Annotated in this window: 775 protein-coding genes, 7 tRNA genes and 3 pseudogenes (2 of these 785 running past the window's edge); 360 read left to right on the top strand and 425 right to left on the bottom strand. The window is 68.8% G+C overall.

From position 1 onward, the window contains the following. Together NOCYR_RS21310 and NOCYR_RS21315 are read right to left on the bottom strand one after the other, a co-directional pair. Positions 1-614, bottom strand: partial view of an ATP-dependent helicase gene (locus NOCYR_RS21310; RefSeq protein ID WP_014352476.1) — the beginning only. The gene continues 2,740 nt to the left of window position 1, outside the view; the window shows 614 of its 3,354 coding nt (coding positions 1-614); the start codon lies at positions 612-614; its stop codon lies beyond the left edge, outside the window. Next, positions 611-4,918: a PD-(D/E)XK nuclease family protein gene (locus NOCYR_RS21315; protein ID WP_148280713.1), complete on the bottom strand. Its 4,308-nt coding sequence runs from the start codon at positions 4,916-4,918 to the stop codon at positions 611-613. The genes NOCYR_RS21310 and NOCYR_RS21315 overlap by 4 nt, the downstream gene beginning before the upstream one ends. A gap of 94 nt (positions 4,919-5,012) precedes the next feature. On the opposite strand from NOCYR_RS21315, the gene NOCYR_RS21320 reads away from it, so the two are divergent. From NOCYR_RS21320 to NOCYR_RS21335, 4 genes are all read left to right on the top strand, one after another. Beyond that, entirely contained in the window at positions 5,013-5,789 is a 777-nt protein-coding gene (locus NOCYR_RS21320) for an alpha/beta fold hydrolase (RefSeq protein WP_048833589.1), read from the top strand. Further along, a complete protein-coding gene (locus tag NOCYR_RS21325) occupies positions 5,789-6,097 on the top strand; it encodes an MGMT family protein (protein WP_014352479.1) in 309 nt (102 codons plus the stop codon). Before NOCYR_RS21320 ends, NOCYR_RS21325 begins: the two co-directional genes overlap by 1 nt. A gap of 75 nt (positions 6,098-6,172) precedes the next feature. Then, a complete protein-coding gene (locus NOCYR_RS21330; protein WP_014352480.1) occupies positions 6,173-6,916 on the top strand; it encodes a VOC family protein in 744 nt (247 codons plus the stop codon). Between the two features lie 83 nt (positions 6,917-6,999). Continuing rightward, on the top strand, positions 7,000-8,760 hold the full coding sequence (locus NOCYR_RS21335; protein ID WP_014352481.1) for an NTP transferase domain-containing protein: 1,761 nt from the start codon (positions 7,000-7,002) through the stop codon (positions 8,758-8,760). Between the two features lie 37 nt (positions 8,761-8,797). Here NOCYR_RS21335 and NOCYR_RS21340 read toward each other — a convergent pair whose 3' ends face one another. After that, positions 8,798-9,232: a YdeI/OmpD-associated family protein gene (locus tag NOCYR_RS21340; RefSeq protein WP_014352482.1), complete on the bottom strand. Its 435-nt coding sequence runs from the start codon at positions 9,230-9,232 to the stop codon at positions 8,798-8,800. A 361-nt stretch (positions 9,233-9,593) separates the two neighbouring features. Here NOCYR_RS21340 and NOCYR_RS21345 point away from each other — a divergent pair, with 361 nt between their 5' ends. From NOCYR_RS21345 to narI, 4 genes are all read left to right on the top strand, one after another. Beyond that, positions 9,594-13,328 (top strand): nitrate reductase subunit alpha, encoded by a 3,735-nt coding sequence (locus tag NOCYR_RS21345; RefSeq protein ID WP_014352483.1) that lies wholly within the window; start codon positions 9,594-9,596, stop codon positions 13,326-13,328. Between the two features lie 11 nt (positions 13,329-13,339). Continuing rightward, positions 13,340-15,151, top strand: coding sequence for a nitrate reductase subunit beta (gene narH / locus NOCYR_RS21350; protein WP_228792692.1), 1,812 nt, complete (start codon positions 13,340-13,342; stop codon positions 15,149-15,151). A 220-nt stretch (positions 15,152-15,371) separates the two neighbouring features. Beyond that, complete coding sequence (narJ, locus tag NOCYR_RS21360; RefSeq protein WP_014352485.1) at positions 15,372-16,052, top strand: nitrate reductase molybdenum cofactor assembly chaperone; 681 nt, start codon at positions 15,372-15,374, stop codon at positions 16,050-16,052. Further along, entirely contained in the window at positions 16,049-16,807 is a 759-nt protein-coding gene (narI, locus tag NOCYR_RS21365; protein ID WP_014352486.1) for a respiratory nitrate reductase subunit gamma, read from the top strand. Before narJ ends, narI begins: the two co-directional genes overlap by 4 nt. A 171-nt stretch (positions 16,808-16,978) precedes the next feature. On the opposite strand, the gene NOCYR_RS21370 is transcribed toward narI, so the two are convergent. Then, positions 16,979-17,374: an ArsR/SmtB family transcription factor gene (locus NOCYR_RS21370; RefSeq protein WP_014352487.1), complete on the bottom strand. Its 396-nt coding sequence runs from the start codon at positions 17,372-17,374 to the stop codon at positions 16,979-16,981. 36 nt (positions 17,375-17,410) lie between these two features. On the opposite strand from NOCYR_RS21370, the gene NOCYR_RS21375 reads away from it, so the two are divergent. Beyond that, positions 17,411-18,784, top strand: a complete 1,374-nt coding sequence (locus NOCYR_RS21375; RefSeq protein ID WP_014352488.1) for an MFS transporter — start codon at positions 17,411-17,413, stop codon at positions 18,782-18,784. Between the two features lie 10 nt (positions 18,785-18,794). Here the strand turns inward: NOCYR_RS21375 and NOCYR_RS21380 are convergent, their stop codons facing one another. Both NOCYR_RS21380 and NOCYR_RS21385 read right to left on the bottom strand, forming a co-directional pair. Continuing rightward, positions 18,795-19,130 carry a TfoX/Sxy family protein gene (locus NOCYR_RS21380; protein ID WP_014352489.1) on the bottom strand — a complete coding sequence of 112 codons (336 nt, stop codon included), beginning with the start codon at positions 19,128-19,130 and terminating at the stop codon, positions 18,795-18,797. A gap of 71 nt (positions 19,131-19,201) precedes the next feature. Continuing rightward, positions 19,202-19,657, bottom strand: coding sequence for a VOC family protein (locus NOCYR_RS21385; protein WP_014352490.1), 456 nt, complete (start codon positions 19,655-19,657; stop codon positions 19,202-19,204). Positions 19,658-19,816: 159 nt separating this feature from the next. On the opposite strand from NOCYR_RS21385, the gene NOCYR_RS21390 reads away from it, so the two are divergent. The 3 genes from NOCYR_RS21390 (at position 19,817) to NOCYR_RS21400 (ending at position 22,035) form a co-directional block, all read left to right on the top strand. Continuing rightward, positions 19,817-20,176 carry a VOC family protein gene (locus NOCYR_RS21390; RefSeq protein WP_014352491.1) on the top strand — a complete coding sequence of 120 codons (360 nt, stop codon included), beginning with the start codon at positions 19,817-19,819 and terminating at the stop codon, positions 20,174-20,176. Continuing rightward, the gene (locus NOCYR_RS21395; RefSeq protein ID WP_416382487.1) at positions 20,173-21,270 is read left to right on the top strand and encodes a CapA family protein; all 1,098 of its coding nucleotides are present in this window, start codon (positions 20,173-20,175) and stop codon (positions 21,268-21,270) included. Before NOCYR_RS21390 ends, NOCYR_RS21395 begins: the two co-directional genes overlap by 4 nt. 126 nt (positions 21,271-21,396) lie before the next feature. After that, positions 21,397-22,035, top strand: coding sequence for an NUDIX hydrolase (locus NOCYR_RS21400; protein ID WP_014352493.1), 639 nt, complete (start codon positions 21,397-21,399; stop codon positions 22,033-22,035). 9 nt (positions 22,036-22,044) lie between these two features. On the opposite strand, the gene NOCYR_RS21405 is transcribed toward NOCYR_RS21400, so the two are convergent. From NOCYR_RS21405 to NOCYR_RS21435, 7 genes are all read right to left on the bottom strand, one after another. Further along, entirely contained in the window at positions 22,045-23,046 is a 1,002-nt protein-coding gene (locus NOCYR_RS21405; RefSeq protein WP_014352494.1) for an alpha/beta hydrolase, read from the bottom strand. Positions 23,047-23,274: 228 nt separating this feature from the next. Next, the gene (locus tag NOCYR_RS21410) at positions 23,275-24,030 is read right to left on the bottom strand and encodes a sirohydrochlorin chelatase (protein ID WP_014352495.1); all 756 of its coding nucleotides are present in this window, start codon (positions 24,028-24,030) and stop codon (positions 23,275-23,277) included. Beyond that, a complete protein-coding gene (locus NOCYR_RS21415; protein WP_014352496.1) occupies positions 24,027-25,247 on the bottom strand; it encodes a uroporphyrinogen-III synthase in 1,221 nt (406 codons plus the stop codon). Before NOCYR_RS21415 ends, NOCYR_RS21410 begins: the two co-directional genes overlap by 4 nt. Beyond that, on the bottom strand, positions 25,244-25,645 hold the full coding sequence (gene nirD / locus NOCYR_RS21420) for a nitrite reductase small subunit NirD (protein ID WP_014352497.1): 402 nt from the start codon (positions 25,643-25,645) through the stop codon (positions 25,244-25,246). Before nirD ends, NOCYR_RS21415 begins: the two co-directional genes overlap by 4 nt. A gap of 144 nt (positions 25,646-25,789) precedes the next feature. Next, positions 25,790-28,339: a nitrite reductase large subunit NirB gene (gene nirB / locus NOCYR_RS21425; RefSeq protein WP_014352498.1), complete on the bottom strand. Its 2,550-nt coding sequence runs from the start codon at positions 28,337-28,339 to the stop codon at positions 25,790-25,792. A 25-nt stretch (positions 28,340-28,364) separates the two neighbouring features. Next, the gene (locus NOCYR_RS21430) at positions 28,365-29,840 is read right to left on the bottom strand and encodes a nitrate/nitrite transporter (RefSeq protein ID WP_014352499.1); all 1,476 of its coding nucleotides are present in this window, start codon (positions 29,838-29,840) and stop codon (positions 28,365-28,367) included. 280 nt (positions 29,841-30,120) lie between these two features. Further along, on the bottom strand, positions 30,121-31,380 hold the full coding sequence (locus NOCYR_RS21435) for a CynX/NimT family MFS transporter (protein WP_014352500.1): 1,260 nt from the start codon (positions 31,378-31,380) through the stop codon (positions 30,121-30,123). Between the two features lie 64 nt (positions 31,381-31,444). On the opposite strand from NOCYR_RS21435, the gene NOCYR_RS21440 reads away from it, so the two are divergent. After that, complete coding sequence (locus NOCYR_RS21440) at positions 31,445-32,128, top strand: FadR/GntR family transcriptional regulator (RefSeq protein ID WP_014352501.1); 684 nt, start codon at positions 31,445-31,447, stop codon at positions 32,126-32,128. Positions 32,129-32,340: 212 nt separating this feature from the next. Beyond that, entirely contained in the window at positions 32,341-33,816 is a 1,476-nt protein-coding gene (locus NOCYR_RS21445) for an MFS transporter (RefSeq protein WP_014352502.1), read from the top strand. Positions 33,817-33,827: 11 nt separating this feature from the next. On the opposite strand, the gene NOCYR_RS21450 is transcribed toward NOCYR_RS21445, so the two are convergent. The 3 genes from NOCYR_RS21450 to NOCYR_RS21460 form a co-directional block, all read right to left on the bottom strand. Then, the gene (locus tag NOCYR_RS21450) at positions 33,828-34,679 is read right to left on the bottom strand and encodes a TIGR02569 family protein (protein ID WP_048833591.1); all 852 of its coding nucleotides are present in this window, start codon (positions 34,677-34,679) and stop codon (positions 33,828-33,830) included. 73 nt (positions 34,680-34,752) lie between these two features. Then, entirely contained in the window at positions 34,753-35,937 is a 1,185-nt protein-coding gene (moeZ, locus tag NOCYR_RS21455; RefSeq protein ID WP_014352504.1) for an adenylyltransferase/sulfurtransferase MoeZ, read from the bottom strand. A 148-nt stretch (positions 35,938-36,085) separates the two neighbouring features. After that, positions 36,086-37,084 (bottom strand): DUF3152 domain-containing protein, encoded by a 999-nt coding sequence (locus NOCYR_RS21460; protein ID WP_231855978.1) that lies wholly within the window; start codon positions 37,082-37,084, stop codon positions 36,086-36,088. A 271-nt stretch (positions 37,085-37,355) separates the two neighbouring features. On the opposite strand from NOCYR_RS21460, the gene NOCYR_RS21465 reads away from it, so the two are divergent. Next, positions 37,356-38,048 carry a TetR/AcrR family transcriptional regulator gene (locus tag NOCYR_RS21465; RefSeq protein ID WP_048833592.1) on the top strand — a complete coding sequence of 231 codons (693 nt, stop codon included), beginning with the start codon at positions 37,356-37,358 and terminating at the stop codon, positions 38,046-38,048. Positions 38,049-38,117: 69 nt separating this feature from the next. On the opposite strand, the gene NOCYR_RS21470 is transcribed toward NOCYR_RS21465, so the two are convergent. Both NOCYR_RS21470 and NOCYR_RS21475 read right to left on the bottom strand, forming a co-directional pair. Continuing rightward, positions 38,118-38,345 (bottom strand): DUF3107 domain-containing protein, encoded by a 228-nt coding sequence (locus NOCYR_RS21470; RefSeq protein WP_014352507.1) that lies wholly within the window; start codon positions 38,343-38,345, stop codon positions 38,118-38,120. 105 nt (positions 38,346-38,450) lie between these two features. Further along, positions 38,451-39,002 (bottom strand): YceI family protein, encoded by a 552-nt coding sequence (locus NOCYR_RS21475; protein WP_148280715.1) that lies wholly within the window; start codon positions 39,000-39,002, stop codon positions 38,451-38,453. Between the two features lie 102 nt (positions 39,003-39,104). On the opposite strand from NOCYR_RS21475, the gene NOCYR_RS21480 reads away from it, so the two are divergent. Beyond that, positions 39,105-39,932, top strand: coding sequence for a helix-turn-helix transcriptional regulator (locus NOCYR_RS21480; RefSeq protein WP_048834365.1), 828 nt, complete (start codon positions 39,105-39,107; stop codon positions 39,930-39,932). A gap of 7 nt (positions 39,933-39,939) precedes the next feature. On the opposite strand, the gene NOCYR_RS21485 is transcribed toward NOCYR_RS21480, so the two are convergent. Further along, positions 39,940-40,641: a ferritin-like fold-containing protein gene (locus NOCYR_RS21485; RefSeq protein WP_048833593.1), complete on the bottom strand. Its 702-nt coding sequence runs from the start codon at positions 40,639-40,641 to the stop codon at positions 39,940-39,942. Positions 40,642-40,712: 71 nt separating this feature from the next. Next, positions 40,713-41,759 (bottom strand): alpha/beta fold hydrolase, encoded by a 1,047-nt coding sequence (locus NOCYR_RS21490; protein ID WP_086008276.1) that lies wholly within the window; start codon positions 41,757-41,759, stop codon positions 40,713-40,715. Positions 41,760-42,232: 473 nt separating this feature from the next. On the opposite strand from NOCYR_RS21490, the gene NOCYR_RS21495 reads away from it, so the two are divergent. From NOCYR_RS21495 to NOCYR_RS21515, 6 genes are all read left to right on the top strand, one after another. Then, positions 42,233-44,056 carry a DEAD/DEAH box helicase gene (locus NOCYR_RS21495; RefSeq protein ID WP_014352512.1) on the top strand — a complete coding sequence of 608 codons (1,824 nt, stop codon included), beginning with the start codon at positions 42,233-42,235 and terminating at the stop codon, positions 44,054-44,056. 159 nt (positions 44,057-44,215) lie between these two features. Then, a complete protein-coding gene (locus NOCYR_RS21500; protein WP_014352513.1) occupies positions 44,216-45,442 on the top strand; it encodes a PQQ-binding-like beta-propeller repeat protein in 1,227 nt (408 codons plus the stop codon). 39 nt (positions 45,443-45,481) lie between these two features. Next, positions 45,482-45,631 (top strand): hypothetical protein, encoded by a 150-nt coding sequence (locus NOCYR_RS29790; RefSeq protein ID WP_158430190.1) that lies wholly within the window; start codon positions 45,482-45,484, stop codon positions 45,629-45,631. Continuing rightward, positions 45,628-46,248, top strand: coding sequence for an acid phosphatase (locus tag NOCYR_RS21505; protein WP_014352514.1), 621 nt, complete (start codon positions 45,628-45,630; stop codon positions 46,246-46,248). The genes NOCYR_RS29790 and NOCYR_RS21505 overlap by 4 nt, the downstream gene beginning before the upstream one ends. Next, positions 46,245-46,730, top strand: a complete 486-nt coding sequence (locus NOCYR_RS21510) for a GNAT family N-acetyltransferase (RefSeq protein WP_014352515.1) — start codon at positions 46,245-46,247, stop codon at positions 46,728-46,730. The genes NOCYR_RS21505 and NOCYR_RS21510 overlap by 4 nt, the downstream gene beginning before the upstream one ends. After that, the gene (locus tag NOCYR_RS21515; protein ID WP_014352516.1) at positions 46,730-47,410 is read left to right on the top strand and encodes an endonuclease V; all 681 of its coding nucleotides are present in this window, start codon (positions 46,730-46,732) and stop codon (positions 47,408-47,410) included. Before NOCYR_RS21510 ends, NOCYR_RS21515 begins: the two co-directional genes overlap by 1 nt. A 109-nt stretch (positions 47,411-47,519) precedes the next feature. On the opposite strand, the gene NOCYR_RS21520 is transcribed toward NOCYR_RS21515, so the two are convergent. Continuing rightward, positions 47,520-47,936 (bottom strand): hypothetical protein, encoded by a 417-nt coding sequence (locus NOCYR_RS21520; RefSeq protein WP_048833594.1) that lies wholly within the window; start codon positions 47,934-47,936, stop codon positions 47,520-47,522. A 76-nt stretch (positions 47,937-48,012) separates the two neighbouring features. Here NOCYR_RS21520 and NOCYR_RS21525 point away from each other — a divergent pair, with 76 nt between their 5' ends. Next, a complete protein-coding gene (locus tag NOCYR_RS21525; protein ID WP_048833595.1) occupies positions 48,013-48,957 on the top strand; it encodes a diacylglycerol/lipid kinase family protein in 945 nt (314 codons plus the stop codon). A 250-nt stretch (positions 48,958-49,207) separates the two neighbouring features. Further along, positions 49,208-49,462: a WhiB family transcriptional regulator gene (locus NOCYR_RS21530; protein WP_011211115.1), complete on the top strand. Its 255-nt coding sequence runs from the start codon at positions 49,208-49,210 to the stop codon at positions 49,460-49,462. A 102-nt stretch (positions 49,463-49,564) separates the two neighbouring features. On the opposite strand, the gene NOCYR_RS21535 is transcribed toward NOCYR_RS21530, so the two are convergent. Next, a complete protein-coding gene (locus NOCYR_RS21535; RefSeq protein WP_014352519.1) occupies positions 49,565-51,079 on the bottom strand; it encodes a sensor histidine kinase in 1,515 nt (504 codons plus the stop codon). Positions 51,080-51,111: 32 nt separating this feature from the next. Beyond that, positions 51,112-51,327: a biotin/lipoyl-binding carrier protein gene (locus tag NOCYR_RS21540; RefSeq protein ID WP_014352520.1), complete on the bottom strand. Its 216-nt coding sequence runs from the start codon at positions 51,325-51,327 to the stop codon at positions 51,112-51,114. Positions 51,328-51,576: 249 nt separating this feature from the next. Here NOCYR_RS21540 and NOCYR_RS31050 point away from each other — a divergent pair, with 249 nt between their 5' ends. Next, positions 51,577-51,651 (top strand): 50S ribosomal protein bL37, encoded by a 75-nt coding sequence (locus NOCYR_RS31050; RefSeq protein ID WP_022597109.1) that lies wholly within the window; start codon positions 51,577-51,579, stop codon positions 51,649-51,651. A 96-nt stretch (positions 51,652-51,747) separates the two neighbouring features. On the opposite strand, the gene rsrA is transcribed toward NOCYR_RS31050, so the two are convergent. Both rsrA and NOCYR_RS21550 read right to left on the bottom strand, forming a co-directional pair. Then, positions 51,748-52,047: a mycothiol system anti-sigma-R factor gene (rsrA, locus tag NOCYR_RS21545; protein WP_014352522.1), complete on the bottom strand. Its 300-nt coding sequence runs from the start codon at positions 52,045-52,047 to the stop codon at positions 51,748-51,750. Next, positions 52,044-52,697, bottom strand: coding sequence for a sigma-70 family RNA polymerase sigma factor (locus tag NOCYR_RS21550; protein WP_014352523.1), 654 nt, complete (start codon positions 52,695-52,697; stop codon positions 52,044-52,046). Before NOCYR_RS21550 ends, rsrA begins: the two co-directional genes overlap by 4 nt. A gap of 312 nt (positions 52,698-53,009) precedes the next feature. On the opposite strand from NOCYR_RS21550, the gene ybaK reads away from it, so the two are divergent. Beyond that, positions 53,010-53,504: a Cys-tRNA(Pro) deacylase gene (gene ybaK, locus NOCYR_RS21555; RefSeq protein ID WP_014352524.1), complete on the top strand. Its 495-nt coding sequence runs from the start codon at positions 53,010-53,012 to the stop codon at positions 53,502-53,504. A 119-nt stretch (positions 53,505-53,623) separates the two neighbouring features. Then, positions 53,624-53,926, top strand: coding sequence for a hypothetical protein (locus NOCYR_RS21560; RefSeq protein WP_014352525.1), 303 nt, complete (start codon positions 53,624-53,626; stop codon positions 53,924-53,926). An 81-nt stretch (positions 53,927-54,007) separates the two neighbouring features. Here the strand turns inward: NOCYR_RS21560 and NOCYR_RS21565 are convergent, their stop codons facing one another. Further along, on the bottom strand, positions 54,008-54,808 hold the full coding sequence (locus tag NOCYR_RS21565; protein WP_014352526.1) for an SOS response-associated peptidase: 801 nt from the start codon (positions 54,806-54,808) through the stop codon (positions 54,008-54,010). A gap of 147 nt (positions 54,809-54,955) precedes the next feature. On the opposite strand from NOCYR_RS21565, the gene NOCYR_RS21570 reads away from it, so the two are divergent. The 4 genes from NOCYR_RS21570 to rsgA all read left to right on the top strand — a co-directional run bounded on the left by NOCYR_RS21570 (position 54,956) and on the right by rsgA (position 59,633). Further along, entirely contained in the window at positions 54,956-55,513 is a 558-nt protein-coding gene (locus tag NOCYR_RS21570) for a hypothetical protein (protein WP_014352527.1), read from the top strand. 271 nt (positions 55,514-55,784) lie between these two features. Next, positions 55,785-57,287, top strand: coding sequence for an aldehyde dehydrogenase family protein (locus tag NOCYR_RS21575; protein ID WP_014352528.1), 1,503 nt, complete (start codon positions 55,785-55,787; stop codon positions 57,285-57,287). A 61-nt stretch (positions 57,288-57,348) separates the two neighbouring features. Beyond that, positions 57,349-58,635 carry a 3-phosphoshikimate 1-carboxyvinyltransferase gene (aroA, locus tag NOCYR_RS21580; protein ID WP_014352529.1) on the top strand — a complete coding sequence of 429 codons (1,287 nt, stop codon included), beginning with the start codon at positions 57,349-57,351 and terminating at the stop codon, positions 58,633-58,635. Then, a complete protein-coding gene (gene rsgA, locus NOCYR_RS21585; protein WP_086008277.1) occupies positions 58,632-59,633 on the top strand; it encodes a ribosome small subunit-dependent GTPase A in 1,002 nt (333 codons plus the stop codon). The genes aroA and rsgA overlap by 4 nt, the downstream gene beginning before the upstream one ends. Positions 59,634-59,694: 61 nt before the next feature. Here the strand turns inward: rsgA and NOCYR_RS30185 are convergent, their stop codons facing one another. Together NOCYR_RS30185 and secA are read right to left on the bottom strand one after the other, a co-directional pair. After that, positions 59,695-59,886, bottom strand: coding sequence for a hypothetical protein (locus tag NOCYR_RS30185; protein ID WP_014352531.1), 192 nt, complete (start codon positions 59,884-59,886; stop codon positions 59,695-59,697). A gap of 352 nt (positions 59,887-60,238) precedes the next feature. After that, on the bottom strand, positions 60,239-63,079 hold the full coding sequence (gene secA / locus NOCYR_RS21595; protein WP_081505475.1) for a preprotein translocase subunit SecA: 2,841 nt from the start codon (positions 63,077-63,079) through the stop codon (positions 60,239-60,241). Positions 63,080-63,408: 329 nt separating this feature from the next. Here secA and NOCYR_RS21600 point away from each other — a divergent pair, with 329 nt between their 5' ends. From NOCYR_RS21600 to bluB, 6 genes are all read left to right on the top strand, one after another. Next, a complete protein-coding gene (locus NOCYR_RS21600; RefSeq protein WP_014352533.1) occupies positions 63,409-64,836 on the top strand; it encodes a WS/DGAT/MGAT family O-acyltransferase in 1,428 nt (475 codons plus the stop codon). A gap of 37 nt (positions 64,837-64,873) precedes the next feature. Beyond that, on the top strand, positions 64,874-65,401 hold the full coding sequence (locus tag NOCYR_RS21605; protein WP_048834367.1) for a DUF6912 family protein: 528 nt from the start codon (positions 64,874-64,876) through the stop codon (positions 65,399-65,401). Positions 65,402-65,512: 111 nt separating this feature from the next. Further along, on the top strand, positions 65,513-66,661 hold the full coding sequence (locus tag NOCYR_RS21610) for a ferredoxin reductase (protein WP_014352535.1): 1,149 nt from the start codon (positions 65,513-65,515) through the stop codon (positions 66,659-66,661). A 128-nt stretch (positions 66,662-66,789) separates the two neighbouring features. After that, positions 66,790-68,220 carry a fatty acid desaturase gene (locus NOCYR_RS21615; protein ID WP_014352536.1) on the top strand — a complete coding sequence of 477 codons (1,431 nt, stop codon included), beginning with the start codon at positions 66,790-66,792 and terminating at the stop codon, positions 68,218-68,220. A 95-nt stretch (positions 68,221-68,315) separates the two neighbouring features. Further along, the gene (locus NOCYR_RS21620; RefSeq protein WP_014352537.1) at positions 68,316-69,569 is read left to right on the top strand and encodes a fatty acid desaturase family protein; all 1,254 of its coding nucleotides are present in this window, start codon (positions 68,316-68,318) and stop codon (positions 69,567-69,569) included. A 170-nt stretch (positions 69,570-69,739) separates the two neighbouring features. Next, a complete protein-coding gene (gene bluB / locus NOCYR_RS21625; RefSeq protein ID WP_014352538.1) occupies positions 69,740-70,366 on the top strand; it encodes a 5,6-dimethylbenzimidazole synthase in 627 nt (208 codons plus the stop codon). 96 nt (positions 70,367-70,462) lie between these two features. Here bluB and NOCYR_RS21630 read toward each other — a convergent pair whose 3' ends face one another. The 16 genes from NOCYR_RS21630 to cofD all read right to left on the bottom strand — a co-directional run bounded on the left by NOCYR_RS21630 (position 70,463) and on the right by cofD (position 87,163). Next, complete coding sequence (locus NOCYR_RS21630) at positions 70,463-71,755, bottom strand: acetyl-CoA C-acyltransferase (RefSeq protein ID WP_048833596.1); 1,293 nt, start codon at positions 71,753-71,755, stop codon at positions 70,463-70,465. A gap of 172 nt (positions 71,756-71,927) precedes the next feature. Beyond that, complete coding sequence (hpf, locus tag NOCYR_RS21635) at positions 71,928-72,659, bottom strand: ribosome hibernation-promoting factor, HPF/YfiA family (RefSeq protein ID WP_081505476.1); 732 nt, start codon at positions 72,657-72,659, stop codon at positions 71,928-71,930. 194 nt (positions 72,660-72,853) lie between these two features. Continuing rightward, a complete protein-coding gene (locus NOCYR_RS21640) occupies positions 72,854-73,486 on the bottom strand; it encodes a ComF family protein (RefSeq protein WP_014352541.1) in 633 nt (210 codons plus the stop codon). A 44-nt stretch (positions 73,487-73,530) separates the two neighbouring features. Next, positions 73,531-75,354, bottom strand: a complete 1,824-nt coding sequence (gene lpqB / locus NOCYR_RS21645; protein WP_014352542.1) for an MtrAB system accessory lipoprotein LpqB — start codon at positions 75,352-75,354, stop codon at positions 73,531-73,533. Next, positions 75,351-77,186, bottom strand: a complete 1,836-nt coding sequence (gene mtrB, locus NOCYR_RS21650) for an MtrAB system histidine kinase MtrB (RefSeq protein ID WP_370010625.1) — start codon at positions 77,184-77,186, stop codon at positions 75,351-75,353. Before mtrB ends, lpqB begins: the two co-directional genes overlap by 4 nt. Before the next feature lie 72 nt (positions 77,187-77,258). Beyond that, entirely contained in the window at positions 77,259-77,936 is a 678-nt protein-coding gene (gene mtrA / locus NOCYR_RS21655; protein WP_014352544.1) for an MtrAB system response regulator MtrA, read from the bottom strand. Positions 77,937-78,014: 78 nt separating this feature from the next. Continuing rightward, positions 78,015-78,662 carry a dTMP kinase gene (locus NOCYR_RS21660; protein ID WP_014352545.1) on the bottom strand — a complete coding sequence of 216 codons (648 nt, stop codon included), beginning with the start codon at positions 78,660-78,662 and terminating at the stop codon, positions 78,015-78,017. A 122-nt stretch (positions 78,663-78,784) separates the two neighbouring features. After that, positions 78,785-80,269 (bottom strand): adenosylhomocysteinase, encoded by a 1,485-nt coding sequence (gene ahcY, locus NOCYR_RS21665; protein WP_048833597.1) that lies wholly within the window; start codon positions 80,267-80,269, stop codon positions 78,785-78,787. A gap of 90 nt (positions 80,270-80,359) precedes the next feature. Then, positions 80,360-81,520 carry an alkane 1-monooxygenase gene (locus NOCYR_RS21670; protein WP_052315509.1) on the bottom strand — a complete coding sequence of 387 codons (1,161 nt, stop codon included), beginning with the start codon at positions 81,518-81,520 and terminating at the stop codon, positions 80,360-80,362. Positions 81,521-81,803: 283 nt separating this feature from the next. Then, positions 81,804-82,424 carry a TetR/AcrR family transcriptional regulator gene (locus NOCYR_RS21675; protein ID WP_014352548.1) on the bottom strand — a complete coding sequence of 207 codons (621 nt, stop codon included), beginning with the start codon at positions 82,422-82,424 and terminating at the stop codon, positions 81,804-81,806. A 41-nt stretch (positions 82,425-82,465) separates the two neighbouring features. After that, positions 82,466-82,648, bottom strand: coding sequence for a rubredoxin (locus NOCYR_RS21680; RefSeq protein ID WP_014352549.1), 183 nt, complete (start codon positions 82,646-82,648; stop codon positions 82,466-82,468). A 27-nt stretch (positions 82,649-82,675) separates the two neighbouring features. Beyond that, positions 82,676-82,858: a rubredoxin gene (locus NOCYR_RS21685; RefSeq protein ID WP_048833598.1), complete on the bottom strand. Its 183-nt coding sequence runs from the start codon at positions 82,856-82,858 to the stop codon at positions 82,676-82,678. After that, entirely contained in the window at positions 82,855-84,111 is a 1,257-nt protein-coding gene (locus NOCYR_RS21690; RefSeq protein WP_014352550.1) for an alkane 1-monooxygenase, read from the bottom strand. Before NOCYR_RS21690 ends, NOCYR_RS21685 begins: the two co-directional genes overlap by 4 nt. 195 nt (positions 84,112-84,306) lie before the next feature. Next, on the bottom strand, positions 84,307-84,825 hold the full coding sequence (locus NOCYR_RS21695; RefSeq protein ID WP_014352551.1) for an NUDIX hydrolase: 519 nt from the start codon (positions 84,823-84,825) through the stop codon (positions 84,307-84,309). Continuing rightward, entirely contained in the window at positions 84,822-86,168 is a 1,347-nt protein-coding gene (locus NOCYR_RS21700) for a coenzyme F420-0:L-glutamate ligase (RefSeq protein ID WP_014352552.1), read from the bottom strand. Before NOCYR_RS21700 ends, NOCYR_RS21695 begins: the two co-directional genes overlap by 4 nt. Next, positions 86,165-87,163: a 2-phospho-L-lactate transferase gene (gene cofD, locus NOCYR_RS21705; protein ID WP_231855980.1), complete on the bottom strand. Its 999-nt coding sequence runs from the start codon at positions 87,161-87,163 to the stop codon at positions 86,165-86,167. Before cofD ends, NOCYR_RS21700 begins: the two co-directional genes overlap by 4 nt. A gap of 512 nt (positions 87,164-87,675) precedes the next feature. On the opposite strand from cofD, the gene NOCYR_RS29975 reads away from it, so the two are divergent. The 7 genes from NOCYR_RS29975 (at position 87,676) to NOCYR_RS21740 (ending at position 94,213) form a co-directional block, all read left to right on the top strand. Further along, on the top strand, positions 87,676-87,909 hold the full coding sequence (locus NOCYR_RS29975) for a WhiB family transcriptional regulator (protein WP_029901515.1): 234 nt from the start codon (positions 87,676-87,678) through the stop codon (positions 87,907-87,909). 93 nt (positions 87,910-88,002) lie between these two features. Next, the gene (locus NOCYR_RS21715) at positions 88,003-88,482 is read left to right on the top strand and encodes a metallopeptidase family protein (protein ID WP_165448897.1); all 480 of its coding nucleotides are present in this window, start codon (positions 88,003-88,005) and stop codon (positions 88,480-88,482) included. A gap of 144 nt (positions 88,483-88,626) precedes the next feature. Further along, positions 88,627-89,007 carry a DUF3499 domain-containing protein gene (locus NOCYR_RS21720; protein ID WP_048833599.1) on the top strand — a complete coding sequence of 127 codons (381 nt, stop codon included), beginning with the start codon at positions 88,627-88,629 and terminating at the stop codon, positions 89,005-89,007. Between the two features lie 68 nt (positions 89,008-89,075). Continuing rightward, positions 89,076-90,452 carry a phosphomannomutase/phosphoglucomutase gene (locus tag NOCYR_RS21725; RefSeq protein WP_014352558.1) on the top strand — a complete coding sequence of 459 codons (1,377 nt, stop codon included), beginning with the start codon at positions 89,076-89,078 and terminating at the stop codon, positions 90,450-90,452. 235 nt (positions 90,453-90,687) lie between these two features. Continuing rightward, the gene (locus NOCYR_RS21730) at positions 90,688-91,911 is read left to right on the top strand and encodes a hypothetical protein (RefSeq protein ID WP_014352559.1); all 1,224 of its coding nucleotides are present in this window, start codon (positions 90,688-90,690) and stop codon (positions 91,909-91,911) included. Then, positions 91,911-93,131, top strand: coding sequence for a mannose-6-phosphate isomerase, class I (gene manA, locus NOCYR_RS21735; RefSeq protein ID WP_014352560.1), 1,221 nt, complete (start codon positions 91,911-91,913; stop codon positions 93,129-93,131). The genes NOCYR_RS21730 and manA overlap by 1 nt, the downstream gene beginning before the upstream one ends. A 161-nt stretch (positions 93,132-93,292) precedes the next feature. After that, positions 93,293-94,213: a cation diffusion facilitator family transporter gene (locus NOCYR_RS21740; protein WP_048834372.1), complete on the top strand. Its 921-nt coding sequence runs from the start codon at positions 93,293-93,295 to the stop codon at positions 94,211-94,213. A gap of 65 nt (positions 94,214-94,278) precedes the next feature. Here NOCYR_RS21740 and NOCYR_RS21745 read toward each other — a convergent pair whose 3' ends face one another. From NOCYR_RS21745 to rfbD, 5 genes are all read right to left on the bottom strand, one after another. After that, positions 94,279-95,355: an HtaA domain-containing protein gene (locus NOCYR_RS21745; RefSeq protein ID WP_014352562.1), complete on the bottom strand. Its 1,077-nt coding sequence runs from the start codon at positions 95,353-95,355 to the stop codon at positions 94,279-94,281. 103 nt (positions 95,356-95,458) lie between these two features. Next, the gene (locus NOCYR_RS21750; protein ID WP_048833600.1) at positions 95,459-96,931 is read right to left on the bottom strand and encodes a phytoene desaturase family protein; all 1,473 of its coding nucleotides are present in this window, start codon (positions 96,929-96,931) and stop codon (positions 95,459-95,461) included. Positions 96,932-97,002: 71 nt separating this feature from the next. Beyond that, positions 97,003-98,082, bottom strand: a complete 1,080-nt coding sequence (locus NOCYR_RS21755; protein WP_048833601.1) for a sugar phosphate nucleotidyltransferase — start codon at positions 98,080-98,082, stop codon at positions 97,003-97,005. A 43-nt stretch (positions 98,083-98,125) separates the two neighbouring features. Continuing rightward, positions 98,126-99,025, bottom strand: coding sequence for a glycosyltransferase family 2 protein (locus tag NOCYR_RS21760; RefSeq protein ID WP_014352565.1), 900 nt, complete (start codon positions 99,023-99,025; stop codon positions 98,126-98,128). Positions 99,026-99,036: 11 nt separating this feature from the next. Continuing rightward, positions 99,037-99,918: a dTDP-4-dehydrorhamnose reductase gene (gene rfbD, locus NOCYR_RS21765; protein ID WP_014352566.1), complete on the bottom strand. Its 882-nt coding sequence runs from the start codon at positions 99,916-99,918 to the stop codon at positions 99,037-99,039. 254 nt (positions 99,919-100,172) lie between these two features. On the opposite strand from rfbD, the gene NOCYR_RS21770 reads away from it, so the two are divergent. From NOCYR_RS21770 to NOCYR_RS21780, 3 genes are all read left to right on the top strand, one after another. Then, the gene (locus tag NOCYR_RS21770) at positions 100,173-101,582 is read left to right on the top strand and encodes an LCP family protein (protein WP_048834373.1); all 1,410 of its coding nucleotides are present in this window, start codon (positions 100,173-100,175) and stop codon (positions 101,580-101,582) included. Between the two features lie 39 nt (positions 101,583-101,621). Continuing rightward, positions 101,622-102,341, top strand: coding sequence for a TIGR03089 family protein (locus tag NOCYR_RS21775; RefSeq protein WP_014352568.1), 720 nt, complete (start codon positions 101,622-101,624; stop codon positions 102,339-102,341). 123 nt (positions 102,342-102,464) lie between these two features. Next, the gene (locus NOCYR_RS21780; RefSeq protein WP_014352569.1) at positions 102,465-103,769 is read left to right on the top strand and encodes a cytochrome P450; all 1,305 of its coding nucleotides are present in this window, start codon (positions 102,465-102,467) and stop codon (positions 103,767-103,769) included. 54 nt (positions 103,770-103,823) lie between these two features. On the opposite strand, the gene NOCYR_RS21785 is transcribed toward NOCYR_RS21780, so the two are convergent. Continuing rightward, positions 103,824-105,392 carry a carboxylesterase/lipase family protein gene (locus NOCYR_RS21785; RefSeq protein ID WP_014352570.1) on the bottom strand — a complete coding sequence of 523 codons (1,569 nt, stop codon included), beginning with the start codon at positions 105,390-105,392 and terminating at the stop codon, positions 103,824-103,826. Positions 105,393-105,566: 174 nt separating this feature from the next. Between NOCYR_RS21785 and NOCYR_RS28620 the strand changes: the two genes are divergently transcribed. After that, the gene (locus NOCYR_RS28620) at positions 105,567-105,785 is read left to right on the top strand and encodes an FmdB family zinc ribbon protein (RefSeq protein ID WP_081505479.1); all 219 of its coding nucleotides are present in this window, start codon (positions 105,567-105,569) and stop codon (positions 105,783-105,785) included. A gap of 10 nt (positions 105,786-105,795) precedes the next feature. On the opposite strand, the gene NOCYR_RS21790 is transcribed toward NOCYR_RS28620, so the two are convergent. The 4 genes from NOCYR_RS21790 to NOCYR_RS21805 all read right to left on the bottom strand — a co-directional run bounded on the left by NOCYR_RS21790 (position 105,796) and on the right by NOCYR_RS21805 (position 109,555). Further along, entirely contained in the window at positions 105,796-106,071 is a 276-nt protein-coding gene (locus NOCYR_RS21790) for a SelT/SelW/SelH family protein (protein WP_014352571.1), read from the bottom strand. A 46-nt stretch (positions 106,072-106,117) separates the two neighbouring features. Further along, entirely contained in the window at positions 106,118-106,507 is a 390-nt protein-coding gene (locus NOCYR_RS21795) for a YchJ family protein (RefSeq protein WP_048834375.1), read from the bottom strand. A gap of 130 nt (positions 106,508-106,637) precedes the next feature. Next, positions 106,638-107,006 carry a hypothetical protein gene (locus NOCYR_RS21800; RefSeq protein WP_014352573.1) on the bottom strand — a complete coding sequence of 123 codons (369 nt, stop codon included), beginning with the start codon at positions 107,004-107,006 and terminating at the stop codon, positions 106,638-106,640. Positions 107,007-107,128: 122 nt separating this feature from the next. Then, the gene (locus NOCYR_RS21805; protein ID WP_014352574.1) at positions 107,129-109,555 is read right to left on the bottom strand and encodes an AAA family ATPase; all 2,427 of its coding nucleotides are present in this window, start codon (positions 109,553-109,555) and stop codon (positions 107,129-107,131) included. Positions 109,556-109,990: 435 nt separating this feature from the next. Here NOCYR_RS21805 and NOCYR_RS21810 point away from each other — a divergent pair, with 435 nt between their 5' ends. The 5 genes from NOCYR_RS21810 to NOCYR_RS21830 are packed head-to-tail and all read left to right on the top strand — an operon-like array spanning position 109,991 to position 118,524. Then, on the top strand, positions 109,991-112,501 hold the full coding sequence (locus NOCYR_RS21810; protein WP_014352575.1) for a DUF5691 domain-containing protein: 2,511 nt from the start codon (positions 109,991-109,993) through the stop codon (positions 112,499-112,501). Then, a complete protein-coding gene (locus NOCYR_RS21815) occupies positions 112,498-113,592 on the top strand; it encodes an ATP-binding protein (RefSeq protein WP_014352576.1) in 1,095 nt (364 codons plus the stop codon). The genes NOCYR_RS21810 and NOCYR_RS21815 overlap by 4 nt, the downstream gene beginning before the upstream one ends. Then, entirely contained in the window at positions 113,589-116,045 is a 2,457-nt protein-coding gene (locus NOCYR_RS21820; RefSeq protein WP_014352577.1) for a DUF5682 family protein, read from the top strand. The genes NOCYR_RS21815 and NOCYR_RS21820 overlap by 4 nt, the downstream gene beginning before the upstream one ends. Beyond that, positions 116,042-117,229, top strand: coding sequence for a VWA domain-containing protein (locus NOCYR_RS21825; RefSeq protein ID WP_014352578.1), 1,188 nt, complete (start codon positions 116,042-116,044; stop codon positions 117,227-117,229). Before NOCYR_RS21820 ends, NOCYR_RS21825 begins: the two co-directional genes overlap by 4 nt. Continuing rightward, on the top strand, positions 117,226-118,524 hold the full coding sequence (locus tag NOCYR_RS21830) for an ADP-ribosylglycohydrolase family protein (RefSeq protein ID WP_197538396.1): 1,299 nt from the start codon (positions 117,226-117,228) through the stop codon (positions 118,522-118,524). Before NOCYR_RS21825 ends, NOCYR_RS21830 begins: the two co-directional genes overlap by 4 nt. A gap of 39 nt (positions 118,525-118,563) precedes the next feature. On the opposite strand, the gene NOCYR_RS21835 is transcribed toward NOCYR_RS21830, so the two are convergent. The 4 genes from NOCYR_RS21835 to NOCYR_RS30065 form a co-directional block, all read right to left on the bottom strand. After that, positions 118,564-121,146 carry an ABC transporter permease gene (locus NOCYR_RS21835; protein ID WP_014352580.1) on the bottom strand — a complete coding sequence of 861 codons (2,583 nt, stop codon included), beginning with the start codon at positions 121,144-121,146 and terminating at the stop codon, positions 118,564-118,566. Beyond that, entirely contained in the window at positions 121,146-121,922 is a 777-nt protein-coding gene (locus tag NOCYR_RS21840) for an ABC transporter ATP-binding protein (protein WP_014352581.1), read from the bottom strand. The genes NOCYR_RS21835 and NOCYR_RS21840 overlap by 1 nt, the downstream gene beginning before the upstream one ends. Positions 121,923-122,011: 89 nt before the next feature. Beyond that, a complete protein-coding gene (locus NOCYR_RS21845; protein WP_014352582.1) occupies positions 122,012-123,895 on the bottom strand; it encodes a serine/threonine-protein kinase in 1,884 nt (627 codons plus the stop codon). 383 nt (positions 123,896-124,278) lie between these two features. Beyond that, on the bottom strand, positions 124,279-125,805 hold the full coding sequence (locus NOCYR_RS30065; protein WP_014352583.1) for a serine/threonine-protein kinase: 1,527 nt from the start codon (positions 125,803-125,805) through the stop codon (positions 124,279-124,281). A gap of 109 nt (positions 125,806-125,914) precedes the next feature. Here NOCYR_RS30065 and NOCYR_RS21855 point away from each other — a divergent pair, with 109 nt between their 5' ends. The 5 genes from NOCYR_RS21855 to NOCYR_RS21870 all read left to right on the top strand — a co-directional run bounded on the left by NOCYR_RS21855 (position 125,915) and on the right by NOCYR_RS21870 (position 130,119). Further along, a complete protein-coding gene (locus NOCYR_RS21855) occupies positions 125,915-126,685 on the top strand; it encodes a deoxyribonuclease IV (RefSeq protein WP_014352584.1) in 771 nt (256 codons plus the stop codon). Between the two features lie 101 nt (positions 126,686-126,786). Continuing rightward, complete coding sequence (locus tag NOCYR_RS21860) at positions 126,787-127,722, top strand: TauD/TfdA dioxygenase family protein (RefSeq protein ID WP_014352585.1); 936 nt, start codon at positions 126,787-126,789, stop codon at positions 127,720-127,722. Positions 127,723-127,790: 68 nt separating this feature from the next. Next, a complete protein-coding gene (locus tag NOCYR_RS21865) occupies positions 127,791-129,023 on the top strand; it encodes a CaiB/BaiF CoA transferase family protein (RefSeq protein ID WP_014352586.1) in 1,233 nt (410 codons plus the stop codon). After that, the gene (locus NOCYR_RS29415) at positions 129,020-129,199 is read left to right on the top strand and encodes a hypothetical protein (RefSeq protein ID WP_148280718.1); all 180 of its coding nucleotides are present in this window, start codon (positions 129,020-129,022) and stop codon (positions 129,197-129,199) included. Before NOCYR_RS21865 ends, NOCYR_RS29415 begins: the two co-directional genes overlap by 4 nt. After that, complete coding sequence (locus NOCYR_RS21870) at positions 129,190-130,119, top strand: hydroxymethylglutaryl-CoA lyase (protein WP_014352587.1); 930 nt, start codon at positions 129,190-129,192, stop codon at positions 130,117-130,119. The genes NOCYR_RS29415 and NOCYR_RS21870 overlap by 10 nt, the downstream gene beginning before the upstream one ends. Before the next feature lie 39 nt (positions 130,120-130,158). Here the strand turns inward: NOCYR_RS21870 and NOCYR_RS21875 are convergent, their stop codons facing one another. Then, positions 130,159-131,319, bottom strand: coding sequence for an MCE family protein (locus NOCYR_RS21875; RefSeq protein WP_014352588.1), 1,161 nt, complete (start codon positions 131,317-131,319; stop codon positions 130,159-130,161). 213 nt (positions 131,320-131,532) lie between these two features. Here NOCYR_RS21875 and NOCYR_RS21880 point away from each other — a divergent pair, with 213 nt between their 5' ends. After that, positions 131,533-132,885, top strand: a complete 1,353-nt coding sequence (locus NOCYR_RS21880) for a cytochrome P450 (RefSeq protein WP_014352589.1) — start codon at positions 131,533-131,535, stop codon at positions 132,883-132,885. Between the two features lie 46 nt (positions 132,886-132,931). Here NOCYR_RS21880 and NOCYR_RS21885 read toward each other — a convergent pair whose 3' ends face one another. Genes NOCYR_RS21885 through NOCYR_RS21915 form a run of 7 tightly spaced genes read right to left on the bottom strand, consistent with a single transcriptional unit; the run spans position 132,932 to position 138,778 of the window. Then, entirely contained in the window at positions 132,932-133,417 is a 486-nt protein-coding gene (locus NOCYR_RS21885; RefSeq protein ID WP_048833602.1) for a glutathione peroxidase, read from the bottom strand. Further along, entirely contained in the window at positions 133,414-134,637 is a 1,224-nt protein-coding gene (locus NOCYR_RS21890) for a cytochrome P450 (protein ID WP_014352591.1), read from the bottom strand. Before NOCYR_RS21890 ends, NOCYR_RS21885 begins: the two co-directional genes overlap by 4 nt. A gap of 22 nt (positions 134,638-134,659) precedes the next feature. After that, positions 134,660-135,910, bottom strand: a complete 1,251-nt coding sequence (locus NOCYR_RS21895; RefSeq protein WP_048833603.1) for a hypothetical protein — start codon at positions 135,908-135,910, stop codon at positions 134,660-134,662. A gap of 4 nt (positions 135,911-135,914) precedes the next feature. Then, entirely contained in the window at positions 135,915-136,466 is a 552-nt protein-coding gene (locus tag NOCYR_RS21900) for a hypothetical protein (RefSeq protein ID WP_014352593.1), read from the bottom strand. Further along, positions 136,466-136,714 carry a ferredoxin gene (locus NOCYR_RS21905; protein WP_014352594.1) on the bottom strand — a complete coding sequence of 83 codons (249 nt, stop codon included), beginning with the start codon at positions 136,712-136,714 and terminating at the stop codon, positions 136,466-136,468. The genes NOCYR_RS21900 and NOCYR_RS21905 overlap by 1 nt, the downstream gene beginning before the upstream one ends. A 2-nt stretch (positions 136,715-136,716) precedes the next feature. Next, positions 136,717-137,526: an SDR family oxidoreductase gene (locus NOCYR_RS21910; RefSeq protein WP_014352595.1), complete on the bottom strand. Its 810-nt coding sequence runs from the start codon at positions 137,524-137,526 to the stop codon at positions 136,717-136,719. A 46-nt stretch (positions 137,527-137,572) separates the two neighbouring features. Continuing rightward, on the bottom strand, positions 137,573-138,778 hold the full coding sequence (locus NOCYR_RS21915; protein WP_014352596.1) for a cytochrome P450: 1,206 nt from the start codon (positions 138,776-138,778) through the stop codon (positions 137,573-137,575). Between the two features lie 301 nt (positions 138,779-139,079). Here NOCYR_RS21915 and NOCYR_RS21920 point away from each other — a divergent pair, with 301 nt between their 5' ends. The 8 genes from NOCYR_RS21920 to NOCYR_RS21955 all read left to right on the top strand — a co-directional run bounded on the left by NOCYR_RS21920 (position 139,080) and on the right by NOCYR_RS21955 (position 147,854). Further along, entirely contained in the window at positions 139,080-140,558 is a 1,479-nt protein-coding gene (locus NOCYR_RS21920) for an aldehyde dehydrogenase (RefSeq protein ID WP_014352597.1), read from the top strand. Between the two features lie 32 nt (positions 140,559-140,590). After that, positions 140,591-141,343 (top strand): SDR family oxidoreductase, encoded by a 753-nt coding sequence (locus NOCYR_RS21925; protein WP_014352598.1) that lies wholly within the window; start codon positions 140,591-140,593, stop codon positions 141,341-141,343. After that, positions 141,340-142,215, top strand: a complete 876-nt coding sequence (locus NOCYR_RS21930) for an NAD(P)-dependent oxidoreductase (protein ID WP_014352599.1) — start codon at positions 141,340-141,342, stop codon at positions 142,213-142,215. The genes NOCYR_RS21925 and NOCYR_RS21930 overlap by 4 nt, the downstream gene beginning before the upstream one ends. Before the next feature lie 49 nt (positions 142,216-142,264). Next, positions 142,265-142,699, top strand: coding sequence for a carboxymuconolactone decarboxylase family protein (locus tag NOCYR_RS21935; protein ID WP_014352600.1), 435 nt, complete (start codon positions 142,265-142,267; stop codon positions 142,697-142,699). A gap of 282 nt (positions 142,700-142,981) precedes the next feature. Next, positions 142,982-144,454: an FAD-dependent oxidoreductase gene (locus NOCYR_RS21940; protein WP_014352601.1), complete on the top strand. Its 1,473-nt coding sequence runs from the start codon at positions 142,982-142,984 to the stop codon at positions 144,452-144,454. 19 nt (positions 144,455-144,473) lie between these two features. Then, a complete protein-coding gene (locus tag NOCYR_RS21945) occupies positions 144,474-145,052 on the top strand; it encodes a TetR/AcrR family transcriptional regulator (protein ID WP_014352602.1) in 579 nt (192 codons plus the stop codon). An 81-nt stretch (positions 145,053-145,133) separates the two neighbouring features. After that, positions 145,134-145,550, top strand: coding sequence for a nitroreductase family deazaflavin-dependent oxidoreductase (locus tag NOCYR_RS21950; RefSeq protein WP_081505614.1), 417 nt, complete (start codon positions 145,134-145,136; stop codon positions 145,548-145,550). Between the two features lie 99 nt (positions 145,551-145,649). Continuing rightward, entirely contained in the window at positions 145,650-147,854 is a 2,205-nt protein-coding gene (locus NOCYR_RS21955; protein WP_014352604.1) for a molybdopterin oxidoreductase family protein, read from the top strand. Positions 147,855-147,989: 135 nt separating this feature from the next. Here NOCYR_RS21955 and NOCYR_RS21960 read toward each other — a convergent pair whose 3' ends face one another. The 5 genes from NOCYR_RS21960 to NOCYR_RS21975 form a co-directional block, all read right to left on the bottom strand. After that, positions 147,990-148,616, bottom strand: coding sequence for a cytochrome P450 (locus NOCYR_RS21960; RefSeq protein ID WP_231856134.1), 627 nt, complete (start codon positions 148,614-148,616; stop codon positions 147,990-147,992). After that, positions 148,505-149,206 carry a cytochrome P450 gene (locus NOCYR_RS30615; RefSeq protein ID WP_231855981.1) on the bottom strand — a complete coding sequence of 234 codons (702 nt, stop codon included), beginning with the start codon at positions 149,204-149,206 and terminating at the stop codon, positions 148,505-148,507. Before NOCYR_RS30615 ends, NOCYR_RS21960 begins: the two co-directional genes overlap by 112 nt. 168 nt (positions 149,207-149,374) lie before the next feature. Further along, a complete protein-coding gene (locus NOCYR_RS21965; RefSeq protein ID WP_014352607.1) occupies positions 149,375-149,998 on the bottom strand; it encodes an MBL fold metallo-hydrolase in 624 nt (207 codons plus the stop codon). After that, positions 149,995-151,080, bottom strand: coding sequence for an S-(hydroxymethyl)mycothiol dehydrogenase (locus NOCYR_RS21970; RefSeq protein WP_014352608.1), 1,086 nt, complete (start codon positions 151,078-151,080; stop codon positions 149,995-149,997). Before NOCYR_RS21970 ends, NOCYR_RS21965 begins: the two co-directional genes overlap by 4 nt. A 127-nt stretch (positions 151,081-151,207) precedes the next feature. After that, positions 151,208-152,374, bottom strand: coding sequence for a cytochrome P450 (locus NOCYR_RS21975; RefSeq protein ID WP_081505615.1), 1,167 nt, complete (start codon positions 152,372-152,374; stop codon positions 151,208-151,210). A gap of 268 nt (positions 152,375-152,642) precedes the next feature. Between NOCYR_RS21975 and NOCYR_RS21980 the strand changes: the two genes are divergently transcribed. After that, positions 152,643-153,197, top strand: a complete 555-nt coding sequence (locus NOCYR_RS21980; protein WP_014352610.1) for a TetR/AcrR family transcriptional regulator — start codon at positions 152,643-152,645, stop codon at positions 153,195-153,197. Positions 153,198-153,454: 257 nt separating this feature from the next. On the opposite strand, the gene NOCYR_RS21985 is transcribed toward NOCYR_RS21980, so the two are convergent. Together NOCYR_RS21985 and NOCYR_RS21990 are read right to left on the bottom strand one after the other, a co-directional pair. Further along, complete coding sequence (locus NOCYR_RS21985; protein WP_014352611.1) at positions 153,455-155,200, bottom strand: ABC transporter ATP-binding protein; 1,746 nt, start codon at positions 155,198-155,200, stop codon at positions 153,455-153,457. Beyond that, the gene (locus tag NOCYR_RS21990) at positions 155,197-156,984 is read right to left on the bottom strand and encodes an ABC transporter ATP-binding protein (protein WP_014352612.1); all 1,788 of its coding nucleotides are present in this window, start codon (positions 156,982-156,984) and stop codon (positions 155,197-155,199) included. The genes NOCYR_RS21985 and NOCYR_RS21990 overlap by 4 nt, the downstream gene beginning before the upstream one ends. Positions 156,985-157,218: 234 nt before the next feature. Here NOCYR_RS21990 and NOCYR_RS21995 point away from each other — a divergent pair, with 234 nt between their 5' ends. Beyond that, positions 157,219-157,833: a TetR/AcrR family transcriptional regulator gene (locus NOCYR_RS21995; RefSeq protein WP_014352613.1), complete on the top strand. Its 615-nt coding sequence runs from the start codon at positions 157,219-157,221 to the stop codon at positions 157,831-157,833. A 50-nt stretch (positions 157,834-157,883) separates the two neighbouring features. Here NOCYR_RS21995 and NOCYR_RS22000 read toward each other — a convergent pair whose 3' ends face one another. From NOCYR_RS22000 to NOCYR_RS22010, 3 genes are all read right to left on the bottom strand, one after another. Beyond that, complete coding sequence (locus tag NOCYR_RS22000; RefSeq protein ID WP_014352614.1) at positions 157,884-158,747, bottom strand: GNAT family N-acetyltransferase; 864 nt, start codon at positions 158,745-158,747, stop codon at positions 157,884-157,886. Between the two features lie 59 nt (positions 158,748-158,806). Then, positions 158,807-159,082, bottom strand: a complete 276-nt coding sequence (locus NOCYR_RS22005; RefSeq protein WP_014352615.1) for a hypothetical protein — start codon at positions 159,080-159,082, stop codon at positions 158,807-158,809. A 292-nt stretch (positions 159,083-159,374) separates the two neighbouring features. Then, on the bottom strand, positions 159,375-159,845 hold the full coding sequence (locus NOCYR_RS22010) for an enoyl-CoA hydratase-related protein (protein WP_014352616.1): 471 nt from the start codon (positions 159,843-159,845) through the stop codon (positions 159,375-159,377). Positions 159,846-159,992: 147 nt separating this feature from the next. Here NOCYR_RS22010 and NOCYR_RS22015 point away from each other — a divergent pair, with 147 nt between their 5' ends. Further along, positions 159,993-160,754 carry a PaaX family transcriptional regulator C-terminal domain-containing protein gene (locus NOCYR_RS22015; protein WP_014352617.1) on the top strand — a complete coding sequence of 254 codons (762 nt, stop codon included), beginning with the start codon at positions 159,993-159,995 and terminating at the stop codon, positions 160,752-160,754. Between the two features lie 2 nt (positions 160,755-160,756). Here the strand turns inward: NOCYR_RS22015 and NOCYR_RS22020 are convergent, their stop codons facing one another. Together NOCYR_RS22020 and NOCYR_RS22025 are read right to left on the bottom strand one after the other, a co-directional pair. Next, the gene (locus NOCYR_RS22020; protein ID WP_014352618.1) at positions 160,757-161,764 is read right to left on the bottom strand and encodes an AurF N-oxygenase family protein; all 1,008 of its coding nucleotides are present in this window, start codon (positions 161,762-161,764) and stop codon (positions 160,757-160,759) included. Between the two features lie 10 nt (positions 161,765-161,774). Continuing rightward, positions 161,775-163,400, bottom strand: coding sequence for an acyl-CoA dehydrogenase family protein (locus NOCYR_RS22025; RefSeq protein WP_014352619.1), 1,626 nt, complete (start codon positions 163,398-163,400; stop codon positions 161,775-161,777). Between the two features lie 160 nt (positions 163,401-163,560). Between NOCYR_RS22025 and NOCYR_RS22030 the strand changes: the two genes are divergently transcribed. Then, on the top strand, positions 163,561-164,154 hold the full coding sequence (locus tag NOCYR_RS22030) for a hypothetical protein (RefSeq protein WP_014352620.1): 594 nt from the start codon (positions 163,561-163,563) through the stop codon (positions 164,152-164,154). Between the two features lie 126 nt (positions 164,155-164,280). Here the strand turns inward: NOCYR_RS22030 and NOCYR_RS22035 are convergent, their stop codons facing one another. Further along, complete coding sequence (locus NOCYR_RS22035; protein WP_014352621.1) at positions 164,281-165,408, bottom strand: acyl-CoA dehydrogenase family protein; 1,128 nt, start codon at positions 165,406-165,408, stop codon at positions 164,281-164,283. A gap of 9 nt (positions 165,409-165,417) precedes the next feature. Next, positions 165,418-166,590 carry an acyl-CoA dehydrogenase family protein gene (locus NOCYR_RS22040; RefSeq protein ID WP_014352622.1) on the bottom strand — a complete coding sequence of 391 codons (1,173 nt, stop codon included), beginning with the start codon at positions 166,588-166,590 and terminating at the stop codon, positions 165,418-165,420. 242 nt (positions 166,591-166,832) lie between these two features. On the opposite strand from NOCYR_RS22040, the gene NOCYR_RS22045 reads away from it, so the two are divergent. Continuing rightward, positions 166,833-167,651, top strand: a complete 819-nt coding sequence (locus tag NOCYR_RS22045; protein WP_228798880.1) for a hypothetical protein — start codon at positions 166,833-166,835, stop codon at positions 167,649-167,651. A 55-nt stretch (positions 167,652-167,706) separates the two neighbouring features. On the opposite strand, the gene NOCYR_RS22050 is transcribed toward NOCYR_RS22045, so the two are convergent. Next, on the bottom strand, positions 167,707-168,849 hold the full coding sequence (locus NOCYR_RS22050; RefSeq protein WP_014352624.1) for an epoxide hydrolase family protein: 1,143 nt from the start codon (positions 168,847-168,849) through the stop codon (positions 167,707-167,709). A gap of 89 nt (positions 168,850-168,938) precedes the next feature. On the opposite strand from NOCYR_RS22050, the gene NOCYR_RS22055 reads away from it, so the two are divergent. The 5 genes from NOCYR_RS22055 (at position 168,939) to NOCYR_RS22075 (ending at position 173,249) form a co-directional block, all read left to right on the top strand. After that, positions 168,939-169,898 carry a helix-turn-helix transcriptional regulator gene (locus NOCYR_RS22055; RefSeq protein ID WP_014352625.1) on the top strand — a complete coding sequence of 320 codons (960 nt, stop codon included), beginning with the start codon at positions 168,939-168,941 and terminating at the stop codon, positions 169,896-169,898. Positions 169,899-170,024: 126 nt separating this feature from the next. Beyond that, complete coding sequence (locus NOCYR_RS22060) at positions 170,025-170,765, top strand: alpha/beta hydrolase (RefSeq protein WP_014352626.1); 741 nt, start codon at positions 170,025-170,027, stop codon at positions 170,763-170,765. Between the two features lie 42 nt (positions 170,766-170,807). Then, entirely contained in the window at positions 170,808-171,179 is a 372-nt protein-coding gene (locus tag NOCYR_RS22065) for a hypothetical protein (RefSeq protein WP_014352627.1), read from the top strand. Continuing rightward, complete coding sequence (locus tag NOCYR_RS22070; RefSeq protein ID WP_148280719.1) at positions 171,172-172,494, top strand: PPE domain-containing protein; 1,323 nt, start codon at positions 171,172-171,174, stop codon at positions 172,492-172,494. Before NOCYR_RS22065 ends, NOCYR_RS22070 begins: the two co-directional genes overlap by 8 nt. Before the next feature lie 8 nt (positions 172,495-172,502). Then, entirely contained in the window at positions 172,503-173,249 is a 747-nt protein-coding gene (locus tag NOCYR_RS22075; RefSeq protein ID WP_014352629.1) for an ESX secretion-associated protein EspG, read from the top strand. Positions 173,250-173,273: 24 nt separating this feature from the next. On the opposite strand, the gene NOCYR_RS22080 is transcribed toward NOCYR_RS22075, so the two are convergent. Beyond that, positions 173,274-173,906, bottom strand: a complete 633-nt coding sequence (locus NOCYR_RS22080) for a phosphoribosyltransferase (protein WP_014352630.1) — start codon at positions 173,904-173,906, stop codon at positions 173,274-173,276. An 11-nt stretch (positions 173,907-173,917) separates the two neighbouring features. Continuing rightward, the gene (locus NOCYR_RS22085) at positions 173,918-174,772 is read right to left on the bottom strand and encodes a carbon-nitrogen hydrolase family protein (RefSeq protein ID WP_014352631.1); all 855 of its coding nucleotides are present in this window, start codon (positions 174,770-174,772) and stop codon (positions 173,918-173,920) included. 62 nt (positions 174,773-174,834) lie between these two features. On the opposite strand from NOCYR_RS22085, the gene NOCYR_RS22090 reads away from it, so the two are divergent. Both NOCYR_RS22090 and NOCYR_RS22095 read left to right on the top strand, forming a co-directional pair. After that, positions 174,835-176,634 carry a DEAD/DEAH box helicase gene (locus tag NOCYR_RS22090; RefSeq protein ID WP_370010365.1) on the top strand — a complete coding sequence of 600 codons (1,800 nt, stop codon included), beginning with the start codon at positions 174,835-174,837 and terminating at the stop codon, positions 176,632-176,634. Between the two features lie 123 nt (positions 176,635-176,757). Continuing rightward, positions 176,758-180,435 carry an AAA domain-containing protein gene (locus NOCYR_RS22095; protein ID WP_231856135.1) on the top strand — a complete coding sequence of 1,226 codons (3,678 nt, stop codon included), beginning with the start codon at positions 176,758-176,760 and terminating at the stop codon, positions 180,433-180,435. A 219-nt stretch (positions 180,436-180,654) separates the two neighbouring features. Here the strand turns inward: NOCYR_RS22095 and NOCYR_RS22100 are convergent, their stop codons facing one another. Together NOCYR_RS22100 and NOCYR_RS22105 are read right to left on the bottom strand one after the other, a co-directional pair. Next, complete coding sequence (locus tag NOCYR_RS22100; protein WP_014352634.1) at positions 180,655-181,842, bottom strand: amino acid deaminase/aldolase; 1,188 nt, start codon at positions 181,840-181,842, stop codon at positions 180,655-180,657. Positions 181,843-181,888: 46 nt separating this feature from the next. After that, positions 181,889-182,362: a TetR family transcriptional regulator gene (locus NOCYR_RS22105; RefSeq protein WP_148280721.1), complete on the bottom strand. Its 474-nt coding sequence runs from the start codon at positions 182,360-182,362 to the stop codon at positions 181,889-181,891. A gap of 383 nt (positions 182,363-182,745) precedes the next feature. On the opposite strand from NOCYR_RS22105, the gene NOCYR_RS22110 reads away from it, so the two are divergent. Next, positions 182,746-183,492, top strand: a complete 747-nt coding sequence (locus NOCYR_RS22110; RefSeq protein ID WP_014352636.1) for a tyrosine-protein phosphatase — start codon at positions 182,746-182,748, stop codon at positions 183,490-183,492. Between the two features lie 9 nt (positions 183,493-183,501). Here NOCYR_RS22110 and NOCYR_RS22115 read toward each other — a convergent pair whose 3' ends face one another. Together NOCYR_RS22115 and NOCYR_RS22120 are read right to left on the bottom strand one after the other, a co-directional pair. Next, a complete protein-coding gene (locus tag NOCYR_RS22115; RefSeq protein WP_081505480.1) occupies positions 183,502-184,818 on the bottom strand; it encodes a class I adenylate-forming enzyme family protein in 1,317 nt (438 codons plus the stop codon). Positions 184,819-184,939: 121 nt separating this feature from the next. After that, a complete protein-coding gene (locus NOCYR_RS22120; protein ID WP_014352638.1) occupies positions 184,940-185,734 on the bottom strand; it encodes an enoyl-CoA hydratase/isomerase family protein in 795 nt (264 codons plus the stop codon). Between the two features lie 50 nt (positions 185,735-185,784). On the opposite strand from NOCYR_RS22120, the gene NOCYR_RS22125 reads away from it, so the two are divergent. From NOCYR_RS22125 to NOCYR_RS22160, 7 genes are all read left to right on the top strand, one after another. After that, the gene (locus tag NOCYR_RS22125) at positions 185,785-186,810 is read left to right on the top strand and encodes a glutathione S-transferase family protein (RefSeq protein WP_014352639.1); all 1,026 of its coding nucleotides are present in this window, start codon (positions 185,785-185,787) and stop codon (positions 186,808-186,810) included. 163 nt (positions 186,811-186,973) lie between these two features. Then, complete coding sequence (locus NOCYR_RS22130) at positions 186,974-187,720, top strand: hypothetical protein (RefSeq protein ID WP_014352640.1); 747 nt, start codon at positions 186,974-186,976, stop codon at positions 187,718-187,720. Next, a complete protein-coding gene (locus NOCYR_RS22135; RefSeq protein ID WP_014352641.1) occupies positions 187,717-188,712 on the top strand; it encodes an ATP-binding cassette domain-containing protein in 996 nt (331 codons plus the stop codon). Before NOCYR_RS22130 ends, NOCYR_RS22135 begins: the two co-directional genes overlap by 4 nt. Further along, positions 188,709-189,491 carry an ABC transporter permease gene (locus tag NOCYR_RS22140; protein ID WP_014352642.1) on the top strand — a complete coding sequence of 261 codons (783 nt, stop codon included), beginning with the start codon at positions 188,709-188,711 and terminating at the stop codon, positions 189,489-189,491. The genes NOCYR_RS22135 and NOCYR_RS22140 overlap by 4 nt, the downstream gene beginning before the upstream one ends. A 157-nt stretch (positions 189,492-189,648) precedes the next feature. Next, a complete protein-coding gene (locus NOCYR_RS30620) occupies positions 189,649-193,608 on the top strand; it encodes an ABC transporter ATP-binding protein (protein WP_231855982.1) in 3,960 nt (1,319 codons plus the stop codon). A 175-nt stretch (positions 193,609-193,783) separates the two neighbouring features. Beyond that, on the top strand, positions 193,784-197,542 hold the full coding sequence (locus tag NOCYR_RS22150) for a multifunctional oxoglutarate decarboxylase/oxoglutarate dehydrogenase thiamine pyrophosphate-binding subunit/dihydrolipoyllysine-residue succinyltransferase subunit (RefSeq protein WP_014352644.1): 3,759 nt from the start codon (positions 193,784-193,786) through the stop codon (positions 197,540-197,542). A 289-nt stretch (positions 197,543-197,831) separates the two neighbouring features. Beyond that, positions 197,832-198,875: a TIGR03617 family F420-dependent LLM class oxidoreductase gene (locus tag NOCYR_RS22160; protein ID WP_014352645.1), complete on the top strand. Its 1,044-nt coding sequence runs from the start codon at positions 197,832-197,834 to the stop codon at positions 198,873-198,875. Positions 198,876-199,303: 428 nt separating this feature from the next. Here the strand turns inward: NOCYR_RS22160 and NOCYR_RS22165 are convergent, their stop codons facing one another. Next, on the bottom strand, positions 199,304-199,936 hold the full coding sequence (locus NOCYR_RS22165) for a TetR/AcrR family transcriptional regulator (RefSeq protein ID WP_014352646.1): 633 nt from the start codon (positions 199,934-199,936) through the stop codon (positions 199,304-199,306). 90 nt (positions 199,937-200,026) lie between these two features. Here NOCYR_RS22165 and NOCYR_RS22170 point away from each other — a divergent pair, with 90 nt between their 5' ends. The 4 genes from NOCYR_RS22170 to NOCYR_RS22185 all read left to right on the top strand — a co-directional run bounded on the left by NOCYR_RS22170 (position 200,027) and on the right by NOCYR_RS22185 (position 205,244). Further along, on the top strand, positions 200,027-201,571 hold the full coding sequence (locus NOCYR_RS22170; RefSeq protein ID WP_014352647.1) for a flavin-containing monooxygenase: 1,545 nt from the start codon (positions 200,027-200,029) through the stop codon (positions 201,569-201,571). Continuing rightward, complete coding sequence (locus NOCYR_RS22175) at positions 201,568-202,398, top strand: SDR family NAD(P)-dependent oxidoreductase (RefSeq protein WP_014352648.1); 831 nt, start codon at positions 201,568-201,570, stop codon at positions 202,396-202,398. Before NOCYR_RS22170 ends, NOCYR_RS22175 begins: the two co-directional genes overlap by 4 nt. Positions 202,399-202,411: 13 nt before the next feature. After that, complete coding sequence (locus tag NOCYR_RS22180; protein ID WP_014352649.1) at positions 202,412-203,326, top strand: alpha/beta hydrolase; 915 nt, start codon at positions 202,412-202,414, stop codon at positions 203,324-203,326. 124 nt (positions 203,327-203,450) lie between these two features. Further along, the gene (locus tag NOCYR_RS22185) at positions 203,451-205,244 is read left to right on the top strand and encodes an AMP-dependent synthetase/ligase (RefSeq protein WP_048834381.1); all 1,794 of its coding nucleotides are present in this window, start codon (positions 203,451-203,453) and stop codon (positions 205,242-205,244) included. A 66-nt stretch (positions 205,245-205,310) separates the two neighbouring features. Here the strand turns inward: NOCYR_RS22185 and NOCYR_RS22190 are convergent, their stop codons facing one another. From NOCYR_RS22190 to NOCYR_RS22200, 3 genes are all read right to left on the bottom strand, one after another. Then, positions 205,311-206,786, bottom strand: coding sequence for a DHA2 family efflux MFS transporter permease subunit (locus tag NOCYR_RS22190; RefSeq protein WP_014352651.1), 1,476 nt, complete (start codon positions 206,784-206,786; stop codon positions 205,311-205,313). 58 nt (positions 206,787-206,844) lie between these two features. Beyond that, entirely contained in the window at positions 206,845-207,516 is a 672-nt protein-coding gene (locus NOCYR_RS22195; RefSeq protein ID WP_014352652.1) for a PadR family transcriptional regulator, read from the bottom strand. Positions 207,517-207,770: 254 nt separating this feature from the next. Continuing rightward, a complete protein-coding gene (locus NOCYR_RS22200) occupies positions 207,771-208,652 on the bottom strand; it encodes a glycine betaine ABC transporter substrate-binding protein (RefSeq protein WP_014352653.1) in 882 nt (293 codons plus the stop codon). A gap of 238 nt (positions 208,653-208,890) precedes the next feature. Here NOCYR_RS22200 and NOCYR_RS22205 point away from each other — a divergent pair, with 238 nt between their 5' ends. Genes NOCYR_RS22205 through NOCYR_RS22220 form a run of 4 tightly spaced genes read left to right on the top strand, consistent with a single transcriptional unit; the run spans position 208,891 to position 212,304 of the window. Beyond that, a complete protein-coding gene (locus NOCYR_RS22205; protein ID WP_081505617.1) occupies positions 208,891-209,775 on the top strand; it encodes an ABC transporter substrate-binding protein in 885 nt (294 codons plus the stop codon). 6 nt (positions 209,776-209,781) lie between these two features. Then, the gene (locus NOCYR_RS22210) at positions 209,782-210,933 is read left to right on the top strand and encodes an ABC transporter ATP-binding protein (protein ID WP_014352655.1); all 1,152 of its coding nucleotides are present in this window, start codon (positions 209,782-209,784) and stop codon (positions 210,931-210,933) included. A 16-nt stretch (positions 210,934-210,949) separates the two neighbouring features. Continuing rightward, complete coding sequence (locus NOCYR_RS22215) at positions 210,950-211,618, top strand: ABC transporter permease (protein ID WP_014352656.1); 669 nt, start codon at positions 210,950-210,952, stop codon at positions 211,616-211,618. Continuing rightward, positions 211,615-212,304 carry an ABC transporter permease gene (locus tag NOCYR_RS22220; RefSeq protein ID WP_014352657.1) on the top strand — a complete coding sequence of 230 codons (690 nt, stop codon included), beginning with the start codon at positions 211,615-211,617 and terminating at the stop codon, positions 212,302-212,304. Before NOCYR_RS22215 ends, NOCYR_RS22220 begins: the two co-directional genes overlap by 4 nt. 19 nt (positions 212,305-212,323) lie before the next feature. On the opposite strand, the gene NOCYR_RS22225 is transcribed toward NOCYR_RS22220, so the two are convergent. Further along, positions 212,324-213,391 carry a magnesium and cobalt transport protein CorA gene (locus NOCYR_RS22225; protein ID WP_048833607.1) on the bottom strand — a complete coding sequence of 356 codons (1,068 nt, stop codon included), beginning with the start codon at positions 213,389-213,391 and terminating at the stop codon, positions 212,324-212,326. Positions 213,392-213,538: 147 nt separating this feature from the next. Between NOCYR_RS22225 and NOCYR_RS22230 the strand changes: the two genes are divergently transcribed. The 4 genes from NOCYR_RS22230 to NOCYR_RS22245 all read left to right on the top strand — a co-directional run bounded on the left by NOCYR_RS22230 (position 213,539) and on the right by NOCYR_RS22245 (position 217,867). Next, positions 213,539-214,393 carry a PHP domain-containing protein gene (locus tag NOCYR_RS22230; protein WP_014352659.1) on the top strand — a complete coding sequence of 285 codons (855 nt, stop codon included), beginning with the start codon at positions 213,539-213,541 and terminating at the stop codon, positions 214,391-214,393. Continuing rightward, positions 214,390-214,656: a hypothetical protein gene (locus NOCYR_RS22235; protein WP_014352660.1), complete on the top strand. Its 267-nt coding sequence runs from the start codon at positions 214,390-214,392 to the stop codon at positions 214,654-214,656. Before NOCYR_RS22230 ends, NOCYR_RS22235 begins: the two co-directional genes overlap by 4 nt. Before the next feature lie 51 nt (positions 214,657-214,707). Beyond that, positions 214,708-216,288 (top strand): FAD-binding protein, encoded by a 1,581-nt coding sequence (locus tag NOCYR_RS22240; protein ID WP_014352661.1) that lies wholly within the window; start codon positions 214,708-214,710, stop codon positions 216,286-216,288. 364 nt (positions 216,289-216,652) lie between these two features. Then, positions 216,653-217,867, top strand: a complete 1,215-nt coding sequence (locus tag NOCYR_RS22245; protein ID WP_370010383.1) for an NAD(P)-dependent malic enzyme — start codon at positions 216,653-216,655, stop codon at positions 217,865-217,867. Between the two features lie 114 nt (positions 217,868-217,981). Here the strand turns inward: NOCYR_RS22245 and NOCYR_RS22250 are convergent, their stop codons facing one another. From NOCYR_RS22250 to NOCYR_RS22260, 3 genes are read right to left on the bottom strand one after another with little or no spacing between them, the layout of a single operon-like run. Continuing rightward, complete coding sequence (locus tag NOCYR_RS22250; RefSeq protein WP_014352663.1) at positions 217,982-218,566, bottom strand: suppressor of fused domain protein; 585 nt, start codon at positions 218,564-218,566, stop codon at positions 217,982-217,984. A 4-nt stretch (positions 218,567-218,570) separates the two neighbouring features. Continuing rightward, entirely contained in the window at positions 218,571-219,062 is a 492-nt protein-coding gene (locus NOCYR_RS22255) for a general stress protein (protein ID WP_014352664.1), read from the bottom strand. A 51-nt stretch (positions 219,063-219,113) separates the two neighbouring features. Beyond that, the gene (locus tag NOCYR_RS22260; RefSeq protein WP_014352665.1) at positions 219,114-220,061 is read right to left on the bottom strand and encodes an HpcH/HpaI aldolase/citrate lyase family protein; all 948 of its coding nucleotides are present in this window, start codon (positions 220,059-220,061) and stop codon (positions 219,114-219,116) included. A gap of 54 nt (positions 220,062-220,115) precedes the next feature. Between NOCYR_RS22260 and NOCYR_RS22265 the strand changes: the two genes are divergently transcribed. The 9 genes from NOCYR_RS22265 (at position 220,116) to NOCYR_RS22300 (ending at position 227,838) form a co-directional block, all read left to right on the top strand. Continuing rightward, positions 220,116-221,402 carry a magnesium transporter MgtE N-terminal domain-containing protein gene (locus NOCYR_RS22265; protein ID WP_014352666.1) on the top strand — a complete coding sequence of 429 codons (1,287 nt, stop codon included), beginning with the start codon at positions 220,116-220,118 and terminating at the stop codon, positions 221,400-221,402. A gap of 22 nt (positions 221,403-221,424) precedes the next feature. Continuing rightward, a complete protein-coding gene (locus NOCYR_RS22270; RefSeq protein ID WP_048834383.1) occupies positions 221,425-222,006 on the top strand; it encodes a DUF1003 domain-containing protein in 582 nt (193 codons plus the stop codon). A 118-nt stretch (positions 222,007-222,124) separates the two neighbouring features. Continuing rightward, positions 222,125-223,462: a lytic transglycosylase domain-containing protein gene (locus tag NOCYR_RS22275; protein WP_014352668.1), complete on the top strand. Its 1,338-nt coding sequence runs from the start codon at positions 222,125-222,127 to the stop codon at positions 223,460-223,462. A gap of 165 nt (positions 223,463-223,627) precedes the next feature. Then, positions 223,628-224,494: a lytic transglycosylase domain-containing protein gene (locus tag NOCYR_RS22280; protein WP_048834384.1), complete on the top strand. Its 867-nt coding sequence runs from the start codon at positions 223,628-223,630 to the stop codon at positions 224,492-224,494. A gap of 19 nt (positions 224,495-224,513) precedes the next feature. Further along, positions 224,514-225,650, top strand: a complete 1,137-nt coding sequence (locus NOCYR_RS22285) for an Mrp/NBP35 family ATP-binding protein (protein ID WP_048833608.1) — start codon at positions 224,514-224,516, stop codon at positions 225,648-225,650. A 58-nt stretch (positions 225,651-225,708) separates the two neighbouring features. Beyond that, on the top strand, positions 225,709-226,065 hold the full coding sequence (locus NOCYR_RS22290) for a DivIVA domain-containing protein (protein WP_014352671.1): 357 nt from the start codon (positions 225,709-225,711) through the stop codon (positions 226,063-226,065). Continuing rightward, entirely contained in the window at positions 226,062-226,622 is a 561-nt protein-coding gene (locus NOCYR_RS22295; RefSeq protein WP_014352672.1) for a DNA-3-methyladenine glycosylase I, read from the top strand. Before NOCYR_RS22290 ends, NOCYR_RS22295 begins: the two co-directional genes overlap by 4 nt. 165 nt (positions 226,623-226,787) lie before the next feature. Next, a complete protein-coding gene (locus tag NOCYR_RS28635; RefSeq protein ID WP_011211259.1) occupies positions 226,788-226,955 on the top strand; it encodes a DUF3117 domain-containing protein in 168 nt (55 codons plus the stop codon). A gap of 31 nt (positions 226,956-226,986) precedes the next feature. After that, positions 226,987-227,838, top strand: a complete 852-nt coding sequence (locus NOCYR_RS22300; RefSeq protein ID WP_014352673.1) for a putative RNA methyltransferase — start codon at positions 226,987-226,989, stop codon at positions 227,836-227,838. 5 nt (positions 227,839-227,843) lie between these two features. Here the strand turns inward: NOCYR_RS22300 and glgA are convergent, their stop codons facing one another. After that, positions 227,844-229,013, bottom strand: a complete 1,170-nt coding sequence (gene glgA, locus NOCYR_RS22305) for a glycogen synthase (protein WP_048834386.1) — start codon at positions 229,011-229,013, stop codon at positions 227,844-227,846. Between the two features lie 128 nt (positions 229,014-229,141). On the opposite strand from glgA, the gene glgC reads away from it, so the two are divergent. Then, positions 229,142-230,356, top strand: coding sequence for a glucose-1-phosphate adenylyltransferase (gene glgC, locus NOCYR_RS22310; protein ID WP_048833609.1), 1,215 nt, complete (start codon positions 229,142-229,144; stop codon positions 230,354-230,356). 51 nt (positions 230,357-230,407) lie between these two features. On the opposite strand, the gene NOCYR_RS22315 is transcribed toward glgC, so the two are convergent. The 4 genes from NOCYR_RS22315 to NOCYR_RS22330 all read right to left on the bottom strand — a co-directional run bounded on the left by NOCYR_RS22315 (position 230,408) and on the right by NOCYR_RS22330 (position 234,528). Continuing rightward, complete coding sequence (locus NOCYR_RS22315; protein WP_014352676.1) at positions 230,408-232,069, bottom strand: ABC transporter permease; 1,662 nt, start codon at positions 232,067-232,069, stop codon at positions 230,408-230,410. Further along, the gene (locus NOCYR_RS22320; protein ID WP_014352677.1) at positions 232,066-233,007 is read right to left on the bottom strand and encodes an ABC transporter ATP-binding protein; all 942 of its coding nucleotides are present in this window, start codon (positions 233,005-233,007) and stop codon (positions 232,066-232,068) included. Before NOCYR_RS22320 ends, NOCYR_RS22315 begins: the two co-directional genes overlap by 4 nt. Before the next feature lie 18 nt (positions 233,008-233,025). Then, a complete protein-coding gene (locus NOCYR_RS22325; RefSeq protein ID WP_014352678.1) occupies positions 233,026-233,691 on the bottom strand; it encodes a TetR/AcrR family transcriptional regulator in 666 nt (221 codons plus the stop codon). Between the two features lie 198 nt (positions 233,692-233,889). Further along, the gene (locus NOCYR_RS22330) at positions 233,890-234,528 is read right to left on the bottom strand and encodes an O-methyltransferase (RefSeq protein WP_014352679.1); all 639 of its coding nucleotides are present in this window, start codon (positions 234,526-234,528) and stop codon (positions 233,890-233,892) included. A 260-nt stretch (positions 234,529-234,788) separates the two neighbouring features. Between NOCYR_RS22330 and sigE the strand changes: the two genes are divergently transcribed. The 6 genes from sigE (at position 234,789) to NOCYR_RS28905 (ending at position 239,817) form a co-directional block, all read left to right on the top strand. Next, positions 234,789-235,460, top strand: a complete 672-nt coding sequence (gene sigE / locus NOCYR_RS22335) for an RNA polymerase sigma factor SigE (RefSeq protein ID WP_014352680.1) — start codon at positions 234,789-234,791, stop codon at positions 235,458-235,460. Positions 235,461-235,537: 77 nt separating this feature from the next. Further along, positions 235,538-235,930, top strand: a complete 393-nt coding sequence (locus NOCYR_RS22340) for a hypothetical protein (RefSeq protein ID WP_014352681.1) — start codon at positions 235,538-235,540, stop codon at positions 235,928-235,930. Between the two features lie 10 nt (positions 235,931-235,940). Beyond that, positions 235,941-237,470: a S1C family serine protease gene (locus NOCYR_RS22345; RefSeq protein ID WP_014352682.1), complete on the top strand. Its 1,530-nt coding sequence runs from the start codon at positions 235,941-235,943 to the stop codon at positions 237,468-237,470. A 33-nt stretch (positions 237,471-237,503) separates the two neighbouring features. Continuing rightward, complete coding sequence (gene tatB, locus NOCYR_RS22350) at positions 237,504-237,920, top strand: Sec-independent protein translocase protein TatB (protein ID WP_014352683.1); 417 nt, start codon at positions 237,504-237,506, stop codon at positions 237,918-237,920. A gap of 52 nt (positions 237,921-237,972) precedes the next feature. Then, entirely contained in the window at positions 237,973-238,833 is an 861-nt protein-coding gene (locus NOCYR_RS22355; protein WP_014352684.1) for a hypothetical protein, read from the top strand. 348 nt (positions 238,834-239,181) lie between these two features. Continuing rightward, positions 239,182-239,817: a hypothetical protein gene (locus NOCYR_RS28905; RefSeq protein ID WP_014352685.1), complete on the top strand. Its 636-nt coding sequence runs from the start codon at positions 239,182-239,184 to the stop codon at positions 239,815-239,817. A 21-nt stretch (positions 239,818-239,838) separates the two neighbouring features. On the opposite strand, the gene NOCYR_RS22365 is transcribed toward NOCYR_RS28905, so the two are convergent. The 9 genes from NOCYR_RS22365 to dapE all read right to left on the bottom strand — a co-directional run bounded on the left by NOCYR_RS22365 (position 239,839) and on the right by dapE (position 249,042). Next, positions 239,839-240,777 carry a glucosyl-3-phosphoglycerate synthase gene (locus tag NOCYR_RS22365; protein WP_014352686.1) on the bottom strand — a complete coding sequence of 313 codons (939 nt, stop codon included), beginning with the start codon at positions 240,775-240,777 and terminating at the stop codon, positions 239,839-239,841. Then, positions 240,774-241,655, bottom strand: a complete 882-nt coding sequence (gene folP / locus NOCYR_RS22370) for a dihydropteroate synthase (protein ID WP_014352687.1) — start codon at positions 241,653-241,655, stop codon at positions 240,774-240,776. Before folP ends, NOCYR_RS22365 begins: the two co-directional genes overlap by 4 nt. 239 nt (positions 241,656-241,894) lie before the next feature. Then, positions 241,895-242,293, bottom strand: coding sequence for a hypothetical protein (locus NOCYR_RS22375; protein ID WP_014352688.1), 399 nt, complete (start codon positions 242,291-242,293; stop codon positions 241,895-241,897). Further along, the gene (locus NOCYR_RS22380) at positions 242,290-243,864 is read right to left on the bottom strand and encodes a hypothetical protein (RefSeq protein WP_014352689.1); all 1,575 of its coding nucleotides are present in this window, start codon (positions 243,862-243,864) and stop codon (positions 242,290-242,292) included. The genes NOCYR_RS22375 and NOCYR_RS22380 overlap by 4 nt, the downstream gene beginning before the upstream one ends. Next, entirely contained in the window at positions 243,861-244,475 is a 615-nt protein-coding gene (locus tag NOCYR_RS22385; protein ID WP_014352690.1) for a hypothetical protein, read from the bottom strand. The genes NOCYR_RS22380 and NOCYR_RS22385 overlap by 4 nt, the downstream gene beginning before the upstream one ends. A 170-nt stretch (positions 244,476-244,645) precedes the next feature. Beyond that, entirely contained in the window at positions 244,646-246,409 is a 1,764-nt protein-coding gene (locus NOCYR_RS22390; protein WP_014352691.1) for a long-chain-acyl-CoA synthetase, read from the bottom strand. A 4-nt stretch (positions 246,410-246,413) separates the two neighbouring features. Beyond that, positions 246,414-247,025, bottom strand: a complete 612-nt coding sequence (locus NOCYR_RS22395; RefSeq protein ID WP_014352692.1) for a TIGR00730 family Rossman fold protein — start codon at positions 247,023-247,025, stop codon at positions 246,414-246,416. Further along, positions 247,022-247,828, bottom strand: a complete 807-nt coding sequence (locus NOCYR_RS22400; protein ID WP_048833611.1) for a TIGR00730 family Rossman fold protein — start codon at positions 247,826-247,828, stop codon at positions 247,022-247,024. The genes NOCYR_RS22395 and NOCYR_RS22400 overlap by 4 nt, the downstream gene beginning before the upstream one ends. Before the next feature lie 113 nt (positions 247,829-247,941). Further along, positions 247,942-249,042, bottom strand: a complete 1,101-nt coding sequence (gene dapE, locus NOCYR_RS22405) for a succinyl-diaminopimelate desuccinylase (RefSeq protein ID WP_014352694.1) — start codon at positions 249,040-249,042, stop codon at positions 247,942-247,944. A 121-nt stretch (positions 249,043-249,163) separates the two neighbouring features. On the opposite strand from dapE, the gene dapD reads away from it, so the two are divergent. From dapD to NOCYR_RS22420, 3 genes are all read left to right on the top strand, one after another. Next, positions 249,164-250,111 carry a 2,3,4,5-tetrahydropyridine-2,6-dicarboxylate N-succinyltransferase gene (gene dapD, locus NOCYR_RS22410; RefSeq protein ID WP_048833613.1) on the top strand — a complete coding sequence of 316 codons (948 nt, stop codon included), beginning with the start codon at positions 249,164-249,166 and terminating at the stop codon, positions 250,109-250,111. Between the two features lie 161 nt (positions 250,112-250,272). Further along, positions 250,273-251,760: a serine/threonine-protein kinase gene (locus NOCYR_RS30190; protein ID WP_014352696.1), complete on the top strand. Its 1,488-nt coding sequence runs from the start codon at positions 250,273-250,275 to the stop codon at positions 251,758-251,760. Continuing rightward, complete coding sequence (locus NOCYR_RS22420; protein ID WP_014352697.1) at positions 251,736-252,953, top strand: DUF7373 family lipoprotein; 1,218 nt, start codon at positions 251,736-251,738, stop codon at positions 252,951-252,953. The genes NOCYR_RS30190 and NOCYR_RS22420 overlap by 25 nt, the downstream gene beginning before the upstream one ends. Before the next feature lie 4 nt (positions 252,954-252,957). Here the strand turns inward: NOCYR_RS22420 and NOCYR_RS22425 are convergent, their stop codons facing one another. Beyond that, entirely contained in the window at positions 252,958-254,403 is a 1,446-nt protein-coding gene (locus tag NOCYR_RS22425) for an acyl-CoA synthetase (protein WP_014352698.1), read from the bottom strand. 140 nt (positions 254,404-254,543) lie between these two features. Here NOCYR_RS22425 and NOCYR_RS22430 point away from each other — a divergent pair, with 140 nt between their 5' ends. Next, positions 254,544-255,395: an oxygenase MpaB family protein gene (locus tag NOCYR_RS22430; protein ID WP_014352699.1), complete on the top strand. Its 852-nt coding sequence runs from the start codon at positions 254,544-254,546 to the stop codon at positions 255,393-255,395. 19 nt (positions 255,396-255,414) lie between these two features. On the opposite strand, the gene NOCYR_RS22435 is transcribed toward NOCYR_RS22430, so the two are convergent. After that, positions 255,415-256,041, bottom strand: coding sequence for a TetR/AcrR family transcriptional regulator (locus tag NOCYR_RS22435; RefSeq protein WP_014352700.1), 627 nt, complete (start codon positions 256,039-256,041; stop codon positions 255,415-255,417). A gap of 132 nt (positions 256,042-256,173) precedes the next feature. Between NOCYR_RS22435 and NOCYR_RS22440 the strand changes: the two genes are divergently transcribed. Then, the gene (locus NOCYR_RS22440; protein WP_014352701.1) at positions 256,174-257,034 is read left to right on the top strand and encodes an oxygenase MpaB family protein; all 861 of its coding nucleotides are present in this window, start codon (positions 256,174-256,176) and stop codon (positions 257,032-257,034) included. Here NOCYR_RS22440 and NOCYR_RS22445 read toward each other — a convergent pair whose 3' ends face one another. From NOCYR_RS22445 to NOCYR_RS22465, 5 genes are all read right to left on the bottom strand, one after another. Further along, complete coding sequence (locus NOCYR_RS22445) at positions 257,035-257,937, bottom strand: proline dehydrogenase family protein (RefSeq protein ID WP_048834390.1); 903 nt, start codon at positions 257,935-257,937, stop codon at positions 257,035-257,037. A 44-nt stretch (positions 257,938-257,981) separates the two neighbouring features. After that, positions 257,982-259,622 carry an L-glutamate gamma-semialdehyde dehydrogenase gene (gene pruA, locus NOCYR_RS22450; RefSeq protein WP_048833614.1) on the bottom strand — a complete coding sequence of 547 codons (1,641 nt, stop codon included), beginning with the start codon at positions 259,620-259,622 and terminating at the stop codon, positions 257,982-257,984. Between the two features lie 84 nt (positions 259,623-259,706). Continuing rightward, positions 259,707-260,804 (bottom strand): succinyldiaminopimelate transaminase, encoded by a 1,098-nt coding sequence (dapC, locus tag NOCYR_RS22455; RefSeq protein ID WP_014352704.1) that lies wholly within the window; start codon positions 260,802-260,804, stop codon positions 259,707-259,709. A 35-nt stretch (positions 260,805-260,839) separates the two neighbouring features. Next, positions 260,840-261,163 (bottom strand): ferredoxin, encoded by a 324-nt coding sequence (fdxA, locus tag NOCYR_RS22460; protein ID WP_014352705.1) that lies wholly within the window; start codon positions 261,161-261,163, stop codon positions 260,840-260,842. Positions 261,164-261,272: 109 nt separating this feature from the next. Then, a complete protein-coding gene (locus tag NOCYR_RS22465; protein ID WP_048833615.1) occupies positions 261,273-263,858 on the bottom strand; it encodes a bifunctional FO biosynthesis protein CofGH in 2,586 nt (861 codons plus the stop codon). 99 nt (positions 263,859-263,957) lie between these two features. Between NOCYR_RS22465 and NOCYR_RS22470 the strand changes: the two genes are divergently transcribed. Together NOCYR_RS22470 and NOCYR_RS22475 are read left to right on the top strand one after the other, a co-directional pair. Further along, a complete protein-coding gene (locus NOCYR_RS22470; protein ID WP_014352707.1) occupies positions 263,958-264,455 on the top strand; it encodes a PH domain-containing protein in 498 nt (165 codons plus the stop codon). After that, positions 264,452-266,128 (top strand): PH domain-containing protein, encoded by a 1,677-nt coding sequence (locus NOCYR_RS22475; RefSeq protein WP_014352708.1) that lies wholly within the window; start codon positions 264,452-264,454, stop codon positions 266,126-266,128. The genes NOCYR_RS22470 and NOCYR_RS22475 overlap by 4 nt, the downstream gene beginning before the upstream one ends. A 133-nt stretch (positions 266,129-266,261) precedes the next feature. Here the strand turns inward: NOCYR_RS22475 and NOCYR_RS22480 are convergent, their stop codons facing one another. The 5 genes from NOCYR_RS22480 to typA all read right to left on the bottom strand — a co-directional run bounded on the left by NOCYR_RS22480 (position 266,262) and on the right by typA (position 271,556). Beyond that, positions 266,262-266,717, bottom strand: a complete 456-nt coding sequence (locus tag NOCYR_RS22480; protein ID WP_014352709.1) for a hypothetical protein — start codon at positions 266,715-266,717, stop codon at positions 266,262-266,264. Beyond that, positions 266,714-266,872: a hypothetical protein gene (locus NOCYR_RS29980; RefSeq protein ID WP_014352710.1), complete on the bottom strand. Its 159-nt coding sequence runs from the start codon at positions 266,870-266,872 to the stop codon at positions 266,714-266,716. The genes NOCYR_RS22480 and NOCYR_RS29980 overlap by 4 nt, the downstream gene beginning before the upstream one ends. Positions 266,873-266,882: 10 nt before the next feature. Next, the gene (gene mshB, locus NOCYR_RS22485) at positions 266,883-267,776 is read right to left on the bottom strand and encodes an N-acetyl-1-D-myo-inositol-2-amino-2-deoxy-alpha-D-glucopyranoside deacetylase (protein WP_014352711.1); all 894 of its coding nucleotides are present in this window, start codon (positions 267,774-267,776) and stop codon (positions 266,883-266,885) included. After that, positions 267,773-269,518, bottom strand: a complete 1,746-nt coding sequence (locus tag NOCYR_RS22490) for an ABC transporter family substrate-binding protein (RefSeq protein ID WP_014352712.1) — start codon at positions 269,516-269,518, stop codon at positions 267,773-267,775. The genes mshB and NOCYR_RS22490 overlap by 4 nt, the downstream gene beginning before the upstream one ends. A gap of 130 nt (positions 269,519-269,648) precedes the next feature. After that, positions 269,649-271,556 (bottom strand): translational GTPase TypA, encoded by a 1,908-nt coding sequence (gene typA / locus NOCYR_RS22495; protein ID WP_014352713.1) that lies wholly within the window; start codon positions 271,554-271,556, stop codon positions 269,649-269,651. Between the two features lie 198 nt (positions 271,557-271,754). Here typA and NOCYR_RS29985 point away from each other — a divergent pair, with 198 nt between their 5' ends. Both NOCYR_RS29985 and NOCYR_RS22500 read left to right on the top strand, forming a co-directional pair. Further along, positions 271,755-271,931 (top strand): hypothetical protein, encoded by a 177-nt coding sequence (locus tag NOCYR_RS29985; protein ID WP_085996247.1) that lies wholly within the window; start codon positions 271,755-271,757, stop codon positions 271,929-271,931. A 51-nt stretch (positions 271,932-271,982) separates the two neighbouring features. Further along, positions 271,983-272,282, top strand: coding sequence for a 4a-hydroxytetrahydrobiopterin dehydratase (locus NOCYR_RS22500; protein ID WP_081505485.1), 300 nt, complete (start codon positions 271,983-271,985; stop codon positions 272,280-272,282). Here the strand turns inward: NOCYR_RS22500 and NOCYR_RS22505 are convergent. Next, complete coding sequence (locus NOCYR_RS22505) at positions 272,221-273,477, bottom strand: mannosyltransferase (RefSeq protein WP_014352715.1); 1,257 nt, start codon at positions 273,475-273,477, stop codon at positions 272,221-272,223. The genes NOCYR_RS22500 and NOCYR_RS22505 overlap by 62 nt on opposite strands. 374 nt (positions 273,478-273,851) lie before the next feature. Here NOCYR_RS22505 and NOCYR_RS22510 point away from each other — a divergent pair, with 374 nt between their 5' ends. Both NOCYR_RS22510 and NOCYR_RS22515 read left to right on the top strand, forming a co-directional pair. After that, a complete protein-coding gene (locus NOCYR_RS22510) occupies positions 273,852-274,631 on the top strand; it encodes a hypothetical protein (protein WP_014352716.1) in 780 nt (259 codons plus the stop codon). 231 nt (positions 274,632-274,862) lie between these two features. Beyond that, positions 274,863-275,222, top strand: a complete 360-nt coding sequence (locus tag NOCYR_RS22515) for a hypothetical protein (RefSeq protein WP_014352717.1) — start codon at positions 274,863-274,865, stop codon at positions 275,220-275,222. A 3-nt stretch (positions 275,223-275,225) separates the two neighbouring features. On the opposite strand, the gene NOCYR_RS22520 is transcribed toward NOCYR_RS22515, so the two are convergent. From NOCYR_RS22520 to NOCYR_RS22535, 4 genes are all read right to left on the bottom strand, one after another. Further along, positions 275,226-275,942 (bottom strand): DUF1906 domain-containing protein, encoded by a 717-nt coding sequence (locus tag NOCYR_RS22520; RefSeq protein WP_014352718.1) that lies wholly within the window; start codon positions 275,940-275,942, stop codon positions 275,226-275,228. 168 nt (positions 275,943-276,110) lie between these two features. Then, on the bottom strand, positions 276,111-277,253 hold the full coding sequence (locus NOCYR_RS22525) for a hypothetical protein (protein ID WP_014352719.1): 1,143 nt from the start codon (positions 277,251-277,253) through the stop codon (positions 276,111-276,113). Between the two features lie 265 nt (positions 277,254-277,518). Further along, the gene (locus tag NOCYR_RS22530) at positions 277,519-278,124 is read right to left on the bottom strand and encodes a CHAP domain-containing protein (protein ID WP_048834391.1); all 606 of its coding nucleotides are present in this window, start codon (positions 278,122-278,124) and stop codon (positions 277,519-277,521) included. Positions 278,125-278,250: 126 nt separating this feature from the next. Continuing rightward, a complete protein-coding gene (locus NOCYR_RS22535) occupies positions 278,251-279,693 on the bottom strand; it encodes an MFS transporter (protein ID WP_048833616.1) in 1,443 nt (480 codons plus the stop codon). Between the two features lie 75 nt (positions 279,694-279,768). Here NOCYR_RS22535 and NOCYR_RS22540 point away from each other — a divergent pair, with 75 nt between their 5' ends. The 5 genes from NOCYR_RS22540 (at position 279,769) to NOCYR_RS22560 (ending at position 284,021) form a co-directional block, all read left to right on the top strand. Then, positions 279,769-280,251 carry a MarR family winged helix-turn-helix transcriptional regulator gene (locus NOCYR_RS22540; protein ID WP_148280724.1) on the top strand — a complete coding sequence of 161 codons (483 nt, stop codon included), beginning with the start codon at positions 279,769-279,771 and terminating at the stop codon, positions 280,249-280,251. Between the two features lie 102 nt (positions 280,252-280,353). Continuing rightward, the gene (locus NOCYR_RS22545) at positions 280,354-281,004 is read left to right on the top strand and encodes an ABC transporter permease (protein ID WP_048833617.1); all 651 of its coding nucleotides are present in this window, start codon (positions 280,354-280,356) and stop codon (positions 281,002-281,004) included. Further along, a complete protein-coding gene (locus tag NOCYR_RS22550; RefSeq protein ID WP_048833618.1) occupies positions 280,997-282,169 on the top strand; it encodes an ABC transporter ATP-binding protein in 1,173 nt (390 codons plus the stop codon). Before NOCYR_RS22545 ends, NOCYR_RS22550 begins: the two co-directional genes overlap by 8 nt. Then, positions 282,166-282,957, top strand: a complete 792-nt coding sequence (locus tag NOCYR_RS22555; protein WP_014352725.1) for an ABC transporter permease — start codon at positions 282,166-282,168, stop codon at positions 282,955-282,957. Before NOCYR_RS22550 ends, NOCYR_RS22555 begins: the two co-directional genes overlap by 4 nt. A gap of 122 nt (positions 282,958-283,079) precedes the next feature. Continuing rightward, on the top strand, positions 283,080-284,021 hold the full coding sequence (locus tag NOCYR_RS22560) for a glycine betaine ABC transporter substrate-binding protein (protein WP_014352726.1): 942 nt from the start codon (positions 283,080-283,082) through the stop codon (positions 284,019-284,021). 13 nt (positions 284,022-284,034) lie between these two features. On the opposite strand, the gene NOCYR_RS22565 is transcribed toward NOCYR_RS22560, so the two are convergent. After that, positions 284,035-284,451: a MarR family winged helix-turn-helix transcriptional regulator gene (locus NOCYR_RS22565; RefSeq protein WP_014352727.1), complete on the bottom strand. Its 417-nt coding sequence runs from the start codon at positions 284,449-284,451 to the stop codon at positions 284,035-284,037. A gap of 372 nt (positions 284,452-284,823) precedes the next feature. On the opposite strand from NOCYR_RS22565, the gene NOCYR_RS22570 reads away from it, so the two are divergent. Continuing rightward, positions 284,824-285,225, top strand: coding sequence for a MarR family winged helix-turn-helix transcriptional regulator (locus tag NOCYR_RS22570; protein ID WP_014352729.1), 402 nt, complete (start codon positions 284,824-284,826; stop codon positions 285,223-285,225). A 1,221-nt stretch (positions 285,226-286,446) separates the two neighbouring features. Next, complete coding sequence (locus NOCYR_RS22575; protein WP_048833620.1) at positions 286,447-286,836, top strand: hypothetical protein; 390 nt, start codon at positions 286,447-286,449, stop codon at positions 286,834-286,836. A 202-nt stretch (positions 286,837-287,038) separates the two neighbouring features. Here the strand turns inward: NOCYR_RS22575 and NOCYR_RS22580 are convergent, their stop codons facing one another. Beyond that, a complete protein-coding gene (locus NOCYR_RS22580) occupies positions 287,039-287,527 on the bottom strand; it encodes an FBP domain-containing protein (RefSeq protein ID WP_048833621.1) in 489 nt (162 codons plus the stop codon). 202 nt (positions 287,528-287,729) lie between these two features. On the opposite strand from NOCYR_RS22580, the gene NOCYR_RS22585 reads away from it, so the two are divergent. Further along, positions 287,730-288,488: a hypothetical protein gene (locus NOCYR_RS22585; protein ID WP_148280725.1), complete on the top strand. Its 759-nt coding sequence runs from the start codon at positions 287,730-287,732 to the stop codon at positions 288,486-288,488. Positions 288,489-288,614: 126 nt separating this feature from the next. Next, entirely contained in the window at positions 288,615-289,646 is a 1,032-nt protein-coding gene (locus tag NOCYR_RS22590) for an alpha/beta hydrolase (RefSeq protein ID WP_048834393.1), read from the top strand. A gap of 11 nt (positions 289,647-289,657) precedes the next feature. Here the strand turns inward: NOCYR_RS22590 and NOCYR_RS30945 are convergent, their stop codons facing one another. From NOCYR_RS30945 to NOCYR_RS22615, 5 genes are all read right to left on the bottom strand, one after another. Beyond that, entirely contained in the window at positions 289,658-290,200 is a 543-nt protein-coding gene (locus tag NOCYR_RS30945) for a helix-hairpin-helix domain-containing protein (RefSeq protein WP_014352733.1), read from the bottom strand. Continuing rightward, positions 290,197-290,709, bottom strand: coding sequence for a GNAT family N-acetyltransferase (locus NOCYR_RS22600; protein ID WP_014352734.1), 513 nt, complete (start codon positions 290,707-290,709; stop codon positions 290,197-290,199). Before NOCYR_RS22600 ends, NOCYR_RS30945 begins: the two co-directional genes overlap by 4 nt. A gap of 65 nt (positions 290,710-290,774) precedes the next feature. Further along, positions 290,775-291,275, bottom strand: coding sequence for a carboxymuconolactone decarboxylase family protein (locus tag NOCYR_RS22605; protein ID WP_148280726.1), 501 nt, complete (start codon positions 291,273-291,275; stop codon positions 290,775-290,777). Between the two features lie 44 nt (positions 291,276-291,319). Then, positions 291,320-291,748, bottom strand: coding sequence for a DoxX family protein (locus NOCYR_RS22610; protein WP_014352736.1), 429 nt, complete (start codon positions 291,746-291,748; stop codon positions 291,320-291,322). A gap of 31 nt (positions 291,749-291,779) precedes the next feature. After that, the gene (locus NOCYR_RS22615) at positions 291,780-292,949 is read right to left on the bottom strand and encodes a serine hydrolase domain-containing protein (protein WP_014352737.1); all 1,170 of its coding nucleotides are present in this window, start codon (positions 292,947-292,949) and stop codon (positions 291,780-291,782) included. Between the two features lie 245 nt (positions 292,950-293,194). Here NOCYR_RS22615 and NOCYR_RS22620 point away from each other — a divergent pair, with 245 nt between their 5' ends. Continuing rightward, entirely contained in the window at positions 293,195-294,067 is an 873-nt protein-coding gene (locus NOCYR_RS22620; protein ID WP_014352738.1) for a sigma-70 family RNA polymerase sigma factor, read from the top strand. Positions 294,068-294,099: 32 nt separating this feature from the next. Here the strand turns inward: NOCYR_RS22620 and NOCYR_RS22625 are convergent, their stop codons facing one another. The 3 genes from NOCYR_RS22625 to NOCYR_RS22635 form a co-directional block, all read right to left on the bottom strand. Then, positions 294,100-295,674: an alpha/beta hydrolase gene (locus tag NOCYR_RS22625; RefSeq protein ID WP_014352739.1), complete on the bottom strand. Its 1,575-nt coding sequence runs from the start codon at positions 295,672-295,674 to the stop codon at positions 294,100-294,102. Between the two features lie 240 nt (positions 295,675-295,914). Beyond that, positions 295,915-297,633 carry a glycine-rich protein gene (locus NOCYR_RS30840; protein WP_158430192.1) on the bottom strand — a complete coding sequence of 573 codons (1,719 nt, stop codon included), beginning with the start codon at positions 297,631-297,633 and terminating at the stop codon, positions 295,915-295,917. A gap of 402 nt (positions 297,634-298,035) precedes the next feature. After that, the gene (locus NOCYR_RS22635) at positions 298,036-299,640 is read right to left on the bottom strand and encodes a hypothetical protein (RefSeq protein WP_048833623.1); all 1,605 of its coding nucleotides are present in this window, start codon (positions 299,638-299,640) and stop codon (positions 298,036-298,038) included. A gap of 263 nt (positions 299,641-299,903) precedes the next feature. On the opposite strand from NOCYR_RS22635, the gene NOCYR_RS29800 reads away from it, so the two are divergent. Together NOCYR_RS29800 and NOCYR_RS22640 are read left to right on the top strand one after the other, a co-directional pair. Further along, positions 299,904-300,125: a FitA-like ribbon-helix-helix domain-containing protein gene (locus NOCYR_RS29800; protein WP_158430194.1), complete on the top strand. Its 222-nt coding sequence runs from the start codon at positions 299,904-299,906 to the stop codon at positions 300,123-300,125. Further along, entirely contained in the window at positions 300,122-300,532 is a 411-nt protein-coding gene (locus tag NOCYR_RS22640; RefSeq protein WP_014352742.1) for a type II toxin-antitoxin system VapC family toxin, read from the top strand. The genes NOCYR_RS29800 and NOCYR_RS22640 overlap by 4 nt, the downstream gene beginning before the upstream one ends. 52 nt (positions 300,533-300,584) lie before the next feature. On the opposite strand, the gene NOCYR_RS22645 is transcribed toward NOCYR_RS22640, so the two are convergent. Then, positions 300,585-301,541, bottom strand: a complete 957-nt coding sequence (locus tag NOCYR_RS22645; protein WP_014352743.1) for an alpha/beta fold hydrolase — start codon at positions 301,539-301,541, stop codon at positions 300,585-300,587. 362 nt (positions 301,542-301,903) lie between these two features. Here NOCYR_RS22645 and NOCYR_RS22650 point away from each other — a divergent pair, with 362 nt between their 5' ends. Beyond that, positions 301,904-302,821, top strand: coding sequence for a type IV toxin-antitoxin system AbiEi family antitoxin (locus NOCYR_RS22650; RefSeq protein WP_014352744.1), 918 nt, complete (start codon positions 301,904-301,906; stop codon positions 302,819-302,821). Then, the gene (locus tag NOCYR_RS22655) at positions 302,814-303,635 is read left to right on the top strand and encodes a hypothetical protein (protein ID WP_014352745.1); all 822 of its coding nucleotides are present in this window, start codon (positions 302,814-302,816) and stop codon (positions 303,633-303,635) included. The genes NOCYR_RS22650 and NOCYR_RS22655 overlap by 8 nt, the downstream gene beginning before the upstream one ends. A 40-nt stretch (positions 303,636-303,675) precedes the next feature. Here the strand turns inward: NOCYR_RS22655 and ychF are convergent, their stop codons facing one another. Both ychF and NOCYR_RS22665 read right to left on the bottom strand, forming a co-directional pair. After that, entirely contained in the window at positions 303,676-304,755 is a 1,080-nt protein-coding gene (gene ychF, locus NOCYR_RS22660; protein ID WP_014352746.1) for a redox-regulated ATPase YchF, read from the bottom strand. A 115-nt stretch (positions 304,756-304,870) separates the two neighbouring features. After that, entirely contained in the window at positions 304,871-305,794 is a 924-nt protein-coding gene (locus NOCYR_RS22665; RefSeq protein WP_014352747.1) for a quinone oxidoreductase family protein, read from the bottom strand. Positions 305,795-305,978: 184 nt separating this feature from the next. Here NOCYR_RS22665 and NOCYR_RS22670 point away from each other — a divergent pair, with 184 nt between their 5' ends. The 3 genes from NOCYR_RS22670 (at position 305,979) to NOCYR_RS22680 (ending at position 307,998) form a co-directional block, all read left to right on the top strand. After that, on the top strand, positions 305,979-306,815 hold the full coding sequence (locus NOCYR_RS22670) for an AraC family transcriptional regulator (protein WP_014352748.1): 837 nt from the start codon (positions 305,979-305,981) through the stop codon (positions 306,813-306,815). 10 nt (positions 306,816-306,825) lie between these two features. Beyond that, positions 306,826-307,236, top strand: coding sequence for a VOC family protein (locus tag NOCYR_RS22675; RefSeq protein ID WP_014352749.1), 411 nt, complete (start codon positions 306,826-306,828; stop codon positions 307,234-307,236). Between the two features lie 150 nt (positions 307,237-307,386). Then, positions 307,387-307,998: a malonic semialdehyde reductase gene (locus NOCYR_RS22680; protein WP_014352750.1), complete on the top strand. Its 612-nt coding sequence runs from the start codon at positions 307,387-307,389 to the stop codon at positions 307,996-307,998. A gap of 247 nt (positions 307,999-308,245) precedes the next feature. Here NOCYR_RS22680 and NOCYR_RS22685 read toward each other — a convergent pair whose 3' ends face one another. From NOCYR_RS22685 to NOCYR_RS22695, 3 genes are all read right to left on the bottom strand, one after another. After that, positions 308,246-309,082 (bottom strand): carbohydrate ABC transporter permease, encoded by an 837-nt coding sequence (locus NOCYR_RS22685; RefSeq protein WP_014352751.1) that lies wholly within the window; start codon positions 309,080-309,082, stop codon positions 308,246-308,248. Positions 309,083-309,388: 306 nt separating this feature from the next. Continuing rightward, the gene (locus NOCYR_RS22690; RefSeq protein WP_048834395.1) at positions 309,389-310,267 is read right to left on the bottom strand and encodes a carbohydrate ABC transporter permease; all 879 of its coding nucleotides are present in this window, start codon (positions 310,265-310,267) and stop codon (positions 309,389-309,391) included. Positions 310,268-310,452: 185 nt separating this feature from the next. Then, positions 310,453-311,751: an ABC transporter substrate-binding protein gene (locus NOCYR_RS22695; RefSeq protein ID WP_048834396.1), complete on the bottom strand. Its 1,299-nt coding sequence runs from the start codon at positions 311,749-311,751 to the stop codon at positions 310,453-310,455. A 219-nt stretch (positions 311,752-311,970) separates the two neighbouring features. On the opposite strand from NOCYR_RS22695, the gene NOCYR_RS22700 reads away from it, so the two are divergent. The 4 genes from NOCYR_RS22700 (at position 311,971) to NOCYR_RS22710 (ending at position 316,683) form a co-directional block, all read left to right on the top strand. Next, on the top strand, positions 311,971-314,229 hold the full coding sequence (locus NOCYR_RS22700; RefSeq protein ID WP_014352754.1) for a carbon starvation CstA family protein: 2,259 nt from the start codon (positions 311,971-311,973) through the stop codon (positions 314,227-314,229). 119 nt (positions 314,230-314,348) lie between these two features. Next, positions 314,349-314,519, top strand: a complete 171-nt coding sequence (locus NOCYR_RS30640; protein ID WP_014352755.1) for a YbdD/YjiX family protein — start codon at positions 314,349-314,351, stop codon at positions 314,517-314,519. Between the two features lie 119 nt (positions 314,520-314,638). Then, positions 314,639-316,141, top strand: a complete 1,503-nt coding sequence (locus NOCYR_RS22705; RefSeq protein WP_014352756.1) for an Ada metal-binding domain-containing protein — start codon at positions 314,639-314,641, stop codon at positions 316,139-316,141. Beyond that, positions 316,138-316,683, top strand: coding sequence for a methylated-DNA--[protein]-cysteine S-methyltransferase (locus NOCYR_RS22710; protein WP_014352757.1), 546 nt, complete (start codon positions 316,138-316,140; stop codon positions 316,681-316,683). The genes NOCYR_RS22705 and NOCYR_RS22710 overlap by 4 nt, the downstream gene beginning before the upstream one ends. 39 nt (positions 316,684-316,722) lie before the next feature. On the opposite strand, the gene NOCYR_RS22715 is transcribed toward NOCYR_RS22710, so the two are convergent. After that, positions 316,723-318,147 carry a PLP-dependent aminotransferase family protein gene (locus NOCYR_RS22715; protein WP_014352758.1) on the bottom strand — a complete coding sequence of 475 codons (1,425 nt, stop codon included), beginning with the start codon at positions 318,145-318,147 and terminating at the stop codon, positions 316,723-316,725. Positions 318,148-318,211: 64 nt separating this feature from the next. Between NOCYR_RS22715 and NOCYR_RS22720 the strand changes: the two genes are divergently transcribed. Beyond that, positions 318,212-318,559 (top strand): cupin domain-containing protein, encoded by a 348-nt coding sequence (locus NOCYR_RS22720; RefSeq protein ID WP_014352759.1) that lies wholly within the window; start codon positions 318,212-318,214, stop codon positions 318,557-318,559. 38 nt (positions 318,560-318,597) lie between these two features. Here the strand turns inward: NOCYR_RS22720 and NOCYR_RS22725 are convergent, their stop codons facing one another. After that, the gene (locus NOCYR_RS22725) at positions 318,598-322,206 is read right to left on the bottom strand and encodes an AAA family ATPase (protein WP_014352760.1); all 3,609 of its coding nucleotides are present in this window, start codon (positions 322,204-322,206) and stop codon (positions 318,598-318,600) included. Next, complete coding sequence (locus tag NOCYR_RS22730; protein WP_014352761.1) at positions 322,203-323,381, bottom strand: exonuclease SbcCD subunit D; 1,179 nt, start codon at positions 323,379-323,381, stop codon at positions 322,203-322,205. Before NOCYR_RS22730 ends, NOCYR_RS22725 begins: the two co-directional genes overlap by 4 nt. A gap of 202 nt (positions 323,382-323,583) precedes the next feature. Between NOCYR_RS22730 and NOCYR_RS22735 the strand changes: the two genes are divergently transcribed. Next, complete coding sequence (locus tag NOCYR_RS22735) at positions 323,584-324,441, top strand: DUF6542 domain-containing protein (protein WP_148280729.1); 858 nt, start codon at positions 323,584-323,586, stop codon at positions 324,439-324,441. 111 nt (positions 324,442-324,552) lie between these two features. On the opposite strand, the gene NOCYR_RS22740 is transcribed toward NOCYR_RS22735, so the two are convergent. Then, positions 324,553-325,566, bottom strand: coding sequence for a 4-hydroxy-3-methylbut-2-enyl diphosphate reductase (locus tag NOCYR_RS22740; RefSeq protein WP_048834397.1), 1,014 nt, complete (start codon positions 325,564-325,566; stop codon positions 324,553-324,555). A gap of 112 nt (positions 325,567-325,678) precedes the next feature. Between NOCYR_RS22740 and NOCYR_RS22745 the strand changes: the two genes are divergently transcribed. The 4 genes from NOCYR_RS22745 (at position 325,679) to NOCYR_RS22760 (ending at position 328,388) form a co-directional block, all read left to right on the top strand. Then, on the top strand, positions 325,679-326,377 hold the full coding sequence (locus NOCYR_RS22745; RefSeq protein ID WP_014352764.1) for a lipid droplet-associated protein: 699 nt from the start codon (positions 325,679-325,681) through the stop codon (positions 326,375-326,377). 92 nt (positions 326,378-326,469) lie between these two features. Next, a complete protein-coding gene (xseA, locus tag NOCYR_RS22750) occupies positions 326,470-327,726 on the top strand; it encodes an exodeoxyribonuclease VII large subunit (protein ID WP_231856139.1) in 1,257 nt (418 codons plus the stop codon). Positions 327,727-327,780: 54 nt separating this feature from the next. Next, positions 327,781-328,035, top strand: a complete 255-nt coding sequence (locus tag NOCYR_RS22755) for an exodeoxyribonuclease VII small subunit (protein ID WP_014352766.1) — start codon at positions 327,781-327,783, stop codon at positions 328,033-328,035. Further along, positions 328,032-328,388 carry a VOC family protein gene (locus tag NOCYR_RS22760; protein ID WP_014352767.1) on the top strand — a complete coding sequence of 119 codons (357 nt, stop codon included), beginning with the start codon at positions 328,032-328,034 and terminating at the stop codon, positions 328,386-328,388. The genes NOCYR_RS22755 and NOCYR_RS22760 overlap by 4 nt, the downstream gene beginning before the upstream one ends. Positions 328,389-328,414: 26 nt before the next feature. On the opposite strand, the gene NOCYR_RS22765 is transcribed toward NOCYR_RS22760, so the two are convergent. Continuing rightward, entirely contained in the window at positions 328,415-328,987 is a 573-nt protein-coding gene (locus NOCYR_RS22765; protein WP_048833626.1) for a DUF4245 domain-containing protein, read from the bottom strand. A 129-nt stretch (positions 328,988-329,116) separates the two neighbouring features. Here NOCYR_RS22765 and glpX point away from each other — a divergent pair, with 129 nt between their 5' ends. From glpX to NOCYR_RS22780, 3 genes are all read left to right on the top strand, one after another. Further along, complete coding sequence (gene glpX / locus NOCYR_RS22770) at positions 329,117-330,160, top strand: class II fructose-bisphosphatase (RefSeq protein ID WP_014352769.1); 1,044 nt, start codon at positions 329,117-329,119, stop codon at positions 330,158-330,160. Positions 330,161-330,427: 267 nt separating this feature from the next. Further along, positions 330,428-331,072, top strand: coding sequence for an LGFP repeat-containing protein (locus NOCYR_RS22775; RefSeq protein ID WP_231855983.1), 645 nt, complete (start codon positions 330,428-330,430; stop codon positions 331,070-331,072). Positions 331,073-331,209: 137 nt separating this feature from the next. After that, positions 331,210-332,067 carry an acyl-ACP desaturase gene (locus NOCYR_RS22780; RefSeq protein ID WP_014352771.1) on the top strand — a complete coding sequence of 286 codons (858 nt, stop codon included), beginning with the start codon at positions 331,210-331,212 and terminating at the stop codon, positions 332,065-332,067. A gap of 216 nt (positions 332,068-332,283) precedes the next feature. Here NOCYR_RS22780 and NOCYR_RS22785 read toward each other — a convergent pair whose 3' ends face one another. Together NOCYR_RS22785 and NOCYR_RS22790 are read right to left on the bottom strand one after the other, a co-directional pair. Beyond that, positions 332,284-333,696 (bottom strand): class II fumarate hydratase, encoded by a 1,413-nt coding sequence (locus tag NOCYR_RS22785; protein WP_014352772.1) that lies wholly within the window; start codon positions 333,694-333,696, stop codon positions 332,284-332,286. A 148-nt stretch (positions 333,697-333,844) separates the two neighbouring features. Further along, complete coding sequence (locus tag NOCYR_RS22790; RefSeq protein WP_014352773.1) at positions 333,845-335,194, bottom strand: PhoH family protein; 1,350 nt, start codon at positions 335,192-335,194, stop codon at positions 333,845-333,847. A gap of 406 nt (positions 335,195-335,600) precedes the next feature. Between NOCYR_RS22790 and NOCYR_RS22795 the strand changes: the two genes are divergently transcribed. After that, positions 335,601-335,873, top strand: coding sequence for a hypothetical protein (locus NOCYR_RS22795; protein ID WP_014352774.1), 273 nt, complete (start codon positions 335,601-335,603; stop codon positions 335,871-335,873). 270 nt (positions 335,874-336,143) lie between these two features. Here the strand turns inward: NOCYR_RS22795 and NOCYR_RS22800 are convergent, their stop codons facing one another. Together NOCYR_RS22800 and NOCYR_RS22805 are read right to left on the bottom strand one after the other, a co-directional pair. Further along, a complete protein-coding gene (locus NOCYR_RS22800; RefSeq protein ID WP_014352775.1) occupies positions 336,144-337,133 on the bottom strand; it encodes an NAD(P)H-dependent flavin oxidoreductase in 990 nt (329 codons plus the stop codon). Between the two features lie 63 nt (positions 337,134-337,196). After that, the gene (locus NOCYR_RS22805; RefSeq protein WP_014352776.1) at positions 337,197-338,978 is read right to left on the bottom strand and encodes an N-acyl-D-amino-acid deacylase family protein; all 1,782 of its coding nucleotides are present in this window, start codon (positions 338,976-338,978) and stop codon (positions 337,197-337,199) included. 226 nt (positions 338,979-339,204) lie between these two features. Between NOCYR_RS22805 and NOCYR_RS22810 the strand changes: the two genes are divergently transcribed. From NOCYR_RS22810 to NOCYR_RS22820, 3 genes are read left to right on the top strand one after another with little or no spacing between them, the layout of a single operon-like run. Then, positions 339,205-340,611 (top strand): alpha/beta fold hydrolase, encoded by a 1,407-nt coding sequence (locus NOCYR_RS22810; RefSeq protein ID WP_014352777.1) that lies wholly within the window; start codon positions 339,205-339,207, stop codon positions 340,609-340,611. A 9-nt stretch (positions 340,612-340,620) separates the two neighbouring features. Continuing rightward, positions 340,621-341,721, top strand: a complete 1,101-nt coding sequence (locus tag NOCYR_RS22815; protein WP_014352778.1) for a PDR/VanB family oxidoreductase — start codon at positions 340,621-340,623, stop codon at positions 341,719-341,721. 7 nt (positions 341,722-341,728) lie between these two features. After that, positions 341,729-342,364 carry a TetR/AcrR family transcriptional regulator gene (locus tag NOCYR_RS22820; RefSeq protein WP_081505491.1) on the top strand — a complete coding sequence of 212 codons (636 nt, stop codon included), beginning with the start codon at positions 341,729-341,731 and terminating at the stop codon, positions 342,362-342,364. A gap of 87 nt (positions 342,365-342,451) precedes the next feature. Here NOCYR_RS22820 and NOCYR_RS22825 read toward each other — a convergent pair whose 3' ends face one another. The 4 genes from NOCYR_RS22825 to NOCYR_RS22840 all read right to left on the bottom strand — a co-directional run bounded on the left by NOCYR_RS22825 (position 342,452) and on the right by NOCYR_RS22840 (position 345,253). Beyond that, positions 342,452-343,594, bottom strand: coding sequence for an RNA polymerase sigma factor (locus tag NOCYR_RS22825; protein WP_014352780.1), 1,143 nt, complete (start codon positions 343,592-343,594; stop codon positions 342,452-342,454). Continuing rightward, on the bottom strand, positions 343,591-343,998 hold the full coding sequence (locus tag NOCYR_RS22830) for a YciI family protein (protein WP_014352781.1): 408 nt from the start codon (positions 343,996-343,998) through the stop codon (positions 343,591-343,593). Before NOCYR_RS22830 ends, NOCYR_RS22825 begins: the two co-directional genes overlap by 4 nt. A gap of 30 nt (positions 343,999-344,028) precedes the next feature. After that, on the bottom strand, positions 344,029-344,526 hold the full coding sequence (locus NOCYR_RS22835; RefSeq protein ID WP_014352782.1) for a pyridoxamine 5'-phosphate oxidase family protein: 498 nt from the start codon (positions 344,524-344,526) through the stop codon (positions 344,029-344,031). A 145-nt stretch (positions 344,527-344,671) separates the two neighbouring features. After that, on the bottom strand, positions 344,672-345,253 hold the full coding sequence (locus tag NOCYR_RS22840; protein WP_014352783.1) for a TetR/AcrR family transcriptional regulator: 582 nt from the start codon (positions 345,251-345,253) through the stop codon (positions 344,672-344,674). A gap of 151 nt (positions 345,254-345,404) precedes the next feature. Between NOCYR_RS22840 and NOCYR_RS22845 the strand changes: the two genes are divergently transcribed. Both NOCYR_RS22845 and NOCYR_RS22850 read left to right on the top strand, forming a co-directional pair. Continuing rightward, positions 345,405-346,106, top strand: coding sequence for an SDR family oxidoreductase (locus tag NOCYR_RS22845; RefSeq protein ID WP_014352784.1), 702 nt, complete (start codon positions 345,405-345,407; stop codon positions 346,104-346,106). 30 nt (positions 346,107-346,136) lie between these two features. Further along, positions 346,137-346,559: a tautomerase family protein gene (locus tag NOCYR_RS22850; protein WP_014352785.1), complete on the top strand. Its 423-nt coding sequence runs from the start codon at positions 346,137-346,139 to the stop codon at positions 346,557-346,559. A gap of 94 nt (positions 346,560-346,653) precedes the next feature. On the opposite strand, the gene NOCYR_RS22855 is transcribed toward NOCYR_RS22850, so the two are convergent. From NOCYR_RS22855 to NOCYR_RS22870, 4 genes are all read right to left on the bottom strand, one after another. Next, the gene (locus tag NOCYR_RS22855) at positions 346,654-347,055 is read right to left on the bottom strand and encodes a DUF779 domain-containing protein (protein ID WP_014352786.1); all 402 of its coding nucleotides are present in this window, start codon (positions 347,053-347,055) and stop codon (positions 346,654-346,656) included. Beyond that, positions 347,055-348,572: an aldehyde dehydrogenase gene (gene adh / locus NOCYR_RS22860; protein WP_014352787.1), complete on the bottom strand. Its 1,518-nt coding sequence runs from the start codon at positions 348,570-348,572 to the stop codon at positions 347,055-347,057. Before adh ends, NOCYR_RS22855 begins: the two co-directional genes overlap by 1 nt. Before the next feature lie 194 nt (positions 348,573-348,766). Next, positions 348,767-349,993: a hypothetical protein gene (locus NOCYR_RS22865; RefSeq protein ID WP_014352788.1), complete on the bottom strand. Its 1,227-nt coding sequence runs from the start codon at positions 349,991-349,993 to the stop codon at positions 348,767-348,769. 87 nt (positions 349,994-350,080) lie between these two features. Continuing rightward, the gene (locus NOCYR_RS22870) at positions 350,081-351,898 is read right to left on the bottom strand and encodes a flavin-containing monooxygenase (RefSeq protein ID WP_014352789.1); all 1,818 of its coding nucleotides are present in this window, start codon (positions 351,896-351,898) and stop codon (positions 350,081-350,083) included. 150 nt (positions 351,899-352,048) lie between these two features. Here NOCYR_RS22870 and NOCYR_RS22875 point away from each other — a divergent pair, with 150 nt between their 5' ends. After that, positions 352,049-353,332, top strand: a complete 1,284-nt coding sequence (locus tag NOCYR_RS22875) for a GAF domain-containing protein (protein ID WP_081505620.1) — start codon at positions 352,049-352,051, stop codon at positions 353,330-353,332. A gap of 106 nt (positions 353,333-353,438) precedes the next feature. Here the strand turns inward: NOCYR_RS22875 and NOCYR_RS22880 are convergent, their stop codons facing one another. After that, positions 353,439-353,855 carry a limonene-1,2-epoxide hydrolase family protein gene (locus tag NOCYR_RS22880; RefSeq protein WP_014352791.1) on the bottom strand — a complete coding sequence of 139 codons (417 nt, stop codon included), beginning with the start codon at positions 353,853-353,855 and terminating at the stop codon, positions 353,439-353,441. Between the two features lie 88 nt (positions 353,856-353,943). Here NOCYR_RS22880 and NOCYR_RS22885 point away from each other — a divergent pair, with 88 nt between their 5' ends. Next, a complete protein-coding gene (locus NOCYR_RS22885; RefSeq protein ID WP_014352792.1) occupies positions 353,944-354,381 on the top strand; it encodes a hypothetical protein in 438 nt (145 codons plus the stop codon). A 76-nt stretch (positions 354,382-354,457) separates the two neighbouring features. On the opposite strand, the gene NOCYR_RS28665 is transcribed toward NOCYR_RS22885, so the two are convergent. Beyond that, positions 354,458-355,552: a TetR/AcrR family transcriptional regulator gene (locus NOCYR_RS28665; RefSeq protein WP_148280730.1), complete on the bottom strand. Its 1,095-nt coding sequence runs from the start codon at positions 355,550-355,552 to the stop codon at positions 354,458-354,460. On the opposite strand from NOCYR_RS28665, the gene NOCYR_RS22900 reads away from it, so the two are divergent. Further along, the gene (locus tag NOCYR_RS22900; RefSeq protein ID WP_014352794.1) at positions 355,551-356,750 is read left to right on the top strand and encodes an FAD-dependent monooxygenase; all 1,200 of its coding nucleotides are present in this window, start codon (positions 355,551-355,553) and stop codon (positions 356,748-356,750) included. The genes NOCYR_RS28665 and NOCYR_RS22900 overlap by 2 nt on opposite strands. A gap of 151 nt (positions 356,751-356,901) precedes the next feature. Here the strand turns inward: NOCYR_RS22900 and glyA are convergent, their stop codons facing one another. After that, positions 356,902-358,197 (bottom strand): serine hydroxymethyltransferase, encoded by a 1,296-nt coding sequence (gene glyA / locus NOCYR_RS22905; protein WP_048833627.1) that lies wholly within the window; start codon positions 358,195-358,197, stop codon positions 356,902-356,904. A 100-nt stretch (positions 358,198-358,297) separates the two neighbouring features. Then, positions 358,298-359,503, bottom strand: a complete 1,206-nt coding sequence (locus NOCYR_RS22910) for a hypothetical protein (RefSeq protein WP_014352796.1) — start codon at positions 359,501-359,503, stop codon at positions 358,298-358,300. Between the two features lie 180 nt (positions 359,504-359,683). Between NOCYR_RS22910 and coaA the strand changes: the two genes are divergently transcribed. After that, a complete protein-coding gene (coaA, locus tag NOCYR_RS22915) occupies positions 359,684-360,616 on the top strand; it encodes a type I pantothenate kinase (RefSeq protein WP_048833628.1) in 933 nt (310 codons plus the stop codon). Positions 360,617-360,631: 15 nt separating this feature from the next. Here the strand turns inward: coaA and NOCYR_RS22920 are convergent, their stop codons facing one another. Further along, the gene (locus NOCYR_RS22920) at positions 360,632-361,420 is read right to left on the bottom strand and encodes an isoprenyl transferase (RefSeq protein WP_014352798.1); all 789 of its coding nucleotides are present in this window, start codon (positions 361,418-361,420) and stop codon (positions 360,632-360,634) included. A 220-nt stretch (positions 361,421-361,640) separates the two neighbouring features. On the opposite strand from NOCYR_RS22920, the gene trhA reads away from it, so the two are divergent. The 4 genes from trhA to NOCYR_RS22935 all read left to right on the top strand — a co-directional run bounded on the left by trhA (position 361,641) and on the right by NOCYR_RS22935 (position 365,146). Next, a complete protein-coding gene (gene trhA, locus NOCYR_RS22925) occupies positions 361,641-362,264 on the top strand; it encodes a PAQR family membrane homeostasis protein TrhA (RefSeq protein WP_048834402.1) in 624 nt (207 codons plus the stop codon). 76 nt (positions 362,265-362,340) lie between these two features. After that, complete coding sequence (locus tag NOCYR_RS22930) at positions 362,341-363,924, top strand: adenylate/guanylate cyclase domain-containing protein (RefSeq protein WP_048834403.1); 1,584 nt, start codon at positions 362,341-362,343, stop codon at positions 363,922-363,924. A gap of 158 nt (positions 363,925-364,082) precedes the next feature. Then, complete coding sequence (locus NOCYR_RS29805; protein ID WP_158430196.1) at positions 364,083-364,250, top strand: hypothetical protein; 168 nt, start codon at positions 364,083-364,085, stop codon at positions 364,248-364,250. Further along, the gene (locus tag NOCYR_RS22935) at positions 364,247-365,146 is read left to right on the top strand and encodes a phosphatidylinositol mannoside acyltransferase (protein ID WP_014352802.1); all 900 of its coding nucleotides are present in this window, start codon (positions 364,247-364,249) and stop codon (positions 365,144-365,146) included. The genes NOCYR_RS29805 and NOCYR_RS22935 overlap by 4 nt, the downstream gene beginning before the upstream one ends. A 22-nt stretch (positions 365,147-365,168) precedes the next feature. On the opposite strand, the gene NOCYR_RS22940 is transcribed toward NOCYR_RS22935, so the two are convergent. The 3 genes from NOCYR_RS22940 to NOCYR_RS29810 form a co-directional block, all read right to left on the bottom strand. Next, positions 365,169-367,199: a thioredoxin domain-containing protein gene (locus NOCYR_RS22940; RefSeq protein ID WP_231855984.1), complete on the bottom strand. Its 2,031-nt coding sequence runs from the start codon at positions 367,197-367,199 to the stop codon at positions 365,169-365,171. 63 nt (positions 367,200-367,262) lie between these two features. Beyond that, on the bottom strand, positions 367,263-367,760 hold the full coding sequence (locus tag NOCYR_RS22945; RefSeq protein WP_014352804.1) for an allene oxide cyclase barrel-like domain-containing protein: 498 nt from the start codon (positions 367,758-367,760) through the stop codon (positions 367,263-367,265). 310 nt (positions 367,761-368,070) lie between these two features. Continuing rightward, a complete protein-coding gene (locus NOCYR_RS29810) occupies positions 368,071-368,259 on the bottom strand; it encodes a hypothetical protein (protein ID WP_158430198.1) in 189 nt (62 codons plus the stop codon). A gap of 610 nt (positions 368,260-368,869) precedes the next feature. Between NOCYR_RS29810 and NOCYR_RS22950 the strand changes: the two genes are divergently transcribed. Continuing rightward, positions 368,870-369,478 carry a hypothetical protein gene (locus NOCYR_RS22950; RefSeq protein WP_048833630.1) on the top strand — a complete coding sequence of 203 codons (609 nt, stop codon included), beginning with the start codon at positions 368,870-368,872 and terminating at the stop codon, positions 369,476-369,478. A 33-nt stretch (positions 369,479-369,511) separates the two neighbouring features. Here NOCYR_RS22950 and NOCYR_RS22955 read toward each other — a convergent pair whose 3' ends face one another. The 3 genes from NOCYR_RS22955 to NOCYR_RS22965 form a co-directional block, all read right to left on the bottom strand. Continuing rightward, entirely contained in the window at positions 369,512-369,874 is a 363-nt protein-coding gene (locus NOCYR_RS22955) for a DoxX family protein (RefSeq protein ID WP_014352805.1), read from the bottom strand. Positions 369,875-370,029: 155 nt separating this feature from the next. After that, positions 370,030-370,380 carry a VOC family protein gene (locus tag NOCYR_RS22960; protein WP_014352806.1) on the bottom strand — a complete coding sequence of 117 codons (351 nt, stop codon included), beginning with the start codon at positions 370,378-370,380 and terminating at the stop codon, positions 370,030-370,032. Positions 370,381-370,412: 32 nt separating this feature from the next. Further along, positions 370,413-371,051, bottom strand: a complete 639-nt coding sequence (locus NOCYR_RS22965; RefSeq protein ID WP_014352807.1) for a glyoxalase — start codon at positions 371,049-371,051, stop codon at positions 370,413-370,415. 218 nt (positions 371,052-371,269) lie between these two features. Here NOCYR_RS22965 and NOCYR_RS22970 point away from each other — a divergent pair, with 218 nt between their 5' ends. Both NOCYR_RS22970 and NOCYR_RS22975 read left to right on the top strand, forming a co-directional pair. Beyond that, a complete protein-coding gene (locus tag NOCYR_RS22970; protein WP_014352808.1) occupies positions 371,270-374,071 on the top strand; it encodes an ATP-binding protein in 2,802 nt (933 codons plus the stop codon). 34 nt (positions 374,072-374,105) lie between these two features. Then, positions 374,106-374,504, top strand: a complete 399-nt coding sequence (locus tag NOCYR_RS22975) for an NUDIX hydrolase (RefSeq protein ID WP_148280731.1) — start codon at positions 374,106-374,108, stop codon at positions 374,502-374,504. A 406-nt stretch (positions 374,505-374,910) separates the two neighbouring features. On the opposite strand, the gene NOCYR_RS22980 is transcribed toward NOCYR_RS22975, so the two are convergent. Together NOCYR_RS22980 and mca are read right to left on the bottom strand one after the other, a co-directional pair. Further along, positions 374,911-375,216: a membrane protein gene (locus NOCYR_RS22980; RefSeq protein WP_048833631.1), complete on the bottom strand. Its 306-nt coding sequence runs from the start codon at positions 375,214-375,216 to the stop codon at positions 374,911-374,913. Next, a complete protein-coding gene (gene mca, locus NOCYR_RS22985) occupies positions 375,216-376,100 on the bottom strand; it encodes a mycothiol conjugate amidase Mca (protein ID WP_193364726.1) in 885 nt (294 codons plus the stop codon). The genes NOCYR_RS22980 and mca overlap by 1 nt, the downstream gene beginning before the upstream one ends. A gap of 215 nt (positions 376,101-376,315) precedes the next feature. Here mca and NOCYR_RS22990 point away from each other — a divergent pair, with 215 nt between their 5' ends. Both NOCYR_RS22990 and greA read left to right on the top strand, forming a co-directional pair. Beyond that, positions 376,316-376,792, top strand: a complete 477-nt coding sequence (locus NOCYR_RS22990) for a DUF4307 domain-containing protein (RefSeq protein ID WP_014352812.1) — start codon at positions 376,316-376,318, stop codon at positions 376,790-376,792. Positions 376,793-377,083: 291 nt separating this feature from the next. Continuing rightward, on the top strand, positions 377,084-377,578 hold the full coding sequence (greA, locus tag NOCYR_RS22995) for a transcription elongation factor GreA (RefSeq protein WP_014352813.1): 495 nt from the start codon (positions 377,084-377,086) through the stop codon (positions 377,576-377,578). 94 nt (positions 377,579-377,672) lie between these two features. Here greA and NOCYR_RS23000 read toward each other — a convergent pair whose 3' ends face one another. After that, the gene (locus NOCYR_RS23000; protein WP_014352814.1) at positions 377,673-378,815 is read right to left on the bottom strand and encodes a cystathionine gamma-synthase; all 1,143 of its coding nucleotides are present in this window, start codon (positions 378,813-378,815) and stop codon (positions 377,673-377,675) included. 92 nt (positions 378,816-378,907) lie between these two features. On the opposite strand from NOCYR_RS23000, the gene NOCYR_RS23005 reads away from it, so the two are divergent. The 8 genes from NOCYR_RS23005 (at position 378,908) to NOCYR_RS23040 (ending at position 385,700) form a co-directional block, all read left to right on the top strand. Then, positions 378,908-380,083: an acyl-CoA dehydrogenase family protein gene (locus NOCYR_RS23005; protein ID WP_014352815.1), complete on the top strand. Its 1,176-nt coding sequence runs from the start codon at positions 378,908-378,910 to the stop codon at positions 380,081-380,083. Between the two features lie 210 nt (positions 380,084-380,293). After that, a complete protein-coding gene (locus tag NOCYR_RS23010; protein ID WP_014352816.1) occupies positions 380,294-380,815 on the top strand; it encodes a DUF4254 domain-containing protein in 522 nt (173 codons plus the stop codon). 172 nt (positions 380,816-380,987) lie between these two features. Beyond that, positions 380,988-381,584, top strand: coding sequence for a DUF3558 domain-containing protein (locus NOCYR_RS23015; protein WP_148280732.1), 597 nt, complete (start codon positions 380,988-380,990; stop codon positions 381,582-381,584). A 47-nt stretch (positions 381,585-381,631) separates the two neighbouring features. Then, positions 381,632-382,111: a hypothetical protein gene (locus NOCYR_RS23020; RefSeq protein ID WP_014352818.1), complete on the top strand. Its 480-nt coding sequence runs from the start codon at positions 381,632-381,634 to the stop codon at positions 382,109-382,111. 7 nt (positions 382,112-382,118) lie between these two features. Beyond that, on the top strand, positions 382,119-383,432 hold the full coding sequence (locus NOCYR_RS23025; protein WP_014352819.1) for a hypothetical protein: 1,314 nt from the start codon (positions 382,119-382,121) through the stop codon (positions 383,430-383,432). Next, positions 383,429-384,199, top strand: a complete 771-nt coding sequence (locus NOCYR_RS23030; RefSeq protein WP_014352820.1) for an ESX secretion-associated protein EspG — start codon at positions 383,429-383,431, stop codon at positions 384,197-384,199. Before NOCYR_RS23025 ends, NOCYR_RS23030 begins: the two co-directional genes overlap by 4 nt. A gap of 41 nt (positions 384,200-384,240) precedes the next feature. After that, complete coding sequence (locus NOCYR_RS23035; RefSeq protein WP_014352821.1) at positions 384,241-384,924, top strand: DUF4386 family protein; 684 nt, start codon at positions 384,241-384,243, stop codon at positions 384,922-384,924. Positions 384,925-385,088: 164 nt separating this feature from the next. Beyond that, complete coding sequence (locus tag NOCYR_RS23040) at positions 385,089-385,700, top strand: hypothetical protein (protein WP_148280733.1); 612 nt, start codon at positions 385,089-385,091, stop codon at positions 385,698-385,700. 114 nt (positions 385,701-385,814) lie between these two features. Here the strand turns inward: NOCYR_RS23040 and NOCYR_RS23045 are convergent, their stop codons facing one another. Both NOCYR_RS23045 and NOCYR_RS23050 read right to left on the bottom strand, forming a co-directional pair. Then, positions 385,815-386,024 (bottom strand): hypothetical protein, encoded by a 210-nt coding sequence (locus NOCYR_RS23045; RefSeq protein ID WP_014352823.1) that lies wholly within the window; start codon positions 386,022-386,024, stop codon positions 385,815-385,817. Further along, the gene (locus NOCYR_RS23050) at positions 386,021-386,527 is read right to left on the bottom strand and encodes a hypothetical protein (RefSeq protein ID WP_014352824.1); all 507 of its coding nucleotides are present in this window, start codon (positions 386,525-386,527) and stop codon (positions 386,021-386,023) included. The genes NOCYR_RS23045 and NOCYR_RS23050 overlap by 4 nt, the downstream gene beginning before the upstream one ends. A 294-nt stretch (positions 386,528-386,821) precedes the next feature. Here NOCYR_RS23050 and NOCYR_RS23055 point away from each other — a divergent pair, with 294 nt between their 5' ends. The 5 genes from NOCYR_RS23055 to NOCYR_RS23075 all read left to right on the top strand — a co-directional run bounded on the left by NOCYR_RS23055 (position 386,822) and on the right by NOCYR_RS23075 (position 390,492). Beyond that, complete coding sequence (locus NOCYR_RS23055; protein WP_014352825.1) at positions 386,822-387,700, top strand: helix-turn-helix domain-containing protein; 879 nt, start codon at positions 386,822-386,824, stop codon at positions 387,698-387,700. Beyond that, complete coding sequence (locus tag NOCYR_RS23060; RefSeq protein WP_014352826.1) at positions 387,697-387,906, top strand: DUF397 domain-containing protein; 210 nt, start codon at positions 387,697-387,699, stop codon at positions 387,904-387,906. Before NOCYR_RS23055 ends, NOCYR_RS23060 begins: the two co-directional genes overlap by 4 nt. Positions 387,907-388,329: 423 nt before the next feature. After that, positions 388,330-388,950, top strand: a complete 621-nt coding sequence (locus tag NOCYR_RS23065) for a hypothetical protein (RefSeq protein WP_014352827.1) — start codon at positions 388,330-388,332, stop codon at positions 388,948-388,950. A 53-nt stretch (positions 388,951-389,003) separates the two neighbouring features. After that, entirely contained in the window at positions 389,004-389,651 is a 648-nt protein-coding gene (lppU, locus tag NOCYR_RS23070; RefSeq protein ID WP_148280734.1) for an LppU family putative lipoprotein, read from the top strand. Positions 389,652-390,159: 508 nt separating this feature from the next. After that, a complete protein-coding gene (locus tag NOCYR_RS23075) occupies positions 390,160-390,492 on the top strand; it encodes a hypothetical protein (protein ID WP_148280735.1) in 333 nt (110 codons plus the stop codon). 72 nt (positions 390,493-390,564) lie between these two features. Here NOCYR_RS23075 and NOCYR_RS23080 read toward each other — a convergent pair whose 3' ends face one another. Beyond that, complete coding sequence (locus NOCYR_RS23080; protein ID WP_014352830.1) at positions 390,565-391,956, bottom strand: cystathionine beta-synthase; 1,392 nt, start codon at positions 391,954-391,956, stop codon at positions 390,565-390,567. Between the two features lie 122 nt (positions 391,957-392,078). Here NOCYR_RS23080 and NOCYR_RS23085 point away from each other — a divergent pair, with 122 nt between their 5' ends. The 3 genes from NOCYR_RS23085 to NOCYR_RS23095 all read left to right on the top strand — a co-directional run bounded on the left by NOCYR_RS23085 (position 392,079) and on the right by NOCYR_RS23095 (position 394,884). Next, positions 392,079-392,543, top strand: coding sequence for a hypothetical protein (locus NOCYR_RS23085; protein ID WP_014352831.1), 465 nt, complete (start codon positions 392,079-392,081; stop codon positions 392,541-392,543). 159 nt (positions 392,544-392,702) lie between these two features. Beyond that, complete coding sequence (locus NOCYR_RS23090; protein ID WP_048833632.1) at positions 392,703-393,581, top strand: SGNH/GDSL hydrolase family protein; 879 nt, start codon at positions 392,703-392,705, stop codon at positions 393,579-393,581. Between the two features lie 82 nt (positions 393,582-393,663). Next, positions 393,664-394,884: an acetyl-CoA C-acetyltransferase gene (locus NOCYR_RS23095; RefSeq protein ID WP_014352833.1), complete on the top strand. Its 1,221-nt coding sequence runs from the start codon at positions 393,664-393,666 to the stop codon at positions 394,882-394,884. Positions 394,885-395,145: 261 nt separating this feature from the next. Here the strand turns inward: NOCYR_RS23095 and NOCYR_RS23100 are convergent, their stop codons facing one another. Together NOCYR_RS23100 and NOCYR_RS23105 are read right to left on the bottom strand one after the other, a co-directional pair. Then, positions 395,146-396,003, bottom strand: a complete 858-nt coding sequence (locus tag NOCYR_RS23100; RefSeq protein WP_014352834.1) for a Bax inhibitor-1/YccA family membrane protein — start codon at positions 396,001-396,003, stop codon at positions 395,146-395,148. 155 nt (positions 396,004-396,158) lie between these two features. Beyond that, on the bottom strand, positions 396,159-397,310 hold the full coding sequence (locus NOCYR_RS23105) for a class I SAM-dependent methyltransferase (RefSeq protein ID WP_048833633.1): 1,152 nt from the start codon (positions 397,308-397,310) through the stop codon (positions 396,159-396,161). A gap of 122 nt (positions 397,311-397,432) precedes the next feature. On the opposite strand from NOCYR_RS23105, the gene NOCYR_RS23110 reads away from it, so the two are divergent. Then, entirely contained in the window at positions 397,433-398,026 is a 594-nt protein-coding gene (locus NOCYR_RS23110) for an AMIN-like domain-containing (lipo)protein (RefSeq protein ID WP_014352836.1), read from the top strand. Between the two features lie 150 nt (positions 398,027-398,176). After that, positions 398,177-398,692, top strand: a complete 516-nt coding sequence (locus NOCYR_RS23115) for a hypothetical protein (protein WP_014352837.1) — start codon at positions 398,177-398,179, stop codon at positions 398,690-398,692. Positions 398,693-398,773: 81 nt separating this feature from the next. Here NOCYR_RS23115 and NOCYR_RS23120 read toward each other — a convergent pair whose 3' ends face one another. Beyond that, positions 398,774-399,220 carry a hypothetical protein gene (locus NOCYR_RS23120; protein ID WP_148280736.1) on the bottom strand — a complete coding sequence of 149 codons (447 nt, stop codon included), beginning with the start codon at positions 399,218-399,220 and terminating at the stop codon, positions 398,774-398,776. A 192-nt stretch (positions 399,221-399,412) separates the two neighbouring features. Between NOCYR_RS23120 and NOCYR_RS29815 the strand changes: the two genes are divergently transcribed. Both NOCYR_RS29815 and NOCYR_RS23125 read left to right on the top strand, forming a co-directional pair. Beyond that, on the top strand, positions 399,413-399,586 hold the full coding sequence (locus tag NOCYR_RS29815; protein WP_158430200.1) for a hypothetical protein: 174 nt from the start codon (positions 399,413-399,415) through the stop codon (positions 399,584-399,586). A gap of 82 nt (positions 399,587-399,668) precedes the next feature. Continuing rightward, positions 399,669-400,277, top strand: a complete 609-nt coding sequence (locus tag NOCYR_RS23125) for a DUF305 domain-containing protein (RefSeq protein ID WP_014352839.1) — start codon at positions 399,669-399,671, stop codon at positions 400,275-400,277. 69 nt (positions 400,278-400,346) lie between these two features. On the opposite strand, the gene NOCYR_RS23130 is transcribed toward NOCYR_RS23125, so the two are convergent. After that, positions 400,347-400,790 (bottom strand): hypothetical protein, encoded by a 444-nt coding sequence (locus NOCYR_RS23130; protein ID WP_148280737.1) that lies wholly within the window; start codon positions 400,788-400,790, stop codon positions 400,347-400,349. Positions 400,791-401,034: 244 nt separating this feature from the next. Here NOCYR_RS23130 and NOCYR_RS29990 point away from each other — a divergent pair, with 244 nt between their 5' ends. The 3 genes from NOCYR_RS29990 to NOCYR_RS23140 all read left to right on the top strand — a co-directional run bounded on the left by NOCYR_RS29990 (position 401,035) and on the right by NOCYR_RS23140 (position 402,742). Continuing rightward, positions 401,035-401,190 (top strand): DUF6131 family protein, encoded by a 156-nt coding sequence (locus NOCYR_RS29990; RefSeq protein ID WP_014352841.1) that lies wholly within the window; start codon positions 401,035-401,037, stop codon positions 401,188-401,190. 36 nt (positions 401,191-401,226) lie between these two features. Further along, a complete protein-coding gene (locus NOCYR_RS23135; protein WP_014352842.1) occupies positions 401,227-401,430 on the top strand; it encodes a hypothetical protein in 204 nt (67 codons plus the stop codon). 97 nt (positions 401,431-401,527) lie between these two features. Beyond that, positions 401,528-402,742, top strand: coding sequence for a DUF418 domain-containing protein (locus NOCYR_RS23140; protein WP_014352843.1), 1,215 nt, complete (start codon positions 401,528-401,530; stop codon positions 402,740-402,742). On the opposite strand, the gene NOCYR_RS29435 is transcribed toward NOCYR_RS23140, so the two are convergent. After that, complete coding sequence (locus tag NOCYR_RS29435; RefSeq protein WP_148280738.1) at positions 402,711-402,902, bottom strand: hypothetical protein; 192 nt, start codon at positions 402,900-402,902, stop codon at positions 402,711-402,713. The genes NOCYR_RS23140 and NOCYR_RS29435 overlap by 32 nt on opposite strands. Before the next feature lie 130 nt (positions 402,903-403,032). Here NOCYR_RS29435 and NOCYR_RS23145 point away from each other — a divergent pair, with 130 nt between their 5' ends. Beyond that, entirely contained in the window at positions 403,033-404,253 is a 1,221-nt protein-coding gene (locus NOCYR_RS23145) for an acyl-CoA dehydrogenase family protein (protein WP_014352845.1), read from the top strand. A gap of 111 nt (positions 404,254-404,364) precedes the next feature. On the opposite strand, the gene NOCYR_RS28670 is transcribed toward NOCYR_RS23145, so the two are convergent. From NOCYR_RS28670 to NOCYR_RS23165, 5 genes are all read right to left on the bottom strand, one after another. Continuing rightward, a complete protein-coding gene (locus tag NOCYR_RS28670; RefSeq protein ID WP_081505622.1) occupies positions 404,365-404,631 on the bottom strand; it encodes a YdeI/OmpD-associated family protein in 267 nt (88 codons plus the stop codon). Between the two features lie 149 nt (positions 404,632-404,780). Further along, a tRNA-Leu gene (locus NOCYR_RS23150) sits at positions 404,781-404,857 on the bottom strand. Between the two features lie 61 nt (positions 404,858-404,918). Then, positions 404,919-405,464, bottom strand: coding sequence for a hypothetical protein (locus NOCYR_RS29820; protein ID WP_014352847.1), 546 nt, complete (start codon positions 405,462-405,464; stop codon positions 404,919-404,921). A 4-nt stretch (positions 405,465-405,468) separates the two neighbouring features. Continuing rightward, a complete protein-coding gene (locus NOCYR_RS23160; RefSeq protein WP_014352848.1) occupies positions 405,469-406,947 on the bottom strand; it encodes an amino acid permease in 1,479 nt (492 codons plus the stop codon). Positions 406,948-406,983: 36 nt separating this feature from the next. Further along, on the bottom strand, positions 406,984-408,450 hold the full coding sequence (locus NOCYR_RS23165) for a peptide MFS transporter (protein WP_048833635.1): 1,467 nt from the start codon (positions 408,448-408,450) through the stop codon (positions 406,984-406,986). 195 nt (positions 408,451-408,645) lie between these two features. Between NOCYR_RS23165 and NOCYR_RS23170 the strand changes: the two genes are divergently transcribed. Further along, entirely contained in the window at positions 408,646-409,095 is a 450-nt protein-coding gene (locus NOCYR_RS23170) for an SRPBCC family protein (protein ID WP_048834404.1), read from the top strand. A gap of 85 nt (positions 409,096-409,180) precedes the next feature. Here the strand turns inward: NOCYR_RS23170 and NOCYR_RS23175 are convergent, their stop codons facing one another. From NOCYR_RS23175 to NOCYR_RS23195, 5 genes are all read right to left on the bottom strand, one after another. Beyond that, entirely contained in the window at positions 409,181-410,128 is a 948-nt protein-coding gene (locus NOCYR_RS23175; protein ID WP_014352851.1) for a Ppx/GppA phosphatase family protein, read from the bottom strand. Continuing rightward, the gene (locus NOCYR_RS23180) at positions 410,125-410,646 is read right to left on the bottom strand and encodes a DUF501 domain-containing protein (RefSeq protein WP_014352852.1); all 522 of its coding nucleotides are present in this window, start codon (positions 410,644-410,646) and stop codon (positions 410,125-410,127) included. Before NOCYR_RS23180 ends, NOCYR_RS23175 begins: the two co-directional genes overlap by 4 nt. Then, complete coding sequence (locus tag NOCYR_RS23185; RefSeq protein ID WP_014352853.1) at positions 410,643-411,293, bottom strand: FtsB family cell division protein; 651 nt, start codon at positions 411,291-411,293, stop codon at positions 410,643-410,645. The genes NOCYR_RS23180 and NOCYR_RS23185 overlap by 4 nt, the downstream gene beginning before the upstream one ends. A gap of 25 nt (positions 411,294-411,318) precedes the next feature. Beyond that, positions 411,319-412,602 carry a phosphopyruvate hydratase gene (eno, locus tag NOCYR_RS23190; protein ID WP_014352854.1) on the bottom strand — a complete coding sequence of 428 codons (1,284 nt, stop codon included), beginning with the start codon at positions 412,600-412,602 and terminating at the stop codon, positions 411,319-411,321. Positions 412,603-412,739: 137 nt separating this feature from the next. Further along, positions 412,740-413,465: a lytic transglycosylase domain-containing protein gene (locus NOCYR_RS23195; protein WP_014352855.1), complete on the bottom strand. Its 726-nt coding sequence runs from the start codon at positions 413,463-413,465 to the stop codon at positions 412,740-412,742. A gap of 167 nt (positions 413,466-413,632) precedes the next feature. Between NOCYR_RS23195 and NOCYR_RS23200 the strand changes: the two genes are divergently transcribed. Further along, positions 413,633-413,986: a hypothetical protein gene (locus NOCYR_RS23200; protein ID WP_014352856.1), complete on the top strand. Its 354-nt coding sequence runs from the start codon at positions 413,633-413,635 to the stop codon at positions 413,984-413,986. A gap of 41 nt (positions 413,987-414,027) precedes the next feature. On the opposite strand, the gene NOCYR_RS23205 is transcribed toward NOCYR_RS23200, so the two are convergent. The 4 genes from NOCYR_RS23205 to NOCYR_RS23225 all read right to left on the bottom strand — a co-directional run bounded on the left by NOCYR_RS23205 (position 414,028) and on the right by NOCYR_RS23225 (position 420,237). Continuing rightward, positions 414,028-414,303, bottom strand: coding sequence for a hypothetical protein (locus NOCYR_RS23205; RefSeq protein ID WP_014352857.1), 276 nt, complete (start codon positions 414,301-414,303; stop codon positions 414,028-414,030). 343 nt (positions 414,304-414,646) lie between these two features. Next, positions 414,647-417,457: an ATP-binding cassette domain-containing protein gene (locus NOCYR_RS30650; protein ID WP_231855985.1), complete on the bottom strand. Its 2,811-nt coding sequence runs from the start codon at positions 417,455-417,457 to the stop codon at positions 414,647-414,649. A gap of 339 nt (positions 417,458-417,796) precedes the next feature. Beyond that, positions 417,797-418,726: an ABC transporter permease gene (locus tag NOCYR_RS23220; RefSeq protein WP_014352859.1), complete on the bottom strand. Its 930-nt coding sequence runs from the start codon at positions 418,724-418,726 to the stop codon at positions 417,797-417,799. Then, a complete protein-coding gene (locus NOCYR_RS23225) occupies positions 418,723-420,237 on the bottom strand; it encodes an ABC transporter substrate-binding protein (RefSeq protein WP_014352860.1) in 1,515 nt (504 codons plus the stop codon). Before NOCYR_RS23225 ends, NOCYR_RS23220 begins: the two co-directional genes overlap by 4 nt. A 314-nt stretch (positions 420,238-420,551) precedes the next feature. Here NOCYR_RS23225 and NOCYR_RS23230 point away from each other — a divergent pair, with 314 nt between their 5' ends. The 8 genes from NOCYR_RS23230 (at position 420,552) to NOCYR_RS23265 (ending at position 428,498) form a co-directional block, all read left to right on the top strand. Beyond that, entirely contained in the window at positions 420,552-421,673 is a 1,122-nt protein-coding gene (locus NOCYR_RS23230) for a TauD/TfdA family dioxygenase (RefSeq protein ID WP_014352861.1), read from the top strand. Then, positions 421,645-422,655 (top strand): ornithine cyclodeaminase family protein, encoded by a 1,011-nt coding sequence (locus NOCYR_RS23235; protein ID WP_175587194.1) that lies wholly within the window; start codon positions 421,645-421,647, stop codon positions 422,653-422,655. Before NOCYR_RS23230 ends, NOCYR_RS23235 begins: the two co-directional genes overlap by 29 nt. Then, complete coding sequence (locus tag NOCYR_RS23240) at positions 422,652-424,025, top strand: alanine racemase (protein WP_014352863.1); 1,374 nt, start codon at positions 422,652-422,654, stop codon at positions 424,023-424,025. The genes NOCYR_RS23235 and NOCYR_RS23240 overlap by 4 nt, the downstream gene beginning before the upstream one ends. A gap of 65 nt (positions 424,026-424,090) precedes the next feature. Next, on the top strand, positions 424,091-425,125 hold the full coding sequence (locus tag NOCYR_RS23245; RefSeq protein ID WP_014352864.1) for a PLP-dependent cysteine synthase family protein: 1,035 nt from the start codon (positions 424,091-424,093) through the stop codon (positions 425,123-425,125). Next, positions 425,122-426,525 carry an MATE family efflux transporter gene (locus NOCYR_RS23250; protein ID WP_014352865.1) on the top strand — a complete coding sequence of 468 codons (1,404 nt, stop codon included), beginning with the start codon at positions 425,122-425,124 and terminating at the stop codon, positions 426,523-426,525. The genes NOCYR_RS23245 and NOCYR_RS23250 overlap by 4 nt, the downstream gene beginning before the upstream one ends. A 117-nt stretch (positions 426,526-426,642) precedes the next feature. After that, entirely contained in the window at positions 426,643-427,101 is a 459-nt protein-coding gene (locus tag NOCYR_RS23255) for a flavodoxin domain-containing protein (protein ID WP_014352866.1), read from the top strand. Between the two features lie 262 nt (positions 427,102-427,363). Then, on the top strand, positions 427,364-427,846 hold the full coding sequence (locus NOCYR_RS23260; RefSeq protein ID WP_014352867.1) for a hypothetical protein: 483 nt from the start codon (positions 427,364-427,366) through the stop codon (positions 427,844-427,846). Positions 427,847-427,922: 76 nt separating this feature from the next. Continuing rightward, on the top strand, positions 427,923-428,498 hold the full coding sequence (locus NOCYR_RS23265; RefSeq protein ID WP_014352868.1) for a TerD family protein: 576 nt from the start codon (positions 427,923-427,925) through the stop codon (positions 428,496-428,498). Between the two features lie 61 nt (positions 428,499-428,559). On the opposite strand, the gene NOCYR_RS23270 is transcribed toward NOCYR_RS23265, so the two are convergent. From NOCYR_RS23270 to NOCYR_RS23285, 4 genes are all read right to left on the bottom strand, one after another. Next, entirely contained in the window at positions 428,560-430,758 is a 2,199-nt protein-coding gene (locus NOCYR_RS23270) for an MMPL family transporter (protein ID WP_014352869.1), read from the bottom strand. Between the two features lie 122 nt (positions 430,759-430,880). Next, entirely contained in the window at positions 430,881-431,612 is a 732-nt protein-coding gene (locus NOCYR_RS23275; protein WP_014352870.1) for a MazG family protein, read from the bottom strand. After that, positions 431,609-435,988, bottom strand: a complete 4,380-nt coding sequence (gene mfd / locus NOCYR_RS23280) for a transcription-repair coupling factor (RefSeq protein WP_014352871.1) — start codon at positions 435,986-435,988, stop codon at positions 431,609-431,611. Before mfd ends, NOCYR_RS23275 begins: the two co-directional genes overlap by 4 nt. A 182-nt stretch (positions 435,989-436,170) precedes the next feature. Further along, complete coding sequence (locus NOCYR_RS23285; RefSeq protein ID WP_048834411.1) at positions 436,171-436,785, bottom strand: TetR/AcrR family transcriptional regulator; 615 nt, start codon at positions 436,783-436,785, stop codon at positions 436,171-436,173. A gap of 269 nt (positions 436,786-437,054) precedes the next feature. Between NOCYR_RS23285 and NOCYR_RS23290 the strand changes: the two genes are divergently transcribed. From NOCYR_RS23290 to NOCYR_RS30845, 4 genes are all read left to right on the top strand, one after another. After that, positions 437,055-437,125: transfer RNA gene (locus tag NOCYR_RS23290), tRNA-Gln, on the top strand. A gap of 46 nt (positions 437,126-437,171) precedes the next feature. Beyond that, positions 437,172-438,662: a bifunctional UDP-N-acetylglucosamine diphosphorylase/glucosamine-1-phosphate N-acetyltransferase GlmU gene (glmU, locus tag NOCYR_RS23295; RefSeq protein ID WP_014352873.1), complete on the top strand. Its 1,491-nt coding sequence runs from the start codon at positions 437,172-437,174 to the stop codon at positions 438,660-438,662. Then, positions 438,659-439,639, top strand: a complete 981-nt coding sequence (locus NOCYR_RS23300) for a ribose-phosphate diphosphokinase (protein WP_014352874.1) — start codon at positions 438,659-438,661, stop codon at positions 439,637-439,639. Before glmU ends, NOCYR_RS23300 begins: the two co-directional genes overlap by 4 nt. A gap of 153 nt (positions 439,640-439,792) precedes the next feature. Beyond that, positions 439,793-440,584, top strand: a complete 792-nt coding sequence (locus tag NOCYR_RS30845) for a DUF4190 domain-containing protein (protein ID WP_014352875.1) — start codon at positions 439,793-439,795, stop codon at positions 440,582-440,584. Positions 440,585-440,594: 10 nt separating this feature from the next. Here NOCYR_RS30845 and egtD read toward each other — a convergent pair whose 3' ends face one another. From egtD to egtA, 4 genes are all read right to left on the bottom strand, one after another. Further along, positions 440,595-441,566, bottom strand: a complete 972-nt coding sequence (egtD, locus tag NOCYR_RS23310) for an L-histidine N(alpha)-methyltransferase (RefSeq protein WP_014352876.1) — start codon at positions 441,564-441,566, stop codon at positions 440,595-440,597. Positions 441,567-441,672: 106 nt separating this feature from the next. Further along, a complete protein-coding gene (egtC, locus tag NOCYR_RS23315; RefSeq protein ID WP_048833639.1) occupies positions 441,673-442,509 on the bottom strand; it encodes an ergothioneine biosynthesis protein EgtC in 837 nt (278 codons plus the stop codon). 15 nt (positions 442,510-442,524) lie between these two features. Then, entirely contained in the window at positions 442,525-443,868 is a 1,344-nt protein-coding gene (gene egtB / locus NOCYR_RS23320; RefSeq protein ID WP_014352878.1) for an ergothioneine biosynthesis protein EgtB, read from the bottom strand. A 151-nt stretch (positions 443,869-444,019) separates the two neighbouring features. Beyond that, entirely contained in the window at positions 444,020-445,333 is a 1,314-nt protein-coding gene (gene egtA / locus NOCYR_RS23325) for an ergothioneine biosynthesis glutamate--cysteine ligase EgtA (RefSeq protein WP_014352879.1), read from the bottom strand. A gap of 194 nt (positions 445,334-445,527) precedes the next feature. Here egtA and NOCYR_RS23330 point away from each other — a divergent pair, with 194 nt between their 5' ends. From NOCYR_RS23330 to NOCYR_RS23340, 3 genes are all read left to right on the top strand, one after another. Further along, entirely contained in the window at positions 445,528-446,700 is a 1,173-nt protein-coding gene (locus tag NOCYR_RS23330) for an aminotransferase class V-fold PLP-dependent enzyme (RefSeq protein ID WP_014352880.1), read from the top strand. Between the two features lie 12 nt (positions 446,701-446,712). Further along, positions 446,713-447,630, top strand: coding sequence for a ribonuclease Z (locus NOCYR_RS23335; protein ID WP_014352881.1), 918 nt, complete (start codon positions 446,713-446,715; stop codon positions 447,628-447,630). A gap of 354 nt (positions 447,631-447,984) precedes the next feature. Beyond that, the gene (locus tag NOCYR_RS23340) at positions 447,985-449,631 is read left to right on the top strand and encodes a fatty acyl-AMP ligase (RefSeq protein ID WP_014352882.1); all 1,647 of its coding nucleotides are present in this window, start codon (positions 447,985-447,987) and stop codon (positions 449,629-449,631) included. On the opposite strand, the gene pth is transcribed toward NOCYR_RS23340, so the two are convergent. Both pth and NOCYR_RS23350 read right to left on the bottom strand, forming a co-directional pair. After that, positions 449,628-450,203, bottom strand: coding sequence for an aminoacyl-tRNA hydrolase (pth, locus tag NOCYR_RS23345; RefSeq protein WP_014352883.1), 576 nt, complete (start codon positions 450,201-450,203; stop codon positions 449,628-449,630). The two genes, NOCYR_RS23340 and pth, sit on opposite strands and share 4 nt — an antisense overlap. 22 nt (positions 450,204-450,225) lie before the next feature. After that, entirely contained in the window at positions 450,226-450,831 is a 606-nt protein-coding gene (locus NOCYR_RS23350) for a 50S ribosomal protein L25/general stress protein Ctc (protein WP_014352884.1), read from the bottom strand. A 305-nt stretch (positions 450,832-451,136) separates the two neighbouring features. Between NOCYR_RS23350 and NOCYR_RS23355 the strand changes: the two genes are divergently transcribed. Continuing rightward, complete coding sequence (locus NOCYR_RS23355) at positions 451,137-452,780, top strand: peptide chain release factor 3 (protein ID WP_014352885.1); 1,644 nt, start codon at positions 451,137-451,139, stop codon at positions 452,778-452,780. A gap of 106 nt (positions 452,781-452,886) precedes the next feature. Here NOCYR_RS23355 and NOCYR_RS23360 read toward each other — a convergent pair whose 3' ends face one another. Together NOCYR_RS23360 and NOCYR_RS30655 are read right to left on the bottom strand one after the other, a co-directional pair. After that, positions 452,887-453,423 (bottom strand): nuclear transport factor 2 family protein, encoded by a 537-nt coding sequence (locus tag NOCYR_RS23360; protein WP_148280740.1) that lies wholly within the window; start codon positions 453,421-453,423, stop codon positions 452,887-452,889. 172 nt (positions 453,424-453,595) lie between these two features. Next, on the bottom strand, positions 453,596-454,471 hold the full coding sequence (locus NOCYR_RS30655; RefSeq protein ID WP_014352887.1) for a DUF4393 domain-containing protein: 876 nt from the start codon (positions 454,469-454,471) through the stop codon (positions 453,596-453,598). A 275-nt stretch (positions 454,472-454,746) separates the two neighbouring features. Between NOCYR_RS30655 and NOCYR_RS23370 the strand changes: the two genes are divergently transcribed. Both NOCYR_RS23370 and NOCYR_RS23375 read left to right on the top strand, forming a co-directional pair. Then, positions 454,747-456,069, top strand: coding sequence for a hypothetical protein (locus tag NOCYR_RS23370; protein WP_014352888.1), 1,323 nt, complete (start codon positions 454,747-454,749; stop codon positions 456,067-456,069). Further along, positions 456,060-456,980: an Abi-alpha family protein gene (locus tag NOCYR_RS23375; protein ID WP_014352889.1), complete on the top strand. Its 921-nt coding sequence runs from the start codon at positions 456,060-456,062 to the stop codon at positions 456,978-456,980. Before NOCYR_RS23370 ends, NOCYR_RS23375 begins: the two co-directional genes overlap by 10 nt. Here NOCYR_RS23375 and NOCYR_RS23380 read toward each other — a convergent pair. Then, a complete protein-coding gene (locus NOCYR_RS23380) occupies positions 456,977-458,767 on the bottom strand; it encodes an ABC-F family ATP-binding cassette domain-containing protein (RefSeq protein WP_014352890.1) in 1,791 nt (596 codons plus the stop codon). The genes NOCYR_RS23375 and NOCYR_RS23380 overlap by 4 nt on opposite strands. 105 nt (positions 458,768-458,872) lie before the next feature. Then, the gene (locus NOCYR_RS23385) at positions 458,873-459,835 is read right to left on the bottom strand and encodes a 4-(cytidine 5'-diphospho)-2-C-methyl-D-erythritol kinase (protein ID WP_048834413.1); all 963 of its coding nucleotides are present in this window, start codon (positions 459,833-459,835) and stop codon (positions 458,873-458,875) included. Positions 459,836-459,970: 135 nt separating this feature from the next. Here NOCYR_RS23385 and NOCYR_RS23390 point away from each other — a divergent pair, with 135 nt between their 5' ends. Both NOCYR_RS23390 and NOCYR_RS23395 read left to right on the top strand, forming a co-directional pair. After that, positions 459,971-460,177, top strand: coding sequence for a heavy-metal-associated domain-containing protein (locus NOCYR_RS23390; protein WP_014352892.1), 207 nt, complete (start codon positions 459,971-459,973; stop codon positions 460,175-460,177). Further along, on the top strand, positions 460,177-461,058 hold the full coding sequence (locus NOCYR_RS23395) for a hypothetical protein (protein ID WP_014352893.1): 882 nt from the start codon (positions 460,177-460,179) through the stop codon (positions 461,056-461,058). The genes NOCYR_RS23390 and NOCYR_RS23395 overlap by 1 nt, the downstream gene beginning before the upstream one ends. 167 nt (positions 461,059-461,225) lie before the next feature. On the opposite strand, the gene rsmA is transcribed toward NOCYR_RS23395, so the two are convergent. The 4 genes from rsmA to NOCYR_RS23415 form a co-directional block, all read right to left on the bottom strand. After that, the gene (gene rsmA / locus NOCYR_RS23400) at positions 461,226-462,107 is read right to left on the bottom strand and encodes a 16S rRNA (adenine(1518)-N(6)/adenine(1519)-N(6))-dimethyltransferase RsmA (RefSeq protein ID WP_014352894.1); all 882 of its coding nucleotides are present in this window, start codon (positions 462,105-462,107) and stop codon (positions 461,226-461,228) included. A gap of 79 nt (positions 462,108-462,186) precedes the next feature. Next, positions 462,187-463,338, bottom strand: a complete 1,152-nt coding sequence (locus NOCYR_RS23405) for an alpha/beta fold hydrolase (RefSeq protein WP_014352895.1) — start codon at positions 463,336-463,338, stop codon at positions 462,187-462,189. 155 nt (positions 463,339-463,493) lie between these two features. Then, on the bottom strand, positions 463,494-464,621 hold the full coding sequence (locus NOCYR_RS23410; RefSeq protein WP_048833641.1) for a resuscitation-promoting factor: 1,128 nt from the start codon (positions 464,619-464,621) through the stop codon (positions 463,494-463,496). Between the two features lie 158 nt (positions 464,622-464,779). After that, a complete protein-coding gene (locus NOCYR_RS23415; RefSeq protein WP_014352897.1) occupies positions 464,780-465,607 on the bottom strand; it encodes a TatD family hydrolase in 828 nt (275 codons plus the stop codon). A 92-nt stretch (positions 465,608-465,699) separates the two neighbouring features. Here NOCYR_RS23415 and metG point away from each other — a divergent pair, with 92 nt between their 5' ends. Then, the gene (gene metG / locus NOCYR_RS23420) at positions 465,700-467,262 is read left to right on the top strand and encodes a methionine--tRNA ligase (RefSeq protein ID WP_014352898.1); all 1,563 of its coding nucleotides are present in this window, start codon (positions 465,700-465,702) and stop codon (positions 467,260-467,262) included. A 4-nt stretch (positions 467,263-467,266) separates the two neighbouring features. On the opposite strand, the gene NOCYR_RS23425 is transcribed toward metG, so the two are convergent. Together NOCYR_RS23425 and rsmI are read right to left on the bottom strand one after the other, a co-directional pair. Beyond that, positions 467,267-468,019 carry an isocitrate lyase/PEP mutase family protein gene (locus NOCYR_RS23425; RefSeq protein WP_014352899.1) on the bottom strand — a complete coding sequence of 251 codons (753 nt, stop codon included), beginning with the start codon at positions 468,017-468,019 and terminating at the stop codon, positions 467,267-467,269. A 104-nt stretch (positions 468,020-468,123) separates the two neighbouring features. Then, positions 468,124-468,966: a 16S rRNA (cytidine(1402)-2'-O)-methyltransferase gene (gene rsmI, locus NOCYR_RS23430; RefSeq protein ID WP_014352900.1), complete on the bottom strand. Its 843-nt coding sequence runs from the start codon at positions 468,964-468,966 to the stop codon at positions 468,124-468,126. 178 nt (positions 468,967-469,144) lie between these two features. Between rsmI and NOCYR_RS23435 the strand changes: the two genes are divergently transcribed. Next, the gene (locus NOCYR_RS23435) at positions 469,145-470,749 is read left to right on the top strand and encodes a dolichyl-phosphate-mannose--protein mannosyltransferase (RefSeq protein ID WP_014352901.1); all 1,605 of its coding nucleotides are present in this window, start codon (positions 469,145-469,147) and stop codon (positions 470,747-470,749) included. A gap of 3 nt (positions 470,750-470,752) precedes the next feature. On the opposite strand, the gene NOCYR_RS23440 is transcribed toward NOCYR_RS23435, so the two are convergent. Continuing rightward, entirely contained in the window at positions 470,753-471,112 is a 360-nt protein-coding gene (locus NOCYR_RS23440) for a GntR family transcriptional regulator (RefSeq protein ID WP_014352902.1), read from the bottom strand. A 10-nt stretch (positions 471,113-471,122) separates the two neighbouring features. After that, on the bottom strand, positions 471,123-472,430 hold the full coding sequence (gene arcA, locus NOCYR_RS23445) for an arginine deiminase (protein WP_014352903.1): 1,308 nt from the start codon (positions 472,428-472,430) through the stop codon (positions 471,123-471,125). 130 nt (positions 472,431-472,560) lie between these two features. Between arcA and soxR the strand changes: the two genes are divergently transcribed. Then, complete coding sequence (gene soxR, locus NOCYR_RS23450) at positions 472,561-473,082, top strand: redox-sensitive transcriptional activator SoxR (RefSeq protein ID WP_014352904.1); 522 nt, start codon at positions 472,561-472,563, stop codon at positions 473,080-473,082. On the opposite strand, the gene NOCYR_RS23455 is transcribed toward soxR, so the two are convergent. From NOCYR_RS23455 to NOCYR_RS23485, 7 genes are all read right to left on the bottom strand, one after another. Further along, on the bottom strand, positions 473,039-473,923 hold the full coding sequence (locus tag NOCYR_RS23455; RefSeq protein WP_048833642.1) for an SDR family oxidoreductase: 885 nt from the start codon (positions 473,921-473,923) through the stop codon (positions 473,039-473,041). The two genes, soxR and NOCYR_RS23455, sit on opposite strands and share 44 nt — an antisense overlap. Positions 473,924-474,005: 82 nt before the next feature. Continuing rightward, complete coding sequence (locus NOCYR_RS23460; RefSeq protein ID WP_048834415.1) at positions 474,006-475,133, bottom strand: glycosyltransferase; 1,128 nt, start codon at positions 475,131-475,133, stop codon at positions 474,006-474,008. Between the two features lie 99 nt (positions 475,134-475,232). Beyond that, the gene (locus NOCYR_RS23465) at positions 475,233-477,068 is read right to left on the bottom strand and encodes a putative bifunctional diguanylate cyclase/phosphodiesterase (protein ID WP_014352907.1); all 1,836 of its coding nucleotides are present in this window, start codon (positions 477,066-477,068) and stop codon (positions 475,233-475,235) included. 43 nt (positions 477,069-477,111) lie between these two features. Then, a complete protein-coding gene (locus tag NOCYR_RS23470) occupies positions 477,112-479,268 on the bottom strand; it encodes an Rv1355c family protein (RefSeq protein ID WP_052315510.1) in 2,157 nt (718 codons plus the stop codon). Then, the gene (locus NOCYR_RS23475) at positions 479,258-480,031 is read right to left on the bottom strand and encodes a hypothetical protein (RefSeq protein ID WP_014352909.1); all 774 of its coding nucleotides are present in this window, start codon (positions 480,029-480,031) and stop codon (positions 479,258-479,260) included. The genes NOCYR_RS23470 and NOCYR_RS23475 overlap by 11 nt, the downstream gene beginning before the upstream one ends. Before the next feature lie 254 nt (positions 480,032-480,285). Beyond that, positions 480,286-480,732 carry an effector binding domain-containing protein gene (locus tag NOCYR_RS23480; RefSeq protein WP_014352910.1) on the bottom strand — a complete coding sequence of 149 codons (447 nt, stop codon included), beginning with the start codon at positions 480,730-480,732 and terminating at the stop codon, positions 480,286-480,288. Beyond that, positions 480,729-481,172, bottom strand: a complete 444-nt coding sequence (locus NOCYR_RS23485; protein ID WP_014352911.1) for a GyrI-like domain-containing protein — start codon at positions 481,170-481,172, stop codon at positions 480,729-480,731. The genes NOCYR_RS23480 and NOCYR_RS23485 overlap by 4 nt, the downstream gene beginning before the upstream one ends. Before the next feature lie 170 nt (positions 481,173-481,342). On the opposite strand from NOCYR_RS23485, the gene NOCYR_RS23490 reads away from it, so the two are divergent. The 6 genes from NOCYR_RS23490 (at position 481,343) to NOCYR_RS23515 (ending at position 515,379) form a co-directional block, all read left to right on the top strand. Next, a complete protein-coding gene (locus NOCYR_RS23490) occupies positions 481,343-482,062 on the top strand; it encodes a uracil-DNA glycosylase (protein ID WP_014352912.1) in 720 nt (239 codons plus the stop codon). 41 nt (positions 482,063-482,103) lie between these two features. Continuing rightward, positions 482,104-482,325, top strand: coding sequence for a hypothetical protein (locus NOCYR_RS23495; protein WP_014352913.1), 222 nt, complete (start codon positions 482,104-482,106; stop codon positions 482,323-482,325). A gap of 152 nt (positions 482,326-482,477) precedes the next feature. Then, positions 482,478-482,981 carry a L,D-transpeptidase gene (locus NOCYR_RS23500; RefSeq protein WP_014352914.1) on the top strand — a complete coding sequence of 168 codons (504 nt, stop codon included), beginning with the start codon at positions 482,478-482,480 and terminating at the stop codon, positions 482,979-482,981. A 102-nt stretch (positions 482,982-483,083) separates the two neighbouring features. Beyond that, positions 483,084-484,829: a WXG100 family type VII secretion target gene (locus NOCYR_RS29450; protein ID WP_148280741.1), complete on the top strand. Its 1,746-nt coding sequence runs from the start codon at positions 483,084-483,086 to the stop codon at positions 484,827-484,829. Next, the gene (locus tag NOCYR_RS23510; RefSeq protein WP_014352916.1) at positions 484,829-513,964 is read left to right on the top strand and encodes a LuxR C-terminal-related transcriptional regulator; all 29,136 of its coding nucleotides are present in this window, start codon (positions 484,829-484,831) and stop codon (positions 513,962-513,964) included. Before NOCYR_RS29450 ends, NOCYR_RS23510 begins: the two co-directional genes overlap by 1 nt. 35 nt (positions 513,965-513,999) lie before the next feature. Beyond that, positions 514,000-515,379, top strand: coding sequence for a hypothetical protein (locus NOCYR_RS23515; RefSeq protein WP_014352917.1), 1,380 nt, complete (start codon positions 514,000-514,002; stop codon positions 515,377-515,379). Positions 515,380-515,385: 6 nt separating this feature from the next. On the opposite strand, the gene NOCYR_RS23520 is transcribed toward NOCYR_RS23515, so the two are convergent. The 3 genes from NOCYR_RS23520 to NOCYR_RS30660 form a co-directional block, all read right to left on the bottom strand. Beyond that, positions 515,386-516,045, bottom strand: coding sequence for a lysophospholipid acyltransferase family protein (locus NOCYR_RS23520; protein WP_014352918.1), 660 nt, complete (start codon positions 516,043-516,045; stop codon positions 515,386-515,388). 170 nt (positions 516,046-516,215) lie between these two features. Continuing rightward, positions 516,216-516,914 carry a DUF998 domain-containing protein gene (locus tag NOCYR_RS23525; RefSeq protein WP_014352919.1) on the bottom strand — a complete coding sequence of 233 codons (699 nt, stop codon included), beginning with the start codon at positions 516,912-516,914 and terminating at the stop codon, positions 516,216-516,218. Positions 516,915-517,003: 89 nt separating this feature from the next. After that, positions 517,004-517,363, bottom strand: a complete 360-nt coding sequence (locus NOCYR_RS30660; protein WP_231855986.1) for a helix-turn-helix domain-containing protein — start codon at positions 517,361-517,363, stop codon at positions 517,004-517,006. A 1,868-nt stretch (positions 517,364-519,231) separates the two neighbouring features. Here NOCYR_RS30660 and NOCYR_RS23535 point away from each other — a divergent pair. Further along, positions 519,232-519,462 (top strand): annotated as a pseudogene (locus NOCYR_RS23535) (ATP-binding protein); the annotation flags it as partial. Between the two features lie 26 nt (positions 519,463-519,488). Here the strand turns inward: NOCYR_RS23535 and NOCYR_RS23540 are convergent. Continuing rightward, positions 519,489-520,759, bottom strand: a protein-coding gene (locus NOCYR_RS23540) for an IS3 family transposase (protein WP_138453313.1) whose coding sequence is annotated in 2 segments (ribosomal slippage) — positions 519,489-520,471 and positions 520,471-520,759 — 1,272 coding nt in all. Because the reading frame shifts where the segments join, the coding sequence is not laid out codon by codon here. 178 nt (positions 520,760-520,937) lie between these two features. On the opposite strand from NOCYR_RS23540, the gene NOCYR_RS23550 reads away from it, so the two are divergent. Further along, a complete protein-coding gene (locus NOCYR_RS23550) occupies positions 520,938-521,348 on the top strand; it encodes a hypothetical protein (protein WP_148280743.1) in 411 nt (136 codons plus the stop codon). Between the two features lie 50 nt (positions 521,349-521,398). Here NOCYR_RS23550 and NOCYR_RS23555 read toward each other — a convergent pair whose 3' ends face one another. The 4 genes from NOCYR_RS23555 to NOCYR_RS23570 all read right to left on the bottom strand — a co-directional run bounded on the left by NOCYR_RS23555 (position 521,399) and on the right by NOCYR_RS23570 (position 524,574). After that, on the bottom strand, positions 521,399-522,196 hold the full coding sequence (locus NOCYR_RS23555) for an aldo/keto reductase (RefSeq protein ID WP_014352924.1): 798 nt from the start codon (positions 522,194-522,196) through the stop codon (positions 521,399-521,401). After that, positions 522,193-522,822 carry a 3'-5' exonuclease gene (locus NOCYR_RS23560; protein WP_081505495.1) on the bottom strand — a complete coding sequence of 210 codons (630 nt, stop codon included), beginning with the start codon at positions 522,820-522,822 and terminating at the stop codon, positions 522,193-522,195. The genes NOCYR_RS23555 and NOCYR_RS23560 overlap by 4 nt, the downstream gene beginning before the upstream one ends. After that, positions 522,819-523,982, bottom strand: coding sequence for a hypothetical protein (locus NOCYR_RS23565; protein ID WP_048833646.1), 1,164 nt, complete (start codon positions 523,980-523,982; stop codon positions 522,819-522,821). Before NOCYR_RS23565 ends, NOCYR_RS23560 begins: the two co-directional genes overlap by 4 nt. Positions 523,983-524,313: 331 nt before the next feature. Further along, positions 524,314-524,574 carry a hypothetical protein gene (locus tag NOCYR_RS23570; RefSeq protein ID WP_148280744.1) on the bottom strand — a complete coding sequence of 87 codons (261 nt, stop codon included), beginning with the start codon at positions 524,572-524,574 and terminating at the stop codon, positions 524,314-524,316. A 534-nt stretch (positions 524,575-525,108) separates the two neighbouring features. Between NOCYR_RS23570 and NOCYR_RS23575 the strand changes: the two genes are divergently transcribed. Further along, on the top strand, positions 525,109-525,921 hold the full coding sequence (locus NOCYR_RS23575; protein ID WP_014352928.1) for a class I SAM-dependent methyltransferase: 813 nt from the start codon (positions 525,109-525,111) through the stop codon (positions 525,919-525,921). On the opposite strand, the gene NOCYR_RS23580 is transcribed toward NOCYR_RS23575, so the two are convergent. From NOCYR_RS23580 to NOCYR_RS23610, 7 genes are all read right to left on the bottom strand, one after another. Next, entirely contained in the window at positions 525,916-527,148 is a 1,233-nt protein-coding gene (locus NOCYR_RS23580) for a helix-turn-helix domain-containing protein (RefSeq protein ID WP_081505496.1), read from the bottom strand. The genes NOCYR_RS23575 and NOCYR_RS23580 overlap by 6 nt on opposite strands. Before the next feature lie 309 nt (positions 527,149-527,457). Then, positions 527,458-527,961: a hypothetical protein gene (locus NOCYR_RS23585; protein WP_048833649.1), complete on the bottom strand. Its 504-nt coding sequence runs from the start codon at positions 527,959-527,961 to the stop codon at positions 527,458-527,460. Positions 527,962-528,501: 540 nt separating this feature from the next. After that, positions 528,502-528,577, bottom strand: a tRNA-Ala gene (locus NOCYR_RS23590). Between the two features lie 80 nt (positions 528,578-528,657). After that, a complete protein-coding gene (gene glpR / locus NOCYR_RS23595) occupies positions 528,658-529,737 on the bottom strand; it encodes a gephyrin-like molybdotransferase receptor GlpR (RefSeq protein ID WP_048834419.1) in 1,080 nt (359 codons plus the stop codon). 259 nt (positions 529,738-529,996) lie between these two features. Next, on the bottom strand, positions 529,997-530,647 hold the full coding sequence (locus NOCYR_RS23600) for a GNAT family N-acetyltransferase (RefSeq protein ID WP_048834420.1): 651 nt from the start codon (positions 530,645-530,647) through the stop codon (positions 529,997-529,999). 12 nt (positions 530,648-530,659) lie between these two features. Beyond that, positions 530,660-531,919: a gephyrin-like molybdotransferase Glp gene (gene glp, locus NOCYR_RS23605; protein WP_014352933.1), complete on the bottom strand. Its 1,260-nt coding sequence runs from the start codon at positions 531,917-531,919 to the stop codon at positions 530,660-530,662. Positions 531,920-531,962: 43 nt separating this feature from the next. Continuing rightward, positions 531,963-532,922: a UTP--glucose-1-phosphate uridylyltransferase gene (locus tag NOCYR_RS23610; RefSeq protein WP_014352934.1), complete on the bottom strand. Its 960-nt coding sequence runs from the start codon at positions 532,920-532,922 to the stop codon at positions 531,963-531,965. Between the two features lie 69 nt (positions 532,923-532,991). Between NOCYR_RS23610 and NOCYR_RS23615 the strand changes: the two genes are divergently transcribed. The 4 genes from NOCYR_RS23615 to mscL all read left to right on the top strand — a co-directional run bounded on the left by NOCYR_RS23615 (position 532,992) and on the right by mscL (position 535,302). Then, positions 532,992-533,588, top strand: a complete 597-nt coding sequence (locus NOCYR_RS23615) for a 5-formyltetrahydrofolate cyclo-ligase (protein ID WP_014352935.1) — start codon at positions 532,992-532,994, stop codon at positions 533,586-533,588. Between the two features lie 91 nt (positions 533,589-533,679). Beyond that, complete coding sequence (locus NOCYR_RS23620; protein WP_014352936.1) at positions 533,680-533,967, top strand: FmdB family zinc ribbon protein; 288 nt, start codon at positions 533,680-533,682, stop codon at positions 533,965-533,967. A gap of 89 nt (positions 533,968-534,056) precedes the next feature. Next, a complete protein-coding gene (locus NOCYR_RS23625; protein ID WP_228798336.1) occupies positions 534,057-534,767 on the top strand; it encodes an SAF domain-containing protein in 711 nt (236 codons plus the stop codon). Between the two features lie 124 nt (positions 534,768-534,891). Beyond that, entirely contained in the window at positions 534,892-535,302 is a 411-nt protein-coding gene (gene mscL, locus NOCYR_RS23630) for a large conductance mechanosensitive channel protein MscL (protein ID WP_014352938.1), read from the top strand. Between the two features lie 82 nt (positions 535,303-535,384). On the opposite strand, the gene NOCYR_RS23635 is transcribed toward mscL, so the two are convergent. The 9 genes from NOCYR_RS23635 to NOCYR_RS23675 form a co-directional block, all read right to left on the bottom strand. After that, the gene (locus tag NOCYR_RS23635; protein ID WP_014352939.1) at positions 535,385-536,053 is read right to left on the bottom strand and encodes an MspA family porin; all 669 of its coding nucleotides are present in this window, start codon (positions 536,051-536,053) and stop codon (positions 535,385-535,387) included. Between the two features lie 108 nt (positions 536,054-536,161). Beyond that, positions 536,162-536,824 (bottom strand): MspA family porin, encoded by a 663-nt coding sequence (locus tag NOCYR_RS23640; RefSeq protein ID WP_014352940.1) that lies wholly within the window; start codon positions 536,822-536,824, stop codon positions 536,162-536,164. A gap of 340 nt (positions 536,825-537,164) precedes the next feature. After that, positions 537,165-537,830, bottom strand: coding sequence for an MspA family porin (locus NOCYR_RS23645; protein ID WP_014352941.1), 666 nt, complete (start codon positions 537,828-537,830; stop codon positions 537,165-537,167). Positions 537,831-537,894: 64 nt separating this feature from the next. Further along, positions 537,895-538,569, bottom strand: coding sequence for an MspA family porin (locus NOCYR_RS23650; protein WP_014352942.1), 675 nt, complete (start codon positions 538,567-538,569; stop codon positions 537,895-537,897). Positions 538,570-539,115: 546 nt separating this feature from the next. Then, on the bottom strand, positions 539,116-539,304 hold the full coding sequence (locus NOCYR_RS23655; RefSeq protein WP_048833650.1) for a hypothetical protein: 189 nt from the start codon (positions 539,302-539,304) through the stop codon (positions 539,116-539,118). Continuing rightward, positions 539,301-539,825, bottom strand: a complete 525-nt coding sequence (locus NOCYR_RS23660; protein WP_370011330.1) for a MogA/MoaB family molybdenum cofactor biosynthesis protein — start codon at positions 539,823-539,825, stop codon at positions 539,301-539,303. Before NOCYR_RS23660 ends, NOCYR_RS23655 begins: the two co-directional genes overlap by 4 nt. A gap of 29 nt (positions 539,826-539,854) precedes the next feature. After that, positions 539,855-541,114 carry a S1C family serine protease gene (locus tag NOCYR_RS23665; protein WP_014352945.1) on the bottom strand — a complete coding sequence of 420 codons (1,260 nt, stop codon included), beginning with the start codon at positions 541,112-541,114 and terminating at the stop codon, positions 539,855-539,857. A gap of 108 nt (positions 541,115-541,222) precedes the next feature. Beyond that, complete coding sequence (locus tag NOCYR_RS23670) at positions 541,223-542,773, bottom strand: HAMP domain-containing sensor histidine kinase (RefSeq protein ID WP_081505497.1); 1,551 nt, start codon at positions 542,771-542,773, stop codon at positions 541,223-541,225. A 12-nt stretch (positions 542,774-542,785) separates the two neighbouring features. Next, a complete protein-coding gene (locus tag NOCYR_RS23675) occupies positions 542,786-543,472 on the bottom strand; it encodes a response regulator transcription factor (RefSeq protein WP_014352947.1) in 687 nt (228 codons plus the stop codon). 360 nt (positions 543,473-543,832) lie between these two features. On the opposite strand from NOCYR_RS23675, the gene NOCYR_RS23680 reads away from it, so the two are divergent. From NOCYR_RS23680 to NOCYR_RS23710, 7 genes are all read left to right on the top strand, one after another. Then, positions 543,833-546,622, top strand: coding sequence for a sensor histidine kinase (locus NOCYR_RS23680; RefSeq protein ID WP_014352948.1), 2,790 nt, complete (start codon positions 543,833-543,835; stop codon positions 546,620-546,622). After that, positions 546,619-547,032, top strand: a complete 414-nt coding sequence (locus tag NOCYR_RS23685) for a roadblock/LC7 domain-containing protein (RefSeq protein ID WP_014352949.1) — start codon at positions 546,619-546,621, stop codon at positions 547,030-547,032. Before NOCYR_RS23680 ends, NOCYR_RS23685 begins: the two co-directional genes overlap by 4 nt. Before the next feature lie 7 nt (positions 547,033-547,039). Then, positions 547,040-547,414 carry a DUF742 domain-containing protein gene (locus NOCYR_RS23690; protein WP_014352950.1) on the top strand — a complete coding sequence of 125 codons (375 nt, stop codon included), beginning with the start codon at positions 547,040-547,042 and terminating at the stop codon, positions 547,412-547,414. After that, a complete protein-coding gene (locus NOCYR_RS23695) occupies positions 547,404-548,030 on the top strand; it encodes a GTP-binding protein (RefSeq protein ID WP_014352951.1) in 627 nt (208 codons plus the stop codon). The genes NOCYR_RS23690 and NOCYR_RS23695 overlap by 11 nt, the downstream gene beginning before the upstream one ends. After that, the gene (locus NOCYR_RS23700) at positions 548,023-548,841 is read left to right on the top strand and encodes an MHYT domain-containing protein (RefSeq protein WP_014352952.1); all 819 of its coding nucleotides are present in this window, start codon (positions 548,023-548,025) and stop codon (positions 548,839-548,841) included. The genes NOCYR_RS23695 and NOCYR_RS23700 overlap by 8 nt, the downstream gene beginning before the upstream one ends. Positions 548,842-548,858: 17 nt before the next feature. Then, on the top strand, positions 548,859-549,137 hold the full coding sequence (locus NOCYR_RS23705; protein ID WP_014352953.1) for a hypothetical protein: 279 nt from the start codon (positions 548,859-548,861) through the stop codon (positions 549,135-549,137). A gap of 432 nt (positions 549,138-549,569) precedes the next feature. Beyond that, positions 549,570-549,794: a hypothetical protein gene (locus tag NOCYR_RS23710; protein ID WP_014352954.1), complete on the top strand. Its 225-nt coding sequence runs from the start codon at positions 549,570-549,572 to the stop codon at positions 549,792-549,794. Positions 549,795-549,870: 76 nt separating this feature from the next. Here the strand turns inward: NOCYR_RS23710 and rpmF are convergent, their stop codons facing one another. From rpmF to mrf, 3 genes are read right to left on the bottom strand one after another with little or no spacing between them, the layout of a single operon-like run. After that, on the bottom strand, positions 549,871-550,044 hold the full coding sequence (gene rpmF, locus NOCYR_RS23715; RefSeq protein ID WP_048833652.1) for a 50S ribosomal protein L32: 174 nt from the start codon (positions 550,042-550,044) through the stop codon (positions 549,871-549,873). Position 550,045: 1 nt separating this feature from the next. Beyond that, positions 550,046-550,330, bottom strand: a complete 285-nt coding sequence (locus NOCYR_RS23720; protein ID WP_014352955.1) for a type B 50S ribosomal protein L31 — start codon at positions 550,328-550,330, stop codon at positions 550,046-550,048. Between the two features lie 42 nt (positions 550,331-550,372). Further along, entirely contained in the window at positions 550,373-551,662 is a 1,290-nt protein-coding gene (gene mrf, locus NOCYR_RS23725) for a ribosome hibernation factor-recruiting GTPase MRF (protein ID WP_014352956.1), read from the bottom strand. A 106-nt stretch (positions 551,663-551,768) separates the two neighbouring features. Here mrf and rpmB point away from each other — a divergent pair, with 106 nt between their 5' ends. The 5 genes from rpmB (at position 551,769) to NOCYR_RS23750 (ending at position 553,391) form a co-directional block, all read left to right on the top strand. Next, the gene (gene rpmB, locus NOCYR_RS23730; RefSeq protein ID WP_014352957.1) at positions 551,769-552,005 is read left to right on the top strand and encodes a 50S ribosomal protein L28; all 237 of its coding nucleotides are present in this window, start codon (positions 551,769-551,771) and stop codon (positions 552,003-552,005) included. Positions 552,006-552,018: 13 nt separating this feature from the next. Continuing rightward, positions 552,019-552,189 carry a 50S ribosomal protein L33 gene (rpmG, locus tag NOCYR_RS23735; protein ID WP_048833653.1) on the top strand — a complete coding sequence of 57 codons (171 nt, stop codon included), beginning with the start codon at positions 552,019-552,021 and terminating at the stop codon, positions 552,187-552,189. Beyond that, complete coding sequence (gene rpsN / locus NOCYR_RS23740; protein WP_014352958.1) at positions 552,189-552,494, top strand: 30S ribosomal protein S14; 306 nt, start codon at positions 552,189-552,191, stop codon at positions 552,492-552,494. Before rpmG (NOCYR_RS23735) ends, rpsN begins: the two co-directional genes overlap by 1 nt. 33 nt (positions 552,495-552,527) lie before the next feature. Next, a complete protein-coding gene (rpsR, locus tag NOCYR_RS23745; RefSeq protein WP_011211513.1) occupies positions 552,528-552,782 on the top strand; it encodes a 30S ribosomal protein S18 in 255 nt (84 codons plus the stop codon). 153 nt (positions 552,783-552,935) lie between these two features. Next, the gene (locus NOCYR_RS23750) at positions 552,936-553,391 is read left to right on the top strand and encodes a hypothetical protein (protein ID WP_014352959.1); all 456 of its coding nucleotides are present in this window, start codon (positions 552,936-552,938) and stop codon (positions 553,389-553,391) included. A 72-nt stretch (positions 553,392-553,463) separates the two neighbouring features. On the opposite strand, the gene purH is transcribed toward NOCYR_RS23750, so the two are convergent. The 7 genes from purH to NOCYR_RS29460 all read right to left on the bottom strand — a co-directional run bounded on the left by purH (position 553,464) and on the right by NOCYR_RS29460 (position 561,183). Next, a complete protein-coding gene (gene purH / locus NOCYR_RS23755) occupies positions 553,464-555,026 on the bottom strand; it encodes a bifunctional phosphoribosylaminoimidazolecarboxamide formyltransferase/IMP cyclohydrolase (protein WP_014352960.1) in 1,563 nt (520 codons plus the stop codon). Continuing rightward, entirely contained in the window at positions 555,023-555,718 is a 696-nt protein-coding gene (gene purN, locus NOCYR_RS23760; protein WP_014352961.1) for a phosphoribosylglycinamide formyltransferase, read from the bottom strand. The genes purH and purN overlap by 4 nt, the downstream gene beginning before the upstream one ends. An 11-nt stretch (positions 555,719-555,729) precedes the next feature. Then, positions 555,730-557,214 carry a DUF6350 family protein gene (locus NOCYR_RS29455; protein ID WP_014352962.1) on the bottom strand — a complete coding sequence of 495 codons (1,485 nt, stop codon included), beginning with the start codon at positions 557,212-557,214 and terminating at the stop codon, positions 555,730-555,732. Between the two features lie 90 nt (positions 557,215-557,304). Then, positions 557,305-558,321, bottom strand: coding sequence for a DUF5336 domain-containing protein (locus tag NOCYR_RS23770; protein ID WP_014352963.1), 1,017 nt, complete (start codon positions 558,319-558,321; stop codon positions 557,305-557,307). A gap of 183 nt (positions 558,322-558,504) precedes the next feature. Beyond that, positions 558,505-559,419, bottom strand: a complete 915-nt coding sequence (gene sucD / locus NOCYR_RS23775; protein WP_014352964.1) for a succinate--CoA ligase subunit alpha — start codon at positions 559,417-559,419, stop codon at positions 558,505-558,507. Between the two features lie 24 nt (positions 559,420-559,443). Further along, the gene (sucC, locus tag NOCYR_RS23780) at positions 559,444-560,610 is read right to left on the bottom strand and encodes an ADP-forming succinate--CoA ligase subunit beta (protein ID WP_014352965.1); all 1,167 of its coding nucleotides are present in this window, start codon (positions 560,608-560,610) and stop codon (positions 559,444-559,446) included. Positions 560,611-561,003: 393 nt separating this feature from the next. Next, entirely contained in the window at positions 561,004-561,183 is a 180-nt protein-coding gene (locus tag NOCYR_RS29460; RefSeq protein ID WP_148280745.1) for a hypothetical protein, read from the bottom strand. On the opposite strand from NOCYR_RS29460, the gene NOCYR_RS23785 reads away from it, so the two are divergent. After that, positions 561,175-562,317 carry a M23 family metallopeptidase gene (locus NOCYR_RS23785; protein ID WP_014352966.1) on the top strand — a complete coding sequence of 381 codons (1,143 nt, stop codon included), beginning with the start codon at positions 561,175-561,177 and terminating at the stop codon, positions 562,315-562,317. The genes NOCYR_RS29460 and NOCYR_RS23785 overlap by 9 nt on opposite strands. A 124-nt stretch (positions 562,318-562,441) precedes the next feature. Next, positions 562,442-563,830 carry a DUF1731 domain-containing protein gene (locus NOCYR_RS23790; protein WP_014352967.1) on the top strand — a complete coding sequence of 463 codons (1,389 nt, stop codon included), beginning with the start codon at positions 562,442-562,444 and terminating at the stop codon, positions 563,828-563,830. Between the two features lie 220 nt (positions 563,831-564,050). Here the strand turns inward: NOCYR_RS23790 and NOCYR_RS23795 are convergent, their stop codons facing one another. Beyond that, on the bottom strand, positions 564,051-566,771 hold the full coding sequence (locus NOCYR_RS23795; protein ID WP_014352968.1) for a UvrD-helicase domain-containing protein: 2,721 nt from the start codon (positions 566,769-566,771) through the stop codon (positions 564,051-564,053). A gap of 396 nt (positions 566,772-567,167) precedes the next feature. Between NOCYR_RS23795 and NOCYR_RS23800 the strand changes: the two genes are divergently transcribed. Beyond that, complete coding sequence (locus NOCYR_RS23800) at positions 567,168-567,461, top strand: chorismate mutase (protein ID WP_081505625.1); 294 nt, start codon at positions 567,168-567,170, stop codon at positions 567,459-567,461. 143 nt (positions 567,462-567,604) lie between these two features. On the opposite strand, the gene NOCYR_RS23805 is transcribed toward NOCYR_RS23800, so the two are convergent. Then, the gene (locus NOCYR_RS23805; protein ID WP_014352970.1) at positions 567,605-569,059 is read right to left on the bottom strand and encodes an NAD-dependent succinate-semialdehyde dehydrogenase; all 1,455 of its coding nucleotides are present in this window, start codon (positions 569,057-569,059) and stop codon (positions 567,605-567,607) included. An 81-nt stretch (positions 569,060-569,140) separates the two neighbouring features. Between NOCYR_RS23805 and pgi the strand changes: the two genes are divergently transcribed. Next, positions 569,141-570,793 (top strand): glucose-6-phosphate isomerase, encoded by a 1,653-nt coding sequence (pgi, locus tag NOCYR_RS23810; RefSeq protein ID WP_014352971.1) that lies wholly within the window; start codon positions 569,141-569,143, stop codon positions 570,791-570,793. A gap of 118 nt (positions 570,794-570,911) precedes the next feature. Here the strand turns inward: pgi and NOCYR_RS23815 are convergent, their stop codons facing one another. Then, complete coding sequence (locus NOCYR_RS23815) at positions 570,912-572,096, bottom strand: Cmx/CmrA family chloramphenicol efflux MFS transporter (protein WP_014352972.1); 1,185 nt, start codon at positions 572,094-572,096, stop codon at positions 570,912-570,914. A 295-nt stretch (positions 572,097-572,391) separates the two neighbouring features. After that, positions 572,392-573,840: a hypothetical protein gene (locus NOCYR_RS23820; protein ID WP_014352973.1), complete on the bottom strand. Its 1,449-nt coding sequence runs from the start codon at positions 573,838-573,840 to the stop codon at positions 572,392-572,394. Positions 573,841-573,960: 120 nt separating this feature from the next. On the opposite strand from NOCYR_RS23820, the pseudogene NOCYR_RS23825 reads away from it, so the two are divergent. The 4 genes and pseudogenes from NOCYR_RS23825 to NOCYR_RS23840 form a co-directional block, all read left to right on the top strand. Next, positions 573,961-574,551: pseudogene (locus NOCYR_RS23825) on the top strand (TetR/AcrR family transcriptional regulator); the annotation flags it as partial. 178 nt (positions 574,552-574,729) lie between these two features. Beyond that, positions 574,730-576,349 carry an acyl-CoA dehydrogenase family protein gene (locus NOCYR_RS23830; protein ID WP_014352975.1) on the top strand — a complete coding sequence of 540 codons (1,620 nt, stop codon included), beginning with the start codon at positions 574,730-574,732 and terminating at the stop codon, positions 576,347-576,349. 23 nt (positions 576,350-576,372) lie between these two features. Then, positions 576,373-577,044, top strand: a complete 672-nt coding sequence (locus tag NOCYR_RS23835; protein ID WP_014352976.1) for a nucleoside/nucleotide kinase family protein — start codon at positions 576,373-576,375, stop codon at positions 577,042-577,044. Between the two features lie 99 nt (positions 577,045-577,143). Further along, positions 577,144-577,689 (top strand): potassium channel family protein, encoded by a 546-nt coding sequence (locus tag NOCYR_RS23840; protein WP_014352977.1) that lies wholly within the window; start codon positions 577,144-577,146, stop codon positions 577,687-577,689. Positions 577,690-577,805: 116 nt separating this feature from the next. On the opposite strand, the gene NOCYR_RS23845 is transcribed toward NOCYR_RS23840, so the two are convergent. Next, positions 577,806-578,492, bottom strand: coding sequence for a pyridoxamine 5'-phosphate oxidase family protein (locus tag NOCYR_RS23845; protein ID WP_014352979.1), 687 nt, complete (start codon positions 578,490-578,492; stop codon positions 577,806-577,808). A 76-nt stretch (positions 578,493-578,568) separates the two neighbouring features. On the opposite strand from NOCYR_RS23845, the gene NOCYR_RS23850 reads away from it, so the two are divergent. Continuing rightward, on the top strand, positions 578,569-579,948 hold the full coding sequence (locus NOCYR_RS23850; protein WP_014352980.1) for a PLP-dependent aminotransferase family protein: 1,380 nt from the start codon (positions 578,569-578,571) through the stop codon (positions 579,946-579,948). A 91-nt stretch (positions 579,949-580,039) separates the two neighbouring features. Here the strand turns inward: NOCYR_RS23850 and NOCYR_RS23855 are convergent, their stop codons facing one another. Continuing rightward, a complete protein-coding gene (locus NOCYR_RS23855; RefSeq protein ID WP_014352981.1) occupies positions 580,040-581,059 on the bottom strand; it encodes an aldo/keto reductase in 1,020 nt (339 codons plus the stop codon). Between the two features lie 149 nt (positions 581,060-581,208). Between NOCYR_RS23855 and NOCYR_RS23860 the strand changes: the two genes are divergently transcribed. Both NOCYR_RS23860 and NOCYR_RS23865 read left to right on the top strand, forming a co-directional pair. Further along, complete coding sequence (locus tag NOCYR_RS23860) at positions 581,209-581,790, top strand: TetR/AcrR family transcriptional regulator (RefSeq protein WP_048833655.1); 582 nt, start codon at positions 581,209-581,211, stop codon at positions 581,788-581,790. Positions 581,791-581,969: 179 nt separating this feature from the next. Beyond that, positions 581,970-582,836 carry an Fpg/Nei family DNA glycosylase gene (locus NOCYR_RS23865; protein ID WP_014352983.1) on the top strand — a complete coding sequence of 289 codons (867 nt, stop codon included), beginning with the start codon at positions 581,970-581,972 and terminating at the stop codon, positions 582,834-582,836. A gap of 4 nt (positions 582,837-582,840) precedes the next feature. Here the strand turns inward: NOCYR_RS23865 and NOCYR_RS23870 are convergent, their stop codons facing one another. Continuing rightward, on the bottom strand, positions 582,841-584,373 hold the full coding sequence (locus NOCYR_RS23870; RefSeq protein ID WP_048833656.1) for a carboxylesterase/lipase family protein: 1,533 nt from the start codon (positions 584,371-584,373) through the stop codon (positions 582,841-582,843). Between the two features lie 217 nt (positions 584,374-584,590). Here NOCYR_RS23870 and sigK point away from each other — a divergent pair, with 217 nt between their 5' ends. Together sigK and NOCYR_RS23880 are read left to right on the top strand one after the other, a co-directional pair. Next, a complete protein-coding gene (sigK, locus tag NOCYR_RS23875; protein WP_014352985.1) occupies positions 584,591-585,241 on the top strand; it encodes an ECF RNA polymerase sigma factor SigK in 651 nt (216 codons plus the stop codon). Continuing rightward, entirely contained in the window at positions 585,241-586,164 is a 924-nt protein-coding gene (locus NOCYR_RS23880) for an anti-sigma factor (RefSeq protein WP_014352986.1), read from the top strand. The genes sigK and NOCYR_RS23880 overlap by 1 nt, the downstream gene beginning before the upstream one ends. A 213-nt stretch (positions 586,165-586,377) precedes the next feature. Here the strand turns inward: NOCYR_RS23880 and NOCYR_RS23885 are convergent, their stop codons facing one another. Genes NOCYR_RS23885 through cobF form a run of 3 tightly spaced genes read right to left on the bottom strand, consistent with a single transcriptional unit; the run spans position 586,378 to position 588,855 of the window. Then, complete coding sequence (locus NOCYR_RS23885) at positions 586,378-587,802, bottom strand: dihydrolipoyl dehydrogenase family protein (RefSeq protein WP_014352987.1); 1,425 nt, start codon at positions 587,800-587,802, stop codon at positions 586,378-586,380. 6 nt (positions 587,803-587,808) lie between these two features. Next, positions 587,809-588,054, bottom strand: coding sequence for a DUF2630 family protein (locus tag NOCYR_RS23890; protein ID WP_014352988.1), 246 nt, complete (start codon positions 588,052-588,054; stop codon positions 587,809-587,811). A gap of 30 nt (positions 588,055-588,084) precedes the next feature. Then, on the bottom strand, positions 588,085-588,855 hold the full coding sequence (cobF, locus tag NOCYR_RS23895) for a precorrin-6A synthase (deacetylating) (protein ID WP_014352989.1): 771 nt from the start codon (positions 588,853-588,855) through the stop codon (positions 588,085-588,087). 86 nt (positions 588,856-588,941) lie between these two features. On the opposite strand from cobF, the gene NOCYR_RS23900 reads away from it, so the two are divergent. From NOCYR_RS23900 to NOCYR_RS23930, 7 genes are all read left to right on the top strand, one after another. Continuing rightward, positions 588,942-589,745 (top strand): thymidylate synthase, encoded by an 804-nt coding sequence (locus tag NOCYR_RS23900; RefSeq protein WP_014352990.1) that lies wholly within the window; start codon positions 588,942-588,944, stop codon positions 589,743-589,745. Beyond that, positions 589,742-590,242 carry a dihydrofolate reductase gene (locus NOCYR_RS23905; RefSeq protein WP_014352991.1) on the top strand — a complete coding sequence of 167 codons (501 nt, stop codon included), beginning with the start codon at positions 589,742-589,744 and terminating at the stop codon, positions 590,240-590,242. Before NOCYR_RS23900 ends, NOCYR_RS23905 begins: the two co-directional genes overlap by 4 nt. 135 nt (positions 590,243-590,377) lie before the next feature. Then, the gene (locus NOCYR_RS23910) at positions 590,378-590,704 is read left to right on the top strand and encodes a cupin domain-containing protein (protein ID WP_014352992.1); all 327 of its coding nucleotides are present in this window, start codon (positions 590,378-590,380) and stop codon (positions 590,702-590,704) included. Positions 590,705-590,825: 121 nt separating this feature from the next. After that, complete coding sequence (locus tag NOCYR_RS23915) at positions 590,826-591,851, top strand: Dyp-type peroxidase (RefSeq protein ID WP_014352993.1); 1,026 nt, start codon at positions 590,826-590,828, stop codon at positions 591,849-591,851. A gap of 3 nt (positions 591,852-591,854) precedes the next feature. Then, positions 591,855-592,655 carry a family 1 encapsulin nanocompartment shell protein gene (locus NOCYR_RS23920; protein ID WP_014352994.1) on the top strand — a complete coding sequence of 267 codons (801 nt, stop codon included), beginning with the start codon at positions 591,855-591,857 and terminating at the stop codon, positions 592,653-592,655. Between the two features lie 77 nt (positions 592,656-592,732). Continuing rightward, complete coding sequence (locus NOCYR_RS23925; RefSeq protein ID WP_014352995.1) at positions 592,733-593,263, top strand: hypothetical protein; 531 nt, start codon at positions 592,733-592,735, stop codon at positions 593,261-593,263. A 146-nt stretch (positions 593,264-593,409) separates the two neighbouring features. After that, positions 593,410-594,582, top strand: a complete 1,173-nt coding sequence (locus NOCYR_RS23930; protein ID WP_014352996.1) for a TerD family protein — start codon at positions 593,410-593,412, stop codon at positions 594,580-594,582. A 42-nt stretch (positions 594,583-594,624) separates the two neighbouring features. Here the strand turns inward: NOCYR_RS23930 and NOCYR_RS23935 are convergent, their stop codons facing one another. Then, the gene (locus NOCYR_RS23935; protein ID WP_014352997.1) at positions 594,625-595,773 is read right to left on the bottom strand and encodes an epoxide hydrolase family protein; all 1,149 of its coding nucleotides are present in this window, start codon (positions 595,771-595,773) and stop codon (positions 594,625-594,627) included. Positions 595,774-595,835: 62 nt separating this feature from the next. Here NOCYR_RS23935 and NOCYR_RS23940 point away from each other — a divergent pair, with 62 nt between their 5' ends. Further along, positions 595,836-596,786 carry a helix-turn-helix transcriptional regulator gene (locus NOCYR_RS23940; protein ID WP_014352998.1) on the top strand — a complete coding sequence of 317 codons (951 nt, stop codon included), beginning with the start codon at positions 595,836-595,838 and terminating at the stop codon, positions 596,784-596,786. Positions 596,787-596,866: 80 nt separating this feature from the next. On the opposite strand, the gene NOCYR_RS29825 is transcribed toward NOCYR_RS23940, so the two are convergent. Together NOCYR_RS29825 and NOCYR_RS23945 are read right to left on the bottom strand one after the other, a co-directional pair. Then, entirely contained in the window at positions 596,867-597,013 is a 147-nt protein-coding gene (locus NOCYR_RS29825) for a hypothetical protein (protein ID WP_158430203.1), read from the bottom strand. A gap of 152 nt (positions 597,014-597,165) precedes the next feature. Beyond that, the gene (locus NOCYR_RS23945) at positions 597,166-597,801 is read right to left on the bottom strand and encodes a TetR/AcrR family transcriptional regulator (RefSeq protein WP_014352999.1); all 636 of its coding nucleotides are present in this window, start codon (positions 597,799-597,801) and stop codon (positions 597,166-597,168) included. A 67-nt stretch (positions 597,802-597,868) separates the two neighbouring features. On the opposite strand from NOCYR_RS23945, the gene NOCYR_RS23950 reads away from it, so the two are divergent. Both NOCYR_RS23950 and NOCYR_RS23955 read left to right on the top strand, forming a co-directional pair. Then, positions 597,869-598,444 (top strand): peroxiredoxin-like family protein, encoded by a 576-nt coding sequence (locus tag NOCYR_RS23950; protein WP_014353000.1) that lies wholly within the window; start codon positions 597,869-597,871, stop codon positions 598,442-598,444. Continuing rightward, positions 598,441-599,049 (top strand): YHS domain-containing protein, encoded by a 609-nt coding sequence (locus NOCYR_RS23955; protein WP_014353001.1) that lies wholly within the window; start codon positions 598,441-598,443, stop codon positions 599,047-599,049. The genes NOCYR_RS23950 and NOCYR_RS23955 overlap by 4 nt, the downstream gene beginning before the upstream one ends. A 117-nt stretch (positions 599,050-599,166) precedes the next feature. Here the strand turns inward: NOCYR_RS23955 and NOCYR_RS23960 are convergent, their stop codons facing one another. The 4 genes from NOCYR_RS23960 to NOCYR_RS30195 all read right to left on the bottom strand — a co-directional run bounded on the left by NOCYR_RS23960 (position 599,167) and on the right by NOCYR_RS30195 (position 645,056). Then, the gene (locus NOCYR_RS23960; RefSeq protein ID WP_014353002.1) at positions 599,167-599,742 is read right to left on the bottom strand and encodes a Uma2 family endonuclease; all 576 of its coding nucleotides are present in this window, start codon (positions 599,740-599,742) and stop codon (positions 599,167-599,169) included. Positions 599,743-599,955: 213 nt separating this feature from the next. Next, positions 599,956-643,644 carry a non-ribosomal peptide synthase/polyketide synthase gene (locus NOCYR_RS23965; protein WP_014353003.1) on the bottom strand — a complete coding sequence of 14,563 codons (43,689 nt, stop codon included), beginning with the start codon at positions 643,642-643,644 and terminating at the stop codon, positions 599,956-599,958. A 406-nt stretch (positions 643,645-644,050) separates the two neighbouring features. Beyond that, entirely contained in the window at positions 644,051-644,809 is a 759-nt protein-coding gene (locus tag NOCYR_RS23970; RefSeq protein ID WP_014353004.1) for a nucleotidyl transferase AbiEii/AbiGii toxin family protein, read from the bottom strand. Between the two features lies 1 nt (position 644,810). Further along, complete coding sequence (locus tag NOCYR_RS30195; RefSeq protein WP_197538397.1) at positions 644,811-645,056, bottom strand: hypothetical protein; 246 nt, start codon at positions 645,054-645,056, stop codon at positions 644,811-644,813. A gap of 612 nt (positions 645,057-645,668) precedes the next feature. On the opposite strand from NOCYR_RS30195, the gene NOCYR_RS28695 reads away from it, so the two are divergent. The 6 genes from NOCYR_RS28695 to NOCYR_RS24030 all read left to right on the top strand — a co-directional run bounded on the left by NOCYR_RS28695 (position 645,669) and on the right by NOCYR_RS24030 (position 654,269). Then, positions 645,669-651,170 (top strand): toxin glutamine deamidase domain-containing protein, encoded by a 5,502-nt coding sequence (locus NOCYR_RS28695; protein WP_081505499.1) that lies wholly within the window; start codon positions 645,669-645,671, stop codon positions 651,168-651,170. 357 nt (positions 651,171-651,527) lie between these two features. After that, complete coding sequence (locus NOCYR_RS24015; RefSeq protein ID WP_014353006.1) at positions 651,528-652,091, top strand: SMI1/KNR4 family protein; 564 nt, start codon at positions 651,528-651,530, stop codon at positions 652,089-652,091. Between the two features lie 489 nt (positions 652,092-652,580). Then, positions 652,581-652,835, top strand: coding sequence for a hypothetical protein (locus NOCYR_RS29465; protein WP_014353007.1), 255 nt, complete (start codon positions 652,581-652,583; stop codon positions 652,833-652,835). A 4-nt stretch (positions 652,836-652,839) separates the two neighbouring features. After that, positions 652,840-653,241 carry a hypothetical protein gene (locus tag NOCYR_RS24020; RefSeq protein ID WP_014353008.1) on the top strand — a complete coding sequence of 134 codons (402 nt, stop codon included), beginning with the start codon at positions 652,840-652,842 and terminating at the stop codon, positions 653,239-653,241. Positions 653,242-653,274: 33 nt separating this feature from the next. Further along, entirely contained in the window at positions 653,275-654,006 is a 732-nt protein-coding gene (locus NOCYR_RS24025) for a TNT domain-containing protein (RefSeq protein WP_148280746.1), read from the top strand. After that, on the top strand, positions 654,003-654,269 hold the full coding sequence (locus NOCYR_RS24030) for a hypothetical protein (protein ID WP_014353010.1): 267 nt from the start codon (positions 654,003-654,005) through the stop codon (positions 654,267-654,269). Before NOCYR_RS24025 ends, NOCYR_RS24030 begins: the two co-directional genes overlap by 4 nt. A gap of 104 nt (positions 654,270-654,373) precedes the next feature. Here NOCYR_RS24030 and NOCYR_RS30850 read toward each other — a convergent pair whose 3' ends face one another. Continuing rightward, on the bottom strand, positions 654,374-655,813 hold the full coding sequence (locus NOCYR_RS30850; RefSeq protein WP_158430205.1) for a helix-turn-helix domain-containing protein: 1,440 nt from the start codon (positions 655,811-655,813) through the stop codon (positions 654,374-654,376). A 278-nt stretch (positions 655,814-656,091) separates the two neighbouring features. On the opposite strand from NOCYR_RS30850, the gene NOCYR_RS24040 reads away from it, so the two are divergent. After that, positions 656,092-656,361: a hypothetical protein gene (locus tag NOCYR_RS24040; protein WP_048833665.1), complete on the top strand. Its 270-nt coding sequence runs from the start codon at positions 656,092-656,094 to the stop codon at positions 656,359-656,361. 170 nt (positions 656,362-656,531) lie between these two features. On the opposite strand, the gene NOCYR_RS24045 is transcribed toward NOCYR_RS24040, so the two are convergent. From NOCYR_RS24045 to NOCYR_RS24070, 6 genes are all read right to left on the bottom strand, one after another. Further along, positions 656,532-657,305: an ESX secretion-associated protein EspG gene (locus NOCYR_RS24045; RefSeq protein WP_014353012.1), complete on the bottom strand. Its 774-nt coding sequence runs from the start codon at positions 657,303-657,305 to the stop codon at positions 656,532-656,534. A 24-nt stretch (positions 657,306-657,329) separates the two neighbouring features. Continuing rightward, entirely contained in the window at positions 657,330-658,697 is a 1,368-nt protein-coding gene (locus NOCYR_RS24050) for a hypothetical protein (protein ID WP_014353013.1), read from the bottom strand. Continuing rightward, complete coding sequence (locus NOCYR_RS24055) at positions 658,697-659,074, bottom strand: hypothetical protein (protein ID WP_048833666.1); 378 nt, start codon at positions 659,072-659,074, stop codon at positions 658,697-658,699. The genes NOCYR_RS24050 and NOCYR_RS24055 overlap by 1 nt, the downstream gene beginning before the upstream one ends. An 18-nt stretch (positions 659,075-659,092) precedes the next feature. Then, complete coding sequence (locus tag NOCYR_RS24060) at positions 659,093-659,629, bottom strand: DUF3558 domain-containing protein (protein ID WP_081505627.1); 537 nt, start codon at positions 659,627-659,629, stop codon at positions 659,093-659,095. Positions 659,630-659,774: 145 nt separating this feature from the next. Beyond that, on the bottom strand, positions 659,775-660,548 hold the full coding sequence (gene cobM, locus NOCYR_RS24065) for a precorrin-4 C(11)-methyltransferase (RefSeq protein ID WP_014353015.1): 774 nt from the start codon (positions 660,546-660,548) through the stop codon (positions 659,775-659,777). Between the two features lie 14 nt (positions 660,549-660,562). Continuing rightward, on the bottom strand, positions 660,563-660,988 hold the full coding sequence (locus tag NOCYR_RS24070) for a PPOX class F420-dependent oxidoreductase (protein ID WP_014353016.1): 426 nt from the start codon (positions 660,986-660,988) through the stop codon (positions 660,563-660,565). Between the two features lie 201 nt (positions 660,989-661,189). On the opposite strand from NOCYR_RS24070, the gene NOCYR_RS30855 reads away from it, so the two are divergent. From NOCYR_RS30855 to NOCYR_RS29470, 3 genes are all read left to right on the top strand, one after another. Continuing rightward, positions 661,190-661,312 (top strand): hypothetical protein, encoded by a 123-nt coding sequence (locus NOCYR_RS30855; protein WP_086008243.1) that lies wholly within the window; start codon positions 661,190-661,192, stop codon positions 661,310-661,312. Positions 661,313-661,497: 185 nt separating this feature from the next. Then, entirely contained in the window at positions 661,498-661,656 is a 159-nt protein-coding gene (locus tag NOCYR_RS29830; RefSeq protein ID WP_158430206.1) for a hypothetical protein, read from the top strand. A 172-nt stretch (positions 661,657-661,828) separates the two neighbouring features. Next, entirely contained in the window at positions 661,829-662,413 is a 585-nt protein-coding gene (locus NOCYR_RS29470; RefSeq protein ID WP_148280748.1) for a hypothetical protein, read from the top strand. Between the two features lie 8 nt (positions 662,414-662,421). Here NOCYR_RS29470 and NOCYR_RS24080 read toward each other — a convergent pair whose 3' ends face one another. Next, entirely contained in the window at positions 662,422-663,381 is a 960-nt protein-coding gene (locus NOCYR_RS24080; protein ID WP_048833668.1) for a LysR family transcriptional regulator, read from the bottom strand. A 100-nt stretch (positions 663,382-663,481) separates the two neighbouring features. Here NOCYR_RS24080 and NOCYR_RS24085 point away from each other — a divergent pair, with 100 nt between their 5' ends. Then, positions 663,482-664,897, top strand: a complete 1,416-nt coding sequence (locus NOCYR_RS24085; RefSeq protein WP_014353019.1) for an MFS transporter — start codon at positions 663,482-663,484, stop codon at positions 664,895-664,897. Positions 664,898-664,985: 88 nt separating this feature from the next. Next, positions 664,986-665,732 (top strand): 3-hydroxybutyrate dehydrogenase, encoded by a 747-nt coding sequence (locus tag NOCYR_RS24090; protein ID WP_014353020.1) that lies wholly within the window; start codon positions 664,986-664,988, stop codon positions 665,730-665,732. Between the two features lie 211 nt (positions 665,733-665,943). Here the strand turns inward: NOCYR_RS24090 and NOCYR_RS24095 are convergent, their stop codons facing one another. Beyond that, entirely contained in the window at positions 665,944-666,537 is a 594-nt protein-coding gene (locus tag NOCYR_RS24095; protein WP_014353021.1) for a TetR/AcrR family transcriptional regulator, read from the bottom strand. Between the two features lie 93 nt (positions 666,538-666,630). Here NOCYR_RS24095 and NOCYR_RS24100 point away from each other — a divergent pair, with 93 nt between their 5' ends. From NOCYR_RS24100 to NOCYR_RS24135, 8 genes are all read left to right on the top strand, one after another. Beyond that, positions 666,631-668,247 carry a carboxyl transferase domain-containing protein gene (locus tag NOCYR_RS24100; protein ID WP_014353022.1) on the top strand — a complete coding sequence of 539 codons (1,617 nt, stop codon included), beginning with the start codon at positions 666,631-666,633 and terminating at the stop codon, positions 668,245-668,247. Between the two features lie 5 nt (positions 668,248-668,252). Next, a complete protein-coding gene (locus tag NOCYR_RS24105; protein WP_014353023.1) occupies positions 668,253-670,301 on the top strand; it encodes a biotin carboxylase N-terminal domain-containing protein in 2,049 nt (682 codons plus the stop codon). Between the two features lie 9 nt (positions 670,302-670,310). After that, positions 670,311-671,471, top strand: coding sequence for an acyl-CoA dehydrogenase family protein (locus NOCYR_RS24110; protein ID WP_014353024.1), 1,161 nt, complete (start codon positions 670,311-670,313; stop codon positions 671,469-671,471). Further along, the gene (locus NOCYR_RS24115; protein ID WP_014353025.1) at positions 671,468-671,953 is read left to right on the top strand and encodes a MaoC family dehydratase; all 486 of its coding nucleotides are present in this window, start codon (positions 671,468-671,470) and stop codon (positions 671,951-671,953) included. The genes NOCYR_RS24110 and NOCYR_RS24115 overlap by 4 nt, the downstream gene beginning before the upstream one ends. Then, positions 671,950-672,759, top strand: a complete 810-nt coding sequence (locus NOCYR_RS24120) for an HpcH/HpaI aldolase/citrate lyase family protein (protein WP_014353026.1) — start codon at positions 671,950-671,952, stop codon at positions 672,757-672,759. The genes NOCYR_RS24115 and NOCYR_RS24120 overlap by 4 nt, the downstream gene beginning before the upstream one ends. 27 nt (positions 672,760-672,786) lie before the next feature. Continuing rightward, on the top strand, positions 672,787-674,730 hold the full coding sequence (locus NOCYR_RS24125) for an acetoacetate--CoA ligase (RefSeq protein ID WP_014353027.1): 1,944 nt from the start codon (positions 672,787-672,789) through the stop codon (positions 674,728-674,730). A gap of 61 nt (positions 674,731-674,791) precedes the next feature. After that, complete coding sequence (locus NOCYR_RS24130; protein WP_014353028.1) at positions 674,792-676,039, top strand: TetR/AcrR family transcriptional regulator; 1,248 nt, start codon at positions 674,792-674,794, stop codon at positions 676,037-676,039. A 188-nt stretch (positions 676,040-676,227) separates the two neighbouring features. After that, positions 676,228-677,469, top strand: coding sequence for a TetR/AcrR family transcriptional regulator (locus NOCYR_RS24135; protein ID WP_014353029.1), 1,242 nt, complete (start codon positions 676,228-676,230; stop codon positions 677,467-677,469). 8 nt (positions 677,470-677,477) lie between these two features. Here NOCYR_RS24135 and NOCYR_RS24140 read toward each other — a convergent pair whose 3' ends face one another. The 11 genes from NOCYR_RS24140 to NOCYR_RS24190 are packed head-to-tail and all read right to left on the bottom strand — an operon-like array spanning position 677,478 to position 687,452. Continuing rightward, a complete protein-coding gene (locus tag NOCYR_RS24140; RefSeq protein ID WP_014353030.1) occupies positions 677,478-678,197 on the bottom strand; it encodes a hypothetical protein in 720 nt (239 codons plus the stop codon). A gap of 12 nt (positions 678,198-678,209) precedes the next feature. After that, a complete protein-coding gene (locus NOCYR_RS24145) occupies positions 678,210-679,388 on the bottom strand; it encodes an MCE family protein (RefSeq protein WP_014353031.1) in 1,179 nt (392 codons plus the stop codon). Then, on the bottom strand, positions 679,385-680,542 hold the full coding sequence (locus NOCYR_RS24150; protein WP_048834426.1) for an MlaD family protein: 1,158 nt from the start codon (positions 680,540-680,542) through the stop codon (positions 679,385-679,387). The genes NOCYR_RS24145 and NOCYR_RS24150 overlap by 4 nt, the downstream gene beginning before the upstream one ends. 5 nt (positions 680,543-680,547) lie before the next feature. Further along, on the bottom strand, positions 680,548-681,648 hold the full coding sequence (locus NOCYR_RS24155) for an MCE family protein (RefSeq protein WP_014353033.1): 1,101 nt from the start codon (positions 681,646-681,648) through the stop codon (positions 680,548-680,550). Then, entirely contained in the window at positions 681,645-682,658 is a 1,014-nt protein-coding gene (locus NOCYR_RS24160) for an MCE family protein (RefSeq protein ID WP_014353034.1), read from the bottom strand. The genes NOCYR_RS24155 and NOCYR_RS24160 overlap by 4 nt, the downstream gene beginning before the upstream one ends. After that, positions 682,658-683,680 (bottom strand): MCE family protein, encoded by a 1,023-nt coding sequence (locus NOCYR_RS24165; protein WP_014353035.1) that lies wholly within the window; start codon positions 683,678-683,680, stop codon positions 682,658-682,660. The genes NOCYR_RS24160 and NOCYR_RS24165 overlap by 1 nt, the downstream gene beginning before the upstream one ends. After that, positions 683,677-685,293 (bottom strand): MCE family protein, encoded by a 1,617-nt coding sequence (locus tag NOCYR_RS24170; protein ID WP_014353036.1) that lies wholly within the window; start codon positions 685,291-685,293, stop codon positions 683,677-683,679. Before NOCYR_RS24170 ends, NOCYR_RS24165 begins: the two co-directional genes overlap by 4 nt. Positions 685,294-685,299: 6 nt before the next feature. Then, positions 685,300-686,163: an ABC transporter permease gene (locus NOCYR_RS24175; protein ID WP_014353037.1), complete on the bottom strand. Its 864-nt coding sequence runs from the start codon at positions 686,161-686,163 to the stop codon at positions 685,300-685,302. A gap of 1 nt (position 686,164) precedes the next feature. Next, positions 686,165-687,019 (bottom strand): MlaE family ABC transporter permease, encoded by an 855-nt coding sequence (locus tag NOCYR_RS24180; RefSeq protein ID WP_014353038.1) that lies wholly within the window; start codon positions 687,017-687,019, stop codon positions 686,165-686,167. Beyond that, complete coding sequence (locus NOCYR_RS24185) at positions 687,016-687,228, bottom strand: hypothetical protein (RefSeq protein WP_014353039.1); 213 nt, start codon at positions 687,226-687,228, stop codon at positions 687,016-687,018. The genes NOCYR_RS24180 and NOCYR_RS24185 overlap by 4 nt, the downstream gene beginning before the upstream one ends. Then, a complete protein-coding gene (locus NOCYR_RS24190) occupies positions 687,228-687,452 on the bottom strand; it encodes a hypothetical protein (RefSeq protein WP_014353040.1) in 225 nt (74 codons plus the stop codon). The genes NOCYR_RS24185 and NOCYR_RS24190 overlap by 1 nt, the downstream gene beginning before the upstream one ends. A gap of 351 nt (positions 687,453-687,803) precedes the next feature. Between NOCYR_RS24190 and NOCYR_RS24195 the strand changes: the two genes are divergently transcribed. Next, positions 687,804-688,712 carry an oxygenase MpaB family protein gene (locus tag NOCYR_RS24195; RefSeq protein ID WP_014353041.1) on the top strand — a complete coding sequence of 303 codons (909 nt, stop codon included), beginning with the start codon at positions 687,804-687,806 and terminating at the stop codon, positions 688,710-688,712. Between the two features lie 94 nt (positions 688,713-688,806). Here NOCYR_RS24195 and NOCYR_RS24200 read toward each other — a convergent pair whose 3' ends face one another. Beyond that, on the bottom strand, positions 688,807-689,472 hold the full coding sequence (locus NOCYR_RS24200; RefSeq protein WP_014353042.1) for a hypothetical protein: 666 nt from the start codon (positions 689,470-689,472) through the stop codon (positions 688,807-688,809). A gap of 104 nt (positions 689,473-689,576) precedes the next feature. Between NOCYR_RS24200 and NOCYR_RS30860 the strand changes: the two genes are divergently transcribed. Next, positions 689,577-689,711: a hypothetical protein gene (locus tag NOCYR_RS30860; RefSeq protein ID WP_269147595.1), complete on the top strand. Its 135-nt coding sequence runs from the start codon at positions 689,577-689,579 to the stop codon at positions 689,709-689,711. A 51-nt stretch (positions 689,712-689,762) separates the two neighbouring features. Here the strand turns inward: NOCYR_RS30860 and NOCYR_RS24205 are convergent, their stop codons facing one another. The 9 genes from NOCYR_RS24205 to mftA all read right to left on the bottom strand — a co-directional run bounded on the left by NOCYR_RS24205 (position 689,763) and on the right by mftA (position 742,824). Further along, positions 689,763-691,979 carry a molybdopterin oxidoreductase family protein gene (locus tag NOCYR_RS24205; protein ID WP_014353043.1) on the bottom strand — a complete coding sequence of 739 codons (2,217 nt, stop codon included), beginning with the start codon at positions 691,977-691,979 and terminating at the stop codon, positions 689,763-689,765. A gap of 244 nt (positions 691,980-692,223) precedes the next feature. Beyond that, positions 692,224-692,442, bottom strand: coding sequence for an MbtH family protein (locus NOCYR_RS24210; RefSeq protein WP_014353044.1), 219 nt, complete (start codon positions 692,440-692,442; stop codon positions 692,224-692,226). Between the two features lie 28 nt (positions 692,443-692,470). Continuing rightward, entirely contained in the window at positions 692,471-717,811 is a 25,341-nt protein-coding gene (locus tag NOCYR_RS24215; protein WP_014353045.1) for a non-ribosomal peptide synthetase, read from the bottom strand. Further along, positions 717,811-736,086, bottom strand: a complete 18,276-nt coding sequence (locus NOCYR_RS24220) for a non-ribosomal peptide synthase/polyketide synthase (protein ID WP_014353046.1) — start codon at positions 736,084-736,086, stop codon at positions 717,811-717,813. Before NOCYR_RS24220 ends, NOCYR_RS24215 begins: the two co-directional genes overlap by 1 nt. A gap of 506 nt (positions 736,087-736,592) precedes the next feature. Further along, positions 736,593-737,960, bottom strand: coding sequence for a GAF domain-containing protein (locus tag NOCYR_RS24225; RefSeq protein WP_036540376.1), 1,368 nt, complete (start codon positions 737,958-737,960; stop codon positions 736,593-736,595). 133 nt (positions 737,961-738,093) lie between these two features. Further along, positions 738,094-739,545 (bottom strand): mycofactocin system GMC family oxidoreductase MftG, encoded by a 1,452-nt coding sequence (mftG, locus tag NOCYR_RS24230; protein WP_014353048.1) that lies wholly within the window; start codon positions 739,543-739,545, stop codon positions 738,094-738,096. Between the two features lie 16 nt (positions 739,546-739,561). After that, entirely contained in the window at positions 739,562-740,962 is a 1,401-nt protein-coding gene (gene mftF / locus NOCYR_RS24235; RefSeq protein ID WP_048833671.1) for a mycofactocin biosynthesis glycosyltransferase MftF, read from the bottom strand. Between the two features lie 229 nt (positions 740,963-741,191). After that, entirely contained in the window at positions 741,192-742,706 is a 1,515-nt protein-coding gene (mftC, locus tag NOCYR_RS24240) for a mycofactocin radical SAM maturase (RefSeq protein WP_081505628.1), read from the bottom strand. Between the two features lie 19 nt (positions 742,707-742,725). After that, the gene (mftA, locus tag NOCYR_RS24245) at positions 742,726-742,824 is read right to left on the bottom strand and encodes a mycofactocin precursor MftA (protein WP_197538452.1); all 99 of its coding nucleotides are present in this window, start codon (positions 742,822-742,824) and stop codon (positions 742,726-742,728) included. A gap of 250 nt (positions 742,825-743,074) precedes the next feature. Between mftA and mftR2 the strand changes: the two genes are divergently transcribed. Both mftR2 and NOCYR_RS24255 read left to right on the top strand, forming a co-directional pair. Beyond that, positions 743,075-743,713: a mycofactocin system transcriptional regulator MftR2 gene (mftR2, locus tag NOCYR_RS24250; protein ID WP_048833673.1), complete on the top strand. Its 639-nt coding sequence runs from the start codon at positions 743,075-743,077 to the stop codon at positions 743,711-743,713. Between the two features lie 67 nt (positions 743,714-743,780). Next, positions 743,781-744,836, top strand: coding sequence for a ferredoxin--NADP reductase (locus tag NOCYR_RS24255; protein ID WP_014353053.1), 1,056 nt, complete (start codon positions 743,781-743,783; stop codon positions 744,834-744,836). Positions 744,837-744,856: 20 nt separating this feature from the next. Here NOCYR_RS24255 and NOCYR_RS24260 read toward each other — a convergent pair whose 3' ends face one another. From NOCYR_RS24260 to NOCYR_RS24270, 3 genes are all read right to left on the bottom strand, one after another. Beyond that, the gene (locus tag NOCYR_RS24260) at positions 744,857-746,065 is read right to left on the bottom strand and encodes a lipase family protein (RefSeq protein ID WP_014353054.1); all 1,209 of its coding nucleotides are present in this window, start codon (positions 746,063-746,065) and stop codon (positions 744,857-744,859) included. A 73-nt stretch (positions 746,066-746,138) separates the two neighbouring features. Next, complete coding sequence (locus NOCYR_RS24265; protein ID WP_014353055.1) at positions 746,139-746,762, bottom strand: TetR/AcrR family transcriptional regulator; 624 nt, start codon at positions 746,760-746,762, stop codon at positions 746,139-746,141. A 5-nt stretch (positions 746,763-746,767) separates the two neighbouring features. Then, positions 746,768-747,124 (bottom strand): SPW repeat domain-containing protein, encoded by a 357-nt coding sequence (locus tag NOCYR_RS24270; RefSeq protein ID WP_014353056.1) that lies wholly within the window; start codon positions 747,122-747,124, stop codon positions 746,768-746,770. A 226-nt stretch (positions 747,125-747,350) separates the two neighbouring features. Between NOCYR_RS24270 and NOCYR_RS24275 the strand changes: the two genes are divergently transcribed. The 4 genes from NOCYR_RS24275 to NOCYR_RS24290 all read left to right on the top strand — a co-directional run bounded on the left by NOCYR_RS24275 (position 747,351) and on the right by NOCYR_RS24290 (position 750,880). Then, positions 747,351-748,550, top strand: a complete 1,200-nt coding sequence (locus tag NOCYR_RS24275) for an NAD(P)/FAD-dependent oxidoreductase (RefSeq protein ID WP_014353057.1) — start codon at positions 747,351-747,353, stop codon at positions 748,548-748,550. Between the two features lie 13 nt (positions 748,551-748,563). Then, entirely contained in the window at positions 748,564-749,325 is a 762-nt protein-coding gene (locus NOCYR_RS24280) for a glutamate racemase (protein ID WP_014353058.1), read from the top strand. Between the two features lie 32 nt (positions 749,326-749,357). Beyond that, positions 749,358-750,098 (top strand): DNA alkylation repair protein, encoded by a 741-nt coding sequence (locus NOCYR_RS24285; RefSeq protein WP_014353059.1) that lies wholly within the window; start codon positions 749,358-749,360, stop codon positions 750,096-750,098. A gap of 80 nt (positions 750,099-750,178) precedes the next feature. Next, positions 750,179-750,880, top strand: a complete 702-nt coding sequence (locus tag NOCYR_RS24290; protein WP_014353060.1) for a hypothetical protein — start codon at positions 750,179-750,181, stop codon at positions 750,878-750,880. A gap of 98 nt (positions 750,881-750,978) precedes the next feature. Here the strand turns inward: NOCYR_RS24290 and tuf are convergent, their stop codons facing one another. The 7 genes from tuf to hppD all read right to left on the bottom strand — a co-directional run bounded on the left by tuf (position 750,979) and on the right by hppD (position 758,013). Then, positions 750,979-752,169, bottom strand: a complete 1,191-nt coding sequence (tuf, locus tag NOCYR_RS24295; RefSeq protein ID WP_014353061.1) for an elongation factor Tu — start codon at positions 752,167-752,169, stop codon at positions 750,979-750,981. Between the two features lie 116 nt (positions 752,170-752,285). Further along, entirely contained in the window at positions 752,286-754,388 is a 2,103-nt protein-coding gene (fusA, locus tag NOCYR_RS24300) for an elongation factor G (RefSeq protein ID WP_014353062.1), read from the bottom strand. A gap of 157 nt (positions 754,389-754,545) precedes the next feature. Further along, positions 754,546-755,016 (bottom strand): 30S ribosomal protein S7, encoded by a 471-nt coding sequence (gene rpsG, locus NOCYR_RS24305; RefSeq protein WP_014353063.1) that lies wholly within the window; start codon positions 755,014-755,016, stop codon positions 754,546-754,548. Position 755,017: 1 nt separating this feature from the next. Next, the gene (gene rpsL, locus NOCYR_RS24310; protein WP_014353064.1) at positions 755,018-755,392 is read right to left on the bottom strand and encodes a 30S ribosomal protein S12; all 375 of its coding nucleotides are present in this window, start codon (positions 755,390-755,392) and stop codon (positions 755,018-755,020) included. A 274-nt stretch (positions 755,393-755,666) separates the two neighbouring features. Beyond that, the gene (locus NOCYR_RS24315) at positions 755,667-756,230 is read right to left on the bottom strand and encodes a DUF3558 domain-containing protein (RefSeq protein ID WP_228780713.1); all 564 of its coding nucleotides are present in this window, start codon (positions 756,228-756,230) and stop codon (positions 755,667-755,669) included. Between the two features lie 11 nt (positions 756,231-756,241). Beyond that, a complete protein-coding gene (locus NOCYR_RS24320; RefSeq protein WP_014353066.1) occupies positions 756,242-756,772 on the bottom strand; it encodes a DUF3558 domain-containing protein in 531 nt (176 codons plus the stop codon). 38 nt (positions 756,773-756,810) lie between these two features. Next, positions 756,811-758,013, bottom strand: coding sequence for a 4-hydroxyphenylpyruvate dioxygenase (hppD, locus tag NOCYR_RS24325; protein ID WP_014353067.1), 1,203 nt, complete (start codon positions 758,011-758,013; stop codon positions 756,811-756,813). A 147-nt stretch (positions 758,014-758,160) separates the two neighbouring features. On the opposite strand from hppD, the gene NOCYR_RS24330 reads away from it, so the two are divergent. Then, positions 758,161-758,679: an Lrp/AsnC family transcriptional regulator gene (locus NOCYR_RS24330; RefSeq protein WP_014353068.1), complete on the top strand. Its 519-nt coding sequence runs from the start codon at positions 758,161-758,163 to the stop codon at positions 758,677-758,679. A gap of 7 nt (positions 758,680-758,686) precedes the next feature. Here NOCYR_RS24330 and NOCYR_RS24335 read toward each other — a convergent pair whose 3' ends face one another. Then, positions 758,687-759,790 carry a winged helix DNA-binding domain-containing protein gene (locus tag NOCYR_RS24335; RefSeq protein WP_014353069.1) on the bottom strand — a complete coding sequence of 368 codons (1,104 nt, stop codon included), beginning with the start codon at positions 759,788-759,790 and terminating at the stop codon, positions 758,687-758,689. 43 nt (positions 759,791-759,833) lie between these two features. Continuing rightward, on the bottom strand, positions 759,834-760,808 hold the full coding sequence (locus NOCYR_RS24340) for an NADPH:quinone oxidoreductase family protein (protein ID WP_014353070.1): 975 nt from the start codon (positions 760,806-760,808) through the stop codon (positions 759,834-759,836). Between the two features lie 219 nt (positions 760,809-761,027). Between NOCYR_RS24340 and NOCYR_RS24345 the strand changes: the two genes are divergently transcribed. The 3 genes from NOCYR_RS24345 to NOCYR_RS24355 all read left to right on the top strand — a co-directional run bounded on the left by NOCYR_RS24345 (position 761,028) and on the right by NOCYR_RS24355 (position 763,430). Continuing rightward, positions 761,028-761,351 (top strand): type VII secretion target, encoded by a 324-nt coding sequence (locus tag NOCYR_RS24345; RefSeq protein ID WP_014353071.1) that lies wholly within the window; start codon positions 761,028-761,030, stop codon positions 761,349-761,351. Then, positions 761,348-762,493 (top strand): transglycosylase SLT domain-containing protein, encoded by a 1,146-nt coding sequence (locus NOCYR_RS24350; protein WP_014353072.1) that lies wholly within the window; start codon positions 761,348-761,350, stop codon positions 762,491-762,493. Before NOCYR_RS24345 ends, NOCYR_RS24350 begins: the two co-directional genes overlap by 4 nt. A 163-nt stretch (positions 762,494-762,656) precedes the next feature. Beyond that, positions 762,657-763,430: an acyl-[acyl-carrier-protein] thioesterase gene (locus NOCYR_RS24355; RefSeq protein WP_014353073.1), complete on the top strand. Its 774-nt coding sequence runs from the start codon at positions 762,657-762,659 to the stop codon at positions 763,428-763,430. Between the two features lie 165 nt (positions 763,431-763,595). Here the strand turns inward: NOCYR_RS24355 and NOCYR_RS24360 are convergent, their stop codons facing one another. Then, complete coding sequence (locus NOCYR_RS24360; protein ID WP_081505502.1) at positions 763,596-765,266, bottom strand: FAD-dependent oxidoreductase; 1,671 nt, start codon at positions 765,264-765,266, stop codon at positions 763,596-763,598. Between the two features lie 172 nt (positions 765,267-765,438). Here NOCYR_RS24360 and NOCYR_RS24365 point away from each other — a divergent pair, with 172 nt between their 5' ends. After that, positions 765,439-765,930, top strand: a complete 492-nt coding sequence (locus tag NOCYR_RS24365) for a SixA phosphatase family protein (RefSeq protein WP_014353075.1) — start codon at positions 765,439-765,441, stop codon at positions 765,928-765,930. 34 nt (positions 765,931-765,964) lie between these two features. On the opposite strand, the gene NOCYR_RS24370 is transcribed toward NOCYR_RS24365, so the two are convergent. After that, positions 765,965-766,168: a hypothetical protein gene (locus NOCYR_RS24370; RefSeq protein ID WP_036540424.1), complete on the bottom strand. Its 204-nt coding sequence runs from the start codon at positions 766,166-766,168 to the stop codon at positions 765,965-765,967. Between the two features lie 58 nt (positions 766,169-766,226). On the opposite strand from NOCYR_RS24370, the gene NOCYR_RS24375 reads away from it, so the two are divergent. The 6 genes from NOCYR_RS24375 to NOCYR_RS24400 all read left to right on the top strand — a co-directional run bounded on the left by NOCYR_RS24375 (position 766,227) and on the right by NOCYR_RS24400 (position 770,098). Beyond that, the gene (locus NOCYR_RS24375; protein ID WP_014353077.1) at positions 766,227-766,610 is read left to right on the top strand and encodes a VOC family protein; all 384 of its coding nucleotides are present in this window, start codon (positions 766,227-766,229) and stop codon (positions 766,608-766,610) included. Positions 766,611-766,702: 92 nt separating this feature from the next. After that, a complete protein-coding gene (locus NOCYR_RS24380; protein WP_014353078.1) occupies positions 766,703-767,158 on the top strand; it encodes a MerR family transcriptional regulator in 456 nt (151 codons plus the stop codon). Next, positions 767,151-768,221: an aldo/keto reductase gene (locus tag NOCYR_RS24385; protein WP_014353079.1), complete on the top strand. Its 1,071-nt coding sequence runs from the start codon at positions 767,151-767,153 to the stop codon at positions 768,219-768,221. The genes NOCYR_RS24380 and NOCYR_RS24385 overlap by 8 nt, the downstream gene beginning before the upstream one ends. Positions 768,222-768,262: 41 nt before the next feature. Further along, complete coding sequence (locus tag NOCYR_RS24390) at positions 768,263-768,745, top strand: carboxymuconolactone decarboxylase family protein (RefSeq protein ID WP_048833674.1); 483 nt, start codon at positions 768,263-768,265, stop codon at positions 768,743-768,745. Further along, positions 768,742-769,053, top strand: a complete 312-nt coding sequence (locus NOCYR_RS24395) for a GNAT family N-acetyltransferase (RefSeq protein WP_048833675.1) — start codon at positions 768,742-768,744, stop codon at positions 769,051-769,053. The genes NOCYR_RS24390 and NOCYR_RS24395 overlap by 4 nt, the downstream gene beginning before the upstream one ends. Before the next feature lie 61 nt (positions 769,054-769,114). Beyond that, on the top strand, positions 769,115-770,098 hold the full coding sequence (locus NOCYR_RS24400) for a pirin family protein (protein ID WP_014353080.1): 984 nt from the start codon (positions 769,115-769,117) through the stop codon (positions 770,096-770,098). A gap of 59 nt (positions 770,099-770,157) precedes the next feature. On the opposite strand, the gene NOCYR_RS24405 is transcribed toward NOCYR_RS24400, so the two are convergent. Beyond that, positions 770,158-770,637 (bottom strand): SRPBCC family protein, encoded by a 480-nt coding sequence (locus NOCYR_RS24405; protein WP_014353081.1) that lies wholly within the window; start codon positions 770,635-770,637, stop codon positions 770,158-770,160. Continuing rightward, positions 770,634-770,987, bottom strand: a complete 354-nt coding sequence (locus NOCYR_RS24410) for an ArsR/SmtB family transcription factor (protein ID WP_014353082.1) — start codon at positions 770,985-770,987, stop codon at positions 770,634-770,636. The genes NOCYR_RS24405 and NOCYR_RS24410 overlap by 4 nt, the downstream gene beginning before the upstream one ends. 192 nt (positions 770,988-771,179) lie before the next feature. Between NOCYR_RS24410 and NOCYR_RS24415 the strand changes: the two genes are divergently transcribed. After that, positions 771,180-771,812 carry a hypothetical protein gene (locus NOCYR_RS24415; protein WP_014353083.1) on the top strand — a complete coding sequence of 211 codons (633 nt, stop codon included), beginning with the start codon at positions 771,180-771,182 and terminating at the stop codon, positions 771,810-771,812. A 123-nt stretch (positions 771,813-771,935) separates the two neighbouring features. Here NOCYR_RS24415 and NOCYR_RS24420 read toward each other — a convergent pair whose 3' ends face one another. From NOCYR_RS24420 to rplJ, 15 genes are all read right to left on the bottom strand, one after another. Then, positions 771,936-775,889, bottom strand: coding sequence for a DNA-directed RNA polymerase subunit beta' (locus NOCYR_RS24420; protein ID WP_014353084.1), 3,954 nt, complete (start codon positions 775,887-775,889; stop codon positions 771,936-771,938). A gap of 97 nt (positions 775,890-775,986) precedes the next feature. Further along, on the bottom strand, positions 775,987-779,511 hold the full coding sequence (locus tag NOCYR_RS24425) for a DNA-directed RNA polymerase subunit beta (protein WP_048833676.1): 3,525 nt from the start codon (positions 779,509-779,511) through the stop codon (positions 775,987-775,989). A gap of 468 nt (positions 779,512-779,979) precedes the next feature. After that, positions 779,980-780,771, bottom strand: coding sequence for a hypothetical protein (locus NOCYR_RS24430; RefSeq protein WP_081505503.1), 792 nt, complete (start codon positions 780,769-780,771; stop codon positions 779,980-779,982). A gap of 48 nt (positions 780,772-780,819) precedes the next feature. Next, the gene (locus NOCYR_RS30075; protein ID WP_014353087.1) at positions 780,820-781,644 is read right to left on the bottom strand and encodes a hypothetical protein; all 825 of its coding nucleotides are present in this window, start codon (positions 781,642-781,644) and stop codon (positions 780,820-780,822) included. A 22-nt stretch (positions 781,645-781,666) separates the two neighbouring features. Then, positions 781,667-782,908, bottom strand: coding sequence for an MCE family protein (locus NOCYR_RS24440; protein ID WP_014353088.1), 1,242 nt, complete (start codon positions 782,906-782,908; stop codon positions 781,667-781,669). Beyond that, the gene (locus tag NOCYR_RS24445; RefSeq protein WP_014353089.1) at positions 782,905-784,134 is read right to left on the bottom strand and encodes an MCE family protein; all 1,230 of its coding nucleotides are present in this window, start codon (positions 784,132-784,134) and stop codon (positions 782,905-782,907) included. Before NOCYR_RS24445 ends, NOCYR_RS24440 begins: the two co-directional genes overlap by 4 nt. After that, positions 784,131-785,360, bottom strand: a complete 1,230-nt coding sequence (locus NOCYR_RS24450) for an MCE family protein (protein WP_014353090.1) — start codon at positions 785,358-785,360, stop codon at positions 784,131-784,133. The genes NOCYR_RS24445 and NOCYR_RS24450 overlap by 4 nt, the downstream gene beginning before the upstream one ends. Further along, positions 785,360-786,355 carry an MCE family protein gene (locus NOCYR_RS24455; protein WP_086008282.1) on the bottom strand — a complete coding sequence of 332 codons (996 nt, stop codon included), beginning with the start codon at positions 786,353-786,355 and terminating at the stop codon, positions 785,360-785,362. The genes NOCYR_RS24450 and NOCYR_RS24455 overlap by 1 nt, the downstream gene beginning before the upstream one ends. Positions 786,356-786,369: 14 nt before the next feature. Beyond that, positions 786,370-787,449 carry an MCE family protein gene (locus NOCYR_RS24460; protein WP_014353092.1) on the bottom strand — a complete coding sequence of 360 codons (1,080 nt, stop codon included), beginning with the start codon at positions 787,447-787,449 and terminating at the stop codon, positions 786,370-786,372. After that, the gene (locus NOCYR_RS24465; protein WP_014353093.1) at positions 787,446-788,798 is read right to left on the bottom strand and encodes an MCE family protein; all 1,353 of its coding nucleotides are present in this window, start codon (positions 788,796-788,798) and stop codon (positions 787,446-787,448) included. Before NOCYR_RS24465 ends, NOCYR_RS24460 begins: the two co-directional genes overlap by 4 nt. After that, positions 788,795-789,559: an ABC transporter permease gene (locus NOCYR_RS24470; protein ID WP_228780860.1), complete on the bottom strand. Its 765-nt coding sequence runs from the start codon at positions 789,557-789,559 to the stop codon at positions 788,795-788,797. Before NOCYR_RS24470 ends, NOCYR_RS24465 begins: the two co-directional genes overlap by 4 nt. A gap of 105 nt (positions 789,560-789,664) precedes the next feature. Continuing rightward, entirely contained in the window at positions 789,665-790,459 is a 795-nt protein-coding gene (locus tag NOCYR_RS24475) for an MlaE family ABC transporter permease (RefSeq protein WP_048833678.1), read from the bottom strand. 132 nt (positions 790,460-790,591) lie between these two features. Next, the gene (locus NOCYR_RS24480) at positions 790,592-791,665 is read right to left on the bottom strand and encodes an ABC transporter ATP-binding protein (protein WP_048833679.1); all 1,074 of its coding nucleotides are present in this window, start codon (positions 791,663-791,665) and stop codon (positions 790,592-790,594) included. A 245-nt stretch (positions 791,666-791,910) separates the two neighbouring features. Continuing rightward, the gene (gene rplL / locus NOCYR_RS24485) at positions 791,911-792,297 is read right to left on the bottom strand and encodes a 50S ribosomal protein L7/L12 (protein WP_014353097.1); all 387 of its coding nucleotides are present in this window, start codon (positions 792,295-792,297) and stop codon (positions 791,911-791,913) included. Between the two features lie 63 nt (positions 792,298-792,360). Then, positions 792,361-792,888 carry a 50S ribosomal protein L10 gene (gene rplJ / locus NOCYR_RS24490; protein WP_014353098.1) on the bottom strand — a complete coding sequence of 176 codons (528 nt, stop codon included), beginning with the start codon at positions 792,886-792,888 and terminating at the stop codon, positions 792,361-792,363. Positions 792,889-793,323: 435 nt separating this feature from the next. On the opposite strand from rplJ, the gene NOCYR_RS24495 reads away from it, so the two are divergent. Beyond that, positions 793,324-794,946: an MFS transporter gene (locus tag NOCYR_RS24495; protein WP_048833680.1), complete on the top strand. Its 1,623-nt coding sequence runs from the start codon at positions 793,324-793,326 to the stop codon at positions 794,944-794,946. 98 nt (positions 794,947-795,044) lie between these two features. Here the strand turns inward: NOCYR_RS24495 and NOCYR_RS24500 are convergent, their stop codons facing one another. The 11 genes from NOCYR_RS24500 to NOCYR_RS24550 form a co-directional block, all read right to left on the bottom strand. After that, a complete protein-coding gene (locus NOCYR_RS24500) occupies positions 795,045-795,338 on the bottom strand; it encodes a hypothetical protein (protein ID WP_014353100.1) in 294 nt (97 codons plus the stop codon). 377 nt (positions 795,339-795,715) lie between these two features. Then, entirely contained in the window at positions 795,716-796,429 is a 714-nt protein-coding gene (gene rplA / locus NOCYR_RS24505; protein WP_014353102.1) for a 50S ribosomal protein L1, read from the bottom strand. A gap of 79 nt (positions 796,430-796,508) precedes the next feature. Then, entirely contained in the window at positions 796,509-796,943 is a 435-nt protein-coding gene (rplK, locus tag NOCYR_RS24510) for a 50S ribosomal protein L11 (RefSeq protein WP_014353103.1), read from the bottom strand. 145 nt (positions 796,944-797,088) lie between these two features. Further along, the gene (gene nusG, locus NOCYR_RS24515) at positions 797,089-797,877 is read right to left on the bottom strand and encodes a transcription termination/antitermination protein NusG (RefSeq protein WP_014353104.1); all 789 of its coding nucleotides are present in this window, start codon (positions 797,875-797,877) and stop codon (positions 797,089-797,091) included. 115 nt (positions 797,878-797,992) lie between these two features. After that, positions 797,993-798,376 carry a preprotein translocase subunit SecE gene (gene secE / locus NOCYR_RS24520; RefSeq protein WP_014353105.1) on the bottom strand — a complete coding sequence of 128 codons (384 nt, stop codon included), beginning with the start codon at positions 798,374-798,376 and terminating at the stop codon, positions 797,993-797,995. Positions 798,377-798,409: 33 nt separating this feature from the next. Next, a tRNA-Trp gene (locus NOCYR_RS24525) sits at positions 798,410-798,482 on the bottom strand. 235 nt (positions 798,483-798,717) lie between these two features. After that, positions 798,718-799,779 carry a fused (3R)-hydroxyacyl-ACP dehydratase subunits HadA/HadB gene (locus NOCYR_RS24530; protein ID WP_014353106.1) on the bottom strand — a complete coding sequence of 354 codons (1,062 nt, stop codon included), beginning with the start codon at positions 799,777-799,779 and terminating at the stop codon, positions 798,718-798,720. A 206-nt stretch (positions 799,780-799,985) separates the two neighbouring features. Further along, the gene (gene rpmG, locus NOCYR_RS24535) at positions 799,986-800,156 is read right to left on the bottom strand and encodes a 50S ribosomal protein L33 (protein ID WP_011211653.1); all 171 of its coding nucleotides are present in this window, start codon (positions 800,154-800,156) and stop codon (positions 799,986-799,988) included. Between the two features lie 37 nt (positions 800,157-800,193). After that, positions 800,194-800,269 (bottom strand) — tRNA-Met (locus NOCYR_RS24540). Positions 800,270-800,352: 83 nt separating this feature from the next. After that, positions 800,353-800,425, bottom strand: a tRNA-Thr gene (locus NOCYR_RS24545). Positions 800,426-800,637: 212 nt separating this feature from the next. Next, positions 800,638-800,720 (bottom strand) — tRNA-Tyr (locus NOCYR_RS24550). A 215-nt stretch (positions 800,721-800,935) separates the two neighbouring features. Between NOCYR_RS24550 and NOCYR_RS24555 the strand changes: the two genes are divergently transcribed. Further along, the gene (locus NOCYR_RS24555; RefSeq protein ID WP_014353107.1) at positions 800,936-801,427 is read left to right on the top strand and encodes a YajQ family cyclic di-GMP-binding protein; all 492 of its coding nucleotides are present in this window, start codon (positions 800,936-800,938) and stop codon (positions 801,425-801,427) included. A gap of 6 nt (positions 801,428-801,433) precedes the next feature. Here NOCYR_RS24555 and NOCYR_RS24560 read toward each other — a convergent pair whose 3' ends face one another. From NOCYR_RS24560 to NOCYR_RS24570, 3 genes are all read right to left on the bottom strand, one after another. Beyond that, positions 801,434-801,766, bottom strand: coding sequence for a hemerythrin domain-containing protein (locus NOCYR_RS24560; protein ID WP_081505505.1), 333 nt, complete (start codon positions 801,764-801,766; stop codon positions 801,434-801,436). A 155-nt stretch (positions 801,767-801,921) separates the two neighbouring features. Next, complete coding sequence (gene htpX, locus NOCYR_RS24565; RefSeq protein WP_014353109.1) at positions 801,922-802,797, bottom strand: zinc metalloprotease HtpX; 876 nt, start codon at positions 802,795-802,797, stop codon at positions 801,922-801,924. 163 nt (positions 802,798-802,960) lie between these two features. Continuing rightward, entirely contained in the window at positions 802,961-803,983 is a 1,023-nt protein-coding gene (locus NOCYR_RS24570; RefSeq protein WP_048833682.1) for a polyprenyl synthetase family protein, read from the bottom strand. Between the two features lie 221 nt (positions 803,984-804,204). Here NOCYR_RS24570 and NOCYR_RS24575 point away from each other — a divergent pair, with 221 nt between their 5' ends. The 3 genes from NOCYR_RS24575 to NOCYR_RS24585 all read left to right on the top strand — a co-directional run bounded on the left by NOCYR_RS24575 (position 804,205) and on the right by NOCYR_RS24585 (position 806,489). Further along, complete coding sequence (locus NOCYR_RS24575; RefSeq protein WP_014353111.1) at positions 804,205-805,485, top strand: geranylgeranyl reductase family protein; 1,281 nt, start codon at positions 804,205-804,207, stop codon at positions 805,483-805,485. A 74-nt stretch (positions 805,486-805,559) separates the two neighbouring features. Next, positions 805,560-805,976 (top strand): helix-turn-helix transcriptional regulator, encoded by a 417-nt coding sequence (locus NOCYR_RS24580; protein WP_014353112.1) that lies wholly within the window; start codon positions 805,560-805,562, stop codon positions 805,974-805,976. 60 nt (positions 805,977-806,036) lie between these two features. Continuing rightward, a complete protein-coding gene (locus NOCYR_RS24585) occupies positions 806,037-806,489 on the top strand; it encodes a VOC family protein (RefSeq protein ID WP_014353113.1) in 453 nt (150 codons plus the stop codon). 58 nt (positions 806,490-806,547) lie between these two features. On the opposite strand, the gene NOCYR_RS24590 is transcribed toward NOCYR_RS24585, so the two are convergent. Continuing rightward, a complete protein-coding gene (locus NOCYR_RS24590; RefSeq protein WP_014353114.1) occupies positions 806,548-807,054 on the bottom strand; it encodes a DUF2505 domain-containing protein in 507 nt (168 codons plus the stop codon). Positions 807,055-807,110: 56 nt separating this feature from the next. Between NOCYR_RS24590 and NOCYR_RS24595 the strand changes: the two genes are divergently transcribed. Both NOCYR_RS24595 and NOCYR_RS24600 read left to right on the top strand, forming a co-directional pair. Beyond that, positions 807,111-807,575 carry a DUF3592 domain-containing protein gene (locus tag NOCYR_RS24595; protein ID WP_048834430.1) on the top strand — a complete coding sequence of 155 codons (465 nt, stop codon included), beginning with the start codon at positions 807,111-807,113 and terminating at the stop codon, positions 807,573-807,575. Between the two features lie 81 nt (positions 807,576-807,656). Continuing rightward, the gene (locus NOCYR_RS24600) at positions 807,657-808,799 is read left to right on the top strand and encodes a glycosyltransferase family 4 protein (protein ID WP_081505506.1); all 1,143 of its coding nucleotides are present in this window, start codon (positions 807,657-807,659) and stop codon (positions 808,797-808,799) included. 87 nt (positions 808,800-808,886) lie between these two features. Here NOCYR_RS24600 and NOCYR_RS24605 read toward each other — a convergent pair whose 3' ends face one another. The 3 genes from NOCYR_RS24605 to NOCYR_RS24615 are packed head-to-tail and all read right to left on the bottom strand — an operon-like array spanning position 808,887 to position 810,976. After that, positions 808,887-810,101: a cytochrome P450 gene (locus NOCYR_RS24605; protein ID WP_014353117.1), complete on the bottom strand. Its 1,215-nt coding sequence runs from the start codon at positions 810,099-810,101 to the stop codon at positions 808,887-808,889. Positions 810,102-810,134: 33 nt separating this feature from the next. Beyond that, positions 810,135-810,329, bottom strand: coding sequence for a ferredoxin (locus NOCYR_RS24610; protein ID WP_014353118.1), 195 nt, complete (start codon positions 810,327-810,329; stop codon positions 810,135-810,137). 8 nt (positions 810,330-810,337) lie between these two features. Then, positions 810,338-810,976, bottom strand: a complete 639-nt coding sequence (locus tag NOCYR_RS24615) for a DUF4097 family beta strand repeat-containing protein (RefSeq protein ID WP_014353119.1) — start codon at positions 810,974-810,976, stop codon at positions 810,338-810,340. A gap of 296 nt (positions 810,977-811,272) precedes the next feature. Here NOCYR_RS24615 and NOCYR_RS24620 point away from each other — a divergent pair, with 296 nt between their 5' ends. Next, a complete protein-coding gene (locus NOCYR_RS24620) occupies positions 811,273-814,407 on the top strand; it encodes a BTAD domain-containing putative transcriptional regulator (protein ID WP_048833683.1) in 3,135 nt (1,044 codons plus the stop codon). Positions 814,408-814,642: 235 nt separating this feature from the next. Here the strand turns inward: NOCYR_RS24620 and NOCYR_RS24625 are convergent, their stop codons facing one another. Together NOCYR_RS24625 and NOCYR_RS24630 are read right to left on the bottom strand one after the other, a co-directional pair. Beyond that, positions 814,643-815,422 (bottom strand): ABC transporter permease, encoded by a 780-nt coding sequence (locus NOCYR_RS24625; RefSeq protein WP_014353121.1) that lies wholly within the window; start codon positions 815,420-815,422, stop codon positions 814,643-814,645. Next, positions 815,419-816,363 (bottom strand): ATP-binding cassette domain-containing protein, encoded by a 945-nt coding sequence (locus NOCYR_RS24630; protein ID WP_014353122.1) that lies wholly within the window; start codon positions 816,361-816,363, stop codon positions 815,419-815,421. The genes NOCYR_RS24625 and NOCYR_RS24630 overlap by 4 nt, the downstream gene beginning before the upstream one ends. A 142-nt stretch (positions 816,364-816,505) precedes the next feature. On the opposite strand from NOCYR_RS24630, the gene NOCYR_RS24635 reads away from it, so the two are divergent. Next, positions 816,506-817,081 carry a GtrA family protein gene (locus NOCYR_RS24635; RefSeq protein WP_014353123.1) on the top strand — a complete coding sequence of 192 codons (576 nt, stop codon included), beginning with the start codon at positions 816,506-816,508 and terminating at the stop codon, positions 817,079-817,081. A gap of 114 nt (positions 817,082-817,195) precedes the next feature. On the opposite strand, the gene NOCYR_RS24640 is transcribed toward NOCYR_RS24635, so the two are convergent. Next, complete coding sequence (locus NOCYR_RS24640) at positions 817,196-817,825, bottom strand: TetR/AcrR family transcriptional regulator (protein WP_014353124.1); 630 nt, start codon at positions 817,823-817,825, stop codon at positions 817,196-817,198. An 82-nt stretch (positions 817,826-817,907) separates the two neighbouring features. Between NOCYR_RS24640 and NOCYR_RS24645 the strand changes: the two genes are divergently transcribed. After that, positions 817,908-818,942, top strand: coding sequence for an aldo/keto reductase (locus tag NOCYR_RS24645; RefSeq protein WP_014353125.1), 1,035 nt, complete (start codon positions 817,908-817,910; stop codon positions 818,940-818,942). A gap of 121 nt (positions 818,943-819,063) precedes the next feature. Here NOCYR_RS24645 and NOCYR_RS24650 read toward each other — a convergent pair whose 3' ends face one another. From NOCYR_RS24650 to NOCYR_RS24665, 4 genes are all read right to left on the bottom strand, one after another. Beyond that, a complete protein-coding gene (locus tag NOCYR_RS24650) occupies positions 819,064-823,269 on the bottom strand; it encodes a bifunctional nitrate reductase/sulfite reductase flavoprotein subunit alpha (RefSeq protein ID WP_048834433.1) in 4,206 nt (1,401 codons plus the stop codon). 123 nt (positions 823,270-823,392) lie between these two features. Then, the gene (locus NOCYR_RS24655) at positions 823,393-824,097 is read right to left on the bottom strand and encodes a demethylmenaquinone methyltransferase (protein WP_048833684.1); all 705 of its coding nucleotides are present in this window, start codon (positions 824,095-824,097) and stop codon (positions 823,393-823,395) included. Positions 824,098-824,168: 71 nt separating this feature from the next. Then, entirely contained in the window at positions 824,169-824,849 is a 681-nt protein-coding gene (locus tag NOCYR_RS24660; RefSeq protein ID WP_014353128.1) for a GAP family protein, read from the bottom strand. A 177-nt stretch (positions 824,850-825,026) separates the two neighbouring features. Beyond that, positions 825,027-825,620: a TIGR03086 family metal-binding protein gene (locus NOCYR_RS24665; protein ID WP_014353129.1), complete on the bottom strand. Its 594-nt coding sequence runs from the start codon at positions 825,618-825,620 to the stop codon at positions 825,027-825,029. A 187-nt stretch (positions 825,621-825,807) separates the two neighbouring features. Here NOCYR_RS24665 and NOCYR_RS24670 point away from each other — a divergent pair, with 187 nt between their 5' ends. Next, positions 825,808-826,029: a hypothetical protein gene (locus NOCYR_RS24670; RefSeq protein WP_014353130.1), complete on the top strand. Its 222-nt coding sequence runs from the start codon at positions 825,808-825,810 to the stop codon at positions 826,027-826,029. Between the two features lie 54 nt (positions 826,030-826,083). Here NOCYR_RS24670 and menD read toward each other — a convergent pair whose 3' ends face one another. Beyond that, the gene (menD, locus tag NOCYR_RS24675; protein ID WP_014353131.1) at positions 826,084-827,715 is read right to left on the bottom strand and encodes a 2-succinyl-5-enolpyruvyl-6-hydroxy-3-cyclohexene-1-carboxylic-acid synthase; all 1,632 of its coding nucleotides are present in this window, start codon (positions 827,713-827,715) and stop codon (positions 826,084-826,086) included. 86 nt (positions 827,716-827,801) lie between these two features. On the opposite strand from menD, the gene NOCYR_RS24680 reads away from it, so the two are divergent. Beyond that, the gene (locus NOCYR_RS24680; protein WP_014353132.1) at positions 827,802-828,632 is read left to right on the top strand and encodes a siderophore-interacting protein; all 831 of its coding nucleotides are present in this window, start codon (positions 827,802-827,804) and stop codon (positions 828,630-828,632) included. Positions 828,633-828,731: 99 nt separating this feature from the next. On the opposite strand, the gene NOCYR_RS24685 is transcribed toward NOCYR_RS24680, so the two are convergent. Continuing rightward, on the bottom strand, positions 828,732-829,178 hold the full coding sequence (locus NOCYR_RS24685; protein ID WP_014353133.1) for a DUF6918 family protein: 447 nt from the start codon (positions 829,176-829,178) through the stop codon (positions 828,732-828,734). 76 nt (positions 829,179-829,254) lie between these two features. Next, positions 829,255-829,986 (bottom strand): PaaI family thioesterase, encoded by a 732-nt coding sequence (locus tag NOCYR_RS24690; protein WP_081505507.1) that lies wholly within the window; start codon positions 829,984-829,986, stop codon positions 829,255-829,257. A gap of 115 nt (positions 829,987-830,101) precedes the next feature. On the opposite strand from NOCYR_RS24690, the gene NOCYR_RS24695 reads away from it, so the two are divergent. From NOCYR_RS24695 to menE, 3 genes are all read left to right on the top strand, one after another. Then, a complete protein-coding gene (locus tag NOCYR_RS24695; protein ID WP_014353135.1) occupies positions 830,102-830,995 on the top strand; it encodes a 1,4-dihydroxy-2-naphthoyl-CoA synthase in 894 nt (297 codons plus the stop codon). Positions 830,996-831,040: 45 nt separating this feature from the next. Beyond that, the gene (locus tag NOCYR_RS24700; RefSeq protein ID WP_014353136.1) at positions 831,041-831,433 is read left to right on the top strand and encodes a VOC family protein; all 393 of its coding nucleotides are present in this window, start codon (positions 831,041-831,043) and stop codon (positions 831,431-831,433) included. Positions 831,434-831,790: 357 nt separating this feature from the next. Then, the gene (gene menE / locus NOCYR_RS24705; protein WP_014353137.1) at positions 831,791-832,948 is read left to right on the top strand and encodes an o-succinylbenzoate--CoA ligase; all 1,158 of its coding nucleotides are present in this window, start codon (positions 831,791-831,793) and stop codon (positions 832,946-832,948) included. A 76-nt stretch (positions 832,949-833,024) separates the two neighbouring features. On the opposite strand, the gene NOCYR_RS24710 is transcribed toward menE, so the two are convergent. Beyond that, positions 833,025-833,597, bottom strand: coding sequence for an NADPH-dependent FMN reductase (locus NOCYR_RS24710; RefSeq protein WP_014353138.1), 573 nt, complete (start codon positions 833,595-833,597; stop codon positions 833,025-833,027). Positions 833,598-833,776: 179 nt separating this feature from the next. On the opposite strand from NOCYR_RS24710, the gene NOCYR_RS24715 reads away from it, so the two are divergent. Both NOCYR_RS24715 and NOCYR_RS24720 read left to right on the top strand, forming a co-directional pair. Continuing rightward, the gene (locus tag NOCYR_RS24715) at positions 833,777-834,769 is read left to right on the top strand and encodes a daunorubicin/doxorubicin resistance ABC transporter ATP-binding protein DrrA (RefSeq protein WP_014353139.1); all 993 of its coding nucleotides are present in this window, start codon (positions 833,777-833,779) and stop codon (positions 834,767-834,769) included. Beyond that, positions 834,766-835,587: an ABC transporter permease gene (locus NOCYR_RS24720; RefSeq protein ID WP_014353140.1), complete on the top strand. Its 822-nt coding sequence runs from the start codon at positions 834,766-834,768 to the stop codon at positions 835,585-835,587. The genes NOCYR_RS24715 and NOCYR_RS24720 overlap by 4 nt, the downstream gene beginning before the upstream one ends. Positions 835,588-835,668: 81 nt before the next feature. Here the strand turns inward: NOCYR_RS24720 and NOCYR_RS24725 are convergent, their stop codons facing one another. Both NOCYR_RS24725 and NOCYR_RS24730 read right to left on the bottom strand, forming a co-directional pair. Next, a complete protein-coding gene (locus tag NOCYR_RS24725; RefSeq protein ID WP_158430208.1) occupies positions 835,669-838,377 on the bottom strand; it encodes an ATP-binding protein in 2,709 nt (902 codons plus the stop codon). A gap of 254 nt (positions 838,378-838,631) precedes the next feature. Beyond that, positions 838,632-839,426: an AfsR/SARP family transcriptional regulator gene (locus tag NOCYR_RS24730; protein WP_231855987.1), complete on the bottom strand. Its 795-nt coding sequence runs from the start codon at positions 839,424-839,426 to the stop codon at positions 838,632-838,634. Between the two features lie 127 nt (positions 839,427-839,553). Here NOCYR_RS24730 and NOCYR_RS24735 point away from each other — a divergent pair, with 127 nt between their 5' ends. The 4 genes from NOCYR_RS24735 to NOCYR_RS24750 all read left to right on the top strand — a co-directional run bounded on the left by NOCYR_RS24735 (position 839,554) and on the right by NOCYR_RS24750 (position 844,354). Further along, positions 839,554-840,021 carry an SRPBCC family protein gene (locus tag NOCYR_RS24735; RefSeq protein WP_014353141.1) on the top strand — a complete coding sequence of 156 codons (468 nt, stop codon included), beginning with the start codon at positions 839,554-839,556 and terminating at the stop codon, positions 840,019-840,021. 21 nt (positions 840,022-840,042) lie between these two features. Beyond that, positions 840,043-840,918 carry a 1,4-dihydroxy-2-naphthoate polyprenyltransferase gene (locus tag NOCYR_RS24740; protein WP_014353142.1) on the top strand — a complete coding sequence of 292 codons (876 nt, stop codon included), beginning with the start codon at positions 840,043-840,045 and terminating at the stop codon, positions 840,916-840,918. Between the two features lie 851 nt (positions 840,919-841,769). Then, complete coding sequence (locus NOCYR_RS24745) at positions 841,770-843,710, top strand: hypothetical protein (RefSeq protein ID WP_014353143.1); 1,941 nt, start codon at positions 841,770-841,772, stop codon at positions 843,708-843,710. Next, the gene (locus NOCYR_RS24750) at positions 843,707-844,354 is read left to right on the top strand and encodes a hypothetical protein (RefSeq protein ID WP_014353144.1); all 648 of its coding nucleotides are present in this window, start codon (positions 843,707-843,709) and stop codon (positions 844,352-844,354) included. The genes NOCYR_RS24745 and NOCYR_RS24750 overlap by 4 nt, the downstream gene beginning before the upstream one ends. A gap of 10 nt (positions 844,355-844,364) precedes the next feature. On the opposite strand, the gene NOCYR_RS24755 is transcribed toward NOCYR_RS24750, so the two are convergent. The 4 genes from NOCYR_RS24755 to NOCYR_RS24770 form a co-directional block, all read right to left on the bottom strand. After that, positions 844,365-844,748, bottom strand: coding sequence for a phage holin family protein (locus NOCYR_RS24755; RefSeq protein WP_014353145.1), 384 nt, complete (start codon positions 844,746-844,748; stop codon positions 844,365-844,367). 59 nt (positions 844,749-844,807) lie between these two features. After that, positions 844,808-845,386 carry a Clp protease N-terminal domain-containing protein gene (locus NOCYR_RS24760; RefSeq protein ID WP_014353146.1) on the bottom strand — a complete coding sequence of 193 codons (579 nt, stop codon included), beginning with the start codon at positions 845,384-845,386 and terminating at the stop codon, positions 844,808-844,810. Continuing rightward, positions 845,386-845,604 carry a hypothetical protein gene (locus tag NOCYR_RS24765; RefSeq protein WP_014353147.1) on the bottom strand — a complete coding sequence of 73 codons (219 nt, stop codon included), beginning with the start codon at positions 845,602-845,604 and terminating at the stop codon, positions 845,386-845,388. The genes NOCYR_RS24760 and NOCYR_RS24765 overlap by 1 nt, the downstream gene beginning before the upstream one ends. Before the next feature lie 150 nt (positions 845,605-845,754). Continuing rightward, on the bottom strand, positions 845,755-847,290 hold the full coding sequence (locus tag NOCYR_RS24770; RefSeq protein WP_048833687.1) for an acyl-CoA synthetase: 1,536 nt from the start codon (positions 847,288-847,290) through the stop codon (positions 845,755-845,757). Positions 847,291-847,415: 125 nt separating this feature from the next. Between NOCYR_RS24770 and NOCYR_RS24775 the strand changes: the two genes are divergently transcribed. Continuing rightward, positions 847,416-848,069, top strand: a complete 654-nt coding sequence (locus tag NOCYR_RS24775) for a TetR/AcrR family transcriptional regulator (RefSeq protein ID WP_014353149.1) — start codon at positions 847,416-847,418, stop codon at positions 848,067-848,069. A gap of 40 nt (positions 848,070-848,109) precedes the next feature. Here NOCYR_RS24775 and NOCYR_RS24780 read toward each other — a convergent pair whose 3' ends face one another. Together NOCYR_RS24780 and NOCYR_RS24785 are read right to left on the bottom strand one after the other, a co-directional pair. Then, on the bottom strand, positions 848,110-849,195 hold the full coding sequence (locus NOCYR_RS24780; protein ID WP_014353150.1) for a PLP-dependent cysteine synthase family protein: 1,086 nt from the start codon (positions 849,193-849,195) through the stop codon (positions 848,110-848,112). Further along, entirely contained in the window at positions 849,192-849,551 is a 360-nt protein-coding gene (locus NOCYR_RS24785; protein ID WP_048833688.1) for a DUF4229 domain-containing protein, read from the bottom strand. Before NOCYR_RS24785 ends, NOCYR_RS24780 begins: the two co-directional genes overlap by 4 nt. 190 nt (positions 849,552-849,741) lie before the next feature. Here NOCYR_RS24785 and NOCYR_RS24790 point away from each other — a divergent pair, with 190 nt between their 5' ends. Beyond that, positions 849,742-849,951, top strand: coding sequence for a BldC family transcriptional regulator (locus NOCYR_RS24790; RefSeq protein ID WP_014353152.1), 210 nt, complete (start codon positions 849,742-849,744; stop codon positions 849,949-849,951). Positions 849,952-850,070: 119 nt separating this feature from the next. Next, positions 850,071-850,277 (top strand): hypothetical protein, encoded by a 207-nt coding sequence (locus NOCYR_RS24795; RefSeq protein ID WP_014353153.1) that lies wholly within the window; start codon positions 850,071-850,073, stop codon positions 850,275-850,277. A gap of 8 nt (positions 850,278-850,285) precedes the next feature. Here NOCYR_RS24795 and NOCYR_RS24800 read toward each other — a convergent pair whose 3' ends face one another. The 14 genes from NOCYR_RS24800 to hemB form a co-directional block, all read right to left on the bottom strand. Further along, positions 850,286-850,546 (bottom strand): hypothetical protein, encoded by a 261-nt coding sequence (locus NOCYR_RS24800; protein ID WP_048833689.1) that lies wholly within the window; start codon positions 850,544-850,546, stop codon positions 850,286-850,288. Between the two features lie 210 nt (positions 850,547-850,756). Then, a complete protein-coding gene (locus NOCYR_RS24805) occupies positions 850,757-852,154 on the bottom strand; it encodes a lipase family protein (protein WP_014353155.1) in 1,398 nt (465 codons plus the stop codon). Between the two features lie 85 nt (positions 852,155-852,239). Next, positions 852,240-852,881 (bottom strand): TetR/AcrR family transcriptional regulator, encoded by a 642-nt coding sequence (locus tag NOCYR_RS24810; protein WP_014353156.1) that lies wholly within the window; start codon positions 852,879-852,881, stop codon positions 852,240-852,242. A gap of 15 nt (positions 852,882-852,896) precedes the next feature. Next, positions 852,897-853,871, bottom strand: a complete 975-nt coding sequence (gene ccsB, locus NOCYR_RS24815; protein ID WP_048834436.1) for a c-type cytochrome biogenesis protein CcsB — start codon at positions 853,869-853,871, stop codon at positions 852,897-852,899. Beyond that, positions 853,871-855,547 carry a cytochrome c biogenesis protein ResB gene (gene resB / locus NOCYR_RS24820; RefSeq protein ID WP_014353158.1) on the bottom strand — a complete coding sequence of 559 codons (1,677 nt, stop codon included), beginning with the start codon at positions 855,545-855,547 and terminating at the stop codon, positions 853,871-853,873. The genes ccsB and resB overlap by 1 nt, the downstream gene beginning before the upstream one ends. Next, positions 855,544-856,392, bottom strand: a complete 849-nt coding sequence (locus tag NOCYR_RS24825) for a cytochrome c biogenesis CcdA family protein (RefSeq protein WP_014353159.1) — start codon at positions 856,390-856,392, stop codon at positions 855,544-855,546. The genes resB and NOCYR_RS24825 overlap by 4 nt, the downstream gene beginning before the upstream one ends. Then, entirely contained in the window at positions 856,389-856,595 is a 207-nt protein-coding gene (locus NOCYR_RS24830) for a hypothetical protein (protein WP_014353160.1), read from the bottom strand. Before NOCYR_RS24830 ends, NOCYR_RS24825 begins: the two co-directional genes overlap by 4 nt. A 31-nt stretch (positions 856,596-856,626) precedes the next feature. Beyond that, positions 856,627-857,250 carry a TlpA disulfide reductase family protein gene (locus NOCYR_RS24835; protein ID WP_148280959.1) on the bottom strand — a complete coding sequence of 208 codons (624 nt, stop codon included), beginning with the start codon at positions 857,248-857,250 and terminating at the stop codon, positions 856,627-856,629. A 32-nt stretch (positions 857,251-857,282) separates the two neighbouring features. Continuing rightward, entirely contained in the window at positions 857,283-858,056 is a 774-nt protein-coding gene (locus NOCYR_RS29490; protein ID WP_081505630.1) for a histidine phosphatase family protein, read from the bottom strand. A gap of 230 nt (positions 858,057-858,286) precedes the next feature. Next, the gene (gene hemL / locus NOCYR_RS24845; RefSeq protein ID WP_048833690.1) at positions 858,287-859,624 is read right to left on the bottom strand and encodes a glutamate-1-semialdehyde 2,1-aminomutase; all 1,338 of its coding nucleotides are present in this window, start codon (positions 859,622-859,624) and stop codon (positions 858,287-858,289) included. Between the two features lie 85 nt (positions 859,625-859,709). Then, on the bottom strand, positions 859,710-860,255 hold the full coding sequence (locus tag NOCYR_RS24850; RefSeq protein ID WP_148280751.1) for a hypothetical protein: 546 nt from the start codon (positions 860,253-860,255) through the stop codon (positions 859,710-859,712). After that, the gene (locus NOCYR_RS24855) at positions 860,252-860,824 is read right to left on the bottom strand and encodes a hypothetical protein (RefSeq protein ID WP_014353165.1); all 573 of its coding nucleotides are present in this window, start codon (positions 860,822-860,824) and stop codon (positions 860,252-860,254) included. Before NOCYR_RS24855 ends, NOCYR_RS24850 begins: the two co-directional genes overlap by 4 nt. Positions 860,825-861,138: 314 nt before the next feature. After that, positions 861,139-861,651: a hypothetical protein gene (locus NOCYR_RS24860; RefSeq protein WP_228780873.1), complete on the bottom strand. Its 513-nt coding sequence runs from the start codon at positions 861,649-861,651 to the stop codon at positions 861,139-861,141. Between the two features lie 2 nt (positions 861,652-861,653). Then, complete coding sequence (gene hemB / locus NOCYR_RS24865; protein ID WP_048833691.1) at positions 861,654-862,631, bottom strand: porphobilinogen synthase; 978 nt, start codon at positions 862,629-862,631, stop codon at positions 861,654-861,656. Between the two features lie 198 nt (positions 862,632-862,829). On the opposite strand from hemB, the gene NOCYR_RS24870 reads away from it, so the two are divergent. After that, entirely contained in the window at positions 862,830-863,099 is a 270-nt protein-coding gene (locus tag NOCYR_RS24870) for a hypothetical protein (RefSeq protein ID WP_014353168.1), read from the top strand. A 190-nt stretch (positions 863,100-863,289) separates the two neighbouring features. Next, positions 863,290-865,872, top strand: a complete 2,583-nt coding sequence (locus NOCYR_RS24875) for a hypothetical protein (protein ID WP_148280752.1) — start codon at positions 863,290-863,292, stop codon at positions 865,870-865,872. Positions 865,873-865,945: 73 nt separating this feature from the next. On the opposite strand, the gene NOCYR_RS24880 is transcribed toward NOCYR_RS24875, so the two are convergent. From NOCYR_RS24880 to NOCYR_RS24900, 5 genes are all read right to left on the bottom strand, one after another. Next, positions 865,946-867,508, bottom strand: coding sequence for a uroporphyrinogen-III synthase (locus NOCYR_RS24880; RefSeq protein ID WP_014353170.1), 1,563 nt, complete (start codon positions 867,506-867,508; stop codon positions 865,946-865,948). Then, entirely contained in the window at positions 867,505-868,542 is a 1,038-nt protein-coding gene (hemC, locus tag NOCYR_RS24885) for a hydroxymethylbilane synthase (RefSeq protein WP_014353171.1), read from the bottom strand. Before hemC ends, NOCYR_RS24880 begins: the two co-directional genes overlap by 4 nt. Then, entirely contained in the window at positions 868,539-869,978 is a 1,440-nt protein-coding gene (locus NOCYR_RS24890; protein ID WP_014353172.1) for a glutamyl-tRNA reductase, read from the bottom strand. The genes hemC and NOCYR_RS24890 overlap by 4 nt, the downstream gene beginning before the upstream one ends. Next, the gene (locus NOCYR_RS24895; RefSeq protein ID WP_014353173.1) at positions 869,975-870,949 is read right to left on the bottom strand and encodes a redox-sensing transcriptional repressor Rex; all 975 of its coding nucleotides are present in this window, start codon (positions 870,947-870,949) and stop codon (positions 869,975-869,977) included. Before NOCYR_RS24895 ends, NOCYR_RS24890 begins: the two co-directional genes overlap by 4 nt. A 262-nt stretch (positions 870,950-871,211) precedes the next feature. Beyond that, a complete protein-coding gene (locus tag NOCYR_RS24900; RefSeq protein WP_048833692.1) occupies positions 871,212-871,496 on the bottom strand; it encodes a glutaredoxin family protein in 285 nt (94 codons plus the stop codon). Positions 871,497-871,777: 281 nt separating this feature from the next. Here NOCYR_RS24900 and NOCYR_RS24905 point away from each other — a divergent pair, with 281 nt between their 5' ends. After that, entirely contained in the window at positions 871,778-872,716 is a 939-nt protein-coding gene (locus tag NOCYR_RS24905) for an HAD family hydrolase (RefSeq protein ID WP_048834439.1), read from the top strand. Between the two features lie 27 nt (positions 872,717-872,743). Here NOCYR_RS24905 and NOCYR_RS24910 read toward each other — a convergent pair whose 3' ends face one another. From NOCYR_RS24910 to NOCYR_RS24945, 9 genes and pseudogenes are all read right to left on the bottom strand, one after another. Beyond that, positions 872,744-873,754 carry a lysophospholipid acyltransferase family protein gene (locus NOCYR_RS24910; RefSeq protein ID WP_014353176.1) on the bottom strand — a complete coding sequence of 337 codons (1,011 nt, stop codon included), beginning with the start codon at positions 873,752-873,754 and terminating at the stop codon, positions 872,744-872,746. Then, on the bottom strand, positions 873,751-874,782 hold the full coding sequence (locus tag NOCYR_RS24915; protein ID WP_419538301.1) for an NAD-dependent epimerase/dehydratase family protein: 1,032 nt from the start codon (positions 874,780-874,782) through the stop codon (positions 873,751-873,753). Before NOCYR_RS24915 ends, NOCYR_RS24910 begins: the two co-directional genes overlap by 4 nt. Before the next feature lie 249 nt (positions 874,783-875,031). Beyond that, positions 875,032-875,133, bottom strand: a complete 102-nt coding sequence (locus NOCYR_RS28705) for a 30S ribosomal protein bS22 (RefSeq protein WP_003402602.1) — start codon at positions 875,131-875,133, stop codon at positions 875,032-875,034. A gap of 186 nt (positions 875,134-875,319) precedes the next feature. After that, positions 875,320-875,565, bottom strand: a complete 246-nt coding sequence (locus tag NOCYR_RS24920) for a helix-turn-helix domain-containing protein (RefSeq protein ID WP_036540611.1) — start codon at positions 875,563-875,565, stop codon at positions 875,320-875,322. Positions 875,566-875,710: 145 nt separating this feature from the next. Continuing rightward, positions 875,711-876,529: a pyrroline-5-carboxylate reductase gene (gene proC / locus NOCYR_RS24925; protein ID WP_048833693.1), complete on the bottom strand. Its 819-nt coding sequence runs from the start codon at positions 876,527-876,529 to the stop codon at positions 875,711-875,713. 75 nt (positions 876,530-876,604) lie between these two features. Beyond that, positions 876,605-877,498 (bottom strand): thioesterase family protein, encoded by an 894-nt coding sequence (locus tag NOCYR_RS24930; RefSeq protein ID WP_014353180.1) that lies wholly within the window; start codon positions 877,496-877,498, stop codon positions 876,605-876,607. 86 nt (positions 877,499-877,584) lie between these two features. Further along, positions 877,585-878,460, bottom strand: coding sequence for a sugar phosphate isomerase/epimerase family protein (locus NOCYR_RS24935; protein WP_048834441.1), 876 nt, complete (start codon positions 878,458-878,460; stop codon positions 877,585-877,587). Between the two features lie 106 nt (positions 878,461-878,566). Then, positions 878,567-878,815: pseudogene (locus tag NOCYR_RS31055) on the bottom strand (hypothetical protein); the annotation flags it as partial. 1,868 nt (positions 878,816-880,683) lie between these two features. Further along, complete coding sequence (locus NOCYR_RS24945) at positions 880,684-881,715, bottom strand: Ppx/GppA phosphatase family protein (protein ID WP_048833694.1); 1,032 nt, start codon at positions 881,713-881,715, stop codon at positions 880,684-880,686. A gap of 155 nt (positions 881,716-881,870) precedes the next feature. Here NOCYR_RS24945 and NOCYR_RS24950 point away from each other — a divergent pair, with 155 nt between their 5' ends. Further along, positions 881,871-882,695, top strand: coding sequence for a hypothetical protein (locus NOCYR_RS24950; RefSeq protein WP_014353184.1), 825 nt, complete (start codon positions 881,871-881,873; stop codon positions 882,693-882,695). A gap of 103 nt (positions 882,696-882,798) precedes the next feature. Here NOCYR_RS24950 and NOCYR_RS24955 read toward each other — a convergent pair whose 3' ends face one another. From NOCYR_RS24955 to NOCYR_RS24975, 5 genes are all read right to left on the bottom strand, one after another. Beyond that, positions 882,799-883,488, bottom strand: coding sequence for a response regulator transcription factor (locus NOCYR_RS24955; protein ID WP_014353185.1), 690 nt, complete (start codon positions 883,486-883,488; stop codon positions 882,799-882,801). Next, positions 883,485-884,720 carry a sensor histidine kinase gene (locus tag NOCYR_RS24960; RefSeq protein ID WP_014353186.1) on the bottom strand — a complete coding sequence of 412 codons (1,236 nt, stop codon included), beginning with the start codon at positions 884,718-884,720 and terminating at the stop codon, positions 883,485-883,487. Before NOCYR_RS24960 ends, NOCYR_RS24955 begins: the two co-directional genes overlap by 4 nt. Positions 884,721-884,945: 225 nt before the next feature. Further along, positions 884,946-886,997, bottom strand: a complete 2,052-nt coding sequence (locus NOCYR_RS24965; protein ID WP_014353187.1) for a CocE/NonD family hydrolase — start codon at positions 886,995-886,997, stop codon at positions 884,946-884,948. Between the two features lie 245 nt (positions 886,998-887,242). Then, positions 887,243-887,980, bottom strand: coding sequence for a phosphoglyceromutase (locus tag NOCYR_RS24970; RefSeq protein ID WP_014353188.1), 738 nt, complete (start codon positions 887,978-887,980; stop codon positions 887,243-887,245). A gap of 113 nt (positions 887,981-888,093) precedes the next feature. Next, positions 888,094-888,990, bottom strand: coding sequence for an ROK family protein (locus NOCYR_RS24975; protein WP_014353189.1), 897 nt, complete (start codon positions 888,988-888,990; stop codon positions 888,094-888,096). 240 nt (positions 888,991-889,230) lie between these two features. Between NOCYR_RS24975 and NOCYR_RS24980 the strand changes: the two genes are divergently transcribed. Then, positions 889,231-889,557, top strand: coding sequence for an antibiotic biosynthesis monooxygenase family protein (locus NOCYR_RS24980; protein WP_138445658.1), 327 nt, complete (start codon positions 889,231-889,233; stop codon positions 889,555-889,557). Positions 889,558-889,695: 138 nt separating this feature from the next. On the opposite strand, the gene NOCYR_RS24985 is transcribed toward NOCYR_RS24980, so the two are convergent. Further along, complete coding sequence (locus NOCYR_RS24985) at positions 889,696-890,316, bottom strand: antibiotic biosynthesis monooxygenase (RefSeq protein WP_138445657.1); 621 nt, start codon at positions 890,314-890,316, stop codon at positions 889,696-889,698. Between the two features lie 100 nt (positions 890,317-890,416). After that, positions 890,417-891,154, bottom strand: a complete 738-nt coding sequence (locus tag NOCYR_RS24990) for an SDR family NAD(P)-dependent oxidoreductase (protein WP_014353192.1) — start codon at positions 891,152-891,154, stop codon at positions 890,417-890,419. A gap of 114 nt (positions 891,155-891,268) precedes the next feature. Here NOCYR_RS24990 and NOCYR_RS24995 point away from each other — a divergent pair, with 114 nt between their 5' ends. From NOCYR_RS24995 to NOCYR_RS25005, 3 genes are all read left to right on the top strand, one after another. After that, positions 891,269-892,090 carry an alpha/beta fold hydrolase gene (locus tag NOCYR_RS24995; protein ID WP_014353193.1) on the top strand — a complete coding sequence of 274 codons (822 nt, stop codon included), beginning with the start codon at positions 891,269-891,271 and terminating at the stop codon, positions 892,088-892,090. A 90-nt stretch (positions 892,091-892,180) separates the two neighbouring features. Further along, positions 892,181-893,551: a D-inositol-3-phosphate glycosyltransferase gene (gene mshA / locus NOCYR_RS25000; RefSeq protein WP_036540622.1), complete on the top strand. Its 1,371-nt coding sequence runs from the start codon at positions 892,181-892,183 to the stop codon at positions 893,549-893,551. Further along, positions 893,548-894,063 carry a YbjN domain-containing protein gene (locus NOCYR_RS25005; protein ID WP_014353195.1) on the top strand — a complete coding sequence of 172 codons (516 nt, stop codon included), beginning with the start codon at positions 893,548-893,550 and terminating at the stop codon, positions 894,061-894,063. The genes mshA and NOCYR_RS25005 overlap by 4 nt, the downstream gene beginning before the upstream one ends. 97 nt (positions 894,064-894,160) lie before the next feature. On the opposite strand, the gene NOCYR_RS25010 is transcribed toward NOCYR_RS25005, so the two are convergent. Next, positions 894,161-895,399 carry a L,D-transpeptidase gene (locus NOCYR_RS25010; protein ID WP_048833695.1) on the bottom strand — a complete coding sequence of 413 codons (1,239 nt, stop codon included), beginning with the start codon at positions 895,397-895,399 and terminating at the stop codon, positions 894,161-894,163. Positions 895,400-895,552: 153 nt separating this feature from the next. Continuing rightward, the gene (locus NOCYR_RS25015) at positions 895,553-896,593 is read right to left on the bottom strand and encodes a UDP-N-acetylmuramate dehydrogenase (RefSeq protein WP_048834442.1); all 1,041 of its coding nucleotides are present in this window, start codon (positions 896,591-896,593) and stop codon (positions 895,553-895,555) included. A gap of 90 nt (positions 896,594-896,683) precedes the next feature. Here NOCYR_RS25015 and NOCYR_RS25020 point away from each other — a divergent pair, with 90 nt between their 5' ends. The 5 genes from NOCYR_RS25020 to NOCYR_RS25040 all read left to right on the top strand — a co-directional run bounded on the left by NOCYR_RS25020 (position 896,684) and on the right by NOCYR_RS25040 (position 899,949). Then, on the top strand, positions 896,684-897,169 hold the full coding sequence (locus tag NOCYR_RS25020; RefSeq protein WP_014353198.1) for a DUF2505 domain-containing protein: 486 nt from the start codon (positions 896,684-896,686) through the stop codon (positions 897,167-897,169). A 102-nt stretch (positions 897,170-897,271) separates the two neighbouring features. Beyond that, positions 897,272-897,787: a DUF2505 domain-containing protein gene (locus NOCYR_RS25025; RefSeq protein WP_014353199.1), complete on the top strand. Its 516-nt coding sequence runs from the start codon at positions 897,272-897,274 to the stop codon at positions 897,785-897,787. Next, positions 897,757-898,581 carry a class I SAM-dependent methyltransferase gene (locus tag NOCYR_RS25030; protein WP_148280753.1) on the top strand — a complete coding sequence of 275 codons (825 nt, stop codon included), beginning with the start codon at positions 897,757-897,759 and terminating at the stop codon, positions 898,579-898,581. The genes NOCYR_RS25025 and NOCYR_RS25030 overlap by 31 nt, the downstream gene beginning before the upstream one ends. 289 nt (positions 898,582-898,870) lie before the next feature. Then, the gene (locus NOCYR_RS25035; RefSeq protein ID WP_014353201.1) at positions 898,871-899,749 is read left to right on the top strand and encodes a helix-turn-helix domain-containing protein; all 879 of its coding nucleotides are present in this window, start codon (positions 898,871-898,873) and stop codon (positions 899,747-899,749) included. Then, positions 899,746-899,949, top strand: a complete 204-nt coding sequence (locus tag NOCYR_RS25040; RefSeq protein WP_014353202.1) for a DUF397 domain-containing protein — start codon at positions 899,746-899,748, stop codon at positions 899,947-899,949. Before NOCYR_RS25035 ends, NOCYR_RS25040 begins: the two co-directional genes overlap by 4 nt. Positions 899,950-900,089: 140 nt before the next feature. On the opposite strand, the gene purU is transcribed toward NOCYR_RS25040, so the two are convergent. Both purU and NOCYR_RS25050 read right to left on the bottom strand, forming a co-directional pair. Beyond that, positions 900,090-900,980 carry a formyltetrahydrofolate deformylase gene (purU, locus tag NOCYR_RS25045; RefSeq protein ID WP_014353203.1) on the bottom strand — a complete coding sequence of 297 codons (891 nt, stop codon included), beginning with the start codon at positions 900,978-900,980 and terminating at the stop codon, positions 900,090-900,092. 72 nt (positions 900,981-901,052) lie between these two features. Beyond that, the gene (locus NOCYR_RS25050) at positions 901,053-901,574 is read right to left on the bottom strand and encodes a GNAT family N-acetyltransferase (protein WP_014353204.1); all 522 of its coding nucleotides are present in this window, start codon (positions 901,572-901,574) and stop codon (positions 901,053-901,055) included. A 110-nt stretch (positions 901,575-901,684) separates the two neighbouring features. On the opposite strand from NOCYR_RS25050, the gene deoC reads away from it, so the two are divergent. After that, entirely contained in the window at positions 901,685-902,353 is a 669-nt protein-coding gene (gene deoC, locus NOCYR_RS25055; RefSeq protein WP_014353205.1) for a deoxyribose-phosphate aldolase, read from the top strand. A 38-nt stretch (positions 902,354-902,391) separates the two neighbouring features. On the opposite strand, the gene NOCYR_RS25060 is transcribed toward deoC, so the two are convergent. Then, complete coding sequence (locus NOCYR_RS25060; protein WP_014353206.1) at positions 902,392-903,117, bottom strand: DUF2993 domain-containing protein; 726 nt, start codon at positions 903,115-903,117, stop codon at positions 902,392-902,394. Positions 903,118-903,235: 118 nt separating this feature from the next. Here NOCYR_RS25060 and NOCYR_RS25065 point away from each other — a divergent pair, with 118 nt between their 5' ends. Then, the gene (locus NOCYR_RS25065) at positions 903,236-903,877 is read left to right on the top strand and encodes a hypothetical protein (protein ID WP_148280754.1); all 642 of its coding nucleotides are present in this window, start codon (positions 903,236-903,238) and stop codon (positions 903,875-903,877) included. 114 nt (positions 903,878-903,991) lie between these two features. Here the strand turns inward: NOCYR_RS25065 and NOCYR_RS25070 are convergent, their stop codons facing one another. From NOCYR_RS25070 to NOCYR_RS25090, 5 genes are all read right to left on the bottom strand, one after another. After that, on the bottom strand, positions 903,992-905,032 hold the full coding sequence (locus NOCYR_RS25070) for an alpha/beta fold hydrolase (RefSeq protein ID WP_014353208.1): 1,041 nt from the start codon (positions 905,030-905,032) through the stop codon (positions 903,992-903,994). Positions 905,033-905,205: 173 nt separating this feature from the next. Continuing rightward, positions 905,206-905,502, bottom strand: a complete 297-nt coding sequence (locus NOCYR_RS25075) for a DUF2516 family protein (RefSeq protein WP_014353209.1) — start codon at positions 905,500-905,502, stop codon at positions 905,206-905,208. A 132-nt stretch (positions 905,503-905,634) separates the two neighbouring features. Next, positions 905,635-906,312: a hypothetical protein gene (locus tag NOCYR_RS25080; protein ID WP_014353210.1), complete on the bottom strand. Its 678-nt coding sequence runs from the start codon at positions 906,310-906,312 to the stop codon at positions 905,635-905,637. Beyond that, a complete protein-coding gene (locus NOCYR_RS25085) occupies positions 906,309-906,809 on the bottom strand; it encodes a helix-turn-helix domain-containing protein (RefSeq protein WP_014353211.1) in 501 nt (166 codons plus the stop codon). Before NOCYR_RS25085 ends, NOCYR_RS25080 begins: the two co-directional genes overlap by 4 nt. A 104-nt stretch (positions 906,810-906,913) precedes the next feature. Beyond that, complete coding sequence (locus NOCYR_RS25090; RefSeq protein ID WP_051016839.1) at positions 906,914-908,191, bottom strand: DUF445 domain-containing protein; 1,278 nt, start codon at positions 908,189-908,191, stop codon at positions 906,914-906,916. A 323-nt stretch (positions 908,192-908,514) separates the two neighbouring features. Between NOCYR_RS25090 and NOCYR_RS25095 the strand changes: the two genes are divergently transcribed. From NOCYR_RS25095 to NOCYR_RS25110, 4 genes are all read left to right on the top strand, one after another. Further along, positions 908,515-909,213 (top strand): TetR/AcrR family transcriptional regulator, encoded by a 699-nt coding sequence (locus NOCYR_RS25095; protein ID WP_014353213.1) that lies wholly within the window; start codon positions 908,515-908,517, stop codon positions 909,211-909,213. A 174-nt stretch (positions 909,214-909,387) separates the two neighbouring features. Continuing rightward, on the top strand, positions 909,388-910,803 hold the full coding sequence (locus tag NOCYR_RS25100) for an ABC1 kinase family protein (protein ID WP_014353214.1): 1,416 nt from the start codon (positions 909,388-909,390) through the stop codon (positions 910,801-910,803). 8 nt (positions 910,804-910,811) lie between these two features. Further along, a complete protein-coding gene (locus tag NOCYR_RS25105) occupies positions 910,812-912,062 on the top strand; it encodes a saccharopine dehydrogenase family protein (RefSeq protein ID WP_048833696.1) in 1,251 nt (416 codons plus the stop codon). A gap of 45 nt (positions 912,063-912,107) precedes the next feature. Beyond that, positions 912,108-912,740, top strand: coding sequence for a class I SAM-dependent methyltransferase (locus NOCYR_RS25110; protein ID WP_014353216.1), 633 nt, complete (start codon positions 912,108-912,110; stop codon positions 912,738-912,740). 275 nt (positions 912,741-913,015) lie between these two features. On the opposite strand, the gene NOCYR_RS25115 is transcribed toward NOCYR_RS25110, so the two are convergent. After that, positions 913,016-913,948, bottom strand: coding sequence for a GntR family transcriptional regulator (locus NOCYR_RS25115; RefSeq protein WP_048833697.1), 933 nt, complete (start codon positions 913,946-913,948; stop codon positions 913,016-913,018). Positions 913,949-914,100: 152 nt separating this feature from the next. Here NOCYR_RS25115 and NOCYR_RS25120 point away from each other — a divergent pair, with 152 nt between their 5' ends. The 5 genes from NOCYR_RS25120 (at position 914,101) to NOCYR_RS25140 (ending at position 917,876) form a co-directional block, all read left to right on the top strand. After that, a complete protein-coding gene (locus NOCYR_RS25120) occupies positions 914,101-914,490 on the top strand; it encodes a hypothetical protein (protein WP_014353218.1) in 390 nt (129 codons plus the stop codon). Positions 914,491-914,512: 22 nt separating this feature from the next. Next, on the top strand, positions 914,513-915,103 hold the full coding sequence (locus tag NOCYR_RS25125) for a hypothetical protein (RefSeq protein WP_014353219.1): 591 nt from the start codon (positions 914,513-914,515) through the stop codon (positions 915,101-915,103). Further along, on the top strand, positions 915,100-915,828 hold the full coding sequence (locus tag NOCYR_RS25130) for an ESX secretion-associated protein EspG (protein ID WP_014353220.1): 729 nt from the start codon (positions 915,100-915,102) through the stop codon (positions 915,826-915,828). The genes NOCYR_RS25125 and NOCYR_RS25130 overlap by 4 nt, the downstream gene beginning before the upstream one ends. Before the next feature lie 30 nt (positions 915,829-915,858). Beyond that, the gene (locus NOCYR_RS25135) at positions 915,859-916,704 is read left to right on the top strand and encodes a polyphosphate kinase 2 family protein (RefSeq protein ID WP_014353221.1); all 846 of its coding nucleotides are present in this window, start codon (positions 915,859-915,861) and stop codon (positions 916,702-916,704) included. Positions 916,705-916,886: 182 nt separating this feature from the next. Further along, positions 916,887-917,876 (top strand): AurF N-oxygenase family protein, encoded by a 990-nt coding sequence (locus tag NOCYR_RS25140; RefSeq protein WP_014353222.1) that lies wholly within the window; start codon positions 916,887-916,889, stop codon positions 917,874-917,876. A gap of 159 nt (positions 917,877-918,035) precedes the next feature. Here the strand turns inward: NOCYR_RS25140 and NOCYR_RS25145 are convergent, their stop codons facing one another. From NOCYR_RS25145 to NOCYR_RS28710, 6 genes are all read right to left on the bottom strand, one after another. Continuing rightward, positions 918,036-918,446, bottom strand: a complete 411-nt coding sequence (locus tag NOCYR_RS25145; protein ID WP_014353223.1) for a hypothetical protein — start codon at positions 918,444-918,446, stop codon at positions 918,036-918,038. Positions 918,447-918,456: 10 nt separating this feature from the next. Further along, on the bottom strand, positions 918,457-919,488 hold the full coding sequence (locus NOCYR_RS25150) for a DUF6745 domain-containing protein (protein ID WP_048833698.1): 1,032 nt from the start codon (positions 919,486-919,488) through the stop codon (positions 918,457-918,459). A 183-nt stretch (positions 919,489-919,671) separates the two neighbouring features. Next, complete coding sequence (locus NOCYR_RS25155; RefSeq protein WP_158430210.1) at positions 919,672-920,334, bottom strand: HEAT repeat domain-containing protein; 663 nt, start codon at positions 920,332-920,334, stop codon at positions 919,672-919,674. A gap of 152 nt (positions 920,335-920,486) precedes the next feature. Continuing rightward, positions 920,487-920,771, bottom strand: a complete 285-nt coding sequence (locus NOCYR_RS29500) for a hypothetical protein (RefSeq protein ID WP_148280756.1) — start codon at positions 920,769-920,771, stop codon at positions 920,487-920,489. Positions 920,772-920,796: 25 nt separating this feature from the next. Next, positions 920,797-921,621, bottom strand: a complete 825-nt coding sequence (locus tag NOCYR_RS29505) for a hypothetical protein (protein ID WP_014353226.1) — start codon at positions 921,619-921,621, stop codon at positions 920,797-920,799. A 12-nt stretch (positions 921,622-921,633) separates the two neighbouring features. Beyond that, positions 921,634-922,746 carry the 3' portion of an LGFP repeat-containing protein gene (locus tag NOCYR_RS28710; protein WP_231855988.1) on the bottom strand. It continues 132 nt past the right edge of the window, so only the last 1,113 of its 1,245 coding nucleotides appear in the window; the start codon falls outside the window, past its right edge; the stop codon is at positions 921,634-921,636.

Below are 922,746 nucleotides of genomic sequence, written 5' to 3' on the forward strand. Positions count from 1 at the left end.
TGCACCAGCTTCTCCAGTTCGGTGTGCGCCTCGGCCAATTCCTCCGGCTCCACCAGATGTTCGGCCAGCTGACCCGACAGCGCGAGCACCGCCTCGGTAACAGACACTGGGGTGCGTTCGGTATCCAGATCGCCGTCCCAGGTGCGCACCACCTGATGGGCCAGCTGCCACAACTGGGTTTCGGTGAGCAGCGTCGCCGACGGCTCCACCGGCAGCAGCAGACCGTGTTCGGTCAGCAGCCTGCCCGCATACGAGTGGTAGGTGCTGATCTCCGGTTCGGCGCCGGTCAGCGCGGCCCGCAAGCCGCCGGACGGGTCGAGTTCGCGCAGCAGCGGCGCGCCGGCGAGCCGGGCCAGGCGGGTACGGATGCGGGTGGTCAACTGCTGGGCGGCTTTGCGGGTGAAGGTCAGGCCGAGCACCTCATCGGGCAGCACCAGGCGGTTGGCGACCATCCACACCACACGCGCGGCCATCGTCTCGGTCTTCCCGGCACCCGCGCCTGCCACCACCAGCGTCGGACCGGGCGGTGCGGCGATCACCGCGGCCTGCTCATCGGTCGGTGGGGGCAGGCCGAGGGCCTCGGCGAGCTGCCAGGGCGTGACCCGCGCACTCATTCGTCGGTCACCTGGCGTCCGGTGTCCTGGACCGGGCAGCTGCTCGCGACCGCGCAGTGCCGGCAGCCGTCATTGCGCATGGCGAGGTAGCTGGGGCCCTTGGTGGCGGCCGCGGCGTCGTGGATGGTGCCGCGCCAGATGTGCAGGGCGTCGGTGTCGAGGGGTTTCTGGGTTCGTTGGGTGGCGCCGTCACGGGTGTTCGGTTTGGCGACGTAGACGAGGCGGGCGCCACCGGGTTCGCCGAGGTCGAGCGGGTCGCTGGGGTCGTGGGCGGCTTGCTCCTCGGTGCTGCCAGAGTTGTCGACATCGGTATCAGTCACGTTCGTGCCCGCTGAAGCGTCGCCGGGATCACTTGGCGCACTGCCGGAATCACCGGACAGGGCGTCGAGCGCGCCGAACGCGGCGGCGACCTGGTAGGTGGCCAGCTGGGCGTGATCCTCGGCGGCCTTGACGGAGACGGGATTCTTGCCGGTCTTCACATCGACGATGACGAAGCGGCCCTGGGCGTCGCGTTCGAGGCGGTCGACACGGCCGCGGATGCGCACCGGCGGTTCGTCCTCGGAACGGGCCGGCAGCACACAGTCCACCGGCACCTCGATACCGACCTGGGTGAGTTCGCCGCGGGTGTTGTCCACCCAGGCCAGAAAGGTTTCCAGCATCGCTTCGGTGCGCCGGCGTTCCTGCCGGGAATGCCAGCCCTGATCGGTCTCGACCGACTGCCAGACCGCTTGCAGCGCGGCGCGCACCTGATTGGTGGGCACTTTGCCGGCCAGGGCCTGGACCAGCGTGTGCACGAGATTGCCCTTGACCGCGTGCGGATTGTCGCCGTCGGTGCCGCCGTGCCGTTCCAGCGCCCAGCGCAGCGGGCAGGTGCGCAAGAGTTCGACCGTCGACGGGGAGAGGGCGACGGCGGATTCGTCGTCGTCCCACAGCGGGCGCTCGGTGCTGAGTTCGGCGGTGCCGTACCAGTCGTCGGGGGCGGTGCCGCGCACACCGGCGTCCGCGAGCCGGGCGAGATGCCGAGCAGCGCGGCGCCTGCGCTGCGGGTCGGCCTCGGGATCGCAGACCACCCCGCGCAATTCGGCCACCAGGGAACCCATCACCAGCGAACGGCCCGGATCGGCGATCGGCAGGGCGCCGGGTTCGCCGTCGTCGTCGTGGCCGAGCAGTTCGGCGAGGAACCGCGACGGCACCAGATCCCGGTCGCCGGTCACCGATTCCACCGCGGTGACCAGCAGCGATCGGCGGGCCCGGCTGCACGCCACCAGCAGCAGCCTGCGCTCCTCGGCCAGGATCGGCGCCGCCCGGCTCATCCGTTCGCCGTCGGTGAGCACGCCCGCGGCGACATCGACCAAGTCCTCGGTATGTAACAGCGTTCCGCGCGGCCGCGGATCCGGCCAGATCCCCTCCTGCACCCCCGCGACGGCGACCACGTCCCATTCCCGGCCCGCGGCGGCATGCGCGCTGAGCAGCTCGACGGCCTCGACCGGACTGGTGCGCACCGACGTATCGTGCGGAATCTCCTGATGCAGAAGGTATTCCACGAATCCCTCGATGCCGGCGCGCGGCAGCCGGTCGACGTAGGCCGCGGCGGCGTCGAACAGCGCCACCGCCGCATCCAGATCCCGATCGGCCTGCGCACCGGCGGCCCCACCCCGCTCGGACTGCGCCACCCACCGCCGCTCCAACCGCGACCCGGTCCACAACGCCCACAACACATCCTCGAGCCCACCACCCCGCCGCCGGACCTTCCGCGCCCGATCCAGCGCCGCCAGCGCACGCCGCAACGGAGCGGATTCGACCTCGGTGAGCCCGGCCGGGATTCGTGCGTCGCCGACGCCGAGCAGCAGGTCGCGGAGGACTTCGGCGGAGGACTGTTCGGAGGGTGACGCGCCGTCTCTGCGCGACGTTCCCGGCGGCGGGTCGCCAGGAGACTCGGCGGTCGGATCGCCGGAGATCGGACCGCGACGGGCGATCGTAGCGTCTTCCTGGTCGAATGTCCCTGTAGCAGCGATGCCGGGCGGGTCCGTCGCGGCGCTACCGGACGCGACGTCGTGGCCTGGGTCGTCGGCTGCGGCGTCAGCGGGTGAACGGTCGTCGGCGTCGTCGAACGCATTCGCAATGAGTCCGTATCGATCTTCCTCGCGGTCGAACGGATCGGGATCTACGCCGTACCAGTCGGCGTCGGCCGAGAGGCGAGAAGCCTGTTCGATCGTCCACTCGGGGGTGATGTCGGCGTCCACCGGGTCCGGCGGGAGTAGGTCGGGTGGTTCCAGAGGGTCGGCCGGGGTGAGGAGGTCTGCGTCGGTGGGGTCTGGTGGCGGGGGTAGTTCGTCGGGCTCGGGTCTGGGATCGGCAGGGGCGAAAGGGGTTTCGATGGCCGTTGGCGACGGGCTGTCGCCGTGCCGGGCCGCGCTGCGTTCCAGGCCGATGGCCGTGCGGCGGATGCCGCGGCGTAGGCGGCGCAGGGCGATCTGGTCGGCGGCGCCGAGGGGGCCGGAGAGCAGGTCGAGGGCGTCGTCGGGGGTGAAGAGTGCTTCGTGGCGGTGCGGGGTCGCCGCGGGATCGGTGCTCGCCGCCGCTTCCGAGGCGAGGATCGCGCGTAGCGACGACAGCATCCAGGCCGCACCACGCCGGCGCGCCAAGGGCGTGTCCAGGGCGGGCTGACGCACCGGGACGCCGGCGGCCAGCAGGGCGCGCCGCAGCGGCGGCAGCGACAGCGGCACCGAGCGCACCACCACCGCCATCCGCGACCACGGCACGCCCTCGGTGAGGTGCGCGCGACGCAGATGGTCGGCGATCAGCGCCGCCTCCTTGGCCGGGGTGGCGAGCACTCGGACACGGACGTCGGCGTCGCCTGCGCTGGATCCCTGACCATCCACCTTCGGGCGCTGCGGGGCGCTGCCGGGCAACCGGGCCGCGACCCGGGCCACCGCCAGCCGCACCGCGGGCACCGAGCGATGGTTCTCGCGCAAGACGATGCGGCGGTCGTCCGGCACGTCGAGGTCGAGCAGGAAGCGGGAATCCGCGCCGCGGAAGGCGAACACACCCTGGTCGGGATCACCGGCGACCACGGTGACGGCGGCGCCCGCACTCAGCACCCGTACCAGCATCGCGGCCTGGGGATCCAGATGCTGAGCGTCGTCGACCAGCAGGTACCGCAACCGGTCCCGCTCGGCGGCCAACAGCTCCGTATCGGTGGCCAAGGCGTCCAAGGCCGCCCCGACCAGTTCGGCCGCATTGAGCGCGGGCGCCGACGCCTCCGGTGCCGCCACACCCACCGACCAGCGCAGCAGCATCGCCTGCTCGTACCGCGCCGCGAACCGCCCCGCCGCCACCCATTCGGGCTTGTCCCGCTCCCGGCCGAGCCGAATCAGATCCTCCGGCCCCAAACCCCGCTCGGTGGCCCGCAACATCAGATCGCGCAGCTGATCGGCGAACCCGGCCAGCCCGAGCGCGGGATGCAGCCGCTGCGGCCACAGGTGCGTCGCGCCCTCGGCGATATCGATCAGGTCCCCGCGCAGCATCTCCCGCAGCACCGCATCCTGCTCCGACCCGGTCAGCAACCGCGGCGGCGGATTACCCTGCGCGACGGCGTGGCGGCGCAGGACGGCGAAGGCGTAGGAGTGGATCGTGCGCACCAGCGGTTCCCGCGTCGCACCGGGAACGCCGACGAAGTGCGGCCCGTCCGCGCCGGGTGCGGCAGCCGGATCCCCTTCGCGCGAATCGCCCGCCGGCCCGGACCCGGCTGTATGTGCTGAATCCGCGGGCTCGCCGGCCCGCGCGGTCGACGACGCTCGCGTGGACCGGGTGCCGGAATCCGGACCGATCGGCTCGTCCTGCCGGCCGTCATCAGCAGGATCCAGAGCCGCGTCCAGCTCATCGAGCGAGAACAGCCCCGCCTCATCCCAGGGCGCCTCCGGGTCCGGCGGCGGTTCGAACAGATCGTCCGGCCGGGGTTCCTCGGGTACGAAGCGCTCGTCCGGCACGGTCTCGACCGGCGCCGACAACCGCGCGGTGATCGCATCGCGCACCACGGCGGCCGCGTTCTTGGAGTGGGTGAGCAACAGCACGGATTCCGGGTCGGCTCCGGCGGCGATGCGGTCGGCGGCCAGGTCGACCAGCAGCGCGGTTTTACCGGTCCCTGGGCCGCCGAGTACCTGCCACATCCCCGTGCCGGGGCGGACGGTGCCCGGGTCGGCGGCGGTGGTGAACAGCGCGCGGACGTCGGCGCCCCAGACCCTTGGTCGGGGCGCCGCCACTTTCCGGCGAACCAGCCGCACGGCGTTATCCGATCGCACCACGGGGGCTATTGCAACAGACGAGGCCGACACTCCCGGGGCCGGCGCCGCGCCGCCTGGTGCTGCAGCCGATTCGGTCAACCGTCAAAATGTCACCGTGTCCCCACTCCACGTTCACCGTTTCGGCCCCCGCACCGGGCCCGTGGTACTCGCCCTGCACGGGGTGACCGGTCACGGCAGGCGCTGGGCCGACCTGGCCGAACGGTTCCTGCCCGATGTCCGCATCGTCGCGCCCGACCTGCGCGGTCACGGTCGCTCCACCTCGCTCCCGCCGTGGAATTTCGAGACGATCGTGCAGGATTTGGTGGAGCTGCTGGCCGAGGAGACCGACGAGCCGGTGGTGCTGGTCGCGCATTCGTTCGGCGGCGCCTGCGCCCTGCATCTGGCGCGCAACCATCCGCAACTGGCCCGCAACCTGGTGCTGCTCGACCCGGCCATCGCACTGGACCCGACGCGGCTGCACGAGATCGCCATGTCGACGCTCGCCTCCCAGGACTACGACGACGTCGAGCAGGCCCGGATGGACAAACTGCACACCGGCTGGGGTGACGTCGCCCCCGAGCTGTTGCAGGCCGAACTCGACGAGCACCTGATGCCCACCGCGAACGGGCGGGTGGGCTGGCGGATGAGCCTGCCCGCGATCAACTCCTACTGGGGCCAGCTGGCCCGCCACTATGTGCTGCCACCCGAGGATCTGCCGACGGTGCTGGTACAGGCCATGAAGGTCGACCCGCCGTTCGTCACCCCGGAGTTCCGGGAGGCGATCACCGAGCATATGGGCCCGAATCTGACCGTGCACGAATGGGATTGCGACCACATGGTCGCCCAGGCCATGCCCGCCGAGACCGCCGCGCTCATCCGTTCCGTGCTCTGATGCCGACCACCGACGCCGAGATCGAACGCGTCCGCGAGCTGGTCGCCTCGATCCCGCGCGGCCGGGTGGCCACCTATGGCGATATCGCCGCGGCGGCGGGCCTGTCCACGCCGCGCACCGTCGGCTGGATCATGCGCACCGATTCCGCCGACCTGCCCTGGCATCGGGTCCTCGGTGCGTCGGGCCGCCCGGCCGCACATCTGGCCGACAAGCAGCTGCGGTTGCTCGCGGCCGAGGGCGTCCCGGTGCGCGACGGGCGGGTGGATCTGCGGGCCGCCCGCTTCCCCTTCCAGGACGACCTCGCCTGACCGTGCGACACCCCTAGTACCCGGGGTAACACGCAATCCGCCCCCGTCGACCGGATCTGCCGCTACCGTGGACCTATGACCACCCGTCTGGCGTGTGTGGTGTTCGATGCGGACCAGCCACGTATGGTGGCGGATTTCTGGGCGCGACTGCTCGGCTGGACGGTGACGCTGGACCGGCCGGGCGAAGTCGATGTGGCCGGGCCGGATGCCGCGGGCTCCGACCTCGCATTGACCTTCATCCCCGCGGCCGGGGCCAAAACCGGCAAGAACCGGATCCATCTCGATGTGGCCAGCCGGTCCACCGATCATCAGCGCATGCAGGTCGATCGCGCCCTCGCGCTGGGCGCCCGGCCGGTGGACATCGGGCAGGGCGAGGTGCCCTGGACGGTGCTCGCCGACCCCGAGGGCAACGAATTCTGTGTGCTCGAGCCGCGCGAGGAGTATGTGGACACCGGCGCGGTGGCGGCCATCGTCATCGATACGAATGATCCGCAACGCTTGGCCCGGTTCTGGTCCGCCGCCTCCGGCTGGCCGGTCGCGCGCGGCGGCCCGCCGGTGACGGGTCTGCGCTCACCAACCGGGCTCGGTTCGTGGCTGGAGCTCGTGCGCACCACCGAATCGAAGACCGGTCGTAACCGCCTCCGTCTGGACGTGGCGGCCTTTCCCACCGACGATCCGGCCGCCGAGGTCGACAGGCTGCGAGCCGCCGGTGCCCGCACGATCGAACCGCGCGGGGCCGAGCCGGGCCTGCCGCTCGCCGACCCGGAAACCAACGAGTTCTGCCTGCTGCCGCCGGTCTACGACAGTTCGACGCTCTGATCGGTGCCCGGCGGGCCGCACGGTGACCGCCGGTCGCCGAACTAGCATGGACCCATGTCGAACCACAGCGAGGGCCGCGGCCTGTGACGGCCGCCGATGCGATCGTGCTCGCCGGGGGCCGGGCGAGCCGGATGGGTGGTGTCGACAAGCCGGCGATCGTCATCGGGGGGCGGTCGATGCTCAATGTCGCGCTCAACGCGGTCGCCGGATGCGTGCAGACGGTGGTCGTCGGCCCGCATCGGCCGGAATTGGATCCGGCCGTCCACCAGGTGCGTGAGGTCCCGCCGGGCGCGGGGCCGGTCGCCGCGATCGGTGCCGGACTGCGCGCGCTCGGTGCCGAGGTCGCACCGCGCGTGGTGGTGCTGGCCGCGGATCTGCCGTTTCTGACCGAGTGGGCGGTGGCCGATCTGCTGCGCCGCAGCGACCAGTCCGGGGCCGATGCGGTCTTCGCGGCCGACGAGTCCGGTCGCCCGCAGTACCTGATCGGGGTGTGGCGCCGCGATGCGCTGACCGCCCGGCTGAGTCGGCTCGACTCGCTGGTCAATCAGCCGATGAAGGCGCTGGTTCCCGACGACACGGTGATGGTGCGGTTGAACGGCATCACCGACTGCGACACCGATGAGGAGGTGCGCGCGGCCCGGGCCGTGGCCGACCAGGGACGGGACCCGGGCCATCAGCCGCCGCCCTCGACGCTGGAGCAAGCACGGGAAACCTTGCGCAACAACCTGTCTCGGCTCACCCCATACCACACCGAACTGTTCGAGGTCGCCGGTGCGGCGCTGGCGGCGCCGATCCGGGCGGCCGGGCCGCTGCCGCGTTTCGACGTCTCGGCCATGGACGGGTACGCCGTCGCCGGTGACGGCCCGTGGCGGCTGCGCGCGGATGTCGGCTTCGCGGGCGGGCAGCGCCCGGTCGGCCTGCTGCCCGGCGAGGCAGTACGCATCGCGACCGGCGCCCACGTACCCGACGGCACCACCGCCGTGCTGCGCGACGAGTTCGCCGACCTCGGCGACGACCACTACCTGCGCCGACGCCCCGACACCCCCGTCCGTGGGGATATCCGCCGCCGCGGCGAAGACCTGGAGCGCGGCGCCCTGGTCGCCGAGGCAGGCACCCCGGTCACTCCCGCGCTGATCTCCACAGCCGCCGCCGTGGAGGTCCCCGAAGCCGCCGTGCGCGGTCCGGTGCGGGCGCGAATCATCATGACCGGCGACGAAATTCGCGCATCAGGCCCGTTGCACGGCGGGCAGACCCGCGATTCCATCGGCCCGATCCTGCCGGATCTGCTGGCCCGTCACGGCATTCGCACCGTCGACCGGGTCCATCTGCGCGACACCCCGCACGGTTTCGACGAGGTCCTCACCGGCACCGACGGTTTCGATCTGCTCGTGGTGGTCGGGGCGACCGGCTCCGGTGCCGCCGATCAGCTGCGCGCCGCGCTGAACCGCGCCGACGCTCGAATCCTGGTGCATCGGCTACGACTGCGACCCGGCGGTTCCACCGTGGTCGCCGAATTGAGGACGGGCACAACAGTTCTCGGGCTCCCCGGCAACCCGTTCGCCGCCGTGGCCGTGCTCACCACACTCGCCCCGCCGCTGATGCAGGGCCGCACCGGCGCGCATCCGGCGCGCCCCCTGCTGGGTCCGCTGCGCAATGCGAGCGAGATCGCCGGCCCGGTCCCCCGCATCGTGCCCGCCGTCGCCGACCCCGAGGGCGGCTGGCGCGGCGAGCCCGCGGTCCGCACGGCTCATCTGGGTGGGCTGCTCGGACACGACGGGATGGTCGTCGTCCCCGCCGACGCCCGCGACGGCGCACTGGTGGAATTCCTGCCGCTACCAGGCTGAACCCCGACTCTCGAACCGCGGCGGCGCGAGGAGTCGATCAGCCCAGATCGCGCACGATGGTGTCGATCCGGTTGACCCGGGTCTGCTCGCGTTTGGCCTCGGTGACCCGGCGCACCGCGTCGCGCCGCCTGGAATAGGACAGCTCGTCGAACCGTGACCGCAGTCCGGCCGCGTCGAGGGCGGCAGCAAGAACCTCGGGGACGTCGACGGTTCGTTCGGCGGTGTCCCGTTCGACGGTGACCGTCACCAGGTCGCCGGGTTCCTTACCCAGTTCGCTGCGGATCGCCTTCAACATGCCCAGGCAAGGGCCCGCGCCCATCGAGACGATCGACCCGGTGTAGTCGATGTGGTCGAAGCGGGCGCGCACCGGTATGCGTCCGCCGCCACCGAGCGCGTCGACCACATCGGCAGGCACGGCGACATATGCACCGCCACCGACCGCGGACTCGATTCGTGCCTCGAACTCGACCATGGCCGCAGAATAACGCCATCGTGTCCGATATCCGGCAAATACTGCGCGAATAGGAGTGGCGCCCGCCACTTTCGCTGTGTTAACAAATGTAAAGCGACCGAGAAGCGGTGGTTTCCAAAGCTTCACCGATGCGCCGGAAACCGCCCCTCGCGGCCCTGGGCAACCCGCTCTGCGACGGCGTTTCCCCAGGTCGCGCCCGCTATCGCGGCGGTTGGCGTACCCCGCGGAATGACGACCGGGTTGCGCCGGCCTCACAGCTCACAATGGCGCTCTGCGCGCTGTGAGAGATTCGTTTGGACGCCGCTCGCCGCCTCCTTACAGTCGCTACATCAGCCCGATTTCACCGCTCGAAGGGGGCGTCGTGGTTAATTCACGCACTCAGGGTTCCGCGCCCTCCGATTCGGCTCACCGGCCCGACGCCGGCGACGCGCTCCTGCGGCTGGGCAAATACTTCAACAAGGGCGAAGTATCGGCCGACCATCGCACGCTGCACAAGACCGGCGGCCGCAGCGCCGACGAGTTCTATCGCGACCGCTGGTCCCACGACAAGGTGGTGCGTTCGACGCACGGCGTCAACTGCACCGGTTCGTGTTCCTGGAAGATCTACGTCAAAGACGGTGTGATCACCTGGGAGTCGCAGCAGACCGACTACCCCTCGGTCGGTTCGGACAAGCCCGAGTACGAGCCGCGCGGCTGCCCGCGTGGTGCGTCGTTCTCCTGGTACACCTACTCCCCCGCCCGGGTCCGTTACCCGTACGTGCGTGGCACCTTGCTGGAGCTGTACCGCGAGGCCAAGTCGCGCCTGAAGGATCCGGTGCTGGCCTGGGGCGAGATCGTCGAAGACCCGGAAAAGTCCGCGGCGTACAAGGCCGCTCGCGGTAAGGGTGGCTTCGTGCGCGCGGAATGGTGGGAAGCCGCCGAGATCGCTGCCGCCGCACACGTGTACACGATCAAGCAGTATGGGCCGGACCGCGTGGCCGGCTTCTCGCCCATCCCGGCCATGTCGATGGTCAGCCATGCGGTGGGCGCTCGGTTCATCTCGCTGCTCGGCGGCTCCATGCTGTCGTTCTACGACTGGTACGCCGACCTGCCGGTGGCCTCACCGCAGGTGTTCGGCGACCAGACCGACGTCCCGGAATCGGCCGACTGGTTCGACGCCGGCTACCTCATCATGTGGGGCTCCAACGTCCCGGTGACCCGGACCCCGGACGCGCACTACATGACCGAGGCCCGCTACCGCGGCCAGAAGGTCGTGGTGGTCTCCCCCGACTACGCCGACAACACCAAGTTCGCCGACGAATGGGTGCCCGCCCGCCCGGGCACCGACGCGGCACTGGCCATGGCCATGGGGCATGTGGTGCTCAAGGAGTTCTTCGTCGAGAAGTCCACCCCGCGCTTCCTCGACTACATCAAGCGCTACACCGACCTGCCCTACCTGATCACCCTCGACGAACGCGACGGCGTGTTCGTTCCCGGCAAGTTCCTCACCTCCGCCGATCTCGGCAGCGACGCCGAGGCCGCCGAGTTCCGCACCGTGCTGCTGGACGCCGACGGTAATCCGGTGGTGCCCAACGGTTCTCTCGGCGACCGCTTCGGCGAAGACGGCACCGGCCGCTGGAACCTCGACCTCGGGGACGTCGATCCCCTGCTGACCCTGCACGGCCGCACCGACGACGCTGCGGCCGTGCAGTTCCCTCGCTTCGACACCGATACCCCCGACGTGCTGACCCGCGGCGTGCCGACGATGTTCCTCGCGGGCAAGCGCGTCACCACCGTCTTCGACCTGCTGCTGGCCCAGTACGGCGTGGCCCGCAGCGGTCTGCCGGGCAGCTGGCCCACCGGCTTCGACGACCCCTCCGAGCCCTACACCCCGGCCTGGCAGGAGTCGATCACCGGCGTGCCCGCCAAGCAGGCCGCCCGCATCGCCCGCGAATTCGCCGATAACGCCGACCGTTCCGGCGGCCGTTCGATGATCCTGATGGGCGCCGGGACCAACCACTGGTTCCACTCCGATCAGATCTACCGTGCGTTCTTCACCCTGACGCTGCTCACCGGCTGCCAGGGCGTCAACGGCGGCGGCTGGGCGCATTACGTCGGCCAGGAGAAGTGCCGCCCGGTGACCGGCTGGTCGACGCTGGCCTTCGCGACCGATTGGCAGCGCCCGCCGCGGCAGATGCAGGGCACCGTGTTCTGGTACCTGACCAACGATCAGTGGCGCTACGACCCGTTCACCTCCGACACCTTCGCCTCCCCGCTGGGCGAGGGCCGGTTCGCGGGCCGCACGGCCGCCGACAATATCGCCCTGGCCAGCCGTCTCGGCTGGATGCCGACCTACCCGACCTTCGACCGCAACCCGCTGGATCTGGCCGATGAGGCCGAGCAGGCGGGCAAGTCGCCGGCCGAACACGTGGTGGACGGCCTGAAATCCGGTGAGCTGAACTTCGCCTGCGAAGACCCCGACGCACCGGAGAACTTCCCGCGCGTGCTCACCGTGTGGCGGGCCAACCTGCTCGGCTCCTCCGGTAAGGGCAACGAGTACTTCCAGAAGCATCTGCTCGGCTGCGGGTCCAACCTGCAAACCACCGACGCCACCGGCGTGCGCCCGCAGGAACTGAACTGGCGCGAGGAAGCGCCCACCGGCAAGCTGGATCTGCTGCTGTCGCTGGACTTCCGGATGACCAGCACCACCCTGTTCTCCGATATCGTGCTGCCCGCCGCCACCTGGTATGAGAAGCACGACCTGTCCAGCACGGATATGCACCCGTTCGTGCACGCCTTCTCCCCCGCGATTTCCCCGCCGTGGGAAGCCAAGACCGACTTCGACGCCTTCCACCGGATCGCGCGCGGTTTCTCCTGGATGGCGGAAAAGCATCTGGGCGTGCGCAAGGACATCGTCGCGGTGCCGTTGCAGCACGATTCGCCCGATGCCATGGCCCAGGCGGGCGGGCGTGTACTGGACTGGAAAGCCGGTGAGTGCGAACCGATTCCGGGTAAGACCATGCCGAAGCTGGTCGTCGTCGAACGCGATTACAGCAAGATCGCGGAGAAGATGGCCGCGCTCGGGCCGCTGGTCGAAACGCTGGGCCTGACCACCAAGGGCGTCACCACGCTGCCGGATCAGGAGGTCGAATACCTGGCGGGCATGAACGGCACGGTGGTGTCCGGGGTGGCGCAGGGACGTCCGTCGCTGGCCAAGGACACCCACGCCGCCGAGGCGATCCTGGCACTGTCGGGCACCACCAACGGCAGGCTCGCGGTGGAGGGCTTCGAGGCGCTGGAACGGCGCACCGGCACCGAGATGGCAGACTTGGCCGCCGAACACGAGGGCAAGCGGATCACCTTCGCCGACACCCAGGCCCGCCCGGTGCCCGTCATCACCTCACCGGAATGGTCCGGCAGTGAGACCGGTGGCCGCCGCTACTCCCCGTTCACCATCAATACCGAACGGCTCAAGCCCTGGCACACCCTCACCGGACGCCAGCACTTCTACCTCGACCACGACTGGATGATCGAACTCGGCGAACAGTTGCCGATCTTCCGGCCGCCGCTGGACATGACGGCGCTGTTCCGGGAGCCGAGCGTCGGCGAGGTCGGCGAACGCGGGGTGACGGTGCGCTATCTGACCCCGCATTCGAAGTGGTCGATCCACTCCGCCTACCAGGACAACCTGCACATGCTGACGCTCTCGCGCGGCGGGCAGACGATCTGGATGTCGGACAAGGACGCCGCCAAGATCGGGGTGGCCGACAACGATTGGATCGAGGCGATCAACCGCAACGGTGTGGTCGTCGCCCGCGCCATCGTCAGCCACCGGATGCCCGAGGGCACCGTGTTCATGTACCACGCCCAGGACCGCGCGGTGGACGTGCCGCGCATCGAAGGCCCCGACGACAGCGCGGCCTCCGGTAAGCCGTTCAACGGCAAGGGCAAGCGCGGCGGTATCCACAATGCGCTCACCCGGATCATGATCAAGCCCTCCCACCTCATCGGCGGCTACGCCCAGCAGTCGTTCGCCCTGAACTACCACGGGCCGACCGGAAACCAGCGCGACGAAGTCACCACCATTCGTCGGCGCAGCCAGGAAGTGGAGTACTAACTATGCGCGTCATGGCACAGCTGGCGATGGTCATGAACCTCGACAAATGCATCGGCTGCCACACCTGTTCGGTCACCTGCAAGCAGGCCTGGACCAACCGCGGCGGCACCGAGTACGTCTGGTTCAACAATGTGGAGACCCGGCCCGGTCAGGGCTACCCGCGCCAATATCAGGACCAGGAGAAGTGGAAGGGCGGCTGGGCGCTGAACAAGCGCGGCAAGCTGACTCTGAAGTCCGGTTCGCGAATGAAGCGGCTGCTCAACATCTTCGCCAACCCGGACCTGCCCACGGTCGAGGATTACTACGAACCGTGGAGCTATGACTACGACAACCTGCTGTCCTCACCGCCCACCGACACCACCCCGGTGGCCCGGCCGAAATCGCTGATCACCGGCGAGGACACCAAGGTCACCTGGGGCGCCAACTGGGACGACGACCTGGGCAGTGGGCCCGAGCAGGTCGGTAAGGACCCGCTGCTCGGCAAGCTCGAAGACAAGGTGAAACTGGAGTTCGAAGAGACCTTCATGTTCTACCTGCCGCGCATCTGCGAGCACTGCCTCAACCCTTCGTGTGCCGCGTCGTGCCCGTCGGGTGCGATCTACAAGCGCGCCGAGGACGGCATCGTGCTCGTCGACCAGGACAAATGCCGCGGTTGGCGGCAGTGCATCACCGGCTGCCCGTACAAGAAGATCTACTTCAACCACAAGACCGGCAAAGCCGAGAAATGCACGTTCTGCTATCCACGCGTGGAGGTCGGCATCCCGACCGTGTGCTCGGAGACCTGCGTCGGCCGGCTGCGCTACATCGGCGTGATGCTCTACGACGCCGACGCCGTGCTCGAGGCCGCCTCGGTCACCGACACCAAGGACCTCTACCCGTCGCAGCTGGGTGTGTTCCTCAACCCGCACGACCCGCGGGTGATCGCCGAGGCGGAACGCGCCGGCATCTCACCGGATTGGATTCAGGCCGCGCAGGATTCGCCGGTCTACAAGCTGATCGTCGACTACCAGATCGCGCTGCCACTGCATCCGGAATACCGGACCATGCCGATGGTCTGGTACGTGCCGCCGCTGTCGCCGGTGGTCGACGTGCTGTCGGAGACCGGCCACGACGCCGAGGACGTGGGCAACCTGTTCGGCGCCATCGACGCCCTGCGCATCCCGGTGGAGTACCTGGCCGAACTGTTCACCGCGGGCGAGATCGGCCCGGTGCGGGCGTCGTTGCAGCGGTTGGCGGCCATGCGCTCGTTCATGCGGTCGGTGAACCTCGGGATGGAGCCGGATCCGTCGATCGCGCCGTCGGTGCGGTTGGAGCCGGAAGAGATCGAGGCGATGTACCGGCTGCTGGCCATCGCCAAATACGAGCACCGCTACGTCATCCCGCAGGGCGCGACCTCCAAGGCGCACGAACTGGATTCGCTGGCCACCGGCTGCTCGCTCGACACCGACGGCGGACCCGGCATGACGGCGTTCGACCAGATGGTGGAGAAGTTCAGCCTCACCGACACCAATGCGGCTGCGCCCGAGGAGAAGTCGGGGCGGATCAATCTGTTGAACTGGGATGGGAAGAGCACTTCGGGGCTGCTGCCCAGCGCGAACGGGAACGGGGCTGCGGGGAACGGTTCGGCCGGCGACGGCTCGGCCGGCGACGGCTCGGCCGGAAACAGCTCGACCGGAAACAGCTCGACCCGCAACGGCTCGGCCGGAAACGGGCACGCGGTGAATGGGGCGGCGGGGAACGGGGCCAACGGCAGTGGCGTCGACGGCGCCGCAGGCGATGAGCTCGCCGACACCGCGGGCAGCGCGACGGGCGGACGGCAATGATCCGCCGAGAGCCGCTGTGCCGCGCCGCGACCAGCGCTTCCACCACGATGCGCAGCTGGGCACCGGGCCGGGTGCACTACCTCGCCGGTGCACAGGCGTCGCGGCCGATGTGGCTCGCGTGGTCGTCGACCGGCGGCGCCCACGCGGTGGTTCCCGCGACCTCCAGCCGTCACCCGCAGCCGCGTCCGGCGGCACGGCCGCCGATGACCGGAGGTCCGAAATGGCGCTGCTGAAGATCCGGCGTCGTCCGGAACCCGTTGTCGCCCTGAGTGATCGCGACCGTCGCCTGGTGTGGCGCACCGCCGCACTGCTGCTCGACTACCCGAGCGCGGACACATTGAAGGTGCTCGACCAGCTGGCCGACGCGGTGGCGCAGCTGCCCGAACCGGTGCGCTCGCAGCTCGAGGCCGTGGTGCTGCATCTGCGGACGACGCCGGCGCTGGAACTGGCCGCGCAGTACGTGGAAACCTTCGACATGCGCAGGCGCGCCAGCCTGCACCTGACCTTCTACGCCTACGGCGATACCCGCAAACGCGGGATGGCGCTGTTGCGGTTCAAGCACGCCTACCGGCACGCCGGGGTCGAACTCGGCGACGAGGAACTGCCCGACCACCTGCCGGTGCTGCTGGAGTTCGCGGCCACGGTCGACCCGATCGGCGGTGAGCGCCTGCTCGGTGAGCACGTGCCGGTACTGGAGCTGCTGCGGTTGTCGTTGTCGGACAGCGGTTCGGCGTATGCGGGAGTGCTCGCGGCCGTCGTCGCCACCCTGCCGCCGCTGACCACGGCCGACCGGCGCAAGATCGCCGAACTCGCCGCCCAGGGACCGCCGGAGGAAGAGGTCGGGCTCGACCCCTTCGCCATGGATCCCACGATGTTCGAACAAGCCGAAGGCCGTCGATGAACACTCCCCTGAACCTGCCGACCGAACTGTGGCTGATCCTGCCCTACATCGCCTTCACCTCGTTCGTGCTCGGCCACATCTGGCGCTACCGCAACGATCAATTCGGCTGGACCACACGGTCTTCGCAGGTCTACGAGAGCCGTCTGCTGCGGCTGGGCAGTCCCCTGTTCCACTTCGGCATGGTCGGCGTGTTCGGCGGTCATGTGCTCGGTGTGCTCATCCCCGAATCGTGGACCGAGGCCGTCGGCATCAGTGAGCACACCTATCACCTGATCGCTGTGGGCGCGGGTTCGGTGGCCGGGCTGTCGGTGCTGGCCGGCGTCGGCATCCTGCTCTACCGCCGCTTCACCGTGACCGCGGTCCGCAAGGCCACCACGGCCAACGACAAGCTGATGTACGCCCTGCTCACCGCCGCACTGGTGACCGGTCTGATGAACACCTGGGGCGCCAACCTGATCTTCGGCACCTACAACTACCGCGAAACCGTCTCCCCCTGGTTCCGCAGCCTGTTCACCCTCAACCCGCAGCCCGAACTGATGGTCGACACCCCCTGGCCCTTCCAGCTGCACGGCCTGGTCGTGCTGACCCTGGTGGCGCTGTGGCCCTACACGCGCCTGGTCCACATGTTCAGTGCACCCATCGGCTACCTGGTGCGGCCGTACGTGGTGTACCGCAGCAAGGAAGTCGCCGCCCCGGACAAGCGCCGCTACTCGCGGGCCTGGGATTCGCCGGTGACCCCGGAACGCTGGCGGTAGGTAGGCCGACCGACCGGACCGGCTTCGGGTTACGTCGCGAGACTCACCCCGCGGCGCCGCGGCGCATGCGTCCGGTCCTCCCTGACGGGCCTGTCGACGACGTCGGAGCCTTCACCTCCGTCAGTGATCGCGATTTCGCGGTCAATGGCGTGCGGCGTGTCTGCACCACCGCTATCGGTCCCGATCGACGACCCGATGCGTGATCGACGGCACGGCGGGATCCGCGCGGTGGTGCGGGGGCACTCCTGAGCCCGCGTGCTCGGCGTTGTGGATCGCATCGATCACCACCTGCCGGACGTGGTCGTTTTCGATGCTGTAGTACACCGTGGTGCCCGCGCGGCGGGTGCGGACCAGGCGGGCCATCCGGAGTTTGGCCAGGTGCTGGGATACCGAGGCGGCGGGCTTCTCGACGTACTCGGCCAGTTCGTTGACCGACAGTTCGCCGCTGGTCAGGGCCCAGAGCACCTTGATCCGGGTGCCGTCGGCGAGCATGCGGAAGATCTCCACGACCAGGTCCAGTTCGTCGTCGGGAATACGTGGCGGCAGTTTCTTGCTATCTGCATCCATACGTAGATAATAGACCTCGTAGGAAGCAGGAGTCCGATGATCACCTCATTGTTCGCCAACCGCGACTATCTGCGGTTGTTCACCGCCCAGGTGTCCGCGCTGTTCGGCACCGGGCTCACCACCGTGGCGCTCGGCCTGCTCGCCTACGAACTCGCCGGCGCCGACGCGGCGGCGGTACTCGGCATCGCGCTCACCATCAAGATGCTGGTGTACGTGACGGTCGCGCCGATCGTCGGCGCCTACGCCGACCGGCTCCCGCGCCGGACGTTCCTGGTCGGACTCCATGTGATCCGCGCGCTGGTGGTGCTGGCGCTGCCGTTCATCGACCAGATCTGGCAGATCTACGTCCTGATCGCGGTGCTGCAAACCGCCTCGGCCGCCTACACCCCGACCTACCAGGCGATCATTCCCGACATCCTGCCCGATGAGCGCCAGTACACCCGGGCGCTGTCGGCCGCCCAGCTGGCCGCCACGATGGAGACCCTGCTCAGCCCGCTGCTCGCCGCGGCGGCGCTGGCGCTGGTCAGCTTCCACTGGCTGTTCGTCGGTACCGCGATCGGTTTCGTCGCCTCGGCGCTGCTGGTGATCGTCACGCGGATACCGGAGGCGGGCGCCACCGACGGCGGTTCCTTCGTGGACCGGATCTCGGTGGGCATGAAGATCTTCGCCGCGACGCCACGGCTGCGCGGGCTGCTCGGCCTGAACCTGGTGGTGGCCGCCGCGGGTTCGGTGGTCATGGTCAACACCGTGAACTACGTGCGCGACACCCTGGGCGGTACGCAGTCCGGTGTGGCGATGTTGCTGGCCGCCAACGGGTTCGGCACCATGCTCATCGCGCTGTCGCTACCCCGGGCGTTGGACCGCGTCGGCGCCCGCCCGGTCATGCTGGCCGGCGCCGCCGGTCTGCTCGCCGGACTGGGTGCGGCCATCGCCCTGTCGACGGCCGCCGGCGGCGAATGGCGTTGGGGCGCGGTGCTCGCGGTCTGGACGCTGATCGGCGCGGGCACCGCCGCGGTGCTGACGCCCACGGGTCAGGTGTTGCGGCGCTCCTCGCGTCCGGCCGACCGCCCGGCCCTGTTCGCGGCACAGTTCTCGCTGTCGCACGTGGCCTGGTTGATCACCTACCCGATCACCGGATGGCTCAGCACCACAGCAGGTTTCACTCTGACCTGGGCCACCCTGGCCGGATTCGCCGCCGTCGGCCTCGCCGTCGCGCTGCGCGCCTGGCCGCGGCACGATCCCGCGGTGATCACCCACCTGCACGAAGTGGGCAGCATCGATCCGGCCCGGCTGACCGACGCCGTGCGGGTGAGCGACCGGCTCTACCAGCACACGCACGAGTTCGTCATCGATGCCGAGCACCCGCGCTGGCCGAATCGGGACGGCCGGGTCCTGGCCCTGGCAGGGTGAGGCCGCCCGCTCACTCCTTCGGCGGGAGCGAGCGGGCGAACCCGACTCCCCGGTCGACCCATTCGCGCAGCCGGGTGTCGTCCTCGACGTGGGTCGCGGACACCCGCACCCACCCCGTCATCTCCCGGGAACCCATCACCGCCTGCTGAACCGCGTCGTCGTCGATGAGCTGTTCGCATAGTTGCGGACCGACCCGGACCAGCAGCCCGCCCTTCCCGCTGACGGCCAGCGTCATATTGCCGTCGAACAGGAACGACAGCCCGCCGAACATCTTGCGTTCGGCGACGGTCGGGCCGGGTGCGATGAGGTCGCGGATGCGTTCGGCCAATTCCTCGTCGTATGCCATGGGTCACAGTGTGGACCCGGGCACCGACATCCCGGACCCGATCGAGCGCGGGTCCGGGACCTGACGGCAGCTCAGGCGCGGTCGTAGGCGTCCTGCAAAGCCTGGGCATCGAGCTTGGACATGGTGCGCAGGGCCGTGCCGACGGCGATGGTCTTGGCGGGATCGTCGCCACTCATCAGCTTGCTCAGCACCCGAGGCACCACCTGCCAGGACAATCCGTAGCGGTCGGTGAGCCAGCCGCACGGCCCGGGTTCGCCGCCCTCGGTGAGCAGCTCCCACAGCCGGTCGACCTCCTCTTGGGTATCGACCACGATCTGCAGCGAGGCGGCGTCGGTGTGCGGGTGGCCCGGCCCGCCGTTCATCAGGGTGACCGCGTGACCGTCGAGGTCGAGCTCGACGATGAAGGCCGAGCCGTCGGCAGTGCGGCTGATATCGACCACCCGCGAATTCGGCACCACGGACGCGTAGAAGGTGCCGGCTTCTTCGGCCGCGTTGTCGAACCACAGGAAGGTAGTGATGCTGGACATGGTGTTCTCCTCTGCTCGCTGTGACGTGCTGTCATCCGGTAGTCGGAGCCACGACGAGCCTCTCGACACATCTCGGCGAATTTTTCCGAGAGATTTTCTCGGGATTCCGCGCCGGCCGGACCGGACCACAACTATCTCTCGCACTGATAGCGTTTCGACATGATCACCGGAGCGCATTCCATCATCTACGCCAGTGACGCCGAGGCCGCGCGCGCGTTCTTCCGTGACGTGCTCGGCCTGGCCCATGTGGATGCCGGGCACGGCTGGCTGATCTTCAAATCCCCGCCCGCCGAGCTGGCCGTGCACCCGACCGGACCGGGCGACGGCGGCCGCACCGAGATGTACCTGATGTGCGACGACCTGGCCGCCACCATCGCCGACCTGCGAGCCAAGGGCGTCGAGGTCGCCGACGACGTCGAGGAGGCCGGCTGGGGCCGGGTCACCAGGGTGACGGTGCCGGGCGCGGGCGAGATCGGCCTCTATGAGCCGCTGCATCCGACCGCCAACGACCTGGACTGACCGGCGGGCGCATGCCGGTCACGGTCCTGCTGGGCGGCGACGTCATGCTCGGTCGTGGCGTCGACCAGATCCTGCCCCGACCTGGCCGCCCGGAGCTGCGCGAGCCGTGGGTGCACGACGCCCGAAGCTACGTCGAAGCGGCGGAGCGGGTGAACGGCCCCATTCCGCGCCCGGTCGCCGTCGACTGGCCGTGGGGCGAGGTGCCGCGCGTCCTCGACGACCTCGCACCCGATCTCCGCCTCCTCAATCTGGAAACCGCGATCACCGCCGACGGCGACTTCGACCCGGACAAAGGCATCCACTACCGGATGCATCCGGGCAATATCGGGGCGCTCACCGCGATCGCGCCCAGCGCCTGCGCGCTCGGCAACAACCACGCCCTCGATTTCGGGCGGCCGGGTCTGCTCGACACCCTCGATACCTTGGCCGGCGCGCACGTGCAGGCGGTGGGTGCGGGCCGGGATCTGGCAACCGCCCGCACCCCCGCGATCCTGCCGCTCAGCAACGGGCGCCGGGCATTGGTCGTCTCCGTGGGCGCCCGATCCAGCGGTGTGCCCAGGTCGTGGGCGGCGGGTGCGGACCGGCCCGGACTGTGGTGGATCGATCATCCCGGTGCGCGTGGCGCCGAGGAGATCGCCGCCGAGCTGTCGGCGCATCGGCGCACCGGGGACGTGCTGATCGTGTCGGTGCATTGGGGACCCAATTGGGGTTACGGAATCAGCAGGAGCGAACAGGAATTCGCGCGCCGGTTGATCGAGGCGGGGGTCGATATCGTGCACGGGCATTCGGCGCACCATCCCCGGCCGATCGAGGTGTATCGCGGTAAGGCGATCCTGTACGGCTGCGGCGACGTCATCGATGACTATGAGGGCATCGGCGGGCACGAGTCGTATCGGCCGGAGCTGCGCCTGTTGTATCTGGTCACCGTCGACGGCGGGACCACCGTGCGGATGCTCCCGCTGTGTGTGCGCCGGATTCAGTTGCGCCGCGCGGGCGGCACGCACACGCGCTGGTTACGGGATCGGCTCGCGGACATCAGCGCGCCGTTCGGCACTCGGGTGCGCCTGGACGAAGACGACCTGCTGACGATCTGATCGGCGCACGCGCACCTCCCGCACAGTGAGCGGCTGGGTTGCCGGGCTGGATTCGGCCGGCGCTATCGTCGGATGAATACCGGTCACCGGCCGGCCACGACGATCCATACGTGATGAGGTGCGCGGATGTCCGACAGCGGCGCGAAGCCATGGGCGAAACGGTCCGATGACGACACCCGATCCGCACTGGCCGACGCACTGAGCCTGTTCCCGCGCCGAGCCGTCGAACCGAACGGCTACAAACCCGCCGCAGTGGCCATCGCCATCGTGACCGGCCCGGACGGACTCGGAATGTGGCTGACCGAACGGGCACCGACACTGCGGGCCCATGCCGGACAGTTCGCCCTCCCCGGTGGGCGGCTGGACGCCGGTGAGGACACGATCGCGGCGGCCCTGCGCGAACTGCACGAGGAACTCGGTGTCGAACTGCAACACTCCGACGTCCTCGGCCTACTCGACGACTACCCGACCAGATCCGGCTACCTCATGACGCCGGTGGTGGTGTGGGCGGGCGCCGATCCGGACCTGCGACCGAACCCGGCCGAAGTGGCGGTCGTGCACCGGATTTCATTCACCGAACTCGATGTCGCGCCCGAGTTCGCCCGCATCGACGGGTCCGATCGGCCGCTGATCCGGCTGCCGCTGCTCGGCGGTCACCTGCACGCGCCGACCGCGGCGATCATGTATCAGTTCCGTGAGGTGGCGCTGCATCGGCGGCATACCAGGGTCGATCACATCGAGCAGCCCCGTTTCGCCTGGGAGTGAGGCGGCCTCCTACACCCCGAGCGCGGGGGCGAACACCGACCACGACTGGTGCATATCGTCCTGCCAGTACTGCCAGGCATGCGTGCCCGGCCGCAGGTTCACTGTCGCCGGGATGCGCTGCGCGGCGAGGCTGTCCACCAGTGGGCGGGTGCACCCGCTCACGAAGGCCTCCATCGCACCGCCGACGAGCATGCGATCGGCCAGCTTGATCGGATTGCCGTTGATATCGGGCGAGGCGAGGGTTTCGTGCACGCCCGGGCCGCCGTTACCGGAGGAGACGTAGACCGCGAGCCCGCGCAACCGGTCCAGGTGCAGCATCGGATCGTGCTCGGCCCAGGCCGGATGCCCTGGCGGACCCCACATATTGGCGGCATTGGCACCGAACACGCCGAGCTGGGTGAACACGGTGGCCACCGCCATCGGATCACTGGTGCGGGTGCAGCCGCTGAACGCGCCGACCGCCTGGTAGAGGCCGGGCGAGCGGATCGCCAGGTTCAGCGCCGAGGTGGCCGACATCGACAGTCCCGCAACGGCATTGCGTCCCGTCGTCTGGAACCGCTCGGCCAGCAGCGGCGGCAACTCGCGGCTCAGGAACGTCTCCCACTGATTGCGGCCGAGCACCGGGTCGTCGGCGAGCCAGTCGGTGTAGTAGCTGGCCCGCCCGCCCATCGGCACCACCACATTGACGTGTTTGTCCGAGAAGAATTGCGCCACATCGGTGCGCCGCGTCCACGGCCCGCCGTCCTCGCCGCCGTCCACCGCGTTCAGCAGATACAGCGTCGGCGCACCCGCGCCCGGATGTGACATCCACAGCGTGATCGGCCGGTTCATGGCCGCCGAGTGCACCACCACCTCCAGTTCACGACCACCCAGCGGCCGGACCGAGAGGATCGCGGAAGCACCGGGGGCGGCGGTGGCGGGAGCGGGAAAGATCACCGCCACCACGGCGGTGGGTAGCAGGAACGCGCCGAGCGCGAGCAGGGACACCAGGCATCGCGGGAGCCGGTACATGGTTGGTTTCTACCACGGGGTCGCGGCGTGCCCTCCGCAACGACCGGCGTGTTCGCCGAGCGTGTCGGTCCGGCACTCAGCGTTGCGCTGCCGGCCAGGCTCGGACGACGCGCGCTGGGTCACCGGCACGGTGATCGACGCGACCGGCGGCTCGGGCCTGTGAATCTGCACTCCGTGGGCGGGAGTACCAGGCGCCGGCCGCGACCCGAGGCAGGCGGGCCCGCTCGCTCACCGAACGCGGGTGCGCACCAATTCCCGTGCCCCGGCCCGGTACCGCTCCACGATCAATCGCACCACGGCCGGGTGGACGCCGATGGGTTCGGCGACGCCGTCGGCGCCTGCCTCGTGCAGGCGCTGGTGGAACAGGCCGTGGGCCAGCAGGTACGACGCGATGAAGACACGCTGGGCGCCGGTTTCGCGCAGTTCGGCGACGACCTCCGGCACGCGAGGCGCGCCGGTGGCGACGTAGGCGATGCGGACCGGGGTGCCGAGGTTCTCGGCGAGCATGCCGGCGGCGCGGCGGACGTCCTGGCGGGCGCGGGCGTCCGAGGAACCGGCGGCCGCGAAGACCACCGCGTCGCCGGGGCGCCAGCCCGCCGCGCGCAGGCGCAGGTGCATGATCCGGGCCAGGGCCGGGTCGGGGCCCATGGCCGGGGTCACCGCGACCGACGGGTGCGCGCTCTCGGCGATCTCCCGGGGCACGTCCTGGTAGACGTGGTAGCCCGAGGCCAGGAACGCCGGAACCGCCACGGCCGGAACGGATTCCGCACGGTCGGCCAGATCACGCAGCACCTCCGACGGCGAGGGGCCGAGGACGTCGACGAACGCGGTGCGCACGCGGGGCACGCCGCCGAATTCCGCGCTGCCGTCGAGGGCCGGGCGGTCGAGCTCGCGCGCCACCGCCTCGGCCAGGCTCGCGATCATCTGCACGCCCTTAGTGCTGCGGGTGCCGTGCGCCACCAGCACCAGGGCGGGCGCGCTCACCACGTGACCGCCTGGGCAAAGCGCGGTGCCCGGGTCGGCGTTCCGACTCCGGGCACCACGGGACGTGGGTTGTTGTCGGTACATTCGGCCGGGTCGAGCGCCAATCGGTAGCCGCGTTTGACCACGGTCTGAATGGCCTTGGGCGTGCCCAGACCCGCACGAAGACGGGCGATCGCCGTCTCCACCGCATGGGTGTCGTCACCGCCGCCGGGCAGGGCCGCCAGCAGATCCTCCCGGGACACGACGCGGCCGGGCTGACGGGCCAGCGAACGCATCAACGACATCGGCGCGGGCGCGAGCTGACGGACGACGCCGTCGACCACCACACACCCGCCGCGCACACTGATGGTGTGCCCGGCCGCGTGAATCCGGTTGGCGCGCCGCGGCAGTTCCTCGGCGACGTGCCGGGCCAGCGCACCGAGCCGGGCCCGCGCGGGCATCGACGTCGGCACCCCCAGCTCCTCCAGCGGCGCCGCGGTGATCGGGCCGACACAGGCGGCCAGCACCCGCCCGCGCAGGGCGTGCAGCAGGCCCTCGATCATCCCGGTTTCCTTGGCGCGCATCAACATCGACGCCACGGCGGGCGCGCTGGTGAAGGTGACGCAGTCCAGGTTCGAGGTGACGATGGCCTCGATCAGCTGATCCATCGGGCCTTGATCGGCGGGCGGGGTCCAGCGATACACCGGCACCGGCACCACATCGGCGCCGGCGCAACGCAATACCTCGCAGAAGTCGGGAACCGGCTCCCATTCGGTGGTCGCGCCGTGCAGCTGCACCGCGATGCGCACACCTTCCACGCCTTCGGCCAGCAGGTGGTCGAGCACCTCGGCCGAGGACTCCGACGCCGGCGACCATTCCTCGCGCAGTTCGGCAGCGCGGATGGCGCCCTTGGCCTTCGGGCCGCGGGCCACCACCCGGGTGCACGCCAGCGTGGCGCGCAGCTGTTCGGCCAGGCCCCAGCCTTCGGCGGCCTCCATCCAGCCGCGGAAACCGATACCGGTGGTGGCGACGGTGATCTGCGGCGGATCGTCGACGAGCCGGCGGGTGACCCGTTCCAGTTCGTTGTCGTCGGCCAGCGGGATGATGCGGATGGCGGGCGCGGACATGATGGTCGCGCCGCGCCGGGTGAGCAGGGTGGCGAACTCTTCGGAACGCCGGGCGGCCGTGACTCCGACCGTGAAGCCCGCGAGCGACGCGCCCGCGTCGGGAGTCGTCATGCCGATCCGTCCATGTCCGTACCGCCGACGACGGGTTCATTCGACACCGAGACGATGCCGTCGTCGACGCGCACCCGGTAGACCGGCAGCGACACCGACTCATCGTCCAGGCAGCGGCCGTCGATCAGCGAGAACGCCTGCTTGAGCAGCGGCGAAGCCACCACGGGCACACCGCCGCGGTCGCCGATGATGCCGCGCGACATCACCGCGGCCCGGCCGAACGGATCGATATTGCCGACGGCGTACACCGCGCCGTCGGAATGCAGGAACAGTGCGGCCTGGCGGCCGCCCTTCAGCAACACCGCAACGCCGCGGCCTGGGATCAGGTAGTCGAGACGGCAGGCCTGGGTCCATCCGGTGGTGGCCGGGGCAATGCCGGTGGTTTCGATCACGGTCATCGGGGTTCTCCTCCAAACGCCTTACTCATTGGTACCGGCGCCCTGTTTCCTCGCGGTTAAGCAGTCATTTCCCGGGCGTAGCAGTTGCGGCGGGCATATCCGGCAGGCTGCCCCGTCGCGGCCTGCCCGCCACGCCCTCCGTGGTTACGCTCCGCTGCCGCCTCCGGGCATGTCGGGCAGCCCGAGCAGCACCGGCACCTTCCGCTCGCCGCTGTCGTCGAACGAGATGGTCGGGTCGGCTTCTTCGGGCGCGTTGACGAAGGACACGAAGCGCGAGAGCTTGTCCTCGTCCTCGAGCACCGCGGCCCATTCGTCGCGGTAACCGGCCACATGCTTGGCCATGGCCGCTTCCAGGTCGGCGGCGATGCCGAGGCTGTCCTCGCAGACGACCTGCTTGACGTAGTCGATGCCGCCTTCCAGCGATTCCTGCCACGGCGCGGTGCGCTGCAGCCGGTCGGCGGTGCGGATGTAGAACATCAAGTAGCGGTCGATGTAGGAGATCAGCGTCTCGTCGTCGAGCTCGCCGGCCAGCAGCACCGCGTGCTTCGGGGTGAGGCCGCCGTTTCCGCCGACGTAGAGGTTCCAGCCGTTCTCGGTGGCGATGACGCCGACGTCCTTACCGCGCGCCTCCGCGCACTCGCGGGCACAGCCCGAGACGGCCAGCTTCAGCTTGTGCGGCGAGCGCAAGCCGCGGTAGCGCTTCTCCAGCAGTACGGCCATGCCGACCGAATCCTGCTGGCCGTAGCGGCACCAGGTCGAACCCACGCAGCTCTTGACCGTGCGCAGCGACTTGCCGTACGCGTGACCGGATTCCATGCCCGCGTCGACCAGGCGCTTCCAGATCAGCGGCAGCTGATCGACCCGCGCGCCGAACAGGTCGATGCGCTGACCACCGGTGACCTTGACGTAGAGGTCGAATTCCTTGGCCACCTCACCGATCACGATCAGCTGCTCGGCGGTGACCTCACCACCGGGCATCCGCGGCACCACCGAGTAGGTGCCGTTCTTCTGCAGGTTGGCCAGGAAGTGGTCGTTGGTGTCCTGCAATGCGGCCTGCTCGCCGTCGAGGATGTGATCGCTCGAGGTCGAGGCCAGGATGGAGGCCACCGTCGGCTTGCAGATATCGCAGCCGGTGCCCGTGCCGTACTTGCCGATCAGCTCGGAGAAGGTGCGGATGCCGGTGACCTGGACGATGTCGAACAGTTCGGCGCGCGACTGTTCGAAGTGCTCGCACAGCGCCTTCGACATCTCCACGCCGGACTGCTCGAGCAGCTTCTTGATCATCGGCACACAGCCACCACACGAGGTGCCCGCGTTGGTGCAGCTCTTGACGCCGGCGATATCGCAGGCGCCCTCGGCGATCGCGCCGCAGATGGCGCCCTTGCTGACGTTGTTGCAGGAGCAGATCTGCGCGTCGTCGGGCAGGGCGTCGGCGCCGAGTTCGGCACCGGCCGGGGAGATCAGCGCGGCGGGCTCGGCCGGCAGCGGGCGGCCGACCAGCGGGCGCAGGGCCGCGTACTGGGAGGCGTCGCCGACCAGGATGCCGCCGAGCAGGGTCTGCGCGTCATCGGAGATGACCAGCTTGGCGTAGGTGCCCTTGGCGGCGTCGTGCAGCACCACCGACAACGCGCCCTCGGTGGTGCCGTGCGCGTCACCGAAGCTGGCGACGTCGACGCCGAGCAGCTTCAGCTTGGTGGACATATCGGCGCCGGGGAACTCCCCCGCCCCGCCGAGCAGCCGGTCGGCCACGATCTCGGCGGTGGTGTAGCCGGGCGCCACCAGGCCGTAGCAGACGCCCTCGACCGCGGCGCACTCACCGACGGCGTAGATGTTCGGGTCGGAGGTCTGCAAGCCCAGGTCGGTGATGATGCCGCCGCGCGGGCCCACCTCGAGGCCGGCCTCGCGGGCGATCTCGTCGCGCGGGCGGATACCGGCGGAGAACACCACCATCGCGGCATCGATGGTGCTCTCGTCGGACAGGGTGACCTTCAGCTTGGTGGCCGGGTCGGCGCCGTCGACGGTTTCGATCGAGGAGGTGCCGACACCGGTGTGCACGTGCAGGCCCAGATCGGAGACCAGCTTCTCCAGGATGGCGCCACCGCCGGCGTCGACCTGGGCCGGCATCAGCCGGTCGGCGAACTCGACCACGTGCGGGGTCATGCCCAGCAGGCGCAGCGCGTTGGCCGCCTCCAGGCCCAGCAGACCACCACCGACGACCACACCGTGCGCACCCGGACCGGCCGCCGCGGCGGTGTCACGGATGCCATCGAGATCGTCGAGGGTGCGGTAGACGAAGCAGCCCTCGCTGTCGTGGCCGGGCACCGGCGGCACGAAGGCGTAGGAGCCGGTGGCCAGTACCAGCGCGTCGTAGCCGATGGTCTCACCGGTGGAGGTGGTGATCTTGCGGGCGGCCCGGTCGATGGATTCGGCCCGCTGGCCCAGCCGCAGCTCGACCAGATCGTCACCGGCGTACTCGTTACCGGGCAGCGCGAGCGCGCTCGCGTCCCAGGCGCCGACGTAGGACGACAGTCCGACGCGGTCGTAGGCGGCCAGCTTCTCCTCGCTGAGGATCACGACCTGCCACTGGCCGGCCTCGTCGCGGGAGCGCAGCGCCTCCACGAACCGGTGACCGACCATGCCATGGCCTGCGACCACCACGGTCTTGCGCTGAGTGGGTTCGACTGTCGAGTTCATGACTGTCCTCCGTGGATGATCGGTGTCAGGCGCGGGCCGACGAGTTGGTGGACCGGGTGGTGGAGTTGGCGGCCTCGGCTTCCAGGACCAGGGCCTCGGCCTCGACCACGACGTCGGCGCCGGATTCGCGGACCCGCAGGCTCGGCCTGCGCAGGAACACTGCCCAGGTGACGATGGCGCAGGCCACGTAGAAGCCCATGAACACCCAGAAGGCGGTGGTCGCGGACTGTGTGGAGGCGTAGGACGAGCGCAGCACCAGGTTGATGCCGACGCCGCCGAGCGCACCGATGGCGCCGACGAAACCGATCAGCGCACCCGAGGTGTTCTGCGACCAGGCGGCCTGCTCGGCCGGGCTCGCGTCCAGGCTCTTGGACTTGGCGTCGAACACCGACGGGATGATCTTGGTGACCGCGCCGTTGCCGAACCCGGAGAGAATGAACAGCGCGATGAAGCCGATAACCATGATGGTCATCACGCTGCCGTCGGCCACACCGCCGTTGCTGTCGGCCATCATGCTCGCCAGCCCGACGACGAGGGCGGCGGCCATCATCGCGCCGAAGACGACGATGGTGACCTTGCTGCCGCCGATCCGGTCGGCCAGCTTGCCGCCGTAGGGGCGGGCCAGCGAACCCAGCAGCGGGCCGATGAAGGCGATCGAGGCGGCATGCACGGCGGCCTGCGCGACGGTGTCGCCGCCGGCCTTGAAGCTGATCTGCAGGATCTGGCCGAAGGCGAAGCTGTACCCGATGAACGAACCGAAGGTGCCGATGTAGAGGAAGGCGATCGCCCACGACTGCGGCACCTTCAACGCCGTCAACATGTAGGACAGGTCGGCCTTCTGGTTCTTCAGGTTGTCCATGAACAGCGCGGCCCCGAGACCGGACAGCGCGACGAGCACCAGGTAGACCGCGCAGATCAGCGAGCCGTAGCCGTCGCCGAGGGTGGCCAGCACCAGCAGACCGAGCAGCTGGATGACCGGGACGCCGATATTGCCGCCCGCTGCGTTCAGTCCCAGCGCCCAGCCCTTGAGCCGCTGCGGATAGAAGGCATTGATGTTGGTCATCGAGGAGGCGAAGTTGCCGCCACCGAAGCCTGCGAACGCGGCCACGATCAAGAACGTGGTGTACGAGGTGCCCGGCTGATTGATGAAGTACAACGTCAGCAGTGTGGGGATGAGCAGCATAAACGCGCTGAAGATGGTCCAATTGCGTCCGCCGAAGCGGGCGGTGGCCACGGTGTAAGGGATCCGGAGCAACCCGCCGACCAGGGTCGGCACCGCCGCGAGGAAGAACTTGCCCGCCGGGTCGATGCCGAAGGTCTCCTGCGGCATGAACAGCACCATCACCGACCAGATCGACCACACCGAGAAGCCGATGTGCTCGGCGACCACCGACCAGATCAGATTGCGCTTGGCGATGTCCTTGCCGCCTGCTTCCCAGGCCGCGACATCCTCGGCATCCCAATGCTCGAGGTTGCGGTTACGCGTCAGCGTGCTCAACAACAGGGCCTCCCAAAATCGGTTGGCCCCACGGTAGGAAACGGGTATTGCCGAAATGCTGCCGAAAATGACCGTCAAATCAACGGTTGCTCACGCTGCACGGCATATGTGGGTGAGATGTTTCGGACGTGTGACACAACGGTTTCCGGAAGTGTCCGAACGCCTGCTCGCGCGTATCGGCGCGGTGAGGTCGCCTGCCAGCATGACCTGCGTCACGCTCGGCCGCAAGTCCTACGTCATCGAACGCGGAATTCCGGCGCCGGACTGCCCGGCGCCGGATCCGTCAGCGGGCCGACCAGGTGTCCTCGAGCATGCGCGGCTTGCACGCCTGCCAGGCACCGGCCAGTAGCACCAGCACCGCGACGCCCAGGAAGGCGAACGGCGCGGCCCAGCCGCCCGTGGCGGTGTGCAGCATGCCGAACAGCACCGGGCCCGCGCAGGCCACCGCGTAACCGACGCCCTGGGTGAAGCCCGACAGCGACGCCGAACCGGCCGGGGTGCGGGTGCGCAGGTTGATCAGCGTCAGCGCCATCGGGAAGGTGCTCGGGCCAAGGCCCAGCACGATCACCCACAGGATCGGCGCGCTCATCGGCGCGATCAGCAGGGCGGTGAAGGCCACGAAGAAACACACCGCGCAGCCGATCACCACCGGGAACGGGTTGGTCATCCGGGCCGCGACGGTCGGCGCGGTCAGCGCGGCGATCAGGCCGACCACCGCGAACAACGCGACCATCGTGCCGCCGAAGGCCGCGCTCGCGCCCGCGTCGGCGAAGATCGTCGGCAGCCAGGTGAACATCGAGTAGGTGGTCAGCGAGGTCATGCCGAACATGCCGGCCATACCCCAGGCCACCGGCGATCGCCAGGCCTTACCGGTGGTGTGCCCATCCGCGGGCAGCGCGGTGGTGTCGGCGGTGTCGCGGCCGCGGCGATCGCGCAGCACGCCGAACCACGGCACGGCGGCGGCGAAGCCCAGCAGGGCCCACATGCCCAGCGAGATCCGCCAGCCGTGCGCCTCGGCCACCGGCACCGCGACCAGCGCGGGCAGCACGGTGCCGATCTGCACCATGGTGATGTAGAGCGCGCTGACGATCGCCAGCCGATCCGGGAAGTACCGCTTGACCAGCGGCGGGATCACGACATTGCCGATGCCCATGCCGCCGAGGGCCAGCGCGGAGAAGACGAACAGTTCGGTGGTGCCGGAGACCAGCACCCGGATGAGCATGCCCAGCCCGGCCATCAGCATGGCGGCCAGCGCGGTGCGTTCGAGGCCCAAACGGCGCACCATGAGCGGCGTCAGCAGGCCCGAGAGCGAGAACATCAAGGTGGGGATCATGCCGAACACGCCGACGACGGCGGTTCCGTAGCCGATCTCGTGGCCGATCTCCTCGGCCAGCGGGCTGAACGCGGTGACCGCGACGCGCAACACCAGCGCCGACATGATGATCGCCGCGAGTACCAGCAGCCGGCCTTCGACCAGCGCGCGGCGGCGCCGGGCCGTCGTGCCTGCGGGGCTAGCGGTGGTTTCGGGCAGAGTTGCGGTCACCGAGAAATCATAGGATGACCGGATGACGGGAGCAAGCCGATGTGACGAGCGGTACCCTGTTTCGGTGCAACCCGTCCGCCGCACCAGTCTCATCGCGCAGGTCACCGAACAGCTCCGGGCCGAAATCCGCTCGGGCCGTTGGCCGATCGGCTCGCGCATACCCACCGAGCCGGAGCTCGCCGAACTCACCGGCACCGGCCGAAATACCTTGCGTGAGGCGGTGCAAGCGCTCGTGCACGCCGGCATGCTCGAACGCCGCCAGGGGTCGGGCACCTATGTGATCGCCAGCTCCGAGGTCAGCGGCGCGCTGGCGAAGTACTTCGCCGACGCCCAGGAACGCGACATCCTGGAACTGCGCCAGGCCCTCGACACCACCGCCGCCGCCCTTGCCGCGCAACGCCGCGACGAGACCGATATCGCCACCATGCGCCACCTGCTCGAGGAACGCAGCAAATCCTGGGACGAGGACAACCCCGCCGCCATCGAGGCCGACGTGCAACTGCACCGCGCCATCGTGGTCGCCAGCCACAACGCGGTCTACCTCGAGTTCTACGACTCACTGCTGCCGGTGATCGAAGCCGGCATCCGCTCGCGCACCTCCAAATACGGCGAGTCCTATGACGCCGAACATCGCGAGCTGGTGCAGGCCGTCATCGACGGCGATCCCGAACGCGCCGCTCAGGCCGCGCGCTGCTTCCTCGGTTCCCTGCTCGCCGAGTACCCGGCCCCGGGCACCGCGGCCGAGTAACCGATCGGTCACCGGTGTGTCCGAGCACCGGTGAGGCAGATGTGCCGCGATCGTCACTGCGCGCCACCTGAGCGCAACAACCGGCTCCTACCTTGTGATTCGACCGCTCAGGCACCCGGCGCGTCGATCAGCCGCCGGGGCGACCACGCCGCTGCGACGAGGCAGCGCTGCCGCGATGAGACAGCGGTCGCACTGCGATCGAGAGGGAGCCGATGACCGCGACAATCGACACCGGCAGCAGCACACCGTCGTTCACCTACCAGCGGCGCGGACGTTGGATCGACACCTGGGAACCGGACGATCCGCAATTCTGGGCCGCGGGCGGGGCACGCACCGCCCGCAAGAATCTCGCGTTCTCGGTCTTCGCCGAAAACCTCGGCTTCAGCATCTGGGTGATCTGGGGTTCGGTCGTGACCGCCATGGGCGCGGCCGGATTCGGCTTCCTGGCCGGGCTCGGGAAGGGCGATCCGGTGGCGGTGAGCAACGCCCTGCTGCTGACCTCCACCCCGACGTTGGTCGGTGCGGCCCTGCGCATTCCGTACACCTTCGCCATCCCCCGCTTCGGCGGCCGCGCCTTCACCGCGTTCAGCGCGGCCATGCTGTTGCTGCCGACGCTGGGGCTCGCCTATTTCGTCAACCAGCCCGAGACCCCGATGTGGGTGTTCCTGCTGCTGGCGGCGCTGGCCGGCGTGGGTGGCGGCAACTTCTCCTCGTCGATGGCCAACATCTCCTTCTTCTTCCCGGAAGGGAAAAAGGGTGCGGCTCTTGGCATCAACGCCGCCGGCGGCAATCTCGGGGTGGCGCAGACCCAGCTGATCCTGCCACTGCTGATCACCTTCGGCACCCATCTGACCGCGAAGGATCCGGCCGGCTACCGGCTCGGCATCACCCTCGCCGTGCTGGTGTGGGTGCCGTTCATCCTGATCGCCACCATCGGCGCGTTGCGCTGCATGGACAGCCTGCGCACCGCCAAATCCGACGGCCGCTCCTACCGGCTGGCGCTGACCAACCCGCACACCTGGGTGATGTCGCTGCTCTACATCGGCACCTTCGGTTCGTTCATCGGGTTCTCCTTCGCCTTCCCCACCCTGATCAAGGCCAACTTCCCGAACCTGGCGAACATCGGCTGGATCACCACGCTGGGCAACCTCGCCTTCCTCGGCGCCCTGGTCGGTTCGTTCAGCAGGCCGTTCGGCGGCTGGATCGCCGACCGGGTGGGCGGTGCCAAGATCACCCTCGCGGTGTTCGGCGGCATGGCCGTGGCGGTGGTGCTGATCCTGGCGGCGCTGGAACTGAACAGCTTTCCGCTGTACCTGATCTCGTTCCTGCTGCTGTTCGTGCTCACCGGCATCGGCAACGGCTCCACCTACCGGATGATCCCGTCGATCTTCAGCGCCGAAGCCGGCCGCTACGCGAGCGAGCACGGTCTCGATCCGGCCGAGGCGGCGGCGTCGGCGAAACGCCAGGCGGGTGCGGCGATCGGCGTCATCGGGGCGATCGGCGCCTCCGGCGGCTACCTGCTGCAACAGGCACTTCGCTTGTCCAACACCAACTTCGGCAGCATGTCGCCCGCCTTCTGGGCGTACGCGGTCGCCTTCCTGGTGATGGCGGGCGTGACGTGGTGGTTCTACCTGCGCTCGTCGTTCGCGGTGGCGCGGGTGCCGTCACTGGCCTACGCGAACGTCTGAGTCCGAACAGCTCAGAGCAGGAAGCGAACCATATCCGCGGTCCGCGCCAGACCCGGCAGGGCCTCCGGCGTGGACCGCGGATGCAGCGCGTGCACGGCGAGCCGGAACATCACCGCGCGCAACAACATCTGCGGCCACTCCGGCAGATCCGACCAGCGCTCCAGCAGCCCGTCGTCGGCGCCGCCCCACGACAGCGCGTCCACCACCACCACACCCGCCGCCCACGCGGCCGGCCGCCAATACGGGGTGATATCGCTGAGGCCGGGAGTATCGGCACCGGAGAACAAGACCGTGCCGAACAGGTCGCCGTGCACCAGCTGCGCCGGGGTCTGCACCGGTTTCCGCAGGGTGGCGAGCTGGCCGATCAGCTCCATGCTGTGCCTGCCGTCCGGTGAGGTCGCCGGCAGCGTCCCGCCCGCGCGCAGGCTGCGCAGCGGCACCGCCTCCCAGGCGGCGCGGTCGGCGGCGACGAACACATCGACATCCATCCACGGCGCCACCGGCGGCTGCACCAGGAACCGCGGCCGCTCCAAGTGCGCGGTGGCGGCATGCAACCGCAGCGACACCGACACCACCTCGTCGTGGCGCGGTTCCGGAATGCCCTCCAGGAAGGTGTCGGCCCGCCAGCCGGAGACGACGTAGCGGCCGTCGGTGGCACGCACCGGCCGCGCCAGCCGCAGCCCGTCGACCTTCAGCGTTTCGCGCACCTTGGCCGACCAGGCCGCCCTGGCGTGATCGGCGACCGGGCTGAGCACCACATCACCGAGACGCCAGCCGCCTTCCCAGTCGCCCAGCGCAATCGGCGTCACCTCGCGCAGGCCGAACGTGGCTCGCACATGCTCGGGAGGCTCCACAGATGTCACGGCCGTACCGTACTCCCGGCGACGCGCCCGAAACGGGCGCCGCGCCGAGATTGCCGGCGATGTGCCGGGCCGGTCAGTACACCGGCAGCGAGGGGTCGACCTGGTTGGCCCAGGCGATCACACCGCCCTGCAGATGGGTGGCGTCGGCGAACCCGGCGCGCTTGAGCGCGGCCAGCGCCTCCGCCGAGCGGATACCGGTCTTGCAGTGCAGCACGATCGGCTGATTCTGCGGCAGCTCCGACAACGCCTCACCGGACAGGATGCGGTCCTTCGGGATCAGCGTCGCGCCCTCGATGTGCACGATGTCCCATTCCACCGGCTCACGCACGTCCACCAGATGCACCGGCTTGCCGGCATCGAGCATCTCCTTGAGCTCGCGAGCGGTGATCGTGGAACCGGCGGCGGCCGCCTGACCCTCCTCGCTCACCACACCGCAGAACGCGTCGTAGTCGATCAGCTCGGTGATCGGCTGACGTTCCGGGTCGCGGCGCAGCTTGATGGTCCGGTAGGTCATATCCAGTGCGTCGTAGACCATCAGCCGGCCCAGCAACGGGTCGCCGATGCCGGTGATCAGCTTGATCGCCTCGGTCACCATGATCGAGCCGATCGACGCGCACAGCACACCGAGCACACCGCCCTCGGCGCAGGACGGGACCATGCCCGGCGGCGGCGCCTCCGGGTAGAGGTCGCGGTAGTTGATGCCGCGGCCGTCGGGGGCGTCCTCCCAGAACACCGACACCTGGCCCTCGAACCGGTAGATCGAGCCCCACACATACGGCTTGCCCGCCAGCACGGCGGCGTCGTTGACCAGGTAGCGGGTGGCGAAGTTGTCGGTGCCGTCGACGATCAGGTCGTATTCGGCGAACAGCTCGACGGCGTTGTCCGGCTCCAGCCGGATCTTGTGCAGCCGCACGTCGATTCCGGAGTTGATCTCCAGGATCGAATCGCGCGCACTGTCGGCCTTGGACCGGCCGATATCGGATTCACCGTGGATGACCTGGCGTTGCAGATTGGACAGGTCGACCTCGTCGAACTCGACGATGCCGAGCGTGCCGACACCGGCGGCGGCCAGGTACAGCAGGGCAGGCGAGCCGAGCCCACCCGCCCCGATCACCAGCACCTTGGCGTTCTTCAGCCGTTTCTGCCCGTCCACGCCCACATCGGGAATGATCAGGTGGCGGCTGTAGCGGGCGACCTCGTCCCTGGTCAGCTCCGCGGCCGGCTCGACCAGTGGTGGCAGGGACTTCGGTGATGACACGTCCAGAACTCCTCGAATCGAATGGGCCGATCACGATGCGACGGGCGCACGCCTGGGTGCGCTACCGGTGCAACACCGATGACCCGGCCGTTCTTCCCCGCCCATGGTCGCGCATCGGCGGCGCCGGGCGTCAACCGGCCCGGCCGGACTACCCGCGCGGATAGGGCCAGGGATTGAACCGGCAGCGCTTACCGTCCATCGGGACCACGCCGTCGGGATCGAGGGTGGCGATGACGTTGTTCTCCACGCCGAAGGTTTGCTGCATCATCACCGGCGCCAGCCCGCCGTCGGTCTCACACGGCTGATGCTGGTGGTAGCCGATGGCATGGCCGACCTCGTGGTTGACCAGGTACTGCCGGTAGGAGCCGATATCGCCTTCGAAGGCCAGCGCCCCGCGCACCCAGCGCGCTTCCGACAACACCACCCGGCCGAGGTCGGAGTTGTAGCAGGAGGAATCGATCTCGATCTCGAAACCGCATGCGCCGCGGGCGGTCTGGCGCGAGGTGAGCGAGACCCGGAAGTCCGGTTCACCCTGATCCACCCGGCGGAAAGCGAACTTGCGGTCATGGGTCCAGCTCTTCGGGTTGGCCAGGGTGGAGTCGACCATCTTCGCCACCGCGGCGTCGCCGCCGTAGCCGGTGGTGTCGAGTCCGTCCTCGATTTCCACGGTGTAGCTGAAGACGTATTCCTCGCCGATGCCCACCTGGGCGCTGGTGCCCGGCACCACCCGCCAGGTGCCGGCACCGGTCTCCACGAACTGGCCGCCCTCGGGCAGGGCGCCGGTGGGCAGATCGTCGGGGAACTTGCCGTCACCGGGCGGTGCGCCGATGACGCCTGCGCTGGCCGCGGGCGGGCTCAGCCGTCCGAAACCGGGCTCACCCGCCGCCGGAGCGGAGTCGGGACCGGTGCGGATCGCGTCGACGACCACGATCAGCGTCACCGCGAACAACACCGGCAGCGCGTAGGCCCGCCAGCCGTAGGTGGACACGAACCGGCCGATGGCGCTCTGCTTCTTCACATCCCGCGCCGGACGCGGGGCGCGCGAGCGAGCCTTCTCATCCGGTGCGGTGGGGTCCCAGCGAGCCCGCAACGGCTGCCGCGAACGGTCGGAGGTGCCGGGATCCGGCCATGCCACGGGGCTCGTCACTGCGGAACCGGAGTCCTCGGAATCACGGGGGCGGTGCGCATCGCGCCCGCCGCCGGTCGGCTTTTCCGGTCGGTCGGTCACGGGAAACAGCCTCTCACAGTGGCAAAGACCGCGGCACCGGGCATTGGCGGGCCGGTAGATCACTGCGAGATTTCTCACCGATCGCTGTGCATTCACCACCCCCATCGGAAAGTGTGACGCGAGCGGGTATCGTGCTGTGGATAACCCGGTGCACACCCCTTTTGCCGGGGAATCGACTGGGAGATCCGAAATGACTGACCTCGTGGACCGGATGACGTCCCGCAGAACGTCGTCCGAGGCCATGACCCCGGCCAAGCGCGGCACCAGGCTGCCGCGCGACGAACGACGCCAGCAGCTGCTCGCCGCTGCCAGTGAGGTGTTCGTGCTGCGTGGCTATCACGCCGCGGGCATGGACGAGATCTCGCAATGCGCGGGCGTCAGCAAGCCGGTGCTCTACCAGCACTTCACCAGCAAGCTCGAGCTGTATGTCGCGGTGCTGCAGAACTACGTCGACATGCTGGTGTCGAGCGTGCGCCAGGCGCTGCGCTCCACCACCGACAACCGTCAGCGCGTGCGCGCGGCCGTACAGGCCTACTTCGACTTCGTCGACAACGAGATGCAGGGCTTCCGGCTGGTCTTCGAATCCGACCTGACCAACGAGCCGCAGGTGCAGCGCCGGGTCGAGCAGGCCACCGAGGCCTGCGTGGACGCGGTCTTCGATCTGGTGGCCCACGACTCCGGCCTCGACCCGTACCGGGCCCGCATCCTCGCGGTCGGCCTGGTCGGGGCGAGCCAGTTCACCGCGCGCTACTGGCTCGAAGCCGACCGCCCGATCCCGAAGGACGAGGCCGTCGACACCACGGTCGCACTGGCATGGGGAGGGCTGTCCCACGTGCCGCTGCATCCGATCGAGCAGGTGCTGCGCGCTCGCGACGAGCAGTAACAGCGCGACAACGACGAAGCCCCTGGTATCCGGTCCGGCCGGATACCAGGGGCTCTTCGTTCGGAAGACTTATACGGCGGCGAAGCCGACGCGGCCGCCGGTGGCGGTGCCGATCTCCACGTAGGCGACCTTCGACGCCTGGATCAGGAACTTGCGGCCCTTCTCGTCGGTCAGCGCGACGACACCGCTATCCCCGCTCAGGGCTCCGGACACCAGCGCCTCGACCTCGTCGGGGGTCTGCGAGCTGGTGATGACGAGCTCGCGCGGGCTATCCGAAATACCGATCTTGACCTCCACGGCCAACCTCCGAACATAGAGTCGTGTGCTGTCGCACCAAGGCTAATGCAGCCGCGCGGGGTGCAGGCACCTGACCGCCTGCGCTGTCAGCGAAACGCCCGAGCGCTACTTCGGCTCGACGAGCTGGATGTCGAGTTCCACCTTGACCGCGTCGCTGAGCATGCCGGGCAGCGGGCCGCCGACGCCGAAATCGGTGCGCTTGATGGTGCCGGTGGCGGAGAATCCGGCGTGGTTGTCGCCGGTGGCGCCGAACTCCTGCACCCCGCCCCACTCGACCTCGAGGGTGACCGGCTTGGTGATCTGGCCGAGGGTCGCCTCGCCCTCGACGGTGAAGGTTTCCTCGATCTGTACCGGCGCGGTGGCGCGGAAGGTCAGCGTCGGCCGGTTGGCCACGTCGAGGAAGTCGGCGGTGCGCACGTGAGCATCGCGGTCGGGGTTGCCGGTGTCGAAGGAGTCGAGGTAGATGGTGGCACCGATGGTCGCGGCGCCGGATTCGTCGACGACGAATTCGGTGTCGAACTTGGTGAAGCTGCCGCGCACCTTGGAGATGCCGAGGTGACGGATGGTGAAGGCGACGGTCGAATGCGCGGGGTCCAGGGCCCACGATCCGGGGCGCAGCTGCTGGGTCGCGGTGGTGGTTTCCGGTGTAGTGGTCATGGTCTCCACCATGACCGGACCACGGTCCGCTAACCAGACCGTCGTTATCCTGGACCTGGCAGGGCGCGGATAAACCGGGCCCGACGAGGCACGATGGACGTCATGGCACGAAGCAGGTTCGCCGAATTCCTGGTCGCCCGGCGCGCGGAACTGCGGCCCGGCGATGTCGGGCTGCCCGAGGGCCGCCGCCGCCGCACCCCCGGACTGCGCCGCGAGGAGGTCGCGGTGCGGGCCGGGGTGAGCGCGGACTACCTGGCCCGCCTGGAGCAGGGACGCGACAACAATCCCTCCCCCGCCGTGGTGGAGGCGCTCGCCGATGCCCTGTTGCTGCGCGGTGAGGCGCGCTATCAGTTCAACATCCTGGCCCTGACCGCCGCCGACGGTTCGCGCTGCCCGGGCGGCGAGGCCGAGCCGGAGCAGATTCCCGAGACCATCGCCCAGGTCCTGCGGGCCCTCGCACCGACACCCGCCTTCGTCGTCGGCCGGCAGCTGAACGTGCTCGACTGGAACGCCGCCTGGGCCGATTTCGCCGCACCGCTGGGCCTGCTCGACGATTCCTCGCCCAACCTGGCCCGCTACACTTTCACCCATCCGGCCGCCCACCGGGTGCTGCGCAATTGGCCACACGCCGCGGATGCCTTCGCCGCCGCGCTCAACCGCGCCATGGTGCGCTGGCCCGCCGACGACGCACTCCGCGAGACCATCGATACGCTGCGGCGTCACCCGGATTTCGCCGAACGCTGGTCACCGCAGCGGCTCAACGAGCCGACCGCGTCGCTGCTGCGGTTCGACCATCCGGTCCACGGTGCGGTGGACGTGCCGTTCGAAACCTTGGAGACCACCAGCGATCAGAGCCTGATCGTCTGGCTCACCGACCGCGTCCAGTCGACCGGCCTGCACCTGGTCCGCGATCGCGCGGCCAACGCCTAGCGGGCGACTACAGCCCGAGCACCGACATCCGTTCGGCGTGGCTGGCCTGCATGCGCTCGAACAGGGTGGCGATGCCGTTGAGGTCGCCGGTGGCGGCGAGCACCAGCTCGGTGAGCTCGTCGCGCTGGGCCATCACGTACTGGGCCTGGGTGATCGCCTCGCCGAGCAGCCTGCGGCCCCACAGCGTCAGCCGGTCGCGCTCGGACCGGCTGGCGGCCACCGCGCGGCGCACCTCGTCGACCACGAACTCCGAATGCCCGGTCTCGGCCAGCACATCACGCACCACCTCGGCCACATCGGGGCTGAGCACACCGGCGATCTCGCGGTAGAAGTCGGCGGCGATGCCGTCACCGACGTAGAACTTCACCATCGATTCGAGCCACGTCGACGGGTCGGTGGAGGCGTGGTAGGCGTCCAGCGCGCGCACGAACGGCGCCATCACCTCGAAGATGTCGGCCCCGCGCGCCGACAGCGCCGCCTCGAGCCGCTTGAAGTGCTCCATCTCGGCGGCGGCCATCTTCGCCACCGCGACCTTGCCCCGGACGGTGGGCGAGAGCTTGGCCTCCTCGGCGAGCCGGTAGAACGCGGAGATCTCACCGTAGGCGAGCACCGCGAACAGATCGGTCACCCCGGGATGGTCGGCGGGAATGGACGGCGAATCCGGGCCGGTCGGCGAAACACCCAGCGCGGCAGGTGACTGTGCTCCCATGGCACACCAGGGTAATACCCGTCGCGCGCCTCGTCCCCGGCGCACGCACCGGCTACCGCGCCGCGGGCCGGTCAGACCTCGGTCGCCAGGAATTTATCCAGGTAGGTCCAGGTCGTGTCGCGTGCGGTGGGTCCGGTCAGGATCCCGAGGTGGCTGCCGGGTGCGGTCTCGTAGCGCACCGACGCGGCACCGCTGAGGGTGCGCAGTCCGGCCTCGACGGCGGCGGCCGGGGTGATGACGTCGCTGGGCCCGCCGACCAGCAGCACCGGCGCGGTGACGTCGGCGAGCGCGATACGCCGCTCGCCGAGCCGCACCACGCCACGGCCGATGTCGTTGTTGAGGATGAGCCTGCCCCACAGCTGGCCGTAGAACCGGCCGGGGTAGCCGGGCATCTCGGCCATGAACCGGTCGATGGTCTCCATCCGGGCCAGCGTCTCGGTGCGGGCGATATTGCTGGCGACAAACCACGGCCGCTTGAGCTCGCGCTCCCACGCGGTGGCCCGGTAGGCGAGCCGGGTGAGCCCGGCGGGTACACCGCCGGCCGCGCGCACGACCGTCGAAACGGCCTGTCCGCCGGTCAGTTTGGCGACCGCGCGCAGCTGCGGCATGCCGGTCATCTTGTCGTAGTCCAGCGGCGCGCCGACCGCGGTGATCGACCGGATCGGCAGCTGGGTGTTCGCGGCGGCGGTCAGCAGCGACAGGGTGCCGCCCAGCGACCAGCCGATCAGGTCGACGGGCACCCCGCCGCGATCGGCCGAGGCGCGCAGCACCGCGTCGGGCAGGATGTCGTCGATCCAGTCCTCGAAGCCCATCCGGCGGTCGGCGAAGGTGATCTCGCCGTAGTCGACCAGGTACGGCGCGCGTCCGCTCTCCAGCAGGAACCGGGCCACGCTCTGGTCCGGCTGCAGATCGAAGCAGGTGGCGGGGGCGGCCAGCGGGGGCACGAGCAGCACCGCGGAGTCGGTTTCGGCCGGTGCGCCGTCGAATCGCAGCAGCCTGCGATGGGGTTGGTCCCACAGCACGGTCGACGGTGCCGGTTCGGGATCGGCCACACCGGAGCCGAAGGTCAGAGCCCAGGCGTTGCGCGCGGCGAGGGTGACGGTGTCTGCGATGCTCACCACACGAATGTCTCACATCCGGTACCGCCGGTAACACCCACGGCCGGGCGATGAGGGGCGGACTGTTGCCTATATCACCCGTTCGCCACGCCCGGTGAATTACCGTGTCGCGCACGACCGATCGCCGGGGTAAGCACCGAAAACGAACTAATGGCCGCGCCATTTTCGTGCCAGTTTTTCGGGCCGCGCACAATATCACGCTACAATCACCACGGACAACGAAAATTTCGCGCCCGATCGAGTAAACGATCGTCCCCCGACACAGCCGTCGGCCCCGGCGCGTAAGCCGATGTCCATGGAAAATGTGCGCGCACCAGATCCGCATCACCGATGCGCCGCGCCGATGTCTCCCAGGCAGCCCCCACTCCGGCGGGTACCGCTGACATCCGGCAGCTCCCGGTGAGTATCACAGGCGGATACGTGGTCGTCGCGGACCGGCCGGTCCGCCCCACGCCTCGTGCGCGCGTGACGCGATGACGAGGAAGGCACGAACCCTGAGCAAGATCACTGTCGAACAGGAACCGGGACTGACCGACACCCTGCTGACGGCCGAACTGGACGAAACCCATACCGCCCCGACTTTCACCGAATTGGGGGTGCGCCCCGAAATCGTGCGGGCGCTCGGTGAGATGGGCATCGAACGCACTTTCGCGATCCAGGAACTCACCCTGCCGCTGGCGCTGGCCGGCGAAGACCTCATCGGCCAGGCCCGCACGGGTATGGGCAAGACATTCGGATTCGGTGTGCCACTGCTGCATCGGATCGCCACCGCCGAATCGGGCACCACCCCGCTGGACGGAACGCCGCGGGCACTGGTGATCGTGCCGACCCGCGAACTCTGCCTGCAGGTGACCAAGGACCTGGAAAACGCGAGCAAATACCTGACCAATCATCAGGGCCCGCTGAAGGTGGTCTCCATTTACGGTGGCCGCCCCTACGAGGCGCAGATCGAGGCGTTGCGCGCCGGCGTCGACGTGGTCGTCGGCACCCCCGGCCGACTGCTCGACCTGGCCAATCAGCAGCATCTGATCCTGGGCAAGGTCGGCGTGCTCGTCCTGGACGAGGCCGACGAAATGCTCGATCTGGGCTTCCTGCCCGATATCGAACGCATTCTGGGCATGGTCCCGGATAAACGGCAGACCATGCTGTTCTCGGCCACCATGCCGGGCCCGATCATCACCCTGGCCCGCACCTTCCTCACCCGCCCGACCCATATCCGGGCCGAGGAGCCGCACGATTCCGCAGTGCACGACCGCACCGCCCAGTTCATCTACCGGGCGCACGCGCTCGACAAGAGCGAATTGGTCGCGCGGGTGCTGCAAGCCGAGGGCCGCGGCGCCACCATGATCTTCACCCGCACCAAGCGCACCGCGCAGAAGGTGGCCGACGATCTGGCCGAGCGCGGTTTCGCGGTGGGCGCGGTGCACGGCGATCTGGGCCAGATCGCGCGCGAGAAGGCGCTGGCCAAGTTCCGTAAGGGCACCATCGACGTGCTGGTCGCCACCGATGTGGCCGCCCGCGGCATCGATATCGACGACGTCACCCACGTCATCAACTATCAGTGCCCCGAGGACGAGAAGACCTACGTGCACCGCATCGGCCGTACCGGCCGGGCCGGGCGCACCGGCGTCGCGGTGACGCTGATCGACTGGGACGAACTCAACCGCTGGGCCGGCATCGACAAGGCCCTCGGCCTCGGCATCCCCGAGCCGGTCGAAACGTATTCGCGTTCACCGCATCTGTTCTCGGATCTGGGCATCCCGGAAGGTGTCACCGGCACCATCCGCAAGCCCAAGCCGGAACGCGACGAGGACGCCGAGGTCGTCGAGCGACCCGAGCGCACCCCGCGCAAGCGCAACCGCAGGCGCACCCGTGGCGGCAAGCCGATCGACGGCGAGGCCACCACGAGCACCGGCGACGCCGGCGAGCAGGGCGAGGCGGAGGCCGGTTCGGCTCCTGCCGAGGACGCTGCCGGTGACGAGGGCGAACGTCCGGCGCGGCGCAGGCGTCGCCGGCGCAAGTCCACGGCCGAGGACGGCGCCGACACCGGCGCCGCCGAAGCCACCGGCGAGCCCAGCGACACCGCCGAGGCGACCAGCACGGCCGAGGTGAACGGCGCTGCTGAGGCACGCACCGCCGCGGCACCGGCGGCCGAGACCACCGACACCGAGGCCGAGGGCGAGCAGCCCGCGCGTCGCAGGCGTCGCCGCCGCAAGCCGGCCGGCGAATCCGCGGAAGCCTCCGCCGATGCGGCCACGCCGGTCGAGGCGAACAGCACGGCGGGCGTCTCCGCCTGATCGAACACCCCCGAAATGCTGGTGGGCGCGAACCGCGTCCACCAGCATTTTTCGTCTGCGAGCAGTGGCGCGCGCCCACTCCCGGCACGCACCGACGCCGCCGGCCGCCGGGCACGGCGATGTCATCGGCGCTCGCACCGATCCGCTAATCTCGCACACGTGCTCGCACCCGAGCGGCGGACCCGCGCCGACATCCTCATCGCGGTCGCGATCGCCCTCGTACTGGCGATCGCGGCTCTGGTGGTGTGGATCCAGTCGGATGCGCGCGGCACCGAGTCGGCCGTCGCCGATACCCCCGTCGACACCCCGCCTGCCGCATCGGCGCTGCCCACCGCGCTGCGCGAACTCTGGCGCGCGCCCGATGGGGCGAGCACCGAGGCGCTCACCTCCGGTGGCGTGGTGGTCACCGCGGACGGCGGCACCGTCACCGGACGCGATCCGCGCACGGGAAACGAGATCTGGCACTACCGGCGCGATATTCCGCTGTGCGGCGTGCAATCCCAGTTCGGCACCGTGATCGCGGTGTATCGCGACGACCGCGGATGCAGCCAGACCACCATGCTGCTCGGCTCGGACGGCTCGCGCACCACCGCCCGCAGCAGCGATATGGACTCCGAGATCGCACTGTCGGTCGACGGCACCTACGTGCTGGCTCAGGGGCCGCGCCGGCTGGAGATGTGGCGTTCGGATCTGGTTCGCACCCTCGAGTACGGCCATGTCGAGGCCAAAGAGATCCCCAAATCCCAGCCGCGCCAAGGCTGTTCGCTGATATCGGCGAGCTCGAGCCCGTCTCGGCTCGCGGTACTCGAGCGCTGCCCCGGCGACGCCGCCAACCGGCTGACGGCCCTGGATCCGGCGCCCAAGGACTACCGCGTGCCCAAGGAATTCGGTTCCCGCGTGCTGAACGGACCCGGTGCCGATTCACCCGACGCGGAAGTGATCGCGGTGTCGGACAACAGGATCGTGGTCTACCTGCCGGGCACCACCGCACCCGAGCCCGCACCGCCACGGCTGGCAGTGTTCGATGCCACCGGCAATCCGCTGGTCTCACACGAACTTTCGGCTCCGCTGACCGAGACGACCACCACCACCCGGATCGGTTCGGCCTATCTGGTGTTCACCGGCAACAGCCTGATCGCCTTGAATGCCAGTACCTTCGACCCGGTGTGGACCGCCGCGGGCGCGCTCGGCGGCCCCGCGTTGATGGCCGGTCACATCCTCATGCCGGTCGAGGGCGCCATTGCCGCACTCGACCCGGCCACGGGGGCGGAGACCACCCGTATTCCGGTGGAGCGCACGGGCTATGACGGCTCCCCCATCGCGCTCGGTGTGCTCGGCGACGTCGTTCTCGAGCATCGCGGCGATCAGCTGGTGGCGTTCGGCTGAGCCCCGTTTCTGTCGGTGCCTCCTGGCACACTCACCGCCATGCGCAGGGCAGCCACGAACCCCACCACAGCCCCGAGCCTGGGCAGCGCCGACCTGGAGGCGTCCGCCGGGCGCGGTGGCGGCGTCGACCGAGTGACACCGTCGCGCTCCACCGACGGACGCACCCCGCTCGAGCGCGGTGGCTCATGATGGATCACATGTCCGAACTCGAGCACGCCCGGCTGATCGTCCTGCGCCACGGGGAGACCACGTGGTCCGCGCAACGCAAACACACCAGCATCACCGACCTGCCGCTCACCGAGCGTGGCGAACAGCAGGCCCGCGCGGCCGGACAGCTGCTCACCGACCTGAAACTGCGCACCTCGCTCGTGTACACCAGCCCTCGGCTGCGCGCGACGCACACCGCGGAACTGGCCGGGCTCGCATCGGCCGTCATCGACACCGACCTGGCCGAATGGGATTACGGCGACTACGAGGGCCGCACCACCGCCGAGATCCGCGAGACGGTGCCCGGCTGGACGGTCTGGACCCACCCGGTGCCCGGCGGGGAATCCGCCGAGCAGGTCCGCGCCCGCGCCGACCGGGTCCTGTCCACCGTCACCGAACAGCTCGCCGAACGTGATGTGGTGCTGGTCGGGCACGGGCATTTCTCCCGCGTGCTCATCGCCCGCTGGTGTGAGTTCGAGGTGCGCGAAGGTCGCCGGTTCGCCATGTCGACCGGCGCGGTCAGCGTGCTCGGCTACGACCACGGCGCGGCCACCGTGCGCGGCCACAACCTCGTCCCGGCCGAGGAGTTGGCGCGATGACCGGCACCGCGATCCGCCGTGCGGTCCCCGAGGATGTGCCCGCCCTGGTCGAGCTGGTCTACGACCTGGCCGAATACGAGAAGGCCAGGCACGAGTGCACCCTCACCGCCGAACAACTGCGCACCGCGCTGTTCGGGCCCGCGCCCGCCCTGTTCGCCCATGTCGCCACCCTGGATGAGCAGGTCGTCGGGTGTGCCATCTGGTTCCTGAACTACTCCACCTGGGACGGTGTGCACGGCATCTACCTGGAGGATCTGTTCGTCAAGCCGCAGGCGCGCGGCACCGGGCTCGGTAAGGCGCTGATCGCGGCGCTGGCCGAGGAGGCTGTGCGCAACGGATACAGCCGGGTGTCCTGGTCGGTGCTCACCTGGAACACCCCGTCGATCGAGTTCTACGAATCCCTGGGCGCGGACGTCCAGGACGACTGGGTGGGCTACCGGTTGTCCGGGGCGGCGCTGACGGCCCTGGCCGGGAGTCGCTGATGCGGCTGTCGCTACCGCAGCGGTGGCCGGCCTCGGACGCCGAGGCGAAGGCGATGCAGGACGAGCTGCGGCCACTGGTACGGGCCGAGAACCCGCGACCACCACGGTTTCGCACCATCGCCGGGCTCGACTCCGCCTACCACGATGACGGCACCGTCGCCGCCGCCATCGTCGTGGTGGATGCGCAGACCCTCGACACCGTCGACACCGCCGTGGCCTACGGCACCACCACCTTCCCCTACATTCCCGGATTGCTCTCGTTCCGCGAGATGCCCACCACCGTGACCGCGCTCGAACAGCTGACGACCACGCCCGACCTGATGGTCTGTGATGCCCAGGGCCTGGCCCACCCGCGCCGCTTCGGCTTCGCCTGCCATGTCGGCCTCGTCACCGGACTGCCGACGATCGGGGTGGCCAAATCCGCGTGGGGCGACTGCCCGGAGCCGGGACCGGAGCGCGGCGCGCAGGCCGACATCACCATCGACGGCGAGATCGTCGGCCGGGTCCTGCGCACCCGCGCCGGAGTGAAGCCGGTGTTCGTCTCGGTGGGCCACCTGATCGACCTGGACACCGCCTGCGCTCAGGTGCTCGCGCTGACGCCGCGCTACCGGCTACCGGAGACGACTCGACGCGCCGATCACCTGTGCCGTCAGGCGCTGAAAGACGCGATCGCCCGCTGAGCCGATCGTGCCGGGCTCGATCGTTCGATCAGCCGATCGTCGGTGGGTTCGCCTCGAGCACCTTTGATCAGCGCGGCCGACGGCGTGCGGGCAGGTTCGGAAGCGCCCCTCAGTCCGGGTCGATCCCGTACTCGCGCGCCATCCACCGACTGGTGGCCGGTGTGAACAACAACACCAGCGCGCCGACCACCACCACGCCGAGCAATGCCCCGTAGAACGGCTGATGGGAATCGGTCAGCAACGACCACACCACCGGCAACAGCAGCAGCTGTGCGATCACCGCGATGGCACGACCCCAGCGCTGGCCGAGCAGCAGGCCGATGCCCGCGGCGAGCACCGCACCGCCCAGGATCACGAACCACGCGGCCGTGCCGTAACCGCTGGCCTGGCTCTGATCGTGACCGAGCAGACCACGCACCACCAGCACGATCGCCACCGTCACCGCGACGGCGCCCTCCAAGGCCACCAGCCCACCGGCGCCACGCACCGTGCCCGGCACCGTTCCGACGTCATCTCGCTCAGCCACCCGACCAGGGTAGGTCGCGGGCTCGACGGCCGTGGCATCGGCCGAACCGGTAACCCGGCTGAATTAAGGTGCGTAGGTGCGGACGTTGTTGATCGTGAATCCGAATGCCACCTCTACCACCGCGGCCACCAGGGATCTGCTGGCACACGCGCTGGAGAGCCGGACGCAATTGACCGTCGCCCATACCCAGCATCGCGGCCATGCCGCCGAGCTCGCCCAGTGGGCGGCGACCAATGAGATGGATCTCATCGTGGTGCACGGCGGCGACGGCACCGTCAACGAGACGATCAACGGATTCCTGCCGCTGCCGCAGGTGGACGACGGCCAGGCGTGGCGGCCTCGGCTCGGCGTGATCCCCGGCGGCTCGGCCAATGTCTTTGCCCGCGCCCTCGGCCTGAAACCCGATCCGGTCGCGGCCACCAACCAGCTGATCGACCTGCTGTCGGTGAACGACGACCGGCGCATCGGGCTCGGCATCGCCGACGATCGATGGTTCTGCTTCAGCGCGGGAGTGGGCCTGGATGCCGACGTGTGCGAGGCCATCGACGCCAGTCGTGCGAACGGAAAAGCCGCCACTCCGGTGCGTTATCTGGCGACCACGGTGCGCCAGTTCTTCCGGGCCAAACGGCACAAGCCCGAGGCCACCGTCATCGTCCCCGGGCACGACCCGGTCGAGGGTGTGCATTACGCATTCGTGACCAACACCAGTCCGTGGACCTATCTGAACGCCACCCCCGTGCGCACCAACCCCGGTACCGCCTTCGAATCCGGGCTCGGTGTGTTCGCCATGCGATCCATGGCGTTGCTGCCGACGTTGCGGGTCGCGGGCCAACTTCTGGCACCGAACGGAAACCCGAAGTCACGCAAATTGTTTCGCGAAGACGACGTGGCGTCGGTGCGAATCGAGACCGATCAGGAGATCGGCCTGCAAATCGATGGCGACTTCATCGGCAAACGCAACGTGGTGGATTTCACCGCGGTCCCCGACGTGCTGGAAGTCGTCGCGCCGCGCCCTTCGTGAGACGCGCCGGAGTGAAAAACATCGCTGTTGTGCTGCGAAAACCCGGCGGAGCGAGTACAAAGGACCGGGCAAGCTCCCCTTGCGGGACCTTCAGAGCGTGAGCTTCCCCACGGTGACCTGGATACCTATTGACATCTACGGTGTTCGTGAAAGCATTCACAAGCAACCGTGCGGAAATCTTCAGGTCGCACAAGTGAACTATCCACAAACCATCGGCGCCATTTGTGGCGCCCAGTGAAGGAGCAGAGGAATGGACTGGCGCCACAAGGCCATCTGTCGCGACGAGGACCCCGAACTGTTCTTCCCGGTGGGTAACAGTGGTCCGGCGCTCGCGCAGATTGCCGATGCCAAGCTGGTCTGCGCTCGATGCCCCGTCACCGCCGACTGCCTGTCGTGGGCCCTGAAGTCCGGACAGGATGCCGGTGTGTGGGGAGGCATGAGCGAAGACGAGCGTCGGGCGCTCAAACGCCGCAACGCGCGCACCCGCACCCGCACGGTCGTCTGACCCTCGGTCAGACGAGCGATTCGGGCCCCAGCCCGGACCCGAATCGCATTCGGCCCGGCACCCTAGAGGTGCCGGGCTTGTTGTTTGTCGGGCTGAAAACGGTCAGCGTCCCGAACGCCGGCCCAACGGGACCCGCAGCACCGCGTCCGTGCCGATATCGGCACCGGGATGCAGGCCGATGGAACCGCCGAGTTCGGCCGTCACCAGCGTCCGCACGATCTGCAGGCCGAGCCGGTCGGAGGATTCCAGGCTGAAACCGGGGGGGAGGCCGCGGCCGTCGTCGCTGATGATGACGTCGAGCCAGCGCGCCGAACGCTCGGAACGAATCGTCACGGTGCCGTTCTCGCCGGCATCGAATGCGTGCTCGATGGCGTTCTGCACCAGCTCGGTCAACACCATCACCAACGGTGTCGCCCGCTCCGCGGAGAACACACCGAGCGAACCCGCCCGGCGCACCTTGATCCGTGCGGTGTGCACGGTCGCGACGTCGGCCATGATCGGCAGCAGCCGGTCCACCACCTCGTCGAGGTCGACCTCTTCGTCCACCGACATCGACAGCATCTCGTGCACCGAGGCGATGGAGGTGACGCGGCGGACCGATTCGGTCAGCGCGACCTGTGCCTCCTCATTCTCGGTGCGGCGGGCCTGCAACCGCAGCAGCGCGGCCACGGTCTGCAAATTGTTCTTCACCCGGTGATGGATCTCCCGGATGGTGGCGTCCTTGCTCAGCAGCGCGCGGTCGCGGCGCTTGACCTCGGTGACATCGCGCACCAGCACCGCGGCACCGGCCAGCTCACCGTGCGGGCGCAGCACCAGGGTGCGCAACAGCACCGTCGCGCCCCTGGCCTCCACCTCCATCCGGCGCCCGGTGCGACCGGCCAGCGCGGCCTGGATATCGCCGACCACTTCCTGCGCGTCGAACGGATCGGTGATCAGCGAACGGGTGGTGACGGCCAGATCCTGCCCGGCCAGATCGGCTTGCAGGCCCATCCGGTGATAGGCCGAGAGCGCGTTGGGGCTGGCGTAGGTGACGATGCCCTCGGTGTCGAGCCGGATGAACCCGTCGCCGGCGCGCGGGCTGGAATGGGTGGCGGCGCGATCCTCGGTGGTCGGGAAGGTGCCGTCGGCGATCATCTGGCACAGGTCGTCGGCGCAGGCCACGTAGGCGATCTCCAGCGTGCTGCGCACCTTGGACCGTTGCAGGTCGGTGTCGCGGCTCAGGACCGCGATCACGTCGTCGCCGCAGCGCACTGGAATGGCTTCGCGGATGGCGTCGACCGGATACGGGTGGTAGACGCCCTTGGCGTCGGCCTCACCGTCGGTGCGCACGATCCGGCCGGTGGTCAGGGCCTCGAAGACCTGCGGATGTTCGGTCCGCAGCGCCTGGGTGCCGACGAGATCCTCGTAGTGCACGGTGGGCGCGGTGGTGGGACGGCACTGCGCCACACACACGATGTCGGCTCCGTCGGTGACCGGCCCCGCACCCACCCACAACAGCAGATCGGCGAAGGACAGATCGGCGAGCAGCTGCCAATCCCCCACCACCCGTTGCAGATGATCCACCGCGACGCCGGGTAGGTCGGTGTGTTCGGCCAGCAGCTCGCTCAGTGTCGCCATGATCGATCAGTCGCTTCGATTCCGCCGCGCGCTCAGGAGATGACGGCGATCAGATCGCCCTGCTGTAGGACCTGTCCCGGGGTGACCGCGATCGAGGTGACCTCGCCGCCGACCTCGGTGATCACCGGAATCTCCATCTTCATCGATTCGAGCAGCACCAGAGTCTGGTCATGGGTCACCCGGTCACCGACCGCGACCTCCACCGTCAGCACGGTCGAGACCATCTCCGCACGCACTTCCTCAGCCATGACACCCCGTTCGCCTCTGTTGTATGGGTCACCGCCGCCGGCGGCAGGTCCCGCTGACGATATAGCCAATCACACTCCCGGCCACCGCCTTCGCCGAGGAATCCCCCGGCTGCCGTCGCGGGGGTGTGCGGTAGATTGGCACGGGCCCCGCACCGGCGGGGAGGATTCGTCTTTCCCCGTGCACGCGGGGGGACTATCCCAATTATCGACGAGTTCCCCGCGCAGGCGGGGGTGATCCGGGAGCTACCGATGGGTAAACGTGGCCGTAAGAAGCGCAGCCGCAAGGGCAACGCCGCCAACCATGGCAAGCGTCCGAACGCCTGACGCGCGTTCGCTCGGTCTTCGACCGAAACACGAGCGGCACGTCACTTCCTGACGGAAGGACGTGCCGCTCGTTCGTTTTCCGGGTACCGGACCCGCTCAGGACTCCGCCGACTCGATGCGGGTGGACTCCTGCCGCATCGTCACCGACCGGCGGATCTCCACGGTCAACCGCTCGCGCAGCGAATCCGGCGCGCGGTCGCCACCGCATTTGCGGCTGAGCAGGCCCTTGAGCTTCTCCTCGATGCCGTAAGCCTCGATGCACGGCGCGCAGTGATCCATATGGTGCTGTAGCCGCGCACGGGTCGAGTCGTCGCATTCACCGTCGAGCATCAGCCACACATCGGCGAGTACCGCCGTGCAGTCGAGCTCCATGTCGGGATCGTGCTCGGCGCTCACTGCTTGACCTCCTGGCGCACCGTGTCCGCGGTGGACGCGGACGTGTCGTCTGACGTGCCCCCGGCGCGGTTGAATCCACGTTCGCGCGCCACGTCGGCGAGCAAACCCTTCAATTGCTTACGGCCGCGATGCAGCCGGGACATCACCGTACCGATAGGAGTGCCCATGATGTCGGCGATCTCCTTGTACGGGAAGCCTTCGACGTCGGCGTAGTACACCGCCATCCGGAATTCCTCCGGCAGCTCCTGCAACGCGGCCTTGATGTCGTCGTCGGGCAGTGCGTCCAGCGCCTCCACCTCGGCCGAACGCAGACCGGTCGAGGTGTGCTCGGCCGTCGCGGCCAGCTGCCAGTCGGTGATCTCGTCGGTCGGGTACTGCGCGGGCTGACGCTGCTTCTTGCGATAGGAGTTGATGTAGGTGTTGGTCAGGATCCGGTACAGCCAGGCACGCAGGTTGGTGCCCTCTTTGAAGGACTTGAAGCCCTGGTACGCCTTGACGTAGGTCTCCTGCACCAGGTCCTCGGCGTCGGCCGGGTTCCTGGTCATCCGCAGCGCGGCGCCGTAGAGCTGGTCGAGCAGCGGGAGCGCGTCGCGCTCGAACCGCTGAGCCAGCGCGGTCGGATCCTCCGCCACGTCTTCGTCGCTCGTCACAGGTGTCCCTTCGATCGGCGTCCCCGCCAAATCTACCGGCACCGCTGTTTCCGCCGGGAACCGAGCTTGCGGGACCTCGGTCCACACCGGGCGTTCTTCGACCAGAACGGGCAAAGCTCCTCCTTCATGAACTGCGCCGGACCAGCGCGGCGGCGGAATGCGAGCCGTCACGAACTCCACCGGAATCACGCGCGATCGCTGTTATCGCATGCAACAGGGGAACCGGCCCGGGTGTTCCCGAGCCGCGCACGGCCGGGCAGCGGCGCCTGAGCACCGCCGAAATTCCCTCGACGGCCGCAATAGGGTTGCCGTATGGCAGCAGCCTCCACCCCCGCGATCCGCACCCTCGTGCAGGCCGGCGTTGAACACCGCGTGCACGCCTACGCCCACGACCCGCGCACCGACTCCTACGGCACCGAGGCAGTCGACGCCCTCGCCGCCGAGCTGGCGCTTGACCCGGGGCAGATCTTCAAGACGCTGGTGCTGGAGTTGTCGACCGGTTCGCTCGCGGTGGCGGTGCTGCCGGTGCCGCGGACCCTGTCGTTGAAGGCGGCCGCTGCCGCGCTGGGTGCACCCAAGGCCACCATGGCCGACCGGGTGAAGGCCGAGCGCAGCACCGGCTATGTGCTCGGCGGCATCTCACCGCTGGGCCAGCGCAAGCGCCTGCCGACCGTGGTGGACGCCTCGGCGACCCGCTGGGATCGCGTGCTGTGTAGTGCCGGCCGCCGTGGACTGGAGATCGAACTGGCACCGGCGGAGCTGATCCGGCTGACGAACGCGGTCACCGCGCCGGTGGCCGCGGGCTGAAATTCGGTGTCGCCGCGCAGGAAACGCTGTGGCGCCACGCCGGTAAACCTCGCCTCGAGCGGTGCGGTGTGCGTCAATTGAAGCGCCAAGTTTCCGACCGATCCGAGGATGTGATGCGAATGTCCCCGCGCCAACGTCTGCGCACCACGATCGTCGCCCTGTCCGGGGCGCTGATCCTGGCCGCGGGCCCCGCGGTGCTGTCGGCCCCGGCCGCGGTCGCCGCGCCGCAGGGCGGCCAGCCCACCTACCCGTTCGACGGCGGGGAAGACGGCGGCACCGCCCATGAGCCCAAGCAGGACGAACGCGCCCAGCGGGCCGAGGAGTTCGGTGGCGGGCTGGCCAGCGAGGTGATCGACCTGGCCGCGAACATCCTCAAATGCGGCCTGAATGTCGTGACGCCGACGGTGGGCTGCTCGATCTGATACACGCTGCGCTGACGGGCCGGGCCGTCCGGATATCGGCCGCCCGGCCCGTCGCGTCGCGCCACCCATGTTCCGCACGGATCACAACAGGCTGATCTGCTCCGATTTCTCCTTGTCGGCAGCGGGTTCCAGTAGTTCCGGCCCGTTGTTGCGCACACTGTTCACCAGGGTCGAGACCGGACGGGCGCTGATCGACGCGACGAGTTCCTCGCTCGGCGGTTCCAGCAGGGCCGCCGGTGCCGGATGATCCGGGTCCAGCCAGGCCTGCCAATGCTGCTGCGGCATCGGCAGTGGCATCCGGTCGTGGATGCGGGTCAGCTCGCCGATGGCGTCGGTGGTCAGGATCGTGCACGAGAGCAGCGGCTGGGATTCCGGCTGGGTCTTGTCCCGCCACACCGACCACAGGCCGGCCATGTACAGCCGCGAACCATCCGCGTACGACATGAAGTACGGGTGCTTGACCACCTTGCCCTTGGCGCCGGACGGATCCGGCTCCACCAGCCACTCGTACCAGCCGTCCATCGGCACCAGGCAGCGCCGATACTTCACCGCATCGCGGAACGAGGGCGTGGTGGTGGCCTTGTCGGCGCGGGCGTTGAACAGCGGTTTGCCCTTCACCGGAACGCCCGGCTCGGCGGCCTTGGTCCAATGCGGGATGAGCCCCCAGCGCATGCGGCGGATCCGCAGGCGCGGATCGTCGTCTGGGTGGTCGTGGTCGTGGCGTTCGACCACCGTGAGCACCTGTGTGGTGGGGGCGACGTTGTAGTTCGCGCCGTCGCGGCCGGAGCCCGCCGAACCGGGTTCGTCGCCGGTCTCATCGATCGCGTCCAGCTCGACCGCGAGCCGGCCGGGATTGGTCGTCGTCGCATAGCGTCCGCACATACTCCCGATACTGCCACCGGGCACCGACACCCCGCGGCGAACCCGGCCTCGCGCACCGGATTCGCGGCCCGGACACCGAGGCGAAATCGGCGTGTGACCTGCACTCGGCTGCTAGCGTGAGCGACATCTGACGAAGAGGAGAGATCCATGCTTCGATCCAGCTTCTTCCGCATCGGCGTCGCCAGAATCTGCGCGGCCGTCGCGCTCGGCGTCCTGACCGCCACCGCGGTGCCCGCCGTCGCCGCCGCCCAGGACCCGCGACCACCGGTCGACCTGAACACCTCGGTGTCGGGTTCCACCATCGACTACACCATCGACAACGTCCCCAACCGGCGCGACACCTTCCCGGTCATCCGCGGCGAATGCACCACCGCCGTGGTGAACGTGCTCGTCGCCGCACCGATCCTGGCACCCGCCGCCATCGACACCCTCAGCGGACGGGAGCCGGATGTCTTCGCGCTGTTGCAACGCCTGATCGCCGAGGGCGCACTCACGGCCGGGCCGCGCCTCCAGTTCGCGTCCGCGACCGGGCAGATCAGCGGATCGTTCACCGATATCCCGCGCGGGGTCTATGTGGTGGGCACGATCTGCAATATCGACCCGCTCGGCGGGCAGTTCGATCCGAATCTGTTCGATTTCTCGCCGTCGGTGGTCGTCGATCTGCGCTCGGGCTCGACGGCTCCGGTGCCCGAACCCGTGCGGTGAACAGTCGAATCCCGCTGTGACGAACGGGTTCCCACCGCGACCATGCTCGCCGATGCCGAGATCGTGGCGCGAAAGGCGCGCATACTGACGGGGATGACGCCGGCGCGGGCCGAAGGAATCCGCCCGAACTGGTGACACCTTGAGAGGTATGCCATAACATTCTCTCAACGAGTCGGAGGATTCCTCCGGCCCACTCGGCATGCGCCCGACAAGCCACGCCACCACCCAGCGCCCAGGCGGACCGTCCGGGCGCCCGGCATGAGGAGCCCCTGTGACAACGACCGACGCCGCCCCCGCGGAAAAGGTGCTCACCTCGGTCGATCCCGCCTCCGGCGCGACCCTGGCCACCTACCCCATCGCCGATGACGACGCCGTGCGCGCCGCCGTCGCCACCGCCCGCAAGGCCGCCGAGACCTGGGCCGCGCTCGATTTCGACGAGCGCCGCAAGGCCCTGCTGCGCTGGTCGAGCCGGCTGGTCGCCGACTCCGACGAGTTCTGCGCGCTGATCCACGCCGAGAACGGCAAGCCGCTCGACGATGCCTTCCTCGAGCTCATGCTCGCCCTCGAACACATCGCCTGGGCGGCCAAGCACGCCAAGAAGGTGCTCGCGCCCAAGAAGATCTCCCCCGGCGCGCTGATGTCGAACTTCTCGGCCCGGCTCGAGCAGCGCCCGCTGGGCGTGGTCGGCGTGATCGGCCCGTGGAACTATCCCGTCTACACCCCCAACGGTTCCATCGCCTATGCGCTCGCCGCGGGCAACACCGTGGTGTTCAAGCCGAGCGAATACTCCACCGGCATCGGCAATTTCCTCGCCGAGGCGTTCACCAAGGCCAACCCGGACCTGCCCGAGGGCGTGTTCAGCACGATCAACGGCTACGGCGCGACCGGCGCGGCGCTGGTGCGGGCGGGTGTGGACAAGATCGCGTTCACCGGCTCGCCCGGCACCGGCCGCAAGATCATGGCCGCCGCCGCCGAGTCGCTCACCCCGGTGCTGCTGGAATGCGGCGGTAAAGACGCGGTGATCGTGGCAGCGGACGCCGATGTGAAGGCCGCGGCGGACGCGGTCGCCTGGGGCGCCACCTCCAACAGCGGCCAGACCTGCGCCGGTGTCGAGCGCGTCTACGTGCACCGTTCGGTGCGTGAGGAATTCGTGGCCGAGGTGCGCCGCATCCTGGCCGACGTCAAGCCCGGCGCCGAGGCGGGCGCCAACTACGGCCCGATGACGATGCCGAGCCAGGTGGATATCGTGCGCCGCCACATCGACGACGCCATCGCCAAGGGCGCCACCGCCGTCGTCGGCGGCCCGGAATCGGTCAAGGCGCCGTTCATCGAGCCGGTCGTGCTGCTGGACGCTCCCGAGGATTCGGCGGCGGTCAAGGAGGAGACCTTCGGCCCGACCATGACCATCCGCACCGTCGACAGCGTCGACGAGGCGATCGCCCTGGCCAACGACTCCAGCTACAGCCTCGGCTCGGCGGTGTACTCGCGCAAGCAGGGGCTCGAGATCGCCCGCCGGCTGCGCGCCGGAGCCACCTCGGTGAATTCGGTGCTCGGCTTCGCCGCCATCCCGGGGCTGCCCTTCGGCGGCAGCGGCGATTCCGGTATCGGCCGCATCCACGGCGAACAGGGCCTGCGCGAATTCGTCAGCCCCCATTCGATCGCGATCCAGCGCTTCAGCATCCCGGGCATGGCCCTGCTCAGCTACTCGCGCACCCAGTCGACCATGAAACTTCTGCGTCGCCTGGTGCCGGTGTTGCACGGGAGGCACAAGTAACAGATCGGGCGGATTGCACGCCGCCCGTGTATCCGCGCCGCGGATAGGCGAAGATGGACGGGTGAATTTCTGGCCAGCGCCCCATGTCGACGCCCCTGTGCACGCGACCGTGACCCTGCCCGGATCGAAATCGATCACCAACAGAGCACTGATCCTGGCCGCGCTTGCCGAGGGGCCGTCGACGATCACCGGTGCGCTGCGCAGCCGCGACACCAACCTGATGATCGACGCGCTGCGGGCCCTCGGCGTGCGGATCGAAGGGGACGCCGAAACGCTCACCGTCACCCCGGGCGCGCTGCACGGTGGTGCGGTCGACTGCGGGCTGGCCGGCACGGTGATGCGGTTCCTGCCGTCGCTGGCCACCCTCGCCGACGGTGCGGTGGCCTTCGACGGGGACGCGCAGGCCAGGGTCCGCCCGCTGCGCACCATCCTCGACGCGCTGCGCGGGCTCGGCGCGCGCATCGACGGCGACGCGCTGCCGTTCACCGTGCACGGCACCGGATCGCTGCGCGGCGGTGCGGTGACCATCGACGCCTCCGGCTCCTCGCAGTTCGTCTCGGGTCTGCTGCTGTCGGCGGCGCGGTTCGACCAGGGCATCACCGTCCACCACGACGGCAAGGCGCTGCCCTCGATGCCGCACATCGAGATGACGGTGGAGATGCTGCGGCGCGCCGAGGTCGAGGTGGACGAACCCGCCGACAGCCGCAAGGCGCAGACCTGGACTGTGGCGCCCGGCCCGATCGCGGCCGTGGACTGGAACGTGGAACCGGATTTGTCGAACGCGACGCCGTTCCTGGCCGCGGCGGCGGTCACCGGCGGCAGCGTCAGCATTCCGCACTGGCCGCGGCTGACCACTCAGCCCGGCGACGTCATCCGGGAAATCCTGGTGCGGATGGGCGCGGAGGCGCGCATCTTCGACGGTGTGCTGACCGTGAGCGGTCCGGACCGGCTGGCCGGGATCGATATCGACCTGCACGACGTCGGCGAGCTCACCCCCACCGTCGCCGCACTCGCCGCACTGGCCGATTCGCCGTCCTACCTGCGCGGCATCGCGCACCTGCGCGGGCACGAGACCGACCGGCTGGCCGCGCTGTCCACCGAGATCAACCGGCTCGGCGGCAATGTCACCGAGACCGAGGACGGGCTCGAGATCGTGCCGGCCCCGCTCTCCGGCGGACAGTGGCATTCCTACGCCGACCACCGGATGGCCACCGCCGGTGCGATTCTCGGCCTCACCGTGCCCGGGATCGAGATCGAAGACATCGGCACCACCGCGAAAACCCTGCCGAATTTCGTGGCGCTGTGGGAACGGATGCTCGATCCCGCCGATCAGGGAGCGGTGCGCTGAGCCGGCGCGGGCGCTCACTGGCCGGCTACGACGAATCCGATGTGCGGGTGCGTCCCGGTAAGAGTTCGCGTCCGCGCACCAAGACCCGGCCGCAGCACAACGATGCCGAATCCGCCATGGTGGTGTCGGTGGACCGGGGGCGCTGGGGGTGTGTGCTCGACGGGGATCCGGACCGGCTGATCGTCGCGATGCGGGCGCGTGAGCTCGGCCGCACGCCGATCGTGGTCGGCGATCAGGTCGACGTCGTCGGGGATCTGTCCGGCAAACCCGACACGCTGGCCCGCATCGTGCGGGTCGCCGAACGCCGAACGGTCTTGCGCCGCACCGCCGATGACACCGACCCCTTCGAACGCGTGGTGGTCGGCAATGCCGAACGGCTGTTCATCGTGGTCGCGCTCGCCGATCCGCCACCGCGCACCGGTTTCGTCGAACGCGCCATGGTCGCCGCGTATGCCGGTGGGCTGCAACCGATCCTGTGCCTGACCAAACACGATCTGGCCGCCGACTCCGAATTCGCCGCCCTGTTCGACGATCTCGACCTCACCATCGTCTACGGCGGCGTCGACGACCCGATCGAACCGGTTCTCGACCTACTCACCGGCCACCTCACCGCCTTCATCGGCCATTCCGGCGTCGGCAAATCCACCCTGGTCAACCGCCTGGTCCCGGACGCCGACCGCGCCGTCGGCGAGGTCTCCGGCGTCGGCAAGGGCAAACACACCTCCACCCAATCGGTAGCCCTGCCGCTTCCCGGCGGCGGCTGGGTCATCGACACCCCCGGCGTCCGCTCCTTCGGCCTGGCCCACATCACCCCCGACGACGTCATCGCCGCCTTCACCGACCTCGCCGACGCCATCGAAGACTGCCCCCGCGGCTGCACCCACCTCGGCCCACCCGCCGACCCCGAATGCGCCCTGGATCAGCTGCCCGGCAAGGAGCGGCGAGTGGCGGCGATCCGCCAACTCCTCACGGCATTGAATTCCAACGACCCTTGGTGAACTCTTTCGCGCGGGACGTGCCGCAAGGAGCGTGATTCCGGTGATTCATTCGATGGGCCGGTTACCCAGTGGTGCCCTGCCCGTCGGGCTGACCAGGTGCAAAAGGCCATTCCTCGAACCAGGTGCAGCGGCCGACCGAGTCGAAACGCAACACCCACAGGTCGCGCCAGCGGGATGGGGTGTCGCGGAGATACTCGACGTCGACGCGGACGACGGCGGTGCGGCCGTCGATCGCGACGACCTCGGAATCCATGGTGAAGGGCTCGCGGGGCCGTCGCGGCCCTTGTCCCAGAATTCGGCGAGGGCAGCCGAGCCACGGATCGGCTCGGCCCACGGAGACACCAGATAGCCGACGTCGGGTGCGAAGAGGCCGTCGAGTAATTCCGTGCCGGGCGAGCGCCAGGCTCGTTCGTACTCGTCGACCCATGCCTCGACAGCGTCGCGGTCCACAACGCGCAGCTTATCGGCCGATTTCGGGGTCCATCGGCGGAACACGCGTCACGAGGCGCGGATTTTCCGGCCATGGGGGCCTCGCTCGGTCGACCGCTCCCCCGACATAGCGAAGGCGCCCATGGAAACCCATGGGCGCCTTCACCATTCGATACTCAGTGCTTGCGGCGCGTCTTCGGCGCTCGCTTGCCCTTGGCCTGGGCGCGGGCGGCTTCGCGGCGTTCGCGGCGGGTGCCGTGCGAATCGTCGCCGTCGCCGTACTCCTCCGCGCCGCTGTGCACGGCGGCGTGGCCGCCCTCGTCCGGGCCGGAGTAGCTCAGACCGCGCGGGCCGGAGGTGTCGATGCCCTTGGCGCGCAACGCGGCGGGGGCGCCGTTGGCGGCGGGCTGGGCCGGGGCCGCGGGCACCGGGGCCGGAGCGCCGGCGCCGACCGGGGAGCGCAGACCGGGCTGAACTGCCACACCTTCGGGCTGCGGCTGCTGCACCTCGACCTGGAGGTTGAACAGGTAGCCGACCGATTCTTCCTTCAGGCCGTCGAGCATCGCGGTGAACATGTCGAAGCCCTCACGCTGGTATTCGACCAGCGGGTCGCGCTGGGCCATCGCGCGCAGGCCGATGCCCTCCTTGAGGTAGTCCATCTCGTAGAGGTGCTCACGCCACTTGTGGTCGAGCACCTGCAGCAGCACCTGACGTTCCAGGGTGCGCATGCTGCCCTCGCCGGCCAGCCCGTCGATCTCGGCCTCACGCTTGGCGTAGGCGTCGTGCGCGTCCTGCAGCAGCGCCTCGAGCAGCTCCTCGCGGGTGAGTTCGCCGGCCTCGCCGATGCCTGTCTCGCCGACCAGCTCCTTGTAGTCCAGCCCCACCGGGTACAGCATCTTCAGCGCCGTCCAGAGCTTCTCCAGATCCCAGTCCTCGACGTAGCCCTCGGCGGTGGCGCCGTCGACGTAGGCGGTGATCACGTCGGTGATCATCTCCTGGACCTGGCCCTCCATGTCCTCACCGCGCAGGATCCGGTTGCGCTCGCCGTAGATGACGGTGCGCTGCTGGTTCATCACCTCGTCGTACTTGAGGACGTTCTTGCGGATCTCGAAGTTCTGCTGCTCGACCTGGGTCTGCGCGCTCTTGATGGCCTTGGACACCATCTTCGCCTCGATCGGCACATCGTCGGGCAAGTTCAGCCTGGTCATGATGGCCTCGAGAGCGGCACCGTTGAACCGGCGCATGAGCTCGTCACCGAGCGAGAGGTAGAACCGCGACTCACCCGGGTCGCCCTGACGGCCGGCGCGACCACGCAGCTGATTGTCGATACGCCGCGACTCGTGCCGCTCGGTGCCGAGCACATACAGCCCGCCCGCCTCACGCACCTTGTCGGCGTCTTCGGCGGTCTGCGCCTTGACCTGCTCGAGGGTGGGCAGCCAGGCCGCCTCGTACTCCTCGGGCGTGTTCACCGGGTCCAGGCCCTGCTTGCGCAGCATGATGTCGGTGATGATGTCGGGGTTACCGCCGAGCACGACGTCGGTACCACGACCGGCCATATTGGTCGCCACCGTGACCGCACCGGGCCGGCCGGCCTCGGCGATGATCTCGGCTTCCTTCTCGTGGTACTTCGCGTTCAGCACCGAATGCGCGATACCGCGCTTGGTGAACTGCTTGGACAGGTACTCCGAGCGTTCGACGCTGGTGGTACCGATCAGCACCGGCTGGCCCTTTTCGTGCCGCTCGACGACGTCGTCGACCACGGCGGCGAACTTGGATTCCTCGGTCTTGTAGATGAGGTCGGCCTGGTCGGCGCGGATCATCGGCTTGTTGGTGGGGATCGGGATGACGCCCAGGTTGTAGATCTGGTGCAGCTCGGCCGCCTCGGTCTCGGCGGTACCGGTCATGCCCGAGAGCTTCTCGTAGAGCCGGAAGTAGTTCTGCAGCGTGATGGTGGCCAGCGTCTGGTTCTCCGGCTGGATCTCGACGCCTTCCTTGGCCTCGATCGCCTGGTGCATGCCCTCGTTGTAGCGGCGCCCGACCAGGATGCGGCCGGTGAACTCGTCGACGATGATCACTTCGCCGTCGCGGACGATGTAGTCCTTGTCGCGGGTGTAGAGCTCCTTGGCCTTTATGGCGTTGTTCAGGTAGCTCACCAGCGGCGAGTTGGCGGCCTCGTAGAGGTTGTCGATGCCGAGCTGATCTTCGACGAATTCGACACCGGCCTCGTGCACACCGATGGTGCGCTTCTTGATGTCGACCTCGTAGTGCAGGTCCTTCTTCAGCAGCGGCGCGATGCGCGCGAACTCGGCGTACCACTTCGAGGAGGCGTCGGCCGGGCCCGAGATGATCAGCGGGGTACGGGCCTCGTCGATGAGGATGGAGTCGACCTCGTCGACCACGGCGAAGTTGTGCCCGCGCTGGACCAGATCCTCCAGCGAATGGGTCATGTTGTCGCGCAGGTAGTCGAAGCCGAATTCGTTGTTGGTGCCGTAGGTGATGTCGGCGTTGTAGGCCAGGCGCCGCTGGGCGGGCGTCATGCCGGACAGGATCGAGCCGACCTCGAGCCCCAGGAAGCGGTGCACGCGGCCCATCCACTCCGAGTCGCGCTTGGCCAGGTAGTCGTTGGTGGTGACGATGTGCACGCCGTCGCCGCTGATCGCGTTGAGGTAGGCGGGCAGCACCGAGGTCAGGGTCTTACCCTCACCGGTCTTCATCTCGGCGATATTGCCCAGGTGCAGCGCGGCGCCACCCATGATCTGGACCTTGTAGTGCTTCTGGTTCAGCACCCGCCAGGACGCCTCACGGGCCACCGCGAACGCCTCGAGCAGCAGGTCGTCGAGGGTTTCGCCGTCGGCGTAGCGCTGCTTGAACTCGTCGGTCTTGGCGCGCAGCTCGTCGTCGGTGAAGTCCTCGTAGTCGGACTCGAGCGCGAGAACCTCGTCGGCGAGATGGGACAGCCGCTTGACCATGCGACCCTCACCAATCCGTAGCAACCTCGTCAGTGTCAGCGCAGGCACGGGTCTCGTCAGTCCTCTGGTCGGTGTGTCGTCGTGTCCCCGGCCCCCCGGGCCGGTACGCACGGCCCGCGTGGTGCGGAAGCCGCAGCTCGCTTCATGGTAATGCGGCACCCATGGTAGGCGCCGTGGTCGGCCGTCGGCCGGGCCGGGCCGAGCACCGGCGAGGCAGCCACCGCACACGCGGTGTCGGTTGGGATGACCTCAACGGTACCCGTGCACGACGGATCGGCGGGAGATGCCACAGAATGGGACAAGAATCGATGTGGCGGGACCACAATGGTCGGGACGGGTGGCTCGCTGGGGCCGCGCGGGAAGGAGCATCGGGCAGCGTGATCACGAGGCTGACGCCGCAGGACGCGTCCTTCTATCGACTCGAGTCGAGCAGCAACCCGATCCACATCGGCTCTCTCGCGATCCTCCACAACACCACCACCGATTCCGCCGGCGACGGCAAGGGCCGGCCCTGTCTCGATTACGCCCGCCTGGTCGACCTGGTCGAATCCCGGCTGTCGCTGGTGCCGCGCTACCGCAGGAAGGTGCGTGAGATCCCGCTGTCGCTGGGCCGGCCGGTGTGGGTGGAAGACAGCCGCTTCGACATCAACTACCACATCCGCCGCTCCGCCCTACCCGCTCCCGGCACCGATGAACAACTGCACGAACTGGTGGCCCGGTTGTCCTCGCGGCCGCTCGATCAGGGCAGGCCGCTGTGGGAGATGTATCTGATCGAGGGCCTGTCGGGCGGGCGCTGCGCGGTGTTCACCAAATCGCATTCGGCCCTGGTCGACGGCGAGAGCGCGTTGGAGATCGGGCACGTGATCCTGGATTCGGGCACCTCGCCGCGCGGTTTCGCCGACGACGCCTGGTGCGCGCCGCGCGAACCCAGCGATACCGAACTGCTGGTGGGCGCGCTGACGCAGCTGGCGGGCCAGCCCAGCGAGGCCCTCGAGGTGCTGCGCGATGCCGGTTCGAGCGGATTCGGGCTGCTCGGCGCCACCGGGCGGGCGGTCGATTCGGTGGTGTCGGCGGTGCGGTCGGTCACCACCGGGGCGCCGGACAGTCCGCTCAACGCCCGCACCTCGCGGCAGCGCCGCTTCGACGTCGTCGCCACCGACCTCGACGATTACCGCAAGATCCGGCGGCGCTTCGACTGCTCGATCAACGACACGATCCTCGCGGTCGTCACCGGCGCGCTGCGCAACTGGCTGCTCTCGCGCGGGGAGGCGCTGGTCGATTCGAGTGTGCTGCGGGCGGTGGTGCCGATGTCGGTGTATGTGGAAGGCGCCGACGACACGTTGAAGCCGGCCGGTGAGGTGTCGTCGTTCCTGATCGACCTGCCCGTCGGGGAACCCAATCCGGTGATCCGGCTCTCGCACATCTCCCATGCCACCGAGGCCACGGCCAAGAACCGGCGCGGCGTGCGGGCGCGCACCCTGGTGCATCTGGCCGGTTTCGCGCCGGCGAGCCTGCACGCGATGAGTGTGCGCGCGGCGAGTACCTTCGCAGAACACACGTTCAATCTGGTGATCACCAACGCGCCGGGTCCGCAGCAGCCGATGTACATCGGTGGCGCGCGGATGCTGGAGATGTATCCGGTGTCGCCGCTGCTGCGTAATCAGGTGACGAGCATCGGGATCACGTCCTACGACGGGCGGGTCTTCTACGGGCTCAATGCCGACCGCGACGCGATGGCCGATATCGGGGTGCTGTCGGCGTCGGTGCACGAATCCATGGAGGAGATGCTCGGTGCCTGCGTCTGAGAGCAAGCTTCGCGTCTATGTGCCCGCGACCGTGCCGATGCTGCGTGAGCTGGTCGAACAGCGTGAGCTGCGCGCCGTCAGCGCGACCGCCTTCGCGGTGACCCCGGCGCTGCGCGAGGCCTACGCCTCCGGCGACGACGAGGAGCTGGCCGAGGTCGCCATGGGCGAGGCGGCCCGTGCCGCGCTGCGCTTGATCGCCGCCGAGCGCGACGCCGTCACCGAAGCCCTCGACGCGGGCGACGAACCCGACGCCGCACCGGCCGCCCTGCCGGACGCCCCCGTCTACCGCCGGGCGGTGATCGCCGCCGACGTCACCGGCGCCAAGCTGCGCCCCGACCTCGACGACGCCGTGGTCCGCCTGTCCGGCCCGATCACCTACAACCAGATCGCCTCGGTGCACGTCGACCTGGCCGACGCCGAACCGGCCGTCGCCAAGGCCGTCGACGTCATCGACGCCGCCGACCTCGGCGACCCCGACGCCGAATTCGTCCTCGGCGACGCCGAGGACCACCAACTCGCCTGGTACGCCGCCCAGGAACTGCCCTTCCTGCTCGAATTACTCTGAACTGCCGACGGTCCTGACAGCGCCGCGCCGAGCGGCTAACCTACGATGCCGTAACCTTGCGGGCAGGCGGTGGACCGGTCCGCCAGATGATCAGGGAGACGAACGGCAGCGATGGTTTTCAAGAATGTCCGCGATTGGCTCGAGGCACCGGCCGCGAGCGTCGCCGAGCGCGGCGGACGGTTGAACGTGCTGCGCGGCGCGGTGGCCCGGGTGACCACCCCGCTGCTGCCCGACGACTACTTGCACCTGGCCAACCCGCTGTGGTCGGCGCGGGAGCTGCGCGGACGCATCGTCGACGTGCGCTCGGAGACGGCCGATTCGGCGACCCTGGTGATCAAGCCGGGCTGGGGCTTCGACTTCCAGTACCAGCCGGGCCAGTACATCGGCATCGGCCTGCTGGTCGACGGGCGCTGGCATTGGCGCTCCTACTCGCTGACCTGCCCCCCGGACTGGACCGATTCGGACGCGGGCGGGCGCAAGGGTAAGCAGAAGGTCATCTCCATCGCCGTGAAGGCGATGCCGGAGGGCTTCCTGTCCAGCCACCTCGTCAACGGCGTGCCGGTGGGCACCATCGTGCGCCTGGCCGCACCGCAGGGTTCGTTCGTGCTGCCCTCGCCGCCGCCGGCGAAGGTGTTGTTCCTCACCGCGGGCAGCGGCATCACGCCGGTGATGTCGATGCTGCGGGCGATGGACCGCCGCGACGTCGTCACCGATGTGGTGCACATCCACTCCGCGCGCACCGCCGAGGACGTCATGTTCGGCGACGAACTGCGCGAGCTCGACGCCAAGCATCCCGGCTTCACCGCCCAGCTCCAGCTCACCGGCCAGCAGGGCAAGTTCAGCGTCGCCGCGCTCGACGAACGCATCCCCGATTGGCGTGAGCGCCAGACCTGGGCCTGCGGTCCGCTGCCGATGCTCGACGACATCGAAAAGCATTGGGCCGAGGCGGGTATCAGCGACCGGCTGCACATCGAACGGTTCGAGATCGAACGGTCCGCGGTCGGCGAGGGCGGCACCGTCACCTTCGGGCGCAGCGGCCGCACCACCGAGGTCGACGGCGCCACCAGCCTGCTCGAGGCCGGCGAGGCGGCCGGTGTGCAGATGCCGTTCGGCTGCCGGATGGGCATCTGCCAGACCTGTGTGGTCACCATCGCCTCCGGGCACGCCCGCGATCTGCGCAACGGTAACGAGAAACGCGAAGGCGAGAAGGTACAGACCTGCGTCTCGGCCGCGGCCGGGGATTGCACGCTCGATATCTGAGCGAGATCGAACGAGCGGACGCCACTGGATCGAGTGTTCGGCGGGTACCCTCTGGGTAAGTCGACTACGGCCCCTCGCGGCCGATCGGATACGGCCCGCCGGGCTGATCGAAGACAGAAGGGACGCCGGTGGCCATCACCGACATCAAGGCCTTTGCCCATCTGACGGCCACCGACATCGAGACCCTCGGTCATGAACTCGATTCCGTGCGCCGGTCGGTGGAGCAGTCGCTGGGCGAGCGTGACGCCAAATACATCCGCCGCACGATCGCCGCCCAACGCGCGCTGGAGGTCGCGGGCCGGGCGGTGCTGTTCGGCAGCCGCAACCGCTGGGCCTGGATCACCGGCACGGCGCTACTATCGGTGGCCAAGATCATCGAGAACATGGAGCTCGGGCACAACATCAGCCACGGGCAGTGGGACTGGATGAACGATCCGGAGATCCACTCCAGCTCCTGGGAATGGGATATGACCGGCCCGTCGGAGCAGTGGCGGCGCGCGCACAACTACTCCCATCACACCTACACCAACGTCCTCGGCAAGGACGAGGACCTCGGTTTCGGCATCCTGCGGATGACCAGGGACGAGCCGTGGCGGCCGCTGCACCTGGTGCAGCCGGTGGCGAATCTGATCCTGGCGGCCACCTTCGAGTGGGGCATCGCGCTGCACGACTGGTCGATCGAGAAGCAGCTGTCGGGTGCACCGCGCTGGCAGCTGCGCTCGCAGCCGAATGTCGTGTTCGGCCGCAAGATCGCCCGGCAGGTCGCCAAGGACTTCGTGATCTATCCGGCGCTCACCGGCCCCGCCTTCACCTCGACGTTGAAGGCCAACGCCACCGCGAACCTGATCCGCAACCTGTGGGCCTACGCGGTGATCTTCTGCGGCCACTTCCCCGACGGCGCCGAGAAGTTCACCATCGAACAGCTCGACGACGAGACCCAGGGCGAGTGGTACCTGCGCCAGATGCTGGGCAGCGCCAATTTCCAGGCCGGGCCCGCAATGGCGTTCATGAGCGGCAACCTCTGCTACCAGATCGAGCACCACCTGTTCCCGGACCTGCCGAGCAACCGCTACCCCGAGGTCGCCGCGCGGGTGCGCGAGCTGTGCGACAAGTACGACCTGCCCTACACCACCGGCTCGCTGGGCAAGCAGTATCTGCTGGCCTTCCGCACCATCCACAAGCTCGCGCTGCCGGACCGGTTCCTGCGCCGCACGTCCGACGATGCGCCGGAGACCTCCTCGGAACGCAAGTTCGCCGGCATCACCCTGCCGGCCCCGGTCACCAACTGGACCGGTACCGAGCATCTGCACTGGTCCATCGATCCGGCGACCGGCCGCCGTCGTGGCCTGCGCTCGGCGCTGCACGAGGCCAAGACGGTGCTGCAGGAGAAGGCCAGGCACGAAAAAGAGGTGCTGCGTGAGGCCAAGCGCGCCCTCAAGGAGAAGGCCCGGCACGAGAAGGAAGTGCTGCGGGAGGCCAAGCGCTCGCTGAAGGAGAAGGCCAAGGCCGAACGCGAGTCGCTGCGGCGCGAGTACCGGGCGCGCCGGGCGGCAAAATAACAGCTCTGACCGGCTGATCGCAATGCGGTATTTGCCACAATTTCAGCAAGATCTCGGCAACCTACGGTCTCGTAACTTACGGTACTGTAACCGCCATGGCGATCTCGGATGTCAAGGAGTACGCGCATCTCACCGAAGCCGATGTGGAAGCACTCGGCGCGGAGTTCGACGCGATTCGGCGGGAAATCGAATCCTCGCGTGGTGAACGGGACGCACGCTACATCCGCAATGTCATCAGGTTGCAGCGTGCGCTCGAGATCAGCGGCCGCACCGTGCTGTTCGCCAGCTTCCTACCGCCGGCCTGGCTGGCCGGCGTCGCCCTGCTCGGCACCGCCAAGATCATCGAGAACATGGAGATCGGGCACAACGTCATGCACGGGCAGTGGGACTGGATGAACGATCCGGAAATCCACTCCAGCTCGTGGGAATGGGACAACACCGGCCCGGCCAAGCACTGGAAGCACACCCACAACTACCTGCACCACAAGTACACCAATGTGCTGGGCATGGACGACGACATCGGCTACGGCCTGCTGCGCGTCACCCGCGATCAGCGCTGGAAGCCGTTCTACCTCGGCAACCCGGTCTACAACCTGGTGTTGCAGCTGTTCTTCGAGTACGGCGTCGCCATCCAGCATCTGGAGCTGGGCAAGCTGGCCGCGGGCAAGTACAAGCCCGGCACCCCCGAGCGGGCCGAGTTCGAACGCAAGCGTTCGGAGGTGCTCACCAAGATCGGTAAGCAGACGCTCAAGGACTACGTGGTCTTCCCGCTGCTCACCGGCCCGGCGTTCTTCAGCACGCTCACCGCCAACCTGGCCGCGAACATGGTCCGCAATGTGTGGACCAACGCCGTCATCTTCTGCGGCCACTTCCCCGACGGCGCGGAGAAGTTCACCAAGGCCGATATCGACAACGAGACCCAGGGCGAGTGGTACCTACGCCAGATGCTGGGCAGCGCCAACATCTCCGGTGGCCCGATCATGCACTTCATGACCGGCAACCTCAGCCACCAGATCGAGCACCACATCTTCCCGGACCTGCCGAGCAACCGGTACGCCGAGATCGCGGTGCGGGTGCGCGCGCTGGCGGAGAAGTACGACCTGCCCTACACCACCGGTTCGCTGCCGGTGCAGTACTTCAAGGCCTGGCGCACCATCCTCAAGCTGTCGCTGCCGAACAAGTACCTGCGCGACACCGCCGACGATGCCCCGGAGACGGCCTCGGAGCGCAAGTTCAACGGCAACACCACGCCCAGCTTCGACCCGGTCACCGGCCGCCGCCGCGGACTGCGGACGGCGCTGGCGGAGGGCCGTCGCCGCTTCGTGCGCAAGGCCCTGCCGATCGGCTAGGTCCGGCGCCCCCATCGGTCTATCGAGCGTCCTCGGCCCACTGCCACTATTCGGCACGGGCCGAGGACGCTCTTCTGTTTCGCGGCCTAGCCTGCGCCCGCGTTGACGACGGGAGGTTCGGCAGCGCGTCATCGACCTCGTGATTGACTCTCGGGGTGAGTGCTCCACCGATGTCCGTGTACGACGCCATCCGGCTGCGACGCGATGTGCGCGCCGAATTCACCGGCGAGGTCGTCGACGACGACACCCTGTGGCGCATTCTCGACGCCGCCCATCGCGCGCCCAGCGTCGGCAATTCGCAGCCATGGGATTTCACCGTGGTGCGCGACCGACGCCGGCTGCGCAGCTTCGCCGAGCACGTCGCCGACAAGCGCCGCGAATTCCACGACAGCCTGCCACCGGACCGCGCCGCCACCTTCGACCCGATCAAGATCGAAGGCATCGAGGAGAGTGGCACCGGCATCGTGGTCACCTACGATCACCAGCGCGGCGGCCCACAGGTCCTCGGCCGCGCCACCATCCCCGAAACCGGCGTCTACTCAGCGGTTCTGGCCATCCAGAACCTCTGGCTCGCCGCCACCGCCGAAGGCATCGGCGTGGGCTGGGTGTCGTTCTACGAGCCGGAATTCCTGGCCGGTCTCGTCGGCGTCCCGCACGGGATTCGCCCGATCGCCTGGTTGTGCGTGGGACCGGTGCGTGAATTCCAGCAGGTGCCCGACCTGGAACGATTCGGCTGGCGCACGGGCCGGCCGCTGGACGAGGCAGTCCATCACGAGACCTTCGGCGGCCGCCGCTGAGCCTCCCGTTCGCGGAGCCTGCGGCAAGGCGGCGGGTGATCGGCCGGATCCAGCGCGGACCCGGTCCGATCCTCCGCAAAACGGTGCGTCCGGTTCTCAGACCCGTTCGAGCACCGCAGAAGCCCCGATCCCGCCGGCCGCGCAGATGCCGAGCAGCGCGGTCTGCTTACCCGACAGCGCCAGCTCGTTGGCCATCGTCGTCACCATCCGGGCACCCGTCGCGCCGAAGGGATGGCCGATCGACACCGAGCCGCCGTGCACGTTGAGCTTGTCGATATCGACCTCGCCCACCGCGGTGTCGCGGTCCAGCCGGGTCTTCGCCCATTCGTCGCTGGCCAGCGCCGACAGCACCGACAACGTCTGCGCGGCGAATGCCTCGTGGATGTCGACCAGGTCGATATCGGCCAGCGACATGCCGGCCTTGTCCAGCGCCCGCGGCATGGAGATGGCCGGGCCGATGAGCACCTGGTCGGTCGGGTCGACACTGACGTAGCTCCAGGACCGGAATGCCGCCAGCGGCTCGTAGCCCAACGCCAGCGCGGTCTCCTCGCTCATCAGCAGCACCGCGGACGCGCCGTCGGTGAGCGGGCTGGCATTGCCCGCGGTGACACTGCCGTCCTCGGCGAACACCGGCTCGAGCTTGGCCAGCTTCTCGATGCTGGTGTCGGCGCGGACCAGACCGTCGCGGGTGATCCGGGCGCCGTCGGGGGTGTCGACCGCGAGTACTTCCTGATCGAACCGGCCCGAATCGATCGCGGCGGCGGCCCGGTGATGTGAGCGGGCGGCGAACTCGTCCTGAGCGGCGCGGCCGATGCCGTGGATGCGCGCCATCTTCTCCGCCGACTCCCCCATCACCTCGCCGGTGGTGCGTTCGGCGATCTTGGGCCGCGCGGGCAGCAGGTCGGTGAACGGTGCCAGCTGCGCGATCGCCGACAGATAGTCCTTGGGCTTCGGTTTACCCAGGGCCAGCGGCGCCATCGCGTGCACGATCTTCTGCGGCAACTTCACCTCGGCGCCGCTGGTGGAATCGCTGCCGCCGGCGATCATGATGTCGTATTCGCCGCGCTCGATCGCGGCGGCCGCCGAGGTCACCGCCTGTAAACCGGAGGCGCAAGCCCGGGTGACGGTGTAGCCCTCGCAGCCCGGGTCCAGCTTCAGGTCCAGGGCGATCTCGCGCGCGATATTCGGCGCAGCGCTGGGCAACACCACCCCGCCCCAGACGATCGCCTGCACCTGGTCACCGGCCAGGCCGGTGCGTTCCAGCAGACCGCGCACCGCGATATCGGCGAGGTCGATCGAATCCAGCCGGGTGTAATCGGTGAACGCGCGCACGAACGGAGTCCGTGCGCCGGAGACGATTACGGCACGGCGAGCAGCCCTGGTTGCCACGCGAGTTCCTTTCAGCCATTCGGTCCCACCAACTTACTCTGAAGTAAGTTGATGAGTCGAGGAAATGGCCGGAAACGACGAGACCCGGCCGGTGCGCGGGGCACCGGCCGGGTCGCCGGGAATTATCGGATGGCCGTGGCGGCGGTGCTCGACCCGCCGCCGGCCGCGGCCGTCAGGCCAGTCGGATCAAGCCGTAATCGAAGGCATGTCGGCGATAGACCACCGAGGGCCGGTCGGTTTCCTTGTCGTGGAACAGGAAGAAATCGTGCCCGACGAGCTCCATCTGATACAGGGCGTCGTCGACGGTCATCGGGGTATCCGGATGCACCTTGGTGCGCACGATATGGCCGGGGCCGGCCGCGTAATCGGTGTGCTCGTCGCTGTCGCGGCCACGGGATTCGTCGGGATGCTCATGCGCCCCGCCGCCCGGCTCGAACAGCGACTCATCGATCAGATCGGCCGTGGCCTGGGCCACCGAGACCGGCGTCTTCTCGCCGTAGTGCACCCGGCGGCGGTCCTTGGTCCGGCGCAACCTGCTCTCCAGCTTCGACGTCACCGATTCGAAGGCGGCGTAGAAGCTGTCCGCGCAGGCTTCCGCGCGCACGACGGGACCCTTACCCCGGGCGGTGATCTCCACACGCTGGCAGGCCTTGCGTTGACGACGATTGCGCTCGTGGAACAGTTCGACATCGAACAGGAATATCGACGGGTCGAAGCGTTCCAGTCGAGATAGCTTCTCCGACACATAAATTCGATAATGGTCGGGGACCTCGACATTGCGGCCCTTCACCACGATGTCGGCGCGGGTGGCTCGTGGGCGGTCCGCCTCGGGTTGCTCGGCCCGCTGAGCTTCCAGCGTCGAAGGATCTACATCTTGCACTGAAGGTCGTGAAGAAGTCGTCACGCGTACCTCCCGGATCTGGCCGCACGACCCGATTGGCGTGCGGCGGGATTGAGACGTGCCGGTCGAACTGCCGGATGACAGTCGCTCGGCACCATTAGTCCGAGACCCACCTCCAAACTGCCGGTTCGGGTGTGTGACCGCGACGCTAGTACGACAACCGCTGGTCCGCCACTGTTCACGCAAATTTCCTGAAGTCAAGCCGCACACGTCACCACCACCGCGTCGACTCCCAGTCCCGCCCCGGTCAGCACCCGGATCGACTCGGCGGCGGTCGCCCCGGTCGTCAGCACATCGTCGACCAGCACGACCTGCGCGTTTGCCGGCAGCGGCGGTATGTGAGCGGTCATGATACGGCCCCGCAGATTGTGTCTGCGTTCACCGGCGGAGAGCCCGACCGAATCGTGTACACCCCGCCACACAGCCAGCACCGGCAGCACCTGGCAACCGCGCAGCCAACTCGCCGCCACGTACGTCGACCGCAGCACCGGATCTCCGCCACGCCGCCGCGCCGCGACCCGCCGACTCGGCGCCGGGATCAACACGAGTGGCCGGGTCTCGCCGCGTAGCCGGGCGAGCGCGGCGGCCATCGCCCGGCCGATCGGCTCGGCCAGATCATGCCTGCGCCGCTCCTTGGCGGCCAGCACCGCGCGTCGCGGCGGGCCCGCGTAACGGCTCAGCGCCCAGCACGGGACGCCGGGATCGGTGCGCGGGCGGATCCGCTGCGGAGGGCCGCTCAAGTGCGCGGCGCACCCCGCACACCAGCCGGTACCCGGGCTCGCGCAGCCGGCGCATTCCAGGGGCAACACCAGATCCAGCAGGGTTCGCATCGCCCGAGTGTGCCCGGGCCCACCGACACGAACGACCGCGCGGGTCAGCCCGGCAGGATGGGTACCGCGCTGGCGCCGAGGCCAGGAACCTCACGCCAGTATTGTTCGCCGCCTTCGGGATTGGTGGTGAACTCCAGCACCGCGCGGGAGTCGGCGACGTACTGGTGGTCGGGGGCGGCGGTCACCGAGCGGACCGGCGGGGTGAGGTTGCGGGTGGTCTGCGAGATCAGCTGGGAGCCGTCGATGGAGACGGTGCTGACCGGGTCGACGTCACCGTCGCGGGCCAGGATGATGGTGTCGGCGGTCAGCCAGTTCAGTGAGACCGCGGGCGTACTGAGCCCGACCGCGATGGGCAGTGGCGAGGTGAGCGCGAACTTGCCGTCCGGGCGCCGTTCGACCACCGCCACGTACACCTTGCCGTCGGCGATCAGCGCGGCCCGTACCCCGGTTCGCGCGATCCGCACCTCGGTGATCGGCAACCGAAGACCGCTGGAGCCGCTGGTCAGCGCGGAGATGTCGACGTCCTGCACGGAGACGTTGCCGGTGGCGCGGTCGTTGACCACCCGGATCACCCGCTCGCCGTCGATCACCGCCCACGCGGCCGTGCCGTCGACGGTCCAGGACGGACGGCTGATGGTGGTGCCCTCGGCGACCGGGAACTGATTGCCGCCGTAGCTGCCGATCATCAACGTCCGCGGCGGTTCGGGTGCGGGCCTGCCCGCGTCGGCGACCGCGGCCACCAGCTGCCCATCCGGGGTGAGCGCGACCGATTGCAGATTGTGTACCGCGCCGAAATAGCCGGGTGCCGGGGCGATTCCGTTGTCACGCACCTCGACCAGGGCGCCGTCACGCAGGGCGTGCAAGCCGGTCTGGTTCTGCGCGAAGGCCTCGGGACTGTACTGGTGCACGTCGGCGACCGACCAGCCGTTGGCGGCGAAACGCTCGTCGAGCGGTTTGCCGTCGGCCAGCAGCAGGTACGGGCCGAGCACATCGGCCTTGGCCAGCGTGAGCACGATCTGGGCGGCCAGCAGTTCCCGTTCCCGTGGCGCCAGGCCCGATGCGCCGGCGAGGTCGATGCGCACCCCGCCGAGGCCGACGCCGACCTCCTCGGGATCGCCGTTGGCCTTGGTGATCGGGCCGCGCAACGTCACCCTCCGGGCATCGAGCTCGTTGAGCACCACAGGAGCGATGGCCGGCTGCGGGCCCTCGCCGAGCAGGGTGAGCAGCCGCTGGGTCAGCTGATCCTTGGGCGAGGCGATCCAGCGCGGGTCGGGCACCAGCGCGTTGCCGGTCGGGTCGACGAAATACAGCACATAGCGGCGGTAGAACTTGGCGAAAGCGGGCTTGTCGATGACGACGCCGTCGGGCAGCTCATCGATGCGCCATTCGCCGTCGACCTTGCTCATCTCGACCTTGTATTCGAGCGGCGGCCCGTCGATGGCCCGGTAGGCGCCGTCGGGGGCGAGCTCGGCCACGCGCTGGGCGCGGATGCGGTAGGTCGCGGTGGTTTCGGTGCGCGATTCCAGCAGGGTGTCGGGCCGCTCGACGATCGTGGTGCCGGCGGCGTCGTTCCATTTGGTGGCCGCCGACGGGTTCATGTACTGCCGGGCGGCCAGATGCCGGTTGGTCGGGTCGGCGCTGGCTTGCAGGAAGTCCAGCAGCAGCAGGCCGGGGTCGCGGCCTTCCAGCGGCGCGGGCGGGCCCGCCGAGGTCGGTTCCCGGTTGATGGTGCCCAGCGCCTGCGGTTGCGAGGACTCCGGCAGGCTCGCGCAACCACCCAGCAGCAGAACCCCGGCCAGCGCCGCCGCCAGCGCGGCGAGTAATCGCCCGCCCCGCGCGGTGCTGGGATCGGTGGGCCGCATGGTCATGGCTGTTTGTCTCCGGTGTCGGTGAGCACGGCGTCGGTGGACGAGCCGGTGCCCGATGTGCCGTCGGTGGGCGGGCCGGGTTCGGGGTCCGGCGCGTCGCCGTCCGGACCGGCAGCCGTTTCGGGCTCCTGAGCCGGCTCCGGTGGCTGCGCCTCGGCCGCGCCGGGGCCGCTCGCCTCCGACAGCGCCGGACCGGCCGACTGCGCGGATTCGGCGTCCACGGCCGAGGTTTCGGCACCGCCGCGGACCTTGCGCACGCCCGGTTCCAACGGCAGCGGACTCTTGCCCATCTTGCGGCCACGCACCAGCGGCAACGTCAGCCGGAAGCTGGCGCCGACGCCGAGCTCGCCCCAGGCCTCCAGTTTGCCATCGTGCAGATTGGCGTCCTCGACGCTGATCGACAGCCCGAGGCCGGTGCCGCCGGAGCGCCGCATCCGCGACGGATCCGACCGCCAGAACCGGCTGAAGACCAGCTTCTCCTCCCCCGGCCGCAGACCCACGCCCTGATCGCGCACCACCACCGCGACGGCATTGGCCTCGCTGTCACCGCGCATCCGGATCAGCACCGGCTTGCCCTCGCTGTGGTCGATGGCATTGGCCAGCAGATTGCGCAGCACCCGCTCCACGCGCCGCGGATCGACCTCGGCGACCACCGGCTCCTCGGGCAGGTCGACGACCACCTCGACGCCGGATTCCTTGGCCAGATGCCGCACCGTGGACACCGCGGCCCGCACGCACATGCGCACGTCCAGCGATTCCACCTGCAATTCGGCCACACCCGCGTCGTGGCGGCTGATCTCGAGCAGATCGTTGAGCAGGCCCTCGAACCGGTCCAGCTCGGTGACCAGCAGTTCGGCACTGCGCGCCAGCGCCGGGTCGAGATCTTCGCTGCTGCTGTGGATCAGATCGGCGGCCATGCGCACCGTGGTGAGCGGGGTGCGCAGCTCATGGCTGACGTCGGAGGTGAACCGCCGTTGCAGATTGCCGAACTCCTCGAGCTGGGTGATCTGGTTCGACAGGCTCTCGGCCATCTCGTTGAACGCCTCGGCCAGCCGCGCCATATCGTCCTCGCCGCGCACCAGCATGCGTTCGCGCAACCGGCCGTCGGCGAAGCGGCTGGCGATGCGCGCCGCCGACCGGATCGGCAGCACCACCTGCCGGGTCACCAGCGCGGTGATCGCGGCCAGCAGCACCAGCAGGACCAGACCACCGACCATCATGGTGCCGCGCATCAGCGCCAGCGAGCGTTCCTCGTTGGCCAGCGGGAAGATCAGGTAGGTCTCCAGCGTCGGATTGTCGGCGCTGGGGCTGCCGATGATCAGCGCCCGGCCCTGGTAGCCGTCGGGATCGTTCACCGTGGCGAACTGATAGCTGACCTGGTTGCCCTGCACGAACCGGCGCAGCTCGTCCGGGATCTGCTCGATCGGGCCCGCGGTGATCTGCTGCGGCGGCGTGCCGCCGACGATGCTCAGCGCCGAATCGAAGCTGCCCGCCGCGCTCCCGGACCGGCTCTCCCCACCGCGATCGGACACCGCGGTGCGGGCATCGGCCAGACGCTGACGCAGCAGCGCCGGATCATGGGCGCCCTGTAGCTGGCTCTGCACCGTGGCGCGGGCGCGGTCCATCTCCTCGATGGCCGCGTTGATCTTGGCGTCCAGCAGCCGGTCGGTGATCTGACTGGTGAGCACCACACCCAGGATCGTGATGACGATCAGCGACAACGTCAGCGTGGAGACGATGACGCGCAGCTGCAACGAACGCCGCCACAGGTGACCGAGCGAACTGCCGACACCCTTGAACCACGCGCCGACCGGCGCGAGTCCTCGCTGCAGCGAGGCCAGGCGGCCGCCTTCGTGCTCAGGCAAGCCGCCGCCTCCGAGTCATCGACCCGGACCGACGACCGATCACGGCGGTCCGGCCTTGTACCCCACCCCACGCACGGTCAGCACGATCTCCGGGTTCTCGGGATCCTTCTCGACCTTGGCGCGCAGGCGCTGGACGTGCACGTTCACCAGGCGGGTATCGGCGGCGTGCCGGTAGCCCCAGACCTGCTCGAGCAGGACCTCACGGGTGAACACCTGCCGCGGTTTGCGCGCGAGCGCCACCAGCAGGTCGAACTCGAGCGGGGTCAGCGAGATCTGCTGACCTTCGCGGCTCACCTTGTGCGCCGGCACGTCGATGACGATGTCGGCGATGGTGAGCAGCTCGGCGGGCTCCTCCTCGGTGCGGCGCAGGCGCGCCCGCACGCGGGCGACGAGTTCCTTCGGTTTGAAGGGTTTGACGATGTAATCGTCGGCGCCGGACTCCAGACCGAGCACCACGTCGACCGTGTCGGTCTTGGCGGTGAGCATCACGATCGGGACCCCCGAATCGGCCCGCAGCACGCGGCAGACGTCGATGCCGTTCATACCCGGCAGCATCAGGTCCAGCAGCACCAGATCGGGGCGGATTTCCCGGACCGCCGACAGCGCCTGCGTGCCGTCGCCGACCACATGCGGGTCGAACCCTTCCCCGCGCAGGACGATCGTGAGCATCTCCGCGAGTGCCATATCGTCGTCGACGACCAGAATCTTCGGCTTCATATCTCTATGTTGTCATCTCCCACGCCAGTATCGGGCCACCACGCGCATTACTGGTGCACGCGCGCCGCATATCCAACCTTATTCGCCCAGGATTTCCACACAACGGGCGAGTAGGGCCGCGCGATCGTCATCGGATCGGTATGTCCACCACGGGCCGTACCAGTCCCGCTGGGCCAGCTCCCGGTACACCGCGCCGGTGCGCGCCTGGAGCCCGCCGTCGCGTTCGTAGGCGTCCAGTGCCCGGGCCGAGTCGAGTTCGCCGCGCCTGCGGGCACGTTCGGCGGCCACCTCGGTGGGCACGTCCAGCAGCACGGTGAGCGCGGGCACCGGCAGCTTCAGCCGGCCGAACTCCAAATCGCCCACCCAGTCCACGATTTCGCCGTCGGCCGATTGCTCGGCGCGCGCCGCCGAATACGCTGCGTTGGAAGCGACATAGCGATCCAGGACCACGATGTCGTTGCTGTCCAACAGATTCGACAATTCCGCTGCGGCATCGGCGCGATCGAGCGCGAACAACACGGCCATGCCGTTGATCGACGCCGCAAGATCACCGTGCGCTCCGCGCAGCGCCTCGGCCGCGAGGTCGGCGTGGATCGAGCGGCCGTAGGCGGGGAAGGCGAGAGTGCCCGCCCGCAGCCCGCGCTCGCGCAGGGCAGTGAGCAGGCCATCGATCAGCGTCCGTTTCCCGGCGCCGTCGAGCCCCTCGACCGCGATCAGTGCACCCATGGCGAGCAGGGTACTCGGGGCGCGAACTCGACGGTTGACCGGTCGTGCCCGGCCGGCACCGTGTGCTGAATGCGCGTGGCCCGCCGACGGATGCGTCGACGGGCCACCGGGCGATCAGCGGATCAGTAGCGGTAGTGGTCGGGCTTGTACGGCCCTTCGACGTCCACACCGATGTACTCGGCTTGGTCCTTGGTGAGCTTGGTCAGCGTGCCACCGAGGGCCTCGACGTGGATGCGCGCGACCTTCTCGTCGAGGTGCTTGGGCAGGCGGTAGACCTCGTTGTCGTACTCGTCGGGCTTGGTCCACAGCTCGATCTGGGCAATCACCTGGTTGGAGAAGCTGTTGGACATCACGAACGACGGGTGGCCGGTGGCATTGCCCAGGTTCAGCAGGCGGCCCTCCGACAGCACGATGATCGACTTGCCGGAATCGCCGAAGGTCCACAGGTCGACCTGCGGCTTGATGTTCAATTTCGTTGCGCCGGAACGCTCCAGCGCAGCCATATCGATCTCGTTGTCGAAGTGACCGATATTGCCGAGGATGGCCTGGTCCTTCATCGCCTTCATGTGCTCGAGGGTGATGATGTCCTTGTTGCCGGTGGAGGTGATGACGATGTCGGCCTCGCCGATGGCCTGCTCCACGGTGACCACGTCGTAGCCGTCCATCAGCGCCTGCAACGCGTTGATCGGGTCGATCTCGGTAACCTGCACGCGGGCGCCCTGTCCGGCAAGCGATTCCGCACAACCCTTGCCCACGTCGCCGTAACCACAGATCAGCACCTTCTTGCCACCGATGAGCACATCGGTACCGCGGTTGATGCCGTCGATGAGCGAATGACGGGTGCCGTACTTGTTGTCGAACTTCGACTTGGTGACCGAGTCGTTGACGTTGATCGCCGGGAACACCAGCTCACCCGCGGCCGCGAACTGGTACAGCCGCAGCACACCGGTGGTGGTCTCCTCGGTGACGCCCTTGACGCTCTCCGCGATGGCGGTCCACTTGCCCTTGTCGGTCTCGAACCGTTCCCGCAGCAGGTTCAAGAACACCGTGTACTCGGCCGAATGCTCCTCATCGGCCGGCGGCACCACGCCCGCCTTCTCGAACTGCGCGCCACGCAGCACCAGCATGGTGGCGTCGCCGCCGTCGTCGAGGATCATGTTGGCCGGCTCGCCGGGCCAGGTGAGCATCTGCTCGGCTGCCCACCAGTACTCCTCCAGCGTCTCGCCCTTCCAGGCGAAGACCGGGGTGCCCTTGGGCTCGTCGACCGTGCCGTGCGGGCCCACCACCACCGCCGCGGCGGCATGGTCCTGGGTGGAGAAGATGTTGCAGGAGGCCCAGCGCACCTCGGCACCGAGGGCGGTCAGGGTCTCGATCAGCACCGCGGTCTGCACCGTCATGTGCAGCGAACCCGAGATGCGCGCGCCCTTCAGCGGCGCCACCTCGGCGTACTCGCGACGCAGGGCCATCAGGCCGGGCATCTCGTGCTCGGCCAGCCGGATCTCCTTACGACCGAACTCGGCCAAGGACAGATCCGCCACCTTGTAATCAATGCCGTTACGGACATCAGCGGTCAGCGACGTACGTGCGGGAAGTTCTGAGGTCGTCATGCGCCTGGATCAGCCTCTCTCCGGATATCGGTTCCGAAGCAAGGCTAGTCGCTCCCGCCGCACCAGTGCTCGGCAACCGAGCCACCGGCTTCAGGTCGCGGGGACCCCGTGCCTGGCCAGCAACCGAACACGCCTGCGCGGAGCGATATTGGCGCGAGTGACATCACCGTCGTAGTGCGCGAGCACCCGCGGGTCCATCACCTTCCGCCACAGCGGCGGGACGGCCGCGAGCAGGATCATGGTGGCGTAGCCGGCCGGCAATTGCGGCGCCTGCTGGGAACTGCGCAAGGTCTGATAGCGGCGGCCGGGGTTGGCGTGATGGTCACTGTGGCGCTGGAGGTGGAACAGGAAGATATTGGTGACGAGCCGGTCGCTGTTCCAGCTGTCGCGCGGCGAGCAGCGCCGGTAGCGGCCGCCGGGCCTGCGCTCGCGCAGCAGTCCGTAGTGCTCGACGTAGTTGACAGTCTCCAGCAGCATCACGCCGATCACGGCCTGGAGCAGCAGATACGGCAGGATCTGCCAGCCGAAGGCCACCAGTAGCGCGCCGAACAGCACCAGCGTCATCGACCAGGCTTGCAGGATGTGGTTGTGCACGCTCCACCAGCCGTGCTCGCGGCGTGCCAGCCGGGCGCGCTCGAGCCGGATCGCGGAGCGGAAGCCGCCGGAGACGCTGCGCGGCAGGAATTCCCACAGGGTTTCCCCGAGCCGGGCACTGGCCGGATCCTCCGGGGTGGCCACGCGCATGTGGTGGCCGCGGTTGTGTTCGACGAAGAAATGCCCGTAGCCGGACTGGGCCAGCGCGATCTTGGCCAGCCAGCGTTCCAGGCGTTCGACGCGATGGCCGAGTTCGTGCGCGGCGTTGATGCCGATACCGGACACCAGGCCCAGGGTGGACGCGAGGCCGAGTTTGTCGACGACGCTCAGTTCGTCACCGGACCACAGATAGCCCGCCACGACCAGTCCGATCAGCTGGATGGGCAGGAACAGGTAGGTGCACCAGCGGTAGTAGCGGTCGTTGGACAGCAGCTCGTAGTCCTCATCGCGCGGGTTGCTGCCGTCCTCGCCGACGAGCTGATCCAGCACCGGAATCACGATCAGCACGATGATCGGGCCGATCCACCAGAAGACGGTCAGCCCGGTATGCAACACCAGTTGAGAAGGCAGCAACGCGCACGCAGGCGCGATGAGACCGAGAAACCACAGGTGGCGTTTGGGATCGGCCGATCCCCTCGGTTTGCCAACCGTTTGCACGCTTGCCCCGCTAAAAATGAACCCTGACACCAACGGAGATCCATAGTCTCAGACGTGTGGTCTGTTACACCTTCCGTTGGGGGCGAAACGTGGTGACCATTACAGCGCTGATAAAGGGGCGTTGACCCGTCAACGCTGTGACAGACGACACAGGGCGCGGGCGACGGATCCGTTCCCGCTGCTGGGAGGGGGCGTCGCCACTTAAATGGGCCACCGTGACGTAGCTGGAATGGTCCGGACATCTCCGCCGCGGCGGACCGCGCGCGGCCCGGCGGAACTGCGGCTACTGCACCTTGCGCGCGGCCAGAATCGCCTCGACGTACGGACCGAGCAACGCGCTCAGCTCCTCGGGGGCGTCGCGCCCGGGAGCGGGTGGGGTGGGGATATAACTCAGTGCGATGCGCACCAGGGCCTGGGCGAGCACATCGGCCTCGGCGGCGGTGGCATCGACCCAGCTGTGCCGGAACGCGATCGATAATCGTTCGGTCGCGTGCTCGACCAGCGGCTCGGCATCGAGAGTGATCAACCGCAGCAGGTCGAGCTTGACCTCGCCGACGACCAGCGAACGCACCAGTGGATCGGCGGCGGCCTCGACGAAGAATCCGGACAGCCCTTGCCGGAACGCGGCGCGGGCGTCGCCGACATTGTCGTCGATGGCGGCCCCGACGTGGTCGACCAGATCGTCGGCCAGCCGCAACGCGTACGCCTGCGCCAGCCCCGCCCGCGAACCGAATTCGTTGTACAGCGTCTGCCTGCTGACACCGGCGCGAGTGGCCACATCACCGAGGGTGATCTTGGACCAGTCGCGCTCGGTGAGCAGTTCGCGCATCGCGTCCAGGACCGAACTGCGCAGCAGTTCCCGTGCGGCCTCCTGATAGGGAAGTCTGGACCCGTTGCGCGGCATGCCTGCGACACTGGCACGGGCATCTGCCGCAGTCAAAAATCTCACGACCGCTCGATCTCGACCATGAAGAAATCGGCCTTGGCGGCGCCGCAGTCCGGGCAGGTCCAGTCGTCGGGGATGTCGTCCCAGCGGGTGCCGGGCGCGATGCCGTCCTCCGGCCAGCCCTTGGCCTCGTCGTATTCGAAGCCGCACTGGATGCACTGGTAGAGCTTGTAGTCGGTCATGTCGTCTTCCTGTCCTCGTCGGCCGGCCTACCGGCGCGCCTGGTCGCTGCCGACCGGTTCGAAATCGATCTTTTCCCGCACACCGCAGTCCGGGCAGCACCAGTCGTCGGGCACCGCCGACCACGGCGTTCCCGCCGGAAAGCCCTCATGCGGCTCGCCGGTGCGCTCGTCGTAGACGTACTCGCAGACCGGACACCGATACGCGCTCATGCTGTGTCCCCTTCGGCATGATCCCGTCCGCTCGCGCCGTAGCGGGCCAGCACCTTGTCCCGCTTGGCCGGATGGATATTGGCCCGGGTGATGTCGCCGTCGTAGTGCGCGAGCACCCGCTTGTCCATCACGCGGCGCCAGATCGGCGGGAAATAGGCGAGCAGGATCATGCTCGCGTACCCGCTGGGCAGATTCGGCGCACCGTCCCAGCTGCGCAGTGTCTGGTAGCGCCGGGTCGGATACGCGTGATGGTCGCTGTGGCGCTGGAGGTGGTAGAGGAAGATGTTGGTGACCAGGTGGTCGCTGTTCCAGCTGTGTACCGGCGCGGGCCGCTCGTAGCGCCCACTGGCGGTGCGCTGACGCACCAGCCCGTAGTGCTCGAGGTAGTTGACGGCCTCGAGCAGGCTGAACCCCACCAGCGCCTGCAACAGCAGATACGGCAGCACGCCGATCCCGAAGATCGCGATCAGCACCGCGAACAGCAGCACCGACATCAGCCAGGCGCTGAGCACCTCGTTCTGCAAGGTCCACGGCTTCTTGCCGAGGCGTTCGAGCCGGGTCTTCTCCAGCCGCCACGACGAGCGCAGACTGCCGATGACGGTGCGCGGCCAGAAGGCCCAGAACGTCTCGCCCACCCGGGAACTCGCCGGATCCTCCGGCGTGGCGACCCGCACGTGATGGCCGCGGTTGTGCTCGATGTAGAAGTGGCCGTAGCAGGACTGGGCCAGCGCGATGCGCGAGAGCCAGCGCTCCAGATCGACCTTCTTGTGCCCGAGCTCGTGCGCGGTGTTGATGCCGATCCCGCCGATGATGCCGACGGTGATGGCCAGGCCGATCTTGTCGACCACCAGCAGCCCGCCGTCGATGCCGAGCCAGCTCAGATCGTTCGCCGAGATCAAGTAGCAGGCCATGATCAGCGAGGCGTACTGGAACGGCAGGTAGAGGTAGGTCAGGTAGCGGTAGTACTTGTCGTTTTCCAGCCACTCCATCACCTCGTCCGGCGGGTTGGAGCCGTCCGGACCGAAGAAGATGTCGGCCAGCGGGATCACCAGGTACACCAGGATCGGACCGAGCCAGAACGGCACGTGCGCGACGCCCGACCAGCCGAGTTCGTTCAGCGCCCAGACCAGCGGCAGCCCAATGGTGAACAGCCCGGTGGGGGCGAACAGGCCCCACAGCCACATATACCGCTTCCGGTCCCGCCAGGCCGGCGTGTGCGCCGCCAGACCTGCGGTTTCGGCATCCGTCGACATCATCGTCTCCTTCATGCGACACACATCACATGTGATGTGCACTACCACCTGGAGTTGACGATAGACCTCGCTTTGTCCTTGGTCTATACAAACGGAGGAATTTGTAAAGCGTCCGTGACCTGGACGACCGTCCGTGATGTCCGGGCACAAGAAGGGCGCCCGCACAGGTTGTGCGGGCGCCCTCGTCGAGCAGGTTCAGCGGATCAGCACATCGGCATTCTCGGGAAGCGCGTCGATCGGCCAGAACCGCAGATCGGTCGATTCGGCGCTGCGCACCGGCACCGCACCCGCGGGCGCGGTGATCCGGAACAGCAGATCCAGATGCCGGGTCGGTACCCCGAGCGAGCAGGTGATCGGATGCGCCTGCGCACCGTAGAGCCCCGGCTCCATCCGCAACCCCGCGATCCCCGATTCCTCGGTGGCCTCGCGCAGGGCTGCCTCGGCAACCGTGGCGTCGTCCTCCTCGCAGTGCCCGCCGAGCTGGATCCAGCGGCCGACCCGTGGATGCAAGGTCAGCAGTACCTCGTTCCCGTCAGCGGAGAACACCACCGCCGAGGCGGTGATGTGACCCGCGGCGTGCTCACGCAGACAACCACGCGGCGCCGAGCCGAGGAAGGCCAGCATCGCCTCCCGCAACGAGGCATCCGGCCCCGTCGCGGGCGACCACCCTTCCAGCAGCTCGGTCGCCGAGGCGTGCAGCGACTGCGCGCTCACAGCTCGACCAGCGCGTCACCGGGCGCGCGCGGCGGGCGCGGGGTGAGTTCGTCGAGCGGATGACCGATCGCGATGGCGCCCAGCGGATTCCAGTCGTCGGCCAGCCCGAGCACCGCCCGGGTGGTCTCCGGCGCGAAGATCGTCGAGCCGATCCAGCAGCTGCCGAGGCCTTCGGTCGCCAGCGCCACCAGCAGTCCCTGCACCGCGGCGCCGACCGCGACGGTGAACATGGTCTGCTCGGCGGCGCGGCGCCGATCGTCGGGATAGTCGTGCGCGCCGTCGGGCACGCAGCACGGGATGATGACTTCGGGGGCGTCGAAAAGGATGCGGCCCCGGGCGATCCGGCGTTCCACCCGATCGGCGGGCAGGCCGTCGGCGGTGAGATCGGCGCGCCACTTGTCGGCCATCTCGTTCAGCAGCCGCTCCCGCAGCGCGCGATCGCGCACCCAGACGAAGCGCACCGGGCGGGTGTGATGCGGCGCCGGCGCGGTCAAGGCGACCGACACCGCCGCGCGCACCCGTTCCGGATCGACGGGGTCGGCGGCGAACTCGCGCACCGATCGCCGCAACAGCACCGCCTCCGAGCGGCCCAGCTCGATCGCCTCGGCGGTGCCGAGCCAGAACAGGTCGTCGGTGCCGCGGCGCACGAGATCGGCTGCGCTGGAGGCGTCGTCGGAGATCGGCAGGCCGCGCACGACCGCTACCGGGACGCCGCCGAGCTTGCCCTTCACCAGATCGGCCGCCGCGGCCAGCTCGTCGGCGATGGCGACCTGGGTGACGTGCAGTTCGTTACCCTGCCCGTCGACGGCGCCCGCGTAGTCGTGCAGTACCCGCAGCCCGGAGGCGCCGATGGCCGCATCGATCTGGCCGTTACGCCAGGCCCGGCCCATGGTGTCGGTGACGACGACGGCCACCTCCACCCCCAGCCGCTCGGCCAGCGCCGACCGCAACGCCTTCGCGCTGGCGTCGGGATCGACTGGCAGCAGCACCAATTCGCCCTGCTCCACATTCGAGCCATCGACGCCGGAGGCGGCCTGCACGATGCCGAGCCGGTTCTCGGTGATGAGGGTGCGACCCTTGCGAGCGAGCACCCGCACAGCCTCCTGATCGACCAGCGCCCGTCGCGCGGTGTCGCGCTCTTCCGCATCCAGCGGCGCGGCGACGATGCGGCCCTCGACCTTGGCGACGATCTTGCTGGTGACCACCAGCACATCGCCGTCGGCCAGCCAGGGCGCGTTCGCGGCGATATGCGCGGCGAGATCGTCGCCCGGACGGAATTCCGGCAGGCCGGTGATCGGCAGCAGCCGCAGCTCGCCGGCGGCGTGGTCGACGGGCCCGGTCACGGCTTGACTCCAGCCAGATCCAGTGCCGCACGCACCATTTCGGCGGTGGTGGGCGGGTCGGTCATCAGCAGGGGCACGCTGCGCACCTCCACGCCGGGGACGTCGGCAGTGTCGGTGGTGTGCACCAGCCAGCCGTCCAGGATGCCGGTCGCCGAGCGCGCACCGTAGTGCCGGCCCACCGCCTCGGCCGAGGTGTCCACCCCGATCACCGACAGGCACTCATCGGCCATGCCGCGCAACGGTTTTCCGTCGATCACCGGCGAGATGCCGACGACCTTCGCCTCGGTGGTGCGCAGCGCGCCGCGGATGCCGGGCACCGCGAGAATGGCTCCGATGCTCACCACCGGGTTCGATGGTGCGAGCAAGACCACATCGGCAGATCCTATGATATCGATCACATTTGGCGCCGGTTTGGCTTGATCCGCGCCGATTGTGGCGAATCCATGAGTTTCGATGTCTGCTCGGTATCGAACCCACCACTCTTGGAAATGGATCGCGCGGCGTTCGCCAGGGTTGTCCGGGTCACTCACAACGACGTGGGTTTCACAACGATCATCGGTTGCCGGGATCAGTTTCACACCGGGTTGCCATCGATTGCACAGCGCTTCGGTCACCGCAGATAGCGGGTAACCGGCGTTCAGCATTTCCGTGCGGATCAAGTGGGTGGCGATATCGCGGTCACCCAGTCCGAACCAGTCCGGCTGCGCGTGGTATTTCGCCAGCTCTTCCTTGGCGTGCCAGGTTTCGCCGACCCGGCCCCAGCCGCGCTCGGTATCGATGCCGCCACCGAGGGTATACATGCAGGTATCGAGGTCGGGACAAATTCGTAACCCGTGCATCCACACGTCGTCACCGACATTGACGATCGCTGAAACGTCGGATTCGGGCAGCAGTTCCCGAACGCCCTGAAGGAACCGCGCACCGCCCACTCCGCCGACCAGGACGGCGATGCGGGGCCCATTGCCGGGTGCGATGTCCGCTTGTTCTGAAGTCACATCCACATAGCCTAAGCGTCTCTCGATCGGGCCCGCTTCGACCTATATTTGCTGGTCATTTGCTATGTGATGGTTCAAGATCGTCTTCGAAAGCGCTGCCGGATAGTAACGGAATAGCGACAGCGGCTTGACCATCGCTGCGTCCGGCGTGTCTAATCACAGTCATGTCATTCCGGGATCGCGCGAGAGTTCAAGGCGCGAACGGTTTTTCGAACGAATGTTCGAACGGGACGGCATGCTCGGGGATGTCCGCGAGACAACGTCGCGGAGTAGTGCCGTCGGTAGGCGTGTTGGTCCGGCGGAAAGAAGCATTCTGCGCTAACACACAGTGAGGAGGCGGAGCGATGGCCAATGAGCTGGCCCCTTCGGGCATGCCGGGCGGCGTATCGCAAACCGATTCCACGGCAGGCGCAGCACGTAGCGTCTGCGCAGAGGCCGGGTGGAAGGACCACGAGGGGGGTGAGCGAGACTCGGCGCCCCGACTCAGCTTGGTCGTGCCGGGTTTCGACGAGATGTTCGAGTCCATCGAGGAACAGTGGCAGGAACGTGCCCTGTGCGCGCAGACCGATCCGGAGGCGTTCTTCCCCGAGAAGGGCGGCTCGACCCGCGAGGCGAAACGGATCTGCATGGGCTGCGAGGTTCGGGACGAGTGCCTGGAATACGCACTCGCACACGATGAACGCTTCGGTATCTGGGGCGGTTTGTCCGAACGCGAGCGCCGCAGGCTCAAGCGCGGCATCGGCTGAGCCGGGACCATCCAGGTTCCGGCGGGCCCGCCCCGGCACCGGCGGCCGGGGCGGGCCGAGGGTGGGTCCGAGCACCTGACTAACGTTTGGGGTATGGCACGTTCGCGCAACCGTCGTCCCCCGACAGCCCGGTCGGTGACCCGCCGTGGCCGCGGGGTACGCGGGCCGATGCTGCCGCCGACGGTCCCCGCCTGGCGCACCCGCGGGCAGAAGTTCGACCGCCTGGTGCTCGAGGCGTTCGCTCCGCTGGATTCGCGGTGGCACGATCGGCTCACCAAGCTCGACATCGCCGTCGACGACGTGCCGAAAATCCGTCCGCTGCACCCGGATTCGGTCACCTGGCCGGACGAGGTGGTGGCCGACGGGCCGGTGCCGCTGTCGCGGCTGATCCCGGCCGGCGTCGACCGGCACGGCACCCCGATCCGCGCCCGCGTGGTGTTGTTCCGCAAACCGCTGGAATTGCGGGCCGGCGATCCGGACGATCTCGTGGATCTGCTGCGCGAGGTTCTGGTCCAGCAGATCGCCACCTATCTCGGCGTCGACCCTGACGTCATCGATCCCGAACCGAACTGAGCCGCCCCGCCGCGGGTGAATCGGCGCGGAATCGGGCGCTGACCCCGGCCGAGTGACGCACGACGCGCCGATGGGACGGGATTCACTGAGCGTGTCTGCCCACCCCCGGCCGTCAAGGGGGTTACTCTCACTGGCGTGATTCCCATGCGTCGTTGCTGCCGACCAGGTTGCAAGAATCCGGCCGTCGCGACGCTCACCTATGTCTACTCGGACTCCACCGCGGTGGTCGGTCCGCTCGCGACGGTAGCCGAACCCCACTCCTGGGACCTGTGCGAGACGCACGCCTCGCGCATCACCGCCCCCAAGGGCTGGGACATGGTCCGGCACGAAGGCGGATTCTCCTCCAGCACACCCGACGACGACGATCTGACCGCGCTGGCCGAGGCGGTCCGCGAGGCCGGACTACGCCGCCGCCCGCCCGAACCCGACCAGCGCGGCTACCGCGATTACGCGCCCCCGCCGCCGCGCACCACCCGCACCGGCCGCCGCGGACATCTGCGCGTGCTGCCCGATCCGCCCAGCTGAGGCCGTGCCCGCGGGCAATCACCGGGACCATGTGAGCGCCACCCGCGCCGGGCACTAGGGTGTTCGCTATGACAGTCGCCCGCTCTGCCGATTTCGTGAACGCGGTGATCAAGGCCTACGACGTCCGCGGTGTGGTCGGTGACCAGATCGACGCCGAATTCGTCTCCGACGTAGGGGCTTCGTTCGCGCGGCTGATGCGTGCCGAGGACGCGCGGCGCATCGTGATCGGACACGATATGCGCGACTCCTCCCCCGAACTGGCCGCCGCCTTCGCCGAGGGCGTGCTCGCGCAGGGCCTCGACGTGGTGCACATCGGCCTGGCCTCCACCGACCAGCTCTATTTCGCCTCCGGCAAGCTGGACTGCCCGGGCGCGATGTTCACCGCCAGCCACAACCCCGCCCAGTACAACGGCATCAAGCTGTGCCGCGCCAAGGCGCTCCCGGTCGGCCAGGACACCGGCCTGGCCACCATCGCGGCCGAGGTGACCGCGGGCGTCCCCGGCTACGACGGCCCGCGCGGCAGCGCCACCGAGACCGACCTGCTCGACGACTACGCCGGCTTCCTGCGCGAGCTGGTGGACCTGTCCGGTATCCGGCCGCTGACCATCGCCGTGGACGCGGGCAACGGGATGGGCGGGCACACCGTGCCCGCCGTGCTCGGCAGCCTGGCGCAGGTGAAGATCGTGCCGCTGTACTTCGAACTCGACGGCACCTTCCCCAACCACGAGGCCAACCCGCTGGACCCGAAGAACCTGCTCGATCTGCAGCAGCTGGTCCGCACCAGCGGCGCCGATATCGGCCTGGCCTTCGACGGCGACGCCGACCGCTGCTTCGTGGTGGACGAGAACGGCGATCCGGTCTCGCCGTCGGCGATCACCGCCCTGGTCGCCGAACGCGAGCTCGGCAAGGAGCCGGGCGCGGTGATCATCCACAACCTGATCACCTCGCGCGCGGTGCCGGAGTTGGTCACCGAACTGGGCGGCACCCCGGTGCGCACCCGGGTGGGCCATTCGTTCATCAAGCAGCAGATGGCGGCCACCGGCGCGGTGTTCGGCGGCGAGCATTCCGCGCACTACTACTTCCGGGATTTCTGGGGCGCCGATTCCGGCATGCTGGCCGCGTTGCACGTGCTGGCCGCGCTGGGCGAGAAGGACCGCCCGGTGTCGGAGCTGATGGCCTCCTACAACACCTACGCCGCCTCCGGCGAGATCAACTCGACCGTCGCCGATGCCGCCGAACGCACCGGCGCGGTGCTGGACGCCTTCGCCGACCGGGTGGTGTCGGTGGACCGCCTCGACGGCGTCACCGTGCACCTGCCCGACGACGCGTGGTTCAACCTGCGCGCCTCGAATACCGAACCGCTCCTTCGTCTCAACGTCGAGGCCAGATCGCCGGAGGAAGTAGACGCACTCGTAACCGAGATCCTGAGCATCGTCAGGTCCTGACTGGGATAGTGGAATTACTAAGGAAAGGAATCACACGCTCGGGATTCGAGCGTCTGGGCGGAGCGATCTTCCCAACCCTGGATCCCGGGCATAGTCGGTTCCCGACTGGAATAGTGGAAGCACAGACCTTGGATTCGCCCGGCCCCATCCGGAGTGGCATGGTCCCGGTGGACACCGCCCCGAAGGCTGCGGGCCGACGGCGAACACAGCGCGATGAGGGGAGGTGGGACGCCCGATGATCGCTGGAACACCGGTGCTCGACCTCGACGACGCGGAGTCGCTCGAGGCCGCCGACAGCGGCGGCGCCCTGCGCTCGGCCGCATCAGGTGGCGCTCAGATCCGCGCTACCGCGGCCGCCGTCGACGAGGGCATCCTGGAGCGGCTGGACGGTTTGCGCCCCCGCAGTCTGGTCTTCGTCTGCGGCCCCGGCCGGGCCACCCGCGCCGCGCGGCTGCTCATCACCGCGCTCGGCGATCAGGCCGGCCTGCCGATCGTGCCCGTCGTCGCGGTGCCGCCGTGGGTGGGTCCGCTCGATGTCGTGGTGGTCGCCGGCGACGACGCGGGCGATCCCCGGCTCGTCGATGCCGTCGACCGGGCCCAGCGTCGCGGTGCGGAGGTCATCGTGGCCGCACCGCACGAGGGTCCGCTGCGCGCGGTCGCCGCGGGTCGTTCGGCGCTGCTCTCCCCGCGCCTGCCCGTGCTCGATCACAACCGGCTGCTGCGTTATCTCGCGATCGGCATCGCCGTGCTGCGGGCGATCGACCCGGCCCGCAGCGCGCCGTCGCTGCCGGCGCTGGGCGAGCTGGCCGATCTGGTCGATGCCGAGGCGCTTCGCGATGGCCCCCAGCACGAGGTGTTCCGCAATCCGGCCAAGACCCTGGCCACCCGGATGCAGCAGCGGGCGCTGGTGCTCGCCGGTGACTCCCCAGCCGCCACCGAACTCGCCGGCCATGCCGCCGAGGTGTTGTTGCAGTCGGCGGGCCGCATCGCCACCGCGGTCGACCTGGCCGGTGCCGTCGCGGCCCATCCGCGCATGGTCGCCGCCGCGGGCGAATCCGCACCCGATTTCGACCCGCTGTTCCACGACGAGCAGCTCGACGGCCCGGCCCCGGTCGAGCGAATGCGGGTGCTGGTGCTCAGCACCGACCCCGACGAGGTCGCCGCGCGCCGCAAGCTCGCCATCTTCTCCGGCGCGGGTTCCGGCCTGGTCGACGCCGATCTGGTCGCCGCCGATCTCGACCTGCTGCGCAGCGATATGACCGATCCGGCCGCACCCCAGCCGGAGTCGGCCGAGGCCGAGACCCCGGCCCGCGGCAGCGATCTGGAACGGCTCGCCGTGCTCGCGCTGCGCCTCGAGATGACCGCCGCCTACCTGCGCCTGATCGGTACCCGCGAGGTCACCAGTAGTCCCGCCCCCGAACAGTTCGGCTCGGACCAGTTCGACGGGGGACGCTACTAGTGCACGAACTCGTCGGTGCGCTGCGCTCTTACGCATGGGGCTCGCGCACCTCGCTCGCCAAGCTGTGCGGCCGTCCGGTTCCCTCGGCCCATCCCGAAGCCGAATTGTGGTTCGGCGCCCACCCCGCCGATCCGGCCCAGGTTCGCATCGGCAACGGTTCGACCACCTCGCTGCTGGAACTGGTCTCGGCCGACCCGGACCGCGAATTGGGCCCGGTCGCACCCGAATTCGGGGGCCGGCTGCCGTTCCTGCTGAAGATCCTCGCCGCCGAGGAGCCGCTGTCGCTACAGGCCCATCCCAGCTCCGCGCAGGCCCAGGCCGGTTTCCATCGGGAGAATCAGGCCGGGGTGCCGCTGGATTCGCCGATGCGCAACTACCGCGACGAGAACCACAAGCCGGAACTGGTGGTGGCGCTGGACCGGTTCGAGGCACTGGCCGGGTTCCGGGAACCGAAGCGCACCGTCGAGCTGCTGCGCGCCCTCGACGTCGAAGCCCTGACTCCCTACGCGGATCTGCTCGCCGCCCAACCGGATTCGGCCGGGCTGCGGACCCTGTTCACCACCTGGATCACGCTGCCGCAGAACGTGCTGGCCACGCTGCTGCCGCAGGTGCTCGACGGATGTGTGCGCTACCTGTCCAGCCGCAAACGCAAGTTCGCCGCCGAGGCCAGGACCGCACTGGAACTGGCCGAGAACTATCCGGGCGATGCGGGCGTACTGGCGGCGCTGCTGCTCAACCGGCTGACGCTCGAGCCCGGGCAGGCGCTGTTCCTCGACGCCGGCAATCTGCACGCCTACCTGCGCGGACTCGGCGTGGAGATCATGGCCAACTCCGACAATGTGCTGCGCGGCGGTCTGACCCCCAAGCACGTCGACGTCCCGGAGTTGTTGCGGGTCTTGGATTTCGAGCCGATCGATCTGCCAGTTGTGCTGCCGGAACCGGCCGGTGACGGCTCGGTGCGCTACCGCACGCCCGCCCCGGAGTTCGCGCTGCGCCGCTTCGATCTGACCGCGGGCTCGGCGCTGGTGCCGCTCACCGAAGCCGGCCCCGGCATCGTGCTGTGCACCGCCGGTTCGGTGCGCCTGTTCCAGGGCGAGTCCGAGCTGGTGCTCGAACGTGGTGCCGCGGCCTGGATCTCGGCCGCCGACAGCGATGTGCGGGCCCAGGCGCTGGACGGTCCGGCCCAGGTGTTCTGCGCCTGCGTCGGCGGGACGGCCTGACGTTGTCCGGTCCAACAGGACCGCTATCCGGATCCGGGCCAGCGAGGGGCGCGCGCCTCGCATAGTCTGTTTCGCGGCCCGGTCCGGTCCGGCAAGGACCGATCGGACTCCGACTGCGCACCACGGCGACGGTGCGGCACATCGAACAGGAGGGCGGCCGGATGTCGGCTAGTGGTGGGAAGAAGGCGATTGTCGCCGCGTTGCTGGCGAACGCGGGCATCGCGGTGGCCAAGTTCGTGGGTGCGGCGATCACCGGCTCGGCGTCCATGCTCGCCGAGGGTGTGCACTCGGTGGCCGACACCTCCAACCAGGGCCTGCTGCTGCTCGGTCAGCGCCGCGCCGAGAAGGAGGCCGACGAGCTGCACCAGTTCGGTTACGGCCGCAACCGGTACTTCTATTCGTTCGTGGTCGCGCTGGTGCTGTTCACCCTGGGCTCGGTGTATGCGATCTACGAGGGCATCCACAAGATCCAGCATCCGGAGGAGCTGAGCTCACCGCTGGTCGCGGTCGTCATCCTGGTGATCGCGATCGGGCTGGAGACCTACAGCTTCACCACCGCCGTGCGCGAATCACGCCCGCTCAAGGGCCAGGCCAGCTGGTGGCGGTTCATCCGCAACTCGCGCAGCCCGGAACTGCCGGTGGTGCTGCTCGAGGACACCGGCGCGCTGATCGGCCTGATCTTCGCCCTCGCCGGCGTCGGCCTGACGATGATCACCGACAACGCGATCTTCGACGGCATCGGCACCCTGGCCATCGGCGGCCTGCTCGGTGTGATCGCCATCGTGCTGATCATCGAGATGCAGAGCCTGCTCATCGGCGAGGGCGCCACCCCCGAGGAGGACCGGGCCATCCGCGCCAACCTCGTCGACGGCGAGCGCATCGACCGCATCATCCACCTCAAGACCCAGTACATGGGCCCGGAGGAGCTGCTGGTGGCCGCCAAGGTCGCGATCGCGCCCGGTCTCGACATCGCCGCCATCGCCGCCGCCATCGACGAGGCCGAGGCTCGGGTGCGCGCCGCCGTTCCAGCGGCCCGGGTGATCTACCTGGAGCCCGACCTGTATCGGACGCAGCCGGTCTGACCTACGCCGGAGCCGAGCGCCCCTCCCCCGCGCCTGCGGTGGAGGGGCGCTGTCGTCGGCGGGTGTCAGCCGATGCGGAAGCTGATCGGCGCGGCCTGGGAATTCGCGTAGGGCAGCAGCGAGGCAGGCCGCAGCGCCGGCTCGAATCGGGCCGGTACGTCGGTCCACTGCGTGGTGCCCGCTGCCGGGCCCGTGTCGAGGCGGGCCAGCCGGATCCGGACCAGCGAATCCGCGCCGACGGTGTCAGAGGTCGAGGTCTCGGCGGTCAGCCAGGTGGCCTCGGGGGTGAATTCGATCCAGGGATTCACGATCGCGATCTCGCCCAGATGGAAGCGGGTGGCGGCGACGACGGTGCCGCGGTAACGCACCGTGCCGTAACCGGTGCCTGGGTCCAGATCGGCGGAGTCGAAGGTGAATCCGAGGCTGCCGTCGTCGTGGATGCCCGCGCCCTCGGAACCGGCGAGGGAACCCTGCAGGGTCTCGGTGACCGTGGTGTCGAAGCCGGGCGCGAAGGCCCAGCGCAGGTCCTGCGGCGGCGGGGCCGGCGCGTTCGGTCCGGGCGCCGGATCGAACACCACGGGGACGGCGAGCTCCTGCGCGGCGTTCACCGCTTCGGCCGCGCCATAGGTATAGACGCCGAAACGCGCGTCCGGGGGCAGCTGTTCGGGCAGTCGCACCTGCAAAGTCGCGGTGAAATCACCATCGGGCTCGAGCTCGACCCACTGGTGGCGGATGGTGCGCCGGAAGTCGAACGGCGCGCTCGGCACGCGGTTGAGCGCCGATTCCGACAGCACCCATTTCGCCGCCGACCGCTCGGTGGCGCGGGCACTGCTCGGCGCGCCCTGCGACGGCCGCCAGTCCGGCGCGAAGGCACCGAAGGTGACGAAAGTGCCGTGCGGTACGCCCGGCGGCACCGGGACCGGAAGGCCGGAGGTATTGGCCTCGGGATCGAAACCGTGACCGCGGACCACGATGGTGTCGCCGACGTGCACCGGCGTCTGCGCCAGCGGCGTGCGGCCGTCGGCGGTGAACAGTTCGATGCCGGGTGCGGGTCGAGCCGTGGCGGTGGGCGCCACACCGACGACGGTCCCGGTACCGGTGACCGCGGCAATGGCGACGACCGCGAGCAGTGTCGTTCTCACGAATCGACAGTACGACGGCCTCGAACGGTGGCAGTAGGGACGTTCGGCCCTACCGGGTGAGGCATACCTCACTTCGCGTGCTGGGGCGATGTGAGCAGTCGATTCATGCGCCGACGTCGTCCGGGGCGGTGCGCAGGAGCTCGAGTGGGTCGGTGCGCACACCGAAGCGGGTGCGCAGCACGTGCTGGGCGGCATGCAGGCCGGACATACCGTGCACGCCCGGGCCCGGCGGGGTCGACGACGAGCACAGGTATACGCCGGGCAGCGGCGTGGCGTACGGGTTCCAGCGCGCCAGCGGGCGGAAGGCGGTCTGGCGCAGGTTCATCGCACCGGCGGAGATGTCGCCGCCGACGTAGTTGGCGTTGTGGACGGGCATCTGCGCGGCGGTGCGCACGTTCATCGCCAGGATCAGATCGCGGAAACCCGGGGCGAACCGCTCGACCTGGGCGATGACGGCGTCGCTGATATCGCGGTCGGAGCCGTTGGGGACATGGGCGTAGGTGTAGAAGGTGTGGTTGCCCTCGGGTGCGCGGCTGGGGTCCACCACGCCGGGCTGGATGGACAGCACATACGGCCGTTCGGCATGCCGTCCAGCGGCGACGGCCCGTTCGGCCGCCATGGCTTCGGCGCGGGTACCGATCAGGTGCAGGGTCCCGGCAGAGGCGCACCCCTCGGCTTGCCACGGCACCGGACCCGAGAGCGCGAAGTCGACCTTGCACGCGGCGCCGCCGTAGCGGAACCGGCCGAGCTTGCGCCGGTAGCGGTCCGGAAGGCGCTCACCGCCGAGGCGCAGCAGTTCGGTGGGTGCGGTGTCGAGGACGATCGCGCGGGCGTCGTCGAACTCCGCCAGCGAATCGACCCGATGCCCGGTGAACACCCGGCCGCCCAGCCGCTCGAGTTCGGCGATCAGCGCGTCGATGATGGTCTGGCTGCCGCCGCGCGGAATGACCCATCCGCCGGCGTGGGCGAGCGTGCCCAGCAGCAGGCCCGCGCCCACGGCGGGCAACGCGCGCGGTTCGGTGATGGCGTGGGTGGCCACACCGGACAGCAGCGCGGGCGCCTCGTCCTCCCGGAATCGGACATTCCACAGCGGGGATCCCTGTTCGAGCATCCGCAGCCCGAACCGCACCGCTGTCGGCGACAGCGCAGGCACATGCCGCATATCCGACATGGCCAGGTCCACCACCTGCGGCCAGTCCCGCACCAGTGGCGCGAACAGCGATCGCCAGGCCGGGCCGTCGGCGCCGAGCCCGTCGACGGTGCGCTCGAGATCGCGCCAGGCCACCCCGGCCCGGCCGCCGTCGAGCGGATGAGCGTAGGACGCCTGCGGTGTCAGCAGCTCCACGCCGTGCGCGGGAAGATCGAAGGCCCGGAAGAACGGCGACGCCAGCGCCATCGGGTGCGCGCCGGCGCAGAGATCGTGATGGAACCCGGGCAGCGTCACCTCGGCGGTGCGGCACCCACCACCCGCCGTGTCCTGGGCCTCGTACACCTCGACCGACAGTCCGGCCCGCGCCAGCACCACCGCCGCCGCTATCCCGTTCGGTCCCGACCCCACCACCACGACATCAGCCATCCCCCGATTGTGCCGTGCGGTAGCGGGCGCGCGCCGTCAGCTGGTCGCGCCGACGCCCTGAGCGGCCTGAGTCAGACGTCGGTGGAGAAGCGGATACCGCCGTCGGGGATCTCCACCCCGGGCCAGATCCGCGCGCCGCGCAGCAGCTCGCAGCGGGCGCCGACGCTGGCGCCGTCACCGATGACGGCGTCGCGGACCAGCGCCCGCGGGCCGATCCGGGCGCCGAATCCGATGATCGAACGCTCGACGGTCGCCCCGGCCTCCACCCGGGCACCGTCGAACAGCACCGCACCGTCGAGGCGGGCACCGGCACCGACCTCGGCGCCGCGGCCCACCACCGTGCCACCGATCAGCAGCGCCCCCGGCGCCACACCCGCACCCTGGTGCACCAGCGATTCGCCGCGCTGCCCGGGCAACGCCGGCGAGGGCGCGATACCGCGCACCAGGTCCGCCGAACCCCGCACGAAATCCTCGGGTGTGCCCATATCGCGCCAGTACGAGGTATCGACATGGCCCTGCACCCGCGCGCCCTCGGTGAGCAGCGCCGGGAACACCTCACGCTCCACCGACACCGGACGCCCGGACGGGATCTTCTCGATGTACTCGCGCCGGAACACATAGCAACCGGCGTTGATCTGATCGGTGGGCGGATCCTGGGTCTTCTCCAGGAACGCGGTGACCCGGCCGTTCTCGTCGGTCGGCACGCAGCCGAAGGCGCGCGGATCGCTCACCCGCACCAGATGCAGGGTGACGTCGGCCTTGGTGGATTCATGGGTGTCGAGGATGGCGCCGAGATCGGTGCCGCCGAGCACGTCGCCGTTGAACACCATGACGTTGTCCGCGCGCAGCTTGGGCAGCACATTGCGGATGCCGCCGCCGGTGCCCAGCGGTTCGGTCTCGGTGACGTACTCGATCTCGAGGCCCAGGTCGGCGCCGTCACCGAAATGTTCCTCGAACACCTCGGCCTTGAACGAGGTGCCCAGCACGACGTGGGTGATGCCGGCTTCGGCGATGCGCGCCAGCAGATGGGTCAGGAAGGGCAGTCCGGCCGTGGGCAGCATCGGCTTGGGTGCCGACAGGGTCAGCGGACGCAGCCGCGTCCCCTGACCGCCGACCAGAATCACGGCGTCGGTGCCTGAATGTCCTGACATCGAGGGTCCTCTGTTCACAGTGGATCGTCCGCGAGCGGTGCACTCACGAAGCAACGTCGCGCGCCTTCGCACGCAGCGCAGATCGAACCGCAATCCGGGAGCGAACCGCAAGTCCGACCCGCAGCGCCAGCCGCAACGGGGCCTGCCACCAGTGCGGATGCCGGTCGGCCTGGAACCGGTAGGCGCTGGCGTGGTGGGCGGGCAGCATCAGCTCGGGGTGCCGTCCGGCGGCGTGGCCCTTGGCATGGGTGACCTCAGCACTCGGCACGAACACGTTGTGCCAGCCCGCGCGGCCCATCCGATCGCCGAAGTCGACGTCTTCCATGTACATGAAGTAGCGCGAGTCGAAGCCGTCGATGGCGTCGAACGCCGCCCGGCGCACCAGCAGGCAGGACCCGGACAGCCAGCCGACGGTGCGTTCGGAGATCTGCTCGTTCTCCTGGCGGTAGCGCACCGTCCAGGGGTTGGACTTCCAGATGGAGCCGAGGATGGCGTGACCGGCGCCGTCGAGCAGGCCGGGCACCGACCGCGCGGACGGGTAGACGCTGCCGTCCGGCTCACGCACCATCGGCCCGAGCGCACCGGCGCGGGGCCAGCGCTGCGCCGCGGCCAGCAGCTCGTCGATGGCGTCGTTGCCCCAGCGGATGTCCGGATTGGAGATGACGATGAATTCGATCGACGGATCGAGCTCGGCGACCGCCCGGTTGATCGCGCCGCCGTAGCCGATATTGCCCCCGGTGCGTAGCAGCCGCACATGCGAGTTGGCCTCGGCCACCATCTCCGGCACTCCGTCGACCGACCCGTTGTCGGCCAGGATCACCTGCGGCTTCTCCGCGGTGGCGGTGGCCAGCGTGCTGATGAAGTGCTCGAGGTGCTCGCCGGGCGAGTAGGTGACCGTGACGACGGCCAGGCTCGGCTGACCCGTGGAATCGGAGGGGCTCACAGCGGTCCAGCCTAACTGGAGCGGCGGCTGAGTGCGTCGTCGAGCGCCGAGCGCCAATCCCGCAGCGGCGTCAGTCCGGCGTCGGCCCAGGACGCACCCGACAGCACCGAATACGCCGGGCGCCGAGCGGGTCTGGGGAATTTCGAGGAATCGCACGGCCGCACCCGCTGCGGGTCGGCGCCGGCACCGGCGAAGACCGCGCGGGCCAGATCGAACCGGCTCGCGGTGCCGGAATTGGTGGCGTGCAACAGCCGTGGAGCCTGCGGGGTGTGCGCCAGTTCGAGCAGGCCGAGGGCGAGATCGCCACCGTAGGTGGGGCAGCTGAGCTGGTCGTCGACCACGTCGATGGTGTCGCGTTCGCCTTCCAGCTTCAGCATCGTCGCCACGAAGTCGCCGCCTGCCGCGCGGAATACCCACGAGGTGCGGACCACGTGCGCCTGCGCTTCCGACTCGAGAACTGCCTGCTCACCGGCGAGTTTGGACTGCCCGTAGACCGACAGCGGCGCGGTGCGGTCGCTCGTCTCATAGGGGCGGGTCGCGGTGCCGTCGAAGACGTAGTCGGTGGAGATGTGGATCAGCCGCGCGCCGGCCTCGGCGCAGACCGCCGCGAGGACGGCGGGACCGGTCTCATTGGCGGCGAAGGCGGCGGCCGGTTCGGATTCGGCGGCATCGACGTTGGTGAACGCGGCACAGTTGATCACCACGTCACCGGGGCCGACGACCGCGCGCACGGCGCCCGCGTCGGTGATATCGAGTTCGCGGTGGCCGAAGGCACGCGCGCCCGGCGCGAACCGGCGCAACTCGTGGCCGAGCAGCCCGCCCGCACCGGTGACGACCAAGCGCTCGGCCAGGGCGGGGTCCGACGGCGTTTCAGGCGGCGTAGCGGCGGTCATGCGGCCAGTCTGGCACGCCGTCACACCAGCGGTTCGGCTCCACCACCGTTGCCGTTGGTTAGCCTCGTGATGGGGCTGGGTGTCATGAGCGACGCTGAGTCGAGAGGACTGGAATCGATCGCCGGATCCGTCGAGCGGACCCGACGGGGTGGAGAGGACCGCAGGTGGCGCAGCGCAGGGCGGCAAGTGGGGGTGGCGCACCGATATCCCGCACGGACTGGGAACCGAGTTCGTTCGGCCCGGTGCGCGCGCTGGTGGCGGTGATCGCTGTGCTGGTGCTGGTGGTCACCGGCCTGGCCTGGCGCAGCGTGGACAGCCTCATCTCCAATATCGAGCGCATCTCCGATCTGGGCCTTGGCGGCGGGCGCGACGGCGCGGTGGACATTCTGCTGGTCGGCGTCGATTCGCGCACCGACGCGCACGGCAACCCGCTGACCGACGCCGAGCGCGCCATGCTGCACGCCGGCGACGAGATCGGCACCAATACCGACACCATCGTGCTGGTCCGGGTGCCCAACGACGGCAGCTCCGCGACAGCCATCTCCATCCCGCGCGATTCCTACGTCGACATCCCGGGCCTGGGCAAGGGCAAAATCAATTCCGCCTACGGCATCACCAAGCAGAAGGAGCAGCAGGAGCTGCTCGACGAGGGCGTCTCCGAGCAGGAGGCCGAACGCGAATCCACCCAGGCGGGCCGGCAAGCCCTGGTGAAGACCGTCGCCGGGCTCACCGGCATCTCCGTCGACCACTACGCCGAGGTCAGCCTGCTCGGGTTCGTACTGCTCACCGACGCCGTCGGCGGGGTGGACGTCTGCCTGAACAATCCGGTCGACGAGTGGATGTCCGGCGCGTCGTTCCCGGCGGGCAGGCAGCGCCTGGACGGTCCGCGGGCGCTGAGTTTCGTCCGTCAGCGGCACGATCTGCCGCGCGGCGACCTGGACCGTATCGTGCGCCAGCAGGTGTTCATGGCCCAGCTGGTGCAGCAGGTGCTGAGCAAGGACACACTCAGCAATCCCAGCCGGCTCAGCGAGCTGAGCGAGGCCGTCGGCCGCACCGTCGTGCTCGACGAGGACTGGGATGTGCTGGCCTTCCTGCAGCAGCTGCAAGACCTGACCGGCGGCAAGGTCACCTTCGAGACGATTCCGGTGGCCGATCTCAACGGCACCACCGCCGACGGCGAATCGGTGGTGCGGGTGGAGCCCAAGGCCGTCAAGTCGTATGTGGCGTCGCTGGTCGGCGAGGAGAGCGAGGAACCCGACGAGCCCGCGGTCGTACCGTCGACGGTGACGGTCGACGTGTTCAACGCGAGCCTCGTCGGCGGGCTGGCCGGCCAGGTCTCACAAGCCCTGAGCGCCAAGGGCTTCCAGCAGGGCGAGGTGGCCAACTACACCGGCGAGCCGGTCACCAGCAGCCGGGTGCTCGCGGCGTCGACCTCGGATCCGAAGGCGAAGGCGGTGGCCGAGGCGCTCGGCGGGCTGACCGTGCTGGCCGATGAGACGGTTGCGCCGGATACGGTGAGCGTCGTGCTGGCGAGCGACTATTCTGGTCCCGGGTCGGAGGCGGGCAGCATGTTCGACTTCGACACTCCGTCGACTTCCGCCACCCCCGTACCGCCGGCTCCCCCGATCGATGCAGGCAAGAACGGACCGACATGCGTGAATTAGCCACCGCGCAGCCAACAGCCAGTGAGCGTGAACCAGCCGATGCGTGATCAGCAAGCACTGACCCTCACCGAGGCAGTGCTCGACCCGATCCTCGCGCGCGAACCCGCGGGTCCGCGCGTCACCTACTACGACGACGCCACCGGGGCCAGGATCGAACTGTCCGGGCTCACGCTGGCCAACTGGGCGGCCAAGACCGCCAATCTCGTGCGCGACGAATTCGGGCTCACCCCGGGCGCCCGGGTCGCGGTGCTGCTGCCCGCGCACTGGCAGACCGCGGCGGTGCTGCTGGGCTGCTGGTGGGCGGGCACCGAAGTGGTACTGCACCCGGATCCGGACGCCGATCTGGCCCTGGCCACGGTGGAACGGCTCGACGACACCGACGGCGCGGGCGAGGTCGCGGCCCTGTCGCTGGACCCGATGGGGGCGCCGGTGCGCGATCTGCCGGTGGGCATCACCGATTTCGCCACCTCGGTGCGTGTCCATGGCGACCAGTTCCTGCCCGGCGGTATCGGCGTCGCGCTGGACGGGATGTCGGTGTCGGAGGTGCTCGCCGAGGCCCGCACCTCGGCGCTGCGCCAGGGCTTCGCCGAAGGCGACCGGGTGCTGTCGAGCACGCCGTGGGACACCCCCGCCGAGCTCATCGACGGTTTCATCGCGGTGCTCGCGGCCGGGGCCTCGCTGGTGCAGGTCGTCAACCCGGATCCAGCGCTGCGTGAGCGGCGGGTGGAGACCGAACGGGTGACCGCGCTGCGCGGCTGACACCGGCCCCGGCTCCTACCGTGGTATAGGTCGATTGTCCGACTCCGGGACGTTCCCGCCGCTGCGCGGTTTCCGTACCGTGGTGATATCGCACACACATCAGACGATGGGGTCGGGTGAGAGATGAAGCCGCAGTATTTGTTCCGGTGGTTGTCGGTGCACGGTGCCCCGCGCGCGGTCCTGCGAGCGCAGGCCCGCCGTGGCGATGCGTTCGCCCAGTTGATGGGCGGGCCCGTCGGGGTGGACGATCCGTATCCGCTGATCGAACAGTTACGCGGCGAGGGCGGGCTACGGCGGGCCGCGCTGTCGTGGGTCACCTTCGACCACGCGCTGAGCCGAGCCATCCTGCGCGACAACCGGTTCGGGGTCCGCGCGCCCGAGAGCTTCGTCCCCGGCCCACTGCAACGGCTGGCCAAGCATTTCCCGGTGCCGCCCAACCCGGTGGAACCGCCGTCGATGCTGGTGATCGACCCGCCCGAGCACACCCGCATGCGTAAACCGGTGGCGTCGGCGTTCACTCCGCGCGCCATCGGCAGGCTGCGCGATCGGGTCGAAAGCGTCACCACCGAACTGCTCGACGCCCTCCCGCCGCACGGGTCGGCGGATCTGGTGCACGCCTACGCCGCGCAGGTGCCGATCGCGATCATCTCCGAGATGCTCGGCTTCCCGGATGCCGACCGGGAGATGTTCCTGCGCTGGGGCGACCGGATGACCCCGCTGCTGGACCTGGGGATCTCCTGGCGCGCGCACCAGAACGCCATGGACGCGACGCATGTCATGAATCACTACCTGATCGAACACATCGAGCGGCTACGCCGTGCCCCCGGCGACGACATCCTCAGCTCGCTGGTCAGCGCCGGCGAATTGAACACCGAAGAACTCATCGCGACCGCGAGCCTGCTGATGGGCGCCGGATTCGAGACCACGGTCAACCTGATCTCCAACGGTGTCGGCCAGTTGCTCGCCCACCCGCAACAGCTGGCCCGGCTGCGCGATGAACCGGAACTGTGGCCGAACGCGGTGGAGGAAGTGCTGCGGTTCGATCCGCCGGTACAGACCACGGCCCGCACCGCACTCACAGATCTCGAGTTCGAGGGCGTGCCACTACGCGCCGGCGCTACCGTCGTGCTGTCACTGGCGGGTGCGAACCGTGATCCGGCGGTCTTCGAGGACCCGGCCCGGTTCGACATCACCCGAGCCAATGCCAAGGATCATCTGACCTTCAGCAGCGGCATCCACGTCTGCCTCGGCGCCAGCCTGGCCCGCATGGAAGCCACCTACGCCCTGCGCGCACTGTTCGACCGCTTCCCCGAGCTACGGCTGGAAGGCCCACCACGCCGCAGGCAGCTGTACACGCTGCACGGATACGAGCAGATGCCGGTGAACCTGGGCCCGCGGGCGCGCAGCCCGCAGCACAGCGGCGTCTGATCGCCGGCCCGTGTTCCGGGCGGGCCGGGGCGGGGATGGCCCGCCCGGGCACGCTCAGGCGAAGCCGACCGCCTGTTCACCCCACGCGGTGTGCAGGTCGTGATCCGGATCGTCGACCACGCGGTCGACGGCATCGATGAGCAGGGTGGTGCGGGTCGCCTCGTGATACGGCGGCCAATGCTTGGACCCGTCGAGCGCTGCGGGCACCCCGTGATGCGCGAAGGCCAGCCAGCGTCGCATCATCCGCCCCGACACCTCGGTGGCCACCTTGCGGCCGCCCAGCCAGAACGTCGGATCATGGTTGAAGGTGCCGAAATTGCCGAAGACATAGGGCAATTCGGTGGCGTGCCCGGCTCCGACGCGCGCGGCCCGCAACATCGGGGTGGCATGGTCGAACCGGTACATCCAGGTGCGCGAATGCCGGGAATGGGTGTCGGCCACCCAGTGCGCGGGCATCCGGAACGCGGCATCGGTCGACATGGCCAGCGCGCCACGCGGCTTGGCCAGATCCGGGTAGGCGGAGGTGATCTCGGCGATGCGTTCGTGCGACATCCCCGGATGACTCTCCTGCACACCGTTGAGCATGGCGTTCACTGCTTCCGGCGTCACCGGCATGATCGGTGAACGAAACAGCCGGAACAGCGAGGCCTCGTCCTTGTTGGTGCCGATGATCAGCGGCACCTGGTGCGAGAGCCCGTCGCGGAAACGGTCGGTCGGATAGCCGGGCAGCAGATCACCGTCGACGACAGGCGCCGCCGCCAAGGTTCCGGGCGCCTGGATCGGCACCTCATCGATCAGGATCGCGGCCGCGTCGATGATCCGGTCGAGCGGGCATTCCAGCAGTTCGCCGGCCCGTTCACGAGGCAGGTCGATCAGTTCCAGGAACCGATCGGCAACGCCGGCGGCGCGTTCGCGGCCGAACACTGTTGTCGCGGGCGGACTCTGCGCGATCGCCCGATGGAACAGCCCGGCCGCGCGGGGCGCGGTGAGCAGTGCGGTCACGCAGCCGCCGCCGGAGGACTCACCGAACAGGGTGACGTTGTCCGGGTCGCCGCCGAACGCGGCGATATTGCGCTGCACCCACTCCAGCGCGAACACCTGATCGTGCAGGCCGAGATTGGGTACGAAGTCCGGCGACAGCGAGGACAGGTCGAGGAAGCCGAGCGCGCCGATCCGGTAGTTGACCGTCACCACGACGACGTCGCCGGTCTCGACCAACTTGCGGCCGTCGTAGATGCCCTGGGCCGCGGTACCCAGGCAGTACGCACCGCCGTGTAACCACACCATCACCGGACGCGGGCCGTCTTCGGTGCCCGCCGGAGCGAACACATTGAGCCACAGGCAGTCCTCGCCCATCCGCAGGCCCTTGTCGATGGGGACGGTGTTGTCCATGTTCTGCGGCGCGATCTCGCCCGGCTCGACGGTCTCGCGGATGCCGTCCCACGGTCGAGGGGCCCGAGGCAGGGAGAATCGGCGCGGGCCTGCCGGTGCGGCGGCGTAGGGAATCCCACGCCAGACGAGCGCCCCGCCCTCGCGCAGCCCGCGCACCCGGCCGTATTCGGTATCGGCCACCGGCCCGGACTCGTCCTGCGTGGCCGTCGCTCGGATCAACTCGGTGCTCATCGCGGACCCTCCTCCATACCTCTGTCTATCGAGGGTACGACGGTGCTCGTGACACCCGTGGTGACCGAAGCAAACCATCTGACGGCGCGTCGCTCCCGGCGAGTCGGCGGCGCAGTTCAGCGAGCGATTCCGCGGCGAATGTCTGCTCGGTCACGCCCTGGCTACACTGGGCCGATGCCGAGTTACAACTTTCGGTGCCGCAGCTGCGGTGACACGTTCGAGGTGAACCGTCCGATGGCCGAGGCGTCCGCGCCCGCCGCCTGCCCGAACGGGCACGACGACACCGTCAAATTGCTCACCACCTTCGCCACTGTCGGCCGGGCCGCTGCACCGGCGCCCGTCGCCGCTCCGCGTCCGTCCGGTGGCTGCTGTGGGGGCGGCTGCTGCGGCTGAGCCGCGCCGTTCAGTCCCGGCGGTCGACGTGGCCGAGATCGCGCTCCGGCGCCACCCGGTCCCGCACCCGCTGCTTGAGCACCGCGATATCGGGGAATCCGCCGTCGGCCTTGCGTTCCCAGATCTGCTCACCGTCGACGGTGATGCGGAAGACCCCGCCGGTCCCCGGGATCAAGGCGACCTCGCCGAGTTCGGTGGCGAAGGTACTCAGCAGTTCCTGCGCCATCCAGCTCGCGCGCAGCAGCCAGCGGCACTGGGTGCAGTACTCGATCGCGACACGTGGCATGCGGCGAACCCTACCGGTGCCAGCGTTGTCCGGGCGAGGGCGCGGATCATGCGCTGACCTCGCCGTCCAGGTAGACCCAGCGCCCGTCCTCCCGGGCGAACCGGCTGACCTCGTGCAGGCTGCCACGGCCGGACTCATCCCGGTAATGTGCCGTGAACTCGACCGTGCCGGTGTCGTCGAAGGGGCCACCGCGTTCGGTGCGCTGGATCTCGAGGAACAGCCAGCGCTGATCCGGGTCGAGTTCCAGGGTTTTCGGGCGGGTGCGCCGATGCCAGGAGCGGCGCAGATAGTCGACGTCGCCGACGGCGAAAGCGGTATAACGCGAGCGCATCAATGCCTCGGCGGTCGGCGCGTCACGCTCACCGGCCAGTATCGACGCGCAGCAGCTGCCGAACGGTTCACCGCGCCGGCACGGGCAGGACTGCGTCTGATCCATGACGTCGATCATGCTCACCCGTCGTCGCTACGGCCAAGCCGGGAGTCCTCCGCGACATCGGGTGGGCGGTCCTGATCGCGGCTGCCTGCACACTTCTGGGCGAGCGCTCCCCGATCATGCGGGCCGGCGTTCATCGGATCGCGGCGAGTTCGTCGGCGATGCGTGCGGTCTCCTCTCGCCAGCGTCGCAGTTCGGTGACGCCGGGGGCCAGCTCGTAGTCGTGGTGGTGGGCGGCATGTGACAGCGCCGACCACAGCGTGGCGATCCGGGCGGCGGTGAGTGGCCCGGCGAAGGTGCGCAGGGCCAGCAGTTGTGCCCGCATCGGGCAGCGCATCAGCTCCGGCGCCACCCGCACCCACAGCTCGTCGACCACCTGTTCCAGCGCGATCCGCAGGATCCATGCGGTCGCCCGCGACCACAGGCCACCCGCGTCGGTGACGGTGCCGTCGAGCAGCCCGTCCACCGCGGCCAGCCGCTCGGCGACGGTCGGGCGGGGCACATCCGAGCGGTACTCATCGCGACCTCGGCCATGCGAATAGGGCGATTGGGGACCTCGCCGCGACCGTCCGCCTTTACCCCGGGCCCCACGACGGCGCCGCCGCGCGGGTCTGGCCTCCTCGCTCATCGCGCCAGCCAGTCGACGAGCTTCTCGGTATCGGCGATCAGCTCCTGCATGCTGCGCCCGATCGGCACATGCGCGCCCGCGGTGGCGTCACGCAGCGCGCCGACGGCCCATTTGCCTTCGCGAGCAAGGTGTTTGCCTAAGTCTTCGATCCGGCCCGAGGGCCCGAGGACCGCGAGCGCGACCATGGCCCGGGTGGATTGGGCGGTATCGATGAGCCGCTGCACTTCACGATGGTCGACGCCGTCGGCGAGCAGCACCCGTCGCGCCCGGGCCAGGCTGGCGGCCTCGAGCGCCGACCGGCAGCAGGTGGCGACCAGCTCGTCGGCGATCGCGGGTGGCAGCTGCGGGGTGCGGGTGAGCGCGCGGGCGTCGTCGAGATAGCGCAGCACCGGGTCGCCGGCCACCCGCACCTCTACCCGGGAACGCTCGCGCCGCTGTACCTCGAGCACCCTGGCGTCGATCTGCATCCGGCGTACCGCCTCGGCCAGCCGCTCGTCGTGGGTGAACACCACCACCTGGCGGGTCCACGCCACCGTCGCGAGCACCCGGGCGAGCCCGTCGACCTTGGCCGGGTCCATCGCCTGCACCGGATCGTCGATCATCACGAACCGGAACGGGCTGTCCTCCACGGTGGCGCGCGGCAGGAACAGCGACAACCCGAGGGCGTGCAGCTCGCCCTGGCTCATCACGCCGAGTGCGGCGCCGTCCACGTCGTCGACGGTGACGTCGAGCAGGACCCGCCGCGCGGTGTTCACATTGCCTTGCAGCCGGATGCCGCCCAGTTCGACGTTGCTCTGCTGACGCAGGCTGTGCCAGACCCAGCGCGCCGTGGTCTCCAGCGGCGCCATCCGTTCCCCGCGCAGCCCGGCGGTGGCCGCCTTGAGCCACTCCTCGGCCTTGCGCACCGTGCGCAGTTCCTCGGCGTGTGCCGCCACCGCGCGGGCACCGTCGAGCCAGGCGGCGATGCGCGGGGTCAGCGGAGCCCAGACCTCGTCGAGCCGGTCGAGTTCCTTGCGGGTGCCCTGCTGGAGGAAGTCGAGTTCGTCGACCAGGCGCGCGTGTGCCGCGCGCAGCCTGCCGGGCAGGTCGGGGGTGTATTCGGCGTTGGTGAGCGCCGCCCATTCCGACCACGCGCGCCGGACGGCGGCGGTGTCGACGCTGGGTGGATTGCGCGGGTCGAAGGCCAGTTCGGCCGGAATCTGCTCCGGCAGGGAGCGGGCCGCCCGCAGCGCGTCACCCAGCTCGTCGCGGGCGCCGGCCAACGCGGCTACCCGCTCGCTCAGGGTCGCAATGGAAGCGTCGGCAGCCTGTGACCATTGCGGGTCGAGGCTGCCCTGCCCGCACACCGGACAGGGGCACGGCCCGCTGAGCAGGGCATGGTCGCGGGCGCGGGTGAGCAGGTCCAGGATGCGCAGGTCGGCTTCGGCGTCGGCGGTTGAGTCGCGGTCGAGGGCGGCGCCGCATTCGGCCAGCCGGTCGGCGACCTCGGCGACGTCGGATTCCGAGGGCAGGCGCAGCCGCACGATGGCGCGCAGGCCGTCGGGTTCGCCGCCCGGATCGGCGCCGAACAGTTCCGACTCGACCGCGGCGAGGTCGGGTGCGGGCGGGCGCAGCAGTTCGCTCATCCGGATGGCGCGATCGTCGGCCACAGCGGCCAGGTCGGCGAGCAGCTCGAGCCGTTCCTGGCGGGAGTCGCGGGCAGCGCGTTCGAGTTCCAGGCGGCGCAGCCGGATGGTCTCCTGGGCGACGGTGAGTTCATCGAGGCCGAGCAATTGGTGCAGGGCATCGAACAATTCGCTCGGTTTGCCGTCGACCAGCGCACCCAATTCGCTGTAGGACAGGAACGGGCGGTACAGCTCCAGCGGCACCGACCAGCGGCGCGCCGGAAACGGTGCAGTGCCCGTCGGCGTGCGCTGGGTCCACCGTGCCTCCGAGAGCGCGGCGTCGGGCGACCACTCCTTGACGACGGTGAGTTCGGGGGGCTCGCCGCCGGCGAGTAGATCCAGTTCGATCCGGGTGGTTTCGGGTTCGTGCAGATTGCGCCAGCCCTCCCGCCATGCGGCGGATCGCCCGTCCCAGCGCCGGTTTCCGCCGGTGAGTGCCAGTTCCGCAGCCTCGGCGAAGCTGGATTTACCGCTACCATTGCGTCCGACCACCAAGGTCAGGCCGGGACCGGGAGGGAGTTCGAGGGTGGTCTCGGCGCCGATGCCGCGGAACCCGCGCACACGGATCGCGCGCAGAAAGATACCGGTGGCGTCGAATTCGGCTGTGGGTTCGCCCGTTTCGAGATCGCCGAGGGCGGCGAGCACGGTGTGCGCGATATCCGGGGTGACCGCCGGGTCGGCGTCGAGCCGCCGCATGACCAGTTCGGCCAGGCGGGGTGCCTGCCGGCTCGCCGGGCCCGTCTCGGAATTCGTGCGCATACCACCCCCTGCACCACCGAACCGCGGCGCACCTCCACCCCGCGCGCGGTCGCACTGTACGAAAGCTGCCGGAAACGCTACCCGATAGCCGGGCATAGGCACAGATGAGAAACTGCCCGCGGGGATGGAATTGGCCATCGAAACACGGGGCTGCGCTCCGATGTCCACCCCTCGCCAGCCCCGACGGGCAGCTCATTGGTGTGTCACCCTGTTCGGGTGGCTCGGGCGAGCCGAACAGGTCAGAATGCCAGAGCTCACACCGGTACGCAACCGCAAGCGATGCGGCCGGTTGTCGAAAAATTCGACGGCACAGTCGATTTCCCAGGTAGATGCGGGTGGCGAGGGAACTTGTCGGTGCGATGGGGTACAAATCCGGGGACCGAATGCAGGGGGCTCGACGAGCGGGGGAAGTATGGAGCACGTGAGGCAGAGCCGGTGACTGCGCGCCAGAACCCGGCCACGGCGCAGCAACGCCGGGTACGGGTGAGCGCGGGATTGGCCGAACTCGATATCTGGCTGGCCGACCAGGTGCGCACCGGGCTGGCGCAGTCGGATCGGTCGTTCGGTGCGTTCGAGACGATGGCGGCGCGCATGGTGGATGCGCAGGCGCCGGGTGTGGCGGCGATCCTGCGGCAGGTGCCCGCGGCCGTGATCACCCGGTCCGACTGGCCGCAGGTCGTGCTTGACCGGTACGCGCGGCTGCATCTGCTGGTCACCGCTCACCGCAGGCTCGATGAGCTGCCCGCCCCGCTGGCCGCCAGCGTCCGCACCCATATCGGCTATCCGACCAGGACCGATGCGGTGCGGGCCGAACCGGCCGTCCGCGACCAGTGGATGACCGTCGGTCTCCGCGTCACCGAGGACGAACGTCTCTACACCCGGCGCACCTGGCTGTACGGGCGGCGCAGCGGCCGCTGGGGGTTGCTGATCGACCACAGTTTCGGTTCGCCCGGGTTCGCCGTCGAAGCGCCCGCGCTCGGGATGATGGCCGAGGCCGATCTGCACTTCTATCCGGCGGCCGCACCGTTGCGGGCGCTGTGGGGCGCCGCGCACGGCGGTGCCGAGCCCTTCACGACGGTGCCTCGGGAGGCCGGTTCCGGAATCGGCGCCGCCTTGGACCAGTACGCCGATGCGCTCGCTGCCGACCCGTGGCTCAGTGCGTGGCCGATGCTGCTCGGCGACGTCGTGCCGGTGCCGGGGGAACGCGGCTGGCAACTGGCCGAACCCGACGGCCGTGCGGCACTCCCACTAGCGAACGTGGAGCCGCCGTGGGAACTGCTGGGCGTCTCCGGTGGTCATCCGGTGACCGTCACGGCCGAATGGACCGACAGTGGCTTGCTGCCGCTGTCGGTGCTGGCCTCGGGCGAGGTGACCGATGTCGCCGCGGCGGCGAGTGGTCCGGGTGGACGCGAGGCCCTCGCCTCGGCCGAATTGGCGTCCGCGGCATTGCTCGGCACCGCGCGGCGTCCGCCACCGACGGGCGCATTGACCTCCGCCGTCGCCGCGGCGGTGGACCGGCTGGATAACGATCCCGCCCTGGCACTGCTCGAATCCGCCGCCTTGGACACCGCTTTCGCGCGCGGCGGCGTGCTCCCGGACCACGCCGAGCTACCGGAGCCTGCCGACGACGACCCACGCGCGCTGCTACCGCGCGCCGCCGCCGAACGGCTCACCCAGCTCTTGCGCGATCGTTCGCATTTCCTGCCCGAATGGTTGGGCGCCGCGGCGCCCTCGGACTATCGAGCCCCCGACGTGCTGTGTGCGCAGCTGCTCGATTTCGCCGCCGGCCACGCCGATGTGCGCGAACCCTTGCTGCGGCTGGCCGGAACCCGGGGCCGCTGGCTGGCCGAGCGGAACCCGGCCTGGCACAGCTTGATCCGGTATGGGACGGCGGCACCCGAGGCAAGCAGTGACGACGCGTGGCGGTTCGGGCAGCCGGCCGAGCGAACCGCGTGGCTGGCCGCGCTCCGGTACCGTGATCCGTCCGCCGCCCGGGCGGTCCTGGACTCGGCGTGGGAATCGGAAACCGGGCCACTGAAAGCCGAGCTGCTGGCGGTCCTGAAAGACGGGATCGGTGCCGCCGACGAGCCGCTGCTGGAGTCGGCCCTCGACGACCGGCGCGGCGATGTGCGCCGGACCGCGGCCGGATTGCTGCGCCTGCTACCCGATTCGGCCTTCTCCCGCCGGATGACCGAACGCGCCGAGACATGGATTCGGATCGGCAGGCGCGCACTGCACGCGCAGGTGAGCGTGGAGATACCGGACGAACTCGATGCCGCGGCCCTTCGCGATGGCATCACCGACCGAGCCGGTGAATTCGGGTATCGGTGGGCGGGTGCCCCCGACGTCACGGCCGGGCGGTTGCGTCATCTGGTGGCCGCGACCCCGCTCGCCCACTGGGAGGCGGTGTTGCATTCCCCGCAGCGCGCCACCGGCGCGGGGATCGACGACCGGTTCCGGCAGCCGATGTTCGACGGCTGGGTCGATGCCACCCTGGCCGAACGCGATCCGCGCTGGGCCCGTGCGTTGTTCGACGCCGGCGTCCCCTCGGATCTGGCCATGCTGCGCCGCCGCGAACTGTTCGGCCTGCTCCCGCCGGCCGACCGCAGCCGGCATGTGCTGCGCCTCGACGGCGCCTGGCTGTCGGAGATCGAGGCGCTGCTACCGGCCCTCGGGCATCCGTGGCCGGAACCCGTGGCCCGGCATGTGCTGCTGTTGCTCCAGGAACGTGCGCGCGCGGCCGAACGACGTCCGGGCGCGCACGGCACCACTCCGACGGCGCACCGGTCGTTGCTGACCGCCGCGTCGGTGCACCTGCCGCCGGCCGCGGCGCCACTGGCGACGACCGTGGCCCGCCGCTGCGGCGACCCGGCCTGGACGCGGGCCTTCGACCGGCTCGCCGATGACATCACCACCCGATCGACGATGCTCGAGGAGTTGCAGTGACCGCTACCGACACGCATCTGCTGCGTCCGCACGCCGAACAGGCCTACGCCGATGAGCTGCGGGCTCTCGCCGCGGTGGACGACCGGCCGCGGCCACCGTCGTGGCGGTTGTCGCCGTGGGCGGTGGTCACCTACCTGCTCGGCGGCACCCTGGAGGACGACACGGTGATCAGCCCGAAGTACGTGGGGCCGCGCCGGTTGATGGAAGTCGCGGTGGCCACCCTGGCCACCGATCGCGCGCTACTGCTGCTCGGAGTGCCCGGTACCGCCAAAACCTGGGTGTCGGAACATCTTTCCGCCGCCATCAGCGGCGCCTCCACGCTGCTGGTGCAGGGCACCTCGGGCACCGGCGAGGAAGCGATTCGCTACGGCTGGAATTACGCGCGCCTGCTCGCGGAAGGGCCGAGCGACGGTGCGCTGGTGCCTTCACCGGTGCTCACCGCCATGCGCACCGGTGCCATCGCCCGTATCGAGGAACTCACCCGCATCCCCTCCGACGTGCAGGACGCGCTGATCACGGTGCTGTCGGAGAAGACGCTGCCGATCCCGGAATTGGGCGCGGAGGTGCAGGCGGCCAAGGGATTCAACGTGATCGCCACCGCCAACGATCGCGACCGCGGTGTCAACGAACTGTCCTCGGCGCTGCGGCGGCGGTTCAACACCGTGGTGCTGCCGCTGCCCGCCAGTGAGGAGGACGAGGTCGCCATCGTCACCCGACGGGTCGCCCAACTCGGGTCCGCCCTGGAGTTGCCCGAAGTACCGGCAGCGGCCGAGGAAGTGCGGCGGGTGGTGCGGATCTTCCGCGAGCTGCGCGAGGGCGTCACCGCCGACGGGCGCACGAAACTCAAGTCACCGTCGGGCACCTTGTCGACCGCCGAGGCGATCTCGGCGATCACCAATGGACTGGCGTTGTCGGCGCATTTCGGTGACGGTGTGCTGCGCGCCGGCGATGTGGCCGGCGCGGTGCTCGGTTCGGTGATCAAGGATCCGGTGGCCGACGCCGTGGTGTGGACCGAATATCTGGAGGCCGTCGTCCGGGAACGCCCCGAGTGGTCCGACTTCTATCGCGCGTGCCGCGAGGTCGGCGGATGAGCGCAGCCGACCCCGACTCCGGCTCGGACGCCTCCGAACCGCGAACGCGGGTGTTCGGGATCCGGCATCACGGCCCGGGTTCGGCGCGCTCGCTGCGGCTGGCGCTGGACCACTATCGCCCGGACACCATCGTGATCGAGGGCCCGGCCGACGCCGACCCGCTCACCGCCTACCTCGGCGATCCGAGCCTGGTGCCGCCGGTCGCCATGCTCGCCTACGTGCCGGAGGCACCCACCCGCGCCGCGTTCTGGCCGTTCGCCGAATTCTCCCCGGAGTGGCAGGCACTGCGCTACGCCACCGAACACGGTGTGCCGGTGCACTTCTGTGATCTGCCCGCCACCACCGTGCTCGCCCTGGACGCCGAGCCCGGCGACAGCATCGACCCTCTCGCAGAACTGGCCGCTGCCGCCGGCTACGACGACGCCGAACGCTGGTGGGACGCGATCGTCGAATCCACCACCGACATCGAAACCTTCGACGCGCTCACCGAAGCGATGGGCGCGCTGCGCGACAGCATCGCCCGCCGCATCGGACCGGCGACTACCGCGACCGATCCGCGGCAGCCGGGCGGCGGGCCTCCTCCGGGGCAGGGCGCTACGCCGGATACGAAACCAGATGCGGCCGAGCCTGTTCCGGTAACCGATGAGGAAGGCAACGACGGGCACCACGACGCCCGGTCCAAATCGGAGTCACGCAGTACCGGCGATGACGACGACAGCAGCACCGGGACCGAGCCGACCCTGGTCGCCGCCGCACAGGGCATCGACGCCCACACACTGCGGCGCGAGGCGTACATGCGGCAGACCATCCGCAAGGTGCTGAAGGGCGGCGCCCAACGGGTCGCGATCGTATGCGGCGCCTGGCACGCCCCCGCCTTGGTGGAGCCGCTGGGTCCGGCCGCACCCGACGCCCGGCTGTTGAAAGGCCTGCCGAAGGTGAAGGCGCGGTTGACGTGGGTGCCGTGGACGCATTCGCGGTTGGCGGCGTCGTCCGGGTACGGCGCCGGGGTCACCTCCCCCGGCTGGTATCACCATCTGTTCACCGAGACCGAGCAGCCCATCCCCCGCTGGCTGACGAAGGTCGCCACCACGCTGCGCGGCCACGACCTGCCGGTGTCGAGCGCGCACATCATCGAGGCGGTGCGCCTCGCCGAAACCCTGGCGGCGCTGCGTGATCGACCGCTGGCCGGGCTCTCCGAAGTCACCGAGGCCACCCGCGCGGTGCTGTGCGACGGCGACGAGGCCATGCTGCGGTTGATCGGCGCCGAACTCGTGGTCGGTGAGGCGCTCGGCTCGGTCCCGGCGACCACGCCGACGGTTCCGCTGGACGCCGATCTGCGGGCCCAGATCCGCACCCTGCGGTTGAAACAGCAGCCACAGGCCGCCCTCGTCGAACTCGACCTGCGCAAGGAGCGCGACCGGCTCAAATCCCGGCTGCTGCACCGGCTGCGGATCCTCGAGGTGGAGTGGGGCATCCCCACCGACAGCGACGTGCGCGCCACCGGCACCTTCCGCGAAACCTGGACCCTGCAATGGGAACCGGAATTCGCCGTGGCGGTGATCGAGGCCTCGCGCTGGGGCACCACGGTCGCCTCCGCCGCGGAAACCAAACTCCTCGATACCGCGGACCGGGACGACCGCACCGTCGGCGACCTCACCGACGCACTCGGCCTGGCCTTGCTGGCCGATCTGGGCGGCGCGACGACCGGACTCATCGGCCGGCTGGAATCAGTGGCGGCTCTCGATCACGACGTCACCCATCTGCTGGCCGCGCTGCCCGCCCTGGTGCGCACCCTGCGTTATGGCGATGTTCGCGGCACCGATACCGCGGCGCTCACCCACGTCGCCGACGGCATGCTCATCCGCATCTGCGCGGGCCTGCACGGCGCGGTCACCGGCCTGGATACCGACGCGGCGGTGGAATTGCGCGACCTGATCGATGCGGGACACACCGCCATCCACATCCGCGATGACACCGCGGCACGCGAGGCCTGGCTGGAGGCGCTGCACCGTATCGCCGACCGCGACGACGTGCACGGCGCGATCGTCGGCCGCACGGTGCGGCTGCTGTGCGATGCCGGCCGCATCGATGCGGCCGAATCCGCGCGCAGGCTCGCCGCGGCGCTGTCGATCGGCAGTACCGCTGCGGCCAAAGCGGATTGGATCGACGGCTTCCTCGGCGGGCGCGGGCTGCTGCTGGTGCACGACCGCGAACTGTTACGCCTGGTCGACGACTGGCTACGCACCCTCGACGACGACCAGTTCGTCCAGACCCTGCCGCTGTTGCGCCGCACCTTCGGCGCCTTCGAATCGGGCGAACGCCGAGCCATCGGAGCCGCCGTGCGTGACGGAGTATCGGGCGGGACAGGTGCGGCGGATGCACGGCAGCTCGACCCTGACCGCGGCGCCCGGGCGATGCGGGTGGTCGCCGACATCCTGGGAGTGGGGCCATGAACGACACACGGCCGGACGACGATCAGCTCGACAGCGAATCCGCCACTCGCCGTTGGCGTCTGGTGCTCGGCACCGCCGCCGAAGCCGAACTCGGTGGGCTCGGTTCCGCCGACGACGCCGCCATGGACGGCGCGCTGTCCACGCTCTACGACAGCGACCCGCCTGCCGCTTCGGGCCCGCGCTCGGCCGGCCTCCAGGGTTCGGCGCCGCGAGTCGCCCGCTGGCTCGGCGACATCCGCACCTACTTCCCGTCATCGGTGGTGGAGGTGATGCAGCGCGATGCCATCGAACGGCTGAACCTCACCCAACTGCTGCTCGAACCCGAGCTGCTCGAGGCCGTGGAACCGGATGTGCACCTGGTCGGCACACTGCTCAGCCTGAACCGGGTGATGCCGGAAACCACCAGGTCCACCGCCCGCGCGGTGGTAGAGCAGGTGGTGCGCGATATCGAGCGGCGGATGGCGGCGCGCACCGTGGCCGCGGTGACCGGCGCGCTCGACCGGGCGGCCCGGGTAAGCCGGCCGCGGCCGCGCGATATCGACTGGGACCGCACCATCCGCAAGAACCTGGCCCACTATCTGCCCGAACAGCGCACCGTCGTCCCCGAACGCCTGGTCGGCTACGGGCGCCGCGCCAAGGCGGTGCGCCGGGACGTGGTGCTGGCCATCGACCAATCCGGGTCCATGGCCTCGAGCGTGGTGTACGCCTCGGTGTTCGGCGCGGTCCTGGCCTCCATGCGATCGCTGCGCACCTCCCTGGTCGTGTTCGACACCGAGGTGGTCGACCTGACCGAGCATCTGTCCGACCCGGTCGACGTCCTGTTCGGCACCCAGCTCGGCGGTGGCACCGATATCAACCGCGCCCTCGCCTACTGCCAGACCCTGGTCACCCGCCCCGAGGAGACCCTGTTCGTCCTGATCTCCGACCTGTACGAGGGCGGTATCCGCGACGACATGCTCCGCCGCGTCAACGCCCTGAAGGAGTCCGGCGTCCAGGTCATCGTCCTGCTCGCCCTCTCCGACGACGGCGCCCCCGCCTACGACCACGACAACGCCGCCGCCCTCGACGCCCTGGGCATCCCCGCCTTCGCCTGCACCCCCGACCGCTTCCCCGACCTGCTCGCCCTAGCCCTCAACCGCGGCGACATCCGCACCTGGGCCAACACCACCACAGGACGATCGTGACCGATAACGAACTGCCACTGCCGCCGAACCCATGGCCGGACTGGCTGCCGGAACCATTTGTGTTCTCCGACCAACCACCGCTGCCCGGGATGCCGGAACCTGGCGAGGGGCTCGCGATGGTTGCGCCCATGCCGCGGCCGTATTCACCTCTGGCGAGCATTCCCCCGGCCACGTTCCCGATCGCGCACGGGTGCCTGCTCGGCGGCGCAGTCGGTGACGCGCTCGGTGCCACGGTGGAGAATCTGACACTCGGCGAGATCCGGGAACGGTACGGGCGGTGCGGGTTTCGCGGCAAGGTGGCCGAGTACAGCAATCAGCCGACGGAGTTCACCGGGCGGACCTCGGAGGAAAGCCAGCTCGCGTTGCTGATGGTCGATGCGATGATCCGCAGCAGCGTCCGAGCCCGGGAACGCGGTACCGGTGGGCCGACGATCGCGATCTTCCAGTCGCTGTGCCTGGAATGGCTACGATCGCAGGTCGATTCGGTCGCCGAGCAAGACTATCCGCCCTACGGCGCCCTGCTGGACCTGCCCGCCATCGCCGAGCGGCGGGGCGCCTCCCGCACCGTCCTGAACGCGCTGTGGGCGGCGGCCGAGCGCAGGGAGCCGCGCCGGCCCCTCGGCACCACCACCGCACCGATCAACGACTCCAAAGGTTCCGCGTGCGCGGTTCGCGTGGCCTCCTGCGGTTTCCTGCCCACCCTGACGTCCTCGTTCGAACTCGCCTGCGACGCCGCCGCCCTGACCCACGGCCATCCGAGCGGCTGGCTCGCCGCCGGAGCCTTCGCCGCGATCATTTCGGGTCTGTGGACCGGACACGACCTCGGCACCGCGGTGGACCGGGCACGCACGGAACTTGCCCGGCACGACCATCACCGCGAGGTATCGGAAGCACTCGCGCAGGCGGTGCGCTTGTCAGGCCGTGGGGAACCAACCGCCGAGCGGCTGGAATCGCTGGGTGCCGGATGGACCGCACCGGAAGCGCTCGCGATGGCGACCTACGCCGCGCTGTCTGCGGAGTCGGGAGGTGGGACGACCCAGCAGATCGTCCAGCGCGGCCTGCGCCTGGCGGTGAATCATTCCGGCGACAGCGATGCGACCGGGGCGATGTGCGGAAATCTGCTCGGCGCCCGCTACGGCTATCAGGGCATACCCGAGGATTGGGCCGGGGCGTGCGAAGTCGCCGGTCCCGTCTGGGATCTCGCGCATGATTTCAGCATCGAGTTCGGCCCGCGCCCGCCCACGGATGGCAGCGGTTATATGGATTACGGCTGGATGGCCAGGTATCACAGCTGAGTTGGCCGGCGACGGCCCGGAGCCGTCGCCGACCAGCACCTACAAATCCGCGATGGCCGCCAGTGGCGGGGTCCGGGCCGCGCGCACCGCAGGCCAGAGCGCCGCGAGGACACCCACCACCGCCGAGCCGATCAGCATCAGCACCAGTTGGCCCCAGGGGACGGCGATCTGGTCGAGGCCGAGGTCGCGGAGGGTGCGCAGGAATCCGACGCCGAGGCCGAGACCGAGGATGGCGCCGACGATGGCGCCGAAGACCGCGATGAGCATGGACTCCAGGTAGATGGTGCGGCGCACCTGGGCGCGCTGGGTACCGACGGCGCGCAGCATGCCGATCTCGCGGCGACGCTCCACCACCGACAGCGCCAGGGTGTTCACGATGCCGAGGATGGCGATCACCACCGCGAGCGCGAGCAGGCCGTACAGGATGGCGAGCATGGTGTTGATCTGCCTGCCCTGCGCGCCCTTGAACTCCTCCCGGTCCTGCACCTGGACCAGCGACGCCTCGGTGGTCTGATCCGAGCCGGACTCGTCGGCGCCGAACACCGATTGCACGGTGGCCTGCTCCAGGTCCGTGCGCATGGTGGCCAGATCCGCACCGGGCTCGGCGGCCACCAGGGCCAGCACGTTGACGCGCATAGTGGGCGGCATGACCTGGTCGAACACGGCAGGCGCGACGACGAGCGGGCCCATCAGCGGCGACTTCCGGTAGATACCGGCCACGGTGACCGGGATCTGCTTCTTGTCCATGCTGGTGAGCTCGATCCGCTGACCGGCGCTCAGATCATGTTCGGCCGCTTCGTCTTCGGCGACGAGGATGTCGCGCTCACCGAGGGTGCCGGTGCCGCTGAGGATGTCGTAGTTCAGCACCCGGTCCAGCGGGCCGTCGGGTGAGGTGCCGAATTCCTCGTCGTCGCCGATCTTCACGCCGACGCCACGAATCGCGACGACTTCGTCCACTCCGGGAACCTGACGCGCGGCCTCCACAGCGGGCGCGGGCACGCCGATCGACTGCGGCCCGCCCATTTGCGGACCGGCCAGCACGTAGTCGGCCGCGACGCCCTTGTCCACCAGCACGCCGACGCTGGCCTTCGCGGAGGCGCCGAGCATGCCGATGGCCGAGACCAGCATCAGCCCGAGGGTGAGCGCGAAGGCCGTCGCCGCGGTCCGGCGTGGATTGCGCACGGCGTTGTTGCGCGCCATCGCACCGATCGGACCGAACGGGCGCAGCAACAGCCCGAGTCCACCCACCACCGGCCGCGACAGCGCGGGCGAGGCGAGCAGCACCGCGAAGATCAACCCCAGCGCGCCGACGCCGACGGTCGCCGCGGCCGTTCCGCCGGTCGACTGGGCGCCGACCACCACCAGCACCACCCCGGCCACCGCGAGCGCGAGCCCCAGCCAGGTGCGGACCCGCAATGATTCATCGGCCGAGGCGAACTCCTCACGCATAGCCTGCACCGGCGGGATCTTCGCCGCCCGCCGCGCCGGCGCGTACGCGCTGACCATGGTGACGAGCAGGCCGACCAGCAGCCCGACCAGAATCGTGCGCGGCAGCACCGTCATCGAACCGGTCGGCAATCCGAGGTCGAACGCGTTGAGCACCGCCGACAACCCGAAGGCCAGCGCGACCCCGGCCACCAACCCGATGACGCTGCCGATCACACCGATCACCAGCGCCTCCACGACCACCGACCGGCCCACCTGCTGACTGCTCGCCCCGATGGCACGCAACAGCGCGAGTTCACGCAGCCGCTGGGCCACGATCATGGAGAAGGTGTTGTAGATGATGAACGTGCCCACGATCAGCGCGATCGCGCCGAAGGCGAGCAGGAAGTAGTTGATGAAGTTGAGCGCCTCGGAGATCTCGGCCTTCATCTCGGCGCGGACCTGCTCGCCGTTCTGCACCTTGAAGTCGGGGAACGCGATGGCGATCCGGTCGCGCAGTTCGTCGCCGGGGATGCCCTGGGCCGCGACGTCCACGTGCGCGACGTGTTTGCCGTCGGTGAACAGCGCGCGGGCCTGGCTGTCCTCGAACAGCAATCCGATGAATCCGCCGGTATCGGCGGCGACGTCGTAGATGCCGGTCAGCGTGACGTCGACGGTGCCCTGCGACGGGACCAGGATTTTGGTACGGTCGCCCACCTCGAGTCCGGCGCGTTCGGCACCTCCGGTGTTCAGCGCGATCTCGCCGGGACGCGACGGCGGCGTGCCCGCGACGAACTGCTCGGGCTCGGCGATCGCCCGCTCCGGCGGCAGATAGGACTCGCCCCAGCTCGGCGCACCGCCGGTCTGCACGGCCTTCTTGCCCTCCGGGTCGAGCAGCACCACCGGCCCGCTCACGCTCGGCGCGATGGCGCGCACGCCGTCCATGGCGGCGATCTTGTCCACCACCTCCTGCGGCACACCCAGCGACTGCCGTTCCTCCGGGCTGACGCGCACGTCCACACCTTTGGCCTCGTCGGCGAAGATGCCGTCGAAGGTGCGCTGCAAGGTGTCGGTGAAGACGAACGAGCCCGCGATGAACGCCGTGCCGAGCACCACCGACAGCAGGGTGAGCGCCAGGCGCACCTTGTGCGCGGCGAGATTGCGCAAGGCGACCTTGCGCATCGGGTTGCCCGCCATCACTTGGTCTCCAGCGCCTTCATCCGGTCCAGCACCGATTCGGCGGTGGGACCGCGCAATTCGTCGACGATGCGGCCGTCGGCGAGGAAAACGACGCGGTCGGCGAAGGAAGCGGCGTGCGGGTCGTGGGTGACGACGACGACCGTCTGCCCGAATTCGTCGACCGCCGTGCGCAGGATCGACAGCACCTCACCGGAGGAGCGCGAGTCCAGGTTGCCGGTCGGTTCGTCGCCGAAGATGATCTCCGGTTTGCCCGCCAGCGCCCGCGCGCAGGCCACCCGCTGCTGCTGCCCGCCGGACAGTTCGCTGGGCCGGTGGGTCAGCCGGTCGGTGAGGCCGAGCCGGTCGAGCACGGTGTCGAGCCACTGCTGGTCGGGGGCGCGTCCGGCGATATCGAGCGGCAGGGTGATGTTCTCCAGCGCCGTCAGCGTGGGGACCAGGTTGAACGCCTGGAACACGAACCCGATGCGGTCACGCCGCAGCCGCGTCATCTGCTTGTCCGACAGTTCGTTCAGCGCGGTGTCACCGATGCGCACCGTGCCCGAGCTGGCGCTGTCCAGCCCGGCCAGGCAGTGCATGAGAGTGGATTTGCCGGAGCCGGACGGTCCCATGATCGCGGTGAATTCGCCCTTGACGAATTCGGCCGACACCGAATCCAGCGCGGTGACCTGGGTGTCTCCGGTCCCGTACACCTTGGTCAGGTCTTCGGCGGTGGCCGCGACGACGGCCGGAGCCTGCGTCTGGGCCTGGTCGATGCCAACGGCGTGCGAGGTCATGGTGACCAGTCTGTCGGCGTTCGCGCCGTCGCGCCATCGGGGAATCCACCCAGACCCCGGGGATGACCCGGGGAATCGCTCGCCTGCGGCTAGTTCAGCGGGGCCGACTTCCACCACGTCAGCACCTGGTCGATGGTGCCGACGATGCCGTCGGTGTACATCAGGAACTGGGCGCGCTCGGGCTGACCGGTGAAGACGGTGACCATCTTCGGCCCGTCGGAGTCGATCTTGTAGTTGGTGTAGGTGTGGCCGCCGTGGGTGTCGGAGGATTTGGTGGCGCTGGCCGGGAGTCCGTCGATCACCGCCTGCACGTCGGCGGGACTGTCGTAGACGTAGAAGCGGTAGAACGGGTCGTCGTTGTCGGACCCGCCGTAGCAGCGCCACTGCCAGCCGTAATTGCCGAAATCGGGTTCTCCGGTCTCGGGGTCGGGCGCGTACTGCGGTTCGGTTTCCCAGCATTTGGCGTTGTGGTAGCCGACTTCGGCGCTGGAGGACGCCGGCACCATGGACGGGAATTCCTCGCTGATCGAATCCGCGGTCGCGGGCACCGGGGCGACGCTGGTCGAGGTCGTCGTGGTGGTGGAGGTCGATCCGCTCGCCGAACTCGAATCGCTGCTCGCGACGGCGGCGATGATGCCGATGATCACCACCAGCAGCAGCACCAAACCGACGGCGATGCCGACGATCAGTCCGGTGTTCTTCTTCGGCGCCTGCTGTCCGGTGTACACCGGCGACATGGGCGGCGGGGACTGGTTGAACCCGGGCCGCTGCTGGAAGGAGTTCTGATTCGCCATCGGCGGCGGCGCGGGCACGCCGGGACTGCTCGCGAACGGCTGCGGCTGCCCGGTGCCGTGCGGCTGTTGCTGGGCATTGGCCGCGAACGGCTGCTGATGGGTGCCGCTGGGGAACGGCTGCTGGTGCGTGCCACTGCCGTGCGGCTGCTGGTGCGCGGCGCTGGCGAAGGGCTGCTGATGGGTGCCGCTGCCGTGCGGCTGGGCGGTGGCGCCGCTGGTGAACTGGGCGTTCGCCGTCGGGTAGGGCGCCTGAGCGGTCGGCGTCGGCCCCATCGCGGTGCGCGGGCCGCCCTGCAGCGGCATGCCCTGCGCGGTCGGTCCGGCGATCGGCATGGCCGGTGCGCTCGGCATGTTCAGCGCTTGCTGGGCGGCGGCGGCGAATTCCGAGCAGGAGGCGAAACGGTCGTCGGGCCGCTTGGCCATGGCCTTGGCCAGCACGCCGTCGAGCGCCTGCGGCAGGCCGGGCCGCACCGAGCTCAGCGCGGGCGGCGGCGACTGGAGATGGCCCTGGATGACGGCGGCCGGGTTGGTGGCCTGGAACGGGCCGTGCCCGGTGAACAGCCAGAACAGCGTGCAGGCCAGCGAGTACTGATCGGAGCGGTGATCCAGGCTCGCGCCGGTGAGCTGCTCGGGCGAGGCGTAGGCCAGGGTGGCGGTGAAAGTGCCGGTCTGGGTGAGGTGTCCGGTGTCATCACGCAGGCGGGCGATGCCGAAATCGGTGAGATAGACGCGCTCGCCGCGGCCACCGGTGGATCGGGCCAGCAGGATATTGGCCGGTTTGACGTCGCGGTGCAGCACACCCATGCCGTGCGCGTAATCCAGCGCGTCGGCGGTCTCCTTGATGATCTGCACCGCGCGTTCGGGCGGCAGCCTGCGCGGATCCACCGACGCGGCGTCGATGCCGTCGATGTAGTGCATCGAGATCCACAGCTGCTCGTCTTCGAGCCCGCGGTCGTAGACGGTGACGATGCCGGGGTGGTCGAGCCGGGCGACCAGATCCGCCTCCCGTTCGAACCGCGCCCGCACCTCCTTGTCGAAGAACATCTCGCGGTTCAGCAGCTTCAACGCCGTCATCCGCGGCAGTCGCGGATGCTTCGCGAGGTACACCGAGCCCATGCCACCGCGACCCAGTTCCCGGTCGATGACATAGCCGGCGAAAACGTCGCCGTTGGCCAGCATTTCTGCTCCACTTCCCGCCGCCCACCGGGACCCACCGATGAACAGGCGTACAGGCAAAAAGAACACATGGTCGAACCTGTCCGGCCCGACCACGCAAAGCACGGAAACCATAGCAGCCGTCGGGTACTCGACCGCTGGTCATCGGAGCGGGGCATGGCTTGGCGGCAGCTCTCACCAGCGCGATCGGCCCGGGCGCGATGCGGACCGCCGATCAGGACGTCAGCGATGACGCCACTTACCGTCTCTGCGGTCGCGCACGCCTGTCTCCCGCGGAACATGCGGTCAGCGACGTCGATCTCGCTCGGCCGCGTTCGCGCACGCCCCTCCCGGACCGGGCCGTCAGCGGCCTCGGTCGGCAGGCTTACGGTCGCTCGTGGTCCGGGTCAGGCCGGCGGCTCCGGTTCCGGCGGAGGCTGCCGCGGCTGGGCGAGCGAACCACCGAACGGCGCCCGGCCGACCCGGCGCGGGGCGCCCGGCAGGTCGATCACCGCCGGGGTGGGTGGGCGGCGTGGCGACTGCGGCGGCGGCCCGCTCTGCGGAACTGATGGCGGGATCGGCCGCGTTCCCGGCGGTGGCGCATCGCCCGGCCGCTGCTGCCCGCCGCGCGGTGCCGGTCCCGCACCGGGACCGCCGTACGGGCCGTTCGGCGGCATCGGACCGTGCTGGTGCGCCGGTCCGGGCGGGAATCGGTGGTCCGGCCGGGACTCGGGACCACGGGCGCGCGGCGCGATGGGCCTGCCGGTCGGTGAGCTCAGCGGCGGCCCGGGCGGCGCCACCGGGTGGCCGGTCGGTGAACTCGGCGGCGGGCCGGGCGGTGGCGGTGTCGAGGGGTGGAGCGGCGCCGGATGTGGCGGCGGTCCCGGGTAGTGCGGACTGGGCACCCGGCCTTGCGGGTAGCGGTGCAGGGCGACACCACGCGAGGGTGGCGCATGGTGTGGCGGCGGGTGGGCCGGCATTCCGGGGTGACCATGGTTGCGGCTCGGTGCCGCCGAATGGCCGTGCGCCCCGGCGTGACCGTGCGGGGCCAGATGCGCTCCGTGCGCGGGCAGCCATCCGGTGTACGGCGGCGGCGCCCCGGCACTGCCCAGCGCCCGGCGCGCGGCGGCGGCGAATTCGGTGCAGCTGTCGAACCGATCGTTGCGGTCCTTGGCCAGCGCGCGGGCCAGCACCTCGTCGAGCGCCGGTGGCAGTCCGGGGCGGACCCGGCTCAACCGCGGCACCGGTGCGGTGAGGTGGCCGTTGATCACCGCGGCCGGGCTGGCCGCCGCGTACGGCGAATCGCCGGTGAGCAGCCAGTAGAGGGTGCAGGCCAACGAGTACTGGTCGCCGCGGTGGTCGAGTTTCGCGCCGGTGAGTTGTTCGGGGGCGGCGAAGGCGAGGGTGGCGGTGATGGTGTCGGCCGAGCTCAGGGTGGTGTCGCTGTCGCGCATGCCTGCGATACCGAAATCGGTGAGCAGCACCCGCTCCGGCTGCCCGATCGGCGCCTTGGCGAGCAGGATGTTGGCCGGTTTCACATCGCGGTGCAGCACCCGGTTGGCGTGCGCGAAATCCAGCGCGGCCGCGGTCTCGGCAATGATCTGCACCGCGCGCCCGGGCGCGAGCACATTCACGTCGGCGATGGAGGCGTCGGCGCCGGGCACGAACTGCATGGAGATCCACAGCTGCCGGTCTTCGGCGCCGCGGTCGTAGACGGTGACGATATTGGGGTGATCCAGTTGCGCGGCCAGATCGGCCTCGCGTTCGAAGCGGCGCCGGATCTCGTTGTCGGTGTAGAGCTCCCGATTGAGCAGCTTCAACGCGGTGAGCCGTGGCAGGCGGGGATGCTTGGCCAGATAGACGGTGCCCATACCGCCCCGGCCGAGCACCCTGCGGATGGTGTACCCCACGAACTCGTCGCCAGGCGCCAGCACCGTACACACCCCCCTCTCCGGGTCGAATTCAATCCTACGGATGTATCTCCTCGACCCGCCAGGACGCAACACGGCCGAAGCTGTCGGTGGCGGTCGATATGGTGACTGCATGCGCATTGGAGCACATGTCCGGCTCGACAGCGATCCGATCGGCTGGGGTGAGAAACTCGGCGCCGATCTCATCCAGTTGTTCGTCGTCGACCCGCAGAGCTGGGATAAACCACAGCCGCACCCACGGGCCGAGCAGATTCTGGCCAGCCCCATCGATGTGGTCGTGCACTCGTCCTACCAGATCAACGTGGCGAGCCTGAACAATCGGCTGCGCATGCCCTCCCGCAACGCGGTCGCCCAGCAGGCGCAGGCGGCCGCCGATATCGGCGCGTTCGGGCTGGTGGTGCACGGCGGGCACGTCCGCTCCGACGAGGAGATCGAGGCGGGAATCGTCAACTGGCGCAAGCTGTTCGAACGCCAGCAGGACAAGGGCGGGTTCGCGGTCCCGATCCTGATCGAGAACACCGCGGGCGGAAACCACGCCATGGCACGGCATTTCGATTCCATCGCCCGGCTCTGGGATGCGGTCGGCGAGTTCGGTGCGGGCTTCTGCCTCGACACCTGTCATGCCTGGGCCGGTGGCGAGGACCTGGTCGGCGTGGTCGAGCGGATCCGCGCGATCACCGGGCGCATCGATCTGGTGCACCTGAATTCCTCGCGCGACGAATTCAATTCCGGCGCCGACCGGCACGCCAACTTCGCCGACGGCACCATCGATCCGCAGCTGCTGGCCGAGGTCTGCCGCACCGCCGGCGCGCCGGTGATCCTGGAGACCCCGGCCGAGGGCGTCGCCGACGATATGGCGTACCTGCGCGAACACGTCGGCTGAGGCAGCGGTGTTGCGATCACCGCGACCGTAAACCTGTCGGCGCGGGCGGGGCGGTGGTGTGCTCGCGGGTATCAACATCCGCTCTCCCGCGAAGGTGCCTCATGACCGTCGACAACGCCACTCCCGCCACCGCCGTCTCGGTGGTCAAGCTCGGTTCCCGCATCGGCGCCCGGATCGACGGTGCCCGGCTGGGCGCCGATCTGGACGCCGGGACCGTCGCCACCATCCACCGCGCGCTGCTCGAGCACAAGGTGATCTTCTTCCGCGGCCAGCAGCACCTCGACGAGGACGGCCAGTACGGGTTCGCCCAACTGCTCGGCAGCCCGACCACCCCGCATCCGACCGTCACCTCGCAGGGGGTGAAGACCCTGGCCATCGATTCCGAGCGCGGCCGCGCCAACAGCTGGCATACCGACGTCACCTTCGTCGACCGGATCCCGAAGGCGTCGATCCTGCGCGCGGTCCGGCTGCCCAGCTACGGCGGTTCCACCACCTGGGCCTCGACCGTCGCCGCCTACGATTCGCTGCCCGATCAGCTCAAGCTGCTGGCGGAGAACCTGCGCGCGGTACACACCAACGCCTACGACTACGCCACCCGCACCGGCACCGAACCCACCGCTCACCAGCGCGAATACCGGGCCGAGTTCGAGTCGACGCTGTACGAGACCGAACATCCGGTGGTGCGGGTGCATCCGGAGACCGGCGAGCGGGCCCTGCTGCTCGGCCATTTCGTCAAGAATTTCGTCGGCCTCTCGGCGGCCGAATCGCAGGCGCTGTTCCGGCTGTTCCAGGACCGGGTGACCAAGCTCGAGCACACCGTGCGCTGGAACTGGTCCGACGGCGACGTCGCGATCTGGGACAACCGCGCCACCCAGCACTACGCCGTCGACGACTACGACGATCAGCCGCGCCGGCTCACCCGGATCACCCTGGCCGGCGATATCCCGGTCGGCGTCGACGGCGCGCTCAGCACCGTGCGCACCGGTGACGCCGAGCACTATTCGATCATCGACGTGCCGCGCACCCTCGCTGCCTGAGCCACCGTGCGACTCGCCCGGCGGAGGCGGACGCCGGGCGGACACGCCCATGGTTCACACTGTTGGCCATGAGCATCAGGCCCCTGGACGGTGTGCGCGTCCTGGAACTCGGCAATTATGTGGCCGCACCGACCGCCGGACGTATCCTCGGCGATTTCGGCGCCGAGGTGATCAAGGTGGAACGCCCCGGGACCGGGGACGAACTGCGCAATTGGCGCCTATACGGCGGCGACACCTCCATGCTCTATCGCACCGTCAACCGCAACAAGAAGTCCATCACCCTGGATCTGCGCACCGAGGCCGGCCGCGCGGTCGTGCTCGACCTGGTGCGTCACTGCGATGTGCTGCTGGAGAATTTCCGGCCCGGCATGCTGGAGAAATGGGGGCTGGGGCCCGACGTTCTCGAGGCGGCCAATCCGGATCTGGTGATCACCCGCATCTCCGCCTACGGCCAGACCGGTCCGCTGGCCGGCCGCCCCGGTTTCGCCGCGGTGGCGGAGGCGGTGGGCGGTTTGCGTGAGCTGGTCGGCGACCCGGACCGTCCGCCGGTGCGGGTGGGCGTGTCGATCGGCGACTCCATCGCCGGGATCTACGCGGCGTTCGGCACCGTCATGGCGTTGTTCCAGCGCGAGCGCAGCGACGCGGCGGTGCCGCTGGAACAGCGGGTCATCGACGTGGCGCTCAACGAGGCGATCCTGTCGGTGATGGAATCGCTGGTCCCGGACTATCTGGCCTACGGCATCAATCGCGAGCGGGTGGGCGGCCGGATGGAGGGCATCGCACCGAGCAATGCCTATCCGTGCGCCGACGGCACCAGCATCATCATCGGCGGTAACGGCGATGCCATCTTCCAGCGCTATATGAAGGTGATCGAACGCCCCGACCTGGCCGACGACCCCGAACTCCAAGACAACGCCGGCCGCTGGCGCCACCGCGACCGCCTCGACGCCGCCATCGGCGAATGGACGATCCGGCACACCCGCGAGGAGGCGCTGCGCATCCTGGAGGACGCCGCGATTCCGTGCGGGCCGATCTACACCGCCGCCGATATCGTCGCCGATGAGCAGTACGCGGCGCGCAACATGATCCAGCATTTCCCCGTCGACGTCGGCGAACCCGAACCCAAACAGGTGGGCTTCACCGGCATCGTCCCCGTCATCGGCGAGCGCTCACTACCGATCCGTTCGGTGGGCCCCGATCTCGGCGAACACACCAGGGAGGTGCTGACCGGCCTGCTCGGGATGAGCGAGGCCGAGGTCGACGCCCTCACCGGTGCGTGGGAGCAGGAGGCGGCCTCGTGAGGCGCCGCCGGACTCCGCGCCGCCCACCGGCGCGTCGCAGCTGGGAGCTGCGCGCCCCCGAACATCGCCGCCCGACCGTGCATCCGAATCCGGCCGGGATGAACGAGAAGCCGTGCGGCGGGGTGATGTGTGTGCCGCCGCAGGCCCAGGACAAGCGAGCACCACGATGGCTGTGACCACGGCACCGTTGTTGCGCGATGTCACCCTGCGCGACGGGCTGCAATTGACCGGGAAGCCGTTGCCGGTGGAGCACAAGGTCGACATCGTCCGGCGGCTGCTCGCGCTGGGGGTGCCCGCGCTGGAGATCGGGTCCCTCGCGCGCCCGGATCTGGTGCCGCCGATGGCCAACAGCATGGAGTTGGTCGCGGCGCTGACGCCCGAGGAACTCGAGCGCTGCTGGCTGTGGGTGGCGACGCCGCGGCACGTCGAGAAGGCCGTCGCGGCGGGCGTGCGCAATTTCCAGTACTGCTTCTCGGTCTCGGATGCGCACAACCGCGCCAATATCGGCCGCGATACCGAGGCCAGCGTCGCCGCCATGCCCGACGCCGTGCGCATCGCCACCGAGGCTGGCGGTTCCATCCAGTTGTGCCTGGCCACCGCGTTCACCTGCCCGTTCGACGGCCCAGTCGATCCGGAGCGGGTGCTGGCCATCGCGGCCGATCCGCGCACCGAGGGCGCGGCCGACATCGTGCTCGCCGACACCCTCGGCCAGGCCTATCCGGCCGAGATCGCGGCCCTGGTGCGCGCGGTGCGCGAGCGAACACCGCATCGGCGCATCGTCTTCCACGGTCACGACACCTGGGGCATGGGCGTGGCCAACTCGCTGGCCGCGATCGACGCCGGCGCCACCATGGTGGACGGTTCGCTCGGCGGACTCGGCGGCTGCCCGTTCGCGCCCGGGGCCAGCGGCAATACCGCGACCGAGGATCTGCTCTTCGCCACCCGTCCGGACTGGTTCACACCGTCGACCTTGGCTCAGCTGGTCGGGCTCACCGAAGAAATCCTCGGCGCGCTCGGCGAGCCCAACCGTTCGCGGGCCACCCAGGGCGCGCGCTCGGAGGCGCGGGCGTTCGATTGGGTGATCCGGGAGTCTTGAACCCGCACCGAGCTCTCGGCCGGCGACGATCACCCACCCTTATCGCGGCGTCACCCCGGGCAGTCCGGCGAACAGCACCTGGAACACCGAGGGTCCGTTCAGGCGTACAGCTGTCGTCGGCGCGTACGGATCGGATTCGGCGGTATCGGTCACCACATAGGGCGCGTGTGAGCCCGGCACTCGGTCGAGCACACCGTCGCAGCGCGGCCCGCCGGTGGCATTGACCTTCGGCAGATCCTCCGGGATCTTGTAGGCCTCCCCGCCGTACATGAAGCTCGCATTGAACATGGCGCCGGGTTTCTGCCCGCCGATGATCGCCTCGGCCAGCGGCAGTGCCCGGGCCAGGCCGACGACCACGCAGTTGAGCACCGGCCGGTACTCGTGCAGCAATTCCGCAGTGGGCAAGAGCAATTCCAGCCCGGTGGCCAGCGGCTGTTCGTTCTGCCCGAGCACCGCGCCGGTGGTGTCGGCCAGGCCGATGAGGTCGAGTAGCAGGCTGTCTATCTGAGCAGCCTGTTCGGTGACGGTCGCGCTGGTGGCGGTGGCGTTGCCGAGGGTGAGCAGCAGATCGGGCGCGGTGTCGGCGTAGGTCTCGGTCACCTGGGCCGCGCTCGCCAGATCCCGGCGCAGCGCAGGTAGATGCGGATTGATCTCGCGCAGATAGCGATCGGCGTCGGCGAGGAGCTCACCCATGGTCGCGCCGCGCCCGTGCAGTGCGGTGCCGATGGCGGTGAGGGTGGCGTTGAGCTTGGCGGGGTCGATCTTGCCCAGCACATCGGTGAGGCGCTGGAACACCGTGTTGAATTCCACGGTCACGTCCTGGGCGCGTACCACGGCACCTGGCCGAAGCGGCGCCGACGACGAGTCCGCGGCGGCGACGAAGTTGACGTACTTCGCACCGAACACCGTGGTCGAGCGGATATCGACACTCGCATCGGCTGGCACCATCCCGAGCAGGTCCGGATCCAGCTCGAGCCGCAATCGAACCCGATCGCCCACGTGCTCGATGCCGGCCACCCGCCCGATCTGCGCCCCGCGGAAGCGCACCTTGGCATCCGGGTCGAGCACCAGTCCGCTGCGCGGCGCCTCGACGGTCACCGTCGCGGTGGCCGCGAATCCGCCTGCGTACATCGACCAGGTGAGTGCCAGCACCGCGACGAGCGCGAAAACCAGTGCGGCCGCGGCGATTTTGTATCGCATCAGCTGCCACGTCGCGCGAAACAGCACGAAACGTTCGGTCCCGGTGTGTTGTCTCGATTCCACCGCTCACCCGCTTACCGACGAACCGGTACGGCACTGCCGTCTTGCCGACCAGGGGCGATTGTCGATCGCTTGCCGGGCCGAGTTGTGTCGTAGTACTGTCCAGACACGTGTCCATCATATGTCTGGACAGTGATCACCGGGAGGTTTTCGATGACTCTGGTGCAGCCGCGACGAGTCTCCGGCGGCGACTCCGAACACGGCCATCTCGACGAGTTCCGGGTCGACCCGATCGCGCTGATGCGCCGGGTTCGCGAGGAATGCGGCGATGTCGGCGCCTTCGAACTCGCAGGCAAGCGGGTCATCCTGCTGACCGGGGCCGAGGCCAATGAGTTCTTTTTCCGCGCGGGCGATGAGGATCTGGATCAGGGAGCGGCCTATCCGTTCATGAAACCGATCTTCGGCGAAGGCGTTGTATTCGACGCCCCGCCCGAGCGCCGCAAGGAAATGCTGCACAATCAGGCCCTGCGCGGCGATCAGATGCGCGGGCATGCGGCCACCATCGCGGCCGAGGTGGATCGGATGGTGGCGAATTGGGGTGATTCGGGCGAGATCGATCTGCTCGATTTCTTCGCCGAATTGACCATCTACACCTCCTCGGCCTGCTTGATCGGGGTGAAGTTCCGCAATCAACTCGACGGCCGGTTCGCCCAGCTCTACCACGATCTGGAGCGCGGGACCGACGCACTGGCCTATGTGGATCCGTACGCGCCGATCGAGAGTTTCCGGCGTCGTGATGCCGCGCGCCGGGAGCTGGTGGCGCTGGTGCAGGAGATCATGGACTCCCGCGCGGCGAATCCGCCCGCCGATTCCAGTGATCGCGACATGCTCGATGTGCTGGTCTCGGTCCCGGGTGAGGACGGAAATCCGCGGTTCAGCGCCAGCGAGATCACCGGCATCTTCATCTCGATGATGTTCGCCGGCCATCACACCACCTCCGGAACCGCGGCGTGGAGCGTCATCGAATTGCTGCGGCACCCGGAGCATTTGCGCAAGGTGGTGACCGAACTCGATGAGCTCTACAGCGACGGCTCCGATATCAGTTTCGGTGCGCTACGCCAGATTCCGCAGCTCGAGGCGGTGTTGAAGGAGACGCTGCGGATGCATCCGCCGCTGATCATCCTGATGCGGGTGGCGCGCGATGAATTCGAGGTGTGTGGCGCCCGGATCGAGCCCGGCGATATGGTCGCGGCGAGCCCGGCGATCTCGAACCGGATCGCGGAGGATTTCCCGGACCCGGACACCTTCGACCCCGGCCGCTATATCGACCCGAACCAGGAAGACATCATCAATCGGTGGACCTGGATTCCGTTCGGCGCGGGCAGGCATCGGTGCGTCGGCGCACCGTTCGCCTTGATGCAGTTGAAGGCGATCTTCTCGATTCTGCTGCGGGACTGGGAGTTCGAGATGGCGCTGCCGTCGGCGCAATACCGCAACGACCACAGCAAGATGGTGGTGCAGTTGGCGAAGCCGTGCACCGTGCGCTATCGCAGACGACAGAAATGAACAATGGGGCCCGCTCAGCAGAGCGGGCCCCATTATTTGTCGTGCGTCAGAGCAGCGCTTCGACCGCCGCCACCAGCGCGGCATCGTCCGGGGCGGTGCGCGGACGGAACCGGCCGGCCACCGTGCCGTCGCGGGCGATCAGGAACTTCTCGAAGTTCCACTGGATATCGCCGGCCGCACCCTCGGTATCGGCGGTGTCGACCAGGCCCTGGTACAGCGGATGCCTGCCCTCACCGTTGACGTCGGTCTTCTCCAGCAGCGGGAAATCCACGCCGTAGGTCATCGAGCAGAACTGCTGGATCTCCTCCGCGGTGCCCGGCTCCTGGCCCATGAACTGATTGCACGGCACGCCGACCACGCTGAAACCGCGTTCGCCGTAGCTCTTCTGGAGTTCGACCAGGCCCGAGTACTGCGGGGTCAGGCCGCATTTGGAGGCCACGTTCACCAGCAGCACGACCCGGTCACCGACGAGTCCGGCGAGCGTCGACGGCTCACCGGACAGCGTGCGCACCGGAATGTCTCGAACGTTCACTCGTATCGCACCTGCCACTTCTTGATTCCGTTGATCCACCCCGAGCGCAACCGTACCGGATCGGCCAGTGGGGTGATCTCGGGCATCGCGTCGGCGATGGCGTTGAACATCAGGTCGATTTCCAGTTTGGCCAGGTTGGCGCCGACGCAGTAGTGCGCGCCGGTGCCGCCGAAACCGACGTGCGGATTGGGGTCGCGCAGGATGTCGAAGGTGAACGGGTCGGTGAAGCCCTCTTCGTCGAAATTGGCCGAGCCGTAGAACAGGCCGAGCCGCTGACCTTTGGCAATGTGCTGGCCACCGAGGGTGAGGTCTTCGGTGGCGGTGCGCTGGAAGGCCGTCACCGGGGTGGCCCAGCGCACGATCTCATCCGGTGCGGTGCGCGGCCGTTGCTCGCGGTAGAGCTCCCATTGTTCGGGATGATCGACGAAGGCCTTCATCCCGTGGGTGATCGCATTGCGGGTGGTTTCATTGCCGGCGACGGCGAGCAGGATGACGAAGAATCCGAATTCGTCGGAGCCGAGCCCTTCGCCATCGAGATCGGCATTGACCAGCTGGGTGACGATATCGTCCACCGGACTGGCCCGCCGCTGCTCGGCCATATTCCAGGCATAGCCGAGGATCTCCGCGGAAGCCATCGTCGAATCGCCGTATTCGGGATCGTCGTAGTTGAGCATCTGGTTCGACCAGTCGAACAGTTTGCGCCGATCCTCCTGCGGCACGCCCAGCAGTTCGGCGATCGCCTGCAAGGGCAGCTCGCAGGCGACCTGTTCGACGAAGTCGCCGCCGCCGGTTTTCTTGGCCTCGTGCACGATCTTTTCGGCGCGTTCGGTCAGCGCCGCCCGCAGCCCCTCCACCGCGCGCGGGGTGAAACCCTTGGAGATGATGCGGCGGATCTTGGAGTGCTTCGGCGGGTCCATATTGACCAGGAGGGCGCCGGTCACCTCCATCTGTTCGGGCGTGATGTCGCCCGGCAGCCGGATGATCGCGCCCTTGTCCTGCGAGGAGTACAACTCGGGATGCCGGGAGATCTCCTTGATATCGGCCAGCTTGCTGACCACCCAGAATCCGCCGTCGCGGAAACCGCCGGAGTTGTCATCGGTTTGGGCATTCCACCAGACCGGCGCGGTCCGGCGCAGCAGCGCGAATTCCTCGACGGGACGACGTTCGGCCCACAGGGCGGGGTCGGTGAAATCGAATCCCGGGGGCAAGGTCGATGTCATGGGGTGTCCTTTCTGGAATCGCTCACACGACCGTGAGGGGCAGCGGAATTCCGCGATCGGTGAAGGCGAAACCTGCCCCGGTGCTGACCTTGGCGATCGCCACCTCGATCGCCTCCCGAGCCGGCTCGTCCGCCAGCGCGATCCGCACCGTCCATGCGTCCTCGGATTCGGCTGTATCGCGCACGTGGAAGCTCGGATTCACCCCACGCACCATGGCATCGAGGGCCTCGGTGTGGCCGGGCTCGATCAGCGCGGGCCAGGCACCGTCGGCGACGGCGTCGCTGTGTTTCGGGAAACTCAGCAGCACCGTGTCCTCGTCGGCGTCCACCCGAATGCCGGTATAGGGCAGCGGATTGAACGCGGGATGATGACGCAGCACCTCGACCAGCGCCGGAATATCGGTGCCGAGTCCGAGCGCCTTGCGGAGCCTTTCGGATGTCAGTCCGGCAATGCCGGCGAATTGTTTGCGCAGGATGTCGAGCGCGGATTCCTCATCCGTGCGCCGGCGCACCGCGATCCCGAAGGCGATCGTGAGCAGATGATGTTGCAGGCACACCTCGTCGGCCAGCCGGATCAAGGCCGAGCGGGAGAAATCGGCGAATCGGATATCGCTGAGCAGCGGCCCCGAATAGTCGCCGCGCCCCTCCTCGCCGGGATCGATGGCGGTCAACCGGGTATGCGCCGCCGCCGACCCCGCGACCAGCTCCGCGCCTTCCGGAACGGGCGGCGGGATATGGGCGGCATCGATGGTGACCGTCCACGCGCACACCGGCTTCCGGTCGGCGGGTTCGCGGGGCGGGCGGTGCACCGGACGCACCTGAGCATGCGGATTGGTCGCCAGGGCGGTGGCATCGAAAGTGGGATCTTCGATGTCGTGGCACATGGCGATGACGAAGTCGGTGCCGAGCGGTTCCACATCGGCCAGTGCCCCGCAGTGGTCCAGCCAGAATTCGCCGTGCCGGTCGTCGTGCAGCCGGTACCGGAAATCCATGAACTGCGGTGGGGCCCCGATATCGAACTGGAGCCCTTTGAAAATGGTCTCCACCGTGTCGCCGGTGAAGCCGAGGGCGCGCTGCATGCGGCGGGTGTAGACCGGACTGGCCAGCTGCCATTCGGTGATCGCCACCTCGGTCATGCCTTCGCGGCCGAAAGCGCCGATGGTGTGCGCCATTCCGGAGCGGTCGATGAGATGACCGCTCAGCAGCAGTTCGGGCAGCAGGGTCGCCAGCGACTCCCGCGACAGATCCGCGTAATTGCTCACTGGTTCGGACATGAGCTCACCACATCGGGACCGGGGATTCACCGATGCGGTACCAGCCGGGCAGCGGCTCACCCGACACCGACCGCTGGATCCGCTTCTGCATACCCTCGGTCAGCGCATTGTTCTGGATCATCTCCATGAACAGCGCCGACACATTGCCGAAGTCGAAGAAATCGCGCTGCCAGGACCACTGGAAGTCACCGGCGTAGCGGAACCAGCTGCCGCCGATGCCTTGCGGGCTGTAGTGCGTGCCATCCGCGCGGGTGACGTCGGCGACCTGCTTCCACAGGCCGATCACATTCCCGGACCGCTCATCGATGACGAATTCCTGGTACGGGTAGGTCCAGCCCTCCAGCCCCTGCATTTCCTGCACCAATGCCAAATCGCGGATCTCATCGCGGCCGACGGCCATGAATTCCTGCGTGGGCCCGTAGTTCCAGCCGTACGTGGCGTCCTCGGTGTACATCTCGGCCAGTGGCGCCCAGTCGCGCTTGTCCTCGCAGCTGCGGTTCGCCTCCACCCAGCGCTGCACCATGTCGTCGAGTTCCGCGCGATCGAAACCTGCCATCACCGTCTACCTTCCTGAGATTCGCCGGTCCCGCTGGGCGCGGGATCGGTGCCGGCGTCGTCGACGATCGACAACGCCTGGGTCGGGCAGTACCGCACTGCCCGTTCGATGTCCGGGCGGGCGGCGTCATCGGGGTGTTCGTTACCGATGACGACCTGCCCGCGTTTGGGCACGGTGAAGATGTCCGGGGCCTCGTCCTGGCAGACCGCATGGCCCTGGCACAGATCCAGATCGACCCGAATCCTCATCGCTACTCCCCCTCCGGCCCGCGTCCAGAGGTTCGGCGTGGCTTCAGCGGCGCCTCCGGCTGCACCTCCACCGACACCAGATGCGAGCCGCGCGGCGTACTCACCACCGCCACCACCGCGGCGGCCAGATCGGAGGCCCGCAACATGTACGGGTGCCGGGCGAAACCCCAGTCCTTCCAGTCCTCGAGCAAGGGCCCGACCACCTCGGGGGTGGAGTTCATGCCCATGCCGGTGAGCGTGGGCCCCGGACGCACCATGGAGGCGCGAACGCCGCTGCCCTCCAACTCCATCCGTAGCTGGGTCACCATGTTCTCCAGCCCGGCCTTGGCCGCACTGTATGCACCGGTCCGCGGTCGCGGCGCGGGCGCGCAGTCGGAGGTGATCAGCACCAGATCGCCCCGCTGCCGCGCCACCATGCCCGGCAGCACGCGATGCACCAGGCGATGAGCACCGATCAAATGGATCTGCACCTGCTGGGCGAAACGCTCCGGATCCATCTCCTCGATCAGCGAGAACTCGATATCGCCCGCGCCGGAGACCAGGATCTCGGCCGGCCCGTGCGCCTGTTCACCGGCGGCGACGAACGCGTCCACCGAGGCCGTATCGGTGACGTCGAGACGATGCGCGAGGGCCTCGCCGCCGTCGGCGCGGATCTTGCCGGCCAGCTCTTCGCACAGCTCCACGCGCCGGGCGCCGAGGGTGACCGGGTGCCCGAGTTCGGCGAGCGCGAGCGCGGTGGCGGCGCCGATTCCGGAGGACGCGCCCGCGATCAGGGCCGGGCGGCGGGCGGGGTGGGGTTCGAAGCGCGGCATCAGCGCACCTCCTGTCTCGGGGTCTGCGGGAATCGAGTGGGCGGCGTCATCGGGGCCGCACCGAGATCGGGAGCCGGGCGAAGCCGCGCACATTGGTCGAATGCACCCGCTCCACCTCGGCCTCGTGCACCTCGTAGGCGCGGGTGCGGGCGGCGAATTCCTCCAGGGCGACGGTCGCCTCCAGCCGCGCCAGATGGGCGCCGAGGCAGAAGTGCACGCCCGCACCGAAACTCACCAGCGCACCCTTGTCGGTGCGTTCGATGCGGTAGCGGTCGGCGTCTTCGAAAACCTCCGCGTCGCGGTTGGCCGAGCCGATCAGCAGCAACACCTTCGACCCCGCCGGGATGACGCCACCGTGCTGCGGAATGTCGACGGTCGCGGTGCGCGCCACGATCTGGCTGGAGGTGTCGTAGCGCAGGGTCTCCTCGACCCAATCGGTCACCAGACCCGGGTCGGCCGCCACCTTGGCGTACTCGCCAGGATTGTGCGCGCCCCAGTACAGCGCGTTGCCGAGCAGTTTGGTGGTGGTCTCGTTGCCTGCTACCACCATCAGGAACATGAAGCCGATGATTTCCTGATCGGTCAGCCGGTCGCCGTCGATCTCGGCGTCGAGCAGCGCGGAGGTCAGATCGTCGAGCGGCTGCTTGCGCCGCTGGGCGACCATGTCGGTGTAGTAGCCGATCAGCGCGACCGAGGCCTCGATGGCGCCCATCGGCACATCGAGTACGCCGTCTTCGCGGTGCACCACCAGGTCGGCGAGCCTGCGGATCTCCGCGCGGTCGACGGCGGGCACGCCGAGCATTTCGGAGATGACGTCCATCGGCAGCTTGCCCGCGAAATCCTCGATCCAGTCGAGCTTCTCCCCTGCGAACCCTGGTTCCAGGTGTTCGAGAGTGAGCTCGCGGATGCGGTCGGTCATCTCGGCGACTCGCTTGGGAGTGAAGCCCTTGAACACCAGCCGCCGCATCCGCATATGCCGCGGATCGTCCATGGCCAGGAACGACATCACGTGATGGGCATGCGGCCCCCAAGCCGCCGGATCCAGCGAGACCCCGTTCGCGCTGGAAAGCCGGGTCGCGTCGCGGAAGCCGGCGAACACATCGGCGTGCCGCGACAACGCCCAGAAATCCAGATCGGGGTTGTAGTACAGCGGCGCCTCGGTGCGCAGCCGCTGATACACGGGATAGGGATCCTCGTGGAAGGCGTAGTCGTAGGGGTCGAAATTCAGTGGTTCCACCGACGCGGCCGTCATACCGCCCACCTCGCATTCGGTAACCGGTTCTCCGCGGAGTTCCGGCCGTGGCCGTCCGGTATAGACACATAGCTGGACATGTGTCTGGACGGTACCAGCGTCCCGCCGCTCCGACAACGATTCCGGCTGTTTAGCCAGCATGATTACGGTGAAGGCCGAGATTTCCGCAGGCAATGCCGTACCGCGCCGACGCACCCGGCGACCAGCCACAGGGGCACACACTTCTAGAACAAGTTCTTGCCTAACCGAAAGAGTCCGGACTATATTCCGTACACCTGTCCAGACACGTACGGAGTCGACTATGAACAGTCTGCTGTCCGCAGACGGCACTCCCCTGCTGATCGGTGGCGAACTGATCGGCAAGGGCGGCGCCGGCGTCTTCAGCACCGTGAACCCGGCGACCGAGGAAGAACTCGGGCACGCCGCCAATGCCGACGCCGCCGATATGGATGCCGCCATCGCCGCCGCCCGCACGGCCTTCGACACCACCGACTGGTCGCGCGACCACGCCTTCCGCGCGCACTGCCTGACCCAGCTGCGCACCGCCCTCCAGGACCATGTCGAGCAGCTGCGCGAGATCACCATCGCCGAGGCCGGCGCGCCGATCATGTTCACCCGCGGACCGCAGCTGGAAGGCCCGATCGCCGATCTGGATTTCGCGGCCAAGCTGGCCGAGACCTACAGCTGGGAAACCGATCTCGGGGTGGCCGCGCCGATGGGCGTCAGCAGCCATCGGGTGCTACGGCGCGAAGCCACCGGCGTGGTCGGCGCCATCACCCCGTGGAACTTCCCGCATCAGATCAACTTCGCCAAGCTCGGCCCGGCGCTGGCGGCCGGCAATACCGTGGTGCTCAAACCGGCGCCGGACACCCCGTGGTGTGCGGCCGCGGTGGGCCGGATCATCGCCGAGCACACCGATATCCCGGCCGGCGTGGTGAATATCGTGACCTCCGACTATCACGGCCTCGGCGCCCAGCTGAGCTCCGATCCGCGCGTCGATATGGTCAGCTTCACCGGTTCCACCGCCACCGGTCGCGCGGTGATGACGGCGGCCGCGGCGACCATCAAGAAGACCTTCCTCGAACTCGGCGGCAAATCGGCGGCCATCGTGCTCGACGACGCCGATATCGGTGCGGCCGTCGGCGTCACCGCCTTCTCGGTCTGCGTGCACGCCGGGCAGGGTTGTGCGCTGACCACCCGGCTGCTGGTCCCCCGCGCCGCCTACGACCAGGCCGTCCAGATCGCGGCGACCACCATGGGCGGCATCGTCCCCGGCGATCCATCCGCGCCCGGCACGGTCTGCGGACCGCTCATCTCGGCGCGGCAACGCGACCGGGTCGAACGGTATCTCGCGATCGCCCGCGACGAAGGCGGACGCATCGTGACCGGCGGCGGCCGCCCGGCCGGACGCGAGCGCGGCTACTTCATCGAACCCACCCTCATCGCCGACGTCGCCCCCGACGCCACCATCGCCACCGAGGAGATCTTCGGCCCGGTGCTGGTGGTGATCCCGCACGACGGCGACGACGACGCCATCCGCCTCGCCAATGACTCCCCGTACGGCCTGTCCGGCGCGGTCTGGGGCACCGACCCCGAACGCATCCGGCGCGTCACCGACGGGGTGCGCACCGGAACCCTCGCCGTCAACGGCGGTGTCTGGTACTCCGCCGACGCACCGTTCGGCGGCTACAAGCAGTCCGGCATCGGGCGCGAAATGGGCGTGGCCGGGTTCGAGGAATACCTGGAAACCAAGCTCATCGCCACCGCCGCCCCCAGCTGACCGTCACCCTCACTGCATCAGGAGCACCCATCATGGTCCGTTTCACCGGAAAGTCGGCCATCGTCACCGGAGCCGCGCGCGGCATCGGCGCCGCCTACGCCCAGGCGCTGGCCGCCGAGGGCGCGAAAGTCGTGGTCGCCGACCGCAATGCCGAACTCGGCACCGCCGTGGCGGAGAAGATCGTCGCCGACGGCGGCACCGCCGTCTTCGCCGAGGTCGACGTCGCCGATCCCGAATCCGCCGCGGCGCTGGCCGATTTCACCGTCGCCGAATTCGGTGGCATCGACCACCTGGTCAACAATGCCGCCATCTACGGCGATATGAAGCTGGACCTGCTGCTCACCGTGCCGTGGGACTACTACCAGCGGTTCATGAACGTCAACCTCAACGGCGCGCTGATCATGACCCGGGCGGTCTGGCAGCATATGGCCGCGGGTGGCGGCGGGTCGATCGTCAACCAGTCCTCCACCGCCGCCTGGGTGTACTCCGGGTTCTACGGGCTGGCGAAGGTGGGCATCAACGGCCTCACCCAGCAGCTGGCCTTCGAGCTCGGTGGTTCGAAGATCCGGATCAATGCCATCGCGCCCGGGCCGATCGATACCGAGGCGACCAAGACGGTGACGCCGGGCGTCATCGTCGAGGACATGATCAAGCGGCTGCCGCTCAAGCGGATGGGCACGCCGGAGGATCTGGTCGGCGCCTGCCTGTACCTGCTGTCGGACGAGGCGAGCTGGGTCACCGGGCAGATCTTCAATGTCGATGGCGGGCAGGTGTTCCGGTCGTGAGCGAGGCGGCAGGCGCGGCCCGGATCGGCTTCATCGGCCTGGGGAGCATGGGCGCGCCGATGGCGAAACGGCTGCTCGACTGGCCGGGCGGGCTCACCGTCTGCGATATGCGTGCCGAGGCCGTGACGCCGTTCACCGACGCCGGCGCCGAGTCCGCGTCCTCGACCGCCGAACTCGCGGCCAAGTGCGCGGTGATCTCGGTGGTCGTGGTCGACGACGCACAGGTTCGGCAAGTCGTGGGCGAGCTGCTGGAGACCGCGGCGCCCGGCACCACCGTCGCGGTGCATTCCACGATCAGTGATTCCACCGCGGTCGAGCAGGCCGCGCGGTGCGCCGAACACGGTGTGGAACTGGTCGACGCACCCGTCAGCGGTGGTGCGCCGGGCGCGAACCGTGGTGCGCTGGCGGTGATGGTCGGCGGCAGCGAGACCGCCTTCGCCCGGGTGCGCGAACCGTTCGGCTGCTTCGGCGATCTCATCGTGCACGCCGGTCCGGTGGGGGCGGGCACTCGCATGAAACTGGCCCGCAACCTGCTGCATTTCGTCGCGTTCACCGCGGCCACCGAGGCCCAGCGGCTGGCCGAGGCGGCGGGCCTGGACCTCACCACCCTCGGCAAGGTGGTCCGGCATTCCGACGCGGTGACCGGTGGACCCGGTGCCATCATGCTGCGCGATCGCACCGGGCCGATCGCCGAGGGCGATTTCTGGCTGCCGATCATGAGCCATGTGCGCGGTCTCGGCGACAAAGACCTGGCCTTGGCGCTGGATCTGGGCAAGCGGCTCGGCATCGACCTGCCGCTGGCGGCGCTGGCGCGCGAGCATCTCGGGCCGGGACTCGGTGTCCCGCAGGCACCCGACGAGGAGAGCCGATGAGCTCGACATCAATCCACGCCCCGGCCCCCGCGACAGAGGAGATGCGCGCATGAGCGAGCCCACCGCCAATGGCACCGAACCCACGCTGCGCGAACGCGGTCTGGCGAAGATGGAGGAGGTGTACGGCACCCCGTTCCAGGACTATCCCAGCGACCATTTCGCGATGACGGCCGACCATCTGTTCGCCAATGTCTGGTCCCGGCCGGGGTTGAGCATCCGCGACCGCAGGCTGGTCCTGCTCGGCGCGCTCACCGCGCAGGGGCTGATGGATACCGCCGCCATCCAGATCGGCGCCGCCCTGCGCAACGGCGAGCTCACCGAGGACGAACTGCACGAGATCGCGCTGTTCCTGTGCCACTACATCGGCTGGCCGAACGGCAGCAAGCTCGACATCTCGGTCACCACGATCGTGGGTCAGCAGAAGAAGGCGGCGCGGGACAAGCAGAAGCAGCAGGAGACCTCCGCCGAACCGCCGACGTCATGAGGCCGGCGGCAGCGCCATCGCGCCACACAGTGGGACAAGCCCTGGACATGCGGCGAAGCAGCGCACACGATGCTCGGATCGGCACTCGCGCGACCACGATCGCCCGGCCCCGGGCTGCCGCGGCAGACCCCCGCGCGGAGCGTAACCACGCCGCGACACCGGACGTCGACTCGGCGGCGAATCACCGACGGCGGCAGACGGGATCGGCGCGAGCAGGCCGGCCCGCGGGTTCGATGCGCACCCGTCCGGCTCGCGCGCACAGATTTGTAAGGAGTACACAGCATGGCTGAATCGACACCGACCACCGTCCGCCCGCTGCCGGTGACGGAGGTGGCGAGCTGGGATCACGCGGCCGACGTCGTCGTCGCCGGGTACGGGATCGCCGGGGTCTGCGCCGCCATCGAGGCCGCGCGGGCCGGCGCGAGCGTGTTGATCCTGGAACGCACCGGCGGCTGGGGCGGTGCGGCCGCGCTGGCCGGCGGATTCATCTACCTCGGCGGCGGCACGCCCCTGCAACGGGCGCTCGGCTTCGACGACACCCCGGAGAACATGGCGAAGTTCCTGCTCGCCGCGCTCGGTCCGGGCGCGGATCGGGAGAAGATCGTCGACTACTGCGACGGCAGCGTCGAGCACTATGAATGGCTGGTGGCCAACGGTGTGCCGTTCCGGGAAGCGTTCTGGGCCGAACCCGGCTGGGAGCCGCCGCATGACGAGGGCCTGATGTACACCGGCGGGGAGAACGCGGCCCCGTTCAACACCATCGCCGAACCTGCCCCGCGCGGCCACGTGCCGCAGATGTCCGATAAGCGCACCGGCGAGAAGGGCGGCGGCTACATGCTGATGAAGCCGCTGGCCGAGACCGCCGAAAAGCTCGGCGTCGGCGTCGAATACGACATGCGGATCCAGCGGCTGGTGGTCGACGGCGAGCGGGTCGTCGGTGTGATCGCCAAACGCTACGGCAAGCAGGTCGCGATCCGCGCCGACCGCGGTGTGGTGCTGGCTACCGGTAGCTTCGCCTACCAGCAGCAGATGATCGAGGGGTACGCACCGCGGTTGATCGGACGGCCCGCCGCCGCCATCGAGGAGCACGACGGCATCGGCATCCGGGTCGCGCAGGCCCTCGGCGCGGAGCTGGCCCATATGGACGCCACCGAGGTGGCGTTCTTCGGCGATCCGCAGCTGCTCGCGCGCGGCATCCTCGTCAACGGACGCGGCCAGCGCTACATCGCGGAGGACACCTACCCGGGCCGCATCGGTCAGGCCACGTTGATCCAGCAGGACAACCAGGCCTATCTCGTCATCGGCGAATCCGCCTACGAACAGGCGCTGACCACCGAGACCTCCACGCCGTTCTTCCGGCAGCCGCCCACCTGGGCCGCGGAATCGGTCGCCGAACTCGAATCCGATATGGGGCTGCCCGCCGGGGCGCTGACCTCGACGGTGGAGGTATACAACCGCCATGCCACCAAGGGCGCCGATCCCCTGCTCGGCAAGAAACCGGAATGGGTGACGCCGATCGAGGGCCCGGTCGCGGGCTTCGATATGCGCGGATTCACCGCGGGCTTCACCCTCGGTGGGCTGCGCACCGACCTGGACAGCCGGGTGCTGCACGTCGACGGCACGCCGATCGCCGGGCTGTACGCGGCCGGGCGCTGCACCTCCGGCATCTGCGCCGGCGGCTATGTCAGCGGGGCCTCGCTCGGCGACGGCAGCTTCTACGGACGCCGCGCGGGCATCGCCGCGGCCAAGAACTGAGAATGTAGTATCCAGACACATGTCCGAAGGCGATTCCATCATCCTCGAGGCGACCCGGCGTCGCCTCACCGAGAAGCAGGCCGACACCGTCGACAAGCTGACCAAGGCGGCGGTGGAGGTACTCGCGCGCGAAGGATTCGCGGGGATGACCATCCGGATGGTCGCCGCGGCGGCCGGGGTCGGCACGGCCACCGCCTACACCTACTTCTCCTCGAAGGAACATCTGGTCGCCGAGATCTTCTGGCGGCGACTGGCGGCGTCACCGTCGCCGGTCAGCGAGGACCCCGATCCCAAGGTCCGGGTGGTCGCCGAACTGCGCAATATCGCCATGCTCGTCGCCGATGAGCAGCAGGTGTCGGGTGCGGTGACCAGCGCGCTGCTCGGTCGCGACCCCGATGTGGCGCATCTGCGCGGCCGCATCGGCGGCGAGATCCGCAAACGGATCGTGCGCGCCCTCGGACCCGACGCCGACGACGACGTCGTGGAATCGCTGGAACTGCTCTACGCGGGCGCACTGGTGCGGGCGGGCATGGGATACGGGTCGTATTCCGAAATCGCCGACCGCATCGAGAAATCCGCACTACTCATCTTGCGCTGACCTCCTCTGAACGGAAACGCCGTGCCGACCAAACGCCCACCCAAACTCGATTCGCCGCTGGTACCTAAGATCATCAAGCTGATGTCGCGCGCCCATGTGTGGCTCTACCAGCGCAGTGGCGGCCGGATCGGCAAGAACTGGCGCGTCGGGGCCGCCTTCCGCAAGCCCGCGCCCAATCTGCTGCTCGAACACCGGGGACGCAAGTCCGGCAAGCTGTTCACCACTCCCCTGGTGTACCTGGTCGACGGTGAGGACCTGGTGGTCGTCGCCTCGCAGGGCGGGCTGCCGAACCATCCACAGTGGTACCGCAACCTGGTCGCCGATCCCGAGGCCGCGGTGCAGATCGGCACCGAACGCCGGCTGGTGCGCGCCCACGTCGCCGACGACGCAGAGCGGGCCCGGCTGTGGCCGATGCTGGTGGACCTCTACGCCGATTTCGACAGCTACCAGTCGTGGACCGACCGAAAAATTCCGGTGATCATCCTCCGACCCCGGTAATACGCTGCGCCGTCGAGAAATCCGACCGTAGTCGGATCTATCCGGCCCGTTCACCCGATAGCGTGGACTCCGACGTCGACAGAAGGGGCGGGTTCATCGATGAGCACGAGAACGGTCGCGCGGCAATGCACGCTGTGTGAGGCGCACTGCGGAATTCTGGTCACGGTCGAAGACGAACGGGTCACCCGCATCGAGGGCAACCGCGAGGACGTGCTGTCCAAGGGCTACATCTGCCCGAAGGCCACGGCGACGGGCGGTCTGCACCACGATCCCGATCGGCTCCGCACGCCGATGCGGCGGGTCGGCGAGGGCTTCGAGCCGATCGGCTGGGACGAGGCGTTCCACGAGATCGGGCAGCGGCTACGAGCGATCCGCGCCGCGCACGGACCCAGCGCCATCGGTATGTACATGGGCAATCCGGCCGCGCACAGTTCCTCGGTGCTCTACGGCGGCCTGCTGCGTGCGGCCTTGATGACCAGGAACTTCTTCTCCGCCTCCTCCATCGACCAGTTCCCGCAGGAATTCACCGCCTGGCGGATGTTCGGCTCCAATGTGCTGATGCCGATCGCCGATATCGACCGCACCGACCGGCTGGTGATCCTCGGCGCCAACCCGGCGGTCTCCAACGGCTCCATCACCACCATGCCCGGCGCGAAACAGCGGATCCGCGATGTGCGCGCCCGCGGCGGCAGCGTCGTCGTCATCGACCCGCGGCGCACCGAAACCGCGCGGCTGGCCGACGAACACGTCGCCGTCGCACCGGGCGGAGACGTGTATCTGCTGCTCGGCATGCTGCACGTGCTGGTCACCGAAAAGCTCTGCGACCAGCGCGCGGTGCGCGAACAATGCGCGGGCTGGGAACGGTTGCGCCGCTTGGTCGCCGGGACCACACCGGAATCCATGGCGCCGCACGCGGGCGTCGACGCCGAGACGATTCGGCGCCTGGCCCGCGACCATGCGGCCGCGCCGTCGGCGGTGCTCTACGCCAGGATCGGGGTATGCCAGCAGGTGACCGGCACGCTGACGCATTGGCTGGTCAACACGATCAACGCGGTCACCGGCAACCTCGACCGGGCCGGCGGCCAGATGTTCGGCACCCCACCGGTCGACGCCGCTCGCTACGCGAAATACCTGCCGATGGGCCACGGCGCGTGGACCGACCGCACCGGGGCACACAAGTCCTTCCGCAGCGAGCTACCCGTCGGCGTGCTGGCCGACGAAATCCTCACCGAGGGACCAGGCCAGATCAAGGCGATGATCACCTACGCCGGGAATCCGGTGCTGTCCACCCCGCAGGGCGGGCGCTTGGAAGCGGCCCTGTCCTCGCTCGATTTCTATGTCGCCGTGGACATGTATATCACCGAGACCACGCGTCACGCCGACATCATCCTGCCGCCGGTGTCCCCGCTCGAGCGCGAGGAACTCAACATCCTGTTCCCGGTGTTCAGCGTGCGCAACAACGCTCGCTACGACGCCAAGGTGTTCGAGCCGCCCGCCGACGCTATGGAGGACTGGCAGATCCTGGCTCGGCTGATCACCGAGGTGGTGCCGCTGCCCGTCCGCCGGTTCACCGGGCGGGCCGTGAACGCGGTATTCGCGCAACTGAGTCCGCAACGCATGATTGCCGGTGCGGTCGCGACGGGCCCGTACGGTGTGCTGCGCAAAGGCCGTAAGGGGTTGACCGTCAAGCGGATCCGCGAGGCCGCGGGTGGCATCGACCTGGGCCCCTTGCGGCCGCGGCTACCCGAACTGATCGGCACCCGCGACCGCAAGGTGCAGCTCGCACCGCCCGACTTCCTACGCGCGATCACCTCGGTCCTCGACGATGCCGCGGCCGGTCGGGCACTGACCGCCCCGGGCGAAGGCTTCGATCTCAAACTCATCGGCCGCCGCCACCTGCGCAGCAACAACTCCTGGCTGCACAACATCCCGACGATGATGAAGGGCCGCGACCGCTGCACCGTGCTCATGCACCCCGTGGACGCCACCGAACGCGGTCTCGCCGACGGTGATTCGGCAACCGTCGCCTCCCCTGTCGGCGCGATCACCCTGCCGGTCGAGATCAGCGACGACATCCGCCGCGGCGTCGTCGCCATTCCGCACGGGTGGGGCCACAGCGCACCCGGTGTCGGCTGGAGTGTGGCCGCCGCCCAGCCCGGCGTCAATGTGAACCTGCTGCACGACCCATCGCTCACCGACCCGCTCTCGGGCGCGGCCGCGGTGAACAACACGTGGGTGCGGGTGAGCGCGGTGACGGCGGACCCGGCCGCGACGGCTGCGGTGACGTTTACCGCGGCGCCCTGACCGGCATTCGGCCACCGCCGTCCGGACGCCGGGATCCGAAGCGTCCGGGGCGTCGGCCGCGTCCAGTGGATGCTTCACCCGAGTGACGCGCCGGGCAATCCCGGCGCGCCACGCAGGTTCCCACGGGGTTCGCGTTCAGCCCCGAGAACTACCCAGGTTCACCGGTATGGACAGCGGGCCGATGGTGAAGAAGGACGGGGCGTGTGGGACGTCGTCCGGATCGATGGCCAGGCTCAGGTCCGGGAACCGTCGATACAGCGATTCCAGGGCGAACCTGCCCTCCAGTCGTGCGAGCGGCGCACCTATGCAGTAGCGCGGGCCATGTCCGAATCCCAGGTGCCCGCCCTGCGGCCGGGTGATGTCGAACCGATTCGCGGTATCTCCGTGCTGCGCCGGATCGATCCCGGCGGCCTGGTAGACCACGCCCACCGCGCTTCCCTTGGGAATCGGCACGCCGGCAATAGTCACATCGTCGAGGGTGAACCGGAAACTCGTCATCATCACCGAGTGCCGGTAGCGCAGCGTCTCCTCGACCACCTCGGCCCACCGATCCTGTGCCTTCGTCATCGCGAGCTGATCGGGATGCTGCGACAGCGCGAGCACGGCGTTGCCGAGCAGATACACCGTCGTCTCATGCCCCGCGATGAGCATCAGCCACAGCACCGCGACCAGTTCGTCGGTGGTGAGCCGCTCCCCGTCGTCGCGGGCGCGGACGAGATCGGTGGTGAGGTCGTCCCCGGGCTCGTTCTCCTTGCGCCGCACCAACTCGTACAGATACCCACGCAGCGCGACCTGAGTGTCGAACGCCTCCTCGGGCGTGGCGTTCTGCGCAGCGAGGCCAGCGTCCACCGCCGCAGTTGCGCCCGCTCGGACTCCGGCACCCCGAACAGTTCACTGATCACGGCCATCGGCAGCGCGTCACAGAAGGCGGGCACCAAATCGACCCCGTCTCCGGCCCGCTCGACCTCGTCCAGTAGCGCGTCGATGAGCTGCTGGATGCGTGGTTCCAGCGCGCGCACCCGCGCGGGTGTGAAGCCCTTGCCGACCAGACCGCGCAACCGGCGGTGGTCCGCACCATCCTTGGTGGACAGGTGGTCGCCCTGGACGATGGCCCGGAACGGCCAGTCCTCGGGGATCGATCCGTCATAGAGCGCGGGCCAGTGCTTCGGGTCGCGGGCGAAGGTCTTGTTGTCGCCGGCGAGGATCTCCTCGACCGCCTTGTGTGTCAGCGCCAGATAGGCGGGCACGCCGCCGGGAAATTCGACTTCGACAACGGGAGCGATCTTCTGTAGCCGGCGACAGGTGTCGAGTGGTCGTTCCTCGGCGGCGGGAAAAGCAGGCAGGCTCGTCATGGCTGTGGCCCTTCGAGACAGCGCGACCTGAACGGCGCGTGGTCGATGAAATACCTTGCGCCGTTTATCTTCTCAGAACACGCGCGCGTGTCGCCCGGACGATTGCCACGGTTGGCAAACGCTTATCGCCACCCCACAGAACATCTTCGCCCACGACCGCTCCCGAGATCAGGACTCGGTGCCCGCCGAAGCCGGGACATTCGCGCGCTCGGCGCCCAGGGTGGTGTCGGGCCCGTGCCCGGTGTGCACCACCGTCTCGTCCGGCAAGGCGAACAACCGGTCGTTGATCGAGGCCAGGATGGTCGGGTAGTCCGAGTACGAGCGGCCGGTGGCGCCCGGCCCGCCCTCGAAAAGGGTATCGCCGCTGAACAATTCGCCGAGCTCGGACAGGTAGAGGCAGCAGGAACCCGGGGAATGGCCGGGGGTGTGCAGCACCTCGAGCTGCGCGGGGCCCGCTTCGAGCCGCTGCCCGTCGCCGAGTGCGGTGTACTCGACGCCCGGATGGGTCTGCTGCCACAGCACGTCGTCGGCGGGGTGCAGGTAGATCGGCGCACCGGTGGCGGCCGACAGCTGCGGGGCGACGGTGACGTGGTCGTTGTGAGCGTGGGTGCAGACGATGGCGGTGACGCGCCTGCCGGCCACCGCGTCCAGGATGGGGCGGGCGTCGTGGGCGGCGTCGATGATCAGCACCTCGTTGTCGTCGCCCACCAGCCAGATGTTGTTGTCCACATTCCAGCAGCCGCCGTCCAGGCAGAACTGGCCGGAGGTGACGATACGCTCCACCCGGGTCACAGCACGACCACCGAACGCAGCACCTTGCCGCCGTGCATGGTGTGGAAGGCCTCTTCCACCGCGTCGAGCCCGATCCGTTCGGTGACGAACTTCTCCAGCGGCAACCGGCCCTGCCGGTACAGCTCGATCAGCGTGGGGAAATCACGTTCGGGCAGGCAGTCGCCGTACCAGGAGGATTTGAGCGCACCGCCGCGGCTGAAGAAATCGATCAGCGGCATCTCGAGGGTCATATCGGGAGTCGGCACACCGACGAGGACCACGGTGCCCGCCAGGTCGCGGGCATAGAACGCCTGCTTCCAGGTTTCCGGGCGGCCGACCGCGTCGATCACCACGTCGGCGCCGAAACCGCCGGTGAGTTCCTGGATTTCGGCGACCGCGTCGGCGGTGGAGGCGTCGATGGTGTGGGTGGCGCCCAGTTCGCGGGCGGCGTCGAGCTTGCTCGGGTCGCGGTCGACGGCGATGATCGTGGTCGCCCCGGCCAGCCGGGCGCCCGCGATCGCGGCATCGCCCACGCCACCGCAGCCGATGACGGCCACCGAATCACCACGGCCCACATTGCCGGTGTTCATCGCCGCTCCCAGCCCCGCCATCACGCCGCAGCCGAGCAAGCCGGCGACCGCCGGATCGGTGTCCGGATCGACCTTCGTGCACTGACCCTCGTGCACCAGCGTCTTGTCCGCGAACGCTCCGATGCCGAGGGCGGGGGTGAGTGCGGTGCCGTCCTCGAGCGTCATCGGCTTGCTGGCATTGAAGGTGTCGAAGCAGTACCAGGGCCGCCCGCGCTTACACGCCCGGCACTGCCCGCAGACCGCGCGCCAGTTCAGCACCACGAAATCGCCGACCTCGACATGCGTGACGGCCTCGCCCACCGTCTCCACGATTCCGGCCGCCTCGTGGCCGAGCAGGAACGGGAACTCGTCGTTGATCCCACCCTCGCGGTAGGTCAGATCGGTGTGGCACACCCCGCACGCCTGCACCCGCACCACCACATCGTTGGGCCCCGGGTCCGGGATCACGACCGTGACGAGTTCCACCGGAGCACCCGATCGACGGGCGATGACACCTCGGACGTTCTGGGGCACGATCTCTCCTCTCTGCGCGCGTGGCCCGGGCGGGCTACAACTCTCACCGTAGCCGGGCGTATGGGTGGAACGCGCCTGCCCACGCCCCGAGTCCCGCTGACCGGAACACCGCTCGGACAGGTGTCCATCACTGTAGCCGGACCCGCAGGGGCAGGCTCGCGTGCCTGCGGACCATCAGGCTGGGCACCCACCGCGGCGGGGCATCGTCCACCAGCCCGAATCCGGTGGTGCGCTCGAGCAGCGTGGTGATCGCGGCCAGGGCTTCCATCCGGGCCAGGGCAGCGCCGATGCAGAAGTGCGCGCCCTTGCCGAACGCGAGCGTGGTGCGGCCGGAACGGTCCACATCGACGATGTCCGGATCGGTGAAGGTGCCCGGGTCGCGGTTGGCCGCGCCCCACATCAGCAACAGATGACCGCCCGCGGGCAGCGCCACCCCGCCGAGCGTGGTCTCCCGGGTGATGTGGCGATGGTGTCCGCGAAACGGCGACTCCACCCGCGCAACTTCCTCGAGGAAGGCCGGGATCGCGGCGGTGTCGGCGCGCAACCGATCCTGTATGCCCGGGTGCTCGGCCAGGATCCGCGCCGCGTTCGCGATCAGCCCCGCCGTCGACTCGCCGCCCGCGCCGACCAACTGCACCAGGATCAGCACGGCGACGTCGGGTTCGAGCTCACCGCGTCGGCATGCCGAGGCGAGTACGTCCAGCAGCCCGATCCCGGTGCCATCGGGCCTCGCGAGGGCGCGAGCGAACTGATCATGCAGGTATCCGGCAAGTTCGGCGGCGGAGCCGACCAACCCGGGCAGCCGTCCCTCGGCGACGATGCCGCCGAGCATCTCGGTGGCGTCGTAGGCCCAGCCGAGTAATTGCGGTACGTGCTGCGGCGGCAACCCGATGATCTCGGCGACCACCGCGAGCGGCAGCCGGTCTGCCATCCCGGTAGCGATGTCGATGCGGTCACCGCGCAGCTGTTCGCGCCAGAGCCGGTCGACGATGTCCTGCACCAGCTGCCCGAGGCCGCGTACGCGTTTGCCGATGTACGGGAAGACCAGCTTGCGATGCGCGGCGTGCACCGGCTCGTCGGCCGTGGCCAGGACGTGAACGGCCTGGCCGCCGCCGTCCATATCGAAGACCAGCGGCGGGCCCTCCGGCTGGTGGATCATCACCCCGGTCAGGTTCGAGGAGAAGTCCTCGACTCGGGTGGCGGCCTCGGTCACCAGGTCCCAGGACGTCACCAGGAAGAAGTCGGTCCCCGGGACCCGCCATACCGGCGACTGCTCGCGCAACATCCGGTACATCGGATACGGGTCGTCCAGATTCGCCGGGTCGAAGATGTCGATACCGCTCGGTGCCACCACTGCGCACTCCCGTTCTCGCTGCCGTTACCGGGATCGACGCTGCGCTGTCGCCGATACCCAGGTCAACAGAGGTCTCGGCGCGAGACAAGCGGCAGGGGTTCCCGGCGGAGATGCCATCGACATCGGCGGATGACGTCGAGATATGGGGTACACAAATTGTGGAAGTTGTCTCATGCTGAGACGACACCCGACTTCAGGAGGCGACGGCATGGCTCAGCACCGCCGAGACTGGCTCGCCGGTGGCGACCGCCGCGCGGCCGCTGTCGCACGCATCGAAGCGGCCGCCACCGCATTGTTCCTCGAACGCGGGATCGACGACGTCGGCGTCGACGAGGTAGCCGCCCGGGCGGGCTGTTCGCGCGCCACGTTGTATCGGCATGTCGGCGGGAAGGCCGCGCTCGTCGACGCCGTTCTGACCAGGTCCGCGGCCACCGTCGGCGAACGGGTCGCGGCAGCGGTAGCACCGCATACCGGCGCCCGCCGGGTAGTCGAGGCGATCCTGGCGTCGGTCGCGGCCATCCGCGCCGACCCGGTGCTGTCGCGCTGGCTGGCGACCCGCTCCGCCGCGGGCGATGGCTATCTGACCGCCTCGCCGGTGCTGTCGCGCATCGCGGCGAGCCTCACCCGCACCACCGACGACGAGGCCGCCCAATGGGTCGTCCGCGTCGTGCTGTCACTGCTCTCCTGGCCGCTCCCGGACGCCGCCGCCGAACGCCGCTTGGTTCAGCGTTTCGTCGCCCCGGGTTACGCCGCCCGTCCGTGAGGCCTGCCTGGGTTCGGTCCGCGGGCTTCGTCCTCCTGCCCGCGCATCGGCCGGGCGCGGCTACCGGGGGACGACTACAGCAGACCCCAGGCCTGCAACAGGTACGTCACGTTGGCGGCCAGCGATGTGACGGTGTTCGCCAGGTTCAGTGCCGACGATCCGAGATCGATGATGTTCACGTCTTCCTCCTCATGCGGCCCGGCCCTTTACCCACGGTAGTGACGCTGCAAACCGGTGGCATCCGCCTATCGGATGAATCACGGCACGACCTGAGACCGATCTCTGCTCGCGTCGACAGCCCGGCTGTCGACCGACATGCTCCAGAACTCGGCGTAACGACCGCCCTCGCGCAGTAGCTCGGCGTGGGTCCCCGCCTCCACGATCCTGCCCTCGTCGAGGAAGACGACCTGGTCGGCGGTACGCACGGTGTGCAGGCGATGGGCCACCAGCACCACCGTGCGCCCGGCCATCAGGCGTTCGATGCCCCGGTGGACGGCGGCGTCGTTGGCCGGATCCAGGGCCGAGGTCACCTCGTCGAGCAGCACGATGGGCGCGTCCTTCAGCAGGGCGCGGGCAATGGAGACGCGCTGACGTTCACCACCGGAGAGCCGGGCGCCACCTTCGCCGACGTCGGCGAGCCAGCCGCCGGGTAGTCGTTCGATCACCTCGTCCAGCTGCGCCGCGCTCGCGGCGGCGCGGACCTCGGCGTCGGTGGCTTCGGGCCTGCCGAGCCGGATGTTGTCTTCGATGGTGCCGTCGAAAAGATAGACATCCTGGAAGACGACGGCGATCTGCGCCATCAGGGTGGCTGTGCCGATATCGCGGACATCGACACCGCCGACTCGGACGGCCCCCGCATGCACATCATGGAAGCGTGCGATGAGGTGCAGCAGGGTGCTCTTGCCCGCGCCGGACGGCCCAACGATCGCCACCCGCCGGCCCTGCGGCACGGTCAGATTCAGCTCGTCGATCACCGTACGGGCGCCACGACGGAAGGTGACGGCGTCGAACTCCAGATCATGACCGTTCGGCTGGAGCGGTTGGGCAGGCTCCGGCAGCGGCTCGGTGCGCAGGAGCGCGTCCAGCCGGACGAGCTGAGCCCGCGCACTGCGGAGTTTCCCGCCGATGTCGGCCAGCGCGAGCACCGGGTCCGCGCAACGGGCCGCGAGCACGAGGATCGCGAGAACCTCGGCGGCGCCGAGGGATCCACCCACAGCGAGGTAGGCCCCGAGGGCCAGCAGCGCGGTGAACATCGCTTGGACAGCGAGAGTGAGTCCGACGACGCCGGGCACGGCCGACAGTGCCGAGCGACGGGAGGCGCGTTCGATGCCGCGCAGCGCGTCGTCGAGCAGACCGAACCGTTCGGTGGTGCGCCCGCCCGCCCGCAGCACCGGCTGGGCTTGAAGGTATTCGATAACTCGCCCGGCCGCCTGCTGGTCACGGTCGTGGCGTTCGGCGTCGGCGGCCGCCATGGCCGGTGCGGTCCTGGACTGGATCGCTGCCACGAGCGGCACGGCGATCAGCGCGGCCAGGCCGAGCCGCCAGTCGACGACGGTGATCACGACGACGATCGTCAGCGGCGTCACGATCGCGGCGATGAACGGCGCGAGCAGGTGCGCGATCACACTCATCGCTTCCAGCACACCCCGGCTGGCCAGCACCGATACCTCACCGACCCGGTCACGGCCATACCAGCCGATCGGCAGCCGGGCCAGATGATCGCCGAGCCGGTGATAGGTGCCGCGCAGCAGCGTGGTGCCGGCCCGGAAACCGGCCAGATCACTGACATAGCGCAGCACCGCGTAGCCCGCGACGGCGGCGGCGAACATCGCGAGCCACGGCCGGGCGGCGCCCGGATCGCTTCCGAGCAACTCCCGCAGCACCGGGACCATGAAGGCATAGGAGGCACCTTCGGCGATCGCGGTGACGGTCATCAGGACCACGGCCCGTCGCACCGGACCCGCGTACCGGTGCCCGAGCACGCGCAGCAGCAGGGCGATCATGACAGTTCCTCTCCTCGATGTGTGCGCCAGAACTCGGCGAACGGGCCGTTTCCGGCCAGCAGTCGCGCAGGCGCACCGCGCTCGACGATCTCGCCGTCGCGCAGCAGGACGACGGTGTCGGCGTCGGCGATGGTCTCCATCCGGTGGGCGATGATCAGCAGGGTCCGCTCCCCGCGCAGATCGGTCAGGGTCTCGCGTACCGCGTGTTCGGTCAGCGGGTCGGCGAATGCCGTGGCCTCGTCCAGAACGAGAATCGGCGTGTCCGCCAGCAGCGCGCGAGCGAGCGCCAGTCGCTGCGATTCGCCGCCGGACAGCCCGGCGTCGACGCCGAGCACAGTGTCGTAGCCGTGTGGCAGCTCGAGAATTCGCTGGTGAATGTTCGCGAGCCGGGCGGCCCGCACAACCTGCTCGCGGTCGGCGTGCGGCACGGCGAGCGCGATATTGTCGGCCACCGAGGCGCGCAGCAGTCGCACATCCTGGAAGACGAACGACACCGTCCGGTAGAGCGCGTGACTGTCGATCTCGCGCAGGTCGACTCCGCCGATGGTGATGGTGCCGTGGGTCGGATCGAAGAACCGCGGAAGCAGCTGCACCAGAGTGGATTTGCCACTGCCGGACGGTCCGGCGAGCGCGGTGACCGTTCCCGGTTCGAGCACCAGGTCGATGCCGCGCAGCACCTCACGGCCGGTGTCGTAGGCGAATCCGACATCGCGCAGGCGCACCCGATGGCCACGCGGCGCGACCGGATGCGCGGGTTCGGGCAGCGGCTCGACATCGAGCACATCGCGAATCCTGCCGACCGCACGGCCGGCCGCCTGCAAGTCGTCGAATCCGTGGCCGAGTGCGGCGACCGGTGCGGTCAGGCCGAGGCCGAGCAGCAGGAACGGCAGCAGATCCGCGGCCGCCAGGCTGCCACCGGTGATCAGGGCCGCGCCGCCGGTCAGCACCACCAGCAGCACGAACGGCGGCGATAACGCCAGCTGCATCCCGGCGGCGATCGGCGAAATACCGCGCACCCAGCGCACAAAGGTTTCGGCGAAATCGTCGACCGCCGTGCGGAACCGACGATGCGCGCGGTCACCACCGCCGAAGGCCTTGACCACCGCGATGCCCTGCACGAACTCCACCGCGGTGTCGGCGATACGTCCCATCGCCGCATCGACATCGCGCTGTTCACGCTGCCGGGCCGGGGTCATCATCAACGGAACCAGCGCCACCGCCAGCAGCACCGGAATCAGGGTTATCAGGGTGAGCCGCCAGTCGACGGTGAGCAGATACAGCAGCGACACCAGCGGCACCACGAACGCCGACACCAGCTCGCCGGGCGCATGGGCGATGAACGGATGCACCGCGCTCACATCCTCGCCGACCACCTTGGCCAGCTCACCGGTGCGCCGCCGGGCGAGCAGGCCCATCGGCACCCGACCGAGATGGGCGGCCAACTGCCGGCGCAGCGACAGCTGCACCCGGCCGTCGAGGACATGGCCGAGTCCGGACGAGGCGCCGGTGAACAACAGCCGGACGAACAGGCCCGCGGCCCCGAGAAGCACCGCCGACCAGACCCGGCCGTCATCGATCGGGCCGGGAGACAGCAGAACCCGGCCCAACTCCACGACGGCCAGCAGCGGCGCCAGCCCGGCAACCGCTCCGATGACTTGCAGACCGATCACGGCGGCGAATCCCCGGGCGTGCGGGCGCAGCAACGCCGCGACCGAGGTGTGGTCGGTGCGAGTGGCGGACCGTGCGGACGGTGCGGGCGTGACGTCGGTGTCAGTCGCGGTCATGCCGGCCCCCTCGCGTAGCGGGTCCGGATAACGGCCGGAGCGGGGTGTGGTGGCCGAGTCGGTGCATGGCACGAGTCCTTCGTGGCGAGGGCGTAGAGGCGATAGCAGCGCAGGGCGCCGCATTTCAGAAAGTCACTTTCTCTAGAGAGTGACTGTACGATCCCGTCTACAGACAGTCAATGCCTGAAAGACAGCCAGACGCTTCAGACAGTTACTTGCTGATACTGTGACCGCATGAGCGGACTTCGCGAACGCTGGCGCGTCAAGGCGATGCACACCATCCAGGAACGAGCCCTCGACCTGTTCGACGAGAAGGGCTTCGGCGCCGTCACAATCGACGAAATCGCGGCGGCCGCCGAAGTGTCGGCATCGACGGTCTATCGCCTCTTCGGCACGAAAGAAGGGATCATCGTCGCCGACGAATTCGACACCCTCAGCGCGGAGGAGATCGAAAAAATGGTGGATCCGCGCGATCCCATCGGCAGCCTGCTGCGCTCGGTGCGCACCGACGAGGGCGTGGCCGAGCACCGTTCGGGCCCGCCAGACCGCGCGGTCGACACCGGGCCGTGGCGCAGGATTCGCTACCACTTCTCCGAGCCGTCGGTGCGCATGGCCGCCTGCGCCTCGGCCGACCGCACCGCGCAGCGACTCACCCCGCTGATCGCGTCGACCGGGCGACTGACCGACACTCAGGCCCGGGTGGCCGCCAATGCCTTGGCCTTCGGCTATTTCGCCGCCCTCGAGCAGTGGTACCTCGACGGCGGTACCCGCCCCGTAGCCGACTACGTCGAGGACGGACTGCGCCCGCTGCGCAGCATCTGGCCGGCCGACGACCAGGCTTCGGCCTGACAATTCGCCGAGCGCCCGGACTCGACGCCGCGTAGTCGCCTACGAGTAGGTCACCGAGCCCCAGCCGGATCGAGGGCCTCGGCGCCATCGAACCGGAACGCGGTGTAGCCGTCGACCGCCCGGAAGCCGAGTCTGCGGTAGAGCCGATTGGTGAGCTCGTTGTCGGTGTCGGCGAACAAGCACACATCGACCGACTCGGCCAGTAACACCCGCGAGACATGGGCGGTGAGCGCGCTCGCATACCCCCTGCCGCGGGCGATCGGCGGAGTGAACACGGGTCCGATGCGGGACCAGCCGAAGGACGGGAGCTGGCGGGCGACCAGGCTCACGGGTTCGCCGCCGTCTTCCCACAACCACCACGATCCCGCGCGAATCCGTTTGCGCAACGCCTCCTCCGACGGCGCGCCCGCCGGGATGCCGGTCTCGACACGCATGGCCGTCATCCACGACAGGCACAGGTCGAGATCCGCTTCGGTGGCCTGCCGGGCGGTGCCGGGCACCGTGGGTGCGACGAGATCACCCAGCCGGTACAGCGTGGTAGCGAAGGCGGGAACAGGGCCGCCGCCCATCGCCGTGCACCAGTGCTCGGCGAAGGCCTCGGCGACGGTGGTGGGGCCTTCCACCCCACCGGCGCCCGGTGAGGTGGTGGCGAAGGTGTCCGCGACAGCGGCGATGACGTCCGGCGAGAGCGCGCCGAGGTAGATATCGCGTCGGCCGGCCCGCATGGCGATGCCGGCAGCGCCTGCGCCGGTGCGCGCGGTGATGAAAATCGGCGGCTCCGGCGGGCTGTCCAGCCCGGAGGCGATGTTGTTGACGGTCGTGGCGATCACCGTATGCCGCAGGGGATCCTGTCGCAGCACCGCGCCGGCCGTCTCACGGAACCGGACGGCGTCGCCGGTGGTCTCGATGTCCATGGATCCAGGCTAGGCAACGAAGCCTGGTGCGTGCCCGCGCTTTTCGACGGGCTAGCCGGTCAGCTCGCGGCCGCGGTGCCCGCCGTATCGGCCCGCAGTTTGAGCAGGATCAGACCGGTCGTGCAGGCCAGAATGAGTCCGGCGACGGTGATTTCGACGTGCAGACCCGCGATGCCGAGAATCGCACCGACGAGTCCACCGATGAAGAACAACCAGGCCAGCACCCGCGACAGTACGGCGGGCACGGCACGCGATCGGGCATCGCCGAGATCCGGCGACGACGCCGTGGCCGCAGTGGCCGCGGCGGACAGGGGGGTGGTCGAAGAAGCTCCCATCATCTACTCCTCGATGACGCCGTTCTGAGTAATTCCGTGCGCGCCAACCGCTCGATGCGCTCTCATCCAGGTTTCAGGCGTCTCACGCGTAACTTGCATCACATACGCTACGACCACAACCAGTGGATTCTGCCGCACCCGGGCGCCCGACACGCCGAGGTGATCGGTTCGTTATCTGACCTAACGATGTTTGACTTTCTGCAGCGTGCGCTCATAGCCGCCTCGACATGCCACTGCCCGCCGACACGACCGTGGTCATGCCGGCGGGCAGTTCGGATTCCGGAGGGAGCTATCAGGCAGTGCGGTCGAGACTCAACGCGAGAGTCTCCAGCGAGCGCATCACATCGCGGTACATCCATTGCTTCATCGCGCCCAGTGCGGCACCCCGGGTACCGGCCCGCGCGGCCGCGGCCTCGATGGCCTTGGGCAGCACTTCCTCGGCGGGCACGGCAGCGTCGACGATCCCGGCCGCCGCGGCGTCGACACCGCCGTAGCGCCGGCCGGTGAGGATCGCCTCGTGCGCAGCGGCGGCGGGCAGCCGGGTGGTGAGCAGATCGGTCATGGCGCCGGGGATCACCAGGCCGCCGGGCATGGCGAAGCCGAGGCCGATCTCGGGCAGGCAGAAGAAGCCGCGATCGGCGCGCATGATGCGCACGTCGTGGGCCGCGGCGAAGATCGCGCCGGCGGCGAAGCAGTGGCCGTTGAGCGCGGCCACGGTGGGCACGGTCAGGGTGAGGATCCGGGAGGATGCTATCAGCCACATTCAGACCTGCATGCCACAGCCTTGGCCTCGACAGTGGGCGTCGACTGGTTCCCGCTGAGGCAGACGCACCTCGGCCGCGCCGCGCGACTTCGGTCCGGGCCGCCGAGGGCCGGCGAGCCGGACTCGCCCGGCCGGTAGGCTCTGCCCGTGTCTGCCGCCCCTTCCCCACCGGTCCGCACGCTCACCGCGCGCTCGGCGATCTTGAGCGTGTTGCTCGGTACGCATCCCGCGCAGGCACCGGTCGGCTGGATCGTGCGGGTCGGCACCGGACTGGGGTTGCAGGAGTCGGCGCTGCGGGCGGCGTTGACCAGGATGGTCGCGGCGGGTGATCTGGAACGCGGCGCCGACGCGACCTATCGGCTCTCGGCGCGACTGGCCGAGCGGCAGCGGCGCCAGGACGTCGCGATCGAGCAGCACCCGGGCAGTTGGGCCGGTGGATGGCAGCTGGCGATCGTGATGATCGGTGCCGCCGATTCGACCGACCGTGCGGCGTTCCGGGAGAGCCTGCGCTTGGCGCGGTTCGGCGAACTCCGTGAGGGCGTGTGGTGCCGGCCGGACAATATCGCCGTCGACCTGCCGGAGACCTCCCGGCGACGGTTGAGCCTGTTCACCGGACGACCCGAGGAGCCGCCGGCCACCCTGGCCCAGCGACTGTTCCAGCCCGATCGCTGGGCCGAGCGGGCCCGCGCCCTGCTCACCGCGTTCGACGAAGCCGACAGCATCGCCGCCCGGTTCGAGGTGGCCGCGGCCATGGTGCGCCACCTGCTCGACGATCCGGTACTGCCGCCGGAACTGCTGCCCGACGACTGGCCGGGCAGCGAGATCCGCGCCCGGTACGCGGGCTTCCGCACCGAGTTCTACCTCTTCGCCAAGAACCTCATCGGCGAGCAGGACCTGCCGACCGGTTGAGCTCACCGGTCGGCGGGGCGCGGCGCGCGGTCCGGCTCGCCGCGATGACGGGAGGCGCGACCGTCGATGCCCAGCACCCGCCAGAGCTTGCGCGACACCGGATTCAGCACACCGATCTCCTCGGCCAGCATCCGCACGTCGCCGAAATACCCACTCAGCCTCGCCTTCGAACTGGGCAGCCCCCAGAACAGATCGCGGCGCACCGACCTCGGTACGTCGAACTCCCGCCAGAACGCCGCGGGCGGAATCACGATCAGATCGCAGGCGACCCGCAGCGCGATCGGGAAGGCCAGCGACAGCAGGAATCGCTGCGCCGGTGAACATTTCGGTACCCGCCGACGCAGGAATTCGTGCGCGAACGAGATATGCCTTGCCTCTTCGGCGACATGAATCCGCATCACGCTCGCGAGCATCGGATGGTAGCCCGCGTCGCTGCGCAGATATTCCTTCTGGATGTGGTCGATGGGCTCTTCACCGGCGAGCACGCACATGAAGAAGAACGGCGCCGAAATCCGCGGAAACAGCGCGACCAGCGGACTGAAAGCGGTGAACAGCGGCCCGAATCCCGGTGCGTCGACGCCGGATCGGTTCACCGCCTCCTGAAACATCAGCGTGTGGTTGCACTCCTCGATCACCTCATGGGTCGCGTACCGGAATTCGGCCGAACCATTGGGCAATCGGTTGAGATACACCATGAAGCCGGCGATCAGCAGCTGCTCGAATTGCAGTCCGACCCGCGCCGTATTCGCCTGCCGGTACAGCCCGATGGCGATCTGCCGGTCCTTCGGCAGGGCCTGGTACCAGGGGTGAGCGCCGAGGGGGTCGAATTCCGGCAGGATCCAGCGCGGATCGTCGAGCCGGATCTGCAGATCGGCTGCGTCCCAGTCGACGTCGTCGTACGGGCTGAAGTGGCGTTCTACGGAGGCGTCGGCGAGCTCGTGCAGCATCCGCGCGTATTCCTCCGGCTCGCCCGCGCGGTTGCGCGAACCGGTCTGCGGCTGAATCGTCATGACAACCACCTCAACTCAGCTTCGGGGTGCAGCGATCGATGATCGGTGCGATGTCGATTCCTGTGGGCAAGGTGCCGAACACATCGCCGCGATCGTGGTCGAGGCGGGTGGCGCAGAACGCGTCGGCGACGGCCGGATGGCCGAATCGCACGAGCAGCGATCCCTGCAGGACCTGCGCCATCTCGCCGACGACCCGGCGGGCCCGGTACTGCATCGTGTCGAAGTCGGTGAACTGCTGCTTCAATCGGTCGAGCGCGGCATCGAACCGGGCGTCCGCGCCGGTAGCGAGGCCGAGTTCGTCCAGGAAGACCGACAGCGCCTGCGGTTGTTTCGCCATGGCCCGCAGCACGTCGAGCGCGGCGACGTTACCGGTGCCCTCCCAGATCGACATCAGCGGCGATTCCCGGAACAACCGCGGCAGCCGCGATTCCTCGACATAGCCGTTGCCGCCGTGGCATTCCAGCACCTCGGCCGCATGGATGGGCGCACGCTTGCAGACGTAGTACTTGCTGACGGCCAAGCCGACGCGGCGCAGCATATCGGCCTGCTCGTCGCCGCTGCGGTCGACCAGGTCGGCGAGCCACAGCGCCACCGTCATCGCGCCTTCGGCCTCCACCGCGAGATCGGCGACGACATTGCGCATCAACGGCTGATCGATCAGCGCGGCGCCGAACGCACGCCGGTAGGTCACATGATGGGCGGCCTGGGTGACGCCGACCCGCATCGACGAGGCCGAACCGAGGGTGCAGTCCAGCCGGGTCATGTTCACCATCTCGACGATGGTCGCCACCCCCCGGCCCTCCGCGCCGACCAGCCATCCCACGGTGTCGTCGTATTCGACCTCGCTGCTGGCATTGGACCGGTTGCCCAGCTTGTCCTTGAGGCGCTGGAGCCGGAAGGTATTGCGGGTGCCGTCGGGCAGTACCCGGGGCACGAAGAAGCAGGACAGCCCGCCCGGGGCCTGGGCCAGTACCAGGAACACATCGCACATCGGTGCCGAGGTGAACCACTTGTGGCCGGTGATCCGGTAGCTGCCGTCGGGCTGCGGCACCGCGCGCGTGGTGTTGGCCCGGACATCGGAGCCGCCCTGCTTCTCCGTCATCGACATGCCCGCCAGCAGACCGGGTTTCGACAACGGTGCGCTCAGGCCCGGGGCGTAAGTCGTGGACGTCAGCAGGGGCTCGTACTTCTCGGCCAGGGCCGGGTTGTTGCGCAGCGCCGGCACCACGCCGTAGGTCATCGAGATCGGGCAGCCGTGGCCCGCGTCGACCTGCCCCCATACCGCCAGCTTGGCCGCACGCACCAGATGCGCGTTGGGCTGCGGCCCCGACCACGGTGTGCCGCCGAGACCGAGTTCGACCGCGCGGCCGAGTAGCCGGTGGTAGGCCGGGTCGTAGGCCACCTCGTCGATTCGGTTGCCGTAGCGATCATGGGTTTTCAACTGCGGCGGATGCGCTTCGGCGAGATCGCCCCATTCGACGGCCTCGCTTCCGCCTGCCAGTCTGCCGACCTGATGCAACTCGTCCAGCGCGTGGCCGGCGCCCGCGCGGTGCAGGGCCTCGGTCAGCGCCGGATAGTCGGCGGCGTCGTAGTCGACCAGCGGCGGAACCTGATTCGTCACCTCATGCGTAGCCATGGCGGCCACCCCTTTCGTCACCACCTATTATTACATCACTTCAGCGTGCGCTATGGAAGTGTAATAGCAAGGTCGATAATCCGCCGGGACCACCATCTGGCCCGGACAGTTGCTCTCGTCTAGGGTGAGCGCGACTCGTACTTACCCAGGAGCGTCACCGATGGAGAGCAGCAGGGCGAAAATCGTCGGTCCCGTGGCGGCCGCCGGAGCCGTCTCCCTCGGTCTGGTCCTCATCGGCGCCTGCGGTGTCGGGCACGACGACACCTACGTGGCACCGCCGCCGATCCGTTCCGGGCCGAACGCCCCCGCCCCCGTGGTCGAGGGCACCACCATCACCGCGTCGAGGGTGGTCATTCCGCCCTCGCCCACCTGGAAGATCGCCCCCGATCCCGGCCCGCGGCGCACCCTGCCCGCGCATTGGACCACCGAGAACCCCGACGAGGATTCGACCGAGGGCGCCGAGTCCGACTCCGACACCACGTCCCGCCGCCCGCGCCCGGCTCAGCGGACCACGACGACGGAGCCGCCCACCACCACCGAGGACTGGGAGCCCACCACCACCCGCCCGGCCCGGACCACGCGCCCACTGCCGACCTATGAACCGGACGAGGAAACCACCGATCCGCAGACCTACACCTACACCCGGCCGACCACCCGGCCCGCCTTGACCGAACTGCCGGACACCGAACTCCCGCAGCCGACCCCGCGCGCGCCACACCGGGTGCCGACGCCGTCGGTCGACGGGGAGAACTGATTCGCCCGGCGCGACGACGGCCGGGCCGCCGACGCATCGTCATCGGAACTCGGCTGCCGTGCGGCGGAGCCCATGAACAGCGAACGGCCCCGGTGAAACCACCGGGGCCGTTCTCCGTGCGAGTGCTTACAGTTCCGGCAGCTCGTAATTGCCGACCTGCGAGGCGAGCACATTGAGGTGCTCGAGCCCGCCGCCGAGCGTGCGCTCGATGGCGGTGAGCCGGGCGACGTAATGACCCACCGGGTATTCGGCCGTGACACCGATACCGCCGTGCATCTGAATCGCCTCCTGGCCCACATGCCGCGCCGACCGGCCGACCTGCAACCGGGCCCGCGAGACCGTGACCGCGTCGTCCTTGCCGTCGGCCAGCGAGGCGGTGAGGTAGAGGCTCATGCTGCGCGCCAGTTCCAGCGACACATACATGTTGGCCGCGCGCTGGGTCAGCGTCTGGAACTTCGACAGGGTGACCCCGAACTGCTTGCGCGTCTTCAGGTACTCGGTGGTCAGCCGCAGGGCCTCCTCCATGGCGCCGATGGATTCGGCGCACAGACCGGCCTGGGCCTGCGCCAGCACCGACCGCACCGCGGCCGAGGAGTCGGCATTGTCGCCGAGCAGCTCGCCGGGGCTGGAGTCGAATTCGAGCTGGGCGCCGCGCTGACCGTCGACGGTGGCGTAGGAGGTGCGGTTGACGCCCTTGGCATCGGCCGCCACCAGGAACAGCCCGACACCGCCGTCCGGCAGCGTCGCGCTGACCACGAACTCGTCCGCGCAATCACCGTGCGCCACCGGGTTCTTCACACCCGCCAGCACATAGCCGTCGCCCTGCGGCACCGCGCGGGTGGTGATCTCGGCCGAGGGCCAGCGGATACCCGGCTCGGCGTGGGCGAAGGCGAGCAGCTTGTTGCCCGCGGCCAGTTCCGGCAGGATCCGCTGCCGCTGATCGGGGGTGCCCGCCGCGGCCACCAGCCCACCGGGCACCAGCACCGCGTCCAGAATCGGTTCCGGCGCGAGCCTGCGGCCGACCTCTTCGAGCACCAGCATGGTCTCCACCGGGCCGGCGCCCATGCCGCCGTCCTCTTCGGCGAAGCTCAGCCCGAGCACGCCGAGTTCGGCCAGCTGACGCCACACATCGCGGCTCCAGCCGAGTTCGGTCTCGGTGACCTTCAGGCGGGTTTCGGAATCGTAGGTGCGGGCCAGCAGTTCGCGGACGGTGTCGCGCAGCATGACCTGTTCATCGGTGAGATCGAAATCCATGGTGTCGCCTCACAATCCGAGGATCGTGGAGGCGATGATGGTGCGCTGCACCTCGCTCGAACCTCCGTAGATGGTTGTCTTGCGATAGTTCAGGTAGCCGGGGCCGCTGCGCTGGGCCCAGCCCGGCGAGGCGATATCGTCCGCGCCGACCGGCAACGCGTCCGGGCCTGCGATATCGAGCAGCAGTTCGGTGGCCGCCTGCTGCAATTCCGAACCACGCAGCTTCAACACCGACGAGGCCGGATTCGGCTTACCGTCCGAGGAGTTCGACACCACCCGCAGCTGGGTGAGTTCCAGTGCCAGCAGTTCGTTCTCCAGTTCGGCGACCCGCGCGGCGAACAGCGGATCGTCGAGCAGAGTGCCCGAACCGGACCGGGTGGCGGCGGCGTATTCCTTGGCCACCCCGATCTTGACCTTGGTGCGGCCGACGCCGGTGATGCCGGTGCGCTCGTTGCCGAGCAGGAACTTCGCGTAGGTCCAGCCCATGTTCTCCTCACCGACCAGCTGATCGGCGGGGACGCGGACGTTTTCGAAGAAGACCTCGTTCACCTCGTAGCCGCCGTCGATCAGCTTGATCGGGCGGATGGTGACGCCGGGCGATTTCACATCGAAGAGCAGGAACGAGATACCGGCCTGCTTCTTCGGCGCGTTCGGATCGGTGCGGACCAGGCAGAAGATCCAGTCCGCGTACTGGGCCAGGGTGGTCCAGATCTTCTGGCCGTTGACGATGTAGGAATCGCCGTCGCGCACCGCGGTGGTGCGCAGCGAGGCCAGGTCGGAGCCGGCGTCGGGTTCGGAGAAGCCCTGGCACCACCAGATGTCGAGCGCGGCGGTGGGCGGCAGGAAGCGCTGCTTGAGCTCTTCGGAACCGAAATGGGCGATCACCGGGCCCACCATCTGGGCGTTGAACGTCAGCGGCTCGGGCACACAGGCCAGCTGCATCTCGTCCTGCCAGATGTGGCGCTGCATCGGCGTCCAGTCCTTGCCGCCCCAGGCCACCGGCCAGTTGGGCACGGCAAGGCCGTTGTCGTTGAGGATCTTGTGCGCGGTGACGATGTCCTCGCGGGACAGCTCGTGGCCGTATTTGACCCGGTCACGGATGTCGGCGGGGATTTCGTTGCGATAGAACGTGCGCAGTTCGTCGCGGAAGGCGACGTCGTCGGGGGAAAGGGCTAGTTTCATACGCATCTCCCTGCGTGTCTCGTATCTCCCGGACCAAACTACTCCTTCCGGAATCCTGCGCTGTCAGGTGGATCACATCCGAGCGACACGCGTACCGCATCCGTATGGCCTGATCTGCGCTATCGCCGCAAGCAACCCCGGCAGATCGGCCGGGGCCCTGGTACGTTGCTGCACGGGGCGCGGGTCGCCCCAGTGTTCGGAACGAGGGAGTTGAGTCAGTGAACGGCAGAACCATCGCACGCGTGACCGCGGCCACCGCTTGCCTGGGAGTCGGCGCGGCCCTGACGTTCACCGCGACGGCCACCGCCGATCCGGCGCCGAGCCCGCTCGAGGCCGGCATCACCAAGCTCGCCGAACAAGCCAAGGACGACAAGGCCGCCACCGCGGGCGTGGGCGCGCTGCGCGACTACACCCGCCTGGTCGATGTGGCGAAGCTGCGCGACATCAACGGCGCCTTCGCCCCCTTCGCCTACCCCGCGCCCACCTTCGGCTGCGGCGTCAACGGCCTGGTCACCACGATCATCGGCGCGGGCACCGCCAACGGCCCCGCCGCTAATGTGGGCGTCAACAGCGCGCCCGGCACCCTGATGTTCCACGCCACCCCGGCGCACTCCGGCGTCCCGCTGTCCTCGGGTCTGGTGGTGGCCTGGGTGAACATCAACAACGGCGCCAGCGGTATCGACATGCTCGACGAGCGCACCGAATTCGGCACGCCCGCGCTGGCCAAGACGGTCAACAGCGGGCCGGGCACGGTGCTGGCCTCGATGTGGGGCACCATCGACTACCCGGGCGCACGCTGCGTCATGATGCCGACCGTCGGCACCTTCTCGGTGGCCGAGCAGCCGGTGCAGTTGCCGCCGCCGCCCGCCGAGAGCCCGGCTCCGGCACCTGCACCCGCCCCGGCGCCCGCGCCCGGTGATTCCGGTAATGCCGGTTCCGGTGAAGCGGTGGCGCCGCCCGCCCCCGAGCCCGCCCCGGCTCCGGCGCCCGCTCCGGCCGCGACCACCGCGCCGCCCAAGCCGCAGGTGCCCGCAGGCACCCAGGTGCAGGGCGAGCGCTGAGGGTGGGGGGCCGTCCGAGTCGGGCGGCCCGTACCACGCCTAACCGCTGATCCCCTCAACCGTGGCGCACTGCCACCTTGCCGAAGAACGCGCGGATATCCGCCGCGTGCGCGTCCGGTTGCTCCATCGCGACGAAGTGATTGCCGCGGTTCCCCTCCGGCCAGTGCACGATGTCGTTGTCCTTCTCCGCCAGTCGCCGCATCAGTGCCGACCCGCCGCCGTAGGTCCCGGTCGGCACCAGCCGCTGGCCCTTCGGCCAGGTGAAACCGCCGTCGCCGAGCCCGTTGTACATCGGCCACGACGAGGTGCCCGCGGTGTCGGTGAACCAATACAGCGCGACATTGGTGAGCAGATGGTCGCGGTCGATGGTGTATTCGGGCAGCGGCGAGAACTCGTGGAACTTCTGCGTGATCCAGGCCAGCAGGCCGACCGGCGAATCGGTCCAGGCGTGCGCGAAGGTCTGGGGTGCGGCGTGCAGTAGGGCGTGGTGGTCGACGCCGGTCATCCACTGCTGCATCAGATCCCATTCGGCGCGTTCGTCGTCGGTCATGTCCGGTACGTCCGCGGCGGTCGGCATGCCGATGCCGCCGTCGATATGCACGCCGATCACCCGGTCGGGCGCGGCGATCGCCATCTCCGGCGCGATGTAGGCGCCGAGGTCGCCACCTTGGACGCCGTAGCGGTCGTAGCCGAGCCGCTCCATCAGCGTCACCCACATGGCGGCCACCCGCCCGGTACTCATCCCGGTCTCGGCCGGCGGGGCCGAGAAGGCGAAGCCCGGGACCGAGGGAACCACGACGTGGAAGGCCTGGGCGTCGTCGAGACCGTGAGCCCGTGGATCGGCGAGCAGGCCGATGGTCTTGCTGAACTCGACGAACGTATTCGGCCAGCCGTGGGTCAACAGCAGCGCAATCGCGTCCGGCTCGGGCGAGCGCACGTGCACGAAATGCACGTCGAGTCCGTCGATCTCGGTCAGGAACTGCGGGAACTCGTTCAACGCCGCTTCCTGTGCGCGCCAATCGAATTCGGTGCGCCAGTAGTCGGCCAGCTCCTTCAGGTGGTCCAGCGGGACACCGCGCTTCCAGTCCTCGCCCGGCAGCCGGTGGGCGCTCCAGCGGGTGCGGGCGAGCCGCTCGTGCAGGTCATCGAGGTCGGCCTGCGGGATGTCGATGCGGAAGGGGCGGATCGGGAAGGTCATCGGTATCTCCTGTCGCTGTGCGGGTCGAGAACTACGCTAGGAGCCATATAGGACCGATCGGGTCCTAGTTGTCCGGGAGCCTGGAAGACATGACCGACACCCCTGAACGCCTGCTGCGGTTGCTGTCGCTGTTGCAGACCCCACGCGCCTGGCCGGGCAGCGAGCTGGCCGAGCGGCTCGGCGTCACCGGTCGCACGGTGCGCCGCGATATCGACCGGCTGCGCGAACTCGGCTATCCGGTCGAGGCCACCATGGGCGCGGCGGGCGGCTATCGGCTGGTCGCCGGCGCCGCCATGCCGCCACTGCTGGTCGACGACGAGGAGGCCGTCGCGCTCGCCGTCGGGCTGCGCGCCGCCGCCGGTTCGGCGATCACCGGGATCGAGGAGGCGTCGGTGCGCGCGCTGGCCAAACTCGAGCAGGTGCTGCCGGCGAAACTGCGGCGGCGGGTGCGGGTGCTCGGCACCGCGCTGGTGCCGCCGTCGGGCGAGGATCCCGGCGTCGACGTGGAGGTGCTGACCGCGCTGGCCGTCGCGGTGACCAATACCGAGCGGGTGCGCTTCGACTACCGCGACGCAGCGGGCGCATCGAGTGCACGTCATGCCGAGCCGGTGGGGCTGGTCCCGTCCCGGCGGCGCTGGTACCTGGTCGGCTACGACCTCGATCGCGACGGGTGGCGCATGTTCCGCGTCGACCGGGTGGACCGCGCCCGCCCGACCGGCGCCCGTTTCGTCCCGCGCACCCTGCCCGCCGACGATCCGGCCGCCTACGTCGCCGGTCGCCGCACCGATTGGGGTACCCCGGTGCTACGCGTCCGGGTCACCATCGACGCACCCCTGCACCGGGTCACCGGCCGCCTCGGTGACGAGCCGGGCCAGATCACCGCAGTCGACGCCACCACCTGCCGGATGGATTGCGACCGCGACGACTCCCTCGAATGGCTGGCCCAGCGGCTGCTCGCCCTGGGTGTGCCGTTCCAGGTGCACGAACCGACGGAGCTCAGGACTTGTCTGCGCGAGATCGCCGAGCGAGCCCAGGAGGCGATTCGCTAACGGCGCCGGGCGCTTGCGCGCAACCCCCCCACCTGTGAGAAACGGCATAGCCGAAACCGCAAAACTACGCACCAGTACCAGAACGTGAGTCCCCAACTGCCCCAGCAATTCTGCCACGATGCGGTGATGGGTTACTTCGACGGCGCGCGCGGCCGGATGCACTATCGGCGGTGGCCGGACGAAGATCGCGTGGCGGTGCTGGTGCTGCTGCCGGGCATCGGCCAGCACAGCGGGCACTACCACCGGTTCGCGCGGGTACTGCGCGGCGCGAATATCGAGATGTGGGCTTTGGACACCGCCGGGCACGGGCTCAGCGAAGGCGATCCCGAACAGCCGGGCACCCTACGCGAACTGGTGGCCGATGCGGTCGCGATGATCGACGTCGTCCGGGCGCAAGTCCCCGAGACACCGCTGATCCTGATGGGTCATTCGCTCGGGGCGGTCACGGCGCTCGGCGCCCTCGGCGCCGCCATCCCACCGGACACCGAGGCCGCCGATCCGGACGCGGCCCGCGGCACCGACACCGTCGCCGCCGACTACCCGCTGGTCCCGTCGCTGACCGCGCAGGCACTGGCCGGTCTGGTGTTGTCCGGTGTGCCGCGCCGCGCGCTCGGCGGCGGCACACCCGAGGCCGTGGGAACCCCGCTGCCGCCGCGTCTTCCGGTGCTGGCGGTGCACGGCGCCGACGATCGCCGCGCGCCCGTCGACGCGATGCGGGTATGGACTGCACGCCATAAATGGGTAGATTTGCGGGAGTACGCCGACGCCGGGCACGATCTGCTGCACGAGCCGGTGCACGCGCGGGTCGGTGCCGACATCGCGGAGTGGACGCTGGGAGTCGTCATGGGGTTGGCACGGCGCTCGTGACCGACAGCTGCGCAGGCAGCCGATGGGAAGAAGGGGGACGAGGTGCAGCGCAACGATATCGCCGCACTCGGTACCGCGGTCGACAATGGCGATCTGTGGATCGACGGAGTCCTGGTGGCCGAGGGGGCGCCCGAACAGTGCGCCCTGCGCTACGAACAGCTCGCCGATCAGGTCGACATCCAGATCCAGCAGCTCGCCGCGGCCACCACCCTGCCGGGTTTCGGCGGCTTCGCCTCCGGTGACGCCCTGCGCCGCGGTTTCGAGGGCAAGGCCACCGATGCCATCGCGCAGTTGCGCGATTACGCCGCCGCCGCGCGCAGCCTGGCGCACACCTTCCGCGCCGCCGCCGCGGCCTACCGCGATACCGACGACGCCGTCGCCGCCGCCACCAGGAAGGTGGCCGCCGATGCGTGATATGCCACGCTCCGCCGAACGCGGTGCCCACCAGCGCGTCGACCCCGACTACGCCTCGACGGTCGAGATCTTCGACAACCTCTCCCACCAGCAGATCCACGCCGCCGTGCAGCAACTGGCACCCGCCACGCTGCTGGCCGGACAGCAGACCTGGCAGAACACCGCCACCGGCCTCACCGACGCGATCGACCAGGCGCACACCGAGATTCGCTCGGCCATCGCCGACGGCTGGCGGGGCGGGGCCGCGCAGCAGGCCGCGGCGGCGGTGCGCGATTTCGAGCAGCTGGGCAGGCAGCTCGCCGATGTGATGACGATCGTCGGGCAGCGGCTCGGGCAGGCAGGCGATGCCGCCGAGGCGTTGCGTGCCGCGGTGCCGGGGCCCTCGGACGCCGAGCCCGATCTGGCGGCAGCGCTGTTGGATCCCGCGCGCGCCAGCGAGAACGTGGCCGTGGCCAAATCCGTGGAGGGCTCGCGCCAGGACGTGGTCCGGGTGATGGAGAGCATCTACACCAGCGCGTTCATCCCCACTGGCACCGGAATTCCGGCCTTCCCGGACGCGGTGACGGGTGCGTCGGTGGAGGCCGCTCCGGAGGGAGCGCGGCCGGGCCCGGTGTCGATCGTGGTTCCGGATACCGGCGACGGCAGGCCGGTGGGTCAGCCGTCCGGGGTGAGTGGCGTCGTCGCCGGTGGACCCCAGCCCGAAGCTCCCGCGCAGCCCGTGGCCACGACGGAGGAAGCCGCCGAACCCGATGCGCCCGCCCCGGTGACGATTCCCGCGGCCGCCGCACCGGTCGTCCCGGTAGCCCCGGAAACCGCACCGCAGGCACCGGCATCCACCACCCCGGCCGCAGCCACCGCACCCGCCGCCGCCGCCGTCCCGGCAGCGCCCGTCGACCGCCCGGCGGCGATGCCCGCTACCGCGCCCGCAACGCCCGTCACCGCTCCCGCCTCGATCGCAGGCGGCCCCACCGCCACCGCCAACACCAGCCCCGACGACCAGCGCAAACGTGAAGACAAGCGCCAGGATTCGCACGGATCGAGCGGCGATGCGATCACCGGAATGAGCGCGGGCGCGATGGGCGGACTCATGGGCGGCGCACTGGCCGCCGCCGACACCACCCGCTCCGGGCCTGCCCCCGTCGCTGCGAAACCGGCACCGGCCAAGACCGACGAGTTCGACGACGAAGACGACGACCTGCACTACGTCGACGACGAACTGACCTTCCTCGAACCGGGTGGTGAGGGCGGTGAGCTGATCGGCTCGCTCGACCCCACCACGCCGCCGGTCCTGGGTGAGTGGACCGAGCACGAGTGAACTGGAGCATGACCCCGGACCAGTTCGCCATGGCCTGGTCCCGGACCGACGGCGACCGCATCCCCTACCCGCTGGCCGTGCGGCTGTCGGCTCGCGACACCGCCGAACGCGCCGCGCAAATGCCCGCCCTGACCGACTGGTGTGAGCGCACCCTCGACGCCGACCTGGAAGCCGCGCTGCGCGTGCTGGCCCGCCCCGACGTCTGCGTCGAGGTATTCGGGGAACGCACCGGCGAGGACGGAGTGACCAAACCGGTCCGGGTGCTCGGCGCGGCCAGCGGCAATGTCGCGGTGGTGGCGTCGCAGCGGCCCGGCTCCGAACGTGATCGCGGTGCCGAACTGACGGTGATCGCCGGTGGCGCCAAATCGCTGCCGGGACGGGTGGTGTCGATGCTGCCCGGCTGCCCCGCGGGCACCGGCCCGCGCCTCAACGCGCCGCTGTCGCGAGTGATCGAAGACAGCCGCAACCTGGTGACGATGCCCGTCGCCGGACCCACCGAACCGACCCGCATTCGCAAACTGCTGCGGCAGCGCCGCGATGGCATCGGCCAGATCGTCGTGTCGGTGCGCCGCGATGAGGAACTCGACCCGTTCGGTGTGCTGTGCTGGGTGGACGTCGCCGAGGACGGGCGCTACCTGGTCCGCACCGGCAACAGCGTCGACCTCGTCGCGGTCGACGCCGAACAGTTCACCGGCCACCTGCGCCCGATGGTCACCGCCGCCCAGCGTCGCACCGCACTCGCCGACCAGTGGTAAAGCGGTAGCGGCCGGATTCGTCGCTCAGACGTCGGCGCGCAGCAGCTCGGTGACCTCGTGGTCGGCGAGCTGGTGGAAATCGCGGTAGGCGTTGCCGACGCCGCCGAGGCTGGGCGGGACCAGCGGACAGACCACGTCGTCGGCTTCGAAGGCCACCCGGTCCATGGCTTCGGCCGAGGCCACCGGCACGCCGACCACGATCTGCTGCGGCATCCGCAAGCGCGCCACCCGGCAGGCGACCAGCATGCTGGCTCCGGTGGCCATGCCGTCGTCGACGAGGACGACGGTGCGCCCGCCCAGCGGAATGGGTTCGCGGTCGCCGCGCCAGATCGTCCGGCGCCGTTCCAGCTCGGCTCGTTCGACTGCCTCGATCTCGTCGATCCGCTCGCGGGCGAGCCCGGTGTGGGCCAGCACATCGGAATTGACCACCCGGGCGCCGTCCTCGCCGATCGCACCGACCGCGAGCTCCGGCTGCCACGGCACCCCGAGCTTGCGCACCAGCAGGATGTCGAGATCGCCGCCGATCACCGCACGCACCGCGGCCGCGACCGGGACGCCACCGCGCGGCAGACCGAGCACCAGCGGATTCGACGCGTGCAGGTAGGACAATCTCTTACCCAGCGCGCGACCGGCGGCGTCACGATCGCTGTACACCATTACTTCGAACGCTACTCCGCCGCGCGCTCGACCACCTCGAATCGCCGCAGGTCCAGGCTGGGGTTGGCCAGCCGCACCTCGGTCAGCCTGGCGAGATCGGCCGTCGCTACCAGCACGCCCGGTTCGTCACCGAGTTCGGCGAGGACGACGCCGGCCGGGTCCACGATCATCGACGCCCCCGCGCCCCGGTGGGCGCTCTGGTCGGCGGCCGCCACATAAACAGTGTTCTCGATCGCGCGGGCGCGCAGCAACGTCGTCCACTGCTCGACCTTGCCCGGCCCCGGGATCCACTGGGCGGGCAACAGCAGCACCTGGGCCCCGGCCGCGGCCACCCGGCGGCAGCCCTCGGGGAAGCGCAGATCGAAACAGGTCTGCATGCCGAAGGTGAGCTCGCCCACGGTGAAGACCGCCGGATCGGCCACGGTCCCGGCCCGCACGACCTCCGATTCGCGATGGCCGAAGGCGTCGTAGAGGTGAACCTTGCGGTACCGGGTGAGCAGCGTTCCGTCCGGGCTCAGGGCCACGAGAGTGTTGTGGATGCGGTCCTCGCCCGGCGCCGTCGTCTCGACCACACCGGCCACCAGATGCACCCGGTAGTCGGCGGCGATCGCGGCGAGTTCGGTGACGAACGGCCCGGTCAGCGGCTCGGCGACGGCAACCACCCGATGATCGAGCCTGCTGACGGCGAACATCGAATACTCCGGCGCCACCACCACCTGCGCCCCGGCCTCGGCGGCTTCGCGCACATGCGCGCGCAGCTGATGCAGGTTCTGCGACGGCTCGGTCGACGGCGCGAACTGGACCACCGCCACCTCGACACGCCCGTACCCGGAGGCCGCGGTCGCGGCCGTGTTCTGCGGTTGCATAGGTCTCACCGTATTGGCCCGGTGGCCGGGACAGCCACCGCGACGCAGTAAACTGCTGCTCAATGAGCACAAATCAGGTCGACAGCATGCCAAGCGACGACGAATCCGCCGCCGCGGGCGGCGATACCAGCCCTGTCGACCCCACCTTCGCCGATCTCGGCATCGATGACCGCATCCTGCGGGCCATCGCCGATGTCGGCTACGAATCGCCGTCGCCGATCCAGGCGGCGACGATCCCGCCGCTGCTCGCCGGCGCCGACGTCGTCGGCCTGGCGCAGACCGGCACCGGCAAGACCGCCGCCTTCGCCATCCCGATCCTGATGGGGCTCGAGCCCACCGGTAAGGCGCCGCGCGCGCTGGTGCTCGCCCCGACCCGGGAGCTGGCCATCCAGGTAGCCGAGGCCTTCGGCCGCTACGCCACACACATCCCCGGGCTGCATGTGCTGCCGATCTACGGCGGACAGAGCTACGGCGTGCAACTGTCGGGTCTGCGGCGCGGCGCGCATGTGGTGGTCGGCACGCCCGGGCGCGTGATCGACCATCTGGAAAAGGGCACCCTCGACCTGTCGCAGCTGCAATACCTGGTGCTCGACGAGGCCGACGAGATGCTCAAGATGGGCTTCCAGGAGGACGTCGAGCGCATCCTCGCCGACACCCCCGCCGACAAGCAGGTGGCGCTGTTCTCGGCCACCATGCCCGCGGCCATCCGCAAGATCTCCAAGCAGTATCTGCACGATCCGGTCGAGATCACCGTCAAGGCCAAGACCTCCACCAACACCAACATCACCCAGCGCTGGGTGCAGGTGTCGCACCAGCGCAAACTCGACGCGCTGACCCGCATCCTCGAGGTCGAATCCTTCGAGGCGATGATCATCTTCGTGCGCACCAAGCAGGCCACCGAGGAGCTGGCCGAGAAGCTGCGCGCCCGCGGTTTCTCCGCCGCCGCCATCAACGGTGATATCGCCCAGGCCCAGCGTGAGCGCACCATCGGCCAGCTCAAGGCGGGCACGCTGGACATCCTGGTGGCCACCGACGTCGCCGCCCGCGGCCTCGACGTCGACCGCATCTCGCACGTGGTCAACTACGACATCCCGCACGACACCGAGTCCTACGTGCACCGCATCGGCCGCACCGGCCGCGCCGGCCGCTCCGGTGAGGCGCTGCTGTTCGTCGCCCCGCGCGAACGGCATCTGCTCAAGGCCATCGAACGCGCCACCCGGCATCCGCTCACCGAGATGCAGCTGCCCAGCGTCGACGACGTCAACGCCCAGCGGGTGTCGAAGTTCGGCGACGCCATCACCGAAAACCTCAACTCCGCCAACCTCGCGCTGTTCCGCAAGCTGATCGAGGAGTACGAGCGCGAGCACAACATCGCCTTGGTCGATATCGCGGCCGCGCTGGCCGTCGGCTCGCACGACGGCGACAACTTCTTCATGGAGCCCGAACCGGAGCCGGTCGAGCGCCCGCACCGCGAGCGCGCGCCGCGCCGCTTCGACGAGGAACGTTCCGGTGGCCCGTCCCGCCATCGGGCCACCGGCGCGGAGCTGGCCACTTACCGGATCAGCGTCGGCAAACGGCATCGGGTGGTGCCGGGCGCGATCGTCGGCGCGATCGCCAACGAGGGCGGGCTGCGGCGCAGCGACTTCGGTCATATCAGCATCCGGCCCGACCACAGCCTGGTCGAACTGCCCGCGAACCTGCCGCAGGAAACGCTGGAAGCGTTGCGGCGCACCAGGATCAGCGGTGTGCTGATCCAGTTGCAGCTCGATCAGGGCCCGCCCGGACAGCGCTCGTTCGCTCGCGGCCCGCGCCGCGACCGCGACGCCGGTAAGCGATTCGAGCGCCGCAAGCCCCGGTCCTGACGCCACGCCGGACCGGGCAGGCTGCGGCGCGGTGCGCACCGGCTGGCTAAGGTGTTGCCGTCCGGTGCGCAAAGATGCGCTGACCGGTGCCGGAGTCCGGGCACAGGAGGGCCGCGTTTGTTCGTGTTCGGTGATCGCGTCGTCAGCACCGCCGTCGACCTCGCCCGCGCCGCGCGGTGCGAATTCGCGATGCTGCACGCCCTCGACACCGATATCGACGGCGATCGCGGCGCTGACGAGGGCCGCAACGGGCAGCCCGAACCACACGTGGCGCAACGAGATCACGTCGACGCGTTAGCGGCAGAGTTCGCCCGGCGCGGTGTTCACCCGGTCCGGATCGCCGGGCCGGACGTGGCCGGACCACTCGATCTTTCCGATGCCGACACCGGCGAGCTGATTCCACGGCTGCGGCAGGCACACGCCGAAACCCTTGCCGCGCTGGGCGAACGGGCGCCGGTGATCGCGGGTGCGGTGTTCTTCGACGGTGAGTTCGCCTGCCGCGCCGATTTCCTCGTCCGCGCCGCGCACCGCGTCCGGTATCAGCTGGTCGGTGTCGCTGTCGAGGCGGATGCCATGACGACCGCGCTGGAGCTCGCCGCCGCTGCGGAGCAGCTGGAGGCCGCAGGCGTGCCCGCCGACCCGCTGATCGCACTCCGTGACGACCGCGGCGTGCGGACACTGCCGCTGGCGGAACTGCTTCCGGTGTATCGTGCCCGCCGCCGCAGGGTGCGCCAGATCGTGGACGAGCAATTGGGCGAACTGCTGCCCGCGCAGTGGGGCGACCCGCGCTACCTGGCCTGCGGACACTGCGCGGTGTGCGTGGACGCGCTCACCGCCGCCCGCGATCTGCTGCTGGTAGCGGGGATGAGCGGCACCGCGCGGGCCCGGCTGCGCGAGGCCGGGATCGGCACCATCGACCGGCTGGCCAGCACGACCGGACCGCTGCCATCCCTGCCCGAGGTGGGACCGCGCACCCTGCTGCGGCTGCGCAGGCAAGCCGAGATCCAGCTGCGCCGCGACGATTCCGGCCACCCCGCCTACACCATCGTCGATCCCACCGCGCTCGGCGCACTGCCGCTCCGCTCCCCCGGCGATCTCGCACTCACCATCGACACCGCAGCCGACGGCGAGGATGCGGCAGGGACCGGCGGCCCGGTGGATCACCTGCGCGTCGAGCTGGCCGACGCCGACGGAGTCCAGCTGTCGCTGCTGATTCCGGCGGCACTCGGCAGTGGCTCCGCCGAGACCCGCGCACAGCAGCGCGCCGCGCTCAACCACCTGCTCGACAGCATCGCACAGCGTCGCCGCGCCCATCCCGAGCTGCATGTCTTCCACTACACCTCGGCGGTCCGCTCGGCGCTGCTGTGCGCGGGTGGCCGCTTCGGTGCGAGCGAAGACCTGATCGACGAACTGCTGCGCGGCGGCGTCTTCGTCGACCTGTATCCGATCGTGCGCAGCGCACTGCTGATCGGCGTCGACTCCTATGCCCCGGACCGACTGCGCGCGCTGCTGCCAGACGCGCAGCTGCCCGCCGATTCCGGCCACGACTGCGTCACCGTGCTGCGGCTGCGCGACTGGCTGCTCGACCGCGCCGCCGAGCAACACATCGCACCCACGGCCCAGCGCCACCGGAGCGCCTCGCCGGAACCGGTCAGCCGGCCGACCCCTCTGGAAGCCGCGCTCGCCGAATTCGCCGAGCGCGTCCCGCAGGCCGCACACACCACCGCGAACGCGGTTGCTACCCCTGCCGTTCCGGCCGGCCCCGGCGAGCATGGGCCGGCGTCAACCACCTCACCCACGCGGGCATACGCCGCGCCGGGAACACGGCACGACCCGTATGCAGCCGGGCCGGTCGGCACCAACAGCGGTGAGGCAGCGGCCGGTTCCTCCGGCGCCGCGTCGGATGCGGGGGCCGATCTGCTTCCCGGATCGGACGAGAGCGAGGCACCGGCGCCCGGTTCGGCTGAGCAACGGGCAGACGCCGAATCCACCGCGCGTCAGGTGGCTTCGCTGATGGCGGCTGCGCTGGGGTATCGGCGCCGGGAGCGGCAGCCGCTGTGGTGGGCGCATGCCGATCGGCTCAGCCATCCGGTGGACGAGTGGCCGGAGGCGCCGGGTGTGCTGATCGCCGATTGGGGCACCGTCGACACCAAATGGCATATCGGCCCGCGCGGCAACGCGATGCGCCGTTTCATCACGCTGACCGGGAGGATGGGTGCGGGCAGTGGGCTCGCGCCGGGCACGTCGGTCTACACCTTCTACGACCGTCCGGTGGCCGAGGGCATGGTCGCGGCCGCCGGGCACCGCGCGACGGCGACCGCCACGGTGCTCGGCTGCTCGGTGGACGCCGAATTCGACGACACCGTCCGGCTCGAGGAGCGGCTGCCCACCGGCTGCGCCCCGTTCGACGATCTGCCCGCCGCCATCGCGCCCGGCCTGCCCGCCGCCGACGCCCACGTGGACGCCGCGATCGAGCACCACGCCCAGCAACTGCTGGTCACGTTGCCGCAGATCCCGGTGGGCCCGGTCTTCGACATCCTTGCCCGCCGCCCGCCCCGGCTGCACGACGAAGGCCCGCTTCCGCCGGTGCACGGCGATCACGCCGCCGCCATCACCGCGGCCGTGCGCTCGCTCGACGATTCCTATGTGGCGGTGCAGGGCCCGCCCGGTACCGGGAAGACGGTGACCGCGGCCCGGGTGATCGAGCGCATGGTCACCCGGTATCGGTGGCGGGTCGGGGTGGTGGCGCCGACGCCCGCGATCGTGGAGAACCTCCTGGATGCGGTGGTCGAGGTCGGGGTGCTGCCGGAGTTGGTGGCCAAGAAGGATGTCACGATCCCGGCGCCCGAATGGGCCGTCATCGACGCCGGACGGTACCGGCGTTTCCTGGACAATGCGATCAACGGCTGCGTGATCGGCGGCGCGCCAGCCGATTTCGCCGACCCCACGCTGGTGCCGTATCACGATTTGGATCTGCTGGTGATCGCCGACGCCGGACGTTTCCCGCTGGCCGACGCGGTCGCCGCCGCGGTGAGCGCGCGCAACCTGCTGGTCATCGGCGATCCGGTGCCCGCACCGGCAGCTACCCCGAGCGTGCCGTTCGCCCCCGACGAGCGCACCGGCGCCGCCCATCCGGAACCGGTCGGCGAATCCGTCCTCGGCCGCCTCACCGACGGCGCCGACATCCTGCCGCCCGAGCGCGGCTACTTCCTGGACCGCACCTGGCGCATGCATCCGCAGGTGGCCGAACCGATTTCACGGCTCTACTACGGCGGCCGGCTGCGCGCCAGCGACACCGTCACCCTGGCGCGGCGCCTCGGCGACACCGAACCCGGAATCGACACCATCCTGGTGGACCATCACGGCAACTCGACCGAATCGGTGGCCGAGGCCCGCGAGGTGGTGCGCCGGGTCCGGGCGCTGCTGGGCCTGACCTGGACGATCGGCGCGACGACGCGGCGGCTGCATCCGCACGACATCTTCGTGGTGACCCCGTACCGCGCTCAGGTCGCGCGGATCTCGACGCTGCTGGCCCGCGCCAAGATCGACGATGTGCTGGTCGGGACGCCGGAGCTGTTCCGCGGACGGGAGGCGGCCGTCGTCATCGTGTCGCTGGCGACGTCGAGCCCGGCCGACGCGCCATACGGCTTGTCGGCGTTGATCTCCCGCGCGCTCGTGCAGGGCGCGCTGTGTCGGGCGCTGTGGAAGGCCCTCATCATCCGCTCGCCGCTGCTGACCGAGTACCTGCCCGCCACGGCCGCGGAATTGACCGAGCTGTCGCGTTTTCTGCGGCTGGGCTGAGCAGGATCCGGACGGTGGAATTCGCCCGCTCGCATACCGGTTGGGAGTACCCGTATAGCGTCGCGGGGTTTACCGCACCGCCGCTCGGCTACCGATCGGCGAAATAGCGGCAATACTCGATCAATTATTCAAACCAGTCGGTTTCTTATCGACTAGTTCGAATTGCTTACTACTACAGGCGGTAATTCTGTATCGCATTTCCGGCGGCGTATGCCCCGCTCAGCCGAAGCATTTTCCTTCACCGCGATAGGTCGGTACCGACGTGCGCTTCCCGTCACCGTCGACCATGTGCACGCGGTCGAACCGCTCGCACAGCTCACCCGCTTTGGCGTGCCGCATCCAGACCCGGTCGCCGATGCGCAGCTGGGCAGCGCCGGTCAGCGGCGTCTGCACCTCGCCCGCACCCTCGGTGCCGATCAAGCGTAAACCGATGGGCCACACCGGCTTCGGCACCCGCGAGGCGCCCGCCGGACCCGAGGCGATATAGCCACCACCGAAAAGAGTCGCGATCCGGTCGGCCGGCTTGCGCACCACCGGCAACGCGAAGAACAGTGACGGCGTGGCGGTGAACGCGCGATAGTCGTCGAACAGGGTCGGCGCGTAGAGGCCGGACCCGGCGGTGACCTCGGTGACGGCGGCGTCGCCCGTGCTGACCTCGATCGATCCGGTGCCACCACTGTTGACGATCTGGAGCTGCCCGGCCACCGACCGCACCGCCTCGACCACCGCACCGCGGCGCCGGCCGATCTCGGCGGCCGAGGCCTTCTTCACCAGTCGCACCGCGATATTGCTGTCCGGCAGTCCCGCGATCTGCGCCTCGTAGGTCATCACACCGACCACCTCGAAGCCGCGCCGCTTCGCGGCCTCGGCCAGCACGGCGGCCTGCTCGGGCGTCCGGATCGGCGAGCGCCGCACCCCGAGGTGCAGCGGGCCGATCCGCAGCGAGGCATCGACATCCAGGCAGATCCGGGGGTGAACGTTTGCGCTGCCGATCGCTGTGCGGATGAATTCGAGCTGCTCGGCGTCATCGATCATCAGCGTGATCGCATCGCGCAGCACCGGATCGGCGCCGAGTTCGGCCAGCGCGGCGCGGTCGGTCACCGGGTAGCCCAGCAGCACGTCGCGGGCGCCTAGCCGGACCAGCCAGATGGCCTCGGCCAGCGAATACGACATGATGCCCGCGAATCCGCCGTCGGCGGTCAGCCCGGAGCCGAGCACCTCTTCCAGGACGGCGCGGCAGCGCACGGACTTGCTGGCCACCCGGATGGGGACGCCCGCGGCGCGGCGCACCAGGTCGGCGGCATTGGCCCGCAGGGCGGTCAGGTCGAGGGCGGCGAGGGGCGGCTCGAGGTCGGCGGTGGCCGCATGCAGCCCCGCGATCGGCGACGTTTCGGTCACCCCACCCACTCAACCATGCAACTGGTCAGGCGTCCAGTACTGCGCGGAGGTCGATTTACGCGTCCGCGGCGCGGGTGGCCAGGCTCGATACCAGATCGTCGAGCACCACCAGGATCGTCTCGTCGTCACGGTCGGCCAGCCAGCGCAGCACCGCGCCCTGGAGCACCGACACCACATAGGCCGCGACGGCCTCCACCGGCTCGAGCCACTGCGCGCCCGCGCGCCGGGCGCACATCTCCAGAAAGACGGCGGCCTCGGCATCCATGTCCCGGAACAGCGCGGCGCCGGCGGCGGCCGGCTCGGCATCGCCGTCCCAATGCTCACGCAACCGCTGCAGGGCCTCTTCGTAGGCCTGCAACTGCTTGACGGGGGTGGCCTTCACCAACGGCCAGTACGCGCTGAAACCGGCGTGCAGCAGCACTCGCAGTGCGCGCACACCGTGCATATCGAGCGAAGCAGCCGCATTCTCGACTGCCTCGCAGACGGTCGGCCGCAATCGGGCCTCCACCAATTCTCCACGTGCGATCAACGACGACTCCCTCGGCGAACAGATCTCGCGCACCTCGTCGGCCGCGATTGCCACCTGGCGGGCACTTGTCGGGAAAGTGCAGCCCATCCAGGCAACGTTCATCAATGGTAGAAGGTTTTCAAGGTTTAAGAACTAGTTCCATGGGTAAATTCAGACTTAAAGATTGTTTTGTTACCTAAACGGAACGATGTCGAACTCTTCCGCACCGCGCCGGAATCGCTTCTGCGAACATCACTCTCGCCCCTCCCCGTGTACGGCACAAAGCATCGATCAGCGTACGACACGATCGGCTCCGCACCCTTCGCGCTGTGGCCGATCACACAGCTCGACCTCGCAAAACGGACATCTGGCCGGCCTCGCACGCCGACCGTTAGCCTGGGCAAGTGACTCTCTCGCCCCTGGCCGGCCACCTGCGCATCACCGGCACCTTCAACTTCCGCGATGTCGGCGGCCTGCCCACCGCCACCGGCGGCACCGTCCGGCCGGGTGTGCTGCTGCGATCGGCTCAGCTCAGCAGCCTGGACGAGGCCGGTCACGCGGTGCTGCGCGAACTCGGCGTACGCGCGGTGCACGACCTGCGCGGCCAGCCGGAGATCGCCAAACACGGCGCCGACCAGTTGCCCGACGGCATCCACCTCACGGTCACCCCGTTCGACTCGGATATGGGCGAGGCGCCACCGCACGACCCGGCCACGGGCGCGGCCATGGCGCACATGATCGAGGTCTACCGGATGTTCCCGGCCCGGCCGGAAGCGCACGCGGCAATCCGGTCCATCGCCGAGTCGATCGTGGCCGGCGACGGCGCCGTCCTGGTGCACTGCGCGGCGGGCAAGGACCGCACCGGCTGGGCGGTCGCCACCCTGCTGCGCGCGGTCGGCGTCGACGAGCAGGCGGTGCTGACCGACTACCTGCTCAGCAACTCCGCGGTCCCGGTGCTGCGGGCCATGCTCACCGAGAACCTCGGCCCCGACCACGTCTTCTCCGATGATCTGCTCGGTGTGCGGGAGGAGTATCTGCGCAGCGGACTGGAATCGTTGCGTGAGCTGCACGGCGATCTCGAGGCGTATCTGGACGTCATCGGGCTCACCGCCGACCTGCGCGACCGGCTGCGCGAGCGCCTGGTGGGCTGACCGGCCCCGCTACGCGCTGCGCCGGACCAGGCCGTCGGCGCCGATAGTGACCTGATCGCCGGTGTGGAACCAGCTACCGGTGAAGCGGTCGGCGGTGGCCTTCGGGTCGTTCCAGTATCGGCGGGTGACATTGGGGCCACGGCACAGCAGTTCGCCGTGCCCGTCTCCGGCGCGCGGGCCCCACAGCGCCAATTCGGTTCCGCCGAACGGCAATCCGAGCACGGTCCCGCCCGGATCGGCCAGCGAATCGTCGACCGCCAGCCCGATGCCGCTGGTCTCGGTGGCGCCCCAGACCGCCCACTGCCGCGCGTCGGGAAAGATCGCGCGCAGCTCGGTCGCGTCGACGCCGGAGGCCGCCCGTTCGGCGCGATGGCCCGCGGTGCTGATGCGTGCGACGCCCTCGGTGCGCAGCCCGTCGGCCCGTTCGGCGGCCAGCTCGGGCAGCAGGGCGCCGAGGATGCGCGGGGTCGCGGCGATCATGTCGATGCGTTCGGCGGCAAGGGTTTCGGCGAGCCGGCCGGTATCGGGAGCGAGCACCACCGTGCCGCCGACGGCAAAGGTGGGCAGCAACTGATCGACGCAGCCGCTGGCGTGGGCCAGTGGCAGCAGCACCAGATTGCGCAATCCGTCGGTGGGCAGATCGAGCGCGCCCACCACCGAACGGATTGCCGAGAGCAGGTTTTCGTTGGTGAGCTCGACGCCCTTGGGCAGTGCCGGGCCGGGAGCGGTGCCGCTGGTGTAGCAGAGCAGCGCGAGATCATCGAGCGCGGCGCCGTCGTCGATGAAGGCCGCGCCGTCAGGGAGTTCGGTATCGGCGACGCTGCCCGTCCTGGTCGAACCGCAGCCGCGGGCGCCGCCGCCGAGCACGAAATCGGCGCCGCTGTCGGCGATCACCCGCTCCGCCACCGCCGCCGGTAGCCCGTCGTGCACCAGCACCGGCACCGCGCCGCTGAGCAGCGCGCCGAGAAATGCCTGCACCCAGCGCGCGCCGACCGGCAGATGCACCGCGACCCGGTCGCCGTAGCCGATGCCGTGCTCCTGGAGTCCACCGGCGATCCGCGAGGCCGAATGCCACAGGTCGCGGTAGGTCAGGCGGGGTCCGCCGACCTCGACCACGGCCTCGCGGGTGGCGAAGGCATGCACCTGGAGATCGAGCAGTTCGGTCAGCGCGGGGGTGAGGTTGCCGTAGCGCAGCACACCGTCGGCGCCGCGGGCCAGCGGATCGCCGGCCCGCTCCCCGGCCGGATACTCGACCAGCAGGCCGGCCGGGGACTCGGCGCGCTCGTTCACGCCCGGCCCGATGAGCCTTGTCGTGCCGTCTCTCATCGGACCTCCGCGTGCTTCGAACCGTCAGGCACTGTGACTATATGACGCAGATCACAAATTCGCGGTCGGAGTCGGCGAAAGTTTCCGTGTCGTCATCCGCACGCGCGCCGGAGGTGGCGGATCAGCGTCCGGTGTAGGTCGCCTTACCCGGCCCGAGTTCCAGGAAGCTGCGCACCGCGCCACGCAGGTCCTCGGTCGCGAACAGCTCGCCCGACACCTCGGGGGTCACCGAATCAGCATGCGCCACGCCGCCCGAACGCCAGGCCTCGACGATCTTCTTGGTCGCCGCGTGCGCGCGGGTCGGGCCCTGCGCCAGCCGGTGCACCAGCGCCTGCGCCGCGGCGTCGAGATCCTCGTGCACGCCGTTGACCACACCCCAGTCGGCCATGGTCGCCGCGTCGTACAGATCGCCGGTCATCACCAGCTCGCGGGCCCGGCCCGAACCCGCGCGCTCGGCCAGCCGCTGCGGGCCGCCCATCGACGGCGTCAGCCCGACCACGATCTCCACCAGGCCGAACTTCGCCTTGGGCGCGGCCAGGATCAGATCGCAGGCCAGCGCGATCTCGAAGGCCGCGGTGAGGGTGAGCCCGTGCGCGGCGAACACCACCGGGCACGGCAGCGCCTCGAGCGGATGGCAGATCCGGGCGAACAGGTCGCGCCAGAGTTCGGCGCCCTGCTCGGCGGTCAGCCCCTCGAAGGTGTGCACGTCGACCCCACCGGAGACGACCTTGCCTTCCGCCCGCAACAACACCGCGCGCGGCGGGTTCGCGGTCAACTCGGCGATATCGGCGACGAGAGCGTCGAACATGGCCTGGTCGAACAGATTCAGCGGCGGACTCGCCAGCGTCAGCGTCGCCACCTCGGCGCCGTCGCCGACGATCTCGCGTTCCAGTCTGGTGGGTTTGGTGTCACTCATTCGGCCAGAGTAAAGCCATCGGCCCGGCCGGTATCTGCGAGACTGTCGGTGTGACCAAGGCGGAATCGGAGGCAGGCAGCTACGTCGAGCCGGGCGAGTTCAAGCGCGACACCAACTACATCACCACCCGCATCACCGCGGACGGCCGCGACGGCTATCCGGTGACGCCGGACCGGTACCGGCTGGTCGCCGCCCGCGCCTGCCCCTGGGCCAACCGCACCCTGATCGTGCGCCGCCTGCTCGGGCTCGAACAGGTCATCTCACTCGGCCTGTGCGGGCCCACCCACGACAAGCTGAGCTGGACCTTCGACCTTGACCCCGGTGAGGTCGACCCGGTGCTCGGCATCCACCGCCTGCGCGACGCCTATCTGGCCCGCTTCCCCGATTACCCGCGCGGCATCACCGTGCCCGCCATGGTCGATGTGCCGACCGGCCAGGTGGTCACCAACGACTACGCCCAGATCACCCTCGATCTCTCCACCGAATGGACCGAATTCCACCGACCCGGCGCACCGCAGCTGTATCCGCCGCAGCTGCGCGCGGAGATCGACGAGGTGAACAAACGGGTGTTCACCGAGGTCAACAACGGCGTCTACCGCTGCGGCTTCGCCGGCGCCCAGGACGCCTACGACGCCGCCTACGACCGGCTCTTCACCGCCCTGGACTGGCTCAGCGACCGGCTGGCCGGGCAGCGCTACCTGGTCGGCGACACCATCACCGAGGCCGACGTGCGACTGTTCACCACGCTGGTCCGCTTCGATGCCGTCTACCACGGGCATTTCAAATGCAACCGCAACAAGCTCACCGAGATGCCGGTGCTGTGGGCCTACGCCCGTGACCTCTACCAGACCCCCGGATTCGGCGACACCGTCGACTTCGGGCAGATCAAGACCCACTACTACGTGGTGCATACCGATATCAACCCCACCCGCATCGTGCCCAAGGGCCCCGATCTGTCGAACTGGCTCACCCCGCACGGGCGTGAAGCGCTGGGCGGCAGGCCCTTCGGCGACGGCACCCCGCCGCCCCCGCCCCCACTGAGCGAACGGGTACCGGCGCTGCGCGAGCCGCGATAGGGCCGCGTTCTCCCCGACCGTTGGGTCCGTGACCGGGCCCACCGTGCCGATTCGCACGCCGCGGGGTCGGAACCTATTGCAGCGGGTAATCCGTTGTCAGAACGAGCTGACGGCGCAGGTGCCCTACAGTTGCGCAGCAGAGGCCGAAGAGGAGGATGAGGCCGTGTTCACCAAGGCGTTCGAGAAAGCGGTGGTCGAGCTACTCGACACCGGATCCCGCCTGCAAGCCCCCGCGGTCGCCAAGTACGTCGCGCGGCTGCGGCGCGCGCATCCGGACGAGAGCCCGGCGCAGATCATCGAGCGGCTGGAAAAGCAGTATCTGCTCGCGGTGACCGGCAGCGGTAGCGCGGTCGGCGCCACGGCCGCGGTGCCCGGGGTCGGCACGGTCGCCGCACTGGCCGCGGTCAGCGCCGAGACCACCTTCTTCATGGAAGCCTCCGCCGTGTTCACCCTCGCGGTCGCCTCGGTCCACGGGGTGCGCCCGCAGGACAAGGAGCAGCGCCGGGCCCTGGTGCTCGCGGTCGTGCTGGGCGATACCGGCATGGAGGTCGTGCAGAAGAGCATCGGCCATTCGGCCAAGCACTGGGGCACGGCCTTCGCGACCAAGATTCCGGGCCTGGCCGGCATGAACGAATCGCTGTTGAAGCGGTTCATCGTCCGATTCATCACCAAACGCGCCGCGCTGATGGCCGGCAAGGTGGTGCCTGCGGGCATCGGCGCCGTTATCGGCGGGGCAGGCAACCGCGCCCTGGGCAAAGCCACGATCACCAACGCGCGCAAGGCCTTCGGCCCGCCACCTGCCCACTTCCCGGCCGATCAGCCGCTGATCATCGATGCCGATCCGCTGACCGCGCTGGAATCCTCGCCCGTGGCCCCGGCCTACCCGACGCCCCCGGCCGCCTCCCGGTGAGCGCCGCACGACCGCAGGCCTTCGCCGTCCGCGGACTGACCAAGCGCTACGACTTCACCGAGGCCGTACGCGAGGTGAGCTTCACCGTCGCGCCCGGCACCGTCGCCGCGCTGGTCGGCCCGGAGAGCGCAGGCAAGACCACCGTCGTCGGGGTACTGCTCGGACTGCTCGAACCGACCGCCGGATCGGCGCAAGCCGGCGGATTCGACGTCACCGCCCGGCCGGAATACGCGCCGGGGATCGGCGGCGTACTCGATCCGCGCGGGCTGCACCCCGGCCGCACCATCCGCGACCACCTGTGGATCTACGCCGCCGCCGCGGGCCTGCCGGACCGGCGCGTGCGCGAGGTACTGGAACTGACCGGGCTCACCGATTTCGCTCGCACCAAACCCGACGGGCTCAGCCCCGGCCGACAGCTGCGGGCCGCGCTGGCCACCGCGCTGCTACCGAACCCGCAGCTACTGGTCCTCGACGATCCGACCCTCGAGCTCGACAGCGTCGAACACGCCTGGCTGACCGACTTCCTGCGCGGCTACGCGGGCCGCGGCGGCAGCGCGCTGGTCACCGGGCGCAGCCTGGCCGCGGTGCTGCCGTTCACCGACTCCGTGATCGTGCTCAGTGAGGGCTCGGTGGTGTATCAGGGCAGCCCGGCACGGCTGCGGCGCAACAACCCCGACCGGCTGGTGGTGGCGTCGTCGTCGGCGATCGCGCTGGCCACGGCGCTGGCGGTGGACGGCTACACCGACGCCGTGATCCGGCAGGACGGCAGGCTCGCCGTCGCCGAAGCGAGCCAGGACCGGATTCTGGCGGTGGCCGGTGCGGCCGGCGTCCGCATCGACTCCATCGTCGCCGATCCCATTCATCCCGACCGGGTCCTCGCCTCGCTCACCGCCGCGGCCCGCAACCGCCCGGTGGTTTCCGGCACCGCCGCCCCGCCGCAGCCCGCTCGACCTCCGCAACCGTCTCCGATGCCGTACGGGATTCCACGATGATCGACGTCTTGCCTGCGGACCTGCTGCCGGCGATCAACTCCGAGCTACGCAAGACGGCCACGCTGCGCTGGCCGCGGCTGCTCGCGGCCATGGTGGTGGCCATTGCCGTGGTCACCAGCTCGGTCACCGCGATCCTGTCCGGCCCGGCCGATCCCGACGGCGAACCGGCCACCGGCGCCGCCACCATCGGGCTGTACCTGGCATTGATCGCGGTGGTGCTGGCGGTCGGCGGATACGGCGCGGCGGCCGCGGGCGGCGAATTCCGGCACGACACCATGGCCATCACCGCCATGTTCACGCTCGACCGCGATCGGCTGGTCGGCGCGAAACTGCTGGTCACCGCCGCTGTCGCACTGGGGCTGGCGGTGGCGGTCGAACTGGTCGCGCTGGGGTGCCTGTTCGCGTTCGGCAACGGCAAGTTCGAGCTCACCGCGCAGTTGTTCGCCGTCCTCGGTGGCGGGCTGATCGCGGCGGTCTGCTGGTCGGTGATCGGCGCGGGCCTGGGGCTGTGGCTGCGCTCGCCCGGCGCCGGCGTCGCCCTGGTGCTCGGCTGGCTGCTGATCATCGAACCGCTGATCTGGCTGGTCACCACCGGACTCGGCATCGCGGGCATCTCCACCGTGCTGCCCGGATCGTCGACGGTGAGCACTCTTATGGTCGGGTCCTTCGCCGGCGCCGACCTCCTCGCACCGACACCCGCAGCGATCGTGGTGCTGCTGCTGTGGACCATCGGCGTCGGCGGTCTGGGCTGGTGGTCGGTGCGCTCCCGCGATCTGTGAGTTAGCGATCGGCTGCTGAGCCGGCCGTAGCTGGTTGGGCTGCTCGCTGGCGGCGAGGCAGGCGGGAACAAATTTCCTGTCGGTGGGTGTCGTTATGGTCGATGGCACGAAGTGAGGGGTGGCTGACGGGGGGCTTGTTGTGGACGGATCGGCGCGGGTGAGCACAGAGGTATCCGGGGGAATCGAGGTCGGGGGGCGGGCGCCCGGCTGGATTCGGCGGCTCTGGGGGGAGGCCGCGCGGCATCGGCGGACTGTTGCCGGGATCGCGGCGGCGGTGCTGGCGGGCGCGGCCGCGGAGATCGTGGCGCCGCTGCTGACGAAGCGGGCGGTCGACGCGGCGGGGATCGGCGATACGGGCGTGATCGGCACGGTGGCCGCGCTGCTGGTGTTGCTCGCCCTCGGCCGGTTCCTCGCCTCCTTCGGGCGGCGGCTGCTGGCCGGGCGCCTGTCGCTCGACGTCCAGCATGCGCTGCGGGTGAATCTGCTGGGGTCGCTGCAACGGCTCGACGGCGCCGGACAGGACGCCATCCGGACGGGGCAGGTGGTGTCACGCTCGATCACCGACCTGCAACTGGTGCAGGGCTTGTTGGCGATGGCGCCGCTGTCGGGGATGTCGCTGCTGCAATTCGTGCTGGCCGCCGCGGTGATGATGTGGCTGTCGCCGGTGCTGGCCACGGTGGCGCTGCTGGTGGTCCCCGCCATCGCCGTGGTGGTGTATCGAATCCGGCCCAAGCTGTACGCGGCCACCTGGTCGGCGCAGCAGCGGGCGGCCGACCTCGCCCAGCACGTCGAGGAAACGGTGACCGGCGTCCGGGTGGTCAAGGGGTTCGGCCAGGAAGCGCGGATGGTCGACCTGCTCGAACGGCACGGCCGCACTTTGTTCGCCGAACGCATGCGGGCCGCGACCATCAACTCCCGCTTCGCACCGACGCTGTCCGCGATCCCGCAGATGGGCCTGGTCGGTGTGGTCGCCCTCGGCGGCGTGCTGGCCATGGGCGGCAGCATCGGCCTCGGCACGTTCCTCGCCTTCACCGCCTACGTCGCCACCATGACCACCACCGCGCGCACCATGGCCTCGGTGGTGATCATGGCCCAGCTCACCCGGGCCGCCGCCGAACGGGTATTCCAAGTGATCGACGCCGCGCCCACCGTCGCCGACCCGGAACACCCCCGGGACCTGCCGGACGGGCCGCTCGGCATCGACATCGACGCACTCACCTTCGGCTTCGATCCGGACCGCCCGGTGCTGCGCGATCTCGACCTCACCGTCCGTCCGGGCGAGACGGTGGCGATCATCGGGCCCGCCGGCTCCGGCAAAACCACCCTCTCCCTGCTACTTCCCCGCTTCTACGCGCCCGATTCCGGTGCGATCCGGCTGTTCTCGGCCACGCGGGGTACAGCGGCAACGCGCGACATCATGAGCGGCGCCGTCACGATCCCGAACCCGGGACCCGCGAACGGCGATAGTCACGAGCCGCCCACACCGGATACCGCGGCAACGCCCCACACGGTGATCGACGCCGACGCTCCGATCCCGAACCCCAAACCCGCGAACCCCAAACCCGCGAACGGCGACAGACGCGTACCGCCCCCGCCGACCGCTACCGGTAACCCCGAGCCAGCGGGGTCCGGCCGCGACGGAGCTGCCTCCAGCCAGCCACACTGCAGTGGCGGGCCAATCGACAACGGCGTCGACATCGCCGACGTGAGGGCGAGTGACCTGCGCGCCGCCATCGGTGTGGTCTTCGACGACCCGTTCCTGTTCTCCGACACGATCGCCGCGAATATCGCCCTCGGCAGTCCCGAGGCGACCGATGCCGAGATCCGGCAGGCGGCGAAAATGGCCGCGGCCGACGAGTTCATCAACGAGCTGCCCGACGGTTACGACACCGTGGTGGGCGAACGCGGGCTCACCCTGTCCGGTGGCCAGCGCCAGCGCATCGCGTTGGCGCGGGCACTGCTGGCCCGGCCGCGGATCCTGGTCCTCGATGACGCCACCTCGGCCGTCGACGCCGTCACCGAGGCCGCCATCTTCGATGCGCTACCCGATCGCGGCGATCGCACCACCATCATCCTGGCCCACCGCGAATCCACCCTGGCCCATGCCGACCGGGTAGTCCGCCTCCCCGCACCCGCCCATGCGCTGCCGGTGACCGCGCCCCCGGTCCTCGAACCGCCCCGCCGGACGCCGCGCGGCGCGGGCCGGGCCGCGGCCGCCGATCTGAGCGAGACGCCGGAGCTGCGGCGCACCATCGAGAAGCTCCCGCCCGCCACCGAGCAACCCGGCCTCGACGCGGCCCGGCTGCGGCAACCCGATCCGGGCTTCCGGCTGATCCGGCTGCTGTGGCCGGTGCGCGCCCTGGTGCTGACGGTCATGGTGCTGCTGGCAGTCGAGGCACTGATCGGCATCGGGTTCCCGCCGATCGTGCGGTACGCGATCGACGCCGGCGTCGGCGGTGACGATATGGGCGCGCTGGTTCGGGCGGCGGTCCTCGGCACGGTGCTGGTCGTCGCGGGCTGGGTCGTGGCCGCGGCCACCACCACCCTGACCGCCCGCACCGGCGAGCGGGTGCTCTACGGACTACGCGTCCGCAGCTACGCCCACCTGCAACGACTCGGCCTGGACTACTACGAGCGCGAACTGTCCGGCCGGATCATGACGCGGATGACCACCGACGTGGACGCGCTGTCGACCTTCTTGCAGACCGGTGTCTCGACCGCGCTCGTCAGTGCGCTGTCTCTGGTCGCGATCGCGGTCGCACTACTCGTCATCGATACCTCGCTGGCACTGGTGGTGCTACTCGGTGTGCTCCCGCCCCTGGAGCTCGCGACGGTGATCTTCCGGCGGGTGTCGTCGGCGGCCTACACCATCTCCCGCGAACACGTCTCCACCGTCAACGCCGACTTCCAGGAGAACATCAGCGGACTGCGCGCGGTGCAGGCCTACCGGCACGAACCGCTCGCGGCCCGGCGCTTCGCCGAATACTCCGAGCGCTACCGGCACAGCCGGATGCGCGCGCAGCGGGCCATCGCCCTGTATTTCGCGTTCATCTCGGCCTGGTCGGACCTGGCGCTGGCCATGGTGGTGTTCGTCGGCGCCCGCGAGATCGCCGGCGGCACCACCAGCGCGGGCACCCTGGTCGCCTTCGTGCTCTATCTGGAGCTGTTGTTCGGCCCGGTGCAGCACCTGTCCCAGGTCTTCGACGGCTATCAGCAGGCCAAGGTGGGTTTGCGGCGGATCGGCGCGCTGCTGCGTACCGAATCCTCCATCGCCCCCGACCCGCCCAATGCCGTTCCCATCACCGGCCGGCTCGACGGCGCCGTCGGCCTGGACCAGGTGCGCTTCGCCTACCCGGGCACCGAGCAGCCCGCCCTCGACGGCGTCTCGCTCGATATCCCGGCCGGCTCCACCCTGGCGCTGGTCGGTGCGACGGGTGCGGGCAAATCGACCATCGTCAAGCTGCTGGCCCGCCTCTACGACCTACCGGCCGACGGCGCCGGTGCGGTCCGGGTCGACGGCGTCGACCTGCGCGACTACCGGCTCGGCGACTACCGCCGCCGTCTCGGCATCGTCCCGCAAGAACCTCACCTGTTCACCGGCGACGTCGCCAGCAACATTGCATTCGGGAAACCATCGGCCACCGCACAACAGATCGCCGACGCCGCCGCGGCGGTCGGCGCGATCGCGATGATCGAATCGCTGCCGCTCGGCATGGCCCAACCGGTGGGTGAACGCGGCCGCGGCCTATCGGCCGGCCAGCGGCAGCTGATCGCGCTCGCCCGGGCCGAACTGGTCGACCCCGACCTCCTGCTGCTGGACGAGGCGACCGCCACTCTCGACCCGGATACCGAGCAATCGGTGCTGGTAGCGACGAAATCGCTGGCCCGTGACCGCACCACGGTGGTGGTGGCGCACCGGCTGGCGACGGCCGCGCGCGCCGACCGGATCGCCGTCGTCGACCACGGCCGGATCGTGGAAATCGGCGCCCACGACGAACTGCTGGCCGCGCGCGGCGCGTATGCCCGACTCTGGGCAGCGGCCGGAGAACGGGAGGGAATATTCTCAGCGGAAGACAGGTCGTCACCATGGAGGAGCGGTCTGTCCGCCGGTCGGTAGCACCGCCGATTCGGGGCTGGGCCTATCCTCGACAGAGGGCGCATCGGCGCGCATCCGCCGATCCCCGTGCCGGGCACGTCACAAACGTCGCAGCGCGAAGAACGAAATGAGGCGAACACCTGCTGTGAGCAGCTCAACTTCCCAGTTCGGACAGAACCAGTGGCTAGTCGACGAGATGTATCAGAAGTTCAAGAACGATCCATCATCGGTCGACGAAAGTTGGCACGAGTTCCTCGCCGATTACACCCCCGACGCGTCCGGTGAGTCCCAGGCCGGCCAGCCGTCGCCCGCGCAGGCTCCCGCCCCGGCACCCGCGCAGGCTGCGACGACCGCGACGGTGAACTCGGCTCCGGCGCCCGCGCCCCAGGCTGCTGCCCCCAAGCCCGCCGCCCCCAAGGCCACGCCCGCTCCGGCTCCGGCACCGAAGCCCGCGGCCACCACTGCGGCAGCGGCGGCCCCGGCGTCCGCTCCGCAGCAGGCGCGCGCCCCCAAGACCACCCCGGCGCCGACCTCCAACGCCGCGCCGACCGGCGGACCCAAGCCGGCCGCCCCCGCGGCCGACGAGACCAAGGTGCTGCGTGGTGCGGCAGCCGCGGTCGCCAAGAACATGTCCGCCTCGCTCAGCATCCCCACCGCGACCAGCGTCCGGGCCATCCCGGCCAAGCTGATGATCGACAACCGGCTGGTCATCAACAACCATCTGGCCCGCACCCGCGGTGGCAAGATCTCCTTCACCCACCTGCTCGGCTACGCCATCGTGCAGGCGGTCAAGGCCTTCCCGAACATGAACCGGCATTTCGCCGAGATCGACGGGAAGCCGCATTCGGTCACCCCCGCGCACACCAACCTCGGCCTGGCCATCGACCTGCCCGGTAAGGACGGCAACCGCTCGCTGGTCGTGGCCGCGATCAAGGGCTGCGAGGAGATGACCTTCGGGCAGTTCCACACCGCCTACGAGGACATCGTGCGCCGTGCCCGCGAGGGCAAGCTGACCGCCGAGGACTTCAGCGGCGTCACCATCTCGCTGACCAACCCCGGCACCATCGGCACCGTGCATTCGGTGCCGCGGCTGATGTCGGGTCAGGGCGCGATCATCGGCGCGGGCGCCATGGAGTACCCGGCCGAGTTCCAGGGTATGAGCGATGAGCGCATCGCCGATATCGGTGTCGGCAAGCTGATGACGCTGACCTCGACCTACGACCACCGCATCATCCAGGGTGCGGAGTCCGGCGACTTCCTGCGCACCATCCACCAGCTGCTGATCTCCGACGAGTTCTACGACGAGATCTTCCACGGCCTCGGTGTGCCGTACGAGCCGGTGCGCTGGCGCAAGGACATCAAGGAACGCGGCGTCGACAAGAGCACCCGCGTGCTCGAGATGATCGCCGCCTACCGCAACCGCGGCCACCTGATGGCCGACACCGACCCGCTGCGCCTGGTCAAGGACAAGTTCCGCAGCCACCCCGACCTCGATGTCACCCAGCACGGGCTGACCCTGTGGGACCTCGACCGCGAGTTCAACGTCGGCGGCTTCCACGGCCAGGAGCGGATGAAGCTGCGCGATGTGCTGTCGGTGCTGCGCGACTCCTACTGCCGCCACGTCGGTGTGGAGTACACCCACATCCTGGAGACCGATCAGCTCGAATGGATCCAGGAGCGGGTCGAGCAGAAGCACGTCAAGCCGACCGTCGCTCAGCAGAAGTACATCCTGAACCGGCTGAACGCGGCCGAGGCGTTCGAGACCTTCCTGCAGACCAAGTACGTCGGCCAGAAGCGGTTCTCGCTGGAAGGCGCCGAATCGGTCATCCCGATGATGGACGCGGTCATCGACCAGTGCGCCGAGCACGCCCTCGACGAGGTCGTCATCGGTATGCCGCACCGCGGCCGGCTCAACGTGCTGGCCAATATCGTCGGCAAGCCGTACTCGAAGATCTTCACCGAGTTCGAGGGCAACATGAACCCGGCGGCCACCCACGGCTCCGGCGACGTGAAGTACCACCTCGGTGCGCGCGGCACCTACCTGCAGATGTTCGGCGACAACGAGATCGAGGTCTCGCTCACTGCCAACCCCTCGCACCTCGAGGCGGTCGACCCGGTGCTCGAGGGCCTGGTCCGCGCCAAGCAGGACCTGCTGGACAAGGGCGACGGCCCCGAGGGCTTCTCGGTGATGCCGCTGATGCTGCACGGTGACGCCGCGTTCGCCGGCCAGGGTGTGGTCGCCGAGACGCTGAACCTGTCGGGTCTGCGTGGTTACCGCGTCGGCGGCACCATCCACATCGTGGTGAACAACCAGATCGGCTTCACCACCGCGCCGGAGAACAGCCGCTCCACCGAATACTCCACCGACATCGCGAAGTTCATCGGTGCGCCGATCTTCCACGTCAACGGTGACGACCCGGAGGCCTGCGACTGGGTCGCGCGCCTGGCCGTCGACTTCCGGCAGAAGTTCCGCAAGGACGTGGTCATCGACCTGATCTGCTACCGCCGCCGTGGCCACAACGAGGGCGACGACCCGTCGATGACCCAGCCGTACATGTACGACGTCATCGACACCAAGCGCTCGGTGCGCAAGAGCTACACCGAGAGCCTGATCGGCCGTGGCGACATCTCCATGAAAGAGGCCGAGGACGCGCTGCGCGACTACCAGGGCCAGCTGGAGCGGGTGTTCAACGAGGTCCGCGAGCTGGAGAAGTACTCGCCGGAGCCCAGTGAATCGGTCGAGGACGATCAGAAGGTACCCGCGACGGTGCAGACCGCCGTGGACAAGTCGGTGCTGCAGCGCATCGGCGACGCGTTCCTCAACGTGCCCGAGGGCTTCAACGTGCACCCGCGCGTCAAGCCGGTGCTGGAGAAGCGGCGCGAGATGGCCTACGAGGGCAAGGTCGACTGGGCCTTCGCCGAGCTGCTGGCCTTCGGCACGCTCATCGACGAGGGCCGTGCGGTGCGGTTGACCGGCCAGGACTCCCGTCGTGGCACGTTCACCCAGCGTCATGCGGTGATCATCGACCGCAAGACCGCCGACGAGTACACCCCGCTGCACAACATCGGGTCTGCCAACCCGGGCTGGTTCGCGGTGCACGACTCGGCGCTGAGCGAGTTCGCCGCCGTCGGCTTCGAATACGGCTACTCGCTGGGCAACCCGGACGCGCTGGTGCTGTGGGAGGCGCAGTTCGGTGACTTCGTCAACGGCGCGCAGTCCATCATCGACGAGTTCATCTCCTCCGGTGAGGCCAAGTGGGGTCAGCTGTCGGAGGTCGTGCTGCTGCTGCCGCACGGTCATGAGGGTCAGGGCCCGGACCACACCTCCGGCCGCATCGAACGCTTCCTCCAGCTGTGCGCGGAGGGGTCGATGACGGTGGCGGTGCCGTCCACCCCGGCCAACTACTTCCACCTGCTGCGCCGCCACGCCCTCGACGGCATCCGCCGTCCGCTGATCGTCTTCACCCCGAAGTCGATGCTGCGCAACAAGGCCGTGGTCAGCGATCTGAAGGACTTCACCGAGAGCAAGTTCCACTCGGTGTTCGACGAGCCCACCTACGAGCAGGGCATCGGCGATCGCGGCAAGGTCAAGCGGGTGCTGCTGACCAGCGGCAAGCTCTACTACGAGCTGGCCGCGGCCAAGGCCAAGCAGAAGCGCGAGGACGTCGCGATCGTGCGCATCGAGCAGCTCTACCCGATGCCGAAGTTCCGGCTCAACGAGGCGCTGGCCGGTTACCCGAACGCCACCGACATCGCGTGGGTGCAGGAGGAGCCGGCCAACCAGGGTGCCTGGCCGTTCTTCGGCCTGAACCTGCCCGAGCTGCTGCCGGAGCGTTTCGGCAAGCTGCGCCGGATCTCGCGGCGCGCCATGTCGGCGCCGTCCTCGGGTTCGAGCAAGGTGCACGCGGTCGAGCAGGCCGAGATCATCGCCGAGGCCTTCGAGCCGATCGCCTGATCAGCGGTTACTCACCGACGCCGGGTCCGGATTCGCTCTCTCGCAGAGTGTTTCGGGCCCGGCGTCGGGCGTTTCCGGGTGGGTTCGCAGGCACGTGCCGCCCTGCCCGGCGCGCGGCTCATTGCATCGCGTCCTCGAACAGCATGTACGAGCGGGTGACGATGGTAGCCTCGGTGACCCCTTCCCGGGCCGGCCCTCGTCCCGACTCGACCGTGGTCGCCGGGTCGCGCCGGCACCGAAGCCACTCATTCGCCGGTCCGAACCGGAGCCGTTGCGGTTGGATGAGTTGGTGCTGCTCGATTTTCAACTGGATGCGCGCCCGGACCGATCGGTCGAACGCGCTCGGACCCTCGTCGACGCCGGTGCCGCGGGCTTGTTCACCTTCGAGGGCCCGCACGACGTCATGCTGCCGCTGGCGGCGGTGGCGGGACAGGTCGAGACGGATCTGATGACGAATGTCGCGATCGCCATGCCGCGCAGCCCGATGCATCTGGCGCATGCGGCGTGGGATCTGCAGCTGATGTCGCGCGGGCGTTTCCGGCTCGGTCTCGGGTCACAGATCCGGCCGCATATCGAGAAACGTTATGGCGCAACGTGGTCGGCACCCGCGGCGCGGATGCGCGAGATCGTACTCGCGGTGCGTGCGATCCTGAACTCCTGGCAGGACGGCACCGAGCTCGACTTCCGCGGTGAACACACCCGCCACACCCTCATGCCGAAGACCTTCGTCCCCGGCCCCAACCCCTACGGTCCGCCCCCGGTGTTGCTCGGCGCCCTCGGCCCGCTGATGACCCGCACGGCTGCCGAGGTCGCCGACGGCCTGCTGGTCATGCCGTTCAACTCGCACCGCCATTTCCGCGAACGCACCCTGCCTGCCGTCGCCGAGGGCCTGAAACGCGCGGGCCGCACCGAGTTCGCGATCTACCCGCAGGCCATCGTCGCCATGGGCCGCACCGAGGAAGAGCTGGCCGCGGCATCCCGAGGGGTCCGCGGCCTCCTCGCTTTCTACGGCTCCACCCCCGCCTACCGCCCCGTCCTCGACGTCGAAGGCTGGGGTGAGCTCCAACCCGAACTCAACGCCCTGTCCAAATCCGGCGACATCATGCAGATGTTCGACCGCATCTCCGACGACATGCTCGACACTTTGGCAGTGCGCGGCACGCCGGAATCCTGTGCCGACGAGATCTCGCGCCGTTTCGGCGATGTCGCGGAGCGCGTGTGCTGCTACTTTCCCGGCTACGACCCGCCCATCGCCCACATCAGCGCTCTCGCGCAAGCGCTACGCCGGGCGGAATCCGGACCGGAATCGGTGTCCGGATCCACCCGGCGGTGATCACGAACCGGCTTACGCCATAGGCAGGTAGCAGGTGGGCGGCGAGGTCTCGTGCGAGCCGGTGACGCCCCCGCTGAGTGCGCACAGCAGCGCCTTCAGCAGCGGGGTGGCCGAACCGGAACTCGATACCCCGTCGACTCCGAGACGGGAGCAGCCGCACCGGGCCGAACCGACGACTCGGCCGCGGACTGCCCGGCGACACCCACCAGCACGGCCACGGAAACCGCGGCCACGGCAGCGGAATTGACGATGATGCGCATTCTTCGACAGGTCCTTTCACCAGAAGGCCTCCACCGTCCGCCGTGCTGACAGGCGGGTCGGTGCTCCTGCGCGGAGTACGAGACCGGACCCAAGCTAATCGCGACCGGCCCACCGCGAACGCCCCGGCTTCTACTGGCAGGGTTTCCCCGGGCGGGTTCCCGGCCGGCTCAGGAACGCAATGCCGCGGCGAGGGCGGGGTTGATGGCCATGGACAGGGCCAGCAGGGACTCGACCAGCAAGTCGATCAGTTCGTCGCGGGTGATCGTCTCGTTGCGCAACCAGGACAGGGTGGATTCCTCGGTGAAGGCGATCCAGCCGCGCACGGCTAGCACCAGGCGGGGGTGGTCGCGTTCCTCGGGGGTCATGGGAACCTGGGTCAGGATGATGTCGACGATGGCATTGCGAGTTTGTTCGACCAGGGCGACCAGGTCGGGGCTCGAACTGGCGGGACCGCGCAATAGCGCCAGGTACGAGGTGCGGTTCTCGCTGACGTAGTCGATGTAGCGGCTGACCGAATCGCGCAGCATGTCGAACAGGCCCAGGGTCGGGTCCGGCGCGACGCGCATCAGCAGTTCGGCGTTGGCGTGCCGCACGACCTCGAGCTGGAAGTCCTGCTTGGTGGGGAAGTAGTGGAAAAGCAGGCCGCGCGAAATTCCTGCCTGGGCAGCGATTTCGCTGATGGAAATGTCCTCGATGGCGCGCTCACCCAGCATCTTGACGCCGAGCTCGATCAACTGCGCGCGCCGCTGGTCCGGGCTCAGCCGGACACGCTTGGCGGTTTCTCCAGGACTCGTGCTCACGCGACCATCCTACTGAACGTGGGTCAATACTATTGACTGTGATTCAACAGAGCTGTTGACTGCTACTCAATAGGGCTCTAGTCTGAGTATATGAGTCGCAAGGTTACAGACAAAGCTGTCGCTAACCAGCACGCCCGCCATCTGCGGACGATCATCATCGGCAGCGGTTTCGCCGGCCTCGGCCTCGCCATCCGGCTGAGCCAACAGGGACGCCAGGATTTCCTGGTCCTGGAACGCGGCAACGATGTCGGCGGCACCTGGCGCGACAACACCTACCCGGGCGCCGCGTGCGATGTGCCCTCGCACCTGTACTCGTACTCCTTCGCGCTCAATCCGAACTGGTCGCGCTCGTTCTCCCGGCAGGGCGAGATCCAGTCCTACATCCAGGGCGTGGCCAAGAAGTACAACGTGCTCGACAAGCACATCTTCGACTGCGATGTCACCGGCGCACGCTGGAACAACGACACCGCGCGCTGGGAGATCACCTCCTCGCAGGGCAACTTCACCGCCGACACCGTGGTCTCCGCGGTGGGCGCGCTGTGTGAGCCGAACCTGCCCGACATCAAGGGCATCAACAGCTTCGAGGGCGAGATCTTCCACTCCGCCCGCTGGAACCACGACGCCGACCTCACCGGCAAGCGCGTCGCCATCATCGGCACCGGCGCCTCGGCGATCCAGATCGTGCCCGCCATCGCGCCGAAGGTCGGCCACCTCGACGTCTACCAGCGCACCGCGCCGTGGCTGCTGCCCCGGCTGGACCGGCCGTATCTGAAGGCCGAGCAGCTGGCGTTCAAGTACATCCCCGGCGTGCAGCGGCTCTCGCGGGCCGCGATCTACGCCGCGCGCGAAACCCAGGTCGTCGGCCTGGCCAAGTTCCCGGCGCTGATGCAGGGCTTCGAGCTGCTGGCCAAGGCCAAGCTGCGCTACGAGATCCGCGACCCCGAGCTGCGGGCCAAGGTCACCCCGGACTTCCGGATCGGCTGCAAGCGCATGCTGATCTCCAACGACTACTACCCGGCGCTGGACCGCGACAACGTCGACGTGGTCACCGACGGCATCGCCGAGATCCGGCCGAACTCGATCGTCACCAAGGACGGCACCGAACGCGAGATCGACGCGCTGATCGTGGCGACTGGCTTCCACGTCACCGATTCGCCGACCTACGAGACCATTTTCGGCCGCGACGGCCGCAGCTTGACCGAGGTGTTCGACGAGATCGGCCAGCAGGGCTACAAGGGTTCCTCGATCGCGAATTTCCCGAATATGTTCTTCCTGCTCGGCCCGAACGTCGGGCTCGGCCACACCTCGATGGTGTACATGATCGAATCGCAGATCAACTACATCGCCGACGCACTGGCCACCTTCGACAAGCAGGATCTGCGTACCGTGGAGGTGCGCCGCGAGGTGCAGGACCGCTACAACGCCGAGTTGCAGAAGAAGCTGGCCAAGAGCGTCTGGATGACCGGCGGCTGCTCCAGCTGGTACCTGGACAAGCACGGCAACAACACCACGCTGTGGCCCGACTTCACCTTCGAATTCCGTAGGCTCACCAAGCAATTCGACGTCGAGGCCTACGACACGACTACCGATGACAACTCCACTCGCCCCGACCTGAAAGTGGTGGCAGCCCAGTGAGCAAGGACGCTTACTTCCGTAACAAGGTATGTGTGATCACCGGTGCCGGTTCCGGTATCGGACGTGCGCTGGCCATCGATCTGGCCCGCCGCGGCGCCAAGCTGGCGCTGTCGGATATCGATGCCGACGGTCTCGCCGAGACCGTCCGGTTGTGCGAACAACTGGGCGCGCAGGTGAAGTCGGACCGGCTCAATGTGGCCGAGCGCGAAGCGGTGCTGCTCTACGCCGACGCGGTCAAAGAGCACTTCGGCGTCGTGCACCAGGTGTACAACAACGCCGGCATCGCCCACCACGGCGATGTGGTCAAGACCGAGTTCAAGGACTTCGACCGGGTCATGGACGTCGACTTCTGGGGCGTCGTCAACGGCACCAAGGCGTTCCTGCCGTACCTGATCGAGTCCGGCGAGGGCCACGTGGTGAACGTGTCCAGCCTCTTCGGCCTCATCTCGGTCCCCGGCCAGAGCGCCTACAACTCGGCCAAGTTCGCCGTGCGCGGCTTCACCGAGGCGCTGCGCCAGGAGATGATCGTGGCCAAGACGCCGGTCGAGGTGACCTGCGTGCATCCGGGCGGCATCAAGACCGCGGTGGCCCGCAACGCCACCTACGCCGAGGGCATCGACGGCAAGAACGCCAGTTCCATGTTCGACAAGTACCTGGCCATCCACTCCCCGGAAATGGCCGCCAAGACGATCACCGAGGGAGTGCGCCGCAAGCACGGCCGGGTGCTGATCGGCTGGGAGGCCAAGTTCCTCGACCTGTACGTGCGGGTCCTGGCCTCGGGCTACCAGCGCATCTCGGCCACCGTCGAGCGCCGCTTCCTGCCCTGAGCCGGGGACGACGATGCGTGATATCGCCATTCCGCTCCCGGTGGCGCGCACGATCCTGAGCCCGGTCTATCGGGCCACGCTCAACGATCGGCTGCCCTGGAAGCTGCAACGACTCCTGCTCGACGCCGGCTCGCGCTTGCAGCCGGCGCCGCCGGGCACCCGGATCGAGCGGATCCAGCTCGCCGGACGTCCCGCGGACCGCTTCACCACCGCAACCCCGGGCGAGGGTGCCGTGCTCTATTTGCACGGCGGCGGTTACGCGGTCGGCTCGCTGGCCACCCACCGTTCGCTGACGGCCCGGCTGGCGCACGAAACCGGTTGCGCGGTCTACTCGCTGGACTACCGGCTCGCGCCGGAGCATCCGTTCCCGGCCGGTCTCGACGACGCCGAGGCGGCGTTCCTCGAGCTGGTCGAATCGCACGGTTACGCACCCGGCCAGATCGCCATCTCCGGCGATTCGGCCGGCGGCGGCCTGGCCATGGCCACCGCCCAGCGGCTGATCGCGCGGCACGGCTACACCCCGGCCGCGCTCGGCCTGATCGCACCGTGGACCGATCCGAACGAGATCCCGGACCGCCACCGCGATCTGGTGATCAGCAAGCCGTGGTCGCGCGCGTGCGCCGCGGCCTATCTCGGCAACGGCGACAACGCCGATCCGGGCTACGCACCGCTGCTCGGGGAGCTGCGCGGGCTGCCGCCGACCTACGTCCAGGTCGACGTCAGCGAGCTGCTGCATCCGCAGTGCGTGCGGTTGGCCGCCTCGCTGCGCGACGCGGGCGTCACCGTCGCCTTCACCGAGAGCCGCGGGCTGTGGCATGTGGCGCAGCTGCAAGCCGCGCTGGTCGGCCCGGCCTCGGCGGTGCTGCGCGAGATGTCGGAGTTCTTGGCCGAAGCCATACGCCCGGCGCATATCCGCGACCTAGGATGATCGCGAACAGGTCCGTATCCGCTCGTCACTGAGCGGATACGGACCTATTTGCGGTGGTCGACGTCACGGCCGCGGCGCAGGTGCCGTAAATTACTGATGAGTTAACCCACGTGGAAGGGCCATGATGCGAGAGTTCGAAGCCCCGGCTTCCTACACCATCCCGGAAGACGCCAACAATTCCGACAATGTGTTCCGCCATGCCGAACAGTCGCCGAACGCGGTGCTGTTCCAGGTGCCCAACGGCAGCGGCGGCCTGCGGGATGTGACCGCGACGGAATTCGCGAAGACGGTGACCGGGGTGGCCAAGGGCATCATCGCCACCGGCATCGAACTCGGCGACCGCGTCGCCATCATGTCGGCCACCCGCTACGAGTGGGCCGTGCTCGACTTCGCCATCTGGGCGGCCGGCGCGTGCACCGTCGCCATCTACGACAGCTCGGCCGCCGAGCAGGCCAAGTGGATCCTGCAGGATTCGGCCACCAAGCTGCTGATCGTCGAGAACGACAAGCACCGCGCCACCGTCGACGAGATCGAGTCCGGTTCGCTGCCGGAGCTGAAGGAGATCGCCCAGATCGACAAGGGCGCCATCGACGAGCTGATCAGCCGCGGAGCCGACCTCGACGATCAGGTCGTGCACGAGCGCCGCGCCCAGGTCGGCGCTTCCTCGCCGGCCACCCTGATCTACACCTCGGGCACCACCGGCCGTCCCAAGGGCGTCATGCTCACCCACGCCAACCTGTGGGCGGAGTCGAAGTCCGACCGCATCGCGTTGGGCAAGTTCATCGTCGAGGGCAAGAAGACCCTGCTGTTCCTGCCGCTGGCGCACGTGTTCGCCCGCGCCGTCGCGCTGGCCGCCTTCGACGCCAAGGTGATCGTCGCGCACACCTCGGACTGGACCACCCTGGTCGACCAGTTCGCCGAGTTCAAGCCGCACTTCATCCTCTCGGTGCCGCGCGTGTTCGAGAAGGTGTTCAACAGCGCCAAGCAGAAGGCGCACGACGGCGGCAAGGGCAAGATCTTCGATCTGGCGGCCGAGACCGCCATCGCCTACAGCGAGGGCCTCGACAAGGGCGGCGCCGACCTGGTCACCAAGATCAAGCACTTCGTCTTCGACAAGCTGGTCTACAGCAAGCTGCGTGTCGCCCTTGGTGGCCAGTGTGAGGCCGCGGTCTCCGGTGGCGGCCCGCTGGGTGCGCGCCTGGGCCACTTCTTCCGTGGCGTCGGCGTCACCATCTTCGAGGGCTACGGCCTGACCGAGACCACCGCCGCCATCACCGTCAACACCCCCGAGCACATCCGGGTCGGCTCGGTCGGCCGCCCGATCGAGGGCCACGCCGCCAAGATCGCCGAGGACGGCGAGCTGCTGCTCAAGGGTTCGGTCGTGTTCGACGGCTACTGGGGCAATGCCGAGGCCACCGAGGAAGCCTTCGAGGACGGCTGGTTCAAGACCGGCGACCTGGGCGCCATCGACGCCGACGGCTTCGTCACCATCACCGGCCGCAAGAAGGAAATCATCGTCACCGCGGGCGGCAAGAACGTCTCCCCCGCGCTGCTGGAGGATTCGCTGCGGGCGCATCCGCTGATCAGCCAGGTGATGGTGGTCGGTGACGGCCAGCCGTTCGTCGGCGCGCTGATCACCCTCGATCCCGAGGCACTGCCGGGCTGGAAGGAGCGCAACGGCGTCTCCGCCGACACCCCGATCGAGAAGCTGGTGGAGAACCCGGCGCTGGTCGCCGAGATCGACGCGGCGGTCGCCGAGACCAACAAGAAGGTCTCCAAGGCCGAGCAGATCAAGAAGACCCGCATCCTGACCGTCGACTGGACCCAGGAGACCGGCGAGCTGACCCCGAAGATGTCGCTCAAGCGGGCCGTGGTGATGAAGCAGTACGCCTCCGAGGTGGAGAAGATCTACAGCTGATCTTCCCCTGACGACACAGGCGCCGGCAGCATTCGCTGCCGGCGCCTGTGTCGTTGCGAATCCGATTCAGGTGGTGAGCGATTCGGCCTTGGCCCGCTCGGTGGGTGGCTTCGGCGGTGCGGCGACGCCGGGGCGCAGGAACAGCACCGAGGCCAGCACACCGATCAGCAGGATGGCCGCGGGCAGGTAGGTCGAATCCGCCAGGGCCGAGCTGAACGCGTCCTTGACCGGCTCCGGGATCGGGCCCGCGGTGCCTTCACCGGCGGGCGCCTCACCCAAGCCGTTGGCCGCCATGCGGGCGGCGATCAGGGCACTGATCGCCGCGCTACCGAGCACCGCACCCACCTGACGGGTGGTGTTGTAGATGCCCGCACCCGCGCCGGCCTTCTGGACGGGCAGGTTGTGCGTCGCGGTGGTCGCCAGCGGCGCCCAGATGAACGCGTTCGCGAAACCGGCCAGCCCGGCCGCGACCAGGAACCAGATGATGTCCGAATCCGGCGTCATCAGCTGGGCGAACCAGGCCACCGAGATCGCGAACAGGGTGAAACCGATCGTCGGCACCACCCGTGGATGCAACCGGCCGGCGAACTTGCCGACGAACGGCGCCATCACGCCGGTGATGATCGCCATCGGCGCGAATACCAGCGCCGATTCGGTCGGCGACATCTCCCGCACCGCTTGCAGATAGAAGTACGACGGCACCATCACCGCGGTGGTGGCCGCGCCCATGGCGGCGATCGCCAGGTTGGACAGGCCGAAGTTGCGGTCGCGGAACAGGCTCAGCGGCACCAGCGGCTCGCCGGTATTGCGCGCCTGGTTGACCAGGAACAGCGCGAGCACCACCAGGCCGGCGCCGATCAGCAACCAGATCCGCAGCGACCAGTCGTAGGTATTGCCCTCCTGGATGCCGAACACCAGCAGCGCCATACCGATGCCGCTGAGCACCACGCCGGGAATGTCGAACTTGTGCGCGTGCGTCTCCAGCGCCGGCACCAGCTTCCAGGCCAGCACGAACGCGACGATGCCGACCGGCACGTTGACGAAGAAGATCCACTCCCAGCCGAGGTTGTCGACCAGCACACCGCCGAGGATCGGGCCGACCAGCGTGGCCAGACCGGCCACACCGCCCCACAGGCCCATGGCCGCGCCGCGCTTGTCCGGCGGGAAGGTGCGGGTGATGACGGCCATGGTCTGCGGCGTCATCAACGCCGCGACCAGCCCCTGCACCGCACGAGCGGCGATCAGCATCTCGATGGTGCCCGACAGTCCGCACCGCAGCGAGGCCAGGGTGAACACGGCCAGGCCGATCAGGTAGATGTTCTTGGGCCCGAAACGGTCGCCGAGACGCCCGGTGACCAGTAGCGGCACCGCGTAGGTCAGTAGGTAGGCGCTGGTCACCCAGATGACCTGGGAGATGTCGGCGTGCAGACTGTCGAGGATGGCCGGGTTGGCGACCGCGACGATCGTGACATCCAGCAGGATCATGAAGAACCCGACGACCAGCGCCGACAGCGCTAACCACGGATTACGTTGAGTGGACATCGGTTTCGTTCCTAACTCGGATGTGGATGACGAGCGACGTCGTTGTCGGTTCGGTGGTTCACGAGGCCGCGGGTTCCTCGGCGATATCGCCGGCCTCGACGGGATGTGCCGGCGGGCAATCGCCGGGCTCGGCGCGTTCGCCGGTGACGGGATCGAATTCGTCCCAGATCAGCGCACCGCTGTCGAGTTCTTCCAGCAGCTGCTCGACCCAGTCGATCTCGGTGCGCACGGTGGCGCGCAGATACGGCAGCACGATCCAGTACCGGCGAGGCACCTGCTTGCGCTCGGCCTTGCCGATCATCGTCTCCAGTTCGGCCAGTTCCCCGGCCAAGTGGTCGACGCGCTCCCGGAGCAAGGCCAGCACCTCGGGTTTGGGCAGGTTGTGCGCCTCACCGAGGGCGACCGGGAACAGCGGATACTCCGGCAGCGGTGTGCGCAGCAGTTCCGCGATCCGGTTGCGCAGGGTTTCGCGCCCGTCGGGGGTGATCCGGTAGGTGGTGCGTTCGGGCCGATTACCGGCGCGGTCGATCCCTTCGGCGCGCACCAGTTCCAGCTCGGCCAGCCGGGTGACCACGTGGTACAGCGACCCCGGCCGCACCTTGACGAGCTTGTCCTCGCCCCGCAGCGTGAGCATTTGGTACATCTCGTACGGATGCATCGGCCGCTCTTCGAGCAGGGCCAGCACAGCGATAGCCAGCGGTGTGACCGCCGCACCTGTGCGCTGCCCCATGACGACCCCTTTCCAGGCCAACGCCCGCTGCTCGCTGGATGTCGGCGAGCGTCACGGACTGTATCGGCGTGCGGCGACATACTCCGCACCAAATATTCCAGTTGGAATATACGGCGCGGAAGTCGCGGGCATCAATGGTGGAGAGCAGTTACCGAGGCCACAAAGACAGTGCGTTCTCCTCGGCACCGCCGCGACCATGGCGGCCGAGCAGTCAGTGGTGAGCGAGCGGCAGTGCGGTGGGTCGACCCGGCTGGTCAGAGGCCGTGATCATCCAGCCAGGTCCGCGCGAGCTCGGCGGGGTTCGCGTTCTCGTCGCGCACCGCCGCGACCATGGCGGCCAACCGGTCGGTGGTGAGCTCACCGGCGACGTAGTTCAGCTTCTCCCACTCGCGGTCGTCGAGCGCGCCCTTGCGCACCAGCGCAATCGGGTTCTCCGCGCGCAGAGCGTTGTCGTCGTCGGACAGCACGCGCAGGCCCTCGGCCGCACGGGGCGCGAATTCGGCGGGACCGGCCAGCAAGCCGACCTGGATGCGGCCCTCTACCAGCGCTTTTCGCAGCTCGGCCGGGTCGGCGAAGGTTTGGGTGGAGGCGAATTCGCAGCCGTCGATGCGCAGCGCCTGCGGCGGCGCGGGCAGCAGGCCGGGCACCGGCGCCACACCGGCGGCCGATGACGGGCATGCCGGCGTGAGGTCGGCGATGGACTCGACCGGTGCGGTCGCGTTCACCAGCACGCTTGCCCGCAGATCCGCACCGTCGGCGGCGTCGGTGACGACGAGCCCCTGCGGCAGTGAGCGGTTCAGCTCGCGGGTCACTTCCTTGGTGCTCCACGCCGCCGCGTTGCCGGCCAGCTCGGCCAGCAGCGCGCCGTTGTGGTCGCCGACCAGCGTCACCGTGCCCGCGTCCAGGGCAGCCAGCCGGTCCGCGCGGCCACCGAGGCCGGGTTCCACCACCACGGCCGCGCCGGTGCGGGCCAGGGCCTGGGCGTAGATCTCGGCCAGCAGCACCGATTCGGCGCCGTCACCGGAGCCGACCACCAGCGGTTCGGGTGCGGAATCATCGCCGCAGGACACCGCCACCGTGGCCAGCGCGACGACGACGATCCGGGCCAGCACCCGCAGCGGCGCGGCAAGCACCATCGGCGCGACACCAACTTTCCGAAGCCGAGGACTAGCCCACATCGACAAGGTCGAGCGGGCACTATGGTCAGTGGAGAATGTACCGGTGGCCACCGGGCACCGGGATCGCGCACTGCCGGCCTGCGGAAGGACCCACGTGACACCGACTCCCGACGGCGCCCGCTGGGGGCGCACCGCCGCCCGGCTCACCCGCACCGGCGCCCGTGTCCTGTTCGCCGCCGCCGCACTGGCCGCCGCGATGATCCTGTCCGCGTGCGGCAACTCCGATCCACTGGCAGGTCAGGGTAGTTGCGAGGGCGACACGATCATCGTGGGCTCGGCGAACTTCCCGGAATCGGAGACGGTGGCCAATGTCTACGCGGAAGCGTTGCGGGTCAACGGTTTCACCGTCGACACCAAGCTGAACATCGGCAGCCGCGAGGCCTACATCCCGGCCCTGCGGCAGTGCGCCATCTCGCTCATCCCGGAATACACCGGCAACCTGCTGCAATACCTCGAACCCGACAGCACCGCCACCCAGCCCGCCGACATCGATCGGGAACTGGCCGCCGCCATCGGCTCCGACCTGGCCCTCGGCGCCCCGGCCCCCGGCCAGGATTCCGACGCCGTAGTGGTCACCCGCGCCACCGCCGACCAGTGGAACCTGCGCACCATCGCCGATCTGGCGCCACATTCGGCCGAAGTGAAATTCGGTGCGCCTGCCGAATTCCAGGAACGCCCCGTGGGACTGCCCGGTTTGAAGGAGAACTACGGCCTCGATATCAGCCCGGGCAATTTCGTGCCGATCGCCGACGGCGGCGGGCCGGCCACCGTGCGGGCGCTGGTGGACGGGCAGGTCACCGCGGCCAATATCTTCACCACCTCCCCCGCCATCGCCGCCAACGACCTGGTGGTGCTGGAGGATCCGAAGTCGAATTTCCCGGCACAGAATGTGGTTCCGCTGCTGAACGCCGCCAAACGCACCGACAAGCTGATCGCCGTCCTCGACGCCGTCTCGGCCAAGCTCACCACCGAGCAGCTGATCGCGCTCAACGAAGCGGTCTCCGGCAGCACCAAGACCGAGCCCGCGGCAGCTGCCAAGGATTGGGTCGCCGCCCAGGGCCTGAACCGGCCGATCGGATAGCCGCCGGTGTCCGATATCGAATTCCGCGGCATCAGCAAGATCTATCCCGACGGCACCCACGCCGTCAGCGATCTCGACCTGCACATCCCGTCCGGCACGTTCACCGTGTTCGTCGGGCCGTCCGGCTGCGGCAAGACCACCTCCATGCGGATGATCAACCGGATGATCACGCCCAGCGCGGGCAGCATCACCATTGACGGCCGTGACATCGCGACCGTCGACCCGGTGAAGTTGCGGCTCGGCATCGGCTACGTCATCCAGAGCGGTGGGCTGTTGCCGCATCGCACCGTCATCGACAATGTCGCCACCGTTCCGGTGCTACGCGGCGATTCCCGGCGCACCGCCCGCGCCGCGGCACTGGAACTGCTCGATCGCGTCGGCCTCGACCGCAGCCTGGCCCGACGGTACCCCGCGCAACTGTCGGGTGGGCAGCAGCAGCGCGTCGGGGTGGCTCGTGCGCTGGCCGCGGATCCGCCGATCCTGCTGATGGATGAGCCGTTCAGTGCCGTGGACCCGGTGGTGCGCGCCGAGCTGCAAGTCGAAATGCAACGGCTGCAAGCGCAATTGCACAAGACCATCGTCTTCGTCACCCACGACATCGACGAGGCCATCACCCTCGGCGATCGGGTCGCGGTCTTCGGTCGCGGCGGCGTGCTCCAGCAATACGATCCGCCGCAGCGGGTGCTGGCGCAGCCGGCCACCGATTTCGTCGCCGATTTCGTCGGACGCGATCGCGGCTATCGCGGGCTGTCGTTCCGCGCCGCGGACACCGTTCCGCTGCACGAGATCCGCACCGTCACCGAGGCCGAAATCAACGGCCTGCGGCTGGCACCGGGCGAATGGGTGCTGCTCACCGACGGCGACGGACGGCCCGGCGGCTGGATCGACATCACCGGCGTGGAATCGGTGCGCGCCGGCAAGGCACCGGCCGACAGCATCTCGGCGGGCGGCTCGCTGTTCACCCCGTCCGGCGATCTGCGCCAGGCGCTGGATGCGGCGATCTCCTCGCCCTCGGGAATCGGTGTGGCCGTGGACGATTCCGGTGCGGTGCGCGGCGGCATCCTGGCCACCGAGGTGGTGGCCCAACTGGCCGAGCAGCGCGCCGCCGAGGACGCGGCCCGCAATCGCGCGTTCCTGGACGAGGAGCAGGTGCGGTGACGGCGGGCGCCGGCCGATGAGGTACCTCGTCGACAATTTCGGTGAGATCATGGGTTTCACCCGCACCCACTTGTATCTGGCGCTGCTGCCGCTGCTCATCGGGCTGGTCATCGCGATTCCGGTGGGCGCGCTGGTGCGGCGGGTGCGGTGGTTGCGCCGGCTGACGGTGACCGTCGCCGGACTGGCGTACACGGTGCCGTCGCTGGCGCTGTTCGTGATCATTCCACCGCTGGTGGGGATTTCGACGATCGATCCGCTCAACGTCGTCCTGGCGCTCGCGCTGTATTCGACGGCCTTGCTGGTGATCGCGGTGCCCGCGGCGCTGGATTCGGTGCCCGCCCATATCGTCGACGCCGCCGAGGCCGTCGGGTTCAGTCCGCTACGGCGCACCCTGACCGTCGAAATGCCCTTGGCAGTGCCGGTTTTCCTGTCCAGCCTGCGGGTCGTGGTGGTCACCAATATCGCCATGGTGTCGGTCGGCGCACTGATCGGGGCCGGTGGCCTGGGCAAACTGTTCACCCAGGGCTATCAGCGCGACTATCCGGACGAGATCGTCGCCGGAATCATCGTGACGCTGGTGCTGGCCCTGATCTTCGACCGGCTGGTGTACGCCCTCGGCCGCTGGGCCACCCCGTGGCTGCGCGCGGATTCGCGGCGCACACACCGGAAAGGTGCCCCGGCATGAACCTCTTCCTGGACGCCTGGGCGTACTTCACCGACAGCGCGAACTGGGGCGGGCCCACCGGAATCGAACGCCGTCTCGCCGAACATCTCTGGTACAGCTTCCTCGCGGTGGCGGTATCGGCGCTGATCGCGGTGCCGCTCGGGCTGGTCATCGGGCACACCCGGCGGGGTTCGGCGCTGGTGGTCGGATTCGCCAATGCCATGCGCGCGCTGCCGACGCTCGGGCTGCTCACCTTCATGGTGCTGCTGCTCGGCCTCGGCCTGATCCCGCCGCTGCTCGCGCTGATCACCGTCGGCATTCCACCGCTGCTGGCGGGTGCCTACGCCGGCGTCGCCAATGTCGCAGACGACGTGGTCGACGCCTCCCGCGCGATGGGCATGACCGAACGCCAGATCCTGCTGCGCGTGGAAGTGCCGAACGCGCTGCCGATCCTGCTCACCGGCCTGCGCGGGGCCACTCTCCAGGTGGTCGCCACCGCCACCATCGCCGCCTACGTCAACCTGGGCGGGCTGGGCCGCTATATCTTCGACGGCATCGGCCTCTATCGCTACGACCGTGTGCTGGTGGGCGCGGTGCTGGTCGCGCTGCTGGCGATGGTCCTGGACGGGCTGCTGGCCTTCGCGGCCTGGGCATCGGCACCCGGAGTATCGCGCCTGCGCCGCGGCAATCAGCTGGGCGCGCCGTGAGGCCACGGGCCAGTGCGCCTCACAGCCAGTTGTTGCGGTGGAAGGTGACGTACAGGCCGCCGCAGAGGGCGAGTATGACGATCCAGACCGCCGGATAACCCCAGACGGTTCTCAGTTCGGGCATGTGCTCGAAATTCATACCGTAGATACCGGCGATCATGGTGGGCACCGCCGCGATGGCGGCCCAGGACGAGATCTTGCGCATATCGGTGTTCTGCTGGACGGAGATCTTGGCCAAGGCGGCACTGATCAGCGAGCCGAGGGAGTCGTCGAAATCGATGATGAGGTCGGCCGCGGTGGTGTGGTGATCGGCGACGTCGCGCAGGTACCGGCGGATCTCCTTGGGCAGTGGCAGATCGGATTTCTGGCTGAGAATCTGCAACGGCATCGCCAGTGGATTGACCGCGCGGCGCAGCTCGACCAACTCCCGCTTGAGCTGGTAGATGGATTCGACAGCGACTCGGCTGTCCGGGGTGAACACCTCCTCCTCCATTTCGTCGATATCGAGTTCGATCGACTGCACGACCTCCAGATAGGTGTCCACCACGAAATCGGCAATCGCGTGCAGGACCGCGCCCGGGCCCAGCCGCAGCCGCTCCGGATCCCCCTCCAATTCCCGGCGAACCGACGCCAGCCCGGAGTGCTCACCATGGCGCACCGCCACGACGAACTCCGGTGCGATGAACAACATCACCTCCCCGGTCTCCACGATCTCGCTGACCGGATTGATCTCGTGCTCGCGATAGGCCACCGTGCGCAATACCAGCACCAGCGTGTCGTCGTAGCGTTCCAATTTGGGGCGCTGATGCGCCTGCACCGCGTCCTCGACCGCGAGGGCGTGCAAACCGAACGTCTCGGCGATATCGGTCATCTGCCTTTCGTCCGGATCGTGCAGACCGAGCCAGACGAAACCCTCGCCGCGGCTGCGGACCTCGGCCAGCGCCTCGTGATGGGTGTAATGCCCGGGCAGTCGCTGCCCGTCGACGTAGACGGCGCAATCGACGATCGCCCGAGCAGTGGGGACCGGAATCGGTGGCCGCGGTTCAGGTCGCCGCGCTGATCCGCGAAACGACGGCAACGACGGCATCGAATGATGCTACGTCGGACGGCGCTGAGTTCACCGACAACGCCATGGCCGCACCACCATGTATTCACCTGGTGGTGGACGGCCGGCCACGCGCAGCGTTCACGGGCTCGGGAAGCCGGACCGGCGGGCACTGACACACTGGAGGGCGTGCGCATCGACCTGCATACCCATTCGACCGCGTCCGACGGCACCGATACCCCGGCCGAGCTGGTGCGGAACGCGGCGGCGGCCGGCCTCGACGTCGTCGCGATCACCGATCACGACACCACCGCGGGCTGGGCCGAGGCCGTGGACGCGCGGCCCGACGGGCTGACCCTGATCCGCGGCATGGAGATGTCGTGTGTGGGGCTCGGCGAGGACGGCTGGCCGGTGCCGGTGCACCTGCTGGCCTACCTGTTCGACCCGTCCGACCGGGGTTTCGCCGACGAGCGCGAACGGCTGCGCGCCGAGCGGGTCGAGCGGCTGCGCGCGATGGCCGAACGGATGGCCGCCGACGGCCTGCCGGTCGACCCGCACGAGGTACTGGCCTCGGCGGGCCCGTCGGCGGGTCGGCCGCATCTGGCCAGGGCGCTGGTCGCGGCGGGCGTGGTGCCCACCGTCGACGCCGCCTTCGCCGATCTGCTGGCCCCGCACGGCCGCTACTACGCCGAGAAGGCCGACACCCCGCTGCGCCGGGCGGTGGAGATGATCGCCGCCGCGGGCGGGGTCAGCGTGCTCGCCCACACCCGGGCGCGCAAACGGGGCCGGCTGCTGGCCATCGACAATATTCGCGAACTGGCCGAACTCGGCCTCGGCGGGCTCGAGGTCGATCATCCCGACCACAGCGACGCCGATCGCACCCTGCTGAGCGGGCTGGCCGCCGAACTGGGGCTGCTCACCACCGGCTCGTCGGACTATCACGGCAGCAACAAGACCATCCGGCTCGGCGAGTTCACCACCGATCCCGCCCAGCTCGAGGTACTGGTCGGGAAGGCGACCGGGGTGCCGGTGATCGGCTCGTGAGGCTCGCGCGCGGAATCAGTGGCCTGGTCGCCGCGGGTATCTTCGCGCTCGCCGTCGTGGTGGTGGCCGCGGCGATCATCGGTGCGCGGCGGGGCTTCCCCGGACCCGGTGCCGAATCGGTGACATGGCATGTGGCCTCCGCGGCGATCGTCGTTGCGGCGCAGGTGTATTCGGATCGGCACCGCGGTGTGGCCGCGCTGACGGCGACGTTGCTCGTGGTGGCCACCGCCGGTGTGCTGCTGTGGACACAGTGGTGGAGCTGATACTGCGGAATCGGTTGCGGCCGGGTGAAATGTGGCCGAACATTTGATCTCGTGAGTGAGTGGGAAACCGACGTTCTGATTCTCGGCGGTGGTCCCGCCGGGATCTGGGCGGCCCTCTCCGCCGCAGCGGCCGGCGCCCGGGTGATCCTCGCCGATAAAGCGCGCTGTGGTGCCGCAGGCCCGACCGCCGTCGGCCCCACGTCGCTGTGGCATGTCACGCCCGGTCCGGCGCGCGCGGAAACCGTGCGGCGCGCCCTCGGCCACGGCGGCTGGCTGGGCGATCCGGAAGTCCTGCACCGGGTGCTCGCCGAAGCCCACGCGCGCATCGGTCAGCTGGCCGAACGCGGGCACCGTTTCTCCGGCGCGGGGCAGTCGGGGCGGGTGTGGCTCGACGGCGCCGGTTATCTGCGCCGCCTGCGCCGGGCCGCACTGGAAGCCGGTGTGCGGGTGCTCGACCACCACCCGGCCACCCAACTGCTGGTGGACAGCGAAGGAATCGTCTCCGGCGCCGCGGGTATGCAGCGGCACAACAAGTTCCGGCCCTGGACCGTGCGCGCGGCAGCGGTGGTGGTGGCCACCGGTGGTTGCGCGTTCGGGTCCGGGCGCGCCGGGACCGACGTCGATACCGGCGACGGACTGCTGTTCGCCGTCGAGGCCGGCGCCGAACTGTCCGGCATGGAGTTCTCCAGCGCCTATGGACTCGCACCGGCGGCCTCGGTGAGCACCGTCGATCGCGCGCTGACCTTCGCCACCTTGCACGATGAGACCGGCGCCGTCATCGAAGGCCATCGCGGCGCCGCGTTCGCCGCGCTGGCCGAGGGCCGGCGGGTGTACGGGATCCCCGCGACGGTCTCCCCCGGGCAACGCCGCCGCCTGCGCCGCCACGGCACCCTCGACCCGGAGAAGGGAATCCCGCTGCGCGCGGTCCTCGAGGGCACCGTGCGCGGCACCGGCGGCCTGCACCTGACCGGCCCCGACTGCGCCACCACCATTCCCGGACTGTTCGCGGCCGGCGATGTGACCACCCGCGAACCCCTTACCGGCGCGGTCAGCGGATTCGGCAGCACCTGGGCCATCGCCTCCGGCGCCTGGTCGGGAGCCGGTGCCGCCCGGTTCGCTCGTGGGCGGCCGGTGCCGGATCGACTCGCGCTCACCCCCGCCGGTGCCGGGGCGGGCCTGAGCCCGGTGGCCCGGATCGACCCGCGCGCGGTCATCGGCCTGGTGCAGGAACACACTCTGCCGCTGCGGCGCAGCTACCGCCGCAGTGCGGGCAGCCTGCGCGACAGCATCGCCGAACTCGACGCCATGTGGCCGGGCGCGGTCTTCGACCTCGGCGGCACCGGAGCCGAACGGCTGCGCGCCCGCGAGGCCGCGGCCATGCTCGCGGTGGCACGCTGGACGAAATACAGTGCGCTGGCCAGGACCGAGAGCCGCGGCATCCACCGGCGCACCGACTTCCCCGAGACCGACGCCGGGTGGCGGGTGCGCCTGCGCTCGGGCGGACTCGATACGGTCTCGGTACGCAAGACGGCGCGCAACCCGTCGCATTTCTCACCGCTGGACCGGCGCCGACATCGGACAGCTCACGGCATCGACCCCGGCCGAGGCGAGTTTCCGCTTACGTCGGGGTAATTCCGGCGGCTTACCCTCGGATGATGGTGCACGATCACGACTGGACCCACCGGTTTGGCAAGTGGTCGGGCAGGCTGGCAGAATGTTGCGGATCCCCGACCTATGCCACCGCCAGGTACGGGAATCACGGTGATCACCGCCTCACGACGCACCGTCGTGTCCGGAGGATCGAACCGCATGATCTGTCCGGACCCACCCGTCCGGCTTCCGCTCCACGGATCAGTGCCGCGCCACGTCGACAGGGCTGTCGAGAAGTCGAAACGTACCGGTCAGCGCACCCGATGAGCGATACGAAGCACCTAGTACCAAAAAACCCGACGGTAACCGTCCCCCGGTTGTGACCGATCCCAGCAGGAGTGAAATCGTGTCATCTGTGACTGACGCACCGAACGCCACTGCCAGCAAGAATGCCGCCGCCGACCTCGCGGCGATCACCCACGAGGAGATCTTCGCGGGCCACCTCGGCGGCAAGCTCTCGGTAGAGCTGAGTGCGCCACTGGAAACCCAGCGCGACCTGTCGATCGCTTACACCCCCGGTGTCGCGCAGGTCAGCCGCGCCATCGCAGAGGACGAATCGCTCGCCAAGCGCTACACCTGGACCGACCGGCTGGTCGTCGTGGTCAGCGACGGCACCGCGGTGCTCGGCCTCGGTGATATCGGCCCGCGCGCGTCGCTGCCGGTGATGGAGGGCAAGGCCGCGCTGTTCAAGAAGTTCGCCGGGCTGGACTCGATTCCGATCGTGCTGGACACCAAGGATGTCGACGAGATCGTCGAGACCCTGATCCGGCTGCGCCCGAGCTTCGGCGCGGTCAACCTGGAAGACATCTCCGCGCCGCGCTGCTTCGAGATCGAAAAGCGCGTCATCGAGGCGCTGGACTGCCCGGTCATGCACGACGACCAGCACGGCACCGCCATCGTGGTGCTGGCCGCCCTCAACGGCGCGGCCAAGGTGCAGGGCCGGAGCACCTCCGGGCTGAAGGTCGTGGTGTCCGGTGCCGGTGCCGCGGGCGTGGCGTGCACCAACATCCTGCTCGCCGCCGGTGTCGCCGATGTGACCGTGCTCGACTCCAAGGGCATCGTCAGCCGCGACCGCACCGACCTCAACGACGTCAAGGCCGATCTGGCTCAGCGCACCAACCCGCGCGGCCTGACCGGTACCGCCGCCGATGCGCTGGCCGGCGCCGATGTGTTCCTCGGCCTGTCCGCGGGCAAGATCGGCGAGGAGCTCATCGCCTCGATGGCGCCGGAGTCGATCGTGTTCGCCATGTCCAACCCGGACCCGGAGATCCACCCCGAGGTCGCCGCCAAGTACGCCTCCATCGTGGCCACCGGCCGCAGCGATTTCCCGAACCAGATCAACAACGTGCTCGCCTTCCCCGGTGTCTTCAAGGGCGCCCTGGATGCGGGCGCGCGCCGGATCACCGAGGGCATGAAGATCGCCGCCGCCGACGCCATCCTCGCCGTCGTCTCCGACGAGCTGGCCGCCGACAAGATCGTCCCCAGCCCCCTGGACCCGCGCGTGGCTCCGGCCGTCGCCGAGGCCGTCGCCGCCGCCGCCCGCGCCGAGGGCGTGGCGTAGTCGCGACTCCATAACAGCCACTGAGGGCGCCTGTTCCGCACGGAGCAGGCGCCCTCAGTGTGTTATCGAGAAGCCGTCGCATTCACGCGGCGTCCGACCCCGGTCGACGCCGCTCTACAACGACGCTGCGCCTCGGTTCGGGTCGCGGACGTCGATTCCGGCTTCCGTCCACGCATCTCGCAAGGCCTGTGCGCCGCGCACCCGGACCCAGGCTGCTTCGGTGGCGGTGACGGGGACGACGTCGAGGTAGCGGACCGGTTCGGCCGGTTCGGGCAGGGGCACGTCCGGGATGTCGCTGGGGCCGAGGAGGACCGCGGTGAACGGTGCGTTCGTCCACATCGGCTCGCCGAGGTCGAGCAGCGCATCTTCTTGCAGCACAACACCTTCCACGGCAGGGGCGGCGGCCAGCACACCGAGGGTGCGGGCCAGGCCGGAGGCGGCGCCGAGGCCGGCGTGCAGGGTGAGGATCAGCTCCGCGCGTGGGCCTTTCACCGGGTCGGCCAGGACTTCGGACGGATCGCCCATCGGATGACGGGAACCGCCGAGCGTCGCGTAATGCACCAGATCGTCACCAGGCACGATCCGCAGGATCTCGATCGGTTCGAGCCCGAGGAAGGTCACCGAGGCGGCGTCCACCGCGGAGGCGTCGACGCCGAAATGCCGCAGCACGCCGGCGCGCACCGTGTTCACCACGTCCATGCGCTCAGATCGCCAGCCGCGCCAGCATGTCCCTGGCCTGCTCGGCCGTCTTGGGATCGCACAGCACGTCGTAGCGGCCCGCGACCAGCTGCATGGTGGACGCGAAATCGCGCTGCCCCTTGGTCGCCGCGTACGGGATGGAAGTGGAGATGACGCCGAAGATGATGCCGCCGACCAGACCCACCAGCAGCGGGCCCAGCGCCCCGCCGGTGGTGAACAGGCTCAGCAGCAGACCGAGGAACAGGCCCAGCCACGCACCCGAGACCACACCCCCGCCGATCACCTTGCCCCAGTTCAACCGGTAGAGCACCCGCTCGACCTGCATCAGGTCGACGCCGACGATCGTCACGTCCTGCACCGGGAACTGGTTGTCGGCCAGGTAGTCGACGGCGCGCTGCGCCTCGGCATAGGTCGGATACGACCCCACCGGCCAGCCCGACGGCGGCGTCGGCAGACCCTGCCTGCCGCGATTCGCGTTCCCCAAGGGATTCGTCATAGGTCCATTCTGCTATTCCATCCGCCCCCGCGGCGTGCTATATACCGCGCGTCACTTTTCCGGTGGGGTGAACCGAGTGGTGCGCGACATGCCCGCGGCCCGGCCTTTATCGGCGATGACCTGCGCCATCTTGGCGCTGGCCTCGTCGATCATCTCGTCGCCGAGCATCACCGCGCCACGGGCCCCGCCCTCGGTGGAGGTGTGGAAGGCGTAGGCCTCCAGGATCAATTCGGCGCGATCGTAATCGGCCTGGCGCGGGCTGAAGATCTCATTGCACGCCTCGACCTGATCCGGGTGCAACACCCATTTGCCGTCGAAGCCGAGTGCGGCGGTGCGGGCGGCGGCGCGGCGGAATCCGTCGACATCGCGCACCTGCAGGTACGGTCCGTCGATGGCCTGCAGGCCGTGCGCGCGGGCGGTGAGCAGGATCGTCATCAGGATGTGGTGGTAGGCGTCGCCGGTGTCGTAGCCCTCCGGCTGCTCACCGACGACCAGGGTGCGCATATTGATACTGGCCATGAAATCGGCCGGGCCGAAGACCAGCGCCTGCACCCGGGGGCTGGCGGTGGCGATCGCGTCGATATTGCGCAGCCCGAGCGCGTTCTCCAGCTGCGGTTCGATCCCGATGCGACCGGGCTCGAGCCCATTGGCCTGCTCCAGCTGGCTCAGCAGCAGATCCAGCGCCCGCACCTGGCCGGCGTCGGTGACCTTGGGCAGCAGGATCGCATCGATCGCGGTGCCCGCCCCGTCGACCACGCTGATCACGTCCTGGTAGGTCCACGGCGTGGTCCAGTCGTTGACCCGGACCACCCGCAGTTGCGAGCCCCAGCCGGAATCATTGAGCGCGGCAATGATATTGGCGCGGGCGGCGGCCTTGGCGGGCGGGGCGACGGCGTCCTCCAGATCCAGGAACACCTCGTCGACCGGCAGCCCCTTGGCCTTCTCGATCATCTTCGGGTTGCTGCCCGGCACAGCCAGAACGGAACGGCGTGGCTTCATCAACACTCCTGTCGTCGGCCGAAATCGGCCCGCAGTGTCATTAGTCTGGCAGTCATGGCAGCTACCAGGGTCTACGTCGCCAGGCTGGCCGGCCTGGCGGTGCTGGGACCGGACGGCGAGTCTATCGGCCGCATCCGCGACATGGTCGTGGCAGTCCGCTACGACCGCCAACAGCCCCGGGTACACGGCCTGGTGGTCGAATTGCCGACCAGGCGGCGGATCTTCGTGCCGATGCTGCGGGTGACCGCCATCGAGCCGGGCAACGTCACCCTCAATACCGGCACCGTCAGCCTGCGCCGCTTCGCCCAGCGGCCCGGCGAACTGCTGGCATTGGCGCAGATCGTGGATTCGGCGGTGCGCGTGCACGACCCGGATCTGCCCGATCTGGCCGGTGTGGACGTGTTCGTGGTCGATCTCGGCCTAGAGCAGACCAGGACCCGGGATTGGCGGGTGTCCCGGGTCGCGGTGCGCGGGCATCGGCGGCTGGGCCGCAGGCGCACGGTGCATGTGGTCGACTGGCAGCACGTCAGCGGGTTGACGCCGTACGAGATCGGCAGGCCCGGCCAGGACGTGACCAGCCTGCTGGAACAGTTCGAGGGATTGCGGGCCGCCGACGTCGCGCATCTGCTGCGCGAACTGCCGGACAAGCGCCGGTTGGAGGTCGCGGTGGCCCTCGATGACGAACGCCTCGCCGACGTCGTCCAGGAACTGCCCGACGACGATCAGGTCGATCTGCTCGGCCGGCTCGAGGTGCGCCGGGCCGCCGACGTGCTCGAGGCGATGGACCCCGACGACGCCGCCGACCTGCTCGGCGAGCTACCCGAGAACGAGGCCGAATCGCTGCTGGCGCTGATGGACCCGGAGGAATCCGAGCCGGTACGCAGGCTGCTCGAACACTCCCCCGACACCGCGGGCGGCCTGATGACTCCGCGCCCGGTGGTGCTGACCCCGGCCACCACCGTCGCCGAGGCGCTGGCGCGGGTGCGCAATCCGGATCTCACCCCGGCGCTGGCGTCGATGGTGTTCGTGGTGCGGCCGCCGACCTCCACGCCGACCGGCCGCTATCTGGGCTGCGTGCATCTGCAACAGCTGCTGCGCGAACCGCCCGCGCATCTGGTGGGCGGTCTGCTCGACACCGATCTGGCCACGCTGCGGCCGGAGGCGCCGCTGGCCGCGGTCACCCGCTATTTCGCCACCTACAACCTGGTCTGCGGGCCGGTGGTGGACGAGGAGAACCATCTGCTCGGCGCCGTCAGCGTCGACGACGTCCTCGATCATCTGCTGCCCGAGGACTGGCGCGAGGACGAGGAGCTACACGAAGGGGTGGCCGGCCGTGACTGACAAGACCCCGGTGGGCCGGGCCATGAACCCGGCAAGGCAACGGCTCGAGACGCCGGTCGAATCGCGATTCCGGTTCGACTGGGACGCCGAGGCGCTGGCCCGCACCAGCGAGCGCATCGCCCGATTCCTCGGCACCGGGCGCTATCTGGCCCTGCAGACGGTGATCGTGGTCGTCTGGATCCTGCTCAACGTCTTCGTGGTGGCGCTGCGCTGGGATCCGTACCCGTTCATCCTGCTCAATCTGGCCTTCTCCACCCAGGCTGCCTATGCCGCGCCGCTGATCCTGCTGGCGCAGAACCGCCAGGACAACCGCGACCGGGTCTCGCTAGAGGAAGACCGGATGCGGGCCGCGCAGACCAAGGCCGATACCGAATTCCTGGCCCGTGAGCTGGCCGCGCTGCGTATCGCCGTCGGCGAGGTCGCCACCCGCGACTACCTGCGCCGCGAACTCGACGAAATGCGCGAGGTGCTGGACCGACTCGCCGAGGCGACGCTGCCCGAGCACGAACCTCGCTCAGACAAGGCCGGAAAGGTCACGCGCAAGAAAAGCTCCGGTAGAAAGCAGGGCACGGCCCCGGTTTCATCACCCGTCTCCGATGATTGACCGGAAATACGCAACAGCCTTCTGACCGATGGGTAACCTGGATCACGTTGTCCAGAGCGAGCCGGCCCGGATGTCCGGGACGGTTGCTTCCCGCGACGTAGAGGATTGGTGCGGCCGAATGCGAATACCTGCCCCGATAACCGTCTCGGCACTCGTCGTCGCCGGCCTGGTCGCTACCGGATCCGCCACCCACACCACCACCTCCACCACACCTCCGAAGGCTCCGGAAGCCCTGCTCGCGGCCTCCTCGCGCACCACCGACGAGGCAGGCGACGACACCCCCTCGAAGCTGTCCCAGACGATCGGCCTGCTGCCCGTGGCTCCCGAGCCGCCGCGCAAGCTACGCGCGATGACCCCGCCCGCCGACGGCGCGCCCCCGCCCTTCGGCGGAGTCGTCCCGCTGCAGAGCATCTCGCTGCCGATCGGCGGCGGCACCCTCGGCATCCCCGAGGTGGTTCTCGCCGCGTACCGCAATGCCGAACTGGCCCTGGAATCGTCGATGCCCGGCTGCGGCCTGTCGTGGAATCTGCTCGCCGGCATCGGCCGCATCGAATCCGGTCATGCGGGCAACGGCCGCACCGACGCCGCGGGCACATCGGTGACCCCGATCTTCGGCCCGGCGCTGGACGGCACGCTGCCCGGCAACGAGATCATCAAGGCCGCCGACGGCGGCTACGTGCGCGCCATCGGCCCGATGCAGTTCCTGCCCGGCACCTGGAGCCTGTACGCCGCCGACGGCAACGGCGACGGCGTGTCCGATCCGCACAACGTCTTCGACGCCACGCTCGCCGCGGGCAAATACCTGTGCTCGGGCGGGCTGAACCTGCGCGATCCGGCGCAAGAACTGCGCGCCGTGCTGCGCTACAACAACTCGATGTCGTATGCGGCCAACGTGCTGAGCTGGTCGGCGGCCTACCGCACCGGCGGCACGCCCGCCCCGGTCACCATTTCCCCCGAACTCATCCCGCCGGGCAGCGCCCCGATCGAGATGGGCCCGGACATGACCGCCGTGGACACCACCACCGCGACCACCACCACCGAAACCCCACCGCCGGGCACCGAGACCACGCCGCCGACCACCACCGCTCCGGGCGAGCCGATGATCATCATCCCGGGCCTGCCGCCGATCCCGTGCGGCATCTTCTGCCCGCCGCCTCCGCCGCCCGCGCCGGGCCAGGTGGTGCCGGCACCGATGCCCAAGCCCGGGGCACCGGCACCGGCCGCACCGCCTGCCGACCCGGCGCAGCCCGGTCAGCCCGCGCCCGCCCAGCAGGCGCCCGGCGAGCCGGCCCCGCCCGCACCGGCGGACCCGAACGCCCAGCCGCAGGCCGAACCGTCGAAGACGCCCGAGCCCGGTCCCCCGCCGCCGCCCGCGCCCACCGCGTCGCCGACTCCGCAGCCGGCGGTCACGCTGCCGTTCGGCATCGTGGTCCCACTTCCCGCTCCCCCGCAGTGATTTCAAACCGGAACACAGATCACGAAGCAGTAACAAAAAGGTCTCGGATGCTGTAGTCTCCCTTCGTAGGTCACGAAGGGCTCACGGCGGAGACAACGGCTCGTAACGGAGCCGGCGCCTCGACCGCGAGCTCGGCTCATTGAGTCGATGGAGGGTCACAGCACCGTGGGGCGTCACCGCAAACAACAGCCGCCTACTGTTCGGCGAAGCTCCGTACTCGCCTTGACCGGGCTCGTTCCCGCCGGCCTCGTCGCCGTCAACACCGCCTCGGCGGTCGGCACCGATCCCACCGCGGCCTCGATCCAGGCACACCTGCCCGAGGAGAGCATCGACGACACGGCGAGCTTCGCGGCGGACGCCCAGACCGTCGTCGACCTGGAAAGCCTCACCCACGCGATGGCCAAGCAGTCGCGCGCGGTCCCGCCGACGGTGAAAACCGTTGCGCTACCCGAAGATCGGGTGCCCGCCGACCTACCGGCCGCGCAAATGGGCATCCCGGGCATCGCACACGCCGCCTACGTCGCCGCCGAACAGGCCCTCGCCGTGGAGAACCCCACCTGCCATATGCCGTGGACGGTGCTCGCGGGCATCGGGCGGGTCGAGTCGACCCACATCTACAACGGCAAGGCCGACGCCGACGGCAACGCCCTCGACCCGGTGTACGGCCCCGTGCTCGACGGCAGCCTGGCCGGCAACAACGTCATCCACGATTCCGACGGCGGCGCCCTCGACGGCCTGTCCGGCTACGACCGCGCCGTCGGCCCGATGCAGTTCTTGCCCGAGACCTGGACCCACTACGCCGCCGACGGCAACGGCGACGGCATCGCCGATCCGCAGAACTACTACGACGCCACCCTCACCGCGGGCAAATACCTCTGCGACGGCGGCCTGGACATGCGAGATCTGGCCCAGCAGTCCAAGGCGATCCTGCGCTACAACAACTCCATGGCCTACGTCGCCAACGTCATGGCATGGGCGAATTCCTACGGCACGGGGATCGCACCACAGCCCGCACAGCTGCCCCGTATCTGAGACGCCTAAAATCGGCGACATGCCAGTGGTAACGGAAGCGGACGTGCGGGGCGCCCTCGCAAAGGTCGACGACCCGGAAATTCGCAAACCGATCACCGAACTGGGCATGGTGAAAAGCGTCGCCATCGGCGCCGACAGCAATGTCCATATCGAGGTCTACCTGACGACGGCGGGCTGCCCGCTGCGCACCGAGATCACCCAGCGGGTCACCAAGGCCGTCGCCGATGTCCCCGGCGTCGGCGCGGTCACCGTCGACCTGGACGTGATGAACGATGAGCAGCGCACCGAACTGCGCAAGCAGCTGCGCGGCGACTCCGCCGAACCGGTCATCCCCTTCGCCCAGCCCGGCTCGCTGACCCGCGTGTACGCGGTGGCCTCCGGTAAGGGCGGTGTCGGAAAGTCCAGTGTCACCGTCAATCTCGCCGCCGCCATGGCCGCGCGCGGGCTCTCCGTCGGTGTGCTCGACGCCGACATCTACGGCCACTCGATTCCGCGCATGCTCGGCACCGACGCCCGGCCCACCCAGGTCGAGCGGATGATCATGCCGCCCATCGCGCACGACGTGAAGATGATCTCCATCGCCCAGTTCACCCAGGGCAACACCCCCGTGGTGTGGCGCGGCCCGATGCTGCACCGCGCGCTGCAGCAGTTCCTGGCCGACGTGTTCTGGGGCGATCTGGACGTGCTGCTGCTGGACCTGCCGCCCGGCACCGGCGACGTGGCCATCTCCATCGCCCAGCTGATCCCGAACGCCGAGATCCTGGTCGTCACCACCCCGCAGCCGGCCGCCGCCGAGGTCGCCGAACGCGCGGGCGCCATCGCCTTGCAGACCCGGCAGCGGATCGCGGGCGTGGTGGAGAACATGTCCTGGCTGGACCTGCCCGACGGCACCCGTATGGACCTCTACGGCTCCGGCGGCGGCCAGGCGGTCGCCGAGCGCCTCACCCGCGCCGTCGGCGCCGACGTGCCGCTGCTCGGCCAGATCCCGATCGAGCAGTCGCTGCGCGAGGCGGGCGACGAGGGCACCCCGATCGTGCTGCGCGATCCGGAGAACCCGGCCGCAGTAGCGCTGCGCGAGGTCGCCGACAAGCTCGCGGTGCGGCGGCGTGGGCTGGCGGGCATGTCGCTGGGCATCGACACCACACGTCATCTCTGAGCCGACGACGACGCTTACCGAGCGACAGCCTGTCGGTCCTACCCCATAAGCTCAACCCATGCTCACGCTGCTGTTGTATGTGCTGATCGTCGGGTTGGTGGCCGCGGTGCTGTTCCTGCTGGCGGGGGCGGTCTTCGGGCGGTCGGAGGAGCTGGGGCCGCTACCGGAGGGCACCACCGCGACGGTGCTGCCGGTCGAGGGGATCTCCGGCGCCGATGTGCGCTCGCTGCGATTCCAGCAGGTGCTGCGCGGCTACAAGGCCGGTGAGGTGGACTGGGCGCTGGCGCGGCTGGCCGCGCGGATCGACGAACTCCAGGGCCAGCTGGCCCAGGCGCGTGCCGAGGCCGCCGGTGGGCAGGCGGCGTCCGCGCAGCCCGGCCCGGCGCAGCCGCCGGTGGGCCCGGACCCGCGATGACGGCCGTGGATCCGGTCCGTTGCCCGTGGTCGCTGGAATCGCAGCTCTACCGCGACTACCACGACACCGAGTGGGGGCGCCCGCTGCACGGTGACGACGCCATGTTCGAGCGGCTGTGCCTCGAGGCTTTCCAATCGGGCCTGGCCTGGATCACCATCCTGCGCAAACGCCCGGCGTTCCGGGCCGCCTTCGCCGGGTTCGCCATCGAGAAGGTGGCCCGCTTCGACGACACCGACCGCGCCCGCCTGCTCGCCGACCCCGGCATCGTGCGCAACCGCGCCAAGATCGACGCCGCCATCGCCAACGCCAGGGTGGCGCTCGAGCTCGATACCAGCCTCGATGAGCTTATCTGGTCGTTCGCGCCACCCCCGCGGCCGCGCCCGCGCACCCTCGCCGACGTGCCCGCCATCACACCCGAATCCACCGCTCTGGCAAAGGAATTGAAGCGCCGCGGATTCAGATTCGTGGGCCCGACCACGGCATACGCGCTGATGCAGGCGACCGGCCTGGTCGACGATCACCTCGCCGATTGCTGGGTCGGCGCCGAGGGGCGCTAGACCTACCGAGCGGTCACATTTCGAACTCAGGTATCCGTCCACTCCGGCGATAAGGAAGAATAGACCGAGTGCAGCTCGCCACATGCCGGCGAGCTGCCCAGTTGGCGACAACTGGAGTTCCAAGCAAGTGCGCAGCACACCGCGCAGATCTGGAGGGAGCAGAGGATGGCGGCCATGAAGCCCCGCACCGGGGACGGTCCCCTCGAGGCAACCAAGGAAGGGCGTGGGATCGTCATGCGGGTTCCACTCGAGGGTGGCGGGCGTCTGGTCGTAGAGCTCACGCCGGATGAAGCCGCAGCGCTCGGTGACGAACTGAAGAGTGTCACCAGCTAGTCACCCGACTACGCACTCGGCACTGTCGGCGGTGACGGGCGCGCTGGCCTGTCCGGAATGCCGGGCCGGGCTGGCCGGGTCGGATCGGTCGTTGCGCTGCGCCACCGGGCACAGCTTCGACATCGCCAAGCAGGGCTATATCACCCTGCTGACCGGTGCCTCGACCAAGATGACCGGCGATACCGCGGCCATGCTCGACGCCAGAGCGGCCTTCCAGGGCGCAGGCCATTTCGCGCCCATCGCCGATGCCACCGTCGTGGCCGTCGCCGGGGACGGGTCTGCCGGATCATCCGGCCCCGGCCCCGGCGCGTCCGCGCTCGTGCTGGAGATCGGCGCGGGCACCGGCTACTACCTGGCCCGGGTGCTGGACGCGCTACCGCATGCCCACGGCATCGCGCTCGACGTGGCCAAGCCCGCCGGGCGACGCGCCGCCCGAGCCCATCCCCGGGCCGCGGCGGTGGTCGCCGACGCCTGGCGCGGCCTGCCACTGCGCGATGACACCGTCGACGCGGCGCTGTCGGTGTTCGCGCCGCGCAATCCCGGCGAAGTGGCGCGGGTGCTGAGCCCGCGCGGCCGGTTCGTCGTCGTCACCCCCACCGACCGGCATCTGGCCGAGCTGATCGAACCGCTCGGCATGGTGAGTGTCGACCCGGACAAGCAGGATCGGCTGACGGCCACCATGTCCGGGCATTTCGAGCTGGTCGAGCGCAGTGCGGTCGAGTATCCGATGAAACTCACCCGCGCCGAGATCGCGCACGTGGTCGGCATGGGTCCGTCGGCCCATCACACGGACGCGGTCGAGTCCAGGGTCGCCGCCCTGCCGGACGCCATGGAGGTGACCGCCTCGGTGCTGGTCTCCACCTACCGGCCCACCGCAGCCTGACCGTTTCAGGGCTTGCGGACGTGGTCGTAGACCTCGACGGTCTGCGCGGCGATCCGCGACCAATCGAATTCCGCCACCGCCCTGGCGCGGCCCGCGGCCCCATATTCGGCCGCCAGCACCGGGGCGGCGGCCAGCTCGTTCACCGCTTCGGCGAGGCCACGCTCATAAGCGCCCGGCGCGGCCGGGTCGTAATGCACCAGCCGTCCGGTGGCACCGTCGGCGACCACCTCGGGGATGCCGCCCACATCGGAGGCGACGACGGCGGTGCGGCAGGCCATCGCCTCCAGATTGACGATGCCCAGCGGCTCGTACACCGACGGGCAGACGAAGACGGTGGCCGCGGCCAGCACCTGCCGGATCTGCTCGGTGGGCAGCATGTCGCGCACCCAGAACACATTGCCGCGGCGACGGCTCAGCTCATCCACCGCCGAGGCCACCTCGATGGCCAGTTCCGGGGTGTCGGCCGCGCCCGCGCACAACACCACCTGGATCTCCGGATCGAAATCGCGGGCGGCGGCCAGCAGATGCCCGACGCCCTTCTGCCGGGTGATCCTCCCGACGAAGGCCGCGATCGGCCGGTCGGTGCGCACCCCCAACTCCCACAGGAAGGGTTCGGTGCCGGCCGCGGGCGGGCCCGGATGCCAGACCGCGGCGTCGATGCCGTTGTGCACCACATGGACCCGGGCGGGGTCGACGGCCGGATAGGCGTCGAGTACGTCGCGGCGCATGCCCGCGCTGACGGCGATGATGGCGTCGGCGTGTTCGACGGCATTGCGTTCCGACCACGACGAGAGCCGGTAGCCGCCGCCGAGCTGCTCGGCCTTCCACGGCCGCCGCGGTTCCAGCGAGTGCGCGGTCAGCACGTGCGGAATGCCGTAGAGGGTGGCGGCCAGATGCCCGGCCAGGCCGGTGTACCAGGTGTGCGAATGCACCACGTCGACCTCGCCGGTGGCATCGGCCATCCGCAGCTGGGCCGACATCATCTGGATAGCGGGGTTGGCGGCGTAGAGGTGGGTATCGGGCTGATGCACCACGGCGTCGTCGCGCGGGGCGCCCATGCAGTGCACGGTGACCTCGGCGAGCGCGCGCAGCTCGGCCACCAGTTCGGTGACGTGCACGCCGGCACCGCCGTAGACCTCCGGCGGGTATTCGCGGGTCAGCATGGCGACCCGCAGCCGATCGGCCGGCTCCGTCATCGCCGTCGCGTGCGCGAAACTCACGGATTCAACGTAGACGCTCGGCCCGGCCCGGGCCACTCGCACGCCACCCCACCTCCGGGCGTGAGGTTCGGTAGTTTGACAGTGTGAGGAGCCAGCCGCACGTACTCGGAATCGTGCTCGCCGGTGGCGAGGGCAAGCGACTCTTTCCACTCACCGCCGACCGCGCCAAGCCGGCGGTCCCGTTCGGCGGTGCCTACCGCCTCATCGACTTCGTCCTCAGCAACCTCGTCAACGCCGGATACCTGCGACTGTGCGTGCTCACCCAGTACAAATCGCATTCCCTGGACCGGCATATTTCGCAGACCTGGCGGTTGTCGGGTTTCGCCGGTGAATACATCACGCCGGTCCCGGCGCAGCAGCGGCTCGGCCCGCGCTGGTACACCGGCAGCGCCGACGCCATCATGCAATCGCTGAACCTCATCTACGACGAGGACCCGGACTACATCGTGGTTTTCGGCGCCGACCACGTCTACCGGATGGATCCCGAGCAGATGGTGGCCCATCACATCGAATCCGGCGCCGGGGTGACGGTGGCCGGCATCCGGGTGCCGCGCAGCCAGGCCAGCGCGTTCGGCTGCATCGACTCCGACGAGTCCGGGCGCATCACCCAATTCCTGGAAAAGCCCGCCCATCCCCCCGGCACCCCCGACGACCCGAATTCGACTTTCGCGTCGATGGGCAATTACGTGTTCACCACCCGGGTGCTGGTCGATTCGATCCGCGCCGACGCCGACAATTCCGATTCCGACCACGATATGGGCGGCGACATCATCCCGAAGCTGGTCTCCGCCGGGCAGGCCGCCGTCTACGACTTCGCCGACAACGACGTCCCCGGCGCCACCGACCGCGACCGCGGCTACTGGCGCGATGTCGGCACCATCGACGCCTTCTACGAGGCGCATATGGATCTGGTGTCGGTGCATCCGGTGTTCAATCTCTACAACAAGCACTGGCCGATCCGTGGTGCCGCGGAAAATCTGCCGCCGGCCAAATTCGCCCAGGGCGGGCTGGCGCAGGAATCCATTGTCGGCGCGGGCTCGATCCTGTCGGCGGCGACCGTGCGCAATTCGGTGCTCAGCGCCAATGTGGTGGTCGACGACGGCGCCACCGTGGAGGGCAGCGTGCTGATGCCGGGGGTGCGCATCGGCAAGGGCGCGGTGGTGCGGCGCGCCATTCTGGACAAGAACGTGGTGGTCTCCGAGGGCGAGATCATCGGCGTCGACCTGGAACGCGACCGGGATCGGTTCGCCATCAGCAACGGCGGCGTCGTCACCGTCGGTAAAGGGACCTGGGTCTGAGACGGAGCAGTGCCCCCTGACGGAGGGCCAGAGGGCACTGCTCGTGTCGGTTCAGCGCAAGTCTCGCCCGCGCCAGCCGACCAGGCCGACGGCCAGCAGGACCGCCGCCAGCAGGGTCACCACCAGTACCGGTGCCACGGTGAACTCCGCGCCCGGCACCTTCGGCGCGTGACTGAACGGCTCGAGATTGCGCAGCCACTGCGGTGCGCCGGACACCGAGCCCAGCAGGAATACCGCGATCGCTCCCGTCAGCACACCCCACGCCACCGGCGTCCAGCGCGGCGCGAGCCCGAACAGCGCCACGGTGATCGCGACGAACAACCAGATCGCCGGCAACTGCACCAGCGCCGCGGCCAGCACACCGGGCAGCTTGTCGCCGATGTCGTCGGCGGCGAGGCCGTAGACCAGCCCGCCGAGCAGACCGGCGGTCAGCATGGCGAGCACCGGTCCACCCAGCGCGAACACCAGATGCGACAGCGCCCACCGGAGGCGGCCCACGGCACCGGTGACGACCGTTTCGGCGTGACCGCTGTTCTCCTCACCGAACATGCGCAGCGTGGCCGAGATGGCGTACGCCGAGCCCGCGACACCGAGCATGGTGAACGCGTAGGTGACCATCGAGTCCTCCAGCGAATCCGTGCCACCCATCCGGGTGATGAGGTCGCGGATGGTGTCGTTGGAGCCGAGCTCGTCGCCGATGCCGTGCACCACGCTGCCGATCAGCAGCCCGTACAGGCCCAGGCCGATGGTCCACGCCAGCAGGGTGCCCCGTTGCAGGCGCCAGGCCAGGCCCATCGGGCCGGACAACCCGAGGCCGGCGGCGGGTTTGCCGAGCCGTTCGGCGATCAGGCCCGCGCCCACGTCGCGGCGCATCAGCAGCAGGTAGGCGGCGCCGACGCAGACCAGCACCGTCACCAGATGCAGCGCGAGCACCCACCAGCGGTCTCCGGCGAAGGCCCGCACCTGCAACGACCAGCCCTGCGGCGAGAGCCAGGTCAGCGGGCTGACCGGGCCGTTGCCTGCCTGGGCATCGCCCACCGCGCGCATCGTGTAGGTCAGCGCCAGCACCGCGAAGGCGATGCCGCGGGCCAGCCGGGCGCTGGTGGTGAGCTGAGCGGCGACCGCGGCCACCGCCGCGAACACCATGCCCGAGGCGGCCAGCGCGGCCCCGAAGGCCAGCGATCCGGTGACCGGGACATCGGTCGCCGCCAGACTCAACGCGCCGATCAGGCCGGTGGCCAGCGCACCACCCAGCCCGAGCACCAGCGCCGCGGTGAGCCCGGCGAAGCGGCCCACCGAGGTGGAGGCCACCAGCTCCGAACGTCCGGTCTCCTCCTCCGCCCGGGTGTGCCGGATGACGGTGAGGATGGTCGCCACCGCGATCAGGGTGAAGAACATCCCCGCTTTCCAGACACCGACCGCACCGATGCTGGTGTTGTAGATCGGGCCGTACATGGCCAGCTGCGAGGGGCTGGCCAGGATGGAATCGGCGAAGGACGCGCGGTCGGCCTCGGTGGGATAGACCGTGTCGATGCTCGCGACGTAGACGCTGCCCAACGGCACCGACAGCAGCAATACCCAGGCGGGCAAGACGATTCGGTCGCGGCGCAGCGCCAAGCGCAGCATGCGGGCGGTACCGGCGAATCCGTCGGCGGTGCCGTAGCGGGCGGGGGCTCGGTGCTCGCCGGGCCGCGAGAGCGTGGCGGTGGTCATTTCCGCACCTTCAGCAGCTCGGAATCGGCGGTGGACTCGGCGTCGGGCTGATCGCCTGCGACCGAATAGTGACGCATGAACAGCTCTTCCAGCGTCGGCGGCTGGCTCACCAGACTGCGCACGCCGGTGTCGCCGAGAATGCGGATCAGCTCGCCGAGATGCTCGCTGTCGACCTGGCAATGCAACGTGCGGTCCTCCAGCCGCACATCGGCCACGCCCGGCAAGGCGCTGAGATCGCCTGGGTCGCCGGTCAATTCGGCGGTGATGGAGGTGCGGCTCAGATGCCGCATCGACGAGAGCGTCCCGGACTCCACGGTGCGTCCGGACCGGATGATGGTCACCCGCTCACAGAGCACCTCGACTTCGGACAGGATGTGACTCGACAGCAGCACCGTGACCCCGCGCTGCGCCGCCTCCGCCACACAGTCGCGAAACACCTGCTCCATCAACGGATCCAGGCCCGAGGTCGGTTCGTCGAGCAGCAACAGTTCCGCGTTCGACGAAAACGCCGACACCAGTGCGACTTTCTGCCGGTTGCCCTTCGAGTAGGTGCGGGCCTTCTTGCGCGGATCGAGTTCGAATCGCTCGATCAGTTCCGCCCGCCGCGCGGTGTCGATACCGCCGCGCATCCGGGCAAGCAGGTCGATGGTCTCACCACCGGACAGCGACGGCCACAGCGTGACATCGCCTGGCACATAAGCGATCTGGCGGTGCAGTTCGACCGCGTCCACCCACGGGTCGCGACGCAGCAAGCGCACCTCACCGGAGGTGCGCGCCAGCACGCCGAGCAGGATGCGGATGGTGGTGGATTTGCCGGCACCGTTGGGGCCGAGGAAGCCGTGCACCTCGCCCTGGTCCACTTCCAGATCCAGCCCGTCGAGGGCGCGGACCTGGCCGAAGTGTTTGTACAGATCCCGGACGTGGATTGCCGATGTCATGGGAACTCCTGAGGAGATCTAGGTATCTGGACTCTGTTGATCGAGAAGGGCGTCGAGCATCATCGAGCTGGTCATCAGACCGTTGGTGAACAGCTCGACGCCGGGGACAAGCATCTGGTCGGCGTAGGCGCGCAGGGCCTTGCCGTAATCGAGTGGGCCCTCGTGTTCGGCGGCATACAGCTGCAGGAAGAACATCAGGCCGCCGCCGTTGTTCAGCGCGAGATATCGGGCCGTGGCGTGCAGATCGCGGAGCGGGCGGATGGTGCCCGCGGCGATTCCCGCCCGCAGATATTGCTCGACATCGGACACCATGTGTTCGAACAACGTGCCCGCCAGCGCCCCACCGGCTTGAAAGCTCCGCACGATATAGGCGATGACCGGTCCGAAGCTTTCGATCTCGGCGAGCTGACCGAGGATGTTGGACGACGACGGCCGCTCGACCGAATCCAGCTTGGAATCGCGGATGACCTTGCGGACGTATTCGTCACATTCCGCGCGCAGCCCGTCCTTCGACCCGAAATGGTGGTTGACGAGCCCCGGCGAGACACCGGCGGCGGTGGCGATGGCACGAACCCCGACGTTGAACCCCTGCTCACCGAAGACGGCGATGGCGGCGTCGCGAATGCGCGCACGAGTGCTCAGATCCGGGGCGGATCCTTCCGATACGGCTGATCTGTTAAACACATGTTCAATATACTAAACACTCGTTCAATCAGCCGTCAATGGGTGGGCGCAAGTCTTCGGTCGAGAGATCTGGACACCGGCACTGATCAGCGCATACGGCAGCCGCGGGCGGCGCGGAACGGCAGCGGCGCCGGCGTCAGCAGCACGTGGCGCCGAGCGCGTCAGTCCGAGCGGCGCGGTGATCGACGACGGGAGGTGTCACCCACGCGACGCGCAGAGCAGCCCGTCGCCCACCGGAATCAGCACGCTGGTGAGGTTCGGATCCTCCGCGATCGCCCGGGTCGCCGCGCGCACCGCCTGGGTGGCCGCATCACGCTGTGCGGGATCGGGCACCCGCCCGCCCAGCAGCGCGTTGTGCAGCAGGATCGCCCCGCCGTCGCGCAGTAACCGCACCCCTTCGGCGACGTACTGCGGATGCTCGACCGGCGCCGCATCGATGAACACCAGGTCATAGGCGCCGTCGGCCAGCCGCGGCAGCACATCGAGGGCGCGGCCGTTGATCAGCCGGGTGCGCGCGAGCGGGATGTCGGCGGCACGGAAGGCCTCTTTGGCCGCGCGTTGATGCTCCGGCTCGGAATCGATCGTGGTCAGCGTGCCGTCCTCGCGCATACCGTCGAGCAACCACAAACCGCTGATACCCGCGCCGGTGCCCACCTCGACCACCGCCCGTGCGCCCAGCATCTGGGCGTACATGCTCAGCAACGCGCCGACGGACGGCGCCACCGGCGCGGCGCCCAGTTCGGTGGCCCGTTCGCGGGCGCTGACGAGGATCTCGTCCTCCACGACGGATTCCTCCACGTAGGCGAGATTTCGCTCCAGGTTCGATGCCACGCCCATGAGGCTATGCCAAACCGTGACCAGCGGCCCGAAACATTCTCAGGTGTCCCTCAGGATCTCCATACACAGGCCATATCGCGACAGGAAAGAGTAGGCAGCACGCAAGACCAGCCGACCGGCAGGCGAACGAGCCAGAGCACCGGGTCGGGAACAACCGGACACCTTCCATCGGTTGTACCCGACAGCGACGGTCCGTGGATCCGGGCCGCTGCCCGAACTCCATCGCCTCGGGTCCCGAGTAGGAGGTATTTCCCATCCACATGGTCGATGCGGCGCGCGAGTACGCCACCCTGCCCGAGCTGCCGACGCAGCGTGATCTCACCGCACTGGAACCGGCCGAGGTCGCCGAGGAAGAACTGACCGGCACCGCGGCCTTCGATGCCACCGGCGATCGCTCGGTCATGCCCACCTGGGACGAACTGGTCCGCGAGCACGCCGACCGGGTCTACCGGCTGGCCTACCGCCTCTCCGGCGACGCCCAGGACGCCGAGGATCTCACCCAGGAAACCTTCATCCGGGTCTTCCGCTCACTGTCGAACTACCAGCCGGGCACCTTCGAGGGCTGGCTGCACCGCATCACCACCAACCTGTTCCTGGACATGGTCCGCCGCCGCGGCCGCATCCGGATGGAAGCGCTGCCCGAGGACTACGACCGGGTGCCGGCCCAGGGACCGGGCCCCGAGCAGGTCTACCACGACGCCCGCCTCGACCCCGATCTGCAATCGGCGCTGGACGCGCTGGCCCCGGAGTTCCGTGCCGCGGTCGTGCTCTGCGACATCGAGGGGCTGTCCTACGAGGAGATCGGTGCCACCCTCGGGGTCAAACTGGGCACCGTCCGCAGCCGGATCCATCGCGGCCGTCAGGCACTACGCGATCACCTTGCGCATAATGGAACCCAGGACCGGTTCGCCGACGCGGCGAGCAAGTCCTGAACCAGCAAGAACGGGTGATCCCCGGCCGTGGCGCCAGGCCCGGCCGTGATCGAGTCGGTTGGAAGGATGAGCACCGAATGAGTGGCGACTCCGGTACGTCAGGTCGTTCACCGCGTTTCCGTTCCACCGAGCATCTGGCGAGCGAGGCCGTCGCCGCCTATGTGGACGGCGAACTGCGGATGAACGCCTATCTGCGTGCCGCCCAGCACATTTCCGTGTGCCCCGAATGCGCCGCCGAGGTCGAGGCCCAGCAGCAGGCCCGCATCGCCTTGCGCCGCGCCGCCCAGATCTCCATTCCGCACGGGCTGCACGACAGCCTGACCCGCATTCCCCTCGGCGAACTCCCCGGCACCGATCGTTCCGCCGCGGCCGCCCGCAATTCCCGTGACGAGGCCGTTTCCGGTTTCCTCAGTGGGTCTTTCGCGGCGAGCTTCGACAGTAGGCGGTGGACAACCTGGTGGCGCAAGTAGAGTTTGGCGCGTGACCACCGAATCGACGAACACCGGATCGGCCGACACCTCGGATTCGGCGGCCAACAGGGGGAACCTGCGGCCGCCGGACGCGCCCGTGCTCGGGCCGCGCCCGGTCTACCGCCCGCATGTGGATACCCACACCGCTCGCGCCTTCCGCCGCCCCTCCGGCCAGGCCGGATCCTTCGCACCCCGCACTGACGCGGCCGCTGCCGCCCAGGGCGCCGATCAGGTGCAGAACCGGCCGCCGGACGCCGTGCTGGCCGAGGCCTTCGGCCGCCCGGAAGGCTCCACCGAACTCCTGCAGCGCGATCCCGACGCGGCCACCGGCGACACCCAGGGCGCCGGCCCCGCCGATCCGTGGCGCGATCCGGAATCCGGCGCCCGCCTCGGCGCGCCCGCGCTGCCCACGCCCGCACCGCAGACCGCTGGCGCCGCCACCAAGCTGTCGGCGCGCGAGGTGCTGTTCGGCTCCCGGGTCGCCCCGCGCGCGCTGGCCCTGCTGGCCGCCATCGCCTTGGCCATCGGCCTGGTCGGTGGCCTGGTCGGCCGGTTGACCGCCGAGACCGCCTCCACCCTGACCTCCCGCAAGGTCGCTCTCGAGCAGACCGGCGATTCGGAGCAGCCGCACGGCCAGATCGCTCAGGTCGCCGATGCGGTGCTGCCCTCGGTGGTCTCGATTCGCACCACCGTCGGCGACAACGGCGCCACCGGTTCGGGCGTGGTCATCGACGGCAACGGCTACATCGCCACCAACAACCACGTCATCTCGATGGCCGCCCAGGACGGCTCGGGCAATGCCAAGATCCAGGTGATGTTCTCCGATGGCACCCGGGTGCCGGCCAATATCGTCGGCCGGGACACCAAGACCGACCTCGCGGTGCTCAAGGTCGATGTGAAAAATCTCACAGTCGCGCAACTCGGCAAGTCCGAGGACGTGCGCGTCGGCGACGCCGTGCTGGCCATCGGTTCCCCACTGGGACTGAGCAAAACGGTCACCTCCGGCATCGTCAGCGCGCTGCACCGTCCGGTGAAGCTGGAGGGCGAGGGCAGCGACACCAAGGCCGTCATCGACGCCGTGCAGACCGACGCCTCGATCAACCCGGGTAACTCCGGTGGCGCCCTGGTGGACATGGAAGGCCGGGTCATCGGGATCAACACCGCCATCCGCAGCGAGACCGGCGGTTCGGTCGGTCTCGGCTTCGCCATCCCGGTGGATGTGGTCACCGACGTCGCGCAGACGCTGATCCGCGACGGCGTCAAGCACCATCCGGTGATCGGTCTGAGCGCGCGCACCAAGGCCGTCGCCAACGAGGCCATGAGCGGCGCCGAGGTGGCCGATGTGGTGCCCGGCGGGCCCGCCGCACGGGCCGGCATCGTGGAGGGCGACGTCATCGTCAAGGTCGGCGATCGCGAGGTCACCGGGCCGGACGAGCTGGTCGTGGCGGTGCAGCAGAACAAGATCGGCGAGACGGTGACGGTGCGGTTGATCCGGGAGGGCCGGCAGGTGGACGTTCCGGTCACCCTGGAATCCGACTGACCCGGCGGCCCCGGCGCGCGGTAGCCTGGTCTGGTGTTCAGCAGCATCGGGTGGAGCGAGATGGTGATCCTGCTCGTGGCCGCCCTCGTCATCCTCGGCCCGGAACGCCTGCCCGGTGCCGTGCGCTGGACCACGCGCAGTCTGCGGCAGGTGCGCGATTACGCCAGTGGCGCGACCGCGCAGTTGAAGCAGGAGCTCGGCCCCGAATTCGAGGACCTGCGTAAGCCGCTCGCCGATCTGAACGAGCTGCGCGGCATGACCCCGAAATCGATGGTGACCAAACACCTTCTCAACGGCGACGATTCGCTGTTCACCGATATCGGCAAGGCCATGCCGGACAAGCAGGATCTGTACGGCACCAATAGCGGTATGCCGGGTTACCCAGCGCCGAAGCTGGAGAAACCGTTGGAGCGCAACGAACGTCCGCCGATCGACTCGGACGCCACCTGATCTGTCAAGCGAACTAGACACCCGTCCGGCTTACGCTGTCTACACTTCGCACATGTCGGCCGATGACGTGGCGCGGGTGTTCGCGATCGAGGACAAGGTCGAGCGCCTCAAGGCAGCCACTGACGGTGTCGCGGCGGCGCAGCAGACCATCAACGAACTCACGCGGATTCGTCGCGCGGTGATCCGTGAGTTACATGCCGAGGGCTGGACGTTCGCCAGAATCGGTGCGGCAGCCGGGCTTTCCCGGGCCCGCATCCATCAGGTGAGCACCCAGGGCCCGGCGCCGGAGGGCTTGTTCTTCGGGCACGGCGCGCTGACCGTGCTCACGCCCCGGGTGCGGACCGGACGGCTGATCGGTGCGCCCGACCCGGCCGCCGCCACTCGCCTGGCCGAGCTGCTGCGTCAGCTGGGCTTCGCGGTCACCGTCGAACAGTTCCCGCCCGGACATCCCATCGACCTGAACCGCGACGGGCTGATCGTGCTCGGCGGGCCCGAACTCTCCCCCAGCCTGCGCCAGCTCATCGCCGCCGACCCCCGGCTGCGCCGCTCGGTGGCCCGCGCCGGTGACGGCCGTCGCGGCATCGAGGACCGCGCCGCCCGCCGGGTGTACCGCCCCTCCGGCCCCGACCCGCACGACATCGCCTACCTCGCCCGCCTGCCGCGCCCCGACGGCCAGGGTTCGATCCTGGTGATCGACGGCCTGCACCCACCCGGCTCGCTCGGTGCGGTCCGCCTGCTCGCCACCCGCCTGGCCGGGCTGCACGAACGCGCCGGCACCCGCCGGTTCTCGGTACTGATCGCCGTGCGCTTCGACCGCGCCACCGGTGAGCCGCTGGAGGCCGAACTGCTGACGCCGGTCTATCGCCACGAGCCGGCCGAAGTGCGGCCGACGGCACTGCGCACCCGCCGCTGAGCCGCCAGCGCCACCGTCGGCGGCGCTCACTCCCCGGCCGCGATCCAGCCACACGACACGTCCTGCGGCCCCGCCACTGACGCCCGCCGCACCGGGGCGCCGTAACCACTCCTGAACCCCAGCACGGTCCGTCGGCAGCGCGGCGTGCGGCCGCTGAACCGGCCCGTCCCGATGATCGGCCGCACCCGAGATGTTCCTCCCACGACACCTCCATGCGAGCGCTCACCCTCGGGCTTCGACCTCACCACTCCATGCTTAGATAGCCAGGAAATAACCATTTCGATCCACCGGCGATATTCGGCCCCGGTTTTCCGGCAATCACATGACGCGGAGGCACAGGTGAATGTGATGACGACCATTGCGGTGGCGCTGATCGCAATCGGATTGCTGGTGACCGTCGCCATCTTCATCCGCAAGCCCGCCGAGCACCGCCGCGCCCACGTCACCGTGGCGGAGTTGCAGGCCCGGCTCGCCGACGAATCCGGGCCCGAACACGCGCGCGCCGATGAGGAGGAGGCGGCCGAGGAGACCGGCGCCGCGGCAGCTGATTTCGAGCCGGAAGCGCCCGAGGAGCGCGGTCCGATAGCGCCGGAAGAGTTCGGACCGGGTCGCGCGGACGAGCAGGCGCCGGGCGAGGCAGCCGAGTCGGCACCGAGCGACGCCGACGAGCCGACACCCGCCCACTTCGGCCGACACGCACGGCCCGGGATCCATAAGCAGGCCACAGCCGACGCCGGCCAGCAGGCCCCGGGCGGTGCGGCCCGGTCAGCAGGGAGCGACGCCGACGAGTCAGCACCGGCCGACTACAGCCGGTCGGCGAAAGCCCCCGCCGGCCAGGAGCGATCCGACGCGGGCGTGCGGACGCCCAGCGCTGCGGCACCCGACCAGGAACCGGTCTCGGACCAGCCTGCGCCGGAATCGTCTACCGGCCCGTCGCCGTCGCGATCCACGGAAGACGACACCCACAAGCCCGACGCGGGCTGAGCGTCCTCCGGTAGCGACCGCTCAGGCCGCGACGCTCTCCGGCCGCACCGTGTTCATCGGCGGTCGATCGGTCAGGCACACCTCGGTGCTGTGCGCGGTGAACTCGTCGCCGATCAGCGGGAACTGGGTCAGCGCCGCGCCGGAATCGCGGACGCCGCTGCGGCCGAGGACGGTGCCGAGGATCTGTCTGCTCATCACGCCGAGGTCGGCCAGCGGGCGGTTGCGGTGGGTGCGCACGCCCAGGTTGACCTGGCCGATGGCATCGAGGCCGAGCCGGTCGTAGGTGTCGAGCAGCAGGCCGATCTCCACGCCGTAGCCGGGGGCGAAGGGCACCGAGGTGAGCAGTTCCCTGGTGCCCGCGTATTCGCCGCCGAGCGGTTGCAGCACCTCCGACAGGTCCGGGCGCAGCGCCGCCAGCAGCGGGCGGGCCACCAGTTCGGTGACGCGGCCGCCGCCGTGCGCTTCGACCGCGCCACCTTGCCGCAGCGGTCTGCGGTAGTACGCCTTGACCAGGTGCAGCCCGTCCATGGTCAGCAGCGGGCCGAGCAGTTTCGGCACGAAGGCCGGATCGGGGTCGATCAGGTCCGAATCGACGAAGGCCACCAGGTCGCCGCTGGTCACCGCCAGCGAACGCCACAGCACCTCGCCTTTACCCGGCACCGGATCGAGTTCAGGGACGGCTTGTTCCCGGCTGACCACCCGGGCCCCGGCCGCGCGGGCCCGTTCGGCGGTGGCGTCGGTGGATCCGGAATCGAGCACCACCAGTTCGTCGACCAGCGTGCCCAGCAGCGGCCGGATGCTGGCCACCACCGCGGCGACGGTGTCCTGCTCGTTCAGCGCAGGCAGCACCACCGAGACGGTGCGGCCGGCCTTGGCGGCGACGAGTTCGTCCACCGGCCAGTCCGGGGTATCCCAGGTATTCGTCATCGCCCAGCTGGGCTCACGGTGTTGGATGTTCATACCAGACCTCGCAGGGTTCGTGCGGGGGGCCGGATACCCTGTATCGCGGCAATCATGTCCACTACGCGCCGGGTCGCGGCGACTTCGTGGACGCGGAAGACTCGAGCGCCTGCCGCCGCCGACCATGCCGTTGCTGCCAATGTGCCCTCCAGCCGCTCGGTGAGATCGACACCAAGAGTCTCTCCGATGAAATCCTTGTTGGAGAGCGCCATCAAGACCGGCCATCCGGTATTTACAAGATCGTCGGCTGCACGCAACAGTTCGAGCCCGTGGTAGGTGTTCTTGCCGAAATCGTGCGTCGGGTCGATCAGGATCGAATCGCGGCGCACGCCGGCGGCCAGCGCCGCTTCCGCGGCCCGCACCACCGTCGCGGTGACCTCGGCGACCACATCGGTGTAGCGCACCCGATGCGGCCGGGTGCGTGGCACGGCGCCGCCGGTGTGGCTGCACACGATGCCCGCGCCCAGTTCGGCGGCGACCGCGACCAGATCCGGATCGGCGCCCGCCCAGGTGTCGTTGATCAGGTCGGCGCCCTCCCCGATCGCCTTGCGCCCCACCTCGGCGCGCCAGGTGTCGACGCTGATCAGCAGGTCGGGGTAGGCGGCGCGGATGGCGGCGACGAACGGGACCACCCGGCGGGTCTCCTCGGCGGCGTCGACCACCTCACCGGGCCCGGCCTTCACCCCACCGATGTCGACCAGGTCGGCGCCCTCGTCCACGGCACGGGCGACGGCGTCCATGGCGGCGGCATCGGTGAAGGTGGCGCCCCGGTCGTAGAACGAATCCGGGGTGCGGTTCACAATCGCCATGACCAGCGCCCGATCCGTCGCCACCGGGCGTCCGCACAGGGTCGGCGACGGCGCGTCGGGGCGGAACATGGGTCCGACTGTACCGACTCGTGTAATAACCGGTGCGGGCCGCAGACCCCCGTCAGCCCCGCGGCGCGCGCCCGACCGCCACATCGGCGGCGTAGTCCGCGTAGGCCGGGACATAGCCGTCGGCGCGGCCGGCGAGAACGAACAGCGCGGAGTCATCGTCGGGCGAATACCCGTGATTGCCCAGTTCTACCTTGCCGCTTGTGAACGTGGAGGTGGACTCGAGCTCAGCGTCACCGTCGTCACCTCGGAGTAGCCGTCCGCGCCCGGACAGACATCACCAGTGCCACCGCCTCCAGCCACCGCGCGAACAGGTCGTCGCGAGCGACATCGATTCCGGGTTCCGCGCGTGCGGCCGACATCCACCCGCGGACGAGCTCGGTTCGCTCCGCACCGATCAGCGGTTCGGGCAGTTCGAGAGCGGCGTCCAGGCCGAGCGAGCGGACACAGCTTGCCAGGAACTGCAGTGGGTACGACCCCGTCGCGAGCTCTTCGGCCGACAATGCCGCGGCAACCACGGCGTCACCGAACAGTGCCACTCGCGCCGGCCCCTGTTCCGGTATGCCCGCGGTGATCGCCGCAGCGATATCGACACGGCGTAATGCGCTGTCGCGCTGGGTGGTCGGGTCCGCGGCCGTCATTGCGGTAGCGCGACTGCCGTGGGATCGTCATGCCCGCGGTTCGGATCCGCGCCCGTCACCCGGCCCATCTCACCGTCGATGAATTGCTGCTTCGTCACCCATCTGGTGTAGCCCCACGGGTTGTAGACCTCCAGTTTGTCGCCCTGCGCGGCAAGAATGATCACTTCGTGGTGGCCCCGGTCGCCATTGTCGTTCTTGGTGACCGTGATGGGCACCGGCTTACCCTCGTTCACCGCGGATTCGATTCTGGACAGATACTCCCGCCGCTCAGCGGGTGTATCGACGTCGTTGTGATTGCGGTATGCGCCGCCGGCAGTGGGTCCGAGCTCCTTGGTGAACAGTTCCGAGCCGTTCTTGCCACCGGGATACTGGGCGTCGGTGGTGTTGTAAACACTGACCAGCCGATCACGGAATGCGCCGCGACTGTCGTCGCCTGCCTTGGCGCCGTCAACCGCGGCGGGGCCCTCGCCGGTGGTCAAGCCGAGCATGAAGACCGGATCGTTGGCGGCCCTTGCGACCAGCGTCGACGCGGAAACACAATTGTTCTTGTTCTGCCCGTAGATTCGCCCGACATCGAATCCGCCATCAGCGTCCCGTATGAGGTGCAAACCTCGATAGGTCAACACATGTTCACCGCCCTTGCCGGTTCGGGTATTCCGGCTGTTGATGTGCGGGTCCAAATGGTCGGACAGCCACGTCAGATCTTTGCCATGCGGGTGAATCACTCCGCGAAAAGCCCGGACATCGGCAAACGAATACCCCGCCGCCAATGCGTTCCACAAATAGGCGGCTTCCTGGGGAGTGTGCGCGTCGGCGAGCATCTTGTCGAACGCCGCACGCTCTGCCGCCGACAACTTGCCCAGCAGCTGTGACCCCCGCTCCAACGCGTTCGGGGTGAGCAGGCCGGCCAGCGGATCGGCCGTGAAATTGCGGTCGCCGGCGTAGGCGAGCACGACCGAGGACGCGGGACTGATGCCGGGCGAATCGACCCGGCTCGCCCGTGCCAGTGCGGTGTATTCCTTCAGCGCGCTCACTGCGTCCTCGGCGGCACCGTCGCGCAGCCGCGCGGCCTTGAGCCGTTGATGGCAGCCGTCGGCCGCCATCTGCAGTGCGCGCGCTTCGGCGCCGGCCCCATCCTCCCGGATGGCCTTCGCTGCCTGACGCAGTAGTGAGACGCCACGCGCATCGGTCCGCTGCACCTGGGTCAGCTTCTCGCCGAACTCGGTCAGCGCGGCACCGGCACCACCGAAAGCCGTCATCGCGGCCGATGATTGCGCGGCAAGTGCCTGGACGACCTGACCGGCTGTCTCGGCCGCGTCACCGCGCCACGCCGACGGCAGTGACCGGATGGCTACTCGTGACAAGTCGAAGGCAGCGTCACCGAACGTTTCCCCAGTCTTCGTATATCCCTCTGCCCGCGACGAGATCTTCGTCGGCGAGCCCTCGGGCCCGGGTGGCCGCAGCGCTACCTCGATCGCCTCCGGCAGCTTCTCGCGCAGCAATGCCCGATAGTGCGGACTGAGCAGGTCGATCGCGGCCAAGGCTTCGCGCAGGGCCTCTGTCGTGCTCATGGGTTTCCGCCGGGCGAATTCCACGGTGGCCTGAGCGCCGGCTGCGGTGGAAGCTGCCGCTCGACGTCTGGCGAATTCCGCGGTATCGGCACGTCCGGCACGGCCCGGCGCGTTTCGCGTGCACCGTCTCGGTCCGTATCGCGCTGCTTGTTCTCCGACTCCGGCAGCAATTTCGCCACTTGCGCGACCGCCGAGGACGTCACGCCGGTTTCGCGAGTCCAGGTCCGGTGAAATGCCGACCACGCGGATTCGACCGCCGAGTCACCGAAGATCCCGGTGCGGCCGAAGGGCGACAGCATGCGCGCCAACAGCGCGTCGACGTGACCGTCCGTGAGACCACGCCGCACGTCCTCGAGGTTGTCGCGGACAGTTCCGACCGCCACCGCCGGAGCGATCAACCCTTCGTCGCCGACCCAGAGCCCGCGGTCACTGCCTCCTCGGCCGTTCGGGAGACCCGGTGCCGACGGGCCCGAACCCCCGGGCGTGCCGTCCGACCGCCCGCGGCCGCTCGCGCCACCGGACACTCCAGGGACGGCATCGCCGCCCGGCTCGCCGCGGCCAGAAACCCCCGGTCTGCCACCATCATCCGACCCGCCCGCGCCGATCGCCATCAGTCCTCCACTCCGACAGCCCTATTCACATGATGACCATCGAATCCCGGGTATTCGACGGCGGTCAAATACCAGCCACACCACACGTGGGAACAGCACATCGCATCCTCCGCGAACTACGATCCGCGACGGCCGGAAGTCTGCGCCGACGAACCCGCGCCGGGCTGCGATCAGTCTCGCGGGGCTTTGCCCGCCGCGACCTCTGCGGTGTAGCCGTCGTAGGCGGGTACGTACCCCGAGGAACGACCGGCCAAGACGAACAGCTCGCCGGCTGCGTCGCGACGATAGCCCTGAGCGCGCAGTTCGACTTTGCGGCTCTTGAAGGTCGAGGTGGTTTCGAGTTCGTCGACGACCCGGATGAACAGCGGCACCGCATAACTCGGCAGCCGCTCGTAGGCCAGCCGTGCCAGCGCTTTTCCGTCGAATTCGGTGCCGGGCGCCAGCGTCACCGCGGCCATTCCGGCCTTGCCGTCGGTGCCGGGGATGTCCACGCCGAACACCACGGCCTGCGCGATCGCCGGTGCCGCGCTCAACGCCCCTTCGACCTCGGTGGTGGCCACGTTCTCGCCCTTCCAGCGGAAGGTGTCGCCGAGCCGGTCGACGAAGGCGATGTGGTTCCAGCCCTGATCGCGCACCAGGTCGCCGGTGTCGAACCAGACGTCGCCGTGACGGAAGCCGTCGCGCACCAGTTTGGCCTCGGAGGCGGCCTGGTCGGTGTAGCCGTCGAACGGCGAGCGGCCGGTGACCTTGGCCAGCAGCAGCCCGACGCCGCCGGAGCGCACCCGGCGCAACCGGCCGTCGGGGCCGCGCTTGGGATTACCGGTGGCGTCGTCGTACTCGACGATGGCGTAGGGCAGCGGCCCGAATCCGGCGGTGCGATCGACCCCGAAGGCATTGACGAAGGCGATATTGGATTCGCTGGCGCCGTAGAACTCCACGATCCGCCCGATGCCGAAGCGGTGTTTGAACTCGTCCCACAGTTCCGGCCGCAACCCGTTGCCGACGGCCAGCCGGATCCGGTGCGCGCGGTCGGTGGGTTTGGCCGGCTGGTTGAGCAGGTACCGGCACAGCTCGCCGATGTAGATGAACGCGGTGGCCCGTTCCCGGATCGCCTCGTCCCAGAACCGCGAGGCGGAGAACTGGCGGCCCAGCGCGAAGGTCGCACCGGCCGCGAGCACCGACGACAGCGCCACCGTGAGCGCGTTGTTGTGATACAGCGGCAGGCAGCAGTACATGGTGTCGTTGCCGCGCAGCCGGACCCCGAGCCCACCGAGTCCGGCCATGCTCTTGGTCCAGCGCAGATGCGTCATCACGCTGGCCTTGGGCAGGCCGGTGGTGCCGGAGGTGAAGATCAGGAACGCCCGCTCGCGCGCGGTCACCTCGGCGCACGACGGCGGATCGGACGGGTCGCCGAGCCGGGCTTCGGCGTGCAGGTCCTTGGCATAGAGCACGTTCCCCGGCGATGCGGGCAGCGAGTCGAGCGCCTCCTGGCATTCCTCGCCGACCACGTTCACCACGCTGCCGAGCAGTCCGAAGCTGTGCGCGAGCACCTGATCGCGCTGATGGTGATTGAGCAGGCCGACGGTGGCGCCGAGTTTGACCGTGGCCAGCACCGTGAACAGGGTCTCCGGGCGGTTGGTCATCAGCACACCGACCACGTCACCGCGGCCGACCCCACGCGCGGCGAGCACGCTCGCATAGCGGTTCACCAGCGAATTGGCCGCGCCGTAACGGTATTCGGTGCCCTCGAACCGCAGGAACGCCCGATGCGGATGACGGTGCGCCGCCCGCTGGAAGTACAGGCCGACCGACGCCTTGTCGCCGGGACCGACCAGCATGCCGAGGGCATTGCGCAGCATGCCGGGCGCGTCCACCGCCATCCCGGGCAGGCTCTTGGCCAGGTCGATAACACTGACGGTGCGGGCGTCACTCATCGGATCAGTACTCCTCGATCGGATGCTGCTGTGCGGCAGCGGGATTGCCTGGTGATTCGGCCGCGAGGGGCCGCAGCGCCGCAAAGGCCTCGTCGAAATCGGTGACCACACGCACCCGGTCCAAGGCCGGCTGCGGCACGAAACCCCGCGCGTGCAGCTCGTCGACCCAGGCGAACAGTCCGCGGTAGTGCCCGTCCGGATCCAGCACGACCACCGGCTTGTCGTGCACGCCGAGGTAGGCGCCGGTCCAGGTCTCGAAGAACTCCTCGAGGGTGCCGATACCGCCGGGCAGGGTGAGGAAGGCGTCGGCGCGGTCTTCCATCACCTGTTTGCGCTGGCGCATGGTGTCGGTGACGACCAGTTCGTCGGCATCCACGTCGGCCACCTCGCGGTGCACCAGATGCTTCGGGATGACGCCGATGGTGTTGGCGCCACCGGCGCGTGCGGCCGTGGCCACCGCGCCCATCATCGACACGTGACCGCCGCCGGACACCAATTGCCAACCGCGCCGGGCGATCTCGGTGCCCACCTGCGCGGCCAGCGCCAGCTGCGCCTGGTCGATGGTGCTGGCCGAGCAGTACACGCAGACGGCGTAGGCGCGTTTGCCCGCGCTCACCACTTGTCCTCCGTGCCCATGGTTTCCAGGTTCTCGCGTTCGGCCGTCGCCTGCTCCAGAATCCGCACCACGTCCTCGACGCTGTCGGTGACGTAGAGCAGGTCCACATCGCCCGGCGAGATCTTGCCGGCGCCCAGCAGCGAATCCCGGATCCAGTCCACCAGTCCGCCCCAGAACCTGGTGCCGAACAAGATGATCGGGAACCGGGTGATCTTGCGGGTCTGCACCAGCGTCAGCGCCTCGAACAGTTCGTCCATGGTGCCGAAGCCGCCCGGCAGGCAGACGAAGGCTTGCGAGTACTTGACGAACATCGTCTTGCGGACGAAGAAGTACCGGAAGTTGATGCCGAGATCGACCCATTCGTTGAGCCCCTGCTCGAACGGCAGCTCGATACCCAGGCCGATTGAATAACCGCCGGCCTCACACGCGCCCCGGTTGGCGGCCTCCATCGCGCCCGGCCCGCCGCCGGTGATCACCGCGAATCCGGCATGCGCCAGCGCCGAGCCGATGGCGCGGGCAGCCTCGTACTCGGGATGGTCGACCGGCGTGCGCGCCGAACCGAACACCGAGACCGCGCGCGGCACCTCGGCCAGCGCTCCGAAACCCTCCACGAATTCGGCCTGGATGCGCAGCACCCGCCACGGGTCGGTATGCACCCAGTCGCTGTCACCGCGCCGATCCAGCAGATTCCGGTCGGCGGTGCCGGTACCGGGCTTGCGATCCCGGCGGAACATGATCGGCCCGCGGAATCTGGCTGTCGACTTCGGCTTGCTGTTGAGTGGCTCGGCGGCGTCAGTGGACATGCCAGCCAAACTACCGGGCCGCGACCTGCGGTTGCGGGCGGATCGGTTTTCCCGGCACCGGTCATGCGGTGGTTGCCCGCAGTTCACTCACGGGCCATCGCCGACAGCGTTTTTCAGCTGGACGCGCCGGTGAGGTAGCTGCGCAGCATCGCCGTCACCTGCGTGATCTGCGCCAGCGGCACTCGCTCGTCACGCTTGTGCGCCAGATTCGGGTCGCCCGGGCCGAAGTTCACCGCGGGGACGCCGCGGGCGGCGAAGCGGGAGACGTCGGTCCAGCCGTATTTCGCCCGCACTCCCGCAGCGCCGTGCGCGTGCACCCGGTTGATCAAGTCCTTGGCGGCGGGTGCCGTGAGGCCGGGCAGGGCGCCGGGGGCGGCGTCGGTGACCTGGAAGTCGAGCTCCAGGCCGGCGAAGACCTCGCGGACGTGGTCGGTGGCCTGGGCGACGCTGCGGTCGGGCGCGAACCGGAAATTGACGTCGACCTCGGCGGCATCGGGCACCACATTGCCCGCCACCCCGCCGGCCACCCGCACCGCCGACAGTCCCTCGCGGTAGACGCAGCCGTCGATATCGACCTCCCGCGCCCGGTACTCCGACAGCCGCTGCAAGACCGGCGCCAGCCGATGAATGGCGTTGTCGCCCAGCCAGGCTCGTGCCGAATGCGCCCTGGTGCCCGCGGTGGTGAGCCGGGCCCGCAGGGTGCCCTGGCAGCCGGCCTCGACCCAGCCGCCGGAGGGTTCGCCGAGGATCGCCAGATCGCCGTCCAGCCATTCCGGGCGTTCGCGTTCGATCCGGGCCAGGCCGTTGAACTCCGCGGCGATCTCCTCGCAGTCGTAGAAGATCAGCGTCAGATCGTGCGCGGGTTCGGCGATGGTGGCGGCCAGATGCAGGAACACCGCATCGCCGGATTTCATGTCCACGGTGCCGCAGCCGTACATCACCGGCTCACCGTCCTCGACGTCCATCCGGCTCGGCACATTGTCGGCGATCGGCACCGTGTCCAGGTGCCCGGCCAGCACCACCCGGGTCGGCAGCCCGCGATCGGTGCGCGCCAGCACCACGTTGCCGTCGCGCACGATCTCGAACCCGCTGGTCTGTGTGCGCAACGCGGCCTCGACCGCGTCGGTGACGGCCAGCTCGTCCCTGGACACACTCGGGATGTCGACGAGGGCGGCAGTCAGGGCAATCGGGTCGGCGCGCAGATCGAGGGTCACCCCGCTCAGCGTAGTCAGCGGCTACCCGACGCCGGGGACCTCGGTCACCGGCCGTGATCTGCGCGGCAGCCGGTGACGTGGCTGCACCACGCGCCCGCGACGGTCGGTAGGCTCTGCTGACGTGAGCATTCAGGGAGCAACTGCAGTCGGTATCGCCAATGTGACCGCGGACGGCACCGTCCTCGACACCTGGTTCCCGAATCCCCAGCTGGGTGAGTTCGCCGAGACCGCGACCAAGCGGCTCGACGAGGTGCCCGCGGAGTTCGCTGCGCTGGTCGGTCCCGACGAGGCGCGCGGGGTCGAGGTGATCGCGGTGCAGACCACCATCGCCGACCTGTCGGCCGCGCCGGTGGACGCCCACGACGTCTACCTGCGGCTGCACCTGCTCTCGCACCGGCTCGTGCGCCCGCACGAGGTGAGCCTGGACGGCCAGTTCGGCCTGCTCAGCAATGTGGTGTGGACCAACCACGGCCCCGCCGCGGTGGAGGGTTTCGAGACCACCCGCGCCAAGCTACGCGCCCGCGGCCCGGTGACGGTCTACAGCGTCGACAAGTTCCCGCGCATGGTCGACTACGTGGTGCCCTCCGGTGTGCGCATCGGTGACGCCGACCGCGTCCGCCTCGGCGCGCATCTGGCCTCGGGTACCACCGTCATGCACGAAGGCTTCGTCAACTTCAACGCGGGCACCCTCGGCGCCTCCATGGTCGAGGGCCGCATCTCCGCGGGCGTGGTCGTGGGCGACGGCTCCGATATCGGCGGCGGCGCCTCCACCATGGGCACCCTCTCCGGCGGCGGCACCACCGTCATCTCCATCGGCGAGCGCTCCCTGCTCGGCGCCAACTCCGGCCTCGGCATCCCGCTCGGCGACGACTGCGTCCTGGAAGCCGGCCTCTACCTGACCGCGGGCACCAAGGTGACCACCCCCGACGGGACCACCGTCAAGGCCGCCCAGCTCAGCGGCCAGAACAACCTGCTGTTCCGGCGCAACTCCGTCACCGGCGCCGTCGAGGTCGTGCACCGCAAGGGCACCGGCATCGAACTCAACGCCGACCTGCACGCCAACGACTGACCGCCTCCGTGGGGTATCCGGTTCGGCCCATGCCGCCCAATTAGAGGCGGCAGGGCCTGATCGGCCGGGCCATCAGCAGGTGACCGCACCCGCGTGCGCAGCGGATGCGGTGGCAGGCGCCAACGATTGAACACCCAGTTCGGGTGGGTTACCGTGCCCCCATGCACGCACTCCGGCCCGGTGCCGACTTCGCCGGGTACCGGATCGAGCGGGTGCTCGGCGTGGGTGGCATGGGCAGTGTGTACGCGGCGCGGCATCCGCGGCTGCCCCGGTTGGTGGCGCTGAAGCTGCTGCATTCCTCGTTCGCCGAGGATCCGGTGTTCCGTGGGCGGTTCGAGCGCGAGGCCGAACTGGCCGGGCGGCTCGATCATCCGAATATCGTGACGATCCACGATCGCGGCCGGGAAGGGTCGCAGCTGTGGATCAGCATGCAGTACGTCGAAGGCACCGACGCCGAGACGGCCGTGCGCACCGGGCAGATGCCGCCGTTGCGGGCGCTGTACGTGGCCGCCGCGACCGCCGACGCACTCGACTACGCGCACCGCGCCGGCATGCTGCACCGCGATGTGAAGCCCGCCAACATCCTGATCCGCGACGATCCCGGTGCTACCGGCCCGGAACGGGTGCTGCTCACCGATTTCGGCATCGCGAAGGCTCGTGACGAGGCCACCGCGCTGACCCGGACCGGCACCCTGCTCGCCACCCTGCGCTACGCCTCGCCCGAGCAGCTGGAAGGCAAGCCGCTCGATCCGCGCTCGGACCAGTATTCGCTGGGCTGCACACTGTTTCACCTGCTCGCCGGGCAACCGCCGTATCCGACCGAGAGCGCGGCCGCGTTGATCAGCGCGCACCTGGTGCAGCCGGTGCCGCGGATCAGTGCGGTGCGGCCAGATCTGCCGCCCGCACTCGACGAGGTGTTCGCGCGGGCGCTCGCCAAGGACCCGCAGCAACGTTTCGGCAGTTGCGCGGAGATGGTGGCGGCGGCGCGGCGGGCGTTCACCGAGCCGGCACCGCAGCCTTCCGCGCCGCTCGCGCAGCCCGCCGTCCCGGCCCGTCGCCGCCGGTGGCCGGTCGCGGTGGCGGGGCTGGTGGTGGTCGCGGCGGCTGTCACGGCAACGGTCGTCGCCGCGCGATCCGGGGATGAGGTTGCGCCAGGGCCGACTACGACCGTCGCCCTACCGCCCACCATCGGACTCACGACCGCGCCGCCGGCCACCACCGCCGCACCGGACCCGTGGGTGGCGGGCCGCGAAACCATCGCCCTGTTCCCCGACCTGCTGCCCGACGGCCCGGACAGCGCCGGATTCCGCGATCTGCGGTGCAGTTTCGCCACCAAGAACCCGGACGCGGTGTGGACCCACGGCTTCAACTGCCAGGACGGCGACAAGCTCGAGCTGCAAGTGCTCACCCACGACGACGCCGCCATCGTCGACTCCTATATCGCCACCCTGCCGCCGGCCGACACCGAGCAGCTGCGTTCGCGCTACGGGCAGCCGCTGATCGTGCGAAAGTTCAATGGTTCGACGGGTCCGTGGGTGCTGGTCCAGTTCGCGGAGGGGCCGCGCGCCGCCATCACCTTTCAGGTCTTCCGCAAAGGCCGCACGCACCAGGAGGTGATCGACGAATGGGTTCGTACCGCACCGTTCTGACCCGGTTCGCCGCGGTCGGCGCGCTCGCGCTGCTGACGGCCTGTTCGACGGTGACCGGCACGCCGGTGGCCGCCGAGGTCGATGTACGCACCCTCGAGGTGGGCGACTACCCGATCGAACCGCTCGACGTGAACGGGGTGCGGGTGGCCTCCGACGGCCCGATCCTGGAGGGGCTGCGGATGGCGGGGGCGATCGCGGTGCCGCACGAGATCGATGACGATCTGGTGCACAACTGGGGCACCGATGTGATCGACAGTCCGAAGAAGGCCGCCGACGCCTCCGCCATCTCGAATGTGAACCTGCCGACGCTGGAGCGGCACGGGTTCCTGGTGGCCTTCGATATCGCCGAGGCCGACGAGCCGTTCCCCACCGACGTCCGCCCGACCGAGACCGATGCCACCGTCACCCGCGTGGTGCTCATGCGGTTCCCGGACGCCGACCGTGCACGGACCGCCGCCCGGGAGCTGGAGAGCACCGATTTCGCGGTGAGCCCGGATAACCGGCCGGTCACCGTCCCGGGTTACCCACAGGCGCACGCACATTGGCGTCCCGGCATCAAGACCGTGAGCGCGCTGATGGCGCACGGCGAGATCGTCATCAGCCTCTTCCTGCAACATCCGACGCCGGACCTGGACGCGATGACCACCCGCCTGCGCGAGATCTTCGACGCCCAACTCCCCCTGCTCGACGATTTCGAACCCACCCCGCCCGGGGAATTCACCGACCTCCCCCGCGATTCGGACGACATACTGCGCCGCGCCCTGACTCCCGGCCCCCGCGATCAGCACGTGCCCATCTCCGCAGGCGACTACTCCGCCTGGACCGGCCGCGCCGCCGTCCACTTCCGGCCGGTCGATCAGCCGGAACTGCTCGAAGCCTGGGATGACGGCGGCGTCGACGCGGTGGCCAAGTCCGGCTCCACCACCGTCTTCCGCTTCCGCGACAACGCCGCCGCCATCGCCTTCGGCACCGCCTGGGCGGACAACCAGAGCCCGAACAGCCACCCCATCGACCCACCCGCCGACGTCCCCGGCGTCCGCTGTGTCGAACGCCCCGCGACCACCGGCAAACCCGCCGTGGCCCGCTGCTACCTCACCTACCGCCGCCACGCCGCCTTCGTCACCGGCGACGACCCCACCGACGTCCGCCACCAGGCCGCAGCCCAATACGCCCTGCTGGTGAATACGCAGTAGGCGGTCAGGCGCTCTGGTCCGTCTCCGGGGCCAGCAGCTTCTTCTGTACCTTGCCCATCGCGTTGCGGGGCAGGGATTCGACGACGTGGATCTCTCGGGGGCGTTTGTGATTCGACAGTTCCCGGGCCACGAACTCGATCAGTTCTGATCCGTCCGGCCGGGCCATTCCTGCGCGCGCGACAACGTAAGCGACGATTCGCTGCCCCAAATCGGGATCAGGCGCACCGACCACCGCCGCTTCCGCGATCGCGGGATGCCCGAGCAATGTCGTCTCGATTTCGCCGGCACCGACGCGGAAACCGCCGGTCTTGATGAGGTCCACCGACTTCCGGCCGACGATGCGGTGGTATCCCCCGGGGTCGATGACCGCGACATCACCGGTGTCGAACCAGCCGTCGCTCCAGCATTCCGCCGTCGCGTCCGGGCGGTTGAGGTAGCCGTCGAACAGCATCGGGCCGCGGACCTGGAGGCCGCCGATGCTCTCGCCGTCGTGCGGGACGGGGGCGCCGGATTCGTCGCGGAGGCGGGTTTCCACGCCGCGGACGGGGCGGCCGACCCAGCCGGGGCGGCGTTCGCCGTCGGCTCGGGTGGACAGGGTGATCATGGTTTCGCTCATGCCGTAGCGCTCGACCGGGGCGTGGCCGGTGAGTTCGGCCAGGCGCTCGAAGACCGGGACCGGCAGCGGGGCGCTGCCGGAGACGAGCAGGCGGGCGTCGGCCAATTTCTTGGCGGCGTCAGGGTTTTCGGCGATCCGGGACCACACGGTCGGGACGCCGAAGTAGAGGGTTCCTGGTGCGTCCGCGTAAGCCTCGGGGGTGGGCTTGCCGGTGTGGATGAGCGGGCTGCCGACGCGCAGCGCGCCGAGGACGCCGAGGATCAGGCCGTGCACATGGAACAGCGGAAGGCCGTGCACCAGAACGTCGTCGGCGGTCCACGACCAGGCTTCGGCGAGGGCGTCGAGGCCGGCGGCGATGGCGCCGCGGCTGAGCATCACACCCTTGGGCAGGCCTGTGGTGCCGGAGGTGTAGAGCACGAAGGCCGTTGCCGCCGGGTCGGGTTCGGGGTAGGTGTGCCACGACCTGGCATGCAGCCGCACCGGGACCACCGGCAGCTCGGTGCCCTCCGGCGCCTCGCCGAGCCAGGCCTGGGCGCCGGAATCGGCCAGGATATGGGCGGATTCGGCGGTCCCGGCATCCGGCGGCACGGGCACCACGGTGACGCCGGCGATCAGGCAGCCGACCACGGCGAGCACGGTGGTCGCGGTGGGCCGCGCCAGCACCGCCACCCGGTCGGCACGGGCGATGCGCTCGGCCACCGAGGTCGCGGCCCCGAGCAGATCGCTGCGGGACAACCGCACGCCGTCGATGGTGACGGCATCGGGAATGTCGGCACCCGCCGCGACGGCGAGCGGATCCAGGGAGCGGAGCAGCAGCGGCGGACCGTAAGGCATCCGCCCACGCTACCCGGCGGGAGCTGCGCGCCCAGAGCAGGCAGTGCTACCGCTCCGATCGCCCGCACACCGTTGACACCCCCGATGACGCGGTGAGAAAGTAGTTGTACAACCTTCTCAACGTCGAGATGGGGTCCACGATGACCAGCACTTCGCGCGCCGGCACCGAGTCGCGCACCGGGGAATTCGACATCCGGCGGCATATCGACGGTTCCGCCGCACTCTTCGGCGCGGCCGCCAATGTCATCATGCAGCTGAGCCATCCGGCCGTCGGCTGGGGCGTGCTGGAGAGCCCGGTGGACAGCGGCAAAATCCTGCTGCATCCGGTCAAACGCACCCGCACCACGCTCACCTATCTGGCCGTGGCCATGCTCGGCACCGACGACGAACGCGCCGCCTATCGCGCGGCCGTCGACCGCTCGCATCGCCCGGTGCGCTCCACCGAGTCCAGCCCGGTGCGCTACAACGCCTTCGATCCGCGCCTGCAATTGTGGGTGGCGGCCTGCCTGTACTGGGGTGGGCGCGATCTGCACGACCGCCTGCACGGCCCGATGGACGACGCCGATGCCGACGCCTTCTACCGCTACGCCGCCCGCCTCGGCACCACCCTCCAGATGCCCGAGCACCTGTGGCCGGCCGACCGCGTCGCCTTCGAGCGCTATTGGACCGAGAACTTGGCCCGCACCTTCATCGATCCGCCGGTGCGCGACATGTTGAACGCCATCGTCGACCTGAAGATGTTCCCGCGCTCGATGCGGTTGCGGCCGGTGCTGCGATTCCACCGTTTCGTCACCGCCGGACTGCTCCCGCCGCACCTGCGCGAACAGATGGGCATGTCGTGGAGTGCGGAGGACGAGCGCAAGCTGAGCCGTTTGCTGCGCGGAGTCGGCGCGATCGAGGCCCGCCTGCCGGTGGCAGTGCGAACCTTCCCGGTCAACGCTTTCCTGGCCGATATGCGGCTGCGGCGCCGCCTGGGCAGGCCGCTGGTCTAGGCGCTCATCGGGCCGGTGTTCAGGGGATGCGGAACGAGACCACCACGTGGTCGCGGGCGAATTCCCGTGCGGCCGCGTCGTCGTCGAGCGGGATCACCGTCTGCGGGGTGAGCGCCAGCGACAGCGCGGTCCTGGCGATCATCTCCGCCAGCGGCAGCGGATCGTAGTCGGGCAGTTTGCCTTCGCGCTGCAACCGGGTGATGAACTCCGCGACGTAATCGCGGCCGAGTTCGATCACCGGCGCGCCCTTGACCGTCAGGTACGGCAGCACGGTCTCCGGTTCGGTCTGCAACAGCCGGTCCAGCAGTTTGTTGCCGCGCAGTCCGTCGAGGAAGGCCACGAACAGTTCGACGATCTGGTCCTCGGCGCCGGCGTCACGCTCGATCTGGCGCTGCACCGCGGCGTCGACACCGTCGATGAACTCGCGCGTCTGCTGCAACCCGACGGCCTGGATCAGATCGGTCTTGCCCGCGAAGCGCCGGTACAGCGTCGCCAGCGACAGCCCGCCGCGCCGGGCCACCTCACCCATGCTGGTGCGCTTGATGCCGAAGTCCAGGAAGGCCAGCAGCGCCGCGGACAGCACGGTTTGATCCTGATCCTTGCGCTGGGTCCGCACCAGCGGCAGCAGATCGGCCAGCGCCGCCATATCGGGCACCTCCGCAAGAGTCGGCGAAACAATGACTGACCAAGCATTGCATAGTTTCAGCGTCGATTGACACACGACGTGAGCAAATGAGAAGGTTTGCGCGTAACCTTCTCACCGGAAGTGAGGTCAACGATGACCGCTGTCGCGCCCGCCACCCCCGGCGGACCCGTCCCAGCGCCACCGGCGGATTTCGTCGTCGAGGATTACATCGACGGCGTCTCGGCCTTTCTCGGCGGCACCGCCAACGTCATCATGCAGCTGGGCCTGCGCCCGGTCGCCTACGGGGTGCTGGAAAGCGACGTCGACAGCGGCAAGGTGATGGTGCACCCGCTCAAGCGCCTGCGCACCACGCTCACCTATCTGGCGGTGGCGATGATGGGCAGCGAGGCCGAACGCGCCGCCTACCGCGAGGCCGTCAACGGCTCGCATCGCAGCATCCGGTCCAAGCCGTCGAGCCCGGTGAAGTACAACGCCTTCGATCCGAACCTGCAATTGTGGGTGGCGGCCTGCCTGTACTGGGGTTTCGCCGACATGCTCGACAAGCTGCGCGGCGGTATCGACGACGACGCCGCCGACGCCTTCTACCAGCACAGCGTCCGCCTCGGCGCCACTTTGCAGATGCGGCCGGAGATGTGGCCGGCCGACCGCGCGGCCTTCGCCGACTTCTGGGCGAAGAACCTGGCCGCCACCGCGATCGACCCGGTGGTGCGCGACTACTTCAACGACCTCATCGACCTGAAGATGATGCCGCGCGCGGTGCAGGTAATGTTCGGCCGCTTCCAGCGGTTCGTCGTCACCGGTGTGCTGCCGTGGCATCTGCGCCGGGAGATGGGCATGCGCTGGTCGGCCCGCGATCAGCGCCGCTTCGATCGGCTGATGCGGATGATCGGCGCGGTCGTCACCCGGCTGCCCGCGCCGGCCCGGATGTTCCCGCTGAATTTCTACCTGTGGGATCTGCGCCGTCGCATGCGCAAGGGCCTGCCGCTGGTGTGATCAGCGGCCGGTGAGGGCGCGCAGGAAGAATCCCAGGTTGGCCGGTCGCTCGGCCAGCCTGCGCATGAGGTAGCCGTACCACTGGTCGCCGTAGGGCACATACACCCGCATGGTGTTGCCCGCGGCGGCGATGCGGGCCTGCTCGTCCTCGCGGATGCCGTAGAGCATCTGATATTCGACATCGCCCGCGCCACGTCCGGTATCGGCGAGCAGCCAGTCGGCGGCGGCGATCATCTCCGGATCGTGCGAGGCCACCATCGGGTAGCCCTCGCCGCGCATCAGCACCTCCAGGCAGCGCCGGTAGGAGGCGTCGACCTCGTCGCGGTGCTGATAGGCCACCTCGTCGGGTTCCCGATAGGCGCCCTTGCACAACCGGATCCGCGAACCGGGGCCCGCGAAATCCCGGCAGTCGGCCTCGGTGCGGCGCAGATAGGCCTGCAATACCGTGCCCAGCCAGGGGAATTCGTCGCGCAGTTCGGCGACCGTGGCGAGGGTGGCGTCGGTGGTGGTGTGGTCCTCGGCGTCGACGGTGACCCAGATGCCGGCCTGCACCGCCTTGGTGCACAGGGTCCGCAGATTCTCGGTGGCGATGGCGGGGCCGTCGTCGGGCAGGGCTTGTCCGAGCGCCGACAGTTTCACCGACACCTCGAGCGGTGCTGCACCGGCCGGTCCGAGCGAAACATCCAGCGCCGACAGGTCATTGAGCAGCGATAGGTACTCCGCCACCGCCGCGTCGGCCTGCGCCCGGTCGGTGGTGTTCTCGCCGAGATAGTCCACGCTCACCGCCCGTCCGCTCGCCAGCAGTTGCCTGGCCACGCCGATCAGCTCGGCCCTGGTCTCGCCCGCCACGAAGCGCCGCACGATATCGGCGGTCACCGGAGTGCCGGTGACCAGCCGCTTCATCCGCGGCGACCCGGCCGCGGCGAGGATGGCGGGCCGTAGCGGGTTCACGCCTGCGACCCCATGTGCGGGTACCGGTGATCATCCGGTGGCACGAAGGTCTCCTTGATCACCCGCGGGGCGACCCAGCGCAGCAGATTCAGCGGTGAGCCGGCCTTGTCGTCGGTGCCCGAGGATCGCGCGCCGCCGAACGGCTGCTGCCCGACGACCGCGCCGGTGGGCTTGTCGTTGACGTAGAAGTTGCCCGCCGCGAATCGCAGCGCCTGCGACGCCTGCTCGATGGCATGCCGGTCCTGGGCGAACACCGCGCCGGTCAAGGCGTATGGGGCGGTCGATTCCACCTCCGACAGCACCGAGGCGTAGGCGCCGGGCTCGCCGTCGTCGTAGACGTACACCGACAGGATCGGGCCGAAATACTCGGTGGTGAAGGCTTCGTCGCGCGGATCGTCGGCCAGCAGCACTGTGGGCCGGACGAAAAAGCCCTCCTCGTCGTCGTATGTGCCGCCGACGGGGATGCTCAATCCCGCCGAGCGGGCGCGTTCGATGGCCGTCACGCTCTTGTCGTAGGCGCGCCGATCGATCACTGCCCCACCGAAATTCGTCAGATCGGCGACGTCACCGTAGGCGAGGTTCCCGGTCAGCTCCAGGAAGTCGTCGCCCATCTGCCGCCACAGCGAACGGGGCAGGTACGCGCGGGAGGCCGCCGAGCACTTCTGCCCCTGGTACTCGTAGGCCCCGCGGACCAGCGCGGTGGTCAAAGCCGCGGGATCGGCGGAGGTGTGCGCGACGATGAAATCCTTGCCGCCGGTCTCCCCCACCAGCCGCGGATAGCCGTGGTAGCTGCCGACATTCGCGCCGACCTGACGCCACAGGTACTGGAAGGTCTTGGTGGAGCCGGTGAAATGGATGCCGGCCAGCCGCGGATCGGCCAGCGCCACCTCCGACAGCTCCACGCCGTCGCCGGTGACCATATTGATCACCCCGGGCGGCAGGCCCGCCGCTTCCAGCAACCGCATCGTGTAATAGGCGGCCAGCGTCTGGGTGGGCGAGGGCTTCCACACCACGGTATTGCCCATGAGCGCGGGCGCGGTGGGCAGATTGCCGGCGATCGCGGTGAAGTTGAACGGGGTGATGGCGTAGACGAAACCCTCGAGCGGCCGGTAATCCATCCGGTTCCACACGCCCGCGCTGGAGCGCGGCTGCTGTTCGAGGATCTCGCGGGCGAAGGCGACATTGAACCGCCAGAAGTCGATCAGCTCGCAGGGCGCGTCGATCTCGGCCTGCTGCACCGATTTCGACTGCCCGAGCATGGTCGCGGCGGCCACCGTCTCCCGCCACGGGCCCGACAGCAGATCGGCCGCACGCAGCAGGACCGCCGCGCGTTCGTCGAAGGGCAGCGCGCGCCAGCCGGGGGCCGCGGCGATGGCGGCGTCGATGGCGTCGCTCGCCTCGGCGTGGGTGATATCGGTGTAGGTACCCAGGACTTGGCGGTGCCGGTGTGGTGCCACGATCTCGTGCCGGGCACCGATGCCGGGCCGGTGTTTACCACCGACGACCAGCGGAATCTCGACCGTCTCGGCGGAGATCGCGGCCAGCTTGCTCGCCAGCCGCTCCCGCTCGGGACTGCCCGGTGCGTAGCTGTGCACCGGCTCGTTCGCAGGGGCAGGGACAACCGTGACAGCGTCCATAACCCAGGCTAACTCCGGCACGCTGCGCAGCGCAGAAACCACGCCCACCTGCACCGCAGCAGTTTGCCGGGTGGCGTCGGCGGGTCAGCCAGCGGCGAGGCGGGCGGCTGCGGCCGCGATCCGTTCGTCGGTGGCCGTCAGGGCGATGCGCACGTGCTTGGCACCGGCCGGGCCGTAGAAATCACCGGGCGCGGCGAGAATGCCGTGTTCGGCGAGCCAGTCGAGCGTGCTGCGGCACTCTTCATCGCGGGTGGACCACAGGTACAGGCCCGCCTCGGAGTGATCGATGCGGAATCCGGCGGCCAGCAGGGCGGTGCGCAGCGTGTCGCGGCGGGCGCGGTACCGCTCACGCTGCTGGTTCTCGTGAGTGTCGTCGCCGAGTGCGGCCGTCATCGCGGCCTGGATCGGGAAGGGCACCATCATCCCGGAGTGCTTGCGCACCTCGAGCAGTTCGGCGATCAGGTCCGCGTCGCCGGTCACGAAGCCGGCACGGTAGCTGGCCAGGTTCGACGTCTTCGACAGCGAATGCACCGCGAGCAGGCCGGTGTGGTCGCCGTCGCAGACCTGCGGGTCGAGCACCGAGACGGCCCGGCCTTCCCAGCTCAGCCCCAGGTAGCACTCGTCGGAGACGACGATGGCGCCGCGCTCGCGGGCGAACGCGACCACCTTGCGCAGATGCTCGACGCCGAGCACCTTGCCGGTCGGGTTCGACGGCGAGTTGAGATAGATCAGCGCGGGCGACTGCGGACCCAGCTGGGTCAGCCCGTCGGCGCGGGCGATCCGGGTGTGGGCCAGCAGCGCGCCCACCTCGTAGGTCGGGTAGGCGACCTCGGGAATCACCACCAGATCGCCGGCGCCGAGGCCGAGCAGCCGGGGCAGCCCGGCGATCAGTTCCTTGGTGCCGATCGCCGGCAGCACCGCCGCCGGATCGATCCCGGTGATCCCGTACCGGCGGGCCAGCGCCGCGACCGCCGCCTCACGCAGCGCGGTGGTGCCGTGCGTGGTGGGGTAGCCGGGGACCTGCGCGACCGAGCTCAGAGCCTCGCGGATCAGCGGGTCGACCGGATCGACCGGCGTACCGACCGACAGATCGACGATCCCGTCCGGATGCGCGGCGGCCTTCGCCTTCGCGCCCGCGATGGTGTCCCACGGGAAATCCGGAAGCAGTGAACTGACCCGCACCCGGGCCGCATGACCGGTACTCGACAAGCCAGTGCTCACTCAGCGGCCATGGGCGGCAGTTCCTTGATGAACGGCGGGTCGTAGTCGACCTTGCCCACCTTGGTCGCACCGCCGGGCGAACCCAGCTCGTCGAAGAAGTCGACGTTGGCGTTGATGTAGCCGCTCCACTGATCCGGGGTGTCGTCTTCGTAGAAGATCGCCTCGACCGGGCAGACCGGCTCACACGCACCACAGTCCACGCACTCGTCGGGTTGGATGTACAGCATGCGAGCGCCCTCGTAGATGCAATCCACGGGGCATTCCTCGATGCACGCCTTGTCCTTCACGTCAACGCACGGTTCAGCGATGATGTACGGCACTGCCGTTCTCCTAGTCTGTCCTCACCTCGGGGGTACTGCGCCCGGCACAAGTATCCCTGGCGCCTCACACGTTACCCTCGGTCAGCCTGCCCTAACTTCGGGCGGTGGCTCAGTGGATGGATAGTTCGAGTCCCGCCACGGGCCCGCGACCCGCCGGAACACCATAGGTGGTGGTGCGTTCGCGGACCGGACGGCCGATGCCCGCGGCGATCTCGGTGAGTTCGGCCACGGTCTTGGCCGAACCGTGTTGTGAGCCGGCCATCCGGGAGATGGTCTCCTCCATCAGGGTGCCACCGAGATCGTTGGCTCCGCTTTGCAGCATCACCCTGGTTCCGGTGCTACCCAGTTTCACCCAGCTGGTCTGGATGTTGTCGATGCGCCCGTGCAGCATGATCCGGGCCAGCGCGTGCACCGCCCGGTTGTCCCGGTTGGTCGGCCCGGGCCGCGCCGCCCCTGCCAGGTACAGCGGGGCGCTCTGATGCACGAACGGCAGCGGCACGAATTCGGTGAAACCGCCGGTGCGGTCCTGGATATCGCGCAACACCCGCAGGTGCCCGACCCAGTGCTGCGGGTTGTCGACGTGGCCGTACATCATCGTCGAACTCGACCGCACCCCCACCTCGTGCGCGGTGGTGATGACGTCGATCCAGGCCGAGGCAGGCAGTTTGCCCTTGGTGAGCACCCAGCGCACCTCGTCGTCCAGGATTTCCGCCGCGGTGCCCGGGATGGTGTCGAGCCCGGCCTCCTTCAGGGCCAGCAGCCATTCCCGCACGCTCTGCCCGCCGCGCGAGGCGCCGTTGACGATCTCCATCGGGCTGAACGCGTGCACGTGCATCGACGGCACCCGTGCCTTCACCGCCCGCACCAGATCCGCATATCCGGTGACCGGCAGATCGGGGTCGATACCACCCTGCATGCACACCTCGGTGGCGCCGTCGACGTGCGCCTCCCAGGCCCGGTCGGCGACCTCGTCGGTGCTCAGGGTGAAGGCATCGGCGTCGCCCTTGCGCTGGGCGAACGCGCAGAACCGGCAGCCGGTGTAGCAGATATTGGTGAAGTTGATATTGCGGTTCACCACGTAGGTGACCTCGTCGCCGCAGACGTCGCGGCGCAGGCCGTCGGCGAGGGCGGCCACGGCATCCAGGTCGGCGCCGTCGGCGGTCGCCAGGGCCAGGTATTGCGCGTCGGACAGGCCGGCCGGGTCGCGTTCGGCGGCGCGCAGGGCGTCGAGCACGTCGGCGTCGAGCCGCTGCGGTGCCGCGGCCAGGTCGCGGGCCTGCTCGCGCACGGTGTCCCAGTCGCCGAAGGCGCTGCCGAGGTCGCTGCGGGTCTCGGTATTGCGGCCATCGGTGTCGATGGCGGTATTGAGGTCGACGCGTCCGGCCGACTCCCAGGACTCGTCCGGCTCCTGCCAGGGCAACCCCACCGGAATCGTGTCCGGCCTGGCCAGACCGGTGTCCGGATCGGTGAGCGCGGCGACGTGCGCGCCGATGCGCGGATCCACCCACGGGTTGCCCGCCAGCACGTACTTCGGATGCGCGGAGGTGCGTTCGACCAGCTCGAATCCGGCGGCTGCGGTGAGTTCGGCGAGGGTGTCGAGGTTGGGCCAGGGGCGTTCGGGGTTGACGTGATCGGGCGTCACCGGCGACACCCCACCCCAGTCGTCGATACCGGCGCCGAGCAGCGCGGTGCATTCGGCCTGCGAGACCAGGTTGGGCGGGGCCTGCACCGGGACATCGGGGCCCAGCAGCAGCCTGGTCACCGCGATGGTGGCCAGGAATTCGTCGATATTCGCATCGGGAGCGTCGCGCATGGCGGTGTCGTCCTTGGCGCGGAAGTTCTGCACGATGACTTCCTGGATGTGCCCGAACGCCTTGTGCTGCTTGCGAATCGCCATGATCGATTCGGCCCGCTCGGTCATCGTCTCGCCGATACCGACCAGGATGCCGGTGGTGTAGGGCACCGAGAGGCGGCCGGCATCGGTGATGGCGCGCAGCCGCACCGCCGGATCCTTGTCGGGACTGCCGTAGTGGCAGTTGCCTTTCTCGGTGAACAGCCTGGTGGACGTGGTTTCCAGCATCATGCCCATGGACTGGGCCACCGGCTTGAGCCGCGAGATCTCCTCCCAGCTCATCACCCCGGGATTCAGGTGCGGCAGCAGGCCGGTCTCCTCGAGTACCAGGATCGAGACGGCGCGCAGGTAGTCGAGGGTGGAGTCGTAGCCGCGTTCGTCGAGCCACTGCGCGGCCTCCGGCCAGCGGTCCTCCGGCCGGTCGCCGAGGGTGAACAGCGCCTCCTTACAGCCGAGGGCGGCGCCGCGCCGGGCGATGTCGAGCACCTCGTCCGGCTCCAGGAACATGCCACGGCCCTCGGCGCGCAGCTTGCCCGGCACCGTGACGAAGGTGCAGTAGTGGCATTTGTCCCGGCACAGATGGGTGAGCGGGATGAAGACGTTGCGCGAATAGGTGATCGTCTTCGGCCGGCCCGCCGATTCCAAGCCGGCATCACGCACCCTGGCCGCGCTGCGACACAGATCGGCCAGGTCGTCGCCGGTGGCGTGCAACAAGACCGTGGCCTCGTCGACATTCAGGCTCACCCCGTCACGCGCGCGCCGCAGGGCCCGGCGCATGGCCGACGGGCTCGGCGGTGGGGACGGAACGGTCGGCTCGGGTAGGTCGATCACGCCCTCGATCATGCGCCACACATCCGGAACTGTCTCCCTCCAGGCTCGTGAGCGTTGACAACTCCCCGGCCTCGCGGGCTATTCCGGACCCGGCGTGCCACGATGGCAATCATGTCGCAGCCGCGCACCATCATGGCCGAACCGGCCTGGCGTCCCAGCCCGAAGGCGAAACTGCTGTGGACCCTGCAATCGGTGCTGGGCTGGCTCATTCCGCTGGTCGGGCTGCTGATCTGGGCGGCCTTCGACGCGGGCAATCGGTCCCTGCAAGGCACGGCGACGGTGATCGTGCTGGTGGTGGCGGCCGTCAGCATCGGTGTGGTGCCGTGGTGGCGCTACCGGGTGCACCGGTGGGAGGTCACCGATCAGGCGGTGTACACGCGGGTGGGCTGGCTGACCCAGGAGAGCCGGGTCGCGCCGATCTCGCGCATCCAGACCGTCGACACCGAGCGTGGTCCGTTGGAGCGGCTGCTGGGGCTGGCGACGGTCACCGTCACCACGGCGTCGTCGGCGGGGGCGGTGGAGATCAGCGGGCTCGAACTGCCGGTGGCCGAGCAGACGGTCACCAGGCTGACCGAGATCGCGGCGCTGCACCGCGGAGACGCGACATGAGCGAACAGCCCGTTCCGGACGACGGCCACCGCGCCGCCGAGCCGCCGGAGCCGGACACCGGCCAGCCCTGGCTCCGGCTGGACAAGCGGATGCTGCTGGTGCATCCGGTCGACGAGGTGATCCGGTTCATCCCGGTCGTGCTCGGCACCCTGATCCTCGGCACCAGTAGCGGCAATCACGGGTGGAGCGTCATCCCGCTGGTGGCGATCGTCGGGTACGCGCTGACCCGCTGGTTCACCACCACCTACCGGGTGGGCCCGACACACGTCGAGTTGCGCACCGGATTGGTGCAGCGCAAACGGCTCTCGGTGCCGCGCTCGCGGATCCGGTCGGTCGATATCGAAGCCGATCTGCTGCACCGGGTCCTCGGGCTCGCGGTGCTGGTCATCGGCACCGGCCAGCACGCCGAATCCGGAGAGAAGTTCCAGCTCAACGCCCTGGACGCGGACGTGGTGCCCGGATTGCGGACCGAACTGCTCGCCCACACCCGGGTGCCGCGGGTGGCCGCCGACGAACCGGAAGGCCCGCCCACCGCCACGCAGGCTGCCGGACAGTTCGAGGGCTCACCTCCGGACCGTGGCCGCGAGATCGGGCATTGGCGGCCGTCGTGGGTGAAGTACGCGCCGCTGTCGCTGACCGGGTTCGCCATCGTCGCGCCGATCGTCGGCCTCGGTTTCCAGTACGGGCTCGGCGAGGTCGTCTTCCGGTCCGATGCCGTGCATTCGGTGGAGGGCCGGGGCGTGCTGCTGCTGACGCTGCTCGGTTTCGGCCTGGTGATCTCGGTGGTGCTGGTGATGAGCCTGGCGGCCTGCGCGCACTATCTGGCCACCTATTTCGGGCTGCGAGTCACCGACAACGGGACGACCCTGCACCTGCGCTACGGGCTGTTCACCACGCGGCAGATCACCCTGGATCTGGCGCGGTTCCGCGGCGCGACCGTCAACGAGCCGCTGCTGCTGCGGCTGGCCAACGGCGCCTCCCTCGAGGCGATCATGACCGGGCAGAATCCGCGTCAGAAGATCCTGCCGCAGGCGCCGCGGACCGCGGTCGAGCACACCCTCGCGCATCTGCTGAGCCCGCACACGTCGAAGCTGCCCAACGGTGGATCGCTGCCGGCCGCACCGTCCCGGGCGAACGGAGCGGCCGATGCGCTCCCCGCCGGCGCGGCACCCGCTCGCGTCGAGCTCGTCCAGCATGGTCGCGCGGCCCGGCGCAGGCGCTACACCCACGCGATGTGGCCGGTTCCCGTGGTGGCGGCCCCGCTGCTGCTGTTCGTCCTTGCGGGCGAACGGTTCTCGCCCTGGTGGTGGCTGCTGCCGGTCGCGCTGACGGTGATCACCGCGGCCCTGGCCGAAGACCGCTATCGCGGCCTCGGCCACGCCGTCCTACCCGCCACCGCTACCTCCCCCACCTGGCTGATCACCCGCTCCGGCTCGCTCGACCGCGACCGCGACTGCCTGGAAGCCCCCGGCATCATCGGCTGGACCGTCCGCCAAACCTTCTGGCAGCGCCGCTCCGGCCTGGCCACCGTCACCGCTGCCACCGCCGCAGGCAAGAAGCGCTACCACGTCGTCGACCTCCCCCTGGATCAGGCGTGGGCCCTCATCGAGGCGGTGACACCGGGGCGGCTGGGTGAGCGGTCGAGTGCGGCCGACCACGCCACCCATTCGTGACGACGGATCGCCTCGATAACGTGTCCGCCGCCCGCGATGAGGCCACCGAGCATGCCGCCGACCACCATCGCCTTCTCGACCACGTCGGAGCTCGAACGTGTTGTCGGCGCCGCCTATCGGCCGCGCCACCGGATCAGCGACGCGCTGCCGGCTGCACCACTTTCGTCCGGTTGGCCTGCATATAGACGTAGATCAGCGGCGGTGTGAGACCGAACAGCATCAGGAGCAGGGTGCGGGCGTCGCTGCCGAGGGGGACGTCGCCGCCGGGGCCGGAGCTCGCGGCGGCCAGGAAGGCCAGGGTCCAGGCGACGATGGGCAGGAGCATGACGGCCGGGCGCGGCGAGACCGAGCGCGCGCCGAGTACCAGCAGCACGTTCACCACACCGGCGATGGGGGCCGCGATCGGGAAGGCGACGCTGCCCAGGTACAGCGGCAGGTAGAGCACTTCCAGGATCAGCGTGATCACCGCGTCGACGACGAGCGCGAGCATGATCAGCGCGCCGAGTGCGGCGTACACGGGCCGGGGCAGGCGGAGCTTGGACCGCGACGGGGCCGGCTTGCCCGCCTGGTCGTCCACGGTGGCCGTCACGCGACCGGCGGGTAGCCGAGCAGCGTCAGCAGATGGCTCTGCATATCGGCGAACGCGTACAGCACCGACATGTAGAGCTCGTGCTGCTGTTGCGCGCCGGGACGCAGGCTTTCCACGAATGCCACGATGGCGTTCTGGAGCTCCCAGTTGTACATGCGATCGAGTTTAAGCGGGTGCGGCGAACAGATCGTGCTCGCGTCCGTCCGGTCCGACCGGCCCGCGCACGCCGCGGATCAGCACGAAATGTTCTTCCGGCAGCACCGGCTGGGCGATGTTGTTCGACAGCGCGAATTCGCGTCCCGAGGGCGCGACCGTCACCTGAGTGGCGTGCGCGCGCAAGGCTTCCCGTTTGGCCGCCAGCACATCCGACACGTCCACGGTGGTGGTGACGGTGCTGCTCGGTACGCACGCCAGCTCGCCCTCGGCGGGCAGGCGCCAACCGGCGGGCAGCGCGCCGGGCAGGCCCTCCACCGTCCGCCGGGCCAGTGCCTCGGTGTGCAGGCGCAGCATGTCGGCGTCGGTGACCGTCCAGTAGAACTTCGGTGTGTCCCAGCCCCGTTCGGCCGCCGCGGCAACGGCGGCGGTGGTGATCTCGTGGGCGCGCACATGGTCGGGATGGCCGTACCCGCCCTTGGGGTCGTAACCGACCACCACGCGCGGGCGCAGCTCGAGCAGGATCTCGGTCAGCGCCTCGACCGCCGCCGGGCCCGACCGGACGAACGCGCGCGGATGCTCGGCGCTGGGCGTGCCCGCCATCCCGGAATCACGCCAGCGACCGGCACCGCCGAGGAAACGCGGCGGTGCGGCGTCGAGCGCGGCCAGCGCCCTCGTCAGTTCGAGGACGCGATATCCACCGAGCTGATCGGCCTGGTCGGCGGTGAGCTGCGCCCACTGCTCGCCGATCACCTCGCCCTCTTCGCCGAGCGTGCAGGTGACCACGGTGACCGGGATACCGCGACGGCGATAGTGCGCGATGGTGCCGCCGGTGGTGATGGATTCGTCGTCGGGATGGGCGTGCACCAGCAGCAGGCCGCCGGTGCCGGTCGCGGGGGCGCTCATCCGACCCGTCGCCAGTTGGCCGCGTCGCCGAAGATGCCGACCTGGATGGCACCGCTGAGCGAGGCACCGTCCACCGACGGACCCGACGCCGCGACGACGTTGTCCTGCACGATCGGCAGCACGGTCGCCGCCGCCCACAGCCGCGGTTCGGCCTCGGCGAGCACCCGGGCGGTGTCGATGCCGATCAGCGCGCCGTCCACGGCGGGCTGGGCGCCCGGATCGCAGACGCCGGACAAGTTGCTCGGCGCCAACCGCACCACCTCGGCGTCCGGATCGGCGTCACCGTCCGGGCCGGGTGGGGTGACCGGCGGGCAGCCGTAGCGCGAGGCCAGCACGGTGGCCGGGTCCGAGCCCGCGACCTCCCAGCCGACGATGGCGTCGATGGTGCCCTCGACCAGTTCCTTGCCGTACAGCTGGTCACCGGGGACGCTGCGCACGCTGGCGTCGATCCCGGCGCTGCGCAGCTGATCGGCGGCGGTATTGGCGACGGCCAGCGCGGTGGGGTCGTTGGCCACGGCGCCGATCCGGATGGTCAGCGATTTGCCGTCCTTGGCCACCGGACGCGGGCGCGGCGCGGGCGAGGTGGCCGAGGCCACCGGCGGCGGCTCCGGTGCCCTCCCGAAACCCGATTCGGCCAGCAGCGCGAACGCCTCGTCCTGGCTCGGCCGCGGCGGGGCGGTCGGCACATAACCGGGATCCGACGGTGACAGCACCTGCGCGCGCACCGGTTCCACCCAGCCGCCGGTCTGCGCGCCGACGGTGGCCAGCAGCGCCGGATCCAGCAGCGCGAGCACCGCGGTGCGCACCCGCGGGTCGACGAGATCGCCGCTGCGGCCGTTGAGCACGAATTGCAGTTCCCGCGCCTGCGGCATGATCGCCGTGCGCACCGACGGGATCGCCGCCAACTGCGCCTGCGTCGCCACCCCACCGTGCACCAGCGCCATCTGCGCGTCGCCGGTGCGCAGCGAATCGGCCACCTGCGCCGGGGTTCCGCCGCGCCGCAACAGGATCTGATCGGGGACCGCGGGCTTGCCCCAATACCGGTCGTTGCGTTCGAGCAGGATCTCGTCGCGGCCCTGATCGGCGGACTTGATCTTGAAGCTGCCCCCGGACACCGCGATGCCCTCGGCCAGCGTGCGTTCGAAACCGCCCGGCGAATCCTTCACCAGATGCGAGGGCAGCAGGTTCGCGAACAACTGCCGCCACGCCGGATACGGCGCCGCCATGGTGACGGTGACGGTCTTGCCGCCCGCGCTGGAGGCGACATCGGTGATCAGCCGGTAGCCCGCCGGATCCACCACACCGGGCTGGGTGATCATCTGCCGCCACAGGAACCGGAAGTCCTCGGCGGCGATCGGCGCACCGTCGGACCAGTTGGCCTGATTGCGCAGCTTGTAGGTGATGGTGAACGGCTCCTGCGCGGTGACCTCGGCCTGTTCCACCAGCGCCGTATCGGGCACCCACAGCGTGCCGCCGGGCACCGCCGGATCGGGCACCGGACGGAACGGGCTGGGCAGCACCATCGAACTCACCGCCGCCGTCGCAGGCGACTGATCCGAGCGCAGATGCGGATTGAAGCCGATCCCGATGTCGTCGATGGCCACCACCACGGTGCTCTTGCCCGGTTCGGCCGGCGTCGTCTTGGGGCTGTCGGTGCTCTCGATCGGCGGCGGCGGGTTCGCGGTGCACCCGGCGACCACCGGCAGCAACGCCGTCATCACAACCAGCATCGCGCGCCACATCGCGCGCCGTCGCGCCCCCGAATTCACCCTCGGCACTCTACCTCGCCACATCGCGCTCGGCCGGGCACGCGAAACCGCCGAGCACCCGGCCCGGCGGTTTCGCGTGCACAGCTATGGGTTTCGCCTGGTCCTACTGCGCGGTCGCGGCCGCCCGGTCGCGGGCCTTACGGCGCGACAGCTCGCGGGCGCGGTCGTTGGCGGCCAGCACCACCTTGCGCACCCGCACCACCTCGGGGGTGACCTCGACGCATTCGTCGGCGGCACAGAACTCCATGGCGCCCTCGAGATCCAGCTGCAGCGGCTTGGCCAGCGTCTCCATCACGTCGGCAGTGGAGGAGCGCATGTTGGTGAGCTTCTTCTCCCGGGTGACGTTGATATCGAGGTCCTCGGCGCGCGGGTTGATGCCGACGACCATGCCCTCGTAGGTGTCCGCGCCCGGCTCCACGAAGAACTGGCCGCGGTCGGCGAGCTGGATCATGGCGAACGGGGTGACGGTGCCCGCGCGGTCGGACACCAGCGAACCGGTGTGCCGCGCCCGGATCTCACCGGCCCACGGCGCGTAACCGTGGAAGACGGCGTTGGCGATGCCGGTGCCGCGGGTCTCGGTGAGGAAGTCGGTGCGGAAGCCGATCAGGCCACGCGAGGGCACGATGAACTCCATCCGCACCCAGCCGGCGGCATGGTTGTTCATCTGCACCATCTTGCCCTTGCGGGCGGCCAGCAGCTGGGTGATGGCGCCGAGGTACTCGTCGGGGCAGTCGATGGTCAGCTCTTCGTAGGGCTCGTGCACCTTGCCGTCGACGGTCTTGGTGACCACCTGCGGCTTGCCGACGGTCAGCTCGAAGCCCTCGCGGCGCATCTGCTCGACCAGGATGGCCAGCGCCAGCTCACCACGGCCCTGCACCTCCCAGGCGTCGGGGCGGCCGATGTCGAGCACCCGCAGCGAGACGTTGCCGACCAGTTCCTGATCCAGCCGCGACTTGACCATGCGGGCGGTCAGCTTGTGCCCCTGGACGCGGCCGACCAGCGGCGAGGTGTTGGTGCCGATGGTTACCGAGATGGCGGGCTCGTCGACGCTGATGCGCGGCAGCGCCACCGGGTTGTCCGGATCGGCCAGGGTGTCGCCGATCATGATCTCCGGGATACCGGCCACGGCGACGATATCGCCGGCCACGGCCACCTCACCGGGCTGACGCTCGACGCCGATGGTCTGCAACAGCTCCGTGATCTTGACGTTCTTGACCCCGTCGGCGTGCATCCAGGCCACGTTCTGGCCCTTGCGCAGCTCGCCGTTGTGGATGCGCACCAGCGCCAGCCGGCCCAAGAAGGCGGAGGCGTCGAGGTTGGTGACGTGGGCCTGCAGCGGTGCGGTCGGATCGCCCTTGGGCGCGGGGATGTTCTCGAGCAGCACCTCGAACAGGGCGTCGAGGTTCTCCGCGTCGGGGGCCTGCCCGTTCTCGGGGGCCACCTTCGACGCCTTGCCCTCGCGGCCGGAGGCGTAGAGCACGGGCAGATCGAGCGCGAGTTCGGCGGCCTCGGCGGCGTCGTCGTCCAGGTCGGAGGCCAGGTCGAGCAGCAGATCGTGGCTTTCCTCGACGACCTCGGAGATGCGGGCGTCGGGCCGGTCGGTCTTGTTGACCACCAGGATCACCGGCAGCGAGGCGGCCAGCGCCTTGCGCAGCACGAACCGGGTCTGCGGCAGCGGGCCCTCGGAGGCGTCCACCAGCAGCACGACACCATCGACCATGGACAGGCCGCGCTCGACCTCACCACCGAAGTCGGCGTGGCCCGGGGTATCGATGACGTTGATGACGGTCACCGAGCCGTCGGCATTGTGCCGGTGCACCGCGGTGTTCTTGGCGAGAATGGTGATGCCCTTCTCGCGTTCCAGATCGCCGGAGTCCATGACCCGGTCGACCAGCTCGGCCCGTTCGGCGAAGGCGCCGGATTGGCGCAGCATGGCGTCGACCAACGTCGTTTTACCGTGGTCGACGTGGGCCACGATGGCGACGTTGCGAAAATCGCGTGCAGACGACACGCTTGTTCCTCCTGCTGTTGGGTAGATGGTGGCGACGGTGCTCCAATGTCCGGCGCCTCAGGTTCCTGACGCTCGCGCCTGGCTCCCTGTACGAACAGGTGGAGAATGGAACTCACCGGGCATCGCGGCCAGCTACACCCTACCGGCACCCAGGTGCACCTGGGATCCCACATTCAACTAAGGGTAGGCTTACTCGCCATGGGCAAGGTCAAGGCAAAGAAGGTTTCCAGCCTCAAGCCGAAGAAGAAGTGCTGTCGTAAGAAGACGCGCTGCATCAAGTGCCCTGTGGTCATCATGCGGATGAAACGCCTGGAAGCGGCAGGTGTGACGGGCAAAGAACTGAAGAAGGGTTTGAAGAAGGCCCGGGCCGCGTGAGTATCGGTGTAGCGGTCTCATGATCGTGCGCAAGCGGGGTACAACGAGACAATGACCACTACCCCATTACTGTCCGACAGCGAAATATCGGCGGCCTTGACGTCATTGCCGGAGTGGAACCGCTCCGGGGATTCGATCAGCCGCACCATCAAGGCGGCCACTTTCCCCGCGGGAATCGAATTGGTGCGCCGGGTGGCCGTGGCCGCCGAAGCCGCCAACCATCACCCCGATATCGATATCCGCTGGCGCAATGTCACCTTCACCCTGTCCACGCACAGCGAGGGCGGACTCACCGCGTTGGATGTGGCGCTGGCGCACGAGATAGATCGGCTGGCGGCGCAGTCCGAGTGAGCAGCCGCGGCGCGCACACGATCCACACCAGCATCGCCAGCACTCCGATGACGTCGACCGTCCCCAGCCACGACAGCACCAGCGGCCGGGGGATGGTCCAGATCGAGTCCTGGAAGAACGACAGCACCCACGGCGCCCCGACCAGCGCGGTCACCAGCCAGTAGCCGGCGAAGATCCGCGCTCCGGGCACCTCGCGCAGCGGTCCGTACAGCAGCCACAGCACCGTCGGCAGCAGCCAGACCCAGTGGTGCGACCAGGAGATGGGCGAGATCAGCAGACCGAACAGCTGCACCATCAGCAGGGTGCCGAGTCGGTCGTCGGGCCCGAGCGCGCGCCAGGCCAGCACGGCCAGTACCGCGACGAGCACGACCGAGGCGATCCACCACGGCCCGGTCTCCACGTCGTAGCCGAGCAGGCGGCTCAGCGCGCCGCGCAGCGACTGGTTCCACACCGAACCGACCGGGCCGATCCGGTCGGCGTCACCGAGCAGGGTGCCGAAGTAGCGGCGGGTCTCCCCGGCGGAGATGAGGAAGCTGAGCCCGACCGTGGCGCCGAAGACCGCCGCCGACCACGCCACCGTGGCCCAGCGGCGGCGTGCGAGGAAATACAAGCCGCTGATCGCGGGCGTCAGCTTGATGCCGGCCACGATGCCGACCAGCGTGCCGGAGATCCACCAGCGCGAACTGCGTACCGCCAGCATCACCGCCAGCACCAGGAAGACGTTGACCTGCCCGTAGTCCATGGTGGTGCGCACCGGCTCGAGCCAGAGCCCGATCGCGGTCCAGGTGATCGCGGCCGTGCGCCAGCGAGGTTCCCGCGCGGTCTCGGCGCCGAGGATCAGCTCCAGCGCGATCCGCACGATCGCGTACAGCGCCGCGGCGATGGCCAGCAGCCAGGCGATCGCGACCACCGTGAAGGGCAGGTAGTGCAGCGGGAAGAACACCACCGCGGCGAACGGCGGATAGGTGAACGGCAGCGGGAAGTCCGGCGTCTTCTCCGCGTAGGTGAAGTCGTAGAGCTTGTCGGTGAGCAGAGCCGCCGAGCCGTCGACGTAGACGTGCAGGTCGACCAGGTTCATTCCGTTCGGCGCGAACAGCATCCACAGCAGGCGGGCGAGCACGGTGGCGGCCAGGGCGGCCACGGCCCAGCGGGTATGCGTGGCCCAGCGGTGCGGTGCGGCCGTTCGGGTGGGCACGACCGGCGGGCATGCGTCCGTCCGAGCGCTCTGCTGGTTCAAATGCGGGACTTTCGAGTCGGGCCGGGGCCGGGCGCATCGGGCCGTTCGGCGATTCGGCGGCCTGGAATGGGAGGCTTGCGACTACATTAACCGCAGTGCGGGCGGCCACCACGCTGCCCTGGCACACCGCCCCCTGGAACCACAAGTAACATTTGCATCAACTTTCACACCAGTAACACTGATCGGCGCTACCTTCTGATAACACGTTCGTCCGCGGCGCGCATTTCCGGCACCGCTGCTGTACAACATGCGGCGTTGTCCTTAGAGTGACCCCCGAAACGACGGCTTTTCAGCGTCGACCAGATGTACCCGAGGTAAGGACGGCAAGACCAGTGCTTCGCACCCGAGGATCGCGGATCGCCTTGTCCGCGCTCGCCATTGCGGCGAGCGCCATGCTCGCCGCGCCCGCGACAACCGTCGCGGCTCCGGCCCCGGCGCCTGCCGTGGCGCCGAACAGCGTCCCGATGGTTCCCGAGGGCGTTCCGGTGGACGCGCTCGCCGCCCTGACGCCGGCCATCGTCGGCCAGATCGCGGCCGCTGACACCGCGAGCCCACAGGCCGCCCTGCTGGACCAGGCCAAGGCCCTGTTGGCCACGCTGAATCTGCCGCCGCAGATCAAGTCGACGCTGGAACGCATCATCAAGTTCCTCGACGGCAGCGGCGGCGGTGGCCCCGACCTACCGGAGCAGGGCCCGGCCATCGCGCAGTTCCTGTACCCGACCATCGGTAAGGGCTGCATCTCCGACTCGGCCGACTCGGTCGGTACCGCGCTGGCGGTGCCCGGCCCGGCCCAGCTGCCCCCGCCCGGGCCGCAGGCCGGTCAGACCGGGTTCGTGTTCACCGCGCTCGGCACCAAGTCGCCGACCGACGTGCAGAACCCGCCGATGACGGTGCAGTGGCTCAACCTCGACACCCGTCAGTCGGGCGTCCAGGCGCTGACCACCGAGGCCAAGATCAACCCGGACGGCCCGGCCACCCTGTCGGCCATCGCGAACACCGGCTCCGGCCGCGTCGTCGCGGTGATCGGCGGTTCGCTGACTACCCAGGCCGCCGACGCCGCCCCGCGCACCTGCAACTTCCTGCCGACCCTGGGCTTCTTCACGGTCGCTTGATTCTCGGCTGATCCGCCTCTCCGCGTTTTTTGCCGGTAGTTAGGCGCGCGGCAAGTTACTCACCGGGCCGCCGGTCAGCGCATTATTGCGTTGTGGGCGTACCCGGTGAGTTACCCGCATCTTGCGAGATCAGTTGTTGCGTCAGCGCGACCGCTGGCGCGATCGAAATAAGACTCGCGAATCGCGCGACAACTCTCCCGCGGCGCCCGGCCGCTGTGGTAGACCGAACCCATGGCGACTGTCGAACGTGCGATGAAGTCCCGCGATTCGGTCCGCTCCCGGCGTTCGCGCCGGTCGATTCTGTCCATCCGGTCCGAGGGGTCGATCCTGTCCATCGGTTCGGCGTATTCGATCCTGTCCATCGGCAGCGTGGGGTCGATCCTGTCGATCGGTTCGGTGGGATCGTTCGCCTCGGTGATCTCCTCGGGGTCCTTCGCCAGCCTCGGTTCGGCGCTGTCGGGACTGTCGCGGTGGTCGCTGCTGTCCTGGATGGGCAACCACGAGGCGCCGGAGAGCAGGCCGATGCTGCGGGTGGTTCCCGACGACGAACCGGACCTGCGGGTCGACCCGGCCTGCCACTGCCAGACCTGAGCGCTACCAGGCCCCGAATTCGGCGGTGAGGGCGTTGTTGAGGTCGACGCCGATGCCGTCGATGGTGCGGTCGTCGATCTCGAACTGGTGCAGATGCGCCGCGGGGTTCACATAGCCTTCCGGCGTGCCCCAATCGTGCTGCCAGTACCAGGATCCCAGGCCCGCCGCGACGGCGAGGTCGATGGTGGGTGAGTTCGCGTAGACGCCGGTGTTCTCCCGGCCGAGCACGGCGTGCCAGCCGAGCAGATAGGGCGCGATCATGGTGGCGAAATCGGCCGGGGTGGGGTTGTCGTCGATCGAGGCGTAGATCGGCACGCCCTCGGGGCCGCCGGCCGCCAGATGCAGTTCCAGGCCGCGTTCGGCATGCCGTTTGCCGGCTTCCAGGCCGCCGCGCCAGTCGGCGGTGGGGCCTTTGCCGAACTGGTAGCAGGACACGATCTTCAGCCCGGCGGCGTTGAGATCTTCGACCTCGGCGGCGCGCAGCGGCTTGCCTTCCATCCATTCGGCGCCGGGGCGGCGGTCGGAGACATAGCGGATGACGCCGATGTGGCCGGCGTCGCGGATGGCGGCCGCGGACGGGACCCCGGCGGCGTAATCGACGAGCGTGCCGAGCGAATCGGCGCCCGCGCGTGGCAGTTTCACGGTGGCGCCGATCGAGCCGACCACGGCCGCGGCAGCCGCGTAGCCGAACAGATCACGCCGGGACACAGACGAACGCATCACTGGACTCCTTCGGCCCCCCTGGACCCACTGAGCAGCGGCCCGGCGCACCTTCCCCAAGTGTCACTCGTGCGCCGGGAGCCTCGAACGTGAACTCATTCCACCACATTCACATGCGAACCGCCAGACCCACTGGGCACTCTCATCACTCGTGCCACATCGGTGGGTTCAGACGGTCCCGTCGATGCGCGCGCCGACGTCGATGGTGCGCCCGGCCGGGTCGGCCAGTTCTTTCCGCACCACCTGCGCGACCTGCGCGATCACCTGTTTGCGGATACCGGCGAGCACACCGAGGGTGGCCGCCCGCATACCGACGGCGCTGAACTCGAGCCGGATGTCGTCGCGGTTCGGCGGCGGCACATCGATGACGATCAGCAGCGGATCGGCGGCCCGTGCGGTGAGTACCAGTGGGATGCGCACGTCGGCGCGGTAGCGGTTGGCCTTGAGGACGTCGACCGTGATGTCCAGCCAGACCGGCAGCAGCAGATCGAAGGTGACCTCGCCGTGGTCCGGATCGCGCCGCGGGCGTTCGGTGAGATCGGGCAGCCGGACCGCGCCGCGCACCGTCACCGTCGCCGAGGCGCGCGGCCCGGTCCGGAACGGTCCCACCTCGATCGGGCGGCCGGCGAGGCCCTTGACCACGTCGAAGACGCGCTCCCGGGTGACGATGAGCGGGAAGAACCGGTGGCCGAACTCGTCATAGCCGATCCAGTCGAACGCGCTGTCGTCGCGATGGCGCGACGGGGCGCCCGCGACCATCGCCTCCACATCGAAGATGCGCGAACGCCGCGCCTGCGGGTCGGCGAGCATGGTGTTGACCCGCTGGGCGACCTCACGTTGCACCACCCCGGCCACCGGGTCCAGCAGCCATTCTCCTGCGGTGTCCACGGCTTGGGCCCGCAACACGACGCTGACGTCGGCGGGTTTGATCGGCGGGATATCGATGACGATGAGCAGCGGCGCCGCGGTGCGCGCGTGCAGCGTCATATCGATGGCGACGACCGTCTCCAGCCGCAGTTTCTTCCCGCCGAGCAGCACTTTCACTGCCAGCGAGACCGGCACCCGCATCTCGAAGGTGACGTGCGGGCCGCTGCGCACCACCACGGGGCGGCCCACTTTGCCTTCGGCCACCAGTCCGGCCAACCCGGCCGGACCCACCGAGAAGGGACCGAATTTCATGCCCTTGCCCGCGATTCCGGCGACCGCCGCCTCGATCCGGTCGGTCGTCACCGCGTGGGTGACGAAACGTTCGCCGAATTCGGCGTAGTCGATCCAGTGCGGATCGTTGCGCGCTTGCTCTATCGGCTGCATCAGACGTTCCGAGACCCTCACCTCCAACGGACTGTTCGACACGGTACGCGATGCGGGTGTCCAGCAGACCGCATGCCGGTGACGGGCATGTCATGTCATGAGAAGAGTGATCCCTGTCCTGCCGATGAGGGGACAGCAGGACAGGGATCGGGTGGTGGCGCTGCCGGGCGCCTCCGAGGTACATGCTAGGCGCCGATACCCCGTCCGACGAGCCCTTCGTTCGCTCGGCGGAACATTCGCGGCCGTTCGCGGTGACGGATCCGATTCAGATCCGGCCGAAACCGACGATCCCCGGCACCTCGGCCAGGGTGAAGCGATGGATCCGCACGGTGTCGAATTCATTGCCGCCGATCGTGGTGACGGTGCCGTTCCCGGCGCTCAGCACGATATTGGTGTGCTGAGTGAACGGACTGGTGTCGCTGTAGAGCAGCACATCGCCGGTGCGCGGTTGATATCCGGCATCGATCGGCACGAACCGCCCGGTGGATTCGTAGTACTCCTGCAAGGTGTACACGCCCGGGATCCGCCATGATCCGGAGTTCGGATTCGACAGCGGCAGGCCGGCTTCGCGCATCACCCAGCTGACGAAGTCGGCGCACCACGGCTCGGTGACGCCCTCCGCGTACTTCGTTCCCTCCCCCGGATCGGCGAATTCGCGCTCCAGCACCGCCACGATCGCGGCCTGCTCGGAGCTGAGCGCGGCCGTGTCGATGTCCGGGAACTGCCGCAGCGATTCCCCCGCTACCGCCGGGTACGCGCCGCGCTCCTGCCACCAGCGCACCCCCAGCGCACCCGCGACGATCACCGCGATGATCAGTAGCCCCGCGATCAACCATCCACCCGGTCCGGCTCCGCGCCTGCCCGCCTGCATCGTTTCCGACGCGGTTCCCCGCTCCGCCATATCGGCTCCGTTCGTCCATGGGCACGCATCTGCCCTATTCATTGGACGTTCGGCACGGCCCGCCGGTTCCCGGGTTCCCCACCAACAGCCGCCGCATCACACGGGCGTCGAGACCGGCGCCTTCTTTCCCATCGGAATGAGCGCGGTGAGCACGATCGCCACCAGTGCCGCGGCCACCGAGATGAGGAACGCGGTGTGGAAGCCGTCGCGCGAGGGCAGGGTGTGCCCGGCCAGCGAGATGGTCATATGCGCGAGCACCACGCTCATCACCGCCGCCGAGGTGGAGGTGCCGATGGAACGCATCAGCGAGTTGAGGCCGTTGGCCGCCGCGGTCTCGCTGATCGGCACCGCGCCCATGATCAGCGCGGGCATGGCGGCGTAGGCCAGGCCGACACCACCGGCGACGATCACCCCGGCCAGCGCGATCTGCCAGACGCTGTTCATCAGCACCAGCGCGCACAGGTAGCCGATGGCGATCACGCCGGAGCCGACGGCGAGGGTGAATTTGGGCCCGCGGGCGGCCGACAGCCGCGCCGAGACCGGCGACAGCAGCATCATCACCAGCCCGCCCGGCGCCATCACCAGACCGGCCTGCACCATCGACAGCCCGAAGCCGTACCCCGTCGCCTCCGGCGCCATGAGCAGCTGCGGGAAGGTCAGCGACATGCCGTAGAGCGCGAATCCGACCGCCACCGAGGCGATATTGGTGAACAGCACCCGCGGCCGCGCCGAGACCCGCAGGTCCACCAGCGGCGAACGCTGCCGCAGTTCGAAATAGCCCCAGCCGAGGAACACCAGCACCGAGACGGCGAACAGGCTCAGGATCGAGGCGCTCCCCCAACCCCAGTCGGCACCCTTGCTGATCGCGATCAGCAGCGCCAGCAGTGCGATCGACAATCCCACAGCACCACCGAAGTCGAAGCGGCCCGGCGTGCGCACCGGCGATTCCGGGACGAACGCGATCACCGCGACCAGGCAGAGCAGGCCGAGACCCGCCGAGATCCAGAACAGCATGTGCCAGTCGGCATTCTGCGCGATGAAGGCCGAGAACGGCATGCCGATCGCACCGCCGACGCCGAGCGTCGCGCTGATGGTCGCCATCGCCGCGCCCACCCGCTCCGGCGGCACCTCATCGCGAATGATGCTGATGCCCAGCGGAATCGCACCGACCGCCATCCCTTGCAGCGACCGGCCGACGATCGCCGGAAGCAGCGCCGTGGACAGCGCGCAGATGATCGAGCCGGCGATCATCGCCCCGAGATTCACGAACAACACCCGGCGCTTGCCGAACATATCGCCGAGCCGGCCGCTGATCGGTGTGGACACGGCACCGGCGAGCAGCGTGGCGGTCACCACCCAGGCCGCATTGGACGCGGAGGTGTTCAGGTAGGTGGGCAGCGACGGAATGATCGGGATGACCAGCGTCTGCATCAGCGAGACGACGACACCCACCGTCGAGAGTGTCGCGATGAGGACAGCCGGCGCGGGAGTGCGCCGGTTGTCGGTCGTGTTCGACGACACGTCGGCTACAGCGGTCATGGATGTGTACGATACATATCGTGTGTATGGTGCACAATTTGGATATCGAGTGACCCGCGCGACATAGTGATGGCCATGTCCGATTCGGGTGATTTCGGTTCGGCGGCCGGGAAGCCGCTGTCGCGGCTGTCGTTCGAGCTGACCCTGTTGTCCCGGCACACCCCCGCGTCCAGCCGGCATCCCCGCTTCCAGCTGGACCGATCGGCCTATCTGATCCTCACCCGGCTCGATGTGGGTTCGCCGTTGAGCCTGCGTGAACTGGCCGAAGCGCTGCGGCTGGATATCTCCACGGTCAATCGTCAGGTCGGCGCCATGCTCGATCAGGGGCTGGTCGAGCGGGTGCCGGATCCGGACGGCGGCCTGGCTCGCAAGGTGCGTCCGAGCGACAAAGGGATGGAACTGCTCGCCGCCGACCGCGCCGTCGGGCGCGACGGGATCGGTCGCGTGGTCGCCGACTGGCCGGCCGAGGACGTCGACCTGCTGCACCGGCTGATCACCCGGTTCAATCAGTCGGTCGAACGCCTCGAAGGCAATCCCTGGCCCCGGCCGGGCGACTGACCCGCACGCGAATCTCCCACCGACGCCGCCGAATACCGCACGCCCCGCCGCCGGCTCGATACACTGAGCCGCGACGCCGAGGGAAGCGGGGAGGCGAAAACCCTGGACACGCTGTGGACTTTCGTGGTGAACCGGCGCGACCAACTGCTCACCGACTCCTATCTGCATGTGTCGGCCGTCGTGCAGTCGGTGGTGCTCGGCGCCGTGGTCGCGGTGGCCCTCGGGGTGCTGGTCTATCGCAGTCCGCTCGGGTCCTCGATCGCCACCGCCGCGGCCAGCACGATTCTCACGATTCCCTCGTTCGCCCTGCTGGGCTTGCTGATTCCGCTGCTGGGGCTCGGCGTCGCGCCCACCATCACCGCGATGGTGTTGTATGCGCTGCTGCCGATTCTGCGTAACACGATCGTCGGGCTCGCGGCGGTCGATCCGGCGATTACCGATGCGGCGCGCGGTGTGGGGATGGACCGGCTGCGGGTGCTGGCCCGCATCGAACTCCCGCTGGCCTGGCCCGCGATCCTGACCGGCATCCGGATCAGCACCCAGATGCTGATGGGCATTCTCGCCATCGCTGCCTATGCCAAGGGGCCCGGCCTCGGCAATCTGATCCTGACCGGCCTCACCCGGCTCGGCACCCCGAATGCCGTGCCGCAGGCCCTGACCGGCACCGTCCTCATCATCGTCCTCGCGCTGACGCTGGACGGTCTGCTGCTGCTCCTGGGCCGATTCACCACGTCGAAAGGGATCCGTGTCTGACTCCGAACCCGTGTCCGGCGTCGAGATCGTGCTCGACTCGGTCACCAAACGCTATGGCGACCAGCGGCAACCGGCGGTCGACAACGTCAGCCTGACCATCCCGGCCGGCGAAATCGTGGTGCTGGTCGGGCCGTCGGGCTGCGGTAAGACCACCACCATGCGGATGATCAACCGGTTGATCGAGCCGACCTCGGGCACCATCACCATCGGCGGCAAGGACGCGCTGTCGATCGATCCCGACCAGTTGCGCCGCGGCATCGGCTATTCCATCCAGCAGGCCGGGCTGTTCCCGCATATGACCGTCGCCAAGAACGTCGCGACGGTGCCGGGGCTGATCGGCTGGGATCGCAACCGGATCGCGGCTCGCACCGACGAGATGCTCGCGTTGGTGGGGCTCGATCCGGATATCTATCGGCACCGGTATCCGCGCCAGCTCTCCGGTGGTCAGCAGCAGCGGGTCGGGGTGGCGCGGGCGCTGGCGGCGGATCCGCCGGTGCTGTTGATGGACGAGCCGTTCGGCGCGGTCGACCCGATCACCCGCGGCCTGCTCCAGGACGAGCTGATGCGTTTGCAGGCCGAGCTGCGCAAGACCATCGTGTTCGTCACCCACGATTTCAACGAGGCGGTGAAGCTCGGCGACCGAATCGCGGTGCTGGGCAACCAGTCCCGCATCCTCCAATACGACACCCCTGCCGCGATTCTGGCCGATCCGGCCGATGAGACCGTTGCCGGGTTCGTCGGCGCCGATGCCTCGCTCAAACAGCTCACCTTGACGCGGGTGCGTGATGTGGAGTTGGGCAGCTGCCCGACCGCGACCGAGGACGAATCGGTCGGCCGGCTGCGGCAGGAGCTGGACGGCCGCGACTGGCCGTGGGCGCTGATCCTCGACTCCCAGCAACGCCCGGCGCGCTGGGTGTCGGCCGCGCAGCTCGCGCACGCCGATTCGCTCGACGGTGTGGGAAGCCCAGTGGGCGAGCTCGTGTCGCTGCAATCGACCTTGCAAGATGCACTCGAAGCCCTGCTCGCCGACAGCACCGCGACGGCGGTGGTCACCGGACGCCGTGGTGAGTACGCGGGGTTGATCACCATCGACACGCTGGTCGGGCACCTGGCGCAGCTGCGGGCCGAACATACCGACCTCGCTCACGGAGTTCAGCGGCCATGACCGCCTCAGTGAGCACATCCGCGACCGGAAAGCCCGCGACCACCCCGGCGACGCAGCGACGAGCGGAGCGGCTGCGGCTGCTGGTGCAGCCCGCACTGGTGGTGATCCTGGCGGCGGGCGTGCTGATCTGGGCGTTCAACCGGGATCTGACGGTCACCCAGCAGGCCAGTCTGAACGCGTCGAATATCGCGAAGGTGACCTGGCAGCATGTGCTGATCACGGTGACCGTGGTGCTCATCGTGGTGGCGTTGGCGGTGCCGCTCGGGACGTTGCTGTCGCGGCCGCGCTACCGCAAGCTCGCGCCGATTTTCGTCGGGATCGCCAATATCGGCGCCGCCGCGCCCGCCATCGGCCTGATCGTGCTGTTCTATCTGGTCACCAAGACCACCGGTTTCTGGATCGGAGTCGCGCCCATCGCCTTCTATTCACTGCTTCCGGTGTTGCGCAATACGATCCTCGGCTACCAGCAGGTGGATCGGACGTTGATCGACGCCGGACGCGGGCAGGGCATGTCGACGCGGACGGTCTTGCGGCGCATCGAGTTCCCGCTCGCGGTGCCCTACATCCTGGCGGGTCTGCGCACCTCGCTGGTGCTGGCGGTGGGAACGGCGACGTTGTCGTTCCTGGTCAGCGCGGGTGGGCTCGGCATTCTCATCGATACCGGATACAAGTTGCGCGACAACGTGACTCTCGTCGTCGGCGCCGTGCTCGCCGTCGCGCTGGCACTGCTGGTCGATTGGCTCGGGGCGCTGGCCGAAGAGTTCCTCGGACCTCGGGGGTTGTCATGAAGGCGGGGTACGCGGCTCCTGGGCGGTGTCCCCGGCCGGGCGTCGGGCGGCGAGATCGCCAGCGAGACAGCTCATCAGGTCGACTCCGGAAGCGCGGGCTTCGGGTCGGGCTCGGCCTGCTGGTGTTCGCTCTGCTGCTCACCGGCTGCGGATTGGAGGCAGGCAGTGCCGTCCCGCTGCGCGTCGGACCCGGCAGTATCCAGCCGGTTCCCGAACTGGCCGGTGTGTCGATCACGGTGGGCTCCAAGGATTTCACCGAGCAGAACATCCTCGGCTACATCATCGAATTCGCGATGGTCGCGGCCGGCGCCGAGGTGCGCGACCTGACCAATATCCAGGGCTCCAACAGTCTGCGCGACGCCCAGCTGCACGGCCAGATCGATATCGCCTACGACTACACCGGTACCGGCTGGATGAACTATCTCGGCAACGAGACCCCCATCCCGGACGAGATCGGTCAATTCGAGGCCGTCCGCGACGCCGACCTCGCCGCCCACGACATGGTCTGGGCCGCCATGGCACCGATGAACAACACCTACGCCCTGGTCACCAATGCCGCCACCGCCGCCGAAACCGGCGTGCGCACCCTGTCCGATTACGCCCGGCTGGTCGCCACCGACCCGGCGAAGGCCGCCACCTGCGTCGGTACCGAATTCAATGTCCGCCGCGACGGATTCCCCGGCATGGCCCGCAAATACGGCATCGACGAGGGCGCCGTGCAGAAGCGCCTGGTCCAGGATGCGCTGGTCTACACCTCCGTCGCCGACGGCCGGCAATGCCGCTTCGGCTCCGTCGCCGCCACCGACGGCCGCATCCCCTCCCTGGGTCTCCTTCTCCTCGAAGACGACCAGCGCTTCTTCCCGAAGTACAACGCCGCCCTCGTCATGCGGCGCGATTTCGCCGAAGCCCATCCCCGGGTCATCGACGTCATGGAACCCATCTCGGCGCTGCTGACCAACGAAACGATCACCGAACTCAACCGCCAGGTGGATGTGGACGGTCGCGAGCCGTCCGAGGTCGCACGCGACTGGCTGGTGGCCGAAGGGTTCGTCACCAAGGGGTGAGCACGCCCGTCGCTCAGTTCGGCATGCCGGCGACGAATCGGGTGAGTAGGTCGGCGAATTGGGTTCGCTCGCTGTCGGACCAGGTGTGCGTGGCATGGGCGAAGGCGTCGATGCGGCGCTGATGAGCGGACCGAAGTGCGGCCCGTCCCGCAGGGGTTACCACCAACAGTGATCGGCGGCCGTCGGATTGGTCGGCGATGCGTTCGATATACCCGGCATCGACGGCGGCGGCCACCAGCCTGCTGGCTCGAGGGCGGTCCACCGCGAGGACTTCGGCGACTGTGGAGACGGTGGGATCCGTCGCGGCCGCAACCACATCGAGCACATCGAAGGCCTGACCGGCGGGTTCACCCTCGGGCGCCAGGCTGCGCCGGGTCTGGCGACGGCGGATCTCCACCATGGCGCGTTCGATTCGCTCGACGTCGTTCACGGCAGAAATGGTAGCGCTGGACATCTATTTGTATTATGACAACTATATTGTGCAGCTCCTCTGGAAGGCCGCTCCATGCGCCACTTACTCTGTGTCCTCGCGGTACTCACTGTCACGGCCTGCTCCTCACCGGCCCCGGAATCGGGGCCGAGCACCAGCCCGCCGGTGTCCTCGGGCTCGGATTCGGAGCCCGGCTCCCGCGCCGGTTCCGGGGCCGACTCCGACGGCGGCTCCAGCTGCGGCGCGGACTCGGGCCGCGACTCCGGCTCGGGTTCGAGTTCGGATGCCAGCGCGGGCCCCAGTCCCGGGTCCAGCGCGGACCCCGGCCCTGGCTCGGACTCCGGCCCCTCATCCGGCTCCCAGCAGGACCGCATGATCGGCTTCCGGCTCAAGCGGCTCGATCAACTCATCGAGACCACCTTCGACCAGCTGCTCGGCAAGGCCGGGCTGGATCGTCGCGAATGGCAGACCCTCAACACGATCAGTCGCGGCCCGGCCGACGAAGCGCAGCTCACCGATGCCCTGCGCCCATTTTGGGAAGCCAACGGCGAGAAGATCTCCGACGTGCTCGGCACCCTGATGACCCGCGGCTGGCTGCACCGCGACGCCGACGGCCGCTACACCCTGACTCCCGCAGGCCAGTCGGCTCATCAGACCGCCATAACCGAGGTCGGCAGCCTGCGCGAGCGGATGACCGAGGGAGTCAGCGCCCAGGAGTTCACCCAGATGATGGACGTCCTGCACCGCATGATCGTCAACCTGGAAACGCCCTGACTCCGCGCACCAGTGTCCCGCCTGCCCATCGAGTACGACGTTCCTGGACCGCAGGCTCGTGCCGGGCCGATGGATTCGCGCACCTGGCTCGGAACGTCCACCCGACCGCACGCAGCCGTGTCCCGCAGCCGCAGCGATACGCTCGCCGGGAATGATCACCGCAGGCCACCCACCTGCCCGACCCGGCAAGGAGCACTCACATGCCCGACCCGGACGGTTCGAATCGCTCGCCCTCCGGCCCGCACGACCCCGGCCGACCGGCCCCGGAACCGAACAGCCCCAACCGCCGGGACCACGATGCGGCGGCGTCGACAAGCTACGGCCACGCGCCCGCCCCGGACGCCGCGAATCTGCCCTCCCCCGCCCCGGCGCGCGCCGTCCTCTTCGGCGTCCCACCGGCGGGCCGACGGCTGCCAGGCGCGGCCCGCACGGCCCTGGCCTTCGGGGCGCCCGCGCTGGTTGCCGCGCTGCTGGGGCATGAGCAGCAGGGGCTGATCGCGGCGCTGGGTTCGTTCGCGGTGATTTTCGGGGAGGGGCGGGTGTATCGGCAGCGGTGGCGGGCGATCGGGTGGGCGGCGGTGGGGTTGATCGCGGCGGCGTGTGCCGGGGCGTTCGCGGGGGCGGCGATTCATCGGCATACGGCGGCGGGTGGGGCGCATGCGTGGCTGCTGGTGCTTGTCGTGTTGATGGCCGGGGTGGCGGTGATCAGCACGTTTGTGAATTCCGCGCTGCGGTTGGGGCCGCCGGGTGGGTTCTTCTTCGTGCTCGCGGTCGGGATCGGCGCGACGGTGACCGGTGCCGGGGTGTCGCCGGGCGCGGTGGCGCTGTGGGCTTCGGCGGGGGCGGTGAGCGCGATGGTCGTGGGTATGTCGGGGGCGTTGCGGTATCCGCACGCCCCGGAGGAGAACGCCGTCGCGGCCGCGGTGGACGCGGTGAACGCCTACGACGGACTCGAGCGCGGCTCGGATGATCTCGTGCCCGCCCGCTACACCGCGGGCATGAAGATCCAGACCGCCTGGACATTGCTCGACGACGCCTGCCGCACCGACCCCGGTCAGGAACCGGCGCGCACCCTGACCGAAGCCCAGTCACGTTTCGCCGCCGCGCTGCACCGCAACGGCGTCGACGACGCCGACGCCCTGTTCGACACCGGCCGTCCGGCCCCGACTCCACGCCCGTCGTTGCGGTTCCGCCTGGCCCGCTCGCTGTCACCGGACAGTCATGCCGCCGTGGCGGCATGTGCTCGGTGTGGTGATCGGGTTGGGCGTGTTGTGGCTGGTCGATCGCCACGCGCACCGCCGCGTCCTGCTGCGCAACGACCGCCGCGTCATCGAATCGCTGGACCGGCTGTTGAGCGCGTTGCGCAAGGACCCCGGTCGGGTACCGGAAGTCCGCAAGGAACTGGAGTTCGAGTTGATGGGCTCGACCCTCGCCGAAATCGACGCCGCCCACAACGAACCCGCATGGGCCCCGACCCAGTGGGCGCACCACGAGCGGGTCCATCGCCTCGGCCACCGCGTGCTCGCGGCCACCTGGAATCTGGGACCGGACCGGCCGGCCGATTCCGATCAGCTCGCACGATGGTCCGAGAGCGTCGACGCGGTGCGCTAGGTGAAAGCTCTGATCGGCCCGCCACCTCCACGCATTTCTCCACCAACGACAAGGTCCGCGCACGGCCCCTCTCGATCGAGGAGAAAACCTGTGCATCCCGAGTCCCGTTGTGCACTAACAGGACTCGGGATGCGGCGGGCGGGTTCTCTGGTGTCGGCCCATGGCATCTACCTCCTTCACTGTCGTCATGGTCATTGCCGGATCAGCTGTAGAGCCGGGAGATGAACGCGTTCAGGTTCTCGCGGACGCGTTCGATCTTTTCCTCGGTGGTGAGATCCTCGCGGTAGCGGCTGCCCAGGGCGGGCCGCTTCTTGCCGCGCGCGTACAGCGAGCAGGCCAGATCGGTGCACATATAGGTGCCGACCGAGTTACCGCGACGCCCGGATTCGCCCGCCTTGTGCGCGGTCAGCAGCGACACGCCACCACCGGTATGCGTGGTGAGGCAGATCGTGCACATCTGCGCGCGCCCCGATCCACCGGTTTCGTAGCGAAACGCCACGCCGACGAGGCGATCGTCACCCGGCGCGACGAAATAGCACCGTCCGGGAAACGACGGATCGCTCCAGCCGAGGAAATCGAGGTCCTCCCACGGGCGCTGGTCCAGGTCGCGCGGCACCGGTAATCGCTTGGCCTCTCCTTTGGAGCAGTTGATGAACGACGACCGGATGTCGCGTTCGGTGACGGGTTGCATGGTGATGCTCCCTTCGGGTCGTTGATGGACAAACCGGGGTGACGTTAGGGGCTCGCACCGCGATGGACAACCGGTTTTCCACCGGGCGGCGCGGCAAGCGGCTCGAATCCCGGTGCGGGCAGACCATGCGAAATCGCCGGACCCGGGCACCCGCCTGTCTACACTCGACCGGCACGGATACGCACTGACGAGGCGGTGGCTCATGGCGTTCGCGAGGTCGATATCGGTGTTCGGTGCGGCACTCGCGCTGACGCTGGCGGGCTGCGGTTCCGCCGACGACCCCACCGGTCCCGCCACCCAGTTGGCCACCACCACCCAGGCGGGCCCGGCGGCCGAGGACCCCTCCGCGAGCCCGAGCCCGTCGCCGACGACCACGACCACCGAGGCAGCCCAGCCCACCGAGGTCATCTCCCTCACCGCCGTCGACGCCGAGGGACGGCCCACCGACGGCTTCACCGTCATCAGTCCCGACCCCTACGGCACCCTCAACTGCCGCAACGCCGCGCCGAGCCACTCCGCGTCCACCGCGGGCATCTATCACTGCGGCGCCTCCGCCGATGCCGCCGACGTCTGCTGGCCGACGCCCGCGCGCGACGAACTGCTCTGCGCCAACGACCCGTGGAAGCGCGAACTGCGCCGCTACACCGTCGACCCACCGCTGCAACCCATCGGCGCCACCGAATCCCCCGAACCCTGGGCGCTCGAACTCGCCGACGGCCGTCAGTGCCGCATTCGCGTGGGCGGCGCGTGGGGCGGGCGGTCCGACGGCATGGTCGGCGCGTACTCGTGCACCGGCGGTTCCGAGGTGGTGCTGCAGGCCGCCGACGCCCGCACCGCGATCGACAAGTCATCGGATACCTGGCGGGTCGCGATGGGTGAGCTCGGCGCGGGCGAACCCGATTTCCCGCCGCCCACCATGGTGGATGTGCGCACCGCCTATTTCGCCGCTGCCGCGAACTGAGCCGATCTCGCTGCGTCGCGGCGCACGGTTTGGGTAACGTCGCCAGTCAGCAACGATTGAGCACCACGGATGCACCGACCACGAACAGGCGGGATATCAGTGAAGCTACGAATCCGCACCATCGCCATGACCGGTTGTCTGGCCGTCATGGCGGCGATCGCCCCGGTCAGCGCGCAGGCCGCACCGTCCAATGATCCGATCATCGCCTCGGGCGCGTTGCTCGCCAGCCCCGTCGCCCCGAACGGGTCGCGGATCACCGACGTCCGGATCGCCGACGACCGCAATGTGAAGTTGCAGGTGTTCTCTACCGCGATGGGCCGCGATATCTCGGTCACCGTGCAGCGCCCGCGCGATGCGTCCCAGCCGCGCCCGGTGCTCTATCTGCTCAACGGCGCCGACGGCGGCGAAGGCACCGCCAACTGGGTGAGTCGCGCCCCGGACGCACTGGCGTTTCTCGGCGAGAAGGACGTCAACGTCGTGCAGCCGATCGGCGGCGCCTGGAGCTACTACACCGATTGGCGTGCGCCCGACCCGGTGCTCGGGGTCAACAAGTGGAAGACCTTCCTCACCCAGGAACTACCGCCGCTGATCGACGCGGCCTTCGGCACCAACGGCCTCAATGCCATCGCCGGACTGTCCACCTCGGGCACTTCGGTGCTGAACCTGCCCATCGCCGCGCCCGGACTCTTCCAAGCGGCCGCCGCCTACAGTGGTTGCGCCCAGACCAGCGATCCCTTCGGCCGGGAGGCGGTGCGGCTGAGCGTCGAGGTGTGGGGCGGCGGCGACGTGGAGAACATGTACGGCCCGCCCGACGACCCGCTGTGGGTGCAGAACGATCCGTACGTCAATGCCGAGGGCCTGCGCGGCCTGGAACTGTTCATCTCCTCCGGCAGCGGCCTGCCCGGCCCGTACGACACCCTCAACGGCCCCTACGCCCTCCCCGGCGCCTACGGCCTGGCCAATCAGGTGGTGATCGGCGGCGTCATCGAAGCCGCCACCAACTACTGCTCACACAACCTCGCCGCGCGACTCGACGAGTTGAACATCCCCGCAACCGTGGACTTCCCGCCTGTCGGCACGCATTCGTGGGGGTACTGGCGTGATGCGCTGATCCATTCGTGGCCGGTGATCGCGCGTGGGCTCGAATTGCCTGCGTGAGGGTGGGGTCTTCACTCCCCCGCGAATGACAGCCCGCGCTCCTCGAGCGCTTCAGCGAGAACCCGTGCAGCCTTCGGTCCAAAACCGTGCAGGGCCAGCAGTTCCGCGCGAGTGCGCGTGCTGAGTGCGTCCAGGGTGGTGATGCCCGCACCGTGCAGAGCGCGGGTGGCCGGCTTGCCAATCGAGGCAGGCAGATCACCGGATTCGCCGGGGGCCGCGTTGTCGACGGCGGCAAGGGAGGCCGCGAGGCGTTTCGGAGCGCGAGCGAACCAGGCGCGCCGGACCAGGTAGTTCGAGGTCTGGCCGTTGATGTCGGCCAGGGCGATCCGCAAGCCGATGCGCTTGCCTGCCCGTTCGATCACCGCGCCGCTCGGGTGATCGGCGAGGATGCCGTCGATCTCGTCGTCGGCCAGCTGCACCTGGAGCTCGTCATCCTTGCTGATCGAGGCGAAACTCTTTCCCCGGACTCGATACGCGACCGCCCCGAAGTGCGTGCCCTCCTCCACTTCCGGCAAGGCGAGCGCGGCTTTGCGCACCTGCGCGCGAGTCGTCATCGCTGCTCCCTGGGAACGATCGGTAGCTCGAGCTCGATTTCGTCGCGGATCGGAATGCCGTCCTGGCCGAATTCGGGGATCTGTGGTTTGGTCCGCCGCGAGGCCGTGACGGCGTCGGTGTGCAGGGCGGTCAGATGGAAACCCGCGCGCTGATAGAACCGCAACGCCCGGGTGTTGTCGTTGGTGGTCGATACCCGGACCCGCCGGACGTCGGCGGTGCGCACCTCATCGACCAGGGCCCTGATCAGCGCCGCACCCACCCCACCGGACACGAACGCGTTGATCGTGACGATATCGGCCACCCCGCCGGCGACCCGGTATATGAGCATCCCGACCACCTCCCCGTCCCGCTCGGCGAGCAGCCCGGGCAATGCACCGGCGTCGACCAGCCCGCCCAACGACAGCGAAACCACCCGGGTATCACCCCATTCGCGCCGCAGCAGTGTCGCCACGACGTCACGATCGGCCGGCGCGATCTTGCGCAGCGATATCCGATCCGGGACGGTCACCGCGCCAGACTACCGCCGCGGCCGCGGCCACAGGGGGACCTGCGGCCGCGGCTTCGAACGAGGTGTCAGTCCTGCACGGGTGTCCACTGTTCGGCCGGCGGACGCCCGGGCAGCGGCTTGCCGATGACGGCCAGCGCGACGAAGAAGTTCACTTGTCCGATGGCCATCGCGAGGGTGGCCAGGGCTTTCTCGTCGTAGTGCTCGGCCGCGCCGGCATACAGCTCATCCGTCACCCGTTCACCGGCTGCCGAGGGCTGGGCGACGGCTTCGGCGAGGGCCAGGGCCGCCCGCTCGGCTTCGGTGAAATACGGGGCGTCCTGCCAGGTGGCGACGGCGGCGATCCGTTCCTCGGATTCCCCCGCGGCGCGCAGATTGCCGGTGTGCAGCACGACCAGGTAGGTGCTGCCGACGATCTGCCCGATCCGGAGCTGGACCAGGCCGATCGTGGTCCTGGGCACGGTCCCGTTTCCGGTGGCTTTGAACAGTGCCGCACCGACGTCGGCGAGTTCGGGGACCAGCTGCTGCGGATTGCGCAACCGGGAGCCGGTGCGTTCCTGAATGACCATCGAGTTCTCCTGCATGATCGTTGTTTCCTTTCTCAGTGGGTTGATCAGACGTACTGGGGACGACGTCCGAGGGCGCCGAGCTTGGTCAGCGGGGAGGCGTCGGCCTGCGGGAGCCAGGCGCGTGCTGCCAGCGTGCAGGCGGCGAACGCGGCGGGCATGGCCCATTTGCCGGGTCCGTCACCGACTGCGAGGTGCGAGGCGGCGGCTCCGCCGTAGACGAAGACCAGGCCCGCGTAGGCCCACTCCTTCGTGCGCGGATGGCCCGGGGTGAGGATCGCGGCGAGCGCGGCGGCCTTGGCGGTGCCGAGCACCGTCGCGAAGTACATGGGGTAGCCGAGGTGGTCGAATGCTTCGCGGACATAGGAGATCCGGGCGAGATCCCAGTACGCGCCGACAGCCGTTTCGGCCAGGACGGCGGTCACGGGAATCCAGCGGGCGAGCTTCAGGGCGCGGGTCATCGAGGTGCGATTCATGTCTTTCACTCCTGGTGGTAGTTAGGGCGGGTCACGCGGCGTGCGCGTAGCCGGAGGCGGTGGCGGCGCGATGGATGGCCGCGGCCAGTCGGGCGTTCTCGGGGGCATTGAAGGCGAAAGCGGCGCGGCGCCGGGTGTATCCGTAGGTGAGGCCGATATGCGGGTCGGCGAATCCGTCCGACCCCGCCGACCCGGCGTGCCCGAAGGCGTGCACACCCAGGAACGGGTGCATCAGCCCCTTGGCTTCGAAACCCAGCGTGTACGGCGCTTGCCCGCGTACGAGATCGGCACCACTGGAATGGATTTCGGAGATCGTCTCGATGGTGTCCAGGGTGAGCAACGGTGGCCTGCCGTCAACGCCGCAGATCGCCGCCGCGTACATCCGGGCCAGCCCACGAGCACTGCCGACGCCGCCCGCCGAAGCCTGTCCGAGCCGCCGCAGCTGCGGGTCGTTGGGCAGCGCCATCACATCGGCCGCGGTGAACCCGCGCGCATTCAGGTTGTAGGAAATGCCGGCCAGGCCGTGCGGGTTGGGAGAATTCGCCGCGAAGGCCGCTTCCATCTCCGGCGTCGCCTGCCAGGGGAGAATGGGCAGGTAGCGGTGGTCCAAGTCTTCGGGCAGGCCCAGATACACATCCAGCCCATACGGGGCACGGATCCGCTGTTCGAACAGTTGCTGCACGGTGCTTCCGGTGATCGCGCGCACCACTTCGCCCAGGATCGCGTACATCACGAATCCGCCGTAGCCGTGCGCGGTACGCGGCGCGAAGTAGGGGCGCTGCCCGATCAGCCGTTCCGCGATGACGCGTTCGTCGGCGAGTTCGGCGACGGTGAAACCGCCTGCCACGCCGATGATTCCGGCGCGGTGGGTCAGCACATCGCGCACGGTGATGTGCTCTTTTCCGGCGGTGGCGAATCGCGGCCAGTAGTGCGCGACCGTCTGATCGACGTCGAGGACACCGTCCTGGATGAGCATCGCGATCACCAGACCAGCCGCACCCTTGCTCGACGAATGCAAGCCGGTCAGCGTGGTATCGGTGACCTCGGCGCCGGCCCACAGATCGACCACCGGACGCCCACGCAGGTAGGCGGCCAACTGTGCTCCGGACTGCCCGTTCTCCTCCGCGACGACGGCGGCGAACTCCTCCCGTACCTGCTCGAACCCTTCGGCGACAGTGCCGTGGACCTCTGTCGTGCTCATAGTGTTTCCCTTCGCTCGCGCCGGACTCGAGGGCCCGGCAGCCGCTGCTGATCGGCTTCTGATGCACTGACGTACGGCGCTCGGAAAACGTGACCGCAAGATGTGAAAAGCCAGGTAGGAGCCCATTTCCAGGTCTCGGCCTGCCGAACACCGAGCCGCACCGCCATCCGCCCCGAAATGGGAACGGTCACCTTTGCCGCCGCCGGTTCGTCATCGGTATGAAGGGACGTGAACGAGGAGGACCCGTGGACGAAGAGCAATTCCTGGCCGACCGGTTCGAGGAGCACCGCATGCATCTGCGCTCGGTGGCCTACCGGATGCTCGGCTCGGTCAGCGATGCCGACGACGCGGTGCAGGAGGCCTGGCTACGTCTGGCCCGCACCGACACCAGCGACGTCGGCAACCTCGGCGGTTGGCTGACCACCGTCGTCGGACGGGTCTGCCTCGATATGCTGCGCTCGCGCAAGGTCCGGCAGGAAGAGCCGCTGGAGAATCTGCCCGATCCGGTGATCACGGCGCCCTCCGGGCAGGGCCCGGAACACGAAGCGCTGCTTGCTGATTCAGTGGGGCTGGCGTTGCTCGTCGTGCTGGAATCGCTGAGCCCCGCCGAACGCCTGGCCTTCGTGCTGCACGATATGTTCGCCGTGCCGTACGAGCAGATCGCTCCGATCGTCGATCGCACGCCGCAGACCGCCAAGAAGCTCGCCAGTCAGGCCCGTCGCCGGATCCAGGGCGAAGCTCCCGTACCCGATGCCGATCTACCCCGTCAGCGCCGCGTGGTCGACGCCTTCCTCGCCGCTGCGCGTGACGGCGAGTTCGACGAGTTGGTACGCATCCTCGATCCCGACGTGGTGCTGCGCGCCGACGCCGGCGACCTGCGCGTGCTCCGCGGCCGCACCCTCGTCGGCGCACAGGCCGAGACGTTCCACCGCATGGCCACCCTGTGCGTCACCCACCCCGCCGTCATCAACGGCGGCGCCGGACTGGTCAACACGATGGACGGCGAGCCCTTCTCGATCATGAGCTTCACCGTCGTCGGCGACCGCATCACCGCGATCGACATCCTGTCCGACCGGGAGCGGCTGGGGGCCTTGGATTTGAGTGCTGTGCTGGGATGAGTTCGCGGTGGGTGGCACCGCGGACCTCAGGCTCAGTCGAACGGGGACTTATCGATCGAGCACCCGGTGTTCTTCGGCGGCAGCTGACCGGTGAACAGGTAGTCGCGCTTGACCCGTTCGGCGCAGCTGCTCGGCACATACATGCTGCTGTGCCCCGCGCCTTCGATGACGACCACTTGCGCGTCGGCGAGTTGGGCGGCGCCGGCGAACGCACCGGCCAACGGTGTCGCGGGGTCGAACCTGGTGTTGAGCACCAGGATCGGTGCGGCGGTGCGGCGGTTCCACGGGCCGGTGTACCGGTCGGCGTCATGGCCTTGCCAGAACGCGCAGCCGACGCTGCTGTATGCGGCGATCCGGCCGAAGTAGGGAACGCGCTGGTCTTCGGCGATCGCCGCGCGACTGTAGGCGGCCGGGTCGGTCGGGACGGTGCTGTCGCTGCATTGGATCGCGTGGAACGCCTCGGTCCGGTTGCCTGCGTACGAGGTGTCGCGGGCGACGGGCAGCAATCCCGGGACGGTGGTGCCGGCGTCGAACAGCCGCTGCAACAGCACGGCCAGGTCCGGGTAGTTCGACGATTGCGACAGGCTCGCCGCGGCGCCGATCACCGAGGCGTAGGTCCACGCCTGACCGTCGAGCCGGATCGGCGCCAGCCGAGCACGTTCGGCCAGCGCGATCCATTTCAGCTTCGGATCGCCCGCCGAGAACGCGCACCGGGGCCCGGCTTCGGCACATTGCCGCAGAAACGCGTCGAAGGTCGCCGCGATCCCTGGTGCCACATTCTGCCGGGCGTCCAGCGGCACCGAAGTCCCTTGTCCACCATGCCCGTTGACGTTCCCCTCGAAGTCCATCGACCCGTCGAACGCCATCGCCCGCACCCGGCTGGGGAACATATTCGCGTAGATCGCGCCGACCTGCGTGCCGTAGGAGATGCCGTGGTAGGTGAGCTTGTCGTCGCCGACCGCGCGGCGCAACAGCTCGAGGTCGCGGGCGGTGTTCGCGGTGGAGGCGTGATCCAGGATCGGGCCGGCCTGCTGCTTACACCGATCCGCAAATTCCTTGGACCAGGCGAAGTACGCGGCCTCGTCACCAGGGGCCGTCGGCAGTTCGGGCATGGACCCGAGGAACGTCAGCTGCTCGGCCTCGTTCGCGAAGCAGTTCACCGGCGCACTCTGCCCGACTCCGCGCGGATCCCACGACACCAGGTCGAACCGCGCCCGCAGCTCCTCCGAGAACAGCCACGGCCATCGTCCCCGTTCGCGCAGTCGCTCCACCCCGGACGGGCCGGGCCCGCCGAAGTTCACGAACAGCGTCCCGATCCGCCGGCCGGGATCCGATGCGGGCAGCTTGACCACCGCCAGGTCGATCTGTGCACCGTGCGGCTCGCGGTAATTCAACGGCACCTGCGCAGAAGAACATTCGAATCCGTCCGCGCAATCGGTCCAGTGCAGTGCGGGTGTTTCCGCCGCTTCCGCCAGCCGGTCGATATAGGGGTCGGCCCGGCTCTCCGCCGACGCCACCGGCGACCCGAGCGCGGCGACCCCGGCCACCAGCGCACACACCGCACCCCGGACCCAGCGAGAACGCGTGGTTCCCAACCGCAGAACCAACGACAAGTCCTCCCGTGCACAGATCACCGAACACAGGTGATCCTGTCACAGCGGGGCGGTGCCGACAGTGCGGGCTTTCTCACCCTTGACGAAATCAACTGGCGATCAGTGGCCCATCACATTCGCTGCCGCCTATCCCTTTCCGACAGCTTGCGCGTTGCCCGATCCCCGTTCCGGCAGCTGCGGGTTCCCGTTCGGGCGGCGCCTGCGCAGCCCGATCCTGCGGCCGGCACGATGAGTTCAGCCGACGCCCGAGGAGCCGAAACTACCGCAGAACGAGCCGGTACACGGCGGCGGCTCTTCCGCTCCGGGAAGCGACTGCCAGCTGATGTGGACGACCCCGTTGGCCTTGCCGGTTCCCGAAGTCCCCTGGTAATAGCGGACATCGGCGGCGCCGGGTTCGGCATACGAACGCCCACCACCGCCACCGCCACCACCGCCGGAGTCGCTGGCGACGCTCGCTCCGTGCCCACGGCCGCCGCCGTTGTAGCCGCCACCGCCGCCACCGCCCGCGCCGCCCTGGGAGCTGCCCGCCGGGGCGTCGGTGCCGTGGCCGCCGTGCTTGGAGTTGTTGCATCCGCTGCCGGGTGGACGTCCACCGCAGCCGCCCGAACCGCCGTCGCCGATATCGGAATTGCCGTCACCGCTGTTGCCGTCGTGGGCTGGGTTCCCGCCCGCCCCGCCGTCGCCGCCGGCGCCATCGCCTGCACCGCTGTTGCCGCCGGCGCCGCCGCCACCACCGGCTACGACGAGGTAGCTCTTGCCGACCGGCGCGTGCGTTCCGCATGGGCTTAGCGTCGATTCGACCGCGGTGGAACCGCCGCCACCGCCGCCGGAGGCGCCACCCGAGCCAGGTGCGGTGCCGTGCCTGCCGCCGTGCCCGTCACCGAATCCGCCGTTGTCATGGCCCCATTGCCCGACCGTGACGGCCAGTTCGGTGCCCGGCCGGACGTCGACTGTCGCGGTCACACCGCCACCCGCGCCGCCGATGCCGGTGTCACCGAAATGCCCGCCTCCGCCGCCGACCGCGTCGATGGTCACCGAGGTGACTCCCGCTGGGACGCAGAAGTATTCGGTGTGCCCGCGGAATTCGAAGGTCTGGTATCCGATCTTGCCGGTGGTCAGAACCACCGAACCATTGCCCGAACTCGTACTGCTGCTGAAGACGTGATCGCGCACGCGCGCGCTGTCGACGTAGGACAGCCCGCCCCCGCCGCCGTCGCCGCCACCGTTCAGGTTCGGCCCGCTGCCGAGCTTGCCGCCCTTACCCGCGCGATAACCGCCGCCACCACCGCCACCGGCACCGCCGGGCGCGTACGGCGGTGTACTCCCGCCCGACGCGCCCGCCTCGCCATGTGTGCTGTTCAGGCAGCCACCGCAGGTTTCGGGCCCTGAACTGTTGCCGCCCACCGCACCTGCGCCGGCGGGGTTGCCGCCGTTGCCGCCCGCCCCGCCGGGACCCCCATTGCCCTCATGAGAGGAGCCGCCTCCACCGCCACCCCCGCCCGCGACGACGAGCGGGGTCTCGCCCGACATGACCGCGGTGGCGCCACCGCCACCACCGCCATCGCCGGCATTCGGCGCGGGTTGTTCACCGCGCGCGCCACCACGGCCGTAGCCCGACTGTCCACCGTCGGCCCCACCTTCGCACCCCACATAGATGGTGAGAATCTCGTGCGGCTCCACCGAGATCGTCCCCGTCGTCACCCCACCGAACCCGCCCCGGGTGCCCTCACCGACGTTCTGTTGCCCAGCCCCGCCCTTCGCCAGCACCGACAGCTCCCGCACGCCCTCGGGCACCTGATACGTCTGCCCGCTGTCACCAGCGCACTCGAACCGCTGACTGCTCGGCGCCTGCGCTTGGGCCTGCGGCGGCGCGAGTGCGACGCCCCACGCCGCAGTCAGCACGGCACAACCCGCGAGTACGGAAACTCGTGAACCCGACAACAAGCTGGACATGATTCCACCTCATCGAGCGGCATATGGTGCACCGACCGTACGCTCAACCGGCGGTTTCCAGCGGGAACCTGGTCATGCGGCGGGCGTGTCGGGGTGTATCGGAGCTGACCCACCAGTGGGTGCGAGCTCGCTGGCGATGGGCTGGTCGGACCCAGATCTGTGCGGGCTGTCGGGCCGCCGCGCTGCGGGCCAGCGCGCGGTGAACTCGTTGGGGACGAGCTGCGCAATCCGAGCGAGATCGTTGCCGGTGTCCGGCGTAATCGGTCCAGGCGCGACCGGCGCCCTCGGCCCGGCGGGGCCGCGCGGTGTTCTCGACCGTGATCGGCGTGCGAAGCCCGCTCACGATGGGCTGGTCGGACCTGGTCCTGTGTGTGGGCGCGGTCGCGCCGCCGATCGGTCGGTTCAGCGCGCGGTGAGCTCCGGTTCGTTGGGCATGAGCTGGGCGATCTCGGCGAGATCGTCTCCGGCGTCCGGGGTGATCGCCCCGGGCGCGACCGGCTGCCCCTGGGCCGGGTGGGGCCGGACGGCGTTCTCGATCGTGTTCGGCGTGCGACCCGCCGCCTGCGTGTCAGCCGCCATCTGGCCGGGCGCGATGCCCTCTGGCTCCTCGGCCGGTACCGCAGGCACATCGGGATGTTCGGCGCCCGAGGAGCGCTCGGCGGTCTGGTCATCCGGCGTGGCAGCGGCCGGTTCCGTCGAGCGTGCAAGCGGCTGGACCTGCTCGCTGTTCTTGAGCCGCTGCAACGTCTTTCGCACGGCCGCTGCGAGCCGGGCGTCCAGCTCGGCCTCACCTGGATCAGTTTGGTCAGTGTCCGGATCGCGGGTGTTGTTCTCCGCGGCGAGCTGCTCGGTCGGCACCGGTGTCGTGGCCAGCCACAGCTCGGTGAACGGGGCGGCGGGCACCTGCGGGGTGGGGTCTGCCTTGGCGTCGGTCCGTGCGCCGGACTGCTCCGGTTCAGAGGCGGACTGTCGCTCGCGAGGGCCCTCTGTTCCGGCGGTTGCCGCCGGCTCCGCTGCCGCTGCCTCGGAGGTCGCGGCACCATGCTCGGGCGCACCGTTTCCGGCCGGGTGCGATGGGTCCGCATCGGCTGGTGGCTCAGGGTCTGTTGCAGCACGAGCCGTCGCGGGCGCCACTTCGAGGATGCTCGGCAGGATCTGGTTCCCCGCTCCGCCGACGCGGGTGAGCGCGGCCAACCGCTCCTGAAGATCTTCCTTGTCGGGCACCGCGGCCGTCGCTTGCTCGATCGCGCGCCCATATCTCTCGGCGACCAATCGGTGCGTCACCAGCGCGACGCCGATCATGATCGGCGCGATCGCATGGATGCCGATCCCCGTGATGTCGCCCGCCTTGAAGTACGGGAAGGTATTCAGCGCGATACTCGCCGTCAGCAGGACCCCCTCTACGGTGTAGACCTGCCACAACCGGTCGATCACACCCCATTCGGCGGTGTCGCCGGTGGAGAGCATCAGCGCCACGAGCACCGCGCTGATCAGGGCTTCCAGCCCGTACGACAGCCAGAACATCGGGTTGGTCACCCCGCCGGTGGGTGCGATGTTCTGCTGCACCGTCACCGCCGAGAACAACATCGAGAACGCGACCACCCCGGCGAGCAGCCCCAGCACCCGTGGCTTGCGCTGATGCAGCCGAGCCACCTTCGCATGCGGACTGCTGCTGTGCCGCTGCTCCCCGATCGCCTGCGCGGCCCGCAGCAGATCCGCCGCCTCCCGCTCGGCCAGTTCGGCCGCCGTCCGCCGCACACGCTCCGCGGCATCCGCGGCCGCCTGAATCCGTGCCCGCTGCTCATGCCGTTCGTAATCGCGCACGAGCTCGGCCAGCTCACGCGCCGCCGCGAGCTCACGCTCGGACAGCGCCTCCAGCAGCGCCGGATCATCCTGGTGCGCGAGCCGCTCATGCGCGATCTGCACCCGATCCGGCAACGCACCGGCCATCAAGTCATCCACCTGCGGCGCCGCAGCAGGCGCCTGGGTCGCGAAACGACGGAGCATCAGCATCGAACCTTTCCGGCGAACGAGTGTTCCAGACGCGGTGCGCCGGTCACGACCCGGATGCCGTCATCCGCGCTCGCCCGCGACCAGCACCGAACCCGACCCGGAAAGATATGCCGTCCTCTCGAACTACGCTGGACTTCGCCGATATCGGCCATCTCCCGGCAGCCGTTGTCGGCAAGGCATCGAGAACACCGACTCTCCGCTCCGATCCCCGCCTTCCGCCTCGCTCACTAACCGCAATCATTGATAGCATTGATTGCATGGCTGCCATAACGATCCGCGATCTCGACGACGACGTCAAAGAACGGCTGCGGCGGCGAGCTGCTGCTCATGGCCGAAGCATGGAGGCCGAGGCGCGCGCGATCCTGTCAGATGCCGTCAAGCCAAAGCTTCTGCTGCGCGAACTGTACGAACGCAGTCGACCGTACGCAGCGGAATTGGAACTCCCCGAACAACCCGAGGCAGGAGCAGCGTCGCTGTGATCATCGCCGATACCAACGTTGTATCGGAGCTGTTCAAGCCCACCCCCGATCCTCGTGTCATCGCGTGGCTGGAGAACGCATCCGACGTGACGATCACGGCGGTGACGGTTGGCGAGATCTGGGCAGGCATCGAGAACTTGCCGGACGGGCGGCGAAAGACCGGGCTGCGGGAACTCGCCGAGGACCTGTTCAGCGAGTTCGGCGCGGAGATCCAGGACTACGACTTCGCGGCGGCCCACATCTACGGCCAGATCGTTTCAGCCCGCCGCCGACTCGGCCGTCCGATCGGCTATGCCGACGCCCAGATCGCGTCCATCTGCGCCGCCAACGGATGGCCCGTCGCCACGCGAAACGTGAAGGACTTCACCGATATCGGTATCGAGGTGATCAACCCGTGGGATGGTTGATCACCATCCGGCGGCCGCGAGGCCCGCAGGGCTCGACATCAGCCGATCCGGCCTAGGCGGCCAGGGCCAGCTCGGCCGACCCGAACCTGCAGGTGGAACCTGCCCGCCTGATCAATCGGCCAACGGCTCCGGCAACCTCACCCGGCTGCTCCAGAATCACCGAATGCCCGGCCCCGTCGATCATCACGAAATCCGCGTAGTCGACGGCGGCGGCTATGGCGACCGAATGCGACGGTGGGGTCATCAGGTCGGCGGAGCCGCAGAGGATCAGCGTCGGGATCTTCGACAGGGCCGGCAGGACGGCGGTGCGGTCGTAGGTGATGAACGCGCTGAGGAAGCTCGCCATCGTGACGATCGGCGTCTCGTTGTGCATCGCGTAAGCCAGCGCCAACACGCGGGCGCTGACCTTGCGGTTGCCGAATTCGGCAGTGCGGATGACGGGCGCGAAGATCTTGCACGCCGCTCGCTTGGCCCGCTGCATCAGGCGCGGTGCGCGGCGGACGGCGGCTTGGAAAGCGGCGATGATCGGGTGCTGGAGCAGCCGGCCGAAGCCCGCGTCGGCGAGGCCGCTGGCGGCGGTGGCGATGAGGCCGACGCCGACGATCCGGGTGCCGATTTCCTGCGGGTTCTGGGCGACGTAGGTCAGCACCGTCATCCCGCCCATCGAGTGCCCGACCAGGACGATCGGGCCGGTGGGAGCGACGGCTTCGAGCACTGTGCGCAGGTCGTGGCCGAGCTGATCGAGGTTGTACGTCCCGCTCGACGCAGCCGCCGAATCCCCGTGCCCACGGTGGTCGTAGCAGACCACCCGAGCCTCGGGATTGTCCCGCAGCAGCGCATCCCGAACATCGGTCCACGACTCGCTGCGCAGGCAGTGCCCATGAACGAGGACAACCGTCAGCTCCGCATCCGGGCGCCCGGACTCGCGCACCGCGAGCGCCACCCCGTCATCGGTCGAGACAACGGCACGACGCTCTGCCGAGCGGGCATTCATGCTGATGATCGACATCGGAGCCTCCGGTCCACGTGCGCTGACGTGGTCTACTCTGCGCCGATCCGGCCGCCATCAGCAGCGCCCCGAGTGCTGTGTTCGCTCCCCCGAAGGGTGCGCAGAACACCACCTAGGTGTCGAGCAGTGGCCTTATGCAAGGCGACCGCTCGAGGCGAACTGATCGATGCCGAGCGGCCCCTACCTCCGGGCGGCTTCGCTGGAACCCCCGGTCGAAGATGTTCAATATTCCTACATGTTCAATTAAAATGAACAACATGCCAGGCCGAACACAGCCTCCCGAGACCCCCGGCCCCTTCGCGGAGGTGGGTGCAGAATCTACGATCGAACGCTCTTTAGCCGAGGCGCTCGCTGAGTATTCCGTGGAGCTGGACGTCCAGCGCTGGCTGTCGCCCCGGACCGCTGTCGCCACCGTTCGTCGCTACGGCGTCGAGGCGACCTACCAGATGGTGTGGTTGCCACACGCGACCTTGTCCGAACTGGCACGGGTCGAGCAGAAGGATGACTCTCATCGGCTCCTGGTCGCCGGCCGACGCATCACCAGCCGCACCGCCGACGCCCTGGTGGCCGCGGGCATCGACTACGTCGACTACGCCGGAAATACGCATCTGGACTTCGAACCGGTACTCATCGATGTCCGTGGGCGCCATAGTCCTGCCAAGGAGCCTGCTCCGCGCGCCGCGGATGCCAACCTTTTCAGCACCAAGCGGATGCAGGTGCTTTTCGCGCTACTCACGTGGCCCGAACTAGTGGGACAGCCGATTCGGCGGATCGCCGAAGTCGCCGGGACATCGGTCGGAATCACGCAGTCGACGCTGGACATCCTGAAAGGTGCCGACTACGTGATCGAGCGATCGCTTCATCGCCGCGATGAGCTGATCGAACTCTGGTCCGCCGCATTCCGAACCGCGCTCCTGCCGAGTCTGCGGACCCTCTCGTTCGAAGGAGATATCAAAGGCTGGAGTGCCACTCCGCGCTATCTCGTGAGCGGTGAGTTCGCTGTTGAAACGATCCGCCATCCGGGAACTCTCACCATCTATTCCGAACACTTCGACCTCGCTGATGCCGCCCGATACCGCTGGAAGCGATCGGACGAGCCGAATATCGAGATTCGCCACAAGTTCTGGAGATCCCCCGAAGGTGCGTTTATCCCGACAACGCACGGACCCTTTGCCGAGAACACAGTTCCTCCACTACTCGTCTACGCAGATCTATTGGCCTCCAACGAGGCACGACAAGCCGAGGTGGCGCAGAATCTGAGGAGCGAACAGGTTGTTTGATCCGAACCGTATCGACGGTCCGTCATTGGACCTGGTCGACAGGGTTGTGGTGGCACTGGTCACCGAAAAGAAGGCCGACGATACCTCGATCATGGTCGTCGGTGCGCAATGCCGCGATCTGCTGCACATTGGTTTCGGGCGCAACGACTTACTCAGGCGCACCGACGACGTCGATATCGCGATCGCGGTGTCCGGTGACACCGAGTACCGAAGAATCATCGCGGACCTGCCCCGCTCGGGGACGACTGATATCCGCTATGCGATCGCCGGACTCTCGGTCGATGTCGTTCCTTTCGGCGACATCGAAGACCCCGCCGGAACAACCTCCCTACCAGGTCGGCGGGAGTCTATTGATGTCTTCGCATTCCGGGAGGTATTCACACATTCGATCGAGTTGCGACTGCCGAGCGGCTACCGAGTGCGCATTCCCACGCCCGCAGGCTACGCCGTGCTCAAAGTGAAGGCGTGGTGCGATCGCTCGGCGAATGGCGAGTACAAGGACGCCGGCGACATCGCCACAGCATGCGCCTGGTATCAGAGCGACGCCGACATTCTGGCGTCACTGTATGAAGCACACACCGACTTGCTGATCGGTGCCGAATTGGACGTCGACGCGGCTTCCCTACATCTGCTCTGCATCGAGATGGCGAGCATTCTGGGCGCCACCCGGCTCGCTGAACTCTCGGCAGCATGGGCCCGGACCGACCGAGCACTCCTGGCCCATCATTTCGCTCGTCATCAGTCGAGGTCCCGCCCTGACCACAACGCAGCCCGAAAAGCACTTCGCGCCCTGGACTACTTACTCGTCAGCTGACAGATCGCAATGATACGAATTCGGCCGCGGTGACCCGGACCTACACGTTGAAGCGGAACTCGACCACGTCACCATCGACCATGACGTAGTCCTTCCCTTCCATCCGCACCTTGCCCGCGGCCTTGGCAGCCGCCATGGACCCGGCTTCGACGAGGTCGTCGTACGCAACGACTTCGGCCTTGATGAACCCACGCTCGAAGTCGGTGTGGATGACGCCGGCGGCCTTCGGCGCGGTGTCGCCCTGGTGGATGGTCCAGGCCCGAGCTTCCTTCGGACCGGCTGTCAGATACGTCTGCAATCCGAGGGTGTGGAAGCCGGCGCGGGCGAGGGAGTGCAGGCCGGGTTCGTGCTGGCCGATGGATTCGAGGAGTTCGGCGGCGGATTCGGCGTCGAGTTCGAGGAGTTCGGCTTCCACCTTGGCGTCGAGGAAGACCGCGTCGGCGGGGGCTACGGAGGCCTTCAGTTCGGCGATCTTCGCGTCGTCGGTGAGGACGGATTCGTCGGCGTTGAAGACGTAGAGGAAGGGCTTGGTGGTGAGCAGGGAGAGTTCTTTGAGGAGCTCGGTGTCGACCCTGTCGGCGGCGGCGAAGAGGGTGGTGCCGCTGTTGAGGATTTCCTGGGCGGCCTTGGCGGCGTCGGCGACGGGCTTGCGGTCCTTTTTGACCTTGGCTTCCTTGTCCAGGCGGACGACGGCCTTTTCCAGGGTTTGCAGGTCGGCGAGGATGAGCTCGGTTTCGATGACCTCGATGTCGGCCGAGGGGTCGACGCGACCGTCGACATGGACGACGTCGTCATCGGCGAACACGCGCACGACCTGGCAGATGGCGTCGGCTTCGCGGATGTTGGCGAGGAACTTGTTGCCCAGGCCCGCGCCCTCGGACGCGCCCTTGACGATGCCGGCGATGTCGACGAAGGAGACGGTGGCGGGCACGATGCGCTCGGAGCCGAAGATCTCGGCCAGCTTGTCCAGGCGCGGGTCGGGCAGCGGGACCACCCCGACGTTCGGCTCGATGGTCGCGAACGGGTAGTTCGCGGCCAGCACGTCGTTGCGGGTCAGCGCGTTGAACAGCGTCGACTTTCCGACGTTGGGCAGGCCGACGATTCCGAGGGTGAGACTCACGCGGATGCCTCGCTGCGCTCGGCATCCGCGTACGTCTGGGACGCTGTGTTTACTGGTTCCCTCGCAAGCTCGCTCACGGGAACAAGAGTCTACGCGGGTCTCACCCCTCGACCGTTCAGGGGATCAGCACGACCTTGCCGAGGTTGGCCCGCTTCTCGATGACGGTGTGCGCGGCGGCCGCGTCTTCCAACGCGAACTCCTCGTGCACCGCCGGATGCAGCAGCCCGGACGCGAAGTACTGCCACAGTTCCTGACGCCAGTGCTCGTAGACGTCGGGCTGTTCGCGCGCGATGCGGGCGATCTGGAATCCGGTCACCGATTTGGCGCCCGAGAGCAGGTCGAAGGCTTCGACGGTGCCTCCGCCGGAGCTGTAGGCGACCATGCGTCCACCGGTGCGTACCGCGGCGAGGGCGGGTGCGAGCAGCTCACCGCCGACGGCCTCGAGGGCGTAATCGACGGGCGCGCCCCACGCGGAGTCCTCATAAGCGACGACCTCGTCGGCACCGAGCCCCCGCACGAACTCGGCCTTGGCGGGATCGGACACCGCACCGACCACCCGCGCCGCACCCCGGACCCGGGCCAGCTGCACAGCCAGATGCCCGACACCGGACGCCGCCGCGGTGACCAACGCCGATTCACCCTCGACCGGATTCGCCGCATCGAGCGCGCCCAACGCCACCAGCCCGGTGCGGACCAGCGCCACCGCGTCGACCGCCGACGCGCCGTCAGGAATCGGCGAAGCCATCGCCACCGACAACAGCGCGTATTCGGCGTAACCGTGCCCGAAGACCAGGCCGGTCACTCGGTAGCCGGGTGCGTAGTTCTCGACCCCTTCGCCGACGGCGACCACTTCACCGGCGATCTCGCCACCCAGCGGAATCGGGTCGCGCTGTTCGCGCACCTTCCGCACCACCGGCAGCGTCACCCCGACGGCTTCGACGCGGACGAGCAATTCGCCCGGACCGGGCGTCGGCACATCGACCGAGACGATCTCGAGCACCTCGGGACCCCCGCTGTGCTGGTATTGCACCCGCCGCATCACACCTCCAGGCTTGGTTCAGGAGCGGTAACGGTAACCACATAACGGCGCCACCTCACATACCCAACTACCCCCGAGTGCGCCATCTCACGCCCGCCGCGGGCCGGTAGAGAGGCACGTCACGCGACTGTCGGCGTGTCCGAAAGCTCTTGCGTGGCGTGTCGCGCGGCGTAGCGTCGATGCCATGGCTCCGATCTCGGAGGTGGTGACGGCGCGGCCGGCGCCGGGGCTGACGGCGTTCATCGACCGCTATATCGGCTACCGGATGACGGGGTATCCGCCCGGTCTGCATCGTGGGCTGCCGTCGCGGCATATGACGTTCATCGTGGCGATCGGGCCGACCATCGACGTCGTCACCCAGACCGATGCGAAGCAGGCGCCGGCCGACTACCGCTGCGTGCTGAGCGGATTGCAGCCGGGGCCGGCGGCGATCGCGCACAACGGGACCCAGGAGGGTGTGGCGATCGAGCTGACGCCGCTGGGCAGCCGGGTGTTGTTCGGTATGCCCGCGGGCGAACTCTGGAACCTCTCGGTGGAGTTGTCGGATGTGACGGGCCCGGTGGCGCAGCAGTTGGCCGAGGAACTGCATCTGCACGCGCAGTGGCCGCGCCGATTCGAAGCCTGCGATCGCGTGCTCACGAAACTGGCCCATCCGGACCGGTTGGTGTCGCCGGAGTTGAGCTGGGCGTGGCGGGCGGTGGTCGGCTCCGGCGGGACGCTGCCGGTGGGTCCGCTGGCCGAGCGAATCGGCTGGAGCCGACAGCATCTGACCCGCCGGTTCGGCGCGGAATTCGGGCTCAGCCCCAAGCTCGCCGCGCGGATCGCCCGATTCGATCGGGCCAAGGCGATGCTGGCGCGCACGCCGTCGTTCGTCAGCATCGCGCAGATCGCGGCGACCTGCGGTTATTACGACCAGGCGCATCTGAATCGGGACTTCGCGGAGCTGGCCGGATGCAGTCCGACCACCTGGCTGGCCGAGGAGATTCCATCCGTCCAAGACCCGGAGCTACCCGGCGAGTGAGGCTGAAGCCATGACTACGCCAACTTCCACCACCACCCACGTCTGGCCGTGCCTGGCCTTCCGGGATGCCCGGGCGGCGGCGCAATTCCTCACCGATGCTTTCGGTTTCGAGCTCACGGCGCTGTATGCGCGCGAGGACGATCCGTCCGTCGTCGAGCACGGCGAAATGCGCTGGCCGGCCGGCGGCGGCATCATGTTCGGCTCCACCGGCCGCAATGACAGCGAGTTCGGGCAGCGTCCAGCGGGCGCGGCCTCGCTGTATCTGGTGTGCGACGACCCGGACGCCCTCTACGAACGCGCCGCGAAGGCGGGCGCGCGCATCGTGCGCGAGATGCGCGATGAGGACTACGGTTCGCGCGGTTTCAGCGCCGCCGACCCGGAGGGCAACCTCTGGAGTTTCGGCACCTACGCCGGCGAATGACCAGCGCGCGACCCGCCGCCGCGCGGGTCGCGTTCTATTCCCGATGTGCGAGTTCCCACAACCGCGTGCGATAAGTGGACCGCAGTCCGCTTGATTGTTACGGTCGGTCATCGAAGCGAGAAGGTTTCATCCGAACGCACAGGAGACTCGATGACCACCACCCAGCCGACCGACCTGCTCGAGCTCGACGCCGCCGCCCAGGACCTGCTGTTCCGCGAGGCGCGCACCGCCAACACCTTCACCGACGAGCCGGTCGCCGACGAACAGATCCAGGCCATCTACGACCTGATCAAGTGGGGTCCGACCTCGATGAACCAGCAGCCGCTGCGCGCGGTGGTGCTGCGCTCGCCCGACGCCCGCGCCCGGCTGGTACAGCACATGGCCGAGGGCAACAAGGACAAGACCACCAAGGCACCGCTGACCGTGGTCCTGTTCGCCGACAACAACTTCCACGAGCACCTGCCCACGATGTTCCCGCATATGGAAGGCGCCAAGGACTTCTTCGCCGACGAGGCCTACCGCGAGCATTCGGCCAAGCTCAACGCCGCCCTGCAGATCGCCTACTTCATCGTCGGCATCCGCGCCGCCGGCTTGGCCGCCGGTCCGATGAACGGCTTCGACCATGCCGCCGTGGAGAAGGAATTCTTCCCCGAGGGTGGCCACCACGCGCTGGTCGCCATCAATATCGGCAAGCCCGGCCCGGACGCCTGGTTCCCGCGCAGCCCGCGGTTCGAGGCGAAGGACGTCATCACGACGCTCTGAGCGGCATCGCGATGTGCAGGTGTGGGCCCGTTGGTGCGGGCCCACCCGTCTGTCCGGACCTGCACCGCGAGCCGGGGGCGACGATGAACGATGACCCCAGCGCCGCAGCTATTGGGCTGTGTCCACGCCACTGTGCGGTCGACGGACCCAGCGTGACCGGGCGCGTGGCGGCAAAGGCGTTCAGGACGATCTGGCTATCGCAGCAGGCCGACGCCCTCGAGTCGCCACGTGAGGAGCTCGCGCGAACTCAACGTCCACCCAGCCCCGACAGAGCGATCCCGCGGATGAAGGCCCGCTGGGCGACGGCGTACAGCAGCAACAGCGGCAGCAGGATCAGCATCGACGTGGCCATGAGGATCGGCCACTTGGTGTGATACTGCCCTTGCAGGCGGACCAATCCCAGTGTGGCGGTGGCGATCTCGTCGCGCTGGATCATCACCAGCGGCCAGAGGAAATCGTTCCAGACCGTGATCCAGGTGAGTACGGCGAGCACCATGAGCGCGGGCCGGACCTGTGGGAGCAGGACGCGCCAGTAGATCTGCCAGGTGGTGCAGCCGTCGAGGATGGCGGCTTCCTCGAGTTCGGCGGGCAGCGTCAGGAAGAACTGGCGCATCAGATAGGTGCCGAAGGCGCTGCCGAAGACGCCGGGCACGATCATCGCCCAGGGGGTGTCCACCCAGCCGAAGGCACGCATGAGCAGGAATTGCGGGATGAGGGTGACTGTGAGCGGCACCATCAGTGTCGCCAGGTAGGCCAGGAACAGCGTCTCACGACCGCGAAAAGGCAAGCGCGCGAAGGCGTATCCGGCCAGTGAGCAGAAGAAGACCTGACCGGCCGTCACGCATGCGGCATAGACGGTGGTGTTGAGCAGCATCCGGCCGAGCGGGAGCAGATCGAATACTTCGGTGTAGTTCGACCACTGCGGATCGGCGGGGATCGGTGCGGGATCCGTGACGGCGCCCTCGCTTTTCAGCGATCCCGACAACGCCCACAGGATCGGCGTCAACGCTGCCCACGCGACGACCACGAGCGCCGCGTACACCCCGGCTCCGGACACCAACCGGCGGACGATCGCGCGATCCATCCGCGCCCCACCGCGATCGCGACGTGACCGCGCAACCCTCACTCGGGCTTCGGAAGGCGAAGTAGTCACAACCGGCACCGCATCGCCTCCCGTGTCCGGGCCGCCCACTCCGCACGACCGACGTGCTCGCCTCGCTCACAGCCACCGCCCGCGTCCCGGTTGCCCGCGCTCATGCCTTGCCGATCTCGATCGCCCGGGTCGCTGCCGCCCAGGTCTCCGCCCGCGGTGTATTCGAGCCCGACGGCGCGATCTGGCGCGGCTCCGCTGGATTCGACACTGGGATGCGGTCCGCCCGTGCGTTCGCGCTCATCCCTCGACCTCGCCTCGCCGCGCATACCGCAGTTGCAGCACCGTCAGCACGAACAATCCCGCGAACATCACCCACGCGAGCGCCGACGCGTACCCGACCTCGTAGAACGCGAAAGCGTGCTGGAACAGCATGATTCCGAGCAGGTAGGTGCCGGTTTCCGGGCCGCCGTTCCCGCCGGTCAGCGCATAGGCCTGGTCGAAGGCCTGGACCGAGTTGATGATCGTGATGACGAAGACGAACGACAGCGGACCGCGGATCAGCGGGATCGTGATCGACCAGAACCGTCTCAGCGCACCGGCGCCGTCGATACGCGCGGCCTCGTACAGCTGCTCGGGCACTCCTTGCATGGCCGCCAGCAGGATGACGGTGGCGAACGGCACGCTCTTCCACACCGTGACGATGCTCAACGACACCAGCGCCAGATCCGGGTCGATCAACCAGGGCACCGGATCGATGCCGAACCAGCCCAGCAGCAGGTTGAGCAGGCCGTCGTCGGTGGTGAAGATGAACCGCCACACCACCGCCATCGCCACCGTGGACGCGACCAGCGGCAGGAACGCGGCCGTGCGGAAGAAGCCGATGCCTGCCACCGCGCGATTCAGCAACGCGGCCACCACCAGCCCTATCGCGACCGTCGGGAGCAGCGTCAGCAGCGTGAAGACCACCGTATTTCGCACGGCGATGAGGAACAGCGGATCCGCGGTGAACAGCCTCCGGTAGTTCGCGAGCCCGACGAACCTCGGCGCACTGAACAAATCCCACGAGAAGAAGCTCAAATAGAGCGACACCACGAGCGGTCCGACCAGGAACACCCCCACCCCCGCCACATTCGCCGCGACAAACCACCGCCCCGCCCGCGCCCGCCGCCGCACCAGTTGCCCGGCGGCGCCCTGCCCGTCCCGCTCGCCGCGACGGCGCGCCGGCCCCAGCCGCGCTTCCTTCGGCTCGCTGTCGGCCTGCGGGCGCTGTCTCGGCTCGGAACCGTCCGTGCCGCTCGCCCGCGCCTCGGCACTCCGAGTTCGCGACTGCCACCGCCGGCCTCCCGCACCGCGGCTCCCCGTCACCGCGTGTCCTTCAACAGCGCATCCACGGTCCGGGTCAGGTCCGGATGTAGCGAGGACGCCGGTGCGGCGCCCCGCAGCACCCGGTTGGCGCCGCGTTCCAGCAGAGCCTGCACCTTGCCCCACTCGGGCGTGACCGGCAGCGCCCGGGAGTGCCTCGGGCCGTCGATCAGCACATCCAGGTGCGTGACATCCCGGTGCGCCGCGGCGAATTCACCGGATCCCAGCACCGATTTCAGCACCGGCACGAACAATCCGGACTCGGCGATGATCGCCTGCCCCACCGGCCCGGTCGCGAACTTCACGAATTCCCAGGCTTGTTCGATGCGCGGGCTGTCGGCGGCGATCGCCAGTCCGGTGCAGCCGACGTCGGTGATCGCGCCCGGTCCGCCGTGCGGTCCCACCGGCAGCACGGTCAGGTCGATGTCGAGATCGTCGTGTCCGGCGAATTCCGAGTACAGCCAGTGCCCGCCCAGCACCATGCCCACCCGCCCGCGCCGGAACAGGTCGGGCGCGGAGACCGATTGCTGATCGGCCACGCGTGGGGCGACCTTGTGCCGCACGGCGAGATCGGCATAGAACTGGAAGCCCGCCGCGAATCGCGGATCGCCCAGGTTGGTGCGGGTCGGCGCGACGGCCGGGGTGAACCAATCGACTCCGTTGTTCATCCCGAAGCAGGCCGCGGAGAAATACGGCACCCACGCGTCGGCGAAACCCCAGCGCCCCTTGCCGTCCCGCGACGTGATCGCCCGGCACGCATCGAGGAACTCCGCGAAGCTCCAGCCCTCGTCCCAGTTCCGTGGGGCCTGAACTCCGGCTCGCGCGAACAGTTCCCGGTTGTAGTAGAGGAACACCCCCGACCACTGCTCGGGCAGCGCGTACTGGCCGCCGCTGTAGCGAAAGGTGTCGTAGAGCGCGGGAAAGCTGTCGCGCCGCAGCGCGGAAGCGTATTCCGGATCGCGGTCGAGCAGCGTATTCAGATCCAGCAGCACGCCGCGTTCGGCCAGCCCGGCGTACAGCAACTCCCACGCCATCATGATGTCGGGACATTTGCCGCCCGCGCAGTAGGTGAGCATCTGCTGCAGGGCGTCCGGACCGGAGACCACCGTGCGAATGCGGATCTCGGGGTGGATCTTGCGGAACTCGTCGATGATCCGACGCCGCACCCGCGCCTCCTCCGGACGGGCGCCGAAGAAGAAGGTCAGCGCGTCGTCGTCGGCGCCGCAGCCGCCGGCCAGCAACGGCGCGGCCAGCGTGGAGCCGAGCAGCGTTCGCCGCCGCACGGGGATGCTCGACAGGGCGGATTCCAGCTCCGGCCTCCTCAGGGCGGATGTGGAGCAGATCAGGCCGCATGGCAGCATACTGGCGGCAACTGAAGAGGGTGACCGCCGACACACGTCGACCACCCGATCGGCCGCGATCACGGCGCACGCGAACCGCCGCGCCGGGCATCACCGATCGGCTACGTTGTCACGTGTTTCAGCATCATCCTGCGCGTTTCACAGGAGAGTAGGCAGATGGCGACCATCGAATATCTGCGGACCGACCCCGATCTGCCGCCCGTCGGCGTGGTCGACCGGTCCCCGATGACTCCGGCCAAGAAGGCGATATTCGCCGGCATCGCGATACTCGGCGCCGCCGCCTGGACGATCCTGGCCATCGCCCGCGGCGAATCGGTGAACGCGGTGTGGATCGTGATCGCGGCGGTCTGCACCTACATCATCGCCTACCGCTTCTATGCGCGGCTGATCGAATACAAGGTCGTCAAACCGCGCGATGACGTCGCAACGCCCGCCGAGATCCTGGAGAACGGCAAGGACTACCTGCCGATGGACCGGCGGGTGCTGTTCGGCCACCACTTCGCCGCCATCGCCGGCGCGGGCCCGCTGGTCGGCCCGGTGCTCGCGGCGCAGATGGGCTATCTGCCCGGCACCATCTGGATCATCGTCGGCGTGGTGTTCGCCGGCGCCGTGCAGGACTACCTGGTGCTGTGGGTGTCGACCAAACGACGCGGGCGCAGCCTCGGCCAGATGGCCCGCGACGAGCTCGGCTGGTTCGGCGGCTGGGCGGCCATCATCGGCATTCTCGTGATCATGATGATCCTGCTGGCGGTGCTGGCGCTGGTCGTCGTCAATGCCCTCGCGCACAGTCCGTGGGGTGTGTTCTCCATCAGCATGACCATCCCGATCGCCCTGTTCATGGGCGTGTACCTGCGGTTTCTGCGGCCGGGCGCGGTCGGCGAGGTGTCGCTGATCGGGTTCGCGCTGCTGATCCTGGCGATCGTCGCCGGCGGCTGGGTCTCGGAGAACGACACCTGGGCGGGCTGGTTCACCTTCCATCCGGTGACCATCTCCTGGATGCTGATCGGCTACGGCTTCTTCGCCTCGGTGCTGCCGGTGTGGTTGCTGCTGGCGCCGCGCGACTACCTGTCGACGTTCATGAAGATCGGCACCATCGGCCTGCTCGCGCTGGGCATCCTGATCACCCTGCCGACGTTGAAGGCCCCGGCGGTCTCGGAGTTCGCGCACACCGGCGCCGGACCGGCCTTCGCGGGCAGCCTGTTCCCGTTCCTGTTCATCACCATCGCCTGCGGCGCGCTGTCCGGGTTCCACGCGCTGGTGTCCTCGGGCACCACACCGAAGCTGCTGGAGAAGGAATCGCACAGCCGGATGATCGGCTACGGCGGCATGCTGATGGAGTCGTTCGTCGCGGTGATGGCGATCATCACCGCCTCGATCATCGACCAGCACATCTACTTCGGTATGAACGCCCCGCTCGGCGCGACCGGCGGAACTCCGGAATCGGCGGCGGCCTACACCAATTCGCTCGGCCTGTCCGGCCCGCCCGCGACGCCCGAGACCTTCAGCAATGCCGCGAGCGAGGTCGGCGAGGAGTCGATCATCTCCCGCACCGGTGGCGCGCCGACGCTGGCCATCGGCATCTCCGAGGTGTTCCACCAGTTCCTCGGCGGGTCGAGCATGAAGTCGTTCTGGTACCACTTCGCGATCATGTTCGAGGCGCTGTTCATCCTCACCACCATCGACGCAGGCACCCGCGTGGCGCGGTTCATGCTCTCCGACGCGCTGGGCAACTTCGCCGGTCCCGCACGCAAATTCAAGGATCCGTCCTGGCGGGTGGGTGCCTGGCTGTGCTCGGCGATCGTCGTCGCGGCGTGGGGCTCGATCCTGCTGATGGGTGTGACCGATCCGCTCGGCGGCATCAATGCGCTGTTCCCGCTGTTCGGTATCGCCAACCAGCTGCTGGCCGCCATCGCGCTGATGGTGGTGCTCACCATTCTGGTGAAGAAGGGCCTGACGAAATGGGCCTGGATTCCCGGTGTTCCGCTGGTCTGGGATCTGATCGTCACCATGACCGCGTCCTGGCAGAAGATCTTCTCCGCGGACCCGAAGGTCGGCTATTGGAAGCAGCACGAGCTCTGCCAGACCGCCCGTGACGCCGGTGAACTCTGCCTGACCGCGAAGACTCCCGAGGATGTGGACGCGGTCATCCGCAACACCTTCATCCAGGGCACGCTCTCGATCGTGTTCGCGGTGCTGGTGCTGATCGTCACCGTGGTCGGCGCCATCGTCTGCTACCGCGCCTGGCGCGCCGGTTCGGCCGAGACCACCGAATCCCCGGAGGAGCCCTCGCGCATCTTCGCCCCGCGCGGATTCCTCCCCACCGCGGCCGAGAAGGAGGTGCAGCGCGAATGGGACGAACTGATCGAGAAGGGCGACGTGAAGGAACCGGGCGCGGCACACGTGAAGGCGCACTGACAGTCGACGCGGCGGTGACCGGTCGGGCGGGCACGTCGTCCGACCGGACCGTCCCACGGGTAACTGAGCAGGGCAGGATCGGGCCCGCCCGCGGCCGGGGCCGTGCGCTTCTCGGGGCCGTGCGCGGGGTGCTGTGGTACTTCGACTCCGTGCTCGGTGGCCAGGACTATCAGCGCTACGTCGCGCACCTGCGGCGCCAGCATCCGGACTGTCCGATCCCCTCCGAGCGGGAGTACTGGCGGGAGCGGCATGCCGAGGCGGATCGGAATCCGGCCAACCGCTGCTGCTGAGCTGCGATGACGGCGCTCCGGCGAGTCGCGTGGCGTGTCGCGCGCGGTCTGACCGGCCCACCGGGGTAATGACCGATTTCCGCTAGCAGCGGTGGCCGGGAGCTGTCATTGTGGTTGACGTGACGATCACGGCTCTGGACTTCGAACGCTGTTACCGAGCGGTCTCCACCCGGGACTCCCGCTTCGACGGGCAGTTCTTCACCGCCGTGCGGACCACCGGAATCTATTGCCGCCCATCGTGTCCGGCGATCACTCCGAAACGCGCCAATGTCAGCTTCCTGCCGACGGCGGCCGCGGCACAGCAGGCCGGCTATCGCGCCTGCCGCCGCTGCCTGCCCGACGCGGCGCCCGGTTCACCGCTATGGAACACCCGAGCCGATCTCGCGGCCCGGGCGATGCGGTTGATCGGCGACGGCGTCATCGAGCGTGGTGGGGTACCCGCGCTGGCGGCCACGCTCGGATATTCGCAGCGTCAGCTCACGCGGGTACTGACCAACGAACTCGGTGCGGGCCCGCTGGCCCTGGCGCGGGCCCATCGCGCGCACACCGCGCGGCTGCTGATCCAGACCACGAATATGCCGATGTCGGATATCGCGTTCGCGGCCGGGTTCGCCAGCATCCGCCAGTTCAACGACACCGTGCGCGAGGTGTTCGCCGTCAGCCCCACCACCATGCGCAGCGAGGCGCAGCGGGCCAACGGACGGGCCGTGCCGAGCACCAATGGCACGCTCACCCTGCGGCTGCCCTACCGCGAACCGCTGGATCGCTCCTGGCTGGAATGGTTTCTGTCGGCGCACGCGGCGCCGGGGCTGGAACTGTGGGAGGACCGCAGTTACCTGCGGAATCTGCGCACCCCGCACGGGCACGCGTCGATCCGGCTGGGGTTCCAGCGCGATCATGTGCGGGCGGAACTGGCGCTGCACGATATGCGCGACCTCGCGCCGACGGTGGCGCGGTTGCGTCATCTGCTCGATCTCGACGCCGACCCGATTGGGATCGATGAGGCGCTCGGGGTGGCCGGGCACGCCGATCGCCCGGAGGGCCGTCCGCGGTTCGTGCCCGGAATCCGGGTGCCGGGCTGCCTGGACGGGCCGGAATTGTTGCTGCGCACCATGATCGGCCAGCAGATCTCGGTGCAGGCGGCCGCGACGCACACCGCCCGGCTGGTGTCGGCGCTCGGGGATCCGATCGACGGGCCGACGCCACGGCTGTTCCCCGACCCCGCGGTGATCGCCGAACGCGGCGCCGAAGTGCTGACCGGGCCGGCGCGCAGGATCCGCTCGATCGTCAATGCCGCCGCCGCGCTGGCCTCCGGTGACCTGGCCCTGCATCCCGGCCGCACCGCCGCCGACCTGCGCCGCGAGCTGCTGACGCTGGAAGGCGTCGGCCCGTGGACGGCCGACTACGTGACCATGCGCCTGCTCGCCGACCCCGACATCCTGCTCGACACCGACCTGGTGGTCCGTCAGGGCGCCGCCCTGCACGCCATCGACCTCACCGACACCGCGCGGTTCGCGCCGTGGCGCTCCTACCTGTCCATGCAGTTGTGGCACAGCGCCCTGGCCGCCCGCACCGTACCGGCGGCCCGCGCCGGCCGAACGAAAGCGAGTACCGAATCATGACCGCAGCCGTCCTCTCCCCCGCTCCTGTCGAAACCGCGGTCCGCACCGCGGATTTCGCCACCGTCGAGACGCCGATCGGCCCGTTCACCACGCTGGTCGACGGTGACGGTGCCGTGCTGGCCTCCGGCTGGACCGCCGGCGCGGAGAATCTGCGCGGGCTGATCCACTCCGGGTTACGGCCCGGTGCGCTGCGGCAGCGCGCGGAACTCGGCGCGGTGACCGACGCCGTCATCGCCTACCACCGCGGGGATCTCACCGCCATCGACTCCATCGAAGTCCGCCAGCGGTCCGGTGAATTCCTCATGCACGCCTGGGAGATCCTGCGCACGGTTCCCGCCGGCACGCCCCTCACCTACACCGCCTTCGCCGCTCGCTCCGGCCGCCCCGCCGCGACGCGCGCCGCCGCCAATGCCTGCGCCCGCAATGCCGCGGCGCTGTTCGTCCCCTGCCACCGGATCCTGCGCACCGACGGGACGCTCGGCGGGTTCCGGTGGGGGTTGCCGGCCAAGCGGTGGTTGATCGATCACGAAGCGCTCGGCTAGACCACCAGCTGCGGTGGGGGTGTAACGCGAAGCGGCCAGCTAGATGACCAGCTGCGGTGGGGGTGCGACGCGTTGCGCCGGTACGCGGTAAGCACCCCAGGCCTGGGCCAGGCGCTCGACGGCCGTGTCGAGTGTGGGCTCGGGGTGGCGGAAATGCAGGCGCACGAAGTCGTTGCTGCGGCCGGTGGGGTCGAGTCCGCTGCCGGCCAGCACCGAGACACCGTGGCGCAGTGCGGTTTGCGCGAACGAGTCGCCGTCGCCGTACGGCAGTCGGGCCCAGACGGTTTGGCCGCCGGGGACAGCGGGGACCGTCCAATCCGGGAGCCGCTCGGCCAGCGCGGACAGCAGCCGGTCATGGCAGGACTTTCGCTGCGGCGCTTGCTCGCTGCACAGGGCATCCAGGTCCGGGATCAGCAGGGCGGCGGCCATCTGGGTGGGGATGCTGCCGCCCAGATCGTGCACCGCGCGCAGCCGGGTCAGCCGGGCGACCGTCGCGGTGGAGGCGCGGACCCAGCCGATGCGCAGACCGCCCCAGAGGTTCTTGCTCAACGAGCCGATGGAGATGGTTGTGGTGTCGACCGCGCACAGCGGAGCGGGCAGGTCCGTCTCGGGGAAGCCCAGGTCGGCGGGCACTTCATCGACCAGCAGGGGTATTTCGGCGGCGACGGCGAGTTCGGTGAGGCGCCGGCGGGCCAGCGGGGACAGCACCGAACCGGTGGGGTTCTGGAACGTCGGGGTGAGGTATGCGAGCGCCGGGCGTGCCGTGCGCAGCAATGCCTCGAACCCGTCGAGACCGACCGGCAGGGCGTGCGGGACCGCCGCGGCCTCGCGAAACGCTTCCAGCGCACCGGGATACGTCGGTGCCTCGACCACCACCGGGTCGCCGGGTTCCACGAACGCGCGGGCCAGCAGAGACAGGGCTTGCTGGCCGCCGTTGGTGATCAGAATCTGGTCCGGGTCGGTCGGCGCACCGGCAGCGGTGTAGCGCTCGGCGATCGCGGACCGGAGCTGCGGCAGCCCGGCCGGGTAATAGCCGATATCGGTCTCGATGGCGGCCAGCTCCGGCACGATGCGAGCGAAGGCCTCGGTCACCGCCGGTGGTGGGGCGGTGGGCGCGGCGCAGGCCAGTGAGACGATGTCGTGGCCGGGCTCGAGCAGGTGCAGGAACATCGGGGCGCTGGTCGTCTCGGGTGGCGGCGTCGTTGGCGAGCCTGCGACCCGGGTTCCGCTGCCCTGGTGTCGCACGATCCGGCCCTCGGCCGCGAGCAGATCGTAGGCCGCCACCACGGTATTGCGGCCCACGGCGAGCTGTTTCGCGAAGGCGCGATCCGGTGGCAACGGCCCGCCGGGCGGCAGATCGCCGACGTCGATCAAACGGCGAAGTCGCCCCGCGAGCAGCACATACAGCGGTCCGCGGCCGGTTGCCCACCGGCCGAGCCGTGCCGCCACGTCGATTGGTTCCATTGCCGGACCAATTCTGCCGCAGTGGCCCTGTGCTCGCCGCCCGTCGCCGCAGAGGATCGGACACATGGTTGAGAAAACGACGTCCGAGCCCACCCACGCGGTATCGATAGCCGCCGCCATCGCCGCCCTGCCCGGCCCGTTCCAGCAGCGTGAGCTGGCCCGCGCGAACGACAGCGTGGTGCGCCTCGCCCGGCTCGAGGGCGAATTCCCCTGGCACCACCACGACGAGGATGAACTGTTCCTGTGCTGGGACGGGACCGTTCGCATCGAACTCGCAGACCGCGCGCCGGTCCCGCTGGCAGCCGGCGAGATGTTCGTGGTGGAGAAGGGCATTCGGCACCGCCCCGTCGCCGACAGCCCCGCGCATGTCCTGCTGATCGAACGGCCGGAGACGACGCAGTACGGGAGTTGATCGCGGCCGGACCAGCCTTTTCGCGGCCCGGATGCCGGTCAAGCGACCGTGGCCTGTAGACGTGAGCCCGCGCGGCCGCGGATGACGTGCAGGCGGCTGGGGATGCGCTGGCGCATTTCGTCGACGTGGCTGACCAGGCCGACGACCCGGCCACCGGCGCGCAGGTCGTCGAGGACGCCCATGACGGCGTCGAGAGTGTCGGCGTCCAGGCTGCCGAAACCTTCGTCGATGAACAGGGTGTCCAGGACGATGCCGCCGGTTTCCGCCGCGACGGTGTCGGCCAGGCCGAGCGCGAGGGAGAGCGACGCCATGAAGGTTTCGCCGCCGGAGAGGGTTTTGGCGGGGCGGATGGCGCCGGTGTAGTCGTCGCGGATATCGAGACCGAGACCGCCGCGGCGCCCGTGGGTTCCGGCGCGGTCGGTGTGCACGAATTCGTAACGGCCGCCCGACATCCGGCGCAGCCGGGCCGAACCGGCCAGCGCCACCTCCTCCAGCCGCGCGGCGAGCACGTAGGAGCGCAACGACATTCGGCGGTTGTTGGCGCCACGGCCCGCGACCACGTCGGCCAGCGCGGCCAGTTCCTCGTGCGCCCGCTGGGCCGGAGCGATGTGATCGACCGCCGCCCACAACTGGCCGCAGAGCTCCTCCAGTTTGGCGACCCGCGTGGTGGCCGCGGCGTGCGCGGCGACCGCGATATCGAGCGCCTGACGGGCCTCGCGCACCGCCGCGTCGAGCGCGGCCAGATCACCCGGTTCGGCGTCCGCCGCCGCCCGCACCTCCGGTTCCGCCAGCACCGCCTCGGCCGCCGCTTTCGCCCGCTCGGCGGATTCGAGCTGCTGCTCGATCTCGCGCTGGCTGCGCGCATCCCGGACCACATCCTCGATCCGCCGCGCGTAGGCGGTGAGTAGCGCGAGGAGCTGCGCCGGAGTCATCGGATCGGGAGCAGGGTCCGGTGTCGCGGCAGCGCGCGGATCGCCGGTTTCTGGAGCCGACTCAGGCAGATCGAACAACGTCGGCTCGTCCTCGTCGGCCGGTGCGCCATCGGACGGGAGGTCGAACAAGGCCGGCTCGGGATCGGGCCCTGCGCCTAGCCGTACGTTGACCGCCTGCGGGCCACGCGATCCCGGCACCGGCTCCGGATCGACCTCGGCCCCGTCGGCAGACGCGGAGCGCCGGGCCCCCGGCGATACGTCAGGCACCGGCAACGGATCGACCTCCGCCCCGTCGACTGGCATCGTCGCAGCATCGCCGTTGGTCTCCTCCGCTTCGAGCGCGAATCCCGCCGAACGGGCGAGGTTCTCCACACGTTCGGCGATTCCGCGGACCTGTTGCCAGGCGGACGCGGCCGCGGTTTCGGCGGCGCGGTAGGTGGTGGCGGCGGCGATCAGGGAGTCGAGGCGGGTGCGGCGGCGGGCGATGGTGGTGTCGGCGCCTGCGGCTTCGCGGAGGCGGGCGGTGAGTTCGGTGAGGCGGGTTTCGGCGGCGGCGATGGTTGAAGTGATGGTGCCGCGGCGGGTTTCGGCGGTGCGGAGGCGGTCGTGCAGGTCGGTTTCCTCGGCGCGCAGGCGGTCGAGTTCCGCTGTGGCCGCGGCGGTTTGGTCGGCGAGTTCGCCGGTGTCTTCGTAGCGGAGGGTGGCGGTGCGCAGGGCGGCGGCGAGTTCGACCGGGTCGGCGTCGCCGCCGCGGGCGGTCAGGCCCTCGATCTCGCGTTCCAGCTCGGCGATCCGCGCCAGCACCTGATCGCGAGCCGCTTCGGCCGCGCGTTCCTGGGCGCTCGCCGCCTCTTCGGCTTCCTTGGACACCGCGCTCTCGGTCGGCCGAGCCGGGTCCGGATGGTCGGCCGAGCCACAGACCGTGCACGGGACGCCGTCGGTGAGCTGCCCGGCCAGTTCCGCCGCCATCCCGGCCAGCCGCCGCTCCCGCAGATCCAGCACGCGTTCCCTGGCGTCGTTGTGCTTGGCGCGGGCGGTCTCGGCATCGACCTGCGCCCGATCGAGGTCGCGCCGTCGCTCCGCCAGCGCAACCGCCGCCGTCGCCGCACCCTGCAACCGCTCACACTCGGCGGCCAGCGCGGGCAGCATGGCAGCCGCGTCCGCGGATTCCCTGACCCGCGCCTCGGCCGCCACGATCGCGGCGGGAATCCTCTCCCGCCGCTCGGCGATCCGCACGAGCCGCTGCCCCAGCTTCGCTTCCTCGCCGCGCAGCGCCGCGATCTCCCCCGTCAGCTGCTCGGCCGCCTCCGCATACGACCCCACTTCGTCCAGCACACCGATTCGCGCACTCCACTGCCGAATCGCCCCGTCGACGTCAGCGTCCGGTCGCAGCACAGGTCGCCGGGAGGTCGAATCCCCGATGTCACCGGCGTCTGCCCGGGAACCGCTCGACAGCCCTGCCCGGTCCCCGCGAACATCACCGGCGAAGCCGCCGGCGCCCAGGTCCCGATCTCGATCGGAAGGCGCGCCATCGTGGCCAGACCGGATCGCCGCCCGTCCCGCCGACCCGCGTTGCTCCTGCTCCGACAACCCGTGCTCCGCGTGCGGGCGCCCAGAGTCGCGAGGGCCCTCCTCGAGCAACTCCCGACCGGGCAGATCAGCACTCCCCGGCTCCCCCAGCAACTGCACCAATCGCGCTCCCGCACGCTCGGTTTCGGCGTCATGCCGCTTGGCCCGCTGCACCGCCGCGCGAGCTTCGTCCAGCGCCGCGGCGACGGGTTCGGCGCGGCGGGCGGCTTCCAACTCCGCGCGGCGGGCGGCGCGGTCGGCGGCGGTGGCGGCGTAGTCGTCGAGTTGGCGGCGGGCGGTGAGCAGGCGGCGGTGGGTGTCGGCGAGTTTGCGTTGCTGTTCGGCGGCCGCGTCGGCACGGGCGGAATCCGCGCGGCGGCGTTCGAGTTCGGTCGTGGCGGCGGCGAGGTCGGTGCGGGCGGTGTCGAGCAGGTCCTCGGACCAGTCGACGGCCTCGAGCGGGCCCACGGTTTCGGTGGCACTGATCCCCGCGGTGACGCCGACCTGCACGATCAGGTTGTCCACCCCGCGGGTGCGGGCGGCCAGTTCGGCGTCGGAGGTGCGGCGGCGTTCGGCCAGCCACTGTTCGGCGGTACCGAATCGTTCGGTGTCGAAGAGCTTTTCGAGCAGCTTCTCCCGCTCCTCGTTGTCCGCGCGCAGGAATCGCGCGAAATCGCCCTGCGGCAGCAGCACCACCTGGAAGAACTGTTCGGCGCTCATGCCGAGCAGGCGTTTGACCTCGTCGCCGATATCCGGGATGCGGGACAGGTTGGCGCCACGGCCGTCCAGCCATTCCAGGGTGGCCTTGGCTTTCTCGATCGAGGTGCCGGTGCCGCGACGTTTGGGCCGCTCGAATTCGGGGCTGCGGATCAGCCTGACGCGGCGCCCACCGAGCGTGGCTTCCAACAGCACCTTCGGCGGGGTCTGCGGGGAGGCGTGGTCGGAATGCAGGCGTTTGCTGTCGTTACGGGCGCCGGGCACCCGGCCGTAGAGCGCGAACGCGATGGCGTCCAGCACGGTGGTCTTGCCCGCGCCGGTCTGCCCGTGCAGCAGGAACAGGCCGTCGGCGCCGAGGGTGTCGAAGTCGACGACGGTGGTCTCGGCGAACGGGCCGAACGCGGTGATCTCGAGCCGGTGCAGCCTCATGCCGACAGTTCCGTGGCGCCGGCCCGGCCGACGGTCGCCGCCTCCGGTTCCCTGGTGGCCGCCGCGATGGCCCGCTCCAGCCAGGCCATCTCCGAGTCGGTGGGCTCGCCCCGCACATCGCTGAGGAAGCTGCGCGCCACCTCGGTGTCGCGGCGCCCGTGCACCCGCTCGCGATAGCGCAGGTCCGACTCGCCCTGCGGCCGCTGCCATTCCACATGCACCGCGTACGGGAAGCGTTCGCGCAGCTTGCGCATGGCATCGATGGGGCGGGCGTGGTCGGTGAGCGTGGCCGACACATAGTCCTCGCACGCCCGGCCGTACTCCGCGCCGTTGAGCAGCTCGTCCAGGGTGCCGGTGAGCCGGCTCAGCCCGCGCACCACCGGGATCTCCCGCCGCCGCACCTGGACCAGCCCGTCGGCGGCCAGGTCGGCGATCCAGACCGCTTTGCGGTGCGAATTCTCGCCGAACGAATACGGCAGCGGCGAACCGGAATAGCGCACTGCCTCCGACAGCGTCTGCGGCGAATGCAGATGACCGAGCGCGACGTAGTCGATGCCGTCGAACTCCCCCAGCGGCACCGTCTCCACCCCGCCCACCGAGATCGACCGCTCCGATCCCGTCGCCTCACCCCCGACGACGAACGCATGCGCGAGCACGACCGTGCGCACTCCCGGCCGGGCCGCGATGTCCTCGCGGATCCGCCCCATCGCCGCCGCCAGGATCTCGGCATGCGAACGCGCCTGCGGCACCCCCAATTCGACGCGGGTGATCTCCGGCTCCAGATACGGGATGCCGTAGAAGGCGACCTCGCCGTGCTCGTCCGACAGCAGGACCGGCACGTGCGCATCGGCGACGGTGGTGCGCAGGAACAGCCCGCCCGCGGCCGCGAAGCTGGCGCCCGCGCCGAGCCTGGCCGGCGAATCGTGATTGCCGGAAGTGGCGACGATGCGCGCGCCCGCCGCCCGGATGGCCTCGAATCCGCGGTTGCACACCGCGATCGCGTCGGCGCTGGGGATGGAGCGGTCGTAGACGTCGCCGGGCACCACGACCACGTCCACCGATTCCTCGGCCACCAGCTCCGCGATGGCGGTCAGCGCGTACTCCTGATCGCCGAGCAGATCGACGCCGTGAAAGGTGCGGCCGATATGCCAGTCCGACGTGTGCAGGATTCGCATGCCGCGAACCGTATGGCAACCCACCGACACACTTCAATCAGAGGGCGCCGAGTGTCGGATACCCGCCGGGCGCCCGACCGGCCGCGATGTGACGGCGGCCACGAAATCGGCGGCCTGGGCGGGCGCGGGCCGGGGCAACGGCCGTCACTCGACCGGCCCTGCCATGACACCCACCGGCGCGTCGGCAGATAGTGTTCACTACGTGGCTGCTTCCCAACGAGTGCGAACCCGGGTGCCCGCGCCGCAACGTTCGATCCTGCCGTCGGTGCCGGGTGTCCCGGCCGGTGCGGCGGTCCTGATCGCGGTTGCCTGCACGTTTCTGGGCTTCCTGATCGATGCCCTCGGTGACGGCACCGAGCTGACCGGCTCGTTCACCGCGTTCTACGTCATCGGTTGCGTCGCGGCCGTGCTCGCCGTGCGCTATCGCGGCCTGTTCACCACGCTGGTGCTGCCACCGCTGCTGTTGTTCGTCGCCGTGCCGCTGGCCTATCAGCAGCTGCTCGGAAAGCCCTCGACCTCGATCAAGGACATCCTGCTCAACCTGGCCATCCCGCTGGTGCACCGCTTCCCGACGATGGTGCTGACCACGGTGATCGTGCTGTGCATCGGCGGCGCCCGCATCGCCCTGCACCGCGCCGAACGGGCCACCCAGGACCGCACCCAGGCCCGCCGCGGGACCAGCTGGGGACGCAGCGCGGTGCAGCAGCGGCCGAAGCCGGCCAAGCCGGGTTCGCAGTCGCTGGCCGGGGCTGCCCGCAAGCGTCCCCGCCGCGCCCCGGTCGACGATTACGACGACGTCCCCGAGCCACGTCCGCGTCGTCAGGGCAAGCGCCGTCCGCCGCCGGTGGCCGAGAACCCGCCCCGGCTGGCCGCTGCCGCCCGCTCGCGCGAGGGACGCCCGCGTAGCGCGGCCCGTCCAACCGCGGCGGCGCGCCCGGAAGCCGAACCCGCACGCCCCGCGCGGCGCCGCGCCGAGCAGCCGCCACTACCGCAGCCGACTGTCCGCTACCGGGATCGGGATTCGGGCCGCATCGAACGCCGCGGACCGGAAGCGCGCTGAGACCAGCGCGAGCGGCCGCGCGCACTCGGCAGCTGATCCCCTCGCCCTTCTGAGCGCGAACGGCCGCGCCCGACTACTCGGCGCAGGCGGTCGCGCCGCCCGCGGACGAACTCAGCGACGCGACTCGCGCAGCTCCCGCGGCAACGCGAACACCAGCGTCTCGTTGGCCGTGGTGACCGGCTGCACGTCGGCGAAGCCGTGCTCTTCGAGCATGTCCAGCACGCCGCGCACCAGGATCTCGGGTACCGAGGCGCCGGAGGTGATACCGATCGTGCGCACACCCTCCAGCCAGGCCGGATCCACCTCGCGGGCGTAGTCCACCAGGTAGGCGGCCTTGGCGCCCGCGCCGAGCGCGACCTCCACCAGCCGCACCGAGTTCGACGAATTGCGCGAGCCGACCACGATCACCAGATCGCATTCGGGCGCCATCGCCTTCACCGCCACCTGACGGTTCTGGGTGGCGTAGCAGATGTCGTCGCTGGGCGGATCCTGCAAGCCGGGGAATCGTTCACGCAGGCGCGAGACCGTCTCCATGGTCTCGTCGACGCTCAGCGTGGTCTGCGACAGCCAGATCACCTTGGACTCATCACGCACGGTGACCTTGTCGACGGCGTCGGGGCCGTCGACCAGCTGCACGTGGTCGGGCGCCTCACCGGCGGTGCCCTCCACTTCCTCGTGGCCTTCGTGGCCGATCAGCAGGATGTCGTAGTCGTCGCGGGCGAAGCGCTTGGCTTCCTGATGCACCTTGGTGACCAGCGGGCAGGTGGCGTCGATGGTGCGCAGATTGCGGGCGGCCGCCGAGGAGTGCACCGCCGGGGAGACGCCGTGCGCGGAGAACACCAGCAGCGCGCCCTCGGGCACCTCGTCGGTCTCGTCGACGAAGATGACACCGCGTTCGCGCAGGGTCTCCACCACGTGCCGGTTGTGCACGATTTCCTTGCGGACGTAAATGGGGGCGCCGTGTTTGTCGAGCGCCTTTTCCACGGTTTCCACCGCGCGGTCCACACCGGCGCAGTAGCCACGGGGCTCGGCCAGCAGCACGCGCTTGTCGCCGTCGGCACCTCCCACCCCGTCGGAGCGGACAGAGCGGGCGATTCCGACATTCAACGGTATTGCCGAGGACATGCCCACAGGATACGTGCGCGCTATGGGTGCCACCCGCTCGGATGCGAGCGAGATAACACGCGAACAGCGGGGCCCCTTTTGCACATCCCGCCATTTCGGGCAGGCTAGGACCATGTTCCGACCACCGTTTCTGGCCCGCGTAGCCGCTGGTGCCGCCGTCTATGCCATCGAGGAGACTCGACGGCTACCCACCGCGGCGGTGAATTTCCCCATCACGGCGATCAGCCAGCTGCTCCAGACCACCATGCACGTCCAGCAGTTCGTCACCAGCCTGGCGCTCAAGGGTGACGAGGTCTTCGACCGCCTCGGCAACCGCGCCGTCGAGCAGCCCGCCTGGGCCACCTTCGACGAAGACGAGCCCGCCCAGCCCTCCGGCGCCTTCGGCAAAGCCAGGACCAGCAGCTTCGACAGCTTCGGCAGTGATGCCGAGCTGGCCGAGTTCCTCTTCACCGAGACGCTGGCCGGCGCCAAGGCCGGCCGCAACGGTCACGCCGCGTCGATCCATCCGCTGCGGGAGTCGACCGCTCCCGAGACGGAGCGCGAAACCGACGAGCCCGCCGAGCCCGCTGCCGAGGCCGCCGCCGTCACCGAGACCACCGAGCCGGAAGCCGAGCAGGCCGAGGTCGCCGAGCCGGAGGTCGCCACCCGCTACGACTACGCCAACATGACGCTGGCCCAGCTGCGGGCCCGGCTGCGCATGCTGACCATCGACGATCTGACCGCCCTGCTCGACTACGAGCAGCGCACCCGCGCCCGGGCGCCGTTCATCACCATGCTGACGAACCGGATCGCCACCGTGCGGGCCCAGTGACCGAACCCGCCACACCGTCGACGGCCGGCCGGGACACCACCGGCCGGCCCGAACGCACCGCGCCCGCCAATTCCGCCGACAATCCGTGGCCGGTGCGCTCGGTCTCGATCAAGGTCGCGCAGTGGATCGAGCGGCTCGGCAGCGTCTGGGTGGAGGGCCAGATCACCCAGATCTCGCTGCGGCCGGGAACCCGGACCGCCTTTCTGGTGCTGCGTGATCCGTCGGCCGACATGTCGTTGTCGGTGACCTGCGATCCGGCACTCATCCGTAATTCCCCGGTCCCGCTGCACGAGGGCAGCCGGGTGGTGGTCTACGGCAAACTGTCTTTCTTCACCGGTCGCGGCACGTTGTCGTTGCGCGTCACCGAGATTCGCGCGGTCGGGGTCGGCGAGCTGCTGGCTCGCATCGAACGGTTGAAGGCGCTGCTGGCCGCCGAGGGCCTGTTCGATCCGCGCCTCAAGCGCCCGATTCCGTTCCTGCCCAGCACCATCGGCCTCATCACCGGCCGCGCCAGCGCCGCCGAACACGATGTGCTGACCGTCGCGCGCACCCGCTGGCCTGCGGTGCGATTCGAGATCCGCAATACCGCCGTGCAGGGTCCGTCCGCGGTCCCGCAGATCATGACCGCGCTGAGCGAACTCGACCGCGATCCGGCCGTCGACGTGATCGTGCTCGCCCGCGGCGGCGGCAGCGTCGAGGATCTGCTGCCGTTCTCCGATGAGGCGCTGTGCCGGGCCATCGTCGCCGCCACCACCCCGATCGTCAGCGCGATCGGCCACGAACCCGACAACCCACTCAGCGACCTGGTCGCCGACGTGCGCGCCGCCACCCCCACCGACGCCGCCAAACGGATCGTGCCCGACGCCGCCGCCGAACTGGCCGGGGTCCGCGAACTGCGCGCCCGGTCGGCGGCCGCCCTGCGCGGCTGGGTCGAGCGCGAGACGCGCGCGCTGGACCAGCTGCGCTCCCGGCCGGTGCTGGCCGATCCACTGCGCGAACTGCGTCACCGCGTCGACGAGGTGGAGCGGCTGCGCACCGCCGCCCGCCGCTGCGCCGAACACCTCATCGATGCCGAATCCACTACCACCCGGCATCTGCGCGAGAAGCTGACCGCGGTGGGCCCGGCCGCGACCATGGCCCGCGGCTACGCCGTCGTCCAGCGGGTGGTCGGTCGCGAACGGCACGTGGTGCACAGCATCGATGACGCCCCGGCCGGCACCCAGCTGCGCATCCGCGTCGCCGACGGCGCGATCTCGGCGGCCGCTCTCGGCACGACCGCGCTCGGTACCCGGGTCGTCGCGCCCGAGCCCGACCGCACCGCGGACGCCGAACCCGGACCGGGCCGCTGACCCGAGCTCCGGACCGGCCCAACCCCACCCCCCGACCCACCGAGAGGACCGACCTTGCCCGACCCCGCCGCCGATCAGCCGACCGACGATCTGGCCGAGATCGCCACCTTCGGCTACGAACGTGCCCGCGACGAGCTGGTCAACGTCGTCAAGATGCTCGAGCAGGGCGGCCTCGACCTCGACGAGTCCCTGGCCCTGTGGGAGCGCGGCGAGGCTCTGGCCAACCGCTGCGAACAGCACCTGGCCGGGGCACGCAAACGTGTCGAGGACGCCCTGTCCCGGGCCGAGGTGGACGGTGACCAGCAATGACCATTCGTCGCGCCACCCCTGACATCCGTACCGCGGACATGGCGGCGAGCCGGGCGTTCTACCGGGGACTCGGCTTCACCGAGGCGATGGATCTCGGCTGGGCGGTGATCATGGCCTCACCGTCCACCCCGACCACCCAGGTCGTGCTCGTCGGCCCGGAAGCCGAAGGGCCGCAGCCGGATATGAGCGTCGAGGTCGACGATGTGGACGCCGTGCACGCCCGGCTGGTCGCCGCGGGCGCGGACATCGTCTACGCGCTGCGCGACGAACCGTGGGGTGTGCGCCGGTTCTTCGTGCGCGATCCCAGCGGCACCGTCGTCAACGTCGTCACCCATCGCGACGAGGCCGAATAGCCGGTGTGAGCGGCTCGGCCGGCCGCTTACCTCTGCTTCGCTAGCGGCTGCGCCGTAGTGACCGCCTCGGCGAGCGTCGTGAACGCGGCGTCGTTGCCCGCGCCGCGGATCAGCACTCTGGTCTGGCCGAAGTCGGCGATCCAGGCAGGCTCCTCGCCGGGCTCGTCGTAGACCACCCATTTCTGGGCGCCGATGTCGCGGGTGCCGCTGGCGTAGCGGGAGCCGAGGATGTGCCGGGCGAGCGCGATCTCGGTGGCGTTGCTCTGGTTCAGCTCCATATAGGTGCCCTCGGGCGTGATGTAGCCGATGGTGCTGACGGTGCCGCCGCCCTCGTCGGTGATGGTGTCGCGGCTGCCCGAGTTCGGCGTCCAGCCCTGCGGCAGGGCCGGTTCGCGGATCGGGAAGGTGAGGTTGTCGGCGTCGGACTGCAGGGCCGCCTTCGCGTCGAAGCTGGGAATCTGCCCCTGCGTCGGCCCATCGCCTGCGAAGCTGCACTGACTGGTCAGCCCCGCGAAAACCACGGCGATCAGCGCCAACGGGATCAGCGACCAGACCAGATCCCGGTAGTCGTTCATGATGCGTGGCTTTTGGTTCGGCACGTCCCCAGTATCCACTCGCGACGCGGATCACACCGGTCCGGCCCCGTCCGCGGCCCAGGTGTGCACCGACCCCTGCCTGCCGAATGAGACAATTGCCCGCGTAAGTACGAGCCAAGGAGGCACACCGCTATGACGGCATCTTCGCCCGCCCCGAGCCGCCGCGAGGCGCCCGACCGCAACCTCGCACTGGAACTGGTCCGGGTCACCGAGGCAGGTGCCATGGCCGCGGGCCGCTGGGTCGGCCGCGGTGACAAGGAGGGCGGCGACGGCGCGGCCGTCGATGCCATGCGCCAGCTGGTCAGCTCGGTATCCATGCGCGGCATCGTGGTCATCGGCGAGGGCGAGAAGGACGAAGCGCCCATGCTCTACAACGGTGAGCTGGTCGGCAACGGCGACGGCCCCGAGGTCGACTTCGCCGTCGACCCGATCGACGGCACCACGCTGATGTCGAAGGGCTCCCCCGGCGCCATCTCGGTACTCGCGGTGGCCGAGCGCGGCGCCATGTTCGATCCGTCCGCGGTGTTCTACATGCACAAGATCGCCGTCGGCCCCGACGCGGCCGGTGTGATCGATATCGCGGCCCCCATCGCCGACAACATCCGCAAGGTCGCCAAGGCCAAGAACTCCTCGGTCTCCGACCTCACCGTCTGCATCCTGGACCGCCCGCGCCACGCCGAGCTCATCCAGCAGGTCCGCGACGCCGGCGCCCGCATCCGCCTCATCTCCGACGGTGACGTGGCCGGTGCCATCGCCGCCGCCCGCCCCGATTCCGGCACCGACATCCTCGTCGGCATCGGCGGCACGCCCGAGGGCATCATCGCCGCCGCCGCGATGCGCTGTATGGGCGGCGAATTGCAGGGCATGCTCGCCCCCAAGGACGACGAGGAACGCCAGAAGGCCATCGACGCCGGCCACGACCTGGACCGTGTGCTCACCACTGAAGACCTGGTCTCCGGCGAGAACGTCTTCTTCTGCGCCACCGGCGTCACCGACGGCGATCTGCTGCGCGGCGTGCGCTACTACGGCGGCGGCGCCTCCACCCAGTCGATCGTCATGCGGTCGAAGTCCGGCACGGTGCGCATGATCGACGCCTACCACCGGCTGACCAAGCTGCGCGAGTACTCCTCGGTCGACTTCCACGGCGACGACGACGCCAACCCGCCGCTGCCGTGATCTGACGCGTCGAATCACGATGCCGCGGGCTCCATTCGAGATCGGAGCCCGCGGCATTTCGTGTTTCAGAGCCGCTTGTTCGCGTCAGTTACCGCGCAGCATGTGTTCTACTCCACACTCTCGCGGGTAATATCCGCGTGGATACCAGCTCAGTAATGGTCAAGCGATCAGTTCACTTGTTCGCCAAGGCATTGCTGAGCTTCGGCTCCGGTTCGCGTGTGGCTTCACCGCAGCGTTGCGGGAGCCCGCGTGGCCACTCTCGAGAGGATGGACATGCACCACTTCGCTCGACGTACCGCCGGATTCACCATGGCGATCGCCGCCTCGGGCCTGCTCGTGGCCGGCTGCGGCGACGATTCCGATACCAGCGATCAGATCGGCAGCAAGATCGGCAGTGTCACCGCCCAGATGGGTGAGGGCACCGCGACCGCCACCCATGCCCCCGGCGAGCACGACGCCACCGGATCCCCCGGTGCCACCCCGGGCGAAACCCCCGACGGCACCGCCACCGGAACCGCCACCGGAACCGAGACCCCGGGCGCGATGGGCGAGACGAAGATCAACACCCCGGACGGCGAGGTCACCATCTCCGGTGTCATCTACTCCAAGTACGTCGAGACCGGTGGCCCGGACAGCCCGCTCGGCATGCCCGAAGACCCTGAGGAGACCGGCCCGAACGGCGGCCGCTACCAGGACTTCGAGGGCGGCACCATCTACTGGAGCCAGGATTCCGGCGCCCACATCGTGTGGGGCGATATCCGGGAGACCTGGGAGGAGAACGGCGGCGCCAACGGCAAGCTCGGCTACCCCGTCACCGATGAGGAAACCCTGCCCGACGGCAGCAAGAAGAGCGAGTTCACCGGCGGCACCATCACCTGGATGAACGGCCAGACCACCGTCACCGAGAAGTAGTCATCGGCTCGGGCCGGGCGCACCGGGGCCATCCGGCGCGCCCGGCCGATCCGCGTGCGCGGCCGCATCGGCACCCGAGCAGCGCGCGATACCCCCACACTCCCCCACGTGATCCACACAACGGCTAGGTTGGTGCGGTGCAAACCCTCTTGACCGACCGCGAACTGCTCGAGTCGCTCGCGGTGGAGGTGGAACTGAACCTGCGCCGCCACGTCGAGGCGGCCGACGGCTGGCAGCCGCACGATTACGTGCCGTGGGACGACGGCCGCAATTTCGGCTTCCTCGGTGGCATCGACTGGGAGCCGGACCAGTCCGAGCTGGGTGAGGTGGCCAAGCTGGCACTCACCGTCAGCGTCCTCATCGCCGACAACCTGCCCTCCTATCACCGCGAGATCGGCAAGTACCTGCGCACGGGTGCCTGGTGGCGGTGGGTCGGCCGGTGGACGGCCGAGGAGAACCGGCACGAGATCATGATCCGCAACTACCTGATGGTGACCCGCGCGGTCGATCCGGTGGAGCTGGAGCGGCTGCGCATGGATCACATGACCAAGGGTTTCCGCCGCCCGCCGCTGCATCTGCTGGACGTGCTGGCCAATGCCGCCTTCGAGGAGGCCGCCTCGGCGCTGCGGCACCGCAATACCGCCGCGTTGAACGAGAACCCGATCGTCACCGCCATCAGCGAGCGCATCGCCGTCGACGACGAACTGCAAGCGGAGTTCTTCGCCAACCTGATCGCCGCCGCCTTCGACCAGGTGCCCGATCAGGCCATGCGCGCGGTGGCCGACATGATCGCGGCGTTCCACGTCCCGACCGTCACCCTGCCCGACGGCCGCAGCAGCGACGAGGTGCTGGCCGAGGCCGGCATCTACGATCCGGCCAAGGAGGGCGAACTGGTCTTCGCTCCGCTGTTGCAGCGCTGGAACGTCTTCACCCGCACCGATCTGGGTGAGGCAGGCGAAGCGGCCCGCGCCGAGCTCGCGCACCTGCGCGGCTGACTGCGTTTCACCGCCTGATCAGCGGTAATTACCGATATCGTTGACCGGTTCGATGCACATTCGCTCAACGGGAAGAAGGTGAGAGTCATGGTCCTGGATCTGGTAGCTGCACTTCTCAACTTCGTCAGCGACATCATCACGATCTCGGCCGAATGACGGCAGCGGCCCGTTCGATGGTTCTCGCCATCGAACGGGCCGTTTCGGCTCTGCGCCCTGCTACTTCTTCTCGTCGACCTTCGCCATCGCCAGCACATCCAGGCGGCGATCCAGCTCCTCTTCGGTGAGCTTGTCGCCGATCAGCCCTCGATCGATCACGGTCTGGCGGATCGTCTTCTTCTCCTTCAGCGCTTCCTTGGCCACCGCGGCCGCCTCCTCGTAGCCGATGGCCGAGTTCAACGGCGTGACGATCGACGGCGAGGATTCGGCCAGCGTGCGCAGATGCTCCTCGTTGGCCACCAGCCCCCGCACACAACGGTCGGCGAACAGCCGGGACACATTGGCCAGCAGGCGAATCGACTCGAGCAGGTTGCGCGCCATCACCGGGATGTAGACGTTGAGCTCGAAATGCCCGTTCGCCCCGCCGAACGCGACAGCCGCGTCGTTGCCGATCACCTGCGCCGCCACCTGGGTAACCGCCTCGGGCAGTACCGGATTCACCTTGCCGGGCATGATCGAGCTGCCCGGTTGCAGGTCGGGCAGCTGGATCTCGGCCAGGCCGGTGAGCGGGCCCGAACCCATCCAGCGGATATCGTTAGCGATCTTGGTCAGGCTCACGGCGATGGTGCGCAGCGCACCCGACGCCTCCACCAATCCGTCGCGCGCGGCCTGGGCCTCGAAGTGGTCCTCGGCTTCGCGCAGCGCGTCGATGCCGGTGCTGCGCACCAGTTCCGCGACGACCAGTCCGCCGAAGCCGTCCGGCGCGTTGAGTCCGGTGCCGACGGCGGTGCCGCCGATGGGCAGCTCACCCAGCCGCGGCAGCGTCGCCATGATCCGGTCGATACCGGCGGCGACCTGGCGGGTGTAGCCGCCGAATTCCTGGCCGAGGGTCACCGGAACCGCGTCCATCAGGTGGGTGCGGCCGGATTTGACCACGGTCTTCCACTCGGTGGACTTGTCCAGCAGCGCCAGCCGCAGATGATCCAGCGCGGGCACCAGATCCGCGATGACGGCCTCGGTCGCGGCCAGGTGGGTGGCGGTCGGGAAGGTGTCGTTGGACGACTGCGACATGTTGACGTCGTCGTTGGGGTGCACCTCCACCCCGCGCGCCTTGGCGATCGAGGCGATGACCTCGTTGGCGTTCATATTGGAGCTGGTGCCCGAACCGGTCTGGAAGACGTCGATCGGGAACTGGTCGTCGTGGCGGCCCTCGGCGATCTCGGTGGCGGCGGCGATGATCGCGTCGGCCTTGGTGGCATCCAGCAGGCCGAGGTCGCGATTGACCTTCGCGCACGCGGCCTTGAGCAGCCCGAGCGCGCGGATCTGCGCCCGTTCCAGCCCGCGACCGCTGATCGGGAAGTTCTGCACGGCGCGCTGGGTCTGCGCCCGCCACAGGGCGTCCACCGGAACGCGGACCTCACCCATGGTGTCGTGTTCGATGCGGTACTCGGTCTGGTCGCTTCGCTCACTCATAGTCCGACCATAGGCCCGACCCGGCGTGCGTGGGGACGCCACGCCTGACGCTTATCTCACAGGGCTCGGCGCCCGTCGGAAGGAATAGCGGCGACCGGAAACGACAGACCCCCGGACCGCGCCGGTCCGGGGGTCCGCGCTATTTCGGTCAGGCGTTGGGCCCGTACTCCTCCAGCATCTCCGTCACCAGCGCCGCGATCGGCGAACGCTCACTGCGGGTGAGCGTGACGTGCGCGAACAGCGGATGACCCTTCAGCTTCTCGATCACCGCCGCGACGCCGTCGTGACGGCCGACGCGCAGATTGTCGCGCTGGGCGACATCGTGGGTGAGCACCACCCGTGACCCGGTGCCCAACCGGCTCAGCACCGTCAGCAAGACGTTGCGTTCCAGCGACTGCGCCTCGTCGACGATGACGAACGAATCGTGTAGCGACCGGCCGCGAATGTGGGTCAGCGGCAACACTTCCAGCATGTCACGGCTGAGCACCTCCTCCATCACCTCACGACTGGCCAGCCCGTCGAGGGTGTCGAAGACCGCCTGCGCCCACGGCCCCATCTTCTCGCTCTCGGTGCCGGGCAGGTAGCCCAGTTCCTGGCCGCCGACCGCGTACAGCGGGCGGAACACCACCACCTTGCGCTGGGTGCGCCGCTCCAGCACCGCCTCCAGGCCGGCGGTCAACGCCAGCGCCGACTTGCCCGTGCCCGCGCGTCCGCCCAGCGAGACGATGCCCACGCTCTCATCCAGCAGCAGATCGAGGGCGATGCGCTGTTCGGCCGAGCGCCCGTGCAGCCCGAACGCCTCGCGCTCGCGCACCAGCTGCACCCGCTTGTCCGGGGTGACCCGGCCGAGTGCGCTGGAGCTGGTGCCCAGCAGCCGGATTCCGGTGTGGCAGGGCAGTTCCCGTGCCTCGTCGAGGTCGATGACGCCCTCGCTGTAGAGCTCGTCCACCCGGTCGGTGGTGACGTCGAGTTCCACCATGCCGGTCCAACCGGAGGTGACCACATCCTGTGCGTGGTACTCGTCGGCCTGCAATCCCACCGAACTCGCCTTGACCCGCAACGGAATGTCCTTCGATACCAGCACCACCGTGTGGCCGTCGGCGGCGAGATTGAGCGCGCAGGCCAGGATGCGGGAATCGTTGGTGTCGGTGCGGAACCCGACCGGTAGCACGGTCGGGTCGGTGTGGTTCAGCTCCACCTGGAGCGTTCCGCCCTCGGTGCCGATCGGCAGCGGCTCGTCGAGCCTGCCGTGCTGCACGCGCAGGTCGTCGAGCATGCGCAGCGCCTCACGGGCGAACCAGCCGAGCTCGTGGTGATGCCGTTTGCCTTCGAGTTCGCTGATCACCACCAGCGGCAGCACCACGTGGTGCTCACCGAAGCGGGTGACCGACCAGGGATCCGATAGCAGGACCGAGGTGTCGACGACAAAGGTTTTGGTGCCTTTCTTGACGGTGCGAGAGTTCGCCGAGGGGGCGGAAACGGAGCGTGTTGTAGTCACGGTGGGCTCCTTTGTGTCTGCGCGGCACCCGCATCAGACAATCTCGCTGGACCGGTCCGTCCTGAGGGATCCGACGCTGGCGTCAGATGCCACGAGGGCCGGGTGCCGGCCCCCTCGTACTGAATGGCTCAGTCACGGTCAGGACCTCCCGCGCGAGCCACAACGACGCGACCCGCATCCACGACGCTACCGGCTGTGCCCGGGTGCGCGCTCGGGGAACGACAGGCGTGTCGGTGAATTCGTCGTTAACGCGGCGCCGACGCGAACTATCAGAGCTGGTCAGACTACATTTCGGGGTGACGCGACGGCGCGCGTGCCGATCACGGCGCGCGGCTGCGGCGAAGTTGCTCGGCCCCAGATCTGCGACGTACGTGCCCACGCGGCGCGCGCGGATTAGAGTCGCGTTATGGCCGGTAACGACGATCTCCAGCAGCTGTCGTCCAAGGAACTGCACGACCGCGCGGTCAGGCTGGCCGTGCGCCGCGGCGACATCAAATTCCTGTGGAACCTGCTCACCCGCATCCCCGCCGCCGAGGCCACCGCGGGCAAGGTCGGTGAGAGCGAAGCCGACATCAAATGGGTGCTGCCGCTGATCGACGACTACGTGCACGCCGGCGACGGCGACCTGGCCGAGGCGCTGCGCCCGTTCTACCTCGACTACCTCGTCAAGCACTCCTGAGCCCGCCCCGATTCGGTAACCGCTCACCGGGACGTGCCCAACCTGTTGCCAACCATCCCGGTCGATACTCGATGTCGACGTCCACACGATGGGCCATCGACAACTGAACCCGACCCGCCCGTGTGGAAGACCTCCCGAACTTTCCCGCCCCGCCAACGACGCCGGGGACCGGCCGCCAACGAAGTCGGCACGGAGAGGGTCAGTGCACGCTCGGCTCGATTCGGCAGATCGCATCCAATGGGCGCGACCTGCCGAATCGAGGCCGCCGAGTCAGCCGACCGGCGCGAACCCGCTGATGGTGCGGGCCAATTGCTGTGTCGCGGCAACGTATTCACCGGCCAACCGGTCCACCAGGCCGGCCACCGGTACGACCGCACGCACGGCGCCGATGCCCTGGCCGGAGCCCCAGATGTCGCGCCAGGCCTTGGCGTCGGTATTGCCGCCGGACCCGAAGTCCATCGTCGACGGGTCGGATTCGCCCAGGTCGTCGGGGTCGAGCCCGGCGGCGACGATACTGCCACGCAGATAGTTGCCGTGCACGCCGGTGAACAGGTTGGTGTACACGATGTCGGCCGCCGCCGACTGCACGATCTCGGCCTTGTACGCCTCGACGGCGTCGGCCTCGTCGGTGGCGATGAACGCCGAGCCGATGTAGGCGAGGTCGGCGCCCGCCGCCTGCGCACCCAGCACCGACCGGCCGTGCGCGATCGCACCGGACAGCAGCAGCGGCCCGTCGAACCATGCCCTGATCTCGTTGATCAGCGCGAACGGCGACAGCGCGCCCGCATGCCCACCGGCGCCGGCCGCCACCGCGATCAGGCCGTCGCAACCGCTGCCGATCGCCTTGCGGGCGAACCGGTCGTTGATCACGTCGTGCAGCACGATGCCGCCGTAGGAGTGCACCGCCTCGATGACGTCGTCGCGCAGGCCCAGCGAGGTGATGACGATCGGCACCCGGTAGTCGACGATCGCGGCGAGGTCCTCGGCGAGCCGGTCGTTGGACCGGTGCACGATGAGGTTGGCCGCATAGGACGCGGCCGGCGCTTCCGGATGACGCTCGTCGTGTTCGGCCAGCGCCATGGTGATCTCGTCGAGCCAGCCGCGCAGGATCTCGGTCGAGCGCGCGTTCAGGGTGGGGAACGCGCCGACGACGCCCGCGGTGGACTGTGCGATCACCAGCTTCGGCTTCGAGATGAGGAACATGGGCGCGGCCACGGCGGGCAGGCGCAGGTTGCGGGTCAGCACTGGTGGCAGGGGCACGTTTTCTCCTGTTGTCGAGGTGAGCGCGGGTTCGCGCGGTCCGGTCCCGCTGGTACCGGAAGGTCAGTGGGCCGGAATGACGGTGGCGCCGCGAACCTGCTTGCCCGCGGGCAAGAATCGGCCCGGACCCCAGGTCTTGCCGAGCCCGTCGGCGAAGCGGCCCTCGCGATAGACCACCCGTCCGTTGACGATGGTCGCGCGCACGGCCTCACCGCGGTTGACCATTCGGCGCAGCCCGCCGTACTCGGGCATCTCCTGTTCGGCCAGCCCGTGCACCGACTGGTCGAGCCGATTCGGGTCCACGATCGCGATGTCGGCGCGGTCGCCGACCCGCAGCCGGCCGGCGTCGAGGTTGTACCAGTCGGCCAGTTCACCGGTCAGCCGGTGCACCGCCCGGTCGAGGGTGAGGAACGGCTTGCGTTTGCCCTGAGCCGATTTCACGCGCTCGAGCAGCCGCAGGTGATAGTTGTAGAACGCCATATTGCGCAGGTGCGCGCCCGCGTCGCCGAAGCCCATGTGCACATGCTTGTTGGCGGCGAGCTTGTCCAGGTGCTTGGGGCGGTGATTGGCGATCGTGGTGCGCCAGCGGAGTTTCGGACCGTACTCGAGCACCAGGTCGAGGAAGGCATCGACCGGGTGCACGCCGCGCTCGTCGGCGATCTGGCCGAAACTCTTGGCCACCAGGGTCGAGTCGGGGCATTCGACGATGGTGGCGTCGTAGAGGTTGCGGTGCCAGATCTTGGGCGAGAGCTTGTTCTGGTAGTCGCGGCGGAACCAGCGCCGGTACTCCTCGGACCTCAGCAGCTCATTGCGCTCGACCTGGTCCTTGATGTCCAAAGCCGCCGCGCCCGAACCGAATTCCTCGAAGACCACCAGGTCGATGCCGTCGGCGTAGACGGTGAACGGCACCGGCAGGTGCTGCCATTGGAAGCGCCCTTTGAGCAGCCGGTTGATGATCGGGGCGCCGTACATCATGAAGTAGACGATCGGCGGATAGGCCTTGGAGTCGGCCGCCGCGAGCAGCGACACCTTGAGCCGCTTCTTGCGGAACCGGCCGCTGGCCGCGAGGAAGAATTTCGGCAGATTGGGAGTCAGCGAGATCTGCGGGGTGCTCTGCAAGATCCGGTCCCGCGCGCGCAGCACGGTGTTCAGCGCCCGGAATTCGCGGCCCTTGACGAAGGTCGACGGCAGCGACCGCGAGCGGTAGAGGTCGCCGTCGAGCTTGTCGATCCAGTTGGTGGTCGCCGAGAGCCCGAGGAAACCCGCGTCCAGCGCACCGTCGAGGATCGCGACCATCCGGTCGATCTCGGCGGCGGTGGGGCGCACCTGATCGTCGACGGCGCGGTCCATGCCCATGACGTGGATCCGCATATCCGAATGGCCGAGGAACGCCGCGATATTGAGGCCGAGGTCGAGTTCGTCGATCGCCTTGGCGTATTCGCCCGGACTCGACCAGGTGCGGTGGGTCTCGAGCACCCTGATGACGGCTTCACGGGGCACGGCCTCGACCCGGCTGAAGATATCGGCGCACTCTTCGTTGCTCGCCAAAATGGTTGTCAGCGAGCAGTTGCCGATGATCGCGGTGGTCACGCCGTGGCGCATGGATTCGGTGAGCGCGGGTGAGCAGAGCATTTCGGCGTCGTAGTGGGTGTGCACGTCGACGAAGCCCGGTAGCACCCACTGCCCGGTCGCGTCGATGACCTCGTCGGCCTCGGCGGCGTCCAGCGGGGCCGAGCTGATCTCGACCACTTCGCCGTCACGGACCCCGAGGTCGGCCGTGCGCGGCGCCGCGCCGGTTCCGTCGAACCAGATCCCGTTCTTGATGAGCAGCTCGTATCGGCTCACATGAACTCCTTCTCAGTGCATTCGACAGCGCACGGCGCATAGGTTCCGCGAGGCGTTTCCCTTCGGCGCGATACACCCGTTCTACCTGCGGTATCTAGATCAAGAACTTGACGTGTACCGCAAGTAACACGTAAAACCATGCACTAATGCATGCCGAAATGCAACATCGGACCGCGGTCGTCTTCGCGTCGCGTCCGCTCTGTCACACACCCGCAGGAGGTGCGCGTTGTCCGATCCGATCATCCGGCGCTTCGGCTTCGATGCCGTCGAGATCGAAGCGCTGACCTGGGGCGATCCGGGCGATCCGGCCGCCATCCTGGTGCACGGGTTCCCCGACAGCGCCTGGACCTGGGACGTCGTCGGTCCCGCGCTGGCCGCCGAAGGCCGCTACGTCGTCGCGCCGTTCACCCGGGGATACGCGCCCAGTTCGCTGGCCCGAGACGACGACTACTCGCTCGGCTCGCTGGTCGCCGACATCGTCGATCTGCACGGCGCCATCGGGGCCGACTCCCGGACGATCCTGGTCGGCCACGACTGGGGCGGCGCGATCGCCAGTGCCACCTCGAGCAGTCATCCGGAACTGTTCGATCGCGTCGTGCTGATCGCCATTCCGCCGCTGCCCACCATCGTGAATCTGTTCCGGCCGGCCCGGCTGCCGGCCAACCTGCCGACGCTGCTGCGCCAGGCGCCGCGCAGTTGGTACATGACGGTCGTGTCCACGCCGTGGCTGTCCGAGCGTATCGGCCGCCGGCTCGTCACCACACTGTGGCGGCTGTGGGCGCCGGGCGCCGACGTCGGCGAGTATCAGCGCCGTGGCCTGGAAGCGCTGGGGAGCCGGAAGCGGCTGCGCGCGGCGTTCAGCTATTACCGCGCCGTCTGGAACCCCTGGTACCGCCGCACCCGGGCGCACCGCAAAGAGCAACGCTTCGCCTTCGATTCGCCGCGCAACCCCACGCTCTTCCTCCAAGGCGCCGCCGACACCTGCGGCCTGGAACGCACCGGAGCGCGGGCGCTGGAGGATCTGCCGCCGGGCAGCCGCCGCGTCGTCGTGCCCGGCGCCGGCCATTTCGCCCACCTCGAAGCCCGGTACCTACTCGGCAAGTTGCTGGGACCGCGGACTTTCCGCAATCCGCGCCGGACCGAACAACATCTGATCAACCGCCTGGCCATCACCGCCGCGCTGGAGAACTTCACCGCGTTCCTCGGCCATTTCGTGCTCAATTGCAGCTGGGACCGATACGGCGCCGATCCGGATATGACCGCGATCTTCCGCTGGCACGGCGCCGAGGAGATGGAGCACCGCACGGTGGCCCATGACGTCGCGGAGTACTTCGACCCGCGCTACTGGCGCCGGGTGCAGACGATGCTGGTGGTCTTTCCGCTGACCGTCTGGATTTCCAGCCGATTCGTCTGGTACCTGGTCAAGAACGACCCGAACGCACCGCGCTCTCGGCTGCGGGTGCTGTACGAGGTGATCCGGGCGGGCCGTCTCGGCCTGCTGCCCACCGCGCGCACCGTGTTCGGGTCGGCGTTCGACTATCTGAAACCGGGCTTCCGGCCCGATGCAACCGGATCGATGGCACAGGCACTGTCCTTTCTGGCGACCGTCGAGACCCGCGCGAAAGCCGCATAGGAGCCACCGATGTCCACCGAATCCCGGACTGCCGACGTCCCGGCACACGCGCACGGCAGATTTCGGCGCGACCCGCTGCTGCGGATACTGCGGACCGGCTATGACGCGCTCACCTGGGTACACCAGTTCGTGCCGCAGCCGCCGCCGCGCATCGGCGCTCGCGAGTTCTTCGACGTGGTCGTGGCCGCCCGCGAGGTCGTCGCCCGCGACGAGAACGTCGTCGCCCTCACCTTCGCCGGCCGCGACGGACATCCGCTGCCGTCGTGGTCGGCGGGCGCGCACATCGATCTGCGGCTGCCGTCGGGGACGATTCGCCAGTACTCGCTGTGCGGTGACGCCGGAAACCGCCACGTCTACCGGATCGCCGTGCGGCTGATCCCGGACGGGCGGGGCGGCTCGGCCGAAGTGCACAGCGCGTTGCAGGTCGGATCGGTGGTCCAGATCAGCTTGCCCCGCAACGCTTTCCCGCTCGCCGTCGGCGGCTACAACCAGCCGACCGATTCGGTCCGGTTCATCGCGGGCGGTATCGGCATCACCCCGATCCTGCCGATGCTCGATGTGCTCGACCGGCTGGCCATTGCCTGGACGATGATCTACTGCGGCCGCACCCGCGCATCGATCGCCTTCGTCGACGAGCTGGCCCGCTACGGCGACCGCATCACCGTCCACTGTGACGACGAGGACGGCTTGGCCACCGCCGAGATGCTGCTCGGTGAACTCACCGGCTCGCCCGCGGTCTACACCTGCGGACCGCCGCCGATGATCGCCAAGCTCAGCGAGGCCCTGGCCGACCGGCCCGACGTGGAATTCCACTACGAGCGTTTCTCGGCCGCCCCGGTGGTCGACGGCAAGGAGTTCGACCTGCGTTTCGCGCACACCGGCGAGGTGGTCACCGTGGCGGCCGATCGCACCGCGCTCGCGGCGATCCTGGACGTCCGGCCCGATGCGACGTTCTCCTGTCAGCAGGGCTTCTGCCGGTCCTGCGCGGTGCGCGTGATCGACGGCGTACCCGAGCATCGGTCGACCGCGTTGTCGCCGGAGGAACTGGAGGCGGGATACTTTCTCCCATGCGTTTCACGTTCGGACGGACCGCTCACGCTCGACCTGTAGGCCGGCGATGACTGCGCGTGCGCGGGCCGCGGCCGGGCCGGGGCGCCGACAGCCGCAGAACGAGAACGGTGTGGCCACCCATCAGCGCATCCTCGACGCGGCCCTGGATGTGCTGGCCACCCGCGGCTGGCGCCACGCCAGCGTGGCCGAGGTGGCCGAACGCGCCGGCGTGACCCGCGGGGCGGTGCAACATCATTTCAAGGACCGCGAGGGCCTGTTCACCGCGGCCGTGCAGCAGATCATGGATTCCCGGGTCCGGGAGGTGGAGAACCTCCAGCACGCCGACTACCCCGAGGGCGAGCGCACCCAGGCGATCGTGCGCACCGTGGTCGAGTTGCACCAGGGTCAGATGTTCACCGCGGCGCTCCAGTTGTGCGTCGCCGCCTCCAACGATCCGATCCTGCGCCCGCGCATCGCGGCCATGGAACTCGAGGTGGGCGCGCGCGCCTTCTGGACCCTGATCGAACTACTGCGCCTGGACGGCAACGACCGCACGGTCCGCACCACCGTGCAGGCCTTCCTGGACTCCGCGCGCGGTCTCGGCCTGGCCGGCATGCTCAACGACGACTCCCGCCGCCGCGGCTACGTCGCCGACCGCTGGGCGGAGATGCTCGACGAACTGCGCACGGACAAGCGGGACTGACACCCACGGGGTGGGCTTCACGAGCGCAGCGACTGCCGCAGGACGCGGTCGAGCATGCGTTCGGCGGTGCCGCGTCAGCCGTCGCCATTACCGCATCCGGGCGCGTACCCGCGCTGCTTCCCGGGTGAGATGGTCGCGCTCCGGGACGCTCGTGGCCGTGCTCGCGGCCACGGCGTACAGCTCGGCGGCCTGTTCGAGATCGCCCGCACGTTCGAGGAGGTAGGCGCGGACCGCGCTGTAGCGCGGCAACTCCGGATCCACTCGGCTCAGCTCCGTCAGCCCGGCCTGCGGGCCGTCGGCCTCGCCGACCGCCACGGCGCGGTTGAGTCGCACCACCGGGCTGTCGGTGAGCCGCAGCAGTTCGTCGTACCACTCGACGATCTGCACCCAGTCGGTCTCGGCGGCGCTCGGGGCGTCGGCGTGCAGGGCGGCGATGGCGGCCTGGGCCTGGTATTCGCCGAGGCGGTCACGGGCCAGCGCGGCTTGCAGAATTGCCACGCCTTCGGCGATGAGGCCGGTGTCCCAGCGGGATCGGTCCTGCTCGGCCAGCGGCACCAGCCGCCCACCCGGACCGGTGCGGGAGGCGCGCCGGGCATGGTGCAGCAGCATGAGCGCGAGCAGACCGGCGACCTCGGGTTCGTCGGTCGCGGCGGCCAGCTGACGGGTGAGGCGGATCGCCTCGGCCGCCAGGTCGACGTCGCCGCTGTAGCCCTCGTTGAACACCAGGTAGAGCACCCGCAGGACCGTCGCCAGATCGCCGGGACGATCCAACGGCAGCTGCGCGATCCGGCGCTTGGCCCGGCTGATGCGTTGTGCCATGGTCGCTTCCGGCACCAGATACGCGTTCGCGATCTGCCGTGTGGTCAGGCCGCCGACCGCGCGCAAGGTCAGGGCGACGGCCGAACCGGGCGGCAACGACGGATGCGCGCACAGGAAATACAGCCACAGCGACTCGTCGGTGCCGGACACTTCAGCCCGCGGCGGCTCGAACTCCACCGCGAGTTCCCTGCCCCGCCGCGAAGTTTCGGCGCGCGCGGCATCGAGGAACTTGCGCCAGGCTGCGGCGACCAGCCAGCCCTTCGGATCGCGCGGCGGCTCCTGCGGCCAGGTCTCCAGCGCGCGGATCAGCGCTTCCTGCACGGCGTCCTCGGCCGAGGCGAAATCCGCTCCGCGCCGGACGAGGACGCCGATCACCGCGGGCACCAGCTCCCGCAGCAGCGACTCGTTCACTCGGTGACGGTGGGCGCCGCCGTGAGCACCGGACGCAACTCGAGCCATTCCTGGATCGCCGTGCCGCCCGCACCGGGTGCCGCGGACAGCTCGGCCGCCAGCTCCAGGGCGCGCTCATAGGTGTCGACGTCGATCATCATCCAGCCGGCGATCAGGTCCTTGGTTTCGGCGAACGGACCGTCGGTGACCGGCGGGCGGCCCTGCCCGTCCGAGCGGACGAAGGTGCCCTGCGGTGCGAGCGCCTGGCTGTCGACGTATTCGCCGGTGGCTTCGAGCCGGGCGGCGAAATCCTCCATGTACTGCACGTGCGCGGTGATCTCGTCGGGGGTCCACTGGTCCATCGGCACGTCATTGGCCGGTGCCGGGGCGCCGCGGTAGTGCTTGAGCAGCAGATACTTGGCCATTGTCTTCTCCTCGCTGAAGTGTCGGTGGTCTCAGGCGCGCTGGCGTTCGGCGCGCTGCCGGACCAGTTCCTCGACCGGCGACGGCAGGGTGGTGTCGAAATCGATGAGCTTGACCCAGGTCGGGGTGATGACGATGCGGACCATGCCGTCGTAGAGCGAGCGGACCTCGGCCTCCCATTCGACGCGCTGCTCGGCGGTCATCTGGTAGCTGCCGTTCATTTGCAGGTATTCCTCCGGGATGCCGTCGACCTCGTCCAGCTCGGCGCGACCCCGGATCAGCAGGATCTTCGGCGGATGCACCTCGGTGTCGATGGTCAGCGCGACCTGCGGATTACGCCGCAACGCCACCAGTTTCGGGGCGTTCTTCGAGGTGCACAGCACGATCTGGGAGCCATTCCAGGTGAACGCGATCGGGATGTTGCGCGGGGTGCCGTCGGTGGCGACGTAGGCCAGCCGGGTGATGTCACGGGCCAGCAGTTCCTGACTGAGCGGGCGGTCGAGGATTTCGGTGATCTGATGCTGCTGCATTGCTGTCGCTCCTGTGGTCGGTGTGCTCGAGCAGCCCTCATCGGCTGCTCGTACCCCTGGGACGGAGCCCGCTCCTCATTCTCGACATCCCGGCGAAGAATTTCGGAACTTTTTTCGACGCGGTAGAACCAGCAGGTCAGCGAGGCTACTCGCGCTCGGCGAGCAGGAATTCACGGGCCGCGTCCAGGATCTGCCCGGAGAGCTCGTCGTCGCCGGTGGCGCGCGAGAGCATCAGGGCGCCGGCCATGACCGACAGCTCGACCAGGACCTGTGGGTCGGTGTCCGGCCGGTCCTCGAACTCGGCGAGCTTGCCGATCATGTTGTGGATGCCGTCGAGGTAGGCCTGGCGCAGCGGGCTCTCATCGGGCGTTCGGGCGACGTCGGCCGCGGTGGCCGCGATGCCGCAGCCGTTGGCGGGGGTGTCGCGGTGGACGATCGACAGGTAGCGCTCGATGAAGGTGCGACGGGCCGCCGGCCCGTCGGGGCTGGCGGCGCGAATGCGGTCCATCTCCTCGATCTTCTCCGCGTACGCGGCCGTGCAGGCCTGGGTGACCAGGTCTTCCTTGGATCGGAAGTGGCGGTAGAAGCCGCCGTGGGTGAGTCCGGCGGCGGCCATCAGCTCGGGCACCGTCATCGCACCGGCGCCGCGTTCGCGGACCTGGGCGGCCGCCGCGTCGAGCACCTGCTGGCGGTGCGATTGCGCCTGTTCACGGGAGGCTCGCGGCACATCGACTCCTTCCATCGGTCGGCGCGCATCTGCTGACGCGCTCGCTCGACACAGTCTTGCGCATCCGTATAGATGATGATCATAATCTAAACGAGGTCGAGCGGTGGCGCTCCCTTCCCGATCCCCTCGGGATGAGTCGAAAGAGGCGGATATGACCAGAATCGAAGGCATGGTCGCGCTGGTGACCGGCGGCGGGCGCGGACTCGGGCGCGCGTTCGTGGAGGAACTACTGCGACGCGGTGCGGCCAAGGTCTACGCGACGGCCCGGCAACCGAAACCCGTGGACGATCCGCGGGTGGTGCCGCTGGCGCTGGACGTCACCGATCCCGACTCCGTCACCGCGGCAGCGCTCGCCGCGGGCGATGTCGAGATCGTGGTCAACAATGCGGGCGCGCTACTCCCCGCACCGCTGCTGACGGCCGAAATACCCGATGTGCAGGCCACTTTCGACACCAATGTGTTCGGTCCACTGCGGGTGGCGCAGGCGTTCGCGCCGATTCTGGCCGCCCAAGGCGGGGGCGCGCTGGTCGATATCCATTCGGTGCTGTCGTGGGGTTCCGGCGCCGCGGCCTACGGCGCCTCCAAGGCCGCATTCTGGTCGCTGACCAATTCGCTGCGGCTCGAGCTGGCCGCGCAGCGCACCCAGGTCGTCGGTGTGCATCTGGGATTCGCCGATACCGAGATGGTCGCCCACCTCCCGGTCGACAAGATCGCCCCGGCCGAGGTGGCGGCGGCGGTGTTCGACGGCGTCGAGCGCGGTGAGACCGAGGTGCTCGTCGACGAGGTCTCGCGCCGGATGAAGGCGGCGCTGTCGGGGCCCGTCGAAGGTCTCGCCATCGCCATCGGCCGCTGACAACCACCCACTCCGAAAGGACGAACCACCATGCCGCTGTGGCACATCTACCATCCCGCCAACACCTATTCCGAGCAGGACAAACAGGATTTCGCCCGGGATATCACCGAGCTGTACACCAGCTTCGGCCTACCGGCGTTCTATGTCGTGGTGCTGTTCGTAGAAGTCGGCGAATCCGATTTCTACGTGGGCGGCAAGCCGTCGGGCGACACCGTGCGGATCGTCGTAGAGCATCTGGCTCGTCATCTGGACGATCCCGAGATGCGGCGCCGCTCCACCGACCGGCTCGACTCGATCATGGTCCCCTACACCCGCGACCGCGGGCTGCACTGGGAATTCCACACCTACGAATCGCCGCGTGATCTGTGGAAGATCGCCGGTCAGTTCCCGCCACCGGCCGGTAGTGAAGCCGAGAAGGCATGGGCGCGCGAGAACAAGCCGATCCCCTACTGATGCCCACACAGATCTGCCCACCGGCGCGGCAAAGCCGGTGGGCAGATCTTTTCGGTGCGCGACAACGGGCGGGCGAACCCGTTACCGCACAGGTTTATTCGAGGTCAGCACCGGTGCGCGGCGGCGGCGCCGACTCGAGCCGGGTGAATTCCTCATCCGTAAGTAACCGCGACCGGATCAGGAACCGCACACCCTCGGGCGCCTCGAGGGAGAAACCGCTGCCCCGCCCGGGAACCACATCCACGGTGAGATGAGTGTGCTTCCAATACTCGTACTGATCGGCGCTCATCCAGAACGGCGTATCGTCGGCGACCGTCCCGAGCAGCACATCCGAAGCGCCCACCCGGAATTCACCGCGCGGATAACACATCGGGGAGCTGCCGTCGCAGCAACCGCCGGACTGGTGGAACATGACCGCGCCGTGCCGCCGGATCAGGCCCTCGAGCATGTGCTGTGCCTGATCGGTGATCGCGACGCGGGCCACGTCCTCGGGCATCAGAAGAATCCGAGCTTATTCGGCGCGTAGCTGACCAGCAGGTTCTTGGTCTGCTGGTAGTGGTCGAGCATCATCGAGTGATTCTCGCGGCCGATACCCGACTTCTTGTATCCGCCGAACGCCGCGTGCGCCGGGTAGGCGTGGTAGCAGTTGGTCCACACCCGGCCCGCCTTGATCCCGCGACCCAGCCGGTAGGCGCTGTTCATATCCCGCGTCCACACGCCGGCGCCGAGACCGTAGAGGGTGTCGTTGGCCAGCTTCAACGCCTCGTCGGTGGAATCGAAGGTCGTCACCGACACCACCGGGCCGAAGATCTCCTCCTGGAAGATCCGCATATCGTTGCTGCCCTTGAACACCGTCGGCTCGATGTAGTACCCGTCCGGGAATTCCTCGACCTTGCGCGGCCCACCGCCGGTGAGCACCTCCGCACCCTCCTGGCGGCCGATGTCGATGTAGGACAGGATCTTCTCGTACTGGTCGTTGCTGGCCTGGGCGCCGATCATGGTGGCGTCGTCGAGCGGGTTGCCGCTGACGATGGCCTTGGTGCGTTCGATACACCGCGCCATGAACTCGTCGTAGATCGAGGAGTGGATCAGCGCCCGCGAGGGACAGGTGCACACCTCGCCCTGGTTCAGCGCGAACATCACGAAGCCTTCGACGGCCTTGTCCAGGAACTCGTCGTCGGCGGCCATGACGTCGGGCAGGAAGATGTTGGGGCTCTTACCGCCCAGCTCCAGCGTCACCGGGATGATGTTCTCGCTGGCGTACTGCATGATCAGCCGCCCGGTGGTGGTCTCGCCGGTGAAGGCCACCTTCGCCACCCGCGGGCTGGACGCCAGCGGCTTACCGGCTTCCACACCGAAACCGTTGACCACGTTGAGAACTCCCGGCGGCAGCAGATCCGCGATCAGCTCCACCACCTTCAGGATCGAGGCCGGGGTCTGCTCGGCGGGCTTGAGCACCACCGCGTTGCCCGCCGCCAGCGCGGGCGCCAGCTTCCAAGTTGCCATCAGGATCGGGAAGTTCCACGGGATGATCTGACCGACCACGCCGAGCGGTTCGTGGAAGTGGTAGGCGATGGTGTCGCCGTCGATCTCGCTGATCCCGCCCTCTTGGGCGCGGATGGCACCGGCGAAGTAGCGGAAGTGGTCGATGGCCAGCGGCAGGTCGGCGGCCTTGGTTTCGCGGACCGGCTTGCCGTTCTCCCAGGTCTCGGCGACGGCGAGGGCCTCGAGGTTGTCCTCCATCCGGTCGGCGATCTTGTTGAGGATATTGGCGCGTTCGGCCGCGGAGGTGGCGCCCCAGCCGTCGGCGGCGGTGTGCGCGGCATCGAGTGCGAGTTCGACGTCGGCGGCGGTCGAGCGCGCCACCTCGGTGAAGGTCTGGCCGTCCACCGGCGACGGGTTCTCGAAGTACTGTCCCTCGACCGGTGCCGTCCAGTCGCCGCCGATGAAATTGTCATAGCGGGCGGCGTAGCTGACGATGCTGCCCTCGGCACCTGGTTTCGCGTAGGTCATGACGCATGCTCCTCATCGAGTCGGCGGATAGCACGAGCAACCGTTCGTGATGTGTACCACTATCGTGATCTCTGGTTGGCAGAAGGTTGACTACCGCGCTGGCACGCCGACGCCGCAGGTCAGAAGCGCTGTGCCGGACTGGAAACGCTGTGCCGGAATAGAAGCGCAGTGACGGACCAGAAGCGCTGGCCCACCTAGGAACGCAGCGCGGTGTGCAACCTCGCCGCGGCAACAGCGCGGCGGGCATCGTTGACCGGCAGCAGCGCCAGCGCGTGCTCGTGGATCTCGATATCGTCGGGCGCCCGCTCGCCGTAGCGCAGGGCGTATTCGGGGTCGTCGTCGGAGAGCACGGCGGTGCGGACCGCGACCTCGAGATGTTCGCGCCATTCGACGATTCCCGGCGTCTCCGAGCCGGGGAGCAGCGGTCCGCGATACAACCGCACGGCCGCGGCGGTATCACCGGCTTCGAGCGCGGTGAGCAGGTCGACGGCGTCGCAGGACAGCGGCGTGGTCAGCTGGTAGACGCGGTTGGCGATCTCACCGCCGGTGGCCCGGCGCAGATGGGAGACATCGGCTTTGAGTGTGCTGGAGGTGGCGGGCCGGTCGCCGTAGATGGCGTAGTGCAGCCGTTCGGGGGTAAAGCCCGCGGGTTCGAGCGCCAGCAGCGCCAGGATTTCCAGCTGGCGTGGCCGCAGCCGCACCGCGCGACCGTCGCGCACCAGCCCGGATCCGCCGAGGCAGGTGAGCCGCACACCGGGCCGGGTGGCGGGGGCGGTCGCGTGCAGCCGCGCCTCGACCGCCATCACCAGCGACTGCACCGTGGACATGGCGAGCGGATGCGAGCGATCCCAGGTGGAGGACAGGTCGAGCACCCCGAGCTGACGCCCGTCGGGTCCGTGGATGGGCGCGCAGTAACACACCCAGCCGTGCAGCGCCGCAACCAGATGTTCGGCCGAGAACACGGTGCTGGGTTTGCCGGTCTGCATGGCCAGTGACAGCGCATTGGTGCCCATGTGCTGTTCGTCCCAGCGGCCGCCTGGCGCGAAGTTCACCTTCTCGGCCCGGCGTCGCATGACCTGACCGCCGAAGGACCACAGGATGGTGCCGGACTCGTCGGTCACCGCAGCGACGTAACCGGCGTCATGAGCGACGTCGTGTAACTGATCGGCGAGCTGGGTGACCGGTTCGCGCAACGGGGACTGCGCCCACCGCGAGCCGATATCGGCGGAATCGAGCGCCGGCGCGCTGGCGCGGGCCGGGTCGACGGTGCGCACCGACCGCATCCAGGATTGCGCGACCTCACTGCGCAGGCCCGACCCGGTGACCCGGGGCAGCGTGGGATGCGGCCCGTCGGGTACCCACCGGGCCCATTCCTTTTCCAGCGCGGCTCGCTGCTCGGCGAGCGTGCTGTGTGGCGCCATCTACGCGGTGTCTTCCTGGTCACATCTTCGGCTACCACCATCATGCCGCACCGACGCGGCGATCGGTGCGGCATGCGGTGCGGAAATTCAGCTCAGATGATGCACCGGGCCCATCCCGTACACCGGCGTCGGAATCCCCTCGTAGCGCGCCTTGAGCTGCAGCGCGAGATACAGCGAGTAGTGCCGGGATTGGTGCAGGTTGCCGCCGTGGAACCACAGCCCGTCCTGCCTGGTCGGCTTCCACATATTGCGCAGCTCGCCCTCCCACGGGCCCGGGTCCTTGGTGGTGCCGGAGCCGTAGCCCCAGCATTTGCCCACCCGGTCGGCCACGTCCTGGCCGATCAGGTCGGCCGCCCAGCCGTTCATCGAGCCGTAGCCGGTGGCGTAGACGACCAGGTCGGCGGGCAGTTCGGTGCCGTCGGCGAGGACGACGGCGTCCTCGGTGAGTTCGCGGACCTCGCCGTGCGCCAGCGCGATCTTGCCGTCGGCGATCAATTCCGAGGCGCCGACGTCGATGTAGTAGCCGGAGCCGCGGCGCAGGTACTTCATGAACAGCCCGGAACCGTCGTCGCCCCAGTCGAGTTGGAAGCCGGCGCGCTCGAGCCGGTCGTAGAACTCGGCGTCGCGCGCCCGGATGGCCTCGTAGACCGGGATCTGGAACTGCGGCATGATCCGGTACGGCAGCGAGGCGAAGGTCAGATCCGCCTTGTCGGTGGTCATGCCGGCGGCCAGCGCGCGTTCGGAGTACAGGTCGCCCAGGCCCAGATCCATCAGCGAATCCGAGCGCACGATATGGGTGGAACTGCGCTGCACCATCGTCACCTGCGCACCCACCTCCCACAGCGCCGCGCAAATATCGTGGGCGGAGTTGTTGGAGCCGATCACCACCGCGCGCTTGCCCGCGTAGGCGTCCGGTCCCGGATGCTGACTGGAGTGGTGCTGTTCGCCCCGGAACCGTTCCATACCAGGGAAGTTCGGGATGTTCGGCTTGCCCGACATGCCGGTGGCCAGCACCAGCTGGGCGGGCCGCAGTTCGATGGCCTTACCGTCGCGCAGGACGTCGACCTCCCACTCGCCGGCGATCTCGTCGTAGGTGGCGGAGGTGCAGGTGGTGCTCGACCAGTACGGCACCTCCATCACCCGGGTGTACATCTCCAGCCAGTCGCCGATCTTGTCCTTGGGGGTGAACACCGGCCAGTTGTCCGGGAACGGCAGATACGGCAGGTGGTCGTACCAGACCGGATCGTGCAGGCACAGCGACTTGTACCGCTTACGCCACTGGTCACCGGGGCGTTCGTGCTTGTCGACCACCAGCGCCGGCACCCCCAGCTGACGTAACCGCGCCCCGAGCGCGATACCGCCCTGGCCGCCGCCGACCACCAGCACGTACGGCTGACGGCTGCGGCCGAGTTCGCGTTCCTCCTCGGCGCGGCGCTCCGACCAGGTCACCCGGTCCGGATCGGCGCCGTGCACCACCCCGCGCGGGCGCCGCGGACCCTTGCTCTCCTCATGGCCTTTCAGCTCGCGCAGGCTGGTGAGCAGCGTCCACGCGCCTTCGTCCTTGAGCCGCAGATGCCCGACCGCCCGGCCCGCCGCGGTCTCGAAGCCGATCCAGGCCGTGACCACGCCGCCGTCCTCGGTTGGCGGTTCGGTGGTGTGGAAGTTGCCCGGGTCGGTGCCGTCCAGCCGCGAACGCAGCATGTCGCTGATCTCCTCGCGGCCCTCGAGGGTCTTGATGTTCCAGGTGAAGGCGACCAGATCACGCCAGAAACCGTCGAGCGCGAACATCTCGGCGACGGCCTGCACATCACGGTCCGCCAGCGCCATCTCGAAATCCCGCAGCCAGGCGTCCACCCGCTGCTGCGGTGTCTGCGTATCGGGCGTCGGCTCCAGTGTCCGGGTCATCGGATTCTCCTTCTCCAGCGGATCTGTGAGCTACAGCACACGTCACCGGAACCGGTGTCACAATCGTTGCAAGGCGTTGCAACATCGGTATGCGCAGCGCGGCCCGAGCCCGCTGCGGCCGCGCGTACCGAGCGGATCAGGATGGATGTCGTGGGCGAATTCGGCGCGATCGAACCAGGGACGGACCTGCCCCGGTACGCCCGCGACCTGGTGCGCATGCACGATGCGGTGATCGGCGGCGGACGCTCACCGCTGCGGCCGCGCACCCTGGTGGCGCGCTCGTGGTCGCGGGTGCTGGCGGCGGGGCTGGTGCCCGATCAGGCCAATGCCCGCACCGTGCTCGGGCTCGACGAGGTCGAGCGACGTCGCCGGATGTCGCCGCTGGCAGGCGTGATCGGTGAGCTGATGCAGGTGATCGCCGGCGTCGCCGACGCCTCGCAGCTGATCATGGTGGTCACCGACGCCGACGGTGTGGTGTTGTGGCGCGCCGGTTCGCCGCGGGTGCGCAACCGCGCCGACAGCCTCGGCTTCCAAGAGGGCGCCACCTGGACCGAATCCATCGTCGGCACCAATGCCATCGGCACCGCGATCGCCGAAGCCAGTCCGGTGCAACTGTTCTCGGGTGAGCATTTCGAACAGTCCCAGCATCCGTGGTACTGCACGGCGGCGCCGATCCACGATCCGCGCACCGGCGAACTGCTCGGCGTGGTGGACGTCAGCGGGCCTGCGCTCACCCTGCATCCCGCGCTCACCGCGCTGGTCGGCGCGGGCGCCCGGCTGGCAGAGGGCCAGATCGCACGGCTGCAACAAGACCAGCTGGAACGATTGCGCACCACCGCCATGCCCACTCTGTCCGCGCTGACCGGTCCCGCCCTGCTGGTGGACGAGCACGGCTGGGTCGCCCACGCCACCGGTGTGGCCGCCACCCAGCGCATCGCCATCCCGAACGCCGAACGCGCGGTGCACGTCCCGGGTCTCGGCGTCTGCTCGGCCGAGCCGCTGCGCGGTGGGTGGCTGGTGCGGCCGCTCGGCGCCGGTGCGCACACCGGTATCCGGATGAACCTGGATCTGTCCGGCGCGCCGGTCGTCAGCGCGGTCGGCGGCGAATCCGATTGGCGCAGTTCACTATCGGTGCGGCATGCGGAGATCCTGCTGCTGTTGCAGCTGCGCGGGCGCCGCGGGATGACGGTCGCCGAGCTGAGCCACGCCCTCTACGGCGACCCCGACCACGCGGTGGCGGTCCGGGCGGAATTGTCGCGGCTGCGCCGGGTGCTTGGCTCGATCATCGAGAGCAGGCCCTATCGGCTCGAGGCGTCGGTGCATCTCACACTGACCCTCGGTGACGTCGACCGGTTGGCCGACTGCGCCTTCGTCCGCGGGTCCACCAGCCCGGGCATTCGCGCGCTCGCCGGAGCCGGCTCCACGCTCGGCTGACCTGAGCGTGCGGGCGAGCCGGCGGTCCGGCTGCCCAGCGCCCGGTATCAACGCCGGCAATGTTCGAGATGTGCACCGGCCTCGCACCCACTGCCGCAGCGCTTGTTCACCCGCGCGAGAACACGGCCTTCCACACCCCGACTACGACCCCGCGCAGGAAGTTCTCCCAGCTGAAATGGTCGTGCCACAGGATGATTCGCCCGTCGCGCAGTTCGAAGGTGCCGGCGACCCAGAACGAGATCCGCAGCGGACCGAACCGCAGGATGTCGGTGCGGTCGGTGAGCACGATGGGCCCGTCGGCGGCGATGTGGTGCATGATCGCGGCGAAGCCGAACTGCTCGCGGTTCAGCCCGCGCAGCACCTGCGCCACCCGCTCGCCACGCACATCCGGTAGCGAGGTGTTCTTCCAGACGATGTCGGGATGCAGCAGTTCCAGTGCCTCGCCCACCGCGCCCAGTTCCAGCGCGGCGAAGAATTCCCGCACGGTGGTGATCGAGTCCTGCTCCAGCTCGATTTCGCTCATGGATCGAGGGTAGGCCGAGCGACGCCGGGCCGGGACCGATCGGCGCGTTCGGCGCCACGACCTCGCCGTCCGGCGATACGTTGGGCCTATGACCACTCGGGATGAGATCGAGTCGTTCCTGGACGAGTACCAGGCCGCGCTGTCGGCCTACGACGCCGAACGCTCCGCCTCGCTGTGGGGCATGCCGGGCACCATCCTCAGCGACGCCTTCGCCGGCGCGCTGCACTCACGGGCCGAGCTCGCCCAGGGGCTGTCCCAGGCCTACCCCTTCTACCAGCAGCTCGGGCTGGCCCGGGTCGACCACACGCTGCTCGAACACGTCGACCTGACCGCGAGCATCGTCCGCGTGCACGTGCGCTGGCATTTCTACGACGACGCCGACGACCTGCTCACCGACGGGGACTACGAGTACCTGCTGCGTCGTGACGACGACGGCCTGCACGCCTACGTCGCGGTGGCGATCGATGAGATGGAGAAGCTGACCAAGCTCGCGGCGGAGAAAGGGATTCAACTGCCGGGGACATGAGGTGTCCGCTCAGCTCGCCGGAACTGCGCGGCTCGGCCAGGTCGCGCAGGCCGCATCGCAACCGGACGGCGCTCGGCTAAGTCGTGCCGTCGGCCCGGCCCGCGCGCCGATCGACGAGCGCCTGCAGGCCGTCGAGGATCCGGTCGATGCCGAAGTTCAGGGCGTCGTCGCGGGCCGAACCACCACCGGCCTGCTCGCTCATGGCAGCGGTGACCTCCGGGTATCGGTCCCCGACGGCCGCCATCACCTCGGCCATCTGTCGCATCAACTGCTCCTCCATGCCGTCGGCCGGGGTGCCGCCGTTCTGGAGCGCGAGGCTGCGCACGTGACCGTTGAGCACGACGACGGTGTCCAGCCGCTCCGGCCCGGTCAGGCCGATGCCCGCCATCGCCGTCAGCGCGGCTTCGAGCCAGGCGAGTTCGTTCGGGCCCATCGGCCGGATCCCGGCGGACAGTTCCAGCGACCACGGGTGCGCCCGGTAGCGGCGGAAGATCTCTTCGGTCCAGCGGCGTAGACCCGCCCGCCACGGCGCCTCAGTGGAAAATGACTCGGCCGCAGAGGCATTCGGCGGCGCAGCGACTTCCGGCTGGGCAGCGCGATCCGGCGCAGCAGCAGTTTCCGGCCGGGCGGCGACACCTGGCGCCGCAACGGCATCGGGCCCCGCAGCGGTTTCCGGCCGGGCAGCGGTAACCGGCGCCGCAACGGTAACCGGCGCCGCAGCGGCGTCAGGCGCGGCAGCGGCGTCAGGCGCGGCAGCGGCGTCAGGCGCGGCCGCGATTGCCGGCGGGGCGGTCATATCCGGCGGGGCGCCGAGCGCTTGCTCCAGCATCAGCGCGGCCAGTTCGGCCTTGCCGGGCACGTACCGGTACAGCGACATCTTCGTGTAGCCGAGCCGCTCGGCCACGCGCTGCATCGAGACCCCGGCCATTCCTTCGGCGTCGGCCAGTTCGATGGCGGCGCCGACGATGGCCTCGAGCGACAGCGACGGTTTCGGGCCGCGCTTGGCCGGCCGCGCGGTACCCCAGAGCAGTTCGACCACGGTCGGAGCCGGCATCGCGATGACCTTCCAGAAACGGTGTTGACGAGAACCTGTGTCTACCATACGCTTATCTGCGTCCGCCGGAAACAGATTCCGACGGACGCAGATACTTCCGCTGAATGGAGCCCTCATGCGTAACAAGACCGTCCTCATCTCCGGTGCGAGCATCGCCGGCCCGGCCCTCGCCTCTTGGCTGGACCGCTACGGCTTCGAGGTCACCGTCGTCGAACGCGCTCCCGAGCTGCGTCCCGGCGGCCAGGCCGTCGACTTCAAGGGCGCCACCCACCTGACGGTGCTGGAGCAGATGGGCATCCTCGGCGCCGTCCGCGAGCGGCAGACCGGTGGGGCCGACATGGTGCTGGTGGACGCCGACGGCAACCGTCGCGCGGTGATCTCCGGTGACTTCACCGGCGGCGACGTGGAGATCCTGCGCGGCGATCTGGCCGAGATCATGTACGAGCGCACCGCCGGGACCTGCACTTACGTCTTCGGCGATTCGATCACCGCACTCACCGAGACCGCCGACGGTGTGCGGGTGGAGTTCGAGCACGGCCCGGCCCGCACCTTCGACCTGGTGTTCGGCGCCGACGGTGTGCACTCACGGGTGCGCAAGCTGGCCTTCGGCCCCGAGCACGATTACGTCAAGCACCGGGGCTACTACTACTGCCTGGTCAATTCGGGGAACGGACCCCGTCGCACCGACGGCCCTCGCCGTGAGGTGTCCTACGCCCACAACACGCCGGGCAAGCTCGCGGTCGACGGCGGCCCGAAGGCCGAGCAGATGTACATGTTCGCCGCTCCCGAACTCGACTACGCCCGCGACGACGAACAGGCCCAGCGCCGCATCGTCAAGGAGACCTTCGCCGACGTCGGCTGGGAGGTGCCGCGGATGATGGCCGATCTGGACGCGGCCACCAACTTCTACCTGGATTCGCTGAGCGTGGTGCACATGGACTCGTGCATCCGCGGCCGGGTCGCACTCGTCGGCGATGCCGGATACGGCAATACGCTGGCCGGGTTCGGCACCGGCCTCGCCCTCGTCGGCGCCTACGTGCTCGCGGGCGAACTCGCCCTCGCCGACGGCGATCACACCGTGGCCTTCGCGCGCTACGACGAAATCATGCGGCGCTACAACAAGATCGCCGGCTCCAGCAACCCGGCCCGCTTCCTCGCCCCCAAGACCGCCTTCGGGATCCGGGCCCGCGACTGGTTCCTGAACTCGCCACTGTTCGCGCTGATGGTCAAGCTCGGCGACAAGGGCGCCAACGACATCGAGCTGCGCGACTACCCGAACCTGTTCGCGACCGGTGCCGGCGCGAACGGGAACTAGACCGCGGTGGACAGCTCATGCCGCCCGCCGACGTGCCGTGGCGGCGAGCGCCCCGGCCGGGATCGAGCGCCACACTGGGCCGGCCCGAAAACGGCGACGCGCCCACGATGCGGCAGAAGCCGATCGCAGGCGCGTCGTCAGCGGAAAAGACTCAGCCCAGCAGGCGCCAGTCCTCGAGCCCCTGGTACAGCGGCAGATCGTTGGCCAGCTTGCGGACGCGGCCGCGCAGCGTCTCGACATCCGAACCACCGGCCAGCGCGGTGCCGATGATGTCGGCGACCTCGGTGAACTCGGCGTCGCCGAAGCCGCGGGTGGCCAGCGCGGCGGTGCCGATACGCAGACCGGAGGTGACCATCGGCGGGCGCGGGTCGAACGGAACGGCGTTGCGGTTGACCGTGATTCCGATCTCGTGCAGCAGATCCTCGCCCTGCTGACCGTCGAGCTGGGAGTTGCGCAGGTCCACCAGCACCAGGTGCACGTCGGTGCCGCCGGTGAGCACGCTGATGCCCTTGCCGGCGACGTCGGCCGCGCCCAGACGCTCGGCCAGGATCTTCGCGCCGGACAGGGTGCGCTGCTGACGCTCGGCGAACTCGGCGGTGCCGGCGATCTTGAACGCGACGGCCTTGGCGGCGATGGCGTGCATCAGCGGGCCGCCCTGCTGGCCCGGAAACACCGAGCTGTTGAGCTTCTTGGCGAACTCCTGCTTGGCCAGGATCAGGCCGGAGCGCGGGCCGCCCAGGGTCTTGTGCACGGTGGAGGAGACGACGTCGGCGTAGGGCACCGGCGAGGGGTGCAGCCCGGCCGCGACCAGCCCGGCGAAGTGCGCCATATCGACCCACAGGTAGGCGCCGACCTCGTCGGCGATCTCCCGGAAGGCCGCGAAATCCTGGTGCCGCGGGTAGGCCGACCAGCCCGCCACGATCACCTTCGGCTGCGCCTCGCGGGCGATCTTGCGCACCTCGTCCATGTCGACGCGGTGGTCTTCCTTGCTGACGCCGTAGGAGTGGACCTCGTACAGCTTGCCGGAGAAGTTCAGCCGCATGCCGTGGGTGAGGTGGCCGCCGTGGGCCAGGTCCAGGCCGAGCAGCTTCTCGCCGGGGTTCATCAGCGACATCAGCACCGCGGCGTTGGCCTGGGCGCCCGAATGCGGCTGGACGTTGGCGAACTCGGCGCCGAACAGTTCCTTGGCGCGCTCGCGGGCCAGGTTCTCCACGACGTCGACGTGCTCGCAGCCGCCGTAGTAGCGACGGCCCGGATAGCCCTCGGCGTACTTGTTGGTGAGCACGCTGCCCTGCGCCTGCAGGACCGCGCGCGGCACGAAGTTCTCCGAGGCGATCATCTCGAGGGTGTCGCGCTCACGGGCGAGCTCTCCTGCCATCGCGGCAGCTACCTCGGGATCGAGTTCACCGAGAGACTGGGTATTGACAGAAGCGGTCGTCTGCGTCACCCGGACAGTCTATTTGCTGCCGCGGCGCCCGGCGGAACGGGGTCGGATAGCACATCCCGCGGCCTTGTGCACGCCTTTCCGGCGACCGGACCGACGACGATCAGGCCACCTGCACGGCTCGGATCGCGCCGGGCGTCAAGGGTTCGTCCAGCAGCCGCCGGAACCGATCGGCGCGCTCGTCGGCGCTCGGTGCCGCATCGAGCCACCCGCCGAGCAACTTGTAGCCCTCGACATAGGTGCTGATGTAGGCCCGCCACAGCGGTGAGGACAGGAATCGCAGCGATTGCCGGGCACGGTCCGGCGTGGTCAGGTTCCAGCGCTGCAGGAACTCGGCAACCTCGTCGGCATCGCGGCCGCGATCGTGCAGCAGCAGCGCCGCGTCCTGGCGCACGCCGAGCAGCTGCGCGGAGGCCTGCGAGAGCCGTTCGGCGCGCTCGCCGTCGAAGCGCAGGCCCAGATCGGCGTAGATCTCCTGCGCCCAGCGGCCCCAGCCCGGCCCGACGATCGCCTCCAGCGCCAGGTCGGCCAGGCCCTCGGCCATCAGGCACTGCGGGGTGTTGACCAGGAACAGCGTCTGCTCGGCCTGACCGGCGGCGACCAGTCCGGCCTCCTTGCGGCAATGCTCGGTGTGGTGGCCGGGGTAGGCCTCGTGCGCGATGAGCCGGGGCAGGTTGGCCATGTGCTGGCGCAGATCGGAGTTGATCGCGACCTTCGAGTGGTAATTGCCCAGGTAGTAGTTGAAGCCGGACCAGGGCTTGTCGCCGACGATCTCGTAGGTGACGTGCTCGTGGTCGGGCAGCGGATACCGCTCGCGCACCAGCTCGCGCAACGCGCCGGAGAACGCCTCCACGCAGGCCGCCAGCCGCTCCGGCGGGATCTCGTCGGCCTGCCGGTGCGCGGCGATGCGTTCGGCCAGCGGACCGTCGCCGGCCAGCACCTCGTCCATCTTGCGGTGCGCGTCGCGGTAGTCGGCCTCATCGCCGGGTGCGATGTCGACGTCGAAGTAGGCGCGCACCTCGTCGACGAAACCGATGTCGTCACCGGCGAACTTGCGGGCCGAGCATTCCAGCGCGCGCAGATGCGCATCCAGGAACTCGGTGCGCTCGGGCGCCAGCCCGGCCCCGGGCAGTTCGGCGCGCAATGCCCGGGCCCGGCGGGCGAGCTCGCGCGGCTGTGGGGCGGGCGCGTTCTCGATCTCCCGGCGCAGTGCCGGGTCGCCGGTGAAGGCGTCGACGAACCCCTCCTCCAGCCGGTCGAAGGCCAGGCCGAGCCGCAGGTAATCGGTCACGAGCGGATACGCTTCCATGGCAGCCGACGATAGCGGTTCCACCAGCGCGGCGCCGAGAGTTACCGGCCGGTAGGCGACCCCCTTTTCCCGGTGTGCGGCGGCGAGGCGCAGAATTCAGCCATGCGGCCACAGATAGTCCGAATCTCACAGCGCCGGTGCGATATGAGTGCGTGTTTGCCGGAATGGAGCGTCGGGTAAGTGGCACGGATGAGCGAGCCGAGCCCGTATGTGGAATTCGATCGGAAACAGTGGCGCACACTGCGGAAATCGACTCCACTGGTGCTCACCGAGGAAGAACTGCGCGGCCTGCGTGGTCTGGGTGAACAGATCGATCTGGAAGAGGTCGCCGAGGTCTATCTTCCGCTGGCCCGGCTCATTCATTTGCAGGTCGCCGCACGTCAGCGGCTGTTCGCGGCCACCGCGACCTTCCTCGGGGAAAAACATCCGGACCGGCAGGTGCCGTTCGTGATCGGCGTCGCCGGCAGTGTCGCGGTGGGTAAATCCACCACCGCGCGCGTGCTGCAAGCACTACTGGCGCGCTGGGATCATCATCCCCGAGTGGATTTGGTCACAACCGACGGGTTCCTCTATCCCACTGCCGAACTCACCCGCCGCGGCATCATGCATCGCAAAGGATTCCCGGAGAGCTACGACCGCCGCAAACTGCTGCGTTTCGTCACCGAGGTGAAATCCGGTGCTCCCGAGGTGTGCGCGCCGATGTATTCGCATATCTCCTACGACATCGTCCCGGATCAGTTCCATTGCGTGCGCCAGCCCGACATTCTCATCGTCGAGGGTCTCAATGTCTTGCAGACCGGCCCGCGGCTGATGGTGTCGGATCTGTTCGACTTCTCCATCTACGTCGACGCCCGCATCGAGGACATCGAGAACTGGTACGTGCAAAGGTTTCTCAGCCTGCGCAAGACCGGGTTCGCCGATCCGAAGGCGCATTTCCACCATTACGCCCGCTTCACCGACGAGGAAGCCACGGCGGCGGCCAAGGACATCTGGAACTCGACCAACCGGCCGAATCTGGTGGAGAACATCCTGCCGACCCGGCCGCGCGCGACGCTGGTGTTGCGCAAGGATTCCGATCACACCATCAATCGGCTGCGCCTGCGGAAGTTGTGAGCGGGCCGGCTCCGCTCACACCCCGAACCGGCGGTGCCGCGCGGCGTAATCACGTAGCGCGCGCAGGAAATCCACCCGGCGGAACTCCGGCCAGTAGGCCTCGGTGAACCAGATCTCCGAGTACGCGCTCTGCCACAGCAGGAACCCGGACAGCCGCTGCTCGCCGGAGGTGCGGATGACGAGGTCGGGATCGGGTTGCCCGGAAGTGTAGAGGTGCTGGCCGATCGCGTTGACGGTGATCGACTGCACCAGGTCCTCGCCGGTCTCCCCGGCCGCGATCTCCTGGCGCACCAGCGAGCGCACCGCGTCGGTGATCTCCTGCCTGCCGCCGTAGCCCACCGCCACGTTGACGTGTACGCCGTTGCGTCCGCTGGTGCGTTCGGCGGCGGTGCGCAACCGTTTGGCGATCAGTTCCGGGAAGCCGTCGAGCGAGCCGACCAGCCGCACGCTCCAGTTCTGGTCCGGCGCCGACAGTTCCTCGACGACGTCGGTGATCACCTCGAACAGCGTCTCCAACTCTTCCGGATCGCGGCGCAGGTTCTCGGTGGACAGCAGGTAGACGGTGACCATCTCGATGCCCGCGGCCTCGCACCAGCCCACCAGTTCGGCGATCTTCAGCGCTCCGACCCGGTGCCCGTGGCTGACGTCGGTGAAGCCGTTTTCCCTGGCCCAGCGCCGATTGCCGTCGCACATCACCGCAACGTGACGGGGATGCTGCTTGCCTGCCAGCTGCTTGGCCAGCCGGGCCTCGTAGACGCGATACGGAAAGCCACGCACCCGACTCGGAAACTCCACGGCGTCCAACAGTACGCCTCGTCACGTTGTCTGCGGCAACGGCCGCGTTTCCCGGTACAGTGACCATCGGACCGGCAACCTACGGTTCCGTAGGTTACTCGCGAGTTAACTCAGGAGGTAGTTCGTGACCGATCCGGTCGGCACCACCGACGCCAGCACCGCATCCGCCGACGCCGCCGACGAGGCGCTCAATCCCGCCGACGCGCTCGCGGCGCTGCTCAAACCCCGCATGCGCGGCTGGATCCACACCTGGGCGGTCGGGTTCGCGGCGGTCGCGGTGATCGCCCTGGTCGCCGTCGCGACCACGGTCTCGGCCACCGCGGTGTGGTCGACGCTGGTCTACGGGCTCACCGTCTGCCTGCTGTTCGGGGTCAGCGCCGTCTACCACCGGATCACCTGGCAGACCGTGCGCGCCCGCATCCGGATGAAGCGCGCCGATCACTCGATGATCTTCCTGTTCATCGCGGGCAGCTATACCCCGTTCGCGCTGCTCGGCCTGCCCGGTTCCACCGGACGCACCCTGCTGATCGTGGTGTGGGCCGGCGCGCTGGCCGGTGTCGCGTTGAAACTGCTGTGGCCCACCGCGCCGCGCTGGGTGGGGGTGCCGCTGTATCTGCTGCTCGGCTGGGCGATCGTGCCGGTGGCCGGCGAGCTCTACGACAATGTGGGCCTGGCCCCGCTGATCCTGCTGCTGGTGGGCGGGCTGATCTACAGCGGCGGCGCCATCCTCTACGCCACCAAATGGCCGAATCCGTGGCCGGAAGTCTTCGGCCATCACGAGTTCTTCCATGCCGCGACGGTGCTCGCGGCGCTGGCGCACTACGTTGCGGTTTGGCTGGTGCTGCTGCGCTGAGCGCCCCCGGCGTTCTATGCTGCTCGTTCGTGTCAGTCGCTGCCGCAATGAGCAACGCGCAGCCCGAGTGCACGCCATGATCGCCCGTCTGGTGGTCTGGGCGCTACGGGCGCGCTGGGGCCTGGCCGCGGTGGTGATCACCTGCAATCTCAGCGGTCTCGCCGTCATCGTCACCCAGCTGTGGCTCGGCGGATTCTTCGACCGGCTCGGCCCCGACATCCTGCGCGCGCTCGCCATCGTCGCGATCTACCCGGCCATCGGCTTCGGCGTCGGCATCGTCTTGGCCATCCGCGACCGCACCGTTTATTTCGCCTGGCTCGACCAGACCCGCAAACCCACCCCCGACGAGGCGCGCCGCCTGCTGCGGCTGCCCATCGCCATCACCACCCGCGCGCTGGCGCTGTGGCTGCCCGGGGTGATCATCGCCTCCGCCGTGCTGGCCCGGGTGACCGAGCAGGACGATCTGGCGGTGATGGCGTCGATGTTCATCATCGGCGGGCTGGAATCGGGCGGGCTCACCTTCCTGATCGTGGACCGGCTGATCCGCCCGACCATCCCGATCGTGGCCGGTGTGCTGGGCGCGACGATGCACTGGAGTTCCACGGTGTTCGTGCGCGTGGTGCTGACCTGGGCGGTGTCGGGTGCGATGCCGCTGTCGATGTTGATCGTGGTGCTGGCCGATCCGGTGTCCGGGCCGTCGGATCGCATTCGCACCGGTATCTATGTGGCCGCGCTCGGCATCGTCGTCGGGGCGCTGGCCACCGCGACGCTGGCCCGCGCGGTCGCCGCGCCGATGCGGAAGCTGCGGATGGCGCTGGACCAGATCACCCACGGCGATCTCGATGTGCGGGTGTCGGTGGGAAGTGCCAGCGAGATCGGGCGGCTGGAGCATTCGGTCAATCAGCTGGCGGCCGCGTTGCGGGAACGGACCCGGATGCGCGATGTGTTCGGCAGGCACGTCGGTGACGAGGTGGCCGAGCGGGCGCTGGCCGGCGGAGTGGACCTGACCGGCGACGTGCGAGTGGTGTCGGCGCTGTTCGTCGACGTGACCGGTTCGGTGGAGATCTCCACCGGCCTGCCGCCGCAGGAGTTCGTGGCCAAGCTCAACCGGCTGCTGTCCATCGTCGTCGCGGCCACCGAAGACAACAACGGGCTGGTCAACAAGTTCGAAGGCGATGCCGCGCTGTGCATCTTCGGCGCCCCGCTCGCCCTGCGCGACAACGCCACTCCCGCGCTGCGGGCCGCCCGCCGCATCCGCGACGAGGTGCTGGCCACCGGCGAACTCGATATCGGTATCGGAGTGGCGCGCGGTCAGGTGTTCGCCGGTGATGTGGGCACCGATACCCGGCTGGAGTTCACCGTCATCGGTGACGCCGTCAACGAGGCCGCGCGCCTGACCACCGCCGCCAAGGCCGTGCACCGCCGAATCCTGGTGAGCGAGTCGGTGATCGAGGCCGCGGCACCGCACGAACGCGCCAAGTGGGAGCCCTACGGTGAACTGCCGCTGCGCGGAATGAGCGATCCGACGCCGTCGTGGACCGATCTGCCGCAGGACGAGACGCCATCGGCAGATCCGGTGGCAGACGATGGAACCGCCTCTGCCGACCCTCCGCGCCCGGCACCCGCTCCCACCGGTGACCCGACCGCCGGACCCGCCTGAACGGGAGCCGGAGACACCGGAATCGGCCGCCCCCGATCGCCGCCCCGGCCGCCCGACCCGCCTGCATCGCGAGGTGAATAGACCCGAAGGAGACGCCCGAACTGCCCGCAACGTCAGCCGGACGCGCACGGTTCATGTTGTGAGAGGAGACTTCAGGGATGAATCCTCAATCTCCACCCGCGAGTTTGTTCAGTCACCTCGATGAAACCACCCCCACCGCCGCCTCGGCCGAGGACGGCGCCGCCGTCGCACCGGTGTTCAGCAGCGCGGGCACCGGCTCCGCGCCGACCGATGAAGCCGGCGCCCCGGCCGGCGGTGATCGATGAATCTGAAAGCCACGGCCGTGGACCTCGGGTACGCGGCGGGCTGGGGGCTGGTGCGGGCGCTGCCGCAGCGGTGGGCGTTGGCCCTGTTCGACCGCGCGGCCGCTCGGTCGGTGCGCGACGGGGGCCCTGATCAGTTGCGGCGCAACCTGGCTCGGGTGCTCGGCACCACGCCCGGCCAGGTGCCCGACGAGCTCATGCGCGCGAGCATGAGCTCCTACGCGCGCTATTGGTGCGAAGCGTTCCGGCTGCCGTCGATGGATCCGGTCGCGATGGCCGACGTCATCGAGTCCTCGGCCACCGGTCTCGAGCACCTGCGGGCCGCGGTGGACAGCGGAACCGGTGCGGTGCTGGCGCTTCCGCACAGCGGCAACTGGGACCTGGCGGGACTATGGGTGGTGCAGCGCATCGGCGCGCCGACAGTGGTCGCCGAGCGGCTGCAGCCGGAATCGCTGTACCGGCGGTTCGTGCGCTTCCGCGAGGGTCTCGGCTTCGAGATCATCCCGCTCACCGGCGCTGCCACGCCGCCGTTCACGCAGCTGACCGAGCGCATCCGGCAGGGCCGCGTGGTATGCCTGCTCGGCGAGCGTGACCTGTCCGGCAAGGGCGTGCCGGTCACCTTCTTCGGCGAACCGGCCCAGATGCCCGCGGGCCCCGCGCGCCTCGCCATCGACACCGGCGCACCGCTGCTCCCCGTGCATTGCTGGTTCACCCCCGACGGCTGGGGATTCAGCGTCGGCGCCCCGATCGACACCACCGGCGGAGTCCAGCCGACCACCCAAGCCTTGGCCGACGCCTTCGCCACCGCCATCGCCGCCCACCCCGCCGACTGGCACATGCTGCAACCGCTGTGGACGGCCGATCTCCAGGGGCGGGAGCGGAAGTCCCAGGCGCGCTGAGGATCGGTTACCGCCGGAACCCTCAGCGGCTCAACGACTCCCGAAGCGCATCGGCGGTCGTGACCGGCAGATCACAGACCGATCCGCGGCAGACGTAGGCGGCCGCCGCACCGTCGACGGGTGGGCGGTCGGCGAGTAGCGGAACCGAATCCGGTTCGGCCGCAAGGACGAGCGCGCCGCCGGGGGCCGCCGTGCGGGCTTCGGTCAGCAGGTCGGCGGAGGCGGCGCGGTCGTTCGTCGCGATGGCGACCGCGATCGGTCCGTGCAACGCCGCCTCGGCGACGGTCAACCACTGCCCGGCCGAGCGTGGGGCCTTGGCCAGCACCACGGTGCCGCGGTCGAGAGTGCGGTCGGCGAGTTCGCGGTAGCGGACGGCACGGTCGGGCGCACTGCAAGCCGACGCGGTGAGCAGCGCCTCGGCCAGCGACGACGCTCCCGCCGGAGTGGCGCCGTCGATCGGGTCGCGGGGGCGGGCGACGAGGGTTTCAGCGTCGTCGGCGGTGTCGAACCAGCTGCCGGGGGCGTCCGGATCGGCGAAATGCTCGATGGCCGAATCGAGTAGCCGCTGCGCATGCTCGAGCCAGTCGATTTCGCCAGTGGCCTGGTGCAAGGCGAGCAGGCCGGTGGCGAGCCAGGCGTAGTCCTCGAGCACGCCGGGCGCGGTGCCGGCGCTGCCGCCGAGCGAGGCACGCAGTACTCGATCGCCGACGACGTGTTCGGCCAGCAGGAACCGGGCGCACCGAATCGCCGCGTCCAGCCAGTCGTCGCGGCCCTGCGTGGTGGCGGCCTCCACGAGCGCGGTGATCGCCATCCCGTTCCAGGCGGTGACCACCTTGTCGTCGCGATCCGGTTGCGGCCTGCGGGCGCGCTCGGTGCGCAGGGCCGAGCGGATCCGCTCGAATCGGGCGGTGTCGTCGGGGTCGGTGTAGCGAGTCGGCACCGAGGTGCCCTGCTCGAAGTTGCCTGCCGTGGTGACGCCGAAGACCTCGGCCGCCCAGGCGCCATCGATCGGGCCCAGCGCGGCGACGAGTTCGGCGGGCGACCACACATACGTCGCGCCCTCGATGCCCGGCTCGCCCGGCGCGATGTGAGTGTCGGCGTCGAGCGCGGAGGCGAATCCGCCCTGCTCGGTGCCCAGGTCGTCGCACAGGAATTCCACGATCTCGGCGGTGACCCGGCGCGGCAGATCGTCGTCTGGCACCCGGCGCGCGAGATGGGCGTAGGCGCGCAGCAGCTGGGCGTTGTCGTAGAGCATCTTCTCGAAATGCGGCACCACCCAGGCGGCGTCGACCGAGTACCGCGCGAACCCACCGCGGATCTGGTCGTAGATGCCGCCGCGCGCCATGGCCGCACCGGTCCGGCGGACCACATCGAGCACCTTGTCGTCGCCGGTGCGTTCCCAGCTGCGCAGCAACCCCTCCATCAACGCCGACGGCGGGAATTTCGGTGCACCGCCGAAGCCGCCGTGCTCATCGTCCACATCGCGCAGCACCGCCGCGACCGCGTGATCGAGCAGTTCGGCGGTGAGGGACAGCTCGCTGTCGGGCAGCCCGCCCGCCTGCCCGCGCAGCGCCTCGACCACCTGCGACGATGCCAGATTCACCTCGTCGCGCCGGTTGCGCCAGGTGTCGGCGACCGCCGTCAGCAACTGGCCGAACGACGGCATGCCACCGCGCGGCACCTTCGGGTAGTAGGTGCCGCAGTAGAACGGCTCACCGGCCGGGGTGAGGAAGCACGTCATCGGCCAGCCGCCCTGCCCGGTCATGGCGACGGTGGCGTTCATGTACACCGCGTCCAGGTCGGGCCGCTCCTCGCGATCGACCTTGATGCAGACGTAGTTGTCGTTCATCAACGCCGCCGTCTCCGGATCAGCGAACGACTCGTGCGCCATCACATGACACCAGTGGCAGGAGGCGTACCCGATGGACAGCAGGATCGGCACATCCCGCGCCGCCGCCTCCGCCAGCGCATCGGCATCCCATTCCCGCCAGTGCACCGGATTGTCGGCGTGCTGACGCAGATACGGCGAGGTCGCGGTGGCCAATCGATTCACAGTGCCAGCCTTCCACACCTGGCGCCCGCAAAACACGGCCCCGCACCTGGCGTCGTCAGCCGGTCACTCGTCTGCGGGAAGTGTGATTTCGGCGCGCATCCGCTCGTCCGGTGTCCCGATATCCCAGAACCGGGCGATGCCGCTCGCGTCACGGTAGTCACCGGTACCGCCGGTGATCGCCAGGTCGAGCGGGCTGGTGCCCTGGACCCACACGGCCTGCATGGTCAGCGATCCCCGTTCGAGCTGGGCGGTGAGCACACATTGCATGGTGATCGCGTCACCCTCGATATGGACGTTCTGGCAGGCCCCGCCACCGTGTCCGACGCGACGACCGTCGCGGTGGATGCCGCCCGAGTAGACCGTCGTGTCGCCGAGACTCACGCCCGGCTTGTCGACGTCGGTGACCGCGAGCTGGTCGGTGAGGGCCGCGGCCTCGATGATCTCGACCCGCGGCGCGGCCGCTTCGGAATCCGCCCCGCACGCGCTCAGCCCTCCGGCCAGCAGGCCCACCCCGGCCACCGCGCCGGCCACTTTCCCGATGGACGATCTCTGGTACGACATGGACTACTCCTCACTGGCAGGCACTCCTGAACTGCCCCGTCGGTGCGGCGTCGTGGTTCGACAGCCTCACCGAGAACGACGACGAGAAGCGCCGAGATGTCAGATCGCTCGACCGAGGCCACCACGAGACGACCTTCGCCCGAACGACCGCGCGATCCCCGGCACCGCCGCCGAGTGCAAACCGGCGACTCCCCATCTCCGGGAATCCGCGCGCCCCGGATGGGAAACTGGACGCGTCATCGTCCGTCGCCGCGCCCGCTGCGACCGGATGTGGTTACCGGTCAGCACACCGGCCTCACCCGATAGGCGGTCATGCCGAGCAGGACAGCGCGATGAACCCCCCATCGCGCCCCGACCTCACCGAAATGCGGGCCATGGTGACGCGATTGGAACGCGTCATCGCCGACGCCACCGCCACCATCGCGGAATTGAAAGCCGCCATAGCCGCCGCCGAGGCCCAGCCGACCGCCGCGACCGAGGCCACCGCTGGCCCGGCCACAGCCCTGACAGTTGCAGCCCCCACGCCCGCTGCCCCCGGCCTCCGCGCACCCGCCCGGGCGCCCCGCCCGACCCCCTGGTCGCAGCGAAGACAACCCGCAACAAACCCAGCAACCCCCGAACATCTGTCCGCAAGCGCGACCTCCTCGGCTGCACCGCAACCCCCGCCCCGCAAGACCTCACCACGCCCCCTGCCTGCCGACCCGCCGACAGCCATCGCAGCCGCAGGACAGGCACCGTCCGCGCTCGATGCCCTACCGGAATCGCTGCGTTCCCTCCGCGTACCCACCGTTGCCCGATCACACCCTGGGGCCGGCCCGGCACCAGGTGCGCGACCGGCGCCTTCGCCTGGTGCGGATCACCACCCGCCGAGCACTCCGCTCGATGCTGCGCAACCCAACAGCGCGCAACCAACTGTGACGAAACCAGCTGACGCACAACCCGCCACACCGCATCCACCAGCGGCGCCACCAGCCGCAGCGCCACCACCTCCCCCACGCCCTGCCGCCGCCGCACAACCAACCACCACGCAGCCGGACACAGCCACACGTCCACCCGCCACCAATACACCGCCCAGGCAGTCCGCCTCCGACGCTAATGCTCTTGTCGAGATGGCGGCTCGCCATGGGCTGACGGTGATCGGGCTCGACCGTGCGCAACTCGATTCGAGCAGCGCGGTCGAGGTGGCGCGGGCCGTTGAGTATCTGCTGGGCAGGTATCCGATTGCCTTGCAGGGCATCGAGATCAGCGATCCGACCAGTAGCGCTCCACCGCGCACACTCGGCGCCGCCACCCGGCCTCGGTCGGATCCGGCCCCGTTGTGGCTGGTGCTCGACAGGACCACGCTGATGCCGCTCCCGGCTGCTGCCCCGCGCTCGAGGCAGTGGTTGCGCACGCGGCGCAGGGCGCATAGTCCGGCGTATACGGCGGTGGTGCGCGCCTATGGTGCCGCTCTCGACGTCGCGGGGGATTTTCGTGCCCGGCAGCAGGCGCAGCGCCTGTTGGTCGCCGAATCTCTGCGCGGCGGTGCTGATCTCGGCTTCAGTCCGCTGAACCCGGGCCTCGCCTTGGTCGACGCGTTCACGGAGGTGGTCGTGCGGGAGCGTCGCGCGGGGAAGCAGGCCAAGGCCCTGCACGACATCCTGGTGAATATGGCCCGCACCGAGCCGGTGAGCGGTGCCCGTCAGCAACCTCTGGGCCACGGCAGCACAGGACGATGACCATGCCGCCGCTACGGCGCCGCGTTCACGTGATCAGCGCCCGGATCCGGTCGCGGCGATCGCCAACACCAGCGACGCACCGGCAAGCACGAGATAGAACCCCGGATAGACCAGATCGGCGAAGCCGCGGGCACGGGCCAGCGTCGCCACCGCGCCGACGAAGTACAGCACCAAGCCTGCCGCGGCGGCGATGCCCAACGCCGGAAACGCCAGGCCGCCGAGCAATCCGAGCGCGCCCGCGAGTTTCACCAGGCCCAGCGGGACGATCCAGGAGTGCGGGACTCCGTACTTGGTCATGTTGTCGAGCGTCCACCGGTTGCGAGCGAGATCGGAGACCGCCGCCGCGAGGGTGGCGAGGGCGGTGACGATCAGGGTTGCGGCCGTTGCGATGTTCATCATTCCTCCGGCTGGGTGTGGCTGTGGTTGCCGAATGGACGAGGCACGCGCCGCGAATGTGATGGCCACCGACCGTGGTTCCCGTCACTTCCGCCAAGCGATATACGCGCCTACCGCCGGGCGAACCCCTCGTCGCCCGGCGGCACGCACCGGATTCACTTGTCCTGGATGAGCCCGAGAACGTTCCCGTCGACGTCGGTGACGGCGGCGACCACCCGGCCCCCACCTACCTCGCGCGCCGGTTCTTTCACCGTCGCCCCGGCCGCCTCGAGCTCGCCGAGCTTGGCCTCGATATCGTCCACGTGCCAGTACGCGACGGGCGAGGTCATCTGCTGCGGCCCGCCCTCGGGTACCAGCCCGATGTGCTGGCCTTCGGCGTCGTAGCCGACGTAGTAAGGCGAATCGGTCTGCGGCGCGACCCCGAGCAGCGCGGTGTACACCTGCTTGGCGGCCTCGAGGTCCTTCACCGGGTGCAGGACGGTCTTGATTCCCTGAGTGGTGGTCATGATCTCTCCTCGAACAATGGGGCCTGGATTTGTCAGGCGGACGGGCTGAGGCTGGCGGCGGATTCCCACACGAACCCGTCCGGGTCGGTGCAGGGCGCGATGTCGGCGGCGAAGGCGATGCGATGCGAGCCGCTGCCCTCGGCGGGCACCCCGGCGTCCTTGGCGGCGGCCTTGCGGCCGTAGAGCGCCAGCTTCACCGCCGACGCCGGCGCCTCGAACTCGACGTACTTGCTGCCGAAGCTCTTGCCCACGCGCAGCCCCTGCTCGACGTAGAACTGTTTGGTCGCCTTGACGTTGTCCACCCCGAGCAGCACAACGAATTCGTCGATCTCCCTGGTGGCGGGCCCGGTGTCCTTCTTCGCCGAAGTCGCGATCTTCCAGATGGACCCGTCCGGCGCCGCGATCACGCCGCCGTAGCCCCAGAAGCTCTTCTTGGCGGCCTTCACGATGGTCGCGCCGGCGTCGACGGCCGAGCCGATGAGGCTGTCCACCGTGCTCGGCTGCGAGACCACCAGCGACAACACGTAGCCACGGAACCCGCTGGTCGGCGCCTGCGATTCGCGCACCCGCAGCTTGTCGCCGAGGCCGAACGCGGCGTCGTAGAAGGCTTGGGTGGCCGCGGCGTCGGTGGCTTCGAGGATGACGGACTGGATGGAAGCGGTGCTGGTCATGATCACTCCTGAGGTCGGTGGCCGGTGTGCCTGTCGGGCTGATCCGGCGGTGTTCACAGCTTCGCGCCGGAGGGGCACCCACCACATCCGTGGCGACCACGGAACCCACCACGGATCGCGCACACGCAGTCACGGATCGCGAGCACGCAGCGCCTCCGTGCCGCCTCCGTACCGGAGGCGCGCAGTATGATCACGCGATCACGAGCAGGATGGGAGTCATGGCGGCGACGGTGGAGATCTCGGCGCGCGAAGCCGAGGTGCTCTCGCTGGTGGGGCAGCATCTGAGCAACGCCGAGATCGCTGCGCGCTTGTTCATCTCGGTGCGGACCGTGGAGAGCCATGTGTCCTCGTTGCTGCGCAAATTGGAGGTTCCGGATCGGCGGGCGCTGGCCCAGCACGCGGCCGAACCGCAGGCCGATGCGCAACCGCAGCCCGCACCGGCCCTGCCGAAACCGCTCACCTCGTTCATCGGCCGCGCCCGCGAACGCTCCGAGCTGACCGCGCTGATCACCGAGCACCGGCAGGTCAGCGCCGTCGGCCCGGGCGGGGTGGGTAAGACCCGGCTCGCGCTGGCCGTCGCCGCCGACGCGGCCGCCGCCTTTCCGGACGGCGTGTGGTTCGTCGATCTGGTGCCGATCACCAGCCCCGACATCTGCATGGTCGCCGGGACGGTCGCACTCGCCCTCGGTCTCGGCGAGCAGCCCGGCCGTGGCATGGACGAGTCGGTGCTCGCCGCGCTCGCCGACCGCCAGGCCCTGCTGATTCTCGACAACTGCGAGCACGTCCTGGACGGCGTGGCGCCGTTCATCGAACGCCTGCTCGCCGCCTGCCCCCGGATGACGGTGCTGGCGACCAGCCGCGCCCGGCTGATGGTTCCGTTCGAGCGCGTGTATCCGGTGGCGCCGATGTCGCTGGCCGGCGCGGGCGATTCGGACGCGGTCGAGCTGTTCATGGATCGCGCCGCCGCGAGCGGTTGGCCGCCGAACAATGCCCTGCGCGACCAGGTTTCCACCTTCTGCGAACGCCTCGATGGCGTCGCGCTGGCGATCGAACTGGCCGCCGCCCGCTGGACCACTCTCGGCCTGGACGGGCTCGAGGCCGGGCTGTCGGATCAGCTGCGCATGCTGTCGGGCGGCTCCCGCGCCGAGGACCGGCACCGCTCGGTGCGCGCCGCCCTGGACTGGAGCCACAACCTGCTCGATCCCGACGACCGGGTCCTACTGCGCCGCATCTCGGTGTTCATGAAGTCGTTCACCGTGCAGGCCGCCGCGCAGGTCGCCGGACTGGACTTGGGAGTCGCCGCCGACGGGCTTGCGCGTCTGGCCGAACAGAGCCTGCTGGTGGTGACGGCGACCGCGCACGGCACCGACTACCGCGCCCTGGAGACCATCCGCCAGTACGGCATGGAACGCCTGACCGAGGCCGGCGAACTGCTCGACACCCGCTCCCGTCATCTGCGCTGGTGCCTGACCGAGGCGGAGGCGCTCGACGTCGTCGGCGCCGATTGGCGCGCCCGCTTCGACCGGGTGGCCGACGATCTCCGCGCCGCCCTGTCCTGGGCCGCCGACTACCCCGACCAGCGCTCCGACGCCTGCGCGCTCGCCGAGCGGATGGCCCGATCCTGTTTCACCCGCAACCTGGTCGGCGAATCCCAGATGCGCTACGAGCAGGCCGCCGCCCTCGCCGACGACCCGGCCGCGGCGGCCTCGATGCTGCGCCAGGCGGCGGGCGCGGCCGGCTGCCAGCTGCGCGGCGAGGACATGGACCGCCTGCATCGCGAAGCCGCCGAGGCCGCCCGCCGGTCCGGTGACACCGCGGGCGCCGCCTGCGATCTGGCCACTGCGGCCGCCGACTCGTATCGTTTCGCCGGCAAGTTCGTCCGGGTGCTGCCCGCAGCGGAATCGCGCGCCCTGATCGACGAGGCGCGGCAACTCGCGGCCGTCGACCCCCACGCTCAGGCGGCAGTGGCATTGGCCGAGGCCGGACGGATGCTCACCGAAAACCTCTCCGCCCAGCACCCGGAAGGCGAGGTGGTCCCGCAGACCCTCGCCTGCGCCGAACACGCCGTCGACCTGGCCCAGCGCACCGGCGATCCGCTCGCCGCCTCCGCCGCACTCGACACCCTCGCCGGCGTGCAGAGCTGGGCCGGTGACACCTTCGGCGCCGCCGCCACCACCCTGCGCCGCATGGCGGTCCTGGACTCCGCCCCGCCCACGCCGCCCGCCACTCACGAACTGATCGAAGCGCTCGGCGAAGCCACCGAAGCGAGCCTCGGCGCCGGCGATCTGCCGAGCGCCCGCCGCTGGGCCCACCGCCTCGCCGAACACCCGTTGCTCGCCGAGGTCGGCCACCGCGCCACCAGCTGGCTGCTGGTTGCCGACGCACTGGCGGGCAATGTCGAGCAGGTCCGCACGCACAGCGTCCGCTTCCTCGATTCCTGGCAGCGCGCCGGCAGCCCCGCCCGCTCGCTGCTGGGTCCCGCGATGGCCGGGGTCGCGATGATCCACGACCTGCGCGACGACCAGGACGCCCACGCCGAATGGGCCGAGTACGCCCGCCGCGTCGACACCACCCCGGTGCGCACCCACGGCTACGGCGCCGTCTTCGACGCCCTCGCCCTACTCCACCACGGCCAGGCCGCCCAGGCGGTGCAGCGCATGGCTGCCGCGCCCGACGAGGTGTGGCGCTGGGTCACCTGGATCTGGTTGCACTGGTACGTGGCGTTGCGCGCCGAAGCCGCCGTGCTTGCTGGTAGCCCGGAATCCGCCGAATGCATCGCGGAGGCCCGAAACATCGTGTCGGGCAACCCGATTGCCGAAGCCCTCGTGGAACGAGCCGACGCTTTGCTCGCCGGAGACACCCAGCGAACGCTCGCCACCGCCACGACCTTCGAGGCGGCCGGCTGCGGTTACCAGGCGGCACGGTCCCGGATCCTCGCCGGTGGAGACGACGCCGCTCAGGGAATTGCCGCGATCGCCGACCTCGGCCTCACCCCAATGGCGCCGGTCAGAGGGCGGTGACAGAGCGAGACGATCGCTTCCTACAGTGGAACCCGTGATCCGTACCGCCGCCCTCGCCCACATCCGTGACCGCCGCCTCATCCAGACGCGCTCGGTGGGCAAAGAGGTCTTCTACATGGCGGGCGGCAAGATCGACCCCGGTGAGACGCCGGTGGAGGCGTTGCATCGGGAGATCCGCGAGGAACTGGGCGTCGGCGTGACCGGGGTCGAGCAACTGGGTGTCTTCCACGCCGAAGCCTACGGGCACACCCCTGGCACCCAGTTGCAGATGAACTGCTTCACCGCCGACCTCACCGGCGACCCGACACCCACCAGCGAGATCGCCGAACTGCGCTACTTCACCGTCAGCGAGTACGCGGCCATGGACCACGTCGCGCCCGGTTCGATGATGGTGTTCCGGCACCTCCACGAACTCGGCCTCATCGACTGGTGAATGCGGTTGCTGAACGTCAGCTTTCAGCACTCGGCGCCCGCACACCCCGCACCCGCGTAAAGCCCTCTACCACTTCGTTTCCCGGCGACGGTCCCGCTGGTCAACCACCATCGCCGTTCGATCTCGGCCGCAGAACAAACCCGTAGCAACCGAAAAACCCAGTGCGATGGGAAATCTCGCCCGGTAGACTGCACAGTGCGCCCGGAACGAGCGCAGCGGCGCCCCCACCCGAGCCACCTCGGCTCACCAGGGTGAAGCGATGCGCCATCACCGAACTCATCCCGGGCGTCCAAACTTCCCGCCGCGAAACACCATCTGCGGCATACCCATACGAGCCGCTCCGGCCCCGCAACGACATCGGGCCCGAGACCATCCACGGTCTCGGGCCCGACGCGAACTTCAGCACTCAGCCGGTTTCCGCACGTCCACCGGTATCGGCGTGTCCGTCGGAATCAGCACGCTTGCCGGCGTCCTCCTCCTCGTCCGCGCGCAACGCGATGCCCGGCTCGGTCCCCTCATCGGCCGCCTGATCCGGCTCTGGATGTTCGGGCTCGAACTTTTCGGGCAGATTCTTCAGATGCTTGTTCATCGAGCGGACCAGCAGGAACGTGCCGACCAGCAGGATCAGCACGATGATGAGACCGAACGGCGAGGCCTTGCCGAATTCGGGGCCGGTCGGGGTGCCCGGGGTCTGGGCGAGTAGAGCGAGCATCACCGGTGCTCGTCCCCGATGCCGGCGAACAGGTCGTTCTCGGGCAGCGCGGTGCGCACCCGGGTGCGGGCCAGCTCGAACTCCTCGGTGGGCCACAGCCGCTGCTGGATCTCCAGCGGAATGGCGAAGAACGCGCCGTTGGGGTCGATCTGGGTGGCGTGCGCGCGCAGGGCGTCGTCACGCTGCGCGAAGTACTTGGCGCATTCGACCTGCGTGGTGACGCGGGTCATCACATCGCCGCGCTCCACCGCGTACTTGCGCATCCGGTCCAGCCACTCTTGCATCGGGAACGGCTCGCCGACGCGGTCGTACTCCTCGGCGAACACCTCCAGCCTGCGGATGGAGAACCCGTGGTTGTAGTACAGCTTGAGCGGCGTCCACGGCTCGCCCGCGTCCGGGAACTGCTCGGGATCGCCCGCGGCCTCGAACGCGGCCACCGACACCTCATGGCAGCGGATATGGTCCGGATGCGGATAGCCGCCGGTCTCGTCGTAGGTGGTCATGACGTGCGGCTTGAACTCGCGCACCACCCGCACCAGCGCCTCGGTGGCCTCCTCCAGCGGCGCCAGCGCGAAGCAGCCCTCGGGCAGCGGCGGCAGCGGGTCGCCTTCGGGCAGCCCGGAGTCTACGAACCCCAGCCAGGTCTGCTCGACGCCGAGCGCGGCGGCCGCGGCCGCCATCTCCTCGCGCCGGATCTCATCGATTCGGTCCAGCACACCGGGGGTGTCCATGGCCGGGTTCAGGATGCTGCCACGTTCGCCGCCGGTCAGCGTGACGACGAGGACATCGTTGCCCTCGTCGGCGCACCTAGCGGTGGTCGCGGCGCCCTTGCTGGATTCGTCGTCGGGGTGGGCGTGCACCGCCATGAGGCGAAGGCCACTCACTTCACGTTCACCGTCGCTCTCGCATCGCGGGTGGGTCGGGAGATTCCCGTCAGGTCTTCGTTCTCTATAGTTCCATTCCGACCGATTCTGTTCCGACCTACCCCCCGCGAGCGCTCGTCAGCGCCCGGACCGGGGGCCGAAGGACACCGCATGACCGCCTCGAAGCCCGCCGCCGTCCGCGCGCGTACCGGGAGTCATGCGACAAAGGACACCCCATGACCGCGCCGGACCCCAGCCGCGCCGCCGACGTCGCGGCCCGCAATGCCGACCGCTACGGCGCCCGCCCGTCCGGCCGGCGCACCAGGCGCAAGCTGATCGCGCTCGGCCTCGGTCTGGTGGTGCTGGTGGCCGGCGTCGTGGTGGCCTATCTGGGCTGGTCGAAGTACGGCCCCGACGACATCCAGGCCGAGCAGCTCGGCTACACCGTCATCGACGATTCGACCATCGAGATCCGGATCAAGGTCACCCGTGACGATCCGACCCGGCCGGTGGTCTGCTTCGTCCGCGCCATGGCCAGGGACAACTCCGAGGTCGGCCGCCGTGAGGTGCTGATCGAGGGCGCCGCGCCCGACGCCACCGAGGACTACGGCACCATCGAGCTCACCACCCGGGTCCGGTCCTCCGAACGGCCCTCCTCTGGCAGCGTCTACGGCTGCACCGACAAGGTCCCCGCGTACCTGCGCGCGGGCTGAAATACCGCCTCTACGGCGGGAACTGTTCAGAAAATAAACTCCGACCTGCGCATTTATGAACCATGCTAAAATGGCTGCACGCACGGTTCCGGGGCTCGGAGCCGTGTTTGCTGCATTGGCGGCCAGCGCAGTTCCGGATCGGCGAGATTATCCGGGACCAGGTCTGTCGGGGTTCGAAGAACGTCCCAGGATCGCTCTAGCCGTCGGCTTGTGCATGCCCGCGTGCGGGTGGGTACTCGCAGTATCAGGGAATCCTGGCTCGCCGGGAACAACTACTAGGGAGTGATCGAGATGACTGAGACGAACGTGACCTGGCTGACCCCGGAGTCGCACGACAGGCTCAAGAGCGAACTCGACGCGCTCATTGCCAACCGTCCGGTCATCGCCGCCGAGATCAACGAACGCCGGGAAGAGGGCGACCTCAAGGAGAACGGCGGATACCACGCCGCGCGCGAGGAGCAGGGCCAGCAGGAAGCTCGCATTCGCCAGCTCCAGGAACTGCTGAACAACGCCAAGGTGGGCGTCGCGCCCACCAAGTCCGGCGTCGCGCTGCCCGGCTCGGTGGTCAAGGTCTACTACGACGGCGACGAGTCCGATACCGAGACCTTCCTCATCGCCACCCGCGAAGAGGGCCTCAGCGACTCCAAGCTGGAGACCTACTCCCCCAACTCCCCGCTGGGTGGTGCGCTCATCGACGCCAAGGTCGGCGAGACCCGCGAATACACCCTGCCCAACGGCAACACCATGAAGGTGACGTTGATCAGCGCGGAGCCCTACCACAGCTGATCCGGCGCACGGCCGGCATCGCCCGGCCGGGCCCGCAGACGCCAACGGCCGCATCCGATGCTTCGGGTGCGGCCGTTTCGTCATGTGGCGGATCTCAGCTCAGCGCCTGCTCGAGGTCGGCGAGCAGATCGCTGACGTCCTCGATGCCGACCGACAGTCGCACCAGATCGGCGGGCACCTCCAGCATCGACCCCGCGGTGGACGCGTGGGTCATGGCCGCCGGATGCTCGATCAGCGATTCCACCCCGCCCAGCGATTCGGCCAGGGTGAAGATCTTGGTGCGGGAGCAGACGTCGCGGGCGGCGTCGGGGCCGTCGTTCAGGCGCACCGAGATCATGCCGCCGAAGCGGCGCATCTGCTTGTCGGCGACGGCGTGTCCGGGGTGCTCGTTCAGGCCGGGGTAGATGACCTGGGAGATCTTCGGGTGCCGGGTCAGGAACTCGGCCAGGGTCTCGGCGTTGTCGCAGTGCCGGTCCATCCGCAGCGCCAGGGTCTTGGTGCCGCGCATGGTGAGGAAGGCGTCGAACGGGCCGGGGACCGCGCCCGCGCCGTTCTGCAGGAACGCGAACGCGGCGTCGAGTTCGGCGTCGTTGGTGATCAGCGCGCCACCGATGACGTCGGAGTGGCCGCCCAGGTACTTGGTGGTCGAATGCACCACGATGTCGGCGCCCAGCAGCAGCGGCTGTTGCAGGTACGGGGTGGCGAAGGTGTTGTCGACCACCAGCTTGGCGCCTGCGGCGTGCGCCACGTCGGCGAGCGCGGGGATGTCACCGATGCTGAGCAGCGGGTTGGTGGGGGTCTCGATCCACACCAGCTTGGTGTTCGGGCGGATCGCGGCGCGCATCTCGTCGACGTTGAACACGTGCGCCGGCGAGTGCTCGATGCCCCACTGGCTGAACACCTTGTCGATGAGCCGGAAGGTGCCGCCGTAGGCGTCGTCGGGGATGACGATGTGGTCGCCGGGGCGCAGGGTGGCGCGCAGGGCGCAGTCGGTGGCGGCCATACCGGAGGCGAAGGCCCGGCCGTAGCGGCCCGATTCCAGCGCGGCCAGGTTGGCTTCCAGCGCGGTGCGGGTCGGGTTGCCGGTGCGGCCGTATTCGTAGCCGTCCCGCAGGCCGCCGACGCCGTCCTGGGCGAAGGTGGAGCTTGCGTAGATGGGCACGTTCACCGCGCCGGTCTGGGGATCGGGATCGAAACCGGCGTGCACGGCCCTGGTGGAGAATCCCAGCTCACTCATGTGCCTCAGCCTAAAGGCAGCGCTTTCGCGGCCGACGAGCGGTTCTCCCCTTACCCCTCTCGGGTCGGATACGGCCCGTTTAGTCTGTCCCCATGGTGACCGTCGAAGAACTGTTCGCGATCGATGCGCTGCTGACCGACACCGAACGCGAGGTCCGCGATACCGTCGCTGCGTTCGCGGCCGAGCGGCTGCGCCCGCATATCGCCGACTGGTTCGAGGCGGGCACGTTCCCGGCCCGCGAGATCGCGCCGGAGCTGGGCAAGGTCGGTCTGCTCGGGATGCATCTGGAGGGTTACGGCTGCGCGGGCATGTCGGCCACCGCCTACGGGCTGGCCTGCCAGGAGCTCGAGGCCGTCGATTCGGGCGTGCGGTCGATGGTGTCGGTGCAGGGTTCGCTGGCGATGACGGCGATCCACAAGTTCGGTTCCGAGGAGCAGAAGCAGCAGTGGCTGCCGGAGATGGCGGCCGGCCGCGCGCTGGGCTGCTTCGGGCTGACCGAACCCGACTTCGGCTCCAATCCCGGCGGCATGCGCACCCGCGCCCGCCGTGATGGCGACGACTGGGTGCTCACCGGCTCGAAGATGTGGATCACCAACGGCTCGGTGGCCGATGTGGCGGTGGTCTGGGCGCAGGTCGACGTCGACGGCAAGCAAGTCGTGCACGGGTTCCTGGTCCCAGCGGGTACGCCCGGATTCACCGCCCGGGAAATGCACCGCAAGCTCTCGCTGCGCGCCTCGGTGACCGCCGAACTCGATTTCGACGAGGTGCGGCTGCCCGCCGACGCACTGCTGCCCGAAGCCCGTGGACTGTCCGCGCCGCTGGCGTGTTTGAGCGAGGCCCGGTTCGGCATCATCTTCGGCGCGCTCGGCGCGGCCCGCGACTGCCTCACCGCCACCATCGAATACGCCCGCACCCGCGAGGTTTTCGACAAGCCGCTGGCCGCGTATCAACTCACCCAGGCCAAGATTGCCGATATGGCGCTGGAATTCGGCAAAGGCCAGCTGCTGGCGCTGCATCTGGGCCGATTGAAGGATCGCGGCGAGATCGCACCGGAGCAGATCAGCGCGGGCAAGCTCAACAGCACCCGCGAGGCCATCGCGATCGCCCGCGAATGCCGGACGATTCTGGGCGCCAACGGAATCACCCTCGACTATCCGGTGCTGCGGCATGCCAACAATCTCGAATCGGTGCTTACCTATGAAGGCACGGCCGAGGTGCATCAGCTGGTGCTGGGAAATGCGCTGACCGGAGCCAAAGCGTTCCGGTAGGCGGTAATTCGCCGGTTCACTCGGTGCCGGCGTATCACCTCACACGGCGCCCGGGCATGCGCTGCGAACATTGTTACCGCTCGTCATTCGAGGGCCACCTGGATGTCACCCATCGGCCCCGACGATTGCGCACGCTATAAGTGCACCCGAAGACGGGTTCGACGCAGGGGAATCGGCGGGTGCGCTGACACCGAAATGCGGAGGTGCGCAATGAACTCGCTGACGTCCGGTCCTGCCGTCCACGCCACGGTCACCGATTACCGCCAGAGTTTCCGGGCGCGCGAACGCGGCACGCTCGCCGATCCGGTCGACGCCCGCCCGCTACCCGATCAGCGCGACCTGGTCGCGGCCTTCGCCGGCCGCTGCGAGGAACATCCGCTGCTGGACTGGGCGCAGGAACTGGCCGATCTGCACCGCGCCCGGCAACGCAACCCGCTCACTACGGCCGGGATCGATTGCCGCCGCCACGAACTCGTCGCACGCATCGACAACTGGGTGCGCACCCGCATCCCCGGCCGCTACGCCACCCGGCAACTGCGCGCCGCCTCCCTCGGCGCCACCGTCGACCGCATGGCCGCCGCCCACGTGCACGCCAGCCACCTGCTGCACACCGCCGAACGCGTCTCCGACGACCGCGTGCACGCCGCCTGGTACCGCCTTGCGCTGCTGGCCGACACCTGGACCGACCTGATCACCAGCGCCCCGACCACCAAGCCGCGGCCGAAAGGCTGACCCACCGGCGGCTGCTCCCGGCCGACGGCGCGTCGCCGCGCGTGTTTCCCGGCAACGCGGTTCGGACCCTTGCCCGGCCAATTCCGGTTTCGATAAGGTCACAGCCAGCCGAGGGGGCGGAAATCCGAATCCGGTCCCGTATATGCGTGACCAGGATCGGGAGGAACCGGTGATGAAACTGGTGCGAGGGCGGTACCTGCTCGCTATCGGGGCCGTGGTGCTGGTTGCGGGGTGTGGGGGGTCGACGGACGGGGAAGCCCAGCCGGTGGGGACGGTGGAGGCGACCAGTTCCGCGGGGAGTACTAGTACTACTGAGGGGTCGATTCCGGAGAACGTGCCTACCGGGTTCGATCCTTGTGCGGATATACCTCAGGACGTGCTGGACTCGGAGGGACTCCACAGCCGATCCAATTCGGACTCAGAAGGCGCGAATGGCATCGAGTGGCGCGGCTGCGGATGGGTCCAAAGCGATGGCTATGCGCCGTCGATCCGCGTCACAAACATCACTGTCGACATGGTCCGTGAGAACAAGGGCCGTGTTGTCCGCGATGAGTACACCATCGACGGACGCGAAGCGATCGCATCGAACACAGACGACGAGAAGGACCCTCGGTCCGTGTGCACGCTGCATGTAGCGATGAAGGGCGGGAGCCTCGAATTCCTACTGGACAACCCTTCATCGAACAGGAAAACCGGCCACCTGGATACATGCCAGCTGGCGCGAACTCTCGCCGAGAAGGTTGTCCCGCTGATCCCGCCCGACGCCTGAACACGATCCGCAAACAATTGACGACAATCTGGGGGAGCTGATTCGACATGAGCGATAACGACACGCCGCCGATCACGTTGGCCGGTCTGATCACTGAAGCCAACGAGGGGCGTCTATCTGTCCGTGTCAGTCAGGACGTCCGAGTCGATGCCGAAGAGTTCGTCTACATCGATCGTGACTGCCAGTCGTTCAAAGACCTCATCCGAATTCTTCAACGCACGGCGACCGAGATATCGGATCAAGAGAAGTGGGGCCTCGGCGAGGACAAGGACCCGCTCTCATCGGCCAGCATCCTCGTCAGCCGATTCCGCGAGAAGGCCAAGGGCTCCGAAAACAGCGTCCACGCGATCCTCGAAGAGCACTACAAAGTCGTCGACGAGATCCAGCAACTCCACAAAGCCATCGCCCAGCGCTACATCGACACCGACGAGGCGTTCGCCGCCCGCTACAACCAGCTCACGGCCGAACTACCTCCCCCGGGCCCGATTGCCCCGACGCGAACCCAGCCCGGCGTAGTAGCGAAGTAGGCCCGCGATGTCCGAGATCCAGAACGAGCTGCCGCGTATCAAGGATGGCGAGAATCCCGACCATCTCGCGCACGCTCAGATCAATGCCGCGTTCACACCGTTGAACACCACCGAAGCCTTCTCAGCGGCGAACAAATTCACCGAGATCGAGAACAAGTGGACCGATGGGGTGCGCGTGTTCGCGGCGCGGATTCAGCGTTCCAGCTCGGCCGCGTGGGAGGGTCCGGCGGCGGAGGCAGCGCGTTCGGCGCTGTCCAACTACACGACCCGGGCCCAGGATCTTTCGCCGGTCTTGCAGGCGCTGGGCAGTCGCGTGTACGGCGCCGTCGATTCGATCAATTCGACCAAGCGGGAGCTGCCGGAGGTGGTCGACAAGGGCAAGATGTGGGCCCCGGCCTCGATGCCTGCCGCCAACTCGATTGCCCGGACGATGCGCGATGACGCCGAGGCCACCGCGCGCGCGGTGATGGGAACGCACTACGTGAAGCCGTTCGTCAAGGCCGACAGCGAGATTCCCGTCCTGCCGAAGCCGGACGACCCAACCCAACCGCTGGTCCCGCCAGTCACACCGCCGACCAAGGGTCGCGACTGGGAAGGCGGGGGCGGCGATACCGGCGGTGACAACGGCGGTGGTGACGGCTCCGGCGGCGGCGATCAGGGCGGCTCCGGTGGCGATCAGGGTGGCGCCGAGGGGGAGACCGAGGAGACCACCGGCACGGGCGAAACCGGCGGCGAAACCACCGAGGAGCAGCAGGATCCGACCACCACGGCGGCGAACACCACCAGCCCGTCGAGCACACCGACGAGCACTACCTCTCGCCTGACGGACCCGTCGCTCACTTCCACCACACCTGCGGGCGTGAACACCGCCGGCTACTCCCCGACCGGCGTGCCGGGCGGCCGGACCGGCGGATCGGCAGGCGCGGCCGGCCTGGGACGCGGGGGCGGCGCGGGGTCCGGTGGCGGTTCCGGTTCCGGTGGTCCGGGTTCGGGCAGCGAGAAGCCGGGTGCCGGGCGCAGCATCGCGGGCGGGCCGGGTGGTATCGCAGCTCAGACCGGTGCCGGCGCGAATGCGGCTGCCAAGGGTGCCGCGACCGGTCGCGGCATGATGGGTATGCCGATGGGCGGCATGGGTGCGGGTGCGAGCCGTGGCGGAAATGCCGAGGAGAACGAGCACAAGACGCCGGACTATCTGATCACCGCCGAGAACACCGATGAACTGTTGGGCGAGGTGCCAAAGACGGTCGCGGGCGGGGTGATCGGCGGCGATGTACCCTCGGCCGCGCCGATGCGGGAGCAGGATGGGGAGGACCGGCGTTGACCGAATGGCGCTGGGACCCCGATGATTTCGCGGCCCTGTGGTACAGCGATGCCAACGACCGCTTCCCGCGCCCACTGCGCTACGTCAGCCGCTTCGCGTTCCTCGGCGAGGCGGCGGCGCACCGCGAGAAGGTCCGCGCCGGCTACGACCGCGACGAGCTCGAGCGTATCCAGCTCGCCTTCCACACCCTCGCCGAATCCGATCTGCGTATCGAAATCCTCGGCGGCACAACCCGAACCAAGCGCGGCAAGGAGGGCGAGTATCGAGTGGTCGGCGCGAGCACCGCGTATCAGGCGGTCGTGCTGTCGCAGACCGCGATCGACGGCGTCGACGGCCCGATCACCTGCCGCCTGTTCCGCCCCGAATACCTACCCGCCCGGCTGACCGCGGCGCTCCCCTCCTGCGCGCCGGGCACCCAGCCCGCCGCCACCTTCCATCTGGCCGATCTCGACCCGGCCCGCACGCCGAACCATGCGAGCTTCGCCCACCGCACCCCGCGCGAGGAATACCAGCGCCTGGCTCTGCGCCCGGCCGACGGCGGCGGCCATGCCTGCCTGTTCACCGGCCCGATCCACAGCCGCCCCGATCCGTGGTACGCCACCCAGTGGTTCGACATCACCGGCGACGGCCGCTACCAGGAACACCGCGTCCGCGACCAGCTCGCCGTCCGTCCGGCCACTGGCGCCACCTTCACCGAACAGTTCGCCCACTGGATCGAACGGGCCCGCAGGCGCATCCGCGAAGAAGCCGAGGAAGCGGCCTGGTAATCAGCCTTCCCATTTCACTTAACGCCTCTTATATTCAATATATGCAGAGTAAATTACTCGATACCCCGACCTCCCTCCGGATCGCCGGAGCGGCGGGGATCGGCTTCGCACTCCTCATCGTGTCCGGCAACCTCGTCCTCGTACCCGCTGGAATGCCGTCGCCCGGCTCTCCCCCGGACGAGGCGATCGACTTCTTCCTGTCCCCGAACGAGCCCACCGGCGCCGTCTCGATGTTCCTGCCCGCAGTCTGGGCGCTGGCGACCCTGTTCGCGGCCGGGGCCCTGGCCGCGGTGCTGCGCGCCGGCGGACCGGCCGGATGGGCATACACCGGTTTCGCCGGAGTGCTACTGCAAAACGCCACATTCACCGCGGTCGTCGCACTGCGTCTGGCCATGTCGACGGTCGACGACGCGCAGAGCGTGCGCGCGCTCTGGGCGTTGCACGAGACGTTGTTCGGTTTCAACGGCACTTTTCTCGCCCTGGCGATGGTGGGCCTGGGCGCCGCCGGCTTCGTCGCCGGGTTGCTTCCTCGGTGGCTGTTCGCACTCGGCTCGGTCGCGGCCGCGCTCCAGTTCGCCACGGCCACATTGACACCGCTGATCGTCACCGGACGCGACAGCCTCGCCCTACTCGGCCTCACCGGCTGGCTGCTGTGGGCAGTCTGGCTGTGCGGGTACGGGCTGTGCTTGATCCGCTACTCCCGGCGGGGACACAGCAGCATCTGAGCCTCGCTCTCGCCGGTCGCCCGCCACCATTTTTGGGGGCGTCGCCGACCCGGCTCGGATGCTCGATCCGCGGTACTGTTCGCTGTCCCCTCAGACGGCGACCGAACGGTCTCTTTTCGGAGATTTTCTCCGGCTGCCGTCATCGATGCACAGAAAGAACGTTGATGAAGCGCACTCTTGCGGTCGGTCTTGCTTTTGTCGCGGTAGCGGCGGTGGGCTGCGGCTCGGAGGAATCCACAACCGCGGCTTCGCCGTCCGCGTCGGCCTCCGCCTCCGCCGAGGGCGGTGACGCGCAGCAGATCCGCGACCTCATCGCGGCGCAGGGACCCGCGATGGCGACCTTCGATTTCGACCGGATGGCGGAATTCACCTGCACCAAGTACCGCGAGGACGTCCGGAACCTGCCGAACACCATGTTCCCGCCGCTCAGCTCCGCGGGGACGCCCGAGGAGTTCGCTGCCAAGCCGGCCGACCAGATGGCCGCCGCGCTGAAGGGCGAATACCCGGGCGCCTCCGATGAAACCATCAACACCCTGGTCGACGCGCTGATCCGCTACGACGAACCGGCCTACAAGGCCGCGGACCTGGCCATCCTGCGCGAAACCACCACGGTCACCGTCGACAAGGTCGACAACATCAAGGTCACCGGCGACACCGCGACCGCCGACATCACCTCCACGTGGCAGAACAAGGGCGCGCAGTCGGAAACCAAAACCGAGCCCAACGCCTACGTCAAGGAAGACGGTAAGTGGCTGGACTGCCAGCAGCCGTCGTAGCGGGCATCGTCGCCGCGATACCGGCCCGCTCACCGCGATGATCGCCTCCCCACCAGGTGGAGCCGATGGCAGCTCGACCGACCACCACCACGCGGTCGCCGAAACGACGGAGCGTCACAGCAGGTAGAGGCGTTCGGTCGGCAGCCGGGGCAGACCGCGTGGGTCGGTGGGGAGGATGGCGGCGGCGCCGGGGTGGTGGCGGGTGCGCCATTCGGTGATGAATCGTGTTGCGGCGCTGGGGCAGATGGCGAAGTCGAAGCGCAGGCCGTGCAGGAAGACGCTCAGGTGCACGTCGGGTTCGTTCGGGCGCGGGCTGGTGCTCATCGGGGATATCCGGAGGTCGGGGTGCGCAGCCAGCCGTTGCGGCCGGCGCAGGTGCGGATCGAGTCGATCACGGTGAGGCCGGAGGGGCGGAAGGGGCTGCGGGGTGGGTGGATCCAGCGGCGAAAGCGTTCGCCCTGATCGGTTGGGGAGGGCAGGGCGATGGTGGCGCCGGTGCGGACGACCGAGACGTCGAGACGGAACATTTCGGCGAACAGGGCGGTGTCGTCGGGCAGGTCGGGACGGATCAGGAAGGTCCAGCGGCCCGAGCGCATGTGGGAGATGATCGGGCCCACACCGGAACCGGCATCGTGGTCCCGGGCGCGGCGCAGATCGCCATGGACGGCCAGGCCGAGCGCCGAGGGCATCATCAATCCCCACACATGATCGGCGCGCATGACGATGCGGCCGATCTCCGGCGGGTCGATCCACGCGGGCAGATCGCAGACACGCCGATAGAACTGACAGCGGGTTCGCGGTGTGTCGCCGAACGGAACATTCTCCATCGCAGCACCTTTGCGTCGCAGGTAGACTTGGGTGCGCTCGGCCCGGTGTGATGACGGACACCGGATCGGGAATTGAGGGAGGGGCGTTTCCGGAGCAACTCCCACCGAGCGCGAACACAGTTGAGCACCGCCGATCCGGCCGAATCCAGCCGATCGAGCGATGTCCGCGAATCGCGGGGAATCACCAGGACCAGGGGCAGCTTGATAGCGGTTTGCTGTCGCGATGACAGCGCCGTCCGGAGAATTCCGACAGCGCATCGCTGCCGGACCGACAGACAGCCAAGGGGACACGTCATGAACACTGAGGACGGCACCGGCCCGTCACTCCCACTGCGCCAGTTGGGGAACTACTTCCGCCGCGCCCGCAGCGACGCCCACCTCACCCTCGACCAGGTCGCGTCGCTGATGGAGTGGAGTCCGAGCAAGCTCAGCCGGTTGGAACGGGGGCAGCCGGGGAAGTTGACGACTCGGGACATCGCAGCGTTGTGCGAATTTCTCGAGTTCGAGGAAGACCAGAAGGCCGCAATGCTCAGCCTCGCCCAGCAGGCTTCGGGCAAGTTCTGGTGGCACTCATACAACGAGCCTGTCCCGCACGGCTTCAATGTTTTTGTGGGCATGGAGAGTCGAGCCCGCCACTTGGAAATCTATCGACCCGATATCGTTCCCGGCTTGCTGCAAACGGCCGAGTACGCGCGCGTCCTCGACCGCATGCACTTCCAGCCCGACAGCGCGGAAGACCAAGACCTGCGCATCGCGCTGCGAATGAAGAGGAAGAAGCTCTTCACTCGAAAGGTCAAGCCCGTGACAGTCAACGCGGTAATACACGAGTCCGTCCTGCGCACCGTGGTCGGCAACAGGTCAGTGATGACCGAGCAGCTGGCGTTCCTTGCTGATGTCAGCACACGCCCGAACGTCGATATCCGCGTGCTGCCCTTCGTTGCCGGATATCCGATGGGATACGCCGTCGGGCCCTACATCATTCTCGAATTCAACAGTGGAGCAGCGGATCCGACGGTTGTCTACATCGAAAACTACACCGGTGACCTGTACCTTGAAGGAGAGTCCGACCTGAGGATGTACCGCGCGGCAACAGCTGCGATCAGGGGCGCTGCCTTGGACGCGGTGTCCAGTAGGAGCCTGCTCAGGCAGCTGGCAAAGGAGTACCGGAGATGAATATGGATCTATCCGAGGCCAACTGGTTCAAGAGCAGTCGTAGCGCCGGAGCATCCGAATGCGTCGAGGTCGCCCACCTGAACCACGACCTCGTCGGCGTCCGCGACTCCAAGAATCCCACCGGCCCGGCCCTCATCTTCACCCCCACTGCCTGGGACAGTTTCACCACCACGATCCAGCAACACCACTTCCCCCACCACGCATAGCCACCCGCCAGAACCCACCCGAGCGCGCGGCTTACTAGCCCACGAGGGGGACATGAGGCAGGCGACACGCCGTAATGGCCTGCCTCATGTCCCCCTCGTCGATACGGATTAGGCATGAGTGGGCGGCGGCCGATCTGTGGTGCGTCATGACGAGTGACGATGAGCGCTGCCACTCGGCCGCGTTACTGTGATCTCCATTACGCATGGGCGGTCGACCTGATCAGCATCATGATCAGATAGGCGCAGGTAGCGAGTGATAGCGGGTCCGCACCATCGGCTAAAAATGAATTTGAATGATGGATTTTCACAAAATCCGCTGGTAGATAGCCCTTTCCATTCTTGGGACGGACGGTTGGGTCGGCCGTAAACTCCGCGCCGTCCGGCAATACGCCGGGCGTTTCGCGTGAGTAAGGGATTCCAGGAATGAAGTTCGGCACCTTCGCCGCCACCACCGTCGTCGCCGTCGCCGCCCTCGGCATCTCCGCGGGCACCGCGCATTCGAAACCACCGACGGTCACCGAGGAACTGCGGACCCAGGGCGTCGAGCAGGGGATCGACTACACCACCACCTCCGACCCGACCGGCCGCACCATCACCACCAAGGTGGAGGACGGCACGTTCGAGGTCGTCGAGGGCGAGGCCGACAAGGCCGATCGCGCGGTGCTGAAGTCCGAGGACGGTGCCGTGGTCGCCGAGATCCCGCTGGCCTACGAGATCTCGGGCGCGCGCGTGTCGGTGGCGCACGAAATCGCCGACAACGGCCGCGAACTCACCCTCACCACCAAGCCGTCGGCCAAGGAGATCGGCGAGATGCGCCCGATCAGCTCGATGTCGCGGCTGGTCGCCGAACTGGAGAAGAACGTGGTCGGCGTGGTCGCTGGCGCGGTGATCGGCGGCCTGATCGGCGCCGTCATCGGCATGGGCTTCTTCACGCTGCTCACCGGCCCGATCGGCGCGGTGGTCGGCGCGCTCGCGGGTGGCGCGATCATGGGCGGGCAGCCGTTCGTCGACGCCATCATGGCCGTCCTCAACGGCCAGCCGTGACCGAGCCCATGTCCGGCCACGACAATCCCACGCCCGGCCGTAACCGGCGCAGGATGACGAATACCGCGCTGATCGTCGCGATCGGCGCGTTCGTCACCGCTGGCATCCTGATCGTCGGCGTCTCGGTGCTGGCCTCGTCGTTCGAATCCACCGTCGCCGAGGCCAAACAGGGCGCCACCGCCACCTCGACCACCACCGTGGCGTCCACGTCTGCGAAACCCGCTCCGGCCACCCAGCCGGGCCTGGCGCCGCCGGTCACCACCACGTCGAAGACCACCACCACCTCCGCCACGCCCATCGCGGCGAACAAGACCGCGAAGGAAGCGGTGGCGCTGCAGGTGGACGTTGGCGACTGCGTGATCCTCGACCCGGACCCGAAGAAGGTCGGCAAAATCGCCTGCGGCAGCCCCGATTCCACCTACAAGGTGGTCGACAAGGCCGGTGAAGGCGGCAGCTGCCCGTCCGACGCCGACCACTCCCACTCGGTCGACAAAACCACCCTCTGCCTCGACATCGACTGGACGATCGGCTCCTGCATGACCCTGAAGCCGTCCCCCACCCGCATCCCCTGCACCGCCCCCGACGGCGTGAAAGTGGTTGCGGTGAAGCAGAACACCACCGAAGTCGACACCTGCCCCAACGCCGACCGCGGTTTCGTCTACTCCGAACGCAAGTTCGTCATCTGCTTCGCGGATCTATAGGGAGGATGCCGGTGGGCCCGCGACACCGCTGTCTGGGACCGCTTCGTCCACCGGGAGTCGGCCGCAGCTGTGCACCGGTATCGGCTGCGGCCGAGCACCGGAATCTGCCACGGCCGAGCACCGGAATCGGCCACACCCGGGCACCGGAATCTGCCACGGCCGAGCACCGGAATCGGCCGCACCCGGGCACCGGAATCTGCCACGGCCGAGCACCGGAATCGGCCACACCCGGGCACCGGAATCTGCCACGCACGCTGGCCGGGGCGAAGCTGGTGAGGCGCACCGAGTCGGCAGCGCACCACTCGACGGCCTCGTCGCCCCGCCGGCCGGTCGGCCACTGCTCGGCACGAGGTCGACGCGTCGGTCGAAATCACCAACCGGCGAAAACACCGAGCCAACCGGCGCCTGACGGGCCGGTCGATCGCGCTCTTCTATGGTGCAAGGGCTCGAGATGACCGGCCCTCGGCTGCCCGGTCGAGGGCTCAGTGCCCGACCGAGAGGATTCGCTATGCGTTGTTCTCGTGTGCTCGCCGGCTTGGCGGTAGGGGTCTTCGCCGTCATCGGCTGGGCAGCAGCTCCCGCCCTCGCTCAGGAGGACCAACCGGAAGCTGTGTACGAATGCGAAGGCCTGGACGCGGGGCCGAAGAGCGCCGCGACCTGGAATGTGGTCGGCCGCCAATGCGTTCCGGCGACCGACACACCGACCGAAGGTGACGTGGAAGCCCTCGCGATTCAGGTCCGCGACCGGGTCGTGGAGTGTGCCAACGGCACGGTCGAAGCAGAGGCGAACAGCGAAGACCGCGTCAAGGTCACCGGCCTCGACTGTGTGGAACGCGGCTGAGGCTCTCCGCTCCACATTCAGAGAAATGGGCCGCTTGCGGGCTATCCGCAAGCGGCCCAACGACTTCCAGACTTACTTCCCGATAGCACCCGTGCTCAGGAACCCGAGCAGATCGTGGCGGGTGATCACGCCGACGGGCTTACCGTCCTCCACCACCATCAACGCGTCCGAATCCGACAGCGCCTTGGTCGCGGCGGAGATCGGCTCGCCGGAGCCGATCAGCGGGAACGACGGCGACATGTGCTGGGCCACCGAGTCGGTGAGGTGGGCGCGGCCCTCGAAGACGGCCGAGAGCAGGTCGCGTTCGGAGACGCTGCCGGCCACCTCGCCTGCCATGACGGGCGGCTCGGCGCCCACCACGGGCATCTGGGAGACGCCGTATTCACGCAGGATCTCGATGGCGTCGCGCAGGGTCTCCGAGGGGTGGGTGTGCACCAGGTCGGGCAGGGCGCCGGACTTGCCGCGCAGCACGTCGCCGACCAGCGGTTCGGCGGTGGTGCCGTCGAGGCGGGTGCGCAGGAAGCCGTAGGAGCTCATCCACTCGTCGTTGAAGATCTTCGACAGGTAGCCGCGGCCGCCGTCGGGCAGCAGCACCACCACCAGCGCGTCGGGATCGCGGCGCGCCACCTCGATGGCGGCGACCACGGCCATGCCGCACGAGCCGCCGACCAGCAGGCCCTCCTCGCGGGCCAGGCGGCGGGTCATGTCGAAGGAGTCGGCGTCGGAGACGGCGATGATCTCGTCGGGCACGCTCGGGTCGTAGGCCGAGGGCCAGAAGTCCTCGCCGACGCCCTCGACCAGATACGGCCGGCCGGTGCCGCCGGAATACACCGAGCCCTCCGGGTCGGCGCCGATGATCTGCACCTTCCCGCCGGAAACCTCCTTGAGGTAGCGGCCGGTGCCGGTGATGGTGCCGCCGGTGCCGACGCCGGCGACGAAGTGGGTGACCTTGCCGTCGGTGTCGCGCCAGATCTCCGGGCCGGTGGTCTCGTAGTGGCTGTCGGGGCCGCCGGGGTTGGAGTACTGGTCCGGCTTCCAGGCGCCGTCGATCTCACGGACGAGACGGTCGGAGACGCTGTAGTAGCTGTCCGGGTGGTCCGGCGGGACGGCGGTCGGGCAGACCACCACCTCGGCGCCGTAGGCGCGCAGCACGTTGCGCTTGTCCTCGCTCACCTTGTCGGGGCAGACGAACACGCATTTGTACCCGCGCTGCTGCGCGACCAGCGCCAGGCCCACACCGGTGTTACCCGAGGTCGGCTCGACGATCGTGCCGCCCGGGCGTAGCTGCCCGGATGCTTCGGCGGCCTCGATCATCTTCACCGCGATCCGGTCCTTGGAGCTGCCGCCCGGGTTCAGGTATTCGATCTTGGCGGCCACCACACCGGCGTTCGGCCCGACGACCGAGTTCAGCCGGACCAGCGGGGTGTCACCGATGAGGTCCACGACATGATCCGCGATGCGCATGACTCCATCGTTGCAGAACCGTTGCCGGTAGGTGCGGGCCGGTAGCGCACACCACATCCGCGCCGGCGGGCCGCGGCGCGCTCTCCTGCGGAAAGTGCCTCCGCCGCCTAATATCTGCGGCTATGAGGCTGCCGAACACTGCCCGGGTCGCCGCGGTGCTGGCCGGATCGACGGTCGCGCTGGTCGTCGCCTCCGGTGCGCCCGCTGCCGCGACGACCACCGTCGCCTTCCCGGACGTCCCCACCATGGCCTATGGCGGGCTGTGCTGGACCAGCATCCACACCTGGGCCGACACCAGCCCGGATTGGCCCGGCCGCGCGGTGGTCAATGTGCGCGCGGCACCGGTCGGCGGCATCGGTCCCGGCCAGTACCCGCTAGCCCCGCTGTGCGAGGTGCGCACCACCGTGGCCTGGCGCAACACCACCACCGGCGCCACTGGCAGCTACGAGAACAACGTGGTCACCGGCATCTACGGCAGCATCCAGTACTCGCTGTTCCAGGACACCGGGCCCGGCAACATCGAGGTCACCGTCAGCACCAACCACGCGAGCATCCCGGCGCGCGGATCGTTCCACGTCCCGGGCTGAGGGTCCGACGGCGCCCCGGCTCGCGGCGCCTCGCAACGGCGAACGCACCGGCAAGCTGCACCGGCTAGGCGGACCACGATCTGCGGGATCGGCTCGCGGCCTGCCTACCGGCGCCGATGTGGGCTGCGCACACAACGAGAGCACGTAAAATTTGAGGCCGTGGGCGATCCTCGAATCCGATGGCGGACCGCGGCGGTGACCGGCGCCGCGACCGTGCTCGCCGGGTCGGGCGCGGGCACCGCATCATGGGCGGCGTACCGGTATCTGATGGCGCAGGCGGGTGTGGCGCGCGGGGTGATCGGCCGCGACACCTCCAAGCCGCCGGAAGCCGACGGCATCTACCTGCCGGGTGCGGTGCGCCCCGAACCATGGCGCCTCGACCGGCACGCCGACCTGCACCTGATGATCTTCGGCGATTCCACCGCGGCCGGCGTCGGCTGCACCGACGCCACCGAAGTCCCCGGTGTGCGGCTGGCCCGCGGCCTGGCCGAAGCCACCGGCCGCAGCATCCGGCTCAGCACCAAAGCCATCTCCGGCGCCACCTCCAAGGGCCTGTCCGGCCAGGTCGACGCCATGTTCGTGGCCGGGCCGCCGCCGGACGCCGCGGTCATCCTGATCGGCGGCAACGACATCACCAAGAAGCATTCGGTGGGCCGCTCGGCCGGGCGGCTCAAGCGCGCGGTGGCGCGGCTGAGCGAGGCGGGCAGCGTGGTGGTGGTCGGCACCTGCCCGGATCTGGGCACCGTCGCCGCCATCCCGCAGCCGCTGCGCAGCGTCGTGCACACCTGGAGTCTGCGGCTGGCCCGCGCCCAGACCGCCGTCACGCTGACTGCGGGCGGCCATCCGGTGTCGATGGGCGATCTGCTCAGCAAGGACTTCCACGCCGCCCCGGAGCAGATGTTCTCCGCCGACGGCTTCCATCCCTCGGCCGCCGGATACGCCCTCGCGGCCGAGCATTTACTGCCGGTTCTGCTCAGTGCTCTCAGTGAGCGGGATCTGGCCGTACCGGGTGTTTCCCCCTCGACGGGCGCGACGTAGATTCGAAGTGATCCGTACCCGCGAGTACCGCACGGACCAGGTCGGCGACCACCGTGCGCACTCCGAGACATAAGGAGTCCTCATGCCTGAGGCCGTCATCGTTTCGTACGCCCGCTCCCCCATCGGCCGCGCAGGCAAGGGTTCTCTGGTGAGCATGCGGCCGGACGACCTCGCCACCCAGATGGTCCGCGCCGCCCTCGACAAGGTCCCCGCGCTCGACCCGGCCCAGATCGACGATCTGATGCTCGGCTGCGGCCAGCCCGGCGGCGAGGCCGGCTTCAACATGGCCAAGGTGGTGGCCACCCAGCTCGGCTACGACTTCCTGCCCGGCGTGACCCTCAACCGGTACTGTTCGTCGTCGCTGCAGACCACCCGCATGGCGCTGCACGCCATCAAGGCCGGTGAGGGCGATGTGTTCATCTCCGCCGGTGTGGAGACCGTCTCGCGCTTCCCGAAGGGCACCTCCGACGGCTGGCCCGACACCCACAACGAGAAGTTCGCCGAGGCCGAGGCGCGCACCGTCAAGCGCGCCGAGGGCGGCTCCGACGGCTGGGCCGACCCGCGCGAGAGCGGCGAGCTGCCCGACGTCTACATCGCGATGGGCCAGACCGCCGAGAACGTCGCCCAGTACACCGGCATCTCGCGCGAGGACCAGGACCACTGGGGCGTGCGTTCGCAGAACCGCGCCGAGGAGGCCATCAAGGCCGGCTTCTTCGAGCGGGAGATCACTCCGGTCACCCTGCCCGACGGCACCGTGGTCTCCACCGACGACGGCCCCCGCCCCGGCACCACCTACGAGAAGATCTCGCAGCTCAAGCCGGTCTTCCGCCCCGACGGCACCGTCACCGCCGGTAACGCCTGCCCGCTCAACGACGGCGCCGCCGCCCTGGTGATCATGAGCGACACCAAGGCCAAGGAGCTGGGCCTGACCCCGCTGGCCCGCATCGTCTCCACCGGTGTGTCCGGTCTGTCGCCGGAGATCATGGGCCTCGGCCCGATCGAGGCCGTCCGCAAGGCGCTGAAGATCGCCGGCAAGACCATCGACGACATCGACCTCTACGAGATCAACGAGGCCTTCGCGGTGCAGGTGCTCGGCTCGGCCCGCGAGCTGAACATGGACCTGGACCGGCTCAACGTCTCCGGCGGCGCCATCGCCCTCGGCCACCCGTTCGGCATGACCGGCGCCCGCATCACCGCGACGCTGATCAACAACCTCCAGACCCACGACAAGCAGTTCGGCCTGGAGACCATGTGCGTCGGCGGCGGCCAAGGCATGGCCATGATCATCGAGCGCCTCAGCTGATCCGCCTCCCCGCGATTTTTGGCCAGGGTCAGGAGCCCCGGTTGTCGCGTTGGCGGCCGGCGGTGAGGGCGGTGGGTGCGTCAGCCCGTACCCGGTGAGTTACCCGGATCTTGCGAGATCAGTAGAGCGGTCCCGAATCTTGTGGTTCGGGACCGCTCTCATGTTATGGCGACGTTTCGCCCTGTTACACGCCGAAGGGGCGGCCGCTCTGTTGCGGCCGCCCCTTCGGGTCGTCGTCTGCGCGGTCGGGCCGCGCGGGCGCTAATCGTTCTGGAAGTAGCTCAGCAGGCGCAGGATCTCGACGTAGAGCCAGACCAGGGTGACGGTGAGGCCGAGGGCGACGCCCCAGGCGGCCTTCTCCGGCGCCTGGGCGCGGATCAGCTGGTCGGCGGCGTCGAAGTCGAGCAGGAAGCTGAACGCGGCGATCGCGATGCAGACCAGGCTGAAGATGATGGCGATCGGGCCGCCGTCACGCAGGCCGAAGCCGCCGTCGGTGAAGAAGCTCGCGATCAGGTTGCCAACGATCAGCACCAGCACACCGATCATCGCGCCGACGATCATGCGGGTGAACCGCGGGGTGACGCGGATGGCGCCGGTCTTGTAGACGACCAGCATGCCCGCGAACACACCGAAGGTGCCCAGCACCGCCTGGCCGATCAGCGCCGAACCGCCCGCACCGCCGAACTCGACGCCGGTGAACATCAGCGACAGCGCACCGAGGAACAAACCCTCGGCGACCGCGTAACCGAGCACGATGGCGGGGTTGTCCATCTTGCGGCCGAAGCTGGCGACCAGCACCAGCACCAGGCCGACCAGGCCACCGACGATCACGAACAGCGGCGCCAGGCCGTTGTTGGCGCTGCTGAGGATGTAGGAGATCAGGGCCGAGACCGCCAGCACACCCAGCGTGATGCCCGTTTTGGTCACCACGTCGTCGATGGTCATCGACCGGGTGGCGGGGGCCTGCTGGTAGGGCTGGTACTGCGGGGGCTGGCCGTACTGGTTGCCGAACTGCTGGCCCAGCTGCCCCGCACCGGCCACGCCCGAACCGAAGTTGGCGTAGCCGCCGCCTTCCTGTTTCGGCAAATTCTTGAATACCGGATTGCTTGTGGCGCGCACCGTTTATCCCTTTCTGGAGTCGTGGCCCACGTCGATGCGTGGCCGCCGGAATCGAGCTACCGCCCGATTTCCAACTTGTTGTGTCCAACGTTCAGCGCCGGCGTCGAGTTCCCGGCCGGGACTCGGCGTTGCGGCAAAGACCGACAAATCGGACTCTACCGTTCCTTGGCATCGTGCAGGCCACACACCGACCTGGTGACGGTGAATTTGCGGTTGCGCCCGATGACGTCGGTGCGCCCGACCATTCGTTCCACCACGCCCCGGTAATTGAGATGGGAGTTGTAGACGGTCCACAGCTCGCCGCCGGGCCGCAATACTCGTCCGGTCTGGGCGAACATCTTGATCGCCGACCCGGTGTGCACGGCCGCACCCACATGGAAAGGCGGGTTGCACAGCACCAGGTCGGCGCTGTTGTCCGGTGCGGTCGACATCGCGTCGTCGCGCACCACCGTCACCCGGTCGGCGACCTGATTGGCGGCGACCGTGGCCACCGCCGACGCCACCGCGGCAGCGGATTGGTCGGTGCCGACCACTTCCAGCCGCGGCCTGGCCTTGGCGAGCGCGACGGCCAGGATCCCGGTGCCGCAGCCGAGGTCGATGGCATTGCGGGCGTCGGGCTTCATCGTCTTCATGTGCTGGAGCAGGAATCGAGTGCCCATATCGAGGCGGGCGCCGGAGAACGCGGCGCCGTGCGCGACGACGTCGATATCGAGTTCATCGATGTGCTCGCGCACCGGAAACGGCGGCTCACCCACCTGCTTCGGACCGCTGACCAGCAGCATCCGCGATTTCTGCCGGCCGCGGCTGGCGCGCACATCGGTGAAGGATTCGCCGAGCACTTCGTTCATCGTGGTGGTGAGGTATTTGTCGCGACCGCCGGCGAAGACCTTGACGTCGGGTTCGGCGAATCGGGCGATGGCGTCGGCGATCTCGCTCAGCCCGGCCAGCACCCTGGGCAGGCGCAGCAGGACCACCCGCACACCTTTGAGCAGTTCGGCGCCGAGGGCGTGGGCGGTGTAGCGGTCGGCGAGGCCGAGGGTGCGGGCATTGGCGGCGAGGGCGAGTTCGCCCGTGAGCAGATCCTGGTGCACGCGCAGTCCGCGCAGGTCGTGTGCCACGGCCGCGCCGAGGGTGAGGGCGCCGTAGTTGTCGCCGATAACGGCAACTTCCCCGCTATCGGCGGCCGCGAGCGCGTCCCCCGCGACATCGAGAATCAAACGGTCAGCGGCATCGACGGCATACAGATTCGGCGCCTCCACATCTGGATACCGGCGCAGCCGCCCCAGCAGATCCTCCACATTCAGCACCCGTCAAGTGTGCTAGATCGTTGCCCGGCAAGCACATCTGCCCCGATCCGGACGGTGCCGGCAGCCGAACACCCCGGCCGAATACGCCGTGCGAGCGGGCGATGGTGGGTAACATTTGCCACATGCGTAACAAGCTGGTGGTCGGCCTGGTTGCCGTCGGCGTCGTCGGATTCGCGGCGGGCTGCGGTGACAGCGACCCGACCCCCGCCACCGTTGTCGACGCGCCCGCCACCTCGCCCGAGACGAGCACCACCATGGCCGCACCCCCTTCCGCCCCGGCCGATGCCGCGCCCAAACGCGCCCAGGCCTCCGGCGACGCCGCACTGACCGTCACCGACATCAGCGTCGGTCATCACGAGGGATTCGATCGGGTCGTCTACGAGCTCGGCGGCACCGGCACGCCGGGCTGGGAGGTCGAATACGTCGACCAGGCCGTGCAGGACGGCAGCGGCAATGCCATCGACGTCGCGGGACAGGCCGTGCTGGAAGTGCGGATCACCGGCTCGGTCTACCCGTTCGACAGCGGCGTGGAGCCGTACTCGGGCCCCGACCCGGTGGTCGACCCGTCCACGCCCGCCATCGCGGGGGTGTACCGGACCATCGTCTTCGAGGGCGTCACCCAGTCGTTCGTCGGCGTCAACGGCGAGCGCCCCGCGTTCTCGGTGAGCGCGCTGAGCGGCCCGACCCGGCTCGTCATCGATATCGCCACCTCTTAGCCGCGATATCGGTTCGTCAACTTTCCTGTCCGGCTTCGCCATAGGCGTTAACGACCCAGTACGGTCAGGAGAACTTACGGTCAGATGCCGGCAATGTCTGTCTCCGCGAAGACACGGGGCGGCCGGGCATCCGCGAGGGGAGAAAGACCGATGCGACGCTACGAACGCATGAGCCTGGCCGCCGCGTCGGTGGCGCTGGCGGGTGGACTCGTTCTGGTGAGCGCGTGTTCGAACAGCGTGTCCGGCACCGCCCAGGTCAACCAGAGCGACCTGGCCACCTACACCTCCATGGCGGCGGCATCCTCGTCGGCGGCCGCCAAGTCCGCGGCGACCGCCGCCTGCGATGCGTTCAGCGACGCCAACGGCACCGCGGTCCGCAAATTCAATGCCTACATCGACGCCAGCAACAACGACGCCCCCGACACCGCGGCAAAGGCGGCCGACGCCGAGACCGCGCTTCGCGACGGGGCCAACGACGTCGACCGCAAGCTGGTCAAGAACGTCCCGTCCGGTGTCGCGCAGGCGTTGCGGGACTGGCGCGACGACAGCAAGAAGCTGGCCGACATGCTGAAGACGAACGCGCCGACCGACATCATGAACGACCACATCGACGTGTTCAACACCACCAAGGACGCCGCCGTCGACGCCTGCGACAGCTACGAGTAAGTACCTGGCGGGGGTATCGCTACCTGCGCTCTCTAGAATGGTGGGGTGACCGACCAGCATCCGACTTCGCGCCAGCCGGGGTTAGCCCGGCTGCTCGCGCTCGTCGTGCTGCTGGGCGGGATCGTCGGCATGCACGTCGGTGTGTTCGATCTCGGGAACGCGTGGGGTGGGGCGCACCACGGGGTGGATGCGGGTTCGGATCATTCGCACGGTGCGGGTCCTGTCGGGCCGGTCGGCGCAGTTCCCGCAGCCGCTCACGCCGGCGTCAACGTTGCGCATCCGGTCGCCTCCGCCTCGCACCCGGCCGCCGCCGCCTCGCATGCAGACGCCGCTGCCTGGCGCATCGACGCCACCCCCGCGCACGCAGAAGCGGCCGCTGCCGAGTTGGTCGTGACCGCTCCTGCGCCGCAGGACTTCCCAGCAGCCCGATCCGAAAACTCCGCGCACAGCGCGCAACCCGTTGCCGATTTCGGCCTTGTAGCGCGCGCTGATTCGTTCGATCAGTACGGAACCGAACCACTCCCACACGCTGATCAGTTCGAATCCGAAATGCTCGCGCAGGCAGGCCAGGCCGGAACCGGACCACCGACGCCTGCCCAACACTTCGAATCAGCCCTGCTCGCGGGCACATTCGCCGCTCCGCTACTGTCGTTCGACGCCCTCGGCGACCACGAGCAGGACTGCGGTGACTGTGGCGCGCACGGCGGCATACACGCCTGCGTGTTCATCCTGTCGATGCTCGGTCTCGCGATCGGGCTGGTGTTGTTGTTCCGGTTGGCATTTCAGCCTCTGAGCGGCCAGGAAACGCCCGGCGGTCGCCGCCCGGCTCGACGAGAGCGTCCACCGCCATGGACGATGCCAACGCTGTCGGAATTGTCGATTCTGCGGATCTGATGGGCCTTCGCGCCCTGGTCACCGGGCCAGGGGCGCGATTCGGCCTGCCCGTAAACCTTCGCAATTTCCCAGGAGCACAGACATGTTCATCACCCGTACCCGAATGCTGGTCGCCGCCATCGCCGCGGCCGCGCTCACCGTCGCCGGCTGTGGCGACGACTCCACCGGCACCACCGAAACGACCACCAGCGCGGCGGCCACCACCACCGCGAGTACCCGCACCGATTTCAACGCCGCCGACGTCACCTTCCTGCAGATGATGTACCCGCATCACGCGCAGGCCGTCGACATGGCGAAGATGGTGCCGAGCCGGACCCAGAATCCGCAGCTGCTGGCGCTGGCCGCGGAGGTCGAGGCCGCGCAGGCGCCGGAAATGCAGCAGTTCACCACGCTGCTGGAGAGCTTCGGCAAGCCCGCCCCGACCGCCGGCGAGCACGGTGGACACGGCGGCCACGACATGCCCGGGATGATGACGCCCGAGCAGATGACGGCGCTGGAGAACGCCACGGGCCCGGAGTTCGACCGGATGTGGATGCAGATGATGATCGAGCACCATCTCGGCGCCATCGACATGGCGAACACGGTGCTGGCCGAGGGCGTCAATCCCGATACCAAGGCGCTGGCTAACGGCATCATCGCCGCCCAGCAGGCCGAGATCGATCAGATGCGGCAGATGCTCGGCCAGAACTGACGCGGAGGCCTACGGTGGCGGGTTCGGTACCGCCCGTCACCGTCCTCGGCGGGCAATGATCGAACCCGGCTACGGCGTCTGGAAGGCGCCGAACCCAGGGACGATGTTGCCGCTGGTGGCGAAGACGGTGGCGGTGACCAGGCCGGTGCCGGTGGTGACGATCACCGGCTTCGGCTTGCCCGTCGAGTTGCTCGTGGTGGGTAGTTCGATGGTGCCGTTCGCGCCGGTGTTCCAATTGCGCCAGTTCACCTGGACGGTCGGCGAGAACGGGATGATCGAGAAGATCGGGTCGTCCACCGAGAGGGCGGTTTCCCCAGGCGTCCCGGTCGGCGTCGCCGCCACATGCACCACGCCGACCGACGGCGACAGATCGTAGGAGTAGTTGAACACCACCGGCACCGGGAAGACGGTGGTCGGCTGCGCGACCGCGGGGCCGGAGCCGCCGATCACGAAACCGAGGGCCAGCGCGATGGCGGCCAGGGCGCCGGCGACGGATCGGACCACGATGTGCACCACTGTCCTCCTACCTCGCGCGGGAATCGGCCATTCGTCCCGAGTATTGCCCGCGCGCCGGCAAAATGTGCTGGTTTTTGATCACCGGTGCGTCTCGATAAGAATTCGACCCGATCTGTGCTCGACACGCGCGGTGGCGCGATCGAGACAGTTGCGAATACGGCATATCGGGCGTCTACTGGAAGTGACGGCAGGTCCACCAACCGGCCTCGAGCCGTCATCGCTACACCTGATCGGATCCACCATGATCATTCTCGGAGCTGTACTCTTCATTGCCGGACTGATTTTCGATATTTCCGTGCTCACCACGATAGGAATCGTCGTCCTGATCATCGGCGCCGTGCTGTTCCTCCTGGGCAGTGTCGGGCGCCCCGTCGCAGGCAGGCGTCACTACTACTGATTCCACGCCCTGTAGACGAGTAAGAGGAGGGCGGACATGCGACGCGTGGTGATGATCATTGCGGTCGTCTGGTTGCTCATCGGCGCCATCGCAGCCGTTCAACGCGGCTATTTCACCGAACGAGAGCAGAATTGCGCGAGCCTCGGCACCGTCGCGGTGACGGTCATCGCGGGCCCGCTGAACTATGCGGGCGTCAACCCCAAGGTCAACGATTGCAAGCTCCCGCAACCGAGCCCGTGATCAGACCCGCCGATCAGCCTCACGGCTGATCCGCGCCCGCGGTAGATCGTCCGGGCGGCCGATGTGGACGATGCCGGGCCGGCTCTAGCGTTGGCCCATGACCCAGACGGCGCAGTCGACGGCGGCCCGGCGCATCGGCGACGTGGATATGCTGCGCGGTTTCGCGCTGTTCGGAATCCTGGTCACCAATGCGGCAGTGCTGACCATGCTGCTGTCGTTCACCGGACCGAATTCCGATCCCGCGCCGATCTACGACGGCACCTGGGACCGGCTCGCCTACGGAATCATCTACGGATTCTTCCTCGGCAAGTTCTACCTGCTGTTCGCTTTTCTGTTCGGGTATTCGTTCACGCTGCAAATCGCGGCCGCCGAACGCGCCGGGGTCGCGCCCGTCCCGCGGTTGCTGCGCCGGTTCGCGGCGCTGCTGCTGATCGGCCTGGCGCATGTGTGCCTGTTGTGGATCGGCGACATCCTCACCCTGTACGCGGTGCTGTGCGCGATTCTGGTGCTGCTGCGCAAGATTCGGCCGCGCGCCGCGCTGATCGCCGGTGTGACGATGTACGTCCTGTTCGCCGCGCTCGCGTTCGCGCCGGGCAGCAACGGCGGGGTCGGCAAGCTCGGCGAGATCTTCGACCTGGAAGCGATTCGCACCGGATTCCTGGGTTCCCCGGCCGACGTCTTCACCACCCAGCTCACGACCGGGCCGGTCTACGCGCTGTTCACCCTCGTCGGTCAGGGGACTACCAGCATGGGCATGTTCCTGATCGGCATGGCGGCGGGCAAGGTGCGACTGTTCGAGGACGCCGAACGGTTGCGTCGCTGGACGCCGCGAGCGTTGCTGATCGGCGTCGTCGTCGCGCTGCCCGTCTCGGTCGCGACGGTGGTGCTGCACACCCTGCACGGCGAGGTGCCGAGCTACCTGTTCGGACTTCAGGAGCTACTCAACCCGGTGATGACCGTGCTGTACATGGCGGCGATCGTCTGGCTGGCGCACTCGAGCCGTGCGGCCTCGGTGCGCCGATTAGCACCCGCCGGACGCATGGCGGCGAGCAATTACATCGGCCAATCGGTGGTGATGGCCGTGATCTTCACCGGGTACGGATTCGCACTCGGCGACCGCATCCCGCCGTTCGCCGTCCTCGCGATCGCCGTCGTCACCTATCTGGCTCAACTATGGGTGAGCGAGCGATGGTTGCGCGGGCATACCTACGGCCCGGTGGAATGGCTGCTGCGCGCCGCGACCTACCGGCAGTGGCCGGCGTGGCGCCGAACCGAGAGCGTCAGTACCGCGGATGCTGCCACGCGCGCTTAGCGCCCACCGACGTCGACGCGGCCAGCGCCACCCACACAGCGGTGGTGGCGGCCACCAGCACCGCGGACCGATCGTTGATGATCTGCAAGAAGATCGACGCCGCGAGGATGCCCAGCGCGAGCACGGACAGCACGATGCCGACGCGAGTTATCGGTGCCATACCGACCATTGTCCAACTTCCGTTCACCCCATTGCACCCGTTGGTGGTAAACCGCACACCCGCTCGTCCGAATTAGAACGTGTTCTATATTCGAGGGGACTGTTCCGGCGATCCCTCGGGAGTTCACGCGATGTACCAGTGGTCCGACGAAGACCTGATGTTCCGCGACGCGGTGCGCGGCTTCATCGACAAGGAGCTCAAACCCCACGTCGACCAGCTGGAAAGCGGCGCGATGCCGCCCTACGACATCATCCGCAAGCTGTATGCCACCTTCGGGCTGGACGAGATGGCGCGGGAAGGATTGGCGAAAGCCCTGGCCCGCGAGGAGGCCGGCACCACGGGTAAGCCGGGCGGCGGGTTCAGCGGCGCGGGCAGCATGGGCGTCATCCTCAACAGCGAGCTGGCCGGGGTCAGCCTCGGCCTGGTGGCCTCGATGGGGGTGAGCCTGGGCCTGGCCGTCGGCACCATCCGCAGCCGCGGCACCCTCGCCCAGAAGAAGCGCTGGCTGCCGGAACTGGTGACCATGGAGAAGGTCGGCGCGTGGGCCATCACCGAACCGGATTCGGGCTCGGATGCCTTCGGCGGCATGAAGTCCTACGTACGCCGCGACGGGGAGGATTACATCCTCAACGGGCAAAAGACCTTCATCACCAACGGCCCATACGCCGACGTCACGGTTGTCTACGCCAAGCTCGATGAGCAGGACGGCACCGACCGCCGCGACCGCAAGGTGCTGACCTTCGTGCTCGACAAGGGCATGCCCGGCTTCACCCAGAGCCCGCCGTTCAAGAAGATGGGCATGAACTCCTCCCCCACCGGCGAACTGTTCTTCGACAACGTCCGCCTCACCCCCGACCGCCTGCTCGGCGAAACCGAGAACCCCGCCAAGGGCGACGGCAAGGACAGCGCCAAGGAATCCTTCGCCGCCGAACGCATCGGCATCGCCTCACTGGCCCTCGGCATCATCAACGAATGCCACCGGCTCTGCGTCGAATACGCGAAGTCGCGCAAGCTCTGGGGCAAGGAAATCGCCCAATTCCAGCTCATCCAGCTCAAACTCGCCGAAATGGAAATCGCCCGCATCAACGTGCAGAACATGGTGTTCAACGCCATCGAACGCACCGCCGCCGGCGAAAAGGTCTCCCTCGCCGAAGCCTCGGCCATGAAGCTCTACTCCTCCCGCGCCGCCACCGAGGTAGCCATGGAAGCCGTGCAACTGTTCGGCGGCAACGGCTACATGGCCGAATACAAGGTCGAACAACTTGCCCGCGACGCGAAGTCACTGATGATCTACGCAGGCAGCAACGAGATCCAGGTAACGCATATCGCCAAGGGGTTGGTGGGCGGATAGTTCGCCCGGTCGGCGCTGCTCCGGCTCCCGGCTCCCGGCTCCCGGCTCCCGGCTCCCGGAGCGGCGCCTATCAACCCTCGTCGGCGACGCCCTACTTCAAGGTCACTGACCTCATCGACCGTTGCGCTCCCGGTGCTTACACCCCGGCCAGCAGCACGGCCGGCGCTGCCCCTCCTCCAATTCCTCCTGCGTCCGTCGAATACGACGCTCCCGAGTCTGCGGCTGCACCGCGTCCTCGACCCAGCAGATGAATTCGTTGCGAGCCAGTGGCGTGATGTCACGCCACGCCGCCAGAGCGACGGAATTGCCGGCCAACGCCGCACGCAGATCGTCTGGCAATTCGTGCACCACACCGCCAGGTACCCGCTGATCGGTCATGAACCCACTGTAGGTCGTGGGCTCACGGTGGCTGAAGAAGCGACACCGGTCCCGGCGCCGCTGCGGACTCATTGCGGACCGTTGGCGGGGCGGGGACCCGCCCGGCCCTCAACGATCCGGCTCCGCAGGCCGTCTACCCGCACCGACACTGGTGCCCCCAGTGGGACTCGAACCCACACTTTGCGGATTTTAAGTCCGCTGCCTCTGCCAATTGGGCTATAGGGGCGTCGGCTCACCCTACCGACTCGTACGGGTGTACCGGAATCCCCCGGGGCGGTGGGTTCGGGTCAGGTGGTGGGGTCGGATTGGATGGTTTGGCAGGTTTCGACGAGGACGTCGGCGGCGAGGAGGCCGGATTCGTTGGCGGTTTCCCGGATCTCGGCGGACAGGGCGGGGTCGGTGGTGACCTTGCACAGGGCGATCTGGAGGGCTTCGCCGAGCAGGGCGAGGTGGCGGGCGATGGCGAGTTCGTCGGCGTCGGCGTTCACCTCGTCCAGGCCGACGGGCTGGGCGTCGGACTGGATGCGGTAGCGGCGCAGGGTGTCCTCGCCGAGGACCTTCATGAACTCCACCGACGCCGCCAGGCACCGGTTGTTGGCGACGCGGTATTCGGTGCGGTCGGAGACCCGCTCGATGAGCACCGCGGCGATGGTGGCCGCGGTGAACATGCCGTCGCACACCCGGGCGGGCGCGGCTTCCGGCGGGCCGGGTGGGGCGTCGGCCAGCCCGGTGGTCACCGCGTCGATCCAGCGGATGACCAGGTCGGTGCCGGAATGGTCGACGGCGCGGGCGGAAGGTTCCGCCCGGCGCCTGCGTCGCCACGGATTGCGCATCGTGTCACCCCTGTTCTGAGACGGACTTCCCGAGCACCGAATGCCGCTTGCCGTATGCGAAGTACACCACCAAACCCAGCGCCATCCAGACAATGAAACGCAGCCAGGTTTCCACCGACAGGTTCAGCATCAGCCACAGGCAGGCCAGGACCGCCAGAATCGGCAGCACCGGCACGAACGGGACCCGGAATCCACGAGGCAGATCCGGGCGGGTCTTGCGCAGCACCAGCACGCCGATGGACACCAGCACGAACGCGAACAGCGTGCCGATATTGACCATCTCCTCGAGCGTGCCGAACTCGATGAAACCGGCCAGCACCGCACACACCGCGCCGACGATGACGGTGATCCGCACCGGCGTGCCGCGGTTACCGGTGTGGGCGAGCCTGCGCGGCATCAGCCCGTCGCGCGACATGGCGAACAGCACCCGGGTCTGGCCGAGCAGCATCACCATGACGACAGTGGTCAGGCCGGCCAGGGCGCCGATGGAGATGATGTTCTTCACCCAGGTGGCGCCGTGGATGGCGAAGGCGGTGGCCAGCGTCGCGTCGTCACCGGCGAGTTCGGTGTAGGGCACCATGCCGGTGAGCACCAGCGACACCGCGACGTAGAGCACCGTCACGATCAGCAGTGAGCCGAGGATGCCGCGCGGCATATCGCGCTGCGGGTTCTTGGTCTCCTCGGCGGCGGTGGCGACCACGTCGAAGCCGATGAAGGCGAAGAACACCAGGCTGGCCGCGGCGAGCAGACCGTACCAGCCGAAGGTGCTGTTGCCCGCGCCGGTGAGGAACGAGAACAGCGACTGGTGCACGCCGCTGCCGCCTTCCCCCGGCTGGGACTCGGGGATGTAGGGGGTGAGGTTGTCGGAGCTGAAGTAGGTCACGCCCATCACCAGCACCAGCGCGATGACGCCGAGCTTGATGGCCACGGCCACCGCCGACACCCGCGAGGACAACTTGGTGCCGAGCGCGATCAACGTGGTGAGCACCGCGATGAGCAGCACCGCGCCCCAGTCGAAATCGACCGAGCCGATGTGCACGATCGGTGACCGTGAGCCCATCAACTCACCCAGATACTGCGACCACCCCTTGGACACCACCGCCGCGGCCAGCGCGAATTCCAGGATCAGGTCCCAGCCGATGATCCAGGCCGCCAGCTCACCGAAGGTGGCGTAGGAGAAGGTGTAGGCGCTGCCTGCCACCGGGACGGTCGAGGCGAATTCGGCGTAGCAGAGCGCGGTCAGCGCGCACGCGATGGCGGCGAAGACGAACGCCAGCGACACCGACGGTCCCGCCACATTGCCCGCGGTGCGCGCGGTGAGGGTGAAGATGCCCGCGCCGACGACGACGGCGACACCGAAGATGGTGAGGTCCCAGGCGGTGAGCTCCTTGCGGAGTTTCGAATCCGGCTCGTCGGTGTCGCGGATCGACTGCTCCACGCTTTTGGTGCGCCACAGCTGGCGGCGGCTGGTCGGTATCGCCACGGCGATCTCCTTCGTTCGAGGTCTCCAGGTGGTTGGTCAGTGGACGCCTTCCATATGCCTGCTCACCCAGGGTGAGAGGCCGGCGACAACCAGACCGGCGAGGATCGCGACCGCGCCGATGATGCCGAAGTAGGCGAACTCGTGTGCCGGATCGTAGTAGCGAGCGAGGGTCCCCGACATCGAGGTGCCGAGACCGACGGAAAAGAAGTAGAGCGCCATCATCTGCGCGCGGAACACCTCGGGTGCGAGCTGGGTGGTCACGGCCAGGCCGATCGGCGAGATCAGCAGCTCGGAGACGGCGAACACACCCATGATGAACAGCACCAGCAGGGCGGGCACGGCGCGGCCGGTGGTCTGCGACATCGGCGTGAACAACCAGAACGCCAAGCCCATGCCGATCACGCCGAGGGCGAACTTGCGCGGGGTGCTGGGCGCGCGGGAGCCGAGTTTGGTCCACATGAGCGCGAACAGCGGCGAGAGCGCGATGATCCAGACCGGTTCGACCGAGCCGATCCAGCTCGACGGCGCGGTCCAGCCGAAGATGTTCCAGTTCATCCGCTCATCGGAGTAGACGGCGAGCACGGTGAAGATCTGCTGGAACAGCGACCAGAACACCGCGTTGGCGATGAACAGCGGGATGAACGCGCGCACCCGGCTGCGCTCGACCGCGCTCACCTTGCGGTCGATCAGCATGACAACGAAGTAGATGATCGAGGCGACCGCGATGACGCCGGTGGTGACATCGGCCAGGTTGTCCAGCGTCACCAGGCCGGTGGCCGCGGCCACCGCGATGATCACCGCCGCGGCCGCCACCAGGCCGAGCACCTTGCCGACGGCGCTGCTCGGCAGCGGATCGGGCACCTGCCTGCCCGCGGTGCCGAGATTGCGCCGGAAGATCACGTACTGGGTCAACCCGAGCGCCATGCCGATGGCGGCGGCGCCGAAGCCGGCGTGGAAGCCCCACTCCCGTTGCAACAGACCGGTCAGCAGCGGGCCGACGAAGGCGCCGACGTTGATGCCGAGATAGAACAGGGTGAACCCGCCGTCGGTGCGCGGATCGCCGTGCGGGTACAGCGTGCCCAGCAGCGAGGACGCGTTCGCCTTGAGCGCGCCGCTGCCGAGCGCCACCAGCACCAGGCCCACACCGACCCCGGACAGACCGGGCAGCACGGCCAGCGCGATATGGCCGGCCATCACCACCACGCCGCCGTAGAAGACCGTGCGCTCCATGCCGAGCAAACGGTCGGCGACCCACCCGCCGAGCACGGTGGACAGATACACCAGGCCGCCGTACGCGCCGACGATGCCGACGGCGGTGTCCTGATCCATCCCGAGGCCGCCCTCGGTGGCCGAGTAATACAGGTAGTACCCGAGGATGGTCAGCATGCCGTAGAAGGAGAACCGCTCCCACATCTCGACACCGAACAGGTTGGTCAACCCGATCGGATGCCCGAACAACGTCCGCTCGGCGGGTGATTGCTCGGTCGTTACTGCATCGGACATGGTCAGACAATCCCACGTTCGGCCGGTGTTCACAGGCATCCACACCGAATTTGCATCGAACCGCGACGTCTTCGCGCGATTTGCGCTGGTGCCGGGATCGGGCACGACGCGCCGAGGTTGATTAGGCTCGGCTCCGGAACATCACACGCGTGGCGGATGCGGGCGGTCCAGCGGGACGACGAAGGCGGTGCGTTGATGACGGAAGTCGAAGTGACGGTGCCGGTGCCGATCGAGCAGGCCTTCGCGGCGCTGGCCGATGGCTGGTTGTACGCGAGCTGGGTGGTGGGCGCCTCCCATATCCGCGTGGTCGACCGCAACTGGCCCGCCGTCGGCACCCGGATCCATCACAGCGTCGGACTGTGGCCGCTGACCATGCAGGACGTCACCAAGGTCACCGCCGTCGACCCACCGCACCTGCTCGAGCTCGACGCCCACCTGTGGGTGATCGGCGCGGCCTGGATCCGGTTCGAACTCGACGAGCCGCAACCCCGGGTGACCAGGATCCGGATGTTCGAACGCGCCTCGCGCGGGCCGGGTGCCTTCATCCCCGGCTTCGCGCAGGATCTCGTGTTCACCCCGCGCAATCAGGAATCGCTGGACCGGCTCGCCCACTTGATCATCGGGCGCTCCGACGGCAAGAGCTGAACGGAAATTCCTCGGGCACCTTCGGCCAGGATCGCGTGGCACACCCAGGGCGTCACCGACTACCAGCAGATGTTCGACTGACGGCTCAGGCGATCGAGAGAGCGATGCCGTCGAGGATGTCGTGTTCGCTGACGATCAGTTCGGTGATGCCTGCGCGGCGGGCCAGTTCCTCGGCGAGCACCTCGGTGATGACGGCGCCGCCGCCGATGACGTCGACACGGCCGGGGTGCATGGGGCCGAGGGAGGCGCGTTGATCGTGGTTCATGGCGACGAGGCGATCGCAGACCTCGTGCAGTTGCTGCGAGGTCAGCCGGGTGAGATGCACGCGCTCGGAATCGTATTCGGGCAGATCCAGCGCGACGGCGGCGATAGTGGTCATCGTGCCGGCGACGCCGACCCAGGTGTGCGCCGAATCGACGGGCACATGGGTGAACGCCTCGGCGAGCCGTTCGGCGGCGAAAGCGCGTGCGGCGGTGATCTGTTCGGCGTCGGGCGGGTTGCCGGGCAGGCAGCGTTCGGTGATCCGGACGCAGCCGATGTCGGCGGAGTAGGCGGCGTGCACGCCGTCGCCGTCGCCGACCACCAGTTCGGTGGAGCCGCCGCCCAAATCGACGACGACGAATGGGCCTGCGTCAGCGGGCAATTCGCCGACCGCGCCGGAGAACGACAGGCGCGCCTCCTCGTCACCGGTGATGACCTCGGCCTCCGCGCCGGGCACCACGGCGCCGAGTTCGGCGCGGGTCATGGCGAAGAAGTCCTCGCGGTTGGCGGCGTCGCGGGTGGCGGAGGTGGCGACCATGCGCACCCGGGCGACCTGGTGTTCACGCATGAGCGCGACGTAGTCGGCGAGCGCGACGCGGGTGCGTTCGATGGCTTCGGGGGCGAGCCTGCCGGTGGCGTCGACGCCCTGGCCGAGGCGCACGATGCGCATCTCGCGGTGCACGTCGGTGAGTTTGCCGTCGGCACCGATATCGGCGATCAATAGGCGAATCGAATTGGTGCCGCAATCGACCGCGGCGACCCGGTCACTCATGACTGCTCCTCCGCATGCTCCAACCGCGGCCAATCCGCCGGGACCGCCGTCCCGCGCAACCCGTGCTCGGCCGCCAGCGCCACCGCCTCGTCACCGAGCGGATTGACGCCAGGGCCCTTGGCCAGCGAATGCGCGATCAGCACGTGCAGGCATTTGACCCGCTCGGGCATGCCGCCCCCGGTGAAGTCGGTGCCGAGCGGCTCGATGGCGTCACGTTCGGCCAGGTAGCTCTCGTGCGCGGCGCGGTATGCGGCCGCCAGTTCGGGGTCGGTGCCGAGGCGTTCGGTCATCTCGCGCATCACGCCCGCCGATTCCTGCCTGCTCGCCTCCGCCGTCAGCCGCGGATCGGTGAGGTAGTACAGGGTCGGGAACGGGGTGCCATCGGGCAGCCGGGGCGCGGTCTTCACCACCGCGGGCACGCCGTCGGGGGTGCGGTAGGCGATGGCGAGCACCCCGCGCGGGGTGCGGCCCAACTGCTCTTCGATGATCCGCAGATCCCGGTCGTCGGGTTCGGTCACCTGGGTCCTTCCGGGTTCGGCGCGGGCGCGGGCGGCGTCGTGGTCACCGGCGCGGGGTCGGGGGCGGGCTGTGGTTCGGACACGCTGCGCCACAAGCCGGTATACCAAGGGTCGGGTTCGCGCGACGGCGTGGTCGGGCCAGGGCGCGCGGGCGCTTCGATACCGGGAACCTGCACGATATACGGCGTTTCCCCGGGCATCACGAGCCGCAACCGGTCCTTGGCCTCGGACCGGATGTAGGCCGGATCCTGCTGCTGGGCACGGCGATCACGCAGCCGGGCCAGATCGTCTTCGAGCTGCCTGCGTTCCTGAGCCAGCTGCGCGGCCTCGGCGCGCTGACTGAAATAGGTGCGCATCGGCACCGCCAGCGTCAACGCCAGCGCGCACACCACCATCGCCAGGATGACCGCCTTACCGGTCGACAAGCCGAGGATGGTGCGTTCGGGCGTGTCCTTGCCCGCGGACTTCTTCTTGCGGGCGCTGATCTTGCGCGGTTCGGCCTTGTCGTCGGGACGCCGCCGCGCGGTGCGACTCGGCGCGGCGGCCCGGCCGTGCTGATCAGCGACGGGGCGGGAACGGGCGGAACGCGACGTGCGGCGGTCGCCTCGTCCGGCTGGACTGGTACCACGCGCACGTCGCTCCGTCATATCCCTACCCCATGTATCGCTGCTGTCAGTCCTCGAACGCGAAGCGCGGGAACGCGACGTCGCCCGCGTAACGCGCCGAATCACCGAGGGCGTCCTCGATGCGCAGCAGCTGGTTGTACTTGGCCACGCGCTCGCTGCGGGCGGGCGCGCCGGTCTTGATCTGACCACTGCCCACGGCCACCGCCAGGTCGGCGATGGTGGTGTCCTCGGTCTCGCCGGAGCGGTGGCTCATCATGGTCTTGTAGCCGTTGCGGTGGGCGAGCTCGACGGCGTCGAGGGTCTCGGTCAGGGTGCCGATCTGGTTGACCTTCACCAGCAGCGCGTTCGCGGCACCCTTGCTGATGCCCTCTTCCAGGCGCTCCGGGTTGGTGACGAACAGATCGTCGCCGACCAGCTGGATCTTGTCGCCGATCTGATCGGTCAGCGCGACCCAGCCGTCCCAGTCGTCCTCCGACAGCGGGTCCTCGATGGAGACCAGCGGGTAGGCGGTGAGCAGGTCGGCGTAGAACTGCGCCATCTCGGCGGCGGTGCGGACGTTGCCCTCGAACTTGTAGCCGGCGTCGGAGTAGAACTCGGTCGCGGCCACGTCCAGCGCCAGCGCGACATCGCTGCCCAGCTTCAGGCCGGTCTTGGCGATGGCGGAGCTGATCAGGTCCAGCGCCTCACGGGTGCCGGCCACGTCGGGGGCGAAACCGCCCTCGTCGCCGAGGCCGGTGGCCAGGCCCTTGGACTTCAGCACCGACTTGAGCGCGTGGTAGACCTCCGCGCCCCAGCGCAGCGACTCCTTGAAGGTGGGCGCGCCGATCGGGGCGACCATGAACTCCTGGACGTCGACGCCGGTGTCGGCGTGCGCGCCACCGTTGAGGATGTTCATCATCGGCACCGGAAGCACATGCGCGTTCGGGCCGCCGAGGTAGCGGAACAGCTCGAGGCCGGAGGATTCGGCGGCGGCGCGGGCCACCGACAGCGAGACACCGAGCAGGGCGTTGGCGCCCAGCCGCGACTTGTCGGGGGTGCCGTCCAGATCGAGCAGCACCTGGTCGACGGTGCGCTGCTCCACCGCGTCCAGACCGATGACGGCCGGGGCGATCTCGTCGAGCACACCCTCGACGGCCTTCTGCACACCCTTGCCCAGGTAGCGGTCGCCGCCGTCGCGCAGCTCCACCGCCTCGTGCTCACCGGTGGACGCGCCGGACGGCACGGCCGCCCTGGTCAGCGTGCCGTCGTCGAGGGCGATCTCGACCTCGACGGTGGGGTTTCCGCGCGAATCCAGGATCTCGCGAGCTCCGACCTGTTCGATGATGGCCACGAAAACGACACTCCTTCGGCTGCTGGCACGGTGGTTGCTGACGTGTTGGCCGTGCGCTGCGAGCCTAACGCCCACCGGGCTCAGCGAGTAACCGGCACTCCGAGTGCCCGGTGCGGGCGGTGCCGCGTGCGAGCGGCTCACACCCGCCGGCCCACGCTGTAGGCGGCGGCGCGGTCGCGCACGTCCATCATGTAGCTCTCGGAACGGTTGTAGGTGAACAGCGCCTTGGACCAGCCTTCGGGCGTGGTGAGCACGCCGCCGCTGTCGCAGAGGTAGCGGGCGGCGGTGAGGGCGGCGTCATCGATGCTGTGCGGGTCGATCACGCCGTCGCCGTTGGCGTCCACGCCCCAGCGCTTCCAGGTTTCCGGGATGAACTGCAGCGGGCCGACCGCGCGGTCGTGCACCGGATCGCCGTCGAGGGCGCCGTTATCGGTATCGGGGATACGCGCGACGCCCGGCGAGCCGTCCAGGGCGATGCCGATGATCGGCGGGGCGACGTTGCCGGTTTCGCTCACCTCGGAACCGCGGTAGGTACCGTGCTTGCTTTCCACGCTGCCGATGCCGGCCAGGGTGGTCCAGGCGATACCGCAGTCGGGTCGCGCACGCACCATCACCGCGGCCGCGTAGCCGTAAGCCTCCAGCGCGGGGACGGGGATGCGCAGGGTGTCGGAGAGATCGGCAGCCCAGGCGTTCAGCTGGACGGCGGTGCGGCCGGGGGCGTCGATATCGATCACCGGCAGCGGCGCGCCGGGCCCCGGCGGCAGTCCTTCCGGGATCGGCACCAGGTCGCGGTCGATCCCGCAACCGGCGAGCACCAGCGCGGCGAGGGCGGCGGCGATCGCGCCGGTCTTCTTCGAGAGCACCCTTCCATCATCCAGATCGGCGGAGGTGGGGGTGGGCGCCGCGCGGTGGGGTGGGTCACCCGGCCGCGCGAGGGGGCGTGCGGCGACAACGCGGCTCCCTCGTCCACGTTTGCGGCCGGGACTTGCGGCAATCCGGCAGACAGGTAGCCGAGTGGGCGAGGTGAGTTATGACCGATGACGTGGAGAAACGCTGGACCGACGAGGGCACCTACCGGCGGGCGGCGACGTATGCGCTGATGGTCATCGCGGCGGCTGCCGTCGTGTTCGGGATCACCGCGTTCTGGGCGAGCGCGCACTGCGGTGAGCACGAGCCGCTGATGTGCGATGGGCCCGCGCAGTCGGCGATTCTGATCGGGCCCACCGTGGTGGCGCTGCTCGGCGGGATCGGCGCGTTCGTGCAGACGCTGCGGCAGTGGCGCCGCGGCAGCAATTGGGTGATCTGGCAGGGCGCCGGGTGGTTCCTGTTCACGCTGACGATGTTCTACATCGCCATGGGTGCTCGGTCCATCGGCGCGACCTGAGCCGTCGCCCCGCGTTCCCACACCGCGGGTCGTTCGCGGCATCAGCCCGCCCCCAAAGCCACGACGAGCATCACCAGCCCGCCCAGGGTGCATAACAGCCCGATCAGGTTGGACCAGAACTCGACTCGCGCGATATTCCGGTGACGTTCGCGATGCTGGAAGTATCCGGAGGTCGGGATCCAGTCGCCGACGAAACAGAAATCCGCAGCGCGCCGGGCACGGGCGCCGATCAAGTGCGCCACGGCCCCCGTCAACAAAGCCACGACGGCAGTGACGCTGAAGATTGCGATACCCGCGACGGCGATGGAATGAGCCATGAAAACCCCCTGTGATCTCTGGTTCCTCCTCATTGTGGCAGGGGGGTACGACAAGTTCGGGCGGGCCGAAAGGTGCTCAGGTAGCGCATGTTCGGCGGTACGTGCCGGGTTGCTGCGTGGTGGGTGCAGACCCCGCGGAGCACCGCCGCCGGTTGGTGCAGGACCGCCCGGGCGGCGCACCGCGCAGTGGGTACAGGACCACCCAGCGGCGCATTACACGGCGGCCGCCGGACCGGGTGCATCAAGCAGTGGCCGCCGGCGGGTCACACTGGGCGCAGGGTCGCCGGGACGGGGCCGCGAAATGAATGCTGGAGGACAGAACGATGCCGTGCGGGGTGCTGTTTCAGTGCAGGAGTTCGCGGGTGGCCGTGTGGCCGGGTGCGGCGAGGATGGTCGCGGTCGGGCCGGATTCGACGGGGTGGCCGTGGTCGAGGACCAGGGTGTGCGGACAGTGGGCGGCGACGACGGTCATGTCGTGGGTGATGAATAGGAGGGCGGTGCCGCGGTCGGTGCGGATGCGGTCGAGCAGGGTCATGATGGCGTCGGCGGTTTCGTGGTCGAGGGCGGCGGTGATTTCGTCGCACAGTAGGACCGCGGGGTCGGCAGCCAGGGCGCGGGCCAGGGCGACGCGTTGGCGTTGGCCGCCGGAGAGTTCGTGCGGGTAGCGGTTGGCTAGGCCGGGGTCCAGGTCGACCGATTCCAGTAGTGCGGTGATCTGTTCGCGCAGTTCGTCTTTCGACGGGCGAGCGAACAGATTGTCTCGCACCCGCTTTATCGGTGCCGTCGAGAAACTCCCACGCCGGCGCGGTGCCGATGCGCGGCGATGGGAGTGCCGGCTCAGTGGACGGGCCAGCGTCTGCCCGACGGTGCGGCGCGGGTTGAGCGCGGATTTAGGGTTCTGCGTGACGAGCTGAATCCCGTTGCGCACGTGCCGATTCCCGCGTGATTCAGCGATCGGTAACGGCGTCCCATCCAGGTCGAGCGCCCCTGAAGCCTCCTGATGCAGCCCGGCCAGCACCCGCGCGAGCGTGGTCTTGCCCGCACCGGAGGCACCGACGACGGCCAGCGCGGACCCGCGACCGAGCGTGAAATCGATCCCGGTCAGTACCGGCTTCCCCTTGATCGAAGCGCACACGCTCTGCGCACGCAGGACGATCGGCTCGTCGCCGGAAACGGCGGCGGCGTCGCGGACCTGGCGCGCCGACACACTGCCCAGCTCGACGACCTGATCGGCGATCGAGTGCACGGTATCGGTGTCGTGACCGGTGAGCACCACCGTCACGCCGCTCGCCGCGATCCCGGCGATCACACCCGCGATCTCGGCCCGCAGCGCGGCATGCAGCCCGGCGAACGGTTCGTCCAGCGCCAGAACTTCGGTGCCACGCACCAGCGCACGCGCCAGCGCCACCCGCCGCTGCTGGCCGCCGGACAGCTCGTCGGGCCGGCGATCCAGATGCTCGGCGGACAGCCCGACCTGTTCCAGCGCCTTCGTCAGGGCCGCGGCGGAGCGATCGCGCGCGACTTCGGCCAGCAACGTCCGCACCCGCATGAGCGGATTGAGCGCCGAACCCGGATCCTGCCCGACATAGGCGATCCGGTCGCGCCGGAAAACCCGCAACCGCGCCTCCCGCAGCGCCAACACCTGCTCACCGGCCACGGTCACGGCGCCCTCCACACGCGCGTCCGCCTCCGGCAACTGCCCGAGCAGCAACCGCAGCAACGTCGTCTTCCCGCACCCGGACGGCCCGGTCAACGCGATGACGGCCCCTCGCTCGGCATGAAACGACACCGGCCCCAGCAACTTCTGCCCAGTCGACCCGACCACAACCACGCCGCTCACCACCACGGCTTCACCAGACCGCCCCCGCATCTCACCGGCCGCCTCCGCCCCGGCGCTCGGATCACGACCCGACCCGGCCTCCCGCCCCTCCGCAACCGGATCACCGTCCGACCCGGCCACCTGCGCGCCCGCAATCGCGTCGCCACCCGACCCGGCCGCCATAGCGCCCGCGTCCGGGTCGTCACGCAGCTCGGCCGCCCCCGCAACTGCGCTGTCACGCAACCCAATCCTCCCCGGGCGTCCAGTCGCACCACCAGGCAACGCAGCGGTTCCTGTGCCGCCAACCGAATCGTCGCCCAGCGCCGCCAGCCCCGAGCCATCCCGCAGGCCAGCCGCACCCGCACGACCCACTGCACCATCGCTCAGCCCAGAGCCACCCGCGCCACTGCCCGAATCAGCTCGCAGCCCAACGACTCCCGCCCCCAGGATCGCGTCATCGAACAACCCTTTGCTATCCGAGCTCGCTCTCACCACGCCTTGGCGCCCACTACCTCCGAGCGCACCGCTGAATGCCGCCGCCGTGCTCGGCGCATCACCCCGGCCGAACTCCGACACCGCGAGGTTCACGCTGACGGCGACGATCGCTATGGCCAGGCTCGGGGCCAGTACTGCCCAGGGGTTCAGCAACAGCCCGGAGGCGTTGTCGCGGACCATGACGGCCCAGTTGGTGGCGCCGAGGGTGGTGGGCAGTTGCAGGAAGGAGGCGGTGGCGACCAGGTAGACGCCGGCGACGAAGCGCAGGCCGAGTTGGGTGGCGAAGATCTCGCGCAGGTTCGGCATCATTTCGCGGAAGACGAGGTGGGGCAGGGTTTCTCCGCTGGCTTGTACGACTTCGATGTAGCCGCTGGCGGCCACACCGGCTGCGGCGGCGGCGAAGACGCGGGCGCAGTAGGGGGCGCCGAACAGCAGGGCCAGCACGATCAGTCCGGGCACGCCGGCGTCCGGCCAGGAGGTCAGCACCAGCAGGATGCCGAGGACGGCGGGCAGCAGGATGACGAAGTCGGTGCCGAGTTCGATCACCGCGCCCACCCGCGGCCGCAGCGCCGCCACCGCGCCGAGCACGCTCGCCACCACGGTCACGACCACCGCGATCACCGCGGCGGTCAACAGCAGACCCCAGCCGCCGTACAGCAGCCGGCTCAGCACATCCCGTCCCAGCCGGTCGGTGCCGAGCCACGCGTTACCACTCGGCGCGGCAAACGGAATGCCGACCGGCTGCTCGGCCGCACGCGCGGCCAGACTCGGGCCCAGCACCGCCAGCACGACCACCACCAACGCCGGCGCCACCGCCGCGATCCGGCTCAGATTCCGCACCGCATCACCGCCAGAACTCGCAAACACCGAGCCGACCGCGCCGTTCGACCTCGCCGACCGCTACCGCTCCGGAGCGGGCCCGGTCCTGCTCACCGGTCGCTCTCCGAACCCCGCACACACAGCCAGGCCGCCGCACCGCTGAAAGGAACGATGCCCCTGCGCCCGCACGACGAGCCACTCGGCGCGCCAGACCCGATGCACTTCCCAGCCGGCGAATCGAGCCGGCCGCACTTCCCGCCACGCCGAGCGGACCGATGCGTTCCGCGTGGCCACAGGCACTACTCCCTGATTCGCGGCCGAGGTCGCGCGCGAGCCCCTCCCCGAGCCAGGCGGCCGCCCTCACATCCGCCCCCGCAACGACCACGCCCGCACCGCGTCGGCGGCCGCCAGCATCACCATGATCACGACACCCGTCAACGCCACCACCGCCGCCATCAGCGCGGTATCCCGGTCGGCCACCGACGCCGCGAGCAGCGCACCCAGCCCGGGATAGTTGAAGATCGTCTCCACCACCAGCGCACCGCCGAGCAGCATGCCGACGGTGGTGGCGAAGCTCGCGACGATGGTGGGCAGCGCGAAGGGCAACACATGGCGGGCGAGCACGGCGCGCTCCGGAAGTCCGTCCAGCACCGCCGTTTCCACGTGCGGCAGGCGCGAGGCGTCGGCCAGTGCCGCCCGCACCACCCGGGCATTCCAACCGATCTGCGGGATCGCCAGCGCGAGCACCGGCAGCACCAGCATGTCCACCGAGGCCGGGAACCCGGAACGGCCGGTGATGGTCACGGCCGGCAACCAGCCGAGGGCCAGCGAGAACACCAGGATCAGCAGCGTCGCCACCACGAATTCCGGCACGGCGACGGCGGTGGTCGTGCTCGGTTGCAAGACGCGACCGAGCACGCCACGCGGGCGGATCGACCACCACGCACCGAGGGCCAGCGAGGCGGCGATCGTCACGGCGAAGGCGATGCCGCCGAGCAGCAATGTCTGCGGGAAGGTGTCGGCGAGCAGTTCGCTCACCGATCTGCCGCGCGCGGTCTGCCCGAAATCACCAGTGAGCACTCCGGCGAGCCAGTCGCTGAAGCGCACCGGCAGCGGACGGTCCAGCCCGAGTTCGCGTTCCTTCGCCGCAACCGCCGCCTCGGTGGCCTCGCGGCCGAGGACCGCGCGGGCGGCGCTGCCCGGCAGCAGATCGACCGCCGCGAACACCGCCGCCAGCAAGACGATCAGCAGGGCGACGCGGCGGATCAGCAGGCGAGCGAACCGGCTCACGACAACCAGGCGCGTTCCAGTTGCACCCGCGCGAACCCGCCGAGCGTCGGCAGATCGTGGGCCCTGGTGGTGGCGATGTCGATCCCGTCGGCCATGCCCCACACCAGATAACCGCCGCGCTCGTGCTGGATGCGCTGGAGTTCACGCGCGGCCGCGGCCTGGTCGGCCTCGTTCTGCGCGGCCAGCGCTTTCGCCGTGGCGGCGTCGAAAGCCTGGTCGTGGAAAGCGGTTTCGTTGCGATTGGAACCGCTCGACATCAAGCTGTTGGCGAAGAACAGCGTGGAATCGTTGGTGCCCCAGGAGATCGTGTAGAACGGCGCCAGCAGCCAGGTCTGGTCGTAGAAGGTGTTCGGCTCCTGCGTCACCACCTCCACTTTCAGCCCGATATCGGCCAGCTGGGTGGCGATGACCTGCGCCGACTCCACCTCGCCCGGCGCCTCGGCCTTGGTGGCCAGCGGATAGGTGCGTCCGGTGTCGAATCCCGCCTCGGCCAGCAGGCTCTTCGCACGGTCGATATCGCGGGTGCGCTGGGCGATGGTCGTGTCGTACAACGGGTCCGCCGTGCCGAGAATGTCATTGGCGACGGCGCCGTAGCCGGAATGCACCTGATCGACCAGCGCGCCCCGATCGACGCCGAGCCGCACGGCGGTACGCACCCGGGGATCGGCGAACGGCCCGTCGGACGTGCGCATGGCCACCCCGACCACGGTGTCGTTCGGGCGGCGCACCACCTGAAGGTCGCCGCGTCCGGCAGCACTGCGCCCGGCGATGGCACCGACATTGGACGCCAGGTCGATCTGGTTGCCGAGTACCGCGTTGCCGAGCGCGGTGACGCTGTCGAACATGGTGACCTCGATGGCGTCGAGCAACGCGGGCGTGCCGTGCCAGCGGTCGTTGCGCACCAGACGTGCGGTGCCGCCCTCGTAGGATTCGAAGCGGAATGGTCCGGTGCCGTTCGGGTGGGTGAAGTCGGTGGTGTCCTTTTTGACGGTGAACGTCATCAGGCGCACGAGCAGCGGGATCTGCGAATTGGGCGCCGGCGTGGCCAGCACGATGTGGCCGGGGCCGTCGGCGGTGATGTCTTCCACGGCCGCAGGCATTTTCGACGGGCCGCCCTGCTCCCGCAGCCGGCGCAGCGACCACACCACGTCCTCGGCGGTCACCGGCGATCCATCGTGGAAGGTGGCGCCCTCGGCGAGGGTGAATCGCCAGCGTTTGCCTTCGGCGTCGGGTTCCCAGGCAGTGGCCAGTCGCGCGGCCACGGTGGGGTTCGCGGCGGGGACGGTCAGCGGGTCGTAGACCAGTGAGGCGATGAGGAAATCGCTGTCATTGCTCAGGTTGGCGTGCGGATCACGTTCCAGGCGCGCGGGCGTGCCGAGCGCGCCGACGCGCAATGTGCCACCCGGACGCGGCGGGCCGGCCGATTCGGTGCCGGTCGAACACGCCGCGGCCAGCAGCACGGCCCCCACGCCCACACCCGACCGCAGCAGCTGCCGCCGATTCAAACCCATTGCGCCGCCTTCCCTACCGAACACACCCACCCGTCGACCCCTGGAGAAATCACCCAGGGAAGGCTAGCCTAATCGTGTTCTACGTCTCTCGGCGGTCGATGCGCGAATTGGGTGATACCGCCCACTAGCTGCGCCTCGGCTCGGTTATGCTACATCGCTATCCAATCGCCAAAGTTAGGTAAGCCTTGCTCTAGCTCGAGGGAAGCACTAGCTTCGCAGTTCGAATCGTCACCACTCGCTTTTCGACCCGATGCGAAGAAGGGAATACCCTGGTGAAAAGCGTTCTCTCCGAACGTAAGACGCTTCACCCCCAGATGATCGAACGACGCGAGTTCCCCCCGGCCGCCGGACGCGCGGTGCGCGAGCTCGCGCGTGTGATCGGCGCCACACTCGACTATCCGGGCGGCAGCGCGCAGGCAGCGCGCACTCTCACCGACCCGGCGCTCGTCGACCAGGTGCAGGCCCGCGTCCACGAGTTACCCGCCGTCGTGCGCCACACCATGCGCGCACCGGCCACCGCTGCGGGCGCCGTCATCGTCAGCCGGTTGCCACTCGACGACGCCGAATGCGGCCCCACCCCACCCAGCTGGCGCGAAGCCGCACTGTGGAGCGGGGATTCGAGCGTGCGCTCGTGTTCGCTGGAACTCGATATCGTGATGCTGCTGCTGGCCCGCTGCGCCGGCGAGCCGTTCGGCTGGCAGGGCCAGCAGGACGGACGGCTGGTCAACAACATCGTCCCGGCGGCCGGTCACGAGCACGAACAGTCCGGGGCGAGCAGCAAAACCCTGCTCAGCCCGCATACCGAAGACGCCTTCCATCCCGGCCGGGCGCACCTGCTGATGCTGTCGTGCCTGCGCAATCCCGACCGTGTCGGCACCACCGTGTCCTCGGTGCGACAGGTCGAACTCAGCGCGCGGCAGCGGCGACTGCTCAGCACACCGGTGCTGCCGATCCTGCCCGACGTCTCCTACGGCTCCGGCTACGATCGCGCGACCGCAACCCCGGTGCCCACGCTGTGGAGCGCGAGCGAAAACGACTGGGAAACAGACGATCTGACGATGCGCTACGATCCCGCCTACACCCCGCTCGACGACGCCGATCCGGACTACCGCGCCGCCTACGCCCACTTCACCGACGAGCTCGAACGCGTCTGTGTGACCGCCGCGCTCGAACCCGGCGAACTGCTGCTGGTGGACAACGACGTCGCCGTGCACGGGCGGGTGCCGTTCACCGCCCGCTACGACGGCACCGACCGCTGGCTCAAACGAGTGAACATCCGGTTACCCGAACGTCGCCGCCGCGCCGCCGAGGCCGGAGAGAATGGGTACGGACAGCTATTGGTCCGCCCATTCCGGGCGGCCGGACCGGAAACGGTTCCGGCGGAAGTAGAGCGGGACGGCACAGCAGATGATCGAGGATCCTTTGAGCACGCGTGATCGAGTCACCCCGCTGCGGGTGCTGAGCCGAAGCGATCTCGCCGACGTGCCGATTTCACCGTCGGCCGTGGTGCGTGCGGTGGAAGACGCCTATCTCGCCTTCGCGGCGGGAGATTCGGATAATCCGCGTAAGTTGAGCGTCGCCAATCCGGATGGCTGGTCGGTGGCCTACGCCATGCTCGGGCGCGACGGGCGTCGCCGGGTGGTCGCGATGAAGACCTCCTACAAGTTCGATCCCGGGCACGACCGCAGCACCAAGCGCTACTACACCACCATCACCCTCTACGACGACACCACCGGTGCGCCGATCGCGATGATGGACTGCGCGCGCGTCGGTGCGCTGCGAACCCCGGCGGTCTCGGCCCTGCTGGTGCGCGAAACCGCCCGCCGCGACGCCGATACCGTGCTGCTCATCGGCACCGGGACCCAGGGTCGCAACGCGCTGCCGCACCTGCTGGCCGCGAATCCGGGGCTGCGCAAGCTCATGCTGTACGGCACGCATCCCGAGGGCATCGAGGCGGTGCACCGGCAGCTGGCCGAGCATCATCCGCACGCCATGCTGGAGACCGTCGCCGATCCGCGCGAGGCCGCCGCCGTCGCCGATGTGGTGCTGGCGACGGCGGGCCCCGGCACCGAGGTCGCGCTCGAATCCGGTGATCTGAAGGCGGGTTCGGTGGCGGTGCTCGTCGGCTACGGGCTGGCGCCGTCCACGCTCAACGACGCCGACCGCGTCGTCGCCACCAGCGCCGCGCAAATGGCGGTGACCGGCACCGATATGGCTGGCCCGGACGGCGTGCTGCGCCCGGTCGACGCCGAACTGCCGCAGATCCTGAGCCGTCGCGCGGTGGCCAGGCGCTCGGAGGAAGAACGGATCTTCGTCTACAACAGCGGACTGGTGCTCACCGATATCGCCGTCGCACACGCGCTCGCCGAGCGGGCCATCGCGGAAGGCAGGGGTACCGAGGTGCCGCTGTGGGATTGACGGAGACCGATGGGGCGGCCGCGCCCGGCGCCACGTGCACCAGCGCTGCCGCAGGCGGGATCATGGCGACGCCGCTGCCCGCTCATCGGGACGAGTGGGAGCAGCGGGTTCTCGACGATCCGAATCTGCTGGGCGACATCGCCTTTGCCGTTGGCGGTCCGTTCCACCTCATGTACCCGGCGCGGGTCACCGAGAACGTGCGCGGTTTCCAGCAGGCATTCGCTGACGCCGGCGTCGATGGTTTCGTCTACTTCGGCAAGAAGGCGAACAAGGCCGCGTGTGTGGTGCGGGCGTGCGCGGAGCAGGGCGCGGGCGTCGACGTAGCGAGCACCGTGGAGTTGACGGCGGCGCTGGCACAGGGCGTGCGCGGGCCGGAGCTGATGGTCACCGGTCCGGAGAAGTCCGATGACCTGCTGTGGCTGGCGGCCCGGCACGGTGCGCTGATCGCCGTGGACAGCGTCGGCGAGCTCGACCGGATCGCCGCGCTCGGGCTAGAGGCCCGGGTCCTGCTACGGGTGCTGCCACCAGCCTCCGCCAGCCGCTTCGGGATGACCGAGGCCGAAATCGAGCACGCGCTCACCGCTTCGACGCAGCGGGGATCAGTCCGGCTGGAGGGCTTCAGCTTCCACCTGTCCGGCTACGATCCGGTGCCGCGCGCCGAACTCGCGGCCGATCTCGTCCGCCGCTGCCTGCAAGCCCGCACGCTCGGCCATCCGGCGAGCACAATCTCCATCGGCGGCGGGTTCGGCGTGGATTATGTGCCCTCCGATAGATGGGCGGAGTTCTCCGGCGAGGTGAGCCGGCGCTGGTTCCACACCGGCAAGAAATTCGACAGCTACTACCCGTACCACTGTCCGGAGCCGGGCCCCGCCATGCTCACCGCGATCCTGAACCGCGACGGTTTGGCGGGCCGGTTGCGCGACAACGGCATCCGGCTGGCCATCGAACCCGGCCGCGCCCTGCTCGACCGGGCCGGCAGCACCGTCTTCCGGGTGCAGGGCAGCAAGACCCGGCTCGCACACGGACACCCCTACCGCATCCTGACCGTGGACGGCAGCAGCCTGAGCTTGTCCGAGCAGTGGTTCGACAGCGAGTACCTGCCCGATCCGGTGCTCTGGCCCGCGCGCGCAGGCACGGTCACGCCCACCGTGGTCGGGGCCGCGACCTGCCTGGAATCGGACATGCTGAGCTGGCGCCGGATCCCGCTGCCACGCCCGGCCGAACCCGGCGACCTGCTGATCTACCCGAACACCGCCGGTTACCAGATGGACTCCAACGAGTCCGCCTTCCACGAATTACCGCTCCCGCCGAAGGTGGCGCTGCACGACGCGCCCGGCGGGAGATACCGCTGGACGCTCGACCCGCACTGATTCGCCACGCCCAGACACATCGACCCCGGCGCGACGCCGGACTGTACCGACCGAGGAGACCTTCCATGCCGCTCGTCACGCGTGTGACGGACCTGATCGGCCGCACCCCGTTGTTCGAGCTGGCGGCCACCGAGACCGGCACCAGGCTGCTGCTCAAGCTCGAACAGTTCAACCCGACCGGCGCCGCCAAGATCCGGATGGCGCGCGAAATGGTGCTCGATGCCGAGCGCAGAGGTTTGCTGAGCGGTGGCGGGCATATCATCGAATCGACATCCGGCAACACCGGCCTGGGTTTGGCGGTGGTTGCCGCCGAACGCGGCTACCGCTTCACCGCGGTGGTCGACCACCACGCATGTAAGGACAAGCTGCGCGCGATGCGAGCAATGGGTGCGGAACTGGTGTTCGTCGCCGATGACGGCGACGACAACCTCGCCACCTCGGCCCGCGAGGACCTCGCCGAGGCGATGGCCGCCGCCCAGGACGACGCCTACTTCACCGAACAGCACAACAACGACGCCAACGCGGTCGGATACTACGCGGTGGCCGAAGAGTTGCTGGAAGACGTCGAGCGCGTCGACATCCTGCTGTCGGCGGTCGGCACCGGCGGTTCACTGTTCGGTACCGCGACCCGGCTGCGTCAGCTCGGCTGTGTGCCCAAGGTGATCGGCGTGGAACCGGTCGGCTCGATCGCCTTCGGCGGTCCCGGCGGTCCGTATTGGCAGTCCGGCACCGGCACGCCGCCCGGCGCGACCATCGGCACGGCGGTCGATTATTCGCTGCTCGACGAGGGCGTCAAGGTCAGCGATGTGGCGGCCTTCGCCACCGCGCGCGCCGTCGCGGCCGAACTCGGTTTGATGCTCGGCGGCTCGGCCGGCGGTTCGGTGCACGCCGCACTCACCCGGCTCGAGCAGTTTCCGGCCGGGTCCACCGTGGTAACCATCGTCTGCGACGGCGGCGAGAAGTACCTCGACACCGTCTTCGACGACGACTGGATGCGGGCCCGCGACCTGCTCGATCCGCAGGCCGAAGCCGAGGTCCGCGACCTGCTCGCGCGCTACACCCCCGCCGCGCGCCGAGATCATCTGGTGGAGGCCCGGTGAATCTGTCCGACTTCCGCGCCGACGGCAAGCGACTCACCGCCCTGGCGACGCCGATCGCGTTGACGCAGCTGGCGCAGATCGCGGTCTCCACCACCAATATCGCCCTGATGGGCAGCCTCGGGGTGCGTCAGGTCGCCGCCGGTGGCCTGGCCATCGTGCTGTTCAACCAGATCCGCACCATGTGTGTCGGCCTGATCACCGGCAGCGGCAACCAGATCGCCTCGGCAGTGAGTGCGGCGGGCAAACGCGGCGTCAGTGCCGACGGCGAGGTACGCGATGTGGTGCGGTCGAGTTTCCTGATCGCCACGCTCGCCGGCCTCCTCGGCGGTGTGGTGCTGGTCGGGCTGGGCTGGTCGCTGCAATGGCTGGGCCAGGACGCCGGTGTGCTGGCCGACGCGCGCCCGATGATGGTGGCGCTGGCGCCCGGGCTGCTGCCGTGCCTGTGGTTCCAGGTGCTGCGCCAGTACACCGTCGGCATGCAGAAACCGCAGGCCCTGCTGCTGGTGACGCTGGGTTCGGTGGCGCTGAATCTGGTGCTGGCGCTGACCTTCATGCACGGCTGGCTGGGGCTGCCCGCGCTCGGGCTCACCGGCATCGGTGTGGCGACCTCGCTGGTCTTCCTGATCACCTTCGCGGTGTTCTGGGCGATGGTGCGCCGCGACACCGAACTGGCGGCGGGCCTGTCGCTGCGGCCGTGGCCGGTGCGGATGACGACGGTGCGCGCGGAGCTGAAACTGGGCGTACCGATTTCGCTCACCTACGGCTCCGAGGCCGGCATGTTCTCGGTGCTCGCGCTGGTCATGGGCAGTATCGGGCCGGCGGCGCTGGCAGCGCACAACGTGGTCTATCAGATCATCTACATCGTGTTCCAGGTCGCGATCGGCCTCTCGCACGGTGCCTCGATCCTGGTCAGCCACGCGGTGGCGCGCGACGAGTTCGATCACGCGCGGGCGCTGGCCTGGCTGGCGCTGCGCCACGCCGCCGTGATCGCCGCGATCACCGGCGTGGCCTATGTCGTGATCCCCGAGCTGGTGCTGCGACCGTTCCTCGATCCCGGCGACACCGCGACCATCGAGGTGGCCAAGACGCTGCTGCTCATCGGCATCGTGCTCCAGTTCTTCGACGCGGCCCAGAACATCGGCAACGGGCTGCTGCGTGGGCTGAAGGCCACCAAGGCCGGATTCCGGTTGTCGCTGGTGGGTTATTGGCTGGTGGGGCTGCCGACCGCACTGCTGCTGGCGTTCCCGGCCGGGCTCGGCGCGGCGGGCGTGTGGTGGGGGCTCACCGCCGGGCTCGCGGCCACGGCGGGGCTGATGCTGCGGCGCTACTTCACGCTGCTGGACACGGCGGCGCGGGAACATCCGGGGATGCTGCCGCAGGCGCTGGGCACGCGGAGCTGATCCGCGCTTCGAACTGATTCGTCGCCGCTGAACCGCGTTCGGTGCGACGCTGTTGCCCGCCTCGCGGTGTGGATATTAGGCTAGCCTCACCATACTCAGGCGGAGAAGGGAGCTGCGGTGCGCGTCGTCATTCTGTTCGGATCGGAGATGGGTACGGCCGAGTCCGCCGCCGACAACGTGGCCGACGAACTCACCGATCACGACGTGTCGGTCTACGACATGACCGACTTCGATATCGACGATCTCGACGTACGCGATTTCCACATCATCGTCTGCTCCACCTACGGCGACGGTGAACTGCCGACCGGCGCCGAACCGTTCTTCGACGCCCTGTCCGCCCGCACGCCCGACCTGACCGGCCTGCGGTTCGCCGTGTTCGGACTGGGCGATTCGGTCTACGGCGACACCTTCAACCGCGGCGGCGAGATCATCGCCGAGAAGCTGGCCGAATGCGGTGCGGTGCAGGTGGGCGAGCATGCCCGCCACGATGCGTCCACCGAGATCAAGCCGGGTGTGATGGCCCGGGAATGGGCGCGCGGGCTGCCGATTTCCGACGAGGCGCTGGCGGCGGTCTGAACGCTGTGCACCAGGCTGATCGCGCTCACCAGGCCCGTCGCCCTGCACCAGGCCCGATCGCGTCGCACCAGGCGCGATCGCGCTGCACCAGACCTGATCGCACTGCACTAGACCCGATCGCGCTGCACCACAGCCGATCTGATCGGGTACCCGACGGCGGTCCGCAGGCGATCTTCCCCGGCCGGTTGTCGGTCTCAGCCCTTAAACTGGGTGCGGAGTGCGGCACAGCCCGTCGCGCGCGTCGATTCATGAGGTGATGAACATGGCAGCCGGAGTCAGCCCTGCGCAACATCAGGACCCCTCGACCGATCATCCCGAGCTGGACGTGCTGCCGGAATGGCCCACCGAGACCATCGCTGTGCTGGTCACCACCGATCCGGCGCCGCACGCGATTCCGGTGTCCTGGCCCGTCCGCGCCGGTAATCGCACCATCCTGCTGAGCCTGAAGTTCGATCGCGGTTCGCTGGCCCGGCTGCGCGAACGCCCCGATGTGGCGCTGCTGATCCTGGCCGGCGGCAATGTCGCGCTGTGCGCCCGCGGCACCGCCAAGGTGATCGCCGAGGAAATGCCCGATGCCGGCGAATATGTGGCGGTGCGCATCGACGTCGCGGTGATCGACGACCACCGTCAGTCGGCGTTCCAGGTGGACAAGGGCATTCAGCGCATCGTCCTCGACGACACCGAACTGCGCGCCCTGGAAGGCCGGGTGGCCACGCTGCGGTCCTGGGCGGACAGCGAGAACTGAACCACGGCACCGGTAACGGCCGGTCGGCAATAATCGTCGGCAAGGGCGGAGCGTCAGCGCCGCGAGGAAGGGGAACATGAGCGTCACACTGGCCAAAGGCGGCAATGTCTCGCTGTCCAAGCAGGCCCCGAATCTGACCAAAGTCACCGTCGGCCTGGGTTGGGACGTGCGTACCAGCACCGGGGCGGACTACGACCTCGACGCCAGTGCGCTGGCCACCGGACCCGATCTGAAAGTGCTGTCGGACCAGCATTTCATCTTCTACAACAACCTGCGCTCGCCGGAGGGATCCATCGAGCACACCGGCGACAACCTCACCGGTGAGGGCGACGGCGACGACGAGGTGATCAACGTCGACCTGGCGGCCACCCCGCCGACGATCACCAACATCTTCTTCCCGGTCTCGATCCACGAGGCCGACGCCCGCAGGCAGTCCTTCGGCCAGGTCCGCAACGCCTACATCCGGGTGCTCGACGCCGTCACCGGTTCCGAGCTGGCGCGCTACGACCTCAGCGAGGACGCCTCCACCGAGACCGCCATGGTCTTCGGCGAGCTCTACCGGCACAACGGCGAGTGGAAGTTCCGGGCCATCGGCCAGGGTTACGCCTCCGGGCTGGCCGGGATCGCCCGCGACTACGGCGTCAACGTCTGACTCACGACAACGAGAAGCGGCGGGTGCGTGAAGGTTTCACGCACCCGCCGCTTCGTCGCGCTCAGGCTTCGACCAGATCCCTGTCCCGGTCGGGAGATCCGGCGCCCTCGCGAATGCCGAAGCGCTCGTGCAGCTTCCGCAGCGGGCCCGGCGCCCACCAGGTCCAGCGCCCACCGAGCTGCATCGTGGCCGGCAACAGGAACCCGCGGATCAGGGTGGCGTCGGCCAGCACGGCCAGCGGCAATCCGATACCGAACGCCTTCATGAAGGTGATATCGGAGACCAGGAAGCCGAGGAACACCACCGAGATGAGCACCGCCGCGGCGGTGACGATCCGGCCGATCCGCTCCAAACCGATGGCGACGGCGGCGGTGCCGTCACCGGTGCGTTCGTACTCCTCGCGAATCCGCGACAGCAGGAACACCTGGTAGTCCATGGCCAGGCCGAACGCCACACCGAACAGCATGATCGGCACGGTCGAGGCCAGCGTCCCGGTGACGGTGAAGCCCAGCAGTTCCGACAGATGCCCGTCCTGGAAGATCCACACCAGCGCACCGAAGGTCGCGGTGAGGCTCAGGCAGCTCAGCAGCACCGCTACCACCGGCAGGAAGACACTGCCGGTGAGCAGGAACAACAGGATGAGCATCAGTGCCAGCACCACGCCGAGGGCGATGGGCAGCCGGTCCAGCAGGGCGTCGGTGGCATCGGCGCTCACCGCCGCCACGCCTCCCACCAGCGCATCCGACGGCGCGTCGACCTCACGGATGGTGCCGACCAGATCCTCGAGCACGGCGGAGTCGTCGGTGGCGGGCACCACCGACAGATACACCCCGCCGTTCGCCGCGAACCGGGCATTGAGTTCGGTGGCCGGCGCGACCAGGACGCCGTCGGCGTAGCTGCCGCTGACGGTGTCGACCCGCTGCACCTCGGGCAACGCCGACAACCGTTGCGCGTATTCGGGCACACCCGAACCGCCCTGCGGCAGCACCACACTCAACGCGCTCTGCTCACTGGTGTCGAATTCCGCGCGCACGACCTCAGCGACCTGCCGGGACGAGGACGCCTCCGGCATCGACCGTTCGTCCGGATAGCCGAGCTTCAGCCCGAGGAACGGCGCGCCGAGGAACAGCAGCACCACCGTCACCGTGATCGCCACCGTGCCCGGCCTGCGCATCACGAACATGGCCAGCCGATGCCAGCGGCCCTCGTGCAGTTCCCGGGAGACCTTGTCGCGGCGCCGGATTCGCCACTTGTCGACTCGAGTGCCCAGGATCGCCAGCAGGGCGGGCAGCACCGTCAGCGAACTCAGCGCGGCGATCAGCGCCACCGCGATACCCGCATACCCCACCGAGCGGACGGCCAGCAGCGGGAAGAACACCAGGCCCGACAGCGCCACCGCCACCGTGACCGCGGAGAACGCGACAGTGCGCCCGGCGGAGTTCATGGTGGTGCGCAGCGCCTGCGCGGGTTCGACACCGGCGTCGAGTTCCTCGCGGTAGCGGCTGACGATCAGCAGGCTGTAGTCGATGGCCAGGCCAAGCCCGAGCAGCGTGACGACATTGATGGCCAGCGCGTTCAGGTCCGTCACCCCGGCCAGCAACCACATCGCGCCCATGGTGAGCAGCACCGTCACCATGGCGACCGCCAAGGGCAGCAGCGCCGCCATCACCGAGCCGAACACCAGCACCAGGGCGATCAAGGTGATCGGGAAGGCGATGGATTCACCGGTGATCGCGTCCTTCTCGGACTGCTCGACCATCTCGTGCTGGAGCATGGCGTAGCCGCCGACCTGCACGTCCAGGCCGTCCCGGATGCCGGAGTAGCGCGGTTCCAGATCGGTGATCCGGTCCTCGACGGCGTCGTCGTCACCGAGGATGGTGGCCACGGCCAGGCCCTGGGAGCCGTCGGCGCTGCGTAATGCGGGCGGGTGGCCGGAGGTCCAGTAGGACGTCACGCCGGTGACGCCGGCCTCCCCGGTCAGTCGCTGCACCAGCGCCGTCGCCGCCGCGGCCACGCCCGCGTCATCGACCGAGCCCGGCGCGTCGACCAGCAACACCAGGTTCGGCTGGCCCTGCCCGAACTGGTCGCGCAGCACCTCGGCTGCCACCCCCGATTCGGCGCCCGGATCGTTGAATCCGCCGCCCTTCAATTTGTCGAACAGCGTCGAACTGCCTGCTCCGGCCAGCATGAGCAGTACCGCGAAGAGAATCAGTACGGCCCGTCTGCGCCGCATGATGAGATCGATCAGTCCCGCCGGCATCACTGCCTCCTAGTCGCGTCAGTGCGGGTGGATACACGACTCGGACGAAACAGCGCCCGCGGATGTGATGGTTTCGGGCGCCGCTGCGGCGCAGCTCACAGCTCCGGGAGGGACGCGGGCGATCAGCGAGTGGCCGGCCAGTACCGGCGCCAGGCAGCCGCGTCGAGTGGGGCCCTGGTGCCGCGATCGGCCTCGGCGGCGTCCTCGGCGGCGCGGATGGCGTCGGCGAAGGCGAGGGTGGCCTTGCGCAGGCGTTCCTCGGCGCTGTCACGGCCGCCGAGGCGGACCATGCGCAGGGCGGGCGGGATCAGATCCTCCGGCAGGCCGGCGCGTTTGCTGCGGTCGCGCACCTTCTCCGCCAGCGCCAGCGCGGGCTGGGCCATCGCGATGCCGTCCAGGCAGGAGCGGCGCGCCTTCTCCGCGGATTTGCGTTCCTCCCAGGCCTTTTCCTGGGCCGCGATCTTCTCCTCGACGCCGGCGTCCGGCGGCAGCTCGGTGGCGTCCAGATGGGGGCTGCGGTTGACCAGTTTGGCGACCAGCGCGGCGGCCACATCGTCGACGGTGAACTCCCCCGCCGCCTGCGCGATCCGGGAGTGGAACAGCACCTGCAACAGCAGATCGCCGAGTTCTTCCTTGATGGTCTCGGCGTCCTCGTGCTGGATAGCGTCGAGCAGCTCGTAGGTCTCCTCGAGCAGATACGGGCGCAGCGAATCGTGGGTCTGGGTGGATTCCCAGCCGCCGAAATGCCACAGCCGGTCCATCACCTCGACGGCCTCGGCGAGACCGGCCGCGAGCGTCGCGGTATCGGTCTGCACGCGCAGGGCGTCGGGCCCGGATTCTGGTGCCGAACTCATCGGGCGACCGAGACCTCGGTGGCGACGGTGAGATCGACCGCGCCCTGCGCCTTGCCGTCCAGCGCCAGCAGCAGATCGGCGAGGTATTGCAGCAGCGGCACATCGCGCAACCGGTCCGCGCCCACACTGTCCTGCACCCGCGGCAGCGGCACACCGACCACGCCGCTGGCCGCCTTGTAGGTGGCGCTGGGGTAGATCCGCTTGAGCCGCAGTTGCTTGGAATCGGGCAGGTTCAGCGGCGAGATCTTCACCGTGGTGCCGGTGACCGCGATCTCGGTGACGCCGTATTCGCGGGCCAGCAGCCGCAGCTTGGCCACCGACACCAGCCTGCCGACCTCCACCGGCAGCGGGCCGTACCGGTCGACCAGCTCCTCGACCACCGCGGCCAGCGTCGAATCGTCGTGGGCGGCGGCCAGTTTGCGGTAGGCCTCCAGGCGCAGGCGGTCGCTGGTGATGTAGTCGGGCGGGATGTGCGCGTCCACCGGCAGGTCGATGCGCACCTCCTTGGTCTCCTCAGTGGTGATCGGCTTGCCGTCGGCCGCGGCGCGATAGGCCTCCACCGCCTCGCCGACCAGCCGCACATACAGATCGAACCCGACGCCCGCGACGTGGCCGGACTGCTCGGCGCCGAGCACATTGCCCGCACCGCGAATCTCGAGGTCCTTCATCGCCACCGCCATACCGGCGCCCAGATCGGAGTTCTGCGCGATGGTGGCCAGCCGGTCGTAGGCGGTTTCGGTGAGCGGCTTCTCCGGCGGGTACAGGAAGTAGGCGTAGCCGCGTTCCCGGCTGCGTCCCACCCGGCCGCGCAACTGATGCAGCTGCGACAGGCCGAGCGTGTCGGCGCGCTCCACGATCAAGGTGTTGGCATTGGAGATGTCGAGGCCGGTCTCGATGATGGTGGTGCACACCAGCACATCGAATTCGCGCTGCCAGAAACCCTGCACGGTGCTCTCCAGGGTGTCCTCGTTCATCTGGCCGTGCGCGACCACCACCCGCGCCTCGGGTACCAGATCACGAATCCTCTTGGCGGCCTTGTCGATCGAGGACACCCGGTTGTGCACGTAGAACACCTGGCCGTCGCGCAGCAGCTCACGCCGGATGGCGGCGGTGACCTGTTTGTCGCTGTAGGCGCCGACGTAGGTGAGCACCGGATGACGTTCCTCGGGCGGGGTGAGAATCGTCGACATCTCCCGGATGCCGGCCAGGCTCATCTCCAGCGTGCGCGGAATCGGCGTGGCGGACATGGTCAGCACGTCGACGTGGGTGCGCAGCGCCTTGATGTGTTCCTTGTGCTCCACACCGAAGCGCTGTTCCTCGTCGACGATGACCAGGCCCAGATCCTTCCAGCGCACGCCGGTCTGCAACAGCCGGTGCGTGCCGACCACGATGTCGACCTCACCGGAGGCCATGCCCTCGAGCACCTCGCGCGATTCGGCCGGGTCGGTGAACCGCGACAGGCCCTTGACCGTCACCGGGAAACCGGCGACGCGCTCGGTGAAGGTTTGCAGATGCTGCTGGGCCAGCAGCGTCGTCGGTACCAGCACCACAACCTGTTTGCCGTCCTGCACCGCCTTGAACGCCGCGCGCACCGCGATCTCGGTCTTGCCGTAGCCGACGTCGCCGCAGACCACCCGGTCCATCGGGACCGGCTTCTCCATATCCGCCTTCACATCGGTGATGGCGGTCATCTGGTCGACGGTCTCGGTGAACGCGAACGCGTCCTCCATCTCCTGCTGCCACGGGGTGTCCGGGCCGAAGGCGTGGCCGGGCGCGGCCTGGCGGGCGGCGTAGAGCTGCACCAGCTCACCGGCGATCTCGCGGACCGCCTTGCGGGCCTTGCGTTTGGTGTTGGCCCAGTCGGAGCCGCCCAGCTTGGACAGGCTCGGCATCTCACCGCCGACATAGCGGGAGAGCTGATCCAGCGATTCCATCGGCACGAACAGCCGGTCGCCGGGCTGGCCGCGTTTGCCGGGCGCGTACTCGATCACCAGGTATTCGCGCCGGGCACCGCCCACGGTGCGTTCGATCATCTCCACGAAGCGGCCGATGCCGTGCTGATCGTGCACGACCATATCGCCGGCATTGAGCGCCAGCGGATCGACTTGATTACGCCTTTTGGCGGGCAGCCGCTTGCCCTCGGTGGGCGCGGTGACCCGGTTGCCGGTGAGGTCGGATTCGGCGACGACCACCAGGCCCGCGTCCTCGAAGACCACACCGTCGTGCAGCGAACCGCACAGCACCCCGACCACACCGGTCTCCGGTTCGGCGCCGGGGTCGAGGGCGGCGGCGGGCACATCGGCGTCGGCGAGGCGTTCGAGCACACGCTGGGCGGTGCCGTGACCGGCCACGACCACGACCGCGCGGCCACCGGTGGTGACGTGCGCGCGCAGTGAGGCGAAGATCGTCGCGACCAGCTCGTCGGAGCCCCGCGCGGCCGGCGCGGCCTGCACCGGGAGCACCACTTCGGACGAATCGCCGGAGGTCAGCGGGCTCAGCGTCCACCAGGGCAGATCATGTTCGGTGGCGCTGTCGTGGATCTCGGGCAGCGAACGGTAGGCCGAGGCGGCCAGATCGAGACCGTGCGCGCCCAGCGGGGCGTCACCGCCGAAGGAGGCCGCGGTCCAGGAGGCCTCCAGGAATTCCGCGCCGGTACGCATCAGGTCGGCGGCGCGGGTGCGGATCTTCTCTGGATCGCACAGCAGCAGATGGGTGCCCTCGGGCAGTTCCTCGGTGAGCAGGCTCAGCGCGCCGGGACGCAGCACCGGCAGCAGCGCCTCCATGCCGTCGACCGGGATGCCCTGGGCCAGCTTCTCCAGCATCTCCACCAGGGCCGCGTCGGCGGAATTGGCCGCCGCCACCTCGGCCGCGCGATCCCGGACCGCCTCGGTCAGCAGCAGTTCCCGGCACGGCGGCGCCACCACGACATCGATGCTCAGTTCGGGCAGCGAGCGCTGATCGGCGACCGAGAACGGGCGCAGCTCGCTCACCTCGTCGCCCCACATCTCCACGCGCACCGGATGATCGGCGGTCGGCGGGAACACATCGAGGATGCCGCCGCGCACCGCGAACTCACCGCGCTTGCCGACCATGTCGACCCGGGTGTAAGCGAATTCGACCAGGCGGGTGAGCAATTCGTCGAAATCGGTTTCGGTGCCCACGCGCAGCACGATCGGCTCGATATCGCCGAGCCCCGATGCCATCGGCTGCATCAGCGAGCGGACGGTGGTCACCACCACGCGCAGCGGCTCCGGGAACACCGGGTCCTCCGGATGCGCGAGCCGGCGCAGCACGGCCAGCCGGCGGCCGACGGTGTCCGCGCCGGGCGAGAGCCGCTCATGCGGCAGCGTCTCCCAGGACGGGAACTGCGCGACCGCCTCACCCAGGATCTCGGTCAGCTCGACGGTCAGATCGTCGGCCTCGCGCCCGGTGGCCGTCACCACCACCACGGGCTTGCTCGTCGCCACCGTCCCCGCCACGAACGCCCGCGCCGCCGCCGGCGCCACCAACTCCACCTGCGACGTGCCGACCAGGTCGGATACGGTCCGCAGCGCGATATCGGCGCCGGCCGCGGCGGCCAGGCCCGCCAGAGGTGGACGTGGGGCAGACATGCTCAACTCCTGAAGCGAACGGGCGAATCGACCGGCTCTGCCATTCTGCCGCTCCTCCGTCGCGGCGTGTTCGCGGCCCCCTTGTGGCCCACCGGGCTGCGCGCCGGTGCGCAAAATTACGGCACGTAGCGGCGCAGGCGACGGGCGGCGAACTCGCGGAAGTAGGAGAGCTTCTCCGGGGGGGACGATCGCCGGGAGCAGGAAGTACCAGGCGCGTTCCATGCGGGTGGCCATCTGGTCGATGGCCTCGGTGCCGACGGCGACGATGTGCACGCCGGTGGTGACGCCGTGCAGGAGCAGGCCGATGGTTTCCGGGTCGAGGTCGGGCATCAGGTCGCCCTGGGCGATGGCGCGCTCGGCCAGCAGGCGGTAGGTGTCACCCCAGGACTTGGCGATGTTGTCGCCGGCGGCGCCGCGGTAGTCGCCGATCTGGTGGGTGAGCTTGAGCATCGCGCCGACCATCGGATCGTTCATCGACAGATCGGCCACCACGTAGGTGATGCCGATGCAGGCCTCCAGCGCGGGCACCCGGGGATCGAAGAAACCCTGGCAGGAGCTGACCAGCCGCTCGTTGCCCTGGTCGACGACCGCGCGGGCCAGCTCCTCCTTGGAGCCGAAGTGAAAGTACAAGGCGCCCTTGGTCACGTTGGACTGCGCGATGATCTCGCTCAGGCTCGCGTTCGCATAGCCCAAGCGCAGAAAGACATCGGCCGCGCCCGCGAGGACGGAGTCGCGGGTGATCTCCGCGCGCGCTTGCCTAGCCATCAGATCCGCCTGTCATCCCAAAAACCAGCCATCCTGAAGTAGACCGACATCCCGAATTTGACCGACATACCGCCCGAACAGCACCCAAAGGATGGGTGAACCGTACCACCAGCGGGCCGTGCGGCAGACGATTCGAGTATGTGGTGCAAGCTCGTTCGCAATTCACCGGTTAACTTTCCCGGTCAGTTCTCGGTCCCGGCCGGCCACTCCGAACTGAGCTGTGGATCGGCCTCGAGGTGGCTCAGACCGTTCCAGCACAGGTTCACCAGATGCGCCGCCACCACCTCCTTCGACGGGGTGCGCACATCCAGCCACCAGGTGGCCGCGGTGGAGACCATGCCGACGAGCGCCTGCGCGTAGAGGGTGGCCAGACTGGTGTCGAAATCGCGGCGTTCGAAATCGCCGGCGAGGATGTGCGCGACCTGGTTGACGGCCTCGTTGAGCAGGCTCGAATAGCGGCCGTCGCCGGTTTGCGGCAGCTGATCGCGGACCAGGATGCGGAACCCGTCGGTGCGCTGCTCGATGTAGGTGAGCAGCGCCAGCGCCACCTGTTCGAGCCGGACCCGGGAGCGGTTCTGGGTGAGCGAGGAGGTGATCATGTCCAGCAGCATCGACATCTCGCGGTCGACCACCACCGCGTAGAGGCCCTCTTTACCGCCGAAATGTTCGTAGACGACCGGCTTGGAGACCTGCGCGCGCTGGGCGATCTCCTCGATGGAGGTGGCGTCGTAGCCGCGTTCGGCGAACAACGCGCGACCGATCTCGATCAGCTGCTGACGCCGCTGCGTGCCCGTCATCCGGGGCCGGGGAGCCTGGCCGCCGCGACGGGACTTGTCGCCGGGTGCGCCGACGCGCGGATTCTCGCCGGTCGTGGGTGTCTCGTGCATTGGCCTCCCTACCTACGCCGGCGAATGGTATGGGACAACTGTTCCAGACAGCTCGCGCGCGGGCGCAGTCGGGCGCACCGATCACGCCCACGGTTCGACGGATCCGAGGTCGGCATGCGAGTATCGTTGCCGTGCCGAGGCGCACTGGCGGGCGCGTGTGTGTCCCGTCGATGCGACAATCCGCCGTAGTGTAATGGCAGCACCTCTGATTTTGGTTCAGATAGTTCAGGTTCGAGTCCTGGCGGCGGAGCACCACTCGTTGGACCAGCACGATGACAGGCAGCCGAGGGAGATTCATGCCACAGCAGACCGCCGTCGTCGTTCTCGCAGCCGGTGCCGGGACACGAATGCGGTCGAAGACCCCCAAAGTGTTGCATTCGCTGGCCGGCCGCAGCATGCTCGCGCACGCGCTGCATGCGGCGAACGAGATCGACCCCGCGTATCTGATCACGGTGGTCGGGCACGACCGCGAACAGGTCGGTGCCGCGGTCGCGGCGGTCGCCGACGAACAGGCCCGCCAGATCATCCCGGCGGTGCAGGAGCAGCAGCTCGGCACCGGTCACGCCGTGCAGTGCGGGCTGACCGCGCTGCCCGACGACTTCACCGGCGATGTGCTCGTCACCTCCGCCGATGTGCCGCTGCTGGACGGGCACACCCTGTCGGCCCTGCTCGATGAGCACCGCAGCTACGCCGACCGGCCCGCGGTGACGGTGCTGACCTTCGTCCCCGAGGACCCCAACGGCTACGGCCGGATCGTGCGCGACGCCGACGGCCAGGTCGTCGAAATCGTCGAGCACGCCGACGCCACCCCGGAACAGGCCCAGATCAACGAGGTCAACTCCGGTGTGTACGCCTTCGACGTGACGGTGCTGCGCACCATGCTCGGACGGCTGTCCACGGCCAACGCCCAGCACGAGCTCTACCTGACCGACGTGCTGCGGCTCGCGCACGAGGCGGGCCATCCGGTGCAGGGCGCACGCCTGGTCGATTCGGCCAAGGTCACCGGCGTCAACGACCGGGTGCAACTGGCCGCGGCCGCGCGCACACTCAACCGCTACATCCTGGAACGGCATATGCGCGCCGGGGTGACTGTCATCGATCCGGCCAGCACCTGGGTCGACGCCGGGGTGCGGATCGGGCGCGATGTGACCTTGCGGCCGGGGGTGCAGCTGCTCGGCAACACCGTCATCGGCGAGGACGCCGAGGTCGGGCCGGATTCCACGCTCACCGATGTGATCGTCGGCGAGGGCGCCAAGGTGGTGCGCACGCACGGTGAGGGCGCGGTGATCGGGCCCGCCGCCACCGTCGGACCCTTCAGTTTCCTGCGGCCGGGCACCGTCCTGGGCGAGTCCGGCAAACTCGGAGCGTTCGTGGAAACCAAGAACGCCACCGTCGGCGCGCACTCCAAGGTGCCGCATCTGACCTACGTCGGCGACGCCACCATCGGCGAGCACAGCAACATCGGCGCGTCCAGCGTCTTCGTCAACTACGACGGGGTCAACAAGCACCACACCACCGTCGGTTCGCATGTGCGCACGGGCAGCGACACGATGTTCGTCGCGCCGATCACCGTGGGTGACGGCGCCTATTCGGCGGCGGGTACTGTACTGCGCAGAAACGTTCCGCCGGGGGCGCTCGCCGTGTCGGGTGGACCACAGCGCAATATTGAGAACTGGGTGCAGCGGTATCGTCCCGGAACCGCTGCGGCGCGCGCGGCGGCGGAAGCCATCGCGGCCAACGAGATGTCGAGTCAGGCAATCGAGCTAAAGGATGGCAAACAGCAGTGACCGCGTCATGGATCGACAATCAGAAGAACCTGATGCTATTCGCCGGACGTTCGCATCCTGAGCTGGCCGAACAGGTCGCCAAGGAACTCGACGTCCACGTCACGCCCCAGACCGCGCGCGACTTCGCCAACGGCGAGATCTTCGTCCGCTTCGAGGAATCGGTTCGAGGTTCGGACGCCTTCGTCCTCCAGAGCTTCCCCGCGCCGCTGAACGAGTGGCTGATGGAACAGCTCATCATGATCGACGCGCTCAAGCGCGGTTCGGCCAAGCGGATCACCGCGATCCTGCCGTTCTACCCCTACGCCCGCCAGGACAAGAAGCACCGCGGCCGCGAACCCATCTCCGCGCGCCTGGTCGCCGACCTGCTCAAGACCGCCGGCGCCGATCGCATCATCACCGTCGACCTGCACACCGACCAGATCCAGGGCTTCTTCGACGGCCCGGTCGACCACATGCACGCCCAGCTGCAGCTGGCCGAGTACGTCCGGTCGAACTACAGCCTCGAGCACATCACCGTGGTCTCCCCCGACTCCGGCCGCGTCCGGGTGGCCGAGAAGTGGGCCGACTCGCTCGGTGGTTCGCCGCTGGCGTTCATCCACAAGACCCGCGACCCGCTGGTGCCCAACCAGGTCAAGTCCAACCGCGTGGTCGGTGAGGTCGAGGGCCGCACCTGCATCCTGATCGACGACATGATCGACACCGGTGGCACCATCGCCGGCGCGGTCAACGTGCTGAAGGAGGCCGGCGCCGGTGACGTCGTCATCGCCGCGACCCACGGCGTGCTGAGCTCGCCGGCCGCCGAGCGGCTGGCCGCCTGCGGCGCCAAGGAGGTCGTGGTGACCAACACCCTGCCGATCACCGAGGACAAGAAGTTCCCGCAGCTGACCGTGCTGTCGATCGCGCCGCTGCTGGCCCGCACCATCCGCGAGGTGTTCGAGAACGGCTCGGTGACCGGGCTGTTCAACGGCAACGCCTGACCCTCGACGCTCTGACGGGCCCGGACCACACGGTCCGGGCCCGTCATTTTTTGTGTCCGGGTTCCCGCGCTCGGCGCGCCGATCGGCGCATACTGGCGAACGTAGACCGCCTGCTCCACCGCCGTACCCGATCGGACGAATGAGGAGAGCGCTATGACCACGCCGCAGCAACCGCAGGAACCCGGCAGCGGGGACCGGCCGCAGGACGGGGAACCGCGCGCGACCCCGCCGGAGCGGGAGCCGGGCACTCTGGAGCCGTCGAGCGAGTCGGGCGAGGTGACCGGTTCGGCGCCGGGCGAGGGTGCGGGGACCGCACCACCATCGTTGGACAAGCCGTCCGGCGGAACCGGGGCGCCCGGTGGTGAGGTGCCCGAGCAGGCGTGGCGGGAGCAGCCGACGGAGAGCGGGCCCGGACAGGCGTGGAGCGCGCAGCCGGGTGGGGTGGGGTCGACGTCCGGGCAGCCGCCGTCCGGGGAGCAGCCGTGGGGAACCAGCGGGGCACAGCCCTACGGTGAGCAGTACCCGCCGGGACGGCCCGGTGAGCAGTACCCGCAGGGACAGCAGGGCGAGCAGTGGGGCGGCGGGACGTCCGGGTACCCCGGATATCCCGGAGGCGCCTATCCGCCGGCGTCCGGCGGCCCCGGTGGTGAGGCGGGTGGCGGGTTCCCGTCGTATCCGCAGCAGTCCTTCCAGCCCTACGACGCCCAGCCGCAGCGCTCGGGCACGCAGGTGTTCTCCATCATCGGATTCGTCTGCGCGGGCATCTGCCTGCTGTTCTGCCCGATCCTGTTCGGGCCCGCGGGCATCATCCTCGGCATCATCGGGCACAACAAGGGCGAACCGCTCGGCAAATGGGCCGCGGTCGCCGCGGGTGTGGCGATGGCGATCGGGTTGATCCTCACCTTCGCTTTCTTCAACGCCGATATCGTGCCCGAGCAGAACTGATCCGGGCCGTTCAGCCGCGGGTAGCCAGGACCAGGGTGAAGCGGCTGTCGGGGTCGGTCCAGGCCTTGTCCAGGGTGAAACCGGCGGCCGACAGTTCGGTGTCGAGCCGCTCCAGGCGGAACTTGGCCGAGATCTCGGTGCGCAGCTGCTCGCCGCGCGCGAAGTCGAGCACCAGGTCGAGGTCGGCGACGGTCACCCGCATGGGTTCGGTCGCTTCCAGCCGCATCTCGATCCACTCGTTCTCGGCGTCCCAGACGGCGATGTGGCGGAAGTTGTCCGGCACGAAGTCGGCGGCGAGGCGTTGGTTGAGCACGTGCAGCACATTGCGGTTGAATTCGGCGGTCACCCCGGCGGCGTCGTCGTAGGCCGGGACCAGGATCGCCGGGTCGATCACGAGGCCGGCTCCCAGCAGCAGATGTTCACCGGGTTCGAGGACGTCGTGGATGGCGGTGAGGAATTCCGCGCGTTCGGCGGGCACCAGATTGCCGAGGGTGCCGCCGAGGAAGGCGATCATCCGGCGGCCGCCACGCGGCAGATTGTGCAGGGTGTCGGTGAAATCGCTGACCACGCCGTGCACCGCGAGGCCGGGGAACTCGCGCGCGACCTCGGCGGCGGTGGCTCGCAAGGCCGCCGCGGAGACGTCCTGCGGGACGTAGGTTTTCAGCGGCCCCTCGGCGGTCAGGGCCGTCAGCAGCAACCGGGTCTTCGCCGCGGAGCCCGCGCCGAGTTCCACCAGCACCTCCGCCTGCGCCGCGCGGGCGATCTCGCCGACCACGCGTTCGAGCAGCGCGCGTTCGGTGCGGGTCGGGTAGTACTCGGGCAATTCGGTGATCTGTTCGAACAGTTCGCTGCCCCGGGCGTCGTAGAACCATTTGGGCGGCAGCCACTTCGGATCGTCGGTGAGCCCGCGCCGGGCGTCCGCGCGCAGCGCCGCGGTGAGGTCGGCGTCGGTGAGATGGACTTCCAGCGTCGGTGCGGTCATGGCGGAATCCTTGTCGTGTCGCGGTGAACTCGGTGTCATGTCGTCGACTGCTGTCGCTGGGCCTGCGGGCATGTCGCGTCGTCTCGGGGCGCGTAGCTGTCGCCGCTCATGGACGCGCGTTCCCGGCGTCGCGACGATCGAGCGGTTCGACGGTCAGCCGGCCGGGTGCGGCGATGACCAGGCTGTGCTCGGGGATCGGCCGCCAGCGCGGGTCGGCGTCGTAGGGCTCGGAGGAAACGATGGCGTACTCGTCGGTGACCAGGGTCGAGAGCGCGTGCTCCCAGCTGGTGGCCCAGATCGTCGAGCCGTCACCGAGCAGGAAGTTCAGCCGGGCGGCCGGTGCGTGCGCGAGCACGGTGGTGAGTAGCAGCCGCAGCGCGCCGGCCGGGTCCGCCACCAGATCCGGCGGCGCACCCGGAGTGAGCAACCCGCGCAGCAGCACCCACAGCGCGGCCGAATCGGTGGCGGATTCGGCGTCGAGCAGATCGGCGGTCTGGAACATCCGGGTCGCGCCCGCGCGGGTGGCGGCGCTGTCCAGATCGGCGAGGGTCGCGGTGAGCGCCTTGCGCCAATTCGGGACGACGCCGTTGTGGCTGAAGGCCCAGGCGTCGTCGATGAAGGGCGCGCAGGCCGCGCGCTCGACCGGCATGCCGACTGTCGCGGAACGGACGGCGGCGAGGACGGCGGTGGACTGGATCTGCGGCAGCACCTCCTCCACGGCCGGGTCGGTCCAGATCGGTGCCGGATTGCGGTATCGGCTGACACGCACCTGGCCCGAGTCGTCGCGACGCCACCACGCGACCCCGAACCCGTCGGCATTGATCGTGCCGCCGCCACGCATGTCTCGCGGGGCCCAGGCCTGGGTGCGCAGGGCATGCACGCCGCGGGTGAGCAGGTCGCCGACCGGAGCGGCGGGCCCCACGTACGCAAGATGTCTACACATGGGCCGATCCGCCGCTCATGCTGCTTCCCCCGGCCGGAGATCGCGGGCCAGGCGGAAACCGGCGAAGATCTGCCTGCGGATCGGGTGGTCCCAGTTGCGGAAGGTGGCGCGGCATGCCACCGGATCGGTGCCGAAGGAACCGCCGCGCAGGACGCGGTAATCACCGTCGAAGAAGACCTCGGAGTACTCGCGGTAGGGGAAGGCGCGGAACCCCGGGTAGCCGTCGAAGCGGGAGGCGGTCCACTCCCAGACATCACCGATCAGCTGGTGCACGCCCGCCGGCGTCGCGCCCGCGGGGTAGGCGCCGACATCGGCCGGCTCCAGATGGCGCTGGCCCAGATTGGCGTGCGCGGCATCGGGTTCGGTCTCGCCCCACGGGTAGCGGCGCGAGCGGCCGGTGCCGGAGTCGTAGCGGGCGGCCTTCTCCCATTCGGCCTCGGTGGGCAGGCGTTTACCCGCCCAGCGGGCGTAGGCCTCGGCCTCGAACCAGCACACGTGCACCACCGGCTGATGCGGACGCAACGGCGTCAGCACGCCGAATACCCGCCGCCACCATGTGCCGTCCGTATCGCGCTCCCAGAACTGCGGCGCCACCAGATCCGCCTCGAGGCGATGCGACCAGCCGCGGTCGGACCACAGCTCGGGACGCTCGTAGCCGCCGTCGGCGATGAAGGCCAGGTACTGCTCGTTGGTGACGGGCGCGGCGTCGATGGCGAAGCCCGGCACATGCGCCAGATGCGCGGGCCGCTCGTTGTCGAGCGCCCACGGGTCGGTGGAGGTGCCCATGGTGAACTGCCCGGCCGGGATGATCACCTCGCCGGTCACCGCGGCGGTGCCGGTGGGCGCGGCAGGAGCCGACAGCACCGGTGCGCCGGCCCGCAACTGGTGGGTGGCCAGCATCGTTTCGTCGTGCTGCTGCTCGTGCTGGGCGATCATGCCGAAAGCGAACCCACCCTCGACCAGCGGTGTGCCGCGCAAGCTGCTGCGCTCCAGCACATCCCACACCTTCTCGCGCACCGTGCCGACGTACGCGCGGGCCTGGCTCGGATTCAGCAACGGCAGCGACGGACGGTTGGCGCGCGCGTGTTTGAACGCGTCGTAGAGCTCATCGATATCGGCGCGCACCGGCTCGCGGCCGCCGACGTCACGCACCAGCCACAGTTCTTCCTGATTGCCGATATGGGCCAGATCCCATACCAGCGGGCTCATCAGCCGCGAATGTTGCGCGACGAGTTCGGCTTCGTCCAGGCAGTCGGTAAGCGCGGCGCTGCGCGCTCGGGCCCGGTTCAGCGTCTCCGCGATGCGGGAACGGAGCTGTTCGGTCTCGGCTGTGTCCTCGGCGGGCAAGTGGATGGTCACGATGGAACTCCGTGTGCTGGTCGGTCGATGATTGTCAGGGCACGCGATGCGCGTGGCAGCGGCTCTACCAGGCCGTCGGCATGCGGAATGGGCGTGGATGCGGGACTCACGACATGGGCGCCGACGCTGTCGAGCTCGCGAGGCCGCCCGCTCATGGGGCGCTCCCGGATTCGGGCGGGCCCGGCTGCCGGGCACTGCGACAGCGCTGTGCGGCGGCGTGGATGGCTTCGGCGGCAGTGGGGGTCGCGGCATGGGTGGCCGCGGCGTCGAGTAAGTCGGTGGCGGCGGATCGGATCTCGGGGTCGGCCAGGCCGCAGCGGGCGGCGTCGAGCCAGCGTCCTGCCGTCGGGGCGGCGATGGTCGTGGCTTCGGCGACCACGGCCTGGGTCGACATCAACGCATCGATGACGTCGATCGGGACCGTCCAGCTCTGTTCCGGCTGCGCGTCGAGGTAGCGGACCTCGAGATGCCCGGACGGCCGGACCGGCGGGAACATGGTGGTCAGGTGGTAGTCGAGATCGCTGCGGTCGGGACGGCGGCCGATCTCGTCGTCCAGGGCGCCGGAGAGCCAGTCGGCGAAGGTGGCGCCGGGCGGGGCGGCCCAGGAGCAGTCGGCCGGGGCCGACCCGGCCTCCGGCTCACGGGACCGCACACACAACAGCGGCGCGTCCAACGCCCAGCGGGCATAACCGGCGATCGGATCGGCCCAGTCCTCGACCGGAGGGCGGGTCCGGGAATGGTCGAGCCGCAACCAGGTGCGCATGCGCTGCGAAGCCCACTCCCCCGCCGGTGCGCCGCGCAGTTCGGGTGAACACGCGAAGGCGGCCAATAAGGCGGGGCCGATGGCGTACAGGGCGGTCCAGCGCGCGCCGACCTCGGCAGGATCGGCGCCCGCGTCGACGCTGATCTGCGTCGCGGCGGTATTGCACATCATGAGTTTGCCGAACGGACCGAGACTGGCCAGATAGCGCTCCATGGCCTGATAGCGGGGCAGCCGCAGCACGCGGCGGGCGCGGCGGCCGGCATCGGCGGCGGCGGAAACCATGCCCACACACTGGGTTTCGAGGAGTTTGCGCAGCATCTCGGTGTCGGCACGCAGCTGCGCGGCAAGCTCTTCGGCGGAGGGATACGGTGCGCTGGACAGTTCGATCTGACCGCCGGGTTCGATGGTGACCCGGCTGCCACCCGGCAGCGCGAGCGCGGGCGAATCGGGGGCGATGGACCGTGGCGCGTACGGTCCGAGGGCATCCGCCAGCAGGTCGAGCGGCGGACGCGGAGCGGCCGTCGGGCCTGACGCCGGACACTCACCGTGTGTGGTGAGCCATTCGAGTTCGGCGCCGATCAGCCCGGGCGGGCCGAGTTTGAAGCAGACGCCACCGATGTAGGCCTCCGCCGCCGCGCGGGAGGACAGCTCCCGGTCGGCGGCGATCGGCCCCGCCTGCCTGCGCTCGAGGGTGACCGCCATGCTCGACCTCCAGGTGATTGCGGTGCGCGGTGGATCTGCGGCGCGTGGATCGTCGGGTTGTTCGGTGCTGCGGTAGGGCGTGGGATCTGGCGTGTGGGTGTCGCGGCGTCGCTGCCGGTGGATTCCAGGGTAGCCAGGGGTACCGACAAGTAATCGCGAAGCGAGCGGCCGATCGAACCGATATCGTCGTCGGCATGCTGAATGAGCAGCGGATACGGGCGGACACCCCCGGCGTCGGAGACGGTCTGGTCTTCCTCGACAGCGCGGGATCGTCGCTGCCGCCGCGGGTGGTCACCGATACCGTCATCGCCCATCTGCGCCGGGAGGCCGAGGTCGGCGGCTATCGCGCGGCCAACGAACGGCTCGACGATCTGGCCGCGGTCAAGCGGTCGATCGCCACGCTCATCAACGCCACACCGGCGAGCATCGCGCTCAGCGACAGCGCCACCCGGTCCTGGGCCGATTTCTTCTACTCGGTCCCGCTCGGTCCGGGCGACCGCATCCTGATCTCGGGTTCCGACTACGCCAGCAACGCCATCGCCGCCCTCCAACGGGCCCGCGCCACCGGCGCCACCGTCGAGCACATCCCCAGCGATCCCACCGGCCAACTCGACCTCGACGCCTTCGCCGCCCAGGTCGACGACCGGGTGAAGCTGGTGTCACTGCTGCACGCGCCGACCAACGGCGGCCTGGTCAATCCGGCCGCCGAGGCCACCCGGATCGCGCACGACGCCGGTGCGCTGGTGCTGCTGGACGCCTGCCAGTCCGCCGGGCAGATCCCGCTCGACGTCGCCGAACTCGGTGTGGACGCGCTGTCGGCCACCGGACGCAAGTGGTTGCGCGGCCCGCGCGGCACCGGATTCCTGTACGTGCGTCCAGAATTGGCCGCGTCCATGGAGCCCGAGCGCCTGGACCTGCACAGTGCGGAGTGGACCGCCCCCGACGCCTACCGCCTCGCCCCCGACGCGAGCCGCTTCGAATTCTGGGAACACGACGTGGCTGCCCGGCTCGGCCTCGGCGCCGCCGTCGACTACCTGCTCGAACTCGGGCCCGAGCAGGTCTACGCCGCGATCGCCGCCCGTGCGGAATACCTGCGCAAGGGCCTGGCCGAGATCGCCGGCGTAACGGTGCGCGATCTCGGGATCCGGCACAGCGGGATCGTGTCGTTCACCGTCGATGCGGTGGCCCCGATCGAGGTGCGGGATCGGCTGGCCGCCCAGGACATCACCGTCACCGTCAGCCACCGCAGCTCGACGCTGCTGGACATGACCGGCCGCGCGCTCGACGCCGTGGTGCGCGCCTCGCCGCACTGTTTCGTCGGCTTCGACGAATTGGACCGGTTCCTCGCCGCCGTCGCGGAACTCTGACGGGCGCCGGCGATGTCGCAGCGTGAGCTGATCGTCCTCGGCACCGCGAGCCAGGTGCCGACCAAACAGCGCAACCACAACGGCTACCTGCTGCGGTGGGGCGCCGAGGGCATCCTGTTCGATCCGGGCGAAGGCACGCAGCGGCAGATGATCCACGCCGGTGTGTCGGTCACCGACCTCACTCGGATCGCCATCACCCATTTCCACGGCGACCACTGTCTCGGACTGGCGGGAGTGGTGCAGCGGATCAATCTGGACAAGGTGCCGCATCCGATCAACGCCTACTATCCGGCCTCCGGCGAGCAGTACTTCGAGCGGCTGTGCGAGGCCGGCGTCTACTACCGCACCGTCGAACTGAACCGGCATCCGATCGCCGAACCGGGCCCACTCGACGCGCCGGGCGCGCCGTTCCATCTCACCGCGGCCCGGCTCTCGCATCCGGTGGAGGCCTTCGGCTACCGCATCACCGAACCCGACGGCCATCGCATCCGACCGGAGCGGCTCGAGGCCATCGGGCTGCATGGGCCCGCGGTGGGCCGGTTGCAGCGCGACGGCCGCATCGACTGGCACGGCCGCACGGTCACCCTGGACGAGGTGAGCATGCGCCGTCCCGGACAGAGTGTCGCCTTCGTCATGGACACCCGGTTGTGCCCGGCCGTGTACGAACTCGCCGCCGGGGTGGACATGCTCGTCATCGAGGCCACCTTCCTCGACGCCGACGCCGGGCTCGCAGAGGAGTACGGCCACCTCACCGCCGGCCAGGCGGCCCGGGTGGCAGCCGAGGCGGGCGTGCGCACCCTGGTACTGACCCATTTCTCGCAGCGCTACCGCACCCTCGACGAACACTTCACCGAGGCGGCAAAGGAATTCGACGGAACCATCGTCATCGCCGAAGACCTGGCCCGGATCCCGCTGCCACCGCGCCGCTAGCCGCATACCGCTCGCCCCAAGGGAATTCGCGCAGCGGAATCGGACATCGCGCACCGTCGGCGTGTTCGGTGCGCGCCACGCCGAGGCGGCGCGCGCCGGGCTCGCGGCAGACCGGGCTACTATCCCTGAGCCGGTCGGCGGCGACGCCGCCCAACCGGCGCAGGCGGTGCGGCGGGGTTCAGGCGCGCGGTTCAGGGGCGGCCGATCGGACAACCCGCGACGCACCCGCCATTTCATGCGTGAATGTGGCGCTGACCAGCGCACACACGGAGGGGGTTAACGCGAGGCTCGAACAGCGGGATAGTTGAGGCAGGTCGGTTGGCGGCCCCGTGTGGCCGGTGAGGAGCGGGTGCGTTGAGCAGGTTCACCGAGGAGATGTACGCGACGGCGCGCGAGACCACGCGCGGGCTGGTGACCGGGGAACCGGATGCACCGCTGCGGCAGACGTGGGGCGAGATCCATCGGATCGCGCGGCGCATGGCGGGCGGTCTGGCCGCCGCCGGAATCGGCCACGGCGACGCGGTCGGGGTGCTGGCCGGCATGCCGGTCGATATCGCACCCGCCTGTCAGGGCGTGTGGATGCGCGGCGCCTCGATCACCATGCTGCATCAGCCGACCCCGCGCACCGATCTGGCGGTCTGGGCCCGTGATACCGAAACCGTGCTGAGCATGATCGAGGCGCGGGCGGTGATCCTCGGTGCACCGTTCGAGGCGGCTGAGCCGCTGCTGCGTGAGCGCGGCATCGCCGTGGTTCGGGTCGACCAGTTACGCGACGGCGAGGACACCGAGCCGCTGCCCACCGACGAGGCCGATATCGCGTTGCAACAACTGACTTCGGGCTCCACCGGTTCGCCCAAGGCCGTGCGGATCACCCATGAGAACTTCTTCGTCAACGCCTACGCCATGTTCAACCGGGTGAAGTTCCAGCTCGACAATGACGTGATGGTCAGCTGGCTGCCGCTGTTCCACGATATGGGCATGGTCGGATTCCTCAGCGTGCCGATGCAATTCGGCGCCGAGGTGGTCTGCGTGACGCCGATGGATTTCCTGCAGCGGCCGATCCTGTGGGCCGAGCTGATCGACAAATATCGCGGCACCGTCACCGCCGCACCGAATTTCGCGTACTCGCTGCTGGCGCGCCGACTCGATCAGGCCGAAGGGTCGACGCTGGACCTGAGCTGCGTGCGCTATATGTGGAACGGCGCCGAACCGGTCGATCCGGACACCATGGAAAAGCTCGCCGCCGCCGGGCAACGCTTCGGGCTCAATCCGATGGCGCTCACCCCGGTCTACGGGATGGCCGAAACCACCCTCGCGGTGTCGATTCCCGATCCCGGGCACGGCCAGGTGCTCGACGTGGTCGACGCCGATCTGCTCGAAGCCCTCGGCAAGGCCGTTCCGGTGCATGATCAGCACTCCCACCACGGCAATATCCGCAGGCTGCCGACGCTGGGCTATCTGGTCGACGACCTGGAGGGCCGCATCGTCGACGCCGAACGTCAGCCGCTGCCGACCCGGTCGGTGGGCGTGATCGAATTGCGTGGCCCCGCCGTCACTTCCGGATATGTGACCGTCGAAGGTTTCCGCTCGGCCCAGGACGCCGACGGCTGGCTCGACACCGGCGATATCGGTTACTTCACCGAAGAAGGGCTGATCGTGGTGTGCGGCCGGATCAAGGACGTGATCATCATGGCCGGCCGCAACATCTTCCCCACCGATATCGAACGGGCCGCGATGCGCGTCAAGGGCGTGCGTCCCGGCAACGCGGTCGCGGTGCGGTTGGACGCCGGGCAGAAGCGGGAGAGTTTCGCGGTGGTGGTGGAAAGCAACGATCACCACAACCCCGACGAGGTCAAACGCATCGAACGCGAGATCGTGCACGCGGTGTTCTCCGAGGTGGGCGTGCGCCCGCGCACGGTCGCGGTACTCGGCCCCGGCGCTCTGCCGAAGACGTCATCGGGCAAGCTGCGCCGCGCCGCCACCGCCGTGCACCTGCACTAATGCAGCTGGTTCTGCGCGGTCTCCAGCCCAACCCGCAGCAGTAGCTCCACGGCATCGGCGGCCTGCTCGACGAGCACCGGCACCTCTTTGCGCTCCGGCGCGGAGAACGGCTTGAGCACGTAATCCGCCGGATCCTGCCTGCCGGGCGGGCGGCCGATGCCGATGCGGGTGCGCAGATAGTCCTTGGTGGTCAGCGCCTGGGACACCGAGCGCAGGCCGTTGTGCCCGCCTTCGCCACCGCCGCGCTTGAGCCGGATCGCGCCGAACGGCAGATCGAGTTCGTCGTGCACGACGATCACCTCGGTCGCCGGGACCGAGAAGAACCGGGCCAGCGCCGCCACCGGACGGCCGGACAGGTTCATATAGGAGCGTGGCTTGGCGATCAGCACCTGACGGCCGTCGAGCCGGGCCGTGAGCAGATCGGCGCCGGACTTCTTGTGCACGCTGAAACGGCCGCCGACGCGCTCGGCGAGCACGTCGGCGACCAGAAAGCCCACATTGTGCCTGGTGCGCTCGTACTCGGGCCCGGGGTTACCGAGCCCGACGACGAGCGCGGGCGTGGAGTCGGTCATCGAGACAACCGATGCGCGAGGCTTATTCGGCGCTCTCGCCCTCGGCCTCGGCTTCGCCCTCACCCTCGGTCTCGGCGGCGGCGGCCGGCGCGGCGATGACGTTGACGATCAGGGTCTCGGCGTCGACCGCCAGGCTGACGCCCGCGGGCAGCTGCAGGTCGGCGGCGGTGATCTGGGTGCCGGCCTCGACATCCTCGACCGAGACCTCGATGGTCTCGGGAATGTTCAGCGCGTCGGCCTCGATGGAGACGGTGGTGGCGTCCTGGGTGACCAGGGTGCCGGGAGCCGCGTCGCCGACGACGGTGACGGTGACGTCGGCGGTGACCTTCTCACCCTTCTTGATGATCAGCAGGTCGGCGTGCTCGATGTAGCGACGGATCGGGTGCACGACGACCGACTTGGTCAGCGCCAGCTGCTTCTTGCCGTCGATCACGAGGTTGAGCACCGCGTTGGTGCCGTGCTCACGCAGGATCGCCGCGAACGCCTGGGCGTTGAGCGCCAGGTGCTGGGGATCGGACTGGTGGCCGTACAGCACGGCGGGGACGTTGCCGTCGCGACGGGTGCGGCGGGCCGCGCCCTTGCCGAACTCGGTGCGGACTGCGGCTTCGAGAAGGTTGGCGTCGGACATGACCTGATCTACTCCTACGGCTCTTCCGGGCTGGTCAACGGTGGCGCCAGGAACGTGGGAGCCCTGGCTCGGTTGGTCTACTCGTCGGGCGAAGACAACAACGAGGACGGCCGGAAGCCGAGCCGCGTCGATCACGGTGTCGCAAAGTCTGCGGTCACCCTCGCCGAGACAACCTGAACACCATAGCGCAAGGCCGCCGCCGACCTGGAATCGGGTGGTCAGCGCCGCGATGACTCGGCGTCGTTTCGGTCCAGTACGCTGGACCGGTTGCCATATTCTCGCATTCCCCCGAAAGGTTGCCGCTGTTGACCGCCTCCACTGACGGCGCTGTCTCGTCCGGTTCACGCGGGCTGCCCGCCGAGGTGTCGAGGCGGCGGACCTTCGCCGTCATCTCCCATCCGGACGCCGGTAAGTCCACGCTCACCGAGGCGCTGGCGCTGCACGCCAAGATGATCTCCGAGGCGGGCGCCATCCACGGCAAGGCGGGACGCAAGTCCACGGTGTCGGACTGGATGGAGATGGAGAAGGCGCGCGGCATCTCGGTCAGCTCGACCGCGTTGCAGTTCAACTACCGGGCCGCGGGCTCCGATATCGACAATGTGATCAATCTGGTCGACACCCCCGGTCACTCGGACTTCTCCGAGGACACCTATCGCGTGCTCACCGCCGTCGACGCGGCGGTCATGCTGATCGACGCGGCCAAGGGCCTGGAGCCGCAGACGCTGAAGCTGTTCCAGGTCTGCCGCCACCGCGGCATCCCGGTCATCACCGTCATCAACAAATGGGACCGTCCCGGCCGGGCACCGCTGGAGCTGCTCGACGAAATCGACGAGCGGATCGGGCTGACCCCGACCCCGCTGTTCCTGCCGGTCGGCATCGCCGGCGATTTCCGCGGCCTGCTGCGTCGCGGCGCCGACGGCGAGGCGGTCGAATACATCCACTTCACCCGCACCGCGGGCGGCGCGACCATCGCGCCGGAGGAATCGCTGACCCCGGAGCAGGCCGAGGCCCGCGAGGGCGAGGCGTGGACCACCGCGGCCGAGGAGAGCGAACTGCTTTCGGCCACCGGCCAGGACCACGATCAGGAACTGTTCCTCGCCGGGCAGACCTCGCCGGTCATCTACGCCTCGGCGATGCTGAACTTCGGTGTGCGCCAGCTGCTGGAGACGCTGGTGGCGCTGGCCCCGGCGCCGGCCGGGCGGCGCGATATCGACGGCGGTATGCGCGAGACCTCCGATCCGTTCAGCGCGGTGGTGTTCAAGGTGCAGGCCGGGATGGATACCGCGCACCGCGACCGGCTGGCGTTCATGCGGATCGTGTCGGGTGAGTTCGAGCGCGGCATGGTCGTCACGCACGCGCAGACCGGGCGCCCGTTCGCCACGAAGTACGCGCTGACGGTGTTCGGCCGCGAACGCGCCACCGTCGATACCGCCTACCCCGGCGACGTGGTAGGCCTGGTGAACGCGACCGCGCTGGCGCCGGGGCACACCCTGTACGTGGACAAAAAGGTGGAGTTCCCGCCGATCCCGTCGTTCGCGCCGGAGCATTTCGCGGTGCTGCGGGCGCAGAGCGCGGGCAAGTACAAGCAGTTCCGCAAGGCCATCGACCAGCTCGACTCCGAGGGCGTGGTGCAGGTGCTGCGCAACGACGCGCGCGGCGACGCCTCCCCGGTGCTCGCCGCGGTCGGCCCGATGCAGTTCGAGGTGGTCACCGCCCGGATGCAGGCCGAGTACAACGTCGAGACGCAGATGGATCATCTGCCCTACACACTGGCCCGCCGCACCGACGCCGCCTCGGCCGAGGAGCTGGGCCGCCAGCGCGGGGTGGAGGTGTTCACCCGCAGCGACGGCGCGCTGCTGGCGCTGTTCAGCGACAAGTGGCGGTTGCAGTACATCGAGAAGGAGCATCCGGGGCTGACCCTCGAACCGCTCGTCGCCACCGCCGACTGAGCGGAGTCGACTCGGCCCCGAGCCGGACGGTCCATCCGTGACCGGGGCACGCCACCCGTGAACGCGCGGTTCACGTCGGGGCCGGTTCGACCGGTGAGCCCGGCGTTCAGCCCGCCTCCGGCTCGCGTTCCACCGATTCGAGCCCGGAATCCCTGGCGATCAAACCCCACCGGCTGGAGGTCAGCCGCAGGCTCGGCAGGTCGCTGAGTGAGAGCACCACTTCATAGGTGCGTTCGTAGCCGGTGTGCGAGATCCGCCAGTGCCCGTCATCGCAGCGGATATAGCGGTCGGAATAGAACGCCGCACCGCGCAGCAGCATGTTGTGCTCCGGGATGAGCACGGTATCGGCCAGGTACCAGGTGCCGGTGGCGGTGTCGCCGTCGATATCGATCTCGGGGTGGTCGCAGCGGTGTTCGGTGATGACGTGCGGGCCCAGCGTATTGCGCATGAACGCGATGAACGCCTCGCGGGATTCGAATTGCAGGTACTCGCTGTAGGTGGCCGTCGCCTCCGCGACCATGGTGTCGGCGAATTCGTCCCACTGCTTGGTGTCCAGCGTGCGCAGGTATCGGTACTTCAAACGGCAAATCTCGGACACGTCGTCGCGCGCACCGTTCTCGGGTACCGGTATCGACCCCGGCATCCGTCCGAACAGAACCCGGCCGACCGGTTCCCGCTCTGCGCCCGACTCGGAGTCCCTACGCTCCTCGTCCTGGTCCATACCTCAACGATCCCACCAGTAACCGGGCATACCGAACTATTGGCGAGATCTGTATCAGATCGCTATCACCGGGCGAACCCGCGACGGCGCCGGATCAGCCGCCGATGGTGAAGCAGGTGCGGCAGAAATCCTCGCCGAATTCGGTCAGGCGCAGGCTCTTGCGCACGATCTTGGGCGCGCGACCGGCCTTCTTCAGCGCCGCCTCCACCACCGGTTGCACCTCGAGCACCATGTAGCGGCTGAGCACCACCGGATCGTCGGAGGTCAGCGTCAGGCCGAGGCGGTTGAGGTTGATCAGGTAGGACCGGGCCCGGTCCGGGTAGCGCACGCCGGCCTGTTCGGGCACCGAGGTCAGATCGCCGGAGACCAGCTCCGAGCCGATGCCGAGCGGACGGTTGGTGCGCACGTCGACCGAGGGCTGCGGGCCGTTGAGCGCCATGAAGCGCAGGATGCGGGCCTCGTCGGGAGCCAGTTCGTCGAGGATGCGGTCGTAGGCGGGATGCACTTCCTCGGTGAAGTACACATCGGCCGAGCGGGCCAGCAGCGCGTCACCGCGCCTGCGCAGCTCCTCGACGCTGGCCGAGCGCAGGTAGGACCCCATCTGCAGAGCCTGCTGACCGGCGCTCTGCGGATTGGGCACATAACTGACGATCTCGCGCACCGACCCCTCGGTGACCCCGAGCGCACTGCGCGCGATCGAGCGCAGTGCGTTACCGGTGCGCTCGGCGATCTCCGCCGAGGACTCGCCGTCGAGGGCGGCCTGAGTGATCTCGCGGGTCATCTCATAGGAGGTCTCCACCGCCCACTGCCCGCCGCGCACCACCGTGCCCGCGGCCAGTCCGGCGGCCCGGAACACGCCGCGAATCAACCGCGCCTCATTGCTGATCTGCCGCTGTTCGACATCCGAGCTGCGTTCCACAGCACGGGAACCGGCCCGGGCCACGTCCTGTCCGGTCCTGTCGTCTGCCACGTCCTACTCCGATGTATCGCCAGGTGAACGAATCCGCTCACAGATTATTGCCCACCAGTCACGATCAGATGTGGTGGTGGCCATTGTCCCCACCCTCGCGTAGAACCACGACATCACAGGAGGGCACTGTGGTAAACGTCTCAGACACTACCTGTGGTGCGAGGCACTCGCGCTTGGAGTCGGCGCCGCACGTCACATAAGGTCCTGCTGCCGACGGGGTGCTAATTTGAGGTGCCGGTGAGGCGGCGATCACCGGGTATCGGCAGGAGGGTGTCGTGTTAGAGAGCGTTTTCGGGGTCCACCCGACGATCCTCCTCGAGCTTTTGACCATTCCGCTTTTCACTGGCGTCATCGGCTACATCACCAACTGGACCGGTGTGCTGATGCTGTTCCGGCCGATCGCATTCCACGGCATCCACGTTCCCGGCCTGCGCGCACTGTATCCATTCCTGCCCAAGCGAATTCAGGTCCTGCCGCTGCTCAGCTACGACGGGCGCATGGGCTGGCAGGGAATCGTGCCCTCGCGGGCGGACAAAATGGCGAGCATCGCCGTGGACAAGGGTTTGTCGAAACTGGGCAGCGTCGCCGATTTCTATCGCGAACTCGAGCCGGACGCACTGGCCGAACACCTGGCCAGCATCGCCAACGATCAGATCCGCGACATCGTCGAGGAAATCCTGCGCCGCGAACATCCGCAGCTCTGGTACAACTTGCCGAGCCAGGTGCGCGAGATGGTGCACGACCGGGTCCGCGCCCAGCTGCCGGATATCCTGCGCGAACTCACCGAAGAACTCGGCGCCAATATCGATCAGTTGCTCGATGTCAAGCAAATGGTCATCCGCTATTTCCAGGCGCGTCCACAATTGCTCAATCAGCTGTTCCAGGTACTCGGTGCCAAGGAACTGCGGTTCATGCAGAACTTCGGCTTCTACTTCGGCGCGCCGATGGGTGCGGTGCTGGTGGCGGTGCTGCATCTGACCGGCTGGCCGACGCTGGCCGTGCTGCCGATCGGCGGCGTGATCATCGGCTGGGTGGTCAACTGGGTCGGCATCAACATGATCTTCGCCCCCGCCGAGCCGAAATGGTGGTGCCCGTGGCGTCAAGGTTTGTTGATCAAGCGGCAGCCCGAAATCACCGCCGGTTACGCCGAATTGGTGTCCGGGCAGGTGGTGACGGTGGCCAATATCGGTGACGAGCTGTTGAACGGCCCGCGCTCGGACCGCACCATGCAGATGCTCGAGGACACCCTGCGCCCGGCGGCCGACCGCGCGCTGGGCCCGGCCCGCAGCGCGGTCAAGTTCGTGCTCGGCAGCCGCGAGTACGACGCGCTGCAATCGACGCTCACCAGCGAGGCCATGGCCATCGCCCCGATCGCCTTCGCCGATCCGGACTTCAACGTCCGCCAGGGCAGGCAGATCAACGACTACATCGCCAAACAAATGTCGGCGCTGTCCCCGACCGACTTCGTGGAAATGCTGCGATCGGCGATCAAACAGGACGAATGGTTGCTTTTCGTCCATGGCGGTGTGCTCGGGCTCTTCGCCGGATACGCTCACATTCTGGTCTTCGGGACAGGAGTGGCGACTACATGGATCTGACCGGCTCAGCGGCATCGGCGGCGTCCTCGGATCCCGGCGGTGCCGATGAGCCGGTGGTCGATCCGGCAGCGGCGTCCGCCGAGGTCGCGCGCCTGTTCGAATACGGCACCGAGGCGAAGCTGCCCGCGGTCCGGCCCCATCCACTGCGCCGTCCCATCACCACCGTGCGCACCGCCAGCGGTGTGGTGCGGGTGGCCTGGTCGACGGTCACCGGCGCCGCGGGCTGGGGAGTCGGCACCGTCCTCGACGTGACCGGGACGGTGGTGCGGCGCAGTGCCGCCGGTGTGCCGCCCGCCGAAATCCGGGCCGAAGCCGAGGCGGAGGTGCGGGCCGCGCTGCGCCGCGCCCTCGGACTTCCCGAGACAGAACAGTCCCGCCGCCCCACCAGCGCACCCACCCTGCGGGAGCAGGGCGCCGCGCTGCTGCGGCTGTCGGCCAGCACCCACGCCGGCGACGAGGGCCACCCCGCCTTCGCCAACATCCTCGCCGAGATCACCCCCGACGAGGCACGCATCCTGCGCTACCTGCGCACCGACGGTCCGCAGCCCGCTATCGAGGTGCACGGCGGCCGGCTCAGCCGCCTGGGCGCCGAACGGCTCGGACTGCGCCAGGAATCAGGCCTGACCCTGCTCGGCGAGCACGCCGGGCTGCGATTTCCGAACCGCATCCAGCACTACCTGACCAACCTGCGCAGGCTCGGATTGCTCGAGCTGGCCAAGGAGCCGGTCGGCAACCCGAACCGCTATCAGCTACTCGAGGCGCAATCGCCGGTGCGCGAACTGCTCAAGCGTTCCGGGTTCGGCACCAAGGTGTCCTACCGCAGCATCATCCTCACCGGGTTCGGTGCGGAGTTCGTACAGACGTGTCTGCCGATCGTGCTGCACGAGGGGCCGGCGGCGGAGACGAGCTAGGCGTCGTCGGCGAGCTCCAGCCAGCGCTCTTCGGCAGCTTCCTTTTCCGCCAGCACTTGTTTCAACTCGGCACCGAGGCTGATCAGCTTGTCCGGGTCGGTGGCGGCGTCGGCGAGGGCGGCGTGCAGCTTCTGTTCGCGTTCGGCGAGCTTGTCGATGGTGCGTTCCAGCTTGGCCAGTTCTTTGCGCGCGGCGCGGTAGGCGGCCGAATCGGTGACGGGGGCGCTCTCGCCGGTGGCCGGCTTCGTTGCGCTCACGCGGCCCTGCTGGGCTTCGCGGCGCTTCAGGTACTCCTCGATCCCGCCGGGCAGGTTGGTCAGCTTGCCGTCGCCGAACAGCGCCCAGGTGGAATCACAGATGCGTTCGATCAGGTAGCGGTCGTGGCTGATCACGACCAGGGTGCCTGCCCAGTTGTCGAGCAGGTCCTCCAGTTGTTGCAGGGTGTCGATATCGAGGTCGTTGGTCGGCTCGTCGAGCAGCAGCACGTTCGGTTCCGACATCAGGATCCGGGTCAGCTGCAGCCTGCGGCGCTCACCACCGGACAGATCGCCGACCGGGGTGCGCTGCCGGGCGGGAGTGAAGCCGAGCCGCTCGGCCAGCTGACCGGCCGATATCTCCTTGTCGCCGAGCATGATCCGCATGGCGACCTGCTGCACGGCCTCGAGCACCCGCATATCGGTGGGCAGGTCGTCGAGTTCCTGGCGCAGCCAGCCGATCTGCACGGTCTGGCCCTGAATCCGCTTGCCCGCGGCCAGTTCCGCGTCACCGGCGAGGGCGCGCAACAGCGTGGTCTTACCGGAGCCGTTGACGCCGACCAGACCGACCCGCTCCCCCGGCGCGAGCCGCCAGGTCAGATCGCGGACCAATTCACGTCCGTCGGGCGTGGTGAGGGTGGTGTCCTCGAGTTCGATGACGACCCGGCCGAGCCGTTTACGCGCGAAGGCGCTGAGCGAGACGCTGTCACGCGGGGGCGGCACATCGGCGATCAACGCCTCGGCCGCCTCCACCCGGTAACGCGGCTTGGAGGTGCGCGCCTGCGGGCCGCGGCGCAACCAGGCCAGCTCCTTACGGGCGAGATTGCGGCGGCGCGCCTCGGAGGCGTCGGCCTGCCTGGCGCGTTCGGCGCGGGCGAAGATCCAGTCGCCGTAGCCGCCCTCGTAGCTTTCCACCTTGCCGCCGACGACCTCCCAGGTCTGCGTGGCGACGGTGTCGAGGAACCAGCGATCGTGGGTCACCACCACCAGGGCGCTGCGGCGGGCCAGCAGATGATCGGCCAGCCAGCGCACACCCTCCACATCGAGGTGGTTGGTCGGTTCGTCGAGCACCAGCAGGTCCAGCTCGCGCACCAGCGCGGCGGCCAGCGCCACCCGGCGGCGTTCACCACCGGAGAGGTTGGTGACCGGGGTGTCCAGGCCGAGATCGGCGATGCCGATGCCCTCCATTACCGACCGGATGCGCGGGTTGGCGGCCCATTCGTGTTCGGCGACCGAGTCGGTCATGGCGTCGTCGGCCAGCCCGGCCAGCACCACGGTCCCGACGGTCGCGCCCTCGGGCAGCACTCCGCGCTGGGTCACCACGGCCATGCGCAACCCGCCGACCCGGCTGACGCGGCCGCTGTCGGGTTCCTCGATGCCGGTCAGCACCTCGAGCAGGGTGGTCTTGCCGCCACCGTTGAGGCCGACGACGCCGATCCGCTCACCCGCGTGCACGCCCAGGGAGACGTCATCGAGCAGCGGTTTGATCCCGAAACTCTTGCTGACCTGTTCGAGGTTGATCAGGTTGGACATGAAACCTTTCCGTGCCTTACCGGGCGTTACTCGGAGTCCGCCCCCGTCGAGGCCGGTCGACTCGCCTGCCCTGAGCAAGGGTACCGAGTGGGCCGTGAGCGACGTTCAGCCGATATTGCCGCCCTCGCGCCACGGCTGCGGATGCGGCCCCTCGCCGCCGACCACGCGGGCGCCGGGGACCGGGCCGGTGGCCGTGCGCACGCTGCGGCTCACCCCGGCACCGGCCAGTTCCGCCGCCACCTGGACGGCGGATTCCTCCGATTCGCACAGGAACGCACACGTCGGCCCTGAGCCGGAGACCAGGCCGGCCAGTGCGCCGGCGCTCACCCCGGCCCGCAGGGTGCGGCGCAGTTCGGGCTTGAGCGACACCGCCGCCGCCTGGAGGTCGTTGCCGAGCAGCGGGGCGAGTTGTTTGGGATCACCGGAAGCCAAGGCCTGCATGAGTTCCTGCGGTGCGCCGAGGCGCGGCGGATCGCCGATCTCACGCAACCGGTCCAGCTCGTGGTAGACGGCCGGGGTGGACAGTCCGCCCTTGGCCAGCGCGATCACCCAGTGGAAAGTGTTGCGCGACAACACCGGCAGCAGCCGCTCGCCGCGTCCGGTGCCGAGCGCGGTGCCGCCGTGCAGCGAGAACGGGACGTCGCTGCCGAGTTCGGCGGCCACCGCGGTGAGTTCCTCGCGGGAAAGACCCAGATCCCACAGTTCGTTCAATCCGACCAGGGTGGCGGCGGCATCGGCGCTGCCACCGGCCATGCCGCCGGCCACCGGGATGCCCTTGCTGATCGAGATCTCCACCAGCGGCGCCCGCCCGGCCAGATGGGCCAGCCGCACGGCGGCCTTCCACACCAGATTGGTGCGGTCGGTGGGCACCTCGCCGGCGCCCTCACCGGTGACGCGCACCGTCAGCGAGGCCGCGGGCGCGATCTCGAGATCGTCGCTGAGCGACAGCGCCTGGAACACGGTGGTGAGATCGTGGTACCCGTCGGGGCGCAGGTCACCGACTCCGAGATGGAGGTTCACCTTCGACGGCGCACGCACGGTGACAGGGCTCGGCACAACGGACAGCACGGTGCCCAAGCGTAACGGGTGATCACGACAGGTGCGCGCGGCGACGGCTTGCGCTAGATACCCCGAGGGGGTATGTTCGTTTGCGTCGGGGATACCCCCAGACCGTATTATGAACACCGAGCGAAGGAGTGGGACATGGCCACCAGCACTTACACCGTCACCGGAATGACCTGCGGGCACTGCGTCAGCTCGGTGAAGTCCGAGATCGGCAAGATCGACGGCGTCACCAGCGTCGACGTCGACCTGGCGTCGGGCCGCGTCTCGGTCGACAGCACGGCGCCGCTGGCCGACGCCGATGTCGCCGCCGCGGTCGACGAGGCCGGTTACGCGATCGCGAGCTGATGTCGGATCGCCGCAGGTTCGCCGCGGTCGGCGGTGCGCTGCTGCTGCTGTTCGGCGTCGCGCTCGGAATCGGCGCCCTGGTGGGTGACCAGACCGAGCCGGCGCCGGACCAGCAGACCACCGCGCCCGCCGACCAGGCGCCCGGCCTCACCGACCAGGCGAACGGCTACACGCTGTCCGAGATCAGCGCACCAGCGGCGCCCGGGCAGCCCGGCACGCTGCGATTCCACATCACCGGCCCCGACGGTGCGCCGGTCACCGATTTCAGCACCCAGCACGACAAGAAACTGCACCTGATCGTGGTGCGCAGCGACACCACCGAATACCGGCACGCCCATCCGGAACTGGCGGCCGACGGCACCTGGTCGATCGACTGGACCTGGAACGCACCCGGCACCTACCGGGTCTTCGCCGACTTCGTCCCCGCAGGCGGCCCCGGCAATCTCGTACTGAGCCGGACTGTCCCAGTGGCGGGAACCGTAGAGCTGCAACCACTTCCGCCGCCCTCGCGCACCGCGAACGTCGACGGATACACCGTGACGCGCACAGGGGAGCTGAGCACCGCGGGCGGCGAACTGCGCTTCGACATCACCCGGGACGGCGTCCCGGTCACCGATCTGGAACCGTACCTCGGCGCCTACGCCCACCTGGTCGCATTACGTAGCGAGGACCTGGCCTATCTGCATGTGCATCCGCAGGGCGAGGTGGGCACGTCGGCGCCGGGGCCGCAGGTGAGCTTCCACGCGCAGGCTCCGAGTGCGGGTGCATATCGGCTGTACCTGGACTTCTCGCACGGTGGAGCGGTGCATACGGCCGAGTTCACGGTGGAAGTTCCCGGTGCGGCACCGGCGTCCGGTGAGCACGGCGGGGGTCATCGCTGATCCGTGGGCGCGGTGGCGCGGCGCTGGATCCGGCGCATCGGATCCGCGAGGCGAGCAGCAGCGCCCTGCGTCGTCGGCACAGAGTTGATCTCGGGCCGCCGGCCATCCTCGATTCACCCCGCGAGCCGGTCGATTCCGGCGTCTCGGAGGTACCCGCCGCTCGGCGATCAGCCCTGAGCTGCCAACCGGACGAATGCCGCGGTATCGAGCGTCTCCCCGCGTGCCGTCGGATCGATGCCCGCCGCCGTCAGTCGGCGCTCGGCTTCCGCGGGCGAGCCCGCCCATCCGGACAGCGCCGCCCGCAACGTCTTCCGGCGTTGCGCGAACGCCGCGTCCACCACGGCGAACACCTTCGCGCGGTGCTCGGCGTCCATCGGCCACGGCGGTTCGGTGAAGCGGTCGATGCGCACCAGGCCCGATTCCACCTGCGGTACCGGCCAGAACACCTGACGGCCGACGGCACCGGCGCGGCGGACGGTGCCGAAGAAGCCGGCCTTCACGCTCGGCACGCCGTAGATGCGTCCGCCGGGAGTCGCCGACAGCCTGTCGGCCACCTCGGCCTGCACCATCACCAGCGAGGTGGTGATGCTCGGCAGTTCGGCCAGCAGGTGCAGAAGGACGGGCACCGCCACGTTGTACGGGAGATTGGCCACCAGGGCCGTCGGCGCGGCGGGCAGATCACCGGCCCGCACACGCAAGGCATCGGCCTCGACGACGGTGAGGTTCGCGCTCAACTCCGGTGCCCGATCGGCGACGGTGACCGGCAGATGCTTCGCCAGCACCGGATCGATCTCGACCGCCACCACCGAATCGACCACGTCGAGCAGCGCCAACGTCAGCGAACCGAGGCCGGGCCCGACCTCGAGCACCGTATCGTCACGCCCCACTCCGGCCGCGGCGACGATGCGCCGCACGGTATTCGCGTCGTGCACGAAGTTCTGCCCGAGCTGTTTGGTCGGCCGCACACCGAGCCGTTCGGCCAGCGCCCGCACTTCGGCGGGACCCAGCAGCGCGGCACTTCCGCGGGCGGAGATTTCGGCATCGGACACCCGATGAACCTACCAACCCGCAGGTTCCCGGCCGCCCAGGCGGGAGCCTACGTGTGACCTGGGCCCTGCGGGACGATCGTCAGCCCTTCATCCCCGCGAGGAACGCATCGATCGCCGCCCACATCTGCTCATCGACCTGACCGTGCTCACCGGTCCCGATCACCGTCCGGAAGTCGACCCCGTTCGCGGCCAGCTGCGCGATCAGGGCGGCGTGCAGGGGCGAGGGCACCACGGTGTCGGTCGCGTTGGCCAGCATCAGGATCGGCGCGTCGTAGCCGCGCACCGGGACCGCCATGTAGTCGGTCAACGCGGTACGCATGGGTTCCTCCGACAGCGGGCGGGCCAGCAGCTCACCGATGCTCAGACCGTCGACCCGTTCGATGATCCGGTCCAGGCACATATCGCCGACTTCATCCAGCACCGTGCGGCCCAGCGGGGTGAGGTACTGGTCGACGGCGATATCGGGCCGGGCCTCGCGCAGGCCGGCGAGGATGCTGACGACGAAGCTCAGCGCGTCGTCCACCACCGGCAGCTCCGGGATGTTCGGCCCGGCCAGCGGCAGCAGCTTCTCCACATCCGATTCCGGGTCGACGGCGATGGTGCCGCGGAAATCCAGCTCCGGCGCATACGTGGACTGAAGGTGGCCGGTGCCCAGCGCCGCCTGTCCGCCCTGCGAAATGCCGAAAGCGGCCCACGTGGACGACAGTTCGGGGTGGGTGGCGCGGACCGCGCGGATCATGTCGATGGTCGCGGTGGCCTCGGTGCGCAGTTCCAGGTAGGGGTGCGGGCCGGTGTCGAAGGTGCCGAGGCCGAGGTAGTCCGGCGCGACCACGGCGAAGCCCTGCGCCACGAGCCGCCGCAGCAGCTGATCCTGACGGTCTTGCAGCCGGGGGAACGGCGCGGTCTTCGGGGTGGACATGCCACCGCAGCCCATGCCGAGGCCGCTGGTGCCGTGGTCGTAGGCGATGATCGGCCAGCCGCCGGGCGGCGGGGTGCCCTCCGGGAGCAGCAGCGCGCCGCTGGCCGGGCGCGGGGTGCCGTCCGAGCCGCTCATCCAGTATTCGACGACCGAGCCGCCGCTGACGCCGTGCCAGCCGTCGGGCTGGGCGGTCACCGAGATCACCGATCCGGCCGGGGCGGCCGTGGCCGGGGCCTGCGCGGTGGCGAGCACGGCGGCGGCCGACACGGCGACGGCGAGCGTCGTCCGCGCGGCGGCGTGCAGCAGATTCATCGAACTACTCCTCTGCCCCGACCCACATGTCACAAATCTGGACGAGTGTACGACAGCGCGGGAGTTCTCGATGGACGACGAGCAGCGACCGGCCCCGGATATGCCGCGAGCGCCACTATGTCGTCGGAAGTGGCGCTCGCGATATCCGGGCCTGTCTAGCTCAGGCCCAGACGACTGGTGCAGGACGGCCAGGCGCCCCAGCCCTGCTTGGCGCGGGTCACCTCGGCGATGGCGATCTGCTCTTCGCGGGTGGCGAGGTCGGCGCGGGGCGCGTACTTGAGCCCGCCCTGGCGCTCCCAGGTGCTCTGGTCGAACTGGATGCCGCCGTAGTACCCGTTGCCGGTGTTGATCTTCCAGTTGCCGCCGGCCTCGCATTTGGCCAGCGCGTCCCAGATGTCGCCGTTCTGCACCGGCGGCACCTCGGTGCCGGGCTTGGCGCCCTTGCGGACGGTGCGCGGCTGGGCGGGCACCGTGACCTCGGAGGAGATCTCCCGGCGCGCCACCTCGGTGCCGTTGACCAGGGTGACCTCGAAGGTGACGTCGTGCACGCCGGGCACACCCGGGTTCTCCACCACGGTGCGGCTCATGTTCATGGTGGGGTCTTCGATGACGTTCTCCGGCGGCGCCAGCGGCAGCGTCTCGGTGCGGGTTTCGAGCTGCTTGCGGGTCACCGCGATGCGCATGCCGTCGGCCAAGCGGGTGTCGGCGGACGGTTCGACGACGTCGTGCTCGCGCAGCGGGGCACCGGCGAGGGCGAGCAGTTCGCCGACCGTCGGCGCGGCCAGTCGCAGCTGCTGCGGGGCGGCGGTGCCGTCGACCAGCGAGACCGTGCGCGGTGTGGCGACGGTGAGCGCGCCACCGTCGAGGGCCAGCTCCTGGCTGCGGCCGCGATGGACGTAGGCGTCGGCGACGATGCCCCATTCCTCCAGCGCCGCGCCCGCGGTGCGGGCGGTGGTCCAGACCCGTTCGGTGTGACCGTCGAGGGTCAGTTCGATCTCCCGGCCCCGGTCGAGGGTGATGGTGGCGCCGTCGCTGACCGCGGCGTCGGGCGCGGGGGTGACCTTGTCGCGCTCACTCACCTGGTAGCCGGCGTCCTTCAGCACTCCGCGCACATCACGCGACATGGAGGTCTGCGTGGATTTCGCGCCGTCGACCACGACGGTGACGGTTTTGCGGTTCACGATCGCCATGGCGGCGCCGACGATCAAAATCATCAGCAGCGCCGCGATCGCCGTGTACAACAACGGCGACCGAGACGAGTTGATCCTCGCGAATGGGGACATGGTCACAGGACGATAACGAACACATCCCCCGCGAACAACCACGCGCCGTGGAGCAGCAATTTTTCACATTACGATCAGATATAGACGGCGCTGGTAGATCACAAACCTCTACCGATAAGTGATCTGGAACACATTTTTATTCGAACCGGGAAAAACGGTCAGAATCGGTAAACCCGGCGCGCATTCGCGGTGCTGATTTCGGCCAATTCGGCGGGATCCTGACCACGCACTTCGGCCAGGGCCCGCATCGTGTACGGCAGGCAGTACGGCTCGTTGGGCGCGCCGCGGAACGGATGCGGCGTCAGGTACGGCGCGTCGGTCTCCACCAGCACCAGCTCGTCGGGCACCACCTTGGCGGCCTCGCGCAGCTCATGGGCGTTCTTGAAGCTGACCGTCCCGGAGAAGCTGAGCAGGTAGCCCTCGGCCACGCAGGCCAGCGCCATGTTCGTGTCGGAGGAGAAGCAGTGGAAGATCACCGTCTCCGGCGCGCCCTCGTCCAGCAGCACGGTGAGCAGGTCGTGGTCGGCTTCCCGGTTGTGGATCATCAGCGGTTTGCCGGTGCGTTTGGCCAGGTCGATATGCCAGCGGAAGCCCTCGACCTGGGTTTCGATATCGGCGCAGCCGTCCAGCTTGCCGGGCCAGTAGTAGTCCAGACCGGTCTCACCGATGGCGACCACGCGCGGGTCGGCGGCCAGCCGCTCGAGCTCGGCCTTGGCGGCGTCGTCGAGGGCGTTGGCGCGGGTCGGGTGCAGCGCGACCGCGGCGTAGACCCGCTCGTCCCAGTGTGCGGCCCGCACCGCCCACTGCGCGGCGGCGAGATCGTCGGCGACGGTCACCACCTGCCCGACGCCGACCGCGGCCGCCCGGTCCACCACCACCTTCACCGACGCGGCATCACTCGCACCGCAGGCATCCAAATGGGTGTGCGCGTCGACCAGCGGCGCCAGCGGTTCGGGCGCGTCGGGGGCGGGTCGCTTGGCGCTCATCGAAGCCCACCGCCCGTCGCGGCGAACCGGCGGTGCGCTGAGGGGATATTCACGCGGAGGTCGGATGGCACGCGCATTACAGTAGATGCACCATGATGAGCGAGCGCAGCGAGCGAAACTTCTACATCACCACGGCCATCGCGTATCCGAACGGTGCGCCGCATATCGGGCACGCCTACGAGTACATCTCGTCGGACGCCATCGCCCGGTTCAAGCGCCTCGACGGCTACGACGTGTTCTTCATGACCGGCACCGACGAGCACGGCCAGAAGATGCAGCAGGCCGCGGCCACCGAGGGCATCCCGGTGGAGGAGCTCGCGGCGCGCAACTCGGATGTGTTCGAGCAGCTGCACAAGGCCCTCGACATCTCCTTCGACCGGTTCATCCGCACCACCGATGCCGACCACGAGGTGGCCAGCGTCGCGATCTGGGAGCGGATGCTCGAGGCCGGCGATATCTACCTCGACAACTACTCCGGCTGGTACTCGGTGCGCGACGAGGCGTTCTACACCGAGGAGGAGACCACGCTGCTCGACGACGGCAGTCGCGTCTCCACCGAAACCCAGACGCCGGTGGAGTGGACCGAGGAGTCCAACTTCTTCTTCCGGCTGTCGAAGTACCAGGACAAGCTGCTCGAGCTGTACGAGACGCATCCGGAGTTCATCGCGCCGGCCACCCGCCGCAACGAGATCGTCAGCTATGTCAAGGCGGGGCTGAAGGATCTGTCGATCTCGCGCACCACCTTCGACTGGGGTATTCCGGTGCCCGGCCATCCCGATCACGTGATGTACGTGTGGGTGGACGCGCTCACCAACTACCTCACCGGCGTCGGCTTCCCCGACACCGAATCGGCGGCGTTCCAGCGCTTCTGGCCCGCCGACGTGCACATCATCGGCAAGGACATCACCCGCTTCCACACCGTGTACTGGCCGGCGTTCTTGATGTCGGCGGGTGTGCAGTTGCCCAAACGCGTGTTCGTGCACGGGTTCCTGTACAACAAGGGCGAGAAGATGTCGAAGTCGGTCGGCAATGTGATCGACCCGCTGGCGCTGATCGACACCTACGGCCTGGACGCACTGCGCTTCTTCCTGCTGCGCGAGATCTCCTACGGCCAGGACGGCAGCTACAGCCACGAGGCGATCGTCGGCCGGATCAATGCCGACCTGGCCAACGAGTTCGGCAATCTGGTGCAGCGCAGCCTGACCATGGTCGCCAAGAACTGCGATGCCATGGTGCCCACGCCGGGCGAGTTCACCGACGAAGACCGCGCCCTGCTCGACCGGGCCAACGGCCTGCTGGAGCGCTGCCGGGCCGAATTCGACGCCCAGCAGCTGCATCTGGCGCTGGAGGCGATCTGGCTGACCCTCGGTGAGACCAACCGCTACTTCTCCGCGCAGGCGCCGTGGGCGTTGCGCAAGTCCGGCACCGAGGAAGATCTGGCCCGGATGGCGACGGTGCTGTACGTGACCCTCGAGGTCGTGCGCATCGTCGCCATCCTGGTCCAGCCGGTGATGCCCGGTTCGGCGGCCAAGATCCTCGATCTGCTGGCGGTGCAGGACCGGACCTTCGCCGATATCGCGACGCCGCTGGTGCCCGGGGTGGCGCTGCCCGCGCCGGAGCCGGTGTACCCGCGTTACGTCGAGCCGAAGGACTGAGCGCTCAGACCCAGCGCGCGAGCAGCCGCTTCGCTTCGGCGGCGAGCGCGTATTGCAGGTAGGGGCCGAAGCTGATCCGGGCCACACCCTGATCGGCGAACAGCACCTTGTCCGCCTCGGCGGGCAGCCCGATGGCGTTGACCGGCAGCGGAAGTTCGCTGGTCAAGCGGCGCATATCGGCATCGGAGTGGCGGCCGACCGGGTACAGCACGTCCGCGCCCGCGTCGGCGGCCAGGCGCAGGCGTTCGATGGCGCGGTCCATCCGGTCGGCCTCCTCGCCGACCTTGCGCAGGAACAGGTCGGTGCGCGCGTTGACGACCACGTGCACCCCGGCCGCGTCGGCGAACTGACGCAACCCGCGCACGAAATCGGCGTGTTCCTCCGCGCCGCGCAGCCGTCCGCCCTCGCCGTGCACGGTGTCTTCGATATTGAGCCCGACCGCGCCCGCACCCAGCAGCCCTTCGATCAGCTGCGCCGGTTCCAGCCCGTAGCCCGATTCGATGTCCACCGATACCGGCACGTCGACCGCGCCGGTCACCTGCCGCACCCGCGCCAGCAGCTCGTCGAAACTCATCCCTTCGCCATCGGCGCGCCCCACCGAATCCGCGACCGGATGGCTGCCCATCGTCAACGCCGCGAACCCGGCCTCGACCGCGAGATTCGCCGACCAGGCGTCCCATACCGTCGGCAGCACCACCGGATCACCGGGGCGATGCAGTGCGAGTAGTTCCTTGGCCTTGTGCTCGAGAGAGGTCATGGGTCGATCATCGTGGGATCACCGGCATTGCGCACGCGCACGCGGTCCGGCCCAGGTCGCCTCGCGTGCCGGGTCGGCGGGAACCGTTGGCGCGGGACCAGCGCTCAGGCGTCGATCTCCCGGCGCGCGGCCAGAACCGCGTCGTAGAGCTCCTTGCGGGAAACGCCGGTGGTGGAGGCGATCTCGGCGCACGCCTCTTTCAGGCGAACGCCTTCCTGCACGCGCGCTTCGACCTCGGCGACCAGATCGGCGGGTTCGGCGGTGCTGGGCCGGGCGCCCTCGATGACGACGGTGATCTCGCCGCGCGCACCGTCGACGGCCCAGGCGGCCAGCTCCGCGAGGCTGCCGCGCACGACCTCCTCGTAGGTCTTGGTCAGCTCCCGGCAGACGGCGGCGCGGCGATCCGGTCCGAGGATCTCGACGGCGTCGGCCATGCAGTCGGCCAGCCGATGCGGGGCCTCGAAGAACACGCAGGCGCGGGATTCGGCGACCAGGGTGCGCAACCATTCGCGGCGCTGCCCGGATTTGCGCGGCGGGAATCCGTCGAAGCAGAACCGCTCCACCGGAAGCCCCGACAGTGCCAGCGCGGTGGTGACCGCCGACGGGCCGGGCAGGCAGGTGACCGGCAGCTCGGCCTCGACGCAGGCGGCGACCATGCGGTATCCGGGATCGCTCACCGATGGCATACCGGCGTCGGTGACCAGCAGGACGGTCTTGCCGGACTCGATCTCCTCCAGCAGCGCGGGGATGCGCGCGGTCTCCACATGGTCGTAGAAGCTGACCACGCGCCCACTGATCTCGACGCCGAGCGCCTTGGCCAGCGATCGAGTGCGGCGGGTGTCTTCGGCCGCGACGACGTCGGCGGTGGCCAGGGCGTCGCGCAGCCGCTGGGACGCGTCACCGATATCGCCCATCGGTGTCGCCGCCAGCACCAGCCGGCCGCTCACCGTCGGCCCGCCCGGACTGCCCCACTCGTCACTACCCGCACCCTGGCAGCGTACGGGCCCGGGTGGCATGCGCCCGAATGCGGCGGACGAAGGGACCGCCCCGATACCACCTCCGGGACGTGCAGCACGCGCGCCCGGCAAATACAGCGTACGAGGGCGCACAGCATACGATCGGGTCGTGACCCAGGTGACCGACCAGCGCTCCGTCGCGCCCTCTCGGCCGATACGTTCCTGGTCGAGCCCCGCGCCGCTGCGCCCCTCCCCCGATTTCGGGCCGCTGGACACCGCCCGTGGCTGGCTGGTGACGGCGTTCCTGACCGCGCTCGCGGCGGTGACCCGGTTCACCATGCTCAACTACCCCACCGATGGCGGCACCCCGGTCTTCGACGAGAAGCACTACGCGCCGCAGGCCTATCAGATCTTGAAAGGCGGCGGGGTCGAGGACAATCCCGCCTACGGCCTGGTGGTGCATCCGCCGGTCGGTAAGCAGCTGATCGCTTTCGGTGAGGCACTGTTCGGATACAACGGGTGGGGTTGGCGTTTTTCGGCCGCCTTGGCCGGCACCGTGCTGGTGCTGCTGGTGATCCGGATCGTGCGCCGGATGACGCGCTCGACCATGATCGGCGCGATCGCGGGCCTGCTGTTGATCGCCGACGGCGTCACCTTCGTCTCCTCGCGCATCGGCATGCTCGACATCTTCCTGGCGTTGTTCGCGACGGCCGCGTTCGGTTGCCTGATCGTCGACCGGGATCAGGTGCGCGAACGCATCGCCCGCGCCGACGCCGAGGGCCGCATCGGCGACAGCCCGTTCGGCCCGCGGCTCGGGGTGCGCTGGTGGCGGTTCGGCGCGGGCGTGCTGCTCGGCCTGGCCTGCGGCACCAAATGGTCGGGTCTGTACTTCATCGCCGCGTTCGGGCTACTGAGTGTGTTCTTCGACCTCGCCGCGCGGCGCGCCTACCGGGTGCGCAGGCCGTGGGTAGGCACCGCGCTGCGTGATGTCGGACCCGCGCTCTACGCGCTGGTGCTGGTCCCGATCGGGGTCTATCTGGCCACTTACTGGGCTTGGTTCGCCAGCGAGACCGGATTCAGCCGGTGGGCCGTCGGCAACGAGGTGGGCCGGGGCGGGACCTTCTCGTTCGTCCCCGACGCCCTGCGCTCGCTCTGGTATTACGGCGCCAAGGTGCTGGAATTCCATGAGGAACTGACCAATTCGGCCGGTAACCATCACCCCTGGGAGTCCAAGCCGTGGACCTGGCCGATGGGGCTGCGGCCGATGCTCTATTACTACGCCGACTCCGGCGTCACCGGCTGCGGCCAGAACCAGTGCGTGAAGGCCGTGATGCTGGTCGGTACGCCGGCCATCTGGTGGATCGCGTTCCCGGTGCTGGCGTGGGCGTTGTGGCGCACCATCGTGCGCCGCGACTGGCGCTACGCCGCGGTGCTCACCGGCTACGCCGCCGGTCTGCTGCCCTGGTTCATCACCCTGGACCGGCAGATGTATTTCTTCTACGCCGTGGTGCTGGCGCCGTTCCTGGTGATGGCGGTGGCGCTGGTACTCGGCGATATCCTCGGACCCGCCCGCCGGGTTCCGGTGCCGCGCGGGCCCACCGGCACCTTCGTGGCCGCGCCGCCGACCGAGCGCTACCGGCTCGGACTGCTCATCGTGAGCCTGTATCTGGGCCTGGTGATCGCGAACTTCATCTGGTTGTGGCCGATCCTGACGGCCATGCCCATCACGCCCGGCAACTGGCAGGACCACCTGTGGTTGCCCAGTTGGCGCTGACGGTCAGCTCTCCAGCGCCGCCTTGACGTAGCGCAGCGCCGCGTCGTCGTCGAGGCCGAGCCTGCGCACCGCGGCCACGTATTCGGTGGCGGCCCGGCCGGCCTGATCGCGGGTGGGATCGCCGGAGGAGGCGATGAACGAGCCGAGCCTGCCCCGGGTTTCGAGCACGCCGTCGGCTTCCAGTTCGCGGTAGGCGCGGGCGACGGTGTTCGGCGCGAGCCCGAGCTGGGCGGCCAGCGCGCGCACGGTGGGGATCTTGGTGCCCGCCGTCAGCGTGCCCGCGCGCACCTGGGCGACGATGCCGAGCCGCAACTGTTCGTAGGGCGGCACGGCGGATTCGTGCGACACGGTGATTTCGAGCATGGCCCCCAGCTCACAGATCATCCCGGGACAGCGGGCACGACAGGCAGCGCGGACCGCCACGGCCGGAACCCAATTCGGATCCCGGGATGGGCAGTACCTCGATGCCGGCGTCCAGCAGCCGGGCATTGGTCATTTCATTGCGTTCGTAGGCGATCACGACACCCGGCCGCAAGGCGAGGGTGTTGTTGCCGTCATCCCACTGTTCCCGTTCGGCGGTGACGCCGTCCAGTCCGGTGTCGATCACCCGCAGTTTCCCGATGCCCATGGCGTCGGCGGCCGCGGGCAGGAACGGGTCGGGTCCGCGCATGGTGACGGTGCCGCCGTGGTCGTAGTCGTCGCCGCGCTGAATGGTGAACGCGGCCAGCGTTTCCCGCACCGCGGAGTACATGACCACCGCGTCGGTGTCGACCATGGTGCACACGGTGTCCAGGTGCATGGTGGCGCGGTTCTGCGCGATGGGCACCACCAGCACGGTGTGGGCGAGGTTGTCGTCGAAGAGGCTGCGCGCCAAGGCTTCCGCCCCGGCCGGTGAGGTGCGCTCGCCCACGCCCACGGCCAGCACACCGGGCGCGAGCAGCAGCACATCGCCGCCTTCGATGGGCGCGGTATGCGATTCATAGGCCCGGCGCACGCCGAGGAACCGCGGGTGGAAGGCGTAGACGAGGTCGGTCAGCGAGGTCTCGCGCATCCGGGCGGGCAGGGCCAGCGCGGTGATCGCCACCCGCGGGCCGACCCAGAACGAGGAGTCGCGGGTGAACAGCAGATTCGGCAGCGGATCGATGACGAAATCGCCGCCGTGATGCATCCGGCGCACCAGCGAGGTGTGATCGGGCCCAAACGGCAGTTCGTCGAAGGTCATGCCCGCCATGAGGATCTCGGCCAGCTCCCGGGCCGGCACGCCACGCAGATGGGCGGCGAGTTCGTCGGCCAGGCTGTGGCCGAGCCTGCGGGCGTCGACGGCGGCGGAGATGCCCTGGATGCGCGCGGCCCCGCTGACGGCGAGGGTCTCGGCCAGCAGATCGGCCAGCAGCAGCACCTCCACTCCGCGCTCGCGCAGCACCCCGGCGAAGGTGTCGTGTTCCTGCTGGGCCCGCTCGACCCACGGGATGCCGTCGAAGAGCAGTTGGTCGTTGTTGCGCGGGGTGAGCCTGCGCAGCTCGTTGCCCGGGCGGTGCAGCAGCACCGTGCGCAGGGTGCCGACCTCGGAGGTCACCGCCAGGCGCGGCGCGGGCGTGGGTTCGGTGCCGGGGTCGGTGTCCCATCCGTCACCGGGAATCGGGCCGCTGCCGGGGCCGGCCGGTACCGCATCTGTTCCCATGTTCCGACCGTAGTTGGCTGCGGCCCGGAGAGCACGGAATTGCCCGGTGGTGTTTGCGGCCGGCGTGTGGCGATTCGCACCCGCGCACCGGAGAACCTGAAGTAGGGTTGAGGTAAAGGAGGAGTGCCGAATGACGACAGCAGATTGGCGAGCCAAGGAGCTGACCCCCGGTCAGCTGTCCGAGCGTAGCGGAGTAGCGGTCTCCGCGTTGCACTTCTACGAACGCGAGGGGCTCATCTCGAGCCGCCGCACCAGTGGCAACCAGCGCAGGTACACCAGGGAAACGCTGCGCCGGGTCGCTTTCATCCGCATCTCGCAGCGCGTCGGGATACCGCTGAGCGAGATCCGCGACGCCCTCGACCGGCTGCCGGAGGGCCGCACCCCGACCCGGCGCGACTGGGAGACGCTGTCCACCACCTGGCGCGCGGATCTCGACGAACGCATCACCCAGCTGGTGCGGTTGCGCGACAACCTCACCGGCTGCATCGGCTGCGGCTGCCTGTCACTGGGCAGCTGCAAGATCGTCAACGAGTTCGATCACCTCGGCGACGAGGGTCCGGGCGCGCGGGTGCTCGATGTGCACCTCAACTGCCCGGACGGCGTGGACGTCAGCGGGAATCCGGCGTGCGCAGAGAATTCCGCAGCCTGCTGAACTGCACATTGCCCGCCCGCATCAGCAGCTCGTACGGGAAGGCGAACTTGCGCTTCCACCAGTAGCCGAACCGGATGTCGAACGAGGTGTAGACGATGAACCGGTTGCGCTCGATACCGCGCAGGATCGCGGTGGCCACCCGTTCGGGGGCGACGGCGTGGCTGGTGAATCGCTTGACGAGCTTGCGGACCCGCGGATCCTCCTTGTCCACCCCGACCAGCTCGAAGCTCTGCACCAGTGGCGTGTTCACCGCGCCGGGCGCGACCAGATGCACCGAGATACCGTGCTGGGCCAGCTCGAAGCGCAGCACCTCCGACAGCCCGCGCAGGCCGTATTTGCTCGCGCTGTAGGCGGCGTGCCAGGGCAATGCGAGCAGCCCCGCCGCCGACGACACGTTGACCAGCGCGCCGCCGCGTCCGGCCCGCACCATCTCCGGGACGAACGTCTCGATCACATGGATCGGCCCCATCAGGTTGACGTCGACCATCCGCTGCCAATGCCGATGCTCGAGGTGGTCGACGGTGCCCCACACCGACGTGCCCGCCACGTTCATCACCACGTCCACGCTGCCGAACCGGTCGTGCACGTCGGCACCGAAGGCGGCCACGGCCTCGTGATCGGTGATATCGAGCGGCGTCGCGACCAGCACCTTGCCGCCGTCGCGTTCGATATCGGCGACCGTGGCCGCCAGCCCGGCCGCGTCGATATCGGTGAGCACCAGTTCGGCGCCCTGCGCCGCGGCGGCCAGCGCGGTGGCCCGGCCGATCCCGCTCGCCGCGCCCGTGATCACGGTCTTGGCGCCCTGCACCGTCGTCCTGCGGCGTGCCCGTACCCGGCCCATCGATCCCACTTCCGATTCGTTCGTCCAACAGCGGATGTCAGCCGGACACTACCGATCCGCACGGGGTTGGGGAACGATTCGCTCATCCACCGAGCACAGCGAGCATGCCCGCCACCGCCGCCGGCCAGGTGAACTGCTCGGCGCGGCGACGGGCGGCGGCGCGCCGACCGGCCGGCGGCAGGGCCAGGACCTCGGTGACGGCGTCGGCGAAGGCCGAGGGATCGTCATCGGCGACGGCGCCGCAGTCGGCCGTGACGATATCGGCCAGCGCCGAGGACCGGCTGGCCACCACCGGCGTGCCCGCGGCGAGCGCCTCGAGCGCCGCCAGCCCGAATGTCTCGTGCGGGCCGGGCGCGAGCGAAACATCGGCGGTCGCCAGCAGTTTCGCCACCATGGAGCGGTCGGCGATGAAGCCGGTGAAATGCACGGCCGGCAGTCCACCCGGCAGCGGCGGCAGCGCCCGCGCGCGCCGGTGCAGGGCGTCGCGACGCGGTCCGTCGCCGGCCACCACCAGCCGGGCCTCGACCCCGGACTGGCGCAGCTCGGCGACCGCCTCGATGCTGCGATCGACGCGCTTTTCCACCGAAAGCCTGCCGCAGTGCACCAGCAGCGGATGGCCGGGCACCCCGAGGTCGGCGCGCAGGCCGCGGTCGGCGCGGCGCGGGCTGAACAGTTCCAGATCGACCCCGAGCGGCACCAGTTCGACGTTCGGCGCACCGATCCGCTCGAACTCCGCGCGCGCGAAATCCGTTGTGCACACCACCCGGTCGTATTGGTCGGCGGTGCGCCGGTTGGCCACGTCCGCGCACCGGCGGGCCAGCGCACGCGGCATGATCTGGCCGAGCAGCCGGTCCAGGCGCTCATGGGAGATCATCACGCTCGCGACATCGCGGCGCCGGGACCAGCGGCCGAAACCGCGCAGCGTCAGCCGGTCGGACACCTCGAGTACGTCCGGTCGCAGCCCGCCCAGCACGTCGGCCACCCGCCGGGGATCTGCCGCCCGATAGCCGCCGGTCCCCGGAATCGCCAGGGCGGGCAGGGTGATTCGCATGACGCCGGTCGGCAGCAGTTCCTCGCCTCGGCGCGGACCGGGCACGATCAGCACCACCTCGTGCCCGGCCGCCACATAGCCTTCGCCGAGATGATGCAGTGCGGTGCGCAAACCACCCGACCGCGGGCCGTAGAAGTTCGCCAGCTGCACGATGCGCACGCCGCCGATGGTGACGCGCACCGGGTTACCGCCGGAACCGTCCCGACGAACGGCACGTGAACAGGGGTGAAAGAACCCGCCAACCCGGCGGCAGGCCGCTCAGCGCGCGGTCAGATTCCGGTCGACGCGCGGCAGGTCCAGATCCAGCGGGATCCGCCCGGCGGCCAGATGCTGTTCGACCTCCTCGGCGGGCATGGGCCGCGCGATCAGGAAGCCCTGGGCCCGGTAGCAACCCAGCCCCACCAGGGTGCGCGCCGCGACCGGCGTCTCGACGCCCTCGCCGACCACACCGAGTCCAAACGAACCCGCCAGCCCGATGATCGACTTCACGATCGCCAGATCGTCGGTGCTGGCGCCCAGCCGCTGCACGAAGCCGCGATCGATTTTCACCGCGTCCACCGGCAGTGCCTTCAGATGCGACAGCGAGCTGTAGCCGGTGCCGAAATCGTCGATGGCGATCTGCACGCCCATCCGCTTGAGCCCGCGCAACGTGACCTGGGTGCGGGCCAGGTCCTGGACCACCACGTGCTCGGTGATCTCCAGGCAGACCGAACTACCGTCGATGCCGAACATGCGCAGGATGTCTTCGATGCGTTCCACGAAATCCAGGCTCACCAGCTGCACCGGCGAGACATTGATGCGCATCACCACATTCGCGGCCAAACCCTGTCTGCGCCATTCGGCGAACTGCGCGCACGCCGAGCGGATCACCCAGCGGCCCAGCTCACCGGCCAGATTGGTGGCCTCGGCGACGGTGACGAACGCGCCCGGCGGTAGCAATCCCCTGGTCGGATGCAGCCAGCGCACCAGCGCTTCCATGGCCACGATCCGGCCGGTGCGCAGATCCACCTCGGGCTGGTAGTGCAGGATCAGCGAGCCGTCCGACACCGCGCCGCGCAGGTTCAGCTCCACATCGTCCTGGAGTTCGAATTGCGCGCGCATGGCGTCGGTGAAGATGGCGACGCCGTTGCCGCCGCCGGATTTCGCCGACAGCAGCGCGTGGTCGGCGCGGCGCAGCACGTCGGCCACCGTGGTCTCACCCGGGATACCGACCGCGACGCCGATGCTGGCGGCCCGGCTCACCGACTCACCGCCGACGGTCACCCGGCGCCCGATGAGCTGCTGGATCCGGCCCGCCTCGTGTTCGGCGGCCACCGCGTCCATCGGTTTGGCGGGCACGATGACGAACTCGTCGCCGCCGAGGCGGGCGATCATGTCGTTCGGGTCGAGGTTCTCCCGCAGCCGGGTGGACAGGCTGCGGATGAAGTTGTCGCCCGCGGTGTGGCCGAGGAAGTCGTTGAGCGCCTTGAGCCGGTCCAGATCGAGGAAGAACGCCGCGACCGGGCCCGGGCTGCCCTCGCTGAGCCGGTGTTCCATGTGCTCGAGCAGAGCGCGGCGGTTGGCCAGGCCGGTCAGATCGTCGTGCAGCGCGATGTAGCGCAGCCGCTCCTCGGCCACCACCCGGGCCTGGAGCTGGGCGAACAGCGCCGCGATCGCCTTGAGCACATTGAGTTCGCGGGTGCTCCACTCCCGGTCGCCGACCTTGATGAAGCCGAGCAGGCCGGTGGACTGTCCGCGCGAGACCAGCGGCACCGCCGCCGAGGTGACATTCGGCAGCCCGGAGGCGCGCTGAATGGTCTCCTGGTAGTCGGCGTCGGAGCCGGTGACCAGGAACGGCTCGGTGGCGTGCTCGAGGGCGCGGAACACCGAGTCGGCGTGTTCGAAATAGACCACCCGCAGCGGGTCCGGATCGGGGACGTTGGCCCGGTGCGGCCATTCCGCCACCAGCACCGTCGCCCGGCGTTCGGTATCGGTATGCCGGACGTAGCTGAAATCCACATCGAAGTATTCGACCAGCGTGGCAAGGACCTTCTCGGTCGCCGACACCATCGTCGTGGCGTCGACACCCATGAGCTCCGCGGCGACCTCCGTCACCAACGAGTCGAGCGTCCGCCGAGGCACTTTGTCTCCGATCGCGCTAACTGCGGGTGTCCGCGCCAGGCACCGGTCGCCGCCTGCTGCGCACACCGGCCGCGGCCGCGTAGCTCAGGCGAAGAACCAACGCCATGGTCTCATGTTCCGGCACTCCCAGTAGGTCCAGGAAACAGCCTTGAAGTGACGCTAGTGTATCCGCGTACGCGGGAGAAATCGCGTTCGAGTCGCGCTCACGTCGCGAATAGAGGAACACCGGCGACATCGGTTGCACCGCCAGACCGCTGCGCTGAGCCTGGATCCAGACCCGCTCCACGGCCCCGCCCGCGCGCACATATCCGGCCAATGACCTTTCATCTGTGCCGGGCGGATCGGCGAACGTCACCGCGACGATCGCCGAACTCGAGCGCACCCGATCGCGGGCGTAATCACCCAGCGCGGACCCGGCCGACCAGCTGTGCAGTTGCGCCATCACATCGGCGCGTCGGCCGATCTGCATGGCCGCCTGCTCGTCCGGTGCGAGCTCCAGGGTGCGGACATCGATGCCGGTATCGAGGTCCTCGGTGGACCAGCGCAGCTCGGCGAACATCTGCTCGTGCAGCAGCGGGGTGAGGTAGCGGATGCGGTCGGATTCGGCCAGCAGCTCGGCCGCGCGGTCGAGGCCGTCGCGGTCGGTGACCATGCGCAGGGTTGCGCCCTCGGCGGCCGCCGCGGCCGACAGGCCGGTGAGTACGTCGGCGGGGATGGGGGCGCGGTTGCCGAGCCTGCGGTTGGTCTCGCGGGTCAGCGTCAGCGGATAGTCGGCGGCCGGGGCATGGGCGGGCTGCCCGGTGCGGCGCAGGATCGCGGTGACCGGCGCGTCCGGGTCATCGGATTCGACGATGTCGCAGGCACCGAGCCGGTCGTGGGCGGCCGCGGCGACCCGCGCGTTGTACAACGCGGCACCGAGTGCCACCGCGCTGCCGCGATAGCCGACGTCCATGGCGGTGGTGGCCGAGGGATCGAGCGCGAGCCGGATCTCGTCACCCTCGGCGGACAACATCCACGGCTGCACATTGCCGCCCGAGGGCGCGCGCTGGGCACACGCCAGGATGCGCTGCACCGGATCGGCGGGGTCGGGTTCGGTGCGGTCGGCGTCGAGGTTCCAGTCCAGCTCGTCGGGCGGTGACGGTTCGGCGAGCGCGTCCAGATCGCATTCCAGATCCACCCGGGTGCGCCCGGAGGGCAGCTTTTGACCGAGCCCGATCCGGCGGATGGCTGTCGTGACGCTGGCGCCGCCGAGCATCACATCGCCGGCCAGCTGCGGCCAGCTGCTCAGGGTTTCCCCGACCTCGACCATGCTGGCCGCCATCCGCGACGACAGCTCGGCCGGCCCCATCAGCGCGACCACGTAGGGCGCCTTGTCGCGAGTGGACAGCCCGCGCAGATCGCCCGCGGCCACACCGCCGAGCAGCCCGTGGAAGGGCAGGCGTTGCGGTTCCAGGTCGTAGCGTTCGACGTCGAGCAGGCCGCGATCGCTGGTTTCCATGACCACCGGAATGCGATGGCGGCGGGCGGCTTCGCGGACGACGAGTTTGATATCGAGCGAATCACACTCCTCCACCACGACCGACAGTCCGGAAACGAACTGCTCCACCGAATCCTCGTCGACGCCGTCGCGGTAGACCTCGACCGGCAGATACGGATCGAGTTCGGCAATCCGGCGCGCGGTGACCACGGCTTTGTTGGCGCCGATATCGAACAGGCTCGCCGGTACCCGATTGAGATTGGACAACTCGAGCACATCGAAATCGGCCAGCCGCAGCGATCCGCAGATACCTTCCAGCGCAATCGTGTACGCCACCGCATGGCCCACGCTCTGGCCGACGACGCCGATCGATAGCTCGCTCAGCCTGCGCTGTTCGGAGCGGGTGAGCTTATTGCGATTGCGGTCCAGGCGAATGGCGCGCAGCGTCTGCGGGCCGGGCAAACCGAGCACTCGGCGCCGCCACGGATAGTAGATCCAGCGATCCGATTCCGGGCCTTCCTCCCGTTCCAGCGGATCGCTGAGTTCGGCGAACTCACGGTCCAGCAAATCGCGCAGATCGCGGAATTCGATATCGCCGCGGGCCCGCAGTTCCGCCAGCACGCGGGCATCTCCCGGGTGCTGCGGATCCAGTATCAACGGCCGATATTCCACCCCCGGGTCACCCTCACCGGCCATAGCCGAACCGACTCTCCGATCTGCGTTCCCGGCCGCGGCGCACCCGCTCGAGCGCGCCGTCGGCCACACCCATATCTCGCAGTTCATCGCACATCAGCAGATACTGCAACCGATCGGCGAACATCCGGTACATCCGGCTGTCCCACCAGATCGGCACGGTCTGATACCGCTCGTCGGGGTAGGGCACGGCGGGGATCAGATCGGCGGTGACACCGCCGCTGCCACGATGGCGTCCGGTGGTGAAGGAGGCCACGGTGGCGAATCCGTAGCGGACGCCGAGGATGCGCGGGGTGTGCGCGATGCAGCGCGAGATCGCCGCGCCGAGCGCCCGGCGGTTGGGGACATCCCGGCCCACCCAGGCGCCCCGGGACTCCACCACGCCGCGTGGTATCCGGCGAGCAACCATGTCGCGCAGTTCTTGCTCGCCGGGGCGCCCGGACCAGGGCGCGAGCGAGCCGACGTCCTCGGTGCCCAGATACGGACCCTGCGCGCGGACGCCGGCCACGACCGCACCGGTGCTGTCGGTGGCGGCGAAGAACATCGTGGTGGAGCGGCCATCGGCGACCGCGTCGTATTCGAGGGCGGACTCGACCCGGAAGTGCCGGTAAACATCCAGCGCACCGTGCAGATATCGATCCCACAACTGCGGATCGGCGGCCGGGGTGGTCGCGGTGAAGTCGCATCCGGAGACGATGTCGTGAAATCGCAGCGACGAGGTGCTGCAAGTTTCAACCAGGTCGACGGCGATCGTTTCGACAGCCATGACGTTCCTACTCTGTTGCTGCGTGCGCGCACACAGTGATCGAACCCATCAGACAGACTCACCCGTCGCCCCGAACGCGGAGTGAGTACGTCATGGGCAGTATGGGTCATCGGGGCCAGAATTGACTAGATATCTGGTTAATCTTCCGAAAACCAATTTTGCGTCCGGAAAAACCCGCAGGTCAGGCCGCTCACGTCCGGATACTGGGAGAGAAACGAGACCGGTTGGTACGTGTCCAGCAAACGAGTGGCAAGCTACACCAGAATGGATATGAACAACTCCACCGAGTGCGGGCCGTGCCAGATCTCGATCTCTTCACGGTAAGCGCGGGTGATCTCGGCCGATGCCGTCGCGTCGTCGACCTGGGCCCACACATCCTCGACCGGATCGTGGTAATCGCCATTGGGCACGAACCGCGCGTAGACCCCCTTGGGCACACGCACCAGCACATCACCGATCTGCGCGGCCTCCGGCACCGGATACTCGAAACCGACCAGGGCGTTGTAGGTCTCGGTGGGATCGGGCACGTACACGGTGAACATCGGCCCCTCGGCCGCCCCACTGCCCGCCGCCCGATCGCGCAGGCGGTCCTTGAGGAATTCGATCAGCTCGCTGTTGCTCACCTTGAAACTCGGCCGGACCCGCGGCACCACCAGGCCGCCGTAGATCGCCTCGTTGCGCACGACGATGGAGTAGCTCATCGCGGATCGACCGCCAGGTAGAGATCGATCTTGTACGCGTGCGGATAACACTCGAAGTCGCCGGTGAAGGTGCGTTTGATCTGCTTGTGTTCCTCGGCGTAGGCGATCTGGGTCCACAGGCCGGTCATGATCTGCGGGAACTCACCCACCGAGGAGAAGCGCGCGTAGGTGCCGCGCGGCAGCCGGGCCACCAGATGGCCGCGGGTGACCTGGTCGAACGATGAGCACTGATAGCCGACGATCTGGGTGTTGTAGGTGCCCAGTTCGGCGGAGTAATCGGTGTAGGCGCTGGCCAGCGGCCCACCCAGATCGTGGTGCAGAACCGCCGCCCACGCGGCTTCCAGGTCCTGGTCCCGCAGTTCCCGCAGCGCACGCTTGGGGCTGCGCACCGGAAGCCCGGCAACCCACGTCTCGTCCCGCTCGACGATTTCAAACTGCATGGAAAGACTCTTTCGAGATGAATCCGGGGGCAAAAGTCCGCATCCGGTCGGCCAGAACCGTCATGCTATCAACCGTTGCCGTGTCCGCCGGTCACAAGATCGTTTCGTGCACTCAGTGTTCAACTGGACATTTGCACAGGAAACCCCGTGGCGTGTGATCGAATTGGTGCGTGTGCCGCAGCATCGCCGAGCTCGACGAAACGCTGACGCACTGCCGGGCCTGTCCCCGTCTGGTGGCGTGGCGGGAACTGGTGGCGCGGGAGAAGCGGGCCGCGTTCCGGGACTGGACCTATTGGGGCCGCCCGGTACCCGGATTCGGCCCGGCCGACGCGCGCATGCTGATCGTCGGTCTCGCACCCGCCGCGCACGGCGCCAACCGCACCGGGCGCATGTTCACCGGCGACCGCAGCGGTGAAGTGCTGTACGCGGCGATGTACGGGGTGGGTCTGGCCAATCAGCCCACCGCCGTCAGCCGCGACGACGGCCTGCAGCTGCACGGGGTGCGGATCGCCTCGCCGGTGCGCTGCGCTCCCCCGGCCAACAAGCCCACACCGGAGGAACGCGACAACTGCCGGCACTGGCTCGATACCGAATTACGGCTGCTGGCACCGACCCTGCGCTCGATCATGGTGCTGGGCGCGTTCGGCTGGCAGGCCCTGCTGCCGGTGCTGGCCGATGCCGGCTGGCAGATCCCGCGGCCGCGGCCAAAGTTCGGGCACGGCGTCCATGTCGAGCTGGCCCCCGCCGAGCCTGGCCGGGATCCGCTGCACCTGTTCGGCTGCTACCACGTCAGCCAGCAGAACACCTTCACCGGTCGCCTGACCCCCGCCATGATCGAGGACATGCTCGTCCGCGCCGCGACCGCCGCCGGGTTATCCGCGGGCCGGTAGTTTCGGGGGAACCCGAGTACGGCCGAAGGGACACGAAGACCATGCCGGACGATCCCGTCGCAGTCCTGCGGCGCTGGCACGACAGCGGCGCCATCTGGCGCGTCACCGCCCGCCGTTCCGATTCGGTCACCATCACCTTCTATCCCTGCACCGGCGGCGAAGAACTCGACCGGCTCACCTCCTCGGACCCGGCGCTGCTGCGCTATGTCGCCGGCCGCGACAGCAGCGAGGACGCCGACCGCGACGCACCCGAGCGCAGGTAACGGACTCATCCCAGTCGCGCGCCATCGTTGACCCGGTCCGGGCGGTCGGCCATGATCACCACTACCTCGGTGGTCCCAGGCTTGTGCAGACGAGATGGCCCGGACGTCCTGACTCGCGCAGGCCGGCCGGCAGGGTTAGAGAGGTTCGACACGTGATTCGCAATAACCGTTTCCGCAGCTGGCCGGCCCGTTTCGGAGCCCTGCTCGGCATCGCCTCGGCGGGCGTGCTGTTGGCCGCTCCCGCACCGGCCGAACCGCTGTTCCCCGGCGGACCCGACATTCCCGGCGTCCCGGCGATCATCCCGACCTCCGCCCCCTGCGCCCCCGAAGCCCGCGCCTGCATGCGGTTGAGCACCAATGAAGCCTGGCTGATCGACAACGGGCGCGTCGTCTTCGGTCCCACCCCGATCTCACACGGCATGCCGGGCTACGAAACCCCGCCGGGCGTGTTCGACGTCGACTTCAAACGCCCCTTCCACTGGAGCACCATGCATCACGCCCCGATGCGCTGGGCGGTGTTCTTCAACAACGACATCGCCTTCCACGTCGGCCCGGTCGAGCACACCTCGCACGGTTGTGTGCGGATGACCGAAGAGGGCGCGCACCGGTTCTTCGAGTATCTGAACGTCGGCGACCGCGTCGACGTCGTCCGCTGACTCTTCCCAGGACCGGTAAGAACACTCGCCGCTGATCCCCTCCTGTTCGGGCACAATCCTCTTCGCGGATCCAGTGCACGTTCATGAGGGGGTTCATCGCGTATGAGCCAGCCGCTCCGGATAGACCCGGCCGGGGTCGACAGGCTGATCCCGCGACTGAACACGCTGGCCCGCACCGCCCGTGAGCAGTTCACCACCCTGAAGACCGGTCTGGCCGGGCAGGGCAGGCCATGGGGCTCCGACGAGGCCGGGAAAACCTTCGCCGAAGGCTACGAGCCGCGTGCCGAGAAGAGCCTCGAGGCGCTGGAGAACCTTGCCGCTCGACTCGCCGAAGCGAGCCGTCAGATCAGGGACGCCACCACTCGGCTGTATGACACCGATCTTTCGAACGCGCTGGAGATTCGGGGGGCCGATCCGGGACTTCTCGACTGGAGCGGGTTTCCGCAGGGGCCCGGTGCGGGTGGGCCTCAGGTGCCCGGCTCGGGGCAGGACATTCCCGGGGTTCCTGGGCCTGCCGGGATGCCGGGCGTTTCGCCCGACGGCACGGCCGATGCCGGGACCGGTGGCGGTACCGATGTGAACGGGACGGCCGATGCGACTGCACCGGGCGACGTCTCCGCTGACCAGCCGGTCGATTACCCATCCGATGGGCACGAATACTCCCTCCATGCCGTCGATCCGTCGTCGAATCCGCTGGGATTTCCGGGATCTGGCGGTTCCTCCTATCCGGGACGCCCTGGCGTGCCGGCCGATGGGCCGGGGTCCTCGGCTCGGCCCGAGGGCGCCCAGGGGTCGACACCCTCGCAGCCCGTCGGTCCCGGGCAGAGCGAGATGCCTGTGGCACCCGCGTCGGCCCCGAGCCGCAGCACTCCCACCGGTCCGGCCGCGTCCGCTGCCGGGGCGAGCGGCGCCACCACACCAACCGATTCCGGAGCACGGCCTGCCGGCGGGCGTCCGGCCGAAACACCGTGGACCCGTCCGCAGCCCGCAACACCGTGGGGTCCCGGCGCACCCCGCTCGCGTCCGCCGGGCGCCGGGCCGGTCATGCCCGGCCAGGCCATCCCGCCGCGCCACCCGGGCCGCGAGAACGTTCCCGCCGCGCCCGGACGGGGCAAGCCTGGCAAGAAGCGCTCGCCGAAACAGCGTCCGGAACAGCCGGTTTCCGGCCCGGCCACGACTACCGACGCCGCCGCGCTGGCTGCCGCCCAGGCCCTCGCCGCCCGCCACGACCTGCGGCTCACCGGATTCGACACCTCCGGGATCGCCGAGCACACCGTGCTCGAACTCGCGGCCGCCGTCGATGACATCCTCGCCAAGTACCCGTTCCTGAGTCTCGGCGGCATCGAGGTCACCCCGCTCGCCGGTGGCGCGATCGCCGCCGTGCGCTGGGATAGGGCCGACGACGGTCCGTGGATCTCGATCGACCGCGAGCTCGCCGTGAATCCGGACAAGTTCGACGACGCCGTCAAGACCGCATTGCGAGCGGGCCGTATCCCGCGAGGTTCCGAGCAGCGGCCGATCTACGCGACCATGGTGCACGCCATCGGCCGAGTACTCGTCGCCACGGCCGGGCCGCGCGCACAGCAGTTGGCGCAGCGGTCGCTGATCACCGAATACCGGCGGATCAGCGGCCCGTGGGACGGCGTGACGCCGGCCGGCGTGGTCGCCGGTTATCGCAGCTGGCGAGCCCAGCTGAGCCCCAGCAGCGTGCTGCGCAACCGGTTCCATCCGCAGACCGCCCTGGAGACCGCCTTCACCGAGGTCGAGTTGCGTGGCGCCGACGCCTGCGGACCCGCGAAAGCGCTGCACCGCCTGGTCGTCGAGGTCGCCCGAGGTCGTCCGGGCTGATGGTGGATATTCCGTCATTGTTTCCCGACTGGCTGATCGAGCTGGTACTCGGTCACCTGCCCGAGGGAAACCCCGCCGACATGCGCGCGGCCGCCGATCTGTGGTGGGCATCGTCGGAATCGGCGACCGCCCTGGCCATCGACTTCGACGAGATCGGGCGGCTCGGCTCCGAGATCGGCATCTGGGGCGATTACGGCGACGACGTGCGCAAATGGTATCGCCAATGCGCCGACGACACCCGCGAGCTGTGCCAGGACCATGCCGATCGCGCCAAGCAGTTGGAGGAGGGCGCGACTCAGATCGAGTTCCAGCAGTACGTGATCATCGCCATCGCCGCCATCCTGCTGGCGCAGATCATCTTCGACCTCACCCGGCCGCATCCGGCCACCGTGTTGGTGATGATGCAGCGGCGGCTCGCGGCCCGCGAAGCCATGGTGCTGTCGCTGCGCAACCTGGTGTCGATGCTGCGGCTGTTGAACGCGCGCTTCGCCGTGGCCTATCCGCGCCTGTCGATGATCACCAAGGGTGCCGCGATCGGCGCGCTGGCCGGTGGCGGGTCCCATGCGGGCGCGATGGGCGTACAGATCGCCCAGGGCAACCGGGAATCGATGCTGTGGAAGGAGGTCGGGATCGCCGCCGCGGCGGGCGGCGCGGGTGGTGTGGTCGGTGCGGGACTCGGCAGCGTCATCGCCCCGGCGGTGTCGCGCATCGGCGCGAATTCGGCGTCGAAGGCGGCGCGGGTCGGTGGTCAGGTGCTCGGCATCGTCTCGGCGGGCGCGATCGGCGGCCTGGCCGGTGGCGCGGCCGGAGCGTGGGTGGCCTCGGAACTGTCGGGGCGCGAACTCACCAACAAGGATCTGGCCTCCATGATGTGGACCGGTATGGGTTCCGGCATCGCGGGCTCCGTCGGCGCCGCCATCCGCGCCGCCCGGACACCCCCGCAAGGGTCCTCCGTCGGCACCGCCCCGCCACCTGACCGGCCGGCACCTAGCACACCCCGCTTCACCGAACCGCCACCGCGGCTGCGGTCTTCGGTCACCGGCTCCGATGGGCAGGCCCCACGACCACGCGACCTCTCCCCCGCAGGTCAGATCCGAGAACTCGGGGGTGATCTCGCGGGACGGATGCGATCGGAGGACGTGCCCGCGGGTCAGCACCGCGACCTCGTATCCGAGTTCATCAACAGCCAGGACGCCGCGCCTCGCTCCTTCCGCGAAGTGGGGATCGGCGAGTTCCAGCAGCGAGCGGATGCGTATTTCCGGCAGCAGCTCGCGGAGATGGGGATCGGAGAGGCGCCCGGGCCGCGAACCGGCGACGCGGCGCCCGGGCCGCACGCCGCACCGGATTCGCCCGGCGCAGGCGGGCAGGGACGGTCCGGGCCGGACTCGCCCGGAGGACAGGTCCGCTCGCCTGACTCCGGAGGCACGGGCGGGCAGGGCTCCGGGCGTCCGGCTCCGGTGCCGCACGGTGGTTCCGGGCCGGGATCTGGGCCGTCGGCCGGTGTACGTGAAGCGGTGCCGCCGGTGCGCACGACGTCGACGGTGTCCGGGGACGCGGGTGGGCCGAACACCGGTGCGCGGAACGGTCCGACGGCGCACGCGGGGGGCACCGGTGCCGAGTCATCGCAACCGGTTCGCGGTGCGGGTGGGGCGGAAGCGACCGGGCGCGCTTCCGGACCGGCCGACGTCACCGCGCCGTCCGCTTCCCGCCTCGCCGGCGACCCCGGCCAAGTCCGTGCGGTACCGGACGCGGGAGCCGGAGAGGCCGGGCGGACCACTGCCGATGGCCCGGCGGCGCCGGAGCCGAGTCCGGTGCCGGGTGTTGCCGCACCCGAGCCGAGCCCCGCACCCAGCGTCACCGCACCCGAGACCAGCCCGGCACCCGACGGCGCCACACCCGAGTCGAATCCGGCACCGGATGTCTCGGCAGCACACGGCGATTCGGGTACTCGGGACGCTGCCCACGGCACCGACAGCGCACCCACGCCACCGTCGAACCCGGGTGACTCGACCTTCGTACCGGCTCACGAGATGAGCGCGGGCCTGCGCAACTGCGCACCGGAAGTCGCCTCCTATATGAAGCAGGCGACGGGATACGACGGCATCGACACCCTGCTGATCGACAATCAGCAGGCAGCCATGCAAGGCGTCACCCTCGAGGCTTACGCCCAAGCTCACAACGGCCATTGGCGGAGCTTCGAATCACCGCAGGCCCTGGTCGATTTCGTCGCCGACAATAATGTAAAAGTCGCCGGCGCCGTGCAATTCAAGGACGGAGCGGGCGCGCACGCTGCTGCTTTCAGCCGAAACAGCCTCGGCCGCATGGAAATTCACGAACAGGTCGGCAATATCCGCCGCCGGACCTCCGGCGACCTGGTGGTCGAGTGGACCGTGGACGCGCAAGGTAAACAGCTCGGCCCCGACCGCGTCCGTATCCAGGACGACGCGGTCGGGAACTGGCTGCGCGAAGTCGGCCCGCAGGTCGAGGAAACCGTCGGCGTCGTTTTCGAACAGACCGGCCCCGACGGCACCTGGCGTCCGGCGCTCGAACTGGCACCCGGCGAAACACCCCAGGCCCACCCCTCGATGGATCTGCTCGGCTATCGCTCCCCCGGCGGCGCCGACCTGCTCGAACGCGGGGCACCGACGCCGGACGTCATCCCCGAACCCGCACCGGTGAACCGCAAACAATTCGAGGCCGCGTTCCTGCGCGACCTGGAACGGCTCGGGGTAACTGTGGAGGAGTCCGGGCCCTCGACGACGCTGGACGCCGACGCCGGTGTTGGTGACACCGCCACTCCGGTGGCTCGCGATGCCGGTGACGGCCCGGCCGGCGACGTCGCATCGTCGACCCGCGAGATCAACGCACCCTTGGCGCGTGACGACGGGACGAAGTCCGGCGATGACCTCTCCCGGCCGCCGGCACAGGCGGCCGATGTGGGGACGGCCGATGCTGCGCCGGAGCCGGCCGCGCCTACCGAGCACGCCGCCGACTCTCGAAACCTCGTGCCGGACAACAGCTCCGGTCTCACTCCGGAATCCGTGGTCGCTGCCCAACCGTCAGCGGTAACCGGAACCGCAGTCACTCCGTCAACACCCCCCACGGCGCCGACCGGTCCGGCGGCTCCCGCGTCGGCCGTGCCCCCTGCTGCGGCTACGTCGGTCGCACCGGCATCGGCTTCACACCCGTCGTCCGCAGCCGCGGCGGCGTCGCCCCTGCCTACTCCAGCGTCTCCGGCGCCGACGGCAATCCCGTCCGCACACCTCCTCCCCGGCTCGGCCGGCTCCCCCGACGACCTCCCGGCCGAGCCCGACGAATTCACCCCTACGCTTCCGAGCACCGTCGAATTCCCCACCGGCACAGACCTCACCACGCCGCGCCTGCCCGGCTATCCCCTCGGCGATCCGCCCGACGAGTTCACGCTGCCCCCGCCGGCCATCTACACCAATCCGGCGATCCCCCTTCCCCCAGAGGAGGACACGGCCAACAGGACGCCCATCGTCCCTAGGGTCCCGTCGAGCGGCTTCCTCGATTCCTGGTCCAACCGGCCCCGTTTCGCCCCCGACGACGACCACGACGAACACGATCCGACCAGTCCACTCATGCCCGAGGCGCCGGTCGGCCCGGAGATCACGCCGCTGCCGCGTTCGTCGGCCGGGCAGTCGACCTCACTCGATGCCAGTCCGGCGTCCGTTCCGCTGTCCGCGGACCTGGGCCGGAAGTACCCCACCGACGCGGACGAGTCGGCCCCCGGCGCACCGACGCGTCCCGGTGGCCGCCCGGGTCTCAACCCGGACAGTCTCGAATACCTGGACGACGGCGGCGTCCCGACCACGCAGGGCGGGCTCCCCGGTGCGGCCCTCGCCCCGCCTCCACCGCCGCGCATCGAAACCCGTAGGCCCGTCCTCTCGACCCCGGGCACGCGGCACAATATCCGCGGCACCAACCCGTTTCCGTTCACGACACCGTGGGAAGAACCGTGGTGGGACGAGGTCGACCGCGTCGAGCACGTGAAAGATCTGGCGGCGGCCATCGCCGCGCACGATGCGGAATTGGATGCGATCGCGGACAACCCCGATGAACCGACCGTCGACAACACCCTGGACCGCTTCGCCGAGTCCGGTCAGGAGTATCGGCGGCTCGCTGAGCAGCAAATCCTGAAGCGCCCCAGAGGAACCCGGAATCCCGCCGCCGAAGAGTTGGACGACTTCATCACCGGGATGAAATCACGGCACGACCACGAAGTCCTGACGAACAAGAAATTGTTCGAACGTGTCGAAAAGCTCTACTTCCAGCGCGACGACCTGGACATTCCGTCCCACACAAAGGATTATCTCCAGCGTCTCTACCAGGATTTCCGCCACGCCGGCGCCCGCCTGCCGTTCGATCAACGCTCCGAGCTGGCCGCTGTCGACGCGAAGCTCGCCGTCCTCGTCGACGAATACCAGAACAATATCGTGCAGGCCATCGCCGATGCGGCTCGCACTGGATTGGCGGGCCTGGATCCGCGGCAAGCGACTCGCGCCACCGACCTGGCGTCCGAGCTCATCGACTACATCATGCAGCTGCCGACCCGGCCGAGCGCCGGTCAGCAACCCGCCTGGTCCTTCGCCCTGGACGACGCGTCGAGACAACTGCTGGACCAGGTCGTAACGCGTCTCGCTGCAGGCGGCGAGTACAGCAATACGGCCATCGTCCCCGAACTGCTCGAGCTGCTGAAGACCCGAGCCGCCCTCGCAGGCGAAACCCACGACCCTCACCACACACCCGCCTACGCCCCCCTCACTCCCGAACACCGCTTCGCCCTCCTGACCCTCCTACTCCTGCCCACCGACCACAAATCGCGCCAGGCGCCCGCCCTGCCGCCCGGCGAAACACCCACCGAATCCACCCCACCATCGCGCAGCCGACCCGTCTACCCCGCAACCGCACACGGCCTGGACACCACTCGCACACCCGACAGCGACCTGGGCGCCCGCCCCCACACCCCCTTCACGAAGGGCGTTCCCGTGGATGGCCCCATGGCCTTCCACACCCCACCCGGTGGGGAGCCCGGTGCCGGTAAGGACCGGGCGGACAGCTCTCAATCCTCCGACGCAACACCGGTCGGCTCGCACGGCTTCACCTCGGCAAGTCATTCGCCTGCCCCGCCCGATGATCCGTGGGCCGCAGTCGACGTCACGTCCCAGTCGCCGGTTGCCGAACTCGGCGAGCCGTCTCAGCAGACCCCGCAGGACGCGAACACCCAGTCGCCGACAGATCCCGGCGAAGCCGCGACCGGGCTGCCTGCGGGCACCGACCCCATGCCCGCCGCCGTGGATCGCAACAGCGCCGATATGGCCTATCTCTTCGAAATCTGGTCCGAGAGCGCCGAAACCCGTCCGGTTCGATGGCGTGGTTCCGAGCAACCCCTCGTCTTCCGCGGTGATCACCGCCCGCCGGATGTGGCTGAGGGACAACCACATCCCGAATCCGGCCTGCTGTTCCGAGACGGTTTCCAGCCGAACGCCGACAGCGGCGGACTCGTCTACGCCAGCGAAGACCTCGAGGTTGCCAAAGGTTTCGGCGGTGGCCGCGTGTACGTCATCGACGCCCCCGGCGGCTACCGGCTGGCCGGCACCGAACGCCAGGAGGTCATCTTCCCCGGCGGCATCCGGCCGGAGTTCATCAAGGGCTACTACCTGTTCGACCCGGAATCACCGGATGAGGCCGACTTCATCGAGAACCCTGGTTTCGGGCGAGCACCCGGCGGGCCCGGCACCGCCCCGTCCGCTCCCGACGCCGGCCCGGCTCCTGCCGGTCCCGGCAGTGATCCTTCCGGGTCCCCGGTGGCGCTCGAGGTCACCGTGACGCCCGGCGACTCTCCTTCCACCGATGTCGCCCGAGCCCGTGAATCGGTACGTGGCTTGCTCGCGGACTCGCCCCTGGCAGACCAGACGCCCGCGGCCGAGCGGATGGTGGAGGCGCTGCTGACCCTCGCCGAGGGTCCGGCCGTGGTGCGCGCGAGCTGGGGCGGGCAGGGCGATGCGCAGTGGGTGATCGTCGAAATGACCGATCACAGCCGGTCGGCTCCGACCCGAGACGCCGACGGCCCGGTACTCGAACTCCTGGATGAGCAGGCACGGACCTGGGGCATGACCCTCTACCGGTCCGGCGAGCGCACTGTGCGGTTCACGCTTGCCACACCGGCCGTAGCGGATGGTCCCCTCCATGATCTGGGCGAGTTGGTCCTCGATCTCGCTTTTACGCCCGAGGAGGTGGCGCCCGGGACCAGTAAGGTCCGCCGAAGCTTCATTCGCCTGCTCGAAGACAAGCAGTGGCCCGATCAGGAAATCGACAAGGTCGAGTTGACGGTGTCGGAATTCTTCGGCAACGTCGCCCGCTACGCCTCCGGCGGTGGCGCCGAGGTTCGTGCGTGGTTGCGGGGCGCGGGCAACAACGAGTTGACCGTCCACATCTCGGATACCTCCAGGCGGGTGCCCGACTGGGCCATCCCCGAAGTCGACGAGCCAGACCAGGTCGTCGATGAGCCCCCGCTCGACCAGGTCGACGAAGCCGAGGTCGATCGACTGCTCGCCGGAATCGACCTGGACGCGTTGATCGCCCGCGACGAGAACCCCTACGACCTGACCACCGCCCAGGTCGCCGGTACCCATGGCCTCGGCGGCGGCATCTCGATGCAGGGCGCCATCTCGATCGGCTACGAACTCGCCCCCTTCGGCGAGCCGGGCAAGTCGATCGTCCTGACATTCCGGATGATCCCACCGGATCAGACACACACCCCGGCCGACGACCGATCCCCCACCACCCCCGCCGCCACCCAACCGGCCGCCCCGACCTCGCCGGCGGACGCCCTCGACATTCCTCAGCGCCGCACCGACTCCGGTCCGAAACATCCCGGTGTCATGGATCCGCCCTCCTCATCCCCCGGCCAGGTCACCGCCTACAACCCGCACAGCGCCGGCAGCGATCACGCCCACAATCCGGAGCCGGCACCGTCCGAGCCGAATCCCGACGATCCCGCGGTCGCCGCGATGCGGCAACTCCTCGGCCCCCTCGCCACGCGATTCGCGTTCGCCCCCGGCGCACGCAGCTTCGACTTCCTCGACTACGGCATGCTGCGCGCCGAGGTCGAAGCGTTCGCCGAGCAGTTCGCCGCACTGCGCCCCACCTTCGACAGCATCGGCGGCGGCGACTGGCACCAACAGGTCCTGGATTTCCTATGGGCGAAGGCCGACGAAGCGCCGATCACCCGCTACGTCAACAGATATGGCGCGAGCGGCCCCGCCGACCTCACCCGGCTTCTCGAAGGAATCTCCGGCGAGGTCGACAGCACGGGCACGCTCGTCCTGCGGGTGCTGAGCTCCGACCGCACACCGAGCGGCGCCGAGATGTTCGACGACCTGTGGCGCGCCATCGGCCAGGATGTGCGCAGCATCCGCGCCGTGTGGAAGAACGACGGTGGCCAGGATTCCAACCTCGTCTCATTCAACGCGGGCATCGCCGCCGGCCTCACCCCAGAGGATGCCGCACGAACCGCCACGTGGACCGGGAAGATGGCGACGCGCCGCGGATTCACCGAGGTCGAGGTGCTGTCGCTGGCGGGCCCACACGCGAACCACACCCACGCGGTCATCTCGTTCACGCAACCGCAGACCTCCACGCCCGGTGTCGTCGACCCGTCGTCCGTGCCGCAGGCGCCTTCGGACGTCCTCGACATTCCTCAGCGCCGCACCGACTCCGGTCCGAAACATCCCGGTGTCATGGAACCGCCCTCCTCATCCCCCGACCAGGTCACCGCCTACAACCCGCACAGCGACGGCAGCGATCACGCCCACAGCAAGCCCGTCCATCCGCTGGTTGCGGAACTGCGGGAAGTCGTGGACGAGCAGCGAATCCGCGATGCACGCGACGGAATCTCGCTCGAGTTCGCGCGGAACGCCGCGGTCCCGAACGGCGCCGACGCGAACCATCAGCGGCTCATCGAAATTCGCGGGCTGCTCGACGAGCTCCTCGTCCACATCGAGCACCCGGCCGGCGTCGACCCGGACCGGTTCCGGCTCTTGACGCATCTGTATCACGCGGTCGAGGCACGCAATGCCGCGTCGGGTCCGGACCGGCAGGTTGTCGACGACCGGATCGCCCAGCTGTACGAGAACCTGCACCCCGCGAATCGGCAACCGGGCGGCGCCGCCGCAACGGTGCCGGCCGGGCGAGCCCTTGTCGACGGGGGCCACCGGCATTTCCGCACGCCGGTCGATTCTGCGGAACCGTCCGCTGTAGATCACGCTGGCGAGCCGCCGACCGTACTGTCCCGAGCACTGCCACATGCTCTCCATGCGACCCATGAAGAGCTGCTGGATTGGGCTGGATATCTTTCCAGCGCGGACCGGCAACAGCTCATCGGCGACCTGACATCCGAGATCGCCGCGCAGGTCGAGGCCTTCCAGCGCGGCGAGCAGCCGCCGGTCCTTCCAACGGTCGGCACAGCGCGATTGTTGAATGCACTGCTGTGGGAACAGACTCACCATTTCAAGGCGACGACATTTTCCGGGGAAATCACCGATTATCCGACGCTCTTCCGAGTCGCCCAGGATCTCGCCAACCGCATTCCGGAAGCCGAATCCTTGCATGCTGCGGCTAATACACTGTTCAACCTCGCAGGTGCGTTCCCCATCGGCACATCGCTTGCACCCGGACTGTTTCCGACACCGTTCAGCGAGTTGAACTTCCTCGATTCCATCCCGATGCACCTCGCGCGCACGGTGCAGCGCATGGTGAAGGCCGCGCACAACACCTCCCGGCTCAGCAAGTCTGCGCACCCACCGAATACGGCCCCGACTCCGGCACACAGTATGTCGCTCGTCGATGCCCTCGACCAGATTCACCACCTGGACAGGCATTTCGAGATGCGTGCCGCCGGTGGCCACGACTGGTCGATCTACCTCGACCGGTATCTCGTCACCAAGTCGGCGCTCGGTTTCGACGCGGAGGTCGGCCGAGCCATCAGGGCATTCGGCTCCGTACCTGTGCGTGGCGGGGATGAGGTTGTGAGTTCCGCACTTCCGGACGTCCTCACTATCGCGAACTATTACCTGACCCGGACTCTGCAACACGACGTCGCGTTCGACCTTTCGCAACGTGTGGACGAAGCGTTCACTGCCGCCGCGGCCCGAGCCCCGCACTCGACCTCGTTGAACGATGCCGCGCAGATGGTCCACATGCTGCACCGATCGATCGCCGGGCGAAGCAACGAGGCGGAGAAATTCACCTATCCGCTGGCCATGCGGAATTTCGTCTTCACCCATCTCGTGCAGAACGAACGGTTCCCCGAACTGCTCGAGCAGATTGCCGCCGACCGGCAACGCACGCAGTCGATCGGCGGCACCGAGCCGGACCGTGCTCCGGCCGGCGCGGGCTCCCCCGAAACTCCGCCCGCCCCTGCCAACCACTCCGAAAAGGCGGAGGGCCCGATGGCCGCCGTCAGCGATATCGGTGCGGGACCCGAGGTGGAGGGCGGTCGCTCCACCAACGAAGACGCATTCGAGTTCCGCACCGTGCACCTGGACGGCCACGAACCGGTGCACCTCGCCGCTGTCGCCGACGGGGTCGGCGGTTCCGCATTGGGCGGGGAGGCGGCGCTGGCGGCGGTGCGGGCCGCCATCGCGAGCATGTCGAAGGCCTCCGCCGAGCTGACTTCGACCGGAGAATTCGATCCGGTTCGCGTGGTGCGCCGGGGAATGTCGGCGGCTCGCAGCGCGGTGGCCGATCTGGCCGAAACTCCAGGCCAGGCCAACTCGCCGGACTCCACCATCGTGCTGACCGTGCTACAAGGCGGTGAGCTCGCCTTCGACTGGGCCGGGGACACCCGTCTGTACTGGCTGCCGATGGACGGCGGAACGCCGGCGAAGCTCACCACCGACGACACGATCGTACCGAAACTGATCGCCGACGGCCTGCCCGAGGGCGAAGCGATCGAGCATTCGTTCGCCGGACAAACCTCGCGGTCGCTGGGCCGCAAACTGCCCGAGGACGCGACCTCCCACGCAACGAAGATCACCCTGCACGGCCGGGGCTACCTGTTCCTCGCCACCGACGGCGCCTGGCACGGCGCCTACCAGCCCGTAGCGCTGGCCGCCATCACCAAGCAGGCGCACGACCGGTCCCCTGGCAACCACCTCGGCGTCGCCACGGCGGTCAACGAACACGCCCACACCACCGGCACCACCGACAACATCACCGACCTGGTCATCTGGGTGGACGCCGCCGAGCCCACACCGCCCGCCGATCCTCGGCAGGTTCTCATGCGCACCGACGCGGCCACGCCATCCCTTGGCCCGGCGCGGGCAGTCGGACCTGACGAACAGGCACCCGGCCCCTCCGTACCGGCCGATCCACCGGCGCCACCCCCACCTCCGCATGAGCAACTGACCCCCTACGAGATCGCCGACGCGTTCGAGCGGAAACATCGCGGCACCTCGATGAACCTGGTCGGCGCACTGAGTTCGGAACAGGCGCGCGCCTTCGCCAACACTTTCCATCTGCTGCTCACCCAGTTCCCGATCCCACTCGACGTGATCGGTGTGTCGATCGTCGACGGGAAGGTCTGGAGCGCTATCGCGAAACCGGCCGTTTCGGGTGATGAGGTCTCGGCCGGGACCGTGCGATTCAGCATCGGGAGCGAGCGTCTGAAAGAACTATCCACGTCGGACATCGTTTCCCACTCCATCTGGATTTTCGCCCACGCACTGATTCACCAGGGCAGGTGGCGGGCGGAAAGCTATGCGCTCGATGAACTACGGATCGAATACGTCAAGGGTGGCGGCACAGTCGACGACGGCGAATTCGCTGTCTGGTTGCGCGAGCAGTTCGATGAGGAAACGTTCCGGGACGACGGCGGGTTCCTCCAGCGACTGGCACTGACCCGCTCCTTCCAGAAGGTCTTCACCAAAGACTCCGATGCTACCGATGGACATCGGATTCTCTACCGCACGTTGGTCGACCTGGCCACGGGTGACTACCAACGCGGCCCATCCGCTTTCATCCGGGCAGTGGCAGCACCGATGATCCGGCCGCTCCGCAACGATGCGCTGGCCGCGATCGAAGCACTGCACGCGGTCGACAGAACGTCCGGGCTGGATCACGATGACATCGACCCGCAGGTGTTGCAGACGATGGTGCGCCAACTCGCTCCGTACTTCGTCATATTCGACAGGCTTCACCTGGCCGGACTCGCCGTGGTCCCCATGGCAGACGAATCGATCATGGCAAGCGTGTCCCGCCGGGGCGAGGAGATAACTCTCGCAATTTCCGAACGCTTCGCGATCAATGCCGAGCTCCATCGGCAAACGAACGCAGACGGCGTAGCAAGTGGCCGTTTCTCGAGTCCTGGGATCGATGCCACCGCCGAAACGATCAACCATGAAATGGCCCATGTGCTCCAGTTCTTCGCGGCGAATGTGCTCGAGTCGCGGGAGATTCTCGATCCGTTCGCCAATGATTGGGAAGCAGTCGTACCCGAACTCGTCAAACATTACGTCGGCACGAACCTGCCAGAGGATCTCGGCGAATTCCTCACCTTCCTGCAGCGAGAACTCAGCGGCTACAGCATCGATGAGGACGGTAGACCGATACCCTCCGAGGCCTTCGCCGAGGCGCACTCCTCGTCGCGCTGGGGCATGGCGAACGAGACAGAACGCATTCTGGCCACGTATCTGGCGCGGCGCGCCATCGAGGCAAACAACCGGCTCAGAGCCACGGTCGCTCAGCGGACAGAGCAGCCCGCCCCGGCCGATCCGAACACCGCCGGGCACGACCGCCGCACCGGCACAGCCCCGCACAAAGAATCACCACATCCGGGAGTCATGCGGCCGCCAGGCGGCTTCGACCCCGGTATGGTCACCGCCTTCAACCCCGACAGCAATGGTCGCGACCATGCGCGCCAACCCGAACCTCGCCCCGCCGAACCGGCCGCTGAACCGGAGCCGAGCACGGTCTCGGATACCGCATCAGAAGCCCGCCCGGACAACCGATCCAAGCCGCAGGCGCAGCTCAATGAGCCGATCACTTCCCTGACGAAGCTGATTCGCGCCGACCGAAATGTCGCTATTCGCCTCGGCTCGGAGTTTCTCAATACGACCGGTGCCGCGGTGGCGGGAACGACGCTGGGCCTGTGGTTGATGGAGGAGGCGGGACCCGGCGTTGCCGGTGCCGTCAGTGCGATCACCGGTGTCCCGAGGTTCTTGCTGTCACCGATCGCGGGGCATCTGGCCGATATCGACCCGAAGAAGGTCATGTGGGGCAGTGCCCTCGCCGGAGGCGGCACAGCAGCTGCGGCGACGATTGTCCTTGCCAGTGGCACGCCATATGCCGTACCCATCCTCATCGGAACGACATTCATCGAAGTGGCCGCCTCCAACCTCTACGCGAGCAGCTCGGCAAAGGTTCTCAAGATCATGGCCGGTGACGCGCAAACCGGACTCACTCGCTTCTATAGCGTCAGCGGGCAGGCGCCTGCGATTTTCTCTCGATTGGTCGCGCCCGCGGCCGTGGCGACCGGCCCATGGTTGGGGCCACTGTTCGGTTTGGGGACGAACATTGTCAATCTGGCGACAATGTCGGGAATTCCGGACATCCCCAGCCGAAAGGACGAGGAGCACGCCGGAGAAGGCCAGGGCATCGCCGGCCAGAAGGCTTCCTTCATGACTGACCTGCGTGAGTCCATGGTCGACGCCTTTCACACGATTTACGACCACTCGCTGATGCGAAGTATCAATAACGCACACGGGCTCTATTGGCTGTTGCTCGGCACACAGGGCCTCCAATTCACCTCGATGCTGACCAACTCCGGCATGTCACCAGAGCAGCAGGGACTAGTCGGCACGCTTGTCCCTGTCGGATCAGTTGTCGGATCGTTCGTACCGGCGCGGTGGCTCGATAAGGTCCGAATCAAGTCGCTGATCGCCGCCAGAACAACTGCCATGGCAGGATCAGCCATTGCGGTCGCGAGTACCTCCGACCCTTGGATCGTCTCAACGGCTTTCAGCGTCGGCTGGGCAACCGCCGGAGCCGCCGGGTTGCGCGTCAACACATACACACGACAGAAAACACCGGACCGAGTTTTCGGAACGGCACAAGCCGTCCGCACCATGACGATGAGTGCATCGGTGGGCCTCGGCAGCCTGGCCGCGGGCGGAGCCCTCGAGCTGTTGGGACAAGGACCGGCGGCGACGGTTATCGCCGCGGGAACGGGGGCGGTCGCGACCTGGTCGATCCTGAAACGACGGTTCGGCACCGACAAGGCCCGGAAACTGCTCGACTGCATGAACCAAACCGTCGAATTCGCGCACGCAGTCGGCCTCGCCACCGGTACCGAACTCAAACGAGGACACAATAAGCCCCGACACCTCGCCGACGCCTTCGGCACCCAACTTGTCGAGAAACCGCTCGGCCCCGACCCCAAAAACCCCCTCGCTCCCCACCTCGACCGCATCGCCGACCCCACCAACAACATCGACTCCGGAGTACTCCTGCTCGGCTACGGCCCCAGCAAGAACATGCACGCCCTGTTCGTCACCCACGTCGGCAACGGCACCCTCGTCATCGCCGACACCAACATCACAGACCCGGAAAAGACGGACCCCGACGACCCCGACCGCATCCCCCGCGTCCGTATCCGCACCGCGGGCGAAACCCGCTCCGACGACGACACCCACCAGGAATACGATCTTCCCTTCCCCGACGCCATCGAAGAGCTCTTCGTCGGCGAACTCATCACCGACGACAACCTCGACCTCACCAACGCCCACCCCGACCAACCCGGCCGGCCCGCACCACGCAAGAACGCCGAAGTCACCGGCCGGCCCGAACACACCGACGGCGGACGGGGACGGTCTACGGCCGGCAAGGAAGTCGTGCGGGAAGCGCTACCTCCGGCGATACGGCTCGGCACTACTCACTGGCCCTCCTTCGATCCGATCAAGGCGGCATTGACCACCGCGTACACGCGGACTCACAACGTAGGCGCGGCCCACCCAACAGCTCAGGCACTGGCGCGGATGAGTTCGACCGACTTCCGTGCTGCTTACGAGCAGTTGGATAAGAAAGCCCGTGGACATCTTGACGAAGCCGTCAGCAACGTCCGTAAGAAGCTGTCGCTCACCATATTCCACGAGAAGGCCATCGACGCCCTCGTGGACGAACTTCAGCCGCAGCCGCTCGACCGCAGCGGCACCCTGACCGACTTACAGTTCACCGAACTCCGGCTGGCGGCAGAGGACGTGCCCAGTCGGCAGATCGCCGACGAACTCGGGATCAGCGAAAGGACGGTGCGCGCTCACTTGGCGCGCATCCAGTATGTACTCGCTGCCGAGGACACAGCGTCGGCCGTGGTGGCCGCGGTCCGCCGGGGAATCCTGTCCCTCGACGATCTCCACCGCAGCCCTGCCTCGGCCGAGCAGACGCTCACCGCGCGTGAGCACGATGTGCTCGTGGCGATCGCCCAGGGCAAGACCAGCGCGGAAGCAGCCACCGCCCTCGGTATGGCCGAAGACACCGTCAATGCCCATCTCGAACGCATCGGCGAAAAACTGGGATCGGCAACCCGGCCGGGATCGGTTGCCGTCGCGATCCGCACGGGTCGACTAGCCCCCGCCGATCTTGCGATGGTGGACTCGTCCGAACCGACGGCTCCGCTGACCGCGCGGGAAGTCGATGTTCTCATCTGGACAGCCGAAGGCATGTCCAACAAGGAAATCGCGGCGGAACTTGGTCTCTCGACACGGTCGGTCGACTCGTACGCGTCGCGCACCAACCGCAAGCTGAACGTCGGAACCCGTGCCGGAGCGGTGGCGGTCGGTCTTGCGACCGGGTTGATCCCGGAGCGGCTGCCCCAGCCCCTGCATGGGCCCGCTCGCGCCGTGGAGCGGCCCGCACTGACCGATCGCGAACGTGAGGTGACCGAGCTCATCGCAGCGGGCCGATCGAACCGCGATATCAGCAGTGATCTCGGCGTCACACCGAACACCGTCAAGACCTACGTCGCCGGCATCAATCAGAAACTAGGTACCCACCACCGATCTGGGCTGGTCGTGGCCGCTATGCAGGCCGGATATATTCCGGCGACTCTCGACCCCGATCCCATGGCTGAGACGGTGGTTGAAGGTAGCGCCGCTGATCGAACCGCCGACGCCGCCCACCGCGACGTCGATGGCCGGCGGTCGGACAACCGCCGGCTCGACGACCAGCCACCACCGTCGGGCGCCCCGTCACGGGTCGAGAAGTTCCGGGCTGCGCTGCTCAGCACTCTGAACGCGGCGAGCACACCCGATCCGGAACACGCGCTGGCCGTCGCGACCGCTGACCAGGTGGTGGCTGCGCTCGGTGCGCTAACTCCACGGGAACGCCGAGCGCTGGGCATTCTGCGCTCAGGACAGTTCATCCCGCCCGCCGGGCGCGACACGATTCGCGACGAAGGAATTCGGGCCGCCGATCGGCTCGCCGGTGTGCTGGCCGAGCGGCAGAACGAGCCGCGGCGCGCGGCCGTGATGGCGGCGAGCGTGCGGCAACTGCACGATGCCCTCGCCCGGCTCGGCACCCAGCAGCAACAGGTCGTCGTCGGTCTTCTCGAACGCGGGATTGCGCCCGCGGTGATGGCGCAGCGGCTCGGGCTGAGCAAAACGACAATCGAGTTCATGGTCCACGGCGCGGTGCGCCGCATGGCCGGCTACCTCGCGGAGACGGTGATCGCTCCCGGCCAGCCGGCCCCCGGGCAAGCACCACACGAGCCCGCGCCCAGCACGGCCCCGCCGGACCGGAAGCGGGAAACCGCATTCCAGCGTGGGCAGCGGCTGGCCAGGGAAGAACATCAGGCCGCAGACCCACAGGTCGAGCCCGACCCCGACCAGCTGGGTAGAGTCCTGCACCGATTGAACGAGCTGTTCCCGGCTGGGCGGCCCGCTGCGCCGGCAAATGTGGGCGACAAGACAAGCACACCCCGCGATCCGAAGCGCGCTCGTCACCCATGGAACACACCGAACCACCCGGGCGTCATGAAACCGCCTGGCGGCTTCGACCCCGGTCAGGTCACCGCCTTCAATCCCGCGAGCGACGGAACCGACCACGCGCACGCACAACCCCGCCCCGCGGCTCAGAACATGCCGGCAACCGATGCCCGGCCGTCCACGAACGCGGTACCCACAACCGATGCCCCCGACGGCCAGCTCTGGGGCGGCCCGCTGCTCGACTATCATCCGCCGCAGGCGGATCCACAGCCCGGTCCGAAGAACTCGGTCACCGTTCGCGGTACGGGGCACCACTACGATCTGATCCATTTCCGGCGCCTCGCCGAAGCGGAGCTCGTTCGCCTGCGAAACAAGCGCGACCTCGCCGTCACGTTGCTGCGATTGGATCCCACAGCCAACGACGGCACACTGCTGCACGAAGTTTCCTCGACACATCCGTTCGACGTCACGTTCGCGTTCCGCAACAGTTCCGCCGGAAAGGAACTGGTCCGCGATATCGAGCGGCACCGGATCGCCGAGGATCTGGTGCGCCGGCTCGACGGGGCCGCCACCGATCTGCTGCACGCCGAGGTATTCGCCGGCTATTACGGCGGCGACACCGAGGCACAAGCAGCCAGGGTCGGTGACATCGTGGCGAAGATCAGCGAGGGGACGCTCGGCGATTTCGCTGCGGTCCTCCCCTATAACGGCAGAGCATCCGTGGCCCGCATCGTCAACGATCTATACCGGGCGGATGTGATACCGGTGCCGGTGGCCGACGGTTCGACGGCCTTCACCTGGCTCGATGTGGAAAAACTGTCCGGTGGGAAGTTCAGCGAACCGGTTCCGGTGCACCGCATCGAGGCGATACTCGCCCAACTCGGCGACGACACCACGGTCATCGTCGACAGCGACGACCCGTGGCCGTACATCCTGCAACGCTATGACGGTCGCGTGGTCCGGATCGGCCCGGACGGCAATGTCGAGCGGTTCCAGGCCGACGACGACGACCCGCCGGCGCGAGCACTGTTCCTCGACGACAGTGGCGCCCCGGTGTCGAGCGACCTGCTGGATTGGCTCAACACCGCCTACGACCTGGAGCATCCGTTCCAGCTCGCCGCCGACCCGGGCACAGCGCAAGCGTGGAGCCCGCTGGCCGCTTTCCGCGTGGTGTACAGCCGAATTCGCAGCGATTACGACCAGCACGCGGCTCGCATCCGAGAGCACCACCCCGGCTTGGACGAGCGGCTGATTCCCGGATACGTCGCCATCCGCACCTACACCACGAACCACTATTTCGATGAGCTGAATGCGGCACTGCGCTCGGGCGATCCCGCACGCGCAGCCGAATTCCACCATCTGACCGGAGCAATCGCCGCCGCGCTCGAGACGTTGCCCCCGTACCTCGGTGTGGTGGAACGCGAGATCACCGTATCGATGGGTGAGCGCATGCGGCTGCTGGCGAAATACCGGAAAGACGCCATCGTCGAGGAGCCGGCGTTCGTCAGCACCAGCATTACCAACAGCTACTACCCCGGCAATGTGCGGTTCACGATCCACTCCTCCACCGGGAGGGATATCTCGACCATCTCCGAAAGCTACAAGCCGGGCCATCCCGACCTCAACGAGAACGAGGTTCTTTTCGCCCCGGGCAAACACTTCCAGGTGCTGGACCGTTCGTGGCGAAACGGGAAATTACACATCGAACTGCTGGAAGTAGCTCCGCCGCACGAACTTCCGCACGATCGTCCGCAATTGACTCGCCAGGGTTCGGGTAGCGATCTCATACCCGCCGGTGTGCGCGACAGCGTTCTCCCCGAGGCTCCGCCCGCCGCGACCACCACGACCTTCGACCGCCAGCAACCCTGGCTGGGCTTCCATCACCCGCAAGACAACCCGCACAAGGGATGGACCGCCCCGGCAACCGCCGACTCCGGCCCACCACTGGCCCCGGGCGAACCGGCGCACCCGGCCGCGGCGGAGAACGCGGCGCCAGAGATACCCGCCCAGCAGTCCGTTGCCGAGCCTCCAGCCGAGCAGCGGACACTGGGCAAGGCCACGATCAGCGTCATCGACATCGGGCGCGATGCCGACGCCGGCGACGCAGGCGAGCAAGCATTCGCGCTGGTCGAAGCCATGTTCAGAGACTCGAATCTCTGGTTCGACGACCGCAGTGAGACCCTACTGCTGCTGGCCGGCGAGCTGGCGAGCAATATCGCCGCCCACCCGCACGCCGAGGGCGTCGTGGTGGCGACCTTGTTGTGGACGGCCGACGAGGTCGAGGCGGTCCGGCTCGAGGCCCGGGTGCGCGGTGCCGGCGGCACCCAGTTGCCCCTCGCCTCGACATATGCCGACGACTACGGCGTCGCGTACGAACCGGACGGATACACCGCATGGGTCGTGTACGGCAACGGCTCCGACCGCTCCGGCGAGCTCATCGCCGCCCTGTCCGATCGGTCCGATCGGTCCGCCCCACCGGAGCAGCCGAGCATGGAGCCGGCCATCGTCCCGCTCGCCGAGGCGCATCCCGAGATCACGAATACCGTGCACACCGCCGCAGCTCGGCTGTCGGCGGCCCTGGGCACACTGCCCGACGGCTTCACCCTGTCGATGATCGACTCCAGCCCCACTCACCTCATAGTCCGAGCGGCGGTGCCAGGGGAAGAGCCGGCGTCGGTTCCGCAGGATGGCCACGAGTGGGCAGCGGACGAAGCGCCGTCGCAGCCGCCGGTCACATCGGTGCGACTGTCCGCCGACGATCCGCAGTTCCCCACGGCTGTGCGGGAAACGATCGACGGCGCCGCACTGGACTGGCCGGAACCGATCAGGTCGGCGCTGGCTCATGCGACCACCGAGGTCGCGGCACACGCAGGATCGGACATCCTCGTCCGGGTCCGGGCCGAAGCGCGCGACAGCACGACCCTGCGAGTAACCGTCGCTCACAGCACCCGAAGGGGCATGCCGCCCGAACTCCTCCAGCTCCTGGATCGCGAAACCACCGGGTGGACGGCCGAGGTGACACCGGATGCCCGTCTGGTCGCCCTCCACTTCCGGCGCATCGACGATGCCCTGGTCATCGCACCCCGCGACACGGCGGCGGAAACAACAATCACCGACCCGATCCAGTCCGGGGCCATGGACATCGTGCTGCGCGGGCGGCCGGCCACCGAGGCCCGCAGTCTGGTCCGCGACGTGCTGACCGGCAGCGCCGGACATCGCGACGTCGCCGAGGCGATGAATCACGCCGAGCAGTTGGTCCGAGAGGTGACCAACGATTGGCGCGAAGGCACCCGCTTCACCGCGAGCCTCGCCCGTTCCGGATTGCTGACCATGGAAATCGTCCGCGACACTCCCGGCGGCGGCACAGTGCGGCCCCGCCAGGTGATCTTCCGGCCGTCGGACACCGCGGAACCCGATATGAGCATCGCTGGCCGGGAGATCGACGAATCGATGCTGGCCACCGTCGTCGGACAGGCGCACGCTGCCATGGCACGGCACGGCTGGACCGACGCCGATCAGCTCGCGGCCGTACCGACGATGCTGTCACGGCGCCTTTCGGCCTTCGCGGACAGAGCCGGCGGCGGACCGTGGCGACTGACGGTGACGGTGTCGGGGCAGGCGGGCAGCAAGGTCCTGGCCGTGACAGCGAAGCACCCGCGCGAACGCGAGGCGATCCCGGTGCTGGAACTGTTCCAGCGCACGGCGAACTGGGCACCGGATTCGCCTGCGGCGCTGGTTTTCTACCGCAACGGCTGGCTCGCCGACGCTCACTGGTCCGTCGGCAGTGAGCCGATGGCGAACGCCAGCGACCTGTTCGACGGCAGCGATATGCTCGCGCGAGCCGAGCACCGGTTCGCCGCGGACGACGATCCAGTGGAAGTGCTCGCGCGCCCTGCCGCGCTCGTCGACCAGGTCCTCGACGTCATCCCGAGCGAACTCATTCGTGCCGATGCGCGCATGGCGGCGACGTCGCTGGCCCTCGGCCTGACCGAACGCCTGGTCGCCGACCCCGGTGGTGAGGCCCTGCTCACCGGCCTGGTGACGATGGGCCTGCACGGCCTGGAATTCCGGGTGGCCGTGGCCGACCGCCGCCCCGACGGCAGCGGTGACCAGGTGTACGACCGGCTGGCGGCACGTTCGGGAAGCGAATCCTGGGGTGGCGGGACGATCACCTGGGCGAGCTTGGATCTGCGTCCGGAGGTTGCCGGCGATGTCCTCCCGAACGCGGACCCCGGCACCGATCCCGCGTCCACACCGCCCGGAACAGGCACGGCAGACGTCGTCGACGCCATCGCCCGAGTCCTCGGCGAAGACTCGCCGAATCGGCAGACCGATACGCAGACACCGACATCCGCTGCTCGACCCGTCGCCGACGTGCTCGCCGACATCGATGAGATCGCCCCTGACCCCGGGGACCACTCCCCAGCGACGCCATCCCCCTCACGCAGCGTCGCCGACGTCCTCGCAGGCATCGACGAGGTCGCTCCGGCGCCCGAGCCGGGAACCCCGCCCGCTGCCGGCGCGGGCAACCCGCCGCAGGCACGCCAGGCAGCCGCATCGCCTGACCACCGCCGCACAACCGGTTCGCCGACTCCGTGGAGCCGATCGACCGAGGCGATGCCGTCGCCCGGCGAGCCGGATCAGCCTGCGTCGACGTCGCGGGCGGACGCGAAGCCGGCGTGGGGCAAGACCATCGCGAGCGCAGCGGAGTTCGATCGAGCGCGCGCGGAACTTGCCGGCCTCTTGCAGATCGACACCGCCCTACTGCCCGACCACCGGGCGGTTCTGCGTGCCCTGAAACCGATCCGGAATGCGTTGAGCGGATTGGATGAGCAGGGCTGGCACGTGGTCGGGCACGCGCACCAGCCGGATCAGATCGCTACCTGGATCGGCCAGAAGATCACCGCCGAGGCCGCGACGCGTGCCGCGACGGGCCCGCGGGAGCGCGGCCGTTGGATGGAAGCACTGGACACACTGGAAAACTCGCTTCCGGAACTGCTCGGCCTACCGGACGGCGGCGCGTGGAACGGGAGCATCCTGGGTGGTTCCCCGTTGACGGAGTTGCGCCGGCTGCACGACCATGCGCCCGGCGAGTCCGGGCTGGGCCCACTCATCAGCGCCCTCGCGAGATTTCTCGAAATAGACAGCCGCGCCGCGCTCCACGCCGAGCTCTATCCGACTGCCACAGACGTGATCGACGCGTTCGAAACGCGGCACCCGTACACCGACATCCATGGGGTGAACAGGCTCAGAGACAGCACCGCCCACGTACTTGTCCAGACTCTGCATCAAGTGCTGGTGCAGTATCCGATTCGACTGCCGGTGGTCCGGGTGAACGTCGAGCCGCACCAGACCGATCTGTTCGCCTACGTAGTGCCGGAAGTCGACGACGATAACGAGGTTTCGGCACGGTCGCTGGTGCTGGAAATCGGGCGCGACGACGTCGACACGGTATCGGACGAAGACCTCCGCGGCACCGTCCTGCGTGCGTTCGCCGGCGCGATGATCTACGCCGGCCGATGGCGGGCCGAAGCGTACGCGATCAGTAGATTGCGCTGGCACAAGGAAGAAGAACTCGGCATTTCGGAAGCCGACCTCACCTTCTTGGAGTGGTCCTTCAGCCAATTCGACGGAGCCCATTTCCTCGACGACGGCTCGCTGGATATGCGAACCGCGCTCCGCGAATCATTCGAGAAGGTCGAAAGCAACGCTCCTGGTGTCACGTCCGGTGAGCGGGTGCTCCACCGGCTGCTGGTGGATTTCGCCAGAGAATGGGACGGGCGCAACGAGTCAGCCCTGCGGCGGCCGCTGACCGCGTTCGAGGAGCGCCTGCGCGAGGTCAAGGCGCCGCTGATCCGGGAGCTGGAAGCCGAGTTCGGGCTCGAGCTGGTCGGATTCGATACCAGCGATGTCCGGCCGCAGACGGTTCGCGACTTCGCCGACGAGTACCGCCGTCACTACGACGAGTTCGGCGGTACCGACGTCACCAAGATCGTCATCGCGCCGTTCGCCAACGACGAGACATTCGCCATGATCGACTTCACCGATGACGGCATGGTCCTGCTCTGGAATGAGAGATATGCGATCAACCGCGCTCTCTTCCGATACGTCACCGAGGAGAATGTCGACTCCGGGTATCACGCCGGACCGCGTGACGAGCCCATCGGGAATACGATCAGCCACGAGCTCGGTCATGCCATCGCGAACTATCCGCATCGTGATGACGCGGGTGCGGGGTACACCAATTTACTGGAGCGGTACAGTCTGCTGGCGGAGAACGACTTGGCCTGGGTTTTCGTCGAGTTCGCCGAGCATTACCTGCGCGAGAACGCGCCGCAAGAGCTGGCGGATTTCCAGGACCAGATCGCCATGCTCGCGGCGCGCGAAACCGAAGCTCTGCAGAATCATCCCGGCAGTCATCCGAACTGGCATGAATTCCTCCCCGAGTTCGTCGAGGGGTTCTTCGAGCGTCAGCTGCCCGGCCACCTGGACGGGTTCGTGGCCTATCTGACCACCACAATGGCCGGTTTCACCGGGTACAGCTACGTCGAGAATGCGCCTGAACGGTCGATCGACTACATCAATCCCTCGGAGGCCTTCGCCGAAGCGCTGACCGCGCACAGGTGGCACACGGCCACCGAGGGGCAGCGGATCGTCGCCGACTTCCTCGCAAGGCGCGCCAAAGCGGAACGTGCGCGCAGGCAGGACGCGGAAGACGTCGGCGTGCCCCCGCGCGCCAAGCCGCCTGCCATGCCCGGTGAGCCCCGGACATCGCCGCCCTTCGCCAGGACCGGCGGTCAGGGCCGTCCGGATCCACAGCCCAGATCGTTGTGGCTGTTCTCCGGCGACGATGTGTTCGCGACGATCCGATCGGCCCTCGACACAGCTGCGCCCTGCTGGACCGAGGACCGTCGCGACGCAGTGGCAGCCACGATGGCGGTGGTGGCCGCGGATGCGTTGATGGTCTCCACCGAGGCCGGGATCAGGGCATTCGCGCAGCCGCTGCCGGACGAAGGCCTCCACATGGTGGTCGAGCACACCGGCGACAACAAGCTGGCGCCGGAGGTGGCGCGGGCTCTCGACGAACGCGCCGGTGTGTGGCGGGCGGAGATGCCGCGTGGGCGTCGTCGCATCGTCGCGGAGTTCCAGCGCACCGACGAGGTGTATCCGCGAACGCGGGAGCGCGCGGCCTGGGAGGCACGTTTCGCGCCGTATTTCTATACGCCCGATGAAGATATTCACTACCGGCAGTTCGACATCGATCAGAGCGCCGACCCGGTGAGTGCGGCCGGCCGACTCGTGCGGGACTTCATGCAGGAGCACGCCCAGGGCACCGAACGCGAAATCCGGGATCTCGCGGCATTGGCCGAGTCGATCGTGCGGATGACCGTCGATGCCTGGCATTCGGACCGAACGTTCTCGGTGCAGATCTCCCGGTCCGGTGTGCTGTCACTGACGGTCATGTATGACCAGGGCGTCGGTTACGTGCCTGGTACCGAGTACGAAATCGTCTTCCGCCCTGCTACCCGGCCGAGCACCGAGGTGAGCGTCGTTTCCCCGGCTTCGGTCGAACCGGCCGGAGCCCACCGGCAGACCGACGATTCCGCTCCCGTGAAGTCCGGTCTCTACGACGGACCCGATGCCCATGTGCGTGCGGTCCACCGGTTTCCTGCCGGGACGGATGCGGATCAGGCCTACGGGCGCGTGCTCGAACTGATCGACCGGGCGTTCACCGGCATCTCCCCCGAGGCCATGCGTGCCGACGCTCGCCCAGCCGCTGCCCTGCTCGCCGCGGAGCTGGTACACAATCTCGTGGTCACCACGGGTGGCGAGACACTGCTGACCGGCCAGGTCGCGCTCGGCAAGCATGGGCTGGAATTCCATGTGACGGTGGCCGACCGCCGACCCGTCGACGCCGTGACGGACGACGGGTGGCGGGTGGCGGATCTCGTCGCAGCGGATCGTGCAATCCGGGCTGGAGTCGAGCCGCGGGACAGCGGCAAGATCACGTGGGCAGTAATGGATTTGCGGCCAGGAACAGGCGGCCACGACTTCCCCGCCGGCCATGACAGTAGTGCGAACCCATCCACCGGCCACCGCGTGACCACGGATCCGGCGCCCACTACCGCACCGCGGCGGGCCTCATCGACCGCGGAAAACCTCAGCTCGCCGCCGACTCCGTGGAGTCCGCAACAACCCGCCGCGGTGCCGTCGCCCTGGCAGCGAACAGCGAACGAAATGCGAAATGATGCTGCTGCGGCACCCGCATTCGGCGCGAAGGGCGCCATGCCTCCGGACGAAGCCGACATTGGCGCCGCCTTGGGAATCGATGATCGACGCGCCCGCGCATACACGGACCCGACGGTCCACGGATATCGCCGAAACCCTTGGGTGCTGAATCGTTTCGGTCCGGGCGACACCGGCCCGGACGAATCGCGCGCTCCGGCGCCCGAGCCCGGCCACCAAGCCAGAACACCTGTGGCAGAGGAGCAGGGCATTCGACTCGGGAAGATCGAGGTACACCCGCGCGCAGCGGAATTCGATGTGATACCGGTGGACCCGATGATGTATATACCCGGCATCGCGGAGGTACTCGATGTCGAGACGGTGTACTTCGACTGGAAAGGCCGGGTCCGGGACCGGGATTCCGGCCCGTACACCACTGGTCCCGCAGGCGACAATTTCTTCGTCACACCGGAAGAAATCCGCACGTCGCCGGTCCCCTCGACACACGCAATGATCTACAGCTCCTACCGCAAGCCCGGCCACTTTCCCATCGTGCTCGGCCACTGGTCTATGTCGGGCGGCAGGGAGGTGTCGGTGACCTTTGGCAGCAGCCTGTTACATACCGAGTCAGCGTTGGTGAAGAACAGCGCCTACGGCCGTTACCTGATGGCCCAGCACGGCGATTCATCCATCATTCGAATCTCCGACGAGTCCGAAGGCGCCCTGTGGCGCAAGCACAAACCCGCAGGCCTGCCGACCGTCATCGAGCTGATCGAGGCCGCGGGCTCTTCCAGCGGCGCGGGCGGGTTCAGCGCTGAAGAGATGTTCCTCGGCGGTGTCGAGGATTTCTGGGTCGACATCGTCGATATCGTTGCGGCACCGAACCGGCTATCGATCACCTTCTCGGTGAACATGGTGCTCGGCGAATCCGAGAACGTCACACTGGTTCTCACTCACGGCGACGATGCCGACACCGCCGCCTACACCCGCGATATCCGGCCGGGCGATAAACCACGGCCCGTCGACCTCGCCGTAGAAAAGTTCCACGTCATCGCGGTCGCGCCCTGGCTGGCTTCGTCGCAGGCGCATTATTCGGACGGGGCAGACGACCGGCTCGCGACAACCGATGCCCTGCCTCCAGCGTCCACCCAGAGCCCGCAAACCGCAGCCGAATCAATCGATGACGCGTCGGCGAACGAGGCCACGCCGGCCCCACAACCGCTCACTGCCGAGTCGAACCCGGTGTTCGCCTCCGTCGTGGATCCCCACGCCGACCCCGCTTTCGACAGCATGAAGGCCGAGCACTTCCCACCGGTGTTCGAATACGCGATACAGGAGCAGTGGAACGCACTCGAAACGATTATCGCGAACCACGAACTGTGGACAGCCGGGAATACCTTGCACTCGTTCGCTGAATCGGGGCGTGCGCTCGGTGCGGTGAAACAGCTGTTCAGTGAGAAGGCGGCGGTGGATCGGGATGCCGCAACCGCGCAAGTCGAGCCGATAATCGCGGAAATGCAGCAGGCACACCAGAATCGTGTGCTGACCGATCCTGCGTTGGCCGCGATCTTCAAGCATCTGTACGAGCACCGCGGCGAACTCGGGCTGACCGAACGCGAACGCGGGTATGTCGAGTGGAAGTATCAGGACTTCGTGCGCGCCGGCGCATACCTGGCCTCCGAACAGGGTCGGCGCGAGCTGGCCGAGATCAATGCGGCGCTCCCGGAGCTGCGCACCGAATACAAGGCCAACCAGCAGAAGGCGATCGACGCGTTCCAATTCCGCGTCGATACCGTCGAGCTGCTCGACGGACTGAACGACGACCAGATCGCGGCTGCCCGCGAGCGAGCCGGCGAATCCCCGGGTTACGTGCTGCCCAAGCCCTCCGCGCCCAGTGGATTCTGGTATCCCTACCTCTCCCATCTGAAAGATCCCGAGCTGAGCCGCCGGCTGTATGACTCCGTGGCGAATCTCGCCGTCGGCGGCGCGTTCGACAATTCGGCGAATGTGCTGGCGCAAGCGGAAAAGGCGGCGCGGCGCGCGCAACTGACCGGGTACGCCAACCACGCCGACTACGTCACCGCCGGCGGCATCTTCGATTCGGTCGAGGAGATCGAGGCCATTCTGGGCCAGATCGCCTCCGCGGCAGCCGATGCGGCCAGGATCGAGCTGCCACGGCTTGCCCAAGCCATCGGTGCCGACGAAATCCATCCGTGGACCAGATTCCGGGCCATCGAAGCCGCGCTCGGCACGATGGTCGGCATCGATGAGCAGCGGATGCGGGAATTCTTTGTGCTCGATCGGGTGCTCAGCGATGGAGTGTTCCACCTGGCGAATCTGCTTTTCGGGCTGACGTTCACCGAGCTGTCCGGCGACAGCAAGCCATCCGTATGGGACGACGACGTTCGCGTATTCGCTGTCACCGATGCCGACGGACGACGCGTCTCGACGGTGTATTTCGACCCCTACGCCCGGGACGGGAAGAACAGCGGCGAATGGTCCGATCCGATCCGGCTGAATTTCACCGGGCAGAATCCCGTGATCGGTGTACACCTCAACATCACGAAGCCGCCACCCGGCACCCCGACGCTGCTGACGCCACACGAAGTCAGCGCACTGTTCCACGAGTTCGGTCACGAACTACACTTCAGCTTGGGCGAAGGCACGTTCGAGGCGGCCAATAGGCACCTCGTATTCGGGTGGCTCGAGTTCGTGGCCAAGATGTTCCAGCGGTTCTGGCAGCACCCGGACGTACTGTCGCGATTCGCGGTGCATCACGAGACCGGCCGTCCGATGCCGGCGGAGGAGCTGGCCCGGTTCGAGGAGTGGCGGACCGCCTACCGTGGCACAGCCACCATTTTCCGGCTGTCCGGTGCCTACATCGACCTGGCCTGGAGTTCGCTGACGCCGGATCAGATTCCGCAGGGTTCCGATGTCGTCGCACTCGTCAAGGAGTTCGACATCGCGGCCCTCATCAGGGCAGGTATCTATTTCCCCGAGATCGGCAACCTGTACCCGTCGCAGTGGTTTCGCCACCTGTACGGCGAAATGGGCGGATTCGGCGTCTACCTCGGCCAGTACTCGTCGTATCTGCTCAGCGATGTCTTCGCCCCGATCGCCTTCTACCTCCATATCGCCCCGGTCCTCGCCGAGCACGGGCTCGGTCCGGAAGTCGGAAATGTGTTCCGGAAGCTGGTGTTCGGACCGGAGGAGAACAATCTCGCCCAAGCCAAGCGCAGTCTCGTCGGCACCAACTCCGCCGTCGACATGTTCCTCGCCGACCAGCGTCTCCTGTGGACCCGTGCCCTCGCCAAGCTCGGCCAGGGCGCGACCCCTGAATGGCTGACCACCCCCACAGCCCGCCCACCCGACACCGACCTGGCCTCCTGGTGGAACACCCGGCTCAGCGCCGACGAACAGGCAGCGATGATCCAGTCGTTCCCGGACGACGTGCTCGCCATGGACATCGACCACTCCCGGGCCACGGTCGAGGCCGCTACGGCACGGCAGCAAACACTGCGTGAATACGCACATCAAGCACAGCGCACGTCCTCGACGTCCGGCTCCCGAGCAGGTGACCACCCGCCGTCATCTCGCGCGGACTCCACCGAGCTCGCCCACACCGAGCGCGACCTCGACGCCGAGGACATCGATATCCTCGCGCTCCTGGCCGACGGATATTCCTTGGCCGAGATCAGCGCCCAGCACTACCTGTCGCGAAGTACGCTGCGGAACCGCCTCGACGCCATCGCGGCGAAACTCGGGACCGACAGCACGATCGGCTCTGCCGTCCGGGCGTGGCAGCGGGGCTTGCTGCGTCTCGGCGAGCGTGACCTCATGCCCGCGTCGGCCGGGTCCTTCACTCGCGACGAGGTGGAGACGCTGGCCCTGCTGGCTCGCGGCCTGTCGAACGCCCAGGTCGCCGAGCACCAGCACGTCTCCCGCAGCACCGTCCAGGACCGGTTGGCTCGGGTATTCGACAAGCTCGGTGTGCACGGGCGGATTCCGGCGGTTCTGGCGGCATTGGACCGAGGAGTCATCGGCTCGGAATTGGTCGATGCTCAGCCCGTCACGGTCACCCGGCCGCCGTCGTTCGCTCCTGCTGACACGAGATCGACCTCCGATGCCGTTCCTCGAGTGGTGACGACCGCGCGGCCGGAAGTACCCGTTGAGCCGACCGAGCCCCCGCCACGGCGTGGTTCGCTTGTTCCGATCCTCGGCACCGATCTCTCGACCGGGCGTGATATCGAGATCGACCCGAACGATGTGCGCACGCTGACATTGGGCAACGAGCACGGGCACGACGATGTCGTATTCCTGCCGTCGAGCTACGACCGGGATGACGCGTTCGCGCACTGGGCCGGCCGGCGCTACCGAGACCTCGACCACATCTACACGGCGTACCAGCGACCCGGCGGACCGCCGGTCAGATACACCATCGCATCGCCCGAGCCCGCGGTGTGGCAACGGGAAGTACGCGCGACCGGCAAAGCGCCGTTCATCGTGATCACGCATGCCAACGGGAATCACTATTCGCTGCAGGTTCGCGTCGGTGATGGGTGGCAGGACGTGTTCGTCGGCGGTGTGGAGTACGCCCGTCTGCTCACCAATAATGCTCAGTTCATGAACTTGCTCGCCCAGGACGAATACCGGCCGCTCATCATCGGATCGTGTAGTCCCGCGCAGAACGGTAGCTCGACCGCTCAATTCACCGCCGAGTACCTGATCAACGAGGCCGAGATGGACCGGAATATCCACCTCGCCAAATCGGTGCTCGCTTTCCACTCCAAAGGCGATACCGCCATTTTGGCAGTAGAAGCCATGATCACCCGCAACGGCGCTCACCTGCCATTGTTCGATTCCTGGTGGGGTTCGCCATGGGCGTACGAGTACCGGCCCGACCGATAATGCGCACAACCGATACCCAGCATGAGGAACACCGAATGACCGACAGCGGCCTCACCATCGAGCACCCCCTCCCGCGTGCGTTGACAACACTCGGCCCCGCGGGCTGGCACCGACTGGATGCCGAATTCGCCGTGACCGTGCGCGGTGAGATCGCCAACCTCGTGTATTCCGTCGGCGAGCAGCGGGTGGCAGTGCTTGCGCCGGAGCAGGTACTCGCGCTTGTCCGGCAGTTGCGGGCGGCGGCAGCTGATTCGACCGATGGTCCGTGGTGGCGATTACTGCTGACGCTCACCGAATCCGGGGCGGTGACTGTCGAATACGACTACGGCGCCGACCCATTTCCTCCGGAGCAGATGTTCGAAACGGACGCCTATCGCGCTGATCTGGTCGCATATCCGCGCGCACACGTCCCGGTGTGGTTGGCTGCGTACATGCTGCACGCCGACCGTCAGCAGCGGACTCCGCAGCAGGCCGCCGAGCAGGCGCGCGACGATCGCGCCGACCAGGTGTGGGCCGTGCTCGCGGACAATGAGTTTCCGCCGTTTCCGGTGATGTGGGCGCGCTGGGCGACGTTGAGCGCGGCGTTCGTGGCGGCCAGGTCGCCGTGGGGGCCGCGGGTGCTGCCGTGGACCGGCGTGTTCGAGGGTGCGGCGCGCGGCGGGTCGACGCTGCACGTGTTGCCAGGTGGGCGGGCGGTGTTGTCGGGTGGGGTGTGGAACGCGCCGGCATTGGACGCGGCCTACAACGGTGACGCCCCGCTGCCCCGTGTGTACGCCGGCGCCCCGGAGTGGGTGGCGAATCCGGTGTTGAACGCGCGGGCGTCGTCGGGACTGCTGTCGTTCTGCTACTGGTGGGAGGGCGGGCGCTGGTATCGCGGCGAATCACCGTCGGCCGACGAGTGCGCCACCGCCGTGCCCGGGGTCTGGACCGCCGAGATCGTCGCGGAGATCGTCGGTGGTCTCGCTGAGCCGGCGCAGGGCGCCGAGCTTGCCGCGACCCTGGTGGCCGCGGCGGAAGCCGGCGTCGTCACCCGCGAAACCCTCACCGCAGTCTTCGACGAGACCCGCTTCGATATCGACGGCGCGCTCTACCAACTCGGCCTCGCCGGTGTGGTGTCGACCCTGCCCGATGAACTGCCGGAAGCTGCCGCGATCGCCCGCGTCCGCGACCACATCCTCACCAATGGCCTCGACACCACCGGATATCCGCTGTCGGAGCTGACCGCTCACCGCCTCAGCATGGGCTGGATGGTGTACGTGCCGGTGCCTGAAGGGCAGATCTCCATCGGCCGCGCCATCTTCTACGTCGCCGATGACGGCGTGCTGGAGCAGTCGTCCTCCTCGGTCGCGCCGGGCACCTACATCGCGGGCTTCGAGCAGCGGTTCACCGATCGGCACCGGCCGCTGGTGCGGTAATCCTGCTCAAATCCGCAGGTCCTCGACTCGCCGGCGCAGGTGATCGAGAAACTTCTCCGGATCGTCGAATTCGGCCGGGTCGATGGGCTCGCCGAAGTGAATCGTCACCTGCTGCCTGCGATCGAAGGTGGGACCGTCACCGCGAAACCGCCGCATCGGCATCACCCGATCTGTGCCGGTGGTCCCGACCGGAACCACCGGAACACCGCTAGCCAACGCCAGTTTCGCTACGCCCGGCTTGTACGGTACGTCCTCCCCTGGCCCGACCAGGCGCCCCTCCGGATAGATGATCAGCACTCCCCCGTGCCGCAGGATCTGCTCGGCCTGCGAGATCGCCGCCTGCCCCGACGCCCCATCGCGCCGCACCACCGGAATCTGCCCGAGCCGCCGCACCAACCACCCGGCCACCGGCCACGACCACAGCTCCGCCATCGCGATCGCCACCGCCCGCCGCCGCAACGCACCCCACAAGAACAGCGCGTCCAACATCGAAATGTGGTTGCCGGCAATGATCGCCGGGCCGTTGCTCGGCACCCGTTCCCGCCCGAGCACCGTGACCCGGACGAGGTTCGACCAGGCCAGCATCCGGAGAATCCGGCGCACCACCTGCGTCACCACCCACGCCCGCTTACCCAGCCCCTTCGGCCGCCCCGTATGTTCGCCCATTCCCACCTCGCTTCTCGCTCGACGTTTCGATCGTCGCGTGCGCGACGGGTCGACGACAGTGGGGAACTACTCGAGGTCACTACTCAGCACGCCACTCATCGAGTTCGATATCGCTGGGCAGTACGCCGATTCGGTCCCTATGGGTGTCCGATGGACACTGGATGGACAAGCTATGCGATGTGTATGCGTGGTGCCGGCTTCCGAATCAAGCGGAGCGCCAACAGCACAACCCACATTCCACCGGCAAAGATCCCGAGCCTTTCGATAAGACCTGCCGGTCCGCCCTCGGCCAATTTGGCGATGAGGGCGAAAACGACGTAAGAGATCGGCACCAGCAGGCCGGTGGCAACCGAATACCGATACCAGCCGCGGCCTGCGAGCTCTTTCCGCCGAGCCAGCACGAAGCAAGCCGCCGGCAGCGAAGTGAACTGAACCAGGCCCAGCAGGGTGTGAATGGCGCCGTGGACGGTGAGTACTTCCGGCTCGCCAGGCGGGTAACCCAGAGAGGGGTCGGGAAGGATGGGCCCGATGGCGAAGAAGGTGAAACCATAGATGCCGAGCAGAATCGGGGCCCAGGTGGTGCCGCGTCCGGTCCGGATAACCTGCCTGGTTCCGACGGCAAAGGCGATGAGAAGCGTTCCGGTGACGATGTAGTTGGTTATCTGCATCCACCCGCCGGGCCCCAGTTCGAGATTGCTGTCGGGGACCACCAGGGCGTTGTAGTCGGGACGCAGTGCGCCGAGGATGAGCACGGCGAAAATATTGAGCAGTGGGGCGATCACACCGCACGCCAGCAGCAGTCTCGTCGCGGTCGACTGTCCGCCGGTGCCTTGCGTGTGCGGCTTCGCCTGGCCGAGGGTGTCCGTCACGGCAGGTGTCCTCTCATTGTCGATCAGGGTGATCGAGTCGCGGCCGGATCGCCGACCGCACTCGAGTCGCACCACTATCGACCGACCGGTCACCCCGGGGATTGGAAAAATGTTCCCCAAGCCTGGTACCGCTCCCGCGCGATGAACGGCAGATTGCCTACATGCAGTGCCCCGGGCGTGCGCTCGGCGAAGATCGACACACCCCGGCAGAGATGGGCCTGATCGGTATACCCACACACCGCCGCGACCTCGGCCGCCGGCCGCCCCGCCAGCAAACCGCCGACCGCCCGCCGGAACCGCACCAGCATCGCCGCCCGCTTCGGCGTCACACCGATCTGCGATTCGAACCTCCCCCAGAGCCTTTTCCGGCTCCACCCGATCGACTCGGCCAGCTCACCGACCTTCACCTGACCACCGGAGGCCAGTATGCGATGCCAGGCGTCGATCACCTCCGGATCCGGTGCCCGGCCGGCTCTTTCGCGCCGAGCCAGAAACGATCTCGTCAACGCGGACCGCTCCTCCCAGCTCCCCGCCACCGCAAGCCGCTCCCGCAGCCGTCGGACCTCCGTCCCCCATAACTCGTCCGACGGGACAGCCCCATGCCCCAGATCCTTTGCCGCCACCCCCAGCACCGAATACGCCCGAATCGGCGACAACCGCACCTCCACGCACGCCGCCTGCCCGCTACGAACCCGCATGGCCGCCATCGAAGGCCCCACCACGAAACCACCCAGCCTTTGCCGCCCATCGACATCGTCGACAACCACATCGTGCCCCGCGAACTCGACCACCACTGCGACCGCCGTCGTCGCCGCAGCCCGCAAATCCAACCCCACCCCACCAACGTCGCGGAATCCGATCATCGCCGCCCCTGGCCCCGCGGCGGACGGCCCCGCAATATCCCAGCCCACACCAGGCGTGCAGCCGAAGTCCGCTAATCCCACCGGTTCAGGCTACGGCCGCACGTCGCCGCGACTATCCCCATTCGGTGCGGTGGTGCGATTCGGTCGACCGCCGCAACTCCTGGCGGGCCAAGCTCTCACCGACGCCCAAGGATTCATCCTTGCCTGCCGACCAGTGAACCGCGGCGGTCCGGGGTTCCCTCGCGTGCAGCCGGACACCGTTTCCGATTTGGGTACCGCAGCGGTTGTCATCGCGCTAGGGGCCGTCTCCGGCTGCGCCGGGGCCCAATCGTCCGGGTACGACGAGCCGACTTTGCCACATGATGTGGACGCGATAACGACGCTCGGTGTGACCGCCAGCAAACCCCTCGTTGCCACGGTCGTTCTGCAGTTGGCCGGGGAAGGACGGCCGCAAAATCACAGTCCGGCAACTGCTACAGAACCTCGGACAACCCGCATCCCGCGACGGGCAAAACCGCGAGGGAGTGCGTGGGGGGCGAAGCCAACGAACAGCGCACGACCCAAGACGGGCAGACCCGGGAGGGGCCCGGGAACGAAGCCCGCCAGACGGCCCGCCACCCGAGACGGGCAAACCCGGGAGGGGGACCAGGGGCGAAGCCAACGAACGACGCACGACCCGAGACGGGCAAACCCGGGGGGGGATCCGGGGGACGAAGCCAACGAACGACGCACGACCCGAGACGGGCAGACCTGGTAGGGGGTCCGGGGGCGAAGCCCTCCGGGTGGGGTTTGGGGGCTTCGCCCCCAAAAAACACGCGGAACCCACCAAAAAGGCGAGCGCTCTGCGCGAGCACTCGCCTCCGTGGGTGGAGCTAAGGGGAATCGAACCCCTGACCTTCTCGATGCGAGGAGGCATCACTACCCGACGCAACTCAGGGCAACCGTCGATAAGCCCAAAACAACCTTCTTGCTGCGTAAACATGGCCGAACAACAACTCGCGACAACTCGAAGAAATGTTCGACAACTATGCGCATCAACGGAATTTGTTGTGACATAGCTGGATCATGTGCACTTCGCCGGGGTCGCTGAGCGGGAACCGAACTCGTCCTCAAACACATCAGCACTATTGGGCTGCTCACCATCCGAACGTTGACCGGCGTACCGGGTTGAATCGGGGTCGCGAAGGTCGGCGGGGTGCACGTCGTGGCGGGCCTGGCTGCCGCCTAGTAGGCCGGAGCTCTGACCGCGGACGCGGTCGCGTTGGAAGCCCGCAAGATCGGAGAGTCCGGGCCGACCGAAACACCGCTGGTCGAGCTCGAGGCACCGGGCGCCGTCTCCTCGCTGACACAGCGCCGGCTCGCGTTGCTGCCACCGGATCGGCGCCCACTGCCATCAGCGGCGCATACGACCAGTTGCTCCGCCGCACCCCCACAACGAAAGGCAGTTCCGCAGGATGACGACCACGCGTCGACGGCATGGAATGACCGAGCAGGCGGCAGACGCCGCGGTCGACCAGGCCTGCCGGATGCTGCGGCTTCCGACAGTCCGGTCCCAGTTCAACGAGATCGCCGAAGCTGCGACTCGTGACCAGATGACCTACCGGGCGTTCCTGGCGGACTTGCTGCTGGCCGAATGCGACGACCGGGCACGGCGCCGCTCCGAACGCCGCATTCGCGCGGCGGGGTGAATCGCCCCGGTGAGTCCGGAGACCTATTGGTGTGACAGCCCGGCGGGTTGCTGGGCTGGGTGTTGAGCGTAGTGGGCTGCTTCCATCTCGGCCGGTGGTAGGTCGCCGCAGTACTGGTAGAGACGGCGGTGGTTGAACCAGTCGACCCATTCGGCGGTGGCGAACTCGACCTGGTCGACGCTGCGCCACGGGCCTCGTGGTTTGATCAGCTCGGTTTTGTAGAGGCCGTTGATCGTTTCGGCCAGCGCGTTGTCGTAGCTCGATCCGACCGCACCGACACTGGGCTGGATCCCGGCCTCCGCGAGCCGCTCGGTGAACGCGATAGCCGTATATTGAGATCCCCTATCCGTGTGGTGCACAACATCTTTCACGTTCCATCCTTCGCGTTCACGGGTCCAGATCGCGTGTTCGATCGCGTCCAGCACCAGCGTCGTGGTCATCGACGTCGACAGCCGCCAGCCCAGGATCCGGCGGGCATAAGCGTCGATCACGAAAGCCACATACACCCACCCCGACCACGTCGACACATACGTGATGTCTGAGACCCACAACCGGTTCGGCGCTGCCGGCGCGAACCGGCGTTGCACCAGATCCGCAGCCGTGGGTGCGACCGGATCGGCGATCGTGGTGCGCTTGGCCCGGCCACGCGAGATCCCGCGCAGCCCGGCCTCGCGCATCAACCGTTCCACCGTGCAACGGGCCACCGGATAGCCTTCACGGTTGAGCTGCAGCCATACCTTGCGGGCCCCGTAGACACCGAAGTTCTCCCGGTGCACCCGCCGGATCTGGGCGGTCAGCGCCTCATCGCGGCGCCGGCGGGCCGACGGGACCCGGTTGCGGTGTTCGTAGTAGGTCGAGGGGGCGAGGTTCACGCCGAGCTCGCCGAGCGCGGCGCAGATAGACTCCACACCCCACTGCAGGCCGCCGCTGTCGCGGCGGCCTGCGTGTTCGGTGACGAACCTGCAGATCAGCGGCTTGGCCGGTCTATCTCGGCCGCGAAGAAAGCCGACGCCGTCTTCAGAATCGCGTTGGCGCGCTTGAGTTCTGCGTTCTCCCGCCGCAACCGCTTCAGCTCTGCCGATTCCTCGCTCGTGACCCCGGCACGGCTACCGGCATCGACCTGAGCTTGCCGCATCCATTTGCGGACCGTTTCGGTCGAGCCGATCCCCAGCAGCTCGGCGACCGCAGCCATCGCCGCCCACTCGGTGCTGTGCTGGTCGCGGATCTCGGCGACCATCCGCACCGCCCGCTCACGCAACTCCGGCGGATACCTCTTCGAACTCACAGACTTCATCCTCTCTCAAGAGACGAAGCCTCCGGACATGCCGGGGGGATTCACGGGACAACCCCGCTTCCCCGCCATCGAACGCGAGCACCAGGCAGCACTCGACCAGCGAATCCAGACAGCACTCGACCGCGCCGAACACCCCTCTCGAACCTGGGCGCCACTGGCCGAACACATTGATCCCCGCTTGACCAGCGACCCCACCTGGCCCGCCATCGCTACCTGCATCGACAGCACGCACCACGCTGGCATCGATATCGCCGACATCCTCACCACAGCCGCCCGACAACGTCCACTCCCCGACGACTACCCCGCCGCCGCACTCTGGTCGCGCCTACCGGCAGTCGTAACCGACGCCCGGTCGGCGGCTGATCCGATTGCATCCCCCGGTCATCCCACCAGCCAGTATCGGGACACCACCACCGCGCCATCGGACGACGCACCTCCGGAACGAATGGAACCCGCGCAAGCCGCAATCCAGCAGGCACTCAGCGCTTTACTGGACATCGACCCCACAGCAGAGCTCGACAGCATCGATGAGTTCAGCGACTACCCGCCCGACGACGTCCAGCTTCCCGACATCGGTCTCGACATGTAGCCAGCCGCGCCGCAGCGCTTCCCGTTGTGCGACGAACCGTAGGTGTGTTGTCAGTGACCCCACGTCATCGACAATGCAGCAAGGTTCGATTCCAGATGCTCGAGTGAGCCCGTGCCCGGAATGGGAAGGACGGCCGGCGACTGATCGAGCAGCCATCGAATCGCCGACGCCGCCGTGCCGTCTTCGAGGACATCACCGCACGCCAGCGGCGCGAAGGGCACGAATGCGATGCCGTGTGCAGTGCAGAAGTCCAGCACCGCACGTTGGCTCTGGTCGTGCAGGTTGAATCGGTTCTGCACGGCCGCCACCTGCACGGTTCTCTCGGCTTCGAGGATCTGGTCGATGGTCACTTTCGACAATCCGATGTGGCGGATCTTGCCCTCGTCGCGCAGGGCTGCGAGTTCGCCGACCTGATCTGCCAGCGGCACATTGGGGTCGACCCGGTGCAGGTAGTACAGGTCGATCCGGTCGAGCGCGAGTCGGCGGAGGCTCATCTCTACGCATTGGCGCAGATACTCTGGTCGGCCCACCGGCGCCCACCTATTCGGTCCCTGCCGGGTGAGGCCGCCTTTGGTCGCGATGACCAAACCGTCCGGATAGGGGTGCAGGGCTTTGCGAATGAGGTGTTCGACCGTGGCAGGGCCATAGGCGTCTGCAGTGTCGATGTGGTCTACGCCGAGTTCGACAGCCCGGCGCAGGATGCGTTTGGCGTGGTCGGTGTCGGCCGGGTGGTACCAGTGGCCGGGGCCAGTGAGTTGCATGCTGCCGTAGCCGATTCGGTGTACGGGCATGTCGCCGCAGACGCGGAATACTCCGCCGAGCACGCCAGCGGTATCGGTGCTGGTCATCCGAGTTCTCCGATGCCGTCGAACAGCTTCAGTTCGGGCTCGGGTACCTCCCCGGCGAGAGTGATACCACCGGCCTCGAACAGGGCGGCAGCAGTCCGGGGTTCAGGGCCGTTGGTCGCCAGATCAACGAACAGTCGAGCAGTCACGAGCGCGTCGTACTCCGCACGGTGCGGTGTCAGTCCGCCGGGCAGCCCGTCGGCCAAGTCGCGGTGGGCGACCAGCGCGCCGAGTTTGTGGGACGGCAGGGTCCACGCCTTGCGGGCAAGCCGCAATGTGTCGATGGCTCGCGCCGGTTTCCAGCCCGGCAGGCTACGGGTGAGTACGTCGAGGTCGATGCGAACGTTGTGCCCAACCGGCACGGCGTCTCCGAGGACCTCGCAGATTTCTTCGGCGACATCGTCGACCGGTGGACACTCGGCGACATCATCGTTGCGGATGCCGTGGATCTTTCTGGCCTGCCAGCTAATCGGCGTGGGTGGACGGATCAGCCATGTGCGGGGCCGACCGATCCGCCCTCCTTCGACCAAGACGGCAGCAAGCTCAACCAATTCGGGCGGCCGAGCACCGTTACCCTCTACATCAACAACGACGTAGTCGACCTCCGACCAGTGCCCGGCCGCGCTCATGCAGTCTCCCCTTTCCAGCCGATATCGGCGCGACCATGCCTGCGATCGCGATGCGGGTGACGCTCATCGTGGACCTGAAAGCGCAGCCCGTGTTGCAGGAAGTACCGGGGTTGCTCGTCCAAGCCGGTCACGACTGCGCAGCGATCAGTGATCGCCACAATCTCGAACTCCTCCGAACTCGTCAAACCTGCGGCGAGCTGCCTCAACTGTGACTCGGTCGGTGGCCTGTGTGCACTCGCACACAGCTCGAGCTGTTTGATCGGACAGATATCGCACAACTCACGAATCCCATAGTGGCCGTTGTAATCCGGAACACCATGCGCGAAAGACACCGCGCAGCTGGTCTTACGGAACAACGGCCCGCCACCACCGAACGCAGCAAGGACCCTCTGTTCCAGCGTTTCCGGCACGATCTTGCGACGCGCGGTTTCATCGTAGGGCTCTGGCAGCCCGTTGGCGCGGTAATAGTCGGCGATCTCGTCGCGGTAGAACAACCCCGTGAACACGGTTGCGTGGGCATGCCGACTCAACTCCACCGCGCGAGCCAAATGCGCGGCGGTGTCGTTGAGGCCCGGCACCAGTGGCCGCCAGTACAGCACCACTCGGTATCGGTCGGCATTCGCAAACGCCGTGCGCAGCGAGCGCGCGGCGATGCCGCTGTCGACCGGTTCGATCCGTCGATCGTCGATTCCGGAGTAGGTGACCAGCACAGTAACCTTTACGTTGCGCAACTGGTTCAGCCGCTGACAGTCCTCTGAGTCGATCCGATAGCGCGTGATCACCAGGACATGGTTGGTCAGGCCCCGAGCGTCGAGATCCTCCAGCACGGCGAACGTGTGCGTCTTGACGCGTGGAAGCATCGGGTCGGTCGCGCGATTGAACACCTGGACCGGGGTGATATGCGGCTGGAAGTACGGATGATCGACCAGCGCTTGGACAGCCTCGGAGTCACTCATCAGCGCCCGCGGCTGCCGCATATCCCACACTCCGTAGGTGTGTCGTATGCAATACGCGCAATCCAACGGGCAACCCTGGATGTGATTGAGCGACAGGCCGGACTTCCTGTACTCCACGACCTCGCGTGCTCGCACCGGCAAAGCATCGACCTGAGCGGGTGTCAACAGCGGCACGGTCGGCAGAGGGCGATCGGCGCTGGTCATGCTGCACACCCCTCGTTCTCGGTACCGATAGAGCGTTTCGGCTCCTGTGCCCATGACCGGAGCGCCGCGGCTATTCGGGCGAGCTCTGTGATCGGCGGCGACGCAACTGGCGTCACGGCGACCCGCGATACGCGAGGGGTTCTCTGCGGCAATTGAGGGTGCATGACTACTCCTAGTGATTACGAAAGGCTGGCGGGCATGCATCGCCGCGTCGAATCAGCGGCGGCCCGACATGGCGCCGAAGGCGGGGTCAAGTCGGGTGTTGATCGAATCTCGTTCGGAGAGTTCGGGTTTGGCTGATGGCCGATCGGCGGATGGTGCGGCCGGCAACCTACCGGCGCGGTTTCGGGTTCACGGTGTCCGAATCGGGTAGATCGTCACGCTCGGGCGGTGCGAGCAGTGCGGCCAGTGGCCATCTGGCAATCGACTGGTGCGGGTTGTCGACCGGGATCACCTCGGTTACCTCACGAAGCAATCGCTGTGGGACCTCACCGCCGACGTGTTCGATGGTGGGCACGATAACCGCCTCGGCGCCGGATCGGCGCACGGTCTCGATCAGTTTCGAAATCGGGTCGTCAGCGGTGCCAGTCAAAGCAACCGTCTTGCACAGCGTGTAGCCGGTCCGGCTCGCGACCGATCGAATCCCGGTCTCATGCCATGGCTGGTGTTCGCCGGAGATGTCGCGCCGCAGATATCCGACAGCCCGCGGAGTGCTCATGACGCAGCGGCCCCGATCGGCAAGTCGAGCGCCGCTGATCCGCGCTGGATAGCGGCGTAGCGGAGACCGTTGGCGGTGAGAACCCACCCGCGCGGTGTCTGCCACACCAGGCCACGGCGGCTCAGTGTCAGCAGAGCGACACGGCAGCGGACCGTGGAGAAACCAATGGATCGGGCGATGGTGGTGACAGTGAGTACCCCGCCCGGTTGTAAGGCGGCGAGTATTCGAGCCTCGGTACAAGTCATGGTTACCTCGATGGGGTGCGATGTTGGATCGCGCCCCAGCCGAGGAGGAGGCACCCGGCTGGGGCACTGACCTGATCGTCGGCGCACAGGAGCGGGACAACTGGCAGTGGTGTTGTCAGTTCACGACCCTGCGAGCCGGCGAGGCGGAGGTATCCTGCCGGACATGACCTCGACTTCATCGGCCATCGGCGCAAACCGTGCTCTGTGGGACGAGTGGGCGGCCATTCACGCGGAGGGCAGCTGGTACGACCTCGAAGCGGTCCGCCGGGGCGCCGATAAGCTCCGGGACTATGAGGTCGGCGAGATAGGCGACGTCAGCGGCATGTCGATGCTGCACTTGCAATGCCAGATCGGCACCGACTCGATTGCGTGGGCACGTCGCGGAGCGGCGGTCACCGGTGTGGATTTCTCGCCGGTCGCCGTGGAAAAGGCCACATCTCTGGCTTCGGATATCGGCGTGGAGGCGAGCTTCGTCTGCTCCGATGTCATGGAGCTCGACAAAACCCTCGAAGGCGAGTTCGACATCGTCTACGCCTCACGTGGAATTCTCGGGTGGATCCCGGATTTCGCGGAGTGGTCACGGATCGTTGCGCACTTCCTGAAACCCGGCGGATTCCTCTACCTCACCGATATTCACCCCGTCGCCAAGGTCCTGGACGACTCGAGTAATGAGGTACGAATCGCACGCCCCTATTGGCCACGACCGGAGCCGATCCGTTACGACGTGCGCGGCACGTACGCCGACCCATCGGCGCAGGTCGAATCCTCGAGTAAGTACCTCTGGACGCATAGCACCGGCGAAGTGATCACCTCGATAGCACGGGCTGGAATGTGTGTGGAGTTCTTCCACGAGTTCCCGTGGCTCGACCGGCCCTGGCCATGCCTGAGCCAGGAAAGCGACCGTACTTTCACCCTTCCGGACGGGGTCGAACTTCCGATGTTCTTCTCGCTGAGAGCCCGCAAGCTCGAGTCATAGCAACCCCATTCCGCGGGCGATCTGGCGGAGTTCGCTGCTGAAGGTCCGCTTGCGGTCCAGCAGATCAGCAACCTGCTGGCGTCCGAGCTGGTCGGCCATGACGATGTGCGGCGTCGTCCGCCAAGCAACGGTCAGCGCTGCCAGTGCATCGTCGAGGTCTCCCGCCATTGTGTGCGCGCGTGCGCGGTGCAGATGGAAGTAGCAGGCCCGATTGACGCTACCCAGTTCTTTCCCGTTCAACCCGGCGCAGGCATCGAGCGCCTGCTTCGGCTTGCCCAGATCAACGAATATGCCCGCGCGCTGTACGGCAGTATTGGCCGGCCCGAAGATCAGGAAGTGCCGGTCGGCATCGGTGAACGCGAGCTGGTTGGCCGCATCGAGCAAAGCCATCGCCTCGGACTGCGCCCCAGCGCGTGCCGCCGCCTGAGCCCCATACAGTCGCAGCACCCCGAGAACATGCTGAGCATCTACGGTCGGCGGCTGCTGTGCCAGGATATCGGCGCTATCGACAGCGAGTGATGCGGCATCGTCCGGTCGCCCACCGATCATCAGTTCATTGCAGAGCGTCGCCGTGACGGCGGCGACCAGCACCTTGTCGTCTGCATTCTGTGCCGCCGCTGCCGCGCGGTCCAGCGCCAACCTCGCGTGCACATGATCGCCACGGTGCCGCAACTCGAGCGAACCGAGGCGGTACAGGTTGGCCAGCACCGTGTAGGCGGATGCCCGCAACCGCGCGGTCGTGCTCCTTTCCGCCAGCTCGACGGCATGGCTGATCAGCTGTGGCAGCATTTCCGCGGCTGATAGATATCGCGTGCTCGACCGGTTGTACGTGCGCCGCAAGGCAGTAGCCGCGCGCACCAAATCGGCATGCGACACGGAGGTCTCGGAGGTAACACCGGTCAACATAGACGCAGGGCGGTCCAGCATCCGAGCAAGGTCGCTCACCGGGCGCTGCTGTGCAACAGGCCTGTCTTCACTCTCGCCCGTCAGCTGCGATTCCGAAACACCCAATACTGCGGCGAGCTCCCGAATCGTGGACACCGAATCGATGGCGATCACGCCGCGCTCGACCTTCGTCACCCAAGACGACGAACGGTGCAATCGCAGCGCGAGACCTTCCTGGGTCCAGCCCCGGGCCCTGCGAAGTACCTTGACTCGCCGACCCAACCCCGAATCCGCCACCGCGCCACCCTGATTAGACGATGCTCGACCAGCAGATCGTCTCATAGCAGCCCCGAACTCTCACCGGAACGCTGCGTTATTCCGCCGAGCGCCGGAGCTGTTCGGCAGGTCGAGTGCGCCGGCAAGCGCGTGCGACTAGCAACATCTCCCGGTGTTCAGCGACTGTATTCCACACGCGCCGACATGGTCGAGCCAAGAGTTGCTTTCCGGTCACGCCAGCCTGATTTGGGAAACACTGGACTGCAACGAGATTCGCCCCCCGGCTGCAGGCCAAGCGCGCAGTCGGCGTGGACAGCCGTCGCTATCAAAGCGTTCTGGCAGGAAGTATTTCGCCGGTCACGCCGACGGTGTTGTCTACGGCAAGCGTGCGCGCGAGATCCAGTATCTCGCCAAGTAGAACAGTTCCGTCAGCATCAGGACACAAGTCAATGCTGTCGGGATCAACACGATCCCCATCAGGATGGCGCCGGCCTGCGCGATTGCGTTGCCCGGCAATTGGGTGAGTAGCTGGTTGGCGCCGTACGTCCCCGCGACGAGGCCTGCGAGGCAAATCAGGAGGACGGACAAGACCCGGCGAGGCGAGGCCGCCGGACGCCTACGTTCCGCGCGTCGGTCCAGGATGGCCGCATAGCGCTGGATAGCGCGGTCGACCGAATCGCGCCCATCCACATCCTCGGGCCAGGCATTTCGGGCATTTACCAGCGACTCCAGTCTGTCGTGCAGTTTCCGATCACCCAGGAGCGCGAAGACTCCGGCGACCACTGCGCCCGCAATCACGCCGAGCGGTACGAACAGGCCGATGTAGTCCACAAACAATGAGCCACGATCTGGCGCGGCTTCGGCGAGTTGCCAGGACATCACACGCTTATCCTTTCAGCGCATGCATGGCATCGACGGCGATTTCAGTCACGTAGCGAGCGGCCGCCGAGATAGCGGGCAGCCACTGGGTGTCCGGGCCGTCTGCCAGGGTTCGCGTCGCCGGCTTCTTTGCCGACGGCGGTGCAGACTCGATTCAAAGCTCATGACGAGCGCCTGCCCGACCCGAGGCGAACCCCGCCGACACCAACACGGCAGGAAGTAGGCGATCCGACCTGACGTGTTATTTGATCCCGCGGGATGGCACGTAACCAGGGTGGGCCCACACCAACGGTCCACCGACGGGAAACAGGAAATCCCGAAGGGGCCCGGGGCGAAGCCAACGAACGGCACCCGATCGGGACGGGCAAAACCGTGGGGAGCCAAAGGCCCGAGGCCAGCGAACGGCGCACCACCCGAGACGGGCAAACCCGGGAGGGGGTCCGGGGGCGAAGCCCTCCGGGTGGGGTTTGGGGCTTCGCCCCCAAAAAACACGCGGAACCAAAAAAACGGCGCATGCTTTCCATAAGCATGCGCCGTGTTTGGTGGAGCTAAGGGGAATCGAACCCCTGACCTTCTCGATGCGAACGAGACGCGCTACCAACTGCGCTATAGCCCCGTGCGGTTCCCGGGGGAACCGCGCTGTGACACTGTAGCAGGAGGCGGGCGGCGATTCCGAATCGGGGGTGCTACCTGCGGTTATGCGCCGGCGGCGCGGCGCATGTCGCCGCCGGCGGCGCGGTTGCGGACGGCGCGGGCGGCGGTGGCGTCGAAGGCTTCGAGGTGTTCGAAGGCGGGGTCTTCGTCGTCGGTTTCGAGGAGTTCGGAGCGGCGGCGCAGGGCGCGGGCGGTGTCGCGGTCCATGCCGCGGCGGGCGGGGCGGGTGGCCTGCTGGTCGGGTTCCGGTTCGGCGCGCTGGGTGCGGGCGAGGCGGGCGCTGCGGCGGCGGCGGATCTCCTCTTCCATCCTGACCTGCTTGCGCAGGTAGGCCAGATAGGTGACGAGGACGGTGGCGGCCAGGCCGCAACCCCACCAGAACACGGGTGCGATCGCCACCGCGAGCGCACCGCACAGCAGGGTGCCCAGGACCAGGCCGAGGACGGCGCGCTGGCGGAAGGTGTAGCGGGCGGCGCGGGCGATGGCGTCGGCTTCCGGGTCGAAGCCGCCGCGTCCGCGCCGGGTGGGGATGAAGTCGGTGGGTTCGTCCGACATGGGTTCGGCCACGGCGGGCAGCGCGGGACGCGCGGGCGGGATGCGGGCGGAGACGGCGTCGCGCGAGGAGTCCTCGGCGTCGTCGTCTTCGTCGCGGTCCTCGTGGTCGTCGGCTTCCGCTTCGGCGTCGTGGGGCTCGGTCTCGTCGTCGGTGTCCGCGGTCTCGGCCGCGTCCATCTCATCCAGTTCCGTCTCAGCCACCGCCCGGCGGGTCGCCTCGGCGGTCGCGGCACGGGCGGCGCCGGTTTCGGTGACGTCTCCCGGCGTGTTCTGTTCGTCGTCAGCCTCGGTGACGGGCTCGTCGGCCGAAGTCGTCATCCGATCCTCCGCATCATCGCTGTGGGGACGCTTTCTCTGCACTCGTCTCGGCCGCCAATCGGGGTCGCTGTCGTGCCCAGCGGCGGGCCCGGACCTGGTGCGCCGCTTGGAACCTCCGCGATGCAGCACCCGGGTGGCGAGTGCCGTGTCGGTGGTCTGCCGGATCCGGGGATGCCGGTCGGCCAGTATCGGGAACAGGACGAAGACCCAGAGTACGACCAGGCCGATCCACAAGATCGAATTCGGCATCGCCGTCAGCACCTCCGTCCCCGCCTGATCCAGTTCCGACCCACTTCCCGCGGCCCTGTCGCGGTGACTGTTCCGGCTGCCGCACAGGCGCTGCGGCATGGTCGCCGGGCGGGTCGCAGGCTCCCTGCCGATGGCGCAGGGCGCACCACCGACGTCCGTAGGTTAATTCCGGGTAGGGGTATGGTCCGGCAGGCGCGCCGTGCACATCCGCCACACCCGTCACATTTCCACCATTTGCGGCCCGTCGTCGGGCCCGCGCTCACAGCAGCGTCAACCGGCCTTCCCGAGCGAGCCGGTCCACCACTGTCCCGGCCACCTCTTCGACGGTCAGGCCGACGAGTAGATGATCACGCCAAGCCCCATCGACATCCAGATAGCGGCGTAGCAGGCCCTCCTCGCGGAACCCGACGTTGCGTAGCACCGCCTGGCTGGCCATGTTCTCCGGCCGCACCGTCGCCTCGACCCGATGCAGCCCGACCGGCCCGAAGCAGTGGTCGAGCCCGAGCGCCAACGCCGCGGTGGCCACGCCCTGGCCGCCGAGATCCTTGGCCACCCAGTAGCCGATCCACGCCGACCGCAAGGCCCCGCGCACGATATTGCCGACGGTCAGCTGACCGCTGAAGGCCCCGTCGACCTCGATGACCAGCGGGATCATCGCACCCCGCCGCGCCTCGGCCTTCAGGCTCGACCACAGCGACGGCCAGTTCGACGCGTGATTGCGCGCCTCCCACGCGCCGCGCCCGGTCGGCTCCCACGGCTCCAGATGCTGCTGATCGCGCAACCGGATCCGGCTCCAGGCGGCCGCATCGCGCAACCGCACCGGCCGCAGCGCCACCTGCCCCGCCGCGACCCGGACCGGGCCCAGATGTGCGGGCCACCCAGGGTGCTGGGTGGCCCGGAAAACGTTCATGGTCTCCACGATTCAGCCGCGCTGTGCGAGGAAGGCGACCTGGACCTCGTCGCCGGTCCGGATCTCGGTGTCGTCCGGGTCGACGACGATGAGGCTGTTGGCCTCGGCCAGGGTGGCCAGCAGATGCGAGGACGCACCCGCCCCCGACCCCAGTGGTTGCACCAGGTATTCGCCGGTGGCCTCGTCCCGCATCAGCTGGGCGCGCAGGTATCCCTTGCGGCCCGCCATCGATTGAATCGGAGTGATCGTGCGCGCGTGCACGATTCGCCGCATCGGCTGACGTCGCCCGAGCGCGATCCGGATCAACGGCCGCACCATCACCTCGAACACCACCAGCGCGCCGACCGGGTTGGACGGCAGTAGGAACGTCGGCACCTCGTCGCGGCCGAGCCGCCCGAAACCCTGCACCGAGCCGGGATGCATGGCGACCCTGGCGATCTCGAGTTCGCCGAGCCCCTCCAGCGCCTCGCGCACCTGCTCCGACGCCCAGCCGCCGACGGCGCCCGCGATCACCACGACCTCCGAGCGCACCAGCTGGCCTTCGACCACATCGCGCAGCCGGCGCGGGTCGGCGTCGACGATGCCCACCCGATTGACGTCGGCGCCCGCATCGCGCGCCGCTGCCGCCAGCGCATAGGAATTCACGTCGTAGACCTGGCCGGGCCCGGGAGTGCGGTCGATATCGATCAGCTCGGCACCCACCGAGATGACCGACAGCCGCGGCCGCGGATGCACCAGCACCTTGTCCTGGCCGACGGCGGCGAGCAGGCCGACCTGGGCCGCGCCGATGATGGTGCCCGCCCGCACGGCGACATCGCCGGGCTGCACGTCATCGCCGATGCGGCGCACGTAATCACCGGAACGCACCGGCTCGTAGACCTTGATCCGGGCGCGGCCGCCGTCGGTGAAGTCGATCGGCAGCACCGCGTCGGCCAGCGTGGGCAGTGGGGCGCCGGTGTCGACGCGCACGGTCTGGCGCGGCTGCAGCCGGATCGGCTGACGGGATCCGGCGACCACCTCACCGACCACCGGCAGCGTCAGATCGACGAGTTCGCCTTCCTCGTCACGGATTTCGGCCCCGGCCGACGCGACGTCGACGCTGCGCACCGCGTACCCGTCGATGGCGGCCTGGTCGAAACCGGGCAGCGGTCGTTCGGTGACGACGTCCTCGGCGCACAGCAGGCCCTGGGCCTCGGAAATCGCGACCCGGACCGGCCGGGGCGCGACCGCCGCCGCGGTCACCTTGATCTGCTGATCCTCAACCGAGCGCATCCAGCCCTTCCCGATCTCCCTCGCCCGCTCGGGCGCTCTGTTCCTACGTGCTCACCTGCGGATCCCAGTCGGGGCCCAGCCGATGCTGCAACCATTCGCGCAGTGCCGGGCCGTATTCCTCCCGCTCCAACGCGAAATCCACCGCAGCACGAAGATAGCCGCCCGGGTTGCCCAGATCGTGGCGCGACCCACGGTGAACCACCACATGCACCGGATGCCCCTCGGCGATCAGCAGCGCGATCGCGTCGGTCACCTGGAGTTCCCCGCCCGTGCCCGGCTCGATCCGGCGCAGCGCGTCGAAGATCTGCCGGTCGAGCAGGTACCGCCCGGCCGCGGCGTAGGTGGACGGCGCGTCGGCCAGCGCCGGCTTCTCCACCATCCCATTGACGCGCAACACATCCGGATCGGCGACGCCGGGCACCGGCTCCACGTCGAAGACGCCGTAGGCGCTCACCTGGTCCTTGGGCACGTCGATGGCGCACAGCACCGAACCGCCGCGCTCGCGCCGCACCCGGCTCATCGCGTCGAGCACACCGCACGGCAGCACCAGATCGTCGGGCAGCAGCACCGCGATGGCGTCCTCGTCGGCGTCGAGCGCGGATTCGACCTGCGCGATCGCGTGCCCGAGGCCGAGCGGCTCCTCCTGCACCACCGAGGTGACATCGAGCAGGCCCGGCGCCTTGCGCACCTTCTCCAGCAGATGGAATTTGCCGCGTTCGGCGAGGGTGCTCTCCAGCACCAGGTCCTCGACGAAATGCGCGACCACGCCGTCTTTGCCCGGCGAGGTGACGATGACCAGCCGGTCGGCGCCGGAGTCGGCGGCTTCGGCGGCCACCAGTTCGATGCCGGGGGTATCGACGACCGGCAGCAACTCCTTGGGCACCGTCTTGGTCGCGGGCAGGAATCGGGTCCCGAGCCCCGCCGCGGGCACGACCGCGGTACGGAAGCACGACTCCATCGCCGCGCCCGTCGTCGTGCCGGGCTCGCCTGCCTTCGCTGTCATATGCACACCTTATCCGTGTAATACGTCGCCCAGGCCTGCTTCACGGCGGCCTGGCACCCGCATGAGCCTATGGTGATCACCGTGAAGATGCCCGGTGAGCGCGACAAACATGCCTGGCGGTTGGAGATTCTCGCGCAGCGGGCCGCGCTGCCGGACGCCGACCGGGCGCGGGAGGCGTCGGCGCTGGCAGCGACGGCCGGGCAAATCGAGGTCGGCGAATGGGCCTGCGCGTATGTCCCGGTGCGCGGGGAGCCGGGTGCGCTGACGATGCTGGATGCGCTGCGGTCGGCGGGTGCGCGGGTGTTGCTGCCGGTGACGGGCCCGCCCGGGCCGCTGGACTGGGCCGAGTACACCGGCGCCGACAGTCTGCGCCGGGCCCGCTACGGCCTGCTCGAACCGGGCGGACCCGCGCTTGGCGTCGCCGCGGTGGCCCGCGCGAGTGTGATTCTCGTCCCTGCGCTGGCGGTGGACCTGCGGGGTGTGCGGCTCGGGCGCGGGGCCGGCTATTACGACCGGACGCTGGCGGCGGCCGACCCGGATGCCCGGTTGGTGGCGGTCGTTCGGGACGCTGAGCTGGTGGAACGCCTGCCAGAGGAGCCGCACGATCTGCGGATGGGCTGGGTGTTGACCCCGCGCGGCGGGCTACACGAGCTGTCCGGGGAGTGATCGCAGGCCGGGTGAGGAATGAAATCCGGAGTGGCGATGTTGGCACTGTCGGCTGTAGAGTGCTAGATCGACGAACCCTGCGGAGGATCCTGTGCCAACTTATTCGTACGCGTGCACCCAGTGTGATAACCGCTTCGACATTGTTCAGTCCTTCACCGATGAGGCGCTGAGCGTCTGCTCGGAGTGCTCGGGCAAGCTGCGCAAGCTGTTCAACTCCGTCGGCATCGTGTTCAAGGGCAGCGGGTTCTACCGCACCGACAGCCGTGGCGGCGCGTCCACCGCCAGCGAGCCCGCCAAGTCCGACAGCGGCTCCTCCTCCGGCTCCGATTCGAGCTCCTCGGCCGCTCCCGCCGCCGCGAGCACCGCAGCCGCGAGCTGACGCCACGCGGGTTTTCCACAACCCGCGAGTTGTCCACAACCCGTCGTTCACCAGGCCTCGGCCGCTGATCCGCGCCATACGCTCGGCGCATGATCCGAATGTTGGCCAGCGGTCGCCGACTCAGCCCGCAGCGCGTCGGCGACCGGCCGCTCGGCCGTGGCGAGACCCTGCGGGAAGCGCTCTGGAATCGCCCGCCCTGGGCCGACGGGTTACTCGCCCGGCGGGTGCTCGCCGCCGTTCTCACCGTCTTGGCCGTCGTCCTCCTACTGCGCGGTGATCCCGATACGCACCGTGCGAGCGTCGTCGTGGCTTCCCGCGATCTGCCGCCCGGCCATCTACTCACCACCGCGGATCTGCGCGTCGTCGACCGGGAATCCGGCGCGTTACCCGGCGGCGCGGCGCATGATCCGGCCCCGCTGATAGGCGCCACCCTCACCGGAGCCATGCGCACCGGAGAGATCCTGACCGATCTGCGGGTGATCGGCCCGCGGCTGGCCGCCGTCGCCGGTGGTGCGCCGGACGCCAGGATCGTGCCCATCCGGCTGGCCGATACCGCGGTGGCCGACATCCTGCGCGCGGGCGACCGGGTCGACGTCATCGCGGCCGACGAGTCCGACCGTGCCACCAGACCCGCCCGCACGCTGGCCACCGACGCGGCCGTGGTGCTGATCTCCGGATCACCGGGTTCCGGGCCCACCAAATCGGCCGACCGCGTCGTCCTGGTGGCGATGGGAGCCGAGAACGCGGCCGCGGTGGCGGCGGCCTCGTTGAGCACCGCCCTCACGGTCGTCTTCCATTGACATCGATCACGTATGACCGCCGCGATCATCGTTCGCCGAGCGTTTGCCACTGCCGTCCACTAGCATCCGGAACGTCCGCAGCCGGCTGCGGGCAGTCGGGTTCGCACACCGAAGGGATAGGGCATTGCTCAAGGGATTCAAGGATTTCGTGCTCCGCGGAAACGTCGTCGACCTGGCTGTTGCCGTCGTCATGGGTACGGCATTCGTCGCTATCGTCACCGCGTTCACCAACGGGATCATCAATCCGCTGCTCGCGGTTTTCGGCAGTCCCAATGAGCTCGGACTCGGTTTCCGGTTGGTAGCCGACAATCCGTCGACCTTCATCGAGGTCGGCCCGATCATCACCGCCTGCATCAACTTCCTGATGATCGCGGCGGTCCTCTACTTCGTCTTGGTGCTGCCGTCCACCCATGTGAAGAAGCGCTTCGCCAAGGAAGAGAAGGAAGAAGTGCTCAGCGACAACGACCTGCTGATCCAGATCCGCGACCTGCTGGCCGAGGGCCAGAAGACCGGCGGCGGACGCCACGAGTACTGAGCCGATTCACGTACCGAGCCGATTCACACCGAAGGGGCCTGTCGCACATGGCGACAGGCCCCTTCGTTCGTGCCGGGAAAGATCAGCCGATGCTGAACGGCTGACCCCACAGGGTCACCACCGACATCACGTTCTCGGTCTCGACCTTGACCTTCACGAACGCCCGCGCCTGCGCGTAGCCCGCGCAACCGGTCAGGCCGATGGTCTGGTCGGCCCAGGTGACCGAGCCGCTCTTGCCCTTGAACTTGTTGCGCTTCTCGTGCGACTCGTTGCCGAAGTCATCGGCCTCTTCGATGTCGAGCACGTAGAAGGACTTGGCCTGGCCGGGGCCCAGCGACAGCTCGCCGCCGCTCTCGGCGCCGACACCGAAGGACTCGCCGTCCCAGGTGCCCTCACCGGAGACGCCGCCCTCGACGCCGCCGCCACCGATGTTGACCTGGCAGCCCACGACGTAGCCGGGGTAGATCTTGCCGCCCTTGGCGCCCGAGCCGGACAGCTCGACCTGCGCGCTGGCCGAGACCCACGCGTTGCGGTGCACCGGGGTGGAACCCATGGACGGGTTGATGTTGGCCGACTCGCCGACCAGGCGGACCGTCACCACGGTGCCGTCGGACAGGGTGCGGACGATTTCGCCGCCGGGCAGCGGCACGAAGGTGTCGGCGTTGGCCGCACCGGTGGAGAACAGGCCCATCGCGACGGCCGCGGCGGCACCCGCACCGGCCGCACGCACGATGCTCTTACGGTTGATCATTGTGTAATGCCCCTCTGGGGTTGATTCGCTTCAGCGAGAGATTGATTGGCGGATTCGAGGCACATCGGCTCGGTCCGGCCGGGACGACCCGGCCGGGCGGAACCGGAATCAGCCGATGCTGAACGGCTGGCCGTAGAGGGTGGTCTTCGAGTAGTGGTCGCCGATGATCTCGACCACGGTGTAGGCGCGGGCCTGCGCGTAACCGGCGCAGCCCTGGATCTCCATCTCGACGTCCTGGTACTCGACGGAGTAGACACCCGGCTTGGTGATGTCCTTGTACTCGATCTGGACGAACTTGACCTCGCCCGGGCCGAGCTCGAGGCCCACCGAGCCACCGACGGAGGCGCCGTCGAGGTCGACGCTGCCGGAGACGCCAGCCGAGATGGCCTCGTCGCCGATGCTGACCTGGCAGCCCACGATGTAGCCGGTGTTCAGCTGCGACGTGCCGTGGGTGGAGGAGTTGTTGGTGCCCGGAGCACCGGTCGGACCGTTGTTCGGACCCACTTCACCCTCGGGGGTGACGGTGACGTCGGCGCTCGCCACACCGGAGACCCACACGGTGCGACCGGCACCGTTGGCCGCCAGCGACGGCGAGACCAGCGCGCTCTCGTGGGTGCGCTTGATGGTGACGCCGGGGCCGATCTTCTCACCGTCCGGCAGTGGCACGAAGGCGTCCGCGTTGGCGGCGCCGGCCGAGAACAGTCCCATGGCCACGGCGGCGACGGCGCCGACGCCCATCGCGCGCGTGACGTTGGTGCGGTTCTTGCTCATACTTCCCCTCATCAGGTTTTCAGCGACAACCCCGTTCGCACGGGGATGGCCTACAGCAGGCTCAGATGAGCGTCATCGAAAGCCCTGACCGTCAGATGAACCCGAATGAGCACAGGGAATGAACAGTCGGGGACGGCATTTCGTCCGCGGCATGGCAACCAGATGTGGTGAAGGTAGCCGAGAGGTTACGCAGCTCGGCCGAAACCGCCGCGACTCCGGCGATTTCGCCGGTCGCGGGCCGAAAAGAGCAGAACGCGGGCCTGTCACGATTGTGACAGACCCGCGTTCATTTCGCTGGTCGCGTTTGCTCAGGCCGGTACGGGGCCCGAACGGGAGCCGGTCAGCCCAGGCTGAACGGCTGACCCCACAGCGTCACCACCGACATGACATTGTCGGTTTCGACCTTGACCTTGACGAAGGCCCGCGCCTGCGCGTAGCCGGCGCAACCGGTCAGGCCGATGGTCTCGTCGGCCCAGGTCACCGAGCCGCTGGTGCCGCTGAAGTTGTTGCGGACCTCATGCGACTCGTTGCCGAAGTCGTCGGTCTCCTCGAGGTCGAGGACGTAGAACGACGCGGCCTGGCCCGGGCCGAGCGACAGCTCGCCGCCGCTCTCGACGCTGCCCGTGGGATCACCTTCCCAGGTGCCGCCGGCCGAGGCGCCACCTTCGACACCACCGCCGCCGATGTTGACCTGGCAGCCCACCACGTAACCCGGGTAGATCTTGCCGCCCTTGGCACCCGAGCCGGACAGCTCGACCTGCGCGCTGGCGGAGACCCACGCGTTGCGGTGCACCGGAGTGGAGCCGAGCGAGGGGTTGATGTTGGCCGACTCGCCGACCAGGCGGACCGTGACCACGGTGCCGTCGGAGAGCGTCTTGACGATTTCGCCGCCGGGCAGCGGCACGAAGGTGTCGGCGTTGGCCGCACCGGTGGAGAACAGGCCCATGGCAACGGTGGCGGCAGCGCCGAGTCCGGCCGCCCGCGCCACGATCTTACGGTTGATCATGTTTGTACCCTTCGAGGGTCGAGTTCGCTCGAGGCGAGAGGTTTGTACGGTCGAATTCGACGACTCAGCCGATGCTGAACGGCTGCCCGTAGAGGGTGGTCTTCGAGTAGTGGTCACCGATGATCTCGACGACCGTGTACGCCCGCGCCTGCGCGTAACCCGCGCAGCCCTGGATCTCCATCTCGACGTCCTGGTACTCGACCGAGTAGTGGCCCGGCTTCAGAATGTCCTTGTATTCGATCTGCACGAACTTCACCTCGCCCGGACCCAGCTCCAGGCCGACCGCGCCGCCGACCGAGGCACCCTCGAGATCGACGCTGCCGGACACGCCGGCGGAGATGGCCTCGTCACCGATGCTGACCTGGCAGCCCACGATGTAGCCCGTGTTCAGCTGGGACGCGCCGTGCGTGGAGGAGTTGTTGGTACCCGGCGCGCCGGCGGGGCCGTTGTTCGGACCCACCTCGCCCTCGGGGGTGACGGTGACGTCCGCGCTCGCGTTGCCCGAAACCCAGACGACGCGACCTGCGCCATTGGCCGCCATCGACGGCGAAATCAACGCATGCTCATGGGTGCGCTTGATGGTCACACCCGGACCCACCTTCTCGCCGTCCGGCAACGGCACGAAGGTATCCGCGTTCGCGGCACCGGTCGAAAGCAGACCCAGGGCCACGGCGGCTGCGGCGCCGACGCCCGCGGCACGGGCTCCGCGGCGCAAACCGTTGGTGCGGTTCTCGCTCATACTTCCCCTCATCAATTTTTCTCGAACAGACCAGCCTCGACCGTCGAGGCTGGACATCGGTCCTCACAGGGCCCAGCTCAGTGTGTCGCCTATTTGTTGCCGTTGTGTAACTCGCCGTTATTTCAACGCAAAGCTCGACTACCGCCAGGCCACACCCGACTCCGCGAGGTCTGCACATTCGTGCAGGCCACTGGACTGCGGAGGCGGTTGCGATAGCCCGAGGCGAGATTAACCGGCGGTAACGGAACGGACAACGAAAGTATTCGTCAAGACACGAGTGATCTGTATCACATAGCCAAAATGCTTATATCGCTTGACGTGCATAAATGCAGGAGAGGAGTTCCGGTGAAGTAGCCGAATTGTCCGAGACGGCGCAGCCACGCCGTCGGCGAATACGGGACCGGAACGTATTCCGAATGGCCCCGGAACGGCTATTGGCTTGAAGGTTGAATGCCCCAGAAAGCTACGCGTCAGTAAATACGTAGCCGGGCAGTAGATAGCGCGCGGGTGGGTCACCAGCGGAGGTAGCTGGGAGCGCGGAAGAACTCAGCCGTGATGCGGCGGAACCTGCGACCGCAACCAGTCGTCGGCGCTCGACGGCGTGTCGCGCTCGTCGCCGCGTTCGTCGCTGGTGGTCTCGGGCAGTACATCGCCGAAGATGCGCGCCAAGCGCGCCGCGTCCCCCGGCCGGCGAGCCGGACGGGGGACATCGGGTCGATCCTCGGAAGAACTCATTCATCCAATCCGGACAGTTCGCCGATCACCCGGCTGGCCAGCGGGCCGAGGGTGGCCATGCCGTCGCGGATGGCCGATCGGGTGCCGGGCAGGTTGACCACCAGGGTGCTGCCGGAGATGCCGGCCAGACCGCGGGAGAGGCCGGCGTCGAGCGAACCGGCGACCCGGCCGGAGGAACGCAGGGCCTCGCTGATGCCGGGCAGCTCCCGGTCGAGCACCTGGGAGGTGGCCTCGGGGGTGACATCGCGCGGTGACATACCCGTGCCGCCCACCGAGATGACCAGGTCGACGCCGCCGATCACCGCGGTGTTGAGCGCGTTGCGGATCTCCACCTCGTCGGCCTGCACCGTCACCGACGCGTCGACGAGAAAGCCCGCTTCGGTGAGCAATTCGGTGACCAGCGGGCCCAGCGAATCCTCACCGCCGTGCGCCGTGCGGTCGTCGACGACCACGACCAGTGCGCGTCCTGCCACGGAAGCATCGATGTCCATGGTGCTCACCGTAGCGCCACCGGCGAGCATCGGCTCCCATCCCCCGTTCAGCACCTGCATCACCGGCCTCCCTCGGTCGACACCGCGTCGAGGGTCACCTCGACCGTCTTGGCGTTTCCGCCCTGTTCATCGGTATATGCCACGCTCACCTTGTCTCCTGGTCGGCTGGAACGGACGGCGGCGACCAAGGCGTCGCCGGAGTCGATGGTGCGGTCGTCCATCCGGGTGATCACCACACCGGCCGGGATCCCGGCCTTGGCGGCGGGCCCGTCGGGGGTCACCTCGAGCACCCGCGCGCCGCGCACGGTGTCGTTGCGGGGCACCTTGATGCCGATCTGGGCGTAGGTGGCGTGACCGGTCTTGATCAGCTCTTCGGCGACCCGGCGGGCCTGGTCGACCGGGATGGCGAAGCCGAGTCCGATCGAACCGCTCTGCTGGCCGCCGAGTTCGGAGCCGCCGAGCGTGGCGATCGCGGTATTGATGCCGATCAGCTTGCCGTTGGCGTCGACCAGCGCGCCACCGGAATTGCCCGGGTTGATCGCGGCGTCGGTCTGGATGGCGTCGATGACGGGGTTGGGCGTCGACGGGTCGGCACTGGGCTGGCCGGAAGTGGAGACCGGGCGGTTAAGGGCCGAGACGATGCCGGTGGTGACAGTGCCGGCGAGCCCGAGCGGCGAGCCGATGGCGATGACCGGCTGGCCGACCTGGAGCCCGGCCGAGCTGCCGAGTTCGATCGGGGTCAGGCCGGTCTTGCCCTCGACCTTGATGACGGCGAGGTCGGAGACCGGGTCGGCGCCGACCATGGTGGCGGGCGCGGTGCTGCCGTCGGCGAAGGAGACCTCCATCCGGGCGCCGGGGCCGCCGCCCGCGGCGACGTGGTTGTTGGTCAGGATCAGTCCGTCGGAGGAGAGCACGACACCCGATCCCTCGCCCTGCGCGCGATTGCTGGCGACCTTGATCATCACCACGCTGGGCAGCACTTCCTGCGCCACGGCCTGGATCGAGCCGGCCGGTGCGGTGGAGGCGTTGTCGATGTTGGGTTTCGGGGCGTCGAGGGCGTTGGTGACGGTGGTGCCGCCGCCGTCGTTGCCCGCGACGAGCGCTCCGACCGCGCCGCCGACGCCGCCGCTGACCAGTGCCAGCGCGAGCGCGCCCGCGATCAGGCCGGTGCGGACCGGGCGCTTCGGGGCGGGCTGCGGTCCGGGGACGGGGACTTGGCCGTACGGGTGGCCCTGGGGGGAGGGCGCCGAGTGGTAACCCGGCGGCGGCACGGAACCGGGTTCCGGCCCGTGCGGTCGATCGGTGAAATCCTCGGTCATGGTTACTCGTTTCTTTCTCACGTCGTGCCATCCAGCGTGACGCCGACTGCTGAGAGCGGACTGAGACCGTGCTTGAAGTTCGCTGCGGATCGAGGCGGCCCGACCTGGCTACTCCGCCTCGTCCTCGACGGCCGCCGTCGGCGCGCCCGCCTCACCCGGCAGCACGATGCGGATCAGCGCGCCGCCGCGTTCGGACGTATCGATCGTGATGGTGCCGCCGTGTTTTGTCACGACCTGTTTCACAATCGCCAGCCCGAGGCCGGAACCGGGCATCGAGCGCGAGGCGGTGGTGCGGTAGAACCGCTCGAAGACCAGCTCGCGTTCGGCCGGCGGGATGCCGGGGCCGGCGTCGTCGACCGACAGCTCCAGCAGCCCGCGCCCCACCTCGGCCATGCTCACCCGCACCTGGGCACCGGCCGGGCTCCACTTCGCGGCGTTGTCGAGGACGTTCAGGATCGCCCGCTCCAAGCCGGCCTCATGGCCGTAGACGAACCACGGCCGCAGTGCCGCGACGAACTCGATGGAGCCGCGACGGCGCCGGGCGCGTTCGAGTGCCCGCTCGGCCACCTCGCCGAGATCGACGCGCTCGTAAACGGTTTCCGGCGCGTCCTCCCTGGCCAGGTCGACCAGGTCGCCGACGAGGGTGGACAGCTCCTCGATCTGGGCCACCACATCGGCGCGCAGTTCGGCCATGTCCTCGTCCGGAATCCGCGGCGCGCCCGGCCGGCCCGCGGCGATCAGCAGTTCCATGTTGGTGCGCAGCGAGGTCAGCGGGGTGCGCAGCTCGTGGCCGGCGTCGGCGACCAGCCGCCGCTGCCGGTCGCGGGATTCGGCCAGCGCGCGCAGCATGGTGTTGAAACTCTCGGTGAGCCGGGCCAGCTCGTCGTCACCGGTGACCGGGATCGGGGTCAAGTCGTCGGTGCGGGCCACGCGTTCGGTGGCCGCGGTGAGCCGGGCGATGGGCCGCAATCCGGTGCGCCCGACCGCGGTACCGGCCGCGGCGGCCAGCAGCACGCCGCATCCGCCGACCACGAACAGCAGCCAGGCCAGCCGGTCGAGCACCTCACGGGTGGGTTCCAGGCGCTGGGAGATCACCAGCGTGACACCCGAATCCATGCGCCGGGCCAGCACCCGCTGGTTGTTGTAGGTGCGCAGCGACGAGGTGTGCTCGCCCTTGGCGACCGCGATCTCCTCGGTGCCGATGGGCGGTTTGGTGGGCTGCGGCGGGATGTAGACCGGCAGGCTGTCGGGCGGGCGTTCCCCCTCCGGCGCGGTCGGCGAGGACACCGAGAACGGGTAGATCAGGCCGACGCCGATGTTGTTGGAGAACAGTGTCGCCACCCCGAGCGACTGGAACGCCATGCTGTCGATATCGCCGCTGATCATGGTCGCGGCCCGGGCGCGCAGCTGGGCGTCCACGTCGCCGTAGAGCGCGCGCGCCACCATCGCGTAGGCGGCGATGGAGGTGACCGCGACGGCGATGGCCACCACCGAGGCGGCCAGCAGCGTCACCCGCCAGCGCAGTGAGACCGTGCGGGTCAGTGGGGTGGGCGGGCGCATGGGCGCGGGCTCGTCGAGCCCGCGACGGGCCGGGCCCAGTGGTGCCACACCCGCGGCGGTGCCGGATTTTCCCGGCCGTTTGGAAGCTGAACGTGCCATGTCCGCGCCCGCCTACGGCGGTGTCTCCCGCAGTACGTAGCCGACCCCGCGCACCGTGTGGATCAACCGCGGCTCGCCCTCGGCCTCGGTCTTGCGCCGCAGATAGCCGATGTAGACCTCGAGCGCATTGCCGGAGGTCGGGAAGTCGTAGCCCCAGACCTCTTCCAGAATCCGGCCGCGGGTCAGCACCCGGCGCGGATTGGCCATCAACATTTCCAGCAGTGAGAACTCGGTGCGGGTGAGGCTGATCGACCGAGATCCACGCAACACCTCACGGGTGACCGGATCCAGCGACAGATCGGCGAACCGCATCGTTTCCGATGTCTCACCCGGGTCGCTGGCGCGACGGCGCAGCAACGCGCGCAACCGGGCGAGCAATTCTTCGAGCGCGAATGGTTTCGGCAAATAGTCGTCGGCGCCCGCGTCGAGCCCGGCCACCCGTTCGGAAACCGAATCCCGGGCGGTCAAAACCAGAATCGGCAGATCGTCGCCGGTGCTGCGCAAACGGCGGCAAACCTCCAGGCCGTCCAGGCGCGGCATCATCACATCGAGCACGAGCGCGTCCGGTCGTTGCGCGGTGACTTTGTCCAGTGCGTCGACACCATCGACCGCGAGGTCGACGGTGTAGCCGTTGAAGGTCAGCGACCGCCGCAGCGATTCCCGGACGGCGCGATCGTCGTCGACTACCAGAATGCGCATGTCCCCAGTTTGACCGCATCGACTGAGAGCCGACTGAGAGGGCCGTCCCGACACGCCGCCACCGGCGCGAACGGGCATCGAAATGTTTGCCGGTACGCCGATAAATGATCTTGACCTGGGGATTCATCCGATAGCGGGGCGAACACGGGTGCAGGAAATCATTCATACGCGAAACTTGTTCTCCACGGCCATATTCGAGGTTTAACACGGGGAACGTCCAGATTGCCGATGCTCCCGCTGCGGGGTATGTTCCCTGCGGTAAAAAGAAGACCTCAGGTTGGTTCTGGCGCGGTTCGCATCGAATCCAGAACTCCCCACGCACGGCCGGGGTCACTCGTGATGCGGAGGCGACACAAGCGGATGGAAGCTGCACCGCGACCCTGGCAATTCAGCCTGCCCAACTGGTCGGTTACCCGCAAGGTCGGCATCGTGCTGGTGCTGCCGGTGGTCCTGGCCACCGTGTTCGCGGTACTGCGAATCAACAACGAACTCCAGACCATGGACCAGCTGGATGCGGCCACCGAACAGGCCATCATCATCCGGCCCATCGTCAAGTTCGGTACCGCCACCGAACATCTGGCCGTGACCGCGACCTCGAGCTGGGGCAACCCCGCCGACCCGCGCACCGACGCCGCGCTGACCCGGTTCGATCAGGCCCTGGCCGATATGGAAACCGCGCTCCAGGACACCGGCGTGAGCGGCAAGGTGACCGCCGAGCTGTCCTCCGCGGTGGCCATCGGCACCACCATGCGCAACAGCCTGCGCAGCGGATCGCCTGCGATGGTCGGCGATCAGGCCGACGAGATCGGCATGCGCATCGGTAACGCGCTGGCGCTGTCGCCCTCGGTGGAAGACCTCGTCATCCAGCGATACTTTCTCCAGCTGACCACGATTCAGACCGCGCGCCGGGTGCTCACCGAGCAGCGCATGCTGATCAGCTCGCCCGACGCCGCGCGCAATCCGAGCATGCGGGCCCGCGTACTCACCTCCGCCGGTGCCGAGCTGACCATGATCTACCAGTACGGCCAGATTCTGCCGGAGCTGGCGGGCAATATGCGTCCGCTGCTGGACGCGGTGCAGACCCGGTTGGCGACCTTCAGCCAGAACACCGCCGACCCGGCGAGCAATCCGGCGGTGCTGGACTCGTTGCAGGTCAGTGCCGACACCTACGACGCGACCACCGCGCAGCTGACCGACATCATCGATGCCGCACTGCTCGAACGCACCACCACCGCGCAGAACAGCGCGCTGCGTGAGACCACCATCGTGATCGCGGTGCTGCTGGCCGGTCTGGCGCTGGCGCTGGCGGTCGCGCGGACCCTGGTCGTCCCGGTGCGCAGGCTGCGGCGCGACGCGCTCGAGGTCGCGCACGTCAAGCTGCCCGACGAGCTGTCGGTGGTGCGTGCCGGTGGCACCACCCCCGCCATCACCCCGGTCGCCGTGCACACCACCGACGAGATCGGCCAGCTGGCCCGAGCCGTCGACGAAATGCACGAACAGGCGCTCAATCTCGCCGCCGAGCAGGCCCGTCTGCGGGTGCAGATCGGCAACATGTTCGAGACCCTGTCGCGGCGCAGCCAGTCGCTGGTGGAACAGCAGCTGGCGCTGATCGAGGACCTCGAACACGACGAGGACAACAGCGAGCGGTTGCAGAGCCTGTTCCGCCTCGACCACCTCGCCACCCGCATGCGCCGCAACGGCGACAACCTGCTGGTGCTGGCCGGTACCGCGTTGCGCCGCGGCCAGCTTCAGCCGGTGCCGCTGTCGGACATGCTGTGGAGTGCGGTCTCCCAGGTCGAGGACTATCAGCGGGTCGAGATCGGCACTGTGCCCGACGGTGTCGTCGCCGGTGAGCCCGCCGTCGACATCGAGCATCTGCTCGCCGAGCTGATCGACAACGCGCTGCGCTACTCGCCGCCGACCACCCCGGTCGCGGTGACGGTCTCGCGCGCGGTCGACGGCGGCTACCTGATCGAGATCACCGACCGCGGCCTCGGCATGTCGGCCGAGGACCTGCAGGCCACCAACGAACGCCTCGCCTCCGGTGGTGAGGTCACCGTCGAAACCGCCCGCCGGATGGGCCTGTTCGTGGTCGGCCGGCTGGCCAAGCGGCACAACATCACCGTCAGCCTGCGCCGCACCTCGACCATGGCGCAGCAGCCCGGTATCACCGCGAGCGTGCATCTGCCCGGCGCACTGGTGGCGCCCGCGATGGACGACGCCGACGGCAAGCCGCAGACCGATCCTTTCGCCGCGCTGCCGCCCGGCGCGCCGCCGCAGCGGACCCTGGTGCCGGTGCCGAGCCTGCCGGAGGCGCCCGCCCCCGCACCCGAATCCGAGCCGGTACCGCTGTCGTCGTGGGGCACCACCAGTTCCGGGCTGCCGCAGCGTCGTCCGTCCATCCGGGTGGCCGAGCCGCCCGAGCAGCCGACGGTGTCGGTGCCCGCGAGTGCGCGACCGGATTCCGGCGCCGAGGATCGTTCCACCAACACCCCGTTCGGCCCGCCGACCCCGGAGCCGCATCCCGGCGACGCCGAGACCGGGCCGAACCGGATCGTCAGCGCCGAACCCGAGGAAGAGCCGACGGGCCTGTGGGCCGAAACCAAGGAACACCCGATCGTGGCGCCGCAGCCCGAACCCGAACCGCGCGCCACCACCGCCGGTTCCGGGCTGCCGATCCGGCGTCCGGCGCCGGTGCGCGACGAGCCGCAGCAGCAGGCCCCGGAGCCGCCGCGGCCGCAGGAGCCCGAGACCGTCACCGTCACCGCCGAATCCGCGGCGGCGACCTCGACCTCGACCCGCCTGCACCCGGTCGGCGGCGATTCGCCGACCCCGATCTATCAGCGCATGGTCTCGGAGTGGCTGGTCGAGCCCGCCACCGCGCAGCCGTCGAGCGGCACCTGGTCCTCCCCCGCGGATGCCGGCTGGATGGCGGCCGAGGATGCCGCCAAGCCGACCACCAGCGCCCGGACGGTCGGCGGCCTGCCGATCCGCAGGCCGGGTGCGCAACTGGTGCCGGGTGGCCTGGCCCCGGTCGAAGAGGCGGGCGCGCGTGATCCGGAGGAGATCCGGAACAACCTGACCAGGCATCTCAGTGGGGTCCGCAGCGGGCGGGCCGAAGCGCAGCACAACGACGGAGGGCTTGCATGACCAACCCGAACCCGAACAGCACCACGGACGAGAACCTGAATTGGCTGGTCGCCCGGTTCACCCGGGACGTACCCGGTGTCTCCCACGCGGTCCTGGTGTCGGCGGACGGCCTGTTGCAGGCCACCAGCCCGCATCTGCCCGCCGACCGCGCCGAACAGCTGGCCGCGGTGACCGCCGGCCTGGCGAGTCTGTCCACCGGTGCCGCACAGCTTTTCGACGGCGGCAAGGTGATGCAGTCGATCGTGGAGATGCAACGCGGCTACCTGCTGGTGATGAGCGTCGGCAACGGCTCGCATCTGGCGGTGCTGGCGAACAAGTCGCACGATATCGGCCGCATCGGCTACGAGATGGCGTTGCTGGTCGATCGAGTGGGCTCGGTGGTTTCCGCCACCGCCCGCACTGCCGTCTGAGTGATCCATGTCCTCATTCGGCTCCGGGCCGTACAACCGGCCAACCACTCGCGTCAGACCCTATGCCCTGACGTCGGGGCGCACCGAGCCGGCGGTCGACCTGCCGCTGGAGGCGGTCATCGAGACCATCTCCTATACCCCGCGCGGTGAGTGGCCCTCCGGTGATATCCGCATCGAAATCCTGCGTCTCGGTGCGCACCTGCTCTCAGTTGCCGAAATCGCCGCACACCTGGATCGTCCGCTCGGTATGGTCCGGGTCGTTATCGGCGATCTCGTCGTGGACGGGAACCTGCGAGTGCATTCGACTCTGACCGAACAGGCGAGCTATGACGAACGCCGTTCCCTGATGGAGAGGACATTGCGTGGACTCCGTGCCCTATAGGAGACCGGATCGGGGCTCCGCGCCCGAGGACACCGACAACCGCACCGCGTCGACCAAGATCGTCGTCGCCGGTGGTTTCGGTGCGGGCAAGACCACTTTCGTCGGTGCGGTCTCGGAGATCGTTCCGCTGCGCACCGAGGCGATGGTCACCCGGTTCTCCGACGGTATCGACGATCTCGCCGATACCCCGGAGAAGGAGACGACCACCGTCGCCATGGATTTCGGCCGGATCATCCTGCCGGGCAATCTGGTGCTCTACCTGTTCGGCACGCCCGGCCAGCGCCGGTTCTGGTTCATGTGGGACGACCTGATCCGCGGTGCCATCGGCGCCGTGGTGCTCATCGATACCCGCAGGCTGGAGGACAGCTTCGCGGCCGTCGACTTCTTCGAGGCGCGCAAGCTGCCGTTCCTGATCGCGGTCAACCGTTTCCCGGATGCCCCGCGGTTCCCGATCGCGGAGTTGCGTGAGGCGCTGTCGGTGCGTCCCGGTGTGCCGATCGTGGACATCGACGCGCGCAACGCGGTCGAGGTGCGCCAGGCGCTGGCCGCGGTCACCGAGTACGCGATCTCGGAATTGCAGGCCATGGAACTGGAAGGGGCCGCCCGGCATGGCTGACACGCTGGCTTCGGCGACCGGTCTGCTCGCGGCCGACGCGAACGCCGAGATGGAGTGGTTCGCGATGGGTTATTGGCTCATCGGGCTGTCGCTGGGAATGTCCGCGCTCGGCGCGCTGGTCGGACTGGCCTGTGTGGTGCACGGCCGGCGTTCGGCCCGGTTCCGTCCGGTCTGGCTGGCCGCGGCGGCGGTGTCGATGGGCGGTGTCGGGATCTGGCTGGCGACGGCGGTCCCGCTGCTCGGGGTGGCGGTGCCGGGGGCGGTGCTGCGTTATGACGCGGCCACACTGGGTGTTTCGCTGGCGGTGATCGTCATCGCGGTGTTCGCCGGGCTGGTGATCGCCGGACGCGAGCTGCGGTGGCCGCGACTGCTGACCGGCGGGCTGGTGATCGGACTCGGCGGGGGGCTGATGCAGTACCTGCAGCTGTCTTCGGTGGACGTGCAGGGCTCGGTCGAGCTGACGGTGTGGCTGCTGGTGGTGGCGACGCTGATCGCGGTGCTGCTGGCGATCGCCGGCCTGTGGGTGTTCCAGTCGCGGCAGGTGCTCGCCGCGCGGATCGCGACGATCGTGGTGTTCGCCGTCGGTGTGGCCGCGGTGTACTACACCGGGGTGGCCGCGCTCGGGTTCAGTATCGACGATGCTGCCGAGTCCCCGGCCGGGATGCAGTTGTTCGACTTCGTGTTCCCGATGTTCGTGCTCGGTTCGCTGGCGCTGGCGTTGCCGATCACCGCGGTGCTGGTGGCGCCGGATCGCCGGGAGTTGGCCGCGGTGGATCCGACGCCGCGTCCGGTGCTCGAGCCGGCGCACTGAGGTCGGGCGGGGGCGCGGTGACGGCCGAGCAGGAAGCGCTGTTGCGTGAGTTGCGTGCGCAGATCGGAGAATTGCGCACCGAGGTCAGTGACCTGGAGGCGACCGTCGCCGATCTGGTGGATCGGGTCGAGCAGTTGGCCGGGCCGTCGCTGTGGGGGCTGTTGTCGCTGCCCGCGGCGGTGATCGGGGAGGTGTTGCGCCGGGTCGGGGCGGCGGTGCAGGTGCTGCCGGGGTTGCCGTGCTGCGGGGGTGCGGATTCCGGCGCGGCCGAGCGCGCTGAGGCCGATCGCGGCTGAGGTCGCGGAGCGCGCGAGTCGAGAATCGCGGCAGGTGCGGTGGTTTCGGCGAGGGCCGGAGAATTCTTGGCGATGAGCGGGTTCTCCTTTTCAGGAGAACCCGCCCTCCCGAACGAGGGTACCGGCGGGCGATCCCGAAATCATCAGTGCGGCCGGACTTTTACTCAGGCCAAAAACCAACTCTCGGTACGAAATTCGAGAGTCGGCAATCCACTCGCAATCAGTACTTCGACTGTATCGCCAAGTCGGTTCGGCGCCAAGGATAACCAGCCGATTGCCATCGGTTCGTGATCGCCGTAAGCGTATGCCGGGTGAACCGCCGGGAAATAGTGGCGCGCCGGTAGCCGACTTCTGTTCGAGTTCAGGCCCCCTGACACGATTCTGCGCGCTATCGTCGCATCGCACATGCAGGTTCGTCCGAAGGAGTTTCGTATGGCCGTCAACGTTGTGCTCGACAAGGTGCTCGACAAGGAGTACGAGAACAAGTCCCTCGCGGAGATCCTCGCCGCGCCCCCGTCGGCGCTCGCCGGCCTCACCGAGGCTCACGACAAACAGCTGCTGGACGCTCTGAAGATCAAGTCCATTGCAGATCTGGGCAACAACAAGTTCTTCCAGCTCGCCGCGGCGCTGGTTGCGCTCAAAGAGCAAGAAGGCTGAGTACACAGGCGAACTGAACAGGGCGGCGCCGCGATGACGCGATGCCGCCCTGCGCATTGCGGGCGAACGGAATGCCTCAGATCCGTTCCGGGTCGATCAGCCCGCGACGCACCGCTTGGACAAGGCGGCGCGGAACCCGATGCACGACACCGCCGACCGTAACCGGCACCAGATCCGGCGGTGTCGCTTTCCAGTTCGAGCGCCGGCTGCGGGTATTGGACCGCGACATCTTGCGCTTGGGAACCGCCATGTCAGCCCTCCCCTCGTCCGGGCTGGGGCTGCGCACCGCGCGCCCGCCTGCCATATCTGCGCTCGAACTTCTCCACCCGGCCCTGGGTATCGAGCACCCGGTGGGCGCCGGTCCAGAACGGGTGGGAATCCGCGGTGACGTCGACCACCAGCAAGGGGTAGGTCTGCCCGTCGGTCCACTCCACCGTCCGGTCACTGGTGGCGGTGGACCTGGTCAGGAACCGTTTGCCGGTGCTCGAATCCTCGAACACCACCGGGTGGTAGTCCGGGTGTATCCCTGCTTTCATCGGTCGTCCTTTCTGTCGTGAAGTCTTTCCGGGCGCAGCCGTTCAGTCAGCGCTGCGCTGGTCTCCGGCGATGGGCAGTCCGGTGGACTCACCGGATTCGCACGGGTCGGCATGCCACTCGCCGAACGGGTCGTCCCACTGCGCCACTCGCTCGGGCGCCCGCTCCACCAACCGCAGCTCGTCGTCTTCGACCAGCGCCCAGTGCAGGGCGTGGCGGATATCGGCGGGATCGGCGTCGTGCACCAGGATCACCAGCGAGACATCGCGGTCGCCGAAACGGTCGTCCCAGCGCAGCGCCGCCATGGCCCGGCGATCCGGGTCGGCGTCGGCGAGTTCGTCGGGCGTCATCGCGGCCAGCCAGCGACCGGCGCCGCCGACCCGCAGCCCGCCACCGGCCGATTCCAGCCAGACCACTTCCTCCGGCTGGGTGGCCAGCCACAACCGGCCGCGCGCGGTGACCACGCCCTCGAACAGCACATCCAGCGCCTCGTGCAGCCGTCCCGGATGGAACGGGCGGCCGGCGGCGAATTCCACCAGCGTCACCCCGTGCTCGGTACCCAGCGGCGGTTGGCCGCGCAGCAGCGGCGCGTGCGCGTCGAACACCCGGCCGCGGCGCGAGTCCGCCGGGATCCGGCCGATCAGCGCGTCCACCTCGGCCGGGGCGATCGGCTCGGCGGTGCCCCAGTACACCGGCGCCTGCGGGACCAGGCGGCTGAACACGGCACCGAGACGTTCGCGATCCAGCGCGTCGACCTGGTGGGCGCCGGTGACGACGAGCCCGTCGGCGAAATCGACCTGGCCGACCGCGACCTGGGCCACCGTGCGGTCGTCGTCGGCGGTGGCGAGACCGCATTCGGCAAGGGTGTCGTCACCGGTGGCCTCGGCCAGCCAAATCCGGGCATCGGCGCAGGTCAGCACGGCTTCGATACGCACGTCGCGACGCGCCGGGCCGTCGATGCGGCCGACCACACCCGCGACGACGACGTCATCGATGGCCTGGCAGACCGCTTCGGCTTCGAACGCCGGGTCCAGAGCGAGCACGATGCGCGTCACCGAATCGCGGGCGGCCAGCGTGCACAGCAGCGGGAGCAGATCCGCGCGCAGGGTGCAGGACACGCACCCATGCGCCAGCTCCAGGACTTCGACGCTCTCCTTGACGCCCTCGCGCACCGTCCGGCGGACGATGCCCTCCCGCAGTTCGGCCAGATCGTGGCGCACGACGACGGTGCCGGGGGCAGTGCCCAACGCCCGCGCCACCTGGTCGACTCCCTCGGTGGCGCGGCCCGAGGCCCCGGCGACCACCACGACCGGTGTTCTGCGATCGGGAATCACAGCAACCCCTTTCGGTAACGGTTTTCATTAACGGCTCGCCACACGGTACAGTGCGGAACGGTCGTTGTCGAAAACGATTGTCATCACCTATTGGAGGGAGCCCGCCATGTCGGCCCACTGCCAGGTCACCGGCCGCCGGCCCGGTTTCGGCAAGTCCGTCTCGCATTCACACAAGCGGACCAACCGGCGCTGGAACCCGAACATCCAGCGCAAGACCTACTACCTGCCCAGCGAAGACCGCCGCATCACGCTCACCGTCTCGGCCAAGGGCATCAAGACCATCGACCGCGACGGGATCGAGGCCGTGGTGGCCCGCATCCGGGCGCGCGGCGACAAGATCTGAGCGGAGCATCACGATGGCATCGAAATCGACCGACATCCGTCCGGTGATCAAGCTGAAGTCCACCGCGGGCACCGGCTACACCTACGTCACCCGCAAGAACCGGCGCAACGACCCCGACCGCATGGTGCTGCGCAAATACGATCCGGTGGTGCGCAGGCACGTGGACTTCCGAGAGGAACGCTGATGGCCAAGAAGTCCAAGATCGCCCGCAACGAACAGCGCAAACAGATCGTCGCTCGCTACGCCGCACGCCGCGCCGAGCTCAAGGAACTGATCCGCAACCCGGCCACCGGCGACGCCGAACGGGCCGCGGCCCAGTCCGCCCTACAGCGCCTGCCCCGCGACGCCAGTCCGGTACGATTGCGCAATCGGGACGCCGCAGACGGACGACCGCGCGGACATCTCCGGAAGTTCGGGCTCTCTCGGGTACGCGTACGCGAGCTGGCCCATCGGGGAGAGTTGCCCGGTGTGCACAAATCGAGCTGGTAGAACCACTGATCTCGTGAGTAAGGAACCCGACTTATGGCAGTGAAGCGAGCACCGTCGAAGAAGGTCCGCGCCGAGCAGGCCCGCAGACCCAAGAAGAATCCGCTGATCGCCGCCGGCATCGAGACCGTCGACTACAAAGACGTCAACCTGCTGCGCACCTTCATCTCCGATCGAGGCAAGATCCGCAGCCGCCGCGTCACCGGCCTCACCCCGCAACAGCAGCGTCAGGTGGCGGTGGCGGTGAAGAACGCCAGGGAGATGGCGCTGCTCCCGTTCACCAGCCGCTGAGCCGCGCCGCCGCGTCCACCAGCTCGCGGCACCGCGACAACGCACGGCACCGATCCCGCGCCGAACAAGGCCCCCGATGCGTCATCGGGGGCCTTGTCGCGTCCGGGGCGAACGCGCAGCAGACGTGGCGACCGGCTGCGTTAAGGTGTGCCCATGTCGCTGCGCCGTGGCTGTGCCACCCTGCTCGCCCTCGTCGTCACCGGACTGTCCGTCGTCGCCTGCGGCGGCTCCGATGACGATGCCGCACAAGAGGTTACGAGCTCGGTAACCACTTCCGCGCCGAGCACCCCGACCGAGAACCCGTCCGCCGCCACGGGCGAGCCGTTCACCGCCGACTCCACCATCGTCGGCGCCCACCCGATCCCGTTCACCTCGTGGACTGCCTTGCCCGGCAACCGGATCGCGATCAGCTTCGAGACCGGATCGCCGGAGTGCTACGGCGTGGACGCCACCGTCACCGAGACCGACGAGGCCGTCACCATCGAATTGCGTTCGGGCACACGGGCCGACGCGGTGGGCAAGATGTGCGTGATGATCGCGGTCTTCGGGACGCTGGAGTTGCAATTGCAGGCGCCGGTGGGTGATCGGGAAGTACGCAGCGCTGTGTGAGGGAGCCCGAAACGACGGACACCGCGGCCCGGGCGTTGGCCCCGGACGCGGCGTCTCGGCGTCGGTCGATTCTCAGTGCGCGAAGTGCCGCGAACCCGTCAGGTAGACGGTGACGCCCGCCGCCCGCGCAACGTCGATGGTCTCCTGGTCGCGCACCGATCCACCCGGGTGCACGATCGCCCGCACACCGGCCTGGATGAGTGCCTCCGGGCCGTCCGGGAACGGGAAGAAGGCGTCGGAGGCGGCGACCGAACCCTTGACCCGGTCCCCGGCCCGCTGCACCGCCAGTCCGACCGCGTCGACCCGGTTCACCTGACCCATGCCCACGCCGACGGAAGCGCCGTCGTGGGCGAGCAGGATGGCGTTGGACTTCACCGCGCGGCAGGCCCGCCAGGCGAAAGCCAGATCGGCCAGGGTCTGCTCGTCGGCGGGCTCGCCGGCGACCAGGGTCCAGTTGGCGGGATCGTCACCCTCGGCGTCGAGGATGTCGCGCTGCTGGAGCAGGGCGCCGCCGCTGATCGGCCGCAGCTCCACCCCGGCCCGGCGCGGCGGCTCGGCGACCAGGATGCGCACATTCTTCTTGCGCTGCAACACTTCCACCGCGCCGTCGGCGTAGGCCGGAGCGACGATCACCTCGGTGAAGATCTCCGCGACCTGCTGCGCCATCTCCACGGTCACCTCACGGTTGGCCGCGATGACGCCGCCGTAGGCGCTCACCGGATCGCAGGCGTGCGCCTTGCGGTGCGCCTCGGCGATATCGGCGCCCAACGCGATGCCACACGGGTTGGCGTGCTTGATGATCGCCACCGCGGGATCGGTGTGGTCGTGCGCGGCCCGCCAGGCGGCGTCGGCGTCGACGTAGTTGTTGTACGACATCTCCTTGCCGTGCAACTGCCGCGCCTGCGCCAATCCGGGGGCGCCGTCGTTGGCGGTGTAGAGCGCGGCCTCCTGATGCGGGTTCTCGCCGTAGCGCAGCACCGCGGCCCGCTCCCAGCTGCCACCGATCCAGTCCGGGAAACGCTCGGCACCGGGCGCGAGCACGCTGGTCATCCAGCTGGCCACCGCCACGTCGTAGTTCGCGGTGTGCTGGAAGGCCTTGGCCGCCAACGCCGTCCGCTCGGCCAGGGTGAAACCGCCGGCGCGCACGGCGGCGAGCACCTGCTCGTAATCGCCGCTGTCGACGACCACACCCACCGAGGGATGGTTCTTGGCCGCCGCGCGCACCATCGACGGACCGCCGATATCGATCTGCTCGACGCATTCGTCCGGCGCGGCGCCGCTGGCCACCGTCTCGGTGAACGGGTACAGGTTCACCACCACCAGCTGGAACGCCTCGACGCCCAGCTCGACCAGCTGATCGACGTGCTCGCTCTTGCGGGTGTCGGCGAGGATGCCCGCGTGTACGCGCGGGTGCAGGGTCTTGACCCGGCCGTCCAGCGTCTCCGGGAATCCGGTGAGGTCTTCGACCTTGGTCACCGGGATGCCCGCGTCGGCGATGCGGGCGGCGGTCGACCCGGTCGAGACCAGCTCCACCCCGGCCTCGTGCAGGCCGGTCGCGAGCTCCACGAGCCCGGTCTTGTCGTAGACGCTCACCAGCGCCCGGCTGATCGGCTTACGGTCGCTGGATTCACTCACCGGGAAACTCGCTCATCTGGGATTACTGCCTTTCGTCCGTCGGAGACAATGCCTCGGGTGGCGACGGCGGCGACAACCTCCGCCAGCAACCGTCGCTCGACAACCTTGATGCGCTCGTGCAGGGTGGCCTCGTCGTCATCGGGCAGCACCGTGACCGCTTCCTGGGCGAGGATCGGGCCGGTGTCGATGCCCTCGTCCACCAGGTGCACCGTCGACCCGGTGACCCGAACGCCGTAGGCGAGCGCGTCGCGGACGCCGTGGGCGCCGGGGAAGGCGGGCAGCAGCGCGGGATGGGTGTTGATGATGCGTCCGCCGAACCGCTTCAGGAACATCGGGCCGAGGATCTTCATGAAACCGGCGGAGACCACCAGATCGGGCTCGTAGGCCGCGACGGCCTCGGTCAGGGCGTGATCCCAGGCGCTGCGATCGGGGTGGTCGCCGAGCGCGACCCGGAAATGCGGGATGCCCGCGGCGTCGGCGTGCTCGGTGGCGGCGCAGGTGCGGTCCACTCCGACGGCGACGATCCGCGCCGGGTACCCGGGGGCCCGGGTGGCCTCGATGAGCGCGCGCAGCAGCGATCCGGTGCCCGAGGCGAGTACGACGACGGTGGCCGGGGCCGTTTCGGATGGGGCCGGGGAGGTCAGCGCTCTACTCCTGGAAGTCGGGTCGGACGGTGGCCGGATCGTTGCCACCGTCGTAGAGCCTAACGATCCTGGGTTCGGCTACTTTCCGGCAGGTCCGCCTCGACCACCTCGGCGTCGACGATCTCGGCGGGCGGGTCGGCCGGGCGGGCGGGCCGGCGGTCGAGTGCGGGCTGCTCGTCGATGACTTCGGCGTCGAGTTCGACCGTCAGTTCCGGGCCGTCGTCGTAGTCGTCGAACTCGTCATCGTCGTAGTCGTCGTACTCCTCGTCGAGGTAGTCCTCTGCGTCGTACTCGTCGTGGTCGTCGTAGCCGTGGTCGTCGTAGCCGAACCCGGGGATCGGGCTGCCGACGGGCGTGATGAACAGCCGGGCGAACACGAGCCCGGCATATCCGGTGACGGCCAGCAGGACGACGGTGACTACGGCGAAGGCGAGCAGATCCGGTCCGATCCGGCCGAAGGTACCCAGTTCACCGCCGGCCACCACGCCGAGCAGCACCAGCACCACCGTCGCCAGTGCAGCGCTGGTGAGCGTGGACCACGGGGCGAGCAGGCGGTCGTGCGAGGTGCGCGCAGTATCGAGACCGCCGATCACGCCGACGATCACCGGGATCAGCAGCAGCGCCGGCCACCACCCGGCCGCGGGTCCGGTAGGCAGTGCGGCGAGCACCGGCATCGCCGGCACCGGGCCGCCGACCACCGAGAACACGCCCACCGACGCGTCACCGAATTCGACGCCCGCGCCGACCAGCACGGCCACCGCGCCGATCACCACATTGGGCAGATACAGCAGCGAGAGCACCGTCAGCCCGATGACGCCGCCGGCATTGCCCGCCCCGGAATAGCTGTCGCCGATCCGCGACCAGTGCGCGAGCAGCGAGACGACGGTGACTACAGCGGCGGCGCCGAGCAGCCGCAACACGGTGTGCGCGGCGGCGTACCCGGCCGCGACCACCCAGTACGGCAGCCGGTCGACCGAGGCGGGCCAGAGCCCGGCGGCGATTCCGCAGCCCGCGGCCACCAGATGCAGGCCACCGACCCAGGCGAAGGCGGTGAGCGGATTGGGCGGCTGCATCGGCAGCACACCGGAGGCATCCTCGGTGACGGCCAGGCAGACCGCGGTGACGAGTAGTGGACCACCCACGGCCGCGGCCACCAGCCAGGCCAGATCGGCGCGGGACGGATCGGGTTCCACCGCGTGCGCGCATTCGCGTCCACAGGCCCACATCAGCAGTGCGGTGGGCAGCAGCGGCAGCACACCGAGCGTGGTGGCGCCGATGACGACAGGTACCTGATGTACGGCGAGCCAACTGCCCGCGATAGCGCCGGAGATACCGGAAAGGCCGCTGCCGGAAGCCAGCAGCGTGGCGAACATGGCGATGACGATGGCCGCGAGCCCGAACGCGGCCGGGCGGGCGGCGACGAGCATCAACACCCGCGCGCGTTCGGGGGTGAGGGACAGAAAGCCGGGCTCATCGACCGGCGGCTCCGGCTCGGATCGGACCGGTGCGGCCCGTCGGACAAGCGAATTCCGCGGGGAGCTCATGAAGATTCAGGTTGGCAGCTCTCCCGGCGCGAGCGGGTCAGGCGCGCCGGGCGCCGGGAGAGCCACGATGACAACCGTGTGGTCGCCGGATTACTTGTTGTCGTCCGAGGGACGGAACGCGCGAGTCGGGTCGGCGGCCGGATCGGCGTTCTGCTCACCGCCGAACGGCTGGCTGGGCTGACCCTGTTGCGGCTGCTGCTGACCGTACTGCTGCTGGCCGTACTGCTGCTGCTGACCACCGAACTGCTGGGTGGCGCCTTCCGACGGCGACTGCTGCTGGCCACCGGCGTACGGCGACTGCTGCTGGCCCGCACCATAACCGGGCTGCTGGCCGTAGGACTGCTGCTGCTGACCGTACTGCTGCTGACCCGGCTGCTGGCCGTACTGCTGCTGCTGGCCCGGCTGGCTGTAGGAGGGCTGCGACGGGTACTGACCGCCACCGAAACCGCCCTGGCCCGGCTGGCCCTGACCGAACTGCTGCTGGCCGTAGCCACCCTGCTGCTGGCCATACTGCTGCTGGCCGTAACCCGGCTGCTGGCCGTAGCCGGCCTGCGCCTGCTGTGCGGCCGGACGCGGTTCGGGCAGCTTGATGATGCCGGCCTCGAACAGCACGACCGCGACGGCGATGGCGGCCTGGACGAACACGAAGAACAGCAGGACCCAGGCGCCCCACTGGAGCTCGATGCCTTCGAGCTGATTGAACGACTGGAACAGCAGACCGAAGAAGCCGGCCACCGATACTGCGGCAGCCGCGCCGGTCCAGTTCTGCTTGGGCAGCAGCGACAGACCCGCCAGCAGAGCCGCGATCAGGACGATGGTGAGCAGGGGCGTGATGCCGAGCATCGAGTTGAAGGCGTTCTCGGTCTCATCCGAACCCTCACCGGTGAACAACGATCCGCCCTCTTTGGCGCCCTGGTACGGCAGGAAACCGAAGAGGAAGCTGATCACACCCAGCGCAGCCACGCCGATCGTCAGGAAGAACGGCAGCCCCTTGGCGGCGGCACCGGATTCGGTACCTGCGCCGGCCGGCGACTGGCCGGGGTTGGGGGAAGCGGAGGGCGTCGGCGCGGGCGCGTTGTACCCGGAGCCCCCGGTCGGGTATGACATGTCGTCGTCTCCTAGGTCGAGTCATACATGTGTGTTCACGACTGATTCCCTCCTGACGCTACTGCACCGGGGCGCGGAGGTCATCACCGAGCGATTCCCCTGTGGAGAGAATCGCCGCCTGTGGATAACGACGAAGGCCGCAACCGGCGAACCGGAAGCGGCCTTCGAAGATCCATATGGGGATCAAGCAGTGACGCTTGCCTTCTCCAGGATCTCGCGCGCGAGCGCGGCGGTCTCGGACGGCGTCTTGCCGACCTTCACACCCGCGGCCTCGAGCGCGTCCTTCTTCGCCTGGGCGGTGCCCGACGAACCGGAGACGATGGCGCCCGCGTGACCCATGGTCTTGCCCTCGGGGGCGGTGAAGCCCGCGACGTAGCCGACGACCGGCTTGGTCACGTTCTCCTTGATGTAGGCCGCGGCCCGCTCCTCGGCGTCGCCGCCGATCTCGCCGATCATCACGATCAGCTCGGTCTCCGGGTCCTTCTCGAACGCCTCGATGGCATCGATGTGGGTGGTGCCGATGACCGGGTCGCCGCCGATGCCGATGGAGGTCGAGAAGCCGAAATCGCGCAGCTCGTACATCATCTGGTAGGTCAGCGTGCCGGACTTGGAGACCAGGCCGATCGGGCCCTTGCCGGTGATGTTGGCCGGGGTGATGCCCACCAGCGCCTCGCCCGGGGTGATGATGCCGGGGCAGTTCGGGCCGATGATCCGGGTCTTGTTGCCCTTCTCCACGTTGTAGGCCCAGGCGTAGGCGGTGTCCTGCACCGGGATGCCCTCGGTGATGACCACCAGCAGCGGGATCTCCGCGTCGATGGCCTCGATGATGGCGTCCTTGGCGAACTTCGGCGGCACGAAGGCGATCGAGACGTCGGCCCCGGTCTCCTTCATGGCCTCGGCCACGCCACCGAAGACCGGCAGCTCTACGGCGTTGCCGTCTTTGTCGGTGTGCGAGACGGTGGTGCCCGCCTTGCGCGCGTTGACGCCACCGACGATCTGGGTGCCCGCCTTCAGCATCAGGGCGGTGTGCTTGGTGCCCTCGCCGCCGGTGATGCCCTGGACGATGACCTTGGAGTCCTTGTTGAGGAAGATAGACATGTTGTTGTCCTTACTCGGCCGTCGTTATTTGGCGGCAGCCAGTTCGGCGGCCTTGTCGGCGCCTTCGTCCATTGTCTGCGCCAGCGTCACCAGCGGGTGCGCGGCGTCGGCGAGGATCTTGCGACCCTCCTCCACGCGGTTGCCGTCCAGCCGCACGACCAGCGGCTTGTTCGCCTCCGAGCCCAGGATCTCCAGCGCCTTGACGATGCCGTTGGCCACCGCGTCACAGGCGGTGATACCACCGAAGACGTTGACGAACACGCTCTTGACCTGGGCGTCGTTCAGGATGACGTCCAGCCCGGCCGCCATCACCTCGGCCGAGGCGCCGCCACCGATGTCGAGGAAGTTGGCCGGCTTGACCCCGTCGTGCTTCTCGCCCGCGTAGGCGACCACGTCGAGGGTCGACATGACCAGACCGGCGCCGTTGCCGATGATGCCGACCTCACCGTCGAGCTTGACGTAGTTGAGGTCGTTCTCCTTGGCCTTGAGCTCCAGCGGGTCGGTCGCGTCCTTGTCCGCGAACTCCGCGTGGCCGGGCTGGCGGAAGTCGGCGTTCTCGTCCAGGGTGACCTTGCCGTCGAGGGCGAGGATCTCGTCCTGCGGGGTGCGCACCAGCGGGTTGACCTCGACCAGGGTGGCGTCTTCGGCGACGAAGACCTCCCACAGCTTCTGGATGGTCACGGCCGCGGCGTCGAGCACCTCGGCGGGCAGGTGGCCCTGCTCGGCGATGGAACGCGCGAAGGCCAGGTCGACACCCTTGACGGCGTCGACCGGAACCTTGGCCAGGCGGTCGGGCTTGGTGGCCGCGACCTCTTCGATCTCCATGCCGCCCTCGACCGAGCACATGGCCAGGTAGGTGCGGTTGGAGCGATCCAGCAGGAAGGAGATGTAGTACTCCTCCGCGATGTCCTTGGCTTCGGCGACAAGGATCTTCTTGGTGATGTGGCCCTTGATGTCGAGGCCGAGAATGTTCGACGCGTGCGTGAAGGCGTCTTCCGGGGTGGCGGCGTACTTCACGCCGCCTGCCTTGCCACGGCCGCCGACCTTCACCTGGGACTTGATCATCACCGGCTTGCCGATTTCCTGCGCGATGGCGCGGGCATCCTCGGCCGTGTCCGTCACGCGGCCCTCCGACGAAGGCACTCCGTGCTTAACGAAGAGCTCCTTCGCCTGATATTCGAAGAGATCCATGTATTCACCGTCTCGTCTGCGTTGCTATGACAACGTCTTTGTTGGCGGCCCGACGTCGGAAGCGGGTCGGGTCGGACTCTAACCAGTCACATGGAAGGCCAATCGGCCACGTACATCCTAAGTGGCGCAGGTCACGGCCGAACCCCCGGGACGGGCAAAACCGCTGGCCAAGGCTACTGGCGAGTAGCTTGTTGACGAGTCACCGGAGGCCTGCTCGCACGGTATCCGGCCCGCGGATCACGGACCCGTCACGACCAGGCAACCTCACTCCGGTGCCCAGAAACGCGTGAGTTGAATCGAGCTGTTATCGTGATCCATCTCACAACTGTGGCCGGAATGTGCACACCGCTTGCGCAGTGCGCAATCGTTTCGTTACCGTCGATGCGGTCGATATCACAACCCGGTCACGACTCCGTTGTTCCAGGTGATGAGGAGGACGGCAAGCTTGACGCACCACAGCACTCCGTCGTTGGAGAGCCGTTCCACGATCGACCCGTCGATGCCGCCCCCGTCCGGGCCGGGCACGCGCGCGAGATCCATCCGCATCGTGATGCGGGCTCGCCGATGAACCACCGCACGACCCTCGACCCCACTCGCAGCCGGTCGGGTCACCGATACCGCCACGAAGACGGCCCCGCGAACGCCCCGGCGAACGGCGGCCACTACGGCTTCCACACCGCCCCCGCCGCGCACACCGCGAGCGAAGCCGACAACTCCTGGTCCGCCGATCACGCCTGGCAGGACAACGCCTCCTGGTCCGACGGCGATGCCTGGGCCGAAAGCGACAACAACGGCTGGACGCCCGAATGGTCCGAGCAGAGCTGGACCGAGGGCGAGACCTGGTCCGACGGCGGCGCCTGGAGCGGTGGCGGCGAGGCCTGGCGCGAGGACGACGAGCCCGCCGAGGAATCCGCCGAACCGGCCGCGCCGAAGGTCATCCCCGCCCGCGAGAGCCGCTCCCGCAGCGGCGGCGCGCACCGACTACCCGCCCCGCCCTCGGCGCTCAAGGGCCGCGCCGCGGTCGCCGCGGTCGCCGCCGGCGCCTTCGTCGCCGCCGGCCAGTGCGCCTTCGCCAGCCCCGAAGAACAGACCATGGCGGCCGACTACGAGGCCGACCAGATCTACGAGATCGCCTCGCATTCGCCGATGAACGCGGGCGACCCTGCCGCCGCGGCTACCTCGCCGGATTCACCGCAGGTACTCACCGTCGGCGCGCCGGTGGATCTGAGCCAGTTCACCGACATCCTGGAAAAGGGCCAGAAGTACGCCGAAGACTTGGCCGCCCAGGAAGCCGCCAAGATGCGGCCGCTGTTCGCCCGGTTCGCGGCCGGCAACTTCACTTCCGGCTTCGGCGCCCGCTGGGGTGTGCAGCACCTCGGCATCGATGTGGCGGGCCCGATCGGCACCCCCATCTACGCCGTCGCCGACGGCACCGTCATCGAAGCGGGTCCCGCCGCCGGATTCGGTATGTGGGTGCGGCTGCTGCACGACGACGGCACCGTCACCATCTACGGCCACATCGACACCGCCACCGTGTCGCAGGGCGATCGGGTACTGGCCGGCGATCAGATCGCCACCATGGGCAACCGCGGCTTCTCCACCGGTCCGCACGTGCATTTCGAGGTCTGGCTCAACGGCACCGACAAGGTCGATCCGCTCCCCTGGCTCGCCACCCGCGGCATCAGCCTGGGCCAGATGCGCGACTGACCGCACCCCCATAACGGATCGACACGCGACAGATGTCTGTGGCGCAGGCCGATTCCGGTCGACGCACGCCGCGGTGATCAAGCGCACGCTTCCGCAGCACGGGTGCGCCGCATAACGTCGGGCCATGGCTCGTACAACGACGTACACCCAAGTCCTCGCGCTACCCGCCGCAGACATCTGGCGCGTACTCGGCGACCCCCAGCGGCTGCCCGAGTGGAACCCCGCCGTCACCTCGGTCGTCATGCACGGGCCTGTCCAGGCCGGAGCCACCGGTGACATCGTCCCGCGCGGACGGCTGCTCGGCCCCGTGCATCAGCGCAGCGCCGACCCGTTCGTCCTCACCACGGTGATCCCCGACCGCGAGCTGATCCTCGAGCAGGACACGCCGATGGGGCGGATGTATCTCACCTGGACCCTCACTCCCGTCCCCGGCGGAACCGAACTGGCGCAACGGCTCACCTTCACCGGACCGTCCGCGTCCGCGGTGCGCGCGATCATTGGCAACCTGGTGGAGAACGACGCGCGGGTGTGCTTCGCCCGGCTGGCGATGCTCGCCGGAATCACCCAGGCACCCGATGCCCTGACCGCCGTCATCGCGGGCGGCTCCGGCGCGCTGGGCCGCCACATCGCCGCCGACCTGGTGTGCCGCGGACAGCGCGTCGTCGTCCTCACCCGCCGCCACGACCCGGAATCGCCCTTCCCGCAGCGGGAATGGGACGGCAGAACCGTCGGCGACTGGGCCGATGCGCTGGTGAATCCCGGGCCGACCGCCGTCATCAATCTGGCGGGCAAGCTGGTCGACTGCCGTCCGACCGCCGAGAACATCGCCGAACTCCGGCGCAGCCGAGTCGAACCCACTCGCGCACTGGTCGCCGCCGCGGCCGGACTCGACGCGCCGATCGCCTATTGGATCCAGGCCAGTACCACCGCCATCTGGTCCGATGCGGGCGAAACCCGATGCACCGAAACCACTCCGCTGCCGACCGGTGCCGCCGCCCTCCCACAGATGACCGGCGTGGCGGCCGCGTGGGAAGAGGCCATCGACGGCGCGAAGGCCACCCACCGCACCGTCCTGCGCACCTCCATCGTGCTGGATTCGCAAGCCCCCGCGCTGAAACGCCTGACCCAGCTGACCCGCGCCGGGCTCGGTGGGCGGATCGGTGCGGGCAAGCAGTGGTTCAGCTGGATCCACATCGAGGACTGGCTCGCCATCGTCCGCGCAGCACTCGGGCTCGATCCCGAGGTGCGGCTGCCGGACGGAATCCTGGTGGCGGCCACCGACTTCCCGGTACGCAACCGCGACCTCATGACGACGCTGCGCAGGCACCTGCACCGGCCACCCGCTCTGCCGACCCCGACGACGCTGCTGGCCCTCGGCGCCGTGGTGCTGCGCACCGATCCGGCGCTCGGACTCACCGGCCGGCACGCGACGTCGGCAGTGTTGCGCGAGACGGGTTTCCGGTTCCGCTACCCGACCCTCGACGACGCTCTCAGCGACCTGCTGCCGAACTGACCAGCGCGGGGAGGCGGGCTCGCGCAGCGCCATCGGAAGGCCGCGCCACCCGCACGCAGCGCCACGTCTTCACCGCGGTCCGAGGCGTGCAATGTCGCGCCAACCGCCTGCCGGCAGCGGCGGTCACCCGGCGCTACAAGCAGGCAGCCCCCATGCGTCACTTGCTCTGCGCCCTCGCCGTACTCACCGCCACGGCCTACACCCGCGCGAACGCCAGGCGTCAGAGCTTGACCAAAGTCCGGCTGAACTGCGGGATCAGCCGGATCTTGCCTGCGGTACCGAAGTCGATGGTGACCGTGGCCAGTGGACCGACACCGTCGGCGGCGACGACCCGGCCGAGGCCGTACTTGTCATCGCTGACCCGGTCGCCCACCGCGAGCACGAGATCGACGTTATTGCGTTTGACGCCCGCGCTGCGCGGCGCGGGCCGCCGATCCCGCATGCCCGGGCGTGGCTCCGACCAGCCTTCGGTCCAGTCGCGTTCCCCGTCATCGTCGCCGCGCCGACGTCCACCGCGCATCCCACCGGAACTCTTGGGCTCCAGTCGTTTCCAGTCGATCAGGTGGCCCGGGATCTCCTGGAGGAACCGTGATTCCGGATTGGAGACCGGCTGCCCCCAGCCCGAACGCACCACCGCGCGGCTCAGATACAGCCGGCGCCGGGCCCGGGTGATGCCGACGTAGGCGAGGCGCCGCTCCTCGGCCAGTTCGGCCGGATCGCCGAGCGCGCGCATATGCGGGAACTGGCCGTCTTCCCAGCCGGTGACGAAGACGACGGGAAACTCCAGGCCCTTGGCGGTGTGCAGGGTCATCATGGTGACCACGCCCGAACCCTCGTCCGGGATCTGGTCGGTATCGGCGACCAGCGACACCCGCTCCAGGAAGGCGGCCAGCGAACCGGGTTCGGGTTCGCCGTCGGCGGCCTCGGGCAGCAGGCCCTCCGCGCGCGCGGCCTCGGCATTGTTGTGCGCCTCGGAGCTGAATTCCCGTGCGACGCTGACCAGCTCGTTGAGGTTGTCGAGCCGGGCGCCGTCCTGCGGGTCGTCGGAGGCTTCCAGCTCGGCGCGGTAGCCGGTGCGGTCGAGCACTGCCTCCACCACATTGCCGACATCCGGGAAGTCGGCGTCCGGGCGGTGACCGGCAGCGCGGATTTCCTCCAAGAGGTCCAGGAACCCGGCGATGGCGCGCTGGGCGCGGGTGTTCAGCAGCGCGACCTTGCCGTCGGCGGCATCGCGCAAGGCGGCGGCGAAACCGATATCGCGCTGCTCGGCGTGCACTGCCACGCAGGCTTCGGCGCGATCGCCGATGCCGCGCCGGGGGGTGTTGAGGATGCGGCGCAGGCTCACCGCGTCGTCGGGGTTCTCCAGGACCCGCAGGTAGGCCACGACATCGCGGACTTCCTTGCGCTCGTAGAACCGCACCCCGCCGACCACCTTGTAGGGCAGGCCCATCCGGATGAAGATCTCTTCCAGCGCGCGCGAATTGTTGTTGGTGCGGTAGAACACCGCCACATCGCCGTAGCCGGCCTCGCCCGCGTCGACCAGCCGATCGATCTCGCGCGCCACGAACGACGCTTCATCGTGTTCGTTGTCGGCGACGTAGCCGGTGATCAGATCGCCCTCACCGGAATCGGTCCACAGCCGCTTGTCCCGCCTGCCCTCGTTGCGGGCGATCACCGCGTTCGCGGCGGACAGGATGTGCTGGGTGGAGCGGTAGTTCTGCTCCAGCAGAATGGTCTCGGCATCGGGGAAGTCGCGCTCGAACTCCTCGATATTGCGGATGGTGGCGCCGCGGAAGGCATAGATGGACTGGTCGGCGTCACCGACGACGCACAGTTCGCTCGGCGGCACCCGGTGCTGGTCGTCGTCGGACCACTCCTCCTCCGGCCCGGCGGCCGCGGCCGCACCGGCGGCGGCATCGGCGTCACCGGCGGCGTCGGCGGGCGGACGGCTCGCGTGATGGCCCACCAGCTCACGGACCAGGATGTACTGGGCGTGGTTGGTGTCCTGGTACTCGTCGACCAGCACATGCCGGAAGCGCCTGCGGTAGTACTCGGCGACCTGCGGATGGTTTTGCAGCAGCGCGACCGTCTCACCGATCAGATCGTCGAAATCCAGCGCGTTCGCCGCGCGCAACCTGCGCTGGTACTCGGTGTAGACCCGGGCCACCAGGCCCGGCAGCTCGGCCTCCTCGGATTCGGCGTCGGCGCTGGCCTTGGCCGGATCGATGAGTTCGTTCTTCAGGTTCGAGATGGCGGTGGCGAGCAGGCGCGCGGAGTACTTCTTGGTGTCGATATCCAGATCGCGGCTGATCATGGTGAGCAGGCGACGGGAATCGTCGGCGTCGTAGATCGAGAAGTTCGAATTGAGCCCGGGCAGCAGCGCCGACTGCATGCGCAGGATGCGCACACAGCTGGAGTGGAAGGTGGAGACCCACATATTGTTCGCCCGCGGACCGACCAGCCCGATGACCCGCTCGCGCATCTCCGCGGCGGCCTTGTTGGTGAAGGTGATGGCCAGGATCTGGCCCGGCGTGGCGCCGCGCGCGGCGAGCAGATAGGCGATGCGTCTGGTGAGCACGGCCGTTTTGCCGGAGCCGGCGCCCGCGACGATCAACAGCGGCGCCCCGGTGTGCACCACGGCGGCGCGCTGCTGCGGATTGAGGCCCTCGAGCAATCGCTCGGTCTCCTCGGCCTGCCGCTGCTCTTGGTCGGCACGACGCTGGGCGGCCTCGCTGCGACGCTGCTGCTGCTCGGCGGTGAGACGCTGTTGCTGGGCCCGTAGACCGCCCTGGGCGGGCGCAGCAGCGGACGCCGCGCCTTCGGGTGCCTGCGGCGTGTGCGCAGCCTGGGGCGCGGTCTGGGCCTGCGGCGAGGTGCCGGAACGCGGTTCGGGTTCGGGCCGGCGACCGCCGTGCGTCTCGGGAGCCAAGGTGCTGTCCATCGTCTGTCCACGCTACCGGCGCGCACCGACAGAGTTGAACTCCTGCCGGGCCGGGCGAGCTCCGGGTGAGCAATGGGCCAACAACCGGTGAACAGCCCCAGGTAGCCGTGGCCGGAAAGCTGTGAACACGTTCTCAGCAGATTCACAAACGTAACCGTTTTGCATACCTTTCGACCCGTGGCAGACTGGCCACATGGTCAGGGCTACCGCGCGACGTCCTTTTCGGATGTCCCCCGCACACGGGTATCGCGGACTTTGCACCTGAGCGCCCCCACTGGGGAGACAATGCTGGGGGGACAATGCAAGGTCCACCAGGTCTGTTTCACGGTGAAAGAACCGATCGGTAACGCGCTGCCCGCGTCGACCGATCCACGTTCTGACACGAGGAGATGAATGATGAGCACCCCTGCCACGACGACCGGGTCCGAATCGGCTCTGCCTCATACCGAGGCGGAGATCGAAAAACTCCGCAAGGAGATCGACCGGCTCGATGCCGAGATCCTCGCGGCGATCAAGCGCCGGACCGAGATCTCGCGGATCATCGGCCGTACCCGAATGGCGTCCGGCGGGCCGCGCCTTGTGCACAGCCGTGAGATGAAGGTGTTGGAGCGCTTCAGCGAGCTGGGCCAGGAAGGCCACACCCTCGCGATGCTGTTGCTGCGGCTCGGCCGCGGCCGCCTCGGCCACTGACTCCCCGCCCGCACACCGGCGCTGCTGCGCCAGGGTAGGCGGGCGTATCAAGCTTTCGCGACGGTCGCGAGATCGTCGCTTCCCCCATGGCCGCCCCGGGTGTTCCCACCCCGGGGCGGTCGTCTCGTTTCCCGGGCCTTCCGCTAGGCCAGCGCGATGTACTTGGTGGACAGGTATTCCTCGATGCCCTCGGTGCCGCCCTCGCGCCCGAAGCCGGACGCCTTCACCCCGCCGAACGGGGCCGCGGGATCGGAGATCACGCCCCGGTTGATCCCGACCATACCGCTCTCCAGCCCCTCGGCCACCCGCAGGGCCCGGTCCAGATCCCGTGTGTACACGTAGCTGACCAGGCCGAACTCGGTGTCGTTGGCCGCGGCCAAGCCTTCGTCCTCGGTATCGAAGGTGACGATCGGCGCCACCGGGCCGAACACCTCCTCGCGCAGGATCCTGGCCTCGGCCGGGATGTCGGTGAGGATGGTCGCCGGGTAGAACCAGCCCGGACCGTCCGGCTCCTTACCACCGAGGCGCACGGTGGCGCCCGCGTGCACGGCGTCGTCGACCAGCTCACGGACGGTGTTGCGCTGGTCCTCGTTGATCAGCGGGCCCAGGGTGGTGTCCGGATCGGTGCCGGGTCCGAGGACGACCGACTCGGTCATCGCCTCGATCAGTTTGGTGGTGAATTCCTCGGCGACGCCGCGCTGGACGTGGAAGCGGTTGGCCGCGGTGCACGCCTCACCGCCATTGCGCAGCTTGGCCAGCATCGCGCCCTGCACGGCGGCATCGACGTCGGCGTCGTCGAACACCACGAACGGTGCGTTGCCGCCCAATTCCATCGAGGTGCGCAGCAGGCCGTGCGCCGACTGCTCGACCAGCTTGCGGCCCACCTCGGTGGAGCCGGTGAAGGTCAGCTTGCGCAGCCGCGGGTCCTGCAACAGCGGTCCGGTGACGGCGCCGGAACGTTTGGTGGTGATCACCGAGAGCACACCGTCGGGCAGGCCGGCCTCGCGGCACAGCTTGGCCAGCAGCAGCATCGTCAGCGGGGTCTCGGAGGCCGGTTTGACGATGATGGTGCAGCCGGCGGCGAGCGCGGGACCGATCTTGCGGGTGCCCATGGCCAGCGGGAAATTCCACGGCGTGATCGCCAGGCACGGCCCGACCGGCTGTTTGTGCACCATGATCCGGCCGGTGCCCGACGGCGCGTGCAGGTAGCGGCCGTGCACCCGCACCGCCTCCTCGCTGAACCAGCGGAAGAATTCGGCGCCGTAACGCACTTCGTTGCGGCTCTCGGGCAGCGCCTTGCCCATTTCCAGGGTCATCAGCAGCGCGAACTCCTCGGCCCGCGCGGTGAGTTGTTCGAAGACCGCCCGCAGGATCTCGCCGCGTTCGCGGGCGGGGGTGGCGGCCCAGTCGGCCTGCGCCGCGACGGCGGCGTCGAGGGCCCGCATCGCGTCTTCGGGACTGGCGTCGGCGACGTGGGTCAGCACCTGACCGTCGGCCGGGTTGTAGACCGGGAAGGTGGCGCCGCCGGTGGCGTCGGCTCCTGCGCCGATCCACAGCTGAGTGGGTACGGATTCGAGTACTTCGCGTTCGGAGGCCATGAGCCAAGGTTAGGCCCGCGCCGCCGGGCTTCGGCGCCGTTCGCGTGCACGCGCGCGAGGCGGCTACTACGCTCGGCGGACGTGAGCAGCGACATCACCGCATCGGCGGCCTGGCAGAAACTGCACGACCACCACAGCGCTGTTTCCGGCCGGACGCTACGCGAATTCTTCGCCGAGGATCCCGCCCGCGGCCGCGAGCTGACGGTGACGGCGGGGGATCTGCACATCGACTACAGCAAGCACCGCATCAACCGGGAAACCCTGCAACTGCTGGTCGAATTGGCGCGCGAGGCGGGCGTCGAGGAGCGTCGCGACCGGATGTATCGCGGCGAGCACATCAATACCTCCGAAGATCGCGCCGTCGGCCATATCGCGCTGCGCCTGCCCGCGGGCAGCTCGCTGCAACTCGACGGCGCCGACGCGGGCGCGCAGGTGCACGAGGTGCTCACGCGGATGGGCGCGTTCGCCGATCAGGTGCGGTCCGGGCAGTGGCGCGGGGCCACCGGCGAGCGCATCGCGACCGTGGTGAACATCGGCATCGGCGGTTCGGATCTCGGCCCGGTGATGGTGCATCAGGCGCTGCGCCACTTCGCCGTCGGCGAGACGCCCGAGACCAGCATCGGGGCCCGTTTCGTCTCCAACGTCGATCCTGCCGATCTGGTGTCGACCCTCGATGGGCTCGATCCGGCCACCACGCTGTTCGTGGTCGCCTCCAAGACCTTCTCCACGCTGGAGACGCTCACCAATGCGACCGCGGCCCGGCGCTGGCTGGTCGACGCGCTGGGTGAGGACGCGGTGGCCAAGCATTTCGTCGCGGTGTCGACCAATGCCGAGCGGGTGGCCGAGTTCGGCATCGACACCGCCAACATGTTCGGCTTCTGGGACTGGGTCGGCGGCCGGTACTCGGTGGATTCGGCGATCGGGTTGTCGGTGATGATCACCATCGGCAAGCAGCGCTTCGCGGAGTTCCTCGCGGGCATGCACAGCATCGACGAGCATTTCGCCGCCGCCCCACTGCAGCACAATGCGCCGGTGCTGCTCGGCCTGCTCGGGGTGTGGTACGCGAACTTCTTCGGCGCGGAATCGCGTGCGGTGCTGCCGTATTCGAACGATCTCGCGCGCTTCCCGGCCTATCTGCAGCAGCTGACCATGGAATCCAACGGCAAGTCGGTCCGTGCCGACGGCACCCCGGTCACCACCTCGACCGGCGAGATCTTCTGGGGTGAGCCGGGCACCAACGGCCAGCATGCCTTCTACCAGCTGCTGCACCAGGGCACCCGGCTCATCCCGGCCGACTTCATCGGATTCGCCCGCCCCACCGACGATCTGCCGACCCGCGACGGCACCGGCAGTATGCACGACATCCTGATGAGCAACCTGTTCGCCCAGACCAAGGTGCTGGCCTTCGGCAAGACCGCCGAGGAGGTCGCCGCCGACGGCACCGACCCGAAGCTGGTGCCGCACAAGGTGATGCCCGGCAACCGGCCGAGCACCACCATCCTCGCGCCGCAGCTCACGCCGTCGGTGCTGGGTCAGCTGATCGCGCTCTACGAGCACCAGGTGTTCGTCGAGGGCACCATCTGGGGCATCGACAGCTTCGACCAGTGGGGCGTGGAGCTCGGTAAGCAGCAGGCACTCGCGCTGGCACCGCTGCTGACCTCGGCCGAAGAGCCACAGTCGCAGGGGGATTCGTCGACCGATGAGCTCATTCGGTGGTACCGCGATCACCGGTGATCTTCGAATCGGGGTCCTGGGCATGCCCCCGAGACAGTACGAGGTCGGCACGGTGACTGGCCCGCCACCGTTTGAATGACGCCGCCCCGGGGCATTGGACCCCGAGACGGCGTCGGCTTCATGGGGTGGGCACGGTAAGCGGCACGCGGTCCTCTGCGCGGCGCCAACTCAGTGCGATGACGATCGCTGCGATTGCCGCCAGCGCCGCGCTCGCCCACAAGGCCGCCACGACCGAACCGCTGATCGCGATGACGACGCCCGCGACGGCGGGTCCACCCGCGGCCCCGATATTGAACGCGGTGGTGGCGAAGGCTCCGTTGAGTAGGGGCGCGGCCGGCGCCGCGGCGGTGACGATGCGGCCGATCAGCGTGGATCCGACCGCGAACGACACGGCGCCGACGATCACCGTCAGGACGAGCAGCACGGGCAGCACTCGTGCGGTGAGTGCGGTGACGATCCAGATCAGCGGCAGCACCGCGGTGCCGGCCCCGATCACGACGCGCGAATGCCGGTCGGCGTAGCGGCCGGCGGTGCTCACGCCCACGAACGAGCCGATGCCGAACAAGGCCAGCACCACCGGCACCCAGGCCTGGCCCGCGCCGCCGATGTCGGTGGCGACGACGGCGAGGTAGGTGAAGCCCGCGAAGGTCGCCGCGTTCACCAGGGCACCCACCAGCATGACGAGCCGGACGGCAGGCTGCCGGAGAGCCCGCAGTTCATCGCGCACCCGCGGGCGCTCGGCCGAGTTGGCGCGCTGCTGCTGTCCGGGAACCAGTGACCAGGTCGCGGCGAGGATGGGTGTGCCGGCCAGCACCACCGCCCAGAAGGCCGACTGCCAGCCGAAGGTCGATCCGAGAACCGCGCCCGCGGGAACACCCGCGATGCACGCAAGAGTCACGCCGGACAGGATGAGCGAGGTGGCCCGGCCGACCCGATCCGCGCCGACCAGCGCGGGCAATGCAGCCAGCGCGACAGCCAGGAATCCGGCATTGGCCACCGCAGCCACCAGCCTGGTGCCGAGCAGCACACCGAAATCGCTGGTCAGCGCGCCGACGATATGGACGGTGAGGAACAGCGCGAGAAAACCGGCCAGCGAATACCGGACCGGCCAGCGACCGGCGGTCACCGCCATCACCGGCGCACCGATGATCATCCCCACCGCGAACAGTGAGGTCAGCAGCCCGGCCGAACCGATCGGCACATCGAGATCGCCGGCGATGGGCTCGAGTAGGCCGGACAGCATGAATTCCGAGGTGCCCTGGACGAATACCGCTGCGGCCAGGACGAATACGACAAGAGGCACGAGAAGACTCCGTGAGTGTGATGACCGGATCCGCCGGCGAGCAAGGCTCACCGACGGAAAGGACTGCGGAGGAGCCGGCCTGATCTCGGCAGTGCGCTGTGGGCACACACGAAACCGGTGACGACCGAGCCGTCACCGCCTGTCGGTACACCACGACGCCATCTGGCAGATCGGCCAGATGGCTAGCGTCTGGAGGCCTCCGGGGACATCACGGGCGACACGGTAGCAGGGCCGGTCGAGGGTGTGCGATGGGATTTCCGGGTCGGGATGTGAGCGGCCGGACGGAGGACGCTCGTTACCAGGTGCGCAGCGAAAGGCCGAGGCGACCGGCGGTGACTTCGGCGAGCCGGTGCAGCGCGGGCGAATTCGGGATGAGTTCGGGGGTGAGGCTGACCAGTGCCAGCGTGTAGGTGTCGCGGTCCCGGGACAGGTATCCGGACAGGCGGGTGCGTGGGCGGCGGGCGAAGGTCAGGTCCGGGTGGATGGCGCGGGCGGCGATGGCGGTGCACTCGTGCGGGCCGAAGGTGTGCAGGCTCGGGGGCAGGGTGCCGATATTGGAGCAGAGGATGTCACGTTCGCCCGCACCCCGGGACATGGCGTAGGCCAGGCGATCCGGGACCAGCTGCAACGTTTCCTCGGGGAGGCCGGCGGGGCTGGTCATCCGACGCTCATAAGCCGCACGGGCCTTCGCTCGGATGGCGCCGGGTGAATCGGCCCGGGTGACGGTGATCGCCGTCATCGCGAGATCGTTGTCGACCCGCGGTTCATCCCTGGTGTCGACCGGCAGCGCAGCCTCGATCGTCGCCCCGGGAAACCCGCTGGCCCACAACATGTTCGCGACGAACCAGACGAACAGGCTGTTGGCTGTCCCCGCGGAGGCGGCTGCGGCGCGATCCCAGTCGGCGGCGGGGAAGCGCAGCACGGCACCGACGGTTGGCATTCGAGGGGTGCGCGGATCGGTGGTGCGCGAGTCCCCAGTGCGCGGGTCGGTGGCGAGCGGGTCGGTAGTGCGCGTTGCGTTTCTCACTCGCGACGACGATCGGCGCAGCCCGGTTCCGAATGCGGCGGTGGTTCCACCGAGCACAGTCAGTAGTTGTTCCCATGCGTCGGCCCAGTCGGACCGGGGCACGGCATTCAACGCGGCTGCAGGCCGGCGTCGGCCATGGTGTCGCTGCTCAGAGGTGTGGGGGTGCCCGGTCGGGGCCGGCGGGTTGGGGGCCAGGGTGGAGGTGGCGCTGGGCGACTGATGCACGGCCGGCGGTCGGGTGGGGGCGGCGCCGGAACCTGCGGCTGCGGTCAGCGCCGTATCGACGGCGATGATCAGGCCACGAGCGTCGGCCAGGACGTGGGAGCAGGTCAGGGCGATGACGGTGCCGCCGTCATCGAGCGGGGCGGAGGATAAGCGCCAGCCTGGTGCGTATTCCGGGTCCAGGTCGGCACCGAGGGTGTCGGCCCAGCCGAGCACGTCGCTTGCGGCGATCTCACCGTGCAGGTCGAGCGGATGCGCACGCACGGTCGGGCGCCAGGACCGGCGTGCGCCCGGCACCCGCGCACGCACCACCCGACGGCCGAGCGGACCACGGCGCAGCCGGGCGTGCAAATCCTCCAGTAACTCCACCTCGATTCGGTCGCGCGTCCGCCAGAGCCCTTGCAGGGCAATGGGAGTGCCGAGTCCACGGTGGGTGCGCAGGAAGATCTCGTCGACGACGGTGAGCCGTGCCGGAACGCCCCCGCGCGCACTCATCGCGTCATCGGAACTCGCCGTGCCGGCGGGCCGGCGTATTCGACTCTGACGCTCATGTGACCGACCATACGGCCTGGCACCCCCTTGTGTGAAGAAGTGAATTCGTGCTTCACTTCTTGCGTGGTGTACCGCAGAACCCCGGCCGTACAGGCCCGGCTCGATGCGCAGTCCGCACTGATCGTGCAGGCCGCGACCCGAGTGCTGTCCCGCGACGGCTTCGCCGGTCTGTCCATGGCGGCCGTCGCCGCCGAGGCCGGCGTGGCCACCGGCACGGTGTACAAACACTTCGACGGCAAGGCCGATCTCGTCACCGGGGTCTTCCGCAAGGTCGTCAGCCGCGAGGTCGAGGCCGTCGCAGCCGCGGGCTCCCATGGCGATGCCGCGCAGCGGGTCAGCGCCGCCGTCGAGACCTTCGCCGTGCGCGCGCTCAAGAACCCGAAACTCGCCTACGTCCTGCTGGCCGAACCCGTCGACGCCGCGGTCGACGCCGAACGACTCCGGTTCCGCCGCGCCTTCGCCGAGACCTTCGAATCCGCGGTCGCCGAGGGCGTCGCGCGGGGCGAACTCCCGGCCCAGGACGCCCGTCTCAGCGCCGCCGCCATGGTCGGCGCCATCGGCGAGGTGCTGGTCGGGCCGCTCGCGCACGCACCGCAGACCGAATCGGTCGTCCCCGAGCTGGTGTCCTTCGCGCTGCGCGCCCTCGGCGTCCGCCGGGATGCGCGCCCGGATACCAGCTGGCCGGCCGCCACTATCTCCACCCCCGCACCCACCGCCGGTCCGGTCGTCTTCGATGCGGCGCCCGGCACGCACCCACCCGTCCCCGATCCAGCTTCCGCCGATGGCATGGCGACCATGCCGATGCCCGCGATCACCCACCCAGGAGCGCACGATGCAGACGCATGAAGTCTTCAACCAGGTCCCGCCGATCGTCCCGTTCGACTTCTCCCGCAACCCGGCCCTGATCGAGGGCCTGCACCGGGAAGGCGCGGGCTGGGCCGAGGCGGAGGTGCGTGAGCTGGGCGAGCTCGCCGGTACGGCCCGTGCCCAGGAATGGGGCCGGCTGGCCAATGAGCACCCGCCGGTGCTACACACCCACGACCGCTACGGCCACCGCATCGACGAGGTCGAGTTCCATCCGTACTGGCACGAGCTGATGAACGTCGCGGTCACGCACGGCCTGCACGGCGCACCATGGCAGGATGAACGACCCGGCGCGCACACCGCGCGGGCGGCGAAGTTCTACACCTGGGGTTCGGCCGAAGCGGGCCACATGTGCCCGATCTCGATGACGTACGCCGTGGTCCCGGCACTGCGCAACAATCCCGAACTCGCCGCGAAGTACGAACCGCTGCTCGGTTCGCGCACCTACGATTTCGGCCTGCGCGAGCCGTCCAGCAAGGCCGGTCTCATCGCGGGCATGTCGATGACGGAGAAGCAAGGCGGCTCCGACGTCCGGGCGAACACCACCACCGCCACCCCGCAGCCGGACGGCTCCTACCGGATCGTCGGGCACAAGTGGTTCACCTCCGCGCCCATGTCGGACATGTTCCTCACCTTGGCGCAGGCACCCGGCGGGCTGTCGTGTTTCCTGCTGCCGCGCGTACTGCCCGACGGCACCCGCAATCCCATCCGCATCCAGCGGCTCAAGGACAAACTGGGCAACAAGTCCAACGCCTCCTCTGAGATCGAATACGAGAACGCCACCGGCTGGCTGGTCGGCGCGGAGGGCGCCGGCGTCAAAACCATCATCGAGATGGTGAACATGACCAGGCTCGACTGCGTGATCGGTTCGGCCACCGGGATGCGGGCCGGCGCGATGTACGCGGTGCATCATGCGCGTCATCGGGAAGCGTTCGGCGCCAAGCTGATCGACCAGCCTGCCATGGCGAACGTGCTGGCCGACCTGGTGATCGAATCCGAGGCGGCGACCACCGTGATGATGCGGCTGGCCGGCGCCACCGACCGCGCGAGCAGCGATCCGGCCGAGGCCGCGCTACGGCGGATCGCGCTGGCGGTCACCAAGTACTGGGTGTGCAAGCGGGCGCCCTCGCATGCGGCGGAGGCGCTGGAATGCTTCGGCGGCAACGGTTATGCCGAGGAGTCCGGCATGCCGCGGCTGTACCGGGAGGCGCCGCTGATGTCGATCTGGGAAGGCTCGGGCAATGTCGCCGCGCTCGATGCCCTGCGCGCCATGGGACGTCAGCCGGAAACCGTCGAGGCCTACTTCAACGAGGTGAACCTGGCCCGTGGCGAGAACCCCCGCCTCGACGACGCCATCGACCGCATCGGCAAGGAACTGTCCGACCTCAGCGATATCGAATACCGCGCCCGCCGCGTGGTCGAGCTGATGGCGCTGGTCCTGCAGGGTGCGCAATTGGTGCGGCACGGTCATTCCGCCGTCGCGGACGCCTTCTGCGCCACCCGGCTGGGCGACGACTGGGGCATCGCGTTCGGCACCCTGCCCACCGGGGTCGATACTGCCTCCATCATCGAGCGCGCCTTCGTCTGACCGGTGCCGGTACCGTCACGCCGGTGACCGAGAATTCGGAGACAAGCGTCGAGGTGCTGGCCGAGCGGGTACTGGCCCGAGCCGAACAACGGACGGGCCGGTACCTGCTCGGCATCGCCGGCCCGCCCGGCGCCGGTAAGTCGACGTTGGCGGCGGCATTGCGGGCGGCCGTCGACGTCGTGGCCGGATCGCGGGTCGCCGAGCTAGCGCCCATGGATGGCTACCACCTGCCCAATGCGCAGCTGCGTGCCCTCGGACGGCTGGCAGGCAAAGGTGAACCCGACACCTTCGACGCGACCGGCTTCGTCGACGGCCTGAACCGATTGCGGCGCACCCCGCTCGGCGAGCCCGTGCCGTGGCCGACCTTCGACCGCGCCACCGACGAACCCACGCCGGGCGGCATCGTCGTCACCGACCAGCGGATCGTCATCACCGAAGGCAACTACCTGCTGCTCGACGACGGCCCGTGGTCGAAGGTCCGGCCGCAACTGGACGAGTGCTGGTACCTGACCGCCGACCGGCACACCCGCATCGAGCGGCTACTGCACCGTCACCTGCGCGGCGGACGCGACCACTCCGCGGCCCAAGCCAAAGTGCACGACAGCGATATGGCCAATGCGGACCTGGTGGGTCCAACCGCCCGGCACGCCGACCTGCTCCTGTACGAACGCAACTCGCGCTACTACCTCAGCTGACCGGCAGCTCGACGGACCAGCTGCCCACCACCGGCCGCATTTCGCCAATGTTTGGCGTGTATCCCCGCCCACAACACGTCCTCGGTCGATCATGGACCGATGACGGAGACCGCGCGGCCCTCCAAGCGAGCGCACGCCCTACGCAATATCGCCACGGTCGTGTGCGCGCTCCTGCTGTACTACTTCGTGCCCGTCGGCTACGACTTCGCCGACGACTGGCCGGGACGAATCCTCACCCTGCTCGCCTTCGCCGCCGGGGTGATCGGGTTGGGCTGGCTCGGCTATCGGCGCATCTCGCAGTACATCGCCGCGATGGAGGACACCACCCGGCGCATCGATGGGCTACTGCTGCTGGTGTCGGTGGTCGTGGTGTTCTTCGCGCTCTTCTACTACGTGCTCGATCAACGCGACCCGGGCCAATTCGACGGCATCGAGACCCGCACCGACGCGCTGTACTACACGGTGTCCACTCTGGCGACCGTCGGTTACGGCGATATTCATGCCGTTGGCCAGGTCGCACGCGTCGCGAGCACCGTGCAGATGCTGTTCGACCTCGTGGTGATCGGGACCGTGGTGGCGGTGCTGACCACGAGCATCACCCGGCGGTTGGAGGCACGGCATGCCACCGGCCCAGACGCGAATTAACCTGGTGCCATGCCGGATTCCGCCGAGTACGAACAGATCGCGGCGGTGAGCGCGCACGGTGTCGCGCCCGCCGCGCCCGAGGACGTCAGCGCCGCCTTGTCCGGACTCGCCTTCGCTCAGCCGGATTGGCGGGCGGTGCAGCGCTGGGACACCGAGGACGGCACCGCGACGCCGGGTCCGAGGTCCGGCGCAGATACCGGCGGTTCCCACACCTGACGCGTCGGCAGCACACCGGCCCACACCCCGCCCGCCGCGATATCGCCGGCGTCGTCGTTGGGTCCGCCCGCACGCATCTTCACCGACGCCTCGGTGAGTTCGAGCGCGAGCACGGCGGTCGCGGCCAGTTCCTTCTTGTTCGGCGGCCGAACCCGATCCCAGGAGCCCGGCGCCGCATGCTCGACGATCACCCGCAGCCCGTGCAGCCGCTGCTGCGGATCGGTGACCTCGACGGCCCGGCCGAGCACCACCGCCGACCGGAAGTTCATCGAGAAGTGCATGGCCGAGCGCGCGTAGACCACACCGTCCACGAGCGTGACGGCCACCGATACGTCATGTTCCAGTGCCGCCCGCAGATTGCCCGCACCGGTGGATCCGTGCAGGTAGAGCAGGTTTCCATCGCGGCCGTAGGCGGTGGGCAGCACGACCGGAGTGCCGCCGAGCAGTACGCCCAGGTGGCAGATGAGTCCGGCGTCGAGCACCGCGTGCAGCTCGGCGCGGTCGGTCCTGGCCCGATCCTTGAGCCGGGTGGGCGTGCTGCGCGGGGTGGGCGAGAGCGGGGGCAGGAGCAGGGCGTTGTCGGTCATGGTTTCACCATGCCGGGCACTAGTGGCATCCTAGAATAGCCAATTCTCAACGACTTCGAAAGGCCACTTGCCCGCCATGTCCGACGTGATCGCCGAGTTGCTGGAACTCGATCGCACCGGCAGCGCGCCGCTGTCGGTGCAACTGGCCGACGGATTGCGACGGGCGGCGACCTCCGGCGCCCTGCGGGGCGGGGACCGGCTGCCGTCGTCGCGGTCGCTGGCGGCCCAGCTCGCCGTCAGCCGGACCGTGGTCGCCGCCGCCTACGACCAACTGCATGCCGAAGGCTGGCTCAGCGGCCGGCGCGGATCCGGCACCTACCTCACTGCCGCACCCGCCTCCGCACAGCACGACACCGCCGCGGCACCCGCACCCGCCGACACCGACGACCTGCTCGATCTGCGCCCGGGCGCGCCGTGTGTTCGCGCACTCGACCGCGCCGCCTGGCGCCGGGCTTGGCGAGCGGCCGCCGAACGGGAGCCGGTGGTGCGCAAGGAACGCGCGGGCGAGCCACGGTATCTCTCGGCGGTCACCGACCATCTGCTGCGTCATCGCGGGTTGAGCGCGGCAGGTGGAACCGCGATCCTGGCAACCTCCGGCACGAGTGCGGCGGTGAACGAAATCGCCTGTGCGGTATTGCGCCCTGGCGACAGCGTTGCGATGGAGGATCCCGGCTATCAACGCGCGGTCGGAGCTTTCCGAGCCGCCGGCGTGCAGGTGGTGCCGGTACCGGTGGACGGCGAGGGCCTGCTCGTCGATGCGCTGCCACGAGGGGTCAGCGCCGTGTATTGCACTCCGGCGCACCAGTTTCCGCTCGGCGAGCGGATGACGGCGCGGCGGCGCGTACAGCTGGTCGATTACGCGCGTGCCAACGACGCCCTGATCATCGAGGACGACTACGACGGCGAATTGCGTTACGACACCGCGCCGCTGCCGCTACTGGCCGCCATGGCGCCCGACGTCGTCGTCCATCTCGGCACCACCAGCAAGATCCTCTCCCCCACCCTCGGCGCGGGCTGGCTGGTCGCCGCGCCCGAGATCACCGACGCCGTGCTCGCCTACCGGGAACAGATCGGCAGCACACCCAGCCCCGCCGGCCAGCTGGTCCTGGCCGAGTTGGCCGCACACGGCGACCTGGCCCGGCATCTGCGCCGACTCCGCCGCGTCATGCCACCGCGACGAGCATTCGCCGTCGGCGAACTCACCCGCCGCGGCCTGAGCATCCGCGGCGACGACGCCGGCTCCCACCTGGTGATCCCCCTGCCCAGCGCCGAGGCCGAGCAGCACGCCGTCGCCGAGGCCGCTCGTCGCGGGGTAGCCCTGGACGCCCTCGCCCGCCACCACATCGGCCCGGCCCGCACCTTCGGTGTAGCCCTGGGCTATTCGGCCCTCTCCGACGACGGACTCGCCACCGCAATCCCGATCGCCGCAGAAAGCCTCGCCCAGGCCGTCGCATGATCGCCTGACACCGGCGCTTGCCGCCGCGCCGCAGCCCCGCACTGCGCGATCCACGCCGTGCCACACCAGGCTCAACACCACCCCACCACGCTCACCGCCTCCGCAACCCCGCGTCCAGCAGCGACGGTGGCGCGTCGTGCTTCTCGTGCGCGGCCAGGTCGACGCCCGGCGCGACGATCGCATCGATGGCATCCAGTAGATCAGCGCCCAACACCGTGTCCGCCGCCGCCAGTTGGGAGCGCAGGTGGTCGATGGTGCGTGGGCCGATCAGCGCCGTAGTCACGGCCGGGTGTGCGGTGACGAAACCCAGGGCCAGTTGGATCATGGTCAGCCCCGCCTCGTCGGCGAGGGCGGCCAGTTGCTCGACGGCCTCCATCTTGGCTCGGTTGGCGGGCACCGTGAGGTCGTAGCGGTCCTGCATGAAAGTCGAACGGCTGGTGGTGATCTCGCGGCCAGCGCGGATCGCACCCGACAACCAGCCCGAGGCCAACGGGCTCCACACCAGCGCGCCGAGCCCGTACTGTTCGGTCACCGGCAGGACGTGCGCTTCGGCGCCGCGTTGCAGGATCGAATAGGGCGGCTGTTCGGTGACGTAGCGGCCGAGGCGGTGCTCGCGGGCCGCCCATTGGGCCTCGACGATGCGGTAGGCGGGGAAGGTGGAGGAGCCGAAGTAGCGGATCTTGCCGGCGCGCTGGAGGTCGGTCAGCGCCGACAGCGTCTCCTCGTCGCTGGTGCTCGGATCCCAGCGGTGCACCTGGTACAGGTCGACGTGGTCGACCCCGAGCCGGCGCAGGCTGTCGTCGAGCGCCTGGACCAGCCAGCGGCGCGAGCTGCCCCGATGATTGCGCTCCTCGCCCATCGGAATCCCGGCCTTGGTGGCCAGCACGATGTCGTCACGGCGACCGGCGATGGCCCGGCCGACCAGCTCCTCCGATTCGCCCTGGCCGTACATGTCGGCGGTGTCGATGAGGTTGATCCCGGCTTCCAGGGCGGCGTCGACGATCGCGGTGGCTTCGTCCTGGCCGGTGCGGCCGATGCTGCCGAAATTCATCGCGCCGAGCCCCAGCGTGCTGACCTGCACTCCGGTTCGGCCCAAGCTGCGGTACTGCATAGCTATTCCTCTCGAAGGCGCACCGAGGGTGCGTGGGTGGATTCGACTCGCCCGCTCTGGCATCCTGAACAAGCGGAACGATGTTCCGATATCCAACATACGGAACAATGTTCCACTTGCCAACCGGAGCGACGAAAGAGAGCGGTGCCGTGCCCGAAACCGGCAGCAGATCGCAGACCCCGCGCAAGCGGGCCGATGCGCGACGCAATGAGCAGACCTTGCTCGACGCCGCCGCGGCGGCTTTCGTCGCCTCGGGCGTCGACGTGCCCGTGCGCGATATCGCGGCACGGGCCGGGGTCGGCGTCGGCACGATCTACCGGCATTTCCCGACCCGGGCCGATCTGATCGTCGCGGTCTACCGCCACCAGGTCGAGGCCTGCGCCGAGGCCGGACCGACCCTGCTGGCCACCATCGCTTCACCGCACGCGGCACTCGGGCGCTGGATCAATCTGTTCGTGGATTTCCTGGTCACCAAGCACGGTTTGGCGGAGGCGTTGCAGTCCGATGACACCGCTTTCCAGACACTGCACGCCTACTTCCTCGACCGCCTGGTCCCGGTGTGCGCCCAACTGCTCGATGCCGCCGCCGAAGCCGGTGAGATCGCCGGCGACATCGAGGCCTTCGAACTGATGCGCGGCGTCGGCAATCTCTGCATCGGCGCGGGCGGTGATCCACGCTACGACGCACGCAGGCTGGCGGGGCTGCTCATCGCGGGGCTGCGGCGCAACTAGTTGCAGGCCCGGCCCAGCGGCCGGAGTGCCGAGCCGAGCATGACCGAAGTTGCGAGTGAACCAGCCCCACGCGCCGCCGACAGCACCACCTAACCGGAACATGACTCCACAAGTGCGGCCCGATACCAGCCAGCGCCGACACCCCGAATCTGTCGGTCCCCGCAGGTAGCCTGTGACCCGTGCCCGAACTACCGGAAGTGGAGGCGCTGGCGCAGTTTCTGCGGGAACACGCGGTCGGCGCGGTGGTCGGGCGCGTGGACGTGGCGGCGCTGAGCGCGGTCAAGACCTTCGACCCGCCGGTGACGGCGCTGTCCGGTCGCGATGTCACGGGCGCGGGCCGGTGGGGCAAGTTCCTCGGCATGGACTGCGGCGGCCTATGGCTGATCACCCACATCTCGCGCGGCGGATGGCTGCGCTGGTCCGACAATCCCAGCGCGACCCCACCCAAACCGGGCAAGGGCCCGCTGGCCCTGCGGGTGCATTTCTTCACTCCCGAGGGCGCCACACCCGCCTTCGACCTCACCGAAGCGGGTACCAAGAAACGGCTCGCGGTCTACATCGTCGACGACCCGCACCAGGTCCCCGGCATCAGCCGGCTGGGCCCCGACGCGCTCGAGGTCACCGAAGACCAGTTCGCCGAAATCCTCGGCGGCAGCACCCAGCGGATCAAGACCGCGCTGGTGGAGCAGTCGCTGCTGGCGGGCATCGGCAACGCCTACTCCGACGAGATCCTGCACACTGCCCGCATCTCGCCGTTCGCCACCGCGAAATCGCTGTCCGCGGACAAGGTCTCGGAACTCTACGAGGCCATGCGCACCGTGCTGCTGGATGCCGTGCAACGCTCCGTCGGCCAGGACGCGGCCCGGCTCAAGGGCGAAAAGCGTTCGGGGATGCGGGTACACGCGCGCACCGGCCTACCGTGCCCGGTCTGCGGCGACACGGTGCGGGAGGTGTCGTTCGCCGAGCGCTCCTTCCAGTACTGCCCTACCTGTCAGACCGGCGGCAAGATCCTCGCCGACCGGCGCATGTCGCGGTTGCTCAAATAGCCGCTTATCCGAGGTCCACTTCGCGCTGCTGCACCAATCGCGGCATCCGCACGCCCTCCCAGGCCAGTCGCCGCGCCCGCTCCGGATCGTGTTCGACCCGGCTCGGCGCATCGATGATCAAGGTGCTGCGGCGCTTCTCGGTATAGGCCGGCCAGGACGGCAGCGGCGCGCCGGTATGCGCGAAACGCAGCCAGTTGTCCTGGAACTGCCTGGTCACCGACACCAGGCCGCGCCGACCGCCGGCTGCGGTGAGGGCCCGGCCGAACGGGCTGTCGGCGACGCCGAACACCGGGATGAGGTCAGTGGCGTGGGTGGCGCCGATCCCGGCCAGCCGCAGCGCGCGGGGCGCGTAGTCGTAGCGGTAGGCGTAGGTCGGGGCGTACTTGCTGTGCCCGGCCATCACCTCGACCGACGGCCGCCAGAACACGAAATCGCCGCCGGCGCGGATGGCCGACTTCGGGGCCGGATAACCGGGATAGGCGGCGCGCACCCTGGCCTCGGCCTCGGGGTTGTCGATGGCGGCGTGCAACCGCTGGGGCGTGGTCGGCAGCGCATAGTCGGCGAACTTGGCAAACAGGGTGCCCTCGTTGTTGCAGGTGCCGATGATCAGCGGCACGCGGTGGGCGTTGCCCTCGGCGATGGCGTCGATCGGCGCCTGCGGCAGCAGCGTCCCGTCGACGACGGGGGCGGCGGCGAAGAATCCGGGCCGCTCCTGCAACGACGCCCGCATCGCCCGCGCGAAGGCGCGATGGATGTCGTAGGGGTCGGCGTCCGAGAGCGCCCGCAGCGCGGTCTCTGGTGTCGCGCCGAGCGCCTCCACACATCGGCGGGCGATGAGGCGGGCATCATCGGCGGTCAGCGCCCAGTCGGCGGGCGCGCTCTGTGCGATGGCCTGATGGAACAGCCCCGCCGCCGACGGCGTGGCCAGCAGGCTGAGCACCGCGTGCGCACCGGCCGACTCGCCGAAGATCGTCACATTGCCGGGATCGCCGCCGAAGGCCGCGATATTCGTTCGTACCCATTCCAGCGCCGCGATCTGATCTCGCAGGCCCAGGTTGGAGTCGAAGGGCCGCTCGTCGCCGGCGAACTCACCGAAGTCGGCGTAACCGAACGCGCCGAGCCGGTAATTCAGCGACACCACGATCACCTCACCGCCCACGGCCAGCCGCGCGCCGGAGTAGAGGCTGAGCGCCGAGGTGCCGAACAGGTAGCCGCCGCCGTGGATGAAGACCATGACCGGCAGCGGCGTGCTGCCACGCGAGACCGGCGCGGTGACGTTGAGCGTCAGCGCGTCCTCGCTGGTGGGCTGATAGCTGCGCGCGCCGAGCTGGGCGCCGCTGCGATGCTGCATGGCGGCATTGGCGAACTCGGTGGCCTGGCGGACCCCGGTCCACGGCTGCACCGGGCGCGGGGCCCGGAAACGCAGCTCACCCACCGGCGCTGCCGCATAGGGAATCGACCGCCAGCGCACTACCCGGCGGCCCCGGCGACCACGGACAACACCGTCCGCGGTCGTGACATCTGTCGACGCGACCATTTACCGATGGTAACGACAACTGGCAGTCTGCCAACAGAAGTAAACCGATATTCGCAGGCGAGTGCCTCGAATCGCCCACCGGATCCGCCCTGGTGCGCAACACTGAACCCGTGCTCGGACGAAGCCACGGAGGTGGCTCAGGCCACATTCCCGAATTCGCGCCCATCCCGCCGCACGCCCACGGCGAACTCCCTGTCGTGCGGGCGAGGAGGCCATCATGACCAGAGATCCGGGTTTCATCCCGTTCGTCGGGCCCGTCCTCCCCGATGACCTGAGCGAGGCACCGGCGTGCCCGGCCCGGCACGGCAACGGGGAGGTCCGGCGCCGGCTCGACGGCCTGCTGAAGTCGACCGCGGCCGGCGACCGGGAGGCGTTCACCCATTTCTATCGCGAGACCAGCCCGCGTGTATTCGGCCTGGCGCTGCGCGTGCTGCGCAGTCCGACGGCGGCCGAAGAGACCACCCAGGAGGTGTTTCTGCAGGTCTGGTCGTCGGCCGAACGCTACGATCCGGCGCTGTCGAGCCCGATCGGCTGGCTGATGATGATCACCCACCGCCGCGCGGTGGACCGAGTGCGCAGCGAGAGCTCCGCCGCCGGCCGCGACGCCGTCTACGGGCACACCCATCTGGGCCGCGATCACGACATCGTCGCCGAGACGGTCGGGCAGCGGATGGACGAGCAGGCCGTGCGCGATTGCCTCGACACGCTGACGGCCACACAGCGTGAAGCCCTGGCCCTCGCCTACTACAGTGGCCGAACCTACCGGGAGGTAGCCGACCATCTCGCATCCCCGCTGCCGACCATCAAAAGCCGCATCCGGGACGGGTTGAAGCGCCTCCAGGACTGCCTGACCGGAGTTACCCCCTGATGACCGACGCGCCGACCGACCATCCCGACGATCACGACCTACTCGATCTCGCCCACGCCTACGCCCTCGACGCGGTCTCCGACGCCGAACGCGCGAGCATCGAACACCGCCTGCGCGTCTGCGACCCGGAAACCCGGCGCGCCTTCGACCAGATCGTGGGCGAGGTCCGCGAAGCGATGGGCGCCCTGTCGGTGCTCGATGCGAAGGCGCCGCCGCAAGAACTCGATGCGCGAATCCTCGAGGCGATCGCCGAACGCGACGCTGCCCGCCACGACCGACCCGGTCGCCCCGGCCACACCGGACCTGCCGCGGTCGAGCCGCCCGGCGCAGCCGGTACCAATGGCACAGATCAGCCCGGCTCCGATCCCGCCGACTCGGGTCGCGACGGTATCGCGGCGCGCGGGGACGACCAGCCCGCGAGCGACGCCGGCGACCCCGATACCGACCAACTCGCCGCCGCCCGTGCCCGCCGGCGCAAGCACCTGCGCTGGGCCGCGGCGGCCGCCGCGATCGCCGTCGTCGTCGCGATCGGCGCCGCCGTGCTCGGCCAGCGCGGCGAGGAGCAGGCACCGGCCCGCATGGTCACCGCCGACCAGGTGTTGCAACAACCCGATGCACGCATCGCGACCAGCCCGGTCAGCACCGGCGGCACCCTCATCGCGCACATCTCCGACGAGCTGGGAGCCGTGGCGATCACCTTCGATGCGGTGCCCCAGCCTCCAGACGGCTACGCCCATCAGCTGTGGTTGATCGGCGCCGAGGGCGTACCCCGATCGGCCGGTGTGCTGAGCGGACAGCCCACACCCGAGGCCCCGTACGTCACCGAGTTCACCGCCTCGGATCAGCTAGCTATGACAGTCGAACCCACCGGCGGCTCCCCCGGCCCGACCACCGATCCGATCGCGGCGCTCCCGCTGTCCTGAACCGAGCCGGCGCCTGACCGTGTGCGCGTGCTGTGGCGCGGCGGTCGAGATCGCATTCGGTCCGTCCGCTGTTCCCAGGAGAGTTCGGCCGCCTGGGGCACGCGACGTCTCGCTGATCCGGTCGCCAGGCGGCCGCAAACCTGAGCTGTCTCCACACCGCTCGGCCGACCTCATGGCCCCGGCATCCGGGAGAAGTGGCATGCGCCGCCCGCTTCAGGCCCGCCATGCCTCCAGCAGCCGCAACCAGAACTCGCTGACCGCTGGAAACGCCGGTACCGCATGCCACAGCGTGTCCAAGGGCACCTGGCCGACCACGGCGATGGTCGCGGCGTGCAACTGCTCGCCGACCTCCGGGCCGACGAAGGTGGCGCCGAGCAGGGTGCCTGCGCCGGTGTCGATGACGAGCTTGGCACGGCCCGCGTAATCGTCGCGCGACAGTGCCGATCCGGCGACGGCGATATCGAGTTCGACCGTGTCGACGGCGTGACCGGCCTTGCGGGCGGCCTCTTCGGTGAGCCCGACCGAGGCCAGTTCGGGGGCGGTGAAGACGACCTGCGGGACCTGCGTGTGGTCGGCGGTGGCGGCGTAGCGCGGGCCGGTCAGCGGGCGGTTCTCGGCGCGGGCCGCGATGACGTCACCGCAGACGCGGGCCTGGTACTTGCCCATGTGGGTCAGCGCGGCGCGGTGGTTCACATCGCCGACGGCGTACAGCCAGGGCAGGCCGGGCACCGTCAAATGGTCATCCACCTCGACGTAGCCGGGCTTCAATCCGACCGATTCCAGCCCGAGGTCCTCGGTGGCGGGTGTGCGGCCGGCCGCCACCACGATCTCGTCGGCTTCGAGGTCGGTCTCGCCGTTGCCGTCGCGCACGGTCACCGTCACCGGGCCGCCGTGGACCCAGCCCTCGCCGGACTCGTCGACCTGCGGCCGCGCGATCCGCACCGGCTCGGTGCCGAACCGGATGCGGACACCGCGTTCGGTCAGGGCCTCGGCGATCCGGTCACGGGCGAATGGCTCGACCCGGCCGAGCAGCGAATCGCCACGCACCACCATGGTGACCACCGATCCGAGCGCGGCCAGCCAGGTGGCGGCCTCGCAAGCGACGACCCCGCCGCCGACGATCAGCGTCCGACGCGGCACCTCGACCAGGTTGGTGACATCGCGCGAGGTCCACGGCCGCGCCGCCCGCAGACCGGGCACATCGGGAACATTGGCCTTGGTGCCCGTCGCCAGCACCACCGCGTGCCGAGCGCGCAAGGTCCGGCCGTCGACCTCCACCAGCCACTCACCGGCCAGCCGTCCCGCACCGCGCACCACGTCGATGCCGTTGTCGTGCGCCCAGTCGGCCTGGGAGGAGTCGTCGTGGTTGTGCACGAATTCGTCGCGGCGGCGCAGCACCGCGGCGACATCGAGGCCGTCGGCGCGCACCCCGGGCATGGCACGGGCGCCGCCGAGCACATGTCCCGGCCGCAGCAGCGCCTTGCTCGGGATACACGCCCAATAGGAGCATTCGCCGCCCACGAGTTCGCGCTCGACGATGGCGGCGCTGCGGTCGCTACCGGCGATGGCATAGGAGGCGGCGTTCTCCCCCGCCGGTCCGCCGCCGATGACGATGACGTCGTATTCGGTGGTCTGCACGGGGCGCTACTGGAGGTAGCCCTCGACCTGCCTGAGCGAGCTGACCTGCGTAGTGTCCGGTGATTCACCCGCGTCGATGCGGGCCCGGCGCTGCCGCAGCAGATCCCAGCACTGGTCGAGCATCACCTCGAGTTCGGCCAGCCGCTGCCGTTCCGCTTTCGGATCCAGCTCACCGCTCGTGGCCTGCGACCGCAGCTTGTGCTCCTGCTCGACCAATTCCTTGATACGCCCCAGGATGTCCTGTTCGGTCATAGTGCCCACTGTACGGACCGGGCGCGCCGATCAGGGGGATTCGCCGTCGGTTGTCTCGGGTCCGCGCAAGAGATAGGTGTCCATGATCCAGCCCTTCTCGGCGCGCAGCCGCTGCCTGCGTTCGGCGATCTCGGCGCCGACCTCGGCCACCGACCCCGCGACGAGCACCTGGTCGGGCATGCCGAGGTAGGCGCCCCACCAGATCCGGGTTTCGCCGGGCAGTTCGGTGAACGCGCAGTCCCCGTCGAGCATGACGACCGTCGAACCGGTGCCGAGCCCCTCCTCCCGCAGCCGGCGTCCGGTGGTGATGTGCACCGGTTCGCCGATGCGGTGCAGCACGGTCCGGTGCCCTGCAGCCAGGGCCTGCACACTCGTGACGCCCGGGATCACCGCGTAGTCGAAGCTGATCGTTTCGCGCGCGAGCACCCGCTCGACCATCCGCAGGGTGCTGTCGTACAGCGACGGATCGCCCCAGACCAGGATCGCGCCGACGCCGTCGACCTGCGCGAATTCCTGCTCCAGCAGCAGCGAGCGGCGTTCGTGCCAGTCGGCGACCACCTCGCGGTAGTCCGCGCCGTCCATCGGAGTGCGGGTGCGCGGCGGATCGGCGATCTCGACGATCCGGTACGGGTGATCCATGTGCTCGGCGAGGATGGTGGTGCGCACATCGACCAGTTCCTGTTTCTCGGCGCCCTTGCCGATCACGAAGAACACCTCGGCTTCGCGCATGGCCTTGATGGCCTGCACCGTCACCTGGTCCGGATCGCCGGCGCCGATGCCGATCACATACAGCTTCCGCATAGGGCGAGCCTATGGGGCCGCCGCGCGGGCGCCGACGCCGCCGGGGGTCGGCGCCGTGCGGCCCGGCTGGAAGTAAGGTCGAGGGCGTGACCACCCCAGACACCCAGTACGAACAGTTGCTCCGTCAGGTGCTCACCTCCGGGACGCCGAAATCCGACCGCACCGGCACCGGCACCCGCAGCGTCTTCGGCCATCAACTGCGCTACGACCTGTCGGCCGGATTCCCGCTGATCACCACCAAGCGCGTGCATCTGAAGTCGATCGTCTATGAATTGCTGTGGTTCCTGCGCGGCGATTCCAATGTGGGCTGGCTGCGCGAACACGGCGTCACGATCTGGGACGAATGGGCCGCACCGGACGGTGAGCTCGGCCCCGTCTACGGCGTGCAGTGGCGATCCTGGCCCACCCCGGACGGCGGTCACATCGACCAGATCTCCCAGGTGCTGCGCACACTGCGCGAGGATCCGGATTCGCGGCGGATGATCGTGTCGGCGTGGAATGTGGCCGAGCTGGACAAGATGGCGCTGGCACCGTGCCATGCGTTCTTCCAGTTCTACGTGGCCGACGGCAAGCTATCGTGCCAGCTGTATCAGCGCAGCGCCGATCTGTTCCTCGGGGTGCCGTTCAATATCGCCAGCTACGCGCTGCTGACCCAGATGGTGGCCCAGCAGACCGGGCTGGAGCCGGGCGATTTCATCTGGACCGGCGGAGATTGCCACATCTACGACAATCACGTCGAGCAGGTCACCGAACAGCTGACCCGCGAGCCGTACCCGTTCCCCACGCTGAAGCTGCGCAAGGCGGCGTCGCTGTTCGACTACAGCTACGACGACATCGAGATCGTCGACTACCGGCATCACCCGGCGATCAAGGCCCCGGTGGCCGTGTGAGTTCGGCACGCGTCATCGGCCTGATCTGGGCCCAGACCCCCGACGGGGTGATCGGCGTCGACAACCGCATCCCCTGGCGGGTGCCCGAGGACATGGCCAACTTCAAACAGGTCACCCTCGGCCATCCGGTGGTGATGGGCAGGCGCACCTGGGATTCGCTGCCGCCGCGCTTCCGTCCGCTGACCGGGCGCCGCAATATCGTGGTGACCAGGCAACCGGACTGGGCCGCCGAGGGCGCCGAACGCAGCGCCTCGCTACCGGAGGCGCTCGAGCTGACCGCGCCCGATGACGTCTGGATCATGGGCGGCGGCGAAATCTATCGCGCCGCAATGGAATACGCCACCGAACTGCTCGTCACCGAAATCGACCTGGACGTGGCGGGTGACGCCTTCGCCCCCACCATCGACTCGCACTGGCAGACCGACGCCGACACGCCGTGGCAGCAGTCCAGTGCGGGACCGCGGTACCGGATCCGCAGATTCATCCGACGCCGCTGAATACCGCCCCGCCGCCCCGGCCCGAACGCGCAACCGGCGCAAAACGCCCGAGCGCCGGTGACCGGTCGGGCATACTCAGCGATATCGGCCCCGAACACCAGCCCTGTTCCGGGTGTGATCTGCGAAAGGCAGTCCATGGACAAGAAATCGCTGACCGCGGTCGCTCGCCAGCAACTCAAACTGGCCGCCACCGCCACGAGCGGCCGGAGCTCGCAAACGATCTACGGCGGCCACGCGCAAACCCTGCGCCAGACCGTCGTCGGACTCACCGCGGGCCAGAGCCTGGCCGAACACGACAACTTCGGCGATGCCACCTTGCTGGTGCTGAGCGGCACCCTGACCTTGATCAGCGGCGCCAACGAATGGAAGGGCTCGGCGGGCGATCTGCTCGTGGTCCCCAAGGCCCGGCACAGCGTCAAAGCGGTCGACGACGTGGCCTTTCTGCTGACCGTCGCGAAATAGCGCGCCGACGTAGGTGAGGCTTACGAAACAGCAACGCGCGGCCCATGTTCCGGGTGAGAACTGACACGCCCTGGCCGATTCCCTGGGGTCAGCACGCTCGCAGCTACTAGGCTTGTCGATCATGGGTGAGCCGCAGCCGATCCTCCAACCGCTCACACCGTCCGCGATCTTCCTCGTCGCCACCATCGACGAGGGCGGCGAAGCGGCGGTGCGCGACCTGCTCGCCGATCTGGCGGGCCTGCGCCGTTCGGTGGGGTTCCGGCTGCCCGGCGCGGGCCTCACCTGCGTCGCCGGGATCGGCTCGACGGCATGGGACCGGCTGTTCTCCGGGCCGCGCCCCGCCGAGCTGCACGAGTTCCCCGGGTTCGCCGGTCCCCGGCATCAGGCCCCGGCTACCCCGGGTGATCTGCTGTTCCACATCCGCGCCGAAGTGCACGACGCCTGCTTCGAGCTGGCCATGGCGATCGGCAAGCGGCTCGAGGGCGCGGCCACCATCGTCGACGAGACCACCGGCTTCCGGTATTTCGAACAGCGCGATCTGCTCGGCTTCGTCGACGGCACCGAGAACCCCGAGGGCGCCCTCGCCGATTCCCCGGCCGGGCGGGTCGCGCTGGTTGGCGACGAGGACCCCGATTTCACCTGCGGCAGCTACGTCATCGTGCAGAAATACGTGCACAAGATGAGCGAATGGGCGGCAACCTCGGTCGAGGAGCAGGAACGCGTCATCGGACGCACCAAGCTCGACGATTTCGAACTGCCCGACGAAGTGAAGCCGGCAGACTCGCACGTCGCGGTGAACACCATCGTCGACCCGGACGGCACCGAACGGCAGATCCTGCGGGCCAACATGCCCTTCGGCAGCATCCGCGACAACGAGATGGGCACCTATTTCGTCGGCTATTCGGCTACGCCGAGCGTCACCGAACAGATGCTGATCCGGATGTTCCTCGGCTCCGACAAGGCCGCCTACGACCGGATCCTGGACTTCTCCACCGCCGTCACCGGTGGCCTGTTCTTCGTTCCCGCCCAAGACTTCCTCGACGATCTGCCCGACCCACCCGGGGCATCACCGGCAGACGACGCCACCCCCGCCGCACCTGCCGCAGACGGCTCTCTCGGTATCGGCACGTTGAAAAGGAGCAGTTAACTCATGAACAACCTGCATCGTGAACTCGCGCCGATCACCTCCGAGGCCTGGTCGGCGATCGAGGAAGAGGCCACCCGCACCTTCAAGCGGCATATCGCGGGCCGCCGCGTGGTCGACCTGTCCGGTCCACACGGCACGGCCTACTCCGCGGTCGGCCTCGGCCGCACCGCCCCCATCACCGCCCCCGACGACGGTGTGCAGGCCCGCCAGCGCCTGGTCGCGCCGCTGGTGGAGCTGCGCGTGCCGTTCACGCTCTCGCGCGAGGAACTCGACAACGTCGAGCGCGGCGCCCAGGACGCCGACCTGGATCCGGTCAAGGATGCCGCCAAGCGCATCGCCTGGGCCGAGGATCGTGCGATCTTCGAGGGCTATCCGGCCGCGAACATCACCGGCATCCGGGCCAGCGCCTCGAACGCGCCGGTCGCGGTGCCCAGCGATCCTCGGCTGGTGCCGGAGGCGGTGGCGCAGGCGCTGAGCGAGCTGCGGCTGGCCGGTGTGGACGGCCCCTATTCGGTGCTGCTGAGCGCCGACCTCTACACCGCCGTCAGCGAGACCTCCGACCACGGCCACCCCATCCGCACCCACATCGAGCGCCTCATCCCCGAGGGCGAGATCATCTGGGCGCCCGCCATCGACGGTGCGTTCGTGCTCACCACCCGCGGCGGCGACTTCGATCTCCAGATCGGCCAGGACCTCTCGATCGGTTACCTGAGCCACGAGGCGGAATCGGTGCAACTGTACTTCCAGCAGAGCCTGACCTTCCTGGTCTACACCGCCGAGGCGGCCGTCGCGCTGCAAGCCTGAGCCGTCTACTGGTGGCGACGTCCGCGCCGCGGCAGTATGGTCCTGACCAGCCTGTCGCGGTAGCGGATGGAGACGAGATGACGTTGGTGCACGCGGGCGTGGTGCCCACCAAGCGCGCGATGATCTACGGCGTGCTCGGTATCGCCGTCACCGTCGCGCTGTGCCTGGGCACCATCGCCGCGTTCGGAATGAATCGCGTGTTCACCGGGTTGCTCGCCGGTGCGATCGCGGGCGTGGCGGTGCTCGTCGCGCTGTTCACCCGCGACGCCGTCGTGCTCACCGAAGGCGCCATCTACCGCCGCACGCCGTGGGCCGAGACCAGCATCGACTGGGATCGCGTGGTCGCGGGCCGGTTCACCCTCGACGAGCGCGCCCGCTGGTCCCTGGCACTGGACCTGACCGGCGGGGACGAAGAGCACGGCGAACTCGTGCTGCTGTCGATCCCGCCGGTGAGCGGACCGGTGTCGAGCGCCTACGACATGCGCAAACGGGAACAGGTCGATCAGATCCGGAACATGCTGCGCCGCAAGAAGATCCCGGTAATGGTGTTGCCGGAGATCGCGGGGGCGTTGCACGAGCATTGGAATATCGCGCCGCCTACGCACTGAGGGAAGGGTTGCGGCCGTGTGCGGTGCGCCGGTGGCCGAGGCATTCGATCACCGTGCAGCCGAGCCGCCGGGTGGCCGAGTCGCTGGGTGGCCGAGTCGCTGGGTGGCCGGGTGCACCGTCCTCGGATACGTTGGCAGTCGTGTCGATGATGAAGGGCGCCAACGTCGCTGTTCCACTGGCCGCGGTTCGCGTCGAATTGGGATGGCGATCCGGGCCCGGCGTTCCCGACGCCGACGCGTCAGCGCTGCTGCTGGCCGGCGGTAAGGTCCGCTCCGACAACGATTTCGTGTTCTACAACCAGCCCGCGCACCCGTCGGGTGCGGTGCGGCACGAGGGGAAACAGCAGGGAGCGCAGGTCATCGATTTGCTTGCTGTGCAGTTGGATCGCGTCGAACCCCAGATCGACACCATCGTCATCGCCGCCTCCGCCGACGGCGGCACCTTCGCCCAATTCCACGGCTTGTACGTGCGCCTGCTCGACCCCGCGAACGGCACCGAGATCGCGCGCTTCGACAGCACCGGCGCCACTACCGAAACCGCTTACGTGCTCGGCGAGTTGTACCGCAGACAGGGCGGGTGGAAGTTCCGCGCGGTCGGGCAGGGCTACGACACCGGGCTGTCCGGTCTCGCCACCGATTTCGGTATCTCGGTCGACGACGAACCGGCACCTGCGCCCGCACAGCAGCCCGCCGCGATCAACATGACCAAGATGTCGCTGACCAAAGAGGAGCCCTCGGTCTCGCTCACCAAACGCGGCGCCACCGGCGGCACCATGCGGGTGAACCTGAACTGGTCCAGCGCGGGTCGCGGCTTCCTCGGCAAACGTGGCCCGACCGTCGACCTCGATCTGTGCTGTCTGTGGGAGCTGACCAACGGGAGCAAGGGTCTCGTGCACGCGGTCGGCAGCTTCGGCTCGCTCGACAGCCCGCCGTACGTCCGGCTCGACAAGGACGATCGCACCGGTGACGAAGCGACCGGCGAGAACCTCGATATCAACCTCGACCACGTCAGCGAGTTCCGCCGCCTGCTGGTCTACGCGAACATCTACGAAGGCGCGCCCGACCTGCGCGGCGTCCGCGCCACCGCGACCCTCTACCCCGTCGGCTCGCCGCCCATCGAAATGGAAGTCGACGGGTGCACCGACAATTCCCGCGCCATCGTGCTGGCCCTGATCGAGAACGTCGGCGGCGAACTGGTGGTCCGCCGCGAGGGCCGGTTCATCCCGCCGCCCGCCGAGCCGCCCCGCTGGGTGAACAAGGCGGTCGACCAGGCCTACGGATGGGGGTTGGAGTGGGTTCCGGCCAAGGGGAAAGCCTGAGCGGGTTCAGCGCGTGGTGGTCAACTCGCAGGTCTGCGGAGATCAGCGGAGGTCTCGGAAGAACTCACGGATATCGGCGGTGAGCAGCACCGGCTCCTCGAGGGCCGCGAAATGACCGCCGCGGTCGACGTCGATCCAGCGGGTGATCGTGTCGGCCGTGCCCGCGTACTTGCGGATCGCCACATCATGGGCGAATACGATCACCCCGGTGGGCACGCCCGAGTTCTGCTTCTCGACGCCCCACGGCGCGTCCTGCGCGTATCCGACGTAGGCCGCCGAACCCGCCGTGCCGGTGAGCCAGTACAGCATCACGTTGGTCAGCAGCCGGTCCTGGTCGATGATCTGGTCCGGGTCCACCGTGCGGGGATGGGTCCATTCGCGGAATTTGTCCATGATCCAAGCCAATTGGCCGACCGGTGAGTCGACCAGGCCGTAGGCGAGGGTCTGCGGGCGGGTGGACTGGATCGAGATGTAGCCGAATTCTTCCTGCATGAATGCCTCGGTTCGGCGTACTCGGTCGCGTTCCAGGTCGGTCAGCGTCGCCAGTTCTTCCTCCGCCAGTGGCAGCGGCAGGAAGTCGCCCACACCGCCGTTGACGTGCACGCCTGCCACGCGCTGCGGTGCCACGCGACCCACCTCCGGGCTCACCGCTGCGCCGATATCGCCACCCTGCACGCCGAAGCGCTCATACCCGAGCCGCGACATCAATTCCGCCCAGGCCGTCGCGATCCGCTCGACCGTCCAGCCGGCCTCGGTGACCGGGCCGGAGAACCCGAATCCGGGCAGCGACGGGATGACCACATGGAACGCGTCGGCCGGGTCGCCGCCGTGGGCGCGGGGGTCGGTGAGCGGGCCGATGAGGTCGAGGAATTCGACGATGGAACCCGGCCAGCCGTGGGTGAGGATCAGCGGCAACGCGTCCGGTTCGGGTGAGCGGACGTGCAGGAAATGGATCAGCTGCCCATCGATCTCGGTGGTGAACTGCGGGAACTCGTTGAGCCCGCGTTCGGCGGCACGCCAGTCGTAGTCGTTCCGCCAGTAGGCGACCAGTTCGCGCAGCCAGCCCGTGGGGACGCCGGTGTCCCAGTCGTCGCCGGGCAGGGGCGCGGGCCAGCGGGTTACGTCGAGCCTGCGATGCAGGTCGTCCAGGTCGCTCTGCGGGATGTCGATGCGGAAGGGGGTGATGGTCATGAGAACTACCGTAGAAACCAGTTAGGGCAACTTCGGCCCTAACCGTGCGGCAGACTGAAAATATGTGGGAAACCTCGGCGCGACTGCTGCGGCTGCTGTCGCTGTTGCAGGCGCATCGCGAATGGACCGGCGCCGACCTGGCCGCCGAACTCGGCATCGATATCCGCACCGTACGCCGCGATATAGACAAGCTGCGCAATCTCGGATATCCGGTCGAAGCGGCCCGCGGTGTCGCCGGCTACCGGCTCGGCGCCGGCACCCATCTTCCGCCGCTGTTGCTCGATGACGACGAGGCCGTCGCGGTCGCGATCGGCCTGCGCACCGCCGCCGGCGGCACCATCTCCGGCATCGAAGACAGCTCCCTGCGAGCACTGACCAAGCTGGAGCAGATGCTGCCCTCCAGATTGCGTCATCGGGTGCGCACCCTGCTCGCCGCGACGGTGAGTGTCGGTGCGGGCGGCCCCACGGTCGATCCCGACATCCTCACCACCATCGCCGGCGCCATCCGCGACAAACTTCGCCTCCGCTTCGACTACCAAAGCCACGATGGCGCAACAACTCTGCGCGACACCGAACCCCACCGTCTCGCCCACACGGGCCGCCGCTGGTACCTCATCGCGTGGGATGTCGACCGTGCTGACTGGCGCACCTTCCGCGTCGACCGCCTGCACCCTCGCACTCCCACCGGCCCCCGTTTCACTCCCCGCGAGGCCCCCGACCCCGACCTGGCCGGCTACGTCTCCGACCAGGTTTCCGTTGCGCCCTACCGCCATTCCGCCCGGGTGACCATCGGCGTCCCCGCCGAGACCGCAGCCGACCGCATCCCACCCACCATCGGCGTCCTCGAACCGATCGACTCCGAATCCTGCACCCTGCGCACCGGTTCCAACTCCCTCGACGAACTGGCGATCTACCTGGCCCTGTTCGACCTCCCAATCCGCATCCACGAACCACCCGAACTGATCGCCCGCGTCCGCGAACTCACCGCACGGTTGCGCGCGGCTATCGAGTGAGGACCGTTCCTCGCCAAGGCCGTCGCCGCACCTTTCGTGTCTTCCAACCTGTGCGAGGTGCTCCCGTGGTACGAACTGGATCAGGCCGTGGTCACCGGCGTGTTCTGACCGGTGCGAATCCGCCACTCGTCATTCCGGCACTCGACGGTCAGGATGATGACACCATGCATCGGATCGTCTGCCGGTCCACCATGATCGCAGGTCCGCTGCCGCGCCACGATCTGCACGACGGTCGCCGCGAGCCGAACCGTCCCCTCATGCCGATACCTGACGCTGACCCCATGCAACGGCCCACCCGGAGCTAACACGAAGCGCTGCTTGGCCAGCAACTCGTCCCGATCGGTACACGCTGCGCATCGACCGAACCGAGGGCGGGCAGTCACGAATCATGCTCTGGCGCAGCGCGGTCCGAAAGACCGTCGAGGATTACCTCGAGGCCGGCGTTGAATTCGTCTTCGGGCGGGACGGATCGGGCGTCGGTGGCCGTCTGCGCCAAAAAGGGGAACTCGTCGGACGGGAGGGTGGCCATGGCGGCGGTGCCTGGGCCGGAGAGGGCGGCGTAGTGCTCGTTTTGCAGGAAGCCGAGTAGGTAGGCGATGAGGGTGCGTTGGGCGACGACGCGGTCGAGGCCGGTGAGGCCGCCGGCGGTGAGGGCCGAGAGCATGGCCTCGATCAGGCCGAGGGCGGCGCGGGCGGCGTGGCGGTGGCGCAGGATCAGCGGGACGGTGTCGGGGTGTTCGGCGGCGGCGAGGCGGGTGCGGTCGAGCAGTAGGCGGATGCGGTCGCGCCAGGTCAGCTGGGGCGGGAGGGTGAGGTCGACGGCGGTGAAGACGCGTTCGACCACGAGGACCTCGAGGGCGGTGCGGTCGGCGACGTAGCGGTAGAGGGCCATGGTCGCCATGCCGAGTTCCTTGGCGACCGCGCGCATGGTGAGGGCGTCGATGCCATCGCGGTCGATCACGGCGAGGGCGGCGCCGGACAGATCGTCGGTGGTCAGGGAACGGGGGCGGGGCACGGATTGACAGCGTACGTGATACGCGCATACTGGACGTAGGCGTACTTTGTACACTTAAGGAGTTCCGATGCCGTTCCCCTCCACCGTCGCCGGCCGGCGGCTCGTCACCATCGGCGGCGCGCCGGTGCCGATTCCCGATCCCGATTGCCTGATCCATCTGCAATTCCGCAGGTTCGCGGGCTGCCCGGTGTGCAGTCTGCATCTGCGGTCGATCGCGAATCGGCTGGACGAGATCTCCGCGGCGAATGTCCGCGAGGTCGTCGTCTTCCATTCCAGTGCCGACGAGCTGCGGAAATACACCGCCGACCTGCCGATGGCCGTGATCGCCGACCCCGATCGCCGCCTCTACCGCGAGTTCGGCGTCGAGTCGGCACCGCGCGCCCTGCTCGATCCGCGTGCCTGGCCCACCATCGTGCGCGGGGTCGTCAGCGAGCTACGGGCGTTGCGCCGGCCCGGGCACGTGGCACCGCCGGTCCTTCCTGAAGGCGGGCGCCTCGGCCTGCCTGCAGATTTCCTCATCGCTCCCGACGGCCGCGTGGTGGCGAGCAAACTCGGCCGGCATGCCGACGATCAGTGGTCGGTCGACGAACTGCTGGCGCATGCGGCTTCACACCTGCTGTCCCCGAAGGAGATTCACTCATGATGACCATCGACCTGTACGTATCCGACCCCACCCTGACCGGCGAGCGCGGCCAAGCCCTCGCCGCGCACGTGCTGCACACGATCACCGCCGCCGATGCCGCACCGGACGCGGTGATGGCGCGTGCCCGCGAATTCACCCACGTCCTCGTGCACCACCCCGCCGCCTGGGCCACCGGTGGGCCGAGCCTGTCCGGCGCACCGCGCTACCTGGCCCGCGTCACCGTCCCCGGATCATGGGCGGGTCCAGGATTCGGCGACGGCATCTTCCCCCTGATCACCGACGCCATCGCCGAATTCGAAGGCGACCAGCAGCGGCTGCGCACCGACCCGCATTGCGTGGTGCAGATCCTCGGCGTGCGCGAACACAACCTCGGCACCACCGGCCGCACCACCACCGCCACCGAACTCACCAAAATGATGACCGCCGACTACGACAGCGACGCCGACACCCGCGACATCCCCGACGGCTACGGCGTCGACCCCGTCTGCGGCATGACCCTGGAAATCGCCACCGCCGAATTCACCCTCACCCACAACGGCGAGACCCGGGTCTTCTGTGCCCCGGTCTGCCGCAAGGTCTTCGCCGAGGAACACACCCTCACATAAGCGTGCCGGCTTGGCAGCTGATCACCGACTCCGCTCCGCCGCAGAGACCAGGAACGGCGCGGAGTCGGCGATCCACGCGATCGCCTCGTGCCACCGATGCGTGCTCATCCGCCTCCTTCAAGGCAAGAGGGCGGCCGGGTCGATCGTGACGTCGAACGGGCTCCGCAAGGTGACCTTCTCCCCTGCCGGCACCCGATGCGTTTGTTCGTAGGTGTTATCGCTGCCGAGGACGTGGGCGAAGAGGACCGGCAATTCCTCCCCTGGCAACCGGCCCTTGAATGAGTTGATCTCGAATCGCCAGTATGCCGGGATCCGAGCTTCCGCGTACAAGACCGGCTTCACCATGCGATCTTGGAGCGTGGTCGAGTCTGAGACAACTTCCACGGCCAACTGAATCTGTTCGACTGGAATTCCACGCGCGTCCCACGGGATCGGCCCGGTTGCGATGATGACATCGGGGATGGGCTCGTCGGCCATGATCAGCACCCCGACTCCTTCGAGTACCACAAACTTTGACGGCGCCGCGTCGTCCAGAACACGCACCAGCCGTTGTATCAGCATTTGATGCCGGGGCTTGGGTACAGCATTGACGACGAGCAGGCCGTTGAGTACCTCGTAGCGCAACCCGTTCTCCGGAAGGCCGTCGAGATCGGCAGCAGTCCAACGGCCGGCACCCGCAGCAGGTTTGAGCATGGGACGCACCTCCTACCCACCGCGAATGCAGCTGTCCGTGATCGGCCGTCGGCCGGTCGAGCCTTCGACACCATAGCGCCGCTTCGGCCACAAGCTAACCCGGTGAGCAGTCACCGGACTCGGCGCTCGGGTCCCACTAGGACCACTGTGACCGTGCCGGGCAGAACCGGTGTGAGGCCACGATAATCGCCTCACACCGGCTCGGACCCGCGACTACCCTTCGCCCACGATCCGCACGTCCCCAACCCCATCAGTCCCCTCGCCCGACGCGACGAACCAGTGCGTCACTTCGCCGTCCGCGATGTCGTCGGCGGGGTCGGCGCCGGTCGGGAGGACCGAGAGGGCGCCGGCGGTGGTGGCGGTGAGGAACTCGTCGACGGCGGGGCGGCCGGCACCGGCGGTGGTGAAGGTGGCCGACTCGTAGTCGATTTCGTTCACCTCGCGCAGGTGTTCGGCGCGGTCGAGGGCCTGGGTTTGGGTCAGGACCGTCGGGGTGCCGTCGGTGAGCAGGACGAAGGCCGGGTGGTCTTCGCCGAGGGGGCGGGCTCGGTCGGTGTAGGAGACGGGGTGGCCCGGGGCGGCGGTGAGTTCGGCCGCGATCTCGGGATCTGTCGGGTCGAGACCCGGCAGGCCGTCGGTCGTACCGATGACGAAAGCCGCTCCGGCGGAACGGATCTCGTCAGTGGTCAAGCCGGTGGCGAAGAGCAGGGCGGCGCCTGCCTTCTGGACCGCCCAGGCCGCCACCACGGAATCCACCGAACGCGGCAGCGTCACCGCGACCACGTCACCGGGGCCGACCTCGCGGGCGATGAGCAGTCGCGCCAGCTGCGAGGACCGGCGGTCCAGCACCTGGAAGGCGATCTCCTCGTCGCCGGCGAGCAGCGCGGGCGCCTGCGGATCCTCTTCGACCACCTCGGCCAGCACCTTGGCGACGGTGCGGGCGCCGACCCGGCCGACCGGTTCCGGTGCGGCCGTCGCGGCGGCGATCCCGGAGTCGGCGAGCAGGCGGGCCCGCTCCCCGGCATCGAGGATGTCGATATCGCCGACGAGTCCGGCCGGGTCGCCGACGAGTGCGTCGAGCACCCGCTGCAACCTGGTGGACAGCACCTCGACCTCTTCGGCGGTGAACCGGCTGCGCAGGTACTTCAGCGTCAGCTCGATGGTCGACTCGGCCGTCACCAGCAGCGTCAGCGGGTAGTGCGTGGCGTCGTTGACGCCGACACCGGTCACCGACATGCCGTCGATGGAGCTGGCCGCCGAAATGGCTTCCTTGTCCATCGGATACGACTCGAACACCAGCAGCGTGTCGAACTGCGAGGCCGGGCCGGCCACCCGCTGGATATCGGTCAGCCCGACGTAGTGGTGGTCGAGCAGGTCGGCCTGCTCGTGCTGCAAACCTTCCAGCAGTTCGCCGACGTTCTGCCGATCATCGATGCGCACCCGCACGGGCAGCGTATTGATGAACAGGCCCACCATCGACTCCACGCCCGGCAGCTCCGCGGGACGACCCGACACCGTCGCGCCGAACACCACGTCGGCGCGGCCGGTGAGCCTGCCGAGCAGGATGCCCCACGCGGCCTGCACCAGCGTGTTCACCGTGACGCCGAGTTCGGCGGCGTGCTTGGTGAGCTTGCGGGTGCGGTCGGCGTCGATCTCGGTGATCAGCTTGCCGATGGCGTAGTCCTCGGTGCCGCGCGGCTGCGGCGCCAGCTGGGTCGGCTCGCCGAGACCGTCGAGCGCCCGGGCCCAGGCCCGCAGCGATTCCTCGCGGTCGCGTCCGGCCAGCCAGCCGAGGAAGTTGCGGTAGGAGGCCACCCGCGGCAGCGCGGTCTGATCGCCGCGCACCGCGTACAGCACCAGCAGATCCCGCATGAGCAGCGGCATGGACCAGCCGTCGAGCAGGATGTGGTGGGTGGTGATCGCCAGATGCCACTGGGTCTCGCCGGTGCGGAACAGGGTGAACCGCATCAGCGGCGGCACCGCCATATCGAAGTGCGTGGCCTGATCGGCGGCGATGCGGCGCTGCAACTCGCCGAGGCGTTCGGCCTCGGGCAGCTCGCGCAGATCCACCTCGGTCCACGGCGCCTCGACCTTGTCCAGCACCACCTGGACCGCCTGCCCTGACGAATCGGTGACGAAGGCCGTGCGCAGGTTCGGGTACCGGTCGATGATGCCCTGCGCCGCGGCCCGCAGCCGCGAAACATCCAGGCTGCCACCGAGATCCACCACCGCTTGCATGGTGTAGACGTCGACGGTGGCTTGGGTCATCAGCGCGTGGAACAGCAGACCGGACTGCAGCGGCGACAGCGGCCACACCTCGGTCAGCGCCGGGAACTCGCGCTCCCACTGCTCCAGATCGCTCTGGCCGACGTGCACCAGCGCCATATCCGACGGCGTGAAACCACCGGCGTCCGGACGACGGGCATGGGCGGCGAGCGCCTCGAGCGCGGCCACCCACAGGTCGGCGAACTCGCGCACCTGTTCGCGGGTCAGCAGCCCGGACGGGAACGCCAGCGACGCGCCCAGCTCCGGTCCGTCCGCGCCGTCGGTGACGATGGCGTTGATGTCGAGCACCGCGTTGGCGGGCATATCCCGGTCCATCTCGACATCGAGGCGGCCGAGATCGTCCACCGGCACCCAGCCGACCTCGGTGAGTTCCTCGGGGATCTCCCCGGCCGACATCCGGCCCAGGTAGTTGAAGCTGATCTGGCCGGTGGAGCCGCCGGCGAGCTGCGCGCCGGTCTCGTCGTTGAGGTAGCGCAGCATGCCGTAGCCGAGGCCCTTGTCCGGCACCGCGAGCAGCTGCTCCTTCACCGACTTGACGATCGCGCCGAGCGCGGCGCCGCCGGCGAAGGCGTCGTCGAGATCGGCCTCGCCGAGCGCCAGCCGCACCGGGTAGGCCGCGGTGAACCAGCCGACCGTGCGCGACAGATCCGCGCCCGGCACGACCTCTTCCTCACGACCGTGCCCCTCGAGCTTGATCAGCGCCGCATCGCCACCGCGCCAGCGCGCGACCGCCATGGCCAGCGCCGACAGCAGACCGTCGTTGACACCGCCGCGGTACAGGCTCGGCACCGCGGTGAGCACGGCGTCGGTGACCTCGGCCGACAGCGACACCTCGACCCGCTCCACGGTGGCGAAGGTGTCGACCTCCGGATCGAAGGCCCGCGCACCCAGCTGCGGATCGGGCGTGGCGGTGACTTCCTGCCAGAACGGCAGTTCCGCCACCCGCTCGGCGTCGGCGGCCGCGTCGACCAGGCTGTGCGCCCAGCGCCGCATCGAGGTGCCGTTGGCAGGCAGGCTCACCGGCTGACCGGCGGCCAGCTGCGACCACGCCACCGCGAAGTCCGGGATCAGGATGCGCCAGGACACACCGTCGACCACGAAGTGGTGGGCGACGATCAGCAGCACATCGCGCCGCTCGCCGTCGAAGGCGAACCAGACGAACTGCGCCATCGCGGCACCGGCCGGATCCAATCGGCCCAGGGCGGCATCGAATTCGGCGGTGGCCAGCTCGGTGAGTCCGGCCTCGCTGATGTCGGCGGGCGCGTCGACCCGGTGCACCAGCGCGTCGACGTCGACGGCACCGCGTTCCAGCGCCTCGAACGTCCAGCCGGAATCGTTGCGGCGCAACCGCGAACGCAGCACATCGTGGTGGTCGAACACCGCCGCGATGGTGGCGACGAGGGTCGGCCGGTCGATGCCGTCGGGCAGGCGCAGCGCCATGGACTGCGAGAACCGGTCGAACGAGGAGCCGCCCGACAGGATCTGCGCCATGATCGGCGTCAGCGGGATCTCGCCGACTCCGCCGCCGGGCAGTTCCTCGAGGCTGATCTGACCGGGCGCCGCGCCGAGCGTGGCGACCTCGGCCAGCGAGGCCACACTGCGCCGCTCGAAGACATCGCGCGGGGTGAACACCACGCCACGAGCCTTGGCCCGCGACACCAGCTGGATGGACAGGATCGAGTCACCGCCGAGGGCGAAGAACGAATCGTCCACACCGATCTGGTCCACGCCGAGCACCTCGGCGAACACCTCGGCGATGATCGCCTCGACCTCGGTGACCGGCGCCCGGAATTCACGCGGCGCGAGCTGCGGTTCCGGCAGCGCCTTGCGGTCCAGCTTGCCGACCGGGGTCAGCGGGATCTCGTCGAGCACCACGATCGCCGACGGCACCATATGCGGCGGCAGCGAACGCGCGACGAACTCGGTGAGCCGCTCGGTGTCGATCTCGTGGCCCGGGGTCGCGAGCACGTACGACACCAGGATCGTCGCGCCCGCCTCGGTTTCGCGGCCGAGCGTGATCGCGAACTCCACGTCCGGATGCCTGCCGAGCGCGGTGTCGATCTCCCCGAGCTCGACGCGGAAGCCGCGGATCTTCACCTGGAAGTCCGAGCGGCCGACGTAGTCGAGTTCCCACTTCACCGACTCCACAGCCGCATTACCCGCGCGCAGTTCCGGCTCGGCGTACCAGCGCACCACGTCACCGGTGCGGTACATGCGCGCACCCTCGCTGCTCCACGGGTTGGCCACGAACCGGTCCGCGGTGAGGTCGGGGCGGTTGTGGTACCCGCGTGCCAGCGCGCCACCGGCCAGGTACAGCTCACCGGCCACACCCGGCGGCACCGGGTTCAGGCGGGCGTCGAGCACCAGCGCGGTCATGCCGTGCACCGGGAAACCGATGGTGACATGGCTGCCCGCGGTCAGCCGCGCGTAGGAGGAGATGATCGTCGTCTCGGTGGGACCGTAGGCGTTGAAGTACTTACGGCCCGGCTCCCACTTGGCCAGCAGTTCCTGGGTGGTGACGTCACCACCGACGGAGACGACCTCGAGTTCGTCCAGGCCCTCGGGATCGACCGTGCCGAGCACCGCGGGCGTGATGACGGTGTGCGTCACCCGTTCGGCACGCAGCAGTTCGGCCAGGTCCGGCCCGCCGATGATGTGCGACGGCACGATGACCAGCGTGGCGCCGGTGTAGTGGGTGACCACCCACTCCAGCACCGACGGGTCGAAGCTCGGCGAGCAGATGTGCAGGAACCGGTGATGCGATTCCAGGTGATACAGATCCGCCGCCACATCGGCCAGGCCACCGATACCGGCGTGGGTGACCATGACGCCCTTGGGCAGACCGGTCGAGCCGGAGGTGTAGATGACGTAGGCCGGATGACGCATGGCCAGCGAGCTGATCCGGTCGTCATCGGTGACCGGCGCGCTGGACTGCGCGTCGATCAGCTCGTCGGTGACCGGATCGTCCAGGCACAGCCACTCGACCTCGCGCGGCAGCCGGTCCAGGTACTGGTGCGCGGTCAGGCCGAGCACGGCACCGGAATCGTTGACCATGTGCCGCATCCGGTCTTCCGGATACGACGGGTCGACCGGCACGTGCGCGCCGCCGGCCTTGGCCACCGCCCAGAACGCGGCCACCATCTCGTAGGAGCGCGGGAACGACAGCGCGACGATGCGCTCCGGCCCGACCCCGCGGTCGATCAGCACCCGCGCCAGGCGCGAGGAGTACTCGTCGAGTTCGCGGTAGGTGATGGAGCGGCCCTCGTAGCGCACCGCGATCTGGTCCGGGTTGATCCGGGCGCCGTGGGTGAGCAGATCCGGCAGCAGGCCGGTGGCCATCACGTCTTCGCCGTGCACGTGGGTGAGCAGCTCGTATTCGGCGTCGGCCAGGATCGGCAGATCGCCCACCGGCTGCTGCGGTGCGGCGGTGATGGATTCGAGCAGCCTGGTGAAGCGCTGCGCGAACACCTCGACAGTGGCGTCGTCGAACAGGTCACGCGCGAAGGAGAATTCGGCGTACATGCCGGCGCCGTCGTCACCCGCGGCCTCGCGGATGGTCAGCGACAGATCGAACTTGGCGGTGTCGACGTCGAAATCGACGGCCTCGACGTGCAGGCCGGGCAGCTCGAAGCTGGTGTCCGGCAGGTTCTCGAACGACAGCGCCACCTGGAACAGCGGATGGCGCGCGGTCGAACGCTCCGGGTTGAGCAGTTCCACCAGCCGCTCGAACGGCAGATCCGCGTGCGCGAAGGCTTGCAGGTCGGCGTCCTTGGTGGCGGCGAGCAGCTCCCCGAAGGTGAGCTCGCCGCGCACATGCGAGCGCAGCACCAGCGTGTTGACGAACATGCCGATGACGTCGTCGAGTTCGGCCTCACCGCGACCGGCGACCGGGGTGCCGATGGCGATGTCGTCGGTGCCGGACATGCGGGCAAGGAACACCGCGAGCGCGGCGTGCACGACCATGAACATGGTCGCGTTCTGCTCCCTGGCCACCTCGGCCAGCTTGCGATGCAGCTCGGCCTCGATCGGGAACACCACGCGGCCACCGGCGAACGACTGGGCCGTTGGCCGGGTGCGGTCGGCGGGCAGGTTCAGCTCGTCGGGCAGTCCGGCCAGCGCGGCGCGCCAGTAGTCGGCCTGCTGGCTGATCAGGCTCTCCGGATCCGATTCCGAGCCGAGCACCTCGCGCTGCCAGATGCTGAAGTCGGCGTACTGCACCGGCAGCGGCGCCCAGCCCGGTTCTACACCGTTCGCGCGGGCGGCGTATGCCACCATCACGTCGCGGGTGAGCGGACCCATGGACCAGCCGTCGGCGCTGATGTGATGGGCGACGAACACGAGCACGTAATCGGCGTTGTCCACCTGGAACAGCTTGGCGCGCAACGGCACTTCCACCGTCACGTCGAAGCCCGCCGAGATCACCTCGACGATCCGCTCACGCAGTTCCGCCGCACCAACCGCGACCGGCGTCAGGTCCGGCACCGCCTGATCGGCGGGCAGGATCACCTGATGCGCGGCGCCGCCCTGTTCGGGGTAGACGGTGCGCAGGGTCTCGTGCCTGCCGACGACATCGGCGACGGCCAGCTGCAACGCATCCACATCGAGGTCGCCGCTCAGCCGCACCGCGACCGGGATGTTGTTGACGGCCGAGGCGGTGTCGAACTGGTTGAGGAACCACATCCGCTGCTGTGCCAGCGACAGCGGCACCTGCTCCGGGCGCGGACCCGCGACCAGCGCCCGGCGGCCACCGGCGCCGGCATGCTGCTCGACCTTGACCGCGAGCCCGGACACGGTGGACGCCTCGAACAGCGTCCGCACCGGAACCCGAGCGTCCAGCGCCGCACCCAACCGGGCCGCGACCTGCGTGGCCAGCAGCGAGTTACCGCCGAGGGCGAAGAAGTCGTCGTCGGCACCGACCCGCTGCAACCCGAGGACCTCGGCGAACACACCGGCCGCGATCTCTTCGATCGGGGTCGACGGCGCACGGAATTCCTGGACCTCGAACTCCGGCTCCGGCAGCGCCTTGCGGTCGAGCTTGCCGTTGACGTTCAACGGCAGCGCGTCCAGCACCACGAACGCAGAGGGCACCATGTACGACGGCAGGGCCGCCGTCAGCGCCGACTTCACCTGCGCCACCTCGAGACCGCCGTGCTGCCGTTCCAGCCCGACCTCGTCCACCTGTGTGGCCGCGCCCGCCGACGGCACCAGGTAGGCCACCAGGCGATCGCCGGTGCGCGGATCGGACTTGGCCACCACCGCGGTCTGCGCGACCTCGGGCAACGCCAGCAGCGCCGCTTCGATCTCGCCGAGCTCGATGCGGAAACCACGGATCTTCACCTGGAAGTCGGTGCGGCCCCGGTACTCCAGCTCGCCGTGGCGGTTCCAGGCCACCAGGTCACCGGTGCGGTACATGCGTTCGCCGGTGCCGAAGGGGTTGGCCACGAACCGTTCCGCGGACAGGTCCGCGCGGCCGAAGTAGCCGCGGGCCAGCTGCGCGCCGGCCAGGTACAGCTCACCGGCCACACCGTCGGGCACCGGGTTCAGGCGGGCGTCCAGCACGTAGACCTGGCTGTTCCACTGCGGCACACCGATCGGCACCGAGGCGATATCGGCCGCGCCGACCCGGTGGGTGGTGATCGAGACCGCGGCCTCGGTCGGGCCGTAGAGGTTGAACAGCTCGGTGCGCGGATGCGACTCGCGCAACCGCTGGGCCAGCGAACCGGGCAGTGCTTCACCGATGGCCAGCACCCGCCACAGCGAATCCGGCAGCTCACCGGTCAGCAGCGCGTCCAGCATGGACGGCACCACGTGCAGGGTGGTCACCCATTCGCGGGCCATCAGCTCGTTCAGGTACGCCGGGTCGCGGTGGCCGTCGGGCGCGGCGATGACCAACCGGCCACCGCAGACCGCCGCCGACCAGAACTCCCACACCGACAGGTCGAAGGTCGCCGCCGTCTTCAGCAGCACCGCGTCCGCGGCGTCGAGCCCGAATTCGGCCACCTTGTACTGCAATTGGTTCGCGATGGCCGCATGCGGTACCGCGACACCCTTGGGGCGGCCGGTCGAACCGGAGGTGAAGATCACGTAGGCGGTGTGCTGCGGCAGCAGCGGCGCCACCCGCTCGGCGTCGGTGACCGGCGCATCGCTGAGTGCGGACAGGTCCAGCTCGTCGAGCGAGATGACCGGCGCCGCATCCGAATCGAACTCGGCGTCGGCGTTGGTCAGCACGCACACCGGCGCGGCCGTCTCCAGGATGTAGCCGGTGCGCTCGGCCGGCTGATCCGGATCCAGCGGCACATACGCGCCACCGGACTTGGTCACCGCGTACATGGCGACCACCAGATCCACCGAACGCCGCAGCGCCAGCGCCACCCGAGACTCGGGACCGACGCCGAGCGAGATCAGGTGCCGCGCAAGGCGATTCACCTTCGCGTCGAGTTCACCGTAGGTGAGCTGGGTGCCGTCGTCGGTGACCAGCGCGACCGACTTCGGCGCCGCCGCCACGGTCGCGTCGAGCAGCGAGACCAGTGTGGCCTCGGTGTCGACCCGATGCTCGGTGGCATTGCGGCCCGCCACCAGATGGCTGCGCTCGGCACTGTCGAGCAGTTCGATATCGCCGACCGGGGTGCGCGGCGCGGCGACGATCTCACCGAGCAGGCGGGCGAACCGGTCGACGAAGCCCTGCACCGTGCCGTGATCGAACAGATCGGTGGCGTAGGTGAAGAAGCCGGTGATGCCGGCGGGTTCACCCGCGTCGCCGTAACGGTCGGTGGCGATCAGGTGCAGATCGAACTGCGAGAGCTGGGTGTCGATATCCAGCCCCGACACCGCGAGCCCGGGCAGTTCCAGGCTGGCCTGGGCCAGGTTCTGGAACGACAGACCCACCTGGAACAGCGGGTGCCGTGCGGTCGAGCGCACCGGGTTGAGCACCTCGACCAGGCGCTCGAACGGCACGTCGGCATTGGCGAAGGCCTGGATGTCGATATCGCGCTGCCGGTTGAGCAGCTCGGTGAACGGCTCGCCGGCGTCCACGCGGGTGCGGAACACCAGCGTGTTGACGAACATACCGATCAGGTCGTCGAGCACGGCCTCACCGCGACCCGCCATCGGGGTGCCGATGGCGATGTCGTCGGTGCCCGACAGCCGCGACAGCAGCACCGCCAGCGCGGTGTGCACGACCATGAACAGCGTCGCGCCCTCGGCGCGGGCCAGTTCGATCAGCGCGCGATGGGTGCCGGCGTCGACGTGCAACTCCACCTTGCCACCGGCGAAGGACTGCACGGCCGGACGCGGACGGTCCGACGGCAGATCCAGCTGGTCGGGCAGATCGGCAAGCGCCTCGGCCCAGTAGGCGACCTGCTTGGCGGCCAGCGACTTCGGGTCGTTCTCGTCACCGAGCAGTTCGCGCTGCCAGATGCTGTAGTCGGCGTACTGCACCGCCAGCGGCGCCCAGTTCGGCGCCTCGCCGCCCGAGCGGGCCGCGTAGGCGGTCATCAGGTCCCGAGTCAGCGGGCCGACCGAGGAACCGTCACCGGAGATGTGGTGCACGACCATGGCCAGCACGTATTCGCTACGCGGGGAACCGTTCTCGTCCGCGACCTGGAACAGCGCCAACCGCATCGGCACCTCGGTGGTGACATCGAAGAGGGTCGAGGTCAGCTCCACCACGGCGGCTTCGATCTCCTCCGCCGCGATCACCCGCACGTCCAGGCGCGGGATCGCCCGGTTCGGCGGCAGGATCACCTGCACCGGACCGCTGTCGTACTGCGGGTAGACCGTGCGCAGGATCTCGTGCCTGGTGACCAGGTCCGCGATGGCGGCGCGCAGTGCCGCGATGTCCAGATCGCCGCTCAACCGCACCGCGATCGGCACGTTGTAGGCGGCCGAATCGGTGTCGAAGCGGTTGAGGAACCACATCCGCTGCTGCGCCAGCGACAACGGAATCTCCGCCGGACGCGGGCCGGCGACCAGCGCCTTGCGCCCGCCCGCTTCGGCGTGCTGCTCCACCCGCACCGCGAGCGCGGCCACCGTGGACGCCTCGAACAGCAACCGAACCGGCACCCGGGTGTCGAGCGCCTCGCCCAGCCGGGCCGCCACCTGGGTGGCCAGCAGGGAGTTACCGCCCCAGGCGAAGAAGTCGTCGTCGAGGCCCAGACGCTTGTCTTCGGAATCCGGGCGGTCCGCGATCCGCAGCACCTCGGCGAACACATTCGCCACGATCTGCTCGATCGGGGTGACCGGCGCGCGGAACACCGCCTTCTCGAAGGTGGGCTCCGGCAAGGCCTTGCGGTCCAGCTTGCCGTTGGCATTGAGCGGCAGCGCGTCGAGTTCGACCACCACCGACGGCACCATGTACGACGGCAATTCGGCCGCCAGCGCCGCCTGCAACTGCCGCTGCTCGATCGCACCGCCGCCGGAGACCACATAGGCCACCAGCCGGTCACCGATGTTCGGATCGGTGTGCGCGAGCACCGCGGCAGCGGTGATGTTCGGCTGACGTAGCAGCGCGGCCTCGATCTCGCCGAGCTCGATGCGGAAACCACGGATCTTCACCTGGAAGTCGGTGCGGCCCCGGTACTCCAGCTCGCCGGCGTTGTTCCAGGCCACCAGGTCACCGGTGCGGTACATGCGCTCGCCCGTGCCGAACGGATCCGCGACGAAGCGATCGGCGGTCAGGTCGGCACGGCCGAAGTAGCCGCGCGCGAGCTGGGTGCCCGCCAGGTACAGCTCACCGGACACACCCACCGGCACCGGCCGCAGCCTGGCGTCGAGTACGTAGACCCGGCTGTTCCATTCCGGCGCACCAATCGGCACCGACAGCTCGTCGGCCGGGGTGACGCGGTGGCTGGTGATCGACACCGCCGCCTCGGTCGGGCCGTAGAGGTTGAACAGCTCGGTGCTGTTACCCGCGAGGAAGCGCTGTGCGGTCGCGGCGGGCAGCGCCTCACCGATGGCCAGCACCCGGCGCAGGCTCGCGGGCAGAGCTGCGCCGGACTCGGTGAGCAGCGCGTCCAGCATCGACGGCACCACATGCAGCGTGGTGACGCCGGTGCCGCGCATGAGCTCATTGAGGTAGGACGGATCGCGGTGCCCGTCGGCGGTGGCGATCACCAGACGCCCACCGCAGACGGCGGCGGTCCAGAACTCCCACACCGACAGGTCGAAGGTGGCGGCCGTCTTCAGCAGGATCGCGTCGTCGGCGCCGAGCGCGTATTCGGCCGTCTCCCACAGCAACTGGTTGACGATCGCGCGGTGCGGCACCGCCACGCCCTTGGGCTGACCCGTCGAACCCGAGGTGAAGATGACGTAGGCGGTGTGCGCCGGGGTCAGCTCCCCGCGTCGTTCGGCGGCCGCCACCGGTGTGGCGGCGAATCCGGACAGGTCCAGCTCGTCGATCCGCACGGAATCGGCGGCGCCGGTGCGGAAATCGTCGCGCGCGGTGGTCAGCACGCAGACCGGTGCCGCGGTGGCGAGGATGTAGTCGGTGCGCTCGGCCGGCTGATCCGGGTCGATCGGCACGTAGGCGGCACCGGCCTTGGCGACCGCGTACATGGCGGTCACCAGATCGGCGCTGCGCCGGATGGCCAGCGCGACCCGGTCCTCCGGTCCGACACCACGTCCGATGAGGTAGCGGGCCAGAAGGTTGACCTGCTGATCCAGCTCCGCGTAGGTGATTTCGCGGATTCCCGTGGGCTCGTCGGCGACCAGCGCGACGGCCTCGGGGGTCGCCGCGACGGTCGCATCCAGCAGCGAGACCAGCGTGGCCGACGCGTCGACCTCGTGCACGGTGTCGTTCCACTCGGCGACGATGCGCTCGGTCTCCGCCGGTGCCAGCAGATCGATCTCACCCACCGGCACGGACGCGTCCGCGACCACGGCATCGAGCACCCGCACGAAGCGATCCGCGAAGCCCTGCACCGTCGCCTCGTCGAACAGGTCGATGGCGTAACCGAATTCGGTGATGATCTCGGCCGGGGTGCCGTCGTCGGCATAGCGGTCGTACAGGGTGACGTGCAGGTCGGTCTTGGCCAGCTGGGAATCGAAGTTCACCGCGCTGACCGACAGGCCGGGCAGCTCGAAGGTGGTCTCGGCCAGGTTCTGGAACGACAGGCCCACCTGGAACAGCGGGTTGCGCGCGGTCGAACGCACCGGGTTGAGCACCTCGACCAGGCGCTCGAACGGCACGTCGGCGTTGGCGAACGCCTCCAGGTCGCGTTCCTTCACATCGGCGAGCAGCTCGGTGAACGGCGCGCCCGGCGTCACCGCGGTGCGGAACACCAGGGTGTTGACGAACATGCCGATCAGGTCGTCGAGTTCGCGTTCACCGCGACCGGCGATCGGGGTGCCGACGGCGATGTCATCGGTGCCCGACAGCCGCGACAGCAGCACCGCCAGCGCCGCGTGCACCACCATGAACAGCGAGGCGTTGTTGGCCCGCGCCAGTTCGTGCAGGCGGGCGTGCCGCTCGGGATCGATCTCGAACCGGATGGCCTTGCCGTGGAACGACTGCGCGGGTGGGCGCGGCCGGTCGGCGGGCAATTCCAGCTGATCGGGCAGATCGGCCAGCGTGGCCTTCCAGTACGCGACCTGCTTGGCGGCCAGCGATTCCGGATCGTCCTCGTCGCCGAGCACCGCGCGCTGCCACAGCGCGTAGTCGGCGTACTGCACCGGCAGCGGCGCCCACTGCGGGGCGTCACCGTTGACGCGGGCCACATAGGCGGCCATCACGTCGCGGGCCAGCGGGCCCATCGAGGAGCCGTCGGCGGCCACGTGGTGCACGGTGAAGGCCAGCACGTGGTCGTCGGTGGCGGCGCCGGTGTCGTCGGCGACGATGCGGAACAGCGCCACCGCGAGCGGCACCTCGACGGTGACGTCGAAGGTGGTCATGGCGAATTCGATGACCTTGGCCACCAGCTGCGATTCCGGCACCGCGATCACCGTCAGGTGCGGGGCGTACCGCTCCGCCGAGCCGATCACCTGGTGCGGGCCCTCGGCCGAACGCGGGTAGATGGTGCGCAGCACCTCGTGCCGGGCGAAGACGTCGCCGATGGCCTGTTCCAGCGCGGCCACATCCAGGCGGCCCGACAGCCGCACCGCAAGCGGAATGTTGTCCACCGCCGAGGTCGCGGTGTCGAACTGGTTGAGGAACCAGTACCGCTGCTGAGCGGGCGAGAGCGGAATGCGCTCCGGCCGCTCCCCCGCGGTCAGTTCGGGGCGGGCCCGGCCGGAACCGGCGTTGCGCTCGACCCGGTTGGCCAGCGCGGCCACGGTGGACGCCTCGAACAGGTCGCGCACCGCCAGCTGGGTGTCCAGTGCCGCGCCGAGTCGCGCGGTGACCTGGGTGGCCAGCAGCGAGTTGCCGCCGAGGGCGAAGAAGTCGTCGTCCAGGCCGATCCTGGCCACACCGAGCACGTCGGCGAAGGTGCCGGCGACGATCTCCTCGATCGGGGTGGACGGCGCACGGAACGCCTTGGCCTCGAACACCGGCGCGGGCAGCGCCTTGCGGTCGAGCTTGCCGGAGGCGTTGAGCGGGAACTGATCGAGCACCACGAATGCCGTCGGCACCATGTACGCGGGCAGTTCGGCGCCGAGGCGGGCGCGCACGCTCTCCAGGTCGATGCTCTGACCCGCGGTGGCCACCAGGTAGCCGACGAGCTGGTCGCCGAGGCGGTCATCGGAGCGGACCAGCACGACCGCCTGGGCGATCTCGTCCAGCCCGGTCAGCGCGGCCTCGATCTCACCGAGTTCGATGCGCAGACCGCGCAGCTTCACCTGGAAGTCGGTGCGGCCCAAGTAGTCCAGCTCACCGTTGCGGTTCCAGGCCACCAGGTCACCGGTGCGGTACATGCGCTCGCCGGTGCCGAAGGGGTTGGCCACGAACCGATCCGCGGTGAGATCCGGGCGCGCCACATACCCGCGCGCCAGCTGCACGCCGGCCAGATACAGCTCACCCGCGACACCGGTCGGCACCGGGTTCAGGCGGGCATCGAGCACGTACACCTGTGTGTTGAACACCGGCGCGCCGATCGGCACCGACACGGTGTCCGCCTCGGTCACCTCGTGGAAGGTGACGTCGACCGCGGCTTCGGTCGGGCCGTAGAGGTTGTGCAGCCGGGCGCCGGTCAGTTCCTGCATCCGCTGCGCGGTGGCGGCGGGCAGCGCCTCACCGGAGGCGAAAACGTTGCGCAGGCTGGTGCATTCGTCGGCACGTTCCTCGGCGACGAACACCGACAGCATCGACGGCACGAAGTGCGTGGTGGTCGCCCGCTCGGCGGTGATGAGTTCGATCAGGTAGCCGGGATCACGGTGGCCGTCCGGCTTGGCGACGACCAGGCGTGCGCCGATCTGCAAGGGCCAGAAGAACTCCCACACCGACACGTCGAAGGTGGACGGCGTCTTCTGCAACACCACATCGGAGGCGTCCAGCTGGTAGGCCGACTGCATCCACACCAGGCGGTTCACGATCGCGGCGTGCGCGACCGCCACACCCTTCGGGCGGCCGGTCGAGCCGGAGGTGAAGATGACGTAGGCGGTATGGGTCGGCAGCAGCGGCGCGGTGCGCTCGGCATCGGTCACCGGTGCGGCCGAGTAGCCGGACAGATCCAGTGCCTCGATCTCCAGCGTGGTGCGCTGGCCCGCGTCGAACTCGTCGGCGGCGGTGGTCAGCACACAGACCGGATCGGCGGTGTCGAGGACGTAGCGGGTGCGGTCGGCCGGATGATCGGGGTCCAGCGGCACGTAGGCGCCGCCGGCGACGGCCACCGCGTACATGCCCACGACCAGTTCGATCGAACGCCGCATACCCAGCGCGACGTGGGTGTCCGGGCCGACCCCGAGCGTGATCAGATGCCGGGCCAGGCGGTTCACACGGGCGCTGAACTGGGCGTAGGTCAGCGTGGTGTCGGCGAAGGTGAGCGCCGGGGCGTCCGGGGTGCGCGCGGCCTGCGCCTCGAACATCGCCACCAGCGTCGCCGGATCGGTCCCGGACGGGCTCGCCGACAGCGCGGCGGCCACGTCGAACTCGGTCGCGTTCCACTCCGACACCAGCCGCTCGCGCTCGCCGGCGTCGAGCAGATCGGCATCGCCGATCGCCGCGGCCGGCTCGGCCACGGCCGCACTCAGCATCCGCAGCAGCCGCTCGGCCAGCGAAGCGACCGTGTCGCGGTCGAACATGTCGGTGGCGTAAGCGAATTCGGCGCTCATGCCGTCGGCGCTATCGGTGAGGTTCAGATGCAGATCGAACTTCGCCGTCACCACATCCAGCGGCAGTCCGGCGACCTCGAGGCCGGGCAGCTCGAAGGTGGTCTCACCGGTGTTCTGGAACGACAGCATCACCTGGAACAGCGGATGCCGCGCCTGCGAACGTGCCGGGTTCAGGATCTCCACCAGCCGCTCGAACGGCAGATCCGCGTGCCCGAAGGCCGCAAGATCGGTTTCCCTGGTGCGGGCGAGCAGCTCGGTGAACGGCTCATCGGGCCGTACCTCGCTGCGCAGCACCAGGGTGTTGACGAACATGCCGATGGCGTCGTCGAGCGCGGCCTCACCGCGGCCGGCGACGGCGGTGCCGATGGCGATGTCGTCGCTGCCGGACAACCGCGACAGCAGCGCCGCGAAGGCCGCGTGCACGACCATGAACAGGCTGGCGCCGTGTTCGCGGGCCAGCGCGTTGAGTCCGCGCAGCAGTTCGGCGTCGATGCCGAACTCGTAGACCTCACCGCAGTTGGACGCCACCGCGGGCCGGGACCGGTCGGCGGGCAGGTCCAGCTGCTCGGGCAGTCCGGCCAGCGTGCTGGACCAGTAGGCGACCTGCTGGGCGATCAGCGAGGACGGATCGTCCTCCGAACCCAGCGTGTCGCGCTGCCACAGCGCGAAGTCGGCGTACTGCACCGGCAGCGGCGCCCAGCCGGGGGCCTCGCCGCGGGTGCGGGCCGCGTAGGCCACCATCACGTCGCGGGCCAGCGGGCGCACCGACCAGCCGTCACCGGAGATGTGGTGCACCACGAACACCAGCACGTGGGTCTCGGGTCCTTCGCCGTCCACCACGTGGAACAGCTCGGCGCGCACCGGGACCTCGGCGGTGACCTCGAAGCCGGTGAGCACCAATTCGCTGATGCGGTCGGTGATCTCGGCCTGGCGGACGTCGACCGGGGTGAGGTCGAGGCGATGCTGTCCGGCGGGCAGCACCACCTGCACGCCCTGACCGTCGGCGGTCTGCGGATAGACCGTGCGCAGCACCTCGTGCCGGTCGATCACGTCGGCGACGGCCAGCGCCAGCGCGTCGGTGTCGAGGGCGCCGGTGAGCCGGACCGCGAGCGGGATGTTGTTGACCGCGGTCTGGTTGTCGAAGCGGTTGAGGAACCACATGCGCTGCTGGGCCAGCGACAGCGGCACCTCGTCCGGGCGCGGCCCGGCGACGAGCTCGCGGCGGCGGCCGGTGCCCGCATGCGATTCCAGCTTGGCGGCCAGCGCGGCCACCGACGGCGCCTCGAACAGGGTGCGCACCGGGACGCGGGTGTCGAGGGCGGCGCCGAGCCGGGCCACCACCTGGGTGGCGATCAGCGAGTTGCCGCCGAGATCGAAGAAGTCGTCGTCCAGGCCGACCTGGCGTTCCCCGGGCAGGCCGAGCACCTCGGCGAAGGTGTTCGCGACGATCTCCTCCACCGGGGTCGACGGCGCCCGGAACTCGCGCGCCTCGAACTCCGGCTCCGGCAGCGCGCGCCGATCCAGCTTGCCGTTCGGGTTGAGCGGCATGGCGTCGAGCACCACGATCGCGGCCGGGACCATGTAGGACGGCAAGCGACCGGACAGGTGCGTGCGCAGCGCGTCGAGATCGACGCTCGCGCCGCCCGCGGGCACCACATAGGCCACCAGCAGATCGCCCGTGCGGGCATCGGAGCGGACCACCGCCACCGACTGGGCCACCGATTCGTGTGCGGTGAGCGCGTTCTCGATCTCACCGAGCTCGATGCGCAGACCGCGCAGCTTCACCTGGAAGTCGGTGCGGCCCAGGTAGGTGATGGTGCCGTCGGCGTCACGGGTGACGAGGTCACCGGTGCGGTACATGCGCTCGCCGGCACCGAACGGGTTGGCCACGAAGCGATCCGCGGTCAGATCCGGACGGCCGACATAGCCGCGGGCCAGCTGATCGCCGGCCAGGTACAGCTCACCCGCCGCACCCGGCACCACCGGGTGCAGGCGCGCGTCCAGCACGTAGGCCTTGGCATTCCACACCGGCGCACCGATCGGCACGGCGCCGTCGACCTCGGCGGCGACCGGGGCGGCGGTGGCGTGCACGGTGAACTCGGTCGGGCCGTACAGGTTGTGCAGCTCGGCCGTGCTCACCCGGCGGATCGCCTCGACGGCGTCGCTGGTGAACGCCTCACCGGCGATGAACAGCAGCCGCAGCGAGGTGAGTTCGGCGGCCGAGACGCTGCCGGCGAACACCGTCAGCATGGACGGCACGAACGAGGTCATGGTGACGCGCTCGGCGGCGATCACCTCGGCGAGGTACTGCGGGTCGCGATGCCCGTCCGGGCTCGCGATCACCATCCGACCGCCGGTCGACAGCGGGCCGAACAGCTCCCACACCGACACGTCGAAGGTGGCGGGGGTCTTGAACAGCACCACATCGTCGGCGCCGATGCCGTATTCGCCGGTGATCCAGCGGATCTGGTTCACCACGGCCGCATGCGGCACCGCGACGCCCTTGGGGCGGCCGGTGGAACCGGAGGTGAAGATGACGTAGGCCGGATGCTGCGGACGCAGCGGTGCGAGGCGTTCGGCGTCGGTCACCGGGGTGGCGTCGTAGCCGGACAGGTCCAGCTCGTCGAGCACGACCGTCGACAGACCGGTGGCGTCGAAGCCGTCGCGCGCGGTCGTCAGCACGCAGACCGGCGCGGCGGTGTCGAGCACATAGTCGATGCGCTCGGCGGGCTGATCGAGATCCAGCGGCACGTAACCACCGCCGGCCTCGTGCACCGCGTACATGGCCACGACCAGGTCCACCGACCGGCGCAGGCCGAGCGCGACCAGGCGCTCCGGGCCCACACCCAGACCGATCAGGTGGCGGGCCAGCCGATGCACTCGCTCGCCGAATTCGGCGTAGCTCAAGGAGATTCCGGAGGCCGGGTCGACCAGGGCGACGGCATCCGGGGTGGCGGCCACCTGCGCGGCGAACTCGGCCACCAGGGTGGACGCGTCGCCGAGATCATGGGCGGTCTCGTTCCAGGCGCGCAGCGCGCGATCGGTCTCGCGGGCGTCGAGCAGGTCGATATCGCCGATGGCGCGGTCCGGTTCGGCGGCCACGGCCGCGAGCAGCCGGTTGAAGCGGCGGCCGAACTGGGCCATGGTGGCCGCGTCGAACAGGTCGGTGGCGTAGATCAGTTCGGCGGTGATGCCGCCGTTCTCGCCGTTCTCCGACAGCACCAGTTGCAGGTCGAACTTCGCCACATCGATCGGCAGCTCGACGCCGCTGACGGTGAGGCCGGGCAGTTCCAGGCTGTTCTGGCCGGTGTTCTGGAACGACAGCATCACCTGGAACAGCGGATGCCGCGCCTGCGAACGCGCCGGGTTCAGGATCTCCACCAGCCGCTCGAACGGCAGATCCGCGTGCCCGAAGGCCGCGATATCGGTGGAGCGGACCGTACGCAGCAGGTCGGTGAAGGTGGCGGCGCCGTCGACCTCGGTGCGCAGCACCAGGGTGTTGACGAACATGCCGATCAGGTCGTCGAGCGCGCGTTCACCACGGCCGGCGACCGGCGTGCCGATGGCGATATCGGGCTCACCCGACAGCCGCGACAGCAGCACCGCCAGCGCCGCGTGGGTGACCATGAACAGCGTCGCGCCGCGGGTGCGGGCCAGCTCGGTCAGCGCGGCGTGGGTCTGCGCGTCGATCTCGAAGACCTCGGTCGCGCCCTGACCCGACGCGACGGCCGGGCGGGGCCGGTCGGCGGGCAGGTCGAGTTGTTCGGGCAACGCGCGCAGGGTCTCGGTCCAAAAGCCGATCTGCTCGGCGATCACCGATTCCGGATCGTCCTCGGAGCCGAGCACCTCGCGCTGCCACAGCGCGAAATCGGCGTACTGCACCTCGAGCGGACGCCAGGCCGGTTCGCCGCCCTCGACGCGGGCGCCGTAGGCGGTCATCACGTCACGGGTCAGCGGGCCCATCGAGAAGCCGTCGGCCGAAATGTGGTGCACGACAAGGGCGAGCACATGTTCGGTCGGGCTGATCTCGAACAGCCGGGCCCGGAACGGCACCTCGCCGGTGACGTCGAAGCCGGTGTGCACCAGTTCGGCGACGCGCGCGGGCAGTTCGGCCTCGGTGACCTCGACCGGGCTCAGGTCCGGGATCACCTTGGCGGTGGGCACGACCTGCTGGTAGGCGGTGCCGTCGACCTCCGGGTAGAAGGTGCGCAGCGATTCGTGCCGGGCCAGCACATCGGCGACCGCGATCTGCAAGGCCTGCCGGTCGAGCAGACCGGACAGCCGCACCGCGGCCGGAATGTTGTCGACGGCCGATTCCGGATCGAAGCGGTTGAGGAACCACATCCGCTGCTGGGCCAGCGACAGCGGCACCAGTTCGGGACGCTGCTGCGGCACCAGCGCGGCGCGCGCACCGGCACCCGCGCGGGATTCGGCCCGTGCGGCCAGCGCGGCGACGGTGGACGCCTCGAACAGCTCGCGCACGCCGAGGTCGGTGTCCAGCGCGGCCGAGAGCCGCGCCGCCACCTGGGTGGCGCTGAGCGAGTTACCGCCGAGGGCGAAGAAATCGTCGTCCAGGCCCACCCGGTCCAGGCCGAGCACATCGGCGAAGGTGGTGGCCACGATCTCTTCCACCGGCGTGGTTGGGGCGCGGAACACCGCGGCCTCGAACACCGGCGCGGGCAGCGCCTTGCGGTCCAGCTTGCCGGAGGCATTGAGCGGGAACTCGTCGAGCACCATCACCACGGCCGGGACCATGTAGGCAGGCAGCTGCCGTCCCAGATCCTCGCGCAAGGTCTCGGTGTCGACCGGAACACCGGGCGCGGCAACGACATACGCCACCAGTTGATCGCCGGTGTGCTGATCGCCGCGGACCACCACGACCGACTGGGCGACCTCGTCCAGCCCGTTCAGCGCCGCCTCGATCTCGCCGAGTTCGATGCGCAGGCCGCGCAGCTTCACCTGGAAGTCGGTGCGGCCCAGGTAGTCCAGTTCGCCGTCGGCGGTCCAGGCCACCAGGTCGCCGGTGCGGTACATGCGCTCGGAGGTACCGAACGGGTTGGCCACGAATCGGTCGCTGGTCAGGTCGGGGCGGGCCACGTACCCGCGCGCCAGCTGGGTGCCCGCGAGGTACAGCTCACCCGCGACACCCACCGGCACCGGCCGCAGCCGCGCGTCCAGCACGTAGACCTGAGTGTTGTAGACCGGCGCACCGATCGGCACGGTGTCGGTGTCGGCGTCGGTGACCTCGTGGAAGGTGACGTCGACCGCGGCTTCGGTCGGGCCGTACAGGTTGTGCAGCGCCGCGCCGGTCAGCTCGCGCAACCGGTGCGCGGGCTTGGGCGAGAGCGCCTCACCGGAGGCGAACACCATGCGCAGCGACGCACACTGCGCGGCGGCCGCATCCGCGACGAACACCGCGAGCATGGACGGCACGAAGTGGGCGACGGTGACGCCCTCGGCGGTGATGATCTCGGCCAGGTAGCCGGGGTCGCGGTGGCCGTCCGGCTTGGCGACCACCAGGCGTGCGCCGATCTGCAAGGGCCAGAAGAACTCCCACACCGACACGTCGAAGGTCGCGGGTGTCTTCTGCAACACCACATCGGAGGCGTCCAGCTGGTAGGCCGACTGCATCCACACCAGACGGTTCACGATCGCGCCGTGCGAGACCGCAACACCCTTCGGCCGACCGGTAGAACCGGAGGTGAAGATGACGTAGGCGGTGTTCGACGGCCGCAGCGGGCTGCGCCGCTCAGCATCGCTGATCGGTCCGTCGGTGTAGCCCGACAGGTCCAGCAGGTCGATGCGCACCTGCGCGGTGTCGATGTCGAGATCGTCACCCGAGGTGAGCACACACACCGGATCAGCGGTAGCGAGAATGTATTCCGTGCGCTCGGCCGGATGATCCGGATCCAGCGGCACATAGGCGCCACCGGCCACACTAACGGCGTACATGCCGACCACGAGGTCGATGGAGCGCCGCATGCCCAGCGCCACATACGATTCCGCGCCAACACCGCGCTCGATGAGCCAGCGGGCCAGCAGGTTCACCCGAGAGGCGAACTCCGCATAGGACAGAGTTGTCCCCTCGAACGTGACGGCAGGCGCGTCCGGGGTGCGCGCGACCTGCGCCTCGAACATCGACACCAGCGTCGCCGCATCGTCGACTTCGTGCGCGGTGTCGTTCCAGCCCGACACCACCAGCTCCCGCTCGGCGGCGTCGAGCAGCTCGATCTCGCCCACAGCGACAGCAGGTTCGGCGGTGATGGTGCCCAGCACCCGGACCAGCCGGTCGGCGATCCGCCGCACGGTCTGCTCATCGAACAGATCCCGCAGGTAGCCGGCCCGAATCCGCAGCTGCGTATCGAGCTGAGCGATCAGCGTCAGCGGGTAGTGCGTGGCATCGGCCGCATCCAGCCCGGTGACGGCCATACCGTCGATATCGGCCGCCTGAGCCTGAATCCCCTCGGCATCAACCGGATACGACTCGAACACCACCAGCGTGTCGAAGAGCCCACCAATCCCCGCCGCCGACTGAATCTCGGCGAGGCCCACATAGTGATGGTCCAGCAGGTCCGCCTGCTCACCTTGAGTCCGGCTCAACACATCAAGCACAGACTCGGAAGCATCGAATCGAACCCGAACCGGGACGGTATTAATGAACAGACCTACCATGGACTCCACGCCCGCCAGTTGAGCGGGACGGCCGGAGACGGTGGTGCCGAACAGGACGTCGTCGTTGCCGGTCATCCGGCCCACCAGGATCGCCCACGCGACCTGGAGCACCGTGTTCGGAGTGACGCCGAGCTCCGCGGCCAGCGCCGTCATCCGCGCGGTCGTGGCCTCGTCCAGCTCGAACAGGTACTCACCCGACAGCGAGGTGATCTCGCGGCCGCTGTCCGGGCGGGCGAGCAGGGTCGGCTCGCTGATGCCGCGCAGCGCCTCGGTCCACGTCGCGAGCGAGGCGGCGTGATCCTGCTGAGCGACCCACTCCAGGAAGTGCTTGTAGGAACGCACCGCCGGCAGCGCGTTCACATCGCCGTGCACCGCGTACAGCACCAGCAGGTCCTGCATGAGCAGCGGCATCGACCAGCCGTCGAGCAGGATGTGGTGGTTGGACACCACGAACTGCCAGCGCGCGCCACCCTCGGCGCTCGCGTCGGCCACCTGGATCAGGGTGAACCGGATCAGCGGCGGTTCGGCCAGATCGAAGCGCCGCATGCGGTCGGCCTCGATCAGGTCGGTGGCATCGCCGGTCGCCGCGATGCGCCCGGCGGGCCCGGAGGCGGTAGCGGAGCGTGACCACGCAGGGCCCTCGGAAGCATCGCCATCAGACACGGTGCGGTCGTATTCGGACCAGTCCACCCGGACGCTGTCGAGCACCACCTGCACGGGGTTGCCGTCGTGGTCGGAGACGAACGCGGTGCGCAGGTTCTCGTAGCGGTCCACCAGCGCCTGCGCGGCAGCGCGCAAGCGGTCGGCGTCGACGCGGCCGGTCAGCGTCAGCACCGCCTGCGCGGTGTAGACGTCCACCGAATCGGCGGCGAGCCTGGCGTGGAACAGCAGACCGGACTGCAACGCCGACAGCGGCCACACATCGGTCAGCGCCGGGAACCGCTGCTCCCAGCCGTCGATGTCGCGCTGCTCGGTGCGCACCAGCGCGAAGTCGGACGGTGTGTGCCCGCCCGCACCGGTTGAATTGGCATGCCGGGCAACGGCTTCCAGCGCGGTGACCCACAATTCGGCGAACTCGCGCACCGACGCGGCGTCCAGCAGGGTGGACGGGTAGCCGATATTGGCGGTCAGCTTGTCGCCCACCACGATCGCGTTGACGTCCAGCGGCGCCATCGCGGGCATATCCGCGTCGTAGGCACCACCCAGCGAACCCAGCTCGGGTGCCGGAATCCAGCCGAAGCCGCGCAGCGATTCCGGCACGTCGCCGTCGGAGACCCGGCCCAGGTAGTTGAAGCTGATCTGGCCGGGCAGCTCGTTGGGCAGTTCGGCGGCGGTGTCGCTGTTGAGGTAGCGCAGCAGGCCGTAGCCGATGCCCTTGTCCGGCACGGCGAGCAGCTGCTCCTTGACCGCCTTGAGCGCGGCGCCCAGCGCGGGACCACCGGCCAGCGCGGCGTCGATATCGATGCCGCGCAGGTCGAAGCGCACCGGGAAGATCGCGGTGAACCAGCCGACCGTGCGGGACAGATCCGCGCCGGCGACGATGTCTTCCTCGCGGCCGTGGCCTTCCAGGCGGATCAGCAGCGAGTCGTCGGGCCGCACCCCGCTGGTACGCCGCGACCGCCAGACCGCGGTGGCCAGGGCCAGCGCGGTGAGCAGACCGTCGTTGACGCCGCCGTGGAACAGTGCGGGCACCGTGGTGAGCAGGGCCTTGGTGACCTCGGGCGACACCTCGACCTGATGCTTGTCGATGACGCCGGAGGTGTCCACCGCGGGATCCATCGGGCGTTCGGTCAGCAGTGGATCGGCGACACCGACCACCGAACGCCAGTAGTCGAGTTCGGCGACCCGCTCGGGGTTGCGCGCCTCGCGTTCGAGGGCGTGCGCCCAGGCCCGCATCGAGGTCGCGGGCGCCACCAGTTCCGGTTCCTGACCGGCGGTGAGCTGGCCCCAGGCGGCCACGAAATCGGGTACCAGGATGCGCCAGGACACACCATCGACCACCAGGTGATGGGCGACGACGATGAGCCGGCCCGCGCGGTCGGCGCGGTCGGGTTCCAGCCACACGAACCGGACCACCACACCGGCGGCCGGATCGAGCCGGTTCAGCGAGGCGTCGAGCGCGGTGGCGGCCAGGTCGAACAGTTGCGCGTCGTCGACGTCGGCGGAGAACACCGTGTGATCGATCAGCGCGTCCACGTCGACGGTGCCCGGCGCCGCGGTCTCCACGATCCAGTCGCCGGCGGATCGGCGCAGGCTCGCGCGCAGCATGTCGTGCCGGTCGATGACCGCGCCGACGGTGGCCGCGATGCCCGCCCGGTCGATGCCGACCGGAAGTTCCAGCGCCAGCGTCTGATTGAACCGGCTGAACGAGCCGCGCCGCTGCGCCATGAACCGCACCACCGGGGTGAGCGGCATGGTGCCGACACCGCCGCCGGGCAGCTCTTCCAACGCGGGTGCGGCGGTCGAGGCTCCGTCGGTGGTCTCGGCGACCGCGGCCAGACCCGCGACCGTGCGCTGCTCGAAGACGTGGCGCGGGGTGAACACCACACCGCGCGCCTTGGCTCGCGACACCAGCTGGATAGAGACGATGCTGTCGCCGCCCAGGGCGAAGAACGAATCGTCAACGCCGACCCGTTCCACGCCGAGCACCTCGGCGAAGACCTCGGCGATGGTCTGCTCGACCGGCGTGCGCGGGGCCCGGAACACCACCTCGGTGGCGAAGACGGGCTCCGGCAGTGCCTTGCGGTCCAGCTTACCGACGGGGGTCAGCGGCACCCGGTCGATCACCATGATCGACGAGGGCACCATGTAGGCGGGCAGGCGGTCCTCGACGTGCGCCGTCAGCGTCGCGACGTCGATCGAACGGCCCTGCGCGGCAACCACATACGACACCAGCGAGACCGCGCCCGCGGCGTTCTTGTGGCCGATGGTGACCGCGAAGTCGACCGTCTCGTGCGAGGCCAGCGCCGCGTCGATCTCACCGAGCTCGATGCGGAAACCGCGCACCTTCACCTGGAAGTCGGAACGCCCGACGTACTCGACCTCACCGTTCCGTGTCCAGCGGACGACGTCGCCGGTGCGGTACATCCGCTCACCGTCGCCGTACGGGTTGGCGACGAACCGGTCCGCCGTCAGCCCCGGCCGCGCGTGGTAGCCGCGTGCCAACTGCACGCCCGACAGATACAGCTCACCCGCGACACCCACCGGCACCGGCCTGAGCTGGGCATCCAGGATCAGCGACCGCATACCGCGGATCGGTCCGCCGATGGTCACCGTCTCGCCCGGCACCAGCGGATCGCTGATGTTGGTCATGATGGTGGTCTCGGTGGGGCCGTAACCGTTGTGGAAGTGGCGGACCTCGCCGGACTCGCCGTCCAGCGGCACCGCCCACTTGGCCACCAGTTCCGGCGGGCAGGCCTCACCACCGGCGACCAGCACCCGCAGGGTGTCCAGGCCGCTCGGATCGAAGGTGGCCAGCGCGGCCGGGGTGATGAACGCGTGGGTGACGCGCTCGCCGCGGATCAGCTCGGACAGCTCCTCGCCGCCGTACACGCCCGGCGGCACCACGACCAGCGCACCGCCCGCACCGATCGCGAGCAGCAGCTCGAGGATCGAGGCGTCGAAGCTCGGCGAGGCGAAATGCAGTGCGCGCGAATCGGAATCGAGGTCGTAGCGCTCGATCTGTTCAGCGCTGAAGTTCGCCAGGCCGCTGTGGGTGACCACCACGCCCTTGGGGACGCCGGTGGAGCCGGAGGTGTAGATGACGTAGGCCGGATGCTGCGGCCGCACCGGGCGCACCCGGTCGGCATCGGTGATCGGGCCGCCGTCGAATCTGTCCAGGTCGAGGTCGTCGAGCACCAGCCAGCGCGCCGATTCCGGCAGCCCCGCGCGCACCGACGCGACGGTGAGGCCGACCGGCGAACCGGAGTCGGTGACCATATGCGCGATGCGCTCGGCCGGGTAGTTCGGGTCCACCGGCACGAAAGCGGCGCCGGTCTTGGCGACCGCCCAGGCCGCGAACACCGAATCCGCCGACCGCGGAACACCCACGGCCACCAGGTCTTCGGCGCCGATGCCCTCGGCGATCAGCAGGCGGGCCAGACGGTTGGAGCGCTCGTCCAGCTCGCCGTAGGAGACAGTGGTCCCCTCGAACACCACGGCCGGTGCCTTCGGGTCGCGCGCGGCGGCCTCGCTCAGCAGGTCGGCCAGCACCCGCGGCGCCACGGCCGGGGCACCGGTGCGGGAGACCAGATCGGCGCGCTCGCCGGCATCGAGGACGTCGATCGCGCCCACGGTGATCGTGGCGTCGGCGGCGATCGCCTCCAGCACCCGCCGCCAGCGCGCGGCGATCTCGGTGACGGTGGACTCGTCGAACAGCTCGGTGGCGTAGGTCAGCGCCAGCGCCATGCCGGAACCGGGTTCGCCGTGCTCGGAGAGGGTGAACTGGAGATCGAAGCGGGCGACGTTCTCTTCCAGATCCAGCGCCGACACCGAAAGCCCCGGCAGTTCCAGGCTGGTGCGGTCGAGGTTCTGGAACGCCAGCATCACCTGGAACAGCGGGTTGCGGGCCTGCGAACGCTCCGGCGCCAGCAGCTCCACCAGCCGCTCGAACGGCACATCGGCATTGCCGTAGGCGTCCAGGTCGGTGCGGCGCACCCGGTCGAGCAGCTCGGTGAACGATTCGGCCGGGTCGATGCCGGTGCGCAACACCAGGGTGTTGACGAACATGCCGACCAGATCGTCGAGGGCCTGCTCACCGCGGCCGGCGATGGGCGTACCGACGGCGACGTCATCGCTGCCGGACAGCCGCGACAGCAGCACCGTCAGCGCGCCGTGCATGACCATGAACAACGAGGCGCCGCTACGGCGAGCCACCTCGTCCAGGGCGGCGACCAGCTCGCCGGGCAGTTCGGTGTGCAGGGTGGCGCCGCGCAGCGAGGCGACGGCCGGACGCGGCCGGTCGGTCGGCAGCGCCAGCTCGTCCGGGATGCCGTCGAGCGCGCGCTGCCAGTAGGCGACCTGACGGGCCATCAGCGACTGCGGGTCGTCCTCGGAGCCGAGCACCTCGCGCTGCCAGAGCGCGAAATCGGCGTACTGCACCGACAGCGGCTCCCAGCCGGGTGCGCTGTCCTGGATCCGGGCGCTGTAGGCAAGCATCACGTCACGGGTGAGCGGGCCCATCGAGAAGCCGTCGGCGGCGATGTGATGCACCACCACGACGAGCACATGCTCGTCGGCGCCGGCCTGGTACAGCCGGGCGCGCAGCGGAACCTGTTCGGCCACATCGAATCCGGTGGACACGAACGCGGTGACCACCTCGAGCAGTTCACCGGCGTCAACCGGAACCGGGTTCAGGTCGAGATGGATCTGCTCGGCCGGCACGATCACCTGGACCGGGCTGCCGCCGTGCTCGGGGTAGCGGGTGCGCAGCGATTCGTGCCTGCGCACCACATCGGCCACCGCAAGGCGCAGGGCCTCGACGTCGAGCGCACCGGTCAGCCGCAGCGCGATCGGCAGGTTGTAGGCGGCCGAGGTGGTGTCGTACTTGTTCAGGAACCACATGCGCTGCTGCGCGAACGACAGCGGCACGGTTTCGCCGGTGGCGCGCGGGCGCGCCGTCAGCCGGGTCCTGGCATCGGTGCCGGTATGCGACTCCACCCGCGCGGCCAGCGACTCCACCGTCGACGCCTCGAACAGCGTGCGCACCGGCACCGTGGTGCCCAGTGCCGCGCCGATGCGCGAGACCACCCTGGTGGCGATCAGCGAGTTGCCGCCCAGGTCGAAGAAATCGTCGTCGACGCCGACCCGCGGCAGATCCAGAACCTCGGCGAACACCGCGGCCACTGTCTCCTGCACCGGCGTAACGGGGGCACGGAAGGCGCGCGCCTGCACGGCCGGGGCCGGCAGCGCGCGGCGATCCAGCTTGCCGTTGACGGTCAGCGGAATCCATTCCAGCCGCACCACGGCCGAAGGAACCATATAGGCGGGCAGCAGCTCCGCCGCCCCCTCGCGCACCTGGTCCAGATTCGGTGCGGTATCCGGATCCGATACCACGTAGGCGACGATCCGCTGATCGCCCGGCTGGTCCTCGCGCACGATGACCGCGGCCTGCGCGATGCCGGGCTGCGCCAGCACGGCGGATTCGATCTCGCCGAGCTCGATGCGGAAACCGCGCACCTTCACCTGATCGTCGGCGCGACCCAGGTATTCGAGTTCGCCGAAGCGGTTCCAGCGCGCCAGGTCGCCGGAGCGGTACAGGCGCGAGCCCGCACCGTCGCCGAGCGGGTTGGCCACGAACCGCGTCGCCGACAGATCCGGGCGGCCCAGGTAGCCGCGCGCCAACTGCGGTCCGGCCACATACATCTCACCCGCGACGCCGACCGGCACCGGCCGCAACCGGTTGTCGAGCACGAACACCTGGAGACCGGCGATGGCCCGGCCGACGATGCTGCCCGCGGCCTCGGCGATGGTCGCCGCGTCCAGCGCGCGATAGGACACGTGCACCGTGGTCTCGGTGATGCCGTACATGTTGACCAGCACTGGGGCCTTGTCCCCGTGCCGGGCGACCCAATCCGAGAGGCGGCGCAGCTCCAGCGCCTCGCCGCCGAACACCACGTACCGCAGCGACAGCGGTGTGGCGTCCTGGGCGTTGCGGTCGGCCTCGGCCAGTTGGTAGAAGGCCGACGGCGTCTGGTTGAGCACCGTCACCTTCTCCGCGCGCAGCAGTTCCAGGAACTGTTCGGGCGAGCGCGAGGTGTAGTAGTCGACGACGATCAGGGTGCCGCCGAACAGCAGCGGACCCCACAGCTCCCACACCGAGAAGTCGAAGGCGTAGGAGTGGAACAGCGTCCACACGTCGTCGGGGCCGAAACCGAAGTCGCGATCGGTGTTCGCGAACAGCCGCACCACATTCCGGTGCGCCACCGCGACACCCTTGGGGCGGCCGGTGGAGCCGGAGGTGTAGATGACGTAGGCGACGTGATCCGGGTGCAGCGGGGCGGGACGGTCGGCGTCGGTGATCGGCGCGTCGTCGGCGTCCTCCACATTGCCCGCCTCGACGGCGAACCCGTCCAGCACCACGCTCGGCAGGTGTTCGGGGACCGTCACCTGGACCGTCGAGTCGATGATCACGCTGGTCGGCGCGGCATCGGAGAGCACGTAGGCGATGCGGTCGGCCGGGTAGGCCGGGTCGACGGGCACATAACCGGCACCGGTCTTGACCACCGCGAGCAACGCGACGACCAGATCCAGCGAACGCGGCAGAATCACCGCGACCAGCGATTCCGGGCCGGCGCCGTCGGCGATCAGCCTGCGCGCCAGCACATTCGCGCGCCGATCCAGTTCGGCGTAGGTGAGGGTGTCGGCGCCGAAGCGAGCCGCGATGCGATGCGGGTGCGCGGCCGCGGCGGCGTCGAACAGGGTCGACAGGGTCGCCTCGGCATCACCGAAGATGCCGGTGGTCTCGGTCGCCAGCACATCGGCTCCCGAGGAAACCCACCGCTGCGACACGTCGAGCCGCTCGGCCTCGCCCAGCAGATCGATATCGCCGACGGCGACCGAGGCGTCCTCGGTGACTCCGCGCAGGATGCGCACCAGCCGGTCGGCGAAGGCGGAGACCGTCTCCGGATCGAACAGTTCGGTGGCGTAGTTCCACGACAGCGACAGCGCGCCGTCGCCGATCTCGCCGACGGTGAGCTGGATGTCGAACTTGGCGGTGCCCGGATCGAATTCGACCACGTCCAGGTCGAGACCGGGCAGCGAGACCGTGCCCATATCGGCGGCCGAGGCGGCCTCGAAGGTCAGCGCGATCTGGAACAGCGGGTGGTGGGCCTGCGAGCGGGCCGGGCTGATGACGTCGACCAGCCGCTCGAACGGCACGTCGGCGTGCGCGAACGCTTCCAGGTCGGTGCGGCGCACCTGCTCGAGCAGCGCGTCGAACGCGACGCCGGGTTCCACCTCGGTGCGCAGCACCAGGGTGTTGACGAACATGCCGACCAGATCGTCGAGCGCCTGCTCGCCACGTCCGGCGATGGGGGTGCCGATGGCGATATCGGTGCTGTTGGACAGCCGGGCCGCCCAGGTCGCCAGCGCCGCGTGCACCACCATGAACAGGGTGACGCCGTTGGCGCGGGCCAGCTCCTCGAGCTCACCACGCAGTTCGGCATCGATCGAGAAGGTGTGCGTGCCACCGGCATTGGTGGCGATCTCGGGCCGCGGCCGGTCGGCGGGCAGCTCGATCTGGTCCGGCAGGTCACGCAGCCGCTCGGTCCAGTAGGCGATCTGGCGGGCGGCCACCGATTCCGGATCGGATTCCTCACCGAGCACCTCGCGCTGCCACAGCGCGTAGTCGGCGTACTGCACCTCAAGCGGCGCCCAACCGGGCAGCTCGCCCCTGGTGCGCTCGGCGTAGGCGGTGACCACATCGCGCAGCAGCGGGCGCAGCGAGAAACCGTCGGCGCTGATGTGGTGCATGACCAGCACCACCACATGGGTCTGCGGATCGACCGCGAGCAGCGCGGCCCGGAACGGGATCGCGGTGGTCACGTCGAAATAGGTGCTCGCCAGCGCGACGATCCGCGCGGGCAGTTCCTCGGCGGTGACCGGTTCGGGGGTCAGCCGCACCCGCACCTCGTCGGCGGGCAGGACCCGCTGGTAGCCGGTGCCCTCGACCTCGGGGTACACCGTGCGCAGGGCCTCGTGCCTGGCCAGCACATCGCCGATGGCGGCGTTCAGCGCGTCGAGGTCGAGCTCACCGGTGAGCCGGATGGCGACCGGGATGTTGTTGACGGCGGTCTGATTGTCGAAGCGGTTGAGGAACCACATCCGCTGCTGGGCCGGCGACAGCGGCACCAGCTCCCCGCGCTCGCGCGGCACCAGCGGCACCTGCCCGCCCGCACCCGCCGACGACTCCACCCGGGTGGCCAGTGCGGCCACCGTCGGCGCCTCGAACAGCACCCGGACCGGGATCTGGGTGTCGAGGGCCGCGCCGAGGCGCGCCGCGACCTGAGTGGCGACCAGCGAGTTGCCGCCGAGGGCGAAGAAATCGTCATCGAGGCCGACGCGTTCGACGCCGAGCACATCGGAGAAGGTGCCCGCCACGATTTCCTGCACCGGCGTCACCGGGGCACGGAACGCGGTGGCGGCGAAGGTCGGCTCCGGCAGTGCCTTGCGGTCGAGCTTGCCGGAGGCGTTGAGCGGGAACGCGTCGAGCACGACGTAGGCCGCCGGCACCATGTAGGCGGGCAGCTGCTGACCGAGTTCGGCGCGCACCCCGTCGATATCGACCACGCGATCCGGGTCGGCCACCACATAGGCGACCAGCTGATCGCCGGTGTGCTCGTCCGACCGCACGACAACCACTGCCTGGGCGATGGATTCCAGTGCGGTGAGCGCGTTCTCGATCTCGCCGAGCTCGATGCGCAGACCACGCAGCTTCACCTGGAAGTCGGTGCGGCCCAGGTACTCCAGCTCACCGTCGGCGGTCCAGGCCACCAGGTCACCGGTGCGGTACATGCGCTCGCCCGCGGTGAAGGGGTTGGCGACGAACCGGTCCATGGTGAGGTCGGGTCGTCCGACGTAGCCGTGCGCGAGCTGCGCGCCCGCCAGATACAGCTCACCCGGGACACCCGCCGGCACCGGCCGCAGCCGCGCGTCCAGCACGTAGACCTGGGTGTTGAAGACGGGGGCACCGATCGGCACCGAGCTGGTGTCGGCATCGGTCACCTCGTGGAAGGTGACGTCGACGGCGGCCTCGGTGGGACCGTACAGGTTGTGCAGCCGGGCGCCGGTCAGCTCACGCAAGCGCTGCGCGGTGACCGCGGGCAGCGCTTCACCGGAGGCGAAGACGTTGCGCAGGCCGAGGTATTCGGCAGCCAGCGGTTCGGCCACGAACACCGACAGCATGGACGGTACGAAGTGCACCGTGGTGACCTGCTCGTCGGCCATGAGCTGAGCCAGGTAGGCCGGATCGCGGTGCCCGTCGGGCTTGGCGACGACCAGTCGCGCGCCGACCTGCAAGGGCCAGAAGAACTCCCACACCGACACGTCGAAGGTGGCGGGAGTCTTCTGAATAACCACGTCATCGGCGGCCAGACCGTATTCGGCGTGCATCCACACCAACCGGTTGACGATCGCCGCATGGCTGACCGCGACACCCTTGGGGCGGCCGGTCGAACCGGAGGTGAAGATGACGTAGGCGGTATTGCCCGGGCGCAACGGCCGATGCCGGTCGGCGTCGGTGAGCACCTCGTCGGAGAACGCCGACAGGTCCAGCTCATCGATGCGCACCTGCCGCGACAGCGTGGTGTCCAGATCGGAACCGGAGGTGAGCACGCACACCGGGCGCGCGGTGTCCAGGATGTAGTCGATGCGCTCGGCCGGATGATCCGGATCCAGCGGCACATACGCGCCACCGGCGACGCTGACGGCGTACATGCCGACCACCAGATCGATGGAGCGCCGCATGCCGAGGGCCACATACGATTCCGGGCCGACGCCTGCCTGCTTGAGCCAGCGAGCCAGCCGGTGCACTCGTCCGGCGAACTCGGCGTAGGTGAGACTTGTCCCCTCGAAGGTGACCGCGTACGCGTCCGGGGTGCGCGCGACCTGCGCCTCGAACAGCGAGACCAGGGTGGCGGCGGCATCGCCGACCGGCGAGGTCAGCGCTGCGTCGACCGGGAATTCGGTGTCGTTCCACCGGTCGAGCACCCGGGTGCGTTCGATGGAGTCGAGCAGGTCGATATCGCCGATCGAGGCGCCGGGCGCGTCGGCCACACCGCGCAGCACCCGCAGGAACCGCTCGGCGAAGGTGCTCGCGTAACCGGCGTCGAAAAGGTCGGTAGCGTAGACGAGTTCGGCGTCCATCTCCGAGTCCGCGCCGGGCACCTCGCTCAGCGTGAGCTGGAGATCGAACTTGGCCGTCGGCTGATCGATGCCGAGTTCGGTCACCGTGAGGCCGGGCAGCTCCAGTGAGGTGCGACCGAGGTTCTGGAACGACAGCATCACCTGGAACAGCGGATGCCGCGCCTGCGAACGCGCCGGGTTGAGCACCTCCACCAGACGTTCGAACGGCACATCGGCGTGCGCGAAGGCCGCCAGATCGCGTTCGCGCACCTGCGCGAGCAGCTCGCCGAACGACTGCGCGGGAACGACCTCGGTGCGCAACACCAGGGTGTTGACGAACATGCCGACCAGATCGTCGAGCGCCTGCTCACCACGACCGGCCACCGGGATACCGATGGCGATGTCATCGGTGCCGCTCAGCCGTGCCAGCAGCGCCGCGAACGCGCCGTGCACCACCATGAACAGGGTGGTGCCGGTGCTGTGGGCGACCTGGTTCAGTTCCTCGATCAGCGCGCCCGGCACCCGGAAGCGGTGGGTGCCCGCACCGTAGCTCGCGACGGCGGGGCGGGGGCGTCCGGCCAGCCGCAGCTCGTCGGGCAGCCCGGCCAGCGCGGTGCGCCAGTAGTCGAGCTGCTCGGAGATCAGCGAGGTCGGATCCTCTTCGGAGCCCAGCGCCTCACGCTGCCACAGCGCGTAGTCGATGTACTGCACCGCCAGCGGCGGCCAGCCCGGCTCCACCGACGCGGTCCTGGCGACGTAGGCCGTCATCAGATCGCGCACCAGCGGGCGCATGGAGAAACCGTCGGCGGCGATGTGGTGCACCACCACGGCCAGCACGAAGTCCTGCTCGGCCAGCTGGAACAGCCGCAGCCGCACCGGCAGCTCGGTGGTGACGTCGTAGCCGCGGGAGGCGAATTCGTAGAGGGCCGAACCGATCTCGTCCTCGCCGAGCGCCACCACATCCAGTTCGGGGATGGCCCGGGTCGAGGGCAGCACGCGCTGGTAGGCGACGCCGTCGTGGGACGGGTAGATGGTGCGCAGCGATTCGTGGCGCACGATCACATCGGAGACCGCACCGCGCAGCGCGTCCAGGTCGAGCACGCCCTGCAAGCGGACCGCGGCCGGAATGTTGTTGGCCGCGGAATCGGCGTCGAAGCGGTTGAGGAACCACATCCGCTGCTGGGCCAGCGACAGCGGCGGATGCTCCGGGCGCACCTGCTCGGTCAGCGCCTGCCTGGCGCCGCTGCCCGCATGCGATTCCATCCGCGCGGCCAGCGCGCCGACGGTGGGCGCCTCGAACAGAGTGCGCACACCCACCTGGGTGTCGAGCGCGGCGCTGAGCCGGGCCACCACCTGGGTGGCGACCAGCGAGTTGCCGCCGAGTTCGAAGAAGTCGTCGTCGACACCGACCCGGCCGACGCCGAGCAGATCGGCGAACACCTCCGCCACGATCTCCTCGATCGGCGTCGAGGGCGCGCGGAAGGCCTTGGCCTCGAACTTCGGCGCGGGCAGCGCCTTGCGGTCCAGCTTGCCGCTGGCGTTCACCGGGAAGGCGTCGAGCACCACGAGCGCGGCCGGGATCATGTAGCCGGGCAGCGTGGCGGCGAGTGCTGCCTTCACCGCATCGGGATCGATGACGGCGTCGGCTTCGCGCACCACATAGCCGACCAGCTGATCGCCGGAGTGCGCGTCGGCGCGCACCACCACGACCGACTGCGCGATACCCGGCTGCGCCAGGAGCGCGGCCTCGATCTCGCCCAGCTCGATGCGCAGACCACGCAGCTTCACCTGGAAGTCGGTGCGGCCCAGATACTCCAGTTCCCCGTCGCGGGTCCAGGTCACCAGGTCGCCCGTGCGGTACATGCGCTCGCCGGGAGCGCCGTACGGGTTGGCGACGAAGCGATCGGAGGTCAGGTCGGCGCGGCCGAGGTAGCCGAGCGCCAGCTGATCGCCCGCGAGATAGAGCTCTCCCGCGATACCGGGGGCGACCGGTCGCAGCCGGGCGTCGAGCACGAAGACACGGGTGTTCCACACCGGGCGACCGATCGGCACCGAGACGGTGTCGGCATCGGTGGCCTCGTGATAGGTGACGTCGACAGCGGCCTCGGTGGGGCCGTACAGGTTGTGCAGGCGGGCGCCGGTCAGCTCACGCAGCCGCTGCGCCGTCGGCGCGGGCAGCGCCTCACCGGAGGCGAACACCTGCCGCAGTCGCGGCGCGGGAAGCGCTGCGGCGTCACCGTTGTCGTTGCCGAGGGTGGCCACGAACACCGACAGCATCGACGGCACGAAATGCGCTGTGGTGATGCCCTGTTCGGCGATGATCCGCGCCAGGTACACCGGGTCGCGGTGCCCGTCGGGTTTGGCGACGACCAGGCGCGCACCGGTCTGCAAGGGCCAGAAGAACTCCCACACCGACACGTCGAAGGTCGCGGGGGTCTTCTGGAGCACGGCGTCGTCCGCGTCGATCGGGTACTCGTGCTGCATCCACAGCAGCCGGTTGACGATCGCCGCATGGCTCACCGCGACACCCTTGGGGCGTCCGGTGGAGCCGGAGGTGAAGATGACGTAGGCGGTGCTCGCGCCCAGGATCGGCCGTGCCCGTTCGGCATCGGTGATCGGGGCGGTGTCGAAGGCGGACAGGTCGAGCGCGTCGACCTCGAGCAGCGGTGCGCTCGCAGCGGTGAATTCATCCCGCGTGGTGGTCAACACGACTGCGGGCCGCGCGGTGTCCAGCACGTAGTCGATGCGGTCGGTGGGCTGATCCGGGTCGATCGGCACATAACCCGCGCCGGTCTCCAGCACCGCGTACATCGCGACGACCAGATCCACCGAACGCCGGATGGCCAGCGCCACCAGCGAATCCGCGCCCACTCCGTCGGCCAGCAGCCGGCGGGCCAGCTGGTGGACTCGGCCCGCGAACTCCGCGTAGGTGAGCTGCTCGTCTTCGAAGACCAGCGCCACCGCATCCGGGGTGGCGGCGGCCTGCTGCTCGAACATCGACACCAGGGTCGCCTCGGGCACCGGGTGGGTGGTGTCGTTCCAGTCGTTGAGGACCTTCGCCCGCTCGTCGGCGGCGAGCAGGTCGATATCGCCGATGGCGATGGTCGGGTCGGCGGTGATCGCGGCCAGCACCCGGTCCAGGCGGTTGGCGAATTCGGCCACCGTCGATTCGTCGAACAGATCCAGCGCGTAGGAGAACTCGGCCGACATGCCTGCGGCCTCACCCAGCTCATCCTGGGTTTCCGACAGCGTCAGCTGCAGATCGAACTTCGCCAGCCTGGCGTCGTAGTCGATGCCGTTGACCGAAAGTCCGGGCAGCTCGAGGCTGGCCTGACGGGTGTTCTGGAAGGTCAGCATCACCTGGAACAGCGGATGCCGGGCCTGCGAGCGGGCCGGGTTCAGCACCTCGACCAGGCGCTCGAACGGCACGTCGGCGTGCGCGAAGGCGTGCAGGTCGGTCTCCCGGGCCCGCGCGAGCAGCTCGTCGAAACCGGCGGCCCCGTCGACCTCGGTGCGCAGCACCAGAGTGTTGACGAACATGCCGATCAGATCGTCCAGCGCGGCCTCACCACGGCCGGCGACCGGGGTACCGATGGCGATATCGCTGGTACCCGACAACCGGGCCAGCAGCACCGCCAGCGCCGAATGCATCACCATGAACAGCGACGCGTTGTGCCTGCGTCCCAGCTCGACCAGCGCGCGCTGGGTCTCCCCGGAGATGACGAACGGGTAGGTGCCGCCGCGATAGGAGGCGGCGGCCGGACGCGGCCGGTCCGAGGGCAGCACCAATTCGTCCGGAAGGTCGGCGAGTTCGCGCGACCAGTACCGGATCTGGTTGGAGATCAACGAGTTCGGATCGTCTTCGGAGCCGAGCACCTCGCGCTGCCACAGCGCGTAGTCGGCGTACTGCACCGGCAGCGCCGACCAGGCGGGCGCCTCCCACGAGGTGCGCGCGGCGTAGGCCACCATGACGTCGCGGGCCAGCGGCCCCATCGACCAGCCGTCGGCGGAGATGTGGTGCACCACCATGCCGAGCACGTACTCGGTCTCGTTGATCTCGAACAGCCGTGCGTGCAGCGGCACTTCGCTGGTGACGTCGAAGGCCATCGAGGCCAGCTCGACCAGGTGATCGATCAGGTTGTGCTCGGTGACCGGGATCGGGGTCAGGTCCGGCACGATCTGGGCGGCGTCCAGCACCACCTGCACCGGGCCCGCGCTGGTCTCCGGAAAGACCGTGCGCAACGATTCGTGCCGGTCGATCACATCGATGACCGCGACCTGGAGCGCGGCGACATCGAGATCGCCGGACAGCCGGATCGCGACCGGGATGTTGTTGACCGCCGATTCGGTGTCGAAGCGGTTGAGGAACCACATGCGCTGCTGTGCCAGCGACAGCGGCACCTCCTCCGGCCGGTCCCGTGCGACCAGGGCCTTGCGGGCGCCGTCACCGGCGTGCGATTCCACCCGGGCGGCCAGCGCCGCGACGGTAGAGGCCTCGAACAGCATGCGCACCGGCACCCGGGTGTCGAGCGCGATGCCGAGGCGGGAGGCGACCTGGGTCGCGATCAGCGAGTTGCCGCCGAGTTCGAAGAAGTCGTCGTCCACGCCCACCCGGGTGATGCCGAGCACCTCGCCGAAGATCTGCGCGACGATCTCTTCGATAGGTGTTGTCGGAGCGCGGAATTCGCGCACCTCGAACACCGGAGCGGGCAGGGCCCTGCGGTCCAGCTTGCCCGAGGGGTTCAGCGGCAGCGCCTCGAGCACCACGATCGCCGAGGGCACCATGTAGGAGGGCAGGGTGCGGTGCAGCGCGCCCTTGATGCTGTCGATATCGACCGGGCCCGCGTCGGTGACGACGTAGCCGACGAGCTGATCGCCCGCCACCGTGTCGAGCACCAGCACCACGGCCTGGTTGACGGCCGGATGCTCGAGCAGCGCGGTCTCGATCTCACCGAGCTCGATGCGCTGACCACGGAACTTGACCTGGAAGTCGGTGCGGCCGATGTATTCGAGCACGCCGGCCGTGCCGACCTCGGGGTCGTGCGGTTCGGTCCAGCGCACCAGGTCGCCGGTGCGGTAGAGCCGGGATCCGGGCGGGCCGAACGGATCGGCGACGAAGCGTTCGGCGGTCAGGTCGGGGCGACCGTGATAGCCGCGGGCGGTCTGGACGCCGCCCAGGTACAGCTCACCGGGCACACCGACCGGCACGGGCGAGAGTCCCTCGTCGAGCACGTAGGCGCGCGCGTTCCACACCGGGCGGCCGATCGGCACACTGGCCGGGGCAACCTCGTTCAGATGCCAGGCGGTGGCGTGCACGGTGAACTCGGTGGGACCGTACAGGTTGTGCATCGCGGCCGTGGAGAACTGCCGGAACGCGGTCACCGTCGCCGGCGGCAGCGCCTCACCGGCCACCAGAACCGCACGCAGCGAAGCGCATTCGGCCGAGTTGGCGGCACCGGCGAAGACCGAGAGCATCGACGGCACGAACGAGGTCATGGTGACCCGGTGGCGTCCGATGATCTCCGACAGGTACAGCGGATCGCGATGCCCGTCCGGCGCCGCGATCAGCATCCGGGCGCCGACGGCGAGCGTGCCGAACAGCTCCCACACCGACACGTCGAAGGTGACCGGCGTCTTCTGCAGCACCACGTCGGCCGGGTTCATCCGGTATTCGGCGGTGATCCAGGCGATCTGGTTGACCACCGAGGCATGGCTGACCGCCACACCCTTCGGACGGCCGGTCGAACCGGAGGTGTAGAGCACGTAGGCGGTATTCGACGGACGCAGCGGAGCCAGGCGATCGGCGTCGGTCACCGGGGCGTCGGAGTATCCGCTCAGATCCTCGGTGTCGAGGAAGATCACCGGCAGCTCGCCGGCGCTGATGTTGTCGGCGATAGTGGTGAGCACACACACCGGTGCCGAGGATTCGAGCACGTATTCGGTGCGCTCGGCCGGGTGGTCGGGATCGATCGGCACGTAGCCGCCACCCGCGGTCATGGTCGCGTACAGCGCCACGAGCATGTCCACCGAACGCCGGATACCCACGGCGACCAGTGATTCCGGGCCGACGCCGGCGTCGATCAGCTTGCGGGCCAGGCGGTTGACGCGGGCCGCGAACTCGGCGTAGGTGAGCTCTTCGTCCAGCCCGTCGATGCGGCCTGCGGCGTCGAAGACGACGGCGAGCTCATCCGGGCGCTGCCGCACCTGCTCGGCGAAGAGCTCGAGCACAGTGGCGGCGGGCACCTCGTGGGCGGTGTCGTTCCAGCCCGAGAGCACCGTGGCGCGTTCGGCGTCGTCGAGGATCTCGATCTCGCGGACCGGGGTAGTCGGTTCGGCGACAACGGTTTCCAGCACCCGCAGGTAGCGGCGGGTGAATTCGTCGACGGTGGATTCGTCGAACAGATCGGTGGCGTAGGAGACCACCGCGGACATGCCGGCCGGCGCGCCGTCGCCCGCACGCTCCTCGGTGACGGTCCACTGGAGGTCGAACTTGGCGATATCGACCTCGAGCTCGTCGGCGGTGACCGACAGGCCGGGCAGCTCCAGCGTCGCGTGCGACATCTCCTGGAACGACAGCATCACCTGGAACAGCGGATGCCGCGCCTGCGAACGGGTCGGGTTGAGCACCTCCACCAGCCGCTCGAACGGCACATCGGTGTTGGCGAACGCCGCCAGGTCGGTTTCCCTGGTGCGGGTGAGGAATTCGGTGAACTGCTCGCTGCCGTCGACCTCCGAACGCAACACCAGGGTGTTGACGAACATGCCGATCAGATCGTCGAGCGCCTGCTCGCCACGGCCGGCGACCGGCGTACCGATGGCGATATCGGTGGTGCCCGACAGCCGCGCCAGCAGCACCGCCAGCGAGGCGTGCATGACCATGAACAGGCTGACGCCCTGCGCGCGGGCCAGCGCGGACAGGCGCTGATGCAGTTCGGCGTCGATGGTGAAACCGACCCGGCCACCCTGGAAGCTCTGCACCGCCGGACGCGGCCGGTCGGCGGGCAGGTCGAGCTGATCGGGCAGCCCGGCCAGCGCGCGCTGCCAGTAGGCGATCTCGCGCGCGGCCATCGACTCCGGATCCGATTCCGAGCCGAGCAGTTCACGCTGCCAGATGCTGTAGTCCTGGTACTGCACCGGCAGCGGCGACCAGGAGGGTGCGTTGCCCTCGGCGCGCGCCAGGTAGGCGGCGGCCACATCGCGGGCCAGCGGGCCGAAGGAGAAACCGTCGGCGGCGATGTGGTGCACCACGAACGCCACCGCGTATTCCGGGGTGCCGTTGGCCCGCCCGTCACCCGACCGCCGCCCCTCACCGAATCGCTCCGCGATGCTGTGATTCCTACCGGTGACCTCGTAGATGCGCACCCGGATCGGCAGCTCGCGCGAGACATCGAACCCGGTGGACGCGAAACCGGCCAGCACGCCGGGCAATTCGGACTCGTCGATCGGCTCGACGGTGATACCCAGATCGACCTGCTCGACCGGGATGACGAACTGGTAGCCGCCGTCACCGGACTCCGGGAATATGGTGCGCAGCGATTCCTGGCGCGCCACCACATCTTCGAGCGCGGTCTGCAACGCCTCGACATCCACCCGACCGCGCAATCGCACCACGAACGGCAGGTTGTAGGTGGGCACGGTGGGATCGAACTGGTTGATGAACCACATCCGCTGCTGCGCCAGCGACAGCGGCACCCGCTCGGGCAGGCGCTGGGCCACCAGCGGCGGCCGCGCGCCCTCGGTGGAGGCCGAATGCTCCGCGCGCGCGGCGATTCCCGCCACCGTCGGCGTCTCGAACAGCGCGCGCACACCGAGCTGGGTGTCGAACGCGGCACTGATCCGCGACACCACCTGGGTGGCGACCAGCGAGTTACCGCCCAGGTCGAAGAAGTTGTCGTCGATGCCGATGCGGTCCTGGCTCAGCACATCGGCGAAGATGCCCGCGACCACCTGCTCGGCCTGGGTGCGCGGGGCCCGGAAACCGGAGGCGTCCGCCGCGAACACCGGCTCCGGCAAGGCCTTACGGTCCAGCTTGCCGCTGGTATTGAGCGGGAAGGCATCCAGCACCATGATCGAGGCAGGCACCATGTAGCTCGGCAGCTTCTCCGCGACGAACCGCGTCAGCTCCGCCGATTCCACCGTCTGCCCCGGCGCGGGCACCACATACGCCACCAGCTGCTGGCCGGTGGCGGTGTCGACCACCAGCACCACGGCCTGGCTGACGGCACTGTGCGCGAGCAGGTCGGTCTCGATCTCGCCCAGCTCGATGCGCTGACCACGGAACTTCACCTGGAAGTCGGTGCGGCCGATGTACTCGAGCACGCCCGCGGCGTTCCAGCGCACCAGGTCGCCGGTGCGGTACATGCGCTCGCCGTTCGGCGACAGCGGGTTGGCGACGAAGCGGTCGGAGGTCAGATCCGGGCGGCCGCGGTAGCCGCGCGCCAGCTGACGTCCGCCGAGGTACAGCTCGCCCGGTGCGCCGATGGGCGCCGGACGCAGCCGCGAATCCAGAACGTAGACCTCGACATTCCACTCCGGAATACCGATCGGCACCGTCACCGTGTCGGCGGCGGTGGCCTCCCAGTAGGTCACCGAGACCGCGGCCTCGGTGGGTCCGTACAGGTTGTGCAGGCCGGCGGAAGTGATCGCGCGGAATGCCGCAGCGGTCTCCGGCGGCAGCGCCTCACCGATGACGAACACCGCGCGCAGCGACTCCACCTGCGCCGGCGTGGCATGGGAGACGAACACGGTGAGCATCGAGGGAACGAAGTCGGTGAACGTCACCCGATGCTTGGCGATCATGTCCGCGACGTACAGCGGATCGCGGTGCCCGTCCGGCGCGGCGATCACCAGTTTCGCGCCCACCATCAGCGGCAGGAAGTAACCCCACAGCGACACGTCGAAGGTGGTCGCGGTCTTCTGCAGGTACACGTCGTCGGCGGTGAGCTGGTACTCGTCGAGCATCCACAGCTGCTGGTTGACGATCGCATGATGGGTGACCGCGACGCCCTTGGGGCGGCCGGTCGAACCCGAGGTGTAGATGACGTAGGCGGTGTTGTCCGGCCGCAGCGGGGCCCGGCGGTCGGCGTCGGTGATCGGCTCGGCCGAGAAGTCCGAGACATCGAGGGTGTCGATCTCCACCCGCTGCACCGATTCGGGCAGCTCCAGATCGTCACCGGAGATCGTCAGCACACAGACCGGTGCGGCGCTGTCGAGGATGTAAGCGGTGCGATCGGCCGGATGATCCGGATCGATCGGCACATACGCGCCACCGGCCTTCAGCACCGCGTGCATGCCGATGACCAGCTCCAGCGAACGCCGCATACCCAGCGCGACCAGCGATTCCGGGCCGACACCGTCGGCGATCAGGAACCTGGCCAGCCGGTTGACCCGCTCGTCGAATTCGGCGTAGGTGAGGGTTGCGCCCTCGAAATCGAGCGCGAGGTTGTCCGGGGTGCGCGGGATCTGCGCGTCCAGCAGCGCGGGCAGCGTGGTGGTCGGCACCTCGTGCGCCGAATCGTTCCACTCCACCAGCGATTCGGTGCGTTCGGCGGCGGTGGTGACCTCGAGCTGCCAGACCGGAGCGTCGGCGTCGGCGGCCAGGAAGCGGTCGAAGAACTCCAGGAACCGGCCGTGATGGCGGCGGGCCTCGTCCTCGGTGTAGAGGTTCGGGTTGGTCTCGAAGTCGATATGCGAACGGGTGCCCGCCACCGACTGATAGAAGTTGACGCCCAGATCCTCGATGCTGCCGGTGGACAGCACGCTGAGCTGACCGACCATCGGGCCGAGCACCAGCTCGTCGTGGAACAGCATGATGTTGACCCACGGACCGAAGAACTCCGTGGTCACCACACCGTCGCCGGCGGCGTCACGGCGGATGTCCTCGTGCCGGTAGCGCTGATGACGCAGCGCACCCGACACCTCGACCTGCACCTGCCGCAGCAGTTCGGTGACCGAGGTGTCGTAGCCGACATGCAGCCGAAGGGGCACGATATTGGACGCCACACCGCCCGAGCGGCGCATCGCCGCGGTGGTCCGGGCGGTCACCGGCAGGCTGAGGATGACTTCCTCGGTGCCCGTCAGCTGCGCCAGGTACGCGGCGAAACCGGCGATCAGCATCGCAGCGGGCGAGGAATCGTAGCGCGCGACGGCATCGCTGAGCAGCGAATCCTGCTCCTCCGACAGCGCCGCGCTGACGATCCCGTTCACCGGCGACGGCGGCGCCGACCGTCCGGCCAGGCTCGACCCCTCCTCCAGGCCCGCCACCCGCTGCGCCCAGTGCTCCTTATCGGACTGGAAGCGCGTGCTGTCGCGGTAGGCGATCTCGGATTCGTAGAGCGTGCGCAGGTCGGCCGCCTTGCTCGGCGCGGGCTCGGCGCCGGTGACGTAGGCGGTGTAGAGCTCGGCGATGCGCGTCATGAACGTCATCGCGCCGAAGCCGTCGAGGGCGATGTGATGCGCCCGCGAGTACCAGAACCAGCGGTGCTCCTCGATGCGCAGCGCGGCGGCGCGGATCAGGCGATCCTTGACGATATCGAGCGGCTGTGAGTACTCCGCGCGCATCCACTCCTGGGCGGCGGCTTCGGGGTCCTCGGCGTCGCGCAGGTCGACGTATTCGAGGGTGGCGTCCAGCGACGGGTCGACGGTCTGCAACGGCTCACCATCGCGTTCGATGATCCGCAGGAAGCCCGACCCCATCTCCAGGGCGGCATCGGCACTGGCCCGCTCGAGGGCCGCTACATCGAGGTCGCCGCGCAGATCGACATACTGCGCGATGTTGACCGGCACCTGAGGATCGACATGCTGGGCATACCAGATACCCAGCTGCGCCGGGGACAACGGAAAGAACTCATCCCGCTCACCACCAGTTTCGCCGTTTCCGCCGAAATCCAGCCGGTCCAACCGTAACCTCGCTTCCGGAACACCACGCAAGCGCTCCCCGACGACACCCGGACAGGACGCTCACCTATCCCAGCGTGGCGTCCACTTCTCCGAGCTCAGTTCTCGTATCAATCAGACAAAAATGTTCATTGGCACTATCTGTCCGCCGGGCCACTTGTTACATGGGCACGACCGGACCCGAGGTCGCCCACGCGGCACATCCGCGAACTTCGCTGCTGATCACCGAATCAATCTACCGTCGCCCTGGGCACCGGACCAACCAACGCCCATAGCCTGCGCACATCGTCGCTGGCGGCGGGGGGCAGCGGGGGTTGCGGGGGGTTTCCGGGGTACTCACCGCAGTGGTCGGGCGGGGGTGAGCAGAGCGACAACGGGGGTGGGGTGGCTCTGGATGTGAGCCGCGTCGTCATGCCATACGCACGATGCTCGCCCACGACTCGCGGACATTCCGGAGCGCCTCGGCCGCCGTCACCGTGAGACGGGTCTGGGCCGACAACTCACGCTGCCAGGTCGCCTCGTTCGGTGGATCGGTAAATAGCGCTCCGGAGGGGTAGCGGTTCGTCGGACCGAACCGCCGAAACAGTTCGGCTGCGTCTTCGGTCACCGCGCCTTGGTCGGCCAGCAGCTTCAAGTCGTACCGATCGCGCGACGCTTTGCGGTCCGCCCATGCAGCGGTCTTCCATGCCACGAAGGCCGGAGTTGTCGGGACGATCAGTTCGGCAGCGGGAGCGTCGGAATAACGCTGGACGATATGTTGGCGCTCTGTGGGCCAAGCGGGGTAACCGGTTCTATTCAGCAGTTGCACCCGTACGGTCGCCCCAGCCGAAGTCGTGATCACCGCGGGCTGGGTATCGCGCACCTCGGTCAACGCGGGCAGCCATTGAAGGTCAGGGAACTCACGCCGTACAGCTTGAAGCAGCAGGCGCTCCATTCGCTCGGCTATCTGCTGTCGCCGGCCGAGCGCGATCAGATCAATGTCCTCCGACAGCCGCCCGTCCGGCAGCACCGTCCGTGACAACGCCGTCCCACCGAAGAACAGAACGTCCTGGGAGAAGTCGCGACTGAGGGCTCCAAGGAGGTGCGAGATGAGATGGTCCCGACGCACTTGTTCAACGGCTACGCCGAACTGAATGGCCACGCGCTGCTCTTCGGCGAAAGTGAGCATGTCAGATGGCCTCGAGCAGACGGTGCAGCGCGGACGTTCGCCGCTGCGCTACCGCGAGCTGGGTGAGCAGACCGCGATCGGCCCTCGGCATCAACGCGTGCGCAGCCGACCATGCTTCATCGGGCAGCCCACCGAGTTCCGGACGCGCAACGAGGTCGAGAACGGTCTGTTCGACACCGGTGATCCAGCCGGTTCCGAGGTCCCACCGATGCCGCTGAAGGTCGAGCTTGTCGACGTTGCGCCGCACAAAGTAGACCGTCGCGGGTCGGTCGGCCAGTTGCAGAGTGCTCCGGTGGCGGCTCGCCGCCACAACCGCAACCGCCAGCGCGCGTGGGATCGCACCGTGGACCCGAGCGGCTGACAGCCCGATAAGAGCTACCGACTCGATACCCTCGTCTGCGGCCGCGATACCGAGCGCTGTCGGCTCGAGCTCGGGTAGCCACGTCGAACCGACGCGGTCATCCGGCACGGCGGCGTAATAGCCGGTGGCCACGCGGTGCAGAGCGCCGACTCGGGCGAGACGCGCGATCTCCGGCCTCGGGTGCCGATAGGCCGCCGTGGCGTCGCGAGGACGCAGTATCCGTATCGGGCGTTGAAGCAATTCTGCTGGAATTCGAGCGGGAACGTTCGGCATCACTGGCACCTCCGTAGGTTAATAGCCTACTCTCATGCCAATCTTTGGCTTGGGTCTGGTTGATTCTCTAATCCACTGTCTGATTCCAGGGACCCTGAGCCCGCGGGTTCGCACCTCCGAGAACCTCGGACTCCTTCGATTTCGATGGAACCGAAGGCGGGTCCGGCGCGTCCATGTCTGCGTAGGTAAGTTCTGAGCGCAATCGGCGGAGTGGAGGGTTCTGGGGTGGGCATCGAGATTCCCGAGGCGTTGCAGTGGGCCGCGAAGTACGTCGTCGGGGCCGGTGACTGGCCCGAGGGCGATGAGACCGCGATGCGGCGCATGGCCGACGCCTACACCAGCGCCGCCACCACCCTCGACGACCTCGGCGACGATGCCCAACGCCAGGTCAACCAGCTGCTGGCCGCGTTGGACGGGCAGAGCGCGGACGCGATCGAGGCGTTCTGGAAAAAGCTCGGCAACGACGACGGCGCCCTCTCCGCGCTGACCGGGCTGCTCAAGGATCAGGCCGATGTCGTCGACGACGGCGCCAACGACATCGAACACACCAAACTGATGATCATCGCCCAACTGGTCATCTTCGCCGTCGAAATGGCCGCCGCGTTGGCCGCGATGGCCACCGGTGTCGGCGCCCCCGCCGGCGCGGCCGCCGGGGCCGCGGCGCGAGTGGCCACCCAGATCACCATCCGCATGCTGATGAAACAGCTGCTCCAGCGGATCGTCACCCGAGTCGTGAAGGAAGCCGCCCTCGGCGCGCTGGAGGAGGGCGGGCTCGACCTGGGCATCCGGTTGATCCAGGCCGCCAAGGGCGACCGCGAACTCTCGCGCGACGACTTCACCGCCGTCTGGCAATCCGCCGCCGGCGGCGCGATCGGCGGCGCCATCTCCGGCGGACTCGGCCGCGAGGGCGGACTCACCAACGGCGTCGGCGACGCCGCCGGCGAAGGCCTCGGCAACGCCGTCGGCAACCGCGCCAAACAATTCGCCACCGACTACACCACCGAAGTCGCCTCCGACATCGGCTCCCAAGCCGCCATGGCCGCCATCACCGGCGAAGAATTCGAACTCTCCGCCGACACCTTCACCAGCGCCGCCGCCGGCGCCGCCCAAAACCAATTCGACCGCGGCGGGGACGACAGCGGAGACACCGGGGCCGGCAACGATGCCGAGAACGGGCCCGACAACGACCCCGAATCCGGGAACGACGACTCCGGGCGCGGCGACAACGACGGCGACCGCAGCAGCAACGACGGCGACCGTGGCGGCAACCAGAACCAGGCCAACAACGCAGGCAACGACGGCGACCGCGGCGGAGACAACCCCAGCAACCAGCCGAACCAAACCAGCCCGGCCAACGCCAACAGCAACGACTCCGGCAACAACAACGAGACGCCCGCCCGCACCCAACCCGCCTCCACCGACACCCCCACCAGCTCCGGCAACGACGGCCCCCGCACCACCGACAACCCCAACAGCAACAACGACCGCGGCGGCGAGAACACCCCAAGCAACAACGACACCGGCAACCAGCCCAACAACACCAACCCGGCCAACGCCAGCAGCAACGACGACTCCGGCAACGCCAACGCCAACAACAACGAGCCGCCCGCCCGCACCCAAACCGACGGCGATCCAACCAACTCCGGTAACAACCCCACCGGGACTGGTGAGAACCCGCCCACCAACCGAGTCGCCGCCAACGAGCCCGAAGCCGCGCCTGCCAACGCCGAGAACAACGACTCCGGCAACGAACCACCGGCCCGCACCCAGCCAGACGGCGACCAGACCAACACGGCCGCCAATAACAACCCCGCTCAAACGAGCCCCGGGAGCGACTCGAACACCCCGAACAGCACCGGCAACCCAGACGCCGGAGGCGACCACCCACCGAGCCAACAACCATCCCCCACCAGCAACGACAGCAGCGGTGACCACGGCAGCGGCGCCACCAATCCACCCGCCGACCAGCCCCGTTCAACCACCGACGAACCCGGCAACACCGCCTCCGGCAACGACAAAAGCCCGACAGCGCAGCCCACCCAAACGGCCCCGACCGCCCCTGCGACCCAACAATCGCGCCCCGGCGACCAAACCCAGGACGCGCCCGTCGGCTCCCTCGATCTCCCCGCCCAGGGCTCCCCGACCACGTCCCCCCAGCAGTCCCCGAGCCCGTTGGACCTCCCAGCCCAGGACCCCACCCCTACCCAAGACCCTGGCCCGCTCGACCTTCCGCCGCAGGACACCCCACCCGCCCAACCGCCGCGCCCGTTGGACCTCCCACCGCAGGAGGCCTCACCCGAGCAGCCCCCGAGCCCCCTCGACCTGCCGGACCCGAACACCCAGGGCGACACCGAACCCCAGTCCTCCACCGGCGCACCCCTGACCACCGCGCCGTCGAACACCACCACCGCCGCCGCAACAGCAACCGCACCCCCACTCGACGCCGGCACCCAGCCGAACTCTCCCGCCGCCTCAGCCCCCACCTCGACCACACCCACGCCGCCCCAAGGCCCCACGCCCACAACACAACCGAGCCCCACCCCACAACCCAACGGCCCGACCCCCGCCCGCCCCACCCCACCGCGCTCGAACAACGCCGGCACCCAGACCAATTCGTCGCCCACTGCCGCAACGACGACACCACCGTCCCCAGATCAGGAACGGGATCAGTCACCCGAGCTCCCCATCCGCCCCGGCTACGACCCCACCATCCACAAATACGTAGCCCACTTCAACGACGGCCGCCCCATCCCCCGCGACCCCTTCTTCGCCGGCGAATACAACCCCCACATCGGCCGCTACCAACCCACCGAAGCCGAATTCCAAGCCGAACGAGCCCACCTCGCCGCCAACCCACCCGCGCCCCAGAACACACCTCGCACGGACCCCGGCCACCACAGCCCGGACGTCCCGAACCAGCAGCCCGCCGACCCCACCCGCGACGAGACCCTCGACTCATCCCCCGCAACCACGCCCTCTCCCCACGACACCACCCCCACCGCAGGCGCCCCACACGTCAACGACACCACCCCCACGAACGCCACTCCCCCAAACACAACCCCCGCCAACACCGACCTCCACGATTTCACCAACCTCGAAGCCCACCGAGCCCGAACCCAACTCCCCAGCTGGTGGCCCAACCCTGCCCGCGATCAGGCGAACAACTCCCCCGACCCCACTCAATCCCCGAACCCTTTCACCCCCAACCCGCACCGCCCGACCCCAACTTTCCCGGACGCCCGCGCCCCCGAATCCACCCCACCGGCCAACCACCCCAGGAGCGAATCTCCCTCGGCTCCAACCCGGAACCGCCCAACCATGGCCACGAACGCCCGCCCCGGCCCGACCGATTCCGGCAGCTCACGCACAGCGGATCCACAGCGTGTAACCCACACACCCGATCCGGGCCGCACCCACAATCAGAACCCCAACGCCCCGGGCACACATCCCCATTCATCTCGTCCGAATCCACGCGACAACACACCGCCGCACACCCGGCCACCGCAGACGCCTACCGCCCAAGCCCGCGCGGCCCGAGAGTTCTATCGCAATCGTCCACCAATTGATGGACGAACAACGCCCGTTACGACAACCCGAAATCGAAACTCTCGTCAGCAGTCGGGATATGACGTGCGCCGCTATAACCTTCCATCGGGTGATCGGCTTTCGGTGCTCACTGTCCGAGTCAACCTCGCCTCTTCGGGCAACGTCCCGCCCCAGGACGTCCGGCAGTTCATGGAATCAGTCGAACGTTCGGTCGATCGGACATTCAACACCGAGCAAACTCTACTCAGCGGTGACGCCCTCTTGGTCGACGTGGTGTTCACCACCAACCCAGCCGAAGCCCATCTCCAGCTCTCCATTGACAACAATCGTGACAATCTCAGTGCGATTCCGCCTCACGGCAACACTGAATCTGTCACGAATCAGCTCCGCCACCAACTCGGTCTCCCAACCGTCTCGGCCGGTGGACACTTCGGACTCGGACCAGACGATATCCGCCGACTCAGCGACGACATCGCGGCGAGCAATACGCCAACTCGGTTCGGTAACCCTTCCGACCTTCGACGGTTCGGCCGTAACGAACTTCAAGCGGTGGAACGGACTGAGTACCAAACTGCTGTCCAAGACTCTCTTCGCACTAACGATCGGTTCCAGATCGGCGCTGACCCACGGACCAACCCATACGGGCAGCTGATCAACGATGGCGGCACAGCAGTACCCGGACGCAGAAATAACTGCCTGGATTGTTCGCTTTCCGCACTTTCCTCGTTCCTCGGAAATCCACAGGTCGCAGCCCCGAGATGGCCAGACCGCTCGGCCGATGGGTCGCTCGATCAATCTGTCGGCGAGCGCAGCGGTATCGAGCGTGCTCAAAGATGGCTCGGCAGCCCTCTCGTCGGGTATGGCGGACTGCCTCGCGACGCGCAGTTCGAAGCGATTCACAACTGGATGAGTCAGCTCGGTCCGGGATCGTGCGCACTGGTCGTCAATTCGTGGCACTCATGGGATTCCGCAAACCAGCGATTCCGTTACCACCCTGATGGATCGCCAGTTGTAGAGGGCGGTCACGCCACAGTAATCGTTTATCCACCAGGTGCTTCGGGCCCGTTGTGGTGGGATCCGCAAGCCGGAACCGTGTCCGAGATGCCACCTCCAGGGATGGTCCGTAGCTCGGTAGATGTCAGTTTCATACCCATCCCTGCCGACCAAGGAGCAATGAATGCCGGCACCGTACCGAACCAAGGAACAAGTGGAACAGTATCTGGCGCAGATTCTCGGTCCCAGCCAGAAGTACCGAATCGGGCCGATCGAGTTCGGGTGGCTGTGCAGCCCGCAACCGAGTCCGGAAACAACGTTCAGCCAAACCATCGGGATGACCAGCCTGGTGGTCAACGCCGAGACGGGGGTGGTAACCCAGTACCCGAGCTGGCCGGGACCGATGATCGCCGAGGACTACGCCGAAGCGATGCGGACTGGTCGGCAACCCGCGGGCGGCCAGATCTACCCGCCGCAAACACGGATCAACATCCGGCGCACGAACGAAACCCACGACCAGATCGTGTACCAAGTGACGGAACTGGCCGAGCGGCGGCCGCCGCACACGTTCCAGCTGGTGATCAACAAACAAACACTGGAGTGCCAGCCGACCGGGACGACGCCGGCAATCGTGACGTCATGGGCGGACTGGCGCAAGAGCCAGGACGGGACCTGGCCGGAATCGGGGACGACCGAGTACTGACAACAACCACACCTGACATCTCCGACGGGGCGAGCGATACGCCGCTCTACCACCTCGACCAGATCGGCAGCGACCTAGAGCCGCCCGAGATGACTCCGGAACGCGCCCAGGCACTCGAAGAGGTTCTCGCAGATTGCGAACGCGACGGTGTCGAAGTCAGGTCGAACGACGAGGCACAGGAGTACCTCGACTACTGCGCGCGCGTATCCGGGATGGACCCGGAGAGCATCCACGCGGTCACACTGGGCTCAGACCTCATCATGGTCCGCCCCGAGCATGCAACCAACGTTCGGATTCTGCGCGAAGAGTGGATTCACACTCGGCAAGCGGCGGCTGGATCGGTATCGTCTGCATCTGTAGTAGCTAACGAGATCGAAGCCCGCGAGATGATCCTCGCGAACCGCCATCAGTGGGCGATTACGGACGAGGAAGTCGACGAAATACTTAGAGAAATTGCACATATGCGAGAGACGGGGAGTTACTAAATTGACGATCGACCCAGACTTTCCACCCGTGCCACAGAAGATACAACAGGAGCACCCGGAGCTGGTGCCCGTCTTCCTCGCCATTCACCAGCACCGCAAGAATCGCGCAATAACCGCAACCTGCACGGTGTGCAACCTTGTTCTGAGCGTCACGGATATTCCCCGACTGGGTGTCCTTACCGTTCAGTGCGACACCGGCTGCACGAACTTCAGGCAACGTTATACACCCCGGCCTGAATGATGTACCGATGGGTTCGCTTCGGGCAAATTGTCGCACGCCCCGAAATCGTGTTCGGGCATCCTCCGCGGACAGAGCTACCGCGCTGATGCGGAGCCTGGGTATTCGGGACCGAGCCAATGAGCGCGCAACGGCACCAAGCCGCCGACACAATCCGTCACATCTTCGACAGAACAGCCGAGGAAGGCTGGAAGCCCGAGTCGGTAACCGGCGCTTCCGACACCGAGATAGATGCATGGGCAGCGGGCCAGGGCGCATCTCGGATCCCGGAGGCACTTCGCGAGGCAATGCGCCTGATCGGCAAGCAACACGGATACTGGCAACCGGCTACCTCGCTCGGGGCGCGGGCGATTACCGAGCAAACGAAGCGGCACGCACTCGCCGCACTCTCTCAGCTAACCGATCCCTTCCTTGATTCCAGCGGGATCCTCGTCATCGCCGAACATCAGGCCTACAAATACCAGGTTATAGATGGCAGTGACCTAGGCGAGGCGGATCCAGCTGTTTGGCGCATCGTTGAACAGGAATCGGCGGAAAAGCGATGGAACACTGTGACGGAATGGTTCGAATCGATACGTCCGAGAGTCGCCGACTACCGTGCCCGAGCTGATTTGAGGCTACGTCGCGGGAAGCCCCTGCCTGCTTCCTGGTCCGAAAACTTTCAGATTGACCGACTCACATGAACGAAAGACGGCTACGGCCCGCGAGGAAGCGCAACCACGACGCGGTGCATAGCGGAGATTTGTGACGACCCATACCTCCTACCACCAACACGTCGCCCACCCGATCAAGGTGGAATCGACCCGAGATCGAAACGTTCCGGCGCTGGAGTCGGAGTGATCGATAGGCGCACGGGTGAACTCACACTTTGGCCGAATCTTCCACACAGGCAAGTCCCCCGAGATGTACCGGCATTCGCGCTCCGAGGGTTAGGTGGCGGCGGAACGGCTCGTGCAGAATGGGTTTCATTCGTACTGCGCAGCCAGAGGGGGGTCACTGAACCGTGGTGGAGCCGTTGGAAACGCCGGAGCAGGTTCGCCGATACTTGGCGGATGCTCTGGGGGGCAGCTCACGAGTTCTGGGTATTGGAGTGCCAGCACGGGTGGGTCTGCCAACTCGTCCTGTCGGACTAGGAACTGGCCAGTGGTGACGGGGTCGGCCTGGGTAACTACGTGGTCAACAAGCAGACGGGCGTGATCACTGCCCATTCGAGCCTTGCACCCGAGACGATCGGCGAGCAGTACGACGAAGCGATCAGAACAGGTCACCGGGTCCAGGGCTACCAGGTGTATCCACCGATGTGGCGAGTCGACATCGAGCGGATATGGGAGACACCGGAGGAGATCGAATATCGGGTCAGGGCTCGGTCCCAGACTCAACCACCAGCGGAACCACCGACCGAACGTCAACTCGTGATCAACACTTGAAACCATGAAAGTATTAACCGATTTCACCGAGGTCGTCGCCCAGCTCGATGACGCGGACGACGAGTCCCAGTTCGAGCAAGTGCCCGTGCGAGAACGGCTGGGCAAGCTGGACGAATGGCTTCGTGCGTCGTTGGCCACCTACCTGGACGAGTCCAGTGCCCTGTGGGTCACCGCGTCGATCGACGATCCCCTGGACCCGGCCAAGAAGCGGGTGGTGTCGATCGGGTATTCGACGGACGGGACGTGGGCGTGGCCCTCGTATTGGGGGTACTTCGTGCGGGAGTACGGGGTGGAGGTGCCGGACGAGTTCATTGCTCACGCTCGGGAACGGAACTTCGCGCCTGCGGTTCTCGACCGGGATGCGTTGCGGGCCGCGGAGCGTGAGTTCGAGAATCTGCTGGGCTGAGGAGGGCAGGACGTGGATTACAACGAGCTCGGGATGATCCTGCGCGGGCTGAAGGTGCCGGGTTCGATTTATTCGATCGGGCGGCTGGCCGACGATCACTATTGCCTGGTGCCCGGACAGGACGAGGGCACCTTCGAGGTCTTCTGGTACGAGCGCGGCGGGCGGCACGATCGTTGTGTGTACACCCGGCAGGATGCTGCCTGTTGGGGGATGCTCGGCATGATCGGGGGCGGGCTCGACGGGTCGCAGCCGCTGGCTCCGGGGCGAGGGACCGCGGGTGCGGTCGGCGGGGCGCCGATTTCGCATCCGGCGGTGCAGGCGTTGCTGCATGACGATGCCGGCGGCCCTTTCGGTGAATTCACCGAAGATGCTTGGGTTGAACGCTTTGTTGTGCCGGAGGATCGAACCCTGCCGATGGGCGAGCGCCGACTGATCTGGCCGGATCCGAAACAGCATCCGGATGGTTTCGCCGACCCGACCGGCCGCGCGCCGATACGCATCGCACCGGGCCGAATTCTGGACTCGTTCGGCTCGACCTATACCCGCCTCATGTACGACAGGGGCACACCATTCGCCGAACGCTCGCTTCCGATCGACTACGCGCATTCGGGTTATCGCCGCTGGCGGGTGATCAGCGAAACGCCGGTGTGGGCGGGCCCGGTCGCGCCGTGGTTCGGGCAGCCCGGCGGCGGCACCCAGTACTTCACCGTTATGCCCGTCGTCGATCTGGTGGGCTCCAAATTCATCGAGGAGATCGCGTCGTGACCGGAAGTGGACTCTTCCCCCAGGACCCGACCAGCCAGCTGGCGCGCTTCTCCAAGGTCACCACCCCGAGTTCGCGGGTGTCGGAAGGCAGATTGCGCGAACAAGCCTGGTGCATCATCGAAGCCGAGGACGGCTGGTGGGACGTCTTCTACTACGAACGCGGCTGCCGAACCCAGAACCTCGGCCGCGCCAACTCCCGCCTCGCCGCCCTCCGACTGCTCGGCGGGCGAATGCTGGTCACCGACATCCTCAATCGAAGCTGATGGTGCGGTCCGGCTGAGACCGTCGTCGATTAACCACTGATGGAGAGGCAACGCCGGATTGCCCGGTTCAGGGCGTTCGGGGGCGGTGGGGCGTCTGGGGACGTTCAAAGGTGCGGGTCAGAGCCGGGGCCGGCCATGCGGTCGTATCGGTGGCGGAATGAGGCGGCTGCGTCGGAGTGGGAGTGATGGGCCGCGGTTCGGAGGGGATGGAGTTCGGCGAGTAGGCGGGGGGATTGGACTGGGCCGGAGAGGAGGTCCAGGGCGGAGTGGGCGGCGGTGAGGGCTTCGGTGGTGTCGCCGAGGGCGGTTAGGGAGGCGGCGTAGTAGGTGCGGTAGGAGGCTTCGTCGCGGGGGAGGTTGTGGGGGCGGGTGAGGCTTTTGTGGAAGAGGGTGGCGGCTTGGTGGTGTTGGCCGAGCATTTGGTGGCCTTTGGCTTCTAGGACACGGAGTTCCGGCTCGGTGACGAAGGTGAGCCAGACCGGATCGTTGGCGTCGTCCAGGCCGCGATCTACTTCACGCCATACCGAGTTGGTTGCGCGCTCGAACTCGCGGCGGTCGCCGACGGCGGCGTAGGCGGTGGCCAACCGTGCGGTTCGTAGGGCGTTGAGACGCGCGGAAGGGACGTGTCTGGCCAGCTCACTGGTCCGTTGGGTCACCCGGACCGGTTCGCGGCTCTTCGTCGGATGGTCCGTCAATGTGATGCTGAGGCCGCCCAGCGCACCTGCCAAGAGGTCGTCGTCGCCGCTCTGCTCGGCCAGCATCACGGCATCGGTGTAGCAGCGGCGCGAGACTGCGGGCTCGTTCGCGTCATAGGTGAGCCAGCCGACGCAACTCGACAGCCAGCCGGTGGCGGCGATCAGTTCCCCACCGATGCGCGGCCCGTACTCCCCATAATCGAGCAACTTCCGCGCCAACCGGTACTGCTCGAACGCGTAGCGCGCGATGCCTCCCCCGCCGAAGCGGTTGTCGTGCTCCCACAGTCGGCGGGTGAGGTTTTGGAGGTAGGTGATGTGTGGGGTGCCGACCTTGATCGGGCCCGAGGTGGTATCGGCGGTTGCGGTGAGTGCGACCGTCGTGGCCAGGCCGAACTGTCTGCGGTTCACGTCCTCGGCTCCTTCGTCCCCACTTCCGATGGTCCCCGGATCGGCGGTTCCGATCAAGAGTGGGGTGAGGGCTGTGCGTGGGATGCCGAGGGCGTCGGCGGCGCGGCACAGTTCGCGCAGGTCGTAGATGGTGCCGACCTCGCCGCGCTCGACGCGGCCGGTGTGGGTGCGGTCCCAGTGCAGTAGCCGGCCGAAATCGGCCTGTGACAGGCCCATCCGCTGACGCACCAGAGCCAGTGCGCGGCCGGGCTCACCAGCGGCGAGGAGCCTGCGAAACGCGGGCATTTCCCATGCGGCCGTGAGGTTTTCGTCATCCATCCCGTGCCCCCTGCGATGTGTGGTCAGCGCACTGTAGTCCGAAAACCGCACGTCAGGCGTGTCAACGGCAGATTCTGCACATCCGTGCTGCGCACTTTTCGGCGTCGCATCACCCCCGGCCACCCAGCGACGCTGTTCCCGCACCCGGCGCCGGGCCGATGCCGACCACCTCGGCACACCGACCGGCAATGCCGCCGCCCGGTGGCGAAAGCCCCCGGCGCCGAGTGCCCCAATCGAAAGGAACCCATGGACATACCGATTCGACGAGAGGTACATGGCGCAGGCGACACGCCGCAGTGGCCGGTCTCATGTACCACTCGCCAGATGTCAGAGGGAGGTTGACCGGGGTGGATTCTTGGCATGTGTTGACGGGGGTGGTGTCGGCGCTCGCGGGGTGCGGGGTGGCGGTGCTGATCGTGGGGTGCGTGTGGCCGGTCGAGCGGCCGGAGCCGCCGGTGCATCGGCGGGCGCGCTCACGGCGGACGACGCCGGGGTTCGATCCGACGGCGTGGACCTGCGGGTTGCCGCTGGTGCCGCTGTCGCTCGAGGATGCGCACCGGGCGATGCAGCATCACCGCGAACACGACTGCGCCCGCAAGCGTGCGGCCTTCGCGACATTGGTTGCGGCGGGGCGTATCACGCCGGACTCGCGGCGCGGGCGATATCGGTGAGGGCGGGAATCTCCGGGCACCCGAGTTGGGTGATGCGGCGCGCTAGCGGAATCGACGGTGGCGACCACTGGGCGCGAGTTCAGGCGACTATGGGCGCTGCGTCCGATTGGCCACCGCCCAGTACGCCCCGAGGACCGCGCTATGGAGCGGCGTCGGATCGTCCTGGGAACTCAGCGGGGCAGGTAGACGCCGTCGCGTACCGCGGTCACGGTGCGGGAGATCATGTCCTGCAAGGTGGTGGCGATGCGGTCGCTGGTCGTCGGTTTGGTGACGATGACGTTGTCGCCGACGGTGACGTAGCGGCCGTCATTCTCGAAATCGGTGATCTGGAAATCTTTGCGGCCCTGGGTGTGCCGATTGTCGGGGCTGCCGAGGGCGTAGACGCCGATATGCGTGGTGCAGGTGGTGGGGCGGTTGAAGAAACGCTGGAGTTCTTGACGCGGAGTCGTCTGCCACGAATCGCGGACAGCGGCGGCGGGCTTTTCCAGATCCTCTGCCGCGACCCGCAATTGCTCGCCGCGGCCCGGTCCGCAGTCCGGCAGTACTGCCACGACTTCGCGCGCGACGGCGGTATCGGGCAGGAAGGACACAATGACGTCGCCGCCGTGGTCGTTGTCCGGACCGGGTTCCTGCACGGCAATCGCGCCGTGTTCATGATGGACGCCGGCGTGCGCGCGCAGTTTCCGGTCGCGGCGGGTTCCGGTGAATCCCGCGAGTTCCACCCGGGCCTCCGGCGCGAACAGGACGTGGACCGCGCGCAACAGGTCGTCGTCGAGTTGCGGCTGCAAGGTTTTCGCGGCAGCTTGGCGCAAACGCCGTGTTTCCGAACGGAATTCGGTGGTGAATTGATGCTGCAACGGATAGGGCAGCACGTCACGGCCGGTGGCGTCCCACAGCGTCCGGAATTCGAGCGCGGTGAAACGCCACCGCCGCACAGTACTCACGCGGATATCCTCGAGAATCTCGTCTTACTCACCGATGACCGGCGGCACCGTTTTGGCCATGGAATCGAGACCGGTGAGCTCGTTGCCGTTCTCCTGATTGATCAGGTAATCCGGCACACCCTTGGTCGACTCCTCCTCGGAGGAATTACCGCCACGCGCGCCCGGCGACATCATGCCCGGCATACCGGCGCGGCCGAGACCACCGGTACCCGCACCGGCGCGGGCCGCGGCGGGGTTGGCCGCAGCGCCGCCCGAACCCTGACCGCCGGGCAAGGATCGACCGAGTCCCGGCGCGGAACCGCCCGAGCCGCCCGAACCCGAACCGCGGCCACCGGATCCGCCGCCGCGACCAGGGAATCCGGTCGTCGCCGCACCACCGGGCAAGCCGGAGGTCGAGGTCGACGCGGGCGTGGTGGATGTGCCCGCGGGTGTCGTGGACTGTGGGGTCGTGGTGCCGGTATCGGTGCTCGCGGCGGTGGTCGACGGGTCCTGCTCCTCGGTGCCGGTCTCCTCGCCACCGGTTTCCGTGGGCTGCTGCGGCTCTACCGACGTGCCGCCACCGTTTCCGGTACCGCCGCCATTGCCGCTTCCATTGCCATTTCCGTTGCCGTTGCCGTTGCCGTTCCCATTGCCGTTGTCGTTGTCGTTCGACAGCGGGTTGTGCGGGCGCGGAATGTACGGCACGCCGGTGTCGGATTCCCGGATCACCGGGGCATACACCGTGGTGAGGACGCGGACAGCCTCGACTTTAGCGTTGTGACTGGCGACATCGTCATTGCGCCAACCGCGGCCCGCAACCCAGGCACGCGCATTGTCGACACCACTGCGGTGCTCGGGTGCATGCGGAACCAGCGCGAGGGTGGGTTCGAGACCGGTCTGGAGTTCGGCGAGCTTGCTGGAAGTCAGCTTGGCCGAATTGACGAGCTGCGCGGACTTGGTGACGTAGTCGCGCACACCCCCCAGCGCTGCGTCACGAGAAGCGCCTTTCCAGATGCTCTCATCGGTGGCGCGCTGCATCGCGGTATTGAAGGTGTCGAGAGTGGTTTTGGCGCGATCGCCGATGGTGTTCCATGCCGAAACCAGATCGCTGACAGCCTTGATATTGATCTGGTCGACCTTGGCCCGCAGCGTGGCGACATCGTCGGCCTCGAATTCGTCCTCGTCCAAGACCTGCGGCGGACGGAAGTCACCCTGGAACCCGATCTCGCCAGCTTTGGCCCGGACCCCGTCCCGCTGGGTGTTGTACTTGTTCTGTACATCCGCGGCATTGACTTCCGGCTGAAGGTCTTCGCCGGCAATGAAATCGGTGATCGCGACGCCAACATTCGACGCCATCTGGCCGAAATCCCAGCTGAGGATTCCCAGTTGCGATGGCTGGAAGGAGATCTGCATCAGGGCACCTGCCCGGCAGCGGTAATGGTGGCGGTGTTCTCGATGTCTTGGCCGGTGATGCGTTTGAAGGAGAGGGCGAAGACCTCGCGCATGTCTGTGACGACTTGGATGTGTTCGCGAATCACGGCCTCGATCGAGCGGTCCTCGCCGGTTGCTTGGGCCAGGAATTTCTTGACCAAAACATCGGCCATCTTGAACTGGCCGAAGCCGGAGACGTTCTGCGTCGCCGCCGTCAGCGCCATCAGCGCCTGAAGATCCGCAAGGTGTTGGTCACAGGCCTTCGCGCAGGCTAGAGCTGCCTGCTCATCATCTAGGTAAAGCTCCCCTGCTCTCGCCTGGCCGGCCAAGCCGTCCCATAGCGCTGCGTCCTCGCTCATTGCCCTCCCCTTGCTGAATCAGTTCGGAAACGTAGGCACGATCGACTCTCCAACCCGAGTCAGGACAGCGCACGGGTCTTCGAGATCATCCAGGCCATATCGATTGAACACTCGGAGCTGCACGACTCCCTGCTCAGCGGGAAACAGCACATCGCAGCCGAGATCTTTCGATGCCCCCTCAACCTTGAACTGCCGCCCACTGCGACCAGCGACAACGACATCCCGAAACTCGACGTTTCCAGGTTTTTCTTCGAATTCCTGCGCGGTTTTCCCGGTGGAGAACACGGTGATGAAGTACTTCTTCCCCGCCCAGGTGCAAATCTCCCACCCGTCCTGGTGGTTGCCCCCGAGGCCGCTCTCCTCTGTGGTCGGAATAACCCCGGCGACGCTCAGAGCGTCGTCCGGGATTCCGGTGCAAGGATCGAACAGCGCGACAGACTCCGTACTGGTCGCACTCCCCTCCGCCGTAGGCGCCCCCTCCGTGCTCCCCCCACACGCCACGACCCCGGGCACAACAACACCCGCAAGCAGCATCATCTTGATTCGGCGCGCCATCCCCACCCTTTCGACCTGTGACGGCTCAGGACCCACCGACCTTAGCAGACGACCAGTTGGCGAACAGGGCACATGCCGACCCCGACAGCCGCCGACGCTTGGCTCACAGGTGCCATCTACCTGCGGTGATGCCGAAATACCAGTGCTACTGCCCGAGCGATCCGGATCCGCTGGAACTCCGGTCCCGCCCCGGGTCGTACAAATGGGATTCTGCGCAGGAAATCCCCGTTTCGAGGGCTCGGCCGACGAGGATGACGGCGGCTTGGCGGAGGCCGGCGGCTTCGACCTGGTCGGCTATGTCGGCGAGGGTGCCGCGCAGAACCAGTTGTTCGGGTTGACTGGCTCGGTAGACGACCGCGGCGGGGCAGTCGGATCCGTGGAATTCGGTCAGCTCGGCGGCCAGGGTCCGGATGCGGGTGATGGCGAGGTGGAGGACGAGAGTTGCTCCAGTACGGGCGAATTCGGCCAGGGCCTCGGATTCGGGCATGGCGGTGGAGCGGGCCTGGGTGCGGGTGAGGACGACCGATTGCACCACTTCGGGGACGGTGAGTTCGGTGCCGAGGATGGCGGCCGCGGCGGCGTAGGCGGGGACGCCGGGGGTGACGTCCCAGGGGATGCCGTGCGCGTCGAGGCGGCGGGTTTGTTCGGTGAGGGCCGAATAGATCGACGGGTCGCCGGAGCAGAGGCGGGCGACGTCGCGGCCGGACTCGTGCGCGCTGACCAAGTGGGCGATGATCTGGTCGAGGTCCAGGCGCTGGGTGTCGATCAGTTCGGTGCCGGGTGCGCAATGGGCGAGCACCTCGGGGTCGAGGTAGGTGCCGGCGTACAGGCAGACCGGTGAGGTGCTGAGCAGTTCGACCGCGCGGACGGTCAGCAGGTCCGCGGCGCCGGGGCCGGCGCCGATGAAATGCACGGTCATGCGGGTGAGTCTATTCAGCCGGTCATATCGAACGCCGCGATGACCTTGTGTGGCCGCACCCGCACTACCAGCTCCCCGGGCACACCATTACGTTTGCCGAATTCCTCGGCCCGGTCGGCGCCCATGTAGCGGCCGCCGATCGCGGTGGCGGTGCGCACCAGCTCATCGAGGTCTTCCGACAGCGTCGCGGTGCCCTGGACCTGCACGAACGCATACGGCTGCTGCTCGAGATCCACGCACACCGCGATCCGGTTGTCACGCGCCAGCGCCTTGCCTTTGGCCGAGGTTTTGCCCGTGTTGAACACCAGCTCCTCGCCCTCGACGATGAACCACACCGGCACGACCACCGGCCGCCCGTCGCCCGCCGTGAACGCCACCTTGGCCGTCCGCGTGCCCTCGGTCAGAAACTCACGCACCCTCGGATCCGACAACGTCGCCATCACCCCACCCTAAGCCGCTCGCCCCGCCCAGCCGCCCAACCTGGCCTGCCGAGCGTCACATGAGCGAGGCAAACGCCGAGTAGACCCCTCGCTCCTGTAGCTCTCGGCGAGGTGTGCCGCGGGGGCGCGCGAGCGGACTGGCTTTTATTTTTTTCTGACGTATGGTCGAGGTCAGTTGGAACTTCGAAAGTAGGAGCGACAATGGCTGATAAATCCCGTGGTAAGTCGTTGAAGAAATCTGCGACCACGATCAAGGAGCGCCGGGCCGCGAAGCGGGAGCGGGAGGCGGATACCTCGGTGATCGTGCGGAAGCGCAAGGGCTGAGCCACTTTTCACCGCTCGGGCACGCCGCCCGACTTTTACGGATCTTTTCGATCCGGCACCGTCCCGACACACCTCCCATTTTCGGACCGTCGGGTTTTTCCATCCTTTTCACGGCCTGGTTTTCTGCTGCGCGAAAAAATTCGAGCTCGCGATCCCAGCCGACCGGAACTATTTCAGGAGAAAGCATGACTACCTCCGGAATCGCGGACCGAAGGACCGACCGCGGGTCGAGCTTCAGCACCGCCGAGATCAAGGCCCGGATCAAGGAGATGTTCGACGCCCGAGGTCCACACATCCGAGCCGAGGAGGACGGTAGCCGTGATCGCGACGAAGATGAACCGTAGCGGGGTGACGTCGGCACTGGGGCAACGGTGCTCGCCGGCGAGGGCGGCTCGGTCGCCGGTCGTCATCGGACGACCGGGCCGCCTGCTCGACGCGGTTGCCGCGGAGTTCCGCCGGCAGGGCGTGGTAGCGAGTTACGGTGGGGCACCGCATATTTCACGGCAGATGGCCAGGATGCCGCATGTGGACGGGCAACGCGATGGCGCGAGCCCGTCCGCGTCGGGCGATGCGAGCGGGCCTAGCGAGCCTAGCGATGCGAGCACGCCTAGCACGGCAAGCACGGCGACCGGCCCCAGCGCGGCAACCGGATCCCGCGCGACGACCGCAACCGGTGCACCCAACACGCGCACCACCGATCTCGCGACAACCACCCCCTCCACCATCGTCATCGCGGACCGGTCGATGATCGAATTCCTCTTCCGCGACCGCACGAGCAACGCGGGCGTCATACGCATGTTCGACCGCATCCGCCGCGAACGCTCGGTCGAACGCCAACTATGCGGAATGGCAACCACATCCGCGCTCGCGATCGGCGCGCGACGGCTGCTCATCGTGTGCGAAATCGGGCAGACGTCCGCCGACGAGCGGACCCGGGCACTGCGCTGGGTGCGCGGGCTGGCGCACCGGATCGGCTACGAGTGCTCGGTCAACGGACTGCACGGGCTCGCCACCTGGTACACCGTGGTCGTGTCCGGCACCGATCGCGCACACGCCGCGCGGTCGGTCGTCGAGTGGTACCGGAGCGGGCATCTGCCATAGGGCGGGGGTCAACCCTTGCCGAGCAGAGCCGGCTGCTGCTCACGGACCAGCTGCACCAGCGCCTCGACGAGCGCCGCCACTTCCGGGCGGCGCAACGTTTCCGGCCGGGCCACCAGCCAATACGACAGCCGGACGGCCACCGCCTCGGGCAGGACGCGGACCAGGTCGTCGTGGCGGTCGGCCATGAAACACGGCAGCAGGCCCAGTCCCGCGGCGGCGCGGGTGGCTTCGACGTGGACGAAGACGTTGGTGGAGGTCACCGACTCGGGCAGGGTGGGGACGAAGCTGGAGGCCAGGTCCAGATCGTCCACCTGGAGCATGGAGTCGATGAAGTAGACCAGCGGATGGCCGTGCAGGTCGGCGATGCTCGCCGGCGTTCCGCGCTCGGCCAGGTAGTCGCGGGAGCCGTAGAGGCCGAGGCAGTAGTCGCCGAGCCGAATCGCCTTGGCGCGCTGCACCTGTGGTGTGCCCACCACCACTTCGATATCCAATCCGGACCGCTGCTGGGAGGCGCGCCGGGTGGTCGCCACGATCTCGACCGCCACCCGCGGATGCTCGCGCCGCACCCGGGCGGCGGCGGGCGCGGCGAGATAGGCGCTGAAACCGTCGGTCGCCGACATCCGCACCACGCCCTCCAGCTCGCGCTGCCCCCGCGGACCGGCCATGAACTTGACGGCCGTCTCGATGGTCTCCGCCGCGACCAGCGCGGTACGGCCGAGTTCGGTCAGCTCCCAGCCGCCGGCCGAGCGGGTGAGCACGCGCCCGCCGAGGGCCTGCTCCAGCGCGGCGATGCGGCGGGCGATGGTGGTGTGGTTGATGCCCAGCTCGTTCGCCGCGGTGACGTAGCGTCCCGACCGCCCGACGGCCAGCAGAACCAGCAGATCATCGGCGCTGGGACGCCGGGCCGGGCCGGGAGCGGACGCATTCATTTCTGCATTTTTGCAGACATACCCTGCGCATCTGGCCATTGCCGACGACAACCATGTGCACTGATACTCATCGTCATGGCCTGTGGCGGCCATCACATTCGATCAGTGATGCGGTCGCGATGATGAGGGAGTTTCGACGATGAGCGTGCACGACGCGGCGAAGACCGACGACAAGGGAGTACCGACCGGACTACGAAGAGTGGTCGCCGCGTCGATGGCGGGCACGGTGGTCGAGTGGTACGAGTTCTTCCTCTACGGCACCGCCGCCACCCTGGTGTTCAGCAAGGTGTTCTTCGCCGAGACCACCAGCGACCTCGACGCGATCCTGGCGGCATTCGTCACCTACGCGGTGGGCTTCGCGGCCCGTCCGCTCGGCGGCGTCGTCTTCGGGCACTTCGGTGACAAGTACGGACGCAAGAAGCTGCTCCAGTTCAGCCTGCTGCTGGTGGGCGCGGCGACGTTCCTGATGGGCTGTCTGCCCACCTTCGGCCAGGTCGGGTATCTGGCGCCGACGCTGCTGGTGATCCTGCGGTTCATCCAAGGCTTCGCCGTCGGCGGTGAATGGGGTGGCGCGGTGCTGCTGGTGGCCGAGCACAGCCCCAACCGCAGCCGCGGATTCTGGGCGAGCTGGCCGCAGGCCGGTGTGCCGGCGGGCAACCTGCTGGCCACGGTGGTGCTGCTGGCGCTGACCTCCACGCTGTCGGACGCGGCGTTCCTGAGCTGGGGCTGGCGAGTGGCGTTCTGGCTGTCGGCGGTGGTGGTGCTGATCGGCTACTACGTGCGCACCAAGGTCACCGACGCGCCGATCTTCGTCGCCGCGCAGCAGGAGGCCGAGAAGGCCCGCGCCACCTCGTTCAGCGTGGTGGAGGTGCTCAAGCGTTACCCGCGTGGGGTTTTCACCGCGATGGGGCTGCGCTTCGGCGAGAACATCATGTACTACCTGGTCGTCACGTTCACCATCACCTACCTGAAGGTGCAGGTCGATCTGGATACCGACACCATCCTGTGGTGGCTGCTGATCGCGCACGCTATCCACTTCTTCGCGATCCCGATGGTCGGCAGGCTCAGCGATCGGTTCGGACGGCGTCCGGTGTATCTGGTCGGCGCGATCACCGCGGGCACCTGGGGTTTCTTCGCTTTCCCGATGATGGACAGCGGGCACAACGCGGTGATCCTGGCCGCGATCATCATCGGCCTGCTGTTCCACGCGCTGATGTACGCGGCGCAGCCGGCGATCATGGCGGAGATGTTCCCGACCCGGATGCGGTACTCCGGTGTTTCCCTCGGCTACCAGGTGACCTCGATCGTCGCGGGTTCGCTGGCCCCGATCATCGCGGTGCGGCTGCTGGACACCTTCGACTCCTCGGTGCCGATCGCCTGGTACCTGGCCGGGGCCTGCGCGCTGACCGCCGTCGCGGTGATCGTGGCCCGGGAGACCAGTGGGCTGGATCTGGCCGAGATCGACTCGGCCGATGCGGCGAACCTGGCGAACGAAGCCGAGCAGTCCGCGAAGACGGTGGCCGCGCCCGCGCCCGCCACGGTGACGGCGAAATGACGGTCCGACGCGGGCCGAGCCGCACGATGCGGGATGACACGGCGGGCCAGGTCGGCGCCGAGGCGATCCGGATTCGGGCGGTGGCGCGATGAGCACTCTCGAAGGCAAGCGCGCACTAGTGACCGGCGGGGCGAGCGGGATCGGCGCGGCCTGCGCCCGGGCGCTCGCCCAGCGCGGGGCCCACGTCACCGTCGCCGATATCGACGAAGTCGGTGCGAAGGCGCTGGCCGAGGAGATCGGCGGCACCGCGTGGGGCGTCGACCTGCTCGACGTCGGCGAACTCGAACAGCTGACGCTCGAGGTCGAGATCCTGGTGAACAATGCCGGCATCCAGAGCATCGACCCGATCCCCGAGTTCGCGCCGCAGCGGTTCCGCACCCTGATGACGCTGATGGCCGAGGCGCCGTTCCTGCTGATCCGGGCCGCGCTGCCGCACATGTACGAGCAGGGCTTCGGCCGGATCGTGAACATCTCCTCGGTGCACGGGCTGCGCGCCTCGGAGTACAAGGTGGCCTATGTGGCCGCCAAGCACGCCTTGGAGGGCATCTCGAAGGTGACCGCGCTGGAAGGTGGCAGGCACGGGGTGACGAGCAACTGCGTCAACCCGGGGTACGTGCGCACTCCCCTGGTCGACAAGCAGATCGCCGACCAGGCCCGCACCCACGGGATCGCGGAAAGTGAAGTGCTGGAACGGATTCTGCTCACCGAGAGCGCGATCAAACGGCTGGTGGAACCGGAAGAGGTGGGCGCGCTCACCGCCTGGCTGGCCGGGCCGGACGCGGGCATGGTCACCGGCGCGTCCTACACCATGGACGGGGGTTGGAGCGCCCGGTGAGCGCTCGGTCGCGGTGCGCGGGGTCGCGGCAAGTCCACCTGGGTGAGCCCAGCGGTCGCGCCGCACGGACCGGCAACCGACGTGCCGGGTCGGCGCTATGAGGGGGCCGATCCGGCACAACGGCCACAGCCAGGTACGGCCCGGCGACCAGCGCCGCATCCGGCACACCTGCTCCGGCCGGATCGAGCACGGCGTCCATCGGCCGCCCCGATCAGCTCAGAGCCGCGATCGCCATCTCCCGCAGAATCGCCCGAGCGCGGGCGGCCGTCGCCGGGGTCGCGCTGTGCGGGGTGGAGTTCATCAAACCGAATGCGGCGTGGGCCTTGACCCGCGCCGCGTCCTCGGCCAGTCCGGGATGCAATTCGCGCTGCACACCCACCCAGATCTCGACGTAGCGGCGCTGATACCGGCGCACTTCGCGCCGTGCGGGTTCGGGGACGTTGTCGAGGTCGCGGTCCTGGATGCGGATCAGCTCCGGCTCACCGAGCGCGAAATCGAGGTGGAAGTCGACCAGCTTGCCGAGCGCTTCGCCGGGCGAGGAAGCGTCGGCGACCACGGCCTCACCGCCTTCGAACAGCCGGCGGCTGACTCCGACCAGCAGTTCGACCAGCAGGGCTTCCTTGTTTGGGAAGTGCCGGTACACCGCGGGCCCGCTGATGCCGACGGCCGCGCCCAGGTCGTCGAGGCGCATGCCGAGGAAGCCGCGGTCGGCGATGAGCCGGGCGCCGGCATCGAGCAACTGCCGCCTGCGCTCGGCTTTCTGCTGTTCACGGCGCGTGAGCATGCCGGTTTCCGTGCCGGTCATCGGCGCTCCTCCCAGCCGGTCTGGACAACTCGGTTAGTCAAGATTAACCTGTATTCCAGTTATCAGCGATTAACTGACCGGCAGGATGGCGTGATGACGATGACCCAGGACCCGCGCGCGAGCGCTGCGGTCTCCGACAACTACGCGGCGCATCAGGCGCTGGTCGCCGATCTGCGTGCCCGGCTCGCCACGACCGCGCTCGGCGGTCCGGAGAAGGCCAGGCAGCGCCATATCGCGCGCGGCAAACTGCTGCCACGTCAGCGGGTGGATCAGCTACTCGACCCGGGCAGCCCGTTCCTCGAACTGTCCCCGCTGGCCGCGACCGGCATGTACGACGACGAATGCCCCGGCGCGGGCGTCATCACCGGCATCGGCCGGGTGTCGGAGCGCGAATGCGTGATCGTCGCCAATGACGCGACGGTCAAGGGCGGCACCTACTACCCGCTCTCGGTGAAGAAGCATCTGCGCGCCCAGGAAGTCGCGTTGCAGAACCATCTGCCGTGCGTCTACCTGGTCGACTCGGGCGGGGCGTACCTGCCGCATCAGGACGAGGTGTTCCCCGATCGCGAGCACTTCGGCCGGATCTTCTACAACCAGGCCACCATGAGCGCCAAGGGCATCGCCCAGATCGCGGCGGTGATGGGTTCGTGCACCGCGGGCGGGGCGTATGTGCCCGCGATGAGCGATGAAGCGGTGATCGTGCGCGATCAGGGCACCATCTTCCTGGGCGGCCCGCCGCTGGTGAAGGCGGCCACCGGTGAGGTGGTCACCGCGGAGGAACTCGGCGGCGGCGCGCTGCATTCGCGCACCTCCGGCGTCACCGACCATCTCGCCGACGACGATCAGGACGCGCTGCGCATCGTCCGGCGCATCGTGAGCACTCTCGGCCCGCGGCCCGAAAGCCCGTGGGAGGTGCGCACTCCGGTGGAGCCCGCCGCCCCGGCCGAGGAGCTCTACGACGTGGTCCCGGTCGATCTGCGCACCCCCTACGACGTGCGCGAGGTGATCACCCGCATCGTCGACGGCGATCCCGGCGGCGGCAGCGGCTTCCACGAATTCAAGGCCGAATACGGCAAGACCCTGGTCACCGGCTTCGCCCACATCCACGGCCACCCGGTCGGCATCGTCGCCAACAATGGCGTGCTGTTCAGCGAATCCGCCATGAAGGGCGCGCATTTCATCGAACTGTGCGACAAGCGAAAGATTCCGCTGCTGTTCTTGCAGAACATCACCGGCTTCATGGTCGGCCGCGACTACGAGGCCGGCGGCATCGCCAAGCACGGCGCGAAGATGGTGACCGCAGTGGCCTGTGCGCGGGTGCCGAAGCTGACGGTCGTCATCGGCGGCTCCTACGGCGCGGGCAATTACTCCATGTGCGGCCGCGCGTATTCACCGCGGTTCCTGTGGATGTGGCCCAATGCCCGGATCTCGGTGATGGGTGGCGAGCAGGCCGCCTCGGTGCTGTCGACGGTGCGTGGCGATCAGCTCGACAGCAGCGGTAAGCCCTGGACCGACGAGGACCAGGAGGCGTTCAAGGCCCCGATCCGCGAGCAGTACGAGCGGCAGGGCAACCCCTACTACTCCACCGCGCGGCTGTGGGACGACGGCGTCATCGACCCCGCCGACACCAGAACCGTGCTCGGACTTGCCCTCTCGGTGTGTGCGCAGGCTCCGCTGGAACCTGTCTCCTACGGCGTCTTCCGGATGTGATGAGAATGCTGAATACGAATCATCCCGTCGGTTTCGACACCGTCCTGGTCGCCAATCGCGGCGAGATCGCGGTGCGCGTCATCCGCACGCTGCGCGCGATGGGCATCCGCTCGGTCGCGGTCTACAGCGATGCCGATGCCGGGGCCCGGCACGTCCGCGAGGCCGATGTGTCGGTGCGGCTGGGTCCGGCGCCGGCGCGCGAGAGCTATCTCGATATCGCCAAGGTGGTCGACGCCGCCGTGCGCACCGGCGCCCAGGCCGTGCACCCCGGTTACGGATTCCTGTCCGAGAACGCCGCGTTCGCCGCCGCGCTGGCCGACAAGGACATCGTGTTCCTCGGCCCGCCCGCCAAGGCGATCGAGGTGATGGGCGACAAGATCACCGCCAAGAACACCGTCTCGGCCTTCGACGTGCCGGTGGTGCCCGGTATCGCCGAGCCCGGACTCGATGACGACGCGCTCATCGCGGCCGCCACCGAGATCGGCTATCCGGTGCTGGTCAAGCCGTCCGCCGGTGGTGGCGGCAAGGGCATGCGGCTGGTGCACGAACCGGCCGAGCTGCCCGCCGCGCTGGTCAGCGCCCGGCGCGAGGCCGCCGCGGCGTTCGGCGACGACACCCTGTTCATCGAACGGTTCGTCACCCGGCCGCGCCATATCGAGGTGCAGATCCTGGCCGACCAGCACGGCAACGTGGTGCATCTGGGCGAACGCGAATGCAGTTTGCAGCGCAGGCACCAGAAGGTGATCGAGGAGGCGCCCTCGCCGCTGCTGGACGCGGCCACCCGGGCCAGGATCGGCGCGGCGGCCTGCAATACCGCGCGCAGCGTCGATTACGTCGGCGCGGGCACGGTGGAATTCATCGTCTCGGCCGACCGTCCGGACGAGTTCTTCTTCATGGAGATGAACACCCGGCTCCAGGTGGAGCATCCGGTGACCGAAATGGTGACCGGTGTGGACCTGGTCGAATGCCAGGTGCGGGTGGCGGCCGGACAGCGGATCACCTTGGCGCAGGAGGACATCCGGCTCGTCGGCCATGCCGTCGAGGCGCGCGTCTACGCCGAGGATCCGGGGCGCGGCTTCCTGCCCACCGGCGGCACCGTGGTCGATCTGGCCGAGCCGAGCGGCAAGGGCGTTCGGGTGGATTCGGGGTTGCGGGTCGGCACCGTCGTCGGCAGCGATTACGACCCGATGCTGTCGAAGGTGATCGCGCACGGTCCCGACCGCGCGGCCGCGCTGGCGGCGCTGGACCGGGCGCTGGGCGAGACCGTGGTGCTCGGTGTGACCACCAATATCGAGTTCCTGCGGCTCCTGCTCGAAGACCCCGATGTGGTGGCCGGACGCCTGGATACCGCGCTGTTGGACCGCAGGGCCGTCGACTTCACCCCGGCGCCCGTGCCCGACGAGGCGTTCGCCGCCGCCGCGGTCTATCACTGGCTGCGCCGCTGGCCTGCCGGGCCCGCCGATCCGTGGGATCAGCCGACCGGCTGGCGGGTCGGGTCGGCCGCGCCCACCTCGATCCGGCTCGAGGGCGGCAACCGCACCGAACACGTCTACCTGACCGGGGCCCCGGCGGCAGCGGAACTGCGGGTGGGCGACGACGGTTCGCCGGCCTCGGTGTCCGCCGAACTCACCGCGCCGGGTCTGCTGACGATCACCGTCGACGACCTGCGCCGCGACTACCGGCTGGCCGAACACGACGGCCGGCTGTGGGTCGCGGGACCGTTCGGCGTCTGCTCGTTGCGTGAGGTGGCCGAGGTCAACGTCCGCGCGGGCGAGGCCGATCTCGGTGACGCCGAAATCCGCAGCCCCATGCCCGGTTCGGTAATCGCGGTGCCGGTCGAACCCGGCGCCGAGGTGGCCGCGGGCGCGCCCGTCGTGGTGGTGGAAGCGATGAAGATGGAGCATTCGCTGACCGCACCGAGCGCGGGCACCGTCGAAGTGCTGGTACGGCCCGGCGATCAGGTGAGTCTGGACCAGGTGCTCGCAAGGATCCACGCCGCCGCCCCTGCCGAGCCGACCGACTCCCCCACTGCCGCACCGGCTTCTGACCGATAGGACCACACGATGACCGACTTCCTTTCCACCGGAACCCTTCCCGACGAGTACCGCGACCTCGCGCTCACCGTCCGCGATTTCGCCAACCAGGTCGTCGCGCCGGTCGCCGCCGAACACGACGCCAACCACACCTTCCCGTACAAGGTCGTCCAGGGCATGGCCGAGATGGGCCTGTTCGGACTGCCGTTCCCCGAGGAGTACGGCGGCATGGGCGGCGACTACTTCGCGCTGTGCCTCGCGCTCGAGGAACTGGGCAAGATCGACCAGAGCGTGGCCATCACCCTCGAGGCCGGTGTCTCGCTGGGCGCCATGCCGATCTACCGCTTCGGCACCGAGGAGCAGAAGCAGCAGTGGCTGCCCCAGCTCACCAGCGGACGCAACCTGGCCGCGTTCGGCCTCACCGAACCGGGCGCGGGCAGCGACGCGGGCGGCACCCGCACCACCGCGGTCGCCGACGGCGGCGATTGGGTGATCAACGGCAGCAAGCAGTTCATCACCAACTCCGGCACCGACATCACGAGCCTGGTGACAGTGACGGCGGTGACCGGCGAAACGGGCGGCAAGAAGGAGATCTCCACCATCCTGGTGCCCACCGACACCCCCGGTTTCGTCGCCGAACCCGCCTACAACAAGGTCGGCTGGAACGCCTCCGACACCCATCCGCTCTCGTTCACCGATGTGCGGGTGCCGCAGGAGAACCTGCTCGGCGAACGCGGCCGCGGCTACGCGAACTTCCTGCGCATTCTCGACGAGGGCCGCATCGCCATCGCCGCGCTGGCCACCGGTGTGGCGCAGGGCTGTGTGGACGAGAGCGTGCGCTACGCCAAGGAGCGCGAGGCCTTCGGCCGGGCCATCGGCACCAACCAGGCCATCGCCTTCAAGATCGCCCGGATGGAGGCCCGCGCGCACACCGCCCGCGCCGCCTACTACGACGCGGCCGCGCTGATGCTGGCGGGCAAGCCGTTCAAGAAGCAGGCCTCGATCGCCAAGCTCATCTCCAGTGAGGCGGCCATGGACAACGCCCGCGACGCCACCCAGATCTTCGGCGGCTACGGCTTCATGAACGAATACCCTGTGGCCAGGCACTACCGCGACAGCAAGATCCTGGAGATCGGCGAGGGCACGACGGAGGTGCAGTTGATGTTGATCGCACGGGAGCTCGGCCTGTGAGCGAGCTACGCCGCGTCGTCCAGCGGGGGCTGTGGTTCGAGGAGTTCGAGACCGATGTGGTCTACGAGCACCGCCCCGGGCGCACCATCACCGAGGCCGACAACGTCCTGTTCACCACGCTGACGATGAACGCCCAGGCACTGCACCTGGACGCCGCGTTCAGCGAAACCCAGCCGCCGTTCAACCAGCGACTGGTGAATTCGATGTTCACGCTGTCGACGCTGGTGGGGCTGTCGGTGGCGCAGCTGACGCAGGGCACGCTGGTGGCCAACCTCGGCTTCGGCGATATCGCCTTCCCGAAGCCGCTGTTCCACGGCGACACCCTCTACGCCGAGACCGTCGTCACCGACAAGCGGGTCTCGAAATCGCGGCCGGGCGAGGGCATCGTCAGCTTCGCGCACACCGCCCGCAACCAGCACGGCGACGTGGTGGCGACCGCCACCAGGAAGACGCTGGTCCGGCTGCGTCCGGAGTCGGCATGACGTGGCAGATGAGCGGCCCGGCCTGGCTGTTCTGCCCGGCCGACCGGCCCGAACGCTTCGCCAAGGCGGCCGCGGCGGCCGATGTGGTGATCCTCGACCTGGAGGACGGGGTCGCCGCCGCCGACAAGTCCGCGGCGCGGAAGGCGCTGGTCGAGACGCCGTTGGACCCGGAGACCACGATCGTGCGGGTCAACGCCGCGGGCACCGATGAGCACCGCCACGACCTGGCCGCGCTGATCGACACCGGCTACCGGCGGATCATGCTGCCCAAATGCGAATCGACCGCCCAGCTGGCGGCGTTGTCGACGTATGAGGTGATCGTGCTGATCGAATCGCCGCTGGGCGCGCTGGAGGTGACGCGCACCGCGGCCGCCGACAACACCATCGGCGTGATGTGGGGTGCCGAAGATCTGGTGGCCGGCCTCGGCGGCGCGGCCAGCAGGCACGCCGACGGCAGCTACCGCGACGTCGTCCGGCATGTCCGCTCGACGGCGCTGCTGGCGGCCAAGGCGCACGGCCGGCTTGCGCTGGATTCGGTGTACCTGAACATCGCCGACCTGGACGGTTTGCGGGCCGAGACCGAGGATGCGGTGGCCGTCGGATTCGACGTCAAGGTGGCCATTCATCCGAGCCAGGTGCCCGTCATCCGGGACGCCTACGCCCCCACCGAGGACGAACTCGCTTGGGCGCGTGGGGTTCTCGATGAGGCGCCGCGGCATCGCGGTGTCTTCGCCTACCAGGGCCGCATGGTCGACGCACCCGTTCTGCGGCACGCCGAACAGGTCGTCCGGCGCGCCCGCCGCTGATCCACACACCGAGCCAGGAGAACCACGATGCAGCCACAGTGGGTGCCCACCGATCGGGAGATCGCCGAGGCGAAGATCACCGATTTCGCCCGCTTCGTCACCGCCCGCACCGGCGTCCCCACCCCCGACTACAGCGCGCTGTGGCAGTGGTCGGTGCGGGACCTGCCGGGTTTCTGGCATGCGCTGTGGGACTACTTCGACCTCGGTGAGATCGCCGGCGAGGTACTGGCCGAGGAGTCCATGCCAGGCGCGCGCTGGTTTCCCGGCACCCGGCTGAACTATGTGGATCAGGTGGTGCGGCAGGCCCGCTCCGACCGTCCGGCGATCGTGGCGCTCGGCGACGGCGGCGAGGAGGTCACCGAGGTCTCCTGGGCCGAATTGATCGACCGCACCGCCGCATTCGCGCGGACACTGCGCTCGCTCGGGGTGAAACCCGGTGATCGGGTGGCCGGATATCTGCCGAACATCCCGGAGGCTGTGATCGCGTTCCTCGGCACGGCGGCCGTCGGCGCGGTGTGGAGTGCGTGCGGGCAGGACTACACCGCCAAGGCCGCCCTCGACCGGCTCGGCCAGCTCGAACCGACGGTGCTGGTCACCGCCGACGGCTACCGCTTCGGCGGTAAGGCGCACGACAAGCGCGCCGATATCGAGCAGTTGCGCGCCGGGCTGTCGAGTGTGCGCGACACCGTCGTCGTCTCGCGGCTCGGGCTCGCCGTGCCGGACACGCTGGCCTGGGACGACGCTGTCAGTGCCACCGATCTGGTCATCGAGACCGAGGCCGTCGACTTCGACCACCCGCTGTGGATCGTGTTCTCCTCCGGCACCACCGGCCTGCCCAAGGGCATCGTGCACGGTCACGGCGGCGTGCTGCTCGAACATCTGAAAGCGGTGTCGCTGCAATCGGATATCGGGCCCGACGACACGTTCTTCTGGTACACCAGCCCGAGCTGGATGATGTGGAACTTCCAGGTGGCCGGGCTGCTCGCCGGGGCGACCATCGTCTGCTTCGACGGCAGCCCCACCTATCCGGAGCCGGACGCGCTGTGGCGGATCGCGGCGAAGGTGCGCGCGACAGTACTCGGCACCAGCCCCGGCTATGTACTGGCCTGCATCAAGGCCGGTTCGGTGCCCAAGGACGAGCACGACCTGTCGGCATTGCGGATGATCGGCATCACCGGTTCGGCGCTGCCGCCGTCGTCGGCACTGTGGTTGCGCGACAACGTCGGCGCGCAGATCCCGATCTCCTCGATCAGCGGCGGCACCGATGTGGTGTCGGCGTTCATCGGCGGTGTGCGCACGGTGCCGGTGTGGCCCGGTGAGCTGTCGGCGCCGTATCTGGGTGTGGCACTGGACGCCTACGACGAGTCCGGCAATCCGGTGCGCGGTGAGGTGGGCGAGCTGGTGGTCACCCGGCCGATGCCGTCCATGCCGGTGAGTTTCTGGAACGACCCGGGCGGAAAGCGTTACCACGACGCCTATTTCGACACCTATCCCGGTGTGTGGCGCCACGGCGACTGGATCACCATCACCGAGCACGGTTCCATCGTGGTGCACGGTCGCTCTGATTCCACGCTCAACCGGCACGGCATCCGGATGGGCAGCGCCGATATCTATCAGGCCGTCGAGCGGCTGCCCGAGGTGGCCGAGGCGCTGGTGATCGGCGCCGAACAACCCGACGGCGGCTACTGGATGCCACTGTTCGTGGTGCCCGCGCCCGGCGTCGAACTCACCGATGAGCTGGCCGAGCGGATCAAGAATGTCATCCGCACCGAGGTCTCGCCGCGACACGTACCCGACGAGATCCTGGCCGCGCCCGCCGTGCCGCACACCCGCACCGGTAAGAAGCTCGAGGTGCCGATCAAGAAGCTGTTCCAAGGCGCCGATCCGGCCCGCGTCGTGGAGCGCAGCGCCGTCGACGACCCCGATCTGCTCGACTGGTACGCGCGGATTCGTCCGCCGGGCAACAGGTGATCCACGACTCACGCCGGGGAGCGCCACATTGCCGCTGGTTACCGGGCGATACCATGTCGGAATGAGTGTCGACAATCGCCGTACCGTGCGTGCGAAGAGCAACGGCGACTCGGCGCCACGCGAAATCCGGCGCAGGCCGAAGAACCGGCGAGCCCAGATCGCCGCGGCCGCCGCCGCCGCGTTCGGCTCCCTCGGCTACCACGGTGTCAGCATGGAGGACATCGCGTCGGGCCTGGGCATCAGCTCGGCCGCGCTGTACCGGCACTACCCCAGCAAGTACGCCCTGTTCCGGGAGGAGCTGCTGCGGGTGGGCCGGGCCATGACCGAATCGGTGCACCTACCCGAGGCCGCTGCCGAGGCCACCCCGGAGCAGCGGCTGCGTCAGGTGCTCGACGCGCTCATCACCGCCACCATCGACAACCGGCCCAGCGTCACCCTGGTGCGCTGGGAGGGCCGCTACCTCGAGCCCGAGGATTCGCAGCTGCTCGACGAACAGCAGGCCACCGTGGTCGACGCACTCGGAACCGAGCTGCACGCGCTGCGCCCCGAACTCGACGACGACGATGTGCGGGTGCTGCGCGCGGCCATGCTGAGCACCATCACCAGCATCGCCGACCATCACGCCACCCTGCCCGCGAAATCGCTTGCCCGCCTGCTGTCCTCGGCCTGCTGGGATATCGCGCAGGCCGAGCTGCCCGCCGTCGGCGATGCGGTGGAACCCGCTGCGGCGGCGGAGATCCCGGATTCGTTCAAGCACGAGCTGCTGCTGCGCAAGGCGGTCGAGCTGTTCCACGATCGCGGCTACCCGAACGTCAGCGTGGAGGACATCGCGACCGCGGCCGGACTCTCGGCGGCGTCGGCGGTGTACCGGTTCTATCGCGGTAAGAGCGATCTGCTGGCGGCGGCGTTCCGCCGTGCGGCCGAACGGGTTTCGAGCGCGATCGGCCCGGCGGTCGCGTCGGCCGACAGCGCCGAGGCGGCGCTGGTATCGCTGATCGACCAGTACGTGGAGGGCTCGTTCACCGAACGGGCGCTGACCTTCGTCTATTACACCGAATTCACCCACGTGCCCGCCGAGGAGCGCACGGTGCTGCGCAATATCCAGCGGCTCAGCGTCGAGGAGTGGGCGCGGCTGGTGCGCGAGGTGCGTCCCGACCTCGCGCCTGCCGAATCGCGGTTCCTGGTGCACGCCGCGTTCGCCCTGGTCGTGGATCTCGGGCGGTCGTTCGGTACTGCGCCGATCGCCTCGCAGGGGCGGGTGGCGGCGCTGATGCAGATCGTGCTGTTCGGGCGCCGCGCCGAGGTCTGATTCCCGCTCATCCCGTGGTCCGGCCGGGCTCGGCGCTGCCCGCTCGGCTCAGCGTATGTTACGGCGCATTCTTACTATCTGTGCGGCAATAGTAGTCGTTACAGGGCCTTTTGTGATTTCTAATTCACTTCTCCCGCTCGGGGAGAAAGTGCACATGAGCGAGGGCTTCGCCGGGCTATCATCGCCGCATGGGAGCCCGGAATCGCCGCTCGACGCGGGAGACGACCGCGGACGAGACCACCGGGACTCGGGCGGTGCGCCGCCGCCCGCGTGACCGGCGCGCGCAGATCGCCGCGGCCTCGGCCGAAGCCTTCGGCTCGCTCGGCTACCACGGGGTCAGCATGGAGGACATCGCCTCGCGCCTCGATATCTCCTCGACCGCGCTGTACCGCCACTACCCCAGCAAATACGCGCTGTTTCGGGAGGAGACGATGCGGCTGGGCCGGCTGAGCGTGGAAGCGGTGCGGCTGCCCGAGGAAGCGCGCGGGTGGCCGGCGCGGCAGCGGCTCGAACACGAGCTGGACGCGCTGATCGACGCCTCCATCGTCAACCGGCGCAGCGCCGCGCTGTTGCGCTGGCAACGACGCTACCTCGAACCCGAGGACGCCGCCCTGCTGCACGACCAGCTCACCGTGGTCGATGGGGCGCTGCGCGAAACCCTCGGCGAATACCGTCCCGAACTGCCCGGACGCGACCGCGCGGTGCTCACGGCGGCGCTGCTGAGCGTGCTGAGCAGCATCGGCGACCATCACGTGGCGATTCCGGTGCGCTCGCTGACCGAGCAGCTGGGCACCGCCTGCCGCGCGCTGGCCGACACCCGGCTGCCCGCCCCCGGCGAGGCCACCGAGACCACGACCGCGCGCGAGATCCCGCTGACCTTCAAACACGAACTGCTGCTGGTGCGCGCGGTGGAACTGTTCCATGAGCGCGGCTACCCGAATGTGAGCGTGGAGGACATCGCGACCGCCGCCGGACTGCCCGCCTCCTCGGCGGTGTACCGGTTCTATCGCGGCAAGGGCGATATCCTGGCCGCCGCGTTTCGCCGTGCGGCCGACCGGGTTTCGGCCGCCATCGGGCCCGCCGTCGCCGGATCCGATGGGCCCGAACAGGCGCTGTACACCCTCATCGATCTGTTCGTCGACGGCTCCTTCGCCGAACGCGAGCTGACCTTCGTCTACTACGCCGAGATCAGCAATGTGCCCGCCGAGGAACGCACCGTGCTGCGAAACATCCAGCGGCTCAACGTCGAAGAGTGGGCCAAGCTGTTGATGGCGGTGCGGCCCGAGCTCGCCGCCGCGGCCGCACGGGTGCTGGTGCACGCCGCGCTGGCCATGGTGGTCGATCTCGGGCAGCGGTTCGGCTCGGTGGACCCGGCCTGTTCACGCCGGCGGGTGGCCGCGCTGATGCGGCAGGTGCTGTTCGGGCGGTGAACCCGCCGTCAGGGTTGCGGTGAGGGCGCCAGCGGGGCGTTCATATCGTTGACCAGCCAGCGGTCGCCGGACTTCTCCATCCGCATCACCATCGACAGCTGGCCAGGGGCGGGCTGTCCCTGGGTCCCGAGGCTGGTGATGGTCTGGCCAATCACCACGATGGCCTCCGCCGAGGTCTGATCACCGGACTTGATCGCGCACTGCACATCGCTGGCCGCCGATACCACCTGCCCCTGCGCGAGCACCTCCCGCAGTTCCTGGCTGGTGGCTTCGAACTGCTTGCGCCAATCGCCGGTGGCGCCGTCGAGCACCGCGCTGAAATACGGGTCGAGATTCTTGGCGTCGTAGTTGGCCAGCACGGGTGCGTACGCGCAGGCGGCCTGGCGGGCTTCCTCCTGCGCGGCCAGCACCGCTTCCTTGTCACGATCCTGCATGTAGAAGTACAGGGTGGACGCGGCACCGGCGACCAGCAGCAATGCCACCGCGCACCGGGCCGCGAGGACGCGCATGCCGGGGCGCTGGCCGTCGCGGTGGGCGAGCACCGCGGACAGTCGACGTAGGGGGCGCTTGCGCGATCCGGTGACCGTCTCCGCTGTGGTCACCTCCGAATCGATGTCGCCGGGGGTGGCGTCGGTGGTCTTCGACAGGTTCGGCGCGGTGCGCTCGACCGCGACGCTCAGCACGTTCACCGCATCCTTGGCGGCAGGGTCAGTTTCGTTGGTGCTCATACTGTTTCGGTCCTATCTGCCGGGGATCGGGCGGGAGAGTTCGTTGCCGGTTGCGCCGGGCGGTGGGCCCGCGGTGTTGTCGGGGACATTCGGGCGCGGCGCGTTGGCGGAGCCGCGGATCTGCAAGGCCGGGTCGTTGGTGATGCAGTAGTTGTAGAGACGCACCCGGGTGTCGGTGGTCGCATTGGTGGGGACGACGGGGATGGTGTCGTATTCGCAGGTCGGGCGCGGCCACGGGTCCACAAGGGTGTGGTAGGCGCCGTCGTGGGCGGGAATGCCGATGGCGGCCGAGCCTTCGCGCAGCGCGGGGAAGAGCGCGGCGATGGCGGGGGCGCGCAGCTTGGCCGCTTTGGTGATGGCGACGAAGTTGGTGACCAGGTTGGTGATCGGGTCCTCGGTGGCCTGCACGAACCCGCCGAGGGTGGCGAGCTGATCGGGCGCCAGGTCCAGGAACCGGCGCACCTCCTGGTCAGCGGCGGTGAGCTGGTCGAACAGCGCGCCCGCGCCGGTGGTGAGGGTGGTCAGGTCGGGCTGGGCGTGCGAGGTGGTCTCGGCGATGACGCCGAGATTCTCGATCAGCTGACGGGTCTGCGGCAGCAGCTCGTTGAGCCCGGCCATGGCCCGGCTGATCCCGGAGATCATGTTGCGCAACCGATCCGGGCCACCCGCCAGTGCCTTGTCCAGCTCGTTGACGATGACGGTGAGCCGCTCCGGGTTGAGCCCGCCGATCAGTCCGCTGACATTGGTCAGCACCGACTGCACCGACACCGGCGTCGAGGTGTGGGCCATGTCCACCACCGCGCCGTCCTGCAAATAGGGGCCGGAATCGGCGTCGGGCCGGAAGTCGAGATACTGCTCACCCGCCGCGGACAGCCGGCCGACGGCGACCGTGCCGCCCACCGGGATCTTGGCCGACGAGTCGATCTCGGCTACCGCCGCGATCCCCGTCTCGGTGACTCGTACATCGCTGACCCGGCCGACCCGGGTGCCACGGAAGGTGACGTCGTTGCCCGGCAGCAGGCCACCGGAACCACGCAGCTCGACGGTCACCGCGTAGCTGTTGGGCAGCGGGTTGATCCGCAGCACCTCGGCACCCAGGTACCAGGAGCCGAGCACGAGGATCACCACCAGCCCGAGGTTCGCGACCGCCACGCGGCGGCGAACCAGGTAATTCCACAGCGGGATATTCACCGCTCACCACCTTGCGGGGCCGGCTGCGGCGCGGGCGCCGGCTGTCCGGGCACCGGCTGCGGCGGGCTGGTGACCCGGCCGATCACCTTCTGGATCACCTGCGCGAGGCTGCCGATGAACGCCGGTACATCGCCGACCTCGGGCAACCGGCTGCCGGTGGGATCGGTCAACGCGCCGACGCTCAGGTACGACACCGTCGCCGCGACGGCCAGCGTCGGGCCTTCCAGCGTGGCTTCCAGCGACGGATAGATGGAATGGAACCGCTCGAGCAGCTGCCCGAGATCGCCACCCATCTGGGTGAAGCCCGACATCAGCTGCTGGATGCTGTCGAACAGGCTCACGAAATCCTCGCCGGTGGTGTTGGTGAAATCGCCCAGCGCGGCCATGGTCACCGACACCTTGTTGATCAGCGCCGAGATATCGCGATTGTTCTCGGCCACCAATCCGAGCAGTCCGGGGAAGGTATCGGCGGCCTGACCCAACTCGGCCTTGCGCGCGGCCAGTTCACCGGTGAGCACATTCACCCCCGACAGCACACTGTCGATATCGCCGGTGCGGGCATTGAGCGCGGCGAGCACGCTGGTGAGTTCGGTGATCATGTGTGCCAGCTGGGGTGCGCGGCCGCCGAACATCGAATCCATCTGCGCGGTGATCTCGGCGGCCTGATTGAGCCCGCCGCCGTTGATCAGCATCGACACCGACACCATGAGCTCTTCCACCGAGGCGCCTGCGCCGGTGTGGTCGGTGCCGATGATGTCGCCGGGTTGCAGCAGTTCGGTTTCCGGGGTGGCCGGTGGCAGCGTCATCGCGATGAAGATGTCGCCGAGCGGGGTGGCCTGGCGCAATTCGGCGGTGGTGCCGCGCGGCAGTTTGATGTCGTCGCGGATGAGCATTTCCACGTCGGCGATGAAATTGGTGGTGGAGATATCGGTGACGACGCCGATATCGGTGCCGCCGATCTTCACGTGCGCGCGGTCGGGCAGATTCAGCGCGTCGCGGAACGCGGCGCGAATGGTGTAGCCGGGGCCGCCGATACCGGGTTTGGGCATCGGCACGTTCTCCACCGTGATGCCGCAGCCGGTGGCCGCGCCCACGGTGAGGATCACCGCGCACGCGCCCAATGCCTGGCGGATCAGCACTGTCCTGCGAATCATCACTCTCATTTCGTGAGTCCGAGCAAGGCGGCGGTCAGCCCGAAATCGGGACCGAAATCCTGGATCTTGCCGGTGCGGCAGCCGTCGGAGCGCATCTGCACGCGCTCGCAGAACAGCGACAGCACCTCACTGTCGAGCACCGCCTTGTCCAGCAGGCCGTGCAGCCGCAGTGCGCGATGCTCGCGGCTGACCGCGTTGGAGAAGTTCTCGAAGAACAACGGCGCCACATCGACCAATTCGGTGAGACCACGGGCGTTGGCGCGCATCTGCGCGGTGATGGTGGTGAACCGCTGCAACGCACCGGCCAGCTGATCGGAATTCTGGCCGACCACCGAGGAGGTGTTGTTGACGAAATCGTTGAGCTGGGTCAGCACCGCTTGCAGGCCGGGTGACTGCTCGCCCATCAACTGCACCAGTTCGGTGAGCCGGCCGCTGAAATCGCGGACGGTCTGATCGTTGGTGGCGATGATCTGGGTGATCTCGTTGAGTTTGATGATGGTGTTGGCGATCTGGTCCTTGTTGGCGAAGGACACCTCGAAGGCCGACGACAAGGCGTCCAGGGTGGCGCGCAACCGGTCGCCATTGCCTTCCAGCAACGGGAACAGCACTCGGCTCGCCATCGGGCCCTGCGCGTTATCGCCCTTGAGCGCGGCGCCGAGCTGATCGAAGTTCTCCAGAATCCGGTCCAGTTCCACCGGCACCCGGGTGCGGGCCAGCGGAATGTGGGCGCCGTCGGTGAGCAGCGGGCCCTCGCCGGAATACGCGGGCGCCAATTCGACGTGCCGGTTGGTGATCAGCTGCGGCGAAACGAGCGCGGCCATCGCGTTTTCCGGGACCTTGACGTCCTTGTCGATGGCCATGGTGACCTGGACGTAGCTGCCCTTGGCCGTCACCGTCTCCACGCGGCCGACCGGGACGCCGAGAATCGCCACCTCATTGCCCGCGTACAGGCCGGCGACGTTCTCGAAATCGGCGCTGATACGCAGATGTTCGCCGAGATACTGATCCGGCAGCGCACTGATGCTCTCGGGCAGCAGCGCACATCCGGCTGCCAGTGTCGCCGCGACACACAGTGCGGCCGTGCGCACGATCGTGCGAATTCTCATGAGCTGCACCCCTGAATGGCCTGGGCGAAACACAGCCAGTTGTCCGGCAGGATCCACGGCGCCCAGACATCGCCGTAGGGTCCATTACCGAGGGCATTGTTGAACTGGCGCAGGGCCACCGGCATGATCTCGTAGAGCCGGTCCAGGTTGTCCCGGTTCTTCTCCAGACCTTGGGTCATGGTGTTGAGATTCTGGATCAGCGGCCCGAGCTGATCGTTGTTCTCGATGCCCATCTCGCGCAGCAGCGCCGACAGCGCGGCCACATTGTCGAGCAATTGCCGCAGCAGGTTCTGCCGCAGCGCCACCGCGTTACCGATCGCCTCACCGCGAGTCAGCAGCAACAGCACGCTGTTCTGATTGTCGGCGGCCAATTGCGAGACCTGATCGAGGCCCTTCAACAGCACGTCGACCTCGTCGCGGCGATCATTGATCACCTTGGCGAGCGCGCCGATACTGTCGAGCGCGGTGATCGCCAGCTCCGGCGAATCGCCCATCTGCTGGTCGAACAGATCCAGCGCGGTGCGCAATTTCTCCGGGTCGATGCGTTCGATGCGTTCGAACGAGGACTTGTATTTCGGATCCTGGATCACCTTGCCCAGGTTGTAGGGCACCGAGGTGTTCTCGATCGGAATCCGGTTGTCCGGCAGACCTTTACCGTCGCCCGGTGTGAGTTCGATATGCAGCCTGCCGAGAATGGTCGACATCTTGATCGCCGCGCGGGCGTTCGGGCCCAGCCGCATATCGCGGCGGATGCGCAGGTCGACCACGACCTTGTCGTCGACCAGGTTCACCGCCTGCACCGCGCCGACCTCGATACCCGACACGTCCACCGTCGCACCCGGCCGCAACCCGGCGGCTTGGGCGAACTCGACCTGAATGGTCTTGTCCGACAGGCGCGCCTGCGAAATCACGCTCAACCCGACCAGCAGCAGCACCACCGCGGCGGCCGCGCCGAAACCCAGCCACAGGAACCGATTCGAGGAATATCTCGGCAGTCGTATTCGCGCCATCACCGGCACACCTCCGATTGGGATTCGCCACCGACCTGCGAGAACAGGCCCGGCGGCAGCAGCACGCCCCACAGCGACACATCCAGGCGGCAGATATAGGCATTGGCATAGGCGCCGTAGCTGGTGAACCGGGCCAGGCCATTGAGCACATTCGGCAATTCGATCGCCGCCTGATCCAGTGCGGCACCATTGAGCAGCAGCAACGCCACACCGCTGGTTGCCATGTCCTGCGCCCGCGCCATATCCGGTTTGACCTGTGTGATCAGCCCGACCAGCGCATCGGTGGAGGTCGCCACCTGATCCACCGAACTCTTCAGCGATTCACCCTCGGTATACAACGCTTCCACCAGTGATCTGGCCTGGGTGATGAGCGTTTCCAGCTCCTTGCTGCGATTGGCCAGGCCGGCGATCACACTGCTCAGATTGGTGATTACCTGCCCGAGAATCTCGTCACGCGCGCCGAAGGTGGTGGCCAGCTCGGCCGCCTGAGTGATCAGCGCGCTCAGCGATACGCCGTCGCCCTGGAGCGCTTGAATCAGCGTCTCCGACAGCGAATTCACCTGATCCGGCTGCAGGACGCTGAACAGCGGCTCGAAACCGGACAGCAGCGCGGAGACGTCGAACGACGGTTCGGTGCGCTCGAGCGGGATATAGCTGCCCGGTTCCAGCACCGTGCCGTCGCCCTCACCGGGAATCAGCGCGATATAGCGCTGGCCGATCAGATTCTGATACCGCACCAGCGCTTTGGTGGTGGTGGTCAGCCGCTGCCGGTCCTGGATCCGGAATTCCAGGCGGGCCTTGTAGTCGTCTTCGAAATCGATGCTGTCGACCCGGCCCACCCGCACCCCGGCCATGCGCACATCGTCGCCGACGCGCACGCCGAGCACATCGGAGAACGTCGCCGAATAGCTGTGCGTATCGCCGGAGACCGACCGCTGCAACGTCGACCAGATGGTGTAGGTCAGCACCACCGCCAGCACCGCGAACAGGCTGAACCCGATCAGCGCCTTGCCCGACTTCATGCGTAGACCTCCACGGATCCACCGGCCAGCAGCGGCGTCAGCAGCAGCAGCTGCGCGGCATTGGGCTTACCGCCGACGATCTCGGCGACCGCCGCGTGACCGCGCACCGTCGTCACCGGGCGGGGGCCCGATGCGGGGAGCGGGACCATGCGCCGGGGTCCGGCCGGGATCGATGCCGAAGCCGGGGCTGCGCCGGACGACGCGGGTCCGCCAGGGGCGGCGGCTGGGGCAGCACCATTCGGTGCGGTGCCCGTGGGGGTACCGCCATTGGGCGCGGAATCAGCAGGTCCAGGCGTCGACCCTCCCGAGCCGGGCACACCGGCCGCAGGCGCGGCACCGGCAGGTCCGGGCGCACCAGGCAGCGGGGCCGTGATTCCGGGAATCGCCGGCAGACCGGGGATGAAAGGCAGGCCGGGCACGGCCGGCGCGCCGGGTTGCGCGGGCGCCGGGGGAACTCCCGGCACCGGAATCGCCGCCGGAGCCGGGCCCGCGGAATCGAGCCGGCGCGGCAGCATCTGCGGCGGATACTCTTGCGGCGGCGCCACTGTCGGCACCGTCGGCCCACCGCAGCGCGGGCCGGTCATCTCGCCGTAGCGCGGGCAGTCCTCGGCGGTGTACTGCTGGAACGGGGTGAACGAGACGTCCATTTTCCACACCATCTGCTTGCGTGGGCCGAACCGGAACACCGACTGCATCTTGCCCAGGGTGGCGTTGAGGTTGGCCGCGGTGTACGGGATGGCTTCGGGGTCGCGGGCCAGCGAGCCGAACAGTTCGTCCAGGCCGGGCACCAGTTCCTTGGCCGCGTTCGGGTTGCGGGCGAACAGGCTGTTCACCGAGTCCACCGCGCCACTGGCATTGGCCAGCAGGGCGATGAGTTTGTCGCGGCGTTCGGTGAGGGTGCGCGCCGTCGTCACCGATTCCGACAGCACGCCCACCAGCTCCGGCGCCGACTGGCTCAACGCGGTGGTGGCGCGGCCGAGATCGCCGAGCAACTCCCCCACCCCGTCGATCGCGCGCACCTGGGTGATCCAGTTGTCGAGGCGTTCGATGGTGGAGCCGGGAACCCGGGCGCCGGGGTCGAGGGCGGCGGAGAAGGTCGCCAGCACCCGGCCCAGCTTCTCGGGCTGGATATTGTCGAGCACGTCGCGCAGCACCGTCAGCGTGGTCTGCAATTGGACGGTGCCCGCGCTGGTGTCCTCTTCAATGGTCGAACCCGCGCGCAATACGCCCTCGGACGGGCCGTTGTCGACCAGTTCGATCGCGGTGACGCCGAACAGGTTGTTCGGAATCACCCGGGCGGTCACATTGTCCGGAATCGTCTCGGCCGCCACGGGTTTCAGGTCGACGGCCACTTCCTGACGTTGCCCGGCCGCCACCACGTCGACCGCGCTGACCGCACCGACCACCATCCCGCGGAACTTCACGTCCGCGCGGGCCGGCAAGCCGTCACCGGTGCTGGTGAGCGTGACGGTGACGGGCACCTTCGCCTCGAAGTAGCCGGTGTAGCGCAAGGCCAGCAGGCCGAGCAGCACGATGACGGTGGCCAGCACCGCCAGGCCGGACAAGGTCAGCTGACGAGCGGTGGGACCGCGCCCACTCGGATCCAGAATCATCGCCGCCTACCCCGAGATCCGGAATCCGGGGTCGATACCCCAGATCGCGAGGGTCAGGAAAAGATTCGCGAACACCATCACGACGATGACCATCTTGATCGCCTGGCCGGCCGCCACGCCGACGCCTTCCGGGCCGCCGGAGGCGAAATAGCCGTAATAGCACTGGATGAACGTCGACAACATCACGAAAACGATCACCTTGAGCAGCGAGAAGAACACATCGGGACCGATGAGGAACTGGAAGAAATAGTGGTCGTAGGTGCCCGCCGAGGTACCGCCGAGAAACAGCACCGACAGCTTCGTCGCCAGATACGCCGTGGCAAGGCCGATGCTGTAGAGCGGAACGATGGTCAGCGTGGCCGCGATCATCCGGGTGGTCACCAGGTACGGCAGCGGGCGAATGGCAATGGATTCCAGTGCGTCGATCTCCTCGGAGATCCGCATCGAACCCAGTTGCGCGGTGAACCGGCAGCCGGCCTGAATGGCGAAGGCCAGCGTGGCCAGGATGGGCGCCAGCTCACGGGTGGTGGCGAAACCGGAGATCGCGCCGGTCAACGGGCCCATGGTGAGCAGATTCAGCGCGGAGAACGACTCCATGCCCACGGTGATGCCGCCGAACGCGCACAGGATGATCACCACACCGGCGGTGCCGCCGCCGACGATCAGCGAGCCGTTGCCGAAGCCGACGTCGGCGGTCAACCGCAGCACTTCCTTGCGGTAATGGCGCAGTACGAACGGAATCGCGGCCACCGCCTGGAAGAAGGTGATCGCCTGGTGGCCCACCCGGCGATTGGCCTGGACCGGGATCGCGGCCGCCGCACCGGCCATCCGCACCGGTTTCAGCGCGGGCGGGGTGTAGGAGCTGCCCACCTCAGATCACCTTCGTCGGAAACAGCGTGTTGTACAGCTGGGTCAGAATGATGTTGGTGGCGAACAACATCAGCGCCGAACTCACCACCGCCGAGTTCACCGCATTGGCCACACCACCGGGGCCGCCCTTGGCGTGCAGTCCGATATCGCAGGCGATGATGGCGGTGAGCAGACCGAACACCGCCGCCTTCACCAGCGCGACGATCAGATCGTTGGCCACGGCGAAGGAGGCGAACGAACCGATGAACGAACCGGGCGTCCCCGACTGCGCGTACACATTGAACATGTAGGCGGTCGCGAAGCCGACGAAGACGATGAACCCGCACAGCAGCATGCTCACCAGCACCGCCGCCACCAGGCGCGGCGCGACGAGCCGGCGCACCGGGTCGACGCCCATCACCATCATCGCGTCGATCTCCTCGCGAATGGTGCGCGAACCCAGATCGGCGCAGATGGCCGAACCGACCGCGCCCGCGATCATCAGCGAGGTCACCAGCGGCGCGCCCTGGCGGATGATGCCGAGACCGGCCACCGCACCGATGAAGGTGGTCGCGCCGACCTGATTCACCAGCGCACCGACCTGGATCGACACCACCACCGCGATCGGGATGGCGACGAACACCGTCGGCGCTGCGGACACGTTCGCCATGAAGGCGCACTGCTTGATGAATTCCTGGAACGGGAACCGGCGCGTGAAAATAGCGCGGAAGGTCTCGATGAGCGCGTCGCGACCGAGGGTGACCTGACGGCCAAGCGTTTCCAGCGACCGCTGCGGATGCCGTTGCCACAAGCCTTTGGCATCGGCGATCGCCTGCTCGAGATCGGTGGGCGGAGCGGGTTTTTCGACGGTCGTCATCGACTCTGCATTCCCTTCGCGGCCACGTCGCCGCCGAGCTGATGCTGGAGTTCGACCAGCCCGTACCCCACCACCGCGATACCGGCGGCCACGGTGCTCAGCACGGCCAGCCACAGCCCGAATCGCAGAATCGGGTTCACTTTCATCCGCCCGCCGAGAATCTTGATGCCGATCACCAAGATGTCGATGAGCCACACCAGGATCATCATCAGGTCATGCACACATTCGCGAAGGTGAGCACCGGCCAGCACACGATGGAGCCGAGAAACGAGACGACGACGTCGATTCCGTGCATATCGCGCAGATGACTGGTGTGCGTCAGCGTCCAGATCACGCCGATCAATCCGTATGGAATGCCGAGGATGATGAGTGTCCCGAGGAATTCGGAGACCTTCATCTCGTAGCTGAATATTCGATCCAGCTTCTTGAGCATCGACCTAGTCCTTTCCTGCCGGCCCCGTCCGGCGCACGATCCCCGCCGCCGCGCGCAGTCGGCGCGCCGTGTGTGTCCGGCGCGCCTCCCAACCGGTCCGGCTGGATCGGTATGTTACGCACCATTCCGCTCGATACGGAAGCGATTCGACAAGATTCCATCCAGCTATGGCGAGATTGGCCAGACCAGCCAGGCAAGATGCGGGACGAGCAGCACAACAAGTTATCGACTGTTCGCTGCCCAAACCGGCCTTGCGAGGAAGAATCGCGAGTAACATAATGGGCGCAGTGGCACCCGGAGAGCTCGCACTCGGCTCGTCCGGCGCACCGGCAAGAGAACGGATATATGCCCATGACCGCAGTCGCGCGATCCTTCGAGCAGGATGGTCTGCCACCGCTGACCACCGAGCAGACCCGTATCCCCATCGGCACCCACCACCGGCCGTTCACCAAGCGCCCGCTGGCACTGACCGACGCCCTGGACTTCTGGAGCTTCGGCGGCGCCGCCGCCAATGTCGTGATGCAGATGGCGCGCCCTGGCGTCGGCTACGGCGTCGCGGAGAGCCGGGTGGAATCCGGTGCGCTGATGGTCCATCCGTGGAAGCGGGCGCGGACCACGACGCAGTATCTGGCGGTGTCGATCCTGGGCACCCAGGAGGAGAAGGACGCGTTCCGGGAAGCGGTCAATGTGGCGCATCGGCAGGTGCGTTCGGGCCCGGACAGCAAGGTGAAGTACAACGCCTTCGACCGCCATCTCCAGCTGTGGGTAGCGGCGTGCCTGTTCATCGGATTCGAAGACACCTACCAGCTGCTCAACGGCAAGATGACCGAGGAGCAGGCCGAGCAGTTCTATCAGACCTCATCGCCGCTGGCGACCGGGCTCCAGGTGCCGCGGGAGATGTGGCCGGCTACCCGCAAGGATTTCGACGCGTACTGGAACGAGATGGCGCGCCAGGCCGTGCTCGACGATTTCGTGCGCGGCTACTTGGATGATCTGCTGAATCTGCGGATGATCCACTGGTATCTGCGGATCCCGTTCCGTGGTCTGCTGAAGTTCTTGACCATCGGATTTCTCGCGCCGTACTTCCGCGAGCAGTTGCGGGTGGAGTGGACCGCGGCCGATCAACGGCGCTTCGACAACCTTTTCCTGTTCGTCGGTTTCGTCAACCGGTTCATTCCGCGGTTCCTGCGATTCGGCGGTTCGCATGCGCTGATGGTGGATCTGCGCCGACGGATGCGGAAGCAGAAGAGTTTGATCTGAGACGCACCCGGATCCGGCGGCGCAGCGTGGGGCCGCCGGATCCGGGTGATCGACCGCTGCCCCGGACCGCTAGCGGCCGGGGCAGCTGGTGTGTTCACCGCCGGACGTAGATGCCCACCAGGTCCTTGAGCGCGCGGTTCTCGCCGTGCAGTTCCTCGAGCGCGATACGCAGGCGGCGCACCTCGTTGGCCAGGTCGTCGGCGCTGCGGTGGCCGAATTCCGGGTCGCCGACCGGCGTTACCGTCGAGGCCGGGGGCGCGGTCACCGCGACCAGCTCGGCGGCGCGCTGCTCGGTGGCCGGGGCCGGCTGCTCGGCGGCGGGTGCCGGCTGCTCGGTGGCGGGTGCCTCGGCCACCGCGGTGAGTTCCTCGACAACCGGGGTGGGCTCAGGCTCGGCGACCAGCGTCGCGGCGGCGGCCGGTGCGGCCTGAAGACGCGCGGCCGCCTTCTTCGCCGGGGACGAGCCGTTGGCCGACGCGGCCCGCTTGCGAGCGGTGGCGGCCCGAGCCTTCGGTGCCTTCTTCACCACGCGCTTGCGGGGCGCGGGGGCGGCTTCGGCCGGGGCGGGCTCTTCGGCCGCCGCCGCACCGTTGGCCGAGGCGGCGGCCTTGACCCAGTTGGTGAGGGCGCCCACCGACGGCCAGCCCGCCTTCTGCACCACTTCCTCGCACGCCGCGTTCAACGACTTACCCTCGGCGCGGAGCTTTTCCACCTTCTTGACTGCCCTGGCTTTTTCCGCATCGGTGAATCTCTTGGCCATTGTCGCCGCTCCTGCTATCCAGATCATGGTCATGTCACCCGGTATCGAACACAGATGACAGCACAGCCAGTGCCGTGCGAAACATAACGGATATACCCGATTCCATGCCAATCAAGACAATCTCTGGAACTGCGGGTGGAATTCTCCAGGAGCCGGACGGCGGTGTGATCGGCGCGGCGGTAGGCACGTTAATCGTTGTGCTGGAACGGTTTCGATATCAGCACCAGGGTGAAGTGTGATCGTCGGCGGCGATACCGAAACCGTCAGCAGCGCTATCTCCTACTGTGCCGCTAGGCCGGCGTCACCGACACGGGAACACCATTGAACACCGCATTACCGGAGGGACGGTCGACCACCGTGTCATCAGTGAGCACATTGGTGTTCACACCGGCATGCTCGCGCGCCACCCGTTGACCGCCAACGGTGTGGCCCCAGCCGTGCGGCAGGCTCACCACGCCGGGCATGATCGCCTCGGTCGGTTCCAGATCCACGGTGAGTTCGCCCGCCGCCGATTTCACCACCGCGTGCTCGCCGAGGCCGAGCCGGTCGACGTCATCGGGGTGGATGTGCAGCGTGCACCGGTTCGTGCCGCTCACCAGGCGCGGCATATTGTGCATCCAGCTGTTGTTGGAGCGCAGGTGGCGGCGGCCGATCAACACCATCTCCGGTGCGGCGGCGGCCAATCCGGTGCGCAGGCGGTCGACATCGGCGAGCAGCTGCGGCGGTGCGAGTTCGACGCGACGGGACTCGGTGCGCAGTACCTCGGGCAGCCGCGGCTGGAGCGGGCCGAGATCGACGCCGTGCGGGTTGTCCAGCAAGGTCGCCAGGGTGAGGGTGCCGCCGTTCCACGCGCCGTACGGGCCCAGGCGCAGCATCATGTCGATGCGCTGCTCGGTGGTGTTCGCACCGATCAATTCGCTGCGGCGGTCGGCAAGACCGGCTTTGTGCAAGGTGCCCGCGATGACGAATTCGTCGAAAGCGGTGAGGGCGTCGCGGCCGTCCGCGCCCCGGTGATCACCGCCGGTGACCGCGGCGGCCAGGCGGGCGATGACCGCGGCCTCCGACGGCCGCTCGCCCAGCGGCACCAGCGGCCGCGAGTAGCGCGCGTAATTGCGGACCGCGAATTGCAGCAGCGCGAAATCGTAATGCGGTGATTGCAGCGGACGCGGCGGCGGCAAGATCACATCGGCATGACGGGTGGTCTCGTTCAGATAGCAGTCCACGCTCACCATGAACTCGAGTCCGGCGAACGCGGAATCCAGGCGGGCGCCATTGGGTGCCGACAGCACCGGATTTCCGGCGACCGTGATCACGGCCCGCACCTGGCCCTCGCCCGGCGTGGTGATCTCGTCGGCCAAGGTGGCGACCGGGAATTCGCCCATCGCCTCGGGCAGTTCACGGACCCGGCTGGTCCAGCGGCCCAATCGGAATGCTTTGGTGCGCACGATCCCCAGCGCCGCGGCCGAGGCGAACATGACCCCGCCCGGTGCGTCCAGATTTCCGGTGAGGGTATTGATCACATCGACCAGCCATTGGGTGACCGTGCCGAATTCGGTGGTGCAGGTGCCGATCCGGGCATACACCGCGGCGGTGGGCGCCTCGGCCAGTTCACGGGCCAGCCGGACAATCGTGTCCGCGGGCACGCCGGTGCGGCGGGCGACCACATCCGGTGCGAAATCGGCGGCGGCCGCGCGCACCTCGTCGAGCCCGTGCACCGGCGTCCGCAGGTCGACGAGGTTCTCCGCGAACAGCGTGTGCACGATCCCGAACAGCAGATACGCGTCGCTGCCCGGCCGGACGAACAGGTGCTCGTCGGCCAGGTCGGCGGTGCGGGTGCGGCGTGGATCCACCACGACCAGCCGCCCGCCGCGCGCCCGCAGCGCCTTCAGCCGGCCCGGGAAGTCCGGTGCGGTGCACAGCGAGCCGTTGGATTCCATCGGGTTCGCACCGAGCATCAGCAGGTAATCGGTGCGGTCCAGATCGGGCACCGGGATGGCGAGCGGATCGCCGAACATCAGCCCGCAGGAGACCTGCTTGGGCATCTGATCGGCGGTACTGGCCGAATACAGGTTCTTGGTGCCGAGCCCGCGGATCAAGGCCGGGACGTACAGCGCGCCGGCCACGCTGTGCGCGTTCGGGTTGCCCAGGTACAGCGCGGCCGACTGCTTGCCGTACTCCGCCGTCACCGCCGGGAACCGTTCGGCGATGAGGTCGAACGCGTCGTCCCAGGAGACGGCGCGCCAGGTTCCGGTGGCGCGGTCGCGGACCATCGGCTCGGTGAGCCGGTCCGGATCGCCGTCGAGGGTGCCGAGGCTGGCGCCCTTCGGGCAGAGGAAGCCCTGGCTGAACGGGTCCTGCCGGTCGCCGCGGACCGAGAGCACCCGGTCGTCGCGGTCGAGGGTCAGCTCGAGGCCGCAGACCGCCTCACACAGCGGACAGGTGCGAAGGCCGGTCCGGGTGAGGTCGGCGGGCCGGTCGGTGGATTCGGTGGACGCGCGCGTTGCCATACCTCATCGTCGCGCGGGCTGACGGTCGATGAGAAGGATTCGGTCTAATTTCTCGCGCGTAGTGGGTGGCTCGCCGCGGGCGGCTACCAGGGTTGCCGCGGTGCGAGGCCGGGCTCACCGTCGACCCGCAGCCGGGCCACCGCGAACCCGCAGCCGAGCTCACCGCTGCCCCGCGGCGGGCTCGCCGTCGGCTGCCGTACCGCGACGGGCAGCCGACGGCGTGATGGGCCAATCGTCGGTGAATTCAGTTCGCTTCGACCGCCATGGCCCGGACCAGCGATTTCGGGCGCATATCGAGCCAGTGCGCTTCGACGTAGTCCAGGCACGCCTTGCGGGTGGTGGGGCCGTGAGCGATGGTCCAGCCGCCGGGGACGGTGGCGAAGGTGGGCCACATGGAGTGTTCGCCTTCGTCGTTGATGAGGACGTAGAACCGGGCGTTGTCGTCGTCGAACGGGTTGGTCATGATGGGCCTTTCGGTAGTGCGGCAGGGGTTATGCGCGGTCGTGGTCGGTCCAGCGACTGGTGAGGACGTGGCCGATGCGGGCAAGAGCGGCATCGGTGGTCATCCGCCAGTGGGTGGTCTGGACGGCGTGGTTGTGGACGGTGCCGTCGACGGCGTCGGACCAGGTGGCGGCGCCGATGGCGCCGGTGGGGTCGTCGGCCGCGGCGGTGAAATACACCAGCTCGCCCTTGTAGGGGCGCGGGTGGTAGCGGGCGATCAGACGCAGCGAGGCCGCACCGGAATCCAGGACCCGGGTGAGCCGGTCGGCGCCGAAGGAGGCGAACGGTTCCGGCAGCTCGGACAGGTAATCCACCAGCTGGTCGCGGTCCAGCTCGCGGTCGGCGGTGTCGCCGAGCAGGCCGCCGAGCAGTTCGGCCACCGGGATCGGTGCGGTCGTGTCGACCTCGGCGGTCAGCGCGCTGTCCATCATGGCCAGGGTCGCGACATGCTGGCCCTGGTCTTGCAGCAGCACCGCGATGGCGTGGGCCAGGACACCGCCGAGCGACCAGCCCAGCAGGTGGTAGGGGCCTTCCGGCTGCACGGCGCGGATCTCACGGACGTAGCGCTGGGCCCATTCCTCGATCGAACCGGCTTGCGGTTCCTCGGAACCGAGCACCGGCGATTGCAGCCCGTAGAGCGGGCGGTCCGGTTCGATGTGCGCGGCCAGGCCGGCGAAGGACCAGGCCACGCCACCCACCGGATGCACGCAGAACAAGGGTTCGCGGGCGCCGCCGGGTCGCAGCGGGAGCAGGACGTCGAAGGCGGCCTCGGCGTCGATGCGTCCACGTCCGGCGCGGCGGTTCGCGATCTGGGTGACGAGCCCGGCCGGTGTGGGGGCGGAGAACAGCCAGACGACCGGGATCTGCTCGCCGAGGGCGTCGGCGAGCTGTGCGGCCAGGCGGGTTGCCAGCAGCGAGTTGCCGCCGCGCTCGAAGAAGTTGTCGTCCAGGCCGATACGGGCGCCCACCTTTCCGAGCACGTCGCCGAAAACCTCGCAGACGGTGCGTTCCAGCTCGGTAACCGGCGCGCGGAACGCCCGGGAGCCGACCGAGGGGCGCGGCAGGGCGTTGCGGTCGACCTTGCCGTTGGCGGTCAGCGGCAAGGCAGGCAGCTGCATCAGCACGGCCGGAACCATGTAGCTGGGCAGCGATTGCGATAGCGCGGTGCGCAACTCGGCTTCGACGATCGGTTCGTCGGCGGTGAAATAGCCGACCAGCATGGCATTGTCACCGTCGCCGCGATGGGCGAGCACGATCGCGTCGGCCACCTCGGGCCGCGACCGCAGCGCGTGCTCGATCTCGGCGAGCTCGATGCGGTACCCACCCACCTTGACCTGGAAATCGCGGCGCTCCACGTATTCCAGATCGCCGTCGGCATTCCAGCGCGCCAGATCGCCGGTGCGGTAGAGCCGGCTGCCGGGCGCACCGAACGGATTGGCGACGAACCGTTCGGCGGTCAGGTCCGGGCGGTGCTGATAGCCCCGGGCCAGCTGGGCGCCGCCGAGATACAGCTCGCCGCTCACCCCGGCCGGCACCGGATGCAGCCGGTCGTCCAGCACGTACACCTGGTTGCCGGATTCGGGGGTGCCGATGGGCACGATCGGTGCGCGGGTGCCGCGCTCGGTGCGGAACCGGGTCACCGAGACCGCCGCTTCGGTGGGGCCGTACAGGTTGTCGATGCGCGCGCCGGTGCTCGCGGCGATCCGGTCCAGGGTCGCCGCGGGCAGGGCCTCACCGATCACCAGCAGCCGGCGCAGCGAGGCAGGTAGCGGACGGCCACCCGCGGCCTCGGCCAGCATGGCCAGCAGCGAGGGCACCAGCGTCACCGTGGTGACCGCCGCGCGGTCGATCACGTCGAGCACCCGATGCGGATCGCGCTGGGCACCGTGCGGGGCGAGCACGATGCGGGCGCCGGTTCGGGTGGCCCACCACAGTTCCCAGATCGATAGGTCGAACGCGGCCGAGGTCAGTTGCAGCACAGCGTCGCCCACGCCGAGCGCGTATTCGGCCTGCATCCAGTCGAGCTGATGCGCGACCGCCGCGTGCGGGACCGCCACGCCCTTGGGGGTGCCGGTGGAGCCGGAGGTGAAGATGACGTAGGCGGTGTTGGACGGCAGCAGCGGGGACCGGCGCTCGTGCGCGCGGACCGGTCCGGCTGCGGCCGCGCGGACGCCGGCGTCCCAGATGTCGAGCACGGGAGTCTCGATCGGCTCCGGCAACGGCATCGGCGCGCGGCCCGAGGTGAGGACCAGCGCCGGTGCGGCCGCCGCGAGGACCGCGGCCGTGCGCTCCCGCGGATGCGCCGGGTCGAGCGGGACGTAGGCGCCGCCGGCCGTCACCACCGCGTACAGCGCGATCAGCAGGTCGATACCGCGCGGCATCGCCACCGCTACCAGCGTTTCCGGCCCGACGCCGCGGTCGATGAGCACGCGGGCGAGCTGGTTGACCCTCGCGCCGAAGTCGGCATAGGTGAGGGCGGTGTCGGCGGTGAGCAGCGCGATCGCGCCGGGTGTGCGCGACACCTGCGCCTCGAAGGCCGTGGTGAGCAGCGCGGGCGCGAATTCGTGCTCGGCCGCGTTCCAGACCCGCAGGACGCGTTCGAATTCGGCGGGATCCAGCAGCGGGAGATCACCGACCGGCGTCTGCGGGGCCGCGCAGATCGCGGTGAGCAACCGGTGCAGCCTGCCCGCGAACCCCGCGACGGTGGATTCGTCGAACAGCGCCGTGGCGTAGGTGAGCGAGGCCGCCATACCGGCGGGGGTGCCGTCGGCGTGGTAGCGGTCGGTGACCACAAGGTGCAGATCGAACTGGGCGACTTCGGAGTCGAAATCGGCTGCGGTGACGGTCAATCCGTCGAGCGCGAAATCGGCTTCGACCTGGTTGTGGAAGGAGAATCCGACCTGGAACAGCGGATGCCGGGCAGTGGAGCGTTCCGGGTTGAGCACCTCGACCAGCCGCTCGAAGGGGACGTCGGCGTGGGCGAAGGCGGCGACGTCGGTGGCGCGGACGCGGTCGAGCAGATCGGTGAAACCGGCGCCCGGTTCGACCTGCGCGCGGAGCACGAGGGTGTTGACGAACATGCCGACGACCTCGTCCAGCGCCGCCTCACCCCGTCCGGCGACGGGTGTGCCGACCGCGATATCGGTGGTTCCCGACAACCGGGCCAGCAGCACCGCGAACGCGGCGTGGGTGACCATGAACAGCGTGGCGCCGGCGTCGCGGCCGAGTTCGGCGAGCCGGGCGTGCAGGGCGGCGTCGATGCTGAAATCGAGGTGCCTGCCCTGAGTGGCGACGACGGCGGGACGCGGCCGGTCGGTCGGCAGGGCCAGCTGGGCGGGTAGCCCGGCCAGCGCCTCGGTCCAGTAGGCGAGCTGACGGGAGATCAGCGAGCCGGGATCGTCCTCGCTGCCGAGCAGTTCACGCTGCCAGCGGCTGTAATCGGCGTACTGCACGGGCAGCGGCGCCCAGTCGGGTGCGGCGCCGTGTTTGCGGGCGGCGTAGGCGAGCATCACGTCGCGGGCCAGCGGGGCCAGCGAGGACCCGTCGGCGGCGATGTGATGCACGACCACGACCAGCACGTGCTCGTTCGGGCCGAGGGCGAGCAGCCGGGCGCGGATCGGCACGGTAGCGGTCACGTCGAAACCGTCGCCGACGAAATCCGCGACGGCGGCGCCCAGATCGTCGGCGGTCACCGCGATCGGCGCCAGCACCGGCGTACCCGCCTGCTCGATCGGCAACACCACCTGCACCGGACCGTCCGGTCGCTGCGGGTACACGGTGCGCAACACCTCATGGCGCTGCACCACATCGGTGATGGCGGCATTGAGGGCCGCGATATCGAGCGCGCCGGACAGCCGCACGGCCAGCGGGATGTTGTAGGCGGTGGACTGGCGGTCCAGGCGGTTGAGGAACCACATGCGCTGCTGGGCCAGCGAAAGCGGGACCGGGCCGTCGTCGGTGCGGCGGGCCAGCACCGGACGGGCCGGTTCGGCGCTGCCCCGGGCGTCATCGAGGACGGCAGCGAGGGCGGCGACCGTCGGATTCTCGAAGATCGTGCGGACGCCGACGGAGACGCCGACCGCGCTGCCGAGGCGGGCGGCCAATTGGGTTGCGGTGAGGGAGTTTCCACCGAGGGCGAAGAAGTCGTCATCTAGGCCTACGGAATCCGATTCGCCATCGAGCACTCCGGCGATGACGGCCGCTACCGTGCGCTCGGTGTCCGTGCTCGGCGCGCGGAACTCGGCGGTGCGGAACTCCGGTTCCGGCAGGGCCTTCCGGTCCAGTTTCCCGACCGGCGTCAGCGGGAGCTCGTCGAGCACCATGATCGCGCTGGGCACCATGTAGGCGGTGAGCGACTTGGCGGCGTGGGCGGTGAGGGCGGCGGTGTCGATGGTCCGGCCGGGAGCGGCGACGACGTAGGACACCAGCGACACCGTGCCCGCGCTATCGGTATGACCCACGGTGACGGCGTATTCCACACTCGGATGGGCGGCCAGCACCGCATCGATCTCACCGAGTTCGATGCGCAACCCACGCACCTTCACCTGCTGGTCGGAGCGGCCGACGTACTGGATCGCGCCCGACGTCGTCCAGCGCACCAGATCGCCGGTGCGGTACAGCCGTCCACCGGCGGGACCATAGGGGTCGGCGATGAATCGCTGTGCGGTCAGCGCCGACCGCGCGTGGTAGCCGCGGGCCAGGCCCGGACCGCGTAGATACAGCTCACCCGTGACACCCACCGGCACCGGCTGGAGTCGTTCATCGAGCACCACCGCGGACATGCCGTGGATCGGGGTGCCCATATCGAACGGGTCGCCGGGCCGCATGGGCGCGCTGATCGTGGTGATGATGGTGGTTTCGGTCGGGCCGTAGGTGTTGAAGAACTGGCGGTTCTCGTCGGCCCAGCGGCGCACCACATCGGGGCCGAACGACTCGCCGCCGACCGTCAGCCGGACCAGGCAGCCGAGTTCGGCGGGATCGAGCGTCTGCAGAACGGCCGGCGTGAGGAACGCATGGCTCACCCGCTGGTCCCGGATGAGCGCGGTCAGTTCGCTGCCGCCGTACACGCCGGCCGGGGCGATCACCAGGGTCGCGCCCGCGGCGAGCGCGAGCAGCAGTTCCAGCATGGAGGCGTCGAAACTGGGTGAGGCGACGTGCAGCACCCGCGCGTCCGAGGTGACCTGGTACCGATCCCGTTGCGCCACCGCGACTCCGGCGATGCCCTCCTGCGTCGCGACCACACCCTTCGGCAGCCCGGTCGACCCGGAGGTGTAGATCATCCAGGCCGGGTTGGTGACCCGCACGCGGCGCACCAGTTCGGTCGCGGCGATCGGCGCGGGACTGGCCTGCCACAGCCGGGTGGCCGTGTCGGGGGCGTCGAGCACCAGCCACTCGACGTCGCCGGGCAGGTCCGCGCGCGCGGCCAGTGTGGTGAGGCCGAGCACGGCCCCGGAATCGGCCAGCATGTGGGTGATGCGCTCGGCGGGATAGGTCGGATCGACCGGGACGAAGGCCGCGCCGGTCTTGGCCACCGCCCATACCGCGAGCATCGACTCGGCCGATCGCGCGATGGCCACGGCCACCACGTCTTCGGCACCGACACCCGCGGCGATGAGCAGCCGTGCCAACCGCGAGGACTGCTCGTCCATGGCCCGGTAGGTCAGTTCCCGGCCGCCCGCGACGACCGCGACGGCGTCCGGATCGGCGACGACGGCGCTCGCGATGAGCTGGGCCAGCGTGCACGGCGGAACCGGCGCCGCACCGCGGCGGGCCAGCAGTTGCGCGCGTTCGAGCGGGGCGAGCAGTTCGGCCGCGCCGATGGGGCGGTCGGGGTCGGCGGTCAGCACACCGAGCAGGCGGCCGAAGCGGCGCAGCAGACCGGCGGCGGTGCTGCGGTCGAACAGGTCGGTGGCGTAGTCGAGTTCGACGCCGAGGTGGCCGTCGTCGTCGGGTTCGGCGGCGACGGTGAACTGGAGATCGAAGCGGGCCACCGGTTCGTCGAACGGCACCGGCGTCAGCTCCAGGCCGGGCACGGTGAAGGTCCCGGACCCGGTGTTCAGGTAGTTCAGCGCCACCGTGAACAGCGGATGCCGGGACTGGGAGCGTTCGACGCCGAGCGCGTCGACCACCTGGTCGAACGGCACGGTGGTATGGGCGAAGGCCGCCAGGTCGGTCTCGCGGGTGTGGTCGAGCAGTTCGGCAAAGGTGAGCGTGCGGTCGGCGCGGGTGCGCAACACCAGGGTGTTGACGAACATGCCGACCAGATCGTCCAGCGCCGCGGCGCCGCGACCGGCCACCGGGGTGCCGATGGCGATATCGGTACTGCCCGACAGCCGCACAAGCAAGGTCGCGAGCGCCGCATGCAGCACCATGAACGGCGTGGCCTTGTGCCGCACCGCCAGCTCCCGCACGCGGGCGCCGACCTCACCGCCGATGCGGGCCCGGATGCTCGCACCGCGCTTGGAGGCGACGGCGGGGCGCGGCCGGTCCATCGGCAGGGCCAATTCTTCGGGCAGGTCCCGCAGCGTCTGCGTCCAGTACGCCAGTTGTTCGTCGGCCACCGCGGCGACGGTGTTGTGCTGCCACAGCGCGTAATCGGCGTATTGCACCGGCAGCTGCGGCCACAGCGGGGTGCTGTCGAGCACGCGGGCGAGGTAGGCGGCCAGCAGATCGCGCAGCAGCGGATTCATCGAATAGCCGTCGGCGGCGATGTGGTGCACCACCGCGACGAGGACGTGGGTACTGGGGTTTTCCCGCAGCAGCACCGCGCGGACCGGGACCTCGGTGGTGACATCGAATCCGGCGCCGATGAATGCGGCGATCCGGTCCGCAACGGCACCGTCGAGGGTTTCGACACGCAGACCGACGTTCGCGGATTCGGCCGGCAGCACGACCTGATGACCGGTGCCCGCGTCGTCGACGGGGTAGATGGTGCGCAGCGCTTCGTGCCGCGCGATCACGTCATCGAAAGCTCCGACCAGCGCGGCGGTATCGAGTTCGCCGCGAATGCGCACCGCCACCGGGATGTTGTGCGCGGCCGAGGCGGGATCGAGCCGGTTGAGGAACCACATACCGCGCTGCACCGGCGCCAGCGGAATGCGCTCCGGACGCGGGCCCGCGATCAACTCGATGGCCAGCTCACCGGCCTCGCCGAGCCGGGCCGCCAGCCCGTGCACGGTGGGCGCCTCGAACAGCAACCTCACCGGCACCCGCCGGCCCAGCCGCTCCCCCAGCCGCGCCAGCACCCGGGTGGCCGACAGCGAGTTGCCGCCGAGATCGAAGAACCCGTCATCGACACCGACGGGCGAGACGCCGAGCACGGCCTCGAAGGCCTCGGCCACCAGCCGTTCGGCCGAGGTCACCGGTGCGCGATAGGCGGTGCGGTCGAACACCGGGTCGGGCAGGGCGGCGCGGTCGAGCTTGCCGGAGGCATTGAGCGGGAAGGATTCGAGCACCATGACCGTCGAGGGCAGCATGTACGACGGGAGCGTCGCGGCCGCGACCCGCAGCAGTTCGTCCTCGTGGACGGTCGCGCCCGGCAGGACGGTCACGTAACCGACCAGGTGTTCAGCGGCGACGCGGGCCGCGGCCTGCGCGACCCCGGGGGCTGCGGCGAGCACGGCCTCGATCTCCCCGAGTTCGATGCGCTGGCCACGGAACTTCACCTGGAAGTCGGTGCGGCCCAGATACACCAGTTCGGCGCCGGTCGCGGTGTGCTCCCAGCGCACCAGATCGCCGGTGCGGTACATCCGTTCGCCCGGCTCGCCGAAGGGGTTCGCGACGAACCGGTCGGCGGTGATGGCCGGACGGCCGTGATAGCCGCGCGCCAACTGCGTGCCGGCCAGATACAGCTCACCCGCGACGCCGGGCAACGTCGGCCGCAGCCGCGCGTCCAGCACGTACACCCGGCTGTTCCATTCGGGGTTGCCGATCGGCATGACGGTGCGCTCGACCTCCCCGGTGACCTCGCGGTAGGTGATGCTGACCGCCGCCTCGGTGGGTCCGTACAGGTTGTGCAGCGCGGCCGTGCTCACCGCGCCGAAGGCCCGCACGGTCTCGGCGGGCAGGGCCTCACCGATGACGAACACCGTGCGCAGAGTGGACAGGGCCGGAGTGAGCCCGGCGGACTCTACGTGCGCGGCGAACACACTCAGCATCGACGGCACGAAATCGGTGACGGTGACGCTGTATTCGCCGATCGTCTCCGCCAGATAGCCGGGATCGCGGTGCCCGTCCGGCGTGGCGAGCACGACGGTCGCACCCACCCGCAACGGCAGGAAGTAGCCCCACAGCGACACATCGAAGGTGGTGGCGGTCTTCTGGAGATAGACGTCGTCCCCGTCGAGCCGGTACTGCGCCTGCATCCAGTTCAGCTGGTTCACGATCGCCGCGTGCGAGACGGTGACGCCCTTGGGTTTACCGGTCGACCCCGAGGTGAAGATGACGTAGGCCGGATGCTGCGGCAGCAGGACCCCGGTCCGTTCACCGGTGGCGATCGGCTCGTCGGACAGGTCGAGTTCGACGGTGTCGACGCAGACCGTCGGCCCCTGGTAGCCGACATCGATGCGGTCGCGTTCGGTGGTCAGCAGGGCGGCCGGCTGGGCGGTGTCGAGGATGTGGGCGATGCGCTGGGCCGGATGATCCGGGTCGATCGGCACATACGCGCCGCCCGCCTTGACCACCGCGTACATCGCGATCACCAGGTCGATGGACCGGCGAATCGACAAGGCCACCAGGGATTCCGGGCCGACGCCGAGACCGATGAGGTGGCGGGCCAGCCGGTTGGCGCGGCTGTCGAGTTCGCCGTAGCCGAGGGTGATCGCCGGGGTGCCGTCATCGGGGACGTAGACCAGCGCCCGATCCTCGGGCGTCGCGGCGGCCTGCGCCTCGAACTCGTCGAGCAGCAGTTCCGGGACGTAGGCGGTGTGCGCCGAATCGTTCCATTCGGTGAGCACCCGGTGGCGTTCCCCGGCGGTGAACAGATCGATATCGCCGACCGGACGGTCCGGCTCGGCGGCCGCCGCGTTCAACAGCCGCAGCAGCCGGGTACCGAATCCGATGACGGTATCGGCGTCGAAAAGGTCGGTGGCGTAGCCGAACCGGAATTCGTCGTCGGTGACGGTCAGCTGCAGATCGAAGCGGATCGTGTCGTGACCGGGGTCGACTTCGCTGATGGTGAGCCCGTCGAGTTCCAGCCGCACCGGTTCCAGGTTCTGGAAGAACAGCGCGACCTGGAACAGCGGATGCCTGGCCTGCGAGCGCGGTGGATCCAGCACCTCCACCAGCCGTTCGAAGGGCAGCTCGGCGTGGGCGAAGGCGGCCAGGTCGCGGTCGCGGACCCGGCGCAGCAGCTCGGCGAAACCGGTGGCGGCGTCGACCTCGGTGCGCAACACCACCGTGTTGACGAACATGCCGACCAGATCGTCCAGGGCGGCGTCACCACGACCAGCGACGGGTGCGCCGATCGCGATATCACTGGTGCCCGACAGCCGGGCCAGCAGCACCGCGAACGCGGTGTGCACCACCATGAACGGGGTGCTGCCGGTGCGGGCGGCCAGGTCGGCGATGCGTTCGCCGAGTTCGGCACTCAGGCCGATGCCGACGGTGGCGCCCGCGTGCGAGGCGATGGCGGGACGGGGGCGGTCGGCGGGCAGGTCGAGCTGGGCGGGCAGGCCACGCAAGGTCTGCTGCCAGTAGGCGAGCTGCGCCGCGGCCGGCGTCGTCGGATCGTCTTCGGCGCCGAGGGTTTCGCGTTGCCACAGGGCGTAATCGGCGTACTGCACCGGAAGTTCCGGCCAGCCGGGCGCGCGACCGGCGGTGCGGGCGGCGTAGGCGGTCGCGATATCGCGGGCCAGCGGCGCCATCGAGAATCCGTCGGCGGCGATGTGGTGCACCACCAGCACCAGGATGTGCTCACCGGCCTCGACCCGGGCCAGGCCGATGCGGACCGGGACAGCGCGCGTCACGTCGAACGGGGTGCCGACGAATTCGGGGATGGATCCGACCGCGAGGGTGACGACGGGCGGCACCTGCGCCGGCTCGAGCACCCGCTGACTGCCCACGCCGTCGATGTCCGGGTAGACGGTGCGCAGGGTTTCGTGCCTGCCCACCACATCGGCGATGGCGGCGGTGAGGGCATCGGTGTCGAGATGGCCGGTGAGCCGGATGGCGACCGGGATGTTGTTGACGGTCTCCTCCGGATCGAACCGGTTGAGGAACCACATGCGCTGCTGCGCGAGCGACAGCGGCACGGTCTCCGGGCGTTCCCGGCGAGTCGGCGCGATCTTGGCGCCGCTGCCGCGCAACCCCGCCACCCGCGCTGCCAGCCCCGCCACCGTGGGCGCCTCGAACAGCAACCGCACCGGGATCTCGGCGTCGAGTTCGGCGCCGAGCCGCGCCGCCAGCCGGGTGGCGATGAGGGAGTTGCCGCCGAGGGCGAAGAAGTCGTCGTCGGCACCCACCCGGTCGAGGCCGAGCAGGTCGCCGACCAGCGTGGCGACGGTCTGTTCCAGGCCGGGCGCCGGCTCACGGAATGTCGCGGCGGTGAACGCCGGGGCGGGCAGGGCTCGGCGGTCGAGCTTGCCGGAGGAGTTCAGCGGGAACTCGTCGAGCACGACGAAAGCCGCAGGGACCATATATGCGGGCAGTTCGGCGGCGAGTTCGGTGCGGATCGTCTCGGTGTCGACTTCGCCGGCCGTGACCACGTAGGCGACCAGCTGGTCGCCGAGGCGGGCATCCGAGCGCACCACGACCACGGCCCGCCGCACCGCGTCCAGATCGGTCAGGGCGTTCTCGATCTCGCCCAGTTCGATGCGCAGGCCGCGCAGTTTGACCTGGAAGTCGGTGCGGCCCAGGTATTCCACCTCGCCGTCGAGGCGCTGGCGCACGAGATCGCCGGTGCGGTACATGCGCTCGCCGGGTGCGCCGAAAGGGTTGGCGACGAAACGCTCCGAGGTCAGGTCGGGCCGGGCCACATAGCCGGAGGCCAGCTGCGCACCGCTCAGGTACAGCTCACCCGCCACGCCGGGCGGCACCCGGCGCAAGCGCGAATCGAGCACCAGCAGAGCGGTATTGAATACCGGGCGGCCGATCGGCACGGAGACCAGGTCGTCGTCGGTGACCTCGTGGAACGTCACGTCGACGGCCGCCTCGGTCGGGCCGTAGAGGTTGTGCACCGCGGCGCCGGTCAGCTCGCGGGCGCGTTGTGCGGTAGCGGCGGGCAGGGCTTCACCGGAGGCGAACAACAGGCGCAGCGCCGCACGACTCGCGGTCTCCAGGAATACCGCCAGCATCGACGGCACGAAGTGGGCGACGGTGATCCGCTGCTCGCGGATCAGGCGGTCGAGGTAGACGGGATCGCGGTGCCCGTCCGGCCGGGCGACGACCAGGCGCGCGCCGACCTGGAGCGGCCAGAAGAACTCCCACACCGAGACATCGAAGGTGGCCGGGGTCTTCTGCACCACCGTGTCGGCGGCCGTCAGCGCGTACTGCTCCTGCATCCACACCAACCGGTTGACGATGGCGTGGTGCGGCACCGCGACGCCCTTGGGGCGACCGGTGGAGCCGGAGGTGAAGATGAGGTAGGCGGTATTGCCGGGGGTGAGCGCGCCGATGCGGTCGGCGGCGGTCAGCGGGTGCGCGGAATAGCCGGACAGGTCGAGCCGGTCGATGCGCACCTGGCGGGTGATGCCGGCATCGAGATCGAGGCCGGAGGTGAGCACGAGGACCGGGCGGGCGGTGGCGAGCACGTATTCGGTGCGTTCGGCCGGATGGTCCGGGTCCAGCGGTAGGTAGGCCGCGCCCGCAGCCACGACGGCGTACATGGCCGTCACCAGATCCAGCGAGCGGCGCATGCCCAGCGCCACCACCGATTCCGAGCCGACGCCCTGGTCGGCCAGCCAGCGCGCCATGCGGTGGACGCGGCCGGCGAATTCGGCGTAGGTCAGGTTCGCGACCCCGGACGCAGTGCCGTCGACGGTGACAGCGATTGCCTCGGGAGTACGCGCGACCTGGGCCTCGAACAGCGAGGCCAGCGTGGCCGCTGGGTCGACCGGATGGGCCGTGTCGTTCCAGCGGGCGAGTGCGGCGCGTTCGGCGTCGTCGAGCAAGTCGATCTCGCCCACGGGCACTTCCGGCGCCGCGATGACGGTCTCGAGCACCCGCACGAACCGCGCGGCGACCGAGTGCGCGGTCGACCGGTCGAACAGATCGGTGGCGTACCGCAGCACTCCGCGCAGGACGGTGGCGCCGGCCTCGGCCTGTTCGCTCAGCTCGAGCGCGAGATCGAACTGCGCGACTCGGTTGTCGATGGGATACGCCGAAACCTCGAGACCGGGCAACCGCAGCACGGTGGGCTCATGATGTTCGTAGGTGAGCAGGGTTTGCACGATCGGCGAATGCGCCTGCGACCGCACCGGATCCAGCTCATCGACCAGACGCTCGAACGGCAGCTCAGCGTGGGCGAAGGCGCGCACATCGACTGCGCGGACCTCGGCGAGCAGCTCGGCGAACGAGCGGTCGGCGTCGACGCGGGTCCGCAGCACCAGGGTGTTGACGAACATGCCGACCAAGTCGTCCAGCGCCGCTTCGGCTCGCCCGGCGACCGGGGTGCCGATGGCGATGTCGTCCACCCCGGCCAGCCGGCTCAGCAGTGCGGCGTAGGCGGCGTGCACGACCATGAACGCCGAAACACCATGGGCAGTGGCCACTTCGTTGATGCGGCCGGCCAGTTCGGCGCCGACGGTGAACTCCACGGCCGCGCCGCGACCCGAGGCCACGGCGGGCCGGGGACGATCGGTGGGCAGTTCCAGCACCGGCGCCAGGCCGGCGAGTTCCTCGCGCCAATGCGTGATCTGGGCGGCCAGCGCGGAATCCGGGTCGTCGGCCGAACCGAGGGCGGCATGCTGCCACAGCGTGAAATCGGCGTACTGGACCGGCAGCGGCGACCACGCGGGGGCGGTGCCCGCGGTGCGGGCGGCGTAGGCCGTCATCAGATCGCGGGCCAGCGGTGCGGTCGATACGCCGTCGGCGGCGATGTGGTGGACCACGACCGCCAGCACATGCTCGCCGGGCGCGGTGCGCAGCAGGGTCGCCCGGACCGGGATGCGAGTGCGGAGGTCGAAACCACCGGAGACGGCGGCGAGCACCGATTCCATCAGGTCGGCTTCGGGAACCTCGATGGGGCGCAACGCCAGTTCGCCGTCCGGGATGGTGTCGAGCACGACCTGGGTGGGACCGTCGGCGTCGGCGGGGAAGATCGTGCGCAGCGACTCGTGCCGGCCCACCACGTCCCGCAGGGCGGCGGCCAGGGCGGGCACGTTCAGCTCGCCGGTCAACCGGATGGTGATCGGGATGTTGTAGACCGCCGAATCCGAGTCGATGCGGTTGAGCAGCCACATCCGGGTCTGCGCCAGCGACAACGGAATCCGGTCCGGACGTGGGCCCGCCACCAGTTCCGGGCGCGGGGTCACCTCGGTCGTGACGCGCGCCGCGAGGCCGGCGACGGTCGGCGCCTCGAACACCTCGCGCACCGTCAACGCCGCACCGAGCGCCGCATTGGCGCGCGCCACCAGCCGCATGGCCAGCAGTGAATTGCCGCCGCGGGCGAAGAAATCGTCATCGGCGCCGATCGGGGTGGTGGCGCCGATCAGGTCGGCGATCAACGCGGCCAGCACCGTTTCGGCACCCTCACGCGGGGCGCGGAAGGCGGCGCCGGCGGCGGTGACCTCGACGGCGGGCAGCGCCTTACGGTCGAGTTTGCCCGCGGTGGTCAGCGGCATCTGGTCGAGCACCAGCAGGTGTGCGGGCACCATGTAGGCGGGCAGCCGGTCGCGGACCTGGGCCAGGACGTCGTCGGCCGACAGTTCCTCACCGCTGACGTAGCCGACCAGGCAGTCCTGCCCCGACACATCGCGCGCCGCGACGACCGCCGCATTCCGCACACCCGCGACGGCGGTCAGCGCGGCCTCGATCTCCCCCAGCTCGATGCGCTGACCACGCAGCTTGACCTGGAAATCGTTGCGACCCAGATACACCAGATCGCCGTGCCGGTTCCAGCGCACCAGATCGCCGGTGCGGTACATCAACCGTCCCGGGGCACCGAAGGGGTCGGCGACAAAGCGTTCCGCGGTGAGCGCGGAACGCCCCTGATATCCGCGAGCCAGCTGATCCCCCGCCAGATACAGCTCGCCGGTGACGCCGATCGGCACCGGACGCAGCCGCGCGTCCAGCACGTAGGCGCGGGTGTTCCAGCACGGGCGGCCGATCGCCACGTCGCGGTCGGAGTCGTGATCCGGGTCGGTGAACTCGTGGAACACCGCCGAGATCGCGGCCTCGGTGGGGCCGTAGGAGTTGTGCACCGCGCCGGGGAAACCGTCGCGCAGGGCGGCCAGCAGATCCGGGGTGAGCGCCTCACCGCCGCAGTGCAGGTGCCGCAGCGAGGCGAGCGCGTCGCCCATGCCTTCGCCGATCAGCGCCGCCAGCACCGACGGGACGAATTCGGCGAAGGTGACGAGATGCTCACGCAGCAGCCCGGCCAGGTACTCCAGGTCCAGGTGGCCGCTCGGGCGCGCGACGATCAGCGGGGCGCCGACCGCGATCGGCAAGAAGCACTCCCAGACCGACACGTCGAAGGTCAGCGGTGCGCGCTGCAACAACCGATCGTTGCTGGAGATCTCGTACCTGGATTCCAGCCAGCGCAACTGGTTGGTGATGGCGCGGTGCGAGATCGACACACCCTTGGGGCGCCCGGTGGAGCCGGAGGTGAACAGCACATAGGCGGCGTTGTCCGGGCGCAGCGGACGCCTGCGGTCGGCATCGGTGACCGGCGCACCGGCGAAGCTCGACAGGTCGAGCGTCGCGTAATCCAGCACGGGCACTGCGAGTTCCGGTAGCCGCGCACCGCCCGCCTGCACCACCAGCAGCGGCGCCGCTGCGGCGATGACGTGGGCCATGCGCTCGGCCGGATGCTCGGGGTCGATCGGTACGTAGGCCGCGCCCGTGCGCACGATCGCGTACATCACCACGAGCATGTCGATCGAGCGCAGCGCACCGAGCCCGATGATGGTCTCCGGACCGGCACCTTCCGCGATGAGCTTGCGAGCCAGGCGGTTCACCCGCGAACCCAGCTCGGCGTAGGTCAGGGCCTCACCCTCGAACCGCACGGCGATGGCGTCGGGGGTGGCGGCGATGCGGGCGGCGAGCATGTCGTCGAGGGTTTCGACCGGGACCACCTGGTCGGTGGCGTTGCATGCGGTCAGCAGCAGGTCGCGCTCGGCGGGCGAGAGCAGGTCGAGTTCGCCGACGCGCACGTCCGGGGTGTCGACAAGGGCGCGCAGGACCTGGTCGAACGCCGCCAGGAAGCGGGTGGCGGTGGCGTCGTCGAAGAGGTCGAGCGCGTAGTGCAGGTGGACGTCGATGCCGTCGGGGGTGCCGTCGGCGGTGTAGCGGTCGGTCAGCGTCCAGTCCAGATCGAGCTGGATCGGCGCGGCATCCACCTCGAGGGCGGTGATGGCGAGGCGGTCGAGCCGCAGATCGGGTTTGGACTGGTTCTGCAGCGTCAACGCCACCTGATAGAGCGGGGCGTGGGCCTGGGAACGCACCGGATTCAGGGCGTCGACCAGCTGCTCGAACGGGACGTCGGCGTGCTCGAAAGCGGCCACGTCGACCGACCTGACCTGGGCGAGCAGTTCGGTCGCGGTGGTGTCCGGGCGCACCTCGGTCCGCAGGACAAGGGTGTTGACGAACATGCCGACCAGATCGTCGAGCGCCTGATCACCGCGACCGGCTACCGGGGTGCCGATCACGACGTCGTCGGTGCCGGCCAGGCGCGCGAGCAACGTCGCCAGCGCGGCGTGCAGCACCATGAAGGGGGTGGCGCGATGGTCGGCGGCGAGCTCCTGGATGCGGCGATGCAGTGCCGCGTCGAGGCGGGCGGTGCGGGCGGCGCCACGGTTGGAGGCAATGGCGGGGCGCGGGCGGTCCGACGGGAGAGTGATCACATCGGGGAGGCCGGCGAGGCGGTCGGTCCAGTACGTGAGCTGCTGGGACAGGGCGGAATTCGGGTCATCCGGGCTGCCGAGGGCCTTGCGCTGCCAGAGTGCGAAATCGGCGTACTGGAGTGGGAGCGGGGTGAATTCCGGTGCGGTGCCTGCGGAACGCGCGAGGTAGGCGAGGGCCAGATCGCGGGTGAGCGGGGCGAAGGACCAGCCGTCGGCGGCGATGTGGTGGATGACGAACAGCAGGACGTGGGTGTCGGTGTGGTCGGGTGCCTGCTCGGTCACCCGCAGCAGCTCGATGCGGAGCGGCACCTCGCTGGTCACGTCGAAGCCGGTCTGCGCGGCGGCTGCCACAAGCTGCGGCAGCTCGGCGGCCGTGACCGGGCGCGGCTCGAGGGCCAGCGGGTCGGCGGCGGGGAGCACGAGTTGCGATGCGGTGCCGTCGTGTTCCGGGTAGACGGTACGCAGGGTTTCGTGGCGAGCGATGACGTCGTCGATGGCGGCGCTCAGGGCCGCCACATCGAGCGGGCCGGTGAGCCGCAGCGCGAAGGGGATGTTGTAGCCGGCGCTATCGGTGTCGAACCGGTTGAGGAACCACATGCGCTGCTGGGCGATCGACAGCGGGATGGGGGCGGTGCGGTCCTGAGCCGTCAGCGGCGGGCGGGAGGGCGATGCGTCCGCCGTGTCCGCCTCGATCAGGCGCGCCAGCTCACGCACCGTCGGCGCATCGAACACCGCGCGCACCGGAACCCGCGTGCCCGCCGCCTTGCTGAGGCGCGAGGCGAGCTGGGTGGCGATGAGCGAATTGCCGCCGAGCCCGAAGAAGTCGTCACCCGCGCCGACCTGCTGCACGCCGAGCAACGCGGTGAAGACCTCGGCCACAAGGGTTTCCGCAGGTCCTGTCGGCGCGACGAACTCCACGGGCGCCACAGCCGGGGCAGGCAGCGCCTTGCGGTCCAGCTTGCCGGAGGCGTTCACGGGCAGCGCGTCGAGCACGACGAAGCCGCTCGGGATCATGTACGCGGGGAGCGTGCGGGAGAGTTCGGTGCGGAGGGAGTCGGCATCGAGAAGGTTGGTGCGCGCGGGTCCGGACGCCACCGGGCCATCGAGCGCCGCGCCGGTCGACGCGGTGGCAGGGTCGGGCACCAGATACGCCACGAGCTGTGGCCCGGTCCCGTGGTCGTCGCGCACCAGGACCACTGCCTGGGCGACCGATGGGAGGGCCAGCAGCGCCGCCTCCACTTCGCCCAGTTCGATGCGCAGGCCGCGCACCTTCACCTGGAAGTCGGTGCGGCCGAGGAAGTTCAGTTCGCCGTCGGCGGTCCAGGTCATCAGGTCGCCGGTGCGGTACATGCGGGTGCCAGGGGCGCCGAAGGGGTTGGCGAGGAAGCGGTCGGCGGTCAGGTCGGGGCGGGCGAGGTAGCCGTTGGCGAGCTGGGCGCCGGCCAGGTACAGCTCGCCGGGAACACCGGCGGGGACGGGGCGCAGGCGGGTGTCGAGGACGTAGGCCTGGCTGTTCCACACCGGGCCGCCGATGGGCAGCACGGTGTCGTCGGCGTCGGTCACCTCGTGGGCGGTGATCTCCACGGCCGTCTCGGTGGGGCCGTACATGTTGTGCACGCGGGCGCCGGTCACCGCGCGGGCGCGGTGGGCGATGGCGGCGGGCAGGGTTTCGCCGGAGCAGAAGATGTGGCGCAGGGTGGGGACGTCCTGCTCCTCGGCGACGAACGCGGCCAGCATGGACGGCACGAAATGCGCGACGGTGATGGATTCACGGCGCATCAGATCGGCCAGGTAGACCGGGTCGCGATGGCCGTCCGGCTTGGCGAGCACCATGCGCGCGCCGACCTGCAAGGGCCAGAAGAACTCCGGCACCGAGACGTCGAAGGTGGCGGGGGTCTTCTGCAGCAGTGCGTCGGTGGAGTCGATGGCCACGTAGGCCGACTGCATCCAGCGCAGCCGGTTGACGATGGCGCCGTGACTCATCGCCACCCCCTTGGGGCGGCCGGTGGAGCCGGAGGTGAACAGCACGTAGGCGGTGTTGGAGGGCCGCAGCGGGGCCCGTCGGTCGGCGTCGGTCACCGGGGCGGGCGAGTATCCCGTGAGCTCGAGTTCATCGATGCGGATCTGCTCGGCCACGACATCGAGGTCCGTGCCCGAGGTGAGGACGAACAGTGGTGCGGCGGTGTCGAGGATGTGGGCGGTGCGCTCGGCCGGATGATCCGGATCCAGCGGCACGTAACCACCACCGGCCACCGTCACCGCGTACATGCCGACGACGAGGTCGATGGAGCGACGCATCCCCAGCGCTACCAGGGTCTCCGGGCCGACGCCCCGCTCGATCAGATAGCGGGCGAGCCGATTGACCCGCGCCGCGAACTCACCGTAGGACAGCGTTTCGCCAGAGACCGAGACGGGCTGATCCGTTGTCCGGCCGGCGGGAGTCCCGTCGAAGGTGATCGCGGGCGCCTGCGGGGTGCGCGCGGCCTGTTCGGCGAACAGGTCCGCGAGCGTCTCGGCGGGCAGCGGGTGGTCCGTCTCATTCCAGCCAGCGAGTACCCGCGCGCGTTCGGCCTCGTCGAGTAATTCGATATCGCCCACCCGAACCTCCGGATCGGCGGCTATCGCGGTGAGTACCCGCAGGAATCGCGTGGTCAGCGATTCGATGGTGGCGGCGTCGAACAGATCGGTGGCGTAGCGCAGGCTGCCGCTCAGCGCGGTGGCGTCGGCGTCGGTGACCACCAGGTGCAGATCGAACTTGACGGTCTCGTCGGCGATATCCACCGGCTGTACCCGCAGCCCGGGCAGCTCGATCGCCGCCGCCGCGCCACGCTGCTCGCCGAAGCTCAGCATCACTTGGAACAGCGGATGCGCACCGCTGGTCCGGTCCACGTCCATGGTCTCGGCCAGCTGCTCGAACGGCAGCTCGGCATGGGCGAAGGCCGCGAGATCGGCGTCGCGCACCGCGTCCAGCAGTTCGGTGAAGGTGGCCTCGGGCCGCACCTCGCAGCGCAGCACCACGGTATTGACGAACATGCCGATGAGCGCGTCCAGCTCCCGCTCGCCGCGCCCGCCCACGGGCGTGCCGACGACGATATCGCTGCTCGCGCTCAACCGCCCCAGCGTCGCCGCGAACGCGGCATGCACCACCATGAACAGCGACGCACTCCCCCGCCGTGCCAGCGCACGCAGCCCCTCGGAAACCTCAGGGGTGACCGCGAACTCGACAACTCCCCCACGCTGCGACGGCTGCGCCGGACGCGGCCGGTCGGTCGGCAGGGCCAGGTCGGCGGGCAGCCCGTCGAGCACCGCGTGCCAGAACCGGATCTGCTGATGGGCCGGATCGCCGGGACGGTCGGCGTCGCCGAGCAGTTCGCGCTGCCACAGGCTGTAATCGGCGTACTGCACCGCGAGTTCGGGCAGTTCGAGTGCGGTGCCGGCGCTGCGAGCCCGGTAGGCACAGATCAGGTCGGTCACCAGCGGCGTCAGCGACAGCGCGTCGGCGGCGATGTGGTGCACCACAAAGACCAGCAGATGCTCATCGGTGCCGTCGACGTCCAGCAGCGCGACGCGCGCCGGCAGCTCGGTGGTCACGTCGAATCCGCCGCGCGCGATGGCGGCCACCGTGGCGTCGATATCGCGCGGGCTCACCTGGACCGGACGCACATGCAGACTGATCTCGTCGGCGGACAGGATGGACTGATAGGGCCCGGCCTCGGACTCCGGGTAGAGCGTGCGCAGCGATTCGTGCCTGGTCAGCACGTCGAGCACGGCCTGTTCCAAGGCGCGCGGATCAAGTGTTCCGGTCAGCCGCAACACCACGGGCAGGTTGTAGACGCCCGTAGACGCCGACTCCTCGTTCTCCCACCGGTTGAGGAACCACAGCCGCTGCTGGGCCGGGGCCAGCGGAATCCGCTCGGGACGCTCGCGGCGGGACAACGCCGGTCGCGGCGTGGCTTCGGCACGCAGTTCCGCGACGGCGGCCGCGAAACCCGCGACGGTCGGCGCGTCGAACAGCGCGCGCACGGGCACGCGCACACCGGCGGCCGCACCGGTACGAGCGGTGACCTGGGTGGCGTCGAGCGAACTGCCGCCGAGGGCGAAGAAATCATCGTCCACACCGACCCGCTGCACGTGCAGGACCTCGGCGAACACCTCCGCCACCAGGCGCTGATCGGCGTCAACGGGCGCGCGGAACCGAACAGTTTGCAACACCGGCACCGGCAGCGCCTTGCGATCCAGTTTCCCGCTGGTGTTGAGCGGGAACTCGTCCAGCTCGATGACGGCGGTGGGGACCATGTACGCGGGAAGCCGCTGGGACAGCGAGTCTTTCAGCGCAGCCACATCCAGGTCGGCACCCACTGCCCGGATGACGTACCCCGCCAGGAAATCCCCGTCCGCACCGCTGATCAACCGGGCCGCCGCCTGGCTCACCCCCGGGTCGGCCAGCAGCGCGCTCTCGATCTCGGCCAGCTCGATCCGCTGCCCACGGAACTTCACCTGGAAATCGGCGCGGCCCAGGTACACCAGCTCGCCGTCGGGGGTCCAGCGCACCAGGTCGCCGGTGCGGTACATCCGCCCGCCGTCGAGCTCGAACGGGTTGGCCACGAACCGGTCGGCGGTCAGGTCGACGCGCCCGTAGTAGCCGCGCGCCAGCTGCGCCCCGGCCAGATACAGCTCACCCGGCACCCCGATCGGCACCGGACGCAGCCGCGAATCCAGCACGTATACCTGCGAATTCCACTCCGGCTCGCCGATCGGCACCAGCGGAGCGTCGGCCTCGGTGACCTCGCGGTACGTGATCGAGACGGCGGCCTCGGTCGGGCCGTAGAGGTTGTGCAGGCCGGCGTCGCACACGGCGTGGAAAGCCGCCACCGTCTCCGGCGGCAGCGCTTCACCGATGACGAAGACCTCACGCAGCGAGGACAGCTCGGCGCGCCGAGCGTGGGCGGCGAACACCGTCAGCATGGACGGCACGAAGTCGGTCAGCGTGACGCCGTGGCGCTCGATCGTCTCGGCGATGTAGCGCGGGTCGCGATGCCCGTCGGGTGCGGCGAGCAGCAGCGTCGCGCCGGTGCGCAGCGGCAGGAAATAGCCCCACAGCGACACGTCGAAGGTGGTCGCGGTCTTCTGCAGATACACATCGCCGGTGCGGGGCCGGTACTCGTGCGCCATCCAGGCCAGCTGGTTGGCGATGGCCCGATGGGTGACGGCGACACCCTTCGGTTTGCCGGTCGAGCCGGAGGTGAAGATCACGTAGGCCGGGTGGTCGGGGTGCAGCGGGCTGCGGCGCTCGGCATCGCTGATCGCGGAGGTGGGAACCTGCGACAGGTCCAGGGCGTCCAGCAGGTGCACCGGCGCTTCGGTGGCCGCGGCGAATCCCGCTGCGCGCGTGCTCAACACACAGTGCGGCCGCGCCGTCTCGAGAATATGGCCGATGCGCTCGACCGGGTGCGACGGATCCACCGGCACATACGCGCCACCCGCCCGCGCCACCGCGTACATCGCGACCACCAGCTCCACCGATCGCGGCATCGCCAGCACCACCAGCGATTCCGGGCCAACCCCGGTGCCGATCAGGAACCGGGCCAGCCGATTGACCCGCTCGGACAGCTCGGCGTAGGTCAGCCGAACCGGAATCGGGTCCTCGGCCACCAGGGCGACAGCGTTCGGACTGCGCCGCACCTGGCCGTCGAAACCCTCATGCAGAAACCGGTCGGGCACCTTGTGTCCGCTGGCGTTCCAACTGGCGGTGACGTAGTCGAGTTCGCCGGCGTCGAGCAGTTCGATATCACCGATCGCGGTGGCCGGCTCGGCGACGGCCGCACCGAGCAGGCGCAGGAACTTCGCGGCGAACTCGCGCACCGTCGGCGCGTCGAACAGGTCGGTGGCGTAGGTGAATTCGGCGCGGTAGCCGTCGGCCGCATCGGAGACGGTGAGCTGCAGGTCGAACTTCGCGAACTCGGCGCCGAAGTCCACCGTCTCGGCGGTGAGACCGGGCAGTTCCAGGGCCAGCGGGGCGAGGTTCTGCATGAACAGGGCGACCTGGAACAGCGGGTGCCGCGCCTGGGAGCGAGCCGGGTTCAGCACCTCGACCAGACGCTCGAACGGGACGTCGCTGTGGGCGAAGGCGCGCAGGTCACGGTCGCGAGCATGCGCGATGAGGTCGGTGAAGGTCGCGGCAGCGGGCACCTCGGTGCGCAGAACCAGGGTGTTGACGAACATGCCGACCAGATCGTCGAGTTCGGCGGCGCCACGGCCGGCGACCGGTGTGCCGATGGCGATGTCGGTGGTCCCGGACAGCCGCGCGAGCAATGCGGCGAGTGCGGCGTGCAGCACCATGAACGGGGTCGAACCGGTCTCGGCGGCCAGGCGTTCGACGGCGGCGCGCAGCTCGCCATCGATGCCGAACTCGTGCACGGCGCCGCGATAGGTGGCCTGCTCCGGGCGTGGGCGATCGGACGGAAGATCCAGCTGCGCGGGCAGGTCGGCGAGTTCGGCGGTCCAGAATTCGAGCTCGCGGGCGGCCATGGATTGGGCGTCTGCTTCGTCGCCGAGCACGTGCTGCTGCCACAGCGCGTAGTCGGCATACTGCACCGCGAGGGGTTCCCAGCGCGGCGCGTGACCGTCGCGGCGGGCCGCGTAGGCGGTGATCAGATCGCGCAGCAGCGGGCCCATGGAGACGCCGTCGGCGGCGATATGGTGCACCACCAGCACCAGGGTGTGATCGTCGGCGGCCGCACGTAGCAGGCGGATACGCACCGGGACCTGCTCGGCCACATCGAATCCGATGCCCGCGATCTCCCGCACCGCCGTGGGGATATCGGTGGCCGGGTCCGGGGCCAGGTCGACGGCCGCGACCGGGCGCACCTTCTGGACCGGGCCGTTCTCGTGACGCGGGTACAGCGTCCGCAAGACCTCATGGCGGCCCAGCAGATCGGTGATCGCCGCCGACAAGGCCGCGAGGTTGAGTTCACCGCGCAGCCGCAGCGCCACCGGGATATTGTCGACCGCCGCAGTGGTGCCGCCGGATTCGACGGCGAATTGGTTGAGGAACCACATGCGGCGCTGAGCCGGGGACAAGGGGATGCGGTCCGGGCGCGGGCCCGCGACCAGGGCGTGCCGCGGCACGGCTGACTGCTCAACGGACGCGGCCTCGGCCGCGTGGGCATCGCCGGATGCGAGCGTCGCGAGACCGGCCGGGGTCGGGTTGTCGAAGAAATCGCGCACATCGACGGTGATGCCGAGGGCAGCACCGATGCGGGCGAGGGCGCGGGTGGCGATGAGGGAGTTGCCGCCGCGTGCGAAGAAATTGTCGTCGGCGCCGATGCGGTCGTGGCCGAGCAGGTCGGCGAAGATGGCGGCGACGGTGCGTTCTGATTCGGTCGCCGGCTCGCGGTATTCGGTCGCTGCCGAATCGAAGTCGGGTTCCGGCAGGGCACGGCGATCCAGTTTGCCGCTCGGGTTCAGCGGCATCTCGTCGAGGACGATGAGCTTGGCCGGGACCATGTAGTCGGGTAGTCGCTTGCGGAGTGCGTCGAGTAGCGCGGAGGGATCGAGCCGAATCGCGGGATCCGATTCAGCGCTACCAGCAGCCCGGCGGCGTGCGGCGACGACGTAGGCGACGAGTTGGTCCCCGGCAGCCGATTGATGCACGACGGCAGCCGCTTGGGCGACTTCCTCCTGGTCGAGCAGGGCCGATTCGATCTCGCCCAGCTCGATCCGGAGCCCGCGCAGTTTCACCTGGAAGTCGATGCGGCCCAGGTATTCCAGTTCGTCGGGGCCGCCGTCGGTGCCGGGGGCCCAGCGCACCAGGTCGCCGGTGCGGTACATGCGGTCGCCCGGTGCGCCTTCGGGGTTGGCGACGAAACGGTCGGCGGTCAGGCCGGGGCGGGCGAGATAGCCGCGGGCCAGCTGCACGCCGGCCAGATACAGCTCGCCGACCACACCGGTCGGGACGGGGCGCAGGTTGTCGTCGAGGACCAGCAGGTCGGTGTCGTCGGCGGCGGTGCCGATCGGCACGCTGTCGCGGTCGGCGGCGGTCACCTCATGGGCGGTGACGTCGACCGCCGCCTCGGTCGGCCCGTACAGGTTGTGCAGGGTGGCGCCACTGATATCGCGGAACGCGGCAGCGGTCGCCGCCGGCAGGGCCTCACCGGAGGCGAAGACCAGTCGCAGGCTGTCAATGGATTGCGCCGCGCTCGGCTCGGCCACGAACACGGCAAGCATCGATGGCACGAAATGCGTGACGGTCACGCCGGATTCACCGATAGCCCGCGCCAGGTACGCGGGATCTCGATGCCCCTCCGGCCGCGCGATCACCAGCCGCGCACCGACCTGCAACGGCCAGAAGAACTCCCACACCGACACATCGAAGGTGAACGGCGTCTTCTGCAACACCACATCATCGGCGCCGAGCCGGTACAGCCGCTGCCGCCAGCGCAGATTCGCCACGATCGAGCGATGCGACACCGCCACACCCTTGGGGCGGCCGGTGGAGCCGGAGGTGAAGATGACGTAGGCGGTGTTGTCGGGAGACACGGTGGGCCAGACGGTTTCGTACGTCGTCACCGAGGCCGCCGCCACCTCGTCGATGCACAGCGTCCGCACCGAGGGATCGAGTGCCGGTCGATCGCCCGAGGTGGTCAGCACGACCGCCGGGCGCGCCACATCGAGGACGTAGGCGATGCGGTCGGCGGGATGATCCGGGTCGATCGGGACGTATCCACCGCCCGCCTTCAACGTCGCGTACATGCCGACCAGCAGTTCCAGCGACCGGCGCAGCGCGAGCCCGACCAGCACATCCGGGCCGACGCCGAGCGCACGCAAGCGGCGCGCGAGGACATCGACGCGAGCGCTGAATTCGGCGTAGGTGAGCGTGGTGCCCTCGAACTCCAGCGCGACGGCGTCCGGGGTGCGGCGCACCTGCTCCTCGAACAGGCTGATGAGGGTCTCGGCGGGCGCGAGCGGCGTCAACGCGGGCGCGGCGGCGAGCACGGCATCGGTGAGCAGCCGCTCGAGCAGATCGGCCAGCACCCCGTCACCGGATTCCAGCAGCGCGGGAAACCGGCCCGACACCACGATCGGCAGCAGTTCCCCGGCGCCGAGGGCCCCGCCCATGGCCTCGTCCAGCGCCGTCAGCTCGGCCGCCAACTCCCCATATCCGACCGCGACACCATCATGCGCGACGGCCGTCCGTTCGGGTTCGATCTCGGCCACCGTACGCACGAGTCCGGGCAGATCGTCGATACCGTAGGCCCGCCGCAACGCGACCAGCTCACCCGCAGCACCGTCCATGCCGACCGAACCGGCCGCGATCGAATCCGCGTGAGTCATCAGCAGTTTCCTTCCGAATCGACATCTGAGGTGGTGGGGGCCGTGCTGCTCGCGGCGGGTGCAGCACCCGGCGGCGCGGCGGACAACGCGGTGGCGGGAGCATCGGCGCCGGCGTCGACAACCGCTGCGGCGCAGGCACCGACATCGGCGGCGAGGCCCGAAGCAGCGGCGGCCGGGCCCGAGACAGCAGCAATGATGGCTTCGGCGGCCGCGCGCAAATTGCCAGTGGCGGTCGCTAGGCCAGCGGCGCCGAGGGCGGCCAGGACACCGGGGACCGATCCGGCGAGGGCGACGTTGATCAGCGTCTCCGGTTTCGCGGCGGCGCCCATGGCTTTGGCTGCCGTGGTGATCTTCGTGGCGAGTTGGCCGAAGGTGACGGTGTGGTCGCCGTGGGTGAAGGCGGCGCGGTCCGGCTCGAGGGCGGCAGCGGCGGCAACCAATGCGGGGAGGTCCGCCGGTGGGCTCGCGGGTGAAGCGGAGGCCGGCGATCCCGAACGTACTCCGGCAGCCGGCACGCTGGGTGCGGACGACCGAGCTGTCGCGGATCCTCCCGCACGCTCGGCTTCCGTGCGGATATCGATCGCCCGCACGCTCACGCCCGGGTCGGCGGCGATGGCATCGAGGACCAGGAGCAATCGCTCGGCGATGCGCCGCACGGTCTCGGCGTCGAAGATGTCGGTGGCGTAGCCGAGCTGGAAGTTCAGGCCGGCCCGGGCGGGGCGTTCGATGCCGGTCAGGTGCAGGTCGAACTTGGCTTCGGACAGGCCGAGATCCAGTGCACGCACCTCCAATCCGGGCAGCGTGACGACGCTGGGCGGCATGTTCTGGTAGGTGAACATCACCTGGAACAGCGGGGTGTAGCTGGTGGAGCGGGTGCGGCCGAGGGCGTCGACGACCTGATCGAACGGGACGTCGGCGTGGGCCAATGCCCGCAGGTCGCGGCGGCCGGTGTCGCGCAGCAGGCCGGCGACGGTGGTGCGCGGGTCGAGCTGGGTGCGCAGTGCGACGGTGTTGACGAACATGCCGATCAGGTCATCGAGGGCGCGTTCACCCCGTCCGGCCACCGGGGCGCCGATGACGACGTCGGTGCTGCCGGACAGCTTGGCCAGCAACACCACGAGGGCACTGTGGATCACCGAGAACACCGTGGTGCCGTGGGCGCGCGCGACCGTGTCGAGCACGGCCAATCGTTCGGCATCGAGAGCGAAATCGACGGTGGCGCCGCGCATATCGCGCCGGGCGGGCCGAGGCCGATCGGTGGGCAGGGCGAGCAATTCGGGTGCGTCGCGCAGTTCGCCGGTCCAGTAGGCGAGCTGGCGCGCGGCCAGGCTCTCCGGGTCGTCGCTCGCGCCGAGCAGCTCGTGCTGCCATTCGCTGAAGTCGCTGTACTGGATCTCCAGCGGCTCCCATTCCGGGCCGTGCCCGGCGGTACGCGCCAGGTACGCGGTGACCAGATCGCGGGTCATCGGCGCGATGGAGTAGCCGTCAGCGCTGATGTGGTGCAGCACCACCACCAGGACGTGGTCATCCGGTGCGAGCCGGAACAGCGCGGCGCGCACCGGTGGCGCGGCGGTGATATCGAAACCGGCGGCGACGAACTCGGCGATGGTGGCGGCGAGAGCGTCCTCGCGCACCGGCCGCGGGGTCAGATCGACGGCGACCGCGTCGGCGTCGAGCACATCCTGGACCGGCCCGGCCGCACTATCCGGGTAGCGCGTGCGCAGCGCCTCGTGCCGGTCGAGCACATCGCTGATCGCGGCGGTGAGCGCGCTGAGATCCAGTACGCCGGTGAGCCGCAGCGCGGCGGGCACGTGGTATGCGGAGGAGTCCGGGTTCAGCCGGCTGACCACCCACATGCGTTGCTGCGCGGGCGACAGCCGAGCCGGACCGGTCGCGGTGCGAGGTGCCAGCGGCGGGCGCGCGGGCCCGTTCGACGACTCCAGCGCGGCGGCCAGCCCCGCCACTGTCGGCGCCTCGAACACGGCCGCGACCGGCACCTGCCTGCCGAGTGCGGCGCCGAGCCGTGCGGTGAGCCGGGTCGCCATGAGCGAATTGCCGCCGAGGGCGAAGAAATCATCGTCCGCGCCGACGGCGGTCGCGCCGATGATCTCGGCGAACGTGCGCGCGACGAGCCGTTCCAGCTCGCCCGCCGGCTCCCGGAATGCGGCCTCGGTGAACACCGGTTCGGGCAGCCGCGCCCGGTCGACCTTGCCGTTGACGTTCAGCGGCAGCGCATCGAGCACCATGATCGCCGACGGCACCATGTACGCAGGCAACTCGCCGGCCAAGGCCGACCGCAAGCGATCTGCCGCCTCAGAATCAGCCTGGGGCACAGTCACATACGCGATCAGCCGGTCGCCGGAATGTTCATCGCGTCGCGCCACGGCAACCGCCGCCCGCACCTGCGGATCGCGCCGCAGCGCCGCCTCGATCTCGCCCAGCTCGATCCGGAACCCACCGACCTGCACCTGGAAATCCGCGCGCTCGACATATTCGAGATTCCCATCGGCCAGCCTGCGCACGATATCGCCGGTCCGGTACATCCGTGTACCGGAGCCGTGCGGATCGGCGACGAACCGGTCCGCGGTCAGCCCGGGACGGCCGTGGTAGCCGCGCGCGAGTTGCGCGCCGGACAGGTACAGCTCACCGGCCACCCCGATCGGCACCGGACGCAACCGCGTGTCGAGAACGTGCACGCCGCTGTTCCACACCGGACGCCCGATCGGCACCGTCTGCGACGGCTCCTCCACCGGGTACGCGGTGATCGACACCGCCGCCTCGGTCGGCCCGTAGAGGTTGTACAGGCGCGCCTCCACCTCGGCCGGCCCCGGCACCGCGCACACCGCGAACTCGGCAACCGTGGCCGCGGGCAGCGCCTCACCGATCGCGAGCACGTGGCGCAGCGACGCAGGCAGTGGCTGACCACCCGCCACCAGCATCCCGATCAGGGACGGCACCGCGTGCAGCACCGTGACGTCGTGTTCGGCGATGAGCTCGCGCAACCGGTCCGGATCGCGTTCGCTGCCCGGCGCGGTGATGACGAGGGTGCCGCCGGTCGTCAACGGCGACCACAGTTCCCACACCGACAGGTCGAAGGTGGCGGGAGTCTTGAGCAGGGCGCGGTTGTCGCGACCGAGACCGAAATACCGGCGCAGCCAGATCAACTGATTCACCACGGCGGCGTGCGGGACGGTGACGCCCTTCGGCAGGCCGGTCGAGCCGGACGTGAAGATGACGTACGCCGGATGTTCGGGCCGCAGCGGACGAATGCGCTCGCCGTCGCGGATGGGTCCGGCGGCGGCGTGCAGAGCGAGCCGGTCGATCTCCAGCACCGGCACATCGGTCTCGACCGGCACACCGTCGGCGGCCGTGGTCAGCACGCACACCGGCGCGGCGGTCGCGACGATATGGCGGATGCGGTCGACCGGATGATCGGGGTCGATCGGCACATACGCACCGCCCGCGCGCACCACCGCGTACATCGCCAGCACCAACTCCACCGAGCGGCGCATGGCCAGCACGACCGTGGTCTCGGGGCCGACGCCCTGGGCGATGAGGGTGCGGGCCAGGCGGTTCACCCGCGCATCGACCTCGCCGTAGGACAGCCGCGCGCCGCCGACCGCGTCGATGAGGGCGGTCCGATCGGTATCAGTGGCCGCGAAGACCGAGAGATCGGCCAGCGTCACGGCGGGCACCGGATAGGCGGTCTCGTTCCAGCGGGCCAGACGCGCGTGGTCCGCGTCGTCGAGGAGATCGATCTCGCCGACGGGCAGATCCGGGTGGGCCGCGACCGTCGTCAGGACGCGGTGGAGCTGGTCGAGGATGCGTTCGGCGGTGCCGGATTCGAACAGGTCGGTGGCGTAGCCGAGGGTCAGCTCGATGCCCGCTGCGGCACCGTCGGTGGTGTACCGGTCGACCGCGAACAGGTGCAGATCGAATTGCGCTGTACCACTGTCGAACTCGATCGCCTCGATATCGACCCCGGGCAGGCGGAGTTCGCCGCGTTCGTGGTTCTGGAACGAATAGCCGACCTGGAACAGCGGATGCCGCGCGGTGGAGCGGCGCGGATTCAGCACCTCGACCAGCCGCTCGAACGGGACGTCCGCGTGCGAGAGCGCGGCCAGATCGGTTTCGCGGGCGCGGGTGAGCAGGGCGTCGAACGGTTCGGCGCCGTCTACCGCGGTGCGCAATACCAGGGTGTTGACGAACATGCCGATGACGTCGTCGAGTTCGGCGGCACCGCGCCCGGCGACCGGGGTGCCGACCGCGATATCGCCGGTCCCGGACAGCCGGGCCAGCAGCGCGGCGAAGGCGGCGTGCACCACCATGAACAGGGTCGCGCCGTTGCGGCGGCCGAGCGCGATGAGCGCGGCGTGCAGCTCGGCGTCGACGGTGCGGGCGATCTTCGCGCCGCGCAGGCTCTGCTTGGCCGGGCGCGGACGGTCGGTGGGCAGGGCCAGCTGATCGGGCAGCCCGGCCAGGTTGTCGCGCCAGAAGGTGAGCTGCCGGGCCGCGAGCGATGCGGGATCGTCCTCGGCGCCGAGCAGCCGGTGCTGCCACAGCGCGTAGTCGGCGTACTGCACCGCGGGCGGATTCCAGCACGGCGCGCATTCCTCGAGCCGCGCGGTGTACGCCGTCATCAGGTCGCGCACGAACGGCGCGATGGAGGAACCGTCGGCCGCGATGTGATGCAGCACGGCCGCGAAGACGACCTCGGTGTCCGACAGCCGCAGCAGCCGCATCCGCACCGGGATCTCGGCGGTGATGTCGAAGGTGGTCTCGGCCAGCTCCCGGATCCGGGCCGGCAGCTCGGCCTCGGTGACCGGCTCCGGCTCGAGCACCGGGATCGCTTGGGCGGCAGGGATGATCAGCTGCTCGGCAGTGCCATCGACCTCCGGGTAGCGGGTGCGCAGCGATTCGTGCCTGCCGATCACATCAGCGACGGCGGACCGCAGCGCGGCGAGATCGAGCGCGCCGGTCAGTCGCAGCGCCAGCGGAATGTTGTAGGCCGTCGAGGCGCGGTCGAAGCGGTTGAGGAACCACATGCGCTGCTGTGCGGGCGAGAGCGGTAGCCGCGCCGGACGCGCACCGGCGATCAGCGGCGGGCGGCTCGGCTCGCTCGCATCGGCCCCGGCCACCACGGCCAGCTCGGCCACCCGCGGATGCTCGAACAGCGCCCGCACCCCGACCGTCCGCCCGAACGCCGCCCCGATCCGCGCCGCCGCCTTCGCCGCCAGCAGCGAGCTGCCACCCAGATCGAAGAAGTCGTCATCGGCACCGACCCGATGCCCGCCACCGTTGCCCAGCCCGAGCACCTCGGCGAACACCCCGGCCACGATCTCCTCGGCAGGGGTGGACGGCTTGCGATACACCGTGCCCTCGAACACCGGCGCCGGCAGCGCAGCCCGATCCAGCTTCCCGTTGACCGTCAACGGAATCCGCTCGACCCGCACGATCGCCGCGGGCACCATGTGCTCCGGCAGCCGTCGACCCAGCCCCTGCCGCAGTGCGGTCAGATCGACCGCACCCGGCGCGACCAGGTAGGCGACGATTCGCGGCTCATCGGCCAGGTCGGTGCGCACCACGACGGCCGCCTCTCGAACCGCCGACGCCGTGTCGTCCAGCGCCGCCGCCTCATCCAGCAGCGCCGCTTCGATCTCACCCAGCTCGATCCGGAACCCGCGCAGGTTCACCTGCTGGTCGGCGCGGCCGAGGTATTCCAGCTCGCCGTCGGGGGTCCAGCGGGCCAGGTCGCCGGAGCGGTAGGCCAGGGAGCCGTCGTCGGCGTAGGGGTCGGCGACGAAGCGGGCGGCGGTGAGGGCGGGGCGGCCGAGGTAGCCGCGGGCCAATTGACCGCCGGAGACGTAGATTTCGCCGGGCACACCCACCGGGACCGGGCGTAGTCGATCATCGAGCACCCGCACCACCAGCCCGGGCAGCGCCCCGCCGATGACGCTGGCCGACCCGGTGCCCGCCTCGATCGGCCGGTAGGACACGTGCACCGTGGTCTCGGTGATGCCGTACATATTCACCAGCCGCGGGGTGCGGTGGTAGCGGGCGAACCAGCCACTCAGCCGCTGCGGTTCCAGGGCTTCACCGCCGAAGATCACGTAGCGCAGCGCGAGGTCGTCGCGGGCGGGTTCGGCCAGGTCGGCGGCGGCGAGCTGATAGAACGCCGACGGAGTCTGGTTCAGCACTGTCACGCCCTCGGCGGCCAGCAACTCACGGAACTGCTGCGGCGAACGCGAGGTGTAGTAGTCGACCACGACGAGGGTGCCGCCGTGCAGCAGCGCACCCCACAGCTCCCACACCGAGAAGTCGAAGGCGTAGGAGTGGAACAGCGTCCACACGTCCGAGGGCCCGAATTCGAAGTGGCGCTGGGTGTTGTCGAGCAGGCGCAGCACATTGCGGTGCGGGACGACGACGCCCTTGGGCCGTCCGGTGGAGCCGGAGGTGTAGATGACGTACGCCGTGGCGGCCGGGTCGAGCGGCGCGCGCCGGTCGGCGTCGGTGATCGGCGCGCAGACCCGCTGACCGGCATTGTCCGGATCGGCGGGATCGGTGAGATCGACGTCGATGACGGGTCCACCGAACCAGCCGCGCGCGAGTTCGGTCGCCGCGCTGCTGATCGCGCACACGGGACGGGCATCGTCGAGCACGTATTCGATCCGGTCCGCCGGATACGCCGGGTCGATCGGCAGATACCCACCGCCGGCCTTGACCACCGCCAGCAGCGCCACGACCAGCTGCGCCGATCGCGGCAGCGCCACCGCCACCAGCGTTTCCGGCCCCACCCCGGCCGCGATCAGCCGCCGCGCCAGCCGGTTGGACCACTCGTCGAGCTCGGCGTAGGTCAGCGTGCGATGGTCCGCGCGCACCGCGACCGCGTTCGGATCGAGGGCGGCGGCACGAGCGAACCGGTCGGCGAGGGTGCCGTCGGTGGCGCGATCGTCGCCGGTGACCGACCATTCGTAGAGCGCGCGCTGCTGTTCCTCGGCGGAGAGCACCTGGATATCGCCGACGACCACCGTCGCATCGGCGGCGACCGCGGCGAGCACCTGCGTGAAGCGGCGCCCGAGCACCGCGACGGATTCCGCGTCGAAAAGATCGGTGGCGTAGGTGATATCGATATCCATGCCATCGGCGCGTCCGTCCGGATCGGATTCGCGGACAGTGAATTGCAGATCGAATTTCGCGGCGCCGGCGTCGAATTCCACAGATCGCACGGTCAGCTCGGGCAATTCCAGCGCGGGCAGGGTGAAATTCTGGAACGTCAGCGCCACCTGGAACAGCGGATGACGATTGCGCGACCGAGCCGGTGCGACCAGGTCGACCACCTGATCGAAGGGCACCTCGGCGTGCGAGAGCGCATCCAGATCGGTGGCCCGCACCTGGTCGAGCACGGTTTCGAACCGCTGCCTGGTGTCGATATGGGAGCGAAGCACCAGCGTGTTGACGAACATGCCGACCAACTGGTCCAGCTCGGCCGCACCCCGTCCGGCGACCGGCGTACCGATGGCGATATCGGCGCTGCCGGACAGCCGCGACAGCAGCACCGCCAGCGCCGCGTGCATGGTGCCGAACAGCGTGGTCTCCCGCTTGCGGGCGAGTTCGCGCAGTTCGCTGTGCAGTTCGGCGTCGATGTGCAGCCGGAAGGTCGCACCGCGCTGGGTGGCGACGGCGGGACGCGGCCGATCGGTGGGAAGTTCCAGCTGCTCGGTCAGACCGTCGAGGGTGCGGCGCCAGTGCTCGAGCGCGCGCCGATGCTGCTCGGACGCGGCGAGCTCGTGCTGCCAGAGCGCGTAGTCGGCGTACTGCAACGCCAGCTCGTCCCACTCGGGCGCGCGGCCGTCACGACGAGCGGTGTAGGCCGTCATCAGATCGCGGGCCAGCGGGCCGAGCGAGAAACCGTCAGCGCTGATGTGATGCAGGACCAGGGCCAGCACGTGGTCTGTGGGTTCGATGGTGAACAGGGCCGCGCGGAGCGGGGTTTCGGTAGTCAGGTCGAATGGTTGCGCGGCGAGGGCGGTGAGCCGGTGCTGTAGTTCGCTCGTGGTGACGGTCTCGGTGCGCAGCAACGGGGCGGCAAATGCCGTGTCCGCGACCGTCACGGCGTGCGTGGCCGGCAGGATGCGCTGCTCGGGGCCGTCGGTGCCGTCGGGGTACACCGTGCGCAGCGTTTCGTGACGTCCGACCAGATCGGCGATCGCCGCGGCCAGGGCCTCGCGATCCAGCTCGCCGGTCAGCCGCAAGGCCACCGGGATGTTGTCGACGGCGTCCCCGACACCAGCGTCCTCGCTCAGGAACCGGTTGAGGAACCACATGCGCTGCTGCGCGGGCGACAGCGGAATCCGGGCCGGGCGCTCCCGGCGCACGAGCGCGTGCCCGGTCCGGGTCCCGCGCCGAGACAGGGCGCGGGCGGCGAACGCGGCGACGGTGGGCGCGTCGAACAGCTCCCGCACACCCAGCTCGGCGTCGAGGGCGGTGGCGACGCGGGCGACCACTTGAGTTGCGTTGAGCGAGTTGCCGCCGAGGGCGAAGAAATCGTCGTCGAGGCCGGCTCGCTCGATTCCGAGCACCGCGGCGAAGGTGTCGGCGACGAGCTGTTCGGCGGCGGTGGCCGGCGCCCGGAAGACGGCCGCCTCGTGGATCGGTGCGGGCAGCGCGCCGCGATCCAGCTTGCCGGAGGCGTTGACCGGGAACTCGTCCAGCACCACGAACGCGGACGGACGCATGTAGGACGGAAGGCGCTCGGCCAGAGCCGATTTCACTGTGTCGAGGTCGATATCGTGACCGGGTTCGGCGAGCAGGTAACCGACCAGCTGATCGCCCACGGTGGTGTCGCGCAGCAGGACCGCCGAGCGGGCGACGCCGTCGAGCTCGTCCAGCGCGGCCTCGATCTCGCCGAGCTCGATGCGCAGACCACGCAGCTTCACCTGGAAATCGGTGCGACCCAGGTACTCCAGTTCGCCGTCGGCATTCCACGCCACCAGGTCGCCGGTGCGGTACATGCGCTCGGAAGTACCGAACGGGTTGGCGACGAAACGATCCGCCGTGAGATCCGGACGGCCGACGTAGCCGCGGGCCAGCTGCGCACCGGCCAGATACAGCTCACCCGCGACACCGGCCGGGACCGGGTTCAGCCGCGCATCCAGCACGTACACCTGCGTGTTGAACACCGGCGCACCGATCGGCACCGACGCGGTGTCGGCCTCGGTCACCTCGTGGAAGGTGACGTCGACCGCGGCCTCCGTCGGCCCGTACAGGTTGTGCAGCGCAGCACCGGTCAGCTCGCGCAGCCGGTGCGCGGGCGCGGCGGGAAGCGCCTCACCGGAAGCGAACACCATCCGCAGCGACTCGCCACGGCCCGGCACCGCCAGCGCCGGCGAGCTGATGAACGCGGCCAGCATGGACGGTACGAAATGCGCCACGGTGACGGTCTCGGCATCGATCACCTCGGCCAGATACACCGGATCGCGGTGGCCGTCAGGCGCGGCCAGCACCAGCCGCGCCCCGATCTGCAAGGGCCAGAACAACTCCCACACCGACACGTCGAAGGTAAACGGCGTCTTCTGCAACACCGTGTCGGCACAATTCAGCTGATAGGCCGCCTGCATCCACGCCAACCGGTTCACAATCGCCGCATGGGTCACGGCCACACCCTTGGGCCGGCCCGTCGAACCCGAGGTGAAGATGACGTAGGCCGCGTGCGCGTCGGTGAGCGGACCGAGGCGGTCGGCATCGGTCAGCGGGGCGTCGGAGTAGTCGGAGGTATCGAACTGGTCGACGTCGAGCACCGCCCACAGTCGCCCACCATCACCCTCGGATACGGGCAGATCCAGCCCGTCGGTCGACCGGGTGAGCACGCACACCGGCCGCGCCGTCCGCAGCACGTGGCCGATGCGTTCGGCCGGATGCTCCGGATCCACCGGCACATACGCCCCACCGGCGGTGATGACCGCGTACATCGCGACCACCTGATCCAACGACCGTGGCATCGCCACCGCCACTGTGCTGTCGGGCCGCACGCCGATCGAGATCAGCAGGCGTGCCAGGCGATTCACACGGCTCGCGAACTCCGTATAGCTCAGGTTCGCGAAGGTCTGCGCTGTGGAACGGTGGTCGGCGGCCTGCGCCGCATCACCCGAGGTGTCCACCGGATACGCGAGCGCTACGGCGTGCGGAGTCCGTGCAGCCTGCGCCTCGAACAGCGAGACCAGCGTCTCCCCGGCAGGGACCTCGGCCGCGGTCGCGTTCCAGGTGTCGAGCACCCGCGCACGCTCGGCGGGGCTCATCATTTCGAGATCACCCACCGGACGCTGCGGGTCCGCGAGTGCCGCGTCCAGCAGCAACCGCAGGCGGTCGGCGAAGGCGGCGATGGTGGCGGCGTCGAACAGGTCGGTGGCGTACTCGAAGGCGGCCTCGAGCCCGGCCGGTTCCTCACCGTCGACGGTTTCGGTGATCGTCAGGTGCAGATCGAATTTCGCGGTCCCGGTATCGAGGTCGAGCCGGGAGGCTGTCACGCCTGCCAGTTCCAGGCTGGTCGTCGCGGTGTTCTGCACGTCCAGCATCACCTGGAACAGCGGGTGCCGGGCCGCCGAACGCGGCGGGTCGAGCACCTCCACCAGCCGCTCGAACGGCACGTCGGCGTGGGCGAAGGCGCGCAGATCGGTGTCGCGGACCGCGGCGAGCAGGTCGGCGAAACCGCGGTCGGCGCGCACCTGGGAACGGAGCACCAGCGTGTTGACGAACATGCCGACCAGCTCGTCGAGCGCCTGCTCCCCGCGTCCGGCGACGGGCGTGCCGAGGGCGATATCGGTGCGGCCGGTCAACCGCGACAGCAGCGCCGCGAACGCGGTGTGCACGACCATGAACAGCGACGCGTTCGCCTGCCGCGCCAGATCGCGCATGCCCCGATGAGTGGCGGCGTCGATGGTGAACGCATGACGGGCGCCGCGACCCGACGCGACGGCCGGGCGCGGGCGATCGGCCGGCAGGTCCAGCACATCCGGCAATTGCGCCAACTCGGCCGACCAGAACCGGATCTGTTCGGCGAGCAGCGAATCCGGATCGTCCTCGGCGCCGAGCAGTTCGCGCTGCCACAGCGTGTAATCGGCGTACTGCACCGGCAGCGGCGCCCAGTCCGGCGCGGTGGCGACACTGCGGGCGGCGTACGCGCACATGAGATCGCGGGTGAGCGGAGCGATGGACCAGCCGTCAGCACTGATGTGGTGCATCGACACGACCAGGACGTGGTCGTCGTCCGCAATCCGCAGCAGGGTGATGCGGACCGGCGGTTCCCGGTCTACCCGGAACGAGGTGGCGGCTTCAGCACGGATGCGCTCGTCGAGGCGTTCGTGCTCGATGTCGTCGACCCGCACGCTTCCGGCCGCCTCGACAGGCAGAACCTGCTGGCAGGCGATGCCGTCGACCGCCGGGTAGACCGTGCGCAGCGATTCGTGCCGCTCGATGACGTCGCCCACCGCGGCGCGGAAAGCGTCCTGGTCCAGCATCCCGGTCAACCGCACGGCGGCGGTGAGATTGTCGGCGACCGAATCGGCGTCGAACTGATTGAGGAACCACATGCGCTGCTGCGCGTACGACAGCGGCACCAGCTCGGGCCGCTCCCCCGCGACCAGAGCGGGTCGCGCCCGGCCGCCCTCGGCCTCGCTCAGCCGGGCGGCCAGCGCGCCGACCGTCGGGTGTTCGAACAGCATCCGCACCGGCACGTCGGCGTCGAGCAGGGCGGCGATGCGGGCCGCGATCTGGGTGGCGACCAGCGAGTTCCCGCCGAGTGCGAAGAAATCGTCGTCGAGACCCACCCGGTCGACGCCGAGCACCTGGGCGAAGATCTCCGCCACCGTCCGCTCGGCCCGGCTGACGGGCGCGCGGAAGGTCGCGGCGGTCAGTTCCGGATCGGGCAGCGCCTTGCGGTCGAGCTTGCCGGAGCTGGTCAGCGGCATGGCGTCGAGGCGGACGTAAGCGCCCGGGACCATGTACGAGGGCAGCACGTCGCGCAGCCGGGCATCGAGGGCGGGCACCGGGTCCGGGCCACTGGCCACCACATACCCCACCAGCAGTTCACCGGCGGTGTGCCGGTAGACCCGCACGGCAGCGGCCTGCACCTCGGGGCACGCGCTCAGTGCCGCCTCGATTTCACCGAGTTCGATGCGCTGGCCGCGCAGCTTGACCTGGAAATCACTGCGGCCCAGGTATTCCAGCTCGCCGGCCCGGTTGCGCCGCACCAGGTCACCGGTCCGGTACATCCGTGCGCCGGCCGGACCGTAGGGGTTGGCGACGAAACGGGCCGCGCTCAGATCCGTGCGGCCGTGATACCCGCGCGCCACCTGCACACCGGACAGGTACAGCTCGCCCACGACCATGTCGGGTACCGGCCGCAGCCGGGCATCGAGCACCAGTGCCTGACTGCCCGCGACCGGACGTCCGATCGGCACCGGCCCGCTCGCCTGCGGCGATACCGGCGCGTGCGTGGCGTGCACGGTGAATTCGGTCGGCCCGTAGAGGTTGTGCAGCGCAGCCGGGCTCACCGCGGCGAACGCCGAGGCCGCCGCGCCGGTCATGGCCTCACCGGCGACCAGCACCGTGCGCAGGGACGACAGTGATTCGGCGGGTGCGGTGTCGGCGAAGACCTTCAGCATGGATGGCACGAACGACGTCATCGTCACCCGGTGCGCCGCGATCGTCGCGGCCAAGTAGCCGGCATCGCGGTGGCCGCCGGGTTCGGCGACGACCAGCCGCGCCCCCACCGCCGTCGGCGCGAACAGCTCCCACACCGAGACATCGAAGGTGGCGGGCGTCTTGAACAGGATCGCATCGTCGGCGGTGATGTCGTATTCGGCGGTGATCCAATCGATCTGGTTGATCACCGACGCGTGCTGCACGGCGACACCCTTGGGGCGCCCGGTGGAACCGGAGGTGAAGATGACGTAGGCGGTGTGCGACGACCGCAGGGGCGCGAGCCGCTCGGCATCGGTGACCGGCGCGGGCGAGTAGCCGGCGAGCTCGTCATCGACTGCCAGCACGGGCACGCCGTCGATCGCCCAGTCGTCACCCGACCGGACCAGCACGCACACCGGCCGCGCGGTCTCCAGCACCTGCCCGATTCGCGCGGCGGGCTGCTCGGGGTCGAGCGGAACGTACCCGCCGCCCGCGGTCAGCACGGCGTACGCGGCGATCACGAACTCGGCCGAGCGCGGCATTCCCAGCGCGACGAGTGTTTCCGGTCCGACACCGGCGGCGATGAGGCGCCGCGCCAGCCGGTTGACCCGCGCGGCGAGTTCGCCGTAGGTCAGCTGCCGGTCGCCGTCGATGAGGCACACGGCCTGGGGCGTGCGCTGCGCGTGATAGGCGAAGGCGTCGAGCAAGGCCGGTTCGCCTACCGCCCTGGGACTCGGCTGGTGTGTATGCGGGGTGGGGCGACTGGCGGCATCGGCCGACACAGCGGCGGCGTCAGTGCCACCCGCGCCGGTATCAGCATCGGCGGCAATGCCGAGAGCTTCCGGCAGATCGTGGAATCCGTTGCGCGGCCCGTCAACAGCCTCGTTGGTGGCTGTCCGCACCTCGGCGGCAGCGGTTTCCGGCATCTGCCCAGCCCGGAGGCCGGCGATCGCCCGCCGCTTCGGCCGCAGATCCGTCGCGTCGCCCAGCTCGAGTACCCGCCGCTGACCGGCGTGGTCCAGCAACGGCAGATCCGCGACAACGCCGTCGGCTTGCTCGGTGATCGCCCGCAGCACACGCAGCAGCAGACGCGCGTATTCCGCGATGGTTTCCGCGTCGAAAAGGTCTGTCGCGTAGGTGAATTCGGCGGGCACCCCGGTCGGCGCCGGACCTTCCCTGTGTCCGGCCCCGCCGAGGTGATCGGTGACCGTGAGTTGGAGATCGAACTTGGTCACCCCGGTGTCCAGGGTACTGGTCCGTGCCGCGATACCGGGGAGTTCGAAGCTGATGTCGCCCGCGTTGTCGAAGGCGAGCAGTACTTGGAACAGCGGGTGGCGGGCTTGCGACCGTGGCGGGTTGATGGCCTCGACCAACTGCTCGAAGGGCAGTTCCGCGTGCGCGAAGGCCGCCAGATCGGCCGCCTTGACCTGAGCGAGCAGCTGCTCGACGGTGCCGGTGGCGTCGACGGTGACGCGCAGCGGCAGGGTGTTGACGAACATGCCGATGAGGTCGTCGAGCGCGCGGTCGCCGCGACCGGCGACGGGGGTACCGATCACGATGTCGTCGGCGCCACCCAGCCGCGACAGCAGCGCCGCGAACCCGGCGTGCACCATCATGAAGCTCGATACCTGTTGTACCCGTGCGGTTTCGGTGATCGCGATGTACAGCTCGGCCGGGATCTCGAACCGGTGGGTCGCGCCGCGCGCGGAGGCGACGGCCGGGCGCGGCCGGTCGGTGGGGAGTTCGAGCAGGTCCGGTGCGCCCGCCAGGGCGGTGGTCCAGAACTCCAGCTGACGTCCCAGCGGCGCGGCCGGGTCGGTGGCCGAACCGAGCAGTTCGCGCTGCCACATGCTGTAGTCGGCGTACTGCACCGTCAGCGGTGCCATCGCCGGTGCAGCGCCGTCCCGCCGGGCGGTGTAGGCGCTCATCACATCGCGGGCCAGCACGCGCAGCGAAAGACCGTCCGCCGCGATGTGATGCGCGACGACAGCCAAGGCGACGCTGTCGTCGTCCACCTCGAAAATACGCGCCCGGAACGGGGTCTCGCGTTCCAGATCGAATCCGGCCGCCGCGAACGCCGCCAGCTCACCGTTCAGCTCGTCCGCACCGATCGCTTCGGCCCGCACCACGAACTGCGCGGGTTCGAGCACCACCTGATGGGCAGCCGACCCGGCCGCATCCACACCGGGCGGGGTCGCCGGGAAGACCGTGCGCAGCACCTCGTGCCGTTCCACCAGGTCGGCCAGGGCGGCAGCGAGCGCGTGCACGTCCACCGCTCCGCGCAGCCGCACCACGAACGGCATGTTGTAGCCGGCGCTCGCGTCCTCGAACCGGTTGAGGAACCAGATCCGCTGCTGCGCCGGCGACAGCGGCACGAACTCCGGTCGCGGCCGCGCGTACAGCGGCGCGAGCGCACCGGAATCGCCGCGCTGCTCGATCAGCTCGGCCAGCCCCGCCACCGTCGACGCGGCGAACAGCTCCCGCACACCCAGCCGGCAGCCGAGGTCGGCGCCCAGCCGGGCCGCCACCTGCGTCGCGATCAGGCTGTTGCCGCCGAGGGCGAAGAAATCGTCGTCGCGGCCGATCCGCTGCTGCCCGAGCAGCTCGGCGAACACACCCGCCACCGCACGCTCCACCGGAGTGGCGGGTTCGGAGTACACCACGGTCCCGCGCTGCGGTGCGGGCAAGGCGGCCCGATCCAATTTGCCGGAGGCGTTCACCGGCAGCGCGTCGAGCACCACATACGCGGCGGGCACCATGTAGCCGGGCAGCGCCCGCGCCGCCGCGGCACGCAGCTGCTCCGCGGTCACCGTGTCCGGTTCGGCCTCCACCACGTAGGCCACCAGCTGTTCGCCGAGGCCGTGATCGTCACGCACCACGACCACCGCCCGCACCACCGAATCCACCGTGGCCAGCACGGTCTCGATCTCGCCCGGCTCGATCCGCAGCCCGCGTAGCTTCACCTGGAAATCGGTGCGGCCCAGGTACTCGAGTTCACCGTTGGTGGTCCAGCGCACCAGGTCGCCGGTGCGGTACATCCGCTCCCCCGGCTCGCTGCCGTACGGGTGCGCCACGAAGCGGCCCGCCGACAGGCCGGGCGCCCCGGCATATCCCCGGGCGAGCTGTACCCCCGACAGATACAGCTCACCCGGCGCCCCGACCGGTACCGGACGCAGCCGCGAATCGAGCACGTGCAGCCTGGTGTTGCTCACCGGTGCTCCGATCGGCACCGAAACGGTATCGGCGTCGGTCACCTCGTGGAAGGTGACGTCCACCGCCGCTTCGGTCGGACCGTACAGGTTGTGCAGCCGGGCGCCGGTCAGCACCCGTAGCCGCTGGGCGAGCGAGGCGGGTAGCGCCTCGCCGGAAGCGAACACCGTACGCAGCGAGGTCCGGGCACCCATGTCCTGGTGCGCCAGGAAGACCTCGAGCATCGACGGCACGAAATGTGCGGTGGTGACGCCGTATTCGGCGATCACCGCGCGCAGGTAGGCGGGATCGCGGTGCCCGTCCGGCTGGGCCAGCACCAGCGTGGCACCGATGTGCAGCGGCCAGAAGAACTCCCACACCGACACGTCGAAGGTCGCGGGTGTCTTCTGCAGCACCACATCGTCCGGGGTGAGCCGGTAGGCGTTCTGCATCCACACCAGCCGGTTGACGATGGCGGCATGCGAGACCACCACGCCCTTGGGTTTGCCGGTGGAGCCGGAGGTGAAGATCACATAGGCCGGGTGGGCCGGGCGCAGCGGGGTGCGGCGTTCCCGATCCCAGATGGGGCCGCCGGGTCCGTCGTCGCTCAGGTCATCGAGATCGAGGACCGTGGCATCGGCCAGATCCGGCCGGGCACCGGCGGTGAGCACACAGGCCGGCCGAGCCGTCGCCACGATGTGTGCGGTGCGATCGGCGGGATGATCCGGATCCAGCGGCACATACGCCGCCCCGGCCGCGATCACCGCGTACATCGCGACCACCAATTCCGGTGACCGCCGGATATGCAACGCCACCAGCGACTCCGGCCCGACACCGCGGGCGATCAACGCCCGGGCCAGCCGGTTGACGCGGGCGGCCAGCTCTGAATAAGTCAGATCGGGGGCTCCGGCGAACCGCAGCGCGACCGCGTCCGGGGTGCGCGCGACCTGCGCCTCGAACATCGACACCAGCGTCGCGCGGGGATCGACCGGATGATCGGTGGCATTCCAGATCTTGGTGCTGACCTCCAACTCCAGCTCAGTGGCCACCTCGACGCCGGACAGCGGCGTGTCCAGATCGGTGGCGAGCAGTCGATCGAGGTAGCCGATGAAGCGGGCGTGGTGGCGGGCCAGGTCGTCGGCGGCGTAGAGGTTCGGGTTGGCCTCGAAGTCGACGTGCACCCGGTCGCGTTCGCCGTAGTAGACGTTGAGGCTCAAATCCTCCACCGGGCCGGTGGACAGCACGTGGTACTGCCCTGCCGCGGTGCCGAGGGTGAGATCGCTGCGGAACAGCATGATGTTGGCCAGCGGACCGAACAGCGCGCGCCGGGCCGGGCGACCGTCGTGTTCGGCGTCGCGGCGGATGTCCTCGGCGCGGTAGCGCTGATGCCGGAGCGCGCCCGCGACCTCCACCCGAGTCGCGCGCAGCAACTCACCCCAGCTGACGCCGGTCGACAGCCGCAGCGGCACGATATTGGACAGCATGCCCGCCGACCGCCGCATCACCGCGGTGGTGCGGGCGGTCACCGGCAGGCTGAGCACGGCATCGTCGCGGTCGGTGAGGCGGCCGAGATAGGCGGCGAAGGCGGCGAGCAGCACCACCGCGGGTGTCGAATCCTGGCTCGCGGCGAGGGTGTTCATCCGCTCGGTGAGCGCCTCGGGCAGCGGACGGCCCGCGATCAGATTGGCCGCCGCGCGCGGTGCGGTGCGGCCGTCGAGGCTGGTGGGTGCGTCGAGTCCGGCGACGCGCTCGGCCCAGTGCGCGCGATCGGTGGCGAACCGGGAGCTGTCGCGGTAGGCGTGCTCACCGTCCACCAGCGTCGCCAGCGGGGCGGGAGCGACCGTTTCGGGTTCCCGCCCCAGTACCCGCGCGGTGTAGCGCTCGGCCACCCGCATGGTGTTGGTCAGGGCACCGAACCCGTCCAGAATGATGTGATGCGCGCGCAGATACCAGAAGTATCGGTCGGCCTCGACCCGTAGCAGCGCCCCCGCGAAGAGTTGATCGTGCAGCAGATCCACCGGCGCGCTGGCCTCGGTGCGCATCCATTCCTGCGCCGCGGCAACGGGATCGGGATAGGACCGCACATCGATCAGCGGGATATCGACCGTGCCGTCTCGGTCGACCCACTGATAAGGCACTCCGTCGGATTCCCCGATGCGGACCAGCACCGATTCGTACTCACGCGCTGCCTCGACCGAAACCTCTTGCAGCAGTTCGGCGTCCACCGCACCACGCACGTCCACGTACTGCGCCACGTTGATCGGCACCTGCGGATCGAGGAGCTGGGCGTACCAGACCCCGAGCTGCGCGGGTGCGAGCGGGAACCGGGCCGGCGCGGATGATCGCGCCTCGGTATGCAGCGATTCCTGCTTCCGTGCGCTGGGTCCACCCAACTCCGTACCGTGCACCAGAGCCTCCTCGAATGGCGAATTAACGGCTGGCCGAATGCTTTTGGGCAGCACGAATAAGCCCGCGCATCGGGGTCGGAGTCCCGGGCGCCGGCGGCTACCGCATGAGGTGTCGGCGAATCACACGCGCCGCTCGGATGGGCGGTCACGTGGTTCGTCAGATGTGCGTGAACTGGAATCGGTGACCGGGGGGCCACCGCCGTGCCGTCCGGAGCCGGCTCTTCAGGGCCGGATTTCGGGACGGGAACGAAATGCCTAGCTAGTGATCTTTCCTCCAACTTGACTGCCGTCACGGATTCGATAACGGCGGTATGTCAGCTACGTCACATGGATGTCATCCACGTATTGCGAACACTAGGCCAGGTCGAAATAAAAAGGAACTAATTGCTCTAAAAAAGCCGGACGAACGTCCAGATACCCCCAGGTGCGACCGGATCCGGGCAGCTTTCCACCCGCGAGCAGCTGACCCTCGCGCATGTGAGCTATCGCACTTTCAGATGGGCAGACTATGAGCCGAAACGTTGCATCTGCGTTGCATCCGCGCCCAGCCGCCGATCCAGCACCCGGATCTTGGCCTCGATCTGGGCGAACAGCGGCGAATCGCGATCGACGGTGGCCCGATAGGCGACCCACGCCGCGGCGTCGTCGCGCCCCTCGGCCGTGGCGGTCCAGCGTCGCAGCGCCGCTGGATCCCGCGAATCCAGCACCGAGGTCCGCAGCCGGACCCGCAGCTCATCGCGCAGATCGACGATGCCCGGCGCGTTCGAGCGCGGCAGCACCGGTCCGGCGTACAACCGCAAGGCCGCGTCCACGTCGCCGGAGTCCAGCGCCGCGCGCAGGAAATCGATATCGGTGGCCACCGGCACCCGCAGCCGGTACGGCCGGGAACCGAACACCTCGGGCCCGACCACCGTGCGCAGCCGGGACATGGCGGCGCGGATGGTGCCGTTGTCCAGGTCGGTGTCGTCGAGCAGCAGGGCGAGATGGTCGGCGCCGAGCCCTTCGGGGTGCTCGGTGAGCAGCAGCAGGATCTCGGCATGACGCTGCGACAGCGGCACCCGCTTACCGGCGATACTCAGCTGCGGCTGGCCGAGACCGAGCACGTCCAGCCCGAGCCGGCCGCGGTCCGGTGCGGCCTCCAGTCGTTCGCGCGCCCCGGCCGGTGCGTGCCGGTCGGCGCGCATGGCCGTCAGCAGCAGATCCATTTCCGCCGCCGTGGCCGCCGCCTTCACCAGGGCCAGGATCTCCGGCCGGGCCACCCGGACACCACCGGCGATCATCAGCACGCCGACGAGCCGACCGTCCGGATCGTGCACGGGAGCGGCGGCGCCGGTGAGCTGATGCAGGCGGTGCAGGAAATGTTCGGGGCCGTGGATCCAGGCGGCGCGTCCGGTGCGCACGACCATGCCGACGGCGTTGGTGCCGATGCGGCGCTCGCTCAGGTCGTCACCGGCGCGCACGCCGATCTCGGCGGCGGCGCTGATCCGCTCGGCGTCGCCGTGCACCGACAGCACCCGGCCGAACTGGTCGGCCACCACCACGATCAGCCCGGTCCGGGCGGCGTCCTCGACGAGCAGCTTGTCGATCAACGGCATCAGGGCGGCCATCGGATGGGCGTCGCGGTAGCGCTGCAGATCGGCGCCGCGCAGCCCGCGGCCGTCGACGACGTCCATCGGATCGATCCCACCGCGAACACTGCGCAACCACGATTCGAGCACCGCGGGGCGCAACAGACCGGCGAGCCGGGACAGCCGTTCACCACCGGCAGCGAGATATCCATGCGCTTGAGCGGCATAAGCTTCCAGTGCACCGAGCTGCGTGCCGGGTTCTACTCCATGCCGCGAGGGGCGACCACCCGCAAGATTGCTGACCATTTGCCTTTCACCTACGACAAACTGTACCGGCGGGTACCGGCAACGACCGGCGGATGATCAGGTTTGTCCGCCAGGTCACACACGTCACGCCCGTCCCGTGAGTGTGAGCCACGTAGCAGCCGCGGCCGCCCGGTCAGCCGGTCAGCAGTTCGGCGGCGCGCTCGCCGATCAGCACCGCCGTCGCCTGCGGTCCGCGGCCCAGCGGCACCGGGACTATGGACAGGTCGGCCACCGCCAGACCGTCGATGCCGTGCACCCGGCAGCGGGCATCCACCACAGCGCGTTCGTCGGACGCGGCGCCCATCCGGCAGGTGCCCGACAGATGTTGCGAGGTGGCCAGGTGCGCGGTCAGCCATGCATCGGAGACCGTGTCCGGAATCGGCTCGCCCGGAACCGCCGCCATCGCGTCCAGGATCTGCGCCGACAATCGCACGGCCGCGCGCAGCCGGTCCCGGTCCAGCCGCTGTTCCAGGTAACGCTGATCGATCCACGGCGGGTCCGCCGGATCGGCCGAGCGCAGCCGCAGCTCACCGCTGCCGTGCGGGCGCATCAATGCGAGCGCGAACTGGCGGAATCCGGGCCGGAAAGCCATGGTGTACGGCCGCATTTCGATATCGCCCAGCTCGAGCACGTATTCGAGCACCGGTCTTCGGCGCTCGGGCGCGTCGTGCCGGTAGTCGATGCCGATCTCGGGATGGTCGGTGCACCATGCGCCGACCGGCAACGCCTGCACCACGGGAATGCCGAGCGCGCGCAGCCGGGCCGGATCGCCGATTCCCGAACGCAGCAGCAGCGCGGCCGATTCGATCGCGCCCGCGCACAGCACGATCCGATCGGCCGCGATGAATTCGGCGACGCCCGCGCGCAGGCATTCCACGCCGATCGCCCTGCTGCCGCGGAACCGGATCCGCAAGGCAGTCGTTTCGGCCGACACGGTGAGGTTCGGCCGGGTGAGCGCGGGCAGCAGATAAGCCTGTGCGCTGCCGACGCGCACGGTCGTGCCGTCGCGGTGCTCGACATTGGCGGGCACCGGGCCGAAGCCGGTGTCCGGCGCGTCGGGGGCGTTCAAGTCCGGGATCTCGCCGAACCCGGAGGCCGCGGCCGCCGCGACGAACGCCTCGGTGAGCGGGGTCAGGATGGCCGGGCGCCGCACCGGGATGGGCCCGTCGGTGCCGTGCCCGGGTTGTGCGCCGAAATCGTGATCGTGTTCCAGACGGCGCATCGACGCCAGCAGCTCGTCGTAAGTCCAGCCGTCCGTGCCGATCTCGCGGCACCACGCGGCGAAATCGGCGGCGGGCGCGCGCACGAAGTAGCAGCCGTTGACCGAGCCCGATCCGCCGATCACCCGGCCGCGGACGGTGGGGCCGGTGGTGGTGGCGGTCAGCTGGATCGGGTAGTGCCACAGCAGCGCCTGGTCGTCGAGAGGCAGCACGGTGGCATCGCGCAAGCCGGGCGGAAACGTCTCGGGCGCCGACCACATCGGCCCCGCCTCCAGCACCCGCACCCGATGATCCGGATCGGCGCTCAGCCGGGCGGCGAGCACACAGCCCGCGCTGCCACCGCCGACGATCAGCGTGTCAGCCATCCGGTGCCGCCGACGCTCAGCGCGGCGGTGCGGTGGGCTTGAGCGCTTCGATACTGCGGGCCCGCCACGCGCCCAGCCACAGGCCGGTGCCGTAGGCGAGGTCGTCGATGCGGCGGAAGGCGATGTAGCGCAACGGGTCGAGCCCGCCGGCGTCGCGGTGGGTGAACCAGTCGGCCAGGCCGTCGGCCAGCGCCATTGTCACCGCGATGCGCCGGATCCGGCGCGAGGCAACCATGGCGATCACAGTGACCGGCCAATAGTGCCTGCACATCGCCGAGGCCAGCCGCCACAGTCCGGCGAAGAATCCGCGGGCCAGGTAGATCGCGGCGATCCGGGTGGGATTGTCGAGTTCGCCGAAGACGCGGCGCAATCGGCCCAGCGCGGCCACCAGCGTGAGCACACCGCCGACGAAACCCCAGCGGGTGAGCGTGCCGAACAGCACCGCCGCCAGCATGGTCCACGACGGCACCGACAGCGGCGAGACCATGCCCGCGTGCCGGACACCCAGCGGGGCGGCGCCGGTGCCGTAGAACATCTTCCGGTTGAACCAGGCCCGGAACGAGACCCGGTGATCGTGGGCGACGTGCGCGGCCGGCTCGTAGCGCAGCCGCCAGCCGGCCCGCTCCAGCCGCCAGCACAGGTCGACGTCCTCGGCGACGTGCATCGATTCGTCGAACCCGCCCTCGGCCAGCAACGCTCCGCGCCGCACCAGCAGCGCCGCGCTCGGCACGTAGGACACCATTCCGCGCGACTGCACCGCCGATTCGCGCCGACCCAGATCCAGCGAGGACCGGGTGTGTTCGTAGCGGGCCAGCGCGTTGGACTCCGGGTCCAGCGCGACGATCCGCGGCGCCACCAGCGCGACCTCCGGATCGCTGAAATGGCCGAGCATCACCTCGAGCCAGCCGCTGCGCGGCACCACATCCGAATCCAGGAACGCCACGAACTCGGTTGCCGCCGCCCGCAATCCGGCATTGCGCGCCGCCGCCGGGCCCAGGGCGCGCTCGTGGCGCAGCACGCTGACCTGGCAGCGGCCGTCGGCCACCGGCGGCACCCGCACCGGCTGATCGGAGCCGTCGTCGACGACGATGACGTTGTGCCCGCGCAGCGCGGCCAGCAGCCGGACCAGACCCTCGGCATTGTTGTGCAGCGGCACGATGACGGTGACGTCCTCGGGTGAGGGCAACAGCCGCGGCCGCGGGTTGGCCACCCCCGAATCGAGCAGCCGCCTGGCAACGACGGCGGACTTCGGGCCGTTGACCTCGAGGTACCCGTCGCCGATCATTTCGGCGGCTTCCGGGGCAAGGCGCAGCAACCTCGCGGGTGTTCCTCCGATCAGGATGCGTCCCCCGGAGTATGCGCGTACCCGTGGATCGATCCGCACCCCGAATCCGTCGGGAAGGCGATCATGGCGCATTCCTGGCATGTTAGACGGAGTTCGCTCGGCTGACATCAACAGTCGCGAAACACGCAACCAGTTCCGGAGTATTTCGCGTGGTAGGGCCGGTAACCGACAGGATCTGCGTTGCTGAAGGATCGCTGGGCGAGTCTTCGCTTCGACGGCAACCGAATGGCAATCGCGTACCGCGCGGTCGGTGCGCGAGCCCCGCGGGACCCGCGCACCGATTCCGGCTAACGCCGCGCGGCTACCCCAGCGGGCTTTCGTCACAAGCCCGCGAGGGCCGCCGCGGCGGCGTGGTCAAGGTGAGCGGAACGGGCCCGGATTTGCGGCCACCGGAACGCCGCGGGGCACTGCGCCGCGAATGATCCACCGACGACCGCGGCACCACCCGGCCGGCGTCGGCGAGGGCCGCCGCACCGTAGCCCTGCACGCACTCCGGGTCCGGTCCGTCGGCGGGCAGGCCGGTGAAGAACTTCGCCGCCATGCAGCCACCGCGGCACGCATCGTAATGCGCACACGACGAGCAGGCGCCGCCGCCGGTGGGTTCGCGCAGCTGCCCGAACAGCTCCGACTCGCGCCACACGCTCGCGAAACCACCGTCGGACACCACGTTTCCGGCGTGGAAGCGGTCGTGAATCGCGAACGGGCAGGCGTAGACGTCACCCACCGGGTCGACCAGGCACACCACCCGGCCGGCCCCGCACATGTTCAACCCGGGCAGCGCCTCGCCGAAGGCCGACAGGTGGAAGAACGAGTCGCCGGTGAGCACCCCCTCGCCATTGCGCAGCAGCCATTCGTAGAGCTCGCGCTGCTGTTCGGGCAGCGGGTGCAGCTCGTCCCACACGTCGGCGCCACGGCCGGACGGACGCAACCGCGTCAATCGCAACGTGGCGCCGTAGCGGTCGGCGATCTCCCGGAACTGATCGAGCTGGGCGATATTGTGCCGGGTCGCCACCACCGACAGCTTGGCGTCCTTGAACCCCGCCGCGGCAAGGTTTTCCAGCGCCCGGATGGCCATGTCGTAGGACCCCGGCCCGCGCACCGCGTCGTTGACCGCGGCGTCGGCGCCGTCGAGCGAGATCTGCACGTCCACATAGTCACTGGCGGCCAGCCGCGCGGCGACCTCCGGCGTGATCCGAACACCGTTGGTGGAGAACTTGACTCCGACCTGGTGCGCGGTGGCGTAGTCGACCAGCTCCCAGAAGTCCGGGCGCACCGTCGGTTCGCCGCCGCCGATATTGACGTAGAAGATCTGCATGCGCTGGAACTCGTCGATGAGCGCCTTGCACTGTTCGGTGCTCAGTTCGCGCGGATCGCGCCGCCCCGACGACGACAGGCAGTGCACGCAGGACAGGTTGCACGCGTAGGTGAGTTCCCAGGTCAGGCAGATCGGTGCGGCCAGGCCGGATTCGAAACGATCCACCAGCCGCACGGCGCGGTCGTCGGCGGTGGCGAAGGTCATCGGCTCGGGCGGAGCGGCCAGCGGTGCGGAATCGGGCGCGCCGACGATCATCTGCGAATCGGCCAGCTGCGCCAGCGCTTTCACATACGGTGCGGCGGCCGCGTCATCGATGCCCGCGGCCCGCATGGCCGTGCGGACCGACGGCTGAGCGGGCAGTGACCGCACGATCTCGACGATCCTCGGGTTCTTCAGAAACGACAGCTTCCGCGTGCCGAAGTGATACAGCAACGCGCCGAACGGTTCCGGCCGCAGGGCGACGCGCGGATGCAGTTGCCAGCGGGTATCGAGATCGAGCATGGTCACCGCTCCTCTCAGCTCAGTAGACGCCGCACATACCGTCGATGGAGACCTCTTCGATGAGCGATTCCTCCACCAGCGGTGTGTCCTCGGCCGAGCGCTGCGCGACCGTCCCGATCGGACCGCGGTTGTCGGTGTCGGCGGGTCCGTTGAGCCCCTGATCCGGCATGGCTACCTCCACTCTGTTGGCACTGTGGTCGCGGCCACAGGTGTAGCCGCGCTCACACACCATAACGTCATGAACTGACAAAAAGAAGCCGTTTCGGCCGACGAACCGACAGCGCCGCACCGGAGCCCTCTAAACTTTCCGGTGGCAAGCAGCTGAACAGGACGTGACGGGCCCACGCGCCCGCGGTGGTAGAGGTGGCATGGGAGTCGGGCGAACGCAGGCCAGCGGGGGCGGTAATACCCTCTCCGAATCAGAGATCGTGGAAGCCGCACTGAGGGTGGTCCGCGCCGACGGCGTGGACAAGCTCTCGATGCGCCGACTATCGCGCGAACTGGGCGTATCGCCGATGGCCCCCTACTACTACGTGGCCGATAAGCGGGAGCTGCTCGACCTGGTCGCCACCGCCGCGCTGGCGGGCGTGCGCAAACCGCCGCCGGAGTCGGGCCCGTGGCAGCAGCGGCTGCGTGAACTCATCGACCAGATCGATGAGAAACTACGCAAGCACCCCGGCCTCGGCGATGTGCTGATCGAGCAGATGCTCGGCAAGCAGCTCGACATCATCGCCGCGGTGATGGAAATCCTGTTCGACGCGGGATTCAACGATCGCAACGTGCTGGCCGCCTATGCGACCATCCACACCTTCCTGTTCGGTCGCAGCCGGGTGAACCCGCGTGACCGGTCGGTGCTGACCGATGTCACGTTGCCCGATGCGGTGGCCCGCGCCACCAAATACATGCCCGACCTGCGCGGCAAGTATTCGTACGACTTCGGCATGGGCGTGCTGATCGCCGGGCTGGAAGCCCAGCTTGTCGAGCAGCCCGATCCCGACGTACGATAAAACTGAAACACGTTCTAGTTTTGCCGTCCGGTACCGGATCGGCCGCGCACACGTTCGAGAGGACGCCATGACCACCGTCGAAGTTCCACACGGCTCACGATCGGTCGTGCTGCGGGTAGCCGCGGTCATCGCCGAGACCGCCGATACCTGCTCGCTGGTCTTCGACGTACCCGAGGAGCTGCGCGAACGCTTCCAGTACCAGCCGGGCCAGTTCCTGACCCTGCGTATCCCCAGCGACCTGACCGGCTCGGTCGCGCGCTGCTATTCGCTGGCCAGCTCGCCCTACACCGACGACCGGCCCAAGGTCACCGTCAAGCGCACCGAAGGCGGCTACGGCTCCAACTGGCTCTGCGACAACATCACCGCCGGTTCCGAGATCGAGGTGCTGCCGCCGTCGGGTGTGTTCACCCCGAAGGATCTCGACGAGGATCTGCTGCTGTTCGGCGCGGGCAGCGGCATCACCCCGGTCATGTCGATCCTGAAATCGGCGCTGGCTCGCGGCACCGGCAAGATCGTGCTGGTCTACGCCAACCGCGATCCGGAATCGGTGATCTTCGCCGACGAACTGCGCGAACTCGCCGACAAGGAGCCGCAGCGGCTGACCGTCATCCACTGGCTGGAACCGCTGCAAGGCCTGCCCACCGCCGACGCACTCGCCGGCCTGGTCCGCCCCTACACCGGCTACCGCGCCTTCATGTGCGGCCCGCGCCCGTTCATGGACCGCGTGCACGACGCACTGGCCCAACTCGACGTCCCGCGCAACCGCACCCACGCCGAGGTCTTCAACTCCCTCGCCGGTGACCCGTTCGCCGATCAGGCGCCGGTGGAGGTCAGCGACGAAGAGGCCGCCGACGCCGCCACCGTCGAGGTGGAACTCGACGGCGAGGTGCACGAACTACGCTGGCCGCGCAAGCAGACCCTGGTCGACATCATGCTGTCCAAGGGCCTCGACGTCCCCTACTCCTGCCAGGAAGGCGAATGCGGCTCCTGCGCCTGCACCGTCCTGGAAGGCAAAGTCGAAATGGCGAACGCCGAAATCCTCGACCCCGAGGACATCGAAAACGGCTACATCCTCGGCTGCCAGGCGCGGCCGGTCACCGATCATCTGAAGATCCAGTTCTGAGATCTGGCCGATCCCACGCCTCAGCAGTTGCTCGGCGCCGGTTCGCCGCGGAATCGCGCATCCAGCCACGCCACCATGCTCGGCACGCCGAGCACCGCCGCCGACAGATGCTCCGGTGACGCGGTCAGCTCGGCCTGCACCGGTACCCCCGCTGCGCAATAGCGGCGGTTGGTCGCGACGATGGAGTCGATCGGTATCAGCGGGTCGGTGGGTGAATGCCATTCGAAGATGGGCATATTCGGGATGCCGTCGAACAGTTCGAGGCTGTTCTCCTCGACGACCGCGCGGGCGTCGGCGTCGTACATGAGCGAGGTGTTGCTGGCGTAATCGCGCACACTGCGGCCGGCGCCGGTGGCGATGATCTCGTTGGTGCATCCGTTGGCCATCTGGTCGCGGGCCGCCAGACCGGTCGGGTTGAGGTGATCGCTGATCGGGAACCGGTCGGGGTATTCGCGTTCGAGCCCGATGCCCGCCGCCATCACCAGTCCGAATCCCGGATGCGGGTTGAACTGCAACGCTTCCAGCATCCGCACCAGATTCGCCGGCACCCCGCCTGCCGCGGCGCCGGCCAGTTTCAGCTCCGGCGCGTAGGTGGGCGCGAGCGCCGCCGCCCACGCCGTGGCCATGCCGCCGCCGGAATAGCCGGCCATCGCGACCGGGCTGTGCTGCACCGCGAGCTCCGGAACACGCTGGGCGGCACGGATTCCGTCGAGGGTGATCTGCCCGCCGAGCCGGGCCGCACCGTAGGCGAAGGTCGGGCCGAGGTGATCCGGCAGCGCGATGCTCCAGCCGCGCAGCAGCAGCACATTCAGCGCAACCGCCTCGCGCACCTGCAGATTCGGATCGGCGGTGTAGAGCACCCGCGAGATCGCGCAGCGCGGGCCCAGCCCGTTGATGATGTGCTGGTAGGACAGCAGCGGACCATCCGGCCGATGACCCGGCGGGGTCAAGACCGTCGTGGTGGCCGCGATGGGCAGCCCGCGCGAATTCGTGGAGCGGAATTTGACCAGCGTCAGCGCGGTGCCAGGGAAGGTCAGCAGTGGCGGCAGCCGCCGCACCGCGAGCACGTCACCGGGCTGGTAGGAGGCAAGGTCGGCCGGCTGGGAGTAGAAGGGATCCGGGTCGGCCGCAGGGTAGCGAGGTAACGCCGGGGCGGTAGCCGTCCCGGCCAGCAGAACCGCAGAGGCGCCGACGAGCGCGCCGGTTATCAAACGCTGGATAACCTGCATGGCAGGTATTGCTACCACGCGGCGGCGCCGAGGAGACGCAGCCTCGGTCGTCTCGGCGAGCCATCGATCGAGGTCAACCCAATTGCGTCATGCCCGCCGCGACCACCTGGGCCACGTTGAGGACCTCCTCGGCCGAGGGGAGGGGGACGCCGTCGAGGGCGTGTAGCCGGTCGGTGCTGGCGATGGCGAACATGGCCGAGACCCAGGCGGCGGCGCAGGCGCGCAGGGTGCCGGGGCGGACCGGGGTGGGTGCGCTGGCCTGGAGGACGCGGGCGGTGACGTCGAGGAGTTGATCGCGCAGCTGACGTAGCTGGCGGCGGACGTCGGGGTGGGTGTCGGCCTCGCGCCACATGATCACCCGCAGCACCGAGGAATGATGGTCGCGAAGATTCAGCGCTGCATCGAGATTGACGAGACTGGCCACCGGATCGCCGGGTGCGACGACGGCGCCGATGTCGTTGATCGGCTGCGGTGGCACGCGTTCGGCCATCAGCGCCGACAGGATCGAGTTCTTGGTGGGGAAATAGTAGAAAACCAGCCCTTTGGGCACACCAGCGGTCGCGGCGATGGCCGCCGTCGGGGTGCCGTCGAAACCCTGTGCGGCGAACAGCTTCTCGGCCGCGTCCAGGATGAGTTGACGGGCGTCGCCGTCGGTTTTCGCGCTGCGGCGACGCCCAGCTCGACGGGGTCTGGTCATATCCGTCAGTGATGCGGAGCCATACCGTGCAACCGGCCCGACACCGCCGGCAGCGCTGCCACCGCGACCACTACCGTCACGACCCCGACCACCCATGCGGTCCAGGATGCGCCACTGAAGCCGCTGAAGTCCATGACCCACGGGGACAGGAACATCAGCACGCCGAACAGGCCCATCGCGTAATCGGCGGAGGCCATCTCAGCTCGGTACATCTGCGCCAGACCGGTCAGTGCGATGAGCACACCGAGCACGATCAACGACCACATGGCCCGATCGTTGGTCTCCACCCATAGCGGTGAGAGTGCGGCGAAGACGCCCAGCACTACGGCCAGGAAATCTTGCGCACGGCTTTCGGTGAACATAAATGCCTCCTTGCATTTGCTGGTGCGGACAGACCCGAAAATCTGTCCTGACCTCGGTATAGACCTGATTGACCGCCCGGTCGATATAGGAATGGACACGATTGCGTGGCAATCGATGGCACGGTAAAGGTGACTGCCCTCACAACCGCACCGACCAAGCGGACGTTAGGGTGGACTGTCTTCAGTGAGTGGCCGGACGCACGGCCCGGAGGAAGGGATTGCGGGCATGACTGCTGCGCCGATCGTGATCGTGGGGGCCGGTCTGGCCGGCTTGCGCACCGCGGAGGAGTTGCGCCGCGCGGGGTATGAGGGCGAGCTGATCCTGCTCGGCGCCGAATCCCGGCCGCCGTACGACCGACCGCCGCTGTCCAAGCAGTTCGTGCGCGGCGAAACCGACGACACCACGCTGCGGCCCGCGGAATTCTTCACCGAGAAGAAGATCGATCTGCGCCTGCATCACGAGGCGGTCGGGCTCGACACCGAGGCCCGCCGGGTGCGGCTGGCCGACGGCTCCGTCCTCGACTACAGCGACCTGATCATCGCCACCGGACTGCGCCCGCGCAAACTCCCCGGCCTGCCCGACATCGACGGTGTGCACGTGCTGCGCGACCACGACGACGCCACCGCCCTGCGCGCCGAGGTCGGCGAGGCCACCACCGCGCTCGTCATCGGCGCCGGCTTCATCGGCTGCGAGGTGGCCGCCAGTTTCCGCGCCTGTGGTGTGCCGGTGGTGCTGGTGGAGCCGCAGCCGACGCCGCTGGCCTCGGTGCTTGGTGAGCAGGTGGGGGCCCTGGTGGCGCGGATGCACCGGGACGAAGGCGTGGATCTGCGCTGCGGCCTCGGCGTCGATTCGCTGCTGGCCGACGACGCCGGCCGGGTACGCGGCGCGCTGCTGACCGATGGGTCCGAGGTGGCGGCCGATCTGGTGGTGATCGGGGTCGGATCGCGGCCGGTCACCGAGTGGCTGGCCGAATCCGGTATCGAGCTGGCCGAACCGTCGGCCGGTGGCGGCGTGCTCGCCGACGAGGTCGGGCGTACCTCGGCGCCGGGCGTGTGGGCCGTGGGCGATGTCGCGGCCTGGCTGCACGACGACGGTGCGCGCACCCGCGTCGAGCATTGGACCAATGCGGGTGAGCAGGCGAAACTGCTGGCCTGCGCGCTGCTGGGCGCCGAACCGCCGACCGCGGCGCGGGTGCCCTACTTCTGGAGCGATCAGTACGACGTGAAGATCCAGGCCCTGGGCACGCCGGGGCCCGCTGACGAGATCCACATCGTCTCCGACGACGGCCGCAAGTTCCTGGTCTACTACGCCCAGGATGGCACGCTCACCGGCGTGGTCGGCGCCGGGATGACCGCCAAGGTGATGAAGACCAGGGCGAAGATCGCGGCAGGTGCCCCGGTGGCGGAGCTGCTCGACGCGGGCTAATACCTTTAGGGGTGTGATCGTCGCGCTCATCGATTCCGGTCTCGGCTCGCTGCCGACAGCAGCATGGCTGCGCAAGCTGCGGCCGGATGTGGATCTGGTGTTGCAGCTGGATCCCGATGGCGCGCCGTGGGGGCCCAAACCCGAGGACTGGGTGATCGAGCGGGTGGTCGCGACAGCGCGCGCCTCGTTGACGATGGGCGCGGAGGTGATCGTGCTGCCGTGCAATACCGCCAGCGTGACCGCCCTCGACCACGTCCGCGCGGACGTCGGCCCGGACATTCCGGTGATCGGCACCGTGCCCGCGATCAAACCCGCCGCGGCCGCCTGCCGCTCGGTGGCGGTCTGGGCCACCGCGGCCACCACCGCGAGCCGCTATCAAGCCGACCTCATCGCCCGCTTCGGCGGCGAGGCGACGGTGACCGGCGTGGCCTGCCACGGCCTGGCCGATGCGATCGACGCCGGCGATCTGGTGGCCGCCCGCGCGGCGATCGAGGCGGCGGCCGAGCAGACTCCCGACGATGTGGAGGGCGTGGTTCTCGGCTGCACCCACTATCCGCTGGTGGTGGACAGCATCGTGGCCGCGTTGCCGGACGGCGTGCGGCTGTTCGACAGCGCCCAAGCCGTTGCCGCGCAGACGATCCGGCGCATGGATGCCCTGGGCCGGCCGAGCACCGGCAACGGTACGGTGCAGGTGTTCAACAGCGGCCGCCCCGGCGAACTGCCCGCGGCCGCTGCCGCTTTCGAACCCGGACGGGCGCTCGGCGCGACGGATTGACCGTTCGGCAACCGCGACCGGGAGGCCGGCTGATGACCGAGAACCCCACCGCCGAGCAGGTGCGGGCCGCGCTCGCCGAACACGCCGACCCGGCCGATGCCGTGCACCTGCAACGGTTCTTCAAAACCGGGCCGGGCGAGTACGGTGAGGGCGACGTCTTCATCGGCGTGCGCGTTCCCGCCACCCGTTCCGTCGCCAAACGCTTTGCCGCGCTGCCGCTCTCCGAGATCGGCGTGCTGCTCGACAGCCCCGTACACGAGGAGCGGCTGGCGGCTCTGATCATCCTCAACAACCGCTTCGTGAAGGCGTCGAAACCACGCACCTTCGACGAGGCCGCCCGCGCCGAGATGGTGCGGTTCTACCTGGACGCGGTGCGACGCGGCCGGGTGAACAACTGGGATCTGGTCGACGTCTCGGCCGAGCGGATCGTCGGGCCCTGGCTGCTCGACAAACCGCACGATCTGCTGTTCGAGCTGGCCGATTCGGAGGCGTTGTGGGAGCGACGGGTCGCGTTGCTGTCCACGTTCGCCTTCATCAAGGCCGGCGACGCGTCGACCACGTTCGCCGTCGCCGAGCGGCTACTCGGCGACCGGCACGATCTCATCCAGAAAGCGCTCGGCTGGATGCTGCGCGAGGTGGGCAAGCGCGTCGACCGGCAGCTGCTGACCGACTTCCTGGACCGGCATGCGGCGCAGATGGGACGCACCGCATTGAGTTACGCCACCGAACATCTGGATCCGGAAGCCCGGGCGGTATATCGGGCCATGCGGTAATACGATCAGGCACACCGTAATACATCACTGCACGCACTCCAGCGCGCCGAACGACATCCCACTCGGGTAAGAATGACCCCATGGATGCCGATTACAACGGTCTCGGAGATGGACTTCGCGCGCGCCAGGAGGGTTTTCACCGCACCGAACGGGAGCCGGCCGAACCGGCCGTCGCCATGGCTGCCGGGCTGACGGGAGCGGACACGAACAGCAACGGGGCGATCACCAACGGGTCGCTGCCCACCCGGACGGCCGCGCAGCCCTCCGCCTTCGACTGGTCCCCGGCTCCGTTGCCGCCCATGCCGGAACCGCGGCGCTCGGCCCCCGCGCCGGAACCCGAGCCCACCCAGGGCATCGGACTGACCGGCGTGGACAATGCCGCGAGCACGCCGGCTCCGGCGCCGCCGGCCGCCGAAACCCCCGCTCCCGCAACGCCAGAAACGGAAGCACCCGCTCCGGCCCCGCGCCAGCCGATCCCCTCGCGCCGGGCGGCCCGCGCCGCCGCCGAAGCCGAGGCCCCCGCCGAACCCGAACTCCCCCTGCCGAACCCCGACGGCGGCGTCGACCTGCACCGCATCATGCGACTACTGCTGGCCAGCGACGAACTCAACGCCCTGGCCACCAAGGCCGAATCCGGCACCCTCTCCCCCGAGGAAGTCGTGCGCACCGCCCGCCGCACCCGCGCCGCCGCGGTCGAGGTGGTCTCCGCCTGGTACGGCGGCTCCACCCAGATGGTGAAGTTCGCCCAGGCACTGTTACAGGCCGCCGGCGAATCGGACTGAGCAAGTCCCTGGCCGGACCGGCCGGCCGTAACGAACACACGAAAAACAAAACGGCGCCGCTCCTTTCGGAGCGGCGCCGTTTCGGCTGGTACGTCAGATCACTTGATGATCTTGGTGACGCGACCGGCGCCGACGGTGCGGCCACCTTCGCGGATCGCGAAGCGCAGGCCCTCGTCCATGGCGACCGGCTGGATCAGCTTGACAGACATCTCGGTGTTGTCACCGGGCATGACCATCTCGGTGCCCTCGGGCAGGGTCACAACGCCCGTCACGTCAGTGGTACGGAAGTAGAACTGCGGACGGTAGTTGTTGAAGAACGGGGTGTGGCGGCCACCCTCGTCCTTGGACAGGATGTAGGCCTGGCCCTCGAACTCGGTGTGCGGGGTGGTGGTGCCCGGCTTCACGACGACCTGGCCGCGCTCCACGTCCTCGCGCTTGATGCCACGAACCAGCAGACCGACGTTGTCGCCCGCCTGGCCCTGGTCGAGCAGCTTGCGGAACATCTCGATACCGGTGACCGTGGTCTTGGTCTTCTCCGGGCGGATGCCGACGATCTCGACTTCCTCGTTCACGTTGATCACGCCACGCTCGACGCGACCGGTGACGACGGTGCCACGACCGGTGATGGTGAAGACGTCCTCGACGGGCATCAGGAACGGCTTGTCGGTCTCACGCACCGGGTCCGGGATGGACTCGTCGACAGCGTTCATGAGCTCGACGACCGAGTCGACCCACTTCTGGTCGCCCTCGAGCGCCTTCAGGCCGGAGACGCGGACGACGGGGGCGTCCTCGTCGAACTCCTGCGAAGCCAGCAGCTCGCGGACCTCCATCTCGACGAGCTCGAGGATCTCCTCGTCGTCGACCATGTCCGACTTGTTCAGCGCGACCAGGATGTAGGGCACGCCGACCTGACGGGCGAGCAGCACGTGCTCACGGGTCTGCGGCATCGGGCCGTCGGTGGCGGCGACCACGAGGATGGCGCCGTCCATCTGCGCCGCACCGGTGATCATGTTCTTGATGTAGTCGGCGTGACCCGGGGCGTCGACGTGCGCGTAGTGGCGCTTCTCGGTCTGGTACTCGACGTGGGAGATGTTGATCGTGATACCACGAGCCTTCTCCTCAGGCGCCTTGTCGATCTGGTCGAAAGCGAAGCTCTCGTTCAGATCCGGGTACTTGTCAGCCAGCACCTTGGTGATCGCTGCGGTCAGCGTGGTCTTGCCGTGGTCGACGTGACCGATGGTGCCGATGTTGACGTGCGGCTTCGTCCGCTCGAACTTCGCCTTCGCCACTGTGGTGTCCTCCTGGACTTGTTGGTGCGTGCAGTTGCAGCAGTGCGGGTTTTTACTTACAGGGGTCGTGCAGACGCCCGGCCGATGGGGCAGGACTCGCGCCCTGCCCCGCCGTACTACTCGCCGGTCGCCTTGGCGATGATCTCCTTCGACACGTTGGCCGGAACCTCCGCGTACGAATCGAACACCATGGAGTAGTTCGCCCGGCCCTGGGTCTTCGACCGCAGGTCACCGATGTAGCCGAACATCTCCGAGAGCGGAACCAGCGCCTTGACGACACGGGCACCACTGCGTTCCTCCATGGCCTGGATCTGGCCACGGCGGGAGTTCAGGTCGCCGATCACATCGCCCATGTAGTCCTCGGGCGTGATGACCTCGACCGCCATGAGCGGTTCGAGGATCACCGGACCGGCCTTCTTGGCCGCTTCCTTCAGGGCCTGCGAGCCGGCGATCTTGAACGCCATCTCCGAGGAGTCGACGTCATGGTACGCGCCGTCGAGCAGGGTCACCTTCAGGTTGACCAGCGGGTAACCGGCGAGCACACCGTACTGCATGGCGTCCTGCGCACCGGCGTCGACCGATGGGATGTACTCGCGCGGCACGCGGCCACCGGTGACCTTGTTCTCGAACTCGTAGGTCGCGCCGTCCTCGCCGACGAACGGCTCGACCGCGATGATGACCTTCGCGAACTGACCGGAACCACCGGTCTGCTTCTTGTGCGTGAACTCGAGCTTCTCGACCGGGCGGGTGATCGTCTCGCGGTAGGCCACCTGCGGCTTACCGACGTTCGCCTCGACCTTGAACTCGCGCTTCATCCGGTCGACGAGGATGTCCAGGTGCAGCTCACCCATGCCGCCGATGACGGTCTGGCCGGTCTCCTGATCCAGCTTCACCGAGAAGGTGGGGTCCTCTTCGGACAGCTTCTGGATCGCGGTGCCGAGCTTCTCCTGGTCGGACTTGGTCTTGGGCTCGATGGAGACCTCGATGACCGGGTCCGGGAAGGTCATGGACTCGAGCACGATCTGGTTGTTCGGATCGCACAGGGTGTCACCGGTGGTGGTGTCCTTGAGGCCGATGACCGCGTAGATGTGGCCGGCCGAGACCACGGGAACCGGGTTCTCCTTGTTGGAGTGCATCTGGAACAGCTTGCCCAGACGCTCCTTCTTGCCCTTGGTCGCGTTGATGACCTGGGCGCCGGAGTCGACCTTGCCGGAGTACACGCGGATGTAGGTCAGCTTGCCGAAGAACGGGTGCACCGCGATCTTGAACGCCAGGGCAGCGAACGGCTCGTCGGCGCTCGGCTTGCGGGTGATGACCTCGTCCTCGTTGCCGGGGACGTGGCCGTGCACGGACTCGACATCCAGCGGCGAGGGCAGGTAGTCCACCACGGCGTCGAGCATGGGCTGCACGCCCTTGTTCTTGAACGCCGAACCACACAGCACGGGGTAGAGCTCGGAGCTGACGGTCATCTTGCGGATGGCGCCCTTGATCTCATCGATCGTGAGCTCCTCGCCACCGAAGAACTTCTCCAGCAGCGCCTCGTCCGACTCGGCGACGGTCTCGAGCAGCTCCTGGCGGTACTGCTCGGCCTTCTCCTTGAGATCGGCCGGGATTTCCTGGACCTCGTACTTCTCACCGAGCTTGGTCTCGCCGGTCCACACCTTGGCGTTCATCTCGACCAGGTCGACGATGCCCTCGAAGGTGTCCTCCGCGCCGATCGGCAGCTGGATGACCAGCGGCTTGGCACCGAGGCGGTCCTTGATGGTCTGCACGGTGAAGTAGAAGTCCGCGCCGAGCTTGTCCATCTTGTTGACGAAGCAGATGCGCGGCACGTCGTACTTGTCGGCCTGACGCCACACCTGCTCGGACTGCGGCTCGACACCTTCCTTGCCGTCGAAGACGGCCACGGCGCCGTCGAGCACGCGCAGCGAACGCTCCACCTCAACGGTGAAGTCCACGTGGCCCGGGGTGTCGATGATGTTGATCTGGTTCTGGTTCCAGAAACACGTCACCGCCGCGGAGGTGATGGTGATGCCGCGTTCCTGTTCCTGTTCCATCCAGTCGGTGGTCGAGGCACCGTCGTGGGTCTCACCGATCTTGTAGTTCACACCGGTGTAGAACAGGATTCGTTCGGTTGTCGTCGTCTTGCCCGCATCGATGTGGGCCATGATGCCGATGTTGCGGACCTTGTTCAGGTCGGTGAGCACGTCCTGTGCCACGGAAATCTTCCCCGCTCTGCTTCGTTAGCGATCAGCTAGTTGGGATTCTCGGGGACGACCGGGGAGGTCGTCACTTATGTCAACGCCGGAAGCGGCACCGAAGTGCCGCCCCAGCCGCGATACCTGCCGACCCCACCAGCGATGGGCCGGGCAGACGTCACCAGCGGTAGTGCGCGAACGCCCGGTTGGACTCGGCCATCTTGTGGGTGTCCTCGCGACGCTTCACCGAGGCGCCCAGACCATTGCTGGCGTCGAGCAGCTCGTTGGCCAGACGCTCGACCATCGTCTTCTCCCGACGGGCGCGCGAGAAGTTGACCAGCCAGCGCAGCGCCAGGGTGTTGGCCCGGCCGGGACGAACCTCGACCGGCACCTGGTAGGTGGCGCCACCGACGCGACGCGGCTTGACCTCGAGCGACGGCTTGACGTTGTCGAGGGCGCGCTTGAGGGTGACGACCGGATCGGTGCCGGTCTTCTCGCGCGCCTGCTCGAGTGCACCGTAGACGATGCGCTCGGCGGTCGACTTCTTGCCATCGAGCAGGATCTTGTTGACCAGCTGGGTGACCAGCGGCGACCCGTAGACCGGGTCATTGATCAACGGACGCTTGGGAGCGGGGCCCTTGCGCGGCATATCAGCTCTTCTCCTTCTTGGCGCCGTAGCGGCTGCGGGCCTGCTTGCGGTTCTTCACACCCTGGGTGTCGAGGGAGCCGCGGATGATCTTGTAGCGCACACCGGGCAGGTCCTTCACACGACCGCCACGGACGAGCACCATCGAGTGCTCCTGCAGGTTGTGGCCCTCGCCCGGGATGTACGCCGTGACCTCGACCGCGCTGGTCAGGCGAACACGCGCGACCTTACGCAGCGCGGAGTTCGGCTTCTTCGGGGTCGTGGTGTACACACGCGTGCACACGCCACGGCGCTGCGGGCTCCCCTTGAGGGCCGCGGTCTTGGTCTTGGCGACCTTGTCACGGCGACCCTTACGGACCAGCTGGTTGATGGTTGGCATAGACCGGCTTTCCTTATTGGTTAATGCGGTGTCGTATACGTGTCATCGAGCATTCACTCGCACGTCCGGCCACGTTTCTCGCGTCCCGAGGTCGGGCGTGTCGCGCGCAGGTCAGGGGCCCAATTCAGGGCACGCTGGAACTGTCAGCCGCTCTCGCTGGCCTACGTTCTGCGCTCGAACTTGCCCGCATGCTTCCGGGCACAGCGATCCACGATACTCGGCTGCCGGAGCATGGGTCAAAGCGGGGTCGATCACGCGGTCGTCCGCGAGGCTCTCACCTGGCCAGATTCAAGGTCAGCTCCACGAGTTTCTTGGCGGCAGCGCATGGATCGGGATGGGCGGAGCCGGGACGGTAGTTGACCCACCAGCCCACGATGCCGGTGTCGGCCGCGCTCGCGCTGACGCCGCAGGAGTCCGGATCGCCGGGCCGCCGCGTCTCCAGCGCGCTACGCCCCTGGACGGTGATCGTGGTGGTGGTGTAGCCGAGTTTGTCGTTGTTGGTGCGTTCGTTGTTGAGCGAGCCGATCTCGTACCAGTTCAGCGTGACCATGCCGCCGCCGGTCGAGCCGCCCTCCAGATCCCACATGCAGACCGCGCCGTAAAACGATGGGCGCACGTAACCGGACTCGTCGACGACCTTGGCGATCTGATCCTGGGAGACCACATCGCATTCGCGCAGCAGCTTGTCGAAGTCGGTGTTGACCGTGCTCGCCTCGGCCGCGCCGGCCGGCTGGGCCGAGCCCTCCACGGTGCGCCCGCAGCCGCCGAGGGCCAGCGCCAGGCCCACCGCCGCCGTCACCGCCATCGTCGCGCGCACGCGCCTGCCCCCGCCGCTCATCACCGTTCCCCTCATTGCAGCCTCTGCACGGTCAGCTCGGCCAGCGCGCGCATCTTGTCGCACGGGTTGCCACCATTGGACTCGAACAGGCCATAGGACATCGACCATTCGAAGAAGTCGTCGCCGATCTGCACCGCGAGGTCGCAGACCGTCCCGCCCGGTTCCAGTGCCTGAAAGCCGCTCTTGCCCGCCACCTCGATCGACTGCGGGTTGCGGCCCTGGGTGGTGACCCACGCGCGCTCGCGCTCGATCGGGCTGCCCCGGAAGGAAGCGAAGGTGACGCTGGTGGATCCGCTGCCCGCGGCCTGCCAGTTGCAGCCGGTGGAGTTCTTGAACACCTGCGAGATCTGGGCCATCCCGGCGATCTGGCGCACCTCGTCATCGGTGACGTGGCCGCATTCGCCGACGAACGGGCCGAGCGTGGCGACCTTCGGCGGCGGCCGGTGCGGGGCCTGCGGCGAATCGCCCTCCTCGCTGGAGCCGCACGCCGACAGCAGCAACGTCAGGGCCGCCACCGAGACGAGGACCGACGGGATACGCATGCGATGAACTCTACCGACCGGTCGCGAGTCCGGCCGTTCTACAAATTGCCGCGGGCGTCCTGTTCGCGCTCGATGGCCTCGAACAACGCCTTGAAATTGCCCTTGCCGAAGCCGAGCGAGCCGTGCCGTTCGATGAGTTCGAAGAAGACGGTGGGGCGGTCGGTGAGCGGTCGGCAGAAGATCTGCAACAGGTAGCCGTCCTCGTCGCGGTCGACCAGGATGCCGCGAGATTGCAACTCCCGCACCGGAACTCGTACGCGTCCGATCCGTGCGCGCAGCTCGGGGTCCTCGTAGTAGGCATCGGGGGTCGGCAGGAATTCGATGCCCTCGCGGCGCAGGCTGTCCACGCAGGCCAGGATGTCGGAGGTGGCCAGTGCGATGTGCTGCACGCCCGGGCCGCGATAGAACTCCAGGTACTCATCGATCTGGGAGCGCTTCTTGCCGACGGCCGGCTCGTTGAGCGGGAACTTCACCCGATGATTGCCGTTGGCCACGACCTTGCTCATCAGCGCCGAGTACTCGGTGGCGATGTCGTCGCCGACGAATTCGGCCATATTCGTGAAACCCATGACGCGGTGGTAGAACTCGACCCATTCGTCCATCCGGCCCAGCTCCACATTGCCGACCACGTGGTCGATCGCCTGGAACAACCGGACCGGTGCACCGGGTCGCGGCTGGTAGGTCGAACGCCGCGCGACGTAGCCGGGCAGGTAGGGGCCGAGGTAGCCGGAGCGGTCCACCAGGGTGTGCCTGGTCTCGCCGTAGGTGGCCAGGGCTGCGGAGCGGACGGTGCCGAATTCGTCGGTCTCGTCATGCGGTTCGACCAGCACGGTGGCGCCGTGCCGGCGCGCCCAGTCGATGCACCGGTCCACATCCGGCACCTCGAGGGCAATATCGACGACGCCGTCGCCGTGGCGATCGTGGTGGGCGATCAGCGGGCTGTCCGGATCGACGGCGCCCTTGACGACGAATCGCACACCACCGCTGCGCAACACGAACGCCTTGTGGTCGCGATTGCCGGTCTCCGGACCCGAATAGGCCTCCAGCCGCATGCCGAACGCCGACTCCAAGAAGTGCGCGGTTTGGGTCGCGTTGCCGACCACCCATATCAGCGCGTCCCAGCCGATCACGGGGAACGGATCGACACTCACATCGTGGTCCACCAGGCCGACCAGGGTGCGCAGCTCATCGTCGGCCGGGGTACCGGCGCGCCGGGCGTCCGGCAACTGCTCGAGAGTCATGCACCTAGGAAATCCCCGTGCGGACGGGTAGGCAACTAGTAGGTTTCCGAGTAGACACACTGGCAGAACGGTCTAGTAAGGCCCCGCGGATGCTGGGCAGATTGACTAGCATTGAGGCATCACGCGCAGTCCCGAACGGAGGCCGCCATGGCGCGCACACCGGCGAAACTCGACGAACTCGATCTCGCGATCCTCACCGCGATGCACGAGTACCAGAAGGCGGGGATCCTGGAGCTGTCCCGGCGCACCCGGGTCGCGCGGGCCACCGTGCAGTCGCGCATCCAGCGACTGGAGGAGGCGGGGGTGATCTCCTCCTACGATCCGCAGATCGACGTCACCGCCGCCGGTTTCGAGGTCCAGGCCTTCGTCACGCTGGAGATCGCCCAGGGCGCGCTCGACGCCGTCGCCGCCGAGCTGGAGGCGATTCCCGGCGTGCTCGAGGCCTACGCGACCACCGGATCCGGCGATGTGCTGTGCCGGATCGGCGCGGATTCGCACACCGGGTTGCAAGAGGTGCTGCTCAGCATCGACCGGACGCCGCCGGTGGTGCGGTCACACAGCGTGATCGTGCTGTCCACGGTGGTCGAGCGGCGCACATTGCCGTTGCTGCGGACTCTCACACCGGCGGGGACGAGTAAGGCGCCGGCCTATCGCGGGAATCGCTGACCACGCATTATGGGCGCAAGTCGGCGCCCACCTCGAGGATCTCGAGCTGCGGGGTGAGGTCGGGTTCGAGGAACGCCAGCAGCGCCCCCGCCTCCGCTTCCACCTCGGTCTTCTCCCGCGCGGTCCAGTCGCGGTTCGGGCTGATCCGCAGGCGGGCGGCGGTCTTGTCCGGAAAGACCTTGTACATGCCGGCCAGAAATCCGTCGATCAGGATCGGCGAGGCCAGGGTCGCCTGCGTGCGCGGCGGGGCGGTGGGGACGATGCGGGTGCGGTCCTGGTGGGAGAGCAGGGCGTTGTCGTACCAGCCGAGCAGGCGCACCGGTGCGGGTAGCTCGGGGTCGGCGAGTTCGGCGTCGGCCAGGTCGTAGAGGGTGCGGCCGCGCTCGTCGGTGTAGGTGCGCAGGCGATCGCCCAGTTCGGCGACGGCGGCCTTCATTCCGGGCAGCTTGGACCAGGTCTGCATATCCATCGTGGTCGCGGGCCCGAACGCGCGCAGGTACCGCAGCACCAGCTCGGCGACGGGGTAGGCCGGATCCAGCGGCGCGCCCAGCCAGGGATGCACGCGCGACCAGACCGGCCTGCTGTTGTCGCGCCACATCCCGCGCGGCGGGGTCTGCAGCACCGGCAGCTGATACAGCCAGGTCTGCACAACCGCACCGGGATCGCGGTCCGGATACAGTTCGGCGGCCCGGGCCCGCAGCTGCGCCACGGGTACGGGCGCGTCGCCGAGCACGGCCTCCCCGCGCTCGCGCACCTCGTCCGGATCCAGGCCGACCATGGCGCCGTAGTTGAAACCCTTGCGGAACGGGATCTTTTCCAGCTCCGGCTGGATCAGCGGCGCGATGCGCCGGGCATCGGGCGGGGTGACGAGGTGAATCGTGCCGCGCATCAAGGTGATTCGCACCAGCGGGCGGTCCACCAGGCCCGCCGACACCGTCGCCGGGTCGAAATCGGCGAGCCGGCTCCACAATCCGATGAACGGTGGCGGCACATCCTGGGCCTGCAAGCCCACCAGGTGGTCACACATCTCGGGCACCGAGAGATCGGCGCGTTCGAGCAGGTGCTGGCGGGCGAGCAGGGTCCGGTTCAGCGTCCGGGTGGTCAGTTCCATGGTCCGCTCACGGTAGAGCGTGGCACCGACAGAACTCGGCGATTCAGCGGACGGTGACGACGACCTTGCCGGTGGCGGTGCGGTTGTCCAGCGAGGCCACCGCGTCGGCGGCCCGGTCCAGCGGGAACAGCACCGGCTGCGGCGCGGTGATCGCGCCCGAGGCCAGCAGCGGTTCCACCTCGGCCCACTGTTCGGCCAGGTAACCCGGATGCGTCATCACCCATTCGCCCCACGCCGCGCCCACCACCTCGACGTTCTTGAGCAGCAGCCGGTTCACCTTCACGGTGGGGATCTCACCGGCGGTGAAGCCGACCACCAGCAGCCGGCCCGCCGAGGCGAGCGAGCGGATGCTGTCGGTGAAGCGATCGCCGCCGACCGGGTCGAGCACGATATCCACCCCGCGCCCACCGGTCAGCTCCTTGACCGCGTCCAGCCAGCCGTCGGTGAGCACCACGTCGGTGGCGCCGTTGGCCCGCGCAACCTCGGCCTTCTCCTCGGTGCTCACCACCGCGATCGTGCGGCCCGCACCCAGCGCCGCGGCCATCCGCAGCGTCGAGGTGCCGATACCGCCGGCCGCGCCGTGCACCAGCACCGTCTCGCCCGGCGCCAGCCTGCCGCGATTGCGCAGGCAGAAGTGCACGGTCAGATCGTTGAACAGGATGCCTGCCCCGGCCTCCAGCGACACGTTGTCGGGCAGCCGGAACACCATCTCGGCGGGCACCACGGCGACCTCGGCCATGGCGTTGCCGAGCAGCGTCAACGCGATCACCCGGTCGCCCGCGCGCACGTGCGCGCCCTCCGGCGCCTCGCGCACCACACCGGCGATCTCGCCGCCCACCACGAACGGCAGCGGCGGCTTCATCTGGTACAGCCCGCGGGTCATCAGCACATCGGGAAAGGCGACCCCGGCGGCGTGCACATCGATCACCACACTGCCCGGGAAGGGCGTGGGCTCCGGGAGGTCGACGACCTCGATGGACTCCGGTCCTTCCAGCTTGCTGACCTGGGCTGCGCGCATGTGCCGACCTCTTTCGTCTCCGCGCCGTCGTCATCGGCGACGCCGGATCCCAACATAATCGGCACCGCCGGGCTCCGCTCGCCCAGCCCGCGGCCCGCCACGCCGGACCCGCCGCGCGACACGTCGGCGCAACCGATCAGCTTGCGCGACAGGCCCTGTTCAGCGGCAGCGCCTTTGTTAAGCTCGGCCGCAGTGCATCGGGAGGGAAGGGGGACATCCGTGAGCGAGAACGACACCAGCACCATCCGCGTCGATCCGGAGGTGTTGCGCAGTTTCGCCCAGCAGCTCGGCGACGAGGCGGGCAATGTCATCGGGCTGGGCACGGCCGAGGATGCGAATATCAGCGGCCCGGTCACGGCGCTACCCGGCACCACCTTCGGTGCCGCCGCCCAGCACGCCGTCGACGCCACCGACAAATGCCTGCAACGCATCAGCGACCGGCTCACCACCGTGGCCGACAGCCTGCGCAATACCGCCGGCGCCTACGAACTCACCGAGGCCGATTTCGAGCAGAAGCTGCGCACGATCGGACTGCCGCAGTGACGCTCACCATCCCCGACGTCGAGCAGTGGCGCCCCGAGCAGCTGACCACCGCCGCCACCAACGCCGCCACCCTGGCCACCCGCCTCGACGGCCTGGCCGCCTCCGGCCGCACCAACGCCGAGACCTTGCAGTGGAGCGGACCGGCCGGCACCGCCGCCAAGACCAGGATGGATACCGAGAAGACCCGCACCGGCGCGGTCAGCGCGGCGCTGCTGGAGTTGCAGACGGCGCTGAACGTCGAGGTCGGCAACCTCACCGAGACCAAGAACAAGGTGCTGCAACTGCGTGACGCCGCGCAGACGCCCAATGGCGAGATGCCCGGCTTCCAGGTCGCCGCCGACGGCACCGTCAGCGCTCAGGCGCGCATGGACTACCTGCGCAAACACGCCGACGGCAAGGCCAACGTCGAGGGCGAATGCGTGGCCGAGATGTACCTGGCCGCGGTGCACCAGTGGCATATCGCCAATGCCCTCAAGGCCGCCGCCGACACCGCTGAACGGGCCCGGGTCGCGGTGGAGAACGCCGCGGTCAAGCTGGATCAGGCCTTCACCACGCTGGGCGATCCCACCCTCAATGTCGTCGCTCCGACCGCCCCGGCCAGTACGACACCGGCGTCCACCACGGCGCCGCCCAGCGATAAGCCGAGCAACAGCAGCCAGCTGATGTCGAACTCTGGCTCCGGTTCCGGGAGCGGCGGTGGTGGCGGTGGCGGTTCGAGCTCGGGCGGCGGCAGCTGGTCGGAGAGCGCCCTGGCCTCCGGCGGCCCGCCGACCAAGATGCCCACCGGCGAGCAGGCGCAGTGGATCCAGGAAGCCATCCGGGTGCTGCGCGAAAACGGTTACGACGTCTCCGATTCCGACGCCGCGATCATCGCCGCCATCATCGAGAAGGAATCCGGCGGCAACCCGAACGCGATCAACCTCTGGGACAGCAACGCCGCCGCCGGTATCCCGTCGAAGGGCCTGATGCAGACCATCGACCCCACCTTCAACTCCTACAAACTGGCCGGTCACGACGACATCTGGAACCCGGTCGACAACATCATCGCCGGATCCCGGTACGCCATCGAACGGTATGGATCGCTGAGCAATGTGCCCGGCATCGTGGCCATGAGCCAGAACCAGGGCTACGTCGGCTACTAGACGCGAGGAGGACGCGACAGGGTTGCTGGAACGCCGGAGCGCGGGCACGCGGTGCGCCCCGACCCGGCGGCTCGACGCGAGGGTGTGACGCACGCCCCGTAAAGTCTTCTCACAAGAAGCACCGCATGAGAACGCGGCACACCGTGCAGCGCGAGGAGCACAAGTGTCACTCGATCAGCCACTCGCCCCGCTTCCCCAGGAGGGCATGGGCTTTGCCTCGGCGTGGCCCGTCCGAGCCGGCGATGTGGATCCCTACAACCGTCTGCGATTCGACGGCATCGCCCGCTATCTCCAGGACATCGCCTGGGAGCAGCTGCAACAGACGCTGTTGGAGCGGACCGATCCGAACTGGATCGTCCGGCGCACCGTCATCGACGTCGTCCGGCCGATCATGTGGCCCGATCAGGTCCGGCTGGAGCGCTGGTGCTCGGCCATGTCGACCCGGTGGACGAATATGCGGGTCCGGATCACCAGCGACAACGGCGGTCTCATCGAGACCGAAGGCTTCTGGATCAATATCAGCGAGTCCAACAACCGACCCGCCCGGATCAGCGATGATGGCCTGGCCTACCTGGCGCAGACCGCGCAGGAGCATCGGTTGCGCTGGCGGCCGTGGCTCACCGACGCCACCCCACCCGAATCGGACACCGACCTGCCGTTCCCGGTCCGCGCCACCGATATCGACCAGTACAACCACGTCAACAATGCTTGTTACTGGCAGGCGGTCGAGCAGTTCCTGGTCGACTATCCGAAGCTGGTCGCAGGGCCGCACCGGGCAGTCATCGAATACGTCGCGCCGGTGCTGGCGCGCGAGCACATCACCGTCCGCAGCCGCTACGAGCCCGGTGACGGTGCCGGCTCGCCCACACTGCGCCTGTGGTTCGTCGTCGGCGGCACCACCACGACCATCGTGCGCGTGATGCCACTACCCAGCTGATCGAGGCGCGCCTGATCCGCCGTGCTGATCAAGGCGCACTTGGCCTACCCAGCCGATCAAGGCGCACCCGGCCGGCCCAGCCGATCAAGGCGCACCCGACGGGCCCAGCTGGCCATGGCGCACCCTGGCCGCGGCGAACGACGCGGCCAGGGACGCCTCGCTGCCTCAGCTGTTGGCGGCCTTGAGCAGGTCGGGGCGGGTGGTGAACTTGACCCGCGGCCGTCCGGCGGATTTGCCCGCGGTGCGCTCGGCCTGGTCGATGGCCTTCCAGCCGTCGCGGTCGACCAGATCCGGCTGACGCTGCTGCACCAGCGCCCGCAGTGCCGCCCGGTCGGCGCGCGGCGCAGCCAGCTTGCCTGCGATGAAATCGGCGATCAGGCCCTCGACCGTCTCCTCCGCGTCGACCCGGTTGGAGCCGATCACTCCGCGCGGACCGCGCTTGATCCAGCCGCTGACGTACACCCCCGGCACCGGTGTGCCGTCCTCGCCGATGACGCGTCCGTGCTCATTGGGCACCACCGCGCGCCGCTCGTCGAAGGGCAGGCCCGCGACGGGTTCGCCGCGGTAACCGATGGAGCGCAGCACCAGCGAGGCGGGCAGACTGCCGGTGCGGTCGGTCGCGCGGGCCACCAACTGCTCACCCTCGGTGAGCAATTCGTTGTGCACGTACTCCAGCGATTCCACCCGGTCGGTACCGGTGAGCCCGGTGGGCGAGGCCAGGTAGCGGAAGACGATGCGCTTGTTGGCCGGATCGCTCGGTGCGGCGGCGTATTCCTGCGCCAGGGTGTATTTCAGCGCCAGCGACGGCTCCACATCCGGATCGTCGAGGATGGCCTGGCTGCCCGGATCCAGCTCCAGTTCGGCCGCATCGATGACGACGTCGACGCCCTTCAGATGCGCCAGCGCCATGAACTCCGGCGAGGAGTAGGCGGCCTGCAGCGGCCCGCGCCGGCCGAGCACCACGACCTCGCGGATATTGCTGCGCCGCAGCGCGTCCAGGGCGTGGTCGGCGATATCGGTCTTGGCCAGCTCGTCCGGATCCACGGTGAGCACCCGGGCGACGTCGAGGGCGACGTTGCCGTTGCCGACGATGACCGCGCGCTCGCCGGAGAGGTCGAATTCCCGGTCGGCGTAATCGGGATGGCCGTTGTACCAGGCGACGAACTCGGTGGCGGAATGGCTGCCGGGCAGATCCTCACCGGGGATGCCCATGTGCCGGTCCGAGGCCGCGCCGACGGCGTAGACCACGGCGTGATGGTGTTCGAGCAGCTCCTCGTGGGTGATGTGCTCGCCGACCTCGACGTTCAGATAGAACTGGAGCGTGTCGCGGCGGAACGCCGATTCGAACATGCTCGACACGTTCTTGGTGCCCGGATGGTCCGGGGCCACACCCGCGCGCACCAGGCCCCACGGCGTCGGCAGCCGGTCGAACATCTCCACCTCGACGTCGGAGCGGCGCAGCAGCTCGTCGGCGGCGTAGCAGGCGGCGGGCCCGGCGCCGACCACCGCCACCCGTAGCGTGCCCAGATCCTTCGGCGGCCTGGTGGGCGCGGCGATCGGATCGAAGTTCGACTCCAGCGGATGCCGCTGGAAGTAGGCGGCGTTGATATCGCGGAATCGGGCCAGCGATGCAGTCAGGTCGTCTTCGGAGAAGATGGCGTCTACCGGGCACGCGTCGACACAGGCACCGCAGTCGATGCAGGTGTCCGGGTCGATGTAGAGCATCTCGGTCGTCGCGAACTCCGGCTGGTCCGGGGTCGGTCGGATGCAGTCGACCGGGCACTCGGAAACGCAGCTGGCGTCGTTGCAACAACGCTGCGTGATTACGTAGGCCATAGTGTGCAAATCCTCGAAAACTGGGCGTGGGCTGTGACCACCCCGGGTTGTGGGTGGCGCAGCGTCACGGTGCGGATCACGGGATGACCGAAGACCGTCGTGCTGTGACGCCGCTTTCAGTTTGCCTCGAGTGTGGCAGGGGTCTCCGCACCGGAGGGCTTACGGTAGTGCCATGGCGCGGACTCTGATCCTCATGCGGCACGGTAAATCGGCTTATCCGGACGGTGTGGAGGACCACGAACGCCCGCTCGCACCGCGTGGGCAACGCGAGGCGGGGCTGGCCGGGCAGTGGCTGCGCGCGACCCAGCCGCCCATCGACGCGGTGCGCTGTTCGACAGCCACCCGTACCCGGGAAACCCTGGCCGCGACCGGCGTCACCGCGCCGGTGGTCTACGAACGCGGCATCTACGAGGCCTCGCCGCAGACGTTGATCGAATTGGTCCAGCTCAGCGATGACGATGTCGCCACCTTGCTGGTGATCGGGCACGCACCGGGCATGCCGTGGACGGCATGGGAGCTGGCGAGCAATCGCGACAGCGAGCCCGCCGTCGAACTCAGCCGCAAGTTCCCCACCTCGGCGCTCGCGGTGCTGCGGTTCGACCGGCCGTGGTCGCAGGTGGACCCGGGGACCGGTGAACTGGTGGACTTCCACGTGGCGCGCTGAGTACGTAGAGACCCCTTGCCGAACCCGGCCGTGCTCAGCGCAGCAGTTTGCCGCCGAAGACCACCCCGGCGCCCAGCAGTACGAGCAGCACGAAGGCCGCGAACCCGCCGAACAACCACCACACCACGCCGAGCGCGAGCGCGAACGGCGCGACGGCGATGGCGGTGATCACCGGGCTTTCCTTGACCGTGGCCCAGGCCGAACGGGCCCGGACGCGGTCGATTTCCTTACCTGGCATGGCTCTAGGGTAGGCCGGAAGCGGTAAACGTGTCGGTGGTCGATGCGATGCTCGTCACATGGATTGGAAAATCGAACTCGTGGCCATCCCGGTGACCGACGTCGACCGCGCCAAGGACTTCTACACCAAGATCGGATTCAACGCCGATCACGATCACTCACCCAGTGAGGAGATCCGTTTCGTGCAGCTCACCCCGCCCGGCTCGGGGTGTTCGATCTGCATCGGCCGTGGCATCACCGAGGCCGCGCCGGGCAGCGTCGAGGGCATGCAGATGGTGGTCGACAGCGCCGAGCAGGCCTACCAGCAGCTGCGCGCGGCCGGCGTGGAGGCCACGCCGGTGAAGGATCTCGGCTGGGGGCTGTTCACCTTCTTCTCCGACCCGGACGGCAACAAGTGGGCCGTTCAGGAACTGCCGGATTACGCGGCCGGTTCGCCCAGCTGAGCCGCATCCGCCGGGTCCCTCTCGATTCGTGTTTGCTTGGAGTGCACTCCAGGTGACTAACGTCGTCGGCGTTCGGCGAGAGGGGCAGTCAGGTGAGCGAAACCGCACGTCAGAGTGGTGAGAGCAGCGACAGGGAGCGGCCGCGCTATTCCATCGGCGAGGTCGCCGAGCGGTGCGGGCTGAGCCGGGACACGCTGCGCTGGTACGAGCGGATCGGGCTGATGGATTACATCGGCCGCGATCACACCGGCAAGCGCCGGTTCAGCGATCGCGACCTGGATTGGCTGGAGCTGATCGGCCGCCTGCGCACCACGGGTATGTCGGTGGCGGACATGGTCCGCTACGCCGAGCTGGTGCGCGCCGGCGATGCCACGCTGCCCCAGCGCCTGGAGATGTTCCGCGCCACCCGCGCGGACACCTTGGCCAAGATCGCCGAACTACAGCGGACCGTCGCCGTGCTCGACTACAAGATCGAGCTCTACGAGGGCAAGTCGTCGACGGTCCGTCCGATCAGGTCGATCCATTGTGAAGGGACAACCGATGAATGACGCATCGCGCAGCGAGTCCGTGCCGGCCGGCGGCGAGGCCACGGGCGCGCACGGCGGCTCCGGCCTGCTGACGACGACCCTCGGCAACAGCGGCATCGAGGTAGGCGTCCAGGGCTTGGGCTGCATGGGGATGAGCGAGTTCTACGGCGCCACCGACCACACCGAGGCCCGCGCCACGCTGGACCGCGCGCTGGAGCTAGGCGTCACGCTGTTCGATACCGCCGACATCTACGGCTCCGGCCACAACGAGGAGTTCCTGAGCGATTTCGTGCGGGCCAATCGCGAGCAGGTGGTGCTGGCCACCAAGTTCGGCATCGTCCGCAAGGCCGACGATCCCACCTACCGCGGCTTCGATAACTCCCCCGAATACATCCGCGCCTCGGTCGACGCCAGCCTGCGCCGGCTCGGCGTCGAGGTGATCGACCTGTACTACATGCACCGCCGCGATCCCGCGGTCCCGATCGAAGCCACAGTCGGCGCCATGGCCGAATTGGTTCAGGCGGGCAAGGTCCGGGCGCTGGGACTGTCCGAGGTCACCGGCGCGGAATTGAAGGCCGCCACCGCGGTGCATCCGATCGCCGCCGTGCAGTCGGAATGGTCGCTGTTCTCCCGCGACGTGGAGCGGACCGCCGTGCCCGCCGCCGCCGAACTCGGCGTCACGTTCGTGCCGTACTCCCCACTCGGCCGCGGTTTCCTCACCGGCTCGTTCAGCACCGCGAACGAACTCGGCGCCGGCGATTTCCGCACCCGGATGCCCCGGTTCACCGGCGACAATGCCGCCCGCAACGCGGCGCTGCTGGCCCCGCTGCATGCCATCGCCGAGGCCCGTGGGGTGAGCGCCGCCCAGGTGGCGCTGGCCTGGGTGCATTCCCGGGCGGCGGCACATGGGCTCTCGGTCGTGCCGATTCCGGGCACCCGCAAGCGCACCCGGCTGGAGGAGAACGTCTCCGCCGCGGCCCTGGAGTTGACCGCCGGCGAGCTGGCGAGCCTGGAACCCATCGCGGGCCAGGTGGCGGGCGACAGGTACGCGGATATGTCGTTCACCTCCGCCGGCCGGGAGTAAGCAGCCGCTCGCCCCGGGGCGGCACGGGCTAGCATCCGATCATGGAGCCCGACGCCGCCCCGCAACGCGTGTGGATCGATCGGCAGACGCCCACCGCGTACCGCGCCCTGGTCCACTTGGCCACCGAGGTCCGGGCCGCGGGCGCCGACGCTGGGCTCGACCGCCGCCTGCTCGAACTGATCAACGTGCGGATATCCCAGATCAACGGCTGCGCGAGCTGCCTGGACCTGCATCATCGGGCCGCGCTGGCCGCCGGCGCGACCGCCCAGGAACTGGCCATGCTGCCGTCCTGGCGGCGCGGTAACTTCTTCGGTCCGGCCGAACGCGCGGCGCTCGGGCTGGCCGAGTGCACGGCGACGCTCGCCGACGAGGCGACCATCGATCGTGAGTACGCTGGCGCTCGCCGGCAATTCTCGGAAGACCAACTCGCGGTCATCGTCTGGGCCGCGACCACGATCAGCGCGTTCAACCGCGTGTCGATCCTGAGTAAACACCCGGTGCGCGAGAGGAGAGACGGAGCATGACCGATTCGACGGTGACGACCGACGTCGTCCACAACGAGGACAAGCACCGCTACGAGATCTGGTACGGCGGTGAGCTCGCGGGTTTCACCGAGTACGAGGAACGCGGCGATCAGACCGTCTTCACCCACACCGAGATCGATGACGCGTTCGGCGGCAAGGGCCTGGGCACCGTGCTCGCGCATCAGGCGATCGAGGACGTGATCGGCCGCGACCGCGCGATCCGCCCGGTATGCCCGTTCATCAAGGCCTACCTCGACAAACATTCCGAATACGACGCCCATGTCGTCGGCAAAGGGATCACCGAGTGAGAGCGCTCCGCCGGCGAACACCGGCGCGCTCGCTCATCGCTGAGCCGAGCGGAGTGAGTTCATGAGCGACCTCGATCCGCATCCGGACGAAGCCCTGTGCGAACCGTCACCGGGCCCGGGCCCGGTAGCCGAGCCGTATCCCGCGCGCGAGGTGCCGCTCGGCGGGGTGCGCGGCGTGTTCGTCGAGCGGGTGCTGCCGCAACGCGATCTGCCCACCGTCGGCGCCTGGTGCTTCCTCGATCATTTCGGCTCGCCCACGGTCACCAAGACCGGGGCACCGCCGGATATCGATCCGCATCCGCACATCGGCTTGCAGACGGTCACCTGGCCGTTCGAAGGTAAGATCCGGCATCGCGATTCGGTCGGCTCCGATGTGGAGATCGAGCCCGGTCAGCTGAACCTGATGACGTCGGGCCGCGGTATCGCGCATTCGGAGTACGGCGTCGCGGGCGCGCCCGCCGGGCACGGCCTGCAATTGTGGATCGCGCTGCCCAGCTCGGCCGCCGGGATCGACCCGCATTTCGAGCAGCACCGTGAACTGCCGGCCTACGAGGACGCGGGCCTGCGCGCGACGGTCCTGCTCGGTACCTTGGCCGGCGTGACCTCCCCCGCGATCACCTACACCCCGCTCGTCGGCGCCGATGCTCGTATCGAGGCGGGCGCGCAGGTGCGGCTTCCGGTCGATCCGGCGTTCGAGTACGCCGTACTGGTACTCGAGGGCGAGCTGACCGTCGCCGGCACCGAACTCGGCCCCGGGCCGCTGCTGTACCTCGGCACCGAACGCGCCGAGCTCACCCTCACCAGCAGCGCGGGCGCCCACTTCGCGCTCATCGGGGGCGAGCCGTTCGCCGAAGATCTGGTGATGTGGTGGAACTTCGTCGGCCGCAGCCACGACGAGATCATGGCCGCGCGCGAGGATTGGGAGAACCGCAACGTCGAGCGGTTCGGCGATATCGCGGGACATCCACCGCAGCAGCGGTTTCCGGCCCCACCGCTGCCCGGGCTGCGGCTCAAACCACGCAAGCGCCGCTTCGACGGGCACTGACCACGCGCGACGACCCGGCACCATGGCGGTGGTGCCGGGTCGCCGGGAACCGCGGTGGCTCAGGCCGATTCGGCCAGCAGGGCGTCCAGGGCCCGGTAGCTGTCGTTGAGCCCGGACTCCATGCCCGACTGGAGCATGCCGTCGCGCTCTTCCTTGGTGTGGAACTGGCTGTCGGTGACCACCTTGGTGCGGCCGTCGCCGAGGTCGACGAAGGTAGTGGCGTCGATGGCGACGTGCGCGGGCATGCCGTCCCATTCGAAGGACTGCACGATCCGCTCCTTCGGGGTGATCTCCCGGAAGCGGCCCTCGAAGCCGTGCGATTCGCCGTCGGCGTGTTCGACGAAACGCCAGTGCCCGCCCTTGTGGAACTCCCAGCGCTCGACGTCGAGCTGGTTGCCGCGACCCCACCAGCGCGACAGCTGCTCGATCCGGCTGTAGGCGTCCCACACGCGATCCACCGGCGCGTTGAAGACGCGTTCGACGTGGATCTCGGTGTCCGAGGTGGTGGTGATGACGGCGTCGTTCGTAGTTGTGCTCATCGGTTGTGCTCCGTTTCCGTTGATTCGTTTCCTGCTGATTCGAGGAATTCACCGAGACGGTCCATCCGGGCCTCCACCATCCGCCGATAGCCCTGCATCCAGGCCACCTCGCGGTCGAAGACGTTCTCGCCGAGCCGGCAGTACCGGACCCGGCCACGCTTCTCCGTGACCACCATCCCCGCGTCTTCGAGCAGGTGGATGTGCTTCTTGATGCCGGTGAGGGTCATCGCGAAGCGCTCCGCCAGCTCGCTGACGGTGGCGGGGCCACGTCCGAGGTGCTCGAGGATGCCCCGTCGGGTGGGGTCCGCGAGCGCTCCGAAGGAGGCGTCTAAGAAGTCATACTGAACCATCTAGTTCAGTGTTGCGGATCGATTCCGCCGGTGTCAATACCCGGGCGGAAAGTTCCGGATCAGGCCCGATTGTGCGGCGCCACGAAAGCACGGCGTAGCACCGCGTTCGGTTCCTGTTCACCGCATGGCCCCGGTATGGTCTTCGCAACCCGAACCGGACATTTCGCCGACGGCGCGAGCGCAAAGGACACGATGAGGCTCACCAGGATTACCGCGACGACACTGCTCACGCTGGCCGTCACCGGCCTCAGCGCAGGCCTCGCACCGGCCGACCCCACCCCGGACAAGGCGAAGCTCGACCTGTCCGGCACCGTCGAGCAGATCGGCTACCGGGTCAGCGCCGATCAGGATCGGCGCGCGGCCGTCACCACGGTCGAAGGCGGGCGCTTCGAGCTGGTCGAAGACGATCGCGTGGTCACCCTCACCGACCGTGCCGGACAGGTGGTCGCCGCCTTCCCGATGGCGATCCGCCTCGGCGACAAGCAGGTCGACCTCACCCCGCTCATCGAGGCCGACGGCACTCGCCTCACCCTCGCGCCCGCAGCCGACGAGTCCGCCCCGGCCCCGTTGCGCGACATCAACGCCGAAGAACGCTTCTTCGCCGAAGTGGAACGCCACAAGCCCGCCATCATCACCGGCGCCGTCATCGGCGGTGCCATCGGCTTCGTCCTCGGCCTGCCCCTGGGCCTGTTCGTCCTCGACTTCATCACCGTCCCCGTCGGCACCGTCGTCGGCGCCGCCATCGGCGCTTTCGCCGGCCTGGCCCACTCCGGCGGCCAACCCGCCATCGACGCCGCAGTCGCCTACATGACCCGCACACCCTGAAAAAGGCACGCACGTAACAGGTTCCGGGAGCACCCAGGATCCGAAGGTAGCGACGAGCAGGAAAAGCATTCGGCCCCCGCACCGTTCCTGGTGCGGGGGCCGAATGGTGTTGCTACCTACCGATTACCGGTAGTCGCTGAAACCGTAGTCGTCCAGCGGGACCGCGGCACCGGTGGTGGTGCCGAAGCCCTCCGGGCTGTAGTAGGTGTCGTCGTAGGACGGCACCGCGTACGCCGCGGCACGGGCCTCTTCGGTGGGCTGAACCTGGATGTTGCGGTAGCGGTTGATACCGGTACCGGCGGGGATCAGCTTACCGATGATCACGTTCTCCTTGAGGCCGATGAGCTTGTCGGAGCGGCAGTTGATGGCCGCGTCCGTCAGAACTCGGGTGGTCTCCTGGAACGACGCCGCCGACAGCCACGAATCGGTGGCCAGCGACGCCTTGGTGATACCCATCAGCACCGGGCGACCGGCCGCGGGCTCGCCACCCTCGGACACGACGCGACGGTTGGCCGCCTCGAACTCGGCGCGCTCGGTGAGCGAACCGGGCAGGAACTCGGTGGCACCGGAGTCGATGATCGTCACGCGACGCAGCATCTGGCGCACGATGACCTCGATGTGCTTGTCGTGGATCGACACACCCTGCGAGCGGTAGACCTCCTGGACCTCGTGGACCAGGTGGATCTGCACCTGCCGGGGGCCCATCACGCGCAGCACCTCGTGCGGATCCGCCGCGCCTTCCAGCAGCTGCTGGCCGACCTCGACGTGGTCACCGTCCGACAGCAGCCGCTCGGTGCCGTCGTCGTGCTTGAACACGCGCAGCCGCTGACGCTTCGAGAGCTTGTCGTAGACAACCTCTTCGCCACCGTCATCGGGGATGATGGTGATCTTGTAGAAGCGGTCGTCGTCCTCGAGCCGCACCCGACCGGAGACCTCGGCGATGGGCGCCTTGCCCTTGGGCACGCGAGCCTCGAACAGCTCCTGAACACGCGGCAGACCACCGGTGATGTCGTCACCGGCGACACCACCCTGGTGGAAGGTACGCATGGTCAGCTGGGTACCGGGCTCACCGATGGACTGCGCGGCGACGATACCGACGGCCTCACCGATGTCGACCAGCTTGCCGGTCGCCATGGAGCGGCCGTAGCAGGTCGCGCACACGCCGGTGCCGGTGGTGCAGGTCAGCACGGAGCGGACCTTCACCTCGGTGATGCCGGCCTCGAGCAGCGCCTCGATGGCCGGGTCGCCCAGGTCGGCGCCCTTGGCGACCACCACGTTGCCGTCGGCGTCGACCGCGTCGGCGGCCAGCGTCCGGGCGTAGGTGGAGGTCTCCACGTGCGCGTCGCGGATGATCGAGCCGTCGAGCTGCTTCTCGGCGATCGGCACGGTGATGCCGCGCTCGGTGCCACAGTCGTGCTCGCGCACGATGACGTCCTGCGAGACGTCCACCAGACGACGGGTCAGGTAACCCGAGTCGGCGGTACGCAGCGCGGTGTCGGCCAGACCCTTACGGGCACCGTGGGTGTTGATGAAGTACTCGAGAACGGTCAGGCCCTCACGGAAGGAGGACTTGATCGGCCGCGGGATGAACTCACCCTTCGGGTTGGTCACCAGGCCCTTCATACCGGCGAGGGTACGAGTCTGGGTGAAGTTACCCGTGGCGCCCGAATCGACGATCGTGATGATCGGGTTGTCGGCCGGGTAGTGCGCGCGCAGCGCCTTACCGACCTCTTCGGTCGCCTCCTGCCAGATCTTGACCAGGGCGTTGTTGCGCTCCTGGTGATCGAGCGCACCACGCTGGTACTTCTTCTCGATCTGATCCGACTGCGCCTCGTAGCGCTCCATGATCTCGGCCTTCTCCGGCGGAACCAGAACGTCCGACATGGAGACGGTGACACCCGAACGCGTGGCCCAGTAGAAGCCGGCGTCCTTGAGCTTGTCGACGGTCTGCGCGACCACGATCATCGGGTAGCGCTCGGCGAGATCGTTGATGATCGTCGCCTGCCGCTTCTTCGGCATCTGCTCGTTGATGAACGCGTAGTCCGCGGGCAGCAGCTCGTTGAACAGCACCCGGCCCAGCGTGGTCTTGGTGGTCCACGCATCGCCGCGACGCCAGCCGTCGGGGAACAGCTCGGCCTCGACGTCCTTGGGCGGCCGCTGGTCGGTCAGGCGCACCTTGATCAGCGACCGCACGGTCAGCTCACCACGGTCGACGGCCATCTGCGCCTCGGCGGGCGAGGCGTAGACACCCTGCTCCGGAGCATCCTTGGTGGCCGGCTGGTACTCGCCCTTGGCGCCCTCTTCGAGGCGGGTCAGGTAATACAGACCGGTCACCATGTCCAGACGCGGCATGGCCAGCGGGCGACCCGAGGCCGGCGACAGGATGTTGTTCGACGACAGCATCAGGATGCGCGCCTCGGCCTGCGCCTCCGCCGACAGCGGCAGGTGCACGGCCATCTGGTCACCGTCGAAGTCGGCGTTGAACGCCTCACAGACCAGCGGGTGCAGCTGGATGGCCTTACCTTCCACCAGCTGCGGCTCGAAGGCCTGGATACCGAGACGGTGCAGGGTGGGCGCACGGTTGAGCAGCACCGGGTGTTCGGCGATGACCTCTTCGAGGACGTCCCACACCTGCGGCCGCTGCCGCTCCACCATCCGCTTGGCGGACTTGATGTTCTGCGCGTGGTTCAGGTCGACCAGGCGCTTCATCACGAACGGCTTGAACAGCTCCAGCGCCATCAGCTTGGGCAGACCGCACTGGTGCAGCTTGAGCTGCGGGCCGACGACGATGACCGAACGGCCCGAGTAGTCGACACGCTTACCCAGCAGGTTCTGGCGGAAGCGGCCCTGCTTGCCCTTGAGCAGATCCGACAGCGACTTGAGCGGGCGGTTACCCGGACCGGTGACCGGGCGACCACGACGGCCGTTGTCGAACAGCGCGTCCACCGACTCCTGCAGCATCCGCTTCTCGTTGTTGACGATGATCTCGGGCGCACCGAGGTCGATCAGTCGCTTGAGGCGGTTGTTGCGGTTGATGACGCGGCGGTACAGGTCGTTCAGGTCGGAGGTGGCGAAGCGGCCACCGTCGAGCTGAACCATCGGACGCAGCTCCGGCGGGATCACCGGGACGGCGTCGAGCACCATGCCCATGGGCGAGTTGCCGTTGGACTGGAACGCGGCCACGACCTTGAGTCGCTTGAGCGCACGCAGCTTCTTCTGGCCCTTACCGCTGCGGATGGTCTCGCGCAGCGACTCGGCCTCGGCGTCGATGTCGAAGTTCTCCATCAGCTTCTGGATGGACTCCGCGCCCATCGCGCCGGTGAAGTACTCGCCGTAACGGTCGGTCAGCTCGCGGTAGAGCACCTCGTCGACGATGAGCTGCTTGGGCGCCAGCTTGGTGAAGGTGGTCCAGATCTCGTCGAGCCGGTCCAGCTCACGCTGGGCGCGGTCGCGGATCTGCTTCATCTCGCGCTCGCCGCCGTCCTTGACCTTGCGGCGCACGTCGGACTTGGCGCCTTCGGCCTCGAGCTCGGCGATATCGGCCTCGAGCTTCTGCGCGCGGGCCTCGAGATCGGCGTCGCGCTGATCGGCGACGGCCTTCTTCTCGACCTCCATCTCCGCCTCGAGGGTGGACAGCTCGTTGTGGCGGAGCTCCTCGTCGACGGTGGTGATGACGTAGGCGGCGAAGTAGATGATCTTTTCCAGATCCTTCGGCGCCAGGTCGAGCAGGTAACCCAGCCGCGAGGGCACACCCTTGAAGTACCAGATGTGGGTGACCGGCGCGGCCAGCTCGATGTGGCCCATCCGCTCACGGCGCACCTTGGCGCGGGTGACCTCGACGCCACAGCGCTCACAGATGATGCCCTTGAAGCGGACACGCTTGTACTTACCGCAGTAGCACTCCCAGTCCCGGGTGGGACCGAAGATCTTCTCGCAGAACAAGCCGTCCTTCTCCGGCTTGAGCGTGCGGTAGTTGATGGTCTCCGGCTTCTTCACCTCACCGTAGGACCACCGGCGGATGTCTTCGGCGGTGGCAAGGCCGATCCGGAGTTCATCGAAGAAGTTGACGTCTAGCACGTAACTTCCTTTCCCCTGTGCGGGTCGAATTCGAGCAAAAGTTCACTAGTGAGTCGAGCGCGGGGGCCGGATGCCGTGGAGGCATCCGGCCGTCCGCCTAGTTCGCCAAATCGTCGACGGTGGCCGCTTCGTTCCTGGACAGGTTGATGCCCAGGTTGGCCGCCGCCCGCTCCAGGTCCTCGTCGTCGCCGTCGCGCATCTCGATCGCGGCGCCGTCGGAGGACAGCACCTCGACATTGAGGCACAGCGACTGGAGTTCCTTGAGCAGCACCTTGAACGATTCCGGAATGCCCGGCTCCGGAATGTTCTCGCCCTTGACGATCGCCTCGTAGACCTTCACGCGGCCCACCACGTCGTCGGACTTGATCGTCAGCAGCTCCTGCAGGGTGTAGGCGGCGCCGTAGGCCTGCATGGCCCAGCACTCCATCTCACCGAAACGCTGACCACCGAACTGCGCCTTACCACCGAGCGGCTGCTGGGTGATCATCGAGTACGGGCCGGTCGAACGGGCGTGGATCTTGTCGTCGACCAGGTGGTGCAGCTTCAGGATGTACATGTAGCCGACCGCGACCGGGTACGGGAACGGCTCGCCGGAACGGCCGTCGAACAGGGTCGCCTTGCCGTTCTCGTCGACCATGCGGTCACCGTCGCGGTTGGGCAGGGTCGAGGCGAGCAGACCGGTGAGCTCCTCCTCGCGGGCACCGTCGAACACCGGGGTGGCGATGTTCGAGTCGGCCGGCGCGGCCAGCATCTCCTCCGGCAGCGCCTTGGCCCAATCGGGACGGGTGCCGTCGGCGGCGACGTCGACCTGCCAGCCCGCCTTGCCGATCCAGCCGAGGTGGGTCTCCAGGATCTGGCCGATGTTCATACGACGCGGCACACCGTGGGTGTTCAGGATGATGTCGACCGGGGTGCCGTCGGGCAGGAACGGCATGTCCTCGGTGGGGAGGATCTTGCCGATGACGCCCTTGTTGCCGTGGCGGCCGGCCAGCTTGTCGCCGTCCTGGATCTTGCGCTTCTGCGCCACGTACACCCGGACCAGCTCATTCACGCCGGGAGGCAGATCGTCGTCGTCATCGCGGGAGAACACCCGGATGCCGATGACCTTGCCGGACTCACCGTGCGGCACCTTCAGCGAGGTGTCGCGGACCTCGCGGGCCTTCTCACCGAAGATGGCGCGCAGCAGCCGCTCCTCCGGGGTCAGCTCGGTCTCACCCTTCGGGGTGACCTTGCCGACCAGGATGTCGCCGTCGCGGACCTCGGCACCGATGCGCACGATGCCGCGCTCGTCCAGATCGGCGAGCACCTCGTCGGAGACGTTCGGGATGTCCCGGGTGATCTCCTCGGCGCCCAGCTTGGTGTCGCGGGCGTCGATCTCGTGCTCTTCGATGTGGATGGAGGTGAGGACGTCGTCTTCCACGAGGCGCTGCGACAGGATGATCGCGTCCTCGTAGTTGTGACCCTCCCACGGCATGACGGCGACCAGCAGGTTCTTGCCCAGCGCCATCTCACCGTTCTCGGTGCAGGGGCCGTCGGCGAGGACCTGGCCGGTCTCGACCCGCTGGCCCTCGTCCACGATCGGACGCTGGTTGGCGCAGGTGCCCTGGTTGGAGCGGGCGAACTTGCGCATCCGGTAGGACTTGCGGGTGCCGTCGTCGGCCATCACGGTGACGTAGTCGGCGGAGACCTCCTCGACCACACCGGCCTTCTCGTTCACCACCACATCGCCGGCGTCGACCGCGGCGCGCAGCTCCATACCGGTACCCACCACCGGGGCCTCGGAACGGATCAGCGGCACGGCCTGACGCTGCATGTTCGCACCCATCAGGGCGCGGTTGGCGTCGTCGTGCTCGAGGAACGGGATCATGGCGGTCGCCACCGACACCATCTGGCGCGGCGAGACGTCCATGTAGGTGACCTCTGCCGGGGAGACGTATTCCATCTCCTCGTTGCCCTTGCGGGCGAGCACGCGATCCTCGAGGAAGTTGCCCTCGGCGTCGATCGGCGAGTTGGCCTGGGCGCGGACCTCGCGGTCCTCCTCGTCGGCGGTGAGGTACTTGACCTCATCGGTCACGCGGCCGTCGACGACCTTGCGGTACGGGGTCTCGATGAAACCGAACGGGTTGACCCGCGCGTACACCGACAGCGAGCCGATCAGGCCGATGTTCGGGCCTTCCGGGGTCTCGATCGGGCACATGCGGCCGTAGTGCGAGGGGTGCACGTCACGCACTTCCAGGCCGGCGCGCTCACGGGACAGACCACCGGGGCCCAGCGCGTTCAGGCGGCGCTTGTGGGTCAGGCCCGACAGCGGGTTGTTCTGGTCCATGAACTGCGACAGCTGGGAGGTTCCGAAGAACTCCTTGATCGCGGCGACGACCGGGCGGATGTTGATCAGGGTCTGCGGCGTGATGGCCTCGACGTCCTGGGTGGTCATCCGCTCGCGGACCACACGCTCCATCCGGGACAGGCCGACCCGGATCTGGTTCTGGATCAGCTCGCCGACGGTGCGGATACGACGGTTGCCGAAGTGGTCGATGTCGTCGACCTCGACCGGGACCTCGGCGCCGCCGGGCGCGGTCATCGCGCGGTCACCGGCGTGCAGGCGCACCAGGTACTCGATGATGTTGACGATGTCTTCCTTCGTCAGCACCGAGCTGGTGACCGGCTCGCCCAGGTGGACGCCCAGCTTCTTGTTGATCTTGTAGCGACCGACGCGCGCCAGGTCGTAGCGCTTCTCCTTGAAGAACAGGTTCTCCAGCAGGGTCTGCGCGGACTCCTTGGTGGGCGGCTCGCCCGGACGCAGCTTGCGGTAGATGTCCAGCAGCGCCTCGTCCTGACCGGCGGTGTTGTCCTTCTCGAGGGTGGACATCATGATCTCGGAGAAGCCGAAACGCTCGACGATCTCCTCGGTGGTCAGACCCAGCGCCTTGAGCAGCACGGTGACCGGCTGACGGCGCTTGCGGTCGATGCGCACGCCGACGGTGTCGCGCTTGTCGACGTCGAACTCCAGCCACGCGCCACGGCTCGGGATGACCCGCACGCTGTGCAGATCCTTCTCGGTGCTCTTGTCGACGGTGTGGTCGAAGTACACACCCGGCGAGCGCACCAGCTGCGAGACGACGACGCGCTCGGTGCCGTTGATGATGAAGGTGCCCTTGTCGGTCATCATCGGGAAATCACCCATGAAGACCGTCTGGCTCTTGATCTCACCGGTGTTGTTGTTGATGAACTCCGCGGTGACGAACAGCGGAGCCGCGTAGGTCATGTCCTTGTCTTTGCACTCATCGATGGAGGCCTTGACCTCTTCGAAGCGCGGATCGGAGAACGACAGTGACATCGACCCGGAGAAATCCTCGATGGGCGAGAGCTCCTCGAGCACCTCCTCGAGCCCACCGACCAGGCCGACGTCGCCGCGGGCAGCTGCCCGCTCACGCCATTCGGGCGACCCGATCAGCCAGGCGAAAGATTCGGTTTGTAGATCGAGAAGCCCGGGCACCGCAAGCGGCTCCCTGAGCTTCGCGAAAGACACCCGCAACGGGGCCCCGGGGATGGACCCCGCAACTCCCGGCTTCGAATTGGCGCTTGTCTGGGTGGAGACTGCCAAGATGCGTCCTTCCAGCACCTCACGCGCGTCGCGTGGTGGTCCGCGACCGTCGCTTGTCTGCTACGAATTCCGCTGGTTACGACCCGAACGAAACTCGAACAGGCACCAACGGAAGTAACACCGGAAGGTGGAACTTACGTGTGCAAATCGAGGTATGGACAGGAGGCAGCCAGCGCAACGTCCAAACTTACACCTACTGACACGGAGGTGTCAAAGTACCAGCCGTGCGAATTTTCGCGAGGCTGACGCGCCGTGTCCGGCCCACCCTGCTCGAGCCGGGTCCGATTCCGCTGGCTGCGTCGAGAACCACGGTGAGCCGAGTGTCGACTGTGACGGATTACCGCCACGGTGACAGCTGCCGCTGCTGTGAATAGCGTGACGGGTCCGGCGAGACTCGTCAAGTGGCAGCACCGGGTGGACAGTCGGCGAGATCGACTGCCCCGCTGTGCTTATCCCGGCTCCCCGGCCGCGCCGATCAGGCGCTCGTCAGCGGTCGACGATGTCCTCGGCCAGCCAGCGCCCGTCCACCTTGCGCATCTGCAACACCACCGGCCCGGCCACGCTCTGCTGCGCGATCCCGTCCTTCTCGGCGCTGACGACCAGGTTGACCAGAACCTCCGCGCGATCGTCGGTCAGCAACGTCACACCGATCGGCTCGACATGGGCATCGGTGCTGGTCCCGGCCTGTTTGATGGCCGAGATGGTGGTGGCGGCGTAGCTGTCCAGCTCCGCGCGCATCTTGCCGGTGAGCACCTGGGACACCGCGGCCTGGTAGCCGTCGATGTCCTTCAGCTCGTATCCGTAGACGGTGCGCAGGGCGTGCTCGGCGGCGGCGCGGACCTCCTCGGTGGCGGCATGGTCGACGAAGGCGGCGTTGTCGTCCGGGACGCCCGGGCGCAGCGCGGCGACGACGGCGAACGCGGCGAGCGCGAGCGCGGCGAGCCCGCATGCCAGCGGGAGGGTCCACGAGCGAGCACGGTCGGCTCGCGGTCGCCGGCGCGGCAGAAAACGGCGACGGTCCCGGCCGCTCGGCACCGGACGTGCCAGCCGGGCCGCGCGGGTGGACCTGGTGCGCGACGCCCGGGCGGGGTTCACGCCGGTCGTCGCGGCAGGCCCACGACTGTCGGCCCTGCGAGCCCCGGCACGAGGAGTGCGCGCGCCCGACGCGGCGATCCCCCGGCTGCCCGTCGACGGCGTGCCGGTGCGGCGGACCGAGCGCGGCGTGCGCTCGACCGGGCGACGGGAGGAGATCCTATTGACGGGTCGACGTTCAGCCATCGCTGTTCCTCCTGGCGCCGGGGACGGACTGGGGTTGGACGGCGAGGTTCATGGGGTCTCGTCCGCCGGCGGCGAGTTGCCGGGACTGTCCTGGGCCGGATCGTCCGGCGACTCGGGCGGCGCGGGAGCGGCGCCCGGTGTGCCCGGCTCCCCCGCGGCGGGCCCGGGCGCGGGGGCGTCGGGAGCGGCGGGCTGTCCCGGCGCGACCGGGTCGGCGGGGTTGGTTCCGGCGTCGTTCAACGCCACGGGTTGCCCCAGCGACGACACCTGCTCGGCCTTCCAGATGTCGCCGTCCTTCGCCATATCGAGGCTCCAGGTGTATCGATATCCGGACGGCTGCTCCCCCGGTTTGGCCTCGGTGACCCGCAGCACCACCAGCGCCGACGCGCGGTCGAGTTCGGAATTCAGCGAGGTCAGGGCGGCGCCGAGCACGCTCGACTCCATCCGCACCCCGGCCTGCTTCGCCATCGCCTCGGCCTGCTGCTGATGTTCGGTGGCCGAGGCCAGGATCGGCCCCGTCATCGACGAGCGCGCGATCGCCAGCGATCCCGACACGTCATCGATGTTCATCGAGGTCATATTGATCGCCGCTTGCTGAGCAGCGTCCAGCGCCGCATCCCGCGCCGCCGCTCGCGGCCCATCGGTGAAGAAGCCCGCCCGCACCCACCCCACCCCGAACCAGGCCGCCGCGGCCAACGCGACGACCAGCGCCGCCACCGCCACCACGGTCACCAACCGCGGCGGACCGGATGGCTCGGCGCGCAAGCCCGGCGATGCGCGGTCGGCGGATTCGGCCGATGAGTTGCCTGCGGTCTCCGCATCGTCGCGGGACGGCTCCCGGGTCTCCTCGGGGTCGGGCGGGTCGAGATTCACTGCGCACCTCATGTCGTTCGGGTCAGCGTTTCGGGGTGACTCCCAGCAGGGTGGAGATCTGGACGGCGATGGGGGTCAGGTTGAGCTTGTCGGGGTCGACCTTGGGGTTGTCGTCCCAGGGCTGGACGATGAGCGGGTCGGCGAGTTCGGCGCGGGCGCCGCCGCGGACGGCGGTCGGATTGCCGAAGGGCACGGCGCAGTGGGCTTCGGTGTTGAAGGGGAACTCGTCGCGGGTGTCGTCGAAGTCGGGGTTCTGCGCCTTCATCTGCTCGAGGATGGCCTTGGTGCCCTCGTAGCCGACGGTGCAGGCGGGCGGGTTATTGGTTTCCAGCACGAGCCCGAAATGGCTGGTGCCGTCGCCGGGCGCGGTGGCCGAGGCGCCGATCGAGAGCTGCGGCAGCATTTGCAGCAGCGGTTTGAGCGCGTAGAACTTCGGCGAAATGGCCAGCAGCAGCGTGCGCAGGTTCGCCAGGTCGGTGGTCAGCGCGGCGCCGCTCTCATCGAGCAGGGCGCCGATCTGCTGGCCGGCGTCGGTGCCGGTGCCGATCAGCCTGCGCACCGCCGGATCGCTGGTGCGCAGCTGGGCGGCCAGCTGGTCGAGGCCGGCGCTGAACTCGCGGATGGCATCCGATTGCGCCGCCTGGGTGCCGAGCGCGACCCGGCCGTCGCGGATCAGCTGCACCGTCTGCGGCAGCGCCTCCTGGAAACTCTCGGTGAAGGTGCGCAGCGATTCGAGCAGACCGCGCAGGTCGCCGCCCTTGCCGTCGAGCGCGCGGCCGAGTTCGGTGACGGTGGTGCTCAGCGCGGTCAGATCGACGGTGCTCGCGAGGGTGTCGACGCTGCCGATCAGCTCCTCCACCGGCACCGGCGTGCGCACCTCGTCGATGATCGACCCGTCCTTCAGATACGGTTCGCCCACCGTGTCCGGTTGCAGGTCCACATACTGCTCACCGATCGCCGACCGGTTCGCCACCACCGCCCGCGCCGACGCCGGAATGGGCGGCGAGCCGGAATCGATCACCAGGGTGATCAGCACCCCGTCGTCGGTGAGGTCGAGCCCACCGACCCGGCCCACCGGCACCCCGCGATAGGTGACTTCCGCGCCGGTGTATGCACCGCCGGTGTGCTCGGTGCGCAACAGCACCTCGTACTGGCCGAAGCCGAGCATATGGTCGAGCCGGATATAGCGGGCGCCGACGTAGACGACGCCGAGCACCGCGATGATCGCGAAGGCGATCAGCTGCCACCGCACCATGCGCGTCATCGCGGACCACCTCCGAACGGTTGCAGCAGCGGCCCGAGCTGCGGTGGCAGCCCCGGCACGCCCGGCTGCCCGGGCACCGGCACCGCGGCCATGGTCGGCGGCAGCGGGAACAGCGACACCGTCGGCCAGCCGGGGCGCGGCCCGTTGCCGCCGTAGTACGGATTGGACGGATCGACATTGACGGGCGGCCCGATCGGCGGAATGTAGACCGGATCGGGTCTGCCGACGCCGAGGTTGCTCAGCGTGACGCCGATCTGCTGATCCACCGACAGCCAGGTATTGACCTGGCCGCCGAAGGTGCCCTCGAGCGTCGAGTCGGGGAACGGGTAGGTCGGCACCAGCGGCAGCGCGGTCACCAGATCCGGCGCGGCGCGGCCTAGTTCTTGCAGCGCGGGCCGCAGCGCGCGCAGATCGCGGATGAGATCGTCCTTGGCCGTATCGATGACGTCGAATCCAGCTCGCCCCACCCGGTCCAGCTGGGCCAGCAGCGCGATCAGCTGCGGCCGCTGCTCTTCCAGGATCCGGATGCCCTCGGGCAGCTCGTCCAGGATCCGGGTGAGCTGGTTGGTCTGCGCGGCGACCCGGTTGCTCAGCGTCTCCAGCCCGTCCAGGGCCCGGGTGATGTCGTCGACCTGGTCCTCGAGCCCGCCGATGAGGGTGTTCGCCTGCTCCAGCACCGCTCGCACCCGGTCTTCACGGCCGCCGAGCGCCTTGTTCAACTCGCTGACGATCGGCTGCAACTGCGCCACCCCACCACCGTTGAGCAGCAGCGACAGCGCGCCGAGCACCTGCTCCACCTCGGTGGCGTGCCTGGTGTTGGTCAATGGAATCACCGCACCGTCGGCGAGCCGGGGCCCGGAGGTGTCGCCTTCGGGGGCCGAGAGTTCGATGAACTTCTCGCCCAGCAGGTTCGATTGCCGCACCTCGGCCAGCGCGTTGGCCGGCAGATCGACCGACGAATTCACCACCGTCGAGACGTTCGCGGTCCAGCCGTCCTCGGCCAGGGTGATGTCCTGCACCCGCCCGACCGGCACACCCTCGACCTTCACCGCCGATTGCGGCACCAGATCCAGCACATCGTCGAAGCGGATATCGATATGCATCGGATCCGAGCCCACGTCCGCCCCGCCGGGCAGCGGAATGCTGTAGATCCCGTCCGACGAGCACGAGCTCACCAGCAGCCCCGCCAGCACCGCGGCCGCCGCGACCACCATCCGGCGCCTCACTTCGGACCTCCCTGCGAGGGCGGCAGCCGGTTCGACGGCGTACCCGGCACGGTCCCCGGGACGGGGGCGCGCTGCTGGTTCTCCGCGCTGAGGATGCCGAACGGCAGGATCAACGTCGGCGACTGCACCGCGGCGGTGATCTGGTCGGTGATGTGCTTGCAGCGTTCGAGCAGCGGCCGCATCTGCTTACCGAGGGCCTCGAACTTCGGATCGCCGGGCATGAGCTTGCTCAGGTCGAGCATCCGGCACATCGCGCCGAACGGGTCTTGCAGATCGGTGAAGTTGGCGCGCATGTCCAGGGTGCCGGATTCACCGTTGTGGATATTGATCAGGTTGCTCAGCGCCACCGGCAGCACCGGCAGGGCCTCGGCCAGCGCGTCGCGGCGGTCGGCCAGGGTTTGCGTGAGGGTGATCAGCGAATCGGCATTGCCCTGGATCAGCTGACGGTTGGCGTCGATGAACCGGGCGACGTCACCGAGCGCGATGGACAACAATTCCAGCGCATTACCGAGATTCTGTCGTTCGCCGGCCAGGAACGACGCCAGATCGGCGAGCTGGACATTGAATTGGCGCACTTGCTGGTCATTGCGGGCCAGCATGGTGATGAACGCTTGCAGGTTCTTCACCGTGTCGAAGATGTCGCCGCGCGAATCCGACAGCGTGCGCGCGGCGGCCGACAATTCGGTGATGCCGTCGGCGATCGCGGCGCCATTGCCTGCCAAGTTCTGCGCGGTGGTCTGCACCAATCGGTCGAGCGCGCCGTCGGCATTGGCGCCCTCCGGGCCGAGTGCCTTCGACAGTTCGGTAATGCTGCGGTAGAGCTGATCCACCTCGACCGGCGTCGCGGTGCGCTCGCGCGGGATCGTCGCCGTGCGCGGCATCTTCGGGCCGCCGCGGTAGACGGGCGTGAGCTGGATGAACCGGTCCGAGACGATCGAGGGCGTGATCTGGGCGGCGCGCGCGTCGGCGGGGATGTCGTAGGAGCGGTCGACGCTCATCACGATCTTCACCTGATCGCCCAGCGGTTCCACCGAATCCACCGATCCCACCGGCACTCCGAGGATGCGCACATCCGAGCCCTCGTAGATGCCGACCGACCGATCGAAGTAGGCGGTGATCGTGGTGGTGTTGAGCCGGTTGAACACCCACCACAGCGCACCGGCCAGCACCAGCGCGAGCACCACGATCATCGCGATCGCGATCTTGCCGCCACGCTGCAACGCCATCAGTTGCCTCCCAGCGTGCGCACCGGCGGCCGGTAGCCGGGGATCTCCGGCAGGCCGGGCGGGGTGATATTGACGATGACCGCGTCGAACCAGCGTCCGGTGCCGAGCACATTCGCGTACAGCCCGTAGAACGGCGCGGCCAGCTCCAGCGTCTTGGTGATATTGGCCTGATTGGCGTTGAGCAGGTCGATCGCGGCCTGCAAATTGGTCAGCGCGGGCCCGATCTGTTTCTCGTTGTCGGCCACCAGCGCACTCAGCTCGGTGGAGACGGTCTGCGCGCCGGCCAGCAATTGCGAAATCGCCTGCTGACGGATATTGAGTTCGGCGAACAATTGCCCGCCCGAGGTGAGCAGCCGCTCGAATTCCGCATTGCGGTCGGCCAGCACCTGCGTGGTCTTCTTGGTCGCGGCGAACAATTTGCGCAGTTCGTCATCGCGCTTGGCCACGGTGTTCGACAGCCGGGTCACGCCGTCGATCGCGCTGCGGATATGCGGCGGGGTGGCGGCGAAGGCGTCGGAAAGCACCCGCATCGAGGTGGCCAGCTGGGTGGTGTCGATCTCGTCGAGGGTGCGGGCGGCGTCGCTGAAGGCATCGATCACGTCGTACGGGGAGACGGTGCGCGACAACGGGATCCGCTCGCTCGGATCGGCCACCCGCGAGCCCTGCGGATCCAGCGCCAGATACTTCTGCCCGAGCAGGGTCTTGATCTGGATGGAGGCGGTGGTCTCGTTGCCGATCCAGGTATCCCTGGTGCGGAAATCCACCACCACCCGGTCGCCGTCGAGCCATACCCCCGACACCGTCCCCACCTTCACCCCGGCGACGCGCACTTCGTCACCGCGGTCGAGTCCGGCCGCCTCGGAGAATTCGGCCGAATAGGAGATGCCCGCCCCGATGATCGGCAGCCGGTCCAGGAAGAACGCCGACATCGTCACCAGCAGCACCATCACCAGCCCGAGCACGCCGACGAAGGCGGGGCTGCGTTTGCCGAGCAGAACCCGGTCGTCCATCAGCGGCCCCCTTCCCCGTGACAGCGCGGTGCGGCATTGGTGTAGAGCGGCTGGTTGATCGTCGGCAGGCCGGCGGGCAGATGCAGCTGCGGCGCGTCCGGTGCGCCGGGCCCTGCGACCAGGTCGATGCCGCACAGATAGAACTGGAACCAAGAGCCGTAACTGCCGACGCGGCCGAGCTTTTCCATCTTGACCGGCAGCGTCGCGAGGGCCTGGTCCACCTCGTCGCGGCGTTCGTTGATCACGCCGGTGAGCTGGTTGATCCCGGCGATGGTGCCTTGGAGCGAGGGCCGGGTCGGCACCAGCAGCTCGGAGGTGGCGGTGGCGACGTCACCGAGGGAGGTGACCGCGCGGCCGATGGTGTCGCGCTGGGCGGCGAGTCCGTCGACCAGCGCGGCGGTATTGACCACGAGCTGATCGAACTGGTCCTCGCGGGCGTTGATGGTGTCGAGCACCTCGGTCAGATCGCGCACCAGCTCGCCGATCACCGCGTCCTTGTCGGCGATCTTGTTGGTCAGATTCGCGGTGCTGGCGACCAGATCGGCGATGGTGCCCTGCTCGCCTTGGAAGACCTGGATGATCTCATAGGACAGCTTGTTGACGTCCTCGGGCTGCAAGGTGCGAAACAGCGGCCGGAACCCGTCGAACAGGGTGGTCAGATTCAAGGCCGGCCGGGTGCGTTCCAGCGGGATCGTGCCGCCCTCATTGAGTTTGCGGCCCTGTTCACCCGGTCCGCGCTCGAGTTCGATATAACGCTGCCCGACCAGATTGCGGAACCTGATAGTGGCCATCACCGACGCGGGCAGCCATTCTCGGTCGGTGAGTTCGAATTTCACCTCGGCCACCCGGCGGTCCACAATCGAAATGCCGGTGACCTTGCCGACGCGGACACCGGCGATGCGGATCTCATCACCGGGATTGAGCGAGGTGACGTCGGTGAAGCGGGCCTTGAACAGGGTGCCGCCGCCGGTGTAGTTGGCGATCGACAGCCCGAGCATGGTGGTCGCGAACAGCGTCACCACCACGAAGATCACGAGTTTGGTGAGCGGTCCGCCCAGGCCGCGCAGCTGCGCCTTCATCGCACCCTCACCTCACTACCTCGAAAGGCGGGCGCGGCGATCCTGGTGATCCAGCCCGGCACCTGCGCCGGCAAAACACCCTGCGCGGCACCGTAGATCGCACCCAACGCGTGTTGCTCCCCCGGCGAACCCGCGAGCGTCGGCGTATTGGCGGCCGGGAACACGCCGAATTGCGGTGGCTGCATGGCCCCGATCTGCTGATCGCCCGGGTTGCGGCTGGGCACCTGGTAGGAGCCGTCGTTGTTCGGCCCGCCCGGATATTGGCCGGCGTCCAGCCCCAGCGGGAACTCCGGGAAACAGGCCGGTCCGCGAGTGTCGAGCCAGCGTGGCTCGTCCTGATTGGGCAGGTAGCGGCCGCGAGTATTGACCAGCTCGATCGTCACCCGGGAGCCCGGTCGGTCGGTGCCCATGCCCATGATCTCGTCGATGCGCGGGCGCATTTTGGCGAAGTTGGCCAGCGCGCAGGCGTAGGTCGGCGAATAGGTGGCCAGTAGTTCCAGCGCCGGGCGGGCGTCGGCGGCCACGTCGATGACGTTGTCGTGGTTGGCGATCAGGAAATCGGCGGTCGCGGCCGAGGTGGGCGTCAGGGTGGCCAGCAGGACGTCGATATCGGTGCGCCGCTGCACGATGGTGGCGTTGGTGGTGCGCAGTTTGTCCAGGGCATCGATGAGCTGGGGTGCGGCGTCGGCGTAGGTGATCGCGGTTTCGGCCAGACTGCGCAGACCCTCGCGTAGTTCCGGCAGCACCGCGTTGACGTCGGTGAGGATGACGTCGAGCCGGTCGAGCGTCGCACCCAGCCCCTCGCCCTGACCCGACAGCGCCTGCGACAGCGCCCCGAGCGTGGCCGCCAGATCCTGCGGCGGGATCGCCTGCAACAGCGGCAGCAGATCGTCGAGCAGCTTGCTCACCTCGATGGCATTGCCGCTGGCGTCCTGATGCAGCGTCACCCCGGAGGTCAGATGCTGCGGGCTCGGATTCTCCGGAATCACTAGATCCACATACCGTTCGCCGAACAGCGTTTTGGGCAGCAGCCGCGCGGTCGAATTCACCGGGATCCGCTCGGCGCGTTCCGGATCGATCGCGAGTTCGAGGGTCACCTGGTCGCCCTCGGCGCGGCTGGAGCGCACCTCGCCGACGGTGACGCCGCGCGCCTTCACATCGGCGTTCTTGGTCAGTGCGTTGCCGACACTGTCGGTGATCAACCGGACATCGACCGAGTTCACGAAGGTCTTGTTGTAGATGGCCACCGTTCCCCACAGGAACAGCCCAACCACCACGAAGAACGCGATGCCGAGCAGTCGATTGCGCACCTTGGCCGTCGACCGCCACCACTGCACCCGGCTGCTCATCCGGCCACCCGCACCGTCGTCGTGGTGCCCCAGATCGCCAGGCTCAGAAAGAAATCGAGCACATTGACCAGCACGATCGCCGCCCGCACCGCCCGGCCCACCGCCACCCCGACCCCGGCGGGCCCACCGGTGGCGTGGAAGCCGTAATAGCAGTGCACCATGATGATCACGAAGGCGAATACCAGCACTTTGAGGAACGAATACAGCACGTCCTCCGGCGGTAGGAACAGCCCGAAATAGTGGTCATAGGACCCACTGGATTGGCCGTTGAACCAGATGCTGATCATTCGCGAGGCCAGGAAGGTGCCGAGCAGGCCGACGATATAGAGCGGGATGACGGCGAGGAATCCGGCGATCACCCGGGTCGTCACCAGGAATGGCACCCCGGGCACCGCCATCACTTCCAGCGCGTCGATCTCCTCGGAAATCCGCATGGCACCCAATTGCGCGGTGAAACCACACCCCACCGTCGCCGACAACGCCAAGGCCGCCACCAGCGGTGCGATTTCCCTGGTGTTGATGTAGGCGGTCAGAAAACCGGTGAGCACCGAACTGCCGAGCGCATCGAGGGCCTTGAAGCCCTGCAACCCCACCACCACGCCGACCGAACCCGACATGAACACGATGACCCCGATGGTCCCGCCGATGACCGCCAGCGCACCGCTGCCGAAGGTCACCTCGGCCAGCAGCCGCATGACCTCCTTGCGATAGTGCAGCGCCGTGCGCGGAATCCAGGCGATCGCCCGGGAGTAGAACGACATCTGCTCGCCCGCGCGATCGATGACGTTCAGCGGCGCGCGTGCGATATCCCCGGCCCGCCGGGCCGTTTTCGCCAACGCTGGATTCCGGTAGCGGACAGCCACCGGTCAGGAGCCCTTTGCCGGAACAATCTGCAAATAGATCAAGGTCAGCACCAGGTTCACGAAGAAAAGCACCAGGAACGTGATCACCACCGATTGGTTCACCGCGTCGCCGACTCCTTTCGGACCCCCACTCGGATGCAGCCCCTTGTACGCGGCGATCACCCCCGCGATCAGCCCGAAAATTGCCGCCTTGATCTCACCGATCCACAGATCGGGCAGCTGGGCCAGCGCGGAGAACGACGCGAGATAGGCACCCGGTGTGCCGCCCTGCAACAAGACATTGAAGAAATAGCCCCCGGCGATGCCGACCACCGACACCAGGCCGTTGAGCAGCAGCGCCACCAGCATCATGCCCAGCACCCGCGGCACCACCAGCTTCTGCACCGGATCGACGCCGAGCACCTCCAGCGCGTCGATCTCCTCGCGAATGGTGCGCGAGCCCAGATCGGCGGCCACCGCGGAACCGGCCGCACCCGCGATGATCAGCGCCGTCACCACCGGCGCCGCCTGCTGCACGGTCGCGAGCACACTGGTCGCACCGGTGAAGGATTCCGCACCCAGCTGTTTGATCAGCGAGCCGGTCTGCAAGGCGACGACCGCGCCGAACGGAATGGCCACCAGCGCGCTGGGCAGGATCGAGACGCTGGCGATGAACCAGGATTGCTCGATGAATTCGCGCCATTGGAACGGCCGGCGAAATGCTTTGCGCGCCACATCCAGAAACAGCGCGAAAATCTTTCCGGCCTGAGCGAACCCGGACTCGACCGGAGTCCGTAAACGCACCAGCGTTGGGTTCACGATCGCAGATGTTACCTGCGTTACACCTTGCAACAGTCGTGCATAACTGCCGTGTCGCGGAGATCATCGGCCGGCGACCCCGGAAAGACGAATACCGCGCCGGTACTCCGGCGCGGTATTCGAGGGGTTGGACTAGGCGTTCGGCGTCTGGTGGTGCGGGACCGTGGCGTCGTACGGGCCGCCCTGCGACAGCTGCGCGGTGTTGTAGGACATCACCTGGGTGTCGTCGTTCTCATCCAGCGATTCCTGGATCGCCACCTGCGCGGCGTGCGGCAGGGTGTGCATGATCTCGCGCACCCGCTGCTTGCGGCGGTGCACCGCCTGGCGCACCGGCATACCGGGCTGAGCCTTCATCTGCGGGATGATGCCCTCGATCTCCTCGGCGCCGCCGTGGTGGTGACCGGCGTCGACCATGGCCTGCTCGCGGGCCATCTGCGCCTCGTCCTTTTCCTCCGACATACCGATCGGGCCGATCATGCGGCCGTTGAGGAACTGCTTGACCACCGGCTCGTCGGAGGTGAGCAGCACCTCGCGCGGGCCGAACATCACCAGCTGGCGGCGGAACAGCATGCCGATGTTGTCGGGCACGGTGCGGGCCAGGTTGATGTTGTGGGTCACGATCAGGATCGTGGCGTCGATCTGGGCGTTGATGTCGATGAGCAGCTGGCTGAGGTAGGTGGTGCGGACCGGGTCCAGACCGGAGTCCGGCTCGTCGACCAGGATGATCTGCGGGTCGAGCACCAGCGCGCGGGCCAGGCCGGCACGTTTGCGCATACCGCCGGAGATTTCGCCGGGGAGTTTGAACTCCGCGCCGAGGAGACCGACCATCTCCATCTTCTCCATGACGATCTTCTTGATCTCCGACTCCGACTTCTTCGTGTGCTCACGCAACGGGAAGGCGACGTTGTCGAACAGATGCATGGAGCCGAACAGCGCGCCGTCCTGGAACAGAACGCCGAACAGCTTGCGGATCTCGTAGAGCTCCTTGTTGGAGCAGGTGGTGATATCGGTGCCGTCGATGTAGATCGAACCGCGCTCGGGGCGCAGCAGGCCGATCAGCGACTTCAGGAAGACGGACTTACCGGTACCGGAGGGGCCGAGCAGCGCGCTGACCTCGCCGGGCGGCAGGGTCAACGACACGTCCTGCCAAATCCGCTGGGAACCAAAGGACTTGGTAATGCCTTCGGTCCTGACCTCGACGCCCACGCCAACCTCCACATTTCTCAGCGAGCCGCCCCACCGGCGAACCACGTGTTCTCGATATCGCGGTGTGTCACGTCACAGTGGGTTCGGTCACTCTATCGCATGGGCATGTCGTCGCACACCCCAACCTGACCGAAGAGTAACCCCCGCGCGTTCGCATTATTCGCACGACCCTGACACACGGCCGGAAAACACGAACGGGCGGCCCCTCGAAAAGGGACCGCCCGTTACGGCGTTTCGCTCGGGAATTACTTGACCGAGACCGAGGCGCCGGCCGCTTCCAGCTTCTCCTTGGCGGCGTCGGCGGCGTCCTTGGCGACCTTCTCCAGGATCGGCTTCGGGGCACCCTCGACCAGGTCCTTGGCTTCCTTCAGGCCCAGGCCGGAGACGATCTCGCGGACCACCTTGATGACCTGGATCTTCTTGTCGCCGGCGCCCTCGAGGATGACGTCGAACTCGTCCTGCTCGGACTCGGCCTCGGCGGCACCACCGGCAGCGGCGCCACCGACGGCGGCGACGGCGACCGGAGCGGCAGCGGTGACCTCGAACTTCTCCTCGAACTTCTTGACGAAGTCCGACAGCTCGAGCAGGGTCATGTTGCCGAAGGTCTCGAGCAGTTCGTCAACGTTGGCCATTGTTGTTTCCTTTCGGTAGATGATGTCTGGGTCGGACGAGAACCGCCCGGGGGTTTGTGGCGCTTATTCGGCGCCTTCGGCCCGCTTCTTGTCCTCGAGCGCGGCGGCCAGGCGGGCCACCTGCGACGCGGGAGCGTTGAACAGGCCTGCGGCCTTGGCCAGGTTGCCCTTGAGCGCACCGGCCAGCTTGGCCAGCAGCACCTCGCGGGTTTCCAGGTCGGCGATCTTCTCGACCTCGGACACGGACAGCGCGTTGCCGTCCATGTAGCCGCCCTTGATGACCAGCGCCTTGTGGTCCTTGGCGAAGGTCTTGAGCGCCTTCGCCGCGTTGACCGGCTCGCCCTGGATGAAGGCGATAGCGGTCGGTCCGACGAACAAGTCGTCCAGGCCCTCGACACCGGCCTCGGCGGCAGCCCGCTTGACCAGGGTGTTCTTGGCGACGGAGTACGTGGCGTCGGCACCGAGCGCGCGGCGCAGTTCGGTGAGGGCACCAACGGACAGGCCACGGTATTCCGTGACGACGGTGGCCGTCGAGCTCTTGAACTGCTCAGCGATCTCCGCGACCGCGGTGACCTTCTCGGGTTTTGCCATACTTCGCCTCCTCTCTGATGTCGGTTCGGACCCGAACTACCGACCTGAGGTGGCGATACAACAAACGCCCCGGACGCAGAGCGTTCCGGGGCGCAAATAGGACATACGAAACGAGCCGCGGCCCGTGTCGAATACCTGCCTCGGCTCTCCCTGCGTGGGCCGCCGGCTGCTGCCGGACCTTCGACCGAACCCAGACGGGAACGGCGACCAACGGTCTTCGGTAGAACGGATTGGGTAGTGATCGAACACGTCGATAACTTCGCTTCAGAGTACCGGGTAGTTCGCCCATCTGCCAAAACGGGGTCTCATCACCCCTCCCGAGCCGTGTCGGCGGACAGAAAACCAGTGGCGCACATCACAATTGACCGGCAGCGGTGAGTGAGATCGCAGCAATTAGGAGTTACCCCTAGTAACGGTTACTGATTAGCTGCTGGAATGACAACATCCCTAGTCGATCCACCAGTGCTGCTGGAACGACGCGCGCAGCGATTCCTCGCGCTCGCGGTGATCTGCCTGGCCGAACTGCTGGTCGTCCTCGACAACACCATCGTCAACGTCGCCCTGCCCTCCATCGGTGTGCAACTGTCCACCGGCGTCAGCGGCCTGCAATGGGTCGTCGACGCCTACACCCTCACCTTTGCCGGCCTGCTGCTGGCCTTCGGCAACCTCGGTGACCGCTACGGGCGTCGCCGGGTAATGATGATCGGCCTGGCCGGCGTCGGCGCGATGTCGGTGGTCGGCGCGCTGTCCACCTCACTCGACGGCGTCATCGCCGCCCGCGCGGCCATGGGCGTGTTCGCCGCCGCGGTGTTCCCAGCGACATTGGCGCTGGTCATCAATATCTTCACCGACCGCAAAGAGCGGGCCCTCGCCATCGCCGCCTGGACCGCCATGGCCGGTTTCGCGATCGCCATCGGGCCGATCTCCGGCGGCTGGCTGCTCGAGCATTTCTCCTGGCATTCGGTCTTCTGGATCAACGTGCCGGTGGCTCTGGCCGCATTGGTGGCCACGCTGTTGTGGGTGCCCGAATCCCGGTCGTCGGAGGTGGGCAGGCTGGACCTGCTCGGCATCGCGTTGTCCATCGCCGGCATCACCCTGCTGGTCTGGGCGATCATCGAAGCGCCGCGCTACGGCTGGCTCTCGGCCACCACCCTCACCGCGGGCGCGGCGGGCGTGGTACTGCTCGCCGGGTTCATCGCGTGGGAATTGCGCACGCGCGCACCGATCCTCGATATGCGGCTGTTCCGCAATCGCCGCTTCTCCCTGCCCGCCTTGGCGATCGCGGTCGGCTACTTCTCGATGTTCGGATTCCTGTTCCTGATCACCCAGTATTTCCAAGGGGTGCGCGAATATTCGCCGCTGGAATTCGGTATCGCCTCACTGCCGTTCGCGTTCTCCGTGGCCATCGGCGCGCCGATCGCCACGTTGCTGGCCCAGCGACTCGGCACCACACCGGTGATCGTCTTCGGCCTGCTGCTCACCGGGCTCGGCCTCTATCTGGGCGGTCAGGTCACCGTGGACAGCGGTTATCTCACCGGCGTGCTGCCCGCGATGGTGTCCATGGCGCTTGGTCTGGCGATCGTGCAAGGGCCGGCGACCGAGTCGATCATGTCGTCGCTGCCGTTGAACGAGGCGGGCGCCGGGTCGGCGGTCAACGACACCACCCGGGAGTTCGGCGGGACGCTCGGCGTGGCCGTGCTCGGCTCGATCGTCGCCTCGTACTACACCACGAAGGTCGCGCCGCTCATCGACCGCGTGCCGGGCAGCTTGATGTCGGATAACGAGAAGGATTTCGCCAAGGCGACGCCGCTGAGTGTGCTGGAAATGCGCAAACGCGAACTCTCCCCCTTCTTCGAATCGCAGCGCGAGAACATCATCAGCGCGATGAAGGCGGCCTGCCTGGAAGGCTCACACGCCGCCTCGCTGGTCGCCACGGGTGCCGTGGTGGTGTGCGCGGTGGTTGTCGCGATTTTCCTGCCCTGGGGTGTGCAGGGCGGGGAGTCGGTGCTGCTCGGGTGGCGGAAGAACGCGGACACCGGACCGGATTCGGCGCGATAGCGGCGGACCCGCCGGGTTCTGCGCGATAGCCGCGGGATCCGCCGCATCGTCCATCGGCGGATGCCCTGACCGGACGCAAACCCCGTCAGCGGGTTCGGCTACTTGCGGTGCCGTCCGGTCCGGGTATTCGTCGGTGGCGATTCGGAGTGCTCATCCTGGTCACGGGTGTTTTCGCCGGTATTGGATCGCTCGCCGATTCGACGGGGTTTGGGCAGGCGCCGAGTGCCGGTGGCCGGGTCGGTATCGCCGGTGCGCTTCCTGCGCGCGGCGAGATCGACGACGCTGGCGTCCTGATCGGTGCTGTGTGAGTCGGCCGCGGCGGCCGACGACCAGGTGGCGGCGGGGTGGACCGGCCACGCACCGGTTTCGCCCTGGAGTTCCGAGCGCAGCACCGGCCTTGTCGGTGCCGGGTCGTATCCGGTACCGCCCTCCGAACGCCACGTTTTCGCAGGTGATGGCTCTGCCACGCGCCTGGGGCGCCGTGGCAGCGGAATGACCTTCGAGGACCGCTGGTCCGGTACTTCCTGATCCGACATCGAGCTAGCAGCCGCCGAATGCCGCGCTACCGGTCGGGGCAGCGAGTCGATGTCTGATTCCGGTTCTGACTCCGTCGCTCACATACTCATTCTGTCTCAGATTCCCGGCAAAGTCAGAACTGGTGGCTCGGCCGTGGTAGAGCCCGGCGAGTCCGGCGATGCGGTCCGCCGAATACGAAACGGCGGGAACGCGATTGCGTTCCCGCCGTTTCGGGGTCTTACCCAAGTGCTGCTTACGCGTCCTCGTCGAGGAGGTTGCGGGTGCGGTTCGGGTCCACCGGGATGCCCGGTCCGGTGTTCGTCGAGACCGTCACCTTCTTGACGTAGCGGCCCTTGGCGGTCGACGGCTTCACACGCAGGATCTCATCCAGCGCGGCGCCGTAGTTCTCCACCAGCTTGGCGTCGTCGAAGGACGCCTTACCGATGACGAAGTGCAGGTTGGCCTGCTTGTCGACGCGGAAGTTGATCTTGCCGCCCTTGATGTCGTTGACGGCCTTGGTCACGTCGGTGGTGACCGTGCCCGTCTTCGGGTTCGGCATCAGACCACGCGGGCCGAGGACACGCGCGATGCGGCCGACCTTGGCCATCTGGTCCGGGGTGGCGATCGCGGCGTCGAAGTCCAGCCAGCCGCCCTGGATCCGCTCGATCAGGTCCTCGGCGCCCACGGCGTCCGCACCGGCGGCCTCGGCCTCGGCGGCCTTCTCGCCGGCCGCGAACACGATGACGCGGGCGGTCTTACCGGTGCCGTGCGGCAGGTTGACGGTGCCGCGGACCATCTGGTCGGCCTTACGGGGATCCACACCGAGACGAACGGCGACCTCGACGGTCGCGTCGGTCTTGGTGGTGGCGGTCTCCTTCGCCAGCCGCGCGGCGGCCAGCGGGGAGTAGAGCTTGCTGCGATCGACCTTCTCGGCCGCGGCGAGGTACGCCTTGCTTCGTTTTGCCATGTTTTCTCTGTCCTTAGCTGTGGTTCAGAAGTGGTTGATCGGGCCTGGCCGGCCCTCCCACCTGTGCAGGTAAGAGCTATCAGCCCTCGACCGTGATGCCCATCGAACGAGCGGTACCGGCGATGATCTTCGCGGCCTGCTCGATGTCGTTGGCGTTGAGGTCTTCCTGCTTGGTCTTGGCGATCTCGCGCACCTGGTCCATGGTCACGGTGGCGACCTTGTTGCGGTGCGGCTCGGCCGAACCCTTCTGCACGCCTGCGGCCTTGAGCAGCAGCTTGGCGGCGGGCGGGGTCTTCAACTTGAAGTCGAAGGTCCGGTCCTCGTACACCGAGATCTCGACCGGAATGACGTTGCCACGCTGCGACTCGGTCGCGGCGTTGTACGCCTTGCAGAACTCCATGATGTTGACGCCGTGCTGACCGAGCGCGGGGCCGACCGGAGGGGCCGGGTTCGCCTGGCCGGCCTGGATCTGCAACTTGATGATCCCGGCGAGCTTCTTCTTCTTGGGGGGCATCTTTCTTCCTTGGTTTCGGTTCCTTACGGTTGCCGTAAGCCTTGCGCGGGTGTGCACCCGCAGCCGGGCGCACCCGGCGAACCCTGACACCTTACCGGGATCGCCGGTGCGGTCGATCGAGTGGGGCGGGCGGACCGCCCGCTGATCAGATCTTCGCGACCTGGGTGAATGCCAGTTCGACGGGGGTTTCGCGGCCGAAGATCGACACCAGCACCTTGAGCTTCTGCTGCTCGGCGTTGACCTCGGAAATGCTGGCCGGCAGCGTCGCGAACGGGCCGTCCATGACGGTGACCGACTCGCCGACCTCGAAGTCGACCTCGATGACCGGCTTGGCGACGGCCTCGGTGGCGGCTTCCTGGGTGGTGGCGGCGGCAGCGGCAGCGGCGGCCGGGGCCTTCTTCTGCTGCGCGGCCGGCACCAGGAACTTCACCACATCGTTGATGGTCAGCGGCGAGGGCCGGGAGGTGGCGCCGACGAAACCGGTGACACCGGGGGTGTTGCGGACCGCGCCCCAGGACTCGTCGTTCAGCTCCATCCGGACCAGGATGTAGCCGGGCAGCACCTTGCGGTTGACGTTCTTACGCTGGCCGTTCTTGATCTCGGTGACCTCTTCGGTGGGCACTTCCACCTGGAAGATGTAGTCCTCGAGGTCGAGGTTCTGCACACGGGTCTCGAGGTTGGCCTTGACCTTGTTCTCGTAGCCCGCGTAGGAGTGGATGACGTACCACTCGCCGGGCGCGCGGCGCAGCGCGGCCTTCATCTCCTCGACGGGATCGGCGGGGGCTTCCTCGACAGCGGCGGCCTCGGCAGCGGGCTCGGATTCGTCGACGGCCACGGACTCGCCGGCGGATTCCTCGACGGAGCCGGCGGCCGACTCGGCCACCGCGTCGTCGACCGGGAACTCGTCGTTGGTGTCGTTCTCCGGGGTGCTCACTGGGGCACTCGCTTCCTGTGTCGTCACGTAAATCCTCTGCGTGCCGGGCCGGGCGCGGCGGAACACTCCCGCCGGTCCGCCCCCGGGATCGGCTGCCGGCGTCGGCGTCGTACTGCTAGCCGAACAGCCAGTCGACACCCTTGACGAACGCCACATCCAACCCGCTGATGAACGCGACCATGAAGACCACGAACACCAGAACAACGCTCGTATAGGTGACCATCTGCTTCCGGTTGGGCCAGATCACCTTGCGCAGTTCCGCGATCACCTCACGCAGGAACTTGATCAAACGCTTGAACGGATTACCCGACTTCTTGCGTTCGGCCCGATCGGAGGTCTTGGCTGCCTTGCGCGGGCGGTCGATCGTGGCGACCGCGCCGGTATCGGCCGACGAGGACGACGAACCGGTGCGGGCCCGCCGGGCGGACCGCTTGCCGCTCGGCCGACTCGCTGCGGCGGTGCCATCGCCGTCGTCGCGAGTGTCCCGCTCGTCGCTCACGTCGAAACCCTCTCTCATCGCTGGCATCCAGGGCAGGGGCGACAGGACTTGAACCTGCAACCTGCGGTTTTGGAGACCGCTGCTCTGCCAATTGAGCTACGCCCCTTCGGCTGGACGGTGGTGCTGATGCCCAGCCACATGTGCTGTATTCAGTTGTTCTGGTGTCACACAACACGCGCGCCGCTCCGGCAGTTGCCGGCCCCGTCAGCGGTGGTTCCGGAGCTGCGCTCCGGGCCGCCTGGAACCAGCCTTGCAGAGCAGCGCGCATCGGCTGGTGACCCCAGAAACCCGAGTGTACGTGAAGACCGGTGGCATTAGCCAATCCGGCCCCACGAACCAGGTCAGGACAGCTGCACCGTCGCGGTCGCGCGCCCGAAGATCTTGCGCCCGGCCGACTTTGCGACGATGGCCACGACGGCGGTCTTGGTCTCCGGATCGACCGATTTCACCTTGCCGGTGAACTCGACCTCGGCCGGCTCGTCCACGCCCACGTAGACCGGGCTGGTGAAGCGGACGTTGTATTCCTTGACCGCGCCCGGATCGCCCAGCCAGGAGGTGACGAAACCGCCGCCGAGGCCCATGGTCAGCATGCCGTGCGCCACGACGTTGTCCAGGCCGACGAGCTTGACGACTTCGTCACTCCAGTGGATCGGGTTGGCGTCACCGGACACGCCCGCGTAGTTGACCAGATCGCCGCGGGTCAGCCGGACGGTGCGCGGGGGCAGCTCGTCGCCTGCGCTGATCGAGTCGAAGGCGATGGCGTGCTTGCTCGGCGCGACCTCCGGGATGGTCGGCACCGGCGCGGGCGCCGAGGTGGGCACCGTGCGCGGGTGGTGCTTCGGGGTTTCCTCGCCGAGGCCGTGCATGAGCACATTGCGGACCGCGCCGGCCAGGTTCGGGTCGATGTCGCCGCCGCTGCGGCCGATCAGCGTGGTGTAGGTGGTGAGCACCAGCTCGTCGCGCTGATCGGTGACGATGTTCTTGGTGACGATGATGTCGCCGCCGAAGGCCTGCCGGAACGAATGCAGGTAGACGTCGCAGGTCAACTGGTCGCCGACCTTGATCGGCCGGTGGAATTCCAGGATCTGGTCGGTCTGCATGATCTGGCTCAGGTCGTAGCCGGTGACGACCTCTTCGAAGAGCTTGCGCTGGGCCAGGATGCCGACGAGGGAGATGAAGGTCAGCGGCGCGAGCAGGCCGTCGTAGCCGTACTCCTGCGCGATGTCTTCTTCCCAGTGCACCGGGTGGTAGTCCTGCACGGCGCGGGCGTATTCACGGACCTTCTCGCGGCCGACCTCGTAGTAGTCGTCGACGCGGTAGTGGTGCCCGACCATGGCCGCCGCGTGTTCGGCGGGGTCGAAACTCTCGCCCGTCGCGACCGCTTCGTCTGTACCGGTGTTCATTGTCACGGGAGGACTGTACCTATCTGACTCCGTCTGGAGCGGAGTCGGTGGAGCGTTGACCACCGCTGTCCCGATGCACCGTGCAAACGCAGTCGGGCCGGACGCTAGGTCCGGCCCGATGCTTGTGTCACGGCGGTTGTGTCCCGGCTGCTGCCGGGAGCGAAGTCCCGGCGCCGATACACGCGGTAGCTACACGCGTGGATGGCTCAGCGGGATTCGCGGTGCGCCCGGTGGGTGCCGCAGTTCGGGCAGAACTTCTTCAGCTCCAAGCGATCCGGGTCGTTACGCCGGTTCTTCTTGGTGATGTAGTTGCGGTGCTTGCACTGCTCGCAGGCCAAGGTGATCTTTGGCCGGACATCGGTGGACTTCGCGGCCACGATATGCCTTCTTTCCGGAACTGGGCTTGATCGGTTGTGGTAGCGATGGCCGGACTTGAACCGGCGACACAACGATTATGAGTCGTTTGCTCTACCGACTGAGCTACACCGCCACGGGTCGCATTGCCTGCGGTGCCGTGCCCAGCCCCTCCGAGCGGGGAGCGATGCCGAGTCGGTCACCACCGGCAATCCGGCGAGCCCCCTAACGGAATCGAACCGTTGACCTTTTCCTTACCATGGAAACGCTCTGCCGACTGAGCTAAGGGGGCATGACCTCTTACGCACCGAAACTCGACTTTCTCGACCTCGGCGCTTCGAAGTCTTGAACGAGGTTACACACTCACCGGTCTCGGTACCAAACCGGCTGGTCAGAGCCGGTATTTCCGATCTCGTAGACCCTCGCGCTGCGGCGAGCGAGAGCCAGCGTGGCCCGGAAACGGAAGAACCCCCGCGGATCATTTCGATCCGCGGGGGTTCTCGGTGGCAGGTGTAGGATTCGAACCTACGTAGGCTTTCACCGACAGATTTACAGTCTGCTCCCATTGGCCGCTCGGGCAACCTGCCGTCGCGCTTCTCGGCGCGCAGAGCAGAATACAACGAACCCACACCCGGAATGCAAACCGGCTGTACAGCGGCATGGCGAGGCCGGATCGGTGGTGGGCGGCGGCGACACCGACCGCGTCCGGGGACTAATCTCGTTCGGCCGGGTAGAACTAGGTGGGTGCGGCGAACCATCCGGCGCGACCTCGAACGCCGGACCGTCAGGACAGGAGCGCAGTGTGGCCGATTCGTCTTTCGATGTCGTCAGCAAGGTCGATCGCCAGGAGGTCGACAACGCGTTGCATCAGGCGGAGAAGGAGCTGAACACCCGCTACGACTTCCGCGGCACCGGTGCGGCGATCGAATGGTCCGGTGAGGACAAGATCGTGATCAGCGCCGAAGCCGAGGAGCGGGTCAAGGCCGCACTCGAGGTGTTCAAGGAGAAGCTGATCCGCCGCGACATCTCGCTCAAGGCCTTCGACGCCGGCGAGCCGGTGGTGTCGGGCAAGACCTACAAGATCACCGGTTCGCTGGTGCAGGGCATCGACGCCGAACACGCGAAGAAGATCTCCAAGAAGATCCGCGACGAGGGCCCCAAGGGCGTCAAGGCCCAGATCCAGGGCGACGAACTGCGCGTCAGCAGCAAGAAGCGCGACGACCTGCAGGCCGTGATCTCCCTGCTCAAGGGCGAGGACTTCGGCATCGCCCTGCAGTTCGTCAACTACCGGTAGCCGAGCTCACCGCCCCGGCCGCCGGGGCGGCAGCGCGCTGGTATCCATGATGTCCGAGCCCGTCAGGGTGGTTTCCTCGTAGATGACCCGCGCCACCTCCGTATGTTCACGGGCGAGCCGGTCCAGCACCGGCGCCAGCTCCGGGAACTGCTGGGCGAGGACGGGAAACACGCCGTCTTCGTTGATGTGGTGTTCGTGCAGCGCCCCGCAGAACGCCACACAGTGGGTGCGCAAGTCCTGGGGCAACTCCGGGAGGGCAGCAGACGCCGGATCCTCCAGTTGCCGCGCGAGGTCGGCCCGCACCGTGGGACCGGCGACGCACCATCGTCGCGATCGCACCGGCCCATGAGCAGTCGGTCAACGCTTGGCTCCGCGGTAGCGCGCGGGCCTGGCGGCAGGTGCTCGAACCGCTCACCGCCGAGCAGCGGCAACTGTTCGTCGACACCCTGCGGGCCTATGAAGAGGCCTCGAGCGGCGAGGACGACTGAGGGCGCTCAGCTGCGGGGGCGGCCGGCCAGTTCTTCGAGGCGGGCGATGCGGTCGGCCATCGGGGGGTGTGTGGAGAACCAGCGGGCGGCGCGCTCGCCCGGGCGGAACGGGTTGGCGATCATCAGGTGCGACTGGGCGGTGAGCTGCGGTTCCGGTGGGAGTGGGGCGGCTTGGACGCCGCGTTCGAGCTTGCGCAGGGCCGAGGCGAGTGCGAGTGGATCGCCGGTGAGTTCGGCGCCGGATTGATCGGCCTGGTATTCGCGGGAACGCGAGACGGCCAGCTTGATCAGGGTGGCCGCGATGGGGCCGAGTAGCGAGACCAAGATCACGCCGATGATGTTCGGGCCGCCCTCGCGATTGCCGCCGAAGGCGGTGGCGAAGAAGGCCAGGTTGGCCAGGCCGGAGATGACCGCGGCCAGCGCACCGGCGACCGAGGAGATCAGGATGTCGCGGTTGTAGACGTGCGAAAGCTCATGGCCGAGCACCGCGCGCAACTCCCGTTCGTCGAGGATCTGCAAGATGCCGCTGGTGCAGCAGACCGCCGCGTGACGCGGATTGCGGCCGGTGGCGAAGGCGTTGGGGGCGTTGGTCGGGCTGATGTAGAGCCGCGGCATCGGTTGACGGGCCGCGGTGGCGAGCTCGCGAACGATCCGGTAGATGACCGGCGCCTCCAGCTCGCTGATCGGCTGGGCGTGCATGGCCTTCAAGGCGAGTTTGTCGCTGTTGAAATAGGCGTAGGCATTCATGCCGACCGCCAGCAGGATCGCGATGACCAGGATCGTCGGGCTGCGGAACATCGCCCCGGCGAACACGATCAGCGCGGAAAGGCCGATCATCAACCCGAAAGTCTTGATCCCGTTCGCATACCCATGCCCGTGCATACGTCTCCTCGCCGCTCCCCCGTCCTGTATGGATTTCCGCGCCGCCGCGCGGCGCGCAACGCTCCTCGACTGCTACTGATCTTCACGTAATCCAGCTGTGCGAGTGCTACAGAATGGCAACGATCGCGGCCGTGCCGGAGTTCCGGCCCGCCGCGGCGAGGGACTACCCCACCCGTTCGATGGTGTAGCGAACCAGCCGCACCAGGGCGTCGTTGGCGGGGCCCGGCGGCAGCGCCGAGAGTTCGGCGTAGGCGAGGTCGGCGTATTCCTGCAGCTTCTGCTTGGCCTGGGCCATACCGGGGGAACGGCCGAGCAGTTCCAGCGCCTCATCGACCTCGGCGTCGGTTTCCAGCGGACGCGCCAGCAGGGTGCGCAGCCGGTCGCCGTCGGCGCCCTCGTCGCGCAGCGCGTAGAGCACCGGCAGGGTGTGCACGCCCTCGCGCAGGTCGGTGCCGGGGGTCTTGCCGGACTGGGCCGATTCGGAGGAGATGTCGATGATGTCGTCGGAGATCTGGAAGGCGGTGCCGACGGCGTCACCGAGACGGGCCAGCCGCTCGACGTGTTCACTGTCGGCGCCGGAGAAGGTGCCACCGAAACGTCCGGCGGCCGCGATCAGCGAACCGGTCTTCTCCCACACCACGCGCAGGTAGTGCGCCACCGGATCCTTGGCTTCGGAGGCTCCCATGGTTTCGCGCATCTGACCGGTGACCAGTTCGGCGAAGGTTTCGGCGATGATGCGCACCGCGTCCGGGCCGAGGGTCGACACGAGCCGGGAGGCGTGCGCGAACAGGTAGTCGCCGGCCAGGATGGCGATGCTGTTGCCCCAGCGCGAATTCACGCTCGGGGCGCCGCGGCGCATGGTGGCCTCGTCCATCACGTCGTCGTGGTAGAGGGTGGCCAGATGCACCAGTTCGACGACGGTGCCCGCGGTGATCAGGGCCGGGTCGGTCGGGCGCGGGCCGAGCTGGCCGGTGAGGATGGTGAACAGCGGGCGGAAACGTTTACCGCCGGCCTTGGCCAGGTGCAGCGCCGCTTCCTGAAGGAACGACGCACCGTCGGACAGCTCCTCGATCAGGAGCTTTTCGACGTCGGCCAGGCCGCTGCGCACCGTCGCGGCGAGTTCGGAATCGCCGAGATCCACCCCCGCTACTACCGTGCTCTCGTCGCTCACAGCAGATGTGCTCATTTCTTCTCCCAGCGATGCGTCCGACCCACGGTCAAAGAACCTAGCGTGTCCACGGTAGATAACCCCATGAACACCGTCACTCCCGGCAATATCCGCTGGGGCGCACCGCACACCTTCGCATACCGGACGCGGCGGCGGACGGCGAGCCCGGCGGAGCGTCCGCCGCATGTCACATGGCACCGGCGTCGACACCGGTGCGGGCGCGCTGCGAGTATGGGTCCATGGGTGCACCGGATGTCACACCAGCGGGCGGCGACGAGCAGGCACACGGCGCGGTTCCCGCGCACGCCGATGTCGTCGTGGTCGGGGCCGGACCGGCCGGATCGGCGGCGGCGACCTGGGCGGCACGGGCGGGTCGCGACGTACTGCTGGTCGATTCGGCGGTGTTCCCGCGTGACAAGACCTGCGGAGACGGCCTGACCCCGCGTGCCACCGCCGAATTGGAGCACCTCGGACTCGGTGACTGGGTGCGCGCGCACACCGTCAACCACGGACTGCGGATGACGGGCTTCGGGCGCGAGGAGCTGCTGCCCTGGCCGGGCGGATCGTTCCCCACCTACGGAAGTGCCGTGCCGCGCACCGAACTCGACGACAAGCTGCGCGAGACCGCGGTGAAGTCGGGTGCGGCGATGCTGGAGGGCGCCAAGGTCGTCGACGTCGCGCGGGACGGGGATCGCGTCACCAGCGTCACCGTGCGCACCGGCAGCGGCACGCGCTCGATCGGCTGCAACACCCTCGTCGTCGCCGACGGGGTGCGCTCGCCCGTCGGCAAGATCCTCGGGCGGGAATGGCATCGGCAGTACGCCTACGGTGTGGCCGCTCGGGCCTACATCACCTCGGGGCGCTCGGCCGATCAGTGGATCACCTCGCATCTGGAATTGCGCGATGCGAACGGTGCGCTGGTGCCCGGGTACGGCTGGGTGTTCCCGCTGGCCAACGGTGAGGTCAATATCGGGGTCGGTTCGCTGGCCACCGAGCGTCGTCCGTCGCATATCGCGTTGAAGCCGCTGCTCGAGCACTACACCGGGTTGCGCCGGGAGGAATGGGAGTTCAGCGGGTCGCTGCGGGCGGTGGCGTCGGCGCTGCTGCCGATGGGCGGTGCGGTGTCGAATATCGCCGGTCGCAACTGGGTGCTGGTCGGTGACGCCGCCGGCTGCGTCAACCCGCTCAACGGCGAGGGCATCGATTACGGCCTCGAAGGCGGCCACATGCTCGCCGATCTGCTCGACGAACCCGATCTGAGCACGGTCTGGCCGGAACTGCTGCGGGCCCGCTACGGCCGCACCTATTCGGTGGCGCGCCGGATCGCCGGACTGGCCACCCACCCACGAATGGTGCCGCTGGGCGGCCCGCCGGTGATGCGGTCGAAGTTCTTGCAGCGCACCGCGGTTCGGGTGATGGGCAATCTGGTCACCGACGAGGACGTGGATCTGGTGGCGCGGGCCTGGCGGATGGCGGGGCGGGTGTCGCGGCGGTTCGACGAGCGCCCGCCGTTCTGCTGAACCGCCGCCCGTGCGGTCCGCCGGCTGACGGTGAGTCGGCGCCGGCATACAGTGGTCCGGTGACGCCGCGACCGGTGCCCGAAGACCTGCTCCCGCATCTGCGGCGAGCGCGGGATCTCGCCGACCGCGAATACGCCCAGCCGCTGGACCTGGACGGTCTGGCCGCCGCGGCTGGGGTGTCGAAGTATCACTTTTTGCGCTGTTTCGCCGCGACCTACGGCAAGACCCCCGCGGTGTATCTGGCCGAGCGACGCATCGAGCGGGCGCAGGACCTGTTGCGCGCCACGAATGTCACCGTGACCGAGGCCTGCATGCTCGTCGGCTACACCAGTCTCGGATCGTTCTCCCGCAAGTTCACCGAACTGGTCGGGATGTCGCCGTCGGCGTATCAGGCGAAGTTCGCCGCCGACGGCGCGCCCCGGATCCCCGGTTGCTATGTGTTCATGCACGGGCTCTCCGATCGCGCGCCGCGGCCCGACCGCGGTCTGTGAACCCAGCACAGAGCAATTTCGGAGAAGCCGCAGCGGTCTGGCCCGCCCTAGCCTGAGTTCATGACTCCGATCAAGAACATTTCGCTGGTCACGGTGTATGTGACCGATCAGGACGCGGCCAAGAACTGGTACATCGACAAGCTCGGTTTCGTGGAGACCGCCGATATCACGATGGGCGACAACGGGTTCCGGTGGGTCAGCGTCTGCCATCCGGATCAGCGCGAGCTGGAGGTGACGCTGATGGTGCCCGGCCCGCCGCTGGACGACAATCTCGCCGACGCGATCCGGCGCGCGCTCGCCAACGGGACCCACGGCGCGCTCGGGCTCAATACCGACAATTGTCAGAAGGCCTATGAGGAGCTGTCGGCCAAGGGCGTCGAGTTCGTGCAACCGCCGTCGGACCGTCCCTACGGTGTGGAGGCGGTGTTCCGGGACAATTCGGGGAACTGGCTGGTCCTGGTCGAGCCGAAGGCCTATGACGAGAGCAAGGACTACGACCCGGCCGCGCAGTGAGGCGTCGCCGGATGTGCGCCGCGACGGTGCACATCCGGCTGGCTCGCAGGGGCGTGGATCAGGCGGAGGCCTGCTCGGCGAACCACTTCTCGATGAACTTGCGTTCGCTGTCGAGGACGCGGTGGTGCAACTGCTCGGCCAGCGGCTCGATGGCGCCGCCGACCAGCGGAACCTTGACCTTCACGGTGCCGACGACCTCGATTTCGCTGCCCTCGGCGGTGGCGCGCAGCTCATAGGTGCCCGACATCTCCGAGTTGACGCCCTTGGAGGTGCCTTCGAAGCTGCCCTTGGCGATTTCGCCGGTCAGCGGCTGCCAGGTGTCGGTGCGGGAGACGACCAGATCGCTCTTGAGCACCTTGCGCACGATGCTCGGAATCTTGTCGGGCCGGATCTTCTCGCTCATCGCGAGCCGGATGGTGCCCTCGCCGCCCGGATGGGCCAGATCGAGGGTGGCGGTCTCGGCGCCGGCGAAACGCGCCTGCCACAGCTCGTCGCCGGTGAGTGCCCGGTGCAGGTCTTCCACCGGAACGGTGTAGGGCACCGTGAAGCTGAATTTTCGGGACATGGCGTCACGGTAGCCGACCCGGCCGGGGGCGGCCCGGTGTCCAGTAACCTGTGGCGGTGTCGGAAACCAGTCAGCTGGAAGGGCGTCCGGTCCGCCTGCGGCGGGCGCGGATCGGCGTACTCACGGCCGCGATCGTGGTCAGTGTGCTGATGGGGCTGCTGGTGCTGGCGGCCTGGCGCAACGACTACCAGATCAGCTCGGATATGGGCCGCACCACCGGCGAGGTGCTCTCGGCGGGGCGGCTGCGCTCGACGGTGATGTATGTGACGCCCGACGGGGTGACGCACAACCCGAAGGTCGGGGTGCTCTACCCGACCAACCTCACCAAGGGTGAGCACATCAATGTCGAATACAACCGGGCCGATCCCGACCTGGTGCGCGTGGCCGGGCGCGATGTGCGGGTCGCGATACCGCCCGCGCTGTCGGTGATCGCGGTGACCTGGGCGCTCGCGCTGCCGACGCTGTGGATTCTGCGGCGGATGGGGCGCAGGCCGGTCGTGGTGGCGAGCGCGCAGGTCTGACCGGGAGCTGTTCGCCGGAACTTCGCGTGGGCGTCATGTCGGCGTGACTGGGGTGACGGCGCCGACAACCACACTGGAGACGTGCGCGTAGCCATCGTGTCGGAGTCTTTCCTGCCGAATATGAACGGTGTCGTCAATTCCGTGCTCCGGGTCCTCGATCATCTGGACCAGCACGGGCACGACGCGCTGGTCGTCGCGCCGGACACGGTGCGCGGCGAGCCACCCGCACCACGATTCCACGGGCGGTTCCCGGTGTACCGGGTGCCCGCGGTGATGGTCCCGAAGATCAGTTCGCTGCCCGTCGGCCTGCCGCAACCGGGAATGGTGCGGGCCATCGCGGATTTCGACGCCGACGTGGTGCATCTGGCCTCGCCGTTCCTGCTCGGCGCCGGTGGGCTCGGGGCGGCGTTGCGGCTGGATCTGCCTGCGGTGGCGGTGTATCAGACCGACGTCGCCGGATTCGCGAAGAGCTATGGGCTCGGCTTGGCCAGCCGCGCGGCCTGGGGGTGGACGCGGCGGATCCACGAGGGTGCGGCGCGCACGCTGGCGCCGTCGTCGGCGGCGGCCGCGGATCTGGCCCGGCACGGCATCCCGCGGGTGCATCGGTGGGGGCGCGGGGTGGATATCGCGCGGTTCACGCCGTCGGCGCAGCGGGCCGGCCTGCGGGAATCGTGGCTGGGTGGTTCGTCGAAACTGATCGTCGGCTTCGTCGGCCGGTTGGCGCCGGAGAAGCACGTCGAACGGCTGGCGGCGCTCGCTCACGATCCGGACATCCAGCTGGTGATCGTCGGTGACGGCCCTGAACGCGCCCGGCTGACCCGGCTGCTGCCCGGCGCGATCTTCACCGGCGAACTCGGCGGCGACGAACTCGCCCAGGCCTACGCGAGCCTCGATGTGATGGTGCACGCCGGCGAACACGAAACCTTCTGCCAAGGCGTGCAGGAGGCGCTGGCCTCCGGCGTCCCCGTCATCGGCCCCGACGCCGGCGGCCCGCGCGACCTGATCGCCCACTGCCGCAACGGATACCTGCTGCCGGTGGACCGTTTCACCGAACTGCTCCCCAGCGCCGTCGCCGCCCTCCGCGACCCCACCCTGCGCACCCGCTTCGCCGGCGCCGCCCGCAAATCCGTCCTGCACCGCACCTGGCCCGCCATCTGCGCGGAGTTGATGGGGCATTACGCCGAGGTGAGCGGCACCGAACTCCGGATACCGCGCTCGGCGTAGACGGCCCGCGAGCCTCGCCCCGATGCTGCTCGTCGCATCGGGGCGGTGGCCGTTTGACCGGGGCGGCAGGTAGCCGCCCCGGACCTTTCACGCCGTGGTCCAGGTGACCGGGAGTTCGTGGACGCCATAGATGTTCATGTCGGTGCGGAGCTTCACCTCCTCCGCCGGGATGGCGAGGGCGAGGGTGGGGAAGCGGCGGAGGAGGCCGGCGAAACCGGCGCGCATCTCGATGCGGGCCAGCTGCTGGCCGAGGCACTGGTGGATGCCGTGGCCGAAGGTGGTGTGGCCGCGGGCCTTGCGGTGGACGTCGAGGCGGTCGGGGTCGGGGAAACGCTGGGGGTCGCGGTTGGCGGCCAGTAGCGAGATGACGACGGTGGAGCCTGCGGGGATGGTTTCGCCGCAGAGTTCGATGTCCTCGGTGGCGTAGCGGTAGAAGATGTCGGCGACCGAGAGGTAGCGCAGCAGTTCTTCGACGGCGTCGGGGATCAGCTCGGGGTCGGCGTGCAACCGGGCCAGCTGGTCGGGATGCTCGAGCAGGGCGAAGGTGCCGAGCGCGAGCATGTTCGCGGTGGTCTCGTGACCGGCGAGCAGCAGCAGGAAGGCGATGCCGGTGAGCTCGTCGATGCCCAGATCCTCGTCGCGGGCCAGGTCGGACAGGATGTCCTCGCCGGGTTCGGCGCGCTTGGCGGTGACCAGTTCGGCGAGGTAGCCGTGCATGGCGCCGAATGCGCCCATCTTCTCCTCCAGCGTCTGGTCCTTGACCAGGAACTTGGCGGAGTTCACCTGGAAGGTCGCGCGATCGGCGTAGGGCACGCCGAGCATCTCGCAGATCACCAGCGACGGCACCGGCAGCGCGAACTCCGAGACCAGGTCGACCGGCGGGGCGAGTCGCGCCATAGCATCGAGCTGCTGCTCGACGATCTCGCTGATGCGCTCTTCCAGCGCCCGCATCCGCCGGACGGTGAACGCACCGGTGAGTTTGCGCCGCAACCGGGTGTGATCCGGCGGATCCATGGCGACGAACACCCCCGGCATCTGCGGCGACGGCTCAGTGGCGGCCGGCATCCCGGGCGTCTCGTAGGGCACATGCACGATGCCGAGGTCCTGGCGCGAGCTGAACCGGGTGTCGGCCATCAGCGTGCGCACCGCCTCGTAACCGGTCACCAGCCAGCCGTCGTGGCCGTCGGGGAACCGCAGCGGGCTGACCGGGCGGGTCTCGCGCAGCCGGGTGATCTCGCTCGGCGGATCGAAGGGGCCGGCGTCGCGTTGCATCGGAAGGCCGTAGGGCACTGTCTCGGTCATCGGAATTCCTTGTCGAAGAGAAGATTCGAAAAGCTAGTCGCGGAAGGTGATGGCGCCGGACGGGCACAGCAGCGCGGCCTCGCGGACCGCCGACTCGTCCTGCGCGGCGGGAGAGTGAACCGGCAGCACCCGCCCGTCGTCCGGGTCCTGGTCGAAGACGGCGGGAGCGGTGAGCGCGCACATACCTGCGCCGATGCACCGCTCCCGGTCCACCTGCAGTTCCAGCACGGCTCGGCCTACGCGGCGGCGGCGTGCCGGATGACGATGTTGCCGAGCGAGTTCCGCGCGAACACCCGCACGGTGTCGGCCGCGTCGGCACCGACGGGAGCCAGCGTGTTCTGCACGGTGCCGCGGGCGACCTCGGTCTCCAGCCGCACTGCGCTGCCCGGGTGAATGCCCACCTCGAGTGCGCCGACCGAGGTCTCCAGCCGCAGCTCACCGCGCACGGCGGCACCGATGCGGATATCGCCCTTGGCGGTCTTCGCCGTCACCGAGCCCAGCGGACGCTCGACGACGATGTCGCCCAGCGACACGCTCAGCTCGCAATGGCCGAGTTCGCCCGCGCCGACGACCTGCCCGACGGCGGTGGTGCTGGTCAGCTCCGAGCCGGCGGGCACCTCGATGGTCACGGTGATCGCGGCGTTGCCACCGAACGGGGTGTGGGTGCGCCAGGTCTTCGGAGTGCGCACGCTCAGCACGCCGCCGGCGAATTCGACGGTGGTCTGCTCGGCGGCCCGCACGTCGGCCTTCTTCGATTCGTCGGCCGGGCGGACCACCACGACGCTGTCGGTGCGCTCGGAGGCGATGACGGTGACGTCGGCGGCCAGCACATCGACGGTGACGGCGATCGGCTGCGGGGTCTGGAAGGTGTACATGGTGGTCTCCTCGAGATCGTGCTCCCGCCGCCTGCTCGCCGCGGTCGCTGTTGCGTTGATGGGATTACTGTCGCGGGACCGGCTGATACGAAGCTGACACCGAGCTGATGCCTCGCCTCACATGGTGAGCCCCCAGGGAAACCCGCACTGACCAGGGGATTCGACCCGTCGCAAGACCTCGGGCCGCTCGCTCGCCAGATGACGCGACCCCGCTGCCCCCTGGCTGTCCGGCACCGCGCACGGACCGGATGCCAGACGAGCGCGCGCCCCGTTGACGCCCCGGGCAGAATGGGCCGGTGCAGATCACGATGCTCGGCCCGCTGGAAATCCGGACAGATGAGGGCGGATTGATAGCGATACCGGGTGCTCGGCTGCGCGCTTTGCTGGTCGCCCTCGCGCTCGAGCCGGGCCGCGCGGTCGCCAAGACGAAGCTGATCGACTGGATCTGGGGCGAGCAGCCGCCCGCAGATGCCGCGAATGCCTTACAGGCGTTGGTCTCCCGGTTGCGCCGGGTGCTGCCCGATGGCGCACTCGATGTGCAGGCGGGCGGTTATCGGCTGGCCGTCGAGCCGGGTGCGGTCGATGCGGTGCGCTTCGATCAACTGCTCGACCAGGCGCGCGGCGGCGACGACGCGCATCAGGCCAGGCTGCTGCGGGAAGCCGTGGAGCTGTGGCGCGGGGCGGCGATGCAGGATCTCGGCGACAGCGACGATATCGCCGCGGTCGTCACCAGGTACGACGGCTTGCGACTGTCGGCCATGGAGGATCTGTACGAGGCCGAGATCCGGCTGGGTCGTGGTGCGGAACTGGTCACCGAGCTGACTGATCTGGTCGCTCAGCATCCGGTGCGGGAGCGACTCGCCGGCTCGCTCATGCGGGCACTGGCCGCCGCGGGGCGCGGACCGGAAGCGCTAGCGGTGTTCCAGCGCACCAGGGAAGCCCTCGCCGATGAACTCGGCGTGGACCCGTCACCGGAGTTGTCCGCGCTGCATGTGGCTCTGCTGCGCGGCGAGGTGGGCGCGCGGCCGCAGGAGCGCACCACGAATCTGCGCGCCGAACTCACCAGCTACGTCGGCAAACTCACCGATATCGCCGCGGTGCGCGAACTCATCGCGGCGCACCGGCTCACGACCATCACCGGTCCCGGCGGTTCGGGCAAAACCCGTCTGGCGGTGGAGACCGCGCGGACCATGCTCGGCGATCTGCCCGACGGCGCCTGGCTGGTCGAGCTGGCCGGCGTCGACGGCAGCGGCGATCTGGCGCAGGCCGCGCTCGCGGCGTTCGGGCTGCGGGACGCACTGCTGGGCAGCGCGCCGAACGCCGAGCCGATGGAGCGGCTGATCGCGGCGATCCGCGACCGCGAAACCCTGCTGATCCTGGACAACTGCGAGCACGTCATCGAGGCCGCGGCCGCCTTTGCGCATCGGGTGCTCGGCGAATGCACCCGGCTGCGAATTCTGGCGACGAGCCGGGAACCGCTCGGTATCACCGGGGAGGCGCTGTGGCAGGTGGAGCCGCTGGCCTTGCCCGCCCCGACCGCCGATGCCGCCGTGATCGCGGACTCCCCCGCCGTCGCACTGCTGCGGGACCGGGCGAGCGCGGTCCGCCAAGACCTGGACACCGATCCGGCCACGCTGGCGACCATGGCCCGGATCTGCCGTGCGCTCGACGGCATTCCGCTGGCCATCGAACTGGCTGCGGCGCGCTTGCGCACTATGTCCCTCGATCAGCTCGCGCACCGCCTCGACGACCGGTTCCGGCTGCTCACCGGCGGCAGCCGCACCGCGATCCGCCAGCACCGCACGTTGCGCGCGGTGGTGGACTGGAGCTGGGAGCTGCTCAGCGACGCCGAACGTCAGGTGTTGCGCAGGCTCGCGGTGTTCGCCGGTGGGGCGAGTCTGGAAGCGGCCGAACAGGTCTGCGCCGACGGCAGCACGGTCGAACCGTGGCAGGTGCTGGAACTGCTGACCGCGCTCACCGAGAAATCGCTGCTGATCGCCACCGACGACGGCCTGCGCTTCCGCATGCTCGAAACGATCAAGCAGTACGCCGCCGACCGGCTGGCCGAATCCGGCGATGCCGAGGCTGCCCGTCGCGCGCACCTGAACTACTTCACCGGCCTCGCGGCCACCGCCGAACCGCATCTGCGCCGCGCCGAACAGCTGGAATGGCTGGCCGTGCTCGAAGCCGAGCACGACAACATCGCGGTGGCGATGCGTGGTGCCCTCGCGGACGCAGACACCGCCGGCGCGATGCGGCTGGCGGCGGCCGCGGGCTGGTACTGGTGGCTGGGCGGGCACAAGGGTGAGGGCACCGAGCTGGTGCTCGCGGCCGCCGAACTCCCCGGCGAGGTCGATGACGAGACCCGGGCCATGGTGTACGGGCTGGTCGTGCATTTCGTGTCCTCGGGCCGCAACGACGAGCAGCAGATCGCCGAATGGATCCGCAAGGCGCACCGCTTCGGCCGCGACGTCGTCGGCGGCCATCCCGCCCTCCGGTTCACCGCCGCACTCGACCGGATGTTGCAGGGCCCCGGCGAATACCTGCCCGCCTTCGAATCCCTGCTCGACGACGAGGACCCCTGGGTGCGTGCGCTGGCCCGGCTGCAGCTCGGCAAGTTGCGGACCGTGCTCGGCCACTCGGGGCAGGAGGCCGACGACTACCTGGCGCAGGCGTTGACCGAATTCCGTGCGCTCGGCGAACGCTGGGGCATGTCGTTCGCGCTCACCGAACTGGCTAATCGGACCGCTTTGCGCGGTGAATTACCGCGCGCCATTGCCCTTTTCGACGAGGCCATCGCGGTGGTCACCGAGGTCGGCGCGCTCGAGGACGTGGTGGCGATGCGGGCGCGTCAGGCTCAGCTGCACTGGGTGCTCGGCGATCCGGAGGCGAGCGCGGCCGCCCTCGCCGAAGCGCAGCGCTGCGCCGACCAGAACGGCTGGCCCACCGCTCTTGCCGAAGTCGCCCTGGCGCGTGCGGAGCTGGCGCGGTTGAACGATGACCCCACCCTGGCGCACCAGCAGATCGAGCTAGCCCGAACCCTACTCTGCGCCGACGCGGAGCAGCCGAATGTCAGTGCGACAGTCCACATCCTGCTCGCCTACCTCACCGACGACCTCGCCGAGGCCGCGGCACAGTGCGACGCGGCCTTCCGCTCCGCCGCGGCAGCCGGCCACGCCCTGCTGATGGCCAACATCCTCATCGGCATCGCCGATCTAGCCGTGCGCGCCGGACAATACGAGCAGGCCGCCCGCCTCCTCGCCGCCGCCACCACCGTCCGCGGCCTCCCCGACCTTTCCCACCCCGACGCCGCCAGAATCGAACAGAAGGCCCGTACCCACCTCGACGAAACCCTCTTCACGAAGGCAACCCACGAGGGCGCCCACACCGACCCCCAGGATCTGGTAGCCGACACCCTCAAAGGCTGGTGATGTCGAACATCCAGCTGATGCCGAACCGGCCCACCAGCGAGCCTGCCTCATCCCCCACACCTGTGTCTCGAGAGGCAACGTCACGGTGCCACCGACAGCCAGCTTCTCGAAATAGTCAACGTCGGTGGTACGCCGTCACGCCCCCCGCCGATTGTCCGACCGTCCAGACGCGCGTCCGGACAACGCCCTAACGCCTCGGTGATCTGAGGTCACCGAGGCGATGGGGCGGGCGGGGTCACGCGCGCTTGGTGAAGGTGGCGCGGGACCAGAGGTAGCCGATGATGGCGAAGCCGGCGCACCAGGCGAGGGCGGCGAGGGTGTAGCCGGTGGACGGGGCGCCGGTGAGGAAGCCGCGGACGGATTCGATGATGGGGGTGAAGGGCTGGTATTCGGCGAACTGGCGCACGCCGGGGCCCATCTTGTCGGCGGGGACGATGGCGCTGCTCAGGAAGGGCAGCATGATCAGCGGGACCACCGACATGCCCGCGGCCTCCGGAGTTTTCGCGGCCATACCGAGGGCGACGGTCAGCCAGGCGGCGGCGAAGGCGGTGGCGAGCAGGACGCCGAGGGCGCCGAGCCACTGCACAAGCGTTGCCGGGGAACGGAATCCGAGCGCGAAGCCGACGGCGAGGACGGAGGCGATGGCGACCACGTTGGTCACCAGGCTGGCCGCCACGTGGCCGGTGAGCACGGCGCCGCGGGAGACGTCCATGACCCGGAACCGGTTGATGACACCGTTGGTCATATCCGAACTCACCGCGACGGCGGTGCCGGACAGGCCGTAACTGATGGCGAGCATCAGCATGCCGGGCACGGCGTAGTCGATGTAGTCCTCGCCGACATCGAAGGCGTCGCCGAAGACGTAGACGAAGATCAGCATCATCATCACCGGCATCAACGCCGCATTGAAGATGGTGACGGGCGAGCGGGTGACGTGGGTGAAGTTGCGGCGCAACATCACCGACGAGTCGTACAGAGCGGCGGACAGGCTGCTGGTCGCGGACAGGGTGCTCATCGTGCTTCGGCCTCCGTGGTGGCGTGCCCGGTCAGGGCAAGGAAAACGTCGTCGAGATCGGGGGTGTGGATGGAGACCTGCGCGGCCTCGATGGTGTGCGCGGCGAGCCGGTCCAGCAGGGCGCGCAGGGTTGTCGAATCGCCGTCGCCGGGGACGTCGAGGGTGAGCGCGTCATGGTCGGCGGTGGCTTCGGGCAGGATCTGGGCCGCCGTCGCCAGCTGTGCGGCGTCGGCGAAGCGGAGCCGGATGTGGCCGCCGGGCACGCGGCGCTTGAGTTCCTCGGCGGTGCCCTCGGCGACGATGCGGCCCTGATCGAGCACCGCGATCCGGTCGGCCAGCTGATCGGCCTCCTCGAGGTACTGGGTGGTGAGGAAGATGGTGACGCCCTCGTCGGTCAGCTCCCGCACGATCTCCCACATGGTGCGCCGACTGCGCGGATCCAGACCGGTGGTCGGCTCGTCGAGGAAGATGATCTGCGGCTTGGTGACCAGGGTCATCGCCAGATCGAGCTTGCGGCGCATACCCCCGGAGTAACTGGCAGCCGGCTTGTTCGCCGACTCGACCAGATCGAAACGTTCCAGCAGTTCGGCGATCACCCGCTTGCCGTCCTTGCCGCGCAGGCGGTGCAGATCGGCCATAAGGCGCAGGTTCTCCGCGCCGGTGAGCAGGCCGTCGACCGCCGCGAACTGGCCGGTGACGCCGATGGCCGCGCGTACCGCTTTGGTCTCGGTGTCGAGATCGTGGCCGGCCACCCGCGCGGTGCCGCCGTCGGATTTCAGCAGGGTGGTCAGGACGTTCACCGTCGTCGTCTTGCCGGCTCCGTTGGGCCCGAGCAGAGCGAAGATGGTGCCCGCACCGACAGTCAGGTCGATACCGTCGAGGACCGTCTTGTCCCCGTAGGACTTGCGCAGCCCCGAGGCCGCGATTGCTGTGGTGTTCATGGGAACTACCGTCGCCGGACGGGCTGATACCGACCTGACACCGGCCTGATACGTCCGCTGACGCCGACCGGCGCACGCCGTGCCAGTGACGTGTCAGTGCGCCGTCAGCTCGGCGTCAGCCGGGGCGGCGACGGTTCTTCTCGTGAACAGCACCGCCTTCGCCCCGGCCGCCAATCCCGCCTTCGCCTCGATGACCCGCAGCGAATGGGCCGACCGGAGCGGTCGCCAGCGCGCAGATGACAGCGGCGCTCGGCTGGGCGGCTCTCGCGTCCGCCAGGCCCTGCTCAGCGCGCACCTCGATCGGTTGTCCGGTTCCCGTATCCGGCAGGCCCTGCTCGGCACGCACCCCTGCGCGCAGTTGCTGCGCTTCGCCCTGGTCGGCGGTGCCAGCAACCTCAGCTATCTGCTGCTGTTCCTCGCCTGCGCCGGGTTCGGTCCGCTGGCCGCCAATGCCGCCGGATCGATCGTGAGCACGATGATCGCGAACGAACTGCACCGCCGGATCACCTTCGGCGCGGCCGGCCGCGTCGGCTGCCTCACCGCGCAGTGGCAGGGCGGCGGGCTGGCATTGATCGGCCTCCTCACCAGCACCGCCGCGCTGTCCGCTCTCGACCTCATGGCCCCCGGGCTGGGCGAATTCACCCGAGCCGGCGCAGTGCTCACGATCATGGCGGCGGTCGGCGGGCTGCGCTTTCTCGCGCTGCGCGGGTTGTTCTGAGTTGACGGCCGAGTTCGCGGATCAGCGCGGTCGCCTAGGACGACACTCATCTCCGCCATGTCCGGCAGGTCAGCCGGTAGCGATCACCGAAGCGCGACCCACGGCGCGCCCGCACTACCCCGCCGGCTCGGGATCGCGAACGAACCCACCCATTCGGGCCGTCTCGGCCGCCGACTCCGCGGCACTGCGGGCGGCGAAGTCGTCTATCGGGTCCCCACTCGCGAGCAGCCGGTAGTACAGCGGGCCCGCCACCGCGGTGAGCACGGCGCGGGGGTCGGTGCCGGGTGGGGCCTCGCCGCGGTCGATGGCGTCGGTGATGCAGGGCGACCATTCGGTGAGGCGGATGTCGTAGAAGCGATGCAGGGCGGCGGCGGTGGATTCGTCGCAGGTGGCGGCGGCGATGACGGCCTGGAAGAGGCGGCCCTGGCGTGGGTCGGTGAGGGTCTTCGCGATCAGGCGGGCGTTGGCGGTCAGATCGCCGAGCAGGGAACCGGTGTCGGCGCGGGAAACCGACGTTTCGGCCATGTCCACCAGCAGATCGGCGATGAGTCCGGTCGGGGTACGCCAGCGGCGGTAGACGGTGGTCTTGCCGACCTCGGCGCGGGCGGCGACCTCGGCCAGATCGAGGCGCGCGAAGCCGTGTTCGGCCAGCAGATCACCGGCCGCCTCCAGCACGGCCGCGCGCACCCGGGCGGTGCGGCCACCGGGCCGGACCGACCCCGGGACCTGCGATTCTTCGCTCATAACGGGACTCCAGTTTCATTTATTGCCGAACGGGTGTACGTTCGGGTGCGTTAACGGAACTATAGACCCTTTAGGAGTCATCATGGAGTACCGGCGTTTGGGTGCCTCGGGACTGCTCGTTCCCGCATTGAGCTTCGGCGCGGGCACCTTCGGCGGACGCGGCGAACTGTTCAGCGCGTGGGGCGACACCGACGGCGAGCAGGCGCGGCGGATGGTCGACATCAGCCTGGAGGCGGGTGTCACCATGTTCGATACCGCCGATGTCTATTCCGACGGCGCCTCCGAGGAGGTGCTCGGCGCCGCCATCCGCGGCCGGCGCGATCAGCTGCTGCTGTCCACCAAAGCGAGCCTGCCCACCGGACCGGGCCCATTCGACGCGGGTTCGGGCCGGTCCCGGTTGATCGGCGCCGTGGAGGCCTCGCTGCGGCGGCTCGGCGTCGACCACATCGACCTGTTCCAACTGCACGCCTTCGACGCCCACACCCCCATCGACGAGGTGCTGCACGCCCTCGACGATCTGGTGCGGGCCGGCAAGATCCGCTACCTCGGCGCCTCCAACTTCGCCGGCTGGCAGCTGATGAAATCGCTGGCCGCCGCCGACCGCCACGGCCTGACTCGCTATGTCGCGCACCAGGTCTACTACTCGCTGGTGGGCCGCGATTACGAATGGGAACTGATGCCGCTTGGCCGCGCGGAAGGGGTAGGCGCGGTGGTGTGGAGCCCGCTCGGCTGGGGCCGGTTGACCGGCAAGATCCGTCGCGGACAACCACTTCCGGAAGGCAGCCGGCTGCACCAGACCGCCGAGGCCGGGCCGCCGGTGGACGACGAACTGCTCTACGACGTGGTCGACGTGCTCGACGAGATCGCCGCCGAGACCGGCAAGACCGTCCCGCAGATCGCGCTGAACTGGCTGCTCACTCGGCCGACGGTATCGACCGTCATCGTCGGTGCCCGCAATGAAGAGCAGCTGCGCCAGAACCTCGGCGCCTTCGGCTGGCAGCTGTCCGCCGATCAGATCGCCCGCCTGGACAAGGCCAGCGTCGTCACCCCGCCCTACCCCTACTACCCGTACTACCGCCTCCCCGACTTCACCCGCCTCAACCCGCCCGCGGTGTGATGCACCGCCACACGCCACGGCGAGAGCTACATGAGCGAGGCATCCGCCGAGTAACCCCCTCGCTCATGTGGCTCTCGGCGTGTGCGCGGGACGCGAGGGGGACGGTGGAGGTTGGTGGCGCTCAGTAGACGTCGCGGACGTAGCGCTTTTCGGCGACCATCTGCTTTCTGAACGCCAGCGCCCCGTCTTCGTCGAGCTTGCCGTGGATTTGGGCGAGCCTGAGCAGGGTGTCGTCGACGTCCTTCGCCATGCGGGCGGCGTCGCCGCAGACGTAGAGGTGGGCGCCCTCGCGCAGCCAGGACCACAGTTCGGCGCCGTGCTCGATCATGCGGTGCTGCACGTAGATCCGTTCCCGCTGGTCGCGGGAGAACGCGAGGTCGAGGCGGGACAGGTGGCCGGTGCGGAACATGTCTTCGAGTTCGGTGCGGTAGTAGAAGTTCTGGGCGGCGTGCTGGTCGCCGAAGAACAGCCAGTTGCGGCCGGTGGCGCCGAGGGCGCGGCGCTCGTGCAGGAAACCGCGGAACGGCGCGATGCCGGTGCCGGGGCCGACCATGATCATCGGCACGCTGGGGTCCAGCGGCGGGCGGAAATGCGGGGCGCGTTGCAGGAAGATCGGCACCTCGGCACCGTCGGCGCGGTCGGCGAGGAAGGTCGAGCACACTCCGCCGCGCCGGGCCGCCGAACCCGCGGCGGCCGGATCGCCGTAGCGCACCACACCGACGGTCAACTCCACCTGATCCGGGCTGACCAGTGGGCTGGAGGAAATCGAATACTGGCGCGGTTGCAGCTTTTTCAACGCGCCCAGCCATTCGACCAGGTCGGCGCGCACCGGGAAGTCGCGCAGCACGTCGACGGCCTGGCGGTCCCACAGGTAACCGGCCAGCTCGTTGCGGTTGTCCCGGCGCAACAGTTTCGCCAGGCGCTGGTCCGGATTGCGGTCGGCCACGAATTCCAGCAGATCGTGCGAGATCTTGGTGATGTCGAAACGGGTGCGCAGCGCCTCGGCCAGCGGCAGTTCGGTCGAATCCACCTCGACGGTGCGCTGCCCGTTCAAGCCGGTCGCGTCCAGCCACTCCCGCACCAGCGACGGACAGTTCGTCGGCCAGATCCCGAGCGAGTCGCCGACCTCGTAGCTCACGTCCAGATCGCGCAGATCGAAACCGAAGCGGCGCACCTCTTTCGAGGAATCGGCGCTGCTCAGCACCTCGTTGCGCACCAGCGGCGCACGCAACGGGGCGTTTCGGGTGAACGGTGCGGGGGCGCGGCGCGCGGGCTGCGGAGCGGGCGCGGTCATCGTGCGATCGAGCACGGCGGTCGCGGTGCCGCCGGAACCGCCGAGCACACCGGGCCCACCAGGACGCGGGATACCGTCCGAGCCTGCCGAGGCCGCGCCCGAACCCTCCGCACCACCATCGGTCCCGGTCAGTATCGCAATGACCTCGTCCAGCCAGGCCTGCCCCGGTTCCGCGAAGTCGGGTTCGCAATCCACCCGCGGAAGTAACCGCGTGGCACCGCGTTCGGCGAACTTCTGATCCAGTTTGCGGCCGTGCCCGCAGAAGTCGTCATACGACGAATCACCCAGGGCGAACACCGCGTAGCGCATGCCGGTCAGCCGGGCGGGGCTGTCGTCGAGCCGCTGCCAGAAATCGCTGCCGTTGTCGGGCGGTCCGCCGTCGCCGAAGGTGCTGCTGATGACCAGCACATCGCCGGTGAGGGCACCGAGTTCGCAGGAGTCCATATCGAGCAGCCGTGGGCTGAAACCCGATTCGGTGAGCCGTTGCGCGGCGAGCGCGGCGAATTCCTCGGCATTGCCGGTCTGCGAGGCCCACAGCACCGTCACCACCCGCTGCTCGGTGGGCTCAGCGACGGCCGAATCACCCGCGCCGGCACGGGAATACATGCCGGCCAGCATCCCGTCGACCCACAGCCTGCTCTGCGGCGACAGCGGCGCCGACGCGGGCAGCACCGGCTGGCCGGTCACCGGCATCGAATGTAGCGCGGCGAGGTAACCGCCGAGGTAGATGCGTTCGGTCTCGCTCAGCGTCGGGGTCGCGGGCGCGTCCAGGCCGAGCATGGCCGCGAGCGGGTGGGTTCCGTTCGGCGCGGGCTGCGCGAGGGGCGGCTGCTGGGCCGGGCGGGCGACCGGCGCGACCCGGCGCAGAGCGACCGCGCAGGCCTTGAACTCCGGCTGCAGCGAATCGGCATCGACGGCGTCATTGGTGACGGCATTGATGGTCAGATATTCACCCTGTTCGTCGTTCCAGTGGAAGGGGGCGAAGCAGTTCCCCGGGCGCACTCGGTCACTGATCCGGGCGGGCAGTACGGCCCGGCCGCGACGCGAGGTGATCTCGAGTTGATCGCCGGGGGCGAGTTCTAGCGCGCGGGCGTCGTCGGGGTGGATCTCCACGAACGGTTCGCCGGTCAGCTTGGTGAGTTTGTCGATGCGCCCGGTCTTGGTCATCGAATGCCACTGATGTTGCAGGCGGCCGGTATTGAGCAGGAACGGGTAGTCGTCGTCGGGCATCTCCTCGGGCAGCAGATGCGGACGCGGCCAGAACACCGCGCGGCGGCTCGGGGTGGGGAAGGCCAAGCGCGGACGGTGACCGTCGGCGTCGGTGAATTCGGTCTGGCTCACTCCGTCGTTGACGTAGCGGATCGGATTGCGACGCTGCTCGGGATCGGGGCACGGCCACTGCATCGGCCCTTCCCGCAACCGCTCGTAGCTCATTCCGCGCAGGTCGTAGCCGGTGGCCGGATTCGCGAACTGCCGCAGCTCGTCGAAAACCTCCGCGCTGGAGGCGAAATCGAAGCCCGGGAATCCCATGGCCGTGGCGACCTGCGCGATCAGCTGCCAGTCCGGGCGCGCGTCACCGGCCGGTTCCACCGAGCTCTGCAACAACGTGACGTTGCGTTCGGAATTCACCATGACGGCGTCGGACTCGGCCCACAGGGTGGCGGGTAGCAGCAGATCGGCGTAAGCGTCGGTGGCGGTGTCGGTGTAGGCGTCCTGCGCGATCACCAGCTCGGCCGCTTCCAGGCCCGCGATGACCGTCTTCCGATTGGCCACGGTCGCTACGGGATTGGTGCAGATGATCCAGGCCGCCTTGATGGTGCCGGCGGACAGGCCGCGGAACATGTCGATGGTGCCGGGCCCGGATTCGGCGCGGATGGTGCCGGGCTCCAGACCCCACGCCGTCTCCACGAAGGTCCGGTCGGCGGGGTTCAGCACGCTGCGCTGACCGGGCAGGCCGGGTCCCATGTACCCCATCTCGCGCCCGCCCATGGCGTTGGGCTGGCCGGTCAGCGAGAACGGCCCGCTCCCCGGACGGCAGATGGCGCCGGTGGCCAGATGCAGATTGATCAGGGCGTTGGTGTTCCAGGTGCCGTGGGTGGACTGGTTCAGGCCCATCGTCCACAGGCTCATCCACTCACCGGCCTCGCCGATCCAGCGCGCGGCGGTCCGAATGTCGTCGGCGGCCAGGCCGGTGATCTCGGCGACCCGGTCCGGGGTGTAGTCGGCGAGGAATTCCGGCATCGCCGCCCAGCCCTCGGTGTGCTCGGCGATGAACTCGGCATCGATATCGCCGGCCTCGACCAGCAGGTGCAGCAGCCCGTTGAGTAGCGCCAGATCGGTACCGGGTGCGATCTGCAAGAACAGGTCGGCGCGGGCGGCGGTGTCGGTGCGCCGCGGATCCACCACGATCACCTTCGCGCCGGCCTTCAACCGGTCGGCCATCCGCAGGAACAGGATGGGATGGCAGTCGGCCATGTTCGCGCCGATGACGAAGAACAGATCGGTCTGATCGATGTCGTCGTAGGAGCCGGGCGGCCCGTCGGCGCCCAGCGACTGCTTGTATCCGGTGCCCGCGCTCGCCATGCACAGGCGGGAGTTGGCCTCGATGTGCACCGTGCGCAGATACCCCTTGGCCAGTTTGGTGGCCAGGTACTGCGCTTCCAGCGACATCTGCCCGGAGACGTAGAGGGCGATGGCGTCGGGGCCGTGCTGATCGAGGATGGCGCGCAACCGGTTGGCAGCCTCGGTGACGGCGGCGTCGACGTCGATCGCGACAGGCGCCTCGTCTCGGCCGTCACGCCGGTACGCGGTGCGCATGCGGCCATCGGCGCGCATGAGTTCGGCGTGCGTTGCGCCCTTGGTGCACAGCCGGCCCGCGTTCGACGGATGCAGTTTGTCGCCGCTGACCTTGGCGATGACGGTGGCGCCCGAGCCGTCGCGGGTGGTGTCGACGGTGATGCCGCAGCCCACACCGCAGTACGAGCACGCCGTCCTGGTCGTGCCCGGCTGCCGGTTGGTCGCCGCATCGGACATGCCACCGATCATCGCGGCGCTCGGTTTCAGCTGGTTTGCCCGATGTTATCGACAGATGACGTTTCCGCTCACCACCCGACGTCCACCGCTGTGAGCTGGGCTTTCACCGCGGTGCGACGTATGTCACCCCAGCTTGTAGGCGCGGTGCAGGGCCACGGCACCCAGACTCAGGTTGCGCCATTTGACCCCTGACCACCCCGCGTCGGCGATCCGCAACGCCAGCTGACGCTGATTCGACCAGTCCGGAATGGACTCGGCCAGGTAGGCGTAGGCCTCCGGATTGCTGCTGGCAACCTTGGCGATCTGCGGGAGGACCTTGGTCAGGTACAGCTTGTAGACGCCGCGGAAGGCAGGCACCACCGGCGTGGAGAATTCGCAGATCACCAGCCGCCCGCCCGGCTTGGTCACCCGCAGCATCTCGCGCAGCGCCAGATCCGGATCGGCCACATTGCGCAGGCCGTAGGAAATGGTGACCGCGTCGAAGGAGTTGTCGGCGAACGGCAGCGCCATCGCATCGCCGGCGACCATCGGCACATTGCGGAACCGGCCCGCTGCCAACATGCCCTGGGAGAAATCGGCCGCCACGCACCAGGCGCCGGATTTGGCGAACTCCGCGGTCGACACCCCGGTGCCCGCGGCGAGGTCGAGCACCCGCTCGCCCGGGCGCGGCGCGATCGCCTTGCGGGTCTCGCGCCGCCAGTACCAGTCCTGCCCACCGGAGATCAGGATGTTGGTGGAGTCGTACCGCTGCGCGACCTCGTCGAACATCGCCGCGACCTCATTGGGCTGCTTGTCCAGCGAGGCCCGGACCGAGTGTGTTTTCGCCACGCCACCGACATTAACCGCCCGCCCGCGCGGATCGATGCGCGCACCGGTGTTGCCTGCATTACCCGTACCGCTCACCACAGGTGCTGGTAGTGCACACCGGCGTCGACGAGTAGCGCGAGACCGAGCGCGACGAAGATGACGCGCACCGAGATCGGACCGTATTTCGTCAGTACCCGAACCACTTTCCGGTAGACCCGCTGCGCACCCCGCGAGCGTCGGGTGCCCAGCACAAGCACCAGCAGCGGTGGCAGCAGGGCGAGCGCGCAGTAGGCCACCACGATCGCCGGCCACAGCGCCGGTAGCGGATCGCGGGCCGAGATCATCGCCAGCCCCGCGAGATACGGGATGGCGGTCGGCGCCTGCGCGAGCCCGATGGCGACGCCGACGATGCCGAGCAGCCAGGGTTTTCGCCGGAACGCCGTCGCCCACGGCGGCGGCTGCGCGCGGGCGCCCGAGGGCAGGCAGGCCACAGCGATGAGCGCTACGCCGATCGCCAGTTCACCCCAGGCCCGCACGGTCGGCGTCAGCCGGAAATCGAACAGGCCGGTCAGGAAGTTGATGCCGAGCACGGCCAACAGCCCGAACGTGGTGGTGACCGCGAAAACGCCCGCGATGAAACTCAACCCACCGGGCACCGGCGACCGGCGCCCCAGCTTGCTATCGAACACGATGGCCGTGGTGACCCCGACGAGCAGCAGGTCGAGGGAATCGATGAATGCGAACCCGGCGAGTGCGAGAAGAAGGGCCAGCATGACCTGGGCCAGCGTACCGGCGCCGCCCGGACCCGCCAGTGGCCGGCGGATGTTCGCGCTCGCCCTAGGCCGACATCACCCGGTCAGCACCGCTGCGCCAGGCCGGCCGCAACTGGGTGCAGCCCCAGGGGATCTGGTCGCCCGCGCGAGGCCGCCGGATTCACCGACCGCGGCCGATCAGACCCGAGACCTGGCCGCGGACCAGTCCGCCGCGCGACCGGTGAGCGCCAGCAGCCGGTCGACCTTCGGCGCATCGTCGGAGACCCGGACCACCGGGCCGAACAAGCCCGGCGTGCCCTCCGCGGGGGTGTCGTGCAGGAACTCCAGCAGCAGGTCCAGGTCCGCGTCCGAGACCGTGATGTCCTGGCCGGTGGCGCGCGCGAGATCCCAGGCGTGGATCACCAGCTCGTCCAACGCCACGCGGGCCATGATGGGGGCGGGCATGTTGACGCCGCCCGCTTCGGTGTCGCCGTCCCAGGCGTCGTCCACCCGCCAGGCGGCGACCAGCGCGTCCAGCTGACGGGGAATGCGGGTGCGCCAATCCGCGGCGAGCGGGTTGTCCGGTCCGGTGGAGGGCGCGACGGACCCGCCGACGGCTTCCTTGGTGGCGGCCTGCCGGAAGGCTTCGGTCAGATCGACCACATGCGCGAGCAGATCCCGCACGGTGGTGTCGGCGCAGGGGGTGGGTGCGCCGAGCTGGTCGTCGGTAATACCTGCGACGACGGTGGCGAGGGTGGTGGCGGCCGGTGCGAAATCGAACTCCGGTGTCATCGTGGCTCCTGGGCGAGTGGGTGGGCGTCCATTCGTTGAGACGGGACCATCCGCCGGAACTCATCGGTGCCGGCAAACCTCGCGCCGTGGTTGCCGGATCGGGCCGACCGGAGCATGCTCGACAGCGTTGGACTGTTGTCCGCCCCGTCGCGGCACCGCGCGGGGCTTACGCGGAGAGGAGCCCACGATGATCCCGAACACCCCCGAACCGGTCCCGGCCGCCGACCCCGCCGACCTGGCGGAACAGTCGCTCGAGATCGCGCCCGAGGACGAGGACACCGGCCTCGACACCGCCGAGCTCCGCACCAGGGACAACTGGAACGCCAACCCGGCCGATGTGGTGGAGCAGTCGATTCCGGTCCCGCTGGACGACGAATACGAGGACGAGGAGTCCGAGGCCCCGGCCTGATCGACCCGATACGCACGCCGCTGCCCGCACCTCGCGGGCGGCGGCGAATGCGGTCTAGCCCGCGATCTTCGCGCGCACCGTCGCGTGCAGTTCGCGCAGGCTCGACCGTTCGGTCACCACTTCCAGCACCCGGATGCCGTGCGCGTTCCCGGCCAGCTCCACGGCCAGCTTCTCCGGCGTGACCTGCTGATGCGGGATGCGGTAGGCCGCGCACAGGGCGGCCAGGTCCATGCCGTGCGGGGTGCCGAAGACCCGCTCGAACACGCCCGCGTACTGCGGATCACCCTGTTCGAGCAGTTCGAAGATGCCGCCGCCGTCGTCATTGGCGACCACGATCGTCAGGTCGGCGGGTCGTGGCTCGCCGCGCCCGATCAACAGCCCGGACGCATCGTGCAGGAAGGTGAGATCGCCGATCAGCGCGATGGTGCGACCGCCGTGATGCAGGGCCGCGCCGACCGCGGTGGACACCGTGCCGTCGATACCGGCCACGCCGCGATTGGACAGCACCCGGACACCCGGTCGCGGCGCCGACACCAGCGCGGCATCGCGCACCGGGTTGGAGGCGCCCAGCAGCAGCTGATCGCCCTCGCGCAGCGCGTCCATCACCACGGCGGCCACGTGCAGACCCGTCGGCTTGGGATGACCCGCCAGTTCCTCGCGCACCACCTGACCGGCCTTGTCGTTCAGATCGCGGCAGTGGGCCAGCCATTCCGGACGCGGCTGTCCGGTGGTCACCGCGCGGGTGCCGGTGCCGACGACATTGCCGGAGACGTCGGGCCAGCGCGGGCCGGTGGTCAGCGCGAACACCGTGACCTCCGGATCAGCCAGCACCTTCGACACCTGACGGTGCAGCGTCGGCCGTCCGGTGATGATCGCCTGACGCGGCTTCAGCAGCGGCAGCGCCAGCGGATGCAGGGCCGGACCGTGCATGGGCGCGGTCGGCTCGGCGACGGTGGGCAGTTGCGACAGTTCCGGGCGCAGACCGGCACCGTGGCCGGAGATGACGACGGTGTCGGGCGTCAGATCGATATCGAGCGGGACGTCGAGCGTCGCGTAGCGGGTCGCGGTCCACGCGCTGCCGTCGGCGCGGCCCTGCGGCAGCGACTCCCCGGCCGCGAGGTCGGGCACCAGCGGTTCGCGCAGCGGAATGTCGAAATGCACCGGCCCCGCATTGCCGGAGCGGGTGCCGCGCGCGGCGGCCAGCACCCGGCAGACCGCCGAGCGCCAGACACTGTTGTGCTGGTCGTAGCCGCCGGCGTCGTCGGTTTCGGCCAGGCCGAGGCTGATGGTCGCGCGCACCTGGCTGCCGAAGAGGCCGAGCTGTTCCACGGTCTGATTGGCGCCGGTGCCGAGCATTTCGTAGGGCCGGTTCGCGCTGAGCACGATCAGCGGAACCCGCGCGTAGTTGGCTTCCAGCACGGCCGGTCCGAGGTTGGCCACGGCGGTGCCGGAGGTCATGACGACGGGCACCGGGCAGCCCGAGGCGATGGCCAATCCGACGGCGAGGAACCCGGCGGTGCGCTCGTCGATGCGCATGTGCAGCCGCAGCCGTCCGGCGGCATCGGCGGCCTGCAAGGCGAAGGCCAGCGGCGCATTACGCGAGCCGGGGCACAGCACGACATCTCGCACGCCCCCGCGCGCCAGCTCGTCGACGACGACCTGGGCCTGTGCTGTTGACGGGTTCACCACTCCAGCCTCTCAGACCGTGAGCCGTCCGGACGCGTCAGCCTGCTCACACCCAGCGTTTCTTAGGGTTTGCTAACCTAAGTGACATGGCCAAGCGCACCAAGTACGTCAAGCCGGAAGACCGGCGGATCTGCACCGCCGAGGTGGTGGCGAGCAAGCGGGTCAGCCCGCATTTCGTCCGCGTCACCGTTGGCGGGCCCGACCTCGCCGACTTCACCCCGATGGGCTACGACCAGTGGTTCCGGCTGTTCCTGCGCCGCCCGCAGCAGAGTGAGCTGCGGCTGCCGACGGCGGCGAACAACCTCTGGTACGCGCAGTACCTGATGATGAGCAAGGACACCCGGCCGCTGGTGCGCAACTACACCGTGCGCGATTTCCGCCCCGCGGGCGGCGGGCAATTCGGCGAGCACGCCGAGATCGATATCGATTTCGTCTCGCACGGCGACGACAGCCCGGCCTCGGCCTGGGCGAACAACGTCAGCACCGGCACCACGGTCGGCCTGTTCGACGAAGGCGTGATGTATCAGGCGCCGGAGCATACGAATTGGACGCTGCTGGTGGGCGATGAGAGCGCGGTGCCCGCCCTCGCAGGCATCCTGCGGTCGGCGCCGCGCGATCTGCGTGGCGCGGCCTATCTCGAGATCCCCCATGCCGATGACGTGCAGGAGCTCGGCGAACCCGAAGGCGTGCAGGTGCATTGGCTACCCCGCACCGGCGAATCGGCGAAGATCGGGGAATTGGCGGCGGCCACGGTGCGCACGGCCGAGTTGCCCGATACGGGCGTGTACGGATTCATCGCCGGCGAACAGGCCCTGGCGTCCGGCGTGCGGCGCCATCTGGTGAACGAGCGCGGAATCCCCAAGGCGGACGTCACCTTCACCGGCTACTGGCGTTTCGGCAAGGCCGCGCCGAGCTGACCCGCGGAATTCGGTGTGGCCCCGGCCGGTACGAGAAGCCGGGGACCGCACATCAGGTGTGGTACCGCCACCGAACGCGGCGGTACCACCGGGGCGGAATCAGCCCGCGTGCCGCTGCACCAGGTCGCCGACGCGCGGCAGCGCCTCCACGACGTTCTTCTTGGCCGAGGAACGCATCGAGGAGTAGACCTTCTTGATGGCGGGCCGGGTGGAGGCTTCGGCCCGCTCGTCGGTCACCGCGAGCAACGCTTCGGCGACCTCATCCGACTTGGCCACGAGCAGGTCGGCGAAGCTACCCGAACCGGCAGCGGTGTACTCCTGCCAGTAGGGCTCCAGCTGCGCGAGCAGCTTGGGCGCCAGCGACTCCAGCGCGTCGGGCACGATGGACGGGCTGATCTTCTTGACCGCCGCGTATCCACCCTTCACAGCCAGGCCGGACGCACCACCCTTGTCCGAGACCTCGGCATCGAGCACCTGGACGGCGTCAGCGAGGAAGGCCGGGCGCTTGGCCTCGTCGAGCAGGGATTCAGACAGTGCTGCAACCACTTTCAGGGTCCTCCGGATCGTTATTTCGATGGACGAGCAGCCGCAACTATACGCATCGCTTTCGGGCTCGCGTGGGCTATGGCTGCCACGGCAGCAACTGCACCATCAGCCCTTCACAATCGGCGAGCACCGTGCCCTGCTCATCGACCAATTCCGCGCTGATGAAAGTTTTGCGACCTTCGATTCGTTCGACTCGCCCGCGCACGGTCAGCGGGGTCTCCAGCGGAGTCACCTTGCGGTAGTTGACATGCAGGTAGGCGGTCCGGCTGATGGGCCGGCCGGCGTAGTGCACGATCATGCCGAGCAGATCGTCGAACAGCAGTGGCAGCACGCCACCGTGCGCGGCCGCGTTGCCGCCGAGGTGGAAGCGGCGGAACACCCCCGTCATCACGATGCCGTCCGGGCCGGCTTCCACGGTGCGCCACGGGAGCAGCAGCAGGCTGCCGCGGCCGGGCAGCTCCACCGCGCGTCCGGCGGGACCCTGCAATTCGGGTGCGCGGTAGGGCTCGAGCAGTTCGATCAACCGGTTCGCCTGGGCGAGTGCGTCGGCGAGGACGTCGTCCGGGGCGTCGATGGAGACGGTCAGATCCTGCAAGGTGCGCATGGCTTCGACGAACGGCCCGAAATCGGGGCCGACCCGCGCCGGCGTGATCTTGGGAAAGCCACCGTGCCGCTCATACCGCGACTCGTCGACGGCTGTGTCCGATGGGCGGCCTCCCGGCTCACTACATGGTGACGCAGGCTGCCGCCTCCGTTCGCGTCGCTCGCCCGCCGGGTCGTCGATAACCGGTTTCACTCGCTCACTCATACCTGCACGCTAACGCGTTTTTTTACACCGTCAAGTCGATGTCTCCCGGTAACCGGGAGTCGAGCCGCTCACACCTGCGCCGGAACCGGACCGCCGCGGGGCCATAATCACTGACGTGACGTTCAATCCGACGCTGTGGCGGCCCGTACCCGGGTTCGAGAACCTGACCGACATCACCTACCACCGGCATATCGAGCAGGGCACCGTCCGAGTCGCCTTCGATCGGGCCGAGGTCCGCAACGCCTTCCGCCCGCATACCGTCGACGAGCTCTACCGCGTGCTCGACCACGCGCGGATGACCTCCGACGTCGGCGCGGTGCTGCTCACCGGCAACGGCCCCAGCCCCAAGGACGGCGGCTGGGCCTTCTGCTCCGGCGGCGACCAGCGCATCCGGGGACGCAGCGGCTACCAGTACGCCAGCGGCGAGACCGCCGACACCGTCGACCAGGCCCGCGCGGGCCGGCTGCACATCCTCGAGGTGCAGCGGCTCATCCGGTTCATGCCGAAGGTGGTGATCGCACTGGTCAACGGCTGGGCCGCGGGCGGCGGGCACAGCCTGCACGTGGTCTGCGATCTCACCCTGGCCAGCCGCGAGCACGCCCGCTTCAAGCAGACCGACGCCGATGTGGGCAGCTTCGACGGCGGCTACGGCAGCGCCTACCTGGCCAAGCTGGTCGGGCAGAAGTTCGCCCGCGAGATCTTCTTCCTCGGCCGCCCCTACACCGCCGAGGAGATGCACCAGATGGGCGCGGTGAACAAGGTCGTCGACCATGCCGAGCTCGAGGATGTCGCGCTGGAATGGACCGCCGATATCAACGGCAAATCGCCGCAGGCCCAGCGCATGCTGAAGTACGCGTTCAATCTGGCCGACGACGGCCTGGTCGGCCAGCAGCTGTTCGCCGGCGAGGCGACCCGGATGGCGTACATGACCGATGAGGCCGTCGAGGGCCGCGACGCCTTCCTGGAAAAGCGGGCACCCGACTGGAGCCCCTACCCCTGGTACTTCTGATCGGGCACGACCGCCGGGCGAGGACCCACACCACGAGGGAGACCGATGGACATCCTGAGTAGCCGAATCCTGCTGCGACCGGCCGACTACGACCGGACGCTGGCCTTCTACCGCGACGATCTGGGCTTGGCCGTCGCCAGGGAGTATCCGGGCGGCACGGTCTTCTTCGCCGGGCAGTCGCTGATCGAGATCGCCGGGCACGGCGGTTCGGACGGCCCGTCGAGTTTCGACGGGGCACTGTGGTTGCAGGTGCGCGACGCGTCGGCGGCCGCGGTGGAACTCGCGCTCAAGGGCGTCACCATCGAACGGCCGCCGGCGCAGGAGCCGTGGGGGTTGATCGAGATGTGGGTGCGCGATCCCGACGGGGTGGCGATCGTGCTGGTGGAGGTGCCCGACGATCATCCGATCCGGCGCGACAACCGCGGGAAGCCGCAATGAGCGCGGCCACGCCCGGCGCGTGTCGACCGGCCATCGAGTTGCCATTCGGACAGCCGAGGGGAACGATAGCGCTCGGATGGCCGCCCGACCGTCGATGCCCGGGTGACCGTAGCCCGCGTACATCCGACGAACGAATCGCAGTTTCGATGTTTGGCCTATCCGAGCCTGTTCTCCCCGTGTTTCCGGTGGCGACCGCAGCTGGTACGCACCGTCACGGCAACCCGTTCCGCACCCGGTCCCGCGCGCATGACACGATCCCTGTCGTGAGCGAGCGTAACGAGGTGGAGTCGTGAGCGAGCGAACTCTTGGCACCACCACCATGTCCGCGACGGACCCCAGCGTCGGCGAGGTGCGGTCATGAGTACCCTTCGCACCCTGCCGATGCCGACCGGGTCGGGCATGCGCGATGTGCTGCCGCATCTGCGCGAGGCCCTCGAGGGCAACGGCCCGGCGTGGCTGCCGATCCCGACCAGCGACCGCCGCGAGGCGCGCAGGCTCAGCAGTGCGCTCTCGCCCGGCGAGCCGATCGAAGACGATGTCGCGCTGGTGGTCACCACCTCCGGCACCACCGGTGTGCCCAAGGGCGCGATGCTGAGCGCGGCGGCCCTGCGCGCCAGCGGCAACGCCACCCATGAGCGCCTCGGCGGGCCGGGTAGCTGGCTGCTGGCCCTGCCCACCCACCACATCGCGGGCATCCAGGTGCTACTGCGCAGCATCCTGGCCGGGATCGAACCGACCGTGCTCGACGTCTCCGGTGGTTTCCTGCCCGAGGCGCTGGCGGGCGCCGTCGCGAGCATGCCCGGCCCGCGCCGCTACACCTCGCTGGTGCCGACCCAGCTGATCAAGGCCCTCGACGCCCCCGCGGGCGCCGCCGCGCTGGCCCAGCTCGACGCCGTACTGGTCGGCGGTGCCGCGACGCCGATCCCGGTGTACGAGCGCGCGAAAGCCGCGGGCATCAACGTGGTTCGCACCTACGGCATGAGCGAGACCTGCGGCGGCTGCGTCTACGACGGGGTCCCGCTCGACGGCGCCAAGGTCCGCATCGAGGACGGCCGGGTGCTGCTCGGCGGCGCGATGCTGGCCTCCGGCTACCGCGGCCTGCCCGACCATCCCGCCTTCGCCGAACCAGGCTGGTTCCGCACCGAGGACGCCGGCACGTTCGACAACGGGGTGCTCAGCATCGGCGGCCGCCTCGACGAGGCCATCATGACCGGCGGGCTGCTCGTCATCCCGCAGGTGGTCGAGGCCGTGCTGGTCACTCATCCGGCGATCAGCGAGGTCGTCGTCCTCGGTCTGCCGGATGAACGTCTGGGCCAGCGCGTCGCGGTCGCGGTGGTGCCGGCGGCCGGCGCCAACCCGACCCTCGACGAGCTGCGCGACCACGTCCTGCGCGAACTCGACCCGATCGCCGCACCGCGCGAACTCGCGGTGTTGGACGAGTTGCCGCTGCACGGGCCGGGCAAGCCGGACCGGGCCAAGCTGCGGGAGATCCTGATGGCGGAGTCGGCACACTAGCGGTACGCCGACCCGGGTCGAACCCACTCAGCGCCGTCGAGATCGCACTCCGCATCGTGGCGGAGCACGCCTGCGATCAGGCCGGGTACGGCGCTCGCTCTCGTGCCGTGCGCAGCGCGTCGGCCCACCACAGCAGCTGGCGCGCCATCACGTGCAGCGCCTCGGTGGCCGCCTTGTCCGGATACCCGTCGGCCGGGTCGAGCGATGACCACGGATTGTGCAGGCTGACGGTTTCCCGGACGGTCACCGCGTGCAGTTCCGCCAATACCGGACGCAAAGCCTCGACCGCTCGCAGTCCACCCGACATTCCGCCGTAGGACACGAATCCGACCGGTTTCGCGCGCAATTCGGGCCCGAGCATGTCGATGGCGGTCTTCAGCGGCCCGGGATAGCTGTGGTTGTACTCGGGTGTGATGACGATGAGGGCGTCGGCGCGGCCGATGCGTTCGGTGAGGGTCGCGAAGTCCTCGTGGGCGCCCATCGAGTGCGGGATGGTCGCCTCGGCCAGATCGAGGAGGTCGACGTCGAGGCCAGCGCCGGTCAGCCGGTCGTGCACCCACGCGCCGATCCGGACGCCGAAGCGGCCGTCACGGACGCTGCCGATGAGCGCGGCCACACGCAGATCGGGGACTGCGGTCTCAGGATTCATCAGATACCTTCGCTGGTCGGAGGGGTTGTTCGACGGCGTTGAACCGTCACGGGCAACGGTAGAAGCTCAACAAATGTTGAGGTCAATTCGGCGGCCCGGACGCGCTTGCGTCAGCCTTGCGGCGCCCACGCCATCGCGGTGCAAGCCCGGTGCAAGGACCGCCGCGCACAGTCGTCGGCATGACTGATTACGCATCGACCGGCCCCCTCGCCATCGAGGCCGACGGCCTGGTCAAGATGTTCGGCGCCCAGCGCGCCGTCGACGGGGTGAGTCTGGCCGTGCCGCAGGGCGCGGTGTACGGGGTGCTCGGTCCGAACGGCGCGGGCAAGACCACCACCATCCGCATGCTCGCGACCCTGCTGCGCCCGGACGGCGGTAGCGCCCGCATCTTCGGCCACGACGTGCTCGCCGAACCGGACGCAGTGCGTTCGCTGATCGGCGTCACCGGCCAGTACGCCTCCGTCGACGAGGACCTCACCGCCTCGGAGAACCTGATGATCTTCTCCCGGTTGCTCGGTCTGTCCCGGGCCGACGCGCGCCGCAAGACCGCCGAGCTGCTCGACGAATTCGACCTCACCGAGGCCGCGGACAAGGCGTTGAAGAATTTCTCCGGCGGTATGCGCAGGCGACTGGATCTGGCCGCGAGCCTGATCTCCACCCCGCCGCTGCTGTTCCTGGACGAGCCGACCACCGGCTTGGATCCGCGCACCCGCGCGCAGATGTGGGACACCATCCGCCGGCTGGTCCGCGAAGGCGCGACGGTGCTGCTCACCACGCAGTACCTGGACGAGGCCGATCAGCTGGCCGACCGGATCGCGGTGATCGACCGCGGCCGGGTGATCGCCGACGGCACCGCCGACGAACTGAAATCCTCGGTCGGCCAATCCTCGCTGCACCTGACCCTCACCGACTCCGGCCAACTCGGCGAGGCCCGCCGCATCATCGGCGATTTCCTCGGCACCGACGCCGCCGCCTCGCCCGAAGCCGGCCGCCTCACCGCCGCCCTGCCCGACCCCGGAGTCACCGCGGATCTGCTGATCCGGTTGCGCGAGTGGGAGATCGGCGTCGAGGAGATCTCGGTCAGCAAGCCGAGCCTGGACGAGGTCTTCCTCACCATCACCGGCCATCCGGCCGACGACAACACCGACGAATCCGAACGGAGTGTGGCGTGACCACCACCCTGACCACCGCGCCTGCCCAGACCAGGCCGGTCCCACAGCCCGCGGGGCCCATCACCCTGAAACAGACCTTCGACAACACCTTCACCATGGCCTACCGAGGCCTGCTGAAGATAAAACACAATCCCGAGCAGCTGTTCGATGTGGTGATCCAGCCGATCATCTTCACGCTGATGTTCACCTACATCTTCGGCGGCGCCATCTCCGGCGACGTGCACAGCTACCTGCCCGTCATCATCCCCGGCATCCTGGTGCAGACGGTCATCATGACCTCCATCGTCACCGGTGTGCAGCTCAAGGAAGACATGGAGAAGGGCGTCTTCGATCGCTTCAAATCCCTGCCCATCGCCCGCATCTCGGCGCTGTCGGGTGCGCTGACCGCCGATATGGTCCGCTACGGCATCGCCTCGGTGCTGACACTGGTCATGGGCGTGCTCATGGGTTTCCGGCCCGACCCGCTCGGCGCGATCGCCGGTGTCGCGCTGGTGATCGTGTGCTCGTTCGCGACCAGCTGGATCTGGGCGTTCTTCGGCGTCATCGCCAACAAGGCCTCGGCGGTGCAGGGCTATTCGATGCTGGTGATGTTCCCGCTCACCTTCGCCTCCCCGGCGTTCGTGCCGAAGGAGACCATGCCGGGCTGGTTGCAGGCCTTCATCGACGTCAACCCGGTCTCGCATCTGGTGTGGGCGTGCCGTGACCTGATGAACGACGGGCATGCCGGCTCGCACGTGGTCTGGTCGCTGGTGGGTGCCGCGGTGATCATGATGATCTTCGCGCCGCTGACCGTGCGCGCCTACATGCGGCGGGTCTGAACCTGCGCCACACCCGACTGGGTCCGCTCGCGTTTCACCATGCAAGCGGGCCCAGTGCGGTCGCACGGGCCGGCTCGTACATCATCGTGCGAGCGGGCCCAATTCGGTCGTACGGGCCGCGATCACCTTCAGCAGGGTCATGATCCGGTCGGCGGCGACCAGCCTGCGCAAGCCCGCCACCTCGGCCGTCGCCCGATCGATGCGGTCCAGGCCGACGGTGTCGCGGTGCAGCTGACGATGCCGCGCCAGCTCCATGACCGGATAGTCCTGTCTGGCCTTGGCGGCCGGTGCCAGCGCGAGCAACTCCAGCCCGACGGCGCTGTCCGGTTCGATGACGAGCCGATGCGAACCCACCGCGCAGGCCACCGCACCGATCTGCGGCACATCCCAGAACTGGATGAGCCGTTCGACGGCGATATCGGCCAGTTGCTCGGCCATCCCCGTCATCTCGGCGGCGTGTCCATAAAGGGTGTGCGCGTCGAGCATCGCTCCGCACAGCATCATCACCCCGGGACCGGGCACGAACTCGCGGCCCGGCCAGCCGACCAGTTCGAGCGAGCGGCGGAACAGCCACAGGCCACGTTCCCGATTGCCTTCGGCGAGTTCGATTTCGGCCAGGCTGGCCGCGACCGTGGACAGCCGGTGATTGCGCCGCACACCCGGATCGTCGAGGGCGGCCAGCCGGGAGCCGCCGGCGTCGGTGAGGCCGAGCGCGTGCTCGAGTTCGGCGCGCGCCCGACGACTCTGCCCGTCCCCGGTGAGCGCGGCGGCGAGGAAGCTGCGCATCTCCAAGCTCTCCTCGTAGGCGCCCAGCCTGCGTAGCTGCTCGGCGGCGATCTCGTAGTACCCGACGGCTTCGCGATAGCGGGCGTTCTGGCCGGCCAGGCCACCGAGGTGCTGATTGATCATCGCGCCGGACCACACGTTGTCGTCGGTGATCAGCGACGCGGCGATCCGCGCGTCCCGCGTCGAACCACGCAGTTGCCCGTGGTTCTCCCAGGAATTGGCGCGAATGATCAACGCCGCCAGCGCGGTATCGCGATCGGCCGAGCGGGACGCGTCGGCGAGCAGCCGGGCCACGGCCCAGCCGTCGATCGGGCAGGTGATGAACCTGCCGAAGAAACGGGCGGCTTCGCTGAGTTCGCCGGCCCGGCGCAGCAACCGCCGTGCCCGCGTGCGCACCGTCGCCGCGTCGCGCAGGTCGCTTTCCATGTACATCAGATGCAGACCGCTGTAGACGTAGCCGAGCATCTCCAGGTCGACCTCGATCCCGCGGCCATCCGGCGGCGGTTCCATCGGCAGCATCCGGCGTACCCACGCGATGAGTTCCATATGCGCACCGCGCATCACCCACAGCATGGCGGCGATCGGGAACACGGTGTACATCGTCCGGGCGTCGCGGCGCTCATCGGCCAAGCGCAGTACCGCAGTGAGATTGTCCATCTCGGCGGCGACGGTGAGGACAATCGTCACCTGGTCGGAATCGTGGTAGCGGCGGGCCGCGTTCAAGGCGAAAGCGCGGGCCCAGCCGCACATTCGCTGGGCGACCAACTCCGCTTCGTCCGGCGGGCTGCCGAGCGAATCGCCATGTTCGGTCCGCGTAGCGGCGGTTACGGTTTCGGAATGGCCGGTCTCCGTCGACCGAGTGCCTGACTGCGCGGCAAGTTGTTCCTCGCCGAATTCCCGGACCGTCTCGAGCATCCGGTAGCGCAGCGGAAGGTCGACCTCGGGATCGGGCCGATCGTCCTCGAGCACCGTCAGCAGCGACTGCCCGACCAGGCCCTCCACCGCGGCCACCACATCGCCGACCTCCGGGCCGCCGGCCACGAATTCCGCCGCGGCGAGGGTGAATCCGGCCGGGAACCGGCACAGTCTACGCAGCGCGATCTGCTGCGGTTCATCGAGCAGATTCCAGCTCCACGCGATCACCGCGTGCAGGGTGCGGTGGCGTTCCGGCGAAGAGCGGTCGCCGCTGCGCAACAGGGCGAAACGATGCTCGAGCCGGGCGTCGATCTCCTCCACGCTCATCGTCCGCACCCGCGCGGCAGCCAGCTCGATGGCCAGTGGCAGGCCATCGAGCCGATGACACAGCCGCGCCACGACCTCCGGATTCAGCCGCGCGGTCGGCCGCACTGCCTTGGCCCTGGCCAGGAACAATTCGGTGGCCGGGGAACCGGCGGCATCGATGGCCAGCGGCGCCAGCGGATACACCGCCTCGGCCGTGATCGCCAGCGGTGCGCGGCTGGTGGTGAGCACGGTCAGCTGATCGCAGCTGCCGACCAGATCGGCGACCACCTCCGCCACCGCGTCGATCAGATGTTCGCAGTTGTCCAGGATCAGCAGCATCGGCCGCTCCGACAACGCATCCCGCAACCGCTGCCGCAGCTCCACCTTGATCCCGGCCCGGATCAACAGCGGATCCCGCGCGAAATCCCCCAGCCCGAGCACCGCCCCGATCGCCGCCTCGACCTCACCCCGGGCTTCCGCGGACCCGTCGGCCCGCACCGAAGCCAGCTCCACCAGCACCACCGGCTGGTTTCGTGCCATCCGAGCACCGAGTTCATTGGCGACGCGGGTCTTTCCGGTACCGCCCGGGCCGAGCACGGTGGTGACGCGGGAGGTTCGCAGCAGGTCTTCCAAGGCGAGCAGATCGTCCGCCCGGCCCAGCAGCGCGTTCGGTGCCGCGCGTACCCCGATCGCGGAGGGTCGCTGCGCCTGTTCGCGGCGGGCAGACGATGACAGGCGGTCGACGTCAGGCCACTGCGCCGGCTCGCCGCGCACCGCTGACACCGCCCCATCGTCAGCAGGCCACCGCACCGGTTCGCCACGCACCGCCGACACCGGGCCGCCATCAACCGGTTGCCACGCCGGTTCGCCGCGGACCGCCGACGCCGACCCGTCCCCAGCCTGCCGATGCGTCAAATCGCCGCGGACGACTGACACCGGCCCGCCCGCCGCCGGTGGCCGCGTCGGATCATCGCCACCCGGCGGACCTGCTTGCCGATCGGCCGACCGCCCGGCACCGAGATCGCCTCGCGGATCGGTCAGTTGCTCGCTCGCCGACGACGCGTGCCCGGCAGTCGACTCCGAGGCCGGAGGGGAAAGTCACCGCGGAGGATCGCGGTGTTCAACTCGGCCACGGCCGGGCCGGGGTCGGTGCCGAGGTGGTCGGCCAAGGCGGCGCGGAGGGTGGCGAAGACGTCGAGGGCCTCGTTGGTGTGGCCCGCGGTGGCGAGCAGGCGCATCAGGGTGCGGGCGGCCGGTTCGCTGAGGGGGTCGGCGGATGCGGTGGCGCGGGCGAGGCTGAGCGCGCCGTTCAGGTCGCCGATGGCCTCGCGGGCGGTGAGCTCGAGCGCGTCCAGCGCGGCCCAGCGGTCGGCCGCCGCCGTGGCGAGTTCGTCAGCGAGCGGCCCTGCGGTGAGGTCGGCTCCTGGTTCGCCGCGCCACAGGGACCGGGCCTGGGCCACCAGGTCGAGACATCGGGTGTGATCGTGCGTCGCGCGGGCCTGCGTGAGCAGCAGCGTCACCGCGCTGAGATCCACCTGCTCGGCGGTCAATCCCAGCCGGTAGCCTGCCGGGCCGATCTCGACAGCGCCCTCAGGCAGCGCGGCGCGCAACCGGGAGACCTGCGTGTGCAGGGCGTTCATCGGTGCGCGCGGTGGTTGCTCGCCCCACACGTCGTCGATCAAGGCTTGCGCGCTGCGGCTGCGGCCGGGCGTCACCGCGAGCGCGGCCAGCAGCATCCGGGCCCGCACGCCGGGCAGCGGCACCAGCGCCCCGTCGCGGCGCAGCGCGACCTCACCCAGCAGCCCCACCACAACCGAGTCTGCGGGCGTCACCACCGGTATTCGGCCGCTCGGACCGCTGCGCTCAGAAACCATGCCGTGGTCATCGTATGCGCTGGTCCGGCCGCGAAGCGCGCCGATTCGGCTGCGGCCCGACCGGTCGGTCGCCTAGGCTGGGCCAATGGCCGAATTCGAGGTGGTGCGCCAGATCGTCATCGCGGCCGAACCGGCCCGCGTGCACGCGCTGATCAACGACTTCCACAACTGGGTCGAGTGGTCGCCGTGGGAAGATCTCGACCCGGAGTTGCGCCGCATGTACAGCGGCCCGGACGCCGGCGTCGGCGCCCGCTACGCCTGGGAGGGCAACCGCAAGGCCGGCCGCGGCACGATGCAGATCACCTCGAGCACCGACCAGGAAATCCGCATCACGCTGGACTTCGAGAAGCCATTCAAATCCAGCAACAACGTCGTGTTCACCATCATGCCCGCCGAAGCAGGCGGCACCCAGGTGGTCTGGCGGATGAACGGTGAGCAGCGCGGATTGATGGCGCTGATGGGCAAGGTCATCTCGATGGACAGCCTGATCGGCAAGGATTTCGAGAAGGGTCTGGGCCGGCTGCGAGTGGCCGCCGAAGCCGCGCCCGCCTAGCGCGCCAATTAGGCTGCGGACATGGCTACCGCAGCGCAATGGATCGAGGGCGCCCGGCCCCGCACCCTGCCGAACGCTATCGCCCCGGTCATCGCAGGTACCGGCGCCGCCGCGTCCATCGACGGGCTGGTGTGGTGGAAAGCGATTCTGGCGCTGCTGGTCTCGCTGGCGCTGATCGTCGGCGTGAACTACGCCAACGACTACTCCGACGGTATCCGCGGCACCGACGACGAACGCGTCGGCCCGCTGCGTCTGGTCGGCTCCGGTCTGGCCTCGCCCACGGCCGTCCGCACCGCCGCCATCGTCAGCCTGGGCATCGGCGCGGTCTTCGGTCTCGTCCTGGTTGCGCTGACCGCGTGGTGGCTGATCCTCATCGGCGCCGCCTGCCTGGCCGGCGCCTGGTTCTACACCGGCGGCAGCAAGCCCTACGGCTACAGCGGTTTCGGCGAGATCGCCGTCTTCGTCTTCTTCGGTCTGATCGGCGTGCTCGGCACCCAGTTCGTCCAGGCCGAGCGCATCGACTGGGTGGGTGCGGTGCTCGCGGTGGCCGTCGGCTCGTTCTCCAGCGCCGTCCTGGTGGCCAACAACCTGCGCGATATCCGCACCGACACCGAATCCGGCAAGGTCACCCTCGCCGTCAAACTCGGCGACCCCCGCACCCGCACCCTGCACCTGGCCCTGCTCGCCGTGCCCTTCGTAGCGACACTCCTCCTGGTCGCCCGCTCCCCCTTCGCCCTGATAGGCCTGCTCGCCATCCCCCTCGCCGTCCGCGCCAACGCCCCCGTCCGCTCCGGCCGAGCCGGCCTCGAACTGATCCCCGCCCTACGCGACTCCGGCCTCGCCCTCCTCGCCTGGTCCACCCTGACCGCCGCAGCCCTCGCCCTCGCCACCCTCTGAACTGAACCCCCGACGAGGGAGACATGAGACTGGCCCGCCCGGCGTGTCGCCGGCCTCATGTCCACGTCGTCGGGGGAGGGCCGAGCAGTATCGGGCCGGACAGCCGTCACCCACAGTGCTCGAACCCTTGTCGCCCTGCTGCGAAATGAGTGCGACCGGCTCACCTACTGACGCATGGATCGCGCCCGAAAAGTGTGGCAGCGCCGTACTGTTGAAGAAGGGGCGAGGGGCTCGGCAGTACGGCGCTTCAAGTGGTCTCGCCATCGCTAGGAGGGACCATGTCGGAGGCCGGCGACCGCGAAGACACCGCGCAGCAATCCGAGTCGCCGACTGGTTCGGCCGAGCCGAAACCGCCACCTCTCGGACACCAGCCTGCTTCGTTCCCACCGCCTGGGCCCTACAACGCACCACAACCGGTCCCGTACCCCGCCCCGCAACAAGGAATTTCGACTCAGCCTCCCTATGGGCCCCTACCGCCTGGCGGACACATGCCAGGCGTCGCTCCTTCCCCACCGTCGCCCGGCAGACAAGGGCCAGGCAGTGGGCCGGCGCTCCCGCCGCCCGGTGGGCAAGCATCCACCGGCGGGCAGTCTCCGCAACCACCGGGCGGGCATCGACCAACCAATGAACCGTTCCACCCCGGCCAACACTGGCCGAGTGGCGGCCAAATGCCTCCGCAACCAGGCGGGGCATGGCCAGGGGGCGGGCAGTTTCCTCCGCAACCAGGCGGGGCATGGTCGGGCGGCGGGCAGATTCCGCCACCGCCCGGTGGACGCGTTCCCGGCGGACCCTTTCCTCCGCCTCCGTTTCCGGGGCCGGGGTACGGGTTCGGCCCGCAGATTGGGGGTTCGATGCCCACCGAAGCCCCGTCGGCTCGCTCGCGACGGCGGCTGTGGTTGGTCGCTTCGCTGGTGATTCTGGTCGTGTGTGCGCTCGGGGTCGGTGGAGTGGTGGTCTTGCTGGGTGGCGGCGACGGGCCGAGCGTCGAGCAGCGGGGGCGGTCGGCGTTGGCGGTGGCGCAGTTGCGGTTGCTGGATACGCCTGCCACGCATTTCACCGGGACGGTGAAGCCGAGTGGGGCTTCAGCGGGACGGTTGCGGGTGGATCTCACGGTGACGAACGTGGGGGATGCGACCGGGACGGTGGCGGTGCGCGAGGGCGTCGAGATGGACTATCTCGGCGTGGGCGGGAAGTCGTTTCTGCGGGGTAGCGAGCAGGAGTGGCTGGCCTTCGGCGAACCTCCCGAGGATGCCGCCCGTTACGCGGATGTTCCGGTGCTGATCGGGCCCGAGCGTTTCGGATTCGATCTGGCGAGCACTTTGGCGCCGGCGCGGCTGGCGTTGGCGTTGGATCCGGAGGCGGAGCGGGGCGCGGACGTCACCGTTGGTGAGCCGATCGAGATCGACGGGCACGAATCCACGCCGGTCACCAGCGGCTCGATCACCACCTATCTGAGCGACTTCGATCCCGCCGAGCCCAGCGGCGACGGGTCCGACCGGCCGGCCATCGACCGCATCGTCAGCGCGTCATCGTCGGGTGAATCCGGCGAGGACGAGCTGCCGGAGTTCACGTTGGAACCGGAACCGGAGGAGGCCGACGACGCCCTCGGCATCTACGAGGAGCTGCCGGGCCGGGTGAACGATCTGGGCAATGCCGTCGATTCGCGGATTTCGGTGGGCGGCAACGTCAACGGGCAGTTCTTGCAGAACCCTTGCCTGGGCGTCTGCACGATTCAGTTCGTCATCACCAATACGGTGAACACCTCGCGGGACATCCGGGTCACCACCGTCCGATTCGACTACACCGTCAGCATGCAGTCGTCGGTGCCGGTGGCGCTCGGTCCGGGCTGCAACGGCAGCGGCACCATGCCCGCCAACGGCTCCACCACGCTGACGTGCAGCGCGACCTACGATCCCCAGCTCATCCCGGCCGGGCAGACCCGCCCGATCACGGCCAGCATCCAGGTCACGGTGCGCGCGCTCGATCCACAGCAGGTCACCGAGCTCCAGGACAAGACCGCCGACCGCGGCCGGCAGGTCAAGGACATCACCCAGGATGCGCCGAACAGCTACCGTCGCTACGCCGAGTCCGGCGGCACCCTCCCGCAGCCGAAGTGGACCCAGCGCTACGACCGGACCAGCACCTCCGCACAGGAACGGGGCGGCGCCGGGAAACCGATGCGGGAGGACCAGGTCGCGGCGGTATCGAGCGTCATGGACCGCCTCGGCATCTCCGGGCCGGATAAACAGAAAACGATCCAGGCCTTGCGCAATGCCAACAGCAGTCCGATGGGCGCCGAGGCCGCCGACATCATCGGCAAGGGGCATCTCGCCGGGGCGGAAGGTTTCAAGGATCTGGTGTCGAAGTTCCGCGGACCATCGGCCGCGCGCCCCGCGGCGATGCAGGAGCTGCGCCTCGGCGACGAGCTGTACCGGCGGGGCCATCGCGACCTGGTGTTCGGCCGGACGAAAGAAGGCCAGGGACGCTTCGACATCGACGTCGGCATCAAGGGCCCCGACGGCCGGGTGACCTTCGCCTATCAGGCCAAGGAGGTCGCCTCGATCAAGGGGCTGCGGTCGGCCACATCGTCGGTGGTCAAACAGCTGATGGACGCGCCGGCCGAACGAAAGGTCGGCGTGCTCGAGGTGGCCGCGCCGTCGACCGCGCTGGATACCGATACGCTGCGTTCGCTGACCGACCGGTCCAATGCCAGCGGTATCGCGTTCGTACTGCGCTTCTCCGACGACAAGGAGCTGATCATTCCCGACGGCGCGAAAGTCTTCCCGGAATGACCGCGGCCGAACCGCTGCGCGCACCGGCGTTCTCGTTCGTCTGGACCTGGTGGCCGGTCGGTGTGGGGCGCGGGGTGGCGGCCCAGTTCGAGTTGGCCCAAGGGCTGACGGCCTGTACCGAGCGGCACGGGGTTTTGTCGGCGTCGCGGGTGAGTTGCCGCTGGCTGGTGGACGGCCGGATCGTGCCGGGCGCGCATACCTCGGTGGCGGTGGCGGGCGGTCTCGCCGATCCGGAACTGCCCGCGCTGCTCGAATCCGCCCGTCCCGCCGATCTTCCCGGGCAGGCGCGCATCGGTGACATCACCGTCACCGGCCCCGGCACCCGCCTCGACGCGGCCGGAATCCCGCACATCCAGGACGATCTGATGCGGCTGGGCATCGACCTGACCGGCACCGAACCGATGGTCGATCTGGAGGTCTACCACGATATCTGGCTGACCCACGACTTCCGCGGCCGACCGCAACCGCAGGTCCACCATGGCAATGCGCCCCGATTGGCCGCCACCCTCGCCGATTTCGACGCGTTGCTGGATGTGGCGGCCGAACCCGGTCCGCCGTCGACCTTCGGCACTCCGCGACCGCGCGGTATCGAGCCACCGCTCGACGACGACGGCGAACCGATGGACGTCAGCGAATGGTTGTAACAGCCCGCGCTCAGTCCCGGTCGGGCACCAGCACACCCAGCAGCCAGTTGACCACCGTGACGATGATGGCGCCCCAGAATGCGGCCCAGAAGCCGTCGATGCGCAGGCCGTAGTCGGTGAATTCGGTGATCCAGGCCGTCAGCCACAGCATCAGGGCATTGACCACCAGCAGGAACAGGCCGAGGGTCACGATGACCAGTGGCAGCGACAGCAGCTGCACGATCGGCTTGATGAGGGCGTTCACCAGGGTGAACACGGCCGCGACCGCCAGCAGCGTGACGATCTTGGCGCCGTTGCCCTGGTCCTCCGGACTGATGATGTCGATCTTGTCGATCCACGTCGCGGCCAGCCAGATGGCGAAGGCGTTGATGACCAACCGAAGCACAAGCTGCATGGAGCCATGCTAGAGCCCGGAGCTCGGATGCGGGCGGTACCGAGCCGAACCCGGGCGGTTCAGGCGGCGCGGTCCAGCAGGGCGTGCACTCGGGTGCGCAGCGCCTCGACCTGCTCGTCTGCGCCGATCAGCGCCGTTGTCGTCGCGTTCGGCGCGCGCAGGATCGCCAGCAGGATGTGCCCGGATTCGATGCCCTTGTCCTTGCGCGCCAAGGCCTCCCGCAGCGCGAGCTCGAGTGTCTTCTTCGCGTCGCGGGAGAAGCGGATGTGGCCGAACTTCATTGCGCCGCGACCGAAACGTCCGCGGGGTTCCGGTGGTTCGGCGCGGTCGAGCGCGTCCTCGCCGAAGGTGGCCTCGAGGCTGTCGCGCACCGCGTCGAGGTCGATGCCGATGGAGCGCAGCGCTTCGGCGTCACGGTCGCCGAGCGGTGCGTTCTTACCGTCCTCCGCGAGGGCGGCAGCCACGTCGGCATGCGTGAGGCCGGCGGCGGCCAGCGTTTCCCGCATCGCGGGTTCGGCCTGCGACAGCACCCCGAGCAGCACATGCTCGACGCGGATCTCGGGCGCGCGCAACTGCCGGGCCTCTTCCTGCGCCACGACCACGGCCATCCGGGCGTTGTTGCTGAACCGTTCGAACATCAGCGGCCCCTGCCTCTCCGGTATTTCTGATGCACCGCTTGCTTGCTGACCTCGAGCGAGTCTGCGATCGCCTGCCACGACCAGCCCTGATCCCTGGCATTGGCCACCTGGATCGCTTCGAGCCGTTCGAGCAGCCGGCGCAACGCCAGCACGGCCCGTAGCCCGACTTGCGGGTCCGGGCTGCCGGCCGCCGCTGCCAGCGTGGTTGCTTCCGTCATGGCGTCAATTTTGATTGACGATCGCCGGTCTGTCAACAAAGATTGACACAGCGGGCATGATGAAGCGCCCCCGGCCGGTCTCGATTCCCGCCGCGTCGCCACACGACCGAAACCGAGAACCGGGGCGCTATCGAACCGGTGCCGCGACGATCAGCCCACGCTCAACTGCTCACGCAGTTGGTACTTCAGCACCTTGCCCGAGGCATTGCGTGGCAGCGCGTCGACGAACTCCAGCCGCAGCGGCACCTTGTAGCCGGCGAGTTCGGCGCGGGCGAATTCGCGCAGCTCGTCCAGCGTCAGCGTGGCGTCCGGTTGCAGGGCGACGACCGCCGTCACCGCCTCACCCCACTTCTCGTGCGGCAGGCCGAGCACCGCGACCTCGGCGACCGCTGGATGCCGGTAGAGCACGTTCTCCACCTCGGCCGGGTAGACGTTCTCACCGCCGGTGATGACCATGTCCTTGACCCGATCGACCACGTAGACGAAGCCGTCGGCATCGGCCTGACCGACATCGCCGGTGTGGAACCAGCCCTCGGCGTCGATCACCGCGTCGGTCGCGGCCTGATTGCGCCAGTAGCCCTTCATGACCTGCGGTCCACGCACACAGATCTCGCCGCGCTCACCGGCAGGCACCGGGTTGTTGTCCAGGTCGACCAAGCGCACCTCCGACAGCGGCAGCACCTGATGTCCGGCCGCGCCGACCCGGGTCGCCACCTGATCGGTGGACAGCACCAACGCCAGCGGCGCGGTCTCGGTGAGCCCGTAGCCTTGGGCGAACGGGATACCGCGCTCGCCGTATCGGGTGATGAGCGCTTCCGGCACCGGCGCGCCGCCGCAGATGAAGCTGCGCACACTGGACAGATCGGTACTCGCGAACTCCGGTACCTGCGCCATGAACAGGAACATCGCCGGCACACCGAACATGGTGGTCACCTTGTACTCGGCGATGAGCGCCAGCGCACGCGCGGGATCGAAGGCGGGCATGAGCACCAGATGCGCACCCTTCTGCAACGACACCAGCGTGGTGACGTTCAGCCCGCCGATATGGAACAGCGGCGCGCAGACCAGCGACACATCCTGCTGGCTGGTATCGAACGACAGCAGCGCATTGACGTTGTTCCAGAACAGATTTCCGTGCGTGAGCATGGCGCCCTTCGGGCGTCCTGTCGTGCCAGAGGTGTACATGATCACCGCGACGTCGTCGGCGGCCGGATGCCGCGGCTCGGCGATCGGCGCGCGCACTGCGAGCAGTTCGTCCAGCGTCTGCCAGCCGGGCCGCCCGGCGTGCGACATCGCGCGCCGCACGCCGGATTCGGCCAGCACCGGATCCACCACCTCGGCGTGCGCGGTATCGGCGATCAGCGTATGCACGCCGGCATCGCCGATGATGTAGCCGAGTTCCGCCGCGGTGAGCCGGAAGTTGAGCGGGACGAAGATCGCGCCGGCGCGGGACGCGGCGAACAGCGTCACCAGGAAATCCGGATGGTTCAGCCCGAGGTAGCCGACCCGGTCGCCGGGCTCCACCCCGCCGGCGATCAACTCCGCGGCCAGCCGATCGATGCGGTCGAGGAGTTCGCCGTAGGTCTGGGTGCGGCCCTCGAAGGTGATCGCCGGGCGATCCGGGCCGGACGCGGCCCTGCGCGCGATCCAGGATCCGAGGTCGGTGGGCGGCGTGATCATCGGCATACCTCCAGCTCACCGTCGGCAGCGGCGGCGCCACTGTGACGGACATCTCTCCAGATTTCGCGACAGCCTATTACGGACGCAGCCCGTCGTAAATAGGAAAATGAGACCGGTGCCACAATGTTGCGGTGGTTGAGACGCGACGAGCCGGGCGCCCGCGTGATCCGGAGCTGGAACACCGCGCCCATCAGGCCGCGCGGGCGGTCTACGCCGAACGCGGCTGGAGTGGGTACACCCTCGACGAGGTGGCCCGGCGTTCCGGCATCGGCAAGGGCTCGCTGTACCTGCGCTGGTCGTCGAAGGAAGAGCTGCTGGTGGAGGCGGTGCGGGCGCGCATCCGGTTCATCGCCGATATCGACACCGGCGATCTGCGCTCGGATCTGATCGAATTCGCCACCAGCTGGATGGCCCACGAAAGCACCGACGACGGATCGCTGGCCCGTCAGCTCTCCGCCGACGCGCATCGGGTGGCGAAACTGCGCGAGGCCTTCGCGGGCGATCCCTATCCGGAGCATCTGCGCGCCACCCGTGCGATCATCCGTCGCGGTATCGAGCGCGCGGAACTTCCGCCGAAGACGTCGGTGGCGCTGGTCGCGGATCTGATCGCCGGCGCGGTGAGCAACCACGTCACGGTGACGCCGCCGCATCTGCGCGAGCGGGCGAGCGCCGAATCAGCCGGCTACATCGTCGCTCTGGTGGACACCATCATCGCGGGGGTGCGCGCTACGTCCGACGATCGGGAGCAGCGGCATATGGAGGCCGAGCGCACCGGGCCCCGCTGACGAGCCGCGCGCGACGCCGGTCCCGGGCGCATTCGGCTGATCAGCCGCGCCAGATGCCGGTGGCGGCGAAATCTTCCAGCACCGCGGTCGGTTCGGCGAGGTCGAGCCCCTGCGCGGCCACCCAGCCGTCGTCGAAATACGTTCCGGCATAGCGATCCCCGCCGTCGCAGAGCAGGGTGACCACACTGCCGGTGCGCCCGGCCGCCAGCATTTCGGCGACCAGGGCGAACGCGCCCCACAGGTTGGTGCCCGTCGAGCCGCCGACGCGGCGCCCCAGCACGCGACTGGCATGGCGCGCGGTGGCGATGGACGCGGCGTCGGGCACCTCGATCATCCGGTCCACCACCTGCGCGATGAACGACGGCTCCACCCGCGGCCGTCCGATCCCCTCGATCCGCGACGGCATCCCGGTCTGATATCCGGGATCGCCGGTTTCGTAGCCGCCGTAGAACGCCGAGTTCTCCGGGTCGACGATGGCCAGTTTCGTCGCATGCCTGCGGTAGCGGATGTAGCGGCCGATGGTGGCGCCGGTGCCGCCGGTGCCCGCGCCGGTGACGATCCACTCCGGCACCGCGTGCGTCTCCAGTTTCAGCTGCTCGAAGATGGATTCGGCGATGTTGTTGTTGCCGCGCCAGTCCGTCGCGCGCTCGGCGTGAGTGAACTGATCCATGTAGTGACCACCGCATTCGGCGGCCAGCCGGGCCGCCTCGGTGTACATCTCCGGTGGACGCTGCACGAAATGGCAACGCCCGCCCTGCGCCTCGATCAACGCGATCTTCTGCGGCGACGTGCTCGCCGGCATCACCGCGACGAAATCCAGTCCGAGCAGTTTCGCGAAGTACGCCTCGCTCACCGCCGTCGACCCCGACGACGCCTCCACCACGGTGGTGTTCTCGGTGATCCAGCCATTGCACAGGGCATAGAGGAACAGCGAGCGCGCCAGGCGATGTTTCAGGCTGCCGGTGATATGGGTGGATTCGTCCTTCAGATACAGCTGGATATCCCACTCGACCGGCAGCGGATAGCGCAGCAGATGGGTGTCGGCGCTGCGCTGGGTGTCGGCGTCGATGAGCCGCACGGCGTTGTCGACCCAGGCACGCGGCGCGCTCCGGTCGACGTACTTCACGCCTTCGACCCGCCCTGATCGCTGGGTTCGTCACCGCGCAGGCGGGCGCGCAGCTGCGCCTTGTCCTGCCTGCGGCGCTCGTCGACCACGGCGATGTCCTCGTTGACCTTGGTGCGCAGGCTCTTGAACAGCACCAGCGACAGCGGCATGGCGATGATGAGCGCGAACAGCGCGGCCACCACCAGCGGGATCTCTACGTCGATCAACCGCGCGGCGAACATGATCACCACGGTGATCAGCGCGACCAAGCCGAGCCGGGCCACCGTGTACAAGGCCAGGTTGCGGGCCAATCGCCCACCCGTCGAACCACTGGTTTGCCGGGCGGATGCCCCTTCCGGTCGCGATGCGTCACTCACGATGTCCAGAGTAGGCGGCGGGTCTGCGGGGATCGGACCCGGCGCTCCGAACGGCGGATGCGCACTATATCCGATTTGTCTATTACCTCCCCTTTACCAACAGTAGGTCATTCGAGTACCTGGGGGTCGCGGTGCGACTATGGCGGCATCTTGATGAGGGATAGTTACTGTCGAGAACGGAGAGTTTGCTATGACCGCGATCACCGTCGGCGGCCAGGACACCCTGCTGACGCCCGGCCAGGTTGCCGCCCTGTTCCACGTCGACCCGAAGACCGTCACCCGGTGGGCGCACGCCGGTCGGCTCGGGTCGCTGCGCACCCCGGGTGGGCACCGCCGGTTCCGTGAGTCCGAGGTCATGCAGCTGCTGAAGTCGCTCACCACCGAGGCCACCGCCCGCTGACCCGGCCTCGAATCACCCGCCACGACACGGCCCGTCCGCGGCTGTCGTGGCGGGTATCGCACGTCTCGATGCGCGCGGGCCCGGGGCGGGTCTACCCTCGGTAGCAGGAGGTGAGCGACGTGACGTACCTGTTGGCACTCATCGCGGTCGTGGCGATCGCGGTGCTGTGCTGGAAGGCGTTCGGCCCCGACCGAGGTGCGGGCTACTCCGCACCGATGCGGCGCGCCCCCAAGCGCGTGGTCGGCCCGGATGACGACCCCGAATTCCTCTGGCGCATCTCCCGCCAGCAGCACCGCGACAGCGATCCCGGCCCCGCCGAACACTGACGCCCGGATCAGTCGCGCGAGTGCTCGCGTGACGAGTCGACACGGCCGTCGCCGTCCATCCGCGGCGCCGGCCCGTCACCGTCCTCCCGCAACTCCCCCGCGTCATCCAAGAGCGGCAACCCTTCACTGACGCGCAGCCGGTCGGCGATCATCACCAGATACCGCTGCGCCTCCTCCGACAACCCGCTCGCCACTCGCACCAACCGAGCCAGGGCACTCTCGCCCGGGCCCTCGGCAACCAATCCCCCGGCGAAGTCCCCAGCATCCACGCGCAACCCTCCTCGAGCTTCGGCGCACCGGCACAGCGCACTACTTCGAACGACACGGGTCCGCGCGGATCGGCACGCCCCTCACCAGTGACATATGCCACGACCGCGCGGCTCGAGCGGCGCGCACAGGCTCGCCGCCGGAACATCCCGGAAAAGACCGCATGCCACCCCACGCGAGTCGAGGGGTGGCATGCGGAACGATTCGCCGGCCTACCGTGCCCCGATCGGCTTGCCGAAGAACGAGGCCACGGTCTCACCGAGCATCGAGCCGACGTATTCGAGCTGGCCCGGTGTGCCCATCATCGAGGGGACGTCGGTGGTGGTGCAGCCGGGGGCGGCGGGGACACCGTTGAGGCGGTCGCGCATCCACAGCAGGGCGGTGGGGCCGCCGGTCACTTCGGCGACGATGTGTTCGCTCGCGTGGTCGCGGGTGTAGGTGACCTGGGCGCTCGGGTCCTTGCAATAGGTGTCGACGAGCTGGTTGGTCGAGTGCAGCGGGAGGATCTCGTCCCAGGCGGAATGCCAGATGAACATGGGCATCCCGGGGGCCGACTTACCCATGCGGGTGTCGTCGAGCATCGGGACCACCGCGGGATCGTGCAACGGGTCGCCTGGAGTGCGCATCATGCCCTTCATGTTCAGGAACGGGAGCAGGTTGGACTGATACTGCACGCACAGTGGGGCTTTGATGGTGCGCAGGGCCTGACCGAGCGGATCGAGGTTGCGGTCGAGGAACGCGGCGAATTCGGGATATTCCCGCGAAAGCCCGATGACGGCGGCGAACACCAGCCCCGAGGTGGCCTGGTTGTTCGACATGTTCAGTGCGGCACCGAGATCGGCGCCGACCCCGCCCATCGCGGTGGCGGCGATGTTGAGTTCGGGCGCGTAGGACTCGTGCAGTTCGGCGGCGTGCCCGGTGGCGATGGAACCGCCAGAGTAGCCGTACATGCCGACCGGCGCGTCCGGCCCGACCTCCAGCGGCGCGAACGACGTGGCGGCACGGATGCCGTCGAGGGTGATGCGCCCGGCCAGCGGTCCCGCGGCGTAGGCGGAGTTCGGGCCCTGATGGTCGGGGATCACGACCGCCCAGCCCTGCTGGAGCGCGGCCTGCGCGAAGAGGAACTCGGCCGGCGCGACGATCTGGCCGACGAACGGGGCGACCGAAAGATGTTGCAGCGCATACGACGGCGTGCAGTAGCCCGCGGTGGAATCCTCGGCGATCTGCACCGACAGCAGTTTGCGCGGCTGCGGAGCGGTGCCGCGCGGCTTGATCAGGGTGGCCACGGCCGGGATGGCCTCGTCACGGCTGTTGTTGGAGCGATAGGACACCTGCCAGGCGTCGACATTGAGCGGGATGAGCCCGAAGTTGGCGACGTTCACCTGCCGCACCGCGATGATCTCGCCGGGCGCCTTGGCACCGAACACTTCGGCGGGCGGATGGTAGAAACCCGGATCCAGTTCCGGCGGCAACGGCAGCACCCTGGCCGGTTCGATGGCCGGCGGTGGTGCGGGCTCGGCACCCGCGGTCGGGCCGGCCACCGCGAACGCGGCGACGGCACTCAGGGACAACGTGCAGATTCGGCGAACCCACCCCGGTTTGGTCTTCATCGACCCACATCCTTACCCAGCCTTTTGAGACGCCAACGTCTCAACTTCGGCGCTCACTATCGCACGAATGTGTCCGAGCTCGCAATCAGCCGTCGATGGTGTCCGGCAGCACCAGCGCCCGCAGCAGCGTCGACAGCACGTCGAGCAGGTCGTCCACCGGCGGGCGCGGCTCGCTTCGGCTCCAGCGATGCGCCGAGGCGTTGACCGCGCCGATGAACGCCGCCATCGCCAACCCCCAGCCACCGGGCGGGGTGCGGGAACCCGGGACGGCCGTGGCGGTGTCCTCGATCAACCGCACCCATTCATCGCGAATCTCGAGCCGGTGCCGCTCGACCGTATCGCTGACGCCCACGATCTCGACGAAGGCGATCTGCGCGCACCGGATGTCGTCGGTGACGGCGTGCACGTAGGCGCGGGTGGCCGCGGCCAGCATCTCTCGCGGATCGCTGCCCGCCGCGGTGGCCAGCCCCTCCACCAGGGCAGCGCGGGCCCGGTGCTGCACCTGGTCGTAGATGTCGATCAGCAGCGCTTCCCTGCTGGAGTACTGCTCGTAGAACTGCCGCCGAGACAGCCCCGCCGCCGCGCACACATCGGAGATCGAGCTCGCGGCGTAACTCTTCTCCGCGAAGACCGTCAGCCCCGCTTCGATGAACAGCGCACGCCGCTCGGCCCGCCGCTCCTGCACCGATCGCCCGGCATAGTTGTGCCTGGTCCGCGCCGTGGTCACCGCTAGCGCCCGGCCTCAGTTCAGTCCGGCGTAGGAGTGCAGGCCGCTCACCACCATGTTGATGATGAACAGGTTGAACAGCATCGCCACGAAACCGGCGACGTTGATCCAGGCGGCCTTGGTGTCGCGCCAGCCGGAGGTGGCGCGGGCGTGCAGGTAGGCGGCGTAGAGGACCCAGGCGATGAACGAGCAGGTCTCCTTCGGGTCCCAGCCCCAGAACCGCCCCCAGGCCGCCTCCGCCCAGATCGCGCCGAGGATGACGCCGGCGCCGAACAGCGGGAAGCCGATGATGGTGGTCTTGTAGGCGATCCGGTCCAGCGTGCGCGCGTCGGGCAGGCGACGGGCGATGGTGCCGAAGATGTTGTCCGACTCCTGCCCCTGCGGCTGCCGGATCCGGTACAGGAACAGCAGACTCGCCACACCCGACACCATGAACACGCCGCTGCCGACGCTGACGATGGTCACGTGGATCGGCAGCCAGAACGACTTGAGCGCGGGCACCACGGGCGCGGCGTCGGCATAGAGCACGGTGCCGGCCAGGAACATCAGGATGAGCAGCGGCACCAGCAGGAACACCCACATGGCCCGGTATTTCTGGTCGCGCAGGAAGATCAGGCCGACTACGGCGGTGGCGGCGGTGGCCATGGTGACGAATTCGTACATGTTGCCCAGCGGGAACCGATGGGTGGCGAAGCCGCGCAACACGATCGACAGCACATGCAGCGCGACTGCGACGAACAGCACCGAGAACGCCATATTGCCCAGCCGCTCCGACAGCGGCAGCCGCGGCGCCTCGACGACCTTGCCGGGAACCGCCGGATCGACGGTGACCGAACCACCGCCCGCGGTCACCAGCTCGCGTTCGACCACCTTGCGGGTGCGCACCGACGCGTACTGCACGATCAGCAGTACGAGCACCAGCGCGTACACGAAGATCGCGGACATGTACGCGAAGTCGCTGTAGCGCGCGAGGGTCTCGTCGATCTGCATCATCTATCTCCCGTGGTCTTCCCATTCGGCGACGGCGCCGGCGCGTCGTCGGGCGCGGCATCGCCGAGCAGACGTGCGCGCAACCGATCGAACTCCCCGCCCCATCCGGCCTGATCGGACCTGGCGAGTCCACCCATCTCTACTACGACGCGTCGTTGGTCCACGGTACCCGCTCCGGCCTCGGCCGGGTACACGCGCAGCCAGATCCGCCGGCGCGAGACCAGCAGCGAGACCAGCAGACCGGCCATCATGGTCACCGCGCTCACCAGTACCCACTGCTGCGCCGGATCGTGTGAGACCTGCAGGTTGACGAATTCCTCGGCGCCGTCGAAGGTCACCACCGTGCCGTTCGACAGCGTGGTGGATTCGCCGGGACGCAGGTTGACCCTGGCTTCCTTGGTCAGCCGCTCCTGCCGGATCAGCTCCTGGTCGAGCGCGAACAGCGACTGCGGGCGTCCGGTATCGAGGCCGGTGTCGCCGCGGTAGATGTCGACGGCGACGGCCGGATCGGTCATTTCCGGGTACGACGACGTCAGCAACGTGCCGTGCAGGTTCGCGGTGGGCGCGAACAGGCCCTCGATCGCGATCTGGTTGTTGCGGCGCTCCTCCTCGGTGGGGTAGAGCCCGCCGGGCGGATCGATGCGCAGCACACCGCTGGACAGGAAGGTGGTGGCGTCGTCGGGGCGCCACTGCACGGTTTCGGTCCGGGTCTCGCCATTCGGGAATTTCACCGTGAACGTCGGCGCGTACCCGTGGCCTTGCAGGTAGATCCGGTCGCCGGCGACGCGCAGCGGGTGATTCACCCGGATCTCGGTCTCGCGCCAGGTGCCGGTCGCGAAATCCTCGCCGGCCTGGTAGGCGATATTGGACCGGAACATCTCGGCCTGGCCGTTGTCGAGGTAGTCGGCGTGGAAGTCCTTGACCCGCACGCAGATCGGCGTCATGCCGGTGCCGTCGTTGGCCGAACCGGTCCGGAACGAGTCGAACGCCGCGGGCGAGGTGCTGCAGAAGCCGGGGCCGTTGTTCGCGATGACGATGACGCTGCCCTCGTAGCCGAACAGCTTGCCCACCGCGATCGACACCAGCAGCCCCACCAGCGCCAGATGGAAGACCAGGTTGCCGAACTCGCGCGCGTACCCCTTCTCCGCCGACAGCGTGACCTCGCCGTCGCGATCGCCCGGCCGGACCTCGGTCCGCCAGCGGCGCAGCTGTCCGCGTGCCGTGGCGATCACCTCGTCCGGCGTGCCGTCGGCGGTCGCGGAATAGTGGTGCGGCAGCCGCTTCAGATTGCGCGGCACCCGCACCGGCGGCGTACGCAGCGCCCGGTAGTGGTCGACCGCGCGCGGCAGGATGCAGCCGACCAGCGAGATGAACAGCAGCGCGTAGATCGCGGTGAACCAGGAGCTGGAGAACACGTCGAACAGCTGGACGCGGTCCATCCAGGGACCGAGTGTGGGCCGGTTCGCGATGTACTCGGCGACCTTGCCCTCGTTGAGCTCACGCTGGGGCAGCAGCGCGCCCGGGATGGCGGCCAGCGCCAGCAGGAACAGCAGCACCAGCGCGGTACGCATGCTGGTGAGCCCACGCCAGGTATTGCGCACGAAAGCCAGGACCCGACCTGGTAGCGATTGGCGCGGTGGCCGCGCCGGAGCGTCGGGACGGTCGATCACGGTCATATCGGCAGGGTCACCTCGGAGACGAACGCGTCGCGCACCCATGCCACGAACTGATCCCAGGCCCCGGTCACCAGCGCGATACCGACGGCCACCAGCAGCAGCCCGCCGATCACCTGAATGGTGCGGGAATTACGCCGCAGCCAGCCCACCCCGCGCAGCGCGCTGGCCGAGCCGAACGCCAGGATCACGAACGGCAGGCCCAGCCCCAGGCAGTAGGCCACGATCAGCGCGACGCCACGGGCCGCGGTGGTGCCTTCGGTGCCGGCCGCCACCGCCATCACGCCGGACAGCGTCGGACCGAGGCACGGCGTCCAGCCGAGCGCGAACACCCCGCCGAGCAGTGGGGCGCCCGCGATGCTGGTCAGCCTGCGCGGTTCCATCCTGGTGTCGCGTTGCAGCGCGGGAACCAGGCCGATGAACACCAGGCCCATCAGGATGGTGACGACGCCGCCGAGCCGCATCAGCAGCTCACGGTTGACGTTCAACGTCTGAATCACACCGAACACGGTCGCCGTCGCGAGCACGAACACCACGGTGAACCCGGCCACGAACAATCCGGCCGCGCCCGCGACGCGCATCCGAGCCGCTTTCACCGGCGCGCGCTGGGCCAGCGCGACCGACGATCCCGACCCGGTCTTGCTTTTCGCCTCGGCCACCGTGGCGGGCGGCGCCTCGGCCCCGACCAGCCCGGCCAGATACGACAGATAGCCCGGTACCAGCGGCACCACGCACGGCGAGGCGAACGAGACCAGTCCGGCGAGCAGGCAGGCGCCCAGCGCCAGCAGCAGCGGCCCGGTCGCCGCCGTCTGCTGGAACGATTCACCCACCCCGGCCAGTACGGTCACCTCTGCTCCGGCTCGGCCGCCGGTTCGGCGGCCTCGTGTTCGTCATCGGGGCGGGTCAGCGCCGCGGACGCGGGAGCGGTGCGGTATTCGAGCACCCAGTGCCCGAGGGAGGAGCGAACCATCACCTCCGCGCGCACACCGCGGGGCGGACGGGTCGACGGGTAGCGGCGGCGCACCGCCGTCCGGCTGCGGACCGGTTTCATCGTCTCTCCTGTAAGGCTTCCTGGAGGGTGTTCATCGCCCCTCCGGCGCGTGACTGACGGTCCCCCCGGCAGGTTCCTCGCGAGCGATGCTCTCGACGACAGGCTGTAGATCTTCGGCCAGCACCGCGCGCAGGAAGATCGCGGCGACCCGGTGCTGACGATCGAGGACCAGCGTCGTCGGGATGACGCTGGTAGGGAAGTTCCCGCCGAGCGCGAGCAGGGTGCGCATGGACGGGTCGTAGATCGACGGATAGCCGACCTTGTTGTCGACGACGAAATCCTGCGCCCTATCGCGCTGGTTGTCGCGGACGTTGATGCCGAGGAAGGCGACCCCGGAGTCCTTGGTCTGTTCGTAGACCTGTTCCAGCGCGGGCGCCTCGGCGCGGCACGGCCCGCACCACTGACCCCACAGATTGAGCACCACCACCTGGCCGGCGAAATCCGAGAGCGCGATATCGGAGCCCTCGTTCATCAGATCCGGGCCCGACATTGCGCCGATGGTGCCGCGTGAGCTGGGCGGGTTGTAGAAGATCTCGGTCTTGCCGCCGGGTGAGACGAATTCGAAGGTGCCGCCGGAGGCGACCGCGTCATCCCCGGTCGCGCAGCCGGTGACGGCCGCGGCGACCAGGGTCAGACAGGCCAGCAGGACCGGCATCAGCCGGGCCCGCCGTGACGACACCTTGCTTCTCATGCCCCGTGCACCGTGGGATCCGACCCGCCCGCGGGCTCGGAGTAGACGATGTCGACGAGGGTGTCGCCCTGATAGACCAGCGAGGTCAGCGACGCCAGCGAGCACTGGCGCTGACGCGGATCGTGCCAGAGCCGCTGGCCCTGGAGGAACCGGCGCAGCGTCCAGACGGGCAGCTGATGCGAGACCAGCACCGCTTCCCGTCCGGTGGCCTCGGCGCGCGCCTTGTTCACCGCGGCCAGCATGCGGTGCGCGATCTGCAGGTACGGCTCGCCCCACGACGGGGTGAACGGATCGCGCAGCTTCCACCAGTGCCGCGGCTTGCGCAGCGCGCCGTCGCCGACGGATACGCGCAGGCCCTCGAAGGTGTTGCCCGCCTCGATCAGGTTCTCGTCGGTGCGCACGATCAGCCCGTGCTGGGCCGCGATCGGCTCGGCGGTCTCCTGCGCGCGCTGCAACGGCGAGGCGATGACGACGGCGATGTCGTGGTCGGCCAGCGCCCGCGCCACCGCACCGGCCTGCGCCCGGCCCGACACCGACAGCCCGAAACCGGGCAGCCGGCCGTAGAGGATGCCCTTCGGGTTGTGCACCTCACCGTGGCGCAGCACATGCACGATGGTTTCGACGGCGGCGCCGCCGTCGTGGATGCGCGGCTGGGATGCGGCCACCGCGGACGAGCCGTCCTCGGCGGCGGATTCGGCGGCGGCCAGTGCCGCGGCGGCCTCGGCAGCGGCGGTTTCGGCGGCGGCCTCGGCGACCACGGCCTCGGCCATCGCGGTCTCGGCGGCGGTGGTCTGCGCGACGGCCTCGGCCATGGCGGCGGGATCGGATTCCGCGGCGGCGACGGCGGCCGCGGTTTCGGCGGCGGCCTTGGCGACCTCGGCGTCGGCGGCGGCGTTCTCGGCTACCGCCTTGGCCGCGGCGGCCTTGGCGGTGGCGGCCTCGACGGCCGAGGCCGCGTCAGCGGTGTTCTCGGTGGGTTCGCGCTCGGAATCGGGCTGGCTCACGCGCGGGTTCCTTCGGGTGTGGCGGCCGCGGCCGCGTGTGCGGCGGCGGGCAGGGCGGCGGCGATACGGGCGAATGCGTCCTCGTCGAGCGCCGCGGACACGAACCACGCTTCGAACGCGCTCGGCGGCGCGTAGACCCCGCCCTCGAGCAGGGCGTGGAAGAAGGCGGGATAACGCCAGGTCTGGCTCGCCTTGGCGGTGGCGTAGTCGATGACCGGGGAGTCGGCGAAGAACACGCTCACCATATTGCCTGCGAACTGAACCTGGTGCTCGACCCCTGCCTCACCCAGCGCCTCGGCGAACAGGATGCCCAGCCGTTCGGAGTTGCGGTTCAGCGTCGCGTACACCTCGTCGTCGGCCGCACGCAGCGTGGCCAGGCCCGCGGCCACCGCGACCGGATTCCCGGACAGGGTGCCGGCCTGATAGACCGGGCCCAGCGGAGCCAGATGATTCATGATCTCGGCGCGGCCACCGAACGCCGCCGCGGGCAGGCCGCCGCTCATCACCTTGCCGAAGGTGTACAGATCGCCCGCGACGCCGTCGAGCCCGAACCAGCCCGACGGGCTCACCCGGAAACCGGTCATCACTTCGTCCATGATCAGCAGCGCGCCGTGCTCGATGGTCAGCTTGCGCAGGCCGGCGTTGAAACCCGGCAGCGGCGCGACCGCGCCCATATTGCCCGCGGCCGCCTCGGTGATCACGCAGGCGATCTCACCGGGGTTCGCCTCGAACGCGGCCGTCACGGCCTCGAGATCGTTGTAGGGCAGCACGATGGTGTCGGCGGCCTGCGCGCCGGTCACGCCGGGCGAGGTGGGCAGGCCGAGGGTGGCGACACCCGAACCCGCGTCGGCCAGCAGCGCATCCACGTGGCCGTGGTAGCAGCCGGCGAACTTGATGATCTTGGTGCGGCCGGTGTAGCCGCGGGCGAGCCGGACCGCGCTCATGGTGGCCTCGGTGCCGGAATTGACCAGCCGGACCCGATCAACCGGCGCGACCCGCCCGGCGATGTGCTCGGCGAGTTCGATCTCGGCCTCGGTCGGCGCGCCGAACGACAAGCCGCCCGTGGCCGCCTTCTGTACCGCCTCGACGACGGCGGGATGGGCGTGCCCGAGAATCATCGGCCCCCAGGAACACACCAGGTCGACGTAGTCGTTGCCATCGGCGTCGGTGAGGGTGCAGCCGTTGGCCGAGGCGATGAAGCGGGGCGTGCCGCCCACCGACTGGAAGGCCCGCACCGGCGAGTTGACACCGCCGGGAATGACGGCGGTGGCTCGTTCGAAGAGCTGAGCGGAAACCGGCACCGTTGCCCTGGTCACGCGCGGAGAAGAACTCACGCGTTCCAGTCTGGCAGCCGTGCCCGATCGAGTCGACGACAGGGTGTAGTGGAGTGACCCACACCGCAGCCGGAATCGGCCTCGATCAGGTGTACATGCAGGGCACGGAGGCCGAGATCGTGTGCAGCCAGCACATGACGTTGTTGTAGACGCCCGCCGAACCGGTCTCCGGCGCGAACACCGCGGCCGGTGGCGCGGGCTCGAGCGGCAGGCCGGGAGCCGCGACCGCCGGTGCGGCGGCGAAACCGATCGCCGCGACCGCCGCTACCGCCGCACAGGTCCTCATTACCAGCCGATTCATGGCCTCATCCTTCGCTAGGTCGTCCCCCGGGCCCAGACGGTAGCCGAATCCGATTCTGCCGCAAAAAACATTCCGGTCGGAATCGTTTGGCCTGACGGCACGGACGATCCGGGTGACTAGATCGATCAACGCCAGCCCCGCCGCGGCGATCAGCAGCGCCGCCAGCACCAGCCACGGACCCGAATACCGGGTGGCGGTGAAACCGGGCACCTCACCCATCGGGGCGAACTGCGTCGTTTGCACGCCTTGACGCCAACTGAGCACGGCCGCAACGACACACACCACCGCGAGCACCGCGTCCACGGCCATCAATACGGTTCGTCGGTTCATCCGTCGGCTCCGTTCTCGTCGGGACGCTCGACCACCGGATCCGCGGAATCCCGGGAACCCGCACCGCCTCCCGCGGTGCCGTCACCCGGCCGCGAATCGAGCGTCCGCTGATCCAATGCGGCGGTCAACGCGGCGCGCAGGCCGCGGTGATCGCGGGCCCACGCCTGCACCACCTCGCCGTCGGTGCGCCGCAGCCCGATACCGGTGCGGCGGCGCGGCACGCCGGACAGTTCGCCGAGCGCACGCGCGGACTCCCAGGGTTCCTCATCCCAGCTCTGCTCATCGGCTTCGCCGAGGACCGCGTCGATGGCGGTCAGCGGCAACGTCTCGGTGCCGTTGCGCAGCGCGTGCGGGGTGAGTTCGACGCTGACATGGCGGCGCGCGGCCACCACTTGCAGTGCGACGAAGGCGGCGATCAGCACGGCACAGAACACGAGGGCGAACCAGTGCGGAGTGCTTCCGGTCGCGAGTTCCAGAACGAGGATGAGCAGGCACAGCGCGGGCCCGTAGGCGACCGCGCGCCAGCGTCCGCCGGGTTCGGCGAACAGGACGGTCCCGGAATCGTTCATGACAGCACCGCTCATGACGACCGGAACCGGAATAGCGGCTGGGAAGAAATCAGCCGAGGAGGCTGGGGATCAGCAGGACGGCGACGGTGACCAGACCGAACAGCACCAGCAGGCTCAATACGAGCAGATCCCGCCGAACGCTCTGTGGCTGTTGGATCACCACTCGCATTACTGCCTCCGATCTCCCGGAGCAGTCGCGACGTCCATATCCGAACGTTCGGGCGACAACTTCGGGTTCCCACTCCTGCTGTGACAACCCTCACGATACATGCCGCCGCAGCGCCGACAAACTCACCCCGAGCGCCGGCAACCGTTCACCGCCGGTTCATCTGGAAGTAGCGAGTCGAGTCCGGACGGTGACTCAGGTAGATCGCGCCCGCCGCGAGCACGCCCTGCACGATGGCCGCACCACCGGCCACCAGCGAGGCGATGCCACTCACCGCGTCCAGCGCGAATAGCGAGCCGATGGCCATGAACACCAGCCAGACACCGGCGAAGGTGAGCACCGCACGCGCCCAGCCCTTGCCGCGCGCGAGTTGATGCACCACCAGCAGGCCGATGCCCGCGATCACCAGGCCGAACACCACCACCAGTGCGAACGCGATCGTCACCATCAGCTCGGCGGTCGCCTCGCTGAACTGCGGATCGGTCGCGCGGGCCTGTTCGAGCATGTCGGCGGTGAAGCTGTCGCGCTGGTCGATGGCGGTGATCACCGAGGCGATCAGCTGCACCAGACCGACCGCGATGGCGGCCCACCACAGCTGGCGCGCGGTGCCCACGTCTTCGGGCATGACCGGTGCCGGGTCGGCGCCCGGCGGTTTCGGCATACTCACGACAGCCAGTGCGCCGCCTCGGTCGCCCAGTAGGTGAGCACGATGTCCGCACCCGCCCGGCGGATACCGATCAGCGATTCGAGGATGGCGCCGCGACGGTCGATCCAGCCGCGTTCGGCGGCGGCGGTGATCATCGCGTACTCGCCGGAGATCTGATAGGCCGCGACCGGCACCGTGGAGCGGTCGGCGACCTCGCGCAGGATGTCCAGGTAGGACATGGCCGGCTTCACCATCACCAGGTCGGCGCCTTCGGCCAGGTCCAGTTCCACCTCGCGCAGCGATTCGCGGCGGTTGGCCGGATCCTGCTGGTAGGTGCGCCGGTCGCCCTGGAGCGAGGAGCCGACGGCCTCCCGGAAGGGCCCGTAGAAGGCCGAGGCGTATTTCGCGGCGTAGGCGAGGATCCCGGTATCGAGGTGGCCGGTGGCGTCGAGACCGCCGCGGATCGCGCCGACCTGGCCGTCCATCATGCCGCTGGTGCCGAGCAGATCGGCGCCGGCCTCGGCTTGGGCGATGGCCATCTCGACGTAGCGGTCGAGGGTGGCGTCGTTGTCCACCGAGCCGTCGTCGGCCAGCACACCGCAGTGGCCGTGATCGGTGAACTCGTCCAGGCAGGTGTCGGCCATGATCACCGTGGCGGAGCCGACCTCCTCGGCAAGGGCGCGCAGTCCGCGGTTCAGAATGCCGTCCGGATCGGTGGCCCCGCTGCCGGTGGCGTCCTTGTCCTCCGGACGCGGCACCCCGAACAGCATCAGCCCGCCGACACCGGCCGATACCGCCTCGACCGCGGCCTTGCGCAGCGAATCCATCGAATGCTGCTGCACACCCGGCATGGATCCGATCTCGCGCGGTGCGTCGATGCCGTCGGCCACGAACATCGGCAGCACCAGATGCCGCGGCTCGAGCGAGGTCTCCGCCACCAGCCGCCGGATCGCAGGGGTACGCCGCAGCCGGCGCGGACGTTCCGTTCCCGTCATAGCCCGCACGATACGCCTGCGGTGTGGTTCGCGTTCAGCCGCGTCGACGCCCTCCGATCGCCGCGATCGCGCCCGTATCCGCCGGTCGAGCGGCCGAAAGTCGTTGCGCACAACGAAGTTTGTCGGTGGTCGCGGGTAGAATCGAAGACATGTTCGAAGGGGTCCGCGTGCCCCGGATCACCACGGGAGGGATGTCAGATGGCCTCGAAGACCGCTCGCATCGACCACGTCCACGCCGCACCCGCACGGCGCCCGCTACCGGCCGGGCGGCCGCGCTCCTGGTACATCCTGCACAACCGGCGGCGCAAGGCGATGCGGCTGGCCATCGCGCTGCTCGATTCGGGCGTCTACGCGCCGGGCTATGCCACCGACCGCAAGATCCGCGCCGCCGCCGAGGTCGCCGGGGTGCGCCCGCCCTCCGACGCCACCTGTGAGCTGGTGCGCACGCTGCTACGTCAGCACCGCTGAGCGGCGGTGAGCCTGCGCCGCCGCGGTCGCGCAGGCTCGCCCCGTGGGCGATCGGCGTCGAATGACGCTCACCGGCCGGAGTTTTCGGCGTACAACACCTGTCGGCCCGCTCGTGTGCTGACTACCATCGGTCTCCGCCCACGAGCGCGGGGACCACCACCGCTCGCCCACAGACGAATTCGGATCAACGATGACATCCGCAGATGCCGTGCACGCCATGCTGCTCGGATTCGCCGGCCGTATCCCGGACCGGTACCTGACCGATCTTCGCTACGGCCTGAGTCTCGGCGATCAGCGCGAGATCGCCTTCGCCGTCGAGGCGATCGCGCGGCGCCGCAAGATCGCGCTACGCCCGGCCGAGCTCACGGTGCTGGCCGATATCCTCGGCACCCGTTTCACCCGCTGGGGCAGGCGCGATGTCGTGGCGCCGGGGCTCAATGACCGGGTTCCGTTCGAATTCACCCCGCTGCTACCGGAATCGGCCGAGCTGTCGGTGTCACCGATGCCGCGCGCGCTCGACCTGACCGGCGTCACCGGGAGCGTCGTTCATACACCGGACGCCACCGATGCCGCTGCGGTCGAGGCGGCTCGGGCGCACGCGTCGGTGGTTGGTGTCTGGCGGTCCTGGCGGCGGCCCGCGCAATCCGACCAGGACGACTGGACGCAGGCGCCGCGCCGGGTCTATCTGGTCGAGGTCGGCGGCGCCGCCCCGCCGTGGGTCGTCGCCGCCGACGTGGCCTCGGCGCTGCATACCGCGGGTGAGGCCGATGGTCAGGTCGAGGTGTACACCACCGGTGACGACCTGCCGCGTTACCAGCGCACCGCCCGATTGCGCTCGTGCCTGCTGTGGGCCGCCTCCGGCACCGCGCCGCGCGTGCCCGAGCCGTTCACCGAACATCCGGTCCGCTTCGCGGCCAATCATCCGCGGATGGACGACAGCCGGGCCGCGCTGCGTTATCTGCGTAGCGCCCCGATGGTGTGCCGGGCCTCCGGGGTGCCCGATACGGTCGAACCGGAATCGGCTGTGCCGGTGCCGATGACGATCCGCACCGACGGTCGTTGGGTGTGGCCGGAAGCTGCTGCGCACTACCTCGACGAGTACGGGCTGGCGCCGGACCCCGCGCTCGTCGAACATCTGCGAACTGCTGGTCCGCCACCGCTGTTCGTCGACGGTGTTGCGGAATTCCGCGCCGGGATCGTCGGGCGCAACCTGCCGGGGCCGCGCAGCATCGTCAACGCGGTTTCGCCGGTGCCGCAACGTCATCGGTATCTGCCCGTGGCGGCGCCCGTCGCGCGGGTGGCGTGGTCGCGGCTGCCGCGCCGGCTCGATCTGACCGATCGCTCCGGCTTCGGCGATCTGGTCGATCTGCTGATCGATCGCGCCGACGAGACGGTGCTGGCGGCGGTGCGCGAGATCGGTGTGGGCGTGGGCCTGTGGCGGGCCTGGCGGTATCCCGCGCACCAGCCGCCGCAGCGCGGGCATCGGCACTATCTGGTGGAAGTGAGTTCGATGAACGCCTTCCATCGCGCCGCGGGGCCGCGCTGGATCGAACGAACCACCGCCGCTGCCCGTCGATTCGACGGACTGCCGGTCACCATCGACGTGCACGCAACCGGCGCACCTCGCTCCACCGCCCAGAACCGGGTATTCGACAATGGCGCACTGCTGTGGGCCCGGACCCGTTCGGAATCGCGCACGATCACCCGGATGCGCGCCTTCGTCACCCCGGCCGACCTGCAAGACGGCGTGCTGCGGTTCCGCGCCGAGATCGCCGCGCAGGAGCGCCGCGCACCGGCCGCCGATTACTGGGCCGAGTTGCGCCGCAATCGCGACGTCATCGGTGATATCGCACCGGAACCCGAACCCGCCGACCTTCACGCGCCGGACACCACGCCCCGCCGCGCCCCGGGCGAAACTGCCAGAAGAACCGGCAAATTCGTCCTGCGCAGCCTTTTCGCCCTCCCCCTGGCCATCATCGGCTGGGTGCTGCTCGCCGACCATCCAGACGCCGCGGCTTGGTACTTCTACGGCATGTGCGGCTGGTTCCTCGCCACCCTGATCCTCGGCCTGCTCCTGCTCGAAATCGGCTCCCACCAACAGCGCCGCCCCATCGAAGCCGCCGCCCGCCTCCGCCGCCGAGCCACCACCGAACGCGCTCAACGCCTGGAGAAATGGCAACGCGCCGCCACCGGCTCGATGATCGAACTCCCCGACTCCCTGGCGGACTTGTACGCCGAACTACGGCGAACCAGCCACCCGCTCCTGTCCGAGCACCATCGCGACGCCGCCGAGAAGACCGAATCGGCCATCGCGAGTGGCAGCGCCGGCGTCATTGGCGGGAACGGACGCGACGACCGTACGCGCCGAAACCGTGGCGGCGCCGAGACTTCCGGTAGGCGAAGCGGCAGCCACACAAGCGGGTCGGGCCATAGCTGGTTCGACGGCAATTCGCGTCACGGAGGCTTACGCGGCCGCGCAACTGTCGACGACGACAACCCACGCGACGGATCCCGCCGCGATGACGCAGTCGGCGGTCGATCACGCTCCGGTGCTGCGGCACACAGCGTTTCGCGCACCCGGACTTCCCGCGGGGATAGTTCGTCCACGGGCGGTGGCTGGTTCAGCTCGGCCGCAGGTGCTGCGGCCGGGGACAGCTGGGGCGCCGACGACTCGACCGGGGGCAGCTGGAGCAGCGAGAGTTCCGGCGGAGGGTGGAGCGGCGGAGACTCCGGCGGCGGGGGCGGTGGCGGCTGTGGTGGTGGCAGTGGATGACCCGAACGCACCAGCAGCGCGATCATCGATCGCGCTGCTGGGTCGAACTGTGTTGTGCCGTGCGGCGGCCGGGCTAGCGGCTGCGGCGGCTCTTCTTGCGCGGCGGGGGCAGCAGGCCCTCGGCGCGCAGCCGGGCGGCATGCTCGGCCAGGGCCTCCACCAGCGGGCCGACCTGGGCGGTTTCCGGCTGCACGTCCACGCGCAGGCCGAACTCGATGGCGGTCTCGGCGGTCTTGGGGCCGATGCACGCGACGATGGTGCGGGCGTGCGGCTTACCGGCGATACCGACCAGGTTGCGGACGGTGGAGGACGAGGTGAACAGGACCGCGTCGAAACCACCGGTCTTGATCATCTCGCGGGTCTCGGCCGGCGGCGGCGAGGCACGCACCGTGCGGTAGGCGGTGACGTCGTCGATTTCCCAGCCGCGGTCGCGCAGCCCCTCGGCCAGCGTCTCGGTGGCGATATCGGCGCGCGGCAGCAGCACCCGGTTCACCGGATCGAACACGTCGTCGTAGGGCGGGAAGTCGGCGAGCAGGCCCTCGGAGGACTGTTCACCGCTGGGCAGCAGTTCCGGGTTGATGCCGAACGAGCGCACCTTGTCCGCGGTGGCCTCGCCGACGCAGGCGATCTTCACCCCGGAGAACGCCCGCGCGTCCAGTCCGAACTCGGAGAACTTCTCCCACACCGCGCGCACCGCGTTGGTGGAGGTGAACACCACCCACTGGTAGCGGCCGTCGACCAGGCCCTTGACCGCGCGCTCCATCTGCGCGGGGCTGCGCGGCGGCTCGACCGCGATGGTCGGCACTTCCATCGGGATGGCGCCGTGGGTGACCAGGCGCTCGCTCATCTCGGCGGCCTGATCCTTGGTGCGCGGCACCAGCACGGTCCAGCCGTACAGTGCCCGCGATTCCCACCACGACATCTTCGACCGCTGCGCGACCACCTTGCCGATGGTCACCACCAGTGGGCCCACCAGTTCGGAGGCGGCGCTGTTGAGCGTGGCCAGGGTGGCTTCGATGGTGCGCTGCTGCCGGGTGGTGCCGCGCACGGTCACCGCGACCGGCGTCTGCGGGGCCATACCGTGCTCGACCAGCGCGCTGGCGGTCTCGGCCAGGTGTCCGGAGGTGGCGTGCAGCACCAGCGGCCCGGGCGCGGCGGCCAGTGCCGCCCAGTCCACCTCGCCGCGCACATCGGCCTCGGTGTGGCCCGATCCCAGTGCGATACCGGCGTAGCTCGGCACCGCCGACCCACCGGGCAGACCCGGCAGCACCTCGAACACCATGTGCGAGCGAGTCACGGTGGTGACCTCGGCGATCACCGCGTCGGTGGTCAGCGGATCGCCGGCGACCACGCGCACCACATCGTGTCCGGCGCGGGCCTCGGCGATCAGCGTCTTGGCGACCTCGGCCGGCTCACCGAGAGCGGGCCGCACGTCGACGGCGGGCTCGCCGTCGGGTCCCGGCTCGACGGCCGTGCCGATCAGGGCGAGCACACCCTTGTCGACATCGGGGTCGGTGAAGGCGAGCGTTGCCCGGCCGAGCACCTCGCGGGCCCGCACGGTGAGCAGCGCCGGATCTCCTGGACCCGACCCGACGAACAGGATCCGACCGGGATGCTTCTTAGCGGCTCGACTCATCGGTTGTTCTCCATTGGACTGGGATCGGTGACGTCTGTGGGGGCGGCCGCTACCGGGGCGGGTTCGGCGGCGAGCAATTCGCGCGCGCCGAGCTCCAGCAGCTCGCGGGCCAGCGCCCGCCCCAATTCGGCGGCATCAGCGGGCGCACCCACCACCGACGCGCGCAGCACGTCGGAGCCGTCGATGGCCGCCGCGCATCCGCGCAGCGAGAGTTCCTCGACGATGCGACCGTCGTCGTCGAGGGATTCGACCACCTCGGCGATGGCGCCGACCGGTGCGGTACAGCCGGCCTCCAGTTCGGCCAGCAACGCTCGTTCGGCGATCACGGCGGCGCGGGTGGCGGCATCGTCGAGCTGGGTGAGCAGCTCGATCAGGTCGGTGTCGTCGCTGCGGCATTCCACGGCGAGGGCGCCCTGCGCGGGCGCGGGCAGCATCTGCACCGGTTCGAGCGCTTCGGTGACGGCGTCGAGGCGGCCGATGCGCGAGAGTCCGGCGCGGGCCACCACGATCGCGTCGAGTTCGCCCTCGCTGACCTTGCGTAGCCGCGAGTCCAGGTTGCCGCGCAGCGGCACGATCTCCAGGCCGAGGCCGAGCGCGCGCAGCTGGGCGCCGCGGCGCGGGGCGGAGGTGCCGACCACCGAGCCGACGGGCAGTTCACCGAGTACCAGGCCGTCGCGGGCGACGAGGGCATCGCGCGGGTCCTCGCGCTGCGGGATGGCGGCGATAGTGAAGCGCTCGTCCGGCGCGGTGGGCAGGTCTTTGTAGGAGTGCACGGCGATGTCGACGGTGCCTGCGGCGAGTTCGTCGCGCAGCGCCGAGGTGAAGACGCCGACGCCGATCTTCTCCACCGGGTCCGAGGACAGATCGCCGGGTGTCTTGACCACGATCAGTTCCGCGGGCCGTCCGGCGGCGATCAGCGCGTCGCGCACGGTCCCGGCCTGGGTCAGCGCGAGCAGGCTGCCCCTGGTGCCGATCCGCAACGGGGTGCGCACATCCGACGCCGACCGCGTGGTGGCCGTCATCGATGCATTCATGCCGTCTGCTCCTCTTCGTCGCCGAGATGACCGGCGGTGAAATCGTCGGCCAGGGTGACCTCGCCGTCCTCGGCCGCGAGGACCAATCCCTTGCCCTCACCCGGTGCCGGGACCGCGTGGATTTCCATCGGGGCGGCAACCGCCTGCGCCGCACCGGGTTTGAGTTCGAACAATTCGCGTAGCGCCTCGGCGTAGCTGTCGCCACCCGGGGTGGAGGCCAGCTGCTTGACCCGCACCGTCGGCGCGTGCAGCAGCTTGTCCACCACTCGGCGCACGGTGCGCGCGACCTCGTCGCGTTCCGGGTCGGCCAGGCCGGGCAGCCGCGAATCCAGCCGCATCAGTTCGGCTTCCACCACTTCGGCGGCCCGCTGACGCAGCGCCGCGACGGTCGGGGTGACCTCGGCCATCCGCTGGCCGGCCAGGTACTTGGCCAGCTCGTCGGCCACGATCGTGCGGGCGGCCACGGTGTCGTCGGCGGCCGCGCCCGCGGCGGGATCGCGCTGCAAGGTCTCGATATCGATGACGGTCACGCCCGGCAGCCCGGCCACCGCGTGCTCCACATCGCGGGGCAGGCCCAGGTCGCAGAACACCAGCGGACGTTCGCCCGCCCGGTCGCGCGCGGCCAGCGCGGTGTGCGTATCGGCCAGGTTCACCACGGCCCCAACCGCACCGGTACAGGTGATCACCACATCGGCGGCCGCCATGGCCTCGGGCAGCCGCGACAGTTCCATCGCCTCGGCCTCGACGCCGTGCGTGCCCGCGGTGGCGGCGAGCCGCTGGGCCCGCTCCATGGTCCGGTTGACGACGACGATGCGCCCGATCCCCGCCCGCGACAGATGCGCGACGGCCAGCCCGCCCATCGCACCGGCGCCGACGACCACCGCGGTCCGCCCGGCGAGCGGTCCGAGCACGGTGGCGGCCCGGTCGAGCGCGACCGACACCACCGAGGCACCGGCCCGGTCGATCCCGGTCTCCGAATGCACCCGCTTGCCGACCCGCAGCGCGTGCTGGGCCAGTTCGTGCAGGGTGCGCCCGACGGCCTGCTGGGCGTCGGCGGTGGCGTAGGCGCTGCGGATCTGGCTGAGCACCTGCTGCTCGCCGATCACCATCGAGTCCAGTCCGCTGGAGACCGCGAACAGATGCTCGGCCGCGGCCTCGCTGTAGCGGACGTAGGCGTGCTTGGTCAGGTCGGGCAGCGGTAGCCCGGAGTGCTTGGTCAGCAGGTCGCCGACCTCGGCGAGGCCGCCGTGGAAGGCGTCGACCACCGCGTAGACCTCGACTCGGTTGCAGGTGGAGACGATCATCGCCTCGGAGACATGGCTCGAGGTGAGCAGGCGGTCGATCAGCTTGGGCCGGTCGGAGTCGGTGATCGCGACCTTCTCCAGCACCGAGACCGGCGCACTGCGATGGGAGATGCCGACGAGAAGAACACTCATGGTGTGACCACCGATCCCTTGCTGGTTGGCTCCGTTGCCGAATGCGAGGTTGCCGGATGCTGCGGGGTTGCCGGATGCTGCGGGGTTGCCGGATGCTGCGTGGCCGGCGCCGGGTGGGCGCGGCCGGGATGAGCGGGCTGCGGATGCGTGTTCGAGGCCCGGCGGGCGACCCGGCCCGATCCGAGCGGGTGGGCCACCGGAATGGAGTCGCCGCGTTCGCCGACCGCGGCCGGTTGATCGGCCTCGGCGTTGCGGACCCGCTCGAACGACAGCATCTGCATCTCGACGGCGAGATCGACCCGGCGCACCTCGACCGTGGGCGGAACGACCAGCTCACAGGGGGCGAAGCTCAGAATCGATTGCAGACCCGCCGCCACCAGGCCGTCACAGACCTGCTGGGCGGCGTCGTCGGGAACCGCGATGACGGCGATGGTGGGTTCCAGGGTGGCGATCGCGCCGGCCAGATCGGCGGCGTCGCGGACCCGATGCCCGGCGACCGTGCGCCCGATCACCGCGGGATCGTTGTCGAACAACCCGACCACGGTGAAGCCGCGCCGCCGGAACCCGCCGTAGCCGACCAGCGCGCGACCGAGATTTCCCGCGCCGACCAGCACGACGCGGTGCCCCTCGGACAAGCCGAGCACATCTTCGATCCTGGTCCGCAGCTTGGCGACGTCGTAGCCGACGCCGCGAACTCCGTTGGGGCCGAGGAACGACAGGTCCTTGCGCAGCTTCGCGGAATTGACACCCGCCGCGACAGCGAGTTCCTCACTCGATACGATGAGCACACCGTCGTCGGCCAACATGGCGAGGACTCGGAGGTAGGTGGCCAGCCGTGCCACCGTCGCCTGCGGAATGTCCTTATGGGTACGATTGGCGGCCTCGTGGTTCCGCGAGCTGCCGCCTTCGGGCCCGTCGCTCGACCGCAGAGCTTTGGAGGCGCCACCCGGCGCCTCATGGTGCTCTGTCACGTCCTCGGCTCCTCGCCCGTCCTGAATTCAGGTCCGGTTCGTCTGTGACCTCCGTCCCGGGCTGCTCCGGTGACGGGATCGAATGTCGGGTTGATTCACCGCGCGCCGGCACACTCGAGAACGCTGCTCGAGAACGCTCTCGAGAATCCTCGGCCCGCGGGTCGCGTGCCACCACCGTAACCGCTTGTGAAGCCCTGCACAAAGTCGGTGAAATTGGCCTCATTTTCCCCCGCGACCAGCGCGGCGCCGCTCGGCGCGCCGATCATCGGCTCAGGTCGGCCCGCAATCGGGGTTCGTCGACGTCGAAATAGCTGTGCTCACGACCGTTGAGCAGCACCACAGGCAGCCGGTCGCCGTATTCGGCGCGCAGGCCGGGGTCGGTGGCGGCGGCCTCGTCGACGTCGACGGTGCCGACCTCGATTCCGTAATCGGCGCAGATGGTGCGCAGCTGTTCGAGTGCGATTGCGCACATTCCGCAACCCGCCCTGGTCAGCAGCGTTACCGACGGCTGCGCATCCGGCCCGGCGCTTTCTGTGGGATTGGTCATGAACGTTATTAAATCCCCTCGCCACGCCAGTGCGACTGGGCACGGTCCAGGGGTCAGCGGGCCGGAATCCGGTTACTGTTGGACGTGGCTTGCGCCTGGCAGGTCACGGCCGGGCGGCGGTGGAATGTGCCACCACGCGGGCCCGGTCAGGCGCGAAGCGAACAGCGCGACGGGCGGAGGTACTGGTGCCGGAACGATCGAGGGTGGCGAGGACCGGATTCATCGCGGGGCGGTTCGGCGAGTTTCCGGCGCGGTGGAATCTCGGCCCGCTCGGCCAGGGCCTGACCGATCAGCTCGCCCGTATTTCGCGCAGCCCGTTCGGCCCCAGCGAAGAGGAGCTACGGGCCAATCTGGCCGGTGAGGCCAGTGCCGACGCGGCGCTGGCGCTGCACGACGCAGAGCTGGCCTCGGCGGGCGAGGAACAGGCCGCGGGCCCCGAGGTTCCGCGCGATCTGACGGCGGCGGCGTTTTTCGACGTCGACAACACCATGGTGCAGGGCGCCTCCATCGTGCATTTCGCGCGCGGGCTGGCCGCGCGCAAATACTTCAAGACCTCGGATCTGGTCGATATCGCCTGGAAACAGGTGAAGTTCCGGGTGACCGGAAAAGAGAACAGCACCGATATGGCCTCGGGTAAGGAAAAGGCGCTCGAATTCATCGCGGGCCGTTCCACCGCCGAACTGGCCGCGCTCGGTGAGGAGATCTACGACGAGATCATCGCCGACAAGATCTGGCCGGGCACCCGGGCGCTGGCGCAGATGCATCTGGACGCAGGCCAGCAGGTGTGGCTGGTCACCGCGACGCCGGTGGAGCTGGCGCAGGTGATCGCCAAGCGGCTCGGGCTCACCGGAGCGCTCGGCACGGTGGCCGAGAGCGTGGACGGCAAGTTCACCGGCCGCCTGGTCGGCGACATCCTGCACGGGCTGGGCAAAGCGCATGCGGTGCGCACCCTGGCCATTCGCGAGGGCCTCAATCTGAAGCGCTGCACCGCCTATTCCGACAGCCACAACGATGTGCCGATGTTGTCGCTGGTCGGTACGGCGGTGGCGATCAACCCGGATTCGGATCTGCGCGAGGTCGCCAAGAACCGCGGCTGGGAGATCCGCGATTTCCGCACCGGACGCAAGGCCGCCAAGATCGGCGTCCCGACGGCGTTGGCGCTGGGCGCCGCCGGCGGTGCGGTGGCGGCGGCAATCACACGGCGGCGCGAACTGCACTGATCCCGACGGGACCAGCGCATCGGCGACCTACCCCGTGAACGGGTTGCGGCGCTTGGTGAGCAGCTTGTAGAGGGTCTGCTGGATGGTCTCGCGGACCTGGTCGGTGACCTCGAACATCGTCATCGGATCGTCGGCCGCTTCGGGCTCGTATTCGGTGGTGGCGATCGGCTTGCCGAATTCGATGTACCACTTCGACGGCAACGGCATCGCGCCCAGCGGACCCAGGTGCGGGAACAGCGGCGTCACCGGGAAGTAGGGCAGCCCGAGCAGGCGCGCCAGCGGCTTGATATCGCCGAGCTTCGGGTAGATCTCCTCGGACCCGACGATCGAGCACGGAATGATCGGGACCCCGGTGCGCACGGCGGCGGCCACGAATCCGCCGCGACCGAACCGCTGCAACTTGTACCGGTCGGCGTATTTCTTGCCAACGCCTTTGAAGCCCTCGGGGAACACGCCCGTCAGCTCACCCGAGCGCAAGAGGCGCTCGGCATCGGGGCGGCAGGCCAGGGTGTGGCCGGCCTTGCGGGCCAGCACGCCGAGCACCGGCGTCTCGAAGACCAGATCGGCCGCCAGCAGGCGTAGCGCGCGCTGCTTGGGGTGATGGTCGTGGATGGCGAGCTGGAGCATGAGCCCGTCCAGCGGTACGGTGCCCGCGTGGTTGGACACGATCAGCGCGCCGCCCACCTCCGGAATGTTCTCCATGCCGCTGACCTGCACCCGGAACCAGAAGTCCGACAGCGGGCGCAGCGCGGGCAGGATCACCGATTCGAGCAGGTGCTCATCGAAGCCGAATTCGTCCACCTGGTAGTCGCCGGTCAGCCTGCGACGGGCGAATTCGGCGGTTTTGCTGATCTGCTTGCCGAGCGCACCGCGCATCAGCTCCGCCAGCGATTGCGGTGCGGCGGGTGCGGCGGCGGCCAGCCGCTCGGTCAGCGACGTCACGGTCGGCACCGGTGTGCTCCACTCCCGTGGCGCGGGCCGGGGCCGTGGTTCCACGGCGAGGTCGTGCAGCTGAATGACTTTCGCTACGTCGTTCATGTATGTGCTCCCGTACCGGCCCCTACCAGGCCGAGCAGTTTGTTTTCCGCGGCATCGATCCACTCGGGATCGATGACGGGTCGCAGCGCTGCGCCCCCGATGAAGTCGTCGAACGCCTGTACCGTCGTCCAGCGCGGCTCGAATCCGAGCTCGGTCCGCATCCGAGTGGTGTCCAGGCCACATCCGAAATGGAAGTAGTCGAGCTGCTCGGCGCTGAAATCGCGCATCACCGGGCCCATCAAACTCCGGCCGATGGTGCGGAACAGCGCCCACGGGACCGGCATAGCGACCCGGCCCGCGCGACGAACTGCCTGCGACAGGGCCAGCGCCCCATCGCCCGCGATGTTGAACGTTCCTCCCGGTGCACCCAGCGCCGCATGCACCAGCGCGGCGACCGCGTCTTCTTCGTGCAACAACTGCATCCGTGCGTCGCGGCCGAGCACCGTCGGTGTCAGCGGCGAGCGCAGGATCTGGACGCCACGTCCCGCCAGTCTAGGCCCGACGATGGGAGCGAAGCGCAGAATCGGCGCGGCGATATCCGGACGACGCCGCGCCAGCCCGCGGACGAAGCCTTCGATTTCGATCATGTCGCGCGCGAACGCGCCGCTGGGCGGGGTGCGGGCGCCCATTTCCTCGGTGAACTTCGCCGGATCCTTGGCACTGCCGCCGTACACCGCCGACGACGAACGCAGCACCACCCGGCGTACCGCGGGCGCCTTCTGGCACACCGCGAACAACTGCATGGCGCCCAGGACGTTGAGATCCTTCATCGCGGCCCGGCTGCCACCGGCCGGCGGATGCGACAGCACCGCGGCGTGCACCACGGTGTCGACGTCGTTGCCCGCGATCACCTTGCGGATCAACGGGTTACGGATATCGGCGCGGATGAACTCGGCCCGGCCCATCCGGCGGCGCAGCTCGGGGCTCGGGGTGAGCGAATCGACGGCGATGACGCGCTCGATCCGCTCGTCCTGCGCCAGCCGGGAAACCACGTCACCGCCGAAGAACCTGGCCGCGCCGGTCACCATCACCACGCCGGGCAATCGTGCGCCCCTACTAGCCTCAACGTCCATACGCACCGGGCCGTCCCACCTTCGAGCCCCCTCGGATTTATTCCCGTTCCAGACTAACTGCTGCCGTACCCACCGCCGGGAAATTTAACCGGCTTCTAACGATGACTTCAGTCACCGGAAACACGCCAGATTTCAAATCTGAATATTTCAAAACGAAGGGCCCGCCACCTGATCGGTGACGGGCCCTTCTGCTGTCATCAGCGCTTACTTGCCGAGTTTGCGCCGCTGCACGCGGGTACGACGAAGCAGCTTGCGGTGCTTCTTCTTCGACATGCGCTTACGGCGCTTCTTGATCACAGAACCCATAGGGTGTTCCTCGCGTTCTCTCTACTCGGCGCGCACGCACTCACGTACGCCAACTGTCCGGTCGCTCGGCAAGCCTCACTCCCAATGTTCGCGCCACCTGGGCCAACGAACATGCGGTAGCCGCGGTGCGTGAACACGAACCGAGGGTCCATCGTACCGGCCCGGACACAGGCGCCGGTAATCGACTCATCCCGCGTCGAAGTAGGACGTCTCGAGGTATTCGTGCACCGCTTTGGCATGCACCCGGAACGACCGGCCGACGCGTACCGCGGGTAGTTCACCCGAGTGCACCAGCCGATACACCGTCATTTTCGACACCCGCATCAGATTCGCGACCTCGGCGACAGTGAGGAACTGCGTCCCTCCGCCGAGCACGGGTTGTCCCTGTGGCGAACCGCCACCACTTGGAGACATCTTGTTCGAAGACATCATCGCACCACTGACCTCCGGCACGTCCGCGCCGCTGGCTTCCCCACCGGCGGAACAGACACGCACGTGCTCCTTGAAGCTTAGCGGGACCAGTGGGATTGCTGCGACGGGTGTGAGAAATCGGCCGATATTGCGCTTCTACCGGCGGCTACTCCGCGGCCACACCCTGTTCGATCGACCGTTGCTTGGCCGCGTGCAGCGCTTCGAGGAACGCCGAACGCACGCCGCCGCGCTCGAGCTCGCGCAAAGCGGCCGCGGTGGTGCCCGCGGGCGAGGTGACCGCCGCGCGCAGATCGGCCGCGTGCTGACCGGATTCCTCCAGCAGGGCCGCCGAACCCACCAGGGTCTGCACCACCAGCTGGGTGGCCACATCGCGGGTCAGTCCGAGCCCGACGCCCGCGTCGACCATGGCCTCGACGACGAGGAAGAAATACGCGGGGCCGGAACCGGAGACCGCGGTGACGGCGTCCATCTGGGTTTCCGGGACGACCGCGACCTTGCCGACAGCGCCGAGCACCTCGGAGACCAGCTCCAGCTGATCGGCCTTGGCGTAGCGACCGGGGGCGAGCACGCTCATGCCCTGCCCGACCAGCATCGGCGTATTCGGCATCACCCGCACCACCGGGAAACCGGCGGGCAACTTGTTCTCCAGCCGCGCCGTCGGCACGCCGGCGGCCAGCGAGACCAGCACCTGATCGCGGTCGCCGCCGAGTTCGGCCTTGCCGAGATCGGTCAGCACCGCGTCGACGTCACCGGGTTTCACCGCGATCACCAGCAGGTCCGCGCCGACGGCGGCGTCGGTCACCGAATCGGTCACCCGGATACCGAACCGGTCCGCGAGCACCTCACCGCGGTCCGGGTGGGTCTCCACGACCACCAGATCCTTGACGGCCCGTCCGGATTCGAGCAAACCCGCGATCAACGCCTCGCCGATGCGCCCGCCACCGATCACAGCAATTCTGGTCATGGGCCATAAGGCTAGACGGCCGACAGTCCGGACTGCCAACAGTCGCAGCTCGGCGCCGTGCGGGCTTGGAAGAACCTAGCGACGCGGGACGGGCATCAACGCCAGCTGACGGCTCTGCGCGACGACGGCACCGGTGGAGTCGATGACGAGCTGGTCCTCGTCGAACATCCGCCCGCCCACCTCATGGGTGGTGGCGATGATGCGCAACCAGCCGGGGGCCGGCCTGCGCCGCAGGTAGGTGGTCATCTGCACGGTCGGCGCCCAGCCGAAGCTGCCGAGGTTCGCCGGCACCGGCGGACTCATATCGGCGGCCATCATGGCGAAGTACATCGACACGTCCGGATCGTTCTGGTCGCCCTCGCGCGGGCGCATCCACAGCCGCAGCCGGGGCTCTCCGGTCTCGCCGGCGAGGAAGCGCGCCCACTCGGAGTCGATGCACAGATCGGCGCCCTGAGCGACGTGCACGATCTGCCCCATCGGCGATTCCGGGTCGTAGGCGAGCGCGGTGGCGCCGGGTTCGGCGGGCATATCGGTGTGCGCGGGCGCGTAGGCGGGCGGGGTATCGGCGTCGTCGAGGTGGCCGAAGGTGAAGGCGGTGCGCACCATGGCCTTACCGGCCTGGCTCAGCGTGGCGTCGAGCAAGCAGATCTGGCGGCCGACCTTGCGCACGCGCACCTCGTACTCGACCTCGCCGGGTTCCGGGGCGCCGAGGAAGTCCGAGCTGGCGGCGATCGGGGCCATGCCGGTGCGTTCGGGGTCGATGGTGCGCAGCCAGGTGGTGGCGGCGGCCGCGGAGGCGGCGACCATGGTGCCGCCGTGCACCTTGGGGCCGATGGTCCAGATCGGATCGATGGTGCCCGCGTAGCGGCCGGTGCCGGCGTCGGTGGTGGTGAGCTCGGTGAGCGCACACACCTGGCCGAAGGGGGCGGCGGTGGCCTGATCGGGGTCGGCGGTCAGCTCCGTCGTCATCGTCACTCCTGTCGTTCGGCCTGCTCCGTCGTTCGTACAGCGTACAAGTCGAGGTATACGGTCCCGTATTCCCGGTACCGGAAGGATCAGGCGGATTCGCTGCGCGGCGAGGGCGGCATCGGCGCCGGGGCGAGCCCGTTGAGATGCTGACGCGCAAAGGCGAGGGTGCGCGCGAGCATGGCGGCGCGGTCGGCGGTGGTGCGGGCGTTCTGGGTGTTGATCTCGGCGACGGCGTGCCCGGAGAACCCGGACTCCACCAGCGCGTTGCACACCTGCACGCACGGCTGGGTGCCGTCGCCGGGAACCAGATGCTCGTCGTGGGCGGCGCCGCGGCCGTCGGCCAGATGCAGATGCGCCAGGCCCGGACCCATGCGCGCGGCCAGTGCCAGCGGATCGGCGCCCGCGGTGGCGGTGTGCGACAGGTCGAGGGTGTAGTGCGCGAAGCCGGTATCGGTCGGGTCGTAGGAGGGGCTGAACGCCGTCAGCGCCAGTCCGGGGCCGCCGCGTCGCTCCAGGCGCTTGGCCGCACCGCCGCGGCGGCCGAACAGGGTGTCGGCGCGCATGGGAAACATGTTCTCCACGGCGACCACCACGGAACTGTCGGCCTCGAGTTCGGCGACCTGGGCCGGGAAGTTCTCGGCGTAGCGCCGCTGCCAGCGGAACGGCGGATGCACCACGACGGTGTCGGCCCCGAGCGCTTCGGCGGTGCGCACACTGCGCTCGAGTTTGGCGACGGGATCGGAACCCCACACCCGCTGCGAGATGAGCAGGCACGGCGCGTGCACGGCCAGCACCGGCACCGAATACTTGCGGGCATAGGACTGCACGATGGCAATGCTCTGGCTGGCCGGCTCGGCCCACACCATCAATTCGACACCGTCATAACCCAATTCGGCGGCATAACGGAACGCCGACTCGGTGTTCTGCGGATACACCGACGCCGTGGACAGACCGACGCGAATGCGGCCCCGGCCGGGCGCGGCAGCCGACTCCCCTGCCGCGCTCGCGTGGCCCGGCACCACCCTGGTCTCGTCCGCCTGCCCGATGTTCCCCACAGCCGCTCCCTACTCAGTTCGTACTGAGAAGAAAGGCTAGCGGTCCCAGCGTCACAAAGATGCCGACCACGACAGCGATCACAGTGCTGAGGATGTCATCGGTGCGGCGCAGGATCCGCACCAGCGCGACCAGACCGAGGATGACGACCATGGCCAGCGCCAGCGCCACCCAGGGCAGCATCTCCCACATCCGCTCGAAACCCTTGAACAGCAACATTCCCGCGACCGCGGCGCCCGCGCTCTGGCCGCCGAGGATCATCCACTGCCGCTTGTTGGCCTCGTACTCGGCCTTGCGGGCGCTACGCGAACCGCGCGCGGCCGGTGCCGCGGCGGCGGTCTTGCTTGCGGTGGATTTCTTGCTCAGGGCGGCCGCTTTGGCGCCGGCCAGCGACGTCACCTTGCCGAGCGCACCGGCCTTGCGGCGCAGCGACGACGAGGTGCGGCTGAGGGCGGCAGTGCGGCGGCCCCAGGACGATTCGGCTTCCTCGTCGTCGAACTCGTCGTCGTCGAGTTCATCGTCGTCGAGTAGCTCGTCGTCGTAGAAGTCCTCGGCGTCGTCGTCGGGATCCGTCTCCGGGGCGACGGGCGAGTAGACGTCGGTGCGCTGGTCGTCGGGCTCGACGACGTCGGCGGGTTTCGGGCGGGCGCCGAATCGCCCGCGGCCCTTGCGGTCGGCCTCGGCCCGTGCGGCGCCGTCGCGGAGCAGGTCGCCGGCCACGGTCTGGCCCGACAGCAGCTGCTGGTCCTGATTGGCCAGCGACCATGCGGCGGTCGGGATGCCGCCGGTCTCGGGTCCGCTGGAACCGGGACGATGCCGTCGCGCCGACCAGGCAGGTAGGCCGTTCTCGCCCTGCGCCTCCCGCCGACGCGGTAGTTCGGGGCGGGTATCGCGGGGTGGGGCTTCGGGTTCGGCCACACCGGCGCCGAAGCCGGCCGGCGACCACGCGGCCGTCGGCGGGCCCTCGTCCGGGCGTTGCGGACCGGGCGAGTATCCGTCGACCGGGGGTGGCGTCCAGGTGGGGATCGCCGGTTTCGGTTCGGGTTGGCTCGGCGGGGGCGCGAATCCCTTGACCGTCGGGGCCCATGCGGCCGTGGCCGGGCCGGGATCAGCCAGGCCGGGAGGCGCTGGCGGGCCGATCTGCTCGGTGGGCTGCCAGCCCGTCTGCACGGTGGGGCCGTAGCCGTTCGCGGGCGGGGTCCAGGCCGCGGTGGGGCCGGCGTCGGCGCGGGCGGATCTGGCCTGGGCGACCTTGGCTTTCGCGGCGGCCTCGGCTTCCGCGGCCGCCCGGGCCTGTGCCTCGGCGGCGGCCTGAGCTTCCGCGGCAGCCTGCGCTTCGGCCGCCTCGGCGGCGCGGCGACGAGCGGCCCGGCCACTGACCGAGCTGTCGCGACCGGTGGGCGCCTCGGGGGCGGGCTGCCAGCCGCGGCGCATCGGATCGGTGTCGTGGCCGGTCGTGGCCTGCGGGTCGATGTCGTATTCGTCGTCGGGGTCCGCGCGCCTGCGACGACGTCCGGTGCGCCCGGATCCGAGCGCCTCGGCGACGATCGGCGAGGGCGCCTCGGCCGCGGGCCCCGCATCCGATTCCGCCGCGCTGTGCCGGGAGCGATGACGTTCGCGCGGCTCGGTATCGGCGTCACCGGCGAGTGGGTCGAAGCGGGTGATCGGGCCCGACATCGGTGAGTAGACCGGCTCTGGATCCGGAGTCTGCGGGGTAACCGGGGCGAGGAATTGCGTGGCGCCGGAAGCGGATCCGTACCCGTTCGCGCCGTAGGAACCGTTGCTGCCATTCGAACCGTAGGAACCGGCGCCGTTGGACGAGTCACTCGAACCGTAGGAACCGTTCGCGCCCGCGCCGTAACCACCGCCATTGACCCCGGGCGAACCGCCGGCACCGTACCCACCCTCGACGCCGTGCGTCCCACCATCCGCGGCGGGTGCCTGCTCCTCATCGTCGTCGGGTGCCGAATGTGCGGATCGTCCGCTGTCGATCACCGGCAGGTCGCCGGTCAGTTCGGCGACCGAGAGCCCGCGTCCGGCTCGGCGGCGCCGGCCACCACCGGACGAGGCCGCGCCCTGCTGGCCGTTGCGGGCCAGTAGTTCGGCGACCGACAGCTGTTTGGAATCCTCACTCATGAAGGCACCGTTTCGATCGGGCCCGCCGACGCGGCGCCGCCGGGCGAGGCCGCGCTGAGGTCAGCGGCCGTACCCGGTGTGCCTGTGACAAGCGGTCCACCGTTCATATCGGTATCCAGTTTGCGCAGGATCAGTCCCTCCCGCAGCGCCCATGGACAAATTTCGATGCTATCCAGCGATAGAGCCCGCATACTCGCCTCCGCGACCAATGCACCGGCCACCAGTTGCTGCGACCGGTCCGAACTCACGCCCTCCAACTCCGCCCGGTCCGAGGCGGTCATCCGGGAGATGAAGCCGATCAGTTGACGAAGACCTGAGCTGGTGAGTGTACGTCGAACCCGCGGGCCCGCGCCCGAGGGCGCCGCTCCGGTGAGCCGCGCCAGCGAACGGAAGGTCTTGGAGGTGCCGACGGCCAGATCCGGTGCGCCCGCATCGATCACCTGTTTGGCCGGGGCCACCAGCTCCGCGTCCAGCCAGTCGCGCAGCACCGCGACCCGACGTTTGCCCGGCGGGTCCTCGTGTAACCATTCCCTGGTCAGCCGGCCCGCGCCGAGTTGCAGCGACAGCGCCACATCGGGGTCTTCGTCGGCGCCGTTGGTGATCTCCAGCGAGCCGCCGCCGATATCGAGATTGAGAATGCGGCCCGCGCTCCAGCCGTACCAGCGGCGCACCGCGAGGAAGGTCAGCCGGGCCTCGTCCTCACCGGAGAGCACCCGCAGATCGACGCCGGCCTCGGTGCGGACCCGGGCGAGGACTTCCTCGGAATTGGTGGCATCGCGCACCGCGGAGGTGGCGAACGGCATCAGCTCCACACACCGCGAGGTCTCTGCGATACTGGCGAATTCCTTGACCGTGGCGATCAGCCGTTCGGCGCCGGCGGGGGTGAGTTTCCCCTCGTCATCCATGTTTTCCGAGAGCCGCAACGTCGCTTTGGTCGAGCTCATCGGCATCGGATGGCCACCCCGATGCGCGTCCACCACCAACAGGTGAACGGTATTGCTTCCCACATCGAGTACCCCGAGACGCACATGAACACGGTACTCGCGACCGAGCGAACAGACCGTATGCGGTCATCCGGCGGTGGATGCGCGCTTCAGCTCAGGCGACCGAACTGTTAGCGTCGACAGCTGTGACGGCAGGCGCAGCGGCATCCGGCCAGACCCGGCCGCGACCAGCGGGAAAGATGGACCCGACTCCCGAAGTCGACCTCGATTTCCCGCGCGAGTGGATCGAATTCGTCGATCCGGCAAACGACGAGCATCTCATCGTCGCCGACCTCACTTGGCTGCTGTCACGATGGACGTGCGTGTTCGGCACGCCGGCCTGCCAAGGCATCCTCGACGACCGGCCCGATGACGGCTGCTGCTCGCACGGCGCCTTCCTCGCCGACACCGACGACCGCAAGCGGCTGCAAAAGGCTGTGAAAATGCTCACACCCGAGGATTGGCAGCTGATGGACCGGGCCCGCAATGCCGAGGGCAAGGTCAGCAAGAAGGGCTATCTGGAACTCGACGAGCTCGAGGACGAGCCCGCTCTGCGCACCCGCCGCTACGACGGCGCCTGCATCTTTCTCAACCGTCCCGGTTTCGCGGGCGGGGTCGGCTGCGCGCTGCACACGATGGCGTTGCGGCGCGGGATCGAACCGCTCGAGGTGAAGCCGGATGTGTGCTGGCAGTTGCCGATCCGGCGCACCCAGGACTGGGTGGATCGTCCCGACGGCGTGCAGATCCTGCGCACCGTGATCACCGAGTACGACCGCCGCGGCTGGGGTCCCGGCGGTGAGGACCTGCACTGGTACTGCTCCGGTTCACCGGACGCCCACGTCGGCGCCCGCCCGGTCTGGCAGTCGTACGGTCCCGAGCTCACCGAGTTGCTCGGCAAGCCCGCCTACGACGAGCTGGCCCGGCACTGCAAGCGCCGCGAAGGGCTCGGGCTGATCGCCGTGCATCCGGCGACGGTGCACGCCGACCGGATGCGGGATCACGCCGCGACCGAACAATCCGCGTAATCCCTGCCCGCATCGACCCGCGCGTTCCCCGCCGCCACGTTTTTGCGCAGGCGGCTCGGGGCGCACAGCACCGGCCGGCCGGCCGGCTGCGTGCGCTCGGGTATCAGGCCTCGAGCTTGTAACCCAGCCCGCGCACCGTCACCAGGTGCTCCGGCCGTGCCGGATCGGCCTCGATCTTCGAACGCAGCCGCTTGACGTGCACATCGAGGGTCTTGGTGTCGCCGACGTAGTCCGCGCCCCACACCCGGTCGATGAGCTGGCCGCGGGTCAGCACCCGGCCGGAGTTGCGCAGCAGGTATTCGAGCAGGTCGAACTCCTTGAGCGGCAGCGTCACCGGCTTGCCGTTCACCAGCACCGTGTGCCGGTCGACGTCCATGCGCACCGGACCGGCCTCGAGCACGCCGTTCTCGCTGCCGCCGTCGAGCTCGTCGCCTGCACCCCGGCGCAGCACCGCGCGGATGCGGGCGATGAGTTCGCGGGCCGAGTACGGCTTGGTGACGTAGTCGTCGGCGCCCAGCTCCAGGCCGACCACCTTGTCGATCTCGCTGTCGCGGGCGGTCACCATGATCACCGGCACGCCGCTGCGGGTGCGCAGCTGCTTGCACACGTCGGTGCCGCTCATACCGGGCAGCATCAGGTCGAGCAGCACGATGTCGGCGCCGGACCGATCGAATTCGGCGAGCGCGGACGGGCCGTCGCCCACCACGGTGACCTCGAAACCTTCCTTCTTCAGCAGGAAGGCGAGCGGGTCGGCCAGCGACTCCTCATCCTCGACGATCAACACACTCGTCATCTGCGTGCCTCCACACCATTGGTTCGGCCCGGCGTCGTCGGACGCGGGCTGGTTTCCTTCTTGCTCATCACCACGCCGCCGGCTTCGTCCTCGCCGTCGGTTTCGTGATGTGCCGGTATCCGCAGCGTGAAAGTCGAGCCGGTGCCCAACTTGCTCCACAGCGTGATCTCACCGTTGTGGTTGGCGGCCACGTGCTTGACGATAGCCAGTCCGAGGCCGGTGCCGCCGGTGGAGCGCGAACGCGCCTTGTCCGAGCGGAAGAATCGTTCGAAGACCCGTTCCTGGTCTTCCTTGGCGATGCCGATGCCGCGGTCGGTGACGGCCATGGCGACGTGATCGCCGCGCAGCGACCGGCTGACCGAGACGTGCGAACCGGCCGGTGAGTACGCGATGGCGTTCTCCACCAGGTTCGACAGCGCCGTCACCAGCAGTGTTTCATCGCCGAGCACCTCGAGCCCGCTGGGCCGGTCGGTGCTGACGGTGATGCCCGCGGCTTCGGCGGTGGTGCGGGAGCGGTCCACCGCCTGCATCACCACGGTGTCGACGTCGACCACTTCCAGCTGCGGCAGCTTCTCCGCACCTTGCAGCCGCGACAGCGCGATCAGTTCGGTGACCATCTTGCCGAGCCTGCGCGATTCGCCGAGCACCCGTTCACCGAAGTGGCGCACGGCGTCGGGATCGTCGGCCGATTCCAGCAGCGCTTCGGCGAGCAGGCTCATCGCGCCGACCGGCGTCTTGAGTTCGTGGCTGACATTGGCCACGAAGTCGCGCCGGGTGGCTTCCATGCGCGCCTGCTCGGAGTCGTCGTCGGCGAACAGGACGGTGAAGTTGGTTTCCTCGCGCGACAGCGGCCGGGCCACACCGCGCACCGCGATGCGGCTGCGGCCGGGCACCGGGTTCTTGGCAGTCAGGTCGAACTCGGCGGATTCGCCGCTGGCGAGCACCTTCTCCACGGCCGCCCAGGCGCGCTCGTCGAGCAGCCGGTTGCGGACCAGGCCGAGTTCCTCGGCGCGCGGGTTCACCAGCACGACGTCGCGGTACTCGTCGACGACCGCGATACCGCTTTCGGAAGCCAGCACGATGAGGTCGAGCACCTGCGACATGGTGAGCCCGGATTCGGCTTGCCTGCGCGCGGCCTGCCTGGCGTTCATATACGGGATGAGCAGCCCGCCGATGGCCAGTCCGACGACAGCCGCGACGACTGCCAGCAACACGGCCTGGGGAACACTCACACCTTGAATCGTACGGTCGCCGGCCACGGCCGCGACGCCAGGTCCACGAAGTTTCACGCAGGTCACAGCCGCTTACAGCGACGTTAGCCAGGCGTTCACTTGTTGTTCGGCCAAAGCCGGGCGTAACCGGGCAACGCCGTGGTTACGGCGTGTCGTGCATGGGTCGGCGCGGCGATTCCCCTCCGTGATCGCCGCGCCCGGATCAGGGACAGCCGAGGGCGGGCATCACCAGCCGGTATTGCCCCGCACCGGGATGTTGACGAAGCTGGGGCGCTGCGGGTCCAGCTGGACGTGCTGCGGCTTCAGTTCGGTGTCGACCAGCATGGGCAGCACGGGCAGGCCCTTCGGGAAGTTGCCCGCGTAGACGTCCACGCGCAGGCGGTGGCCCGGCTTCAGCAGCGCCTCGGTGGCCGGCAGGCCGATGTCGAGGGTGGTGGCCTCGCCGGGGACGGTGGGCTTGCGCTTGCTGATCGAGGTGAACGGGCGCGGGTCGGTGTAGTCGCCGTTGGCCGAGCGGCTGCTGTTGGCCTGGTCGACCTCACGCAGCGAGGCCATCAGCTGACCGGACGACAGCACCGTCGACTGGCCGTCGGGCGCCACATCGTTGACCGTCACCACCCAGTAGCCGTCGGCGGCGTCCTGAACGGTGTTGAGCCGCACCGCGATCGGGCCGGAGATGGTGGTCGCCTCGGCGACCGGCGCACTGGTGAAGGTCAGGCCGTTGAGTTCCTGGATGCGGGAGTCCTTGGCGCAGCCGTCGATGATCGACAGCACGCCCGCGGTGCCCTGCGCGGCGTCGTTGGAGCACAGGCTGGTGAGGCCGGGCGCAACGGTCAGGCGGGCGGTGTCGGCATTGGGACCCGCGGTGAGCGAGCCGTCGTGCACGCTGCGCGCGGTACCGCTCGGCGCGGCCGACAGGTACATCCGCCGGTGCTCGGCACGCTGGTCGGCCGGGGCCGATTCGCCGAAGCCGTCACGGGTGACCCAGCCGCCGCCCTGCTGGCGCAACGTCACCGGGCCGTAGCTGTCGATGCCGTTGTCGATGCCCTTGAGCCACTTGTCGAACCACGCGCGCTGCAACACGTCCAGGCGCGGCGGCAGACCCGGCTTGCCGTACTCGTTGCCGGAGTTCAGGTGATAGGTGTTGCCCATCAGCAGCTGCTTCTGGCCCGGCGGCAGCGAAATCTTGTTGTAGATCTTGGATTCGGAGTAGGTGAACAGATCGTGCCAGCCGCCGACCACGAAGGTGGGCGTCTTGATCTTGGACGGATCACCCAGCCACGCTTGCCGTTCCGGGCTGGTGTGGTCGAGCATCCCGTGCAGGCGCGGATCGATGTCGTTGATGTTCACCTTGGTGTAAGCGTTGAGGAAGACGTCGAGATAGGTGAACGGCGAGGCCATCCGGTCGGTCAGCCACTGCTGATCGAAGGTGCCCAGTACGAGTGAGGACACATCCGGCACCCACTTGAGGCCGTTGATCGCGGTCAGCCACAGCGGGATGAAGTTGAAGCCGAAGCCGCCGCCGGGCATGAGCACGTCATTGGCCAGGTCGCTGCCGGGAACCACCGGGAAGATCGCCTTCAGCGCGGCCGGCTGCTTCTCGGCGGCCTGCACCTGGTTGATGCCGGAGTAGGAGATGCCGTTCATGCCGACCTTGCCGGTCGACCACGGCTGCTTCGAGGCCCAGTCGATCACCTCGACGGTGTCCTGCTGTTCCCGATCGCGCAGCATGTCCCAGACACCTTGGGAGAAGCCGGTTCCGCGCACATCGACCACGACCTGCGAGTAGCCGCTCTTCACCAGCTGCCGGTCGACGGCGAAATTGCGCAGCTCACCACCGGCGAAGGCCTTGGTCAGGTCGGTGACGCCGGACAGCGGCGTGCCGCTGAAGTCGATGTCGCGCAACAGTTGCAGCAGCGCGTCCGACAGACCGGGGATGGACCCGGCGTGATCGGCCAGATTCGACACCAACTTGGTGTAGGGCGTCATGTTGACGATGGTGGGCGTCTTCGTATCGACGGGACGCCCGGACTCGTCGGCGGGACGGTAGACATTGCCCTTGAGCACCGTGCCGTCGCTCATCGTGATGGGCACGTCCCATTCGATGTGGATCTTGGGGTACTGCTGGGGGCCGTCATGGGTCGCGGCCCAGCTCGCGCCTGCCGCACCACCGTCCGGACCGGTCGCCGCGGGCGTCGCGAGCGCGCTCTGCCCCAGCAGGGGAACGAGCAGCACCGCCGCCACCATCATCACAACGGCCCGTAAGACGTACTTCATCGGACGTGACCCACCTCTCGCACTGGTCAGACGGTCAGCAGCCTACACACCCCTTACCGCGAAGTAATAATCGTCAGTCACTTAATGCGCTCGATGGCCGGTCGGACGGGGTTTTTTTGCGTACTTTCGGGCGGCGTGGGAGCGGTGACCGACTCAGACGGATAGGGCGGTTATCGGGCCGAAACGCTAGCGCGCCGCGTCTCGGAGTGAGACGCGGCGCGCTGAGAGAGAGTGCGGTGAGGTGCTTACTTGCCGCCCTGGCCGGCGACGGCTGCGGCACCGGCGGCCGCGGCCTCCGGATCGAGGTACTCGCGCGGACGCACCGGGCGCAGGTTCTCGTCGAGTTCGTAGCGCAGCGGGATACCGGTGGGGATGTTCAGGCCGGCGATGTCGTCATCGGAGATCTGATCGAGGTGCTTGACCAGGGCGCGCAGCGAGTTGCCGTGCGCGGCGACCAGCACGGTCTTACCCGAGAGCAGCTCCTTGGAGATGGTCGACTCCCAGTAGGGCACCATCCGGTTCACCACGTCGAGCAGGCATTCGGTGCGCGGGACCTCGATCCCGGCGTAGCGGGCGTCGCCGCTCTGGCTGTACTCGTTGTCGGCCTCGATCGGCGGCGGCGGAGTGTCGTAGCTGCGCCGCCACAGCATGAACTGCTCGTCGCCGTACTTGTCGCGGATCTGGGCCTTGTTCTTGCCCTGCAACTCGCCGTAGTGGCGCTCGTTGAGGCGCCAGTCGCGCACGACCGGAATCCAGTGCCGGTCGGCGGCGTCGAGGGCGATATTGGCGGTGCTGATCGCGCGGCGCAGCAGCGAGGTGTAGACGATGTCGGGCAGGATGCCGTGCTCGGCCAGCAGCTCACCGGCCCGCTTGCCCTCGGCGATGCCCTTGTCCGTCAGATGGACGTCCACCCAGCCGGTGAACAGATTCAGGGCATTCCATTCGCTCTCGCCGTGGCGCAGCAACACGAGGGTGTACGTCATGCGGGCCATCCTGCCATGGTCGGATCGGTGACGGGCGGGCACCTCGAGGGGGTGCGGGGCCGGTCAGGGGATCGGGGAGCTCGTGCCGAAGCGCGGGCAGCCTGATGCGGCACTCAGCCGACTGCGGGCAGATCCGCCGCGAGGATGGCGGCGCCGACGAGGGTGGCGCCGTCGGCGAGCGTCGACAGGTGCACCCGCAGATCGCGGATGAAGTTCAGTCCCGCATGCCGGGTGATGGCCGCGCGCATCGGGCCCCACAGCGGTTCGCCGGAATGCGCGAAGCCGCCGCCGATGACGACGGTGTCGACGTCCAGCAGCGCCGCCGCCGAACTGACGGCCTGCCCGAGCGCGGTCCCGGCCCGTTCCAGCGCCGCGAGCGCGATCCGGTCGCCGGCCGCGGCCGCCCGCGCCAGCTCCGCCCCGTTCGCACCGGTCCACCCCTGCTCCCTGGCCCACCGCGCCGACGACATCCCACTCGCGACCGCCTCGACGCACCCGAAACCACCGCAGGCACACGGCACATCCCAGCCCGGAACAACGATGTGCCCGATGTGGCCCGCGTTGCCGGTCCGGCCGGAAGCGACGCGACCGTCGACCAGCAGCCCGCCACCGATCCCGGACGAGACCGTCATCGCCAGTGCGTTCGGCACACCGCGCAACGCACCCGAATGATGTTCGGCCAGCGCCAGACACGCGCCGTCGATGGCGAATCGCACTGCGGCACCGGGAAACAGCGCACCGACCGCGTCAACGATGGCGAACCCTTCCCGCCACTCCGGAATATTCAACGGCCCGGCGATCCCCGCAGGCACATCCACCGGCCCCGCCGATCCGACCCCGACCGCACTCACCGCCTCTCCCGCCGCGACCTCGACCAACAGCCCCCGGCACGCCTCCCACACCCCCGACTCCGGCACCGCAACCCGCCGCACCCCCGTCACCCGTCCCCGCTCGTCGACGACCCCCGCCGCGAACTTCGTCGCCCCGATATCGAGCGCCAGCACCGCCACGTCGCCTCCCTCATCACTACGCCGCCACGATTGTCGCCCACCCCGCTCCCCCGAGCGCAGCGGAGCGAGCCACCTAGCGCCGTGTCGAACGCCGTTACGAGGTGGCCATCAGCGCCGCGCCCCGCCCGCTCCCGCCGGAACGCCACAACCGCGAACTGCCGAGCGGCGATGAGCCGTGCGGCATACGACTCGACTGGAAATTGACTGGTGCTCGATCACCGGCGGACGCATGCTCTGCCCGTGACCGATGACGACCCCCAGATCGTGACCATCTTCCGCTCGCGTCTACGTCCGGACGCCGAAGCCAACGGCTACCCCGCGATGGCCGACCGGATGGAAGAACGCGCCCGCGCGATGCCCGGTTTCCTCGACATCAAGACCTACACCGCCGCCGACGGCGAACGGGTCTCCATCGTCGTCTTCGACAACCGCGCCCATCACGACGCGTGGCGCAGCGATCCCGAACACCGCCGCGCCCAGCAGCTCGGCCGGACCGATTTCTACAGCGAGTACTCCATCACCGTCTGCGAGCAGCTGCGCCACCACGGCTTCCGGCAGGCGGAATAGGGATGCGCCTCGATGGCGGCACCCTGGGCGTCGTCGCCGAACGGGTCCGGGCCGAGCCCGCCCGATCGCGGCATGACGAGCCGGCGGGTCGTCGTATCGCGACCCACCGGTTCACGCGGTCATCGAACTACCGGAACCTCACGCCATTTCCGGCACCCGCAGGTGCGCGAGGGCCAGTTCGAACTCGCGGACGTCGAGGGCCTCGACACCGGTCTGCCGGGCCGCGTCGACGCGCAGGGCGGCGGACTGTTCGCGGCTGCGGCGCATGGCCTCGGCGTCGTCGTAGGTGGTGCAGGAGACGGCGCGGCCCGACCTGCGGTTGATCATCAGGCTCGCGCTGCAGAACCCGTCGAGTTCCTCCATCGCGGGCAGGGTGCCGGCCTTGTAGACCTCGACGGCCGCGTCGATGCGGCTGGGATCGGTCTTCACCCAGGTGGCGCGCACGCAGGCGCCCTCGTGGGTGCGGTGGGCCCGGTGCAGGCCGGCGATTTCCCATTCCTCGACGTGCGCGCTGCCGCCGAACAGCGCGATCGCGCGCTCCCGGATCGGGCCGACCCGCTCCGCGCTGGCATGCATGGCCTCTTCGGTTTCCCAGGAGCTGGTGGCAATGCAGCGGCCGTTGGTCCGGTCCACCATCAGCGACAGTCCGACGCACCCGGGTATTTCTTGGAGTTCAGGCAGCACGACATCACGCATATGCGCAATCCCGTCGTCGATAGCGGAGGGTTGCGCCTGAATCGTGGTAGATCGCGCGTACACGATCCACCCCCTCTCTGCTTCGGGGCAGCGCCCGGTGGCGCCACCGGTGCTCTTCACGATGCTCGCTCGAGCACGCAGAGGCAAGAGGCCGTTCGCCTCATCAGGAGGTGCGGCGGGCGAAGCGGCCTGGGTCGGCCTGGTCGCGCGGCTTGACGATGATCTGGTCCAGGTTGACGTGTGGCGGCCGCGACGCGGTGAAGGCGACGATTTCGGCGATGTCCTGGGCGACCAGCGGGTCGATGCCTTCGTAGACCTTCGCGGCGCGCTCCTCGTCGCCGGAGAAGCGGACCAGGGAGAACTCGGTTTCCACTGCGCCGGGCGCGATTTCGGTGAGCCGGACCGGCTTGCCGAGCAGCTCACCACGCAGCGTGCGGTGCAGCACCGCCTGGGCGTGCTTGGCGGAGGTATAGCCGGAGCCGTTGTCGTAGGCGTGGAAGGCCGCCACGGAGGTGATGGTGACGATGAGCCCGTCGCCGGAGTCGATGAGCTTGGGCAGCAGCGCCTTGGTCACCCGCAGGGTGCCGAGCACATTGGTCTCCCACATCCAGCGCCAGTCGTCGAGGTCGGCCTCGGCGACCGTGGCCAGGCCTTTGGCGCCGCCGGCATTGTTGACCAGCACGTCGACGCGCTCGATGGCGTCGGTGAAGGCGCGCACCGAGTCGTCGGAGGTCACGTCGAGTTCGAGTGCGGTGCCGCCGATCTCCTCGGCCAGCCGCTGCAATCGGTCGACCCGGCGGGCCCCGACATACACGTGGTAGCCCTGCTTCGCGAGCTCGCGGGCGGTGGCCTCCCCGATTCCCGAGCTGGCTCCGGTGACGACAGCGGTACGTGTACTCATAACCGTCGAGCCTAAAGGGCCTCCACCAGCCGCGCCGCGCGCCCGCCGCGGATCACCTCGCCCCGCACGCGCTCACCGGATCCGCCGCCGACGGCGAGCCGCTAGCCTGACGCCATGGGTATTCGGGAAGTCGTCAGCGCGGACGGAACCAGCATCGTCTACCGGGTCAGCGGCACGGCCGAGGGCAGGCCGCTGGTGCTGCTGCACGGATGGTCGGCGAACCTGCGGTGCTGGGGCCAGGCCGCCGACGACCTCGCCGAGAAGTACCGCGTGATCGCGGTCGATCTGCGTGGCCACGGCTACTCCGGCGCGCCGGAATCCGGCTACGACGATCCGAAGAACTGGGCCGCCGATCTCGCCGCCGTACTCTCCGCCGAATCCATCGAGTCCGGCGCCGTACTGCTCGGCTGGTCCTACGGCGGCATCGCGATCAGCGACTACCTCACCGCCTACGGCACCGGCGCGGTCGCCGGCGTGATCTTCACCGGCTCGCTGGCCAATATCGGCCCCGACGTCCCGGGCGCGGCGGTGGGCCCGGCCATGCAGACCGCGATTCCCTCGGTCTTCGAGGAGAGCGCGGGCCGGGCCATGCGCGGTTTCGCCGCCTTCGGCAATTCCAATACCGGGCCGGGCGCGGACAAGGGCGTCGACGCGCAACGGCTGTTCGGCGCGAGCCTGTCCACTCCGCCGTTCGTGCGCAAGGCGCTGTTCTACCGGACCGTCGACAACTCCGAAACCCTGCGCAACCTCGACATTCCGGTGCTGGTGCTGCACGGCACCGCCGACCCGGTGGTCCCCATCGACAACGGCCGCTACATCGCCGAGCTGGCCCCGAAGTCGCGCACCTCGTTCTGGGAGGACGCCCAGCACGGGCTGTTCATCGAGGACCGCGAGCGGTTCGTCGGTGAGGTGAGCGAGTTCGTCGACGGGCTCTGACTCGCGGGAGTGAGCGAGCTCACGCCCGGCTTGTGATGGCTGTCACTCGTCGGGAAGGGGGCACCTGAACGGGGCGTTACACGATGCAGTATGGACAGTGTGAGTCAACGCCCGGAACCACGGCCCCGTCGGATCGCCGTGTTGTCGGTGCATACCTCACCACTCGCGCAGCCGGGCACCGGCGATGCGGGCGGCATGAACGTCTACGTGCTGCAAACCGCCATCGAGCTGGCCCGGCGTGGCACCGAGGTGGAGATCTTCACCCGGGCCACCTCCTCCAACGTCCCCCCGGTGCAGGAAGCCGCGCCGGGCGTGCTGGTGCGCAATGTGGTGGCGGGCCCGTTCGAGGGCCTGGACAAACACGATCTGCCCACGCAGCTGTGCCCGTTCACCGCCGAGGTGCTGCGCCAAGAGGCCAGGCATCTGCCCGGTCATTACGACCTGGTGCATTCGCATTACTGGCTGTCCGGCCAGGTGGGCTGGCTGGCCCGGGATCGCTGGCGGGTGCCGCTGGTGCACACCGCGCACACCCTCGCCGCGGTGAAGAACGCCGCGCTGGCCGAAGGTGATTGTCCCGAGCCCGCGACCCGCGAGATCGGCGAGAAGCAGGTGATCGCCGAGGCCGACCGGATGGTCGCCAATACCGATGCCGAGGCCCGCCAGCTCGTCGAGCTCTACGGCGCCGAGCCGGACCGGATCGATGTGGTGCCGCCCGGCGCCGACCTGAGCCGCTACCTTCCCGGCGACAAGGCCGCCGCCCGCGCGGAGTTCGGCCTGCCCGCCGACGAGCAGATCGTCGCGTTCATCGGCCGCATCCAGCCGTTGAAGGCGCCCGATGTGCTGGTACGCGCCGCCGCCGAGGTGCTGCGCCGCGAACCGGATCGCAAGCTGCGCGTGCTCATCGTGGGCGGCCCTTCGGGCAGTGGCCTGAAACGCCCCGACGCGCTCATCGAACTCGCCGCCGAACTCGGCATCGCCGACCGGGTGACGTTCCTGCCGCCGCAGTCCGCCGACCGGCTGGTGCAGATCTATCGCGCCGCCGACTTGGTCGCGGTCCCCAGCTACAACGAATCCTTCGGCCTGGTCGCACTCGAGGCGCAGGCCAGCGGCACGCCCGTGCTGGCCGCCGATGTGGGCGGGCTCGGCACCGCAGTACGCGATCAGCACACCGGCCTGCTGGTGCCCGGCCACCGCACCGACGACTGGGCCGGCGCCCTGACCACCCTGCTCGACGCCCCCGACCGGCTCACCGAGATGGGCGCGCGGGCCGTCGAACACGCCGCGGGCTTCTCCTGGGCGCACACCGCCGACGGACTGCTGGCCAGCTATTCGGCCGCACTGTCCCGATTCGCCGACGACCGCTCCGGCCCCGCCGCCTTCGGGGCCCGGCCGACTATCCTCGGCGACAGTCAGGCCAGATCGCGGGCGCTGTGGCGGCGCCGGACAGGAGCACGCCGATGAGCCAGGTACCCGAGGCAGCGGCCGTCGCCGACGTCATCGACGCGACGCTGGCCGACCGCGAGATCGAATACACCCGCCCCGCCGAGGACACCTTCGTCGTCGTGCTGCCCGGCGAGCGCAAGCTGAAGACCACGCTCATGCTCACCGTCGGCAAGCACGGGGTGCGGATCGAATCGTTCGTCTGCCGCAAACCGGACGAGAATTTCGAAGGCGTCTACAAATACCTGCTGCGCCGCAACCGCAAGCTCTACGGTGTGGCCTACACCCTGGACCGCGTGGGTGACATCTACCTCGTCGGCCGGATCTCCAACCACGCCGTCGACCCCGACGAACTCGACCGCATTTTCGGCCAGGTCCTCGAGGCCGTCGATTTCGACTTCAACACCCTGCTCGAACTGGGGTTCGCCGAATCCATTCGCAAGGAATGGAAGTGGCGGGTCTCGCGCGGGGAATCGTTGAAGAACCTGCGCGCGTTCGAGCACTTGATCGACGAATCGTCCGATACGCCTTAGGTTTTCCGGGTATTACCGTCCGCCGGCAGGCTGCGGCGAGAACAAGCCGGCCACCCTCACACGCCGGTCGGCTGCAGCCGGACCCGGGACGCCGGAATCAGCGCCCACCCGCGGGCTGCGGCGGAACTGGTGTCGCCGAGATGGTCGTCGCCGGCTTCCCATTCAGCGCCGACATCGATTTCCACGTGGCCCAGTCGATGGTCCAGTCATAGAGATCTCCGTCGGCGGCCGACAGCGGGATCCGGGTGCCGGTGACCTCGACCGGATCGCCGTACCGCGCCGTGGCGAAATAGGCTTCGGCGTGGGCGGGTGAGAGGTTGATGCACCCATTGGTGACGTTGGCCGCGCCCTGCGCCGACAATGAGGCCGGGTTGGCGTGGATGAATTCGCCGTTGTTGGAGATCCGCACCGCCCACCGTTCGCGCACGTTCTCGTAATACGGCGGATTCGACATCATGAAGTCCTCGTACTTCTCGGTCACCACGTGGATTCCCGAGCGGGTCACATTGCGGTCCTCATTGCCCTCGCCGTAGCTGACCGGGAAGTCGAAGATGACCTCGCCGTCACGCACCACCTGCATGCGGTGGCTGGGGGCGTCGGCCTTGACGATCTGGGCCCGTCCGATGCTGAAATCCGAGGTGAGGTCGGCGTCGCCGTACTTGCCGTTGCCGAGATCGAGTCCATAGAGCATGGCCGCGACGTGCACGCGGGTGCCGGGCGTCCAGTACTCCTTGGGCCGCCAGTGCAGCCGGGAGCCGCCGTTGTCGTCGGGGAACCAGGCCCATGCGCCCTCGGTGGGCGGATCGGTGGTGACGGTGAGCGCCTTCTCCACCGCGGCCTTGTTCTGCACCGGCGCCTTGAACTGGACGATGATCGGGGCCGCGATGCCGACTTCCTGACCGTCGCCGATATTGAGCGTGGCCGGGACGGTGGCCTTCGGCGCGAGGGTGGTGAAGGTGCCGTCGATCGGGACAGGTTTGCCGTCGGTACCGATCGCGGTGCCGGTCCAGGTGTAGGACGAGTCGTAGCCGAGCGGTTCGGTGGTGCGATAGCTGCGCTTGTCCGGCGACATCTCGCCCTCGACCTGCCTGCCGTTGGCGTTGGTCAGCGCGATCTGGTTGATGGTGCCGTTCTCGACCGTCACCGAGATCGGTGCGGTCGGGTTGACGTCGGTCGCGTCGGCATCCGGGCTCATCGTGACCGAGGCGATCGGTTCGTCGGACGCGGCTCCGGAGCCCGCGCGGTCGCTCGTGCATCCGGCGATCAGCGCCACCACCGCGAGCAGCACACCCGCCACAGCGGCAGCCGGCCGGAACGTGTCTGGTCGGTTGCTCACCCCATCGAATCTACGCCCGGCAAATCGGTCGGCTGACCATCCTCGCGCCGAATCGGCGGGTACGGGTGTGTGTTCGGCCACGTCGACGCCGTTGTTTGCTGCCGCGAGACCTTATGCGACAGCAATCGCGCAGCTACCGATACAGCGGCGTCCTTACAGCGTGATCCCGACGGTGACCGGCTCCGGAACCAGCCCGACCCCGAACCGCTCGGCAACCCCGTCGCGGACGGTGCGCGCCAGCGCGACCAGATCGGCCGCCGTCGCCGCACCCCGATTGGTCAGCGCCAGCGTGTGCTTGGTCGACAACCGCGCGGCCGCCTCCGGCCCCGGGAACCCCTTGCCGAAGCCGGCCCGTTCGATCAACCAGCCGGCCGACAGTTTCACCCCGTCCGGCGCCGGATAGGTCGGGATCGCCACCTCCCCGACATGCGCGCGGATCGCCGCAAGCACCTGCTCGGCCCGATCCTGCGCCACCACCGGATTGGTGAAGAACGAGCCCGCGCTCCAGGTGTCGTGATCGGCCGGGTCGAGCACCATCCCCTTGCCCGCACGCAGCTTCAGCACGGCCTCCCTGACCTGCGCGGCAGGCCGTGATTCGCCGTCGGCCGCGCCGAGCATCCGGGCGAGTTCGCCGTAGCGCAGCGGCGCGCTGGCCCCGCTGGGATCGAGTGCGAATTCGACCGCGAGCACCACCGCCCGATCGCTGTGCTTGAGCACACTGGTGCGATAGCCGAACCCCAGTTCGTCCGGTTCGGCCCAGCGGATCTCCCCGGTGGTGCGGTCGAGCAGCCGGACCCGGCGCAGCAACCGGTCGACCTCCACGCCGTAAGCGCCGACGTTCTGCACCGGCGTCGCCCCTGCGGACCCGGGAATCCCGGACAGGCATTCCAGCCCGCCGAACCCGGCCTCGACGGTCGCCGCCACCACCGCGTCCCAGTTCGCGCCCGCCTCGGCGAGTACACCGTCGGTTCCGAAGGTGACCTCGGTCGTGCCCACCCGCACCACCACGCCGTCGAAGCCGTCATCGCTGATGAGCAGGTTGGATCCACCAGCGAGCAACAGCAGCGGGATGCCCGCCGCGTCGAGCGCGCGCACGGTCGCCACCAGCGCGTCGGTGCTCGCGCAGTCGGCGACCAGCGCCGGGCCGCCGACCCGCAGCGTCGTCAGCTCCGCGAGCCGTACCTCGTCGCGGATCGTCGCACCGGTGCCCGACAGCAGGTCACGCACGTGTTCCGAGGAGTCCAACGGTGAAGTTCGCACAGCCAGACGGTAGCGTGTCCGTCCATGGCTACACCCCTGGCGTATACGGCCCGCTACACCCATCCGGCCGCTGCCGTGCGCGCTGCCGTCGCCGACGAGCAGTACTGGAAGGACCGGATCGCCGCCGTCGGCGGGCCGAATGCCCGGCTGGAGTCGGTGAGCGTCGAGGGCGATCAGGTGCGCGTCGAGATGGTGCAGGCCATCGCCGCCGAGCTGCTGCCCTCCGCCATCACCGCCGTGCGTCCCGGTGACCTGGTCATTCCTCGCACCGAGAACTGGACCGGCACTGCCGCCACCTTCGAGGCGCGGGTGGAAGGCGCCCCCGCCGAGGTCCGCGGCACCATCACCCTCAGCGATATCGACGCCGGCTCCACCGCCGTCATCGAGGGCAGCATCGAGGTGAAGGTTCCGCTGTTCGGCGGCAAGATCGAGGCCGCCATCGCCGAACGCCTCACCGAACTGCTGGCCGAGGAGACCGAGTTCACCAACGCCTGGATCTCCGAGCGCTGACGTTGTGACGCCGACGGCGTCGCCGGGTACCGGTTTGTGCCGGGTCACTTCTTCCGCTGCCCGGCGATGCCGTGACAACCGGTCCCGGTAACGTAACCGCCCATGGCTCGCCGACTGGACTACTCCGCCCGCTACCCGCTGCACACCACCAAAGAGCTGTACGCGGCGCTGTCGAACCGGGATTACTGGGAAGCCCGGATGGAGGAGATGCGCAAGTACTCCCCCAACGAGGTGATCAGCCTCGAGTCCAACGACGACGGTATCGAGGTGGTCCTGCACCACATCCTGCCGCGCGACACCCTGCCCGATATCGCGCAGACGGTGATCCGCAAGGACATGGTGATCACCCGCAAGGAGAGCTACGGCCCGTTCGGCCCCGAGGTCGAGGGCAAGTACTCCGCGTCCATCCCGGCGGGTCCCGGCAGCCTCACCGGAACCATGCGCCTGTTCCCCACCGAAATCGGCTGCACCCTGCGCATCTCCTCCGAGGCGAAGGTGTTCATCCCGATGGTCGGTCCGCGCCTGGAGCAGCTGATGCTGGTCAACCTCGTCGACCTGTTCCGTGCCGAGGCCGAGGTGACCCAGCGGTGGCTGGAAGAACAAAACCCCACCAGCTGAATCCGATAGGCACGATCACTCGCGGCACCACCGGCGTCAACCGGTTGCGCCGCAGTGATCGCTGGCTGATCAACGACGACTTGGTGACCGCGCGCCTGCACGCGGCCACCGATCCCCTGGTGGTCGACCTCGGTTACGGCGCGAGCCCATGGACCACCTTCGAACTGGCCGCCCGGCTGCGCACCGTACAGCCCGACGTCCGGGTGGTCGGCCTCGAGATCGACCCCGAGCGCGTGGTTCCCGGCCGCGACGGCGTCAGCTTCGCCCGCGGCGGCTTCGAACTCGCCGGCCTGCGCCCCGTCCTCGTCCGCGCCTTCAACGTGCTGCGCCAGTACCCCGAATCCGCCGTCCCCGACGCCTGGTCCACCATCCTGTCCGGCCTGGCCCCCGGCGGCCTGCTCGTCGACGGCACCTGCGACGAACTCGGACGCCGCAGCGCCTGGGTCCTGCTCGACCACACCGGCCCGCTGTCGCTGACCCTCGCCTGGGACCCCTTCACCGTCGACCGCCCCTCCGACCTCGCCGAGCGTCTGCCGAAGGTCTTGATCCACCGCAACATCCCCGGCGAAGGTGTGCACGCACTACTCGCTGCCGCCGACCGCGCCTGGTCCCACGCCGCACCGCTGGCACCGTTCGGACCGCGAGTGCGCTGGCGCGGTGCCGCAAAACTGTTGCGCGAGCAGGGTTTCCCGGTGCGGGAGTATCGGCGGCGCATGCGCGACAACGTGCTGTCGGTGCCGTGGGATGTGGTGGCGCCACTGCCGGTTGCCGAACCGGCAACTGTTCGCGCGTGAATCTCTCCGGCCTGGTTCAGCGTTGAATATTTCATCTGGAATATTCCCGATAGAACTCCAATCCCGTTGTCCACGAACGCTTTACGACTGATGCATTAGTGCTATTGTGGTGCTCGGGGTTATCGAGCGGTATCTGCGTGCAACAGCGAATCATCTGTCGCGGAGATGGAATGGTGGGTGCGGGGCCGAACGGCCCGGACGACGCAAAAGCCCAGCATGCTTCCCGCGGCAATGCCATTGCTCTACCCGTTTGCGGGTCGACCGGCCCGCCCTCGATGGGGAGGACTCCATGCAGGACACCACCTTGCCGCGCCGCCGACTCGGCAGCTATCTCATGGACTGGCGCTCCCGCGCCGGACTCAGCCAGCCACAAGCAGCATCCCTACTCGGCATCGGCTCCACCACGCTGTGGCGGCTCGAACACGGACACAACGACAGAGTCAACATCGACCACGTCCAAGCGGCCTGCGAGCTGTACGGGGTACCCGACCACCTCGCCGCCGCCTACGTCGGCCTCGCCAAACAGTCCAGCGAGAAGAGCTGGTGGCTCGAGTTCGGGGATCTCATCCCGGAGAGCTTCGACGTGTACATCGGGATGGAAGCAGCAGCACGAACTTTCACCTCATACCACGTGGAGTTGGTGCCGGGAATCTTGCAGACTGCGGACTACACGCGCGCGGTAGTGCGGGACGGGCATCCAGACAAATCTGCGACCGAACACGAACGCCGCGTTCAGATGCGGCAATACCGGCAGATGATCGTCACCCGGAAGCGGCATCCGATCGAGATCGATGTCGTGCTGCACGAATCGGTCATACGCCGCGTCATCGGCAGTCCCAAGATCTCGGCCGTGCAGTTGAAGTCCCTCGCCGACATGAGCACTCGACCCAACGTCGACCTCCGCATCCTCCCGTTTGCCGCAGGCGCTCCGACTACGGCTGTCAGCACCGGCCAATTCATCATCCTGGGCTTCGGAAACGACGCGACCGGCGCACCCATCGAGCCATCCGTGGTCTACATCCCCGGCTACATCGGCGACCTGTATCTGGAGAAACCCCGGGACGTTGCCCGGTACCATATGGCGCATAAGGCAATTCGGGACGCGGCCTTGGACGATGTAGCCAGCAGGGCCTTGCTCCGGCAGGTAGCGAAGGAGTTCCAAACATGAACGCTGATCTATCCGGCGCCCAGTGGTTCAAGAGCCGCCACAGCGACGCATCCAAAGAGTGCGTAGAGGTTGCCTTCATCAACGGAGGCGCGGTCGGCGTCCGCGACTCCAAGAACCCCGCCAGCGGCGCGCTGATCTTCAGCCCGAGCGAGTGGGACGCGTTCACCGCCGGACTGGCGGGCGGCAAGTTCAACCGCTGATCCGTCGCAGGACGGCGTAGTCCCGCAGATCGAGGGCGTAGCCGGCCGCCGCGACAACCACACCGAACGCGGTGCGAGCCCTGGACAATCGTTGCCCAGGGCTCGTACTGTTCCCGTTCGCGATCAACCGGGTGCGCTGGTCAGGAGAACACCACGGTCCGCCGCCCGTGTACCAGCACCCGGCCTTCCAGATGCCAGCGCAGACCCCGCGCCAGCACCACCCGCTCGATATCACGCCCCTGCCGCACCATGTCGCGCACCTCGTCCGCATGGTCGATGCGGATCACGTCCTGCTCGATGATCGGGCCCGCGTCCAATTCCGGCGTCACGTAGTGGCATGTCGCGCCGATGAGTTTGACGCCGCGGGCGAAGGCCTGGTGGTAGGGGCGGGCGCCGACGAACGAGGGCAGGAAGCTGTGATGGATGTTGATGGCCTTGCCCGCCCAGTGCTCGCACAGGTCCGCGGGCAGCACCTGCATGAAGCGGGCCAGCACGACAGCGTCCGGGTCGTGCGCGTCGACCAGCGCGCGGACCTGTTCGAAGGCGGGGCCGCGCTCGGCCGGGTCCTTCGGGAACGGCACATGATGGAACTTCACCCCGTGTGCCTCGGTGATCTCGGCCAGGTCGAGATGGTTGCCGATCACGGCCTCGATGGTGGCCGGTAGCTCACCGGACGCGGCGCGGCCGAGCAGGTCGTGCAGGCAGTGGCCGTCCTTGCTGACCAGCAGCACCGCCCGCCGCCGCGCGCCCGAGTCGAGCAGCTGCCAGTCGGTCTCGGAGCCGAGGCTCGCGGCCACGTCGGCGAAGCGGGTGCGCAGCTCGCCGAGATCGAACGGCACCGTCGAGGCCTTGATCGCCTGCCGGGTGAAGAACCAGCCGGTCTCCACATCGGAGTGGTAACCGGCCTCCACGATCGATCCCCCGAAGCCCGCGATGAACGAGGTGATCTCGGCGATGATGCCCGGACGGTCCGGGCAGCCGAGGGTCAGCACGTAACGACGATCGTCGGTGACGGAGGGAGCAGCACTCATGCGCCCATCCTCGCAGGTGAGAAAGGCCCACTCGCACCGAGTGCTCCCGCCGCCTCGCCCGGGGCCGCGAAGTCAGCTGTAGAACGGCTCCGCGTAGCGGAACTCGCCGACGATCTGGGTGTCGTAGGCCGTCAGTGCCCGCACCTGGAAGTGGCTCGCCCAGCTCGACTCGTCGGGCGCGATGCCGATACGCGCGCCGGGAACGAAACCGAAGCGCGGGTAGTAGTCGAGATGGCCGACGAGTCCGACGAGAGGTTCATCGAGGGCGTCGGCAGCTCCGAGGACGGCATGCATGAGCGCCGCGCCGACACCGTCGCCCTGATATCCCGCCTGCACCCCAATCGGGCCCAGCGCCAGTACCGGGAACGGACCGACGGCGGCGCGGGTGAGGCAGACGTGCCCGATGACGGCGTCGTGCTCCACCGCCACCATCGACAGCGTCGGGATCCAGCCGGGATCGCTACGTAGTCGCTCGACCAGATCGACTTCGGGAGGTTCGATGGCCTCCTGGCCGGTGTACTGCGGGCCGAAGGCACTGCGGTGGACTGCGGCGATGGCGTCGGAGTCGCCGGCGCGTTCGCGTCGGATCAGCACGGTTGTCCTCTCTTCCCGACCAACAGAAGTGTGCGTGAAGCGCCCTCGCCGCGCAATCGGGATTCCGCCGCGCCGGGCGGCATGCCGGCGATATGCCAGACTTTGTCCCCATGGCAGATTCCGCGTCGCTGACCCGGGCCGAAGTGGCCGACATGATCGACCACACCCTGCTCGCGCCGGAGGCGACTCCCGAGCAGGTGGACGAGCTGGTGCGGGAGGCCCGCGAACTCGGCGTGTACGCGATCTGCGTGTCGCCGTCGATGCTGCCGGTGCGCGCGCCGGGACTCGTGGTGGCCACGGTCGCCGGATTCCCGTCCGGCAAACATCATTCGCTGGTCAAGGGCGCGGAGGCGCGGCTGGCCGTCGATCAGGGCGCGAACGAGGTGGACATGGTCATCGACGTGGGCGCCGCCGTCGCGGGCGATTACAGCGCGGTGCTGGCCGACATCGTCACCGTCCGCGAGGCGGTCGGCGACCGGGCGGTGCTGAAGGTGATCATCGAATCGGCCGCGCTGTCCGACGAGGCGATCGTGCAGGTGTGCCGGATGGCCGAACAGGCAGGCGCCGATTTCGTGAAGACCTCCACCGGATTTCATCCCGCGGGCGGCGCCGACGTGCGCGCGGTGCAGCTGATGGCCGAGACCGTCGGCGGCAGGCTCGGCATCAAGGCCAGCGGTGGGATCCGCACCGCCGAGGCCGCCGCCGCCCTCATCGCCGCCGGCGCTACCCGGCTCGGATTGTCCAAATCCCGTGCAGTACTGGAGGGTTTCGCGGCCTGAAGACAGGCCGGTGCGCCCGCGGCGGGGACGCCCGGCGCTCAGCAGGAGGAGCTGCCTTCGGTGCTCGCGGGCAGTTCGGCGTGCCCGCCGGCCAGCTGCACCCGGATGCCGTCATCGGTGACCTGCAGGTTCGTCGGACGCATCTCGAATGGGTACATCTGCAAGCTCTCCGACAGCAGGTCGGCGATGCCCTGCACCAGATCGGTCGGCAGTCCGATGCCGAGCACGTGCGCCGACTCGACGTCGACCTGCACGGCGCCGTTGACCACCCGCGGCTGCACCTGCACCTGCGCGAACCCGCCGAGCACATCCATGGTCAGCTTGCCCTCGGCCGCCGAGGAGCTGACGTTGCTGACCAGCCCGCCGAGGGTCTTGGCGATGCCGTCGTTGCTCCAGGTGACGTCGGCGGAGGAGCGGCCGATCTCCGCGCCGCCGCGGCCGTTGTCGGTGACCTGGATATCGCGGAAGGTCGCCTCGACGTGCATGCCGACCGCCGGGCCGAACTTCACGTCGTCGCTGTTGACGTTCACCTCGGGCAGTTTGCCGTCGACCCAGGTCACCAGCATCGGCTTGGCGCCGAACCCGACGTCGATCTTCGAGCCCATCTCCTTCTCGAACTGGCTGCTCACACAGCTCGAGACCGTGTGCCGCGCGTAGGCCTCGCCGCCGACCAGCACGGTCGCCAGCAGCACGGCCACCGCGACGAGGGCGATCACCAGCGTGCGGCGACTGACCGTCAGGGTGGAGCGGATCTTCGTGGGCATGGATCAGATTCTTCCCGACGTTTCTGTGTCGGCTCTGAGGGTGCGGTGAGGAGTGTCTCGTAGCCGAGCCGCACCGATTGTGACATGAGCCACAGGATTGCCACGTAGTCTGGTTCTCATGGCCGGTGAAGCGGCGCGGTTCAGCCCGGGTTTCCTTCCCGATCCTCTCGCGCCCTCGAGCAGTGATTCCGGACGGGGCTGGCGCGTGCTGTGCCGTCTGGCCGGCCGCCACGCGGGCTTCTTCACCACCCGCCAGGTGTTGCGCACCGGTTGCGCCGACCGCGTCCGCGCCTGCCTCGGCAACGGCTCGGTGACCAGGGCGGGCGTCGGCATGCTGCGCATGGCGAACTGGCCGGAAGGCCCGCTCGACGAATGCGCCATGTGGGCCGCCTGGTTCGACGGTGCGGTAGCCGTCTCCCACCAGAGCGCCGCCGACCTGCACGGCATCGGCCGCCTGCACCCCACCTACCTACACCTGTCCGCAGCCGCCGGACGGCCGCCCGTTACTCAACGGGTGGTGGTTCAACGCCGGCGGGTACCGAGCACCGACCTCGAATCCGCGGGGCCATTCCTCGTCACTACACCCGTCCGCACCGTGCTCGACCTCGCCGAGTCCGACATCGCGCAATCCGCCCTGGACGAAGTAGTGGCGGATGCCCTCGCAATCCATCGCTGCGATGCGGCAGAGATCCGGACGGCGGGAGAGAGTTTGGGCACTTGGGCATCAGTGCGCGTCCGCAGAGCCCTGGCCGCGAGCTGAGACGGCCGACCGGCCTGAGTCCATGGGTGCGGGTTCACCCGTGATCCGCCACAAGTTGGGGCGTATGGCGAGGTACCGGTTACACCGCCCGTTCGAGGTGATGCCGCCGCCGACTCAGCCCACGGCCTCCACCGGCTGATACACCGAGTCGAGCACACGCCCCAGTTCCTCGTTGAACCGTTCGTACGCTTCCACATTCCCGAGATGCCCGGTCGGCAGCACTTCGTAACGAACCAAACTGCCTACCTCCGCGAGGATTTCGGCGAGCTGTTCGGAGTGGACCGGTGGGGTCATGTCGTCGAATTCGCCGGCCAGCAGGGTGGTCGGGACGACGAGGTTGCGGGCGGATTCGCCGAGGTGCATGTCGGCGAGCAGGAAGCCGAACTTGGCGCGGACCGAGGCGGGGCAGGAGCGGACGACGGCCATGCTGAAGTCGACCAGTTCGTGCGGGGCGTCGAGGGTCATGATCTGGCGGGCGAAGACCCAGCGGACGGGGGCGATCGGCGGGAAGACGACGGGGGTGCCGAGGCCGAGGCGGCCGAACCAGAAGGGCAGCGGGATGATGCGGCCGCCCAGCCACGGGAGCGGCTTGTTGAACGGGGGCACCACGGTGGTTTCGGCGACCAGGGAGTGCGGGCCGGTGTTGCTGAGCAGGACGGCCTCGGCTTGGGCGGTGACCCGGTCGGGGTGCTTGCCTGCCCAGGCCTGCAAGGTCATGCCGCCGAGGCTGTGGCCGACGAGGACGGCGCGCTGGCCGGGACGCAGGGCGGCGTCGAGGACGGCGCACAGGTCGTCGGCGAGCAGGTCGCAGTCGAGCGGGCTGGAGCCGAGTTCGCTCTCGCCGTGGCCGCGCTGGTCGTAGGCGATGACGCGGTATTCGCCGGCGAAGGCGTTGATCTGCGGATACCAGTATTCGATGGCGCAGGTCCAGCCGTGCACCAGCACGATGACGTCACCGTCGGCGGGTCCGTAGGCGTGCACGCGCAGCCGGGCGCCGTCCGCGGCCGTGACGGGGATGACCTCGTGCGGGACGGTCGGCGGGTTCAGCGCGGCGTTCTGGTAGGTGCGTGACCGCAGGTTCGCACGGTGCACGTCCAGCAGGCCCCGAAGCTGGGTCGGGAGGCTCGCCAACGCATTCGGCAACTTTGCACGCATCGGACACTCCTTTGTGTTACTGACAGATACAGTAACCGCTGGAGTGGGTGCTAGCTAGTGCTAGCACCGAGAAAATTCGGGGTAACCGCGCGTCACCAGCGCAGACGACACCGAAATTTTTTTCCGAACGGGCGGCGGCCGCCGCAACGGTACGGCCTACAACGCCGGCGCGATTACCAGCGCGGGCCGCGCTGAATCTCATCCACCTTCGGCCGCACATCGGCCAGATAGATACCCGTCGCGATGATCGCGATGAAGGCGAACAACCCCAGCCCGGCGAACGAGAGCAGCAGAAGCAGCACCGCAACGCCGAGGATCGCCAGCCAGATCGGCTTGGTCAGCTTGTCAACCGCGGTGAACGCGTCCGGGCGCTGGCGTAGGGCATGGATCAGCGCGAATATCGTCGCGCCGAAAGCCAGCAGCCACAGCACGAGCACGATCAGGCCGGTCACACCCTGCGCAAATTCCACTCCACCATGATAGGAGCAACCGCCGCCGCCCACCGGTTCCCGCGGTGACGAGGCACAAAAGCGACGACCCCGCGCACCGGTGGGTACGCGGGGTCGTCGTTCAGAATCACCGCAACGGATGCGGCAGGCGAATCAAGCCTTCTTCGCGGCGGTCTTGCGCGCCGGAGCCTTCTTCGCGGGAGCGGCGGCCTTGGCGGGCGCCTTGGCCGGAGCCTTCTTGGCGGCCGGAGCCTTCTTGGCGGGAGCGGGCGCGGTCTCGGTGGTGACCTCGACGACCTCGGCATCGACGACAGCGTCGGCAGCGGCCTCGGCCTGCTCCTCGACCACCTTGGCCGAACGGCCGATCAGGTCGTTGACCCGGCCCAGCACGTCCTCGGCCCGCTCGGTGGCGTCCTTGTACAGCGACTCGACCCGGCCGACCTGCTCCTCGACCAGATGGTTGGCCCGCAGCCGCTCGACGGTCTCCTCACCGCGCACGGCGAGGTCGGAGTACAGGTCGAGGACCTGGCGGTAGTACTGCTCGGCCAGCTTGCGCAGCTCCTCCGGGGTGAACTTCTCACGCAGCTCGGCGAGGTCCTCCGGCAGCTCCGAGGGCAGGCCGGACAGGCGCTCGCGCAGCGAGTCGAACTGGCCCTGGACGTCGGCGGGCAGGTTGGCGATGCGCTCGCGGGCCTCGTCGACCCGGCCGGTGACGTCGGCGGACTGGGCGCGCTCGCGCACCTGGGTCACAGCGTCGAGGACAGCGGTGTAGACGGCGTCACCGGCGCCCACGGTCGCGTAGAGCGGCTTGGTGGTGGCGTTGTCGGTCATGTTTCGTTCTCCTGGCGTGGCGGAGTGTCGGTCGTAATATGCGGAACGGCGCTGTCCCAGTCATCCCCCCCTGATTCGTTCCCTCCGTTTTCCCGGCGAAACGATTCGTAAATATCCAGCAAGACCTGCTTTTGCCGTTCACTGATCGATGTGTCGGCGAGCAGGGCATCCCGGACCGGGCTGTGCGGCCGCTGTTCGAGATAGCCGGCCCGTACGTACAGCACCTCCGAGGACACCCGCAGTGCCTTCGCGATCTGCGCGAGTACCTCGGCGGACGGGTTGCGCAATCCGCGCTCGATCTGACTGAGATACGGGTTGCTCACCCCCGCCAGCTGGGCGAGCTGACGCAGCGAGACCTGGGCGGCCTCACGTTGCGCCCTGATGAAACCTCCGATGTCGTGCGCCGCGTTGGAGACGCGACCCCCCCGTTCGCCGAGACCGGAACCGTCGTCCGGCTGCTCGGTGTGCTGGGCGGAAACCTCGGGCTGGTCTGCCATCACTCACCTTCTGGCGGTAGTACGTAACCAATGCTAGGACAGGGTGCTAGCTATTGCAAGCACTTGTGTTAGCACCCTTCGGGCAAGTATCCGGCGGCGCTGTCTCAGCCGCCGAACATCAGGTGCGACACCGTGTAGATGGCAAGTCCGGCAAGCGAACCCACCACCGTGCCGTTGATCCGGATGAATTGCAGGTCACGCCCGACCTGCAATTCGATCTTCTTACTCGCTTCTTCCGCGTCCCACCTGGCAACGGTATCGCTGACGATGGTCGCGATCTCGTCGGCGTAGTTGGCCGCCAGATACCGTGCGCCGCGTTCGATCCAGCCGTCGACCTTGGCGCGGGTCTGTTCATCATCGCGCAGTTGCTCACCGAGCGCCTGCACGTTTTCGGCAACCTTGCGGCGCAGCGTGCTGTTGGGGTCGTCGGCCGATTCCAGGATCAGCCGCTTGGCCGCGCGCCAGGTGGCCTCGGCCATGCCGGTGATCTCCTCGCGGCCCATGATCTGTGACTTGATCCGCTCGGCCTTGGCGATCATCGCCTCGTCGTGCTGGAGATCGTCGGCGAACTGCTCGAGGAACCGGTTGGCCGCCAGCCGTACCTCGTGATCGGGGGTCGAGCGCACCTTCCAGGTGAATTCGACCAGCTCACGATAGATCTTCTCGGACAACATGATGTTGACGAACTTCGGCGCCCACTGCGGTGCGTCGCGCAGCACCACGCGGTCGATCGTCTCCTGACTGCCCAGCGCCCACTGGTGCGCGCGTTCGGCCAGCAGATCCAGCAGCGGCAGCTGACGGTTGTCGGCGAGCAGTTCGGCGAGCACCCGCCCGATCGGCGGACCCCACTGCGGTTCGGCGATCCGCTTGACGATGGTGTTGTCGATGACCTGCTCGACGTCCTCGTCGCGCAGTACACCGACCACCGCGCGCAGGATGGTCGAACTCTCCTGCGCCACCCGTCCGGCATTGGCCGGCTCGGCCATCCAGCGCCCGACCCGCCAGGACACCTGCGCCGAATTGACCTTCGCGGTCACCACCTCGGGTGAGAGGAAATTGGTGCCCACGAAGCTGCCGAGGCTGGCGCCGAGCTGGTCCTTTTTGCGTTTGATGATCGCGGTGTGCGGGATGGGCAGGCCGAGCGGATGCCGGAACAGCGCCGTCACCGCGAACCAGTCGGCCAGCGCACCGACCATGCCGGCCTCGGAGGCGGCCCGCACATAGCCGACCCAATCGCCACCGCCGCCGCGCGACTCGAGCCAGCGGCAACCCAGATAGATCGCGGTCGCCAGCGCGAGCAGGCCGGTGGCCAGCGACTTCATCTTCCACAGATCACGCCGTTTGCTCGCGTCATCGGTGAAGGAGGTGAAACTGCTCGGCATCGTCGGCTGCGCGTCGGCGGCGCCGGAGCTGCGGTCGGCGAGGACCGCGGTATCGCCGGGAGCGTTCTGCATGCCCTCCATTCTGCTGGCCTTCGCGCCGCGGCCGCGGTGCCATACGCCACCGGAGGGTCGCCGAGTGCGGCGATCGAGTGTGACTCCGCTCGCATCTACCCCGCGAATGCGGTGATCGACACCCCAAACGGACCTGCTGAGGGGTAATGGGACCTAAGCTGGGTGACACGGATCCGTTTCGAACGAGGGAGCCCACCCTGTCCACCGAAGACCTTGTCGACGTCGGTGAGCGCACCGCGCGACCGGCGGCGGTGCGCACCGGCAATACCGATGGCCGCAAACGCCGATGGCGACAGCACAAGATCGACCGCCGTGAAGAGCTGGTCGACGGCACTCTTGCCGCCGTGCGCGCCCGTGGCAGCAGCGCGGGCATGGACGAGATCGCCGCCGAGATCGGAGTCTCCAAGACGGTGCTCTACCGCTACTTCGCGGACAAGAACGATCTGGTCCACGCCACCATGCAGCGGTTCATCGAGATCACCCTGATGCCGCGCGTCTACGGCGCGATCAGCCTCGACGCCGACGAGTACCAGCTGGTGCGCACCGCGCTCGGTGAGTACGTCGGCGCCGTCGACGAGGACCCCGAGGTCTACCGGTTCATCATGGGCAACGGCTCGGCCGATCAGTCCTCGCTGGCCGAGTTCGAGAAGCTGTTCGCCGAGGTGGTGGCCGCCGCCATCATCAGCCGGGCCGGCGATCTCGGCATCGAGACCGAGGGCGCGCTGCTGTGGTCGTATGTGCTGGTCGGCGGCATTCAGCTGGCCACCCACTGGTGGACCACCGATAAGACCATGTCGCGTGAGGAAGTTATCGATTACCTGTCGATGATGGCCTGGAGCGCCATCGAGGGCATGGCGCGCGCGGGCGGTTCGCGCGCCAAGTTCAATGCCATGCCGCACGTGTTGCCCAAGCCGGTCGACGTCGCCGAAACCCCCGGCCCCGCCGTCTGAGCACTCCCGGCCAACTGTCTGAGCACTCCCGGACCCCACCGTCTGAGCCGGTCGGGCATGTGGATGTGACGCGGGACTCGACATCGCGCCGCGGTTGGTTAGTCTGAACGCCAGCGGGGCGCTACAGAGGGGTTGCGTGCCCGTTCGCGCGTCGGCACCAACGGAGGTACCTCGATGGCGAAGCAAGTGCCGACATCCCGGCTCGCTCGCGGGACGAAGCTCGGCGCGGTCGCGGCCGGATCCATGCTGCGCACCCAGCGCGCGCGACTGTCCATGCGTGGCCGCTCCGAAGCGGTGCGCGCGAAAATGGCCGAAGAATCGATGATCCGCACCACCGAGCAGGTGGTCATGGTGCTGGGCACCATGAAGGGCGTGGCCATGAAACTCGGCCAGATGATGTCGGTGCTGGATCTGGATCTGGTTCCGCCCGACCATCGCGAACGTTTCCAGAAACGCCTCGCGGTATTGCGCAACGCGGCGCCGACGGTGTCGTTCGAGGCCATGCGCGCGGTGATCGAGGAGGATTTCGGCCGCCCGCTCGACGAGGTGTTCGCCGAGTTCGAATCCGAACCGGTGGCGGCGGCCTCGATCGGCCAGGTGTATCGCGGACGGCTGCACGACGGGCGCCGGGTCGCGGTGAAGGTGCAGTATCCGGGCATCGATATCGCGGTGCGCGCGGATCTGAAGAACCTGGCGATGTTTCGCCGGGTGCTGCAATCGGCGATGCCGTGGGTGACGCCTGCGGTACTGGACGAGCTGCGCCTCAATATGGAGGCCGAACTCGACTATCACGCCGAAGCCGAAACCCAGCGGCAGATCTCCGACCTCTACGCCGGGCATCCGTTCATCGTGGTCCCGCAGCCGGTACCGGAGCTGAGCACGCGGCGGGTGCTGGTCAGTGAGTACCTGGTGGGCAGCGGCTTCGACGAGATCAAGGAATTGCCGCAGGCCGAGCGGGATCGGATCGGCGAGATCATCTACCGCTTCTATGTGGGTTCGCTGTTCGTGTTCAACGAATTCTGCGGTGATCCGCATCCGGGCAATGTCATGCTCACCACCGATGGGCGGGTCGGATTTCTCGATTTCGGATTGTTCAATCGAATGGATCCCGAACATGTGCGGTTCGAGGCGGCCTGTTTGCGGGCGGCGGCGGAGGATCGCGCCGAGGATCTGCGCGAGTTGATGATTCAGCGCGGGGTGATCGATTCGCCCGACGAGATCGGCCCCGAGGAATGCCTCGAGTACGTGCTCGCCGCCTCCGAGTGGTGTCTGATCGATGAGGAACTGACCATCACGCCGGAGCTGGCCAGCGGCGCGTTCCTGCTCGCCGTCGACCCACGGGCCAGCGAGTTCACCGGCATGAAGCAGCAGAATCTGCCGCCGGAACATCTGTTCTCCCGCCGCGCGGACTTCCTCACCTTCGGCATGCTCGGCCAGCTCGAGGCCACCGCCAACTGGCATCGCATCTCCCGGGAATGGCTCTACGACGAACCGCCGGTGACCGAACTCGGCAAGCAGCATCATCGCTGGCTGGCCGAACGCACCGGCGGCGGTAAGAAATCCGGCAAGGCTCGACACGACAAGGCATGAGGGAACATATGGCGGACAGCCGCGAATTCGATCTGGTCCTCTTCGGCGCGACGGGTTTCGTCGGCAAACTCACCGCGCAGTATCTGCTCGGCGCCGCGCCCGAAGGCGCCAAGATCGCATTGGCGGGGCGGTCGCTGGACAAGCTGACCCGGGTCCGCGATGACCTCGGCCCGGCGGCCGCGAGCTGGGATCTGGTGGTCGCGGACGCGGCGGATCAGCCCGCGCTCGACGCCCTCGCCGCCCGCACCACCGTCGTGGTAACCACCGTGGGCCCATACCTGCGCTACGGTCTGCCGCTGGTCGCCGCCTGCGCCAAGGCCGGCACCCACTACGCCGACCTCACCGGCGAGCCGCTGTTCATCCGCGAGGCGATCGACCGCCACCATGAGGAGGCCGCCCGCACCGGCGCGAAGATCGTCAATTCCTGCGGGTACGACTCGGTTCCGTCGGATCTGAGCGTGTACCAGCTGTACCGGCGGTCGGTGCAGGACAACACCGGCGAACTCACCGACACCACGTTGATCGCCTCGCTCAAGGGCGGCGTGAGCGGCGGCACCATCGATTCCGGGCGCGCCATGATGGAGGCGGTGGCGGCCGATCCGTCGAAGCAGCGGGTGCTGTCGCATCCGTATTCGCTGAGCCCGGACAAGTCGATGGATCCGGATGTGGGCCGGCAGTCCGATCAGGCATTGCAGCGTGCGAGCACCATCGACCCGAGCCTGGACGGCTGGGTGGGCACCTTCGTGATGGCCATGCACAACACCAAGATCGTGCGCCGCTCCAACGGGCTGCTGGGCTGGGTGTACGGCAAGAACTTCCGCTACCGCGAGGTGATGAGCGCGGGCAAGTCGCCGGTGGCGCCGCTGGTGGCGGCCGGGATGTCCGGCGGGATCGTGGCCACCATGGCGGCGGGTGCGTTGCTGTCGCGGGTGAGCGTGGGCCGCAAGCTGCTGGATCGGGTGCTGCCCAAGCCGGGCACCGGGCCCAGCGAGCAGGCCCGCACCAGCGGTTGGTTCACCATGAAGACCTACGCGCACACCACGTCCGGCGCGAAGTACGTCGCGACCTTTGCCGGCCAGGGCGATCCGGGTTATCAGGCGACGGCCGTGCTGCTCGGTGAGAGTGGCCTGTGCCTGGCCTTCGACGGCGCGAAGCTGCCGGAACTGGCGGGCGTGCTCACCCCGGCGGCCGCGATGGGCGACGCGCTCACCGAACGTCTGCGCGCGGCCGGAATGACCATCGAGGTCGAGCGGGGCTGAGCGCGGCACGGCAATGAATCTCTCGCGGACAACGGAGTCGGCACGATGAATCTCGCTCGGCGCACCATGAACAACCCGGCGCTGGCCGCGGTGTACGAGCGGGCGTGGCGGCCTGCGCTGTTCTATCTGGCCAGTGGCCGCACGACCGAGGCGGACCGGCGTTTCGCGGCCGAGTCGCTGCGGTTGCGTGGTGCGCACCGGGTGCTCGATATCGCCTGTGGGCCCGGTAATTTCACGCGCTATCTGAGTGAGCGGCTGCCCGATGACGGCTATGCGGTGGGCGTGGATTATTCGCCGCCGATGCTGGCTCGGGCGGTCGCCGACAACTCCGGTCCGCGAGTGGGGTATCTGCGCGGTGATGCCCGGTTCCTGCCGTTCGCCGACGGATCCTTCGACGCGGTGTGCTGTTTCGGTGCGCTGTATCTGATTCCGGATCCGCTGGCGGCGGCGCGGGAGATGATCCGCGTGCTGGCGCCGGGCGGCCGGATCGCGATCACCACCAGCCACCGCGAGGATTCGGCCTTCGGCCACGCCACCCGGATCGTCGGCGGCTGGTCCGGGTTGCGGGTGTTCGATACCGATACCTTCCCGGCCCTGTTCGCCGAGCACGGGTTGGTCGAGATCGATCAGGAGATCCATCGGCTGCTGCAATACGTCTCGGCGACCCGTCCGGGCTGAGGTCCCGCGTCGCGGGCGAGGTCGGCCATCCGGCGTAGGACGCAGGGACTGAGAGCTAGCTCGAATTCACTTCCGCCGCTGTCGAATACGAAGCCGACGTAGTCGTCATCGGCCAGCGGGGCGCGGCGCACCGAGCATTCGTCGCCGATGACGACCCAGGAGCCGATGGTCAAACCGCGTGATGGCGAATGATCGAACACAGCGCCTCCCCCAGTGGACTATGCCAGTTCTCGTACGAGTGGACTATGCCACTCGGTTGCCGGGCTGTCAACGAGTTACGCGACCCAGTGGCCTGGCGGGTGAACCGTCTCAGCGAACGACAGCACCCCGCCCGCGGGGTCATAGCGCACGGTCTGCCGGACCAGTACCGGAGCACCGGGCTCGAGGCCGAGGTGAACGCGCTCGTCCTCGGCAACGCTTCGCGCGCAGACGCGTTCATGCACGCGGGCTACGGTCGCGCCGAGCACGGACTGTAGATAGCGATTCGCACCGCCGGGAATAGGCGACGGTTCCAGTAAACGTGTTGCCGTAGGGGCGAATTCGTGTGGATACCACGTCGTGCGGAGTCGCACATCACCTTCGGAATCGATCACCACCCGGCGGACGATTCCGTCCCCCGCCCCGCCGAAGATCTCAGCAACAGTCTCTGGCAGTTCGGTGACTTTCGCCGCGATGACGACTGTGCGGACGCGGCGATCACCTGCCTCCGCGCCAGCGGTTTCATCGAGCGGAGTAGAGCTAAGGGGAATCGAACCCCTGACCTCCGTACCGCCCGAGCTCGCCCACCCGGACCAGCGATCACCGCCCATCGATTCACCCCGGCCGCTCGCGCGCACCCACCCGGACGAGCGATCACCGTGCATCGTTTGATCCCGCTCGCTCTCGCGCACCCACCCGGACGAACGCTCACCGTGCATAAAGTCGCCCAGGCTGCCCCCGCGCACCCACCCCGGCGCATTGCCGTCCCGCACCGCCGGAGCGCGCCGCGCAACGAACGTCCCCGCCCCACGCCGCGATTCCACGATCCCGCTCTGCCGCAACGTATTCAGCGCCTTCGCCGCCGTCGGCCGCGCCACCGACCACCGCACCGCCAGCTCGCGTTCGGACTCCACTTCGTCGCCCACCCCGAGTTCGCCCCGCTCGATCCGCCCCCGGATGTCCTCGGCGATGCGCAGGTATTTCGGCAGCGGTGCATCGGTCTCGGACACAGCTGGCGAGTGTAACCGTCGTTATCGTGCGCGACATCACAGCCGGGGTCCCGATACCGGGACCGCAAGGCAGCCCACCGCGTATTTCCGACCGGTAGAGTCCGAATCGACGCGGCGGGGATGTGATGGACCGAGCGGAAGGGGGAGCCCAGATGGCGGTACCGGAAACGGGGCAGAGCCGGGCTCGGCAGCTGTACGTCGCGGCGGTGGACGGCGGTGCCGCGCCGTTCGAACTCGACGAGGATGTGGCCACGAATCTGGCCGCGGCCTGCGACACCTTGGTCGACGATCTGGATCGGGCCAGAGCCGAATCGCACCTGATCACCGAGGTTTCCGGATTTCCCGATCTCCCCACCGGCCACGGACTGGCGCGCGGTTTCGGTAACAAGGGGCGCGAATATCTCGACACTCTGACCGCGCTCCAAGAGACCGCGCTGCTGTATAAGGCGGCCTATCTGGCGGCGGGCAAACGGTTCGCCGACGCCGAGGCCGCCAACAAGGCCGCGATCGACCTCGTCGCCGCACATCTGGCGCCGCGGTGATCCATCGAGTGAGGAGCGCACCATGGCAGACGAGGCCGCACCCTCCGGTGACGTCGATCCACCGTACGCACCGGAGCGCGAGCATTTCATCGGCTACACCCATCAGGAGATCTGGGACCGCGTGCACGAGGTGATGGATCCGGCCGCGCTGGACCGGACGGCGGCGGTCTGGCGGGCCAATGCCGGCGCGCTGGCCGAGGCGTTCCGGGTATTCGGCGACGCCACCAATCGCGAATTCGCGCGCTGGTCCGGCCGGACCGCCGACGCCGCCGCGCAGGCCACCCGCGAATTCATCCGGGCCGGCACCGACGCGCACGAGGTATGCGCCGCCGTCGCCGGACTACTCGAGCTCGACCGCGATGCGGCGCAGACGATTCGGGCTGCGATCCCCCCGCCGCAGCCGTATCGTCCGCTCGACGATCCCGCAGCCGAGGCCGTGCACGGTGGGCAACGCAGAATGGATCACGACATCGCGGCGGCGGCCGTCACCGCCGACGTCCAGGACCTCATGACACACGTCTACTCCCCCGCCATCCCCGCTTCGGGAGATCGGGTGCCTCGCTTCGCGGTACCCCGCACCGACTCCACCGGCGGCGGGAGCCTGCCACTGTGAAATGGGTACTCACCCCGGACGAATTCAGCTACGTCTGGCAGAACGAAACCGATCTGGATCGCCGCCCCTATCCGGTCAATATGGCGCCCGCCGCCACCGTGCGCACCGAAACCGATCATCTGAGCCTGCGATTACCGCAGCGGTTCGCCAGACAGGCCGATCCTGATCTGGCTGCCGCGCTCATGTTGTGCGCCCGCGCCGACGCCACCACCATCACCGTCTCCGGCGAACGCACCGCCGCCGCGGGCGATTGTCCCGAACGCATCCTGGCCTTCGCCGCCGTGGTGCATCAGCACGCCGCGATCCTGGTAGCCGCCACCAGCACGGTCACGGTGCAGATGAGTCATGCCCGCGCCCTCGGTGAGCTGCTGGTGGAGGTGATCGGCCCGGCGCGACCGGGCCGGGCCGGGACGATGCGCGAACCGCAGGACGCCGTGCTCGGTGCCACCGACCACGCGGGCAACGGTCAGACCTTCTCCGCCAACGGTGAGCGCGGCGCGGCCCGATTCCGGCGCGCGCTGCGTAAGCCGGTCGACGGGCGCGGGTTCATCACCGTCACGGTGGAGCCGGACAATCCCATGTCGCCGCCGACCCGTCATCGCACCTGGCTCGATGTCAGCGGGGACGGCCGCTATCTGCTCACCACTGCCGACGAGCTCACCCTCACCCCTGTCACCGACGCCGATTTCGCTTGCCAGCTGCTCAAACTCGCCCAGATCCGCTGATCCGGCCCGCGGTTGTGGTAGGCCTGACGAATGGTGAAGCACTGGTCGGTTCCGGTCCGGGAAGCCTTGCAGGCCGACGGCGTGCGCATCGCCGAACTCGACACCTCGGCGCGTCCGGGTTTCGACGGCGACAAGAAACTCGGTGAGGCGCTGCTCCTGGAACGCGGGCGGGTACTGTCGGAGCTCCAGGAAAAGCTGTACGCCAATGGCCGGTCCGGTGATTCACGCAGCGTGCTGCTGGTTTTGCAGGGCATGGATACCGCGGGCAAGGGCGGCATCGTTCGTCATGTGATCGGCTCGGTCGACCCGCAGGGCGTCGACCATGCCGCGTTCGGGGTGCCGACCGAAGAGGAGAAGCGCCACCACTACCTGTGGCGCATCCGCAAGGAGCTGCCGCGGGGCGGCCAGATCGGCGTGTTCGACCGTTCGCACTACGAAGACGTGCTGGTGGTGCGGGTGCACAACCTCGTGCCCGCCACCGTCTGGGGCGAGCGCTACGACGAGATCAACGCCTTCGAGCGCGAACTCACCGATGAGGGCATCACGCTGGTGAAGGTGGCCATGTTCGTCTCGCTCGAGGAGCAGAAGAAGCGCCTGCGCCAGCGCCTGGAGCGCCCCGACAAGTACTGGAAGTTCAACCCTTCCGATATCGACGAACGCGCCTTCTGGCCCGCGTACCAGGACGCCTACCAGGCCATCCTCGACCGGACCAGCACCGAGCACGCGCCATGGTTCGTGCTGCCGGCCGACCACAAGTGGTACTCGCGCCTGGCCGTCACCGAACTGCTCATCGCGGCGTTGCAGGACCTGGGCCTCGACTGGCCGCCGCCACACTTCGACGTCGCGGAACAGCTGGCCCGACTCGAACAGGCCTGACAACCTCCGTCGAGAGCTACATGAGCGTGCGGGCTTCTCGGCGTTTGCCTCGCTCATGTAGCGCTGAGTGCGGGACGGCGGGTCCATACAACCTTGTATGGAAGTGGGGGGAGCGGATACGATTTAGTGGGACTCCGGGTCCCAGGTAATTTTTCCCGGACGCTGGAACGAGGGAGACACCGATGACGCTGTCCGCTGTATCGACAGGCAAAACCCCTGAACAGACCTATCGCGAGGTGCTGCAGGGGCTGTCCGAGGGCTCGGTCAACAAGCACTTCGATCCCTACGTCGACATCGACTGGGACTCCCCCGACTATGGCGTCGACCGCACCGACCGGCGCTGGATTCTGCCCGAGGCCGACCCGCTGGGCCGCCATCCCTGGTACAAGTCGCTGCCCGTCGAGAAGCAGATCGCGATGGGTATGTGGCGCCAAGCCGGGATCGCGAAGGTCGGGCTCGACTTCGAGCAGCTGCTGATCCGCGGGCTCATGCAGTATGTGGTGTCGCTGCCCAACGGCGATCCGGAATTCCGCTTCATCACCCATGAGGCGGCCGAAGAGTGCAACCACACGCTCATGTTCCAGGAGATGATCAATCGCATCGGCGAGGACGTCATCGGCATGGGCTCCATCGACCGCAAGCTGACGATGGTCATCTGGCCGGCGGTGAAGTACTTCCCCGAGTTCTTCTTCACCATGGTGCTCGGCGGCGAAGAACCCATCGACCATCTGCAGAAGTCGATTCTGCGCGGCGGCGACCAGATGCACCCGATGGTGCAGCGGGTCATGCAGATTCACGTGGCCGAGGAAGCCCGCCACATCTCCTTCGCACACGAATACCTGCGCCGCAACGTCCCCAAGATGCACCCCGCCACCCGCTTCGTACTGTCGCTGCTGTTCCCCACCGCCATGCGCATCATGTGCGAAATGATCGCCACCCCGCCCAAGGAATTCATCGAAAAGTTCGAGATCCCGCAGTCGGTGGTCAAGGACATGTACTGGCGCAGCGAGGAATCCAGCAACGCCCTGCGCGACATCTTCGCCGACGTCCGCGCCCTCGCCGAACAGAGCGGATTGATGAACCCGGTCTCGAAACTGGTGTGGAAGGTGCTGGGCATCGACGGCCGCCCGTCCCGCTACCGCAGCGAGCCGGTTCGCCGCGCGGCTGCCTGAAGTACCAAGCGTTCCACCACGCTGGGGACCGCAGCCGTTCCGCACATCCATCCGCCGGCCCTCGCAGCTTGATGGCCCGGGCGAACCGGAAATGCGTTCGGACCAATACAAGTCGGACGTCCCGCCGCCGAGATCACTCCCGGCGGCGGGACCTCGCTTTCAGTCGGCGACGAGGCGGGTGCGGGAGTGGGAGTGGGAGTGTTCGCGTTGTCTGCGGATCACGTAGGTGCCCGGGGTGCTGGCGGTGGCGCCGTGTTCGGGGTGCATGAGGTAGGCGGCGTCGGTGGCCGTGAAGATGCCGAGTGCCAGGCCGGTCGGGTCGACCACCTCGACGGTCCAGCGGCAGGTGCCCAGTTCGGCGACGAGGACGTGGGGATTTCCGCCTGCGGTTCCGCGTAGCACCTCGATGCCGTCGGGCGGGACCTGGCGCCAGCTCGCGTCGGCGCGCGGTTCGACCGAATCGAGCATGGACAGCGGGATGACGATCAGGTCGCCTTGGGCGTACATCCCGTCGATAACCGGGATGCGCACGGAATGGTCGAGTTGTTCGAGAACGAGTGCGTCGGTCATAGCGTTCACCTCAGGTTCGATGCAGGAGTTGGGCGTACTGGGCGCCGGTCAGGCCATAGGTCCAGGCCGCGGCGTCGACGGGATCGGTGAAGTAGCCGGGGACGGTGAGGCCGTAGCGGCGGCGGGTTCCGTCGCGTTCGACCGAACCGTTCACCGCGACAAGGACCCGCTGGTTGCGGGGTGCGTCGTAGAGCATCAGTTCGAAACCGTGGTTGCCGGGGTCGGGCGCCGTGGCCATGAGCCGTGTTCCGGCTTCTTCCAAATAGGCGGGCCAACCGAGACTTTCGATCGCACACCGTCTGACTTCGGCATTGTTTTCGCGGTCGATGGCATCGGCGGTGGGGTCGGTGATCACCCAGGCGGGGACGTGGGTGCCGTGCCAGAAATACAGTTCCCAGCCGTCGCCGTAGCGGACCGCCGGACCGTCGGCGCGATGCAGCCCCACCTCTCCGAAGTCGCCGGCCGGCTCGGTCGCGAGCAGCTGCGGGCGTTCGGTGACCACGCAGTGGTGCTCACCCGGCCACCACGGCCCGCAGGCTGCCGCGACGATGGCCCACAGTTCCCACAGCCGAGCCGCCTTATCGTCCACGGCCGCAGGGAAATCCGACCATGCCGAACCCCAGCAGGTTTCCATCCGGTACCGCCCGCTCAACAGTGGGCGATCAGCCGCACCGAGGATGCGCTGCGTGACGGCGGTCCAGGTGCGCGCCAGCTGCCAGGTGACCAGCGGCTCGAACATCCGGCAGGCCCGTTGCCCGTCGAGCGAGCGATCGACGTGGAGTGACGACAGTGCCCGGGCGACCGGATTCTTGTTCAATGGAAGTTCGGCCGCCAGAGCACCGCGCCCGCCGGGCTCACCTGTCGTCAGCGCGATGAACGGCGATGACGCCCAGCGGAAACGAGGTGGGCTCAACCCAACCAGTTCATAGATTTCAGAGATGGCCGCTTCGGCGGCCGAACGATCGGCTGGTTCGGTGCACAGCAACCGGCCGAGCCATTTATTGCGGATGTTCGCAGCTTCCCGCTGCCCGAGAACACTCACCGGATAGCGGTGGTGTCGTCCTTTCCGAAGATCATGCGATCAACAGTGACAGATCGGTGGAAGATCGGCAAGCACCCGGCGCACCTCAGACGCGAGGCCGGTGCTTGCCGGCCTCCAGCTTCACACGCGAACCGATCCGAGCAGGTCGAACAGTTCACCTGCCACGTGCTCGGGCAGTTCCAGTCAACTTGAACGACCGCGCAGGTTATCCACTGCGGTTCGCGCCGCCAGGCGGACATCTTCGTGCGGGTCTTCCAGCAACATTTCAATCGCCGATACCGCATCGGTGACGCCCAGGTCGTCGAGAGCGTCGACGGCCGTCTCCCGCACGATGTAGTCGGAATCGTTCAGCCCCTGCATCAACGCTGGACGCGCCGAATCCGGCTCTGCCCGAGCCAGATAGTCCAGTACTGCAGCGCGGACGATCGGCGCCTGATGATCCCCCGTTCGACGGACAGCCTGTCCCATGTCAGTAGCTCCGAGCGAGCCGAGAATCCTGATCGCGTCAGCGACAACCACGGGTTCAGAGCCGCCGACCAGGGTTCTCACTGCGTCCACAAATGCTGGATCTTCACCCTGATGGAGGGCAAGCACGGTGAGCGCTGCGCGCAACTGTGGAACACGCCGACCCACTAGTTCCTGACCGAGCACCTCGATACCGGCCTGCCCCTGCCTGTACAGCTCTTCGGCAACGGCTTCGTAGAAGTCGTCGTACTCGCCTTCGACAGAGAACCTAGCCACAAGATCCGATAGAGACAGACCACCGAGGTTGGAGCGCATCTCTTCGGCAGTCAGATCCTCTGGCCAGAGAGGCCGCCGGCCCGCCGAGTCCTCATCTGCGTTCACTTGACGCCACATTCCTTCTTGATCTCGTTGAGCGACTTGCCCTTGAACTCGCCGGGAAACGCTCGTGGACGAGATCACCGACCACTCCGGAATGACCACGGTGATTCGGTCGGACGGCTCCAAGGGGCGAAGCCAGCGGCCGACGTAGGTCGTCAGTCCGATCTGGAGAAGTCCGTTCGCGAGCGCGCTGTGAAGACCCGGGTGAGCAGACCGACGACCGCCCCGACGAGAGTACCGATGAGAACCAGGCCGACGGAGACTGTCCAAGGCTCGTAGGCGAACGCGACATTGATGGTCTCGGTCATTTCGGGATCGATTGCGGCGCAACTAAGTGTTGCCGTCCCTGCGCCGCCGACGATCAGCCACCAGAATGCGCCAGCGAATACCGCACCGAGAAGCGTTCCAAGTGCGGCGGAGTATATGACGATGGCTCTCACTGGTGACGTACGCTCCAATCTAGTTCTACAGCCCTCTGGACCGCAGCCCGCCTTCGCGGCGAATCGTGATAAGAACCGGGTTCGAAAGGCCGACGACCTGACTTGATCGAGCTAGTTGCGTGATTATATAGCTACTCACATCGAACGATAGCTCCGGAACGGAAACGCGCGTTTCGATTCTCCCTGCGCTATTTCCTAGCCAGACATTTCGACTCATCTCGGAGGGCTCAGTCAAAAGGTAATCGGAAGAATCCGAGGTTACCGCGTCGTCGAACATCAAGCCAGTAATTTCGCATGACGAATTCAACTCGCCGACAAGGTCGTTGGCCCTACCGACGAAAGTGTCGTCCTCGCCGCCTTCGATCTCGACCCGCAGATCTGTGCGAGCGTTCGGGTCCGACATGGCAAGTGCGCCCCAGGTGTGCGGCTGATGTATCAATTCGTAGCCTAGAGGAAACATCATCTGCACTCCAGCCAGCGAAAGCGTACCGACTCTTTGCAGGGTCTTTTCTGCGCAAAGATTTAGTTGAGCGATCGGAATCCATGGCTGTTCATACGGCTGTGCAAGGCTCGTTTGGACCCAGAGCACGTGGTCGTCACAGCTCGATTCGCCGGACGGCCAGGCCCCTCCAGCGTCGTTCATGCCCCAGAGGACTCCGGCATACCCGCGTGGCCGGTCTGCCTCACCTACCGCGAGTGCAGCCGAATCGGACCAGTTGAGCGCTTCGGCGTACTTGTTGAACAGGCTATACGCATCCTCGCCCGGTTGACCGAGCTTGTTCCACGGGTGCCGCCGAAGCGTACCGTACACGGCGATGAAGCATTCGCTGGTCAATATCACAGAGGCCATTCTCTCATTTCTCTAGCCGCAAGCGAATGTATTTTCCTGTCCGTATTCCTTGTTGGGTGCGTCCGGCGACCCGTTGACATCGACGTCGATCTCGACGCGCCAGGTGGTCGATGAAGTTCCGTTGCACGGACCGTTGGCCGCTGCTCTCTGGCCACTGCCGCCGCCTGGGTACACTTTTGTCGCTACCGCTAGGTCTCCGCGATCGACCCAGTCTCCACTGGAGTTTTTGTACTGCAGTTGGGCGGTGACGGTTGCGGTTGTCATGGGTTTGCAGTCCTTGATTGCCACCCACCATGCATGCCCCGATGCTGTTTTTCCGGTTGGATTCTGTCCCCAGGTGCTGATGTGCACTCGGTCTGCACGCCCAGCGAATACGCATAGTTTGATAATGCCAGCGGCATCTTCGTACTCGAATTGATGGGTAAAGAGGGTGTAGACTTCGATCGTCCCGTATTGGAATGATTGAGTATACCGGTTGTTCGGCCCAGTGGTCTGCTCTCCGATCGGATATCCGAATGTACCTTGCTCGTAGCCGGAGTCTTCCCATCGGGCGAGGATTTCTCCCTGCACTATATGGGCGCCAGTTTCCGATGACCAGTAGATAACACCGTTCTGGAACCGGGCCATCTGCCCTTGGTTGTCAGGGGGAAGTCCGATCTGGTCTTGGATGGGGTACCCGAGGAGTGTGCCGCCCGGCTCCAAACCGCCGACGGAGTTGTATTTTTCACGAATGGCACCGTTCCGAAGAGCTGAGCCAATGGCGTTTTGGAAGGCGACATAGATGACGCCACCCTCGAATTCCTGCCGACGGCCGCCATCAGGTAGCAGGATCTCGTCGGTCGTCGGGTACTTCAGCCAACCCGCCTCGTAGCCATGAATTCCCCAGCGATTCAGAAAGCTGTTCACGACCGGGTGGGCGCCGGTTGCGCCAGACCAGTAGATGGGACCATTCTGAAAGTGGGATCTTTTTCCGTACCCGTCCGGGTTTGTGAGCTCTTCACTCGTCGGCCAGAGCAAGAAGCTGTTCGGGCCTCCGAGCGAGTCATATTTGACGCGGATTGCGCCGCACACGTAGTACGGGGCAGGCCAATACACAGAGCAACCTTCACCGGCGATGAACGCTGC

The sequence above is a fragment of the Nocardia cyriacigeorgica GUH-2 genome, assembly GCF_000284035.1.
Lineage (GTDB): Bacteria > Actinomycetota > Actinomycetes > Mycobacteriales > Mycobacteriaceae > Nocardia > Nocardia cyriacigeorgica_B.

What these genes read in the sequence shown, in the direction of transcription:
- NOCYR_RS21325 (WP_014352479.1), top strand. Translation starts at nt 5,789, where the DNA reads ATGCCGACCACCGACGCCGAGATCGAACGCGTCCGCGAGCTGGTCGCC.
- NOCYR_RS21330 (WP_014352480.1), top strand. Translation starts at nt 6,173, where the DNA reads ATGACCACCCGTCTGGCGTGTGTGGTGTTCGATGCGGACCAGCCACGT.
- NOCYR_RS21340 (WP_014352482.1), bottom strand. Translation starts at nt 9,232, where the DNA reads ATGGTCGAGTTCGAGGCACGAATCGAGTCCGCGGTCGGTGGCGGTGCA.
- narH (WP_228792692.1), top strand. Translation starts at nt 13,340, where the DNA reads ATGGCACAGCTGGCGATGGTCATGAACCTCGACAAATGCATCGGCTGC.
- narJ (WP_014352485.1), top strand. Translation starts at nt 15,372, where the DNA reads ATGGCGCTGCTGAAGATCCGGCGTCGTCCGGAACCCGTTGTCGCCCTG.
- narI (WP_014352486.1), top strand. Translation starts at nt 16,049, where the DNA reads ATGAACACTCCCCTGAACCTGCCGACCGAACTGTGGCTGATCCTGCCC.
- NOCYR_RS21370 (WP_014352487.1), bottom strand. Translation starts at nt 17,374, where the DNA reads ATGGATGCAGATAGCAAGAAACTGCCGCCACGTATTCCCGACGACGAA.
- NOCYR_RS21375 (WP_014352488.1), top strand. Translation starts at nt 17,411, where the DNA reads ATGATCACCTCATTGTTCGCCAACCGCGACTATCTGCGGTTGTTCACC.
- NOCYR_RS21380 (WP_014352489.1), bottom strand. Translation starts at nt 19,130, where the DNA reads ATGGCATACGACGAGGAATTGGCCGAACGCATCCGCGACCTCATCGCA.
- NOCYR_RS21385 (WP_014352490.1), bottom strand. Translation starts at nt 19,657, where the DNA reads ATGTCCAGCATCACTACCTTCCTGTGGTTCGACAACGCGGCCGAAGAA.
- NOCYR_RS21390 (WP_014352491.1), top strand. Translation starts at nt 19,817, where the DNA reads ATGATCACCGGAGCGCATTCCATCATCTACGCCAGTGACGCCGAGGCC.
- NOCYR_RS21400 (WP_014352493.1), top strand. Translation starts at nt 21,397, where the DNA reads ATGTCCGACAGCGGCGCGAAGCCATGGGCGAAACGGTCCGATGACGAC.
- NOCYR_RS21405 (WP_014352494.1), bottom strand. Translation starts at nt 23,046, where the DNA reads ATGTACCGGCTCCCGCGATGCCTGGTGTCCCTGCTCGCGCTCGGCGCG.
- NOCYR_RS21415 (WP_014352496.1), bottom strand. Translation starts at nt 25,247, where the DNA reads ATGACGACTCCCGACGCGGGCGCGTCGCTCGCGGGCTTCACGGTCGGA.
- nirD (WP_014352497.1), bottom strand. Translation starts at nt 25,645, where the DNA reads ATGACCGTGATCGAAACCACCGGCATTGCCCCGGCCACCACCGGATGG.
- nirB (WP_014352498.1), bottom strand. Translation starts at nt 28,339, where the DNA reads ATGAACTCGACAGTCGAACCCACTCAGCGCAAGACCGTGGTGGTCGCA.
- NOCYR_RS21445 (WP_014352502.1), top strand. Translation starts at nt 32,341, where the DNA reads ATGACCGCGACAATCGACACCGGCAGCAGCACACCGTCGTTCACCTAC.
- NOCYR_RS21465 (WP_048833592.1), top strand. Translation starts at nt 37,356, where the DNA reads ATGACTGACCTCGTGGACCGGATGACGTCCCGCAGAACGTCGTCCGAG.
- NOCYR_RS21475 (WP_148280715.1), bottom strand. Translation starts at nt 39,002, where the DNA reads ATGACCACTACACCGGAAACCACCACCGCGACCCAGCAGCTGCGCCCC.
- NOCYR_RS21480 (WP_048834365.1), top strand. Translation starts at nt 39,105, where the DNA reads ATGGCACGAAGCAGGTTCGCCGAATTCCTGGTCGCCCGGCGCGCGGAA.
- NOCYR_RS21485 (WP_048833593.1), bottom strand. Translation starts at nt 40,641, where the DNA reads ATGGGAGCACAGTCACCTGCCGCGCTGGGTGTTTCGCCGACCGGCCCG.
- NOCYR_RS21495 (WP_014352512.1), top strand. Translation starts at nt 42,233, where the DNA reads ATGACGAGGAAGGCACGAACCCTGAGCAAGATCACTGTCGAACAGGAA.
- NOCYR_RS29790 (WP_158430190.1), top strand. Translation starts at nt 45,482, where the DNA reads ATGCGCAGGGCAGCCACGAACCCCACCACAGCCCCGAGCCTGGGCAGC.
- NOCYR_RS21505 (WP_014352514.1), top strand. Translation starts at nt 45,628, where the DNA reads ATGATGGATCACATGTCCGAACTCGAGCACGCCCGGCTGATCGTCCTG.
- NOCYR_RS21510 (WP_014352515.1), top strand. Translation starts at nt 46,245, where the DNA reads ATGACCGGCACCGCGATCCGCCGTGCGGTCCCCGAGGATGTGCCCGCC.
- NOCYR_RS21515 (WP_014352516.1), top strand. Translation starts at nt 46,730, where the DNA reads ATGCGGCTGTCGCTACCGCAGCGGTGGCCGGCCTCGGACGCCGAGGCG.
- NOCYR_RS21530 (WP_011211115.1), top strand. Translation starts at nt 49,208, where the DNA reads ATGGACTGGCGCCACAAGGCCATCTGTCGCGACGAGGACCCCGAACTG.
- NOCYR_RS21535 (WP_014352519.1), bottom strand. Translation starts at nt 51,079, where the DNA reads ATGGCGACACTGAGCGAGCTGCTGGCCGAACACACCGACCTACCCGGC.
- NOCYR_RS21540 (WP_014352520.1), bottom strand. Translation starts at nt 51,327, where the DNA reads ATGGCTGAGGAAGTGCGTGCGGAGATGGTCTCGACCGTGCTGACGGTG.
- ybaK (WP_014352524.1), top strand. Translation starts at nt 53,010, where the DNA reads ATGGCAGCAGCCTCCACCCCCGCGATCCGCACCCTCGTGCAGGCCGGC.
- NOCYR_RS21560 (WP_014352525.1), top strand. Translation starts at nt 53,624, where the DNA reads ATGTCCCCGCGCCAACGTCTGCGCACCACGATCGTCGCCCTGTCCGGG.
- NOCYR_RS21565 (WP_014352526.1), bottom strand. Translation starts at nt 54,808, where the DNA reads ATGTGCGGACGCTATGCGACGACGACCAATCCCGGCCGGCTCGCGGTC.
- NOCYR_RS21570 (WP_014352527.1), top strand. Translation starts at nt 54,956, where the DNA reads ATGCTTCGATCCAGCTTCTTCCGCATCGGCGTCGCCAGAATCTGCGCG.
- NOCYR_RS30185 (WP_014352531.1), bottom strand. Translation starts at nt 59,886, where the DNA reads ATGGATTCCGAGGTCGTCGCGATCGACGGCCGCACCGCCGTCGTCCGC.
- NOCYR_RS21605 (WP_048834367.1), top strand. Translation starts at nt 64,874, where the DNA reads ATGCTGCGTGAGCTGGTCGAACAGCGTGAGCTGCGCGCCGTCAGCGCG.
- NOCYR_RS21610 (WP_014352535.1), top strand. Translation starts at nt 65,513, where the DNA reads ATGGTTTTCAAGAATGTCCGCGATTGGCTCGAGGCACCGGCCGCGAGC.
- NOCYR_RS21620 (WP_014352537.1), top strand. Translation starts at nt 68,316, where the DNA reads ATGGCGATCTCGGATGTCAAGGAGTACGCGCATCTCACCGAAGCCGAT.
- bluB (WP_014352538.1), top strand. Translation starts at nt 69,740, where the DNA reads ATGTCCGTGTACGACGCCATCCGGCTGCGACGCGATGTGCGCGCCGAA.
- NOCYR_RS21640 (WP_014352541.1), bottom strand. Translation starts at nt 73,486, where the DNA reads ATGCGAACCCTGCTGGATCTGGTGTTGCCCCTGGAATGCGCCGGCTGC.
- lpqB (WP_014352542.1), bottom strand. Translation starts at nt 75,354, where the DNA reads ATGACCATGCGGCCCACCGATCCCAGCACCGCGCGGGGCGGGCGATTA.
- mtrA (WP_014352544.1), bottom strand. Translation starts at nt 77,936, where the DNA reads ATGAAGCCGAAGATTCTGGTCGTCGACGACGATATGGCACTCGCGGAG.
- NOCYR_RS21660 (WP_014352545.1), bottom strand. Translation starts at nt 78,662, where the DNA reads ATGGGTGCACTGATCGCGGTCGAGGGGCTCGACGGCGCCGGGAAACGG.
- ahcY (WP_048833597.1), bottom strand. Translation starts at nt 80,269, where the DNA reads ATGACGACCTCAGAACTTCCCGCACGTACGTCGCTGACCGCTGATGTC.
- NOCYR_RS21675 (WP_014352548.1), bottom strand. Translation starts at nt 82,424, where the DNA reads ATGCCGCGCAACGGGTCCAGACTTCCCTATCAGGAGGCCGCACGGGAA.
- NOCYR_RS21680 (WP_014352549.1), bottom strand. Translation starts at nt 82,648, where the DNA reads ATGACCGACTACAAGCTCTACCAGTGCATCCAGTGCGGCTTCGAATAC.
- NOCYR_RS21685 (WP_048833598.1), bottom strand. Translation starts at nt 82,858, where the DNA reads ATGAGCGCGTATCGGTGTCCGGTCTGCGAGTACGTCTACGACGAGCGC.
- NOCYR_RS21690 (WP_014352550.1), bottom strand. Translation starts at nt 84,111, where the DNA reads ATGTCGACGGATGCCGAAACCGCAGGTCTGGCGGCGCACACGCCGGCC.
- NOCYR_RS29975 (WP_029901515.1), top strand. Translation starts at nt 87,676, where the DNA reads ATGTTCGAGTCCATCGAGGAACAGTGGCAGGAACGTGCCCTGTGCGCG.
- NOCYR_RS21715 (WP_165448897.1), top strand. Translation starts at nt 88,003, where the DNA reads ATGGCACGTTCGCGCAACCGTCGTCCCCCGACAGCCCGGTCGGTGACC.
- NOCYR_RS21720 (WP_048833599.1), top strand. Translation starts at nt 88,627, where the DNA reads ATGCGTCGTTGCTGCCGACCAGGTTGCAAGAATCCGGCCGTCGCGACG.
- NOCYR_RS21725 (WP_014352558.1), top strand. Translation starts at nt 89,076, where the DNA reads ATGACAGTCGCCCGCTCTGCCGATTTCGTGAACGCGGTGATCAAGGCC.
- NOCYR_RS21730 (WP_014352559.1), top strand. Translation starts at nt 90,688, where the DNA reads ATGATCGCTGGAACACCGGTGCTCGACCTCGACGACGCGGAGTCGCTC.
- NOCYR_RS21740 (WP_048834372.1), top strand. Translation starts at nt 93,293, where the DNA reads ATGTCGGCTAGTGGTGGGAAGAAGGCGATTGTCGCCGCGTTGCTGGCG.
- NOCYR_RS21750 (WP_048833600.1), bottom strand. Translation starts at nt 96,931, where the DNA reads ATGGCTGATGTCGTGGTGGTGGGGTCGGGACCGAACGGGATAGCGGCG.
- NOCYR_RS21755 (WP_048833601.1), bottom strand. Translation starts at nt 98,082, where the DNA reads ATGTCAGGACATTCAGGCACCGACGCCGTGATTCTGGTCGGCGGTCAG.
- rfbD (WP_014352566.1), bottom strand. Translation starts at nt 99,918, where the DNA reads ATGACCGCCGCTACGCCGCCTGAAACGCCGTCGGACCCCGCCCTGGCC.
- NOCYR_RS21775 (WP_014352568.1), top strand. Translation starts at nt 101,622, where the DNA reads ATGCGTGATCAGCAAGCACTGACCCTCACCGAGGCAGTGCTCGACCCG.
- NOCYR_RS21780 (WP_014352569.1), top strand. Translation starts at nt 102,465, where the DNA reads ATGAAGCCGCAGTATTTGTTCCGGTGGTTGTCGGTGCACGGTGCCCCG.
- NOCYR_RS21785 (WP_014352570.1), bottom strand. Translation starts at nt 105,392, where the DNA reads ATGAGCACCGAGTTGATCCGAGCGACGGCCACGCAGGACGAGTCCGGG.
- NOCYR_RS28620 (WP_081505479.1), top strand. Translation starts at nt 105,567, where the DNA reads ATGCCGAGTTACAACTTTCGGTGCCGCAGCTGCGGTGACACGTTCGAG.
- NOCYR_RS21790 (WP_014352571.1), bottom strand. Translation starts at nt 106,071, where the DNA reads ATGCCACGTGTCGCGATCGAGTACTGCACCCAGTGCCGCTGGCTGCTG.
- NOCYR_RS21795 (WP_048834375.1), bottom strand. Translation starts at nt 106,507, where the DNA reads ATGGATCAGACGCAGTCCTGCCCGTGCCGGCGCGGTGAACCGTTCGGC.
- NOCYR_RS21805 (WP_014352574.1), bottom strand. Translation starts at nt 109,555, where the DNA reads ATGCGCACGAATTCCGAGACGGGCCCGGCGAGCCGGCAGGCACCCCGC.
- NOCYR_RS21820 (WP_014352577.1), top strand. Translation starts at nt 113,589, where the DNA reads ATGAGCGCAGCCGACCCCGACTCCGGCTCGGACGCCTCCGAACCGCGA.
- NOCYR_RS21825 (WP_014352578.1), top strand. Translation starts at nt 116,042, where the DNA reads ATGAACGACACACGGCCGGACGACGATCAGCTCGACAGCGAATCCGCC.
- NOCYR_RS21835 (WP_014352580.1), bottom strand. Translation starts at nt 121,146, where the DNA reads ATGGCGGGCAACCCGATGCGCAAGGTCGCCTTGCGCAATCTCGCCGCG.
- NOCYR_RS21840 (WP_014352581.1), bottom strand. Translation starts at nt 121,922, where the DNA reads ATGACCTCGCACGCCGTTGGCATCGACCAGGCCCAGACGCAGGCTCCG.
- NOCYR_RS21845 (WP_014352582.1), bottom strand. Translation starts at nt 123,895, where the DNA reads ATGCTGGCCAACGGCGACGTTTTCGCCGGCTATGTCATCGACCGGGAA.
- NOCYR_RS21855 (WP_014352584.1), top strand. Translation starts at nt 125,915, where the DNA reads ATGCGCATTGGAGCACATGTCCGGCTCGACAGCGATCCGATCGGCTGG.
- NOCYR_RS21860 (WP_014352585.1), top strand. Translation starts at nt 126,787, where the DNA reads ATGACCGTCGACAACGCCACTCCCGCCACCGCCGTCTCGGTGGTCAAG.
- NOCYR_RS21865 (WP_014352586.1), top strand. Translation starts at nt 127,791, where the DNA reads ATGAGCATCAGGCCCCTGGACGGTGTGCGCGTCCTGGAACTCGGCAAT.
- NOCYR_RS21870 (WP_014352587.1), top strand. Translation starts at nt 129,190, where the DNA reads ATGGCTGTGACCACGGCACCGTTGTTGCGCGATGTCACCCTGCGCGAC.
- NOCYR_RS21875 (WP_014352588.1), bottom strand. Translation starts at nt 131,319, where the DNA reads ATGCGATACAAAATCGCCGCGGCCGCACTGGTTTTCGCGCTCGTCGCG.
- NOCYR_RS21880 (WP_014352589.1), top strand. Translation starts at nt 131,533, where the DNA reads ATGACTCTGGTGCAGCCGCGACGAGTCTCCGGCGGCGACTCCGAACAC.
- NOCYR_RS21890 (WP_014352591.1), bottom strand. Translation starts at nt 134,637, where the DNA reads ATGACATCGACCTTGCCCCCGGGATTCGATTTCACCGACCCCGCCCTG.
- NOCYR_RS21895 (WP_048833603.1), bottom strand. Translation starts at nt 135,910, where the DNA reads ATGTCCGAACCAGTGAGCAATTACGCGGATCTGTCGCGGGAGTCGCTG.
- NOCYR_RS21900 (WP_014352593.1), bottom strand. Translation starts at nt 136,466, where the DNA reads ATGGCAGGTTTCGATCGCGCGGAACTCGACGACATGGTGCAGCGCTGG.
- NOCYR_RS21905 (WP_014352594.1), bottom strand. Translation starts at nt 136,714, where the DNA reads ATGAGGATTCGGGTCGATCTGGATCTGTGCCAGGGCCATGCGGTCTGC.
- NOCYR_RS21910 (WP_014352595.1), bottom strand. Translation starts at nt 137,526, where the DNA reads ATGCCGCGCTTCGAACCCCACCCCGCCCGCCGCCCGGCCCTGATCGCG.
- NOCYR_RS21915 (WP_014352596.1), bottom strand. Translation starts at nt 138,778, where the DNA reads ATGACGGCCGCGTCGGTGGAACCACTGAATTTCGACCCCTACGACTAC.
- NOCYR_RS21920 (WP_014352597.1), top strand. Translation starts at nt 139,080, where the DNA reads ATGAACAGTCTGCTGTCCGCAGACGGCACTCCCCTGCTGATCGGTGGC.
- NOCYR_RS21925 (WP_014352598.1), top strand. Translation starts at nt 140,591, where the DNA reads ATGGTCCGTTTCACCGGAAAGTCGGCCATCGTCACCGGAGCCGCGCGC.
- NOCYR_RS21935 (WP_014352600.1), top strand. Translation starts at nt 142,265, where the DNA reads ATGAGCGAGCCCACCGCCAATGGCACCGAACCCACGCTGCGCGAACGC.
- NOCYR_RS21940 (WP_014352601.1), top strand. Translation starts at nt 142,982, where the DNA reads ATGGCTGAATCGACACCGACCACCGTCCGCCCGCTGCCGGTGACGGAG.
- NOCYR_RS21945 (WP_014352602.1), top strand. Translation starts at nt 144,474, where the DNA reads ATGTCCGAAGGCGATTCCATCATCCTCGAGGCGACCCGGCGTCGCCTC.
- NOCYR_RS21950 (WP_081505614.1), top strand. Translation starts at nt 145,134, where the DNA reads ATGTCGCGCGCCCATGTGTGGCTCTACCAGCGCAGTGGCGGCCGGATC.
- NOCYR_RS21955 (WP_014352604.1), top strand. Translation starts at nt 145,650, where the DNA reads ATGAGCACGAGAACGGTCGCGCGGCAATGCACGCTGTGTGAGGCGCAC.
- NOCYR_RS30615 (WP_231855981.1), bottom strand. Translation starts at nt 149,206, where the DNA reads ATGACGAGCCTGCCTGCTTTTCCCGCCGCCGAGGAACGACCACTCGAC.
- NOCYR_RS21975 (WP_081505615.1), bottom strand. Translation starts at nt 152,374, where the DNA reads ATGTACCGGATGTTGCGCGAGCAGTCGCCGGTATGGCGGGTCCCGGGG.
- NOCYR_RS21980 (WP_014352610.1), top strand. Translation starts at nt 152,643, where the DNA reads ATGGCTCAGCACCGCCGAGACTGGCTCGCCGGTGGCGACCGCCGCGCG.
- NOCYR_RS21985 (WP_014352611.1), bottom strand. Translation starts at nt 155,200, where the DNA reads ATGATCGCCCTGCTGCTGCGCGTGCTCGGGCACCGGTACGCGGGTCCG.
- NOCYR_RS21990 (WP_014352612.1), bottom strand. Translation starts at nt 156,984, where the DNA reads ATGACCGCGACTGACACCGACGTCACGCCCGCACCGTCCGCACGGTCC.
- NOCYR_RS21995 (WP_014352613.1), top strand. Translation starts at nt 157,219, where the DNA reads ATGAGCGGACTTCGCGAACGCTGGCGCGTCAAGGCGATGCACACCATC.
- NOCYR_RS22000 (WP_014352614.1), bottom strand. Translation starts at nt 158,747, where the DNA reads ATGGACATCGAGACCACCGGCGACGCCGTCCGGTTCCGTGAGACGGCC.
- NOCYR_RS22005 (WP_014352615.1), bottom strand. Translation starts at nt 159,082, where the DNA reads ATGGGAGCTTCTTCGACCACCCCCCTGTCCGCCGCGGCCACTGCGGCC.
- NOCYR_RS22010 (WP_014352616.1), bottom strand. Translation starts at nt 159,845, where the DNA reads ATGTGGCTGATAGCATCCTCCCGGATCCTCACCCTGACCGTGCCCACC.
- NOCYR_RS22020 (WP_014352618.1), bottom strand. Translation starts at nt 161,764, where the DNA reads ATGACGATTCAGCCGCAGACCGGTTCGCGCAACCGCGCGGGCGAGCCG.
- NOCYR_RS22025 (WP_014352619.1), bottom strand. Translation starts at nt 163,400, where the DNA reads ATGGCTACGCATGAGGTGACGAATCAGGTTCCGCCGCTGGTCGACTAC.
- NOCYR_RS22030 (WP_014352620.1), top strand. Translation starts at nt 163,561, where the DNA reads ATGGAGAGCAGCAGGGCGAAAATCGTCGGTCCCGTGGCGGCCGCCGGA.
- NOCYR_RS22035 (WP_014352621.1), bottom strand. Translation starts at nt 165,408, where the DNA reads ATGGATTTCGATCTCACCGATGAACAGGTCATGCTGCGCGACACCGTC.
- NOCYR_RS22040 (WP_014352622.1), bottom strand. Translation starts at nt 166,590, where the DNA reads ATGAAACTAGCCCTTTCCCCCGACGACGTCGCCTTCCGCGACGAACTG.
- NOCYR_RS22050 (WP_014352624.1), bottom strand. Translation starts at nt 168,849, where the DNA reads ATGACCTTCCCGATCCGCCCCTTCCGCATCGACATCCCGCAGGCCGAC.
- NOCYR_RS22055 (WP_014352625.1), top strand. Translation starts at nt 168,939, where the DNA reads ATGACCGACACCCCTGAACGCCTGCTGCGGTTGCTGTCGCTGTTGCAG.
- NOCYR_RS22060 (WP_014352626.1), top strand. Translation starts at nt 170,025, where the DNA reads ATGGGTTACTTCGACGGCGCGCGCGGCCGGATGCACTATCGGCGGTGG.
- NOCYR_RS22070 (WP_148280719.1), top strand. Translation starts at nt 171,172, where the DNA reads ATGCGTGATATGCCACGCTCCGCCGAACGCGGTGCCCACCAGCGCGTC.
- NOCYR_RS22075 (WP_014352629.1), top strand. Translation starts at nt 172,503, where the DNA reads ATGACCCCGGACCAGTTCGCCATGGCCTGGTCCCGGACCGACGGCGAC.
- NOCYR_RS22080 (WP_014352630.1), bottom strand. Translation starts at nt 173,906, where the DNA reads ATGGTGTACAGCGATCGTGACGCCGCCGGTCGCGCGCTGGGTAAGAGA.
- NOCYR_RS22085 (WP_014352631.1), bottom strand. Translation starts at nt 174,772, where the DNA reads ATGCAACCGCAGAACACGGCCGCGACCGCGGCCTCCGGGTACGGGCGT.
- NOCYR_RS22090 (WP_370010365.1), top strand. Translation starts at nt 174,835, where the DNA reads ATGAGCACAAATCAGGTCGACAGCATGCCAAGCGACGACGAATCCGCC.
- NOCYR_RS22115 (WP_081505480.1), bottom strand. Translation starts at nt 184,818, where the DNA reads ATGAGAGACGGCACGACAAGGCTCATCGGGCCGGGCGTGAACGAGCGC.
- NOCYR_RS22120 (WP_014352638.1), bottom strand. Translation starts at nt 185,734, where the DNA reads ATGAGTGACACCAAACCCACCAGACTGGAACGCGAGATCGTCGGCGAC.
- NOCYR_RS22140 (WP_014352642.1), top strand. Translation starts at nt 188,709, where the DNA reads ATGATCGACGTCTTGCCTGCGGACCTGCTGCCGGCGATCAACTCCGAG.
- NOCYR_RS22150 (WP_014352644.1), top strand. Translation starts at nt 193,784, where the DNA reads ATGTATCAGAAGTTCAAGAACGATCCATCATCGGTCGACGAAAGTTGG.
- NOCYR_RS22170 (WP_014352647.1), top strand. Translation starts at nt 200,027, where the DNA reads ATGAGTCGCAAGGTTACAGACAAAGCTGTCGCTAACCAGCACGCCCGC.
- NOCYR_RS22180 (WP_014352649.1), top strand. Translation starts at nt 202,412, where the DNA reads ATGCGTGATATCGCCATTCCGCTCCCGGTGGCGCGCACGATCCTGAGC.
- NOCYR_RS22185 (WP_048834381.1), top strand. Translation starts at nt 203,451, where the DNA reads ATGCGAGAGTTCGAAGCCCCGGCTTCCTACACCATCCCGGAAGACGCC.
- NOCYR_RS22190 (WP_014352651.1), bottom strand. Translation starts at nt 206,786, where the DNA reads ATGTCCACTCAACGTAATCCGTGGTTAGCGCTGTCGGCGCTGGTCGTC.
- NOCYR_RS22195 (WP_014352652.1), bottom strand. Translation starts at nt 207,516, where the DNA reads ATGGGGCAGCGCACAGGTGCGGCGGTCACACCGCTGGCTATCGCTGTG.
- NOCYR_RS22200 (WP_014352653.1), bottom strand. Translation starts at nt 208,652, where the DNA reads ATGGTGCTTGCCGCGCCGCTGCGGGTGCTGGCCCGGATCGTCGTCGTC.
- NOCYR_RS22205 (WP_081505617.1), top strand. Translation starts at nt 208,891, where the DNA reads ATGATCCTGTCCGCGTGCGGCAACTCCGATCCACTGGCAGGTCAGGGT.
- NOCYR_RS22215 (WP_014352656.1), top strand. Translation starts at nt 210,950, where the DNA reads ATGAGGTACCTCGTCGACAATTTCGGTGAGATCATGGGTTTCACCCGC.
- NOCYR_RS22220 (WP_014352657.1), top strand. Translation starts at nt 211,615, where the DNA reads ATGAACCTCTTCCTGGACGCCTGGGCGTACTTCACCGACAGCGCGAAC.
- NOCYR_RS22225 (WP_048833607.1), bottom strand. Translation starts at nt 213,391, where the DNA reads ATGCCGTCGTTGCCGTCGTTTCGCGGATCAGCGCGGCGACCTGAACCG.
- NOCYR_RS22250 (WP_014352663.1), bottom strand. Translation starts at nt 218,566, where the DNA reads ATGGACGTGGTGAACACGGTGCGCGCCGGCGTGCTGCGGCATTTCGGC.
- NOCYR_RS22255 (WP_014352664.1), bottom strand. Translation starts at nt 219,062, where the DNA reads ATGACGAATCCCTTGGGGAACGCGAATCGCGGCAGGCAGGGTCTGCCG.
- NOCYR_RS22260 (WP_014352665.1), bottom strand. Translation starts at nt 220,061, where the DNA reads ATGAAGCCACGCCGTTCCGTTCTGGCTGTGCCGGGCAGCAACCCGAAG.
- NOCYR_RS22265 (WP_014352666.1), top strand. Translation starts at nt 220,116, where the DNA reads ATGGCAGCTACCAGGGTCTACGTCGCCAGGCTGGCCGGCCTGGCGGTG.
- NOCYR_RS22270 (WP_048834383.1), top strand. Translation starts at nt 221,425, where the DNA reads ATGAACCCGGCAAGGCAACGGCTCGAGACGCCGGTCGAATCGCGATTC.
- NOCYR_RS22275 (WP_014352668.1), top strand. Translation starts at nt 222,125, where the DNA reads ATGCGAATACCTGCCCCGATAACCGTCTCGGCACTCGTCGTCGCCGGC.
- NOCYR_RS22285 (WP_048833608.1), top strand. Translation starts at nt 224,514, where the DNA reads ATGCCAGTGGTAACGGAAGCGGACGTGCGGGGCGCCCTCGCAAAGGTC.
- NOCYR_RS22290 (WP_014352671.1), top strand. Translation starts at nt 225,709, where the DNA reads ATGCTCACGCTGCTGTTGTATGTGCTGATCGTCGGGTTGGTGGCCGCG.
- NOCYR_RS22295 (WP_014352672.1), top strand. Translation starts at nt 226,062, where the DNA reads ATGACGGCCGTGGATCCGGTCCGTTGCCCGTGGTCGCTGGAATCGCAG.
- NOCYR_RS28635 (WP_011211259.1), top strand. Translation starts at nt 226,788, where the DNA reads ATGGCGGCCATGAAGCCCCGCACCGGGGACGGTCCCCTCGAGGCAACC.
- NOCYR_RS22315 (WP_014352676.1), bottom strand. Translation starts at nt 232,069, where the DNA reads ATGACCACCGCCACGCTCTCGCGGCCCGGCGAGCACCGAGCCCCCGCC.
- NOCYR_RS22320 (WP_014352677.1), bottom strand. Translation starts at nt 233,007, where the DNA reads ATGACATCGGCAATCCACGTCCGGGATCTGTACAAACACTTCGGCCAG.
- NOCYR_RS22330 (WP_014352679.1), bottom strand. Translation starts at nt 234,528, where the DNA reads ATGGGCGTGGCATCGAACCTGGAGCGAAATCTCGCCTACGTGGAGGAA.
- sigE (WP_014352680.1), top strand. Translation starts at nt 234,789, where the DNA reads ATGGTCGATGCGGCGCGCGAGTACGCCACCCTGCCCGAGCTGCCGACG.
- NOCYR_RS22340 (WP_014352681.1), top strand. Translation starts at nt 235,538, where the DNA reads ATGAGTGGCGACTCCGGTACGTCAGGTCGTTCACCGCGTTTCCGTTCC.
- NOCYR_RS22355 (WP_014352684.1), top strand. Translation starts at nt 237,973, where the DNA reads ATGTCGGCCGATGACGTGGCGCGGGTGTTCGCGATCGAGGACAAGGTC.
- NOCYR_RS28905 (WP_014352685.1), top strand. Translation starts at nt 239,182, where the DNA reads ATGACGACCATTGCGGTGGCGCTGATCGCAATCGGATTGCTGGTGACC.
- NOCYR_RS22365 (WP_014352686.1), bottom strand. Translation starts at nt 240,777, where the DNA reads ATGAACATCCAACACCGTGAGCCCAGCTGGGCGATGACGAATACCTGG.
- folP (WP_014352687.1), bottom strand. Translation starts at nt 241,655, where the DNA reads ATGTTCCGCCCCGACGCGCCGTCGCCGACCCTGTGCGGACGCCCGGTG.
- NOCYR_RS22375 (WP_014352688.1), bottom strand. Translation starts at nt 242,293, where the DNA reads ATGACGGCCGCGGACCCGACCACCCAGCGCGACAGCGCATTACGCCGT.
- NOCYR_RS22380 (WP_014352689.1), bottom strand. Translation starts at nt 243,864, where the DNA reads ATGAGCACGACAGAGGCCCTGCGCGAAGCCTTGGCCGCGATCGACCTG.
- NOCYR_RS22385 (WP_014352690.1), bottom strand. Translation starts at nt 244,475, where the DNA reads ATGGCGATCGGCGCGGGCGGGTCGGATGATGGTGGCAGACCGGGGGTT.
- NOCYR_RS22390 (WP_014352691.1), bottom strand. Translation starts at nt 246,409, where the DNA reads ATGAGTGACGCCCGCACCGTCAGTGTTATCGACCTGGCCAAGAGCCTG.
- NOCYR_RS22400 (WP_048833611.1), bottom strand. Translation starts at nt 247,828, where the DNA reads ATGTCCACTGACGCCGCCGAGCCACTCAACAGCAAGCCGAAGTCGACA.
- NOCYR_RS30190 (WP_014352696.1), top strand. Translation starts at nt 250,273, where the DNA reads ATGCACGCACTCCGGCCCGGTGCCGACTTCGCCGGGTACCGGATCGAG.
- NOCYR_RS22420 (WP_014352697.1), top strand. Translation starts at nt 251,736, where the DNA reads ATGGGTTCGTACCGCACCGTTCTGACCCGGTTCGCCGCGGTCGGCGCG.
- NOCYR_RS22425 (WP_014352698.1), bottom strand. Translation starts at nt 254,403, where the DNA reads ATGCCTTACGGTCCGCCGCTGCTGCTCCGCTCCCTGGATCCGCTCGCC.
- NOCYR_RS22430 (WP_014352699.1), top strand. Translation starts at nt 254,544, where the DNA reads ATGACCAGCACTTCGCGCGCCGGCACCGAGTCGCGCACCGGGGAATTC.
- NOCYR_RS22435 (WP_014352700.1), bottom strand. Translation starts at nt 256,041, where the DNA reads ATGGCGGCGCTGGCCGATCTGCTGCCGCTGGTGCGGACCCAGCGCAAG.
- NOCYR_RS22440 (WP_014352701.1), top strand. Translation starts at nt 256,174, where the DNA reads ATGACCGCTGTCGCGCCCGCCACCCCCGGCGGACCCGTCCCAGCGCCA.
- NOCYR_RS22445 (WP_048834390.1), bottom strand. Translation starts at nt 257,937, where the DNA reads ATGAAGCGGCTGGTCACCGGCACTCCGGTGACCGCCGATATCGTGCGG.
- pruA (WP_048833614.1), bottom strand. Translation starts at nt 259,622, where the DNA reads ATGGACGCTGTCACGGTTGTCCCTGCCCCTGCGAACGAGCCGGTGCAC.
- NOCYR_RS22465 (WP_048833615.1), bottom strand. Translation starts at nt 263,858, where the DNA reads ATGATCGAGGGCGTGATCGACCTACCCGAGCCGACCGTTCCGTCCCCA.
- NOCYR_RS22470 (WP_014352707.1), top strand. Translation starts at nt 263,958, where the DNA reads ATGTCGCAGCCGCGCACCATCATGGCCGAACCGGCCTGGCGTCCCAGC.
- NOCYR_RS22475 (WP_014352708.1), top strand. Translation starts at nt 264,452, where the DNA reads ATGAGCGAACAGCCCGTTCCGGACGACGGCCACCGCGCCGCCGAGCCG.
- NOCYR_RS29980 (WP_014352710.1), bottom strand. Translation starts at nt 266,872, where the DNA reads ATGTACAACTGGGAGCTCCAGAACGCCATCGTGGCATTCGTGGAAAGC.
- mshB (WP_014352711.1), bottom strand. Translation starts at nt 267,776, where the DNA reads ATGAGCGCCCCCGCGACCGGCACCGGCGGCCTGCTGCTGGTGCACGCC.
- NOCYR_RS22490 (WP_014352712.1), bottom strand. Translation starts at nt 269,518, where the DNA reads ATGTGGCGCGCGATGCTGGTTGTGATGACGGCGTTGCTGCCGGTGGTC.
- NOCYR_RS29985 (WP_085996247.1), top strand. Translation starts at nt 271,755, where the DNA reads ATGGGCAAGGTCAAGGCAAAGAAGGTTTCCAGCCTCAAGCCGAAGAAG.
- NOCYR_RS22500 (WP_081505485.1), top strand. Translation starts at nt 271,983, where the DNA reads ATGACCACTACCCCATTACTGTCCGACAGCGAAATATCGGCGGCCTTG.
- NOCYR_RS22515 (WP_014352717.1), top strand. Translation starts at nt 274,863, where the DNA reads ATGGCGACTGTCGAACGTGCGATGAAGTCCCGCGATTCGGTCCGCTCC.
- NOCYR_RS22520 (WP_014352718.1), bottom strand. Translation starts at nt 275,942, where the DNA reads ATGCGTTCGTCTGTGTCCCGGCGTGATCTGTTCGGCTACGCGGCTGCC.
- NOCYR_RS22525 (WP_014352719.1), bottom strand. Translation starts at nt 277,253, where the DNA reads ATGCAGCCGATAGAGCAAGCGCGCAACGATCCGCACTGGATCGACTAC.
- NOCYR_RS22530 (WP_048834391.1), bottom strand. Translation starts at nt 278,124, where the DNA reads ATGCAGGCGGGCAGGCGCGGAGCCGGACCGGGTGGATGGTTGATCGCG.
- NOCYR_RS22535 (WP_048833616.1), bottom strand. Translation starts at nt 279,693, where the DNA reads ATGACCGCTGTAGCCGACGTGTCGTCGAACACGACCGACAACCGGCGC.
- NOCYR_RS22540 (WP_148280724.1), top strand. Translation starts at nt 279,769, where the DNA reads ATGTCCGATTCGGGTGATTTCGGTTCGGCGGCCGGGAAGCCGCTGTCG.
- NOCYR_RS22555 (WP_014352725.1), top strand. Translation starts at nt 282,166, where the DNA reads ATGACCGCCTCAGTGAGCACATCCGCGACCGGAAAGCCCGCGACCACC.
- NOCYR_RS22570 (WP_014352729.1), top strand. Translation starts at nt 284,824, where the DNA reads ATGATCGGCTTCCGGCTCAAGCGGCTCGATCAACTCATCGAGACCACC.
- NOCYR_RS22575 (WP_048833620.1), top strand. Translation starts at nt 286,447, where the DNA reads ATGCCGCCGTGGCGGCATGTGCTCGGTGTGGTGATCGGGTTGGGCGTG.
- NOCYR_RS22580 (WP_048833621.1), bottom strand. Translation starts at nt 287,527, where the DNA reads ATGCAACCCGTCACCGAACGCGACATCCGGTCGTCGTTCATCAACTGC.
- NOCYR_RS22585 (WP_148280725.1), top strand. Translation starts at nt 287,730, where the DNA reads ATGGCGTTCGCGAGGTCGATATCGGTGTTCGGTGCGGCACTCGCGCTG.
- NOCYR_RS22590 (WP_048834393.1), top strand. Translation starts at nt 288,615, where the DNA reads ATGACCGGTTGTCTGGCCGTCATGGCGGCGATCGCCCCGGTCAGCGCG.
- NOCYR_RS30945 (WP_014352733.1), bottom strand. Translation starts at nt 290,200, where the DNA reads ATGACGACTCGCGCGCAGGTGCGCAAAGCCGCGCTCGCCTTGCCGGAA.
- NOCYR_RS22605 (WP_148280726.1), bottom strand. Translation starts at nt 291,275, where the DNA reads ATGGTCATTCAGGAACGCACCGGCTCCCGGTTGCGCAATCCGCAGCAG.
- NOCYR_RS22610 (WP_014352736.1), bottom strand. Translation starts at nt 291,748, where the DNA reads ATGAATCGCACCTCGATGACCCGCGCCCTGAAGCTCGCCCGCTGGATT.
- NOCYR_RS22615 (WP_014352737.1), bottom strand. Translation starts at nt 292,949, where the DNA reads ATGAGCACGACAGAGGTCCACGGCACTGTCGCCGAAGGGTTCGAGCAG.
- NOCYR_RS30840 (WP_158430192.1), bottom strand. Translation starts at nt 297,633, where the DNA reads ATGTCCAGCTTGTTGTCGGGTTCACGAGTTTCCGTACTCGCGGGTTGT.
- NOCYR_RS22635 (WP_048833623.1), bottom strand. Translation starts at nt 299,640, where the DNA reads ATGCTCCGTCGTTTCGCGACCCAGGCGCCTGCTGCGGCGCCGCAGGTG.
- NOCYR_RS29800 (WP_158430194.1), top strand. Translation starts at nt 299,904, where the DNA reads ATGGCTGCCATAACGATCCGCGATCTCGACGACGACGTCAAAGAACGG.
- NOCYR_RS22645 (WP_014352743.1), bottom strand. Translation starts at nt 301,541, where the DNA reads ATGTCGATCATCAGCATGAATGCCCGCTCGGCAGAGCGTCGTGCCGTT.
- NOCYR_RS22665 (WP_014352747.1), bottom strand. Translation starts at nt 305,794, where the DNA reads ATGCGGCGGGTGCAATACCAGCACAGCGGGGGTCCCGAGGTGCTCGAG.
- NOCYR_RS22670 (WP_014352748.1), top strand. Translation starts at nt 305,979, where the DNA reads ATGGCTCCGATCTCGGAGGTGGTGACGGCGCGGCCGGCGCCGGGGCTG.
- NOCYR_RS22675 (WP_014352749.1), top strand. Translation starts at nt 306,826, where the DNA reads ATGACTACGCCAACTTCCACCACCACCCACGTCTGGCCGTGCCTGGCC.
- NOCYR_RS22680 (WP_014352750.1), top strand. Translation starts at nt 307,387, where the DNA reads ATGACCACCACCCAGCCGACCGACCTGCTCGAGCTCGACGCCGCCGCC.
- NOCYR_RS22685 (WP_014352751.1), bottom strand. Translation starts at nt 309,082, where the DNA reads ATGGATCGCGCGATCGTCCGCCGGTTGGTGTCCGGAGCCGGGGTGTAC.
- NOCYR_RS22700 (WP_014352754.1), top strand. Translation starts at nt 311,971, where the DNA reads ATGGCGACCATCGAATATCTGCGGACCGACCCCGATCTGCCGCCCGTC.
- NOCYR_RS22710 (WP_014352757.1), top strand. Translation starts at nt 316,138, where the DNA reads ATGACCGCAGCCGTCCTCTCCCCCGCTCCTGTCGAAACCGCGGTCCGC.
- NOCYR_RS22715 (WP_014352758.1), bottom strand. Translation starts at nt 318,147, where the DNA reads ATGGAACCAATCGACGTGGCGGCACGGCTCGGCCGGTGGGCAACCGGC.
- NOCYR_RS22720 (WP_014352759.1), top strand. Translation starts at nt 318,212, where the DNA reads ATGGTTGAGAAAACGACGTCCGAGCCCACCCACGCGGTATCGATAGCC.
- NOCYR_RS22725 (WP_014352760.1), bottom strand. Translation starts at nt 322,206, where the DNA reads ATGAGGCTGCACCGGCTCGAGATCACCGCGTTCGGCCCGTTCGCCGAG.
- NOCYR_RS22730 (WP_014352761.1), bottom strand. Translation starts at nt 323,381, where the DNA reads ATGCGAATCCTGCACACGTCGGACTGGCATATCGGCCGCACCTTTCAC.
- NOCYR_RS22740 (WP_048834397.1), bottom strand. Translation starts at nt 325,566, where the DNA reads ATGTCCTCGGCAATACCGTTGAATGTCGGAATCGCCCGCTCTGTCCGC.
- NOCYR_RS22745 (WP_014352764.1), top strand. Translation starts at nt 325,679, where the DNA reads ATGTTCCGACCACCGTTTCTGGCCCGCGTAGCCGCTGGTGCCGCCGTC.
- NOCYR_RS22760 (WP_014352767.1), top strand. Translation starts at nt 328,032, where the DNA reads ATGACCATTCGTCGCGCCACCCCTGACATCCGTACCGCGGACATGGCG.
- glpX (WP_014352769.1), top strand. Translation starts at nt 329,117, where the DNA reads ATGACGGCATCTTCGCCCGCCCCGAGCCGCCGCGAGGCGCCCGACCGC.
- NOCYR_RS22775 (WP_231855983.1), top strand. Translation starts at nt 330,428, where the DNA reads ATGGACATGCACCACTTCGCTCGACGTACCGCCGGATTCACCATGGCG.
- NOCYR_RS22785 (WP_014352772.1), bottom strand. Translation starts at nt 333,696, where the DNA reads ATGAGTGAGCGAAGCGACCAGACCGAGTACCGCATCGAACACGACACC.
- NOCYR_RS22795 (WP_014352774.1), top strand. Translation starts at nt 335,601, where the DNA reads ATGGCCGGTAACGACGATCTCCAGCAGCTGTCGTCCAAGGAACTGCAC.
- NOCYR_RS22815 (WP_014352778.1), top strand. Translation starts at nt 340,621, where the DNA reads ATGTCCACCGAATCCCGGACTGCCGACGTCCCGGCACACGCGCACGGC.
- NOCYR_RS22820 (WP_081505491.1), top strand. Translation starts at nt 341,729, where the DNA reads ATGACTGCGCGTGCGCGGGCCGCGGCCGGGCCGGGGCGCCGACAGCCG.
- NOCYR_RS22830 (WP_014352781.1), bottom strand. Translation starts at nt 343,998, where the DNA reads ATGGCCAAGTATCTGCTGCTCAAGCACTACCGCGGCGCCCCGGCACCG.
- NOCYR_RS22835 (WP_014352782.1), bottom strand. Translation starts at nt 344,526, where the DNA reads ATGCAGCAGCATCAGATCACCGAAATCCTCGACCGCCCGCTCAGTCAG.
- NOCYR_RS22845 (WP_014352784.1), top strand. Translation starts at nt 345,405, where the DNA reads ATGACCAGAATCGAAGGCATGGTCGCGCTGGTGACCGGCGGCGGGCGC.
- NOCYR_RS22850 (WP_014352785.1), top strand. Translation starts at nt 346,137, where the DNA reads ATGCCGCTGTGGCACATCTACCATCCCGCCAACACCTATTCCGAGCAG.
- NOCYR_RS22855 (WP_014352786.1), bottom strand. Translation starts at nt 347,055, where the DNA reads ATGCCCGAGGACGTGGCCCGCGTCGCGATCACCGATCAGGCACAGCAC.
- adh (WP_014352787.1), bottom strand. Translation starts at nt 348,572, where the DNA reads ATGACCTACGCGAAACCAGGTGCCGAGGGCAGCATCGTCAGCTACGCC.
- NOCYR_RS22865 (WP_014352788.1), bottom strand. Translation starts at nt 349,993, where the DNA reads ATGGCGCCACACAGCACGCTCGCCGAGCAGCGAGCCGCGCTGGAAAAG.
- NOCYR_RS22870 (WP_014352789.1), bottom strand. Translation starts at nt 351,898, where the DNA reads ATGACCCGGACACTGGAGCCGACGCCCGATACGCAGACACCGCAGCAG.
- NOCYR_RS22880 (WP_014352791.1), bottom strand. Translation starts at nt 353,855, where the DNA reads ATGAGCGAAATCGAGCTGGAGCAGGACTCGATCACCACCGTGCGGGAA.
- NOCYR_RS22885 (WP_014352792.1), top strand. Translation starts at nt 353,944, where the DNA reads ATGACCACTCGGGATGAGATCGAGTCGTTCCTGGACGAGTACCAGGCC.
- NOCYR_RS22900 (WP_014352794.1), top strand. Translation starts at nt 355,551, where the DNA reads ATGCGTAACAAGACCGTCCTCATCTCCGGTGCGAGCATCGCCGGCCCG.
- NOCYR_RS28665 (WP_148280730.1), bottom strand. Translation starts at nt 355,552, where the DNA reads ATGAGGGCTCCATTCAGCGGAAGTATCTGCGTCCGTCGGAATCTGTTT.
- NOCYR_RS22910 (WP_014352796.1), bottom strand. Translation starts at nt 359,503, where the DNA reads ATGGAAGCGTATCCGCTCGTGACCGATTACCTGCGGCTCGGCCTGGCC.
- trhA (WP_048834402.1), top strand. Translation starts at nt 361,641, where the DNA reads ATGCGCGGCTGGATCCACACCTGGGCGGTCGGGTTCGCGGCGGTCGCG.
- NOCYR_RS22930 (WP_048834403.1), top strand. Translation starts at nt 362,341, where the DNA reads ATGATCGCCCGTCTGGTGGTCTGGGCGCTACGGGCGCGCTGGGGCCTG.
- NOCYR_RS29805 (WP_158430196.1), top strand. Translation starts at nt 364,083, where the DNA reads ATGAATCCTCAATCTCCACCCGCGAGTTTGTTCAGTCACCTCGATGAA.
- NOCYR_RS22935 (WP_014352802.1), top strand. Translation starts at nt 364,247, where the DNA reads ATGAATCTGAAAGCCACGGCCGTGGACCTCGGGTACGCGGCGGGCTGG.
- NOCYR_RS22945 (WP_014352804.1), bottom strand. Translation starts at nt 367,760, where the DNA reads ATGTCGTACCAGAGATCGTCCATCGGGAAAGTGGCCGGCGCGGTGGCC.
- NOCYR_RS22950 (WP_048833630.1), top strand. Translation starts at nt 368,870, where the DNA reads ATGGCGGCTCGCCATGGGCTGACGGTGATCGGGCTCGACCGTGCGCAA.
- NOCYR_RS22955 (WP_014352805.1), bottom strand. Translation starts at nt 369,874, where the DNA reads ATGAACATCGCAACGGCCGCAACCCTGATCGTCACCGCCCTCGCCACC.
- NOCYR_RS22960 (WP_014352806.1), bottom strand. Translation starts at nt 370,380, where the DNA reads ATGACCACCACTCAGGGAATCAAGACCGTCCTGCACCCGGTGAAGGAC.
- NOCYR_RS22965 (WP_014352807.1), bottom strand. Translation starts at nt 371,051, where the DNA reads ATGACCAGCACCGCTTCCATCCAGTCCGTCATCCTCGAAGCCACCGAC.
- NOCYR_RS22970 (WP_014352808.1), top strand. Translation starts at nt 371,270, where the DNA reads ATGGCGGCGACGGTGGAGATCTCGGCGCGCGAAGCCGAGGTGCTCTCG.
- NOCYR_RS22980 (WP_048833631.1), bottom strand. Translation starts at nt 375,216, where the DNA reads ATGCTCGCTCTACTCGCCCAGACCCCGGGCACCCCGACCGGCCCCGAA.
- NOCYR_RS22990 (WP_014352812.1), top strand. Translation starts at nt 376,316, where the DNA reads ATGACCGCGCCGGACCCCAGCCGCGCCGCCGACGTCGCGGCCCGCAAT.
- greA (WP_014352813.1), top strand. Translation starts at nt 377,084, where the DNA reads ATGACTGAGACGAACGTGACCTGGCTGACCCCGGAGTCGCACGACAGG.
- NOCYR_RS23000 (WP_014352814.1), bottom strand. Translation starts at nt 378,815, where the DNA reads ATGAGTGAGCTGGGATTCTCCACCAGGGCCGTGCACGCCGGTTTCGAT.
- NOCYR_RS23005 (WP_014352815.1), top strand. Translation starts at nt 378,908, where the DNA reads ATGGTGACCGTCGAAGAACTGTTCGCGATCGATGCGCTGCTGACCGAC.
- NOCYR_RS23010 (WP_014352816.1), top strand. Translation starts at nt 380,294, where the DNA reads ATGAACTCGCTGACGTCCGGTCCTGCCGTCCACGCCACGGTCACCGAT.
- NOCYR_RS23015 (WP_148280732.1), top strand. Translation starts at nt 380,988, where the DNA reads ATGAAACTGGTGCGAGGGCGGTACCTGCTCGCTATCGGGGCCGTGGTG.
- NOCYR_RS23020 (WP_014352818.1), top strand. Translation starts at nt 381,632, where the DNA reads ATGAGCGATAACGACACGCCGCCGATCACGTTGGCCGGTCTGATCACT.
- NOCYR_RS23025 (WP_014352819.1), top strand. Translation starts at nt 382,119, where the DNA reads ATGTCCGAGATCCAGAACGAGCTGCCGCGTATCAAGGATGGCGAGAAT.
- NOCYR_RS23035 (WP_014352821.1), top strand. Translation starts at nt 384,241, where the DNA reads ATGCAGAGTAAATTACTCGATACCCCGACCTCCCTCCGGATCGCCGGA.
- NOCYR_RS23040 (WP_148280733.1), top strand. Translation starts at nt 385,089, where the DNA reads ATGAAGCGCACTCTTGCGGTCGGTCTTGCTTTTGTCGCGGTAGCGGCG.
- NOCYR_RS23045 (WP_014352823.1), bottom strand. Translation starts at nt 386,024, where the DNA reads ATGAGCACCAGCCCGCGCCCGAACGAACCCGACGTGCACCTGAGCGTC.
- NOCYR_RS23050 (WP_014352824.1), bottom strand. Translation starts at nt 386,527, where the DNA reads ATGGAGAATGTTCCGTTCGGCGACACACCGCGAACCCGCTGTCAGTTC.
- NOCYR_RS23055 (WP_014352825.1), top strand. Translation starts at nt 386,822, where the DNA reads ATGAACACTGAGGACGGCACCGGCCCGTCACTCCCACTGCGCCAGTTG.
- NOCYR_RS23060 (WP_014352826.1), top strand. Translation starts at nt 387,697, where the DNA reads ATGAATATGGATCTATCCGAGGCCAACTGGTTCAAGAGCAGTCGTAGC.
- NOCYR_RS23065 (WP_014352827.1), top strand. Translation starts at nt 388,330, where the DNA reads ATGAAGTTCGGCACCTTCGCCGCCACCACCGTCGTCGCCGTCGCCGCC.
- lppU (WP_148280734.1), top strand. Translation starts at nt 389,004, where the DNA reads ATGACGAATACCGCGCTGATCGTCGCGATCGGCGCGTTCGTCACCGCT.
- NOCYR_RS23075 (WP_148280735.1), top strand. Translation starts at nt 390,160, where the DNA reads ATGCGTTGTTCTCGTGTGCTCGCCGGCTTGGCGGTAGGGGTCTTCGCC.
- NOCYR_RS23080 (WP_014352830.1), bottom strand. Translation starts at nt 391,956, where the DNA reads ATGCGCATCGCGGATCATGTCGTGGACCTCATCGGTGACACCCCGCTG.
- NOCYR_RS23085 (WP_014352831.1), top strand. Translation starts at nt 392,079, where the DNA reads ATGAGGCTGCCGAACACTGCCCGGGTCGCCGCGGTGCTGGCCGGATCG.
- NOCYR_RS23095 (WP_014352833.1), top strand. Translation starts at nt 393,664, where the DNA reads ATGCCTGAGGCCGTCATCGTTTCGTACGCCCGCTCCCCCATCGGCCGC.
- NOCYR_RS23110 (WP_014352836.1), top strand. Translation starts at nt 397,433, where the DNA reads ATGCGTAACAAGCTGGTGGTCGGCCTGGTTGCCGTCGGCGTCGTCGGA.
- NOCYR_RS23115 (WP_014352837.1), top strand. Translation starts at nt 398,177, where the DNA reads ATGCGACGCTACGAACGCATGAGCCTGGCCGCCGCGTCGGTGGCGCTG.
- NOCYR_RS23125 (WP_014352839.1), top strand. Translation starts at nt 399,669, where the DNA reads ATGTTCATCACCCGTACCCGAATGCTGGTCGCCGCCATCGCCGCGGCC.
- NOCYR_RS29990 (WP_014352841.1), top strand. Translation starts at nt 401,035, where the DNA reads ATGATCATTCTCGGAGCTGTACTCTTCATTGCCGGACTGATTTTCGAT.
- NOCYR_RS23135 (WP_014352842.1), top strand. Translation starts at nt 401,227, where the DNA reads ATGCGACGCGTGGTGATGATCATTGCGGTCGTCTGGTTGCTCATCGGC.
- NOCYR_RS23140 (WP_014352843.1), top strand. Translation starts at nt 401,528, where the DNA reads ATGACCCAGACGGCGCAGTCGACGGCGGCCCGGCGCATCGGCGACGTG.
- NOCYR_RS29435 (WP_148280738.1), bottom strand. Translation starts at nt 402,902, where the DNA reads ATGGCACCGATAACTCGCGTCGGCATCGTGCTGTCCGTGCTCGCGCTG.
- NOCYR_RS23145 (WP_014352845.1), top strand. Translation starts at nt 403,033, where the DNA reads ATGTACCAGTGGTCCGACGAAGACCTGATGTTCCGCGACGCGGTGCGC.
- NOCYR_RS28670 (WP_081505622.1), bottom strand. Translation starts at nt 404,631, where the DNA reads ATGACCGATCAGCGGGTACCTGGCGGTGTGGTGCACGAATTGCCAGAC.
- NOCYR_RS29820 (WP_014352847.1), bottom strand. Translation starts at nt 405,464, where the DNA reads ATGCGCAATCCGTGGCGACGCAGGCGCCGGGCGGAACCTTCCGCCCGC.
- NOCYR_RS23165 (WP_048833635.1), bottom strand. Translation starts at nt 408,450, where the DNA reads ATGTCCGATGCAGTAACGACCGAGCAATCACCCGCCGAGCGGACGTTG.
- NOCYR_RS23170 (WP_048834404.1), top strand. Translation starts at nt 408,646, where the DNA reads ATGACGGAAGTCGAAGTGACGGTGCCGGTGCCGATCGAGCAGGCCTTC.
- NOCYR_RS23175 (WP_014352851.1), bottom strand. Translation starts at nt 410,128, where the DNA reads ATGAGTGACCGGGTCGCCGCGGTCGATTGCGGCACCAATTCGATTCGC.
- NOCYR_RS23185 (WP_014352853.1), bottom strand. Translation starts at nt 411,293, where the DNA reads ATGACGGAGCGACGTGCGCGTGGTACCAGTCCAGCCGGACGAGGCGAC.
- NOCYR_RS23200 (WP_014352856.1), top strand. Translation starts at nt 413,633, where the DNA reads ATGACCGATGACGTGGAGAAACGCTGGACCGACGAGGGCACCTACCGG.
- NOCYR_RS23205 (WP_014352857.1), bottom strand. Translation starts at nt 414,303, where the DNA reads ATGGCTCATTCCATCGCCGTCGCGGGTATCGCAATCTTCAGCGTCACT.
- NOCYR_RS23225 (WP_014352860.1), bottom strand. Translation starts at nt 420,237, where the DNA reads ATGGGTTTGAATCGGCGGCAGCTGCTGCGGTCGGGTGTGGGCGTGGGG.
- NOCYR_RS23230 (WP_014352861.1), top strand. Translation starts at nt 420,552, where the DNA reads ATGATCGAACGACGCGAGTTCCCCCCGGCCGCCGGACGCGCGGTGCGC.
- NOCYR_RS23235 (WP_175587194.1), top strand. Translation starts at nt 421,645, where the DNA reads ATGATCGAGGATCCTTTGAGCACGCGTGATCGAGTCACCCCGCTGCGG.
- NOCYR_RS23245 (WP_014352864.1), top strand. Translation starts at nt 424,091, where the DNA reads ATGCCGCTCGTCACGCGTGTGACGGACCTGATCGGCCGCACCCCGTTG.
- NOCYR_RS23260 (WP_014352867.1), top strand. Translation starts at nt 427,364, where the DNA reads ATGGCAGCCGGAGTCAGCCCTGCGCAACATCAGGACCCCTCGACCGAT.
- NOCYR_RS23265 (WP_014352868.1), top strand. Translation starts at nt 427,923, where the DNA reads ATGAGCGTCACACTGGCCAAAGGCGGCAATGTCTCGCTGTCCAAGCAG.
- NOCYR_RS23270 (WP_014352869.1), bottom strand. Translation starts at nt 430,758, where the DNA reads ATGCCGGCGGGACTGATCGATCTCATCATGCGGCGCAGACGGGCCGTA.
- NOCYR_RS23275 (WP_014352870.1), bottom strand. Translation starts at nt 431,612, where the DNA reads ATGAGTTCGGCACCAGAATCCGGGCCCGACGCCCTGCGCGTGCAGACC.
- mfd (WP_014352871.1), bottom strand. Translation starts at nt 435,988, where the DNA reads ATGGCTAGGCAAGCGCGCGCGGAGATCACCCGCGACTCCGTCCTCGCG.
- NOCYR_RS23285 (WP_048834411.1), bottom strand. Translation starts at nt 436,785, where the DNA reads ATGACGGGCACGCAGCGGCGTCAGCAGCTGATCGAGATCGGTCGCGCG.
- glmU (WP_014352873.1), top strand. Translation starts at nt 437,172, where the DNA reads ATGCCACAGCAGACCGCCGTCGTCGTTCTCGCAGCCGGTGCCGGGACA.
- NOCYR_RS30845 (WP_014352875.1), top strand. Translation starts at nt 439,793, where the DNA reads ATGACCACGCCGCAGCAACCGCAGGAACCCGGCAGCGGGGACCGGCCG.
- egtD (WP_014352876.1), bottom strand. Translation starts at nt 441,566, where the DNA reads ATGACCGCACCGACGCTGGAAGTCCATCTCACCGACGCCGACCTCACC.
- egtC (WP_048833639.1), bottom strand. Translation starts at nt 442,509, where the DNA reads ATGTGTAGACATCTTGCGTACGTGGGGCCCGCCGCTCCGGTCGGCGAC.
- egtA (WP_014352879.1), bottom strand. Translation starts at nt 445,333, where the DNA reads ATGGCGGTCACCCTCGAGCGCAGGCAGGCGGGGCCGATCGCCGCCGAC.
- NOCYR_RS23330 (WP_014352880.1), top strand. Translation starts at nt 445,528, where the DNA reads ATGCTGAATGAGCAGCGGATACGGGCGGACACCCCCGGCGTCGGAGAC.
- NOCYR_RS23335 (WP_014352881.1), top strand. Translation starts at nt 446,713, where the DNA reads ATGTCGCAGCGTGAGCTGATCGTCCTCGGCACCGCGAGCCAGGTGCCG.
- pth (WP_014352883.1), bottom strand. Translation starts at nt 450,203, where the DNA reads ATGACCGACTCCACGCCCGCGCTCGTCGTCGGGCTCGGTAACCCCGGG.
- NOCYR_RS23350 (WP_014352884.1), bottom strand. Translation starts at nt 450,831, where the DNA reads ATGTCCGACGCCAACCTTCTCGAAGCCGCAGTCCGCACCGAGTTCGGC.
- NOCYR_RS23360 (WP_148280740.1), bottom strand. Translation starts at nt 453,423, where the DNA reads ATGCCGGGGTCGATACCGGTACCCGAGAACGGTGCGCGCGACGACGTG.
- NOCYR_RS23375 (WP_014352889.1), top strand. Translation starts at nt 456,060, where the DNA reads ATGGATCTGACCGGCTCAGCGGCATCGGCGGCGTCCTCGGATCCCGGC.
- NOCYR_RS23380 (WP_014352890.1), bottom strand. Translation starts at nt 458,767, where the DNA reads ATGTCCAACCTGATCAACCTCGAACAGGTCAGCAAGAGTTTCGGGATC.
- NOCYR_RS23390 (WP_014352892.1), top strand. Translation starts at nt 459,971, where the DNA reads ATGGCCACCAGCACTTACACCGTCACCGGAATGACCTGCGGGCACTGC.
- NOCYR_RS23395 (WP_014352893.1), top strand. Translation starts at nt 460,177, where the DNA reads ATGTCGGATCGCCGCAGGTTCGCCGCGGTCGGCGGTGCGCTGCTGCTG.
- NOCYR_RS23405 (WP_014352895.1), bottom strand. Translation starts at nt 463,338, where the DNA reads ATGAATCTGCTGCACGCCGCCGCGCGGACGACGCTCGCCGTCGCCGTG.
- NOCYR_RS23410 (WP_048833641.1), bottom strand. Translation starts at nt 464,621, where the DNA reads ATGTCCCCATTCGCGAGGATCAACTCGTCTCGGTCGCCGTTGTTGTAC.
- NOCYR_RS23415 (WP_014352897.1), bottom strand. Translation starts at nt 465,607, where the DNA reads ATGAGCGCCAAGCGACCCGCCCCCGACGCGCCCGAACCGCTGGCGCCG.
- metG (WP_014352898.1), top strand. Translation starts at nt 465,700, where the DNA reads ATGATGAGCGAGCGCAGCGAGCGAAACTTCTACATCACCACGGCCATC.
- NOCYR_RS23425 (WP_014352899.1), bottom strand. Translation starts at nt 468,019, where the DNA reads ATGACCTCTCTCGAGCACAAGGCCAAGGAACTACTCGCACTGCATCGC.
- NOCYR_RS23440 (WP_014352902.1), bottom strand. Translation starts at nt 471,112, where the DNA reads ATGCTCGAAATCACCGTGTCGCACGAATCCGCCGTGCCGCCCTACGAA.
- arcA (WP_014352903.1), bottom strand. Translation starts at nt 472,430, where the DNA reads ATGGGAACAGATGCGGTACCGGCCGGCCCCGGCAGCGGCCCGATTCCC.
- soxR (WP_014352904.1), top strand. Translation starts at nt 472,561, where the DNA reads ATGACGACAGCAGATTGGCGAGCCAAGGAGCTGACCCCCGGTCAGCTG.
- NOCYR_RS23455 (WP_048833642.1), bottom strand. Translation starts at nt 473,923, where the DNA reads ATGGGCCGGGTACGGGCACGCCGCAGGACGACGGTGCAGGGCGCCAAG.
- NOCYR_RS23470 (WP_052315510.1), bottom strand. Translation starts at nt 479,268, where the DNA reads ATGGCCGGTGAGGGTGACCCGGGGGTGGAATATCGGCCGTTGATACTG.
- NOCYR_RS23475 (WP_014352909.1), bottom strand. Translation starts at nt 480,031, where the DNA reads ATGGCTGTCGAAACGATCGCCGTCGACCTGGTTGAAACTTGCAGCACC.
- NOCYR_RS23480 (WP_014352910.1), bottom strand. Translation starts at nt 480,732, where the DNA reads ATGAGCTACTCCATCGTCGTGCGCAACGAGGCGATCTACGGCGGCCTG.
- NOCYR_RS23485 (WP_014352911.1), bottom strand. Translation starts at nt 481,172, where the DNA reads ATGCAGTTTGAAATCGTCGAGCGGGACGAGACGTGGGTTGCCGGGCTT.
- NOCYR_RS23495 (WP_014352913.1), top strand. Translation starts at nt 482,104, where the DNA reads ATGCCGGACGATCCCGTCGCAGTCCTGCGGCGCTGGCACGACAGCGGC.
- NOCYR_RS29450 (WP_148280741.1), top strand. Translation starts at nt 483,084, where the DNA reads ATGAGCCAGCCGCTCCGGATAGACCCGGCCGGGGTCGACAGGCTGATC.
- NOCYR_RS23510 (WP_014352916.1), top strand. Translation starts at nt 484,829, where the DNA reads ATGGTGGATATTCCGTCATTGTTTCCCGACTGGCTGATCGAGCTGGTA.
- NOCYR_RS23515 (WP_014352917.1), top strand. Translation starts at nt 514,000, where the DNA reads ATGACCGACAGCGGCCTCACCATCGAGCACCCCCTCCCGCGTGCGTTG.
- NOCYR_RS23520 (WP_014352918.1), bottom strand. Translation starts at nt 516,045, where the DNA reads ATGGGCGAACATACGGGGCGGCCGAAGGGGCTGGGTAAGCGGGCGTGG.
- NOCYR_RS23555 (WP_014352924.1), bottom strand. Translation starts at nt 522,196, where the DNA reads ATGACCAGCACCGATACCGCTGGCGTGCTCGGCGGAGTATTCCGCGTC.
- NOCYR_RS23560 (WP_081505495.1), bottom strand. Translation starts at nt 522,822, where the DNA reads ATGAGCGCGGCCGGGCACTGGTCGGAGGTCGACTACGTCGTTGTTGAT.
- NOCYR_RS23565 (WP_048833646.1), bottom strand. Translation starts at nt 523,982, where the DNA reads ATGACCAGCGCCGATCGCCCTCTGCCGACCGTGCCGCTGTTGACACCC.
- NOCYR_RS23575 (WP_014352928.1), top strand. Translation starts at nt 525,109, where the DNA reads ATGACCTCGACTTCATCGGCCATCGGCGCAAACCGTGCTCTGTGGGAC.
- NOCYR_RS23580 (WP_081505496.1), bottom strand. Translation starts at nt 527,148, where the DNA reads ATGAGACGATCTGCTGGTCGAGCATCGTCTAATCAGGGTGGCGCGGTG.
- NOCYR_RS23585 (WP_048833649.1), bottom strand. Translation starts at nt 527,961, where the DNA reads ATGTCCTGGCAACTCGCCGAAGCCGCGCCAGATCGTGGCTCATTGTTT.
- glpR (WP_048834419.1), bottom strand. Translation starts at nt 529,737, where the DNA reads ATGCCGAATTCGATCTTGTGGATCGGCCTGGTCGTACTCTGGGTCTTC.
- NOCYR_RS23600 (WP_048834420.1), bottom strand. Translation starts at nt 530,647, where the DNA reads ATGAACGTTTTCCGGGCCACCCAGCACCCTGGGTGGCCCGCACATCTG.
- glp (WP_014352933.1), bottom strand. Translation starts at nt 531,919, where the DNA reads ATGCGCTCGGTTGAGGATCAGCAGATCAAGGTGACCGCGGCGGCGGTC.
- NOCYR_RS23610 (WP_014352934.1), bottom strand. Translation starts at nt 532,922, where the DNA reads ATGACAGCGAAGGCAGGCGAGCCCGGCACGACGACGGGCGCGGCGATG.
- NOCYR_RS23615 (WP_014352935.1), top strand. Translation starts at nt 532,992, where the DNA reads ATGGTGATCACCGTGAAGATGCCCGGTGAGCGCGACAAACATGCCTGG.
- NOCYR_RS23625 (WP_228798336.1), top strand. Translation starts at nt 534,057, where the DNA reads ATGATCCGAATGTTGGCCAGCGGTCGCCGACTCAGCCCGCAGCGCGTC.
- NOCYR_RS23635 (WP_014352939.1), bottom strand. Translation starts at nt 536,053, where the DNA reads ATGATCAACCGTAAGAGCATCGTGCGTGCGGCCGGTGCGGGTGCCGCC.
- NOCYR_RS23640 (WP_014352940.1), bottom strand. Translation starts at nt 536,824, where the DNA reads ATGAGCAAGAACCGCACCAACGTCACGCGCGCGATGGGCGTCGGCGCC.
- NOCYR_RS23645 (WP_014352941.1), bottom strand. Translation starts at nt 537,830, where the DNA reads ATGATCAACCGTAAGATCGTGGCGCGGGCGGCCGGACTCGGCGCTGCC.
- NOCYR_RS23650 (WP_014352942.1), bottom strand. Translation starts at nt 538,569, where the DNA reads ATGAGCGAGAACCGCACCAACGGTTTGCGCCGCGGAGCCCGTGCCGCG.
- NOCYR_RS23655 (WP_048833650.1), bottom strand. Translation starts at nt 539,304, where the DNA reads ATGAGTTCTTCCGAGGATCGACCCGATGTCCCCCGTCCGGCTCGCCGG.
- NOCYR_RS23660 (WP_370011330.1), bottom strand. Translation starts at nt 539,825, where the DNA reads ATGCTCGCCGGTGGCGCTACGGTGAGCACCATGGACATCGATGCTTCC.
- NOCYR_RS23665 (WP_014352945.1), bottom strand. Translation starts at nt 541,114, where the DNA reads ATGACCGAGGATTTCACCGATCGACCGCACGGGCCGGAACCCGGTTCC.
- NOCYR_RS23670 (WP_081505497.1), bottom strand. Translation starts at nt 542,773, where the DNA reads ATGGCACGTTCAGCTTCCAAACGGCCGGGAAAATCCGGCACCGCCGCG.
- NOCYR_RS23675 (WP_014352947.1), bottom strand. Translation starts at nt 543,472, where the DNA reads ATGCGCATTCTGGTAGTCGACGACGATCGCGCCGTCCGGGAATCGCTG.
- NOCYR_RS23680 (WP_014352948.1), top strand. Translation starts at nt 543,833, where the DNA reads ATGGAAGCTGCACCGCGACCCTGGCAATTCAGCCTGCCCAACTGGTCG.
- NOCYR_RS23685 (WP_014352949.1), top strand. Translation starts at nt 546,619, where the DNA reads ATGACCAACCCGAACCCGAACAGCACCACGGACGAGAACCTGAATTGG.
- NOCYR_RS23690 (WP_014352950.1), top strand. Translation starts at nt 547,040, where the DNA reads ATGTCCTCATTCGGCTCCGGGCCGTACAACCGGCCAACCACTCGCGTC.
- NOCYR_RS23700 (WP_014352952.1), top strand. Translation starts at nt 548,023, where the DNA reads ATGGCTGACACGCTGGCTTCGGCGACCGGTCTGCTCGCGGCCGACGCG.
- NOCYR_RS23710 (WP_014352954.1), top strand. Translation starts at nt 549,570, where the DNA reads ATGGCCGTCAACGTTGTGCTCGACAAGGTGCTCGACAAGGAGTACGAG.
- rpmF (WP_048833652.1), bottom strand. Translation starts at nt 550,044, where the DNA reads ATGGCGGTTCCCAAGCGCAAGATGTCGCGGTCCAATACCCGCAGCCGG.
- NOCYR_RS23720 (WP_014352955.1), bottom strand. Translation starts at nt 550,330, where the DNA reads ATGAAAGCAGGGATACACCCGGACTACCACCCGGTGGTGTTCGAGGAT.
- rpmB (WP_014352957.1), top strand. Translation starts at nt 551,769, where the DNA reads ATGTCGGCCCACTGCCAGGTCACCGGCCGCCGGCCCGGTTTCGGCAAG.
- rpmG (WP_048833653.1), top strand. Translation starts at nt 552,019, where the DNA reads ATGGCATCGAAATCGACCGACATCCGTCCGGTGATCAAGCTGAAGTCC.
- rpsN (WP_014352958.1), top strand. Translation starts at nt 552,189, where the DNA reads ATGGCCAAGAAGTCCAAGATCGCCCGCAACGAACAGCGCAAACAGATC.
- rpsR (WP_011211513.1), top strand. Translation starts at nt 552,528, where the DNA reads ATGGCAGTGAAGCGAGCACCGTCGAAGAAGGTCCGCGCCGAGCAGGCC.
- NOCYR_RS23750 (WP_014352959.1), top strand. Translation starts at nt 552,936, where the DNA reads ATGTCGCTGCGCCGTGGCTGTGCCACCCTGCTCGCCCTCGTCGTCACC.
- NOCYR_RS29455 (WP_014352962.1), bottom strand. Translation starts at nt 557,214, where the DNA reads ATGAGCTCCCCGCGGAATTCGCTTGTCCGACGGGCCGCACCGGTCCGA.
- NOCYR_RS23770 (WP_014352963.1), bottom strand. Translation starts at nt 558,321, where the DNA reads ATGTCATACCCGACCGGGGGCTCCGGGTACAACGCGCCCGCGCCGACG.
- sucD (WP_014352964.1), bottom strand. Translation starts at nt 559,419, where the DNA reads ATGTCTATCTTCCTCAACAAGGACTCCAAGGTCATCGTCCAGGGCATC.
- sucC (WP_014352965.1), bottom strand. Translation starts at nt 560,610, where the DNA reads ATGGATCTCTTCGAATATCAGGCGAAGGAGCTCTTCGTTAAGCACGGA.
- NOCYR_RS23785 (WP_014352966.1), top strand. Translation starts at nt 561,175, where the DNA reads ATGAACCACCGCACGACCCTCGACCCCACTCGCAGCCGGTCGGGTCAC.
- NOCYR_RS23790 (WP_014352967.1), top strand. Translation starts at nt 562,442, where the DNA reads ATGGCTCGTACAACGACGTACACCCAAGTCCTCGCGCTACCCGCCGCA.
- NOCYR_RS23795 (WP_014352968.1), bottom strand. Translation starts at nt 566,771, where the DNA reads ATGGACAGCACCTTGGCTCCCGAGACGCACGGCGGTCGCCGGCCCGAA.
- NOCYR_RS23800 (WP_081505625.1), top strand. Translation starts at nt 567,168, where the DNA reads ATGAGCACCCCTGCCACGACGACCGGGTCCGAATCGGCTCTGCCTCAT.
- NOCYR_RS23805 (WP_014352970.1), bottom strand. Translation starts at nt 569,059, where the DNA reads ATGGCCTCCGAACGCGAAGTACTCGAATCCGTACCCACTCAGCTGTGG.
- NOCYR_RS23820 (WP_014352973.1), bottom strand. Translation starts at nt 573,840, where the DNA reads ATGAGTGCGCGCGGGGGCGTTCCGGCACGGCTCACCGTCGTCGACGAG.
- NOCYR_RS23830 (WP_014352975.1), top strand. Translation starts at nt 574,730, where the DNA reads ATGCAGACGCATGAAGTCTTCAACCAGGTCCCGCCGATCGTCCCGTTC.
- NOCYR_RS23840 (WP_014352977.1), top strand. Translation starts at nt 577,144, where the DNA reads ATGACGGAGACCGCGCGGCCCTCCAAGCGAGCGCACGCCCTACGCAAT.
- NOCYR_RS23845 (WP_014352979.1), bottom strand. Translation starts at nt 578,492, where the DNA reads ATGACCGACAACGCCCTGCTCCTGCCCCCGCTCTCGCCCACCCCGCGC.
- NOCYR_RS23850 (WP_014352980.1), top strand. Translation starts at nt 578,569, where the DNA reads ATGTCCGACGTGATCGCCGAGTTGCTGGAACTCGATCGCACCGGCAGC.
- NOCYR_RS23855 (WP_014352981.1), bottom strand. Translation starts at nt 581,059, where the DNA reads ATGCAGTACCGCAGCTTGGGCCGAACCGGAGTGCAGGTCAGCACGCTG.
- NOCYR_RS23870 (WP_048833656.1), bottom strand. Translation starts at nt 584,373, where the DNA reads ATGGTCGCGTCGACAGATGTCACGACCGCGGACGGTGTTGTCCGTGGT.
- sigK (WP_014352985.1), top strand. Translation starts at nt 584,591, where the DNA reads ATGACCAGAGATCCGGGTTTCATCCCGTTCGTCGGGCCCGTCCTCCCC.
- NOCYR_RS23880 (WP_014352986.1), top strand. Translation starts at nt 585,241, where the DNA reads ATGACCGACGCGCCGACCGACCATCCCGACGATCACGACCTACTCGAT.
- NOCYR_RS23890 (WP_014352988.1), bottom strand. Translation starts at nt 588,054, where the DNA reads ATGACCGAACAGGACATCCTGGGGCGTATCAAGGAATTGGTCGAGCAG.
- cobF (WP_014352989.1), bottom strand. Translation starts at nt 588,855, where the DNA reads ATGCGGAAGCTGTATGTGATCGGCATCGGCGCCGGCGATCCGGACCAG.
- NOCYR_RS23910 (WP_014352992.1), top strand. Translation starts at nt 590,378, where the DNA reads ATGGACAAGAAATCGCTGACCGCGGTCGCTCGCCAGCAACTCAAACTG.
- NOCYR_RS23915 (WP_014352993.1), top strand. Translation starts at nt 590,826, where the DNA reads ATGGGTGAGCCGCAGCCGATCCTCCAACCGCTCACACCGTCCGCGATC.
- NOCYR_RS23920 (WP_014352994.1), top strand. Translation starts at nt 591,855, where the DNA reads ATGAACAACCTGCATCGTGAACTCGCGCCGATCACCTCCGAGGCCTGG.
- NOCYR_RS23925 (WP_014352995.1), top strand. Translation starts at nt 592,733, where the DNA reads ATGACGTTGGTGCACGCGGGCGTGGTGCCCACCAAGCGCGCGATGATC.
- NOCYR_RS23930 (WP_014352996.1), top strand. Translation starts at nt 593,410, where the DNA reads ATGATGAAGGGCGCCAACGTCGCTGTTCCACTGGCCGCGGTTCGCGTC.
- NOCYR_RS23935 (WP_014352997.1), bottom strand. Translation starts at nt 595,773, where the DNA reads ATGACCATCACCCCCTTCCGCATCGACATCCCGCAGAGCGACCTGGAC.
- NOCYR_RS23940 (WP_014352998.1), top strand. Translation starts at nt 595,836, where the DNA reads ATGTGGGAAACCTCGGCGCGACTGCTGCGGCTGCTGTCGCTGTTGCAG.
- NOCYR_RS23950 (WP_014353000.1), top strand. Translation starts at nt 597,869, where the DNA reads ATGCCGTTCCCCTCCACCGTCGCCGGCCGGCGGCTCGTCACCATCGGC.
- NOCYR_RS23955 (WP_014353001.1), top strand. Translation starts at nt 598,441, where the DNA reads ATGATGACCATCGACCTGTACGTATCCGACCCCACCCTGACCGGCGAG.
- NOCYR_RS23960 (WP_014353002.1), bottom strand. Translation starts at nt 599,742, where the DNA reads ATGCTCAAACCTGCTGCGGGTGCCGGCCGTTGGACTGCTGCCGATCTC.
- NOCYR_RS23970 (WP_014353004.1), bottom strand. Translation starts at nt 644,809, where the DNA reads ATGCTCACTTTCGCCGAAGAGCAGCGCGTGGCCATTCAGTTCGGCGTA.
- NOCYR_RS24015 (WP_014353006.1), top strand. Translation starts at nt 651,528, where the DNA reads ATGAGCGCGCAACGGCACCAAGCCGCCGACACAATCCGTCACATCTTC.
- NOCYR_RS24020 (WP_014353008.1), top strand. Translation starts at nt 652,840, where the DNA reads ATGAAAGTATTAACCGATTTCACCGAGGTCGTCGCCCAGCTCGATGAC.
- NOCYR_RS24025 (WP_148280746.1), top strand. Translation starts at nt 653,275, where the DNA reads ATGATCCTGCGCGGGCTGAAGGTGCCGGGTTCGATTTATTCGATCGGG.
- NOCYR_RS24050 (WP_014353013.1), bottom strand. Translation starts at nt 658,697, where the DNA reads ATGCAGATCTCCTTCCAGCCATCGCAACTGGGAATCCTCAGCTGGGAT.
- NOCYR_RS24055 (WP_048833666.1), bottom strand. Translation starts at nt 659,074, where the DNA reads ATGAGCGAGGACGCAGCGCTATGGGACGGCTTGGCCGGCCAGGCGAGA.
- NOCYR_RS24060 (WP_081505627.1), bottom strand. Translation starts at nt 659,629, where the DNA reads ATGGCGCGCCGAATCAAGATGATGCTGCTTGCGGGTGTTGTTGTGCCC.
- cobM (WP_014353015.1), bottom strand. Translation starts at nt 660,548, where the DNA reads ATGACCGTGCATTTCATCGGCGCCGGCCCCGGCGCCGCGGACCTGCTG.
- NOCYR_RS24070 (WP_014353016.1), bottom strand. Translation starts at nt 660,988, where the DNA reads ATGGCGACGTTGTCGGATCCGAGGGTGCGTGAGTTTCTGACCGAGGGC.
- NOCYR_RS30855 (WP_086008243.1), top strand. Translation starts at nt 661,190, where the DNA reads ATGGCTGATAAATCCCGTGGTAAGTCGTTGAAGAAATCTGCGACCACG.
- NOCYR_RS29830 (WP_158430206.1), top strand. Translation starts at nt 661,498, where the DNA reads ATGACTACCTCCGGAATCGCGGACCGAAGGACCGACCGCGGGTCGAGC.
- NOCYR_RS29470 (WP_148280748.1), top strand. Translation starts at nt 661,829, where the DNA reads ATGCCGCATGTGGACGGGCAACGCGATGGCGCGAGCCCGTCCGCGTCG.
- NOCYR_RS24080 (WP_048833668.1), bottom strand. Translation starts at nt 663,381, where the DNA reads ATGGCCAGATGCGCAGGGTATGTCTGCAAAAATGCAGAAATGAATGCG.
- NOCYR_RS24085 (WP_014353019.1), top strand. Translation starts at nt 663,482, where the DNA reads ATGAGCGTGCACGACGCGGCGAAGACCGACGACAAGGGAGTACCGACC.
- NOCYR_RS24090 (WP_014353020.1), top strand. Translation starts at nt 664,986, where the DNA reads ATGAGCACTCTCGAAGGCAAGCGCGCACTAGTGACCGGCGGGGCGAGC.
- NOCYR_RS24095 (WP_014353021.1), bottom strand. Translation starts at nt 666,537, where the DNA reads ATGACCGGCACGGAAACCGGCATGCTCACGCGCCGTGAACAGCAGAAA.
- NOCYR_RS24100 (WP_014353022.1), top strand. Translation starts at nt 666,631, where the DNA reads ATGACGATGACCCAGGACCCGCGCGCGAGCGCTGCGGTCTCCGACAAC.
- NOCYR_RS24105 (WP_014353023.1), top strand. Translation starts at nt 668,253, where the DNA reads ATGCTGAATACGAATCATCCCGTCGGTTTCGACACCGTCCTGGTCGCC.
- NOCYR_RS24110 (WP_014353024.1), top strand. Translation starts at nt 670,311, where the DNA reads ATGACCGACTTCCTTTCCACCGGAACCCTTCCCGACGAGTACCGCGAC.
- NOCYR_RS24120 (WP_014353026.1), top strand. Translation starts at nt 671,950, where the DNA reads ATGACGTGGCAGATGAGCGGCCCGGCCTGGCTGTTCTGCCCGGCCGAC.
- NOCYR_RS24125 (WP_014353027.1), top strand. Translation starts at nt 672,787, where the DNA reads ATGCAGCCACAGTGGGTGCCCACCGATCGGGAGATCGCCGAGGCGAAG.
- NOCYR_RS24130 (WP_014353028.1), top strand. Translation starts at nt 674,792, where the DNA reads ATGAGTGTCGACAATCGCCGTACCGTGCGTGCGAAGAGCAACGGCGAC.
- NOCYR_RS24135 (WP_014353029.1), top strand. Translation starts at nt 676,228, where the DNA reads ATGGGAGCCCGGAATCGCCGCTCGACGCGGGAGACGACCGCGGACGAG.
- NOCYR_RS24140 (WP_014353030.1), bottom strand. Translation starts at nt 678,197, where the DNA reads ATGAGCACCAACGAAACTGACCCTGCCGCCAAGGATGCGGTGAACGTG.
- NOCYR_RS24150 (WP_048834426.1), bottom strand. Translation starts at nt 680,542, where the DNA reads ATGATTCGCAGGACAGTGCTGATCCGCCAGGCATTGGGCGCGTGCGCG.
- NOCYR_RS24155 (WP_014353033.1), bottom strand. Translation starts at nt 681,648, where the DNA reads ATGAGAATTCGCACGATCGTGCGCACGGCCGCACTGTGTGTCGCGGCG.
- NOCYR_RS24160 (WP_014353034.1), bottom strand. Translation starts at nt 682,658, where the DNA reads ATGGCGCGAATACGACTGCCGAGATATTCCTCGAATCGGTTCCTGTGG.
- NOCYR_RS24165 (WP_014353035.1), bottom strand. Translation starts at nt 683,680, where the DNA reads ATGAAGTCGGGCAAGGCGCTGATCGGGTTCAGCCTGTTCGCGGTGCTG.
- NOCYR_RS24170 (WP_014353036.1), bottom strand. Translation starts at nt 685,293, where the DNA reads ATGATTCTGGATCCGAGTGGGCGCGGTCCCACCGCTCGTCAGCTGACC.
- NOCYR_RS24180 (WP_014353038.1), bottom strand. Translation starts at nt 687,019, where the DNA reads ATGACGACCGTCGAAAAACCCGCTCCGCCCACCGATCTCGAGCAGGCG.
- NOCYR_RS24185 (WP_014353039.1), bottom strand. Translation starts at nt 687,228, where the DNA reads ATGATGATCCTGGTGTGGCTCATCGACATCTTGGTGATCGGCATCAAG.
- NOCYR_RS24190 (WP_014353040.1), bottom strand. Translation starts at nt 687,452, where the DNA reads ATGCTCAAGAAGCTGGATCGAATATTCAGCTACGAGATGAAGGTCTCC.
- NOCYR_RS24195 (WP_014353041.1), top strand. Translation starts at nt 687,804, where the DNA reads ATGACCGCAGTCGCGCGATCCTTCGAGCAGGATGGTCTGCCACCGCTG.
- NOCYR_RS24200 (WP_014353042.1), bottom strand. Translation starts at nt 689,472, where the DNA reads ATGGCCAAGAGATTCACCGATGCGGAAAAAGCCAGGGCAGTCAAGAAG.
- NOCYR_RS30860 (WP_269147595.1), top strand. Translation starts at nt 689,577, where the DNA reads ATGCCAATCAAGACAATCTCTGGAACTGCGGGTGGAATTCTCCAGGAG.
- NOCYR_RS24205 (WP_014353043.1), bottom strand. Translation starts at nt 691,979, where the DNA reads ATGGCAACGCGCGCGTCCACCGAATCCACCGACCGGCCCGCCGACCTC.
- NOCYR_RS24210 (WP_014353044.1), bottom strand. Translation starts at nt 692,442, where the DNA reads ATGACCAACCCGTTCGACGACGACAACGCCCGGTTCTACGTCCTCATC.
- NOCYR_RS24215 (WP_014353045.1), bottom strand. Translation starts at nt 717,811, where the DNA reads ATGACTCACGCGGATTCGATCGCGGCCGGTTCGGTCGGCATGGACGGT.
- NOCYR_RS24225 (WP_036540376.1), bottom strand. Translation starts at nt 737,960, where the DNA reads ATGGTCAGCAATCTTGCGGGTGGTCGCCCCTCGCGGCATGGAGTAGAA.
- mftG (WP_014353048.1), bottom strand. Translation starts at nt 739,545, where the DNA reads ATGGCTGACACGCTGATCGTCGGCGGTGGCAGCGCGGGCTGTGTGCTC.
- mftF (WP_048833671.1), bottom strand. Translation starts at nt 740,962, where the DNA reads ATGCGCCATGATCGCCTTCCCGACGGATTCGGGGTGCGGATCGATCCA.
- mftC (WP_081505628.1), bottom strand. Translation starts at nt 742,706, where the DNA reads ATGCTCGATCTCGATACCCGCTGGCAACTGCATCCGCGCGTCGCCCTG.
- mftR2 (WP_048833673.1), top strand. Translation starts at nt 743,075, where the DNA reads ATGGGAGTCGGGCGAACGCAGGCCAGCGGGGGCGGTAATACCCTCTCC.
- NOCYR_RS24255 (WP_014353053.1), top strand. Translation starts at nt 743,781, where the DNA reads ATGACCACCGTCGAAGTTCCACACGGCTCACGATCGGTCGTGCTGCGG.
- NOCYR_RS24260 (WP_014353054.1), bottom strand. Translation starts at nt 746,065, where the DNA reads ATGCAGGTTATCCAGCGTTTGATAACCGGCGCGCTCGTCGGCGCCTCT.
- NOCYR_RS24265 (WP_014353055.1), bottom strand. Translation starts at nt 746,762, where the DNA reads ATGACCAGACCCCGTCGAGCTGGGCGTCGCCGCAGCGCGAAAACCGAC.
- NOCYR_RS24270 (WP_014353056.1), bottom strand. Translation starts at nt 747,124, where the DNA reads ATGTTCACCGAAAGCCGTGCGCAAGATTTCCTGGCCGTAGTGCTGGGC.
- NOCYR_RS24275 (WP_014353057.1), top strand. Translation starts at nt 747,351, where the DNA reads ATGACTGCTGCGCCGATCGTGATCGTGGGGGCCGGTCTGGCCGGCTTG.
- NOCYR_RS24285 (WP_014353059.1), top strand. Translation starts at nt 749,358, where the DNA reads ATGACCGAGAACCCCACCGCCGAGCAGGTGCGGGCCGCGCTCGCCGAA.
- NOCYR_RS24290 (WP_014353060.1), top strand. Translation starts at nt 750,179, where the DNA reads ATGGATGCCGATTACAACGGTCTCGGAGATGGACTTCGCGCGCGCCAG.
- rpsG (WP_014353063.1), bottom strand. Translation starts at nt 755,016, where the DNA reads ATGCCGCGCAAGGGCCCCGCTCCCAAGCGTCCGTTGATCAATGACCCG.
- rpsL (WP_014353064.1), bottom strand. Translation starts at nt 755,392, where the DNA reads ATGCCAACCATCAACCAGCTGGTCCGTAAGGGTCGCCGTGACAAGGTC.
- NOCYR_RS24315 (WP_228780713.1), bottom strand. Translation starts at nt 756,230, where the DNA reads ATGAGCGGCGGGGGCAGGCGCGTGCGCGCGACGATGGCGGTGACGGCG.
- NOCYR_RS24320 (WP_014353066.1), bottom strand. Translation starts at nt 756,772, where the DNA reads ATGCGTATCCCGTCGGTCCTCGTCTCGGTGGCGGCCCTGACGTTGCTG.
- hppD (WP_014353067.1), bottom strand. Translation starts at nt 758,013, where the DNA reads ATGACTCTCGAGCAGTTGCCGGACGCCCGGCGCGCCGGTACCCCGGCC.
- NOCYR_RS24330 (WP_014353068.1), top strand. Translation starts at nt 758,161, where the DNA reads ATGGCGCGCACACCGGCGAAACTCGACGAACTCGATCTCGCGATCCTC.
- NOCYR_RS24335 (WP_014353069.1), bottom strand. Translation starts at nt 759,790, where the DNA reads ATGGAACTGACCACCCGGACGCTGAACCGGACCCTGCTCGCCCGCCAG.
- NOCYR_RS24340 (WP_014353070.1), bottom strand. Translation starts at nt 760,808, where the DNA reads ATGCGCGCAGCCCAGGTCAGCAAGCTGGAAGGACCGGAGTCCATCGAG.
- NOCYR_RS24360 (WP_081505502.1), bottom strand. Translation starts at nt 765,266, where the DNA reads ATGGCCTACGTAATCACGCAGCGTTGTTGCAACGACGCCAGCTGCGTT.
- NOCYR_RS24365 (WP_014353075.1), top strand. Translation starts at nt 765,439, where the DNA reads ATGGCGCGGACTCTGATCCTCATGCGGCACGGTAAATCGGCTTATCCG.
- NOCYR_RS24370 (WP_036540424.1), bottom strand. Translation starts at nt 766,168, where the DNA reads ATGCCAGGTAAGGAAATCGACCGCGTCCGGGCCCGTTCGGCCTGGGCC.
- NOCYR_RS24375 (WP_014353077.1), top strand. Translation starts at nt 766,227, where the DNA reads ATGGATTGGAAAATCGAACTCGTGGCCATCCCGGTGACCGACGTCGAC.
- NOCYR_RS24385 (WP_014353079.1), top strand. Translation starts at nt 767,151, where the DNA reads ATGAATGACGCATCGCGCAGCGAGTCCGTGCCGGCCGGCGGCGAGGCC.
- NOCYR_RS24390 (WP_048833674.1), top strand. Translation starts at nt 768,263, where the DNA reads ATGGAGCCCGACGCCGCCCCGCAACGCGTGTGGATCGATCGGCAGACG.
- NOCYR_RS24395 (WP_048833675.1), top strand. Translation starts at nt 768,742, where the DNA reads ATGACCGATTCGACGGTGACGACCGACGTCGTCCACAACGAGGACAAG.
- NOCYR_RS24400 (WP_014353080.1), top strand. Translation starts at nt 769,115, where the DNA reads ATGAGCGACCTCGATCCGCATCCGGACGAAGCCCTGTGCGAACCGTCA.
- NOCYR_RS24405 (WP_014353081.1), bottom strand. Translation starts at nt 770,637, where the DNA reads ATGAGCACAACTACGAACGACGCCGTCATCACCACCACCTCGGACACC.
- NOCYR_RS24410 (WP_014353082.1), bottom strand. Translation starts at nt 770,987, where the DNA reads ATGGTTCAGTATGACTTCTTAGACGCCTCCTTCGGAGCGCTCGCGGAC.
- NOCYR_RS24415 (WP_014353083.1), top strand. Translation starts at nt 771,180, where the DNA reads ATGAGGCTCACCAGGATTACCGCGACGACACTGCTCACGCTGGCCGTC.
- NOCYR_RS24430 (WP_081505503.1), bottom strand. Translation starts at nt 780,771, where the DNA reads ATGGCTGAACGTCGACCCGTCAATAGGATCTCCTCCCGTCGCCCGGTC.
- NOCYR_RS24440 (WP_014353088.1), bottom strand. Translation starts at nt 782,908, where the DNA reads ATGACGCGCATGGTGCGGTGGCAGCTGATCGCCTTCGCGATCATCGCG.
- NOCYR_RS24450 (WP_014353090.1), bottom strand. Translation starts at nt 785,360, where the DNA reads ATGGCGTTGCAGCGTGGCGGCAAGATCGCGATCGCGATGATCGTGGTG.
- NOCYR_RS24460 (WP_014353092.1), bottom strand. Translation starts at nt 787,449, where the DNA reads ATGAAGGCGCAGCTGCGCGGCCTGGGCGGACCGCTCACCAAACTCGTG.
- NOCYR_RS24465 (WP_014353093.1), bottom strand. Translation starts at nt 788,798, where the DNA reads ATGAGCAGCCGGGTGCAGTGGTGGCGGTCGACGGCCAAGGTGCGCAAT.
- NOCYR_RS24470 (WP_228780860.1), bottom strand. Translation starts at nt 789,559, where the DNA reads ATGTCGTTCTACTCCCGGGCGATCGCCTGGATTCCGCGCACGGCGCTG.
- rplL (WP_014353097.1), bottom strand. Translation starts at nt 792,297, where the DNA reads ATGGCCAACGTTGACGAACTGCTCGAGACCTTCGGCAACATGACCCTG.
- rplJ (WP_014353098.1), bottom strand. Translation starts at nt 792,888, where the DNA reads ATGGCAAAACCCGAGAAGGTCACCGCGGTCGCGGAGATCGCTGAGCAG.
- NOCYR_RS24495 (WP_048833680.1), top strand. Translation starts at nt 793,324, where the DNA reads ATGACAACATCCCTAGTCGATCCACCAGTGCTGCTGGAACGACGCGCG.
- rplA (WP_014353102.1), bottom strand. Translation starts at nt 796,429, where the DNA reads ATGGCAAAACGAAGCAAGGCGTACCTCGCCGCGGCCGAGAAGGTCGAT.
- rplK (WP_014353103.1), bottom strand. Translation starts at nt 796,943, where the DNA reads ATGCCCCCCAAGAAGAAGAAGCTCGCCGGGATCATCAAGTTGCAGATC.
- NOCYR_RS24530 (WP_014353106.1), bottom strand. Translation starts at nt 799,779, where the DNA reads ATGAACACCGGTACAGACGAAGCGGTCGCGACGGGCGAGAGTTTCGAC.
- htpX (WP_014353109.1), bottom strand. Translation starts at nt 802,797, where the DNA reads ATGCACGGGCATGGGTATGCGAACGGGATCAAGACTTTCGGGTTGATG.
- NOCYR_RS24570 (WP_048833682.1), bottom strand. Translation starts at nt 803,983, where the DNA reads ATGAGCACATCTGCTGTGAGCGACGAGAGCACGGTAGTAGCGGGGGTG.
- NOCYR_RS24575 (WP_014353111.1), top strand. Translation starts at nt 804,205, where the DNA reads ATGGGTGCACCGGATGTCACACCAGCGGGCGGCGACGAGCAGGCACAC.
- NOCYR_RS24585 (WP_014353113.1), top strand. Translation starts at nt 806,037, where the DNA reads ATGACTCCGATCAAGAACATTTCGCTGGTCACGGTGTATGTGACCGAT.
- NOCYR_RS24590 (WP_014353114.1), bottom strand. Translation starts at nt 807,054, where the DNA reads ATGTCCCGAAAATTCAGCTTCACGGTGCCCTACACCGTTCCGGTGGAA.
- NOCYR_RS24605 (WP_014353117.1), bottom strand. Translation starts at nt 810,101, where the DNA reads ATGACCGAGACAGTGCCCTACGGCCTTCCGATGCAACGCGACGCCGGC.
- NOCYR_RS24615 (WP_014353119.1), bottom strand. Translation starts at nt 810,976, where the DNA reads ATGTACACCTTCCAGACCCCGCAGCCGATCGCCGTCACCGTCGATGTG.
- NOCYR_RS24625 (WP_014353121.1), bottom strand. Translation starts at nt 815,422, where the DNA reads ATGAGCACCCTGTCCGCGACCAGCAGCCTGTCCGCCGCTCTGTACGAC.
- NOCYR_RS24630 (WP_014353122.1), bottom strand. Translation starts at nt 816,363, where the DNA reads ATGAACACCACAGCAATCGCGGCCTCGGGGCTGCGCAAGTCCTACGGG.
- NOCYR_RS24640 (WP_014353124.1), bottom strand. Translation starts at nt 817,825, where the DNA reads ATGAGCGAAGAATCGCAGGTCCCGGGGTCGGTCCGGCCCGGTGGCCGC.
- NOCYR_RS24645 (WP_014353125.1), top strand. Translation starts at nt 817,908, where the DNA reads ATGGAGTACCGGCGTTTGGGTGCCTCGGGACTGCTCGTTCCCGCATTG.
- NOCYR_RS24650 (WP_048834433.1), bottom strand. Translation starts at nt 823,269, where the DNA reads ATGTCCGATGCGGCGACCAACCGGCAGCCGGGCACGACCAGGACGGCG.
- NOCYR_RS24660 (WP_014353128.1), bottom strand. Translation starts at nt 824,849, where the DNA reads ATGCTGGCCCTTCTTCTCGCACTCGCCGGGTTCGCATTCATCGATTCC.
- NOCYR_RS24665 (WP_014353129.1), bottom strand. Translation starts at nt 825,620, where the DNA reads ATGACACCGGAGTTCGATTTCGCACCGGCCGCCACCACCCTCGCCACC.
- NOCYR_RS24670 (WP_014353130.1), top strand. Translation starts at nt 825,808, where the DNA reads ATGATCCCGAACACCCCCGAACCGGTCCCGGCCGCCGACCCCGCCGAC.
- NOCYR_RS24680 (WP_014353132.1), top strand. Translation starts at nt 827,802, where the DNA reads ATGGCCAAGCGCACCAAGTACGTCAAGCCGGAAGACCGGCGGATCTGC.
- NOCYR_RS24690 (WP_081505507.1), bottom strand. Translation starts at nt 829,986, where the DNA reads ATGAGTGAGCGAGTGAAACCGGTTATCGACGACCCGGCGGGCGAGCGA.
- NOCYR_RS24700 (WP_014353136.1), top strand. Translation starts at nt 831,041, where the DNA reads ATGGACATCCTGAGTAGCCGAATCCTGCTGCGACCGGCCGACTACGAC.
- menE (WP_014353137.1), top strand. Translation starts at nt 831,791, where the DNA reads ATGAGTACCCTTCGCACCCTGCCGATGCCGACCGGGTCGGGCATGCGC.
- NOCYR_RS24710 (WP_014353138.1), bottom strand. Translation starts at nt 833,597, where the DNA reads ATGAATCCTGAGACCGCAGTCCCCGATCTGCGTGTGGCCGCGCTCATC.
- NOCYR_RS24715 (WP_014353139.1), top strand. Translation starts at nt 833,777, where the DNA reads ATGACTGATTACGCATCGACCGGCCCCCTCGCCATCGAGGCCGACGGC.
- NOCYR_RS24735 (WP_014353141.1), top strand. Translation starts at nt 839,554, where the DNA reads ATGGCCGAATTCGAGGTGGTGCGCCAGATCGTCATCGCGGCCGAACCG.
- NOCYR_RS24740 (WP_014353142.1), top strand. Translation starts at nt 840,043, where the DNA reads ATGGCTACCGCAGCGCAATGGATCGAGGGCGCCCGGCCCCGCACCCTG.
- NOCYR_RS24745 (WP_014353143.1), top strand. Translation starts at nt 841,770, where the DNA reads ATGCCCACCGAAGCCCCGTCGGCTCGCTCGCGACGGCGGCTGTGGTTG.
- NOCYR_RS24750 (WP_014353144.1), top strand. Translation starts at nt 843,707, where the DNA reads ATGACCGCGGCCGAACCGCTGCGCGCACCGGCGTTCTCGTTCGTCTGG.
- NOCYR_RS24755 (WP_014353145.1), bottom strand. Translation starts at nt 844,748, where the DNA reads ATGCAGCTTGTGCTTCGGTTGGTCATCAACGCCTTCGCCATCTGGCTG.
- NOCYR_RS24760 (WP_014353146.1), bottom strand. Translation starts at nt 845,386, where the DNA reads ATGTTCGAACGGTTCAGCAACAACGCCCGGATGGCCGTGGTCGTGGCG.
- NOCYR_RS24765 (WP_014353147.1), bottom strand. Translation starts at nt 845,604, where the DNA reads ATGACGGAAGCAACCACGCTGGCAGCGGCGGCCGGCAGCCCGGACCCG.
- NOCYR_RS24770 (WP_048833687.1), bottom strand. Translation starts at nt 847,290, where the DNA reads ATGCCGATGATCACGCCGCCCACCGACCTCGGATCCTGGATCGCGCGC.
- NOCYR_RS24790 (WP_014353152.1), top strand. Translation starts at nt 849,742, where the DNA reads ATGACCGCGATCACCGTCGGCGGCCAGGACACCCTGCTGACGCCCGGC.
- NOCYR_RS24805 (WP_014353155.1), bottom strand. Translation starts at nt 852,154, where the DNA reads ATGAAGACCAAACCGGGGTGGGTTCGCCGAATCTGCACGTTGTCCCTG.
- ccsB (WP_048834436.1), bottom strand. Translation starts at nt 853,871, where the DNA reads ATGCAGATCGACGAGACCCTCGCGCGCTACAGCGACTTCGCGTACATG.
- resB (WP_014353158.1), bottom strand. Translation starts at nt 855,547, where the DNA reads ATGACCGTGATCGACCGTCCCGACGCTCCGGCGCGGCCACCGCGCCAA.
- NOCYR_RS24830 (WP_014353160.1), bottom strand. Translation starts at nt 856,595, where the DNA reads ATGAAACCGGTCCGCAGCCGGACGGCGGTGCGCCGCCGCTACCCGTCG.
- NOCYR_RS24835 (WP_148280959.1), bottom strand. Translation starts at nt 857,250, where the DNA reads ATGCCGGTCCTGCTGGCCTGTCTGACCCTGGTCGCCGCGGCCGTCACC.
- NOCYR_RS29490 (WP_081505630.1), bottom strand. Translation starts at nt 858,056, where the DNA reads ATGGCCGAGGCCGTGGTCGCCGAGGCCGCCGCCGAAACCGCCGCTGCC.
- NOCYR_RS24850 (WP_148280751.1), bottom strand. Translation starts at nt 860,255, where the DNA reads ATGAACCGACGAACCGTATTGATGGCCGTGGACGCGGTGCTCGCGGTG.
- NOCYR_RS24855 (WP_014353165.1), bottom strand. Translation starts at nt 860,824, where the DNA reads ATGAACGATTCCGGGACCGTCCTGTTCGCCGAACCCGGCGGACGCTGG.
- NOCYR_RS24860 (WP_228780873.1), bottom strand. Translation starts at nt 861,651, where the DNA reads ATGCCGAAACCGCCGGGCGCCGACCCGGCACCGGTCATGCCCGAAGAC.
- hemB (WP_048833691.1), bottom strand. Translation starts at nt 862,631, where the DNA reads ATGACGGGAACGGAACGTCCGCGCCGGCTGCGGCGTACCCCTGCGATC.
- NOCYR_RS24870 (WP_014353168.1), top strand. Translation starts at nt 862,830, where the DNA reads ATGGCCTCGAAGACCGCTCGCATCGACCACGTCCACGCCGCACCCGCA.
- NOCYR_RS24875 (WP_148280752.1), top strand. Translation starts at nt 863,290, where the DNA reads ATGACATCCGCAGATGCCGTGCACGCCATGCTGCTCGGATTCGCCGGC.
- NOCYR_RS24880 (WP_014353170.1), bottom strand. Translation starts at nt 867,508, where the DNA reads ATGAGTCGAGCCGCTAAGAAGCATCCCGGTCGGATCCTGTTCGTCGGG.
- hemC (WP_014353171.1), bottom strand. Translation starts at nt 868,542, where the DNA reads ATGAATGCATCGATGACGGCCACCACGCGGTCGGCGTCGGATGTGCGC.
- NOCYR_RS24890 (WP_014353172.1), bottom strand. Translation starts at nt 869,978, where the DNA reads ATGAGTGTTCTTCTCGTCGGCATCTCCCATCGCAGTGCGCCGGTCTCG.
- NOCYR_RS24900 (WP_048833692.1), bottom strand. Translation starts at nt 871,496, where the DNA reads ATGACCAATCCCACAGAAAGCGCCGGGCCGGATGCGCAGCCGTCGGTA.
- NOCYR_RS24910 (WP_014353176.1), bottom strand. Translation starts at nt 873,754, where the DNA reads ATGAACGACGTAGCGAAAGTCATTCAGCTGCACGACCTCGCCGTGGAA.
- NOCYR_RS24915 (WP_419538301.1), bottom strand. Translation starts at nt 874,782, where the DNA reads ATGGTGACCGGCGCGGCCAGGTTCTTCGGCGGTGACGTGGTTTCCCGG.
- NOCYR_RS28705 (WP_003402602.1), bottom strand. Translation starts at nt 875,133, where the DNA reads ATGGGTTCTGTGATCAAGAAGCGCCGTAAGCGCATGTCGAAGAAGAAG.
- NOCYR_RS24920 (WP_036540611.1), bottom strand. Translation starts at nt 875,565, where the DNA reads ATGATGTCTTCGAACAAGATGTCTCCAAGTGGTGGCGGTTCGCCACAG.
- proC (WP_048833693.1), bottom strand. Translation starts at nt 876,529, where the DNA reads ATGACCAGAATTGCTGTGATCGGTGGCGGGCGCATCGGCGAGGCGTTG.
- NOCYR_RS24930 (WP_014353180.1), bottom strand. Translation starts at nt 877,498, where the DNA reads ATGACGACGGAGCTGACCGCCGACCCCGATCAGGCCACCGCCGCCCCC.
- NOCYR_RS24950 (WP_014353184.1), top strand. Translation starts at nt 881,871, where the DNA reads ATGGACCCGACTCCCGAAGTCGACCTCGATTTCCCGCGCGAGTGGATC.
- NOCYR_RS24955 (WP_014353185.1), bottom strand. Translation starts at nt 883,488, where the DNA reads ATGACGAGTGTGTTGATCGTCGAGGATGAGGAGTCGCTGGCCGACCCG.
- NOCYR_RS24965 (WP_014353187.1), bottom strand. Translation starts at nt 886,997, where the DNA reads ATGAAGTACGTCTTACGGGCCGTTGTGATGATGGTGGCGGCGGTGCTG.
- NOCYR_RS24970 (WP_014353188.1), bottom strand. Translation starts at nt 887,980, where the DNA reads ATGACGTACACCCTCGTGTTGCTGCGCCACGGCGAGAGCGAATGGAAT.
- NOCYR_RS24990 (WP_014353192.1), bottom strand. Translation starts at nt 891,154, where the DNA reads ATGAGTACACGTACCGCTGTCGTCACCGGAGCCAGCTCGGGAATCGGG.
- NOCYR_RS24995 (WP_014353193.1), top strand. Translation starts at nt 891,269, where the DNA reads ATGGGTATTCGGGAAGTCGTCAGCGCGGACGGAACCAGCATCGTCTAC.
- mshA (WP_036540622.1), top strand. Translation starts at nt 892,181, where the DNA reads ATGGACAGTGTGAGTCAACGCCCGGAACCACGGCCCCGTCGGATCGCC.
- NOCYR_RS25005 (WP_014353195.1), top strand. Translation starts at nt 893,548, where the DNA reads ATGAGCCAGGTACCCGAGGCAGCGGCCGTCGCCGACGTCATCGACGCG.
- NOCYR_RS25020 (WP_014353198.1), top strand. Translation starts at nt 896,684, where the DNA reads ATGGCTACACCCCTGGCGTATACGGCCCGCTACACCCATCCGGCCGCT.
- NOCYR_RS25025 (WP_014353199.1), top strand. Translation starts at nt 897,272, where the DNA reads ATGGCTCGCCGACTGGACTACTCCGCCCGCTACCCGCTGCACACCACC.
- NOCYR_RS25035 (WP_014353201.1), top strand. Translation starts at nt 898,871, where the DNA reads ATGCAGGACACCACCTTGCCGCGCCGCCGACTCGGCAGCTATCTCATG.
- NOCYR_RS25040 (WP_014353202.1), top strand. Translation starts at nt 899,746, where the DNA reads ATGAACGCTGATCTATCCGGCGCCCAGTGGTTCAAGAGCCGCCACAGC.
- purU (WP_014353203.1), bottom strand. Translation starts at nt 900,980, where the DNA reads ATGAGTGCTGCTCCCTCCGTCACCGACGATCGTCGTTACGTGCTGACC.
- deoC (WP_014353205.1), top strand. Translation starts at nt 901,685, where the DNA reads ATGGCAGATTCCGCGTCGCTGACCCGGGCCGAAGTGGCCGACATGATC.
- NOCYR_RS25060 (WP_014353206.1), bottom strand. Translation starts at nt 903,117, where the DNA reads ATGCCCACGAAGATCCGCTCCACCCTGACGGTCAGTCGCCGCACGCTG.
- NOCYR_RS25065 (WP_148280754.1), top strand. Translation starts at nt 903,236, where the DNA reads ATGGCCGGTGAAGCGGCGCGGTTCAGCCCGGGTTTCCTTCCCGATCCT.
- NOCYR_RS25070 (WP_014353208.1), bottom strand. Translation starts at nt 905,032, where the DNA reads ATGCGTGCAAAGTTGCCGAATGCGTTGGCGAGCCTCCCGACCCAGCTT.
- NOCYR_RS25080 (WP_014353210.1), bottom strand. Translation starts at nt 906,312, where the DNA reads ATGACCGACAACGCCACCACCAAGCCGCTCTACGCGACCGTGGGCGCC.
- NOCYR_RS25085 (WP_014353211.1), bottom strand. Translation starts at nt 906,809, where the DNA reads ATGGCAGACCAGCCCGAGGTTTCCGCCCAGCACACCGAGCAGCCGGAC.
- NOCYR_RS25090 (WP_051016839.1), bottom strand. Translation starts at nt 908,191, where the DNA reads ATGCCGAGCAGTTTCACCTCCTTCACCGATGACGCGAGCAAACGGCGT.
- NOCYR_RS25100 (WP_014353214.1), top strand. Translation starts at nt 909,388, where the DNA reads ATGGCGAAGCAAGTGCCGACATCCCGGCTCGCTCGCGGGACGAAGCTC.
- NOCYR_RS25105 (WP_048833696.1), top strand. Translation starts at nt 910,812, where the DNA reads ATGGCGGACAGCCGCGAATTCGATCTGGTCCTCTTCGGCGCGACGGGT.
- NOCYR_RS25110 (WP_014353216.1), top strand. Translation starts at nt 912,108, where the DNA reads ATGAATCTCGCTCGGCGCACCATGAACAACCCGGCGCTGGCCGCGGTG.
- NOCYR_RS25120 (WP_014353218.1), top strand. Translation starts at nt 914,101, where the DNA reads ATGGCGGTACCGGAAACGGGGCAGAGCCGGGCTCGGCAGCTGTACGTC.
- NOCYR_RS25125 (WP_014353219.1), top strand. Translation starts at nt 914,513, where the DNA reads ATGGCAGACGAGGCCGCACCCTCCGGTGACGTCGATCCACCGTACGCA.
- NOCYR_RS25135 (WP_014353221.1), top strand. Translation starts at nt 915,859, where the DNA reads ATGGTGAAGCACTGGTCGGTTCCGGTCCGGGAAGCCTTGCAGGCCGAC.
- NOCYR_RS25140 (WP_014353222.1), top strand. Translation starts at nt 916,887, where the DNA reads ATGACGCTGTCCGCTGTATCGACAGGCAAAACCCCTGAACAGACCTAT.
- NOCYR_RS25145 (WP_014353223.1), bottom strand. Translation starts at nt 918,446, where the DNA reads ATGACCGACGCACTCGTTCTCGAACAACTCGACCATTCCGTGCGCATC.
- NOCYR_RS29505 (WP_014353226.1), bottom strand. Translation starts at nt 921,621, where the DNA reads ATGGCCTCTGTGATATTGACCAGCGAATGCTTCATCGCCGTGTACGGT.